Below are 897,272 nucleotides of genomic sequence, written 5' to 3' on the forward strand. Positions count from 1 at the left end.
CCGCGCTCCAGGCGGGTGGCCTCGGCCGCGACGAGCTGCTCCTCGCGCAGCCGCAGCTGGCTGGTCTCGGCGCGGCGGCGCTCCACCGCGTACCGGATGGCGCGGATCAGCAGCGGGCCGTCGACCTTGCCCTTGACCAGGTAGTCCTGAGCCCCCGCGGCGACCGCGGCCACGCCGAGGTGCTCGTCGTCGAGGCCGGTGAGGACGCAGACCGCCGCGCCGGCGTCGGCGCGGAGGATGGCGTGCAGGCCCTCCAGCCCGTTCGTGCCGGGCAGGTTGAGGTCGAGCAGGACGCACTCGGCGTCGGCGAGCAGACCGCCGTCGACGACCTCGGGCAGGGAGGCCGCCACCGTCAGGCGCAGCTCCGGCTCGACCTCGGCGAGCAGCTCCCCGACGAGGAAGGCGTCGCCGGGGTCGTCCTCGACGAGGAGGACCGCGCGTCCGGGATGGGTCACCTCAGCTGCCGACCGCCGCTCCCAGCACCGAGGTGAACAGCACGAGGCCGTCATCGGACGGGCCGGTCAGCGGGTCGATGGCGTGCTCGGGGTGCGGCATCAGGCCGACGACGCGGCCGTCGGCCGACGCGACGCCCGCGATGTCGGCGAGCGCGCCGTTGGGGTTGCCGCCGAGGTAGCGGAAGACGACGCGCCCCTCGCCCTCGAGCCGCGCGATCGTCTCGGCGTCGGCGACGAACCGGCCCTCGCCCGACTTCAGCGGCACCACGATCTCCTGGCCCGCCGTGGCGGCGCCGGTCCACGCGGTATCGGTGGACTCGACGCGCAGCCGCTGGTCGCGGCACAGGAAGTGCAGCCCGGCGTTGCGGACCAGCGCGCCCGGGAGCAGCCCGGCCTCGCACAGGATCTGGAAGCCGTTGCAGATGCCGAGCACCGGCATCCCGCCCGCGGCCGCGGACTTCACCTCGGTCATGATCGGCGCGAGGCTCGCGATGGCGCCCGCACGCAGGTAGTCGCCGTAGGAGAAGCCGCCGGGCACGACCACCGCATCGACGCCGGCGAGGTCGTGGTCGCCGTGCCAGAGCGCGACGGGCTCGGCGCCGGCGTAGCGCACCGCCCGGATCGCGTCGACGTCGTCGAGGGTGCCGGGGAAGGTGATGACCCCGATCCTCACGGCTGCACCGTCTCCGACGTGCGCCGGATCACCCAGTCCTCGATCACCGGGTTCGCGAGCAGCTCGCCGGCGATGCGGTGCAGGGTCTCGTCGTCGACCGAGTCGTCGACGTCGAGCTCGAAGTGCTTGCCCTGCCGCACCTCGGCCACCCCGGCCACACCGATCCGGCCCAGCGCCCGCGTGACGGCCTGGCCCTGCACGTCGAGGATCTCCGGTTTGGGCATCACGTCCACCACAACTCTGGCCACGCCCCAGAGCCTACGGGTGCTCAGTCGAGGAACGCCGCGAGCATGGGCAGGAGCAGGTCGGCGCGGCGCGGGGCCTGCATGTGGGTGGTGCCGGGCAGGATCGCGAGCTGGGAGCCGGGGATGAGCTCCTGCATCACGGTGCCGTGCGCGGCGGTCGTGAAGTCGTGGTCGCCGAGCACGACGAGCACGGGCGCGGTGATCGCGGCGAGCTGCTCGTCGGTCCAGCCGGTCCAGCCCTCGACCGTCGCCATCGTGCGCATCGGGAGCTGCTCGAACCGCTCCGGGTGCGGTGCGAGGCGGGCGTAGGCCTGCGACATGTCGGCGAAGTCCTGCGCCGTCGGCATGCGGGTGGAGGTGGCGTAGGTGCTCGGGTCGGCGAGGTCGGGGTGGCCGCCCTCGGGTCGCACGCTGGCCGAGATCGGCACGACCGACAGCAGCCGGTCGGGGTGGGACACCGCGAGCTCGAGCGCGGTGCCCCCGCCCATGCTGTGGCCCATCACGTGGGCGCGATCGACGCCGAGGTGGTCGAGCAGGGCGACGACGTCACCCGCCAGCGCGGCGTAGGTCATGTCGCGGTCGATGTCGGCGGTGCGGCCGTGGGCCTGGAACTCCACGGCGATCACCCGGTGCCGCTCCGCGAGCGCGGGGATCAGGTCGGCGTAGGTGAGGTCGATGGTCATGACCCCGCCGTGCAGCAGCACCAGCGGCGTGCCGCCCTCGCCGTGGGTCTCGTAGTACATGTGCAGGCCGTTCACGTCGGCGTATCCGCTCTCCATGCCCCTACGACGTCGGGTGGGCCGCCAATTCATCGGCTGTGGGCGAACCGGTTCGATCGCCCGGCGAGTTCGCCGATCGCGCCCGGCGAGTTCGCCTCTCCCGCCCGGCGAGTCACCTCTCCGCCCGGCGAGTTGTCCGATCACGGCCGGCGGGTTCTCCGGTCCGGCGCGGTCCCGGCCTCCGGTGGCAGGCTGGGCCCGTGCAGATCACCCACTTCGGCCACAGCTGCGTGCTGCTCGACACCGGCGCGGCCCGGCTCCTGATCGATCCCGGCACGTTCTCGTCGGGCTTCGAGTCCCTCACCGGCCTCGACGCCGTGCTGGTCACCCACCAGCACCCCGACCACCTCGACGCCGACCGGCTCGCCGCGCTCCTGCGCGCCAACCCGGACGTCCGGCTGGTCGTCGACCGCGGCACCGCGGACGAGCTGTCGGCCGGCCCGCTGTCCGGCGCCGGCCACGAGGTCGCTACGCCCGGCGACGCCCTGGCCCTCGCAGGCGCCCGCGTCGAGGTGCTCGGCGGCGACCACGCCGTCATCCACCCCGACCTGCCGGTGATCCCCAACAACGCCTACCTCGTCGATGGCACCCACCTGCACCCCGGCGACGCCTTCCCGACCCTGCCGACGCCGGTCGACGTGCTGCTGCTGCCTACCGCGGCGCCGTGGCTCAAGGCGTCGGAGTCCGTCGACTACCTCCGCGCGATGACCCCGCGCACCGCCGTGCCGATCCACCAGGGACTGCTCGCGCGGCCGCAGGTGTTCTACGGGCTGTTCACGAACCTCGCGCCCGAGGGCACCGAGGTCCGGGTGCTCGACGAGGGCGAGCCGACCGCGCTCTGAGCGCGACACGGTCGCCACGAGACCCCGACCCGCGGGTCCCTCAGGCCGCCCGCCGCGCCGCCGCGAGGCGGTAGGTCACCGGCACCGCACCGGCCGCCAGCGCCGCGTCGACCGCCGCCAGCGCCGCCTCCACCCGGGCCGGCTTCCGCAGGTCCTTGGCCCGGACGTTGATCCGCGCGACGCCGCCCCGCCGGGCCACCCGCGCCACCTCGGCCACCAGCACGCGGCAGCGCCACGCCTCCGCCGCCCGGGCGTCCTCGGCGACGGGCCGCCGGCCACCCGAGGCGCGAAATCCGAGCACGCGGGCCCGGACCGCGCCGGGGGTGTCGAGCCGGTGCACCCCGGCCTCGTCGGCGTACATCGTGAAGCCCTGCTCGCGCAGCGCCTCGACCGTGCCGGCGGAGGCGATCCAGCGGGGCGGGACGAACAGGTCGGTGCGCAGGTCGACCGCGCCGAGCGTGCGCCGCGCCGCGCGCAGCCGGAGCCCGGCCTCGTGCCGCGGCAGAGCGGCGAACTCGGCGCGGCGGCCGACGCGGGCCGGGCCGGCGCTGTGGTCGAAGCCGTGCAGCACGATCGCGTCGCCGCGCTCGCGGCGCGCGTGCAGCCAGCCGACCAGCGGGGCGTCGGACCACCCTTCCCACGCACCGGGCCGGTAGAGCTGCGAGACCGCGACGCCACGGGCGTCGAGCGCCTCGGCGAACGCCGCGCCGCGCGGGAGGGAGTCGTCGGTCAGACCGGACAGCGAGACGATCAGGCGGGCCACACCGTCATGGAGCCACACCGACGTGAACAGGTCGTGAGTGGAAAACGTCGTCAGGACGACGGTTGCCACTCACGGCCGGTGAGCCGCTCGTACACCTCGACGTACCGCGCCCGGGTGGCCGCGACGACGTCGGCGGGCACCTCGGGGCCCGGCGGGGTGCGGTCCCAGTCGAGCCCCGCCGACCAGTCGCGCACGAACTGCTTGTCGAACGAGAACTGGGGACCGCCCGGCGACCAGCGGTCGGCGGGCCAGAAGCGCGAGGAGTCCGAGGTCAGCACCTCGTCGGCGAGCACGATCTCCCCCGACGGGTCGAGCCCGAACTCGAGCTTGGTGTCGGCGACCAGCAGCCCCTGCGCGGCGGCCGTCTCGGCGCCGCGGGTGTAGACCGCGAGCGTGAGGTCGCGCACCCGCGCGGCCCGCTCGGCCCCGATCAGCTCCTCGACCTCGGCGAACGACAGGAACTCGTCGTGCTCCCCGACCGGCGCCTTCGTGGTCGGCGTGAAGATCGGCTCGGGCAGCTTCGAGCCCTCCACGAGCCCCGGCGGCAGCGCGACGCCCGACACCGTGCCCTGCTTCTCGTACTCCTTGAGCCCCAGCCCGGCGAGGTAGCCGCGCGCGATGCACTCGACGGGCAGCATCTCCAGCCGCCGGCACCGCACCGCGCGCCCGGCGAACTCGGCGGGCACGTCGGTCGCGGAGACGACGTGGTGCGGAACCAGGTCGGTGAGCTGCTCGAACCACCACAGCGACAGCTGCGTGAGCAGTGCGCCCTTGTCCGGCACGGGCGTCGGGAGGACGACGTCGTAGATGGACAACCGGTCCGACGCGACGAGGACGAGGTCGTCCCCGTCGGCGTAGACGTCGCGGACCTTGCCCGAGTGCAGCAGCTTCATCGCTCTCCCTCGCTTCGCTCGGTCGGCGCTTCGCGGGCGCTGTGTCGACGGTTCGCTCGCTGGCGCTCGCTCACAGGATGGCTCCGGGGGTGTAGGCGGCGGCCTCGGGGTGGATCGCGACGATCCCGTCCACCCGCGCGACGACGGCCGCGACCTGCGCGGTGGCCGCGCCGGTGAACGCCAGCGGGTCGGTGAGCAGGCCGTCGAACGAGCCGCCCAGGCGCTCGTCGGCGGCGAGGCGGGCCATCAGGTCGTTCTCCGACTGCCCCTTCTCCCGCATCGCCAGCGCGACGCCGACCGCGTGCTCCTTGATCACCTCGTGCGCCGTCTCCCGCCCGACGCCCGCACGCACCGCGGCCATGAGCACCGAGGTGGTGGCGAGGAAGGGCAGGTAGCGATCGAGCTCGCGGGCGATGACGGCCGGGTAGGCGCCGAACTCGTCGAGGACGGTGAGGGTGGTCTCGACGAGCCCGTCGAACGCGAAGAACGCGTCGGGCAGGGCGACGCGGCGGACCACGGAGTCGGAGACGTCGCCCTCGTTCCACTGCGACCCGGCCAGCTCGCCCGCCATCCCGGCGTAGCCGCGCAGCAGGACCATCATCCCGTTGATCCGCTCGGTGGAGCGCGAGTTCATCTTGTGCGGCATCGCCGAGCTGCCGACCTGGCCCGGCTGGAAGCCCTCCGTGGCCAGCTCGATCCCGGCCATCAGACGGATCGTGGTGGCCAGCGACGACGGCCCGGCCGCGAGCTGGACGAGCGCGGTGAGCACGTCGAAGTCCAGGGAGCGCGGGTAGACCTGGCCGACGCTCGTGAGCGTCGCCTCGAAGCCGAGGTGCCGGGCCACGCGGGTCTCCAGGTCGGCGAGCTTGGCGGCGTCGCCGTCGAGGAGGTCGAGCATGTCCTGCGCGGTGCCCATCGGGCCTTTGATGCCGCGCAGCGGGTAGCGCGCCCGCAGCTCCTCGAGGCGGGAGTACGCGACGAGCAGCTCGTCGGCGGCGCTCGCGAAGCGCTTGCCGAGCGTCGTGGCCTGGGCGGCGACGTTGTGGCTGCGCCCCGCCATCGTCAGCTCGGCGTTCTCGGCGGCGCGGCGGGCGAGGCGGGCCAGGACGGCGACGGTGCGGTCGCGCACGTGCTCCAGCGACAGCCGGATCTGGAGCTGCTCGACGTTCTCGGTGAGGTCGCGGCTGGTGAGGCCCTTGTGGACGTGCTCGTGGCCGGCGAGCGCGTTGAACTCCTCGATCCGCGCCTTCACGTCGTGGCGCGTGACGCGCTCGCGCTCGGCGATCGAGGCGAGGTCGACGCGGTCGACGACGCGCTCGTAGTCCTCGACGACGCCGTCGGGCACCTCGACGCCGAGCTCGCGCTGGGCGCGCAGCACCGCGATCCACAGGCGGCGCTCCAGGACGATCTTGTTCTCGGGCGACCAGAGCGCCACGAGCTCACGGCTCGCGTACCGCGTGGCCAGGACGTTGGGGATCACGTTCAGGCAGCCTACGGACCGAGCACGCGCGACAGCACCTCGCGGGCCATCGCGCGCGGATCCGGGTCGGCCTCGATGAGCCCGCTGACGACGAACCCGTCGACGAGCGCGACGAGCTCGCGCAGCGCGTCCGGGTCGAGCGGGCGCCCGCAGCGGGCGAGGACCTCGGCGAGCAGCGCGTCGAGCTCGCCGCGCAGCTCGCGCATCAGCGGCGCCAGGTAGGGGCGGCGACCGGCGCCGACCAGCCGCTCGTAGCGCAGCAGCACCGCGTCGAGACCGCCGTCGCGGGACTCGGGCCCCAGCAGCTGGTCGATGACGATCTCGATCAGCGCGGCGGTGTCGGGCGGGCCCTCGGCGAGGGCCTCGAGCCGGGCGCGTCCCTCGGCCAGCTCGTCACGGCTGGTGCGCTCGGTGGCGGCGACGACGAGGTCGTCGAGGGAGTCGAAGTAGTAGGTGGTGGACGACAGGGGCAGCCCGGCCCGGTCCGCCACGGCGCGGTGGCGGACGGCGTCGAAGCCGCCGGAGCGCAGGAGGTCGGCGGCGGCGGCCACCAGCTCGGCGCGGCGGCGCTCGCCCTTCGGGGTGCCCACGGCTCCAGTGTCCCGCGCGGCGTCCCGGCGCCCCTGCCCGGCGCCCCAGCCCCGGCCCCGGCCCCCCGCCGTCCCGCCCCCTGCTACGGGTGACAGTGGAGTGGCTTTACTGGCGTCCAGTGGCAGTAAAGCCACTCCACTGTCACCGGGAACGGGCGGCGCAGGGGGGAGGGCCGGGGGGGAGGGGCGGGGCGTGGGCGGAGGCGGAGCGGGGGGGTGACAGGCGCGGGCGAGCGGGCGCGCTGCCCGAGGCCGACGCGGGTGTGCTGCAGCGCGCGGCCGTCAGAGGCGGGGGGCCAGGTAGGCGGCCGCGGTGTCCAGCCGGCCCTCGAACGGCGCGGGCGTCCCCGGCCCGTCACCCCGGGCCGTCACCACCACCGTGCCCCCCGACGCCGTCACCGACGACGCGGACGTCCCGCTCGTCGCCCCCGCCACCTCCCCGGGCGGCAGGTACTCGACCGTCAGCAGGCCGGGGGTGCCGGCGTCGTCGACCTCCAGGCTCACCCCGCGCTCCCCGCCGGGCCGGCAGTCCATCGTGACCGCGGCCTCCGTGGCGCCCGCCGTCTCCGGCAGCACCTCCTCCACGAGCGCCCGCAGCGCCGGGTCCTGGCGCTGCGCGCACTCCGTGGTGCCCGGCCCGAGCGGCGCGCCGGTGAACGCGGGCTGGTCCCGCAGCGCCTCCGGGAGCTGGGCCTCCGGTGCGGGCGCCGCCGCGGCGTCCTCCGCCGGCGCCGACTCCGCGAGCACCGAGCCCTCGGACGCCGCGTCCCCGGGCGCCGAACCCCCGGCCGCCTCCGGAGCCGCAACGGGCGCCGCGGCCGACGTCGTCTCCCCCGATCCGGCACCGGAGCCGGGCAGCCCGAACGCCACCCCCACCCCCGTGACGACGAGCAGCGCCATCGCGCCGCCGAGCACGGCGGAGCGGCGACGGGCGGTGATCCGCCGGGAGGCCGCGACCACGCGGTCGTGGTCGAACCCCGGCGGGGGCGTGTCCGAGGCGGCCTCGGAGAACAGGGCCGCGATGCGGTCGTCGTCGGTCATCGAACTCCTCCTCTCCCTCTCAGCCGGCCGGTCGCAGGTCGTCGAGCGCGTCACCCAGCACCGCGCGCAGGGCGGTGAGCCCGTGCGAGGTCTGGCTCTTCACCGTGCCCTCGGAGCAACCCAGCGCGGCAGCGGTGCCGGCGACGTCGAGCCCCTCCAGGTAGCGCAGCACGAGCACGGCGCGCTGGCGCGGCGGGACGGACCGGAGCCCGTCGACGAGGACGTGCCGCGTGGCCACCCCGTCGGAACCGGACGCCACCGCCCCCGCCTCCACGACGTCGGTGGACCGCTCCCGCCGCCACGGCCGCCGCGACTCGTCCACGACCGACCGCACCACGGTCCGTCTCATCCACGCGTCGAGCGCCCTCTTGTCGCGGATGCGCCGCCAGTGCCGGTGCAGCGCGACGAACGCGGCCTGCGCGTGGTCGTCGGCGCGGTGCCAGTCGCCGCAGAGCAGGTAGGCGGTGCGGCGGACGGCGTCGCGGCGCGCCCGGAAGTACGCCTCGAACTCCGCCTCGGCGGCCTGGTCCACCGCGTTCCCTCCTCCCCGTCGCCCTCAGGACGGGCGCGCGGTCGGCCACCGTTGCACGACTCGGTCGGGTTCCCCCGATCGGCGCAATCTCGTGACCGGACCGTGACCCTCGCGCAACCGCCCGGGATCCGGCTGGTTGAATCGGGCGTTGTGCGACCCACCTCACGATCCCGCCGGGCGTCCGCGAAGGCGGGTCCGATCGACCTGCGATCGGACACCGTCACCCAGCCCACCAAGGAGATGCGCGCGGCGATGGCCGCGGCCGAGGTGGGCGACGACGTCCTCGACCGCGACCCGACGATGCGCGAGCTCGAGACCCGCGTCGCGGGCCTGCTCGGCGCGGCCGACGCACTCTGGACGCCGAGCGGCTCGATGGGCAACCTCATCGCGCTGATGGCGCACATGGGCCGCGGCGACGCGTTCCTGGCCCCGGCCGGCGCGCACGTCCTCGACGCCGAGCTGGGCACCGCCGCCTGGCTCGCCGGCGGCATGCCGCGCCCGCTCCCCCACGACGGCGGGCCGGGCAAGGTCACGCCCGACGCCGTGCGCCGCGCGGCCGGCAGCACCGGCCCGTACTACACGCTGCGCACCACGCTGCTGTGCCTGGAAAACACCCACAACGCCTCCGGCGGCACGGTCACCGCGCCCGAGGAGCACGCCGCCGTGGCCGCGGCCGCCCGGGCCGCGAAGCTGCGCGTGCACCTCGACGGCGCCCGCCTGTGGAACGCCGCCGCCGCGCTCGGGGTGCCGCCGGGCGCGCTCACCGTCGGCGCCGACACCGTGCAGGTCTGCCTGAGCAAGGGCCTCGGGGCGCCGGTCGGGTCGGTGGTGGCGGGGTCCTGGGAGTTCGTCGAGGAGGCCCGCCGGCTGCGCAAGATGCTCGGCGGCGGCGTCCGCCAGGGCGGGGTGCTGGCCGCGGCCGGGCTCGTCGCGCTCGACCGGATCGACCGCCTCGCCGACGACCACCGCCGCGCCCGCACCCTGGCCGTCGGCCTGCGCGAGCGCGGCTGGCAGGCCGCGGAGCCGCAGACCAACATCGTGCTCGTCGCCGTCGCCGACCTCGACGGCACGCTGCGCCGCCTCGAGGAGGCGGGCGTCCGGGCGTCGGCGATGTCGGGGCAGGTCAGGCTCATGACCCACGCCGACGTCGGCGACGCCGACATCGCCGCGGCGCTCGATCGCATCGGCGCCCCGGGCGGGAGCAGCCCCGGCCGTTCGGCGTACGCCCCGGCGCAGCGCGGGCTCAGGGTGCCGGACGCCGGTCGCGCTCCAGTGCGTCCATCCGGGCGTTGAGCGCCCGCAGCTCGGCGAGCACCGCGCCGAGCTGCCCCTCGACGTCCTCGATGTCCTCGGCCGCCTTCTCCCCCGCCCGCCGCAGGTTCTCCACGAACCAGCTCGCGATCGACGCCGTGACGACGCCGAGCAGCGCGATCCCGGCCACCATCAGCGCCGCGGCGACGACCCGCCCCTCGAACGTCACGGGGTAGCGGTCGCCGTAGCCCACGGTCGAGACGGTCGTCAGCGTCCACCAGACGGCGTCGCCGAAGGTCGTGATCGACGCACCGGGGGCGTCGCGCTCGGCGTCGAGCACGGCCAGCGAGGCGACGAACCCGATCAGCGCCACGCTCCCGACGACGTAGAACACGACCCGGCCGCGGGCGTCGTCGCGGAGCTGGCGGTTGAGCACGCTGATGACGGTGATCACCCGCAGCGCGCGGAGCTGCCGGAACATGGGCAGCACCAGGATCGCGAGGTCGAGCAGGTGCGTGCCGACGAACCGCCAGCGCTGGTGCGCCAGGCCGATCCGCACGAGGTAGTCCAGGCCGAAGACGATCCAGATGCCGGTGACGAGCGCCTCCAGCAGCGTCGCCCCCGGCTCGGGCATCGCCGGGTCGAGCACCTGCCACGCGTACGCGGCGAGGAACACCACCGCCAGCGCGGTGAGCCACCAGTCGACCCGCCGGTCCCAGGCCTCGATGCGCGGTTCACCGTCCATGGCGCGGGACGATAACCCCGATCAGCGGGGAACCGTCCCGATCCACGCCTCCAGCCGCACCAGCGCCTCGCGGACGTCGTCGGTCGACCCCGCGCAGGACAGCCGGATCCAGCGGTGCCCTTCGACGGGGTCGAAGTCCAGACCGGGCGCGACGGCCAGCCCGACGTCGGCCAGCAGCCGGTACACGAGGTCCATCGAGTCGGCCGCCAGGTGCGAGACCTCGGCGTAGACGTAGAACGCTCCGTCCGGCGGGGCGACCTGCGTGATGCCCAGGCGGGCCAGCCCGGCGAGCAGCAGCTCGCGGTTCACCGCGTAGCGCCCGACGTGCCCGTCGGCCTCGGCGTAGCTCGACTCCGCGAACGCCCCGAGCGCCGCCTGCTGGGCGAGCGCCGGCGGGCAGACGGTGAAGTTCCCGGCGACGCGGTCGGCCGCGCGCAGCAGCCGCGGCGGGAGCAGCAACCAGCCCAGCCGCCAGCCCGTCATCGAGAAGTACTTCGAGAACGAGTTGACGACGACCGCCTCGCGCGAGGTCCCCCACGCGCACGAGGTCGCAGGGGTGCCCGGGTAGGTGATGCCGTGGTAGATCTCGTCGCTGACCAGCTGCACGCCGGTGGCCTCGCAGTGCGCCGCCAGCGCCGCGAGCTCGGCGGGGGCGAGCACGGTGCCGGTCGGGTTGGCGGGGCTGGCGACGACGAGCCCCTTCACCGGCTCGTCGAGTGCCTCCAGCATCTCGACGGTCGGCTGGTAGCGGGTCTCCGGCCCGCACGGCAGCTCGACGACCTCGCAGCCCAGCGCGGACAGGATGTTGCGGTAGCACGGGTAGCCGGGACGGGCCATGGCCACGCGGTCGCCCGCGTCGAAGGCCGACAGGAACGCCAGCAGGAACCCGCCCGAGGACCCGGTGGTGACGACGACCTGCTCGGGCGGCACGTCGAGCCCGTACGTGCGGCCGTAGTGCCCGGCGATCGCGGCGCGCAGCTCCGGGACGCCCAGCGCGACGGTGTAGCCGAGGACCTGCTCCGCGATCGCCGTGGTCGCGGCCGCCCGCACGGCCGCGGGGGCGCCGGTGGAGGGCTGGCCTGCGGAGAGGTTGACCAGGTCGCCGTGGGTGCGCTGCCGCTCGCCCGCCGCCGCCCACACGTCCATGACGTGGAACGGGGGGATCTCGGCGCGGCGGGAGGCGGTGGGCAGGGGGATCGACACGCCCTCACCCTAGGAAACGGCCGCGGCGCCTCGGGCGGTCAGTCCGCCGTCGGCACGCCGATCTCCCCGCGCACCGCGCGCAGCGCGATGTCGGTGCGGTGGTGCGAGCCGGCCAGGTGCACGCCCTCGAGGCGGCGGTAGGCGTCGTCGCGGGCGGCGGCGAGGTCGGCGCCGGTGCCCACGACCGACAGCACGCGCCCGCCCGAGGACACGACCGCGCCGTCGTCGCGGCGGCGGGTGCCCGCGTGCAGGACGCCGTCGGCGTCGGCGCCGGTGATCGGGTCGCCCAGGCGCGGCGTCCCGGGGTAGCCCTCGGCCGCCACGACGACGGTGACCGCGGCGCCCTCGGCCCACTCCAGCGGCGCCACGTCGGCGAGGCCGCCGGTCGCGGTGGCGTGCAGCAGCCCGGCGAGCGGGGTGCGCAGCAGCGCCAGCACGGCCTGGGTCTCCGGGTCGCCGAAGCGGCAGTTGAACTCGATCACCGACGGACCCTGCGAGGTGAGCGCGAGACCGGCGTAGAGCAGGCCGGTGAACGGGGTGCCGCGTGCCACCATCTCCCGCGCGACCGGCGCCACGACCGCCTCCACCAGCTCGTCGGCGAGGTCCGGGGAGGCCCACGGCAGCGGCGCGTAGGCGCCCATCCCGCCGGTGTTGGGGCCGGTGTCGTCGTCGCCGACGCGCTTGAAGTCCTGCGCGGGCAGCAGCGGCACGACCACCTCGCCGTCGACGAGGCAGAACAGCGACGCCTCCGGCCCGTCGAGGAACGCCTCCAGCAGCACCGGGTGCCCACCGTCGAGCAGCGTCATGGCGTGGGCGCGCGCGAGGTCGCGGTCGGAGGTGACGACGACGCCCTTGCCCGCCGCCAGCCCGTCGTCCTTGACGACGTAGGGCGCGGTGAACCGGTCGAGGGCGGCGTCGAGGTGCGCGGGGTTGTCAACGATCTCGCATCCCGCGGTCGCCACCCCGGCCGCGGCCATGACGTCCTTGGCGAACGCCTTGGAGCCCTCGATCCGCGCGGCGTCGGCGCCCGGGCCGAAGCACGGGATCCCCGCGGCGCGCACGGCGTCGGCGACGCCCGCGACGAGCGGCACCTCCGGCCCGATCACGACCAGGTCGGCCCGCCACTCGCCGGCCAGCGCCGTGACCGCGGCGGGGTCGAGGACGTCGATCCCCCGCTGCTCGGCGACCGACGCCGTTCCCGCGTTGCCCGGGGCGCAGGCGAGCGCCGTCACCCCGGGATCCTGCGCGAGGGCGAGGAGGATGGCGTGCTCTCGAGCACCGGACCCGACGACCAGGACGCGCACGGTCGGGAAGCCTAGAGCGGCGCCCTCGGCGGCTCGTCGGCGCACCCGTCGTTCAGCGTCCCGACGCGGACCGGCCTCCCCGCCGTGACCCCACCGTCGCCGGGAGGGGACAGTGTTCGCCGTAGTCGATCCGACCCCGCCGTCTCCACCTGCGAGGACCTCCCCATGACCGCACCGACCGCCGTCGCCCCGGCGACCGGCCCCTCCCCCGCCCCCGCCGGGCAGACCGGGGGCGAGGCCGCGCAGGTCGTCGTCATCGGGCACCGCGGCGCGGCGGGCTACCGCCCCGAGCACACGCTCGCCTCCTACGAGCTCGCCGCCCGGATGGGCGCCGACTTCATGGAGCCCGACCTCGTCAGCACCGCCGACGGCGTGCTGGTGGCCCGGCACGAGTCGCAGATCGGGACCACCACCGACGTCGCCGCGCACCCGGAGTTCGCCGACCGCCGCACCACGAAGACGATCGACGGGTACGTCCACACAGGCTGGTTCACCGAGGACTTCACCCTCGCCGAGCTGCGGACGCTGCGCGCCACCGAGCGGATCCCGGAGATCCGCCAGGAGAACACGATCTACGACCGGCGCTTCGAGATCCCGACCTTCGACGAGATCCTGGAGCTGCGCGCGCGGCTGTCCTCCGAGCTCGGGCGCGAGATCGGCGTCTACCCCGAGACCAAGCACCCCACCTACTTCGCGGGCCTGGGTCTGGCGCTGGAGGCCCCGCTCGTCGCGGCCCTGGAGGGGGCCGGGCTGAACCGGGCCGACGCACCGGTGTTCGTCCAGTCGTTCGAGACGGCGAACCTGCGTGCCCTGGACCGGGTGCTCGCGGTGCCGCTGATCGCCCTGATCGACGACGAGGGCGCGCCCGCCGACCTCGCCGCCGCCGGCGACACCCGCACCTACCTCGACCTGCTGACGCCCGAGGCGCTGGCCGACATCGCGACCTTCGCCGACGGCATCGGCCCGTACAAGGACCTCGTGATCGCCCGCAACGCCGACGGGACGCTGGGGTCGACGACCTCGCTGGTCGCCGACGCGCACGCCGCCGGCCTGCTCGTGCACCCGTACACGTTCCGCAACGAGAACCAGTTCCTGCCCGTGGGCCTGCGCACGGCGGGCGGGCCCACCGACTACGGCGACGCGTTCGCCGAGTACGCCGCGTTCTACGCCACCGGGATCGACGGCGTCTTCGCCGACAACCCCGACACCGCCGTCGCGGCGCGCGCCCTGCACCGGGCGGCGTAGCGGGGGCTCAGACGATCCGCTCGTCGACGTAGCACCAGCTCCACGCCTCGCCCGGCTCGAAGGACCGGACGACGGCGTGGTCGCTCTCGTGGGCGTGCGCGGTCGCGTGGCGATGCGGGCTGGAGTCGCAGCAGCTGACGTGCCCGCAGGTCAGGCAGAGCCGCAGGTGGGCCCAGACGTCGTCGCCGACCCGGGATCGAGGGCCTGGAGATCGAGCCGGACATCGTCCTGCTCGTCGTGCTGACCCCGCTGCTGTACTCCGCGGCGCTGGAGTCGTCCTACCTCGGGATCCGGGCCGACCGGCGCCCGATCGGGCTGCTCGCCGTCGGGCTGCCGGCGTTCACGGCGCTGGCCGTGGGGCTGGTGGCCTGGTGGCTGGTGCCCGAGCTGTCGCTGCCCGCCGCGCTCGTGCTGGGCGCCGTCGTGGCGCCGCCGGACGCGAGTTGTCCCTCCCACCCGGCGAGTTCGCCGATCACGCCCGGCGAGTTCGCCGATCCTGCCCGGGGTCAGGGCGTCAGGAACCCGGCCAGCAGCGCGTTCACGACGTCCGGGCGCTCCTGGTGCGGGAAGTGCCCCACGCCGTCGAGCACCTCCGACCGGAACGGCCCGGCCGCCCACTCCCCCGACCGGGCCGCCGTCGACGGCAGCAGGCACGGGTCGAGCGCGCCGTGGACCTGCAGCACCGGCGCGTCGACGGGCCGGGACACGGCGGCCGCGAACCGCCGCCCGTCGCCCCGGAACTGCGAGCGCAGGGCCCACCGGTAGTACTCCATCGCGCAGTGCACGACGCCCGGCACGCGGATCGCGCTGCGGCACCGCACGGCGGCCTCGGCGAAGTCGTCGGTCGCCGCCCACCCCGGCCCCGCCCAGCCGCGCAGGATCCGCTCGACGCGCGCCCCGTCGTCGACGCGCAGGGCCCGCTCGGGCCACCGCGGCACCTGGAACGCCAGCGCGTAGGACGCCGTCGCCCGGCCCTGGCCCCGCAGGTCGCGCACGAACTGGGACCGCACGGCCAGCGGGTGCGGCGCCCCGAGCACCGTCAGCGAGCGGACGCGGCGGGGCTGGAGCGCAGTCATCGTCCAGGCGATCAGGCCGCCCCAGTCGTGCCCGACGACGTGCGCGCGGGTATCGCCGAGCGCGCCGATCAGGCCGGCGGCGTCGCCTGCGAGGGTCCAGAGGTCGTAGCCACGGGGCGGCTTGTCGGTGTCGCCGTAGCCGCGCAGGTCGACCGCGACGGCGCGGAACCCGCCCTCCGCGAGCGCGACGAGCTGGTGGCGCCAGGTCCACCAGAACTCCGGGAACCCGTGCAGCAGTACGACCAGCGGTCCGTCACCGCACTCGACGACGTGCTGACGGATCCCGTTGGCCGACACCTCGCGGTGCGACCAGGGGCCGGGGACGCGCACCGACGACGGATCGGGCGCGCGCACGGGGTCAGCGGGTGCCGTGGCCGTTCAGCCGGCCCTGCTGCTCGCCGTGGCCGCGGTTCGACAGCACCTGCGCCGACTCCTTGAGCGAGTTGATCGTGCGCTCCGGCTTGCGGATCTTGCGCACGCGCAGGTAGCCGAGCAGCCCGAACACGCCGGCGACCAGGATCATGATCCCGAAGACGATCCAGAACGACGCGGAGCGGTTGAGGAACAGCGCGAGCGTCTCGCCGAGGGCGAAGAACAGGAAGAACAGGCTGAACAGCGCCACGACCAGGGCGACGACGAAGAAGATGCTGCCCTGCAGGCCCTTCTTCACCTCGGCGGTGACCTCGGAGCGCGCGAGCTCGACCTCGGCGCGGACCAGCGTCGACACCTGGGCGGTGGCCTCGCGGACGAGCGTGCCGATCGACTGTTCCGACGCCGGCACTGCCGGCTCCTTCGCGAGCGGGATCGAGGGCAGCACGGGCGGGACCCCCGCGCCGCTGGAGCTGGTCGAGCTGGCCACCACTGTCCTCCTGTGCGTGCCGGGAGCATCTCTCGATGATCGGGACGCCATCCTTCCACGCGGTCGGCGCGGATGCCCGGCCAGGCGCGCGGGGTCCCCTCGTCGTGTACCGCGCCGTTCAGTCCTCCGGACGGCCGCGGAGCCGCTTGATCCGGCCCCGGCGCGTCTTCTCGTCCATCCGGCGGCGCTTCGCCCCCTTCGACGGCTTCGTCGGCCGCCGGGCGGGCGGGTCGGCCGCGGTGGCTCCGCGCAGCGTCGCGGCCAGCCGCTCGCGGGCCGCCTCGCGGTTGCGCAGCTGGCTGCGGTGCTCGGAGGCGACGACCGTCAGCACCCCGTCGACGAGCCGCCCGGCCAGCCGCTCCAGCGCGCGGGAGCGCAGGTCGTCGGGCACCGACGGCGAACGCGCCAGGTCGAAGGACAGCTCGACCCGCGAGTCGGTCGTGTTGACGCCCTGCCCGCCGGGGCCGGACGCGCGCGAGAACCGCCAGTGCAGCTCCCTCCCGGGAAGCACCAGCGGCCCTCGCACGTGCAGGTCGTCGTCGGGCAGTTCAGTCCTCCGACTTGCCCTCGCTCAGACCCGAGGAGATCAGGTTCATCACGGTGGAGTCGGCGAGCGTCGAGACGTCGCCGACCTCGCGGTTCTCCGCGACGTCACGCAGCAGGCGCCGCATGATCTTGCCCGACCGGGTCTTGGGCAGCTCCTCCACGACGAGGATCTTCTTGGGCTTGGCGATCGGTCCGATCTCCTTGGCGACGTGGTCGCGCAGGGCCTTGATCGCCTCCTCGCCGCCGTCCTTGGCCGCGTTGCCGCGCAGGATCACGAACGCCACGATGCCCTGGCCGGTGGTCTCGTCCGCCGCGCCGACGACGGCCGCCTCGGCCACCGTCGGGTGGCTGACCAGCGCCGACTCCACCTCGGTGGTGGAGATGCGGTGGCCGGACACGTTCATGACGTCGTCGACGCGCCCGAGCAGCCAGATCGCGCCGTCGTCGTCGTACTTCGCGCCGTCGCCCGCGAAGTAGTAGCCCTGGTCGGCGAAGCGGGACCAGTAGGTGTCCTTGTAGCGCTCCTCGTCGCCCCAGATGCCGCGCAGCATCGACGGCCACGGCTTGTCGAGCACCAGGTACCCGCCGCCGCCGGGGCCGACGGGCTGGGCCTCCTCGGAGACGACCTCGGCGCTGATGCCCGGGATCGTGCGCATCGCGGAGCCGGGCTTGGTGGCCGTGACGCCGGGCAGCGGAGCGATCATGATCGCGCCGGTCTCGGTCTGCCACCAGGTGTCGACGATCGGGCACCTGTCGCGCCCGATGTTCTCCCGGTACCACATCCACGCCTCGGGGTTGATCGGCTCGCCGACGCTGCCGAGCACCTTGAGCGAGGAGAGGTCGTACTTCTCCGGGATCTCCTTGCCCCACTTCATGAACGTGCGGATGAGCGTGGGCGCGGTGTAGTAGATGGAGACGCCGTACTTCTGCACGATCTCCCAGTGCCGGCCCTCGTGCGGGGTGTTCGGCGTGCCCTCGTACATGACGGACGTGGCGCGGTTGGCCAGCGGCCCGTAGACGATGTAGCTGTGCCCGGTGATCCAGCCGATGTCGGCGGTGCACCAGTAGACGCTCTCGCCGGGCTTGTGGTCGAACACCACGTGGTGGGTGTACGCCGCCTGGGTGAGGTAGCCGCCCGAGGTGTGCAGGATGCCCTTGGGCTTCCCGGTGGTGCCCGAGGTGTAGAGGATGAACAGCGGGTGCTCGGCGTCGAACGCCTCGGGCTCGTGCTCGTCGGACTGCTCGTCGACGACATCGTGCCACCACACGTCGCGGCCCTCGGTCCACGGGACCTCGGTCTCGGTGCGCTTGACGACGAGCACGTGCTCGATCGTCGGCGTCTGCGCGACCGCCTCGTCAGTGTTCTCCTTCATCGGCGCCGGCTTGCCGCGCCGGAACTGCCCGTCGGAGGTGATGAGCAGCTTGCACTCGGCGTCCTCGATGCGCGCCTTGAGCGCGCCCGGGGAGAACCCGCCGAACACGACGCTGTGCATCGCGCCGAGGCGCGCGCAGGCCAGCATCGAGATGACGGCCTCGGGGATCATCGGCAGCTGGATCGCCACGCGGTCACCCGCCTGGACACCCAGCTCGACCAGGGCGTTGGCCGCCTTGCTGACCTCGCGCTTGAGGTCGGCGTAGGTGAGGGTGCGGGAGTCGCCGGGCTCGCCCTCCCAGTGGAAGGCGACCTGCTCGCCGTGCCCGTCGTCGACGTGGCGGTCGACGCAGTTGTAGGCGACGTTGAGCTTGCCGTTCACGAACCACTTGGCGAACGGGGGCTGCCAGTCGAGCACCTCGTCCCACTTCTGGTGCCAGTGCAGCCGGTCGGCCTGCTCCGCCCAGAACCCCTCGCGGTCGTCGGCGCCGCGGGCGTACCACTCCTCCGTGGCGTTCGCCTGGGCCGCGAACTCCTCGCTGGGAGGGAAGCTGCGGCTCTCCGTGGACAGGTTGCTGAGCGTGGGTCCCGAGTCGGCCATCCGTACCCTCCTGGTCGTCATCCGCCGGGCGACGTCGCCCGGCACGTGATTCTCCCGGGCGACGCTATCGGGCCGTCCCGGGCAGCGCACCGGCTGTCCGGCCAGTACTCCCCCTACTGGCAGCATGGTTCGGGTGAACGCCCCGGATCCGCTCGCGCCGCTGACCGAGCTCCCCGGCGTCGCCGAGGCGGTGGCGAGGGCGCGCGACGCGGTCGTGGCGGTGCACAACCACCCGGCCAACGGGCGGCAGGGCTGGCCCGCCGGCGCCGCCGAGGCGGGCATCCGGGCCGCCCGCGCGTCGGCCGCGCTCGACGGCGCGCCGCTCGACTCCCCCGACACCGTCACCGACCCGGTCCTCGCGGGTGCGGTGCGCATCGCCGAGGAGTCGGGACGGCTCCTGGGCGCGTGGCGGACCTCGCCCTCGCAGGCGCTGGCCCGCCTGCACGTGCTGGCGGCGGCCGACCTGGTCCCCGCCGACCGCCACGACGCCGTGCTCGGCCGCCCGCGCACCGGCGCGGGCGTCTCCGACCGTCTCGCCCTGCTGGCCGGCCTGCTCACCGGCGGCACCCGGGCGCCGGCGCCGGTCCTGGCCGCCGTCGTGCACGGGGAGCTGCTGGCACTGGCGCCGTTCGGGACGGCGAACGGGGTGGTCGCGCGGGCCGCGTCCCGGCTCACCGCGGTGGCGGCCGGGCTCGACCCGCGCGGGCTCACCGTGCCCGAGGTGGGCCACCTGCGCCGGGCCGCGGAGTACCGCGCCGCGGCGCAGGGCTTCGCGACGGGCGGCGCCGAGGGCGTGGGTGCGTGGATCCTGCACTGCTGCGCGCAGTGGGAGGCCGGGGCGCGCGAGGCGACCGCGATGGCGGACGCGCGGAGCTGAACCGGGCACCGGGACGCGGAACGGGCGACGCTCCCCTCCCGGGGAACGCCGCCCGTCCACGCGCGACGGATCGGGATCCAGGCGTGCACTACGTGTCGTGTTGGCGGCCTCGGCGTCCGGCGTCCCGGTACGCAGGCCCACGACGACATGCCTCCCGCGGCGTGCTGTGCGTGGAGTGCCCGTTCCTTCGCGCACGGAGCCCGGGTCGGGAGGACGGGTGCTTCTCTGCCGCACCGCCCCTGGCCTTCCCGGAGTCCGTGCGTCCTGTCTATCCGGTGACGCCCGTCACGGGCAAGGGCCACCGGCAGGTGCACCGGTTCAGTGCCCGGACCTCACCCGCGGCGGTGCCGGAACCCGTACCATCCGGCGCCCGCGAGCGCCGCCACCCCGACCCCGCCGAGCGCCGCGACCACCGGGACCGGCGGGCGGAACCGCACCCCGAGCGCCACCGGGGCGCTGAACGTCAGGATCGGCCAGCCGCGCTCCAGCGCCTCCCGGCGCAGCGCCTTGTCCGGGTTGACGACCGTCGGGTGGCCGACGGCCTCGAGCAGCGGCAGGTCGGTGATGGAGTCGGAGTAGGCGCGGCAGTCGGCGAGGTCGTAGCCGCGGGCCAGGGCGATGTCGCGGGCGGCGTGGGCCTTCTCCTCGCCGTAGCAGTAGTACTCGATCTCCCCGGTGTACCGGCCGTCGACGACGCCCATGCGCGTGGCCAGGCAGCGGTCGGCGCCGACCAGCACCGCGATCGGCTCGACGACCTCCTGCCCCGACGCCGACAGCACCACGACCTCCTCCCCCGCGGCACGGTGCTCGGCGATCAGCGAGGTGGCCTCGGCGTACACGAGCGGCTCGACGATCTCGTGCAGCGTCTCCGCGACGATCGCGCTGACCTGCGCGACCTCCCAGCCCGTGCACAGCGCCGTGATCCGGCGGCGCAGCGACTCCATCGTGGTCGCGTCCGCTCCGGACAGGACGAGCAGCAGCTGGGCGTAGCCGCTGCGCAGCACGGCCTGCCGGCTGATCAGTCCCTGGCGGCGGAACGGGCGGCTGAACGCGAGCGCGCTCGATCCCGCGATGATCGTCTTGTCGAGGTCGAAGAAGGCCGCCGCCGTGGGGCGTTCCGGCAGGGGTGTCGACGGCGCGGCTGGCACGTCGAGCGAGCTTGCCAGACGGCGCAGGACCGCAGGTGGCGCGGGGGGCCGGGCACGCGCGAAGTCGGCGCAGATGCTCCGTCCAGGGGTGCGCGGACGGCCCCGTGTCGGGCTACAGTTGTGGTGTCCGGACTCGTCCGGGCGAGGTTCAGCTCGACCCCCCGGAGCTGAACCGACGACGGCCCCCGCCAACCCCCCTGGCGGGGGTCGTCCCGTGTCGGGCGCACCCCGCCCCATCTTCCCGCACGCCCCCGGCGGCAGCCGCCCGTCGCACCCCGGTTGTCCACATCGGCCGGTCTCCGTCCACAGCGGAACGACTCGTCGGTCCGGCGGCCCGGTCCCGGGTCACCCTGGACCGCGTCCCCGCACCGGGCGGGGCGCGAACGGGGAGGCCGCGATGCACCGATCGCAGCAGGGACAGGCGCAGCGGGGGACGGCACGGCGGGGGCTCGTGATGGTGTCCGATCCCGACCTGCTCGACGCGGTGCTGCGCCTGGCCGCCGCCGCGGGCTGCGAGCTCGAGCGCGCGGTCGACGCCACCGCGGCGCGCCGGCAGTGGGCCGGGGCGCCAGTGGTGCTGCTCGACGCCGCCGGAGCGCAGCAGTGCGCCCGTCACGGCCTGCCGCGGCGGGGACGGGTCGTCGTCGCCGTGCGGGGCGAGCCGCCGCCCGCGGTGTGGCAGCAGGCCGTCGCGATCGGGGCGGAGCACGTCGTGTCGCTGCCCGAGGCCGAGCCCTGGCTGGTCGCGGCGCTGTCGGAGGCCACGGAGGAGCCGCGCGGGCGCGGTCCTGTCGTCGGGGTCGTCGGCGGGCGCGGCGGGGCGGGGGCGTCGGTCCTGGCCGCCGCCGTCGCGGTGGCGGCCGTGCGGGCCGGGCGGCGGGCCCTGCTCGTCGACTGCGACCCGCTCGGGGGCGGCCTCGACCTCGTCCTCGGTGCCGAGGACCTCGACGGGCTGCGCTGGCCCGGCGTCGGGGTGGCGGGCGGGCGCGTCCCGGCCGACGCTCTGCACGCGGCGCTGCCCGCTCCCCCGGTCGCGGGCCGCGGCGGGGGCGAGCTCGCCCTGCTCTCCTGCGACCGCGCGGCGGGCGGGCCGGGCGCCGCCGCGGTCGCGGCGGTGATCGACGCCGGGCGCCGCGCGGGCGAGACGGTGGTCTGCGACCTGCCCCGCCACGGCACCGACGCCGCGGCCGCCGCGCTGGGCGCCACCGACCTGGTGGTGCTCGTGGTACCGGCCGACGTGCGGTCCTGCGCCGCGGCGGCGCGGGTCGTCGCGGTGCTGGCCGAGCACGGGGCGGTGCCGCGCCTGGTCGTGCGCGGCCCGGCGCCCGGTGGCGTCGACGCCGCCGAGGTCGCGCGTGCCCTGGAGCTGCCGCTGCTGGCCACCATGCGCCCCGAGCCGGGCCTGGCCCGCGCCCTGGAGCGCGGCGAGGCGCCCGGCCGCGCCCGGGGCCCGCTGGCCGGCGCGGCCCGCGCGGTGCTGGCCGAGCTGACGCTGGTCACCGGGGGCGGGTCGTGAGCGAGCGGGCGGGCGGCGTGCTCGTCGAGCGCGTCCGGTCGCGGCTCGCGGCCACCGGCGACGGCACGGGCGCGGCGGCCGTCGCGGCGGCGGTGCGGGCCGAGTCCGGCGGTGTCGCCTCCGACCTCGACGTGCTCGACGCGCTGCGCGTTCTCCGCGAGGAGTTCGTGGGCGCCGGACCGCTCGACGCACTGCTGCGCGACCCCCGCACCACCGACGTGCTCGTGCACGGCGGTGGGGCGGTCTGGGTCGACCGCGGCGCCGGGCCCGAGCCGGCCGGGGTGCGCCTGCCCGACGAGGCGGCGGTGCGCCGGCTCGCCCAGCGGCTGGCGCTGGCCGCGGGCCGCCGGCTCGACGACGCCTCCCCCTTCGTCGACGGGTGGCTGGCCGACGCCGGCGTCCGTCTGCACGCGGTGCTGCCGCCCGTCGCGGCCGACGGCACGTGCCTGTCGCTGCGGGTGCTGCGGCCCGCCGCGCACGACCTCGCGGCCCTGCGCCGGATGGGCGCGATCGACGCCGGCGGCGAGGCGCTGCTGCGGGCGGTGCTGGCCGCGCGGCTGGCCCTGCTGGTCTCCGGCGGCACCGGCACGGGGAAGACCACGATCCTCGGCGCGCTGCTCAGCGCCGTCGACCCGAGGGAGCGGATCCTCTGCGTGGAGGACGCTCAGGAGCTCGACCCGCGGCATCCACACGTCGTGCGGCTGGTCTCGCGCCCGGCCAACATCGAGGGCGCGGGCGGGGTGGCGCTGCGCGACCTCGTGCGTCAGGCACTGCGGATGCGGCCCGACCGGCTCGTCGTCGGGGAGGTCCGGGGTGCGGAGGTCGCGGAGATGCTCTCGGCGATGAACACCGGCCACGACGGCGGCGCGGGCACGGTGCACGCCAACTCGGTGAGCGAGGTGCCCGCCCGCCTGGAGGCCCTGGCCGCGCTCGGCGGGATGCCGCGGCCGGCGCTGCACAGCCAGCTCGCCGCGGCCGTGCAGGTGGTGCTGCACATGCGGCGCCTGCGCGGCGGGGCGCGGGTGCTCGACGCGGTGGGCGTGCTGGCCCGCGACGGCACGGAGGTGGTCGTGCGGCCCGCGTGGACGCGCACCGGCGGTTGGACCGCCGAGCGCGCGGTCCTCGGGCGCCTGCTCGCCGAGCGGGAGGTGGCGGCGCCGTGGTGAGCGCGGCCTGCGCGGCGCTCGCCGCCGCGGTGCTCTGCCTGCCCCCGCGGGCCGCCGTCGCCCGGCTGGGCGCGCTGCGGCCGGTCCCGGTGTCCGTGCGGTCGTGGCGAGCACCGGGCGCGGCGCCGCCGCTGCTGGCGGGCGGCGGGCTGGGCCTGCTCCTCGCCGGTCCGGGCGGCGCCGTGGCCGGGCTGCTCGTCGCGGCCACCGTGCGGCACCGTCGGGCCGCACGGCGCCGCGAGGCGCTCACGGCGGGCACGGCGGGCGAGCTCGCCTCCGCGGTGCACCGGATGGCCGACGAGCTCGCCGCGGGCGCCCACCCCGCCACCGCGCTCGGCGGCACCGCGGCCGACGGGCCGCGAGCGCGGGCGCTGCTCGCCCCGGCGGCAGCGGCGAGCCGGCTCGGCGACGACGTCCCGCAGGCTCTGCGGCGCGGCGCCGAGCAGCACCCGGAGGTGCGCGCCGACGTCGAGCGGCTGGCCGCCGCCTGGGCGCTGTCCGACCGGAGCGGAGTACCGCTGGCCGAGCTCCTCGCCGGCGCGGGGGCCGACCTCGGGCAGCGGGTGCGGTTCGCCGCGCGGGTCCGCGCCGAGCTCGCCGGGCCCCGCGCCACGGCGCTCGTCCTCACCGCCCTCCCCGCGCTCGGCCTCGCGCTGGGGCAGCTCGTCGGCGCCGATCCCCTCGGGGTCCTGCGCGGCGGTCTGCTCGGTCAGGCACTGCTCGTCGTCGGGGTGGCGCTGGCCGCCGCGGGCGTCGCGTGGACCGAGCAGATCCTGCGCTCGGCGGTGCCGCGATGAGCCCCGCTGCGTCCATCCCCGGCGCGACTCCCCCGGTACTGCTCCTGCTCGCCGCCGCCCTGCTCACGGGTGGGCACCGCGCCGGTGCGGCGCGGCTGCGAGCGGCCCGCCGCACCGATGCGGGTCCGCCGGCCGCGCTGCGGCCGGTGTCGATCGCCGTCGGGGCCGCGGCGGGTGCCGCGCTCGGTGCGGTGCTCGGCGGGCCGGTCGCGGGCGCGGTCGCCGGGGTCGCGGTGCTCGGCGGGCTGCTCGCCGCCCAGCGGCTGCCCGGTCGTGCGGCGCCCCCCGACCTCGCCGCGCTCGCCACCGCCTGGGAGCTCCTCGCGGTGTGCCTGCGTGCCGGGCTGCCGGTGGCGTCGGCGGTCGCGGCGGCCGCCGGGCCCCTGCCCGCCGCCTCCGGAGTCGAGCTGCGGCGGGCCGCAGGCCTGCTGGAGCTCGGCGCCGATCCCGACGACGCATGGCGGGCGGCACGGGAGGTCCCGGTGCTGGCGGTCTTCGCCCGTGCCGCGGGCCGCTCCGCGGGCACCGGGGCCGCGCTGGCCCGCGTGGCCGTCGCGCAGGCCTCCCGCATGCGTTCCGAGCTCGCCGACACCGCCCAGGCGCGCGCCCAGCGGGCGGGCGTGCTCATCACGGGGCCGCTCGGCCTCTGCTTCCTGCCCGCCTTCCTGGTCCTCGGCATCGCCCCGGTCGTCATCGGCCTGGCGGGCCAGGCACTCGCACGGTGGTGACCGCCATGTCCGTCCCGACGAAGGAGTCCCATGTCCAGCCCCGTCGTCTCCAACCCCCTGTCCACCTCTGCGTCCAGCCCTGTGCCCCCGAACCCGAACCCGGACCCGGACCCGGACCGCACCTCGACGAGCCGCCTCCGCCTGCTCGCCCGGCGCGACGACGGGATGTCGACCGTCGAGTACGCGATCGGCACGGTGGCCGCGGCCGCCTTCGCCGCGGTGCTCTACGCCGTGCTGAGCGGGGAGAGCGTCGTCACGGCGCTGACCGACCTCGTGACGCGCGCGCTCAGCACCACGTTCTGAGCGGTGGCCCGGACGGTGTCCTGCGCGGCGACGCCGGCGCCGTCACCGTCGAGGCGGCGCTCGCGCTGTGCAGCCTCGTCGCGGTGCTCGCCGTCGCGGTCGGGGCGGTCGCCTCCGTGGCGGCGTCGGTGCGCTGCATCGACGCCGCCCGGGAGTACGCCCGCCTCGCCGCGCGCGGCGAGCCCGACCGCGGCCGGGAGTTCGCGGCCCGGTTGGCTCCGTCCGGGGCCCGCATCGAGCTCGTCGTGCGCGGCGACGAGGTGCTCGTGGAGGTCAGCGCCGTCGCGGCGCCCCCGCTGCCGCTGCGGGTCGGCGGCCGCGCGGCCGCCGTGCTCGAACCGGGGGTGACCCCGTGACGGCGGTGGACGAGGGGTTCGCCACGGTCTGGGCGGCGGGGGCCGTGGCCCTGCTGGTCGGGCTGCTCGTGATCGGGCTCGAGCTCGGTGGCGGCATCGCCGCCCGCCACCGCGCGGAGGCCGCCGCCGACCTCGCGGCGCTGGCCGCGGCGGGGTACGCCGTGCACGGCCGGGAGTCCGCCTGCGCGCGGGCGGCCGCGGTCGCCGCCGGCACCGACGCCCGTGTCCGCACCTGCCGGCTCGACGGGTGGGACGCGCTCGTGGAGGTCGAGGCCGACCTCGGCCTCTCCGTGCTGGGTCCTCCGGTCGCGACCGCGCGGGCCCGCGCCGGCCCTCCGACCACCGATTCCGGTGGCGACGAGGGCCCCGGCTGGCCGAACGCGCGTCTCGGCACGATCAGCGGCCGACCGGACGGGACGAGCGGCCGCGGCACACGCTCAGCGGTCGTTGCTGCGTCCGAACCGGCCGCCATCAGCGGTACAGGTGACGGAAAAGGCCTGATCAGGACGTTCGGCGTCGCCATCCTGCCGATCGTCGACGGCCGCTGGTGCGCACGGCGGCGGCGGTGCCTACTGGTGTCACGACGGGGTTCACGCCCCGTCCCGCACCGACCCGCTCCCCGAGCTGCGGAGGGACCGGCGCGTCCCCCCGACGCGACCCCCGGCCGGCCCGCCGCGAATCGGTTGTTGCCGGCCGGCCCGCTGCCCCGCGGACCGGCCGGCAACCGCCTCCCGAGCCGGCGGATCGCCGCCCCTCCCGCGTCAGCCGCCCCCGGTGACCGGACCGGCCAGGGCCGCGAGCACCACGTCGAGCACCCGCACCGCACCGCGCTTGTCGAGCGGGGCGTTCCCGTTGCCGCACTTGGGCGACTGCACGCACGACGGGCACCCGGAGCGGCAGCCGCAGTCGCGGATCGCGGCGCGGGTGGCGGTCAGCCAGGCCCGCAGCACCTCGTGCCCGCGCTCGGCGAACCCGGCGCCGCCGGGGTGGCCGTCGTGCACGAAGACGGTCGGGCGGCCGGTGTGCGGGTGCAGGGCCGTCGACATGCCGCCGATGTCCCAGCGGTCGCAGATCGCGAACAGCGGCAGCAGGCCGATCGCCGCGTGCTCCGCGGCGTGCAGCGCTCCCGGCACGTCGTCGGGCCCGATGCCGGCGGCGGCCAGGGCGGCGTCGTCCACGTCGTAGAGGACCGACCGGGTGCGCAGCGTCTGCTCGGGCATGTCGAGCGGCACGGTCTCCAGGACGGTGCCGTCGGGGGCGCGGCGCTGGTAGGCCACCACCTGAGAGGTCACGTCCACCTCGGCGAACGCGACGCCGACCGGGCCGTGCTCGCGCCGCGACAGCACCCGCACGACCTCGACGTCGGCGGTCGAGCGCGCGTCGGTGCGCCAGTCGGGGTCGGCGGCCACCACCAGCGCGACGCCGGCGTCGAGGTCGAGCTCCTCCACGAGGTGGCTCTCGCCGCGGTGCAGGTACACCGCACCGGGGTGCACGGTGGCGGGCGCCGAGGCCGCGTCGACCGTGCCGAGCATCCGCCCGGTACCCGCCTCCACCACGGCCACCTGGCCGAGGCCCGAGCCGCGGATGTCGACCGAGCCCGCGGGCCGCTCGCGCGGGGAGGGCCAGAACCAGCCGGCGGGGCGTCGGCGCAGCACGCCGTCGGCCACCAGCTCGTCGAGCACGGCCGCGGCCGCGGGCCCGCCGAACAGCTCGTCGACGTCGTCCTCGGTGATCGGCAGCTCCGCCGCCGCGCAGACCAGCTGCGGCGCGAGCACGTAGGGGTTGGCGGGGTCGAGCACGCAGCCCTCGACGGGCGCGCCGAGCAGCGCGTCGGGGTGGTGCACGAGGTAGGTGTCCATCGGGTCGTCGCGGGCCACGAGCACGACCAGCGCCGAGGCGGCGGCCCGCCCGGCACGCCCGGCCTGCTGCCAGAACGACGCCCGGGTGCCCGGGAACCCGGCGACGACCACGGCGTCGAGCCCGGCGATGTCGACGCCCAGCTCGAGCGCGTTGGTGGTGGCCACCCCGAGCAGCGCGCCCCTCGCGAGCGCGGCCTCCAGTGCGCGGCGCTCCTCGGGGAGATAGCCGCCGCGGTAGGCGGCCACGCGGGCGGGCAGGTCGGGGTCGACGTCGGCGAGCAGCCGCTGCGCGCCCAGCGCCGTGAGCTCGGCACCGCGCCGCGAGCGCACGAAGGCCAGCGTGCGGGCGCCCTCCACGACGAGATCGGCGAGCATCCGCGCCGCCTCCGTGCCCGCCGGGCGCCGCACCGGGGCCCCGTTCTCGCCGGTCAGCTCGGGCAGCAGCGGTGGCTCCCACAGCGCCACGGTGCGCCCGGCGTGCGGCGAGGCGTCGACCGTGACGGCCGTGACCGCGCGCCCGGTGAGCCGGCTCGCGAACGCGGCGGGCTCGGCCACCGTGGCGGAGGCCAGTACGACGGTCGGGCGGGCGCCGTAGCGGGCGGCCACCCGCAGCAGACGCCGCAGCAGCAGCGCCACGTGCGAGCCGAACACGCCGCGGTAGGTGTGGCACTCATCGACGACCACGACGCACAGCCGACGCAGGAACGTGGCCCAGCGGCTGTGCCGGGGAAGGACCGCGCGGTGCAGCATGTCGGGGTTGCTGAAGATCCACCGCGAGTGGGCGCGGGCCCAGTCGCGCTCCTCCAGCGGGGTGTCGCCGTCGAGCGGGGCGGGCCGGACGCCGGGCAGGTCGAGCCCGGCCAGTGCGCGGAGCTGGTCGGCGGCCAGCGCCTTCGTCGGCGAGAGGTAGAGCGCGGTGGCCCGTGGGTCCTCGGCCAGGCGCGAGAGCACCGGCAGCTGGTAGGCCAGCGACTTCCCCGACGCCGTGCCGGTGGCCACCACGACGTCGTGCCCGGCGTGCGCGAGCGAGGCGGCCTCGGCCTGGTGCCGCCACGGCGCGGTGACGCCGCGCCGCACGAAGGTCTCGCGCACCGGCGCCGCCACCCAGTCGGGCCACGGCACGACGTCGCCCTCGCGGGCGGGCACGGTGGCGACGTGGCGCAGCGGCCCGTCGCCGTCCGGGCCCCCGTCGGACGACCAGGGCCCGAACGGATCGTCGGCCGGGTGCGCGGAACCGGCCCCGGCGAGCACCCGGCGCAGCAGCGCCTCCCCGCGGTCGGCCGTCACCGCCGCACCCGTCCGCCCGCCGCCGTCCACGGGGACCGAGGTTGGCACACGCCCCCGACAGCCCGGTCGATCAGGCCAGCTCCCGCACCGCGGCCTCCGCCACGTCCGTCACGTCGGCCCGGGCCGCGTTCCAGCCCGGAGCGCTGGGCACCCGCGTCAGCACCGCCACGACGAACCGCTCGTCGGCGCCCACCAGGCCCGCGCTGTGCAGGTAGTACTGCCCGGAGAAGCAGCACATCCAGCCCTGCTTGGCCGCAGCGCCGGGCGCGCCGGGCCCGTCCACCCCCGGGTCGAGGAGCCCGAAGGCCTGGTCGAAGCCGTCGCGGGCGGTGGCGGGTGCCGCGGCCAGCGCGTCGACGAGGAACGTGCGGTCGGCCTCGGCCATGCCGGAGAGGATGTGGTCGTAGAGGCGCAGGTAGTCGGTGGCCGGCACCGACATCTCGCCCCACTGGGAGGGGTCGGCGGGCGCGGTCGTGCCGGTCAGACCCACCGCGGCGCTCACGCGGGCGGCGGCCCCGACCCCGTCGAAGCGGGTCCACAGCGTGTTCATCGCGGAGTCGTCGCTGGGGCCGAGCGCGCGGCGCACCAGGTCGAGGTCGGCGTCGGTCAGCACCAGGCCCTCGGTGCGGCGCCGGTCGAGCATGTCGACCGCGACCACCAGCTTCGACAGCGACGCCGTGTAGAACGGCTCGGCCCCCCGGTCGCCGACGGCGGTCTCGCCGGTGGCGCGGTCGAGCACGGCCACCCCGAGCTCGGTCGCGGACGTGGCCGCGGCCTCCGCGGCCTCGACGGCGGCCCGGGCGAGGCCGGTGCGGGCGGGCGGCACGATGCTGCCCAGCCCGGCGGCGACGTCGGGCAGCGGCAGGCCCCCCGCGGGCAGCCCCTCGGCCACGGCGGTGCCGGAGGCCCCGTCGGCCGACCCGTCCGAGGATCCGTCGGTGGACCCCCCGGCATCCCCGGCACCCGAACCCGCGGCGTCGCCGGCCGACGGCGCCACCACCAGCCGCGCGGCCACGGGCGAGGACGGGCGGTCGTCGGCCGCGACCAGGGGGATGGCCAGGCAGATCACGGCGAGGCAGGCGGCCATCAGGCCACCGGCCGCCACCGGACGGGCGCGGTTCGTCACGGGCGGATCACGAACGGCACAGCGTCGGAGTTCACGGCTACCCACCCTACGAGCACTTCGTGACCCGATCGTTGCGTGACCGGCGCGACCACCTCCGCTGCAGCGCGGCGTGGGTCACACATCTACACTGCACCCGCCCGTCACCGCGCTCACCTGCGGAGACGGCTCGTGACGACGCCAGGGTCGACGTCTGCTCCCCCTGGCCCAGTGATCCACAGAACCAGGAGGACGGATGTCTCGGTCCACCCTCGCCGCGGACGCGAACTCGATCGCGCTCGCGTCGAACGACTACATCATCGTCGGTGTGGTCGCGGTGGTCGCCCTCGCCGCCCTGGCCATCGGCTTCATCCTGCGCAAGGAGGTCCTCGCTGCTGATGCGGGTACCGACAAGATGCAGGAGATCGGCCGAGCGGTCCAGGAAGGCGCCACGGCGTACCTCAACCGCCAGTTCAAGACGCTCGCCGTCTTCGTCGTCATCGTCTTCTTCCTGCTGTTCGCGCTCCCCGCAGCGAACTTCGGCGAGAGCATCGGCCGCTCGATCTTCTTCCTGATCGGCGCGCTGTTCTCCGCGACCATCGGCAGCCTGGGCATGCGCCTGGCCACCGCCGCGAACATCCGGGTCGCCTCGGCGTCGCGCGAGGAGGGTGGCCGGGAGAAGGCCACCCGCATCGCGTTCCGCACCGGTGGCGTCGTCGGCATGTTCACCGTCGGCCTCGGCCTGTTCGGTGCGGCCGTCGTCGTGCTGGTCTACGCCGGTGGCGCTCCCCGCGTGCTCGAGGGCTTCGGCTTCGGCGCCGCGCTGCTCGCGATGTTCATGCGCGTCGGCGGCGGCATCTTCACCAAGGCCGCCGACGTCGGCGCCGACCTCGTCGGCAAGGTCGAGCAGGGCATCCCCGAGGACGACCCCCGCAACGCCGCCACGATCGCCGACAACGTCGGCGACAACGTGGGTGACTGCGCGGGCATGGCCGCCGACCTCTTCGAGTCCTACGCCGTGACGCTCGTGGCCGCGCTCATCCTCGGCACCGCCGCGTTCGGGCTGCAGGGCCTGCTGTTCCCGCTGATCGTGCCGGCCATCGGCGTGATCACCGCGGTGATCGGCATCTACATCACCCGCACCCGCCCGAACGAGGGCAGCCTCACGACGATCAACCGGAGCTTCTACATCTCCGCGGGGATCTCGGCGCTGCTCAGCGCGATCGCGGCCTACGTCTACCTCCCGGGCACCTTCGAGGGGCTGACCAACCCGTCCGACACCACGGTCGTCGGCGACATGGCGGGCACCGACCCGCGCCTGCTGGCCACGGTCGCCGTGATCATCGGCATCGTGCTGGCCGCCGCGATCCTCAAGCTGACCGGCTACTACACCGGCACCGAGGACAAGCCCGTCCAGGACGTCGGCAAGTCCTCGCTCACCGGTGCGGCCACGGTCATCCTGTCCGGCATCTCGATCGGCTTCGAGTCCGCCGTCTACACCGCGCTGGTCATCAGCGCGGCCGTGTTCGGTGCCTTCGCGCTGGCCACGGGGTCGATCACGGTGGCCCTGTTCGCCGTGGCGCTTGCCGGTACCGGCCTGCTCACCACGGTCGGCGTCATCGTCGCCATGGACACGTTCGGCCCGGTGGCCGACAACGCCCAGGGCATCGCGGAGATGTCGGGCGACGTGTCCGGTCCCGGCGTCGACATCCTCACCGAGCTCGACGCGGTCGGGAACACGACGAAGGCCATCACCAAGGGCATCGCGATCGCCACGGCCGTGCTCGCGGCCACCGCGCTGTTCGGCTCCTACCGCGACGCGATCACGGTCGCGCTGGCCGACGCGAACGTCGCCCTCGGCGACGTGGGCACCGCGTTCGCCTACGAGGTGTTCGCCCCGAACACCCTCGTCGGCGTGATCATCGGCGCCTCGGTCGTGTTCATGTTCTCGGGTCTGGCGATCAACGCCGTCACCCGGGCCGCGGGCGCGATCGTGTTCGAGGTGCGCCGGCAGTTCCGCGAGAACCCGGGGATCATGGACTACTCCGTGCGCCCCGACTACTCCCGCGTCGTCGACATCTGCACCCGCGACTCGCTGCGCGAGCTGGCCACCCCCGGCCTGCTCGCCATCCTGTCGCCGATCGCGGTCGGCTTCGGTCTCGGCGTCGGCCCGCTGGCCGGCTACCTGGCCGGCGCCATCGCCACCGGCACCCTGATGGCCGTGTTCCTGGCCAACTCCGGTGGCGCGTGGGACAACGCGAAGAAGCTGGTCGAGGACGGCAACCACGGCGGCAAGGGCTCGCCCGCGCACGAGGCCACCATCATCGGTGACACCGTGGGCGACCCGTTCAAGGACACCGCGGGCCCGTCGATCAACCCGCTGCTCAAGGTCATGAACCTGGTCGCCGTGCTCATCGCGCCGGCCGTCGTGGCCCTGTCCGTCGGCCCCTCGGCGAGCCCCGTGATCAGCATCGCGATCTCGCTCGTCGCGGTCGCGATCATCGCCGGGGCGATCATCGTCTCGAAGCGTCGTTCGACGTCGATCACCGACACCCCCGCGGAGAGTGCGGTCGCCTGACCGCTCTCCCCGCACGAACGGAGGCCGTCCACCCGTCGGGTGGGCGGCCTCCGGCGCGTCGGGGGGCGACCGGATCGAACGCGTGTTCTATCCTGCGCGTCGTGCCGCAGCTGTCGCTGTTCTCCGCCGACGCGCGCCCCGCCGGGGTCCGCGACCTCGCCGGCCTGCTCTGCGGCCCAGGGCGGATCGTCCGCTTCGGCGCGGGCGACCAGGCCCGACTCTCCGCCGACCTGGTCGACGCCGGACGCGCCCGCGCCGTCGTCGCGGCCTGCGCGGCCACCGGCATCCCCGTCACGTCCGTCACCACCGCCGCGGGCACCCCCGCGGTCCGCACGGCGTTCCGGTGCGACCTCGTCCCGCTCGCCGCGGAGTGGCTGGCACCCGGACGAGCGGGCGACGGCGCCAAGACCGTCCCCGCGGGGTGGCAGCTCGACGGTGCGGCCCTGCGCCTGTGGGCCCTGTCCGCGGGCCGCCCCGACGAGCGAGGCGGCTACCTCCTCCTGCTCGACCCGGAGGCCCCGCAGACCCACCTCCCGCTGGTCGCGGCCACGACGCGGCTCGGCATCCCGCCCGCCCGCGTGGGCGACGGCACGGTACTGCGGATCAGCGGGACGCGGCGCGTGCAGCGGCTCGTCGAACTGGTCGGACCGGTGCCGCGCGGGGTCGCCGACGCCGACTGGCCGCGCTGCTGGGGACGCCGCGCGGGTTGACAGGGGTGGTTACGCTCCCCCGGCACGAGCGCCCCGGTGTGACCGAGGCGACACCCTGCGTGGGTGGGCAGGCCCGGTATCGGTGTGTAGGCCGGAAGACGGGACACGCATACTGCGAGGGCGGACCCTCCGCGCAGCCGCGAAGGACAGGACACTGTGACCACCGGAACGACGAGTTCGACACCCGAGACCGGGGAGAGCACCGGCACCCCGAAGTCCGGAGGCGGGCGGCGCACGTCCACGCCCCGGGCCGCCACGACCGGGCGACCGACGCGCCGCCTGGTGATCGTCGAGTCGGGCACGAAGGCTGCGAAGATCCAGAAGTTCCTGGGCAAGGACTACGTCGTCGAGGCCTCCGTCGGCCACATCCGCGACCTGCCGCGCGGCGCCGCCGACGTCCCCGCCAAGCACAAGGGCGAGGCGTGGGCCCGCCTGGGCGTCGACGTCGACAACTCCTTCGCGCCGCTCTACATCATCACGCCGGAGAAGCGCAGCAAGGTCGCCGAGCTCCGCGAGGCGCTGAAGTCCGTCGACGAGCTCCTGCTCGCGACGGACCCCGACCGCGAGGGCGAGGCCATCGCCTGGCACCTGCTCGACACCCTCAAGCCGAAGGTCCCGGTCCGCCGGATGGTCTTCCACGAGATCAGCGAGCCGGCCATCCGCGCCGCGGTGGAGAACCTGCGCGACCTCGACCAGGACATGGTCGACGCGCAGGAGACGCGCCGGATCCTCGACCGCCTCTACGGCTACGAGGTCTCCCCCGTGCTGTGGAAGAAGGTCATGCCGAAGCTCTCGGCGGGCCGGGTGCAGTCGGTGGCGACGCGGATCGTGGTGGCGCGCGAGCGCGAGCGCATGGCGTTCGTGTCGGCGTCGTACTGGGACATCGCGGCGCTGATGGACGCGGGCGCCGAGGCGACCCCGCGCCAGTTCGGCTCGCGCCTGGTCGCGATCGACGGCGCGCGGGTCGCCACGGGACGCGACTTCGGCCCGGACGGCCGCCTCAAGTCCGACGCCACCGCGCTCGACGAGGCCGGCGCCCGCCGTCTGGCCGAGGCGCTGGAGGGGCGCGACCTCACCGTCGAGTCGGTCGAGTCGAAGCCCTACACGCGCAAGCCCTACCCGCCGTTCATGACCTCCACGCTGCAGCAGGAGGCCGGCCGCAAGCTCCGCTTCTCCGCCGACCGCACGATGCGCAGCGCGCAGCGGCTCTACGAGAACGGGTACATCACCTACCTCCGCACCGACTCCACGACGCTGTCGGCCTCGGCCATCGACGCGGCCAGGAGCCAGGCGCGCGAGCTCTACGGTGACGCCTACGTGCCCGACCAGCCGCGGCAGTACACCCGGAAGGTCAAGAACGCGCAGGAGGCCCACGAGGCCATCCGGCCCGCGGGCGACGTGTTCCGCACGCCGGGCGAGATCGCCCGCGAGGTCGACGGCGACGACTTCCGCCTCTACGAGCTGATCTGGCAGCGCACCGTCGCCTCGCAGATGGCCGACGCGCGCGGCACCACGGTCAGCGTGCGCATCGCGGGCACCGCCGCCACCGGCGAGGCCGTCACGTTCGCGACGTCCGGGCGCACCATCACCTTCCCCGGCTTCCTGCGCGCCTACGTCGAGACCGTCGACGACCAGGCGGGTGGCGAGGCCGACGACGCCGAGTCGCGCCTGCCCGAGCTGACGAAGGGCCAGTCGCTGACGGCCGCGTCGCTCACCGCCGAGGGGCACTCGACCAACCCGCCGTCGCGGTTCACCGAGCCCAGCCTGATCAAGCAGCTCGAGGACCTCGGCATCGGCCGCCCGTCCACCTACGCCTCGATCATCAAGACGATCCAGGACCGCGGGTACGTGTGGAAGAAGGGGCAGGCGCTGGTCCCGTCGTGGATCGCGTTCGCCGTCGTCGGGCTGCTCGAGCACCACTTCGGCCGGCTCGTCGACTACGACTTCACCGCCGCCATGGAGGACGAGCTCGACGCCATCGCCGCGGGCACGCAGGGCCGCACGAGCTGGCTGTCGGGCTTCTACTTCGGCGCCGAGCAGGGCTCCGAGGGCTCGGTGGCGCGCGCGGGCGGGCTGAAGAAGCTCGTGGGCGTCAACCTGGAGGAGATCGACGCGCGGGAGATCAACTCCGTGCCGGTCTTCGACGACGTCGTGGTCCGCGTCGGCCGCTACGGGCCCTATCTGGAGCGCGTGCGCGACGGGGAGTCCCAGCGTGCCAACCTGCCCGAGGACCTGCCGCCCGACGAGCTCACGCCCGAGGTCGCCGAGCAGCTGTTCTCGGTGCCGCAGGAGGGCCGCTCGCTGGGCGTCGACCCGATCAGCGGGCACGAGATCGTCGCCAAGGAGGGCCGCTACGGGCCCTACGTCACCGAGGTCCTGCCCGAGCCGGAGGCGCCGCCCGTCGTCGAGGGCGCGAAGCCGAAGAAGGCGCCCGCGAAGCCGAAGCCGCGCACCGGGTCGCTGTTCAAGGGCATGTCGACGGAGACGATCACGCTCGAGGACGCGCTGCGGCTGCTGTCGCTCCCGCGCCTGGTGGGCACCGACCCGGAGAGCGGCGAGGAGATCACCGCGCAGAACGGCCGCTACGGGCCCTACCTCAAGAAGGGCACCGACTCGCGGTCGCTCACCGACGAGGAGCAGCTGTTCACGGTCACCCTCGAGGAGGCCGTGGAGATCTACAAGCAGCCCAAGCAGCGCGGGCGGCGCACGGCCGCGGCCACGCCGCCGCTGCGCGAGCTCGGCGTCGACGCCAACTCGAAGAAGCCGATGGTGATCAAGGACGGGCGGTTCGGCCCGTACGTCACCGACGGCGAGACGAACGCGAGCCTGCGCAAGGGCGACAGCGTCGAGCAGATCACCGACGAGCGGGCCAGCGAGCTGTTGGCCGAGCGGCGGGCGAAGGCACCGGCGCCGAAGAAGGCCCCGGCCGCGCGCAAGCCGGCCGCCCGCAAGCCCGCGGCCAAGAAGCCGGCGGCCAAGCGCGCCCCGGCGGCGAAGAAGGCCCCGGTCGAGAAGTAGTCGCGGTCGAGAAGTAGTCGCGGCCGAGGAGCAGGCGCGGCCTGGGACCGGGCGCGCTCGGTGACCAGGCGCCGCGCCACCTTTGCTCTGGACACCGATACGCACCACCGTCCCCGGTGCGTATCGGTGCTCAGAGCAAAGGGCGTCAGCCGACCAGCAGCGCCTTCACCGCGGCCGCGACGCGCCCGCCGTCGGCCCGTCCGGCCGCCGCGGCGTTCGCCTTCTTCATGACCTGCCCCATCTGGCGCGGGCCGGGCTGCTCGCCCAGCTCGGCGGCGGTCTCGTCGACGGCGGTGCGCGCGATCGCGGCCAGCTCGTCGTCGGAGAGCTGGGTGGGCAGGTAGCGGTCGAGGATCTCGCCCTCGGCCCGCTCCTGCGCGGCGAGCTCGTCGCGGCCCGCCCCGGCGAACGCCTCCGCCGACTCCGCGCGCTTCTTCGCCTCCTTGGCGATCACCTTGAGAACTTCGTCGTCGGAGAGCTCACGCGCCTCGGTGCCGGCGACCTCGGCATTGCCGATGGCCGTCAGCGTCATCCGCAGGGTGGACTTGACCAGCTCGTCGCGGGCCTTCATCGCCGCGGTCAGGTCGGCCCGCAGCTGCGCCTTCAGGGTGCTCACGCCGCGGAACGGTACCCCCGACGTACTCTGGAGCGGTGAACAGCTGGGCTCGGCTCGCCATCGGAGCCACCACGACGGGCGCCGCGGCCGTCGCCTACGGGGCGGGCGTCGAGCGCCGCCGCTGGACGCTGCGCGAGGCCACGATGCCGGTCCTCGCCCCCGGCACGCGCCCGCTGCGCGTCCTGCACGTGTCCGACCTGCACATGACGCCGGGACAGCGCGGCAAGCAGCGCTGGGTGGCCGACCTGGCCGCGCTGGAGCCCGACCTCGTCGTCAACACCGGCGACAACCTCGCCCACACCCGGGCCGTCCCGAGCGTGATGGCCGCGCTCGACCCGCTGCTCTCGCGGCCCGGTGTGTTCGTGTTCGGCAGCAACGACTACTTCGGCCCGACCCCGAAGAACCCCGCCCGCTACCTGACCGGCACGCGCACCAAGCCCACGGGGGAGCTGCTGCCCTGGCGCGACCTGCGCGCGGCGATGGTCGAGCGCGGCTGGCAGGACGCCACGCACGCCCGGCTCACCGTCGACGTCGACGGTGTGTCCGTCGCGGTCGCCGGCGTCGACGACCCGCACCTCGGTCTCGACCGCTACGACCGCGTCGCCGGCCGCCCCGGCCCCGGCCACGCCCTGCGCCTGGGCCTCACGCACTCCCCCGAGCCCCGCGTCCTCGACGCGTTCGCCGCCGACGGCTACGACCTCGTCATGGCCGGCCACACCCACGGCGGCCAGCTCCGCCTGCCCGGCTACGGCGCGATCGTCACCAACTGCGGGATCGACCGCTCCCGCGCCCGCGGCGCCTCCCGCTGGGGCACCCACACCCACCTGCACGTCTCCGCGGGTCTGGGCACGTCGCCGTGGGCCCCGGTCCGGTTCGCCTGCCCGCCGGAGGCCACGCTGCTGACCCTCGTCGCCCGCCCGGCGGTCCCGGCGTCGGCCGACGCCACCCCCGCGGACGCCGCGGCGGACGTCGGCTAGAGTGGTCCACGGTTCGCAGCACGATCGCGGGCCATCGGGGTGTGGCGCAGCTTGGTAGCGCGCTTCGTTCGGGACGAAGAGGTCGCAGGTTCAAATCCTGTCACCCCGACCACACAAAGCCCTGGTCACAGGCTCCGCAAGGAGACCGAGACCAGGGCTTTCGTCGTTGCCGCGGCCGGGTGGGTGACTAACTGCGTGACTACCCCGATGCACGCGGGAAGATCCGATCCATCACCGTGGCCCCGTCCTCGACCACCGGCCGGATCTGCTTGCGGTACACCAGCTCGGTGACGCTGGTCCCACTGTGGCCGACGAGCCGGGAGATCTGCTCGATGGGCACCCCGTCGTCGGAGAGCAGCGAGACGAAGCTGTGGCGCAGTTCGCGAGGCGTCCAGTCCTTCGCTGGAAGCCCCGCTGTCGTCGCGATCCGCCGGAACCCACGCCGCACGTTCGCCGCGTCCAGAGCCGTCCCGACCTCCGAGGCGAACACGAGGTCGTTGCTCTCCCAGCGCGCGCCGGCCAACCGTCGGGCCGCCGCCTGTCTGACCTTCTGCGCCTGGAGGACATCAACGCAACGTTGCGGCAGTGCGAGCGTGCGCCGGGACTTGCGGGTCTTGGTGTCACCGCCGACCCGGACCGAGCGCCACACCATGATGTGCGGCGGGGTGACGTCGAGGTTCACGTGCGCCCACGTCAGCGCCCGCAACTCCTCCGTCCGCGCCCCGGTGAGCAGCGACAGCACGACATAGGCGCCGATCGTGGAATCCTCCGACGCCGCCAGCAGCGCCTCAGCCTCGGGCAAGGTGAGCGCCTTGGACGGGCGACCGATCTGCCCGACCGGCGTGTCGCAGAGCAGCACGACGTTGCGCTTGACCTGGTCGCGAGCTTGAGCACGAGCGATGGACCTGCTCAGGATCGCGCGCACGTCCCGCAACGTCCGGGTGCTCAGCGTCCGTGCCTTCTCCGCCAACCACTGGTCGACGTCCTCAGCCGACAGCTTCGCGAGCTTGCGCGCACCGAGAGCCGGGATCACGTGCTGCGTAGCCAGGATGCGCCGCGTCTCGACCGTGCTGGCATCCCGTCCGCTGAGCCCGTACGCCAGCCAGTCCGTCACGGCCTGCCCGACCGTGTACGAGTGAGGCGTCGACGCGAGCCCGTCGTCGTAGTCGCGGATGATCTCCTTGAGCTTGTTCTTCGCCTCGGTCTTGGTGCGTCCGCTCCCGCGCTTGACGATGCGCTTGCCCGCCGGGGAGTAGCCGACGGTCACGGAGGCGATCCACCGTTCGCGAGCGGCATCCCAGTGCAGGCCACCGTCTCCGCGGCTACGCCGACTTGTCATAGCCGACCCCCGATTCCGCGACGAGCAGGGCGACGTAGTCGGCGATCGCGGCCGCCGGGATGAGGCGGGCGCGTCCCTGGCAGACCGAGCGCAGCCGACCGGCCCGGATCTGCTCGTAGATCACGCTGCGGCTCAGCGACAGGAGGGCCATGGCCTCGGTGACGCGGTAGAGCTGCCTGCTGGTCATGTCGTCCTCCTGGTCGTGCGTCGGTGTGATCGATTGCGTTCTGCGATGGCGGCGGCCAGCTCGCGTTCGCCGTCGTCGCGGTGCCCGAACCGGACGGGCACCCAGTCGTTGACGACCACGACGGTGTCGGGGTCGATCGGGTCGGCCCCGCCGAGCGCGGCCAGGTCCTCCCGGAGCCGCCAGAGCCGGCGCTCGCCGCGAATCGTGCGGAAGGTGACGCTGTAGCGTTGCGACTTGGTGAGGAAGTGGCCGCGGAAGCCGAGCATGTGGGCCCAGCGGTGCAGGTTCAGCTGCTCGTACTGCTCCAGCTCGCCGAGCCGCCACGCGGTTTCGATCATCGCCCGGTGGTGCGGGGTGAGGTCGAGGTATCGCACGTGCTCGAGGTCGCGGATCGGACGGTCGGCGCCGTTGGTGGCGCCGGTGCCCTTGGTGGCGTACTTGGCGATGTAGCCGGCCAGGGCGGCGTCGGTGATCTCGCCCGCGTCGTTCTCGACCTGCCGGGCCGCGGAGGGGGTGACCGGGCGCAGGTCGAGCTGTGCGCCCCAGCCGAGCGTCATCGCGGTGCCGTCGGGCCGGGCGACGGTGAGCGAGCCGGCAGCGGCCGCGGTGGTGATGGCCGTGCGCAGGGTGGTGTCGTCGAGTCCGGTTGGGCAGGGATCGGCCGGTCCTCCCGGGCCGTCGAGGCGGACGACGGCGTGGAAGTGGACGAGTCCGCGGCGTTGGTACTCGGCGACCTTGGCGTAGGAGACCCGAGCGCAATCGCGGAACTCGCGCGCCTTGACGCCGAGCTCCGCCGCGAGTGCGCGGCGCAGGGTGGTGGTGAACCGGGCCCACAATGCCCCGGCGTGGGCCTGCCAGAGCACCGCCCCGACGTAGTCGTACGTGTCGGGGTCGACGGCGCAGCCGATGCGAGGGTCGTCGGGGTGGTGGCGTTCCCCGCAGCGGCAGGGCACGACGAACCCGCGGGCGGTGACCTTCCGCGCGTGGACGGGCCCGAACGAGGGCGCAGTGACGGTGAGGAACGCCCGCGGCCGGTCCGTCACGCTCGTCGGGACGTTCTTGGTGTCGTCTCCGGCGAGCCCGGCACGCAGGAGGTGGAAGGCGTCGGCGGCGTAGCGGTCCGAGCAGGCCGGGCAGACGGACTCGCGGCGGTTCCCGCAGGGGGCGAGGACGTCGCCGGAGCGTTCAAGCAGGACCGCGCCCCCGCGGCCGATGACGCGGGAGGAGCCGCGCAGGTGGATGGGTGCGGCGCATCCCCCGGTCTGCTCGACCGCGGCCCGCCAGGCCGGATAGCCGGCGGATCGCAGGCGGGTGCTGATCTGGTCGTCGGTGACGGTCATCCGGACCACCACCAGCGCATGCCGGCCTCGTGCGCCCACTCGCGGGCGAGCTGACGGGTCGCGTACAGCTCGGCGAGGACGGCGCCGAGGCAGACGAGGGTGAATCCGCCGGAGCCGACGCCGAAGTACAGCCAGCCGGCCCCGACGCCGACCGCGAGGAACACGGTGCACTTGAGCCAGGTGAGAACGGCCCATTCGGTGACGTCCCACATCACGCCACCCCCACCAGGTGCGGGGCGTGCTCAGCGCGCCATGCAGCGGCGGTGAGGGCGTCGGCGCGGTCCTCGCGGCGTTCCCGCAGCCACCGGACGCCGAGGCGCACGGCGACGGCCAGGACGACGAGCGGGCCGGGGGTGAGCAAGCCGAGCGTGACGGCCTGCTCGACGGCCGGGACGATCGCGCCCGCGCAGCCGATCACGCAGACGAGCGCGAGCAGGGCGGTGATCAGGCGTGCTTCGTAGGTCTGGTGGGTGGTCATGACGCGGTCTCCTCTCCGGCCGGGCCGTGGGTGGTGTGGGTGGGGAAGGGCAGGACGTCACCTGGGCTGCGCGGGGCCGGGACGTCGGCGCCGCGAGGTGCGCAGCGGTGGGCGAGTTCGTCGATCTCGTCGTCGGTGACGTAGCCGGCCCGGAACCGCACCGGCAGGCGAGAGCCGGCGTCGATGACGAACCCGATCCCGGCGTGTGCCTCGTCGCCGGGGATCTGGTCGGCCAGCGCCCCCCGGTCGCGGGCTCCGTCGCCGAGCGCCATGTCGACGTGGGAGGCGGCGGTGACACCGAGGCAGATCCGGGTGGTGAACAGGTCCCGCACGTCGACGACGTCCTTAGACGGTTCCTGCACGTAGCCCATGACGGTGTGGTCCGCGGCGCGGCCCTGGGTCAGGATCTCGGCGAGCAGCCGCAGGGCCTCACGGACGCCGCTGCGGTCGCCGTAGGCAGTGAGCATGGCGAGTTCGTCGATGACGAGCAGCTCGACCGGGGTCTCGGTGCTGATCTCGCAGGTGCGGACCTTGTGTTCGCGCATCCACGTCTGGCGCTCGACCATGGAGTCGCGGAAGTCGCCCAGCAGTTCCAGGGCGTCGTCGAAGGTGGTGGCCCAGCGGTGGAACAGCGCTTCCCCGCGGTCGGTTTCGGTGCCGCCCTTGAGGTCGATGGTCCAAACGCGGACGAGGCCGTCGCGGATCATCGGGCCCATCGCGCGCAGCGGGTTCCACAGCAGCGAGCCCTTGCCCGCGCCGGAGGCGCCGACGACGAGCAGGTGCTTCCCGCGGATGCGGATGGTGAACGGCTCCCCGCGTTCGTTGTCGCCGACGTCGAGCGCGCGGAGGTTCACGAGATCCGAGGTGGCCGGGATGGGTGCGGCGTCGATGACGTTCGGGAACGGCATCCGCCGCTCGACGACCATCGACAGGACGCCGGGGCGGGCGCGGGTGACCGCGACCCGGTGTGCTCCGAGCGCGTCGGTGAGGGCGGGCATCTTCTCGGTGAAGGTGGCCGGGTCCTGTCCGCGGACGATGCGGACGCTTAGGGTGTCGATCGACGGGGTGACTGCGCGGACCCGCAGGACCCGGGGGCAGAGGATCTGGCCGGTGCGGCGGTTCTCGCGGGTCAGGTCGCAGTCGGTGAAGACCTCGCGCCAGCGTCGGCCCCGGTAGGCGGTCCAGCGGCGCCAGACGGTGCGGACGCGGGGGGCGATCCAGCGGTCGTAGGTGGGCGGGTGGGCGCGCCACCAGATCAGGAACGCGGCGAGCAGCCCGCCGAGGCCGGAGGCGACGGCGGTGGCGCCCCACAGGGCAACGGACCAGATGCCGAGGACGGGGATCAGGGCGAAGGCGGGGTGTCGGAGCAGCCACACCAGGGCGCGGATCTCGGTGCCGGTGGAGCGGGTGGCGCCGCGGGGACCGCGGTCGGCCGGGTGGTGGGTAAAGTGGGTGTTGCGTGCGGTCATCGGAATCATTCCTTGGAATTGACGGTGGGATGGGTCGGGCCGGGACACGACGCGTTCTCGTGTCCCGGCCCGAGGTATCGCGGTGGACTTATCGATTGTTCTTGCCGTCGAGCATTCCGCGGGCGGAATCGAGCTGGACCATCAGGAATGCAACGTCCCGTGCGAGGTTGCGGTGGGTGGTGCGGAACCCGCCGGCCCGGAACGGGATGCCGCGGACGGACTTGCGGAGGCGGCGCATCGCGGCGTCGAGATCGTCGATGGCGCGGTCCACGGTGGCGGCCATCAGGACCTCCACTCGCGGGAGAGCAGGTCGGCCTCCCAGCGCTTGGCCGACACCGCGATGATCCGCAGGGTGCGGTGGGTCTTCTTCGCCGCGGACTTGATCTCTTCCGGCGTAGCGACCGCCCACGAGCGACCGTTGACCCCGTTGGAGGCGCGGGAGCGCTGGGCGTCCTGGGCCTTCGCACCGAGCTTCTCGATCTCGGCCAGGGCGTCGCCGACCTGCTGCAGGGACGCCCAGAACTCGGCGAACCTGGCGACCGACCTGCGGTTGAGCGGACCCCGTGGTCGCAGGCGGGTCCTGGTGGGGGCGGTCATGTCAGACGCCCTTCCGGATCGCGGTCTGCGCCAGCCGCAGCCCTTCGGCGACCCCGGCCCGCCACGCCTGTTCGGTGGCGAGCAGGTCGGCCCCGTCGCGCAGGGTCCAGCGGCGCCGCTCGCGTTCGAGCCGGCGCACCAGTCGGGCGACTCCCTGGGTCTGGGCCCGGGCGGCAGGTCTCGTCATCGTGTTGGTGGTCATCACGCACTCGCCTTCCACTGCGCCGCAGCGCTGGTCTCGTCCTGCTCGGTGTCGGTGTCGGGGGTCTCGCGGTTGCCGCCGCAGTCGACGCACACCCCGTCACCGGTGCAGATCTCGCACTCGGTTCCGTCTTGCGCATTCGGGTAGGAATCGGAGGTCGTGCCGTACCCGTCGCACGGGTCGCACGCTCCCGATCCGCTACAGCCATCACAGATCATCGAACTCACCTCGATGAGTTGGTTTCGTTTCCGGCGCACTGTTGTGGGTCGGATCCAGGCATGGGTGTAGCCACTGTGGAATTCTCAAGAAACAAGCGGATCAGATCCGCGGGCCGGGGATCCGGCCAGAGACGGGGCGCCGGGTGACGCGGCGCGGTCGGGCTATGCGGCGGAGGTCGCCGCGTCGGTGTCCAGCTCGGCAAGCGCGGCCGTGGCGGCCTCGATCAGCCGGACCAGATCGGGTCGGCGGGTGAACAGGCTGATCCGGGCGGAGTTGGCGCCCTCGACGTGCAGCACCACCCGGCGCTCACCGTGCGGGACCGTCCAGGTGACCGGGGTCCGCTCGTAGAGGTGCACGCCGATGACGACCGGAGTTTCCGCCGTCCACGCGCCGGGGGTGCTCACTTCTCGCCCCGCGGCGCCGGGGCCGAACCGGCCGGGGCCAGACCCATCGCCTTGAACGAGATGCCGGAGATGGAGCGACCGTCCGGGCTGTCGATCTGGTAGGCGTTGATCCGCGGGTTGATCAGCGCTACCCGGGCGTCCTCGGGGAAGTCCTGCCCCGGGTCGGTCTCCAGGGTCACCTTGATCTCCTCGCCCTTCTGGCTGCGCTGCCCCGGCTGGGTGCGCAGCTTCGCGAACAGCGACACCACGAACTGGGTCACCCCGTCGCGGTTGGTCACCATCACGAGCCCGCCGTTGCCGTCGTCACGCATCTTCGGCGCGGGCGGCTCGACCACCGTGAGCTTGTAGCTGTCCAGCAGAACCGGGATGTCTCGCATCGCTGCCTCCTCGGCGTGGGGGCCGGTGGGTTTCGGCCCGTCGAGGACAACTCTCCGCAAAATCGCCGGACGGCTGCACCGCATACCTGGACAACTCAGGACGTCTCAACGACGATCGAAGTCGTCCCTACTTGTACGGAGGTCCGGGTGGCGAACGAGCGACTGCGCGACGCGATCCTGGCCGCGGGGCTCACCTACGAACAGATCGCCGAGAAGGCCGACGTGGACCCCAAGACCGTCGAGCGCTGGACCCTGCAGACGGCCCGCAAGCCCTACGCCCGGCACCGCCGCACCATCGCGGCTCTGCTCGACCAGCCGGAGTCCTGGCTGTGGCCCTCAGCCGTCCCTCCGGAGCGCCAGGCCAGCATCGCCACCTCCGAGATCGTCACGGCCTACCCGCACCGCAACGCCATCCCGTCCGACCTGTGGGACCGCCTGCTGCACGCCGCTGCCGACCGAATCGACATCCTCGTCCACTCCGGACTGTTCCTTGTCGAGCGCCCCGACTTCATCCGCACCACCGCCGAGAAGGCCGCCGCCGGCGTCACCATCCGCATCGCGTTCGGAGACCCCGACTCCGACGCCGTCACCCTGCGCAGTGCGGAGGAGAAGCTGGGCGAGGGCGTCCTGGCCATGCGGATCAAGTACGGCCTGGCCTCCTACACTCCGCTCGTCGACACCCCCGGTGTCGAGTTCCGCTACCACGGGACCACGCTCTACAACTCGATCTTCCGGTTCGACGACGAGATGATCGTGAACAACCACGTCTACGGCGTCCCCGGAGCACACGCCCCCAGCCTGCACCTGCGCAAGCTCGGAGCCGGTGACCTGTTCAGCACCTACGCCAAGAGCTTCACCGACGTGTGGGCCCTGTCGAAGCCGGCCGCATGGTGATCTGATCGGCGCATGGCGCGCATCGACCACTACCAGGACCCCGACGCCCCGAAGGCGACCAGCATCGTCATCGCCGCGAGCGCGTTCGTCGTCGACGACGCCGAGCGCCTGCTGATGATCCGGCGCACCGACAGCGGCAAGTACGCACTCCCCGGCGGACGCCACGAGGTCGGCGAGACCATGACCCAGACCGCCATCCGCGAGACCGAGGAAGAGACCGGCGTGACCATCGAGGTCACCGGTTTGATCGGCATCTACTCCAATCCCGACCACGTCATCGAGTTCAGCGACGGCGAGGTCCGCCAGGAGTTCTCGATCTGCTTCCGCGGCCAGGCCGTGTCTGGTGAACCACGACCGAGCGACGAGACCACCGAATCCCTCTGGGTCGAGCGCGCTCAGGTCGCCGGACTCGACGTCCACCCGTCCATCCGGCTCCGCATCGAGCACGGCTACTCGCCGACCGGCGAGCCGTACTACACCTGATCGGCGATCCCCACGCTGTCGATCCACTCCGACGCCCGCGCCATCGCCGCCCGCCGCTCCGCCATCCCCGCGTCAAGGGCACGGATCACGTAGTGATCGGGGACGTAACGGGCCCGGACGTCATCCATCCGCGCTTCGAAGTCCATGCACTGCCCGTCCGGGCCAATCGTCATGTCCACGAACCACAGCAGATCCCGCGTCAGGGTCCGCTCGTCGACGAAGCCGGCCATCTCCTCGTCGAGGTCCAGGGCAGACGCCTCCGCCGCCGCAGACGAGTGCAGCGCAACGAGGTCCACGACCCGGGCCGGGACGTCCACGGTCTGCAGGTAATGCGCGCCGTCGAGCGGGTGGAACCCGGTCACCGCCAGCGGCGGGGCGTAGCCGACATCATGCAGCCACGCCGTCGCGTGCAGGATCTCGCCGTCCCTGCCGAGGTGCGACACCAGCCGGCCAGCTCGACCGGCCACGCTCTGCACATGCGCCCACCGACGCGGCAACGAGTCCTTGAGGAACTGCTCGGCCGTCGACTCGGCCCACTCCACTAGCTGCACCGTGCGAGCGTACGGACGCCGAAGCCCAGTCACCGCCTACCGCAGCAACGCCCATACCGACACGCCTATCAACGCAGCTCAGGCGGCATCAGATGCTGCGAAAGGCTGCTGTGTCCAGACTTTCCATCCCTGTTCAAGGCGCCGCCCTAACGGGCGGCGCGCGGCGCTGTGTCCGATGCAGCCGCAAGCGCTCGCGCGGGGCGTGCGGCCTCCGGCCGGTCCCCGCGCGGCGCACGGCTGCAGACGCCGCCGCCAGGTATCGCGTCAGAAATCCTACGGGCGACGCGATCTAACGGCGCGACGGTAGTCGTCTGTTCTTACGGCGAATACCCACACGAAACGGATGATGTGCGGCGGACCGGAATCGACACGCTGGCCGAGCACGTACACAACAAGCGGCTTCTCCTGAGGCGCACTGATGATCGGCACCTCCTCGCCTTCAGGAATCTCCGCAATCACACTCGGAAAGAACTCGCCCTGAAACCCGCAGAGCCCAATCGCCACCCCGTAGCGGTCAACAAGCCTTATGAAAGCCTTGAGCGGATCGATTTTAATCTCGCCCAGCTCTGCCTCGCTACCAAATAGCTTAAATGCACTCGATATTGAAGCCGTATCACCGCCAATTTGCGATGCGACTATGAGCGTGACATACGATGCCCGAGTTGCCGCGACCAACCGAGTTGCGAGGAGTACTCGAACGTCGCCGAACGCATAGGTTGACAGAAAGTCGGGGTCACGGAGAACCTCGGCGGCGCGGTCACGCCTGACACCTTCGGGGAACTCGTTGTCGGTGAAAATCGGTTCGACGAACACTGCGGTAGAAGGAGCGTCGGCCACTACAGTCACATCGCTTAGACTTCCTACTGACAGCATCTTGCGGAAGGGGTAGGCGACAGTCAGAAGTATCGTCGTCCCGATGCGTAGCTTCTCTGGGTCTACCGGAAGTTCCCCGCGCGGATATTTGTGGCTAAGGACGACACATTGACGCCTCGCCGCGTAATGGACGTAGAAGTCTTCACGATTGTCATGGAAGGAAGCATCGTCCCACATAACGAGTACGTGCGACACGCTGCGCGATTGCTGTGCTCCAAGTTCGCGCATCGCTTCATCTACGAACGGTTGAATGTCCGGTGGAGTTCCATCCACCATCGGCGTAGGTGACGACCGCCGAAGGTGAAGAAACAGTACGCCCGGCCCATCCGGCGACGACTTCTTTAACTGCCTATTCGCCTTCTTGATTACATCCCTAGCACGTCTGGGGTTGTCGTCGGTACTGATTCTCTTCACTTCCGCCCAAAACTGTACGGGCGCGTCAACAATGATGTCGGCCAGTCCGGCTTCTTCAAGCATATTCGCATTGAACCCCGCTCGCCGCAGCCAGCCCCAAAATGTCAGCTCAGCCACCACGTCATCGAACTTCGAAGCTTCTCGTGCAGCCCGTGCAACGTACTGCCGGGCTTTAGGGTCCTCAATCTGCTCTAGAACCGTTGCCATCCGACCAGGAGCTGCCCACGTGAGTTGGTCGAGCAGTAGCGTGATGATCGATGCAACACTCTCCGATTCATCCTCAAATGGAAACCGTCTGTTGCGAATATACTCGGAAATGTGGTCATAGAGCTGGACGGCTGGATGCGGCCTCCTGCCTTGACGAAGCAGAGCTAGTCCCGGATCTTCAAGAACTTCCTCAAGACATGCCAACAGGTCGGTCATCTGCCGGACAAATTCTGAGCGATCTTCGTCGTTATCGCTAAGATCAACTATCGGCTGAGGAGGCATCTCGTATCCACCGCACCATTCGTTGCGTCACTCAAATTGTGTCATCATGACAAGAGGTCAGGCACTTTGGTTGGCATCGTAGGGGGCAAGGCAGGCGTGCCCTCGCCGGGCGGCAAGTCTCCGGGATGGCCGGGTGTGGCATCCCGTCGACCTCCCCGAGGGGCTACCACACGACGTCCCGGGGGCAGAGCTGCATGACGTCCCACCGGCGGTTGCGTCGAGGGCTGCCCCCGGGCCGCCGCGCGGTCGGACGTTGCCAGGTCGACGGGATGCCACACGAGTTCCGGCGTGGTTGGGCGGAGCAAACCCGGAGCACGCGGCTGGGAGCGCCCGTCACGTCCCGAGACGCGCCGGCACGAACGCTCAGCTCAAAGGGCGCACGACGGTACGGCCTTTCAGCACCCGAGTCTCTGCGGCCGCCTTGACACGGAAGTGCTCATGCACTCGCCGCCACGGGCCTTCGGGATGCCCGACTGCGGCGCAACGGTACATCGGCCTGAACCTGATTCACCTGTCTGCGGACGGAGTAATGTCTCCGACACTATGGGAAGCTCAGCGGAGCCACGCAGCAAGACCGTTCGCTAGCTTCGAATAGAATTTTTCGTCGGGTACTGCGCCGGGGTTCTTTCCGGCGTCGTAGAACGACACATTTCTGAAGGTGGCCGACCTCGATGCGTTGAGATTCTTAAAGAATTCGAGCTTGCCCCGGCCAAATCCGACGAACATCCAAAATACCCCAAGGGCGGCGGTGTTCTGGAGCAGGGATCGAATCTCGGCTTTATCGCTTGGCTCATCGCTTACCTGCACGAGGACGATCGCGGGATCGCGTGCGCCGGATGACTGGTAGTGGCTTGCGGCGAGGCGCATGGCCTCGACAGTATGCCCCCATCCCCAATCAACCTGCGTGTGTAGTTGACCGATGCGGCCGCGGTAGTTGTCCAGGTCCATATCCTCGAGAAACGGCTCCCGGCTTCCGGAAAAGATGACTGGTACGGTTCCGTCATCATCCAAGTTCGCGGACACGGCAAGGATGCGTTCGGCGAACGCTTGGATAGCGAACGAATCGTACAGTTCTTCCATGCCGTAGTCGTGCGCGAGAACGAGGTAGATGGCGGCCCGCCGCCCCGTCACACCGGCATCCGATAGTGCTTGCCCCGCCTGCCTCGCTGCTCCAAGAAGGGCGGGAGCGCGATTCTCAACTTTCGACAGATTTACAAGCTGGTTGCTGCTCGGCTGGGTTGAATTGGCGCTGCTGACAGCGGACGGGTCTCGCTCATCGTCGGCGTCGACGTCGACGCCGTAGTCCGTCGCAAGCCCTCCAAGGCCGGATGCATAGCCCTGGCCGACTGCCCGCACTTTCCACCCCTCGTCTCGCCGGTACAACTCAGCAAGGACGACGACGGTCTCCCGAGAAACAAAGTCGGGCGGACGAAATTCGATTGACTCTGAGTTCCGGTGATTCACCGTCAGTGCGGGGGCAGTCGTAAACACCGTGTCGGGATGCGTAGGGTCAGCACTCACAACGACAACCACTGAGGCGACATCGCGAGGAATCTTGCTCAACTGCACCGAAACAGTCTTTCCTGAAATGGACACCCCGTCTTTGGAGGGGTTATTATAAAACACCAGATCATCATCAGTGCGTACTTTTTGGTCGCTGCCCAGCAGTAGGGCCGAGACATCAGATTCGGTGCCTCGTGCATCAACTACCAGTTCCACGCTCGTGCCAGCGAGCGCCGCATTGGCGCCTTTGGTGAGAGAGGCAGTCGCCACAAGTCGTCCAATCCCCGGAACGGTGAAGTCGGCTCATTATCATCTATGCGGTGGTCATCGTACCGTGGGCAGATAGGTACGGCCGCGTCCCAGGAGGCATCGCAGGATTCGCCGCTCGGGCGTGCTCGAGGTACTTCGAGGGCCGCCTCGCACCCTCCGTGGGCGGGTTCTGCCAGGCCGAAGGAAGAACCATCGTGTCAAACCCGCAAACCGACCGGGTCGGCCGAGCCACGGGTCCCGTCGAGGCAGCAGCCCGAACGTCGGACGCGCGTTCACACCGAAGAGCTCACCGCTGCCGAAGCCAGCTCCTGTCAAGTCAAGTGCGCGCTCCGCGCGCCGCCGGTCCCGGGCCCGCCTTGCCGCTCCGCTCACGGCGAGCCCGGCCGGCGCTCACTCTGCGACGCCCCTGAGATAGTGACCACCTGGACGTGAGGAGCACAGCATGGATATTTTGGACGTCTTGGTCGGTGGAGGCTTTGGGCTCATCCTCAGCGTCCTGGTTCAGAGCTACTTCCGCCCAGTAAGCGCGGCGATCGAATCGCGCAGTCGCCGTCGATGGTCCAGTCCGGTACTCATTCACGTTGAGAGAGATCCTGCCATCATCTGGCATGACGCGCCCGACTGGGTCGGGTTCCAGGTCTACGTCGACGATCCAACCCGATTCGCGGGCCCTACCCCTAGTGAACGGACCAAATGGCTGCGATGGATGAAGGCGCGAAATGCAGTCGACGCCTACACTACCCCGTTGCAGGTCACCATACAGGCACGAACGGAAGCTGCCGTCGTGATCGAAGGGCTGCTGTTAAAGCGACACCGATCGGTGCCATTATCGTCAGGCGCAATCTTAGTTCGAGCGCCAGCTGGCGGTGCCGATCTTGAGCCACGCCGGTTCGAAGTTCACCTCGACCGGGAACTTGTCGACGTCGACTGGCTACTTTCCACGGGTAATCCAGGGCGGCCACCGAGCCTCGTGCTCGCAGCCGGAGACATTGAGCGATTCCATATTTGGGCGACCACATCGCACGACAGCGAAGACGCTGTACGGCACGAGTGGACCGTTGAACTCCTTTTACTGGTCGAGGGCAAACGGCAAACCGAAGTAATCGACGACGATGGTAAGCCATTCGTGACCGTAACGCCAGGAAACCTGTCAAGCCATTTCAATACCCCGGGATCTGACGATTGGGACGGCAACCCACCCTCAGCCGCATCGTAGTGCGAAGACATGCCCCTCTCTCCGAATCGTCCACGTCGCGCCGGTGGTGTCCAGAGCGCCTGCGGCGTCGCTACGCGATGGCCGCGCCACCCTGGACACCACCACCGCGACGAGCAAGGCGGCCAGGATGAGGGAGCCGGGGAGGTCTGGGCCTAACCCCCGAGGTGCGCGCTTCAAGATCGCATCCCACGTCTACCTACCGGGAACGGCCAGGAACGACGCCAGGTGACGGGTTGGGTAGGCGCCGAAACTGTCCGCACAGCTCAGCGGCACTGTCCGGCACCCCGCGGCACCGTCCCGAGACACCGACTCGGAATCTCTAGTTCGCAGATCGGTCATGTCGTTGACTGCTGCTAGGTCGCGTGGTCGCGCGGGACCTGGCGAACGCGCACGGCGGCGGGCGACTCGGTTCGGTCAACATCAGCCGAGTGGCGGACAGCTGCACGGTCGCGCTTAGTCAGGTCCGGGCGTGCATCGTCCGCCTTCACCTGGAGGTGCTCATGCCCTCTTCGGGCATGTCCCCGGCCTGACACCGGCAGGGCAGGGCGGGTGCCGCCAGGACTGCGTGTGTGACCAGATGTGTGACCACGACGCGCGGGATAGGCCGGGACGAGCGGGATCCGCTGAACGGTGCTGGCGCGTCCGGCGATGTCACGCCGTTGTCGCTGGCTCTCGTGAGGCGTCCGGAGACGACCGACGCCTGACTCATACCCCAGCGATATCTTGCCGCACCACCTACACCTCCGACGCCGGCGTGCCCAATGTGGTCGATTCGAACTGTCGGAGCCATGCCCTGACGGTTGGTACGTCTGAGTGCCCGGCTGCGCGAAGGGCCTCGACGATGTCCCGGCCGCTGATGAGTGCGATGGGGTGTGCGTCGGCGCGTACCTCGGAGTAGACCTGCTGGTTAAAGTGTGACGTAGTGACAAAGACGCCGAAGTGGCGGTGGCGGAGTCGGGAGATGAGCCGTGCAACCTCCCGGACCCCGACGGAGTTGGTCTCGGTGTAGCACTTGGCTTCGAGGGCGAAGTCGATTGTGATCGGGTCTGACGCCGGGCCCACGACGTACTCGCCGACTGCATCGCGGCCCCCGTCGCGGCTCGCTCGGGTCACGTCGCATCGCCCTGTCGCGGGTGCGATCAGTCGCCACAGTTCGACCGCGCAGGGCTCGAAGTCGTGCTCGCGGCCCCGGAAGGCTTCCCGGATCTCAGAGAGGATGGCTCTGCCGACTGCATCGGACGGGAGTTGCTCGGTTCGGCTGCGGACGACCGTCGTGGACGGGGCGAGCATGGGTGAGTACTTGCGGCCCTCCACCCACGCCGACCACTCCGGCGGGCAAAGGGGGCTCTCGGCAACCCGGCCGTCGAGAACGTCCACTATCCATGCTCGTTCAATGCGGGCGACAGGTCACGTCCCCGCTGGTGGTGTAACTCCCGGCCCGTTCGGCGTGCCTGAGCATGTTGGAGGGGCCACCGCGTGAGTCTCTGCGTGAACCGACCAAGGATCTCGTAGAGAGGTGCCACGCGATGGCCCTGGACCAGTCTGCCCTGCTCGAAGTCCTCGATGCACTCAAGGCCGCCGATGTCGGTGATCGTGTCCGCCAGGCTGCGGAGACGGTTTATCAGGCGTTGATCGAGGCCGAGCTCACCGACGCGATCGGCGCCGGCCGCCACGAGCGTTCCGCGGAACGCAGCAACCAGCGCAACGGGCACCGCACCCGCATGTTGTCGACGACGGCTGGGGATCTGGAGCTGAAGATCCCGAAGCTGCGCACCGGCTCGTTCTTCCCGTCGCTGCTTGAGCGGCGCCGCCGGGTCGATCAGGCGTTGTTCGCGGTGGTGATGGAGGCCTACCTGCACGGCGTGTCCACTCGCAAGGTCGATGACCTGGTCAAGGCGCTCGGCGCCGACACCGGAATCTCCAAGTCCGAGGTCAGCAGGATCTGCGCCGATCTCGACGTCGAGGTCGGCACGTTCCGCGACCGCAGCCTGGCCGAGCAGCAGTTCCCCTACGTCTTCCTCGACGCCACCTACTGCAAGGCCCGGGTCAACCACCGGGTGGTGTCCCAGGCGGTCGTCATCGCCACCGGCGTCCGGGCCGATGGCTGGCGTGAGGTCCTCGGGTTCGCCGTCGGCGACAGCGAGGACGGCGCGTTCTGGACCGCGTTCCTGCGCTCGCTCAAGGCCCGCGGCCTGGGCGGGGTGCAGCTGGTCATCTCTGATGCCCACACCGGGCTCAAGCAGGCCATCTCCGCGGTCCTGATCGGCGCAGCGTGGCAAAGGTGTCGGGTGCATTTCCTGCGCAACGTCCTGGGGACGGTCCCCAAGGGCTCCGCGGAGATGGTGGCCGCGGCGATCCGCACGATCTTCGCTCAACCCGACGCCGGCCATGTCCGCGAGCAGCTCGGAGTGATCGCCGGGATGCTCGGCCGGCAATCGGTCAAGGTCGAGACGATGCTGCGTGACGCCACCGAGGACCTCCTCGCGTTCACCTCGTTCCCGGCCGCGCACTGGAAGAAGATCTGGTCGACCAACCCGCTCGAGCGCCTGAACAAGGAGGTCAAACGCCGCACGGACGTGGTCGGGGTGTTCCCCAACCCCGAAGCCCTGCTCCGGCTGGCCGGCGCGGTCCTGGTCGAGGCCCACGACGAGTGGCAGGCCACCGACCGCCGCTACCTCTCCGAGGCCACCATGGCCCTACTCACCGCCCCCACAACCCAAGAGGGGCTGGCCACCCCGGAACTGATGACGGCATGATCTGAACCGCAGAGACCCCACGGACCGAGTTACACCACCCGGCGGGACGTGACCGGGCGACATCGAGAACGGTGAAGCGGGCACGGTAATTCTGGAATCGCCGTCCACCTGTGCTGCGCCAGATCGCCTGCAGCTCGTCGTCGGACGACAAGCCGGAGGCGCCAGGAGCGAGTAGGCCGCGGAACATGATCCGGCGCCCGGGTGCTGCCTTCTCGAAGAGCAAGATGGGCGGGATGCGACGTCGTGCGTTTGCTGACTCGTGACTCCAGTCGAACGCGTCGCGAAGTAGGAGGTTGCCCCAGCGACGGGTGTCGTGCAGCTCGTGGCCCGGGCTGCGGTTGTCGCCGTAGTAGGTGAAGACGCCTGTCTGTGGATCAAGTACGTCAGGCCAGTCGGGTTCGGCGCCGGTCGTGTAGAGCACGGCCAGGCGCACCGTGCCCTTCCTCGGCGAGCCGGAGTAGCGAAATCCACCCTGGTTGCCCACCGGTAGAAGTCGCGCGAGCGGGTCGTCGGCCATCGTCCCGGTTCGGCCACCGTCATAGAGCTGGTCGACGATCAGGTCGGTGTCGGCAAGCGCCTCGAAGGGGACGACCTTCTCGTCATCTGGCACCGCGGCAGGCTAATCGGGCTCTTCCCAGATGAGGGTGTAGGTCGGCCGGGCGCGTCGGTCCGCAGATAGACGTCGAGGTCTCCCGACGATGGAGGTTCCTACGCCATCCATCCGAAAGACCTCGACGTGTCCGACGCTACCCCGCCGGCCGGCTTCGGCCGCCCTGACCTGACCGCCTTCGCTCGACTCGACGGCCTCGGTCTGAGCGTGACCGGGCAACGACTTGAACCGGATCGTGCGGTCCTCGCGTGCCGCGTGGTGGAACCAGATCAGTGGTGCCGACGGTGCGGCAGCGAAGGCGCTGCTCGTGACACCGTGATCCGGCGGTTGGCCCACGAGCCGCTGGGCTGGCGACCGACCGTGCTGGAAGTTGTAGTGCGCCGCTACCGCTGTGCCGACTGCGGACACGTGTGGCGCCAAGACACCAGCGCCGCGGCGGAGCCACGCGCGAAGCTCTCGCGCACCGGGTTGCGGTGGGCGCTGGAAGGGATCGTGGTCGCACACCTCACCGTCGCCCGTGTCGCCGAGGGACTCGGGGTCGCGTGGGACACCGCCAACAACGCGGTCCTGGCCGAAGGCAATCGGCTGCTGATCAACGACCCCACGCGGTTCGAGGGCGTGAAGGTCATTGGCGTCGATGAGCACGTCTGGCGCCACACCAGGCGTGGCGACAAGTACGTCACCGTGATCATCGACCTCACCCCGGTCCGCGATGGCGCCGGCCCAGCAAGGCTGCTGGACATGGTCGAGGGCCGGTCGAAGGCGGCGTTCAAGACCTGGCTCGCCGACCGCGACGACGCCTTCCGTGACGCGGTCGAGGTGGTCGCGATGGACGGCTTCACCGGGTTCAAGACCGCCGCTGCAGAGGAGATCCCGGACGCGGTCACGGTGATGGATCCCTTCCACGTCGTGCGCTTGGCCGGTGACGCCCTCGACAGGTGCCGGCGCCGGGTCCAACTCGCGATCCACGGGCACCGTGGGTTCAGGGACGACCCGCTCTACAAGTCGCGGCGCACGCTGCACACCGGCGCGGACCTGCTCACCGACAAGCAGAGCGACAGGCTACGCGCGCTGTTCGTTGATGACGCTCACGTCGAGGTCGAGGCGACCTGGGGTGTCTACCAGCGCATGATCGCCGCCTATCGCCACGAGGACCGGCAACGTGGCCGCGAGCTCATGGAGAAGCTGATCACCGACCTCAGCGCCGGCGTCCCCAAGGTGCTCACCGAGCTCACCACCCTGGGCCGGACCCTGAAGAAGCGAGCCGCTGACGTGCTCGCCTACTTCGAACGACCCGGCACCAGCAACGGGCCGACCGAGGCGCTCAACGGACGGCTCGAACACCTGCGCGGCTCCGCACTCGGGTTCCGCAACCTGACCAACTACATCGCCCGAAGCCTGCTCGAGACCGGCGGCTTCAGACCCCAACTCCTACACCCCCGATTGGGATGAGCCGCTAATCGATCAGTAGCAACGCCCGGCATGCTGTCGGGTACGAGCGACAACTGAGTGACAACCGCGGTGGGGGAGCGGGAACCCGGGCGGACACGAGCGGACGCTCAGCACGTGGTCGCCCGGGTTGCGCACGCGTCAGCTGGTCGCTTCAAGTGCCTGGCAGCCAAGTGGCTGCCTCGCCGGGCGGGCAAATTCCCGGGATGGCACGAATAGGCTCGGGGAAGCGGTCGCGGTCCCCGCTTCACCCCCAGAAGATAACGACAGGTGCCCACGGCGGACGCTTCGGAACGGCATGGCCCCGGAGCGGTTCCTGCGGCCCATGGAGCGCAACGGCAGACGTACCGTCGAGCGAAGTGATTCTTGTTTCGTAGGGCTACTGTTCATATGTTCAACAGGTCGTCCGGCGGCCAAGCTTCGTCCCTGGACAACTCGGCGGTCGTTTCTCGAATGCAGTTGCTGGGTCAGTCGTCGGTAGCGACGGTCCAGATCTGCTTCATAGGCATCTCAGCACGCAGGCCTTCCGGGAGCTTCGTGTAAATCTCTTGGATCCGGTTGATCAACTGCTGGGAGTCCCAGAGGCGGATCTGAAAGAACAGCCTCCTGGCCTCTTGGCGCGCGACCTTCGTGAAGCCGCCCCAGCTGACGAGAAGTCCGTGAGTTGCGCCGAAGTTGGCCATCACGCCCTGCAGTTCGCGCAAGGTAGGGGCGTCGCAGACTGAATTACCCGATTTGACCTGTACGGCCAGACGGCCGTCAAAACCCATGGGGCCGCGTCCTGCGAGGATGTCGACACCACCGTCTGGGCCTGCTGGTGATCTATCAGTCGAGTAGCCTTCTACGCGGAGGACTTCGTCCACGAGCCGTGCGAGTGCGTGACCGTGGAAGCGACTCCCGATCATCGCCCGTACCTGGTCTTCGACGTCGAGGGTCAGGTTGCGGCCGCCCACGCTGGCATCGTCCTCTTCGGCCAGGTCCTCGTTGCCGTCGTGGAGGCCCGGATCAGTGCCCGTCTGAAGCAGCGCATTGAAGCGGTCTTCGGCGTCGTTACGCTTGATCTGGCAGACGGTCATGAAGGCGCCCAGCGAGTAGAGAAGGTCTTGACCGATTGCTTGACGCGGAACATCCTCGCGTAACCACTTCACAGTTCGTTGATGAACGAGCGGTTCGATTGCGTCGGGCGCGAAGCTGTAGCCACCTGTCACCGTGCCGAACGCCACCGCAGGCGTTTCCTTGAGGGGCATGGCCACGAGGTCACCTGGCTTGATCCAGTTCAGGAACGTGTTGATTTGGCGCGCCCAGTTCTCCAGAGTTCCGGGCTTGTCATCCTTGTACGTTGTAGCGAGTCGGGCACGCACGTCGTCGAGGCTCGCTGCGGAAGCCAAATCGCCCAGTTCGCCCCAGCCGATCCCGACAAGTCCGTTTTCGAGAGCGACAGCTTCGCCGCCTTCGCCCCGCTTCCCACACCGAACAAGCCACACTGCCACGTGCAGATCATTCCATGTCGATGATCGTCGCTGGTTCAGGGGATAGCCCCCGCTGGTACGCGGGCTCATTCGCCGCGGGAGGGCGGCTCAGCGGCCTGGTCCGGCACTGTCGTAGTAGCGACGTCGGGCTGCCTTGATGACGTCGACCACGGGGCCGGACGCATGGTCGACGTTGAGGGGTGGATGCAGCGCTCGGATGATGTCGCCTTCCACGTCTCGCGGTGTGGGGTGCTCGCACCATGAGACGCACAGATTGGTACCCATCCACTCCGTGAGCCGAACCTCGTCCTCGTCGACCAGGACGACGCGGTCGGTCCAGCGCGTTCGATAGCCCTGATCATCGAGCAGGAGGCCCGCGAGGGTGCGGCGGAGCGTCGAACTGCCGCTCCGCCGGAGGTGGTTCGAGACGAGCCGGGAGCGGAGCTTGGTCGCGAGGCCGACGTAGAGAAGGCGGACATCCGGTACCGCGGGGTGGGCAGGGCCGACCAGCTTGGGCAGGATGGCCGGTGGTGCCCACCAGGCATACAGGCCCGGCGCCGAGGGTGCCTGCGTCCGGATCTCGTCGGTGCTGATCGGGTCAGCCAGCAGCGCGTCGACGACGGTGTCGAGGGCCGGGGGAGCGGATGCCATGTCGGCAGTCTGCCGGGTGGGCCGAGGAGGGTGCCGCGATCGTCAATCAATCGTCAGGGCACGCACCAACAGCGACATACGGCGAGGACCAGTAGAGCCCGTTCACGCAGGTCAGACCGTGCACGATCGCGAACATCGCAGGCAGGCTCCACCTGCGGATTCGTTCCGCTTCAACGTCTGACGGATTTTCTCGATCTGGTGGTCGGCCCAAGATGGCCTCGCCAGATGGCCACGCCCTACGTGACAGCTGACGACGTGACCTGGGCGCTAGATCTAGAACTGACGGACGTCGTTGACAGTCTGGGCTCCTGAGACGAGGAGACCCAGTGAGTGAGCGAGTGTGGAGCGAGAAGGACCTGCTCCGACGGGCGAAGCGTCGCCTGGCGGTCCTTCAGCACGCTGAGGAGATCAGCGGGAACGTCGCAGCGACCTGCCGCTACTACGGCATCAGCCGGACGGTGTTCTACCGGTGGAAGCGCCGCTACGACGACGACGGGCTCGATGGCCTCAAGGACCGCTCGAGCGCCCCGATGCACTGCCCGACCGTCACCCCCCCGACGTCGTGGGGAAGATCATTCACCTGCGGCAGCACTACCACTTCGGCCCGATGAAGATCACCATGTACTTGAAGCGGCACCACGATGTGGAAATCAGCACCTCGGGTGTGTGGCGGATCCTCAAGCGCCTGGGCATCAACCGGTTACCGCCTCGCAGCGCCACAAGCGTCGTGAGCAGCGCTGGAAGCGCTACGAGAAGCAACGCCCTGGTCATCACGTCCAGATCGATGTGAAGTTCATCGAGCCCATCACCAGCGGGCCCGAGCGGCGCATGCGCTACTACCAGTACACCGCCATCGACGACTGCACCCGGCTGCGAGTGCTGCGGATCTACCCCCGCTCGGACCAGAAGACCGCGATCCAGTTCCTCGACTACGTCATGGCCCGGCTGCCGTTCCAGATCGAGAAGGTCCAGACCGACAACGGCGCGGAGTTCCAGTCCAGCTTCCACTGGCACGTCCTCGATCACGGCATCGGCCACATTTACATCCGGCCCGCCACACCGCGTCTCAACGGCAAGGTGGAGCGATCCCATCGCATCGACGCCGAGGAGTTCTACCGGCTGCTCGACGGCGCTGTGAGCGACGACGCCGGCGTGTTCAACGACAAGCTCAAGCAGTGGGAGAACTACTACAACTTCGAACGACCCCACGGCGGTCTCAACGGAGCAACTCCCTACGAGAGACTGCTACAGAAGACCAAGGCCCAGCCTGCAACCGACCTTCGTCATCAGCACATCTAGAGGAGTTCGGCACCCTCGGCCGCCGCGAGTTCCTTGCCAGGTACGGCTTCGGCGAGGCACAGAGCTACTTCATCAGACGAGACGGCAAGGGCTACGACTCCAAGGCAATCGTCGGGGCTGCTCACTCCCGACGCCACGGCATCCCGGTTGCGAGCTTACAACTTCAGCGGCGGAGAGCGATTCTGCGCGAGCAGCCGATCGACTGGCGCACCCAGGTCGAGGCGTACTAAGTCGGCTCGTCCGGCATCCCGAGATGGTTCCTGTGCCTACGCGAGGACGGCCTTCACTCTTTACGGCGACGTCGAGTGGGCCTTCACGAACCTGCACCACTATGGAGACGGGGTGCGCCGGAACCGACCCCTGACCGTTTGATCGCTGCACGTCCACCCCCCGTTCTCGACCTTTGCTGGCCGGGGACGGGGGCCGCTTTGCGTTCAAGAGGACATGGCATGCACGAGGGGCCCGCAACGGCTGGGTCGCGGGCCCCTCGGCTTTCCCCGGCTTCCTGTCGGGGAAGCCCTCTCGTTGTCAGCCGCTGAACGCGGCCTTCCCGCCAAACGTCGGCGAGTAGATCACTGTGAATGCGCCGTCGTCGAGCGACCCGTTGAAGCACACATCGCCGGACACGGACGCACCGGGCACGATCTCGCCCGACCCCAGTTGGGAGTCGATCCCGCTGAACGTGGAGCTCGTGATGGTGCCGTTCGGGCCGAGCACAGACCAGTCGTAGGGGTTGTAGGACCCCGTTCCGTTCCCCACGTTGCGGTAGGTGACCGTGGAGCACACCAGTTCGTCCCCGAACTGCGGGTTCACGGTCACCGGGGCCGCGGCGGTGATGTCCAGTGGCCCAACGACCACCGTCTGCCCGTACGAGGCTGCTACATCGTCGGGCCCGGCCCCCGGGAACGCCGGGTTAGTTCCCCCGGCCGGCTCCTGCCCGACGCCTACTCCGCTGGGCTGCACCGTTGGAGCAGGCGCGAGCTCCTGCAGGTCACTGTTGAGCTGGCCGAACGCGTTGAACACGATCACGATCCCCCAGATACCCAGGGCCGCGACGAGCGCCCCCAGCACGGTCCCGATGATCGTCATCTTGCGGTTGTTCGCGACACCCTTACGGACCCGGCCGAGCCCGAGGAGCCCGAACAACACAGCGAGGGCGCCGAGGATCAGCGCGATGAACCCGGTGAACGGAATCAGTCCGAACACGGCGCCGACGAGCGCAAGGACCAGGGCAGTGATGCCGAAGCCGTTGCGTGGTGCGGGGGCGTAGGCGGGTTGGCCTTGCCAGGCCTGGGGGTGCGACATGGAGGGTCTCCTCGGCTGCCCCGGTCGGTAACCCGAAGGGCGGCGACAAGAAGCGGAGCGGCGTCACACGACTATCGCACTGGGCGAAGGTCTGTTAACGACCTGATCGGATGAATCAGTGACGCAGCGACAGCCCGAGCACCGATCCGACCGAGAGGTCAGGCGTCGTCCCGGGGCGCCAGCTTGGCCAGGACCACCTGCAGTCCCGCCTCGTCGCTGCGCTGAGCGCCTCGGCGTCGAGCTAGGGAGTGTCTGAGCGATCATGGAAGCCAGGTGAATAGGGCGGCCAGGTGGAGTGCTCCGAGGTAGTGTCGACGTAGGGCCAGGCCAGGCCACGCCAGTGCTTGAGCTGGCAGAAGCCCCGTTCGACGGTGTTGCGGCGGCGGTAGCGGGCTTTGTCGAACCCGACCGGGCGGCCACCTGGCTGATCCGCGCCGGACTCGGTTGGCCTGCTGGTCACGGGGTTCGGGAATCGTGTGGGCCATCCCTCGCCGGCGCAACAGTTCCCGGTTGGCCCGCGAGCTGTAGCCCTCTGCTCGTCGTCGAGCAGGAGTCCTGCCAGGGTGCGGCGCAGTGTCGAGCTTCCGGTCCGGCCGAGATGATTGGACGCGAGCCGCTTCGGAGCTTGGTCGCGATGCCGACGTAGATCAGCCGGAGATCCGGGATCGACGGATGCAGTCACCCGGACAGCGTTGGGAGCACCGAAGGAGTGGCCCACCAAGCATAGAGTCCGGAGGCTGCCGGTACGCGCGTGCGGATGTCGGCGGCGCCAATCGGGTCCGCAAGTAGTTCGGCGAGGACGGCGTCGGTACTGGGGAATGGATTGCTTACTGCCCCAGTGTGGCGCGAAGGACCGACAGGTCGGCCTGCGCGCGAGGCCCTCGGTACAGATCCGGTACAAGCGACCGCCGACATGCCGCGATACTCGTCAGCACCCAACGCCACCCGCCGGCAGGTCGAAGCGCGATCGACATTAAAAGTCTAGGTCAGACGCAGTTCACCAACTACTGTTGACGGCGGGGGGAAGCTGAGGCCATGGCTGAGCCGAATCCCACGTCGGGCGAAACGCCCACCGAGCTGATGGACAACGTGCTTGCGCGCGTCGCGAACGTAAACGCCGCTGCGGACCCGCCGGGCAACGAGTGGAACTTTGCGCTCGGCGCGCTGTTCGCACTGTGCGGGATGGGCCACCTCGACCAAGACACGATCGGCAGGTACGAGGAACGCATTCAGGCCGAGGCGAACCGTATCCACGCCGCGTCGAAGACGTAGCCCTCGCCGGGCGGCAGGTCTCCGGGATGGCCGGGGCGCGCAAGCTGGCGAGGGCAGGAGGCAGGGTGCGGCATCCTGTGCGGGAAGGAAACTCCGGCGACTGAGTGTCCAACTGCGTGACAACCGGGCCGTCCACGAGCACAACTCCATGCACACCCACGGACGCAACACGGCCGTGGCCTGCACGTTCGTCGTGGTTGGCCCACCGGCTCCATTGCTTCGGGACGAAGAGGTCGCAGGTTCAAATCCTGTCACCCCGACCACACATCGCAGGCCTTCTGAGCATCAGCGTCAGAGGGCCTTCGATCGTTCCTGGGGCCAGTAGGCCTGCCTGGCCGACGCGGTGGTGTGCGCTGCGGTCCGCGGCGCCGCCACCGGTCGCGCTCCCGTCGACACCTGACGATCGGCTGACGACGGACCGCGGGCCGGGTGGCGCCGCGGATCCCGGGTACGGCCCGCGGGGTGACCCGCTCGTCGACGAGCGCCCCGACTTCCTCAACCGTGCGACCGCGAGGAGGAGAGATGGTCGTGATCCGCCCCGGTTCCACCCGGCCGGCCGGCCGGGTCCGTCCCGGCACGCCGACCGGACCGCCCGAACCCACCGAGCGCGTCGCGCACCGTGCACGGCGGCCCGACCGTCGCGGTGCCGCCGTGCGCACCCTCGTCGCCGTCCTCGTCCTGATGGTGGCCGCGGCCGGGTGTGCATCGGCGAACGTGACCGCCACCTCGCCCGACCCGGCCGGCCTCGGCGTCGCAGGGACCGCCCCGGTGGGCGATGCGGACACCGGCCCGGTCCAGGGCGGGGGCTACCCCGACCCGGCGGGCGACCCCGCCCACCTCACCGACGTGCGGACCGCCGGCCAGGACGGGTTCGACCGCATCGTGCTCGAGTTCGCCGAGACCGTGCCCGGCTACCGCGTCACCTACACCGAGCCCCCGGTCCGCGCGGCCGGCTCCGGTGCCGTCGTGCCGATCGAGGGGCAGGCCTACCTGCAGATCACCACCACGCCGGCAAGCACCGTCGACCTGTCCGGTGCCGGACCCCGCACCACCTACACCGGTCCCGACCGCCTGCAACCGCCCCGGGGCGAGGTGGTCACCGAGGTGGTGCAGACCGGTGACTTCGAGTCGCGGCTCGCCTGGACCGCGGGCGTCACCGAGCGGCTGCCCTACGCGGTGCAGGTCTTCGGGGGCCCGCCCCGCCTGGTCGTCGACGTCCTGCACGACAGCGGCGGCGGCCAGGACGGGAACGGCCAGAACGGCGACGGGCACCTGCGACCGATCGGCGAGGCCAGTACCGACGACGTCGCCGCCGACGGCACCGCGGCGCCGGTGACGCTCACCGACGTGCGTCTGGGTGCCCACGACGGGTTCGACCGCATCGTCTTCGAGACCGCGGGTGGCGGGCGGGCCGGCTGGGAGATCGGCTACACCGACCAGCCTCGGGCACAGGGGTCGGGCGCCCCGATCGAGGTTCCCGGCGCGGCGACGCTGAGCATCACCCTGACCGACGTGGCGCTGCCGGGCGACGACGCGCCGCCCGGCACCCCGCCGTGGGACGGGCCGCAGCGCCAGCGCATCGAGGGCGCCCAGGTGCTCACCGAGCTCGTCGAGGGCACCCTCTACGAGGGCCGCTACGCGTTCTACGCCGGGCTCACCGGCATGCAGCCCTTCGCAGTCGGGCGACTCGACGACCCGCAGCGCGTCGTCGTCGACGTCCTGACCGGGCAGCCGGCTCCCGATCGGCCGGTGGCCCTCACCCAGCGCTGCGAGGGCCCGGCGACGGCGGTCTCGTACCCGCGGAGCTGGTCGACCAACCCCGGGGACGCGGTGGCGCCGTGCACGCGTTTCGCCCCGCAACCCATCGACCCCCCGGAGGGGACCGACGCCCGCGTCGCGCCCATCGCGGTGTCGGTGGAGCCGACGCCGTTCTTCCGGCTCGCCTCCCCGGACCCGGCCACCGAGCAGGACCGCGCGGTCACCGTCGTCGACGGTCGCCAGGCGGTGCGCATCGAGCGGGTGGCCACCGGTGACGGGCTCTACCCGCAGGGGACGCGGACCACGAGCTACCTGGTCGACCTCGGCGCGGGCGTCGACGACGGCCCGGGCACCCTCGTGGCGAACACCGTCGGGATCGGCGGAACCGACCACGGACGCGACGTGGCCGTGCTCGACCGGATGGTGCGCACGATGGAGATCACCGCGGGCTCCCCCGCCCAGGAGTCGGTGGTGGCCGCCTACTCCGGTGGCGGCGGCGCCTTCACCGTGACCGCGACCATGCGCGACGGGCAGGTGTGCCTGCGCATCCCGCCCGACGGTGCGGAGAACTGCGTGGCACCACCCACGGCCACCGGGGTCACGACCGTACCGCTGGCCCTGGTCGGGGACCGGCGGGTCACCGCCGGGGTCGCCGGGGAACGGGTGTTCCGGATGGAGTTCGCCCAGGCCGACGGCGACACCCTCGCGGTGCTGCCGGCACCGGTCCCCGAGTCCGCAACAGGCGGGTTCGCCGTACCGCTCGCCGCCGCCGAGACCGGCGGGCTCCGCTGGTCGGGTGCCGACGGGAGCGAGCTGGGCTCGCGGTGACCTCCCGGGTGCGGACCTGCTTCCGAGCGCCCCAACGGAGGTGGGAGCCGTCGCACACCTGGAGCAGCACCGAGATCGCCTGGCACCGCACCGTGCCGGAGTTCGCCGGGGGCATCGCCCGCCGCGACTCCCGTCACTCCTACGCCGTGCTGCGCGCCCTGACCAGCTCCAGCGGGGGGAATGGTCGCCGCCGCGACGACGAGCCTTGCGCGCGCGCCGACCTGCCCAGCACCGGGTCGGGCTACCCGGGCGGTTCCGACGTCGCCGGTAATCCGGCGGGGGACAGTTCCAGGTCGGCGCCTTCGGTGAGGCGCTGCTGCCGTTGGCGGCCGCCGCGCGGCACGACCGGCTCGACGCGACCGCCCACCGGGCTGTGACCACGGCGGTCGCGGCCGTGGCCGACCATCACGACGATCTCGGCGCCGGGCTGTGGGAGCTCGACGAGCGGCGCTGGGCGCACTCGCGGCTCACATGCGGCCGGGCTGCGTGCGGCTGCGGCCGCGGGCGCGGGGGCCGGCTCGGAGGCGTCGTCCTGGAACGCGCTGGCCGACCGGATCGTCGCAGCGACCGGCACCGAAGCGCTGCACCCCTCGGGTCGCTGGCAGCGGACACCTGGGGACGAGCGGGTCGACGCGGCGTTGCTGCTGCCCCCGGTGCGTGGTGCACTCCCCGCCGCCGACCCCCGCACCGTGGCCATCCTCGACGCGGTCCGCAGCGAGCTCAGCAAGGACGGGTACGTCTTCCGCTACCACCACGACGGCCGCCCGCTGGGCGAGGCGGAGGGCGCGTTGCTGCTGTACGGGTTCGTGATGGCCCTCGCCGAGCACCAGCAGGGCGGCGCCGTCGCGGCGAGCAGGTGGTTCGAACGCAACCGCGCGGCATCCGGTTGAGGTTCCAGCTGAACTGCGGGGTGTTGAGCCCGGGCAGCTGCACCATGCACACCTCGACGCGGCTCCCCTCGTGGGCCGGCTCGGTGATGACCGATTCGCTGAGGTCCTCGCCCGCGTGCTTGGCGCGCGATAGTCGGACTGCAGCAGGATCGAGCAGTAGGACATCTCGGACCCGACGTTGACCACGACCCCCGCGGTCGCGCGGGCAGATCCGGGCGAGCGCGGCGCCGGTGCCGTTGACCTGGCCCAGGTGGCCACCGCCGGGGCCCGATCGCCACCGCCGGGACGTGGTCGAACTCGGCGTCGACGAGACCGTCGAGTTGGGTGGATCGCGAAGCTCTCCTCCACCCCCACTCGCGCGACCGGCGCAGAACGTGAAATCCCGCTGTGCCGGACGAGCCGGCCTCCCTGGTGTGGTCCCGTCTCACGGGTCGGGACCTACCCCGGCCCGGGTGGCCGCCGCCTCCGGCGGGGCCGCGGTCGGGTCGAGGACCCGGGGCCGCGGTCGCCCCAGGGATCCGGGGGTGGGCCGGGCCGCGAGGCGTGTGTCCCTCCGGGAGCGACCTCCGGCTCCGGCCCCCGACCCCCACCATGCGGCCGCGCAAACCCCGCGGTGGTCACGATCTGGACCGGAGTTCCTGACCACTCCGTTGCCCGCCCGTGATCTGGGCGCCGGGATGCGCGGGTAGCCGAAGTGGGTCCGAACGTCCGAGAGAAGGAAGAGGCCGACATGAGAAACCTCGCCCGTCTGGCGGCCCTCGGCGCCGCAGCCGCGATGACCCTCGCCCTGAGTGGGTGTGCCGAGGACGCCGACCCGGCGGCACCCGTGGCACCCGACACGATGGCGCCCTCGACCACGATGCCGGCTACGCCGAGCGGTGACGCCATGTCAGGGGTCACCCAGACCTCCGACATCTACGGCCCGGGCTGCACCGAGGTGCCCACCGAGGGCGAGGGCTCCGCGCAGGGCATGGTCGACGACCCGGTCGGCACGGCTGCAGGCAACAACCCGCTGCTCAGCACGCTCGCCACCGCCGTCGCGGCCGCCAACCTGGGAGACACCCTCAACGACACGTCCGCCTCGTACACGGTGTTCGCGCCTGCCAACTCGGCGTTCGAGTCCCTGCCCCCCGGCACGCTCGACAGTCTCCTCGCCGACCCGAGCGGGCAGCTGACCGACATCCTCACCTACCACGTCGTCCCGCAGCGCTACGACGCACAGGGCCTGGCCGATGCCGGCACAGTGGCCACTGTGCAGGGCGAGTCCCTGACGATCACCGGCGAGCCGATGTCGCTCACGATCGACGAGCAGGAGCAGGCCACCGTGCTCTGCGGGAACATCCCGACGGCCAACGCGACCGTCTTCGTCATCGACACCGTGCTCATGCCGCCGGCCGCGTGACCCGGACGTGACCCGCGCTGCGGCTCCGGCCGCAGCCAGAGCCGCGCGGGTGGCCCTCCGCCCCGGGGCCACCCGCGCACCCCGTCAGGAGTGCCGTGTCCACACCCGATCGGCCACCGGGCCGGGCCGTCGCGGCCCTGGCCGGGGTCCTCTCCGTCGCCGCGGCGCTCGGCGCGGGACATCTCGTCGCCGGCCTGCTCTCCGAGCCGTCGGCGTCTCCCTTCCTCGCCGTCGGCAACGCCGTCGTCGACCGCACGCCGAACCCGGTCAAGTCCTTCGCGATCTCCGTGTTCGGCAGCGACGACAAGACCGCCCTGCTCACCGGGATGGCCGTCGTCATCGCACTGGTGGCGGCCGCGGCCGGGATCGCGTCCCGGCGCCGGTCGTGGCCCGGTCTGGCCGTCGTCGCGGCCCTCGGCCTGCTCGGGGGCCTCGCCGTGGTGGAGCAGACCTCCGGCGCCTGGACCCTGCTCGCCCCGATCGCGGCGCTCGTCGCCGGTCTGGCGGTGTTCGCGGGCCTGCACGCCCGGGCGCGGGCCAACCCGCGGCGGGACACCGGGCGACGGGGCCTGCTGCTCGGGTTCGGCGGAGTGGCCGTCGGGGCCGCCCTGGCGGGGGCCGGCGGCGCACTGCTCGCCGGGCGTCGCGACGTCGCGGCATCCCGGCGCGCGGTCGGCCCCCTGGTACCGGCACGGCCGGCCCCGCCGATCCCGCCGGGCGCGGCCTTCCCCGAGCTCGGCACACCGACGTTCCTCACCCCGGCGTCGGAGTTCTACCGCGTCGACGTCAACCTCACGGTGCCACAGCTGCGCGCCCAGGAAGCCGTATTGCGCATCCACGGAATGGTCGACCGGGAGATCGAGCTGCCCTTCTCCGACATCGTCGCGCGCCCGCTCGTCGAGCGGACCATCACCATGACGTGCGTGTCCAACCCCGTGGGCGGGCCCTACGTCTCCACGGCGAACTTCATCGGGGTCCCGCTGGCCGATCTCCTCGCCGAAGCGGGCGTACACCCGGACGCCCAGCAGCTCGTCGGCCGTGCCGTGGACGGCTTCACGATCGGCACCCCGCTGGACCGCGTGCTCGGGCACCCCGATGCCCTGCTGGCGATCGGGATGAACGGTGAGCCGCTGCTCCCCGAGCACGGATTTCCTATGCGCGCCGTGGTGCCCGGCCTCTACGGCTACGTGAGCGCCACCAAGTGGCTCTCCGAGCTGGAGCTCACGACGTTCGCCTTCGACCCGTACTGGGAACGGCGCGGATGGGACGGCGACCCGGCCGGGATCGTGCCCATCAAGATCTCGTCGCGCATCGATGCACCCGCCGGGTTCGCCGAGGTGCCCGCGGGTGAAGTCGTCCTGGCCGGCACCTCCTGGGCGCAGGGCGTCGGCATCGCCGGCGTCGAGGTGCGCCTCGACGACGGTGAGTGGCGGCCGGCGGAGCTCGGCGACGCGGTCGACCCCGACACCTGGCGCATGTGGTACCTGCGCGTTCCGCTCCGCCCCGGCCGCCACTCCGCCACGGTGCGGGCGATCGACCGGGCCGGCACCGTGCAGACCGGCGAGCGCGTCGACCCGATCAACGCCGGCCCGGACGGCGCCACCGGCCGCCACACCGTCATCTTCAGCGTGACGTGACGACGAGTCGTGCCGGGCCGGCCTCTCCTGGGCGTCCCGCACATGCATCCCCCATACCGGGGTACTCCCTGCCCGTGGGAACTCCGCACGACCGTCAGACTCGACGACTGCAGTCCGACCGTGGTCTGTCCCGGTGGAAGCTGATCGCCGGCGCGGTCTCGGTGACGGCGCTGATCGCGCTCTTCGCCACGTCCCTCGCACGGTCGCCGAACCCTGCGTTCACCGTGCTGGCCGGCGTGGTGACGGTGCTGCTGGTCTCGGCGATGGCGTGGGGCGTGCTGCGTTCCCGGCGGGGCCGGGAATGACCCACTCCCCCGCATCCGACGACCAGGAGGAGACCGTGTCGACACCGACCCGCGTCATCGCGTCCTACCCGACCTACGACGAGGCCCAGTACACCGTCGACGCATTGGCCGACCGCCGCTTCCCGGTGAGCGGGCTGGCCATCGTCGGCGCCAACCTGCAGTCCTACGAGCAGGTCACCGGCCGCCGCGGGTACGGGCGGGCCGGCGGCGAGAGCGCCGTCAACGGTGCGCTCGTGGGGGCGCTCGTCGGGTGGCTGCTCGGCGTGTTCAGCCTCGTGCAGCCGCTGGTCTCGGCTCTTCTGCTGGCGCTGGTCGGCGTGGTGCTCGGCGCGCTGGTCGGGCTCCTGCTGGGGTTCCTCGCCCATGCGCTGAGCGGGGGTCGGCGCGACTTCTCGTCGGTGTCGTCCGTGCGTGCGGAGCGCTACGACATCCTGGCCCTGGCCGAGATCGCCGACGAGGCGGAGGCCGCCGTCGCCGACGTCCCGGCACCGGCCGGGCGACGCAGCGCGTAGGGCGGGTCGCGCGACCATCCCGGCGCGGGGCGCGCCCGCTCCCCGCGCCGCCGCGACGGTCGGCGCAGGGAACGGGCCGACGGCCCAGGACGTCAGTGACCGTCTCCCATGAGCAGGACGGGCTTGATCGCGGTCCCGTCGTCGAACGCGTCGTGGAACGCCCGGTCGACGTCGTCCAGGGCACCGACCAGCGCACACTCCCCGCACTGGGTCAGGCTGTCGACGGCCTGACGGAACGGGCCGGGCTCCCCGGAGCACTCCAGGGTGTAGTCGACGCCCTCGCCCCCGGTCAGGTCCTTCACCGCGGCGACCGGGTCGGTCGCACCGGGGTCGATCGTGTGGGTGGCGCCGAGGTCCTCGGCCAGCGCGCGTCGCTGCGCCCGGGGCTCGACGACGATGCGCAGCGGGCACCCGACGAGCTTCGCCGCGAGCAGCGCGGAGAGCCCGACGGCCCCGGCTCCGTACACGGCGACCCGACTGCCGGCCTGGGGCCGCAGTGCGTTGAGCACCGCGCCGGCCCCGGTCTGCACGCCGCAGCCCAGTGGCCCGAGCAGCTCCAGCGGCGCCGACCCGGGCATGACGACGGTGTTGCGCTCGTGAGCCAGCGCGTGGGTGGCGAACGACGACTGGCCGAACAGCGAGCCGCGCACCTCGTCGAGACCACTCATGGTGGAGCTGCCGTCGGGGCGCGCGCCGGAGAAGTTGAGCGCCGAGAAGTTCAGGCAGTACGACGGGTTGCCGGTGCGGCACAGCCGGCACGTCCCGCAGGAGAGATTGGCCAGGACGACGTGGTCGCCTGGGGCGACGTCGCGCACGGCGTCGCCGACGGCCTCGACCACGCCGGCGCCCTCGTGGCCGCCAACGATCGGCTGAGGGACGGGATAGAGCTTGTCGCGCACGACGACATCGGTGTGGCAGACGCCGGTACCGACGATCCGCACCAGCACCTCCTCGGGCCGCGGGTCATCGAGCTGGAGATCATGGAGCGTGTACGGCACGCCGGGCTCGGTGGCCACGGCGGCGCGGACGGCGGTCGGCATGTCTGTGTCTCCTCGGGTGGTGGTCAGCGCCTGGTGAGCGCGCGGAGGCGGCGCCGGCGCCCGGCCCGCCGGATGAGGTTCTGCGCGGCGAGCAGGCCGCTCGCCCCGCCCAGGCCGGGCCCGGGGTGGGTGGAGGCCCCGATGTGCCACAGGCCGTCCACGACGGTGCGGTGGCCGTGCAGGTGCGGCACCGGCCGCCAGAGCAGGAACTGGTCGAGCGTGCACGCCCCGGCGTAGGGGTCGCCGCCGACGAGGTTGCAGTTCGCCGCCTCCAGGTCGGCCGGGGAGATCACGCGGCGGGCGACGAGCGCGGAGTCGAGGTTGGTGACGTGCTTGCCCAGCTCGGCGACGACCCGGTCGGCGTAGCGCTCACGCAGGTCCTCGGTCCAGGTGCCGTCCCCGACGTCGATCTCGCCCGCCGCGTCGCCGACCGGGCGGCCCGGGGTCTCCTGCAGCTGCAGCCACAGCGCGCCGCCGCCGTCGGGCACCCGGGTCGGGTCGAGGGCTGCGGGCTGCCCGGCGACGATCGTCGGCCGGGCCGGCAGCAGATGGCGCTGGGCCTCGTTCACCGCGCGGCTCACCCCGTCCACTTCCTGCTCGTCCACTACCCCCCGGGTGCCCGCCCAACCACGGCTCGGCCCACAGGTCGCGCGCCCGTTCCCCGATCAAGCGCCCGCGGAAGCGGTAGTCCCAGTTCCGCGAACCCTCGATCTCCTCGGGCAGCGAGGTGATGGCCGCGGCGACGACCCCGCCGGGATCAGCGCCATGGTCTGCAGGTCGCCGACGACGCCGTAGTCCTCGATGGGCGGAGACACGATGGACACGTCCTGGCGCACCCCCAGTCGGTTCCGTCGAACGCAGTCAGAGCAGGCCGTGCGCCCGCGCGTTCGCGATGACCTGGGCCCGGTTGCGGGCGTGCAGCTTCCCCATGACGTTGTGCAGGTAGGTCTTCACGGTGTTCACCGACAGCCCGAGCTGCTCGCCGATCTCGACGTTGGTGTGGCCGAACGCGACCAGCCGCAGGACGTCGTACTCGCGCGGGGTGACGGGGGCGGCCGCCGAGCCGCCGGCGTCGGCGCCGTCGTAGCGGCCCGTGCGGAACACCTCGCGCAGCGCGTCGCGCAGGACCGTGCCCGACGCGTCCTTGACGACGAGCCCGCACGCCCCCGCGGCCAGCGACGGCGCCACCGCGGCGTGCTCGGGGAACGCGGTGAACAGCAGCACGCGGCTGGCGGGCGAGACCGCGCGGAGCCGGGGCACGACGTCGACGGCCATCGCGTCGGGCAGCCGCAGGTCGAGCAGCACGACGTCGGGCTTCTCCGCGGTGCAGAGCCGGACGGCCGCGGCGGCGTCGGCGGCGCTGCCGACGACGCGGATGTCGCCGTGGCGGTCGAGCTGGGTGACCACGCCGTCGCGGACCACCGGGTGGTCGTCGACGACCACGACCCGGATTCCGCGCCCGGTCAGCACGGGAGCTCGATGCGCCAGGTCGTGCCGCCCTCCGGCGGGGAGGTCACGCGCACGCTCCCGCCGAGGCGGGCGGCCGCGTCGCCGGTGTGGGTGAGTCCGATGCCGGCGACGTGGTCGGGCGGCAGGCCCCGCCCGTCGTCGGTGACGGCCACGACGATCCGGTCGCCGCGGGGGTGGTGCCCCGCGGTGACGACGACGGCGCCGGCCCGCGCGTGCTTCTCGACGTTGAGCAGCGCCTCCCGGAACGCGGCCACCAGCACCTCGGTGCCCGCGGGCGGGAGCCGCGGCGGGTCCTCGTCGAGGACGAGGAGCTCGGCCGGGACGCCGGTGCGGTCGGTGAACGCGGTGCAGTCGGCCTGCAGGGTCACGGCCAGCGCGAGGGCCGACGGGGAGGCGCGCAGCGTCCGCAGGGAGTCGCGCAGGGCCGTGGAGGCCTCGCTCGCCTGGCGCTGCAGCCGCTCGAGGCGGGCCACGAGCTCGGGGTCGCCGCCCGCGGTCTCGGCGAGCCCCGCCACCCCGGACCCGATCGCGAACAGCAGCGCCCCGACGCTGTCGTGCAGCGCGGCGGCGACCCGGCTGCGCTCCTCGTGCACCGCGACCTCGCGGGCCAGCCGCGCCTGCTCCGCCACCGCGACGGCCAGCGCGGCCTCGTCGGCCACGGCGCGCGCCCGCTCGACCGCGCGGTCGCCGAAGGCCCCGTCGGCGCGGGCGCCCACGGCCAGCACCCCGAGCACCCGGCCCGCGCGCCGGACCGGCACCGCGAGCAGGCGGCGGACGCCCTCGGCCTCGATGTGCCCGTCGAAGGTGTGGGTGATGGCCGTGGCGCGCAGGTAGTCGTCGACCCACAGCGGGCTCGCGGTGTCGTGCACCTTGCCGGTGAGGCCGAGCCCGCGCGGCACGCGCAGGCCGCGCAGCAGGCCGGTGCGGTCGCCGTGGACCTGGGCGAGCACGAGGTACTCGCCGTGCTCGTCGTCGCCGGGCACGGGCTCGGCCACCCACGTGACCTCGCCGTCGGCCGCGAGGCGCTCCAGCGTGGCCCGGAGCGCGGTACGGCGGTCCAGCAGCGCGACCAGCTCGGCCTGCTCCCGGGCGACCGCTCCGAGCTCGTCGTCCACCCCGCCATTCAACGCCGATGCGGCGGCACCTGTCACGGGGTGAACTGCTTGATCAGCTCCCGTCGCATGATCTTCCCCGTCGACGTCGCGGGCAGCGCGTCGACGAACCGGACCAGCCTCGGGCGCTTGTAGGCCGCCAGGTGCCCCGCGGTGTGCGCGATGAGCTCCTCCTCGGTCGGGCTCGTCCCCGCGGCCGGCACGACGTAGGCGCAGGCCAGCTCCCCGCGCACCGGGTCGGGCACCGGTCCCACCGCGACCATCGCGACGGCCGGGTGCCCGGCGAGCACGCGCTCGACCTCGGCAGGGTAGACGTTGTAGCCGCCCGTGATGATCATGTCCTTGCGGCGGTCGACGACGAACACGTGCCCGGTCTCGTCCATCGTGGCGACGTCGCCGGTGTGCAGCCAGCCGTCGGGCTCGATCGCCTCGGCCGTCGCCGTCGGGTTGCCGTGGTAGCCGATCATGACGATCGGGCCGCGCACCATCAGCTCACCGGGGACGCCCGGTGCCGCGTCGCGCCGCACGTCCTCGAGGTCGGCGATGCGCACCTGCACCCCGGGCAGCGAGACGCCGATCGAGCCGGGCACCGGCGGCGCGTGCAGCGGGTGGGTGGTGCCGAGCCCGGCGATCTCGGTCATGCCCCACAGCTCGATGAGCGGGGCGCCCGACCGGCTCTCCCAGCGCTCGATGGTCGACAGGGAGATCGTCTGCCCGCCGACCGTGCACCGCGTGAGCGACGACAGGTCGGCGTCGGCGAGGCCGGGGTCGGCCAGCAGCATCGCGTACATCGCCGGCACGCCCTCGAACAGCGTCGCGCGGTGCTCGCCGATCAGCCGCAGCGCCTCGCCCGGGGAGAACCGCTCCATGAGCACGACGGTGCCGCCCGCGAGGAACGTCCCGTTGATCGCGACGTTGCCGTAGACGTGCGGCGCCGGCAGCGCGGTGACGACGACGTCGCCGGCGTGGCGGCCGTGCACCGTGGCCGTCGTGGCGCAGTTCCACAGCACCGCCCGGTGGCTCTGCACCGCACCCTTGGGGTGCCCGGTGGTGCCCGAGGTGTAGCCGATCGTCGAGGGCGCGGCGGGGTCCGTGACGACCTCCGGCACGGGATCCGTGCAGGCCAGGACCTCGTCGAAGCCGACCGCGCCCTCCGCCTCCCCGAACGCGACGACGGTGCCCAGCTCCGGGAGGTCGCGCGTCAGCTCGACGACGGTGCCGGCCTGTTCGGCGCTGGTGAACACCGCGGCCGAGCCGCAGTCGCGCAGCACGAACGCGAGCTCCTCGGGCGTCAGCATGACGTTGACGGGGTTGATGACGGCGCCCGCCTTCAGCGCCCCGTGCGCGGTGACGACCCACTCCCACCGGTTCTGCGCGTAGAGCGACACCACCTGACCGGGCCGGACCCCGCGCGCCGCGAGCCACGCCGCCACGCGGTCGCTGAGCGCGTCGAGCTCGGTGAAGCTCAGCGTGCGCGTCGCCGTCACCAGCGCCGTCTTACCGCCGAACCGCGCCGCCGCCACCCGCAGGATGTCCCCAGGACCGTCCACTCCGACCTCCGCACTCGAGAGCGGTCAGCTCACCGGAGTCCGCCGCGTCCCGGCACACCCGAACGGGTGTGGTGGCGTCGCCCCGGATCGGTACGTTCCGCAGGGTGACGACGACGACGTTGGACGCCGACCAGCTCGGGCACCTGCGGCACTGGGACGACCTCTCGCGCCGGCTGCCCCACGACTGGTCGGGCATGCAGGGGCGGGGCCTGGGCGAGGACGACTTCGGCAGCTACCGGTTCCAGCTCGCGTACACGGTCTACGGGCTCGCGCTGACCCACCGGCACCGGCTCCCGGCCGCGCCCGGCCTGTTCCGGCCCACGATGGAGCGGCTGATCGCGAAGCTGCTCGAGCCCGACGTCTGGATGTACTGGCGCGACGTCTCCCGCGGCGGCTCGGTCTTCAACGCCCACCTGTCCGACCGGCTGCACGAGGAGTGGGACCCGGTCGTCCGCGACAACATCATGTACTCGGCGTACGTGCAGTCGTGCGCGCTCCTGCACGACCACCTCTTCGCCGACGACCGCTACGCCGCGCCCGGCTCGCTCTCGTTCCGGCACTGGTCGTTCTTCTGGGGCGGGCAGGAGAAGGTGTTCGCCTACGACCGCGACACGCTCAACGAGCACCTCTACTGGCAGATGGTCGAGAACGGCTACGTCGGCGTCGCGTGCGAGCCCAACTGCGTGTTCCAGATCTGCAACCAGCCCGCGATCCTCGGCTTCCGGCTGCACGACCTGATCACCGGCGGGAACCGCGCCGAGGAGGTCGTCGCCGGCTACGAGCGGGCGTGGGCCGACTTCGGGCGCCTCGACGAGCGCGGCCACTACGCGATGATGGTCTCCGAGGACAGCCGGGCGGTGCGCGGCAACGACGCCCTCTCCCCCTGGGTCGACGCCTGGTGCGGCGCCCTGATGTCGATGTGGAACCGCGAGTTCGTCCGCGAGCACTACCCCCGCCAGGTCGCCGACTTCCTCGTCCCCGGCCCCGACGGCACGCTGTCGGTCCGGTCGGCCCCCGCGATGCAGGTCATGGGCCAGACCGTCGTGTCCGACACCTGCGACACCGGCTGGGTGGCCGCCTGGGCCTCGGAGATGGGCGACCGCGAGACCCTCGACGGGCTGCTCGCCCACGCCGACCGGTACATGGGCCCGAAGCGGGTCGACGGCGCGCTGCACTACCCCCGCAACGACACCCCGACCGACGCCGAGGGCCACCGCACCCTGATCGAGCCGATGACGGGCAACGTCCTGCTCGGCTACGCCCGGCTCAACGTCCCCGACGGCCTGTGGGGCCTCTACAACCGCCCGTGGGACGCCTCCCACCACGCCGAGCCCGCGCTCGTCGAGGTCGAGCGGGACGTCGAGGTGAGCCGGGCCGAGGTCGTCGACGGCGTGCTGCACGCCCGGCTGCGGCGCGACCGCGCGGTCCCCGGCGGCGGCACCGTCACGCTGGGCCGGCTCACCCCGGGCACCCGGCTGCGGCTGGGCGGCCAGGAGGTCACCGGCCGCCGCGAGGGCGACGGGCTCGTGGTCGACGTGCCGGACGGGCCCGCCGTCGACCTGGTGGCCGCACCGTGAGCGCTCCGCCGATCCGCGCGACCTACTCCCTGGTCGACCACCACGGCACCCCCGTCACCGAGGGCAGCTACGCCGGCCGCTGGCAGCTGGTCCAGTTCGGGTTCACCGCGTGCAAGGTGGTGTGCCCACGCGCGCTGGCGAAGCTCGACGCCGCGCTCGACGCCCTCGATCCGGGCCCCGCGCCCCTGGTGCCGCTGTACGTCAGCGTCGATCCCGAGCGCGACACCCCGGCCGTGCTGGCGGCGTTCCTCGCCGCGTCGCACCCGCGCTTCACCGGCCTGACCGGCACCGCGGAGCAGGTCGACGACGCCAAGCGCGCGTTCCGCGTGTTCGCCCGCCGCCGCGACACCCCCGACGGCTACGAGGTGCCGCACACCGCGATCACCTACCTGCTCGACGACGCCGGGCGCCCGGCGCACCACTGGCCCGACCACGCGACGGCGGAGACGATCGCGGACGACCTCCGGCGCCTGCTCGCCGGGTAGGTCAGCCGGCCCGCGACCTCGCCCGCCGCCGCTCCGCGAACGCCCGATTCTTCGTGTCCGACCCGCAGACGGCCATCGAGCACCACACGCCGCCGGACCCGTTGCGGGAGCGGTCGAAGAACGCCGCCCGGCGAACGGGGGTGGCGGCAGATCTCGAGGCGCGGCCAGTCGCGCGCGGGCGCCCGACCCTCAGCCCACCAGCTCGGCCACGACCTCCAGCTCGGCCCTCCCGCCGCCCACGACCATCGTCGTAACCAGCGAGGACCGCCACGACTCCAGCTCCTCGGCGATCTTGCCCCGCGGCCCGACCAGCGCGATCTGCTCCACCATCGACAGCGGCACCGCGGCCGCGGCTTCGTCCTTGCGCCCGGCCAGGTAGGACTCCTGGATCCGCGCGCACTCGTCCTCGTAGCCCATGCGCGCGAAGACGTCGTAGTGGAAGTTGACGCCCTTCGCCCCCATGCCGCCGATGTAGAGCGCGAGCATCGGGCGCAGCCGGTCGGCCGCGGCGTCGACGTCCTCGTCGACGACGACCTGCACCATGCAGACGACCTCGAAGTCGTCGGCGGTGCGGCGGGCACCCTCGCGGGCGAAGCCCTCGGTGAGGCAGTCGCGGTAGAAGGCGTCGTGGCGTGGCGCGTAGAACAGCGGCTGCCAGCCGTCGGCGATCTCCGCGGCCAGGGCCACGTTCTTCGGGCCCTCCGCGGCGAGCAGGATCGGCAGGTCGGAGCGCAGCGGGTGGACGGTCGAGCGCAGCGGCTTGCCCAGCCCGGCGCCGCCGGGGCGCGGGATCGCGTAGTGCTCACCGGCGAACTCGACGCGCTCGCGGGCGAACGCCGAGCGCAGGATCTGCACGTACTCCCGGGTCCGGGCGAGCGGCTTCGGATAGGGCTGCCCGTACCAGCCCTCCACGACCTGCGGCCCGGACGCGCCGATCCCGAGCACCACCCGGCCGCCGGAGAGGTGGTCGAGCGTCAGCGCGGCCATGGCCGTGGCCGTGGGGGTGCGCGCCGACATCTGCACGACCGAGGTCCCCAGCCGCACGCGCGAGGTGCGCGCACCCAGCCAGGCCAGCGGCGTCAGCGCATCGGAGCCGTAGGCCTCGGCGGTCCAGATCGAGTCGAACCCGAGGTCCTCGGCCGCCGCGACGCGCTCCGCCGCGGTCGGGTCCGGCCCCGCCCCCCAGTACCCGAGCGCCAGCCCGAGCCGCATCAGAGCGAGTCCACGAAGAAGTCGAGCTCGGGGTCGTCGGTGCCGCCGTAGGCCGACAGGTCGGTCTTCCCGGCGCGGGCGAGCACCTCGACGTCGAGCAGGATCTGCCCGGTCGGGCGCTGCGCGTCGGTGAACAGCGCCACCGCGGCGTCGCCCATGATCTCCGGGGTCCGGGAGCGGGCCGCCGCCTCCTCGCCGCCGAGCAGGTTGACCACCGCCGCGGTCGCGATCGTCGTCTGCGGCCACAGGCAGTTGGCCCGCACGCCCTTCTCGGCGAACTCGGCGGCGAAGCCCAGCGTCAGGATCGTCATGCCCATCTTGCTCAGCGCGTACGCCGGGAACCGGCCCAGCCAGTGCGGCGCCAGGTTGACCGGCGGCGAGAGCGTCACGACCTGCCCGTCGTCGCTCGCGAACAGGTGCGGCAGCGCGGCCCGCGTGAGCTGCCACGTGCCCTTGCTGTTGATCTGCTGCATGAGGTCGTAGCGCTTGGGGGCGAGGTCGAGCGTGCCCGTGAGGTTCAGCGCCGAGGCGTTGTTGACGACGATGTCGATGCCGCCGAAGTGCTCCACCGCGGCCGCGACGGCGCGCTCGCAGTCGGCCTCCTCGCGCACGTCCCCGACCACGGCGACGGCCCGTCCCCCGGCCTCCTCGATCTCGGCGACGGCGGTGTGCACGGTGCCGGGCAGGCGCGGGTCGGGCTGGTCGGTCTTGGCCAGCAGCACCGCGTTCGCCCCCTCCCTCGCCGCCGCGACGAGGATCGCCAGCCCGATCCCCCGGCTACCGCCGGACATGACGATGGTGCGGTCCTTCAGGGAATCGGGCACGGGGGCTCCAGGATCGTCGGCGAGGCGGAAGCGAGGCAGTCAGGACTGACTGTAACCGGAGGGATCAGCGCGGGGCGAGGTAGACGTGCATGACCGGGTGCCCGGCGGTCCGGTCGGCGGGGCGGCGCTCGACGTGGCGCCAGCCCAGCCGCTCGTAGAACGCGACGGCCGGCTCCCCGTCGACGACGTCGAGCCACGGCGTCCGGCCGACCTGCGCGGCGTGCGCGACGGCCGCGTCGAGCAGCGCGCGGCCCACGCCCCCGCCCCGGGCCGCGGGCGTGCTGAACAGCCGCTTCACCGCGACCAGCCGCTCGGCGGGCACCCCGGTCCGCGCGACGACCGCGGCGTCCGCCCACGCCACCAGGCACGCGTGCCCGGCGAGGACCCCGCCGACCTCGGCCACCCACGCCCCCGTCGTCCCGGGCGGGTCGAGCCACGCGCGCGGGTCGGCCGGCCACGCCGTCGGGTAGCGGTCGGCGAGGTGCACCTCGCGCAGCGCGGCCACGCACCCCGGCAGGTCCCGGGTCTCCCGTCGTCGCACCGCCACCCGATCCAGCCTCCACCCGTGACCGAACGCCCGGAACCCCCGCTGCGCGGCGACGAGCGCAGCACCCTGCGCACATTCCTCGGCCACCACCGCGCCACGCTCTCCGTGAAGTGCGAGGGCCTGTCCGACGAGCAGCGGCGGACGCGCTCGATGCCCCCCCGTCGACGTCGTCACTGCTCGGGCTCGTGCGGCGCATGGCCGAGGTGGAGCGCACGTGGTTCCGGCGCGTGATCGCGGCCGATGACGTGCCGTTCGCGTGTTCGCCCGAGGGCGACTTCCCAGGCCGCCTGGGAGGCCGAGGTCGCGGGCACGCCGACCGGCTGCGCGAGGGGATCGACGGCGTCGTCGGGGCGTGAGGGCGCTCAGCGGACCTGCCGGACGGGCTCGGCGTTCCCCCACGCGGCGTCCGCCGTCCACACCACGGCGTCCAGCCGGTGCGCGGTGGCGAGGCACAGGCGGTCCCCGAGCGAGAGCCCGCTGCCCGCTCGCCACATGCGCGCGGCGCGCTCGGCGTCGTCGGCCAGCACCGGCTCGACCACCAGTCCGTAGCCCTCCAGCAGAGCGCGCGCGAGGTCCCAGTCCGCGCCGCGCGACAACACCTTCTGCGCCGTCTCCGACCAGTTCGCTGCGCTGCATGTGCCGCCGACGAGCAGCTCCCGCTCGACGACATCGGCCCCGGCCTCACCCTGCAGGAAGCACAGCAGCGCCGAAGCGTCGAAGAGGTTCACGCGGCGTCGTCGGCAGCCGCCTGGCGCCGGCGGTCGGCCAGCAGCTCGTCGACGAGATCGGGACCCCGCAGCGACTGCCGGACGAGGGCCTTGACCTGCTCGCGGGTGGCCAGGACCACTCCGTGCGGCGTCTCCACCAGCACCAGCGGAGTCCCGGCGTCGAGGTGCAGGCGTTCGCGGAGTTCGGCGGGAACCACCAGGCGACCGCGATCACCCATCACCACCGGATACGTCCCACCCATCGGGTCAACGTACCACTGGCTCATCCGGAGTGGGATCCCCGTCGATGCTCCTCTCACCGTCCGCGCCCGGCACGTCGTCGCGGATGAGGACGTCGATCCAGCGGGTGTGCGGGTGGATGTCGACGAGCAAGGCCTTGGCCAGCAGCGTCAGCGGGATGGCCAGCAGCGCACCCAGCGGCCCGACCACGAACCCCCAGAACACCAGGGCGAGGAACGTGACCGTCACCGACAGCCCCACCGCGTCGCCGACGAACCGCGGCTGGATCACCGTCTGCAGCACCACGTTGATGACCATGAACGACACGATCACCGCCAGCATGAGCCCCGGGCCGCCCTCCAGCAGGGCGAACAGCGCGGGCGGGGCGAGCGCGATGAGGAAGCCGATGTTGGGCACGAAGTTCGCGATGAACGCGAGCAGCCCGAACAGCAGCGCGAGCGGCACGCCGAGCACCCACAGGACCGCCACGTCGAGCGCCGCGATGACCAGGCCGAAGACCGTGGCGACGGCCAGGAAGCTGCGGGTGCCGTGGGCGAAGTCGGTGAGCGCCTCGACGACGTGCGGCCGCGTGCGCCCCAGCGCCCGGAGGCGCTCGGGGAAGGTCGCGGAGTCGAACGCCATGAACAGCAGCACCGACAGGATCAGCAGCAGGTTCGACAGCAGCCCGGCGAACTGCGCGAGGAAGCCCTGCAGCACGCCGACGACACTGCCGACGTCGAACTGGTCGAGCGCGGCCTGGATCTGGTCGGGCCCGACGCCGATCGTCGCGAGCAGCTCGCCGGTCTCGCCGAGCAGGATGTTGAGCTGCCCGCCGTAGCTCGGCAGGACCCGCGCGAGCTCGGCCACGGCGTAGACCAGCGACCCCACCAGTGCCACGAGGATCGCGTACACCGACCCGAGCGTCACGAGCGTGGCGAGCCAGCGCGGCACGCCGCGGCGGCGCAGCGCCCCGGCGATCGGCGCGACCGTCACCATCAGCACCAGCGCGAGGAACAGCGGCCCGAGCAGCCCGCCGAACGCCTGCAGCCCCGCGACCGTGACGACGGCCGCGGCGAAGCCGAACAGCGGGTTCGACCAGCTCGTGCGGGCGGGAGGCGCGGCGTCGGTCACGCGGTGATCGTGACAGACCCGTCGGCCGGGCCCCGGCAACCTCGCCGCCGTGCGCCCGGCACTGACGGTCAGGGCGCGAGCCACCTGCTCGCCGCGCCCACCGCGGCGAGGCGACCGGCGGCGTCGAACAGCTCGGCGCGGCCGGCGGCGAACCGGGAGCCGCCGTGCACCGGCGTCGCGCGGGCGGTGAAGGCCGCGCCGTCGACGGCGACCCCGCGCAGGAACGTGACGTCGAGCTCGACCCCGCCCGTCGCGGCGTCGAGGGCGTGCGCCAGCACCGTCGCGAGCACCCCGCCCTGCACCGTCGCGCCGTAGTTGGCCAGCCCCGGGTCGGCGACGGCGGACACCCCGTCCGGCTGCATCCGCATCCCGAGCAGCACCGCGGCCGGCTCCGCGGCGGGCGGCGGCCCCGACGACGGCAGCACCGCGCAGCGCGAGGTCGCCGACAGGACCGGCTCCCCCGACACGTCGACGACGAGCACCTCGCTCACCCCGGTCGTGCCGCGGTGCACGAGCCGGGCCGTCGCGGACAGCGCGCCCTCGCCCGGGGCGAACACGGAGGCGTGCAGGCTCAGCGTGCCGACCCGGTGCCCCGCGGGCAGCGTCGTGCCGATCGCGGAGCCGAGCAGGAAGTCGGCGAGGACCAGCGCGCCACCCAGCGGCGGCAGCACCGCGGCCGACGGCAGGTCACCGACCACCCGGCCGGGTTCGACCGCCGTGAGCCGGATCCCGGTCGTGCGGGAGGCGGGGGCGAGGCGGGCGGGATCGGTGATCGCGGCGCGCAGGCGCTCCAACGGGGCTGTGGGCTCGGGCGGTGCTGTGGGCTCGGGCGGTGCGGTGGGCTCGGGCGGTGCGGTGGGCTCGGGCACGGCGCAACCTAACCCGGCGGCACGATCGGGCTCGTGTTCGACCGCCTACCTGGAGTACCTGCAGCCGCTCCCGGGCCCCTGACCCGGAGACCCGATCCGGCGCTCCTCGCGGCGATGTACGGATCCGGTGGCGAACTCGTCGTAACTCTCGTCGTCCACCGGACCTCCTCAGGAACATGACCATGAACTCCTCCGCCCGCCGTTCCGTCGTGGCGCTCGCCGCCGGCGCCCTCCTCTCCGTCGCCGCCTGCAGCGGCACCAGCGTGCTCGACCTCGAGGTCGGCCAGTGCCTCACCGACACCACGAGCGACGACCAGGTGAGCTCCGTGCCCGTCGTCGACTGCGCCGAGCCGCACACCGGCGAGATCTTCGCCCTCCCCCAGCTCCCCGACGGCGACTTCCCCGGCGAGCAGGTGATCAGCGACCAGGCCGACCAGATGTGCGCCGGCCAGGCCTTCCAGGACTACGTCGGCGTGGCCTACCAGGACTCCGGCATCTCCTACTCGACGCTGGTGCCCAGCCCCGACACCTGGGACGACGGCGACCGGGAGATCGTCTGCATCCTGGCCGCGCAGGACGGCAGCTCCAGCACCGGCTCCCTGCGGGGCGCCGACCGCTGACGGCGACGGGGCCCGGGCGCACGGGGGCACCGGCGGGCGGGGTGGGGCAGGATCGGGTCCCGTGACCACCCATCCCGCCGCCCCCGTCCCCGACCGGCTCTTCGACGACGAGCGCGAGCAGCGCTGGCGGGCCCGGTTCACCGCGCCGCGGATGTCCCGGCCGGCGTGGGCCCGCGACGCGCCCGACCGGTGCGTCTACTCCTCGAACGCCAGCGGCACGACCGAGATCTACACGTGGGACCGCGCCACCGACGTCCACCGCCGGGTCACCGACCGCCGCAGCGGCACGCACTCCGCGACGCTGTCGCCCGACGGCGCGGACGTCTGGTGGTTCGCCGACACCGACGGCGACGAGTTCGGCCACTGGGTCGCCGAGCCGTTCGCCCCGGACGGCTCCGCGGCCGCACCGGCCGTGCCCGGCGTCGAGGACGGCTACTCCGCGGGTCTCGACATCGGCCGCCGCGTCACCGCCGTCGGCACCTCCACCGACGACGGCACGCGCATCTGGCTGCGCCGCGGCGACGGGCCCGCGACGGTCGTCTACGAGAACGCGGAGGACGCGGGCGTCGGCGCGCTGTCGGAGGACGAGACGCTGCTCGCGATCAGCCACTCCGAGCACGGCGACTCGCGCCACCCCTCGCTGCGCGTCGTCCGCGTCGACGACGGCGGCACCCTCGCGGAGCTGCACGACGGGCCGGGCAAGGGGCTGAGCCCGATCGCGTTCGCGCCCGTCGACGGCGACCCGCGCCTGCTGGTGCTGCACGAGCGCCACGGGCGGGAGGAGCTGCTCGTCTGGGACGTCGTCGCCGGGACGCAGACGGAGCTGGCGCTGGACCTGCCCGGAGAGCTGTCGGCCGACTTCACCCCCGACGCCCGCGCGCTGCTCGTGTGGCACACCCACGCCGCGCGCACGCGCCTGCACCGCTACGACCTCGACGCCGGCGTGCTCACCGAGCTCCCGGTCGCGCCCGGCTGCGTCGGCTCGGCGGACGTGCGCCCCGACGGCACCGTCGAGTACACCTGCTCCTCGGCCGCCGAGCCGTCGACGGTCCGGGCGCTGCACCCCGACGGCACCGACCGCGTGCTCGTGACGCCGCCCGGGGAGCGCGCGCCCGGTTCGGTACCGGTCAGTGACCTGTGGGTGGACGGTCCCGGCGGGCGCGTGCACGCGCTGGTCGCGAGCCCGGCCGACGGCGACGGGCGCGCGGTGTTCAGCCTGCACGGCGGTCCGCACGCCGCCGACGAGGACCGCTTCACCGCCGTCCGCGCGGCGTGGGTGGAGGCCGGGTTCGTCGTCGTCGAGGTGAACTACCGCGGCTCCACCGGCTACGGGTCGGCGTGGCGCGACGCGATCGAGGGCCGGCCGGGCACCACCGAGCTCGAGGACGTGGCCGCGGTGTTCGACGCGTGCGTCGCGCGGGGCCTGGTCGACGCCGGGAAGTGCGTGATCGAGGGCTGGTCGTGGGGCGGGTACCTGGCGCTGCTGGGCATCGGCACGCAGCCGCGGCGCTGGGCCGCGGGGCTCGCCGGTGTGCCGGTGGCCGACTACGTCGCGGCCTACGCCGACGAGATGGAGCAGCTGCGCGCGTTCGACCGCGCGCTGTTCGGCGGGTCGCCCGAGGAGGTGCCGGAGCGGTACCGGACGGCGTCGCCGCTCACCTACGTCGACGAGGTGCGCGTGCCGGTGCTCGTGCTGGCCGGGGAGAACGACCCGCGCTGCCCGATCCGGCAGATCGACAACTACCTCGACGCCCTGGCCGGACGCGGGGACGCGGCCTACGAGGTGGCCCGGTTCGACGCGGGGCACGGGAGCCTGGTGGTGGAGCAGACGCTGCAGCACATCGCCACGGAGATCGACTTCGCGCGGCGGGCACTGGGCTGACCCGAGTTGCGGGAGAAGCGTCAGACGGTCGCCTTCAGCGCCACGTCGACGTTGCCGCGGGTGGCCTTCGAGTACGGGCACACCTGGTGCGCGCCCTCGACGAGCTCGTCGGCCTGGGCCTGGTCGAGGCCCGGCAGGTGCGCGGTGATCGTCGCGCTGATGCCGAAGCCGGTGTCGTCGGGCGCGAGGCTCACCGACGCGTCGACGGTGGCCTCGTCGGGCACCGTGACGCCCTTGTTCTTGGCCACCAGGCGCAGGGCGCCGTGGAAGCAGGTGGCGTAGGCCGCCGCGAACAGCTGCTCGGGGTTGGTCGCGCCGCCGGGGCCGCCGAGGGCGGGCGGCATCTTCAGGTCCTGGTCGATGATGCCGTCGGAGGTCCGGACGCGCCCGTCCCGCCCGCCGCCGGAGGAGGTCGCCTCGGCCGTGTAGATCGCATCCGCCATGGTGCAGTCCCCTCGATCATTTACATTGTGCACGACTCAGTCCGGTGCAACGTAGCGCATCCCGCGACCCACCGTCGTCATCGACCGGTAGCCGGACGGAAACACGGCGCGCGCAGGATGGCGGACGTCCCGAGGAGGTGGCTACCCGATGCTGTGGCGTGTGCACGTGGAGCTGGAGGACCGGCCCGGCCGGCTGGGCGAGCTCGCCACGGCGGTCGGTGAGGCCGGATGCAACATCATCTCGCTGCACGTCGTCGGGGAACCGGCCGACGACGGCTCCGTCACCGACGAGCTGCTGGTCAAGGTGCCCGCGGGCGTCGACCCGGCGGCGATGACGGCGGCGGTCGAGAACGCGGGGATCCCCTGCACCCTGCTGGTGCGGGCCGACGCGCAGGAGCTCGCCGATCCGGCGACGACCGCGCTCGCCCTGGCCCGGATGGTCGCCGCCGACCCGGGCAGCGCGCCGCGCGCGGTCGCGACGATGCTGCGGGCCCGGCTGGTCGACCCGGCGGCCCCCGACACCGGTGGCCACTCCCACTCGCTGCGCGTCGGGGCGCGCCAGCTGCACCTGGGCCGCGCCTGGCCGTTCACCGCCACCGAGATCTCCCGCGCGGCGGCGCTGCTCGAGCTCGCGGCCCAGCTCGCGCTGCACAGCCCGGCCGCCTCCGAGCGCGACGAGCGCATCCTGCTGCTGCGCGACGGGTCCGAGGTGCGCATGCGCGCGGCCACGGCGGCCGACGCCCCGCTGGTCGCGGCCCTGCACGCCCGCTGCTCCCCCGCCACCCGGCGCTCGCGCTTCCTGAGCCCGGCCCCGCGGCTCGACGCCGCCGAGCTGCACCGCCTGCTCGGGGACGACGACGGCGAGGCCGTCCTGGCCGTCACCGTCGACGGCGGCAGCGCCGTCGGCGTGGCCACCCTCAACCCCGACGGCCCGACGGCCGCGCGGTTCGGCGTCGTCGTGGAGGACGCGTGGCAGGGCCGCGGCGTCGGCACCGCGCTGCTGCGGCGCACGGCGGACGCGGCCGCCGAGCGCGGCGTCACCGGGCTGACGGGCGTCGCGCGGCCCGACGACCTCGGCGTCACCCGGCTGCTGCGCCGCGCCGGGCTGCGCCCGTCGGCCGAGATCGCCGACGGCGAGGTGCGACTGCGCGCGGACCTCGCCGCCGGGAGCACCCTGGTCGGGTAGACCGGGCGCGGGAGCGCGCTACCCGGCGGCCCGCTCCGCGAGCCCCAGCCCGTACTCGGCGAACCACTGCCCGGCCTCCGGCTCGCCCGGGCGGCAGGCGCCGTCTGACTCGCCGGGGCGCTTGACCCAGAGCAGCGCGTCGACGAGGTCGTAGCCGGTCTCGGTGGTGGGCGTCTCCCCCAGCGCGCGGTCGGGCGGGTTGCAGAAGCTCGGCGCGCCGTCGATGTCGCCCTCGGGCGGCGGACCGGCCCCGTTGCGGCTGGTGTCGATGACGAACCGGGCCCCGTCGAGCCGCTCCGACAGCGCGGTGCCGAACTCGACGTTGACCTCGGTCGTGCGGAAGTTGGCCACGTTGAGCGCGAAGCCGTCGGCCCGCCGCACGCCGGAGCGGTCGAGCGCGCCGGCGAGCGCGTCGACGTCGGTGATGAAGCCGGGGTTGCCCGCATCGATGTAGACGGTGGCGCCGGCCTCCTTGAGCGTGTCGATCGCGTCGCCGAGGAGCACGTAGCGCTCGTCGCGCAGGGCGCCGTCGACGCAGCCCGAGAGCTCGTGCGGCACCGCGTCCGGCTCCAGGACGACGGTGGCACCGCTGCCCTCGACGGCCCCGGCCAGCTCGGAGATCCAGCCGCGGTAGTAGTCGCCGTCGGGGGCGCCGCCGCCGGAGAAGCTGCCGCAGTCGCGGTGCGGGATGTTGTAGGCCACCAGCAGCGGGCGGGCGCCCACCGCCGTGGCGCGGTCGACGTACTCGCGGGTCTGGGCCCGCACCTCCGCGGCGTCGCCGGAGACCCACAGCGGCAGCGGCTGCTCGCTGATGCGGCGGATCATGTCGGCGTCCCCTGTGCGGCCCTCGGCCGTCCACTGCTCCACCTGCGCGGCGGCCGCCGTACGCGGGTCGACGTAGTACCCCGACTCCGACGACGAGCCGAGCGCGGGCGCCGGGGGCGCCGGCGCGGGCGCGGCGCAGCCGGCCAGCACCGCCGCGGCGGCGAGCAGTCCGCCGATCCGGGCGGCCGGAGCGGTGCGCACGGTCGCGGGCCTCACTGGACCTGCACCCAGCGGGCGACCGACGGCACGCCGGCGTCGTCGACGAGGAAGAGCATGTAGAAGCCCGGCGGAACCAGCGTCGGCTCGGCGGGCACGGCGAGGCCGAGCGTCCCGTCGGGATTGGCCGTGACGTCGAGGGCGACCGTGCGCTGCTCCAGGTCGGTGACGTGGGTGGCCGCGCTGGGCCGGACCAGCCGTGCGCGGTCGACCCGGTCGGCGTCGGGCGTGGACACCGTCAGCGTCTGCCCGAGCCCGACGGTGGCCGCCGCGTCGGTGATCTCCGGGCGCGGCCCCTGGAACATGTAGGGCGGCGTGTAGATCTCGATGCGGTGCTCGAAGTCGGCGTCGCGGGTGTTGAGCGGGTCGGAGAACAGCGCGTCGCCGCCCAGCACGATCACCTGCCCGTTGGGCAGTAGCAGGCCCGCCGAGTGGTAGTCGCGCCCGACCGAGGACTCGGCCGCGGGTCGCAGCGTGTTCGACGAGGGCGTGTAGAGGCTGGCCACGTAGTTGTGGCTCTGCCCCTTGCCGCGGTAGTCGCGCGAGCCGCCCGCGATGAGGATCTCGTCGGTCGGCAGCGTGATGACGTTCGGGTAGCGCGTGGGCGCGGGCAGGTCCGGCCCGGGCGTGTACGCGGGCGCCTCGGCCGCGATGTCGATGACGTCGGTGCGCGTGGTCGACAGCGGCGACTCGCCGACCCCGCCCCCGCCGACGACGAGCATCCGCTGGTCCTGCACCGGGCCGGCCCACACGGACCCGGAGGTCTCCATCATGTCGGGGTCGCGCAGGCCCGGGACGGGCACGAACGTGTTGTCGTCGAGGTTCCAGAAGCCGGGCGTGCGCCCCTCCTCGGCCGGGCCGTAGCCCGTGCTGGAGCCGGTGAAGAACAGCTCGCCGGGCTTCGCGGTCTGGAACAGCGCGGGGTAGGTCGGGAAGTAGCGGAACAGGTCGGGCCGCTCCGTCCACTCCTTCGTGGCCGGGTCGTAGACCTCGTTCTGGCCCGGCAGGATCGTGCCGGTGCCGTCGAGGCCCGACACCGAGAGCACCGTGCCGTCCGAGAGCGGCGTGAGGCTGGGGTACCAGCGCTTGTGCTTCATGTCCCCGACGCGCACGTACTCCTCGGCGATCGGGTCGAACTCGAAGGAGTCGGCGATGCCCTGGTAGTCCTGCTTGTCGAGGTCCATCGCCTCGGCCAGGCCGTAGAAGTTCTCCGCGTCGGCACCGGTGAGGCCGGTGATCGCGTACTGCGCCGGGTCGGCGGTGACCCCGGGGGCGCCCTCCACGATCGACTCCACCCAGATCACGGTCTCGCTCGCGGTGACGGTCGCGCTGCCGTCGCGGGCGATCAGCTTGTCGGCGGGCGGCACCGTGAAGGCGCTCGTCGCGCGGTAGGACTTGCCGTCGGGGGCGACGAACTCGGTGCCGGCCGGGAAGTCGCGGCCGCCGTCGGGGAACTCGTTGCGCACGCGCATCGCGCCCGCTGCGTGCGTGACGGCGCCCTCGAGCAGCTCGTAGCGCTGGGTTCCGCCGGCGACGAGCAGGTTGCCGTCGGAGAGGAACGCGTGCCCGGCGCAGAACATGTCGGCGGGCGTCATGACCATCCGCGCCTGACCGGTGGCGGGGTCGTAGAGCAGGCTGCGGAACGTACCCGCGTCGAACTGGGCGCGGTCGTTGCCCGAGCCCGCGATGATGAGCAGCTTGCCGGTGGGCAGCAGCGCGGCGTGGATCGCGTTGATCTGCAGGTCCTCGGGCAGCTCGACGACGTCCCACCGGCCGAACTCGGCCTGGTACTCCGGGCTGTCGATGAGCTGCTGGTGCCGGATCTCGGCGACGAACGCCACGGCGGGCGGCACGTTCACCGCGATCAGCACCGCGGGCACCAGGACGACCGTGAGGATGCGCCCCCGTCGCTTGATCGCGGCCAGGGTGCTGCGCAGCAGGCGCCTCACGAGGGGTCACTCTCCTTCTCGGTGGCCGGGACCGGCCGGGGTGCGGGGGTGACCCGCGGGATCATCGGGAGACCGCCCGGGACGGGCGACCGGTCGTCGGAGGGGTGTGCGGCGGCGGCCCCCGCGGGGACGCCGGCGCGGTGCGGCTCGGGCCGCATCGGCGGGCGCGGCGCGGGGGGCGCGCCGCGGCGGCCCGGATCGGCCTGGTGCGGGACGCGCGGACCGGCCGGGACCGGCACCCGCGGACGGGGCGGGATCTGCCCCGGCCGCTGGGGCGCGCCGGCGGGGCGGTCGGGCATCGGGGCGCGACCGGACCGGTGGTCCACCGGCGGGGCGGGCCGCGGGATGCGGCCGGCCGGACCGGCGTCGACACCCGGGCGCGGGCGGGCGCCCTCGCGCGGGCGGATCGGCTCCCCGCGCAGCGAGGTGCGGCGCGGCTGACCGGCGTCGGGGCCCTCGTCGTCGAGGTCGTCGCCGCGCTCCGCGCTGGCCAGGACGACCGGGTCGGCGTCGACGGCCGCGTCGACGACGTCGGCACCCGTGGCCGCGCTGCGCTGCACGTCGGCGTTGAGCCACCACAGCGCCACCGGCGTGAGACTGATGAGCAGGGCCAGCGCGGGCCACATCATCACGTCGATGTTCGCGTAGCCCAGCACCACCGACGCGCCGAGCGCGCACCCGAGCAGGACCGTCCACTGCAGGTGTCGGCGGAAGGTGACCAGCCTGTCCTGCGTGGCCGCGTCGCTCTTGGGGGTGACGACGAACTTCGCCGGGCGCCGCAGCAGCGTGGCGATGAGCGAGCTCGCGTAGATGGGCGCGGAGATGACCGACATCGCCATCCCGCGCACGCCCGGCGAGTTCTCCTTCTCGTACGGGCTGACGTTGTAGCGCCGGTTGCGGATGTAGACCCACAGCTGGAACGCGGTGGCGTCGATGTAGAGCGCGAGCCACAGCTGCGGCGGCACGACGATGCCGGACACGCCGAGCGTCAGGTACAGCACGGCGTTGACCGAGCCGAGGATCCAGCCGATCGCCATCGACGGGTAGAACGTCGTGATCAGGACGTAGTGCAGCACCCGTCCCGGCGAGAGCCGGCGGATGCGCTTCCAGAACGGCCCGGACAGGATCTCGAACGTGCCGCGCGACCAGCGCAGCTGCTGGCTGAAGTAGTCGCTCCAGGACGACGGGCCCTCGCCGACGGCGACGACGTCGGGCGTGTAGACCGACTTCCACTTCGACCCGGTGACCGGGTTGCGGCGGGAGTGGATCGCGAGCCCGGTGGCCATGTCCTCGGTGATCGAGTCGGCGAGCCCGCCGATGCAGACCAGCGCGTCGATCCGGATGGCGTTGTTCGTGCCGACCAGCATCGGCGCCTGGTAGGCGTTGGCGGCGCGCTGGATGACGCTGTGGAACGGGAACTGCTGGCTCTCGGCGCCCTTGGTGACGAAGTTGTCGACGTTGGCGTAGCACTGCGGCCCCACGACGAACGCGACGTCGGGGTCGCGGAAGTAGCCGAGCATCCGCTCCGCGTAGTTGGGTAGCGGCACGTGGTCGGGGTCGACGGAGAGGAAGACCTCGTAGCGGTGGCCGTAGCGGTCGACCCAGGCGTTGTAGTTGCCGTGCTTGGTCTTCGCCTTGAAGTGCCCGGTCGGCTGGTTGTACTCCGGGATGCCCTTGCGACTGAAGTGCCGCACGCCCTCGGCCTGGCACATCGCGCGGACGGCGGGGTCGTCGCCCTCGTCCAGCAGCCAGACGTGGAACAGCCCGTCGTGCCGGATCCGGCGTGCGGCCTGCAGCGTGGCCTGCACCATCTCCAGCGGCTCCTTGCCGGGGACGATGGTGGTGAGGAACGCAACGCGCAGGCGGGGGTCCGGGCGCACCGGGACCGGGTCGCGGGCGAGCACCGAGGCCAGCGACAGCGAGAAGACGTTGATCAGCCGCAGGCCCTCGACGAGCGCGATGGAGGCGATGACGAAGATGTTCGCGACGACCGTCCACGGCCGCGTCTCGTCGATCTCGGGGGTGTGCGAGGGCTGCAGCAGCCAGTAGACGAAGGCCGCCTCGAACAGCACGTTCAGCGTGATGATCAGCAGCGACACCGCCCACGCCCGGCGGCCCGACGACGCGTGCAGGCCGCGGTAGCGGACCCGGTAACCGGGGCCGGGCTCGACGATGTCGCCGGACAACCGGCTGAAGTCGCGAACGGCGAAACCACCGGTCTCCGGACCGATGGTCGGGCTCTCCTGCACGCGGCTTCTCCCCGGGATCGACTGACGCTGCACAAGCGTGATCGCGTCGGTGACCCCGACCCGTTACACAGCACAACGTGACGGAGGTCGTCCGGGTGCGGCCACCGCACCCCTCAGTGGCCCTCTATCAGGTGAACCCCTGCGTGCTGCTCCGACCGTACGTGACCATCACCACAGCATGGACGCCACGGTGCCCCCGGACGGGGAGAGTCCGGGGGCGCCGATCGGACGAACGGGCCTAACCGAAAGTTCAGGTCATCCGGTCACCTCGCGGTAGGCCGCCTCGATGCGGTCGCCGATCTCCTTGTCGATCTGTCGCCAGTACTCGAAGGCCCTGGCCAGCACCTCCGGGCTCACGCCGTCGGCGAGGTGCCCGGCGACGTTGTCGACGAGCCGCGCGCGCTCGTCGTCGTCGAGCACGTCCCGGACCATCGACGCGGCCTGTCCGAAGTCGTCGTCCTCGGCGCGCAGCGTGTAGGCGGTGCGGACCATCTCGCCGTCGGCGTACCAGAGGCCGGCCTCGTCGGTCAGCGCCGGGTTCGCGTGCGGGCCGCCGTAGGAGTTCGGCGCGTAGACCGGGTCGGTCACGTTGACCGTGCGGCCGACGCCGTCCTTGCTGTAGCTGTGCACCGGCACGACCGGCGCGTTGACCGGGATCTGCTTGTAGTTGACGCCGAGCCGGGCGCGGTGCGCGTCGGCGTAGGCGAACCCGCGGCCCAGCAGCATCTTGTCCGGCGACAGCCCGATCCCGGGGACCAGGTTGTTCGGCTCGAAGGCCGCCTGCTCCATCTCCGTGTGGTAGTCGGTGACGTTCCGGTCGAGGACCAGCGTCCCGACCTTGATCAGCGGGTAGTCCGCGTGCGGCCACACCTTCGTGAGGTCGAACGGGTTGAACCGGTAGGTCGTGGCGTCCTCGAACGGCATGACCTGCACGTGCAGCGTCCAGCTCGGGCGCCCACCGCTCTCGATCGTGTCGTAGAGGTCGCGCTGGTGGAAGTCGGCGTCGGAGCCCGCGAGCTGGTCGCCCTCGTCCTGGGTGAGGAACTCGATGCCCTGGTCGGTCTTGTAGTGGTACTTGACCCAGAACTTCTCGCCGCCGGCGTTGGTCCACATGTAGGTGTGGCTGGAGTAGCCGTTCATGTGGCGCCACGTCCTCGGGATGCCGCGGTCGCCCATCAGCCAGGTCAGCATGTGCGCCGACTCGGGCGAGAGCGTCCAGAAGTCCCACTGCATGTCGTGGTCGCGCAGGTTGTTCGCCGCGCGACGCTTCTGGCTCCGGATGAAGTGCTGGAACTTCAGCGGGTCGCGGATGAAGAAGATCGGCACGTTGTTGCCGACCATGTCGTAGTTTCCCTCGGTCGTGTAGTGCTTGAGGGAGAAGCCGCGCGGGTCACGCCAGGTGTCGGGGCTGCCCCGCTCGCCGGCCACGGTCGAGAAGCGGATCAGCGTCCGCGTGGAGACACCGGGCTGGTAGAGCGCGGCGCGGGTGAAGCGGCTGACGTCCTCGGTCGTCGTGAACTCGCCGAACGCGCCACCCCCCTTGGCGTGCGGCTGGCGCTCCGGGATGCGCTCCCGGTTGAACGCCGCCATCTGCTCGATCAGGTAGTGGTCCTGCAGCAGGATCGGGCCGTTCGGGCCGAGGGTGAGCGAGTGCTCGTCGCTCGCCACCGGTGCACCGCCGTCGGTCGTGGTGTACCGCGGTTCGGTCACGGGTCTCCTTTGATAGGCGTGCGCCTAGGGTTTCCCGGCGCCGTCGCGCGCAAACACCGCCCGCCGACTCCCGCCCGTGGTCCACGATGACGGCATGGTCACCACGACCCCGGGCGGTCTCGCGGGCTTCCGCACGGTGCTGGCGATCCCCGGCGTCACCCCGCTCGTGCTGCTCGCCCTCGTCGCGCGCATCCCCGCGTCCGCCGCAGCGATCACGCTGACGCTGCACGTCGTGCTCACCCTGGACCTCGGCTACGCGGCCGCGGGTGCCGTCGGCGCGGCGAGCACGATCGGCATGGCCGTCGGCGCGCCGCTGCTCGGGCGGGTCGTCGACCGGCGCGGGCTGCGGCCGGTGCTCGTCCTCACCAGCGCGTCGGCGGCGGTGTTCTGGAGCGTCGCGCACCTGCTGGGCTACCCCGCGCTGCTGGTCGGCGCGCTGCTCGCCGGGGCGCTGGGGATGCCGGTCTACTCGGTGATCCGCCAGTCGCTCGCCGCGCTGGTGCCCGAGGAGCACCGCCGTCCCGCGTTCTCGCTCGACTCGATGTCGGTCGAGGTCTCCTACATCGTGGGGCCCGCGCTCGGCTCGCTGCTCGTGATCGGGCTGGGCAGCACCGCGGCGACGTGGGCGGTCGGCGCCGGGTGGGTCGCGTCGGGCATCGCGTTCTGGGTGCTCGACCCCAGGACCCGCGCGGGCTCCGCGACCGACGACGACGGCCCGCCGCCGTCCGTGCGCTCCTGGCTCGACCGCCGGCTGCTCGGGGCGCTGCTCGCCACCTCCGCCGCGGTCCTCGTCGTCTTCGGCACGGAGCTGTCGGTGATCGCGAGCGTGCAGGAGGCCGGGCCGGTGTACGCGATCGCGCTGGTCAACGCGGTGTGGTGCCTGTCGTCGATCGCCGGGGGCTTCCTCTACGGCACCGCACGCCGGTCGTACCCGGTGTTCGCGCTGGTCGCGCTGCTCGGCGTCGCCACGCTGCCGGTGGCGCTGGGCGGGGTGTGGTGGAGCTTCGCGCTGCTGCTCGTGCCCGCCGGGCTGATGTGCGCGCCCGCACTGGCGGCCACGTCGGAGGCGGTGAGCCGGCTGGCCCCGGAGGCGGCGCGCGGCGTCGTCACCGGGCTGCACGGCTCGGCCATCACGCTCGGCGCCGCCGCGGGCACGCCGCTGGCCGGGGTGCTGGTCGACGTCGCGAGCCCGGCCGTCGCGGTCGTCGCGGTCGGGACGCTGGGCGTCGCGACGGCCGGGGTGGCGGCGCTGCTCGCCGGCGCGCACACGACGGAGCCGCCGCACCCGGGGGTCGCGGCGGCTCCGACGGTCCGAACGTGCGGGTGGATCAGCCCTCGGCGGGCGCGATCCGCGAGCCGGTGCCCGGCGAGAAGACGTGCTCCTCGCCCGGGCGGATGCTCAGGTGGATGATCTCGCCCTTGCGCGGGGGCGTCCGGGCGTCGACACGCACGGTGAGCAGCTTGCCGTCGCCGGCACCGGGGCCGTCGTCGACCTTGAGGCTGCCGTAGGCGAACGCGTCGGACCCGAGCTCCTCGACGACGACGACCTCGAACGGGATGCCCTCGCCGTCGCCGACCACCGCGATGGACTCGGGACGGAACCCGAGTGTGGCCGTGCGGGCGCCCTCGGCCGACAGCGCCGAGCGGACCGAGCGCTGCAGCGGCAGGACGTGCCCGCCGATCTCCGCACCCTCGTCGGTGACGGTGACCTCGGCCAGGTTCATCGCGGGCGAGCCGATGAAGCCCGCGACGAACACGTTGTCGGGCCGGTCGTAGAGGTTGCGCGGGGTGTCGACCTGCTGGAGCAGCCCGTCCTTGAGCACCGCCACACGGTCGCCCATCGTCATGGCCTCGACCTGGTCGTGGGTGACGTAGACGGTGGTGGTGGCCAGGCGCCGCTGCAGCGCCGCGATCTGGGTGCGGGTCTGCACGCGCAGCTTGGCGTCGAGGTTCGACAGCGGCTCGTCCATGAGGAAGACCTGCGGGCTGCGGACGATCGCGCGGCCCATCGCGACGCGCTGGCGCTGGCCGCCCGAGAGGGCCTTGGGCTTGCGGTCGAGGTAGCTGTCGAGGTCGAGGATCTTCGCGGCCTCCTCGACCCGCTTGCGGATCTCCTCCTTGCCCATGCCCGCGATCTTGAGCGCGAAGCCCATGTTGTCGGCCACGGTCATGTGCGGGTACAGCGCGTAGTTCTGGAACACCATCGCGATGTCGCGGTCCTTGGGCGGCAGGTGCGTGACGTCCTTGTCGCCGATGAGGATGCGACCGCCGGTGACCTCCTCCAGCCCCGCGAGCATGCGCAGGGAGGTGGACTTCCCGCAGCCCGACGGGCCGACGAGGACGAGGAACTCGCCGTCGGTGATGTCGAGGTCGAGGGCGTCGACGGCGGGGTGCGGGGCACCCGGGTACGTGCGCGTGGCAGCGTCGAACGTGATGCTGGCCATGGGAAGTCCTCCAGGGAGGTCGAGGGCGGGCGCGCCGGGCCCCCGGGTGGTCCCGGGCCTGCCTGCATGGTTGACCGGTCTGCAGGTCGACGACGGCGCCCGGTCACTGTGGCACGGAACACGTGTCCCGCGCCACAGCCGACCGGGCCCTCGAACGCCGCGCTCAGAGCGTGGCCGCCACCGTCTCCGCGATCTCGTAGGTGTTGAGCGCGGCGCCCTTGCGCAGGTTGTCGCCGCACACGAACAGCTCGAGGGTGTTGGGGAAGTCCAGCGCCTGCCGCACCCGGCCGACGACCGTGGGGTCACCGCCCACCGCGTCGGCGGGCGTGGGCCACTGCCCCGCCGCCGGGTCGTCGCGCAGCACGATCGTCGGCTGCGCGCCGAGGACCTTGTGCGCCGCGTCGACGCCGACCTCGGCGGCGAACGTCGCGTGCACCGCCAGCGCGTGGGTGGTGACCACCGGGACGCGCACGCAGGTGGCCGACACCTTCAGGTCCGGGATGCCGAGGATCTTGCGCGACTCGTTGCGCACCTTGAGCTCCTCGGAGCTCCAGCCGTCGTCCTTGAGGGAGCCGGCCCACGGCACGACGTTGAGCGCCAGCGGCGCCGGGAACGGCGACTCCGCGGGCAGCCCGGCCGCGCTGATCGCCTCGGCGACGTCGCCCGACCGCTTGCCCACGTCCTGACCGGACACGGCCGACAGCTCGGCCTGCAGCCGGTCGATGCCGGACTGGCCCGCGCCGGACGCCGCCTGGTACGAGGCGACGACGAGCGCGGTGAGCCCGAACTCGCGGTGCAGCGCGCCCATCGCGGCCATCATCGACAGCGTCGTGCAGTTGGGGTTCGCGATGATCCCCTTGGGCCGGTTCGCGGCCTCGTCGGCGTTGACCTCGGGCACCACCAGCGGCACCTCGGGATCCATCCGGAACGCTCCGGAGTTGTCGACGGCCACCGCCCCGCGCGCCGCGGCGACCGGCGCCCACTCCGCGCTCACCTCGTCGGGCACGTCGAACAGCGCGATGTCGACGCCGTCGAACACCTCCGGCTCCAGCAGCCGGACGGTGACGTCCTCGCCGCGGACCCGCAGCACCTTGCCCGCCGACCGCGCCGAGGCGACGAGCCGGATCTCCGACCACGGCACGGTCTCGCGCGCGTCGATGATCTCGATCATCGTGGAACCCACCGCGCCGGTGGCACCCACGATCGCCAGAACTGCGCCTACCCGCCCCGCCGGCTCCGCAAGCTCCGCCGGCTGCCGTCCCCCGTTCATCGCCCGGTCCCCGCGTGCACCACGGCCTGCTCGGCGCCGCCGAGCTCGAAGGCGTCGTGCAGGGCCTTGACCGCCGTGTCGAGCTGGTCGACGCGGCAGATGACCGAGATCCGGATCTCCGAGGTGTTCATGGTCTCGATGTTGATGCCGGCCTCGGACAGGGCCTCGCAGAAGGTGGCGGTCACGCCGGGATGGTTGCGCATCCCCGCCCCCACCAGCGACACCTTTCCGACCTCCTCGTCGTGCAGGATCTGCGCGAACCCGATCTCGGGCTGCGCCGCGGTGAGCGCGGCGACCCCGCGCGGGCCGTCGACGCGGGGCAGCGTGAACGTGATGTCGGTGCGCTGCTCGGTGGTGCGGCTGATGTTCTGCAGCACCATGTCGATGTTGATGTCGGCGTCGGCGACCGTCCGGAAGATCCGCGCCGCCATGCCGGGGGTGTCCGGGACGTCGGTGACGGTGATCTTCGCTTCGGACCGGTCGTGCGCGACCCCGGTGATGATCGCGTTCTCCAAGGGGATCTCCTCGATCGAGCCGGTGACGAGCGAGCCCGGCTTGTCGGTGTACGAGCTGCGCACCCGCAGCGGGACGTTGTAGCGCCGGGCGTACTCGACGGCGCGCAGGTGCAGGACCTTCGCCCCGCACGCCGCCATCTCCAGCATCTCCTCGTAGGTGATCTGGTCGATGAGCTGCGCGTCCGGGACGATCCGCGGGTCGGCCGAGAAGATGCCGTCGACGTCGGTGTAGATCTCGCAGACGTCGGCATCGAGGGCGGCGGCGAGCGCGACGGCGGTGGTGTCGGAGCCGCCGCGGCCCAGCGTCGTGACGTCCTTGGAGTCCTGGCTGACGCCCTGGAAGCCCGCCACCAGCACGATCGAGCCCTCGTCGAGGGCCTCGCGCAGGCGCTGGGGGTTGACGTTCACGATCCGCGCGTCACCGTGCTTGGACGTCGTCACCATGCCGGCCTGCGACCCGGTGAACGAGCGGGCCTCGACACCGAGCGCGTGGATCGCCATGGCGAGCAGCGCGTTGGAGATGCGCTCGCCGGAGGTGAGGAGCATGTCCAGCTCGCGCGGCGGCGGCGCCGGGGAGACCTGCTCGGCGAGGTCGAGCAGCTCGTCGGTGGTGTCGCCCATCGCCGAGGCGACGACGACGACGTCGTTGCCCTCCTTGTGCGTCCGGACGATCCGCTCCGCGACCTTCTTGATGCGGTCCGCGTCCTGGACGGATGATCCGCCGTACTTCTGCACGACGAGGGCCACGCCGACCTCCTACAACCGGCGCGGCGGGAACTCCGCGCCCATGGGTCCGTCCGCCTGTGAGGGCGCTGGTCGGGTCCCGACAGTACCGGCCCGCCCCGGCTGCGCCGACCGGGATGACTGACACCACAGGAGGGGCGGCCGGCCGTGGGCGGGGCAGGCGCGGGGCGGCGTCGGGGTGGGGCCGGGGTCAGCCGGCCCGGCGTACCAGGCGCACGACGACCGTGGTGATCGCGAACCAGATCACCGCGGCGGTGCCGTAGTTCAGGACGACGGCGAGCTTGGGTTCGGCGGGCTGGAACAGGTCCGAGAGGCCGAGGTCGAAGGTGTCCGCGAGATCGCTCACGAGCACGGTGAGGCCGTTCTCCGGGTTCGCGTCCAGGAGGGTGAGGACGATGAACACCACCAGGACGAGCACGATGGCCATGCCGATGATCCGCAGGACGTTGGCCAGGGCGTCGATGCCCCGCCGCGCCGTGGTTCCCACTGCCACTCGAACCCACCCTCGTAGACCTGCCGGACGATGACGGCCCATGGTGGCAGAACGCGGAGCCGGGCCCTACTCGTAAGTATCACCCGATCGGGTGATCAGCCTGCGGGATGGGGGTTGCGGGCGTCCCGGGGGGTCGGGCTAGGGTCGACGGCGTGGCGCGCCTGCTCCTTGGTTGCCGCGGCGGGGTCTGACCGACCGGCCCCTCGTCGCGGGTTCTCGGCGTGCGCCGGTCGTCCCTGATCGGCCACCTCCTGGAGCAGTGAATCCCGTGACCACCTCGCCCGACGCCTACGTCTCCGCCTCGCAGAGCCGGCTGCGCACGCCGTCGCTCCCCGCGCCCGACGGCCAGCCCGTCTGGAACCCGCAGCGCGGCTCGCACCTGCCGGTGCACCGCTACCGCCCGTTCCACGAGCTGGTCGAGCCGGTGTCGCTGCCCGACCGCACCTGGCCCGACAAGCGGATCACCTCCGCGCCGCTGTGGTGCGCGGTCGACCTGCGCGACGGCAACCAGGCCCTGATCGACCCGATGAGCCCGAGCCGCAAGCGCCGCATGTTCGAGCTGCTGGTGCGCATGGGCTACAAGGAGATCGAGGTCGGCTTCCCCGCCGCGAGCCAGACCGACTTCGACTTCGTCCGCGAGATCATCAGCCACGACATGATCCCCGACGACGTCACCATCCAGGTGCTGACGCAGGCGCGCCCGGAGCTGATCGAGCGCACCTACGAGGCCTGCGAGGGCGCGCCGCGCGCGATCGTGCACCTCTACAACTCGACGTCGGTGCTGCAGCGCCGGGTCGTGTTCCGGTCCGACCGCGCAGGCATCGCGAAGATCGCCACCGACGGGGCGGAGGAGGTGCTGCGGTTCAGCGAGAAGTACCCGAGCACCGACTGGCGCTTCGAGTACTCCCCGGAGTCCTACACCGGCACCGAGCTGCAGTACGCCGTCGACGTCTGCAACGCCGTGAGCGGGATCTGGCAGCCGACGCCCGAGTCGCCGATGATCGTCAACCTGCCGGCGACGGTGGAGATGGCCACGCCCAACGTCTACGCCGACTCCATCGAGTGGATGCACCGCAACCTGGCCCGCCGCGACGGCATCGTGCTGAGCCTGCACCCGCACAACGACCGCGGCACCGGCGTGGCCGCCGCCGAGCTGGGCTACCAGGCCGGCGCCGACCGCATCGAGGGCTGCCTGTTCGGCAACGGCGAGCGCACCGGCAACGTCGACCTGGTGACGCTGGGGATGAACCTGTTCACCCAGGGCATCGACCCGCAGATCGACTTCTCCGACATCGACGAGATCCGCCGGACCGTCGAGTACTGCAACCAGCTGCCGGTGGCCGAGCGCCACCCGTGGGGCGGCGACCTGGTCTACACCGCGTTCTCCGGCAGCCACCAGGACGCGATCAACAAGGGCTTCGACGCGATGAGGGCCGGCGCCGCCGAGGCGGGCGTCGAGGTCGACGCCTACCGCTGGGAGGTGCCCTACCTGCCCGTCGACCCCAAGGACATCGGCCGCAGCTACGAGGCCGTGATCCGGGTGAACTCGCAGTCGGGCAAGGGCGGCGTCGCCTACATCATGAAGGCCGAGCACCAGATGGACCTGCCGCGGCGGCTCCAGATGGAGTTCTCGAAGGTGATCCAGGAGGTCACCGATTCCGAGGGCGGCGAGGTCTCCCCCAAGGAGATGCGCGACGTCTTCGAGACCGAGTACCTCGACCGCGTCACCCCGCTCAAGCTGGTCCGACACCGCCTGACCAGCGACGGCGAGGGCACCGACGAGATCGTGGCCACCGTGCGCGTCGAGAACGACCTGCACGAGATCCACGGCCGCGGCAACGGCCCGCTCGCGGCCTTCGTCGACGGCCTCGCCGGCATCGGCTTCGACGTGCGGATCCTCGACTACCACGAGCACGCCCTGTCGGCGGGCGACGACGCCCGCGCCGCCGCCTACGTCGAGTGCACCGTGGAGGGCAAGGTCCTCTGGGGCGTCGGGGTGGACAGCTCGATCGTGAGCGCGTCGCTCAAGGCCGTGGTGTCGGCGGTCAACCGCGCGATGCGGTAGGTCCGGCTACGACGCCGCGCCCTCGGCGAAGAACGCCGCCACCGCGGCCGCCGTCGGGAGGTCCGCGGCGTCGCGGAGGGCCCCGAAGGACGCGTTCCAGAAGGGGCCCTCCCGCGGCGTCCACGGCCCGACGTAGGCGTAGGGCTGCGGGTGGCCGCCGTCGCCGGGCGACACCCCGAAGTTCACCTCGTCGAGGGTGAGCGCGAGGTCGAAGTGCTCGGGCCACAGCACGGGTTCGACGCCGGGGGCGAAGGCGCGCAGCCCGGCGTCGCCCCGGGCGAACCAGTCGGCCAGCTCCGCCGCCGCCCCGGCGTCGACCGCGACCTCCTCGTCGGGGTCGACGCCGGAGGTGTCGGCGTAGACGCCGATCGGCGGGCCGGGGTCGACGCCCACCGCGGCGGCGAGGGCGCGGTAGGTGCCGGTCAGCGGGGCCCGGACGTCGTCGCCGACGAGCTCGGCGCCGTCGACGCGCAGCGACCCGGCGACGCCGCCGAAGCCGCCGGGCGTGACGCGCAGCCGGATCGTGCCGTGCGCGCGGTGCTGCGGCCCGGCGAGCAGGAGCTCGGCCACCCCGTGCAACGAGCGGCGGGTCCGTGCGTCCATCGGTCCTCCCGTCCGGCACCGCGTGTGCCGACTCCGGAAGCCTGGCAGAGGCACCGCACAATGACCGCATGCGGATTGCCCTGGCCCAGGTGGACGCCGTGCTCGGCGACGTCCCGGCCAACATCGAACGCGCCGAACGGGCGATCGCGGAGGCCAACGACGCGGGGGCCGACCTCGTCGTGTTCCCGGAGCTGTCGCTCACCGGGTTCTCGATGGCCGACATCGTCGAGGACGTGTCGATGCCGCTGGACGACGAGCGGCTGACCGGGCTCGCGAAGCAGGCCCGCGGCGGGCTGCTCGTCGGCTTCCCCGAGGCGCAGGCGCACGGCCTGCACACCTACAACAGCGCCGCCTACTTCGAGGGCGGGGAGCTGGTGCACGTGCACCGCAAGCTCTACCTGCCCAACTACTCGATCTTCGAGGAGCGCAAGCACTTCCTGCCGGGGCAGACCTCGCGAGCCTTCCCCGTGCAGGGCGGCAGGCACCGTGCGGCCACCCTGATCTGCAACGACGCCTGGCAGCCGCAGCTCGCGTTCCTGTCCACGCAGGACGGCGCGCTGATCATGCTCGTGCCGGCGGCGAGCGCGCAGAGCATGTTCCCCGAGCACTACGACTCCCGCGACTACTGGCAGGGCATCACCCGGTTCTACGGCCGGATGTACCAGCTCTACGTGGTGTTCGTGAACCGCGTCGGCACCGAGGGGCAGCTGCGGTTCTGGGGCGGCTCGCACGTCGTCGACCCGTGGGGCGAGGTGATCGCCGAGGGCGTCGGCTACGAGGAGCAGCTGCTGACCGTCGACATCGACGTCACCGAGGTCCGGCGCCGGCGCCGCGGCATCCCGCTGGTGCGCGAGGCCCGGCTCGGCCTGCTGCGCCGGGAGATCGACCGACTGCTGGAGGAGGGCGGCGACCTCTAGCGGGCCCGGTTCGGACCGCTCACGCCGTCGCGAACGGCTGGAGCGTGGCGTCGGCGCGGATGCCGGCGAACTCGCGGTTCCAGATCGCGAAGTACAGGACCTCCTCGTCGCTGCGCAGCGGCCAGCAGTGCGCCGGCACCTCCGGCGTCGCCCCGGTGTCGTTGCCCGCCACCTTCTCCGCGGCGAGCACGGCCAGCACCGTGCCCGCGCCCGAGCCGTCGCCGAACTGCTCCTTGCCGCGCCACAGCAGGTCCTCGGGCAGCCAGCCGGTGAACGCCTCGCGCAGCAGCGCCTTCTCCGGGCGGCCGCCGGTGCACTGCTTCCACTCCGGCGGCAGCGCGAGCGCCGTGCGCACGAGCGCCGCGTCGAGGAACGGCTCGCGCGCCTCCAGGCCGTAGAACATGGTGGTGCGGTCGCAGCGCTGCAGGTTGAGCCCGTGCAGCTGCTCCAGGCTGCGCACCAGTTCGGCGTGCAGCGCGTCGGGGTCGGCGAACTCCTCGGTGTGGGTGTAGGAGTAGCCGGCGAACAGCTCGTCGGCGCCCTCCCCGGTGAGCACCACCTTCACCGCCTTCGACGCCTCCCGCGCCAGCAGCAGGTTCGGCACGGCGCTGCGGACGAGCGCCGGGTCGAAGTGCTCGATGACGGTGACGGCCTCGTCGAGCGCCTCGGCGATGGCGTCGGCGGTGACGAGGACCTCGTGGTGCTCGCTGCCGATGTGCTCCGCGACGCGGGCGGCGGCGACCAGGTCGCCGCTGTCCGCCGTGCCGACGGCGAAGGTCGGCAGGACCTCGCCGCGGTCGCGCGCCTCGCGGGCGGCGACGGCCGCCACCAGCGCCGAGTCGAGCCCGCCGGAGAGGAACACCCCGACGCCGACGTCGCTCATCATCCGCCGCCGCACCGCGGCCACGACGGCGTCGCGGACCTCGTCGAGCACGACGTTGTCCCAGGTCTCGTGCTGCGCGCGGCGGGCGGGGCGGACCTCCACCGGCACGGCGTCGGCGAAACGCACGACGCCCGCCCCCGTGGTCCACAGCGAGCCGGGCGGGAACGCCTCGACGCGCGGGCGGTCCTCGTCGTCGAAGGCGCGGAGCTCGCTGGCGAACAGCGTGACACCGCCCCCGGTCACCCAGTACAGGGGCTTCACCCCCATCGGGTCGCGCGCCACGAGCCCGCCGCCGTCGGCGGTGACCATCGCGATCGCGAACATCCCGTTGAGCGTGGCGACGGCCGCGGGCCCGCCGCGCATCACCGCGTGCAGCGCGGCCTCGGTGTCCGACCCCGACCGCAGCACCCCGTCGGGCAGCCGCGACGTGAGCCGCTCGTGGTTGTAGATCTCGCCGTTGCCGACGATCCACGCGGTCTCGTCGACGTCGGTGAGCGGCTGGTGGCCGCCGCTGACGTCGATGATGGACAGCCTCTGGTGCCCGAGCCACGCCCCGTCGACGGCGAGGATCCCGGTGTCGTCGGGCCCCCGGTGCCGCACGCGGGCGAGCATGCGCTCGCACTTCTCGGGGTCGACGTCTCCGTAGGCGGCCACGATCCCGCACACGATGTCCCACTTCCTGTCACGTCAGTGGCCGAGCACCTCGTTCACCGAACCGGGGTGGTCGGGAGCGGACGCCGCAGCCAGTACGTCGTCCGACGCTACGGCCTGCACGCGGTGCGGCCGGATCCGGCCGTCGCGGATGTCCTCGGCGAAGTGGCACGCCACGCGGTGACCCGCACCCGAGCCCTCGACGACCCGCAACTCGGGGCGCTCGTCGTCGCAGCGCGTCTCCTGGCGCCAGGGGCAGCGGGTGTGGAACCGGCAGCCGGGCGGCGGCGCGGCCGGGGAGGGCAGGTCGCCGGTGAGCAGGATGCGCTCGCGGCGGTCCTCCAGCTCCGGGTCGGGCACGGGCACCGCCGAGAGCAGGGCGCGCGTGTAGGGGTGCTGCGGGTCGTCGTAGAGCGCCTGCGACGGCGCCTCCTCGACGATCCCGCCCAGGTACATCACGCCGATCCGGTCGCTGACGTGCCGCACGACGGCGAGGTCGTGGGCGATCACCAGGTAGGTGAGGCCGAGCTCGCCCTGCAGGCGCCCCAGCAGGTTGAGCACCTGGGCCTGCACCGAGACGTCGAGCGCCGACACCGGCTCGTCGGCGACGATCAGGTCGGGCTCGACGCACAGCGCTCGGGCGATGCCGATGCGCTGGCGCTGGCCGCCGGAGAACTCGTGCGGGTAGCGCCGCAGCGACGACGCGGGCAGGCCGACCTGCTCGACGAGCTCGCGCAGCCGGGCGTCGTCGGCCTCCGGACCCTTCGACAGGCCGTGCGCCTTGAGCCCCTCCAGCAGCAGCGACTCCACGGACTGGCGCGGGTCGAGCGAGGACAGCGGGTCCTGGAACACCATCTGGAAGCGCCGGCGCATGCGCCGCAGCTCCTCGCCCTTGAGCGACGCGATGTCGGTGCCGTCGAACACGATCTGCCCCGAGGTCGGGTCCTCGAGGCGCAGGATCGCCCGGCCCAGCGTCGACTTGCCGCAGCCGGACTCGCCGACCAGGCCGTAGGTCTCGCCGCGCTCGATCCGCAGCGAGACGCCGTCGACGGCGTACACGTGCCCGACCGTGCGGTCCAGGATCAGGCCGCGCTTGATCGGGAAGTGCACGGCGACGTCGCGGACGTCGAGCAGCGGCTCGGTCGCGCCGGTCGTCCCGGTCATCTCGCTCATTCCCCGCTCGCTCATTCCGCGGTCGCCGGCACGGGGTTGAAGCAGCGCAGCAGGCGCCCGCCGGTGGTCTCGGCCTCCGGCGTGGTGGTGCGGCAGGTCTCGATCGCGCGCGGACAGCGCGGCGCGAACGCGCAGGCGCTCGTCCACGGCAGGTTGTCGGCCACCGAGCCGGGGATCGCCGCGAGGTCCTCCCCCGCCGGCGCGTCGAGCCGCGGGATCGAGCCCAGCAGCCCGTTGGTGTACGGGTGGCGCGGCGTCGCGAAGAGCCGGTGGCGCTGCGCCCGCTCGACGATCCGGCCGCCGTAGAGGACGTTGACCGTCTCGCACAGCCCCGCGACCACACCGAGGTCGTGCGTGATCATGACGAGCGCGGCGCCGGTGTCGCGCACCATCTCCTTGAGCAGCTCCAGGATCTGCGCCTGGATCGTCACGTCGAGCGCGGTGGTCGGCTCGTCGGCGATGAGCAGCTTGGGTCGGCACGCCAGCGCGATGGCGATCAGCGCGCGCTGGCGCATGCCCCCGGAGAGCTGGTGGGGGTAGGAGTCCAGGCGCCGCCGCGGGTCGGGGATGCCGACGCGGTCGAGCCACTCCGCCGCCTCGGTGCGCGCGGCCTCCTTCTTCAGGCCGCGGTGGCGCGTGAGCACCTCCGTGACCTGCACGCCGATCGGCACCACCGGGTTGAGCGAGGACAGCGGGTCCTGGAACACCATCGACAGGTCGCGCCCGCGCTTCTCCCGCATCGCGCTCTCGGGCAGCGTCAGCAGGTCGACGCCGTCCATCGTGGCGCTGCCGCTGACCTTCACCCCGCGGGCCGGCAGCAGCCGCGTGATCGCCATCGAGGTCACGGACTTGCCGCAGCCCGACTCCCCCACCAGCCCGACGATCTGCCCGGGCGCGACGTCGAAGCTCACGCCGTCGACGGCGACGGTGTCGGGCTCGCCGCGCCGGGTGAACGCGACGCGCAGGTCGCGCACCGACAGCAGCGGCTCGGTGGTGGGCGACCCGCCCGGCGTCTTCTGCAGCGCGGCGGTCATCGGCTCCCCTTCGGGTCGAGGGCCTCGCGCAGCGACTCGCCCAGCAGCGTGAAGCCCAGCGCGATGACGATGATCGCCGCCGCGGGCCACAGCGCGAGCGCGGGCCGCACCTCGAGCAGGGGCTGCGCCTGGGCCAGCATCAGGCCCCACTCGGCACGGCCCGGGTCGGCGTCGCCGAGCCCGAGGAACGACAGCGCGGCGGCGTCGAGGATGGAGGTGGCGAGCGTCAGCGTCGCCTGGACGACGACCGGCCCGATCGCGTTGGGCAGCATGTGCCGCAGCACGACCGCGGGCCGCTTGACGCCCAGCGCGGTCGCCGCGATCACGTGGTCGCTCTCGCGCTGCGCGAGCATCGACCCGCGCAGCAGCCGCGCGAAGATCGGCACGCCCACGATCGACACCGCGATGATCACCGACGTCTGCGACGGGCTGGCGAACAGCGCGGCGACCGAGATCGCCAGCAGCAGGCTCGGGATGGCCAGCAGCACGTCGGTGACGCGCATGAGGACGGTGTCGACCCAGCCGCCGAACGCGCCCGCGAGCGTGCCGATGACGACGCCGACGACCAGCCCGATGAGCGTGGCGAGCACGCCGACCAGCAGCGTCTGCTGCGAGGCGAGCAGGAAGCGGGACAGGAAGTCGCGGCCGAGCTGGTCGCTGCCGAGCGGGAAGCCCTCCTGCGGGCCCGGGATGGAGCCGGGGCGCAGGTCGGCCTGCAGCTGCGGGAACGACTCGGTGGCCGAGTGCGGCGCGAGGAACGGCGAGAACACCGCGACCAGCACGAACACCCCGACGATGACGGCGCCGGTGATGGCCACCGGGTCGCGCCGGAGCCGGCGGAAGGCCTCGGAGGTGAGGCTGCGGCCGCCCGCGAGGTCGTCGACGCGCTTGCGCTTGCGTGTGAGCAGCGTGGTCATGACAGACGGACTCTCGGGTCGATGATCGCGTACGAGAGGTCGACGAGCAGGTTGACCAGCACGTACACCAGCGCCCCCAGGAGCAGGATGGCCTGCAGGCGCGGGTAGTCGCGCAGGGTGATGGCGTCGGCGAGCAGGGTGCCGATGCCGCCCCAGACGAACACGCGCTCGGTGAGCACGGCGCCGGCGAGGAGCAGCCCGACCTGCAGGCCGATCGTCGTCGACACCGGGAGCAGGGCGTTGCGCAGCACGTGGCGCCCGCGCACGGTGCCGGGCGCGAGGCCCTTGGAGTTGGCCGTGCGCACGAAGTCGGCGCCGAGCACCTCCAGGACGGACGCGCGGGTGATGCGCACGATCACCGCGAGCGGGATCGTCGCCAGCGCGACGGCGGGCAGCACGAGGTGCGACAGCGCGTCGAGACTGGCGTCGAACTCGCGGGTGAGGAACCCGTCGAGCACCGCGAAGCCGGTGACGTTCGTGGCGTCGACGGCCACCGACTGGCGCCCCGACGGCGGGAACAGCCCCAGCTCGACCGCGAACACGGCCTTGAGGATGTAGCCCAGGAAGAACACCGGGACGGCGACGCCGACGAGCGTGCCGATGACGGTCGAGACGTCGAGCGGGCCGCCGCGGCGGCGCGCGGCGACGTAGCCGAGCGGGATGCCCAGCGCCACGGCCAGCACGAGCGCGGCGATCGACAGCTCGATCGTCGCGGGCAGCGCCCGGGCGATCTCGGTGAGCACCGGTTCGCCGGTGATCGTCGAGGTGCCGAAGTCACCGGTGATGACGCGGCCCAGGAACTGGGCGTACTGCACCGGGATCGGCTGGTCGAGCCCGAGCACCCGCTCCAGGTTCGCCACGGACTCCGGTGTCGCGCGGTCGCCGAGGAACGCCGTCGCCGGCCCTCCCGGCAGGCTCCGCAGCCAGGCGAAGACCAGCACCGACAGCAGCAGCAGCGTCGGGATCACCTGCAGCAGCCGCCGCACGATGAACCTCAGCATCGTCCCCCCTCCTCCCCGAACCGCGGACGCACGAGGGTGGCACCGCCCGGTCGAGCGGTGCCACCCGGGTGTCGTCCGTCAGTTCTTGCTGACCGTCAGGAAGCGCTCGTCGGTCAGCGGGGAGGGGATCAGGCCGGTGACGGCCTCCGAGACCACCACGGCGGGCGGCGAGCTGGAGATCGGGACCGCCGGCAGGTAGGCCATGATGTCGCGGTTGGCCTGGGCGTACGCGGCGTCCTTCGCGGCCACGTCGACCGTGGAGTCGGCCGCCGCGATCGCCCCGAACAGCTGCTCGTTGACGAAGCCGAACTCCGGCTTCTCCCGGCCGAAGAACGTGCCGATGAAGTTGCCGGCGTCGTTGTAGTCACCGGTCCAGCCGAGCAGGTGCAGGTCCTGGACGCCAGTCACGTTGACCGAGTCGAGGTACCCGCCGTTCCAGGGCTGCGCCACCGGGTTGACGGTGATGCCGACCTGGCGCAGGTTCTCCGCCAGCGAGGTGAAGATGTTGGTCGGGTTCGGCATGTAGGGACGGGTGACCTCGGTCGGGTAGTAGAAGTTCAGCGTCAGGTTCGACTGCCCGGCCTCGGCCAGCAGCTGGCGCGCGCGGTCGGGGTCGTACGGGGTCGGCGTCAGGTCGTCGGCGTAGCCGGCGACGGTGTCGGGCATGAACTGCGTGGCGACGACCGCACCCTCGGGCAGCTGGTTGCGCACCAGCGACTCGCGGTCGAGCGCGAACGCGATGGCCTGGCGGACGCGGACGTCCTGCAGCGCCGGGTTGTTCTTCTGGTTGATGCCCAGGTAGAGGATGTTGAACGGCGGGCGCACCAGCACCTGGTTGCCGTCGGCCTCCAGCGAGTCCCAGTCGGCCGGGCTCGGCAGGTCGTAGCCGTCGATCGTGCCGGCCTGGAGCTCCTGGCGGCGGGCGTTCTCGTCGGGGATGACGCGGAAGATCAGCCGCTCGAGCTGCGCCGGCTCACCCCAGTAGTCGTCGTTGCGGACGAGGGTGACGGTGTTGGCCGCGCGGTCGAAGCTCTCGAACTTGAACGGGCCGGTGCCCGTCGGGTGCTCGTTGGCGTACTCGGAGTACGTGAACGCCTCACCGCTCTGCTCGATCGTGTCGGCGCTGTACTGCTGGAGCGCGGTGGGGCTGGAGATCGACAGCGACGTCAGACCGAAGGCCGCGGGGAACGCGCCCTTGTTGCGGTTGAGCTTGATGACCGCGGTGTTCGGCTGGGGCGCGGTGCACGAGTTGTAGACCGGGTCGCCGCCGCCGGCGAGGTTGTTGGCGTAGCCCTCGAACGTGTCCGAGTAGTAGATCGCCTGGCTCTGCGCGGCCTCGCTGGGGAGGTTGAACCAGCGGTCGAAGTTGAAGCAGACCGCGGCCGCGTCGAACGGGGTGCCGTCGTGGAACGTGACGCCCTCGCGGAGGGTGAAGGTCCACTCCGTGCCGTCGGCGTTGGGCGTCCACTCGGTGGCCAGGCCCGGCGCGAGGTCGGAGGTGCCCTGCGCGTAGGTGATCAGCGTGTCGTACATCTGGCGCGCGGGGCGGAACGTCTCGCCGTCCGTGGCGAAGATGGGGTCGAACATGTCGGGCGCACCGGGCGCTCCGAACACCAGCGTGCCGCCGGCCTCGCCGGAGCCGCCGGCGGCACCGTCGTCGCGCTCGGAGGTGGCGCAGGCGGCAAGGGTCACGGCGAGCAGGCCCGCGGTCAGGGCGGCGGACAGTCGTCGGGCAGATCTCATGGACGGCACCTCTTCGTAGGAGACCCGCGAACGGTAATGGGGCCTCGTACTCAGCGGTAGGCGTGGGAGTCACGGTTGGGCTACGACCGTGCGGCTCCGGTGACGAGCCGACGCCGTGTGGTCACGCCGGGTCGAACTCGCAGTGCTTCACCCCTTCCACGAACGCCGCCCACTCGGCCGAGGTGAACACGAGCGTGCCCTCCGTCGGATGGCGACTGTGGCGGACCTCCACCTCGCCACCTGCATGCCGTCGGACCTCCACGCAGTTCCCGCTGGCCGAGAAGGAGCTCTTCACGAACTGACCGCTCGCGATACCGGTGTGCGCCATCGGGTCTCCGTTCCTCGTTCGAGAACACTGCAGTCGTTCCTCATGCGCCGGCGATGCCCATGCCCGGCTCGTCGAGGATCCTCTCGATGGCGTCCAGGGTGTCGAGCGGTGCCATCGCCTCGGCCGTGAGCGCGTCGAACTCGTCCAGATGCCGCTGCACCTCGGCCTCCCCCTGCAGATACGTCGCCGCGACCCGGCCCTCGATGTAGACGACGTCCTGCTCGTCGCGCTCGGCGAACATCATCACCACGAAGGGGCCACCGAACACCGCCGGCGTCACGAGCGACGCCGGGGCGACCGCGATCTCGACGTTGCTCGGGCCGTCGCGGATCCACGACGCGAGTGCCTCCAGCTGCTCCCGCATCACCTGCGTACCGCCGAGAACCCGACGAAGCGCGAGCTCGCCGATCACGACCCGGAACCGCAGGGGGCTGACCTGACGCAGCAGTACGCGTTGGCGATCGAGGCGGAATTGCACCAGGCGTCTGCGTTGTGCTGGTGTGTATCGCGGCTGGAAGACCCGCACCACTGCTCGCGCGTAGGCCTCGGTCTGCAGGAGGCCCGGCACCAGATCCGGCTCGAAGGAGCGGATCTCCACCGCGTCCGACTCGTACTCCACGTAGCGGCGGCCGCCGTCGGACGCGCTGTCCCTGGCCAGGACGTCCCGGTAGGGCGCGAACCACTCCTTGCGCCTGCTGATGCCGGCCAGGAGCAACACGTGCTCCCGCACCTGGTCGTCCACCAGGTCGGGCCGGAGTGCGGCGTAGGAGTCCAGAAGTGCGCTGACGTCGACGAGCCGCGGCGCACCGCTGCGTCCGTTCTCGAGCCGGCTCAACGTCGGCGCCGATCTCTCGAACTTCTCCGCTGCTTCGTCCAGACGCAGGGATAGGCTCTCGCGCAACTCGCGCAGCTCCCGCCCGAGCCGGCGCCGGGCCGAGGCAGGACTCACCGTCGCGTCCGAAGAACTATCGGGTTCGCTGACGGTCATCTCCTACTCACGTCGATGGGTGCGACCAGAATTGCATAAGGCGGCTGGCGCGTTCTCGGGACTGGCAGGTCAGTGACTCGTGCAGTCCTTGCAGACCCGCAGCCTGCAGGCGGCGCAGCCCCGACCTTCGGCCGCGACGATCAAGTCACGCTCCCACGCCTCGAGCTCCATGTGCTCCGCTGCGAGTTCGGACTCCCGAGCGGTCAGTTGCTGGGCGAGCAACATCAGACGGACAGCGGCCGCGACGGCCAATGCCATGGTCGCTACAGCGAGCACGATCTCCCATGCCACGTTCTCCACCTCCTGCGTGACTCAGTGCCCCAAACAGTCGGGGCATCCACATCGGACGGGCGGCGACGAAGCGGCCGCATCCTGACGGTCGAGCCAGAGCTCGTGCCGCGCGGCGGCGAGTCGCTTCCAGCCCCGGGCTTGTGCTCGACCGTCGCTTACTCCTATGACGACGGCGAGCGCGAACAGCACGATCAGCCCTCCGACCAGTAGCTGAACCGTCAGCATGTCCCTCACCTCCACTCGCGACAGTACGTCACGGGATGGCTTCGCGCAATTGCTTGGATCTTGGGTAATGAGTTCGACGCACCAAGCGGTGGCATCGCGGCGCGCCCGTCACCCCGAGCGTGGCAACTGCGCACACACCCGATACGGGCAACTCCGGGGTGGCGCTCCGGACACCGGAGGAGCACACTGATACTTTGCGCAGCGAAATTGCATAGCGCACTGACGCCGGGGAGGAGGTGCGCCGAATGCCCGTGGTCACTGCCCGGTCAGTGACCCGTCGAGAGGGAACGGCATTGCCGACGACACGACCGGCCGCACAGCGCCGACGCCTGGGCACCGAGCTCCGCGAACTGCGTGAGCGGGCCGACCTGCGCATCGATGACGCCGCGGCCGAGCTCCGGTGCTCCACGTCGAAGATCAGCCGACTGGAGAACGGCAAGACCCCGCCGCAGGAGCGCGACGTTCGTGATCTCGTCCGCTTCTACGGCGGCAGCATCGAGGTCGGTGAACGGCTCCAGGAGATGGCCCGGTCCGGCCAGGACAACGGCTGGTGGGGAGACGAGTTCAAGGACGTCTTCACCGACCGTCTGGTGGCCGAGCAGCTCAAGGAGTACGTGCAGCTGGAGGAGTACGCGTCAGCGATCACCTCGTACACGGCCGACGTCGTCCCCGGCCTGCTGCAGACGGAGTCCTACATCACCGCGCTCACCGAGCTCCTCTTCAGCAACCACGACGCTGAGCTGCGGAAACGCTTCGTCGAGTTCCGGTTGCGGCGCCAACGCATCCTGCACCGCGACGACGCGCCTCGGCTGCGCTTCCTGATTAGCGAGGGGACCCTGCGTCAGCCGGTCGGCGGAAGTGATGTGGCCACGCAGCAACTCGATGCGATCAGCAAGCGGATCGTCGAGAACGATCCCTCGTGCGTCGTGCGGATCGTTCCGCTCATCGCGGTCTCCCCTGCCCTCTACGGCGGCTCGTTCTCGGTCATCGTCTTCGACGACCCGGCCGACCAGGACACGGTCCTCGTAGAAGGGCGGAATGCGCCTACCTACCTCAAGTCCGACGCCGACGTCGAGCGCTACGGTCAGTCGTTCGCCGAGATCGAGAAGGTCAGCCTCGACGCCGGCGCCTCCCTCGACGCGATCGAGGAGGCGAGAGCCATCCTGCGCCAGATCTGAGGTCCGATCTCGTACCTCCCACCCGGCGGCCGAGCCCGCTCGGGTGTCTCACCTGTGCACACAACACGGTTGAGCGCTCTCTCACCGTCTACACTTCCGGGTGACACGGCAGGTCGAGAGAGGACGCAGCGTGGCGAACCGGAACGACGATGGCCACTTGCGGTTCGTCCGAAGTACCCGGTGTAATACCGGTACCTGTGTGGAGTTCGCGAGGGACTCGAGCTCCGGTCAGGTGCATCTCCGGCACAGCCAGCAACCGAGCAAGGTCCTCACCTTCTCGTCAGATGAGTGGGAGGCCTTCGCATCGGGCGTGAACGGCGGCGAGTTCGACCCCTCCTGACAACTTCTACAGCGCGCGGCGGCCGGACAGGGCCCGGCCGAGCGTGAGCTCGTCGGCGAACTCCAGGTCGCCACCCATCGGCAGGCCCGACGCGAGCCGGGTGACCGACAGCCCCGGGAAGTCGCGCAGCAGCCGCACGAGGTAGGTCGCCGTGGCCTCGCCCTCGGTGTTGGGGTCCGTCGCGATGATCACTTCGGCGATGTCGGCCTCGTCCGACGCCGGACCGGTGCCGCCCAGCCGGGCGAGCAGCTCGCGGATGCGCAGCCCGTCCGGGCCGATGCCCGCCAGCGGGTCGAGCGCGCCGCCCAGCACGTGGTAGCGGCCCTTGAACTCCCGGGTGCGCTCCACCGCCAGCACGTCCTTGGGCTCCTCCACGACGCAGACGATCGTGGGGTCGCGCCGGGCGTCGGCGCAGTAGCGGCAGCGCACGGCGGCCGAGACGTTGCCGCAGACCTCGCAGAACATGACGCCCTGCTTGACCTTCTGCAGCACGTCCTGCAGCCGCGTGACGTCGACCGGGTCGGCCGCGAGCAGGTGGAACGCGATCCGCTGCGCGCTCTTCGGGCCGACGCCGGGCAGCCGGCCCAGCTCGTCGATCAGGTCCTGGACCGGACCCTCGAACACCTCAGGCGCCCGGCAGCCCGAGGCCGCCGCCCATGTCGAGGCCGCCGGCGAGCGGCCCCATCTTCTGCGCCTGCAGCTCCTGTGCGGCGCGGGCGGCGTCGTGCAGCGCGCCCACGATGAGGTCCTGCAGCGTCTCGACGTCGTCGGCGTCGACGACCTTCGGGTCGATCTTCACCGCCTGCACCTCGCCCGCCGCGGTCATGCGGACGTGCACGAGGCCGTTGCCCGCCTGGCCGACGACCTCCGCGCTGGCCAGCTCGGCCTGCGCGGACATGAGCTGCTCCTGCATCTTCTGCGCCTGCTGCATCAACTGCTGGATGTCGAGTTCCCCCGGGTTCACGGCGTCGGCTCCTCGGTTCGTGGCGCGGGCGGGTCCCCACCAGCCTACGGACGCGCGGCACCCCGCCGTGGCCGGGCCGTCACGAGCGCCTGCGGCCCACCAGCCAGGCGGCGATCTCGACCGCGACGATGCCGACCGCGGCGATGCCCAGCCCCGTCAGCAGCGTCGGCGGGTGACCCGGATCGAGCTGCCAGAACCCCTGCCCGAAGACGATCGGCAGGAACAGCGCCCAGCAGAAGGCCCCGATCGCCGCGGCGATCATGACGAGCTTCCACCAGACGTAGGGCCGGGCGACGACGACGAGCACCCACGTCGCCACGGCGTAGAGCGCGACCACCGCCGCGGTGCTCTGCTGGATCTCCGTGGCGCTCGTGTCGGTGCGCACGACCAGGTAGGTCGCGAACGTGACGACCCCGGCGATCGCCCCGGACGGGATCGACAGCCGCAGCACCCGCCGCACGAACCCGGTGCGCGCCCGCTCGGCGTTCGGCGCGAGCGCGAGGAAGAACGCGGGGATGCCGATCGTCAGCGAGCCGATCAGCGTCAGGTGCCGCGGCAGGAACGGGTACGGCACCCCGATCGCGCCGATCGCGATGGCCAGGAAGACCGAGTAGACGGTCTTGGTGAGGAACAGGTTGGCGACGCGCTCGATGTTGCCGATCACCCGGCGGCCCTCGGCGACGACGTACGGGAGCGTGGCGAAGGAGTTGTCCAGCAGCACGATCTGCGCGACCGCCCGCGTGGCGGGGCTGCCCGAGCCCATCGCGACGCCGATGTCGGCGTCCTTGAGCGCGAGGACGTCGTTGACGCCGTCGCCGGTCATCGCGACGGTGTGCCCGCGGGCCTGCAGCGCGCCGACCATCTCGCGCTTCTGCGCGGGCGTCACCCGACCGAAGACGGTGCCGGCCTCCAGGCGGTCGGGCAGGTCGGCGTCGGTGAGCGTGCGGGCGTCGACGGGGGCGTCGGCGCGGGGCAGGTCCAGCGACGCGGCGACGGCGCCGACCGACAGCGCGTTGTCGCCGGAGATGACCTTCACCTCGACGTCCTGGTCGGCGAAGTAGGCCAGCGTCGCCGCCGCCTCGGGCCGCACGCGCTGCTCCAGGACCACGAGCGCGACCGGCTCGACCGGGCCGTCGGCCTCGGGGCGGCGCCCGAGCAGCAGCACGCGCAACCCCGTGGAGCCGATGCGCTCGGCCTCGACGCGCTCGGCAGCGCCGTCGGGCAGCAGGACGTCGGCGGCACCGAGGACCCACTCGCCGCGGCCGTCGAACGTCGCACCGCCCCACTTGCGGGCCGAGGAGAACGGGACCGTCGCGGTGCGCGTCCAGCCCGGGTCGGGGCAGCCCTCCGCGACGGCGGCGAGGCTCGCGTTGGGGCGCGGGTCGGCGGCACCGAGCGCGCCGAGCGCCTCCCGGACCTCCGGCCCGTCGGGGCGGACCTCGGCGAGCCGCATCCCGTTCTCGGTGAGCGTGCCGGTCTTGTCGGCGCAGACCACGTCGACGCGCGCGAGCCCCTCGATGGCCGGGAGCTCCTGCACCAGACACTGCCGCGCACCGAGCCGGACCACGCCGACCGCGAACGCGATGCTGGTGAGCAGCACCAGCCCCTCGGGGACCATCGGCACGAGCGCCGCGACCATCCCGCGCAGCGCGTCGTCGACGTCGGCGCCCGCCGTGCGGAACTGGCTCCAGATGATGAGGACGGCGGCCGGCACGAGCAGCCAGGTGATGACGCGCAGGATCGTGTCGATGCCCGAGCGCAGCTCCGAACCGACGAGGGTGAAACGGCTGGCCTCCTCGGCGAGCTGCGCGGCGTAGGCCTCGCGGCCGACCTTCGTGGCCCGCTGCGCGCCGCCGCCGACGGTGACGAAGCTGCCCGAGAGCAGCGGGTCGCCCGGCTGCTTGTGCACGGCGTCGGACTCGCCGGTGAGCAGCGACTCGTCGACCTCCAGGCCCTCGGCGGCGAGCACCACCCCGTCGACGACGATCTTGTCGCCGGGCCCGAGGTCGATGACGTCGTCGAGCACCACCTCGCTGGGGCCGAGCTCCACGACGACGCCGTCGCGGCGCACCCGCGGGCGGGCCTCGCCGACGATCGCGAGCCGCTCCAGCGTCCGCTTGGCCCGTAGCTCCTGCACGATGCCGATCAGCGTGTTGATGATGATCACGAAGCCGAACAGCCCGTCCTGGATCGGGCCGATCACCAGGATCACCGCGAACAGCACGCCCACGATGGCGTTGAAGCGGGTCAGGACGTTGGCGCGGACGATCTCGCCGATGCTGCGGCTCGCGCGCGACGGGACGTCGTTGGTCTTCCCGGCGGCCACGCGCTCGGCGACCTGCGCCGCGGTGAGGCCGTGCAGGACGTCGGGCTCGGCAACCGTCACGTGGGCGCAGCCTACGCAGGGTCGCGGAGGCTCCGGATCGGACTTTCGGTCGACCCGTCAGCGCTGGTCGAGCGCCCGCGCCCCGAGCTGGGACGTGAGCAGCTCGATGGCCATCTCCTCGGGGTCGCGGCGCTCGGCGGGGCTGGTGGTCGCGCCGGCCGCGGCCTCGGCGAGCATCGACTCCTCGTCGTCGGGCGGGGCGTCCTCGGGCGCGGGCTCGGGGGGCAGCGGCTCGGCGCCGGCGTCGTCGGTGACGGCCCCGGCGGTGGAGCGGCGCGTGGGCGGCGGGCGGGTCGGGCGGCGGGGCGCGGCGGCCGGCTGCGGCGAGGCCTGCCCGCCGCGCGCGGTGGCCGGGGGCACCGGGTCGCCGTGCTCGCAGCGGACCCGCCACTGCACGCCGAGCACCGCGTGCAGCGACTCGGCGATGACCTCGGTGTTGCTCTGCTCCGACAGCAGCCGCGCCAGCGGGGCGGTACCGATGCTGAGGACCAGGGTGTCGTCCTCGACGGCCCGGACCGTGGCGCTGACGAGCAGCGCCGCCGTGCGCTTCTTGCGGTCCTTGGCGGCGGCCAGGATCTCCGGCCAGACGCGGCGGACGGCGGCGGCGTCGAGGGAGGCGGCCGCGGGGCGCGTCTGCCGGGGCTCGGCGGGCTCGTCCTGGGGCTCGGGAGCGGGGGGCTCGGCGGGGGCGGGGCGCTCGGCGGCGGGGCGTTCGGGCGCCGGACGCTCTACGGCGGGGCGCTCAGGTGCCGGACGCTCTACGGCCGGGCGTTCCGGGGCCCGCTCCGGTGCCGGGCGCTCGGGTGCGGGCGGCTCGACCGCGGGACGGCCGGCGTCGGGGCGGACCGCCTCCGGGCGGGACGGCGCGGGGCGGGCGGGCGGGCGGACCGGCTCCGCGCGCGGGGGCTCGGCGGCAGCGGGCGGGACGGCAGCGGGCGCGGGCGGGGCTGCAGCGGCCGGCGTAGGGGCGGGCGCGGGCGGCGCGGGGGTGCTCGTCACCGCGGCGGCCGGGGCCTCCGCGGTGCGCTCGCTGGGGCGGCGGAACCGCGGTGCGGCTCCCCCGTCGGCGTCGCCCTCCCCCCGGGGCGAGGAGGCGATGTCGTTGCGCCGCTCGATGCGCTCGAGCCGCTCCAGCAGGCCGGCGTCGGCGGTGCTGGCCGCGGGCAGCAGCATCCGCGCGCACAACAGCTCCAGCAGCAGCCGCGGCGCGGTGGCCCCGCGCATCTCGACGAGGCCGGTGTGCACGATCTCGCCGTAGCGCGCCAGCGTGGCCGGGCCGATCCGGTCGGCCTGCTCGATCATCCGTGCGACCTCGTCGGCCGCCGCCTCCACCAGCCCGCGCTCCGCGGCCTCGGGCACGGCCTGCAGCAGCGTGACGTCGCGCAGGCGCTGCAGGAGGTCGGAGGCGAAGCGGCGGGGGTCGTGGCCGGCCTCGACCAGCTTGTCGACGGTCTCGAAGACCACCGCGCGGTCGCCCGCCGCGAGGGCGTCGACCATGTCGTCGATCAGCGCGACGTCGGTGACGCCGAGCAGCGCCACCGCGCGTTCGTAGGTGACGCCCTCGGGCCCGGCGCCGGCGAGGAGCTGGTCGAGCACCGACAGCGAGTCGCGCGCCGATCCGCCACCCGCGCGGATGACCAGCGGGTACACCGCGGGCGCGACGACCGCACCCTCGTCGGCGCAGATGCTCTCCATGAGCCGGCGCAGCGTGCCCGGGGGGATCAGCCGGAACGGGTAGTGGTGCGTGCGCGAGCGGATGGTCGGCAGGACCTTGTCCGGCTCGGTCGTGGCGAACACGAAGACGAGGTGCTCCGGCGGCTCCTCCACGATCTTGAGCAGGGCGTTGAAGCCCTGCGTGGTGATCATGTGCGCCTCGTCGACGATGAACACCCGGTAGCGCGACTCGGCGGGCGCGAAGAACGCGCGGTCGCGCAGCTCGCGCGTGTCGTCGACACCTCCGTGGGAAGCGGCGTCGAGCTCGGTGACGTCGATGTTGCCCGGCCCACCCGGCGCGAGCGCGACGCACGACGCGCAGACCCCGCACGGGTCGGGCGTCGGCCCCTGCACGCAGTTGAGCGAGCGCGCCAGGATGCGGGCGCTGGAGGTCTTGCCGCAGCCGCGCGGCCCGGAGAACAGGTACGCGTGGTTGATCCGGCCGGCCGCGAGGGCGGTGCTCAGCGGTTCGGTGACGTGCTCCTGCCCGACGACCTCGGCGAACGTCGCCGGGCGGTACTTGCGGTACAGAGCCAGCGCCACGCCGCGAGGCTACCCACCGGGTCCGACACCGCGCCCGGCGGGAGAAATAAGGCGGGCCCCGCGCACCCGCCAGAGCCTGTTGACCCTTGCTGCCTTCCGGCCCTGGGGGAGTTCACAGGATGGGCGTCACGCGGGACCCGGGTACGAGTGTAGAGCCGGGTCGGGCGGCCGTGACGGGGAGGCTATGCTTCTCGGCGTTGGAGGATTCGCCTAGTGGCCTATGGCGCACGCTTGGAAAGCGTGTTGGGTTCACGCCCTCGGGGGTTCGAATCCCCCATCCTCCGCAGGTGGAGCCGGGTGTCCCGCAGGTCGGGGCACCCGGTTCCGTCGTTGTGGCCCCCACCCTCCTCGATCGTGTCCGGCGGGCCGCGCCAGGATCCGTGCATGATCGAGTCCACCCCGGCCGTGCGGCCCGCGTCGTCCGCCGACCGGGTGCGGGCCACGGAGGTGCTCGCGGCGGCGTTCGCCGACGACCCCCTGTTCCTGCACGTGCTCCCCCTCGGTGCCCGCCGCCGTGCGGAGCGGCTGCGCCGCTTCTTCGACCTCGAGGTGCGGCGCAGTGAGCGCTTCGGCGGCGCGTGGGCGTCCGAGGACGGCGCCGGCACGGCGGTCTGGTTCCCGCCCTGCACCTGGCGGCCCACCGCGTGGGAGGTGCTGCGCGCGGCGCCGGCCGTCGTCCGCGTCCTGGGCCGGGAGATGCCCCGCGCCCTGCGGGTCCAGGCGACGCTGCAGCGCCACCACCCGTCGACCCCGCACTGGTACCTCTTCGCCCTCGCGACCGAGCCCGGCCGGCAGGGCGGCGGCATCGGGACGGCGCTGCTGCGGCCGGTCCTCGAGCGCTGCGACCGGGACCGCCTGCCCGCCTACCTGGAGGCGACCGGCGAGCGCAGCCGCGCGCTCTACCTGCGCCACGGCTTCCGCGACGCCGAGCCGCTCCTCCTCCCCGGCGGCCCGCCCGTGCACCCGATGTGGCGCGACCCGCGCTGACGCTCCGGCACGGTCAGACCGGTCACCGAGCGTGGCGGTCGGGCCGGGCGCGCCGGTAAACTCGGGGGTGGTTCCGCGAGACGCGGCACCCCGGACGAGTGCGTCGTACCCGGCACGACGACGACGCGGCACCGGAGGTGCGTCATGGCGTGGATCGTGCTCGTGGTCTCGGGAGTGCTGGAGACCGTCTGGGCCTCGGCCCTGTCCCGGTCGGCCGGCTTCACCCGACTGGTTCCGTCGCTCGTGTTCGGGACCGCCCTGGTACTGAGCATGGCGGGGCTCGCCTACGCGCTGCGGACCATCCCCGTCGGCACCGGTTACGCCGTCTGGGTCGGCATCGGGGCGGTGGGCACCGCGGCCTACGGCATGGCGGTGCTCGGCGAACCGGTGACGACCGCCCGATTGCTGTGCCTGCTGCTCATCGTGGGCGGAGTGGTCGGCCTGAAATTCCTCCATTAGGCCCAGCCGCCACAAGATCAGGTCACGAAAACCTCACGCTCGGGTGATGTGCGCTTGGACCGGATCACTACCGGGAACTCTCCCTCAGCGGGTCGTCGAGCGCGACCTCAGGGGCAAACATGGAGGATTTCTGATGGGCATTCTGGGCTGGATCATCGTGGGTGGCCTGATGGGCGCACTGGCCAAGGCCATCATGCCGGGCAACGACCCGGGCGGCATCATCGTCACGATCATCATCGGCATCGTCGGCGGCCTGCTGGGCGGCTTCATCGGATCCGCGCTCTTCGGCGTCTCGACGGGCGGGTTCTTCGACATCCGCACCTGGCTGATCGCCCTCGTCGGTGCCCTGCTGCTGCTGGGCATCTACCGCGTGATCGCCGGACGCCGAGCCGTCCGCCACTGACCTCGTTCCACGCCGAAGGCCCCGTCCCCTCCCGGGACGGGGCCTTCGGCCTGTCCGGGCCCATGATGGGCCGGTGCTCCCCGCCGCGGTGACGGTCCGCCTGCTGCTCGCCCTGGCCTGCGTCGCCGTACCGGCCTGGGTGCTGGCGACGCGGTGGACGACGGTCCTGCACGGGCACCCCGCGCACCTCGTCCTGCTGGTGGCGCTCGTCGTCACCGGGGTGGTCGTCGCGGTGCGGGCCCGCCGTCCGCGGCGCGCCGGACGCGGCCGCACGGCCGGACGCGTCGCGGCGGCGCTGCTGCTGGTCGGCCTGCTGGCGGCGACCGCGTGGCTGCGCCCGTTCGCCGCGACGACCACCGGCCCCCTCGCCGTCGACGGGCCCACCACATGGGAGCTCCGGCCCACCGGCCCGCCGTCGGAGGTCGGGGTCGTGTTCTACCCCGGCGCGCGCGTCGACCCCCGCGCCTACCTCGCCCTGCTGCGCCCGCTGGCCGACGCCGGGAACCTCGTCGTGGTGGTGAAGCCGCCGCTGGACATCGCCCTGCTCGTCGGCGCTCCACCGTTCGACGACCATCCCGAGGTCGCGCGCTGGGTCGTGGGCGGGCACTCGCTCGGCGGCACGGCGGCGGCGATGGTCGACGACCCGCGCGTCGCCGGGCTGCTGCTGTGGGCCTCCTACCCGGCCGACGACCAGTCCGCCCGCGACCTCCCGACCCTCTCGGTCTCCGGCGACCGCGACGGCCTCGCCACCCCCGACGACATCGCCGCCACCGCCCCGCGGCTGCCGGCCGGCGCGCGGTCGGTCGTGGTGGAGGGCGGCGTGCACGCCTTCTTCGGCGACTACGGCGAGCAGCCCGGCGACGGCGTCCCGACCGTCGACCGGGCGGCGGCGCAGCGGCAGATCGTGGACGCCAGCCGGGAGTTCGTGGGCGGGATCGGCTGAGCGTGGGCCGATGAGTCCGGCACGCCCGCCACGTCAGACACTCGTGCCCGCCACCACAGCCCGCCGCCTGTTCGCGCTCCTCGAGCCGATCTGCCTGGTCACGTACTTCGCCGACGAGGCAGGCGAGGAGATGGCCGCACTCGGCCACCGCACCTACTGGGACGGCTACTTCGCCGCCCGCGCCGCACCGCTGGGACGGGTACCGGCGCAGGTCGTGCACGCGGCGTTCTACAGCTTCGCCGAGGGCGAGGCCGCGCGGCACATCCCGAGCGCGTGGGAGACGGTCCCGCCGCAGACCTCCTTCGACGCCTGGCGGCGGGGCAGCGCGGCCTCCGTGCGGCGGATCCTCGGCGCCCTGGCCGGCTCCCCCGGCCTGGCGCGCGCCGCCGACCTCGTCACCCGGGCCGCCACGAGCGCGCCCACCGAGGGGCGGGTCCTGTACGCCGGGTGGCGCGCGCTCCCGGTCCCCGACGAGCCGGTGACCCGGCTCTGGCACTCCGCGACGATGCTGCGCGAGCACCGCGGCGACGGGCACGTGACCGCGCTGCTCGCCCACGGCGTCGGCGGCACGGAGGCCCACGTGCTGTCCGCGATCGACATGGGCATCCACCCGCCGGAATCGTTCGGCCGCATCCACCACCTGCCGGCGCGGAGGCTGGCCGAGGTCATGGCCGGGCTGCGCGGGCGCGGCCTGGTCGACGCCGACGGCCGGTCCACCGACGCCGGCCGCGAGACCACGCGGAGCATCGAGGCCCTCACCGACGAGCTCGCCGCCCCGCCCTACGACGCGCTGTCCGCGGTCGAGCTCGCGGAGCTGGAGGCGGAGCTCGAACCCCTCGTCGCGAGGCTGGTGGCGGCGGGGTCGCGGTGAGGAACGACGAACGCCGGGCGTCCGTGGTGGACACCCGGCGTTCCGGTGCGGTGGCGGTGGGATTTGAACCCACGGAGGCTTTCACCTCACACGCTTTCGAGGCGTGCTCCTTCGGCCGCTCGGACACGCCACCGCCGACGAGCTTACAAGAGGGCCGGGGGGTGGGCGGGCGGCGGGGGCCGTGAGCGAACCGTGATCGACGCGGGGGCCCGGCCCGGGCAGAATCCGCCCGTGCCCACCCCGCTCCGGCGCTTCCTCGCCACCACCGTCCTCGCTGCGACGACCGTGCTGCTCGCGGCCGGTTGTGCCCCCGCCGAGCAACCCGCCCCCGCCGCGTCCGGGGCGTGCGACCCCGCCGGGCTACCCACCCTCACCGCGGGGACGCTGACGGTCGGCACCGACCAGCCGGTGTACCCGCCGTGGTACCTCGACGACGACCCGACGTCCGGGCGGGGCTTCGAGAGCGCCGTGGCCTACGCGATCGCCGATCAGCTGGGGTTCGCCCGCGAGGCCGTCACCTGGGTGCGGGTGCCGTTCAACGCGGCGATCGCGCCGGGGCCGAAGACCTACGACCTCAACCTGACCGAGTTCTCGATCAGCGACGAGCGCCGCCAGGCCGTCGACTTCTCCTCGCCCTACTACGACGTCGCGCAGGCGGTGATCACGGTGGAGGGCAACGCGTTCGCGGGCGCCACCACGGTCGCGGAGCTGAAGGGCGCGCGCCTGGGTGGGCAGGTCGGCACGACGAGCTACCAGGCGATCGTCGACCAGATCGCGCCGACCGCCGAGCCCGCGGTCTACAACACCAACGACGATGCGAAGCTGGCGCTGCAGAACGGCCAGGTCGACGCGCTGGTCGTCGACCTCCCGACGGCGTTCTTCATCACCTCCGCCGAGCTCGACGGCGGCGTGATCGTCGGGCAGCTGCCGACGGGCAGCGGCGTCCCCGAGCAGTTCGGCGCGGTGCTGGACAAGGACAGCCCGCTGACGGGCTGCGTGTCCGAGGCCGTCGACGCGCTGCGCGCCGACGGCACCCTCGGCGCGCTGGAGCAGGAGTGGCTCGCCTCCGCGGGAGCGGCGCCCGAATTGCGGTGACCCCGGAACTCAGCCCGCTCGCCCAGGACCGGGCGGCCTACCGGCGCTCCCGGGCGCGCCGGTCGACGCTGGTCGCGCTCGTCTCGACGGTGGTGTTCGCGGCCGCCGTCGTCATCGGGCTGGTCAACACGCCGGGCTGGCCCCGGGTGCAGGCCACCTTCCTCGACCCGCAGGACGCCTGGGACTCGCTGCCCTCGGTGCTGGCCGGGCTGTGGCTCAACATCCGGGTGCTGGTCGTCGCCGAGCTGGGGATCCTGGCCCTGGGCCTGCTGATCGCGCTGCTGCGCACCCTGCGCGGGCCGGTGTTCTTCCCGGTCCGGGCGCTCGCGATCGGCTACGTCGACCTGTTCCGCGGCGTGCCGCTGCTCATCGCGCTCTACCTCGTCGGGTTCGGCCTGCCCGCGCTGCGGCTGCAGGGCGTGCCGACCGACGTGGCCGTGCTCGGCACGATCACGCTGATCCTCGTCTACTCCGCCTACGTCTCCGAGGTCTTCCGCGCCGGTATCGAGTCGGTGCACCCCTCGCAGCGGGCGGCGGCGCGGTCGCTGGGGCTGACGCACCGGCAGTCGCTGCGCCTGGTGATCCTGCCGCAGGCCGTCCGTCGGGTGCTGCCGCCGCTGCTCAACGACTTCGTGGCGCTGCAGAAGGACGTCGGGCTCATCTCGGTGCTCGGGGCCGTCGACGCGATCCGGGCTGCGCAGATCCAGTCGGCGCTCGTGTTCAGCTTCACCCCCTACGTCGTCGCCGGGCTGCTCTTCGTGCTCCTGGCCATCCCCACCGGCCGCATCGCCGACGCGGTGGCGGCGCGCGCGGCCCGGCGGGAGGGCGCATGACCGCCGACCCGGTGAAGGGCTCGCCGCCGGTCCTCGAGGTCCGCAACCTCGTCAAGCGCTACGGCGACACGACGGTGCTCGGCGGCATCGACCTGTCCGTCGGCGAGAACGAGGTCATCACGCTCATCGGCGCGTCGGGGTCGGGGAAGTCGACGCTGTTGCGGTGCGTCGACCTGCTCGAGGACGTCGACGACGGGCAGATCCTGCTCGACGGCGACGACGTGTCCGACCCCCGCCGCGGGCCGAGGGCCGCCGCCGCGGCGCAGCGGCGCATGGCGATCGTGTTCCAGGCGTTCAACCTGTTCCCGCACATGACGGCGCGGCAGAACGTGGCGCTGGCCCCGCGCGTCGTGCACGGGCTCACCGGCGACGCCGCCGACGAGCGGGCCGACGAGCTCCTGGAGCGCGTGGGGCTGGCCGCGTTCGCCCGCGCCTACCCCGACCGGCTCTCCGGGGGGCAGCAGCAGCGGGTGGCGATCGCCCGCGCGCTGGCCGTGCGGCCCCGGCTGCTGCTGCTCGACGAGATCACCTCGGCGCTCGACCCGGAGCTGGTCGGCGAGGTGCTGGCCATCGTGCGCGAGCTCGCGCGCGGGTCGGTGACGATCCTGATGGCGACCCACGAGATGGGCTTCGCCAAGCAGGTGTCGGACCGCGTCTGCTTCCTCGACGGCGGCGTGATCCTCGAGTCCGGGCCGCCCGGCCAGGTGCTCGGCGCGCCCCGCGAGCCGCGCACGCAGGAGTTCCTCGCCCGCGTCATCGCGGCGGGACGGCTGGCCTGACCCGGAGCTCGTCGGCGGCCCCGATCGCGATGTCGATCATGCGCGACCGGTCGAGCCGCGCCAGGCCGGCCAGCGGCACCCACTCGGCGTGGTCGGAGCTGCCGCCGATCTCGTCGCGCAGCACGCCGCCGGTGATCTCACCGGTGTAGAGGATCCGCAGGGCGTGCACGTCGGCCGGGCGCCCGTCGATCTCCGACCAGTGCGTCGAGTCGACGTGCAGCAGCTCGTCGAGCCGGACCTCGAGCCCGGTCTCCTCCGCCACCTCGCGCACGGCCGCCGCCCGCGGGTCCTCGCCGTGGTCGAGCCCGCCGCCGGGGAGCGTCCACCTCCGCGAGCGGGTGAACCGCACCAGCAGCACCGACCCGTCCCGGACGCACAGCACATACGCCCCCACCCGCATCCGCCGCTCCACGCCGCGAACGTTAGCGGTGCCCCGCGAAGAACGACTCCAGCAGCGCGGCGCACTCCCGCTCCAGCACCCCGCCGACGACCTCCGGGCGGTGGACGAGCCGGCGGTCGCGCAGCACGTCCCACAGCGAGCCCGCCGCGCCCGTCTTGGGCTCCCAGGCGCCGAACACCACCCGCGAGACGCGCGCGAGGCCCAGCGCGCCCGCGCACATCGTGCAGGGCTCGACCGTCACGGCGAGCGTGCAGCCCTCGAGCCGCCACGAGTCCCGCACGGCCGCGGCGGCGCGCAGGGCGAGGACCTCGGCGTGCGCGGTGGGGTCGCCCAGCGCCTCGCGGGCGTTGCAGGCCGCGGCCAGCTCGCGCCCGTCGGCGTCGACGACGACCGCGCCGATCGGCACGTCACCGGTGCGCGTGGCGGCCGCGGCGAGCACGAGGGCGCGGCGGACCAACGCCTCGTCGGAGGCGGAGGCGGGGTGGCTCACCGCGCGTCGACGACCTCGGCGAGCGCGTCGGCGAACCCGCAGCGGCGGCCGATGGCGGCCAGCTGCTCGTCGGGGTAGAGCTCCAGCTCGCCGGCGAGGACCTCGAGCTCCTCGGCGGTCATGCCCAGGTCGGCGAGGATCGACAGGTCGCCCTCGGGCCACGGGTCGTCGAGCGCGTCCTCGTCGGGCGGGAGCTCCACGCGCAGCAGGTCGAGCACGTCGGCGGCGACGTCGTAGTCGATGGCTGCCACGGCGTCGGAGAGCATCAGCGCAATCCCGCCGGGCACCGGGCGGACGAGGACGAAGAACTCGTCGTCGACGTCGAGCAGGCCCACCACCGCACCCTCGACGCGCAGCGCGCGCAGCTCGGTGATGACGGCGTCGAGGTCGACCAGGGAGTCGGGACCCAGACGGCGGCAGCGCCAGCGACCGGCCTCCCGGATCGCCGCGACGGCGTACCCGGGCAGGGCCTGTTCCCGCACGTCCGCGGGCTTCTGGACGCTCTGCACCGCCATGACACTACGGTAGGCCCCTCCTGCACTGTGGTCCACACCACAACCCGAAGTCGACCCCCTCGTGCGGCCCCCGGGATGCCAGGATCAGGCCATGCCCGACCTCAGCACGCAGGCGCGCGCGCTGCAGCCGCGGACGGTGGCCCTGCGGCGCGCGATCCACCGCCGGCCCGAGGTCGGACTGCACCTCCCGCACACCCGCGACGCCGTGCTCGACGCCCTCGCCGACCTCCCGCTGCAGGTGCATCTCGGCGTCGGCGTCAGCTCCGTCGTCGCCGTGCTCGACGGCGCCCGCCCGGGCCCCACGATCCTGCTGCGCGGCGACATGGACGCCCTGCCGATGCAGGAGGACACCGACCTCGCGTTCGCCTCCGAGGTGCCCGGCGCGATGCACGCCTGCGGGCACGACACCCACGTCGCGATGCTGGCGTCGGCGGCGCGGCTGCTCGCCGGGCGGCGCGGCGAGCTGGCCGGGCGGGTGCTGTTCATGTTCCAGCCGGGCGAGGAGGGCTTCCACGGCGCCCGCTACATGATCGACGAGGGCCTGTTGGACGCCACCGGGCCCGCCGGGCGCCCCGAGCGGGCCTACGCCCTGCACATCAGCGCCACGATCCCGTCCGGCGAGGTGCACGTGCGCCCCGGGCCGCTGATGGCCGCGGCCGACACCGTCCGCATCACGGTGCGCGGGCGCGGCGGGCACGCCTCGGCGCCGCACGACGCCGTCGACCCCGTGCCGGCCGCCGCGGCGATGATCGGCGCGATGCAGACCGCCATCACCCGCGAGGTGAGCGCGCACGACCCCGCCGTCCTCACGATCGCGCACCTCACCGCGGGCACGACCACCAACGTCATCCCGGAGACGGCGTTCATGGAGGGCACGATCCGCACCCTGTCGGCGCCCGTGCGGGAGCGCGTGCGGGAGATCGTCCGCCGGGTCTGCCGCTACACCGCGCTCGCCCACGGCTGCTCGGCCGACGTCGTCGTCGAGCCCGGCTACCCGGTCACGGTCAACGACGACGGCGCCGTCACCACCCTCGCCACGCTGGGCCGCGAGGTGCTCGGCCGCGGGCGGGTCGTGACGATGCCGACGCCGATCCTGGGCGCGGAGGACTTCTCCTACGTGCTGGAGCAGGTCCCCGGCGCGCTCGCGTTCCTCGGTGCGTGCCCGGCGGGCGTCGAGCCGTCGGTGGCGCCGCCCAACCACTCCAACCGCGTCGTGTTCGACGAGGCCGCGATGGTCTCCGGGGTCGCCGTCTACGCCGGGCTGGCGCTCGACGCGCTGCGCTGACGCGCGAGGATGGCCGGGTGATCTCCCTGCCCGAGCTGTCGGAAGCGCTGCGCACCGGTGAGCTGTCCCCCGTCGACCACGTGCGGCGGACCTGCGAGGCCCTGGCCGCCGACGAGCACAACGCCGTGGTCCTGCTCGACGCCGACCGCGCGCTCGCCGAGGCCGCCCTGCGCGCCGACGAGCTCGCGCGCGGCGAGTGGCGCGGGCCGCTGCACGGCGTCGCGGTCGGGGTGAAGGACCTGTTCGACGTGGCCGGGCTGCCCACGCGCGCGGGCTCCCACGTCCTCGACGACGCCGGTCCGGCCGTCGCCGACGCCGCGGTCGTCGCGCGGGTGAAGGCGGCCGGCGCGGTGGTAGTAGCGAAGCTGCACACGCACGAGTTCGCCTACGGCCCGACCGGCGACGTCTCGGCGTCCGGACCCGCGCGCAACCCGCACGACCCGTCGCGGATCACCGGCGGCTCCTCGTCCGGCTCCGCCGCGGCGGTGGCGGCCGGGCACCTGGCGCTCGCGCTGGGCACCGACACGGGCGCGAGCGTGCGCACCCCGGCGGCGCTGTGCGGGGTCGTCGGGCTCAAGCCGGCGTACGGGCGGCTGCCCGTCGACGGGGTGTTCCCGCTGTCGGAGACCTGCGACCACGTCGGGTTCCTCACCGCCGACGTCGACGGCGCCGCGCTCGCCTGGGACGCGCTGACCGGCACCGGCACGGCGGCCGTCGCGCGAAAGGTCGGGGTGCCGGTCGACGACTACTGGCGGCCCGCCGACCCCGCCCTCACCGCGGCGCTCGACGCGGCCGTGGCGCGGCTGCGGGCCGACGGCGTCACGGTGGTGGAGGTGCGCACCCCGATGATCGACGAGCTGGCAGCGACCTACCCGGTGATCGTCGGCGCGGAGGCGTACGCGACGCACGCCCGGTGGATCGCCGAGCGCCCCGAGGCCTACCAGCCCGCCACCCGCGTGCGGCTGGAGCCGAACGGCGACCTGCCCGCCCACGCCTACGTCGACGCCCTGCGCACCCGGCGGAGGCTGGTCGCCGAGCTGCGGACCGCGGTCGGCGACGTCGACGCGCTGGTCCTGCCCACCGCCCGCCTGCGGGCCACGCCGATCGGGCAGGAGAGCGTCGACGGGGTGGCGGTGCGGCCCGCTCTGCTCGCGCTGACGCTGCCCTTCAACCTCACCCGCTGGCCGGCGGTCTCGGTGCCCGGCACGACCGACGGACTCCCCGCCGGGGTGCAGGTGGTGGGCGTGAAGCTCGACGAGCGAGGGGTGCTGGCGCTGGCGGCCCGGCTCACCGCCTGAGGCAACCACCCGTTCGAGGTCCCGGGGCCGGGGTTCCGCCGGTCACGGAATAGTCTCGCCGCGTGACGGAGCGGGCGGTCTGCGTGATCGGTACCGGGTTGATCGGCGGCTCGCTGATGCGGGCCGCGGAGAAGGCGGGCCGGGCGGTGTGGGGCACGAGCGCGTCGGAGGACACGGCGGCCGATGCCCGCGCCGACGGCTTCGACGTCACCACCGACACCGACGACGCCCTGCGCCGCGCCGCCGACGCCGACGCGCTCGTCGTGCTGGCCGTGCCGCTGCCGGTGCTGCCCGAGGTGCTGCGCCGTGTCGACGCCGTGGCGCCGGAGGTGCGGCTGACCGACGCCGTGAGCGTGAAGGTCGCCGTGGCCGACGCCGTGGCCCGGTACGCGCCGCGCGCGCGGTTCGTCGGCGGGCACCCGATGGCGGGCACCAGCGCGTCGGGGTGGTCGGCGGGGCTCGCCGAGCTGTTCGTCGACGCCGCCTGGGTCGTGGCCGCCGACGACGGCCTCGACCTCGACGTCTGGCGCGACGTCGCCGAGCTCGCCTGGGCCTGCGGCGCCCGTGTGGTGCCGGCCGCGGCCGACGAGCACGACCTCGCGGTGGCGCGCGTGTCGCACCTGCCGCACCTGCTCGCCGCGGTGCTGGCCGCGGTCGGCGCGGGCGGCGACGACGCCCTGCCGCTCGCCCTGGCCGCCGGCTCCTTCGCCGACGGCACGCGCGTGGCGGGCACCCGCCCGGAGCTCGTGCTCGCGATGTGCGAGGGCAACCGCGACGCCCTGCTCGGCGCCGTCGACGACGCCCTGGGGCGCCTCGGCGCGATGCGCGGCGCGCTCGCCTCCACCGGCGGCCTCACCGCCACGGTGTTCGCCGGGCACGCCGGCCGCGAGCGCTGGGCCGCGAGTCGCGACCCGAAGGGCGTCAAGGTCAGCCTGAAGGGGCGCGCCCCGCTGGCCGCCCTGCGCGCGGTCGGGCGGCGCGGCGCGGTGGTGTCGGGCTGGAAGGCCTAGGTCGCCGCCCCCGGCGCCACCGGCGCCAGGCGCTCCGCCACACCCGGGTAGCGCTGCACGACGCCGTCGGCGTCGACCGTGAGTTCGGCCCGGAAGTCGTCCCAGCGGAACGCGACGCAGGCGGCGCCGGCGTCGTCGAGGACGGAGACGGTCTCGTAGACCTGCTCCACCTCCTGCACCTCCAGCCCGGGCAGCGTCACGAACGCCATCGGCAGCGTGTGCGCGCCCGCCTCCGTGTGCAGCCCCAGGCGCCGGATCGGCACCGTGTTGAACATCGGGCTGTGCGCGAGGTCGACGTCGACCGCGCCGCCGAACGGGGCACGGGTGCCGCCGGAACCGGTGTCGAGCAGCCAGAAGCCGTCCTCGGTGCGGTTGAGCGTGAGGTGGCGCTCCCGCTGGGCGGTGGCGCTGGTCAGCGACAGGCGCTCCACCGTGCCGTCGTCGGCGACGACGAGCCGGTAGGAGGCGGTGTAGTCGCCGTCGGGCCCGGTGCGGACCATCCGGCCCAGTGCGCGGAATCCGCCACCGGACCCGAGCAGCAGCCGGGTGCCTTCGAGCCCGTGGCCGTCCTCGGCCTGCCAGGTCAGCATGGTCGTCACGCCGACCACCGTAGTTGCACCGGGTACCGCAGCGCGCCCTCCGGGTGCGGGGGCGGGTCACATCTGTGTCGCACCACGGTCGGTAGCCCCCTTCTCGAGCGTCCGGCGCCATCCTGCCCCAGCGCGTGACGATCTCACCAGCACCGCGCCGGACCGGCCCGGGCCGCTCAGGTCCCGCGCACGGCGTCCGCGGGCTCCAGGTCGTCGCGCACACCGCGCAGGACGGGGTGGCGCAGCCGGCCGGTGTCGGTCCAGCCGAGGTGGTCGACGTCGACGACGACGCCCGGCTCGCACCAGTGCACGCCCGCCGCGTCGGCCCGGTCGAGCTTCTCCGCGAACGGCGGCGACGGCGCCGCGACGGCCGCCAGCCGCGGCCCGAGCAGCCGCTGCACGGCGTCGTCGCCCAGGCCCGACCCGACACCGCCGGCGTAGGTCAGCCCGTACCGGTTGAGCACGCCGAGCAGCAGCGACCCGATCCGGGACGCGTCGGCGCCCTCCCGCCAGCCCCCGACCAGGCACGCCTGCGTGCGGCGGTGCGACACCGTCACCCAGCCCGCGCTGCGCTCCCCCGGCCGGTAGGGCGCCTCGCGCCGCTTCGCGACGACCCCCTCCATCCCCCGCTCCGCGGTGACGGCGAGCAGCGTCGGCCCGTCGGTGTAGGTCGGCGAGAGCGACAGCGTGGGCGCCGCCGCGGCGTCGAGGCGCTCCAGGGTGGCGCGGCGCTCGTGGAAGGGGCGGTCGAGCAGGGGCACTCCGTAGAGGCGCATCACGTCGAAGGCCATGAACGTGACGGGCCGGGCCCGCGCGGTGCGCTCGTCGGTGGCGTGGTGCAGGCGCGCGGCGAGCGCCGCGGAGCTCGGGACGCCGTTGTCGAGCAGCACGACCTCGCCGTCGAGCAGCACGTCGGGAGCCAGCGCGCGCAGGTCGCGGAGCTCGGGGAAGTGCGTGGTGACGTCGTCACCGTCGCGCGTGCGGAGCGTGAGCACCCCGTCGACGACGTCGGCGAGCACGCGCATCCCGTCCCACTTCACCTCGTAGATCCATCCAGGGCCGCTCGGAAGGGCTCCAGGGGTGGCGAGCATGGGCTGCACGCCGTCATGCTGACATCCATGCGGGCGATGTGGAGCGGTGCCGTGTCCTTCGGGCTGGTGAGCGTGCCGGTGAAGGCGTACGCGGCCACGACCAACCACGACATCCGGTTCCACCAGGTGCACGGCGCCGACGGCGGGCGGATCAAGTACAAGCGCACGTGCTCGCTCGACGGCGAGGAGGTGGAGTACGCCGACATCGTCAAGGGCTACGAGACCGAGGACGGCGAGCTCATCACGCTCACCGAGGAGGACATCGACTCCCTCCCCACGGCCACCGGGCACGAGATCGACGTCATCGAGTTCGTGCCGGCCGACCAGATCGACCCCCTGCTGTTCGAGAAGTCCTACTACCTCGAGCCCGACGCGAAGGCGGCCAAGCCCTACGCGCTGCTGCGCGAGGCGCTGATCGACACCGACCGCATGGCCGTCGTGAAGGTGGCGCTGCGGCAGCGGGAGAGCATCGCGCTGCTGCGCGTGCGCGGCAAGGCGATCGTGCTGCAGACGATGCTGTGGCCCGACGAGGTGCGCGAGCCCGAGTTCGACATCCTCGACGCCGACGTCGAGCTCCGCCCGCAGGAGCTGCAGATGGCCGCGTCGCTGGTGGAGAGCCTGGGCGCCGACTTCGACCCCTCCTCCTTCCACGACGACTACCGCGACGCGGTGGTCGCGATGATCGAGCAGAAGCGGTCCACGGGCGAGACGCGCCCCGCGCCCGTCGCGGAGAAGTCCGACGAGGGCGACTCGATGACCGATCTCCTCACGGCCCTGCAGCGCAGCGTCGAGGCCGCGCGGGCGGGCAAGCCCGACGCCGCCCCGGCGGAGGAGGAGAAGGCCGACGAGCCGGCCGAGAAGCCGAAGCCCGCGCGCAAGCCGGCGGCCCGCAAGTCGGCGGCGAAGAAGGCCGACGACGAGGAGTCGGCGCCCCGCAAGCGCACGCGCAAGCCGGCCTGACGACCGTGAGTGCGAACCGTGGCCAGGGCCACGGTTCGCACTCACGAGGGGTCAGGGTCCGAGCTGGTTCCCGCTGGGCACGCCGTCGTCGGCGAGGGTCTGGAACAGGGCGCTCGCGCGGTCGCGGTCCCAGTTCACCGCCCCGTCGCGCACGGGAACGGTGGTGGTGACGCCGCCGTCGGAGACCCCGCGCATGGCCAGGCCGAAGAAGGCCAGGTTCCAGACGTGATCGCCCTCGTCGACCGTGATGGCGCTGGACAGGCCCGTGGCCAGCGGGACGATCCGGAACGGGTTGAGCAGCGTGGTGGGGCTCGTGACCTTCTGCAGGAGCGCGGCGATGAACGCGCGCTGGCGCTCGACGCGCCCGAAGTCCGACGACGCCGTGGCGCGCGTGCGGACGTAGCCCAGCGCGGTGGCCTGGTCGAGGGTCTGGCAGCCGGCCTCGATGTCGAGCGCGGCCTTCGGGTCGGTGATGGCCTCGGGCACGCACAGGTCGACGCCGCCCACCGCGTCGACCACGTTGACGAAGCCGGTGAAGCCGATCTGCACGTAGTGGTCGATGTGCAGACCGGTGGCACCCTCGACGGCGCTCACGAGGAGCCCCGGACCGCTCCCCGGAGACTCGCGCTCCCCGCGCCCGTACGCCGAGTTGATCTTGTGGCGGCCGTGGCCGGGGATCTCGACCAGCGAGTCGCGCGGGATGCTCACCAGCGTCGACGGCCCGCTGCCGGTGTGCAGCAGCATGATCGTGTCGGTGAGCTCGGACTCCGGGTCGCCGGTGGCGAGCTCGGCGCGCTGCTCGGGCGTGAGGTCGGCGCGGCTGTCGGAGCCGACGATCAGGTAGTTGGTGCCCGAGGTGGAGTTGGCGCTCTCGTCGGGCAGCGCGGCGACGCGGTCGAGCGACACGTCGATGTAGACCGCGAAGCCGACGACCAGCACCAGGAGCACGACGAGGCCGGTGCGGATCCGGCGCCCCCAGTCGGGACGGCGGGTCGGCGGCCGGGTGCCGGCCGGGCGCCGCGGCGGCGGGCCGGACGGGCGGCGGTCCGACGCGCGGGCCGGACGCCCGGAGTCGGGACGCCCGGGCGGGAGCACGGACGTCTCGGGCGCGCGGCGCCCGCCCGCCACCGTCGGCCGGTACCCCTGCTGCTGCGGGGAGGCCGGACGGGGCGGGGACTGCCGCGGCGGGGACGGCGACCTCGGCGCGGCCGCCGGCGGCCAGGACGGCGGGAGCGGACGCCCGCCGGCCGAGCCGCCACCACCGGAACCGGCCGTCCGGGGACGCTGGGGGTCGCCCCACCCGGGGGTGCCCCGCCGTGGCGGTCGTCCGTCGTCCATCTGCCCACCATCCCTCGGCCGGCGGTCAGGATACGCGCGCGGTCTCCCCCGTTCGGACGTGCGGAGCGGCCCCCGGGTTCCCGGCGGTCAGGAGTTGAGCAGCGGCTCACCCTCGAACACGCCCAGCTCCTCGTTGTAGAACTCGATGCCGACGCCGTTGGGGTCGCGGATGTAGAGGCTGTTGTCGATGCCGCGGTCGGGGCCGATGTACTCGACCCCCGCCTCGTCCAGCCGGGCGCGCACGGCCGCGAACTCCTCGGGCGAGGTCGACAGCGCGATGTGCTGGACGGCGCCGATCGTCTCGGAGAAGTCGGGGTGGTCGTGGCCGGGGAAGTCGAAGAAGCCCAGCAGGTTGCGGTTGCCGATGTCGAAGAAGAAGTGGCTCGACCCGCTGTAGTCGCGGTTCTCCACGAGCTCGACGAGCGGGAACCCGAGCAGGTCCTGGTAGAAGCGGATCGTCGCCTCGACGTCCTTGCAGATCAGTGCGGCGTGGTGCACGCCCTTGACCGTCGAGCGGGGCCGCTCGGCCAGCGGTCGCAGGTACTTCTCCTTGAGCTCCGCGCGGCGCGCGCGGACGGCGTCGAGCTCGGCACCCTCGGGCTGTGGCATCGGAGGTTCCTTCCGTCGTGGTCAGGTGTCCCGGCAACGATAGTTGCATCTACAACATTCCTGCGCCATCCGGCTGACAGCGCGGGCACCACCACGTCTCGCGGCCGTGCGGGGTGCGCTCCGGCGGCGCGAAGGCCACGGCGGTGCCGCACCGGGAGCAGGGTCGGCGCGCCCGACCGTAGACCCAGTGGCGCCGCCCCGGCCGGGGGTCGCCGGTGGTGATCTGCCGGTGGTTGACGGCCACGGCCTCGCGCAGCAGGTCGCGCCCGCGCGCCAGCAGCGGGAGGACGTCGACCTCGCCGATCGGGCGCCACGGGCTCGTGCGCTCGAGGAACAGCAGCTCCTGCGCCCACATGTTGCCCAGCCCCGCCACCCTGCGCTGGTCGAGCAGGGCGACGACGGCGGGCAGCGCGGGATCGGCGCGCAGCCGGGCCGCGGCGGCGTGGAGGTCGGGGGCGTCGGCGAGCAGGTCGGGACCGAGGTGGCCCACGACGCGGTGCTCGTCACGGGTGCGGACGACGGTCAGCACCGGCAGCGCGACGCCCACCGCGGTGCGCCCGTCGTCGAGGTGCAGGGCCACGCGCAGGTCGCGCGCGACGGCCCGGGGCAGCCGCTTACCCGCGCCCAGCACCGACCAGCTCCCGCTCATCCGCAGGTGCGAGTGCAGCGTCCACCCGGCGTCGGTGCGCAGGAGCAGGTGCTTGCCGCGCGGGTGCCAGCCGGTGATCCGCTGCCCGCCGAGGTCGACCGTCGCCCAGCGCGGGTGCCGCAGGTCGCTGCGGACGATCGACGCGCCGGCGAGCCGGCTGTGCAGCCGGGCGGCGAGCCGCGCGATGCTGTCGCCCTCCGCCATGCCCACCTCCCCGCCGGGGGTGTCCCGCCGGGGCACGGGGTACCCACGGGCGTGATCGATCGCTTCGACGGCTGGATCGCCGGCCTCGGTACGGGACGCGGCCTGCGGGTCGTGGCCGGGATCTGGCCGCGCTCCCCGCTGGGCCCGTTCACCGACGTCATGGTGGAGCGGGCCGACGGGCACCGGCTGCTGCTCGCGCCCTCGGACGCGGTGGCGGAGTTCGTCGCGGGCACCTACCTGTTCGACGAGGTGCGGGTGGGCCCGGTGCGCAGCCGGACCGACGGCACGCGCTGGGAGGTCGACGCCGCGCCGCTGGAGCTGGCCTTCACGGTCGGACGGCGGCCTGCGCTCGGGGCGCTGCTGCGCGCGGTCCCCCGACCCGTCGCGACCGACCCGCGGTGGATCTCGCTGATCGACCTCGTCGCCCGGCGCGTCCTGCCCGGCGTGCGCACCCGGGGCAGCGCGGCGGGCGGGCGCGAGGAGTTCTACGGCGCGCTCGACCTGCACCGCGTCACGTCGGCGAGCGTCGTCTGGGAGGGCGCCGACCAGGGCGGGGTGGCGCCCGTCGACCCGCCCGTGCGGTTCGGGTTCGGGTCGACGCCGCGGGTCCCGTCGCTGACCCGGGTGGTGACGCTGGTGCGGAGCGGCTGATGCAGACGTTCCTGCCCTACCCCGACTTCGCGCGGAGCGCCGCCGCGCTCGACCTCAAGCGCCTGGGCAAGCAGCGCGTCGAGGCGCTGCAGGTGCTGCGGGCCGTCACCCGGCACACCTACGGCTGGAAGCGGCACCCGGCCGTCCGGATGTGGGCCGGGTTCCCCGACGGCGTCGCGGCGTACGGCCTGGCGACCTGCGACGAGTGGGTGTCCCGCGGGCACGGCGACACCTGCGCCGCCACGATCGGCGCCGACCTCGCCGAGGCGGGCCGCCCGCCGCCGCGCACGCAGGCCGCGCTGGCCCGGCTCGCGCTGCTGCCCGACTGGATCGGCGACGAGCGCGTGCACCGCAGTCACCGCGCGGCGCTGGTGCGCAAGGACCCGGAGTTCTACGGGCCGCGGTTCCCCGACGTCGACCCGGAGCTGCCGTACTTCTGGCCGGTCTGAGGATCGGGGGCTCGGGGGCTCGGGGCCGGGGCTCAGAGCCAGCGCGGCGGCACCGGGAGGTCGCCGCCGAGCGCGGTGAGCGCCGCGCCGCCGGAGCGGCCCGTGACCCCGCCGAGCAGCTGCGCCGCTGGGCCGTGGACCTCGACGCCCGCGCCCTCGGGCCCCAGGCTCCAGGTGCGGTCGCGGTCGGTGGCCGTCAGCGTCGCCGACGGGCAGCCGTCCCTGCTGCTCAGGACTCCGGTGACGTCGTCGAGCAGGGTGTCGACGACCTCGGGCGGCAGGTCCGACACGGTCGTGCCGGACGCGAGGTCGACGGAGTGCAGCCAGACCTCGCGCACCCGCATCCACGGGATCTCCGCCGCCGGGATGGCGCGGCCCAGCGCGCTGCGGACGGTGTTGTGCCACATGCGGTCGTCGAGCGCGGAGAGGGCGACGTCGAGGTCCTCGGCGGTGATCGTCAGCTCCCGGCGCAGCGTCTCGGCCGGGCGCTGCGCGGACGACTCGATCTCGGCCGCGCGCTGCTCGGCGTCGGCGTACATCGGCGTCTCGACGCCGGTGCGGGCCCACGCGGCCAGCCGGGCCAGCGCCTCGGCGTTGCGGGCGACGTGCGCGATCACGTGCGCGCGGCTCCACCCGGGCAGCGCGCTGGGCGCGCGCAGGGCGTCGTCGGGTAGGGCGTCGACGAGCTGCACGAGGAACTCCGTGCCGGCACCCATCCACGGCAGCGTCGCCGTCACGTCGCGTCTCACGTCGGTCCCCACCTTCCCGACCGGCGGCTCCGGCCGTCCGAACCGTGCCACACCGGACGCGCCCCCGGGTACCGCGCCCGGCGCCGCCCCCATCTCACGACGCCTCGCGCACCCCGTCGGTGACCTCGTCGACGAACTCCTCGGCCGGGGCCCGCAGCAGCCCGTGCGCCTCCAGGAACACCTCGTGCGCCGCGCGGCCCGACCACCCCGTCGGCAGCAGCTCGGGCGGCAGGTCGGGGTCGCGGAACGGGAAGAGCCGGTAGTCGTGCATCAGCCGCATCCGCTCGACCAGGGCGTCCGCGCCGCGCAGCTCCCCCGCGCGGTAGCGCTCCAGCCGGGGGCGGTAGGCGTCGAGCAGGGCGGCGTAGTCGCGGTCGAGACCGTCCAGGTCCCAGGAGCGCACCGCCATGTCGCGGTCGGCGTCGACCCCCTCGGACCGGGCGCGGAACGCGTCGAGCCGGACCGAGGGACGGTCGGCGAAGTCGGCCTTCACCTGCGCGGTCCGGTCGTGCGGGCTGAGCCACACCGACGACGACAGCGGCCCGAACCCGAGCCAGGCGAGTTTCTTGCGCAGCTGCTCGCGCAGCGCCCGCTCCGTCTCGGGCACCGAGTAGATGACCATGTGCCACTGCCCGTCCCACGGGCCGGTGGCGCGGTCGAAGATGCGGGAGCGGCCGTCGTCGAGCAGCCGCCACGCCGTGCCGGTGAGCAGGTAGGTGGTCTCGCGGCCGTCGCGGCGGCTGTCCAGCCAGCCCTCCTTGCGCAGGCGCGTCACGACGACGCGGACCGTCGGCTCCGGCACCTCGAAGCACGCCATGAGCGCGGCGAGCGCGCGCAGCCGGACCTCGCCGCCCCGGTAGCGCAGGTAGTCGCCGAACAGGTCGAACACCAGCGACCGCGCCTTCACCGGCCCCACCCCCTTCCCGTGCCGTTCCGTTGACGGCCGTTGCGCCCGCGCCCCATGATGGCGCCGATCACCCGACCCCCCGCAGCTGGGAGCACATGATGGCCGAGACGTTCGTCCTGATCACCGGGGCGTGGCACGGCGGATGGGCCTGGCGTCCCGTGGCGCAGCACCTGCGCGCCGCCGGGCACACCGTGCACACCCCGACCCTGCCGGGCGTCGCCGACGGGGACGACCCGACCGGCCTGCACCTGTCCGACGTCGTCGACTTCGTGGTCGAGTACGTCGAGAGCCGCGACCTGCAGGACGTGACCCTGGTCGGGCACAGCTGGGGCGGCTACCCGATCACCGGCGCGGCGCCCCGCCTGGCGTCGCGGCTGAAGAAGGTCGTCTACTGGAGCGCGTTCGTGCCGGCGGCCGGCCGCTCGCTCTACGACGAGGTGCCCCCGCCCTACCAGGAGCTGTTCGCCGGGGTCGCGGCCGCGTCGGGGAACAACACCGTGACGCTGCCCTTCGAGGTGTTCCGCGACGGCTTCATCGCCGACGCACCCGAGGCCGTGCAGAAGCTCGTGCACGACCTGCTGGTGCCGCACCCGATGCAGTACTTCACCGAGACCGTCGAGCCGATCGACCCGGCGACGCTCGGCGTGCCCGTGGCCTACGTGTTCAGCGTCGACGACGTGGCCCTGCCGCCCGGCGAGTACGGCTGGGTACCGCGCTTCCCGGAGCGGCTCGGCGTCACCGCGACCGAGGCCCCCGGCAGCCACGAGGCGATGTTCACCCAGCCCGCGGGGCTGGCGGAGGCGCTGCTGAAGGCCTGACCGCTCGGCACACCGGACGCGCGACGCCCTTCACCCCGACCCGCCGGGCTGGGAGGATGCGGGCCCACCGGGTCGGGGGCCCGGACCTCCCGGATCCACGGCACGGAGGCTGCCGCATGGTGCGAGACGAGCACGGCGCCGAGCCGGGGGTGCTGGACCGGCCGCGCGTGGCGGGGCTGCTCCGCGCCGCCGCGCGGCGGCGGGTCACGCTCGTCGTCGCGGGCGGGGGGTTCGGCAAGACCACCGCGGTGCGCCACGCCACCGCGGGGCGCCACGGCGGCTGGCTCGCGCTGCGCCGGGCCGACCGCGCCGTCGAGGTCCTCGCCCCGCGGCTGGCGGTCGCGCTCGGCGTCGCCGCCCCGCCCGGGCTGTCGGCCGGCGGCGGCGCGCTGGGCGCGCAGGACCGGCGCGCGCTGGCCGAGGGCCAGGCCGAGCTGCTGGCCGAGGCGGTCGAGCGGGTGGCCGACCGCACGCTCGTCGTCGACGAGGTGGAGCAGCTCGCCGACGACGACCCGGGCACCGCGCTGCTGCACGCGCTCTGCCTGCACGCCCCGCCCGGGCTGCACGTCGTCCTCTGCGGCCGCCGGCTGCCGCACCTGGGCCTGGGACGGCTGCGCGGGCAGGGAGAGGTCGCCGAGGTGGCGGCGGGCGAGCTGGCGTTCACCGTCGACGAGACCGCGGCGCTGCTGGCCGCCCGCCTCGGGCCCGGCGCCACCGGGATGGCCGCGCACCTGTGCGGGCTGACCGCCGGCTGGGCGGCGGCCCTGCAGCTCGCGCTCGCCCGCCTCGACCCCCTCGAACCGGAGCACCGGCCACGCGCGCTGGAGCAGTGGGAGCGCTACCGCGGCGCGAGCTGGCGCGACTTCGCCGCCGACCTCCTCACCGGCGAGTCCGCGTCGACGCGACGGCTGCTCGCGGTGTCCGCCACCGTCCGCCGGGTCGACGCCGGGCTGGTCCGCGGGCTCGGCGTCGAGGTCGGCGACGACGACGTCGAGGAGCTCGTCGACCGGGGGCTGCTCGTCCCGGTCGGGGGCGCGGCCGCCTCCGCCGTGGAGGGTCTCGCCGTCTCCCCCGTGCTCGCGTCCACCGTCCGCGCGCAGCTGGGCCCGCACGAGACGGCCGCGCTGCGTCACGACGCCGCGGCCTGGTTGGAGGCCCGGGGCCGGTTGGAGGAGGCGCTGGAGTGCAGCGTGGGCGCCACCCCGGAGTCGACGCGGGCGCTGCTCTCCCGCAGCGGGTACGCCCTGGTGGAACGGGGGTGCGGCGGACGGGTGGCCGAGGTGCTCGCCGCCGTCGGCACGGCCGCGGAACCCCGCCTCGACGGCGTGCTCGGCGCGGCCCTGCAGGCCGCAGGCGACTGGGACGGCGCCCTGGCCGTCTACACCCGGCTGCACCGCCGCACCGGCGGTCCGGGGCCGCCCGAGGTCGCGTGGCGCCACGGCGCGCTGCTCCACATGCGCGGGGACGCGGCGGCGGCGCTCGCCGTGCTGTCCGCCGCGCCGCCCGGCGCGCTCGTCTCCGCCTGGCTCAGCACGACGCTGTGGAGCAGCGGTGACCTCGACGGCGCGGGGGCCGCCGCCGAGCGGGCCGTCGCGGAGGCCGGGGACGACCCGGTGGCCCGCACCGCCGCGCACGTCGCCGCCGCGCTGGTGGCCGCCGGGCGGGGCGACCGTGAGCGCAACGCCGCGGAGTACCGGCTCGCGCTGACCGCCGGCACGGAGGCGGGCGACTCCGCGCAGCTCGCACGGATCCACGCCAACCTCAGCTCGCGCGCGGTCGAGGAGGGCGACTACGCGGGCGCGGTGGAGCACGCCGACCAGGCGCTGCGGGCGGGCGCGGGCCACCGGTTCTTCGCCGCGCTCGCGCTGAGCAACAAGGCCGACGCGCTGCTGTGCACCGGGCGGCTCGACGAGGCCCGCGTCGCGCTCGACGAGGCCGTCGGGACCTACGCCCGACTGGGCTCGCTGCGCGAGGGCGTGCCGCGGGCGCTGCTCGGTGCCCTCCACGTCGAGCGCGGCGACCTCGTGCGGGCGCGGGTCTGCCTGGACCAGGCCGTGCGGCTCGCCGAGCGCACCGGCGACGTCCACGCCCGTGTCACGGCGCTCACCGCGCTCGTGCCGATCCTCGCCGCCGAGGACGTCGGGCGGGCGCGGGAGCTCGCCGCCGAGGCGGTCCAGGCGTCGACCAGCCTGGAGCTGGCCCGCGCGCTGTGCGCCGGGGCGCACGTCGAGCTGCACGCGGGCGACCGGCCCGCGGCCGCGGCGCTGGCCCGCCGCGCCGAGGCCCAGGCCCGGCGCACGCTCGACCGCGCCGCCCTCGCCGAGGCCCTGGGGCTGGCCGGGGTCGCCGCCGACCCGCCCGACCAGCGGCTGCTGCGCGACGCCGTCGCCGTGTGGGACGTCGTCGGCAACCCCCTCGCCCGCTGCCGCACCCGGCTCGCTCTCGCGCTGCACCGCGGCGACGAGGAGCAGGTGGCGGCGCTGCGCCGGGAGCTCGCGGCGTGTGGCGCGAGCCCGGACGTCGGCCTGCCTGCGCTGCTCGCCACGCGCGCGGGCGAGCGGCCGGCCGCCGTCCGGATCACGACGCTGGGGCGCTTCCGGCTGCTGCGCGAGGGGCGGCCGGTCACGGCGCCGGACTGGCGGTCGCGCAAGGCCCGGGACCTGCTCAAGATCCTCATCGCCCACCACGACCGCCCCGTCACCCGCGACGCCGCCGCCGACGCGCTGTGGCCGGGCGAGGCCGGTGCGCGCGTGGCGAACCGGCTGTCGGTGGCGCTGAGCGTGCTGCGCCGGGTGCTCGACCCCGACCGCGCGCACGCCGCCGACCACTACCTCGCCACGGACCTCCGTTCGCTGGCGCTGCGCACCGACCGCGTCGAGGTCGACGTCGTCGCCTTCGACCACCTGGCGCGCGAGGGCATCGCGCTCGGCATGACCGGCTACCCGGCGGAGGCCGAGGACCTGCTGCGCCGGGCCGAGCGCCTCTACGCGGGAGACTTCCTGGAGGAGGACCGCTTCGAGGACTGGGCGGTCGACCGGCGCGAGGCCGCCCGCGCCACCGCGCAGACCGTGTCGAGGCTGCTCGCGCGCCTCGCCTCCGATCGCGGCGACGAGGAGGCGGCGGGCCACCACCTGTGGCGGCTGCTCGAGCGCGACCCCTACGACGAGGACGCCTGGCAGGCCGCGCTGGGCACGCAGCTGCGCCTGGGCCACCCCGGCCGCGCGCGCCGGCTCTACGCCGGGTACGTCCGGCGGATGGACGAGCTCGGCATCGCCCCGCTCCCGCTGACCCAGGCGCGGGACAGGCGAGCCTGACCTCGCTCTCAGGACGCACTCACCCCGTCACAAGGACCCCGGCGGACGCTGCCGTGCATGCCCACGTTCGTGCTGCGCCTGCGGACAGCGGGCGAGCGCGGCGCCGCACCCCCCCGACCGGACCCGCGGTGAGGGCGCCGGCCGACGAGGAACCCGCCGACCTGCTCCGCCGCGTCGCCGCCGGGCGTCCCGGCGCCTGGGCCGACCTGATCGGGCGGTACGGATCGCTCGTCCGGGCGCGGACGGCGGCGTACCGGCTGCAGGAGGCGGACGCGCTCGACGTCACCCAGACGACGTGGCTGCGCCTGGCCGAGAACCTCGACCGCATCCACACCCCCGACCACCTCGCCGGCTGGCTGGCGGCCGTCGCCGCGCACGAGTGCCAGCGCGTCGTCCGCCAGCGCACCCGGATCGTGCTCGCCGAGACCGTGTCGCCACCCGCCTCGGAGTGGGACCCCGGACCGGAGCAGGCCGCGGTCGACGGCGACGTGCGACGCGCCGTCGCAGGGGCGATCGCGACCCTCCCGCCACTGCGCCGGGCCCTGCTGGCCGCCCTGTTCGCCGAGGACCACCGGTCCTACGCCGAGATCGCCGACGACCTCGGCGTGCCGATCGGCAGCCTCGGCCCCACCCGTGCGCGGATGCTCACCATCCTGCGCAGGACCCTTGCCGCCTCGGGGATCGCGGCCTGACGCCCGCGGGGACGGCCGGCCCCCTTCCTGGCCCGCCCGCACCGGGCCAGGATGGGGACCATGGCGTTCGTCGATCCACCCCCGCACGGCCCCGACGCCCAGCGCCTCTACGACGACGACGTCGCGACGGTCGGGTACGTGATGAACGCGTCGCGGCTGTGGGCGCACCAGCCGGCGTCGTCGGACGCGCTGTTCGCGCTGATGGAGCAGGCCGCGGCGCCGCTGGCGCTCGACCGGCGCCGCCGCGGCATCCTCGTCGCGGCCTGCGCGTCCACGATGGGCGACTCCTACTGCTCGCTCGCCTGGGGCGGGCGGCTGGCCGCCGCGAGCGACACCGACACCGCGGTGTCGGTCCTGCTCGGCGGCGACCAGGGCCTCACCACCGCCGAGCGGGCCATGGCGGGCTGGGCCCGGGCCGTGGCCCGCGACCCCAACGCCACCGTCCGCGCCGACGTCCAGGTCCTGCGCGACGCCGGATTCTCCGACGGCGACGTCTTCGCGATCACGCTGTTCGTCGCGCTGCGGATCGCCTACTCCACCGTCAACGACGCGCTCGGCGCCCGCCCCGACGCCGCACTGCGCGACGCCGCGCCCGCCCCGCTGCGCGACGCCGTCGACTACGGGAGACCCGTCGGCTGAGCCCGTCGCAGGGTCGGCGCGTGAGCGCCGGGAGCCCCTCGGCCCTGGCCACGGCCGACCTCGTCGGGCTGCCCGCGATGGGCGCGCTGCTGCGCCGCGCCTGACCGCGTCAGCACATCGGGCGACCGCGCCCTCCCCGACCCGCGCGCCGCGCGCCGGTAGGTTCGGTGCCGCCATGAGCGCTCCAGGAGGACCCGTGCAGCCAGGATCGGACCCGACCCGGCGCATCCCGGACCCCACGCGCCGCCTCGACGGCCCGCCGACCGAGCGCATCGACCCCGGCGGTGCCGGGCCGGGCACGGTGCTCGGCGGGCGGTACCGGCTCGAGGGGCTGCTCGGCTCCGGCGGCATGGCCGACGTGCACCGCGCCGAGGACCTGCGGCTGAACCGGCCCGTGGCGGTCAAGGTCTTCCGCCCCGGCACCGACCCCGACGGCGAGCGGCGCTTCGCCGAGGAGGCCCGGACGCTGGCCGGGCTGCGGCACCCCGGGCTCGTCGCGGTGCACGACTACGCCGTCGAGCACGGCCGCGCGTACCTCGTCATGGAGCTCGTCGACGGCCCGACGCTCGCGCGGGAGCTCACCCGCGAGCCCTACGACGCCGAGTCCGCGACGCGCGTCGGCCTGGAGCTGGCACAGGTCCTCGCGTACGTGCACGGCGAAGGTGTGGTGCACCGCGACGTCAAGCCGTCCAACGTCCTCGTCGACCGCGACGGCCGCATGCGCCTGGCCGACTTCGGCATCGCCCGGCTCGTCGGCAACTCCGGGCTGACGTCGGCCGACCTCGCCGTCGGCACCGTCGCCTACCTCGCCCCCGAGCAGGTGCGCGGGGAGGCCGTCGGCCCGCCCGCGGACGTCTACGCGCTGGGCCTGCTGCTCCTCGAGGCGCTGCGCGGGCGGCGCGTCTACGACGGTGACGACCGGACGGCCGCGGAGCAGCGGCTCGACCGGCCCCCGCCCGTCCCCGCCGGCCTGCCCGAGCCGCTGCGCAGCACGCTGCGCGCGATGACCGACCCCGACCCGCGCCGCCGCCCCGACGCCCGGGAGGTCGCGGCCCGCCTGAGCGCCCCCGCCGCCGTACCCGAGCCCGAGCGCCCCGACCGGCGCGGGCTCTGGGTCGGGCTCGCGCTGCTCGCCGTCGGGCTGGTGGCACTGTTCGCGCTCACCCGCGGCGGCGACGAGACCACCGTCGACCCCACCCGGGCCGCCCCGACCTCGGCGGTCGAGACCACCGAGGCCGCGCCGACCGAGGACGCCACCGAGCCGAGCACGGAGCCGGGCACCGACACGGGCGGGGACGGGGACGGGGACGGGGACGGGATCTCCTTCCCCGACATCCCCACCGACATCCCGGACATCCCCGACATCGACATCCCCACCGACCTGCCGGAGATCCCGCAGGTGCCCGAGGGCGCCGTCGACGACGCCCGCAGCGCGTGGGAGCAGTTCACCGACTGGCTGGGCCGGTTCTTCTAGAGGAGCCTCAGGCCCCCTCGACCGCGCCCGGGGGCAGGAAGTCGACGTCGTGCAGCGCCGAGAGCCGCACGACCTCGGACGGATCGGTGAGGTCGTGGAGCTGGTCGAACAGCTGCGCGAGCCGCCCGGCCGGGCTCACCCAGAACAGCGCGCGGGAGTCGGCGTCGCTGCGGTTGTAGTAGGCGTGCGGCATCCCCTTCGGCATCCGCACCGTGTCGCCCGGGCCCGCCTTCTCCCACTGCCCGTCGAGGTAGAGCGTGAACACGCCCTCCAGCACGTAGATGTGCTCGTCCTGCGTGGTGTGCACGTGCGGCGGGACACCGGTGCCGGGCGGGTCGAGCGTCTCGAAGGCGAAGCTCGTGGCGCTCGCGGCCTTGAGCGAGTAGGTGTGGCCGAGCACGTTCCAGATGCGGCTGCCCTCGTTCGCGAGGGTGATGCCGGCGGGCAGGGGTCCGAGCACGATCTCGTCTGCGGTCATGGGCCTGATCACACCAGATCGCCGCGACTCAGCACCCCCACCAGAGCCTGCCCGTCGACGACCGGCACCATCCGCAGACCCTGCTCGGCCACCAGCGCCACCACGTCGCCGACCGTGGCGTCGGCCGGCACGGACACCGGGGTCCGCGTCATCACCGCGCCGACGGTGCGCGGGCCGCGCCGCCCGGCGATGCGGTCGCCGAGCAGGTCGGCCTCGCTGACGACGCCGACCAGCCGGTCTCCGTCGACGACGGGCAGCGCGGTGAACCGGCGCTCGAGCAGCAGCTCGACGGCGAGCTCGACGGGGTCGCCCGGCGCGACCGTGACGACGTCGGTGGTCATCAGCTCGCGCGCCGGCGTCGCCGCGACGACGGCCGGGCGCTCCCGCCCCGGCAGGGTGAGCCCGAGCAGCACCTCGTCGGCGGCGTCGTCGCGCCCGGTGACCCGCCGCACGAGCGCGTCGAAGCGGCCGCGGCGCCGCGGCGGGCGGAGCAGGTCGCTGCGCGTGACGACCCCGACGAGGGTGCCCCGCTCCACGATCGGCATCACCCGCAGCTCGCCGTGGGCGCGCATCCGCTGCGCCACCACCGACGGGCTCGCGGTCGGCGGCATCATCAGGACGTCGGGGTTCATGACGTCCTCGACCAGTGCGGAGTGGTCACCGCCGGACTCCCGGTGGCGCAGCACGTCGAGCAGGCTCAGCACCCCGACGAGCCGGTGCCGGGCGTTGACCACGGGCAGCGCGCTGAACCCGAAGCGCCGCAGCCGGTCCAGCGCCACCGCGACGGTGGCGTCCCCCCGCACCGTGACGACCCGTGTGCTCATGACGTCCCGCACCCCTCGCGCCATGGGCCCACCGTAGGTCCGGACCTACACTCCGGCCATGCCTCCCGCCGGGTCCGCGCCGGTGACGATCTCGGTCTCCGAGCTGGTCGGGATGCTGTCCCTGGCCGCCGATCTGGGGCTCGGACAGCCGATGGAGCATCTGGCGCGGTCGTGCCTGATCGCCACGCGGTTCGCCGGGCGGATCGGGCTCACCGGCGACGACGTGGCCACGACCTACTCGCTCGCGCTGCTGGCGTGGGTCGGCTGCACGGCGGACTCCCACGAGACCGCCGCACGCTTCGGCGACGACATCGCGTTGCGCGCCGGGGTCTACGACGTCGAGATCGGCAGCCCCCCGATGCTCGCCTACCTCGTGCGGCGCGCCGGGGCGGGCGGGCCCGTGCTGCACCGCGCGCGCGTCGCCGGTGAGCTGATCGGCACCGGCGGGCGGGTCGTGCGGGACTCGCTGGTGGCGCACTGCCAGGTCACCGGGCAGCTCGCCGTCCGGCTGGGCCTGCCAGAGCGCCTGCGCCGCTGCCTCACCCAGACCTTCACGCGCTGGGACGGGCGCGGGTCCCCCGCCGGTGTCGGCGGTTCCGAGATCGACGTGGCGACCCGGATCGTGCGGCTGGCCGACGTCGTCGAGGTGCACCACCGCACGGGAGGCGTCGACGCCGCGCTGGAGGTCACCCGCAGGCGCCGCGGCTCCACGCTGGACCCCGGCATCGCCGACGCTTTCGCCCGGCACGGCCGGGCGGTGCTCGACGGCCTGCCCTCGGAGTCGTCCTGGCCGGACCTGCTCGCCGCCGACCCGGCGCCCCGTCCGCTCGGCGGCTCCTCGCTCGACGCCGGGCTGGAGGCGGTGGCCGACTTCGTCGACCTCAAGTCGCCGTACTTCGCCGGCCGGTCCCGCGGGGTCGCCGACCTCGCCGCAGCGGCCGCACGCCGGGCCGGGCTGCCTCCCGGCGACGTGCTGGTCGTCCGCCGGGCCGGGCTGCTGCAGGGGCTCGGCCGCTCCGGGGTGCCGAACACGATATGGGACAAGCCGGGACCGCTCACCGACATCGAGCGTGAGCGGGTCGAGCTGCACTCCTACTACACCGATCGCATGCTGCGCCGCGTCCCGGCGCTCGGGGCGGCCGCCACCGTGGCCGCGATGGCGCACGAGCGCTGCGACGGCTCCGGCTACCACCGCGGCCTCACCGCCGCGTCCCTGCCGACGACGGCTCGACTGCTCGGCGCGGCCGACTGCTACCACGCCATGACCGAGACCCGCGCACACCGACGTGCCCTCGAGCCCGGCGCCGCGGCCGTCGCACTGCGCGCCGAGGCCACCGCCGGGCGGCTCGACCCGGCCGCCGTCGAGGCCGTGCTGGGCAGCGCCGGACACCCCACGCGCCGGCCGGCCGCGGGCCCGGCCGGGCTCACCGCGCGCGAGGTTCAGGTGCTCGAGCTGCTGGCCCGCGCGGCCACCACCCGCCGCATCGGCCGGGAGCTGGGCATCTCGCCGAAGACCGCGGGCAACCACATCGAACGCATCTACGCCAAGATCGGCGCCAGCACGCGGGCCGGGGCTGCGCTGTTCGCGGTGCAGCACGGCCTGCTGCGGACCCTGGAACCCCTCGACGGCTAGCGAGGCGCTCCCCCTGGGGAGAACGCCTCATGACCCGGAACCCGCGCGGACCTAGCGTCGCCGCCATGAGCAACCGCGCCGTCGTCAATCTCACCACCGGCCTCGAGGACAGCGAGCGGGTGACCGTCGCCTTCCTGACCGCCGTCGCCGCCGCCGAGTCCGGCCGCCCCACGATGATGTTCCTGACCAAGGAGGCCGTGCGCCTGGCGGTGCCGGGCGTCGCGGTCGCCACCGCCTGCGAGGGCTGTCCGCCGCTGACCGAGCTGCTCGACCGCTACGAGCGCGCCGGCGGGCGCTACCTCGTCTGCCCGATCTGCGTGCACGCGAAGAAGCTCGACGCGACCTTCGTCGCGGGGGCCGAGATGGGCGGCACGGTCCCGCTGTGGGAGTGGATCGGCGACGAGGCCGCCACGACCTTCAGCTTCTGAAGGCGGGCGTCCGGGGGCATGATCGGGGCGTGACCCACGCGCTGGTGCAGGACGATCCCGACCTCGCCCGCGCCCGCGCGGGTGACGACGCCGCGTTCACCCGGCTCGTCGCCCCGCTGCGCCGCGAGCTGCACGCGCACTGCTACCGGATGCTCGGCTCCATCCACGACGCCGACGACGCGCTGCAGGACGCGCTCGTGCGGGCGTGGAAGGGGCTGCCGGGGTTCGAGGGCCGCTGCTCGCTGCGGTCCTGGCTCTACACCGTCGCCACCCGCACCTGCCTGACCGCGGCGGAGCGCCGCGGGAAGCGTGCGCTGCCGATGGACGTCGGCCCGGCCAGCGAGCACGTCGTCACCGGCGACACCCCGCTCGGCGAGGTGGCCTGGCTCGGCCCCTACCCGGACGCGGGGGTCGGCGCGGGCGCGGCCGCCCCGGAGGCGCGCTACGAGCAGCGCGAGGCCGTCGAGCTCGCGTTCGTCGCCGCCTGCCAGCACCTGCCGGGCAACCAGCGCGCGGCGCTGCTGCTGTTCGACGTGCTCGGGTTCTCCGCCGCGGAGATCGCCGAGCTCATGCAGACCTCCACCGCGTCGGTGAACAGCGCGCTGCAGCGGGCGCGCCGGGTCGTCGCGGAGAAGGTGCCCGAGCGCACCCAGCAGCAGACCCTGCGCGAGCTCGACGACGCCCGCGTCCGCACGATCGTCACCGGCTACTCCACGGCTCTGGAGCGCGGCGACGCCGCCGCGCTGGTCGCCCTGCTCACCGAGGACGTCACGTGGTCGATGCCGCCGCTGCCGCACTGGTACCGCGGCATCGAGGCCGTCACGGAGTTCGCGGTGGCCGTGCCGCTGGGCTCGTGCGGGCAGTGGCGCCACCGCGCCGTCACCGCCAACGGGCAACCGGCCGTGGCCGCCTACCTGCGCCAGGGCGGCGAGGGGCCGTTCCTGCCGTGGTCGATCAACGTCCTCACGGTACGCGAGGGCCGCATCGCCGAGGTCGTCTCGTTCATCGGCGCCGAGCACGTCGCGGCGTTCGGACTGCCGGGGCAGGTAGACTGAGGCTCAGCCGTTCTCCCACAGCGCCCACGGCCGGTCGCCCGCCAGGTAGGCGCGCTCCAGGGCGGAGCGCTCCTTGTTGGTGTCGGCGGGCGCCCAGAACCCGCGGTGGCGGTGGGCGAGCAGGCGACCCTCCTTGGCCAGCGCCGCGCACGCGTCGTCCATCAGGTCACCGCCCTCCGGCAGGTAGTCGAAGATCTCCGGGCGCAGCACGAAGAACCCGCCGTTCTCCCACAGCGGCATCCGGTGCAGCGGCGTCACGCTGGACACGCGCCCGTCGGCGGCCAGATCGACGCAGTGGAACGACGCCTGCGGCGTGACGGCCAGCAGGGTGGCGACCGCGTCGGTCGCCGCGAAGTCCTCGACCATCGCGTCGAGGTCGAGGTCGGTGAGGACGTCGGCGTAGTTGGCCAGGAACATCTCCTCGCCCTCGACGTGCTCGCGCACGCGCCGCAGCCGCTCCCCGATCGGCGAGCCCTCCCCGGTCTGCACGAACGTGATCGTCCAGTCCTGGATGTCGGAGCCCAGCAGCTCGACCTCGCCGCCCCTCAGCACGAAGTCGTTGGACGCCGTCTCGTTGTACCCGAGGAAGAAGTCCTTGATGTACTGGGCGCCGTAACCCAGGCACAGGACGAAGTCGGTGTGGCCGAAGTGCGCGTAGTAGCGCATGACGTGCCAGATCAGGGGTCGCGGGCCCACGTGGAACATCGGCTTCGGAACGTCGGACACGCCGTCGCGCATCCGGGTGCCGTAGCCACCGCAGAAGAGCACGACCTTCACTCAGGGCCCCCCGGTGTAGGACATAACGCCACTCTACGCACGCGGAAGGGTTACCCCCACGGGAGTGGCCAAACGTCGCGGGCCGGGGCGTGATGCGGCAGAGTCTCAGCGTGACCGGTGCCCGCGTCGTCCTCGCCGTCGACGGCAACTCGATCCTGCACCGGTGCTTCCACTCCCAGGCCCGCACGGGCTTCCGGTCCGCGGACGGGAAGCCCCGCTGGGCGGTGCGCGGGCTGCTGTCGCAGCTGGTCGCGGCCGTCGACCGGATCGGGCCGGACCACGTCGTCGTCGGCTTCGACGACCCGTCCGCGAGCGTACGGCGCGAGCGCTGGCCGCAGTACAAGGCGCACCGCACGGAGAAGCTGGCCACGCTCGTCGAGCAGCTCGACGCCGCCGCGGTCGTGTTGCGCGCGCTCGGGATCCCCGTCGTCGTGCCGGCGGGCTGGGAGGCCGACGACGTGCTCGCCTCCGTCGCGCGCCAGGCTCCGGCCGCCGGCGCGACGACCGTGGTCATGACGTCGGACCGCGACGCCTTCGGCCTGATCGACGAGCACACGCGCGTGCTGCGGATCATCAACGGCGGGGTCGACGCCTCCCCGGTGCTCACGCCCGACCGGCTCGTCACACTGCTGGGCGTCCGCCCCGACCAGTACCCCGACTTCGCGGCGCTGCGCGGCGATCCCTCGGACAACCTGCCCGGCGTCCGCGGGGTCGGGCCGCGCACCGCGGCCCGGCTGCTGGCCGCGCTCGGCGGGGCGCAGGCCGCGTTCGACGACCTCGCGGCGGGCGGCACGCGCGTCGCCGACGCGGTGGGGCAGGCGGCCGCCGGACGGCTCGCCGCACCCGGCGCCCGCGAGGCGTGGGAGCTCAACCGGCAGGTCATGGTGATGCGCAAGGACGTGCCCGTCCCCCTCGACACGGGGTGCCTGCCGCTCCCCGTCGACGCCGTGCGCGCGGCCTTCGCCGAGCAGGACCTGCCCTGGACCGCCGCCACGGCGCTGCGGACGCTGGCCCACGACGAGTCGGCTCCCCCACCTCCCGCCCGCACCGACCTGGAGACCGGCTGGTCCCCGCGGGGGTCCGGGCCGCGGCGGCGCCCGCCGCTGCCCCGCAAGCCCGTGGTGGACCAGCTCGCCCTGTTCTAAGCGCTGCGGGGTGCGCTACCGCGGCGGCCAGTCGAACTCGCGCAGGTAGCAGCTGCCGCACATCGACTCGTAGCCCACGTCGCCCTCGATCGCGACCTGGTCGCCGGACTGCGTGAACCCGCCGTCGACCGTGCGGGCGTTGAGGATCGCCTTGCGCCCGCACCGGCAGATCGTCTTGAGCTCCTCGATGGAGTGCGCGAGCTCCATCAGTCGGATGCTGCCCGGGAAGCCGCGGGTGCGGAAGTCGCTGCGCAGGCCGTAGGCGATCACCGGGACGCCGTCCTCGACGGCGAGCCGGAACAGGTCGTCGACCTGCGCCGGGGCGAGGAACTGCGCCTCGTCGACGAGCACGCAGTCGACGGGCGGCACGCGCCCGGCGAGGATGCGCTCCCGCACCGGCACCTCCGGCCCCGCGACGAGGTCGACGTCGCGGTCGACGCCGATCCGCGACAGCACCGCCGGGCTCTTCGTGTCGGTCGCCGGCTTGACGATGAGGACGCGCTGCCCGCGCTCCTCGTAGTTGTGCGCCACCTGGATCAGCGCCGTCGACTTGCCGGAGTTCATCGCGCCGTAGCGGAAGTACAGCTTGGCCACGGCTCACGGTAGCCCGGCGGCCCGGGCGCGCCCCGCGTGCGTGAGTGCCCCGGCCCGGGGTACCCGCCGCGGGTCAGCGCAGGACCACACGAGGAGGCGACCGATGGCCACCGGTGAGACCGGATTCAGTGACGTGATCTTCGACCTGGTGTCGGTGCAGTACCACTCGCTCAAGGCGGGTCACGACTACGGGCAGTACGTCCGCGACGCGCGCAACGCCGGCTACGACGACGTCGCGTCGTTCTTCGAGCAGGTCATGAAGGAGGACTCGGAGCGGGCGGCGCGCTGCCACGACCTCCTGCGGGAGCTGGGGTCGAAGGAGGACGTGGGCTCGACGAGCAGTTAGTCGGGCACCGCGGCCGGCACGGCGCCGCCCGCGAGCTCGTGGGACAGCCGGCGCAGCGCGTCGTCGAGCAGCGCCGCGTCGGCACCCACGGCGTCGCGGAACTGCCGGGTGACGTCGGCGGCCACGGCGTCCCACTCGGCGAGCGCCTGCCGGCCGCGGGCGGAGGCGAAGACCAGGACGCGCCTGCGGTCGTGGTCGTCGGCGCGGCGCAGCACGAGGTTGGCCGACACCATCCGGTCGACGAGCTTGCTCAGCCTGGGCGCGAGCAGCAGGGCGTGGTCGGCGACGACGTGCATCGGGCAGCCGCCCCGCTCGGCGAGCAGCGACAGGACGCGCCACTGGTCGATGCCCGATCCCACCGCGCGCAGGGCGTCGTCGAGGCGCTGGGTGACGGTGCGCTCCACGAGCGAGAGCAGCCGGATCGTCTCGGCGCCGTCCGGCGTCGCGGCCTCCGGCTGTTCGGTCACCGGGCGATGCTATCCCCGCGTATGGAGTAGCACGAACCCAGCGGCGGATGGTTAGCGTGTCCCGCATGGATCGTGGCCCGGCCCAGGAGCCCCTCACGGTGCCCCCGGCTGCCCGGTCCGAGGTCCTGAACATGGCGCTCGTCGTGCCGCTGCAGGGTCCGGCGGGCATCTTCGGGCCGTCCTGCGAGAGCTGCGCGGCCATGGCCGCGGAGGAGATCAACGCCGCGGGCGGCGTGCTGGGGCGCGAGCTCAACCTCGTGCCGGTCGACGGCGGAGCGGAGCCCGAGGTGGTCGCGCGCGAGGTCGACGCCCTCATCCGCGCCGGCGCAGTCGAGGCCGTCACCGGCTGGCACATCTCGGCCGTGCGCGAGGCGGTCGCGCCGACGATCGACGGGCGCGTCCCGTACGCCTACACCGCGCTCTACGAGGGCGGCGAGCACCGCCCGGGCGTCTTCCTGACCGGCGAGACCCCCGACCTGCAGCTCGGGCCCGCGCTGGAGTGGTTCGCGAGCTCGGTCGGCGTGCGGCGGTGGGCCATCGTCGGCGACGACTACGTGTGGCCGCGGCGCTCGGCCCGCGCCGCCCACCGGTACCTGCGCCGGATGGGCGGCGAGGTCTGCGACGAGGTCTACGTCCCGCTCGGCACCACCGACTTCTCGCGCGTGCTGCACCGGATCGAGGCCAGCGGCTGCGAGGCCGTCCTCATGCTGCTCATCGGCGACGACGCCGTGGAGTTCAACCGCGCGTTCAGTGCCACCGGGCTCGACCGCGACGTCCTGCGCTTCAGCTCGCTCATCGACGAGAACGTGCTGCTCGCCTCCGGCGCCGACGGCACGCGCGGGCTCATGACGTCGGCGGGGTACTTCGAGGACCTGACGACGACCGCCGGCCTCGACTTCGCCGCCGCCTACTTCCGCCGCTTCGGGCCCGACGGGCCGGTCCTCAACAGCCTGGGCGAGTCCTGCTACGAGGGCGTCCGCCTGCTCACCGAGCTCGTGCGGCGCGCCGGCTCCGTCGACGTCCCGACGATGACGGCGGTCGCGGAGGGCCTGGCCTACGAGGGCCCGCGCGGCACCGTCGAGGTGCGCGACCGCCACCTGCGGCAGCGCGTGTTCCTGGCCGCCGCCGACGGCGTGTCGTGGGACGTCCTCCAGGAGCTCTGACCCGCCCGGCCGTTGACAGGAGTGAGCTGCGTCTCTAGTTTCCTAGGAAAATATTTCCGTGGAGGCTCGATGGCGACCTACACCTACCGCTGCGACGTCGACGGTCCCGTCGACGTCGTCCGGCCGATCGGCACCGCACCCGGCGCCGTCGCGTGCCCGACCTGCGGGAGCGAATCCCCGCGCGTGATCACCGCCCCGATGCTCGGCCTCGCCGACCGCGGGCGGATGTCGCTGATCGACCGCACCGAGCGGTCGCGCTCCGAGCCCGACGTCGTGTCGTCGCTGCCGGGCGCGCCCCGCGCCGGGCGGCGCCCCGCCGCCGTCGCGGACCCGCGCACCAGCCGGTTGCCCCGCCCCTGACCCGCGCACCCCCAGCCCACCACAGTCCGTTCCAGACGAGGAGACCGTCCGCCATGCCCGAAGTCGTCTTCCCGCTCGACTCCCAGAAGAGCTTCACCGAGCAGCAGCTCGTCGGCCACAACCGCTGGCACCCCGACATCCCGGCGCAGGTCCACGTCAAGCCCGGCGACACGTTCCGCGTGCACTGCCGCGAGTGGTTCGACGGCGCCATCCACAACGACGACTCCGCCGACGACATCCTCCACGCCCCGCTCGCCGGCGTGCACGTGCTCAGCGGCCCGATCTCCGTGCAGGGCGTGCAGCCCGGCGACCTGCTCATCGTCGACATCCTCGACGTGGGCCCGATCCCGCAGGAGGACTCCGGCCCGCTGGCCGGCCAGGGCTGGGGCTACACCGGCGTGTTCGCCACCAGCAACGGCGGCGGCTTCCTCACCGAGCAGTTCCCCGACGCCTACAAGGTGATCTGGGACTTCCGGGGCGGCGTCGCGACCTCGCGCCACGTCCCCGGCGTGGCCTTCACCGGCATCGTCCACCCCGGGCTGATGGGCACCGCGCCCAGCCACGAGCTGCTCGGGAGGTGGAACGCCCGGGAGCAGGCGCTCATCGACACCGACCCGCAGCGCGTGCCGCCGCTCGCCCTGCCCCCGCTGCCCGACTCCGCGATCCTGGGCACCCTGAGCGGCGACGACTACACCCGCGTCGCCGCCGAGGCCGCCCGCACCGCGCCGCCGCGTGAGAACGGCGGCAACCAGGACATCAAGAACCTGACCAGGGGCTCGCGGGTGTTCTACCCGGTGTTCGTCGACGGGGCGAACCTCTCGATGGGCGACCTGCACTTCTCCCAGGGCGACGGCGAGATCACCTTCTGCGGCGCGATCGAGATGGGCGGGTTCATGGACCTGCACGTCGACGTCATCAAGGGCGGCATGGACACCTACGGCGTCTCGGAGAACGCCGTGTTCATGCCGGGCCGCACCGACCCGCAGTACAGCGAGTGGCTCGCGTTCTCGGGCACCTCGGTGACGCTGGGCGGCGAGCAGCGCTACCTGGACTCGCACCTGAGCTACCAGCGCGCCTGCCTGCACGCCATCGACTACCTGCAGAAGTTCGGCTACAGCGCCATCCAGGCCTACATGATCCTGGGCGCCGCGCCGATCGAGGGCCGGCTCTCGGGCGTCGTCGACATCCCGAACTCGTGCTCGACGGTCTACCTGCCGACCGAGATCTTCGACTTCGACGTCCGGCCCGGCAAGAACGGGCCGCACCAGGTCGACCCGGGCATGGGAGTGCCGAGGTCCGCGGGCTGATGGCCGCGGTGGGGTTGCTCTTCGTCGGAGCCGTGCTCTTCATCAACGGGGCGATGCTGCTCGGCTGGGTCGACGGGCGGTCGGCCGCGCCGATCAACTTCTTCGTCGGTGCGCTGCAGATCATCACGCCGACCTACCTGATCTTCACCGCCGACGGGGACGCGAACGTCATCCTCTCGGCGGCGGGGCTCTACCTGTTCGCCTTCACCTACCTCTACGTCGGGCTCAACCTGAGCTTCGATCTCGACAGCACCGGACTGGGGTACTTCTGCCTGTTCGTCTTCGTGTCGGCCCTGGTCTACTCCGGACTCAACTTCACCCTCCTCGGTGACGCCGGGTTCGGCGTGATCTGGCTGCACTGGGCGTTCCTGTGGCTGCTGTTCTTCCTGGTGCTGGGCCTCAAGCGCGACGCACTGGGCCGCTACACCGGCGCGGTGTGCGCGATCCAGGGCTGGATCACGGCGTGGGTGCCGGCGTTCCTGCTGCTGACCGACCGCTACTCGGCCGTCGTGACGCTCCTGGCCGTCGTGCTCGCCGTCGCCGGGCCGGTCGTCTACGGCGCGCTCTGGGTGCGGATGCGGCGCGCGCCGGCTCCGCCCGCCCCGGCCGTGCCGCAGGAGCGGCCCGTCCCGGCCTGACCCCGCAGGGCACCGCGGACGGCGACCGGCCCGGGACCATCGCGGTCCCGGGCCGGTCGTCGGTGCGTGCGGTGGTGCGGGGTGTCAGCCGGCCGCGATCGCGTCCAGGAACTCCTGCGGGATGCTGCGGCCCATGACCTCGTAACCGGTGGTGTTGGGGTGCAGGTTGTCCAGCGCGTCGTAGCGCAGGTCGATCCAGTCCGGGATGATCCGGTCGCGGATGGCGGCGTCGAAGTCGATGACGCCGTCGAAGTACTGCGCCCCCTCGCCGCGCAGCCAGGCGTTGACCTCGTTGCGGGCCGCGACCGCCTGCGGCGTGGAGTAGACGCCGTACGGCGCGGGCCGCAGCAGGTTGCCGGCCGGCGTCAGGGTGCCGATGTAGATCGGGACGCCCCGGGCGTGCACGCGTTCGGCGATCTCGCGGTAGGCCGTCTTCAGGTCGTCGGCGGTGGCGGGCAGGTCCTGCAGCACCGCGGTACCCAGGTCGTTGAGGCCCTGCAGGAAGATCACGCCGGCCAGGTTGGGCTGGTCCAGCGCCTGCGCCTCGAGCCGGTCGAGCCCCGACGGGCCGATGCCCGGGCCGGTGACCCGTCCGCCGCTGATCGCCTGCGCGGTCACCGACAGGTGCGCGGTGTCCGGGTCGTCCTTGAGCCGGCGGGCCAGGACGTCGGGGTAGCGGGTGTCGGTGTTGCCGTCGGAGAGGAAGCCGTCGGTGATCGAGTCGCCGAAGGCGACGAGCGTGCCGTCGCCCTCCTCGCCCTCCACGTGGACGCCGGTGGCGTAGTAGGAGGCCGTCGTGAACGTCGAGGTGAAGCGGTCGAGCACGATGCCGCGCTCGGCGAAGGCGCCGTCGCCCGCGGCGGTGGTCTCGTCGCCCGACGCGGTGAACCAGGTCTGCATCGAGCTGCCGTGCACGGTGGCCGCGCCGTTGCCGGCGGGGACGAAGATGCTCAGCACGAGGTGGTCGAACGCCTCGGTGGTGAGGTCGACGGCGTCGCTGAGGACGTTCTCGCCCGCGGGGATGGTGACGCCGGGCTCGCCGCCGAAGGTGACGGTGCGCTGCGTGCCCTCGACGACGGACGCGCCGGAGTCGCCGTCGCGGACGCCGACGGTGACCGACGGCAGCGTCGTCGGCGTCCCGCCGAACTCGTTGGACAGCTGCACGCGGAGCGCGCTGCCGCCGTGGTGCAGGTAGAGGACCTGGCGGATCGTCTCGTCGGAGAACGTGGTCGGCGGCGGGACGAGGTCCTGCACCGCAGTGACCTGGTTCGCCCCGCTGAAGGTCTCGACGCCGAAGTCGCCCAGCGTCGACGGGCCCTGCGGGGCGGCCGACCAGGCCGACACCCAGGTGCCGTCGTCGCCGTCCTCCGGGGAGGCGCTCGCCGCCTGCGGAGCGGCCAGGGCGGCGGCCGCCACGGCGAGTGCGCCGGCGACCACCACCCCCGCGCGCGCCGTGCGGGTCAGCCCGCGGATCCGGTGCCGGGCACTGCTCATGGTGCGTCCTCCTCGACGACGACCGGCGCGGGGAGGACGCCGGTCACAGCAGGTCAACGAGGCGGGACGGGACAGGTGCTGATCTACGACCCGATCGTGGCGGGCCCGCTCAGGCCGGTCGCACGCGCAGCGGCAGCGACCCGAGAGCGCGCATCGTGTTGTTGTGGTGGCGCACCACCGGCCCGGCCACCTCGATCGACTCCACCCGCTCGGCGAGCGCGGTCAGCAGGCTCTCCGCCTCCAGCCGGGCGACGTGCTGGCCCACGCACTGGTGGATGCCGAAGCCGAAGCCGACGTGGCCCGACGGGTCGCGGGAGAGGTCGAAGGCGGCGGGGTCGTCCCAGCGCCGCGGGTCGCGGTTGGCCGAGGCGAGGAACATGAGGATCTTGTTCCCGGCCGGCACCACGGCGTCACCGACGCGGACGTCGGTGGTGGCCGTGCGGAAGAACGTCTGCACGGGCGACGCCCAGCGCACGGCCTCGTCGAACGCGACGCGCGCCAGGTGCGGCTGCTCGCGGAGCCGGCGCCACTGCTCGGGGAAGGTCGCGACGGCGTGCAGCACCGCGCCCAGGCCGTGCACCGTGGTGTCGACGCCCGCCGACAGCAGCGACCGCACCACCAGCGGCGCCTGGTCCGGCGTGATCTCCCCGCGGTCGGCCGCGGCCCAGATCTGCGCGCCGAACCCGCCATCGGCCAGCACCTCACGACGGCACTGCGCGTTCACCCACGCCGCCAGGTCGCCGGCCCGCGCCGCGCCCGCCTCGACGAGGTCGTTGTGCGGGCCGAACGCGTTGAACAGGAACTCGCCGTAGGGCAGCAGGTTCTCGCGCCCCTCGTCGGGGATGCCGACGGCGTCGGGGAAGACGTGCAGCGGGAACGCCTCGGCCAGCGCCGGCACGGCGTCGAACTCGGTGCCGCGCGCCAGCAGGTCGTCGACGAGGTCGGCTGCGGCGGCCCGCCACCGCTCCCGAAGACGCCGCAGGGCCCGGGGCGCGAGCAGCCCGGAGAGCACGCGGCGGGGGGCGTCGTGGCGGGGCGGGTCGGACTCAAGCAGCAGGCTGGGCGGGCGCCACGGCGGCTCGCTGCGGAAGTTCGACAGCCCGACCCCGGCGCCCGACTCGAAGCTCTGCCAGTCGCGCAGCGCGGCGTGCACCTCCGCGTAGCGGGCCATGGCGAAGACGTCGTAGCGGGACAGGTGCACGACCGGGCCCGCCTCGCGCAGCTCCTCGTGGAACGCGGCGGGGTCCTCGAGGACCTCGTGGCCGAAGGGGTCGCCGTGGTGCACCGGCAGGGCGGGGTGCGGCCCCGTCGTGCTGGTCGTCGGCGTGCTGGTCATCGCAGATCCTCCCGGATCGTCACAGTGCTCACAGGTCCAGCACCAGGCGGTCGGTGCGCGAGCGGGACACGCAGACGAACATGCAGTCGTTCGCCGCGCGGTCGGCGCCGTCGAGGATCGAGTCGCGGTGGTCGGGCAGGCCGTCGAGCACGTCGGTCTCGCAGGTGCCGCAGGTGCCGTGGCGGCACGACGACAGGACGTCGACCCCCACCGAGCGGACGGCCTCGAGCACGGTCCGGCCCGGGGTCACCGTGACCGACCGGCCGGTGCGCGCGAGCTCGACCTCGAACGGCTCGTCCCGCACGGGCGCGGACTGCTCCTCCGCCACGAACCGCTCGGTCCGCAGCGCGTGCGGGCGCCAGTGCGCGCACGCCCGCTCGACGGCGTCGAGCAGCGGGCCCGGCCCGCAGCAGTACACGGCGACGTCGGGCTGCGGGTCGGCGAGCCAGCGGGGCAGGTCGATGCGGCCGTGCTCGTCCTCCGGCACGACGTGCACCCGGTCGCCGTGCGCGGCGAGCTCGTCGAGGAACGCCATCGACGTGCGCGTGCGCCCGCCGTAGACCAGGGTCCAGTCGACGCCCAGCGCGTCGGCCTGGCGCACCATCGGCAGCAGCGGGGTGATCCCGATGCCGCCCGCGACGAACAGGTAGCGCTCCGACGGCACGAGCGGGAAGTGGTTGCGCGGGCCGCCGACGCCGACGGTGTCACCGACCGCGAGCACGTCGTGCACGTACGCCGACCCGCCCCGGCCGTCGGGCTCGCGCAGCACCCCGACGCGGTAGCGGAAGGCGTCGAAGCGGTCGCCGCACAGCGAGTACTGCCGCACCGCGCCGGTGGGCAGGATCAGGTCGACGTGCGCCCCCGGCGCCCAGTCCGGCAGCCGTGCGCCGTCGGGGTGGCGCAGGGTGAGCACCACGACCCCGTCGGAGACGACCTCCTTGGCCGCCACCCGCAGGGTGACCACATCCGCCTGCACACCGCTCACGTGCCACCTCCCTCGCCGAGAGCTCGAACGGTGCCCGCCGGCCGGCCCCGCCAGGAGGGCTTTCTCATTCAGCGAGCGGGAGGTTCCCGAGGGTGCGGGCGATGCCGCGGGCGGCGGCGCGCAGGACCGGGACGACCGCGCGGCCCCCGTCGTCGTTCGGGACGATCACCGAGAGCGCCGCCAGCACGTGGCGGTCGGCGCCCGTCACGGGGACGGCGACGCCGAGCGCGTCGGCGTGCAGGTGCCCGGGGCAGTAGGCGTAGCCGTGACGACGGACGTCGGCGAGCACGCGCCGCAGGCGATCGGGCGTCGCGATGGTCTCGGGGGTGTAGCGGCGCAGCGGGGCGGCGAGCACCGCCTCGCGCAGCTCGTGCGGGGCGTGGGCGAGCAGCACCAGGCCCGACGACGACGCGTGCAGCGGCAGCCGCCCCGCGATCCGCGTGTAGTTGATGACCGACCCCGGCGCGCTGAGCCGCTCGACGAACAGCACCTCGGCGCCGTCGAGGACGCCGAGCTGGGCGTGGTGGCCGACGACGCCGTGCAGGTCCTCCAGGAACGGCATCACCGCCTCGCGCAGCGACAGGGTCGGCGACGCCCGCATCGCGAGCTCCCACATCCGCACGCCGATGCGCACCCGGCGGTCGGCGTCGCGGACCAGCAGGCCGTGCTCGACGAGCTCGGCCACCAGCCGCGACGTCGTGGCCCGGTGCAGGCCCGAGCGCGCCGCGATCTCGCCGACCCGCAGCGCCCGCTCCCCCGGGCCGAACGCCTCGAAGATGCGCACGGCGCGCGAGAGCACCGACCCGCCGTCCCCGCCGTGGCGCACGGGGCAAGTGTGCCTCGTGAGTGGATACCAGTGCTCCGGCACTGGTATCCACTCACGGATGGGTCAGCCCAGGTGCTCGAGGAACCAGTCGCGGGCCGGGCCGCTGGAGACGTCGAAGCCGTCGACGTAGGCGTCGAAGTGCCCGCCGGGCAGGATGCTCAGCTTCTTCGGCTCGTTGGCCTTCCCGTACGCGGCGATGGCCAACTCGGAGGGCGTGAGGTGGTCGCCGCGCGCGGGCAGCATGAGCAGCGGGGTCGGGCTGATGTACGGGACGTAGGTGATCGGCTCGTACTCGGTGAACATCTCGACGCTGCGCAGCGTCACCTCGTTGCGCCACGACGGGGCGCGCAGCTTCGCGGTCTCGGTGAACCACGTGTAGGAGTCGGCCGTCGGCAGCGCGGAGGGCGCCGTCGGGTCTGCGTCGACGACCGGCACCATCGCGGGCGGGTCGCCCTGGTAGCGGGCGAGGCGGTCGCTGTCGAACATCCCGCGGAAGCCGGCGATGAGGTCGGCGCGGACCAGCGCGCGCAGGTTGTCGTGCCCGCTCACCAGAGGCACCTGGCTGACGACGGCCTTCACCCGGCGGTCGATCGCCGCGACGACCAGCACGTGGCCGCCGGAGTAGCTGCTGCCCCAGATGCCGATGCGCGTGGCGTCGACCTCGGCCAGCGTGCTCGCGTAGGTGATGGCGTGACGGTAGTCGCGGACCTGGGCCCACGGGTCGATCTCCTGGCGGGGCCGACCGTCGCTCGCCCCGAAGTTGCGGTTGTCGTACACCAGCGCGTTGAGCCCGGCGGCGGCGAAGACCTCGGCGAACGAGTCGAGGTACATCTCCTTGACGGCGGAGAACCCGTGCGCCATGACCACCGTCGGGGCGGCGCCCGAAGCGCCCTCGGCCGGGTAGAACCAGCCGCGCAGGGTGACGCCCTCGGCGTCGAACTCGACATCGCGACGATCCACGGTGCAACCTCCAGGGTCGGATCGGCCCGGGAGGGCCGCTGTGACCCCAGTCTCAGCGCTCCGGCGGCGCGGCGCGTTGAACCGGCGCGACAGGGTGTTGGATCCGCGCGCCAGCGGTGGCCCGGGACCCGCGGTAGTCGCTCGGCGAGGTGCCGTACCGCGCCTTGAACGTGCGGCTGAAGTGGCTGGTGTCGGCGTAGCCGAAGCGCCGCGCGATCGCCGAGATCGGCTGGTCGGAACGGGTCAGCTCGTCGCGGGCCCGGGCCAGGCGACGCACCCGGATCACCTCGCCGACGGTCTGCCCGGTCGCGTTGAAGACGCGGTTGACGGTCCGGACCGACACCCCGTGCGCGGTCGCGATCGCCGCCGGCGTCACGGCGTCGTCGAGCAGGTGCTGCTCGATCCAGCGGTCCATCGCCGCCCGCAGCGCGGGCCGGGCCGTGCTCGTCGTCGGCGCCCCGCCGCCGGGGTGCAGCGCCCCGATGAACAGCTCCAGGGTGGCGTTGCGCGCCGCCGTCACCGCCGACGGGGGCAGGTCGGGCAGCGCCCGGCTCAGCGTGTCGAGGTAGGTGGTGAGCAGGCGCGTCGCCGGAGCGAGGCCGTCGAGCCGCACGCCGCCGGTGACCCGCGCCCGGCCGCCGACCTCGTCGAGCGCGGCCCGCGGGATCAGCAGGCTCCGCTTCGCGAGCGGCTCCCACACGGCGAACCGCGCCGGCCTGGTGCTGTCCCACGCCACGGCGTCGCCGGGGCGCAGGTCCGCCTCGACCCCGCCCTGGCTGACGGTCTCCCGCCCGGCCCGCGTGATCAGGACGACGACGAACTCGCCGTCCGTGTCGGCGATCTGGCGGCGCTGCCGCGTGCCCGAGCAGGGCCCGCACTCGCAGTCGACCAGAGCCAGGTCGTCGATCCACCAGCGCCGCACCCGCGCCTCGAACGCCGGCGCGTCCGACGCCTCCGGCACGGAGACCGTCCACGGGAGGTGGGTCGCGGACAGCATCGCCTGCCAGTCCGGCGCGCGGTCCCCGTCGCCGGTCTGCCAGGTCTCGCCCTCGCCGCGCACGCCCACCTCCGCCCGACACCGCCGTCGAACAGTCACGAGAACCGTAGGCGAGCCGCCCCGGCGCCACCACCGCCGGACGGTCGGCGGTCGACCGCCCACAGGGCGGGCGGGGCGCTCAGTAGACGGCGCCGGCGTCCTCGGTGATCTCGGGCAGCACCACGCCGTCCGCCGCAGGGGCGCCGGTGACCTCGGCGTGCATCCGCGTCACCGCCGCGGCGACCTCGGCCTTGTGCACGAGCGTCGCGCCACCGCGGGGGAGGGTGAACTGGTCGTAGGGCACGGGAGCCTCCGGAAGTGGTGGGGAGTTGCAGGACGTGTACTGCTCCGTCGCGCGGGTCGTGGGCGATCCCGGGCCCCGATCGCCACGAGTACGTCCTCACTCCGAAGGGCGCGGACCTCTACCCGATCCTGCTGTCGCTGATGGCGTGGGGCGACGAGTACGAGAACGACGTGCCCCCTGTCCGACTGGTGCACCGCGGGTGCGGGCACGCCGCGGAGCCGCGCGTGACGTGCGCGCACTGCGGCGAGCCCGTGGGCTGGCGCGACATGACCGCCGAGTTCGAGCCCGGGGCCTGGTAACCGCCTGGCCCGGCTACCGCGCCATCCGGTCCGTGGCGCCGTCGACGCAGCTCAGCTGCTGGACGTCCCACCCCGCGAGTTCGGCGCCCGCGCGGTAGGCGCTCTCGTAGAAGTCGAGCACGGCCGCGCGCGGGGCGGGCTCCGCGAGCGCGGCGGCCTGGGTGAGGACCGCGAGGTGCGACCCGCGCTGCTCCACCCAGCGCGCCGCGGCCGGCGTGAGGCCCCGCTCGGCGAGCCCGGCCGGCTCGGGCGCGGTGTAGGAGTAGAAGGCGGGCTCGGGCGTGTTCTCGTCGCCGAACCAGAACCCGAAGCTGATGACCTGCCGCGAGTAGGCCTCGCGCGTCACCGGGTCGGTGGAGGCGTCGTGGTCGACGACCCGGTCGGAGAACCGCGTGTGCGCGATGTCCATCGTGTGCCAGAAGTGGTGCACCGGGCTCGCCTTGCCGGAGAACCGCCCGGCGAACTCCTCGAGCAGCAGGTTGACCTGCCCGAGCACCCGCCAGTACGCGGTGACCGCCACCGGGTCGTAGGCGACGTGCTCGTCGTCCTCGGCGAACGGGCGGGCACTGTCGGGCAGGTCGAACGGGTACGGCGACGCGATCACCGCGTCGATCCCCAGCGCGGCCAGCCCGGCTCCGAGCCCCCGGTGGAACCCGGCCACCGACCGGCCGGGCAGGTCCATCGACCAGCGCGTGCCGTCGTCGCGGTTGAGGTCGAGGCGGTGGTCGAGCAGGTCGAGGTCGACGCTGAACGCACTCTCCCCGTCGACGGTCATCGGGCGGGTGGTGAGGCCGCGGCCGGTCAGGTGCAGCGGTACGTTCCACCAGTGGTTGCGGCGCGGGCTGGCGGCGAGGCGCAGCTTCCCGACCACCTGCAGGAAGCGGTGCAGCGTCTCCTTGGTCGGGCGCCAGGTGGCGTAGTCGGGTGCGGGGACGAGGCTCGGCGACATGCCCGCCATCCTGCCCGGGCACCCGGCGGCGCCCGCCGTAGGTCCGGACCGGCTATGGTTAACCTGCCGGTAACATCGCCGGCACTCAGGGCAGACCACTCGTTGACCGTTGGGCCTCCGCCCCGCCACGATCCCGTCGCCTCCTCTGAGACTTCTCAGAGGACCCCATGCCTGCGCCCGTCAGCACCACCTCCTTCCCGACTGCGACCGAACAGGGTGAGCGGGTCGCGACAGCGCCGTTCGCTCTGCCCACCGGCTCCACCGCCGTCGTCTACTGCGAGGGCCTGTTCGGCGAGCAGGACGGCAAGACGGCCAACGGCCTCGTCCGGCACTCGGAGAGGTACGAGGTCCTCAGCGTCATCGACAGCGTCCGGTCCGGCGTCGACGCCGGGACGTTCCTCGACGGCACCGCCAACGGCATCCCGGTGCTGGCCTCGCTCGACCACGCCGTCTCGCACGCCGGCCGGGTGCCCGACTACCTGATCTGCGGCCTGGCACCCGCCGACGGCCTGCTGTCGGACGAGCAGCGGATCGTGCTGCTCGACGGCATCGCCCGCGGGATGCACATCGTCAACGGGCTGCACGAGTTCCTCAACGACGACGCCGAGTTCGCCGCGGCCGCCGTGATCGCCGGTGTCACCATCACCGACGTGCGCCGGCCGAAGGCCAAGCGCGACCTGCACCTGTTCTCCGGCCGGATCTTCGACGTGACGTGTCCCCGGATCGCGGTCCTGGGCACGGACGGGGCGATCGGGAAGCGCACCACCGCCACCCTGCTGGTCCAGGCGCTGAACGCGCACGGCATCAGGGCGGTCATGGTCGGTACCGGCCAGACCACGCTCATCCAGGGCGGGAAGTACGGCGTCGCGCTGGACGCGCTCGTCCCCCAGTTCTGCTCGGGCGAGGTCGAGCACCAGGTCGTCGCCGCGTTCGAGGGCGAGGACCCCGACGTCATCGTGGTCGAGGGGCAGGGCGCGCTCAGCCACCCCGCCTACCTGACCTCCGCCCACATCCTGCGTGGCAGCCGGCCGGCCGCGGTGATCGTGCAGCACGCACCGAAGCGGCGGGTGCTCGGCGACTTCCCGATGATGCCGATGCCCACCGCGGCCGACGAGATCGCGCTGATCGAGGCGTTCGCCGACACCCGCGTCATCGGCGTCACGATCAACCACGAGGAGATGACCGGCGACGAGCTCCGCGACGCCATTGAGGAGCACCGCACGCTGCTCGGCGTCCCCGTCACCGACCCCCTGACGCGGCCGGCGTCGGACCTGGTCGACATGGTGCTCGCGGCCTTCCCCGCGCTCGCCGTGGCGGCCGGCACGACCACCCCCGGGTGACCGCGCCCCGCATCGACACCGATCTCGGCAAGATCGAGCAGAACACGCGGACCCTGGCCGACCGTCTCGGCGTCCGGGGCATCCGCGTCACCGGCATCACGAAGGCCGTGATGGGCTCGCCCGGGGTCGGAGCGGCCATGCTCCGCGGCGGCGCGCACGGCCTCGGCGATTCCCGGGTGCCCAACCTCGTCCGGCTGTCCGGCCTCGACCGGGCGGTGTCGCGCACGCTCATCCGGTCACCGATGCTGAGCCAGGCGGCGCGGGTCGTCGACGTCGCCGACGTCAGCCTCAACACCGAGGCCGCCGTGCTCGTGGCGCTCGACCGCGCGGCGTCGCGGGCCGGGCGGACGCACGGCGTCGTGCTGATGGTCGAGCTCGGCGACCTGCGCGAGGGCATCGCGGTCGACGACGTCCCCGAGGCCGTGCTCGCCGTCCTCCGTCACCCCGGCCTGCGGCTCCTCGGGCTGGGCGCCAACCTCGCCTGCCAGAACGGCGTCGTGCCCGACGACCGGAACATGGGCGTTCTGACCGCGCTCGTGGAGGACGTCGAGTCCCTGCGCGGGATCACGCTCGGCACCGTCTCCGGCGGCAACTCGGCGAACCTCGGCTGGGCTATGGGCACCGACGACGTCGGCAGGATCGACGAGCTGCGGCTCGGGGAGGCCATCCTGCTCGGCGTCGACCCGCTGCACCGGACGCCGATCCCCGGCCTGCACACCGACGCGTTCACGCTCACCGCCGAGGTCATCGAGGTCGCCGTGAAGCCCGCGCAGCCCTGGGGCGACCGCGCCCAGGCCGCGTTCGGGGAGGCACCGGTGCGCACCGGCAGCGGCCGGGTGCACCAGGCGATCCTCGCCCTCGGTCGCCAGGACGTCGATCCGGAGGGGCTGCACCCACCGGCGGGCATCGCGATCCTCGGGATGAGCAGCGACCACCTCGTCGTCGACATCGGCGACCACGGCGTCGCCGTCGGCGACGAGATCGACTTCGGGGTGGCCTACGGCGCGCTCGTGCGGGCGATGACGTCGCCCTTCGTCACGAGGACCGAGCACCCCGGCGACCCGGTTCCGGAGCGTCCCGGCCCCCGCGTCAGGATCCCGTCGTCGGCCGGATGGTGAGGTGCGTGATCTCGTCGCCGGCGAAGCGGAAGGCGAAGGCCAGCTCGACCGGGCTGCCCGGGAAGTCGCCGCTGATCTCGGCGACCGCGCGGTGACCCGGGCCGTCGGGGACGACGTCGAGGACCCGGTACTCCACGGCCGGGACGGCGCCGCGCCAGGCGCTGATCGCGGCGGCGCCGTGGTGCGTGGCGCCCTCGTCCTCGACGACGGCGTCGTCGGCGAACTGGGCGAGGTAGGCGTCGCGTCCGCCGGTGGCGAGGGCGAAGTAGCGGTCGACGAGGGTGTCGGGGTGCGCAGCAGTAGTCATGGCACGACCGTGGACCCTCTCCCGGGGAGAGGGTCCAGACTCCTCCCGTGACCACGTTGTGGAGCATCGGCGAGTTCGCCACGGTGACGCACCTGAGCATCCGGACCCTGCGCCGCTACCACGAGTCCGGCCTGCTGGAGCCCCGGCACGTCGACCCGCACTCGGGCTACCGGTACTACACGCCCGACCAGATCCCGACCGCGCAGGTGATCCGCCGCTTCCGCGACCTGGACATGCCCGTGCGGGAGGTCGCCCGCCTGCTCGCGACCGGCGACGTCGACGAGCGCTCGACGATCGTCACCGGCCACCTCGCCCGCCTCGAGGAGCAGCTGGCCACGACCGGGCGCGCGGTCGCGGCCCTGCGACGGCTCCTCGCCCCCGAGCCCCCCTCGATCGAGGTCGTGCACCGGCGCGAGCCCGCCCGCCGGGTCGTCGGCACCTCCGAGGAGGTCGACCTCGACGACGTCCTCGACTGGTACGCGCACGCGAGCGCCGACATCGAGTCGGCCCTCACCGCCGCCGGCGCCATCACGACCGGTCCGCCCGGCGGCCTCTACGACAACGCCCTGTTCACCCACGGCCACGGCCGGGCGACGGTCTTCTCCCCCGCCGACCGCGCCGTGGACGCCGGACGGATCAGCATGATCGAGCTGCCCGCCCGCGAGCTCGCCCTCACCGTCCACCGCGGCGAGCACGACGACATCGACCTGACCTACGGCGCGCTGGGCGCCCACCTCGCCGAGCACGCGCTCGTCGTCGACGGGCCGGTGCACGAGACCTACCTGGTCGGTCCGCGCGACACCGACGACCGGGCGGCGTGGCGCACGGAGATCGGCTGGCCGGTGTTCACGACGGCACCCTGACGGAGACCGGCCGCCTCCGGTGGAGGGTCGCCCCGAGTCGTGTCGATCCGCGTGCCGCCCGTTCGCAGTGCCGTTCGAGCCGCCGGAATCGGCTGGGCGACGTGCCACGACGCGACTCCACCGAGGGGCCGACGGCCATGGAGGGCGACGACCTGCTGCGCCCGGACCTCGCGCACGGGTCAGCGGGCGTCGATCTCGGCCACCGCGGCGTCCAGCCGCACCTCGGCCGAGCCGAACCGCAGCTCGCGCTGGCGCCCCAGCCACGCGCGCTGCGCCCAGCCGTAGCGGCCCAGCACGCGAGCGCCGCGCCGGGCGACCGCGTAGCGCCAGGTCGCGGCCCGCGCGTCGCCCTGACCCCTGGCCTCCCGACGCTGGAGGAGCTGGGCGCGGCGGACCTCGGGCTCGCGCTCGGCCTGCACGGCCCGGCACGCGGCGTCGAGCGCGGGACGGTCGACCGGCCCGATGGCGAACGGGACGAGGTGGTTGGCGGCCACCACGACGTCACGCAGGGCGAGGTTGATTCCCTGAGCCCGCACCGGCGACATGGGATGTGCCGCGTCCCCGAGCAGCAGCACGCCCGGCACGGACCACGAGGGCGCGAACCCCACCAGCACGGTGAGCCGGATGGGGCCGTCGACCTGGTCGCGGTGGGCGAGCACGTGCTCGGCGAGCCACCCCGGGGCCGATTGCACGGCGGTGTGCAGCCAGTCGCCCTGCATGACCTCGGCCAGACCGCCCTTGGGCATGATCAGTCCGCACTGGAGCTGGTCGTCCCATGAGGTGTACGCGACGAGCGGGTGGCGCCCCCGCACCACCATGATGTGGAAGTCGGTGCGCGCCCCGGTGGCCGGCGGCCCCGGGGACTTGAACCACAGGACGTCGTAGTCCTCGGACGAACGCTCCAGCTGCAGGCCGCAGTGCTGCCGCACCGACGACCCGCGCCCGTCGCAGCCCACGACCAGGTCCGCAGGCCACTCGGTCTCGCCGTCCGGCTGCACGGCTCGCACCCCGACGACCCGCCCGGAGGCGTCTCGGACGGGCCCGGCGAACCGCGTGCCGGGGTGATAGGAGAAGCCGGACTGTTCGCGCGCGCCGTCGATGATCCGCTCGAGCAGCGCGGCGGGCGAGGCGACGCGGAAGGCGCGCTCGCCGAGCTCGGCAACGGGCTCGGGGATCCGGAACACCTCCTCCCCATCGATGTGGATGCGCCAGTTCGACACCGCCCGCCCCGGCACCGCGGCGAGCGCGTCGCCCAGCCCCATCTCGTGCAGCGCGTCGATCCCGAGTGGCATGAGGCCCTCGCCCCGGAAGGCCGCCCCGGACGACTCCTCGCGTTCGAGCAGCCGCACCTGCGCGCCGTGCCGGGCGAGGAGCAGAGCCAGGGCCGCGCCGGCCGGGCCGGCACCCACGATCACGATCCTCATGTGGTCCTCTCGGGACGATGTCCTACGTTAAAACAACGGAACGTTGCTTGCAACGCTGGGTTGCCTTAAGGTCGCGGCCATGACCGACGAGCGACGGCGGCGGCCGGGTGGGCGGACGGCCAGGGTGACGGCCGCGGTGCGGGCGGCGACGGTGGCGGCCCTGACCGAGCACGGATGGAACGGGCTCGCCGTCGAGGACGTCGCAGCGCGGGCCGGGGTGAACAAGACGACGATCTACCGCCGGTGGGGCGGCCGCGACGCCCTCGTCGCCGACATCCTGCTCGCTGCGGCGGACCAGCGGATCGCACCACCCGACACCGGCACGCTGCGCGGCGACCTCGTGGCCTTCGTCCGCCAGGTGCGCGATGCGCTCGTGGCGCCGGCCAACCGGGCGCTGATGTCGACCCTGGCCGGCGGCGGACACGACAGCTCGCTCGCCGAGCTCGGGCGCCGCTACTGGGCCGCCCGGTTCGCCCGGGCCCGGCCGATGGTCGAGCGGGCGGTGGCCCGGGGCGAGCTGGCGGCCGATGTGGACGCCGACGCGCTGATCGTGCGCGTCGTGGGGCCGGTGTGGTTCGGAGTATTCGGGCCTCGCACCGACGTCGACGACGCCTTCGTCGAGGACTGCGTCGAGATCGTTCTACGGGGGACAGCCACCCAGGCCGGGAACAGCTCTGTGCACCCGGAGAAGTCGAACCCCTGACCTCCAGGTCCGTCGTCGGCACGCCCATATGCTCGTCCCGGACAGGCCCAGCAGCGCCCGCGTTCGTGACGTCGGCCGACGACCGCCGCGCCGGAGCGCCGCGTGTCGCAGCGCACCGCCCCCGAGCAGTGGCGGGAGGGGCTGACACCGAGCAGGCGGTCCAGACCCACTGAAGATCGCCGAGTTCGTCCGAACCGCCCCGCCGCGGCACCGCGGCCCGGCACGCTGCCACTCGACGAGGTCGGTCTCGTCGAAGGCAGCCAGAATGGCGCCCAGGTGTTCACTGAACAACGCGAGCAGCGCCCCATCGGTGATGTCGCCCGTGGCGACGACCAGAAACCGTGCCGTGATCGACCCGCACTGGTGGACAGCAGTTCGCGGCCAGAACGTGGTCAGAGATCACCTCGGTCCGCGGCGTCGGTGAATGACCATCGTTTCCGGACCCAGCTCGACGAGATCGGCTTCGACGAGCGCATCGAACCACCGCATCGAGGTTCGCCTCGAACAGCGCCAACGATGCCGCGTTCGTGATGTTCCGGTCGCGACCACCAGCAGTCGGCGTGGCGACCCCGACAGCAGGTGCCCGTCCCGGAAGTCGCGATCCTTGGTGACCACGACCCGACCCTCGCCGTCCCTTCTGATCCGTAGTTCGGATGTTGACGTACGCATGGCGGGCGACTTGGGCGGACGGCGGCGAGAGTGGCTGCAGAGCGCGCAAATTCGGCACCACGTGTCAGCAGTTCGTGGATCAGCTCGTGGATCGAGATCAACTTCCCACACCCGCAGCGTGCTCGGCTTGCGGCCGGGCGGGACTGCGCTCTACTACGGCCGTGATCGCGCGACCGGTACTGGAAGCTCACCACGCCTACGTACGCGGAGACAACGCGTGGCAGCAGCGCGCACGCCTCCACCAGTCCCTCTGGCGGCAAGCACACGGTCTGGTCGCCGGCATGCACGACGGCAAGCCACTCGGTTCGCGCCTTGCCCCAGCCGACGCCGAACCTCCCACGCTCCCGAACTACCTCTCGCCACAAGCGCAGCACTGCGTCGAGGCCGCCGTCGCGGAAGCGCCGAAGACCGGTGCTCTCCTCGGCCGACCGCGGCTCTGGGTCGACCTGCTCTCCAGCCAGCCGCTGTGCTTCAACCTGTTCGGGCCTCTCGCCGAGGACCACACGCTCGCCGGTCGGGTCCTGTCGAGGCTCTGGCCCGAGATTCGATCCCGTCGCGCCCTGAGACCGACTGGGGCTCCGAAGCAGCCATGAGAGATGCCATCGCGTCTGACAGACACGCGTGGAGAAAGTTGGGCTTCACATCCGCGCCGGCAACAGAGGTACGGCCACCTCAAAGCCCCCTGCGGATGGATCTCTACGGGCCCGGAATCATCGGCGAGTGCAAGAACGTCCTGAGCGGCCTGGAGACGCTTCGGCAACTGGACGGCTACCTCGGACTCTGCGCTTCCGGCTCGTCCGGGGCGTGGCGCGGACACCTCATCGTCTCGGCAGGGTTCACGACGGAGCTGGCGCGTGCCGTCTCAGCACGCGAGGACGTCAAGTTGTGGACTTGTCGGCGAAAGTTCGGCAACAGGCCCGTCTTGACCGAGGTCAGGTCGCGCTGACGGCTCGGTGGACGGGCGTAGAGCGGTCCGTCAATCCGGACCGGGCCGGCCGTGCAACACCAGCGCGGTCGGTCGCAACTCGACGAAGTCGACCTCGTCGAAGGCAGCGACGATGGCGCCCAGGTGCTCGCTGAACAAGGCGAGCAGTGCCGCGTTGGTGATGTTGCCCGTGGCGACGACCAGGAGCCGTCTCGGTGATCGGCCCAGAAGGTGACCGTCTCGGAAGTCACGATCCTTCGTCACCACGATCCGATCATCCTCGTCCGCCAGTTCCGCGATCACGGCGTCCGTCGTCCGGTTCCCGGACGGGAGGTCTCGCGTATGCAGAGAGTCGTGCCCCGCGTCGGCGAGGAACGAGGACAGGCGGGCGGGAAGCTGCGCGTCGACGAGGAACTTCACGCAGCGCCGAGCGGGACGACCCGCTGCCGACCAGCCGTCAGCGCGGCGAACTCCAGCGCGGCGAGCATGTCGTCGCGCTCGAGGTCGGGGTAGTCCTCCAGGACCTCATCGACCGACATACCCGCCGAGAGGAGCTCCAAGAGGCTCTCGACGGTGTAGCGGAGCCCGCGGATCGACGGCTGACCATGGCAAATCTCGGGATCCGAGGTGATGCGGTCTAGCCGGCTCATGCTGCCAGGATATCCCCGTGTAGGACGGGCGTGCGGCGGATACCAGCGATGGCTGTGCCCTCCTCTGGTGATGGTGTCACGGGCAGCACGGCAGGCTGCGGCCGCACGCTTCGTGGATCGAGATCAACCAGTCGCTCCGAATAATGATCTAGCCCTGACCGTTGATGCTGGTCAGGGCTAGTGTGACGATGGTGCGCCCGAAGGGATTCGAACCCCTAACCTTCTGATCCGTAGTTCGCATGCCGACGCCCACATGTCCGGCGACCTCGCGAATCACCGGCGTTACGGGCGCCGGAACGGGCAACAGCGGCACCGGGCGACGGCAGTTCGTGGCCAGAACCGTGGCCAGAGATCAACTCGGTCCATGCCGCTCGTGCACGACCATCGCCCTCGGCCCCAGCTCGATGAAGCCCGCGTCATCTCGCCGACCACCCCGCCGAGATTCGCCTCGAACAGACCCAGCAGTCCTGTGTTCGTGATGTTGCCCGTGCCGACGATCAGCAGCCTCCGCGGGGATCCGGAAAGCGAGTGCCCGTCTCGGAAGTCGCGGTCCTTGGTGACCACGACCCGACCCTCGCGGCCCGTAACCTCGGCGATTCGAGCATCGGTCGTGCGTTGCTCTCCGGTGGCTCCGACATGTGGACACGTCGTGGCTGGCGTCAGCGAGGAATCGGGCGAGCCGAGCGGGGCGCTGTGCGTCGACGAGGAACTTCACGCCACGCCGAGCGGAACTATCCGGCCGCCACCCGCGGCGAGCGCTCCGAACTCCAGGGCGGCGAGCAAATCGTCACGCTCCAGCGCGGCGCCGAGGATTCCGTCCCGCTGGCCCGGGTACCAGCGGGGGAGCGCGTCGTCGGGTCGCCGGCGACGACTCTAAGACGCCCGACCGCCAGGAGGCTCCAATGCTCAGCGACCGCGACCGGCGCATCCTGCGGGAGTTGGAGGACGAGCTCCAACGCAGCGATCAGCGCTTCGTGTCGACCTTCGTGCTCCGTACCCACAAGTCGTCTGTGGAGCAGCCGTGGAGGTTCACCCGCTCGATCACCGGGCTGGCCGTCGTGACGGTGCTCCTGCTCCTGTTCGGGTTCGCGAGCATCGCGCTCGTCGCCGGGGCGGTTCTCAGCCTGCTCGTGCTTCTGGCCGTTGTGCAGCAAGGTCCGAGGCGCGGTTTTCGGCCGGGAGAACCCCGTTCCTAGAACTGTCCCCGGCGGCCGGCGCCCGCGGTGGCACGTCCGGGACGCGGGGTCGGATACGGATTCGCCCCTCAGCGGGGCGGAGATGTGTCTGGTTCGGGCCGGGCCTCGTACGCGCGTGCCATGTCGACAAGCGCGGTGGCGTCGCGCTCCAGCCGCTCGCGCAGCTGTAGGTCCTCGGCGTGGGCACGGCGGTGGCGGATCCGGGCGGCGGCGTCGTACAGGGCGGCGGATACGTGCTGGACGATGTCCTGGTCCCCTGCGGGCCGCCCATCGTGGCGGCCGACGTGGTAGATGTCGTCGGTCGTGAGGTCGCCACCGGACGGAATGGTGGTCGCGTCAGGTGGGCCGCTGCCAGAGCAGTCCTGGAGGCCGCCATGGTCCTGGTCACCGGCGCCACCGCCGAGGGGTTCGTCGGGGGCGCCAGTGAGCGGTATCTGTTCGCGGTCGGCCATGGGCCGGGACTACCCGCCACCGGTTGCCGCTACCGCTGTCGTCCCGTTCCTCTTGCGTGAGAGACGATGGGCAACGCCGACCAACGCCGATGAACCGCGCCAGGGTGCGGGCGGGCATCAGGGGCCTTCGCGTGGTTATTGAATTGGATAACCGGACTATCTCCAACCGCTATTCGGAACAGCGCGTGGGCGAGCGGCGGGGTAGCGGCGTCGCTCCCGGACTCGTGGGACACCACGAACCGCGGAGTGGCCAGCCGGTGGCGGACGCTTTGCCAGTGACGGGTGGCTGGCCGGTGATGATGAGGTCGCGGGCTGCATGAACAGCTGCCCGTCTCGGAACGGAATGCGCCCCCTCCTTCGCGAGATCAGTGGTCGCGCCGGGGCCGCGAGAGACGGAGACACCGACGATCCCGATCCCGCCGGTGCTGCGGACGCCGTGCACGAAGGAGTCCAGCACCAGCTCGGGATGCTCTTCGCCGAAGGGATCATGGGCCTGGCAACCGACGGCCTCGAAGCCGCAGTCGGCGCCATCTCCGGGAGAGGTGCCCGGCCGGACTGCATCCCCGACCGGGCACCTCGGGCTGCCGGTGCCAGCACCGGGTGGTCCGGGCTCAGGTGCGGACGGGCCGACGCCCCAGCGCGACACCGAGCCCGATCATGCCTACGGCAAGCACGAGATGCAGCCAGTTGTCGGCGTCGTTGACGGGCACGAAGTTCGCCGGTCCGTCGTGGTCGATCACCAGACCGTAGATCCACAGGACGGCGTACACGACACCGCCGCCGATCAAGTAGGTCCGCGCGCTACCCGGGGTGCGCGCCAGCGCGACGCCGGCCACCCCGAACAGCAGGTGGACGATGTTGTGCAGCACCGAGACCTGGAACAGGCCGAGAAGGAGGGCCTCGGACATGTGCCCGGCGAAGCCGAGCGACCCGTAGTTCGTGGTGACGCCCGGAATGAATCCGAGCACGCCGACCAGCAGGAACACCACACCGACGATCAGCGCGGCCAGCTGGACCGGCGTACGGGCGCCGGTGGTCGTGGAGCGGGGGGTGGTCATCGTCGTCTCCTCGGGATCGGGAACCGGTCGAGGGCCGGGATTCCCGGTGTCGGCCCGCGCAATCGGCCGTTCTCCGATCGTGACGTCCGCGCAAGCAGCGGACTCGCCCGTCACGTCCCCTCGAGTCGCCACAGGTGTGCCGGCCACCCTCCGGTCCCGTGGCGACCAGACCGACACGGCCGTACGGGCGTCCTCCGATGGTTTCCCGGGCTGCCGTCCGAACCTGACGGCCGGCTGACGAAACGGCCAGGCGGGCCGTCGAGGTGTTTGGCCCCGATTCCTCCGGTCACCCGCTCGGGACCGCTCCGGAACGACCGGGACGGACACAGGGAGGACACAGGGAGGACACAGGGAGGACACGCTGATGGGACTGTTGCAGGACCGGGTCGTTCTGATCACGGGAGGGGCGCGTGGCCAGGGCCGTGCACACGCAATGCGCTCGGCCCAGGAGGGCGCCGACGTCGTGCTGGTCGACATCACCGAGCCCGTTGCCGGGACGGCCTACCGCACGGCGACCGCCGAGGACATGGACGAGACCGTCGCGCAGGTGGAGAAGGAGGGTCGCCGCGCCGTCGCAGTCACCGGGGACGTCCGTTCGCAGCAGGACATGGATACCGCCGCCGAACGCGCCGTCGCCGAGTTCGGCAGGATCGACGCACTGGTCGCCAACGCCGGGATCTGGAGCTTGCGCCCGCTGCTCGAGCTCGACGAGCAGACCTGGTCGGACATGATCGACATCAACCTGAGCGGGGTGTTCCGCTCCGTGCGCGCGACGATCCCACACATGGTCGAGCGCGGTAGCGGGTCGATCGTGATCACCTCGTCGATCAACGGGCTCGAACCGGCCAACGAGTACGCGCACTACGTCTCGGCCAAGCACGGGCTGATCGGCCTGATGCGGAACGTGGCGCTGGAGGGCGCCCCGCACGGGGTACGGGCGAACGCGGTCAGCCCCGGCTTCATCGACACGCCGATGACGGACAACCAACGCGCCTACGACATGGTCGGCGGGCACGAGGGCGCCACCCGCGAGGAGCGCAACGAGGGCGCCTACGGCTTCCACGCCCTGCGCGGAGCCGGCGCGCTGCCACCGGAGGACGTCGCCGACGTCGCGGTGTTCCTCAACTCCGACCTGGCGCGATCGGTCACCGGCACGGTCATCCCGGTCGACGCCGGGCACATGGTGCTACCCGGGATGAACCCGGCCCCGGTCCGCTGACCCCACCACCGAGGAGGACGACATGAACGAGCAGGACCACCCGGACGTCGAGCCCGTGGTCGAGGAGACCCTCGTCGAAGAGGTCTCGATCGACGGCATGTGCGGTGTCTACTAGCACCGTGGCGGCTGCATCCGACGCCGGGTCCGCGCAGGCCGCGGACCCGGCGTTCGACCCCTCGCAGCCGTTCCGCTGCAGCCCGAGCGTGGCGCTGCGCCCCGAGCCCTTCGGTGCGCTCGTCTACCACTTCGGGACGCGCAAGCTGTCGTTCCTGAAGACGCTGCCGCTCGTCGAGGTCGTCCGCGGCCTGGAGCAGCACCCCGACGTGCACGCCGCCATCGAGGCAGCGGGCGTCGAGGAGTCGCAGCGTCCCGCCTACCTCCGTGCGCTCGCCGGCCTGGCCGCCAGCGGCACGATCGAACCCCGCCCCACCACCTGAGGGTCCACAACCCTCGAAGAGCGGAGCTCCTGTGAAGCTGGTCGACCACTTCCAGTACGGCCTGAACTCCCCGATCTGCCTGACCTGGGAGCTCACCTACGCCTGCAACCTCGCCTGCGTGCACTGCCTGTCGTCCTCGGGCCGCCGCGACCCCCGCGAGCTGACCACCGCCGAGGCCAAGGGCGTCATCGACGAGCTGCAGAAGATGCAGGTCTTCTACATCAACATCGGTGGCGGCGAGCCCACGGTCCGTCCCGACTTCTGGGAGCTGCTCGACTACTCGATCGACCACAACGTCGGCGTCAAGTTCTCGACCAACGGGATCAAGCTCGACAAGCAGCGGTCGCAGCAGCTCGCCCGCACCGACTACGTCGACGTGCAGATCTCGCTCGACGGCGCCACCGCCGAGGTCAACGACCACGTCCGCGGCCCCGGCTCGTACGACACCGCGATCCGCGCGCTGGAGAACCTCGCCGAGGCCGGGTTCGGCCAGCCGAAGATCTCCGTGGTCATGACGCGCCAGAACGTCGACCAGCTCGACGAGTTCAAGTCGATCGCCGACAAGTACAACGCCCAGCTCCGCATCACGCGGCTGCGCCCGTCGGGCCGCGGCGCCGACGTGTGGGACGAGTTGCACCCGCTGCCCTCGCAGCAGAAGCAGATGTACGACTGGCTCGTGGCCAAGGGCGACTCGGTGCTCACCGGCGACTCGTTCTTCCACCTCTCCGCGTTCGGCGAGGCCCTGCCCGGGCTCAACCTGTGCGGCGCCGGGCGCGTGGTCTGCCTGATCGACCCGGTCGGCGACGTCTACGCCTGCCCGTTCGCGATCCACGAGAACTTCCTCGCCGGCAACCTGCGCTCGCCCGGCGGCTTCCAGGAGATCTGGGAGAACTCCGAGCTGTTCACCGAGCTGCGCCAGCCGCAGACCGGCGGCGCCTGCGCCTCCTGCATGCACTACGACTCGTGCCAGGGCGGGTGCATGGCGGCCAAGTTCTTCACCGGCCTCCCCCTCGACGGGCCCGACCCCGAATGCGTCCGCGGGTTCGGCGAGCAGGCCCTCGCGGCGCGCGACGGGGTCGAGATCCCGAAGTCCGACGTCGACCACTCCCGCTCGGCACCGCGGAACACCCGCCCCCCGAAGGCCCCGGTGATGCTCACCCTGTCGCCCCGCCCCCCGGCGCGGGCCTGCGACGAGAACCCGCTCGCCGCTTATCCCGACCCGCCGCGGCCATGACCCTCACCCGACCGCACCACAGCCGACCCCACCACCTGGAGATCGCATGCAGCCTCGGGATCACCTACCCGGATCGGGCACGGCCCCCATCGCACTCGACGGTCCGCACGACTCCGTCGACCGCCTTCGGCCCGGCGGAACCCCCCGGGCCGGCGCGGGCAGGCCCGATGGACCCCGGCCTGTCGTCGTCGGCGTCGACGCCTCACCGGAGTCCCGCCGGGCGCTGGACTGGGCGATCGCGTACGCGGCGCGCACCGCAGGGGAGCTGCGGGTGATCACGGCCTGGCAGACCCCCGTCGCGTTCGGCGCGGCGCCCATCCCGCCGCCCGACCCGGGCGACGCCGAGCAGGCGGCGCGCCACATCCTCGGCGAGGCGACGGAAACGATCCGCTCGGAAGGAGCCGACCTCTCGGCGGTGCGCACGCACCTGCAGGAGGGCGACGCCGCCAAGGTCCTGCTCGATCACAGCAGTGATGCCGGCCTCCTCGTCCTGGGCAATCGTCGCCGTTCCGCGATCGGCGGGGCCTTCCTCGGGTCGACGGCTCAGTACTGCGTGCAGCACGCGACCTGCCCGGTCGTCCTCGTACCCGAACCGATGTGAACCCCCTACAAAGTGGCGTCCACCAGGGTGGTGTGCGACCGGCCCGGTGACGGGCGAGGCGTCGAGGTGTAGGGCGGCCATCGCGTGATCTTCTTGAAGACCTCTCACAGTGCTTCTCGAAGGACGACACGCGATGACCGCACCCTCGATTATCGACCCCACCGAGTTCCTGCACGAGCAGCTGTCCCAGGCGAGTCCTGACCTGCTCCGTCAGATGTTGACCACGTTCATCAACACCCTCATGTCCGCCGATGCCGACTCGGTATGCGGCGCCTCCTGGGGTGAGCGTTCCGAGCAGCGGACGAACACCCGCAACGGCTACCGCCACCGCGACTTCGACACCCGTGCCGGCACCATCGACGTGGCGATCCCCAAGCTGCGCAACGGCTCCTACTTCCCAGATTGGCTATTGGAGCGGCGCCGCCGTGCGGAGCGGGCACTGACCACAGTGGTCGCCACCTGCTACCTGCTCGGCGTCTCGACCCGGCGGATGGAGAAGCTCGTCGAGTCGTTGGGCATCACCCGGCTGTCGAAGTCACAGGTCTCGGTCATGGCCCAAGATCTCGACGCGCAGGTCGCCGATTTCCGTTCCCGCCCACTCGACCAGGGCCCGTACACGTTCGTCGCCGCCGACGCCCTGGTGTTGAAGGTGCGCGAGGGCGGGCGGGTGGTCAACGTCCACGCCCTGCTCGCCACCGGGGTCAACGCCGACGGGCATCGGGAGATCCTCGGCCTGCAGGTCACCTCGGCCGAGGACGGCGCGGGCTGGCTGGGGTTCTTCCGGGATCTGACCGCCCGCGGCCTATCCGGGGTCCGGCTGGTCACCTCCGACGCCCACGCCGGCCTGGTCGCCGCGATCGGCGCCACCTTGCCCGGGGCAACCTGGCAGCGCTGCCGCACCCACTACGCGGCGAACCTGATGGCTGCCACCCCGAAGAGCAGCTGGCCGTGGGTGCGCGCTCTGCTGCACTCGGTCTACGACCAGCCCGACGCCGCGTCGGTGCACGCCCAGTTCGACCGGGTCCTCGACGCCGTCGCCGAGAAGCTGCCCAAGGTCGCCGAGCACCTCGACACCGCTCGAGCAGACGTCCTGGCCTTCACGAGCTTCCCGAAGGAGCTTTGGCGCCAGATCTGGTCGAACAACCCGAGCGAGCGGCTCAACCGGGAGATCCGACGACGCACCGACGTGGTCGGGATCTTCCCCGACCGCGACTCGCTGATCCGCCTCGTCGGCGCGGTCCTAGCCGAGCAGCACGACGAATGGGCCGAAGGCCGCCGCTACCTCGGCCTCGACGTCCTCGCCCGCGCCCGCATCACCGCCGTCCCCGACCACACGACCGACACCGAGGAGGTGACCTCCACCGACACCATCCCGGCGCTCAGCGCCTGACAGAACTAGAAGAGCACGCGGTAGTCGTCACACACCACGCCAGCGGACTTGACCCCCCTACGGTCACGTCCCCGGGAGTGGTGTAACTCGGACCGGGTGAGGCTCTGCGGCTCAGATCATGCCGTCATCAGTTCCGGGGTCGCCAGCCCGTCCGGCGCCGCGGGGGCGGTGAGCAGCGCCATGGTGGTCTCGCCGAGGTAGCGGCGGTCGGTGGCCTTCCACTCGTCGTGGGCCTCGACCAGGACCGCGCCGGCCAGGCGCAACAACGCCTCGGGGTTGGGGAACACCCCGACCACGTCGGTGCGCCGCTTCACTTCCTTGTTGAGCCGCTCGAGCGGATTAGTCGACCAGATCCTCTTCCAGTGCGCCGCCGGAAAGCCGGTGAACGCGAGCAGGTCCTCGGCGGCGTCGCGCAGCATCGTCTCCACCTTCGGTGACTGTCGTCCGAGCATCCCGGCGATCACCCCGAGCTGCTCACGGACATGTGTGGCGTCGGGCTGGGCGAAGATCGTGCGGATCGCCGCGGCCACCATCTCCGCGGAGCCCTTGGGGACCTGGGCCAGGACGTTGCGCAGGAAATGCACCCTGCACCTTTGCCACGCCGCCCCGATGAGCACGGCGGAGATGGCCTGCTTGAGGCCGGTGTGGGCATCGGAGATGACCAGCTGCACCCCGCCCAGGCCGCGGGCCTTGAGCGAGCGCAGGAACGCCGTCCAGAACGCCCCGTCCTCCGAGTCACCGACGGCGAACCCGAGGACCTCACGCCATCCGTCGGCGCGGACCCCGGTGGCGATCACCACCGCCTGCGAGACGACCCGGTGGTTGACCCGCGCCTTGCAGTAGGTGGCATCCAAGAAGACATAGGGGAACTGCTGCTCGGCCAGGCTGCGGTCGCGGAATGCGCCGACCTCGATGTCGAGATCCGCGCAGATCCGCGATATCTCGGACTTGGAGATCCCCGGTGTCCACCCCGAGGACTTTAACCAGGTCGTCGACCTTGCGGGTCGACACTCCGTGCAGGTAGGCCTCCATCACCACCGCGAACAACGCCTGATCGACCCGCCGGCGGCGTTCGAGCAGCGACGGGAAGAACGAACCGGTGCGCAGCTTGGGGATCTTGAGCTCCAGGTCCCCGGCCGTGGTCGACAGAATCCGGGTGCGATGTCCCTTGCGCTGATGGGTGCGTTCCGCCGAACGCTCGTGCAGACCGGCGCCGATCACGCCGGTGAGCTCGCCTCGATCAACGCCTGGTAGATCGTCTCCGCGGCGGTGCGGACACGATCACCGACATCGGCGGCCTTGAGTGCCTCGAGGACTTCGAGCAGGGCAGACTGGTCCAGGGCCATCGCGCTGTGCCTCTCTACGGATTCCTGGGTCGGATTCCTGCAGAGACTCACGCGATGGCCCCTCCTACGCGCTCAGGCACGCCGGACAAGCCCCGGGACTTACACCACCAGCGGGGACGTGACCCAGGACGACACCGCACTCGGGGGCGGCGGCCAGGCGGGCTAATTTGCCGCAATGAGTCTCCTCGATGACGTGGTCGAGCGCGACGGCTGGTCGTGCTGGGTGTGCGACGAACCGGTCGACCCCGACATGTCGGTGAACGACCCGCGAGGACCCAGCGTCGATAGCCGGACCGCCGACCGGAAGGCCAAGATCCCCGAGCGGCTCGCGCACCGCGGGTGCAACACCCGCAAGGGCGCGGTCAAGGTGGTCATCGCCTGGCCGGACCACCTGTACGTCGTCGATCCCGCACCACTGATCACCGTCGCCGGGAGGCTGGAGCGCAAGGGCGGACGCGAGATGGTGCCCGATGTCCGACCGAGCAGGACGCCCGAGCGGCGGCGGACTGGTTGGTGGACCGGTTCTCCCGACTGGTACCGGGGTTGCCGATGACCGCCGAGATCGAGGCGGGCGGCGGCCAGTTCCTCGTCATCCTGGCCGCCGGCCGCCGCTGATCACGGGAGGTCATCCGTACCGCGTCTCCGGACCGCAGTTGCGCCTTCCCGAGCCTCCTGCTCACCACCCTGCAGGCGGGTCGCACCGCCCCGGCGAGACGCAGCCCAGGCCAGGTTCGTGGATCAAGCTCCACCCATCAGCTCTCCGGCAACACCGAGCCCGATGCCCGGACGCGACCGCTCGGCGCCACGCTCCCGACCACGACGACCCCGTCGTCGTCGCTCACGACGTCGGCGCCCGGGGTGAAGGTGGCTCCACCGAAGGTGACGGGGACGTCACGCCGGCCGGCGCCGGTGGCGGTGCACCGCCGCGGGCTGGTGCCGACCGCCTTGATCCCGATGTCCGTCGTCCGTAGCCCGGCGGCGTCCCGCACGGCACCGTGGACGATGATGCCCGACCACCCGTTGCGGAGGGCGAGACCGGCGACCACGTCGCCGATCAGGGCCCGGTGCAGCGAGCCCCCGCCATCGACGACGAGCACGCGTCCCTCGCCCGGCTCGGCCAGCACCGCCCTGATCAGCGCGTTGTCCTCGTGGCAGAGCACGGTGGTGGCGGGCCCGCGGAAGTGCGAGCGTCCACCGAACTGGCGGAACTGCAGATCACATGACCCGAGGTCGTCATCGTGCTCGTCGCAGAGGTCGGCGGTGCGGGGCAGGGCGGTGTCGAGGGACTCGATCACGGGTCTCCTTTGTCATCAGGCGCCGGCGCCCTCGGCCGGCTCCCCGTCGGTCAGCTCCTCGGCCCATCGACCCCGACGGCGCAGCGAGGCACGGCCGGAGCGGATATGGGCCCGCATGACCGATTCGGCCCAGTCTCCGTCGCGGGCGGCGATGGCGTCGAGGATCTCACGGTGCTGGGTCATGCCCCGCTCGATCATCTCGCGGGTGCGCTGGTGGTAGCCCTCCCGGGCGAGCGGGATCTCGATCAGGGCCGGCATCACGGCCAGGAGCTGTCGGTTCGCGGAGGCCACGTAGAGCGCTGTGTGGAACTCGGAACTGAGCTCGCCGATGCGCGGGAAGGTCGATTCGCCGTCGATCTCGAGGAGCCGTTCCATCTCTGTGCAGAGTGCGGCCAGCGCCGGCAGGTCCGCGTGGCCGCCCTCGGCCACGCGGCGGACGGCGTAGCCCTCCAACATCGCGCGCAGGTCGTGGATGTCGTCGAGGTCGCGCGTCGTCCACCCGAGGACGAGCGCTCCGCGGTTCGGCACGATCTCCACGAGGCCCTCGATGCCCAGCCTGCGCAGTGCCTCCCGCACCGGCGTGCGGCTGACGCCGGCGCGGTCGGCGATATCCTCTTCCCGCAGCCAGCTGCCCGGCGCGTACTCGCCCGTGGCGATCGCGCCCTGGATGACCTGATAGGCCGCCTCCGCCGCCCGCGGCATGTAGTCCTCCTCGCGCCGTCCGACCCGGCAATATCATCGCGCATCGGCGCTCGCGGACGGGAACCCACCGGCGCGTCCGAGCAGCGCAGGCGGGTCGATCCCGAGGAGGCCGCACACCCACGTCCCGGCCAGTGCAGCCGCCGCGAGGTCCACCCCGGTGCCGACGCCCATCCTCTCGAGGAGGTACACGAGGTCCTCGGTGGCGATGTTGCCGGTGGCGGCCGGTGCGAACGGGCAACCGCCGATCCCGCCGAGGCTCGCATCGAGGAGGCGGACGCCGACCTGTACCGCGGCGACGGCGTTCGCGTACCCGGTGTTGCGCGTGTTGTGGAAATGGAAGCGCAGCGGTGTGCCCGGCGCGTTCGCGGCCGACTGCTCGGCGAGCTCGGCGACCTGCGTCGGCACACCCACCCCGACCGTGTCGGCCAGCGCGATCTCGGCCGGCCCCTCCCCCGCGACGCGCCGGACGACCTCGCCGACGCGAGCGGCGGGCACCTCGCCCTCGAACGGGCACCCGAAGGCCACCGCCACGGTCACGGTCGCCGGCATCCCCGCCGAGTGCGCGACCCCGGCGATCTCCCGCCACACCGCCACGCTCTCCTCCGACGTGACGCCCTGGTTGCGCCCGCCGAAGGTGTCACTGGCGACAACGACGGCGTTCAGCTCGTCCACCCCGGCGGCGACGGCCCGCTCGGCACCGCGGCGGTTGAGCACGAGCCCGGCGTAGCGGACCCCGTCGACGCGTGGGACGCCGGCCATCACGGCTTCCGCGTCCGCCATCTGCGGGACCCTCCCGGGATGGACGAACGAGACAGCCTCGATGCGGCGCAGGCCTGCGGCGATCGACCGCTCGACCAGCTCGATCTTGGCAGCGGTGGTCAGCAGGGCGTCCTGGTTCTGCAGCCCGTCCCGCGGTCCCACCTCGATGATCTCCACGGCGGTGTCCGGTGCGCTCATCCGGACACCGCGGCGTGCCGGTCGTCCACCGGCGCCGCGGGCACCCCGAGATCGCCGAGGATCTGCGCGGTGACGAGTTCGGCAGTGCCGTCCGGGACGGCTCCACATCGGATCTCCCGCCCCGAGGCACCGCCCACGTACACGACCACGCCACTGCCGTCGGCGGCCACGGCGGCCAACGCCGCCTCCAGCCGATCTCGGCAGCCGCACAGCCGGGAGCCGAAGACGTCACCGAGCCGGCACTCTGCGTGGAGCTCGACGCGCACCGCGCGGCCGGCTCCGACCTCCCCGAGCACCAGCGCGATGTGCTCGCTGCCGTCGAGCGTGCAGGAGTAGCCGATCGCGCGGAACGTGCCGTGCATCGTCGGCAGAAGTGACTCGGTCGCTCGCACGACGTGCCGCTCGCCCCATCGGCGGTGGGCGACGACGTCGCCCACCGAGACCAGCGCCAGCCCGTGGACCAACGCGAACGCCGCGAGCTCTCGGGCCCGCGCCATCGCGCCCGGCCGCCGCACGGAGACGATCTCGCACAGCGCCGCCGCGGGCTGCTGCCCGGCGAGCCGCACCAGGTCGACGGCCGCCTCGGCGGGCTCGGCGCGGCCGAGCACCCCTCCCTCCGCGGCACGCAGCGGCAACACGTGACCCGGCCGGACCAGGTCACCCGCCACGGCAGCCGGGTCGGCGAGCAGTTGCAGCGTGCGGGCGCGGTCGCGGGCGGAGATGCCCGTGCTGATCCCGGTGCGGGCATCGACCGTCACGGTGTGGGTGCGACCCCGCTCCTGGCGGTCGGCCCCGTGCATGGGAGGCAGGCCGAGCCGCTCGCACGCTCCGCCCTGCAGCGCCACGCAGACGCACCCCGACGTGTGCCGCACCGTGAACGCGAGCAGCGCGGGCGTCGCCGCGGCGGCCGCGAAGACCAGCGTGCCCTCGCCGCGGTCGTCCACGAGCACGACCGGTCGGCCGGCCGCGAGGTCGACGAGCGCCGTGCCGATCCCGTGTTCCTCGACCATCACACGACCCCTCTGCTGCGCAGCCTGCCGAGCTCCTCGGCACCGATGCCGAGCAGGCGTCCGAACACCTCGTCGTTGTCCTCGCCCAGCTCCGGCCCCAGCCGCGACACCCGCCCCGGCGTGTCCGACAGCTTGGGGACGACGTTCTGCACGGGGAACTCGCCCAGCTGCCGATGCACGAGCCGCACGACCGCATCCCGCGCGGCCACGTGCTCGTCGGCCAGCACGTCCTCCGCCGTGTACGCAACGCCGGCCGGCACGCCGCCGTCGTGCAGGCGGCGCAGCAGGTCGTCGGTGGGCAGGCCGGCCGACCAGCCGGCGACGATCGCGTCGAGCTCGGCGGCGTGTTCACCCCGGGCGCCGTGGTCGGCGAAGCGCGGGTCGGTGGCCAGCTCCGGCCGGCCCATGGCCTCGCAGAGTCGCTCGAACACGGTGTCGCGGTTCGCCGCGATGAGCACGTCGGCGCCCTCGGCGCTCGGATAGATGTTGCTCGGCGCGATCCCGGGGAGGACGGCCCCGGTCCGCTCCCGGCGGATCCCGCCGACCTCCCACTCGGGCAGCAGGCACTCCATCATGGCGAGGACGGCCTCGTAGATCGCCGAGTCGACCACCTGGCCGCGTCCCGTCGTCTGCCGCGCGAACAGCGCCATGACCGCGCCGAGCGCGGCGAACGTGCCGGCCAGCGAGTCGCCAATGGAGATGCCCGCCCGGCTCGGCGGCCGGTCCGGCTCTCCGGTGACGTAGCGCAGCCCGCCCATCGCCTCGCCGACGGAGCCGAAGCCCGCGCGGTGGGCGTAGGGCCCGGACTGCCCGTAGCCCGTGACGCGCACGAGCACCAGCCTCGGGTTGATCCGCTGCAGCTCGTCGAAGCCGAGGCCCCAGCGCTCCAGCGTGCCCGGCCGGAAGTTCTCCACGAGCACGTCGGAGCGCGCCACGAGCTCGCGCACGAGAGCCTGGCCGTCGGCGTCGCGCAGGTTGCAGGTGATCGACCGCTTGTTGCGCGCGATCACCGGCCACCACAGCGACCGACCACGGTCGTCGGTGCGCCACTGCCGCATCGGGTCCCCGCGCACCGGATCCTCGATCTTGATCACCTCGGCACCGAAGTCTCCGAGCAGCTGCCCGCAGAACGGGCCGGCGATGAGCGTGCCGGCCTCCAACACCCGCACCCCGTCCAGCGGCCCGCGCATCGCTCCCTCGCTGCCCGAGGTCGGCGCTGCGGACGGCTGCTGCGTCGATCGCTCGCTCACCACCCCCGCTCCCGCCACTCGGGCAGGTGCGGCCGCTCGGTCCCGAGCGTGGTGTCGCGCCCGTGGCCGGGATAGACCCACGTGTCGTCGCCGAGCACGTCGAACAGGCCCGCCTCGACGCCGTCCAGCAGGGCGGTGAACAGGGCGGGCTCGCCGTGGGTCTTGCCGACGCCGCCCGGGAACAGCGCGTCGCCGGTCCAGACGTGGTGTGCCCCGCCGGGCTCGCTGTAGACGAGCACCAGCGACCCGAGGGTGTGACCGACCAGGTGCACGGCCCGCAGCAGGACCTCGCCGACGCGCACCTCGTCGCCGCCGCGGACGGGCGTGTCGGTCGGCACGGGGATGCCGACGGTGTCGGCGGGATGCGCCAGCGTCGTGGCCCCCGTCCGCTCCACCACCTCGGCGAGGGCGCCCCAGTGGTCGAAGTGGAAGTGGGTGGTGAGGACCCGGCCCAACCCGGCCGGCCCGATGAGGTCGAGCAGCGTGTCGGGCTCCGCCGCGGCGTCGATCAGGAGCCGCTCGCCCGTGGCCGTGCACTCCAGCAGGTAGGCGTTGTTGTCGTAGTCCCCCACGGCCACCTTGGTGACGCGGAGGCCGCGGAGCTCGCGGCGGGCGGGCGGCCCTCCGACCGTCACGTCGCCGGAGTAGGCGGGGCCCGCCGTCACCGCCGGGCCTCGTAGGTCGCCGCACGCTCCGCCATGTGCCACAGCGTGCGGCCCATCGGGGCGCGCGCCTCCTCCGCGAGGTGTCCGACCACGCCCGCGGCGCGCGACACGACCGCGACGCCGCGCAGTACCGCGGTGTCGATCGCGAGGTCGGAGAGGAGTGCGCCGCAGGCCCCGCCGGCGTTGAGCGCCAGCTGCCTGCCCGACGGCGACGTGGCCCGCTCCTGCACGCGCAGCATCAGCCGCGTGTGCGGCCCGAGCAGGTCGTGCTCGCGGGCCAGTGCCAGCAGGCGCGCGGTGCGGGGGTCGCCGCCCTTGTGGAAGGGGTGCCCGAGGCCCGGGATCCGGGCCCCCCGGCCGCGATGGTCCTCGATGATCTCCGCCGCCATCCTCTCGAGTTCCTCCTCGCCCGTGTCCGGGGTCGGGCCCGCGGCGGTGAGCACGCGGCCCGCGTCCTCGAACACCCCGAGGAACACCGACCCCGCGCCGAGCACGCCGGCCGCGATCGCGCCCTGGATCGCATCCGGCGCGCCCGTGTAGGTGAGCCGTGCGGCCAGCGCGGTGGGTGTGAGGCCGTGGTCGGCGAGCGCCACGAGCACGGCGTTGAAGATCCGCGCCTCGCCCGCCGTGGGCAGCCGGCCGGTGATGAGCAGGTAGAAGACGCTGCCGAAGTCGACCTCGCCCATCAGCTCGCCGGCGAGGTCGTAGCCCTGCACCCAGATGTCGTCGGCCGTGGAGCGCCCGATCGACGTGGTCATCGGAGGCATGTCGGTGTCGAAGGTCGTCATCGGGCTCAACCGGCCGACGACGTCTCCCGCACGGCGGGAACGGGGTCGGCGTCGTCGAACCACGGGTCGGCGTCCAGGTCGCGGGCGGGCACCGAGAACTCGATGGAGATGCCGTTGGGGTCGGTGGCGTAGACCGACCGGAGCAGGCCGTGGTCGACGACCTCGCTGACGTCGGCGCCGGAGTCGGTCAGGCGCTTGCGCAGGTTCTCCAGGTCCTCATCGGAGTCGACGCTGATCGACACGTGGTCGAACTGGATGCCCGAGGCGGGGACTCCGGAGTCCTTGCGGTCGGGCAGCTCGACGTCCTTCCACTCGAAGAACGCGATCGAGGCGCCGCGGCCGATGCTCAGGAAGTAGTGGCGGTGCGGGTAGTTCTCATCGCGGTTGCCGGTCGTGCCGACCAGCGGCATGCCCAGCACGTCGCGGTAGAACCGCACCGTCTTGTCCATGTCGTCGGTGACCAGCGCGAGGTGGTTCAGGCCGGCGAAGTTGATGGCGGTCATCGTGTCCTCCTGCATGTGCGGCGGAGCGGGTGGGCCGGGCCCCGGACGGTCACAGGGGCCGGAGCGGGCTCGAGGGCAGCTCGGGAACGGCGACGGCCGTCCCAGCGACGGTGCTGATTGTATGCGAGCTTCGATTGAGGGCACAAGCACTGGGCGGCTACAAATCGCCCTCGATCACTCGGATTCGACGATAATTCCAGCTCAGCTGGCATACGAAGCCGTGGTCTTGGACGCCAGGAGTGTCAGGGGAGATCATCACTTGTATCCAATTGAGGTGTCGCCACCCCGGATCCTCGTGATGGGATGATGCCTGGAGCATCGGCTAGGGGAGGTCGGAGATGGCGAGGTCGGCCCGGGCGGTCGCGTACGAGGTGCTGCAGCGCGGCATCGCGAGTGGCGAGTACCCCCCCGGGAGCTGGCTGCGCGAGGAGGATGTCGCCGCCGCGGCGGGAGTGAGCCGCACTCCCGTACGCGAGGCGCTGCACCGGCTGCAGGCGGAGGGTCTCGTGCAGATCCTGCGCAACCGGGGGGCCGTCGTCGTCGGATGGACGGCTCGGGACCTCGACGACATCTACGACCTCCGCGTGCTGCTCGAGGGCTACGGCGTACGCCGGGCCGCCCAGGCCCGCGAGAACGTCGACTTCGACGGTCTGCGCGCCATGTGCACCGAGATGGAGCTGCTCCTGCCAGGGGCGGCCGAGCCGGAGCTGCAACGCATCGGCGGCCTGTGCATCGACTTCCACGTCACGCTCAACCAGGCCTCGCAGAACCGCCAGCTCATCGCGATCATCCCGACGCTGCTGGCCACCCCGTTCGTCCGCGAGGCGTTCCACCACCACACGCACCACGACCTCGAGCGTGCCTTCGCCTTCCACCGCGAGATCCTCGAGGCCCTGGAAGAGGGCGACGGTGAGTGGGCCGAGGGCGTCATGCGGGCCCACCTGCGGGCCGGGCGCCGGTCGCTGCGACAGATGGAGCAGGAGCAGCGCACGTCCGACGTGGGCGACCCGGGCCGCGCCAGCGCCTGACGCGGCGGCAGATCGTACACAACTCCTGTCGGGCTGCCTGCGCCCACGAACCGTCGTGCACGGCGGTTCGTACACATCTCGATGCACCCCTCCAGTGCCAAGGACTGCACACCCACCCACGGCGATCTCGCCGTCCAGCGTGCGGTAATCAGATCGCTCGACGTACGTTCGTGCTGCTCACAAGGGTGATTGCAGCAGCGATCGACCCCATGTTGCGCACTGGCGAACGATGGACTGCGGCGATTCCGACGACACCCTTGACGCATCCTGAGCAGCGCCGCTACCGTCCGGTCGTATACAAAGCCACGTGAGCAGTTGTGGCTCCGGACACAGCCGGAGCCCCGACCGCCCGGCGGGCGCTCGATCTCGGATGCACATCCTCCCGACATCGCCGCGCCTCCTCGATCGATAGACACCCCCGGGCCGGTGCCCGGGTGAGTACCGCTGCGCCCGAACCGGGGCAACCCGACCCGGCGCGTCCACGAAGGAGTGGGACATGACTGACGTGGCCGACCGGCCGACCACCATCCCGACCGGCACCGAGCTCGTGCAGCGCGCGGCGGACCTGGTACCCATGCTGCGGGCCAACGCCGCGCAGGCCCACGCCGAGCGCCGGCTCCCCGCGGAGAACCTGCGAGCCCTCGAGACGTCGGGAATCCTCCGGGCCACCCGCGCCGTGGAGTACGGCGGATCCGAGATCGACAGCCACTCGAAGATCGCCATGTTCGGGGAGCTGGCCCGCGGGTGCGGCTCCACCGCGTGGGTGGCCACCCTCTACTCCGACGCCGACTTCATCGTGTCGCACTTCCCCGACGAGGTGCAGCGGGAGATCTTCAGCGACCCGAACGTCCACTGCACCGCCACGCTGGTGCCGACCGCCCGTGCCGAGCGCGACGGCACCGGGTTCCGCGTCAACGGCAAGTGGCCGTTCAACACGGGCTGCCTGGACGGCACCTGGGTCGCCGAGCCCGCCGTGGTCGAACTCGAGGCGGGCAAGCCCGAGGTCTGCCTGTTCCTCATGCCCTACGCCGAGCTGACGATCCTGGACGACTGGCACGTCAGCGGGCTGCGCGGCACCGGCAGCAACAGCGTCGTCGGGGAGAACGTCTTCGTCCCCGAGGAGCGCATGCTGCGTCTCGAGGAGTTCAAGCTGGGCCACGGGCGCAGCGAGCAGAACAAGGACCGGCCGATCTTCCGGATCCCCGCGGTCCCGTACGTGCTCACCAGCGGCGGTGCCACGTTCCCCGGCCTGGCGAAGGCGGCGATGGAGCTGTTCCTGGAGCGCCTGCCCACCCGCGGCCCGATCGCCTACACCGGCTACGGGCAGCGCAGCGAGGCCCCGATCACGCACCACCACGTGGCGGAGGCGTCGATGAAGATCCGGTCCGGCGACCACCTGATGTCCGGGGCCGCCGACATCGTCAGCCGGCACGCGCAGAGCGGCGAGCCCTACGAGGCGGGTGAGATCCCCGAGATCTGGGGCATGGTCTCCTACTCCACGCGGCTCTACGGCGAGGCGATCGAGATGCTGCGCCAGGCCAGCGGGGCCAGCGGCATCCACGAGAGCCAACCCATCCAGCTCGTCTCGCGCGACGCCCAGGCGCTCGCGACGCACGCGGTGATGATGCCGACCACCGGCATCGAGATCTACGGGCGCTCACTGTGCGGGCTCTCGCCGAACACCCCGATGCTGTGAGCGCCGACGCCCTCACCGTGTTCACCCGGTGGTACGACGCCCACGAGGCCGGGGACGTCGCCGCCCTGCGCGAGGTGTTCGCCGACGACGTCGAGGTGCACTCGCTGTTCCGCACGGAGCCTGCCCGGTCGCCCGACGCCGCGGTAGCGCACTTCCTGCGCACCACCACCGAGACGTTCGCCGGCCTCGCCATGGGGCTCGTGTCGACCCCGGCCGCCGCGGCGAACGGGGCGGTGCTCGCCGAGGTCGTGTTCACCGGGGCGTTCACCGGTGAGCTCGGCTGGCGCGGGCGCGTGCACCGGGGCGCGGGCCAGCGCTTCTCGCTGCCCGGCGTCGTGGTGATCCACACCCGCGACGGCGCGGTCACCTCGGTGAAGACGCTGTACGACCGCGACGACTGGCTGCGCCAGATCGACGTTCCCACCTGCTGACCCGACACACCGAAGGAGTCCACCATGACGTCCACCCTCCCGACCCGCATCGACGTGACGCAGTTCGCCGGCAAGGACACGCTCATCCGGCTGATCCGGCAGGAGTACCAGAAGTCCTTCGACATGATGGTGGCCGCCAGCGAGGAGGAGTGGCACGCCCAGACCCCCTGCGACATGTGGGAGGTCCGGGACATGGCCGGGCACCTGCTCGACGCCGCCTACGGCTACCTCGGCTACTTCAAGCAGGGTGAGCACGGCTTCCCGACCGAGGAGCCGCGCGGCATGCGGGCCTACGGCGAGGCGCTGGGCGAGAGTGCGCGGGAGTACCGCAGCGTCTACCGCTGGGAGGTCCTCGGCCGCCTCGACGCGTGCGCCGAGCTGATGTTCTCCTACTTCGACCGGCTCACCGAGGAGGAGTGGGCCGGCCGGCTGGTGCCGCACAAGTGGGTCGGCCCGGTGCCGGCGTTCATGATGGCCGCGTTCCAGCTGATGGACTACTCCGTCCACAACTGGGACCTGCGCAAGGCGCTGGGCAAGGAGGCCTTCGTCGACTCCGAAGCCGCCGACACCCTGGTGCCGTTCATGTTCGGGCTCCTGCAGATCTGCTTCGCCCCGGAGCTCGCCGAGGGCGTGGACCTCACCATCGACGTGCACATCAACACCTCCGGTGACGAGCACTGGACCGTGCAGGTCAAGGACGGCGCGCTCACCTTCGCCCCCGGCGCCCCGGAGCAGGCCGACGCCACGTTCTCCTTCCCCTGCAACGAGTTCTGCCTGGACGTCTACCAGCGCCTGCAGGGCGGTTCCGCCACCGGCGACCAGGGCGCCATCGACACCTTCCGCAGGCTCTTCTTCACCATCTGACCCCATCCCCCAGCGGCCATGTGCTCGGGCCCAGCCGCGTGCGGGGCCCGGGCCGGGCCGCCGTGCCCGGACGAGGAGTACCTCCCGTGACGACGACCACGATCGACAGCCGGACTTCGACGGATGTGCCCAGCCGCGAGGAGCTCGTCGCGCGCGCGGCCGCACTCGTTCCACTCCTGCGCCGCAACGCCGAGCGCTGCGAGCAGGAGGGGAAGCTGCCCGAGGAGAACGTCCGGGCACTCGAGGAAGCAGGCCTGCTCCGGCTCACCCTGCCCCGCCGCTACGGCGGCTACGAGGCCGACACCCGCACCAAGGTCGAGGTGTACCGCGAGCTCGGCAAGGGCTGCTCGTCCACGGCGTGGGTGGCCGGGCTGTGGAGTGACGGCACGCTGTTCACCTCGCTGATGCCCGACCACGTGCAGGACGAGGTCTTCGCCGACCCGAACGTGCGGATCACGGTGTCGTTCCCCCTCGGCGGCACCATCGCGATCTCCGACGGCGACGGCGGCTACCGGCTGTCCGGGCGCTGGCCGTTCAACACCGGCTGCGCGCACGCGACGTACGCGATCCGCAGCGCGGTGATCGACCCGGAGTCCGACGCACCCGGCTTCGGCATGTTCCTCACCCCGTACGAGGGCATGACGATCGTCGACGACTGGCAGGTCAGCGGCCTGTGCGGCACCGGGAGCAACACGGTGACGGGCGAGAACATCCCCGTGCCCGGCGACCGCATGATGCACTTCGGCGACGCCCAGCAGGGTCGGTTCCGCACCGAGCGCAACGCCGCGACCCCGCTCTACCGCACGCCGATCATCTCGACGATCCTCACGACCGGCTCGCTCGGCTTCCCCGGCGTCGCCCGCGCGGCGCTCGACTTCTTCCTGGGGAAGATCGGGGCCGGCCGGCCGATCACCTACACGACCTACGGCGACCAGAGCCAGGCACCGATCCGCCACCACCAGGCCGCCGAGGCCGCGCTGCGGATCCGGGCCGCCGACGCCCTGACGTTCGAGGTGGCCGACATCGTCGACCGGCACGCCGCGGACGACACCCCGTACGCCGAGGGCGAGCACTCCCAGCTCTGGGGACAGGTCGCCTACGCCACCGAGCTGTACTCCGAGGCCGTGGAGATCCTGCGCGCGGCGTCCGGTGCGTCGGCGATCCACAAGAGCTCGCCGATGCAGCGGCTCGCGCGCGACGCGGCCGCCCTGAAGGTGCACGCGATCATGTCGCCCACCACCGGCCTGGAGTTCCACGGCCGTGCGCTGGCCGGCCTGGCCCCCAACTCACCCCTGCTCTGAGACGGAGTTCCCCATGCTCGCAACCGAGAAGAACCAGGCCTGGCTCCGCGACTACTACCGGGCCATCGACGCGATGGACACCGAGGCGTACATGGCGATGTTCGCCGAGGACGCCCGCATGGTCTTCGCCAACGCCGACCCGCTCGAGGGCCGCGACGCGATCCGGGAGGCGCTGACCGGGCTGCTCGGAAGCGTCGACGGCATCCGGCACGTGCTCCGCACGGCCTGGCAGGTGGAGGACGACCTCGTCGCGTTCGAGTGCGACGTGATCTACACGCGCAAGGACGGCAAGGAGGTGGCCGTGCGCGGAGGCTGCTTCTTCGTGTTCGGCGAGGACGGGCTGTGCCGCGAGCAGCGGATCACCGTCGATACCTCGCCCGTCTTCGCCTGAGGAGCCCGCCCGTGAACGACATCCTGACCTTCTCCGAGTTCCTCGCCCAGGGCGCGGCCCGCTGGCCCGACGAGCCGTGGTGCCGCACTCCCGACGGGGAGACGACCCGAGCGGAGATGCACACCGACGCGCTGCGGTGCGTGGGCGGGCTGCAGGCCCTCGGGGTGTCACCCGGCGACCACGTGGTGATCGTGCTGCCCAACGGGCTCGACTTCATCCGCGCCTGGCTGGGCGTCGTGCTGGCAGGCGCGGTCAGCGTGGCCGTCAACCCGAAGGCGGCGCAGTCGGAGCTCGCCGCCGTGGTGGAGGAGACGGGGGCGAGGATCGTCATCGCCCCCGTGGACACGCCCGTGCCGTCCACGGTGAGCCGCGTCGAGGTCGCCGGCCTGCTGCGGAGCCTGCCTGCCGAGCCCGTGGCCCGCACACCGGACGATCCCGCGTCCTACATCCAGAGCTCGGGCAGCACCGGCCGCCCGAAGTTCATCATCGAGACCCACGGCATGTACACGATGGCCGCCGAGGGCTACCCGTACTGGCTCGGTCTCACCCCGGGCGACGTGCTGCTCACGACGCTGCCGCTGTCGCACCTGAACGCCCAGGCGTACTCGACGCTCGGGTCCTGGGGCTGCGGTGTCCGGCTCGTCCTGCTGCCGCACTTCTCGGCGAGCACGTTCTGGGAGACCGTGCGCGACACCGGCGCCACGGTGTTCAACGCGATCGGCGCCATGGTCGAGATCCTCATGGCCCGCGACCCGTCGCCGATCGAGCGCGAGCACAAGCTCCGCTACTGCTACTCCGCACCGGCCCCGCACCGGGAACGGCACGAGGAGATCGAGAAGCGGTTCGGCTTCCGGCTGGTGATCGGCTACGCGCTGTCCGAGTCGCCCTACGGGCTGATATCACCGGTGGACGAGCCGATCGCGTACGGCTCGATGGGCCGCCCGCGCCAGCACCCACGACTGGGGCGGATCAACAGCTCCCGCGTCGTCGACCCGGCCACCGGCGACGACGTGGCCACCGGTGAGGTCGGCGAGCTGCTGCTACGCAACCCGGCCACCACGCCCGGGTACTTCGGGATGCCGGAGGAGTCGGCGGCCGTGCTCCGCGACGGCTGGCTCCGCACCGGCGACCTCGCCCGCCTCGACGAGGCCGGCAACCACTACTTCGCGGGCCGGGTCAAGGAGCTGATCCGCCGCCGCGGGGAGAACCTCTCCCCCGCCGACGTCGAGGTCGTCCTCGACGCCCACCCCGCGGTGTCGTCCAGCGCGGTGATCGGCGTGCCCTCGCCACTCACCGAGGAGGACGTCAAGGCCTTCGTCATGGTGCGCCCCGGTGAGCAGGTCGGCGCGGACGAGCTCCGGGGCTGGTGCGCGGAGCGGCTGCCGCCGTACAAGCGGCCCCGCTACCTCGAGTTCGTCGAGTCCTGGCCGCTCACCGAGACGCAGAAGATCGCGAAGAAGCAGCTCCCGACCGAGCGCACCGCCGCGGAGTCCGACCTGGAGGAATCGGCCCGCACCTGATCCGGCACGTCCCACCTGCACGTTCCGAGCAGTCCTGACGCAGAAGCGAGACGACCATGTCCCTCCTCGACATTCCCACCCTGCACCTGCCGCCGAAGAAGGTCGCGCCGGGCACTTTCCTGATCCAGGACGTCCAGCACGCCCTCGGGGCACCGCTGTCGGTGTACCTCAACTCGGCGGTGATCCAGGGTGCCGAGCCGGTCATCGTCGACACGGGCAGCGCGCGGAACCGCGACCAGTGGCTGCAGGACGTGTTCGGCCTGGTGGAGCCCGAGGACGTGCGCTGGGTCTTCCTGACCCACGACGACTCCGACCACACCGGCAACCTCAGCCAAGTGATGGACGCCTGCCCCAACGCCACGCTGGTCTGCAGCTGGACGCTCGTCGAGCGCTTCTCCAACGCCTACGAGTTCCCGCTGCGGCGTTGCCGCTGGCTCAACGACGGCGAGTCGCTCGACGCCGGCGACCGCACCCTCGTGGCGCTGCGGCCCCCGGTCTACGACTCCCCCGCCACCCGCGGCCTGCTCGACACCTCGACCGGCGTCTACTGGGCGGCCGACGCGTTCGCCTCACCGGTGCCCGGCGGGCCCGGTGTCACCCCGATCGACACCGTCGCGGACCTCGACCCCGAGGCCTGGTGGGGCGGCATGGTCATGTTCGGCATCCACGCGCTGTCACCGTGGCTGAGCATGGTCGACGCCACCCGCTACGCGGCGTGCGTCAAGAAGGTGCAGGCCCACGGCATGTCCACGATCATCTCCGGGCACAGTCCGGTGATCGACGGGCCGCGCGTGGCACAGGCGTTCGAGATGATGGGCCGGCTCGCGGGCTCCGAGCCGCCGCCCTGCCCCGACCAGACCGTCCTCGACATGATGGTCGCCGCGATGGGCGGGGAGTGACCGCGGCGACCGCGGCGCTGACCGACACCTTCCGGGAGGTCATGGCGGGCGTCTGCACACCGGTGTCGGTGGTCACGGTCATGGTGGACGGCCGGCCGCACGGCACGACGGTCAGTGGTTCGTGGCCAGGACTGTGGCCAAAGATCAACCAGCTGGCCCGAGAAAAGATCTAGCCCTGACCGTTTGTGCTGGTCAGGGCTAGTGTGACGGTGGTGCGCCCGAAGGGATTCGAACCCCTAACCTTCTGATCCGTAGTCAGATGCTCTATCCGTTGAGCTACGGGCGCATGATCTTCAGTTGTACCTCGGCAGCCTAACAGGCCACGTCGGAGCGGAGGCTCCGGGATTTGAACCCGGGATGGGGGGTTACCCCAAACCGCATTAGCAGTGCGGCGCCATAGACCAGACTAGGCGAAGCCTCCCGAAGCCGTACCTGCACAACCTTACTAGACCCTCCCGGGCCGCTTCACGACCCCCCGGGCGCGAGGGCGAGGAAGGGGGCGAGGGCGTCCGGGTTCTGCAGCGCGCCCCTGCTCACGGCCTTGTCCGGGGCCACGCCGGCGAGGATCTTCTTGACCGGCACCTCGCACTTCTTGCCGTTGAGCGTGCGCGGGATCGCGTCGACGACGACGAACCGGTCGGGCACGTGCCGCGGCGAGAGCTCGGTGCGCAGGGCCTTGCGGAGGTCGGGCTCGACGTCGGCCAGCTCGGCCCCCGGCGCGAGCACCAGGAAGCACAGCAGCGCGCCCTCGTCGCGGGCGCCGAGCTCGGTGGTGTCGATCACGAGGGCATCGGCGACGGACTCGAACGCCTCCACGACGGCGTAGAAGTCGGCCGTGCCCATGCGGACGCCGCCGCGGTTGAGCGTGGAGTCGCTGCGCCCGTAGATGACGTAGGAGCCGCGCGGGGTGACGCGCACCCAGTCGCCGTGGCGCCAGGCGCCGGGAAAGTCCTCGAAGTAGGCCTCGCGCAGGCGCGAGCCGTCGGGGTCGTTCCAGAACATCACCGGCATGGAGGGAGTCGGGTCGGTGATGACCAGCTCCCCCACCTCGTCGACGAGCTCCTCGCCCTTCTCGTCGAAGGCCACGACGTTCGCGCCGAGCGCCGCGCAGGAGATCTCGCCCATCCACACGGGCACGTTCGGCGCGGAGCCGACGAACGCCGCGCACACGTCGGTGCCGCCGGAGACCGAGCAGATCTGCACGTGCTCGCCGACGGCGTCGCCGATCCAGCGGAAGCCGTCCTCCGACAGCGGGGCGCCGGTGGAACCGATGGCGCGCAGCGAGGAGAGGTCGAACTGGTCGCGCGGGCGCAGGCCGGCCTTGAGCGAGGCCTGGATGTAGGGCGCCGACACCCCGAAGTAGGTGACGCGGTGCCGCTCGGCGAGCTTCCAGAGCGTGCCGAGGTCGGGGTGGCCGGGGTTGCCGTCGTAGAGCACCACGGTGGAGCCGACGAGCAGCCCGCCGATGAGCAGGTTCCACATCATCCAGCCGGTGGTGGTGAACCAGAAGAACCGCTCGCCCGGCCCGAGCTCCATCTGCAGCCCGAGCGCCTTCACGTGCTCGACCACGATGCCGCCGTGCCCGTGCACGATGCCCTTGGGCAGGCCCGTGGTGCCCGAGGAGTAGAGCACCCAGAGCGGGTGGTCGAACGGCACGGGCTCGAACTCCAGCGGCCCCTGCTCGGCGGTGAACTCCGCCCACGGCGTGGTGCCGTCGAGGGTCGCGGCCTCGTCGAGGTAGGGCACGAGGACGGTCTGGCGCAGCGTCGGCAGCTGCGCCTGCAGGGCCGTCACGGTCGGGCGGATGTCGTAGCGCCTGCCGCCGTAGACGTAGCCGTCGACGGCGACGAGCACGGTCGGCTCGATCTGTGCGAAGCGGTCGTGCACGGCGCGCGCTCCGAAGTCCGGGGAGCACGACGACCAAATCGCGCCGAGGCTCGCCGCGGCCAGGAACGCCACGAGCGTCTCGGTGGAGTTCGGGGCCAGCGCGACGACCCGGTCGCCGACGCCGACGCCCGCGCGCACCAGGCCGGCGCGGGCGCGGCCGACGGCCTCGCGCAGCTCGGCGTGGGTGACGGTGCGCTCCAGGCCGTCCTCGCGGGCGAACAGCAGCGCCACGTCGTCGTCGGAGCGGCCGGGGCCCTCGCTCAGGGCGTGCTCGGCGTAGTTGAGCGTGGCGCCGGGGAACCACTCCGCGCCGGGCATCGCGCGCGAACCCAGGACCGCCGTCGGCTCCGTCCGGAAGCGAACGTTCATGAACTCCGCGACCGCCGACCAGAACCCCTCGAGGTCCTCGGTGGACCAGCGCTGCAGTGCGGCGTAGTCGTCGGCGTCGACGCCGCGGTGCTCGCGCACCCAGGCGGTGAACGCCGCGAGCGGGCCGGCGTGATCGGGATCAGGAGCCCACAGGACGGCGGGGGTCTCGGACATGGGCGCCAGCATCGCAACCACGGACCGCCGCGCGCCAGGGTGTGGCGCACACATCACCGTCGACGGCTGTGGGTCCCGACGACGTCCGCGACTCGCCCTCCACGAGAGCCCGACTCGCGGGGGCGTCAGCGCAGGTGCGAGTCGAACCAGTTGAGCGTGCGCTGCCAGGCGTCGGCGGCCGCGTCGGGGTCGGAGTCGAAGCGGTAGCCGGTGCGCGGGTAGACGACGAGGTCGGTGGCCTGCTCGGACTTCGCGGCGGCGTCGCGCAGCTGCTCGATCTCCGGGTCGCGCTCGCCCTCGGTGTTCTCGCCGTAGATGCCCAGCCACGGGCAGGTGAGCCCCGGGGCGGCGTCGACGAGGGGCAGCAGCCCGCTCGACGGGTTGTCGGCGATGCCCTCCCCCGCGACGGTGACGGCCGCACCGAGCGTGCGCTGCGCCGCCACCAGGAGGGCGACGGACCCGCCGAGGTCGAAGCCGATGACGCCCATCCGGTCCGACGCGACGTCGCGCTCGGCGAGCCAACCGAAGGCGGTGTCGGTGTCGGCCATGACCTGCTCGCCGTCGAGGCGGTCGACCTGCTGCTGCACCTGGCCGTCGTCGCCGTCGACCTCGTCGGCGCCGTCGCGGTGGTACAGGTGAGGGGCCACGGTGAGCCACCCGTCGGCAGCGAGGCCGCTGACGAGCCCCCGAACCGTGTCCGTGACGCCCCGCGCCTCGTGCAGCACGACGATGCCCCCGCGGACCGGGCTGACCGGCTCTCCGACGGTGAGCCGCAACTCGCTGCCGTCGACCAGGGGTACGGTCTCCGTGCGGATGTCGGTCATGCTCACAGCGTGGCACGACTCTGCCGAACGGACGGGACCGGGCGGCATATGGTGACGCGCGTGACGACGATCCGGCCCGACCTCGCGGCCCTCCCCGCCTACGTCCCCGGCCGCGTGGTCCCCGGCGCGATCAAGCTCGCGAGCAACGAGGTCCCGCTGCCGCCGACCCCGCCGGTGCTGGCCGCTGTCGCCGAGGCCGCCGCGGCCGGCAACCGCTACCCCGACCTCGCCGTCGTCGGCCTCACGGCCCGCCTGGCGCGGAGCCTGGGCGTCGACGCCGACCGGATCGCCACCGGCTGCGGCTCGGTGAGCATCTGCCAGCAGCTCGTGCAGGCCACCTGCCTGCACCCCGAGGACGAGGTCGTCTTCGCGTGGCGCTCGTTCGAGGCCTACCCGATCGTCACGCAGATCGGCGGGGCCACCGCCCGCACGGTCCCGCTCACCGACGACTTCCGCCACGACCTCGACGCGATGGCCGCCGCCGTCGGCCCGCGCACGCGCCTGGTGATGGTGTGCAGTCCCAACAACCCGACGGGCACCGTCGTCACCCGCGCGGAGCTGGAGCGGTTCCTCGACGCGGTCGGCCCCGACGTCGTCGTCGCCCTCGACGAGGCCTACCACGAGTACGTCACCGATCCCGAGGCCGTCGACGGGCTGGACGTGCTCGACGCGCACCCGAACCTGGTCGTCCTGCGCACGTTCTCCAAGGCCTACCGCCTCGCCGCGCTGCGGGTCGGCTACGCGGTCGCGGCGCCGGAGATCGCGGCCGCGCTGCGCAAGGTCTGTGCGCCCTTCAGCGTGAGCTCGGTGGCGCAGGCGGGCGCGATCGCCGCCCTCGACGACGCCGCGAACCTCCTGGCGGCGTGCGCGGAGGTTGTCGACGAGCGGGTGCGGGTCCGCGACACCCTGCTCGCCGCCGGCTTCACCGTACCGCCGACGCAGGCCAACTTCGTCTGGCTGGCCCTGGGCGGGCGCACCGCCGACTTCGCCGCACACTGCCTCGACCACAAGGTCGTCGTGCGGCCGTTCCACCCCGACGGCGTACGGGTGACGGTGTCGAGCCCTGCGGAGAACGACGCGTTCCTGACCGCGGCCGGATCGTTCCCGAACTGACTGCCGCGGGGCCACGATCTGCGGTTCACTGGATCCATGAGCTCCTACCCGCCGCCCGGACAGGGCCCCTGGCCGCAGCAGCCCGGCCCGTCGGGCGCGATGGTCCCCTCAGAGGACCGCAACTGGGCCGTCGGCGCCCACCTCGGCAGCTTCGCGGCCGCCTACGTCGCCCTCGGTCTCATCGCGCCGCTGATCGTGCTGCTGGCGCGCGGGGGGCAGTCGCCGTTCGTGCGGCGCCAGGCGATCGAGTCGCTCAACTTCCAGATCAACGCACTCGTCATCATCGCGATCGGCTGGCTGCTGGCCATCGTGCTGATCGGGTTCGCGATCCTCGCGGTGTACGGCGTCTTCTACGTCATCGTGGTCGTGATGGCCACGATCAAGGCGTCGCGCGGCGAAGACTTCCGCTACCCCCTCACCATCCGCCTCATCCGCTAGTTCCGGACGCGGAGGTCCGCCTTCCCACTCCGTTGTCGCAGGTCACAGCACGATCACGAATCGGTGCACGATCGGGGTGGGCCGTGTCGCCGGCGGCGCGCCGCGAGCGCCCGGCACATACTTCCGCCGCCCCACCTCGGGGCTCTGAGGAGGATTTCATGGGCATCATCGGGTGGATCATCGTCGGCGGCCTCATGGGCGCGCTGGCCAAGTACATCCTTCCGGGCAAGGACCCGGGCGGCATCATCGTCACGATCATCATCGGCGTCGTCGGCGGCCTGCTCGGCGGCTTCATCGGCTCCGCCGTGTTCGGCGTGTCCACAGGCGGGTTCTTCGAGATCCGCACCTGGCTGATCGCGCTGGTCGGCGCGCTGCTGCTGCTGGGCATCTACCGCCTGGTGACCGGGCGCCGCGTCGCCCGCTGACCCCACCGGTCCCGTCCGGCGCCTCCGCAGTCCGCTGCGGAGGCGCCGTTCGCGTCTCAGGGCTCGAGCACGTAGCCGGCGCCGCGGACGGTGCGGATGCGCTCCGGTCCGATCTTGCGCCGCAGGTAGGAGATGTAGACCTGCACCAGGTTGGCCGACGCCGGCTCCGACCACACCTCGCGCGCCAGCCGGTCGGGTGACAGGACCTCCCCCGGCTCGCCGAGCATCGTCTTGAGCAGGGCGAACTCGGTGGGCGAGAGCGAGACCTGCTGACCGTCGACGGTGACGTCGCCGAACTCCGTGTCGACGACGAGCTCACCGTGCCGCAGCACCGCGTGGTCGACGGCCGGGCCCATCCGCAGCCGCAGCCGGATGCGCGCCGCGAGCTCGTCGACGGCGAACGGGCGGAGCACGTAGTCGTCGCGGTCGCCGCGCAGCAGGTGCAGCAGCCCGGCGCGTCGCTCACGCGGGGTGACCGCGATGACAGGCGTCTGCGGCGACTCGTTCTGCACCGCGGCGAGCACCGACGCCTGGTCGGGCCCGGGCAGCTCGACGTCGAGGACGATGAGCGCAGGGTCACGGGAGCGGACGGCGTCGAGGACGCCGATGCCGTGGCCGACGGGGCTGACGCTGACGCCCTCGGACCGCAGAGCGCGCAGCACGGAGGCCGACGCCGCGGTCGGGGGCAGCGCCAGCAGGACGTGATCGACCTGGGGTACGGGCACGCGTGGCTGGGGAATGACCGGCACGTGCGTGGACGCACCCCCTGGGGGAGCAGCAGGGAGCATCGGTGACCACTCTGCCGCATCCCCGACCGGAGTAACAATCCGCTAACGAGGCGACATCACCCGTCGGTGGAGCGGTCGTGACGCGCTGCTGAGAACAGAGCTGCTCCGAACGGAGTACTACTCACCCACAGGAGACCGTTCATCGCGCTCTCCGGCGCGCCGGAACGACCTGTGGGCGCGCACGCGCAACCCGCGCTCTCAGGTTCGGCGATCACGCGCCGTCATTTTCTACTGTTCCGGCCCATGCGACGGAAACCCTCCGCTGAGGTCGGTCGCTCGGAGACCACCGCCGAGCTGATCGCCCGCATCAGCGCCGAGCGCGACGCCCCGGTGGAGTCCACCGGGCGTCACGCCGTCCTCACCGCTCCCCCTCGGACGACGACGGCCCGCTCCCGCACCACCGCCGAGCCGGCGCTCCGGCGCCCGCGCCGCCCCGCGGCCGACCACACGGCGCCCCCGACCGGCCCACACGCCCTCGAGCCCGCTCCCCGCGTCCCGGCTCCCCGCGCGCCCGCACCGGCGGCCCTCCCGGTCGCCGACGACGAGCCGTCCCTGCTGCGCACCGGGCCGATCGGGCCGCCCGTGCCCGCAGGCCCGCCCGCGGCGCCGGCTCGCCGGCGCCGGGCCGTCGAGGAACCGTCCGCCGGCCTGCGCGAGCTCCCCGTCGAGGAGGACGTGCTCCACGACCCGGAGGCCGACGAGACCCCGACGACCGTCCTGCACTTCGTCGCCCCGGACGCGCCGGCTCCCCGACGGCCCGTGCGGATGCTCGTGACGGGCGCGCTGGTGGCGGTCGCGATGGTCGTCGTCGGGGCGGCCGCGGCGGGCTGGTTCGGCGGGACGACCCAGAACGCCCCCGCGCGGCTCACCGCAGTGACGAACGGCGTCGTGCCGGCGCCGGCCCCGACCGGGCCGACGGTCCCGGCACCGGTGGGTGCCGCACCCGCGGAGGCCGCACCGGCCCCCGCAGCGGAGCCGGCCGCCGACGTCCGGCTGACCGGCGGCGCCGTGCCGCCCGCCGACACCTCCTACGGCTACTGAGCCCACCCCATCCCGCCCGGCGCTCCCCACCGGGCGGGACGGGGCGTTCCTCAGATCGCGCGCTTGGTGTGCGGGCGCGGCCCGCGACCACCGCGGGTGGCGTCGCCCTGCGGGCCGACGTGGCCCGGCTGGCGCGGGTTGCGCGCCTTGGCCCGGCGGGCGGCCCGGTTGAGCGGCGCCTCCGGCTCCTCGGGCGCCCCGGCGTCGTCGACGACGGGATCGGGCTCGGGCTGGGATTCCGGCTTCGGCGCGGACTTCGACTCGGACACGGCAGACCTCCGGTGGAGTGGGGAACGGTGACGGCGGCGGATCAGGAGATCACCGGCGGAGCCTAGCCCGCACCGCCTCCCGCCTCCTCCTCCTTTCACGCCAGCAGCGGCACCAGCCGGTCGGCGTGCTCGCGCAGGAGCCGGACGAGCTCCTCGTTGGGCTCGGCGACCCGCGCCGCGGGCCCGCACAGCGCCAGCCCCGCGACGAGCGCACCGGTGGCCGGGTCGTGCACGGGCACCGCGAGGCAGCCCTTGTCGACGTTGAGCTCGCCGCACTGGCGCGCCAGCCCGGTGGCGGCGACCTCGGCCACCCGCTCCCCCAGCTCCGCCGACCCGGTGACGGTGTGCGCGGTGAGCGGGCGCAGGTCGCGGGACAGCGCGCGCCAGTCGGCCTGGTCGGCGAGCAGGAGCCGCCCCAGCGCCGACGCGTGCGGGTAGCGGGCCAGGACGGCCGACTCGGTCGGCGGGTGGTCCTGGTCGGGGTCGACGAGGGTCAGCGTGCCGCCGCGGAACGACGCCAGGTGCACCCCCCAGCGCACCATCCCGCGCAGGTGCTCGACGACGGCCCGCGCCGCGGCGGGCGGCGGCGGCACGACCGGCAGCGCCAGCCGCGCGGCGCGCCGGCCCAGCGCGAACCCGCGAAGGTCCGGCAGCCGGACCAGGTACTCCTCGCCGACCAGCAGGTTCAGCAGCCGGTAGGTCGTGGCCTGGGGCAGCTTCAGCGCCGCGGAGATCTCCTTCGCCGTGACGCCCGGCCCTGCCGCGACGACCTCCTCCAGCACCGCCAGCGCACTGCGCACCGCGCGCGGCTGGCGTCCGGAGAGCGCGATGGGGTCGGTCACGGGGCCACCAGCACGTCGTCGGCGACCGTCTCGTCGTAGGCGCCGATGCCCGCCAGCGCGGCCGGCCGCCGCCACCGCAGCCAGCCCAGCCAGACCGCGCCGGCCAGCCCCAGCAGCGCGATCACCAGCGGGACCGCGCCACCCCACTGCGACACGACGAACGCCCCGAGCACCGCGAGCAGCACCGGCGCCGCCACGGCCGTGACGACGACCGGCCAGGTCGTCAGCTCCCCGATCCGGCGCAGGAACGGCGGCGCGGCGAGGCACACGAGCAGGTAGGCGACGAGGTACCCGGCGGTCGCGACGGTGAGCAATTCGGCCAGCACCCGCGGCCCCGGCACCCCGGCGGCGAGCAGCCCGGCCGGCACCGCGGCGACGACCGGCAGCACCGCGGCGATCGCGACGTGCGGCGTCCGGAAGCGCGGGTGCGTGCCGCCCAGCGCGGCCGGCACGATCCCGTCGCGGGCCATCGAGAACACGACGCGGACCAGCGCTCCCAGCGTGGCGAGCGTGCAGGCGGCGAAGGACATCGCGATGCCGAGGTCGAGCACCACGGCGATCCAGGCCTGGCCCCGCGCCATCGCGAGCGTGAGCACGGGCTGGGGCGCGGTCGTCAGGCCGCCGGCGGCGAAGCCGGAGATCTGCGTGTAGGCCGCGAACAGGTAGAGGACGCCGGTGGCGGCGGCGGTGAAGGAGACGACCCTCGGGATCGTCCGGAACGGGCGCCGCGCCTCGACGCCCATCGCCGTGGCCGCCTCGAACCCGATGAACGCCCCGAGCGCGGGGAGCACCGCGGCGGCGATCCCGCCGGGTCCGGGGTCGGGCGGCGGCGGGCCCGCCGGCGCGTCGGCGCCGAGCAGCGCGAGGAACACGACCGTCATCAGCGTGATCGACACGGCCTCCACGAGCAGCACCAGGCGCGCGGAGAGCCGCACGCGCACCAGTACTCCGGCGGTGGCGAGCGCGGCGAGGACGCAGACGGAGAGCACCAGCACCGGCCGGGAGGCGTCGCTGCTGCCGCCGAGGCGGGTGACCAGCGCGTCGAGGTAGATCGCCGAGCCCGTCAGCGCGGCCATGGCCAGGACCCCGTACCCGACCAGCAGCGCCACCCCGGAGCTGAACGCGGCGGCCGGGCCCAGGCCCTGCGCCGTCAGGCTGTAGAGCGAGCCGGCGGCGGCCATCCGGCGGGTGAACTGGCCGATGCAGCTGCCGATGAGCAGGGCCACCACCGTCGCGACGACGAACGCCCACAGCGTCCCCGGCCCGGCCGTCGCCGCGACGATCGCGGGCACGGTCGCCATCGCGGCCGCGGGCGCGGCACCGGCCACCGACTGCGCCAGCACCTCGGCGGGCCCGAGGTTGCGCCGGTCCAGGCCGTGCACCGGCGAGCGGTGGCGCAGCTTCGGCAGGGGCACGGGCGGGTCCTCCCTCGGGGGCGAGCGGCGTGTCGGCGCAGCGTAGGACGCCACCGGCCCCGTGCGAACAGCCGCGGCGCCCCGAACGAGAAAACTCCCCGGTGCGTTCCCGCCGCACGGGAACGGTGACGGCCGGATCCCCCACCGCCGGGGTGCCGACCGGAATGACGGTCGTCCGCCCCACGTTCGAGCCGGGTGATGACACCGGCCCGCCTCTCGCTGCTCGACCGCTCCCGCACGCGCGCCGGGGAGCCGGACGCGCAGGCGCTGCGGCACACCGTCGAGCGGGCCGTGCGCGCCGAGGAGCTGGGGCACCACCGGTTCTGGGTGGCCGAGCACCACGCCGTGCCGGGGATCGCGAGCGGCAGCCCGCCGGTGCTCGTGGCGGCGATCGCCGCGCGGACCTCGCGGATCCGCGTCGGCTCCGGCGGCGTGATGCTGCCCAACCACCAGCCGCTCGTCGTGGCCGAGCAGTTCGCGATGCTGGAGGCGCTGTTCCCCGGGCGCGTCGACCTGGGGGTGGGGCGCTCGCTCGGGTTCACCGGGCCGGTCCGCCGCGCCCTGCGCAGCACCGGTGCCGACACCTTCGCCGAGGACCTCGCCGAGCTCCGCTCCTACCTCGACGGCACCGCCCCGGTGACGGCCCGGCCCCGGCTCGACCGGCCGCCGCCGCTGTTCGTGCTGGCCACCGGCCGGGGGCTGGCCGTGGGCGGGGACGCCGGGCTGCCGGTCGTGCTCGGGGGGCCGGTGCTCGACGACGACAGCCTCGGCGAGCGCCTCGACGACTACCGCGCACGCGCGCGGGCCGCCGGCGCGCAGCCGTACGTGGTCGTCTCGCTCGACGTCCTCGTCGCCGACTCCGTGGCGGCCGCGCGCGAGCTCGCCGTGCCCGAGGCGTGGGCGCTGGCCGCGGCCCGGGCGACCGGGGAGTTCCCGGCGCTCGAGCCGGTCGACGACCGGCGTCCGATGACCGAGCGGCAGCGCGAGCGGGTCGACTCCGCGGTGGGCCGGACGGTGCACGGGGACGAGGCGACCGTGGCGGGCGCCCTCGACGACCTGTTCGCCCGCACCGGGGCCGACGAGCTGCTCGCCTCCACCTCGACCTTCGACCTCGACGCGCTGCGGGAGTCGGACACCCGTCTGGCCGCGCTCTGGACCCGACGACCTCGCTGATCTCTCCTCCGGCGAGGGTGCCGATCCGTCCCGCGAGTTCGCCGATCCCACCCGGCGAGTTCGCCGTCGGCGCTCGCACCCGGCGAGCACGAACGGCCATCACCCCGTACCGGGGCGGCAAACTCGCCGGGGTACTCACGGGGTCGGGCGGGGGTAACGGATCAGCAGGCTGGCGTGCACGTCCGCGTCCGGCCCCGCCGCGTACCCGTGCGGCACCTCGGCCGCCCACTCCAGGTGCTCCCCCGGCCCCGCGCGCCGGGGCGACGCCGACGGGCCGGCCTCCAGCACGCCCGCGAACACCGTGACGTGCTCGGTGACGCCCGCGTGGTGGGCCGGGGAGGTCTGCGCGGTGCCCGCGGGCAGGTGCATCCGGTACAGCTCGTAGGTGACCGGCCCGTCGTCGAAGACCCTCAGCAGGGCCATCTCCGCGGCCGACCCGCGCACCGGCCCGGGCGCCGCGACCAGCGCCGTCAGGGGCAGGCCCAGCGCGCTCGTGACGGCGTAGAGGGTCTCCAGGGTGGGGTTGCGGGTGCCGGACTCCAACCCGGAGAGCGTCGCCTTCCCGATCTTCGCCCGCCGCGCGAGCTCCGAGAGCGACAGGCCGCGCTCGGCGCGCAGGGCCGTCACGCGCGCGCCGACACCGGTGCTCTCGGCGAGGGCGGGGCGGCCTTCCGGGGCGTCCGGCATCGGGCTATCGTCCCACCGTTCCGTAAACGGAACGATAGCGGAGGTGGCAGGTGCAACCGTTCCTGGCGGGGATCGTCGCGGCGCTGGTCGGGTTCGCCGGCGCCTTCACCGTCGTGCTGGCCGGGCTGCGCGCCGCGGGCGCCGACGAGGCGCAGGCGGCGTCCGGGCTGCTCGCCGTGTGCCTCGCGTCGGGGCTCGTGGCCGTCGTGCTCGGGCTGCGCTACCGGATGCCGATCAGCATCGCCTGGTCGACGCCCGGCGCCGCGCTGCTGATCTCCGCGGGCGCACCGGCGGGCGGGTTCCCGGCCGCGGTCGGGGCGTTCCTGCTGTGCGGCGCGCTGATCGTCGTCGCCGGACTGGTGCCGGCGCTGGCCCGGCTCGTCGCCGCGATCCCGTCCCACGTGGCGGGCGCGATGCTCGCCGGGGTGCTGCTGCCGCTGTGCCTGGCGCCCGTGCGGGCCGTGGCGGAGGTACCGCTGCTGGCCGCGCCCGTGGTCGTCGTGTGGGTGCTGGTCGGGCGGTTCGCGCGGGCGTGGGCCGTGCCGGCGGCGCTCGTGGTGGCCGTCGGGCTGATCGTGCTCACCGGGCCGGCGGTCGTCGGGGCGGCGCCGACGTTCGTGTGGACGGCACCGGCGTTCGAGGTGCCCGCGCTCGTCGGGATCGGGCTGCCGCTGTTCCTCGTGACTATGGCCTCGCAGAACGTGCCGGGGATGGCCGTGCTCGCGCAGTTCGGCTACCGGCCGCCGCTGCGGCCGATCCTGGGCGCCACCGGCCTCGCGACGCTGGCGGGCGCACCGTTCGGCGGGCACGCGGTCAACCTCGCCGCGATCAGCGCCGCGCTGGCCGCGGGGCCGGAGGCGGGGGCGCCGGAGCGGCGGTGGGTCGCGTCCGTCGTCAACGGGGTGGGGCTCGCGGTGCTCGGGCTGGGCGCCGGCCTCGCGGCAGCCGTGGTCGTCGCCTCTCCGCCGGTGCTGATCGAGGCGGTGGCCGGGCTGGCCCTGCTCGGCGCGCTGGCCTCGTCGCTGGCGGCGGCGGTCGCCGACGTCGAGGGGCGGGAGGCGGCGGCCGTCACGTTCGTGGTGACGGCCGCGGGCGTCGCGTTCCTCGGGCTCGGGTCGGCGTTCTGGGGGCTGCTGGCCGGAGCGGCGATGACGCTGCTGCACCGGCGGCGGACCTCGCGTTCGCCGGTTCAGGAAAGCCACGATGCTGCCCTGTGAGGGCCTGTACGTGGCTTTCCTGAACCGGAGCGTCAGGGCACCCGCCCGATGAACGCCAGCAGCTTCGTCTGCTCGTCGGCGTCCTCGGGCACCGGCGTCCGCGGCCCGTAGTGGCCGCTTCCGCGCAATACCTCGTCGAGCGGCAGCATCCCCTCGTAGAGCCGGTGCACCTCACCGGGATCGAGCCGCTCGTCGCCGCCGGTGGCGCGGGCGAGGTCCCAGGTGTGCAGGAAGACGTCGGTGGTGCCGATCATGTCCAGCGCGACGGCGAAGGGCATCGGCCCCATCGGCGTCTCCCGGACGGCGTCGACGACGGCGGGGTCGGCCAGCGCCCCGGCCAGCAGGGCGTCGAGGGCGCGCCAGGCGGCCACCGGGTCGTCGTCGACGGACGGCAGCGGCGACGCGTCGAGCCCCCACTTCTCGACGAAGAACGCCGGGAGCCACGCGACGAGGTGCCCGACGACGTCGCGCGCCACCCACCCCTCGCACGGCGCCGGCCGCTCCCAGGCGCCCGCGGGCACCGCCTCCACCCGCTCCGTGAACCCCGCCGCGATCCAGCGGTACCGGTCGGCCGCGTCACCCATCAGATCTCCTCTGCTCGGTCGGCCTGCTCGTGTCACCGCTAGGACGACCGCGGCGCCCACGACTCATCGGTGGCCGGCGAGGCCCCGCCGCTCCAGCAGCGGGCGCAGCTCCGGGTCGCGCCCGCGGAAGGCGCGGTAGGCCTCCATCGGGTCGACCGCACCACCGCGGGAGAGCAGCGCGCGCCGGAAGGCGTCGCCGTTGGCGCGGGTCAGGCCGCCGTTCTCGGCGAACCAGTCGACGGTGTCGGCGTCGAGCACCTCGCTCCAGATGTAGGAGTAGTAGCCCGCGCTGTAGCCGCCGCCGAAGACGTGGTTGAAGTAGGTGGAGCGGTAGCGCGGCGGTGCGCTCGGGACGTCGACCCCGGCGGCCCGCAGCGCGTCGGCCTCGAAGGCCTGCACGTCGTCGACGGCGTCGTCCGGGCCGAGGCGGTGCCAGGCGAGGTCGAGCAGCGTCGCGGCCAGGTACTCCGTGGTCGCGAAGCCCTCGCCGAACCGCCGCGCCGCGTGCAGCCGCTCCACGAGCTCGGCGGGCAGCGGCTCGCCGGTGACGTGGTGGCGCGCGTAGTTCCGCAGGACCTCCGGGTCGTCCAGCCACATCTCGTTGACCTGCGACGGGTACTCGACGAAGTCGCGCGGCACGCCGGTGCCGGAGAAGGTCGGGTAGCGCACGTCGGAGAGCAGGCCGTGCAGCGCGTGCCCGAACTCGTGGAAGAGGGTGCGGACCTCGTCGATCGTCAGGAGGGTCGGCACGCCGCGCGCGATGTTGAGGGTGTTGAGGACGACGGGCCGCGTCCCCAGCAGGTGCGACTGCACGACGAAGCTGTTCATCCACGCCCCGCCGCGCTTCGCGTCGCGCGCGAACAGGTCGGCGACGAAGAGCCCGAGCGGCCCGTCCTCGTCGGCGACGTCGAACACCCGCACGTCGGGGTGGTGGAGCGGGAGGTCGTGGCGCTCGGTGAAGGTGAGGCCGTAGAGCCGGTGCGCGGCGAAGAACACGCCGTCGTGCAGCACACGCTCCAGCTCGAGGTAGGGGCGCAGCGCGGCGGCGTCGAGGTCGTAGCGCTCCTTGCGCAGGCGCTCGGCGTAGAAGGCGCGGTCCCAGGGCTCGATGTCGTGGCCGGCGAGCGCGGCCAGGTCGGCGGCCTCGGCGCGGGCGTTCTCCACGGCCACCGGGACGAGCTCGCCCAGCATCGCGTCGATCGCCTCGACGGTGCCCGCGGTGCCGACCTCGACCACCCAGCTCGCGTGGTGCGGGTGCCCGAGCAGCGCGGCCCGCTCGGCGCGCAGCGCGACGAGTCGGCGCACGATCTCGCGGGTGTCGTTCTCGTCGCCCAGCGCCCCCCGCGTCACCGACGCCGTGTGCAGCTCCTCGCGCAGCGCGCGGTCGGTCAGCGAGGCCATCGCGGGCTGCCCGGTGGGCAGGACGAGGCTGAGCCGGTCGCCCCGGGCGGCGACGGCGGCCACCGCGTCGGGCGAGAGGCCGTCGAGCCGGGCCGGGTCGTCGACGCGCACGGCGGCCGCGTTGGCGCCGGCCAGCAGCCGGGAGCCGAACTCCGTCGACAGCGTCGAGATCTCGGCGTTCAGCGCGCGCAGCCGCTGCTGCTCGTCGGCGCCGAGCCGCGCCCCGGCGCGCACGGCGTCGCGGTGGCGGCGCTCCAGGAGCCGCCGCGACTCCTCGTCGAGCCGGTCCGGTGAGATCGTCTCCAGCCGCGCGAACAGCGCCGGGTCGAGCGAGATCGCGTCGGCGTGGGCGGCGAGGCGGGGCGCGACCTCGGCCTCGATCTCCCGGATCCCGGGCGTGCTGCACGAGCCGACGAGGGTGGAGAAGACCGCGGAGACCCGGCGCAGCACGGCGCCCGAGCGCTCCAGCGCGACGACGGTGTTGTCGAACGTCGGCGGGGCGGGGTCGGCCGTGATGGCGTCGACCTCGGCCCGCTGCTGCGCCATGCCCGCCTCGAACGCGGGCAGGAAGTGCTCCTCGCGGATCGCGTCGAGCTCGGGGTAGCCGTGGGGCAGCGGGCTGGGGGCACGGAACGGGTCGGCCGTCATGCCCCCACGCTAGGCGCGATCTAGGTTGGCGGGATGGCGCAGGTGCGGGTGGGCGTGGCCGCGGTCGTCTCCGACGGCACGCGCTGGCTGGTGCTGCGCCGCACCGGCGCGCACGGGGCCGGCAGGTGGGGGCTGCCCGGCGGGCACCAGGAGTTCGGGGAGTCGCCCGAGGACACCGCCGTGCGGGAGGTGGGGGAGGAGACCGGGCTCGACGTCGTCGCCGACACGCGGCTGGGGTTCACCGACGATCCGATGCCCGAGATCGGGCGGCACTACGTCACGTTGTTCGTGCGGTGCCGGATCGTCGGCGGGACGGCGCGGATCGCCGAGCCCGACAAGGCCACCGCCCTCGCCTGGCTCACGCCCGAGCAGCTGCGCGCCCGCGACGACCTGTTCGCCCCGCTCCGCCGCTTCCTCGACGCCTGATGCCACGCAACGAGAGCGCGACTCGCGCGCAACGAGACCCCGACTCGCGGGGGTGGCGCGTCAGGTCAGCAGCGTCGCCGCCTTCTCCCCGATCGCCACCGCCGTGGCCGACGGGCCGCGCCGCGGGACCGTCGGCAGCACCGACGTGTCGGCCACCCGCAGCCCCTCGACGCCGAGCACCCGCAGCTCCGCGTCGACGACCCGCCCGATCGCCGCGGTGCCGCACAGGTGCACCGAGGTCGTGAGGTGCTCGGCGATCCAGGCGTCGAGCGTGCGGTCGTTGCCGAGCACGTCGCCGCCGGGGCCGATGCGGCGCCCGACCCCGGCGCGGAGCAGATCGGCGGCGGTGCGGATCGCGTGGCGCAGGCGGCGGCGGTCGTGCTCGGTGCGCAGGTAGCGGTACTCGATGCGGTCGAGCGTCAGCTCGCCGCGGCTGTCGGGGTGCTGCAGCGCGCACATCAGGTGCAGCGGGCCGCCGGGCGCGAACGGCCGGACGAACGCCAGCACCTCGACGTCGCCCGCCGGATCGGCGCCGGCGTCCCAGTTGAGCGCGACCTGGCTGCCGGGGGCGTGCGGGTGCGCGGGCGGGTCGTCGTCGGCGAAGGGCAGGTAGACCGACGGGTGGTCGGAGAAGTCCCGTCCGACGGGCAGGTCCACGCGCAGCCCGGGGCCGATCCCGGAGCGCAGCAGCAGCCGCGGCGTGCCGACCGCCCCGGCCGCCAGCACCACCTCTCCCGCCTCGACGACCTCGCCGGACTCCAGCTCGACCCCGCGCGCCCGCGCGCCGTCGAACAGCACCCGGGCGACGGGCGCGTCCCCCCGCACGTGCTCGGGCCGGTAGGCCGTCGCCGCGCTGACGCGGACCCCGTCGACGCTGTTGGTCGGCACCGGCCCCGCTCCCGGCGCGCCGCCCGCGTTCTTGTCCGGCTCGGCCGCGAAGCCCAGCCGCTGCGCCGCGTCGAGGAAGCGCTCCGCGGCGGGGTGCAGCAGCTCCCCGGAGGGCCGCCGGACCGGCACCGGGCCGGTCGTCCCGTGCCACGGGTCGGACTCCGAGCGCTCGTAGTGCGGGAGCAGGTCGTCCCAGGTCCAACCCGGCCCCCAGTCCTCGGCGCGGGTGGCGCGGACCCAGTTGGCGCCGTTGATCGCGCTCGACCCGCCCAGGCCCCTGCCCCACGGCACGACGGCCGCGTGCCCCGGCCGCAGCAGCACGGGACGGGCCCAGTTGCGAGGGTGGCCCGGGGCGGTGGCGGCGAGCGAGGTCACGTCGCTCAACTCGGGGAGCGGGGCCACCGGACCGGCCTCGAGCAGCAGCGCCCGCGCGCCCAGCCGCGCACCGAGCCGCCCGGCCAGCGCGCAGCCGGCCGACCCGCCCCCGACCACCACGACGTCCCGCACACGGGCAGGATGCACCCGGTGGACGATCTCGCGCAGGATCTCGCCGACTTCATCGTCGCCTCGCCGACGCCGTACCACGCGGTCGCCGAGGCGGTCCGCCGCCTGACGGCCGCCGGGTTCGTCGAGCAGCCGGAGGCCGGTCCCTGGGCCGACGGGCCGGGCGGTCGCTACCTCGTGCGCGACGGCACGGTGCTGGCCTGGTCGGTGCCCGAAGGCACCGCGCCCGGCACGCCGATGCGGATCTTCGCCGCGCACACCGACTCCCCGACGCTGAAGGTCAAGCCGAACCCCGACGTCGGCGCGGGCGGGTGGCGGCAGGTCGCCGTCGAGGTCTACGGCGGCGCGCTGTGGAACTCCTGGCTCGACCGCGACCTGGGCCTCGCCGGGCGCCTCGCGCTCTACGACGGCTCGACCGTGCTCGTCGACGTCCACCGCCCGCTGCTGCGCGTGCCGCAGCTGGCGATCCACCTCGACCGCGGCGTCAACTCGGAGGGCCTGCACCTCGACGCCCAGCACCACCTGCTCCCGATCTGGGGCCTGGGCGCCCCCGCCGAGGGCGACCTGCTCGACTTCCTGGCCGTCGAGGCGGGCGTCGACGCCGGGGAGGTGGCGGCGCACGACCTCGTCGTCCACGACGTGGTCCCACCCGCGCGCCTGGGCGAGGAGGAGGAGCTGCTCGCGGCGCCGCGGCTGGACAACCTCGCCTCGGTGCACGCCGGGATCGGCGCGCTGCTCGCCGCCGCCGGCACCCCGGACGTCATCCCGGTGTTCGTCGGCTTCGACCACGAGGAGATCGGCAGCGGCTCGGCCACCGGTGCGGCGGGTCCGCTGCTGGAGACCGTGCTCACGCGGCTGGCCGGCGGGTTCGACGCCCGCGGCGCAGCCTTCGCCCGCTCCCGCTGCCTCTCGGTCGACGTGACGCACGCCGCGCACCCCAACTACCTGGGCCACCACGAACCCGGCCACCGCAGCGTGCCCAACCGCGGGCCGGCGCTGAAGGTCAACGCCAACCAGCGCTACGCCACCGACGCCCCCGGCGCGGCGGCGTGGCACCGCGCCTGCCGCGACGCCGGCGTCCCGACGCAGGTGTTCGTCGGCAAGAACACGGTCCCGTGCGGCACGACCGTCGGCCCGATCCTGGCGACGCGGCTCGGCATCCGCACCGTCGACGTCGGCATCCCGGTCCTGTCGATGCACTCGGCCCGGGAGCTGTGCGGCGTCCACGACCCGGGCCACCTCGCCGCCGCGGCCACGGCGTTCCTCGTCGATCCCGCCTGACCCGCAACTGGACAGTTGCGGATAGTATGTGCAACCCTTCGGTAGCATCTCAACTGCCGAGGAGGACCCCGTGACCGACCGCATCGAGCGCGAGATCCGGATCGACGCCCCGATCGAGCGGGTGTTCGCGCTGGTCAGCGAGCCCGGCTGGTGGATCGAGGACGGACCGGAGCGCACCGTGACGCGCGAGGGCGACGTGACGGTCGTCGAGCTGCCGCGGCACGGGCGCTTCCCCGTCGTCACGGTCTCGGCCGACGCGCCGCACCACCTCGCCTTCCGCGGCGGCGGCCCGGGGCAGACCGCGGAGGAGGGGACGCTGGTGGAGTTCCACCTCACCGAGGACGGGGGCGGCACCCTGCTGCGGGTCGTCGAGAGCGGGTTCGGCGCGGGCGCCGACATCGCCGGCGACGAACAGGGCTGGGAGCACGAGCTCGCCGCCGCCCGGGGCCGCGCCGAGGCCGGATGACGACCGACGCCGTCGGCGCCGTGCTCGCGGCGCTCGCCGACCCCACCCGGCGCGACCTGCTCGACGTCCTCGCCGACGCCGGGGAGGCCACCGCCACGACGCTCTCGGCCCGGCTGCCGGTGTCGCGCCAGGCCGTCGTCAAGCACCTGCAGGTGCTGGAGGCGGCCGGGCTCGTCACCGGCGCCCGCAGCGGCCGCGAGGTGCGCTACCGCGTGGAGCGCGCCCCGCTCGACGCGTCCGCCCGTTGGCTGACCGATCTGGCCGCCACGTGGGACCGCCGGCTGCTCGCTGTCAAGAGGGCCGCGGAGTCCGGCGGCTCGCCGCGCTGATCCGCGGAGCGCGACGCATCATGGAGCGATGACCACTGCGCTCGTCGAGGAGGACCTCGGCCTCTTCGGTCCCGACTCCGTCACCTGGCGGGTGCACATCGAACCGGTGATGTGGGTGGCCGGGTTCCGGGCGCTGCTGCTGCAGTCGCTCGAGCCGCGGGTGATGCGCGGGACCTACCAGAACTCGGCGCTGTTCGACCCGGCGAAGGCGTGGTCGCGGTTCCAGCGCACGGTCGAGTTCGTGGGCACGCGGACGTTCGGGTCCACGGCCGACGTCGAGCGCGTCGCCGCCCGCGTCCGGAAGCTGCACGCGACCCTGCGCGGCTTCGACCCCGACACCGGCGAGACGTTCCGCCTCGACGAGCCCGAGAACCTGCTCTGGGTGCACGCCACGGAGGTCGGGTCCTACGCGCACATCGCGCAGCGCGCCGGGCTGATCGACGGGGCGGACGCCGACCGGTACCTGGCCGAGAGCGTCCGCGCGGCGCGGGTGATCGGCCTGATCGACGCCCCGGCGTCGCGCGCGGAGATGGACGCCTACATCGAGCGCCGGCGCCCCGACATGCGGATGACCGACGAGGCCCGCCGCGCGACGATGAACCTGTTCGCGCCGAAGGGCCGCGCCCCGCGCGCGGTGAAGATCGCGGTGCCGACGATCGCCACCCTCGCGCTGGGCACGCTGCCCCGCTGGGCCCGCCGCTGCTACGGCCTGCCGGGCCTGCCCACCACCGACCTGGGCGTCACGCTCGGGCTGCGCGCCCTGCGCACGGCCACCGGCGTGCTCCCCGACGTGCCGGCCCCGCCGAACATCGAGCGGGCGCGGCGCCTGGTCCGCGGCCTCAGCGCCTGACCCCCTCAGCGCCTGACCCGCAGCAGCACCGGCAGCAGCACCGCGAGCAGCAGGCCGAGCCCGGCCACCGCGGTGATGCCGCCGAGCGCCCACAGCCCGTAGAGCCCGATCGTCGCGACGTCGGAGCCCATGCCCGCGACGGACGTGACGGTCGCCCGCGACGACGAGTCGATGCGGTCCTGCAGCCGCGCGTCGGTGACGGCGAGGACCGCGCGGTAGCCGCCGTAGAACAGCGCGACCCCGACGATCGCGACCGGCTGCCCCACCAGCCCCGCCCCGGCGAACAGCAGCACCGAGACCGCCAGCAGCGCCGCGAGCCACCCGTTGCGCAGGCCGGCCGCGCGCCCGGCGAGCCCCGCCCCGACGACGCCGCCGAGCACGATCGGCAGGTCGGCCACGGGCACCAGCGTGACCGGAACCCCCACGACGCGACGATCAGCGGGAAGTACTCCTCGATCGCGTCGATGCTCGTGACCAGCGCGGCGGCGACCACCACTCCCGGCACGCCGGGGCGCGAGGCCGCGATGCGCAGCCCGGCGCGCAGCGTGGCGAGGTAGCCGAGGTCGTCCCCGTCCGCGTCCCCCTCCCCGGTGCGCAGCGCCTCCGGGATCGTCGACGCCACGACCGCGGCGGCCAGGCAGGTCGCAACGCTCACCCAGCCGACGAGGGCGTAGCCGCCGAGCGGGAACAGCAGCGTCGCCAGGCCCGCCGCCGGGAGCTGCGCGACGAGCTCGGCCGCGCCGACCCGCCCGTTGACGGCGGCGTAGTGCTCCCGCGCGCCGGTGGCGACGAGCCCGTCGTAGAGCAGGGCCTCCTGCGCGCCGGACGCGAGCACGCCGCCGAGCCCCCACAGGACGAAGCCCGCGGCGAACGCGCCGAACCCGGGCGCGGCGGTCCAGCAGGCGAACCCGGCCGCCTGCAGCACGCCGGCCGCCACGAGGCAGCTGCGGCGGGAGAAGCGGTCGGCGACCGCCCCCGTCGGCACCTCGGCGACGATCCCGACGACCGACCACACCGCGAGCAGCAGCGAGATCTCGGCGTCGGACAGCCCGGTGTCGGCGAACAGCAGGGCGTAGAGCGGGTAGAGGGCGACGGTGTCGGCCAGCAGCGCCCAGCCGAGCATGCGGCGGGCGAGCGGGCGGGCGGGGGCGGGGAGGGAGCGTCAACCGGGCACGGACGAAGGCTAGCGAGGGCCGTCAACGCCTTTCGAGGGTGCGAAGGCGGGGACCACGCGCCCGGTGCACCGCCGTCGTCTCAGAGTGATGCAGGCGTTGCCACGTGGGTGATCGGGAGGCGATGATGCCCGCGTGGCGCCGACGACGACTCCCGCGACCGACCTGTCCCTGGTCACCGACCTGTTCGTGATGGCCGAGCGGATGCTCGTGGAGGTACTGGGGCGCATCCGGCAGGGCGACGGCAAGATCGTCCTGCCGCCGCTGCGCCCCGCCGGCGCGCCGACGACGATCCGCGAGTCCGTCGCCCGCCACGTGCGTGAGGAGGCCGCACTCGCCGGCGTCCCCGACGACGTGGAGCTGGGCAGCGACCCGCAGGCCACGGTCGTCCGCCTGGCCGACGCCGCCGTCGCCGCGGTCCGCGAGGGTGGCGTCGACGCCGAGGAGCTGCTCCTCGCCACCATCGACCGCTGCTTCCTCGCCCACGACGTCGCCTTCCACCTCGGTTCCACGGCCTGCCCGCTGCCCGAGGAGCTGGCCCGCCCGCTGTGGGAGATCACCGACCCGCGGTCCGCGGAGTTCCGCGAGCGCGGCGTCTTCGGCGAGCCGCTGCTGCCCATGCCCCCGCACGTGTCCTGGCGCGACCGCTTCCTGCGCAACGCCGGGCGCGACCCGCACCCGCACTTCGACTGAGTGGTCGTCCACGACACCGCGCGGGAGATGGCGCGCGCCCTGCGCGCCCGCGAGATCTCCGCGCGCGAGCTGGTGCAGGCCCACCTCGACCGGATCGACGCCGTCGACGGGCGGGTCAACGCCGTCGTCACGCGCGTTCCGGAGCGCGCGCTGGCCGAGGCCGACCGCGCCGACGCCCGCCTCGCCGCCGGGGAGCAGGTAGGCCCGCTGCACGGGCTGCCGATCGCGCACAAGGACACCCACCTGACGGCCGGGATCCGCACGACCTCCGGCTCCCCGCTGCTCGCCGACTTCGTGCCCGACGCCGACGAGCTCGTCGTCGAGCGGATGCGCGGCGCCGGGGCGATCACGATCGGCAAGACGAACGTGCCCGAGTTCGCGGCGGGCTCGCACACGTTCAACCCGGTCTTCGGCACGACCGCCAACCCGTACGCCCCCGGCCGCAGCGCGGGCGGCAGCAGCGGCGGAGCGGCGGCCGCGCTGGCGTCCGGGATGCACCCGCTGGCCGACGGCTCCGACATGGGCGGCTCGCTGCGCAACCCGGCGTCGTTCTGCAACGTCGTCGGACTGCGCCCCTCCCCCGGCCGCGTCCCCACGCACCCGGCTTCCCTGCCCTGGGCGACGATGTCCGTGCAGGGGCCGATGGCGCGGACCGTGGCCGACGCCGCGCTGCTGCTGTCGGTGCTCGCCGGGCCGGACCCGCGCTCGCCGATCTCCCTGGGCGACCCGGGCAGCGCGTTCGCCGTCCCGCTCGACCGCGACCTCACCGGTCTGCGCGTCGCCTGGACCCCCGACCTGGGCGGCGCCGTCACCGTCGACCCCGCGGTGACGGCCGCCCTCGCCCCGGCCGCGGAGGTGTTCACGCACCTGGGCGCGCACGTCGAGCCCGCCTGCCCCGACCTCACCGGCGCCGACGACGTCTTCCGCACACTGCGCGCCTGGCAGTTCGCCGCGACGATGGGCCCCCAGCGCGACCGGGTGAAGCCCGCGCTGGCCGCCAACATCGACGACGGCCGCCGCCTCACCGGCGACGACCTGGCCCGCGCCGAGCTCGCCCGCGCCGCCCTGTTCCACCGCATCCGTGAGTTCTTCACCCGGTACGACGTGCTGCTGGCGCCCGTCTCGCAGGTGCCACCGTTCGACGCGGCACTGGAGCATCCCACCGAGATCGACGGCGTGCCGCACCCGCACTACCTCGACTGGATGGCCTCGGCCTACCTGGTCTCGGCCGCGGGCCTGCCCGCGCTCTCGGTGCCCGCCGCCTTCACCCCCGACGGGCTGCCGGTCGGCCTGCAGGTCGTCGGTCCGCCGCGCGCCGACCTGCTCGTGCTGCAGGTCGGGCACGCGTTCGAGGGCGCCACGCAGGTCGGCCTGCGCCGGCCGGCGTTCTAGCGGCGCTTCGCGACCACCACGACGTCGCGCACGGTCAGGGGCGCCCCCTCCTGCCCGTGCCCGTGGCCGTGGCCCTCGCGCTCCCGGGTGCCGGCGACGACGACGTCCCACTCGCGCGGGTCGAGCAGGCCCGCGGCCTCGTCCGCGGTGAAGAACATGCCGGGGATCTGCGGGCGGTGGGGGCCGGCGTCGTCGGTCGGGTCGTGGCCGACGAGCAGCAGCGTGCCGCCCGGCGCCACGCCGGTGGCGAGCCGGGCGTACATCTCCACGAGCGTCGGCAGGTGCAGGAACTGGGCGCTGACCAGGTCGTAGGCGCCCTGCTCCGGGGTCCAGGTGGTGAGGTCGGCCCGGCGCCACTCGACGTCGAGACCGGCCGACCGCTCCCGCGCCCGGCCCAGCGCGACCTCCGAGAAGTCGACGGCCGTGACCCGCCAGCCCTGCCCGGCGAGCCACATCGCGTCGGCGCCCTCACCGCAGCCGGCGTCGAGCGCGCGACCGGGCGCGAGGTCCGCGACCTCGGCGACGAGCTGCGCGTTGGGCCGCCCGCTCCACATCCCCCTGGAGCCGTAGCGCTCCTCCCAGGCCACCTGGCTGAACATGTCCGTCTCCGTCATGCCTCCCAGCGTGCCGCCGCCGCACCCCGCGCGCAACCGACATTGCTGGAACAGCAACAAGTCCGCGAGTCGGGGTCTCGTTGCGCGTGAGTCGCGCTCTCACGGCGTTCGGCGTCGCTCCGCGAGACGTCCTGCGACCAGCGCCAGCGGCGCCCACGCGTCCCGGCCCCGGCGGACGACGGCGAACGCGCGCAGCAGCACGTCGGGCCCGCGCAGCGGGAGCAGTCGCACGCCCTCCCGCACGGCCACGGACTCGGCGAGCAGGCCCACCCCGAGCCCGGCCGCGACGAGGTCCTGGACGAGGTCGAGGCTGTCGGCGCGGTGCACGATCCGCGGCGTGAACCCGGCGTGCGCGGCCAGGGCGGCGACCACCCGCTCGTCGGCGTCGTTGCGCGAGTTGACGATCCAGTCCGCGTCGCGGTGACGGGCGACGACGGCGTGCGCGGTCCCGCCCACGTCGGCGGTTCCGGCCGGCACGGCGAGGCCCCACCGGGCGGTCCACAGCGGCGTGGCCTCGAAACGGTCGTCGAGGGTGCGGGGGGCGAGGGCGTAGTCGTAGACGAGCGCGAGGTCGACCGCGTCCTCGGCGAGCAGGTCGAGCGCCTCGGACGGCTCGTGCTCGGCGATCAGCATCTGCACCCGGGTGCCCCGCAGCGAGGCCAGCAGCGGCACCAGGGAGCGCCGGATCGCCGTGGCGAAGCCGGCCACGCGCACCGACCCCGCGGGCTCCGCGTCCGGGTCGAGGTCGGCCCGCGCCGCGTCGACGGCCGCCAGGATCGTGACGGCGTGGTCGGCCAGCCGCCGCCCGGCGGGGGTGAGCCGGACCCGCCGCCCGACCGGCTCCAGCAGGGCCGCCCCGGCCTCCCGGGCGAGCGCGGCGATCTGCTGCGACACCGTCGACGTCGTGACGCCCAGCTCGTCGGCCACCTCACGCATCGAGCCGAGCCGGGCCAGGGCCACGAGCAGCTCCAGTCGGCGCGTCTCCATCCATGGATCATGAACGGTACGTGCAGGGAAGTCACGTGGACGCGAACGGTCGCGGTCGCCTGTACTGGTCCGCGTGAGCACCTCCGTCCCCACTGCATCGGCCCCCGGAGCATCGGCCCGGTCCGGCACCGCCCTCGCCGTCGTCGCCATGCTCTGCGTCCAGCTCGGCCTCGCCGTCTCCGTCGGCCTGATCGACCGCCTCGGCACCGAGGGCACGGCGTGGCTGCGGCTCGCGTGGGCCGGGCTCCTGCTGGCCGTGCTGGTCCGGCCCCGCCTGCGCGGGTTCACCCGGCGCGGCCTGCTGACCTGCGTCCTGCTCGGGGTGGTGACGGCCGCGCTCACGTTCCTGTTCATGGCCGCCGTCGCGCGCATCCCGCTGGGCACGGCGAGCGCACTGGAGTTCCTCGGGCCGCTCGGCGTCGCGGTGGTCCGTGGGCGGGGGCGGGCCCGACTGTGGGCCGGCGTCGCCGCGGTCGGGGTACTCCTGCTGACCGAGCCGTGGCGCGGCGGCGTCGATCCCGTCGGCATCGGGTTCGCTCTGGCGGCGGCCTTCTGCTGGGCCGGTTACATCGTGCTGACGCAGAAGGTCGGCGACGAGGCGACCGGGCTGCGCGGGCTCGCGGTGTCGATGCCGGTCGCGGGCCTCACCGCCACGGCGGTCGTCGCGCTCACCGACGCGCCCGCCGTCCTCGGGGCCCTGGACCCACAGCTCCTGCTCGTCGGGCTCGGGCTCGCCGTGCTGCTGCCGGTGGTGCCGTTCAGCCTGGAGATGCTGGCGCTGCGCCGACTCACCACCGCCGCCTTCGGCACGCTCATGGCGCTGGAGCCGGCGATCGCCCTGCTCGTGGGGCTGGTCGCGCTGCAGCAGGTGCCGGGGTGGAGCGCGGTGCTGGGCATCGGGTTCGTCGTGGCGGCGGGGATCGGGGCGGAGCGGACGGGGGCGCGGATGGCCGCCGGGCCGCCGGGAGCCGGCGGCCCGGCGGTTCAGTCCGCGAGCGTGTAGGACCTCAGCCCGGGTTCGGCCGCCACCTTGGGGTGCAGCGCGAGCTGCTGCGCGATCGTGGCGACGAGCGCCGCGTAGTTGCCGGGGAAGGCCACCGGATCGACTCCCGGCATGAACAGCTGGGCGCAGACGGCCGGGTCGATGCGGCCGGGCTCGGCCGGCCCGTCGTGGTCGAGGGCGTCGATCGCCAGCGCGTGGGCGACCGGGTCGTAGGTGCCGACGGCGAGGTGCTCGGAGGTGACGCCGGTGGGACAGACGTCCTGCAGCGCCACGTTGGTGATGTCGCCGTCGCCGGTGTGCAGCGACGTGGTGCCGGTGTCGTCGAGGTTGGGCTGCACGAACTCGTCGGTGCGGGTGTAGATCTGGGTGTAGGAGATCCCGGCGAACGTCTCCTGCCGGGAGTTGATCGCCTGCGTGTAGTGCGAGTTCGACGTCTGCTGCCACAGCGACTCCGAGCAGCCGGTGGCCGGGGTGCAGAGCACGCCGTTGATCGCGATGCTGCCGTGGTTGGTGGCGGCGAGGGCGACGTAGTCGTCGACCATCGGACGCAGGTCCGGCCAGAACCTCAGGGCGAACCGGGGCTCGGTGCCGCCCTGGCTGTGCCCGACGACGTCGACCCTCCGGCCGCTCATCCCGTGCACCGCACGGATGGCGTGGACGACGTACTCGGCCGAGACCTGCGTGTCGGTCATGGCGTGGTTCGGCAGGGTCACCGAGCAGTAGGGTCGACCGAGCTCGTCCAGGGCCGGGAACCAGTTCCAGCCGAAGTCGTCGGTCGGGGTGAGGGTCGTGCCGGGCACGAACAGCACGACCTCGGTCTCGGCGTCCACGGCGTTCGCGGTGCAGCGCAGCGCGGCGTCGAGGGCGGACTCCGGCACCTCGAGCTCCGGCCCGGGCCGGTCGATCGGGGCGAACTCCTCGTCCGGGATCGTGGGCGGCGGGAGCGGCAGTGACGACGGCGCGACGACCGGGAAGGGCGAGGGCGTGAGCGGAGGCAGGGGCGCGGGCGCGGCCAACGCCTGCCCCCCGAGCAGGAACCCGGCGAGGCCGACCACCGCCAGCGTCGCCATCATGCGACGCGACTTCCCTGTACCCATGACATCCTCCGTTACAGACACTTCAGTATGTAACAGCACGACACTCTCGGTCGTTGCTGTAACTACCTCAACGCGAGAAGGACCGCGACGGTGACGATGGCGCGTTCAGCGGCTCGCCTACTGCGACGAACGGAGTAGTAGTGGCGCCACGAACCCCCCTCCAGCGGCAGCTCGCGCACGGCCGCGGGCCCGCCCGGGCCACTCCGCTCGATGCCCTCGACCTCGCCCGCGCGTGGTTCAACCAGGGCCGGCGCCTCGACATCCAGGCACTGGCGGGCGAGCTCGGCGTCAGCCGGGTGACGATGCACCGCTGGGTCGGCACGCGCGAGCAGTTGCTGGTCGAGGTGCTCTGGGCGAGCGCCGACCGGTCCCTCGCCCGGCTGTGGACGGCGGTGCAGGCCGCGGAGGGCGCGGGGAGCCGCACCGCCGAGGTGCTCAGCCGGTGGGCCGAGGATGTGATCGCGCACCCGGGCATCCGGAAGATGCAGTCCGACGAGGCCGAGCTCATCGCGCGGCTGCTCACGCACGACGCCAGCGAGTTCCAGCGCCGGCTCATCGAGCGGGTCGCGCAGTTCCTGGAGGAGGACTTCACCGCGGGCCGCGTGACGATCGACCTGACCGCGGACGAGCTCGCCTACGCCACCGTCCGGCTCGTCGAGTCCTTCGTGCACACCCCCGCGATCACCGGTGGGGCACCCGACCCGGCCCGCAACGCCCGCGTCCTGCGCGCGCTGCTCCGCTGAACGAGGAGCACCCGTGCCCGTGACGATCGCGCCGTACGCCGCGGAGCACCGGCAGGCCGTCCTGGACCTGTCGCTGCGGGCGTGGGAGCCGGTGTTCCCACAGGTCCTGGACGCCGTGCCGCGCTTCGTGTACGACGCGTTCTACCCCGACGGCTGGCGTGCGCGGCAGCTCGCCGACCTCGCCGCCGTGCTGGACGACGAGCCGGGGAACGTCGACGTGGCCCTCGTCGACGGCGTGGTCGCAGGGTGGATCTGCACGCGGCTGCACCCGGGCGACGACATGGGCGAGGTGTACGTGCTCGCCGTCGACCCGGCTCACCAGCGGCACGGCGTCGGGGCGGCGCTCACGGCCCGCGCGTGCGACCGCGTGCGTGCGGCCGGGCTGCGGATGGTGATGGTCGAGACGGGCGGCGACCCCGGGCACGCCCCGGCGCGGGCGGCGTACGAGTCGCTCGGCTTCGTGCCGTGGCCCGTCGCCCGGTACTTCAGGGACCTGCGGGAGCAGTGATCGTTCCCGCCCTCTCCACGGTATAGCCGACCCCGGGGCTTGCGGCAAGACCCCGGTCGGCCCGCAGAATCGCGGCCGATCGGTCGGGGCCAGCAGTGAGAGGTGCAGACATGCCGGACACGGGACTCCTGCTGGACCTGCGGGAGGTCGGCGAGGCGCACGTCGCCGTCGTCGGGGGCAAGGGCGCGCATCTGGGGGCGCTGTCGCGGATCGACGGCGTCACCGTGCCGCCCGGTTTCTGCGTGACGACGGAGGCCTTTCGCCGGATCGTGGCGCCCTCGCTCCACGGCCTGCTCGACCGGCTCTCGGGCGTGGCACCCGACGACCGGGAGGCGGTCCGCGCGCTGAGCGCCGAGGTGCGCCGGACCGTCGAGGCGGTGGCCGTGCCGGACGACCTCGCGGCCGCGGTCACCGACGCGCTCGCCGGGCTCGGCGACGACGCGGCCTGCGCCGTCCGCTCCAGCGCGACGGCCGAGGACCTGCCGACGGCCTCCTTCGCGGGCCAGCAGGACACCTACCTCAACGTCGTGGGCCCGGCCTCGGTCCTGCGGCACGTCAGCCGGTGCTGGGCGTCGCTGTTCACCGAGCGGGCCGTGACCTACCGGCAGCGCCACGGCATCGACCACCGCGCCGTCGACATGGCCGTGGTCGTGCAGCGGATGGTGTTCCCGCAGGCCGCAGGCGTGCTGTTCACGGCCGACCCCGTCACGTCCGACCGCCGGACCACCTCCGTCGAGGCCACCCTCGGCCTCGGCGAGGCCCTGGTGTCGGGTCTGGTCACCCCGGACGTCCACACGGTGCGCGACGACGCGGTCGTCGCCCGGGCGGTCGGCACGAAGAAGGTCGCGATCGTCCCCTCACCCGGGGGCGGCACCGAGGAGCAGGCGGTCGACCCGGCGCTGCAGGACCGGCCCGCGCTGACCGACGCGCAGGTCGTGGCGCTCGCGCGGCTCGGTCGACGGATCGAGGCGCACTTCGGGAGCCCGCAGGACGTCGAGTGGTGCCTCGTCGACGGCGGCTTCGTGATCGTCCAGAGCCGCCCGATCACCACGCTGTTCCCCGTGCCCGAGACCTCCGACGGCGAGAACCACGTGTACCTCTCCGTCGGGCACCAGCAGATGATGACCGACCCCATGAGGCCGCTCGGACTCTCGTTCTGGCAGATGACGACGCCCGCTCCGATGGCGGAGGCGGGCGGGCGGCTCTTCGTCGACGTGACGCGGAGGCTGGCCTCCCCGGCGGCCCGCGACGGGATCGTGGAGGTCCTGGGCCGGTCCGACCCGCTCACCGGTGACGCCCTGCGGACCCTCCTCGCGCGCGACGGCTTCCTCCGCCCGCTGCCGGACGCGCCCGCCCCCGCGCCGCTGCCCGGCAGCGGCACCACGGAGCCCCCGGAGACCGATCCCGCGATCGTGACCGAGCTGATCGGGCAGAGCCGCGAGTCCGTCGCCGCCGCCGAGCGCGCCATCGCCGGGCTGTCCGGGGAGGCGCTGCTGGACGTCGTCGAGTCCGACCTGCAGGAGCTGCGGCGGATCCTGTTCGACCCGCGCAGCAACCGTGTCTTCCTCTCGGCGATGGAGGCCGTGGAGTGGCTCAACGACCGGCTGCACGAGTGGCTGGGTGAGAAGAACGCGGCCGACGTGCTCACGCAGTCGGTCCCGCACAACGTCACCTCGGAGATGGGGCTGGCGCTCCTGGACGTCGCCGACGCGATCCGCCCGCACCCGGAGGTGGTGGCGTTCCTGGAGCAGGTCGAGGACGACGACTTCCTCGACGAGCTCAGCGCGCTCCCGGGCGGGCACGGGGCGCGCGACGCCGTCGAGGGGTGGCTCGACGAGTACGGCGCGCGCTGCGTCGGCGAGATCGACATCACCCGGCCGCGCTGGAGTGAGCACCCCTCCGCGCTCGTGCCCGTCATCCTCGGCCACGTCCGCAACTTCGAGCCGGGCGCTGCCGCACGGCGCTTCGAGCAGGGGCTGCAGGAGGCGCGAGCGAAGGAGCAGGACGTGCTGGAGCGCCTGCGCGCCCTGCCGGGCGGCGAGGAGAAGGCCGCGGAGACGGAGGAGCGGATCGAGCGCGTGCGCACCTTCATCGGGTACCGGGAGTACCCCAAGTTCGGGATGGTCCGCCGCTACGCCGTCTACAAGCGGGCCCTGACGGCCGAGGCCGAGCGGCTGGTGCGGGCCGGCGTGCTGCGCACCGAGGACGACGTCCACTTCCTGCGGTTCTCCGAGCTCCGCGACGTCGTGCGCACCGGTCAGGTCGACGAGGGGCTCCTCGCGCGGCGGCGGGAGGCGTTCCGGACCTACGCCGCGCTCACCCCGCCCCGCGTCCTCACCTCCGACGGCGAGGCCCTCACCGGCTCCTACCGGCGCGACGACGTCCCGCCCGGTGCGCTCGTCGGGCTACCGGTGTCGGCCGGGACCGTCGAGGGGCGGGCGCGGATCGTGCCGGACATCGCGCAGGCCGACCTCGAACCCGGCGACATCCTGGTCACCGCGTTCACCGACCCGAGCTGGACACCGCTGTTCGTGGCGGTCGCCGGCCTGGTCACCGAGGTGGGCGGCCTGATGACCCACGGAGCCGTGATCGCCCGGGAGTACGGGCTGCCCGCCGTGGTCGGCGTCGTCGACGCCACCCGACTGCTCGTCGACGGCCAGCGGATCCGCGTGCACGGGACCGACGGCTTCGTGGAGGTGCTGGCCTGACCGGAAACCCGTTGGCCGGCCGGCGCGGCACGGCTACCGTCCCGGCACCGTGCCGACACCCCTGCGCTTCACCTCGGAACAGCGCCTCGACGACGTCCTCGAGCGCCACTTCACCCTGGACGACGTCCCCGGCATCCTGTGGACGCCCGATCCCGGCCCCGCACCGGCCCCGCTGGTGCTGGTCGGCCACCCCGGCGGGCTGGACAGGATGCACCCGCGGCTCGCCGCCCGGGCCCGGCACACGGCGAGGGAGGGCTTCGCCTCGGCGACCCTCGAGCTCCCCGGCGCCGGCGACCGGCCCCGGTCCGCGACCGCGGAGCAGGCCCGCGCCGACCTGCAGGGCGCACTGGCCGCGGGCCGCCGGGTCGACGACGGGATCGTCGACCGCCTCGTCCTGCCGCTGGTCGAGCGGGCGGTCCCGGAGTGGCGGGCCGCCCTCGACTCCCTCCTCCCGCTGCCCGGACTCGGCGGCCCGGTCGGCTACTCGGGCGGCGTGATCTCGGTCGGCGTCCGGCTGGCGGTGGTGGAGCCGCGCATCACGGCCGCCCTGCTGTTCGCCGGGAGCTACGTGCCCCGGCTCATCGTCGAGGAGGCCCGGCAGGTGGACATCCCGCTGCTGGTCCTGCTGCAGTGGGACGACGAGGGCAACGACCGGCAGGTGGCGCTGGACCTGTTCGACGCCCTCGGGTCGCGGGAGAAGACGCTGCACGCCAACACGGGCGGCCACACGGGCGTGCCGCATTTCGAGGGCGACGACGCGAACCGGTTCTTCGCGCGACACCTGAGGTGAGCGGAAGCGGGTGATCCGAGCCGCGGGACCCGGGCGCGGTCGGCGTCGATCACCTGATCGTGCAGGCCCCTGGTCATGACACGGCGTACCGGGCGGTGGTGGTGCGGACAGCCTCGTCGACCACCTGAGCGACGCGTTCGGCGCTCACCTCCCAGCCCGGCACGAGGAGGGCCGGCCAGAGGACGTAGTTGGAGATCATGCCCAGGAACTGGGTGGCGGCGAGGTCCACGTCCTCGACCCGCACCGTTCCCGCCTCGTGCTCGGCGAGGAGGTAGCTGCGTACGGACTCGAAGTAGGATACCCCGCTTCGACGACCAGACCGTGCTCGTGACCGGCGGGAGCGGCGGCCAGGGCTCGAGCCATGTGCGCGCCTTCCACGCGGAGGGAGCGAACGTGGTGATCGCCGGGATCGACGCCGAACGCGGCGCCGCTCTCGCCGATGAGCTCGGGACCCGTGCTCCCTTCACCCGGCTCGACGTCACCGACGAGGGCTCGTGGTCCGCCGCTGTACTGGCCGCCGAGAGCGCCTTCGGCGCCCTGGACGTGCTCGTCAACAACGCGGGCGTGCAGAACCCGCCTGCGACGATCGAGGACACGGAGCAGGCCGCGTGGTCGCGCATCCTCGCCGTCAACCTCACAGGGACCTTCCTCGGCATCAAGGTCGCAGCCCCGGCTCTGCGCCGCGCAGCAGGGGGAGCCATTGTCAACATCGCCTCGACCATGGGCCTGGGCGGCACGGCTCACTACGCGCCGTACGTCGCCAGCAAGTGGGCCGTGCGAGGCCTCACCAGAACGGCGGCGCTGGAACTCGGCCGCGACCACATCCGGGTGAACACCATCCACCCCGGCGTGATCGCGACCCCCTTCATCCACGAACCAGCAGCCGGCGCCACCGCGGCGATCGCCGACTTCTACTCTCCCGGGCCGTTCGCCGTCCCCCGGCTCGGGGAGCCGACCGACGTCACTCGGCTCCTGCTGTTCCTCACGTCATCGGACGCGTCGTTCATCACGGGGTCGGAGTACGTCATCGACGGTGGGCTCCTGCTCGGCCCCGCCCTTCGGGCCGACACCGCATGAGCATCCCGGACACGACCGGGTCGAACGACTCCGCAGGGGACGGGTCACTGTCCCACCTGCCCGATCGCATCCGGCGAGCCATCGAGATCACGCCCGCCGCGGGCACCGGAGAACGGATCATCGACATCACGACGCTGGGGCGCCGCACCGGCCGAGCACGCCGCATCGAGATCTTCTTCTACCGCGCTGCGGGCAGCACCTACCTGTGCAGCGGCGCCGGCGGTGCCGCGACCGACTGGCACGCGAACCTCCTCGCAGATCCCGACTTCACCTTCCACCTCAAGAACGGGATCCGTGCGGATCTGCCCGCACGGGCCACGCCGGTCACCGACCCGGCCGAACGCCAGGCCGTGCTGGCGGAGATCGTCGCGGATCTCAACCAGCCCCACGACCCCGGCACCATCCGGCCGACCCGGCTCGAGGTCCGGGAGATCGCCGAGAAGGCCGCGGCCCTGAATCGGCTGGGCGGCGCGTTGCTGTCGCCGGTCGATGTCACCGCGCCCGTCACGATCGACCAGGAGCCGTGATCATGGCCGTGACCCGCGGAAGCGGAGGGATTCGAACCCCCGGACCCTTTCAGGACTCTCGCTTTCAAGGCGAGTGCATTCGGCCGCTCTGCCACGCTTCCCTGCCCGCAGCCTAGCGGCCGGGGTGCGCCGGGCCGGGTCGTGCTCGCCGCGCCGGGCGTCCGGTGTCGCCCGACCCGCCGGTGTGGTGGGATTCGGCCGATCACCGGTCCGGGCCGGGCACAGGTCAGGGGAGACAGCGCATGCGGTTCAACGAGAACGCCGACCTCGACACGTCGAACATCGACGACCTGCGCGGTGGCGGGGGCGGGGGCGGCGGCGCGCTCGGCGGGCGGGTCGCCGCGGGCGGCGGCGGCCTCGGCATCATCGGCCTGATCCTCTACTTCCTCATCTCCCAGCTCGGCGGCGGCAGCATGGGCGGGGGTGGCGGCGGGTTCGAGCTGCCGAGCGGGCTGTCGGGCCTGTCGTCGGGCCAGTCCGCCGACACCTCCCAGGCCGCGCAGAGCTGCCGCACCGGCGCCGACGCGAACACCCAGCTCGACTGCGAGGTCGTCGCCGTCGTCAACTCCCTCGACGCCTACTGGACCGACGCCTTCGCCCGCTCCGGCCAGACCTACCAGCCCCCGCGCACCAACTTCTTCGCCGGTGGCGTGAACACCGCGTGCGGCAGCGCGAGCTCCGCGGTCGGGCCGTTCTACTGCCCCGGCGACAACGAGGTCTACATCGACCTCGGCTTCTTCGACGAGCTGGAGCAGACCTTCGGCGCACGCGGCGGCCCGTTCGCCCGCGCCTACGTCATCGCGCACGAGTACGGCCACCACATCCAGGCGCTGCTCGGCACGAACTCGCGCGTGCAGACCGGCGACACCGGCCCGACCTCCGGCTCCGTGCGCCTCGAACTGCAGGCCGACTGCTACGCCGGCGTGTGGGCCAACCACGCGACGACGACGCCGACGTCGTCGGGCGAGCCGCTGATCGTCGACGTCACCCAGGACGACGTCGCCGCCGCGCTCGACACCGCCGCCCGCATCGGCGACGACTACATCCAGACCCAGCTCGGCGGCGGGCAGGTCGACGAGAGCCAGTTCAGCCACGGCAGCTCCGCGCAGCGTGAGCTCTGGTACACGACCGGGTACGAGACGGGCGACCCCTCGCAGTGCGACACGTTCGCGCGGGGCGTCGACCTCGGCTGAGCGCGGACCGGCGTCAGGCGGCCCCGAGCAGGCCCAGGCAGCCGTCGACGCCCTCGGTCGTCAGCGTCCACCCCGGGCGCACGAACTGCGCCTCCTCGACGACGAGCCGCACGTCGTCGACGGGCTCGCCGCGGCGCACGACGGTGGTCGTGCCGTCGCGGCGGTAGCCGAGCTTCGCCGAGACGCGGTGCGAGGCGTGGTTGTCGGGGAAGGCGTCGGAGCGGGCGCGGCGGGCACGCAGATGGTCGAACGCGAACAGCAGCACCGCGGCGCGCATCTCCGTGCCCAGCCCGATCCCCTGGTGGGCGCGGCCCAGCCACGACCCGCTGGACACCTCGCGCGTGACCGCGAAGTCGGTGCCGGTGAGGCCCTGCGTGCCGATCACGCGGCCATCGCGGCGCACCAGGAAGTGGACCGACCAGCTCTCCGGGGCGAGCCGCGCGCGCTCCGACCAGAAGTACTGCAGCATCCCGCGGCCCAGGTAGGCCGGGTCGGCCTCGGTCCAGGGAACGAGGAACGGCATCTCCTCCGGCGGGTGCACGCCGGCGTAGGCCGCCGCGACGAGACCGTCGAGTCCCACGTCGTCGTCGGGGCGCAGTTCCAGGCGCGGGGTGCGCAGGACGAGGTCTCGCAGCGGCCAGTGCTCCATCGCGTGCCACGGTCCCCGATCGCCGGGCGCCGCGCGAGGGAATAGCGTCGCCGCCATGTTTGCGATCACGGTCAGCGAGCCCGGTGGACCCGACTCGATGCGGTGGACGGAGGTGCCCGACCCCGTCGCCGGGCCGGGCGAGGTCGTCCTCGACGTCGTCGCGAGCGCGGTGAACCGGGCCGACCTCATGCAGCGCGAGGGGAAGTACCCGCCGCCGCCCGGGGCGTCGGACATCATCGGGCTGGAGTGCTCGGGGCGCATCGCGTCGCTCGGCGAGGGCGTCGACGGCTGGGCGGTCGGCGATGAGGTGTGCGCGCTGCTCGCGGGCGGCGGCTACGCCCAGAAGGTGGCGGTGCCGGCCGCGCAGCTGATGCCGATCCCCACCGGCGTCGACCTCGTGACGGCGGCGGGGCTGCCGGAGGTGGCGTGCACGGTGTGGTCGAACATCGTGATGGCCGGGCGGTTGAGCTCGGGCGAGACGTTCCTCGTGCAGGGCGGCAGCAGCGGCATCGGCACGCACGCGATCCAGGTGGCGAAGGCGCTCGGTGCGCGCGTCGCCGCCACCGCGGGCGCGCCCGACCGCCTGGAGCGCTGCCGCGAGCTCGGCGCCGACATCGTCATCGACTACCACGACGACATCCCCGCCGAGCTGAAGAAGGCCACCGACGGCCACGGAGCCGACGTCATCCTCGACAACATGGGCGCGAAGGGCCTCGCCGCGAACATCGACGCCCTCGCCCCCGACGGCCGCCTGGTGATCATCGGGATGCAGGGCGGGGTGAAGGGCGAGCTCGACATCGGCGCGCTGCTGCGCAAGCGCGGCTCCGTCACCGCGATGGGGCTGCGCGGGCGCCCGGTGCTCGGGCCGAACGGCAAGGGCGCGGTCGTCGCCGAGGTCACGGCGAACGTGTGGCCGATGATCGCGGACGGGCGGGTGAAGCCGATCGTGCACGGCTCCGTGCCGATGGAGCGGGCCGCGGAGGCCCACACGACGCTGGAGGGCGGCGGGGTCGTCGGCAAGCTCCTGCTGACGACCTGAGGCCAACCGGTCGCAGCAGGACCCCGACTCGGTCGCAGTCAGACCCCGACTCGCGGGGGGCCTAGAGGGAGGCCAGGGCCGCCGCGAGGGCCCGGGTCTCGGCCGGGGTCGTGTAGTGGCCCAGGCCCACCCGCACCACCCCACCGATCTCCGCGGTGCCCAGGTGGGCGAGCACGCCCTGCTCGCCGGGGTCGGGGACCACGCAGATGCCGCGGCCGGCGAGGTGCTCGGCCAGCTCGGCGGCCTTCACGGCGTGGGTGAGCGCGAGGGCCGGGATGCGGTCGGGCGCGGAGCCCAGGACGATGGCCCCCGCGCCGACGAGGTCGAGCAGCAGGTCGTCGAGGAGGCGGTCCTGGTAGGCGTGCAGGGCCTCGAGGGAGGCGTGCAGGCGCTCGGCCCGCGTACCGGTGGCGGTGTCGTCGAGCGCGGCGAGGTGGTCCACCGACGCGACGAGCCCGGCCAGCTGCGGTGTGGAGTGCGGCCCGACCTCGAGCCGGCGCGGGCCGCGGGCGGTGGGGTCGAGCGAGCAGTTCGTCAGGCGGTCGAGCAGCGCGGGCGTGCGGAAGACCAGCGCACCCAGGTGCGGCCCGCCCCACGCCGCGGCGTCGAGCGCGACGACGTCGGCGCCGAGGTCGTCGAGGCGCACCGGGCCGTAGGCGGCCGCCGCGCAGGCGTCGACGACGAGCAGCGCGCCCGCCGACCGCGTCCGCGCGGCCACCGCCGGGACGTCGACGCGCGTGCCGACCTGACCCGACGCCGCCGTCACCGCGACGACGCGGGTGACGCCCGACAGCAGGTCGTCGAACTGCCACGCGGGCAGCTCGCAGGACTCGAAACCGATCTCGGCCCAGCGCACCGCGACGTCGCGCCGGTGCGCCGCGCGCAGCCAGGGCAGGACGTTCGCGGCGTCGTCGAGGCGGGAGAGGACGACCTCGTCGCCGGGCACCCACGTGTCGGCGACGGCGTCGGCGAGCCGGGCCAGCAGCACCGCCGGCCCGGGCCCGAGCACGACCCCGCGGGGGTCGCCGCCCACGAGGTCGGCGACGGCGGACCGGGCCGCGTGCTCGACGTCGGCGGTGTGTCGGGAGGCCGCGAACGGGGCACCCGGCGCGGAGCGCGGCCGGCGGAAGGCCCCCGAGACGGCGGAGACGACGTCCTCGGGGGGCTGCATCCCGACGGCTGCGTCGAGGTGGACCCAGCCGTCGCCGAGAGCCGGGATGAGACCGCGCACCCGAGCGACGTCGTACGCCATCCGGATACGGTAGCGAAGGCACCTGATCGATCAGTCAACCGACGAGCACGGAGCGTGGTCATGAGTCAGCCCGAGAACGGCGCCGAGCAGCAGGTCATGGTCATCGGGCCCGACGGGCAGCCCGTCGGGATGGCGCAGGTCGCGCACTCCGACGGCGACGGCGGCGGCCTGGGCGGGATGGTCGAGCAGCCCGCCAAGGTCATGCGCATCGGCACCATGATCAAGCAGCTGCTCGAGGAGGTGCGGGCCGCGCCGCTCGACGAGGCCTCCCGCGCCCGGCTCCGCGAGATCCACGAGAACTCGATCAAGGAGCTGGAGGACGGCCTGGCGCCCGAGCTGCGCGACGAGCTCGGCCGCCTGTCGCTCCCCTTCACCGAGGACGCCACCCCCTCCGACGCGGAGCTGCGGATCGCGCAGGCCCAGCTCGTCGGGTGGCTGGAGGGGCTGTTCCACGGCATCCAGACCGCGCTGTTCGCCCAGCAGATGGCCGCCCGCGCGCAGCTGGAGCAGATGCGCCGCGGGCTGCCCCCCGGTGCGGCGCCGGGGCAGCCCGGTGAGAACCCGATGGGCCGCGGCACCGGGCAGTACCTCTAGCCGGGCCGGACCTGCAGCCGGACCGGACGTGCGGCCGGGCCGGGGGCCGCACCGCGTCGGGGGTCACCCGGCCCCGCCGGTAGTCTCGATCCGTGGCACAGACGGTGACTGCCGGCGACGACCGGACCGAGGGCGCCACGACGCCCCCGCTGCCGGACGAGCCCGGCCCGCGCAGCTGGTCGCGCGCGTTCGGGGACCTGGGCCAGGGCTGGAAGCAGCGGCCGCTGTGGGGCTACCTCGGCTGGCAGGACATCAAGCAGCGCTACCGCCGCTCGGTGCTCGGCCCGCTCTGGATCAGCGTCACCATGGCGGTGGTCGCCACCGCCATGGGCATCCTCTACGGCGCGCTGTTCGGCGAGGACATCGCGACGTTCCTGCCCTACGTCGCCACCGGCCTGCTGATCTGGTACTTCGTCAACGGCTGCATCCTCGAGGGCAGCGAGGTGTTCATCGCCAACGAGGGCCTGATCCGGTTCCTCCCGGCGCCGCTGAGCCTGCACATCTACCGGCTCGTGTGGCGGCAGTCGCTGTTCTTCGTGCACAACCTCGTGGTGTGGCTCGTCCTCATCGTGATCTTCCCGCAGCCGCTGAGCTGGACGCTGCTGCTCGCGATCCCCGCGTTCCTGCTGCTGGTGCTCAACGGCGCGTGGATCTCGGTGCTCACCGGGATCATCGCGACGCGCTTCCGCGACATCCCCCCGATCATCGCGAGCCTGTCGCAGCTGCTGTTCTTCATGACGCCGATCGTGTGGCAGTACGACACGCTGCTGAAGAACCCGGCCGTCGCCGAGCGCGCGCGGATCGCCGAGCTCAACCCCGTCATGCACTTCGTGGAGATCCTGCGCCAGCCGATGCTGGGCCAGGAGATCGCCTGGCGGCACTGGTACATCGCCGGCGCGATCACGGTGGTCGGGATCGCCGCCGCGCTGGTCTGCCTGCGCAACTACCGCTCCCGCGTCGCGTACTGGGTCTGAGGAGCACGCCGTGGTCAGCATCGACATCCAGAACGCCTCCGTCGACTTCCCCATCTTCGACGCCAAGACGCGCTCGCTGAAGAAGGCCGTGCTCGGCAAGGCCGGGGGCCGCATCGGCACCGAGAGCAAGGTCCCGATCATCCAGGCCCTGCACGACATCACCCTGTCCCTGCGCAAGGGCGAGCGCGTCGCGCTGGTGGGGCACAACGGCGCCGGCAAGTCGACGCTGCTGCGGCTCATGTCGGGCATCTACGAGCCCACCCGCGGGCGGGCCCGGATCGTCGGCAAGGTGGCGCCCGTCTTCGACCTCGCCGTCGGGATGGACCCGGAGATCTCCGGCCTGGAGAACATCCTCATCCGCGGGCTGTTCCTCGGGATGACGCGCAAGGAGATGGACTCGCGCGTCGACGACATCGCGGCGTTCACCGAGCTCGGCGACTACCTCGACATGCCGCTGCGCACCTACTCCACCGGCATGCGCGTGCGGCTCGCGCTCGGGGTCGTCACCAGCGTCGACCCGGAGATCCTGCTGCTCGACGAGGGCATCGGCGCCGTCGACTCCGAGTTCCTCGCCAAGGCCCGCGACCGGCTCAAGGAGCTCGTCGAGCGCTCCGGGATGCTCGTGTTCGCGAGCCACTCCGACGAGTTCCTCGCCGACCTGTGCAGCACCGCGATCTGGATGGAGCACGGCACCATCCGCGAGCACGGCCCGCTGCGCGACGTCCTGCACCACTACAAGGGTCGCGACGTCCTCGCGGAGATCGAAGCCCGGTGACCCCGCTCGGCCCCGACTCCGTCGTCGCCGTCGTCGTCACCCGCCACCGCGCGGAGCTGCTCACCGAGGCGCTGGCCGTGCTCGGGAGGCAGACCCGGCCCGTCGACCACCTGGTGGTCGTCGACAACGGGCCCGACCGCCCCGCCCGCGACGTCGTCGAGGCCTGCGGGATCCCGGCCACCTACCTGCCGTCGTGGAACAACCTCGGCGGCGCGGGCGGGTTCGCGCTCGGGATGCTGCACGCGCTCGCGCTGGGCGCGGGCTGGGTCTGGCTCGCCGACGACGACGGGCGCGCGGCCGACGACACCGTCCTCGCCACCCTGCTCGACCTGGCGCAGCGGCGCGGGCTGGCCGCCGTCTCCCCCACCGTCGCCGACCTCGACGACCCCGACCGCCTGGCCTTCCCCGTGCGCCGGGGCCTCACCTGGCACAGCTCGCGCGCGGCGCTCGCCACCGCCGAGGGCGCCGACCCCGATCTCCTGCCCGGCATCGCCGCCCTGTTCAACGGCGCGCTGTTCCGGGCATCGACCCTCGACGTCGTCGGCGTGCCGGACCTGCGCCTGTTCGTCCGCGGCGACGAGGTGGAGATGCACCGCCGCCTCGTCCGCTCGGGGCTGCCGTTCGGCACGGCCCTGCACGCGGCCTACCTGCACCCGGCCGGACGCCACGAGGACAAGCCGATGCTCGGGGGCCGGCTGCACGCCCGCGACCCCGAGGACGAGGTCAAGCGGTACTACACCTACCGCAACCGCGGCTACCTCATCTCACAGCCGGGCATGCGCCGCGTCGGCCTGCTGGAGCTGCCGCGCTTCGCCTGGTACTTCCTCGTCACGCGGCGCAACCCGCGCGAGTTCGCCACCTGGCTGCGACTGATCCGTCAGGGCCGCGCGGAGCACTTCCACCGCGCCTGATCGCGTTACTCCATGTAGTCGCTGCTTCTGCCGCCACACGGTGGAGTGTCATTTCGCACCCCGGCCGGGACCGCACCTGTTGAACCCATCGTGGCGACCACGGCGATACCGGGTGGCGGTTCCACCACCGTCGGGATCTGCACCTCCACGGGGTGCGGACGATGACCGAGCGCTGGTCCCTGGTCGAGCACTGGGAGCTGTTCCTCCCGATCGGTGTCATCGGCGCGATCTCCTGGACGGTCTGGCTCGTCCGCAAGCTGCTCTCCGCGCGCTACCGCCCGCTGGTCAACGACTTCCGGACGACCACCTCGGTGGTGGTGCCCTCCTTCCACGAGGACCCCGACGTCCTGGAGCGCTGCCTCGACACCTGGCTCGACCAGGGGCCCGACGAGGTCGTCGTCGTGCTCGACGTCGCCGACACCGAGGCCCGCGACCGGCTGACCGCGCGCCACGACCCGCGCATCCACGTGATGATGTTCCGGCACGAGGGCAAGCGCTCGGCCCTGGGCGTCGGCATCCGCGCGGCCCGGTACGAGGTGCTGGTGCTCACCGACTCCGACACCGCGTGGGAGCCCGGCCTCCTCGACGCCGTGCAGATGCCCTTCGTCGACCCGGTCGTCGGCGCCGTCGGGACCCGCCAGAACGTGTTCGAGCCGCACAGCTCGATCTGGCGCCGCGTCGCCGACTGGATCATCGACCTGCGCTACCTCGACTACGTGCCGGCCACCGCGCGCCGCGGCGGGGTCGTCTGCCTGTCCGGGCGCACCGCCGCCTACCGGCGGTCCGCGGTGATGCCGGTGCTCGCGAACGTGGAGCACGAGTTCTTCCTGGGCCGCCGCTGCGTCGCCGGGGACGACGGCCGCCTGACCTGGCTCGTGCTGGCCCAGGGCTACCGCACCGAGCACCAGGACTCCGCGCGGGCGCTGTCGATGTTCCCCGCGACGTTCACGGCGTTCTGCAAGCAACGCGTGCGCTGGAGCCGCAACTCCTACCGCTGCTACCTCACCGCCGTGTACCAGGGCTGGCTCTGGCGCCAGCCGCTGATCAGCCAGCTCACGGTGTTCCAGATCCTGTTCACCCCGGTGACGATGTTCGCCACCGTCTACTACGTCGCCGCCGCCTTCACCAGCCCGCAGCGCGACCTCGCCGTCGCGCTCGGCGTCACCTGGCTGTTCGTCGGCCGCGCCATCCGCTCCTACTCCCACCTGCGCCGCAAGCCGGCCGATCTGCTCATCCTCCCGCTGGTCACGCTCGTGATCATGCTGGTGGCGCTGCCGATCAAGACGTGGGCGTTCGTGACCATGAACAAGCAGGGCTGGCTGACCCGGCACGCCGACCGCATCGGCGGCGAGGGCCAGGACGAGGCCAGCCTGACGACGGGGGACGCACGTGCCGGAGCCTGAGACACCCACCGAGCCCGGGAGACCCGCGGACGGCCGCCCCGGCCGCCGCAGGCGCTCGCTGCTGACGGCCCTGACCGTCGTCGTCGCGGTGGCGGGGATCGTCGGCACCGTCGTGCTCGACGGCCCGACCGACGTCCCGGCCCGCACGGCGGTGCCCGCGGTCGCGGAGGTAGACGGCTCGGAGGACGCCACCGCGCCCGTCGTCGACCCCTCGGGCGACGCGCAGGCCCGCATCGTCACCGCCGAGGACGACCGCGTGTTCGCCGCCGTCGGCGACTCCCCCGGCACCCGCGCGTCCTACGAGGTGCCCGCCGTGGCGCCCTCGATCGTGCCGACGGTCGTGCTCACCGCCCGCGAGCGGCCCTACGACCTGGCCGCCCTGGAGCGCCTCGACGCCGCCACGCGCCTCGGCGGCGGCGACTGGATGCTCACCCGGTCGGTCCTCGTCGGCCGCGGCGCCGTCCTCGACCTCCAGGCGCCCGGGAAGACGCTGCGGCTGGTCAGCGGCACGGCCGGCTTCGCCGCGCTCGTGGTCTTCCGCGGCACGCTGACGATGGGCGGGGCGCCCGGCGCGCCGCTGCGCGTCACGAGCTGGGACCCGGCCGCGGGCGCGGTCGACACCGAGCTCGGCGACGGCCGCTCCTACGTCCGCAGTGTGGGCGGGCGGATGGACCTCTCCCACGTCGACGCCTCCGAGCTCGGCTTCTGGAGCGGGCGCACCGGCGGTATCGCGTGGACCGGCAGCGCGGGTGAGCCCGGCCGCGGCTCGGCCACCGCCACCGTCGTCGGCCGCAGCCACTACGGCATGTTCACCAGCCGGGTCGAGGGCCTGGCGATCAACGGCGGCGCGGTGCGCGACAACGCCGCCGACGGCCTGCTGGTGCACCGCGAGTCGTCGGGCGTCTCCGTCCGCGAGCTCGCCAGCAGCGGCAACGCGCGCCACGGCGTCGCGGTGTCGTCGGGGACCGAGCGGGTCCTGCTCTCCGGCGTCACCGCCGAGGACAACGGGGGCGCCGGCATCCGCATCGACGGCGCGGCACCCGCCGCGAGCGCGTCGGCGAGCGGGGCGAGCACCGCCCCGGGCCGCGGGTTCACCGTGGAGCGCTCGGCCGCCACCGGCAACGGCGAGGTCGGCATCCTCGCCTCGGGCGCCTCGGCGCTGGTGCTGCGCGGCAACACCGTCGCCGGCAGTCCCGACGGCATCGTGGTGCGCGGCGCCTCCGACGCCCCCGAGCTGATCGGCAACACCGTCGACGCCGAGGACTTCGGCATCGCGGTCCGCGACGGCGTCAGCGGCGCCCGGCTCACCGCCAACACCGTGACGTCGGCGACGGTCGCCGTGCAGGTCTCCGACGCCGCCGCCACGGTCCGCGACACCGCCGTCGAGGGGGCCGCGCGGTACGGCGTCTCGCTGGTCGGGGCCGTCGACGGCACCGCGGTGGAGGGCAACCGCCTCGCCGGGCGCGGTCCGGCCGCGGTCGACGTGCACCGCGTCGGCGTCGGCTCGAACGTCACCCTCACCGGCAACGACGACGCCCGGTGGACCGTCGACCGCGACGACGTCGCCTACTGGGCCTCCTATGTCGCCGACCACCCGCTCGTCCTGCTGTGGCTGCTCATCCTGCTGGTGCCGATCGCGGCGCAGGTCCGGGCGCGCGTCCGGGCGCGGATCGCGGCCACCGCGCGGCCGCGCAACCCGCTGCTGAGCCCCGCGCCGCTGGTGACCGCCGCGCTCGACCCCGTCGACCGGATCGCGCTGGCCCGCGCCATCGCCGCCGGGCGCACGACCTCCCGTCCGGGGCACCCGCCGGTGCCGCCGCACCGCCCGATCCCCGGCGGCACCCGCGTCACGGTCGTGTCCGGCGACGGGCCGGCGACGTGAGGGGGCGGGCCGCCGTGGCGGTCCTCGCCCTGGCCGTCCTGGCGGCGTGCGGGGCCCCTGTCCCCACCCCGGCACCGGCCCCCGCTCCGCAGCCGGCCACCGCGCCGACCGCCGGGTGCGCGGGCGTCCCGGTCGCCGATGCCGACCAGCTCACCGAGGCCCTCGCCGGGGCCGCGCCGGGCGCGGTGATCGCGCTGGCCCCGGGCACCTACCGCGGCTCGTTCGTGGCGCGCACCCCCGGCACCGCGGAGGCCCCGATCACGCTGTGCGGCCCGTCCGACGCGGTGCTCGACGGCGGCCCGGTCGACGGCGGCTACACGCTGCACCTCGACGGCGTCGCCCACTGGCAGGTGCGCGGGTTCACCGTCCGCGGCGGGCAGAAGGGCGTCATGCTCGACGCCGCGCAGCGCGTCCTGCTCGAGGGACTGGTCGTCGAGGGCACCGGCGACGAGGCCGTGCACCTGCGCCGCGCGAGCAGCGACAACGTCGTGCGCGGGCTGACGATCCGCGACACCGGGCTGCGCCGCGCCGAGTTCGGCGAGGGCGTCTACGTCGGCAGCGCCGAGAGCAACTGGTGCGAGCTGACGGGGTGCGGGCCCGACCGCAGCGACCGCAACACCGTCGAGGGCAACACCGTCTCCGCGACCACCGCGGAGTCGGTGGACGTCAAGGAGGGCACGACCGGCGGCCTGGTCCGCGGTAACCGGTTCGACGGTGCCGGGATGACGGCAGCTGATGCCTGGGTGAACGTCAAGGGCAACGCCTGGACGATCACCGGCAACACCGGTATCGACAGTCCCGAACACGGGTTCCGGGTGATCGAGGTCCTCGACGGGTGGGGACTGGACAACGTCTTCACCGGGAACTCCTCCACCGTCAACGCCGACGGCTACGCGATCGACGTGACCCGCAACGACGAGCGCAACCGCGTCTCCTGCGACAACACCGCGGTCGGGGCAGGCATGGGCCTCGCACGCAACGGCTGCACCTGAACTCCGGCTGTACCCGACCCCTGAGGGAGCACACGTGTTCGCACGACGGATCGCCGTGATCGGCACCGGGTACGTCGGCCTGACGACGGGCGCGTGCCTCGCGTCCCTGGGCCACCACGTCGTCTGCGCCGACATCGACGAGGCCAAGGTCGCCCGGCTGCGCGCCGGCGAGGTCGACATCCTCGAGCCCGGCCTCCCCGAGCTCGTCGCGGAGGGGATGGCGGCGGGGCGTCTCGCGTTCGTCCTCGGGGCCACGGCCGCCGTCACGCGCGAGGCGGGCGCCGAGATCGTGTTCCTGTGCGTGCCGACGCCGATGGGCGAGGGCGGCGCGGCCGACCTGGCCGCGGTGCAGGCCGTCACCGACGAGGTCGGCGCGCTGCTGGCGCCGGGCTGCGTCGTGGTGAACAAGTCGACGGTGCCGGTCGGCACCGCGGCCACCACGCGGGAGATGCTCGGGCGCACCGACGTCGCCGTCGTCTCCAACCCGGAGTTCCTGCGCGAGGGCAGCGCCGTGCACGACTTCCTCAACCCCGACCGCATCGTGGTCGGTAGCGACTCGCAGGAGGCCGCCGAGCGCGTGGCCGCGCTGTACTCGCGGCTCGGCGCGCCGACGCAGCTCACCGACGCGGCGAGCGCGGAGATGGTCAAGTACGCGGCCAACTGCTTCCTCGCGATGAAGCTGTCCTACGTCAACTCCCTCGCCGACCTGTGCGAGCGCCTGGGCGCCGACGTCCTCGAGGTCACCGAGGGCATGGGGTACGACCGGCGCATCGGGCAGACCTTCCTGTCGCCCGGACCGGGCTGGGGCGGGTCGTGCTTCCCGAAGGACACCAACGCGCTGCTGCAGATCGCCGACGCGGCGGGCATGGACTTCGAGCTCGTGCGGGCCAGCCTCAACGTCAACGCCGCGACGCGCGCGCTCGTCGTCGACAAGGTGCGGGCGGCCGTCGGCGGCTCGCTCGACGGGGTCCGCGTCGGCCTGCTCGGGCTGACGTTCAAGGCCGGCACCGACGACCTGCGCGACTCCCCCGCCCTCGCCGTCGCCGCCCTGCTGCGCGCCGAGGGCGCGGTCCTCACCGGCTACGACCCGGCGCACGCGGTGGGCGTCCCCGGCGTCACCGACGACGTGGAGGTCGTCGACGACCCGCTGGCCGCGGCCAAGGGCGCCGCCGCCCTCGTGGTGCTCACCGACTGGCCGCAGTTCCGGACACTGGACTGGAACGCGCTCGGCGGCGTCGCGGCCGTGTCGATGGTCGTCGACGCCCGCAACCTCCTCGACGCCGACATCCTGCGCCGCGCCGGCTTCACCTGGATCGGGCTCGGACGGGGCTGACCGTTCACGGACGGTGCCGATCCGCCCCCTGATCGGGCGGCGGAACGGCCGCGGGTGCCACCGGGGGTCGCCCCAGATGCACCATGGGTCACATGCGAACCGGATCGGTGTGGCGGACGGCCACGACGTGCGCGGGGGTGGTGGCGGCCGTCGTCGTGCTCACGGTGGGCGCCGCGCAGCTCGCGGTGGCCGAGGCCGCCCCGGTGCGGGTGACTCAGCAGCAGGAGGACGACGGGCCGCCCGGCTCCTCGCAGCGGGGGCGGTCGGAGCGACCGGCGCCGCCGGTCACGCCGGGCACCGAGCTCGCCGCGCTCGTCGACGGGACCCGCGCCGTCGCCGTCGCCGACGACGAGGGCCTGGAGCGGGCGCTGGAGGACGCCGCCCCGGGTGACGTCATCCGGCTCGCGGCGGGCACCTACGAGGCGATCGAGGTGAGCGCCTCCGGCACGCCCGAGGCCCCCATCACGCTGTCCGGCCCCCGCGAGGCCGTGATCGCGGCCGACAGCGGCTACGCGGTGCACCTGCAGGAGGCGAGCCACTGGCAGCTCGTCGGGTTCTCGGTCACCGGCGGCGGCAAGGGGATCGTCGTCGACGGCGGCGGGGAGAACGTGCTGGACTCGCTCAGCGTCGGGGAGACCGGCGACGAGGCCGTGCACTTCCGCTCGTCGTCGTCGGGCAACGTGATCCAGCGGTCGCTCGTGCACGACACCGGGCTGGAGCAGCCGCAGTACGGCGAGGGCGTCTACGTCGGCAGCGCGAAGAGCAACTGGCGCAAGTACGGGCTGGACGGCGGCCCGGACCTGTCGATGGACAACCGCATCCTGGAGAACGTCTTCCAGCGGATCACCGCGGAGAACGTCGACATCAAGGAGGAGACCGGCGGCACCGTCGTCGCCCGCAACGCCTTCGACGGCTCGGCGATCAGCGGCGAGAACTACGCCGACTCCGTGGTGGACGTGAAGGGCTTCGACGCGCTCGTCGTCGACAACACCACGACCGGGCGGAGCGACGCGCTGGGCAACATCATCGAGACCCACGTCATCACCGAGCCCGAGACCTCGGGCTGCGGCAACGTCATCGAGGGCAACCGCGTCGACGGCTTCGAGCCCACCGGTGAGCTGGTGGCCGTCGACCGCAAGTGCGAGTGACCGCGACTAGCGGGCGCGGAACACGACCGTGCGCAGCATGACGAAGTTGACGACCGTCGCCACGCCCTGCGCCAGCACCCACGCCGCGCTGGTGCGCAGCGGCATCGCCGGCAGGAGCGCCAGAGCGAGGGTGTTGACGCCGACGTTCAGCGCGAAGGTCGTGCCGTAGAGCAGCACGAACCCGGCGAACCGGCCCGTGCCGCCGCCGGACCGCGTGAACGTGAAGCGGCGGTTGAGCAGGTAGGCCGTGGTGGTGCCCAGGACGAACGAGGCGCCCTTGGCCACCGGCGCGACGACGCCCAGCTGCAGCAGCAGGTGGTAGACGCCGAAGTCGACCAGCGCCGAGACGACGCCGACGCCCACGAACCGGGCCAGCTGCCCGCGCAGGCCCATGGGGGCGTCGGTCGTCGTCACGCCGGGAAGGGTAGCGGGGTGCTCAGGCGCCGCCGATGAACCCCTGCTCGGTGAGCCAGGTGCGGGCCACCTCGCGCGGGGCGAGGCCGTCGGCCGAGACCTGCTTGTTGAGCTCGGCCATGGTCGCGTTGTCCAGCGCGGCCGTGATCGGCTCGAAGACCTGCGCGATGGCCGGGTCGCGGTCGTAGGCCTCGCCGCGGACCGTCACCGACGCGTTGTAGTTCGGGTGGTACTTCTTGTCGTCCTCCAGCACCCGCAGGCCGAGCTCGGGGATGCGGCCGTCGGTGGTGAACACGAGCCCGAACAGGCAGTCGCCGTCGGCGGTGGCCTGGTAGATCGCGCCGGTCTGCAGGATCTGCGGCTGCACCTGGAAGCCGTAGGTCGTCTGCAGGCCCGCCATGCCGTCGTCGCGGCTGGAGTACTCGGTCTCGATGCAGGTGGTGCCCGGCTGGCCGGAGCTGATGTAGGCGCCCATGTCCGAGAGCGTGGTCAGGTCCAGCTCGGCGGCCTTCTCCTCCTTCACCGCGAAGGCGTAGGTGTTGTTGAAGGGCGTGCGGCCGATCCAGTGGATGTCGTTCTCGGCGAGGTCGCGGTCGCGGACGGCGACGTACTGCTCCTGCTCGTCGGCGATCGGGGTGGTCTCACCCAGGAAGGTGATCCATCCGGTGCCGTTGTAGTCCCAGTAAAGGTCGATGTCGCCGGCCAGCAGCGCGTCGCGGGCGGCCTGGGTGCCGCCGGTGTTGCAGCGGTCGGTGACGGTGGCCTGCACCGACTCCAGCGCGGCCACGGCCACCTGGCAGAGAATCAGCTGCTCGTCGAAGTCCTTGCCGCCCACGGCGTAGGTCTGACCCTCCAGCGACACCTCCTCCGACAGGCCGCCGCCCTCCGCCGCCGGGCCGGAGGCCTCCAGGCCGCCGCAGCCCGCCAGTGCGACCGCGGCGAGCGCCGTCAGCGCCGCCGTCGCGGCTCGTCCGCGTCCCGTCCTCGTCCAGCTCACGTGGGTCCTCCTCGATCGGTGGGTGCCGCCCGCGACGGGCGGCGGTGGGTGGTCAGGAGCCGCGGCGCGCCACGGCGTACTCGGCCAGGCTCGCCAGCCAGTCGACGAGCAGCGCGAGCGCCGCCACGAGCGCGGCGGCGAGCAGGGTGCCGTTGGGACGGGCGAGGCGCAGCATCCCGTCGATGATGTTGCCCAGCCCGCCGGCGCCGATGAAGGTGGCGAGCGTGGCCGTGCCGACGTTGAGCACCAGCGCCACCCGGACCCCGGCGAGCATCACGGGGACGGCCAGCGGCAGCTCGATCCGCTGCAGCGTCTGGCGCGCGGACATGCCGATCCCCCGCGACGCCTCGATCAGGCTCGGGTCGACCTGCCCCAGGCCGACGACGGTGTTGGTCAGCACGGGCAGGAAGGAGGCGATCACCAGCGCGACGATCGCCGTCGGCTGCCCGAAGCCGAGCGGGGTGAACGCCAGCAGGACGATCAGCCCGAACGGCGGCAGGGCCTGCATGAAGCCGCCGAACGCGAGCAGCCCGGGGCGCACCCGGCGCAGCGCGGGTCGGCTGATCAGGATCCCGAGCGGGATGGCCAGGACGATCACCAGCGCGGTGGAGACGGCCATGAGGAACAGGTGCTCGCCGAGCCGGTCGAGCACGACCTGCGGCGCGAGCGCCCGCTGCTCGACGGTGTCGAGCGTCTGCGTCGAGAGGTAGGCGAGGACGGCGGCCAGCCCGACCACGACGATCACCGGCACCGCGACGAGGCGGCGGTCGAACCGGCCGCGCGCCGCCCTCGGGGTGACCGCGACGCCGCCGGGCGCGAGCGCCGTCACCGGTCACGGCCCTTCGTGCGCATCTCGCCGACGAGGGCGTCCCAGCGCAGGACGCCCTGCGCGCGGCCCGCCGCATCGACGACGGCGACGAGCGACGCGGGGGCGTCGAGCATGACGTCGACGGCGTCGTAGACGGTGCCGGTGACGGGCACGGTGACCAGCGGCGGCAGCACGGCCGTGCCGGGCAGCGCGACCCACGTCGCGGGCCGCCCCTGCGCGTCGGCCGCGTAGACCGGCGCGTCGCCGCTCTGCGCCGCACCCTCGGCCACGCACGGTTCGAGCTCCAGGCGGCCCAGCTCCAGCAGCGAGAGCCGGCGCACCGCGGCGCCGCTGCCCACGAACTCGGCGACGAACTCGTTGGCCGGGTTGGTGAGCACCTGCTCGGGCGTGTCGTACTGCTCCAGGACCCCGCCGGGCCCGAAGACCGCGATCCGGTCGCCCAGCTTCACGGCCTCGCTGAGGTCGTGGGTGACGAAGCAGATGGTCTTGGCGATCTGCCGTTGGAGATCGAGGAACTCGTCCTGCAGGCGGTCGCGCGTGATCGGGTCGATGGCGCCGAAGGGCTCGTCCATCAGCATCACGGCGGGGTCGGCGGCCAGGCCGCGCGCCACCCCGACGCGCTGCTGCTGCCCGCCCGAGAGCTGGCGGGGGTAGCGGTCGCGGAACTCGCGCGGCTCCATGCCCACGAGGTGCAGCAGCTCGTCGACCCGGGCGGTGACCCGTTTGCGGTCCCAGCCCAGGATCTTCGGGACGACCGCGATGTTCTCGCCGATCGTGAAGTGCGGGAACAGCCCGACCTGCTGGATGACGTAGCCGATGCGGCGGCGCAGGCTGTCGGCGTCGACGTCGGTGACGTCCTCCCCGGCCAGCAGGATCCGCCCGCTGGTCGGCTCGATCAGCCGGTTCATCATCTTCAGCGTCGTGGTCTTGCCGCAGCCCGAGGGCCCGATGAACATCGCGATCGCGCCGTCGGGGACCTCGAGGGTGAGGTCCCGGACCGCCGGCGCCGCCTGCTTGGGATAGGTCTTGCTGACGTGCTCCAGCGCGATCATCGCTCCGGACGTCGTCGCTGTGGACGTCGTCACTGCGGACTCAGCCACGGATCCCCCTCGGAGTCGTCAGGCGCGCGATGACCGCGAACGCGATCTCGTAGACCGCCGCCACCAGCAGGCAGCCGAACGTCCCGGCGAGCACCTGGTTGAACGAGTTGACGGCGCCGAGCCGCGCCAGCCCGGCGAACAGCAACTGCCCCAGGCCGGGACCGCTGACGATCGCCGCGACGACCGCGATACCGATCAGTATGAGCATCGCGACCCGGATGCCGGACAGCACCACCGGCCAGGCCAGCGGGAACTGGATGCGCACCATCCGCCGCGCCGGGCCCATGCCCATCCCCCGGGCGGCCTCCAGCACCGCCGCGTCGACCGAGCCGAGGCCGGCGACGACGTTGCGCAGCACCGGGTAGATCCCGTAGATCGTCAGCGCGACGATCGCCGGGGTGGCGCCCAGCCCCAGCAGCGGCTGCAGGACGCCGAACAGCGCGAGCGACGGGATCGTCAGCGCCACGGACGACACCAGCAGCGCACCCTCGAGGCTGCCTGCCCGGAACCGCGACCGCCACGACGGCGGGGTCAGTCCGGTGGTGTGCAGGAGGACCCCGAGCGCCACCGCGATCAGCGCGGCGAGGCCCACGGCGTAGGCGACGAGCAGGAAGTGCTGCTGCACCCGGAAGAGGAGCTCACTCGAGTTCCTCATCACGTACTCGTCGAACCCCACATGCACCCCCCGGCGTCGAAGATCGGAACCCTAACCCGATCAGGGGGGCCGCCCAGGGCGCCGCGACCGATCCGTGATGTGCGGTCAGAACTTCAGACCGCCCACCTGGTAGCGCCGGCGGACCGTCACGGACCCCATCCCGGTGCGCCCGTGCACCACGAAGTGCACCGCTCCGGGCCGCGGCCGCGACGGCACGCGGCTCTTGACGGTGCCCATGCCGGACACCACGTCGTCGACGTTGGCGGTGGCGTCGTCGGGCACCAGGAGGCGGATGCTGCCCGCCCCCACGTCGACCTCGATCTCGACGACCGGGTGGTGGATCGTCGTGTCGCAGAAGTCCAGCACGATCGTGCCCATGCTCGACTGGAGCCGCAGGCGGGCCGGCACGTCCCAGTCGCCGGTGCGCTTGATCGTCGACATCCCGGCGCGCAGCACCACGGGCGGACCGGACGGCGTCGACGGCACGACGGCCGACAGCGGCGCGGCCGCGACGACGGCACCGCCGGGCAGGTCGGCCAGCGGCGGCAGCAGCTCGGCCTCGTAGCGGGCGCCGTAGACGACCGAGAGGCGCTCCTCCAGCTCGGAGACCGTGATCCGGCCCTCGGCCAGGGCCTGGTGCAGGCGTGCCGCGGCCTGCTCGCGGTCGGCGTCGGAGATCCGGATGCCGGGCGGGTCGGGAGGCTGGACGGTCACGTGACCGAGGATAGTGCGGCCCGCGTAACCTGTCCGCGATGCCGAACACGAGCCTTCGCGGGTGGGGGCGCACCGCGCCCACCCGCGCGAACGTCGTCCCGGTGCGCTCCGCGGCGGACCTCACCGAGGCGCTCGCCGCCGCCGGTCCCCGGGGCGTCATCGCCCGCGGACTGGGCCGCTCCTACGGCGACCCGGCGCAGAACGGGGGCGGCACGGTCCTCGACATGACGGGCCTGTCCCGCATCCACTCCGTCGACGCCGACTCGGGCCGCGTCGTCGTCGACGCCGGCGTCAGCCTCGACACCCTGATGCGCGCCGCGCTGCCGTTCGGGCTGTGGCTGCCGGTGCTGCCCGGCACCCGCCAGGTCACCGTCGGCGGCGCGATCGGCGCCGACATCCACGGCAAGGCCCACCACGTCGTCGGCAGCTTCGGCAACCACGTGGAGTCGCTCGACCTCGTCACCGCCGACGGCCGCGCGCACACCCTCACCCCCGACGACGAGCTGTTCTGGGCCACCGTCGGCGGCATGGGGCTCACCGGCGTCGTCGTGCGGGCCGTGCTGAGGCTGCACCACGTCGAGACCGCGTACTTCCGCGTCGACACCGAGCAGATCGACAACCTCGACGACCTCATGGCCCGCCAGTCCGTCGGCGACGAGGAGTACGCCGAGACGGTGTCCTGGTTCGACGCCGTGACGACCGGCCCGCACATGGGCCGCGGGCTGCTGATGCGCGCCAACCACGCCACGCTCGACGACCTGCCGCCCACGCTGCGCCGCCACCCGCTGCGCTTCGACGCCCCGCAGCTGCTCACCGTGCCCGACGTGTTCCCCCCGGGGCTGCTCAACCGCGTCACGGCCAGGCTGTTCAGCGAGCTCTGGTACCGCAAGTCGCCCACGAAGCTGGGCGCGATCCAGAACATCACCCAGTTCCTGCACCCGCTCGACATCCTCGGCGAGTGGAACCGCGGCTACGGCCCGCGCGGCTTCCTGCAGTACCAGTTCGTCGTGCCGCTCGAGCGCGGCGACGTCGTGCGCAGCGTGCTGGAGGAGATGGTGCGGGCGAAGCAGGTGTCCGCGCTCAACGTGCTCAAGCGCTTCGGCGAGGGCAACCGTGCGCCGCTGTCGTTCCCGAAGCCGGGGTGGACGCTGTGCGTCGACATCCCTGTCGGCGACGGCCTGGGCCCGCTCTGCGACGCCCTCGACGAGCTCGTGCTCGACGCGGGCGGCCGGCACTACCTGGCCAAGGAGTCGCGCACCACGCCCGAGGCGATCCGGCGCGGCTACCCGCGCCTGGACGAGTGGCGCACGGTGCGCGACGCCGCCGATCCCACGGGCGTGTTCACGTCCGACATGTCCCGACGCCTGGAGCTGACCTCGTGATCGATGCCGTCGGGAACCCGCAGTCCGTCCTGCTGATGGGCGGCACGTCCGAGATCGGGCTCGCCGTGGTCGAGGCGTTCGCGTCCGACCGGCCGCTGCGGGTCGTGCTCGCCGCCCGCGCCTCCGAGCGCCTCGACGCCGCGAAGGTGCGGTTGGAGAAGCTCGGCTGCGCGGTGGAGACCCTCGAGTTCGACGCCCGCGCCGTCGAGACCCACTCCGACGTCGTGCGCCGGGCCTTCGTCAACGGGGACATCGACGTCGCGCTCGTCGCGTTCGGGCTGCTCGGCGACAACGAGCAGGCGTGGACCGACGTCGACGCCGCCGTCGAGCTCGCGCAGGTCAACTACACGGCGGCGGTGGCCGTCGGCGTCGCGCTCGGGAAGAAGCTGTCCGAGCAGGGCTTCGGCTCGCTCGTCGCGTTCTCGTCGGTGGCCGGGGAGCGCGCGCGGCGCTCCAACTTCGTCTACGGCTCCACCAAGGCCGGCATGGACGCGTTCTACTCGGGGCTCACCGAGGCGCTGCGGCCCGAGGGCGTGCACGTCACCGTGGTGCGTCCCGGGTTCGTGCACACGCGGATGACCGAGGGCCTCAAGCCCGCGCCGCTGTCGACCACGCCCGAGGCCGTCGCGCAGATCGTCGTCGACGCGGTGCGCAACCGGCGGGAGCTCGTGTGGGCCCCGGGGCCGCTGCGGTTCGTGATGAGCGCGCTGCGCCACGTCCCGCGCCCGCTGTTCCGCCGCCTGCCGGTCTGACGCCGCCCGCCCTCCCTCTCCCCCTGTTGGCCGAGCCCCCTACTCGCTCCCCGCGTGCAGGATCGTGGCGCGCACCTGGCCGCTGCGCTCGAACGCGCCCCAGGTGTCGGCGCGGTGGGTGGGCTTGCGGCGCTGCGCGGAGACCAGCGCGGCGGCCAGCGTGGGCTGGCGGGTGGGGCCGGCGGCGTGGCGCGGGGCCGGCGGGACGTAGGCGTCGGCGTGGGTGCGGGCGTCCGGGATGCCGGCCGACTCGCGGGCCGCCCGGAACACCTCGACCGTCGACGACGGGGCCGGGCGGCGCGGGGCGCCGATCCGGCGCAGCCGCCGACGGGCGGGCTCCTCGACGAAGCGGAAGGCGGCAGCCGCCACCGGGTAGGTCGCGACGATCACCGCGAGCGCCACCAGGTGCCCGAGGACCCCGCCGCGCAGCGCCGGCACGTAGGCCTGGGCCAGCCAGAGGATCTCGAACATCGGGATGTGGACGAGGTAGAGGCTGTAGGAGACCTTGCCGCCCTGGACGAGCGCGGGGCGGGACAGGACCGTCGCCGGACCGCGGTCGGCCAGCGCCAGCGCGCCCACCAGCACCGGGAACCCGACGATGACGACGCCGCCGAAGCCCGGCGCCACGAACTGCCCGCAGTAGAGGCCGACGGCCATCAGCAGCGGCAGCAGCCACGCGGTCGTCGACGCGACCCGCCGGACCGGCTCGGTCCGCGGCAGCCGCCGGACCACGAGGTGCACCAGCACGCCGGCGCCGAAGCCGCAGAGGATGCGGACGGCCCAGCTCCACTCGTAGTACGGGTCGCCGGCCGTCGCGTAGGCCGAGGCGATCGGCAGCATCAGGGCCACCGCGCCGACGCCCAGGACGAGCAGCGGCAGGTTGCGCAGCCGGAAGAACACCAGCGCGGCCACCGGGAACAGCAGGTAGGCGAGCCACTCGGCGCTGATCGACCAGGTCGGCCCGACCCAGGACGCGCCGTCGAGGAACTCGTTGTTCCACATCTGCACCATGAGCAGCTGCTGGACCCACTGCCCGACGCTGACGATCGGCTGCACGCCCTGGAAGGCGATGACGTCGTCGGAGCCCAGCACGAGCCGCGCCAGCAGCCAGAGGCCGAACAGGTGGAAGACCAGCGCGTACACCGGCCACATCCGGCAGAAGCGGGCCCACACGAACCTCGCGGTGGTGCCGACGTGCAGTGCCGGCCCCATCGACGCGAGGTAGGTGTGGGCGATGACGAAACCGCTCAGGACGAAGAACAGGTCGACGCCCAGCGCCCCCGAGGTGATGAGCGGTCCGAGCACCCCGACCACCTCCGTCACGCCGGTCATGGCGGTGAAGTGGAAGTGGAACGCCACGACCCACACGGCTGCGACGATGCGGAGGCCCGTCAGCCCCCGGATCTCACCGGAGGGGGCGGCTTGAGTGCCGGATGGGGTGGTCCGCGGGGCTGCGATCGTCACGGTGGCAGTAACTGGGACATTCGGACCAGCGTTGCGGGTGACACCCGGACCGTACCTGGATGGCCGTCGTCGTCACTGTCCGCTCACAACCGACTGCGGCGACCGGGTGACCGTCGTCCGGTCGTGGCCGGGCCGCCGCCGTCGCCGCTGGTCACGGTGGGCTACCACCGATCGAGGTGCAGCACCCGGTCGAGCGGCTCGCGCGGCGCGGGGCGGAACGTCTCGCCCGTGAAGTACGCCGTGGGCAGCAGCACGCCCTGGCGCACGTGCGGAGGGATGCCGAGGAGCTCGGCGACCTCCTTCTCGTAGCGCAGGTGCAGGGTGGTCCACGCGCTGCCGAGCCCGCGGGCCCGAGCGGCGATCTGGAAGCTCCACGCCGCCGGCAGCAGCGACCCCCACAGCCCGGCCTGGTTGCCCTGAGGCAGCTCCTCGCCCGCGGCGATGCAGGCGATGACGTGGACGGGGACGCGGCCCATCACCTCGGCGAGGTACTCGGCCGAGGAGGTGACGCGCTCCTGCACCGCCTGCCGCTCCTGCGTGTGCCCGGTGCCCGCGCGCGAGGCGTAGACGGGCGAGTTGCGGTAGGCGTCGAACGCCTTCGCGTAGTGCTCGCCGATGCCCGCCCGCAACTCCGGGTCGGTGACGACCATCCAGTGCCAGCCCTGGGCGTTGCTCCCGGTGGGGGCCTGCAGCGCGACCTCCAGGCTCTCCCGGACCAGGTCCAGGGGCACGGAGCGGTCGAGGTCGAGGCGCTTGCGGACCGAGCGGGTGGTGGTGAGGAGCTCGTCGGGAGCCAGCGGGAGGGTCATGCCCCGATGATGCCCGTCAGCCGATCGGGCGGCACTGCGCCGCGACCCGCGGGTCGCGGTCGTAGCGGTAGGCCGTGCGCTCCACGGCGCCGGTGAGGTTGCGCACGAACCGGTCGAGCGTCAGCGGGTCGCGGTAGGACGCGAGCAGCTCCCGCGTGGCCGGGCACGCCAGTGCGGCGCGGGCGGCCTCGATGCCGGCCGGGTCGACGAACCCGGTCTCCGTCGTGCCGGAGTCGGCGACGAACCACTCCGGCGGGAGGTCCTTGTCGTGCCCGATGCGGCCGTCCGGTACCGAGGTGGCGTGCGTGGCCAGGGGGTTCGTCAGGCCGACCCCGTCGAGCACGCGGGTGTCCAGCGGCGCGAGCTCCCCGGTGACGCCCAGGTTGAGCCAGGTGATCGTGCTGGGCCGGTCCGGCGTCGGGAACAGCCACCAGCGCAGCCCGTCGGGGCCGGGTCCGGGGAGGGCCAGGGAGGGTCCCGGGGCGCCGGCGAGCGCGGCCACCCCCTCCGGGGCGACGGGGTGGTCGACGAAGTCCTGCGCCACGACCGGGTTCGGCCGGTCGACGATCACGACGTAGTAGAGGCGCTCGTTGGCGATCCAGTTCGGGCCCAGCGTGTCGTAGGCCGGGCGCAGCGCGAGGAACGAGACGCCCGCCCAGGCCACCATCCCGAGGACGGGCAGCGCGGTCCGGCGGCTGAACGGCACGGCCGCCAGCGGCAGGAACAGGCAGAACAGGGCCGGGAGCAGCATCCGGCCGTGCATGAAGTCGCCGCCCACTCGCGTGACGTAGGTGGCCAGCAGGGCCGACGACACCCATGGCACGGCGACGACGACGGCCGTGGCGACCGTCGCCGTGCGGCCCAGCCGGAGCAGCAGCAGGACCGCGGCGACGAGGCCGAGCAGCACGGGGACGGCGAGCCAGTAGGTGTCGGTCAGGTCGCGCAGGTAGGAGTAGCCCTGCCGCCAGCGCGACGTGCTCGCCTCCTTCGCGAGCGCCGTGCCCGGCACGAGGAGCCCGTAGTAGCCCGCCCGGAAGACCTCGTAGGCCAGCGGCAGGGCGGCCGCGACGCCCGCCAGCGCGGCGACGCCCCGCCACCCACGGCGGCGCTCCAGCACGACGAGCGCGACGGCGACGGCCAGCCCGAACAGCGCGAGGTCGGGGCGCACCAGTGGCGCCAGGCCGAGCACGAGCGCGGCGGGCCAGGCCCGGCCGCCGCCACCGGCCCGGTGCGCCTCCAGGCGCCGCACGAGCAGCCACCAGGTCAGGCCCAGCCAGCCCACGATCAGCCCGGTCTCCAGCCCGGAGGTGCCGAAGTCCCAGAACGGCGGCAGCGCCACGACCACCAGCGCCCCGAACGGCACCATCCACCGCTCGCTCGCGAACAGCCGCCGCGCCGCGTCCAGCGCGAGCCCCACCCCGGCCACCGAGCACACGAGCCCCAGCACCACGGCCGCCCAGTTCAGCGAGACGCCGGCCAGCCCGGGCAGCGCGAGCAGGTAGGTCCACAGCGTCGAGGTGTTGGCCTCCACGCGCTCGCCCTGGTTGAACACCGGGCCCGCGCCCGCCAGCAGCTGACGGACCGTCCGCAGCACGATCAGCCCGTCGTCGCTCATCCAGCGGCGGTGCCAGACCATCGCGGCGAAGCCGGCCAGGACCACCGCGAACCCCACGGTGGTCCAGGTCGCCGTCCTGCGCAGAGGTGGGGCGGACGGGGGCGGCCCGGCGGGCTGGACCTCGACGGTCGCGCTGATGGTCGCCACCTCGTTCGGCTCGGTCGGTCGGTCGCGTCCATGGTCCCCGGCCGGTCCGGCGGGCCCGGTGGTGGGGCGGACGGGCGGGCGTCGGCGGAATCCCGCATCCGCCTTAGGGTGGCGCGGTGCTCTCGCCCGCGCGGTCGGCCCCGCAGGCGCCGCACCCCCCCGTCGACCACCGGACGGCGCGCGCCGTCCTCGTCCTCGCGCTGGTGGCGCTGGTCGCGGCGGTCGCCTTCCCGCTCGCCCCCGTGCAGCAGGCGCGCGCCGAGTACGCCTGGTCGGCGGCGCAGGGCCCGACGGCGATCCCGCTGATGCCCTACGAGCCGGTGGCACTGTCGGTCACGACGAGCTGCGACGCGGCCCGCACCGGCGGCGTGCTGCTCTCGACCGTGCCGCTGCGGCCGGACCCGGGCGCGGTCCCGCTGGCCGGGCTGCAGCTGACCGCGGCCGACGGCCGGCTGTCGGTGGTGAGCGCCGGGCGCGACCTCGGAGCCGTGCCGCTGCCCGCCGGTCCGTGCGCGATCGCGCTCACGTCGGACCCCGACCGCACCGAGGTCCTCGTCGACGGGACGCCGCTCCTCACCCGGGACGGCGACGTGCGCCCGGCCGTCGTCGGGGCGTTCTCCGGCACCGACCGCGACGTGGCGCTCGCGCTGACCGCCGACACCCGCTTCGAGACGACGATCTCCCCGCTCAAGGCGGGCATCGCCGTCGTCGGCGTGCTGGCGCTGTTCGGCATGCTCGGCGCGCTCGCGCGGCTCGACGGGCCCGCGCGGGTCCGGCTGCTCCCCCGCCGGTGGTGGCTCCCCCGTCCGGTCGACGCGGCCGTGGCCGCACTGCTCGGGGCGTGGTGGGTGGTCGGTGCGGTCACCGTCGACGACGGCTACATCAGCGGCATCGTGCGCAGCCGCGGCAGCAACGGGTTCGTGGGCAACGTCTACCGCTGGCTCAACGCGCCCGAGGCGCCGTTCAGCTGGTTCTACGACCTGACCCACCTCTGGTCGCTCGTCTCCGCCTCGACGCTCTGGATGCGGCTGCCCGCCACCCTGCTGGGGCTCCTCACGTGGGTGCTGCTCTCCCGCGGGCTGCTGCCCCGGCTGGGATCCGCGGCGCAGCGGCCGTGGCTCGCCGCACTCGCGTTCGGCACGTGGTGGGTGCCCTTCCAGCTCGGGCTGCGCCCGGAGCCGTGGGTCGCGCTGGGGCTGCTCGGCGTGCTGCTCGCCGTGGAGCGGGCGGTCGCGACGCGGCGGCTGCTGCCCGTGGCGCTCGGGCTGGTGCTCGCCGGCGCCACCACGGCGCTGACGCCGGGCGGGCTCGTGGCGTTCACCCCGTTCCTCGCGGCCGCGGTGCCGCTCGTGCGCCTGGTGCGCGCCCGTCCCGCCACCCACCGGTGGCCGCTGGTCCTCGCCGGGCTGGCCGCGCCGGCGTCGGCGGTGCTGCTCATGGTGTCCGACCAGAGCCTGGCCGCGGTGCTGGAGGCCACGCGGGTGCGGCAGGTCATCGGCGGCGGCGTGGAGTGGTACCAGGAGTACGAGCGCTACGCGCTGCTGCTGCAGCCCGACTCGTTCCAGGGCGCCATCGGGCGGCGCGCGGCCGTGCTGGTGACCGTCCTGGCCGCGGTCGGCGTGCTGGTGGCGCTGCGGCGCGGGCGGACGAGGCTCGCCGCCGGGCCCGCGGGCCGGCTCGCCGTGTCGCTGCTGCTCGCGCTGGCGATCCTGACCGCCACCCCCACGAAGTGGACGCAGCACTTCGGCGACGTCGGCGCGATCGGGCCGGCGGTGCTGGTCGCGGGTGCGGTGGCGTGGCGGAGCGCACCGCTGCGGCGCCGCCCCCGCGCCTTCACGGCGGCGCTGGCCGCGGCGACCGCCGTCGGGTCGCTGGTGCTCGCCGGCTACAACGCCTGGCCCTACGCCTCGGGCTGGTTCGCCCCGACCTTCTCGACGCTGCCGCCGCAGGTCGCGGGCACGGCCGTGGCGACGCCGGTCGTGGCGGCCGGGCTCGTCGTCGTCGCGGTGCTGGCCGCCCGCGCGGTCGGTGCGCGGGCCGCCGACCGGGCCGCGCCGGACGTGCCGGAGCGGGTGCCCGGGCCGGTGCCGGTGCTGGCGGTGGTGCTGGTGGCGGTCCTCGCGCTGCAGGTGCTGAGCCTCGCGCGCACGGCCGTCGAGGAGCGCGACAGCTACACGCTGGCCTCCGACGCCGTGTCCACGCTGCGGGGCGCCCCGTGCGGGCTGCAGGAGCGCCTGTCCGTCGAGACCGATCCGGCCGCGGGGCTGCTGCGCGCGCGGACCGAGCCGGCTGTGCGGGCCGAGCGCACCGTCGACGTCGGCGGCGCCCGCGTGCGCGGCGTCGCGGTGGCGGGGTCGTCGACGACCGCGTGGTTCGCCCTCGAACCGGAGCAGCGCGACGGCGCGCTGCCCGTCGTCGTCACGACGGCGGGGGCGCTGCGGCCCGGCGACGTGCTGCGCATGGAGTTCGGCGACGCCGCGGGTAACGTCGTCGACGTGCGCCCGCTCGGGCCCGCCGAGGGCGACGTGCGGGAGATCGCCCCCGCCGGGGCGGAGTCCGTGCGGCTCGTCGTCGCCGGCGTCACGACGGGACAGGCCGCCCTGGTGACGCTGCCCCGGGCGCCCCGCCTGACCCGCATGGTCGACCTGCTGCCGGTCGGGAGCACCGCGGTCCTCGACTGGCCGGTCGCGTTCCTGTTCCCGTGCCTGGCGCCAGAGCCGATCCGCGACGGCGCCGCGGGTCTGGCGACGTGGCGGGTCGCACCCCCCGCCGGGGATGACGCCGCCGCGATCACCTACTCCCCCGGCTTCGGCGGCCCGTTCGCCGCGCCGCGGCTGCTCGTCACCGAGCGGGTGATGGCGACCTACCTCGACGGCGACCCGCTCCGGGACGCCGCACGGATCGTCCGGTGGGACCCGGCCGAGCCGCTGGCCAGGTCGGTGCCGGTGGTCACCACCGAGACCGTGCCCGGCTGGGCGGCGAGCGGACGGGCGCGGGTGCCCGGGCTCGATCCGGTCGGCTGACACAATGGGACCGGAGATCACGAGCCCGACCCGGAGGTCGACCCTTCCCCATGCTCACCACCCCGGACACCATCGACAGCGCCGTCGCGTCCGCCCCGTCCGGTCCGGACGCCGGGCGGATCGTCGCGCAGCGCGGTCTGTTCTTCGGCCCCACACCGCAGGTGCCGGAGGACCTCTACTCGCGCGTCGAGCGGGGCACGGCCCGCCGCCGGCGCGGCCGCGTCGAGCTCGGCCAGGGCAGCCTGGTGTCCACCAACACCTACTTCGGCCGGTTCCACGCCACCTACTGGCAGCGCTGGACCGACGTGCCCGCCGTCGAGGTCGACCTGGTCGTCAGCGGCACCGGCCGGGTCCGGCTGCTGGCGTCGGACACCAACAAGGTGTGGCGCATCGTCGACGCCCACGAGGCCGAGGGCGCCGACGCCGAGCCGGTGCGGCTCACGGGCGCGATCGACCGCTTCCTCGACGGCGGCGGCATGTGGCTGGAGATCACCACCGAGACCGGCGAGCTGGCGGTGTCGGAGGTGCGCTGGTCGGTGCCGACGACCCGCCCCGTGCCGCCCACCGACGTCGTGATCTGCACGTTCAACCGCGTCGAGGACTGCCTGAACACCCTCACGGCGATGGCCGACGACCCCGGGGCGCTCGCCGTCGTCGGGCGCGTGCAGGTCGTCGACCAGGGCACCGACCCGCTGGAGTCGCGCGAGCGGTTCGCCGAGGTGTCGGCGGCGCTGGGTGAGCGGCTGCGCTACGTCCGCCAGCCCAACCTCGGCGGTGCGGGCGGGTTCACCCGCGGCCTGTTCGACGCCACCGCCGGCGCCCCGGAGGACCACTCCGACGTCCTGCTCATGGACGACGACGTGCTGCTCGAGCCGGAGATCATGGTCCGGCTCACCGCGTTCGCGGCCAGCACGCGGCACCCGACGATCGTCGGCGGGCAGATGCTCAACCTGCTCCACCCCGGGCACCTGCACATCTCCGCCGAATACGCCGACCCCGAGGACCTCCGCGTCGGGCTGCCCGTGCGCGGAGCCCTTAAGGAGGCCTACCTCCTGGGCCTCGACGAGCACGACCTGCCGATCAACCAGGAGCGGCGCGTCGACACCGAGTACAACGGCTGGTGGTCCTGCCTGATCCCGGCCCGGATCGTGCGCGAGATCGGCTACCCGCTGCCCCTGTTCTTCCAGTGGGACGACATCGAGTTCGGCTACCGCGCCCGCGCCCACGGCTTTCCCACCGTCGCCCTGCCCGGCGCCGGCGTCTGGCACGCCGACTTCGGGTGGAAGGACTGGGACGAGTGGCACCGGTACTTCAACTTCCGCAACGGCCTGATCACCGCCGCGCTGCACACCGGGTTCTCGACGAAGCGCATCACCCGGCGCATCGGCCTGCTCATGTCCACCTACCTCGTGTCGATGCACTACGGCCTCGCCGCGACGCTGCTGCAGGCCGTCGAGGACTTCCTGGACGGCCCGGGGATCCTGCGCGACGGCTCGGCCGCCGCGGCGGCGGAGATCCGCCGCATCCGCGCGGCCTACCCGGAGACGGTCGTGCACCCGATGTCGGAGCTGCCGAGCCAGGTGCCCGACTTCCGCGACGCGCAGGTGGTGCGTGACGCCGGCAAGCCCGGGAACGAGCCGCTGACCTGGGCGAAGCGGCTCGCCTTCCTCCTCACCGACCGGGCCCCGCACGCCACCGGGTTCGTCCCGGCCGGCGACGCGCACTGGTGGCACGTCTCGACGTTCCGCCGGGCCGTCGTCGCCGACATGGGCGAGACGGGGTACCGCATCCGCACCCGCGACCGGGCCCGGGCGCTGGAGCTCGCGAAGCGCGGGGCGCACGTCGTGCGCCGGGTCGTGTCCGAGGGCCCCGGCGTGGCGCAGCGCTACCGCGACGCGGTGCCCGGGCTCACCAGCCGCGCGAACTGGGCGCGGCTGTACGGGGTCGACGAGGGCTGATGCGCCCGGTGAGGGACGTCGACGGCGGCCCGGTGCGGTGACACCGGCCCCCGCCGCCGGGCCTCACGCGTCGAAGATGCGCTTCCAGCCCTCGCGGCCGGTGAGCTCGGGCACGGCGTCCCGGTAGCGCTGCCGCAGCTCCGGCCACACCCGCGCCACCTCGCGCAGCTGCGCCACCGACTGCTTCATCATCGCCTTGAACAGCGCCGGGTCGCGGCGGCGGAACGTGACGCCGCGGCCGTCGGGGGTGGACACGGTGGCCGAGTCGAGCCGCGAGAGCACGAACCACTGCGCCTGCTTCGACGGCACGTTGCGCTGCGGGACGACCGCGTGCGCCGGGTCCACGGGCCGCAGGTTGTGCAGCACGCTCTGCGCCAGCCCCTTGACGATGGCGAGCTTCTTCGTCGGCGGCTCCGGGAACGCCTGGGCGGCCAGCGCGTCGAGCTCGGAGAGCGGCACCTCGGTGGCCGAGTCGAGGGGGCGGCCGTCGTCGAACTCGGCCCGCTTCGCGCGGATCTCGCCCAGCACGACCGGCAGCTTCGGGAACAGCTGCTCGGGCCCGGCGAGGAAGTCGCGCAGCGCCATCTCCTGCAGCGCCATCGCCGAGTACTCCATGAGCATCAGGTGTCGCAGGGAGCGCTTGACGGTGTCGACGAGCAGCGCGCGCGGGTTGTCGGGCCCGTGCAGCGCGGCCGCGACGAACCGGTTGCGGTAGTGGAAGTAGGCCTGCCAGTCGCTCGTGTCGTCCTTCTCCAGGAACGACATGTGCCAGATGGCGATGCCCGGCACGGTGGCCGTGCGGTAGCCCTTGCCGCGGGCGCGCAGCCCGTACTCGGCGTCGTCCCACTTGATGAACAGCGGCAGCGGCAGGCCCAGGTCCTCGGCGACCGACCGCGGGATCAGGCACATCCACCAGGCGTTGTAGTCGACGTCGGTGCGCCGGTGCAGCCACGGCGTCTGGCGCAGCGTGCGCTCGGCCAGGTCGTGGTGCGGCTCGGTGCCGGGGGCGTTGCGCCACAGGAAGGCGTTGCGGTCGACGACCTCGCCCATCGTGGAGAGCTGCGAGCGCGCCTGCAGCGACAGCATCTGCCCGCCGACCAGCATCGGCTCGCGGCTGTAGCGCGAGAAGGCGACGGCGCGGAGCACGGAGTCGGGCTCCAGCAGGATGTCGTCGTCCATGAACAGGATCTGCTCGCAGTCGGTGCTGCCGAGCGCCTCGTACATGATCCGGGCGTAGCCGCCGGAGCCGCCGAGGTTGGGCTGGTCGATGATCCGCAGCGTGTCGCCGAGCTTCGCGGCGACGGCGTCGAAGCCGGGCTCGTCGCGGACCTTCTTCGTGCCCTGGTCGGGGATGATCACCGCGACCACGGCGGCGAGGACGGCCGGGTCCTCGGCGATGGCGTTCAGCGTGGCCACGCAGTCCGACGGCCGGTTGAACGTCGGCATGCCGATCGTGACGGCCGCGCGGACCGGCGACTCCTCGGCGGCGTACCAGCCACCGGACTCCAGCGTCAGCTCGCCGGAGTCGGTGGTGAGGTCGAACCAGTACCAGCCGCCGTCCTCGAAGGGGCGCAGGTCGAGCGCCATGTCGAGCTCGTGGCGGCCGTCGACGACCTCGCCGCCGACGAAGATCTGCGAGCCGTCGGCCTTGGTGCGGTAGACGTCGACGCGGCCGGAGCCCGTGAGCGTCAGGCGCAGGTGCACCTCGGTCAGGCGCGACCAGTGGCGCCAGTAGCCGGCGGCGAAGGCGTTGAAGTAGGCCCCGAACGAGACCTCGCTCTGCTCCGGCACGAGCGCCGAGGTGCGGGAGACGACCCGCAGGCGGCGCGAGGTCGCCGCCGTGCCGACGAGGCTGACCTCGCGCAGCGGCGATCCCGGGAGGGGCGGCGGGGTCGTGAGGCGCAGACCCGTGCGCTCGTCGAGGTAGAGCGAGCGCACGCTCATGGGGTCGCCCGAGCGGGGGAGGATGACCCGTTGGAGCAGGCCGTTCGCGACGGTGTGGGCGTCCATGGTGGCTGCCTTCTCGACGGTCTGGGTCATGTTGGGGCGATCAGTCCTTGTTCGTGGGGTTGCCTTCTTCTCCTCCTGAGGGTAGCGGCGGGGTCCTGTTCGCCTTGAGGGCGGCCTTGGTGAGGTGCTGCCGCGGCGCTTCCGGTCCTCGGCGCCCTGGCGGGCACCTGCGGTCCGGGTCGCCTTGCCCTCGAAGCCCGTGATCCAGTATGGATATCTGCTGATCACAGTGCTAGAGTCGAACATGTGTTCGACTCCGATGTGCTCGAAGGCCCAGATGCCCCCGAGCAGACGCTGGGCAACACCGCGCCGTCCGGACTGTTCGGGCTCGAACTGGAGTTCGCCACCGGGTCCCTCGGATCGCTGTCCGACGCCGAGCTCGTGGACGCTGTTGTCGGGTTCGAGCGACTCGCTGCGTGGGCCGCTGCCCGACAGGCCGCCGTCCTCGCCGAGTTCTCCCAGCGATCCGGCGACGGCTCCGTGCGCGCCGTGAGCGCTTCCGTGCCACTGCGGGAGTGGGCCTCCGACGAGATCGGCATGGCTCTGACCGTGTCCCGCGGATCAGCCCAGGTGCGACTGGCCCAGACCCGGCGACTCTCCGGTGTCCTACGCCCCACCCGCGACCTGCTCGAAGCCGGCCGGCTGTGCTGGTCTCGAACCCGGCTGGTGTGCGACCGGCTCGCCCTGCTCGACGACACCCTCGCCGCCGCCGTCCAGGAACGGGTGCTGCCCGCTGGGCCGGGGCAGACCTGGGCGCAGCTCGACGCCGCCCTGCGACGGGCGATCCTCGCGCTGGACCCCGACGGCGCCGCGTCACGACACCGGGCCGCCCGCGCCGAACGGCGCGTCGACGTGTTCGCCGGCGAGGACGGCATGGCCACCCTCTGGGCCCGCCTCACCGCCCCCGACGCCGCCTCGTCCTACGCCTGGCTCACCCGGCTCGCCCGCGGCCTCGGCGCCGACGACCCACGGACCCTGGACCAGCGCCGCGCCGACCTGCTCGCCGCCGTCCTCACCGGGCGGCTGGTCCTGCGCGACCCCGCCGCCTCGGACACCGTCGCGGTCGTCCCGGTCACTCCGGGCAAACCGCTCATCACCGTGCTGGTCCCGCACTCCACACTCACCGGCGCCGACGACGCCCCCTGCGAGCTCGTCGGCTACGGCCCGATCCCCGCGCCACTGGCCCGGGAGATCGCCGCCGACTCCGTCTGGCGCCGCCTGTTCACCGACCCCCTCACCGGCACCGTCCTCGAGTACGGACGCACCACCTACCGGCCCCCCGCCGCCCTCGCCGACCACATCCGGGCCCGCGACATCACCTGCCGCGCCCCCGGCTGCCGACGCCCCGCCGCCACCTGCGAACTCGACCACGTCATCCCCTGGAACCCCGACGGCACCACCGGCGAGGACAACCTCATCGCCCTCTGCCCCGCCCACCACGACCTCAAGGAACACCCCGGCTGGCAGACCGAACTCGGGCCCGACCGCGCCCTGGAATGGACCACCCCGACCGGGCACCGCTACCGGACCGGGCGGCACGACCACCGGGTCCGCTGAGCGGGGTCAGTCCTCGGCGCTCTCCGAGCCGGCCAGCGTGCGGCCGTCGGTGAAGTACGGGGCGATGCGGTTGTCGAACATGCTCAGCGCCGAGCCGATCGCCATGTGCATGTCGAGGTACTGGTAGGTGCCCAGGCGGCCGCCGAACAGCACGTTGGCGTTGGCGGTCTCCTTGCGGGCGAGCTCGCGGTAGCGGAGCAGCTTGGCGCGGTCGTCGGGCGTGTTGACCGGGTAGTACGGCTCGTCGCCGGGCTCGGCGAAGCGCGAGAACTCGCGGACGATGACCGTCTTGTCGCTGCTGTAGGCGCGCTCGGGGTGGAAGTGCTTGAACTCGAGGATCCGCGTGAAGGGGACGTCCTCGTCGTTGTAGTTGATCACCGGCGCACCCTGGAAGTCGGGGGTGTCGACGGTCTCCTGCTCGAAGTCGAGCGTGCGCCACGACAGGGCGCCCTCGGAGTTGCCGAAGTAGGCGTCGAGCGGGCCCGTGTAGACCGTCGGGGTGCCGGCCGGGATCTGGTCGCGGACGTCGAAGTAGTCGACGTCGGTGCGCACCTCGATGTTCGGGTGGTCGGCCATCCGCTCCAGCCAGGCGGTGTACCCGTCGACGGGCAGGCCCTCGAACGCGTCGTTGAAGTAGCGGTTGTCGAACGTGTAGCGCACCGGGAGCCGGGAGATGATCGACGCGTCGAGCTGCGTCGGGTCGGTCTGCCACTGCTTGGCGGTGTAGCCCTTGACGAATGCCTCGTAGAGCGGGCGCCCGACCAGCGAGATGCCCTTCTCCTCGAGGTTCTTCGCGTCCTTGGTGTCGATCTCGCCCGCCTGCTCGGCGATGAGCGCGCGCGCCTCGGTGGGCGAGTAGGAGCGGCCGAAGAACTGGTTGATCAGCGCCAGGTTCATCGGGAACGCGTAGACCTGGTCGGCGACCTTCGCGAACACGCGGTGCTGGTAGCCGGTGAAGGCGGTGAACCGGTTGCAGTACTCCCACACCCGCGCGTTGGAGGTGTGGAAGAGGTGCGCGCCGTAGCGGTGGACCTCGATGCCCGTCTCGGGCTCGCGCTCGGAGTAGGCGTTGCCACCGAGGTGGGAACGGCGCTCGAGCACCAGGACGCGCTTGTCCAGCTCGCTGGCCACCCGCTCCGCGATGGTCAGGCCGAAGAAGCCCGAGCCGACGATCACGAGGTCGTAGTCCGCATAACTCACGGAGTCCACGGTAGCGGCGCGTCCGACCCCGGAGGGACGCGGCTATCGTTGCGCCTCGATGACCGGGAGCCGCGCCGCCGAGCGGAACGACCAGGGGTGGGCGCCGACGCCGGCTCCGGTGCCCCCGCCTGCCCGCTCCCGGGCCCGGCCCGTACCGGCCCTGGCCGCGGCCGCGGCCGCAGAGATCGTCACGGCGTTCGGCGCCGCCGCGCTCGCCGTGCAGCTGAGCCGCTCGATCGTCGTCGATCCGCTCGACCGCATCGGTCAGGTCAGCGGTCTGGCCGCGCTCGACCTCCGCTTCGTGCTCGTGGGCCTCGTGGTCGTCGCGGTGTGCGCGGCGGTGGCGCGCGCCGGCGAGGGCGCCCGCGCGGTCGTCCACCGCTGCGCCTTCGCCGCGGTGGCCGGGCTGGCGACCGGCCTGGTCGCGGGCGGGGTCCTGCTCGCGCTGCGCGGCACGGACTGGCCGCTGTTCGCCAACTGGGGCGACTCCGGCCAGCTCATCCGCTGGACCGACGACATCCTGGTCGGCCGGGCGGTGCCCGCCGAGTACCCGCCGGCGGTCCTGCACCTGCTCGCACTGTCCACCGACCTGACCGGTGCGTCCGCGGCGGAATCGCTGCGGGCCGTGCAGGTCGTCGGCACCGCGGTGTTCGGGCCGCTCGCCTACCTGGCGTGGCGGCTGGTGCTGCCGGCCGGGTGGGCGCTCGCGGTCGCCCTGGTGGCGGGCTTCCCGCTGCTGGAGCCCTACAAGCCGTACACGACGGTCGTGCTGGTCGTGCTCGTGCCGGTGGTGATCGCCTTCCTGTCGAGCCTGCGCCGGGCGGCCGAGCTGCCCTGGAGCCGGATCGCGCTGGTCGGGCTCGGCACGGGTGCGGCGCTCGGCGTCCTGTTCCTCGTCTACTCGGGGTGGTTCCTCTGGTCGGCGCCCGGCGCGGTGGTCGCGGTCGGTGTGCTGCTCCCCTGGCGCACGGCCGCGCTGCGCGGGCTCGCGATGGTCGGCCTGGCGCTGGTCGGGCTGGTCGCCGTCGCGTTCCCCCACCTGGTCGGGCTGCTGTCGGCGGCGGGGAGCGTGCAGGACCGCTACTTCTACTTCGACACGTTCGTCGAACCGGCCTACATCGCGATGTGGCGCAACGACCTCGCCGGTGACGTCGGGCCGTGGCCGCCGCCCGGCGAGCTGGCCGGCGTCGGCGTGTTCACCCTGCTGCTCGTGCTCGGGCTCGGCGCCGCGGTCGCGCTCGGCGGACGGCGGACGGCGGTGCTGACCGCGGCGCTGCTGATGGCCGGCGCGTGGGTGCTGCGGTTCTTCTTCGCCTCGCAGATGTACGAGACCCAGACGGTGCAGCTCTACCCGCGCACCTCGGCGGAGATCCTGTTCTGCCTGCTCGTGCTGTCGGTCCTGGCGGTGCGGTACGCGCTCCAGCGGGTCACCCTGCCGACCGGTACGCCCGTGACGCTCGGCGTCCTCGCCGCCGCGCTCCTGCTCGCCCTGTCGATGGGCTCCTCGCTCGCCGACCGCTACCTGCCGCGCGACGACGGGTCCACGGCGCTGCTCGCCTACGTCGCACAGCTCGTGCGCCAGCCGGACGGGACCTGTCCGGACTACGGCCCGGGCTGCGCGGCCACCCCGGGGGAACTGCTGGCCCGCGACGAGCCCGCTGATGGCTGACCTCGTCGCGGCGTGGCTCCCGGCACTGCCGGCCGCGCTGGTCGCGGTGGCCTGGTGCGTGCTCCCGGGGCTGCTCGTCACGCTGTCCCTCGGGCTGCGTGGCGTCCTCGCCTGGGGCGTCGCACCCGCCACGTCGGTCGCGACGATCGCGGTCGCCGCCGTCGTCGCGTCGGTCGCCGGGGTGCCGTGGTCCCCCGTCGTCGCGCTCGCCCCGGCCGTCGCGCTCGCCCTGCTCCTCGCCGCGGCGCGGTGGGGGCTCGCCCGCCTGCGACGCAGGCACGACGCGCCCGCGGCCCCGCCACCCGCCGGGGACGGCACCGCCGTCACGCTCGCCGCGCTCGCGGGACTCACCGTCGCCGCGCTGGTCGGGGCGTTCACCGTCGTCGACGGCATGAGCCTTCCGACGGCGCTCTCCCAGACCTACGACGCCGTCTTCCACTACAGCGCCGTCGCCCGCATCGTCGCCGAGGGCGACGCGTCGTCTCTGACGCTCGGCACGCTGACGTCGCCGGGCGCAGGCGCCGCCTTCTACCCCGCGGCGTGGCACGACCTGGTCTCGCTCGTCGTCCTGAGCGCGGGCGCCTCGATCCCCGTCGCCTCCAACGCGGCGGCCGGGGTCGTGGCCGCGGTCGTCTGGCCGCTGGGCTGCACAGCGCTGGTGCGCGTCGTCGCCGGGCCGTCGTGGGCCGCGGTGGCCGCCGCTCCGGTGCTGGCCACGGGGTTCATCGCGTTTCCCTGGTCGCTGCTCAGCTTCGGCGTCCTCTGGCCCAACCTCGTGGGCATGAGCCTGGTGCCTGCCGTGCTCGCCGTGGTCGTCGCCGCGGTCGGCCGCGAGGCGGTCGGCGCCCTCACCCGGACGCGGGCGGTCGTCCTGCTGCCGGTCCTGCTCGCCGGCCTGGCCCTCGGCCACCCGAGCACCGTCTTCAGCCTCGCGGTCATCGCCGCGTTCCCCGTGGCCTGGTCCTTGGTGCGGTGGCTCGGCCGGATGCTCCGGGCGGGCCGGTGGGTGACGGCGGTGCCGGTCGGGCTGGTCGCGGTCGTGCTGGTCACCGTGGCCGTCGACTGGCTCCTCACGTCACCGGTGTTCGACGACGTCCGGTCCTTCGACTGGGCGGCGTTCGAGACGCCGCTCGGCGCCGTCCGGGAGACCGCGCTCGGGGCCACCAACAGCAAGGGCCCGGCCAGGGTCGTGTCGGTCGTGGTGCTCGTCGGCCTGATCGCCGCGCTGTGGCGGCCCGGGTACCGCTGGCTGGTGCCCGCACACCTGGCCTCAGCGACCCTCTACGTGCTGGCGGCCTCCTCCGAGTCGTCGCTGACCGCCGCGGTCACCGCGTTCTGGTACAACGACTCCTACCGGCTCGCCGCGATGATCCCCGTGACCGGGGTCCCGCTGGCCGTCGTCGGACTGCTCGCCGTCGGTGCGGTCCTCGCCCGCGTGCCGGGGCTGTCCCGGATCGGCGCCGGTGGGCTCACCGCGCTGGCCGCCGTCGCGGTGCTCGTCGGCACCGGCGGGATGTACGCCCGCACGCACGCCGCCTTCGTCGACGACGCCTACCTGGCCGTGCCCGCGGGCCGGTCCGAGCTGGTCGACCCGGCCGAGCGCGCCTTCTACGACCGGGTCGCCGCGATCGTCCCGCCCGACGCGGTGGTCGCCCAGAACCCGTGGACGGGCAGCGCCCTGCTCTGGGCGCTCACCGGACGGGAGGTGCTGTTCCCGCACCTCACGGGCAACTGGACGGCCGACCAGGACCTCATCGGGCGCCACCTGGACGAGGTGGTCGACGACCCGGCGACCTGCGCCGTCGTCGCGCGCTCGGACGTGCGCTACCTCCTGGTCGGGAACGCCGACTTCTGGCCGGGCGACGCGCGCAGCCGGGAGTACCCGGGCCTGGCGAGCCCGGACCCGCGCAGCGGCTTCGAGCTCCTGGCCTCCGACCGGTTCGGCAACGCCCTGTACCGGGTGCCCGACTGCGGTCCGGCGGCGACCGACGGGTGACGCCCCCGCGGCCGGGCTACCGGCCCGGCGCGACCAGCGCGTCCCCGCACGACCCTCGCGGTGCGCCCCGCACCGCCAGGTCGGCGGGCAGCGCGGTCGTGCCTCGGTACGCGCGCAGCGCCTCCAGGTCGCCGGGCCCCAGCGCGTCGAGGCGGACCAGGTCGGTCACCCCCGACGGGCTCGTGCCGATCTCCGCGTAGGCGGCCGTCCGGGGGTCGTCGGCCAGCCCGGTGAGCCGCGCCCAGTCCGGGTTGATCGTGATGAACGTCGGGCGGACCTCGTCGAACACGTGGTCACGCAGCCCGGCGGTGTCGCCCGCCTTCCAGAACCGGGCGATCCGGGAGTCCGCCAGCCCCACCAGGTCGACGATCGGCAGCGCGCTGGCCAGCGCGGCCCCGCCGATGTCCGGGGCCAGCAGGACGTGGTCGCCGTCGCCGAGCACCGCCGAGTAGCCGTTGAACGCGAGCCCCGTGTTCTGCGCGACCACGCAGAGCGGCGCGGTGGGGGCGGAGCGGACGGAGCGCACCCCGTCGAGGAACGCCGCACCGGTGGGGACCGCAGCCACCACGGCGAGTACGGCCACGACCACCCGGCCGCGGACCGGTAGGCCGGGCAGCACCTCGGCCGCCGCGACGGACACGGCGAGCGCGCCCAGGGCCCACACCGGTGTGGCGAAGCGGAGCTGCCCCATCCAGTCGCCCTCGAGGACGCCGAAGGCCGCGACGGCCAGGGCCAGCGGGACCAGCAGCACGACGAGCCCCCGGCGCGACGGCGAGGGCCGCAGGACCGCCACGCCGACCACGACGGCGCCGAGCACCGCGGCCAGCCACCCGACGTAGGAGACGATCTCCCCGGGCCGGGCGAGCTCGGGCGGGCCGGGTAGGCCCTGCGACTTCGCGAGCGCCGTGTTCGGCAGCCACTCCCCGAACGTGGCGAGGCGCCAGGCGAGGTAGGCGCCGGCGGGCACGGCGAAGGCCACCGTGCCGGTGACGACGACGCGCACCGCGTGGCCGAGCTCGGCGCGGCGCAGCAGGAGCAGCACGGTCAGCGGCAGCGCCACCGCGTAGATCAGGCCGTCGGGCCGCGTCAGAGCCGCGACGGCCGCGAGCAGCCCGCACCACACGGCGGAGCGGACGTTCGGCAGCCCGCCGCCGGCCGTCGCCCGCACCAGGACGGCCGCGATCGCCGTGGCGCACAGCGCGAGCAGGGAGTTCTCCAGGCCCGACATCGTCCAGACGACGAAGGACGGCACGGCGGCCGTCACGGCACCGGCGACGACCGCGACGGCGACGGGGCGGCGGCAGAGCACGGTCGTGACGGCCAGGAAGCACGCGAACACGCCCGCCACCAGCACCAGCGCCAGCAGCTTGGGGAACGCGACGTAGTCCGGGACGCCGAACCACGCGCCGTGGTCGAACAGCCCGAGGACGCGGCCGACCGCGAGCAGCGCCAGCCAGGCCGGGTTGGAGTACCCCTCCACCACCTCGGCGCCGGGCTGCAGCACCGGCCCGGCGCCGGTCGTGATCGAGCGGACGTAGGCGAAGGTGATGGCGGCGTCGTCGACGATCCACCGGCCGTACAGGAGGGCGTGCAGCCCGACGAGCAGCGTGGGCACCCCGACGGCGACCGCGAGGCCCGCAAGGCCGACCCGCGGGACCGGCTCGGCGGGTGCGACGTCCGGACGCTCTGCCACCTGGGTCACGGCCGCCATCCTCCCCGACGGGTCAGCGGCCACCGAAGGCGTGCCGCGCGAGGGCGCGCATCCCGTCGCGCTGGCCGCTGCGCACGGCCACCGGCAGCTGGACCAGCGCGTTGAGCCGCGACGACGTGTGCCGGCGCGCCGCCCGCGCCGCCCGCGGCCAGCCCCGGGCCGCCATCCGGTCGGCGGAGTCGAGGAAGAAGCCGCGCTCCTCGGCGAAGCGGCGACCGTCGACGGCGTGCGCCGAGGAGACCGACCCGCCGTGGCGGCGGTAGCGGAAGCACGTCGTGGGCTCGACCAGCAGCGACTCGCCGGCCAGCACCAGGTCGAGCACCAGCGCGAGGTCCTGCACCACCGACAGGCCGTCGCGGAAGCCGGTGCGCTGCAACGGCCCCGCCTTCCAGCAGATCGACGGGAAGTACAGCCAGTTGCCGCGCAGCAGGCTCGCCGCGAGCTCCTCGCCGGCGAGCACCGTCGGCGCGGAGACCCGCGGGGCGTACACCCAGCGCTTGGAGACGTCGACGAGCGTGCGCGTCGGCACGCCGTCGCCGTCGACGACCTCGACCCCCGGCTGCACCATGGCGACGCCGGGGTGCGCGGCGTGGGCGCGGCGGACGGTGCCGACGTGGTTCGGCAGCATCAGGTCGTCCATGCCGATGACCACGGCCAGCTCGTGCTCGACGAGGTCGACGCAGCGCTGGAAGTTGCGGTTGATCCCCAGGTTCCGCTCGTTGCGCAGGTAGCGGACGCGGGGCTCGTCGAGGCTCTCGCACCATGCGGCGAGCCCCTGGTCGGGTAGGTCGCCCGAGTCGTCGACGACCGTGAGCCGCCACTGCGGGTCGTCCTGGGCCAGCACACTGCGCACGGTGTCCTGCACGAGGTCGAGCCGCCCGTAGTGGGGCAGCATGACGTCGACGATCACCGCTCGACGGTCGGCAGCGCGCTGCCGTCCCCCGTGGAGACGACCGGCTCCGGCACGATCCCCCGCTCGCGGTTGACCAGCTCCGCCTCACGGATGGCGACAGTGCGCGCGAGCTCGGTGTAGCGCCGGTCGACTACCCGGAAGCGCTGGTAGAAGCTGAACATGCCGGCCATGAACGCGACGACCAGCGCGTACAGCACGAGGTCGGTGCCGCGGCCGACCCCGACCGCCTGCGCTATCACGGAGAGATCGTTCGGCCGCATCACCGCGTAGATGTTCGCGATGGCGAACAGCACGAGCGCGATGCGCTTGCTGGCCTGCACGTAGACCGCGCCGCTGCTGCGCACGAACAAAACCAGGAGGCCGAGCACGGCCAGGATCAGGAGGATCTGGATCAGCACGGCTCAGCCTCCCCGCTGGCGGACCGACAGGTCGAACAGGATGTTGACGCCGTTGAGCAGCGACTGGCCCTTGCTGCGCGAGTACTCGGTGTAGCGGATCGACACCGGCACCTCGCGCACCCGCCAGGAGGACCGCCCGAGGTAGGACACGATCTCCGACGCGTGCGCCATGCCGTTCATCGTGATCTGCAGGTCGTCGGCGACGGGGCGCGTGAGCACGCGCAGCCCGTTGTGGGCGTCGGTGAGCTTGAGCTTGCGGCCCGCCGGGCTGAGCAGCACCGCGGTGCGCAGCACGATCCGCTTGAGCAGCGGCACGGAGTCGGCGTTCTCGGCGAACCGGGTACCGAGCACCACGTCGGCGTCGCCGGAGCGGGCGACCTCGACCATCCGCTGGGCGTCCTCCAGGCGGTGCTGACCGTCGGCGTCGAACATGACGAAGTACCGCGCGCCGGGCTGGGCCTTGGCGTAGGTGAGCCCGGTCTGCAGTGCGGCCCCCTGACCGAGGTTGACCGGGTGCCGCACCAGGTGGGCGCCGGTGCGCAGCACCGCCTCGACGGACCCGTCACGGCTGCCGTCGTCGATGCACACGACGTTCGGGAACACCGCGAGGGTCTGGCGGACGACCTGCTCCAGGACCTGGGCCTCGTTGAAGACCGGGACCACGACCCAGACGTCGTCGTTGCTCGGACCGGGGTCGGTCACGTCCAGCTCCTCCCGCTGCCTGCGGCCGTCAACCTACCCGCGGCACCCCGGCGTCCACGCCCGGGTGGCCCGCGCGCAGCGCGCGCAGCACCCCACCTGCCAGTACGGCGACGACGACCGCAGGGCCCACCAGCTGCGCGACGAGCGCCGCGGTGACGGGGGCGACGGGCAGCACCAGCAGCGCCAGGAAGACCACGGTGCCGGCGATCCAGGCGACCGTGACGACCTGCTGGCGCCCCAGCGCGACCAACGTCGGCTGCACCACCATCGCGACCAGCATCAGCATCGTCGCCGCCCCGAGCAGCACGAGCACGGTGACCGAGGGCCGCTCGGCGGTGTTGAACAGCACCTGCGCCGCCCACGGGCCGAGCACGGCGCACCCGACGACCCCGACCGCGCCGACCCCCAGCACCAGCCCGACGACCTGCTTGAGCCGCCGCTCCAGCTCGGCCCGCTGCCCCAGGGTGGCCGCGCGGGTGAGCTTGGGCAGCAGGACCGCCTGGACGGGCGCGAACAGGAACAGCGGGATCCGCGCCAGCACGAACGTGGAGCCGAACACCGTCGCGGCGACCAGGTCGTCGGGCGAGCGGTAGGTGACGACGACCGGCGCCAGGTTCGCCACGAGCTGGCTCAGCGCCACCGCGACCATCAGGTACGCCAGGGAACGGCCCATCCGCTCGGGCACCGGGCCGGTCGCGCGCGGCAGCCGGACCGTCCCGGCCACGCTCAGCGCGGCGAGCGCCGAGCCGAGCGCGAACGCCATCCCGTAGGCCGCGGGCTCCGCGACCGCCAGGGCGACCAGCCCCAGGCCGGGCAGCAGCCGCACGGCCCCCTCGACGTAGAGCGTGCGGGCGTAGGCGGTGAAGCGCTGCTGCCCGCCGAGCACGCCCCGGGCCCAGTAGACGGCGGCCGACCCGGCTATCGCCACGAGCAGCGCGAGGAGCAGGCCGACGCGCTCGTCGAACACGCGGTGCAGCACCAGCGGCCAGGCGACCAGGACCGCCACGACGAGCAGCGCCAGCGACTGCACGGCGAACCCGGCTGCACGGCGGGCGACCGGCCGCACCGGCTCGCCGCGGGCGACGGCGGCGCTCACCGCGCGGCTGGTCTCCTGCTCCAGCGCGGCGAAGATCCCCGGTCCGACGATGTTCACGACCAGGTAGAGCGAGATCAGCGCGCTCAGCGCCCCGGCCTCGGCCGGCCGCTCGAAGACGTGGCCGACCACCGCGACGAACGCGTAGCCGGCCACACCGAGGACCCCGAGTCCCAGGGCCAGGTGCAGCGCGGTGCCCATCCGTCCGCTGCGCGTCACCCGGTCCACGGTAGTGCGCACCAGCGCGGGGTCAGATCCGGGCGAGCGTCACGAACTCGTTGTAGGGGAACACCCTGCCCGCGGGGCGCGGGAACGGGAACGAGTACTGGCGGTCGACCGTCAGCCCGACGGCCGTGCACAGGGTCGCGACCTCGGGGAACCCGCAGAACCGCACGTGGGTGGCGTCGGTGGTGTAGCCCTTCTCCTGCGGCGTGATCAGCACGACCTTGCCGCCGGGCCGGACGAACGGCAGGTAGGTGCGCAGGAGGCCGAGTGCGTCGTCCTCGGTCATGTGCTCCACGACGTGGGCCAGGAGCAGGCTGTCGAACGCGCCGGGGCGGGCGTGCGGGCTCGCCGTGAAGCCGTCGGGCGTGTAGGCCTCGTACCCGCGCTCCACCGCCAGCGCCACCGACGACGTGTTGTGGTCGACGCCCACGCCGTTGCCGTCGAGGTGGGCGAGGTTGCGGCCCAGGCCGCAGCCGACGTCGAGGGTGCGGCCCAGCGCCAGGAGGCGGATGTTCCAGCGGTAGGGCGCCTGCACGTCGAGGCGCTGCTTCCACCCCGCGCTCTCCATCGTGGCCAGGCGCTCGGTGTAGTCGGGCGCATCGGTCCCCGGACGGGGTTCGGGTGCGGTCACCCGGCCAGTGTGCCGCCCACCACGCGACGCGGCCGCACCGGACCCCTGCGAGACTCGCCGTCGTGAAGATGGTGGAGACGTCGATCCCCGGGCTGCTGCACGTCGAGCTCGACCTGCACTCCGACGAGCGCGGCTGGTTCAAGGAGTCCTACCAGCGCGCGAAGCTGGAGGCCGTGGGCTTCCCGGCGTTCGAGCCGGTGCAGAGCAATGTGTCCTTCAACGCCGACGTGGGCGTCACCCGCGGGATCCACGCCGAACCGTGGGACAAGTACATCTCGCTCGCCAACGGCCGGGCGTTCGCGGCGATCGTCGACCTGCGGCCCGGCGAGCACCACGGCCGCGTCGAGACCTTCGACATGGACCCGGGCAACGCGCTGTTCGTCCCCCGCGGCTGCGGCAACAGCTACCAGACGCTCACCCCGGACGTCATCTACACCTACCTCGTCAACGAGCACTGGTCACCGGACGCGCAGTACACGCTGATCCAGGCGTTCGACCCGGCGCTGGGCGTCGACTGGCCGATCGGGCCCGAGGACGCGATCCGCTCGGAGAAGGACCGCAACCACCCGCGGCTCGCCGACCTGGTCACGGGGGTGCGCTGACGTGCGGGCGCTCGTCCTCGGAGCCGGCGGCCAGGTCGGCCGCGCCCTCACCGCCGCGCTGCCCGACGCGGTCGGGCTCACGCGCGCGCAGTGCGACATCGCCGACCCCACCGGCGTCGACTGGGCCGCGTTCGACGTGGTCGTCAACGCCGCCGCGTACACGAAGGTCGACGCCGCGGAGACCCCCCAGGGGCGCGTCGACGCCTGGCGGGCCAACGCGGGCGGGCCGGCCGCCCTGGCCGCGCGGGCCCGGGAGCACGGCACCACGCTGGTGCACCTGTCGAGCGAGTACGTCTTCGACGGCAGCCACGACGGCCCCATCCCGGAGAGCGCCCCGGTCGCGCCCCTGGGCGCCTACGGCGCCTCCAAGGCGGCGGGCGACGTCGCCGTCGTCGCGGGCGTGGACCGGCACTACCTCGTCCGCCCGACCTGGGTGGTCGGCGACGGCACCAACTTCGTACGCACGATGCTCGGCCTCGCGGGCCGCGGGATCGAGCCGACGGTGGTGGCGGACCAGGTCGGACGCCCGACGTTCGCCGTCGACATCGCCGCCGCGATCGTGCACCTCGTGACGACCGGCGCGGCCTTCGGCACCTACCACCTCACCGGCGGCGGCGAGCCGGCCTCGTGGGCCGACGTCGCCCGCGAGACCTACGCACTCGCCGGCCGTTCGGAGCTGCGGGTCACCGGCACGAGCACGGCCGAGTACTTCGCCGACAAGCCCGGGGCGGCCCCGCGCCCGCTCAACAGCGTGCTCGACCTGGGCCGCATCGAGGCGGCCGGCGTGGTCGCGCCCGACTGGCGGCGGCGGCTGGCGGAGTACGTCAGCGCGTCCTGAGCGGCTCCCACCAGGTGCGGTTGTCGGTGTACCAAGCCACCGTGTCGGCGAGGCCCTGATCGAAGGGGACCTGCGGGGCGTAGCCGAGCTCGTCGCCGATCTTCGACCAGTCGACGCTGTAGCGGCGGTCGTGGCCCTTGCGGTCGGCCACCTGCTCGATCATCGAGTCGTCGGCCCCAACCGCGGCCACCAGCCGGTGCGTCAGCTCGCGGTTGGTCAGCTCGGTGCCGCCGCCGATGTTGTAGACCTCGCCGTCGCGGCCCTTCTCGGCGACGAGCTGGATGCCGCGGCAGTGGTCGTCGACGTGCAGCCAGTCGCGCACGTTGAGGCCGTCGCCGTAGAGCGGCACCTTCTTCCCGTCGAGCAGGTTGCTCACGAACAGCGGGATGACCTTCTCCGGGAACTGGTGCGGCCCGTAGTTGTTCGAGCACCGCGTGATGCAGACCGGCAGGCCGTGGGTGCGGTGGTAGGAGCGGGCCAGCAGGTCCGAGGACGCCTTCGACGCCGAGTACGGCGAGTTCGGCTCCAGCGGGTGCGTCTCCGGCCACGAGCCCTCGTCGATCGAGCCGTAGACCTCGTCGGTGGAGACGTGCACGAACCGGCCCACCTCCGCGTCCAGCGCGGCCTGCAGCAGCACCTGCGTGCCGACGACGTTGGTGGAGACGAAGTCGGCCGCGCCGGTGATCGAGCGGTCGACGTGCGACTCCGCCGCGAAGTGCACCACCACGTCGGTGCCGGCCATCACGTCGGCGACGGCGGCGGCGTCGCGGATGTCGCCGTGGACGAACCGCATCCGGTCGTCGGACTCGGGGAGGTTGGTGAGGGTGCCGGCGTAGGTGAGCAGGTCGAGTACCACCACCTCGGCGCCGGCGAACGCCGGGTAGGCGCCGCCCAGGAGCGACCGCACGTAGTGCGATCCGATGAACCCGGCACCGCCGGTGACGAGGACCCGCATGCTCATGCCTTCCGGTGTGCGTCGGCCACGGCCATGACGTACTCGCCGTAGCCCGACTTGCCCTGCGCCGCGCCCAGGGCGTAGCAGGCGTCGGCGTCGATCCAGCCGCGCTCGAGCGCGATCTCCTCCAGGCAGGCGATCCGCACGCCCTGCCGGTGCTCGAGCACCTGCACGTACTGCCCGGCCTCGAGCAGCGAGTCGTGGGTGCCGGTGTCGAGCCAGGCGAACCCGCGGCCGAGGTCGACGAGCCGGGCCGCGTCCTTGTCGAGGTAGGCGCGGTTGACGTCGGTGATCTCCAGCTCGCCGCGCGCCGAGGGCGTCAGGCCGCGGGCGACGTCGACCACGCGGTCGTCGTAGAGGTAGAGCCCGGTGATCGCGCGGTTGCTCCGCGGCTTCTCGGGCTTCTCCTCGATGTCGGTCAGCCGGCCGTCGGCGTCGGCGACGCCCACGCCGTAGCGCTCGGGGTCGCGCACCGGGTAGCCGAACAGGACCGCGCCGTCGTCACCGCGCTCGACGTCGGCGATGCAGGCGCGCAGGGTGTCGGCGAACCCGGGCCCGTGGAAGATGTTGTCGCCCAGGACGAGCGCCGTGGCGTCACCGTCGATGTGGTCGGCGCCGATGAGGAACGCCTGCGCGATGCCGTTCGGCTCGGGCTGGGCGGCGTAGGTGATGCGCAGCCCCAGCTCGGCCCCGTCGCCCAGGAGGCGGCGGAACATCGACTGCTCCTCGGGCGTGGTGATCACCAGGATGTCCCGGATCCCGGCCAGCATCAGCACCGAGAGCGGGTAGTAGATCATCGGCTTGTCGTAGACGGGCAGCAGCTGCTTCGACACCGCGCGGGTGATCGGGTGCAGCCGGGTGCCGGCCCCGCCGGCCAGGATGATGCCCTTCACGCGTACACCGCCACGGTCAGCGCGGCCAGCCAGGCCAGCGCGAGCACCTGCAGGACCCGGTCGCCCAGGGCGATCTCCTCGGGCTCACCGCCGTTGCCGTTGTCGACGTCCACCGCGTACCTCAGCACCGCCACCACGAACGGCACGATCGAGATGGCCGACCAGATCGGATTGTTCTGGGTCTCACGGATCTCGAAGGCCCACAGGCTGTAGGTCGTGATGAGGACCGTCGCCGACAGGCCCCACACGAACCGCAGGTAGGACGCCGAGTAGCTCTCCAGCGACTTGCGGATCTTCGCTCCGGTGCGCTCGGCCAGCATCATCTCGGCGTAGCGCTTGCCGGCGACCATGAACAGCGAGCCGAAGCCCGCGACGAGCAGGAACCACTGCGACAGGCCGATGGAGGTGGCCGCGCCGCCGGCGATCGCGCGGAGCAGGAAGCCGGACGCGACGATGCAGATGTCGAGGACCGGCTGGTGCTTGAGCCAGAAGCAGTACGCCAGCTGCACGACCACGTACACGGCCAGCACGATCACCAGCTGCACGCTCGCGACCAGCGAGACCGCGACGGCGGCCAGCAGCAGGACGACCGCCACCGCGACCGCGAGGCGCGGCGGGACGATCCCGGCGGCGATCGGGCGGTGGCGCTTGGTGGGGTGGGCGCGGTCGGCCTCCACGTCCTTCGCGTCGTTGACCAGGTAGATACCGGAGGCGGCCAGCGAGAACGCCACGAAGGCGACGGCGAGCTGCAGCCCGATGCCGGGCCGGAGCAGGTCGCCCGCCGCGAACGGGGCGGCGAGCACGAGCACGTTCTTGACCCACTGCCGCGGGCGCATCGTCTTCAGCACCCCGCGCGCCACGGCCACCGGCGTGCGCTGCGGAACCACGTCCGTGGGCGGCGTGTCGGTGCTGGTCATCGGGATCTCCTCCGGGTCGCGCGGCGGGCTCCCGCGGCCACGGCGGCGCCGAGCAGGGAGCCGGCGACGACGTCGCTGGGGTAGTGGACGCCGAGCACGAGCCGCGACAGCGCCATCGGCGGCACCAGCACCGCGACCAGGGGCCGCCCGACGAGCGCGCCGAACAGGACGGCCGCGGCCGTGGTCGACGTGGCGTGCGCGGACGGGAAGCTGAGCTTCGACGGGACCCCCACCCGGATCTCGACGGTCGGGTCGTCGGGCCGGGGGCGGCGCACCACGCGCTTGACCCCGATCGACGCGCCGTGGGCGAAGGCGACGCCGGCGGTGGCGACGAGCCACTCGCGCCGACGCGCGGGGTCGAGCAGGGCACCAACGGTGCCGAGCGCGAGCCAGCCGGCGGCGTGCTCGCCGAACAGCGACATCCCCCGGGCCACGCGCACCACGGCCGGCGGGCCGACGGTGCGCTGCACGGCGCTCAGCGCGCGCACCTCGAGGGCGCGGACATCGGGCTGGGCCACGACGGGGCCTCCAGGGGTGCCGGCGGGGGCGGACCACCGGCCGATCGGGGTTGCTCGGGCGTCGGCGATCCTACGCGGGCCCCTCAGAACCACCGTTCGAGCACCAGCGCCAGGCCGTCCTCGCCGTTGGTCGCCGTGATCTCGTCGGCCACGTCGTGCAGGACGGGATGGGCGTTGCCCATCGCCACGCCGTGCCCGGCCCAGCGCAGCATCTCCAGGTCGTTGGGCATGTCGCCGAACGCGATGACGTCGGCGACGTCGACGCCGAGCCGCCCGGCGACCTCGGCGAGCCCCGTGGCCTTGGTGACGCCCGGCGGGGAGATCTCGACCAGGCCCGCGGGGTGGGAGAACGTGAGGTCGCCGACGTGGCCGACGACGGGCGCCAGAGCCGCGACCATCGCCTCGCTGCGCAGCTCCGAGCACCGCACCAGCATCTTGACGGCCGGCGCGGTGAGCAGGTCGGAGCGCTCGGTGATCGCGTTGTCGGAGTCGGGCCAGGCGTGGCGGTAGGCGGGCTCGGCGACGAACGCCTCCCCGTCGTGCGCGCTGGTGCCGACCCGCTCCACCGCCAGTCCGCTCGTGGGCAGCACGTCGGCCACGGCCTGCGCGATCTCGGCCAGCGCGGCGGGCTCCAGGGTCTGCGACCACAGCACGCGGTCCTCGACGGCGTCGTAGAGCACGCTGCCGTTGGCGCACACCGCGAGCCGCCCGACCCCGACGGCCGCGACGACCGGCGGGATCCAGCGAGGGGGCCGCCCGGTGACCAGCACGAACCCGACACCCGCCGCGACCGCCCGCCCGATCACCGCGGCGGCGCGCGGCGTGACCCGGTCGTGGGGGTCGAGCAGCGTGCCGTCGACGTCGGACGCGACCAGTCGGGGAGCCTGCACCCCTCCACACTACGGAGTGGGTGCGGGCTCCGCGTCCAGGCGCACGGGCATGAGCAGCGAGAACGCGTCGGCCGAGCGCAGGGCCACCGGCGCGAGCGGGCCGTCGAGCTCGAGGCGCAGCGGCCCGGCTCCCCCGGCGTCGACGGCCTCCAGCAGGAACTCCGCGTTCACCCCGACCCCCTCGTGCCCGGCGCCGACCACCAGCCGGCCCGCGCCGTCGACGGCCAGCACCGTGACCTCGGCCCCCGCGACGCGGCGCGTGCCGCCCGCCGCGACCGCGGCCCGCAGCTCGGCGGCCTCCACCGCGACCCCGTGGTCCGACGGGGCGGGCAGCAGGCGCCGGTGGTCCGGGAACGCGCCCTCGACCAGCGGGTGCGCGGTGCCGCCGACCGTCACCGAGTCGTCGTCGACGCGCAGGACGCCGTCGCCCGCGGGCAGGTCCGGCGGCACGACGACCGAGCGCGCCGGCCCGTCGAGCGCCAGCACGGGCACCGTGGCGACGGCCAGGCGGTAGCGGTCGGTGGCGACGACGGTCAGCACGTCGGGCCCGACGTCGAGCAGCACGCCGTGCAGCACCGGGAACCCCGGGTCGGAGCCGACGGCGAACCGGACGGTGCGCAGCGCGGCGGCGAGGGCGGTGGCGTCGACGGTGACGGTGGTGGGGGTCATGGGGTTCTCCTCCGGGGCGAGCAGGTCGCGGACGGTGGAGAGCTCGCGGCGCGCGGCGGCCACGCCCTGCTCGAGCCGGTGCAGGTGCCCGGCCAGCAGGGCGTCGACGGCGTCCGGGTCGTGGCGGTGCGCGAGCACCTCCCGGATGCCGGCGAGCGGCATCCCGACCCGGCGCAGCGACGCCACGAGGCGGGCGACGACCAACTGCTCGGGGGCGTAGCTCCGGTAGCCACTGCGCGGGTCGACGTACGCGGGCCCGAGCACCCCGGCGCCGTCGTAGAAGCGCAGCGCGCTCACCGTCAGCCCCGACGCCCGGGCCATCGCCCCGATCCCCCGCCAGCTCTCCACGGCTCCGAACCTCCCGCCTCGACCAGGTCGAGGGTCAAGCGTCCCGGACCCCCCGGCGCTCAGACCCGGACGACCCGCAACCCGGCGATCCCCTCGATCGCGGCGAAGTCGTCGTCCTGGGTGACGACGGGCAGATCGCGCGACGCCGCGCTGGCGGCGATCCACAGGTCGTTGACGTTGACCCGACGGCCGGAGCCGGCGAGCTCGACGCGCATCCGGGCCCACGTGTGGGCCGCCGCCTCGTCGATGCCGATCAGCTCCACGTCCCCTACCGCGTCGAGGGTGAGCATCCGGCGCGCTCGCGTCGCCACGTCCGCCGCCGCCAGGACCCCGGCCTGCAGCTCGGCGAGGGTCACGACCGACACCGCCGACTCCTCCGGCAGCAGGTCGGCCCGCAGCGGGCGCCCGCTCTCCGCCGCGATGAAGACGCTGGTGTCGAGCAGACCCCTCACCGGATCGGTCCGAGATCGTCGGTGGTGTCGCCGGCCAGGCGCGCGAGGTCGTCACGGAGCCCCGGGTCGGCCTGGGCGCGCTGCAACCGCGCGACGAGTTCGGCCCGGCCGATCCACGCGCGACGGGCCCGCTGGACCGGCACGAGCTCGGCCACCGCGCGTCCGTTCACGGTGACGGTCACGCGCTCCCCGTCCTGGACCCGCCGCAGGACGCCCGCGGTGTCGTTGCGCAGCTCGCGACTGGGAACCTCGGACATGGCTACGACCGTAGCACCGGCGTAGGCCAGCAGCGCCCTCCGCGCGCGCTCAGATGATCGCGAAGGCCACCACGAGGCCCAGCGCGAGGTGCGCGGCGGCGATGAGGAAGCTCTGCGGCAGGACGCGGTCGGCGGCCAGGACGCCGCCGATGTCGATGCCCATGACCCACTCCACCAGCCGCACGGCGCCGACCTGGGCCAGGATCCCGATGACGCCGAAGATCGCGGTCTGGATCAGGCCCTCGGTGAGGAAGCCCGACGAGGTGTAGATCGCGGTGACGACGATCAGAGCCATGCTGATCATGCCCGCGGCGGTGATGACGACGGCGTTGGGCAGGCCCTCACGGACCATGACGTTGAGCTTGCCCGGGGTCGTGAGGTCGACGGCGTAGAAGCCGAGCAGCATGAGGATCACGCCGAGCACCGCGTAGAGCAGGATGGCGCCGATACCGACGCCGATCACCGAGAAGAAGCCCGGGTTGATCATCTGGGGAGCCTTTCGTGGTTCCTACGGGGGTGGTTCAGACGGGGATGCGGTGGGGGACGAACGCCGCGCCGTCGTCGGTCACCAGCCCGACGGTCTCGCGGATGCCGAGGCCGGCCGCCGTGTCGCCGACGACCCAGGCGCCCAGCGCGGGCCGGAACCCGTCGAACTCGGGGAGCGGCGCGAAGAGCTGGTAGACGTAGCCCTCCTCGCCGTAGACGCCGCCCGTCTCGTGCTCGTGGCCGGGGGCGACGATCGAGATGTTGGCGCCCTCGCGGCCCAGCCGGGGCTTGCGGACGTACTCGGTGAGCAGCCCGGGCTGGTCGAGGTAGGCGGGCAGCAGGTTGGGGTGGCCGGGGTACATCTCCCACAGCACCGCGAGCAGCGCCTTGTTCGACAGCACCGTCTTCCACAGGGGCTCGACCCACAGCGTCTCGGGGAGGCTGCGCAGCACGTGCTTGCCGAAGTCGTCGGTGACGACCCACTCCCACGGGTAGAGCTTGAAGACCGCCGCCATCGGCGACTCCTCGAGGTCGACGAAGCGGTCGAGCACCGCGTCCCAGCCGATGTCCTCGATCGCCAGCCCGACGGTGTTGAGGCCCGCCTCGGCCGCGGTCTCCTGCAGGTAGCCGACGGTGACGTGGTCCTCGCCGCTGGCGTCGGCGCCGGACCAGGTGAAGTGGATCTCGTCACCGGGCAGCCGGGCCTTCAGCTCCCCCCAGCGCTCGACGAGCTTCTCGTGCAGCGAGTTCCACTGGTCGTCGCCGGGATGGGCGTCCTTGAGCCAGTACCACTGCAGCAGGCTCGCCTCGAGCAACGTGGTGGGGGTGTCGGCGTTGTACTCCAGCAGCTGCGCCGGGCCGGAGCCGTCGTAGCGCAGGTCGAAACGGCCGTAGACGTGCGGGTCGCTGCGTCGCCACGACGCCGCCACGCCCTCCCACGCGTACTCGGGGATCGCGAAGTCGCGGAACCGCTCGGTGGTGACGACGTGGTCGACGGCCTCCAGGCACATCGAGTGCAGCACCTCGACGTCGGCCTCCAGGGACAGGATCTCGTCCATCGAGAACGTGTAGTGCACCGACTCGTCCCAGTACGGGCGCGCGGCACCGCCCTGGCCGCGGCCGGGGGCGCCGAAGACCATGCCCTGCTCGCGGACGGTCCGCTCCCACCCGTCCCGCGGGGCGCTGCGGTGGCGCTGCACGTCAGGAGCCGCTCGAGGATCCGCCGCCGGACACGCCCAGCCCGCCGCGCGAGACGCCGCTGCTCGACGCGCGCGGGGAGATGTCGCGGCCCGACGACGTGGTGACGCGGGTGCCGCCGCTGGGCACCGAGGTCGTGCCGCCGGACACGCGCTGCCCGACGGTGCCGGAGCCGCCGTAGTTGTAGTGGTACTGCCGGCCCCCGCCGCCGATGAAGATCGGGTAGAAGCCGCCGCCGTGGTAGCCGTCGTTCGCGACCGGCGTGACGCAGTTGGAGTCGTCGACGATCTCGTTGGTCTCCTCGTCGACGCACTGCGCCTGGATCTCCTCCTCCGGCCGCGCCGCCGCGTACCCGACGGCGATCAGCGCGACGACGCCCACGGTGACGCCGGCGCCGACGAGGATCCGGCTGCGCTTCTTCTTCCCGCGCGCCTCGTCCTCGGCGGCCTGCCGCTCGGCGGCCTCCCGGCGGCGCTCCGCCTGCTCGCGGGCCCGCCGCTCGGCGAGCGTGGGTTCGCGCGGGGTCGTCGATCCGTCCTGGAACCGCATGCTCCCCGGTTCCGGACGCTCCTCGTCGTCGCGCATGGCCGCCCCCTCACAGATCCGTTCGCGCGCGCACGGTACCCGGACCGGCGGCCCGCACGAACACGGACGTTCGCAGCACGGCGACGACCGATGGTCGCGCCACGCCGACCGCGACGGTGAGTGACGGCGGAGGTCACGGCATGATGACGGTCGTCATGGAACGAACCCTCACCGCTCCCCGGTCCGCACGTGACGACGACGCTCCCCCGCGCCCCCCGTCGTCCGCTGCCGCTCCGGGTGGACGTGCATCCAGCCCCGACGTGCACCCCGTGCGCCGTGTCGTCACCGGTGTCGTGGTCGGTGCCCTGCTGATGCTGGGCACCGCCTCGCTCGACACCTTCACCGACGCCGAGGTGCCGGTGCTGGGGTCGTTCGCCGCGGTCGCCGCCCCGCCCGAGGAGCCCGAGGTCGTGGAGGTGCCGGCCCCGCCGGCCACCCCCGGCACGTGCCTGACCTGGAGCCGCGCCGACGCGGCCGACACCGCGCTGGTCGACTGCGCGCAGCCGCACCTGTTCGAGCAGGCCGGCACCGTCGTGCTCGCCGACCAGGTCGCACTGCCCGACGACTCGACGTGGCGCCAGCTCGTCGACGAGCGCTGCGGGCCCGTCGTCATGTCCTACCTGAGCGACGTGTTCGACCCCGACGGCCGCTACCGCGTCGGCGCGCTCAAGCCGTCGGCGTCGAAGTGGGAACAGGGCGACCGCGAGCTGCGCTGCGGCCTGCAGAGCGCCTCGCGCTCCGGGGCGCTGTACCCGATGACCGGCCGCGTCGCCGAGGGTGACCAGGCCGCCGTCCAGGAGCCGGGCGTCTGCCTGGCGATCGACGGTCCCCGCGTCGGCGACCCGGTGGCCTGCAGCGGCCCGCACGCGCTGGAGACCGTCGGCATCGTCGACATGGCGGCCGACTTCCCGAACGGCTACCCGGCCGTCGCCGACCAGGACGCCTACCTGCAGCCCAAGTGCAACGAGATCGCGGCGGCCTACGCGGGCGGCCCGACCGTCGTCACCGATAAGGGGCTCACGGTCTACTGGAACAACATCAGCGAGGAGTCGTGGGCCGCGGGCACCTACCGCGCCAACTGCAACGTGGCGGCCCTGCTGCCCGACCGCAGCGGCTTCGCCCCGGTCACCGGCCCGGTCACCGGCGACGTCGTGATCGGCGACCAGCTCGCCCCGCCCGCCGAGAACACGCCCGACGCGGGTATCCCGGCACCGCCGACCACCACCCCCGCCGCCCCGACGACGGCCCCGCCCGCCGACGGCACCGGCGCCCCGCCCCCGTCGCCCGCGCCCACGGAGGGCGCGCCGCCGGCCGGGGAGGCCCCGCCCGCCGAGGTCCCGGTGGAGATCCCGGTGCCCCTCGAGGGCACGTGACCGGACTCCCTGCGTAGTGCTCGAGATGACCCGCCGGCGGTTCGAGGAGCTGGTCGCCGACGCGCTCGACACCATCCCGCCCGAGCTGACCGCGGCGATGGACAACGTCGTGGTGCTCGTGGAGGACCGCAACGCCGAGGACCCGGAGCTGCTCGGGCTCTACGAGGGCATCGCGCTCACCGAGCGGACCTCGTCCTACGGCGGGTACCTGCCCGACCGGATCTCGATCTACCAGGACGCGATCCTCGACGTCTGCTCCGACGCCGACGAGGTCGTGCACGAGGTGGCGGTCACGGTGGTGCACGAGGTGGCCCACCACTTCGGCATCGACGAGGACACGCTGCACCGGCTGGGCTGGGGCTGAGGGAACCCCCGCGAGTCGGGGTCCGGTGGCGACCGTGTCGGGGTGGGGGTCAGGTCGACGGCGGCCCGCCGGCCGTGACGTCTCCGGGCCGCGGCGGGGCGGCGTCCCAGTGCTCGAGCGACCAGCCCTCGCCCGGGCCACCGGTGAGGATCACCAGCCCGGTGTTGGGCACGTACTGCGTCTCGGCGGTGTCGCCCAGCAGCGCCGCGGCGGCCAGCCGGATCGCGGCGCCGTGGCTGATCAGCACCACCGTGCCGTCGACGCCCCGGGTGACCGCGTCGACGGCGGGCAGGAACCGGGCGCGCAGGTCCAGCGCCGACTCCCCGCCGGGCAGGTGCGCCTGCAGGTCACCGGTCCACCAGGTGTCGTAGACGGCGTCGAACTGCCGGCGCGCGTCCTCGTCGCCGCGACCCTCCAGGTCGCCGCAGAACACCTCGTGCACGCCCTCGACCACGTCGACGGACAGGCCGTGCGCGGCGGCGACCGGGGCCGCCGTCTGCTGGGCGCGGGTCGCGACGGAGGCGTGCACGACGTCGACCCGCCCGGTCGCGAGCCGCTCCCCCAGCGCAGCGGCCTGGCTCAGGCCGAGCGCGTTGAGCGGCGGCCCGGGCGGCGCGGAGTCGAGGACGCGCCCGACGTTGGAGTCGGTCTGGCCGTGCCGGACCAGGACCAGCCGCGTCACGAGGCGCTCCCGGCGCGCAGACCGTCGAGCCAGGCCTGGGCGGCGGCGAACGCCGAGCCGGTGGCCGCCCCGAGCGGCGCGGCGGGGTCGCCCGGCGCGGTGGGGGCGGCGCCGTTTCCGGCGCGCGGGAAGGAGCCGAGGAAGCGCACCTCGTCGCAGCGCCGGTGCAGGGCGGCGAGCGCCTCGCCCATCGCGGGGTCGGCGACGTGGCCGGTGCAGTCGATGTGGAACCAGTACTCGGCGTGCCGGTCCTTGATCGGGCGCGACTCGATGCGGGTGAGGTCGATGCCCCGCACGGCGAGCTCGGTGAGCAGGCCGAGCAGCGAGCCGGGCTCGTTGCGGGTGGTGGCGGCGAACGTCGTGCGGTCGTGGCCGGTGGGCTCCGGCGGCGGCCCGGGCGGGGCGACCAGCACGAACCGCGTGACGGCCCCGGGGTTGTCGGCGACGTCGTCGACGACGATCTCCAGCCCGTGCTGCTCGGCGGCCAGCGGCGCGGCCACGGCGGCGTCGAGGTCACCGCGGGCGACCTGGGCCGCGGCCTCGGACGTCGACGACGTCAGCAGCACCTCGGCGCGGGGCAGGTGACGGGCCAGCCAGCCCCGCGTCTGCGCGACCGCGTGCGGGTGCGAGCCGACGCGGCGCACGGAGGCGAGGTCGGTGCCCGCGGCCGCCATCACCGCGAACCGGACCGCGACGAGCGCCTCGCGCCGGATCACCAGCGGCGGCTGCGCGACGAGCCCGTCGAGCACCGCCCCGACGGCTCCCTCGACGCTGTTCTCGATCGGGACGCAGCCCGCGTCGACCTCGCCGCGGCGCACGGCCTCGAGCACGGCGGGGCTGCCCGCGCACGGCACCAGCTCGGCACCGCGGGACTCCGGGAGCGACCGCAGCGCCTGCTCGGTGAACGTGGCGTGCGGACCGAGGAACGCCAGTCGACCCACGCCGTCGACCCTAACGGCGCACCGCGCGCCGGAGATCAGCGGGTGAGTGGGATCAGCGGGTGAGCAGGCCGAGCCCGGCCAGCGCGACGCCGGGCGCCGGGTCGGCGCCGCACCGCGAGAACAGCCCGCGCACCCCGGCGACGGCCCGGTCGGACCAGACGCCGACCTCGGCGGCGAGCGCGTCGCCGTCGGTGCTGCGCAGGGCGGAGGCGACGTCGCCCCCGCTCAGCGCTCGGGCCACGGCGACCAGCAGGTTGACCAGGCCGTGGCGGCGCGCGACCGGCTGCGCCGGGCTGTCGACGCGCACGGCCTCGTGCAGGCCGAGGGTGGTGAAGCCGCGGCCGCTCTCGGCGACGACCCGCACGAACCGCTCGACGTCCTCGGTCGAGGGCGCGTCGGTGGGGCGGGGGCCGCCGCAGCGCAGCTTCGGGGCGCACCCCTGGTCGGCGACGCGGCGCACGGCGTCGAGCCAGGCCTGGGTGCCGTCGGGGTCGTCGTGGACCGGGCGCCGGGGCTCCACGACCGCGACGACGTCCTCGGGAACGAACTCGGCGACGCGGTCGAGCCACACGGCGTCGACGTCGGTCGGGGCGGCGGTCTCGATGGTGCGCGGGGCCAGCAGGGCGGGACGGGAGAAGACCGTGGACAGCGCCTTGGGCACGGACCCCAGCCCGGTGTCGACGACGAGCGAGAGCTCGACCGGGCGGGACACGCTCGACCGCGCGAGCTCCTTCACCAGCGCGGGCAGCCGCGACACGGGGCACACCAGCTGGCCCACGAGACCGCCGTAGACGCCGTCGCGGGCGGCGAGGTAGCGCGCGACGACCGTCTCGACCGGGCTCGCCTCGCGCGGGGCCAGCAGGCCGGTGTCGTCGACGAGCTGCGCGAACAGGGGCGGGATCGACCAGGGTCCGGTCCCCGCCTTCGGCTGCGTCGTCACGGCCACGACGCTAACGGGTCGGTCACGGCGGCTGCACCGGGCCTGGTGCTTGCGCCCGTCGGGACGATGAGGATAACTTAGCCTCACCTAATACGGAGGTGTCCTTTGGGATCCACGCGCCTGCGGCGGCCACCCGCCCCCACCGACGCCGAACGCGCCCGGAGCATCACATCGCGGGGTGGACGCGCCGCCGCGCTCGTCGGCACGGGGTCCCCCATCGCGCACCCCCGCGCGCACCACGTGCACGCCGACGGCTCGGCCGTCCTCCTGCTCTCCGACGACGAGCCGGTGCTCGCGCGCGTGGCCGCCCACGGCGAGGTCCCCGTGATGCTGGAGCTGGCCGACGCCGCTCCCGTCGACCTCCGCGAGCCCGTACGGGGCCTGCTGTGGATCACCGGGCACATCGCGCCCGTCCCCGCCGAGCGCGCGCGCCGGATCGCCGTCGGGCTCGTCGAGCAGCACCCGTACCCGGCGATGCTGGAGCTCGGGCACGGCGCCACGATGGTGCGCCTGACGCCCGGCTCCGCCGTCCTGTCCGACGCCGAGGGCACCGCCGCGCTGTCGCCCCTCGACCTCGCCGCCGCCCGCCCCGACCCGTTCTGCCGCTACGAGCGCGACTGGCTCGGGCACCTCGAGCGCGTGCACCCCGAGGTGTTCACCGCACTGGCCCGGCACCTGCCGGCCCCGCTGCGCGACGTCCGCGACGCGCGGGTGCGGCCGCTGGGCGTCGACCGCTGCGGGCTGCGCCTGCGGGTCGAGGCCGGCGACCGCGACCACGACGTGCGGCTGGCCTGGGAGGCCCCGATCGAGACCGTCGAGGAGCTGCGGACGCAGTTCCAGCGGATGGTGGGCTGCCCGTTCAGGCAGCAGCAGTCAGGGCCCGCACCCGCCGGGTGACGGCGCGCTCGGCCACGAACGACGCGATCGGGATGGTGCCGGCGAGCAGCACGACCAGCGCCTCCAGCGGCTTGGCCCGCACCCGCTCGGCCAGGATCAGCGTGCACACGATGTAGAGCATGTACAGGAAGCCGTGGGTGACGCCGACGACCGCGACCGGCCCCGGCGTGTCGAAGAAGTACTTGAGCGGCATGGCCACGAAGACCAGCACGATCAGGCCGACGCCGGTGACCCAGGCGGCGATGCGGTAGTTGCGCAGGGCGGTCGGGATCGACACGGGTGGGTCCTCCGGTGGTCTAGCGGGACTCGCGCTCGGCGAGCTGCCGCAGCATCTGGTTGTAGGCGACGAGCCGGGGGTTCTCGTCCTCGGTGAGCTCCGGCACGGCCTCGCGGGGGCGGGCGGTGAACGGCGACGGGGCGTCGTCGGACGCCGGTGCCGGCGCGGCGGGAGCGGCCGGGGCGGGTTCCGGCTCCGGGGCCTGCGGGGCATCGGGCACGCCCCGGGCCTCCAGGCGCAGGAACCGCCACCACATCACGCCGAAGAACAGCGCGAACACCGGCCACTGCAAGCCGTAGCCCACGTTGAGCGCGCTGCCCAGCGCCGACCCGGCCCGCTGCCACTGCCACACCGCGAGCCACCCGCAGGTGAGCATCGCGCCGAGCGTGAGCAGGTGCCACAGCATCCAGCGGGGGGAGAGGGCCAGCCGCAACACGCCGTCCAGACTACGCCGCCGGTAGCGTCGGGCCGTGTCCACGCCCGTGATCACCGACCCGCGCACGCGCCGGATGCTCGGCACCGAGGTGCTGGTGGTCCTCACCGTCACGCTGGGCCTCTCGGCCGTGCGCAGCGCGCTGAGCCTGGTCGACTCGCTGCTGCAGCCCGTGCCGCTGGGCGAGCAGCAGGTGGCGCTGAACGCGCCGGCCGCGCAGGCCGACCTCGTCGACCTGGCCCTGCAGCTCGTGCGGGTGCTCCAGCTCGTCGGCTGGGGAGCGCTGGGGGCCTACCTGCTGGTGCGCGGGGGGATCGCACTGCGCGCGGTAGGCCTCGACGCCCGCCGCCCCGGGCGCGACGCGCTGGGCGCCGCCGGTCTGGCCGCGCTCATCGGCGTGCCCGGGCTCGGGCTCTACCTCGTGGCGCGCGCACTCGGCGTCAGCCTGGCGATCGCGCCCTCGACGCTGGACCAGACCTGGTGGCAGCTCCCGGTCCTCGTGCTGTCCGCGGGAGCGAACAGCTGGGCCGAGGAGGTCGTGATGGTCGCCTACCTGATCACCCGGCTGCGCCAGCTCGGGTGGTCGGAGAACGGGTCGCTGCTGGCCCAGGCGCTGCTGCGCGGGGCCTACCACCTCTACCAGGGGCTCGGCGGTTTCGTCGGCAACGTCGTGATGGGGCTGGTGTTCGGCCGCGTCTGGCAGCGCACCAACCGGCTGTGGGCGCTGGTGGGGGCGCACGCGCTGATCGACGTCGTGGCCTTCGCCGGCTACGCCCTGCTGGCCGGCAAGGTGAGCTGGTTGCCCTGACGGGCTCGTGAGTGGCGATCGTGGCCAGGGCCACGATCGCCACTCACGGGGCTCAGAGAGCCAATATCTGGTAGCGCATCCGGGCCATCATGTTCTCCGGGCCCGGCTGGATGCCGCTGGCGGTCCACAGGTCGTCGATGCGGCCGCCGATGTCCTCGGGGTCCCAGCGCTTCCCGTCGTTCTTGACCTCCGCCACGCTGGTGAACGGCTGGAAGATCTCGATGCTGTCGCCCTGCACGCCGAAGACCTTGCCGCTGATGTGCGCGGAGGCGTCGGAGCAGAGGAAGGCCACGAGCGGCGCGACGTTCTCCGGGGCGAAGAAGTCGAACTCGCCGCGGGCGATCGCGGCGTCGCGCTCGTCGCGGAACTCCTGGGGCATGAGGTCGAGCGTCATGGCCGTGAGCGCCGTCGGGGCGATCGCGTTCGAGGTGATGCCGCCGCGCGCACCCTCCATCGCGACGATCGTGGAGAACGCCGCGATGCCGGCCTTGGCCGCGCCGTAGTTGGTCTGGCCGAAGTTGCCGAGGATGCCCGAGGTCGACGCCGTATGGACGACGTGACCGGGCTTCCCGACCTCCTTCCAGTGCTGCACCGCGGCGCGCGTGGGCAGGAAGTGCCCGCGCAGGTGCACGCGGATCACGGCGTCCCAGTCGTCGTCGGAGAGCTTGGCGAGGGTCTTGTCGCGCAGGATGCCGGCGTTGTTGACCAGCGCGTCGAGCCGTCCGAACTCCGAGAGCGCCGTGGCGACCAGCGAGTTCGCGACGTCGGCGTCGGCGACGTCCCCGCTCGCGGCGACCGCGCGGCCCCCGGCGGCGACGATCTCCTTGGCCACCGACTCGCCCGTTGACGGGTCGAACTCGGCCACGACGACCGCGGCCCCCTGTGCCGCGCACTCCAGAGCCTCACCACGGCCGATACCGCGGCCCGCACCCGTGACGATGACGACCTTGCCATCCAGAAGTCCCATGGCCCGAGCATATGACCCGTCGGTAACCGACGCCGACGTATCGTGGAGTGATGTCGGACGAGCCGAAGTTCCAGGCCCTGCTGCGCGACCAGATCCGCAGCGAGTTCACGGCGTCCCAGCAGTACACGGCCGTAGCCGTCTACCTGGACGCCCAGGACCTCCCCCGGCTCGCCGCGCACTTCTACGCGCAGTCGATCGAGGAGCGCAACCACGCGATGAGCATGGTGCAGTACCTGCTCGACACCGGGCAGCCCGTCGTCATCCCGGGAGTCGACGACGTCCGCAACGACTTCACCTCGGTCGAGGACGTCGTGCGGCTCGCGCTGGCGCAGGAGAAGATCGTCACCGAGCAGATCACCCGGCTGGCGCGCACCGCCCGCGACGAGGGCGACTACCTCGGCGAGCAGTTCATGCAGTGGTTCCTCAAGGAGCAGGTCGAGGAGGTCGCCTCGATGTCGACGCTGCTCACGGTGGTGCAGCGCGCGGGCGAGAACCTCTTCCACATCGAGGACTTCGTCAACCGCGAGCTGAGCCGCTCCGCCGGCACCACCGACCCGACCGCGCCGCCGGTGGCGGGCAGCCGGGCCTGAGCGGTGCCGGGAGCTCCTAGCGGAGCGTGACCTGCTTACCCGCGAGGGCATCGCGGGCGCGGCGCTCGTCGGAGGTGAGCGGGGCGGTGTCGGCCAGCGCCTCCTCCAGCCCGGCGGCGAAGTCGGTGACCGGCTTCGACCACTCCGACGCGTGCATCTCCCGGTCGAGGTCCCACACCGGCACGAGCAGGCCGTGGGCGCGGAACGACCCGGCGTACTTCGTGCCCTCGCCGAGCCCCAGCTGCCCGCGCGCCTGCAGCCGGGCGAGCGCGGCGACGAGCCGGTCCTCCGGCTCCGGGCGCACCCAGCGCAGGTGCGCCTTGGTGCCGGTGTCGACCCAGTAGGCCGCGCGGACGCCCTCGCCGGTGACGGCCTCGGTCGGCATGATCACCGCGTTGGCCCGCTCGACGGTGGCCAGCACCTCGGCGGTCGGCTCGCTGCCGTCCTCGGGGGCCACCCACCACGCGAAGTCGGTGTGCAGCGTGAGGTCCAGCGGCGCGTCGGCGTCGAGGACGTCCTGCAGCCGCGTCGCGTCGTCGACGCCGGTGAGGTTCGGGCCCACGACCGGCAGCGCCGTGCCGGGCTCGGCCGCGAGGCCCCAGGCCAGCGCGCGGGCGAGATCGGCCGACAGGTCGCCGGAGCGGGTCTGGACCTGCATCCCGAGCAGGACGTCGCCGCCCGGGCGGACGAGCGCGGCCGACGCGCCGGGCAGCACCGACGCCAGCGTCACCGACCGGCCGCCCGCATCCTTCAGAGGCAGGGGCGCGGTGGCCGAGGGCAGGAACTCGCGGAGCGCGACGAGGTCGCACTCCGCGGCCAGGCCCTCGAACGGCCGGGTGACGATCACGTCGTCACCCGCGCCGTGGCAGGCCTTGAAGCGCTTGCCGGAGCCGCAGGGGCAGGGGCGGCGCGGGTTCTCCCCAGCGGGGGCCGCAACACGTGTCTTCTTCGCCATGGTTCCGGAAACGCTAGCGGGGCCGCGGGGCCGGGGTCGGGCGGGGTGCGAACGAGTCGCCGCGCGGCGGCTGCGCCACGGGGGCCGGTGCGCTCGCCGGGCGGCCCGCGGCCCCCGCGCCGGTGAGCGCGCGGACCTCCATCTCGGCGAAGCGGCGCTCCGCGTCGGCGTCGCGCGGCCCGATGAAGGTGCCGATGACGCCGAGCAGGAACGACAGCGGGATCGACACGATGCCCGGGTTGGCCAGCGGGAACAGCACGAAGTCGGCGTTCGGCAGCATCGAGGTGGGCGCGCCGGACACCGCCGGCGAGACGATCACCAGGAACAGGGCCGTGCCCATGCCGCCGTACATGCTGTAGAGCGCGCCGGTCGTGTTGAACCGCTTCCAGAACAGCGAGAACACCAGCGACGCCATGTTGGCCGATGCCGCCACCGCGAACGCCAGGCTCACCAGCACGGCCACGTTCTGGCCGTTGGCGAGGATCCCGCCGCCGACCGCGACCAGCCCGACGACGACCGCGGTGCGCCGCGCGACGCGCACCTCGTCGGCCGGCTCGGCCCGGCCCTTGCGGAGCACGTTGGCGTAGACGTCGTGGGCGAACGACGCCGACGCCGTGATCGTCAGGCCGGCGACGACGGCCAGGATCGTGGCGAACGCGACCGCCGCGACGATCCCGAGCAGCAGCTCGCCGCCGAGGCGGTAGGCCAGCAGCGGCGCCGCCGAGTTCGACGCGCCGGGCGAGGACATGATCGTCTCGGCACCGACCAGCGCCGACGCGCCGTAGCCGATGACCAGGACGCAGAGGAAGAAGCCGCCGATCAGCCAGATCGCCCAGACCACCGAACGGCGGGCCTCCTGGGCCGTCGGCACGGTGTAGAAGCGCATGAGGATGTGCGGCAGGCTCGCCGGGCCGAGCACCGCGGCCAGCGAGAGCGAGATGAAGTCGATGCGCGAGAGCTCCGTGCGGCCGTACTGCAGGCCGGGCACGAGCAGCGCCTCACCGGTGGTCGGGCTGTTGTCGACCGCGGCGCCCAGCAGCTCGGAGAAGTTGAACGCGTAGCGGCCCAGCAGCCAGGCGGCCAGCACGAGCCCGGTGACGATCAGCAGGTTGGCCTTGAGGATCTGCACCCAGGTGGTGCCCTTCATCCCGCCGACCAGCACGTAGACGATCATGACCGCGCCCACGACGGCGATCACGACGCTCTGCGCGAAGCGGTTGGAGTTCGGGATGCCCAGCAGCAGGGCGATCAGCCCGCCCGCGCCCGCGACCTGAGCGATCAGGTAGAGCACCGACACCAGCAGGGTCGAGGTGGCCGCCGCCGAGCGCACCGGGCGCTGGCGCAGCCGGTAGCTCAGGACGTCGCCCATCGTGTAGCGGCCGGTGTTGCGCAGCCACTCCGCGACCAGCAGCAGCGCCACCAGCCACGCGACGAACGACCCGATCGCGTAGAGCAGGCCGTCGTAGCCGAACACGGCGACGGCCCCGGCGATGCCGAGGAACGCGGCGGCGGAGAGGTAGTCCCCCGCCAGCGCCACGCCGTTCTGCGGACCGGTGAAGGCGCTGCCGCCCGTGTAGTACTGGGCGGCGGTGCGGTTGCCGCGACCGGCGCGGAACACCACCACCAGGGTCAGCGCCACGAAGGCGCCGAAGATGGCCACGTTGACGGTGGGGTTACCGACCGTGGGCGCTTGCGCGAGGAGCACGTCGTCGTCCTTCCGGGGCAGAATGCGGGCACCGCCCGTCCTTCTCCAACGACGCCGGCTGCGTTAAGTCACCGATTGGTCACGTTGGGAGATCCTCTGTGCCCGTGTTCGACCCCGCCGACGTCGGCTTCCTCGCCGACCCCTACCCCGCCTTCGCGCTGCTCAGGGCCCTGGGACCGGTGCACGACCACCCCTCGCTCGGCACCCCCGTCGCGGTCTCGCACGCGGCCTGCTCGGCGCTGCTGCGGGGGCGCGACCTGGGCCGGATCTGGGCCGACGCCGAGCCGGCCGCCGACTTCGCCGCGTTCAACCTGCTGCACCGCAACTCCCTGCTCGAGCGCGAGGGCGAGCCGCACCACCGGCTGCGCGCCGCGGTCGCGGGGGCGTTCAACCGCGGCCACACCGCACGGCTGGAGCCCTGGGTCCGCGGGCTGGCCGGGCGGCTCGTCGACGACCTGGCGTCCGGCATCGCCGCCGACGGCCGCTCCGACGTGATCTCCGTGCTCGCCGCCGCGCTGCCCGTGGAGGTCATCGCGGAGCTCCTCGGCGTGCCCGAGCCGGAGCGGTCGGCGCTGCGCGGCTGGTCGAACGCGATCGTGACGATGTACGAGCCCGCGGTGTCCGATCCTGCTGGCGGCGACGTCCGCCGGGCCGCCGCGGAGCGGGCCTCGGCCGAGTTCGTCGCCGCGCTGCGCGAGCTGGCCGAGCACCGCAGGAGGCACCCCGGCGAGGACCTGGTGAGCGACCTCGTCGCCGCCGGGATCGACGCCGACGAGCTCGTCGGCACCGCGGCGCTGCTGCTCATGGCGGGCCACGAGGCCACCGTCAACGTCATCGGCAACGGCGTGCTCGCCCTGCTCCGCCACCCCGCGCAGTGGGAGGTGCTGGCGACGGCGCCGCTCGCGCCCGCGGTGGAGGAGCTGATCCGCTACGACCCGCCGCTGCAGCTGTTCGAGCGCACGGCCGTCGTCGACACCGAGGTGGCCGGGCACCCCGTCCCCGCGGGCACGCGGATCGCGGCGCTGCTCGGCGCCGCCGCCCACGACCCCCAGGTGTTCGAGCGCCCCGACGAGCTCGACGTCACGCGCGCCCACAACCCGCACCTGGGGTTCGGGCTCGGCGTGCACTACTGCCTGGGCGCCCCGCTGGCCCGGCTCGAGGTGGCCGCCGCGCTCGACGCGCTGCGCACCCGGCTGCCCGGCATGGCCCTGGCGGCCGAGCCGGAGCGGCGGCCGGACTTCGTGATGCGCGGCCTGCGGACGCTGCCCGTCACGGCGTAGTGCATTTCCTGTCCGTGACGCGTCGGCGGGTGCTGCGCGGTCAGGTCGCGGCGCGCCGGGCCGACGACGCCGTCGACGCCCTGGCCGGGTTCGAGATCACCTGGGCCGACCCGGTCGCCCTGGTCACGCGCATCTGGGAGCTGCGGGAGAACGTCACGGCCTTCGACGCCGCCTACGTGGCCACCGCCGAGCTACTCGACTGCGACCTGCTCACCGGCGACCACCGGCTGGTGCGCGCGAGCGGGCCCCGCTGCCGCATCCGGACGCCCTGACCCGGTCCCGGTCACCCGGACCAGCAGCTCGCGCCGGTCGGACCGGGCCGGGGCGAGCAGGCGGGTGAGGTGCCCGACCAGCACCGCGGTGACCCCCGCGGTGGCGGCGGCGAGCACGTCGAGCAGGGCGTGCAGGAGCACCCCGTCGGCGCGGGCCTGCACGCCGGTGCGCAGGCCCCACAGCAGCACCACCGCCGACAGCACGACGCCCGCGACCCACAGGCCCCACCACACGAGCACCAGCCGCGACGGGCGCGGCCGCTCGCCGGCCGGGCGCCGCAGGGCGGTGTGCTCGATCTCGGCGAGCACCGCCCCCGGGACGGCGAGGTTCACCCCCGGCACCACCCACCCGACGACGACGTCGCGCGTGCGGCGCGACGGCACGACCCCCGCGCCCGCGGCGGCGGCCGCCGCGGCCCGCGCCGACCACAGCACCACGAGAGCCCCCGCGAGCACCGTCATGATCGGCGCGATCGTGCCCGCCGAGAGCACCAGCGCGTCGGACGCGGCCACCACGGGTCCGCTCAGGGCGTCGGCGCGGCTGGCCAGCAGCAGCACGTAGCGCCACACCTCGGCGCCCGCGGCGACCAGCGCCACCGCCGCCGTGGCCCACAGCAGCGGGACGGCGGTGCCCGCCGTGGCGCGCGCCGCGGTGAGCGGCGCGGCGCCGTCGGGGCCGGTGGCGCGCACCCAGGGCAGCGCGGGGTAGCCGCCGCGCTGGGGCCGCGGGCGCGGCGGCCCGGCGTAGGGCGGGCGCGGCACGGGCACCACGGGCGGGGTCCCGGGCGTCGGCGGGGACGCGACCCACTCCAGCGCCGCCAGGTACCGGCCGCAGTACGGGCAGAACGGTCCGGCGCCGGGCGCGGACGTCCGGCGGCACCGGGGGCAGGTCTGCGGCGCGGGGGGCACCGGCGGGCTAGACGATCGCCGGGGCCGCGCCGCCCTCGGCGACGACCGGGCGGCCCTGCGCGGCCCAGACCTGCATGCCGCCCTCGACGTTGACCGCCGGGTGGCCCTGCGCGGCCAGGTACTGCACGACCTGCGCCGAGCGGCCGCCGGAGCGGCAGACCACGTAGAGCGGGTCGTCGGCGGGCACCTCGGCGATGCGCGCGACGAGCTGGGACATCGGCAGGTGCCGCGCGCCGGGGGCGTGCCCGGCGTCCCACTCGTCGATCTCGCGGACGTCGAGCATCGCGGCGTCGTCGGGGACCCCGGTCACCGGTACGGAAGGAACGCTCATGCGTCCGATCCTCCCACGCGGGCCGGTCAGGACCCGGTGAGGACGGACCGGTGCCCGATCAGTGCCGGACGGCCTTCTCCGACCCCGCGCCGGTCAGCGACCGGACCTCCATCTCGGCGAACTTGGCGTGGTCGAAGTTGCGCGACCCGCCGACGAAGGTGCCGATGATCCCCAGTAGGAACGACAGCGGGATCGACACGATGCCCGGGTTCTCCAGCGGGAAGTAGTCGAACCCGCCGCCGGGCAGGATCACGCTCTTCGGCCCGGACACCACCGGGGAGAAGACGATGAGCAGCACGCAGCTCGCCAGGCCGCCGTAGATGCTGAACAGGGCGCCCATCGTGTTGAACCGCTTCCAGAACAGCGAGTACAGGATGGTCGGCAGGTTCGCCGACGCGGCCACGGCGAACGCCAGCGCCACCAGGAACGCGATGTTGATGCCGTTGACCAGGATCCCGCCGACGATCGCGACCGCGCCGACGACGATCGCCGTCATCCGCGCGACGCGCACCTCCGCGTCCGGCGACGCCTCGCCGCGCTTGATCACGTTGGCGTACACGTCGTGGGCGAAGGAGGCCGACGCCGTGATCGTCAGCCCGGCGACGACCGCCAGGATCGTGGCGAACGCGACCGCGGAGATGATGCCGAGCAGGATCTCGCCGCCGAGCTGGAACGCCAGCAGCGGCGCCGCGGAGTTGGCGCCGCCCGGCGCGGCCGCGATGGTGCCCGGCCCGACCAGGGCGGCCGCCCCGTAGCCCAGGACGAGGGTGAACAGGTAGAACACGCCGATCAGCCAGATCGCCCAGACCACCGAGCGGCGGGCGTCCTTGGCCGTGGGCACGGTGTAGAAGCGCATGAGGATGTGCGGCAGGCCCGCGGTGCCCAGCACCAGCGCGAGGCCGAGGGAGATGAAGTCGATCGGGTTCGTGTACTGCAGGCCCGGGTCGAGCAGCGCCTCACCGCGCTCCGGGCTGTTCTCGACCGCGCGCCCGAGCAGCTCGGACAGGTTGAACCCGACGATGCCCAGCACCCACGCCGTCATCACCGCGGCGCCGACGATCAGCAGCGCCGCCTTGATGATCTGCACGTACGTGGTGCCCTTCATGCCGCCCACGAGCACGTAGACGATCATCAGGACCCCGACGACGGCGATGACGACGCTCTGCCCGAGGCGGTTGGTGTTGGGGATCTGCAGCAGCAGCGCGATCAGCCCGCCCGCGCCGGCCATCTGGGCGAGCAGGTAGAAGAACGACACCACCAGCGTGGACGTGGCCGCGGCCGCGCGGACGGGCCGCTGCCGCATCCGGAACGCCAGGACGTCGCCCATCGTGAACTTGCCGGTGTTGCGCAGGAGCTCGGCCACCAGCAGCAGCGCGACGAGCCACGCCACCAGGAAGCCGATGGAGTAGAGGAAGCCGTCGTAGCCGTTGAGCGCGATCGCCCCGGCGATGCCCAGGAACGACGCCGCGGAGAGGTAGTCCCCCGCGATCGCGACGCCGTTCTGCGGGCCGGTGAACGAGCGCCCGGCGGCGTAGTAGTCGGATGCAGACCGGTTGGTGCGGCTCGCGCGGTACACGAAGAACAGCGTGACCAGCACGAACGCGGCGAAGATGCCGATGTTGAGCCCGACGTTGCCGACCTGGGTCGAATCCGTCTGACCGGTCTGCGCAGGCACCATCAGCGATGGCCCTCCACGCGGAGGCGCAGACGCTCGGCCGCGGGGTCGAGGTGCTTGTTCGCGTAGCGGACGTACACGGTGGTGATCACGAACGTGGTGACGAACTGCAGCAGGCCGATGACCAGCCCGACGTTGATGTTGCCGGCGACCTTGATCGCCATGAAGTCGCGCGCGTAGGACGCCAGCAGCACGTAGGCCAGGTACCAGACCAGGAACGCCGCGCTCATCGGGAAGACGAAGCGCCGCAGCCGCGACCGCAGGTCGGCGAACTCCGCGCTGTCCTGCACCTCTTCGTAGACGGTCCTCGTCGATCGTTCGCCGACAGTGCTCACGTCGGTCCCTCCCGGTCGTCCTGCGCAAGCCCGTGCGGCCCCCACTACCACTTCGAACGAGGCCGCGACCACACGGGAACGTGGAGATACTCCAACGGGTGGGTGTGGGCCGCAACACCTAACGCAGCGTGCGGTTCTCCCCGTCGGCCAGACGGTCGCGGCTGAGCCCCAGGCGCTCGGGAGCGTGCAGCCGGAGCAGGATCTGGTCGACGTCCGTCGGCCGGCGGTCGCGGGTGAGCAGGCTGACGACCACCATCGTCAGGAACGCGGCGGGGACGCTGACGATCGCCGGGCGGTACAGCAGCACGCCGAGCGCGCCCTGCTCGCCGAACCCCGCGAGGCTGACGGCCACCGCACCCGCCGACAGCAGCCCGCCGACGAGCACGCCCGCCACCGCGCCGCGGTCGGTGAGCCCGCGCCACCAGATGCCCAGCACGAGCAGCGGGCAGAACGTCGACGCCGCCACGGCGAAGACCAGCGCCACGGCCTCGGAGAAGTCGAGCCGGCTCACACCCAGCGCGAGCCCGAGCGGCACGAGCCCGGCGAGGACGGCGGCGAGCCGGAAGTCGCGCACGCGCCGCCGCTTGAACACGTCGGTGGACAGCACCCCGGCCACGCTGACGATCAGGCCCGAGGACGTCGACAGGAACGCCGCCCACGCCCCGGCCGCGACGAACGCGCCGACCAGGATCCCGGCCCACCCGCTGCCGAGCACCGCGGTGGGCAGCAGCAGCACGGCCGCGTCGGTCTCGCCGCTGACGAGCAGCTGCGGGGTGTAGAGCCGCGACAGCGCCCCGAGCACGGTGACCGTGATGTAGAAGCCGCCGAGCAGCGCGAGCACGACGACCGCGCTGCGGCGGGCGGTGCGGCCGTCGGGGTTGGTGTAGAAGCGCACGAGCACGTGCGGCAGGCCCATCGTGCCGAGGAACGTGGCGATGATCAGCGAGTACGTCGCCAGCAGCCCGTTCTGGCGGCCCTCGGGGAACGGCGTCACCCAGTCGGCGTCGGCGGCGGGGGCGCCCGCGACCACCGGCACCGGGGTGCCGCCCTCGAAGCCGAGGGTCGACCCGGACCGGACGGAGTGCAGCCCGGGCTGCCAGTCGAGCACCGCGCCGCGCACGTCGATGCCGTCGACGCCGCCGGTGGCGACGACCGCGGTGGGCACCCGGACGTCGAGCAGGACGTCGGTGCGGATGTCGACGGTGGTGGCGGCGGGGAACTCCGGCGGGGCGGGGCGGTCGAACTCGCGGGCGTCGCCGAGGAAGTAGGCGATGGCGATGATCGCCGGCAGCGCGACGGCGGAGAGCTTGAGCCAGTACTGGAAGGCCTGCACGAACGTGATCGACCGCATCCCGCCCAGCGCCACCGTCAGGACGACGACGACCCCCGCGGCGAGCACCCCCATCCACGACGGCAGCCCGGTGACGATCGTGACCGTGAGCCCCGCGCCCTGGAACTGCGGCAGCACGTAGAGCCAGCCGATGAGCAGTACGAACCCGGTGCACACGCGGCGCAGGAGCGGCGAGGCCAGCCGGGCCTCGGCGAAGTCGGGCACCGTGTACGCCCCCGACCGGCGCAGCGGCGCGGCCACGAACAGCACCAGCGCCAGGTAGCCCGCGGTGAACCCGACGGGGTACCAGAGCGCGTCGACCCCGTCGCGCAGGATCAGGCCGGCCACGCCCAGGAACGACGCCGCCGACAGGTACTCCCCCGAGATCGCCCCGGCGTTCGCGGCGGGGCCGACCGAGCGCGAGGCCACGAGGAAGTCCGACGTGCTGCGCGTGACCCGCACGCCGATCGCGCCGATCACCGCCGAGGTGACCGCGACGGCGAGCATGGCGGCCAGCGCGACGATGCCGCCCGTACTCACCCCGTCACCCGATCGGGGAGGGTGGGGGGCGACATGGAGCCACTATGGCAAGCCGGACCACGTCCGGTCATCACCAGGCCCCCCGAACGGGTGGTGCTCACGCCGGATCGGGGTCGGGGTCGTCGTCGATCCGGTCGTGGGTGAGCCCGAGCCGCTCGGGGGCGTGCAGCCGCAGCAGGGCGCGGTCGACGTCGGCCGGCACCTCGTCGCGGGTGAGGCGGCTCACCAGCACCATCGTCAGGAACGCGGCGGGCACGGTGACGGCCGCGGGTCGGTTGAGCAGGACGCCCAGCCAGCCGGCGGGAGGCGTCGCGAACAGCGACACCGCCGTGCTGAGGCCCGACAGCCCGCCGCCCACCAGCAGCCCGGCGACGGCCCCGCGGGCGGTGAGCCCCCGCCACCAGATGCCCAGCACGAGCAGCGGGCAGAACGTCGACGCGGCGACGGCGAACACGAGCGGCACGGTGAGCGAGAAGTCCAGGCGCGTGACCGACAGCGCGAGCGCCAGCGGCACGACGGTCGACAGGACGGCCGCGAAGCGGAAGTCGCGCCACCGGCCGGGCAGCACGTCGGTGAACAGCACCCCGGCCAGGCTCACGACGATCCCGGACGACGTGGAGAGGAACGCGGCCGCGGCGCCGGCCGCGACCAGCCCGCCCAGCAGCCACCCCGCCGGGCCCTGCCCGAGCGCGGCGACCGGCACGAGCAGCACCGCCGCGTCGGTCTGCCCGCTGACCAGCAGCTGCGGGGTGTAGAGCCGCGACAGCGCCCCGAGCAGGATGACCAGGACGTAGAAGCCGCCGATCATCGCCAGCACGATCACGGTGGTGCGGCGCGCCGCCCGGCCGTCGGGGTTGGTGTAGAAGCGCACGAGCACGTGCGGCAGGCCCATCGTGCCGAGGAACCCGGCGATGAGGATCGAGTAGATCTCCAGGAGCTGGTCGGGGCGGTCGCCCGACATCGGCTCGAGCCACTCGCGGTCGGTGCCCGGCGCGCCCAGCACCGTCGGCACCGGGGTGCCTGCGGGGAACACGAGGGTGGTCCCGGCGCGCACCTCGTGCGGCCCCGGCGCCCAGTCGAGCGCGCCCTGGACCGGCGCGCCGTCGACCTCCCCGGTGGCGTCGAGGCGCACCGGCTCGGTGACCTGCAGGACCGCGTCGGTGCGGATGCCCACGGTGGTGTCGGCGGGGAAGGCGGGCGCCGTCGGCCGGTCGAAGGAGTGCCCGGCGCCCAGGAAGACGCCGAGCACGACGATCGCGGGCACGAGCAGCGCCGTCAGCTTGAGCCAGTACTGGAACGCCTGGACGAAGGTGATCGAGCGCATCCCGCCGCCGACCACGGTGAGCAGGACGACGACCCCGGCCGCGGCCACCCCGCTCCAGGCGGGCAGCGTGGTCAGAGTGGTGAGCGCGAGGCCTGCGCCCTGTAGCTGCGGCAGGAGGTAGAGCCACCCGATGACCACCACGATCACCGTGCACAGCCGGCGCAGCACGGGCGAGGCGAGCCGGGCCTCGGCGAAGTCGGGCACCGTGTACGCCCCCGACCGGCGCAGCGGCGCGGCCACGAACAGCACCAGCGCCAGGTAGCCCGCGACGAACGCGACCGGGTACCAGAGCGCGTCGGCGCCCTCGCGCAGGATCAGCCCCGCGATGCCGAGGAACGACGCCGCCGAGAGGTACTCCCCGGAGATGGCGCTCGCGTTCGCGACCGGCCCGACCGTGCGCGAGGCCACGAGGAAGTCCGACGTGCTGCGCGCGACCCGCACGCCGTAGGAGCCGATCACCGCCGAGACGATCCCGACGAGCCCGATCGCCACGAGCGCGTACTGCGCCGAGGGGGTCACCGGCACCTAGTCCTGGACGTGGTCGGCGAAGTTCTGCTCGACGCGCTCGGCGGTGCGGGTGTGCCACCAGCCCAGGCCGAGCAGGAACGGGTAGACCAGGACGCCGAGCAGCAGCCAGGGCAGCCGCAGCCCGAACACCTCGGTGCGGCCGATCTCGGGGAACACCGCGAACGCCAGCGGCAGCAGGCCCAGCGTGAGCGCGGCGAACAGCGCGAAGCGCAGCGCCACGGTGAGCTGGGAGCCGATGAGGTTGCTGCGCAGCAGCTCGCCGACGGCCCCGCCCTCCTGGATGTCGACGACCGTGCGCACGGGGTGGGCCTGGTTGCGCCGCTCCGACAGCGTGACCTTGACCCGCCGCAGCGGGATCCCGGTCTCGGTGACCGGCTCGCCGGGCTCGGCGGCACGCGGCGCGGGCACCTCGACGTCGCCGGGCAGCGACGGGGCCGCGGTGGCCGTGCCGTCCCCGGCGACCGGCGACATCGTGGCGCTCCACAGCACGCCGTCGTCGTCGGGGTCGGTGAGCAGGCCGCGGTCGTCGTCGTCCTCGTCGTCGTCGCCGCCGAACCGATCGCCGCCGAACCGATCGTCGCCGAACCGGTCTTCGCCGAAGCGGTCGGCGGAGACGTCGTGGTCGGCCTCGATCCGCTGCACGGGGCCGGTGAGATCGAGGCGGTCGGCGGGGTCGCGGACCAGGCCGCGGGGGTCAGCCACCCACAGGTCGGCCTCGTCGACCGGTGGCGCCGGGCGGGGCGCGGCGAGCGGCGGGTCGGCCAGAACGGGGGCGTCGGGGGCCGGGGGCGCCACGACCGGGGACGGCGCGACCGGCGGGGCCGCGAAGGGCGGGGGCGCGGCCGGCGGGGCGTCGGCGGGGCCGGGGGCGAGCAGCCGGGCCGGGGCGCGCGGGGGCAGGACGTCGGCGGGCGGCGGGGTGGCGGGGGGCCCGGCCGCCAGCGGACCGCGGGCGATGACGGTGGAGCCCGATCGGTCGTCGAGGTCGTCGAGGGCGCCGCGCAGGGCGGACGCGGCGAAGTCGGGACCGCCGAACTCGTCGGGCGGGCGCGGGGCGGGCTGCGACGGCACGGGCCGCACGGCGCCCTCGGCGAACCCGGGGCCGCCGAACGTGGCGGGCGCGGCGCCCGCCGAGCCGCGGGCTCCCGGTCGGTAGGCGCGCGGCGGGCGGCGACCGACCGGGCGCTCCTCCTCGTCGGGACCGGACCAGCTCTCGTCGGCACCCGGGCGGCGGCGTCGCGCCGCCGGGACCCCGGACGCGGGCATGGACGGGCCGCCGATCGGCGCCGGGGCGGGGGCGCCGGGGCCGGGCGTGGCCACGGAGTGCCGCGGGACGTGCGAGACGCCGGGCGGCTCCCCGGCGGGGTCGCGCCTGGCGTGCCGGCCGCCCGCGCCCGAGCGCCGCTCGGCCATGCGGCGGCGCATCTCCTCCTGGAGCCAGGAGGATCCGGAGCCGGTGGAGCCCGTCGCGGGGTCGTCGGCGGGGTCCTCGTCGTCCGGGTCCGGCGTCACCGACGGCGGCGCGCCGTCGATGGAGGTGCTCACGACACGGCCTCGCTACGTCCGGCCGCGGCGGCTCATCGCTGGCTCCACGCCTGCTTCGTGGCGCGGACCAGCCGGTCCTTCAACTCGCGGGTGTGGCGGCGGCTGACCGGCAGCTCGGCACAGTCCGGGCCGGTGCCGACGCGCACGACGTAGCCCGATCCGGACAGCCGCAGCTCGGTGACCAGCGGCAGCGACACCAGGAACGACCGGTGGATGCGGACGAAGCCGGCGTCGCGCCAGCGGTCCTCCAGCACCGACAGGGGGATGCGGACGAGGTGGCTGCCCTCGTGGGTGTGCAGACGCGCGTAGTCGCCCTGCGCCTCGACGTAGCGCACGGCCGAGCGCGGCACGAGCTTCGTGGTGCCGGCGAGCTCGACGGGGATGACCTCATCCTCGCCGCTCTCCTGCTGCACCGGCTCGGCCATCGCCGCGGTGCGGCTGGCCAGGATCCGGTCGATCGAGGCGGAGAGGCGCTCGGAGCGCAGCGGCTTGAGCAGGTAGTCGACGGCGCCGACCTCGTAGGCGTCGACCGCGCGGTCGTCGTGCGCGGTGACGAACACGACCGACGGCGGGACGGCCATCGAGGAGAACACGCGGGCGAGCTCCAGGCCGTCGAGACCGGGCATCCGGATGTCGAGGAAGACGACCTCGACGTCGGTGCGCTCGGCGACCCGGGTGCCCGTGGCCTGGTTCATCGACCCGCGCGGCGCCTGCCCGGCCGTGGCGGCCTCGCGCACGCCCTGGCGGCTGTTGAGGATCCGCAGCGCGTCGGTGGCGTCGGACGCCTTGAGCACGAGCCCGACACGGGGGTCCTCGCCCAGCAGGTACGCGAGTTCCTCGAGTGCCGGCTCCTCGTCGTCCACGGCGAGGACGACCAGGCCACCGGAGCTGTCGTTGCTGTCCACGATCTCCTCATCCTGCCCGCGACGATCACGGGTGCCGCCAACCATGGTGACGGCCAATCCGTGTGAGTGCCAGGGGCACGCACCAATCGGGTTCGTTCGATCACACGCCGCTACAAACCGTACCGTGCCCACATCGCGCGCACCTCGGCCGCCTGCAGGACGCCGAGCAGGCCGTCGGTGCCGAACGCGGCGCCCGCCGCGGCGGGCCCGCCCAGCCCGAGCCGGGCGAGCAGCGGCTTGCGCGTGTCGACCGCCACCAGCTCGGCCTGCGGGAACCTCTCCGAGAGGATGGTGTGGGCGGTGCCCAGCCCGTCGACCAGGCCCAGCTCCAGCGCCTTCGCGCCGGTCCAGACCTCGCCGGTGAACAGGTCGGTGCCGCCTCTGAGGCGCTCACCGCGTCGGGTCGTCACCCAGTCGCGGAACATCGCGTGCAGCTGGTCCTGCAGGTCGCGCAGCCAGGCGACGTCCTCGGGCTTCTCCGGCAGGAACGGGTCGAGCCGCGCCTTGGACGTGCCGGCGGTGTAGAGGCGGCGCTCCACGCCGAACCGCTCGATCAGCCCGCCGAGCCCGAAGCCCTGGCTGACGACGCCGATCGAGCCGACCAGCGACGTGGGGTGCGCGTGGATCTCGTCGGCGGCGCAGGCCAGCCAGTAACCGCCGGACGCGGCGACGTCCTCGCAGAACGCCAGCACCGGCACGCCCTTCTCGTCGGCGTGGCGACGCACGGCGTCGGCGACCAGCGCCGACTGCGTCGGGGACCCACCGGGCGAGTTGACCAGCAGGGCGACGGCGGCGAGCCGGTCGGGCGCGAACGCGCGCTCCAGCGTCTTCTCCACGGCCGCCGCGTTGATCACCGACCGCGGCACCGGACCGGCCGTCGGCGTGATCACGCCGTGCAGGCGGACCAGCGACACCACGGGCCCGCCGGTGCGGGTGCCGGGGAGCCGGGAGGTCAGGGCGTCGGGGAGGCGCAGCACGTCCATGCCGACCACGCTACGCGCGGAGGCTCAAACCCGGACGTTGGCGCGGAACTTCGGCACCCGGAGGGTGATCTTCATGCCCTCGCCGATGTTGGTCTCGACGACGAGGCCGAAATCGTCGCCGAAGGCCGAGCGCATCCGGTCGTCGACGTTGCCCAGCCCGACGTGCGCACCGGAGAGGTGGGCGTCGTCGAGGTCCTCGGTGAGCCGTGCCGGGTCCATGCCCACGCCGTTGTCCTCGACGATGATCACGCACTCGGAGCCCGCGTTCTCCGCGGTGAGGGTGATCGTGCCGCCGCTGGGCTTGCCCGCGAGGCCGTGACGCACCGCGTTCTCGACGAGCGGCTGCAGCGCGAGGAACGGCAGCACGACGCCGAGCACCTCGGGCGCGATCTGCAGCTTGATGTTGAGCCGGTCGGAGAACCGCGCCTTCTCGAGCTCGATGTAGCGCTCGATATTGGTGAGCTCCTCCTTCAGCGTCGTGTACTCCCCGGCGGTGCGGAAGGAGTAGCGCGTGAAGTCGGCGAAGGACAGCAGCAGCTCGCGGGCCCGGACCGGGTCGGTGCGGATGAACGAGGCGATCGTCGTCAGCGCGTTGTAGATGAAGTGCGGCGAGATCTGCGCGCGCAGGGCGCGGACCTCGGCGCGGTCCAGGCGCCGCCGCGACTCGTCGAGCTCGGCCAGCTCGAGCTGGCTCGACACGTACCGCGCCACCTCCGCCGTGGCCCGCAGCAGCACCGGGCCGGCAGTGGAGGTGGTGAGCGCGGCGAGCGTGCCGATGATGTTGCCGTCGGTCTCCAGCGGCACGACGACGACGCCGCGCACCTCGCAGCCGGGGTGGTCGCAGGAGATAGACGTGTGCGACATGACCTCCTGGCGCCCGGTCGCGATCACCTTCTCGGCCAGGATCCGCACGTCGGGCTGGTGCTGGTCGGAGTCGCCGTCCCAGGCCAGCGTGGCGCCGCGGCTGTCGGTCATGGCCAGCGCGCAGGTCTCCAGCAGGGTGCGCAGGTAGGGCAGCGCGAACCGGGCCGACTGCGGGGAGAGGCCCTCGCGCAGCGCGGGCGCGGCGAGCGCGACCGTGTGCAGCGTGCCGAAGGTGGCCTTCTCCAGCGGGTTGGCGAAGGTGTTGCGGCGGTTGCGCAGGGCGTAGAAGACGGTGGCCGCGACGCTCAGCACCAGCAGGCCGCCCAGGACGAGGACGACCGGCGACAGCGCTTCCACGATCTCTACCTCACCAGCCGGGACAGTCGACGGTCGGCCAGCGGCTTGCCGCCGGTCTGACATCCCGGACAGTACTGGAACGACTTCGTCGCGAAGGACACCTCTCGGACGACGTCGCCGCAGACGGGGCACGGGAGCCCCGTGCGGGCGTGGACCCGTAGGCCGGAGCGCTTCTCGCCCTTGAGCTCGGCCGCCTTCTGGCCGACCGAGCGGTCGACGGCGTCGGTGAGCACCGAGCGCAGCGCGGCGTAGAGGGCGTCGACCTGCTCGGTGGTCAGCCGCCCCGCCGACGCGTAGGGCGAGAGGCGCGCGGTGTGCAGGATCTCGTCGCTGTAGGCGTTGCCGACGCCCGCGAGCACGGTCTGCTCCACCAGCAGCGTCTTGATCCGCTCGCCCCGCCCGGACAGCAGCGCCGCGAACTCGTCGCGCGTGAGCGCCATCGCGTCCGGGCCCAGCCGCGCGATGCCGGGCACCTGCCGGGGATCGGGCACGAGGTGGACGGCGAGGCGCTTCTGCGTGCCGGCCTCGGTGAGGTCGAACCCGGGGCCGCCGACGTGGTCGAGGTGCACCCGCAGCTCCAGCGGACCGCGCCCGGGCTTGGGCGGGGTCGTGGTGGCGGTGTCGTGCCAGCGCAGCCAGCCGGCGCGGGACAGGTGGGTGATGAGGTGCAGGGGATCGTCGGGCCGGTCGGCGAACTCGACGGACAGGAACTTGCCGTAGCGCGCCGCTCCCGTGACGACCCGCCCGGCCAGCGCCGTGACGGGCGGGTCGAACGTCTTGACCGCGCTCATCGAGGCCACGTCGACGCGCGCGACGGGGCGGTAGATCGCGTGCTCGCGAAGGTGGTGGGCCAGCGCCTCGACCTCGGGAAGCTCGGGCATCGGCCCTCAGTTCACCGGCTGCAGCGGACTGTCGGCGTGGCCGGGCGTGCCCTGCGTGCGCAGCCGCCGGACGACGATCCGCAGCTCCTCGCGGGCCTTCGCGCCGCCGCGGACCAGGCCCGTCCAGCGCTCGGCGGGCTGGTCGTAGCTGCCCGCCGTCTCCGCGACGACCGTCCACGGCCGCCGCAGCCACCAGCGGACGGGGAAGAACAGCACCACGGCCGCCGCGAGCACCCAGAGGAACCACGGGACGTGCACGAGCGCGGGCGTCCAGACGATGAGGATCACCCAGAACAGGAACAGCGCGGAGAGGATCAGGACCGCGGCGCCGCGGCCGCCGTCGACGTCGTGCTCGAAGTCGTCGCCCGTGGCGGGCACGGACCACTCGATGTTGCGGCGCACCTGCCAGGTGCGCCCGTCGACGCCGGCGACCGTCTTCGTTCCCACGCCGTCCACTGTCCCACACCGGGGCCCCGTGGGGCGGGAGCGTTCGTCAGGCGGCGGGGCACGCCGCAGGGGCGCTGAGCTGGTCGGGAGCGCCGGGGGCGAGCAGGTAGGCGACGACGAGCTCGGCGGTGGTGTCGCCGTCGTTGCGCAGCGTGTGCGGCACGGCGTCCGGGATGAACAGCGCGTCGCCGGCCTCGTAGGTGACGGGCTCGCACGCGTCCTCGAGCTGCACCGTCACGCTGCCCGCGGTGACGATCGTCGTCTCGGTGCCCGGGTGCAGCGCCCACCCGATCGCGATGCCCGGGGGGATGCTCGCGGTGCGTACCGAGTAGACCGCCGGGCCGGGCGTGCGGATCTGCAGGGGCTGCTCGACCAGGCCGCTGCCCAGCAGCTGGGGCAGGCGCGGCGCGGGTTCGTCGCCGGCCGGCTGCGCCGTGGGGGCGGGTGCCGCGGTCTCCTCGGCCGGGTCGCCCAGCTGGCCCGGTTGCGCGCACCCGGCGAGCGTGACCGCCGCGACGGCGAGCACCACCAGCATCCGAGCCGTCCTGCGCACCGGTGAACCTCCCGCGGTCGTCCGGCCACCCACGGTAGTGGAAGGATCATCCGGCGCTCGTCCGGTACTCCCCGGTGGTGGTGCGCGGCTACGAGGCGGTGCCGGTCCGCAGCGGCAGGTGCGTGATCCCGTTGATGAAGTTCGACGTGAGCCGGCGCGGCTCGCCGTCGAGCTCGACGGGCGGGCGGGCCAGGAACTCGGTGAAGAACGCGCGCATCTGCAGCCGCGCGAACGCCGCGCCCAGGCACAGGTGCGGGCCCTGGCCGAAGGCGAGGTGGTCGTTCGGGGTGCGCTCCGGGTCGAAGCGCAGCGGGTCGGGGAAGCGGCGCTCGTCGGCGTGGGCCGAGCAGTGGTAGACGACGACCTTGTCGCCCGCGGCGATCTCCCGGCCCGCGAGCACGACATCGCGGGCGGCGGTGCGGCGGAACGTGAGCACCGGCGGGTGCACCCGCAGCAGCTCCTCGATCGCCGCCGGCAGCCCCGAGGGGTCCGCGCGCAGCCGGGCGTACGCCTCCGGGTTCTGCAGCAGCGTCAGCACGCCGCCGGGCAGCGCGCTGCGCACGGTGTCGTTGCCCGCGATCACCAGCAGGAAGAAGAACATGTGCAGCTCGGCCCCGGTGAGCCGCTCGCCGTCGACCTCGGCGTGCACGAGCGCGGTCATCACGTCGTCGGCGGGCTCGGCGCGCTTGCGGTCGGCCAGCGATCCGGCGTAGGCGAACATGTCGGCGAGCTGGGCGGGCGAGCGCGGGTTGACCGGGCGCCCGGCGGGGTCGGTGACGACCTCGGCGTGCTCGGGGTCCTGGTAGCCGATGACGCGGTCGGTCCAGCGCTTGAGCAGCGGCCGGTCGGCGTGCGGCACGCCGAGCAGGTCGGCGAGGTTCTGCAGCGGCAGGTCGTCGGTGACGTCGGTGAGGTCGAACCGCGGGCCCGCCGCCGCCAGCAGCGTGCGCGCCCGCTCGGCGATGACGTCGGCGAAGCGCTCCAGGCGCCGCCGCGTGAACGCCCCGGTGACCAGCGTGCGCAGGCGCACCTGCTCGGGAGGGTCCATGTTGAGGACCATGCGGCGGATGAACGGCAGGTCGGCCGGGTCGGGGTCACGGATCTGCGTGGCGCCCAACGACGACGAGAAGTCCTGCGGGCTGCGCAGGACGTGGCGGACGTCGTCGTAGCGGGTGACGGCCCAGTACCCGGGCCCGGCGGGCCAGATGCCGACCTCGTGCTCGTCCTGCCAGCTCACAGGGTCGGTGTCGCGCAGGGTGCGCAGCGCGTCGTGCGGAACGCCGCGCGCGAAGACGCGGGGGTCGAAGACGTCGATCGCGCTCATGCCCGCCCCCTCAGCCGAAGTCCAGCGCGGGCGTGAGCACGCCCTCCAGCGCGAGCAGCCACTCCTTGGTGGCGCGGCCGCCACCGAAGCCGCCGAGCCCGTCGGAGCCCAGCACGCGGTGGCAGGGCACGACGACCGGGATCGGGTTGGAGCCCATGATCGCGCCGACGCCGCGGGCCGCGGTGTGCCCGCGCGCCGGGTCGCCCCCGGCCAGGCCGGCCCGGGCGGCGAGCTCGCCGTAGGTGACGGTGGCGCCGAACGGGACGGTGGCGAACAGCGCGTCGAGCACGCGGCGCTGCGAGCCCGAGGTGAGCGAGCGGTCGAGCGGCACGGTGAACACGCGGCGGCGCCCGTCCAGGTACTCGGCGAGCTCGGTGGTGGCCTGCTCGAGGAGCGGCGACCCCGCGACGACCACGGCTCCCAGGCGGGCGGCCGCCCGGGCCGCGACCTCCGGGACGTCGCCGAACGCGACCAGCGCCAACCCGGCGGCGGTGACACCGACCGTGAGCGCCCCGATCGGCGCGGGGGCCGGCACGACGGCCACGGCCAGGGTCCGGGGCCCATCGTCTGTGCAGGGCCCCGCGTCCGTCCCGGGGCCCGCGTCGTCCCCCGTGCCGCGGTCGTCGCTCATGCCCCGAGTGTGCCCGGTGACCCCGACGGTCCGGGAGCGCCGGCCGGGAACAGGTCGGCCACCAGGTGCCGGGCCGCCCAGTCCGACCAGTCCGGGACGGTCCACCCGTGCCCGACGACCAGTCGCCCGTAGACCTCGGGCGCGAGCAGGGCGTCGAGCATCTCGGTGGCGCGCTGCAGCGACACGTGGGTGGTGAACCCGGGCCGGTCGGCGAGCTCGTCGACGACGCGGGCGTGCGCGGCCAACGCGGCGCGGCGGGACCGGTCGAGCAGCTCCGCGGGCTCGGGATCGGCGGCGGCGGCGTGCAGGACGGCGTCGAGCGGGTGGCGCCGCGCCACCTCCGCCGCGGTGGCCTCGACATAGGCGCGCAGCTCCCCCGGGCCGTCCGCCGCCGAGCCCGGCCGCCACCCGGAACGGTGATCCTCGGCCTCGGCGGCGAGGACGGCCTCCAGTACCGCGGCCTTGCTGCCGAAGGAGAGGTAGAGCGTCTGCACCGCCACCCCCGCCGCCTTCGCCAGGGCCGAGGTGGTCGTGGCCAGGTAGCCGAGCTCGACGAACAGCGGCCCGGCCGCGGCGACGATCCGTCCGCGCGTGGCCTCCGCCCGGGCGCTGCGCGTGCCGATGGCCATCGGACCCCCGTCGTGTAGTGCTGTTCTGGAATTGCTTTCCACAACAACGCTACAGCACGACGTTCTGGGACCTCTCTACAGTGCGGCGGCCGATCCGACACCGCTGCGCGTGTCCGCGGCGGCGCGCAGCAGCGGGCCCCCACCCCGTCCGACCGCGCACATCCGGCCGAGCGCCCACTCCCCCGCGTCGACGACCCCGTGCCCGCGCCGGCGCAGCTCCGCGAACGTCGCCGCGCCCAGGCGCGACTCCGCCACCAGGCCGGCGGGTGCCCACCCGCGCGGCGCGAAGGAGCTGGGGAAGGCGGTGGAGTGCCAGGCCGGGGCGTCGATCGCGGCCTGCAGGTCCAACCCGCCGACGGTGTGGGCGAGCCAGAAGCACAGCTGCCATTGGTCCTGCTGGTCGCCACCGGGCGTGCCGAAGGCGATCCGCGGCTCTCCGTCGTGCAGGCCGAGCGAGGGCGAGAGCGTGGTGCGCGGGCGCCGCCCCGGCACCAGCGACGACGCCACGCCGTCCTCGAGCCAGAACATCTGGGCGCGCGTGCCGAGGCAGAAGCCGAGCGCGGGGATGGTCGGCGAGGACTGCAGCCACCCGCCCGACGGCGTCGCGGAGACCATGTTGCCCGCGGCGTCGACGACGTCGACGTGCACCGTGTCGCCGCGCACCGCCCCGGTGCGGCTGACGGTCGGCTCCCCCAGCCCCGGACCGCTGACGCCGTCGCCCCTCTTCTGCCCCGGCCGGGCGGCGTAGTCGGCCAGGCGCGGCTCGCGGCCGTCCGGGCTCCCCGGCCGGAGCTCGCGGGACGCGTTCTCGCCGATCAGCGCGCGGCGCCGGTCGGCGTAGGCCTGCGACACCAGCGCGTCGAGCGGCACCGGGGCGCTGTCGCCGTACCAGGCCTCGCGGTCGGCGAAGGCGAGCTTCGCGGCCTCCGCGGCGCGGTGCACCGTGGCGGCGGTGGCGACGCCGTCGGCGTAGTCGGCGTCGCCGCGCAGGAGCTGCAGCATCTGCGGGAGCACCGGCCCCTGCGACCACCCGCCGGGCTTGGCGACCGTCCAGCCCCCGCCGACGTCGACGGCGAGCGCGTCCTCGTAGGTCGCCGACCAGCGCGCCAGGTCGTCGGCGACGAGCAGGCCGGGGTGGTCGCGCCCGGACTCGTCGCGCACCGGCACCGTGCAGAACGCCGCGATCTCCTCGGCGACGAAGCCGCGGTACCAGGCGTCGCGGGCGGCGTCGATCCGCGCCTCGCGGCTCCGGCCGACCGCGGCGTCGAGCAGCCGGCGCCAGGTCGCGGCCAGGACCGGGAGGCGGTGCGTGGTCGTGGGGACGTCGCCGTCGGGCAGCCACGTCGACGCCGACGACGTCCAGTGCCCGCGGAAGTGGGCGGCGACCGTCGCGATCGTCGGGGGGATGCGCGGGACCAGCGGGAACCCGCCCGCCGCGTACCCGATCGCCGGTTCGAGGACCTGCGCGAGGCTCCAGGTGCCGTGGTCGCGCAGTAGCGTCAGCCAACCGTCCCACGCACCGGGCACGGTGGCCGCGAGCAGCCCGGTGCCCGGCACGATCGGCAGGCCGTAGCCGTCGCGCAGCCGCTGCACCGTGGCCGCCGCCGGCGCGACGCCCTGCCCGCACAGCACCCGCGGCACGGGATCGGCGGGCGTGACGAACACCGCCGGCACCTCGCCCCCGGGCCCGCACAGGTGCGGCTCCACCACCTGCAGCACGAACCCGGCCGCCACGACCGCGTCGAACGCGTTGCCGCCGCGCGCGAGCACGGCCATCGCCGTGGACGTGCCGAGGTAGTGGGTGCTGGAGGCGGCCCCGGCCGGCCCCCGCTGCTCGTGCTTCGTCGGTGCCACCCGCCGATCCTGGCGGGCGGCGCGGCGGCGCGCAGCCCCGGGAGCGGCCCCCTACAGGTCGGCGGCCAGCGGCACCTCGTCGATCGCGGGCGACGTCATCCACACCCGGACGGCGTGGGTGGCGGCGACGTCGTCGGCGTTGTACTCCAGCAGCCGGTCGCGCTGGACGGTGTCGGGCGGGGCGCCGTCCATGCCCACCGCGTCGCGGTACCAGCGCATCGAGTTCTCACCGCTGGCCTCGGCGTCGTGCCAGCCGAACCCCGCGGCGGGGGCGATGCGCTTGAGGCCCTTGCCGTGCGCGCACAGGAACCACTCGTTGACCACGGCGAACAGGTCGACCCAGCACGGGTCGGCGATGAAGGCCTCGACCTCCGCGATCGGTGGGATGCCCGGCATCCCGGCGAAGCGCTGCGCGGAGCCCAGCAGCCAGCGGTTCTCGGCCTGCTCGTTGTAGCAGTAGGCGGCGAACGTGCGGCCCGACGCGGCGGCCCGGGCGCGCACGGCGGACAGCCAACCCCAGAACGCGGCGAAGGAGCGGGCCTCGTCGAGGGTGGGCACCGGGTCCCAGGTGGCGAAGGCGCGGTAGCCGTCGGGCTCGTCGCCCGGGCGGGCGCCGCCGGGGTGGGTGAGCAGCGCGCCCCACAGGTAGGCGCCGGACTCCCCGAAGCTCTCCATGTCGACGTCGACCTCGATGTCGGCGCGCAGCACCGGCACCCGCGGCACCCGCCGCACGACCGACAGGTCCTTGCGCCACGCCCGCGCGAGCGCGACGACGTCGGGGTAGGGCTGCGCGGGGAACGGGATGGGCGGCTCGGCCGCGGGGTCGAGCCCCGCGAGCTGCTCGACGGTCTGCACCCCGACCTCGCGCAGCGCCACCGCCGTCTCCCCGCGGACGACGAGGCTGACGTCGTCGGTGCGGCGGAGCTCGGACTCGCACGTGGGCCACCACGGGCAGTGGCGGCACTCGTTGACGCGCGAGGGCGCGGCGAGCGCGGGCGCGCCGGTGGCCGCGGCGAGCGCGACGGCGGTGCGGTCGGCGAAGCGGGCCTCGTACTCGGCGAGGGTGGAGCGCCCGCCCGGCCAGTGCCCGGAGCGCAGGTCGTGCCAGACCACCGCGTCGGCGTCGAGCCCGATCACCCCGGCGAGGTCGGCGTGGCGGGCCCCCTCGGGCGGGGCCCAGCCGGCGGCGCGCAGCAGGCGGTGCAGGTGGGCCAGGCGCAGCAGGTCGCGCGGCTGCGAGCGGACCTTGCGGGTGGGGTCGGGCAGCGCGCGGTCGGGGTGCGGCGCCAGCAGCGGCGACGTGACGGCGCCGGTGCCCGGGTCGGTGACCCGGTGGCGCACGACGACCAGCGGCACGTACCCGCCGCCGGGCAGGCGCACGAGCAGCTCCGCCCCGCCGCGCCCGGCGCCGTCGGAGGGCAGCACCGCCCCCCACACGTACGGCGCCCGCCGCTCGATCGCCGCGGCCGTGGCCGCGACCCGCTCCGCGGTGCTGCCCGCGGGCACCCGCGCCCAGCCGTCGAGGACGGCGCCCAGCCGCGCGGCCAGCTCGTCGCGGTGGGCCGCCGCGTCGGCCCGGCGCTGCTCCAGCGACGGGTCGGGCAGCGCCTGCGGGACGCCGGCCGCCGACGGGTCGTGGTCGAGGTGGATCCGGCGACGGCAGCGGGTGAGCGCCCCGGCGTCGAGCAGGACGGCAGGAGGGGAGGGGTTCGCCGCTGTCGCCGTCACACCCCCGAGGGTAATGAGGACCTCCGACAACCTCCGCGACTGCCGCCCGTCGCTGATCGTCATAGGCTGCGCCCCACACCGGTCGAGGAGGACGAGCATGGCTCTGGGGCGACGATCCCGGCGTACCGACGCGACGACGTCCGTGGCCGACGCGGCGAAGGACGTCGGCAAGGCGGTGAAGAAGCCGCTGACCGGCAAGCAGGCGAAGCGGATGATCGGCGTGGGCACCGCGGTGGTCCCGCTGCTGACGCCGTACGCGCTGGCCGTGGCGGGCGCGGCGCGCGGGGCGTGGGACGCCCGCCGGGCCGCGCGGCTCGGCGTCGCGGCCGACCAGCTCGGCGCCTACTCGGGCCCGGGGGGTGCGCTGCACGCCCGGCTCTCGCGGATCGCCGAGGCGCTCACCGAGCTGGAGGGCTCGGACACCCGCGCCACCGACGACGCCCGGGCGTTCGTCACCGCGACCCGTCCGCGGCTCACCGACCTGGCCGTCGCCGTCCGGGCGGCGGAGCAGATGCCCACCCCGCGCCGCCGCACGGCCTACCGCGCGATCGGCCACGAGCTCGACCGCATCGAGATCGACCTGCTGACCCACCTGGGAGTCGTCACCACCTGACCCGCGACTACCGTCGGGGGTGTGGACGGGGTCGGAGCGGGCGTGCGCGGAGTCGCGCTGGCGCTGCTCAGCGCCCTGCTCACGGCCGCGGGGCACGGCGCGGCCGGCGGCGCCCTGCCCGACCTCGCGCTGCTCGTCGTCCTGCTCCCGCTGCTGTGCGGGGTCCTCGTCACGGTCGCCGGGCGGGCCACCGGGCTCGTCGGGCTGCTCGGCACGCTCGCCGCGGGCCAGCTCGCGCTGCACCACCTGCTGGAGCTGCTGCACCCCGCGCACACCGCGGGGCCCGCGCTCCTCGGGCCGGCCGGGATGTGGGCGATGCACGGCGCGGCCACGCTGGTCGTCGCCGCCGCGGTGCGCCACGCCGACACCGCGGTCGCGGCCGTGCACGCCGCGCTCGCCCGGGTCCTCCCGCGCCGGACGGTCCCGCCGCCCGCGCGCCGCCCGCTGCCCGCGCCGGTCCCGGCCGCGCCCGCCGCCGGCCTGGCGCTGGCCGGTGCGCTCGCCGCGACGCAGGTCCGGAGGGGTCCGCCGGCGGGGTGCTGACCCCGTCCGCACACCCCTCATCCGGAGAGACCATGTCCGCACGTCCCCGTCGGCTCGCCCTGCGCGCCGCCACCGTCCTCACCGCGGCGACCGCCGCCGTCCTCGTCACCGCCGCTCCCGCGTTCGCGCACGTCACCGCGCAGGCGGGCGACCTCCGCCAGGGCGGCTACGGCGTCGTCACCCTGCGCGTCCCCACCGAGTCCGAGACCGCCGGCACCGTCGCGCTGCGCGTGTCGCTGCCCGCGGAGCACCCCCTGCGGTCGGTCCGCACCAGCCCGATGCCCGGCTGGACGGCCGCGCTCGAGCGCAGCGGCGAGACCGTCACCGCCGTCACCTGGACCGCCGACCCCGGCGTCCGCGTCGGTCCCGGCGAGTTCGCCGAGTTCCCGCTGTCGGTGGGCCCGCTGCCCACCGACACCGACCTGCTCGTCCTGCCGGCGGTGCAGACCTACGACGACGGCGAGGTCGTCGCGTGGGACCAGCCGCCCACCGCCGACGGCTCGGAGCCCGAGCGCCCCGCGCCCACGGTCGAACTGCTGCCCGCGGAGGACGCCACCGCCACCGACACCACCGCCACCGACACCACCGCGGACCCGGCGGGCGAGGACGACACCGCCCGCTGGATCGGCGGCGCCGGCCTGCTCGTCGGCGCGCTCGGGCTGGGCCTGGGCGGCGGCGCCGTCCTGCAGAACCGGCGGCGCACCAAGGAGGAGAGCACCCGATGAACCGCGTCCTGCGCACGGCCGCGCTCACCCTGCTGTGCGGGTTCGCCCTGCTGCTCGGCACGGGCGTGGCCTCGGCCCACACCCGCCTGCTCGGCAGCGACCCCGCCGAGGGCACCAGCCTCGACGCCGGGCCCGCCCGCGTCGCGCTGGAGTTCAACGAGACCATGCAGCCCGGCTTCTCGACGGTCACCGTCGTCGGGCCCGACGGCACCCAGTACCAGACCGGCGAGGTCACCGCGGACGGCGGCACGGTCGCGATCGGCGTCGGCCCGCTCGGCGCCGCCGGCCGCTACGAGATCGGCTACCGCGTGATCTCCGAGGACGGCCACCCGGTCACGGGCAGCGTCGCCTTCACCCTCACCACCGACGGCCCGGCGGCCGCCGCCCCCGCGGCCCCGTCGACGTCGTCGCAGGCCGCGGCGGCGCCCGAACCGGCGGCGGCACCCGCAGCGCCCGCCGAGGACGGCGGGATGCCGGTCTGGCCGTGGATCGTCGGCGCGGTCGTCCTGGTCGGCGGGGGCGTCGGGGCCGCGCTGCGGCTCGGGCGCTCGTGACGCGCCCGGCCTGACCCCGTGACCGCCCCGATCTCCGACGCCCGCGCCCGGCTCCGGCCCGCCGCGTGGGGCACGCTGGCGGTCGGGGCGGCACTGGTCGCCACGGCGGTGGCCGGGGCGGGGGCCCTGGGGCTCGGCGTCGTCGCGGCGCGGGTCGGCGCCGACGTCGTGGGCGTCGCCTGCGTCGGGTTGGCCCTGGTGGCCGTGCTGCTGCCCGGGCCGACCGGGCCCACCCGGCACGACATCGCACGCGTCGACCGGACCGTCGACCGGGCCCTGCTCGTGCTCGGCGGGGCGTGGGTCGCGCTCGTGCTGGTCGGCGTCGCGCTCCGCGCGGCCGACGCGTTCGGCCGCGGGCTCGGGCAGCTGGGCGCGGGCGAAGTGCTGGCCTGGTCGACACGGCTCGCCGCGGGCCGCGGGCTGGTGCTGACGGCCGGGTGCGCGCTGGTCGTGCTCGTCTGCGCGGCCGTGCGGCTGCACGACCCGGACCGGGTCGCCGTGCGGATCCCGCTGGTCGCGGCCCTGCTCGGGGTGCTGACGCCGACGGTCACCGGCCATGCCGGTTCGGCGCCGGACCACCAGCTCGCGGTGGTCACCGCCGCCCTGCACGCCGGGGCGGCCGCGCTGTGGGTGGGCGGGCTGGGCGGGCTGCTCGTGCTCGTCGCCCGGCACCGCGCCCTGCTCGCGGCCACCGTGGGACGGTTCTCCACGCTCGCGGGCGCGTGCGTGGTGGTCGTCGCCCTCACCGGCGTGCTCGGCGCGCAGGTCCGGCTGCAGGACTGGGGCGCGCTGCTCACCACCGCGTACGGACTGCTCGTGGTGGCCAAGTCGGTGGCGCTGGTGGCGCTCGCCGCGCTGGGCGGGCTCGCCCGGCGCCGGCTCGCGGCCGGGCGCACCCCGGTGCTGCGCTGGGCGGGCGTCGAGGTGGCGCTGATGGCCGTGGTGCTCGGGCTCGCCGCGGCGCTCACCCAGACCGGCACCTAGCTCCGGTAGGCCTCCAGCAGCCGCAGCCACACCTCGCTGATCGTCGGGTAGGCCGGCACGGCGTGCCAGAGCCGGTGCAGCGGCACCTCCCCCACCACGGCGATGGTCGCCGCGTGGATCATCTCCGCGACGTCCTGCCCCACGAACGTGACGCCGACGAGCACGCCCCGCGCCTCGTCGACGATCATCCGCGCGGCGCCGTCGTACCCGTCGGCCTGCAGCGACGAGCCGCCGACGGCGATCGGGATGTCGACGACCCGGACGTCCAGCCCCGCCTCGCGGGCCTGCGCCTCGGTGCGCCCGACGGAGGCGACCTCGGGGTCGGTGAACACCACCTGCGGCACGGCCACGTGGTCGGCGGTGGCCGCGTGCTCGCTCCACGGCGCCGGGTCGACCGGCTTCCCCGCGGCGACCGCCCCGATGACGGTGCCGACGATCCGCGCCGCGTACTTGCCCTGGTGCGTGAGCGGCGCGCGGCCGGTGACGTCGCCCGCGGCGAACAGCCAGCCCCCGTCGACGCCCTGCACCCGCCCGGCGTCGTCGACCTCCAGCGTCGACCCGGGCTCCAGCCCGACCGCGTCGAGGCCGACGTCGGCGGTGTGCGGGCGGCGCCCGGTGGCGACCAGCAGCGCGTCGACGGTGATCTCCTCGCCGCCGACCGACATCGCGACGCCGTCTGCCGCGGGGGCGACGGAGTCGAGCGACGCGTCGAGCCGCAGGTCGACACCCTCCTCGCGCAGGGCGGCGGCGACGCGCTCCCCCGCGAACGGCTCCATCGACGCCAGCAGCGACGACCCGTGCTGCACCAGCACCACCTGCGACCCGAGCCGCTGGTAGGCCTGCGCGAGCTCGCACCCGACGACCCCGCCGCCGAGCACGCCCAGCCGTGCCGGCACCGCCTTCGCGGAGGTGGCGTCGCGGGAGGTCCAGGTGCGGACGGTGTCGATGCCGTCGACCGGGGGCGTCACCGGCGTGCTCCCGGTGCAGACGACGACGGCGTACCGGGCGGTCAGGACGTCACCGCCCTCGACGGTGACCTCCTTCTCCCCGGTGATCCGCGCGTGACCGCGCAGCAGCGTGATCCCGGCGCCCTCGGCCCACTCGACCTGGCTCGCGTCGTCCCAGTCGTGGGTGAAGGTGTCGCGGCGGTCGAGGACGGCCTGCGGGTCGAACTCGGCGGTGGTGCCGGGCAGGCGGCGCACCGCGGCGACGGCGTGTCCGGTGCGCAGCAGCGCCTTCGACGGCATGCACGCCCAGTACGAGCACTCGCCGCCCACGAGCTCGGCCTCCACCATCGCGACCGACAGCCCGGCCTGCGCGGCGTAGCCCGCCGCGTTCTCGCCGACCGCGCCGGCGCCGATGACGACGACGTCGAAGGAGGTCCCGGAGGAGGGCGTCCCCGTCGCGGCGCTCACGGCGCCGTCACCGACACGACGGCCTCGAGCAGGTCGACGTCGCCCTCGCGCAGCTCCAGCACGCGTCCCGCGGTGCCGGGGGCGTCGAGCAGGGCGGCCAGCACGGCGGCGGTGTCGTCGCGGGTGATGTCGCCGCGGTCGACCGGCGGCGAGGCCAGCAGGACCTTGCCGGTGCCCGGGTCGTCGGTGAGCGCGCCCGGGCGCAGGATCGTCCACGCCAGGTCGGACGCCTGGACCGCCTCCTCGGCGGCCTTCTTCGCCCGCAGGTACGCGGCCCAGGTCTCGTCGGTGCCCGGCGCGGGCTCCGTGTCGACGCCGGTGGAGGACACCAGCAGGTAACGCACCACCCCGGCCCGCACGGCCGCGTCGGAGAGCAGGACGGCGGCGGCGCGGTCGACGGTGTCCTTGCGCGCCACCCCGCTCCCCGGGCCGGCCCCGGCAGCGAACACCACTGCGTCGGCCCCGGCCAGGTGCGGCGCGAGCTCGTCGACCGTGGCCGTCTCCAGGTCGAGCACGACGCACCCGGCGCCCGCCGTCTCCAGCTCCGCCCGGTGGTCGGGGTTGCGCACCAGTCCGGTGACGGTGTCGCCCCGCCCGGCCAGCAGTGCGGCGAGCCGCAACCCGATCTTGCCGTGTCCTCCTGCGATCACCACATGCACGACGGCGACGCTAGACCCGGCGCGGCGGTCGTGCCGGGCCGGGAGCCGGGAGATCGCTCTCCCGGTGCCTCGTAGCAGTTGCCTCGACGCTCCCCCCGCCGGACCAGCTCGCCGCTGCCGACCAACCTGCCGAGCAGGCGGCCGGCCTGGGTGGGCGCGAGGGAGCACAGCCCGGCCGCCCGTCCACGGGAGATCCGGCCGTGCGCCGCGACGTGGGACAGGACCATCTGCTCCTGCTGCAGCGGCTCGAAGCTCCGCACCCGGACGTACCCCGACGGCGCCTCCAGTGCGCGGTAGACCGCGGCCGACAGGTGCCAGGACCGGCCCTTATCGAACAACGTGCCATTCCCGGTCGGGTTCAGCGGTTCGGGCGCAGCGTCCAGACGACGGTCATCCGGCTCGTCTCCCGGCCGCCCCCGTCGGTGACCACGACCGACACCGTGAACTCCGGGCGCGTTCCCGCGTCGAGCTCGGCGAGGACCTCGGCCGCGTCGCGGTCGAGCTGCGCCACCGCCGTCAACGGGCCCTTCGCGAGGCGCAGGTAGGCGATCTCCGAGCGGACGACGAGCGGCGTGGCGCGCTCCATCACCCCGCCGAACGCCGCGAGCCCGACCGCCCCCGACGCCGTCTCCCCCAGCCCGAAGATCATCGCGGCGTGCGGGCCGGCGACGTGGTTGTGCTGCCCGGCGTCGTCGGGGAGGTGTGCGACCGCGCGCGTGCCGGTGGTCTCGCCGAAGGTGATCCCGGCGGTGCCCACCCAGGGCACGGTCTGCGTCATCGCGGGGCCGACCCAGCTGGTGTCCGTCGTCATGGGGCACATGTTACTCACGGGTAAGCGTTCCGACCCTCACCTGAACGGCAGTACGTTTTGTCCGTTTTCTCGCTCTGCGGAATGGAACGGGTTGTGAGCGGCGGCACTCGGCACTGGAATCGGACCCAGTCCCCGACACCTGAGGAGGTCCACCGGTGAAGGCCGTTCGGGTACACGCGTACCACGAGGATCCGAAGATCGACGACATTCCGGAGCCCACGATCCAGGGCCCGTTGGATGTGATCATCAAGGTCGGTGGCGCCGGCGTCTGCCGCACCGACCTGCACATCATCAACGGCGACTGGGCCGAGGCACAGAACCCGAACCTCCCCTACGTCATCGGCCACGAGAACGCGGGCTGGGTCCACGAGATCGGTGCGGGCGTCACGAACGTCGCCGTCGGCGACACCGTGATCCTGCACCCGCAGCCCTCCTGCGGCCTGTGCCTGGCCTGCCGTCGCGGTCGCGACATGCAGTGCGAGGCGGCGTTCTTCCCCGGCCTGTCGAACAACGACGGCGGCATGGCGGAGTACCTGCGCACCACCGCGCGGGCCTGCATCAAGCTCGACCCGAGCACCAACCCGGCCGACGTCGCCGCGCTGGCCGACGCCGGCATCACCGCCTACCACGCGGTGCGCAAGGCGGCCGGCGGCCTGTTCCCGGGCACCACCGCGGTGGTCCAGGGCGCGGGCGGGCTGGGCCACATCGGCATCCAGTCCCTCGCCGCGATCACCAGCGCGCGGATCATCGTCGTCGACCGCAACCCCGACGCGCTCGCGCTGGCCAAGCAGCTCGGCGCCGACGAGACGGTGCTGGCCGACGGCAACCAGGTCCAGGCCGTCAAGGACCTCACCAACGGGCTGGGTGGTGACGTCGTCTTCGACTTCGTCGCCGAGCAGGGCGCCGAGCTCGACGCCTGGCAGATGACCGCCCCCGCGGGATCGCAGTACATCCTCGGCTACGGCGGGGAGTTCAGGGCGCCGACGCTCGACTTCGTCGGCGGCGAGAAGAACGTCATCGGCAACATCGTCGGCACCTACTCGGACCTGTCCGAGCTCATGGTCCTGGCGCAGGCCGGCAAGGTCACGCTCCACACCAAGCAGTACCCCCTGGAAGCGGCGCTCGACGCCCTCCACGATCTCGACGCCGGCCGGGTCCGCGGCCGCGCGATCCTCGTTCCGTAAGCACCGAGTTCCGCAAGCACTGACGCAGAGAGGTTCCCACCACATGTACGAAAAAGATGGCGAGAAGTACTTCGTAGTCGACTCCCACTCCCACTTCTGGGACGCGAGCCGCGAGAACTGGCGCGAGGGCCGCGAGGAGTTCGCGAAGGGCTGGATCGACTGCTTCTACGGCTACCACCAGCTCGGCCCGCCCGAGACCCACTGGGACTACGAGAAGTACCTGAAGGTCACCCCCGAGGACTTCGAGCGCGACATGTTCGAGGAGGGGCACGTCGACGTCGCGATCTTCCAGTCGACGTACCTCAAGGAGTGGTACACCAACGGCTTCAACACGGCCGACCAGAACGCCGAGATGCTCGAGCGCCTCGGTGACAAGGTCATCGTCAACGGGCGGTTCGACCCGCGCGAGGGCGACGCCGGCATCAAGCAGCTCGAGGCCGACGTCGCGAAGTACGGCCACAAGGGCATCAAGCTCTACACCGCGGAGTGGAACGGCGACTCCCGCGGCTACAAGCTGACCGACCCCGAGTGCTACCGCTTCTTCGAGGCCGCGCAGGCGCTGGGTGTCAAGAACATCCACGCCCACAAGGGCCCGACGATCTGGCCGCTCAACAAGGACGCGTTCTCCGCCGACGACGTCGACCAGGCCGCCACCGACTTCCAGGGCCTGAACTTCATCATCGAGCACGCGGGCATCCCGCGCATCGAGGACTTCTGCTTCATGGCGGTGCAGGAGCCCAACGTCTACGCGGGCCTGTCCGTCGTCATCGGCGGTCTCATGCACGCGCGCCCGAAGTTCTTCGCCAAGGTGATGGGCGAGCTGCTGTTCTGGGTCGGCGAGGACCGCATGACCTTCGGCGGCGACTACAACATCTGGACGCCCAAGTGGCAGGTCGAGGGCTTCGTCGACTGGCAGATGCCCGACGACCCGTCGTGCTCGGACTACCCGAAGCTCACGGTCGACACGAAGAAGAAGATCCTGGGTCTCAACGCGGCCAAGCTCTACGACATCCCGGTGCCGGCGGAGCTGCAGATCCAGACCGACGCCGACGAGGCCATGGCTCCCGGCGAGCAGCTGGTGGCCGGGTCGTGACGGCCGGCCTGCACGGAGACGTGTGGGCCGCCCTGGGGTCGGTGATGGACCCGGAGCTCGACGAGCCCATCACCGACCTCGACTTCGTCGAGACGTGCACGGTGTCCGACGAGGGGGTGGCCACGGTCGGTCTGCGGCTGCCCACGTTCTTCTGCGCGCCCAACTTCTCCTTCCTGATGGTCGCCGATGCCTACGACGCCGTGTCGCAGGTGCCCGGCATCACGCACGCGGTGGTGACGCTGGCCGACCACCACGCCTCCGCCGAGATCAACGGCGGCGTGGCGGCCCAGTCCGGCTTCGTCGCGTCCTTCGAGGGCGAGGCCACCGACGAGCTCGACGAGCTGCGCGAGCAGTTCCTGCAGAAGGCCGCCATGGCCGGGCAGGACCGCGTCGCGCAGCCGCTGGTCGACGGGGGGGCCGGACCGGACGACCTCGCCGGGATGACCCTGGGCCAGGTGCCTCCCTCGGGAGACCTGACCCGCCTCCGTGAGCGGCGGTCCAAGCTCGGTCTCGCCGCGGACGACGACGCACCGCTGCTGCTCCACAAGGACGGCAGCCGCGTCACGTCGGCGCAGGTCCCGCTGCACCTCCGGCGGGCCCGGCTCACGCGGATGAGCATCGAGACCAACGGCGAGTACTGCAAGAGCCTGCTCCAGACGCGGTACGCGGCCACCGCGCCCTGACCGCCGGCTCGACGATGCCCCGGCCCCGGAACGATCAGGGCCGGGGCATCGTCACGAACGGACCACGAGAGGAGGCGGACCACCATGACGGTGGCGATGCAGACACTGATCACGTCCATGCAGGAGATGACCGACACCTTCCACACGGCGGTCTGCGCCCGCGACCTCGAGGCCGCGCTCGCCGTGGTCGCCGAGGACGGCACCGTGGAGGACGTCCCGGGCGGTGGAGCGCGGTCCGGCGAGGACCTGCGCCGCCACCTCGCCGAGGAGGTGCTCCCGCACCTGCCCGCCGACCTGACCACCCGCCGGGTGACGCGCACGGCCGACATCCGGACGCTGGTCGACCAGCGGATCGTCGGGTTCACCCACGACCGCGAGCTGCCCTGGCTGCTGCCCGGCGTCGACCCCACCCACCGTCGCGCGGAGGTGCTCGCGATCTCCGTGGTCGCCTTCCGGCACCGCACCCGCGCCGCCATCACCCGGTCGCTCATCTCGTCGCACCGCACACTGTGGGACCACACCGGCCTGCGCATCCAGCTGGGCCTCGCGTAGCGCTCTGGTCACCGCCCCGCCTGTCGCCGCCGTGCCGGGCTCCGCCCCGTCTAGGTTGCTCGGGTGGACGTGCGCGCGCTCGTGTTCGACGTGTTCGGGACCGTGGTCGACTGGCGCTGCGGCGTGGCGCGCGAGGTGGCGCGCCTGCTCGGGCCCGCCGTCGACGCGGAGGCCTTCGCCGACGCCTGGCGCGGCCACTACCTGCCGTCGATGGACCGCGTGCGGCGCGGGAAGCGGCCGTGGACCGGGCTCGACGGGCTGCACCGCGCCTCCCTCGACGAGCTGCTCGAGGAGTTCGGCGCGCCGGACGCGCCCGAGGACGTGCGCGTCGAGCTCGTGCACGCCTGGCACCGGCTCGACCCGTGGCCCGACTCCGTCGAGGGGCTGCACCGGCTCAAGGCGCGCCACGTGATCGCCACGCTGTCCAACGGCAACGTCTCGCTGCTCGTCGACATGGCCAAGCACGGCGGCCTGCCCTGGGACACCGTGCTGTCCGCGGAGCTGTTCGGGCACTACAAGCCCGACCCCGAGGTCTACGACGGCGCCGCCCGCCTGCTCGACGTCGTGCCCGGGCAGGTGCTCATGGTCGCCGCGCACCTCGACGACCTCGCCGCGGCGCGCGAGCGCGGCCTGCGCACGGCCTACGTGCACCGGCCCGACGAGAAGGGGCCCGGCGTCGAGATCGCGGCCTCCGACCCGGCCGCCGACGTCTCCGTCGGCTCGCTGGTGGAGCTGGCCGAACACCTCGGTTGCTGACGCCGGTCACCGTGCGTGAACGGGTGTGGCGGCCCCACTCCGACGAGTGAACCTGTCCCACTTTCGAGACCGCACGGCCACCCGGTTCGTTGGGTCTCCGACGAAGCGACCCCCACGGCCGGCGGTCCCGCCCCTCCTGAGGAGCCAGACATGGCACAGCACACCTTCAACCTCAACGGTGAGTCCGTCACCGTCGAGGCCGACGACGACGTCCGCCTGCTCTGGGTGATCCGCGACCTGCTCGGGGTCACCGGCCCCAAGTACGGCTGCGGCATCAACGTCTGCAAGGCCTGCACCAGCCACATCAACGGCAAGGCGTTCAACCCCTGCTCGGTGCCGGTCTCCGAGATCTCCTCCGAGGACGAGATCACCACGATCGAGGGCCTGGCCGACACGGTGGACTCCGACCTGCACCCGATGCAGCAGGCGTGGATCGAGAAGGACGTCGCGCAGTGCGGCTACTGCCAGCCCGGCCAGATCATGGCCGCGGTGGCGAAGGTCCGCCAGTGCGCCGACGAGGGCCGCAAGCTCGACGACTCGGCCATCGAGGAGATCCGCAACATCTGCCGCTGCGGCACCTACAACCGCATCCGCGAAGCGATCTACGCGGGCGCCGAGAACATGTGACCCCGCGGTGGGGCTCGCCTACGCGGGGGCCCCGCCCGACGTCGCGGTGAGCACCCGGAAGACGTTCTCCAGCCGGTAGCCGCCCCCGGGCGTGCGGTGGAGCTCGAAGCGCTCCAGCACGGCCCGGCGGACCGCGGCCGGGCCGGCGCGGTTCACCGCGTGCCGCCCGATGCCGGTGCCGAACAGCGGCCCGACGAGCTCGTCGTCGTCGGGGTAGTCGAAGGGGCAGACGACCTCGTCGAACGACGTGACGGTCAGCCCGGCCAGCTCCACGAGCGCGCGCAGGCGGGCGGGCTCGGTGATCGGCGGCGGGCCGTCGGGGGCACGGCGGGAGCCGACCCACGGGGCCAGCGCCTCGCCGAACGCCCGCACGTCGCACTCCTCCTCGCGCCCCCACACCGTCACCGCGACGACGGGTGCCACGCGCGCGGCCTCGCGCAGCACCAGCACCGGGTTGACGACGTGCGCGAGCAGCTGCACGGCGGCGGCGACGTCGAACGGGCCGAGGGATCCGAGGTCGTGGGCGTCGCCGACGGCGAAGTCCGCCCCGGGCACCTCCCCGGACGCCACGGCGACCGCCGACGGGTCGGTGTCGATCCCGTGCACCACGGCGCCGCGCGCCACGGCGGCCGCGGCGAACCCGCCGCCGCCGCACCCGAGGTCGAGCACCCGGGTGCCGGTGGTGACGCCGCCGGCGTCCAGGACGCGGGCGTGCAGCGGCGCCGCCCAGCCGCGGGGACCCTCGCTCACACCGAGCCCCAGACGTCCTGCGCGACGCGGACGATCAGCGCGAGCTTGGCCTTCTGCTCGTCGGCGGTGAGCTCGTTGCCCTCGACGGTGGAGGAGAACCCGCACTGCGGTGACAGGCAGAGCTGCTCGAGCGGCACGTGCTTGGCGGCCTCGTCGATGCGGCGCTTGAGGGCGTCGGCGTCCTCCAGCGCGCCGGACTTCGTCGTCACCAGCCCGAGGACGACCTGCTTGCCCGGCGGCACGAACCGCAGCGGCTCGAACCCGCCGGAGCGCTCGTCGTCGAACTCGCAGAAGAAGCCGTCGACGGCGAGCTCGCCGAACAGCGCCTCCGCCACGTGGTCGTAGCCGCCCTCGGCCGCCCACGAAGAGCGGTAGTTGCCGCGGCACATGTGCGTCGTGACGCGCAGGTCGGCGGGGCGGTCGGCGATCGCCGCGTTGATCTGGCGGATGTAGCGCAGGTGCTGGGTCTCGGGGTCGTCGCCCTTCGCGGCCAGCTCGGCGCGGTGCGCGGGGTCGTTGAGGTAGGCCAGCGCGGTGTCGTCGAGCTGCAGGTAGCGGCAGCCCAGGCCGTGCAGCGCCGCGACCTCGTCGGCGTAGGCGGCGGAGAGGTCGGCCCAGAACCCCTCCAGGTCCGGGTAGACCGACCGGTCGATCACCGCGGAACCGCCCCGCGCGTAGACCATGCTGGGCGACGGGATCGTCAGCTTCGGCACGGCCGTGGTGACCTGGTCGGCCAGGTACCGGAAGTGGTCGGCGAAGATCGGCTCGTCGAGGCGCACGTGGTCGGTGACGGCCATGCCGGCGGAGGTGAACGCGCCCTCGCCGGAGGCGTTGCGCATCCGCACCCGGATCTGCTCGTCGGTCCGCGTGATGCCGCCGAGCCGGTAGATGAAGTCCATGTGCCACGACGTGCGGCGGAACTCGCCGTCGGTTGCCGCTCGCAGGCCGACCTCCTCCTGCACGGCCACGACGTCGGTGATCGCCGCGTCCTCGGCGGCGCGCAGGCCGGCGTCGTCGAGGGTGCCGGCGGCGTGCTGCTCGCGGGCGGCGAGCAGCGCGGGCGGGCGCAGGAGGCTGCCGACGTGGTCGGCGCGGAACGGCGGCGCGGTCACGGCTCCGGGAGGCGTCATGGGGGCGAGGCTATGCCGATCCGCGCACCCGTTGCATGATCGGCCGCATGGACTTCGGCGTCGTGACGTTCCTGACCGACTACGGCCCCGCTCCCGTCGAGCTCGGGCGGGCCGTCGAGGAGCGCGGGTTCGGCGCGCTGATGCTCACCGAGCACACCCACATCCCGACGAGCCGCGAGTCGCCGTGGCCCGGCGGGCCCGAGCTCCCCACCCGCTACTCCCACACCTACGACCCGTTCGTCGCGCTGGCGGCGATCGCGGCGACGACCGAGCGGATCGCGCTCGGCACCGCGGTGTCGCTGGTGGCGCAGCACGACCCGATCGTGCTGGCCAAGGCCGTCGCGAGCCTCGACCGGATCGCCGCCGGCCGCTTCGAGCTCGGCGTCGGCCCGGGCTGGAACGCCGAGGAGATGGCGAACCACGGCGTCGACCCGAAGCGGCGGACCGCGCGGATGCTCGAGCACGTCGAGGCGATGAAGGCGATCTGGACCCGGGACGAGGCCGAGCACCACGGCACCTTCGTCGACTTCGACCCGATCTGGTCCTGGCCCAAGCCGACGCGCCTGCCCCCGGTACTCATCGGCGGCGGCGGGCCGACGGTGCTCGACCGCGTCCTGTCCCACGGCGACGGCTGGATCCCGCTGCGCGTGCCCGTGTCGGGGCTCGAGGAGTTCGGCGCGCGCGTCGCCGAGCTGCAGCGCCGCGCCGCCGACGCCGGGCGCGGGCACCTGCCCGTCACGGTCTACGGCGCGTCGCCGAAGCCGCAGGCACTGGATTCCTACGCCTCGGCGGGCGTCGACCGCGTGCTGTTCGAGCTGACCGACCCCGGCCCGGGCGAGACGGACGCGGTGCTGCGCGAGCTCGACACCCTGGCGGTGCTGCTGCCGTAGGCGCGCTCAGTGCCCGCCGGCCGCCCGCACGTCGTCGCTCTCGGCGCGCGCGACGCGGCCGGCGGCCTCGCGCACCGCGACCTCCAGCTCCCAGCGCCGGGCGGTGAACTCCGCCCGCGACACCGTGACACCGACGGCCGAGCGCACCACCCCTCCGGGCCCCGTCACCGGCGCCGCGACGCCCGCGGTGCCCGCCCGGTACTCCTCCACCTCGACGGCGACGCCCGCCGAGCGCACCCGCATCAGCTCGCGGTCGAGCCCGCGGCGCTCGACGAGCGTGCGCGAGGTCAGCCGCGGCATCCCGTAGGGGGCGATGAGCTCGCTGACCCGCGCCGGGCGCAGCGGGGCCAGCAGGACCTTGCCGCCGGCGGTGGCGTGCGCGGGCGTGGGCTCGCCGACGTCGAATCCATCGGGGCGGGGGTGGTCGGCGCAGTCGTCGACGGCGGCCACGACGATGTCGGTGTCGCGGAAGACGACCAGGTGCGCGGTGGCGCCCAGGTTCTCGTGCAGCTCGTGCAGCACCGCCCGCACCGGCGACGGCGGCCGCACCTGGTCGGCCAGGCTGCGGTGCAGCTCGGCGATCCGGTAGCCCAGCCCGTAGCCGCGGCTCTCCTGCAGCCGGACGAGGTAGCCCTCCTGCACGAGCACGCCCAGCGCGCGGTAGACCGTCGGCAGCGGACAGGCCAGGCGCCGCGCGATGGCCTTGGCGGTGACACCGTCCCCCGCCGCGGCGACCGCCTCGACCACCCGCAGCGCGCGCGTGATCGACGTGCCGGTGCTGCGCTCGGGCTCCACGCCCCCAGTCTCCGGTCCCTCAGGCACCCGGCGCCAGCAGCATCCGGGACCACGGCTCGGCGAGGTGCGTTCGACGAGCGCATCCACCCGGCCGTCGACCGGGCCTTCGGCCGGCGCCCGGCCTCCGGCGACCCGGTGGTGCACCACCTCGACGTGGTCGACGCCCGGGGCCGCTCCTGCAGGCGCAGCGCTGAGGCGGGATCATCGCGGGCATGGACGACGACACGCTCCACCGCCGCATCGACGAGCTGGTCGCCGAGGAGCACCGCCTGGAGCGCTCCCACATCGGCACCGCCCTCTCCCCCGAGGAGAAGGACCGCCTCGACCAGCTCGGCATCCAGCTCGACCGCTACTGGGACCTCCTGCGCCAGCGCGACGCCCGCCGCCGCGCCGGGCAGGACCCCGACGGCGCCCACGAGCGCGACGCCGGCACCGTCGAGGGCTACCGGCAGTAGTCCGCGTGCAGGTCACCCCTCTGACGCCGGAGCGGCTCGCCGACGAGGTGGTCGGGCTCGTCGCGGCCCGCCCGGGGCGGGTCCGCCTCGCCGTCGACGGGCCACCGCCGACCCGGCCCGAGGCGCTCGCCGCGCGCGTCGCGGACGACCTGCGCACGCTGGGGCGCAGGGCCGTCGTGGTGGCCGCCGCCGACTTCCTGCGCCCGGCCTCGGTGCGCCTGGAACACGGCCGCGAGGACCCCGACGAGCTCCTCGACGGCTGGCTCGACGCCGCCGGGCTGCGCCGCGAGGTGCTCGACCCGGCGGTGTCGACGGGCCGGGTCCTCCCCCGGCTCTGGGACGCGGCCGCCGACCGCGCCTTCCGCGACGGCTACGCGCAGCTCCCGCCCGACGGGGTCGTGGTCGTGGCCGGCGCGCTGCTGCTCGGGCGCGGGCTCCCGTTCGACCTCGCGGTGCACCTGCGCATGAGCGACGCGGCGCTGGCCCGCCGGACCGCCGACGACGAGCGGTGGACCCTGCCCGCCCACTCGCGGTACGCCGCCGAGCGCGACCCCGCGGGGCACGCCGACCTCGTCGTGCTGGCCGACCACCCGGACCGGCCCGCGGTGCGACGGGCCTGATCGGCAACCGCTCGGCGACGCCACGGCGGTGCTCGGCGAACGGCCGCCGGGCCCGGTAACGGAAAAGGGGCCCCTCTCGGGACCCCTCCGGTGATCTGTGGGCGAGGAGGGAGTTGAACCCTCACGTCCTTTCGGACACACGGACCTGAACCGTGCGCGTCTGCCATTCCGCCACTCGCCCTGGCAGGTGGAAAGCTAGCACGGGGCCCGGCGACCCCCGGCGCGGCCCCCCGCATCGGGGGGCGACACGCTGCGGGCTATCACAGATACGATCGGTGCCGTCAGCAACACGCCGTTGCGAGCGAAGGGAAGATCGGTTGGGCCGCGTCGGGAGGTTCGAGCGCCGTCTACAAGGGATGGTGGGCGACGCTTTCGCACGTGTTTTCGGTGGCAGCGTCGTCCCCCAGGAGGTCATGCAGGGGCTGATGAGGGAGGCCGAGGACCACATCGAGCAGCTCGCGGGCGGGAGACTGCTCGCGCCGAACCGCTACACGGTGCTGCTCGGGCCCGCCGATTTCGATCGCATGGCCGGTGACACCGCTCAGATCGTCGACTCGCTCTCGAGTTACGTCACCGAACAACTCGCCGACCAGGGATGGGACACCTACGGCGAGGTCGTAGTCTTTCTGGAGCGCTCCGATGCGCTGCACACGGGACAGTTCCGCACCCGCTCGTCCGTGGACCCCGACGCTTCCCGCCGGGACGCCACGCGAGCACGCGACGCAGGAGAAGCACCCATGAGCCAGCAACCGGGCCACCCCGAGGAGAACGGGCAGTACGGCTACGACCGTCCCGCCCCCGGCGGATACGGGCAGCAGACGTACGCCCCTCCCGCCTACGACCAGCGCCAGGGGGGGTACGACCAGGGCGAGCAGCCCCCGCAGGCCTACGGCCAGCAGCCCGGCTACGGCCAGCAGGGCTACGACCAGCAGGGCGGCGCACCCGACCCCTACGGCCAGCAGGGCTACGGACAGCCCCAGCAGGGTGGCTACGGCGGCCAGCAGCAGCCCGGGTACGACCAGGGCTACGGCCAGCAGCAGCCCGGCTACGACCAGGGCTACGGGCAGCCCGGCTACGGGCAGCCCGGCTACGGCCAGCAGCCCGGCTACGACCAGGGCTACGGCCAGCAGCAGCCCGGGTACGGCCAGCAGCAGCCCGGGTACGACCAGGGCTACGGGCAGCAGCAGGGTTACGGCCAGCAGGGCTACGGCCAGCAGCCCGGGTACGACCAGGGCTACGGGCAGCAGCAGGGCTACGGCCAGCAGGGGTACGGCCAGCAGGGCTACTCGGCCACGCTGAGCCTCGACGACGGTTCGGGTCGCAACTACGAGCTCACCCAGGGCAGCCACGTCATCGGCCGCGGCCAGGAGTCGGCGTTCCGCCTCCCCGACACCGGCGTGTCGCGCCGTCATCTGGAGATCAGCTGGGATGGTCAGTCGGCCACGCTCACCGATCTCGGCTCCACGAACGGCACCACCGTGAACGGCAACCCGGTGCAGACGTGGCAGCTCAACGACGGTGACGTCATCCGGGTCGGGCACTCCAGCCTGGTCTTCCGGACCCAGTAGTCGTCTCCGAACCCCAGAACGGAGTTCTCCGCGAGTGCCCGAGTTGGTGCTGCAGCTGACCAGGGCGGGCTTCCTCGCTCTCCTCTGGCTGTTCGTGCTGGTCGCACTCCGGGTGGTGCGGTCGGACCTCTACGCCGCGTCCGGACTCCGGTCGATGCTGCCCGGAGGCGGACGCACCGCGCCGCGCGGCGGGGGGCGCGGCCGCATGCCGCGCCAGCTCCTCGTGACCGCCGGCGCGCTGGCGGGCACCCGGGTGTCGTTGGAGGACTCCCGGCCGATCCTCATCGGCCGGGCCGACGACTCCACCCTGGTGCTCGACGACGACTACGCCTCGACCCGCCACGCGCGCATCTCCCTGCAGGGAGACGAGTGGTACGTCGAGGATCTCGGGTCGACGAACGGCACCTACCTCGACCGGGCTAAGGTCACCGGACCCACCCGGGTCCCCCTGGGAGTCCCTGTCCGCATCGGCAAGACGGTGATCGAGCTCCGATCATGAACCGGTTCCCTTCCGGGCCCGCCGACCGAGCCGCCGGAGCCGCCCGATGACGCTGGTCCTGCGCTACTCGGCCCGCAGCGACCGCGGGCTCGTCCGGCAGAACAACCAGGACGCGGTCTACGCCGGTCCGCGGCTGCTCGCCCTCGCCGACGGCATGGGCGGCCACGCCGCGGGTGAGGTCGCCTCGTCGCTGGTGATCTCCGCGCTCGCCCCGCTCGACGAGGACGACCCCGGTGACGACCTGCTCCGCGAGCTCCGCGAGGCCACGGTCGAGGGCAACGCCGCGATCACCCGGCACGTCCGCGAGGCGCCCGATCTCGAGGGCATGGGCACCACGCTCACGGCCATCCTGTTCGCCGGCTCCCGCCTGGGGCTGGTGCACATCGGCGACTCGCGCGCCTACCAGCTCCGCGGTGGGACCTTCACCCAGATCACCAAGGACGACACGTTCGTCCAGTCGCTGATCGACGAGGGCCGGATCACCGAGGAGGAGGCGCACACGCACCCGCAGCGCTCGCTGCTGCTGCGCGCCATCACCGGTCAGGACATCGACCCGTCGCTGACCATCCGCGAGGCCCGCCCCGGCGACCGCTACCTGCTCTGCTCCGACGGCCTGTCCGGGGTCGTGAGCGACGAGACGCTGGCCGACACGCTGCGCGGCTACCGCGACCCCCGCGAGTGCGCCGACCGCATGATCGAGCTCGCGCTGCGCGGCGGCGGTCCCGACAACATCACCTGCATCGTGGCCGACGTGCTCGACATCGAGTTCGGCGAGGACGCCCCGATCGTCGGCGGCGCGGCGGGCGACGGGCGCGACGACGACGGCCCCCGGCCCGACTCCGCGGCCGCGCGCGCCTCGGCCACCACGCTCACGCGCCCCGCGCCGCAGCGGGTGGCGCAGCCCGCGCAGGCCCCGGCCGTCGCCCGCCGGTCCCGCACGAAGATCGCCGTCGCGGCGGTCGCGGTACTGGCCGTGCTCGTCGGCGGCGCGCTGCTCGCCCGGATCTGGGTGCTGCAGCAGTACTACGTCGGCGCCGACACCGACGCCGTCGCGATCTTCCAGGGCGTGCAGGGCGAGGTGCTCGGCGTGCCGCTGCACCTCGTGGCCGAGCGCACCGAGATCGCGCTCGACGACCTCCCCGAGTCCGACCGCTCGCTCGTGCGCGGCGGCATCGACGCGGCCGGCCTCGACGGCGCCCAGGGCGTGGTGGAGCGGCTGCGCACCAAGATGCTCGAGCCGTGCCCGACCCCGACCGCCCCGGCGCCCGAGACGGCGCTGGTGCCGACGCTGCCCGACGTGACCTACCCGGACTACGGCTCCACGCCGCTGCCGAGCGTGCCGCCCGAGCCGGGGATCAACTGCCGGCCGGTGGGCTGACGTGGCACGGGTGGGTGGGCAGGTCGAGGCGCGGGAGCAGGCAGGCCCGCCCACCGGCCGCACGATCGAGCTCGTGCTGCTGGCGTTCGCGGCGGTCCTGGTCACCGGCGCGCTGGTGCTCGTCGAGGCCAACCAGGAGCAGACGCTCACCCTCGACCTGCTACTGATCGGCGTCGCGTACCTCGCGCTGCTGGTGGCGGCCCACATCGCCGTCCGCCGGCTCGCGCCCTACGCCGACCCGCTGATCCTGCCCGCGGTCGCGCTGCTCAACGGCCTGGGCCTGGTGATGATCTACCGGCTCGACCTCGCGAAGGCCGACCGCGCGGTGGCGCTGGGCAACGACCTGCCGACGCTGCTGTGGCCGCGCCAGGTCGCCTGGACCGGCGTCGGCCTGGTGCTGTTCGTCGCCGTGCTGTGGGTGGTGCGCGACCACCGCAAGCTCGCCGCGTACGCCTACACCGCCGGGTTCGCCGGCCTGGTGCTGCTCGCGCTGCCGGGCGTGCTGCCGTCGTCGATCTCCGAGGTCAACGGCGCGAAGATCTGGCTGCGGCTGGGCATCTTCTCCATCCAGCCGGGCGAGTTCGCGAAGATCCTGCTGATCATCTTCTTCGCGGCGTTCCTCGTGCAGAAGCGCGACCTGTTCTCCACCGCGGGGCGCCGCTTCCTCGGCATGGAGCTCCCCCGCGCCCGCGACCTCGCGCCGCTGCTCGTCGCCTGGGCGTTCTCGGTCGGCGTGCTCGTGCTCGAGCGCGACCTCGGCACGTCGCTGCTGTTCTTCGGCATCGTCCTGGTGCTGCTCTACACCGCCACCGAGCGCATCTCCTGGATGCTCATCGGGCTGGCGTTCTTCGCGGCCGGCGGCGTCGTGGCCTACCAGCTGTTCGGCCACGTCCGGACCCGCGTGCAGATCTGGCTCGACCCGTTCGCCGACTTCGACGGCGCCGGCTTCCAGATCGGGCAGGCCCTGTTCGGCCTGGGCACCGGCGGGCTGGGCGGCACCGGGCTGGGCGCGGGCCGCCCCGAGCTCGTGCCGTTCGCCGAGAGCGACTTCATGCTGTCCTCGCTGGGCGAGGAGCTGGGCCTGATCGGCCTGGCCGCGGTGATGGTGATCTACCTCGTGCTCATCACGCGCGGCCTGCGCAGCGCGCTCGCCGTGCGCGACAGCTTCGGCAAGCTGCTGGCCACCGGGCTCGCGTTCACGCTCGCGCTGCAGGTGTTCATCGTCGCGGGCGGGGCGTCCAAACTCATCCCGCTGACGGGCCTGACGCTGCCGTTCCTGTCCTACGGCGGCAGCTCGCTCGTCGCCAACTACGCGCTGGTCGCGCTGCTCCTGCGGATCTCCAACGCCGCCCGCGCACCGCTGCCGCGCCGTCCGGCCACCCCGCTGCCGCCCATCGCGGAGGCCGGCACGGAGCTGGTGGAGCGCCCCTCGTGAACACCCCGGTCCGCCGCATCGCCATCGCCGTGATGGCGATGATCCTGCTGCTCATGGCCAACCTGACCTACGTGCAGGTGGTCAAGGCCGGCGACTACCGCACCGACCAGCGCAACCAGCGCGTCCTGCTCGCCGAGTACTCGCGCCAGCGCGGGCAGATCAGCGCGCAGGGCCAGGTGCTCGCGCGCAGCGTCGAGACCGACGGTCAGTACCCCTACCAGCGCGAGTACCCCGACGGCCCGGCGTTCGCGTCGGTCACCGGGTACTACTCCCTGATCTACAGCGCGGGCGGCCTGGAGCGCGCGGCCAACGACGTCCTCAACGGCAGCGACGACCGACTGTTCACCCGCCGCCTGTCCGACCTCATCACCGGGCGCGACCCGAGCGGCGGCAACGTCGTCACCACGATCGACCCCGCCGTGCAGCAGGCCGCCTACGACGAGCTGTCCGACAGCGGCTACACCGGCGCGGTCGTGGCCCTGCAGCCCGCCACCGGCGCGATCCTGGCGATGGCCTCCACCCCGTCCTACGACCCGGGGCCGCTGGCCAGCCAGAGCGCCACGGTGCAGCAGCAGGCGTGGGCCGAGTACACCGAGGCCTCGCCGCCGGTGCTCACCAACCGCGCGATCCAGGAGGTCTACCCCCCGGGGTCGACGTTCAAGCTGATCGACGTCGCCGCGGCGCTGGAGAGCGGGCGCTACACCCCGGACAGCCCGCTCACCGCGGCGTCGAGCATCACCCTCGCCGACACCGCCACGCAGCTGCAGAACTTCAACGGCAACCAGTGCGGCACCGGCCAGACCGCCTCCCTGCGCGATGCCCTGCAGCGCTCGTGCAACACCGCGTTCGCCGAACTCGCCGAGCAGCTGGGCGAGGAGGCGCTGCGCGACCAGGCCGAGGCGTTCGGCATCGGCACCGAGGACATCGCGATCCCGATGGGCGTCGTCCCGTCGACGATCGGCGACATCGAGAGCACCGCCGCGCTGCAGCAGACGAGCATCGGCCAGCGCGACGTCGCGCTCACCCCGATGCAGAACGCGATGGTCGTCGCGGCCATCGCCAACGGCGGGCGGCTGATGGCGCCCTACCTGATCTCGGAGATCCAGGGCCAGGACCTGGAGACGCTCGACACGACCGCACCCGACCAGCTCGGCCAGGCCGTGAGCCCCGGCGTCGCGCAGACGCTGACCGAGCTGATGGTCAACAACGAGAACAGCTACCAGGGCGCCGGCAAGATCCGCGGCGTCCAGATCGCGGCCAAGACGGGCACGGCCGAGCACGGCGTCGACCCCAAGTCGACGCCACCGCACGTCTGGTACGTCGCGTTCGCGCCGGCCGAGAACCCGCAGGTCGCGGTCGCGGTGCTGGTGGAGTCGGGCGGCGACCGCAACAACCTGGCCGCTACCGGCGGTGCCGTGGCGGCACCGATCGGGCGCGCGGTGATCGGCGCGGCGCTGCGGGGGTCCCAGTGAGGGGCGGTGCGCGGTGAGGGCTCTCGCGGCGGGGCTGCTGATCGCCGACCGGTACCAGCTCGACCGGCGGATCGCCGTCGGCGGCATGGGTGAGGTCTGGGAGGCCTCCGACACGCGCCTGGGGCGCAGCGTCGCGGTCAAGGTGCTGCGCCCGGAGCTGTCCGACGACGAGGAGTTCCTGCACCGGTTCCGGATCGAGGCGCGCACGGTCGCGTCGCTGGACCACACCGGGATCGCGGCCGTCCACGACTACGGCGAGGACGACCCGTCCGACAGCGGGCGGCGCACCGCGTACCTGGTGATGGAACTCGTGCGCGGCGAGCCGCTGTCGGCCGTGATCGCCCGGGGCCCGATCGACACCGCCGAGACGCTGCGGATCATCGAGGAGACGGCCCGCGCGCTGCAGGCCGCGCACGAGCGCGGGTTCGTGCACCGCGACGTGAAGCCGGGCAACATCCTCGTCCGCTCCGACGGCCTCATCAAGATCACCGACTTCGGCATCGCGAAGGCCGCCGACGCCGTGCCGGTCACGCGCTCGGGGATGGTGATGGGCACCGCCCACTACATCGCGCCCGAGCAGGCCAGCGGCGCCGAGGCGGGCCCCGCGGGCGACGTGTACTCCCTGGGCATCGTCGGCTACGAGTGCCTCGCCGGGCACCGGCCGTTCCGCGCCGACAGCGCCGTGGCCGTAGCGATGATGCAGGTGCGCGACGAGCCCCCGCCGCTCCCCGACACGATCCCGCTGCCGGCCCGCGAGCTCATCGAGTCGGTGCTGGTCAAGGACCCGACGCAGCGCTACGCCAGCGGCGGCGAGTTCGCCGAGGCCGTGGCCGCCGTGCGCCGCGGGGAACCGATGCCGGTGCCGTCCGGGCTCACGCCGCACGGCGGCTCCGCTCCGGTGACCACGCCGTCGCGCAGCCGGCGCGCGACCTCGCCGCCCCCGGCGTTCGAGCCCGACGACCGGTACGTCGGGCCGGCCGACCGGTACTCGGCCGACCGGTACCGCGTCGACGCCCGCCCGGCGGAGGCGTACGGACCGTCCGACGACGGTGAGGTCTACATCGCCGACCGGCCGTACGAGCCGGCCCGGCGGGTACCCGCGGGGCCGACGGAGCCGCTGCGGCTGCAGCCCACGTCGGGGCCGGGGCGGGGCCTGCTGATCGTGCTGTTCGTGCTGCTCACCGTCGCCGCGGTGGTGGTGGGCATCTTCGTGCTCCGGGCCTTCGGCGAGGAGGAGCCCGGGGCGGGAGCGGGGATCCGGGTGGGCCCGACGCCCACCGTGGTGATCGACACGGGGAGCGGCCGGTGAGCCCGCACAACCGGCCGACCGGCGCTCGGGGGGCCGTCGCTGCACCCGGTCCGCACACCGCGACCGGCATGATGACCTCGTCCACCCGAACCTCCCAGAGGCCGCGATGACCACCCCCCGCCTGTTGTCCGAGCGCTACGAGCTGGGCGATACGCTCGGCTACGGAGGCATGTCCGAGGTCCACCACGGCCTCGACACGCGGCTGGGCCGTGACGTCGCCATCAAGGTCCTGCGCGCCGACCTCGCCCGTGACCCGCAGTTCCAGATGCGGTTCCGCCGCGAGGCGCAGAACGCCGCGGCGCTCAACCACCCCGCGATCGTCGCCGTGTACGACACCGGCGAGGTGCAGAGCGAGTTCGGGCCGCTGCCCTACATCGTCATGGAGTTCGTCGACGGGCAGACGCTCCGCGAGATCGTCAAGACCACCGGGCCGATGAGCCAGCAGCGCGTCATCGAGGTCATGGCCGACGTGTGCGCCGCGCTCGACTTCAGCCACCGGCACCAGATCATCCACCGCGACGTCAAGCCCGCGAACATCATGATCAACAACGCCGGCGCCGTGAAGGTGATGGACTTCGGCATCGCCCGCGCGCTGGGCGAGGGCCAGAACGTCACGCAGACCGCGGCCGTCATCGGCACCGCGCAGTACCTCTCCCCCGAGCAGGCGCGCGGCGAGGCCGTCGACGCCCGGTCCGACGTCTACGCCGCGGGCTGCGTCCTGTTCGAGCTGCTCACCGGGGAGCCGCCGTTCACCGGCGACACGCCCGTCGCCGTCGCCTACCAGCACGTGCGCGAGGACCCCCGCCACCCGTCGGAGCTCAACCCCGAGATCCCGGCCGCACTCGACTCGGTGGTGCTCAAGGCGCTGTCGAAGAACCCGGCCAACCGTTACCAGTCGGCCGCCGAGATGCGGTCGGACCTGGTCCGCGTCCGCAGCGGGCAGACGGTGATGGCCCCCGCGGTCATGAGCGAGGACGAGCGCACCGCGATGCTCGCCAGCCAGACCGGCCCCACCCGCCGGATCAACGGCGGCCGCCACACGCTGCCGCCGTCGGCCCCCGCCTACTACGACGACGAGGAGCCGCGCCGCAACACGGGCCGGATCGTCGGCATCGCGGCCGCGGTGGCCATCGCGCTGGCCCTGATCGGGTTCGTGGCCTACCAGATCTTCGGGGGGCCGGCCGCGCCGGAGCAGTTCGCGATGCCCGACGTCGTGGGGCAGGAGCAGGAGGCCGCCCGCACGGCCCTGATCAACCTCAGCCTCAACCCGACGGTGCAGGCCGAGGAGTCGTCGGTCGACGACCAGGGGCGCGTCGTGCGCACCGACCCACCGGCGACCTCGCTCGTCGAGGAGCGGCGGGCCGTCACGCTCTTCGTCGGGTCCGGGCCCGCCGTCGCCGCCGTGCCGCCGCTGGCCGGGCTCACGATCACCGAGGCCGAGACGGCCCTGGCCGCCCGCGGGCTGACCCTCGGGGAGCAGACCCCCGAGGAGACCCGCGACGAGGCGCTGATCGACAAGATCATCCGCTCGACGCCGGCGGCGGGAGCGGATGCGCCCGGTGGGAGCGCGGTGGCGGTCGTCGTCGGGACCCGCCCGACCACCGTCGCGGTGCCCGACGTCACCGGCCAGGGCCGCGACCAGGCCCGCTCGGCACTGGAGGCGGCAGGCTTCGAGGTCGCCGAGACCGAGGTCGACGGCGGCGGCGAGAGCGGCGACGTCCTCGGCACCAACCCGGCCGCCGGCACGCAGGTCGCACCCGGGTCGACGGTCACCCTGCAGCTCTCGCGCGGCAACCAGGTGCAGGTGCCCGACCTCGTCGGCCTCGACCGCAGTGACGCCCTGCGCGCCCTCCAGCAGGCCGGCATCAGCCTGAGCGACGTCGACCAGCGCGAGCGCGACGTCAGCGACAACAGCCAGGACGGCCGCGTCATCGAGCAGTCCGTGGCACCGGGGCAGTCCCTGGAGGACGGCGACGAGCTCACGATCACCATCGGCGACGCCGGCGGCGGGTTCTTCGGCGGCAACTGAGTCGCGCGCCGGGGCACAATGATGCCCATGCGCGTGCTCGTGATCGACAACTACGACAGCTTCGTCTACAACCTGGTCCAGTACCTGGCCCAGCTCGGGGCGGAGACCACGGTCCGCCGCAACGACGAGGTCGACCTCGACGAGCTCGACGACGTCGACGGCGTGCTGGTCAGCCCCGGCCCGGGCACGCCGGAGCGGGCGGGCACGAGCGTCGAGGCGATCCGCCGCTGCGCCGACCGCGCTCTGCCGCTGCTCGGGGTCTGCCTGGGCCACCAGGCCATCGGCGTCGCCTGGGGCGGGGTCGTGGAGCGCGCGCCGGAGCTCCTGCACGGCAAGACGTCGCTGGTGCACCACACCGGTGACGGCGTGCTCGCCGGCCTGCCCGACCCGTTCGTCGCCACGCGCTACCACTCGCTGTCGATCCGCCCCGGCACCCTGCCCGCCGAGCTCGAGGTCACCGGGCGCACGGAGACCGGCGTGATCATGGCCGTGCGGCACCGCGAGCTGCCGATCGAGGGCGTGCAGTTCCATCCGGAGTCGGTCCTCACCGAGGGCGGGCACCGGCTGCTGGCCAACTGGATGACCGCCGCCGGCCACGCGCCCTCCCCCGCCGACGTCGACGCCCTCACCGCCGAGACCGCCGCTCTGAGCGCGCGCGCCTGACCCCGTCCGGGGGCGCGCGCGATACCGTGTGGGCAGAGTCCGGCGCGGCGCGCGCCGGTGACGCCGTCGACGAGGTCTGCACATGCCGAAGAGCAAGGTCCGGAAGAAGCCCGTCTACACGCCGCCCGCGGGCGACAGGCGGACGACCACGCCGGTCAAGGTCAAGGGCCCCACGAACCCCGTCTACGTGGCCGTCTTCCTGGGTCTGATGCTGCTCGGACTCGTGTGGCTGGTGGTCAACTACCTGGCTGTGGACTACATCCCGTGGATGGCCGCGTTGGGCCCGTTCAACTTCCTCATCGGCTTCTCACTCATCGTGATCGGGCTCCTGATGACGATGAGATGGCGCTGACCTGCGAAAATACAGGGCTGTAAGTAGTACACAGTGTGGACAACCGCTGTGGACAAACTACCGTGAGTGATCACGACTCGGCTGTTCGGTCCTGGAGCCCGGCGCCCGGACTCGTCGTCCTGGGGTGGCTGGCGGCGGCCGCGGCGACGGCCTGGTGCGTGCTGCTGGTGACGTCCGGCGCCGACCCGGCGGGGCGCCTGCTGGCCGGATGCGCGGCGGCCGGGCTCGCCCTCGCGGCCCTGTACGGCACGCGGGCGCGGCCCCGGCTGCGCGTCGACGCCGACGGGCTGACGGTCGGCGGGCTGCTGCGCGCGCGGCACCACCCCTGGCCGCTCGTGCAGGGCGTGCGGGTGCTGCGCACGCGCCGCTTCGGCCGGGAGAGCTCACTGCTGGAGGTCGACACGGTCACCGCCGACGGCGGGGAGCGGCTGCTGCTGTTCGGGCGCCTGGACCTCGGCGCCGACCCCGAGGACGTCGCCCCGGAGCTGATGGATCTACGTCCCCGCTAGCACCGCGCCGGCCGCGATGACGACCACCAGCACCGCGGCGATCGCGGCGAGGCCACCGGCCTGCAGCGGCGCGCGCCGGGCCGGCGGGGCGTAGACGAGCACGGCGGTGGCCGCGGCGCCCGCGATCATGCCGCCGACGTGGGCCTGCCAGGAGATGCCCGGGACGAAGAACCCCAGGGCGAGGTTGACGACGAGCAGGCCGCCGACCTGGTTGAGCGGCCGCTTCAGCCGCACGAGGGCGACGGCGAGGCCGCCCATCAGCCCGAACACGGCCCCGGACGCACCGGCCACGTACTCGCCGGGCCCGTAGAGCAGCATCACCGCGGCAGCGCCGCCGAGCATCCCCAGCAGGTAGACCGCCAGGAACCGCCCGCGACCGAGCAGCCCCTCCATGTCGCGGCCGATCACCCACAGCGCGAACATGTTGAACGCGAGGTGCACCGGGCCGATGTGCAGGAAGCCCGACGTGATCGTCCGCCACCACTCGCCCGCGGCCACCGTGCCGGGCGAGAGCGCCCACTCGACGAACAGCGTTGAGCGGCTGTTGGTGGAGATGTTCCCCGCCTGCGCGGCCGTGACCGCGAAGACGAGCAGGTTGAGCACCACCAGGGCGGGCACGACCAGCGGCCGCGACCCGGGGACGGCGCCGGCCACCGTGGTGGCCCGGCGCACGCCCTGCTGCCCCTGGTGGACGCAGTCGACGCACTGGTACCCCACCGCCGCCTCCCGCAGGCACTCCGGGCACGACGGGCGCCCGCAGCGGGTGCACGCCAGCCCGGTGGGCCGGTCGGGATGGCGGACGCACACCGCCGGTGCTCCGGTGGGCGGGCCGGCGGGGTGGGTCACGGCGCCTCGTTCAGGAGATCTCGACCTTCTGGATGACGACGTCGGTCAGCGGCCGGTCGGACCGGTCGGTGCTGACGGCGGCGATCTTGTCGACGACGGCGCGCGACTCGGCGTCGGCCACCTCACCGAAGATGGTGTGCCGGCGGTTGAGGTGCGGCGTCGGGCCGACGGTGATGAAGAACTGCGAGCCGTTGGTGCCGGGGCCCGCGTTGGCCATGGCCAGCAGGTACGGGCGGTCGAACTGGAGTTCGGGGTGGAACTCGTCGGCGAACTGGTAGCCGGGGCCGCCGCGGCCGGTGCCGGTCGGGTCGCCGCCCTGCAGCATGAAGCCGCTGATCACGCGGTGGAAGACCGAGCCGTCGTAGAACGGGCCCGAGTCGCCGCCGCTCGCGTTGGGCTGGGTGTAGTCGCCCTCACCGGTGGCGAGCCCGACGAAGTTCGCGACCGTCTTGGGCGCGTGGTCGGGGAAGAGGGTGATGGTGATGTCGCCCTCGGAGGTCCGCAGCGTCGCGGTGTTCTTGGCGTTACCTGGTTCCGTCACGCCTCCATGGTGCCAGCACCTCGGTGAGGAAGGTCGTGACGGTCTCCTCGTAGGCTGCGGGGTCGGCGTTCCACGCCGCCGTGTGCTCCAGGCCCGCGACCTCGACGTAGCGCATCGACCAGTCCAGCCCGGGCGCCGCGGCGGCCAGCGCGCGGCTCGCGGAGACCGGCACGGCGGTGTCGTCGTCGGTGTGGACGAGCAGGGTCGGCGGGCGGACGGCGGGCGGTCGGCGGCGCAGGTCGAAGCGGTCGAAGTCGATGCGGATGCGCCGGCTCGTGATCGCCGTGGCGAGCGGGGTGAGGCCGGGGGGCAGCCGCCGGTTGCGAGCCTGCAGGCGCAGGGTGGCGCGCCAGTCGACGAGCGGGGCGTCCCAGACGACGGCGACGACGTCGGCCGCTTCCGTCGAGCGGTCCAGGAAGGCCCCGGTGATGGCCCCGCCCATCGACCAGCCGTAGAGCACGATCCGGCGGGCGCCCCGGGCCCGCCCGAACCGCACCGCCGCCTCGACGTCCTCCCACTCGGCGTCGCCGAGGTGGTCGCGGCGGTCGGGGCTCGCCGGCGCGTCGCCGTCGTTGCGGTAGCTGACCACCAGCACGGGCAGCCCGAGCGCGTGCAGGGCCGGGAGGACCCGCAGCGCCTCGCGCCGCGACCCACCGCGCCCGTGCACCGCGACGACCCAGGTGTCGGCGTCGCCCGGCACCAGCCATGCGGGCGCCGGGCCGAGCGGAGTCGGCACCTCGACGTCGGAGAACGCGAGCCCGCGGGCCGCCGGGTCGGGGTCCCACGGCCCGGTGTCGAGCACGGCGGCCGTGCCGGCGACGGGCACGTCCCCGCCGAGCAACGGACGGCGCACGGTGCCGTCGAGGACCTCGCGCACCGGGCCCACCCGGGCGAGGCCCCCGACCCACCGCAGGCCCCAGGTACCGGGCTGGCGGGTCAGGCGCGACTCCGCCAGCGACACGACGCCACCGCTCACCCCGAGCACGCGCTCGGGGTAGACGACCTCGCGCCGGGTGTCGAGCAGGACACCCGAGTAGAACCACCCGATCCCGCCGAGGCCGGCCCCGATACCCACACCGGCGCCCGCCGCAGCGAGCCTTCCCACCACCGTCACGGTGTCGATGATGAACGACACGCCGGGTTCCGGACGAGCCCCACCATAACGAGTGAAAGACGATGACGGTCACGTTAAGTGCACACCCGGTCGCTGAACGCCTCGTTGATCGTCCTGACACCCCAAGCGTCTGAAGGGACACCTCGCATGAGCAGCCTCGCTCGGCGCAGCCTGCGCACCACCGCCGCCGCGGCCGGAATCGCCGCCCTCGGCGTGGGCTTCGCCGGCCACGCCTTCGCCGCCCCCGCGCTCCCGGCCCTGCCGGGAACCGAGGGCCTGAGCGAGGCCGGCCTCCCGGCCGCGCCCGCCCTGCCCTCCGCCCCCGAGGCGCCCGCCCTGCCCTCCGCCGAGGGCTGGAGCGTCCCCGGCGTCGTCAACTTCGAGATGCCGGCCGTCAACACCGCCGCCCCCGAGCTCCCCGCCGGTGACGCGTTCGCGCTGCCGACGGCCCCCGAGCTCGCCGCGCCCGAGGCTCCCGCCGCCCCCGAGCTGCCCGCCGCCCCCGAAGCCCCCTCGACCTCTCCCGTCGTGAACACCGGCGAGGGCGTCGAGGGCCAGTTCAACGGCCCGGCGCCGGAGGGCTTCGGTCAGAACCAGGTCGGCGCGATGGCCGCCATGGACATGGCCACGATGCTGGCCGAGATGGCGCAGAGCGGCGCCGGCGGCGGCTCCATGACGGAGAACCAGCAGATCGGCTGATCCCGCCTGCTCCGACGGCCCGTCCCTGCACCCCGGTGCGGAGGCGGGCCGTCCGCTTACCCCGCACGTCATCGACCCGACGACCCCGCTGCACGACAGTTCCTGTCAGGACCTCGACGACAGGAGCGCACACCATGAGCACCCTCGACACCGCCACCCACGACTCCGCCACCCGCACCTCCGACGGCGGCCGCCTGCTCCGCCGGGCGCTGCGGCTCGACGCCGCCGCCTCGGGTGCACTCGGCGTCGTATCCCTCGCCGCGGCACCCGCGCTCGTCGACCTGCTGGGCCCGCCCGCGCCGGTGCTCGTGGGGGTGGGCGCGTTCCTCGTCGTCTTCGCGGCGGGGCTGCTCGTCCTGGCCGCCCGGCCGGTGGTGCCGCGCCCCGCGGCGTGGACGGTCGTGCTCGGCAACGCCGCGTGGGTCGCCGGCAGCGTCCTGGCGACGGTCGTCGCCGGTTCCTCACTCACCGGGCTCGGCGTCGCGGTCGTGCTGGTGCAGGCCGCGGCGGTCGCGGTGTTCGCCGACCTGCAGTGGCTGGGCCTGCGACGGATGCGGTGACCGCACCCGCGAGCCCCCCGGACGAGCCCGCGGGCTCGTCCGGGGGGGTGGGTCAGCGGGGCGTGATCTCGCCCATCGGGCCCCAGCCCTTCACCTGCTCGTGGTCGACGTACATGATCTGCGGCTGCGCGGAGACGAGATCGGGGGCCTTCTCGACGAAGTCCGCGAAGTGCTGCGTCCTGGTGTGGGCGCCACCGGCGTCGGCGTCCTTGAAGCACTCGATCGTCACGAACTCCAGCGGGTCGTCGAGACCGCGCGACCACTCGAAGAAGTTGCAGCCCTCCTCGGCGTTGACCGCGGTCGCGTAGGACTGCGCCAGCGCCAGCCACTCGTCGACCTTGTCGGCGCGGACCGGGAACTTGACGTTGATCAGGATCATGGCCGACATCCTAGTGACGCGCGTCGCTGTTCCACGTGGAACACCGTCCGCCGTCTCGAAGTGAGACCGGTCCCTGGAGGCGTCGCCTCTACCGTGGCGCGGTGGGAGATCAACGCCTCGCCGGGCCGGACGACATCCCGCTCGTCGCGCGGTGGGGCACCGAGCACCCGGCCGCACCGCTCGTGGTCGCGCTGCACGGCAGCGGCACCAGTGAGCACTCGCTCATCGAGATCTCGCCGTGGCTGCCGCACGGTCCCGTGGCCTACGTCGCCGTGCGCGGGCCGCTGCAGCAGGGCACCGGCTACGCGTGGTTCGCCGACACCGGCGGCCCGCCGGAGGCCGAGGACGTGGCCCTGAGCTGCCGCTGGTTCCTCGACTGGCTCGACACCGAGGGCGACCCCGACCGGCCCGTGCTGCTCGTCGGCTTCCGCGACGGCGTCACGTTCGCCGGGGCGCTCATGCTGACCGCGCCGCACCGGTTCGCCGGGGCGGGCCTGCTCTACGGCGCGCTGCCGTTCGACGCGGGCCTGCCGATGGGGCGCGGCGCGCTGTCCGGGATGCCGGTGTTCCTCGCGCACGGCGACGCCGACGTCCGCACACCCGCACCGCTGCTCGCCCGCACCTGGGAGTGGCTCGCGCGCGAGAGCGGGGCGCCGCTGTGGGCCGAGCGCGAGCCCGGCGGTGCGCAGCTCGCCGGTGAGGTCGTCGGTCACCTCGGCACCTGGCTCGGCGACCGGCTCGACCACCTGCGCTCCCACGGCGAGAACCCGCTGCCCGACGGCGACGAGCCGTCCTGGCCGACCGTCACCGGCGGCCGGCTCCCGGCGCGCCCCGGCCCGCCGCCCGAGGCCGCGACCACGGTCCCGCAGCACCAGCTCACGCAGAACGCGCCCGTGGAGCGGCAGGAGGAGCTGTGGAAGCGGCTGTCGGCGCTCGACGCCGTGACGACGGCTCCGGCCACCGTCGGCGTCGCGGGCACGCGGTCGCTGCTCCTCGACCGCGCCACCGCCACCGGGCCGGACACCGCGTACCTGCTGCCCGACGTCGGCGAGTTCGCGCACCTGCACCCCGATCCCGACGGCAGCGTGCACGTCGCCCTGCCCGACGAGCTCGCCTACGACGCGATCGCCAAGGGCTGGGCCGTGCCGCACCCCCTCGCCGGGGTCCGCGTCGGCTCGGGCATGGTGCTGGTCCCGGGCCCGCGCGACGACGCCGAGGTCGACGTCGTCGCGGGGATCGTGGAGGCGGCGCGGCGGCACGCGGCGGGCTGACCCCCGCGGGGTCCCCACCGCGGTCTGGTGGACCGGCGAGGTGGTCGTCATCGCGACCGTCGTGCGGTCGGTGAGCAGTGCCTCGGCCGCCTCGCCCTCCCGCGGCAGCCCCGCCACCGCGTCGCGGGTGCCCCCGTCCTCACGCAGGTACCGGTCGAGGAGCACGGTCGAGCGGACGTGCTGCTGGACGGGGCCGAAGACCTCCTCACCGGCCGCACCGTCCGTGCAGATCACCAGCGGGTCGTCGCTATCCATCCGGGACGCGAGCGGGCTCACGATCTCCCGGCCGCTGATCGTCGCGGCGCGGGAGATACCCCGACGGGCCAGCTCGTTGTCGACGAAGTCGCCGCGGCGGATGTGCGGCGTTGGCCGAGCTCGGCGCGACCCGCTTCCGCCATGCAGGTCAGGAGGCCGACTGCAGCACCACCCGGCGCATCGACAACCGTCCGTATGCAGTGATGAGCGCGCACACGACCGTCCCCTACCGTCCCGCGGTAAATCCGGGACCGGATGATGACGTAGAGCGCCGGCGCAGCCGATCTGTGCGGGTGGGACGCGTGTTCGGACGCGCAGGTGCAGTTCGGGCGGCGTGGATCACCGGCGGCCGGCGATCAGGAGGAAGACGTGCAGTCGATGACCGACGATGTGACGGTGCCGGAGGGGCTGACCTCCGTCGAGGCCGAACAGCGGCGCAAGCACGGTGAGGCCAACACCGCGGCCACCCGTGCCTCGCGCACCTACGGGCAGATCCTGCGCACCAACGTCTTCTCCTTCTACAACTCCATCCTGTTCGTCATCGGCGCCGCGCTGCTGTCCTTGGGCCGCTACAGCGACGCCCTGGTCAGCGTCGGCCTCGGCCTGATCAACGCCGTGCTGTCCTCGATCCAGGAGCTGCGGGCCAAGCGCAAGCTCGATCGGCTGCAGCTGCTCGACCAGGCCGAGGTCACCGTCGTGCGCGATGGCGTGGACGTGCGCCTCGCGCCGGAGCGGGTGGTACGCGGAGACGTGGTCCACGTCCGGGCCGGCGACCAGATCGTCGTCGACGGTCCGTTGCTCAGCGGGCGGGGCGACCGGCTCGAGACCGACGAGTCGCTGCTGACCGGTGAGTCCGACCCGGTCGTCAAGCGCGTCGGCGACGATCTGCTCTCGGGCAGCTTCTGCTCCGGGGGCGAGGGCTACCAGCTCGCCCGCGACGTCGGCGCCGCCTCGCACGCCAACAAGCTCACCACCGAGGCCCGCGTCCCGTCGAGCGACAAGACCCCGCTGCAGCTGCGCATGGAGTTCGTCGTGCGCCTGGTCATGGTGCTGGTCGCGCTGATGAGCATCACGATCCTGGCCCAGGCCGCCATGGAGGGCTTCGCCCTGCTGCGGGTGGTGCAGACCTCGGCCGTGCTGTCCGGTCTGGTGCCCTACGGCCTGTTCTTCCTCATCGCGGTCGCCTACACCGTGGGCGCGAGCCGCATCGCCGGTCGCGGCGCGCTCATCCAGCAGGTCAACGCCGTCGAGTCGATCAGCAACATCGACGTGCTGTGCACCGACAAGACCGGCACCCTGACCAGCGGCCGGCTACGGCTCGACTCGGTCGAACCCCTCAGCGGCCACGGCGAGGCCGACGTCCGCGGGGTGCTGGGCTCACTCGCCCGCAGCGGCTCCGCACCGAACCTGACCAGCGAAGCCCTGGCCGCGGCCCTGCCCGGCAAGGCGTGGACGGTGCGGCAGGAGGTCCCGTTCACCTCGGCGCTGCGCTGGAGCGGGGTGGCCGGCGAGGACGGCACCTACGTCCTGGGCGCCCCCGACGCCCTCGCCCCCGCCCTGTCCGGGGCGCCGCTGACCGAGCGGGTCGCCGAGCACGCCGGCCAGGGCCTGCGGGTGCTCGTGCTCGCCCGCGCCGGGGACGACCTGCGCGACACCCGGGACCGACCCCTCCTGCCGCCGCTGACCCCACTCGCCCTGGTCACCCTGAGCGACGAACTGCGCCCTGATGTCGCCGACACCATCGCCGGACTGCGCGAGCAGGGCGTCACCATGAAGGTCCTCTCCGGCGACGATCCGCGCACCGTGGCCGCGCTGGCCCGGCAAGCCGGTCTCGACTCCGGCGTGCCGGTCAACGGCGCGGACATCGACGCCCTCACCGACGCCGAGCTCGACGCCCTGGTCGACACCAGCGCCGTGTTCGGCCGGGTCGCCCCGCACCAGAAGGAACGCATCGTCGACGCCCTGCGCCGCGGCGGCCACTACGTCGCCATGATCGGCGACGGCGTCAACGACGCCCGCGCGCTCAAACGCGCCCACGTCGGCGTCGCCATGCGCAGCGGCAGCGGCGTCACCCGCGACGTCGCCGACATCGTCCTGGTCGAGGACTCCTTCGCCGCGCTGCTGCCCGCCCAACGCGAAGGCCGCAAGATCATCAACGGCATCGCCACGTCGATGTTCGTCTTCCTCACCCGCGTCACCACCCAGGCCCTGGTCATCCTGGCCGTGACCCTGCTCGGGCTCGGGTTCCCCTACGAACCCACCCAGGTCGGGCTGACCCTGCTCACCGTCGGCGTCCCCACGTTCTTCCTCACCCTGTGGGCCCCCAGCACCCCACCCGCGCGGGACCTGCTCGGCTCGCTGGCACGGTTCGTCCTGCCCGCCTCCGTGGTCACCGCCGGGTTCTCCGTGGTCGTGTACTCCTACCACTACCTGTCGCTGGTCACGATCCTCGGCGAGGCCGACACCCCGGCGTTCGTCATCGAGGAGTTCGAGGGCTACACCGGCCTGGCCCCCACCGACGCCGGGTTCGCGCTCGCCGGGGCGACGCTCGGCGCGCAGACGGCGCTGTCGACGTTCGTCACCTTCGCCTCGTTCGGGCTGCTGCTGTTCCTGTTCCCCCCGAACCGGCTCTTCGCCGCCTGGACCCGGCCCACCAGCGACCGCAGGCCCGCCATCATGGTCGCCCTGCTGGTCGCGGCGTTCTTCGTCGTGCTCTACACGCCCTACCTGTCGAGCTACTTCGGCATCACCGACCCCGCCCGACCCATCTGGACCACCGTCGTCCCCGGACTCGTCCTGTGGTTCCTCGCCCTGACCGCGGCCTTCCGCTGGCGGCTGATGGACCGCATGCTCGGGCTGGGCACGCTGCCGCCCCCGGACCGCTCCCCCGCGCGGACACCGGCTGAGGGCCCCACCGCCGGGCCCTGACCGGAGACGGGCGCGGCCCGGCTCGGTCCCCTGCCGGCCAGACAGGTGCGCGTCGCCCGGCTGCCGACCCAGAGGCGTCCACGGTGCTCGTACCGCACGCCCGAGCACCTGGGCGGGCCCGGCCGCTCACTCAGGAGCCGGGCACCACTGCCGCGCCGCCGTCCGCCGGGGGTGCACCCGCGCCGCCGCGCTGGCCACCGCCCCCACCGGTGGCTTCCTGCTGGGTGACGCTGCCGGCGTAGTCGTTGGCGGGGTCGCGGTGGATGGTGTGCACGTGACCCCGGCCCGACGTGACCGCACCGTCGACGTCGGCCGAGAGTTCCTGGTTGGCGAACTCGATGTAGACGTCGGGGCCCGAGATCTGGAAGTGGATTCCCTCGCCGGTGGTCATGTCGTAGACGGTGGCACCGGACCAGTTGACGTAGGTCTCGTCCAGCGTGGCCTCGATCCCGGCCAGTGCCGTGGCGGTGGTCTGCTCGTCGGACAGGCCGACCCAGTTGGCGATCACCTCGAGCAGGAGCTGCTTCTGCTCGTCGGTCAGGTCGGCGCCCGACAGCCCGGTGCCGGTCGGGTAGGTGCAGGTGCTGCCGGGCTCGCACTGCATCGTCTGCACCTCCTCGCCCTGGTAGAGCGCCGCCTGCTGCTCGGTGCTCAGGCTGTCGTAGAACGCGAACGCGGTCTCGTACATCCCCGACAGCGGCGCCACCTCCTCGCCCGAATCGTCGGTGAAGACGGCCGGCTGCACCCCGAGGTGGGTGGGAGCGAACGTGATCGTGTCGGCCGCGCCGTCCAGCGTCGCGTTCCCCCCGAGGTGGTGGCCGCCGAACTGGACCCCCCACGCGCCGGTCTCGGACGGGTCGCCGAAGAAGGCGATGTAGTACTGGCCGAGCGAGTCCTGGGCGCTGCCGTTGGCGACCAGGTACTGGTCGCCCCCGATGATGCCGACGACGGTGGCGTAGCCCTCCTCGCTCAGCAACCCCCGCAACACGGCCAGAGCCGCGGTCTGCTGCTCCTCGGTGAGGTCGGTGAGGTTCAGCCCCGCGCGTTCGACGAACGTGACGGGGAAGTTCGACCACGACGTCGACTTCGTCTCGTCGTCGTAGGCGTGGAGCACCGTCTCGCGCTGCTCGGAGGACAGCATGACCAGGAACGCCTCGGCCGCGGCCGTCGTGTCGGTGATGGTCCCGGCGGTCGTGGTGGCCACGGCGCTCGTGGTGTCGGCGAGCGCGGCGGTGCTGATCGACGACGATGTGTTCGTCGGCGTAGCGGCGGTAGCGCCGGCAGCGCAACCGCTCAGCGTCAGCACCCCGACCAGCAGCGTCGACACCAGCCATGAGGACTTCGTGCGCGTGTTCATGACGTGAACCCTGCGACGTGGACCTGTGCACCTCCTGTGATTCGGCTGTGCAGCGATGAGAGCCTCTGGGCGGCACGCTCAACGCGGCATGCGGTGCGACGCTCGACGTTGTAGCGCTCAGGCCGACGACCTGTTGTCCGCCGCCGCATCCGTCCTTCGTGGGGGACGACCGCGATCCTCGGCTGATGGACGTGACCGAAGCCCAGTCGACTCGTGTTCCCGCGGGACACCGATTGGTTCGCCGGCGGATGCCCTCGATGCCCGCACGGTCATGAGCCGGGCGACCTCGCCGCCGACCGCGGCCGACTCGTCGAATGCCGCGGGAACGGCGGCACCGGAACTGCCGTTCCTGCTGGTCGAGCTGGTGGAGACGAGGGGAATCGAACCCCTAACCCCCGCCTTGCAAAGGCGGTGCTCTGCCAATTGAGCTACGTCCCCGTACCCGGCGAGGCTACCCGCCGGAGGGGGCGGGCGGGCTCAGCGGGTGGTGGCCTCGTGCCACAGGTCGGACTCGGAGCGCGACGCACGGGCCTTGGAGAACACGACCGCGCCGGCGGCCAGGGCGATGACGACGGTGAGGAGCTTCTTCATCGAGGACTCCGGGTGCCGAGGGAGTGTGCCGAGGGGGTCGAGAGAGTGGGCCCAGGTGGATTTGAACCACCGACCTCGTCGTTATCAGCGACGCGCTCTAACCAACTGAGCTATGGGCCCCTGCGGCGGAGACGAGGTTACCCCAGCGCCTCCACCGCCTTCCGACCGGGTCAGTCGCGCTCGGAGAGCGTGACCTCGACGCCGCCGACCAGGTCGGCGGACACGTTGTAGACGAAGGCCGCGATCGTGACGGCGACGGCGAACAGCAGGCTGTTGATCGCCCCCACCACCGCCGCGAACCCGAACACGCGGCCCGCGCTGATCAAGGGCGCACCGGTCTGGGCCTGGCCGGAGACCAGGTCGGCGTAGGTGCCGTTGAGGCGGTCCCAGACGCCGATGCCGTCGAGGACGCCGTACAGCACGCCCACGGCCACCAGCCAGACGAAGAACAGCACCACGGCCAGCACGAGGGCGAGCTTGAGCACCGACCACGGGTCGAGCCGGCGCAGCTGCAGCGCCGCCTGCCGGGGCGCGCGGGTGCGGGCCGCGCGGACCGGCGAGCGCACGCCGTCCTCCTGGCGCACCGGCTCGGGCTCCGGGGCCCGCAGGAACGCCGTGGGGCCCTCGTCGAGCAGATTCCCGACCGGCGCGGCGGCGACCGGCTCGGGGCGGGGCTCCTGCTGCTCCGCGCCGCCCCGGCCGGGGATGCGGCGCCACGGGGGTGGCGTGGCGGCGTCGGGCCCGGGCCCCGGTACCGGACCGGGCGCGGGGGCCGGGCCCTCGGACGCCCGGGCCTGCGGCACCGGCACGTGCTGCTGCGTCGGGGCGGCGGCGGAGACCGGCGCCATCCCGGGGACGCTGCCGTTGGCCTGGCCGTTGCCCGAACCGTGACCGTTCTCGTCGGGCACCCGCATCTGCGCGGTGGGTGCGTCCGCCGGGGCCGTGGGGACGTCGACGACCGTCTGCTCGTCGTCCGCGACCTCGACCGCGCCCTCGGGGTCGGCGGGACGAGCAGCCGGCGCGGCCGGGTCGGGCCCGGCGGCGTCGGTGCCGTCGGGCGCGGCCTGCTCGTCGGTGGCCACCGTGGCGCGGTCGTCCGGGTCGGGGCGGCCCGCGTCCTCCGCGTCCGGCTTGCTCGTCTTGTCGTCCACGAGGTGGAGCTCTCCTCGGTACTGGGTTCCAGCGGTCAGGGTCGGTGCGGGGTCACGCCCCGCCGGTGACCTCCGGGGCGTCGGCATCGTCCTCGGCGTTGCGCGCGACCGCCAGCAGTGTGGCGCTCTCGCCGAGGTTCATCAGACGGACCCCCTTGGTCTGCCGGCCCGCCTTGCGCACTTCCCGGGCCGACGTCCGGATCACCCCACCTGTGGAGGTGATCGCGTACAGCTCGTCGTCGATGCCGACGATGAGCGCGCCGACCAGGGTGCCACGCCTGCGGTCGTACTGGAGGGTGAGCACGCCCTTCCCGCCGCGGCCCTGCACCGGGTAGTCCTCGATCGGGGTGCGCTTGGCGTAGCCGCCCGTGGTGGCGACCAGGACGAACAGGTCGTCCTGCACCACCGCGAGGGACAGCAGCCGGTCGCCCGCGTTGAACCGCATCCCCAGCACGCCCGAGGTGGCGCGGCCCATCGGGCGCAGCACCTCGTCGCTCGCGGTGAACCGGATGGACTGGCCCTCGGCCGAGACCAGCAGCAGGTCGTCGTCGGCGGCGCAGAGCACGGCGCCGACGAGCTCGTCGTCCTCGCGCAGGTTGATGCCGATGAGGCCGCCCGAGCGCGGGGAGTCGAAGTCGGTGAGCCGCGACTTCTTCACCAGGCCGGTGCGCGTGGCGAGCACCAGGTACGGCGCCACCTCGTAGTTCTTGATCTGCATGACCTGGGCGATGTGCTCGTCGGGCTGGAACGCCAGCAGGTTGGCCACGTGCTGACCGCGCGCGCTGCGGTTGGCCTCGGGCAGCTCGTAGCCCTTGAGCCGGTAGACCCGCCCCTTGTTGGTGAAGAACAGCATCCAGTCGTGCGTGGAGCACACGAAGAAGTGGGCGACGATGTCGTCCTGCTTCAGCGCGGCGCCCTGCACGCCCTTGCCGCCGCGCTTCTGCGCCCGGTAGAGGTCGGTCTTGGTGCGCTTCGCGTAGCCGGTCTGCGTGATCGTGACGACGATGTCCTCGACGGCGATGAGGTCCTCGTTGGTCACGTCGCCGTCGTCGGCCACGATCTGCGTGCGGCGCTCGTCGCCGTGCTTCTCGACGATCTCGACGAGCTCGTCGCGCACGATCTGGCGCTGGCGCTCGGGGCGGTCGAGGATGTCCTGCAGGTCGGCGATGGTCCGCTCGATCTCGGCCAGCTCGTCGATGATCTTCTGGCGCTCCAGCGCGGCGAGGCGCCGCAGCTGCATGTCGAGGATCGCCTGCGCCTGGACGTCGTCGACGTCGAGCAGCTCGATCAGGCCCGCCCGCGCGACCTCGACCGTGGCCGAGGCGCGGATCAGCGCGATGACCTCGTCGAGCGCGTCGAGCGCCTTGACGTAGCCGCGCAGGATGTGGGCCCGCTCCTCGGCCTTGCGCAGCCGGTAGCGGGTGCGCCGGACGATGACCTCGATCTGGTGGCGGATGTAGTGCCGCACCATCTGGTCCAGGCGCAGGGTGCGCGGCACGCCGTCGACGATCGACAGCATGTTGACGCCGAACCCGTACTGCAGCTGCGTGTGCTTGTAGAGGTTGTTCAGCACGACCTTCGCGACGGCGTCGCGCTTGAGCGTGATGACGATCCGCATGCCGATGCGGTCGGAGCTCTCGTCGTTGATCTCGGCGATGCCCGCGAGCTTGCCGTCGCGGTGCTGCGTGGCGATCGACTCGATGAGGTTGTCGGGGTTGACCTGGTAGGGCAGCTCGGTGGCGACGAGGATCGTGCGCCCCTTCGCGTCCTCCTCGACCTCGACGACCGCGCGCATCCGCACCGAGCCGCGGCCCGTGCGGTAGGCCGACTCGATGCCGTCGCGGCCGACGATCAGGCCGGAGGTCGGGAAGTCCGGGCCCTTGATCCGCTCCATGAGCGCCGCGAGGGTGTCCTCGTCGGAGGCCTCCCAGTTGTCCAGCGCCCACACCACGCCGGCACCGACCTCGCGCAGGTTGTGCGGCGGGATGTTGGTGGCCATGCCGACGGCGATGCCGGAGCTGCCGTTGATCAGCAGGTTGGGCACCCGCGACGGCAGGACGTCGGGCTCCTGCGCCTTGCCGTCGTAGTTGTCGGAGAAGTCGACGGTGTCTTCTTCGATGTCCTGCAGCATCGCCATCGCCAGCGGCGAGAGGCGGCACTCGGTGTAGCGCATGGCCGCGGCGGGGTCGTTGCCGCGCGAGCCGAAGTTGCCCTGGCCGTCGATCAGCGGGTAGCGCATCGACCAGGGCTGGGCCAGCCGCACGAGCGCGTCGTAGATCGAGCTGTCGCCGTGCGGGTGGTAGTTGCCCATCACCTCGCCGACGACGCGCGCGCACTTCACGTAGCTGCGGTCGGGGCGGAAGTTGTTCTCCCCCATCGAGTACAGGACGCGCCGGTGCACCGGCTTGAGGCCGTCCTCGACGAGCGGCAGCGCCCGGCCGACGATGACGCTCATCGCGTAGTCGATGTAGGAGCGCTGCATCTCCTGCTGGATGTCGACCGGCTCGGTGCGGTCGCCCCCGCCGCCGGCGGGCGGCAGGGTGGGGTCGAGAGTGTCAGTCACGAGCGGGGTCCTTCGGCATCGTCGGCTGCGGAGACGTCCAGGCTGTTACACATCAAGGAAGCGCACGTCCTTGGCGTTGCGCGTGATGAAGGACCGGCGCGACTCGACGTCCTCGCCCATCAGCACGGAGAACAGCTCGTCGGCGGTGGCCGCGTCGTCGAGGGTGACCTGCAGGAGCACCCGGTGGGCCGGGTCCATCGTGGTCTCCCACAGCTCCTTGGCATTCATCTCGCCGAGGCCCTTGTAGCGCTGGATGCCCTCGTCCTTGGGCACCTTCTTGCCCGCCTCGCGGCCGGCCTCGAGCAGGCCCTGCAGCTCGCGGTCGGAGTAGGCGAAGTCGGGCTCCGCGCCGCGGCCGCCCCACTTGATCTTGTAGAGCGGCGGCTGCGCGAGGAACACGTGCCCGTGCTCGACGAGCGGACGCATGAAGCGGAACAGCAGCGTGAGCAGCAGCGTGCGGATGTGCTGGCCGTCGACGTCGGCGTCGGCCATCAGCACGACCTTGTGGTAACGCAGCTTGCTCAGGTCGAACTCGTCGTGGATACCGGTGCCCAGCGCGGTGATGATCGCCTGGACCTCGGTGTTCTTGAGGACGCGGTCGATCCGGGCCTTCTCGACGTTGATGATCTTGCCGCGGATCGGCAGGATCGCCTGGAACATCGAGTCGCGGCCCGACTTGGCCGAGCCGCCCGCGGAGTCGCCCTCCACGATGTAGACCTCGGACTTGGACGGGTCGGTGGAGCGGCAGTCGGCCAGCTTGCCGGGCAGCCCGCCGATGTCGGTGGCGCTCTTGCGGCGTACCAGCTCGCGCGCCTTGCGCGCGGCCGCGCGGGCCTGCGCCGACTGCACCGACTTGTTGACGATGATCTTCGCCTCGGCCGGGTTGCGCTCGAACCAGTCGGAGAGCCACTCGTTGCTCACACGCTGCACGAACGACTTGACCTCGGTGTTGCCGAGCTTGGTCTTGGTCTGCCCCTCGAACTGGGGCTCCTTGACCTTCACCGAGACGATCGCGGCCAGGCCCTCGCGGATGTCGTCGCCCGAGAGCGCCGGATCCTTCTCCTTGAGCAGCTTCTGCGCCCGCGCGTAGCGGTTGACCGTGCTGGTGAGCGCGGAGCGGAAGCCCTCCTCGTGGGTGCCGCCCTCGTGCGTGTTGATCGTGTTGGCGAAGGTGTAGACCGACTCCGTGTAGCCGGAGTTCCACTGCATCGCGACCTCGAGCGCGTGGCCCTCGGCCTCGCCGGAGAAGGACACGAGCTTCTTGTGGATCGGGTCCTTCGACTTGTTCAGGTGCGCGACGAAGTCCTCGAGCCCGTTGGGGTAGCAGTAGACGTTCTCGACCGTCTTCGCCACGTAGCCCTCGGCGTCGGGCTCCTCGGCCCCCTCGGAGGCGCCGTTGCGCTCGTCGCGCAGCACCATCGTGAGGCCCTTGTTGAGGAACGCCATCTCCTGCAGCCGGCGACGGATCGTCTCCAGGTTGTAGGTGGTGGTCTCGAAGATGTCCGGGTCGGCCCAGTAGGTGATCGACGAACCGGTGCGCCCGGTCTCCTCACCCTTGCGCAGCGGGCCGGGGATCGAGCGCGAGTAGTGCTGGCGCCACACGTGGCCGTCGGTGTGGATCTCCGCGTCGAGCGCGACGGACAGCGCGTTGACGACGGACACGCCGACGCCGTGCAGGCCACCGGAGACCGCATAGGAGTCGCTGTCGAACTTGCCGCCCGCGTGCAGCATCGTCAGCACCATCTCGATGGCGGGCTTCTTCTCCACCGGGTGCATGCCGACCGGGATGCCGCGGCCGTCGTCGACGACGCGGACGCCGCCGTCGTCCTGCAGCGTGACCTCCACGCGCGTGGCGTGACCGGCCATCGCCTCGTCGACCGCGTTGTCGACGACCTCCCAGATCAGGTGGTGCAGCCCGCGCTCACCGGTGGACCCGATGTACATGCCAGGCCTCTTCCGGACGGCCTCGAGGCCCTCCAGCACCGTGATCGACGATGCGCTGTAACCGTTCTTCTGCTCCGGCACGGGCCGCCAGTCTCCTCGCTGCGTCTGCCCGGGACCGCGGGGAGATCGGCCCGGGCGTTCGACCGGGCACGACGGGGGCGCCCGGAAACACTCCCTCCATACTACCGGGGCGGTCCGACAGAACGGCGGCTAGGACCCGCCCAGGATGGCCGGAGAACGCCGATCGGTCGCCGGTTCGGGTCCGGCGGCGCAGCGGGGGGGTGAACGGCGCCTGCGGCGACGTCATGTCGCCCTGAGCGGGCCGCAGGACGTTGCGGCAGGTCAGCCGTACGTGTCGCGCGGGCCGCGGCCGCGGACGGTGCGCGGGCCGTGCTTCCACGTCGGCCCGCTCGGCCCGACCACCCGGATCCGCCGCACGACGTCCTTGCCGACGGCCCCGGCCAGGCGCACGAGGAGCTGGCGCTGCAGCATCCGCAGCTGCGTCGCCCACGCCGTCGACTCCGCCTGGAGCACCAGCTCCCCGTCGCGCAGCGAGACCGGCGTGCAGTGGTCGGCCACGTCGTCGCCCACGAGCTGGGGCCAGCGCCCGAGCACGGTGGCGTCGGTGAGCCGGGGCGACCACCCGCGGTCCAGCGCGACGCGCGAGACGACCCGGCCCAGCGTCTGCGGGTCGCGGTCGTCGGGACCGGGGCCCGACCACCGGCGCCGCTTGCCCGCCCGACCCGGGCGGGGCACGCCGCGCCGCTCCCCCGAGCGCTGCGCCGCCTTCGCCGCCGACGCCTCGCGGGCCGCCCTCAGGGCGTCCCGCGCGATGTCCGATCCGCGACCGGCGGTCGCCGGACCGTCATCCCCAGGGGTGGGGACAACAGACCCCGAAGGGACCGCGCCGGACGGTTCGCGCGGCGCGATCGGCGGTCGTCCGAGCCGGTCATCACCAGTACGGGCCGAGTTATCCACAGTATCCACAACCTTGTCCACAGCCGGTCGGGTTCACGGTCACCCTCCTGACGAGCCGGTTCGCGCCACGGCCGTCACGCGGCCGCCGCCCACCGCGAGGCGCGCCCCGTCGAGGCCATCGGGGACGTCCTCGGCCACCGCGGCCGTCACGAGCACCTGCTCGGCGCGCCGGGCGACGTCGGCGAGCGCCCGGCGGCGCCGCGCGTCGAGCTCGGCGAACACGTCGTCGAGGATGAGGACGGGCTCGACGTCGTCGGCGCACAGCAGCCGGTAGGACGCCAGCCGCAGCGCGAGCGCCATCGCCCAGGACTCGCCGTGGCTCGCGTACCCCTTGGCCGGGCCGGGGCCCAGCAGCAGGTCGAGGTCGTCGCGGTGCGGCCCGACCAGGCACACCCCGCGCTCCACCTCCTGGCGCCGCACGCGCGCCAACTCGTCGAGCAGCAGGGGCTCCAGCTCGGCGGGCGAGGGCGGCAGCGCGCCCGGCACGGTCGAGCGGTAGGACAGTCCGAACTCCTCCGACGTCGGCGCGATCTCGGCGAACGCCTCCACCGCGTAGGGGGCGATGCCCGCGACGAGGTCGAGCCGGCCGGCCAGCAGCGCGGCGCCGGTGCGGGCGAGGTGGCCGTCCCAGACGTCGAGCGTGGAGAGGTCCGATCGGCCGTTGCGGGCGGTCTTGAGCAGGGCCGAGCGCTGCCGCAGCACACGGTCGTAGTCGGCACGCACCGACGCGTAGCGCGGGTAGCGGACGACGAGCAGGTCGTCGAGGAAGCGCCGGCGCTCGCCCGGGTCGCCGCGCACGAGCGCGAGGTCCTCGGGCGCGAACAGCACCGTCCGCAGGATCCCGAGCACGTCCCGGGGGCGCGAGACCGGGGCGCGGTTGACCCGCGCCCGGTTGGCGCGCCCGGCGGTGATCTCCAGCTCGACCTGCAGCTCGCGGCCGTGGTGCACGACGGTGCCCCGCACCACGGCCCGCTCCGCGCCGCGCCGGATCAGCGGCGCGTCGGAGGACACGCGGTGCGAGCCCAGCGTCGCCAGGTAGCCGACGGCCTCGACCAGGTTGGTCTTGCCGACCCCGTTGGGCCCGACCAGCACCGTGACACCGGGCTCCAGCTCGAGGTCGGCCGTGTCCCAGGAGCGGAAGTCGGTGACGGCCAGTCGGCGCAGGTGCAACCGGTGCCGGCCCTAGTCCTGCGTGGAGCCGGCGCCCGAGCTCGGGCCGGCGTGCTCGCCCGGGGCGCCCGCGGGGCCGGCCGCGCGCACGGCATGACCGCCGAACTGCTGACGCAGCGCGGCGACCGCGCGCATCGCGGGCGAGGAGTCCTGCCGCGAGGAGAAGCGCGCGAACAGCGCCGCGGAGATGACCGGGAGCGGCACGGCGTGCGTGATGGCCTCCTCGATCGTCCAGCGGCCCTCGCCAGAGTCGTCGACGTAGTCGTCGAGCTTCGACAGCTCTGCGTCGTCCTTGAGCGCGAGGACCAGCAGGTCGAGCAACCAGGAGCGGACGACCGTGCCGCGCGACCACGCCTGCAGCACCGCGGGCACGTCGGTGACGAGGTCGGCCGCCGACAGCAGCTCGAAGCCCTCCGCGTAGGCCTGCATGAGGCCGTACTCGATGCCGTTGTGGACCATCTTCGAGAAGTGGCCCGCGCCGACCGGTCCCGCGTGCGCGAAGCCCTCCTCGCGGGGGCCCTCGGGCCGCAGCGCGTCGAAGATCGGCATGGCCAGCTCGACGTGCTCGGGCGTGCCGCCCGCCATCAGGCCGTAGCCGTTGTCCTTGCCCCAGATGCCGCCGGACACGCCGCAGTCGAGGTAGCCGATCCCCTTCGCGTCGAGCAGGGCGGCGTTCGGGGCGTCGTCGGTGTAGCGGGAGTTGCCACCGTCGATGACCAGGTCACCGGGCTCCAGCACATCGGCCAGCGCCTGGACCGTGCTGCGCGTCGGCTTACCGGAGGGGACCATCACCCAGACGACGCGGGGCGCGGTGAGGGCGGCGGCCAGCGAGGCGAGCGAGTCGACGTCGGTGACCTCGGGCCGCGGGTCGTACCCGACGACCTCGTGGCCGGCGGCGCGCACGCGGTCGCGCATGTTGCCGCCCATCTTGCCCAGCCCGATGAGTCCGAGTTGCACGGTGTGGCTCCTGAGTTCTCGAGTGCTGACGGACGGGCGCTCGGACTCAGCCGGGCAGCCGGACGGGCATCAGCAGGTGCAGGTATCCGGGAACGGGGTCGGCGACCGCGGTGTCGCCGGCGCCATCATCACCCGCTGCGCCGCCCGGCGCCGGGACGGGGCGGACGAGCGCGGGCCGGTTGGGCGTGGTGAACGTCAGCTGGGCCCGGTCGGTGTGCAGCGCACCGAGCGAGTCGAGCAGGTAGCCCGGGTTGAACGCGATCGTCAGCGGGGCGCCGTCGAGCTCGCAGGGGAGCTCCTCCTCGGCGCTGCCGACGTCATCGCCACCCGCGGCCAGGCGCAGCCCGTCCTCGCCGAACTCCATGCGGACCTGGGCGACGCGGTCGGTGACGAGCGCGACGCGCTTGATCGCCTCCACCAGCCCCGCCACGCCGACGACCGCCGCGCTCGTGTGCTCGGCCGGGATCAGCTGGCGGAAGCGCGGGAACTCGGCGTCGAGCAGGCGGGTGGTGGCGCGCCGCCCGGCGCCGGTGATGCCGAGCATCCCGTCGCCCGCCGACAGCGAGATCTCCACGCGGCCCGCACCGGCCAGCGACTTCGCGACGTCCGACAGCGTCTTGGCCGGGATCAGCACCGCGACGGAGCCGGCGGCCAGGTCCTCGCCCGGGTTCCACTCGAGCTCGCGAACGGCCAGCCGGAAGCGGTCGGTGGCCGCGAGCGTCAGCCGGCTGCCCTCGATCTCCAGCCGGATGCCGGTGAGCATCGGGAGCGTGTCGTCGCGGCCCGCGGCGACGGCGACCTGCGCGACCGCCTCGGCGAGCTGGTCGCCTGCGACGGTGCCGGCGTGCTGGGGCATGGCGGGCAGCTGCGGGTAGTCCTCGACCGGCATCGTCGGGAGGCTGAACCGGCTGTTGCCGCAGTTGATCGTGGCGCGCGCGCCGTCGACGACGAGGTCGACCGGCTTCGAGGGCAGCGCCCGGGTGATGTCGGCCAGGAGGCGGCCGGAGACCAGGACGCGCCCGGGATCGCCGATCGTGGCGTCGAGCTCGACGCGGGCGGAGGTCTCGTAGTCGAACCCCGACACGGTGAGCCGGTCGCCGTCGTCGCCCCCGCTGACCGCCTCGACCAGGACCCCGCCGAGCACGGGGACCGGCGGCCGCGCCGGGAGGCTGCGCGCCACCCACGCGGCGGCGTCGGCCAGGACGTCGCGTTCGACCCGGAACTTCATGACGGGGACCTCTCGCGGGCGGGGCAGGACTCACCGGTCGTCGGGGAGCCGGGAGGACCACCACCGTAGAGCCTCCCGGCTGCGGGTGTCATCCCGCCCGAGAGGGGCGCGACGGGCCCGTCCGGGTCTCCGTCCACACACTCGTTCTTCTTGTAGTTCCAGGAGAAGAGAGAACCAGCAGTAGTACTCACACCTGTGTGTTGTGTGGATGGAGCCCGTCGTCGCAGGTGGTGGGGCGTGGCGTCCTGTGGATCCACGGGTGGGACGGACGGTGCACGGATCGGGCGGTCGGTGGATGGACGCCTGCGGCCCCCGGTTGTCCCCCGGCCGGCCACCGGTTGTCCACCGTTTCCGGGGCGTCCGTCCACCGGTCCCCGCACGTCGATCCACAGAGTTGTCCCCAGATGTGGGTGAAAAGAGCGTGCGCGTCAGAACGCACGGCGACGGGTTCGTCGCGCTCGGCGTGGTTCCGGCGGAGGCGAGAACTCACAGACTTCCCGCCCGTCCCACGCGGAGAACGGAGCGTGAGCATCTTCGTCACGCTCAGTGCGTGATCGACACGCCGGAGGGCGCCGGACGACGGAGGCGGAACGGTGGGCGGTCGGCCGGATCCGGTGTCCGGCGCGGCCGGCGCGCGTCGCGGGACGGCGTGGCGGGCCCGTGCCGCTCCCCGACGGCGGCTCCGTGCCCGGGCGCCGGAGCGCACGACGGGGCCGCGGCACATCTCGGGCCGATCACGGGAAACGCGGCGCACCGCGGGAGAACGGTGCGCGGGAACGCACGACGGGAGGAGACGTCAGTGGCGCGCGCGCTGCTTGATGCGTGCGGTGAGCTCCTGCACCTGTTCGAAGGTCTTCCGGCGCTGCGCGATCTCGTTGCGGATCTTCTTGTCCGCGTGCATGACCGTGGTGTGGTCGCGGCCGCCGAACGTCTGCCCGATGCGGGGCAGCGACAGGTCGGTCAGCTCGCGGCACAGGTACATGGCGATCTGGCGGCTCTGCGCGAGCGCCTTCGTCTTCCCCGGCCCGCACAGCTCGTCCATGGTGACGCCGAAGAACTCGGCGGTGACGCCCATGATCGTGGAGGCGGTGATCTCGGAGGCCCCGGAGTCGGGGATGAGGTCGCGCAGCACGATCTCGGCGAGCTGGGTGTCGACGGGCTGGCGGTTGAGCGACGCGAACGCCGTGACCCGGATCAGCGCGCCCTCGAGCTCGCGGATGTTGCGCTCGATGCGCTCGGCGATGAAGGAGAGGACGTCGTCGGGCACGGCCAGCCGGTCCTGGGCCGCCTTCTTGCGCAGGATCGCGATGCGCGTCTCCAGCTCGGGCGGCTGGATGTCGGTGATGAGGCCCCACTCGAACCGCGTGCGCATCCGGTCCTCGAGGGTCTCGAGGCGCTTGGGCGGGCGGTCGGAGGACACGACGATCTGCTTGTTGGCGTTGTGGAGGGTGTTGAAGGTGTGGAAGAACTCCTCCTGCGTCCCCTCCTTGCCCTCGAGGAACTGGATGTCGTCGACCAGCAGCACGTCGACGTCGCGGTAGCGGCGCTGGAACGCCACCTTGCGGTCGTCGCGCAGCGAGTTGATGAAGTCGTTCGTGAACTCCTCGGTGCTGACGTACCGCACCCGCATCCCGGGGAACAGCCGCTGCGCGTAGTGCCCCACGGCGTGCAGCAGGTGCGTCTTGCCCAGCCCCGAGTCGCCCCAGATGAACAGCGGGTTGTACGCCCGCGCCGGCTGCTCGGCCACGGCGACGGCCGCGGCGTGGCTGAAGCGGTTGGACGCCCCGATGACGAACGTGTCGAAGATGTACTTCTCGTTGAGCCGCGACTGCGAGCGCGGCGCGGCGCTCGGCTCGGCGGCCGGCGGCGCGGAGTAGGTGGGCCACACGTCGGCGCGGCCATCGCCGATGCGGCCGTCGGGCATGCGCCCGTCCGACATACGGCCGTCCGACAGCGCGGCGTCGTCGCGGCGGGCCGGCGGGTCGACCGCGAGCGGCGGGCCGGGGCGGGAGCCGGGGCCGTCGCCCTGGAGGCCGGGGCCGCCGTGGGAGTCGAAGCCCGGCGCGCGGACGGGCAGCGGGCCGGTGCCGTCGGGGCCGTGCCCGTCGCGGCGGCCGTCGCCGTCGTGCCCGTCGGCGCCGGGTCCGGCGAACCCCCGTCCGTCGAACCCCCGGTCGCCGCCGCGACCGTCGGGGCGCTCGGAGCGGAGGTCGGAGCGGTGGTCGTGGTGCGGGCCGCCGTCGCGGCCGGGCGGGTCGGGCACCTCGGTGCCGCCGGAGGCCGCGGAGGCGTCGACGACCACGGCGAGGTTGACGGTGACGCCGAGGTGACGGCCCAGCGCGTCGCTGATCGGCTGGCGCAGCACCCGTTCGATCGCGTTCTTGGCGAACTCGCTGGGCGCGGCCAGCAGCGCTGTGCCGTCGATGAGGCCCAGCGGACGGGTCAGCCGGAGGAACGCGCGCTGCTGCGACGAGAGCGCCTGCAGGGAGTTGGGGCCGCCCGCGGCGCCGGAGAGGTCGGCGATGACGCGGTTCCAGACCTGTCCGAGGTCGCCTGGCTGATCCGCCACGCCGGCTCCCCTCCCGGTACTCGATCCAGATGGCCTCGCAGGCCGGCCGGGGCATCCCCAGACTTGTCCACACCTGTGTGCAGGACCGTACGCGGGCCTGCAGGAGCGAACTCCCGCGGCCCGTGTGTTCCCGCTCGGGTGCGATCGATCCCCCCGGATCGAACTGTGAGGGGGCAACCTAACAACACCGTCCTCCTGCCACAACCCGCTCCCGCGGCGCGACCGGCGACGGGGTGACCCGGGGTGGTTTGACCCTCCTCGACGGGGCTGCGTACCCTGGTCGAAGGAGTGCCGCAGGTTGGGCACCGCATGCAGTCACACCGTTCCGATCTACCAGGCGGACGGCGGACGCGTCCCCCCCCCGGGTGCCGCCCTCGTCGCGCCATCGAGCAGGAGAACCGACCGTGAGCAAGGGCAAGCGCACCTTCCAGCCGAACAACCGCCGCCGCTCGCGCACGCACGGCTTCCGGCTGCGCATGCGCACCCGCGCCGGCCGCGCGATCCTCGCAGCTCGTCGCGGCAAGGGCCGCGACAAGCTCTCGGCCTGATCCGGCCCCGCCGGTGCTACCGGCCGCATCCCGTCTGACGAGGGCCGAGGAGTTCGCCTCGGTCATCCGTCGTGGACGGCGCAGCGGCCGGAGCCGGCTGGTCGTCCACCTGCAGATCGTGGGAGACACCGGGGCCCCGCCGCGCGCGGGTCTCGTCGTGAGTCGTGCCGTGGGAGGTGCCGTCGTGCGCCACCGCGTGTCCCGGCGCCTCCGCCACCTCCTCGTACCCCGGCTGGCCTCGCTGCCCGCCGGGGCGTGCGTCGTGGTGCGGGCCCTCCCTCCTGCGGCCGCGGCCACCTCTGCGGAGCTCGGCTCCGACCTCGACGCGAGCCTGCGCGGTGCGCTGCGCAAGCTCCCGGCGCGTCCGGTGACCACGGGCGGCGCGCCGTGACCGCCTCCCGGGCGGCCCGGCCGCTGATCGCCCTGCTGCGCGGCTACCAGACCTACGTCTCCCCCGCGTTCCCCCCCGTGTGCCGCTTCTACCCCACCTGCAGCAGCTACGCCGTCAAGGCGCTGCAGGTGCACGGGGCGCTGCGCGGTTCCTGGCTCACGCTCCGGCGCCTGCTCAAGTGCGCGCCGTGGCACCCTGGCGGTATCGACCTGGTTCCGGCCCGACCGAACCACCACGAGGAGCAAGCGCCGTGCTGAACTTCATCTACTACCCGGTCTCCTTCATCCTGTGGGCCTGGCACAAGGTGTTCGGAGCCGTTCTCGGCGCGGACAACGGCATCGCCTGGGCGCTGTCGGTCGTCTTCCTCGTCTTCACGCTCCGCGCGATCCTGTACAAGCCGTTCGTCAGCCAGGTCCGCTCCATGCGCAAGATGCAGGAGTTCCAGCCGGAGATCGCGAAGCTCCGCAAGAAGTACGGCAACGACCGGCAGAAGCAGGCCGAGGAGATGCAGAAGCTCCAGAAGGAGCACGGCGTCAACCCGCTGGCCGGCTGCCTCCCGGTGCTCGTGCAGGTCCCGGTGTTCATCGGCCTGTTCCAGGTGCTGCGCAACTTCACGCTCTACAACGGCGACGGGTCGCTGCGCACCGAGAACTACTTCTTCGGCCAGGAGGAGGTCAACTCCTTCCTGCGGGCCGACTTCCTCGGCGCGAAGCTGGGCAACTGGCCGCTGCAGGAGTGGAACGCACCGGGCACGCTCGAGACCGCGGGCACCTCGCTGGTGCAGATGCTCGTCGTCATGATCCCGCTGATGATCATGGCGGGCATCTTCACGCACATCACGGCGCGGCACTCGGTGGCCCGCCAGACCGCGGCGCAGGGCGAGAACCCGCAGACCGCGATCATGAACAAGCTGATGCTCTACGTCTTCCCCATCGGCGTGGTCGTCGGTGCGCCGTTCCTCCCGCTCGCCGTGCTCCTCTACTGGGTGTCCAACAACCTGTGGACCCTGGGCCAGCAGTACGTCGTCTACAGGCGGATCGACGTCGAGGAGACGGCGAAGCGTGAGCAGGCCGTCGTCGAGCGCACCGCCCGCGCCCCCAAGCCGGGGCAGAAGCCGGTGCGCCCCGAGACCGCCGCCGTCGAGGCCCCCGAGAAGACGCCCGGCGCCAAGCCCGTCCTGCGCAAGCAGGCCGCGGCCGGCAAGGGCGGCGCCGCGAACGGCGCCACCGCGGGGAGCAGCAACGGCAACGGCTCGGCGAACGGCAGCGCCAACGGCAGCAGCGCCACGAACGGCAGCAGCGCGGCGAACGGCAGCAGCGCGGCGAACGGCAGCAGCGCGGCGAACGGCAGCACGGCGAACGGCAGCACGGCGAACGGCAGCACGGCGGGCGCGAGCTCGCCGGGCGCCGCCGCGCGCCGCGGCGGCGGCGGGTCCCGTCCGCCCGCGCGCCGCAACCGCAAGCGCCGCTGACCCACGAACCACCGGTGGCCGCCCGCGTCGGCGGTCGCTGCGGTGGTGCCCGGGACCGTCCGGGCACCACCGGCCCATCTCGGAGAGGAGACGCACCGTGCCCCAGACTGCGCAGGACGGGACGACCGAGGACACCGCTTCCGGACCGCCGAAGGCGGCCACCACGGCGGAGGACCAGCTCGTCCGCGAGGGCGACATCGCCGGTGACTACCTGGAGCGCCTGCTCGACGTCCTCGACTTCGACGGCGACATCGACCTCGACGTCGAGGCCGGCCGGGCGATCGTGAGCATCGACGGCGGCGAGGACCTCAACAAGCTCGTCGGCGACCGCGGTGCCGTCCTCGAGGCGCTGCAGGAACTGACCCGCCTGGCGGTGCAGCAGGAGTCGGGCAACCGCAGCCGCCTCATGCTCGACATCGCCGGGTGGCGCCAGGGCCGTCGCGACGAGCTCACCGAGATCGGCACCCGTACGGCGAAGGAGGTCCTGGAGTCGGGCGAGTCGGCCCGCCTCCGGCCGATGACGCCGTTCGAGCGCAAGGTCGTGCACGACGCCGTCGCCCGCGTGAAGGGTGTGTCGAGCGAGAGCGAGGGCGAGGAGCCGCGTCGGCAGGTCGTCGTCTTCCGCAATGGCTGACGTCGATCTCGTGGTCGACCCGGCGGTCGCCGAGCGCGTGTTCGGCGACCGCCTCCCGCTGGCCCGGCGCTACGCCGAGCACCTCGTCACCACCGGCGTCGAGCGCGGCCTGATCGGGCCGCGCGAGGCGCCGCGCATCTGGGAGCGGCACGTCCTCAACTGCGCGGTCGTCGCGGAACTCCTGCCGGACGGCGCCCGTCTGGTGGACGTGGGTTCGGGTGCCGGCCTCCCCGGGATACCGTTGGTGCTGGCCCGGCCTGATCTGCAGGTCGCCCTCGTCGAACCCCTCGCCCGCCGGGTGGAGTGGCTCGAGGAGGTCGTGGCCGATCTCGGGATCGACGTCCGCGTCGACCGGGGCCGGGCCGAGGAGACCGCCGTGCGGCGGCGATGGGAGGGGGCCGACGTGGTGACCGCCCGTGCCGTCGCGCCGCTCCACCGCCTCGCGGGCTGGGCGCTCCCGCTCCTGCGCACCGGCGGACGGGTGCTGGCACTGAAGGGCGCCTCGGCTGCCGAGGAGATCGCGCGCGACGCCGTCGCCGTCCGCAAGCTCGGGGGCGGCGACCCGGAGATCGTGCAGTGCGGCGCCGGTGCTGTCGATCCGCCCACCACGGTCGTCGTGGTCGAGCGGCTGCGCGGGACCGGGCGCCCGGCCCGACGGAACAGACGATGACAGCCGGAGTCGGCGAGGAGGGTTCGTGCGCTTGACCGAGCAGCATGTTTCACGTGAAACACCCGAGTGGACGCCGATCGCCGAGGAGGCGGAACGGGCGGCCCGGGTGCTGCACCCGGACCGCCACGGCATGCCGCGCCCGGTGCACCGACGCGTCATGACGGTCGCCAACCAGAAGGGCGGCGTCGGCAAGACGACGAGCACGGTCAACCTGGCCGCGGCGCTCGCGATGCACGGCGTGCGCGTGCTGGTGATCGACCTCGACCCGCAGGGCAACGCCTCCACCGCGCTCGGCGTCGAGCACCGGCTCGGCACGCCGTCGGTGTACGAGGCGCTGCTCGGGGAGATCCGGCTCGCGGAGGCCGCCGTCGCGAGCACCGCGTCGCCCAACCTGCTGTGCGTCCCGGCCACGATCGACCTCGCCGGCGCGGAGATCGAGCTCGTCAGCATGGTGGCCCGGGAGCAGCGGCTGAAGCAGGCCCTCTCCCCCGAGGCGCTCGACGAGCTCGACGTCGACTACGTCCTCATCGACTGCCCGCCCTCGCTCGGCCTGCTCACCGTCAACGCGCTCGTCGCCGCCGACGAGGTGCTCATCCCCATCCAGTGCGAGTACTACGCGCTCGAGGGGCTCGGGCAGCTGCTGAGCAACATCGACCTCGTCCGCGCACACCTCAACACCGATCTGCACGTCTCCACGATCCTGCTGACGATGTACGACGGCCGCACGAAGCTGGCCGACCAGGTCACCACGGAGGTGCGGACGCACTTCGGGCCGACCGTCCTGCGCACCGTCATCCCGCGCAGCGTCAAGGTCTCCGAGGCGCCGGGCTACAGCCAGACCGTGCTCGCCTACGACCCCGGTTCACGCGGGGCCATGAGCTACGTCGATGCCGCCCGCGAGATCGCCGAGCGCGGCGCGAGCGGTCGCATCCGGACCGACGGGCGGTAGACCGTGGCCGAGCGGAAGACCCCGGAGCGCAAGGGCGGGCTGGGCCGGGGGTTGGCCGCGCTGATCCCCACGGGCCCGGCCGCTCCCCCGCCGGGACCCGGCGACACCTCGCTGCGCACGCGCGAGGAGCTCCACTCCGAGTGGCGGGGTCCCGATCCCGACGACCGACGCCCCGCTGCGCCGTCCTCCGGCGACGACGGGCCCGGCGCCGTCGAGGGTGCGGAGTACCGCGAGATCGCCGTCGCGGCCATCCACCCCAACCCGCAGCAGCCGCGTACGAGCTTCGACGAGGAGGCGCTCACCGAGCTGGAGCACTCCATCCGCGAGTTCGGGCTGCTGCAGCCCGTCGTGGTCCGCGAGGTCACCCCCGGCTCCTACCAGCTCGTCATGGGCGAGCGCCGCTGGCGCGCCACCCAGCGCGCAGGGCTCCAGACCATTCCGGCGATCGTCCGCAGCACCGGCGACGACGTCATGCTCCGCGACGCGCTGCTGGAGAATATCCACCGCGTCCAGCTCAACCCGCTGGAGGAGGCGGCCGCGTACGAGCAGTTGCTCGCGGAGTTCGGCGTCACGCACACCGAGCTGGCCGACCGCCTCGGCCGCAGCCGGCCCGTCGTCACCAACACGATCCGGCTGCTGCGGCTGCCGGTCTCGGTGCAGCGGCGTGTCGCGGCCGGCGTGCTCTCGGCCGGGCACGCCCGCGCGCTGCTCGGCCTCGATGACGCCGGGGCGCAGGAGGAGCTCGCCGCGCGGATCGTCGCGGAGGGGATGTCGGTGCGCGCCACCGAGGAGGCGGTCGTCCTCGCGCGCCGCGAGACGCCGACCGCCAAGCCGGTGCGCCGCCGACCGATGCAGGCGCCCGGTCTGCAGGACCTCGCCGAGCGACTGTCCGACACGTTCGACACGCGGGTGAAGGTCGAGCTGGGCCAGCGCAAGGGACGCATCGTCGTCGAGTTCGGCTCGGTCGAGGATCTGGAGCGGATCGCGACCCTCATGAACCCGGCTGCTCGCGAGTAGTCCGGCTCGCGTGTTTCACGTGAAACACGTTCCGCCACACCGCCCCTGTTCCACGTGAAACAGGGGCGGTCGTCTGTCAGTGCCCGCGTTCGACGGCGCGCTCGACGAGCGCCGCGTAGAGGTCGCCGAGATCGATGCCGGCGGTGGCCGCGGCCGTCGGGAGGAGCGAGGTTTCGGTCAGTCCGGGCGACACGTTCACCTCCAGGATCTGCACCCGCCCCTCGGCGTCGACCACCGCGTCGAGCCGCGAGACATCGCGCAGGCCGAGGAGCGCGTGCGCGGCCAGCGCCGCCTCCTCCAGCGCGGCGGTCGTGGCGGAGTCGAGGCGGGCCGGGCAGTGGAACGACGTCGCGCCGGGCGTGTAGCGGGCGGTGTAGTCGTAGACGCCGCCCGTGGCGACGACCTCCACGGGCGGCAGTGCCCGCGGTTCCGCGCCGTCGTGCACGACCGACACCGCCACCTCTGTGCCCGCGACGAACCGCTCCGCCAGCACGGTGTCGGCGTAGGCGAGACAGCTGACCATCGCGGCCGGCAGCTCCCCCGCCTCGTGCACCACCTGTGCGCCCAGCGCTGAGCCGCCCTGGTCGGGCTTGATCATGAGCGGCAGGCCGAGTCGCTCCACCATCGCGTCCAGAACCGCCTGCGCGCCGAACTCGCGGAACGTGCTGTGCGGCAGGGCGACCCAGTCCGGCGTCGTCAGCCCGGCCCGCTGCAGCTCCGCCTTGGCCGTCGGCTTGTCCCAGGCGCGGCGGCAGGCGGCAGCCGGGGTGCCGACGAACGGGACGCCGAGCAGGTCGAGCACCGCCTGCACCGACCCGTTCTCCCCCTCGCCGCCGTGCAGCGCGATGACGACGGCGTCGGGCCGCTCGGTGCGGATGCGCTGCAGGAGGGTGGCGTCGGCGTCCCACTCGACGACCGACACCCCCGTCTTGCGCAGCGAGGTCGCCAGCCGGCGTCCGGAGCGCAGGGACACCTCGCGTTCGTGGGACAACCCACCGGCCAGCACGGCCACACTTCTCGGAGTCACCGCCGCATTCTGCGCCACGGCGGTAGGGGGAGGTCGGGTCGGGCGGGTGTGCGGACGGGGTGGCAGTCGTGAGTGCGAACCTCGGCCAGGACCACGATCGCCGCTCACGAGGTGGTGCGGACGGTGGATGAGCATCGACGGCCGGCGCCGGGCCGGTTCCCGCGCGCTCAGCCGGTTCCCGCGTGGCCCCGGGGGCTCGCGGGAGCATGGATCGCGCGCGGCAGACGGGAACGCGCGCGGAACGGCCTCCGCTCGCCGCCCCCTCACCCGTCGCCGTCCGCCCGCGGGTCGTGATCGCCGAGAGCCCACCCCACCGCACCGCCCGTCCACCGGGCACGGGAGGCAGGGACTACGGCGTGTGCGGCGAGGGGGCCTGGGGGCCGTCGCGGGGCTCGGGCGGGGTGGCGGGCAGGCGGGCGGGTGTGCCGAACGTGCGCATGACGTCGAGCTCCGCCTCCAGAACGCCGGCCAGCCGCCGGACCCCCTCGGTGATCCGCGAGGGCGTCGGGTAGCAGTAGGACAGGCGGAGCTGGCGGCTGCCGAAGCCGTCGGCGTAGAAGCCGGTGCCCGAGGCGTAGGCGACGCGGGCGGTGACGGCGCGCGGCAGCATCGCCTTCGTGTCGACGCCCTCGGGCACGGTGAGCCAGACGTAGAAGCCGCCGTCGGGGATGTTCCACGTGCAACCGTCGGGGAGGTAGATCTCCAGGGCGCGGAGCATCGCGTCGCGGCGGTCGCGGTAGGCCTCGGTGTAGGTCTTCACCTGGCTGCGCCAGTCGTGCGCGGCGAGGTAGCGCGACACCAGCATCTGGTTGAACGACGGCGGGCAGAGCGTGGCCGACTCGGCCGCGAGGACCAGGCGGTCGCGCACCGCGGGCGGCACCAGCGCCCAGCCGACGCGCAGGCCGGAGGCGAAGGTCTTGGAGAACGAGCCGAGGTAGACGACGTCGCGGTCCATCGACCGCAGCGCCGGGTACATCGTGCCGCTGAAGCCCAGCAGCCCGTACGGGTTGTCCTCGACGACGGCGACGCCGTACTCCGCGCAGATCGCGAGGACCTCGCTGCGGCGCTCCACAGCGAGCGTGACGCCGGCGGGGTTGTGGAAGTTCGGGATCGTGTAGAGGAACTTGGGCGTGATCCCCTGTCCGGCGAGGGAGTGCAGTGCCGAGCGCAGCAGCGACGGCACGAGCCCGTGCTCGTCCATCTGGACGTGGACCACCCGCGCCTGGTACGCCGCGAAGCTGCCCAGCGCGCCGACGTAGGACGGCCCCTCGGCGATGACGACGTCGCCCGGGTCGCAGTAGATGCGCGTGACGAGGTCGAGCGCCATCTGCGAGCCGACGGTGACCACGACGTCGTCGGGATCGGCGCGGATCCCCTCGAGCGCCATCACCTCGCAGATCTGCTCGCGCAGCTCGGGGCGCCCCTGCGCGGAGCCGTACTGCAGGGCGACCTGCCCCTCGCGCTGCACGAGGTCGGCGACCTCCACGGCGAGCGCGTCGAGCGGCAGCGCCGCGATGTTGGGCATCCCGCCGGCGAGCGAGACGACCTCCGGCCGGCTGGCGACGGCGAACAGCGCACGGATCTCCGAGGCGGTCATGCCGGCGGTACGTGCTGCGAACCGCTCCGCCGGGGCCGCCGCGGACGGTCGGTGGGGCTGGGGCAGCGCGTCGGACACGGTTCCTCCCGGAGGTAGAGATCCGATCGAGTGTAACCAGGTGGGGTGAGGCACAGCCCTTCGTCGTGGGTGAGGCACCGGTCGCAGCACACGGGCTACCGTCCTGAGCTGTATCGATCTATCGTCGGGACGTCGGCGCGTCGGGCGGCGACACACGGGGAGCTCGCCGCCGGAGGTTGTTGTGTCCTGGCACGTCGCTCCGATCACTCTGGACAATCTGGACGATCTGCCCAAGCGGTGTCGTCGCTGCGTGTTCTGGGAGCTGTCGGAGACACTCGGCAAGCAGGCCGTCGAGTTCGGCTCGGTGGAGCTCGAGAAGGAGGCCTGGGTCTCCGAGGTCCTCCTGGAGTGGGGCTCGTGCGGGCGGATCGTCCACGTCGACGGCGCCCCCGCCGGCTACGTCATCTACGCCCCGCCGTCGGCCTCTCCCCGCGCCGCCGAGATGCCCACCGGTCCGGTCAGCGCCGACGCCGTGCTGATCACCACGATGCAGGTGATGCCGGAGTACGCCGGCGAGGGCCTGGGCCGCATGCTCGCGCAGGCGGTCGTGCGCGACCTCACCCGCCGCGGCGTCAAGGCCGTCGAGGTCTTCGGCGAGGCCCGGCCCGGCACCGAGCCCGGCTGCATGATCCCCGTCGACTTCCTGCGCAGCGTCGGCTTCAAGACCGTCCGCCCGCACCCGCGCTGGCCGCGGCTGCGCATGGAGCTGCGCTCGGCGATGACGTGGAAGGAAGACGTCGAGGCCGCGCTGGAGCAGCTGCTCGGGTCGATCACGATCCCGATGCAGGCACCCGCTCCGGTAGAGCGGGTACTCACCCGTTCCTGATCACCCCGCAGCGGCGATCTCAGGGCGCCCTGAGAACGCCGGTGAGACCCGTTCCCGGGTCACCGCAGGTGAGGGGCCCGGGACGGGTCCTCAGATCGCCTGCGCCCCGCCCCGCTCCAGTTCGCGCGCCAGCACGTCGGAGAAGGTGAAGGTCCCGGTCGGCTGGTCGTTCTGGCCGAGCAGGTAGAGGCGCTTGACGCCCACGAGGACGCCCTCGGCCACGACGTCGCGGAAGTTCGGGTCGAGCAGGTTGCGCCGGTCGCCGAGGTGGGTCAGGTAGCCGACCTCGATGCGCACGGTCGGCATCCGCGTCAGCCGCAGCAGCTCCCACGTGCGGCCCTGAGTGCCGCAGTCGGTCATCGCGGTGCGGGTGAGCAGCTCGCGCTGGATCAGCCCGGCCAGCGCCTCCCCCACCGTCGACGTGGATCCCGAGCCGTTGCCGAAGTGGAACGTCGCCAGCCCGTTGGCGTGCATGCTGGGGTTGGCGTCGGTGTGCAGCGAGAGCACGAGGTCGGCGCCGGCGTTGTTGGCGAACGCGGCCCGCTCCGTGTCGCTGGGGCAGGTGTCCTCGCGCCGCGACAGCATGGCCTCCATGCCGGTGGCGGTCATCCGGCCGACGATGCGGCGCCCGAGGTCCCACATCAGGTCGGCCTCGGTGGCGCCGGCGACGGAGACACCGCGGTCGAGGCCGCCGTGCCCCGGGTCGACGACGATCCGCTTGCCGCGCAGCCGCGGCCCGGCCTCGCGCAGCAGCTCCTGCTCGCGCAGCAGGTGCGGGCGGCCGCCGGTGACCTTGCGGCCCAGCTGCTTGAGCGAGCGCAGCGTGGCGGGGCCGCACACGCCGTCGGGGACGAGGCCGTACTCGCGCTGGAACGCCTTCAGCGCCTTCTCGGTGCGCTCGTCGAACACGCCGCCGGGACGGCCCGGGTCGAAGCCGAGCTCGAGCAGGCGCTCCTGCAACGTCGTGACGTCGTCGCCGCTCATCGGCGCGGCGATCATGTGCGCGAGCATCCGGTCGCCCAGGCTCCAGCCCGCCTCGCGCAGCGCGCGGTAGGTGGCCGGGCCGACGATCCCGTCGGTGATGAGGCCCCGGCGCTGCTGGAACGCCCGGACCGCCTGCTCCACGTGGACGTCGAAGTGCTCGTCCGGGAAACCGGCCAGGGGTCCGGCCAGCAGGCCGAACTGCCGCAGCGTGGCGCGGACCTCGACCACGGCACGACCGGTGTCACCTCGGCGCAACAGCTGCATGCACCCCTCGCTCGATGTCGCCGTCACCACCCGGCTACGGGCGGTCCGGGGAGACATTGTGCCCTGCCGCTACCCGGAAGGGGGACAGCGGGCGGAACCCCGGCGTGTTCGAGTCGTGATAAAAGCGTGCCCCGCTCCGGAGGGAGCGGGGCACGCGGCGGGCATCAGCCGAGGTAGTCGGCCAGGTCCTTCAGCAGCGCGGCCTTGGGCTTGGCGCCGACGATCTGCTTGACCGGCTTGCCGTCCTGGAACACGATCATGGTCGGGATCGACATGACCTGGAACGTGCGGGCGGTCTCCGGGTTGGCGTCGATGTCGAGCTTCGCGACGGTGAGCTTGTCCTTGTTCTCACCGGCGATCTCGTCGAGCACGGGGGCGACCATCTTGCACGGACCGCACCAGGTGGCCCAGAAGTCCACGACGACGGTCTTGCCGCTCTTGAGGACGTCGGCGTCGAAGGTGTCGTCGGTGACGTCGACGGTGTTGTTGCCCATTTCGGTTCTCCCTCTGGGTGGGTCGGTCGGACGGTCTCAGCCGGTGACGGCGGCGACCTGCTCGGACGCCTGGCCGTAGCCACCGCCCGCCATCTCGGTGGTGACGGTTCCCTCGGCGAGCCAGCGCTCGGCGTCGATCGCCGCGGAACAGCCGGAACCGGCCGCGGTGATGGCCTGCCGGTAGGTGTGGTCGACGAGGTCGCCGCAGGCGAACACGCCGGGGATGGCCGTGGCCGTGCTCGGCGACGCGACCTTGACGTAGCCGGCGTCGTCGAGCTCCAGCTGGCCCTCCACGAGCCCGCTGCGGGGGTCGTGGCCGATCGCGACGAACATCGCGGTGGCCGGGATGGAGCGCTCCTCGCCGGTGCGGGTGTCGCGCAGGCGCAGACCGGAGACGCTGCCCTCCCCCTCGACGCCCACGACCTCGGAGTTGAGCGCCCAGCGCATCTTCGGGTCGTTCTGCGCGCGCTCCAGCATGATCCTCGAGGCGCGGAAGTCCTCGCGGCGGTGCACGATCGTCACCGACTTGGCGAAGCGGGTGAGGAACGTGGCCTCCTCCATCGCGGAGTCGCCGCCGCCGACCACGGCGATGTCGTGGTCGCGGAAGAAGAAGCCGTCGCACGTGGCGCAGGAGCTGACGCCGCGGCCGAGGAGCTCCTGCTCACCGGGCACGTCGAGGTAGCGGGCGGCCGCGCCCATCGCCAGGATGACCGCGCGGGCGGAGTAGGTGACGCCGTTGGCGACCACGGTCTTGACCGGGCCCTCCAGCGACACCTCCTCGACGTCCTCGGCGCGCAGGTCCGCGCCGAAGCGCGTCGCCTGGCCGCGCATCTGCTCCATGAGCTCGGGGCCCATGATGCCGTCGGTGAAGCCGGGGTAGTTCTCCACCTCGGTGGTGGTCATCAGGGCGCCACCGAACTGCGTGCCCTCGAAGACCAGCGGCGCCAGCTGCGCGCGCGCGGCGTACACCGCGGCGGTGTAGCCGGCCGGCCCGGAGCCGATGATGATCAGCTCGTGCACCTTGTCGGTGGTCACTGCAACCCCGTCCTCTCAGCTGTACGGCGGTACATCGCCTCCAACACGATCCCAGGGACGGACATTCCGCGCCGGACCGGGCCGGGGTCAGCCGACCACGGTGTCGCTCAGCACCTGGCAGGACGGTGCGACGACCAGCACGCGCAGGCGCCCGAGCTGCCCGGTCGGGAGCACCAGGAGCACGCCGTCGACCCCGTCGAGGCGCACCCGCCGGCCGCCGAGCACCTCGCCGCCGGGATGTCCGGCGGCGTCCAGGCAGGCGGCCCGCCGGGTGGGGTCGGCCAGCGCGCCGAGGTCGGTGAGCCCGACCGTCGAGCGGGCGACGGCCGCGAGCCCGACCCGCGTGACGTCGGCCGGCCCGCCGGCGCCGGGCGCCACGGCCCCCGCCACCAGCGCGACGACGACGGCCGCGGCCGCGGCGGGCAGCCGCCACCCGGGAGCCGCGGCAGGCAGCCGCCGCCGGGGGGCCGCGGCGGGCAGCCGCCGCCGGGGGGCCGCCGTGCGCGGGGCGGGAGGGGCCGTCCAGGTCCGCGCCAGCTCGGGGGGCAGCGGCGGGGGGCGGAGCGCGGCGAGGTCGGCCCGGACGGTCGTGAGCGCGTGCAGGACGGCGGCGGAGGACGGGTGGGCCCGTGCGGCGTCGCGGACGGACGTGGCCCGGACCGGGTCGAGCAGGCCGGCGTCGAGGTCGGCCAGCAGGTCGACGTCCGGGCCGGTGCCGGAGCCCGGGGTGGTGTCCTCGCTCACGCCCCCTCCCGCAGGTGTCCGAGGAGCCGGGCGAGGCGGGTGCGCCCGCGGGCGCAGCGGCTCTTCACCGTGCCGACGGGCACGTCGAGGATCTGCGCGGTCTCGGCCACGGAGAAACCCTGCACGTCGACGAGCACGACCGCCAGCCGCTGCTCGGTGGGCAGCTCCGCCAGCGCGTCCTCCACGGCCAGGCGCGTGGCGAGGTCGTTGGCCGTGTCGCCGCGCCGCGCGGGCACGTCGTGGGCGGGCCAGGGCACGGTGCGGCGGACCGACTCGCGCCGGATCCGGTCGATGCAGGCGTTGACGAGGATGCGGTTGAGCCAGGTGCGGACCGAGGACTCGCCGCGGAACCGGTGCGCGTTGCGGTGCGCCGACAGCAGGGCCTCCTGCACGGCGTCGGCGGCGTCGTCGCGGTGGGACAGCGTCTGCACCGCCACCCCCCACATCCGCTCGGTGTGCCGACCCACCAGCTCGGCGAACGCGGACCGGTCGCCGCCGAGGTGCGCGGCGAGGAGCTCCGCGTCGCTCCGGGCGCTGGTCACGGGCGGAGGCTAGGTCGCCGACCCCGCTTCCCGTGGCCGAACGGGAGAACTCGCAGCGGGACTCAGCCCGCCCGGCGGAACTCCACCTCGCCGAGCTCCGAGGAGAACCCGCCGCCGGACGGCGCCAGCTCGATGATCCACAGCAGGACGTGCTCCACGGGCTGGCTGCCGTCGAGCGGGACGACCGTGGTGCCGCTGTCGAGCGTGGCCTCGGTCATCAGTTCGGTGTCGTCGGGCGAGGCGTCGGCCGACGGGGCCGAGCGCACCTCGATCCGCGTGCCCGCGCTGGCCGAGCTGATGGAGAGCTCGGAGAGCTGCACGGCGGAGGCGAACGACGCCATCACGCCGACGCCGGGCTTGAGCGCCGGGAACTGCTGGCGGTAGGTGACGGTGCCCCACGTGCTGGACGGGTCGCCGTCGATGAGCCGGGTGACGCGGTTGGCGTTGTCGCGGTCGCCCACGTCGTCGACGACCTCGACGGACGCCACCCGCACCGGGCCGGCGGCCGGGGCCTCGCCGTCGGAGGCGGGCGGGGGCTCGGAGCCGCCCGCGTTGGGACCGACGACGATCGTGGGCGCGCCCGGGTCGGAGAACAGCGACGTGACCTGCACCCCGACGTAGCCGAGCACGAGCAGCACGGCCGCGGCGAGTGTGGCCAGCCCGGTGAGCAGGCGCTTGCGGCGGATCGGGTCGACGGGGGTGGCGGGGCGGCCGTGGTCCTGCCAGACGTCGTCGGGGTCGGACGGGGCGCCGTCGTGTGCGGGAGGGAACAGCGCGTTGCGGTCGTCCTCGGCCACGACGTCGGCGAGCAGCCGATGCACGGCCGCCGCGGTGCGCACGTGGCCGGGCGCGTTCTCCGGGCCGAGCGTGCCCCGGGCGACGGCGTCGAGCTCCAGCGGGACGCCGGGACGCACCGACGACGGCGGTTCGAGCGCGCCGCCGGGCGTGCGGTCGGCCGCCGTCAGCCCGGCGCGCGCGGCGTCGGCGCCCGACAGCGGCCAGCGCGCCGTGAGCATGGTGAACAGCACGGCGCCCAGGCCGCGCACGTCGTCGGCGGGGCGCAGGTCGGGACGGGGCAGGGCGAAGCACATGCGGGCGCGGCCGTCGGGGGTGATGCGGACGCGCTGCGGGTGGTCGCAGCCGAGCACGAAGCCGTGCCGGTGGGCCTCCTCGGCGGCGGCCGCCAGCGGCGTCAGCGCGCGGGCGGCGGCCAGCGGGCGCAGCATCCCCTCGGACACGACCTCGGCCAGGCTGCGGCCGTTGACCCACTCCGTGACGGCCGCGCCGAGCACGTCGGCGGGCAGACCGGGCGCACCGGGGGCCAGGACGTCGAGCAGGCGGGCGCAGCCGGGGTGCTCGAAGGACCCCGACCGCAGCGCGCGCACGATCATCTCGCCGGCGCGGGTGGCGCCGGTCGGGTCCTCGTCGCCGCCGATGGCGCCGTGCTCGGGAGCCAGGATGCGGAGCAGGGTGACGGCCACGTCGCGCCGGAGCACGGTGTCCTCGGCGCGCCAGAACTCCGCACCCGCGGCCAGATCGGACCCGACACGGGTGCGCAAGCGGTAACGACCGGCCAGCATGGCGCCGGGACCGGCGTGTCGAGCGACCTCGCGGTCTGCTGGACCGGACTGCACGGGCACCAGTCCGGGCGGTTCCGTGGGCGCGGACGGGCGGCTCGCGAGCTCGCTCACCCCGTACCTCCCCCGGACCATGATCGGCCGTACTGCCCCGAGCGACAGCCTACGTCAGGCGCCGCCTCCACGACGAGGCATCACGCGCGTGGCGAGCCGCGAGATCCGGTTCACGACGGTGTCGACCTCGTGGACCTTCAGCAGGCGCATCGCCGCCAGGATCGCCGGCCCCGCGACGACCAGCGCGACGACCAGCGACGTCCACGCCGTGACCGGTGCGGGCCACCCGTCCGGCAGCGGCAGGACCGTCACGACGCCGAAGGCGACGAGGGTGCCCAGGAGCGACGCGACCGTGACCGACGCCATGGTGCCGAGCACCTCCAGCGTCGGCAGACGGCCCAGCCGGCGGCGCAGCAGAAGCTGACCCAGCACCGCCCCGAACACGAACGACAGGCTGTTGGCCGCCGACAGCCCGAGCACGACCTGCTCCGCCGGCAGGAGCGCCCCGGCCAGCAGCAGCATCGGGATCTTCACCCCGACCGTGAACAGCTGCACCAGCGTCGGCGTCCGGCTGTCGGCCAGGGCGTAGAACACGCGCAGCTGCAGCATCGTGATCGCGTAGGGCAGCAGGCCGAAGGCGGACACGGCCAGCGCGCTGCCGAGGATCTGCGCCCCGGGCACGTTGTCGGCGTCCCAGGCGAACAGGGCGAGCGCGATCGGCGTGCCGAAGACCGTGATCAGGGCCGAGATCGGCAGCAGGAACACCGCGGACAGCCGGCTGCCCAGGGCGAGGTCGGCGACGACGTCCTCGGTGCGGCCCTCGGCGGCGGCGCGGCTCATCCGCGGCATCAGCGCGGTGAGCATCGAGACGCCGAGGATCCCGTAGGGGACCTGCAGCAGCAGCCACGCGTTCGTGTACGTGGCCGGGCCGCCCGCGGAGGCCGCGATCGCCACATTGGTCGTGACGATGAGGCCGGCCTGTCCGATCAGCACGTAGCCGACCACCCACAGCGCGAGCCCACCGGTCTCGGTCAGGCGCCGGTCCCAGCCCCAGGTGGGCCGGAAGCGGAAGCCGAGGCGGCGGATCGCGGGCACGAGCACGACGGCCTGCACCACGATGCCCAGCGTCGTGCCGATGCCCAGGACGAGCAGCTTCGGCTCGCCCATCCGGACCGGGTCGACGCTGATCTCCCCCGGCACCAGCGCGAACACGCCGAGGACCACGAGCACGACGACGTTGTTGAGCACGGGGGCCCAGGCGAACGGCCCGAAGACGCCGCGGCTGTTGAGGATCGCCCCGAGCAGGGCGCCGAGGCCGTAGAAGAAGATCTGCGGCAGCAGGAGGTAGGCGAACGCCGTGGTCAGCGGGGACGCCGCGGCGTCGGCCGCGGAGCTCACGTACACCGATGTGATCAGCGGCGCGGCGGCCATCGCGGCGAGGGTCGCGAGCAGCAGCGCCGTGCCGGCGAGCGTCAGCAGCCGGCGGGTGTAGGTCTCGCCGCCGTCGGGGTCCTCCGTCTGCGCCCGCACCAGCAGCGGGATGAGCACGCTGGACAGGACACCGCCGATGAGCAGCTCGAAGATGATGTTGGGCAGGGTGTTCGCGATCGTGTACGAGCTGTTGACCAGCCCGAGCCCGAGCACCCCGACGAGCACGATCTGGCGCAGGAACCCGGTGACGCGCGAGACGAGGCTCGCGATCGCCATGAGGCTGCTGGACCGGCCCAGCGACGGCTCCGGCTCGGCGTCGGAGATCGGCGCGAAGATCTGCGTGATCTCGTCCGACGTCGGCGGCGGGGCGTAGCGGGGACGGATCGTGGTGGTCGGCGGGTCGGTCGGTGGACCGCCGCCGGGACGCCGCGAGGCGGCCCACGGGGGCGGGACGCCGGGCAGGGCGGGGGTCGGTCCGGGCGGGCGGCCCGGCCCGCGGCCCTGTGCGCCGGGGTCGTGGCCGCGTGGGTCGTGGCCGCGTGGATCGGGGCCGCGGGGATCAGGACCGGGACGGCGGATGCCCGGCGGGCCGGGGCGGCGCGGGTCACCGGGACCGGCGGGCGGGGCGCCGGGGGGTCGCAGAGGTGCGCCGGGGCGCGACGGTCCCTGACCGGGTCCGGGCGGGGCGGATGCGGGGTGGCCGGAGCCGGACCGGCCGGGACCGGGATGCGGCGGTGCGGGCGGGTGCGGGGCGCCGTGCTGCGGACCGGCAGGCCCTGCCTGGGCGGGAGGCCCTGCCTGGGCAGGAGGGCCCGCCTGGCCGGGCGGTCCCTGCTGCGGACGGAAGAGGGGACGGGCGTGCGGGGACCCGGCGGGGGGCGGACCCCCCGGCCGGCCGGCCTGCGGCGGCGGGCCACCCTGCGGCGGCCCACCCTGCGACGGCTGTCCGCCCTGCGACGGCTGTCCGCCCTGCGGGTACGGCCGGCCGAATGGCGGGGGTCCGGAGGTCTGCGGGGGTCCGGGCGGCGGGCCGGCGCGTCGCTCACCACCGGGCGCGGGAGCGGCCGGTGGCGGCCCGGACCGGCCGGACGGCGGCGGGCCGGGGTGCTCGGCGTCGTGCGGGCCCTCGTGCGCCCCGTCGTGCGCGGACGCGCGAGCGTCCCCGGCCGGGGTGCCGGGAGCGGGCGCGTCGGGACCGTCGGCCCGGGGGGCCGCGACGCCGGGGTGCCGGGAGTCGGGGTGCGCTTCCCCGCCCGGGCCGCGGGGCTCTACCGGGACCCCGGAGGACGGACCGGCGGGCGGCCGGGCTGCGTGTGGTCGGGCTGCGGGCGGCCGGGGAGGGGCCGGTCGGCGAGCGGGTGGGTGGGGAGCCGGTCCCGGTCGGTCGCCGGCGGGACCGGGAACCGGCCCGGGACGTCCGGACGCCGGGCCGGCGACCCGGCGGAGGGGTCGGTCGGGACGGACGGCGCGGGTCGGCTCGGGCCAGTGCGCGGGCCAGCCGGGATCGGTCCGTTCGAGGGGCCCGGGACGGTCTCCGGGACCGGCGGCACCGAGCGGGTCCGGCCGTCGGGCGTCATCAGGTCCTCCGGTGCCGCCGGCGTCGGCAGGTCCACCACCCTCGGGCTCTCCGCGGTGTGCGGCAGCGTCTCCGGGGAGCCCGGCCGCGCCGGGCGGTCCGGGCCGCGGGTCGGCTCGCTCCGGATCCGACGCAGGATCCGGCGTCCCGCCAGCACCACGAGCAGCACCCCCGCGGTCCCCGTCAGCCACAGGGTGATGGTGCCGTAGGCGGTCGAGCGGACCTGCAGCCGGCTGGGTGAACCCAGCAGGGTTCCGTCGACCGTGCGCACCGAGGCGTCGACGGTGAACACGCCCGACCGCTGCACCTCCGCGCTGGCCTGGATCTGCCGGCGCCCGAACGGGGGGATCTCCACGACCGGGATCGGCGCCACCTGCAGCCCCGACGTGCTGGACACCTCGACGCGGACCCGCACCGTGACCGGCAGGCCGTTGGCGACGGTCAGCAGCAGCGGAGAAGTGGACGTGCCGAGCGAGAACGGGCTCGGCGGCTCCAGCACGGAGATGGACCCCCGCAGGTCGGTGACGCGCCGGGCCAGCGCGGCGGCCGAGGCCGAGGCGAGCTCCGGGCTGCCGCGCCAGGCCGCCGACGCCGGGCGCACCGCGCCGAGCAGGAGCGGGACGAACACGTCGTCGACGTCGACGCCGAGCTCGTCGTCGACGACGGAGGAGTCGAGGTCGCCGATGTCGTCGAGCACCGGCTCGATCGCGGCGACCGCGCTCGGCGACACCTCGCGGGCGCCGGCGTCGAGCGGGTAGTCCAGGGCGCGCTCGGTGGTGTCGGTGGGGGTGGCGGCGGCGGACCCGAGTGCGCGCGGGGTGAGCAGGGCGTCGTCGACGAGCGCGCCGAGACCCTCCAGCAGGGCCCGCCCGGCAACGCCGTCGGCGTCCCAGCGGTGCGGCGGGGCGATCACCAGGGGGCCGCCGGACGGCGGGTCCTCCGCGGCGCGGAACGCCACGGAGCCGAGCACGTCCTGCCCGGCGAGCGGGCCGGTGGCCGGGGTGGCGGCGGCCGCCCCGCCCCGGCCGGTGGGGACGGCGATGGTCGTCGTGGGCGTGCCGGCGGCCAGCGTGACCAGGGGATCGGTGACGACGGCGGTGGTGGCGGGACCGGGCGAGGCGACCTGGACGGTGCCCGCGGCCTCGGCGCCCGACGGCAGTTCGAGCCCGTCGGCCGACAGGACCAGCGAGCGCACACCGCCCTCGACGAGCGTGGCCAGCCCCGCCTCGTCGACGACGCCCTCGGCCGGCCAGGCGGTGTCCGCCAGCACCGGGGTGCCGAGCAGGTCGGCGACGAGCCCGCGCCCGGCGGTGATCGCGCCGACCGCGGTGCCCGCGAGGTCGCCCCGGGTGAGCGCGACGACGTCGGCGTCGGCGAAGGGCAGCGCGATCACGCACATGCCCCGGGCCGCGGCGGCGAACGCGGCGAGCCAGGCGCCGGCGGCCTCGGCGCCCCGGCCGGGCGTGAGGGCCCCGTCGACGCCGACGACCGTGTAGCCGGTGCTCATCTCCTGCGCGGTCTGGAGCAGGTCGGCGTCGACGACCACGCAGGTGGCGGCCCGCACCGGGGACCCGGCGGGCGCGGCCTCGGCGAGCGCGGCCACCAGCCCGGCGAGCCGGCCGCCGGGGGCGAAGGAGTCGGCGAGCACGTCGTCGGTGAGCAGCACGGGCTCGCCGGGCACGGTCGGGAGCCGGCGCGGGACGTCGACGACGGGGTAGAGCAGCGAGAACGGTGTGGCGGCCGCGGGCGCGTCGACGACGACGGGCGCGTCGGTGCCGTCGTCGGGCAGGCCCAGGACCGGCAGCAGCATCCGCACGGCGGCGAGGCGGGCACGGTCGCCGTCGCCGGGTACGCCGTTGACGTTGACCAGCAGCTCGTAGACGCCGGTCTCCGCCAGCGCGAGCGTGGTCTCCGGCGCGCCGCGCAGCGGCACCGTGATCCGCACCGGCACGCGCTCCCCCACCCCGAGGGCGTCGGGGAGCTCCTGGAACTGCGGCGCGATGGCGTCGGTCGGCGCGCCGCCCTCCAGCGCGTCCCGCACCTCGCCCTCGGTGGTGAGCGGGCGGCCGCGCTGTAGCCGGATCCCGATGTCGGTGACGGTCTCGCTGCCGGTGTTGGTGAGCGTGCCGGTCACCGTGAGCACGGTCGGGCCGCCCGCGGTGACGACGCGGGGCGCCAGGTCGTCGAGGGCCAGGGTCAGGGCGGCCGGCGGTGCCGGCGCAGGCTGACGGGGTGCCGCGATCGCCGCGCCCGTGAGCGGGCCGACGAGCAGCACGACGAGGATCGCGACCAGGGCCGCGACCGGCTTCACGCCGAGTCCTCCAGAAGTTCGGTGGCCCGCCGGATCAGCCGCCGTTCGTCGGCGTAGGCGAGCCGCGACTCGAGCTCGTGCAGCGGCACCCATGCCACCTCGGAGACCTCGACGTCGGAGTCGGACAGCTCGCCGCCCAGGGCGCGCATGAGGAAGTGGTGCACGGTCTTGTGCACGCGCCGGTCCTCGGCGACGAACCAGAAGTCGATCGTGCCCAGGGGTGCGACCACGGAGCCGATGATGCCGGTCTCCTCCTCGACCTCGCGCACCGCCGCCTGCTCGGCGGTCTCGCCCGCCTCGATGTGGCCCTTGGGCAGGGACCAGAGCAGGCGGCCGCGGCGGTCGAGCCGGCCGATCACGGCGGCGGTGCCGGAGGCGTGGTCGACGACGAGCCCGCCGGCCGACGTCTCGTCGACCGTGCGGAGGCGACGTCTTCGGTCCGGTGAGCCACCCGCGCGGCGCCCACCCGAGCGACCGCGGGATGTGGACATGTGGCGATGGTAACGAGCCGGTCGCGACAGCACCGGGGGCGCGCGGGCCGGTAGCCCGACGGGTCTGCGCGCACGAGCACCTAGACTGACCTGTCGTGCCTCCCACCGACCTCCTCCGCGCGCAGCACAATGCGCTCGTGGACCTCGTGCCGATCCCGCCGGTGGCCGACGAGCTCGCCGCGCGGTTCGCCGCGGCGGGGCACCGGCTGTACCTGGTCGGCGGCAGCGTCCGCGACGCCCTGCTCGGCCGCCCCGTCAACGACCTCGACTTCACCACCGACGCCCGGCCCGAGGCCGTTCTCGCCGCGCTGGCCGACTGGGCCGACACCGTGTGGGACACCGGGATCGCCTTCGGCACGGTCGGCGCGCGCCGCCACGGCGACACCGTCGAGATCACGACGTTCCGCGCCGACGTCTACGACGGCGTCACGCGGAACCCGGTCGTCGCGTTCGGCGACACGATCGAGGACGACCTGGTACGGCGCGACTTCTCGGTCAACGCCATGGCCGTCGAGCTGACCGGCACGCGCACGTTCGTCGACCCGCACGGTGGGCTCGCCGCCCTGCACGCCGGCATCCTGGACACACCGGCGACGCCCGAGGAGTCGTTCTCCGACGACCCGCTGCGGATGCTGCGCGCCGCCCGGTTCGTCTCCCAGCTCGGGCTGGCGCCGGCGCCGCGCGTGGTCGAGGCGATGACGGCGATGGCGGGCCAGCTGTCGCGGATCACCGCGGAGCGGGTGCAGGCCGAGCTGTCGAAGCTGCTGCTCGGGGCGCACCCGCGGCGGGCGATCGAGCTGCTCGTCGACACCGAGCTGGCCGAGGTCGTGCTGCCCGAGGTGCCCGCGATGCGGCTGGCCGTGGACGAGCACATGCAGCACAAGGACGTCTACGTCCATTCGCTCGTGGTGCTGGAGCAGGCGATCGACCGGGAGACCGACGGCCCCGACCTGGTACTGCGCCTCGCCGCGCTGCTGCACGACATCGGCAAGCCGGCGACGCGGCGCAAGGAGCCGGACGGGCGCGTGAGCTTCCACCACCACGAGGTCGTCGGCGCGAAGATGACGCGCCGGCGGCTGCGGGAGCTGCGCTACCCGAAGTCGGTCGTCGACGACGTCGCGCAGCTGGTGTTCCTGCACCTGCGCTTCCACGGCTACGGCAACGGCGCGTGGACCGACTCCGCGGTGCGCCGCTACGTCACCGACGCCGGGCCGCTGCTCGAGCGGCTGCACCGGCTGGTCCGCAGCGACTGCACCACCCGCAACCGCCGCCGCGCCGCCGCCCTGCAGCGCAGCTACGACGGGCTGGAGGAGCGGATCGCGGCCCTGCGCGAGCAGGAGGAGCTCGACGCCATCCGTCCCGACCTGGACGGCAACGCGATCATGGAGATCCTCGGGATCCCCGCGGGCCCTCTGGTGGGCAAGGCCTACAAGCACCTGCTGGCGGTGCGGATGGAGCAGGGGCCGCTCGACCGCGCCGAGGCCGAGGCGGAGCTGCGGCGCTGGGCGGCCGAACAGAGGTCGTGAGTGGAAACCGGTGCTCCGGCACTCATATCCGCTCACGGGTGCGGCGCAGCTGCGCGTCGTGCGCCAGCAGCCCGACCACGTAGAGCAGCGCCGCCCCGGCCAGCAGCCACGGCGCCCGGCCGTCGGGCGGGCTCAGCAGCGCCGTGGCGGCCACCGCGAGCACGTAGCCGACGTTGAAGACGATGTCGTAGAGCGCGAACACCCGCCCCAGGACGCCGTCGCCCGCCTCCCCCTGCACGGCGGAGTCGGTGCACAGCTTCACGACCTGCCCCGCCAGCCCGACGACGAACGCCGCCACCATCACGGCGGGCAGGCTCAGCAGCGCGGCCAGCCCGAGCTGCGTCACCGCGGCGACAACCAGCGCGGTCCGCACCGTGCGCGCCCGGCCCCACCGCCGCACGAGCCACGGCGTGACCAGCGCCGCGAGGCCCAGCCCGGCCGCCGCCAGCACCACCGCCTCGCCGAGCCCGGCGAACCCGGAGCGCAGCAGGCCCTGGTCGGTGAAGGCGTAGCGGAACAGCAGCAGCGTCACGAGCGTGGTGACGCCGAACGCCAGGCGGTGCGCGGCGAGCGCGAGGAACGTCGCCGCGACCGACGGCGTCGCCGCGACGGCCCGCGTCCCGTCGGCGAACCCGCGGAGCACGGCGTCGGCGGTGGTGCGGGGGTCGGCGGCGTCGGGACCCAGCTGTCCGCGCCGGAACCGCACGGCGGCGGCCGCGGCCAGCAGCGACCCCACGACGGCGACGGCCACCGTGGCCGCCGACCCGGCGTCGCCCGCCCCGAACAGCGCGCGCAGCCCCACCGCGCTCGCTCCGCCCAGCGCCGAGACGCCGGCCCCGGCCGTGACGGCCAGCGCGTTGGCCTCGACGAGGTGCCGGCGCGGCACGACGTGCGGCAGCGCCGTCGACAGCCCGGCCAGCACGAACCGCGCGACCCCGGCGGCCGACAGCGCGGCCGCGTACAGCCCCGGCCCCGTGATCCCCGACGCCACCACCGCGGCGACGACGAGCACGAGCGCGCCGCGCAGGAGGTTGGCCCACAGCAGCACCTGGCGGCGGTCCCAGCGGTCGAGCAGCGCTCCCGCGAACGGTCCGATCAGCGAGTACGGCAGCAGCAGCACCGCGAGCCCGGCGGCCACGGCCAGCGGGTCGGCCTGGCGCTCGGGGTTGAACAGCAGCGCCCCGCCGAGCGCGGCCTGGAACACGCCGTCGCCCCACTGCGCGGAGAACCGCAGCAGGAGCAGCCGGACGTACCCGGGGGTGCGGACCAGACCCGCGAGCCCGAGCCGGTCGTCGGGGGACGACGGGGTCGGGGTCGTCGGCACGGGGGGAAGGCTACGCACGGGTGCGGGTGCGACGATGGTCCCGTGGTGGACGAGCGCCCTGCTGACCCGCCCGGCGTCGCGCCCGGGATGCTGCTCGTCGCCGCGCCCGGACTGCTCGACCCGAACTTCAGGCGGACCGTCGTCTACGTCATCGAGCACCGCCCGGAGGGCAGCCTCGGGGTGGTGCTGAACCGGCCGAGCGAGGTCACCGTCCAGGACGTCCTGCCCACGTGGGCGCCGCTGTCGTCGATCCCGCAGGCGGTGTTCGTCGGGGGGCCGGTGGAGGCGGAGACCGCGCTCTGCCTGGCCGCGCTGCGCACCGGCCAGACCGTCGACGGGGTGGACGGGCTGGTGCCGGTCCGCGGCCCGGTCGCCCTGGTCGACCTCGACGGCGACCCGTCGTCGCTGGCGCCGCGCCTGCGCGGGCTGCGCGTGTTCGCCGGCTACTCCGGCTGGGACGCCCGCCAGCTCGCCGGGGAGATCGAGCGCGGCGACTGGATCGTCGTGCCCGCGCTGCCCGACGACGTCGTCGCCGGGCACGGCCCGGAGCTGTGGGCGCGGGTGCTGCGCCGCCAGGGCGTGCCGGTCGCGCTGCTCGCGACGTTCCCCGACGACGTCAAGCTCAACTAGGCAGCGGTCGAGAGGGGCGGTCGGCGCGCGCCGCCGCCCGGGCGGGCCCAGGATGGGGACGTGCCCCGCCCCCGCCCCGAACCCGCAGGTCCCGGCCAGGAGTCCGTCTGGGACTACCCCCGTCCGCCGCACGCCGAGCCCGACCACCGCCGTGCGGTGCTGCGTCACGGCGGCGCGGTCGTCGCCGACACCACCGACCTCGTGCGCGTGCTGGAGACCAGTCACCCGCCCACGTTCTACCTGCCGCGCACCGCGTTCGGTGAGTTCCTGGTGCCCGTCGAGCGCACGACGTTCTGCGAGTGGAAGGGCGTGGCCCGCTACGTCGACGTCGTGGTGCCCGGTGCGGAGCCGCTGCGCGAGGTCGGCTGGTGGTACCCCGAGCCCGACCGGCGCTACCCGTCACTGCTGGACCGGGTGGCCGTCTACGCGGCCGCGTTCGACGAGATCACCCTCGACGGTGTGCGGGTGGACCCCCAGCCCGGCGGCTTCTACGGCGGCTGGGTGACGCCGGAGGTGGTGGGCCCGTTCAAGGGCGGTCCGGGCTCGTGGGGCTGGTAGCGGCGGGGCTGGTAGCGGCGGCCGGGCGGCAGCCGGCGACGAGGTCGCAGCCCGCGCACGCGCCGGCGCAGGCCGGGGCGGCCGCGGGGACGGGCACCGCCGCGGCGGCCCGCTGACCGACCATCCCGCCGAACACGGCGAGCACCAGCGCGCCGAGCGCGGTGACGACCAGCACGACGACGGACACGGCCCCCGCCGGGCCCGCGGCCAGCACCGCCCCGCCCACGACGGCGACCGCACCGGCCGCCCCGAGCGGTGCGGCGGCGACCCGGTTGGCCAGGGCGAAGGCCGCGTCGGACGCCAGGGTCTCCGGGGTGCGGACGCCGGCCCAGCGGTTGCGCGGCAGCCGCCCGCGCGCCCCGAGCACCGCCACGGCGAGCAGCGCCAGACCGGCGATCACGAACAGCGCGGCGAGGACCAGGCGGGGCACGAGAGGCACCCGACCAGGGTAGGTCAACCCGGGCGCGGCCCGGCCGGGACCGGGGCTACGCTGGTCACGTGGCCCGTCGCCTTCTCCTCGAGGCCGCGCCGGTCTGACACCGACCCCGGCGCGGCGACCCCTCCTGCCTCACGGCGGAGGGGTTCCTTGCTTTCCGGGCCCACACGACATCACCGGGATGGACATGAGCACCGACACCAGCACCGTCGCCGACACCGACGCCCCGCCGTTCCGCTACGGCGCCGCGCTGGCCGCCGACATCGAGCGCCGCTGGCAGGACCGCTGGGAGCGCGAGGGCACGTTCCACACGCCCAGCCTCCCCGGCCCGGACGCGGGCGCGAAGGTCTACCTGATGGACATGTTCCCGTACCCCTCGGGGTCGGGGCTGCACGTCGGGCACCCGCTGGGCTTCATCGGCACCGACGTCCTGGGTCGCTACCTGCGGATGAACGGCCGCACGGTCCTGCACACGATGGGCTTCGACTCGTTCGGCCTGCCCGCCGAGCAGTACGCCGTGCAGACGGGCACGCACCCGCGCACCACCACCGAGGCCAACATCCGGCGCTACAAGGAGCAGCTGCGGCAGCTGGGCCTGGCCCACGACGACCGGCGCACCGTCGCCACCACCGACGTCGAGTTCTACCGGTGGACGCAGTGGATCTTCCTGCAGATCTACAACTCCTGGTACGACCCCGAGCAGCAGCGAGCCCGTCCCATCGCCGAGCTGGAGGCCGAGTACGCCGCCGGCACCCGCGGCCCGTGGGACGAGCTGTCGCGCGTCGAGCAGCGCAAGGTCATCGACGGCCACCGCCTGGCCTACATCTCCGAGGCCCCCGTCAACTGGTGCCCGGGGCTGGGCACGGTGCTGGCCAACGAGGAGGTCACCGCCGACGGACGCAGCGAGCGCGGCAACTTCCCCGTGTTCCGGCGCAGCCTGAAGCAGTGGATGATGCGGATCACCGCGTACTCCGACCGCCTGGTCGCCGACCTGGACCGCCTCGACTGGCCCGATTCCGTCAAGGCGATGCAGCGCAACTGGATCGGCCGCTCCGAGGGCGCCCGCGTCAAGTTCGGCACCGCCACCGGCAGCGGTGCCCCCGCCGACATCGAGGTCTTCACGACCCGCCCCGACACGCTGTTCGGGGCCACCTACGTCGTACTGGCGCCCGAGCACCCGCTGGTCGGGAGCCTGACCCCGCTGGAGTGGCCCGAGGGCACCGACGAGCGCTGGACGGGCGGGGCGGGCACGCCCGCGCTGGCCGTCGAGGACTACCGGTTCGAGGCGGGCCGCAAGTCCGACCTGGACCGCCAGGAGAACAAGGAGAAGACCGGCGTCTTCACCGGCGCGTACGCCGTGAACCCGGTCAACGGTGCGCTGCTGCCGGTGTTCGTCGCCGACTACGTCCTGATGGGCTACGGCACCGGCGCGATCATGGCCGTGCCCGGCCAGGACCAGCGCGACTGGGACTTCGCGACGACGTTCGGCCTGCCGATCGTGCGCACCGTCGACCCGGGCGACTGGGAGGGCGAGGCGTTCACCGGCGACGGCCCGGCGATCAACTCGGCCAACGAGGAGATCAGCCTGGACGGGCTGGGCGTCACCGACGCCAAGCGCGCGATCACCGACTGGCTGGTCGCCCGCGGCGACGGCGAGGCGGTCACGCAGTACAAGCTGCGCGACTGGTTGTTCTCCCGCCAGCGCTACTGGGGCGAGCCCTTCCCGGTCGTCTGGGACGCCGAGGGCCTGCCCGTGGGCCTGCCCGACTCCGAGCTGCCCGTCGAGCTGCCCGAGATCGACGACTACTCCCCCAAGACCTACGACCCCGACGCGGCCGACACCGAGCCCGAGCCGCCGCTGTCGCGCAACGAGGACTGGGTCGTGACCGAGCTCACTCTGCCCTCCACGGACGGGGGAGCGCCGGTCCCGGCGTCCTACCGCCGCGAGACGAACACGATGCCGCAGTGGGCCGGCTCGTGCTGGTACCACCTGCGCTACCTGGATCCCGACAACCACGAGCGCTTCGTCGACCCCGAGATCGAGCGCTACTGGCTGGGGGCCGACCCCGAGCGCCCCGGCGACCCGGGCGGCGTCGACCTGTACGTCGGCGGCGTCGAGCACGCCGTCCTGCACCTGCTGTACGCCCGATTCTGGCACAAGGTGCTGCACGACCTGGGGCACGTGAGCTCCGAGGAGCCGTTCCGCCGACTGTTCAACCAGGGCTACATCCAGGCGTTCGCCTACACCGACGCCCGCGGCACCTACGTGCCTGCGGAGGAGGTCGTCGACGACGGCGCCGGCGGTTTCACGTGGAACGACGCACCCGTCTCCCGGGAGTACGGGAAGATGGGCAAGTCGCTGAAGAACGTCGTCACGCCCGACGAGATGTGCGAGCGCTACGGCGCCGACACGTTCCGGCTCTACGAGATGTCGACCGGCCCCATGGACGTCTCCCGCCCGTGGTCGACGCGCGACGTGATCGGCTCGCAGCGGTTCCTGCAGCGGGTGTGGCGCAACCTGGTCGACGAGACGACGGGCGAGGTGCGGGTCACCGACGCCGAGCCCGACGCGGCCACGCTGCGCGCGCTGCACAAGGCCATCGCCGGCGTGCACGCCGACTACCAGGCGCTGCACTACAACACGGCCGCGGCGAAGCTGATCGAGCTGAACAACCACCTGACCAAGGCGGGCACCGGCGTGCCGCGCCCGGTTGCCGAGGCGCTGGTGCTGATGATGGCCCCCCTGACGCCGCACATCGCCGAGGAGCTGTGGTCGCTGCTGGGCCACGAGGACTCGCTGGCCTACGCGGCGTTCCCGGTGGCCGACGAGCGCTACCTGGTGGCCGACACGGTCGAGTACCCGATCCAGGTCAACGGCAAGGTCCGCTCGCGGATCACGGTGGCCGCCGACGCCTCCCCCGCCGACGTCGAGGCGGCAGCGCTGGCCGACGAGAAGGTGGCGGGCGCGCTGGGCGGCAAGCCCCCGCGCAAGCTGATCGTGGTGCCGGGCCGCCTGGTGAACGTGGTCGTCTGACCTACCGGCGCTTGCGCGGCGGCCTCGGCTTCGGGGCCGCCCGCTGGGCCTTCGGGGCGCTCCGGGCGATCGCGACGAAGTCGGAGTGCGTCAGCCACGCCTCGACGGTATCGACCACCAGCGAGGCGTCCTTGATCGCCGTCGGTCCCTCGCCGGTGGGCACGGACCCGTCGTCGTGGGCGAGCTCGGCCCGGTTGTGCAGGGACCGCAGCATGCGCCCGGCCTCGGGGTCGAGCCCGCGCTCGGCCACGACGTGCCGCAGGAACGCGGCAACGACCGCGGCCGGCTCGGGACCGGGTGCGCGGCCCAGCTCCAGCAGCGCCGCCTCGGCGGCGGCCAACGCGGCCCGGTAGGCCAGCGCGACGGCCTGCGCGGCGAACCCGGTGGTGCCCAGCAGGTGCGCGGCGAACAGCTCTTCGCGGGCCCGCGCAACCCCGACACCGCTGCTCACGCGATCAGCCTCGCCTCGGCGGCGGCCCGCGCGAGCAGGGGCGTGTGCGGGTCGGCGAGCTGGGCGGCGCTCACGGGCAGTGCGGTGACGGTGAACCCGGTGCGCTCGGTGTGGCGCCACAGCACATCGTCCATGCGGTGGAGCTCCTCCCACGGCCAGCGCAGGTCCGACAGCACGACGAGGAGCTGCAGGTCGAACTCCCCCGGTCCGTTCCCGCGCACCCACGACCCGAACAGCAGCACCTGCTCCAGGCGGTCGCCGTAGAGCATCCCCAGGTCGACGGCGACGGCCGCGGGCAGGTCCTCGTCGCGCGCGACGGGGTCGGGGATGGCGGCCGCGAGGCGCTCGGCGTCGGCGCGGCCGATCAGCTCGACGTCGGCCAGCCAGTGCACCGCCCGGCGCCGGGCCCGTGCGCCGCGGTAGCGGAACCACTGGTCGCGCAGCTCCGGGAACTCGAAGAGGGTGTCCTTGAACCGGCGGAACGCGCCGGGGCCGCTGATCGCGCGGTCGAGCAGGTCGGCGGCGCGGCGGTGGTGCACGGCGGCCACGAACTGGGCCATGTCCTGGTAGCTCTCGCGCGACTCGGTCCGCCGGATGCGCACGCCCGACGGCCGGGGCGCTCCGACGTCGGCCAGGTGCGAGGAGATCGCACCGGTGCCGGGGTCGATCCACCACGACGTCCCGGGCGTGCGGTCCTCGAGCGCCGCGCACAGCTCGTCGAGATCAACCGACTCCGGATCGAGCATCTGTCCACGGTACCGCTGCGGGGTCAGTGCGAACCGTGCGAACGGCCGCCGAGCGCCGAAGCGAGCAGGATCGCCCCCCAGATGCCGATCGGGAACATCGGCCAGAAGAACAGGAAGCCGCCGGACGCGACCGAGGTGATGCCCCAGATCGTGATGAGGACGACCGCGGTGCCCGCCCAGGAGCGCCACTCCTCACCCGGGCCCTCCCGCTTGGCAACGGCTGTCGACCCGGCCTTCACCAGCGGCACGGCGGCCGGCGCCGGGAGGTCGGCGGTGATCTCCGCGAGCTCGCCGTAGGTCCGGGAGGCGTAGGTGTCGCGCAGGCGCTCGTCGTAGTCGGACAGGTCGAGCCTGCCCTCGTCGACGGCGTGCCGGAGCCGCTGGGCCACGGCGGCGCGGTCGGCGTCGGAGGCCCTCATCCCGGCGCGTTCGATGTCCCCGCTCACGCTCTCCACAGTAGGCGCGCCGGGGTCGCCGGCGCACCGTGCGGACGCGGTCCGGTGACAGTTGTCAGGTGCCGGCGAGGGGTGTCAGGCGCCCGCCGGCCGCAGCACCATCTCGGTGAGGGCGGCGTCCGGCGGGGCCGTGACGGCGAGCAGCACCGCGCCTGCCACCGACTCGGGCCGCAGGTAGGAGCCCGGGTCGTACTCGCCGCCCTCGTGCGCGACGACGGCCCGCTGCATGTCGGTGTCGACGCGTCCGGGGTGCACCGAGGTGACCCGGACGCCCGCGGCGGCCTCCTCGGCGCGCAGCGCGTCGGCGAAGGCGCGCAGCGCGAACTTGCTGGCGGCGTAGGAGCCCCAGCCCGGGCGGGCGGTGAGCCCCGCGCCGGAGTTGACGAGGACCACCCGGCCGCGCGCGGCCCGCAGGGCGGGCAGCAGCAGCCGGGTGAGCTCGGCGACGGCGACGACGTTGACCTCGAACTGGCGGCGCCAGGTGGCGGCCGGGGTGTCGGCGACGGTGCCGAGCAGCCCGACACCCGCGGAGTGCACGAGCACGTCGAGCCGCTCGATGCCGGCGGTGGCCTCGGCCAGCGCAGCGGCGTCGGTCAGCTCGACGGGCCAGGCCCGCGAGCCGGGGAGCTCGGCGGCCAGCGCCGCCAGCGCGGCCTGGTCACGCCCGCCCAGGAGCAGGTCGTGACCGGGCGCGAGCGCGCGGGCGACGGCGGCCCCGATACCCCGGGACGCACCGGTGACGAGCGCGACGGGCTTCATGGCGCCGCACCCTATCCCGTGTGGATCAGATGCGGCGGGCCGAGTTGTACGAGCTGCGGTCGATCGAGGCGATCGCCACCGGCTTGCCGGACGTGCTGGCGTGCACCATCTGCCCGTCGCCGATGTAGATGCCGACGTGGCTCACCGGCGAGTAGAAGAACACCAGGTCACCGGGGCGGAGGTCGCCGCGGGAGACCGGGGTGCCGGTCTGCGACAGCGCGCGCGAGGTGCGCGGGACGTCGATGCCGGCCCGCTCGAAGGCCCAGTTGACGAGCCCGGAGCAGTCGAACGCCGACGGGCCGCTGGCGCCCCAGCGGTAGGGGGACCCGACCTTGGACAGCGCGAGCGACACGGCGGACGCGCGGGCCGAGGACGCCGCGGCGGGGGCCGCGGCCAGGGGGGCGGTGACGGCGACCTGCGCGACGCGGGTGTCCACGACGGGAGCGGCCGGTGCGGTGGCGACCGGGGCCGCGGCGACCGCGGGGGCGGCGGCCGGGGCGTCGGCGGTGGCGGGGATGACCGCCAGGACCGCGGCGGCGGCGGAAGCGGTGGCCACGACGGCAGCACGGGTCACGTACGAGCGGAGGTGGTGCGTCGCGGTGGGGGTGGACGCGGGGTGGATCGGCACAGACGGTTCCTCAGGGTGCGCACCGTCGGACGGCGATCGCGGGCCGGGGAGCACGCGGCGGTCGTACGGGGAACGCCGTCGAGGTTCTGGCCTGGCGGGTGCCGTCGTGGTGACCGGCGCGCCGTTCCCCGCCCGTCCGGACGGTGACCCCGCGCCCTCCGCTCCGGATGAGCAGTGGTGTCGCGAGGCCGTCCGCGACATTACGAACGGATTACTGCGGAATGGATGACGCAACTCTCATTCCGCGCTCCTCTTTCTTGTGACCGTGCTCACCGGAAATGGTGCGCAGAGGGACGAATTACACGGAGGGGATCCAGTCGATCACGCGATCGGCACTGGCGAGCGGGTGACCTGCGACGTCGTTTCCGCTGAGATAGACCCGTGATACGACCAGACGGGTGAAAGCACTTCCGGAACGAAAGCGCCGGATCGTGGTGAAAAGGTTGCAGGAGCGAAGCAAATAAGGGCGCTGCGATGGTTCAGCGTTGCCACGGCGGGCGCGGCCCGGGGCCGCCGTACGGCGGGGGCGGCGGCCACGACTGCGGCCCGGCCATCGGGGGCGGGGGCGGCCCGGGCGGCGGCGGGGTCCAGTTCTGCGGGCCCCGGTGGGCCATCGCCACCGTCAGCGCCTCCGGGTGCCCGACGGCCGCGGCCCGCGCCCGCCGCAGCGTGCCCAGTGCCTGCTCGTGCCAGATCGGCGCCGACGACCCGACCGTGCCGCGGGCGATGCGGGCCCGCAGGAACGCGAGCTCGGTGACGGCCATCTGGTACTCCACGACCGCCTTGGCGGTGGCGCGGCCCGAGCGGCGACGCACCGCGGCCTGCCAGCCCCGGCGCCCGGCCAGGCTCGACAGCAGGGGCACCTCGCTCGGCGCGATCCAGCCGGCCTGCGCGAACAGCGGGAGCTGGTCGGCCACCGTGCGCTGCTCGCGGCGGCGCTGCCACACGACCACGCCGATCATCACGAGGAACAGCGGCAGCATCACGAACGCGTAGACGCCCAGGAACACCCCGCCGCCCGCGATGGTGGCCGAGCCGTTCCACAGGGCGTGCAGGAACACCGCGACGACGTAGCCCACGGCGATCGCGACGACCCGCACCACGGGGCTGCGGTGGCGCGCCGCGATGCCCGCGCCGATGCCGGTCATCGCCGTGAACAGCGGGTGCGCGAACGGCGAGAGCACCCCGCGCACCAGCAGCACGCCGAGCACCGCGCCGCTCTGGCCCGCGACGGAGTCCTCGGCGAAGGCCCGCCCGATGTAGAGGATGTTCTCGGTGAACGCGAAGCCGGCCGCCACCAGCCCGGCGTAGACGATGCCGTCGACGATCCCGTCGAACTCGCGGTAGCGGAAGACCAGCAGGCCGACGAGGAAGACACCCTTGAACGCCTCCTCGACGACGGGCGCCACGATCACGGCCCCGTAGACGTCGCCCTGGCCGGTGAGCTCGTCGATCAGCAGCGCGGCGCCGGAGTTGATGAGCAGCGCCGACAGGGTGGCGAAGCAGGCGCCCCACAGGAACGCGAACAGCAGCAGCCGCGGCGGCTCGGGCTCCCAGCGGTCGATCCACAGGAACGCGGCGACGACCGGCCCGACCGGCAGCAGGGCGCACAGCGCGCCGACGACCACCCCGCCCGGGCCCACGCTGCCCGCCACGAGCCCGATGACCACCAGACCGCAGATCGCCAGGGCCAGCAGCCCGAGGACCGGGCCGAGGACGAACCGGCGCTGCCGGTCCGACGTCGGCAGCGGCGGCGGCGCGCCCCACCCCTGTGTCACCTGCGCCATGGCACCGGAGCCTACGGGCCGGGGTCGGTCACCGCGCGCGACCGGGCTGGTCGTCGTCGGGGGTCCGGCAGCACCGCTCGAGCCACAGCGCGCCGCCCACCAACACCAGTGCGGACAGGATCCCGACCGTGCCCGCGACCGCGTCGCCGGCCGCCGCGGCGATCTCCGCGGAGCGCGGCAGGGCGTGCACCAGCAGCCCGGCCCAGGCCCCGGCCATGATGGCGCCGGCCATCGACGAGGCCCGGGCGACGAGCACCGCGCGCGCGGCCACCAGCGGGGGCACCGGGGTCGTGCCCGGGCGCCGCTCGATGCGCGCCCGCAGCGCGCGCCCGCCGAGGGCCTCGGCGACGCCGAGCGCTGCGAGCGTGGCTCCGGCCGCGGCGGGGATCGAGGGCAGCGAGCCGTAGGTGAGCCGGACCAGCAGGTTGGCGACGACTGCGGTCACGAGCGCGGCGATCAGCAGGTCGCGCGGGCGCGTGGCCGTGACGAGCGGGCCGCTCACCGCTGCGTCCCCTTCACCGCTGCGTCCCCTTCACCGCTGCGTCCCCCTCACAGCGCGGGCCCCGGCCGCATCCCGTCCTCCGCGTCCGCGCCCAGCGCGGTCAGCAGCACGGCGACCGGGCCGTGGCCGGGCAGGACGGCGTCGGGGTCGACGTCGAGCCACGGACGCAGCACCGTGGCCCGCTCGGGCGTGCCGGGGTGCGGGAGAAGCAGGTCGGGATGGTCGCTCTCGACCGGCCCGTCGTCGCCGGTGACCGTGACGACGTCGACGTCGAGCGTCCGCGGGCCCCAGCGGACCTCGCGCACCCGGCCCGACGCGTCCTCCAGGGCCTGGCCGCGGCGCAGCCACTCCCAGGCGTCGGCGCCGGGGTCGTCGACGACGATCACGGCGTTGAGGAAGTCGTCCTGGTCGACCCCGCCCCACGGCGCCGTCTCGTACACCGGGGAGACGCCGACGAGCACGTCGGCGAACCCGGCGACCGCGGCGCGCAGGTGTGCGACCCGGTCGCCGAGGTTGGAGCCCAGGGAGAGCACCGCGCGGCTCATGACCGCGACCGCCGCGCCACCACCGCCACGTCGGCGAACTCCACCGGGATCGGTGCCTGCGGCTTGTGCAGCACCACCTCGACGGCGCCCACGCGCGGGTCGGTGAGCACATCGTCGGCGATGCGGGCGGCCACGGTCTCGATGAGGTCGCACGGCTCGCCGCCGACGATGTCGGCCGCGCGCTGCGCGAGCTCGCCGTAGTGCAGCGTGTCGGCGAGGTCGTCGGACGCGGCGGCGGGGGCGAGGTCCATCCACACCGTGACGTCGACGACGAAGTCCTGGCCGTCGCGGCGCTCGTGGTCGAACACGCCGTGGTGCCCGCGGACCCGCAGGCCGCGCAGCTCGATGCGGTCGCCGCCGAGCACGTCCTCCCCGGGCTTCACGAGTGCGGGTTGGCCGGGGGGCCGGTGCGGGCCCGCGAGGCGCCGAGCTGCCAGGCGGACGCGACGGCGACGGCGTCCATGCTCGCGTCGACGTCGTGCACCCGCACCCCCCACGCGCCGGCGTGGGCGGCGAGCGCGGTGATCGCGGCAGTGGCGCCGTCGCGGCCCGGGGTCGGGCGGGGCGCGCCGTCGGCGTCGGCCAGGAGCTCGCCGAGGAACCGCTTGCGCGAGGCCCCGACCAGCACCGGGAAGCCCAGAGCGACGAGCACGTCGAGCCGGCGCAGCAGCGCCCAGTTGTGCGCGGCGGTCTTGGCGAAGCCGAGGCCGGGGTCGAGCACGAGCAGGCCCGGGTCGACGCCCGCGAGCACCGCGGCGTCGGCGCGCGCGACCAGCTCGGCGCGCACCTCGCCGATGACGTCCTCGTAGGAGGCCAGCTCGCTCATCCGGTCGCTGTGCCCGCGCCAGTGCATGAGGATCCACGGCACCCGCGCCGCGGCGACGACGGCGGCCATCCGCGGGTCGGCGAGGCCGCCGGACACGTCGTTGACCAGCGTGGCGCCCGCCTCGACGGCCGCCTCGGCCACGGCGGCCCGGGTGGTGTCGACGCTGACGCGCACGCCCTCGGCGACGAGGTCGCGGATCACCGGGACCACGCGGTCGGCCTCGGTGGCGGGGTCGACGCGGCCGGCGCCGGGGCGGGTGGACTCGCCCCCGACGTCGACGAGGTCGGCGCCGGCGTCGCGCATGGCGACCCCGTGCGCGACCGCGTGCTCGCGGTCGAGGTACCGGCCGCCGTCGGAGAAGGAGTCGGGCGTGACGTTCAGGACGCCGAGGACGGCGCAACGCCCGGGGTGCGGCAGGTGCATGACCGTCAGGTACCCCGGATCAGCGAGTACGCCTCGGCACGTGAGGAGGGCGACGTCTGGAACAGCCCCCGCACGGCGGAGGTCATCGTGCGCGACCCGGGCTTGCGGATGCCGCGCATGCCCATGCAGAGGTGCTCGGCCTCCATGACGACGATGACGCCGCGCGGCGCGAGCTTGCGCACGAGCGCGTCGGCGACCTGCCCGGTGAGCCGCTCCTGCACCTGCGGGCGCCGCGCGTAGAGGTCGACGACCCGGGCGATCTTGGACAGGCCGGTGACCCGCCCGTTCTCGCCCGGGATGTAGCCGACGTGCGCCATGCCGTGAAAGGGCACGAGGTGGTGCTCGCACGTGCTGAACATCGGGATGTCCTTGACGAGGATCAGCTCGCGGTGCGACTCGTCGAAGGTCTTCTCGAGGACGGCGTCGGGGTCGGTGTAGAGCCCGGCGAAGATCTCCTCGTAGGCGCGGGCGACCCGGGCCGGGGTCTCCCGCAGGCCCTCGCGGTCGGGGTCCTCCCCGACGGCGATCAGCAGCTCCCGGACGGCGGCCTCGGCCCGTGCGCGGTCGACGACCGGACGGCCGTTGGTGCCGGCCGCCGTGCGGAGCGCGCCTCCGGGGAGCCCGGCGCTCAGCGCGGACCGCCGTGGTCGGGGTGGGCGCCGTCGGGGTCGGTGCCGTCGACGGGCGGCGTGGCGTGCCCGTTGCCCGCGGTGCCGTTTCCGTGGCCCGTGCCGTTCGGGGTGCCGTTTCCGTTGGTGCCCGGGACGTCACCGGTGCCGTTGCCCGTGGTCGGGCGGTCCCACGGTGGTGCGACGGGGGGCTGCTGCTGCGGCGGCTGCCACTGGCCCGCGGGAGGCCAGGTCTGGCCGCTCGGCGTGGTGGCCGGGCGCCAGTCCGGCGGGGCGCCGTAGTTGTGCGGCACCGACGTCGGACGCCCGTCCTGCGGCGGCGGCACCGGGGTGCCCCAGCTCTGGTGCGGGGTGGACGGCCTGTGGGCCGGGAACCCGCCGGGGTGACCGCCGCCCTGCGGGCCGGGCGCGGGCGAGCCGCCGGTCGGGCCGGCGGCCGGCACGCCGTGCGGCGCGCCGCCGGGGAACGAGCCGACGGGCGTGGGCTCGCGGGTGGGCTCGGCGTGCGGCGGCCAGGGCTCGCCGCGCTCCTTGGCGCGCTCGGCCGGGGTGAGGATCGGCGGCTTGTCCGACGGGGTGCGCCCGCCGAAGTCGTTGAACGCGGTGATCCGCGGCCGCTTCTCCACCTTGTCGAAGATGCGCTCGAGGTCCTTGCGGGTGAGCGTCTCCTTCTCCAGGAGCTCGAACACCAGCTCGTCGAGCACGTCGCGGTAGCTGTTGAGGATGTCCCACGCCTCGGTGTGCGCGGCCTCGATCAGCTTGCGCACCTCCTCGTCGATCTCGTGGGCGACCTCGAGCGAGTAGTCGGCCTTGTTGCCCATCGAGCGGCCCAGGAACGGGTCGCCCTGCTCCTGGCCGTAGCGCACCGCACCCAGGCGGGCGCTCATGCCGTACTCGGTGACCATCGCGCGGGCGATCTTCGTGGCCTGGTCGATGTCGGAGGACGCGCCGGTGGTGGGCTCGTGGAAGACGAGCTCCTCGGCCGAGCGGCCGCCCATCGCGAACACCAGGCGCCCGATCATCTCCGAGCGTGTCATCAGGCCCTTGTCGTCCTCGGGCACGACGAGCGCGTGCCCGCCGGTGCGCCCGCGGGGCAGGATCGTGAGCTTGTAGACCGGCTCCAGGTCGGGCATGGCCCACGCGGCGAGCGCGTGCCCGCCCTCGTGGTAGGCCGTGATCTTTCGCTCCTGCTCGGAGATGATCTTGCCCTTGCGGCGCGGGCCGCCGACGACGCGGTCGACCGACTCCTCCAGCGCCGCCCCGTTGATCAGCGTGGCGTTCTCGCGCGCGGTGAGCAGCGCGGCCTCGTTGATGACGTTGGCCAGGTCGGCGCCGGACATGCCGACCGTGCGCTTGGCGAGCGACTCGAAGTCGACGTCGGGCGCGAACGGCTTGCCCGCGGAGTGCACCTGCAGGATCGCGCGGCGGCCGGCCATGTCGGGGGCGCCGACCGGGATCTGGCGGTCGAAGCGGCCCGGGCGCAGCAGCGCGGGGTCGAGGATGTCCGGGCGGTTCGTGGCGGCGATGAGGATGATGCCGCCGCGGGCGTCGAAGCCGTCCATCTCGACGAGCAGCTGGTTGAGCGTCTGCTCGCGCTCGTCGTGGCCGCCGCCCAGACCGGCGCCGCGCTGGCGGCCGACCGCGTCGATCTCGTCGACGAAGATGATGCAGGGGCTGTTCTGCTTGGCCTGCTCGAACAGGTCGCGCACGCGGGACGCGCCGACGCCGACGAACATCTCGACGAAGTCGGAGCCCGAGATCGTGTAGAACGGCACGCCCGCCTCGCCGGCCACGGCGCGCGCGAGCAGCGTCTTGCCGGTGCCGGGCGGGCCGTAGAGCAGCACACCCTTCGGGATCTTCGCACCGAGCGCCTGGTAGCGCTGCGGGTTCTGCAGGAAGTCCTTGATCTCGTAGAGCTCCTCGACGGCCTCGTCGGCCCCCGCGACGTCACCGAAGGTGGTCTTCGGCATGTCCTTGTTGAGCTGCTTGGCCTTCGACTTGCCGAAGGACATGACCCGGTTGCCGCCGCCCTGGGCGTTGTTCATCATCCAGAACAGGACGAGCAGCACGAGGCCGAGCGGGATCAGGTAGATCAGCATCGTGGTCAGGAACGAGTCCTGGCGCACGGCGACGTCGAACGCGGGCCCGTTGGGCGCGTTCTGCAGGGCCTGCACGATCCGGTCGCTGGTCTGCACCGGGTACTGGGTGAGGATCTCGCTGCTGCCGTCGACGGGCTGGGCCAGCGTGAGGCGCAGGCGCTGCTCACGGTCCTCGACGAGGGCCTCGGTGACGTTGCCGGAGTCGATCTGGGCGAGCGCCACCGACGTGTCGACGCGGGTGTAGCCGCGCGTGTCGTCGAAGAGCAGGCTGAAGGTGAAGTAGACCAGGACCGCGACGAGGATCCAGATCAACGGGTTGCGGAGCAGGCGCTTGCGGTCCATGCAGCTTCGGCCTGAGGCGGCCTTCACCCTCCCTGGTGAGAAACTCCCTGCCAGGGGGCCGCGTCCGCGGCGAACGCGGCGCGACCGGCCCTGATCCGACCAGGGTAGCGGTCGGGGGGCGGTACTGCGCCGGGACGGCGGGACGATGCCCGCAGGCAGGGTCTGTGAGTGGTCAACGAGCACCGGGCGGGCGATGTTCCCGGTCACCCGTACAGGGGGGTAACGCGCGCCACGTCGCGCTCGTTAAGTTCCCCGCGGGCGTGTGACGGGCACAGGCGCGCCGACGACGGGGGTTCGTGCATGAAGGTCACCAAGCGGGGACCCGCGGCGTTCGCCGCAGCCTCCTGCGTCGTCGCACTCGCCGTCGTCGTCGCCCCCACGGCCACGGCCGCCCCGCCCGCCCTCGCGCTCCCCGCCGCCGTGTCCGCGCCGGCCGGCTGGGCGCCCGTCGGCGAGGCCGCGATCACCCCCGGCGTGATGACCGAGACCGCCGGCGGCGGCGCCTGCACCAGCAACTTCGTCTTCACCGGCGGCGACCGCACGTTCCTCGGCCAGGCCGCGCACTGCGCCGGCACCGGCGAGGCGACCGAGACCAACGGCTGCGACTCGGGCACCGGCCCGCTCGGCACGGCCGTCACGATCCGCGCCGCCGACGGCACCGCGCGCGCCGGCACGCTGGCCTACAGCTCCTGGGTCACGATGCAGCAGAACGGCGAGGCCGATCCCGACACCTGCCAGTTCAACGACTTCGCGCTCGTCGAGCTCGCGCCGCAGGACGCCGCCGACGTCAACCCGAGCCTGCCGTTCTTCGGCGGCCCGGTCGGCCTCGACACCGACGGCCTCCCCGCGGGCGAGCAGGTCTTCACCTACGGCAACTCCCCGCTGCGCCTGGGCATCCAGGAGCTCAGCCCCAAGGCGGGCGTGAGCGCGGGCGACGCCGGCGGCGGCTTCAGCCACGAGGTCTACACCATCACCCCGGGCGTCCCCGGTGACTCGGGCAGCGGCTTCCTCGACGCCGACGGCGACGCGGTCGGCCTGCTCTCCACCCTCAACCTGGCCCCGCTGCCGGTGAGCAACGGCGTCTCCGACCTGGCCCTGGCCCTGGCCTACGCCAACGAGTTCGGCGGCGTCGGGCCGGTGGAGCTGGTGCTGGGCACGGAGCCCTTCACGGCCCTGCCCGAGGGCGTGCCGCTCACGGCGGTGGCCCCGCCCGCCGGCCCGCCGGTGGGCGACGTCTGAGCCCTTCGCCGGGTGCACGCACCCGAGGTTCAGGAAAGCCACGTTCAGGCCCGCTCAGGGCAGGAACGTGGCTTTCCTGCATGGAGGGTGGGGGCGGCGCTGCCACAACGGGTCTCGCGCACCTCTTGGCGCACCGCGTACCTCTGGACGTGCGCGAACGACGGGCGGGTGCGCAGTTCGTGGGTGCTGGGGCGGTGATCGTCGGAAGTGTGACGTGGAGGTCCCGGTGGGGGCCGCGGTGGCGCGGTCTCGGTGATCACGGGCGCCCGCCTCCGGGCTGACGGCCGGCTGCGCCGTCGCGCTCACCCGCCGGCCGCGCACCGGCCGGGGAACCCGGCGCCCCTCGCCCGCCGTCCCGCGCACCGCCGGAGTGCGCAGAAAGCCGGTCGATGCGCAGTTCGCGGTCAGCGGCGGGTGATCGCCGGGAGTGCGACGTGGGGGTCGCTGTGGGGACCTGGTGGCACGGTCCCGGTGATCAACCCCGACCGGCGGCCCGGGTCGAGCCGGTGCCGCCCACCCCGCGCTCCGGTCGTTCCCCCACTGCGCACCTCCTGGCGTCCCGCGCAGGTGCGCGGCCCGCCGGCGGGTGCGCGAGCCCGACGGTGCGTCAGGCGTAGACCGAGGGGTGGAGCGTGCCGATGTAGGGCAGGTCGCGGTAGCGCTCGGCGTAGTCGAGGCCGTAGCCCACGACGAACTCGTTGGGGATGTCGAAGCCGACGTACTTCACCGGCACCTCGACCTTCACCGCATCGGGCTTGCGGAGCAGCGTGCAGACCTCCAGCGACGCCGGCCCGCGCGACTCCAGGTTCTTGAGCAGCCAGGACAGGGTGAGGCCGGAGTCGATGATGTCCTCGACGATGAGGACGTGGCGGCCCGCGATGTCGCGGTCGAGGTCCTTGAGGATCCGCACGACCCCCGACGACGAGGTCGACGACCCGTAGGAGCTCACGGCCATGAACTCCAGCTGCACCGGCAGCGGCAGGGCGCGGGCGAGGTCGGTCATGAACATCACGGCGCCCTTGAGGACGCCGACGAGCAGCAGGTCGGAGTCGCGCCCCAGGCCCGCGCAGCTCTCCGCGTAGTCGCGCCCGACCTCCTGCGCCAGCTCCGCGGTCTTCTCGCGGATGGCCTGCTCGGTGACCAGCGTGGATGCGATGTCACCGTCGTACACGGCGGAGGACCTCCTGCGGTTGGCGATCGTCAGCGCGCCCAGTGCGCAGGGCGCACCCCGAGCCTGCCACGCGCGCGGACCAGCTCCAACCCTCCCGGCAGCGCGGGACCCGTCCGGTCCGGGCCGCGCGCGGCGAGGGCGTCGGCGCCGTGCAGGTGCTCCGCCGTGAGGCTCGTCACGCCCGCGGCCAGCAGCCACGCGCGGAGCACCCGGCGGCGCACGGCGGGTGGCGCGGCGGCGACCGGGTCGAGCGCGAGGTCCTCCCCCGTGGCCGCCCGGCCGAGCAGGTCGTCGGCGACGGCCGTCAGCGCCTCGTCGTCCTCGCGCAGCTGCGCGGCCGTGCGGGCCAGCGCCCGCGCCACCCCGCCGGCGAGCACGTCCTCCAGCAGCGGCAGCACCTCGTGGCGCAGGCGCACGCGGGTGAAGCGGGGATCGGCGTTGTGCGGGTCGTCCCAGACGGGGAGGTCCTGCGCCGCGCAGGCCGCCCGGGTCGCGGTGCGCCGGACGTCGAGCAGCGGGCGCAGCCACGGCTCGTCCCACGCCCGCATGCCCGCCATCGACCGCGCGCCCGACCCGCGGCCGAGCCCGAGCAGCACGGTCTCGGCCTGGTCGTCGAGGGTGTGGCCGAGCAGCACGGGCGCGGCCGGGTGCGGGCGGGCGGCGCGCAGCGCGGCGTAGCGGGCGGTGCGGGCGGCGGCCTCGGTGCCACCGGGGCCGCGGACCTCGACGCGGTGCACCCGGGCCCGCGCCCCCATCGCGGTCAGCCGGGCGACCACCCCGTCGGCGACGTCGGCGGACCCGTCCTGCAGCCCGTGGTCGACGACGGCGGCGTGCACCTCGTCGTGGACGGCCAGTGCGGCGGCGGCGAGGGCGAGGGAGTCGGCGCCGCCGGAGCAGGCGACGAGCACGGGCGCGCCGCGGTGCGGGAGCAGCGCCCGGCGGACCGCGCCGCGGACCTCGGTGACGGCGTCACGGGCGGGCGGGGGCACGGCTCACGGTCCCACGGGCGTGCACGCTCCCACGAGTGCGCGGCCCCACCTGGGATCAGGGGCGCACGCGGGCCAGCCACGCGCCCGGGTCCTCCAGCTCCGACCGCAGCGGCAGCGTCTCCGGGCTCGTCCACACCGTGTTGAAGCCGTCCATCCCCGCCGCCAGCACCACGTGCCGGGTGAAGGCGGCACCGACGGCGTACTGCTTGACCTTCGCGTCGACGCCCAGCAGCGCGCGCAGCACGCGGTCGACCAGGCCGCCCCCGCGGCGGCGGGCGGTGAACCGGCGGCGGATGGTCTCGACGCCGGGCACCACCTCGGGCCCCGCGGCGTCCATGACGTGGTCGGCGTGGCCCTCGAGCAGCGTGGTGAGGGCCAGCAGGCGGTCGAGGACCCTCCGCTGCTCGGGGCCCTGCAGCAGCTCGACGAGGGCGAGGGCGTCGCCGCGGGAGTCGCGCAGCGCGCGGACGGCGTCGGGCAGGCGCTCGGCCAGGCCCCCGACGCTCTCGGACGGCGAGATCGACAGCAGCCGCCCCACCTCGCCTGCGAAGTGGGCGCGCAGCCACGGCACGGCGGTGAACTGCAGCCGGTGCGTGGCCTCGTGCAGGCACACCCACATGCCGAAGTCGGCGGACGGCACGTCGAGCGCCTGCTGCGCCGCGTGCACGTTGGGGGCGACGAGCAGCAGCCTGCCGCCGTCGTCCGGGCCGCCGAAGGGGTCGTACTGGCCCAGTACGCGCCCGCCGAGGTAGGCGAGGACCCCGCCGATCTGCAGGCCCGCCGTGCGCGACGTGACGGCCCGCGCGAGCCGGGGCGTGGCGGGCAGCCGGGCGCCGTCGGTGAGCGAGCGCATGCCCTCGACGGCGGCCAGCGCCCACGCCGGACGGTCGACGACGTCGGCGGGCAGCAGCGGCATGCCGGCACCCAGCCCGGTGACCTCCCGGACGTGCCCCTCGGCGACGGCCGCGTCCGATCTCAGCCGCGCCACCAGCTCCGTGGCCTCGGCGAGCGTGGCCTCGGGCCCGGGGGACGCCAGCCGCGCCGCGGTGCGTGCGGCGAGCCGCCAGTCGACGGGCAGCCCCTGCTCGGTGGCCGCACCGGTGTCCTCGATCGTCAGTCCCACCCGATCCACGCTACGCACCGTCAGGTGCAGCCGCAGCCACTCAGCTCGGCGGCCAGCGCGTCGAGGCGGGGGCGCACGGTCGCGGGCGAGGCCCCGTTCGACATGAACGCGAAGACGAGCAGCCGCCCGTCGGCGTCGGTGACGAGGCCCGCGAGGCTGCTGACGTTCGTCAGCGTGCCGGTCTTGGCCCGCACCAGCCCGCGTCCGGGCGACGAGGGGGCCTCGGCGCCGAACCGGTCGTCGAGCGTACCGTCGCCGCCCGCCACCGGCAGGCCGGTGATGAGCGGTCGCAGGAAGTCGGTGTCGCGGTCGCCCTCGGCCGGGGTGGCCGCGGCGGTGAGCAGCGTGCCGAGCACGCGGGCGGGCACCTCGTCCTGCGTGGAGAGCCCGCTGCCGTCGACGAGGACCGCGCCCGTCGGGTCGAACCCGGCCTGGGTGAGCGCGGCGAGGGTCTGCTCGGCGGCCCCGGCGAACGTCGGCTGCCCGCCGCGCGCGATGGCGACCTCGCGGGCCAGCGCCTCGGCGAGGACGTTGTCGGAGGTGCGCATGACGTGCTCGACGAGCTCGCTGAACGGCGCCGACGTGACCGCGCCGAGCCGCTGCGCGTCCGGCGTCGCGGTGCCCTCCTCGACGTCGTCGGCCCCGAGCAGCCGGGCCAGCGCCTGTCCGGCCTCCGCGGCGGGCTCGGTGGTGCGGGGGCCGTCCTGCAGCGACGGGTCGGCGCGGCCGCCGTCGAGCATCAGCGGCACGATCGGGGTGACGAACCCGGCGCCGACGTCGGCGGGGTCCCAGCCGGGGGCCGAGGTGGGGCCGTCGTAGCGGCTCGTGTCGATGACGACGGTGTCGATCGGGCCGGTCGCCGCCTGCTGCACCTCCGCCGCGAGCTCGGCGAGCCGGGCGGCGCCGGGGTAGGTGCCGTCCTCGCCCTCGGGCAGGGCGGTGAGCGTCGGGTCGCCGCCACCGACCAGCACGACCGTGCCCGGCTCCGCCCCGGCGACGACGCGGGTGACGAAGCCGTCGGTCGGGTTGAGCGTCAGCAGCGCGGCGGCGGCCGTGAGGATCTTCGCGGTGGAGCCGGGGACGAGCGCGCGGTCGGCGTCGGAGGCCCACAGGACATCGCCGGTGACCGGGTCGAGGACGGTGCCGGTGAAGCGGCCCGGCATCTCCTCGACGGCCGCGCCGAGCGCGGACTCCAGCCCGGCGGTGGTCGGCAGCGGCGCGGTGGCGGCCAGCGGGCCCAGCGAGGGCACCGGCGGCACGGGCTCGACGGCGGCGGGCGCGCCGGCCAGGCCGAGGTCGGAGACGAGCGTCGGGGCCGTCAGCGAGACGGCGCTGCCCACTCCGCCGGCCAGCACGAGCACGGTGAGCACCGTGATCCCCCGTCGCACTCCGCGACCGGGTACGCGCAGGGTGTCACCGATCCGGCCCCCGAAACCCACGCCAACCTCCTCGTCGGCCCCACCCGGTGGGTGGGTGCGCAACGGCACTGTCGGCCGGTCACGTCCACGGGGAGGCGGTCCCCCACACTAGAGGGGTCCGACGTACACCCGTTCCCGAACCTCAGGAGAGCACCCCAGTGGACTTCGACGTCACCATCGAGATCCCCAAGGGCGGGCGCAACAAGTACGAGGTGGACCACAAGACCGGGCGCATCCGCCTGGACCGCACGCTGTTCACCGCCACCCAGTACCCCGCCGACTACGGCTTCATCGACGACAGCCTGGGCGAGGACGGCGACCCCCTCGACGCGCTGGTGCTCGTCCGCGAGCCCACGTTCCCGGGCTGCATCATCCTGTGCCGCGCCATCGGCATGTTCCGCATGAAGGACGAGATGGGTGGCGACGACAAGGTGCTGTGCGTGCCGTCGGTCGACCCGCGCCAGGAGCACCTGCGCGACATCCACCACCTCGCCGAGTTCGACCGCGCCGAGATCCAGCACTTCTTCGAGATCTACAAGGAGCTCGAGCCCGGCAAGAGCGTGGAGGGCGCCACGTGGGTGGGCCGCGCCGACGCCGAGCGCGAGGTCCGGGCGTCGTGGAAGCGCGCCCAGGACGCCGCGGCGGCCGAGGCCGAGGGCGAGTCCTCCGGCCACTGAGCCCGGCTCCCGAGGCCCGGACGGACGAACGGCCCCCTCCGCCGCGAAGGGGGCCGTTCGTCGTGCGGTGGTCGGTCGTGCGGTGGCTACTCGGCCGCGTGCGCCCCGTGGCGCGGGGCCAGCGGGCCCTCCTCCTCGGACAGCCCGAGCAGGTCCTGGACCTGGCGCGGGCTCAGGCCCTGCGCGACGAGCTCCTCGGACGCCCCGTCGAGCTCGGCGGTGCGCACCTCCAGCTCGCGGCGCGCGTGCCGCACGGCGTCGCGCGCCCGCTCGGCCGTGGCCACGACGGTGAGCGCGCGGCTCGGGTCGGGCAGCAGCATCGCGAGGAGCCGGTCGCGGGCGTCGGTGCCGCCCGGGGCCGGGTCGGTCGCCGGGGCGATCCGCTCGGTGCGCGGCTCGGCGAGCACGCCCACCGCGGCCGAGCCGCTGCCACTGCCGTTCCCGCTGCCGTTCCCGCTGCCGTTGGCCGACGCGTAGGCGCTCGTGGTGATCGCGGCGCCGTGCACCGGGCGCGGCGCCTCGGCGGGATCCTCGGGAGTGCCGTCGACGGACGGGGCGGGGACCGCGTCGGGTCCGCCCTCCGACGCCGCGGCGGCGGCCGCGACCTCGTCGTTGCGGGCGTCGACGCCCGAGCGGGTGCGCAGCGGCACCTCCTTCATCATGATCACCGCGAAGAGGCCGAGGACCAGCACCGCGGCGGCGCCGAGGAAGACGACGCTCATCGAGCCCGCGAACCCGTCGAGGATCGGGCGGGCCAGCGTCGGGTCGGCCGTGGCGAGGAACGACGAGTCGTCGAGCGAGAGCCCGCCGCCGCCCTGCAGGCCCTGCAGGATCGGTGCGTTGGCCGGGTTGGCGAGCACGGCCGGGTCGGCGATCGCGGCCTGGAAGGCCGGGGTGCCGGCGGCGGTGCGGAAGTTGTCGGCCACCTTCCCGCCCAGGACGCTGAACAGCACGGAGATGAACACCGCGGTGCCCAGCGTGCCGCCCATCTGCCGGAAGAACGTGGCCGACGCGGTGGCGACTCCCATGTCGCGGGGCGCGGCGTCGTTCTGCACGGCCAGCGTCAGGGGCTGCATGTTGCCGCCCAGGCCCCAGCCGATCACGACCATGATCAGCGCGACCTGCCAGTACGGGGTGTCGACGCCGATGAACGACAGGGCGCCGATGCCGACGATCATCAGCGAGAGGCCGATGATCGGCCAGATCTTGTAGCGGCCCGTGCGGGAGATCATCTGGCCGGAGAACACCGACATGCTCATGATGCCGAGCACCAGCGGCAGGGTCTGCAGGCCGGCCTCGGTGGGCGTCGACCCCTTGACGATCTGCAGGTACAGCGGCAGCAGCGCGAGCGCACCGAACATCCCGATGCCCGCGACGAAGCCGGCGATCGAGCCCCAGGTGAAGACGCCGCTGCGGAACATCCGCAGGGGCAGCAGCGCGTCGTCGCCGATGCGCCGCTCCAGCAGGACGAACGCGATGATGCCGAGCACGCCGACGGCGTAGCAGGCGATCGAGCGCCCGGAGTCCCAGCCCCAGATGCGGCCCTGCTCCGCGACGATCAGCAGCGGCACCAGCCCGACGACCAGAGCGAGCGCGCCGGGCCAGTCGATGCGGTGCGAGCGCTTGGTGTGCGGGACGTTGAGGACCTTGGTGACGACGGCCAGCGCGAGGATGCCGAGCGGGACGTTGATCAGGAAGACCCAGCGCCAGCCGGTGATGCCGAGGATCTCGGCCTGGCCGGCGAAGAAGCCGCCCGCGACCGGGCCGAGCACGCTCGACGTGCCGAACACGGCGACGAAGTAGCCCTGGTACTTGGCGCGCTCACGGGGGGCCACGATGTCGCCGATGATCGTCAGGGCCAGCGAGAACAGGCCGCCGGCGCCGAGTCCCTGGATCGCCCGGAACGCGGCGAGCTGGTACATCGACGCGGCGAACGTGCACGCGATCGACCCGAGCACGAAGATCGTGATGGCCGTGAGGAACAGCGGTTTGCGGCCGAAGATGTCGGACAGCTTGCCGTAGAGCGGCGTGGTGATCGTGGCGGTGATCAGGTAGGCGGTGGTCGCCCACGCCTGGAGGCTCAGCCCGTCGAGGTCGTCGGCGATGGTCCGGATGGACGTCGCGACGATGGTCTGGTCGAGCGCGGCCAGGAACATGCCGATCATCAGGCCGGCGAAGATCGTGAGGATCTGCTTGTGGCTGAGTGACCCGGCGGTCGGCGCGGGTGCCGCGGTGGGCGCGGACATGGTTCTCCTCACGGCCGGCCGGCCGCGGCGGCCGGTCCGGTGCTGGTCCTGTGGTGGTTCTCGAAGTCGGTGGTGAAGCGGACGAGCAGGTCGGCGAACCGCGCGCGGTCGGTCGGCTCCCAGTCGTCCATGAGCCCGGCGATGCGCTCGTTGCGGTTGCGGCGGTTCTCCTCGAAGACCCGCCTGCCCTCGTCGGTGGCGGCGAGCAGCGTGGCCCGGCCGTCCTCGGGGTCGGCCGTGCGCTCGACGAGCCCCAGGCGCACGAGCTGGGCGACCTGGCGGCTGATCGTGGACGGGTCGGAGTACACCGACTCCGCCAGCGTGCCCGCCCGCTGCGGCCCGTCCTTCACGAGGTGGACGAGCAGGATGTAGGTCGCGCGCTCGACCGCGTCGGGGTGGTCGGCGTGGTACTGGGCCTGCTTGCGCTCCAGCAGCCGGACGAGCCGGACGAGCTGGGTGCCGACGAGGTCGGCGGTGGTGATCTCCGCGTCGGAGTGCACGGGACTTTACCTCTGGTTTGCATGCGGCATACAACAAGTTGTCGGGCGCAAGCATGTACCCGTGCAGCGCGGGTCCGCAATCTGGTTGCGTGTGATCTACACCGTCGTGAGCAGGGTGCGACCGGCCTCGGTGGCGGTGGCGGGCTGCACCGGCACGCGGGCGTCGGGCGCCGCGACGAGGCCGAGGTCGACGAGCCGCCGCGCCACCCAGGAGTCGGCGCACGCCAACCCGTCGACGAGGAGCACCGGCTCGCACCCGCCCCGGAACTGGCAGCGCCCCGCCACCACCGCGCGCAGCAGCGCCCGTTCTCGTCCGCTCACCGTGATCGCCACCGGCATGTTCGTCATCTCCCCGACTCCTCAGGACGACTTCCGACCACCCCTGGGGCCGGTCTGCTACTGGAGTAGTCGCCCTGGGCCGTCCGGGTGTTTCAGGTCACCCCCGTTCGAACACCGCCGCGAGCCCCTGGCCGCCGCCGATGCACATCGTCTCGAGCCCGTAGCGGGCCTCGCGGCGCACCATCTCGCGGGTGAGGGTGGCCAGGATCCGCCCGCCGGTGGCCCCGACGGGGTGGCCGAGCGAGATGCCCGAGCCGTGCACGTTGACGCGCTCCATGTCGGCGTCGGTGAGCTTCCACTCGCGCGTGCAGGCCAGCACCTGGGCGGCGAACGCCTCGTTCAGCTCGATGAGGTCCATGTCGGCCATGCGCAGCGACGCGGCGTCCAGCGCCTTCGCGACGGCGGGCACCGGCCCGATCCCCATCGTCGCGGGCGCCACTCCGCCCACGCCCCACGACACGAGCCGGGCGAGCGGGCGCAGCCCGAGCTCCTCGGCGCGCGCGGGATGGGTGACGACGCAGATCGACGCCCCGTCGTTCTGGCCGCTGGCGTTGCCCGCGGTGACGGTGGCGTCGGGGTCGTCGCGGCCCAGGATCGGGCGCAGGCCCGCGAGCTTCCCGACCGAGGAGTCCGCGCGGATGTGCTCGTCGGCGTCGACGACGGTGTCGCCCTTCCGTCCCTTCACGGTGACGGGCACGATCTCGTCGGCGAACAGGCCGGAGTCGCGCGCCGCGGCCGCCCGGTGGTGGCTGCGGACGGCGAACTCGTCCTGCTCCGCCCGCGGGATCGCGTACTCGCGGCGCAGGTTCTCCGCGGTCTCCAGCATCCCGCCGGGCACCGGGAAGTGCACACCGCCCGCGGTGACCCGCCCGCGCGCGAGCGAGTCGTGCAGCAGGACGCCGGGGCCGGCCTTCGCGCCCCAGCGCATCGACGTCGAGTAGAAGGACGCGTTCGACATCGACTCGGCTCCGCCGGCCAGCACGACGTCGGACGCGCCCGCCTGCACCTGCATCGCCGCGTACAGCACCGCCTGCAGGCCGGACCCGCAGCGGCGGTCGATCTGCAGCCCCGTGACGCTCACCGGGAGCCCGGCGTCGAGCGCGGCGACCCGGCCGATCGCCGGGGCGTCCATCGTCGGGTAGCAGTGCCCGAGGAGGACGTCGTCGACGGCGTCCGGGGGCAGCCCCGTGCGGTCGAGCAGGCCGCGGATCACCGTGGCGGCCAGCTCGTGGGCCGGGACGTCGCGCAGGGAACCGCCGAACCCCCCGACGGGGGTGCGCAGCGGCTCGCAGACCACCGCCTCGCGCATCAGACGTACCGGCGGGTCAGCCACTCGGCGACGAGCGCCGGGCGCTCCGCGCCCTCGATCTCGACGGTGATCTTCGTGATCACCTGGACGCCGCCGGTGACGTCGGCGACCTCGTCGAGGTCGACCACGGCCCGCACCTTGCTGCCCACCGGCACCGGGGAGGTGAACCGCACCTTGTTGAGGCCGTAGTTCACGCCCATCTTCGTGCCGTGCACCTCGAACACCGAGGAGACGAGCGAGGGCAGCAGCGACAGCGTGAGGAAGCCGTGCGCGATGGTCGTGCCGAACGGTCCCTCCTTCGCCCGCTCCGGGTCGACGTGGATCCACTGGTGGTCGTTCGTGGAGTCGGCGAACGTGTCGATCTGGCCCTGCTCGATCGTCACCCAGTCGCCCGTGCCCAGCTGCGTTCCCACCGCGGCCCGCAGGTCGTCCACTCCGTCGAAGACGCGCATCGATGCTCCAGAAGATCGGTGACAGGTACCGGGAACACCCTGCCACGCTCCGTGCTGCTGCGGGCGGTGGCGGCGGTTAGTGTCCGCGCATCGGAAGGGCGGGTGACGACGGTGGACGGCACGACGGGGATCGTCGACCACCTGGCCGTCCCCTACGCGCAGCCGGGCCAGCTCACCGACCGCCTCGAACCGGTGCTCGACACCGCGCTCGCGGCGGGCGACCCGGTCCTCGCGGTGCTCGACGGGCCCGAGCGCGACGCGGTCCGCACGCGCCTGGGCACCTCGGCCGGGCGCGTCGAGTTCGCCGACCCGTTCGACGTCCACGCGGTCCCGGCGTTCACCGTCGCCGTGCGGTGGGCGCGGCTGGCCCGGCAGCTCGCCTCCGGGCGCGTGCTCGTCATCGGCCAGCACGTCGACCTCCCCGGCAGTCCCGTCGGGCACTGGCCCCGGCTCGACATGGCCCTCGACGTGGCCATCGCGGGCCTGCCGATCACCGTGCTCTGCCCGTGCGGGGAGCTCGACCCCACCCTCGACACGACGCACCCGCTGGTCCTCACCGCCGCCGGCCGCCGCTCCGGCACCGGCTACCGGGCCCCGCGCGAGGCCGTGCTGGCGTACCCGCCGCCGCCCCCGCCCGACCTCGGGCCCAGCGCGGTCGACCTGCCGTTCGGCCTCGACGACCTCTCGGCGGTGCGCCGGCGCACCGCCTAGGCAGGGGCCGTGGCCGGGCTCGACCCCGACTGGGTCGACGACTTCGTCCTCGCCGTCAACGAGCTCGCCACCAACAGCGTCGAGCACGGGCCGGGCTCGGGCCGGCTCCGGGTGTGGACGGCCCCCGGCCTGCTCACGGTGGAGGTCTCCGACCACGGCCGCATGGACGTGCCCTTCCCCGGCGTCGTGCCGCCGTCGCCGACCGGGCAGCGCGGCCGCGGCCTGTGGCTCGCCTCCGAGTTCAGCGACGTCCTCGAGGTGTGGAGCGACCCGGCGGGCACCGTGATCCGGGCCCGGGCCCGGTAGCTCGCCCGGCGACCTGCGCTCAGTCGGCGATCTGCAGGATCAGCTTGCCGGTGTTCTCGCCGCGGAACAGCTTGAGCAGCGTGTCCGGGAAGTCGGCGACGCCTCCGCGCACGACGTCCTCGCGGCTGCGCAGCTTCCCCTCGCGCAGCCAGCCGCCCAGCTCTACGGCGGCCTCGGCGTAGCGGTCGGCGTAGTCGAAGACCACGAAGCCCTCCATGCGCGCGCGGTTGACCAGCAGCGACATGTAGTTCGCCGGCCCCTGCGGGCGCTCGGTGGCGTTGTAGGTGCTGATCGCCCCGCAGACCACCACGCGGGCGCCGCGGGCCAGCCGGGCGAGCGCGGCGTCGAGGATGTCGCCGCCGACGTTGTCGAAGTAGACGTCGACGCCGTCGGGGGCGTGCGTGCGCAGCGCCTTGCCGACGTCCTCGCTGCGGTAGTCGATCGCCGCGTCGAAGCCCAGCTCGTCGACGATCCACGCGCACTTCTCCGCACCGCCCGCGATGCCGACGACCCGGCAGCCCCTGATCCTCGCGAGCTGCCCCACGACGCTGCCCACCGCGCCGGCCGCGCCGGAGACGACGACGGTCTCGCCCTCGCGCAGCGCGCCGACGTCGAACAGGCCGAAGTAGGCGGTCATGCCGGTCATGCCCAGGACGGCGAGGTAGGTGGCCAGCGGGACGACCGAGGGGTCGACGACCAGCACGCCCGAGCCGTCGGACTCCGCGTACTCCTGCACGCCGAAGATGCCCGTGACGTGCGCGCCCTCGGGGAAGTCGGGGTGCGCCGACGCCACGACCCGCCCCGCACCGAGCGCGCGCATGACCTCGCCGATGCCCACCGGTGGCACGTAGGAGCGGCCCGCGTTCATCCAGCCGCGCATGGCCGGGTCGAGCGAGAGGTGCGTGACCCGGACGACGAACCGGCCGTCGGCGGGCGTGGGCACGGGCTCGGTCGTGTGCTCCCACACCTCGGGCGTCGGGAGGCCGTCGGGGCGGGCGGCGAGGCGGACCTGGTGGTTGTCGGTCATGCGGTCCTGTCTACCCGGCGGCTCGACTCCCGGCGGTCCGGGGCGCACGATGGGGCGCGTGAATCCCGTGCAGCGCTTCGGACGGGTCGTCGCGGTGCCCGATCCGCCGCTGGACCGGGCCGCCCTGGCGCTGGCCGCGGGCGCCGATCCCACCCTCGACGCCGACCGCTGGCTCCGCGAGCTCGACCGCCTCGCCGTCGGCGTCACCTCGGTCGACGCCCTGCGCCAGCGGCTGTTCGTCGAGGAGGGCTTCGGCGGCAACTCCGGCGACTACACCGACCCGCGCAACTCGCTGCTGCACCACGTCCTGGCCCGGCGGCTCGGCATCCCGATCACCCTCGCCGTCGTCACGATGGAGGTGGGGCGCCGCGCCGGCGTGCCGATGGAGGGCGTCGGGATGCCCGGGCACTTCCTCGTGCGCCCCACCGGCACGAGTCGCTACCTCGACGTCTTCGCGGGTGGCGCGGAGATCAGCGGGGCGCGGTGCGAGGAGCTGTTCCGCGGCGCCACCGGCGCCGGGCCGGAGGTCCCGTTCGGCCCGCACCTGCTCACCGCCACACCGACGCGCGCGATCCTCGTGCGGATGCTGGAGAACCTGCGGGCGGTCTACGGGGCCCGCCGCCGCGCCGCCGACCTGGAGTGGGTGCTGCGGATGCGGCTGCTGCTGCCCGGTGTGCGCCTGGCCGACGTGCTGGAGCTGGGCGAGGCCCTCGGCGACCAGGGCCGCTGGCTGGAGGGCGCGAAGCTGCTCGAGGACCGCGTGCCCTCGGCCTCGGCCGCGCACGCCGAGCGGCTGCGCACGGCGGCGAAGAGCCTCAAGGCGCACCTGAACTAGCTGCTTCGCGCGATCAGGTGCGGAGGCCGGGGTCCGGGCGGTTGACGGCGCGGTCGCTGTCGGGCCGCATCCGGCGCCCCAGCAGCAGGAACGGCCAGACCAGGAACTCCAGGACCGTGAACACGAGCAGCCCGACGACGATCGCCACCGCCGGCAGCGCCACGACCGGCAGCGCGACGACGGTGACGAGCAGGACGGCGGGCAGGTCGCGGACCCATCCGACGCGGCCGTCGCGGTCGGTGAGCGAGCCCAGCCGCACCGCGGCCCACATGAACCAGCGCAGCAGGAACGGCACGCCCAGCTCGCGCATCGCGCGCCGGAACAGCCCGTCGGCGTCGACGGCGCTGATCCGCCCGGCCGGCCGCTCCACGCGCACGAGGTGGTCGTGCAGCACCGAGGGTGCGGTGTACCGACCGAACTCCGGCACCAGCCAGACGAACACGCGCGGCACGGACGCGAAGTCGGTGCGGGTGCCCACCGGGATGACGAACCGCTCGGTGCGGCCCTGGTAGACGACCTCCTCCTCGAGCGTCCAGTCCTCGTCGTCGGCCTGCCGGACCAGCACCCGGGGACCCGTCAGGAACGTCATCGGGGCGCGATCCCCCAGCGGCCGGTCCAGGTCTCGCCGGGGGCGACGGTGAGCAGGCCGTCGCCGGAGTTGAGGGCGTCGGGCGGGCAGGTCATCGGCTCGACGGCCACCGCGCGGCCGCGGCCGGGGTGGTCGCCGGGGGTGAAGACCTGCACCCAGCCGAAGTCGGGGTCGGCCCACAGCTCGACGTCGCCGTCGGGGCCGGACAGCCGGTGGCGCACCAGCCCGTCGACGGGCGTGCAGCCGCCGAAGGCGTGGTCGAGCTCGGCGCCGCGCAGCGCGATCTCCGGCGGCGCGACGCGCGAGGCCGACGCGACCGGCAGCCCCCCGCCCAGCGGCAGTGCGGTCGTGGCGGCCAGGTGCAGCGTGCAGTCGTCGGTGTCGGTGTCGCCCACGCGCAGGTAGGGATGGGCGCCGACACCGAACGGCACCGGCTCCGTGCCCGCGTTGGTGACGGTGTGGGTGACGGTGAGCCCGTCCTCGGCCACCGCGTAGCGGACCGCCGTGGCCAGCGGCACCGGCCAGCCCGGCTGCGGCGCGACGACGGCGACCAGCGTCACGGAGTCGGGCGTGCGCTCGTCGACCCGGTAGAAGGTGTGGCGCAGCAGGCCGTGGATCGCGTTGCCCGCGGCGGGCTCGGTGAGCGCGAGCTGCTGGGGCGCGCCGTTCCAGTGCCAGCGCCCGCCCGCCGTGCGGTTGGGCCAGGGCACCAGGACGTTGCCCGAGCCGCGGGGCGGGCGGGCGGTCTCGTCGAAGGTCTCGACGTAGGGGCGGCCGTCGACGGTGAAGGCCCGCAGCCCCGCCCCCACCTCGGTGACGACGGCCCGCGCGGCCCCGGAGCGGATCTCGAACTGCTCGCCCGTCGGCGGCATCGGCATGAGCACGCGCGCAGGCTATCGGGATGCGCTTCGCACCCGTGAGCGCCAACCGTCGCCAGGACCACGTTCGCCACTCACGAGCGCGTCAGCGCAGGCGGGGTCGTGACCGTCGTCGCCGCTCCCGTCGCCGGGAGCTCCCACTCGCTACCGTGGAGCGAGTGGCCTCCTCGCGACGACTCCGCGCCCTGATCACCAACGACGACGGCATCGACTCGCCCGGGCTGTGGGCGTTGGCCGCGTCCGCGCGGGACGCGGGGTTCGAGGTCGTCGTGGCGGCGCCGCACGTCGACGCGAGCGGGGTCGGGGCGTCGGTGCTGTCGGTGCGGGAGGACGGCCGGGTACGGCTGCACGGGCGCGAACTCCCCGGCCTCGACGGTGTGCCGGCGTTCGCGGTGGAGGGGCACCCGGCGTTCATCGTCACCTCCGCGGGCCGCGGCTGGCTCGACCCCGAGCCCGACGTCGTGCTGTCGGGCATCAACCTCGGCGCCAACACCGGGCACGCGGTGCTGCACTCGGGGACGGTCGGCGCGGCGCTGGCTGCCGGGCTGCAGGGCAGGCGGGCGCTCGCCGTCTCGCTCGACACCGGCTGGAACCCGCCCGAGCAGCCGCACTGGGAGGCGGCCGCGCACGTGCTGCCCGAGGTGCTCGACCTGCTGCTCGGCACCGACGACGGCACCGTGCTCAACCTCAACGTGCCCGACGTCGCCCCCGCCGGGCTCGGGCCGCTGCGGGAGGCGCGCCTCGCCCCGTTCGGCACCGTGCAGGTGCGGATCGCGCAGCGCACGACCGAGAGCTCCGAAGGTCTGCACATGACCTGGGACGAGCGGGCCGAGCCGCCGGAGCCGGGCACCGACACCGCACTCCTGCGCGCGGGGCACCCGACGCTGACGCGGCTCGTGTCGGTCGGCGAGCGGCCCGGCGTCCTGGGCGGCGTCCCGACGTCGTGAGTGGCAACCGTTGCTCTGACACCGGTTGCCACTCACGGGCACCCCGGTGCAGGTGTGATTCGGATCACCGGTCACCATCTCTCCATGCGTGACGCTGAGTGCAGGACCGAATGGTCTACCCAGTTCGCCCGGACGGTGGCCGCGGAGATCCGGTCCGGCGTCCAGAGCGGAGCCCTGACCTGGGGCGAGGCCGATCAGCTGCTCGCCCGGCTCCGGGTGCTCGTCGACCAGGCCCTCGACCTGCCGAGCATAGCGGTCTGAGGCAGGTCGTCGCGCTCGGTGGCCGACGGTCAGTGCTCGTCGGCGCCCGTCAACTCGTGCTCCATCGCGTCGGCCACGTCGACGACGAGCCGGAACGAGCGGTCGAAGCCGTCGAGCGCGGTGTCGTGCAGCGGGATCGAGTGCCGGAACAGCACCAGCCCGTTCTCGACGACCAGCCCACCGGTGACGGGCGCCGCCGCGCGCTCCAGCGCCAGCGCCAGGTCGATCTGCCCGACGCGCCCCACCGGCGACGTGATCTGCGCCCACGGGTGGTGGTCCTCGCCGGTGACCAGGCGGACGGCGACGATCTGCGTGCGCTCGCCGGTGGTCGGCAGGTTGAACCACAGCTCGCCCTCGCGCTGGCGCATGATCTCGTAGCGCACCCGCACGAAGGACCCGAGGTCGTCCCAGCTCGCCATGCGTCGGACCGTACCGCTCCGCGGAGTCAGGTCTGCAGCTGGTCGACGGGGGCCCGGTCGTCGGTGAGCACGGGGGCGCCCACGGCCCGCTGCCGCGTGGCGGCGTCGTCGAGGACCGAGCCCGGCTCCCCGCGCGCCGCGGACGACGCGGCCAGCGCGGCCAGGTCCGGGGCCCGGTCCGACGCCAGGAGGACGGCGTTGCCGCCGCCGCCCGGCACGAGCTGGTCGGGCCGCACCATCAGCGCGACGGTGACGAACCGGTCGGCGACGGTGGCGATCTCCGCGTCGAGCAGCGTGAGCGGGTCGCGGTCGATGATGTTGAGGACGTAGAGGCCGCCCGGGCGCAGGACGCGGCGCACGTCGTCGACGAACTCCGTGGTGGCCAGGTGCCAGGGCACCGAGCGGGCGCCGAACGCGTCGCCGACGACGACGTCGGCGGAGTTCGCCGGCAGCCGGGCCAGGGTCGTGCGGGCGTCGCCCACCTGGATCTCGGTGTCCGGGATCTCGTCGACGCCGAGCTCGCGGCGCCCGAGGTCGACGACGCCCTGGTCGACCTCCAGCACCGTCGACGTGCTGCCCGGTCGGGTCGCGGCGAGCCAGCGCGGCATCGTGAAGCCGCCGCCGCCCACGTGCACGACGTCGAGGGGCTGGCCCGCCGGGTACGCGGAGTCGATCGCGCCGCCGAAGCGCTGCGTGTAGGCGAACTCGAGGTGCGCGGGGTCGGCGCGGTCGACGTAGGAGTGGCGCAGGTCGTCGAGGACGAGGACCTGGCCGTTGACGTTCTCCGGGTCGGCGTCGACGCGGGCGCAGTAGTAGACGGTGTCGGCGTCGCAGCGCCCCGGCACGGCCACCAGCGCGACGGCGAGCAGCACCGCGGCCACGGCCGTGCGCGTGACCTCGGCCCGGTGCGCCGCTCCGGCCACCGTGGCCGCGAGGACCAGGCAGGCCAGTGCCGTGACCAGCAGGATCGCCGTGACCGGCAGGAACGTGACGAGGACGAACCCGGTGAGGAACGTGCCCGCGAGCGAGCCGATCGTGCCCGCCGCCGACAGCTCGCCGATCACCGTGCCCGACCCGTCGACGCCTGTCAGCCGGGCCCGCGTGACGGCCGGGGTGACCATCGCCAGCGCCGTGACCGACACCAGCGTCGACGCCGCCACCAGCAGGATCGCCGCCACCGGACCGGGGCCGAGCACCGGGCCGAGCAGTCGCACCAGCGGTCGCACGGCCAGCACCCCGAGCCCGCCCACGGCCAGCGCGCCCGCCGCCACCCGTTGCGGCGGGAAGACGTCGGCCCACCGGCCGCCCAGCGAGGCGCCCGCCGCGATCCCGGCGAGCGCCACCCCGATGACGGCGGTGGTCGACTCCAGCGTCAGCCCGACGTAGGGCGCGACGAGCCGCGTCGCCAGGGTCTCGACGACGAGGATCGCGGCACCGCTGACGAGGACGACGAACCGGGCGAACCGTGCATTCACCCGCTCATCCTCGCCTCTCTTCCGGGCCGCCGCGCGGGCGGGTCAGGAGGGGTCCTACAGCCCGAGCTGGCGGGCGATGAGCATGCGCTGCACCTCTGAGGTGCCCTCGCCGATCTCCAGGATCTTGGCGTCGCGGTAGAACCGGCCGACCGGGTACTCGTTCATGAACCCGTACCCGCCGAAGACCTGGGTGGCGGCGCGGGCGTTGTCCATCGCCGCGTTGGAGGAGACGAGCTTGGCGATCGCCGCCTCCTTCTTGAACGGCTCGCCCTTGAGCATCTTGGCCGCGGCCGCGTAGTAGGCCAGGCGCGCGGTGTGTGCGCGCACCTCCATGTCGGCGATCATGAACTGGACGGCCTGGTAGCCGCCGATCTTCTGCCCGAACGCCTCGCGCTCGTGGGCGTAGCGCACCGACTCGTCGACGCAGCCCTGCGCCAGTCCGACCGAGAGCGCCGCGATCGCGACGCGCCCCTCGTCGAGGATGGACAGGAACTGGGCGTAGCCGCGACCGCGCTCGCCGACGAGGTTCGCCGCGGGCACGCGCACGTCGTCGAAGAACAGCTCGCGGGTGTCCGAGGAGCACCAGCCGACCTTCGAGTACGGCTTCGCGACGCGGAACCCGGGCGTGCCGGCCGGCACCATGATCGCGGAGATCTCCTTCTTGCCGCCCTCGCGCTCGCCGGTGATGGCGGTGACGGTGACGACCGAGGTGATGTCGGTGCCGGAGTTGGTGATGAACGCCTTCGAGCCGTTGATCACCCACTCGTCGCCGTCGAGGCGGGCGGTGGTGCGGGTGGCGCCGGCGTCGGAGCCGCCGCCGGGCTCGGTGAGGCCGAACGCGCCGAGCTTCTCCCCCGCGGCCATCTGCGGGAGCCACTCCCGCTTCTGCTCCTCGGTGCCGAACCGGTAGATCGGCATGGCGCCGAGCGAGACGCCGGCCTCCAGCGTGATCGCCACCGACGAGTCGACGCGGGCGAGCTCCTCCAGCGCCAGGCACAGCGCGAAGTAGTCGCCGCCCATGCCGCCGTACTCCTCGGAGACGGGCAGGCCGAACAGGCCCATCTGCCCCATCTTGGCGACGATGTCGTAAGGGAACTCCTCGCGCTCGTACAGGTCGCCGATGACGGGCGCGACCTCCTTGCGCGCGAAGTCCTCGACGGTGGCGCGCAGCGCCTCGTGCTCCTCGCTGAGTTCCAGGTCCATGGTCACTCCCCTTCGGGTTCGACGATCAGGAGCGCGGCGTCCCGCGCGACGGTCGCGCCCGCACGGGCGCGCAGTTCTCGGACGGTGCCGTCCACCGGTGCGGTGAGGACGTGCTCCATCTTCATCGCCTCGACGACGACGAGCCGGTCGCCGGCGGCGACCCGCTGCCCCTCGGTGACCTCGACGACGGTCACCGTGCCGGGCATCGGCGACAGCACCGGGCCACCCGCACCGGCGGCGGCCTCGGCGGCCGCGGCGTCGAGCGGGGCCTGCTCGCGCACCGCCCAGCTCCGGCCGTCGCGGCCGAGCCAGAGGGTCTCGCCGTCGCGGGCGACGGCGTAGGTGCGCGTGAGGCCGTCGACGGCGGCGACCAGCTCGTGGGGGCTGCGGCGGCGGACGGCGGCCGCGACCGGCTCGCCCTCCCCGACGACCACCACGCCGTCGGCCGCCCGGCCCCGCACCCTGACCTCGACCGGCTCGTGCCCGGAGACGGCCGTCTTCCAGGTCGTCCACGCGGGCTCGCCGATCCGCCAGCCGCCGGGCACGTCGAACGGGTCGACGACCGGACCGGCCGGCTCCAGCTCGTCGAGCGCGTGGACGGCGGCGGCCGCGAGGACGTCGTGCGGCAGGTCCTCGCGGGTCCACTCCTCGACCCGGCGCCCCACCAGCCCGGTGTCCAGCCGGGCGGCGCGGACGTCCTCGTCGGCGAGCAGCGCGCGCAGGAAGCCCACGTTGGTGCCCAGGCCGAGCAGGACGGTGTCGCGCAGCGCGGCGTCGAGCCGGCGGATCGCCTCCGCGCGGTCGGCGCCGTGGGCGATGACCTTGGCCAGCATCGGGTCGTAGTCGGAGCCGACGACGCCGCCCTCGGCGATGCCGGCGTCCACCCGCACGCCCGACGGCGGCGCCCAGCGCAGCACGCGCCCGCCGGTCGGCAGGAAGCCGGCCGCCGGGTCCTCGGCGTAGACGCGGACCTCGACGGCGTGCCCGGTGAGCGCGACGTCGTCCTGCGTGATCGGCAGCGGCTCCCCGGCGGCCACGCGCAGCTGCAGCTCGACCAGGTCGAGACCGGTGACCAGCTCGGTGACCGGGTGCTCGACCTGCAGCCGGGTGTTCATTTCCATGAAGAAGAACTCGTCGGGCGCGTCGGCGCCGACGATGAACTCGACGGTGCCCGCGCCGCGGTACCCGCACGCCCGGGCGGCCTCGCAGGCCGCCTCGCCCATCGCGGCGCGCTGCGCCTCGGTGAGCAGGGCCGACGGCGCCTCCTCGACGATCTTCTGGTGGCGCCGCTGCAGCGAGCACTCGCGCTCGCCGAGGTGGATCACGGCGCCGTGCGCGTCGGCCAGCACCTGGATCTCGATGTGGCGCGGGGTGGTGACGAGCCGCTCGACGAGCAGCGTGTCGTCGCCGAAGGACGCCTTCGCCTCGCGGCGGGCGGTGGCGATCGAGGCCGACAGCGAGGCGGCGTCGTGCACCTCGTGCATGCCCTTGCCGCCGCCCCCGGCGCTCGGCTTGAGCAGCACCGGGTAACCGACCTGCTCGACGGCCAGCGCGAGCGCGGCGTCGTCGAGACCGGCCCCGTCGGAGCCCGGGACGACCGGGACGCCCGCCTTGGCGACGGTCTGCTTGGCGCGGATCTTGTCGCCCATCGCCTCGATCGCCGAGGACGGCGGGCCGACGAACACCAGCCCCGCCTCCTCGCACGCCGCGGCGAACGCGGTGTTCTCGGACAGGAAGCCGTAGCCGGGGTGGATCGCCTGCGCCCCGGTGGCGCGGGCGGCCTCGATGACCGCGGGGATGGAGAGGTAGCTCTGCGCGGCGGCGGCGGGCCCGATCCGCACGGCGACGTCGGCCGTCGTGACGTGCGGGGACCCGGCGTCGGCGTCCGAGTAGACGGCCACCGACCGGATGCCCAGGCGGCGCAGGGTGCCGATCACGCGGACGGCGATCTCCCCGCGGTTGGCGACGAGCACGGTGTCGAACATGGGCCTCACATCCGGAAGACGCCGAAGGCCGGATCGGCCAGGGGCGCGTTGGCGGCGGCGGACAGGGACAGGCCGAGCACGGTGCGGGTGTCGAGCGGGTCGATGACGCCGTCGTCCCAGAGCCGGGCTGTGGAGTAGTACGGGTGGCCCTGGGTCTCGTACTGGTCGCGGATCGTGGTCGGATCGGCCCCGACGGTGCTCAGCACGGTGGCCGCCTGCTCCCCGCCCATGACCGAGATGCGGGCGCCCGGCCACATGAACAGGAACCGGGGCGAGTACGCCCGCCCGCACATCGCGTAGTTGCCGGCGCCGAACGAGCCGCCGATGACGACCGTGAACTTCGGGACGCGGGTGGAGGCGACGGCGGTGACCATCTTGGCGCCGTTCTTCGCGATGCCGCCCGCCTCGTACTCGCGGCCGACCATGAACCCGGAGATGTTCTGCAGGAACACCAGCGGGATGCCGCGCTGGTCGCACAGCTCCACGAAGTGCGCGCCCTTGAGCGCGGACTCGGAGAACAGGATGCCGTTGTTCGCGACGATCCCGACCTGGTGGCCGTGGATGCGGGCGAAGCCGGTGACGAGGGTGGTGCCGTACTCGGACTTGAACTCGTGGAACCGCGAGCCGTCGACGACGCGGGTGATGACCTCGCGCACGTCGTAGGGGATGCGTGAGTCGGTGGGGACGACGTCGTAGAGCTCGGCGGGGTCGGCGAGGGGCTCCTCGGTGGGCGCGACGTCCCACGGCCGCGGCGCGCGCGGGCCGAGCGTGCCGACGATCCGGCGGACGATCGACAGCGCGTGCGCGTCGTCGTCGGCCAGGTGGTCGGTGACTCCGGAGGTCTTCGAGTGCAGGTCGCCGCCGCCCAGCTCCTCGGCGGTGACCACCTCCCCGGTGGCCGCCTTCACCAGCGGCGGACCGCCCAGGAAGATCGTGCCCTGGTTGCGGACGATCACGGCCTCGTCGCTCATGGCCGGCACGTACGCGCCGCCCGCGGTGCACGAGCCCAGCACCGCGGCGATCTGCGGGATGCCCAGGCCCGACATCTGTGCCTGGTTGTAGAAGATCCGGCCGAAGTGCTCGCGGTCGGGGAACACCTGGTCCTGCTCGGGCAGGTAGGCGCCGCCGGAGTCGACGAGGTAGAGGCAGGGGAGCCGGTTCTGCAGCGCCACCTCCTGCGCCCGCAGGTGCTTCTTCACCGTCATCGGGTAGTAGGTGCCGCCCTTGACGGTGGCGTCGTTGGCGACGATGACGCACTCGCGCCCCGCCACCCGCCCGACGCCGGTGATGATCCCGGCCCCCGGGGCGTCGCCGCCGTACAGGCCGTGCGCGGCCAGCGGCGAGAGCTCCAGGAACGGGCTCGACGGGTCGACCAGCGAGTCGACGCGGTCGCGCGGGAGCAGCTTGCCCCGTTCGACGTGCCGGATCCGTGACCGCTCGGGGCCGCCCAGACGGGCGGTGGCGAGCTGGGCGTGCAGGTCATCGACCAGCTCTCGATGACCCGTGAGCGTGGCTGTCACCCTCGACCTCCTCGGTTAGCGCTTGTTAACAAGGTTAGCGCTTGTTCACCGCGGGCGCTAGGGTGGACAGATGGTGGCGACCCGGTCCCGGCGCGAGCAGATCCTCGCCGTGGCCGCGCAGCTGTTCGCCCGCCACGGCTTCCACGGCGTGAGCATCGCCGACCTCGGCGCCGCCGTCGGCGTCAGCGGGCCGGCGCTCTACCGGCACTTCCCCGGCAAGGAGGCCCTGCTCTCCGAGCTGCTCGTGGGCATCAGCGAGCACCTGCTGGCGGGCGGGCAGGAGCGGGCCGCCGCGTCCGACGACCCGCACGAGGTCCTCGACGCGCTCGTCGACTTCCAGGCCGCGTTCGCCCTGAGCGAGCCGGAGCTGATCGTCGTGCAGGACCGCGACCTGGCCAACCTCCCGCCCGCGGCCCGGCGCCGGGTCCGGCGGCTGCAGCGCACCTACGTCGAGATCTGGGTCGACACGCTGCGCCGCGTGCACCCCGGCTTGTCCGCCGAGGACGCGCGGGTCGCCGCGCACGGCGCGTTCGGCCTGCTCAACTCCACGCCGCACGCCGGGCGCTCCCCCGAGGCGGCCGCCCTGCTGCGCCGCATGGCCCGCGCCGCGCTCACCGGCCTGGACACCGTCGCGTCGTGACCGGGCCCTGCTCCCCCGGCGACCAGGCCGCGGTGGTGCGGGTGCTGCGCGAGGCGTTCGCCCAGCACGTGGTCGCGGGGGAGGACGGCACCGAGGACGGCCCCGACGCCCGGCACGTCTGGTACGTCGACGGGCTCGACGGCACGAGCAACGTCGCGCACGGCATCCCCTGGTACTGCGTGCCGCGGGCCGCGGACGCGGGGCCACCGGCAACGGCGTGCCGCTGCGGGTCGACGGCACCGACCGCGTGGACCGCGCGGTCGTCGTCAGCCAGGTCCAGTCGTCGGACCGCGCCGGGATCCACGAGTTCGTCGTCCTGTTCGAGGCGCTGATGAACGCCGCGGGACACCTCACGGCCTACGTCGAGCGCGCGATGGCGCCGTGGGACATCACCGCGGGGCAGCTCCTGGTGGAGGAGGCGGGCGGGCGGCTCACCGACTTCGCCGGCGCGCGCGTCGCGGAGCCGGGCACCACCGACGTCGTCGCGACGAACGGGGCCGTCCACGACGAGCTCCTGGGCGTCCTGCCCCGGTAGCATCACCGCGCAACCAGTCGTTCCCAGTGGTGCGGGCGGCCCCTCCCGGCCGATCGGAGCCCTCTCGTGAACACGGTCGCGACCCACGCCGGCGTCACCTCGGAGTCCGGGCACGACGCCCTGCGCGCCGACATCCGCCGGCTCTCCACGATGCTCGGGCGCACGCTCGTGCACCACGGCGGCCCCGAGCTGCTGGAGCTGGTGGAGCAGGTCCGCCACGGCTCCCGCGACGGCGACGCGCAGGCGCTGCTGTCCGGGCTCGACGCGGGCACGGCCGTGGCGCTGGCCCGGGCGTTCTCGCAGTACTTCCAGCTGGCCAACATCGCCGAGCAGCGCCACCGGGCGAAGGAGATCGCCGCCGTCGACGGCCGCGGCCCGCTGCGCCGGGTGATGGAGCGCGTCGCGCAGGAGTGCGACCGCGACGAGGTGCAGGAGGTGCTGGCCCGCGCCGAGCTGCGCCCGGTGTTCACCGCGCACCCCACCGAGTCGTCGCGGCAGTCGGTGCTGGCGATCCTGCGCCGCGTCGCCGACGGCCTCGACCGCGGCGCCACCGACGACGCGCTGGAGGCGCTCGTCGAGCTGCTGTGGCAGACCGACGAGCTGCGCCCGGGCAAGCCCACCGTCGCCGACGAGGCACGCGCGATCGGCTGGTACATGGAGCAGCTGGGCCGCGGCGCGGTGCCGGAGCTGCTCGCCGAGTACGAGCGCGAGGTGCGCGCCGCCGGGTTCGAGGTGCCGCCGGGGACCGGTCCGCTGGTGCTCGGCTGCTGGGTCGGCGGCGACCGCGACGGCAACCCCAACGTCACCCCGGCCGTCACGCGCGAGGTCCTGGAGCTCTACTCCGACCGGGCGCTGCGCATCCACGAGGGCCTGGTCGAGGAGCTCATCCAGGAGCTGTCGATCAGCACGCGGGTGATCGGGGTGTCGGAGGAGCTGCGGTCGTCGCTGGCCCGCGACCGGCGCGCGCTGCCCGGGGTCCACGACCGGTTCATCCGGCTCAACGCCACCGAGCCCTACCGGCTCAAGCTCTCCTACGTGCAGGCGCGCCTGGCCAACACGCGCACCCGCGACGGGCACGTACCCGGCCGCGACTACCTCGGCCCCGAGGCCTACCTCGAGGACCTCGCGGTCGTCGACCGCTCCCTGCGCGGGCACCTCGGCGGGCGCATCGCCGACGGCACGCTGGCCCGTGCGCTGCGCACCGGCCGCGCGCTCGGGCTGCACCTGGCCGAGCTCGACGTCCGCGAGCACAGTCAGCGCCACCACGACGCACTCGGCGCCGTCTACGACGCACTGGGCGAGCTGGAGCAGCCCTACGCCTCCCTCTCGCGGGAGCAGCGCACGGAGCTCCTGTCGCGGGAGCTCGACGGCGGCCGCCCGCTGGTGCGCCGCCACTACGGCCTGCCGGCCGAGGCCGTCGACGTGCTCGGCGTGTTCGACCTGCTGCACGAGGTGCAGCACCGCTACGGCCCGCAGGTCGCGCGCACCTACATCGTGTCGATGTGCCAGGGCGTCGACGACCTGCTCGCCGTCGCCGTGCTGGCGCGCGAGGCCTTCATGGTGGAGCTGCAGCGCGACCCGCGCTCGTCGATCGACCTCGTGCCGCTGTTCGAGACCGTCGAGGAGCTGTGCCAGGCGGGCGACCTCCTCGACGGCCTGCTCTCGGTGCCCGGCTACCGCCAGCACGTGCGCAACCGCGGTGACCTGCAGGAGGTCATGCTCGGCTACTCCGACTCCAACAAGGGCGCGGGCATCACGACCTCGCAGTGGGAGATCCACCGGGCCCAGCGCCAGCTCCGCGACATCGGGGCCAAGCACGGGGTGCGGCTGCGGCTGTTCCACGGGCGCGGCGGATCGGTCGGGCGCGGCGGCGGGCCGTCGGCGGAGGCGGTGGCGTCGGCGCCCTACGGCTCGGTCGACGCGACGATGAAGGTCACCGAGCAGGGCGAGGTCGTCTCCGACAAGTACTCGCTGCCCGCGCTCGCGCACGACAACCTGGAGATCATGCTGGCGGCGGTGCTGGAGGCCACGCTGCTGCACCGGGCCTCGCGCTGGGACGACCCGTCGCTGGAGCGCTTCGACGACACGATGGACCTGGTCAGCGACGCCGCCCGCGCCGCCTACCGCGGGCTCGTCGGGCAGCCGGGGCTGCCGGACTTCTTCTCCGCGGCCACGCCCGTCGACGAGCTGGGCGAGCTCAACGTCGGCTCCCGCCCGTCGCGGCGGCCCGGCAAGGGCGCGGCCACCCTAGACGACCTGCGCGCGATCCCGTGGGTGTTCGGCTGGACGCAGACGCGGATGGTCGTGCCCGGCTGGTACGGACTGGGCAGCGGGCTGGCCGCGGCGCGGGAGGCCGGGCACGGGCCGGTGCTCGAGGAGATGCGGGAGTGGGCGTTCTTCGCCAACCTGCTGGGCAACGTCGAGATGACGCTGGCCAAGACCGACCTCGGCATCGCGCGGCGCTACGTCGACGAGCTCGTCGACCCGTCGCTGCACCCGATCTTCGACGACATCGTGGCCGAGCACGCGCTCACGCTGCGGGAGGTGCTGCGCCTGACCGGCTCGCCGACGCTGCTCGCCCGCTACCCGGTCCTGCGCGGCACCCTCGCCGTGCGCGACTCCTACCTACAGCCGCTGCACCACCTGCAGGTCGAGCTGCTCGCCCAGCGCCGACGCACCGACCAGCCCGACGCCGACGTGCACCGCGCCCTGCTCCTCACGATCAACGGCATCGCGGCGGGGCTGCGCAACACCGGCTGAGCCGGTCTACTCGGCGCGGCGCACCGTGGCGCCCTCGCCCGTCGTCCCGCGGTTGACGCCGACCAGTCCGCGCTTCCCGGGGTCGCCGCCGTAGGCCTCCTGCATGCGCGGGCCGGCGGCGGTCAGCCCGCCGTCGACGGTGATCGCCTCGCCCGTGACGAACCGCGACGCGTCACCGGCGAGGAAGGCGATCACCTCGGCGACGTCCTCGGGGCGGCCGAGGTCGGGCCACGGCTGCGCGCCCGCCATGACCTCCGCGGCGCCGACGCCGTCGCCGACCAGCGGCGTCACGACGAGGCCGGGGCAGACGGTGTTGACGCGGATGCGCTCGGGGCCGAGCTCGGTGGCCGCCGTGCGCCCGAGGTTGATCACCGCGGCCTTGGCCGCGGAGTACGCCTGCGGACCGGCGCCCGCGGCGAGGCCCGCGATCGACCCGAGGTTGACGATCGACCCGCCGCGCCCGCGCATCGCCCGCGCCCCGTGCTTGATGCCGAGGAACACCCCGCGCACGAGCACGGCGAACGTGTAGTCCCAGTCGTCGACCTCGATGTCGGTGAGGCGGCCGAACGCGCCGCCGACGCCGGCGTTGTTGACGACGCAGTCGACGTGCCCGAACGCCTCCACGCAGGCGCCCACCGCCGTCTCGACGTCGGCCTCGCGGGCGACGTCGGTGCGCACGAACCGCACGTCGTCGCCGAAGCCCGCGGCCGCGGCCTCCCCGCTGGCGGCGTTGTAGTCGGCGAGCACCACCCGCCACCCGCCCGTCACGAGCCGGGTGACCGTGGCCAGCCCGATCCCGCTCGCCCCACCCGTGACCACTGCCGCGCGTCGTTCCGTCATGCCGCGATCGTGTCAGGGTCGGGTGGCGCCGTGGCGGGTGTGCTCGGAGCAGGTCGTGGCGTCAGACCGAGGCGTGCTCCCGCCGGTGGCTGGGCGCGGGCGCGGGCCAGCCGGGCCGCACCAGCAGGCGCAGCCCGTTGAGGCAGACCAGCACGGTGGAGAGCTCGTGCCCGGCCACCCCGATCGCCAGGGGCAGGGTCGCGACCAGGTCCCAGGTGACCAGCACGACGATCACGGCCGCGGCGAACGCCAGGTTGGCCCGGGCGATCCGCTGCGCGCGGCGGGCCAGCGCCAGCAGCGGCGGCAGGGAGCCGAGGGGGTCGCGCAGCAGCACGCCGTCGGAGGCCTGCACCGCGAGCGCCCCCGCGCCCTCCCCGACGGCCAGCCCGGCGTCGGCCGTGGCGAGCAGCGGGGCGTCGTTGATGCCGTCGCCGACCGCGAGCACCCGCCGCCCGCCGCCCTGCCACTGCGCCACGACGGCGGCCTTGCCCTCGGGCAGCAGGCCGGCGCGCACGTCGTCGACGCCCAGCTCGCGGCCGATGCGCGCGGCCGGCGCCGGGGCGTCGCCGGTGAGCAGGACGGGCGGGGTGCCGACGGTGGCGGTCAGCGCCGCGAGGGCGTCGGCGGCGCCGGGGCGCAGGGCGTCGGCCAGGGCCAGCACGCCGGCCGGTTCGCCGCCGACCAGCACGACGACGGTGGTCCGCCCGGCGTCCTCGTGGCGGGTGACCGCGGCGCGGGCCCCGGCGTGGCCGCTCCCGTCCAGCAGCGACGGACGCCCGACGACGACCTCCACCCCGGAGACGACCGCCCGTACCCCGACGCCGGGCAGCGCGTCGAACGCGGCGGCGGCGGGGACCCGCAGGTGGGCCGCGGCTTCGCGGACGGCGCGGCCGAGCACGTGCTCGCTGCCGGACTCGGCCGCGGCGGCCAGCGCCAGCACCCCGTCGCGCCCGCCGTCCCCCGCGAGCCGGGCCGTGGTGGCGACCGTGTCGGGGTGGCCGAGCGCCTCCACCGCCACCAGCTCGGGGCGCCCGCGGGTGACGGTGCCGGTCTTGTCCAGCGCCACGGCGTCGACGACGGCCAGCGCCTCGACCACGGTGGCGTCGCGCAGCAGCACGCCGCGCCGACCGGCCACCGCGATCGCGGCGAGCAGCGGCGGCATGGTCGCGAGCACGACCGCGCACGGCGAGGCGACGATCATGAACGTCATCGCGCGCAGCAGCGTCGGCTCGAACTCCGCGCCGAACAGGAGCGGCCCGCCCAGCAGCGCCAGCGCCCCGGCGACGACGGCCACCGAGTACCGCTGCTCGATGCGCTCGATCCACAGCTGCCGCCCGGCCTTGGTCTCCGTGGCCCGCTCGACCTGCGCGGCGATGCCGGCGACGACCGAGTCGGCCGGGTCGCGCTCGACGCGGACCCGCAGCGTGCCGGTGCCGTTGACGGTGCCGGCGTGCACGTCGTCGCCGGTGGCGCGGGGCACCGGCACGGGCTCGCCCGTCAGCCCGGCGGTGTCGACGTCGCTCGCACCGCCGACCACGCGTCCGTCGGCGGGGATCTTCTCCCCGGGCCGCACGACGACCTCGTCGCCGACGGTGAGCGCGTCGGCCCGGACGACGCGCTCGGAGTCCGCGAGCGTCGCCGTCTCGGGGGCGAGGTCGAGCAGGGTGTGGATGCTGCGCTCGGTGCGCGCGGTCATCACGGCCTCCAGCGCGCCGGAGCTCGCGAAGATCACGATGAGCAGGCCGCCGTCGAGGGGCTGGCCGATCGCGGCGGCGGCGAGGGCGGCCACGACCATGAGCAGGTCGACGTCCAGGCGCCGCTCGCCCAGCGCCCGCACGCCCTCGACCAGCGGTTCCCAGCCGCCCGCGAGGTAGCAGACCGCGTAGAGCGCGACGACCGCGGCGCCCGGCGCCCCGAGCAGGTCGGCGGGCACGGCCAGCGCGAACGCGGCGAGGGAGAGCAGGGCCCAGCGGACCTCGGGCATCGACCACATGCGAGCCACCATAGCTGCGCAGGTGCGCAGGTATGCAGACCGGCTCGGTCAGAGGTGGGTGCTTCAGGGCGGTGTGCAGGTAGTCTGGCCGCGTGCACGACGGCATCCCCGGCTTCGCGATGCCGCACGCCGACGACGTCCGGCGGGCGGCCGACTCGCTGCGCCTGCTCGCCGACCCCACCCGCATCAAGATCCTCTGGGCCCTGCTGCACGGCGAGGAGTCGGTGGCGTGCCTGGCCGACCTCGTCGGCGCCAGCCCCACCGCGGTGAGCCAGCACTTGGCCAAGCTGCGGCTCGCGGGCCTGGTCGAGGGCCGGCGCGAGGGCACCTTCATCTACTACTCGGCGGGTGACGGGGTGCGTGGGGTGCTGGCCGAGGCTCTGCGGCTCGGCCAGCCGGCGGCGGTGCAGCGGTAGCTCCTGCGTCCATCGGTGATCACCGCGGTCGGCGGATCGGTGATCGTCGGAAATGTGGCGTGAGGGTCGCGCGGAGGGCCGTGGTGGTGTGGTCCCGCCGATCACCAGCGCTGGTCGGGTCGGTGATCGCCGGGAGTGTGACGTCCCGGCCCCCGCCGCGACCGTGAGTGCGCACTCCCGAGGATCACTGCGCTGGCTCGGGTCGGAGCGGCGGGGAGGGTGACGTCTTGGCCCTCCGCGCGACGGTGGCGGCGCACTTCCGACGATCACCGCGCTCGGTCGGGTCGGGAGCGGCGGGGAAGGTGACGTCCCGGCCCTCCGGGCGACCGCGGGGGTGCACTGCCGACGATCATGCTGCAGGTTCTCAGCCTCGGTGTGCCGCCGGGCCGGTCGCAGCGGCAGCCAGTCCCCCTCCGCCGACGGCCTCCGGAGGTGGGTCGGTGATCGACGAGTGTGTGCCGTGAGGGCGGCCGGACGGCCGTGGTGTGACGTCCCGGCCCTCCGCGCGACCGTGGTGGCGCACTCCCGGCGATCACGTCGTCCGGCTCAGCCCGCCTGCTTCACCGCCAGCTCCGCGACGGCCTGGCGGGCGGCGGCCGGGTCGGCGGCGGCGCAGGCGGCCTCCGCGCGCTCGCGGCAGTCCTCCAGGCTCGCGCCGGCGAGCGAGGCCCCGACGGCGGCCAGCGCGCCGGCGCCCATCGACAGCGTCGCCATCCCGAGCCCGACCAGCACCGGGGCGAGGGCGGGGTCGGCGGCGGCCTCACCGCACACCCCGACCGGCGTGCCGGTGGCGGCCGAGGCCTCGCCGAGCAGGCGGAGCAGGCGCAGGAGGGCGGGCTGCCAGGGGTCGTTGAGGGCCGCGACCGGGCCGGACTGGCGGTCGGCGGCGAACAGGTACTGGGCCAGGTCGTTGGTGCCGACGCTGGCGAAGTCGACCTCGGCGAGCACCTCGTGGGCGGTCAGGACGGCCGCGGGGACCTCGATCATCACTCCGGCCGAGCGGATGCCGTGCTCCCGGCAGCGCGCGACGAACCAGCGGGCCTCCTCCGCGGTGGCGACCATCGGGGCCATCACCTTGAGCTCGGCGCCGGTCTCGGCGGCCGCGGCGGCGAGCGTCGCGAGCTGGCGGTCGAGCACGTCGGAGCCGGGGCCGGGCACGCGCGCCACGCGCAGCCCGCGCACACCCAGCGCCGGGTTCGGCTCGCCGTCGAGGGTGAGGAACGGGAGGGGCTTGTCGGCGCCCGCGTCGAGCGTGCGCGCGGTGACCGGCAGACCGGCGAACGCGGCCAGCACCCCCGCGTAGACCTCGTGCTGGCGCGCGACCGACGGCTCCTCGGCCGCGGAGAGGAACGCGAGCTCGGTCCGGAACAGCCCGACACCCTGCGCGCGCAGCCCGGCCGCCGTGACCGCCCCCTTCGCCTCGCCGACGTTGGCCAGCAGCGGCACCCCGTGCCCGTCGGACGTGCGCCCGACGCCGTCCCACTCAGCCGCGACGACGGCGCCGTTCTCCTGCTCGACCACCTCGGTCACCTCCTGCACCACGCCCGTCGCCCCGTCGACGACGACCGCGGCGCCCTCGGCGATCGAGGTGGCGCCCGCGCAGCCGACGACCGCGGGGATGCCGAGCGAGCGGGCCAGGATCGCGGTGTGGCTGGTCGGGCCGCCCTGCTCGGTGACCAGCGCCAGCGCGATGCCGGGGCGCAGGCCCGCGGTGTCGGCCGGGGCGAGGTCGGCGGCGACGAGGACGCACGGGGCGTCGAGGTCGGCGACGCCCGGCGCGGGCAGGCCGAGGAGCTCGGCGACGATCCGGTCGCGCACGTCGTGGATGTCGCGGGCGCGCTCGGCCATGTAGCCGCCCATGCCGGTGAGCAGGTCGGCGAACGCGCCGGCCGCCTCGTACACAGCGCGGGCGGCGGGGCGCCCGCCGCCGGTGACCAGGTCGCGGGCGTAGTCGAGGAGGGCGGGGTCGGTGACCATCGCGACGGTCGCCTCCAGCACGTCCCGTGCGTCGCCCGTGACCGTGGCCGCGCGGGCCTCCAGGCGGGCGGCGACGACGGCGACGGCCGGGGCGATGCGCGCCGCCTCCGCCGCCGGGTCCAGCGGCGCCGGGCCCACCGGGGGCTCGCCGGGCGCGTCGGCGACCCGGACCACCCGTCCGCTCGCACGCCCGCTGCTCGCCGGGATCCCGCTCAGTGTCCGCATGTCCGCTCCAGATGACTTCGTCGTGACCCGTTGACAAACACAGTAAAACCCACATACTCGGACACAAGCAAGCACCAAGTCGGGAGCAAACAAAGATGTATGCAGCGGAGCGGCAGCAGTGGCTGCTGAACCGGGCCCGTGAGGCCGGTCGGGTGGACGTCGCCGCCACGGCGGACGAGCTCGACGTCACCCCCGAGACGATCCGGCGCGACCTCGGCGCCCTGGAGCGCCAGGGCCTGCTGCGCCGCGTGCACGGCGGGGCCATCCCGGCCGACCTGCTCGGCTTCGAGCCCGGCATCTCCACCCGCGACGCCGTCGCCACGCAGGAGAAGGACCGCATCGCCAAGGCGGCCCTGGACGAGCTCGACGGTGCCTCCACCGTGCTGCTCGACGCCGGCACGACGACGGCCCGGCTCGCCGCGCTGCTCCCCGCGGACCGCGAGCTCACCGTCGTCACCAACGCCCTGCCGATCGCCTCGGTCCTCGCCGCGCGGCCCAACGTCACGCTGCTGCTGCTCGGCGGCCGGGTGCGCGGCACGACGATGGCCACCGTCGACGAGTGGGCGCTCGACGTCCTCGGCGACCTGACGGCCGACGTCGCCTTCCTCGGCACCAACGGCTTCTCCGTGGAGCGCGGGCTCACCACGCCCGACCGCGCCGAGGCCGCCGCCAAGAAGGCGATGCTCGCGGCCTCCCGTCGCACGGTGGTGCTGGCCGACTCGGCCAAGCACGGCGCCGACCAGTTCGTGCGCTTCGGCCGGCTGGACCAGGTCGACGCGCTGATCACCGACACCGGTCTGACGGCGGCCGACGCGGCCGCGCTGTCGGCCGCCGGACCGAGAGTGGTGCGCGCCTAACATGATCGTCACCGTCACGCCGAACCCCAGCCTGGACCGCACGGTCGAGGTCCCCCGCCTGCTCCGCGGCGAGGTGCACCGGGCCACGTCCGTGCGCCTGGACCCGGGCGGCAAGGGCGTCAACGTCGCCCGCGCGCTCACCACCGCCGGCATCGACACGGTCGCCGTCCTGCCCTCGGGCCGCGCGCCCGGCGGGCGGCTCACCGACCTGCTCGACCTGCACGGCGTCCGCGCCGCCACGGTCGCCATCGACGGCGCCACCCGCACCAACATCACGGTCGTGGAGCCGGACGGCACCACCACCAAGATCAACGAGCTGGGCCCGGTGCTCACCGGTGACGAGGTCGCGCAGCTCGCCGACACGGTCGTCGCGCTGGCGGCCGGGGCGAGCTGGGTCGTCACCTGCGGCTCCCTGCCCGCCGGCATGCCCGACGACTTCCACGCCGAGGTCGTGCGCCGCACCCGCCGCGCCGGCGCCCGGGTGGCCGTCGACGCCAGCGACGCCCCGCTGCGGGCCGCCTGCGCCGCCGGGCCGGACCTCGTCAAGCCCAACCACGAGGAGCTGGCCGAGCTGGTCGGCCGGCCCCTGACCAGCATCGGCGACGTCCTCGACGCCGCGCGCGGCCTGCGCGCCGCGGGCGTCGGCGCGGTGCTGGTGAGCCTCGGGGCGGGCGGCGCGCTCCTGGTCGAGGAGAGCGGCGAGTACCACGCCGTGTCCTCGCCGGTGGCCGTGCGCAGCACCGTCGGCGCGGGTGACGCCACCCTCGCCGGCTTCCTGGCGGCCGGCGGCGCCGGTCCCGACGCGCTCCGGCAGGCGGTGGCCTACGGGGCCGCCGCGTGCCGCCTGCCGGGCAGTGCGATGCCCGGACCGCACGAGATCGACCTCCACGACGTCCGCGTGGTCGGCACGCCGGACACCACCCTCCACCTCACCGGAGCAGCCGTATGACCGCCCTGATCACCGCCGATCTCGTCGACCTCGACCTGCCGTCGAGCGACCGGCGCACCGCCGTGCGCTCGCTCGCCGAGCGGCTCGAGAAGGCGGGGCGCGTCACCGACATCGAGCAGTTCCTCGCCGACATCGAGGCGCGCGAGGAGCAGATGGCCACCGGGCTCGAGGGCGGCATCGGCATCCCGCACTGCCGCTCCACCGCCGTCACCGAGCCGACGCTCGCGTTCGGCCGCAGCACGGACGGCGTCGACTTCGGCGCCGAGGACGGGCCCGCGCGGCTCGTGTTCATGATCGCCGCCCCGGAGGGCGGCAACACCGACCACATGACGGTGCTGGCCGCGCTGGCCCGCCGGTTGGTGCGCAGGGCGTTCAAGGACGAGCTCCTCGGTGCGACCGACGCCGGGCACGTCGCCGACTACATCCAGAAGGAGGTCGCAGGATGAAGCTCCTCGCGATCACGGCGTGCCCGACGGGCATCGCGCACACATACATGGCCGCCGAGGCGCTCGAGCAGGCCGCGGCCGACGCCGGGCACGAGATGGTCGTGGAGACCCAGGGCTCCGCGGGCACCACGCCCTTCACCGACGCCCAGATCGCCGAGGCGGACGCGATCATCCTGGCCGCCGACGTCGCCGTCCGGGACGAGGAGCGCTTCGCGCACCTGCCGACGATCCGCACCGGCGTGAAGAAGGCGATCAGCGGGGCCGACCTGCTCGTCGCGCAGGCCGTCGAGGCGGCGGAGGCCCCGCGGGCCGACGTGCCCGCGCAGCGCACAGCCACCCCGGCCACCAAGGACTTCGGCCCCGGCTTCGGGTCGCAGCTGCGCGGCTGGCTGATGACCGGCGTCTCCTACGTCATCCCCTTCGTCGCCGCGGGCGGCCTGCTCATCGCCCTGGGCTTCGCGCTGGGCGGTTACCAGATCACCGACGCGCCCGCCGTCACCGAGGGGTTCGACCCCCTCGCGCTGGCCAGCTGGGCCGCGCTGCTCTTCCAGGTCGGCGCGCTCGCGTTCGGGTTCCTGGTGCCGGTGCTCGGCGGCTTCATCGCCTACGCCATGGCCGACCGCCCCGCGATCGTGCCCGGGTTCGTCGGCGGTGCGATCGCCGCCGAGATCGGCGCGGGCTTCCTCGGCGGCCTCATCGCGGGCCTGCTCGCCGGCGCCGTCGTCCTCGGCCTCAAGCGGTTCTCGGTGCCCAAGGCGATGGCCGGGATCATGCCGGTGGTCGTGTACCCGCTGCTCGGCACGCTCGTGGTCGGCATCGCGATGTTCGTGGTCATCGGCCCGCCGCTGGCCGCGGTGAACACGGGTCTGACCAACTGGCTGACCGGCCTGTCCGGCGCCAACGCGCTGCTGCTCGGCGCGCTCGTCGGCCTGATGATGGCCTTCGACATGGGCGGACCCGTCAACAAGGCCGCCTACACCTTCGCGCTCGCCGGGCTGGAGAGCGGCTCTGAGGCCGGTCTGCTGATCATGGCCGCGGTGATGGCCGCCGGCATGACGCCGCCGCTGGCGATGGCGCTGGCCACCGTCGTGCGCAAGAAGCTGTTCAGCGAGGTCGAGCGGGAGAACGGCCGGGCCGCCTGGCTGCTGGGCGCCTCCTTCATCACCGAGGGTGCCATCCCGTTCGCCGCGGCCGACCCGCTGCGCGTCATCCCCTCCCTCATGGCCGGCTCGGCCGTGACGGGCGTGCTGTCCATGGCCTTCGGTTCGACGCTGCGGGCCCCGCACGGCGGCATCTTCGTGCTGCCGCTGATCGGCAACCCGTTCGGCTACCTCGTCGCGATCGTGATCGGCACGCTCATCTCCACCGCGCTGGTGGTCGCGCTCAAGAACGCCCGCCGGCAGCCCGCCGCGGCGACGGCGCCCGTCGCCGTCGCCGTCTGATCCCCTCGCCGTCCGATCCTCTCGCCCTCTGACACAGGAGCACCTCCATGACCGTCGAACGCCGCGTCACCGTCGGATCCACGGTGGGCCTGCACGCCCGCCCCGCCACCCTGTTCACCAAGGCCGCCGCCGCCCAGCCGGTGAAGGTCACCATCGCCGCGGGCGACCGCGGCCCGGTCGACGCCCGGAGCATCCTCTCGGTGCTCGGGCTCGGCGTGGGCAGCGGCGAGGAGGTCGTGCTCACTGCGCAGGAGGACGGGGCCGACTCCGAGGCCGCCGTCGCCGCGCTGGCCGAGCTGCTCGCGACCGACATGGACGCCTGAGCCGCACGCCCTCCACGCACCATCCGACGCCGGACGGCGCGGTGACCACCCTTCGTGGGCCACCGCGCCGTCCGGCGTTCCTGCGTCGGGCCGTACTCGTGATGGCGGGCACCAGGACGAGCGGGGCCGCCGACGACCACCGCGGTGGTGATCGGCGCCACGATCATCAGCAGCACGAGACGGTCAGCCGGGGTCGTACGCGGCGAGCAGCTGCGCCTCCGCCGCCGCGAGGTACTCGGTGACCTCCCCCGCGGCCCGCTCCCGGTCGCCGTCCTCGAGCAGGCCGCAGATCACGTCGTTGCGGCCCAGGTAGGGCTCGAAGAACTCGCGGACGTCGGGCACGCGGTGGAACACGAGCCGCATCTCGGCCAGGAGCAGGGCCATCTGCTGGTCGAGCCGCGGGCTGCCGGCCAGGGCCACCAGGGCCCGGTGGAAGTGCTGGTTGGCGCTACCGACGCCGGCCCAGTCGCCGGTGCCCGCGGCGCGGCGGCCCTCGTCGACGGCGGCGCGGACCGCGCCGACGCGCTCGTCGTCGAAGGCCTCGCCCAGGCGCACCGCGGCGGGCTCGACGAGGCGGCGGGCGCGGTAGACGTCGCGGACGGCGTCGCGGTCGGGCTGGGCGACGAACACGCCGCGGTGGGCCTCGCGCACGAGCACCCGCTCGGCGACGAGCTGGCTCAGCGCCTCGCGGACGGTGTTGCGGGAGACGCCGAGCGCGGTGCAGAGGACCTGCTCGGGGAGGCGCTCGCCCGGCCGCAGCCGGCCCTCGACGACCTCCTCGCGGACGGCGTCGGCTTACGCTCACCACATCCACGAGTGAGGAGCCCACATGGCCGACGACATGAAGGCGGTGATCGGCTCGGCCACGAGCCGCGGCGCCGTGCTCGGCGCGATGTTCCTGAAAATGTGTCTGAGCGGCCCGTCGAACGGGGTGCAGTAGCAGCCATGGCCGCTCAGACACATTTTCGGCGACGAGCGCGATCGGTCCGGGGTTCATCACCCAGACCACGACGTTCACGGCGCGGCTCGGAGCCGCGTTCGCGTTCGCGGTGCTGGTGTCGATCCTGGTCGACATCGCGGTGCAGCTGAACGTGTGGCGGGTGATCGGGGTCAGCGGGCAGCGGGCCCACGAGCTCGGCAACAAGGTGGCGCCCGGTGTCGGCTGGCTGCTGGCGGTGCTCGTCATCGTCGGCGGGCTGGTGTTCAACATCGGCAACGTCGGCGGCACCGGGCTCGGTGTCAACGCGATGCTCGGCGTCGACGCCAAGATCGGCGGCGCGATCTCCGCGCTGCTGGCGATCGCGATCTTCCTGAGCAAGCGCGCAGGCGTCGCGCTGGACCGGATCGTCGTCGTGCTCGGCGCGGTGATGATCCTGATGACGGCGTACGTGGCGATCGTGTCCGGCCCGCCGGTCGGCGACGCGCTGCGCCAGACCGTGCTGCCCGACCAGGTCGACGTCCTCGTCATCACCACGCTGATCGGCGGCACCGTCGGCGGCTACATCACCTACGCCGGCGCGCACCGGCTGCTCGACTCCGGGCTCACCGGGCCCGAGCACGTCGGTGCGATCTCGCGGAGCTCGGTCGTCGGCATCCTGGTGACCGGCGTGATGCGGGTGCTGCTGTTCCTCGCGGTGCTCGGGGTGGTCGCGGGCGGCGTCACGCTGGCGCAGGACAACCCGGCGGCGAGCGCGTTCGAGGCGGCGGCCGGGCAGGCCGGGCTGCGGGTCTTCGGGATCATCCTGTGGGCCGCGAGCATCACGTCGGTGATCGGGGCGGCGTACACCTCGGTGTCGTTCATGACCTCCTCGGCGACGTCGCCGCGGCGGCGCAACCTGCTCACCGTCGCCTTCATCGCCCTGTCGACGCTCATCTACGTGCTGGTCGGCACCGCCCCGGTGACGCTGCTGGTGTTCGCCGGCGCGTTCAACGGGCTGATCCTGCCGATCGGGTTCACCGTCGTGCTGTGGGTGGCGTGGCGGCGCCGCGACCTGCTCGGCGGCTACCGCTACCCGGCCTGGCTGCTCGGGATCGGCGTCCTGGCCTGGCTGCTGACGCTCTACCTGGGCTACCAGTCGCTCGGCGGGCTGGCGAGCCTGTGAACGTCGACCTGAACTCCGACCTCGGCGAGTCGTTCGGCCGCTGGACCCTCGGCGACGACGACGCGATGCTCGGCCTCGTCACCTCGGCCAACGTGGCCTGCGGGTTCCACGCGGGCGACCCGTCGACGCTGCGGCGGACGTGCGCGCGGGCCGCGGACGGCGGCGTCGTCGTCGGGGCGCAGGTGGGGTACCGCGACCTCGCCGGCTTCGGCCGCCGGTTCGTCGACATGGACCCGGGCGAGCTCGCCGACGACGTGCTCTACCAGCTCGGCGCGCTGGAGGCGATGTGCCGCGTGGCGGGCACCGCGGTGCGCTACGTCAAGCCGCACGGTGCGCTCTACAACGCGGCGGTGCACCACACCGCGCAGGCGCGGGCCGTGGTCGACGCCGTGCGCGACTACGACCCCTCGCTGCCGGTGCTCGGCCTGCCCGGCTCGGAGCTCCTGGCCGCCGCGGAGGCCGCGGGGCTGCGCGCGGTGCCGGAGTTCTTCGTCGACCGCGGCTACACCCCGGACGGCGCGCTGGTGCCCCGGTCCGAGCCCGGCGCGCTGCTGCACGACCCGGACGAGGTGGCCGCGCGCGTGCTGCGGCTGCTCGCCGACGGCGCGGTCGAGGCCGTCGACGGGACGGTGGTGGCGGTGCGGGCGGAGTCGGCGTGCGTGCACGGCGACTCGCCGGGGGCGGTGGAGATGGCCCGCGCGGTGCGGGCGGCGCTGGCCGGTGCCGGGGTGGAGGTGCGGGCGTTCGTGGCCGGGGGTGGCGGCGCGTGAGGGTGCTGCCCTGCGGGGACGCCGCACTGCTGCTGGAGGTCGCCGGCCTCGACGAGGTGCTGGCCCTGGCCGACGTCGCCCGCGCGGCCGATCTGCCCGGCGTCCTCGACGTCGTCCCGGCCGCCCGCACGGTGCTCCTGAGGACCGCGCCGGGCACCGACCTCGCCGCGCTGCGCCGGGCGGTGCAGGAGCTGGCCGTCGACCCCTCCGCGGCGCCGCCCGAGGGGAGGACCGTCGAGATCGAGGTGGTCTACGACGGCCCCGACCTCGAGGAGGTCGGCCGGCTCACCGGCCTGGGCGCCGACGGGGTGGTCGAAGCGCACACCGGCACGCCGTGGCGCGTCGCCTTCGGCGGGTTCGCGCCCGGCTTCGCCTACCTCGCGGGCGGTGACGAGCGGCTGCACGTTCCCCGCCGCGACGAGCCTCGCACGAGCGTGCCCGCGGGCTCCGTCGGTCTGGCCGGGGAGTTCAGCGGCGTGTACCCGCGGTCGAGCCCCGGCGGCTGGCAGCTCATCGGCCGCACCACCGCCGACCTGTGGAACGAGCGCCGCGACGAACCGGCGCTGCTGAGACCGGGGGCGCAGGTCCGCTTCGTCCGCACGTCGGAGCCGGAACGCGCTGCGGAGGGGGCCGACGGGGGCGTGCCGGCTCCGAGGTGCGGACGGGTGGTGGAGGTGGTGGCCACCGGTGCGTCGGCCTCCGTCCAGGACCTCGGGCGCGTCGGGTCCGCCGCCACCGGCGTGGGCCGGTCGGGGGCCGCGGACCGCGGCGCGCTGGCGCTGGCCAACCGGCTCGTCGCCAACCCGGCGGGCGCGGCGGGCGTCGAGGTGACGTTCGGCGGGCTCGCCCTGCGCGCGGGCGACGACGTCCCGGCCCCGCTGCTGCTCGCCGTCACCGGGGCGCCCGCGCCCGCCGACGTCGACGGCACGCCGGTCGGGCACCACGCGCTGGTCGTCCTGCGGGCCGGGCAGACCCTGCGGCTGGGCCCGCCGCCCGCCGGCCTGCGCAGCTACGTCGCCGTGCGCGGCGGGATCGCCGTCGACGCGGTGCTCGGCTCGCGCAGCACCGACGTGCTGTCCGGCGTCGGGCCGGCCGCGCTGTCCGTCGGCGACGTCCTGCCGGTCGGGCCGGAGCCCGCGGACCTGCCGCGGATCGACGTCGCCCCGGTCGCGACGCCGACCGCCGACGTCCTCACGCTGCGCGCCGTCCCCGGGCCCCGCGACGACTGGGTCGAGGAGCCGGCCGCGCTCGCCGCCACAATCTGGACGGTGTCGGGTCGCAGCGACCGCGTCGGCATGCGGCTCGAGGGCGAGCCGCTGCGCCGCAGCCGGACCGACGAGCTGCCCAGCGAGGGCATGGTCCGCGGCGCGATCCAGGTGCCGCCCGGCGGCGAGCCGGTGCTGTTCCTCGCCGACCACCCCGTCACCGGCGGCTACCCCGTCGTCGCCGTCGTGCTCGACGCCGACGTCGACCGCGCCGCCCAGGCTCGCCCCGGGCAGCAGATCCGCTTCCGCCTCGTGCGGTCCCCCGTCAAGGAGAACCCGTGAACCCCGCCGACGCCCGCGCCCGTTTCCGCAACGGCCTCGTCACCCCGACCGCCGGCTGGTGCGACGGGTACGCGCAGGCCAACCTGATCAGCGTCCCGCGCGAGCGGGCCTGGGACTTCCTGCTGTTCGCCCAGCGCAACCCGAAGCCGTGCCCGGTGCTCGACGTCCTCGACGCGGGTGCGGTCGCCGGCCCCATCCTCGACGGCGACGTGCGCACCGACGTCCCGCTCTACCGCGTCCACGTCGACGGCGAGCAGGTCGCCGAGCCGACGGACGTCCGGGAGTGGTGGCGCAAGGACCTCGTCAGCTTCCTCATCGGCTGCAGCTTCACCTTCGAGCGGGCGCTCGGGGCGGCGGGCGTGCCCGTGCGGCACGTCGAGCAGGGCGTCAACGTGCCGATGTACCGGACGTCGTGGCGCTGCCGCCCGGCCGGGGACGTGTCCGGGCCGCTGGTCGTGTCGATGCGGTACGTGCCGCAGGCGCTGGTGGAGACGGCGGTGGCGACGACGGCCCGCTACCCCGCCGTGCACGGTGCCCCCGTCCACGTCGGCGACCCCCGCGAGCTCGGCGTCGGCGACCTCGACGCCCCCGACCACGGCGACGCCGTCGCGCCGGAGCCCGGCGACGTGCCGGTGTTCTGGGCGTGCGGGGTGACGCCGCAGGCCGCGGTGGTGGAGTCGCGCCCGCCGCTGGCGATCGCGCACGCGCCGGGCCACATGCTCGTCACCGACGCCCGCGACGAGGACTACCTGATCTGAGACCGGATCGGGGAGCGCCGCCGCGACAGCGCCACCCCGGCCAGGCAGACCGCCCCGCCCACCAGCGCGAGCGCGGGCGGCAGCTCGCCGAGCAGCACCGCGGACAGCACGATCGTGATCGGCGGCGCGAGGTAGGTGGTGACGCCCAAGCGCCCCGCGTCCATCCGCGCCAGCGCGTAGGCCCACGTCGAGAACGCCAGCGCGGTGGGCACCAGCCCGAGGTAGACGAGCCCGGCGGTGGCGCCCACCGGCGCGGTGGCGAGGTCGTCGAGCAGGCCGGGGGTGAAGGGCAGGCAGGCGACGGCGCCGATCGCGCAGGCCAGGAACGTCACCTGCAGGCCGGGGAGCCGGCGCAGGACCGGCTTCTGGGCGAGCACCCCGATCGCGTACGTGACGGCGGCGGCGAGGCACAGCACCACGCCGAGGACGTCGGCGGTGCCGGTGTCGGCGGTCGAGGCGCCCACGAGCACCGCCCCGCAGAACGCGATGCCGCCGCCGATCAGCAGCCAGCGCGGGAACCCCTCGCCCAGCAGCAGGCCCGCGAACAGCGCGATGAGGATCGGCCCGACGTTGACGAGCATGGCCGTGGTGCCCGCGTCGATGCGCTGCTCCGCGGCGTTGAGCACGACGTTGTAGACGGCGAACCAGGCGAGCCCGCACAGCAGGATGAGGCCCCACTCCCGCCGCGTCGGCGCCACCCAGCGGCGCCGGCTCACGAGCACCCCGGCGCCGAGCGCGAGCGCGCCGACGAGCAGCCGACCCAGCGCCAGCGGCCCGGGCTCGTAGGACGCGCCGACCGCGCGGATCGCGACGAACGCCGAGGCCCACGCCACCACCGTGACGGCGACGGCGAGCAGGGCGCCGGTGTGCAGGCGGGGAGCGGCGGTGGTCGTCACGCCGCCGACGCTACGACCGATCGGCGCCGATCTCGCGCGGTTTCCGGCCGTCCTGCGACGACATGCTGCCAGCCGGAACGGCGAGCCGCGTGGGGCCGCCGCGCCCGCGCAGCTCGGTCTCCCCGGCCGGCTCCCAGCGCCCGCGCTCGCCATCGTCGGCGAGCTCGACGGCCCGCCCCGCCGCGACGACGCCGCCGGGCAGCGACTTCGCCAGCTCGGTGAGCCGGGCGGCCTCGTTCACCGGGTCGCCGATCACGGTGTACTCGAAGCGCCGCACGTCACCGACGTTGCCGGCCACCGCGTCGCCCGCCGACACCCCGATCCCGGCCTCGATGTCGGGCAGCTCCGCGGCGAGCCGGGCGCCCAGCTCGCGACCCGCGGCGAGCGCGCACCCGGCCGGGTCGGGCAGCCCCACGGGCGCGCCGAACACGGCCAGCGCCGCGTCGCCCTGGAACTTGTTGATCCAGCCGCCGTGCTCCTCGACGACCTCGACGACGACGCCGAAGAACCGGTTGAGCACGCCGACGACCTCCTCGGCCGGGCGCTGCACCGCGAGCTGCGTGGAGCCGACCAGGTCGACGAACAGCACCGCGACCGCCCGCACCTCCCCGCCCAGGCGCACCTCCGCCGACGCCGCCGCGGCCTCGGCGACCTCGCGCCCGACGTGGCGGCCGAACAGGTCGCGGATCCGCTCGCGCTCGGCGAGCCCCGCGACCATCGTGTTGAACCCGCTCTGCAGCTGCCCGAGCTCCGTGCCGTCGTAGACGGTGACCTCGGCGTCGAGCCGTCCGCGCTCGACGCGGCGCATCGCCCGGCGCACCGCGTTGACGGGGTCGGCGACCGCGCGCGCCGCCCCGACCGTCGCCAGGAGCCCGGTGAGCAGCGCCGTGCCGCCGATGCTCAGGACGATCACGGCGAGCTGCGCGGCGGGCACGTCGCCGTAGGCCAGGGCGGAGACCGCCGCGAGCAGGACGCCGACCACCGGGACGGCCGTGCCCAGCGCCCAGAACAGCAGCGACCGCACGACCACCCCGGGCAGGACCCGGCGCCGCGGGGGCTGCGTCGACAGCACGCGCCCGGTGGTGCGCCGCAGGATCCGCTCGCTGAGCAGGTAGGACAGCGCGCAGGTGGTGATGCCGCCGAGCAGCGTCGTCTCGGCCACCTGCACCGCGAGCCGCCAGGAGTACTGCGCGTTCAGCCCGCCGAACAGCAGGACCGCGGTGAGCCACAGCGCGCCCTGCACGGTGGTCAGCCGCAGCGGGCCGTACAGCACCCGCCGGTGCTCGCGGCGCAGCTCGACGGCCGTGCCGCCGCCGACCCGCATCCGGAACCGCCTGCTCCCCCACAGCGCCCCGACCAGCACGGCGAGCAGCAGGTAGGAGCCGAACGCCACGAGGTTGACGACGAGCGCGGGGCTCTCCTCACCGACCGGCCCGCTGGGCAGCACCCAGGCCGAGAGCACCAGCACGACCCCGGCGCCGATGACGTTGGCGAGGATGACGGCGGACAGCAGCGCGGCGCGGACCCGTCGTCCGATCACCCACCGCCGCCTCGCCACGCCGGCGATCCTCGCAGCTCAGGCCGCGTGACCGACGGCCGCGGTCAGGTGCACGCCTCCGCGCGAGCGCACGTCGAGCGCCCACGCGTCGCCGGTGGCGCGGGTGCGGAGCTCGACGGTCGAGGGCAGCAGCAGCGGGCGGCCGAACGCGACCGCCTGGATCAGCGCCTCGGGCAGGCGGCCCTCGAGCACCGCGAGCGACCGCGCGGCCGTCCACATGCCGTGCGCGATGGCGCGGGGGAACCCGAACGCCTTCGCGCTCAGCGGGTGGAGGTGGATCGGGTTGACGTCGCCGCTGACCGCCGCGTAGCGCCGTCCGGTGTCGGCCTCGACCCGCCACACCGCCGACGCCGGGCCGTCGCCGACCTCCGGCGGGGCCGCGGGCGGCTCGGCGACCGCACCGGGCGCCCGGGCGCCGCGGGCCAGGTAGGTGCTGCGCCCGTCCCAGACCCGTTCCCCGCCGACGTCCACGGCCGCGACGAGGTCGACCTGCGCACCCTTGGGGTGGCCGGCGAACCGCTCGGCGTGCACGGCGATCTCCAGGCGCTCGGCCGCGTCGATCCGCCGGTGCACGGTGATCGTGTTGGCGACGTGCACGAGCCCGGGCAGCGGCAGCGGGAACGACCGGCCCGCCATCAGCTCCACCTGCAGCGCGAAGGCGAGCACGTGCGGGTAGGTCGGGGGCAGCGCGTCGTTGAGGCGGAAGCCGCAGACCCGCGCGTAGTCGGCGAGGTGGGTGCGGTCGACGTCGACGGTCCGGTGCAGGACCGTGCCGGGCAGCGTCGACGCCCGCGGCCCGACCGCCCCGACCGCGGCCCTGACGTACAGCGGAGCCAGACTCACGTCACGCCCCGATCATGCTCTGGCCGCACACCCGCACGACCTGCCCGGTGACGCCGCCGCTCTCGGCCTGGCCCAGCCAGCCCACGGTCTCGGCGACGTCGACGGGCAGCCCGCCCTGGCGCAGGCTGTTGATCCGGCGCCCGCCCTCCCGCGTGCCCAGCGGCATCCGCGCGGTCATCTCGGTCTCGATGAACCCGGGGGCCACCGCGTTGACCGTGACGCCGCGCGCCGCCGCCCGCGGCGCGAGCGCGCGGACCATCCCGATCACGCCCGCCTTGCTCGCGGCGTAGTTGGTCTGACCGCGGTTGCCGGCGATGCCGCTGGTGGAGGCCACGCAGACGATCCGGCCGCTGTCGGACAGCAGGTCGCCCTCCAGGAGCGCCCGGTTGATCCCGAGCTGGGCGCGCAGGTTGACGGCCAGTACGGCGTTCCAGCGGTCGGCGTCCATGTTGGCGAGCAGCTTGTCGCGGGTGATCCCGGCGTTGTGGACGACGACGTCGACGCGACCGTGCCGCTCGCGCAGGTGGGCGAGCAGCCGCTCGGCGGCGTCGGCGGCGGTGATGTCGAGCTGCAGCGCGGTGCCGCCGGTGCGGTTGGCGACGGCGGCGAGCGCCTCGCCCGCGGCCGGGACGTCGACGGCGACCACCACGGCGCCGTCCCGGGCGAGCGTGTCGGCGATGGCCGCACCGATGCCGCGCGCGGCGCCGGTGACGACGGCGACACGCCCGGCCAGCGGGGCCACCGGCTCCGCGGGGGCGTCCATCCCGATGGGGTCCTGCTCCGGCCCGACCGGCACGCCGACGTGCACGACCTGCCCGTCGACGTAGGCCGAGCGGCCCGACAGCAGGAACCGCACCGACGAGTCGAGCGCCGCGGGCGGCGCGTCGGGGTGCACGACCAGCAGGTTCGCCGTGGCACCGGCCCGCACCTCCTTGGCGGCGGAGCGCACGATGCCGTCGAAGGCCTGCGCGACGGCGGCGGCCTCCGGGTCCTCGCCGGGCTCCGGTGCGAGCACCAGCAGCCGCCCGTTCGCGGCGAGGCGGCGCACGGCGGGCGTGAGGAACTCCTGTGCGGCGGCGAGGTCGTCGAGCGTGCGGGCGGCGGTGGCGTCGAGGACGACGCCGGCCACCTTCCCCCCTGTCACGTCCCCTCCGCCTGCCTCGGCCACGCTCTCGTTCTCCAGCAACGCGCGCACGGCGTCGGCGTACGTCCCCTCGCCGACGGTGCCGACGAGCGCGGGCCCGTCGAGCAGCGGCGCGCCGGGGACGTGGCGGCGCAGCACCGGGATGCGGGGCACGCCCAGGCGCTGGACGAGCGGGTTCTGCGAGAGGTCGCGCAGCGTGTCGTTGCTCATGTCAGGCCGCCTCGAGGATCGCGACGACGCCCTGGCCGCCGGCTGCGCAGATGGAGATGAGGCCGCGGCCCTTCTTCCCGGTGTCCCGGGCCTGCTCGTGCAGCAGCTTCGCGAGCGTCGCGACGATCCGGCCGCCGGTGGCGGCGAACGGGTGCCCGGTGGCGAGGCTCGACCCCGCGACGTTGAGGCGGGACCGGTCGATCGGGCCCAGCGGCGCGTCGAGTCCCAGGCGCTCCTTGGCGAACGCCGGGTCCTCCCACGCGGCCAGCGTGGCGAGCACGGTCGACGCGAACGCCTCGTGGATCTCGTAGAAGTCGAAGTCCTGCAGCGTGAGGCCGTGGCGTTCGAGCAGGCGGGGAACGGCGTGCACGGGTGCGGTCAGCAGGCCGTCGGGTGGGTGGGACGACGAGCCCAGCACGAAGTCGACCGCCGCGGTCTCCGCGTCGACGAGGTGCGCGAGCACCGGCAGGCGGTGCTCGGCGGCCCACTCGTCCGAGCCCAGCAGCACGGCCGACGCTCCGTCGGTGAGCGGCGTCGAGTTGCCGGCGGTCATCGTGCCGTCGGACCCGCCGAACACCGGCTTCAGCCTCGCGAGCTTCTCCGCCGAGGTGTCGGGGCGCAGGTTCGCGTCGCGGGTGAGGCCGAGGAACGGTGTCACCAGGTCGTCGAAGAAGCCGCGCCCGTAGGCGGCGGCGAGGTTGCGGTGGCTGGCGGCGGCGAGCTCGTCCTGCGCCTCGCGGGACACGTGCCACTCCAGCGCGGTGAGTGCGGCGTGCTCGCCCATCGACAGGCCGGTGCGCGGCTCGGCGTTGCGCGGGACCTCCGGCACGACCTGCCCGGGGCGCAGGCCCGCGACGGCGCGCAGTCGATCGGCCAGCGAGCGCGCGCCGTTGAGCTTCATGAGGACGCGGCGCAGGTCGTCGTTGAGGGCGACGGGGGCGTCGCTGGCGGTGTCGACGCCGGCGGCGATGCCGCTCTCGATCTGCCCGAGCGCGATCTTGTTGGCGACGAGCACCGCCGTCTCCAGCCCGGTGCCGCAGGCCTGCTGCACGTCGTAGGCCGGCGTGTACGGCGAGAGGCGGCTGCCGAGCACGGACTCGCGGGTGAGGTCGCGGTCGCGGGAGTGCTTGAGGACGGCGCCGCCCGCCACCTCCCCGATCCGCTCGCCTGCGAGGCCGAAGCGCGCCGCGAGACCGTCGAGGGTGGCGGTGAGCATGTCGAGGTTGGTGGCCTGGGCGTAGGCCCCGTTCGCACGGGCGAACGGGATGCGGTTGCCCCCGATGACGGCGGCCTGCCGGGCTGAACGGGTCATGGTACGAACGGTACCCGGTACTGACGGTCCCGCATACGTGACCCGCGTCGCGTAGCCGGTACCGCAAGTACGCGGTACTTTCGGTTCCGTGAAGACCGCCCGGGACCGCCGCGCCAGCCGGTGGGACGCCCACCGGCAGGCCCGCCGCGTCGAGCTCACCGACGCCGCGATCCTGGCGATCCGCGCGCACGGCGCCGGCGTGGGCATGGACGAGGTGGCCGCACAGGCCGCCACCAGCAAGACGGTGGTCTACCGGCACTTCGCCGACCGCACCGAGCTCTACGTCGCGGTGTGCGAGCGGGTGGCCGGTGTGCTCCTGGGTCAGGTCCGCGCCGCGATGGACGGCGCCGACGGCCCGCACGCGCAGACCGCCGCGGGCATCGAGGCCTACCTGCGGCTCATCGAGCACGACCCCGAGGTGTACCGGTTCGTGGTGCACCGGCCGCTCGTCGACCGCGCGCTCGACGCAGATCCGGTCGCCGACCTCGTCTCCCTCATCGGCGACCAGGCCGCCGCGGTCATCGCGGCCCGCACCGGCGACCCCGTCCGCGCCGTCCCCTGGGGGCACGGCGTCGTCGGGATGGTCCGCGCCGCCGCCGACAACTGGCTCGCGCGGCCGGCCGGGACGACCCGCACCGAGCTCGCCGCGCACCTCACCGAACTCGCCTGGGCCGGGCTCTCCGGCGTCGTGGCAACCCCCTCCGAGGAGGAATCGTGAACGACCTGCAGACCGTGCTCGACGGCCGCTGGGCCGACGTGCGCAACTCCGTCCGCACGCAGATGGGCGAGCTCGCACTGACGCCCGACCCCGACGCCTCCACCGAGGAGTACCGCGCCGAGATCGCCGAGGCCGTGCGCGCGCTGGCCCGCAGCCGGCGCCCGCACCAGGGCTTCGACCCGGCCTACGGCGGCGAGGGCGATGTCGGCGGCGTCGTCGCGGCGTTCCAGATGCTCGGCCACGGCGACCTGTCGCTGTTGGTCAAGGCCGGCGTCCAGTGGGGCCTGTTCGGCGGCGCGCTGCAGGCGCTGGGCACCGCCCGCCACCACGACCGCTACCTGCGCGACATGATGGACGGCACGCTGCTCGGCTGCTTCGCGATGACCGAGACCGGCCACGGCTCCGACGTCCAGCACCTGCGCACCACGGCCACCTACGACGCGGACACCCACGAGTTCGTCATCCACACCCGGGAGCCGGGCGCCCGCAAGGACTACATCGGCGGCGCGGCCCGCGACGCGCGGATGGCGGCGGTGTTCGCGCAGCTCGTCACGGGCGGCCCGAACGAGGTGTCACAGACGCACGGCGTCCACTGCTTCCTCGTGCCGATCCGCAGCGAGGCGGGCGACGCCCTGCCCGGCGTCACGATCACCGACTGCGGCGTCAAGGCCGGGCTCAACGGCGTCGACAACGGGCGGCTGGTGTTCGACTCCGTCCGCGTCCCGCGCGAGGCCCTGCTCAACCGCTACGCCGACGTCTCCCCCGAGGGCGTCTACTCCAGCGACATCACCAACGAGACCCGCCGCTTCTTCACGATGCTCGGCACGCTCGTCCGCGGCCGGATCAGCGTGGCGGGCGGCGCGGCCAGCGCCACGCAGAAGGCGCTGACGCTGGCGGTCCGCTACGGCGAGACCCGTCGGCAGTTCAGCGACCCGGCCACCGGCGAGGAGGTCGTCGTCCTCGACTACCTCGTGCACCAGCGCAAGCTCCTCCCGGCCCTGGCGACGACGTACGCGCTGCAGTTCGCCCAGAACGACCTCGTCTCGCAGATGCACGACCTGCAGAAGCCGGGCGCCGAACCCGACGAGGAGCGCCAGCGGGACCTGGAGACCCGCGCCGCGGGGATCAAGGCCATCGGCACCTGGCACGCCACCCGCACCATCCAGACCTGCCGCGAGGCGTGCGGCGGTGCCGGCTACCTGGCGGAGAACCTGCTGCCCGCGCTCAAGGCCGACACCGACGTCTTCACGACGTTCGAGGGCGACAACACCGTCCTGCTCCAGCTCGTCGCGAAGACGCTGCTGTCGGACTACGGCCGCCGCGTCGCGAAGCTCGACCTCGCCGGCAAGGTCCGCTTCGGCGCCGACCTCGTCGCGGGCACCGTGCTGGAGCGCACCGGCGCCCGCTCGGTCCTGCGCCGCGGCGACCTGCGCGACCCCGCGCACCTGCGCCGGCTGCTCGTCGACCGCGAGGAGCACCTCATCGCGAGCGGCGCCCTGCGGATGCGCAAGGCCCTGGCGCCCGGCGCCGACCAGTTCGCGGTCTTCAACGGCGCGCAGGACCACCTGCTCGCCGCCGCCCGCGCGCACGTCGACCGGATCGTGTTCGACGCCTTCGCCGCGGTCGCCGACCGGCACCCCCTGCTCGGCCGGGTCCTGGCGCTGCACGGGCTGTCGGTGATCGAGGGCGACCGTGCGTGGTTCGTCGAGCACGGCTACCTGACGGCGGCGCGCACCAAGGCCGTCACGACGGCGGTCAACGCCCTGTGCGGCGAGCTCCGCCCGCACGCCCGCGAACTCGTCGACGCCTTCGGCATCCCGCAGAACTGGCTCGACTGCCCCCTGCTCGACGGCGAGCGCACCCGGCCGACGGAGGCCGACGAGCAGCACGCCGACACCCTCACCGCCGTCGGCTGACCCCGCCCGCCACCCCGCGCAGCAGCACCCACAACCCCCGCCGAGTTCGCCGCTGCCGCCCGCCGGGGTCGTCAGGGTCGGCGCGCCGCCTGGATCTCGGGCAGGCGGGTGGTGATGAAGTCCAGCAGGCCCGTGAGCTGCGCGGTGAGGCCGCTCCCGAGGTCGGTGAGGCTGTAGGTCACCTGCGGCGGGGTGGTGGGGGCGACCTCGCGCGCCACGAACCCGTCGGACTCCAGCGTGCGCAGCGTCTGGGCCAGCATCTTCTCGCTCACCCCGTCGATGCGGCGACGCAGCGCGCTGAACCGCAGCTCGCCGGTGTCGAGCGCCGCGAGCACGAGCACGGCCCACTTGCTCGTGACGTGGTCGAGCACCGACCGGCTGGGGCAGCGGCTGTCGAACACGTCACCCCGCGGGGGCCACGTCGCGTCCAGGACCTGCGTGCTCACATCCGCCTCCGGCACTTACGAGAAGGTACGTACTTACCGAACGATAGTGCGCGGGCTACCGTCGGAGCCATGATCGCTGTCACCGGAGTCACCGGGAACCTCGGCCGCGTCGTCGTCGACGACCTCCTCACCCGCATCCCCGCCACCGAGCTCGTCGCCGTCGCCCGCGACCCGCGCAAGGCCGCCGACCTCGCCGACCGCGGCGTCGACGTCCGCGCGGGCGACTACGACGACCCGGCCTCGCTGCGCGCCGCGTTCGCCGGCGTCGACGTCCTGCTGCTCGTCTCCTCCCCCGACGTCACGCCGGGCGTCCGCCCCCGCCAGCACGGCAACGCCATCGACGCGGCGCGCGCCGCGGGCGTCGGCCGGATCGTCTACACGAGCGCGATCGGCGCCGAGGACGGCCAGGGCTTCCTCGCCGACCACACCACCACCGAGGGCCTGCTGCGCGAGTCCGGCGTGCCGCACACGCTGCTGCGCAACACCTTCTACAGCGAGGCGTTGGTCAACCCCGGCCTGCGCGACGCCGTCGCGGCGGGCGAGCTGCTCGGCGCCGACGCCGGGCGGCCGGTCAACTTCGCGACGATCCGCGACCTCGGCCTCGCCGCCTCCGCCGCGCTGACCGGCGACGGCCACGCCGGCGTCGCCTACGAGCTGCGCGGACCGCTCTGGACGCTGGCCGACCTCGCGCGCGTCGTCGGGGAGGTCTCGGGCACGCCGGTGGCCTACCGCGCCGTCCCGTCGGCCGAGCTCGGCGGCATCGGCTTCGTGCACGACCTCATCGCGTCGGGCCTGTTCGCCGAGCCCTCCGACGACCTGGAGAAGCTGCTCGGCCGTCCGGCCACGAGCCTGCGCGACGCGGTGACGGCCGCACTCGCCTGAGCGACCCGGCTCGCACACAGGTCCGGGCGGCCGCGCACAGGGCCGGACCTGTGTGCGACCCCGTCAGTCTGTGTGCGGGCCGAGGCGGGTCACCGCCACCACGAGCCACCCGGTGTTGACGATGAGCCACGCCCGCTGCCACGCACCGAGGTCGGGCCCGCCGATGTTCAGGGCCAGCACCACCGACCCGACGGCCGCCGCCACCGTGAGCGCGGCGGCGAGCGGCCGTGTGCGCACCAGCCGCACCGCCACCACGGCCATCGCCGCCACCAGCGCGATCTCGTAGCCCACGACCGCGAGGACGTGGACGGTGTCGGCGAGGTCGGCCGGGGCGTCGTTCGGCGGCGTCCCGCAGCTGGCCGCGCCGAGCGGGCACGCAGTGCGGAACGCGGCGATCGTCAGCCCGGAGAGCCCGGCCAGAGCGAGCGGGACCGCGACCACCCCGCGCGACGCGGCCGCCGCACCGAGGTGCGCGACGCCGAGTGCGGTGATCGCGACGATCCCGAACACGGCCACCGACGACCCGCGCCCGGCGAGGCTGGACACGTAGTCGCCGCGGATGGAGTAGCCGGGGACCAGCGAGCCGGCGACGAGCGAGCCGAGCCAGAACAGGGCGACCCCGCCGACGGCCACCCCTCGTGCGCGGAAACCGCGGTCGGAGCCACGGTTTCCGCGCACGGGCTCACTGTCCAAGGTTCGCGTGCTCCGCCCGCAGCTCCCGCTTGAGGATCTTGCCGCTCGGGTTCTTCGGCAGCGCGTCGGCGAGCACGACGTACTTCGGGCGCTTGTAGCCGGCCAGCACCCCGCGCGCGTGCTCGTTCACCTGCTCCACGGTGACCTCGACGCCCTCCTTCGGCACGACGACGGCCGTGACGGCCTCGATCCAGGTCGGGTGCGAGATACCGAACACGGCCACCTCGGCGACGCCCTCGAGCTGGTAGATCGCCTCCTCTACCTCGCGGGACGCCACGTTCTCGCCGCCGGTCTTGATCATGTCCTTCTTGCGGTCGACGACCGACAGGTAGCCGTCCTCGGTCATGATCCCGAGGTCGCCGGAGTGGAACCAGCCGTCGCGGAAGGCGTCGGCGGTCTTCTCCTCGTCCTCGTAGTAGCCCAGGGCGGCGTGCGGGGAGCGGTGCACGATCTCGCCGATCTCGCCCGGCGCCACCGGCTGCCCGTCGTCGTCGACGAGGCGGGTCTCGACGTTGATCGACGCGCGACCGGCCGACCCGGCCCGGGGCAGCTGCTCGTCCGGGCGCAGGATCGTGGCCAGCGGCGACATCTCGGTCTGGCCGTAGAAGTTCCAGAACTGCACGCCGGGCAGGCGCCGCGACAGCTCCTTGAGCACCTCCACCGGCATCGCCGACGCGCCGTAGTAGCCCTTGCGCAGCGACGACAGGTCGCGGGTGGCGAAGTCGGGGTGGCGCAGCAGCGAGATCCACACCGTCGGCGGGCAGAACAGCTTCGTGGCGCGCTCCCGCTCGACGGTCGCGAGCAGCGTCGCCGGGTCGGGACCGGGCAGGATGATCGAGGTCGCGCCGAGGTAGACGTCGACGGAGAGGAAGCAGTCGAGCTGCGCGCAGTGGTAGAGCGGCAGCGAGTGCACCTCGATGTCGTCGACGCTCATGCCGCCGTCGATCGTGCAGCTCACGTACTGCGCGATCAGGGAGCGGCTCGACAGCATCACGCCCTTGGGCCGCGACTCGGTGCCCGAGGTGTACATCAGCCGCAGCGGGTCGTCGTCGCCGACGGGGACCTCGGGGTCGTGGTCGGGCCCGTCGCCGCCGAGCCAGGACTCGACGTCCTCCCAGCCCTCGGCCGGGTCGGCCCCGATCCAGCCGCGCACCCCGCTCTCGACGCCCGCCTCGGCCAGCGCCTTCGCGGCCGTGCCGGCCAGCGCGTCCTGCGCGACCATCCCGGACGCCCCGGAGTGGGTGAGGATGTAGGCGATCTCCGACGCGCCGAGCATGAAGTTCACCGGCACCAGCACGACGCCGACCTTCGCGGTGGCGAAGGCCAGCACCGCGTAGGCGTAGGAGTTGCGGGCGAGCAGCGCGAGGCGGTCGCCCTTCTGCAGCCCGCGCGCGGTGAGCGCGTGCGCGGTGCGGTTCGCGGCCGCGTCGAACTCCGCGAACGTGACCCGCCGCTCGCCGTCGACCACGGCGAGCTTGTCGGGGTAGCGCAGCGCGGAGCGGCGCAGCAGGTCGCCGAGGGAGTGCTGGCGGGTGCGGGCGATGGCGGCCTCGGTGCTCTGGCTGAACGTCACCGCCCGATCCTGCCTCACCGCTCAGCCCGAGGGCACCTCCGCGTACGCGTCGCCCACCGACACCTCACCCGGCCCGGCGACGTCGGCGTAGACGCCCGCGCACGCCCACACGCCGCCGATCTGCGGGATCTCGATGCGGTTGTGCTTCGCGATCGTGCGCAGGGTGTCGACGTCGCGGGGCAGGTCGCCCTGCTCCAGGGTCGTCATGACGCAGCGCATGGTGGCGAAGGAGTACGTCACGGTGGCCCCGCCGAGGGTGGCGCTGCGGCCCGGCCAGTCGTTCTCGGCGAAGCCGGTGTCGCCGCTGACGACGAAGTTCGGCCGGTAGCGGCGGGCGTCGAAGGTGGCGTCGGGGGCCAGCTCGCGGAGCCTGTCGAGGGTGGCCTCGGAGAGCACGTGCAGCGGGGAGAGGTCGAAGAACGTGCCCTTGGCGCCGAACGCGGAGATGTCGAACTTGCTGATCACCTCGCCGGTCTCCTCGCGGCGCACGGTGGTGTCGTCGATGAGCTTCTGCGGGGCGAGTCCCTCGACGTCGGGCCAGAGCTCCTCGAAGTACGCGCCCTCCGGCGCCTCGGCGGCCAGGTGCACGGGCCGCCCGATCGCGGTCGAGAGCGCGTCGTCGATATCGGCGTCGTCGCTGCGGTGCACCGACCCGTCGGGGAACGTGATCTCCACGGGCGGCGGCGCGGCGCCGGCCTCGGGCTCGGAGACGAAGCGGGCGGAGAACGCGAGCAGGTCGGCCCAGCGGCGCGGGACCTTGGCGCTCGCGACGACACCGGTCTCGCCGTCGATCACGGCGTAGGCGCGGTCGCCCACCACGCCGTTCGGGCCCACCGTGCAGGTAGTGAGGGACTCCCCGAGCATCGACTTGACCGGGTAGCGGTGGATCGCGGTGACCGTCATGCGCCCGGTCTATCCCGTTCCGCCGGTGTGACGGAACCCTCCGGTCGGAGGGGTCAGCACGTGCGTTCCGCACATGCGGCGAGAGTGCGCAGCTGCTTCCGCATCATCAGCAGATCGCCCCAGGCGATCGGGGTAGCGAGCCGGCCCGCGGTGAGGTCGAGCCGCCCGATCAGCCGGCAGGACCGCTCGCCCGTCGGCGTGACGCGGTAGGTGCACGCCATCGGGCCGAACCGGCGCGTCGGCCCGGGCCGCCCGACCGCGGTGACCTCGCGCCCCGGCACGACGTCGACGACCTGGAAGATGAGGACGAACGGCGTGCCGGGCGCGAGGGCGTCGGCGCCGGGGGTCAGGGTGCGCGGGCTGCGCCGGCCGAGGTTGTCGACGAGGTCGTAGCTGTAGGGCGCCTGTGTGAGCTGCGCGACCCAGCGGAACACGTGGGCGGCCGGCGCGCCGACGTCGACGGCCCGGACCATCCGCGCGGCGGGCTCGGGCACCAGGTCGGAGCAGGGGTAGGCGTCGTCGATCTCGGGGTCGGTGGCGCCCCAGGCCCAGGGCGGTCCGCGGCGCACGGACCCACCCTAAGAGCGCGCTGAGAACGGCGCGCGCACACGCGTCCCGGACCCCGCTAGGTTGCGCCGCGATGACCTCCTCCCCCAGGTCACGACCCGGTGAACCCCGCCCGCTGCTCGTGACCGCCGTCCACCGCCGTCGTTGGCCCGAACGGGGGTGCGCGTGATCGAGCTGGATGCGGTGACGAAGGTCTACCAGGCCGGCAAGGTGGCGGTCCGCGCGCTCGACTCCGTCGACCTCTCCATCGAGGAGGGCGACCTCGTGGCGATCATGGGGCCGTCCGGCTCGGGCAAGTCGACGATGATGAACATCCTCGGCTGCCTCGACGTCCCGACCACCGGTCACTACCGCCTCGGCGGCACCGACGTCGTCGGGATGCGGGAGAACGCGCTCGCCGACCTGCGCAACCGCCGCATCGGCTTCGTCTTCCAGTCCTTCAACCTCATCGCCCGTACCAGCGCCGCGCGCAACGTCGAGCTGCCGCTGGTCTACGCCGGGGTGGGTCGCCGCGAGCGCCGCGACCGCGCGCAGCAGGCGCTGGCCCGCGTCGGGCTCGACGGGCGCGGCGGCAGCATGCCCAACGAGCTCTCCGGCGGGCAGCAGCAGCGCGTCGCGATCGCCCGCGCGCTGGTCACGCGGCCGGCGATGATCCTGGCCGACGAGCCCACCGGCAACCTCGACACCGTCTCGACCAACGAGGTCATGCAGCTGCTCGTCGAGCTCAACGACGCCGGGCGCACCGTCGTGCTGATCACGCACGAGGACGAGGTGGCCGCGTTCGCGCGCCGCGTCGTGCGGCTGCGCGACGGACGGATCGTCAGCGACGTGCGCCAGCAGCCGCTGCCCCAAGGGGCGCCCGCCCCGGCCGCCGGCGGCACCCCGTGAACATCGCGGAGGCCGCGCGGCTGGCGTTCCGCGGGTTGCGGGCCAACAAGCTGCGCTCCGGGCTGACGACCCTGGGCATCATCATCGGCGTCGCGGCCGTGATCGTGCTGGTGGCGCTGGGCAACGGCATCCAGAGCGGGTTCACCGAGTCGTTCGGGTCGCTGGCCACGCAGATCTCGGTCAGCGCCAACCAGGAGGGCACGAACGGGCAGCCGCGCGACCTCACCGACGCCGACGTCGAGGCGCTCGCCGACCCCGCCGACGCCCCGGGCGTCGCCTCGGCCACGCCCACGGCGGGCGGTCCGGTCACCCTGCAGCTGCCCGGCGGCACGCAGTTCCGCTCGTCGGTGGTCGGCACGGTGTCGACCTATCTCGACGTCACCGACCGCGACCTCGTCATCGGCCGCATGTTCGACGAGGCCGAGGAGCGCAGCAAGGCCAAGGTCGTCGTGCTGGCCCCCGGCGCGGTCGAGGACCTCTTCGCCGGCGACGCGGGCGCCGCGCTGGGCAGCGAGGTGCGGATCGGGCGCACGGCGTTCCGGGTGATCGGCGTCGTCGCGGCCACCGGCCAGGACGACGTCGTGATCATGCCGCTGGGCACCGCGCGCAGCTTCCTGCTCGGCGGTGGCGACTCCGTCAGCAACGTCGTCGTCGTGGCGGTCTCGCCCGAGGCGGTACCGGCCGCGCTCGCCCAGGTCACCGCGATCCTCGACGACCGCCACGACATCGACGAGCCCGCCGAGCGGGACTACACCGCCACCGCGCAGCAGAGCCTGCTCGACCAGGTCAACCAGACCCTGTCGTTCCTCACGCTGTTCACCGTGGCCGTCGCCGCGATCTCGCTGATCGTCGGCGGGATCGGCGTCGCCAACATCATGCTCGTCACGGTCACCGAGCGGACCCGGGAGATCGGCATCCGCAAGGCGATCGGGGCCCGGCGCCGGGCGATCCTGCAGCAGTTCCTGCTCGAGTCGACCTTCCTCGCCGGGTTCGGCGGGATCGTCGGCATCCTCATCGGCGTCGGTCTGTCGACGGCCGCGGCGATCGCGCTGCCGCAGGCGATCCCGGACTTCCCGCCGCCCGTCGTCGACGTCAACTCCGTGATCATCTCGTTCGTGATCAGCCTGCTCATCGGCCTGGTCGCCGGTGGTTACCCCGCCAACCGCGCCGCCCGGCTGCGTCCCATCGAAGCGTTGAGGTTCCAGTGAAGACCGTCGCCCCGTCGCCCCTCCGGATCGTCGCCGCCGTGGGGGCGGTGCTGGCCCTCGCGGCCTGCAGCGGCGAGGCCGCCCCACCGCCGGTGGTCCGCGTCGACCGCGGCCTGGTCGCCACCACGGTGTCCGCGTCCGGCTCGCTCGTCGCCATCACCGAGCAGAACCTCGGGTTCGCCGAGGGCGGGCAGCTCGCCGAGGTGCTCGTGGCGGTGGGCGACCGCGTGCAGGCCGGTGACGTGCTCGCGCGCCTGGAGAACTTCGACCTGGAGCAGGCGCTGGAGCAGAGCCGCGCCCAGCTCGACCAGGCCCGCGCGAACCTCGCGAAGATCACCGGCGCCACCTCCGTGGAGCAGGCGCAGGCCTCGCTGGACCAGGCGTACTCGATCCTGTCGGCCACCGAGGAGCAGGTCGAGGCCACGAACAGCGCCAACGACGTCGCCACCGAGCGCGCGCGGGTGCAGCTCGACTTCGACCGCGACCAGCTCGACCGGGCGCAGGACCAGCTGGCGCGCGACCGGGCGGGGTGCAGCTCCTCGCCCGCGCCGACGACGACGAAGCCGGCGCCGACGTCGTCGTCCGGTCTGCTGGGCGGCGCGGAGGGACAGACGGCGACCACGCCGGTGACCGTCACGCCCGATCCCGAGTGCGAGGCCATCCCCGCCGACGAGACGGCCGTGCAGCAGGCGCGCGGCACCGTCATCGCCTCGGAGACCGCGCTCGACACCGCCGAGCAGCGCGAGAACGTCGACGAGGCCTCGGGCCGGCTGTCGATCGAGAACGCCCGCAACAGCGTCGTGACCGCGCAGAACACCCTCGACCAGGCCGGCAGCGACCGCCCCGCTGACACCGACGCACAGGAGGCGCAGGTCCGCGACGCCGAGGCGTCCGTGGCGCTGGCGCAGCGCGACCTCGACGACACTGCGCTGCGGGCGCCCGTCGCCGGCGTCGTCTCGCAGATCAACGGGACCGTCGGCGAGTTCGTCGGCGCCGCGTCCGGCACCACCTCGCTCGCCCCCGGCAGCAGCGCCCGCCTGCCCGGCGTCACCGACTCCTCGAGCACGGGCGCGAGCGCGGCGACGGGCGGGGGCGGCGCGTTCCTCGTCCTCAACGACGTCGACTCGTTCCAGCTCGTCGTGCCGTTCGAGGAGTCCGACGCGGCGCGCGTGCAGCCGGGCCAGGCCGTCGACGTCACCGTGGACGCCGTGCCGGGGATCAGCGTCCCGGCCTCGGTGCTGGCCGTCGCGCCCACCGGGGCCGACGTCTCGGGGATCGTCAACTACTACGCGACGGTCGTCCTCAACCGCACCGACCCGCAGCTGCGCGACGGCCAGACCGCCGACGCCGCGGTGCGCGTGGAGTCGGTGGAGAACGTGCTGCGGGTGCCGTCGTCGACGGTGCGCTCGGAGGACGGCCGCAAGGTCGTCACCACGCCCGGGGTCGACGGCGGCGACCCGGTGACCACGCCGTTCTCCGCCGGTGCGGTCGGCGACGAGTACACCGAGGTGAAGTCCGGCCTGCGCGAGGGCCAGGAGGTGCTGCTGCCGCAGGCGCAGGTGGCGTCGGTGCCGGGTGGCCCGCCGCAGAACTGAGCCTGCGGGACGCGGCCGGTACTACCATCGCCCCATGGTGCGCGTCCCCCTCACCCCGGCCGAGCGCGAGCGCGGCGAGCAGCTCGGCGCCCTCCTGCGGGAGGCGCGCGGGGAGCGCAGCCTCGGGGAGGTGGCCGGGGCGTCCGGCATCTCCGCCGAGACGCTGCGCAAGATCGAGACCGGCCGCATCCCGACGCCCGCCTTCTTCACCGTCGCCGCGCTCGCCCGCGCGCTGGGCCTCTCGCTCGACGAGCTGGCCATGCCCGGCATCACATCCGACGGAGAGGTCACCTTCGTCCGCACTGCCTAGTGTCGGGGCATGACCGCCGTGCAGCCCGAACCCGACCTCGAGATCGGCAAGCCCGAGACCGCCGCCGCCGGGCTGCCCGCCGTGGCCGTCAGCCTCGGGATGGCGGTCTCGCAGATGGGGCCGGTCCGCACGGCGCGCACCCTCCTGCGGCTCAACCAGGTCGACGGCTTCGACTGCATGAGCTGCGCCTGGCCCGACCCCGATCCGGAGCACCGGCACACCGCGGAGTTCTGCGAGAACGGCGCCAAGGCCGTCGCCTGGGAGGGCGACACCCGCCGGATCGGGCCCGACTTCTTCGCCGCCCACTACCTCGCCGACCTGGAGACGCGGTCGGAGTACTGGATGGGCCAGCAGGGCAGGCTCACCGAGCCGGTCGTGCGGCGCGCGGGCGGCACGCACTACGAGCCGATCACGTGGGAGGCCGCGTTCGCGCTGGTCGCCGAGCACCTGAACGGCCTCGACAGCCCCGACGAGGCGCTGTTCTACACCTCGGGCCGCGCGTCGAACGAGGCCGCGTTCGTCTACCAGCTCTTCGCCCGCGCCTACGGCACCAACAACCTGCCCGACTGCTCGAACATGTGCCACGAGGCGACCTCGGTCGGGCTCGCCGACACCATCGGCATCGGCAAGGGCTCGGTCTCCCTCGACGACGTGCACGAGGCCGACCTCATCGTCATCTCCGGTCAGAACCCGGGCACGAACCACCCGCGGATGCTGTCGGCGCTGGAGATCGCGAAGCACAACGGCGCCACGATCGTCGCGATCAACCCGCTGCGCGAGGCCGGGCTGCTGCAGTTCAACAACCCGCAGAAGCCGTCGGGCATCGTCGGGCGCGGCACCGAGCTGGCCGACCTCTACCTGCAGGTCCGCTCCGACGGCGACCTCGCCCTCTGGCAGGCCCTCGGGCACCTGCTGCTGGCCAGGGGCGTGGCGGACGAGGCGTTCATCGCCGAGCACACGGTCGGGTTCGACGCCTACGCCGCGCACCTGGCCGAGATCGACCGCGCCGAGGTGCTCGCCGCCACCGGCCTGGAGTGGGAGCGGATCGAGGAGCTCGCCGACCTCTTCGCGCGTTCGTCGAAGATCGTCAACTGCTGGGCCATGGGCATCACCCAGCACCGCAACGCCGTGGCGACGATCAAGGAGTTCGTCAACGTCGCCCTGCTCCAGGGCATGATCGGCAAGCTCGGCGCGGGCCTGTGCCCCGTCCGCGGGCACTCCAACGTGCAGGGCGACCGCACGATGGGCATCTGGGAGCGCTCGCCCGACTCCTTCCTCGACGCCCTGCGCGACGAGTTCGGGTTCGAGCCCCCGCGTGAGCACGGCCTGGACGCGGTGAAGTCCGTGCGCGCGCTGCGCGACGGGCGGGCGTCGGTTTTCGTCGGGCTCGGCGGCAACTTCGCCTCGGCGATGTCGGACACCGGCGTCACGGAGGCGGCGCTGCGCGGGGCCGCGCTCACCGTGCAGATCTCGACGAAGCTCAACCGCAGCCACGTCGCCTGCGGGGAGACCGCGCTGATCCTGCCGGCGCTGGGCCGCACCGAGAAGGACCTGTCCGGCGGCACCGAGCAGCGCATCACCGTCGAGGACTCGATGTCGTCGGTGCACGCGTCCCGCGGGCGGATGACGCCGGCGGGCCCGGAGCTGCGCTCGGAGGTCGGCATCCTCTGCGGCATCGCCTCGGCCACCCTCGGCGACCGCCACGGCATCCCGTGGGCCGCCTTCGCCGCCGACTACGACGAGATCCGCCACCGCATCGCCCGCGTCGTGCCCGGGTGCGAGGGCTACGCGGAGAAGATCAGGGAGCGGGGCGGGTTCGTCCTGCCGCACCCGCCCCGCGACAGCCGCACCTTCCCCACCGAGGCCGGCAAGGCCGTGTTCTCGGTGAGCCCGCTCGCCGCGGTCCAGGTCCCCCCGGGCCGGCTGGTGCTGCAGACGATGCGCAGCCACGACCAGTTCAACACCACGATCTACGGCCTCGACGACCGCTACCGCGGCATCCACCACGGCCGCCGCGTCGTGTTCGTCTCGGCGGCGGACCTGGCGGAGCTCGGGTTCGCCGACGGCGAGGTCGTCGACCTGGTGGGCGAGTGGTCCGACGGGGTCGAGCGCCGCGCCCCGGGGTTCCGCCTCGTCGAGTACTCCACACCCAAGGGCTGCGCCGCCGCGTACTACCCGGAGACCAACGCGCTGATCCCGCTCGACTCGGTGGCGTTGGAGGCCGGCACGCCGACGTCGAAGTGGGTCGTGATCCGGCTGGAGCGCTGACGCGCCCGTGAGTGGCGATCGTGCCCAGGGGCACGATCGCCACTCACGAGGTCAGGCGGCGACCGGGGTGGGGCGGGTGGCGCCGTGCAGGGCGCCGGCGAGCAGGACCGCGCCGGGCAGCACCCCGGCGAGCAGCGCCACCACCGCGGGCGACGCACCGGTGACGGCGGCGACCAGACCGGCGATGCCGCACAGCGCCAGGGCCACCCCGACCCGGGCGAGCGAGGGTGCCGACCACATCCGCGCCAGCGGCAGGAAGTGCACGCCGACCACGATCGTCACCCAGGGCAGCGGCGGCAGGCCGAGCGCGTTGAGCACCTGCGCCCCGGCGACGATCGCCACCACCTCGGCGAGCACCACGAGCCAGTAACCGCGAGAGAAGTGCGGCGGGCCCGACGGCCCGGTCCCGCGCCGGCGCAGCACCGCGACCAGGAGGGCGACGAACGCCAGCACCCCGGCGACCTGCACCACCGGCCCGGCGGGCGTCCCCAGCGCCCCCGCGTTGACCAGCACGTAGACCAGGCCGAACGACCCGCCGACGAGAGACCCGATGTTCATGGACCGAGCCTGACCGACGTCCGCGGCTCTCCGGTAGGTACGGATGTCACACGTCGGCGGCGGCGGTGTCCGGCTCGGGCTCGAAGATCGCCTCGATGGGCTGCCCGAACAGGCGCGCGATGCGGAAGGCGAGCGGGAGGCTGGGGTCGTAGCGGCCCGTCTCCAGGGCGTTGACGGTCTGCCGGGAGACGTCGAGCCGGTCGGCCAGCGCCGCCTGGGTCCAGCCGCGCGCCTCCCGCAGCGCCTTGAGGCTGTTCCTCACCGCGCCGACACCGCGGCGGCCACGGCCCAGGCGAGCATGCCGACCCCGTAGACGATCCAGCCGGTCATCGGCACGACCAGCCCGGCGACGTCGAGGAAGCCCAGCGTGACCGACGCGATCATGGCGGCGGCGAAGCCGACGGCGAGCCCGCGCAGCAGCAGCCCGCGCTGGTGGTCGTCGATGCGGCGCACGTGCCGGACCACGGCCCGGATGATCCACAGCGCGGGCAGGACCGGCAGCAGCGCCCAGAGGAACCGCCACGGGCTCGTGCCGTCGAGGTCGCCGAGGGCCACGACCGCGCCGAGGACGACGACGTAGCCGACGATGCCCGGCCAGAAGTCGCGGTGGTAGGCGCGGGAGCGGGCCCGGTCGCCGCTGCTCCGCCGCCCGTTGTCAAGCTCGCTTGTCATGGCTCCACCCTGCACGCACCGGGTGGGGATGTCAAGCGTACTTGTCAGGGCAGCTCCAGCACGACCTTTCCCGCCTCGTGGCCCCGCTCCACCGCCGCCAGCGCGGCGCCGGCCTCGTCGAACGGGCGGACGCTCGTGACGTGCGGGTCCAGCGCGCCCGCCCCGACCAGCCGCGCCAGCCCGGTGAGGACCGCCGTGCTGCGGTCGCGGGTGACGTCGGCGCCGCCCAGGTCCGCGACCAGCGGCTTGTCGGCCACCGAGCGCAGCCGGGAGCGGTCGGTGAGCAGCCCCGCGACGGTGCGCAGGGCGTCACCGCCCACGAGGTCGAACACGGCGTCGACGCCGCCGGGCGCGGCCGCGCGGACGCGGTCGAGCACGCCCTCGCCGTAGACCACCGGGACTGCGCCGAAGCGCCGCAGCAGGTCCTCCTTGGCCCGGCTCGCGATGCCGACGACCGTGATCCCCCGCGCCACGGCGAGCTGCACGACGGGCAGGCCCACCCCGCCGCCCGCGCCGTTGACCAGCAGAATCGCCCCGGGCGCGAGGTCGAGGCCGGCGAGCGCGTCGTACGCGGTGCCCGCGGCGACGGGGAGCACGGCGGCGTCGGCGGGCGACACCGCGTCCGGCCGGTGCGCCGCGAACGACGCCGTCACCCGGGCCAGCGGGGCGAACCCGCCGACCATGCCGGGGCAGCCGCCGAACACCTCCTCGCCGACGGCGAACCCGGCCACGTCCGGCCCCAGCCGCTCGACGCTGCCCGCCACCTCCCGGCCGAGCACGGCGGGCGGCTCGACCCCGTAGGAGCCCTCGCGCAGCCGCCAGTCGCCGGGGTTGACCCCGGCCGCCCGGACCCGGACCAGCAGCTCGCCCGGCCCCGGCACGGGCTCGGGGACGTCGAGGAAAGCCTCCTGCTCCGGCCCGCCGACGGCGGTGAACCCGTAGGCCCTCACGCGGCCGCGCCCAGCGCCGCGGGCAGCCCGGCCAGGCGCGTGACGGCCTCGGCCAGCACCTCGTCGCGCTTGCAGAACGCGAACCGCACCAGCGTGCGCCCGAGTTCCGGGTCGGTGCAGAACACCGACACGGGCACCGCCGCCACGCCGATCAGCTCGGGCAGCCGCCAGCACAGGTCCGCCCCGTCGGTGACGCCCAGCGGCGCGACGTCGGTGACCACGAAGTACGTGCCGGCCGACGGGTGCACCGTGAGCCCGGCCGCCCGCAGCCCGTCGGACAGCAGGTCGCGCTTGCCCTGCAGGCCCGTCGCGATGCCGGAGAAGAACGCGTCGGGCAGGGCCAGCGCCGACGCGATCGCCGGCTGGAACGGCGCCCCGCTGACGTAGGTGAGGAACTGCTTGGCCGCCCGCACGGCCGCCACCAGCTCGCGGGGTCCGTGCACCCAGCCGACCTTCCACCCGGTCACGGAGAACGTCTTGCCGGCCGAGGAGATCGTCAGCGTCCGCTCGGCCATCCCCGGCAGCGTCGCCATCGGGACGTGTGCGCGACCGTCGAACACCATGTGCTCGTACACCTCGTCGGACACCACCACCGCGCCGGACGCCGCGGCGAGGGTCCCGATCAGCGTGAGCTGCTCCGCGGAGAGCACGGTGCCGGTCGGGTTGTGGGGGGTGTTGACCAGGACGACGCGGGTGCGCGCGGAGAACGCGGCGCGCAGCTCGTCGGGGTCGAACCCGAACTCCCCGCCGGGGGTCGTCGCACGCAGCGGCACCGCCCGCAGCACCGCGCCGGCCAGCGCGGCGGTGGCGGCGTAGGAGTCGTAGTAGGGCTGGAACGTGACGACCTCGTCGCCCGGGTCGCACAGGGCGAGGACCGCGGCGGCGATGGCCTCGGTCGCGCCCGTGGTGACCAGCACGTCCTCGGGGTCGACGGACAGGCAGTGGAAGCGGCTCTGGTGCTCGGCGACCGCCGCGCGCAGCGCCGGGACCCCCGGGCCGGGCGGGTACTGGTTGATCCCGCCGGTGATGTTGGCGGCGGCGTCGGCCAGCAGCGACGGCGGTCCGTCGGTGTCGGGGAAGCCCTGGCCGAGGTTGATCGCCCCCGTCCGCAGCGCCAGCGCCGACATCTCGGCGAAGATCGTCGACGTGAACGGCCGCATGCGTTCGACCAGCATGGGTCGCACGGTAACCCGGCCCGGGGAGTGGCTGCCGTCACACCCGATCGGGATCGGGAACAACGCGCCGGACGCCGCTCCTTGTCCGTGCGGTGACGACAACCTCCGATCGCGTCGAGACGGCCGCGACCCCCGACCGGGGTCAGCGCCTCCGGCTGATCGTGATCCTCGGATCGCTGATCGCCCTCGGCCCCCTCACGATCGACATGTACCTCCCCGCGCTGCCGACCATCACCACCGAGCTGATGACGACCTCCGCCGTCGTCCAGCTGACGCTCACCGGCACGCTCCTGGGCCTCGCGATCGGCCAGCTGGTGATCGGCCCGCTCTCCGACCGCTTCGGTCGCAAGCGCCCGCTGATCGCCGGCACCGCGCTGCACGTGGTGGCGTCGCTGCTGTGCGCCGTCGCGCCGAACATCGCCGTGCTCGGTTCCCTGCGGGTGCTGCAGGGCGTGGGCGCCGCGGCCGGCGCCGTCATCGCGCTGGCGATCGTGCGCGACCTCTACTCCGGCCGCGCGGCCGCCACGCTGCTCTCCCGGCTGATCCTCGTCATGGGCGCCGCCCCGGTCATCGCGCCGACGCTGGGCGGTGAGCTGCTGCGCTTCACCTCGTGGCGCGGGGTGTTCGTCGCCCTCGCCGCGTTCGGCCTGGTCCTGCTGCCCGTCGCGCTGGTCGGGCTGCGCGAGACGCTGCCGCCCTCGCGGCGCCGCACCGCCGGCCTCGCCGGCACGCTGCGCGACTACGGCGCCCTGTTCCACGACCGCACGTTCGTCGGTCTCGTCGTCGTCGCCGGGCTCGCGATGTCGGCGCTGCTGGGCTACGTCTCGGGCTCGTCGTTCGTGTTCCAGGGCCAGTTCGGGCTCGACCAGCAGCAGTTCGGGCTGGTCTTCGGCTCGGGCGCGATCTTCCTGATCCTCGCGACCCAGCTCAATCCGGTGTTCCTGCGCTGGTTCGAGCCGCGGCAGATCCTGCTCGCCGCCGTCTCCGCCGGCGCCTTCTTCGGCCTGCTGCTCGTGCTGATCGCGACCACCGGCTTCGCCGGCATCGTCGGAATCGTCGGCGGGATGTGGCTGGTGCTGTTCTGCACCGGCCTCGCGCTGCCCAATGCCCCCGCCGTCGCCCTGTCGCGCCACGGCGAGACCGCGGGCACCGCGGCCGCGCTGCTCGGGGCCGTGCAGTTCGGCATCGGCGCGGTCATCTCGCCGGTCGTCGGGCTGCTGGGCAACGACGCCGTCGCGATGGCCTCGGTCGTCGCGGGCGGGCTGGTGCTGGCGCTGGTCGTGCTGGTCACCGTCGTCCGGCCGTGGGCGCTGCCCGACATCGAGGCGGAGGCCGCGCCCGCGGTCGCCTGATGCCCGCCGCTCACGCCACCGGGCGCGGTGCCGGCTCCCGCACCACCACGAACGGCAGGAACAGCTGCGTCAGCGGGCCGATGGCCAGCGCGTAGAGCACCGTGCCGACGCCGACGGTGCCGCCGAGCAGCCACCCCGCCGCCAGCACGGTGACCTCGATGCCCGTCCGCACCAGCCGCAGCGAGCCGCCGGTGCGGGCGGCGAGGCCGGTCATCAGGCCGTCGCGCGGGCCCGGGCCGAGCCGCGCGCCGACGTACGCCGCCGACGCCACGCCGTTGAGCACGATCCCGCCCGCCATCAGGGCGATCCGGGCGGGCAGGCCGCCGGGGGCGGGGATCAGGGCCAGGGCGAGGTCGACGGTCACGGCGATGACCAGCACGTTCGCCACCGTCCCGATCCCCGGCCGCTGCCGCAGCGGGATCCACAGCAGCAGCACGACCACGCCCGTCACCGCCGTGATCAGCCCGAACCCGAGCGGCGTCTGCCGCGTCAGCCCCTCGTGCAGCACGTCCCACGGGTTGAGCCCGAGCGTCGCGCGGATCTGCATGGCCATCGAGGTGCCGTAGAGGGCGAGCCCGGCCACGAGCTGGACGAGCCGTCGGGCGGGTGCGTGCGAGAGGGGGAGCGTGCGGAGCTCGATCGCGGCCATGCGTCCATCGTCGCCGGAGTGGCCTGGTCCGCCAGGGCCAATCTGGGCCCGGTGGCCCGGTCGGCGGCGCCGCACGGCCGTGATCCGGGGAGCGTCATGATGAGCGGATCATTCGCCGTTCGCGGAGGTCGTCGTGCGCAGGTTGCCCTTGCTGGCCGTGGTGCTGGGGCTGTTCGCCCTGATCGGGGCCGGCGTCGCCGCGGCCGACCCGCCGTCCCGGGTCGGGCCGGCGGTCACCGACTCCGCGGGCGTCCTCGCCCCCGGTGACGAGGCTCGGATCACCGAAGCCTTCGGCCGCCTGCGCCAGGCGAACGGCACGCAGGTCTTCGTCGTCTACCTCGACTCCTTCGACGGCGCCGACGGCCGGTCCTGGGCCGACGAGTCCGCGCGCCTCTCGCAGTTCGGCTCGCAGGACGTGCTGCTCGCCGTCGCGGTGGGTGACCGGGCTTACGGGGTGCACGTCGATCCCGAGCTGGTCGTGTCGCAGTCCGACATCGACAGCGCCATCGGCGACGCCGAGGGCCGCCTCGCGCAGGACGACTGGGCCGGGGCCGCGATCGCGCTGTCCGACGGGCTCGGCGGCGGCAGCGGCGGGTTCCCGGTCGGCGCGCTGCTGCTCGGCGGCGTGGTCGTCGTCGGGGGCGGGGCGTACGTCGTGTCGCGCCGCCGCCGCAACCGCACGGCCGCCGTCCCCGCGGACCCGGCGCAGCCGCCCGCCCCGCGCGACGAGTTCAGCGACGTCGCCACCGACGACCTGGCCTACCGCGCCAGCGCCGGACTGATCGAGGTCGACGAGGCCGTCCGCACCTCCGAGATCGAGCTGTCCGCCGCCCGCGGCCACTTCGGCGAGGAGGCGGTGGGCGGGTTCGCCGCGGCCGTCGAGGCGTCGAAGGCCGACATGCTCCGCGCGTTCGGCGTCCGCCAGCAGCTCGACGACGACGTGCCCGAGGACGAGCCGACCCGGCGCCGCATGCACGCCGACATCATCCGCGCCTGCCGGGTCGCCGACGAGCGCCTCGACGCCCAGGTCGCCGCGTTCGACGCGATGCGCAACCTGGAGGCCACCGCGCCCGAGTACGTCGCGGGCCTCGCCGCCCGCCGCGACGCCGTGCTCGCGCGCGTGCCGCAGACCGAGTCGACCTGGCAGGCGCTCTCCGCGCGCTACGCCCCGAGCGCGCTGGAGCCGGTGGCCGGCTCGCTCGCGCAGGCCCGGCAGCTGCTCGACGTCGCCGGCACCGAGGTCGCCGCCGCGCGCTCCGAGGTCGACGCGGGTGCGCGCCCGGCCGCGGTCGTGTCCGGCCGCGCCGCCGAGGACGCGCTCACCCAGGCCGAGACGCTGCTCGACGGCATCCCGCGCCGCGGCACCGAGCTCGTGGAGGCGGCGGCGGCCATCCCCGCGGCCCGCGCCGAGACCGAGCAGGACCTCGCGGAGGCCCGCGCGCTGGACGGGTCGCTGGGGCCCGTGGTGGCGCGCGCCGAGGCCGCCGTCACGGCGTCGGAGCAGGCGGAGACGGGCGACCCGATCGCCGCACTGCGCCTGCTCGACGAGGCCGGCGCCGCGCTCGACGGCGCCATCGCCGCCGCCCGCGCCGAGCAGGACCGCCGCCGCCGCACCGCCGCGGTCCTGGAGCAGACGCTGCTGACGGCCCGCTCGGCCGTCGACGCCGCCGAGGACTTCGTGACCACGCACCGCGGCGCCGTGGACGCCACCGCGCGCACCCGGCTCGCCGAGGCCAGGCGCCATCTGGAGAACGCCCGCAACGGGCAGGACCCGGCCGAGGCCCTGCGCGAGGCGCAGCGGGCCGACTCGCTGGCCCAGGAGGCCCTGCGGCTCGCGCAGTCCGACGCGTCGAGCTGGTCGAGCACCTCGTCGGGCGGCAGCACCGGCGTCGACCTGGGCAGCCTGATCCTCGGCGGCATCATCTCCGGCGCCACCCGCGGCGGCGGCTGGAGCAGTGGTGGTGGCTGGAGCAGTGGTGGTGGTGGCCGCGGCGGGGGTGGCGGGTTCTCGCCGGGCAGCTTCGGCGGGTCGTCCTCGCGCGGGCGCCGTGGAGGCGGCGGCCGCTTCTGAACGGCGCCGCCGCCCCGCGGACGCTCCTGCGGGGGATCAGGCGAAGTCGTCGGGCGAGACCTCGTCGATGAACTTGCGGAAGTCCTCGAGCTGCTTCTCCGGCGGCGCGTCCGTGCCGTCGGGGAACAGGTCGGCGATGGGCTGACCGACCTCGTCGAGGATCGCCGTGGCCACGCCGATCGACAGGCCCTCGCGCACCGCCACGGCGAGCGCGTCGCTGGGGCGCAGCTCGACGCGGGCGCCGTCGGCGAACACGAGTTCCGCCCGGAACACGCTGTCGACGAGCGAGACCACCTCGGCGCCGACGGGCTCGTGACCCAGCCCCTGCAGCACCGGCAGCAGGACGTCCTGAGGCAGCTGGGGGTCGCCCTCACCGCGCTCGCCCAGCGCTATCGCGTCGGCCTGCGGGCGGCGCAGGAACACCGGCAGGCAGCGCTCACCTTCCACCTCACCGAGCAGCAGTACCGGCTCGCGGGTGCGCACGTGCACCACGAGCCGCAGGACGCGCATGGTCGTCATCGACATGGGCGACAGTCTCGCCTGGACCGCCCGACGTGTCACGGCCTCACCCCCGGAGGGTGTCACTGGGTGCTCGTTCGAACCGGGCCCGGTAGTCGGCGGCGAAGCGCCCGGGGTGGCCGAAGCCCCAGCGGGCGGCGACCGCGCCGACGGTCGTGTCGGCCGGGTCGGCGGCGCGCAGCTCGTCGTGGGCGCGGTCGAGCCGCACCGAGCGCAGGAACCCCAGCGGCGTCTGGTCCATCGACCGCCGGAACGCCCGCTGCAGCGCCCGCGGGCCGACGTGCGCGGCCTCCGCGACGGTCGTCAGCTCGAGGTCCTCGGCGGCGTGCTCCTCCATGAACGCGATCGCGCGGCGCACGGCGTCGGGGGCCGCGTACTGCGTCGTCGCGCGGTGGCCGGCCTGGCTCGAGTTGGGGAAGGTCTCCAGCAGCGTCGCGACGATCAGCCGCTGCACGTGGCGCACCACCAGCGGGTTGCCGTTGACGCCGGGGTTGCGCGCGACATCGCCCGACACGTACTGCATGAGGCGCTTCCAGTGCACCCCCTTCGCCGCCGACAGCGGCCGCCCGAGGTCGAACGCCAGGCGCGGGACGGCCCGGTCGTCGCCCTGGACCTCCGCCGCGATGCGGTCGACCGCCGCGCGCTGGATGCGCAGCTGCGCCATGCGGAAGTCGTACCACTCGACGTCGGTGCGCGCGTCGGGGTCGTAGGACAGGACGTCCCCCGGCCCGCCCACCACCTCGTTGCCGGGCGAGCGCAGGACGAACCGCCCGCTGAGCAGGTGGCTGAACAGCAGCACGTCGTCGAGGGGCTCCCAGCTGCCGCGCAGGACCATCGAGTGCCGCGCGACGCCGACGGTGAAGCTGCCGAAGTCGGCCATGCTGTGCGCGAACCGGAAATCGGTCGGTCGTCCGGAGATCGTCACCTCGTGGTCGCCGTAGGCGTCGCGCAGCCAGCCGTGCGCCACGTCGGCGTCCGCCGTCGTGATCTGCGCGCGCATGAGCGATTCCGGCACGATCAGTCCCCCCTGGTCGAAGGGGAAACGCTAATCGGGCCCGTCGGCGGGCGCATCGACCATCCGGACGCTGACCCGCTCGGTTATCCGTTCTACGACGGCCACTTGTCCGCCAGGCGATCGTGGGGCACGACCCGGTTGTGTGCGACCGACCCCCCGGGGTACCTCTGACGGCGGCACGGGAGGACCTCCGCTGGAGGGGGCCGGGGGTCCTCCCGGCCACCACCAGCCACCACGACCGGCTCGTGCACTACAGCTCCGCCGGCCCCTCCTGCGGCTCCATCCCCAGCTGCCGCGCCACCGCGTCCATCACGTCCTGCACCACCACGGTGTCGGCCAGCGGCATCACCGCGCTCTGCGTCCGCCCGTCGGCGACGCAGTCGGTCACCTCACGCAGCTCGTGGGAGTAGCCCGCGCCGAGCGCGGGGGCGTCGATGCGCTCGGGCTCGGCGCCGTTGCGGCACAGGACGATCCCCGACGGGTGGTGGAAGCGCGGGGGCACGTCGATCCAGCCGCCCGTGCCGACGACGCGCGCCGCTCCCGGGGTGGCGCAGCGCAGCGACGCGAGCAGGGACGCGGTGCGGCCGTCGGGGTAGGACAGCAGCACCGCCTCCTCGACGTCGACGCCGGTCGGCGCCAGCACGCCGTGCGCCGCGACGGCGTCGGGGGTGCCGAGGACCATCTGCGCGAACGAGATCGGGTAGACCCCGACGTCGAACAGCGCACCTCCCCCTACGGAGGGGTCGTAGAAGCGGTCGGACGGGTCGGTGGGGTGCTGGGCGCCCAGGTCGGCCTGCACCGACTGCACCTCGCCGATCGCGCCGTCGGCGATGAGCTCCCGCATCCGCACGATCGCGGGCTGGAAGCGCGTCCACATCGCCTCCATCGCGAACACCCCCGCTGCCTCCGCGGCGCCGACGATCTCGCGGGTGGCCGCCGGCGTCACCGTGAACGCCTTCTCGACGAGCACTGCCTTGCCCGCCCGGAGTGCCGCCAGCGCGACGGCGCGGTGCTGCGGGTGCGGGGTCGCGATGTAGAGCACGTCGACGCCGTCGTCCTCGACGATCGCCCGGTAGGAGCCGTGGACGCGCCCGACACCGTGCGCGTCGGCGAAGGCCCGTGCCCGCTCGGCCGACCGGGACGCGACCGCGACGACCTCGGCGCCGGGGACGTGCGGGAAGTCCGCCACCACCTTCGACGCGATCCGACCCGGCCCGACGATCCCCCACCGCACGCTCATGGCCCTAGCATCGCAGCCGGATCACCGCGTCGACCGAGATGGAGTCCTTCGTGAGCGTCAGCCTGGCCAAGGGCGGCAACGTCAGCCTCAGCAAGGAGGCCCCCGGCCTCACGAACGTGATCGTCGGGGTGGGCTGGGACGTGCGTGCCACGACCGGCGCCGACTTCGACCTCGACGTCTCGGCGATCATGCTCGGCACCGACGGCCGCGTGCTGTCGGACAGCCACTTCATCTTCTTCAACAACCTGATCAGCCCGGACGGCACCGTCGAGCACACCGGCGACAACCTCACCGGTGAGGGCGAGGGCGACGACGAGCAGCTCAAGGTCGACCTGGCCGGCATGTCGCCGCAGGTCGACAAGATCGTGTTCCCGGTGAGCATCTACGACGCCGACAACCGCCGGCAGAGCTTCGGCCAGGTCGCCAACGCGTTCATCCGGATCGTCAACGCCGCGGGCGAGTCGGAGATCACCCGCTTCGACCTCACCGAGGACGCCTCCACCGAGACCGCGATGCTGTTCGGCGAGCTCTACCGCCGCGGCCCGGAGTGGAAGTTCCGGGCGATCGGGCAGGGCTACGCGTCGGGGCTCGCGGGCATCGCGCGCGACTTCGGCGTCAACGTCGGCTGACCGGCGCCGGTCAGGCCCAGGCTCCCGTCACGCCCGCGACGACCAGCAGCTTGAGCAGCCAGTCGCCGGCGTGGATCGCGGCGAGGGCCACGGGCACCCGCTCGTGGAACACCGACCCGGCGAGCAGCAGGACCGGGAACCCCACCCAGAGCACGAGGGCGAGCAGCAGCGCCGGGCCGAGCGCGTCGGCGCCCAGCCCGCGCGCCAGCCCGGCGACGACGAGCGCGAGCACGACGTTGCGCACGACCTCGGTGACGGCCGTGGCCGCGGCGGAGCGGCCCGCGCCCGGGGCGTAGGCGGGCGAGAGCCGGGCCAGGCGCGCGCCGAGCGCGCCGTAGTACGCCCCGCTGACGAGGAACGCGGCCACCGCGGCCACGACGACGGCGAGGACGTTCACCGGCTCTCCTCGATCCGCTCCGACAGGTGCACGTCGACGGGGTCGCCGGCCTTCTTGCCCAGCGTGCGGCGCAGGGCGGCGCGCACCGGGAGCTTGTGGGTGCCGTCGCCCAGCGCCATGAACGAGCTGCGGAACGGGTGGCCGTCGACGGTGCCGCGGACCTTCACCAGCCCGCGGGTGCCGAAGAACTCGGCGGAACCGGGCATCTGCACGTAGGTCCAGCCGCCCGGCTCCGGGCTCGTCACGAGGACGGCGGTGAAGTCGTGGTCGAGTTCCATCGGAGGATCCTTCCCTCGGGGTCCGTACGCCGGGATGTCGAGACCGGACCGCCGGTCTCGACATCCCGGCGGCAGGAGTTTCCCGGTGACGGAGGTGGCACGTGAAGTACCTGGTCCTCATCCACAGCAACGAGCACTTCCTCGAGCGCTGGGCGGGCCTCACCGACGCCCAGCGCGCCGAGTTCGGCCGCGGGCACCGCGCGCTGACCGACGAGCTCGCCGCGTCGGGCGAGCTGGTGGCGTCGGAGGGGCTCGCCGACCCGTCGCTGGGGCGGTGGGTCACGGCGCGCGACGGCGCCGCGGTCGTCGCGGACGGGCCGTTCGCCGAGGTCAAGGAGCACCTGGCGGGGTTCTACCTCGTCGAGTGCGAGACGGCGGACCGCGCGGTCGAGATCGCCGCGCGCGTCCCGGACGCGGTGTGGGGCCTGGTCGAGGTGCGACCGGTGCTCAGCCCCGCGGGCCCGGACCTGTGACGGGAAGCGTCGAGGACCTGCTGCGCGAGCTCGCGCCGCAGGTCCTCGGCGTGCTCGTGCGCCGCCGGGGCGGCGACTTCGCGGCCTGCGAGGACGCCGTGCAGGAGGCCCTGATCGCGGCGGCGCTCGCCTGGCCGGCCGACGGCGTCCCGGACAACCCGGCGGGCTGGCTGATCACCGCGGCCCACCGCCGCACGGTCGACGCCCACCGCGCCGACGCGGCGCGCCGCCGCCGGGAGGACGCCGTGGCCGCGGCCGTGCCGACGGGTCCGGTGCCCGGCGAGGACGACACCCTCGCCCTGCTCGCGTTGTGCTGCCACCCGTCGCTGAACCCGCCGTCGCAGGTGGCGCTGACGCTGCGCGCGGTCGGCGGCCTGACCACCGCGGAGATCGCCCGCGGCCTGCTCGTGCCGGAGGCGACGGTCGCGCAGCGGATCAGCCGGGCGAAGGCGCGGATCCGGGCCGCGGGCGGGCGGTTCGGCGACCCGGACGACGAGGCGCGGCTCCCCGCGGTCCTGCGGACGCTGTACCTGGTCTTCACCGAGGGGCACACGGCCAGCTCCGGGGAGTCCCTGCAGCGCGTCGAGCTGACCCGGGAGGCGCTGCGGCTGACCCGCCTGCTGCACGGGCTGCGGCCCGGCGACGGCGAGGTCGCCGGGCTGCTCGCGCTGATGCTGCTCACCGACGCGCGGCGGGCCGCCCGCACGCGGCCCGACGGCGCGCTCGTGCCGCTGGACGAGCAGGACCGCGGCCTGTGGGACGCCGCCGCGATCGCCGAGGGCGTCGCGCTGGTCACCGCGTCGCTGGCCACGGCGGTGCCCGGGCCCTACCAGCTGCAGGCCGCCATCGCCGCCGTGCACGACGAGGCCCCGCGCGCCGAGGACACCGACTGGCGCCAGATCCTGGGCCTCTACGAGATCCTGGCGGCGATCGCGCCGGGCCCGATGGTCACGCTGAACCGGATCGTCGCCGTCGCGATGGTGCGCGGCCCGCTCGTGGCCCTGGAGCAGCTCGACGCGACCGCCGCCGATCCGGCGCTGGCCGGGCACCACCGCGTCGACGCCGTGCGCGCGCACCTGCTCGACCGCACCGGTGACGCCGACGGCGCCCGCGAGCACTACCGCCGCGCGGCCGCCCGCACCCTGAGCGCGCCGGAGCGCCGCTACCTGCTCGACCGCGCCGCCGGGGTAGGGGCCACCGGTCGATGACTTCTCGCCCGTCCTCCGGTCACACAGGACATGGCACAGCTCCTCTACTCGATGATCACCTCGCTCGACGGCTACGCTGTGGCCGCCGAGGGCGACCTCGGCCGCGGCGCCGAGGACCCCGAGGTCCACACGTTCATCGGCGACCTCTTCCGCCCCGTCGGGGTGCGCCTGGACCTCGACCTGGTCGACCAGCGCCGCTTCGACAGCGGGCTGCTCTACGCGCGCTACCTGCCGCGCTGAGGATCGACGGCCGAGAGCTCACGGCCGCAGCCCCCGCCGCAGCAGGGCCCAGGCGGCCGCGGCGGTGCGCAGGCGGTCCCCGATGGGCACCTTGGAGACCAGCCCGGCGACCATCCCGATCGCCAGGACGACGTCGGCGGCGGTGACGTCGTCGCGGAACCGGCCTGCGCGCTGCGCCTGCGGCAGCGCCCCGGCCAGCACGGCGCCGACGCGCTCGGCCACCGCCTCGACGCGGCCGTCGGGCACCGACGCCGTCACGACGTCGACGAACCCGACGCTGGCGACGAGCTGGTCGGTGACGGCGTCGAGCAGGGCGTCGAGGGTCGTGCCCGGGAGCGCGGCCAGCTCCTCCAGCTCGACGACGTTGTCCTCGAACACGGCGACGGCGAGCGCGACCCGGTCGGGGAAGTGCCGGTAGAGGCTGCCCTGGCCGACGCCCGCGCGCTTCGCGACGGCCGAGAGCGGGGCGTCGAACCCCTGCTCCCCGAACACCTCGACGGCGGCGGCGAGCAGGGCGCGGCGGTTGCCCGCGGCGGCGCTGGGGCCGCGGTTCTCTCGACGCGGTGAGGTCACGGGGCTACGGTATCAACAACCGGACAGGATTGTCCGGTTGTGGATCGTCGAGAGGTGGAACCGTGGCGGGACGGGTCGAGGGCAAGGTCGCACTGATCACCGGGGCGGCACGGGGCATGGGCCGCGCGCACGCCGTCCGGCTGGCCGCGGAGGGCGCCGACGTCGTGCTGGTCGACGTGTGCGCGCCCCTGCCCGGCGTCGCCTACGAGTCGGCGACGCCCGCCGACCTCGAGGAGACGGTGGCGCTGGTCGAGAAGGCCGGGCGGCGGGCGGTCGCGGCGCAGCTCGACGTCCGCGACCTCGACGCGCTGCGCGCGGCCGTCGACGGGGCGGTGGCCGGCCTCGGGCGCCTCGACGTGGTCGTCGCCAACGCGGGGATCTGCGTGCCGCGCGCCTGGGACCAGGTGACGCCGCAGATCTTCGAGGACACGATGAGCACCAACGTCACCGGCGTCTGGAACACGGTGATGGCGGGCGCGCCGCACCTGGTGGCGGCGGGCGGCGGGTCGATCGTGCTGGTCAGCTCGGCCGCCGGGATCAAGGTGCAGCCGTTCATGGTGCCCTACACCGCCAGCAAGTTCGCCGTGCGCGGCATGGCCAAGGCGTTCGCGGCGGAGCTCGCGAAGCACCACATCCGCGTCAACAGCCTGCACCCCACGGGCGTCGCGACCCCGATGGGCAGCGGCGACATGCAGGCCGTTCTCGGCGCCGCGATGGCCGGCGACCAGCGGCTGGGCATGATGTTCGCGAACATGCTGCCGGTGGAGACCACGCAGCCCGAGGACGTGGCCGACTCGGTCCTGTTCCTCGCCTCCGACGAGTCCCGCTACGTCACGGCGCACGAGCTCGCGCCCGACGCCGGCGTCACGGAGTTCTGATGGCGCCCCTCGACCTGCGGGTGCGGCTGCTCGCGCGGGTGCTGCGCGCGAGCAGCTCGATCACCACGATGGACGCGGCCGCCATCGCCCGCGCGCAGACCACGACGATCCCGCACAACCCGGTCACCGACCTGCTGTTCGGCGGCGTGGCCCCCGGAGTCGTGCTCACCGACGCCACCGCCACGGGCCAGACCGGCCCGATCCCGGTGCGGGTCTACCGGCCCACCACCGCGGGCGCCGGGCCGCTGCCGCTCGTCGTCAACATCCACGGGGGCGGCTGGGTGCTCGGCTCGCTCGACCAGTCCGACTGGCTGTGCAGCCAGGTCGCGGCCGGCGTCGGCGCGGTCGTCGTGTCGCTGGACTACCGGCTCGCGCCCGGTCACCCCTGGCCCGCCGCGGGCGAGGACTGCTACGCCGCGCTCGTCGACCTGGTGGAGCGGGCGGCCGAGCTCGGCGCCGACCCGCGGCGCGTGGCCGTGATGGGCGACAGCGCGGGCGGCAACCTCTCCGCCGTCGTCGCGCTGATGGCGCGTGACCGCTCCGGGCCCGCGATCGCGTTCCAGGCGCTGCTCTACCCGGCCACGGACCTCACGCTGGGGAGCCCGTCGATCGAGGAGAACGCGCAGGCGCCGATCATCGGGAAGGCCGACGTCCTGGCCTTCCGCGATCACTACCTCGGCGACCAGGACCCCCGCGATCCCTACGCGTCGCCGCTGTTCGCCCCCGACCACGCCGGGCTCCCACCCGCGCTGGTGCAGGTGGCCGAGCACGACCCGATCCGCGACGACGGGCTGCGCTACGCCGAGGCCCTGCGCGCGGCCGGCGTCCCGGTGCGCGCGACGACCTACGTCGGCATGCCGCACGGGTACCTGTCGTTCCCGCGGTTCTGCCGCGCGGCGCCGCAGGCGCTCGCCGAGCTCACCGCGGAGCTGCGGGCCGCGCTGACCTGAGCGGTCGGCCGTTCACCAGAGCCGGGGCCGGGTCTGCGGCGGCCCCGGCGGGCGGTCCGGGATCGGCGCGGGGGCCGACCGCGCCGCCCGCCCGGTGCCGAGCAGCGCCCGCAGGTCGGCGCGGGCCACGGCCGGGCGCCCGGTGTCGACGGCGATGACCGGCGCGACCTTCCGCAGGAACCCGACCAGCCGCTCGTCGGCCAGGTCGTGCACGCGGTCGACCGCCCCGGCCACGATGACGTGCGGCTCCAGCGCGGCGACGGCCCGCGGGTCGGGCGCGCGGTCGGCGCCGACGGTCTCGACGCCGTCGAGGCTCCCGGCGCAGCCGACGAGCTCGGCCCCCAGCTCGCGCAGCAGCGCGCCGACCACCTCGTCGGTGGCGACGAGCCGGCGCACGAGCGGCGGCAGCGTCACCGGCGTGCCCGTGGCGTCGACGAAGGCCCGGCGGCCCCCGGCGGCGCCGATGATCGCGGTGAGCGCGGCCGTCCGCACCGGCTGCTCACGCGGGTTCTCCGAAGTGCTCGACACGCTGCGAGCGTAGGTCAGTCGTGCGCCCCGCGGGCGCGTGCGACGGTGCCGGAGACCTCGCCGAAGCCGATCCGGGTGCCGCCCGGGCCCGGCGCGGTGGCCGAGATCGTCACCTCGTCGCCGTCGAGCAGGAACGTCCGCTGCTCCCCCTTGACGGTGACCGGCTCCTTCCCGCCCCAGGTCAGCTCGATGAACGCCCCGCGCTGGCGCGGCTCGGGCCCCGAGACCGTCCCGGAGGCGAACAGGTCGCCGGTGCGCGCCGACGCCCCGTTGACGGTGAGGTGCGCGAGCATCTGCGCGGGCGACCAGTACATCTCCCGGTAGGGCGGGCGCGCGACCTCCTCGCCGTTCCACTCCACCACCAGGTCGACGTCGAGCCCCCAGTCCTCGCCCCCGCGCAGGTAGGGCAGCGGCTGCGGGTCCTGCCCGGGCAGCGGCATGCGCGCGGCCTCCAGCGCGGCGAGGGGCACCAACCACGGGCTCACCGAGGTGGCGAAGCTCTTGCCCAGGTGCGGCCCCAGCGGCACGTACTCCCAGGCCTGCAGGTCGCGCGCGGACCAGTCGTTGACCAGGACCGCGCCGAACACGTGCTCGGCGAACTCGTCGACGCCGATCCGCTCCCCCAGCGCCGACCCGGTGCCGACGACGAACCCCAGCTCGGCCTCGATGTCCAGGCGCCGGCTCGGGCCGTAGGTCGGGGCGGGCTCGTCGGGCGCCTTGCGCTGCCCGCACGGGCGCACGACCTCCGTCCCCGACACGACGACGGTCCCGGCCCGGCCGTGGTAGCCGACCGGGAGGTGCTTCCAGTTCGGCATGAGCGGCTCGGAGTCGGGCCGGAACAGGCGCCCGAGGTTGGTCGCGTGGTGCTCGGAGGCGTAGAAGTCGACGTAGTCGGCCACCGCGAACGGCAGGTGCATCGTCACCGCGGCGACGGGGTGCACGGCGTCGTCCGGGACGTCCCCGGCCAGCAGCGCGGTGATCCGCTCCCGCACCTGCGTCCAGCGCGCGCGGCCCTGCGCCAGGAACCCGTTGAGCTCGGGCGCGGCGAACACCGGGTCGTCGAGCAGCCGGGCCAGGTCGACGACGGCGTCACCCAGGCGCACCCCTGCCCGCGGCGGCGCGCCGGGCGTCGAGAAGACGCCGTAGGGCAGGTTCGCGAGACCGAACGGGGAGCCGTCCGGGACGTCGACGACGGTCACCGGGCCGGCCCCCGCCCCGACCAGGTCCAGGCGTAGGCGGGGTCCTCGGCGGCGACGCCGCCCTCGCCCAGCTCCATCGGGCGGAACGTGTCGACCATGACGGCGAGCTCGTCGAAGAACTCCGCGCCGATCGAGCGCTCCACGGCGGCGGGCTGCGGGCCGTGGCTGTGGCCGCCGGGGTGCAGGCTGATCGACCCCTGCTCGATGCCCGAGCCCTTGCGGGCCTCGTAGCTGCCGCCGCAGTAGAACATGATCTCGTCGGAGTCGACGTTGGAGTGGTAGTAGGGCACCGGGATCGACAGCGGGTGGTAGTCGACCTTGCGCGGCACGAAGTTGCAGATCACGAAGTTGCCGCCCTCGAACACCTGGTGCACGGGCGGTGGCTGGTGCACGCGGCCGGTGATCGGCTCGTAGTCGGCGATGTTGAACGTGTACGGGTAGAGGCAGCCGTCCCAGCCCACGACGTCGAACGGGTGCGTCGGGTAGACGTAGCGGGTGCCGGTGACCCCACGCGACCCGCGGTGCTTGACCAGTACCTCGACGTCGGTGCCTTCGGTGAGCAGCGGGCCGTCGGGGCCGTGCAGGTCGCGCTCGCAGTAGGGCGCGTGCTCGAGCAGCTGCCCGTAGCGGGACAGGTAGCGCTTGGGCGGCGCGATGTGGGAGTTGGCCTCGATCGCGTAGGCCCGCAGCGGCTCCGAGCCCGTGGGCACCCACCGGTGCGTGGTCGAGCGCGGTAGGACCACGTAGTCGCCCTGGCGCGCGGACAGCGACCCGAACACCGTCTCCACCGTCGCCGACCCGGACTCGACGTACACGCACTCGTCGCCGGTGGCGTTGCGGTAGAGCGGCGAGGCCTCCCCCGCCACGACGTAGGAGATGCGGACGTCGGCGTTGCCCAGGACCAGGCGGCGCCCGGTGACGACGTCCACGGCCTTCCAGTCCTCGTCGAACAGGCTGTGCAGCTTCAGGTGGCGCGGCAGCAGCGGGCGGTTCTCGGTGGTCGACTGGTCGGGCAGCTCCCACGGCGTGGCGTCGACGATCGCCGACGGCACGCCGGAGTGGTAGAGCAGCGAGGAGTCCGAGGAGAAGCCCTCCTCGCCCATCAGCTCCTCGTAGTAGAGCGCCCCGGCCGCGTCGCGGTGCTGGGTGTGCCGCTTGGGCGGGATGTCACCGGCTCGTCTGTAGAACGCCATGCGGGGTCTCCTCCCTGGAGGTGGTGCGGGCGGCGGCGCGGGCCAGCGCCGTGGTGATCGACTCTCGGGTGGGTGCGGCGACGACGGCGGCGACGTGGGCGTCCGGGCGGACGACCCACACCTCGTCGGGCCGCGCCCCCAGTGTGGCCGTGAGCGTGCCGTCGGGGTCGAGCGCGCGCAGGGCGAGGACCCGCACGGGCCCCGGGGCCTCCGCGGCGGCCGCCCGGACGGCGTCGGGGTCGGTGGCGTCGCCGGTCAGGAGCAGGAAGCCGTCGCGGGCCAGCGCCCGCACCCGCCCCTGCGGCGCGTCGACCGGCGCGTCGGGCAGCAGCACCCCGGGCGCCGCGGGCGGGACCTGCCCGCGCGGGGGCCGGCCGTCGAACGGGCGGCGCGGGTCGCCGGTGGTCAGCGGGGAGTCGACGTACCAGAACGGCTCCGAGAGCCGGCCCGAGTCGACGTCGGCGCGCGCGGCCGGGTCGAGCGCCGCCCGCGCCAGCACCTCCTCGCGGCGCCGCGCCCGCTGCGCGTCGGGCGGCACGAGGAAGTCCATCGTGGCCGTGGTGACGGCGATGTTCTCCAGCGCCGCGGCGTGCCGCTCGTCGTGGTAGCTGTCGAGCAGCGACTCCGGCGCCCAGCCGTGACCGACGTAGGCGATCTTCCAGGCCGCGTTCTCGGCGTCCGCGACGCCCGAGTTGAGCCCGCGGGCCCCGAACGGCGAGACGAGGTGGGCGGCGTCCCCGGCGACGAGGACGCGGCCGCAGCGCATGCGGTCGACCACGCGGGAGTGGAAGCGGTAGACCGAGTTCCACACGATCTCGTAGGGCCGCTCGCCGACGATCGCGCGGATCCGGGCGTCCAGGGCGCCCGAGGCGGTCTCGGCGTCGAGGTCGTAGTCGGCGGGCACCTGCCAGTCGATCCGGAACGTGCCGTCCGGGCAGGGGTGGATGAGCACCTGGCGGCCCGGGTTCCACTCCGGGTCGAAGTGGAAGCGCCGCTCGGTGGCCCAGCCGGGCAGGTCGGTGCGGATGTCGCAGATGAGGAACCGGTCGTCGAAGGAGTGGCCCGCGAAGCCGACGCCGAGCAGCCGGCGCAGCTCGTCGCTGCGCGCCCCGCCGCAGACGACGAGGTAGGAGCCGCGCACCACCGTGCCGTCGGCGCAGCGCGCGGTGACGCCGTCGCCGTCCTGCTCGACGTCCGTGACCCGGTGGTCCCAGCGCAGGTCCACCAGCGGCTCGTCGGCGATGCGCTCGTCGAGGATCTGCTCGGTGCGCGTCTGGGAGATGTTGACGAACGGTGGGAACGCCGGCCGGCCGGGCTCGGCGAAGGCGTAGCTGAACAGCTCGGCGCCGCGGTGGAACGTGCGCGCCGTCGTCCAGGTGACGCCTTCGTCGGCGATGCGCCGGCCCGCGCCGACGGCCTCCCACACGTCGAGGACGTCGCGCTGCTGGCAGATGGCCTTCGAGCCGACGGTGTCGCGCTCGGTGCGCTGGTCGAGCACGACCGTCGGCACGCCCCAGCGGGCGAGCAGCAGCGCGGTCGTCTGCCCGACGGGGCCGGCGCCGAGTACGACGACCGGGTCGAGCGGCCACGTCGGAGGGGTGGTGGGCATGGCGGGGGCTCCCGTCGTCGCGCGTGGGGTGGTCGGGTCAGCCCTGCAGCTGCGCCCAGACCTCCTGGTCGCGCTCGGCGGTCCAGATCACCGGCCGCTCGACGCCCGAGAGCTCGTCGAAGAGTCGGGAGACGTCGAAGGGCAGGCAGTGCTCGAAGATCGGCCAGTGGCCGTAGTCGTCTACGAGGGCGGCGTGGCTGGCCTCGAAGGCTTCCTTGAGCGTGCCACCGCGCTGCTGGACCGCCCCCACCTCGCGCAGCATGACCTGCAGGAACCCGCGCGTCTGCTCGACGGCGGCGTCGACCTCCGCGCGCCCGCGGCTGACCGCACCCCGCCCGCCGACGAGCTGCTCGGCGCCGACGGCCTTGATGCGGTCGAGCGTGAGGCCCGCCCAGTCGCGGTGGAAGGCGTCACCGGTGTAGAGCGCGGCCTGGGCCTCGACGAGGTCGCCCGCGAACAGGATCCGGTGCTGCGGCAGCCACGCGGTGATGTCGCCCTCGGTGTGCCCGCGGCCGTGGTACTGCAGCACGAGCTCGCCGCGGTCGCCGCCGAGGTCGATCGTCAGCCGGTCGGCGAAGGTGAGGGTGGGCCAGGTCAGGCCGGGCACCGACTCGGCGGCCTCGGCGAGGCGGGGCATGCGCGCGAACTCGCTGGCCCAGTCCTGCTCGCCGCGCTCGGCGATGAGGTCGCGGGTGATCTCGTGCGACACGATCGTCTCGGCGTCGAACGCGCTGGCGCCGAGCACGCGGACCGCGTGGTAGTGCGAGAGCACCAGGTAGCGCACGGGCTTGTCGGTGTGCTCGCGCAGCATCGCGAGCCAGCGGCGCGCCGCGACCGGCGTGGCGAGGGCCTCGAAGCAGACGAGGAAGTCCTCGCCCTCGATCGCGCCGATGTTCGGGTCGCCCTCGGCGGTCAGCGCGTAGACGCCGTCGGCCAGCACCTCGAGGGTCTGCTCCTTGACGGCGGTGTCGGCGGACGAGGCGAACGGCTTGGCCATGGGGACGGTCCTCCGGGTGATCGTCAAAGGTTTTACTACTTGGAGGACGGTAGGGCCTGACGTCCATGAACGCCACCGCGCTGTGACGCGCGCCACATCAGCGGCGGCGGCTGACCCACTCCTGGTCGTGCGCGGCGCGGGCCAGCTTGCGCAGCACGGCGTTGAGCGTGCCGAGCTCGTCGGGGGTCAGCAGGCCGGCCCACTCCGCCTCGCGCCGGTTGTGCACGAGGAAGACCTCCTCCAGCGCGGCGCTCCCCTTCCCGGTGAGCGACAGGACGACCGTGCGGCCGTCGCGGGCGTCCGGGCCGCGTTCCAGTACGCCCGATGCGTCCAGCGTCTTCGACAGGCTCGACACCGCCGCCCGGCTCATGCCCGCCAGCGCGGCGGCGCGCCCGGCCTCCTGCGGCCCCGACACCCACAGCGTGAACACCAACCGGAACGCCGACCAGCTCCAGCCCGCGGGCCGGTGCACCGTCGACTCCAGGTCGTAGACCACCGTGTTCGCGACGCGGTGCAGCAGCAGGACCATCGCCATCGCCGACCGGTCGGTGCCGGGCAGCCGCTCCGCGGTGGTGTCGAGGGCGATCTCGGCGAAGGACAGGAAGTCGTCGCTGCCGGACAGCTCGGGACCGGGTTGCGGGGGCGTGGGCACGGACCGATGGTAGGAGTCGACACAGGTCGTCGGCGTGGCCGACCGGCCCCGCACGACTGGCGCAGGTGCGCCTGCCCGCCTGGAGCCGCGGGCGCGTGGCGGTCGTCGGCGACGCCGCCTACTGCGCCTCGCCGGTGAGCGGGATGAGCACCAGCCTCGCCCCCGTCGGCGCCTACGTGCTGGCGGGCGAGCTCGCCGCGCACGACGACCACCGCGCCGCGTTCGCCGAGACCGAGGAGCGGATGCGGCCCCACGTCGACGCCGCCCAGGACCTGTCGCCCGGCGTGCCGTGGATCGCGCACCCGCGCGCCCGCCCCGGCGTGGCCGCCTGCAGACCGCGATCCGTGTCGTCGGGAGCACCCCGGCGCGGCGGGTGGGGACGGTGGTCGGTGCGGTGGCGGGGCTGTTCTCCGGCCCGTCGTCCGAGCTCGTCGACCTCTCCGGCTCCCCCTCCATCGCGGCTTCTACGGCTCTCTAGCGCTGCTGCTACACGGCGGTCGAGACCCGCAGAGCGCACGGCCGGCGCGCCGCACATGATGGGGCGTGCTCATCCACGACTCCCTGATCGACCTCGTCGGCGGCACCCCGCTCGTCCGGCTGTGCCGGCTCGCGGCCGGGCTCTCCGCGACCGTGCTGGTCAAGCCCGAGTACCTCAACCCGGGCGGCTCGGTGAAGGACCGCGCCGCCACGGCGATGGTGCTCGCGGCCGAGCGTGACGGGTCGCTGCGGCCCGGGGGCACGATCGTCGAGGCGTCGTCGGGGAACACCGGGATCGGGCTGGCGCAGGCTGCGGCCGTGCGCGGGTTCCGGATCGTCGTCGTCCTGCCCGAGACCGTCGCCGTCGAGAAGATGGACGTGCTGCGCGCCTACGGCGCCGAGGTGGTCACGACGCCGTCGAGCCTGCCCCGGGAGCACCCCGAGCACGTCAACCGGCTGGCGCAGCGGATCGCGCAGGAGACGCCCGGCGGCTGGTTCGCCGACCAGTACGACAACCCCGCCAACCCGGCCGTGCACCGCGCGACGACCGGACCGGAGATCTGGACGGCCACCGGCGGGCGCGTGACGCACCTCGTCGCCGGGATCGGCACCGGCGGCACGATTTCGGGCACCGGGCGCTACCTCAAGGAGCAGGGGCCGGTCGAGGTCGTGGGAGCCGACCCCGCCACCTCGGTCTACCACGGCGGCGACGGCAGCCCCTTCTTCGTCGAGGCCGCCGGCCACTACCGCCACACCGGCACGGTCACCGACGTCTGGCCGCTGTCCTACCACCGCGACGTCGTCGACCGCATCGAGGTGATCGGCGACCGGGAGTCGGTGCTGACCACCCGCCGCCTCGCCCGCGAGGAGGGAATGCTGGTGGGGGCGTCGTCCGGGCTGGCCGTCGCGGCGGCCCTGCGGGTGGCGCGCGGGCTCGGGCCCGAGCACGTCGTCGTCGCCGTGCTGCCCGACTCCGGCCGCACCTACCTGTCGAAGTACCACTCCGCCGACTGGCTGCGGCGCCTGGGCTTCCTCGACGACGACCGCCCCGGCCTGCTCGCCGACGCCACCGGCCCGGTGCACGTCGTCACCACCGCGACCCCGCTCGCCGAGGCCGCCGCGCTGGCCGCGGGCCCGGCGCGCGACCAGCCGCTGCTCCCCGTAGTGCTGCACGGCCGCGACCCCCGCTTCGCGACCGCCGTCTCCGAGATCCTGGGCGCGCTCGACCCGGCCGTCCTCGCCCGCCGGGACCCGGCGACGCCGGTGGGTGAGGTGATGTCCGGCCCGCCCGCCTCGGTGGGCACCGGCGACACGGCGGCCGAAGCCCTGGCCCGGCTCGACGCGGCGGGCGCCGACCACGCCGTCCTGCTGCGCGACGGCCGCCTGGCCGGCCTGGTGACCCGCGCGGAGCTGGTGGCGCGTGCGGGGTGAGCGGGTCGATCGGCTTCTCTAACGGGATCTAGGGTCTCGCCGAGATATGGGAATTGATGGCGAGTTCACAGCGATCAACCTGCTACGCCGATCCCCTCATCCGACGCGTTGCGGTTGCTCTCGCCGTGTCGCTGCGGAGCGCCAGGCTTCTCCTTGGCGCCGGACAGCGTCCCGTTGAAATCGCGGAACCACCACTTGTTGGCCGAGTCCCGGAACCGTGAAGCGCATCGGAGGTGCGTCTCGTCGAGCAGACCGTTCCAGTCCGGCTCGTAGTTCAACCTCGCCGCGATCGCCCGCAGCTCGGTCGTGCCCTGTCGCATCTCCCGGGTATCGAAGGCCGGACCGGCCACCGTGCGGTAGATGCGGAAGCGGTGATCAGGAGTGTCGATCCACACTGTCAGTTCGAAGATCGGCATACCGCTGCGGTTGATGTAGCGGATGAGCGGCAACTTGTCCTTGGTCCCGACACGGACCCAGATCGCGACGCCGGCGGCGTCGGCCTGGTCTTCCAGGCGCTGACGCTTCCTCGCGTCGTTCTTCAACATGGTCAACTGCTGGTACGCCGCCCATCCGGCGACCACCGCGGCGACCAGCGCGCCCACTGTGGCGATGGCGGAGATCCAATCAGGTACCGATCCGAGATCCATCGCCGCAGGGTTCCACGGGTGGCGCGTATGGCCCGGCGCCACGACCGAGCATGCGGTAAACAGTCATCGATCCAGGCCGAGCCGCTCGATCCGGGACGGGTGGACGCGGAAGACGAACGGCCCCGGCCGACGGCACGCTGCCACGATCGCGGGCAGGTTCTGCAGGACGCGGGCGACGTTCTCCGCCGCCGGGACGTTGCCGTTGAGGACGAACTCGCGGACCCCGCTGTCGAGCAGCGCGGCTCGTTCGGCGGGTCGGCGCCGCTTGCGGTGCTTGGAGTCGCAGCAGAGCACCGGCCAACCGCGCCGCGCCGCCTCCGGCAGCCAGACGTCATCGACCACGGTCTGGCTCTCCTCGACGCCGTAGTGCTCGAAGATCGTGACGACGGTCAGGCCAGCGGCCCGGAGCCCGTCGGGGAACGCCAGGCGCCCGAGGTCGCGGTCGGTGAAGAACGTGGGGGTGTCAGGCCGCCGCGGTGTGGACACGCAGCACGCTCAGCAGGTCGTCGCGGGGAACGCCGTACTCGGCGACCAGGCCGTCGATGTCGGTGCCGGCCTTGAACGCGGCGATGACCGTCTCGACCCGGACCGCACCGCGGGCGAAGATCGGGATCCCGTAGGACCGCCGAGGGTCGACGACCACGTCGGCCGTGCCGTATTTGCGGAGGTGGATGCGCTGGGCCCAGCCGTCCTCGGCGAAGTCGACACGGCGGAGGTAGCTGTCGACGACGTCGTTGAAGACGCGCTGCCCGTGCCGCACGACGACGAGGTCACGGGCACCGCGGGCCTCGGGGGTGTCGCCCTCCCGCTCGGCGAAGTCGTAGAGCAGTTCCGCGCCGTCGGTGTAGAGCGACCGCGAGGCCAGGACGTGCTCGATGCCCAGCTCACGCTGCAGGAGGTCGAGCGCCGGCCGGATCCGCTGCAGCGGGACGCCCGCGCCCCGGATGGCGGCCAGCGCGTGCGCCTCGGCGAGACCCACGAACGGCACCGACATGCCCGCGTCGCGAGGCAGCGTCGTGACGATCGCATCACCGGTGACCGGGCGGCGTCCCTCCGTGCGGTGCAGGTAGCCGTGCGCCCACGTCCGGAAGGTCGACACGGGCACGTCCAGGTACCGCGCCGCCTCCGTCACCGAGTACAGCGGTACGCGGAAGCGGTCGTCGGCGGGCACGGGAGGAGTCTGCCACCTCCCGATCCTCACCACGGCCCGTTTCGCGGAACGCTCAGGCCTCCACCCGCCGCACCAGCTCCCGCACCGTCGCGAGCGTCTCGACGGGGTGGTCGAGGTGCAGGTTGTGCCTCGCCCCCGGCCACGTCACGAGGGGGGCGTCGAGGGCGTCCGCGAGCCGGGTGTGAGCGGTGCGGATGGCGTCGGTCGCCCGGCGGTCGGCCGTGACCACCACCGCCGGCACCCGGGGCAGGTCCGACTCCCGCAACCCGGCCGAGAGCGCGGTGATGCCGCGGACCGAGCGGGCCAGCGTGCCGAAGTCGAGGTCCCCGATGCGCGCGTGGGCCGCGGCGCAGTCCGGACGCAGGTCCAGGCGACGGCGTTCGCGGGCGGACGAGGCGCGCAGGGCGGCGGACAGGGCCCGGCGCAGCAGTGGCACCCGGACGAGCTTCTCCACGACGGCCATCGAACGCTCGATGCGGGCGCAGGCGACGGGGTCGTCGATCGGCGTGGGGTCGAGCAGGACCAGGCCCGCGACCGCCTCCAGGTGGTCGCGCGCGAGCAGCATCGCCACGGCCCCGCCCAGGCTCTGCCCGACCACGACCGCCGGGCCGCAGCCCAGCCCGTCGACGACCGACGCCAGGTGCGCCGCGGCGCCGGCCAGCGACCCCTCCTCCGGCGACGCCCCGGTGCCCGGACGGTCGTGGAGGATCACCCGGCAGCCCGGGTCGGCCACGAGCCCCTCGGGCAGTCCGGGGAAGAAGCCGTCGCAGGCCTCGGCGCCGCCGGGCAGCAGCACCGGCGTCCCGGACCCGCCGAGGACGCGAACCCCGTCGACCACCACCGGTGCTCCCCCCGACCGTCTGCAGTGCAGATCCTACGAGGCCCGGAACTGCCGCAGCTCGCGCTTGAGGATCTTGCCCGTGGCGTTCTTGGGCAGCTCCGCCACGAACACGACCTCGCGCGGCTTCTTGAACGAGGCGAGGCGGTCGCGGCAGTGCGCGATCAGCTCGTCGGCGGTCGGCTCGCCGACGGCGACGACGAACGCCCGGATCGACTCCCCCCACTCCGGGTCGGGGACGCCGACCACCGCCGCCTCGCGGACGCCGGGGTGGGTCAGCAGGACCTCCTCGACCTCGCGGGGGTAGACGTTCGACCCGCCCGTGATGATCACGTCCTTGGCCCGGTCGGTGAGGTGCAGGTAGCCCGCGTCCAGGTGGCCGATGTCGCCGGTGCGCAGCCACCCGTCGGACAGCGCGGCCGCGGTGGCGGCGGGGTCGTCCCAGTAGCCGCGCATGACGACGTCGCCGCGCACGAGCACCTCGCCGTCGGCGCCCTCGGGCAGGAGCTCGCCCTCCGCGTCGACGATGCGGACCTCGACGCCGTGGAAGGGCCGGCCGCAGGACCCGGGACGGGTGAGCGCCTCGTCCGCGGGCATGACGGTGATCGTCATCGGGGCCTCGCCCTGCCCGTACATCTGGGTCACGACCGGCCCGAGCACGTCGACGGCGGCGCGCAGGTCCTCCTGGTAGAGCGCCGCCCCGCCGACGACGACGCTGCGCAGCGTCGGCAGCGGCCGGTCGCGGGCCTCGTCGACCACGCGCCGGAGCATCGTCGGGGCGAGGAACGCGGCGTGGGTGACGCCGTGCTCCTCGACGAGCGCGACGAAGCCGGCGGGCGAGAAGCTCGTGCCGGGGGCGATGACCTGCGTCGCGCCCCGCGCCGTCGACGGCAGCAGGTACATCCCGCTGCCGTGCGTCAGCGGGGCGGCGTGCAGGAACGTGCTCCCGTCGGCGACCGGGTCGAGGTCGACGAGGTAGGCCTGCGCCATCGCGGCGAGGTTGCGGTGGGTGAGCGTGGCGCCCTTGGGACGGCCGGTGGTGCCGGAGGTGTAGAAGAGCCAGGCCGGGTCGTCGTCACCGGTGTCGGCCGCGGGGGCGGGCTCGGCGGCCAGGACGTCCTCGTGGCTCACAGCCGTGTCGGATCCGGCGGTGTCACCGACCCGCACCACCCGCACACCGTCGGGGAGGTCGCGGACCACCGCCGCCGTCTCCTCGCTGACGACGACGGCCGACGCGCCGCTGTGCCGCACGATGTAGCCGACCTCGTCGGGGTGCAGGTGCCAGTTGACCGGCACGGCGACGAACCCGCCGTGGAACGCGGCCCACATCGCCTCGACGAGCTCGGGCCGGTTGGGCATGACCAGCACGATGCGGTCGCCGCGCCGCAGGCCCAGCCCGGCGTAGCCGGCGGCGAGCCGGCCGACCCGCTCGCCCAGGGCCCGGTAGGTCAGCGTGCGGTCGCCCTGGACGAGCGCGGGCCGGTCGGCGGCCCGCGCGATCCCGTCGGCGAGCAGGGCGGCGATGTTCACGGGGTCCTCCAGCGACGGGGTCTCCAGCGACGGGTGTGCCGCGCGCGGAGCGCGACCGCGGGGGGACGGTCGCGCTCCGCGCGCGGGTACTGCGAGGGTGGCTAGCTCGCGTCGACCTTCGGCATGATGTCGTTCTTGATCCGCTTCAGGTCGTCCAGCGTCTTGGACACCGGCACGTCCGCGAACGGCGGCCAGATCAACGGCATGTCCAGACCGGCCTCCTTGTAGGCCTTGAGCCGGTCGGTGATCTGCCCCTGCGAACCCACCATCAGGTTCGTCACCTTCCCCGCCGGGGACTGGTCCACGTCCTCATCGGTGATCACCGTCCACAACATCGTGCAGATGTCGAGATCATCCACCGACCGCGAGGTGTCCAGCTCGTCGAGCTCACGCTGGATCTCGGTGCGCCAGCGCCCGATGTCCTCCGGGGAGTCCTGGATCCCGATCCACCCCGACAGGTCGTACTTCGCGATCCGCATCGCCGACCGCTTCGGATCCTTCAACCCGGAGAAATAGATCGGCGGCCCCGGCTGCTGCACCGGCTTGGCCCCGAACCCACACGACTCGAAGTCGGCGAACTCCCCGTGGTACTCGAACAGCTCGTTGGACCAGATCCCCTGCATGATCTCGATCGTCTCGCGCACGTGCTTGTGCCGCTTGGGGAAGATGTGCGCCGCACTCGCCGCCGCGAACTCCTCGGGCATCCACCCCGACCCCACACCCACGTTCAACCGACCGTGGGACAGGTGGTCGATCGTGGCCAGCTCCGCGGCCAGCACACCCGGCGACCGGTACGGCGTGTCGATGATGCTCATGCCGATCCGGACCTTCGTGGTCTTCGCGGCCAGCCACGGGATCAGCGGCATCCCCTGCAACCACTCACCCCGCGCCGACACCGGCAGGGCCTTGGGCAGGCCCTCCATCATCCCGAACGAGTACTGCAGCTCCTGACGGTCCGAGGCCTCCGGGACCACGATCCGGTCCAGCGTCCAGACCGAGTCGAAGTCCAGGTCCTCGGCCAGCTCGGTGAGGTCCTCCAACTCCTTCACGGTCACCTTGTCACGGAAGTTGGGCAGGTAGAGAGCGAGCTTCATGTCCGTCACGCCGCGGTGATCCCGCCGTCGATCACGAGCTCGGAGCCCGTGACCCACGGCGACTCGTCGGAGGCGAGGTAGAGCACGCCCCAGGCGATGTCCATCGGCTCGCCGGGGCGGCCGAGCGGGTGGACCTGCGAGAGTGCGTCGAAGAACGCGTCGCGGTCACCGATGTTGTCGCCGAGGTGCTGCACCATCGGGGTCCAGGTGTAGCTGGGGTGCACCGAGTTGATGCGGATGCCGTAGCCCTGCTTGGCGACGTGCAGCGCCGCCGACTTCGTGAACAGGCGCACCGCGCCCTTCGACGCGTTGTACGCGGCGAGGTTGTCGATGCCGACGAGGCCGGCGATCGAGGAGATGTTGACGATCGAGCCGCCCCGCGGGTCCTGGGACTTCATGACGCGGATCGCCTCGCGGGTGCCGAGGAAGACGGCCTCGCTGTTGATGGCGTTGACGTGGCGCCAGCCCTCGAGGGTGGTGTCCTCGACGTTGGCGTCGAGCACGATGCCGGCGTTGTTCACGACGATGTCGAGGCGGCCGTGCTCGGCGACGATGGCGCCGGTGATCTCGGCCCAGGCGCCCTCGTCGGTGACGTCCTGGTGGACGTAGCTCGCCTTGCCGCCGTTCGCGGTGATGTCCTTGGCGAGCGTCTCGCCCTCGGAGTCGAGGACGTCGGTGAGGACGACCGTCGCGCCCTCCTGGGCCATCAGGCGGCCCGTGGCCTCGCCCAGCCCGCGTGCGCCGCCGGTGATCAGGGCGACCTTGCCCTCAACTCGTCCCACTGAAGTCCTCCGTTGATCTGGTGAGCGTGTGGTGTGCGCCACGCTAGGAGCGGGTACGGGGGCCGAGAAGCGCTCGCGGCACCACCCGTGACTGGTGCATCCGCACCATCTCCCGGGCCCGTCCGAGCCCCTACCGTGCTGCGGGGAGGTGGCGAGGATGGACGTGATCGCGGTCGACGACGACGACGCGGGCCTGGAGCTGCTGCGGATGGTCCTCGAGTCCGCCGGGCACCGGGTGCGCACGAGCGCGGACGTCGCGGGCGGCCTGCGCCTGATCGCCGAGGGGCCGGTGCCCGCGGCGGTGGTCACCGACCTCCTCATGGGCGTCGACCGCGACGGCGGCTACCGGCTGATCAGCCGGATCCGCGCCGACCCCGCGCACGACGCCGTCGCCGTCGTCGCGCTGACCGGCGTGACCAGCGCCGACGACCTGGTGCGCGCCCGGGCCGCCGGTGCCGACGCGTGCCTGCCCAAGCCGATCGACGTCGCGGAGTTCCTGGCCGTGCTGCTGCGCGTCAGCTCGGAGCGGGTGCGGGCAGCTGCCGGCTGATCGCCGCGAGCACCTCGTCGATCACCAGAGGCTTGCCGAGGACCGGCACGGCCTCCATCCCGGGCGGCGCGGTCCGCCCCCCGGCCGTGACGACGACCGCGGGCGGCACCCCGTGGTCGCGGTCGGCCAGCTCGCGCACGAGGTCCCAGCCGTTGCCGTCGGGCAGCTCGACGTCGATCACGAGCAGGTCGACCGGGTGCTCCCCGAGCAGCGACCGCGCCTCCGCGCACGTCCGGGCCAGCCCCAGCGACACCGCGGGCCACCGCGACAGCGCCGACGCGAGCAGCTGGCGGCTCGCCCCGTCGTCCTCCAGGTAGAGCACCCGCCCCCGCGGCGCGTGCGCCGGGACCGGGTCCACCGGCCCGGCGCTCCCGTCCCGCTCGGGCGGGCACGCGGCCAACTCGACGCGGAAGGTGCTGCCGGAGCCGACGACGCTCTCCACCGCCAGCCGCCCGCCCATCGCCGCGGTGAGCCGCTGCGACAGCGCGAGACCCAGGCCCGAACCCTCCGCGCCGGTGTCGCTGGCGCGGTGGAACGGGGTGAAGAGCCGGTCGAGGTGGTCGGGCCCGATGCCCGGGCCGGTGTCGGTCACCCGCACCGCCCCCCGCTCGACGCCGACGGTCACCCGGCCACCGGGCGGCGTGAACTTGATGGCGTTGCCCAGCAGGTTGAGCAGCACCTGCAGGAGCCGCTGCCGGTCGGCCCGGACCCAGTGCGCCGCCCCGCCGTCCGGGGCGTCGAGCTCGACGCCGCGCTCCACGGCCAGCCCGGCGACGATCTCCAGCGCCTCCCCCACGACCCCGGACAGCGCGACGGGCTCGGCGGCGAGCCGCAGCTGACCGGTCTCCGCGCCCGTCAGGTCGATCAGGTCGTTGATCAGCCGGAGCAGGTGGCGCCCGGCGCCGAGGATGTGCCCGACGCCGTCGCGCTGCTGCTGCTCGGTCAGCGCGGCCGCGCCGAGCAGCTGCGCGAACCCGATCACGGCGTTGAGCGGGGTGCGCAGCTCGTGGCTGACCAGCGCGAGCAGGTCGCTCTTCGCGTGGTTGGCGGCCTCCGCGACGGCCCGCTCGCGGCGGGCCTGCGCCACGCGCCTGCGCTCGGTCAGGTCGAACAGCTCCAGGCAGAACAGCCGCGGTTCGCCGTCGTGGCCGCGCACGAGCGAGCCGCCCAGCGCCGCCCACAGCGGCTCCTCGCGGCCGGTGACCCAGAGCCGGACCTCGGCCGGGGGCAGCCGGTCGGTGACGGCGGCGGACCCGGTGCCGCCCGCGGGGTCGAGCGCGTCGGCCATCGCGTCCTCGATCGCGCGCGCGTCGTCGGCGTCGACGACGTCGACCAGTCGCAGGCCGGTGACCCGCCGCCCGGCCATGGCCGTGAGTGCGGCGTTCGCCTGCTGGATGCGACCGCCCGGGTCGACCAGCGCGATCCCCAGACCCGCGGTCTCGAACGTGCTGCGGAAGCGCGCCTCGCTCTCGACGAGCTGCTCGTGCAGCTCCGCGGTGCCGATGGCCACGGCGGCGACGTGGGTGAGCCGCTGCACGAGCTCCGTGGCCGCGGCGTCGGGCGTCCAGCTGGTGGCGTGGTAGACCGCGAACGTGCCCAGGACGATCCCGCGGTCGACGTCCAGGATCGGCGTCGACCAGCACGAGCGGAGCCCGTGGCGCAGGGCGACCGTGCGGTAGTCGGCCCACCGCACGTCGGTGCCGATGTCGGCGGCGATCACCTCGCTGCGCGTGAAGGCCGCCGTGCCGCAGGAGCCCGCGAACGGGCCGATCCGCACGCCGTCGATCTCCGCGCGGTAGGGCTCGGGGAGGCGCTCACCGGCGCCGTGCAGCAGCGTGCCGGCGGCCTGGTCGAGCAGCAGGATCGAGCAGACGCTGCCCGGCAGGCGCTGCTCCATCGCCGTGACCAGCGCGTCGAGGCTGTGGGCGAGCGGGTCGCGGCGCGCGATGCCCTCGAGGATCCGCACGACCGACCAGTCGGCCTCCCCGACCGGGGGGACGAGTGGCGCCCCCGCCGGCACCGGGCCGGGCGGGGCGACGGGCAGCCGCAGCCGGACCCGGGCGCCGGAGCCTGCCGGGTCGGGCTCCACGGTCAGGCCGCCGCCGTGGTCGACGGCGAACTCCGCGGCCTCGGTCAGGCCGAGCCCGTCGCCGGGGACCTCCCAGCCGGTCGCGAACGGGCGCAGCGCGGCGCCGGCGTCCCAGCCCGCAGGGAGGCCGTGGCCGTCGTCGGTGACCACGACCTCCACGGCGTCGGACCCGTCGCGGCGCACCCGGACCTCGATCGACGCGCTGCCCGCCCGCCGGGCGTTCGCCAGCACGCTGGTTATCGCCCGGGCGAACCGCACGCGGTCGACCAGCACGTGCGCGCCCGTGGCACCGTCCACCCGGACCGTCGGGACGACGTCGCCCGACCGCGCGACCCGGCACAGCGAGCGCACCACCGCGGCGAGGTCGAGTGGCTCCAGCGGCCCGCTGCCCGACCGCGCCGCCCGCCCGGCGCGCCACGCGAGCTCGGCCCCCTGGCCGGCGAGCGACTGCAGCTGCCGCGACCGGGCGGGCGCCTCGGCGGCGAGCAGCTGGGCGGCCATCGCGACGGCGGAGGCGTTGCCCGCGATCTCGTGGGCGGCCCGGCGCGTCTCCTCGCGCTGCACCGCGGCCCGCCCCGCGAGCACCCGGGCGGCGGAGCACGCGGCCGCCAGGAGCTCGGGCGAGGGCTCCTCCCCGTCGACGCAGGGCAGGACGACGTCGGCCCCGGCGAGCTGCGCCGCGACCGCCTCCTCCGGGCAGCTCGACCGGGCCAGCGCGACGATGGCACGATCAGGCGACGATCGGCGCAGCGATGCGACCTCGGCGGCGCGGACGACCCGGACCCCGTGCGGACCGACGTCGACGGCGCCGTCGGGCCGGAGGACCTCATGCATGGCGTTCCACCTCGTCGCGGGAACCTCGGCGCACCGGAGCCGGGCGTGACCGTGCCGGCGGCCGTCGCGGGGACCGTAACACCGCGACCCGCACCCACCGTCCTGCTCGTGGACGATCACCAGATCTTCGGTGAGCTGCTCGGGGAGGCGCTCGCGGCGAACGGGATGGACGTCGTCGGGCTGTGCGGCACGGTCGCCGACGCCCTCGACGCGATCGCGGTGGCGGCGCCCGACGTCGTCGTCCTCGACCACAACCTGCCCTCGGGCACCGGCGCCGGCGGGGTCGCGGCGGTGAAGCGGCTCGCGCCGCGCACGAGGGTGCTCATGCTGACCGCCGCCGAGCAGCGCAGCGTCCTGCAGGAGGCGATGGACGCCGGCTGCGACGGCTTCGTGACCAAGCGGCACAGCGTGGCCACGGTGATCGCCGCGGTCGAGGCCGTGCTGCGCGGCGAGACCCCGATCTCGCCCGACGTCGCCGGCGGTCTCGTCGGCCGCCGCCCGGTGGCGGTCGGCGGCGACCTGACGCGCCGCGAGGCCGACGTCCTGCGCCTCATCGGCGCCGGCCTGGCCAACCAGGACATCGCCGACGAGCTGCGGATCAGCGTCAACACCGTCCGCAACCACGTGCAGCGGGTGCTCACCAAGCTCGACGCCCACTCGAAGCTCGAGGCGGTCGCGATTGCGGCTCGCAACGGCCTGATCGGGTCCGACCGGGAACGCCCCGACCGCTCCCCGTGAGCGCTCAGGCCCGGACGACCAGTCGCAGGCGCGCGGCCCGGCTCGCGGCCTCGGCCCGGTTGCGGGCCCCGGTCTTCCGCAGGATGTGCTCGACGTGCGTGGCCACGGTCCGCGCGCTGATCCCGCAGCGCCGCCCGATCGCGATGTTGCCGTGCCCCTCCGCGACCAGGGCCAGGACGTGCAGCTCGCGGACGGTGAGCCCGTCGGGCGGCGGGACCTCCCGGTGCAGGACGACCGTCCCGTCGCCGCTGCGGGCCGTGTCGAGGGCGATCACCGCGGTGCCGAGGACGAGGTGGGTGGTGCCGTCGGGCAGGGCGCCGGTCGGCGGCAGCGCGGCCACGAGCTCGGGCCGCGCCCCCGGGGAGAGCGGTCGCGTCCTGCCGTCGGCGGCGAGCAGGAAGCCCTCGACGCCGCCGTGGATGTCCCGGTCGACTCCGCCGTCGGCGAGGCGCGCGGTCAGCGGCGACGGCGTGGGCACGGGGTCGATCGCCGCGGCCAGGTCCGGCGACACCAGGTCGAGCAGGTGCACGACGTCGTCGTCGAGGGTGCCGGCGTCCTGGGAGTTGGCGTTGACCATGCCGATGTAGCGGCCGTCGGAGGCGTACAGGCACTGCGTCACGCCCTCGCGGAACCCCGCCGGGTCGATCACGCGGTCGAACACGGCGCCGTGGCGCTCGCCGGCGGTCAGGTCGCGGATCCGCACCGGCTCGCGCCGCCGCAGGGGCAGCTGGAACAGCGGGTCGCGGTGCCACTCGTCGTCGAAGAAGGACGTGTCCGTGCCGGGGTAGGAGGTGGCGAGCGTGCGGTGCCGCCGCGCCGCGGGATCCCAGGCCGACACGGCGAGGCAGTCGGTGGGCACGATGAGCTGCAGCGCCTCCACCACGACCGCCGCGGAGCCCGCCGTCCGGCTGCCGTGGCGCCGCAGGAACGCGCGCAGGTCGCGCGCCGCCCGCAGCTGGCTCATGCCCTGCGACGCTAGCCCCGCGGGCGCGCCGGTGGTAGCGGTCGATCGGCGCATCCGTCATTCCACCGATGCCGACGCCGCCGACCGCTCCTAGCGTCCCGTCCCCCACGAGGTGGAGGCCGCGGTGCCGGCCTCACGAGCGCAGGAGGTCCCATGTCCGACGAGCTGAGCTGGCGGTCCGCGACGGAGCTGGCGGCGCAGGTGCGCAGCGGTGCGCTGTCGCCGACCGAGATCGCCGCCGCCGTCCTCGACCGCGTCGAGCGGGTCAACCCCGACCTCAACGCGATCATCCACATCGACCGGGACCAGGTCGTGCGCGACGCCGCCGAGCTGACCGCCGCCGTCGCCCGCGGCGACGAGCTCGGCCCGCTGCACGGCGTCCCGTACACGATCAAGGACCTGACGAACGTCGCCGGGCTGCCGACCACGTTCGGCATGGTGCCGCTCAAGGACAACACCGCCACCGAGGACGCTGTGCTCGTGCGGCGGATGCGCGAGGCGGGCGGGCTGTTCCTCGGCAAGACCAACACCCCCGAGAGCGGCTACTACGGCGGCACCGACAACCACCTGTTCGGGCCCACCCACAACCCGTGGAAGCACGGCCACAGCGCGGGCGGCTCCAGCGGCGGTGCCGCCGCGGCGGTCGCGGCCGGCCTGGGCCCGCTCGCCGAGGGCAGCGACGGCGCCGGGTCGGTGCGCATCCCGGCGTCGCTGTGCGGGGTGGTCGGGCTCAAGCCGACCACCGGCGTCGTCCCGCAGACGATCCTCGCCGGCCGGTACTACAACTGGGCATACCACGGCCCGATCACCCGGACCGTCACCGACAACGCGTTGATGCTCGACGTCGTCGCCGGTCCCGACCACGCCGACCCGCTGTCGATCCCGCGCGTCGAGCAGTCCTACGTCGCCGCGATCGCCGGCGGCATCACGGGCCTGCGCGTGGCGTTCTCCCCCGACCTCGGCCTGGGCTGCCACGTCGACCCGGAGGTCCTGGCCGTGTGCCGGGAGGTCCTCCCGGTCCTCGAGGGGCTCGGTGCCGCCGTCACCGACGCCACCCCGGGCTGGGGCGCGGCGTCCGAGGCGATGTGGAACGGCATCTGGGTGCCCGGCTTCGCCTCCGAGCACGACCTGCTCGACTGGGAGTCGCTGCACGGGCAGGTCGACGACAACCTCATCGCGCTCATCCGCGAGGGCGAGCAGCTGACCGGTGTCGACGTCGGGCGCGCCGACGTCTTCCGCGGCGCGATGTGGGACACCTGGACCCGCTTCATGGACGACTACGACGTCCTCGTCTCGCCGACGCTGTGCAGCGCCACGATCCCGCTCGACCGGTTCGCCCCCGAGTGGCTCGACGGGGCGTCGCTGCGCGAGCAGCTGCTCGACTGGCTGCTCACCTACCCCTACAACATGCTCAACAACCCGGCGATCACGATCCCGGCCGGGTTCACCGCCGACGGACGGCCGGTCGGGCTGCAGATCGCCGCCCGCCACCACCGGGACGCCCTCCTGCTGCGCGTCGCGTCCAACGTCGAGCAGGCCCGCCCCTGGGCCGACCGCCGGCCCGGCCTCTGAGCTTCCGACGGGGACCTGATCACGCTCGCCGGGGTCGGTTCACCGTCACTCCGACGGGTGAGAGTCGCGTGTCGGAGAGACGTTCGCGTCGCCCACTGCGATAGCCGAGCTGTAGGTCCTCGACGAAGGCCGGTGAGCGCGATGAGCGGTGTGACGGCCCGTCCGCCGCGCCCGCCCGCGCCCGCCGCCCCGTCCCGGACGTTCGAGGCGGCGTGCCGGAGGGTCGTCGACCACCTGCGCCGGCACGCCCCGCTCGCGTTCTGGTCGGTGAGCCGCCACGTCGACGACCAGCAGGTGCACCTCCACGTGCACGACGAGTTCTACGGGATGTCGTCGGGCCACGCCCAGCCGTGGTCGGAGTCGTTCTGCCGCCACGTCGTCGACGTGGCGGCGCCGTGCATCGCCCCGGACGTGCGGGAGGTGCCGGAGTTCGCCGGAACCGCGGGGATCGGGGCCTAGGTCGGGGTCGCCGAGCTCGGCCCCAGGGGGTCGACGGGCGGCGTCGACAACGTGATCGCCCGCGCCGACACCGCGATGTACCAGGCCAAGCGCGCCGGCAAGGGACGCTACGTCGTCTTCGACCCGTCGATGGCGCTGCCCGCCTCGGTCGACCTGGCGTTCGGCGAGCCGCTGCGGCACGCGATCACCACCGGGGCGGTCCAGGCCGCGTACCAGCCGATCGTCACGCTGCCCGACCGCGCCGTCGTCGGGTTCGAGGCCCTGGCCCGCTGGCCGTACGGGGACGACCTCGTCCGGCCCGGCCTGTTCATCCCGGTGGCCGCGCGGCTGGGCCTGCTCCCCGCGCTCACCGACCACATGCTCGACACCGCCGTCCGCCGGCTCGCGCTGTGGAACGCCCAGCTCGGGCACGAGGAGCTGCGCGTCGGGATCAACGTCTCGCCGCTGTGGGCGACCACGACTTCCCCGACCGGGTGGCGGAGGGCCTGCGCCGCCACGGGATCCACCCCGGCCAGCTGACCCTGGAGATCACCGAGGAGGCGCTGCTCCACGACCTCCCCACCGCGACCGCGGTCGCCGGACGACTCGACGACCTCGGGGTCCTGCTCGCGCTCGACGACTTCGGCACCGGGTACTCGTCGCTGCTGCACCTGCGGCAGATCCCGCTGCGGGCCATGAAGGTCGACCGGGGGTTCCTGCGCGACATCGACACCGACGTCGACACCGCCCTGTTCGTGAAGGCGCTGCTGACGTTCGGCGCCGACCTGGGTATCGCGGTCGTGGTGGAGGGCGTCGAGCGCGAGTCGCAGGCCGAGGTGCTCGCGGGCCTCGGCTGCACCCTGGCCCAGGGCCACCTCTTCGGACCCCCCGCGCCCGCGGAGTCCTGGGACCTCGGGTGCCCGTAGCGACGCCCCGTCGGACGGTGTGTGAGCACGGTCGTGCCACAGGCCATCCCGGCCCGAGAGTCGCCGTCATCCACCGGGTCCTGTTCCCGGCGGAGCCCGCCGTCGCCGTCGCCGCCGAGCGCTGAGACCTAGCCGACGAGGGCCCCGGAGTCCGGCACCCCCGCGTAGTCGGGGAGCTCGTCGCCGTTGATCGCGCGGTCGATGAGCGCGGCGAACCCGTCGGCGTCGAGCTCCGCGACCGGCTCCGCGCCCGGCACGCCGAGGCTGTGCACGTGCATCCGGCCGATCTCCTGGTTGGCCTCGACGAACGACCGCATCCGCCTCTCGTAGCCGGCGAAGCCGGCCTCCGGCTCCCACCCGGCGGCCGCCAGCTCGCCGGCCAGCACGTACGCGCCGACCAGGGCCATCCCGGTGCCCTGCCCCGACATCGGCGACGCGCTGAACGCCGCGTCCCCGAGCAGCGCCACCCGCCCGCTCGACCAGCGGTCCATCACCACCTGGGCGACCTGGTCGAGGTAGAAGTCCGGGGTGTCGTCGAGGTGCGCGAGCATGCGCGGCGCCAGCCAGCCCAGGCCCTCCGTGCGCTCGCGCAGCAGGCGCTTCTGGCCCTCGAGGTCGCGGTGGTCGACGGCGAAGTCGGCCGCGGGGAAGGAGAACGTCGCCATCGCCCGGGTGGCGTCCTGGATCGGGCGCAGGGCGGCGCCGCGCCCGGAGTCCTGGTGGTCGAGCAGCCAGCGGTCGAGCCCGAACTCGTTGGGCACGCTGTAGAAGGCCAGCACCAGCCCGAGGTGGCGGACGAACCGCTCGTGCGGCCCGAAGACCGTCGCCCGCAGCGCCGAGTGCAGCCCGTCCGCCCCGATGACCAGGTCGAAGCGGCGCCGGTCGCCGCCGGCGAAGACCACGTCGACCCCGTCCGCGTCCTGCGCGAGCTCGGCGATCCGGTCGCCGAAGACGTACCCGACGCCGTCGCGGGTGTCGTCGTGGAGCACCCGTGACAGGTCGCCGCGCAGGATCTCGATCTCGGCGATGAACCCGTCACCGCCGTCGTCGTCGGCGCGGAACGTCTCCAGCACGTTCCCGTCCGCGTCCACGCTGTGGGCGCCGGCGGTGTCGGTGCGCGCCGCGCGCACCGCCGCGTCGAGCCCCATGCGCCGGATGATCTCCCTGGCCACCCCGCGGGCGTCCACCGCCTGCCCGCCGGGACGCAGCCCGGGAGCCCGCTCGACCACGGTCACCTCGGCTCCCCGCCGGTGCAGCCAGTGGGCGAGCGCGGGCCCCGCGATGCTCGCCCCCGCCACCAGCACCCTGGTACCGCTCACGGTTCCTCCTCCATCGGTCGGTCGGTCGAGGGGAAGACGCCGCCGGGGTCCGGGACTCATCGGTCGGACCCCGTTCCGGGCGATCCCCGCGAGGAGCGCCCGGTGCAGTCCCCACGGTCCGAGGGATGGCCGGGCCGGCCCCGATCGCCGAGGTGGTCGACCCCGTACCTCGCGAGCACGAAGTCGACGTCCTTGTCGCCCCGACCCGAGAGGTTCACCAGCACCCGCTCCGACGACGGCCGGTCGGCGGCCAGGCGGATCGCGAACGCGAGGGCGTGCGCGCTCTCGAGCGCCGGGATGATGCCCTCGGACCGCGAGAGGCGGAAGAAGGCGCCGACGGCCTCGTCGTCGGTGACCGCGTCGACGGAGATCCGCCCCGTCGCGTGCAGCATCGCGACCTCCGGGCCGATGCCGGGGTAGACCAGCCCCGAGGCGACCGACGAGACCGGTGCGGTCGCGCCGTCGTCCTCCTGCAGGACGACGGTGCGGGCACCGTGCAGCGTCCCGGGGCGCCCGAACGTCAGCGTGGCCGCGTGCCGCCCGTCGGCCCCGAGGGGTTCGACCGCGTGCAGGGCGACGCCGGGGTCGTCCAGGAAACCGGAGTACAGGCCCATGGCGTTCGAGCCGCCCGCGACGCACGCGACGACGTGGTCGGGCAGCGCGCCGCCGGTGATCGCCAGGAACTGCTCGCGCGCCTCCCGTCCGACGACCGACTGGAAGTCCCGCACGATCAGCGGGAAGGGGTGCGGCCCGATCGCCGACCCGATCGCGTAGAGCGCGTGCTCGCGCTGCTCGACGTAGGCGCGGAACGCCGAGGCGCTGGCCTCCGTGAGCGCGGACTGCCCCGCCGAGACCGGCACGACCTGCGCTCCGAGGAGCCGCATGCGCCCGACGTTGGCGCTCATCTTCTCGACGTCGACAGCACCCATGTGGACCTCGCACTCGAGGCCGAAGTACGCGGCTGCGCTGGCCAGCGCGACGCCGTGCTGCCCGGCCCCGGTCTCGGCGATCAGCTTGCGCTTCCCCATCGCCCGGGCCAGCAGCGCGAAGCCGACGCAGTGATTGATCTTGTGTGCGCCCGTGTGGTTGAGGTCCTCGCGCTTGACGTGGATCTGCGCGCCGCCGACCTGCGCCGAGATGTTCTCCAGGTGGTGCACGGGGGTGGGTCGCCCCTGCAGCCCGGTGCGCACGGCGGCGAGCCGTTGCCGCAGGTCCGGTGAGGCCTGCAGGTCCCGGTACCCGGCGGTCAGCTCGTCGAGCGCCGCCCGCATCTCCGGCGGGTAGTGGTTGCCGCCGAACTCGCCGAAGTACCCGTCGGCGTCGGGGTAGCGCCGGCCGTGAACGGTCCCGAGGTGCGGCATCGTGTTCCACCCTTCGATCGGGTGCCGACGCTAGGCACCCGCACCGGGCAGGGTCTTGAACAGGATGTGCGTCTACGCGGACCGGGGACCGACGCTCCGGGCCAGCGCACCCGGCGGCACGCCGTAGACCTTCTTGAACTCGCGGGTCAGGTGCGGCTGGTCGGAGAACCCGAGCACCTGCGCGACCTCGCTCAGCCCGACACCGGCGCAGATCAGCTCCCGGGCCTTCGCCACCCGGACCTGCCGGGCGTAGGTCTGGGGAGCGACGCCGGTCGCGCCCGTGAAGGCCCGGGCGAGGTGGCTCGCGTGGACGCCGATCTCGCGCGCGAGGTCCTCGGTGCGGATGGTGCGCGTGCAGTTCTCCTCGATGAGCGAGCGGGCCGCTCGCGCCACCGACCCGTCCGTCGGCGTTGGCGGCTCGACCGGGGCCGCGCACGTCTGCAGGAGCGCCCGCAGGCACGCCTCGATCGACGCGCCGTCCGCACCGGGCGTCGACAGCGCCTCGATGAGGTCGCGTGACTCGACCCGCGGCGACACCACCTGCGTCGTGATCGCGGGGACGCACCCGGCGACGAACCCGGCCGACGGGTAGAGGATCTCGTACTCCGTCGACTCGTCGATGCTCGTGCCCGCGTGCACCTCGAAGGGGCGGACGACGAACACCTCACCGGCACGGGCCGTCCCGCTCCACCACCGCGACCGCACCTCCGCCGCACCGCTCCGCAGCGCCACCACCGAACAGGTGCTGTGCAGGTGGAGGTCGAAGGAGGACGCCTCGGCCCGGGCCCGCAGGAGGTCGGGGCGCGGGAGGGCGAAGGTCATCGCATCGACTCGGGTCATGGCAGCGCGACCTCGGTTCGTGGGCGACCGGACCGGGGCGATCGTGCCACGTGCGGGCGTCACCCGTGGTCGGCGGCGCCGTCAGGCAGGGGCGCCGAGCGGCGGGTGCTCGAGCACGCGCGGCTCGTATCCGACCAGCTGGATGCGACCGTCGAAGGTCCGGTGCTCGATCATCTCGAGGGCGACGTCCGGACAGCCGTCGTAGATGCGTTCCGCGCCCATGGCCCTGGTGATCACCGGGAACATCCCCACCCGGAAGCGGTCGACCAGCCCGGCCCGCAGCAGGGACCGGCACAGGCTCAGGCTGCCGATCGTGCTGAGGAGCCCCGAGCCGCTCTCCTTCATGGCGCGGACCGCCTCGACGGCGTCGTCCCGCACGAGCGTGGAGTTCGCCCACGTCAGCGGCCCCTCGAGCGAGGAGGAGAACACCACCTTGGTCGCTCGCGTGAGCTCGTCGACGGACGCCTCCTCCTCGGCCCTGAACTCGTCCTGCCCGTCCGGGACCTCGCCGCCGGCGAAGCCGGACATCAGCCGGTAGGTGTTCGCTCCCATCAGGTAGGTGATCTCGGGCTGCTCACCGAGCCACGCGAGGTACTCCGGGCCTTCCAGGCCCCAGAACACCCGGGCCAGCCCTCTCCCGATGCGTGACCATCGAGCGAGGTGATGAAGTCGACGAGAAGCTCTGACATGGCGACGTCCTTCCTCGGGTGTCGCGAGGGTGGACGAACCGCGGACCACGAACTCATCGCGCCTGGACCGAGGAAGAACGTGGCTGTGGGGGAGATCCCTGGTGGGGATGGAGCCGCCTTGGGGAGTCGAACCCCAGACCTACGCATTACGAGGCAGCACCAGTGCCGTCCGTGCCCGTCCATGAGGGTACGGACACGCTGGTCGCTGACCTGATGCGACGGGCGGCGACCCGGCCATAAACGCGCGAACTGCAACCACGACTGCAACCGCGCTGACCTCCTGACCCCGCGTCTCACGATCGCGTCCGCACCCCGGACGCACCTCGGTCGAGCCTTCTCCGGAGGGCTCCCGTTGATCGACCGCTCCCCTGCGCCCGCATCACGTGGCGCTGCTGATCCTGCCCGCTCGACGACGTCGACGACAGCGCCCGCTCTCGTCGCCGTCCTCCCGTCCGCGCTCGACACCATGCGCGGGACATCTGTGCCGGGCCGCCCGTCCGGACCGGCGCGGGCCACGGCCGGCGGCGGCGCCGGCCGGCCGGGGCGCGCCGGAGGCTGGAGCCCCGGCCAGGCCGGGCGCCGCCTCGGCCGTGGCCACGCCCAGGCCGAGCCCGGCGGCCCGGCAGGGCTTGTCCCATGTGCCATATCTGTCCGAGCACCGGAACGGCCGGACGTCGACACCGAGCCGGCTCCGCTGTGGCAGCCGTCGTTCCCGAGCGCCGAGCTGGTCCAGCACGCGGCCGACCTGATCCCGCACATCCGCGAGGGGGACGCGGGCTACCTCAAGGAAGGCCCGCGGTGGGAGATCGTCGTCAGCCCTGGCGTCTTCCGCGTCCGCACTCGCGACTACGCCCGCGCCGAGCGCTCCCACGAACGCGCGGTCGAGCGGCATCGGAAGACGGTCGACATGCGCGTGGCGTCGAAGGGCGATCTGCCCGAGGCGCTGCCGACCCGCGGCGCCATCACCACCTGGACGCGGAAGTCCCGAGCTCGGCTCGTCGAGCGGCTCTCCGACCTCGACTACACGTTCCTCTACGGGCGCTTCCACGTCTGCGCCGGCTGCCGGCACGAGTACGACGAGGACCTCGAGCGCTGCCCCCGCTGCCGGCACGCCGGCCGCACCACCGAGGACCGGCGGGGCCGCATCCCGGCCATGCTCACGCTGACCTACCCCGGAGACTGGCTCACCGTCGCTCCGACCGCCGACGCGGCCACCAAGCACTTCCAGGCGCTGTGCAAGCGCTACGCCCGGACCTGGGGCGAGCCGTTGCGCGGGCCGTGGAAGAAGGAGTTCCAGCGCCGGGGCGCCCCGCACTTCCACCTCTCCACGACCCCGCCAATGGGCACGACCCTGGTCGACGACCCGAGCACCGGGCAGCCGATCCGGGTCGACTTCAAGCGCTGGCTCTCGATCACCTGGGCCGACATCGTCGGCCACCCCGACCCCGAGCAGCGCCGCCGCCACCTGCTCGCCGGCACGGGCGTGGACTACGCGCAGGGCATCAAGCTCACCGACCCGCGCCGGATGGCGATGTACTTCGCCAAGTACGGCACCGGCGGGGCCAAGGAGTACCAGCACCAGGTGCCACGCGAGTGGCTAACGACGGTCTGCGTGTGCACGGAGTGCGGAGCCGGCTACGACTCCGACCGGGACGAGTGCCCGGACTGCGGCTGCCCCGACGCCGACGTGACGGAGGAGGGGAGCGTGGGCCGGTTCTGGGGGTACCGGGGCCTGCACCGCGAGCTGGCCATCCGGCAGGTGACGCCGGCGGTCGGGATCGCGGCCGGCCGCATCGCCCGGCGCTGGTACCGGGCCAAGGGCCTCACCAAGACGATCAGCGTGCAGCGAGTGGACCAGGCAACCGGCCGCGTGACCTACCGGCGCTCAACAGTGCGGAAGGAGTTGTTCAAGCACGGGCGCGGGTTCGTCTGCGTCAACGACGGGTCGGAGTTCGCTTCCCAGCTCGCGCGCTACCTCGCGGACCTCACTACCGCGGTTCCTTCTTGACCACGTGCCCGAGCTGGCTCTCCCTCGCGGCGCAGGCAACGCCCGATCAGGAGCGGGGTCGGGCGCATCGGTGGAGCGCCCCGCTGGACGAACGACCGATGCGCCCGGCACCGGTCCTGATAGCCACAGGTGCGCCGTGAGGGAGAGCCCCGGCCTCTCCTGAGCGGTGCCGGGTCCAGGGCGGAGCCCTGGTTGCTGGGTCAAACAGTGGTATCCGTTGAGGCCGGAGCGACCTCATGGCCAGTAGAGTCGCCGCCATGGCTAGACGTGCGGAGGATGCATGGCACAGGGCGTAAGTGCCGATGTCCTTCGACGCATCACGGCAGCAACTAAGACCGTGTTTGAGAAGGGTCGGCGTGTCTGCGCCGCGCGGGCCGCGCTCTGGTCCATCGTGGACGGGTGGCTCGGCGTCAGCGGCGGTATCCCTCGGACACCAGCGATGAGCAGTGGGCGTTGATCGAACCGCTGTTGCCCGAGGCCGGGGCGGGTGGGCGTCCGGAGAAGCACCCGCGCCGGGACGTGGTCGACGCGATCCTCTACGTCGTGCGGGCGGGGTGCGCTTGGCGGGCTCTACCAGCGGACTTCCCGCCCTGGCAGACCGTCTACTGGTATTTCAACCGGTGGGAACAGCAGAAGGTCACCGAGAAGATCCTCCCGGTCGTGCGCCGTCAGCTACGTGCCGACGAGGGGCGGGACCCGGAACCGAGCGCGGGGATCATCGACTCGCAGTCGGTGAAGGGTGCCGACACCGTCGGGCAGGACTCGCGCGGCTTCGACGCAGGGAAGAAGATCAACGGCCGGAAGCGGTTCATCGTGACCGACACCCTGGGCCTGCTGTTGACCACGGTGGTGTGCTCGGCGTCGGTGCAGGACCGCGACGGGGCGAAGTCGATCCTGCTCGACCTGTACCTGCGCACCAGGGTGCGGTTCGTCTACGCCGACGCCGGGTTCGCCGGACGCCTGCTGGAGTGGGCGAACACGATCCTGCGCACCAGCGTCGAGGTCGTGCGCAAACCGCCTGAGCAGCGCGGGTTCGCCGTCCTCCCGCGCCGCTGGGTGGTCGAGCGGACACTGGCCTGGCTGACCGCACACCGCCGTCTGGCCCGCGACTACGAACGCCACCCCGCCGTCTCCGAGGCCATGATCCGCTGGGCCGCGATCAACACCATCACCCGCCGCATCGCCCGCGGCAAGCCGGCCGCCCGCCAACAGAAGTACGTCTTCACACCCGCGACTTGATCTTCTCAAACACGCTCTAAGGAGCAGATTGGTCACTACGGGGAAGGAGTGCACCTTGCTGCAACTTCCCGGACGACCATCGATGATCTTCGCCACCATGCGACCGCTGATCGAATCGAACTAGCGAAACATTTTCTCGAAGCAGCTAATCGCTTCGTTCGGGCTCGTCCAGCCCAGCCGCGTAGCGCGATAAGTCGGTACTACTACTCGATGTATCACGCGATCCGTGGTGTTGTGTTTTTTAGCTTCAAAGGCGACGATCACGAGTCGCACACCAAGCTTCCTGGGAACCTGCCTAAAGATTTTCCTGATCGCTCGTACTGGAGTAACGAAGTTAAGAATGCACGCGAAAATCGTAACGCCGCAGATTATGAGCCCTATCCCGCACCACATGCGACCTGGCGCTCGATGGCTAGCGATTTGCAGGGACTGGCCCCGATACTTCTGAGTACCTCCATCGATTACCTCCGTGCGAAAGGTTGCAACTACCTATGACTGGTAGCTCCAGCGTGCTGGATGTGACGCAAACCATTCAGCGTGAGTTTCGCGAGCGGGGCGGCGTTGAGCTCCTTAGTATCTCCGTGCGGCCCTATCCTGAGGAGACCAACTATATAGTCTTCGTCAAGGAGGAAGACTTTCATAGGGCAGCCGAGATCGGTAACGAACTTGACAGCATAATTTCATCTGAAACAAATAGGGCGTTCATCGTAGTTCGGCGCGCACCAAAGGAGATGACTTCGGACAGTAAGTCAGATCCGATGGTCGATGGCGTCCAAGATCCCCGCGCTACCGAACTGGTTCGCCTCATCAGCTCTCGATCACGTGTTTCGGAAGTTCAGCCCAGCCTGTCTTATATTCGTGACATCCGATCCAGCATCGCCGCTATTACCACTGGCCGACATCATCTTGTATTTGGGCGCCGTGGAGCAGGAAAAACTGCCTTACTGGTTGAGGCGAAACAGCAAGTTGAGCGCGAGGGCTCTCTGTCCTGCTGGGTGAACATTCAGACGCTGCGAAACGAGCCAGCGGATCGAGTGTTTCTGTACGTTCTTGAGGAGATTCTTACAACAGTTGCGACAAGGCAGCAGGAGATCCGTCCCGAGTCGCTTATCTCGGTGATGGCTGTCGAAGTTTTCGACGAGGTTCGCCGCCTGCTGGGGCAACGAGAAACTGAGACAGTCGACGCGCAGCGCTTAATCCCTCGCGTTTCTCGGCTCTTGCGTCGCTTCCTGGAGCAGAGCGGTAACGCCCTCTACATCTTCCTTGACGATTTCTACTACTTGCCGCGACACGATCAACCACGTGTACTAGACATGCTCAATTCCTGCATTAGAGACTGCGAAGCGTGGCTGAAGGTGGCCTCCATCCGGCATCTTACGAGGTGGTTTCAGTCTTCGCCGCCGATGGGTTTGCAGACAATTCAGGACGCCGATCTTATCGATCTTGACGTCACGCTTCAGGATCCGAAGCGAGCGAAGAGTTTCCTAGAGAGTATTTTGCTCGAGTATGCGAGGCATGTGGGCGTCACAAATCTGACGAAGCTTTTCCATGGCAAAGCACTGGACCGGCTTGTCCTAGCCTCTGGTGCGGTCCCCCGAGACTACCTAGTTCTAGCCAGTGACACGATTGTCAAGGCCCAGCGAAGGGCAAGTGCAAAGTTGGTCGGCGCTCAAGAGGTTAATCAGGCTGCCGGCGACGCTGCTCAAGTAAAAATTCAGGAACTCGAAGAAGATATGGCGTCGAATCTTCAAGTCGCTGAGCGGACTGTTCGAGCGCTTAGCATTGTCCGAGATTTCTGCCTCAATGAAAAGAGCTACACCTACTTCCTCGTCGATTTCCGCGACAAAGAAGTTCATCCTGAGCTGTACTCAGTCCTCACTGACCTGATGGACGTACGACTGATTCACGTAATCGATCCGAGCGTCTCTAATCCCCACATCGCCGGGAGGCGGTCTGAGGCATTCATGTTGGACCTAAGCCAATTCTCTGGGTCTAGACTGAAGCAGGGCATTCAGATTCTTGACTTCCAGAGTGGTCGAATAGTCTCGCGCCGAACGCGCACAGGTGCTGAAAACACCAAAGTTGGAGGTACGCCTCTTCAGGTAATCGCGATCCTTCGAGGTGCGCCGAGTTTTGAACTTTCTCGTTTAGGCGAGCTGATCGGCGAGGTCACGGAGTCCAGTAGTTAAAACTACCTGTGGTCTTGCAGTAGATCGATTCCGTCGTGTGCCCGCGCAAACGGTCCACCAACGAGAGCGTCGGTAACTCGAACTGAATATGCGGGGGTCATGTGTTGGGTAATCTCGTCAACACTTAGCCAGTCAATCTGACCCGCCTCGTCGGTGCTGGTTGCAGCGCCACTTAGTGGGTGACAGCGGAAGACGATGGCGACGACTCCGCGGGCCAGGTTCTTGTAGACCCCGGTGAGGCGCTCGACCTCGACCTCGACGCCAGTCTCCTCGCGAACCTCTCGGCGGACTCCGGCCTCGAACGTCTCGTCCAGTTCCAGCACGCCGCCCGGGGGCTCCCAGTGCTGGTTGTCGCGGCGCTGGATCGCGAGGATCCGGCCGTCGTCGCGGATGACGATTCCGGCGACGCTCACCGAGTGCTTCGGGGTGTCAGTCACCGGACCTCCAGCATGGTGATTTGCATCTGTTGCAAGACCTGGTCACGCTACAGCTACCTACACGTCTGGAGGAGTTGTGGAACTCGGGTCGCTCGACCGCAGCGACGATCGGCCGCCCTACCGGCAGATCGCCGACCAGTTGCGTGCGGCGATCGACCGCGGGGACCTGGCCGCCGGTGACAAGCTCCCCTCCGAGGCAGTGCTGATGGGCCACTACGAGGTGGCCCGGATGACAGCCCGGCAGGCGATCCAGGAACTCCGCTCCGAGGGGCGCGTCGTCGCGGAGCAGGGGCGCGGTGTGTTCGTCCGGCTTCCCGCTCCGGTGCGCCGGCTCGCCTCCGACCGGTTCGCCCGGCGCCACCGCGACGCCGGCCACGGTGCGTTCCTCGCCGACGCGGAGAAGGCGGGCGTGACGCCGACGGTCGACGAGATCGAGGTCAGCCGGAAGCCGGCGCCGGACGCGATCCGAGAGCGGCTCAAGGTCGACGCCACCGACGAGGTGGTGGTGCGGTCGCGGCGGTACCTGGCTGAGGGGGTGCCGGTCGAGATGGCGGTGTCCTACATCCCGGCGGACCTAGCCGAGGGCACGCGGATCGTCGAGGCGGACAGCGGACCGGGCGGCATCTACGCCCGACTGGAGGAGGCCGGCCACCTGCTCGACCGGTTCACCGAGGAGATCACCGCGCGGATGCCGACGGCCGACGAGCGTCGTCGCCTGCGGCTCGGGCCGGGCACGCCGGTGCTCACCGTGCTCCGGACCGCGTACGACACCGACGGCCGCGCCGTCGAGGTGTGCGACACCGTCAAGGCCGCCCTGGCCTACGTCCTGGAGTACGACGTCCCCGCTCGCTGAACCGGCCCGCACAGGCTGCGCGCGTCTGTACTCGTCGTAAGTCCTCTAGGTGTCTAGCTATCTCGTGGTACCGTCCAACCTGCCTAGAGGAGTTCCTCGGGTGTCGTCGGATCCAGGAGAGCAGCCCCGTGCTTCAGAACTTCAAGGTCGACCAAGCTCGTACGTTCGTCTCCCTCCTCCTGCTCGGTGTCGACGCCAAGACGGCGTTCGGCGACCCGTACCGCCAGGAGGTCAGCAAGGACGGCACGCCCAAGTGGACGGCGCAGATCGCGGCGGAGTTCGTCGCCTTCGGCCGCCCGCAGCGCGAGCTGATCAACGTCGGGTTGGTCAGCGACAAGAACCCGGGGGAGAACCTCGCCCCGGGCACTCCGGTGGAGGTGGCCGACTTCGAGATCGGCGTGATGGAGAAGAAGAACCGTGAGGGGCAGGTCGTCGGTGTCCAGGTCTGGTATCGGGCCGGCGGGCTGCGACCGGTGAGCGCGGGGAGCAAGCCGCGACCGGCCGCCGAGGCGGTGGCCTGATGAGCGAGCGAACGGTGGAGACGGCCGGCGTGATGGCGAAGGTCGGCGTGGCGATGCTGGCGCTTCCGCTGGTCGACCTGCCCGCTGTCGCCTCGGCGCACATCCACTCGAACAACTCGCAGGTGTCTCTGCAGCTCGCCGCCGTGCAGGACGGCGGCCAGGTGGCCGGCCTGCTCGCCTGGGCCGATGTCCTGCCCGAGCGGATCGCGACCGGGTTGGAGTGGGAGGACTACATCCGCCTGGCCGTGGTGGGCGTCATCGACGGCGTACGGGTCGAGGTCTGGACGCACCTCCGCGGCGAGCAGCTCGTCGACGCGCGCCGCGTCCTCGCGCTCCCGCTCGACGGTGCGGAGCACGCCCTGTCCCTGGGCGCGCTCCGTTCGCTCGCGCAGCACGGGTCGGCGGTGAGCACCGATGCGTGAGCTTGCCGTCCTCGTCTGCTCCCTCTGCCTCGACACCTGGGAGCCCGCTTCGGTCGGTGCGGAGGAGTTCGATGTGATCGCGGCGGACGGATGCCCCACCTGCGGCGGCTGGGTGTGGCTCGGCGAGCTGGTGGAGGTGGCGACGCCATGACTCCCGTGACACTCGACCAGCCCGCGCACTCGACGCGTGCCCTAGCGATCAGGGCCGGCGCCGCGATCGTGCGCAGCACCGTCGCGGCCTGGCGGTACCTGTGGACCGTGGTCGCGCTGCTCCGGCTCGGCCTGCGGTGGAAGGCGTTCTGCGGGAACACCGGGCTGGCGGTCCAGCGCACTCACACCGACGAGCACGGCGGCCGGCTGCGCATCGACGTGTTCGCGGTGCCCCGCGTCGACCGCTACCGCGTCACCCCGCACGGCTGGTCGGCGCGGGTCCACCTGCGGCCCGGCCAGCACCTCGCGCAGTACGCCGAGGCGTGCACACCGCTGCGACACGCCGCCCGCGTCCAGACGGTCAAGGTGGCGGAGCTCGACGGACAGCCCGGCTTCCTCGAGCTCCGCGTCCTGCGCCGCGACCCGCTCACCCGCGTCACCGAGCGCCCCCGGGAGCTGGAGCCGGGGCGGTTCGTGTGCGGGGCCGTCGAGACCGGCGACCCGATGGTCGTCGACTTCACCGACCACCCGCACGTGCTCGTCTGCGGCGCGACCGGCTCGGGCAAGTCGATGCTGCTGTCCGGGCTGCAGGCGGCCATCGCGCCGACGGACGCGGCGCTCGTGTTCTGGGACCTCAAGTTCGGGCTGGAGGCCGAGGCGTGGCGGGCGCGCTACACCGAGGTCTGCACGACGCAGGCCGAGGTGCTCGGCTCCATCGGGCGGGTTCTCGCGCTGGCCGAACAGCGCGCCGCCATCCTCCGCGCGCTCGGCGTCCGCAACGTCGTCGAGGCCGACGCGGCGGGCGTGCGGCTGCGCCGGCTGTACGTCCTCGTCGACGAGGTGGCCGAGCTGACGCACGACCACGACGCGGAGAAGTCGGCCGAGAGGATCCTCCGGGAGCTGCTGCGCGTCGTGCAGCTCGTCCGCGCGATGGGGATCCACGTGATCCTGTGCGGCCAGCGCTTCGGCTCCGACCTGGGCAAGCACGTCACCGGCATCCGGGCGCAGGTGTCCGGGCGCATCTGCCTCCAGGTCAACGACGCCCAGACCGCGGAGATGGTGCTCGGCGGCCTCGACTCCGAGGTCCAGCGCCGCGCCCTCGGCCTCGCTCGGCCCGGGATGGCGATCGTGCCGACCGGCCAGGACTGGCACTACGCGCGGTGCTCGTACCTCACCACCGCCGAGATCCGAGCGCTCGCCGCCGCGCACGCCGACAAGCGCGTGAGCTGGGACGTGCTCACCGACGGCGACCGCACCGCACTCGACACCCACCACCGCCAGGAGGTCTCGCGATGAGTACTGCAACAGTCGTCGCCGTCACGCTGTTGGTCGTCTGCCTCGGCCTGATCTACATCATGGGCCGGGCCCGGACGCTCGGCCCGCTCGTGCTGGTCGGGGTGTTCCTCGGCGTCGCCGTGGGCATCAGCGGCACGGCGCTGGTCGGGGGGCTGACGTGAGCCAGCCGGTGAAGATCCTCCTCCGCGTCGAGGAGGTCGCCCGGATGCTCGACATCGGCCGGTGCCGCGTCTTCGACCTGATCAACTCCGGGGACCTGCTGTCGGTGAAGATCGGCGCCAGCCGCCGCATCCCGGAGCAGGCGGTGCGCGACTACGTCGCCCGGCTCGTGGACGGTGCCGCGTGACGGGCCGGCGACCCAACGGCCGGTCCTCGGTCTACGCCGGCGCGGACGGCCGCTGGCACGGCTGGGTGACGATGGGCGTCAAGGCGGACGGCAAGCTCGACCGTCGCCACGTCACCGCCACCTCCGAGGCGAAGGTGACGACGAAGGTCCGGTCGCTGGAGAAGGACCGCGACGCGGGCCAGGTGCGCAAGGCCGGTCGGGTGCCGACGGTCGGGCAGTGGATGACGACCTACCTCGACACGATCGCGACGCAGCGGCTCGCGCCGAAGACGCTCGACGACTACCGGTCGAAGGCCAGGAACTGGATCGTCCCGCACCTCGGGCGGCACCGGCTCGACCGCCTGCAGCCCGAGCACCTCGACGCCCTGTACGCCGCGATGCTGCGGGCCGGCAAGGCACCGACGCACGTGCTCAAGGTGCACCGAATCGTCTCCCGCTCCCTCAAGATCGCCGTGCGGCGGGGCACGATCGCGCGGAACGTCGCCACGCTCGTCGACCCGCCGTCGATCGAGCAGACCGAGCAGCGGCAGCTCACGCGGGCCGAGGCGCGGGCCGTGCTCGCCGAGGCGGCGGGCCGGCGCAACGCCGCGCGCTGGTCGGTGGCGCTGGCCTGCGGGCTGCGGCAGGGCGAGGCCCTCGGGCTCCGCTGGGAGTACGTCGACCTGGAGAGCGGTGACCTCAAGGTCTGGTGGCAGCTCCAGCGCAACAGTTGGAAGCACGGCTGCGCCGATCCACAAGCCTGTGGACAGCGGTTGCACCGGCCGACGTGCCCGAAGGGCTGCGCGCGGCACGCCACCGCCTGCCCGCTGCGCTACGGCGGCGGGCTCGTGTTCCGCCGGCCCAAGGGCAAGAGCCGGCGCCAGATCACCATGCCCGCCGACCTCGTCGACGCGATGCGGCTCCAGCGCACCGCACAGTCCGTCGAGCGCGAGCAGGCCGGAAGCGCCTGGCAGGACCTCGACCTCGTGTTCGCCCAGCCCGACGGGTCACCGATCGACCCGCGCCGGGACTGGACCGACTGGCAGGAGCTGACGAGCGCGGCGGGTGTGCGCAACGTCCGCGTGCACGACGTCCGGCACACCGCCGGGACGCTGCTCGTGGCGCAGGGCGTCCACATCCGGGCGGTCCAGGAGATCCTGGGCCACTCCGACGTGCGGACCACCGAGGGCTACACGCACGTGGCGAGCGAGATCGCCCGCGACGCGGCCGCGCGGATGGGCCGGGCGCTGTGGGGTGCCGACGATGGCTGAGGCACCGATCCTGCGTGCGTCCTGGGCGCTCACCCCGCCCTACGACGCGAAGGACGGCCGGCTGTTCCGCCAGCCCCACGAATCGCTCAACGCGGCCCGGCACCGGGTGATCGCGATGAAGGTCGCGGCGATGCTCGAACCGCTCGACGGCCTGCCCGTCAGCGCCTACGAGCGGGACGTCCTGAGCTGGGTCGGCTCCTGGGAGACCCACACGATCGCGGTCTTCGCAGCGCTGCTGCGACGGGCCCGGCAGGCACCGCCTGCGTAGGAACTGCAACCACAACTGCAACCAGCTCGACCGAGAACGATCGTGGTGGTGGGGAAGATCCCTGGTGGGGGGTGGAGCCGCCTTGGGGAGTCGAACCCCAGACCTACGCATTACGAGTGCGTCGCTCTAACCGACTGAGCTAAGGCGGCGATGTGCAGGGGCCAGTGTAGCGACGGGCTCCGGCACCCCGGGAGTCAGGTCGTCTCGGCCGGGACCAGCACGAACGCGGCGGAGTCGTAGTAGGTGCGGAGGCGGGTGATCGTGTCGCCGTCGAGGTCGATGACGGTGACGCCGCGGTAGTCGATGGCGCGGTCGTCGCGCAAGGTGCCCTTGCTCGTCCACTCCAGGGCGAACTGGTCCTGCCCCTCGACGACGTTGAAGAACGTCGTGCGGATCTCACCGAACTGCTCGCGGTACTCGGTCCAGAACCGCTCCACCTCGCCCTGGCGCTCCCCGCGGGCGTCGAGCCGCTCGACCACGGCGTCGTCGGCGAAGAGCGCGGCGAACGGGGCGACGTCGGAGTCCTGCTCGAACTTGCGCAGTCCGGCGGCGAAGCGGCGCGCGCGGTCATCGGTGATGTGGTTGTCCTCCATGTCCCCGGGGCTACCCCCGCCGGTTGGAGATCAACCCGTGTGGATCGCGGTCATCATCGCCTCGGCGGCGATCTCGGGCTTGACGTTCAGATCGAGCGCCTCACGGCAGGCGAGCACGGCCTCCAGTCGGCGCAGGGTGGACTCGGGCGTCCACTCGGAGGCGGCGCGGCGGACGTCGGCGGCGCGGTCGGGGTTGGCCAGGGCGACGTCGGCGCCGCTGGAGGCGACGAGGACGTCACGGAAGAACGAGGTGAGGTCGACGAGCGCGCGGTCGATGGCGTCGCGCTGGTTGCGGGTGTTGCGCAGCTTCTGGCGGCGCTCCAGGTCGCGCTCCGCGGCCTTCGCCGAGCGGGCGGCCCCGGCGACGCCCTTGCCCACGCCGCCACCGCCCATCGCGATGTTCATCTCCTCGCGCTCGGCGCCGTCGCGGGCCTCGCTCAGGGCGCCGGCCTCGGCCTTGGCGCCGCGGACGAGGTCGGCGGCGAAGGCGAACGCGTCGCCGAGGGAGCGGGTGCGCAGCGGGATGGCGAGGACGGCCTCGCGCTGGGCGCGGGAGTCGGCGTCGCGGGCGAGGTGCCGGGCCCGGCCGATGTGGCCGGACGACACCGAGGCTGCCCACTGAGCCTTCTCGGGATCGACGCCATCGCGCTCAACCAGCACCGCGGCGATTGCTGATGGTTCTGGGACTCTGAGTTTGATGTGGCGACACCGCGATCGCACGGTGGTGGATACATCGTCAGGATGATCGGAGGGTGAGCACATGAGGAAGATCGTGTGCTCAGGCGGCTCCTCGATGAATCGGAGTAGGGCGTTGGACGACTGCTCCGTCAGCCGGTCAGCGTCCTGGATCAGGAGGATCTGGTAGCGCCCGGTTGTGGGGCGGCGAGCAGAGTTCGCAATCGTTTCTCGCGTTTGCTTGACCCCGATGCTCAGCCCCTCCGGCACGACCTCCCGCACGTCGGCGTGCGTCCCGCTGAGCACCGTGTGGCACACCGCGCAGTGCCCGCAGCCGTGGTCGGGGCACTGCAGCGCCGCCGCGAACGCCCGCGCGGCCACCGAGCGGCCCGATCCGGGCGGCCCGGTGAACAGCCACGCGTGCGTCATCGCCGACGGCTCGCGCGCCGCCTTCCCCAGCTCCTCGACGGCTGCCGGCTGGCCGACCACCTCGTCCCACACCGTCACGGCGCCACCACCGGGGCGGCCGCGGCGCCCGGCGCGGGCAGCATCGGCGCGAGCCCGGCCCAGACGCGCTCGGCGACCTCCGCCACCGGCCCCGCGGCGTCGACCACGACGTAGTGGTGCGGTTCGGCCGCCGCCATCCGCGTGAGCAACCGCTGGACCCGCATGTGCTCCTCGCCGGGCAGGCTCGGGGCGGTGGTCTCGGCGCCGTCGCGGTCGAGCAGCACCGACACGTCGGGCCGCAGGCGCCCGGTGGCCCACAGGACGAGGCTGTCGAGCTCGCGCGGCTCCACCTCGGCCGCGGCCACGCCGTACTGCACCAGCCCGGCCAGGAACCGGTCGACGACGACGACCGCGCCCTGCGCCAGCGCCGGCCGGATGACGCGCTCGACCAGGTCGGCCCGCACCGCGGCGGCGGCCAGCACCTGCGCCCGCGCCCCGCCGAGGGCGGCCTCGCGGACGGCGGCCTCCCAGCGCTCGCGGTCGCGCCCCGACTCGTCGAGCTCCACGACCGCGTGCCCGGCCGACCGCAGCCGCGCGGCCAGCAGCGCCGCCTGCTCGGCCGTCTCCTCGGCGGGCCCGCCCTCGACCGCGACGAGGACGCCCGACCCGGTGCGCGGCACGCCGCGGCGCAGAGCGGCCAGCAGGTCGGGGAGCATCGGCTCGGTGCGCCGGTCGTGCATCTGCCGGTAGGCGATCGTGCCGACGACCGCGGCCACGAGCCCACCCGCGAGCATCACGATCCGGGTGCCGTCGACGACGAAGACCCGACCGAGCAACTCGACCCGCTGCGCGCTGACCAGCCCCACGACGAGCGGCACGAGCGCCATCGACCCCAGCAGCGTGAGCCGCACGATCGACTGCACGAACGCGACGATGCGGCCGCGGACGTCGTCGGCGACCTCCGTGCCGATGATCGTCAGCCCGGTGAGGAACGCGATGCCGGCGAACCCGCCGACCAGCGCCACCGCCGTGATCGCGACGAACAGGTGCGGGGCCAGCGCCACCAGCACCAGCGCCGCCCCGGCCGCGACGATCGCCGCGCCGAACAGGCGGTTGTGCGGGATCCGCCGCGCCATCCCCGGCGCCACGGCCATCCCCAGCGCGAGCCCGACGAACACCGCGGCGAACAGGATCCCGTACGCCGCGTTGCCGCCGCCCAGGCTCGAGGCGTAGAGCGTGGCCGAGCCGACGACGGTGCCGCCCGCGGCGAAGGCCCCGACGATGCCGGCCACCAGCCCGCGGATGAGCGGCGTCCCGGCCACGAACCGGAAGCCGTCGCGCAGCAGCGCGAGCACCCCCGGCGCCTGGTCGCGGCGCTCGGTGGCCCGCCCGGAGATCTCCGGGATGAAGAACCCGACCGTGATCGCCATGACGAGGTAGGCCACCCCGGTGACGGCCAGCGCGACGTACAGCGTGGCCGTCTCGCCCGCCTCGCCGCCGAACGTGGCCCCGGCGCTGGACAGCGCGGTGAACAGCCCCGCCGCGGCCAGCACCGCCACCCCGTAGGTGACGACGAGCGCGAGCTGGTTGGCCGTCTCCACCTGCTCGGGGCGGCGCAGCAGGTTGGGCACCGCGGCGTCCTTGGCCGGGATCCAGAACATCGCGCACAGCTCGATCAGGAACACCGCGACGAACAGCCACACCAGCGACCCGACGAGCGGGATGGAGACGAACAGGACGAACCGCAGGACGTCGCAGACGACCATGACGCGGCGGCGGTCGAACTTGTCGGCCAGCGCCCCGGCGACGGGCCCGAGCAGCAGCGCGGGCAGCAGCTTCGTGGCGACGACCCCGCCGAGCGCGAAGCTCTGCGCCTGGTAGCCCGACGCGAGCTGGGTGGCCAGCGCCGACAGCGCGAGCAGGCTCAGCCACTCACCCGTGGCCGACCCGGCCGTGACGAGCCACAGCCGGCGGAACGCGGGGATGGCCAGGACGCTGCGCACCCGGTGGGAGGTGGGCGCGGCGGGCACGGACGGCGTGACGACGGCGGCTCACCTCCTCGGCGCTCGGGCTCGACGCCAGGGTAACCGGGGACGCCGACGGTCAACCGGACAGGATCTCGACCACCATCTGCACCGCGATCAGCGAGAACACGGCGACGAAGAACAGGGTGAACAACCGCGACCCGATGCGGCTGCGGGTGCGCCGCGACAGCCCGAGGATGCTCGGCTCCTCGACGATCCGCGGGCGGGCGCCGAGCGGGGCGGGCGGGGACGCCGGGGCCGTGACCGGCGCCGTGACCGGGACCGGACCCGTCACCGTGGCCGCCGCCCGCCTGCTCGCGAGCAGCGTGACCGGCCGGACCTGCGGGTGCGACGTGGCGGGGACGGGTGCCGTGCCGGAGGGGCGCGGGGCGGGCGTCCGCGCGGCCCGGCGCTCCGGCCCGGCGTCGGGCATGCGCAGCCACGGCGGTGCGAGGCCGTCGAGCACCGCGGTGCCCCCCGACCCGGGACGCGAGATCGAGCGCGAGGTGATCGGCACCGCGTCGGCGATCCCCGAGGTGCGCGGTCGCGGTACCCGTGCGGCGTCGTCCGCGTCACCGTGCGTCATGGACGGGGATGCTAGGCCGCGGCCGGGCGGCTCACCGGACGTGCCGCGCCCGACCACCCTCTCGGGCGAAGGTCATCCCCCGTCGGCGGGGGGCGGGTCGCCGTCGCCGTCGCCGTCGTCGCCACCGCCGTCGCCACCTTCTGCGGGAGGCGGCTGCTCGCCCTCGGCCGGGGCCTCGCTGGGCGCCGCGGGCGGCGGCGGCACCTCGCCGCTGCTGACCGTCAGCACGATCGTCTCTCCGGGTAGCGCCGTGCCGCGCGGGCTCTGGCCGATCACGGTCCCGCGCGAGGCCGCGTTGTCCTGCTCGCGGGTGCTGACCGCCCAGCCCGCCGACTCCAGCGTGGCGCGCGCGTCGTTCTGGCCGCGGCCGACGACGTCGGGCACGCGCGACTCCGCGCCGCCCTCGAGGTAGCGGTCCTGCACGGCCGGCAGCGGCGTGACCGGCTGTCCCTCCAGAAGCGGCGCCATCGTGCCGAACCAGGTCTCGGCCGGGGTCTTGCCGCCGAAGATGTTGCCGCTGCGGCAGGCGAACGGGGCGCCCGCGCCGTCGCAGAGCTGGTCGGGGCGGTTGTCGTTGTCGTAGGTGATGACCGCGCCGGAGATGGTCGGCAGGTAGCCGAGGAACGCCGCCGACTTGTGGTCCTGGGTCGTACCGGTCTTGCCGCCCATCGGGCGGTCCCAGCCGACCTGGCGCGCCGCGCCCGCGGCGGTGCCGCCCGCGAGGTCGTCACGGCTCATCGCGGTCATCATCGCGTCGGCCAGGCCCGGGTCGACGACCTGCTCGCACGGCGCCTCGGTGACCGGCACGGGGTTGCCCACGGAGTCGGTGATCGACGCGATCGGCGTGGGCGGGCACCACATCCCGCTGCTGGCCAGCGTGGCGCCGACGTTCGACAGCTCCAGCACGCTCGTCGGGCTCACCCCGAGGGTGAACGACGCCTGCCGCTGCGCCTTGGTGACCTCGGCGATCGACCGGTCGGTGGGCTGGCCGGTGTTCGGGTCGACGAAGCGCTCCGTGGCGAGTGACCGCATGCCCAGCCGCACCGCCATGTCGACGACGTCGGGCACGCCGGTGAACTCCATCAACTTCACGAACGCGGTGTTGGGCGACTGCGCCAGCGCATCGGACAGCGACATGCGCTCGGCGTAGTTGCCGGAGTTCTGCACGGGCAGCGGGCGGCCACCGCCGTCGACGTAGATCGGGGACGCGTACCCGCTGGGCGGCACCGACAGCTGGTAGTTGATGCCCAGACCCTTCTCCAGGGCCGTGGCCGCGGTGAAGGTCTTGTAGACCGAGCCCGCGCCGAGCGGCACCGGGATGTAGGGCAGGCCGTAGCTGGTCTCCAGCGCCTCGCCGTCGAGGCCGTAGACGCGGCTCGACCCCATCGCGAGCACCTCGTGGCGGTCGGTGCCGGGCTTCACCGTGGCCATGACGTTGGCGACGTTCGGCTGGTCCGGCGGCACCTCCGCGGTGAGGGAGGCCTGCATGCGGTCGAGGACGGTGGGGTCGAGGGTGGTGCGGATCGTGTAGCCGCCGCGGCGGAGCTGCTCGGTGGAGAACCCGGCCTCGGTGAGGTACTCCTGCACGTACTGGCAGAAGAAGCCGGCCGAGCCCGCGCCGATGCAGCCGTTGGCCTGCGTGTTCAGCGGCGACGCGATGCCCAGCGGCTCGGCCAGCGCCGCGTCGGCCTGGGGCTGGTCGATCATCTGCTGCTCCAGCATCTGCTGGATCACCAGGTTGCGCCGGTCCTGCGCGGCCTGCGGGTTCGTCACCGGGTCGGTGGCCGTGGTGCTGCGCACCATGCCGGCGAGCAGCGCGGCCTGCGGCACCGTCAGGTCGGCCGGGGTGACCCCGAAGTAGGTGCGTGCGGCGGAGGCGATGCCGGCGGCGCCGTTGCCGAACGGGACGATGTTGAGGTAGCGGGTGAGGATCTCGTCCTTGCTCAGCGACTGCTCGAGCTGCAGGGCGATCTGGGCTTCCTTGAGCTTGCGCGCGGGCGTCTGCTCGGTGGCCTTGAGGCGCTCGGTCTCGGTCTGCGCGTCGACGTAGAGCAGGTAGTTCTTGACGTACTGCTGCGTGAGCGTGGAGGCGCCCTGCTCGATGCTGCCCGACACCGAGTTGGTGACGACGGCGCGCACGGTGCCCTGCCAGTCGACGCCCTGGTGCTGGTAGAAGCGGCGGTCCTCGACGGCGACGATCGCGGCCTTCATGGCCGGGCTGATCTCGTCGGAGGTGACCGAGCGCCGGTTCTGGTCGGGCACGAACAGCTGCGCGATCGTGGTGCCGGCGCTGTCGGTGACGATGGTGGTCTGCGGCAGCGGCTGGTCGAGGACGTCGGTGGACACGCTGCCGACGCTGTCGCTCGCGTCGTTGGACACCAGCCCGAGCCCGATCGCGGCGGGGAACGCGATGCCGGCGGTGACGACCCCCGCCAGGACGCAGAGGCCCAGCAGGAGGCCGACCGGCCGGAGGAGATGGCGCGGGAAGCTCACAGAGGGCGAGCCTACGCGTCGCCGTGTCGGGACCCGGTCAGGTGCCGCCTGAGTAGTTCTGCTCGGTGTTCGACGGAACCGCGACGCCGCAGGATCCGTCTAGAGCGGGTCGAGTCGACCTCGTGGGACCTCGGGAGGGGCCATGGCGGAGCGGTGGAACTGGCGGAACGCGGCGCGGTGCCGCACGGACGACGCCGACGAGCTGTTCGTCACCGGCGCGCAGCAGCGGGAGGCGCGGGAGTTCTGCCGCGCCTGCCCCGTGCGCACGGAGTGCCTGGCGCACGCGCTCGACGAGGGCGTCGAGTTCGGCGTCTGGGGCGGCATGACCGAGCGCGAGCGGCGCGCCCTGCTGCGCAGCCGGCCCGACGTCACGTCCTGGCACGACCTGCTGACGGGCGCCCGCACGGCCTACTACGCGGGCGACGAGCACGAGCACAGCGCGACCGGCCTCGCCCGCGCCGCCGAGCTCGCGGTCGCCGAGCGCACGGCGCAGCGGCTGCACGAGTCGGCGTGAGGACGTCGGGTGCCGCGGAAGGTCGGCGAGGTCATCGCGATCCTGCTGGCCGACGGCTGGTACCTCGACCGGGTCAGTGGGAGCCACCGGCAGTTCCGGCATCCGCGGAAACCCGGCACGACCACGGTCGCGGGGAAGCTGAGCGCGACGTTGCCGCCGGGTACCGAGAAGAGCATCCTGAGGCAGGCGGGCATCGAGCGGAGGCGGTCGTGACGGGTTTCGCGGTGATCGTGGAGCGCGGCTCCGACGGCGGGTACGGGGCGTGGAGCCCCGACCTGCCGGGCTGCGTGGCCGCCGCCGACTCCTACGACGAGTGCGTCGCGCTGATGCGCGAGGCGATCCCGCTGCACCTGGAGAGCCTCCGGCGCCACGGCGACCCGGTCCCCGAACCCTCCACCGTCGGTGTGCTGACGATCGACGCCGCCTGACGGACGCCCTACTGCGCCGTGCGCAGGGGGGTGGGGGCGGGTGGGGGCGTGGCCGCGGCGGCGAGGCGGGTGCCCACCTCGCGCAGGCCGTCGAGGTCGGAGATCTCCGAGGCCACCACCGGCACGCGCGCCACCGCCACGGCCGGGTGCGCGTTGGCGAACCGCGCCAGCAGCCGCTCCTCGCGCTCGGCCAGGTCGACGCGGTCGGCGTGCAGCCGCAGCACCGCGGTGGCCAGGGGGGCGCCGCGGAGCTGGTCGGCCGCGTCCCGGGCCCGCGAGGCCGGCAGCTCGGCGCGTACGGGGTGGGTGCGGTTGAGCACGAGCCCCGCCAGCGGCATGCCCTCGGCGGTGAGGCGCTCGACGAAGTACGCGGCCTCGCGCAGCGCGTCGGGCTCGGGCGCCGCCACCACGACGAACGCCGTGCCGGGTGCGCGCAGCAGCGCGTAGGTGGCCTCGGCGCGCTCGCGGAACCCGCCGAACATCGTGTCGAAGGCCTGCACGAACGCCGAGGCGTCGGCCAGGAGCTGCCCGCCCAGGATCGTCGAGACGGCCTTGGCGAACAGCGAGAACCCGGCCCCGACGATCTTCATCAGTCCCCGGCCGCCGGCGCGTGCGGGGGCCGAGAGCAGCCGGATCATGCGGCCGTCGAGGAAGGTGGACATGCGCTGCGGGGCGTCGAGGAAGTCCAGGGCCGAGCGCGACGGCGGGGTGTCGACGACGATCAGGTCCCACTCGCCGGTGGCCGCCAGTTGCCCCAGCTTCTCCATCGCCATGTACTCCTGCGTGCCGGAGAACGACGAGGAGATGGTCTGGTAGAAGGGGTTGGCGATGATCGTCTGCGCCCGCTCGGGGTCGGCGTGCGTCTCCACCATCTCGTCGAAGGTGCGGCGCATGTCGAGCATCATCGCGTGCAGGTCGCCCTCGGCATCCGCGACCGATCCGGGCTCGTTGGTCAGTGCCTGCAGGCCCAGGGCCTGCGCGAGCCGCTTCGCCGGGTCGATCGTCAGCACGACCGTGCGCCGGCCGCGCTCGGCGGCGCGGATCGCCAGCGCGGCCGAGGTCGTCGTCTTGCCGACCCCGCCTGAGCCGCAACACACGATCACGCGGGTGCCCGGGTCGTCGATCAGCGCGTCGACGTCCAGGTCGGGTGCGGTCCTCACACCGACACCCCCGCTCCGACGCCCTGCGCCACGAGTTCCTCCGTGAGTTCGTACAGCGAGCCGAGGTCGACGCCGTCGACGAGCGTGGGCAGCTCCAGCCGCGGCTGCCCGCTGCCCTCGTCCAGGCGGGCGAGGGCGAGCGACTCGGCGTGGATGCGCACGGCGTGGTCGACGGTCTCGGCCACCAGCCCGTCGATGACGTCCGGCGGCAGGTCGAGCCCGGCCGAGGCCAGCCCGGCGCGGATGCGCTCGGCGTCGACGCGGCCGTTGGCGGCGGCGGTGACCGAGCGGTCGGGCAGCCACTGCGGGCGGACCTGGTTGACGATCACCGCGCCCGGGCGCAGGTCGGCCTCGTAGAGCTGGTCGACGGCCTCGAGCGTCTCGGTGACGGGCAGGTCCTCCAGCAGCGTCACCAGGTGCACGGCGGTGAGCGGGGAGTGCAGCAGCCGCACGACGCCCGCGGCCTGGGAGTGGATCGGCCCGACCTTCGCGAGGTCGGCCATCGCCTTCGTGACGTCGAGGAAGCTGACGACGCGGCCGGTGGGCGGGGCGTCGAGCACGACGGCGTCGTAGACCGGGGTGCCGTCCTTGTTCGTGCGCGTGACGCACTCCTTGACCTTGCCGGTGAGCAGCACGTCGCGCAGGCCGGGCGCCAGGGTGGTGGCGAACTCGATCGCGCCCATCCTGCGCAGCGTCCGCCCGGCCATCCCGAGCCGGTAGAACAGCTCGAAGTACTCCAGCAGCGCGGCCTCGGGGTCGATCGCCAGCGCGCGGACCTCGCCGCCGCCGGGCGCCACCGCGATGCGGCGCTCCTCGTAGGGCAGCGGCGCGGTGTCGAAGAGCTGCGCGATGCCCTGGCGGCCCTCGACCTCGACCAGCAGCGTCCGCTTCCCGCCCGCGGCAAGCGCGAGTGCGAGCGCGGCGGCCACCGTCGTCTTGCCGGTGCCGCCCTTGCCGGTGACCACGTGCAGCCGCGCCTGCGCGAGCTCCTCTGGCCACCCCGGTGTCGTCATGTCCGCCAGGTTACGAGCCGGCGCGCCGCCCGGCCGCCCGATCGGGGTGAGGCGCTGGCTACAGTCCTGGCCATGAGCGCCCCCGCGAACACCAGGTGGGAATACCTCACCGCGCCCGTCCTGATCCACAGCACGCAGGCGATCCTCAACAACTTCGGCCGCGACGGCTGGGAGCTGGTGACGGTCACCGCCGGTGCCAGCGGCGAGCAGCTGGTGGCCTGGTTCAAGCGCCCGGTCCAGCCGTGACGCCGACGGAGAAGCTGCGCGAGCTCGGCATCGCGCTGCCGACCGTCGCCGCCCCCGCCGGGGCCTACATCCCGGCCCGGCGCACCGGCGACCTCGTCTTCACCGCGGGCCAGGTCCCGTTCGTCGACGGGAAGCTGCCCGCCACCGGCAAGGTCGGCGCCGAGGTCGACGTCGACACCGCCCGCGACCTGGCCCGCACCTGCGCGCTCAACGCGCTGGCCGCCGTCGACGCGCTGGTCGGTCTGGACGCGGTCGTCGGCGTGGTGAAGGTGGTCGGGTTCGTCGCCTCCGCGCCCGACTTCACCGGCCAGCCGTCGGTGATCAACGGGGCGTCCGAGCTGCTCGGCGAGGTCTTCGGCGAGGCCGGGGCGCACGCGCGGTCGGCCGTCGGGGTGGCGGTGCTGCCCCTGGACGCGCCGGTCGAGGTGGAGCTCGTCGTCGAGGTCCGGCCGTGACCTCGCCCGAGGAGTCGGGCCACGAGCTGCTGGTCGCGCTGGCCGGGCGGCTGCCCGACGAGGTGCTGTGGCGCCTGCGCGACTGGCTCGCCGCGGGCGCGCACGAGCCGCTGGCGGCGATGCTCACCCGCGAGCTGCTGCGCCACCGCCTGGGCCTCACCGACGCCGAGCGCGCGCTGCTCGTCGCGAGCGCCGGCGCGTGGGGGGCGTCACGGCGGCTGCTGGAGGCGGTCCTGCCGCTCGACGGCCCCGTGCACTCCGCGGCCGTGTTCCGCCCGGGCCCCGGCGACGACGGCCCGGGTGCGCTCGACGCCGCCGCGCTGAGCGTGCTCGGCGTCGTCCGCGGTCACCCGGGCTGCGTGGAGCTGCGCCAGGCGTGGCGCTCCGGGCCCGCGGAGCAGCGCGTGGTCGTCGTCCACGGCGGTGAACGGCCGTGGGCCCTGACCGGCACGCTGCAGCGTGTCCTGCGCGCCCACGGCGACCGCACACCGTGCGTCGAGGTGCTCCCGGCGCACGGGGAGCCCCCGGCCTACCACCAGGCGGCCATCATCGGATCGGCACCGCTGTGGACCGCCGTGCGCTCCCCGGTGGAGGCCGTCGCAGCGGGTCGCTGACACGCAACGCATGGAACGGGAGGTCCGGATGGACGACCGGACGACGGGCGACTCGCCCCACGGGATCCTGCTGGCGCTCGCCGGCCGCATCGACGACGACCTGCTGGCCTGGTGCCGCGAGCTGGTCGCCGTCGGCGAGGACGGCCGCGCGCTGGAGCTGATCACGGGCACGCTCGTGGCCGACGGCACGGCGCTGCCGCCGCGCGAGCGCGCCGCCGTCGCCGCCGCCGCCCGTTCGGCCCGCACCGACCTCGACGCCGACGCGGTCCTGCCGCCCGCGGCCACCGCGGCCGGCGCCCCCCACCGCTTCGACGCCGGCCGCGGGGTCGAGCATCTCGCCGCCGCCGTGGGCGCGCTGCCCGAGCGGCTCGTCGCGGGCTGCCGGACCTGGGTGACCTTCCGCTCGACGCCCGCCGGCTCCGCCCCCGGCCCGCTGCCCCAGCCCGTCGTCCTCGTCGAGGTGGCCGCCGACGACCAGCGCCCGGTCGACGTGCTCGGCTACCAGCTCGCCATCGCGTGCGCGCGGGTCGGCGCGCCGGCGGCCGTGGAGGTCGTCGTGGCCGGGGCTCCGCGCCCGGAGTACCAGCAGGCGGCGCTGCGCTCGGCGCTGCCGGTGCACGGCGCTCCCGACGCGGTCGTCGAGGACCCCGAGCCGGTCACGCCCGCCACCGGCACGCCCGAGGTGGGTCCGGGCTCGGCCTGGCCGTCGCTCGGCAGCCTGGTGATGCCACCCGAGGCGCCGGCGGGCAGAACGTCCGAGGACGACCTGGAGCCGCAGGCCCCGAGCGCTGACGAGACGGGGCACGACCGCTCCGATCTGCACGGCTCGGATCTGCACGGCTCGGATCTGCACGGCTCGGATCTGTACGGCTCGGATGTCCACGGTTCCGATGCCCACAGCCCGACCTACGCGATCCCGGCCTACGAGATCCCCGCGTACGAGATCCCCGCGTACGAGATCCCGGCCTACGAGATCCCGCAGTACGACCCGTCGGCGTACGAGGCCCCGGCCGCCTCCGCGGACCGTGACGTCCCGGACCGCGACCTCCCGGCCCACGCCGAGCCCGCGCAGGGCTACGAGGAGCAGGCGCCCGAGGCCCCCGCGGAGCCCCGTGACGAGCCCGCGCACGCGGCGCCCGTCGCCGAGCGCCCCGCAGCGGACGAGGTGACCGAGCCCGCCGGTTCCGCGGACCCCGCCGGCTCCGGCGCCCGCGCCGAGGACGGCGAGCCTGCCGACGACGACCGGACCGATGGCGGCGACGGGACCGACGACGGCGACCGCTCCGACCACGGCGACCGGGCCGACGACGCCGACCGGGCCGACCACGGCGACGACCTCGCCCCCGGCGACGACCTCCGCCCCGAGGACCCCGACGACGGCCGGGACGCCCCCGCCCGCGGCGAGGAGCCCTCCTGGGACTTCGGCTCGCCCGCCGACCAGCGCACCGACCCCGGCCCGCGCCGGGTGGGCGTGCGCCCGGCCGCGGTCACGCCGCTGCGCTCGCGGACCGACGGGCCCCGCCCGCGGCCCTCCGCCGTGACCCCGCTGCCCCGCCCGACCACGCACCCGGCGCCGCTCACGCGGCACCGCCCGCTCGCGCCGGTCGCCGACTTCCCGCGCGACCCGTCGTCCGCCGCGCCCGACGCCCCGGCCCCGGCCGACGACCCGTTCGGCGCGGACGACCACGCGTCGTCGTTCGAGGCGCGCATCGACGCCGCCGACCCGCTCGGCCTGGGCACCCTGCCGCTGCGCACCACGGGCGACCACGCCGGGGAGCCCGACGTCGGGCAGCCCGACGTCGGAGAGCCCGACGTCGGAGAGCCCGACGTCGGAGAGCGCAGCAGTGGGGAGGAGCAGGCCGCCGTCTCCGACGACTGGCTCGCCGACTGGATCTCCGGCGACTGGGCGATGTCGCGCTCGGCCACCGACCCGCTCGACCCCGACCAGTCCGTGCCCGACCAGTCCGTGCCCGACCAGTCCGTGCCCGACCAGCCCGTCCCCGTCGAGGACGGGGCCCGGCGCAACGGGTCGGGCCCCGAGGAGTCCCGCGGCGCGGAGCCCGCGGGCGGGTTCGCCCCGCGGTCCGCGCCCCCGGCGTTCCCCCGGGCGGAGCCGTCCGGACCGGTCCCGCCGGCGTCGCCCCGGCCGCAGCCCGCGCCCCGGCCCGCGCCCCTGCCCTCGCGCGCGGCCACCCCGTCCCCGGAGTCCGGGGACGACGCCGTGGAGCGCCTGTCCGAGGCCGACCGCGAGCTGCTCGCGCGGCTGCAGGCCGAGCTCGGTGTCCCGGAGTCCCCGCGCCCGCGCGTCTCGCGGCGGGCGGGCATCGGCGGCGAGGCCGGCGGGCCCGCGCACCCGGCGCCCCACGGCCGCGGCCCGCACCCGCCGCCGCCCGACCGGGCGAGCTGACGGCGGGCGGGGTCAGGCGGGCCGAGCCGCTCCGGCGGCCCGCTGCACCTCGTCGACGACCTCCTGCAGGCGCAGCCCGCGGGCGGCGTCGAGGGTGACCGGCGGCCCGCCGTGCACGGCGTCGACGAACCCGTCGAGCAGCCGCGCGTAGCAGGTGGGGGCGTCGGAGGCGCCCCCGGAGAAGCGGTGGCGCCCGACGCCGCCGAACACCGCGAGCTCGATCTCCGACGGGTCGACGGGCAGCCGCAGCGAGATCGTCACCGTGCTGTGCGGCCCGCCGTCGTGGCGCAGGGAGAAGCGCCAGAGGTCGGGCTCGTCGTGGTGGGCCCAGTCGACGCCCTCGACGGGCCCGAGCGCGGCGTCGAGGAGGTCGACGACGTGCGGGCCGAGGTCGAGCAGCGCGCCGTGGTCGGCCCGCCACCCCGACGCCGCGTACGGCCCGCCGAGCAGCGACCCGGACAGCCAGCGCACCGAGCCGACGGTGTCGGTCCCGGCCCCGCTCGGGACGCCCGCCAGCCAGTCGGCGATGCCGGGGTCGTAGCGCAGGGTCAGGACCAGCGCCGACGTGACGCCGGACGCGGCTGCGGCCACTGCACGGGCCGCGTCGAGGTCGGCGGCGAGCGGCTTCTCGCAGATGATGTGCTTCCCGGCCGAAGCGGCCCGGACGGCCAGCTCGCCCTGCACCTGCGGCGGCACCGCGAACGCGACGGCGTCGACGGCGCCGAGGAGCTCGTCGAACGCCCCGACGGCCCGCCCGCCCAGCTCCCCGGCCAGCTCCGTCGCGACCTCGGGGCGCCGCGTCCACAGCGCCGTCAGCTCCGTGCCGGCGTGCGCGACGAGCGCGGGCCCGTGCACCCGCCTCGCCCACGGCCCGCCACCGACCAGCCCCACCCGAAGAGTCCGCACGGGACGACATCATGCCCGCGCCCGCGTTCTAGGGTGCAGTCGTGACCCCCGAACCCGTCGTGCCCCGCCCCGCCGCCACCGTGCTGCTCCTGCGCGACTCCCCCGGCGAGCGGCCGTTGCAGGTGTTCCTGCAGCGGCGGGTGGCCGGGATGGCCTTCGCCGGTGGCATGACCGTGTTCCCGGGTGGGGGCGTCGACAAGTCCGACGTGCCCGATCCCGAGCTGTGGGACGGGCCGCTGCCGGAGTGGTGGGGCGAGCGGTTCTCCGCCGACCCGGTGGCCGCCGGGCGGCTCGTGCACGCCGCGGTGCGGGAGACGTTCGAGGAGTGCGGCGTGCTGCTGGCGGCCCGCGCAGACGGCACCACGCCCGACCCGATGGTGCTCGCGGAGGCCCGCGCCGACCTCGTCGCGCGGCGCCGGACGCTGCCGCAGGTCCTCGTCGAGAGCGGGCTGGTGCTGCGCGCCGACCTGCTCGACGCGTGGTCGCGCTGGATCACCCCGGAGGAGTCGCCGCGGCGCTACGACACCGCGTTCTTCGTCGCCGCCGTGCCGCACGGGCAGGAGGCCGACGCGCACACGACCGAGGCCGTCGAGGCGGCCTGGTGGTACCCCGCCGAGGCGCTCGACCGCTGGCGCGCGGGCGAGATGGAGCTGATGGCGCCGACGTTCCGCACGCTTCAGGAGATCGCCGAGTTCCCCGACACCGGGTCGGTGATGGCGGCGGCCGCGGCGCGCACGGTGCAGCCGGTGATCCCGCGGGTGAAGCGCGAGGGCGACGAGGTCGTCGTCGTGCTGCCCGGCGACGAGGGCTTCGAGGTCGCGGCCGGGCACCTGCGTCCGGGGGACCTCCGATGACGGGGTCGCTCGCCCACCCCGCCTACGCACAGTTGCGCACCGTCACGCCGCTCGCGTCCGTGCTCCTCGAGGACAACCCGTCGCCGATGACGCTGGAGGGCACCAACACGTGGGTGCTGCGCGCCCCGGGAGCCGAGGAGTGCGTGGTCGTCGACCCGGGCGAGGACGACAGCGCGCACCTGCAGCGCGTGGCCGCGCACGGTCCCGTGGCCCTGGTGCTCATCACCCACCGCCACCACGACCACGCCGGCGGCGCCGCCCGCCTCGCGGAGATGACGGGCGCGCCGGTGCGGGCGCTCGACGCGTCGCTCGTGCTGGGAGCCGAGGCGCTGGGCGAGGGCGACGTGGTGGCCGCGGCGGGGGTCGAGCTGCGGGTCGCCCGGACGCCGGGGCACACGTCGGACTCGGTGTCGTTCCTGCTCGACGGCCCGGGCGCGGCGCAGGCCGTGCTCACCGGTGACACCATCCTGGGTCGCGGCACCGCCGTCATCGACCACCCAGACGGGAAGCTCGGCCCGTACCTCGACTCGCTGCGCCGGATCGCCGACCTCGCCCCCGGCACCGCCGTGCTGCCCGGGCACGGCCCGGAGCTGCCCGACGCGCCCGCCGTCGCCGCCGCCTACCTGGCGCACCGCGAGCAGCGCCTGGAGCAGGTGCGCGGCGCGCTGGGCCGGCTCGGCACGGGCGCCTCGGCGCGGCAGGTGGTGGAGCTGGTCTACGCCGACGTCGACGACTCGCTGTGGCCCGCCGCCGAGTGGTCGGTGGAGGCCCAGCTCGCCTACCTGCGGGGTTAGGGCTCAGGCCTCCACGAGCTGCGGGGCGGGGGCCAGCGTGCCCCGCCGCACCCACAGCACCGCGGCGACGACCGCCCCGGCGACCCCGCCGACCAGGAACGAGCTCGCGGCCCCGGCCACGTCGACCGCCACCCCGGCGCCAACCTGGCCCGCGGAGATGCCGAGCACGGCGGCGGTGACGATCCAACCGAAGGCCTCCGTGGCCGTGCCCGCCGACGCCGTCGCCTCGACGCCGAGCGAGTGGGCCGTGACCTGCGGCGTGATCAGCGCCCCGGCGGCCAGCATCGCGACGACCAGCACCGGCAGCGACGCCAGCGGCCCGACCAGCGCCATCGCCGCCACGCAGACGGCGAAGGCGGCCAGCAGGAACGGCATCCGCAGGTGCAGCGGGCGCGGCCACGGGCGCAGCGAGTACGCGATGCCGGCCAGCACCGAGGCCACCGACCACGCCGAGAGCAGCACGCCGCCCAGCGTCGGCGAGCCCTGCTCGGTGGCCACCGCGTTGACGCCCACCTCGACCGCGCCGATCACGAGGCCGAAGCCCAGCGACGCCAGCGCGACCGTCCGCATGCCGCGCCCGGCCAGCGCGCCGAGCACGCCGATCGACGGCCCGGCCTCCGACGCCGCCTGCGTGCGCACCGGGCGGCTGAGCGCGAAGACCGTGGTGCCCGTGACCATCCCGGCGACGGCGACGACGAGCGCGGTGCCCGGCCACGGTGCCGTCACCAGGAACGCGGCCAGCGCCGGGCCGAGGATGAAGAACGTCTCGAGGCTGATGGCCTCGTAGCTGTAAGCCGCGTCGCGGCGCGGGCCGGCCGGCACGAGCCGCGCCCACAGCGCGCGCGACGCCCCCGGCATCGCCGGCCGCACCAGCCCGGAGAGCGCGGCCGCGCCGACGAGCAGCGGGACGGCCGCGTCGGCCTCGATCGCGAGGATCAGCCCGGTCGCGGCGACGGCGTAGAGCCCGGCCGTCAGCAGCAGCGGGCGCATCGGCCCTGTCCGGTCCATCCACCGGCCCTGCGCAACCGCGCCCAACGACTCCCCGGCCAGCGTGCCCGCCGACACCACCGCGGCGACGGCGTAGGACCCCGTCGTGCGCTGCACGTAGAGCAGCACCGCGAGCGTGGTCATGGCGATCGGCAGCCGCGCCAGCGCGGAGGCCAGCGCGGGGACGAGGGCGCCGGGGGAGGTCAGGGCGGCGCGGTAGTCGGCGAGGGCGGTCGAGGGGGACACGCCGACCAGGATCGCACGAACTGGCACGCCCGTACCACTTTAGTGCTGCGGACGCGACGAACGGCACCCCCGGGGATCCGGGAGTGCCGTCGGTCGGAGCGGTCTAGCGGGCCCGGCGGGCCAGGCGCTCGGGCTCCAGGATGAGCACGCTCTTGCCCTCCAGGCGCAGCCAGCCACGGTGCGCGAAGTCGGCGAGGGCCTTGTTCACGGTCTCGCGGCTCGCGCCCACGAGCTGCGCGATCTCCTCCTGCGTCAGGTCGTGCGTGACGCGGAGCAGGCCCGACTCCTGCGACCCGAACTGGCGGGCCAGCTGCAGCAGCGACTTCGCCACGCGTCCGGGGACGTCGGTGAAGATGAGGTCGGCGAGCATGTTGTTGGTGCGGCGCAGCCTGCGCGCGAGCACGCGGAGCAGCTGCTCGGCGATCTCGGGCCGCTTGCCGATCCACTCGCGCAGCGCGGTGCGGTCCATCGTGTAGGTCCGTACCTCGGTGACCGCGGTGGCCGACGACGTGCGCGGCCCCGGGTCGAAGATCGACAGCTCGCCGAACATGTCGGACGGGCCCGCCACCATCAGGAGGTTCTCCCGGCCGTCGGGCGACTTGCGGCCGATCTTCACCTTGCCGCTGCCGACGATGTACAGGCGGTCGCCCGGCTCGCCCTCAGCGAAGATCACGTGCCCTCGCGGGAACTCCGCGGGCTCCAGCGCCTGCGCCAGAGCGTCGGCCGCGTGCGGCTCGACCCCCTGGAAGATGCCTGCGCGGATCAGAATCTCGTCCACTTCACCGCTCCTCGTTCCGGCCGCTGCCCCGCGGCGGATCACCGGCGCGCCAGTCTAGGGGGTGCGCCCACCCTGTGTGACGTCGCGATGGTCGTTTTCCGTGCACGTCCGGGCGACCTGGGGTCCGTGACGCCGTCCCGAGGCCCGCCCGGGGGTGTCCGGGGGACGGTCAGGCGGCCTTCTCGCGCTTCTGCGGCTTGCGGCCGCGAGGGGCGCGGTTGCGCAGCCGGAACAGCTCCAGTGCGCGCACGGTGCCCTGCCGGAACAGTGCGCGGACCTCGTCCGGACGGGGGCGCTCGAGCAGTTCCTCGAGCTCTTCCGGACGCACGGTGGACTCACGCAGCTTGGACTCCACGCGCTCCATACCGAGCGCGAAGAACATCACGAGCAGCGGAACGAGGACGGAGAGCCAGGCAGTCATATCAGGAGTGATGTTCCCGCACCGCCCGTTGTTACACGGGGCCGGGGTCGGTGTGGCGTGATCCGATACCCGATCGTGTCCGGGTGTTCGGTCGTGGTGACCGGAGTCGCGGTGTCGGGGGCCCGCCGTAGGCTCGTCGGGTGACCGCTTCCTCCCCCACGGCCCGCAAGGCGGCCGCGCTCGCGAAGCGCGTGGCGGAGGGCGAGCCGCCGCTGGGCCGTGCGCGCCGCGTCGGCCGGATGCTGCGCGAGCTCACCGACACCCACGTCGACGCGCACTGCGAGCTCGACTTCCGGACGCCGCTGGAGCTGGCCGTCGCCACGATCCTGTCGGCGCAGAGCACCGACAAGGGCGTCAACCTCGTCACCCCGGCCCTGTTCGCGCGCTACCCCACGGCCCTGGCCTACGCGCAGGCCGACCGCGCGGAGCTGGAGGAGATGATCCACAGCACCGGCTTCTTCCGGAACAAGGCCGGCTCGCTCATCGGGCTCGGCGCCGCGGTCGTGGAGAAGCACGGCGGGGAGCTGCCGAACACGCTCGACGAGCTGGTCGCGCTGCCCGGCATCGGCCGCAAGACGGCCAACGTCATCCTGGGCAACGCGTTCGGCGTCCCGGGCATCACGGTCGACACGCACTTCGGGCGCCTGGTGCGTCGCTGGGGCTGGACCGACCTGGAGGACCCGGTGAAGGTCGAGCACGCGGTCGGCGCGCTCGTCCCGAAGCGCGACTGGACGATGACCTCGCACCGCGTGATCTTCCACGGCCGCCGCGTCTGCCACGCCCGCAAGCCCGCCTGCGGCGCCTGCTCGCTGGCCGCCGACTGCCCCGCCTACGGCGAGGGCCCCACCGACCCGGTGCAGGCCGCGAAGCTGGTCAAGGGCCCGTCGCGGCCGTTCCTGCTCGCGCGCGTCGGCCTGGCCGACGACGGCGAGCCCGCCTCCGCACCGGCCGACTCCCCCGCGGGCCTCGACGCCGCCGCGGCCACGCCGTCGGCGATCGAGCAGGACGTGCCGTGACCCGTCCGCGCACCGGTCCGGCACGGGCGGACGTCGTCTCCACCGCGGTGGTCGTGCTGCTCGTCGCGCTGGCGGTGTTCGCGCTGTGGCCGCGCTCGGCCGAGGAGCCCGAGGCGCCCACGGCGGCCGGCGGGCCGGTCGCCCCGCAGGCCGTCGCCGTGCCCGACGCCGAGCTGGCCCCGCTGCGCGCCGCCGCCGCCCTGCCGCCCTGCCCGGTGCCCGCCTCCGCGCCCGACGGCGGCCCGCTGGCCGGCGTCACCGTCGCGTGCCTGGGTGCCGAGGGCCCGGTCGACCTCGGGTCGGTCGCCGCGGGCGGCCCCGTGCTGCTCAACCTGTGGGCGTCCTGGTGCGGTCCGTGCCGCGAGGAGCTGCCGGCGCTCGCCGAGTACGCCGGGCGGCCCGGGTCGGTGCCGGTGCTGCTCGTCGACGTCGACGACGACCCGCGCGCCGCCCTGCGCCTGCTCACCGACCTCGGCGTCGGGTTGCCGTCCGCGCTCGACACCGGCTCCGCGCTGCGCACGGCGCTGGACGTGCCCCCCGGCCTGCCCTACTCGTTCCTGGCCCGCGCCGACGGGTCGGTCGAGCGGGTCGACCCGCCGGTGCCGTTCGCCGACGCCGACGCCGTCGCGGCGGCCGTGGCGGCGCTGTCGTGAGGGGCCTGGCGTGAGGGAACCGGCGTGCGGATGCGGTCGTGAGGGAGCTGGCGTGAGGGCCGACGGGACCGGGGCCCTGCGGCCCGAGCGGGCTGCGCCGTCGCTGCGCCCCCTGCTGGAGGCCGTCGGCGACGTCGACGCCTTCACCCTGAGCCACCACCGCATCCCGCCGCCCGAGGGCGGCCGCCGGGCGGCGGTGCTCATGCTGCTGGCCGACGACGAGCACCACGGCCCCGACGTGCTGCTGGTCGAGCGCGCGGGCACGCTGCGCGACCACGCGGGCCAGGTGGCCTTCCCCGGCGGCGGTGCCGACCCCGGCGACGCCGACGCGGTGGCCACGGCGCTGCGCGAGGCCGAGGAGGAGACGGGCCTCGACCCGGAGGGTGTCGCACCGCTGGCGCTGCTGCCCGAGCTCTACATCCCGCCGTCGGGGTTCGTCGTCACGCCGGTGCTGGCGCAGTGGGAGCGGCCCAGCGCCGTGCACGCCGTCGACGCCGGGGAGACCGCGGCCGTCGTCCGCGTGCCGCTGGCCGTCCTCGCCGACCCCGCCAACCGGATCCGGGTGGGCCATCCGAGCGGCTACACGGGCCCCGGCTTCCTGGTCGCGGGCCTGCTCGTGTGGGGCTTCACCGGGGGCCTATTGTCCGCGCTGTTGGATCTGGGTGGCTGGGCGCGGCCCTGGGAGCCGTCCCGGGTGCTTGATCTGGACGAGGCGTGGCTGCGGGCCCGCGCCGAAGCATGAGGAGACCGTCGTGAGTTGGGTCGACCTCATCGTGGTCGCGCTGGCGCTCGTCGCGGGCGTGTCCGGGTGGCGCCACGGCATGGCCGTCGCCCTGCTGTCGTTCGTCGGCGTGCTGGGCGGCGCGGTCCTCGGCGTGCGCCTGGCGCCGCTGCTGGCCTCGGGCATCGAGTCCACGAGCACCCGGATCATCGTCAGCATCGTGGTCGTCGTGCTCCTCGTGGCGCTCGGCGAGACCACCGGGGTGTTCTTCGGCCGCCGCATCCGAGACCGCATCACCGGCGAGAACACGCTGCGCGTCGACTCCACGCTCGGCTCGGTCCTGCAGGCCATCACCGTGGTGATCGCGGCCTGGCTGGTGGCGCTGCCGCTGGCTTCGGCGAGCTTCCCGGGCCTCGCGTCCGGCGTCCGCGGGTCGGAGGTGCTGCGCGTCGTCGACTCGGTGATGCCGGCCGGCGCCCGCGCGCTCCCCGAGGAACTGCGCCAGCTGCTCGACACGTCGGGCTTCCCGCGGATCCTCGACTCGTTCGACCAGACCCCCATCGAGGAGGTCGGCCCGCCCGACCCGGCGCTGGCCGGCAGCCCGGTCGTCACCGAGGTGGCCGACAGCGTGCTCAAGGTCCGCGGCCGGGCGCCGTCGTGCCAGCGCGCGCTGGAGGGCACCGGCTTCGTCATCGGCGACGGCCTCGTGATGACCAACGCGCACGTCGTCGCGGGCACCGACGAGGTCGGCGTCGAGGTGATCGGGCGGCGGGGCAACCCGGTCGAGCTGGCCGGCGAGGTCGTCCTCTACGACCCGGCCGTCGACATCGCGGTGCTGCGCATCCCCGAGCTCGACGCTCCGGCGCTGGCCTTCCGGCCGCAGCCCGCGCAGGTCGGCGAGGACGCGATCATCCTCGGCTATCCGCTCGACGGGCCGTTCACGCCGTCACCGGCGAAGGTGCGCCAGGAGATCACGCTCAACGGCCCCGACATCTACGACGACGCCACGGTCTCGCGCAACGTCTACACCGTCCGCGCGGTGGTCCGCTCCGGCAACTCCGGCGGCCCGATGATCGACCGCGACGGCCAGGTCATCGGCGTGGTGTTCGGCGCGGCGCTCGACGACAGCGAGACCGGGTTCGTGCTCACCAACGAGCAGGTCGCGGCGTCGGTGAACCCGCAGGCCCGCCTCGGCGACGAGGTCGACACCGGGGCCTGCGCGAACTGACCCGTGAGCGCGAACCGTGGCCGGAGCCACGGTTCGCACTCAGGACCTAGACGTCGCGGGTGATCGTCTGGTCGCGGCCGGGGCCGACGCCGATCGCGCTCACCGGCGCGCCCGTCAGCTCCTCGATGCGCTCCACGTAGGCGCGGGCGTTGGCCGGGAGCTCGTCGAACGAGCGGTACGGGGAGAGGTCCTCGAACCAGCCGGGGAGCTCCTCGTAGACGGGCACGGCGTGGTGCACGTCGGACTGCGTCATCGGCATGTCGTCGACGCGGCGGCCGTCGACCTCGTAGCCGACGCACACCGGCACCGTCTCCAGGCCCGACAGCACGTCGAGCTTGGTGAGGAAGAAGTCGGTGATGCCGTTGACGCGCACGGCGTAGCGGCCGATCACGGCGTCGAACCAGCCGCAGCGGCGCGGACGCCCGGTCGTGACGCCGACCTCGCCGCCGGCCTTGCGCAGGTGTTCGCCCATGGCGTCGAGCAGCTCGGTCGGGAACGGGCCCGAGCCGACGCGCGTCGTGTACGCCTTGAGGATGCCGATGACCCGCGTGATCCGGGTCGGACCGATGCCGGAGCCGACGGACGCGCCGCCCGCGGTCGGGTTCGAGCTGGTGACGAAGGGGTAGGTGCCGTGGTCGACGTCGAGCAGCGTGCCCTGCGAGCCCTCCAGCAGTACCGTCTCGCCGCCCTCCAGCGCCCGGTTGAGCAGCAGGCGGGTGTCGGCGATGCGGTCGGCGAAGGCGCGGCCGTGCTCGAGGACCGAGTCGACGACCTGGTCGACGTCCATCGCACGCCGGTTGTAGACCTTGACCAGGATCTGGTTCTTGAGGTGGAGCGCCGCCTCGACCTTCTGGTGCAGGATCTTCTCGTCGAGCACGTCCGCCACGCGGACGCCGACGCGGGAGACCTTGTCCTGGTAGGCCGGGCCGATGCCGCGGCCGGTGGTGCCGATCTTGGCCTTGCCCAGGAACCGCTCGGTGACCTTGTCCATCTCCACGTGGTACGGCATGATCAAGTGCGCGTCGGCACTGATCAGGAGCCCGCTCGTGTCGACGCCGCGGTCCTCGAGGCCCTTGAGCTCCTTCAGCAGCACGCCGGGGTCGACGACCACCCCGTTGCCGATCACGTTCTTGCACCCGGGCGTCAGGATGCCCGACGGGATCAGGTGCAGCGCGAAGTTCTGGCCGTCGGGGAGCACCACCGTGTGGCCGGCGTTGTTGCCGCCCTGGTAGCGCACCACCCACTGGACCTGATCACCGAGGATGTCGGTGGCCTTGCCCTTGCCCTCGTCGCCCCATTGGGCGCCGATCAGCACGATCGCGGGCATGTGAGACTCCAGTTCTTCGAGCGACGATCTCGAGCAGAGCGGCGGCGGGAGGGTAACCGATCACGTGGGCACGATCGACTCGACAGCACTGGTGGTGACCTGCGGCCCGGAACGGCGGCTCCCGCTGCACGGTAGCCGTCGCGTGCCCGCGTTCAGCGAGGTGCCCACCGTCGCGCTGCCCGCGCGGCCCGGGCGCGACGCCCTGGACCCGCTGCTGGCCGAGCACCACCCCGGCCGGCTCGTCGTCCACGGCACCGACGCCGACCTCGCCGCGGTCGTGCTGCGGCTGCTGCGCACCGAGCGGCTCGACGTCGAGGTCGCCTACGTCCCGGCGTCGCGCCGGAGCGCCGTGGCCCGCGCCTGGGGCCTGCCGCGAGACGCCGCCGCCCTCGCGCTGACCGGCGTCGCCCCGCCGGTGCCGCTGGTCCGCGACGACACCGGCGGGGTGCTCGTGGGCGCCGCTCAGATCCGCGACCTGACCGGCGAGTGCTACTGCGACGACGTGCTGGTCCTGCGCGGGCGCACGCCCCGGCTCGTGGTGGCGGCGGGCCCGGGCGGGGTCGCGGTGCGCGCGGGCCGCGGCACGGGCCTGCCGTCGGGGACGACGATCGCGATCCCGCCCGGCGCCCGGTCCGGCCGCGGCGCGGCGCTGGGGCGGGCGGTGCAGGTGGGCGGCGAGCCGTTCACCGCGGTGTCCGACGGCGTGGCCCACCCCCGTCCGCTGGAGCGCCGCACCTGGTACCGGCACACCGTCGACTGGCGCCTCGTCCGACCCTGAGCTCGCACACAGCCCCGGGGGCCCGCACACAGGGCCGGACCTGTGTGCGAACCCCGCGGCCTGTGTGCGAGCCCTCTCTCATGGAGCGTTGGTAGCGTCGCCGCCGATGCAGCGGCGCGCGGTCGAGACGGCGAGCACCCGGCCCCCACGGCGGGTCTCGTGGCTCCGGGGCGACCCCGGGGTGCACCACCTCAGTGCGGCACGGCGTCCCACGCAGGACGGGCAGGTACGGCATGCCCCCTCTGCGCGGCGGACGGGAACACCGGTCGTCCGCGGCCGCTGCATCGCCCGGGGAACCGGGCCCGCCTGACCGTGGCCCCCGAACCGCACGTCCTCGCCGCGCTGCTGCCCGGGCCGTGGACCGTCGACGCCCTCACCACCCGGATCGCCGGGTGCCGGGGGTGGGGCGGGCCCGACGAGGTCGGCGACGTCGTCGCGGCGCTGCTCGCCCGCTGGTCGCGCGCCCCCACCGGGCGTCCCGACCGGGTCGGGGCGCAGGTCGCCGCCCTGCTGGCCGCGCGGTCGCGCCGGCGCCACGTCGTCCCGGAGTCGCCGCCCGCGGACCTCGCCTGGCGCTGGCCCGTCGAACCGTGGACGGGCCTCGACGCCCTGGCCCGCGGCCTGGACCTGCGCCCCGGCGAGCTCGACTGGTTCGCCGACCGCGGCGGCTGGCTGCACCGCACCCCCGACGGCCCGCTGCACCACTACCGCCGCCGCTGGACCACCTCGCGCTCGGGCACGCCCCGGCTCCTGGAGACGCCCGCACCGCGGCTGTCGGAGCTGCAGCGCCGCGTCGGGCGCCGGGTCCTGGCCCGCATCCCGGTGCACGACGCCGCGCACGGGTTCGTCCGCGGCCGCTCCCCGCACACGCTCGCCGCGGAGCACACCGGGGCCGCGACCGTCGTCCGCCTGGACCTGGAGGGCTTCTTCGCGCACGTGTCCGGGGCGCGGGTCGCGGGGCTGCTGCGCGCGGCGGGCTACCCGGACGCGGTGGCGTCGGCGCTGGCCGGGCTGCTGGTCACGAGCACGCCCGCGCCCGTCCGGCGGGCCGCCCCGGCCGGGGGCGACGTCGGCGCGCGCCGCCGCCTGCTCGACCGCCTCGCCCACCCGCACCTGCCGCAGGGGGCGCCGACCTCCCCGGCCGTCGCCAACCTGCTCGCCCATGTGCTCGACCGCCGCCTGCACGGCCTGGCCGGCGCGCTCGGCGCGCGCTACGGCCGCTACGCCGACGACCTGGTCTTCTCCGGCGACCGGCTGCCCGCGCACGGCCTCGTCGCGCGGGTCACCGCGATCGCCGCCGAGGAGGGCTTCCGGGTCCGGCCGGACAAGACGCGGATCGCCCCGGCGCACCACCGCCAGCGCGTCACCGGGCTCGTCGTCAACGCGCACCCGGCCGTCGCCCGCGTCGACTACGACGCCCTGCGCGCCCTGCTGCACAACTGCGCCCGCACCGGGCCGGACGCGCAGAACCGCGACGGCCACCCGGCGTTCCGCGACCACCTGCTGGGCCGGATCGCCTGGGCCGGCTCCGGTCACCCGGCCCGCGCCGCCCGCCTGCGCGCCCTGTTCGACGCGATCTCCTGGTAGCTCAGGCCGCCGGACGCTCGTGGTAGGTGTCGACGTACTCCTGCTGCGACAGCGTCGCGATGGCGTCCATGATCTGGTCGGTGACGGCGCGGCGGATCGCGGGCGCGCTCTGCAGGCCGTCGTAGCGGGAGAAGTCGAGCGGCTCGCCGTAGCGGATGACGACGCGGCGCAGGCGCGGCAGCTTCTTCCCGACCGGCTGCACCCGCTCGGTGCCCAGCAGCGCGACCGGCACGACGAGGGCGCCGGTGCCGAGCGCCAGCGTGGCGACACCGGTGTGGCCGCGGTGCAGCCGCCCGTCGAGCGACCGGGTGCCCTCCGGGTAGATCGCGAACGCGCCGCCCGCCTCCAGCACCGACCGGCCCGCGTGCAGGGCGTCGAGCCCGGCCCGGGCCGACGCGCGGTCGACGGGCACGTACCCGAGCGCGGTGAGGAAGCGCGCCAGCGCCCGCCCCCGGATCCCGCGCCCGACGAAGTACTCGGCCTTGCCCAGGAACGCGACGGGCCGCCGCGCCGTCAGCGCGATCACGGCGGTGTCGACGGCGGCGCGGTGGTTGGCCGCCAGGATCAGCGGACCTCGGGCGGGCAGGCGCTCGACGCCCTGGACGACGGGCCGCCACAGCAGCCGGGCGAGCGGGGCCAGCAGGAAGCGCACGAGGAGATGCACGGCCCGGGAACGTGGGGGTCGTCACACGTGTTCCTGCCCGAGCACGGGTCCACCCGGATGGCCGCACCGGAGGTGCCGGAAAACCGGTTGCACCGCCCCGGCCGCTCGGGCACCGTCGGCGTCGACATGGAGATCTGAGCGCACCCCGCACCCGCCCGCGGCACGGCCCGGCGGCTGCTCGTCACCCGAACTCCCCCGGTGGTGCGCACCCATGCCCTCAGCCCTCCTCGCCCACGACGTCGTCCGCGCCTACGGCGGCCGCGTCGTCCTCGACGGCGTCTGCCTCACCGCCGCCCCCGGCCGCCGGATCGGCCTGATCGGGGAGAACGGCGCCGGCAAGTCGACGCTGCTGCGGCTGCTCGCGGGCGTCGAGGAGCCCGACGCCGGCACCGTCGAGCGGCCTGCCGACCTCGGCTTCGCCCACCAGGAGCTGCCCTGGCCGGGCTCGGCGACGATCGCGGACGTCCTCGACGACGCCCTGCGCGACGCCCGGGCCGCGCTCGCCGCGATCGACGTCCTCGCCGCCGCGCTGCCCGAGCGCGCCGACGAGTACGCCGAGCGGCTGGAGTGGGCGCAGGACCACGACGCCTGGGACGCCGACCGCCGCGCCGACCGCACCCTCGACGGCCTCGGCCTCGCCGACGTGGCCCGCGACCGCCGCCTGGGCTCCCTGTCGGGCGGGCAGCGCAGCCGCGTCGGGCTCGCCGCGCTGCTGGTCCGGCGCCCCGACGCCCTGCTGCTCGACGAGCCGACCAACCACCTCGACGACGACGCCGCCGCGTTCCTGGAGCAGACGCTGCGCGCGCTGCCCGGCGCCGCCGTCCTGGCCAGCCACGACCGCGCCTTCCTCGACGCGGTGTGCACCGACGTCGTCGACCTCGACCCGGCCGTCCACGGGCCGGCCCGCCACGGCGGCGGCTACTCCGCCTACGTCGCCGCGCGGCGCGCCGCCCGCGGGCGCTGGGAGCACCGCTACGCCGAGGAGCAGGAGGAGCTGGCCGAGCTGCGGCGCTCGGTCGCGGTGACCGCCCGCGAGGTCGCGCCCGGCCGCCCGCGCGGCAACCAGTCCAAGATGTTCTACGGGTTCAAGCGCGGCCGCGTGCAGAGCCAGGTCTCCCGCCGCGTCCGCAACGCCCGGCGCCGCCTCGACGAGCTCGACCGCGACCAGGTGCGCCGCCCGCCCGAGCCGCTGCGGTTCACCGCGACCGTCGGCGACGCCGCGCCCGGCCCGGCCGCCGCGCTGCGGGAGGTCCGCGTGCCGGGGCGGCTGGCGCTCGACGCGCTCGACGTCGGCGCGACCGACCGCGTGCTCGTGACCGGCCCGAACGGCTCGGGGAAGTCGACGCTGCTCGCGGTGCTGGCCGGTCGGCTGCCCGCCGCGGGCGTCGTGCACCGGCGGCGCGGGCTGCGGATCGGGATGCTGGCGCAGGACGTCGAGCTGCCCGATCCCGGCCGCACCCCGCGCCGCTACTACGAGGCCGTCGGCGGGGCCGTCCCGCTGCAGGACCTCGGCCTGGTCGCGCCGTGCGACCTCGACCGGCCCGTCGGCGTCCTGTCGGTCGGGCAGCGGCGGCGCCTGGAGCTGGCGCTGCTCGTGGCGTCCTCCCCGCAGCTGCTGCTGCTCGACGAGCCCACCAACCACCTCTCCCCGGCACTGTGCGACGAGCTGGAGGAGGCGCTGCGCACGAGCCCCGGCGCGGTGGTCGTCGCCAGTCACGACCGGTGGCTGCGGCGGCGTTGGACCGGCCGCGAGGTCACTCTCCGGGGTGTCGTCACCGTCACGCGGTGACGATCGCGTTACCGCGGGGCCGCTCGGACCGCCCGTTCGGGACACCGGTGTTCACGACATCCGTTCGTGGGCGAAACAACCGGTTCCTAGTTTTCCACGGGTGCGGACACCGTCCGCCGCACGTCACCGCCACCGGGCTCCGGGGATCCCACGGCCGACCTCAGCCTCTGGAGGCTCTCTTGTCCACGGTCCGCGCGCGTCGCACCGCGCTCCTCGCCGTCGCCCTCTCGACGGGCCTGTTCCTCGCCGCGTGCGGGGCCCGGGTCGACGACGCGTCCGGCGCGGCCGCCGCGTCCTGCGTCGACACCTCGGGCGGCGAGATCAAGATCGGCTTCCTGAACTCCCGCTCCGGCACGATGGCGATCAGCGAGAACACCGTCTACGACTCCCTGGAGATGGCGGCCGCCCAGATCAACGGGGCGGGCGGCGTCCTGGGCAAGCAGCTCACGATCGTGGCCGAGGACGGCGCGTCCGAGCCCACGGTCTTCGCCGAGAAGGCCGAGAAGCTCATCCGCGGCGACTGCGTGGCCGCGGTCTTCGGCGGCTGGACCTCGTCCTCGCGCAAGGCGATGCTGCCGGTCTTCGAGGGCAACGACGCGCTGCTGTTCTACCCGGTGCAGTACGAGGGCCTGGAGTCCTCGCCCAACATCTTCTACACCGGCGCCACCACCAACCAGCAGATCGTGCCGGCGCTGGACTACCTCAAGGAGCAGGGCGCCACCAGCCTGTTCCTGGTCGGCAGCGACTACGTCTTCCCGCAGACGGCCAACCGGATCATCAAGGCCTACGCCGCGGCGAACGGCATGGAGATCCGGGGCGAGGAGTACGCCCCGCTGGGCTACACCGACTTCAGCACGATCGTCGCCAAGGTCCGCGACGCGGGCGCCGACGCGGTGTTCAACACCCTCAACGGCGACTCGAACGTCGCGTTCTTCAAGGAGTACCAGTCGCTGGGCCTCACGGCCGAGGCGATGCCGGTGCTGAGCGTGTCGATCGCGGAGGAGGAGGTCGGCGGCATCGGCGCGTCGAACATCGCCGGCCAGCTCGTCGCCTGGAACTACTACCAGACCATCGACAGCCCGGTGAACAAGCAGTTCGTGTCGGACTTCCAGACCCTCTACGGCGCGGACCGGGTCACCTCCGACCCCATGGAGGCGGCCTACACATCGCTGTTCCTGTGGAAGGGGATGGTCGAGGCCGCGGGCTCGTTCGACGTCGCCGCGATCCAGGCCGCGGCCGACGGGGTCAGCTTCGACGCCCCCGAGGGCACCGTCACCGTCAACGGGGAGAACCACCACATCGCCAAGACGGCGCTGATCGGGCGCATCTCGCCGGACGGCCTGATCAACACCGAGTGGTCCTCCGGCGCCCCGATCGAGCCGGACCCGTACCTCACCTCCTACCCGTGGGCGGAGGGACTGGCCGGCTGATCCCGGTGCGGCCGGCCGGGGACGCACCCCGGCCGGCCGCGGTCCCCCGCTCCGGCACGGAAGGCGATCGGCATGGAGATCCTGGTCACCCAGGTGTTCAACGGGCTCAGCGGAGGGTCGGTGCTCCTGCTGGCCGCCCTCGGCCTGGCCCTCACGTTCGGTCAGATGGGCGTCATCAACATGGCGCACGGCGAGTTCATCATGGCGGGCGCCTACACCGCGTTCGTCGTGCAGCAGGGGATCTCCTCGGCCGGGGTGTCGCTGCTCGTCTCACTGCCGGTCGCGTTCGTCGTCGGCGGTGTGCTCGGCGTCGTCCTGGAGGCGACGCTGCTGCGGCGCATGTACCACCGGCCCCTGGACACGCTCCTCGTGACGTGGGGGGTCTCGCTCGTCCTGCAGCAGCTCACCCGTGACGTGTTCGGCACGGCGGGCGTCGACGTGGTGGCGCCCGCGTGGCTGGCGGGTCCGGTCGAGGTGCTGGGCTTCGCGTTCCCGCGGTCGCGGCTGTTCATCCTCGGCCTCGCCGTCGCCGCGTTCCTCGCACTCGCGGCCGGGCTGCGGTTCACCCCGCTCGGCCGGCGCATCCGCGCCACCGTGCAGAACCGGCAGCTCGCGGAGAGCTCGGGCATCTCCACCCGCGCGACGGACCGGCTCACGTTCTTCATCGGCTCCGGCCTGGCCGGGATCGCCGGCGTCGCTCTCACCCTGGTCGGCTCGATCTCGCCGAACCTGGGCACGTCCTACATCGTCGACGCCTTCCTGGTGGTCGTCGTCGGCGGGATCGGGCAGATCAAGGGTGCGGTGATCGCCGCGTTCCTGCTCGGCGTCGTGCAGTCGTGGATCGAGTACACGACCACCGCCTCGATCGCCAAGGTGCTCGTCTTCGCCCTCATCATCGCGTTCCTGCAGGTCCGCCCGCAGGGCATCTACAAGCTGCGGACGAGGAGCCTCGCGTGAGGCGGATCCTGGAGAGCCGGTGGGTGGTGCTCGGCGGCTTCGTCGTGGGTGCCGTGCTGCTGTTCGTGGTGGCGCCCGCGCTGCTGTCGTCGTTCCGGCTGGGGCTGCTCGGCAAGTACCTCTGCTACGCGATGGTCGCGGTCGGCATCGGCCTGGCCTGGGGCCGTGGCGGCATGCTGACGATGGGCCAGGGCGTCTTCTTCGGGCTCGGCGCCTACATGATGGCGATGCACCTCAAGCTCGGCGACGCGGGACCGGGTGGCGTCCCGGACTTCATGGCGCTGATCAGCTCCAACGGGGTGCCCGCGTGGTGGGAGCCGTTCCGCTCGCCCGCGTTCACGCTGGTGGCGATCGTGCTGCTGCCCGCCCTGGTGGCCGGCCTGCTCGGGCTGGCGACGTTCCGGCGCCGCATCCGCGGGGCCTACTTCGCGATCCTGTCGCAGGCCCTCGCCGCGGCGTTCGCGATCCTGCTCATCGGCAACCCGACCGGCACGGGCGGCTCCACCGGCCTCAACGGGTTCAAGGGCTTCCTCGGGTTCTCCCTGAACGACCCGGTCAACCGCCGGCTGCTGTTCTTCGTCGCGGCGGGCGCACTGCTGGTGATGGTCGCCGTCGCCCGTCAGCTCATGGTGAGCCGGTACGGGGAGCTGCTGGTCGCGTGCCGCGACTCCGAGGAGCGCGTCCGCATCCTGGGCTACGACCCGGCGCTGGTCAAGACGTTCGCCTACGTCACGGCCGCGGTGATGGCGAGCGTCGGGGGCGCGCTGTTCGTGCCGATCGTGGGCATCGTCTCGCCCAACGACGTCGGCATCGTCCCGTCGATCGGCCTGCTCATCGGCGTGGCCATCGGCGGCCGCACGACGCTGCTCGGCCCGGTGCTCGGCGCGATCGCCGTGGCCTGGGCGGGCACGACGCTCTCGGAGTCGATCCCGTCGGGGTGGACCTACATCCAGGGGTTGATGTTCATGCTCGTCATCGCGTTCCTGCCGGGCGGCCTCGCCTCGCTCGGCAGCGTGGTCGGTGACCTGCGCGCCCGGTTCGACCGGCGGCGCCGGCCCCCCGCGCCCGCGACCGCACCCAGGGTGCCCGTGCCGACCGGAGGCAGCTGATGGCCGAGTACCTGGAGCTCTCCGGCCTCACGGTCGCCTTCGACGGGTTCGTCGCGGTCGACGGCGTCGACCTGAGCGTGCTGGCGGGCGAGCTGCGGTTCCTGATCGGGCCCAACGGCGCCGGCAAGACGACGCTGATCGACGCGGTGTCGGGACTGGTCTCCGCGACCGGGTCGGCCCGCTTCGACGGCCAGGAGCTGATCGGGCGGAAGGTGCACCGCATCGCCCGGCTCGGCGTCGGGCGCACGTTCCAGACCGCGACCGTGTTCGAGGAGCTCAGCGTGCTGCAGAACCTCGACATCGCCGCCGGGTCGCGGCGCGGGGCGCTGTCGCTGTTGCGCCGCCGCACCGCCGTGCCGGAGGAGGTGGAGCGGACGCTGGACACCGTCGGCCTCACCGACCTCGCGGACGCCCCGGCCGGCACGCTCGCGCACGGGCAGAAGCAGTGGCTGGAGATCGGCATGCTGCTGGTGCAGGACGCGCGGCTGCTGATGCTCGACGAGCCGGTGGCCGGGATGAGCGCGGAGGAGAAGGACGAGACGGGGCGGCTGCTGCAGCGCATCGCCGCCGACCGCACGGTCGTGGTCGTCGAGCACGACATGGACTTCATGCGGGCGTTCGCCACCTCGGTCACGGTGCTGCACGCGGGGAAGGTGCTCTCGGAGGGCACCGTCGCGCAGGTGCAGGCCGATCCGCGCGTGCAGGAGGTGTACCTCGGCCCCGGGCACAGCGCCGAGGAGGCCGGGATCGTGTTCGCCGACGCCGGGGAGGTGTCCTAGTGCTGCAGCTCGTCGACATCGAGGTCGGGTACGGCCGCACCGACGTGATCCACGGGGTGTCGCTGGAGGTGCCGCCCGACGGGGTGGCGGCGGTGATGGGTCACAACGGGGCGGGCAAGACCACCCTGCTGCGCGCGGCCGTCGGGCTGCTGCCGGTCCGGTCCGGGCGCGTGCTCCTCGACGGCGAGGACGTCACGGGGACGGCGCCGCACCAGCGCGTCCGGCGCGGCCTCGCGTACGTGCCGCAGGGCCAGCAGTCCTTCGGGCAGATGACGACGATGGAGAACCTGCAGCTCGTGGCGGACGGGCGGTCGCGGGGGGCGGCGCTGGTCGACGAGGCGCTCGACCTGTTCCCGGCCCTGCGGGGGCTGCTCGGGCGCCGCGCCGGCCTGCTGTCGGGCGGGCAGCGCCAGCAGCTCGCGATCGCCCGCGCGCTGGTCACCGAGCCGCGGCTGCTCATCCTCGACGAACCCACCGAGGGCATCCAGCCGTCGGTCGTCGCCGAGATCGAGCAGACGATCCTCGATCTGACCCGCCGCGGCGGCCTGTCGGTCCTGCTGGTGGAGCAGCACGTCGGCTTCGCGCTGGGGGCCGCCGGCCGGTACTACGTGCTCGCCGCCGGACGGGTCACCGCGGACGGGTCGGGAGGGACCGCGGCCGTCGGCGACGTCCGCAGCGCCATGGCGATCTGACGGTCCGGCGGTCGTCCGGCGGCCCGCGGGCCTGGAGCTGGACGGCCGGGACGCCGACGGCGGCGGGCTGCTGCGCCGGGGCGGGGAGTACGCCGCGGACCTCGTCGGACCCGAGCCGTGGAGCCCGGCGGCATTCCGCGCGGCACCCGGTCCGGGCCGCCGCTCGCGTTCGGCGGGTCCTGGGTCGGCCTGCCCGCCCGGCCCGTCGCTCGGAGCTGGTTCGGCCCGGCGCACCGGAAGCTGGTGGCCTGCCCGCTCGGGCTCGACGGCCCGCTGCACCGCTGGTCCGGCGACCTGCCCGACGCCGACGCGCTCCCGGCGACCCGGCTGCCGCGCGAGCTGAGGACCTCCGGGCATCGAGGACCCCGCCGCCCGCGCGCCCCGGAGGCTGCGGGCCTCGTCCTGGGACGGGCTGCTCGGGTGGCTGCCGGGGAGCTGCCAGGCGCAACACCAGCGGCACCTGCCGGTAACACCGCCCGGTGAGGATGGCCGCCATGTACCTCAGCCCGCAGGAGCAGGACAAGCTCCTCGTGCACGTCGCCGCCGGTGTCGCCCGGGCCCGCAGGGAGCGCGGGCTGCGGATGAACTTCCCCGAGGCCGTCGCGCTCATCACCGACCACGTGCTCGAGGGCGCCCGCGACGGGCGCACCGTCAGCGAGCTCATGTCGAGCGGCCGCACGGTGCTCGGGCGGGCCGAGGTGCTCGACGGCGTGCCCGAGATGCTCGACTCGGTGCAGGTCGAGGCCACCTTCCCGGACGGGACGAAGCTCGTCACCGTCCACAGCCCGGTCGCGTGAGCAGCCGCGTGATCCCCGGCGAGATCCTCCCCGGCGACGGCGACGTGCCGCTCAACCCCGGGCGCGAGCGCACCACGCTCGTCGTCGTCAACGCCGCCGACCGGCCCGTGCAGGTCGGCTCGCACTACCACTTCGCGGCCGTCAACCCCGGTCTCGAGTTCGACCGCGAGGCGGCGTGGGGCACCCACCTCGACATCCCGGCGGGGACGTCGGTGCGCTTCGAGCCGGGCGTCGAGCGGGAGGTCGTGCTCGTGCCGCTGGCCGGGTCGCGCGTGGTGCCGGGCCTGCGCCCGGAGTGGGCCGGCCCCCTCGATGCGACGGAGCCGGCCCGGTGACGAGCATCGAGCGCGGCCGCTACGCCGACCTGTTCGGCCCCACCACCGGCGACCGGATCCGCCTGGCCGACACCAACCTGCTGATCGAGGTCACCGAGGACCGCAGCCGCGGCGCCGGCTCCGGCGACGAGGTGCTGTTCGGCGGCGGCAAGGTGATCCGCGAGTCGATGGGGCAGTCGGCGCGCACGTCGGCGCAGGGCGCCCCCGACCTGGTGATCACCGGCGCCGTGGTCCTCGACCACTGGGGCGTCGTCAAGGCCGACGTCGGGATCACCGACGGGCGGATCGTCGGCATCGGCAAGGCCGGCAACCCCGACGTCATGGACGGCGTGACGCCCGAGCTCGTCATCGGGCCGTCGACGGAGGTCATCGCGGGCAACGGCCGCATCCTCACCGCCGGGGGCATCGACTGCCACGTGCACTTCATCTGCCCGCAGCTCGTCGACACCGCGCTGGCCAGCGGCCTGACGACGCTCGCGGGCGGCGGCACCGGCCCCGCCGACGGCACGAAGGCCACCACCATCACGCCCGGCCCCCGCGCGATCGGGCGGATGCTGCAGGCGATGGACCACCTGCCGGTCAACGTGCTGCTGATGGGCAAGGGCAACACCACCAGCGCCGACGCCCTGTGGGAGCAGCTCCGCGCCGGCGCGGGCGGGTTCAAGCTGCACGAGGACTGGGGCACGACCCCCGCCGTGATCGACGCCTGCCTGCGGGTCGCCGACGCGTCCGGGGTGCAGGTGGCCATCCACACCGACACCCTCAACGAGGCCGGGTTCGTGGCGTCCACGCTGGAGGCCATCGGCGGCCGCTCGATCAACGCGTTCCACACCGAGGGCGCGGGCGGCGGGCACGCACCCGACATCATCGAGGTCGTCGCGCAGGCCAACGTGCTCCCGTCGTCGACGAACCCGACGCGTCCGCACACCGTCAACACCATCGACGAGCACCTCGACATGCTCATGGTCTGCCACCACCTCAACCCCGGCGTGGTCGAGGACCTGGCGTTCGCGGAGAGCCGGATCCGGCCGACGACGATCGCGGCCGAGGACGTCCTGCACGACCTGGGCGCCATCTCGATGATGAGCTCCGACAGCCAGGCGATGGGCCGCATCGGTGAGGTGATCATCCGGACCTGGCAGACCGCGCACGTCATGAAGGCCGCGCGCGGGGCCCTGCCCGGCGACGGCGCGGCCGACAACGTGCGGGCCCGGCGCTACGTCGCCAAGTACACGATCAACCCGGCCATCGCGCACGGGATGGCCGACGAGATCGGCTCGGTGGAGGTCGGCAAGCTCGCCGACCTCGTGCTGTGGGACCCGAAGTTCTTCGGCGTCCGCCCGCACCTCGTGCTCAAGGGCGGGTTCATCGCCTGGGCCGCCATGGGCGACGCCAACGCCTCGATCCCGACGCCGCAGCCGGTGCTCGCGCGTCCGATGTTCGGGGCGTCACCGGCGGTGGCGTCGGCGACCAGCCGCAACTTCGTGTCCGCCGCCGCCCTGGAGGCGGGGCTCGACCATCTGGAGCTGCGCAAGCCCGGCGTCCCGGTGGCCGACACCCGCCGCGTCACGAAGGCGCAGATGATCGGCAACGACGCGACGCCCGCGGTGCGGGTCGATCCCGACTCGTTCGCCGTGCGGATCGACGGGGACCTCGTGGAGCCCGCCCCGGTGAGCGAGCTGCCGATGTCGCAGCGCTACTTCCTGTTCTGATGCCTGCGCTTCTGATGACGGGGCCCGTCCAGCACCAGCGCCGTGAGGATCGCGGCGAAGGAGTACGCACCGGCGAACGCGAGGACGTCGCCCAGGTGCACGCCGTGGTTGTAGGACAGCTCCAGGACGGTCGGCCCGATCCGCGTGGTGGCGGCCACGGCCAGCCCGAACAGGGTGGCCACCGTCCAGACGAGGGCCACCACGGCGAGACGGCCGGAGCGCGGCAGGTCGATGGTGGTCACGCTACGAAGACGTCCGGCGGGCGCGGAAGGTTCCGCACCCACAGGGGTGACGTTCGTCCCGGGGCCACCTGATGGCCACCCTCGCGGCCCTCACCCTGGCCGACGCGCGCTTCCCCGGCGGCGGCCACGTGCACTCCGGCGGGGTGGAGGAGGCGGTGGCGCGCGGGCTCGTGCACGACGTCGACGGCCTCGCCGCCCTCCTCGACGGGCGGCTGCGCACGGCCGGTCTGGTGGCGGCGTCGTTCGCGGCGGCGGCCGCGCTCGCCGCGCCCGACCTCGCAGCGCCCACCCGCACGGCCTTCGCCGAGCTGGACGCCGAGCTCGACGCCCGCACGCCGTCGCCGGCCCAGCGCACGGCGTCGCGGGCGCAGGGGCGGGCGACGCTGCGGGCCGCGCGCCTGGCCTGGCCCTCGCCCGCCCTCGACGCGCTGTGCGCCGTCGACCCCCGTCCGCACCACGCGCTGCTGGCCGGGGCGGTGGTCGGCGCCGACGGCGGCACCCCCGCCGACGCCGCGCAGTGCGTCGCCTACCTCGCCGTCAGCGGTCCGGCGTCGGCCGCGATCCGGCTGCTCGGGCTCGACCCGTTCGCCGTGAACGCGGTGGTCGTCGGGCTCGCGGCGGTGCTGCGCGGCGTCGTCGACGAGGCGGTGCGCGCCGCGTCCGGCCCGCCGTCCGCCCTGCCCGCCCCGGGTGCCCCCGTCCTGGACCTCATGGCCCAGGCCCACGTCGTCCACCACCGCGAGAGGGTGCGTCTCTTTGCCAGCTGAGAACCAGGACCACGGGCAGGACCACGGCCACGGTCACGGCCACTCGCTCGACCCCACCGTCGTCGAGCCCGACCCGCACCCCCGGCCGGACGGGACGGGCCGCGCCGTGCGCATCGGCATCGGCGGCCCGGTCGGCAGCGGCAAGACCGCGCTCGTCGCGGCGCTGGCCCGCACGCTGGCCGACCGGCTGCGCCTGGCCGTCGTCACCAACGACATCTACACCACCGAGGACGCCGACTTCCTGCGCCGCGCGGGCGTGCTGGCATCCGACCGGATCGAGGCCGTGCAGACCGGGTGCTGCCCGCACACCGCGATCCGCGACGACATCACCGCCAACCTCGACGCCGTCGAGCTGCTCGAGGAGCGCTTCGGTGACCTCGACCTCGTGCTCGTCGAGAGCGGCGGCGACAACCTCACCGCCGTGTTCAGCCGCGGCCTGGTCGACCGGCAGATCTTCGTCGTCGACGTCGCGGGCGGCGACAAGGTGCCGCGCAAGGGCGGGCCCGGCGTCACCACCGCCGACCTGCTCGTCATCAACAAGGTCGACCTCGCCCCGCTCGTCGGCGCCGACATGGCCGTGATGACCGGAGACGCCGCCCGGGTGCGCGGGGCGCTGCCCGTCGTCACGCAGTCGCTGGTGGCCGACCCGGGGGCGGGCGAGGTGGCGCAGTGGGTGCTCGCGCAGGTCGCGGCGGTGCGCGGGGCGGTCGTCTGAAGTGCGGTCCCGGGCGCGGCTGGTCGTGGCCGCCGACGGCGCGGTGCGGGAGCTGCGCTCGCAGGCCCCGCTGGCGCTGCTGCCCCGGCGCGGCACGGCGGCGGGCCGGGCGCGGGCGCTCACCGTGCACCTCGTGGGCTCGGCGGCCACCCCGCTCGGCGGCGACGACGTGGAGCTCGACGTCGTCGTCGAGGCGGGGGCCCACCTGGTGCTGACGGGCGTGGCCGCGGCGGTCGCGCTGGCCGCGCCCGGGGGCAGCCGGTTCGCCGTGCGCCTGGAGATCGGGGCCGGGGCCTCGGTGCAGTACCTGCCCGAGCCGACGGTCGTCACCCGCCGCGCCGACCACCTGACCGAGTTCACCGCCGTCCTCGACGACGCCGCCCGGCTGCGGGCGCGGGACGTGCTCGTGGCCGGCCGCACGGGGGAGGCGGCCGGGCGCTACCGCGGCGCGACGCGCGTGACCGGGCCGGCCGGGCCGCTGCTGGTGCAGACCCAGGACCTCGACCCCTCGCCCGCCCACCTCGCCGGGCGACGCGTGCTGGGCACGGAGGTGCTGGTGTGGGGCGCCGACCCGGCGGAGGCGGCGGCCGGGCAGTGGTGGTCGCTCACCCCGCTGGCCCGCGGCGGCTCGCTGGCCACCGCGGTCGGCACCGACGCCGTGACGGCCCAGCGGGACCTGGCGACGGCGGTGGCCGCTCACCCCGGCTGGTCCGATGCCGTGCTCGGGGAGGCGGAGGACCGGTCTCAGCTGCCGCGGTAGGTCGAGTACGCGAACGGCGAGAGCAGCAGCGGGACGTGTGTGTGGGCGCGGTCGGCGTCGATGGTCACGGCCACGACGACCTCCGGGTAGAAGCCCTGCTGCCCGGTGGCGGCGAAGTAGGCGCCGGTGTCGAAGCGGACGCGGTAGACCCCGCCGGGCAGCGCGCCCGGGGCGAGCGCGGCGACGCGCCCGTCGTCGTCGGTGACGCCGGTGGTCCGCTCCCCGCCCGGGTGCTCCAGGACGACGGCGACGCCCGCCGCGGGCCGGCCGAGCGCCGCGTCGAGCACGTGCGTGGAGATGCTCACGCCAGCAGCCTGCGCAGCCGGATCTCGTTGATCCTCGCGAGCTCCGCGACGACGGTGCGCCGCTCGGTCGACGGGTCGTGGCGCAGCCGCTCCCGCAGCACCGCGAGCAGCTCCTCGGCGGAGCGGCCGTCGGCGCACACCAGGTAGACGTGCCCGAACCGCTCCTCGTAGGCGCGGTTGCCCTCGGCCAGCGCGGCGAGCACGGAGGGATCGGCCGTGGTCACCCCCGACTGCTCGCGCTGCGAGGACGCGTGCGTGGCGTCGTCGGGGTCGAGGCGCTCGCCGATGCGCGGGTGCCCGGCCAGCGCGAGGTCGATCTCGGGCCCGTCGAGGACGGCGAGCTCGGCGTCGGCCTGCGCGAGCAGCGCGTCGACGTCGGGATAGGGGCGACCCGCGGCGAGCGCGCCCGCCCACTCCGGGGACGCGCAGCAGTCCGTCAGGGTGGTCACCGCCTCGGTCACGGGCAGCGCGTTGAACGTGTCCAGCCGCATCGCCCCATCTTCCCTGATCACCGTGTTTCGGAGGTGGCACGTCTCCGTGACATCCGGTCGATCGGGGCGGTCGGCGACCTACCGTTCTCGCGGACGCACAGGATTCCCGGATGCACGGGGGAGGAACGGGGATGGGCATCTCGCTCGGGGTCAACCAGTACGGCAAGGCCGAGGTGCGCATGGTGCACGTCGACCGCTCCGCCCCGCGCCACCGGATCACCGACGTGACGGTGACGAGCCGGCTCCGGGGCGACTTCACGGCCACGCACGCGAGCGGCGACAACAGCGCGGTGATCGCCACCGACACGCAGAAGAACACCGTCTACGCCCTGGCGCGCCTCGGCGGCGTCGGCGCGGTGGAGGAGTTCGCGCTGCGGATGGCGCGGCACTTCGTCGACGGGTTCGAGCAGGTCACCGGCGCGCGGCAGGAGGTGGAGCAGCACACCTGGGAGCGGATCGTCACCGGCGACGGGGGCGAGCACGACCACGCCTTCCACCGCGGCTCCGGCGAGACCCGCACGGCCGTGGTCACGAAGACCGGCGACCACGAGGTCGTCATCTCCGGCATCTCCGACCTGGTCGTGCTCAAGAGCACCGGCAGCGAGTTCCACGGCTTCCCCGACGTCCCCTACACCTCGCTGGTCGAGACCGACGACCGCATCCTGGCCACGGCGGTGACGGCGCGGTGGCGCTACCTGGGCACCGACATCGACTGGGACGAGGCGCACGGCAGCGTCCGGCAGATCCTGCTCGACCGGTTCGCGCTCACGCACAGCCTCTCGCTGCAGCAGACGCTCTACACGATGGGCGAGGGGGTGCTGGCCGCCCACCCGGAGATCGCGGAGATCCGGTTCTCGATGCCCAACAAGCACCACTTCCTCGTCGACCTCTCGCCGTGGGGCATGGACAACCCGAACGAGGTCTGGTTCGCCGCCGACCGCCCGTACGGCCTGATCGAGGCGGCGGTGGTGCAGGACGACGCGCCCGCCGAGGACGCCGCGTGGGCCGGGATCGCGGGGTTCGTCTGATGGCCGCGACCGACGTCGTGGTGGCGCCGGAGGACGAGCGGGTCCCCGTCGGCACCGCGTTCTTCTACGGCCTGCAGCACATCCTCGCGATGTACGCGGGCGTCGTCTCGCCGCCGCTGATCATCGGCTCCGCCGCCGGGCTGACGCCGGCCGAGTCGGCCACGCTCGTCACCGCGGCGCTGTTCGTCTCCGGGCTGGGCACGCTGCTGCAGTCGTTGGGCCTGCCCCACGTCGGGTCGAGGCTGCCGCTGGTGCAGGGCGTGTCGTTCGCGGCCGTCGGCACGATGACGGCGGTCGCCACGGACGCCTCGATCGGTGCCCCGGCCACCCGGCTGGCCACGATCTTCGGCGCGGTCATCGTCGCCGGGCTGATCGGGTTCGTCATCGCGCCGGTGTTCGCGGGGCTCGTGCGGTTCTTCCCGCCGGTCGTCACCGGGTGCGTCATCACGATCATCGGGCTCTCGCTGTTCCCGGTGGCGCTGCGCTGGATCCGGGGCAACCCGACGGTCCGCGACGCATCCGGCGCGATGGTCGAGAACCCCGACTTCGGGTCGGCGCTGAGCCTGTTGCTCGGGCTGGTCACGCTCGTCGCGACGCTGGTGATCGCGCGGTTCGGCCGCGGCACCTGGTCGCGCCTCGCGGTCATGTTGGGCCTGGTGTTCGGCACGGTCGTCGCCACGCTGATGGGCCGGGTCGACTGGAGCCGGGTGGGTACGGGTCCGGTCTTCCAGCTCCCGCAGCCGTTCCTGTTCGGCGCCCCGGTGTTCTCCATCGGGGTGATCGTCTCGATGACGGTCGTGATCCTGGTGATCATGGCCGAGACGACGGCCGACATCCTCGCCGTCGGCGAGATACTCGGGACGCCGACGCCCCGGAAGCGGATCGCGGCCGGGCTGCGCGCCGACATGGGCGCCACCGCGATCGCGCCGGTGTTCAACGGATTCCCGATCAGCGCGTTCGCCCAGAACGTCGGCATGGTGGCGATGACCGGGATCCGGTCGCGGTTCGTCGTGGCCGCGGGCGGCGCGATCCTCGTGCTGCTCGGCCTGCTCCCGGTGCTCGGGCGCGTCATGAACGCGATTCCGCTGCCGGTGCTCGGCGGGGCCGGGATCGTGCTGTTCGGCTCGGTGGCGGCGGCGGGCATCCGGACGCTGTCGAAGGTCGAGTTCACCAACGCCAACATCCTCATCGTGGCCAGCTCGATCGGCATCGGGATGATCCCGATCACCGTCCCGGAGGTCTACGAGAACATCCCCGAGTGGCTGCACAAGATCCTGGAGTCGGGCATCAGCGCGTGCGCGATCGTGGCGGTGCTGCTCAACCTGGCGTTCAACCACTTCACGCAGGCCGAGCCGGAGGTCCCGGCGGAGCACTGAGGAGGTCGAGCCCGGCGCGGTCGACCCCGGTCGCCTCGGTCACCTCGGCCTCGTCGAGCGCCCCGCAGTCCAGGCCCGCGCGCAGGGAGCCGGCCAGGGCGCGGGCCGTGGCGGGCTCGTCCAGGAAGCCGGAGTCGGCCCGCTCGCGGTAGGCCCGCGGCCGGGCCGCCGACTCCGGGAAGGACTCGCGGTGGAACGCGAAGCCGGTGACGAACCGGCTCGGCAGGTGCCCGGGGTGCAGGTCCCCGCCCTGGGCGATGCCGTGCTCCAGCGAGCGGCGGACCAGCCGCCCGTGCAGCGCCCACGCCGCCCGCACCTGCTCGGGGCGGTCACCTTCGGCAGCGTCAGCACGAACCCCTCGGGTACGGAGCCCAGCGCCCCGGGGAACACCTCGAGGGTCCGCACCGCGCGCCGCCGCGAGAGCAGCTCCAGGCTGCGGAACCGGATGCCGTGGAACGGGGTGCCGGTCGGGGTCGGCGCCACGCGGACGGCGGCGGCGTCCTCCTCGTCGTCGGGGCGCGGGCCGTAGCCGTCCTCCAAGTCGACGCGCAGGTCCTCGATCGGCTCGGTGGCGAGCTTGGCCCGCACCCGGGCGTGGACGTCGGCGGCCAGGCCGGGCGCGAGGCCCCACACCTCGGCGACGTCGGCGGCGCCGGGGCGTGGGCGTCGAACAGGTCCAGCTCGTCGGCGTTCACCGGCCCATCATGGCGGCGCGGTCGTCCCGGCGGGCGCTCGCCCGGAGTTGCAGCAAGGCCACCTCGTGGACGGTTCGTCACGTGGAGGTGGCCTTGCTGCAACCGGTCGGGCGGCGCCCCTCACGACGCCCGCATCGCCGCCAGCGCCTCGGTCCGGGTCAGCCCGGTGGCCTGCAGCAGGTCCAGCGCGATCGAGCGCAGCTGCGCCACGATCACCTGCTCCGAGGGCCCCGGCACCCACACCTCCGACAGCACCACCGCGTGCCGCACGACGTCGAGCACGGGTTCGCGCGCCCGCTCCCGGTCGCCCTCGCGGCCCAGCTCGGCGGTCAGCGTGCCGACGGCGGCCGACAGCTCGCCGAGCGCGTCGGCCAGCTCGGGCGCGGCGGGCTCGTCGTCGAGCAGGGCCTGGTAGGTGCGCCGGGCCAGGACGCGGGCGTTGCGCATGGCGTAGTCGGCGCGCTCGGCCAGCTCGCCGTAGCGGCCCAGCTGCCGGCGCCGGCGCCGGTACAGCGGGGCGACGGTCGCGACCTCGTGCCCGCCGCGCAGCGCCGTCCGCAGCTCGTCGATCAGCGGCTGGGAGGCCCGGGCCCGCTCCAGCGCGTCGAGGGCGACCGAGGGGTCGCGCTCGCGCAGGGCGTCGCCGGTGCGGGCGAGGACCGCGGCCAGCTCGTCGAGCAGGGAGCGGGCCCCGCGCTGCACCGGTCGCACGGGATCGGTGGGGATCACGCCCGCCACCAGCACGCCGACGAGCCCGCCGATGAGGGCGTCGACGCAGCGGTCGAGGCCGCCGACGTCGCCGGGCGGCAGCAGCGTGGCCACCAGCACCGCCGACGAACCGGCCTGCGCCACCAGCAGCGTCGCCCCGTCGGCGAACACGGCGACCGACATCGCCAGTGCGACGACCAGCACGATCTGCCACGCACCGGAGCCGATCTGGGAGATCAGCAGGTCGCCGACCAGCACCCCGACGCTGACGCCCGCCACCAGCTCGGCGACGCGGCGCAGCCGGCTGGTGAGCGACAGCCCCAGGGAGATGACCGCCGCGATGGGGGCGAAGAACGGGCGGGCGTGGCCGACGAGGTCGCTCGCGACGTACCACGCGAGCCCGGCCGCCACCGCGCACTGCAGGATCGGCAGGGCCGACAGCGCCACCCGGCGGCCGCGGGCGCGCAGGTGCGCGCGCAGTCGCCGGCCGCGCACGCTCAGCCCAGGCCGAGGGCCGCGGGCGCGGCGGGGTCGGACTCGGTGAGGAAGGTGGCGGTGCGCTCGGCCTCGTCGCTCTCCCCGATCGCGACGGCGGCGCGGTGCAGGGCGGCGAGCGCGCGCAGGAAGCCGCGGTTGGGCTCGTGCGACCACGGCACCGGGCCGAAACCCTTCCAGCCGTTGCGCCGCAGCATGTCGAGGCTGCGGTGGTAGCCGGTGCGCGCGTAGGCGTAGCCGGTGATCGTCTCGCCGGCGTCGAGCGCGTTCTCGGCGAGCTGCGCCCAGGCGATGGCCGACGTCGGGTGGTCGGCGGCCACCTTCGCGGGGTCGGCGCCGCCGTCGAGCTCGGCGGCGGCCGGGTCGACCGGGAGCAGGGTGGGGTCGGGTCCGAGCAGGTTGCCGTGCAGCGTCATGGCCCCATCCTGCCCGCTCGTCCCGCGGGCCGGCACGCCAGTGGTCGTGCCGGGGGATCAGTCGTCGTCCCCGTCGGCCCGGTCGGCGGCCGCCTCGGTCACGGTGCGGACGTCGACGCTGCCGAACGCGCCGGAGGTGTCGACGGTGATCTCGGGGCCGGTGCCCGTGCCGGCGCAGGCCGCACCGCAGTCGACCGAGCCGAACACCACCGCCCCGTTCGTGACCACCCGGGCGTCGTCGGGCACCACGACCTCGGTGCCGGAGAACCGGAACCCGAGTTCGACGCGGTCGTCGCCGGGAGCCACGGCGATCGTGCGGCTGCTGAACACCGCCGCGCCGTCCTCGCGGCCGAGGAGCTGCCCACGCCCCACAGCACCGCCGCCCCGGCGACGAGGACGCCGAGCAGGCGGCCGGCGCGGCGGGCCCACGACGGCACGTCCGCCGACCGTCCGACGGCGACCGGTCCGCGGACCGCCGCGGCGCGGCGGGGAGGTCGGAGGTGAGTGCGTCCAGGTCGGCCTGCGTCCGGGCCTCCCCAGGCCTTCGCCGAGCGCTCCTCGTGCTCGGTGAGGGCCAGCCGCCCCTCGTCGGCCTTCCCTACTTCAGCTTCTGGCCCGTCGAGCGCAGGTTCTCGCAGGCCAGCGTCACGCGCTCGGCCATGTTGAGCTCGGCCGCCTTGAGGTAGGTGCGCGGGTCGTAGGTCTTCTTGTTGCCGACCTCGCCGTCGACCTTGAGCACGCCGTCGTAGTTGCTGAACATGTGGCCCGCGATCGGCCGCGTGAACGCGTACTGGGTGTCGGTGTCGACGTTCATCTTCACGACGCCGTAGTCGAGCGCCTCGTGGATCTCCTCGATGAGCGAGCCGGAGCCGCCGTGGAAGACCAGGTCGAACGGCTTGGCGCCGGCGTCGAGCCCGAGCTTGGCGATCGCCACCTCCTGGCCCTGCTTGAGGATCTCCGGGCGGAGCTTGACGTTGCCCGGCTTGTAGACGCCGTGCACGTTGCCGAACGTGGCTGCGAGCAGGTAGCGGCCCTTCTCGCCGGTGCCCAGGACCTCGACGGTGCGCTCGTAGTCGCCGGGGGCGGTGTAGAGCTTGTCGTTGATGTCGTTCGCGACGCCGTCCTCTTCGCCGCCGACGACGCCGATCTCGACCTCGAGGATGATCCGCGCCTTGCCCGCGAGCTCCAGCAGCTCGGCGGCGATGGAGAGGTTCTCCTCCAGCTCCACCGCGGAGCCGTCCCACATGTGGCTCTGGAACAGCGGGTTCTCGCCGCGGTCGACCCGCTCCTGGCTGATCGCGATCAGCGGGCGGACGAAGCCGTCGAGCTTGTCCTTGGGGCAGTGGTCGGTGTGCAGGGCCACGTTGACCGGGTAGTGCTGCGCGGCGACGTGCGCGAACTCGGCCAGCGCCGTCGCGCCCACGACCATGTCCTTGACGCGGGTGCCGGACAGGAACTCCGCGCCGCCCGTCGACACCTGGATGATGCCGTCGCTCTCCGCCTCGGCGAAGCCGCGCAGCGCCGCGTTCAGGGTCTCGCTGCTCGTCACGTTGATGGCGGGGTAGGCGAACCGACCGCTCTTGGCGTTGTCCAGCATCTGGTTGTAGATCTCGGGCGTGGCGATAGGCACGGGTGTGGCCCTCCTCGACGTTGACCGGTGCGCGTGTTCGGACGCAGTATCGCGCACTAGTCTGGGGCCCGTGGCTGCCGACGGGATCGAGCGCGCCGTCGAGCAGACGCTCAGCGGCCTGCGCAGGCTCGACCCCGTCCCGCCCGCGCCCGCCCCGAACGCCCCGCTGACGCTGGCCGACCTCTACCGCGACCACCGCGTGCGGCTCGTCCGCCTCGCCGTGCTGCTCGTCGACGACCCGGCCACCGCCGAGGACGTCGTCCAGGAGGCGTTCGCCGGCCTGCACCGGCACTGGTCCGGGCTGCGCGACGAGGCCGCGGCCGTCGGGTACCTGCGCACGGCCGTCGTCAACGGGTCGCGGTCGGTGCTGCGCCGCCGCCGCACCGCGCGCGAGTACGTTCCGCCCCACCAGGTCAACGCCCGCTCGGCCGAGTCGCTCGCGATGCTGTCGGCCGAGCACCAGGCCGTCGTCGACGCCCTGTCGACGCTGCCCCCGCGCCAGCGCGAGGTCCTCGTGCTGCGCTACTACGGCGGGCTGAGCGAGGCCGAGATCGCCGACGCCACCGGGATCAGCCGCGGCACCGTCAAGTCGACGGCGAGCCGGGCGCTCGACGCGGTGTCGCACGTGCTGCGGCCGAAAGGGGCGCCGTGACCGCCGACCCCGAGCGCCGGCTCGCCGAGGCGCTGCGCGCGCAGGCCCGCGGCGGCGGGCGGCCGATGATGCCGCCCCGGGGCGAGCCCGAGCCGGCGCCCGGGATGTCGGTGCGCACGGCGCTGCTGCTGGCCCTGCTCGGCGGCGCGATCCTGGGCACGGTGCTGGCGCTGCTCTCGCTCCTGACGCCGGGGCTGCTGCCGGCGCTGGGCTGAGCGCCGGGCCGCTCCGCGAGCGGGGTCCGGGCGCTGCGCGGGCTGGCTCCGGAGCCGGGCCGACCTGCCGGTACCGTCACGTCCCGTGACGACGACGCTGGCCCTGGGCCCGGAGTGGCTGCAGCCCGATGCGATCATCACCTGGCTGGGGCCGTGGGCGCTGGTCGGGCTGGCGCTCATCGTGTTCGCCGAGTGCGGCCTGCTGCTGGGGTTCTTCCTCCCCGGTGACTCCCTGTTGTTCACCGCGGGGCTGTTCGTCGCGCAGGGGGCGATCCAGTTCCCGCTGTGGCTGGTCTGCGCGCTGCTCGTCGTCGCCGCGTTCGTCGGCAACGTCATCGGCTACTACATCGGCCGCGCCGCCGGCCCCGCCGTGTTCGACAAGCCCGAGTCGCGGCTGTTCAAGCCCAAGCACGTCGCGCGCACGCAGGAGTTCTTCGACAAGTACGGCACCCGCGCGATCGTCCTGGGCCGGTTCGTGCCGATCGTGCGCACGTTCATCACGGTCATGGCGGGCGTCGGCCGCATGGACGCGCGCCGCTACTTCACCTACTCGCTGTTCGGCGGCGTGCTGTGGGCCGCGGGCGTCACGGTGCTGGGGTTCTGGCTCGGCCAGTTCCAGTTCGTGCGCGACAACATCGAGCTCATGCTGCTGCTGATCGTGTTCCTCTCCGTGGTGCCGATCGTCATCGAGATCGTCCGCGCGCGGCGCACCCCGGGGGTGCACGCCCGCTGATCCGGTCGAAGGAGCGGTCGCCGAGCGCGCAGCGGTCGGGAAGTGACCGCAGGCCCGGCCACGCTGGGTCCATGACCAGCACCGCGCGCCCCGTCGGCCTGCACCTCTACCTCGCCTACCGCGACGCCCCGGCCGCCCTGCGGTGGCTGGAGGCGGCGTTCGGGTTCGTCACGATCAACGAGATCCCCGACGACCGCGGCGGCGTCGCGCACGCCGACCTGCGCCGCGACGACGCGGTGGTCGTGGTGTTCAGCGACGACGGCGCCGGTTACGACCGGCCCGCCCCGCGCGGCGAGACCACCGGCCGAGGGGCGTACCTGAGCATGCCCGACGAGGCCGCGGTCGACGCCGTGTTCGCGACGGCGGTCGCGGCGGGCGCCACTGCCGTCTGGGAGCCGGCGGCGTCGGACTGGAACCACCGCTGCCGGGTGCTCGACCCCGAGGGCCACGAGTGGACCTTCGCCACCCTGCGGCCCGGCGACGAGGCCTACTGACGGTCGCGGAACAGCGCCAGCGTGGCGGGGAGCTGGCTGTGCAGCGGGTGCGGCAGGTCGTCGAGGGTGAACCAGCCGAGCTCGTCGAACTTGTCCGGCTCGCCGAGCGCCACCCCGGCCGGATCCACGCGGACGGCGTGCACGACGGCCACCCAGTGCGCCACCGGGTCGCCGCGCAGGACGTTGCGCACGCCGATGGCCTCGATCGCGACGGGCTCGGTCGCGTACTCCTCGCGCACCTCCCGCGCGACGGCCGCGGCCAGCTCCTCGCCGTGCTCCAGGGCGCCGGCGCCGGAGTCCCAGGTGCCGGGCTCGTCGCGGGCGCCGGGGCCGCGGCGGGCCAGCAGGATCCGGCCCTCGGCGTCGTGGCAGACGAAGACGCAGGAGACGGCGGGAGCGGTCAGCGGATCGGCGGGCACCACGTGATCCTAGGCGGCGGGCGTCGCGTCCCTCGTCGTGCGAGCCGCGCGGCCCGGAACTGTCGGGGGTCGGCCCTACCGTGCCCGCATGAGCACCGAACGCTTCATCCACCAGGTCGACCAGTACGACGCGTGGCAGCGCGAGACGATCCGCGGCCACGGCTGGGCGCTGCAGGCGGTGCTCGGCGAGGAGGAGTCGCCCCCGTTCGTCTACACGATCGGGCTCTACGGGTTCGGCCATCCCGAGCTCATCCTCTTCGCGACGTCGCAGGCCACCGCGGCCACGGTGCTCAACGACCTCGGCGAGCTGGTGCGCGCCGGCCGCATCCTGGAGCCGGGCGAGCGCGTGGCCCTGCCCAGCGGCGGGGTGCACCTGCTGGCGTTCCCGGAGTCCGAGCACCGGCTCCACGCCGCGCACGACCTCTACGGCGGCAGCGTGCCCGCGATGCTGGTCGTACCGGCCGACGACCTGGTCGACACGCCCGGCGAGGACGGTCCCTGCGCGTTCTGCCGCTGAGCCCCGCTACCAGGCGGCGTCGAGGTCGGCGTGCTGCCGGATCCAGGCGTGCATGGCGATCCCGGCCGCGACGCCCGCGTTGATCGAGCGTGTCGAGCCGAACTGCGCGATCGACACCGTCAGCGCCGCCGCGTCCCGCGCCTCCCCGGTCACGCCCGGGCCCTCCTGACCGAACAGCAGCAGGCACGCGCGCGGCAGGTCGGCGGTCTCCAACCGCTGCGCGCCCGGGGTGTTGTCCACGGCCACGACCGCGAGCCCGCGGTCCCGCGCGTAGACCGCGAGCCCGGACACGTCCTCGTGGTGGTGCACGTCCATGTAGCGGTCGGTCACCATCGCGCCCCGCCGGTTCCAGCGCCGTCGCCCGACGACGTGCACCCCCGCCGCCCCGAACGCGTTGGCCGTGCGCACCACCGTGCCGATGTTGTGGTCGTGGCCGAAGTTCTCGATGGCCACGTGGAACGGGTGCGCCCGCCGCGCGAGCTCCGCGGCCACCGCCTCCCGCCGCCAGTACCGGTAGGCGTCCACCACGTTCCGGGTGTCGCCGTGCTCCAGCAGCTCGGGGTCGTAGTGCTCCCCGCGGGGCCAGGCCTCCGGTCCGCCCGGCCACGGCCCGACCCCCACCTGTCCCGGCACCGCCCACTCACTGGGCCCGCCCCCCTCGTCACCCACCCCCCGATCATCCGCGCCCCCCTCCCCCGGCCCCGAGCCACCCCGCGGCCGGAACCGCACCGCCAGGGTCGCGGCGGGGATGTCGAACGTCGCCCACCGCCGCGTGCCGCCCTCGCCTCCCGCGCGCCGCCCCGGTTGCCGCGCGCGGTTCCTGCTCCCGCGCGCTCCCGGCGGCTCGCGGGAGCTGGGAAGACGCGCGGCAACCGGGAACGCGCGCGGGAGCCGGCATCGGGTGCGGGAGCCGGAGACGTACGGAACCGGGGAGCGCGCGCTGGACCGCGCGGCCGGGTGCGGAGCGGTCGGCGCGGTGCCGCGCGCGCCGCCGCCGCTCGTGCGCATCGGCGGTGATCGCCGGGACCGCACCGTCAGGGTCGTGCGGAGGGCGGTGGTGTCGCACTCCTGACCGTCACCGGTCCCTACGCCGACCGCCGACGACCAGTGCGGACACGCACGAGGGCCTCCCGCCGTGACCTCCTCGTGATAGACGGGTACGCGTCACGGAAAGGCGCGGTGGATCGGCCGGACGGTTGCCGGTGCGTGACGGGTCAGAGACCGAGATCGGGCAGTCCCAGCAGTGCGCGGTAGGCCACGCCCTCCGCCTCGATGGCCTCGCGGGCGCCGGTGTCGCGGTCGACGATCGTGGCGACGCCGACGATCTCGGCCCCGGCCTCGCGCACGGCCCGCACGGCGGTGAGCACCGAGCCACCCGTCGTCGACGTGTCCTCGACGACGAGCACGCGCCGGCCGGCGATGTCGGGGCCCTCGATGAGCCGCTGCATCCCGTGTTCCTTGGTGGACTTCCGTACCACGAACGCGTCGACGGGCGCGGCGTCGGGCTCCACGGCGGCGGCGTGCAGCACGGCGTCGGCGATCGGGTCGGCGCCCAGCGTCAGCCCGCCCACGGCCTCGTAGTCCCAGTCGGCGGTGAGCACCCGCACCAGCCGCCCGACCAGCGGCGCGGCCTTGTGGTGCAGTGTGACCCGGCGGAGGTCGACGTAGTGGTCGGCCTCCAGCCCGGACGACAGCGTGACCTTCCCGTGCACCACGCCGAGCTCGCGCACCAGCGCGGCCAGCTCCGCGAGCTCCGCGCTCGCCTGCGCCGGTGTCGTCACGTGCGGTCCCGGTCGAACGTGGCGGTGATGCGGCGCACGAGTGCGCGCGGCAGCACGTCGACCACCGCGACGATCGCCTTGTACTGCGGGCCCGGGACGGACACGGTCTTCCCCCTCGCGAGATCGGCCAGGGCGTCGGCGACGACCCGGTCGGCGTCGAGCCAGAGCGGTCCGCTCCGCGTGCCGACGTCGATGCCCGCCCGCTCGTGGAACTCCGTCCGCACGTAGCCGGGGCACAGCGCCATCGCGCGCACCCCGGTGCCGTGCAGCGCCGCCGAGATCCCCTCGGTGAACGTCGTGACCCACGCCTTGTCGGCACTGTAGGTGGAGCCGCGGCCCGCCAGGAACCCGGCGACGCTCGAGACGTTGACCACCCCGCCGCTGCCGCGGGCGACCATCCCGGGCAGCGCGGCCCGGGTCAGCGCCAGCACCGACTCGACGTTGACGGCGAGCTGGCGCACGAGGTCCTCGGGCGCGCACTCCAGGAACGAGCCGTGCAGTGCGAACCCGGCGTTGTTGACGAGCAGGTCGACGGGGTCGGCTGCGAGCCGCTCCGCGACGGCGGCGCGGCCGTCGGCGGTGGAGAGGTCGGCCGGCAGCACCTCGACGTCGACGCCCGTCAACCCGCCGGCCGCGGCGTCGAGGCGCTCCCGGTCGCGGGCGACGAGCACGAGGTCGCGGCCCGCGGCGGCGAGCGTGCGGACGAACGCGGCGCCGATACCGGCGGTGGCGCCGGTGACGAGCGCGGTGGGCACCGTCAGCCCCCGGAGTGCGCCGCGCGCTGCTCCAGCGCGGCGGCGACGCCTGCGAGGTCGGCCAGCAGGTCCTGCAGGCGCTCGACGGAGGAGTTCAGCGGCGCCGTGGCGAGCACCCAGGCCTCCTCGGCCCACAGCAGCTCGACGTCGTCGCCGACCGCGTCGGCCGCCGTCGCCAGCTTCTCGGTGAGCAGCGGGCGCACGGCCTCGGCGTCGGCGACGAACGCGTACCGGGCGCCGACCGGCTCGAGCAGGTCGAGGCCGGCGTCGTCGGGGAGCGGGGCCGAGGGCAGGCGCAGCTCGACGGCCGCGGGCACGGGGTTGCGCACCTGCACCGCCGCGAGCACCGAGCTCAGGCGCCCGGCCTGCTCGTGGTCGAACAGGTAGGCCTGGCGCGGGCCGTCGGGCGTGGGGACGTCGCCGCTGATCAGGTTGCGGGCGACGCCCGGCCCGCCCTGGTGGATCGTGCCGTAGCGCCAGCGGCTGGGGAGGACCGGATCGCTGTCCAGGTACTCCCAGCCGCGGGCCGCGGCCCACCGGCGCCGGTCGCGGGTGCCGCCGCCCTCGGACCGGGCGCGGTCGAGGACCAGCAGCCCGATGCCGACCAGCAGCGCGATCACCGCGATGACGAACCACACGCCCGAGGAGATGCCCACGGCGGCACCCTAGCCCCGCGACCGGCCCGCGCCGGTGATCGCCACGCGCGGGCCGGGGGACCGTCAGCGGGCCGTGACCGGGACGCCCCGCCCGACGATGAGACCGCCGGTGCCGCCGCCGGCCCCGGGATCGAGGTCGACGCGCACGGTGTCGCCCTCGCGGACGTCGCCCGCGAGCAGCTCCTTGGCGAGCTGGTCGCCGATCGCGCTCTGCACCAGCCGCCGCAGCGGCCGGGCCCCGTAGACCGGGTCGAACCCGTTCATCGCGAGCCACTCGCGCCCGGCGTCGGACACCTCGAGGGTGAGCCGGCGCTTGGCGAGCCGGGTGCGCAGCACGTCGAGCTGGATGTCGACGATGTGCGTCAGCTCCTCGGTCGACAGCGCGTGGAAGACCACGACGTCGTCGAGCCGGTTGAGGAACTCCGGCTTGAAGTGGCGCTGCACGGCGTCCATGACGAACGCGCGGCGCGCGGTGTCGTCGAGATCGGCCCCGCCCGCGGACCCCAGGTTCGAGGTGAGCACCAGGATCGTGTTGCGGAAGTCGACCGTGCGGCCCTGGCCGTCGGTGAGGCGGCCGTCGTCGAGCACCTGCAGCAGCGTGTCGAACACGTCCGGGTGCGCCTTCTCGACCTCGTCGAACAGCACCACCGTGTACGGGCGGCGCCGCACGGCCTCGGTGAGCTGCCCGCCCTGGTCGTAGCCGACGTAGCCGGGAGGGGCGCCGACGAGCCGGGCCACCGAGTGCTTCTCGGAGTACTCGCTCATGTCGATGCGCACCATCGCGCGCTCGTCGTCGAACAGGAACGCGGCCAGCGCCTTCGCCAGCTCGGTCTTGCCGACGCCGGTGGGGCCGAGGAACAGGAACGAACCCGTGGGCCGGTTCTCGTCGGCGATGCCGGCGCGGGCGCGGCGCACGGCGTCGGACACCGCGCGCACGGCCTCCGTCTGGCCCACGACGCGCCGCCCGAGCTCGTCCTCCATGCGCAGGAGCTTGGCGGTCTCGCCCTCCAGCATGCGGCCGGCGGGGATACCGGTCCACGCGCTGACGACGTCCGCGACGTCGTCGGGGCCGACCTCCTCCTTGAGCATCAGGTCGGCGCCCGTGGACACCGGGGCCGCCGCCAGCTTCTTCTCCAGCTCCGGGATGCGTCCGTAGCGCAGCTCGGCGGCGCGCCCGAGGTCGCCGTCGCGCTCGGCACGCTCGGACTCCCCGCGCAGCGACTCCAGCTGCTCCTTCAGCTCGCGGACGTCCTCGATCGCACCCCGCTCGTTCTGCCAGCGGGCCGTGAGCGCGGAGAGCGTCTCCTTCTTCTCGGCGAGCTCGGAGCGCAGGGACGCGAGCCGGTCGACCGACGCGGCGTCGGACTCCTTGGCCAGCGCCATCTCCTCGATCTCCAGCCGGCGCACCGCGCGCTCGACCGTGTCGATCTCGACGGGCCGCGAGTCGATCTCCATGCGCAGCCGGGACGCGGCCTCGTCGATGAGGTCGATGGCCTTGTCGGGCAGGAAGCGCGCGGTGATGTAGCGGTCGGAGAGCGTGGCCGCGGCGACGAGCGCGGCGTCGGTGATCCGCACCCCGTGGTGCACCTCGTAGCGCTCCTTGAGCCCGCGCAGGATGCCGACGGCGTCCTCGACCGAGGGCTCGCCGACGTAGACCTGCTGGAAGCGGCGCTCCAGGGCCGGGTCCTTCTCGATGCGCTGGCGGTACTCGTCGAGCGTGGTGGCGCCGACCAGGCGCAGCTCGCCGCGGGCCAGCATCGGCTTGATCATGTTGCCGGCGTCCATCGAGCCCTCGGCGTTGCCCGCGCCGACGATCGTGTGCAGCTCGTCGATGAACGTGACGACCTGGCCCGCGGAGTCGGTGATCTCCTTGAGCACGGCCTTGAGGCGCTCCTCGAACTCGCCGCGGTACTTGGCGCCCGCGACCATCGAGCCGAGGTCGAGCGAGACCACGCGCTTGCCGCGCAGCGACTCCGGCACGTCACCGGCGACGATCCGCTGCGCCAGGCCCTCGACGATCGCCGTCTTTCCGACGCCGGGCTCGCCGATCAGAACCGGGTTGTTCTTCGTGCGGCGCGAGAGCACCTGCACGACGCGGCGGATCTCGGTGTCGCGGCCGATCACCGGGTCCAGCGCGCCGGAGCGGGCGCGCTCGGTGAGGTCGACGCCGTACTTCTCCAGCGCCTGGTAGGTGCCCTCGGGGTCGGGGCTCGTGACCCGCGCCGAACCGCGGACCTGCGTGAACGCCTCGCGCAGCGTGTCGGGCGTGGCGCCGTGTCGCGCGAGCAGGTCGGCCACCTCGCTGGGCGCGGAGGCGAGCCCGACGAGCAGGTGCTCGGTGGCGACGTACTCGTCGCCCATCTCGGTGGCCAGCTGCTGCGCCGCGGTGATCGCGCCGAGCGCGGGCCGGGACAGCTGCGGTGCGCCGACCGTCGACCCGGAGGCCGACGGCAGCCGGTTGCCCAGCGCCGTCAGCTCGGAGCGCACGGCCGCCGGGTCGGCGCCCACCGCCGTGAGCAGCGGCCCGGCGATGCCGTCACCCTGCGCGAGCAGGGCACCGAGCAGGTGCGTGGGGCCGACGTCGGGGTTGCCGGCGAGCGCCGCGGCCTGCGCCGCGGCGGAGATGGCCTGCTGGGCCTTGGTGGTGGGGTTGAACGAGTCCATTCCCTCGGGTCCTCCTGCGTGTCGCTGGGCACCATCGTGCCCGTCGCTGTACCCAACGTCAGGAAAGTTGAGTGTGTTCCGCTCAGCCCTGAGTCGTGCGGTACCGTTCTTACCGGTGTTACTCTTACTTCGTGCGACTCACCAGCAAGGGGCAGATCACGATCCCCCAGCAGGTCAGGCAGGAGCTCGGTCTCGAGCCCGGCGACGAGGTCGACGTCGTCGTGCGGGACGGCGTGGCCACCATCGTTCCCACTACGGGTCCGACCGGACGGGGCCGCCGGATGGTCGAGGCACTGCTCGGTCGGGGCGACGTCGAGCTCTCCACCGACCAGATCATGGCCCTCACACGGGGCGAGGACGAGTGACGGAGCCGGCCACGCTCGTCGACTCGAACGTCCTGCTCGACCTGTTCACGCGGGACGCGCAGTGGGCCGACTGGTCGGGGCGCCGACTGGCCGAAGCCTTCGATCGGGGACCGGTGGTCATCAACCAGATCGTCCAGGCGGAGGTCTCCCTGCGCTTCACGACGATCGAGGAACTCGACGCGGCCCTGTCGAGGCGCTTCGTCCGCGGCAACCTGCCCTGGGCCGCGGGCTTCCTCGCCGCTCGCTGCTTCGCCGACTACCGCCGCCGCGGTGGTACGCGCACCTCGGCGCTCCCGGACTTCTTCGTCGGCGCGCACGCCGCCGTCCTCGGCATGCGGCTGCTCAGCCGGGACTCGGCCCGGTACCGCACGTACTTCCCGACCGTCGATCTCATCTCACCCGAGTAGCCCGCGCGCCTCCTCCCACATCCGCGTCACCACCTCGCCCGCCGGCTCCGGCCGGGCCAGGGCGGCGTTCTGCCCCGCCCAGTGGTTGGCGCGGTCGACCCTGCGGGGCTCGCCGCGGCGCAGGCGGGCGACCATCGCGCGCTGCTCGGGGTAGGGGGCGGGGAGCGGGGCGCCGGGTTCGCTCCACGCCGTGACGTAGGGCGTCGGCGCGGCCCGGGCGAGGCGCCCGGTGTAGGCGCGGGTCGTGACCGTGGCCTCCGGTGCGAGCCCGTCCAGCGCGGCGGACCACTCCGGCGGGATCCCCAGCTCGGGCGTGCGCAGCAGGGCGGTGCCGACCTGCACCGCACTCGCCCCCAGCGCCAGCGCCGCCGCCAGGCCGCGGCCGTCGGCGATGCCCCCGGCGGCGACGACGGGCACGTCGAGGTGGTCGGCCAGGCGCGGGACCAGCGCGAACAGCCCCACCGAGGTGCCCTCCGCGGCGTCCTGGTCGAACGTGCCCCGGTGCCCGCCCGCCTCCATCCCCTGCGCCACGACGGCGTCGGCGCCCGCGTCCTGCGCGGCCAGCGCCTCGTCCAGGGTGGTGGCGCAGGCGAACCAGGCGACGCCGGCGTCGTGCAGCCGCTCGACGTACGCCGGCTCGAACAGGCCCATGATCGACGAGACGGCGGTCGGCCGGGCCGCGAGCAACGCCTCACACTGCTCCGTGAACACCGGCGCGGGCTCGGCGGCCGGGCCCGGTGTGCCGAGGCGCTCCAGGAACGCGGCGGCGGCCGCGACCCGAGCGGGATCGTCGACGGGCTCGTCGGGCACCCACAGGTTGAGCTGGAACGGCCCGTCGGACGCGGCCCGGAACTCCGCCGCCCACGCCGCGATCCGCTCCGGGGAGTCGAGGACGACCCCGGCCGCGCCCATGCCGCCCGCGTCCGCGACGGCCGCGGCGAGCCCGGGCGGGCAGGCCCCGGCCATCGGGGCGGACAGGACCGGCACCCGGAGGCCGTACCGGTCGCAGAACTCGGCCACGCGCGTCGGAGTCATGCGCCCGTCCTACACCGCGGGGCCGGTGACGGGAAGGGCGCCCGGCGGCCGTGGCCATACTGGGGACGTGCCCGACGACGCCCTGCTCACCAGCCTGCTGGCCGCGGTCGACGCCTCCCCCGACGACGTGCCGCTGCGACTGCACGTCGCCGGGCTGCTCGCGGAGCGCGACCGCCTCCCCGAAGCACTCGCGCAGGTCACCCACGCGCTGGGCCGCGCACCGGGCGACCCGGGGGCCGTCGCGATGCTGCGGCGCCTGACGGCGGCGATCGCCCGGCCCGTGGAGCCGCCGCCCACCCCGCCGCCCACCCTGCCGGCCACCCCGTCGACCGACGGGTTCGACTGGCAGCAGGCCGAGTCCCAGGTCGGGGACGTGCCCATCCCCGAGTTCGCGCACGAGCCGCACCCCGACCCGGTCACCGAGGACGTCGAGCGGCCGACCCTGCGCCTGGCCGACGTCGGCGGGATGGAGCACGTCAAGCAGCGCCTCGAACTGGCGCTGCTTGGCCCGCTGCGCCACCCCGAGATGGCGAAGGCGTTCGGTACGAGCTCGTCGGGCGGCCTGCTGCTCTACGGCCCGCCCGGCTGCGGCAAGACCTTCATCGCCAAGGCGGTCGCGGGGGAGATGGGGGCGGCGTTCTACGAGGTCGGCATCTCCGACGTCCTCGACATGTACACCGGCTCCAGCGAGCGCAACCTCTCCGCGGTCTTCGACGCCGCCCGCCGCAACGCCCCCTGCGTGCTGTTCTTCGACGAGGTCGACGCTCTGGGGCAGAAGCGCTCGCACCTGATCCACTCCTCGAGCATGCGCAACACCGTCAACACGCTCCTCGCCGAGCTCGACGCGGACCGCAACGAGGGTGTGTTCGTCCTGGGGGCCACCAACCACCCGTGGGACGTCGACAGCGCGCTGCGCCGCCCCGGGCGCTTCGACCGCATGCTGCTCGTCCTGCCCCCCGACGCCCCCGCGCGCGCCGCCGTCCTGCGCCACCACATGCAGGGCCGTCCCGCCGACGGGGTGGACCTCGAGCGGATCGTCCGCGCCACCGAGCACTTCTCCGGGGCCGACCTCGCCCACCTGTGCGCCACCGCCACCGAGCGTGCGCTGGCCGACTCGGTGCGCACCGGCACCCTGCGCCCGATCGGCCGGGCCGACTTCGACGCCGCGCTGCGCGAGGTCCGCCCGAGCACCGGGCCGTGGTTCGCCACCGCGCGCAACGTCGTCGCGTTCGCCAACACCGACGGCAGCTACGACGACCTGGCCGCCCACCTCAAGCAGAACCGCACGCTGTGAGCGGTGCCGCGGTGCGGGTGGCGCAGCTGCGGGCGCTGCGCCGCCTCGACGACGCCGAGCGCGTCGCCCGCGAGGCGCTGGCCGGCGACCCGCAGGACCCGGCGCTGCTCACCGAGCTCGCCGCAGTCCTGCTCTCGGCCGCGCGCGACGCCGAGGGGCTCGCCGTCGCCGACGCCGCGGCGGCCGTCGCGCCGCAGGACGAGCGCGTGCACCGGATCCGCGGGGTGCTGCTCGGGCGGCTCGGGCGCCACGCCGAGGCGCTCCAGGCCGGGTACACGGCCGTCAGCATCGCCCCGAACGAGCCGTTCGCCGCGCTCGGCTACGCCACGGTCCTGCAGATGGCCGGGCGCCTGGACGACGCGCAGAGTGTCGCGCTGCGGGCGGTCGAGCTCGCTCCCGAGGAGCCCTCGGTCCACCTGCGCCTGGCCGACATCGCCTCCGACCGCCGCGACGGCGCCACCGCGCGCCGCGCCTACGCCGAGACGCTGCGCCTGGACCCCGAGAACGCCGCCGCCCGCCACGACCTCGCCGTGCTCGACCTGCGGGCCAACCGCCCGGCCGACGCGCTGCGCGGGCTCGTCGAGGCCGGCGCGATGGACCCGACGCAGCCGCTGGTGCTGCGCAACATCGGCGCGGTGGTCTGGCGGCTGGCGTGGGTGCTGCGGATCGTGCTGGTGGTGGCGGTGTTCGTCGTCGCCGGTGCCGCGGGGCGCGACCTGGCGGAGCCGTCGGGGGGCGTGCGGGTCGTCGCCGGGATCGTGCTGGCCGTCGTCGCGTTCGCGTCCTGGCGCACCGTGCGCGACCTGCCCCCCAGTACCCGTCCGGCCACGCTGGCCGCGGTGCGCGCCGACCGCCCGCTCGCGTTCACCTGCGTCGCGCTGGCGGTGTGCGTGCTGCTGGTGGTGGCCGTGGCCGTCACCGGGATCGGGATCCTCGCGGTGCTGGTGTGGATGGTGCTGGCGCTGCTCGCCGTGATCGGCGTCGTCGTGGGGCTGACGCGGCGCGGGCGCGACCGCCGCTGACGTGGGGCTACCGGGTGTCCTTCGCCCCGAAGTAGTCGCCGCCCTTGCGGGCCGGGTCGTCGGTGCCCCACGACCGGCGCACCGGGACGCGCTGCATCTGCGGGATGTGCTTGCGGCAGTGCACGTAGGCCTCCTCGACGTGCACCACCACCCAGCGCTCCGGGCGGCGGCCCGGGGCCGGGTCGTGCGGCACGCCCGGGCGCTCGGCGTGGAAGTCGGCGTCCTCGACGATCCGGGCCGTGCCGTTGACGTGCAGGCCGATCCGGTCGCGCTCGAAGTCGAGCATGAGCAGGCCGACGTGCGCGTTCTCCGAGATGTTGCCCAGGCTCGCGTGCACGCCGTTGCCGCGGTACTCCGGGTAGGCCAGCGTGCGGTCGTCGAGGACGGCGAGGAACCCGGGCGGACCGGAGCGCAGGGACGCGTCGCACTCGCCGCCGGCGTCGGACGTGGCGACGAACACCATCTCCATCCGCCGGACGAAGTCGACCATCGCGGGGAGCAGCCGGCCGCGCACCTGCTCGGCGTAGAACCGGTCGGCCCGCTCCTCGGTGCCGTAGGCGCACTGGAGGGCGTGCTCCCCCTCCGACCCGGGCTTCTGCGGTGGCTCCACCGGCGCGGACACCTCGGACGGGAGGCCCGTCGAGCGGCGGAGCGTGGCGGAATCGCGGGGCGTCACATCCCCACCGTGCCATCCGCGCGCCCCTCCCGTCACGTACGGGGGACTCCGGCGGGTGGTGTCACCCCCCTGTCCGTGCCTTAGGCTGACTCGTTAGCACCCCGCGTCACCGCTCCCCGACGCAGGACCCGCGAGTAGAGAGAGCCGGCCCCCAGATGACCGCTGAACAGTTGCTCACCGCCGATCTGCCCTCGGTCGGTGAGTCCCGCAGCGAGGCGTCGGGGACGGTCGAGGTCATCCGGTCGAGCTGGGCCGTGGTCGAGCCGCAGGCCGAGAACGTGGGCCGGCACTTCTACGCCACGCTGTTCAGCCGCGCCCCCGAGACGCGCGACCTCTTCCCGGTCAACATGGAGGTCCAGCGCAGCCGCCTGCTGCGCGCGCTGGTCCACGTCGTGCAGATGGTCGACCAGCCCGACGACCTCGTGCCGTTCCTGGAGCAGCTGGGACGCGACCACCGCAAGTTCGGCGTGCTCACCCAGCACTACGACGCGGTCGGGTTCGCGCTGGTCTCGGCCATCCGCGAGTTCGCGGACGACGCGTGGACCCCGCAGGTCGACAAGGCGTGGAACGACGCCTACCGGATCGTCGCCGACGCCATGCGCACCGCCGCGCAGGCCGAGCGCGGCCCGGCGTCCTGGCTAGGCCGGGTCGTGGGGCACGAGCGCAAGGGCTGGGACCTCGCCGTCATCACGGTGCAGACCAGCGAGCCGATCCCCTACCGGGCCGGTCAGTACCTCTCGGTCGAGACCCCGCAGCGCCCGCGGCTGTGGCGCTACCTCTCCCCGGCCAACGCCCCCCGCCCTGACGGCACGCTGGAGTTCCACGTCCGCGCCGTCAACAGCGGCTGGGTCAGCCGTGCGATCGTCGCGCACTCGCGGGTGGGCGACACCTGGCGCATCGGCCCCCCGATGGGCCGGATGAGCATCGACAAGGAGTCCGACCGCGACCTGCTGATGATCGCGGGCGGCACCGGTATGGCCCCGCTCAAGGCGCTGCTGGAGGACCTGGCGGCGCAGCCGAAGCGGCCGCGCACGCAGGTCTTCGTCGGCGGGCGGTCCTGGGAGGACCTCTACGACTTCGCCGCGCTGCGCAAGCTGTCGTACTCCAACAACTGGCTCGACGTGATCCCCGTCGTGGAGTCCGACGAGGACGAGACGGGCGCCGAGCACGGCACGCTGGCCGACGTCGTCACGCGCTACGGCGCCTGGGCCGACCACGACGTGCTGGTCTGCGGCTCGCCGTCGATGATCCGGGCCACGGTCTCGCGGATGCTGGTGGCGGGCACGCCGCTCGACCGCATCCGCTACGACCCGTTCACGATGGACTGAGACCTCGCGATGGACCGCGCCCGACCGCCGTTCCGGGCGGGCTCACTTCCGCGGTTTGGGCCGCCACACGACGAGCGCCTGGTTGCGCTCCACCGGCACCAGGTCGCGCCGGTAGGAGGCGTGCACGCTCGCCGCGGTCTGCTCCACCGCCGCGCGGGCGGCCAGCAGCTCCCGCGCCTGCTCCTCGAGCCGGGTGCGCAGGTCGTCGACGAGCTGCTCGAGCTCGATGATCCGCTTGATCCCCGCGAGGTTGACGCCCTCCTCCTGGGAGAGCCGCTGCACCTCGCGCAGCAGCGCGATGTCGCGCGCCGAGTAGCGCCGCCCGCCGCCGGCCGACCGGCCGGGGCTCACGAGCCCCAGCCGGTCGTAGCTGCGCAGCGTCTGCGCGTGCAGCCCGGCCAGCTCCGCGGCCACCGAGATCACGAAGACCGGCTGGTCGGGGGAGGTGCCGGGCGGCAGGTTCATCGCGCGCCCCGCAGCAGCTCGGAGCGGGGGTCGAAGTCCTTCGTGGCCTCGGCGTAGGCCTGCAGGGCCTCGGTGGCGGTGTCGTCCAGCGAGGAGGGCACCGCGACCTCGACGGTGACCAGGAGGTCGCCCTTCGAGGTCTTGCGCTCCACCCCGCGCCCCTTGACGCGGAACGTGCGGCCCGACGCCGTGCCCGGCGGGATCCGCAGGGACACCGTCGACTCCAGCGTCGGCACCGTCAGCGTGCTCCCGAGCACCAGCTCGGGGTAGGTGACGGGCACGGTGAGCGTCAGGTCGTCGGCGTTGCGGGTAGAGCGCCCGAACAGCCGGTGCGGCGTGACGTGCACCGTGACGTAGAGGTCGCCCGCCGGGGCGCCGCCCCGGCCGGGCTCGCCCTGGCCCTTGAGCCGCACCTTGTTGCCGTCGGCCACGCCCGCGGGGACGCGGACGGTGATCGACCGGGTGCGGGTGCTGACGCCGTCGCCGCCGCACTCGGGGCACGGGTCGTCGATCAGCCGGCCCGTGCCGCGGCAGTCACGGCAGGGCTCGGAGAACGCGAACGCGCCCTGGCTGCGGCTGACCAGGCCCACACCGTCGCAGGTGGGGCACTGGCGCGGCGTGCTTCCCGGCTTCGCGCCCGTGCCGCCGCAGCGCTCGCAGCGGCCCGGCGAGGAGAGCCGGATCGGCACGTCGGCGCCGCGAACGGCCTGGACGAAGTCGATGCGCAGCTCGGTCTCGACGTCGGCGCCGCGCCGGGCCCCGGTGGTGGCCCCGCCGCGCCGCCCCCCGGCCTGCTGGCCGAACAGACCGCCGAAGATGTCGCCGAGACCGCCCGCCCCACCCGCGCCCTGCTGGGCGAAGATGTCGTTCAGGTCGAAGCCCTGGGCGCCGCCGCCACCGGGGAAGCCCCCGCCGCCGAAGCCGCCGGGGATGCCCCCGCCGGCGAACAGCGCGCGCGTCTCGTCGTACTCCTTGCGCTTCTTGTCGTCCGAGAGCACCCCGTAGGCCTCGGACACCGACTTGAAGCGGGCCTCGGCCTTCGGGTCGCCGGGGTTGGCGTCCGGGTGCAGCTCGCGGGCGAGCTTGCGGTACGCCTTCTTGATGTCCTCGGCGGGGGCGTCGGACGAGACGCCCAGCTCACGGTAGAAGTCCTTCTCGATCCAGTCGCGCTGAGTCATCCCGCCTCCTCTCGACTACTGCTCGGTGCTCTCGGTGCTTCCGGAGTCCCCGGCCGGCTCGGGCTCGGGGTCCCGGGCGGGTGCCTCCGGGTCCGGCGCCTGGTCGACGACGGTGACCATCGCCGGTCGCAGGACGCGGTCGGCGATGCGGTAGCCGCGGCGCAGCACCGACGACACCACCGTGACCGTGGGCCCTGTGACATCACTGCTCTCGTGCTGCACGGCCTCGTGCACCGACGGGTCGAACAGCTCCCCGTCGGAGCCGAACGGCTCCAGGCCCTGCTTCTGGGCCACCGCGACGACCTTGTCGGCCACCGACTTGAACGGGCCGGTGAGGTCGCCGTGGGAGCCGGCGCGGTCGATGTCGTCGAGCACCGTGAGGAGCTCGGACACGAACTGCACCCGGGCCCCCACCAGGACGGACTCGCGGTCGCGGTCGACGCGGCGCCGGTAGTTGGCGTACTCCGCGCTGATCCGCTGCAGGTCGGCGGTGCGCTCCGCGACCTCGGCGGTGAGCTCCTCGACCCGGGGGTCGAGGCCGGTGTCGGTCACGATGACGTCCTCCTCCTCCACGGGGGCCGCGCCCCCGGACGAGTCGTCCCCGCCCGGGGTGCGCACCTCACCGGTGTCCGGGTCGATCCGGCGCCGGTCCCGGACCACGACCCGCTCCTGCTCGGAGTTGCGGTCGTGGTCGGTCACTTCTCGCTCTTCTCCTCGTCGACGATCTCGGCGTCCACGACGTCGTCGTCGGCGTCGGCCTGCGCCTGGGTGCCCTCGGCACCGGGCGCGTCGCCGGCCGCGGCGTCCTGCTGGCCGTACAGCGCCGAGCCCAGCTTCTGCGACTCCGTGGCCAGCTTCTCCGAGGCGGCCTTGATCGCGTCGACGTCGGTGCCCTTGAGGGCCTCCTGCGTCTCGGTGACCGCGGCCTGCACGCCGTCCTTGACGTCGGCGGGCAGCTTCTCGTCGTTCTCCTTGAGGAACTTCTCCGTCTGGTAGACCAGCGACTCCGCCTGGTTGCGGACCTCGGCCTCCTCGCGGCGCTTGCGGTCCTCGTCGGCGTGCTGCTCCGCCTCGCGCATCATGCGGTCGATCTCGTCCTTGCCCAGGGCGGACCCGCCGGTGATCGTCATGTCCTGGCTCTTGCCGGTGCCCTGGTCCTTGGCCGAGACCTTGACGATGCCGTTGGCGTCGATGTCGAAGGAGACCTCGATCTGCGGCACGCCGCGGGGCGCGGGCGGCAGACCGGTCAGCTCGAACATGCCGAGCTTCTTGTTGTAGGCCGCGATCTCGCGCTCGCCCTGGAACACCTGGATCTGCACGGACGGCTGGTTGTCGTCGGCCGTCGTGAAGATCTCCGACCGCTTGGTCGGGATCGTGGTGTTGCGCTCGATGAGCTTGGTCATCACGCCGCCCTTGGTCTCGATGCCCAGGGACAGCGGGGTGACGTCGAGCAGCAGGACGTCCTTGACCTCGCCGCGCAGCACGCCGGCCTGCAGGGCGGCGCCGACGGCGACGACCTCGTCCGGGTTGACGCCCTTGTTGGGCTCCTTGCCGCCGGTGAGCTCCTTGACCAGGGTGGTGACGGCCGGCATGCGGGTGGAGCCGCCGACGAGCACCACGTGGTCGATCTGGCCGACGGAGATGCCGGCGTCCTTCACGACCTGGTTGAACGGGTTGCGCGTGCGGTCGAGCAGGTCGGAGGTGATCCGCTCGAACTCCGAGCGCGACAGCGTCTCGTCGAGGAACAGCGGGTTCTTGTCCGCGTCGACCGTGATGTAGGGCAGGTTGATCGTGGCCGTGTTCTGGCTCGACAGCTCGATCTTGGCCTTCTCCGCGGCCTCGCGGAGCCGCTGCATCGCCATCTTGTCCTTGGTCAGGTCGATGCCCTGGCTGTTCTTGAACTTCTCGACGAGCCAGGCGATGACGCGCTCGTCCCAGTCGTCACCACCCAGGTGATTGTCGCCGTTGGTGGCCTTGACCTCCACGACGCCCTCGCCGATCTCCAGCAGGGACACGTCGAACGTGCCGCCACCGAGGTCGAAGACGAGGATGGTCTGGTCGGTGCCGCCCTTGTCGAGGCCGTAGGCGAGCGCGGCCGCGGTGGGCTCGTTGACGATGCGCAGCACGTTGAGGCCCGCGATCTGGCCGGCCTCCTTGGTGGCCTGGCGCTGGGCGTCCTCGAAGTACGCGGGGACGGTGATCACCGCGTCGGTGATCTCCTCACCCAGGTAGGACTCGGCGTCGCGCTTGAGCTTCTGCAGCACGCGCGCGCTGATCTCCTGGGCGGAGTACTTCTTGCCGTCGACGTCGTCGGTGGCCCAGCCCGTGCCGATGTGGCGCTTGACCGACCGGATCGTCCGGTCGACGTTCGTCACGGCCTGGTTCTTCGCCGACTGCCCGACGAGCACCTCGCCGTTGCGGGCGAAGGCCACCACGGAGGGGGTGGTGCGCGCACCCTCCGAGTTGGCGATGACCGTCGGCTCGCCGCCTTCCAGGACGGCGACGACGGAGTTGGTGGTCCCGAGGTCGATCCCGACCGCACGAGCCATGGTTTTTGCCTCCGTGATGTGGTGCTTGCGTTGGTTCGACTCAAGTCTGCCACGGGCTGTCCACTCGGGGTTGAGTGGCCCGCGCTCAACTTGCTCAGTCGTGCCAACGGACGGGGGCGGGGAGTTGTTCCCGGCGGCTAGAGCGGTTCCGCGGGGCGGGGCGGGACCCGCCCGCCCGACACCCGGGGCAGCGGGTCGTCGACGGGGGCCAGCACGCGGTGCGACGCCGGGTCGGCGACGGGCTCGTCGCGGGCGTCGCGGTACTCGAGCTCGCCGTCGGGCCCGAGGTCGGCGACGTAGCCGACGGCGGCGAGCTGCTCCTCGTCGAGGTCGGTGAGCCGCTCCCAGCGGCTGGGGACGACCCGGAAGTCGGGCCAGGGGAGGTCGCCGTAGGCGTCGTGCAGGTCGGCCAGCAGGCCGACGAAGACCTGCTGCCAGCGCAGCGGCATCGACTGGGCCAGCGACCGCGGCACGACGAGGTGGTCCTCGGTGGCTCCCCGGGCGGGGCGGTCGAGGTAGTCCGCCACCGGCGTCGTGGAGGCCGGGGCGGGGGGATCGGTGGGCATCGCTTCTCCTGCTCCGTGCGACGTGCCCCTCCACTGTCCCAGCCCTCCGCCGGACGTGCCCGCGGCAGGCCCCCGTGCGCCATGCTGGGCGCATGACCGCAGGGCTGCCGGGTCGCGACCGCGAGCTCGCGGCCCTGCGCGGCCGGCTCGCCGCCGCCGTCGCGGGCCGCGGCCGGCTCGTGCTGGTCCGGGGCGAGGCGGGCATCGGCAAGACCCGGCTCGCCGCGGAGCTCTCGCGGGCGGTGCCGGACGTCGCGGCGGTGTGGGGCCACTGTGCCGAGACCGACGGCGCACCGCCGTTCTGGCCGTGGCACCAGGTGCTGCGCGGGCTCGGCGTCGCGCCGCCCGCGGTCGCTCCGGCGGACTCGGCGCAGGACCGCTTCCACGCCGTCGACGCCGTGGCCACCGCCGTGCTGGCGGGCGCCGGCGCGCGACCGCTGCTGGTCGTCGTCGACGACGTGCACTGGGCCGACGAGTCGTCGCTGCTGGTGCTGCGCCACCTCGCGGACCGGGCGCCGGGCGTCGCACTGCTGCTGGTCGCCACACTGCGCGACCCCGTGCCGGAGGGTTCGGTGGCCCGCGCGGTGGCCGACCTGCAGCGGGCGCCGGAGGCGGAGAGCGTCGAGCTGGGCGGTCTGGACGTCGAGGACGTCGGACGCCAGCTCGCGGCCCTCGGCGCCGCGGGGGCCGGCGCCGCGCGGGTGCACGACACCACCGGGGGCAACCCGTTCTTCGTGCGGGAGGTGGCCCGCGCCGTCGTCGACGGCACCTGGACCCCGGGCGCGGTTCCGGGCACCGTGCGCGACGCGGTGCAGGCGCGGGTGGAGCGGCTCGCGCCGGAGGTCGGCCGGTTCCTGCGGGCGGGTGCGGTGCTCGGCAGGCGGTTCGCGCCGACCGTCGCCGCGGCCGTGCTCGGTGTCGCGGTGGCCGACGTCCTCGGTGCGGCCGACGCCGCGGTCGCGGCCGGGCTGCTCGTCCGCGGCGGTGCCGGCGAGCTCCGCTTCTCCCACTCGCTCACCCGCGACGCCGTGCGCGCCTCGATCCCCACCGGCGAGCTCGTGGTGCTGCACCGTGCGGCCGCCGAGGCGCTGGAGGCGCACTGGGCGGGGGAGGTGGAGGAGCACCTGCCCGAGCTGGCCTGGCACCGCCTCGCACTGGCGCCCTACGGCGAGGCGGAAGCCGCCCGCGAGTGGGCGCTGCGCGCGGCGGAGGCGTCGGTGCGCAGGCTGGCGCCGGAGGAGGCCGTGCGGCTCCTGCGCGCCGCGGCGGCGGTGCCCGCCGCCTGGCCCGGTGAGGAGGCGCACTGCCGCGCCCGCCTCGACCTCGCGCGGGCCTGCGCGCTGGCCGCCGACCTCGACGGATCGGTGCAGGCCGCGGTCGCGGCCGCCGACCTCGCCCGGTCGGCGGGCCGGGCGGACCTGCTCGCCGAGGCCGCGCTCGCCGTCGAACCGGTGCCCGACCCGGCGATCTCCGCCGTCCTGGCCCGGCTCGGGGACGAGGCGCTGCGCGCGGTGGACGACCACGGCGACCCGGCCCTGCGGGCACGGCTGCTGGCTCGGCGCAGCCACCTCGCCTTCTACGCGGGTGACCACGAGCTGACCCGCGGTGCCGCGGCCGCCGCCGTCGACCTGGCCCGGGGCACCGGCGACGACCGGGCGCTGGTCGCCGCCCTGCGCGCGCGGCACGACGCCTGCCCCGGACCGGCCGGGCGCGCCGAGCGGCTCGCGCTCGCGGCCGAGATGCTCGCCGCGGCCGACCGCGCCGCGGACCCGCAGGCGGCGGTGTGGGGCAGGCTGTGGCGCATCGACGCCCTCGTCGAGGTCGGCGGCATCACCCGTGCCGCCGACGAGCTGGCCCCGCTGGCCGCCGATGTCGGACGCGTGGGCGGGCCGGTCGGCGCCTGGCACCTCGACCGCGTCACCGCCTGCGTCGCCCAGGCCGAGGGGCGCTTCGCCGACGCGGCGCAGGCGGCCGCCCGGGGGTACGAGCGGATGCGCCGGATCGAGCCGCCGTCGGCGACCGGGGTCTTCCTCGCCACCCAGTGGGTGCTCGCGCGGCACGTCGGCACGTCGGTTGAGGGCCTCGCCCTCGCCCGCGCCTGGGTGGAGCCGCCGCCGCGGTTCCGGACGATGGGCCGGGTGTCCCGGGCGTACCTGCTGCTGCAGGCCGGGGCCCCCGACGAGGCGGCCGCGCAGTTCCAGCGGGCCGGGCCGCCGTCGACGTGGTCGTGGCCGGTGTTCTTCGTCGCCCCGGGATCGGTGCTGGCCGTGCTCGTGGCGATCGGGCTGGACCGGGGGGAGGAGCTGGCGGCGGGGCTGGTGGGGCTCGAACCGTTCCGCGGCGAGCACGTCGTCGGCAGTGGGGTGAGCTACTGCGGGCCCGCCGAGCTGACGCTGGGCCTGGGGGCGCTCGCGCAGGGCAGGCTCGACGACGCGGTGGCCGACCTGGAGGTCGCGGTGGCGTCGTGCGAGCGGGCCGGGGTCCCCGCCTTCCTCGCCGAGGCGGGGCACCACCTGGCGGTCGCGCTGACCGCCCGCGGCGGGCCCGGCGACCGCGACCGGGCGCGGCGTCTCGCCGCCGGCAGCGACCGGCTGGTGCGCGCGCTCGGGATGGCGGCGCTGGCCGGCGCGAGCGCCGACCTCGTGCGCCGGCTCGGCCCCGGCGACGGCGGGCTCTCGCCGCGGGAGGCCGAGGTCGCCGCTCTCGTGGCCGAGGGGCTCGCGAACCGGCAGATCGCGGAGCGGCTGGTGATCTCCGAGCGGACGGCGGGCAACCACGTCGCGCACATCCTGACCAAGCTCGGGTTCACCTCGCGCAGCCAGATCGCCGTGTGGGCGGCGCGGATGAGCACCGCGATGAGCGTTCCGGCTCATGACCCGCCGCCGCCGCGCTCCTAGCGTTCCCGCACGGCGTCCGAACCGGTCGCCGGAGGAGCAGCCAGGAGGCCGCCATGTCCTACGTGACCGTCGTCGACGACTCGCCCGCCGGCTCGATCGAGAACCTCGACCGGCTCATGACCGAGATCCTCCCCGACCCCGACGGGCTCGCCGCCCGCTACGCGGGGGTGGTCGGCGGAAAGCTGTGCATCGTCGCGGTCTGGGACTCCCGCGAGCACGCCGAGACGTTCATGGAGCGCGATCTGGGTCCCGGCCTGCGGCAGCTGCTCGGCTCCGCCGCCCCGACCACCGCGCCGACGTCGGTGGGCATCGAGGTCGAGCACAGCTGGGCGCGCTGATCAGGCCCGGTTGGGGGTGGTCCCCGGGCGGGTCGCGACGGGCACGAGCTCGCGGAACTCGTAGGGCACCGGCCGCACGCGCACGAACTCCCCGGTGTAGGGCGCCTCCACCATCTGCCCGTCGCCCATGTAGAGGGTGACGTGGTGGATGGTGCGGGGGTCGGAGGGGTCGGTGGCGTAGAACAGCAGGTCACCGGGCTGGGCCTGGTCGATCGGCACGTGCCCGCCCGCGTAGAACTGCTGGCGCGACACCCGCGGCAGGTTGATCCCCGCCGCCTGGAACGCGCGCAGCATCAGCCCCGAGCAGTCGTAGCGGTCGGGCCCGGTGCCGCCCCACAGGTAGGGCTTGCCCACCTCGGCCAGCGCGAACGCGATCGCCGTGCCCGCCGCGCCCTCGGCGAGCACCGCGGTGCGCCCGCAGCCCGCCGGGTCGGCGACGTCGGCCAGCCCCTCCACGAGCTCGGCGGCCAGCCCCTCCCACTTGGCGTAGGCGTCGGGGAACGCCGAGCGCTGCACGGTCTGCGCGGCCACGGTGACGGGCATCGTGTCCCAGCCCGGCACCTCCAGCAGCCGCTCGATGAAGATCGTCGTGCTGTAGACGGGGTCGGTGACCTGGGCCGGGCTGCCCCAGCCCTGCGACGGGCGCTGCTGGAACAGCCCGAGGGAGTCACGGTCCCCGTAGTCGATGTTGCGCAGCGTCGACTCCTGCATCGCCGTGGCCAGCGCCACCAGCCAGGCGCGCGGCGGCGCCCCCATCTCCCGCGCGACGCCGATGATCGTGGCCGCGTTGGCCCGCTGCTCCTCGGACAGGGTGTCCGCCGTGGCGCCGGCCCGGCCCGACGCCAGACCCACCCCGCCGCGCAGCCCGGCGTCGCAGGCGAACGAGGAGGTGGCGGACCGCCCGCCCCCGCCGTTGACGGTGAACGCGATCAGGCTGACGACGAGCACCAGGCCCAGCGCCGCGAACACCGCCACGGCGGGCACGAGCAGGCGCATCGGGCGGAGCAGGCGCACGTCAGGCCGCCCGGTCGTAGTCGGCGACGCGCCAGACACCGTCCTCGGTGAGCACCACGAGGACCACCAGCGTGAGCGCGTCGGTCTGCACGGCGACGTCGACGGACCCGGCCGCCACCCGCTGCGCCGACGGCGCCCCGGTGACGCGCGTGGCCGGCACCGCCGACGGGTCGACGGTGGCCAGCACGCCCAGGTACTCGTCGGTCGTGAGCGGCCGCAGCCCCTCCAGCCACTGCGCGGGCGGGGTGCCGTCGGGCGGGCGCACCCACGCGGCCGCCCACTGCGCGGCCACGTCCAGGGCGGCGGCGGGGGCGCTGGAGACGGGCAGCGGGCTGGGCGTCAGCTCGGGGATCGGCGGCAGCGCGGTCGGCGTCGGGGTGCGGGAGGCGCCCGACGGCGCGGTGGTCTGCGGGGCGCGCGTCCCCGTCGTCGACGACGGGGAGGCGGTCGGGGCGGGGTCGGGAGCCACCCGCCCGAGCACGGCGCTGACGGCGAGCACGACCGCGAGCAGCACCCCCGCGGACACGGCGAGCCGGGCGGGCGAGCGCAGCGGCCACTGCCAGATCGTCCGGTAGGCCGCAGCGCGGCCGCGCGGGGACCTAATCGGCACGGCCACCGCCCGTGCGGTCGTAGACGGGGCGGTCGTGGACGGGGCCGGACGAGCCGCGCGCCGGCGGGCGGTAGATGCGGTAGACCGGCACGCCGTCGACGATCTCGGCCTGCACCGGGCGGGCGCCGCCCGGGCGCCGCGGGACGGAGTCGGGCCGCCGGTAGATCGTGCGGTCGTCGACCTCGCCGGGCTCCGACCAGCGCGGCACCGCCCCGGCGCCGCCGACCCCGCCGCCGCCCGCCGGCAGCGCGGGGCGCCGCGCGCCGGGCACCAGCGTGGGCGTGGACGGGATCTCGATCTCGGTGCGGGGCCGGGTGACGCGCTCGGCGGTGGCCCGCACCCGCATCGGCGCCTCGGCCTCGGGGCGGGGGCCGCCGGTGTGGGACGCACCGGCCGCGGCGCCGCGGCGCTCGTCCCACCAGCGCGACTGCCGGTCGTCATCGGGGCCGCCGCGCATCCGCTGCCAGACCCGCGACATCGGGCCGGAGCCCGCGCCGGGCACGATCCCGCCGAACTGCTCGCGGGTGAGCGACACCATCGACACCAGCCGCCGGAACGGCCGCGCCACCGCCCACAGCACCACCGTGACGACACCGGTGACGAGCAGCGCCAGCCACAGGTCGATCCCGGACCCCGGCCGGAACAGCGACACGACCAGCAGCGCGTGCAGCCCGGCCAGCGCCCCGACGACGAGGGTGTTGACGATCGCCGCGCCGCCGACGCGCAGCAGCGCGGGCAGGATCTCGGGCTTGAGCACGGCGACGACCGCGATGGCCGGCGCCGTCATCACCATGAGCCGCAGCACCAGCATCGCGACCAGGACGAGCACCTTGGACAGCAGCTGGAACAGCGCGATGCACAGCGCCTGCACGACCGCGAGGATGCCGGCGCCGGTGCGGCTGCCCGCCTCGCCGGTGAAGTAGGGGTAGCGGTCGCCCATCCGCTCGCCGATCGCGGCGAAGTCGTTCTTCTTCTGCTCGGCGAGCTCGAGGGTGTCGCGGCCCTCGGCGATCTCGGCCTTCGTGAAGGTCTGCGCGCGCAGCAGGTCGCGGCCCAGCTCCTGGGCCTGCGGGACGTCGGGCGAGCCGAACTCGCCGCGCAGCCAGTTCTGGTAGATCACGTTGTCGACGAGCACCGTCGGCAGCGTGTCGCGGTTGCCCAGCCCGACCTGGTCGAGGAAGCCCTCCTGCATCGACGTGACGCCGTCGAGCAGCAGGCCGTCGGCGGCCTTCGCCCAGTCGACGGGCGTCAGGTACGCCGCGGAGCCGATGACGAGCGCCACCAGCGCGAACGCCCCCCGGCGGGCCTGCTGCGCGAGGTCGCCGCGCAGCGCGAGCAGCAGCAGGACCACCGCGAGCACGGCGAGGACGGGGCCGATGAACGTGCTGAACACGGCGTCGTACATCGCGGTGGTGCCGGCGGTGATGAGATCGTCGAGCGGGGAGAGCAGCTCGCCGCCGTCGGCGATCAGGTAGTGCGACCAGTTGACGCCGCCGACGGTGAACTTGGCGACGTTGAACGCCTGGTTGCCCATCCACGTGTCGGTGGTGCTGGCCGGGTTGAACACGGCGGCGCCGGCGCAGCCCAGGTCGTAGTTGTGCCAGAGCAGCCCGGCGTAGCCGACCTCGTCGTAGACGCTGCCCGGCTCGCCGACGCCGTAGACCGGCGGGTCCAGCGATCCGACCAGCCCGGTGCCGGGCCGGTCGGGCTCCGGCGACTCCTTGCAGTCGAGCGGCTGCGCCATCGCCGGGCTGCCGATCAGCACCGAGCCACCGACCAGGGCGGTGACGACGAGCAGGGCCGCCCGCCGCGAGCGCGGGCGCTCGGCGCGGGTCGCCCTGCGCCGTCGGTGGGCCGCGGCCAGCAGGGCGGCGACGATCACCAGCCCCACCGGCAGCAGCCCCGCCGGTGCAGCGGTCACCGCACGACCCCCCCGGTGGGCCGGACGCGGTCGGCGTCGAGGTCGTCGGCGAAGCCCTCGTCGAGGACGTCGTCGTCGGAGAGCTCGTCGTAGCCTCCGCGGGGCAGGTCCTCGGCGACGATCTCGCCGGACAGGACCGGCGGGGGTTCGTCGGGCGCGCGGACCGCCGCCTGCGCCACGGGCACGCCGCGGGCGGAGACGCGGCTCGCGTCGGGGTTGGTGTCCAGCGCGGCCCGGACGTGCTCCAGGTGCGGGGCCTCCAGGTCGATCCGGATCTTCTCGACGCCGCCGTGGCCGTCGGCGAAGACGAACTGGCGCGGCGTGTCGTCGGGCCGGTCGTCGTGGCGCGGGCGCGGCGAAAGCGTGCCGAGCATCTGCTCGTAGCCGACGCCGGTGGGCACCTTGAGCAGGCGCAGGGCCTCGTCCTGGGCCTCGCCGTCGTCGGTACGCCCGACGAACACGGCGTTGACCAGCGACGCGAACCCCGACACCCGCAGCAGGTCGCCCGCGAGCTGCGAGGCGAACAGCGCGCGCACGTTGAACTTGCGGGAGTCGCGGGCGAGGCGGTCGATGAGGACCTTGCCGGTGGGCACCTGCGAGAGGAAGTGCGTCTCGTCGAGCGCGACGCCCTTGCGCAGGTTGCGGTCGGCCTCGTAGATCGTGCGCTGGGTGAGCCAGGACGCGAGGTTGAGCAGCTCGACGGCCAGCGACTCGCCGTCGGTCCACTCCTCGCGCGGGCTGCCCGGCCGCGGCAGCGTCATGCCCTGCATCGTCAGCACGGTGAGCCGGTAGTCGCGCTCGTCCTGCCAGGGGTCGTCGCGGGTGGTGTCGGGGAACAGCAGCGCGGCCTGGGGGAGCTCGCGGCGCTCCTCGAGGAAGTCGGCGACGACGCCGGCGTGCTCCTCGCCCTCGCGGGCGTGGCGGCGCAGGGCGTCGATGACGAGGCCGGGGTGGCGGTCGTTCGCGCCGCCCACCTCGCGGACGGCGCGCAGCAGCACGATCCGGGTGTGCGGCAGCCGGGAGATGTCGTAGGGCAGCAGTCCGGTGAGCACGTCGAGGACGAGCCGGCGTCTCGTGGCGGCGGCGAGGCTGCGCTCGCGGCGCCACGCCCGCTCGGGGTCCTCCTCGTCGGCGAAGTGGTCGGGCCGCGGCTCGGCGACGACGCGGTAGGGGTTGAGGATGCCGGGGTCGGCGCGCAGCAGGTTGATGTGCCGGCTGAACGGGGCGAGCTCGGGCAGGCGCGTCAGCTCGGCGAGCGGGCCCGACGGGTCGAGCACGGTCCAGCGCGCGCCGGAGCGCAGTGTCTTGTAGACGATCAGGCCGGTGAGGAACGACTTGCCCGACCCCAGCCCGCCGACGACGGCGGTGAGCCCGGAGGAGCGGCGCACCTCCTGCGCGAGCCACGGGTCCCACGCCACGGGGCGGCGGGTGGCGGTGCAGGTCTCACCGATCATGATGCCGCGGCGGTCGCCCACGCTGGCGGTGGCCGCGGGGACGGCCGCGGCCGCCCAGGTGACCGAGCCGCGGCGGCGGTAGGCGGTGGAGGCCAGCGGCTCGCCCGGGATGAACTCCCGCGCGTACTTGTACTGCGCCTCGGGGTGCTCCATCTGCACCTTGGGGCGGTAGACGTCGAGCACCTGCTGGGCGCGGCTGACGGCCTCCGCCTCGTCCTTGCCCGACACCGCGACCCGCCACCAGCCGTAGAGGCGGGTGTTGAGCTGGGTGAGCCCGGACGTCAGCTCGTCCTCGACCTCCAGCACCCGGTCGGCCTGGCGCGCCAGCGACATCGGCGGGTCGAGGTCGTGGTCGTGGGTGTAGTGCCGGATCTGGGAGCGGACCTTGCCCATCTGCCGCTGCAGCTCGCCCGCTACCTCCTCGGGACGCCGGACGTAGATGCGCGCCGACCACTCCACCGGGAACGGGAGGCGGTCGGAGTGCTGCATCCACGGGTCGTCGACCTCGGGGATGCGCAGGCCCTCCATCAGCCCGACCGACAGCACGGCCACGTTGCGCTGCACCGTCTGCGAGCGGATGCGACCGACCACCTTGACGGTGGGGGCATAGGGCTCCTGGTGCATGTCGACGCCGTCGGTGAAGCCCGCGAGGTCCTCGGTCTCCCAGCGCGACACCCCGCCGGGCACGACCGACAGGGTGCGCGGCGCGGGGAGCCCGAGCGCGCAGGAGCGCTGCATCAGCCAGGCGACGTCGTCGGGACGCGCGGGCACGGCGTCGAGTCCGCTGCCCGCGACCAGCTCGTCGATGTGGGCGACCTCGGAGTCGAGCGCGGCCAGCTCGGCGCGCACCGCGGCGGGCGCGATGCGCTCCAGCACGGGGGCGGCGGCGTCGACCCAGCGGTCGAGCATCCCGCGACCGGAGACCTCGACGCCGAGGAACACCTCCTTGTCGCTCATCGACAGCCCCATGAGGTGGCGCTGCTCGCCCTCGAGGAAGCCGTCCCAGCCCAGGGCGCCGGCGACGTCGGGCATGCGGCCGAGCGCGTTGTTGTCGAACGACTCCGCCCACATGTGCACCGGGTACGGGCGGGTGGTGACGCGCAGGTGCAGCCAGCGGCCCTGCAGCTCGCCGAGCTGCGCGGCGATCTGGCGGATCAGCACCTCGCGCTGGGAGTCGGAGCGGAAGCTCCAGGCCTGCGCGGCGAGCCGGTACCAGGCCATGACCTGCGTACTGGTGCGCGTCAGGTGGCCGTCGATCGAGCGCAGCGCGATGTCGGGGGTGTACTTCGGCAGGCCGGACTCCCCGGCGAGCGCGCGTCTTCGGCGGCGGCGCGGCTCGTCGGAGGCGGGGCGCGCCGCGTCACGCCGCGCCACGCCGGCGACCTCCCCTGCGACGCGGGCGGGCCGCCGAGACGGCGGGCCCGGTGCGGACGTGCCCGGAGCGCACGGCGCCACCGGCCACGGCGGTGCTGGCGCGCGGGCCGCGGACCTCGTGGCCGAACAGCGACACGACCTGGCCCAGCGGGCGCTCGTAGTCGATGCGCTGGCCCAGGAAGCGGGTGACGAGCACGGTGATGATCAGCGCCCAGGCGACGGAGAAGAAGTCGAGGCCGATGCCCAGCCGTCGCTGGACGAACATCACGAGGATCATCGCGAGCAGGCCGACGCCGTAGGAGACGTAGCGGGCCCGCCACGGGAAGGTGGCGCGCGGTGGCCCGAGCCAGACGGAGTCGACCCGGTACACCTCGTCGTCGGTGCGGACGAGCACTCCCGTCACCCCGTGAGGAGGCTGGCCAGGAAACTGCCGATCTGCGGCCCGTTGCCCGACACGGCGATCCCGAGCGCGACCAGCCCGATGATGAGGCCGACGCTGCGCCGGGCGACGCCGGCGTTGTCGCCGCGTCCCCCGATCCACAGCAGGATCACGGCGATCCCCAGGAGGACGAGGGGAACCACGTTCTCCTGGATCCAGGTCTGCAGTCCCCCGGTGCCCACCCCGCCCTGGGCGAGGGCGAACAGTTCAGGGTCCATCACGGTGACTCCTCCGACGATCGTGGACGCCACGTGGTCGGGTGGCCACGGGCGTGCACATCCCAGTGCGGGCAGGCGGTGCCGTCCGGCACAGCTCTGCACCGAGTGAAACACGAGCCACGGGGGCAATCCTAGAGTGCTCGCCCGGTTACGGCCCGTCTGGGCGCGCGCCGTTGGCGCAGGCACACGCGAATCTCACCGGACGTGCCCGGGTGCGCTCCCGCGGCCCGCCGTTCGGGGGTACCCGTGCGGCCCCCGGTGCGGGTCGCTCCTCCGACCCGGTGCGAGCCTTCTCACTCGCGGGCTCGCCCTCCCGAGGTCGCGGCGGTCGGTTACCGCTGGGTAGGTTGTAGGCCGGTCCGGACACCGTCGGAGCAGGTGGCGGCGGGCTAGTCTGCTGCGCGAGGTCCGCGATCCACCACTCGCGGACCAGTCCTGGGAGGAACACCCGTGGTTGTGAGACTGATCATCGGCCTGGCGATGACGGTGATCGCGTTGGCGGTCTCCGGCCGCCGCGCGTTCTGGATCTACAAGCTGATCTCGTCGGGTCAACCGGCGAACGACCGGACCGAGGGGTTGGGCCAGCGGGTCCGGGCGCAGTTCGTGGAGGTGTTCGGGCAGCGCAAGCTGTTGAAGTGGTCGGTGCCCGGGTTGGCGCACCTGTTCACGTTCTACGCGTTCGTCATCCTGATCACGGTGTATCTGGAGGCCTACGGGGCGTTGTTCGTGCCGGACTTCGCGATCCCGCTGATCGGGACGTGGCCGGTGCTGGGGTTCCTGCAGGACACGATCGCGGTGCTGGCGATGCTGTCGTTGGTGGTGTTCGCGGTGATCCGGGTGCGCAACGCTCCCGAGCGCCGCGCCCGGGCGTCGCGGTTCTACGGCTCCCACACCGGTGGTGCGTGGCTGATCCTGTTCATGATCTTCAACGTGCTGTGGACGCTGTTCCTCTACCGCGCGGCGGCCTCGGCGCTGGGCTACCTGCCCTACGAGAGCGGTGCGTGGGCCTCGATCGGGCTGGGCCGGTTGTTCGCCGGGGTCCCGGAGCCGACGCTGGAGATCATCGAGAGCGTCGGGCTGCTCCTGCACATCGGTGTGATGCTGGTGTTCACGGTGATCATCGCCTACAGCAAGCACCTGCACATCTTCACCGCGCCGATCAACGTCTCGGCCAAGCGCTTCCCCAAGGCGCTGGGTCCGTTGCCGGCGATGGAGTCGGACGGCAAGAAGATCGACTTCGAGGACCCGGGCGAGGACGACGTGTTCGGTCGCGGGAGGATCGAGGACTTCACGTGGAAGGGCATGTTGGACTTCGCGACCTGCACCGAGTGCGGTCGCTGCCAGTCCCAGTGCCCGGCGTGGAACACCGGCAAGCCGCTGTCGCCGAAGTTGCTGATCATGGACCTGCGCGATCACATGAACGCGAAGGCCCCGTACATGATCGGCGGGCGGGACATGCCCGAGGAGGGCTCGATCGACTGGGCCGCCGGGCTGGACGCCCACCCGGGTCACGGGGTGCCGGAGTCCGGGTTCGAGCGCGTGCGCGGGTCCGGGCCCGAGCAGGCCGCGCGCCCGCTGGTGGGCACCGCCGAGCAGGGCGGGGTGATCGACCCGGACGTGCTGTGGTCGTGCACCACGTGCGGGGCGTGCGTGGAGCAGTGCCCGGTCGACATCGAGCACGTCGACCACATCGTGGACATGCGCCGCAACCAGGTCCTGATCGAGTCGGAGTTCCCCTCCGAGCTCGGGGTGCTGTTCAAGAACCTGGAGAACAAGGGCAACCCGTGGGGGCAGAACCAGCGCGAGCGCCTGGACTGGACCAAGAAGCTCGACTTCGAGGTCAACGTCTTCGGTGCCGACGGGGCGGACAAGCTGGCCCCGGAGGTGGAGTACCTGTTCTGGATCGGCTGCGCGGGCGCGTTCGACGACGGGCAGAAGAAGACCGTGCAGGCCACCGCGGAGCTGCTCACCCGCGCCGGGGTCGAGTACGTGGTGCTGGGCCCGGAGGAGACCTGCACCGGTGACCCGGCGCGGCGCTCGGGCAACGAGTTCCTGTTCCAGATGCTGGCCCAGCAGAACGTCGAGGTCCTCAACGCGGTGTTCGAGGGGCGCGAGGCCGGCACCCGCAAGATCGTCACGACGTGTCCGCACTGCCTGAACACCCTCGGCCGGGAGTACCCGCAGCTCGACGGTCACTACGAGGTCGTGCACCACACGCAGCTGCTCAACAAGCTGGTCCGCGAGGGCAAGCTCGTCCCGGTGGCCGCACCGGACGCCGGCGGTGTCGACGGTTCCGGGCCGGCGCCGGTCACCTACCACGACCCGTGCTACCTGGGCCGGCACAACGAGGTCTACGAGGAGCCGCGTGAGCTCATCGGCGCCGCACTGGGATCCACCGGCGCGACGCTGACGGAGATGCCGCGGCACGCCGACCGCTCGATGTGCTGCGGCGCGGGTGGTGCGCGGATGTGGATGGAGGAGCGGATCGGGCAGCGGGTCAACGTCAACCGCACCGAGGAGGCCCTGGCCACCCTAGGTGCCGGTGCCCCCTCGGAGACGACGCTCAACGACTCCGGCGCCAACGAGCAGACCAGCGGTGTGAAGGGTTCGGACGGCGCGGCCGCCGGCGGCACGATCGCGGTGGGTTGCCCGTTCTGCAAGACGATGCTCTCGGACGGGCTCACCCAGAAGCAGGGTGAGGGCGCAGGGGAGAACGTCCAGATCCAGGACGTCTCCCAGATGCTGCTCACCGCGGTGAAGCGCGGTGACGCCTCCGGCAACGGCCACTCGGCCAACGGCTCGTCCGCGAACGGCTCGTCCGCCAACGGCACCGCCCCGGCGGCGGCTCCGGCGGAGGAGCCCGCGAAGGGCGACGCCCAGAGCTGAGCACGACGCACCGGCGGGGTCCGGTCCGGGGGAACCCGGGCCGGACCCCGCCGTCGTCGGTCAGGGCCGGGTGGCGCAGGCGGTGAACTCGGTGACGACGTAGCTCTGGCCGGTCGGCTCCTCGCCCACGGTCAGGACCCCGAGCTGCGGGCCGGCCGGGGCCGCGTCCTCCCACGTCAGGGCGCAGGCGTCGACGACGAGCCCGTCGGCGCGCTCGGTGGTCGGGGCCTGCGCGTCGGCGTACTCGTTGCGGTCGACGATCCCCGCCGTCACGGTCCTCACCGCGGTGAGGCAGTCGGGCGCGCCCACGGACGCGACGAACGCCGTGCGGGCCGGCGCGGCGAGCAGGTTGTCGCACACCGCTCCCGGGGCCTCGGGGCGGTCGCCGTAGGCGATGCGGTTGAGCAGGGTCGGCAGCAGCCGGGCCGGGGCCGGGACGCCCTGCAGCCCCTTGCTCTCCTCCTGCGTGCGCGCCTGCTCCTGCGCCGTCACCTGCGCCTCCTGCGCACTGACCCAGGCGTACGCCGAGCCGCTGAGCAGGCACAGCGCCGCCCCGACGGCGGCGAGCCGCCAGGCCGGGAGCCGCAGCAGACCGGCGACGAGCACGCCGATGCTCGCGGCCAGCGCCCACGCCCACGGCGTGGTCGACAGCATCAGCCCCGCGACGACGACGAGCCCGCCGAGCGGCCACACCCACCGCCCGAGCAGCCGGTCGACGCGCAGCAGCGCCAGCAGCACCAGCACCGCGACGCCCGCGAGCCACGGCCACGGCGACCACCCGGAGAAGGGGGTCAGCAGCAGCGCGGTGGCCCCGACGGCGAGGGACGCGGTGCCGTAGGGCGTGCGGGTCACGCGCTTCCACACGACCTGGGCCCGCGAGGGCGGGGGCTCGGCGGGCGGCGGACCGGAGGGCGCGGAGCCGGCGGGCGGCGGCCCGACCGGCGCCGGGTGCGGGGCGGGAGTCCACGGGACCGGCGGGCCCCCGGGCGTGCTGCGCGGCTCGTCCATCGCTCGCCGACAGTACTGGCCGTGGCCCCTCGGCCGTCAGAGCCAGCCGTGGTCCCGCGCCCGCGCCACGGCGTCGGAGCGGTTGCCCGCGCCGAGCTTGTGCATCGCCGAGGAGAGGTAGTTGCGGACGGTGCCGGGCGAGAGGTGCACGCGCTCGGCGATCTCGGCGGCGGTGCTCGACGGGTCCACCTGGCGCAGGACGTCGAGCTCGCGGTCGGTGAGCGGGCAGTCCTCGGTCATCAGCGCGGTCATGGCGAGGTCCGGGTCGACGTAGCGCCCGCCGCGGTGCACCCGCCGGATGACGTCGGCGAGCACCGTGGCCGGCGCGCTCTTCGTGACGAAGCCGGCGGCGCCCGCGGCCAGCGCGCGGCGCAGGACGCCGGGGCGGGCGTGGCGGGTGAGGATGATGCAGCGCGTGCCGGGCTCGTTGGCCGCGACCCACTGAGCGACCTCCGCGCCGTCGCGCCCGGGCATCTCGACGTCGAGCACGGCCACATCGGGCCGGTGCTCGCGCACCGCGTCGACGGCCTCGTCGCCGGTGCCGGCCTCGCCGACGATCACCAGGTCGGACTCCAGCCCCAGCAGCGCGCCGACGGCACCGCGCGTGAGCGACTCGTCGTCGGCGAGGACCACGCGGATCGCGGTCACCGCGCACCCGCAGGCAGGGAGGCGTCGATCCGGAAGGTGCCGTCGCCCGACGGGCCGGCGGCGAGGCGTCCGGCGTGCTCGTCGAGGTAGCGTTCGAGCGAGGCGAGCCCGGTACCCGGGTCGGCGCCGTCGGCGGGCAGTGCACCGTCGTTGACGACGACCAGCCGCGCGCCGCCGTCGGCGACGATCTCGATGGTGCAGTGGCTGGGCTCGGCGTGGCGCAGGACGTTCGTCATCGCCTCGCGCAGCACGCGCCCGAGGACGGTGCGCGCGGTCGGGCCGACGGTCGTGGGATCACCGCGCACGACGAGGGTGATGCCGGAGGACTCGAGCACCGCGCGGGCCCCCGCGAGCTCGGTGACGAGGTCGATCGAGCGGGTGTCGCGGACCAGCGCGCGCACCTCCGTCAGCGACTCCCTGGCCACCCGCTGCACATCCTCCATCTCGGCCCGTGCCCGCTCGTGGTCGGACAGGCGGGCGGCGAGCTCGCTCTTGAACGCGACGACCTCCAGCGCGTGCCCGAGGATGTCGTGCAGGTCGTCGGCCAGGCGCAGCCGCTCGCGGGCCGTAGCGAGCTCGGCTGCGGTGCGGCGCGACCCGTCGATGTCGATCACGGCCTTGAGCCACCACAGCCGCTCGACGTCGAGGATCCACATGCCGCCGACGTAGGTGACGGCGAGGCCGACCGAGAAGACGCGGAACCCCTGCGAGTCGGGGTCGAGCGGGTAGATCAGGCCGGTCGCCCACCAGCCGAGGCCGGCGGTCAGGACGCTCGCCGCGACCACCCAGATCGCGGTGGTCCGCGCCCGCCGGCCCCCCACGACGTCACCGAGCAGCACGCCGCCGAGCAGGGACCAGGTGAAGCCCAGCGCCCCGCTGCCCAGGCCGACGACGGTGACGGCGAGCCCGACGGCCGACGCCGTGACGGTGAACCAGGGCGCGGCGGGCGTGCCGAGCGAGCGCATGAGCTCGCGGATGCGCCACAGGTGCAGCCCGAACCCGGCGACGTAGAGCAGCACCATGACGACGACGAACTCTGGCCGCACGGCGTCCAGGAACAGCGGGACGGGCACCAGGAACAGGTAGAGCAGGGTGCTGATGAGCCCGATGCGCCCGAACCGGCGCGCGGTGCGCACCCGGCGCTCCTCGAAGCCGGGCGGGGAGGTGTCCACGCCGCCACCGTAACCGAGCGGCTGCGCGCCCGGCGGCGGTCGATGACAGCTGTCATCGCAGGTCCTGTCCGGTGTCACGGCGGCCGGTGACCGTCGCGACTACTGCGTCACGTGCCCCCGGCGGCAGTCTCGTCGCCATGACACAGACGACCACCGGACCCGCGGCCGTCCCGCGGGCGGCGGACCGCGACGCCGCGATCTCGGTGCGCGGGCTGCGCGTCAGCTTCGGCGACTTCGACGCCGTGCGCGGCATCGACCTCGAGATCCGCCGGGGCGAGGTCTTCGCGCTGCTCGGCACGAACGGCGCGGGCAAGACCACCACGCTGGAGGTGCTGGAGGGGTTCGGGCGGCGCAGCGGGGGCGCCGTGTCGGTGCTCGGGCTCGACCCGGCCGTCGACCGTGCCGCGCTGCAGCCGCGGATGGGGGTCCAGCTGCAGGAGGGCGGCTTCGTCGACGAGCTGACGGTCCTGGAGACGCTGCAGCTGTGGCAGCGGCTCGTCGAGCGGCCGGACCGGCCCGAGCGGCTGCTGGAGCGCTTCGAGCTGACGGGCCGGCGCGACGTCGGGGTGAACAAGCTGTCGGGCGGGGAGAAGCGGCGGCTCGACCTCGCGATGGCGGTGTGGGGCTCGCCCGAGCTGGTGATCCTCGACGAGCCGACGACCGGGCTGGACCCGGAGTCGCGGCGCCGCACCTGGGACGCGATCCAGGAGCTGCAGGAGGCCGGGCGCACGGTCGTGCTCACCACGCACTACCTGGAGGAGGCCGAGGCGCTCGCCGACCGGGTGGCGATCATGCACGAGGGGTGCGTGGCCGTGGCGGGCACGCTCACCGAGATCGTCGCGGCGCAGCCCTCGGGCTTCTCCGCGACGCTCCCCGCAGGGGCGGGCGAGCTGCCGGTCGTCGGCGGGGAGGTGGAGCGCGACGGCGACCGCGTCCGGGTGCGCACCGACGACCTGCAGGGCGACCTCACCGCGTTCCTGGTCTGGGCGGCCGATCGGGGCGTCCGGCTGTCCGACCTGCGCGCGGCACCCGCCTCGCTCGCCGACATCTACCACGCCGTCCGCACCGGATCGGAGCAGTCATGACCACAGCCACCACCGGGTCCACCGGCGCCACCGCCGCGGCGGGCCCCGCCTCACGGGTCCTCGCGCTGGCCACCGCCGAGGTGCGGCTGCTGCTGCGCAACCGCACGGCGGCGATCTCGTCGCTGTTCCTGCCCATCGCGTTCGGCGTCTTCTTCGCGTTCACCTTCGAGGCGGGTGTGGCGGCCGGCCCCGGGGTCTGGGCGACGATCGTCGCGCTGCAGCTGGTCGTCACGTTCACGATGGGCGTCTACGTCACGATCACGCAGACGGTCGTGGCCCGGCGGCAGACGCGGGTGCTCAAGCGGATGCGCACCAGCAGCCTGTCCGACGCAGGTCTGCTCGTCGCGACGACCGGGCCCGCCGTGGCCATCGCCGTGGTGCACCTCGTGCTCTACGCCGTGATCGACACGGTGCTGGGTGCGCCGTTCCCGGCCGACGTCGTCCCGCTGGTGCTCGCCGTGCTCGGGGGGCTCGCGGTGTGCGTCACCGCCGGGTTCGCCACGACGATCGTCACGCCGACGCCGGAGCGCGCCCAGATCACGACGCTGCCGCTGTTCTTCCTGATGTTCGGCGCGGCGTTCGTGGTGCCGGTCCTGCCGGTCGACTCGTGGTGGCAGGCGCTGGTGCTGGTGCCCGGCGCGCCGATCGGGCTGCTGACCCAGCTCGCGTTCACCGGTGGCGCCTGGGCGCCCGGCCTGCCGGGCCTGCCGGCGGCGTTGCCCGGGATCGTCAGCCTGGTCGGCTGGACGGCGGCGTTCACCGTGCTCTCGCAACGGCGCTTCCGCTGGGACCCGCGCGTCTGACCGGCGCCCGCGCCCGGGTCGTCAGCGCCGGGTGTCGATCCGGTGGAAGTTCAGGTGCGCCCGCGACGGCGTCGGCCCGCGCTGCCCCTGGTAGCGCGAGCCGACGCCGTCACTGCCGTAGGGGCGCTGCGCGGGGCTCGACAGGCGGAACAGGCACAGCTGCCCGATCTTCATCCCCGGCCACAGTGTGATCGGCAGGTTGGCGACGTTCGACAGCTCGAGCGTGATGTGGCCCGAGAAGCCGGGGTCGATGAAGCCCGCGGTGGAGTGGGTGAGCAGGCCCAGGCGCCCGAGAGAGCTCTTGCCCTCCAACCGGCCGGCCAGGTCGTCGGGGAGCGTCACGGACTCGAACGTCGAGCCGAGGACGAACTCGCCGGGGTGCAGGACGAACGGGTCGTCGCCGTCGGGCTCGACGGCCGACGTCAGCTCGTCCTGCTGCTCCGCCGGGTCGATGTGGGTGTAGCGCGAGTTCTGGAAGACCCGGAAGAAGCGGTCGAGCCGCACGTCGATGCTCGACGGCTGGAGCATCGCGGGGTCCCACGGATCGAGGACCAGGCGCCCGCCGTCGAGCTCCTCGAGCAGGTCACCGTCGGACAGCAGCACGGGCGCAGCGTACCGACGGGCTCAGGCCTCGGTCGTCGACGGCTCGTCGGCGGTGTCGTCGGCGCTCTCGTCGACGTCCTCGCCGACCTTGGCGGCGACGGCCGGGGTGGCCTCCACCGCGGGCGCGGGGGACTGCTCGGGCAGCACCGGATCCGCGAGCACCGGCGACGGGGTGAGGCCGAACATCCAGGCCACGGCCTGCTCGACGCGCACGGCCTCCTTGCCGTCGGACGGCTCGTCGACGGCCTTGGGCGCGACGGCCAGGACCTGCCGGACCGTGGTCATGACGCGCGGGCTGAGGATGCTGCGGATGGAGTCGCCCGGCTGCGCGATGTGCGGGCCGTCGACGAGCACCGCGGGCGTGCCGAGGCCGGGGGCGTCGGTGACGAGCTCGGGGTCGTCGGAGACGAGCACCGTGGCCGCGGCGATGAGCCCCACCAGCTCGGCGAGCGGGAGCGTGCGGGCCACGAGCGCGCGGTCGTGCTGCGCGAGCGGGGCCGCGGCACCGTGGGCGGCGAGCTCGCCGTAGACGACGATCTCGACGTCGGACTCGCGCTCCAGCAGGTCGGGCAGGCCGGCGAGGACGCCCAGGGAGTCGGCGCGGTCGAGGCCCACGAGCACGAGCTTGGATTCGCCCGCGCGGACGCGGCGGACCAGCCGGGCGAAGCGGAGGTCGGCCGGCTGCGGGTTGGCGGCCATCGTGTCGCCGACGGGGATCGCGTTGGGCCCGATCGGGCTGCCCAGCGCCGCGCCGCCGGTGGTGAGGAAGAGCGAGGCGAGCTGGCCGATGATGCGCCGGTTGGCCTCCTGGGGGAACGGGCAGAGCAGGTCGTCGCTGGCCACCCCCGCCTGCAGGTGCACGACCGGGATCTGGCGCCAGAACGCCACCTGTGCGGCCATCGCGGCCGTCATCCCGCCGCCGTAGACCATCACCGCGGACGGGTCGAGGTCGACCAGCAGCGCGTCGATGCGGGTCATGAGCATCGCGCCGATCGCCGCCGGGTGGGTGCCGGGCGGCTCGCGGAGCAGGAGCGTGACGTCGGCCGGGACCCCGAGGGCCTCGAACGCCTCGTGCACGCCCATCGGGTCGGCACCGGTGGCGACGGTGAGCGCGCGGATGCGGTCGGCGTCGTTGAACGCCGTCGCGACGGGAGCGAGGCGGGCGACCTCTGGGCGGCTGCCGGCGATCAACAGGACGTCGTGGTCGTGGTCCTGAACCGGGAGCGAGCCCAGCGGGGGTTCCATCTGGGTCATGCTCGGGTCCTTCTCGGCCGGGGGAGCTGGCCTTACGGGGCCCCGTCAGTGTGAGGGCCGGGGCACCGCGCGTCGAGGGCGCATCTCCCCAGGCGAGGCACCAGGGGGAGATACCACTCGGATGGTGGTACTCGAAGCGTCACTACCCTCACTCAGAGTGAGCTGATAGAGTTGGGGACGCACTGCGGATGTAGTTCAATGGTAGAACATCAGCTTCCCAAGCTGAATACGCGGGTTCGATTCCCGTCATCCGCTCCATTCCGAAGGCCCAGGTCAGAGGCGCACAGCGCCCGGCCCGGGCCTTCGTCGTGTCCGGGGAGCGACACCGTCGGCCCTCGGCCCGGCCGTCGGGGCGGTGATCGGCGGGAGTGTGACGGTACGGTCCTCCGGACGGCGCTGACGGTGCACTCCCGATGACTACGCCTCCCCGCCGCCACCGCACCCGATGCGGTCGACACCGGGGGGAGGGCTTCCCGTACGTCGTACCATCCGCTCGTGACCGCCAGCCCTGGCTCGGCCCACCGCCTGCGCGACCTCGCGCGCCTGCGCCGCGTCCGCGACCGGATCGACCGGGAGTACGCCCAGCCCCTCGACGTCGAGGCGCTCGCGCGCGGAGTGCACATGTCGGCGGGGCACCTGTCGCGGGCGTTCCGGTCGGCCTACGGCGAGTCGGTGTACGCCTACCTCATGACCCGGCGGATCGAGCGGGCGATGGCGCTCCTGCGCCGCGGCGACATGTCCGTCACCGAGGTCTGCTTCGCGGTCGGCTCGTCGTCGCCGGGGACGTTCAGCACGCGGTTCACCGAACTGGTCGGCGTGCCGCCGAGCGTCTACAAGCGGGAGGTGGGGCGGGAGACGGAGGGGATGCCGCCGTGCGTGGCCAAGCAGGTCACCAGACCGGTCAGGAATCGAGAAGCAGCGGCTCCCGTGGCGCACCTAGCGTGACCGCCATGGACCTCAGCATCTACAACTGCTTCCTCCCCCACGACGACCACGAGGCTTCGCTCGCCTTCTACCGCGACACCCTCGGCTTCGAGGTGCGCAACGACGTCGAGTACGGCGGTATGCACTGGCTGACGGTCGGTCCGCCCGGGCAGCCGCAGACGTCGCTGGTGCTCACCCCGCCCGCCGCCGATCCCGGCGTCACCGAGGAGGAGCGGCGCACCGTCACCGAGATGATGGCGAAGGGCACCTACGCCAGCATCAACCTGGCCACCAAGGACCTCGACGGCACGTTCGAGCGGCTGCAGGCCGGCGACGCCGAGATCGTGCAGGAACCGACCGACCAGCCGTGGGGCGTGCGCGACTGCGCGCTGCGCGACCCGGCGGGCAACATGATCCGGATCTTCGAGGTCCGCTGATCCGTCCGTCCCAGGGAGACCCGATGAGCACGAGCACGCAAGCGCCGGCGGCCGTACCGCACGCCGCCGACACCCACGACCTGATCCGCGTCACCGGCGCGCGCGTGAACAACCTCAAGGACGTCAGCGTCGAGCTGCCCAAGCGGCGGCTGACGGTGTTCACCGGCGTCTCCGGCTCGGGCAAGAGCTCGCTGGTGTTCCACACGATCGCCGCGGAGTCGCAGCGGATGATCAACGAGACCTACAGCGCGTTCGTGCAGGGCTTCATGCCGTCGCTGGCGCGGCCCGAGGTCGACCTCCTCGACGGGCTGACGACCGCGATCATCGTCGACCAGCAGCGCATGGGGGTCGACCCGCGCTCCACGGTCGGCACCGCCACCGACGCCAATGCGCTGCTGCGCATCCTGTTCAGCCGCCTCGGACAGCCGCACCTCGGCTCGCCGCAGGCCTTCTCCTTCAACGTCGCCTCGATCAGCGGGGCGGGAGCGGTCACGGTCGAGCGCGGCGGGGAGAAGATCAAGGAGCGGCGGACGTTCAGCATCACCGGCGGCATGTGCCCGCGGTGCGAGGGGCGCGGCCAGGTCAACGACATCGACCTGACCGCCCTCTACGACGACTCCAAGTCGCTGAACGAGGGCGCGCTCACCATCCCCGGCTACAGCATGGAGGGCTGGTTCGGCCGCATCTTCCGCGGCTGCGGCTACTTCGACCCGGACAAGCCGATCCGGGACTTCACGAAGCAGGAGCTGCACGACCTCCTGCACCGCGAGCCGACGAAGATGAAGATCGAGGGCGTCAACCTGACGTACTCGGGGCTGATCCCGCAGATCCAGAAGTCGTACCTGTCCAAGGACGTCGACGCGCTTCAGCCGCACGTCCGCGCGTTCGTGGAGCGGGCGGCGACCTTCACGCCGTGCCCCGACTGCGGGGGAACCCGGCTGTCGGAGGGCGCGCGCTCGTCGACGATCCGCGGGACCAGCATCGCCGACGCCTGCGCGATGCAGATCAGCGACCTCGCCGCCTGGGTGCGTGACCTCGACGAGCCGTCGGTCGCCCCGCTGCTCACGACGCTGCGCCACACGCTCGACTCGTTCGTCGGGATCGGGCTCGGTTACCTCTCGCTCGACCGGCCCTCGGGCACGCTCTCGGGCGGCGAGGCGCAGCGCACGAAGATGATCCGCCACCTCGGCTCCGCGCTCACCGACGTCACCTACGTCTTCGACGAGCCCACCGTCGGGCTGCACCCGCACGACATCGCGCGGATGAACCGCCTGCTGCTGCAGCTGCGCGACAAGGGCAACACGGTGCTCGTCGTGGAGCACAAGCCGGAGGCCATCGCGATCGCCGACCACGTCGTCGACCTCGGTCCCGGTGCCGGGTCCGGCGGCGGCGAGGTGGTGTTCGAGGGCACCGTCGACGGGCTGCGCGCCAGCGGCACGCTCACCGGGCGCCACCTCGACGACCGCGCCCGCCTCAAGCCCGAGGTGCGCACGCCCACCGGCGCGCTGGAGGTGCGCGGTGCCCGCACGCACAACCTCACCGGCCTCGACGTCGACATCCCGCTCGGCGTGCTCGTCGTCGTCACGGGGGTGGCGGGCTCGGGCAAGAGCTCGCTGATCCACGGCTCGGTCGCGGGCCGCGAGGGCGTCGTCGCCATCGACCAGGGCGCGATCCGCGGCTCGCGCCGCAGCAACCCCGCCACCTACACGGGCCTGCTCGAGCCGATCCGCAAGGCGTTCGCGAAGGCCAACGGCGTGAAGCCCGCGCTGTTCAGCGCCAACTCCGAGGGCGCCTGCCCCACCTGCAACGGCGCCGGCGTCATCTACACCGACCTCGGGATGATGGCGGGCGTCGCCACCACCTGCGAGCTGTGCGAGGGCAAGCGGTTCGACGCGGCGGTGCTCGACTACCACCTGGGCGGCAAGGACATCAGCGAGGTGCTCGCGATGTCGGTGGCCGAGGCGGAGGTGTTCTTCGGCTCCGGCGACGCCCGCACGCCGGCCGCGCACAAGATCCTGCAGCGCCTCGCCGACGTCGGGCTGGGCTACCTCACCATCGGCCAGCCCCTCACGACGCTGTCCGGCGGCGAGCGGCAGCGGCTCAAGCTGGCGACGCGGATGGCGGAGCAGGGCGGGGTCTACGTCCTCGACGAGCCGACCACCGGCCTGCACCTGGCCGACGTCGAGCAGCTGCTCGCGCTGCTCGACCGGCTCGTGGAGTCGGGCACGTCGGTGCTGGTCATCGAGCACCACCAGGCCGTCATGGCGCACGCCGACTGGATCATCGACCTCGGTCCGGGCGCCGGCCACGACGGCGGCCGGATCGTGTTCGAGGGCACGCCGGCCGACCTCGTCGCGGCCCGCAGCACGCTCACCGCCCAGCACCTGGCCGACTACGTGGGGGCCTGACCGGCACCCCGTCGGCGCGTCCCGGGCCGGGGGCCGGCATCGCGTCGCGGCTACGTCCGCAGCGCGGCGGGGGCCTTGATCCGCCAGGCCTCCTCGACGAGCTCGGCGAGCTGGGCGGCGTCGACGCGGTCGAGGTCGACGAGCACCGAGCCGTGGCCGTCGTAGTGCGGGGTTGTGGAGAACGCGGCATCGCCCGAGGCCAGCAGCGCCTCCTTCTCCTGCGTGCTGCACAGCACGACGAGCAGCCCGTCGTCCTCGGTGCGCAGGCGCACGAACCCCTTGCCCCGCACCTTCAGCGCCGGGGTGCGGTACCAGGTCGACTCCTCGACCCCGGCCAGTCCGCTCCCGATCCGCACGACGTCGTCCCAGTCCGGCATGGGCCCATCCTGGCCGCCCGGCGGGCCCGTGTCGTGGACGGAACGGAACTCACCTCCTGCGTGGTCGCTCGGCGGGCGCCCGGGCGAGCACCACGACCCCGGCGACGGCGATGGTCAGCCCGGCGACCAGCACGGGCCACCAGCCCGGCCGGACGGGGTCGCCGAGCAGCCAGATGCCCACCAGCCCGGGCACGAGGACCTCGGTGACGGTGAGCAGCGCCGTCATCGACGCGACCTGACCGCGGGAGAGCGCGGACGAGTACCCCAGCAGCCCGACGGCGAAGAAGCCCAGCACGAGGTAGCTGGCTGGCTGCGACAGCAGGCGGGACGGGTCGAGGCCGCCCTGCACGTGCGCGGCGCGCACGGCCAGCGCCGACCCGCCGAACCCCAGCCCGGCGACGACCGCGAGCGGCCAGGCCCGGCGACCGCGCCGCAGGACGAGCACGGCGACGCCCAGCAGCAGCACCGACACCAGCAGCACGACGTCGACGACGGGCGAGCGGGTCGGGGGCCGCGTCCGCCCCGCCGACGCCGCGACGAGCACCAGCCCGGCGAGGCAGGCGAGGACGGCGAAGCGGTCGACGCGCCGCAGCACCGTGCCGAACATGCGCTGCCCGGCCAGCGCCGTCAGCGCGATCGTGCCGCCGAGCACCGCCTGCACCGCGAACACCGGCAGGAACCGCAGCGCCACGACGCTGAACAGCCAGGCCAGGCCGTCGCAGCCCAGGCCGGCCAGGTAGCGCGGCTGCACCGCGATCGGGCGCGACCGGGTGGCCCGCAGCGCGCCGTCGGCCTGCAGCAGCGCGCCGACGCTGTTCAGGAGCATCGCGACGAACGCCGCTCCCACCCCGATCAGCACGTCGACCAGCATGCCGTGACATGTCGGGCGGTGCGGATCCGCACCGCCGTGGGGTCACCCGTCCAGCGCGAGCCGCATCACGGGCTGGCGTCCGTCGAGCGCGTCGGCCCAGCCCACGGTGACCGCGCCCATCCGCTCGTAGAAGCCGACGGCGTGCGGGTCGGCGCCCCACTCCAGGACGCGGGCTCCCGTGGCGGCCGCCCGGTCGCGGGCGTGCTCGAACAGCAGGCGCCCGGTGCCGCGGCCGATCTCGGCCGGGTCGACCCAGAGATCGTCGAGGACGACGGTGCCGCCGCGGTGCAGCAGCGTGCAGAAGCCGACCGGTGCGCCGTCGCGCTCGGCGACGCGGACGTCGTTGGCGCCGAGGACGTCCTCGGTCAGGGCCTGGCCGCGGGCGAACCGGACGAGGAACGCCGGGGAGTACCCCCAGTGACCCTTGGACCGGACCGCCAGTGCGGCCAGCAGCGCGGCTTCCCCCGCGCGCGCCGGCCGCACCGTCGGGGTCACCGCGCGGGCACCTCGAAGAAGCCGCTCATCAGGCCGCCCTGCTCGGGGCCCTCGGTCGCGAACGCCGCGGCGCGCCGCTCCTGCAGTCGCCGCACCGGCCCCCGCGCCAGCCGCAGCCCCACGAGCACGAGGACCGTGGCCAGCAGCGCGGGCACGCCGACGACCAGCGCCACCCAGCCGAACACGAGCGCCGCCAGTGCCAGCGCCGCCACCTCCATCGCGACGACCGCCGCGCCCACCCTCACCACAGGAAACTCTCCACCATCTCGTCCTCGGACCGGTTCGTGCACGAGTCCGGGACCGGCGCGGGGCTCCCCTCCGCACCGGTCCCGGCTCCACCTCCGCCACGGAGGCGGAGGAGTTCTGGTTCAGACCGTCTGGCCCGTGGTGACCGGGGTGCCGGTCGTGCCCGTCGACGACGGCGGGCTGGCCACTTCGGTCTCGGTGTTCGGCGTCCCGGTGCCGGGGTTCGCCGGGGGCGTGGTGCCCTGACCCTGGGCCGGGGTCGTCGTGCCGCCCCCGGTGGTCGGGTCGACGGTCGGCTCGACCACGGGCGGCGGCGGGTCCACCACGGGCGGCGGGTCGACGACGACGGGCGGGGCCGAGGACGCCGGAGGCGTACCGCCGCCGCCGTTCCCTCCGCCGCCGCCGCCGGAGCCCGAGCCGCCACCGGATCCACCGCCGGACGAGCCGGAGCCCGACCCGCTGCTGGAGCCGTTGCCCGACCCGGCACCGGGCGCGGGCTCGGCCGGCGCCTCCGAGGGCTCGGGGGTGACCTCGGGCGTGGGCGAGACCGTGTCGCCGACGGTGCCGACCGAGCTGCCGGACAGCCCGTTCTCCCCGGTCGGCCAGGCCAGCACCGCGATGATGAGCAGCGCGACCGCCACCAGTCCGCCGACGCCGATCAGCACGCCGATCGGGCGGCGGCGCGGCTCGTCGTCGTAGCGGTCGTCGTAGCGCTCGCCGTCGTCGGGGCCGTCGTAGCGGACCGGGGGCTCCGCCCGTGGCCGCGGCGGCGGGGGCGGTGCGCCCTGGCCCGACAGCAGCGCCGTGGCCGGCTCGTGCGTCGGTCCGCCGCGGGGCGGGGTGGAGGGCTGGGCCGCGGCGCCGTGGGGTGCGAACGACTGCGCGGGATAGGACTGGGCGGGGTAGGACTGCGCGGGCGCCGGGGTCTGCGGCACCCCCAGCGGCGGCGTGCCCCGCGAGGGGCGCGGCGGCTGCGGCGCGGGCGCGGCGACGCGGGACGTGACGGGCTCGGCGGCGGCGCCGGCGACGACCGGGATCGACACGCCGGGCCACGACGCCGTGGGCTTGGGCGACACCGACAGCGCGGCGCCCTTCGCGATCGCGTTCTTCGGGTCGGCGTCGACGGCGACCGGGCGCCCCAACTGCTCCGACACCAGCTGCGCGACGAGCGGGATCCGCGACGAGCCGCCCACCAGCAGCACGGCGGTGAGCTGGTCGGGGGTGAGCCCGGCGGAGCCGACGGCCGAGCGCAGCGCGGCGACCGTCTCCTCCACGTAGGGCCGGATCATCGACTCGAACTCGCTGCGGTGCAGTCGCACGGAGCCGCGCGCCGCGGGCAGCAGGACCGGGATGGAGACCTCGGTGTCGCTGCTCAGCGCCTCCTTGGCCTCGGTGCAGTCGCGGCGCACGCGCGCCACGGCCGACAGCGTGGCGGGGTCGGCGGGGTCGAGGGAGGAGAAGACCTCGGGCAGCGCGTCGCGGATGTGCTCGAAGACGGCCTCGTCGAAGTCGATGCCGCCGACGCGGTCGAGGCCCTCGGGGCGCCCGAGCAGGCCGAACCCGGCCGTGCCGGCGCCCGCGCGGGCCGGGTCGGCCTTGCGGACGACGGCGGCGTCGAACGTGCCGCCGCCCAGGTCGTACACGGCGACGGTGGAGCCCGGCTCGATGCGCTCGGCCGCGGCGTAGTGCAGCGCGGCGGCCTGCGGCTCGGCGAGGAACGTGACGGAGACGCCCTGCGCGGCGAGCGCGCCGGCGAGGAGATCGCGCTTGTGCGGGCCCCACGACGCGGGGTGCGTGACGGCGATCCGGCTGGCGGGACCGCCCTCGCGCTCGGCCACGCGGTCGACGACCCAGCGCACCAGGCGCGCCGAGAGCTCCTCGGGGGCGAAGGCGCGGCCGGCGACGACGATCGGGGTGTCGTCGCCGATCCGGCGCTTGAACTCGCGGACGACGCGGTCGGGATCGGTGAGGGCGCGGCGCTCGGCGGCGTCGCCGACGACCACCGAGCCGTCGGGGGCGAGGAACAGCACCGACGGCACGGTCGCGCCGCGCGTCCCGAGCGTGACGACCTCGGGCTCGACCCAGCGCCGGTCGTCGGACCGGCACACCGCTGCGGACGTGTACGTCGTCCCCAGGTCGATCCCCAGCTGGTATCCCATGGTCGTCCCCTCGTGCCCCCGATGGCGCGCCCTACTCCTCGCCATCGGAGGAACACGCCCAGTTGTTAGCCCCCAGTGTCGACCACGACCCGATCGGGGAGTGCATCCCCCAATCCCCTAACGCCCCCCCAACGCCGTTCCCCGGGCGTGACCAGCCGGGAACTGTGGGTGATCCCCGATGGCCCGGAGCCCGCGGACTCCTAACGTTCTCCTCAACGCCGGGTCATCCGGTGACGCGATACCCACCCAGAACGCCTCCCCACACCCTGGAGTCATCATGAGCACCAGCCTCAGCGCCACCATCATGGAGTTCCTGAACAACATCTTCGGTGACCCGGAGGAGCGCGCCGAGTACCTCGCCGACCCGTCGGGCTACCTGACCGACCACGGCCTGGGCGACCTCTCCTGCGCCGACTTCGACGACGCCATCGTGGCCTTCGTCGAGAACAACGGCCGCGACGACGTCAACCTGGGCGGCACCTTCACCAACACGGTCCCCCACGACGGTGAGAGCGACCACGAGGCCATCGCCCGCCACCTCACCGAGATCGTGCACAACTACGGCGACACCTACGTCACCAACGAGGACAACGACGTCTACAACGACCAGTCCTTCAACGGCACGGTCATCGCCGACGGCGACGTCACCTTCGACAACGACATCGTCTCCGCCTCCGGCGACGGCGCGGTGGCGGCCGGCGACGACATCGAGGACAGCAACATCGTCACCGGTGACGACAACGTGATCGGCAACGGCAACCAGGTCGGCGACGGCGCGTTCGGCGAGGGCTCGATCCAGGGCGGCGTGACCGTCGACGACGGCGGCGCCTTCGGCAACAACGGCAGCAGCGCCTCGGGCTCGCAGGACGACAACTCCACGAGCAACGACAACGACCAGGACAACGACACCACGGTCACCACCACCACCGAGATCGACACCGACATCGACACCGACATCGACAACTCGGTGAACGACTCGGGCAACACCGACAACTCGGTGGAGGACTCGGGCAACCTCGACGTCAACGTCGAGGACAACGAGATCGAGCTCTGATCCACCCCTGCACGACACGGAGCCGGCTCCACCCCCGGGGATACCCGGGAGTGGAGCCGGCTTCGCCGTATGGTGGCCCCGTTGCCAGGGGAGGGATGCGTCGGTGGCGGTACCTGCTGCGATGGAGCTCGTCGATCTCGCGGTGCGGGCGTCCACGGCGTACGACCGTCCCGACCTGACGGGCCGGCTGGAGCACACGCGCCGGCGCCTGGAGGACCCGAACGTCCGGGTGCTCGTCGTCGGGGAGTTCAAGCAGGGCAAGAGCCAGCTGGTCAACGCTCTGATCAACGCGCCCGTCTGCCCCGTCGACGACGACCTCGCCACCGCGGTGCCCACGGCCGTCCTCTACGCCGAGAAGCCGTCGGTCACCCTCGTCTGGGACGGCGAGCAGCGCCGCCGCAGCGACGTGCCGGTCGCGAAGCTCGCCGACTACGTCTCCGAGGCGGGCAACCCCGGCAACCGCCAGGGCCTCGCGCGCGCCGAGGTCGGGCTGCCGCGCAACCTCCTCAAGGACGGGCTCGTCCTCGTCGACACCCCCGGGGTCGGTGGCCTCGGCTCGGCGCACGGCGCGGCCACGATGGCGACGCTGCCCACGGCCGACGCCGTCCTGCTCGTCTCCGACGCCTCGCAGGAGTACACCGCGCCGGAGCTGGAGTTCCTGGCCACGGCGATGCGCCTGTGCCCCAACGTCGCCGGTGTGATCACCAAGACCGACCTCTACCCGCAGTGGCGACGCATCACCGACCTCGACCGCGGCCACCTCGCAGGCGCCGGGATCACCGCCGAGCTGTTCCCCGTGTCGTCGGTGCTGCGCCTGGAGGCGGTGCGCAGCGAGGACGCCGAGCTCAACGAGGAGTCCGGGTTCGCCGCGCTGGTCACCTACCTGCGCAAGGAGGTGCTGGCCCGCACCGACGACCTCGACCGCCGCTCCACCAGCCAGGACGTGCTCGCCGTGGCCGACCAGCTGGCCGCGAGCATGCGCGCCGAGCTCGCCGCCCAGCGCGACCCGCAGCGGGCCGGGGCGCTGGTGTCCGAGCTGGAGATCGCGCGCGGGCGCGCCATGGCGCTCAAGGACCGGTCGGCCCGCTGGCAGCACACGCTCAACGACGGCGTGCAGGACCTCGCCGCCGACATCGAGCACGACCTGCGTGACCGCCTGCGCGCCATCGGCCGCGAGGCCGACAGCCTGCTCGACGCCGCCGACCCCGCCGACATCTGGGACCAGTTCGGCCAGTGGCTGGAGGGCCAGGTCGCCACGGCGACGTCGGCCAACTTCGTCTGGGCCGGGCAGCGCGCGGAGTGGCTCGCGGGCCAGGTCGCCGAGCACTTCGCGGCCGAGGGCGACTCCGTGCTCCCCGCGCTGCACACCGGCCGCGGCGAGATGGGCGGGCAGGTGCAGCGCCTCGAGCGCCCCGAGCAGGAGCGCATCGGCCTCGGCCAGAAGCTCTACATCGGCGCGCGCGGCGGCTACGGCGGCATGCTGATGATCGGCCTGGCCACCACGCTGGCGGGGTTCGCGATGCTCAACCCGCTCTCGATCGGCGCCGGGCTGCTGTTCGGGGCCAAGACCGTCCGCGAGGAGCAGGCCCGCCAGCTCGCCCGCCGCACCTCCGAGGCGAAGGCCGCCGTGCGCAAGCACCTCGACGAGGTGACGTTCCAGGTCGGCAAGGACTCCCGCGACATGCTCCGCCAGGTCCAGCGCCAGCTGCGTGACCACTTCACCTCGCTGGCGGAGGAGCTGCAGACCTCCGTCGACAGCTCGGTGAAGGCGGCGCAGAAGGCCGTCAGCGGCGACGAGAACGTCCGCCAGGCGCGCATCCGCGACCTGGAGGCCGAGCTCGCCCGGATCGCCAAGCTGGAGGACAAGGCGCGCGCGCTGGTCCCCGGGGCCCGCAAGGTGCTGGTGTGACCCCGCTCGGGGTGGCCGTGCGCGGGGTGCTGCGCGACGGCGTCGAGGCCTACCGCGACAGCCCGCAGGCCACGGCGTGGCTGCGCCAGCACCTGGCCCGCTTCGAGGAGCCGCTGCGGGTGGCGATCGCCGGGAAGGTCAAGGCCGGCAAGTCGACGTTGCTCAACGCGCTGGTCGGCGAGGAGATCGCGCCCACCGACGCGGGGGAGTGCACGCGCGTCGTCACCTGGTACCAGGACGGGCCCAGCCCCAAGGTCCTCATGATCCCGCGCGAGGGCCGGCCCCGGCCGCTGACGGTGGCCCGCCGCGACGGCGCGCTGACGATCGACCTCGGCGGCACGCCGGCCGAGCGCGTCGACCGGCTGGTCGTCGACTGGCCCTCGCAGAGCCTGCGCACCACCTCGCTGATCGACACCCCGGGCATCGCGTCGATGTCGGCCGACACCTCGGCCCGCGCCGGGGCGTTCCTGGTGCCCGAGGACGCGCCGGCACCGGCCGACGCCGTCCTCTACCTGATGCGCCACCTGCACGTCTCCGACGTCCGGTTCCTGGAGTCCTTCCACGACCAGGGCGTCGCGAAGGCGGCCCCGGTCAACACGGTGGCGATCCTCTCGCGGGCCGACGAGATCGGCGTCGGGCGCCTCGACGCGATGGCCTCGGCCCGCCAGATCGCCGGCCGTTACCGCCGCGACGACAAGCTGCGTTCGCTGTGCCAGACCGTCGTCGCCGTCGCCGGGCTGCTCGCGCAGAGCGGGCGCACGATGCGCCAGGCCGAGTTCACCGCGCTCGCGACGCTGGCCAAGGCGGAGGCGTCGGACACCGAGCCGCTGCTGCTCTCGGCCGACCGGTTCGTCCGGGCGTCGGAGACGGCCCCGCTCGACCCCGAGACCCGGGCCGCTCTGCTCGACCGCTTCGGCCTGTTCGGCGTCCGCCTGGGCATCACGCTGATCCGCCGCGGCACCGACGACCCGGGCGCGCTGTCGGCCGAGCTCGTCAAGCGCAGCGGGCTCGACGAGCTGCGCACCGTGCTGACGACGCAGTTCACCGAGCGCCGCGACCTGCTCAAGTCCCGCTCCGCGCTGCTGGCCCTGGAGCTGGTGCTGGCGCGCGAGCCGATCCCCGCCTCGGTGCCGCTGGCGCGCGAGGTCGAGCGGATCACCGCGGGCGCGCACGAGTTCACCGAGCTGCGCCTGCTCACCGCGCTGCGCACGCGGGTCGTGACGCTGCCCAAGGACGTCCGGGTCGAGGCCGAGCGCCTGCTCGGCGGCGACGGCGGCACCGCTTCCGCCCGGCTCGGGCTCGAGCCGTCGGCCGACCCGGCGCAGCTGCGCGAGGCCGCCCTCGCCGCGCTGGGCGGCTGGCAGCGCCGGGCCGAGAGCCCGCTGTCGGACCGCTCCCAGGTCGGTACGGCCCGCACGCTGGTGCGCACGTGCGAGGGCCTGCTGGCGTCGCTGCCGCGCTGATCCCGGCCGTGCCCGTCAGGTACCGATGATGCCGCGCAGGTGGGCGAACAGCTCGCCCCGGCTCCCCGACCCGAGGCGCTGGCGCATCCGGGACACGTGGTGCTCCACCGTCTTCGCCGAGATGAACAGCTGCTCGCCGATCTGCTTGTAGGTCAGCCCCTCCAGCACGAGGGCGGCGACCTCGCGCTCGCGGTCGCTCAGCACGTCGTCGCGCGCAGGGGCCTGCTGCGTCGAGGCCGGGTCCGAGGGCGCCTGCTCCGGGGCCTGCTCGACGACCTGCAGCGCGCGGGCGGTGCCCAGCAGCGACGCCATGCCCGTCTTGTCGCGCGTGCGGATCGCGGCCTGCCCGGCCAGGCGTCCGCCGTCCCAGGACAGGCCGACGGCGTGCAGCCCGCGCGCGGCGGACTCCACCGCGGCCGGGTCGACCTCGCCGCGCAGCACGAGCAGCCACTGCCGCGCGCCGACCGCCATCGCCGCCGCGTACCGGCTGGTGGACGACCCGGCCTGCAGCGCGGCCACGTCGGGCGCGGCGGCGTCGGGGTTCTGGGCGAACATCGCGGCGTGCACGCCCGCCCAGTGCAGGGGGGCGGCCCACAGCAGCGGGTTGCCGAGGCGGGCGAGCAGCGCCGCGGCCTCGTCGAGGTGCGGCTCGACCCAGCTCTGCTCGCGCAGCCGGGCCGCGGCGACGCGCAGCTCGGAGAGCGGCTGCAGGACGAACAGGTCGACGGGGTGGTGCACGATCGCCTCGCGCGCCCGCGCCCAGCCGACCATCAGCGCGGCCGGGTCGCTCGCGCGCCGGGCCAGCGCCACCTCCAGCGCCGCGGCCAGGAGCTCGTCGCGTGGTTCGAGCCGGGTGCCGACGTCGAGCGCCGCCCGGGCCGCCGCCTTCTCGCCCCGGTACATCGCGATCCAGCCCAGCAGCAGCCGGTGCCGCACGGCCGCGCCGCAGCCGCCCAGCCCGACGCGCTCGGCGCGCTCCAGCACCGACTGCGCGACGGCCAGCTCCCCGCACTGCACGGCGACGAGCGCGGCGAGCGCGGCCGGGGTGTCGGTGAGCAGGGCGGCGCGGTTGGGCGGCTCCATCAGCCCGGCCGCGCGCACCAGCTTCGACATCGCGCCGGTCGGGGCGCCCACCACAGACTCCAGCACGCCCTGCGCCGTCAGCTCCTCGGCGCCCGAGCGCAGCGTCGGTGGGCGGCGGCCCGGCGCGGAGGGTGCGGCGAGGGCGGCGCGGGCCTCGTCGAGCGCGCCCGTGCCCACGAGCGCGGGCACCGCGAGCGCCGGCGCGGCACCCAGCGAGGTCGTCCAGCGGTAGAGCTCGGCGCTGCGGGCGAGGTTGCCCCGGCGCGCGAGCACGGCGGCGGCGACGGCCCCGGCGCGGCGGGCGGCGGCGTCGGACACCGCTCCGTCCGGCCCGTCGACGGCGTCGAGGACGCGGTCGGCGTGGTCGAGCGCGAGGTCGAGCCTCCCGGCGATGACGGCGGCCTCGGCCCGGCGCGGCGCCAGCTCCAGCGGGGCCGCGCCGGCGCGGATCGCGGCCTCGTACAGCTCGTCGGCGGGACCCGCGCCGGTGCGCACGGCCTGGTCGGCGGCGGCGGCGAACACCGCGGCCACCCGCTTCCCGGTGCCGCCCGCGCGCAGCAGCCCCCGGGCGGCGGTCAGCACGTCGCCGCCGCGCTCGAGCTCGATCTCGGCCAGCGCGCGGCGCACCTCGATCGCGGCCGCGGGCGGCGTGCGGGCCAGCACCGCGGCGGACACGAGCGGCACGGCGCCGCCGTCGGCCAGCAGCCGTCCCTCCGCCCACGCCGCCACGACGAGTTCGTCGAGGGCGTCGGCGCCGGGCAGCCCGAGCAGCGGCACCAGGACCTCGGCGTCGCGCGGCGCGCCGATCGCGCGGGCCAGCAGCAGCTCGCGCACTCCGGGGGAGAGCTCCTCCAGCGCGTACCCGAGCTGGGCGAGCAGGTCGGCCGGCAGCTCGCCGGTGCCGGGCAGCTCCAGCAGCAGGTCGACCAGCGCGGGGATGCCGGCCGAGCGCAGCAGCACGGTGTCGAGCACGGCCGGGTCGGGGACGTGGCCGAGCAGGCGCTGCGCGCGGACCGCCAGCGCCCCGCGATCGAGCACGTCGAGGACCACGGGCCGCCCGTGCCGCGACAGCTCCGCGCCCAGCGCGGCCATGGCGCGCGACTCCGGGTGCGGCCGGTGCGCGATCACGATGCGGCCGGTGTCGCCCGCGGCGAGCGCGGTGAGGTGGCGCAGCCGGTCGTCGGGCAGCAGGTGGGCGTCGTCGACGACGAGCGCGGTGCCCGGGTCCAGCGGCTCGCCGGGCTCGGGGGCGTCGCGGCGGACGGGGACGCCCGCGGCGGCCCAGGTGGCGGCCAGCGCGGTGAGGACGGCGGTCTTGCCGTACCCGCCCGGACCGACGACGTCGATGCGGCGGGTCGTGACCGGGTCGCTGGCGACGTCGCGCAGGGCGACTTCGGCACCGTCGGCGAGCGTCGACGCGTTCAGTGTCCGCCTCCCCCTGCGCTGGTCCCCTGCCGGGCGCAGGCGAGCGTAGCGCCGGTCACGCCCCGGGCCGCGGCGCCGTCCGTCCGCCGCCCGATCCCCGCCCGATCGGGTGGCACTGGAAGGATGCGCAGACGTGAGCAGCCCCGACGCGTCCCCCTCGGACGCCACGGTGTGGGCACTGGTGCTCGCCGGCGGCAGCGGGCAGCGCTTCGGCGGCCGGCCCAAGCAGTTCCAGCCGGTCGGCGGCATCCGCATGATCGACCGCACGGTGGCCGCCGCCCGCCGGACGTGCGACGGCGTCACGGTCGTGCTGCCGCCGGGCTGCGGCTGGGACGGCGAACCGGTCGACGCGCTCGCCGAGGGCGGCGACCACCAATCCGAGTCGCTGCGCGCGGGGCTGGCCACCGTGCCCGACGGCACCGGGATCGTCGTCGTCTGCGACCCCGCGCACCCACTGGCCCCCGACGCGCTGTTCACCGCCGTCACCGACGCCGTGCGCCGCGGCGCCGACGGGGCGGTGCCGGTGCTGCCGATCCTCGAGGTGGTGCAGCGCGTCGAGGGCGGGCGCGTCACCGCCACGATCCCCAAGCACGACCTCGTGCTCACCCAGGCACCCCAGGCGTTCCGCGCCGAGGTGCTGCGCGAGGTGCACGCCGACCGTCCCCGGCCGGTCGAGAACTCGGGTCTGCTCGTCGAACGCGGCCACCGCGTCGACACCGTTCCCGGCGACCCCGCGAACCTGCACGTGACCACGCCGGCCGAGCTGGCGATCCTCGACCGGATCGCCTCCGCCGGCGCCGCTCCCGCAACGGAAGGACATCCCTCCTGATGGACCCCCAGACCCCGGTCGTCATCCTCTGCGGAGGCCAGGGCACCCGCATCCGCGAGGTCAGCGAGCGCCTGCCCAAGGGCATGGTCGACATCGGTGACCGCCCGATCCTGTGGCACATCATGAAGCTCTACAGCCACTACGGGTACCGGCGCTTCATCCTCTGCCTGGGCTACAAGGGCTGGGAGATCAAGCAGTTCTTCCTGGACTACCGCGCGCACCTGGCCGACTTCACGCTCAGCCTCTCCGACGGCGACCACGAGCCGCAGTTCGCCTCCGGGCGCGGCGACGAGAACTGGGAGATCACGTTCGCGGAGACCGGTCTCGAGGCCGGCACGGGCGCGCGCCTGCGCCGCATCCGCGACTACATCGACACCCCGCACTTCATGATGACCTACGGCGACGGCGTCAGCGCCGTCGACATCGAGCAGCTCGCGCAGCTGCACGAGAAGGCGGGCCGGATCGGCACCGTCACCGGTGTGCACCCGACCTCGAAGTTCGGGGAGATGCGGGTCGACGGCGACGTCGTCGCGGAGTTCAACGAGAAGCCCACGCAGGTCACCGGCTGGGTGAGCGGCGGCTACTTCGTATTCGACCGCAGCTTCCTCGACGACTACCTCGACGACTCCGAGGGCCTGTTCCTGGAGGCCGAGCCGCTGCAGCGCCTGGCGCGCGACGAGCAGCTCACCGTCAACAAGCACGAGGGCTTCTGGGCCGCGATGGACACCTACAAGGACTACCAGGCCCTCAACGAGCTCTGGGCCAAGGGCGACGCCCCCTGGAAGCTCTGGGACTGACGCTCGGCGGTGTCCCTCAGCGGGCGGCCGTCAGGAGCTGCATCCACTCCTGGCGGCCCACCGTCGAGGGCGGGCGCATCGAGCTGCTCGCCACGAGCGCCTCGACGGCCTGCTCGGCCTCCCCGCCCTCGCCCGCGCGGACGGGCGCGGCGAGCAGCGGCCACGACTCGCCACCGATGATCCCGTTGACCTCCTCGGTGGCGTGGTCGGCCTGGAAGCGGCGCACCGACTCGGCCATCGGCGCGGAGAACGCGCCGTCGACGGCCACCTCGGTGCGCCCTGCCGCGCGGAGCAGGTGCTGCGCCGCGCGCACCACCGGCCCGCGGTCGTCCTCGCGCAGCACCGGCCAGGACGCGGCCCGCACCGAGGAACCCTCCACGCGCCGACCCAGCGCGTCGCCGACCTCGCCGCGCAGCCGCGGCAGCATGCCGTAGAGGACGTCGCCGGGGCAGAGCGTGTCCTTGAAGTCGCGGTGGCCGTAGATCTCGGTCGGGGCGATGCCGTACTGGCCGCAGATGTAGGCGCACATCTCGCGCAGCCGGTCCCACAGCACGCCCGTCGGCTCGGTGTCGGTGTAGGTGCCCTCGTTCTCGATGCCGACGGCGACGAAGTTCTGCCCGGTGCAGTGCGCGCCCTCCACCTGCTGGCGCCCGCCGCGCAGCACCTCGAGGCTGCGGTGGCGCCCCTCCAGTACGAAGCCGCCGCGGCTGATCGTGAAGTGCTGGCCGGAGTCGAGCCAGCCGCGCCGGTCCATGTGGAAGTTCTGGATGCCGCGGGCCAGCGAGTCGGCGGCGCCGCGGGAGAGGTCGACGACGTTCGGGGTGGCCGTGTGGTGCACGAGGATCTTCACCGGCCGCTGCGTGACGACGTTGACGATCCGGCTGTTGGGTCGCGCGCCCCACGCCGCGCAGTCGAGGATCGGGGGCGCGGGCGCCGCGGCGTGCGCGGTGCCCGGCAGGGCGGCACCGGCCAGCAGGGCGGCCCCGCCGACCAGAAGGCTACGCCGCGTGATGCGCGCTGCACTCATCGTTACTCCCCCTGTGCACCATCCGAACCAGGAGAACCCTCTGCCCCTCACGCACCGTGCACAACGGCCGGACACCAAGGTGTGATCACCCGGCAGGCGGACAGCGGCGGGCGGTATCCCCTCTTGCCCTGGTTACCGATGAGTAATACGCTGTGGTTACCGACGGGTAGAAGGAGACACGGGGCCATGGGCCACTTCAGGAGCAACCTGCGCGACCTCGAGTTCAACCTCTTCGAGGTGTTCGGCGTCCAGGAGCGGCTCGGCAGCGGACCGTTCGACGGCGTCGACCTGCAGACCGCCCGCGACACCCTCAAGGAGCTCAACGCCGTGGCCACCGGGCCGCTGGCGGAGCCCTTCGCCGACGCCGACCGCAATCCGCCGGTGTTCGACCCGGCCACGTTCTCGGTCACGCTGCCGCAGTCGTTCAAGGACTCCTACAAGGTCCTCCTGGACGGCGAGTGGTGGCGCCTGGGCCTGCCCGTCGAGCTGGGCGGCTACGGCATCCCGCCGACCGTGCAGTGGGCCGCCGCGGAGCTGATCCTCGGCTCGAACCCGGCCGCGTTCATGTACATGGCCGGCCCCAACTTCGCCTCCGTGGTGCACCGCAACGGCACCGAGGAGCAGCAGCACTGGGCCGAGCTCATGATCGAGCGCGCCTGGGGCGCCACGATGGTGCTCACCGAGCCCGACGCGGGCTCCGACGTCGGCGCCGGCCGGACGAAGGCCGTGCAGCAGGCCGACGGCACGTGGCACATCGACGGCGTCAAGCGCTTCATCACCTCGGCCGAGCACGACATGGCCGAGAACATCATGCACCTGGTCCTGGCCCGCCCCGAGGGCGCGAAGGTCGGCACGAAGGGCCTCTCGCTGTTCCTGGTGCCCAAGTTCCACTTCGACACGCAGACCGGCGAGCCCGGCGAGCGCAACGGCGCCTTCGTCACCGGCGTCGAGCACAAGATGGGCCTCAAGGCCTCCACCACGTGCGAGCTGACGTTCGGCCAGCACGGCACCCCGGCCGTCGGCTGGCTGCTGGGCGAGGTGCACGACGGCATCGCGCAGATGTTCGAGGTCATCGAGCACGCGCGGATGCTGGTCGGCACGAAGGCGATCGGCACGCTCTCGGCGGGCTACCTCGCCGCACTGGAGTACGCCAAGGAGCGCGTCCAGGGTGCCGACCTGCCGCAGATGCTCGACAAGACCGCGCCGCGCGTCACGATCACCCACCACCCCGACGTGCGCCGGCTGCTCATGACGAACAAGGCCTACGCCGAGGGCCTGCGCGCCGTCTACCTCTACACGGCCACCTTCCAGGACCGGATCCGCGTCGGGAAGGAGGCGGGCGAGGACGTCGCGCTGGAGGAGCGCGTCAACGACCTGCTGCTGCCGATCGTCAAGGGCGTGGGCTCCGAGCGCGCCACCGAGCAGCTGCCGCAGGCGCTGCAGGTCCTGGGCGGCTCGGGCTACCTGCAGGACTACCCCCTCGAGCAGTACATCCGCGATGCGAAGATCGACTCGCTGTACGAGGGCACCACGGCGATCCAGTCGCTCGACCTGCTCTTCCGCAAGATCGTGCGCGACAACGGGCAGGCGCTGGGTCACGTCACCGGCGAGGTCCAGGCCTTCCTGGATGCCGAGTCGGGCAACGGGCGGCTCAAGGAGGAGCGGGCGCTGCTCGCCACCGCGCTGGCCGACGTCCAGGGCATGCTCGGCACGCTCACCGGCTACCTCATGGCGAGCGCGCAGGACCCGTCGAGCATCTACAAGGTCGGGCAGCACAGCGTCCGGCTGCTGATGGCGCTGGGCGACCTGCTCGTGGGCTGGCTGCTGCTGCGCCAGGCCGACGTCGCCCTCACCGCGCTCGGCGGCGAGGTGAGCGCCAAGGACCAGGCGTTCTACGAGGGCAAGGTCGGCGTCGCGCGGTTCTTCGCCAAGACCCAGCTCCCGCTGCTCACCAGCCAGCGCGCGATCCTCGAGCAGGCCGACAACAGCCTGATGGAGCTGTCGGAGGCCGCGTTCTAGGCAGGGCCTCCAGGTCCGCTCGTAGTCGGCCAGGCCGCGGACGCCCTGCTCGGGCGGTGGCACGTCGACCATGACGATGTCGTCCGCGTGGTCGGGGAGCACCCCGGGCAGGTGGCCGTCGTGGACGGCCGTGACCGCGCCCTCCGCGCACCCACCCAGCTCGCGGTGCTGGTCCTGCGCGAGGTGCTGGGGTTCTCGGCGCGAGGTGCCGAGCAGGTCGGCGCGTCCCCTGACGCGGTCCACAGCGCATTGCGGCGCGCCCGCAGGGCGCTCGACCCGGCGGTCGCTACGCCGCAGCGCGACGCGCGAGCTCGGCGACGAGGCGGGTCGCCGCGCTCGTCGCGCGCTGGACCGAGGCCTGGCACGCCGCCGACGCCCGGTGGTCGATGCCGCCGCTGCCCTAGGCGTCCGCGGCCGTGACGACGTCCGCGCCTTCCTCCTGAGTGGCCCGCTGCGGTGGTAGTGGCTGCCTCGACGCGCTCACCGTGCGGGACGGGCGCGTGGCCGCGGTGACCGCGTTCCTCACCGCCGACCCCCCTCTTCGGGCTGCCGGCGGACCTCGGGGCGTAGCCCGCATGTGGGCGAGGAGCCTCCCGTTGTCCTGATTGGACAGGCTGGGTCAACCTGATGATCGGTGGGTGTCCGCGCAGGCGGGGAACGGGCCAGTCCTCTTCGACGACCGGTTCCCCCGGACGTCGTCGTGCGGCTGTGCCAGCGCTGCGTCAGCGTGCACCTAGCGTGATCAGTCAGATCGTGTCGTCACACGACCTCGACCGACGTCTCCGATCAGTACATCTAGATCCGTACAGCCACACCGCGTTCGACGGTTCTCCACAGATCGATGTCTTTCGGTGTTCGGCCGGGCGCCGCCGTCGTTCCTCCGCCGGACCCGGAACGGATGTCGGAGGTGTAGCGACGACCGGTCGGGGTCGTCGTCACGATTCCTTCCGGAGTCATCTCGGCCCGCCATCCACGCGTTTCCCGGACCTGGTTGTGGAACACGCAGAGCCCGCGCCCGTTGTCGAACTCGGTGGGTCCGCGGTCGGCCCAACGGCGGATGTGGTCGATGTGGCGGATCGGGGCGTCGCAGTAGGGCTCCCGGCACCGGTCGCCGTCGCTGGCTCGGACGAGCGAGGCGAGTCGGCCGGTGAACAGGCGGCTGCGGGAGTCGCCGCCGATGACGACCCCGTCGCGGGTGACGAGCCGTCGCCAGGTCCTGCGGCCCCCTCCGCTGGTGAGCAGGGAGATCGGGACGGGCCCGTGGCCGGGGAGGTGCGCCGGCAGCGGGCTGCCGGCGCCGACCAGCGCCTCGACCGGCACCACGACCTGGATCTCGACGTTCACGTCGCCGGCGTGGGTCTGCCCGGTGAGGCGTTCGACGAGGGTGTCGGCCATGATCTGCCCGCGGCCGCGGGTGACCGGTTCGGGGGCGGGCCGCCACCTCGTTCACCGCGGCCGCCAGCGCTGCGTAGCAGGCCACGGTTTCCTCGACCGGCAGGTGGGCGGTGAGGTCGGCCATGCCGTCGGCGGCCGGCCGGACCGAGACCCGCCTCCCGGTGCGGGCGGCGCGGCAGCGGGCGTGGAACTTCTCCGGTGCGACTCGGGCGGCGAGGGAGCGGGTCAGGTCGTGGATCCGCCGGACGCCCAGCGTTTCGACCCGCTGCTGCGCCAGCAGCTCGTCGACCTCGGCCCGCTCGTCGGTGGAGAGGTGGGCGGTGGCGGCGACGATGGTGGCCGCCTTGTACTCGCTCAGCGCACCGGCGGCGTGCAGCTCCCGCACCCGGGTGTGCCCGTCGTGCAGGTCCCGCGCGATCCGCATGCGTCGACGGCCCTCGGTCGGCGACACCCGGCACGCGAGTCCGACCCGGGCGGCGATGCTGCGTTCGAGCGCTTCCGGATCGACGGTTCCCGCCGCGGTCTGCGATTCCGCGTGTGCTCGTGCGAAGGCGAGAACAGCCTCGGACTGCTCGGCGGCGATCGCCGCCTTCTGTTCTTCGAGTCGCGCGATCCGTTCGACGAGCAACACCTCGGAAGGTGTGCCGGAACGGATCGCTGCCATACCTGGATCCTACCCGGCGTGACGCGCAGAAGCGAACGATTGTTCGAACCGTTCCCCTGGATTCTGCGCGATCGATCCGAGAACGCGACCATTCCACAGCCGGGCGGGAAAGGGGCGGGCGCGCGGTGCACATGAACCAGCCGTGCCCAGCCGCACCCCCGAAATCGATCACGACGCCGGTCCGGTGGTGCGCTCGCGGAAGGGGGTGAGGCCCATCCCCGCCCGGGCGGCCGGCGGAGAACGGGAGTGCGATCGAGAGGGCCTGGCCGAGCAGGCGACGGCTGCGTCCGGTCGTCGGTGCAGGCGCCGACGACCAGACGGTCCGTTGCGCAGGACGGCGCTCCCGCCCACCGTCGTGAGCGGTAACCGTGGCCAGGGCCGCGGTTACCGCTCACGGGCGTCAGCTCGCGATGTAGCTCTGCAGCTGCTCGCGCTCCTGCTCCAGCATGTCGATGCGGGTCTTCACCAGGTCGCCGATGCTGACGATGCCGACGAGCGCGCCCTCGACCACCACCGGCAGGTGCCGGAACCGGCCCTTCGTCATGACGGCCGCGAGGCCGGCGGCGTCGTCCTCGGGGGTGCAGGTGGTGACGGCGGTCGTCATGATGTCGGCGACCCGCGACTCCAGGACCGCCGCCCCGCCGGCGTGCAGGCGGCGCACCACGTCGCGCTCGGAGACGATCCCGATCAGCTCCGCGGCGTCGACGACCGGCAGCGCGCCGACGTTGCGCTCGGCCAGCAGACCCAGGAGCTCGGCCACCGTCGCCGTGGGGGGGACGGTCACCACCTCGGAGCCCTTGTTCCGTAGTACGTCCGCTATGCGCATGGCGTCCCCGATCCGTCGTTGGATCCCCGAGGGTACGAACGCGGCCGGGGTCGCGGAAGACCCCGGCCACGGACGGGCTACGGCAACAGCGCTGCTCAGCCCCCGCAGACCACCCGCGGGGACGGGTTGTAACGGGTGGTGGTCGTCGGGTCGGTCCGCACCTCACCCGTCCGGACGTCGGTGACGCGCCGGGTGTCGGTGATGGTGAACCCGGGGGCGCCCTGGCTCGGGGCGCACGGCTCGCCCTCGGGCACGTTGACCGTGTTCGGGCTCGTCGGGTTCGTCCGCGGCCCGGTGAGCGACTCCACCTCGTAGTACTTGGTGCCCAGCAGGCGGACCGTCAGCGACGACGGCGTCCACGCGGTCTGGATCAGCACCGCGGTGGGGGTGTCGTTGCGGAACCGCATGTCGATGGCACCGTCGGCGATGGTCGCCTCGCGGCCCGGGGGGTAGCGGCTGATGTAGAAGCTGTGGGCGCGGTGCTCGACGTCGGTGAGTCCGGCGAAGTAGGCCGCGTTGTACAGCGTCGTGGACACCTGCGACACCCCGCCCGCGATGCCGCGCGCAGGCTGCCCGTTGTCGATGACGCCGGCCTCGACGTAGCCGTTGGCGGGCGTGCGCGGCCCGGTGGCGGCGTCCAGGCTGAACGTCTCGCCGGGACCGACCACGACGCCGTTGATCAGCTCGGCCGCCCGGCGGATGTTGATCCCGGAGTCGGCGGCGAACCCGCCGGTCTGGTACTCGCTGATGACGCCGGCCGTGCCCAGGGCCTGCAGGTCCTCGGTGGTGACGTCGGCGGGCTGGTCGGAGTACACCGCGGTGATCTCCCGCGGGCCGGTGCCGGTGAGCACGGCCAGCAGGTCGGCCAGCGTGGCCTCGTAGTCGACGCCGCGCCCGTCCTGCGACGGGACGACGGTGGCCGGGTTGGTCGAGAAGTCCAGGCTCGCGTCGACCGGCTCGCGCTCGGACCCGGCGAGCTGGTCCTCGAGGGCGTCGGTGACGACCGTCGGGTTGAGCACCGGCTCGAGGCCGCCCTCGGGGGCGGGCTCGAAGCTCAGCGCCGCGGCGATCACGGCGGGCTCCAGGACACCCTGCGAGCCCTCCTCGCCGATGACCGTGACGGGCGCCGACACGGCGGGCCGGGCGACCTCCTCGATCGCCGTGGCGACGTCCTCCGGCGTGGTGAGCGCGGGCAGCGGGAACAGCGGCAGGTTCACCGGCCGGCCCGACGCCCAGTCGCGCGCCAGCACGTCGAGCGCGTGCTCCTTGTCGAGCTGCTGACCGGGGACCGGGTCGACGGCGACGGGAGTGACACCGTCGAAGCGGACGGTGCCCTCGACCGGTTGCCGGTCGACGATCGGGCCGAGCTCGCCCAGCGCCCCGTCGACGGCGACGCGGTCGACCGTGGTGGCCACGCCGATCTCGCGCTGGGTGAAGAACGAGGTGATCCGCGTGATCGGGTTGAGCGGCTGCTCGCCCGCGCGGTCGAGAGTGCCCTCCCAGTCGACGGCCAGGCCGGCGGTGGTCGGGTCGATCTGCGTGCCGACCTCGCCGACGGTGACCTGCACGGGCACCGTGGTGCGCGGCTCGATCTGCGTGCGCAGGGTCTGCTCGGCGTCGGCCAGGCTCAGCCCGCCGACCGGGACGCCCGCGACCGTGACCCCGCGGGGCACCGATCCGGAGCTGATGAGCAGGTCGGCGACGTAGACCAGCGCCAGCACGGCGACGACCGCGGCCGCGATGAGCAGCGGCAGGCGGCGGCGGCGGCGCTGCGGCGGCTCGCCGTCCGACGGGCGCGAGGGCGGGCCGCCGCCGGCACCGGGTGTGACGGGGATGCGCTCGGTGGGCGGGTCGTGGGGGTCGACGACCGCGGTGGCGCCCGTCCCGGTGGGCCCGGCCGCGGAGCCGAGGGAGATGACCTGCGTGGCCTCGGAGTCCCAGCTGCGCGGGCGCTCGCCCTCGCCCGGTGCGGCCTCGGCGGGCGCGGCGTCGGGACGTGGGGTGTCGACGCGGGTGGTGTCGGCGTCCGCACCGGCGGCGGTACCCGCACCCGCGGTGGCCCCCGCGGCGGCGGCCACCGCGACCGTCGGCGCGTCGGTGGCTGCAGGCGTGGGGTCGGCAGGCGTGGGGTCGGCGGGGGTGGGGCGCGTGGGCCCGTCCTCGGCGGCCGGCACCGGTGTGGGGGTGGCGGCGTCGGGTGGGGAGGCGGCGGGGGCCGGAGCGGGCGTCGGCCGGGGCCGCGGCCGCGGCGAGGCGGCGGGGGCGGCGGCGGGCACGGCGGTGGTGGCGGCCTCCGCGGGGGAGGACCCGGCCGCGGGCGTCTCGTCGGCGGACGCGGCGGACGCGGCGGCGGCGGACGGCGCAGCGGCGGCGGACGGTACTGCGGTGGTCGGGGAATCGGCCGCGGCGTGCCCCGGCGTCATCGACGGGCCGTCGCCGGGCGGGGTGATCGGGTCGAACAGCGATGCCGACGCCGGCGCCTCGCGCAGGACCGGACCGCCCTGGCCGTCCTCGGCGATGTCGACGGCGCGCTCGCCCGTCATCACCGGCTCGCTCCCGTCGGGCGCTCCGTCACCGGGGTCGGCGGGTGCGGGGTCGACGGCCTCGCGCTCCGCCGCGACCTGGTCGGCCACCTGCTCGGCGACGGGCGCCGCAGGACCGCCGGACGCCGGGGCGCCGTTCACCGCGCCGGAGCCGGCGTCGTCCCGCGCACCGTCGTGGGCGTGGGTGGAGCTGCCGTTGGTCGATCCGTCCGTCACTGGACGGGTCGTCGCCTCGCCGGGCGAGGGCTGCCGCTCGGGCATGTGGTCCGTCTTCCCCTCAAACACGTGACCGGGCCCCCTGGCTCCGGTCGTCACCGCCGTCGCACCGGCTACAGGTACAGCCCGGTGCCGTGCTCCGTCCGCTCGGTGGCGACGGCGTGCAGCTCGCGCTCCCGCATCACGAGATACGTCGAGCCCTGGACCTCCACCTCGTACTGGTCGTCCCGCGCGAAGAGCACGCGGTCCCCCACGGTGACGGTCCGGACGTGGTGCCCGATGCCGAACACCTCACCCCACACCAGACGCTTGGCGGCCGTCGCGGTTGCCGGGATGACGATGCCGGCGTTGCTCCGCCGCTCACCCGTGCCCTCGGTGTCCCGCACCATCACGCGGTCGTGCAGCATCTGGATCTCGAGCTCGCCCTGCACCGGCCGAATGCTACGGGCTGCCGCCGACGCCCTCCCGGCGCCCCGCGAGGGGCTCCGGGAACGAGAATGCCCCGCGGTGCTGTCAGGTCGGGGGTCCGACAGCACCGCGAGGCTGTACGTGGAATCGCCGCCCGGGGGCCGTTCGTTAACGCGCATGCCCGCTGGAGGCCCTTTTCACCCTTTCGGGTGCACCGGAGTCACGTCTGGGCGAGCAGGTACCGCCCGAAGTGGGGCACGGTGAACGCGATCTGGCCGCGCTGCGCGGAGAACACCAGCCCCTTCTTGAGCAGGCTGTCGCGGGCGGGTGACAGCGACGACGCCCGCCGCTGCAGGTGCTCGGCGATCCCCGCGGTGCCGACGGGCTCGTCGCGGCCCTCGGTCAGCTCGGCCATCGCCCGCAGGTACTCGCGCTCGGCCGGGGTGGCGCGCTCGAACCGCGACCCGAAGAAGCCGACGGCGAGCTCGGCCTCCGCGTCGGGTGCGGCGACCTTCACGTCGGCGGCGCTGATCGGGGTGCGCGCGGCGGCGTCCCAGGCGGCCTTGCCGTAGGCCTGCACGAAGTAGGGGTAGCCGCCGGAGCGCTCGTAGAGGGCGTCGAGCGCATCGACCTCGAACGTGGCGTCCTCGCGCTCGGCCGGCGCGAGGAGGGCGAAGTCGGCGTCGGCGCGGTCGAGCTGGCCGATGCGGGTGTAGCGGAACAGGCGCTCGGAGTAGGACTTCGACGCCGACAGCACTGCGGGCAGGTGCGGCAGCCCCGCCCCGACGACGACGAGCGGCGAGCGGCTCTGCGACAGCTCGTGGCAGGCCGCGCAGAGCGCCGACACGTCGTCGGGGCGCAGGTCCTGCATCTCGTCGATGAGGATGGCGACGCCGGTCTCCAGGTCGGCGGCCAGCGTCGCGACCTCGGTGAACAGCTCTACGAGGTCGATCTCGATGTCGCCGGAGTCGGCCTTGCCGCTGCGCACGGGCACGTCGATCCCGGGCTGCCAGCGGTCGCGCAGCTTGGCGTCGGCGGGGGCCGAGCGCAGCGCGAACGCCTTGAGGACGCCGAGCACCTCGGCGACGCGCTCGCCGTCGGGGTGGCGGACGGCGAGGTCGCGGACGGCGCGGTGCAGGGCGGCCGACAGCGGCCGCCGCAGGTCGGCGTCGGGCCGGGCCTCGATCTTGCCCGCACCCCATCCGGCCCGGACGGCCATCGAGCGCAGTTCGCCCAGCAGCACCGTCTTGCCGACGCCGCGCAGCCCGGTCAGGACGAGGCTGCGCTCCGGGCGCCCGCGGGCGACGCGCTCCAGCACGATCTCGAACGCGTCGAGCTCCCGGTCGCGGCCGGCGAGCTCGGGCGGCCGCTGACCGGCACCGGGGGCGAAGGGGTTGCGCACGGGATCCACGCACCGGACGGTATCCGCGGTTCTTGCCGGAACCGTAGACATCGCTAGCGAACGCGATGGCGTGTCGTCGATCGGGCCATATGTCGCTCTCTAGTGTCGGTCCGAGAGAGCCGGAGAGTCCGCTACGCGCGGCGGGTGGCGGCGTCGGCCATGCAGAACAGGCCGAACGCCGCGATCCCCACCGCGACGAGGACCAGCAGGCTCGCCCCGGGCGCCGACGACCCGATGACGCGCAGCGCGGCGTCGAGGCCCCCGGCCCGCTGCGGGTCCGACGACAGCGCAGCGCGGCCGGCCAGCACGCCGACCGCGCCCAGCGCCAGCGCCCGCGACAGGTGCCCGGCGACGCCCAGCCACTCGACGGCCGCGCGGGCGAGGGGGCCGATGCGGCGCAGGTCGAGGTCGCCGAGGAACGTGCGGCGCACGCCGGTGTAGGTCATGGCGACGGCCAGCACGAGGATGACGACGGCCGCGGCGCCGAGCAGCAGGCGCCCGCCGGGCAGGCCCAGCGCGGTGGCGGCCAGCGTGCGCGCGGCGGTGTCGCCGCCCTCGCGGCGGACACCGAGCAGGTAGTCGACGACGACGAGCGCGAGCCCGGTGGTCGCGATCGACTTGGCGACGGCCCCGACCCGCTTGCGGAACCGCTCGCCGCCCTCCACCCAGCGGAAGCCCAGAGCCGCCGCGGTGACCTGCCAGACCGCGAACGCGACGAGGCCGACGACCCCGAACGCGAGCGCCGCGAAGCCGCCGGGGGTGCGCGCGACCGTGCCGACGGCACCGTCCGGGTCGGCCGGGGCGTCCGGCACGCCGAACGCGACCTGCAGGGCCAGCCACGCCACGAGGATGTGCACGAGCCCGTACCCGACGAGCCCGACCCGCCCCAGCGCGTCGACGACGACGCCGGGGGCGTCGGACGGGCCGCTCCGGACGAGGCGGCGCAGGCGGACGAGGGGGGTGGTCACCGGACCATTGTTCCCCTCGCTCTCTCTGCGACTCTCTCGTACCGGACCTAGATACCCGGATACGGCGTGATCGCGCCCGGGGATCTGGTTGGGTGGCCCGATGACCGAGATCGTCACCGAGGGCAGCGGCTGGTTCGAGCAGCCCGGCGACCGCGCCGAGCTCGACGTCGGCTTCACCGCCACCGCCCGCACCCGCTCCGCGGCGGTGACGGCGCTGGGCGAGAAGGTCGCCGCCGCCGCGCCCGCGCTGGAGGCCACCGGGCTCCGCGTCGCGCACCGCCGGCTGTGGGTGCACAACGAGTGGCGGCGCGACCGCGTCGTCGGCTGCCGGGCGGCCGAGGACGTGCGGCTCGTCGTCGAGGACGTCGCCGTGCTCGAGCAGGTGCTCTCCGCGCTGATCGGCGCCGAGCCCACCAGCCTCGACGGGCCCCGCTGGGTGCTCTCCGACCCGGCCGCCGCGCGTCGCGAGGCGCAGCGTCGCGCCGTCGCCGACGCCCGCGACCGGGCCGAGGGCTACGCGTCGGCGCTCGGCGTGGGGCTGGGGGAGCTGCTGCGGCTGTCGGAGGCGCCCGAGCACCACGGCGGCCCGATCGCCTACCGGATGGCGGCCCGGGCCGAGGCGGCGGCGCCGGACGTCCGCGACCTGGGCCTGGAGCCCGAGCCGGTGCGCGTGACCGTGCAGTGCACGACCACCTGGGCCACGTCGGCGTAACGCCGCGGCCCGAGTCCCGACAAGCATGTCGTGGACTCCCCGCTACGACGACCCACCGCCGGGCTGCGACGCACGCTGGGTTGGGCGCAGCTGGCCCTGACGGCCGCCGTCGTGCTCGGGGCGGTGCTCGTGGGGCACCTCGTACAGGGGCAGGTCGACGCCCGAACCGCCGGGGCCGACCGCCCGTCGGCGACGGGGACGGCGGTGCTGCCCGAGGTCGCGGCCACCGCGCCGATGGTCGGGTCGCCGGTCTCCTCGCCCTCGGTCACCGAGGGGGGCGCCGTCGGCGACGGGGCGTTGGCCGCCCTGGGCACGCTGCTGGTCGGCTGGACGCTGGTGGCGTCGGCGGGGACCATCGGGCGCCGCCGCCTCGACGATCGCGAGAGCGAGCGCTGGGCCGTCGAGTGGGCCCGCGTCGAGCCGGTGTGGAGCGGGCGCGTCAGCGGGGACTTCTAGCCGAGCCCCGGTGGACGGTCAGGACGCCTTGCGGTCCTCCGGGTCGATGACCGTCCCCTCGACGATCGTCCCCTCGATCACCGGCCGCTGCTCGTCGCGCACGACCGTGCCGTCGACGACGGTGCCCTCCGAGTGGATGCGCGCCGTGCGCAGGCCGGGTGCGCGCTGCTCGGCCGCCGCCACGAGCCGCCGCCGGACCAGCGCCCGGGTGGGCGGGAACACCAGCAGCAGCCCGGCGAGGTCGGTGACCAGGCCCGGCACGAACAGCAGCACCCCGCCCGCGGCGACGAGCAGTCCGTCGGTGACCTCCGCGTGCGCCACCCGCCGGCTGTTGACCGCCTCGGCGAGCGCCTGCGCGGCCCGCACCCCCTCGCGGCGGGCGAGCCACAGCCCGAGCAGGGAGCCGGCCAGCAGGACCACGATCGTCCAGCCGAGACCGATCACCGAGCCGAGCGCGACGAGCGCGACGATCTCGACAACGAGGTACAGGAGCACGAACGGCATACCTCTCCAACGCGCGAGGTGCCGTTCGTGCTCCCGCCGACGTGTCACGACTTGGTGTCACCTGGGCAGGGCGTGCCCCGGGGAGAAGACGGAACCGGGGTCGAGCGCCCGCCGGACGGCGAGCAGGCGCGCGCGGTCGGCGTCGTCCCAGAGCGCGGCGACCCGATCGGGACCGGCCTGCCCGAGGAAGTTGAGCAGGGCCCCGCGTCCCGCCCACGGCGCCATGCGGTCGATCACCGCCTGCGTGATCGCGGGCATCGTCTCGGCCAGCGGCCCGGCCATCGGGCCCAGGGCGAGCAGCGAGAAGGCGGCGTCGCGCCCGGCCACCGCGCCGGGCACGCGCGGCGGCCGCGCCACCGCCCCGCCGAGGTGGCGCAGCTCCACCATGATCAGCGGCACCTGCACGTCCGGCCCCGCGACGGCGAGCAGCGCGTCGACGGCCTCGGCCGGCAGCGCGCGCAGGGTCGCGCCCCGGTCCCACGTCGGCATCGGGTCGGTGGGGTCCATGTGGATGGAGTCCACGGCGGCGTAGGGCATCTCCGCGACCAGGTCCATCAGCGGCGCCGCGACCGCCCGCATCGGGGCGAGCAGCGCCGCGCCCTCGTCGGCGGAGCCCAGGTGCGCCACGCGCAGGTGCACGACGAACTGCCCGCGCAGCGGCTCCGGCAGCGTCGGCAGCGGCGGGAGCCGCAGCAGCGCGATCGAGGTCGTCGTCTCCTCGGGCAGCGTGTCGACCCAGGTGCGGTAGGCGTGCAGCACGTCGGACGCGGCCGCACCGGGGAAGAAGATCCCGCCGCCGTAGAGGGTCGCGACGGGCACCAGGCCGAACTCGATCTCGGTGACGATGCCGAAGTTGCCCTTGCCGCCGCGCAGGGCCCAGAACAGCTCCGGGTCACCGATGGCGTCGACGTGGCGGACCTCGCCCGCCGCCGTGACGAGCTGGACCGACCGGACGTGGTCGGCGGCGAAGCCGTACCGGCGGGCGAGCGGGCCCAGACCTCCGCCCAGGGTGTAGCCGACGACGCCGACCGCGCTCGACGACCCGGACAGCGGGGCCAGCCCGTACGGGGCCGCGGCCTCGATCACCTGCGCCCAGCGCACGCCGGCGCCGACGCGGGCGCTGCGCGACACCGGGTCGACGACCACGCCCGACATCCGCCGGGTCGTGACCAGGACGGTGCCGGCCAGGTCGGAGATGAGCCCGTGACCGGTGGACTGCACCGACACCCGCAGGCCGTGGGCGGCCGCCCAGCGCACCGCGACGGCGACGTCGCCGGCGCAGGTGGCGCCGACGACCAGCGCCGGCCGCGGGGTGTGGGCGGTGTTGAAGCCGGCGACCTCGGCGGCGACGCGCGGGTCGTCGCCCTCGAGGACGGGCCCGGTGACGAGGTCGGAGAGGGTGGGGGCGGGGGCGTTCACGAGGTACCTGCTTCGTCGTCGACGGCGATGTCGAAGGCGACCTGGCCGCCGTCGACGGAGGTGGTGGTGACGGTGACGCCGTAGGTCGCGGCGTCGGCGGTGAGGTCGCAGCGCACGGTGGCGCCGACCTCCGCGGGGAGGTCCGGGCAGGCGACCTCGTCGGGCTCGGTGCCGACCATCGCGGTGAGCTGGTCGAACACGCTCTGCGCGACCTCGGCCCCGTCGACGACGTCCCCGGCGGCGACGTCCTCGGCGGCCGGCTCGGCGGGCGGCGCAGCGGCCGCGCCGCCCACGCGCTCCATCTCAAAGTTGATGTCCCCGTCGGTGAGCGAGGTGACGGTGACCGTCACGTCGAACGGGCCGTCCCCGTCGGTCGCGGCGCAGGTGAGGGTGGAGCCGACGGTGCCGTCGAGGTCGTCGGGGCAGTCGGCGGTCGCGGCGCCGAGCTGCGCGACGATCTGCTGCTCGACGGAGTCGGCGGGCGCGACGGAGCCGCACGCGGTGAGCAGGGCGAGCCCGCACGCGCCGGCGAGCAGTGCCACGCGGTGTCGGGAGGAGGGGGGGTTCATCGGTTCTCCGCTTCCGGTCGGCGGCCGGTCGGCTGCCGAGGTGGGCACACCGTGGCCCACCGGACTTGCGGACGACTGGAGCCGACTTGGAGCCGGCTCCGGTACGGAACGGAGCCTGTCTAGGAGTCGATCCGTGCGAGCCCCTCGCGGGCGCGTCCCGCCCACGCGCCGGCCCCCAGGGCGGAGTCGACCCGCACGGCCTCGGCGAGGTGGGCGCGGGCGGCGGGCAGGTCGCCGGTGCCGGCGGCGAGGCGTCCGAGCACGCCGTGCACCGAGCCCCAGGTCGCGTTGGCGGTGCCCGCGACCACCAGCTCCGGGGCCTGGGGGAGCAGGTCGCGGTAGAGGCGGGCCGGATCGGGTGCGCCCAGCGCCGCGGCGACCTCGCCCCAGGCGCAGAGCAGGAAGTCGGTGCTCCAGTCGGCGGGCAGGGCCACCTGGGTGCGCTCCAGCAGCCGCCGGGCCTGCTCGGTCTCGCCCACCTCGACCAGCGCCAGCAGGGCCACCGGCCGCAGCGTCGCGAACTCGTCCACGGTGGCGTCGACGAGCTCGGACACGACCTCAGCGAGCCGCCCCTGCCCGCGCCGCACGGTCATCCGCTGCACGATCCGGCACCAGCGCGCGCCCCACAGGCTCGTCCGCCGCTGCAGCGCGTCGGCCTCGTCGGCGTGCCGCTCGGCGGCGTCCCAGTCGCCGCGCAGCGTGGCGTGGCCCGCCTCCTGGTAGCTGACCTGCGCGCGCAGCTCGGCGAACCCCAGCTCGGTGGCCAGCCGGGACGCGTGGTCGAGGTCGGAGCGCGAGAGCTCCAGCTCCGCGAACCGCATCGCCAGCGCGCCGCGGTGCAGCCGGGCGACGGCCTCGGTGTGCGCCGGCAGCCCGGCGCCGACCAGTGCGAGCGACTCGTCGAGCGCGGCCCGGCGCTCCCGCTCGGCGCCGGGCACCCATGCTGCCAGGTAGAAGTTGTTCAGCGCGCGCCCCAGCAGCGGGGCGTCGCCGAGGTCGCGGGCGGTCCGGGCGGCCCCGCGGGCCGCCTCGACGCCCTCCGCGCGGCGGTCGGTGTAGCTGACCTCGCAGGCCAGGGTGCCGAGCAGCTCCGCGCGCCGCACCGGGTCGGTCGTGACGGCGAGCAGCTCGTCGAGCCGGGCGACGACCGCGGCGTCGCTCGTGCCGTAGGCGCGCCAGTTCCAGAGGGCGACGCCGCCGAACACGCCCGCGGCCTCCGCGGCGCCGTCGGTGTCGCCGGCCGCGAGGGCCAGCTCGACGGCGCTGGACAGCGCCGCCTGCGCCCCGACGAGGTCGCCCGCGGCGCGGCGGTCGCGGCCCAGCACGACGAGCAGCTCCCGGGGGTCGCCCTGCACCAGCTCGACGGCCCGCGCGACGTGCTCGGCCGCCGTCGCGTGGGCGAAGCGGTCGCGGGCGGCGTCCGCCGCGGCCAGGGCGTGGAGCAGCGCGGTGCCCGGCCCGGCGAACGGGCCGGCCAGGTAGGAGTGGTGGGCCAGCGCGTCGAGGTTCCCGGCGAGCGGCAGCCCCTCCAGGGCCTGGGCGATCCGGCGGTGCAGCCGCGCCCGCTGCAGCCGCGTCAGCCCGGCGACGATCGTCTCGCGCACGAGCTCGTGGCCGAAGCGCCACACCCAGCCGTCGCCCTCCTCGACCACGACGCCGGTGAGCACGGCGGGCTCCAGCAGCGCCGCGATCTGCTCGGCGTCGACCTCGGACGCGGCCTCCAGCACGTCGAGCGGGAACTCCCGGCCGATCACCGCGGCCATCGTCAGCAGGGCGCGGGTGTCGGCGGGCAGCCGGCCCATCCGCCGCTCCAGCACGTCGCGCACGGAGGCGGGGATGTCCGCCGCGCCGGGGCGGGCGTCGAGGCGCCGCTCGCTGCGCAGCAGCTCGATGAGCTCGACCAGGAAGAACGGGTTGCCCTCGGTGCGCCGGCGCAGGTCGCCGGCCAGCACGGGGTCGGCCAGGCCGCGGTCGACGAGCAGCTCGCCGACCTCGGCGACGGGCAGCCCGCCCAGCGCCAGCCGCGTGACGGCGCGCTCGCGCGCGAGGTCGGCGAGGGTGTGGACGAGCGCGTCGGTGCGCTCCTCGGGGGTGTCGCGGAGGGTGGCGAGCACCAGCACGGGCCCGGCGGCGATCCGGCCGACGAGGAAGCGCAGCAGGTGCAGCGAGAGCGGGTCGGCGCCGTGCAGGTCGTCGAGGACGACGAGCAGCGGGCGCTCGGCGGCGGCCGCCAGCAGCGCGTCGGCGATCCGCTCGAACAGCTCGGCGCGGCGGCTGTCGGAGTCGCCCGGTCCCCCGGCGGCCGCGGTGCCGTCGGCGGAGCCGATCGCGCGCAGCACCTGCGTCCACGGCCAGAGCGCGGGCGCGGCGGCCTCGTCGGCGCACCGGCTCCACGCCACCCGCGCGCCCATCTGCTCCGCGGCGGCCACGACCTCCTCGGCCAGGCGGGTCTTGCCGATCCCGGCCTCGCCGCCCAGCAGCACCACCGACCCCGTCCCGGACGCGGCGGCCGCGAGCCGCGCGGCCAGGGCCGCCAGCTCCGTCCGGCGTCCGACGAACCCGGAGCGCCGGGGCGGGTCTGCGGCCGGCGCCGCGACGGGCGCGGGCAGCGGCTGCGGGGCGCGCGGGCCGTCGACGCCGGCGTCCTGGGTGAGGACGGCCCGCTCCAGGCGCCGCAGCTCCGGGCCGGGGTCGATGCCGAGCTCGTCACGCAGCAGGTCGCGGCACGTCGCGAAGGCGCGCAGCGCGTCGGCCTGGCGCCCGGTGCGGTAGAGCGCGAGCATCAGCGAGCCCCACAGTCGCTCGCGCATCGGGTGCACCGCGACCAGGCGCTCCAGCTCCGCGACCGCGCTCTCCGGGCGCCCGTCGGCGAGCATCGCCTCGATGTGGCGCTCCAGGCCGACGGCGCGGAGCTCGGCGAGGCGGGCCCGGTCGGCCTGCACCGCCGACGCGCCGTCGCCCAGGTCGGCGTAGGGCTCGCCGCGCCACAGGCCCAGCGCCGCGATCAGCACGTCGTCGGCCTCGCGGGCGCGCCCGGCGTCGAGCAGGCGCTGGCCCTCGCCCAGCATCGCCTCGAACCGCAGGACGTCGAGCTCGTCGTCGCCGACGGCCAGCAGGTAGCCGGGCGGGCGGGTCAGCAGCCGGGTCGGTGCCGAGCGGGGGGCGCGGCCGGGCTCGAGGAGCCGGCGCAGCTGCGAGACGTAGGACTGGAGGGTGCCGGTGGCCGTGGCGGGCGGCTCGGACGCCCACAGCGTCTCGTTGATCCGGTCGAGCGGGACGACCCGGCCGTGGTCGGCGAGCAGCAGCGTCAGCAGGGCGCGGAGCTTCGGGCTCCCGGGGTCGACGGGACGCCCGTCGGCCGCGACGACCTCGAGAGGTCCCAGCACGCGGAACAGCACCCGCTGGACACTAGTGCGGCCGCGGCGGTCGCTACAGGGTGATCTCCCAGGTCCCGCCGGGGAGCTGCGTGTAGCCGAGGCCCACGAGCATCCGGCGACCCTGGTCGGTGCCAGGGTCTGGGATCCGCGCGATCCGGCAGCCCTCCGCGCGCACCGCCGTGGTGACCTGGCGGGCGAGCCGCGGGCCGTAGCCCCGGCCGCGGTGGTGCTCGGGGACGCCGCCGCCGACGACCGTGGCGACGTCGCCCGCGCGGTGCACCTCGATGGTGGCCTTGGGGTCCTCGCCCGCCGCGGAGCCGATGTCCTCCAGCGTGTAGACCACGACGTCGCCCGCCCCCGTGCCGTGGCGCGGGGTGCGACGCATGAGGTGCGACTCGGCCGCGGTCATGGGAGCAGTGTGCCGGGGCCACTTGTGGCCGACTTGAGGCGCACCGCGCCCGCGCGTACAGCCGACGCCAAGCGCCCGCCCGCACGCTCTGCGACATGACCGACACCGACCGCGCCACCGGCAACGACGTCCGGGGCTTCCTGCTCATGCACGACCAGATCCGCGCCGTCGTCCCCGAGGCGGCCCGCCACGTCCGCGCACTGCGTCCCGGTGACCGCCGCGCGGCCCGCGCGCTGGTCCGCTGGTGGGCGGTGTTCTCCCGCGCCCTGCACCACCACCACACCGCCGAGGACGTCGAGCTGTGGCCGCGCGTGCTGGCCTGCGCGCCCGAGCTCGCCGGCGAGGTGCGGCGCCTGGAGGCCGAGCACGCCCCGCTCGACACCGACCTCGCCGACGTCACCGCCGCGCTGGAGGGCATCGGCACGCTGGCCAAGCCGGAGTTCACCCCGGCCGCCGCGGAGCTCGCCGCCGCCCTGTCACGCCTGGACACCTACCTGCGCCGCCACCTCGCCTCGGAGGAGGACCTCCTGCTCCCCGTCATGCGGCACCGGATCCCCGCCGACGACTGGGCGGCGCTGGAGGCCGCGCTGGCGAAGCAGGGGGACTCCCGCGACACGGCCGTGCTCCTGCCGATGTTCCTGGCCTACTCCGAGCCCGACCGCGTCGCGTTCCTGCGCGGGCAGCTGCCGGCGCCGATCCGCGTGCTGCACGACCTCGTGCTCGGACCGCGGTACCGGCGCCTGCTCGCCGCGCTGCCCGCCGGCGGGGGACCCGCTACCAGGTGAGGGCCAGCGCCGGGTCGGTGAGCAGCGCCCCGACGTCGGCGAGGAAGCGCGAGCCCTGCTCCCCGTCGACGAGGCGGTGGTCGAACGACAGCGCGAGCTGGCACACCGTGCGCACCGCCAGCTCGCCGTCGACCACCCACGGCGTCGGCTTGATCGCACCGACGGCCAGGATCCCGGCCTCGCCCGGGTTGAGGATCGGCGTGCCGGTGTCGACGCCGAACACACCGACGTTGGTGATCGTGAACGTGCCGTTCGCCAGGTCGGCGGGCGGCGTCCTCCCCGACCGCGCGGTGGCCGTCAGCTCCCCGAGCGCCCGCGCCAGCCCGTGCAGGGTGAGCGTGTCGGCGTCGCGGACCTTGGGCACGATCAGCCCGCGCGGCGTGGCGGCGGCGATCCCGAGCTGGACGCGGTCGTAGTAGACGATCTCGCCCGCGGCCTCGTCCCAGCTCGCGTTGATCTCCGGGGTGCGGCGCGCGGCCAGGCACACGGCCTTCGCGACGAACGCCAGCGGCGTCAGCTTCACCTCGGCGTACTCGCGGGTGGCGCGGAGGCGGTCGCGCAGCGCCATCGTCGCGGTGACGTCGACGGCCAGGAACTCCGTGACGTGCGGGGCGGTGAACGCGCTGCTCACCATGGCCGCGGCGGTGTGCTTGCGGACGCCGCGGATCGGTTCGCGGCGGACGCCGCCGCTCGAGGTGCTCGGGGCGGGCGCGACCGGCGCCGCGGCGACGGGCGCGGCCGCGTGGGACTGCACGTCCTCGCGGGTGATCACACCGCCGGGGCCGGTGGGGGTGACGGCGCGCAGGTCCACCCCGAGGTCACGGGCGAGCTTGCGGACCGGGGGCTTGGCCAGGGGCACGGCGGCCGAGCCGTTCGCGGCCCCGCCCGGCCCGGCTCCCGCCGCCGCTCCCGCCGCCGCAGGTTCAGGAAAGCCACTTTCAGGTCCCGTGAGGGCAGGAACGTGGCTTTCCTGAACGGGCGTGGCGGGGGTCGGCGCGCCGCGGCGGGGCCGGCGGGCCGACGCGCCGGGCCGCGGGCCGTAGCCCACCAGGTTGGCGATCCGGCCGTCCTTGCCCGGCTCCCCGATCTTCGCGCCCTGCTCCTCGTCGGAGGAGGCGGGTGCCGGCGACGGGGCCGCCGGCGCCGCCTCTGCCGTCTCGATGCTGATGATCGGCGACCCGACGGACACCGTCTCGCCCGGCTCCACCAGCAGCTTCCCGACCGTCCCCGCGTACGGCGACGGCAGTTCGACGGCCGCCTTGGCCGTCTCGATCTCGCACAGGATCTGGTTGACGGTGACGACGTCGCCCGGGGCGACGTTCCACGTGACGACCTCGGCCTCGGTGAGCCCCTCACCGACGTCAGGCATGGCGAACTCGCGCAGCACGGCCGTCACCAGCCCATCGAGCGGTCGACGGCGTCCAGCACCCGGTCGAGGTCGGGGAGATAGTCCTCCTCGCACTTCGACGGCGGGTACGGGGTGTCGAACCCCGTGACCCGCAGCACCGGCGCCTCCAGCGAGTGGAAGCACTCCTGCTGCACGCGCGCGCACACCTCCGCGGCCACCGACGTCTCCGACGGCGCCTCCGCGACCACGACGAGCCGCCCGGTGCGCCGCACCGAGTCGAACACCGGGCCGAGGTCGAGTGGGGAGAGCGTGCGCAGGTCGATCACCTCGATGTCGTGCCCGTCCGCCTCGGCGGCCGACGCGGCCTCCAGGCAGGTCCTGAGCACCGGGCCGTAGCCGGCGAGCGTCAGCGACGAGCCGGAGCGCGCCACGCGGGAGGAGTGCAGCGGCGCGGGCGTGGCCGTCAGGTCGACCTCGGCCTTCTCCCAGTACCGCCGCTTCGGCTCGAAGAAGATCACCGGGTCGTTGCTCTCGATGGCCTGCTGGATCATCCAGAAGGCGTCGACCGGGTTGGAGCACGCCACGACCTTGAGCCCCGCGACGTGCGCGAACAGCGCCTCCGGCGACTCGCTGTGGTGCTCCACGGCCCCGATGCCCCCGCCGAACGGGATGCGCACGACGACCGGCATGGGAACGCGACCCTGCGAGCGGAAGTGCAGCTTCGCGAGCTGGGAGACGATCTGGTCGTAGCCGGGGAACACGAACCCGTCGAACTGGATCTCGCACACCGGCCGGAAGCCGCGGATCGCGAGGCCTACCGCGGTGCCGATGATGCCGCTCTCGGCGAGCGGGGTGTCGAGCACGCGCTGCTCGCCGAAGTCCTTCTGCAGTCCGTCGGTGACGCGGAAGACGCCGCCGAGCTTGCCGACGTCCTCGCCCATCACGAGCACCTTGGGGTCGCGCTCCATCGCGGCGCGCAGCCCGTCGTTGATCGCCTTCGCCATCGTCAGCACGGCCATGTCAGACCCCCTCGAAGGACGAGTGGTAGGCCAGGAAGGCCTCTCGCTGGGCGTCGACGGCGGGCGAGCCCTCCGCGTAGACCTCCGAGAACATCCGGTCCGGCGCGGGCGCCGGCATGTCGACGCAGTGCTGCCGGAAACGCGCCGCGAGGGCGTCGGACTCGGCCTGCACCTCGCCGAAGAACTCCGGTTCGACGCCCAGGGAGCGCACCAGGTGCACGCGCACCCGCTCGATCGGGTCCTTGAGCTTCCACAGCTCGAGCTCGTCGGCGAGGCGGTAGCGGGTGGGGTCGTCGGAGGTGGTGTGGGCGTCCATCCGGTAGGTGAACGCCTCGATCAGCACCGGCCCGTTGCCGGTGCGGCACTCCTCCAGCGCCCAGCGGGTGACGGCGAGGCAGGCGAGGACGTCGTTGCCGTCGACGCGGATGCCGTCGAAGCCGTAGCCCTGCGCGCGCTTGTAGAGCGGCACGCGGGTCTGGCGCTCGGTGGGCTCGGAGATGGCCCACTGGTTGTTCTGGCAGTAGAAGACGACAGGAGCGTCGTAGACGGCGGCCCAGACGAAGCCCTCGTGCACGTCGCCCTGGCTGGTGGCGCCGTCACCGAAGAAGCAGATGGTGGCCTCGCTGTCGGGGCCGTCGCCGACCTTGCCCTCGAACTTCTGGCCCATCGCGTAGCCGGTGGCGTTGAGGCACTGGTTGCCGATGACGATCGTGTACAGGTGGAAGCCGGTGGACTTCGGGTCCCAGCTGCCGTGGTCGGTGCCGCGGAAGATCCCGAGCAGCTCGGTGGGGTCGACGCCCCGGGCCCACGCGACGCCGTGCTCGCGGTAGGACGGGAACGCCATGTCCTGCGGTGCCATCGCCCGGCCGGCGCCGATCTGCGCGGCCTCCTGGCCCAGCAGCGGGACCCAGATCCCGAGCTGGCCCTGGCGCTGCAGCGCGTTGCCCTCGCGGTCGAAGCGCCGGACCAGGACGAGGTCGCGGTAGAGCTCCTTGAGCGCCTCCACGTCGATGTCGGCGGCGTAGGGGTCGAAGCGCGGGTCGGGCACCCGCTCGCCCTCGGGCGTGAGCAGCTGGACGAGGTCGGCGCCGCCCTCGTCGGTGCCCTTCAGCCCGGCGACGACGTGATCGGGGCCCGGGCGGGGCGACGGGGTGGACGACGTCGACGGCGTCCAGTCCTGCGGTGCGGACACGGGTGCTCCTCGCTGGTTCGGCCCGGTCCGGTTCGTGGCCGGGCACGGGACGGCGGGTCCGGCGTGCGCGGGCGCGGGGTGTGGGCCCGCACACGTACGGCTCTTCCCCGACATCCTGGCACGAGCGGGCGTCCGCGCGGGAGCACCGGAGCCCGTCCCCCGGCCCTGCACCCGGGCCGGGGGACGCGCCGGTCAGGCGCCGTGCTCGCGGGGGCCCGGCTGCGGCGGGCGGTACCCCTGCGTGGTCGGCCCGTCGGCGGGCGGGTTCACCTGCGTCGGGGCGTCGTGGCCGTTGCCCGTGGCGCCGGGGCCGGTCGGCAGGCCCGCCACGCCCTTGGCCTTCTTCGCGACCCCGTCGATCTGGGTGCGGTACTTGCCCTTGGTCTGCTTGTCGACGAAGGCGGCGGCCTGGTCGAGGTACTTGCCCGCCTTGTCCGGGTTGCTCTTCGCGTACCGGCGCGCCGCCTCGGCGGCGGTGGCCAGGGTGGCGAGTCGTCGGAACAGGGCCATGTCGTCCTCCAGGGGGGAATGGTGCACTCACGACGGTCAACGCCGGTGTGGCGCCGCGTGGTTCCCCGGCATACCCGTTCCGGCCCCGGAGATCACACGTCACCACATCGGGATCACCGAGCGTCATTTCACGCAACGGTAAAGGCCTCCAACGTGTCGTCCGGGTGGCGGGATGGCACCATCCCGGCGGTACTCACACCACAGTGGAGGTCCCCCGTGTCCGTCCGTCTCCGTCGTTCCGCCCCGGCCGCGCTGGCGGCCGCTCTCGCCGTCACCCTCGCGGGGTGCGGCGGAGGGGAGACCGCGGCCCCGGCCGCCGCCGGTGGTGTCGAGCTCATCCAGTCCGGTCAGCTCACGACGTGCACCCAGCTGCCCTACGAGCCGTTCCAGTTCCGCCAGGGCGACCAGATCGTGGGCTTCGACGTCGACCTCGTCGACCTGGTGGCGGAGCGCCTCGGTGTCACGCAGCAGATCGTCGAGACCCCGTTCGACAACATCCAGTCCGGGATCGCGCTCGACACCAACCTGTGCGACCTCGGCGCCGCCGCCATGACGATCACCGACGTGCGCGACGAGAACCTCGACTTCTCCGACCCCTACTTCGACGCCACCCAGGCCCTGCTGGTGCCCCCGGGCTCCGACATCGTCGGCGCCGAGCAGCTCACCGGCCGCCGCCTCGGCGTGCAGAACGGCACCACGGGTGCGCAGTACGCCACCGAGAACCTGTCCGGCGCCGAGCTCGTGACCTTCGACGACATCGGCCTGCTGCTCACCGCCGTGCAGACCGGTGACGTCGACGCGGCCATCAACGACAACGCGCCGCTGCTGGACTTCGCGGGCAAGAACCCGGGCTTCGCCGTCACCACCGAGTTCGACACCGGCGAGCAGTACGGCTACGCCGTGAAGACCGGCAACACCGCGCTGGTGGAGGCGATCAACGGCGCCATCGCCGACGCGCGGGCCGACGGCACGTACGACCAGCTGTTCGCCGAGTGGTTCCCCGCGGCGGGCCAGGGCTGACCCTCCGATGGCACTCACCCGACGCCAGCGGGCCCGGGCCGGGCGCGGCGTCCAGTACGCGATCGCGGTCGCCATCCTGCTGGTCGTCGCGTTCACCGCCGACTGGGCGCAGATCGGCCGGTCGTTCTTCGACCTCGAGGTCGCCGCGAGCCTGTTCCCGGACGTCCTCACCGTCGCGCTGAAGAACACGGTCGTCTTCACGTCGCTGGGGTTCCTGCTGGCGCTCGGGCTGGGGCTGGTCCTCGCGCTCATGCGGTTGTCGTCGGTGCGCGTGTACCGCTGGGCGGCCGGGGCCTACATCGAGTTCTTCCGCGGGCTCCCCGCACTGCTCGTGGTGATCGCGATCGGGTTCGGCATCCCGCTGGCGTTCGGGTCCAACCTCGACCGCACGCTGTCGATCACGCTGGCGCTGGGCATCGTCGGCTCGGCCTACATCTCCGAGACGATCCGGGCGGGCATCCAGGCGGTGCCCGCCGGGCAGGTCGAGGCGGCGCGCTCGCTCGGCATGTCGCCGACGCGGACGATGACGTTCATCGTCATCCCGCAGGCCTTCCGCACGGTCCTTCCGCCGCTGACCAACGAGCTGATCCTGCTGACGAAGGACTCCTCGCTCGCGTTCCTGCTCGGCACGACCCTGGAGCAGCAGGAGCTGGCGCAGTTCGGCCGGGCCGCGCTCAACCAGGTGCGCAGCATGACGCCGCTGCTGGTCGTCGGCCTGTGCTACCTGATCATCACCATCCCGCTCTCCTACCTCGCCCGCCGGCTGGAGCGCCGGTACGGCAGCGCGGGGACGCCGAAGGGGGCAGAGGTATGAGCACCGCGACCGGGACCGCGGACGCCGCGGTGCGGATCAGGGACCTGCACAAGTCGTTCGGGTCGGTCGAGGTGCTGCGCGGCATCGACCTGACCGTCGAGCGCGGGGAGGTCGTCTGCATCATCGGGCCGTCCGGCTCGGGCAAGTCGACGCTGCTGCGCTGCGTCAACCTCCTGGAGACGCCGACGAGCGGGTCGGTCGTCGTCGAGGGCCGGGAGATGACAGACCCCGACTGCGAGATCGACGAGGCGCGCCGCTCGGTCGGGATGGTGTTCCAGTCGTTCAACCTGTTCAGCCACCTGTCGGTGCTGGACAACCTGACGATCGCGCAGCGCCGGGTGCTGGGGCGCGACCGGACCGAGGCCGAGGAGATCGCGAAGGCCAACCTCGACCGCGTCGGCCTGGGCGAGCGCGGCTCGGCGCAGCCCTCGCAGCTCTCGGGCGGCCAGCAGCAGCGCGTGGCGATCGCGCGGGCGCTGTCGATGGACCCGACGGTGATGCTGTTCGACGAGCCGACCTCGGCGCTGGACCCGGAGCTCGTCGGCGACGTCCTCGACGTCATGCGCGGCCTCGCGCGCGACGGCATGACGATGCTGGTGGTCACCCACGAGATCCAGTTCGCGCGGGAGGTGGCCGACCGCGTCCTGTTCATCGACGGGGGCCTCGTGGTCGAGCTCGGCCCGCCCGCGGACGTGATCGGCAACCCGCGCGAACCCCGGACCAGGGAGTTCCTGGCCCGGGTGCTCCACAAGCCGGTGGACCCTACTTCGCCAGGGACTCCAGCAGCGCTCGGTTGAACTCCTCCGGGTGCGTCGCGTTGATCGCGTGCGGGCCGTCCTCGATCCCGACCAGCTCACTCCCGCTGATCGCCTCGGCGCTGCGCTTGCCGCTCACCTCGAACGGCACGATCGCGTCGGCGTCACCGTGGATCACGAGCGTCGGCAGTGATCACGGCGACGTCCTCGCGCAGGTCGGTGCGGCCGAACGCGGCGATGCAGTCCAGCGTGCCCTTCGCGGAGGCGCCGGCGGCGATGGCCCTGGCACAGCCTGCCGTTGTCGCCGTGCTTCGCGGCGTAGCGGACGACCTCGCCGCCGCCTATCGAGAACCCGACGAGCGCGGCGTCGGTGACGTCGAGGTGTACGAGCAGCGTCGTGCACGACCTATTCCGCGGTGACCCGTTCGGGGTCGCGCCACCCGTCGAAGGAGAAGGCCAGCAGCCGCCCGCCCCGCACCAGCCGCGGCCCGTCGGTGACGACGACGGTGCCGTCGGGCAGGTCGGTGCCGAGCCAGGTGCGCCGGTGGGCCGCGTGGTCGAGGCCCCGCCCCGGGTCCGGGCGCTCGGCGGCCAGTGCCCGGTTGAGGTCACCCGCCCGCACCGGTGCGCCGACGGCCGCGGCCACCGCCTCCCGCTAGCCCATGTAGGCGGCGTGGCGGCACTCGCCGCAGGCCGGTGCCCCGCAGCGAGCGCCACGGCGTCGTCGAGGAAGAACAGCGGGGTCCACCGGCCCGGCCGGGCGAGCCCGACCCGCCGGTCGCGGAACCGCGTGACGCACGCGCGCGGGGTGGGGCGTGCAGGTCGCCCCACGGGTCGACGCGGTTGCGGCGGGTCATCCGACCGGCCGCGTCAGGACCGGGGGAGGCGGCCCATCAGGAAGAACTCCGGGTTGGGGCGCAGTGCCGTCAGGTGCGCGAGGCGGTTGGACATGGCGAACAGCGCGGTGATCGCGCCGATGTCCCAGATCTCGTCCTCCGACAGCCCCGCCAGGCGGGCGTCGTCGAGCTCGGCGTCGGTGAGCGCGGCGGAGTCGACGGCGATCAGCAGGGCCAGGTCGACGATCGCGCGCTCGCGCGGCGACAGCGCCACGCCGTAGGGGTTGGTGGCGACGCGGTCGGCGATCTCCGGGTCCTTGGTGCGCACCCGCAGGATCGCCCCGTGCGCCACCACGCAGTACGTGCAGCTGTTCGCCCCCGACGTCGCGACGACCACCAGCTCGCGCTCCGCCTTGCTCAGTCCGTCCGAGGACTCCATCAGCGCGTCGTGGTAGTCGAGGAACGCGCGCAGCTCGGCGGGCCGGCGGGCCAGGGCCCGGAACACGTTGGGCACGAAGCCCGACTTCTCCGCGATCGCCCCGATCCGCTCGCGCAGGTCCTCGGGCATGTCGGCCAGCTCCACGTGCCCGAACCGGCTCACTTCGTGCGTCTCTCCCATGGCGTCGACCGTAGTGCCGGGGGAGCATGCTCGTCATGGAACTGCCGGAGGAGATCCGCCACGCCCTGTCGCGGTGGTGCGCGGAACGGATCCCCGAGCGGGAGCGCGAGCACCGCCGGATCGGCTACACCGTGCACGGCGGCGAGGTGACGATCAGCGACCGCCGCGCGCCCGTCCGCCCGGAGCTCGACGTGGAGTGGTCGACGACGCCGCTGGCGCGGCTGCGCGTCGACGACACCGGCCACTGGACGCTGTACCGCCCTGTCGACGGTGGATGGGCCCGCACCTCCGACGGTGCGGACCCGATCGCCCTGCTGGAGGCTCAGGCGCCGGCCTGACCCACCGCCGACACCGCCCCGGGGCGCCCGCCCGGGTGGAACTGCACGACCCGGCCACCGGCCGCCGGCTCCGCCGGACGGCCCTGGATCAGCAGCGCGGAGGCGCGCTGCAGGACGCTGAGCAGCGACGGCGAGCCCAGGGGCTGCTCGTCGGGCGCCACCACGGCGATCATCCGCGGCGCGACGGCCGTGAGCAGGAGCCGCTCGACACCGAGCTGGGCCGCCCCGAGCACGACGACGACGTCGGCGCTGTCGGGCGCGGGCAGCGCGCCGAGCAGGGTCTGGCTGCGGACGAAGCAGGCCAGGCCGTAGGCGCCGGAGTCGCGCTCGTGCAACTCGTCCCACGCGGCCGCCAGCGCGGGCGCGATGGCCCGCAGCCGCCCGAGCAGGGTAGTGCGGCGGACCTCGTCGCGCAGCTCGCGCCGGGCGGCGCCCAGAGCGTCGACGGCGTGCTCGTAGGCGTCGGGATCGCGGCGGCGCAGCGCGGCCACGGCCTGGTGGTGCTCCGGCGCGGTGACGGTACCGACGGCGCGCTCGGCGAGCAGGTCGGCCATCGCGTCGAGCTTGTGGGCGGCCTCCGCGGCCGACCCGTGCTCCTCGTAGTCGAGGATCGCGGCCGAGACGCGCGCCGCGGAGTCGACGTCGGGCACCGACAGCGGCGAGTCGGCGGCCAGGAACAGCACGTCGTGGCGCAGCGAGCCGACGGAGCGGGCCGCGGCTCCCACAAGGGCCAGGCGCTCGACGAGCGGGGCCAGGTCGAGCGGCCCGCGCGGGGCCGGGACGCCCATCTCGGTGCACCCGGCGACGATCCGGCCCAGGCGCTCGGTGAGCTCCATGTGGTCGAGCACGCGGAGCACGTCGGGGGCGGTGACCGGCTCCCGGTCGGCCACCCGGATGCGCCGCAGCACGGGCTGGACGTCGCGCTGGGCCGAGGGTCGGAAGTACGCGCGGGCGCGGCCGCCGGACTCGAGGAACTCGTAGTAGTTGCAGAGCAGGTCGACCGCGTCGGCCGGGAGCGGCCCGAGGAACGACACCGGCGGGGCGTCGCGGCGCTGGTGCGCGATCGTCGCGGCCTGCGCGACGTCCTCCTGCGTGCGGTCGAACACGGCGCGGTGCCGCGTGTGGATCAGGTGCCCGAGCAGCTCCCACTCCCACGGCGACTGGCGGCGGGTGCCCAGCGCGTCGAGCCGCACCGTGACGCAGCGGGCGATCGAGGTGACGGCCTCGCGGCGGTCGGGCTCCACGCGGGAGAGCAGCGCGGGAACGACGGTGCCCGCGTCGTCGGGGCGCCCGGCCTGCGCGGCCTGGCGGCTGAGCTGCCGCACGTCCTCGACGGGCGGCAGCGCGTCGGCGGGGGGCAGGTCCTGCCCGGCCCGCGCCCGCGCCGCCGCGGTGGAGGTGGCCAGCAGGCGACGCAGCTCGCGCAGCTCGCCGTGCGGGACGTCGGGCAGGGCGTCGACCGTGCGGCCGGTGGCCATGTCCATCCGCACCGCGTCGAGCTCGGCGTCGGTCTCGGCGGTGACGACGACGCGGCGGCCGTCGGCGACCAGCGCGGACACCGCGGCGGCCACGGCGGACGGACCGGCCTCGTCGAGTACGACCAGCGCCGTGCCGCGCATCGCCGGCACCACCGAGGTGGGGTCGTCGACCGCGTGGCGCTGGGCGGGCGGGACCTCGGCCACCGACGCGGCGAGTGCCTCGGCGAGACGGCGCAGCCCGGGGGGCGTGGAGCCCGCCCGGACGGTGCGGCCGATCTGCTCCTTGGCCCGGGCCGTGGTGGCCTCGTCCTGGGCCGCCGCCGCGAGGCGGTCGACGAACACCAGGAGGTCGTCGGCGTCCTCTCCGGCGGACGCGCGATCGGGCGCGCTCCCGGGTCCGACATCCATCACCGCGGTCACCTCCGACTGTCGCCGCCCGGCATGGCAGCGATCACCCTTCGTATCGCAGGGGTCCACGGAATGTTGCACCCCGGACGAGTGGCGGGGCAATCATGAGCCGCCGAAAGGTCACTCTCGGCGGTGTCCGGCACTCGAACGAGTGAACGGCCGAACCGAACCCCTCTCTCATCGCGGCCGACCGTCACAGCGCGTCGATGTGAATCACTTATGTCGCCGGGCGGTCGTTCCGGCGCGACCAGCGGTTCAGTGCAGGTCGGCGGCCACGGGCTTGAGGCGATCGGATCCCTCGTCCGCGTGGTAGTCGGCGGGCGAGGTCTGGTCGTCGCCCTCGGCGGTGCCGGCGGCCCGCAGGGCGAACGTGACGAGCACCGCGACCACGAGGTTGAGCACCAGGGCGACGAACCCGACGTAGATGAGCGCCGTCGAGCCGGCGAACGGCTGCCAGCCCAGCAGGTTGATCTTGTCGAGCGCGAGGGCCGAGCCGCCGAAGTGGGCGCGGCCCGCGGCCGGGTTGGGGATCGTGTAGAGCAGGTGGAGGCCGTAGCCCATGCCCACGACCCAGCCGGCCACCAGGGCCCAGCGGTGCAGCCAGCGCGTGTACACCGCGATGGCCACGGCCGGCAGTGTCTGCAGGATGATCACGCCGCCGATGAGCTGCAGGTCGATGGAGAACTGCGGATCGACAGCGACGATGAACAGCACCGCCCCGAACTTCACGACCAGCGACGCGATCTTGGCCTGCTGCGCCTCCTGCTTGGGCGTGGCGTCCTTGCGCAGGTACTCCTTGTAGATGTTGCGCGTCCACAGGTTGGCCGCGGCGATCGACATGATCGCGGCCGGCACGAGCGCGCCGATCCCGATCGCGGCGAACGCCAGGCCCGCGAACAGCGAGCCGAACTCGTTGTCGAACAGCACCGGGATGATGGTGTTGGTGTCCGGGCGGCCGGTGGCGTTGTTCGTGATGGGCGTGACGCCCGCGGCGATGGCCACGTAGCCCAGCAACGCGAGCAGGCCCAGGAGCAGCGAGTACGCGGGCAGCGCCATCATGTTGCGCTTGATCACGTTGCGCCCGCGCGAGGCCAGGATTCCCGTGAGCGAGTGCGGGTAGAGGAACAGCGCCAGCGCCGAGCCCAGGGCCAGGGTGATGTACTGCAGCTGGTTGTTGGCCGTGAGCAGCACGCCGTCGGCGGTCGACTCCGTGGCCTGGAACTTCGCGTCGGCCGCGTCGAAGATCGCGCCCCAGCCGCCGAACTTCGAGGGCAGGTAGACGATGGCCACCAGGATCACGACGTAGATCAGGATGTCCTTGACGAAGGCGATCAGCGCGGGCGCCCGCAGCCCCGACTGGTAGGTGTAGACGGCCAGGATGACGAACGCGACGAGCAGTGGCAGGTGACCGAGCAGCCCGCTGCCGTTGAGGCCCATCGTGCGCAGCACCGCCTCGAGCCCGACGAGCTGCAGCGCGATGTAGGGCATCGTCGCCAGCAGGCCGGTGATCGCGACGATGAAGGCCAGCAGCGACGAGCCGTAGCGCCCGCGCACGAAGTCGGCGGGGGTGACGTAGCCGTGCACCCGCGAGACCGACCAGAGCCGCAGAACCGGCAGGAACACCAGCGGGTAGAGGACCACGGTGTAGGGCAGCGCGAAGAAGCCCATCGCGCCGGCCCCGAACAGCAGCGCGGGGACCGCGACGAACGTGTACGCCGTGTAGAGGTCTCCGCCGACGAGGAACCAGGTGATCCAGGCGCCGAACCTGCGCCCGCCCAGGCCCCACTCGTCGAGGTGGTCGAGGGTGTCGCCGCGCTGCCAGCGCGAGGCGAGGAAGCCCATCACGGTGACGACCAGGAACAGCACCGTGAAGACGATCAGCTCGGTCCACTGGATCATCGCTGGGTCCCCTCGTCCAGGTCGTCGACGTCGGCCGGGGCGCCGGGGGCGACCGGCGCGGGCTCGTCGCGGGTCATCACGTACACGATCGCCACGCAGACGACGCCGACCGGCACCCAGGCGAACTGGGACCAGTAGAAGAAGGGCATGCCGAACACCACCGGCTCCACCGAGTTGAACCACGGCGTGACGAGCATGAGGAACGGGACCAGGAGCAGCAGGTTCCACGCGTTGACGCGGAGCCCGTCCTGGTGACGGGGTGGTCGGCTGGTCGGCTCTGACATGCGTGTGCTCCCGCTGGATCGCAGCGACGGTCGGTGGTCGCAGGGATAGTAGGTCCGACCACCGACGCTCTCGCCCGATGGTGGCGCCACCGTGATCAGCGGCCGGCGCCCGGCGCCGCCCCGGACGCGCGACGGCCCGCCACGCGGGTGCGTGGCGGGCCGTCGGGTCGTGCGGGTCGGTCAGGCGCCGAGGCGGAGCTTGAGGGCCTCGAGCTCGTCGCGCATCGACGTGGGCAGGCCGTCGCCGATCTTGTCGAACCACTCCTCGATGAGCGGGATCTCGGCCTTCCACTCCTCGACGTCGACGGTCAGCGCGGCGTCGATGTCGGCCACGGCGGCGTCGAGGCCGTCGAGGTCGATCTGGTCGGACGTCGGGACGTAGCCGATCGCGGTCTCGGTGGCCGCGGCCTTGCCCTCCATGCGCTCGATGCACCACTTGAGGACGCGGCTGTTCTCGCCGAACCCGGGCCACAGGAACCGGCCCTCGTCACCGCGGCGGAACCAGTTGACGTAGAAGATCTTCGGCAGCTTGTCGGCGTCGGCGCCCTTGCCGATGTTCACCCAGTGCTGGAAGTACTCGCCGACGTTGTAGCCCAGGAAGGGCAGCATCGCCATCGGGTCGCGGCGGACCTGGCCGAGCCCGCCGGCCGCGGCCGCGGTCTTCTCGCTCGACATCGTGGCGCCCATGAAGGTGCCGTGCTGCCAGTCGCGGGCCTCGGTCACCAGCGGCACCGTGGTCTTGCGGCGGCCGCCGAACAGGATCGCCGAGATCGGGACGCCGTTCGGGTCCTCCCACTCCGGGGCGACGACCGGGCACTGCCCGATCGGCACGGTGTAGCGGGAGTTGGGGTGCGCGGCGTCGGTGCCGGACTCGGGCGTCCAGTCGTTGCCCTTCCAGTCCGTCAGGTGCTCGGGCTCGCCCTCGAGGCCCTCCCACCACACGTCGCCGTCGTCGGTCAGCGCGACGTTGGTGAACAGCGCGTTGCCCGCCTCGATGGTGCGCATCGCGTTGGGGTTGGTCTTCCAGTTGGTACCCGGCGCGACGCCGAAGAAGCCGAACTCCGGGTTGACGGCGTAGAGCCGGCCGTCCTCGCCGAAGCGCATCCACGCGATGTCGTCGCCGACGGTCTCGGCGCGCCAGCCGGGGATGGTCGGCTGGAGCATCGCGAGGTTGGTCTTGCCGCAGGCCGACGGGAACGCCGCCGCGACGTAGTAGGCCTTCTCCTCCGGCGAGATGAGCTTGAGGATGAGCATGTGCTCGGCCATCCAGCCCTCGTCGTGGGCGATGGCCGAGGCGATGCGCAGGGCGTAGCACTTCTTGCCCAGCAGCGCGTTGCCGCCGTAGCCGGAGCCGAAGCTCCAGATCTCGCGGGTCTCGGGGAAGTGCGAGATGTACTTGGTCTCGTTGCAGGGCCACGCGACGTCGGCCTGGCCCGGCTCGAGCGGGGCGCCGACGGAGTGCACGCACTTCACGAAGGAGTCGCCGCGGTCGGAGAACAGCGGGAGCACGGTGGCGCCCATCCGCGTCATGATCTTCATCGACGCGACGACGTACTCCGAGTCGGTGATCTCCACGCCCAGCATCGGCGGGGTGGCGTCGAGCGGGCCCATGCAGAACGGGATGACGTACATCGTGCGCCCGCGCATGCTGCCGCGGTACAGCTCCGACATCGTCGACTTCATCTCGGCCGGATCGACCCAGTTGTTCGTCGGACCCGCACCCGACGGCTCGGCGGAACAGATGAACGTGCGCTCCTCGACGCGCGCCACGTCATCGGGATCGGAAGCCGCGTAGAAAGAATTCGGTTTCTTCTCGAGTCGCGTGAAGGTGCCGGCCTCGACGAGAGCGGACGTCATCCGCTCCCACTCCTCCTCGGAGCCGTCGACCCACACGACGCGGTCCGGCGTGGTCAGTTCGGCCACCTCGCGGACCCACGAGAGCAGTCGCGTGTTGTCGGTCGGCGCCTCGTCGAGCCCTGGCACGGTGGCTGCTGTCATGTCGTCCTGTCTCCTCACCGGCGGACCGGGTTCTGCGGGAACGCTGCGCACGCCCGAGCCGGAACGGGTCGGACGTGCCTGTCGAAGATGAATAGCGACGGTACCGGCGGTGTCCGGCTTTCCCCACCGCTGGCCGATGTCGATTGACTCACAGGACCGATCAACTAATCGATTCAGAAGTGGTCAGCGCGCTATTTCCGACAGCGTCGTAGTGACGAGCGCGACGTTGTGCGGGTGCCGCCGCCGTGCCGCGCTCCGTGTGGACCGCCGGGCCCCCCGCGCGTAGCGTTCCGTGCGTATCCGGTCGCACCGAGGGAGCGCGCACACCATGAGCGACACCGGCATGTACGTCACGCTGCTCGTCGTGTCCATCGCGCTCACGTTCCTGGTGGGGCGGCTCCTGGTCACGGCGGGGGAGCCCTTCCTGCAGGAGGTGTTCCAGGACACCAAGGTCACGCGGTCGGTGAACCTGCTGCTGTCCGTGCTGTTCCACCTGATCACCCTCGGCGTGCTGGCGATCATCTCGGTGGCCGACTTCGCCGACGGCCAGGAACCCCTGCAGACGTTCGTCGTCAAGCTCGGTGTGGTGCTGCTCGTCCTCGGGCTCGCCTACGGCATCTCGATGCTCGTGCTCATCCGCGTCCGGGAGCGCCGCCGCGCCGACCAGGTCTCCGAGCAGGTGCAGGAGCGGCTGGCCGAGCGTTCGGCGCCCGCTCCGCGCCCCGTCGTCGAGCCGCAGATCAGCACCCAGCCGGTGATCCCCAAGCGCCAGACCTGAGCCGGTGCTGCGGCTCCCCGCGCCGTGCCTGGTGGTGCTGGCCGGGCCTGGTCGACGCGGGCCCGCTGGAGCGGATGGCGCCGGTCATCGCGGCGTTCCGCTGACCCCCGTCGCCCTCAGCCCCGTCGCGCTGCCTCCCGGGCGCAGGCCGAGCACGACCACCACGGCGACGGCGACGAGCACCGCCGCGCCGACGAGCGCGGTGACGCCGACCCCGGCGTCGAACGCGGCGCGGGCCGAGTCGAGCAGCGCCTGCCCGTCGTGGCCGGGCACGCGCGCGGCGGTGCCGACCGCGCCGCCCAGCGTCTCGTGCGCGGCGTCGGCCCACTCCGGACCGATGCTGGTCGGCACGACCACGCCGCCGCGGTAGGCGGCGGCCAGCACGCTGCCGAGCACCGCGGTGCCGAGCACCGCGCCGATCTCGTAGGCCGTCTCCGACACCGCCGACGCCGATCCCGCGCGGTCGGCCGGGACGGCGGTGAGGATCGCGTCGTTGGTGATCGTCTCCGAGAGCCCGATGCCGGCGCCCACGAGCACCGCGGCGGCCGCGAGCAGGCCGACCTCGGGCGTCGCGGCGAGCAGGTAGCCGGCCGCGGCGAGCAGCAGCCCGACGGGCACGAGCACGCGCAGCGGGAAGCGCCGTGCGAGGCGGCTGGCCACCAGGCCCGCGACCATCGTCGTCGCGAAGCCGGGTAGCAGGACCAGCCCGGCGTCGAGGGGGTCGAGGCCGGCCACGAGCAGCAGGTGCTGCGCGGAGAAGAACAGCAGGCCCGTCAGCGCGAACATCGTCGTCGCGTTGGCCAGCGCCGACAGCCGCAGGACCGGGGACGCGAACAGGGTGACGTCGAGCAGCGGCTCCTCGCCCGCCGCGATCCGCGCCTTCGCGCGCCGGACGAACAGCACGGCCGACCCGGCGCCGACGAGCAGCGCGAGCACCGCCGTCGCGGTGACGCCGTCGTGCGCCACGGTCTTGACCGCGAGCACGGTCGGGCCCATCGCGAGCAGCGACAGCAGCACCCCGAGCGGGTCGAGCCGCCCGGGCGCCGCCATCCGCGACTCGGGCAGCAGCACGGCCCCGAGCACCAGGATCAGCAGCATCAGCGGCACGTTCACCAGGAACACCGCGCCCCACCAGAAGTGGGCGAGCAGCAGCCCGCCGACGATCGGGCCGACGGCCGCGCCCGCCGCGAACCCGGTGGCCCACACCGCCACGGCCAGGCGGCGCTGCGTGCGGTCGGGGAACAGCGTGCGGAGCAGGGCGAGCGTCGCGGGCATGAGCATGGCGCCGAAGAAGCCCAGCAGGGCGCGGGCGGCCACGAGGTGCACGGCGTCCGTGGCGAAGGCGGCGGCCAGCGAGACCGCGCCGAAGCCGGCGACCCCGATCAGCAGCGTGCGGCGGCGGCCGATGCGGTCGCCGAGCGTGCCCATCGTGACGAGCAGGCCGGCGAGGACGAGCGGGTAGGCGTCGACGATCCAGAGCTGCTCGAGGGCCGACGGCGCCAGTGCCTCGCTGATCGCGGGGAGCGCGAAGCCCAGGACGGTGTTGTCGATCGCCACCAGCAGCGTGGGGAGGAACAGCACGGCGAGGCCGAGCCAGGCGCGTGCACCGGCGCGCGGGGGCGCGGCGGGGAAGAGGACGGTGGCGTTCACGTCAGTACTATACCGTCTGGACGGTACAGAGATTCCCGGCCGGGCGCCGTCGTGGCGCACCCCACCCCTCCTAGACTCCGACGATGACCGGAGCCCGGGACCGCGTGCTCGACGCCTACGAGACGCTCCTGATCGACCACGGCCCCGGATCGGCCACGCTCGACGCCGTCGCCGCGGCCGCCGAGGTGTCCAAGGGCGGGCTGCTCTACCACTTCGCGTCGAAGGACGCGCTGGTCACGGGCCTGCTCGACCGCCTGCGCGAGCGCAGCGCCGCCGACGCCGACGCGATCCGCAGCGCCCCGGACGGCGCCGTGGCCTACTACCTGCGCACGTCCGCGCCCGGCGGCGGCGTCCCGGGCGGCGTCACGCGCACCTACCTCGCCGTCCTGCGCATCTCCGACGGCAGCGCGACCGGGCAGGAGGTGCGTGACGTGCTGGCGGTGGTCGACGCCGACGCCTTCGCCGCGCTCCGGGCCGAGCTCGAGGACCCGGTGCTCGCCTGGCTCGCCCAGCTCGTGGGCGACGGCCTGTACCTGCGCACCCTCACCGGCACCCCCCTGCCCCCCGGGCTCGGGGTGGAGGACCTGCTGGCGAGGATGCGGCGGTACCTGCCGGGGGCGGAGGCCTGAGCGCGGGTGCGGGTCCTAGCCGAAGATCCACCTCGACGTCGCCCGCACCAGCGACGGGGTCGGCTCCACCTGCACCGGCCGCCGGGCGATCTCCGGCACCGGGATGGGCAGACGGTGGGTCGTGACGTTCCAGTAGCGGCTCTCCGGGTCGCCCGCCCGCCACGCGTTGGCCAGGCGCGCGATGGCGTCGGCGTCGGCCCGGCGGCGGGGGCGCGGACGCATGCCGCAGCGCTCGCGGACCTCGCGGTCGAGCGTTCGCCAGGCGTCGTCGGCGGTGGTGTGCACGCTGACGGTGGGCTCACCGTCGGTCTGGCCGACCAGCAGCGTGTAGGCGCTGACCATCTCGTAGGACACGGGCAGGGCCCCTCTCGGGCTCGAACCGGGATTCCCGCGACGTCGTCGGCGCGCTGGCACAGTCAACGACACCGACCCCGCCCGGGCCCCCCTCGGCGCGCCGATCGTCGCCCGATGGTGTCCATCACGCGCTGTGTGCAACCGGTCACCCTGGACGGGTGACCGGACGGATCGCCGGACGGGTGGCCCCCGTCGAGGAACCGCTCACCGGCCCGGTGGCTCACCTGCCCAGCGACACCGACGACATCGTGAAGTCCGGGACCCGCACCGCCGGCATCGCCGCGCGCGTGAACCAGTCCTTCCACTCCCGCGGCAGCGTCCGCCCGGTGGCGCCGACCTCGGTGGCCGAGCGCAGGACGTCGAGCGGGGAGTGGTTGAAGCGGAAGTTGTGGTCGACCTCGCCGACGATCTCGCCGCCCTCCACCAGGTACACGCCGTCGCGGGTGAGGCCGGTGAGCAGCAGCGTGGCCGGGTCGACGAGCCGGATGTACCAGAGGCAGGTGAGCAGCAGGCCGCGGTCGGTGCGGGCGACCATGTCCTCCAGCGAGGCGTCCGACCCGCCGGTGAGCAGCAGGTTGTCGCCGCCCGGGGTGAAGGTCGTGCCGAACTCGGCGGCCTCCGCGCGGGAGTAGCCGAGCTCGCTGATGACGCCCTCGCGGACCCAGTCGACGCGCCGCGTGGGCGCGCCGTTGTCGAACACCGACACCGCGTCGCCGGAGCGGGTCGTCGACAGGAAGGGCTCGTACTCCAGGCCCGGCGCGGCGGGGTCGCAGGCGAGGGTGAGCGGCAGGTCGGTGAGGCGCTCGCCGACGCGCGGGCCGTCCGGCCCGGACAGCGCGCTGCGGCCCTCCTGCGCCGGGCGCCCGTCCATCGACCACGCCAGGTAGATCATCAGGTCCGACACCGCCGACGGCGGCAGCAGCGTCTCGTACTTCCCCGCCGGCAACGTGACGCGCCGCTTCCCCCACTCGAGGCGGCGGGCGGCCTGCGCCGCGAGGTCGACGACGTCGACGTCGGTGAAGTCGGCCGTCGACGCCCCCACCCACGCCGACCCCGACAGGTCCCGGGTCTTGGCGTTGAGCTCCACCGACCCCGTCGGCTGCACCCAGCGGCGCCGCACGCCGGCCGAGGTGCCCAGCCACGTCGTCGTCAGCTCGTGGCTGGCGAACCCGTACTGGCGCTGCGGCCCGGCGAGCACCTCGGCCAGGCCCTCGGCGAACGCGGAGTACACGCCGATCGACGTCTCGACCGCGGGGTCGTCCCAGGCCGCATCGGTGGTGGTGGGCTCGGGCAGCGGCATGGCGTCCTGCGCGGGGCCGGCGTCGCGCGCCGAGGCCTCCGCCGCGGCCACCAGCTCGTCGAGCCGGGCCGGGTCGGTGATCGTCACCCCGGTGCTGACGACGCCCGCCGCCGTGCCGCCCTCGACGGCCACCAGCGCGACCACGCTCACGCGCGCCGCGGTCGTGTGCCCGTTGGTCGTCATCGTGGAGTTGGCCCAGCGCAGCACGGCCTCGCTCGACTCCTGCACCAGCACGGCGCACCCGTGCAGGTGCGCGGCCGCCGCCAGCGTCCGCTCGATGATCTCCTGCGCCCTCACGAGCCCTCCTCCTGCGTGTTGAGCACGTTCACGCCGCGGAAGCGCGCCGACGGGCAGCCGTGGCTCACCGCCGCCACCTGCCCGGGCTGGGCCTTCCCGCAGTTCATCGCGCCGTGCAGCACCCACGTCGACGGGCCGCCGACGGCGTCGAGCGAGCCCCAGAAGTCGGTGGTCGTGGCCTGGTAGGCGACGTCGCGGAGCTGCCCGGCGAGCTGCCCGTCCTCGATCCGGTAGAACCGCTGGCCGGTGAACTGGAAGTTGTAGCGCTGCATGTCGATCGACCACGACTTGTCGCCGACGACGTAGATCCCCCGCTCCACGCCCGCGATCAGCTCCTCGGTCGACGTGTCGCGCACCGGGTCGGGCCGCAGCGACACGTTCGCCATCCGCTGGATCGGCACGTGGTGCGGGGAGTCGGCGAACGCGCAGCCGTTGGAGCGCTCCAGCCCCAGGCGCGGGGCGAACGTGCGGTCGAGCTGGTAGCCGACCAGCACGCCGTCGCGCACGAGGTCCCACTCGGTGGTGGCGACGCCGTCGTCGTCGTAGCCGACGGTGGCGAGCCCGTGCGGGACGGTCCGGTCACCGGTGACGTGCATGTGCTCGGAGCCGTAGCGCAGCGTGCCGAGCAGGTCGGGCGTGGCGAAGCTGGAACCCGCGTAGGCGGCCTCGTAACCGATCGCGCGGTCGTACTCGGTGGCGTGTCCGACCGACTCGTGGATGGTGAGCCAGAGGTTCGTCGGGTCGATGACCAGGTCGTACGCCCCCGCGGTGACGCTGGGCGCCTTCGTCTTCTCCGCCAGCAGGCCGGGCACCTCGGCGAGCTCGGCGTCCCAGTCCCATCCGGTGCCGGTGAGGTACTCCCAGCCGCGGCCGGCGGGCGGGGCGAGGCTGCTCATCGTCTCGAACGCCCCGGCGCCCCGGTCGACGGCGGTGGCGGTGAACGCCGGCGCGATCCGCACGCGCTGCTGGGTCGTGCGGGTGCCGGTGAGGTCGGCGTAGAACTTGTTCTCCCGCACCTGCGCGACGCCCGCGTGGACGTGGTCGACGCCGTCGGAGGCCAGCAGGCGCTGCGACCACTCGGTGAGCAGCCCGACCTTGTCGCGGGTCGGGACGTCGAACGGGTCGACGTCGTAGGCCGAGATCCACTCGACGCCCGCGTGCACCGGCTCGTCGGCCCGCTCCACCCGCTCGACCGCGACGGGCGCCAGCGTCCGCGCGACGGCCACCGCCCGCTCGGCGGTGGCGGCGGCCCGGTCGGGGGTGAGGTCGCCGTGCGAGGCGAAGCCCCACACCCCGTCGACGATCACGCGGACCGCCAGCCCGACGGCCACGTCGTCGGCGACGCCGGTGACACGGCCGTCGCGCAGGTCGACCGACTGGGAGACGATCCGCTCGACCCGCAGGTCGGCGTGCTGGGCCCCGAGGTCGCGGGCGCGGGACAGGGCGGCGTCGGCGAGCGCGGCGAGCGGGATGCCCGCGAACACCGGGTCCAGGTCTGGCATGCCCCGAACCTATCCGGCGCCGTGGCCGCCTCGCCCCGGCTGTCCCGCTTCGGCGACCATCCGCGCGTAGCGGGTGCCCGCGGCCAGCAGCACCAGCCCGGCGCCGAGGAACGCGGCGACCTGCGCCAGCCCGTCGAGCACCACCAGGTCGAACAGGACCAGCTTGGCGACGGCGCCCGCCACCAGCACCAGCCCGGTCACCCGCAGCGCGGGGCGGCGCAGTCCGCGGGCCAGCAGCACGAGCGCCACCACCGTCCAGGACACCGTGACGATCGCGTGCCCGACGGTGAACGCGGTGCGCTCGGGCGAGACCAGCAGCGCCAGCGAGACGATCAGCCCGGCCGTGGCGTACAGCCCGGCGACGCCGAGCGGCGCCCAGATGCCGGCCGTCGCGGAGTCGGGGCGCACCAGCCGCAGCCGCCCGCCGGCCACCGTGAGCGCGACGGAGGCGAGCAGCACCAGCAGCGACACCACGACCCCGCCGACGATCTCGGCGGTCTGGCCCCGCCCGTCGACGAGGTAGGGGTACTGCGGGAAGTCGACCAGCGCGGTGATCGGGGCGTCGACGGCGACCGCCAGCAGCGTCCCCACCAGCCAGAACCCGCCGGCGACGACGAGCGGCAGCCGGTCGCGCACGGCCACGGCGGTGCCGGCCAGCGCGACCGCGACCACCAGCAGCGTGCCCGTGGCGACCGGTCCGTCGAGGGCGACGAGCACCGCCTCGAGGACGGCCACCGCGGCGACCGCGACCAGCGCGGTGCGCAGCCGCGCGCCGACCCCGGGCACCGCCAGCAGCGCGAGCGCCAGCAGCCCGGCGGCCGCGGCGATCCCGGCGCCGCCCCAGCCGTCGACCTCGGGGCCGAGCACCAGCGCGGGCAGGACGGCGAGGGCGACGAGCCCGCCGACCACGCCGTCGGGCAGGCGGCGCACCGCGAGGGCGGCGCCGGCCAGGCCGAGCAGCGTGGTGGCGAGGACGGCGAGGATCCGCCACGGGTCGCTGTCGAACACGACGACCGACGCGGTCAGCGCGGGACCGGCGGCGGCGAGCAGCGCGGGCCAGGACCAGCCGCGGCGCAGCGCCACGACGGCCACCGCGACCTGCAGCGCCAGCAGCAGCGCGACGAGCAGCGGACCCTCGACGAGCACCGGCGCGAGCACCGCACCGCCGAGGACGATCCCGGACGCGAGCAGCGCCGAGCGCCAGCGGTCGGCCAGCGCGAGCCCGGCCGCGGCGACCACCAGGGCGAGCAGCACGGCGAGCGGCTCGACCAGCCCGAGCAGCCGGTTCGCGGCCGCGACCACCAGGTACAGGGCGGCGAACCCGGTGCCGGCCACGGCCAGCGCCCCGCCGCGGCGGGTCTCGACGCGGTGCATCCACGTCCCGAACGCCACGAGCACCACGCCGAGCACGGCGCCGGACCACACCCGCGCGGCAGGCGAGCCCCAGCCCCGCGACGCGGCCAGCGCCAGGAACAGCACCACGCCCAGCAGCGTCATCGCGCCACCGGTCCAGGCCAGGAGCCTGGCGCCGTTCGCCGTGGCCCGCGAGGCCGGGGCGGGAGCGCCCGGCGCAACCGGAGGGCGGCCCCACCCGGTGGGCAGGCCCGTGGGCCACGGTGCCGGCCGGCCCTGGGCCTGGTTCTGGTCCTGGTTCCGGGGAGCCCAGGACGGCGCGCCCGGTCCGGTCTGCGGTCCCCACGCCGGAGCCCCGGGCGGCGGGCCCCACGCGGGGGCCTGCGGCGACGGGCCCCAGGACGGCGCGGCCGGGCGCTCCAGCACGCTCGTGACTGCGTCGGCGTCGGCGTGGGCGTCGGAACCGGCCGTGGCGGGTGCGTCGGCGCCCGCAGCGGTGCTCGGCTGCGCGTCCGGCACGCCGAACGCCTGCAGCCGGGCCTCGACGCTGTCGAGCCGCCTGCCCAGGCTCGCGAGCTCCGCGGCGAGATCGGGTGTGCTGGTCATGGCGCCCATGATCGGTCCGCGCGGCCCGGACCGGATGCGTACGGCTACGCGCCCGGGGTCACGGATCGGTCACGGCCATCGCGGCAGCAGGCGCAGCAGCACGTCGACCAGGCTCGGGGGATCGTCGTCGCAGTCGCGGACGTCGGTGCTGCCGTCGGCGTGCAGGGCGACCGTGCGGTCGGCGAGGCCGTCGGCGTCGAGGTCGACGTGCAGCAGCAGGTCGCCCGCCGGGTGCTCGGTGAACACCGAGTCCGCGGTGCCGTCGCCGTCGGTGTCGAGGCCGTCGGTGACGTCGGCGCACGGCGGCGGGTCGTCGTCGGGGACCGAGCGGGGGTCACGGGACATCGACGGCCTCCCGGGCGGGGGTGAGCAGGGCGAGCTCGGCCCCGACCGCGGCGCGGCGCCGGGCCAGCGCCGCATCGAGGCGGGCGCCCGCGCCGGCCGTGCGGGCGGCGGTGCGGCGGGTGAGCTCGGCGTCGAGGCGGGCGTGCGCGGCGGCCAGCAGGTCGGTGCCCCACCGGTGCAGCCGGGCGCGGTCGGCGGCGGCGCGGCGGGAGCGGACGACGGCGACGAGCACCAGCACGGCCGTCCCGACCGCGGGCAGCAGCACCGACGGCCCCGCGAACCCCGACAGCCCCGCCAACCCCGACAGCGGTGCGACGGCCAGCGGCAGCACCGCGAGCCGCCACGTCCCGGCGTCGGCCAGGGCCTCGACGACGCGGGTGCGGCGGGGCGGGGACGGTTCGGCGGCCGGCGGCGGGGGCGGGTCGTCCGGCGGTGCCGGCAGCGCGACGCCCCGGTCGGCCGCCGTGCCGCGCTCGGCGGCCACGGCGCGCTCGGACCAGGCGGCGCACGCCGCGACCTCGACGGCGCGGGCCGCGGCGGCCACCGCCCCGGCGGGGTGCCCGTCGAGGGTGCGGCGCACGTCGGCGAAGTCGGCCGCGGCCTGCGCTAGCGCGGTGGCGCGGGCGGCGGCGAGGGCGTCGCGCAGGTCGGCGCGGGCGGGCGTGAGCAGCGCGAGGTCGGCGCGCAGCTCGTGGCGCCGGGCGCGCACGGCGTCGGCGAAGCGGTCGGGCATGGCGGGCAGGGTGGCAGGGCGGGTACCGGCGCGGGGCCGAACGGGAGAACGGTGTGCGATCGTGAACGGCCCCTGCCCCGCCTGCGGCTCACCGCCCCGCCTGTGAAGGAGCCCGCGTGATCACGCGCCCGCCGACCGGCGCGCCCACCGAGGCCCGGCCCTCCGCCCGCATCACGAGCTTCGTGCACCACCGCGCGCGGTTGACCGAGGGTCAGCAGCGGGCCTGGGACCGCTCGTGGCCGGTGCTCGGGCGCGACGTCGCCGACCTCGTCGCGGGCACCGCTCCCTACGACCCGGCGGCCTGGTTCGGCCGCGAGGCGCCGCTCGTCCTGGAGATCGGCTCCGGCATGGGCGAGTCGACGGCGGCGCTGGCCGCGGCCGCACCGGAGCGCGACCACCTCGCCGTCGAGGTCTTCGAGCCCGGCCTCGCGCAGCTGCTCATGCGGGTCGAGGAGCTCGGGCTGACGAACCTCGCGCTGCTGCGCGGCGACGCCGTCGAGCTGCTGCGGACGCGGGTGCCGGAGGCGTCGCTCGCGGCCGTCCGCATCTTCTTCCCCGACCCCTGGCCCAAGCGCAAGCACCGCAAGCGGCGCCTCGTCCAGCCCGAGGTGGCGGCCCTCGTCGCCTCCCGGCTGGAGCCCGGCGGCACCCTGCACCTGGCCACGGACTGGGACGACTACGCCACCCAGATGCGTACTGTGTGTGACGGGGAACACCTGCTGGAGAACACGGCGGCGTCCCGTCCGGGTGGGTGGACGCCGCGCCCGGTGTGGCGCCCCGTGACCAAGTTCGAGCACCGTGCGCACCAGGAGGGCCGCGACGTGCACGACCTCGTCTATCGGCGTCGTTGCGCCGAGCGCACTGGCGATCACGCTTCGTGACCGTGTAGGAAGGTCAACGGCCCCGGTACGGGGAACGGGCAAGAGCGAGAGCGGGGCGTGCGTGACGGCGTTGGTGGATGGGAACACCCTTGTGCCGGCGCCGCGGACCTGCCCGGTCAGCCACGCGTCCGGGCTCCTGGAGGAGTCGGCGCTGGTCGAGGCGGCGACGACGTTCCTGGCGCAGTTCCACGACGAGACCACCCCGGCGCAGACGCTGGAGGGCCGCCTCGACGAGGTGCGCCGCGAGATCGAGGACACCGGGACCTACGTCCACACCACCGACGAGCTGACGTTCGGCGCGCGGGTGGCGTGGCGCAACGCGGCGCGCTGCATCGGTCGGCTCTACTGGAACAGCCTGCGCGTCCGCGACCGCCGGACGGTCACCGAGCCCGCCGAGGTCGCCGCCGAGTGCGTCGAGCACCTGCGCGACGCCGGGCGCGACGGCCGCATCCGCTCCACCCTCACCGTCTTCGCGCCCGACCGCCCCGGCGACCCCGGGCCGCGCATCCACAACGAGCAGCTCGTCCGCTACGCCGGGCACCGCACGGCGAGCGGGCAGGTCCGCGGCGACGGCCGGTACGCCGACTTCACCGACCGGGTCGTCGCGATGGGCTGGCAGCGGCCCGACCCGCCCGGCCGGTTCGACGTGCTGCCGCTGGTCGTCTCCCGCGGCGACGCCGAGCCCGAGCTCCACGAGGTCCCCGCCGACGCCGTGCTCGAGGTGCCGCTCCACCACCCCGACCACGCCTGGTTCGCCGACCTGCGCCTGCGCTGGCACGCGGTGCCCGCGATCAGCAACATGCCGCTGGAGGTCGGCGGCATCACCTACCCCGCCGCCCCGTTCAACGGCTGGTACCTGGGCACCGAGATCGGCGCCCGCAACCTCGTCGACGCCGACCGCTACGACCTGCTGCCCGTCATCGCCGACCGCCTCGGCCTCGACACCAGCTCCGAGCGGACGCTGTGGCGGGACCGCGCGCTGGTGGAGATGGTCCGGGCGGTGCAGCACTCGTTCGACAGCGCCGGCGTGACGATGGCCGATCACCACACCGAGTCCCAGCGCTTCCTCACCCACGTGGCGCGCGAGGAGAACGCCGGCCGGAAGTGCCCGGCCGACTGGAGCTGGATCGTGCCGCCGGTGAGCGGTGGCCTGACGCCGGTGTACCACCGGTACTACGACGAACCCGACCCGACGACGCGCCCGGCCTACCTCACCCCGTGAGTGGATACGGGTGCTCCGGCACTCGTTTCCGCTCACGGGTCAGGTGGGCGGTGCCAGCCCCGGCACCTGGCGCGTCCGGCCCCGGAGCTCCGCGACCACCGCGTCGCCCGCCCGCACCGTGACGTCGTAGAGCCCGGAGCGCCCGGTCAGCGCCCGCTCGGCCGCCGTGGCCACCAGTTCCTCGCCCAGCGCCCCGGGCCGCAGGAACGCGATGTCGGCGCCCTGGGCCAGCGCGGAGACGCCGTGGCTGTTCGACGCGTAGGCCAGCGCGGCGTCGGCGAGCAGGAACACGAAGCCGCCGTGGCAGATGCCGTGGCCGTTGAGGTGCTGCTCGGTGACCACCATCGCGACGCTCGCCGACCCCGGTCCGACCTCGACGAGCCGGACCCCCGCGCCGTGCGCGGCGGAATCGTTGCGCGCCATGGCGTCGGCGGTGCGGCGGGCCACCGCGGTGGCGTCGGGGAGCTCGTCCATCGTGGCGCGACCCTATCCCGGGGCGGGGGATAGGGTCGCGGCCATGACGAGCCCCGCGCCGACCTCGCCGCCCGCACCCCGGGTGCTGCTGGTCTGGGACGCGCCCAACATGGACATGAGCCTGGGCTCGCTCCTCGGCGCCCGGCCGACGGCGGCCTTCCGCCCGCGCTTCGACGCCGTCGGCCGCTGGCTGCTCGACCTCGCCGGCCCGGACGCGCTCGCCGAGGCCACGGTCTTCACCAACGTCGTGCCCGGCAGCACCGAGGTCGTCCGCCCGTGGGTGGAGGCGCTGCGCAACGTCGGCTTCGCGGTCTTCGCCAAGCCCAAGATCACCGACGACTCCGACGTCGACGACGACATGCTCGCCCACATCCGCCTGCGCGCCGACGAGGGCCTGCTCGAGCACGTCGTCGTGGCCTCGGGCGACGGCCGCGCGTTCCGCGAGCCGCTCGAGCAGCTGCGGGCCAAGGGCACCTACGTCACGGTCATCGGCTTCCGCGAGCACGCCACGTTCGCGGTGGCGTCGGACGTGATGGAGTTCGTCGACCTCGAGGAGATCGACGGCGTCTTCCGCGAGCCCCTCCCGCGGATCACGCTCGACTCGCTGCCCGACGGCGGCGCCTGGCTGCCCCCGTTCCGCTCGCTGCGCTCGCTGCTCGAGCCCCGCCGGTGACGCGCTTCACCGCGCCGGTCGTGCTCCCCTGCGACCCGGCGTGCTCGGTGCTGCGCGACGCGGTCGTCGACGTCGGCGCCGACGGCCGCATCACCTTCGTCGGCCCGCGCGCCACCGCCCCGCCGACGGACGACGCGGTGCGCGCGCTGCCCGGGGTCCTGCTGCCCGGGCTGGTCAACACGCACGCGCACACCCCGATGCTCGCGCTGCGCGGCGCCGGCGGTGACCTGCCGCTGCTGCGCTGGCTGCACGAGATCATGTGGCCGATGGAGGCCCGCCTCACCGGCGACGACGTGCGCGTCGCGATGACCGCGGGCGGCGTCGAGATGCTGCGCACCGGCTGCACGACGAGCGTCGAGATGTACTTCCACACCCGGGCGGTCCTCGACGCCGTCGACGCCGTCGGCTCCCGCGTCGTGCTGACGCCCGGCGTCATCGCCGCACCCGGCTGGGACCGCCTCGGCTCCTGGGAGCGGATGCGTGACGACATCTCCGCCCGGATCGACGCCGACGGACTCGTGAACGGGCGCGTCGAGCTCGGCTACGGGCCGCACTCGGCGTACACGCTGCCGCCCGAGGCGCTCGCGTCGATCGGCGAGCACGCGCGGGCCCGCGGCGCGCTGCTGCACGTGCACGTCGCCGAGGCGGCCGAGGAGGACGCGGACGCCCGCGCCTCGCACGGCTCGGTGCCCGCGCTGCTCGACTCCCTCGGCGTCCTCGACGGCCGCGTCCTGGCCGCCCACTCGATCCAGCTCTCCGACGACGACATCGCGCTGTTCGGCGCGCGCGGCACCGCCGTCGCGCACTGCCCGGGTTCCAACGCCAAGCTCGCGGCCGGGGTCGCGCGGATCACCGCGCTGCGCCGCGCCGGGGTGCGGGTCGGGCTGGGCACCGACGGCCCGGCGTCGGGCGACGACCTCGACGTCTGGGCCGAGGCGCGCCTCGCCGGCCTCCTCGCGCGCGTCACGAGCGGCGACGCCGCCGCGCTCACCGCGTCGGAGCTGCTGCTGATGGCCACCCGCGACGGTGCCGCCGCGATCGGCCGCGACGACCTCGGTGCGCTGGAGCCGGGCCGCCACGCCGACCTCGTGCACGTCGACCTCGACGATCCCGTCTTCACCGACCCCGCCGACGACGCGCAGCTCCTGTCGAACCTGGTGTGGGCGGGCGGCTCCCGCCTCGTTCGGGACGTGTGGGTGGCCGGGGAGCAGGTCCTGGCCGACGGCGAGCCGACGCGCGTGCGGCGGTCCGACACCACGGCCGCGATCCGCGGGGTGGCGGCACGCCTGCGCCCCTGAGGCACGACCCGCAGGCCCCCCGGACGCACGGAGGCCGGTGGCCGCGGGTGCGCGGCGATCCGTCGTCGCCGTTCCCCACGGGCCACCGGCCCCTGGTCCTGCGTGCCCTGGTCCTGCGTGCCCTGGTCCTGCGTGCCCTGGTCCTGCGTGCGGTCCGCTCCCCAGCCGACCGCACAGCCCCGCCCGGCACGAACCCCGGACGCGGTCGTCTCAGCGGCTCCCGGCGGTCTCCAGCCGGAAGTGGTGCCGGCCGCCCCCGCGCGGCTCGACGAGCGCGTGGGCGCCCGACTCGGTCGTCGCCGACCGGCGCCGCCGCGGCGCGCGCGTCGGCAGGACCGGTGAGGGCGCCGCGGCGGCGGCGAAGGCCTGCACCGGGATGGGCGCCGTGAGCGGGTCGCGGCGGAACTCGTCGACGGCGTCGCGGCCCGGCGCCTCGCCGCTGCGGAGCGCGTGGCGCCGGCTCCGCGCCTCCCGCTCGTGCGCCGACGGCTCGACCTGCCGGCCGCGCCAGTCGACGCGGTTGAGCGAGTGGAAGATCGGCGTCAGCACCGCATCCTCGTCGACGGCGTGCCGCCCCGCGGCCCCGCCTCCGCGTGCGGCCGCTCGCCGCTCGCCGTAACCCCTGATCCAGTCCGACACACGCCACCTCCGCTGCTCCTGCGTGCGCCGCAGTGATCCTGCTACCGGCCCACGACGTCTGGGCCGTTCAGCGCACTCACACACCACAACGGGGGACACTCGCTCGGGGAAACGGGATCGGAGGTCCCGTTACAGCACTGCGGGCCGATTACCCTCGTTCGGGTGGCCGGAGGGCCTCGCACCACTCTTCTGAGTAGGCGGGAACGCCACTTCTCCGCATTCCGCACCCCCGGATCGTGGAGGCCGGCGCGGGCCGGGCGGCGATCCCCGGCGCTGCGCCCGGTTTCCGGGTGTGTGCGACGGGTCGGGCGCCACGATCGGGACGCCCGCCCGTCATCGGTCCGGAATCGCCGCTCCACCAGCGTAGGAACGCCCGCCGGGCCCCGGGTGCCGGCTCGGCTGCGCGGGTCCGGCGGAGGTGCCGCACTGGCCGGGAACGCCGGACGGTAGCGGCGTGTCCACCCGCTCGGGGCAGTGGAGCCGCTTTCGCCCGTCCGCTGACCGTGTTCCCGTCGACGGTGCGTGTGCATTCCTCGGAAACCGCGTGCCGAACGGACCAGTGGGAGCGGGACGGACGATTCCGGTCAGGCCGCGGCGTCCAGCTTCTCCACCGACTCCGCGTCGAGCACGATTCCGCCCGCGGCCGCGTTCTCCTCGACGTGCGCGAGCGACGAGGTGCCCGGGATCGGCAGCATCACCGACGAGCGCCGCAGCAGCCACGCCAGCGCCACCTGCGACGCCGTGGCGCCGATCCGCTCGGCGATCTCGGCGACCGGGCCGCCGGGCTCCGCGAGCCGCCCCGACGCGATCGGGAACCACGGCAGGAAGCCGACGCCGTGCTCGGTGCACCAGCGCAGGACGTCGTCGCTCGCGCGGTCGACGAGGTTGTAGCGGTTCTGCACCGTGACGACGTCGACGACCCGGCTCGCCCGCTCGATCTCCTCGACGCCGACCTCGGAGAGCCCGACGGCGGCCACCTTGCCCTCGGCCTGCAGCGCGGCGAGGACGCCGAACTGCTCGTCGGCCGGCACCTGCGGGTCGATCCGGTGCAGCTGGAACAGGTCGATGCGCTCGACGCCCAGGCGGCGCAGCGACATCTCGCACTGCTGGCGCAGGTACTCCGGGCGCCCGCACGGGTGCCACTCGCCGGGTCCGGTGCGCAGCAGGCCGGCCTTGGTGGCGACCGTCAGCCCCTCGTACGGGTGGAGTGCGCGCCTCAGCAGGTCCTCGGCGACCTCGGGTCCGTAGGAGTCGGCGGTGTCGAACAGGTCGGTGCCGAGCTCGGCGGCCCGGCGGAGCACCGCGACCGCGGTGTCGGGATCGGCGGGCGGGCCCCAGACGCCGGGGCCGGTGAGCTGCATGGTGCCGAAGCCGAGCCGGTTCACGGCGGGCCCGTCACCGATGCGGAAGGTGGAGGTCATCGCTCCACGTTCGCACCGTGCGCGACGGTCCCGCCGCCGATCGTGACCGGTGTCGCCGCGTCGGCGGCGTCACGCCGCGATTGCCCGGGTCCCGTGCGGGGGCTAGCGTTCCGCCGTGGCAAAGATCGCGTCGCCGAAGATCCAGTCCCTGCCGCACGCGGTGTCGGAGCTCGTGCACGACGGCGACGTCGTCGCACTGGAGGGGTTCACGCACCTCATCCCGTTCGCCGCCGGGCACGAGATCATCCGGCAGGGCCGCAAGGGCCTGACGCTCGTCCGGATGACGCCCGACCTCGTCTACGACCAGCTCATCGGCGCCGGCTGCGCGTCGAAGCTCGTGTTCTCCTGGGGCGGCAACCCCGGGGTCGGGTCGCTGCACCGCATGCGTGACGCCCTGAGCACCGGCTGGCCCGCCCCGCTGACGATCGAGGAGCACAGCCACGCCGGGATGGCCAACCGCTACGTCGCCGGGGCGTCCGGGCTGCCGTTCGCGGTGCTGCGCGGCTACGCCGGCACCGATCTCCCCGAGCACACCGACACGATCTCGACGGTCACCTGCCCGTTCACCGGTGAGGAGCTCGCGGCGGTGAAGGCCATCAACCCCGACGTCGCCGTCGTGCACGCCCAGCGCGCCGACCGCGACGGCAACGTCCAGCTCTGGGGAATCCTCGGCGTGCAGAAGGAGGCGGTGCTGTCGGCGACGCGCGCGCTGGCCACCGTCGAGGAGGTCGTCGACGAGCTGACGCCGGTACCGGGGGCGATCGTGCTGCCGGCCTGGGTCCTCGACGCCGTCGCGGTCGCGCCGCGCGGTGCCGCCCCGTCCTACGCCCACGGCTACTACGAGCGCGACAACGCCGCGTACAAGGCGTGGGACGCCACCAGCCGCGACCGCGAGGCGTTCACGACGTGGCTCAAGACCCTGCAGGAGGACGCGTCGTGACCACCGGGACCGGCACCCCCACCGACGGCGGCACCTGGACCGCCGACGAGATGATGAGCGTCGCCGCGTCGCGCTCGCTGCGCGACGGGCAGTCCTGCTTCGTCGGCATCGGGCTGCCGTCCACGGCGGCCAACCTGGCCCGGCGGCTGCACGCGCCCGCGCTGGTCCTCATCTACGAGTCCGGCACGATCGGCACCGAGCCCGACGAGCTGCCGCTCTCGATCGGCGACGGGATCCTCGTCGACTCGGCGCTGTCGGTCGTGTCCGTGCCCGAGATCTTCAACTACTGGCTCCAGCCCGGCCGGATCGACGTCGGCTTCCTCTCCGGCGCCCAGATCGACCGCTTCGGCAACATCAACACCACCGTCATCGGCGAGTACGACGAGCCGTCGGTGCGGCTGCCCGGGTCGGGCGGCGCGCCGGAGATCGCGGCGTCGTGCCGCGAGGTGATCGTGGTGATGCGCCAGCGGCTGCGGGCGTTCGTCTCCCAGGTCGACTTCGTGACGTCCGTCGGGCACGGCAGCGGCCCGGGCGACCGCGGCCGCCTGGGGCTGCGCGGCGCGGGCCCGGTGCGGGTCATCACCGACCTCGGCGTCCTCGAACCCGATCCCGACTCCGCCGAGCTCGTGCTCACCGCGCTGCACACCGGCGTCACCATCGAGCAGGTGCACGCGGAGACCGGCTGGGAGCTCGAGGTCTCGCCCGACCTGCGGATCACCGCGCCCCCCACCGAGCAGGAGCTCACGACGCTGCGCGGGCTGCGCACGGTGGGGTCGTCATGAGCGTGGCGCTGCACCACGTCGACGAGGGCCCCCGCGACGCTCCCGCGATCGTGCTGAGCGGCTCGCTGGGCTCCACGGTCGAGATGTGGAGCCCGCAGGTCGAGCCGCTGACCGAGCGGTTCCGCGTCATCCGCGTCGACCACCGCGGCCACGGCGGCTCGCCGGTGCCGGCCGGGCCCTACGCCGTCGCCGACATGGCGGGGGACGTGCTCGCGCTGCTCGACGCGCTCGGGCTCGACCGCGTGGCCTACTGCGGGCTGTCGATGGGCGGCTGCGTCGGCATGGTCCTGGCGTCGGAGTCGCCGGAGCGGATCAGCGCGCTGACGCTGTGCTGCACGTCGTCGTACTGGCCCGACCCGAGCGTGTGGGTCGACCGCATCGCCGCCGTCGAGTCGGGCGGCACCGCCCCGATCGCGGAGACGATCGTCTCGCGCTGGTTCACCCCGGCCTGGGCGGCCGAGCACCCCGACGTCGTCGCCGACGCGATCGGACAGGTCGCGATGACGCCCGACGACGGCTACGCGGCCTGCTGCGCGGCCCTGCGCGACTTCGACCACCGGCCGCGCCTGGCCGCCATCACCGCACCCACGCTGGTGATCGCCGGCTCCGCCGACCCCTCGACGCCGGTCGAGCCGCACGCCCGCACGATCGCCGAGGGCGTCCCCGGGGCCCGCCTGGAGGTCCTCGACGCCGCACACCTGGCGACGATCGAGCGTTCGGAGCAGGCCACTGCGCTGATCGTCGCCAACTCGGGGGCGTGAGCAACCCCTCCGTTTCGACAGGTGCCTCCGCGCCTACTCTGACCGGGACGGAGGTGCCGGGGTCGACGAGGAGCTCGGGATCGTAGCGAGCTCACCGGAGGCGAACGCACGTGCTGAACGACCGTGAGAGACAGGTCCTGGCCCGCATCGAGCACCACCTCGCGATCACCGATCCCGAGTTCACGCAGCTGTTCCGCGCGGCCTCCCCGCGCCGCACCGGGATCAACCCGACGCTGCTGCTGGTGCTGGGCATGGCGCTGATGGTGCTCGGGTCGGCCGCCGTGGCCGTGCCGGTGGCGCTGCTCGGCATGGGTGTGGCCGCGAGCGCGCTGGTCGTCGCCTACCGGCAGAACGGCACCGCGGGCTTCAGCGCCGCGTAGCCGCCCGCCGCCCCGCCCGCCGCCCCGCCCGCGCCACCGGCCCGGCGCGCTCAGCCGTGGGCGAGGTCGGCGAACCGGCTGTAGTGGAGCTGGTGGGCCACGACGATCGTGGTCGTGGGCCCGTTGCGGTGCTTGGCCAGGATCAGGTCGGCCTCACCGGCCCGCGGGTCGTCGCGCTCGAAGGCGTCGGGCCGGTGCAGCAGGATCACCATGTCGGCGTCCTGCTCGATGGAGCCCGACTCGCGCAGGTCCGACAGCATCGGCCGCTTGTCGGTGCGCTGCTCGGGACCGCGGTTGAGCTGGCTCATCGCCACCACCGGCACCTCGAGCTCCTTGGCCAGCAGCTTGATCTGCCGGGAGAACTCCGAGACCTCCTGCTGCCGCGACTCGACCTTGCGGCCCGACGTCATCAGCTGCAGGTAGTCGAGGATGATCAGCTTCAGGTCGTGGCGCTGCTTGAGCCGCCGCGCCTTCGCCCGGATCTCCATGAGCGTCAGGTTCGGCGAGTCGTCGATGAACAGCGGGGCCTCGCTGATCTCGCTCATCCGCCGGGCCATGCGCGTCCAGTCCTCGTCGCTCATCCGGCCGGCGCGCATGTCGGCCAGCTTGATCTGCGCCTCGGCCGAGAGCAGGCGCATGACGATCTCGGACTTGCTCATCTCCAGGGAGAACACGGCGCTGGTCATGCCGTGCTTGATGGAGCACGAGCGCGCGAAGTCGAGCCCCAGCGTGCTCTTGCCCAGGCCGGGGCGCGCGGCCACGACGATCATCTGGCCGGGGTGCATGCCGTTGGTGACCTGGTCGAGGTCGGTGAAGCCGGTGGGCACGCCGACCGACGCGCCGCCCCGCGAGCCGATGGCGTCGATCTCGTCCATCGTCGGCTGGAGCAGCTCCTCCAGCGCGACGTAGTCCTCGCTCGTGGAGCGGTCGCTGACGTCGTAGAGGGTGGCCTGGGCCCGGTCGACGACGTCGGCGACGTCGGCACCGTCGGCGCCGTGGTAGCCCAGCTGGACGATCCGCGTGCCCGCGGAGACCAGGCGGCGCAGGATCGCCTTCTCGGCGACGATCTCGGCGTAGTAGGCGGCGTTGGCCGCGGTGGGGACCGTGGCGATGAGCGTGTGCAGGTAGGGCGCGCCGCCGAGGCGGATGAGGTCGCCCTTGCGCTGGAGCTCGGCCGAGACCGTGACGGCGTCGGCGGGCTCGCCGCGGCCGTACAGGTCGAGGATGCAGTCGTAGACCGTCTGGTGCGCGGGCTTGTAGAAGTCGTCGGGCCGCAGCACCTCGACGACGTCGGCGATGGCGTCCTTGCTCAGCAGCATCCCGCCCAGCACCGACTGCTCCGCGGTGAGGTCCTGCGGGGGCTGGCGGTCGAACGGGGAGCCCGCGGCGCCCTCGTCGGCGGCGCGCAGCGGGCGGTCGCCACCGGGACGGCGCCCACCGCCGCCGGGGGGGCGGTCGTCGGTCAGCGCCATGCGCGCACCGCCCGACGCGCGTCCTGCGCCGTGTGCCGCCGTGCCCCGAGTCGCCGTGCCTGCCCGATCCGGTCCATACGCAGCGTCACCCCCACTCCTACTATATCGAACGAGCGTTCGAGACGCACGGGCGACGTCCCGTCGACCCCGCGGTGAACGGTCGACGTCGCCGGGTGCCCGTCCCGGACCTGCGCGCGACGTTAGGCGCTCCGGCGCGCCGCGCCTAACCGGCCTGTGCACACGTCTGGGGAGAGGTTGGGGACGGATCGGTGGATGCCCTGGACAGCGGGGGGAGCCCGGTGTGGACAAAGTGGGGACAACTCGCCGTCGAGCGGCGTATTCGCAGCTCAGGGCCTGTTCGCCGCCTGTGGACAACATTGTGGGCGTGTCGCGTCCGGAGGCCGTCCCGGCGTGTCGCGGCGATCCCCACCCGGCGCATCCGGCTGCTCACTCGCCGACACGGGAGCAACCGCCCGGCGCGTCGCGCGACCTCGACGCGACCGCTTCCCGCACACCCGGGAACGACGACGGGGCGGGACCGGGGCGCTGTGCCCCGATCCCGCCCCGGTGACGGTGCGTGATGCTCGCCGGCGGACCGGCGGATGTGCCGCGACTACTGCGCGACGACGGCCACCTGCAGCTCGGCGGTGACCTCCGGGTGCAGCCGGACCGTGACCGCGTGCGAACCCGTGGTCTTGATCTGCGGCACCTCGACGGCGCGCTTGTCGAGGGCGGGACCGCCCGCGGCGCGCACGGCGTCGACGATGTCGGACGTCGTGACCGAGCCGAACAGCCGGCCCGAGTCGCCGGCGGCCTTGGCCGTGACGGAGACGGAGAGGGCGCCGAGCTGGCCGGCGACCTCCTTGGCGTGCCCGAGGTCGCGGATCTGCCGCGCCTGCTGGGACCGCTTGATGGACGCCACCTGCTTCTCCGCGCCGCGGGTGGCCGTGATGGCCAGCGAGCGGGGGAGCAGGTAGTTGCGGCCGTAGCCGTCCTTGACCTCGACGATGTCGCCGGGCGCGCCCAGGTTCGGCACGTCGGCGGTGAGGATGAGCTTCATCTGGTCATGCCTCGCTTATCGGGCGGTCGAGGTGTAGGGCAGCAGGGCGACCTCGCGGGAGTTCTTGACCGCGACCGCGACGTCACGCTGGTGCTGGCGGCAGTTGCCGGTGACGCGACGGGCCCGGATCTTGCCGCGGTCGGAGATGAACTTCCGCAGCAGGCCGGTGTCCTTGTAGTCGATGTCCTGGGCCTTGTCCTTGCAGAACGCGCACACCTTCTTCTTCGGCTTGCGCAGGACGGGCTTGGCCATGGTGGTGCTCCTGGTGCTCGGTCACCGCGCGCAGGGCGCGCGGGAGGGGGTGGATCTAGAAGGGGGGCTCGTCGTCGGCGGCGGGACCGCTGCCGGCGGGCGGGGCCGAACCCCAGGGGTCGTCGTTGCCGCCGCGGGAACCGCCGCCGCCGCCGTAACCACCGCCGGAGCCGCCGGAGCCGCCGGAGCCGCTCCCGCTGCCGCCGAAGCCCCCGCCGCCGCCGTCGCTGCCGCGACTGACCTTGTTGACCTTGGCGGTGGCGTACTTGAGCGAGGGGCCGACCTCGTCGACCTCGAGTTCGACGACGGTGCGCTTCTCGCCCTCACGGGTCTCGAAGGAGCGCTGGCGCAGCCGGCCCGACACCATCACGCGCATACCGCGGGTGAGCGTCTCGGCGACGTTCTCCGCCGCCTGGCGCCACACGTTGCAGCGCATGAACAGCGCGTCGCCGTCCTTCCACTCGCCGGACTGGCGGTCGAAGGTGCGCGGCGTGGCCGCGACGGTGAAGTTGGCGACCGCGGCACCGGACGGGGTGAACCGCAGCTCCGGGTCGGCGGTGAGGTTGCCGACCACGGTGATGACAGTCTCGCCGGCCATCGCTACCGCCTCAGCTCGCCGCGGCGGCGGGCGCCGGGGCGGCCCGCTTCTTCGGCTCGCGGCGCAGCACCTTGGTGCGCAGGACGGACTCGTTGAGCCCGAGCTGGCGGTCGAGCTCGGACACGGTGGCCGGCTCGCAGATGATCTCGATGACGGCGTAGATGCCCTCGGCGTGCTTGAGGATCTCGAAGGACAGGCGGCGCTTGCCCCAGACCTCGATCTTCTCGACGGTGCCCCCGTCGTTCTTCACGACGCTGAGGAACTGCTCCAGCGACGGAGTGACGGTGCGCTCGTCCAGGCTGGGGTCCAGGATGACCATGAGCTCATAGTGACGCATGAGAACCACTCACCTCCTACGGTCTGACGGTCGCGGGATGTCCGCGACAGGAGGTTCTCACCGCACCCCGACAGTCCCGTGCCCCGCGACGTGATCAGGGGGAGCGACGACGGTGTCCAGGAGGACACCGGTCGAGGTGCTGCAACGAGGCTACCAGCGTGAACGCACGCGCCCGGCACCGCCCGCCGGGGACCGTCGGTGCCGGACACTATCCTCGGCCCATGCTCATCGGGGCCCACGTGCGCGAGGACGACCCGGTCGCCGCGGCGGCCGAGCGGGGCGCCGACATCGTCCAGGTGTTCCTGGCCGATCCGCAGGGCTGGAAGAAGCCGCCGCCGCACCCGCAGGCCGACGAGCTGCGCGCGAGCGACGTCGCGGTCGTCGTGCACTCGCCCTACGTCGTCAACCTCGCCTCGCTCAACAACCGCATCCGCATCCCCTCCCGCAAGCTCGTCGTGCAGCACGCGGAGGCCGCGGCGCAGGTGGGGGCGATCGGGCTCGTCGTGCACGGCGGGCACGTCACGCAGGGCGAGGCTCCCGACATCGACTACGCGGCGAAGGGCGTCGACAACTGGCGCAAGTTCTTCGAGCGCCAGGCCGACGAGGGCGGCTTCGCGGTGCCGATCCTCATCGAGAACACCGCGGGCGGCGACAACGCGATGGCCCGCCGCTTCGACGCGCTGGCCCGGCTCTGGGACGCGATCGGCGAGTACGGCGCGGGCTTCTGCCTCGACACCTGCCACGCCCACGCGGGCGGCGAGGAGCTCGTCGGCGTGGTCGACCGCGCTCGTGCGGTCACCGGCCGGATCGACCTGGTGCACCTCAACAACTCCCGCGACGGTTTCGACTCCGCGCGCGACCGGCACGCCAACATCGACTCCGGCACGATCGAGCCCGAGGTGCTGGCCGCGGTCTGCGCCGCCGCCGACGCGCCGGTGGTGGTCGAGACCCCGGCCGAGGGCCAGCCCGCCGACATCGCGTTCCTGCGCGAGCGGCTGGCGCGGTGACGCGCTCGGCACTCGACGCGCCGCGGGTGCCCGAGCGGGTCGGCGGCGGACGCACCGGGGTCCCCGCGCGCCTCGTCCTGGCGGTCCTGGTGCTGCTCACCGGCGCCACGATGCTGCTGGGCTACGCCAACAAGGCCCGCTGCACCGGACCGGAGTACGACGTCGCGGGCCGGTCGGTGCCCGACTACGAGATCCGCGTCGACCGCGACGTCTGCTACTCCGACATCCAGTACCTGTGGCTGGGCCGCGACGTCGACCAGCACGTCTTCCCCTACGTCTCCGGCTCCATCACGCCCGACGGGAAGCTCGTCGGCGGCGTCGTCGAGTACCCGGTGCTCACCGGCCTGCTGATCTGGGCCGGCGCGTACTTCGTGCAGACCGACGGCGGCTTCCTGCTGGCCTCGGCGCTGCTGATGGCGCCGTTCGGGCTGCTCACGGGCTGGATGCTCGGTCGGTTGGCGCGCTGGCGGGCGCTGCTGTGGGCCGTCGGGCCGCCGCTGGTGCTCTACGCGTTCCACAACTGGGACCTGCCCGTCGTCGCCTGCGCGGTGGGGGCGGTCTACGTCGTGCACGGGCGCGGGACCGACCGCCCGCTCGTCGATCGCGCCACCGTCGCCGCCGTCCTGCTCGGCCTGGGGTTCGCGCTCAAGCTCTACCCGGGTGCGTTCGTGCTGCCCCTGGCGCTGTACGTCCTGGCGCACAACCGGCCCGGGGCGCTCGACTGGCTCGGCGCGGTGCGGGTCGCGCTCGCCGCGGCCGGCACCGTCGTGCTGGTCAACCTGCCGTTCGCGCTGGCCGGCTACGAGGGCTGGCGGGCGTCGTTCACGTTCCAGCAGCTGCGCAAGGTCGACCTGACGACCAACTCGATCTGGTACTGGGGGTTCCGGCCGGAGTCGAACCCGGAGAACGTCGAGTTCCAGGACGCGATCGACGTGCTGTCCCCGGCGCTGGTGCTGGTGTCGTTCGCGGTGGCCGCGGCCGTGGGCTGGTGGCGGTTCCGGCGCGACGGCCGCTACCCGTGGATCGGCGTGAGCGCCGCGATGCTGTGCGGGTTCATGCTCCTGCACAAGGTCCACTCGCCGCAGTACACGCTGTGGCTGCTGCCGTTCCTGGTGCTGCTCGCCGTGCCGTGGAGCTGGATCGCGGCGTACCTGGTGGCCGACGCGGTGATGGGCATCGGGATCTTCCGCTGGTTCTACGCCTTCAAGGCCGGCACCGGCGGCATCTACGACGGGCTGGCGGCGCAGGCCGTCGCCGTCGGCGTGTGGGGCCGGGCGGTGCTGCTCGTCGTGCTGTTCGTGATGTTCCTGCGGCTGCCCGAGCCGTTCGCGGGGGCCCCGCAGATCCCGTCCGACGCCGACGGCGTCACTTCCAGGCGAACACCGGCTGTTCCAGGTGGGCCACCCGCGTAGGCCGTCCGTGCAGCACGACCTCGCGGAACTGGTGCAGCACCGCGCCGGTGGGGGCGTGCACGAACCGGTCGAACAGCGGCAGCTGGATCACCGGCGCGTCCGACTCGGGGATCGTCAGGAACCGCGGCTCCACGTCGATCAGGGCGAGCGGCACGCGGTGCACCGCGCCGACCTCGTCCGGGTTGGGAGTCAGCTCGCCGACGGCGCCCGCCCACAGCACGACGGGGGTGATGACGTAGCCGGAGCGGGTGGCGTAGTCGTCGAGGACGCCGAGCTCGGTCGACTCGTCGAGGCCCAGGCCCAGCTCCTCGAACAGCTCGCGCCGCGCGGTCTCGCCGGCGTCCTCGCCCGGGTCGGTGCGCCCGCCGGGCAGCGCCCACTGGCCGGAGTGGCGGCGCAGCGTCGGCGCGCGGCGGGTGAGCAGGAAGGCGGGGCCGTCATCCTCCTCGACGAGGGTGATGGCCACGGCCGAGCGCTTGAGGTCGCGCCGCTCGATCGGCCGCGGCGTGAACGCCTCCAGCGCGGCCACGACGTCCTCGCGCGCGGTCACGCGGGCACCGCCGCACGGGTAGCGGGTGCGGGCGCGGGCGCGGGCCAGTCGGGGTCGTCGACGCCCACCATCCGCACCGGGTCGGTGGCGGGCACCAGCACCGAGCGGACGACGAGCACGCACAGCCCGACGACGGCGGCGTCGCGCAGCAGCACCGCGCCGAGGAACCAGTCCGGCGGCAGGCCCATGTTCGCGGGCGTCAGGTAGTAGTACATCCGCGGCACCCAGACGAGCGCGTCGACGAGCATCCAGACCAGCAGGACCCGGGCGCGGGGCAGCGCCAGCACGGCCAGCGGCACCAGCCACAGCGAGTACTGCGGGCTCCACACCTTGTTGACCAGCAGGAACGAGGCGACGACGAGGAACGCCAGCGACGCGAGCCGCGGCGTCCGTGGCGCGAACCACGCCAGCGCCGCGATCGCCGCGCAGCACAGGACGAACAGCACGAGCGAGACGGCGTTGAGCACGGACGGAGCCTGCCCCGCGGCGAGCTCCCCGTCGAACCCGGGCCAGCCGCTGAAGTGGCTCACGGCGAAGTAGAGGGAGTCGGGATCAGCCGGGCGGGTCTGGTTGAGGCGGAAGAACTCCCACCACCCCGTCGGCCAGGCCAGCGCCACGGGCAGGTTGACCGCCACCACCGCGACGACGGCGGCAACGGCCGTCCGCAGGGCGGGGCCGAGGCCGCCGACGTGCCGGCGGCGCAGCCCGACCAGCACCACCGGCCCGAGCAGCAGCAGCGGGTAGAACTTGAAGCCGCCGCCGATGCCCAGCAGCACCCCGGCGAGCAGCGGGCGGCCGCGGGCGAGCGCGAGCATCGCGGCGGTGGCCGCGCCGACGGCGAGCGTGTCGAAGTTGGTGAACGCGTGCACCGCCACCAGCGGTGACAGCGCCACCAGCACGGCGTCCCACGGGCGGGAGGGGCGCAGCGCGTGCACGGCCCACACCGCGACCAGCCAGGCCAGCGCGAGCCCGGCCGCGGACACGTCGAAGTAGACGACGACCGGCAGCGCCGTCGGCAGCCAGCCCACCGCGTCGGCCAGGCTCCGCCAGCCGTCGGCCACGCGCGCGGCCGCCCACTGGTGGAGGCCGGTGAGCACCGGGTACTCCATGTACCGCACGACCTGGTCGGGCTCGCCCGCGTTCTCGAACCACGGGTCGCGGTAGGGCAGCGCGGCCGGGTCGTCGAGGTTCTGGATGGCCCACAGCGGGACCGTGTCGGAGTAGCACATCGCCACGTACTGGCGGTTCTCCCGCCAGTCGAGCGCGAGCGCGCCGTCGTCGGTGCGGTACTGCTGCAGGCACGGCGCCTTGCCCAGCCAGCCCAACGCGAGAACGGCCACCGCCACCAGCAGCACCACCCGCAGCGGCGTCCAGAACGCGGAGCGCCCGATCAGCGCGTGGCGCCCCAGCGGCCCCCCGATCACCCGGCTGGCCGCGGTGGCCAGCGGCTCGGTCCACGTGGGCACGACCCGCACGGGGGGACGGTCGGGCCGGGACGCGAGGTCGGGATCGCTCACTCGCCCGAGTCGCTGCTGCTGTCGTTGTCCCCGCCGTTGCCGTTGCCGTTGCCGTTGTCGCCGTTCCCGTTGTCGTCGTCCCCGCCGTTGCCGTTGCCGTTGTCGCCGTTCCCGCCGTCGTTGTCCCCGGAACCGGATCCCGAGTCCGACCCGGAACCGGGGTCGGAGCCGTCGTCCCCGTCCCCGTCCCCGTCCCCGTCGCCGCTGTCGGAGCTCTCGTCCCCGGAGCTCTCGTCCCCGGAGTCGTTGCTCGCGGTCGGCTCGGCCGCGGGCGGGGCGCCCAGGGCCACGAACGGCGGGAACGCCTCGTTCGGGACGCCGCGCAGCGCGCCGTTCATGTAGCTCTGCCAGATCGAGCCGGGGATCATCCGGCCGTAGATCGGCGAGCCGCCCGCGGTCTGGATCGGCTTGCTGGTGTCGGTGCCCACCCACACGGCGGTGGCCAGGGACGGCGTGTAGCCGACCATCCACGCGTCCTTGTTCTGGCGGTCGATCGTCGGGTGCTGCTGGGTGCCGGTCTTGCCGGCGACGACGCGGCCGCCGGACAGGCCGATCCGCGAGGTGCTGGCGACGTCGAGCATCGACTCGGTGACGTTGCGCGCGATCTGCGGGTCGATCCGCTGCTCGCCGGCGCTCTCGGCGCGCTCGTAGAGCACGCGGCCGTCGGCCGCCGTGACGCGCGAGACCAGGAACGGCTCGTGGTAGACCCCGCCCGCGGCGAGCGTGGCGTAGGCCGAGGCCATGTCGATCGGGTGGACGTCCTGGTCGCCGAGCGACACGCCGCCGCGGGCCTCGGTGACCTCGGTCTCCGGGATGCCCAGCGCGTGCGCGGTGTCGATGACGCGCTGCGGGCCGGCGTCTAGGCCGAGCCGGTAGAAGATCGTGTTGATCGACCGGGTCATGGCCGTCTGGATCGTGCAGCGGGCGCAGTCGAAGCCCTCGGAGTTGTCGACGACCGTGCCGGCGAGCGTCTGCCCGGACGAGCCGTCGTAGGTGCTGCCCAGGCCGATCGACGGGTCGGCGGCCATCGCCGCGGCCAGCACGAACGGCTTGAACGACGAGCCCGGAGGGCGCAGGCCCTGCCCCGCGTAGTCGGTGCCCTGGCCGTCGCTGCCGCCGTAGTAGGCCTGGACGGCGCCGGTGCGCGGGTCGATCGAGACGAGCGCGGTGCGCAGGTCGGGGTCCTGCCCCTCGAGCTGGTCCTTGACGGCCTCGACGGCCTCGACCTGCCGGGCCGGATCGACGGTGGTGGTGACCGTCAGGCCCTCGGTGTTGAACTCGCCCTCGGTGACGATGCCGCGGGCGATCACCTCGTCGCGCGCACGCGCGTAGATGTGGCCGCGGTCGTCGGCCGGGATGCCCTCGACCGCGGGGGCCTCGGGGAGCCAGTTCGTCGGGAACACGTCGGTGGCGCGCTCCTGCGGGGTGATGAACTGCGCGTCGACCATCTGGTCCATGACGTAGGTCCAGCGCCGCTGCGAGCCCTCGAGGTCCTCCGCCGGGTCCCAGCGCGAGGGCGCCTGGATCATGCCGGCGAGCATCGCGCCCTCGGAGACCGTCAGGTCTCCCACGTCCTTGCCGAAGAACGACTGGCTGGCCGCCTGGATGCCGTAGGAACTGCGGCCCATGTAGATGACGTTCAGGTAGTTCTCGAGGATCTCGTCCTTGGTCTGCTCACGGGTGATCTTGACCGCGAGCACGACCTCCTTGTACTTGCGGACCAGCGAGAAGTCGTCCTCCCCGGTGATCACCTTGACGTACTGCTGCGTGATCGTCGAACCGCCGCCGACGCCGCCGGTGAGCTGGTTGTAGACCGCGCGCAGGATGCCGGTGATGTCGAAGCCGGGGTCGCTGTAGAACGACCGGTTCTCCGCTGCCAGCACGGCGTCGCGGACCGGCTCGGGGATCTCGTCGAGCAGCACGACGCGACGGTTGACGCCCTCGGGGCGCACGGTGGCCAGCGGCGATCCGTCGGCGAAGGTGAACTGCGAGACCTGGTCGACGGCGAGTTCGTCGGGCGACGGCACCGGGAAGATCATCCAGCCGACGACGAACGCGAGGACCGGGCCCAGGATCATCAGGCCGAGCAGGACGTAGATCGCGCGGCGCACGCGCGCCCAGACGCCGCGGCGGCGCGGGGCGGGGTTCCGGCGCTCGGGACGCCCGGTCTCCGGTCGCTCCGCCAGCGCGACGGCGTGGTTGCGGGCGACCGCGGCCGAGGCGGTCTCCTCGTGGGTGAGCAGCGGCATGTCGCCCGAGCGGTACGGGCCGCGCTCCTCGGGGGTCGGGGCCCCCGGGGGCCGGGGCTGGATGCGCTGCGGGGGCACCCGGCCGGGCGGCTGCGGTGCCGGGCCGCCCTGGCGGGGACCGGGGCCCTGCGGCGGGCCGAAGCCGGGCGGTCGCTGCTGCTGCGGGCCGGGTCCGCGGTACTGCGGGGGCGGCGGGGGGAAGGGCGGACCCGGCCGGCGACCGGGTGGCAGGTCCGTGCCGCCGGGGCGGGGGCCCCCGCCGGGACGGTGGTCGCGCTGGTCGGTCACCAGTGGCTCCTGTGGATCGGGGGTGTCCGGTGCCCGCGTCGCGAGTGTGGGGAGCTCACTCGGCCGCGGTCCGGCGTCGCTTGGTCGGGGTCCCGGTGCCCAGTGCGTAGGACAGGACCAGGTGGTTCCAGCTGCACGTCCGGCAGACCTCGACGACGTAGACGGAGAAGTCGTCGTAGCGCTCGGCCAGCTCGTCGAGCTCGGCCGGCTTGCGCGCGGATCCCGACGCGTGCTTCAGGGAGTCGCCGAAGATCCACGACACCAGCGTGAGGTTCTCCTTGCGGCAGACCGGGCACGTCTGGTCGGTCTGCTCGCCGTGGAACCGGGCGGCCCGCAGCAGGTAGGGGCTCGCGTCGCAGACCGACGCCGTCGCGACGCGTCCGGCGTGGACGTCGGCGAGCAGCGCCCGGCGCTGCAACGCGTAGTCGACCACCTGTCGCTGGGTGCGCACCCGGTCAGGGTACGCGGGGTGTCCGACGGGGCGGGGAGAACGCCCGGTCACCGCGCGGTGCGCGGTCCGGTGGTCGTCCGCTCGAGGGTGACGGAGGTCTCGACACGTCGCGCAGATGTATCGGAGCGATATGGTGGGGCGGTACATCGCTGCGGGCGCCGCCCGCGGTGCCGCGTGTCGGGAGGGGGTCCGGGTTGCTGGAGCTGGCGATCCTCGGTCTGCTCCACGAGGCCCCCGTGCACGGCTACGAGCTGCGCAAGCAGCTCGGCGTCCGGCTGGGCGGGTTCCGGCTGTTCTCCTACGGCTCGCTCTACCCGGCGCTGCGCCGGCTCACCCGCGCCGGGCTGATCGTCGAGGACACCGCGCCCGAGCCGGAGACCGGCACGTGGTCGCGGCGGAGCAGGCGCGTCTACCGCATCACCGCGGAGGGCAAGGAGCGCTTCGCGGAGATGCTGTCCGAGTCCGGCCCCCAGTCGTGGGACGACGAGAGCTTCGGCGTCCACCTGGCCTTCTTCTCCCGCACCCCGGCCGAGGCCCGGATGCGGATCCTCGAGGGCCGCCGCCGCGCCGTCGAGGAGCGCCGGGAGGGCCTGCGCTCCGCGCTGTCGCGGGCCAGCGCCGAGATCGACCGCTACACCCGCGAGCTGCACCAGCTCGGGCTCGACTCGTCCGAGCGCGAGGTGCGCTGGCTCAACGAGCTGATCGAGAGCGAGCGGGCCGAGCTCCGCGACGCCCCCGGCGCGCACGACCGGACCGATGACCAGTGAGTGTTCGACCCAGTGATCGACCCAGTGTGTTCGACCCAGTGTGTTCGACCCAGTGAGAAGGAGCCGACCATGAGTCAGGTTCGAGTCGCCATCGTCGGCGTCGGCAACTGCGCCGCGTCCCTCGTGCAGGGCGTCCAGTACTACGCCGACGCCGACCCGACGCAGCGCGTCCCCGGTCTGATGCACGTCGACTTCGGCGGGTACCACGTCCGCGACATCGAGTTCGTCGCCGCGTTCGACGTCGACGCCAAGAAGGTCGGCCGCGACCTCTCCGAGGCCATCGCCGCCAGCGAGAACAACACGATCAAGATCGCCGACGTGCCGCCCCTGGACGTCCCGGTGCAGCGCGGCCACACCCTCGACGGGCTGGGCCGGTTCTACCGCGAGACGATCACCGAGTCCGACGAGTCGCCGGTCGACGTCGCGCAGGTGCTGCGCGACGTCCGCGCCGACGTGCTGGTGTCCTACCTCCCCGTGGGCAGCGAGGCGGCCGACCGCTTCTACGCGCAGGCCGCGATCGACGCGGGCGTCGGCTTCGTCAACGCGCTGCCGGTGTTCATCGCCTCCGACCCGGTGTGGGCCGAGAAGTTCCGCGCCGCAGGCGTCCCGATCGTCGGCGACGACATCAAGAGCCAGGTCGGCGCCACCATCACCCACCGCGTGCTGGCGAAGCTGTTCGAGGACCGCGGCGTGCAGCTCGACCGCACGATGCAGCTCAACGTGGGCGGGAACATGGACTTCCTGAACATGAAGGAGCTCGAGCGGCTGGAGAGCAAGAAGGTCTCCAAGACGCAGTCGGTCACCAGCCAGGTCGACCGCGATCTCGGCAGGGACAACGTGCACATCGGCCCGTCGGACTACGTGGCGTGGCTCGACGACCGCAAGTGGGCCTACGTCCGGCTCGAGGGCCGCGCGTTCGGCGACGTGCCGCTGAGCCTGGAGTACAAGCTCGAGGTCTGGGACTCGCCCAACTCCGCCGGCATCATCATCGACGCCGTGCGCGCCGCGAAGCTCGCGATGGACCGCGGCATCGGCGGCCCGATCCTGTCGGCGAGCAGCTACTTCATGAAGTCCCCGCCCGAGCAGTACGGCGACGACGTGGCGCGCGATGCGGTCGAGGCGTTCATCCGGGGCGACCGGGACGACTGACACCGACACGGTCACCACGAGACCCCGACTCGCGGGTTTCCCCCCGCGAGTCGGGGTCTCGCTGCGTCCGTGTCGGGGTGGCGGTCCCCGGTCCGGTGAAGCCCGTCACCGCCGCTCGTCGCCCGCCGTCCGCCCCGTCTAGCCTGTGCTCGCCGCCGACGCGGGCGGCACGACCGGTACCCGCCCAGCGGGACCGGAACGGGTGCGAGGAGATGGGCATGGCTGCCGGCCGTCCTGCGCGGCTCGCCGTCGGAGTGGTCTCCGCCGGGCGGGTGGGCGCGGTCCTGGGGGCGGCGCTGGCCGCGGCGGGCCACCACGTCGTCGCCACGTCCGGGGTGTCGCGCGAGTCGGTGAAGCGGGCCGACGCCCTGCTGCCGGGTGTGCCGCTGGCCGCGCCCGACCAGGTCGTCACGGGTGCCGACCTCGCGCTGCTCGCCGTCCCCGACGACGTGCTGCCCGGCCTCGTCCGAGGGCTCGCCGCCGCCGGCTGCTTCCGCCCCGGCCAGATCGTCGTCCACACCTCCGGGGCGCACGGCGTGGGCGTGCTCGCGCCCGCCGCCGCGGAGGGCGTCCTGCCGCTCGCGCTGCACCCCGTGCTGACGTTCACCGGCCGCGCCGAGGACGTCGTCCGCCTGGGCGGGGCGTGCGTCGGCGTCACCGCGACCGAGGGCGACGAGGCCGGCTGGAGCGTCGGCGAGGCGCTCGTCGTCGAGATGGGGGCGGAGCCGGTCCGGGTGCCCGAGGGGGTCCGCCCGCTCTACCACGCCGCGCTCGCCCACGGCGCGAACCACCTGGTCACGCTCGTGCGCGACTGCGCCGACCTGCTCGACCGCGCCGGCGTCCGCCCGGCCGAGCGCCTCATCGCGCCCCTGCTGTCGGCGGCCCTGGACAACGCGCTGCGCCACGGCGACCGCGCGCTCACCGGGCCGGTCGCGCGCGGCGACGCCGGCACCGTCGCGGTCCACCTGCGCGAGCTCGACGCCGTCGACCCCGACCTCGCCCGCACCTACCGCGCCCTCGCCACCCGCACCGCGCACCGCGCGCAGGCGGCCGGGCTGCTCCCCGACCACGCCGCGCAGGAGGTCCTGCGCACCCTCACGGAGGACGAGTGACGACCAGGAAGCCGCGGGCTTTCACCCCCGGGCAGCTCACCGTGCACGCCGACCCGGCCGCGCTGCGCGCCGTCACCCGCACGCTGCGGGTGGCCGGGCGCCGCATCGCGTTCGTGGCGACGATGGGCGCCCTGCACGAGGGGCACCGCGAGCTCATCCGACACGCGCGGCTGGCGAAGGGCGCGTCGGTCACCGTCGTGTCGATCTTCGTGAACCCGCTGCAGTTCGCCCCGGGCGAGGACCTGCAGCGCTACCCGCGACCGCTCGAGGCCGACCTGGAGATGTGCCGCGAGGAGGGCGTCGAGCTCGTCCTCACCCCGGGCGTCGAGGACATGTACCCCGAGGGTGCCGACACGACGGTCGTGCCCGGGCCGCTGGGCTCGGTGCTGGAGGGCGCGGTCCGCCCCGGGCACTTCGCGGGCGTACTGACTGTCGTGGCGAAGCTGTTCCACCTCGTCGGGCCCGACGTCGCCTACTTCGGGGAGAAGGACTACCAGCAGCTCGTGCTGGTGAGGAAGATGGCGCGCGACCTCGACTTCCCGCTCGACGTCGTCGGCGTCCCGACCGTCCGCGAGCCCGACGGCCTGGCCCTCTCCAGCCGCAACGCCTACCTCTCCGAGGCCGACCGCCCGCGCGCCGCCGCGCTGCAGCGGGCGCTGCGGGCCGGGGCGTCGGTGTCGGCGCGCGGCCCGCAGGCCGTGCTCGACGCGGCCCGAGAGGTCCTCGACGCCGAGCCCGCGCTCGACGTCGACTACCTCGAACTGCGCGACCCCGACCTGCGCCCGGACGTCCAGCAGGGCAAGGCCCGCCTGCTCGTCGCGGCCCGGCTCGGCACCACCCGCCTGATCGACAACACCACCATCCAGCTGTAGGAGGGCGACGATGCTCCGCACGATGATGACGTCCAAGATCCATCGCGCGACGGTGACGCAGGCCGACCTGCACTACGTCGGCTCGGTGACCGTCGACCGCGACCTGATGGACGCCGCCGGCCTGCTGGAGGGCGAGCAGGTGGCGATCGTCGACATCACCAACGGCGCCCGCCTGGAGACCTACGTGATCCCGGGCGCGCGCGGGAGCGGCGTCATCGGCATCAACGGCGCCGCCGCGCACCTCGTGCACCCCGGCGACCTCGTCATCCTCATCGCCTACGGCCAGCTCGACGAGGCCGAGGTGGCCGCGTACGCACCGCGGGTCGTGTTCGTCGACGGGGACAACCGCGTCGTGGAGCTGGGGTCGGACCCCGCGCACGCGCCGGAGGGGTCCGGGCTGCTGTCCGGGGCGGCGTAGGACGTGCTGCTCTGCGTCGACGTCGGCAACACCCAGATCGCGCTCGGCCTCTACCCCGACTCCGATCCCGACGAGGTGCGCCCGTCGCTGGTCCGTGACTGGCGGATGCGCACCGACCCGCGGATGACCGGCGACGAGCTGGAGGTCGCGTTCGGTGCGCTGCTCGGCCGCCGCTCCGCCGACGTCACCGGCATCGCGGCGCTCTCGACCGTCCCGAGCCTGCTCCGCGAGCTGCGGATGCTGATCGCCCGCCGCGGCGACCCGGCCGTCGTCGTCGGGCCGGGGGTGCGCACCGGGGTGCCGCTGATGGTCGACAACCCGCGCGAGGTCGGGGCCGACCGCGTGATGAACACGCTCGCGGCGCACCGCATGTTCGGCACGGCGTGCGTGGTCGTCGACTTCGGGACGTCGACGAACATCGACGTCGTCTCGGCGAAGGGTGAGTTCCTGGGCGGCGCGCTCGCGCCCGGCATCGAGATCTCGATGGACGCACTGGCCAGCCGCGCGGCCGCGCTCCGCACCGTCGAGTTCGTGGCGCCCCGCTCGGTGATCGGCAAGAACACCGTGGAGTGCCTGCAGTCCGGCGTGCTCTACGGCTTCGCCGGCCAGGTCGACGGGCTGGTGCGCCGCATCCTGGCCGAGCTCGGCCCGAAGGCGGGCCCGGTGACGGTGCTCGGCACCGGCGGGCTCGCGCCGCTGATGACCGGGGTCTCCGACACGATCACCGTGTACGTGCCCGACCTGACGCTGGTCGGGCTGCGCCTGACCTACCTGCGCAACGCCCGCAGCACCGTGGTCACCAGCGGCAGCACGAACTCCCCCGACGCGGTCTCCGGGTGGCCCGCGAGGTAGGCCCGGAGGCGGCGCTCGAACGCGCCGCGCTCGCCGGGGTCCGCGGCGAGCAGCCAGGAGAAGGTGCCGAGCCGGGCGATCGTGGAGTCGACGTCGGTGGGATGCGGGTTCGGGAAGCGCCGCCGCTCGACCGCGCCGAACGCCTCGTGCGACGGCGGGGTCCAACCGTGGTCGTGCCCACCCTCCCGCGCGGAGAGGGCGTCGGCGTCGAGGAACTCGTTCATCAGCCGGTTGTCGGGATCCTCGTCGTTGCGGACGACGGCCAGCACCCCACCCGGGCGCAGCACCCGCACGATCTCCGGAAGCGCCCGCGGCAGGTCGAACCAGTGCCACGCCTGGCCGCAGACCACCGCGTCCACCGAGGCACCGGGCAGCGGGATCCCCTCGGCCGTGCCGGCCGCCGCCCGGGCGCGTGGGACGCGGGCGCGCAGCTCGACGAGCATCGCCGGGTCCGGGTCGACGGCGGTGACCTCGGCGTGGCGGAGCACCGCCTCGGTGAGCTTGCCGGTGCCGGCGCCCAGGTCGAGGACGTGCAGCCCGGCCCGGTCGGCGACGGGCTCCAGCGCCCAGGCGGCGGCGGCCGCCGGGTAGCCCGGCCGGTGCTCGGCGTAGGCGGTGGCGACGGTGCCGAAGAGGCGGGCCCGGGGGGTCACGGACCCGACGGTAGCGGCGGCCGGGGCGGGCGTCACCGGCGTTGCAGGAAGACCACCCTGCTGTCGGGAACCGTCCACGAGGTGGCCTTGCTGCACTGTGGCGCGGGCGCGGGCGCGGGCGCGGTGGCGGGCCCCGAGTCTCCCGCGCGCAGAACATGCTCCCGCGCGCTCCCGGGGGCGCGCAGGACCTCGGAACGCGCGCGGCATCCGGGAACGCGCGCAGGACGAGCGCCGCGCTGCCCGGCCGCCCAGTGCCGCCCGGCCACTCGGTGCCGCCCGGCCACTCGGTGCTGCCCATCCGCCCTGCGCTGCCCCGATCGCCCGGCGCTGCCCCCACCGCCGCTGCCGCCCCCCACCGCCCAGCGCCACCCCCACCGCCCGCTGATCAAGGGCGGATGGTCGTGGTCGGTCATCGACTGGCGACCATGTCCCCTTGGTCGGCGGGTTGCCGGACCGACACGCCCCCCCGCCGTCGAACGAGCGACGTGCACCGCTCCCGTCCCGGCCACGCGCACGCATCCCGGCACCCGGGGCGGGCGGGAACTCGCGTGCGGCCGCTCATTAGCCTTGGCGGGTGAGCACCGACGCGCCTGACGCCCCCGAGAACGAGCTGCCCGAGCAGATGCGGGTGCGCCGGGCCAAGCGCGCCGAGATGCTGGCCGCCGGCGTCGACCCCTACCCGGTCGCGGTCGAGCGCACGAGGAGCCTGCGCCAGGTCCGCGACGCCCACCCCGACCTCCCCCCGGACACCGCCACCGGCGAGCGGGTGGGCGTCACCGGTCGGGTGATCTTCCTGCGCAACACCGGCAAGCTCTGCTTCGCCACCCTGCGCGAGGGCGACGGCACCGAGCTGCAGGCGATGCTGAGCCTGGCGCTCGTCGGCGAGGAGGAGCTGGGGCGCTGGAAGACCACCGTCGACCTGGGCGACCACGTGTTCGTCCACGGCGAGGTCGCGACGTCCCGGCGCGGCGAGCTGTCCGTGATGGCCGACAGCTGGGCGATGACGTCGAAGGCCGTACGGCCGCTGCCGGTGGCGCACCGCGAGCTGTCGGAGGAGACGCGGGTCCGCCAGCGCTACGTCGACCTCATCGTCCGCCCGCAGGCCCGCGAGATGGTCCGCACCCGCGCCGAGGTCGTGCGCACCGTCCGCTCGGTCCTGCACGACGCCTCCTTCGTCGAGGTGGAGACCCCGATGCTGCAGCTGCAGCACGGCGGCGCGACCGCCCGGCCGTTCGTCACACACGCGAACGCGCTCGACACGGACCTGTACCTGCGCATCGCGCCGGAGCTGTTCCTCAAGCGCTGTGTCGTCGGCGGGATCGAGCGCGTCTTCGAGATCAACCGAAACTTCCGGAACGAGGGGATCGACTCCACGCACTCGCCCGAGTTCGCGATGCTGGAGGCGTACCAGGCCTACGCCACCTATGACGACATGGCGCGCCTCACGCAGCAGTTGGTGGTCGAGAGCGCACGCGCCGTGTTCGGCTCCCCGGTCGTCCGTCACGCGGACGGGTCGGAACACGATCTCGGCGGTGAGTGGCGTTCGGTGACGCTGCACGATGCGGTGTCCGAGGCCGTCGGTACAGATGTGGACCCGGACACCTCCGTGGCGGAACTGCAGAAGATCGCGGCCGATCGCGAGGTCGAGATCAAGGATTCCTGGGGCGCCGGCGAGATCGTGCTGGAACTGTTCGAGAAGCTCGTCGAGCACACCCTCGTCGAGCCGACGTTCGTGCGCGACTACCCGGTCGAGGTCCGGCCTCTGACCAGGCAGCACCGCGACGACCCGCGCCTGGCCGAGGCCTGGGACCTCATCGTCTTCGGCACCGAGCTGGCCACCGCGTACTCCGAGCTCGTCGATCCCGTCGTGCAGCGGGAACGGCTCACCGCGCAGTCACTGATGGCCGCCGCGGGCGATCCCGAGGCGATGCAGCTCGACGAGGACTTCCTGCGGGCGATGGAGTACGGAATGCCCCCCACGGGCGGTATGGGAATGGGGATGGACCGGTTGCTGATGACGCTCACCGGTGCCGGCATTCGTGAGACGATCCTCTACCCGTTGGTGCGCCCCGAATAGGTCGGTGCGTTTCCGGGATCTGCGCACCGGCGGGTAGGTTGTCGGTGGACGGCGCGTGCGCCGGCACGACGACGGATATCGGAGAAACTGGTGGCGCAGATCAAGGAAGTGCGGCTCGTCGACGATCTCGACGGGAGGGCCGCGGACGAGACCGTCGAGTTCGCGATCGACGGCAAGGCGTACGAGATCGACCTCTCCGCCGACAACGCGGCGCGGTTGCGCGACGCGCTCGCGGAGTTCGTCGCCTCCGCGCGGAAGACCGCCGGCCGTACGCGGCGCGCGTCGGCCGCACCGCGCCGCCCGGTCGTCGACCGCGAGCAGAACCAGGCCATCCGCGAGTGGGCCCGCTCGCGCGGGATGAAGCTCTCCGACCGCGGCCGGATCCCGTCCGAGGTGCTCGAGGCGTACCACCGGGAGAACTGAGCCCGCCCGCGCGGGGACCCGCACGGAATGCCGCGTGACCGTCGCATGTTGCGACGACCACGTACGTGGGGCTCGCAACAGAGGCGCGCACCCGGGCCCGCCCGATACAGTGGCGTAGGCGCGAAGCACGGCGCAGCAGGCGAGGAGACGAAATGTTCGAGAGGTTCACCGACCGAGCAAGGCGTGTTGTCGTCCTGGCCCAAGAAGAGGCCCGGATGCTCAACCACAACTACATCGGCACCGAGCACATCCTCCTCGGCCTCATCCACGAGGGCGAGGGAGTGGCCGCCAAGGCCCTGGAGTCCCTCGGGATCGCCCTGGAGGGCGTCCGGCAGCAGGTCGAGGAGATCATCGGCCAGGGCCAGCAGGCACCGAGCGGGCACATCCCGTTCACGCCGCGGGCCAAGAAGGTCCTGGAGCTCTCGCTGCGCGAGGCGCTCCAGCTCGGCCACAACTACATCGGCACCGAGCACATCCTGCTCGGCCTGATCCGCGAGGGCGAGGGCGTCGCGGCGCAGGTGCTGGTCAAGCTGGGGGCGGATCTCAACCGCGTCCGCCAGCAGGTCCTGCAGCTGCTCTCCGGCTACCAGGGCAAGGAGCCCGCCGAGGGCGCCTCCGGTGGCCGTGGCGAGGGCACGCCCAGCTCGTCGCTGGTGCTCGACCAGTTCGGTCGCAACCTCACCCAGCAGGCCCGCGAGGGCAAGCTGGACCCGGTCATCGGCCGGGAGAAGGAGATCGAGCGCATCATGCAGGTCCTCTCCCGGAGGACCAAGAACAACCCCGTCCTGATCGGTGAGGCGGGCGTCGGCAAGACCGCCGCCGTCGAGGGCCTGGCCCAGAACATCATCAAGGGCGAGGTCCCCGAGACCCTCAAGGACAAGCAGCTCTACACGCTCGACCTGGGCTCGCTGGTCGCCGGTTCCCGCTATCGCGGTGACTTCGAGGAGCGCCTGAAGAAGGTGCTCAAGGAGATCCGCACGCGCGGCGACATCATCCTGTTCATCGACGAGATCCACACCCTCGTCGGGGCGGGCGCGGCCGAGGGCGCGATCGACGCGGCCTCGATCCTCAAGCCGATGCTGGCCCGTGGCGAGCTGCAGACGATCGGTGCCACCACGCTCGACGAGTACCGCAAGTACGTCGAGAAGGACCCCGCGCTGGAGCGCCGCTTCCAGCCGATCCAGGTGGGCGAGCCGACCGTCACGCACACCATCGAGATCCTCAAGGGTCTGCGCGACCGGTACGAGTCGCACCACCGCGTCACCATCACCGACGGTGCGCTGGTGTCGGCGGCCACGCTGGCCGACCGCTACATCTCCGACCGCTTCCTGCCGGACAAGGCGATCGACCTGATCGACGAGGCCGGCGCCCGGATGCGCATCCGCCGGATGACCGCGCCGCCGGACCTGCGCGAGTTCGACGAGAAGATCGCAGGAGTCCGTCGCGACAAGGAGTCGGCGATCGACGCGCAGGACTTCGAGCGGGCCGCGCACCTGCGCGACTCCGAGAAGCAGCTCCTGGCCCAGAAGGGCGAGCGGGAGAAGCAGTGGAAGTCGGGCGACCTCGACGTCGTCGCCGAGGTCGACGAGGAGCAGATCGCCGAGGTCCTCGCGAACTGGACCGGCATCCCCGTCTTCAAGCTCACCGAGGAGGAGACCACCCGTCTCCTCAAGATGGAGGACGAGCTCCACAAGCGGATCATCGGGCAGGAGGAGGCCGTCAAGTCGGTCGCGAAGGCGATCCGCCGCACGCGCGCCGGCCTGAAGGACCCGAAGCGGCCCTCGGGCTCGTTCATCTTCGCCGGCCCGTCCGGCGTCGGTAAGACCGAGCTGTCGAAGGCGCTCGCCAACTTCCTGTTCGGCGAGGACGACGCCCTCATCCAGATCGACATGGGTGAGTTCCACGACCGCTACACCGCCTCGCGGCTCTTCGGTGCCCCTCCCGGGTACGTGGGCTACGAGGAGGGCGGCCAGCTGACGGAGAAGGTGCGTCGCAAGCCGTTCTCGGTGGTGCTGTTCGACGAGATCGAGAAGGCGCACCAGGAGATCTACAACACGCTCCTGCAGGTGCTGGAGGACGGTCGCCTGACCGACGGCCAGGGCCGCACGGTCGACTTCAAGAACACCGTCATCATCTTCACGTCGAACCTCGGCACGCAGGACATCTCGAAGGCGGTCGGCCTGGGCTTCGCCCAGACCAACGACGAGCAGTCCAACTACGAGCGGATGAAGTCGAAGGTCAACGACGAGCTGAAGAAGCACTTCCGCCCGGAGTTCCTCAACCGCATCGACGACATCGTGGTGTTCCACCAGCTCACCGAGCAGCAGATCATCACGATGGTCGACCTCATGATCACCCGTGTCGAGGGTGCGCTGGCCAACAAGGACATGGCCATCGAGCTCACCCCGGCCGCCAAGGGCCTGCTGGCCCGCCGCGGCTTCGACCCGGTGCTGGGTGCGCGGCCGCTGCGCCGCACCATCCAGCGCGAGATCGAGGACCAGCTGTCGGAGAAGATCCTGTTCGGCGAGATCTCGCCCGGGCAGATCGTGCTCGTCGACGTCGAGGGCATCGACCCCGAGGCCGAGGACTCGAAGGCCGCCGACGACAAGGCCGTGTTCACCTTCCGCGGTGAGCCCAAGCCCGTCATGGTCCCCGACTCCCCGCCGGTCGACCTCGCCAAGTCCGGCGAGGAGTGACGTCTGGACCCAGCCCCGCGCCTCGGCGCAGGACACCCGAGCGGCCCGCCAGGACTCCGGTCCCGGCGGGCCGTTCGGCGTCCGGGGCCGGTGCGGCGCGCTAGATTCGCCCGGTGAGTTCCGTGCGCGCCGTCCCCGAGACGGAGCTGATGTCGGGCGAGGAGCTCTCGGCCGACGACGCCTGGCACACCGTCCGGCGCTACGGGCTGCCGCACCTCGTGCAGGGCGCCTTCCTGCGCTTCCGCTACGGCGACGGCTTCAGCCACGCCCGCGCGTTCGCGCTGCAGCTCGCGCTGGCCGCGGTGCCGCTGGTGATCGCCGGCGCGGGGCTGGCCACGGCGCTGGGCGCGGAGTCGATCGCCGAGGTCGTGGCGCGCACGGTCGTCGCGCTCTCCCCGGGCAGCAGCGACGCCCTGCTCACCGAGGTCGTCGAGGGCGGCGGGGGCGAGGAGGGCAGCGACCGCGGCGAGGTCGTCGTGGTGCTCGGCCTGATCACCGCGTTCGTCGCGGCCACGTCGGCGTTCGCCCAGCTCGAGCGCGGCGCCAACCGGATCTACGGCACCAAGCGCGACCGCCCCGCCCTGCGCAAGTACGGCCACGCCGCGCTGCTCACGGCCACGGCGGGGGTGGCGATGGCGTTCGGGCTGCTGCTGATCGTCGCGGGTGAGCCGTTCGGGGAGGCGCTGGAGGAGGTCTACCACTGGGGCGACGCCGCGGAGACCGTGTGGGACGTCGTGCGCTGGCCGATCGGGCTGGCCGCGCTCGTCGTCGCCGTCACCCTGCTGTTCCGCCAGGCCCCGCGCCGCAAGCAGCCCGGACTCACGTGGCTCGCCGTCGGCGCCGGGGTCACGGTGCTGGCGTGGCTGATGGGGTCGGGGCTGCTCGCGCTCTACGTCGTGGCCGCGGCCGGGTTCGGTGAGACCTACGGCCCGTTGACGGCGATCATGGCCCTGCTGATCTGGGCCAACATCACGGGCATCGCGCTGCTGGCCGGCATCGCGCTGGCCGCGCAGCTGGAGGCGGTGCGGGCCGGGGTGCCCGACCCGCTGCTGCTCGACAGCGACGACGACGGCATCCCCGACCAGCTCGACGAGCACCCCGGCTCGCCGGCGCGCTGAAGGAGGTCCGATGACGGTCTTCGTGCTGGTCCCCGGAGCGGGCGGCGAGGCCTGGTACTGGCACCGGCTGGTGCCCGAGCTGGAGCGGCGCGGGCACACCGCGGTGGCCGTCGACCTCCCCGGCTCCGACGAGACGGCCGGGCTCGCCGAGTACGTCGACGTCGTGGTGGCCGCGGCGGCCGGGTACCCGGCCCCGGTCGTGGTCGGGCAGTCGATGGGGGCGCTCACGGCGGTCCTGGCGTGCGAGCGCCTCGGCGCCGCCGGGCTCGTGCTGCTCAACGCCATGACGCCGCGGCCGGGGGAGACGCCGGGCGAGTGGTGGGAGAACACCGGCTTCGAGCAGGCGCGGACCGCCCGGGCCGAGAGCGACGGGCGCCGCTTGGAGGACGACCCCGATCTGCTCGACGCGTTCTTCCACGACGTCCCCGCCGACGTCACGGCGGAGGCGGTGCGCCGGGGCGGACCGCAGCAGTCGGGCACGCCGTTCGCGCTCCCGTGGCCGCTCGACGCCTGGCCCGACGTGCCCACCCGCTTCCTGCAGGGCCGCGACGACCGGTTCTTCCCCCTGGAGTTCCAGCAGCGGGTGGTGGCCGAGCGGCTCGGCGTCCCGGTGGAGGAGCTGCCCGGCGGGCACCTGCTCGCGCTCAGCAGGCCCGTCGAGCTGGCCGACCTGCTGCTGCGCTGAACCGGTCCGACAGCGCAGCCGCTCAGCGCAGCCGCACCGGGCGCGCGTCGTCGGGCGGGGTGCCGAAGACCGTCGCCGGGTCGTGCTCGGGCGCCGGCTCGGACGTCAGGTGGGCGGCGAGGATGCGGTCGGTGCGGAACCAGCGCGGCCCCTGCCGCAGCCGGCACCACGCCAGCAGGTGCCAGCGCCCGCCGGTCGCCGCCAGTGCCGCCGGCTCGACGGCCCGCTCGGTGACGGTCCCGTTCCGGTCGGCGAAGCGCAGGACGGTGACGAGCCGGCGCCGCACCGCCTCGTCGAGGACGCGGGCGACGGCCGGGCGCGGTGCCTCCTCGGGCACGCGCAGCCACAGCCGCCCCGCGATCGACTCCGCCCGCTCCCGCTCCGCCTCCGGCATCGCGGCGAGGACCTTGCTCAGCGCGCTGCGACCGTCGACGGCGAACGGGAGCGCCGGCAGCGCGGCCAGCGCGACGGCGATCGCGGCGGCCTCGGCACCGGTGAGGTTCAGCGGGGGCAGGGTGGCGCCGTCGAGGACGTAGCCGCCGCCCGGGCCGCTCTGGGTCCACAGCGGCAGCCCGGCCTGCAGCAGCGCGTCGACGTCCCGCTTGATCGTCCGTGTCGAGACCTCCAGCCGCTGCGCGAGCCACGACCCCGTCCGCCCGGCCGGCCCGGCGGCGCGCAGCTCCTCGGCTATCGCGTACAGGCGCTCGGTGCGGTTCACGTCGTCGAGGATGCCCCAGAAACGGTGACACCACGGTGTCACCGACCCCCGTCCACGCTGGTCCCATGACCACCTGGAACCTGCAGCGTCCCGGCGGCCGCCGCGTCGCGGTCCACGAGCTCACCCCCGACGCCCCGGCCGGAGCGCCCGTCGTCCTGCTCTCCCACGCCGCGCCCGGCTCCGGCGCGTTCGACCCCGACCCGGCCGCGACCACCGCCGCGGGCGTCCGGCTGATCGCGCCCGACCGCCCGGGCTACGGCGGGTCGGACCCGGTGCCCGGGCTGCTGACCGTCGACGCGGCCGCCGCCGACGCCGCCGCCGTGCTCGACGAGGTCCTGCCGCACGGCGCCACGGCCGGGCTCGCGGGCTGGTCGGCCGGCGGGCGCGTGGTGCTGGCGCTGGCGGCGCACCGGCCGGAGCTGGCGGGCCGCGTCGCCGTGGTCGCGACGCCGGCGCCCGACGAGGAGGTGCCCTGGTACGGCGAGCAGGCGGCGCTGATCGACCCGATGCGCGGGCTGCCCGAGGCCGAGGCCCGCGCGGCGCTGGACGGGGCGTTCGGCCCGATGCTCGAGCACGTGACGGGCGACGCGCGGCTCTCGCTCGTCGTCGACGGGGAGGCGGACGCGGCGACTCTCGCGGGTCCCGGCGTCACCGACCGGTTGCGGGCGATGGTGGAGGAGGCGCTGCGCCCGGGGGCGGCCGGCATGGCAGCGGAGGTGGGCGGCTACACGCTCGCGCCGTGGGGCTTCGACCCCGCCGACGTGCGGGCGCCGGTGCTGCTGGGCTACGGCGCGGCCGACGCCGCGGTGGGCCCGGAGCACGGGACGTGGTGGGCGAAGGTGCTGCCGTCGGCGGAGCTGGAGGTGGTGCCGGAGGTGGGGCACCTGGTGGTGGTCCCGTTCTGGGCCCGGGCGCTGGCCCACCTGGCGGGCTGACCCCGACTCGCGCGCAACGGGACCCCGACTCGCGGGGTGGGGGATCAGGAAGCCCGCGAGTCGGGCTCTTGCGGCGACCGTGTCGGGGTCTCGCTGCGACGTCAGGGCGCCGTGATCGTCAGGCGCGCCGTCAGCACGGGGCGGCGGGGGTCGCGCGGGGGAAGGGCCCGGAGCAGGCGCTGCGAGAGCTCGGGGTCGTCGCCCCCGTCGGCGGTCTCGGACAGCGCCCACATCGCGTCGACGTCCCGGCTGTCGAGCACCGCCCGCCGCAGGGCCACGGCCAGCAGCTCACGCTCCTCCCGCACGCCGGGCGCCTCGGAGCGGGGGAGCAGGGGGCCGCGGTAGGCCCGCGCGGCACCGCGGACGTCGCCCGCGGCCAGCAGCGACCGGACGTCGACGAAGTCGGCGTCGACGCGCGCCCGCAGCCGGTAGGGCTGGGTGCGCAGGATGCCCGCGCCGAGCGCGACCCGCAGCCGGTGCACCTCCGCGCGCACCGTGACGGTCTTGCCCGCGTCGCCGTGCAGGGCGGTGGCGAGCTCGTCGGCGGTGAGCCCGTCGGGGTGCAGGGCGAGCAGCGTCAGCACCTCGGCGTGGCGCAGCGTCAGCCGCACGTGCCCGCCGTCGAGGCAGGCCAGGGCGCGCGTCGCCCCGAGGAAGGGCAGCGACAGCACCGGCCGCGGCGTCGAGCCGGCGCGGTGCAGCCGCATCAGCCAGCCCTCGGCGAGCTGCTCCAGCACGCCCTCCCCGGCCTCGCCGAGAGCCACGCGGTCGCCGACGGCGGGCAGCGCCACCCGCGACGGCAGCCAGCCGTGGGGCTGCGCCGCCAGCACCCGGCCGCTCGGGGTGAGCAGCGCGCCCGGCTCGTCGCGCAGCCCGACGAGGTGGGTGAGGTTGCGGGCGAGCAGGCGCTCGTTGCGCACGGCGAGCTGCGCGGCCAGGTGGCTCTCCGCCAGCCGCGCCGCCGCGACGACGAGTGCGAGCGTGGTCGGGTGGAACGTGCGCGCCGGCCCCGTGACGTCGACCGCACCGATCACCTCACCGGTGTCGGGGTCGTGCACGGGGCAGGCCGCGCAGGTCCAGCTGTGGTACGCCCGCACCAGGTGCTCGGCCGAGTGGATCTGCACCGCGCGGTCGGCGGCGAGCGCGGTGCCCATGGCGTTGGTGCCGACGCTGTCCTCGGTCCACCGCGTGCCCTCGACGAGCCCGACGTGCTCGGCGCGGTGCAGCACGTCGCGCTGGCCCTCGCGCCACAGGATGTGTCCCTGGGCGTCGGTCACGATCATCATGTGCATCGCCTCGTCGGCGATGGCGACGAGCGTGTCGCGCAGCACCGGCAGCACGGCGGCCAGCGGGTGCCCGCCGCGGATGCCGCCGACCTCGTCGCGCGAGTAGACGTGGCGCGGCACCCCGGCCTCGGGGTCGATCCGCGCGGCGAGCGAGCGCCGCCAGGACTCCGAGACGAGCTCGCGCGGCGGTACCGCGGCGTCGTCACCGGCGAGCACCGCCTCGCGCGCCCGGGCGAGCGCACGGGCGTGCTGGGTGTGGTCGACGACCGTCACGGCGCTCATCGTCCGCCCGGAGGGCAACCAAGGCAACCCTGGGTCAGGATCGCACTGGCGGTTGGGTCAGGTCCACGTGCCCGCATCTGCGTGCAACCTCGTTGCAACCCCTGCCTTCCTAGTGTCCGCCATCACCAGGCTCACGACGACGTGGAGGACATCCCATGACCCAGTACGCGGCCCCGGGCACCGACGGCAGTGTCGTCACCTTCCAGTCCCGCTACGAGAACTTCATCGGCGGGGAGTACGTCGTGCCCGTCAAGGGCCAGTACTTCGAGAACCCGACGCCGATCACCGGGCAGAACTTCACCGAGGTCGCCCGCAGCACCCACGAGGACGTCGAGCTCGCCCTCGACGCCGCCTGGGGCGCAGCCGATGCGTGGGGGAGGACGTCGGTCACCGAGCGCGCGAACATCCTCAACAGGATGGCCGACCGCATCGAGGCGAACCTCGAGCTCATCGCCATCGCGGAGAGCTGGGAGAACGGCAAGGCCTGCCGCGAGACCCTGGCCGCCGACATCCCGCTCGCGATCGACCACCTGCGCTACTTCGCCGGGGCGATCCGCGCGCAGGAGGGGGGCATCTCGCAGATCGACCAGGACACCGTCGCCTACCACTTCCACGAGCCGCTCGGCGTCGTCGGGCAGATCATCCCGTGGAACTTCCCGATCCTCATGGCGATCTGGAAGCTGGCCCCGGCGCTGGCGGCCGGAAACTGCGTCGTGCTCAAGCCCGCCGAGCAGACCCCGGCGTCCATCCACGTGCTCAACGAGCTCATCGCGGACCTGCTGCCCGCGGGCGTGCTGAACATCGTCAACGGCTTCGGCGTGGAGGCGGGCAAGCCGCTGGCGTCCAACAAGCGCATCCGCAAGATCGCCTTCACCGGGGAGACCACCACCGGCCGGCTCATCATGCAGTACGCGTCGGAGAACCTGATCCCGGTGACGCTGGAGCTGGGCGGCAAGAGCCCCAACGTCTTCTTCGACGACATCGCCTCGCAGAACGACAGCTTCTACGACAAGTGCCTCGAGGGCTTCGCGATGTTCGCCCTCAACCAGGGCGAGGTCTGCACCTGCCCCTCGCGCGCGCTGATCCAGGGGGGCATCTACACCGACTTCCTCCAGGACGCGGTGAAGCGCACCGAGCAGATCAAGCAGGGCAACCCGCTCGACACGGACACGATGATCGGCGCCCAGGCGTCGAACGACCAGCTCGAGAAGATCCTGTCCTACATCGACATCGGCCGGCAGGAGGGCGCGAAGGTCCTCACCGGCGGCGAGCGCGCCGACCTCGGCGGCGACCTGTCGGGCGGCTACTACGTCCAGCCGACCGTCTTCGAGGGCGACAACTCGATGCGCGTGTTCCAGGAGGAGATCTTCGGACCGGTCGTGTCGGTGGCCCGCTTCTCCGACTACGACGACGCCATCCGGACGGCGAACGACACGCTGTACGGCCTCGGCGCGGCGGTCTGGTCGCGCGACGGCAGCACCGCCTACCGCGCGGGCCGCGACATCCAGGCCGGCCGGGTCTGGGTGAACAACTACCACGCCTACCCCGCGCACGCGGCGTTCGGCGGCTACAAGCAGTCCGGCGTGGGGCGCGAGAACCACAAGATGATGCTGGACCACTACCAGAACACGAAGAACCTGCTGGTCAGCTACTCGCAGAACGCCCAGGGCTTCTTCTGATGGAGCGGGTGGCCCTGGCCCCGGCGGCGGCCGAGCTGCTGGTCCGGCTGACGGCGGTCCACGGGCCGCTGATGTTCCACCAGTCCGGCGGGTGCTGCGACGGGAGCGCCCCGATGTGCTACCCGGACGGCGACTTCCGGCTCGGCGGCTCCGACGTCCACCTCGGCGACCTCGTCGTCGAGGGGCTGGAGCGACCGATCGGGTTCCACATGTCGCAGTCGCAGTACGAGTACTGGAAGCACACGCACCTCACCGTCGACGTGGTGCCCGGTCGGGGCAGCGGGTTCTCGGTCGAGGCGCCCGAGGGCGTCCGGTTCCTGATCCGGTCGCGGCTGTTCACCGACGAGGAGTCCCGCGAGCTCAACGGCGTGTGACGATGGGCGCCGGGGCCCGGACCGTCCGGTCCGGGCCCCGTCGTGCCCCGCGAACGAGAGGAACGACGACGATGTCCGACCCCACGACCCTGCGCACCCTGTCCGGGCTGCCAGCGGTCCCGGCGAGCCTCGCCCAGTCGACGCTCGTCATGGTCGACCTGCAGAACACCTACACCCGCGGCGTGATGGAGCTGGAGAACGTGCAGCCCGCCGTCGACGAGGCCGCCGCGCTGCTCGACCGCGCCCGGTCCGCGGGGATCCAGGTCATCCACATCCAGCACGACTCCGGCGAGGGATCGCCCTATGACGTGCGCGCGGAGATCGGCGCGATCATCGACCGCGTCGCGCCCCGCGAGGGCGAGGCGGTGATCGTCAAGAACTACCCGAACTCGTTCACGGCCACCGACCTGAACGACCGGCTCGCCCCCGGCAGCAACCTCGTGCTCGCCGGGTTCATGACGCACATGTGCATCAACTCGACGGCCCGCGGCGCGTTCAGCCTCGGCCACAGCCCGTCGGTCGTGGCGGCGGCGACGGCCACGCGCGCGCTGCCCGGCGTCGACGGGACGACGGTGCCCGCGGCGGCGCTGCAGGCCAGCAGTCTCGCGGCGGTCGCCGACCTCTTCGGGATCGTGGTGCAGGAGCAGACGGAGATCCCCGACTAGGTCGCCCTAGCCGTCGACCCGGCCCAGGTGCAGCCGGGCGAGCACCGCCCGGTGGTCGCTGCCCGCGACGTCGTGCACCGACGCCGCCGACGCCTCCGCGCCCGGCGGCAGCAGCACGTGGTCGATCCGGATGCCCGCCCAGCGCGGCAGCCGGGCCGGCCACGTGCCCGCGCCGCTCGGGCCCGCGCTGGGCCCGACCGCGCGCAGCAGCCGGTGGTCGACCGTCGCGTTCAGGTCGCCCGCGACGATCGCGCCCTCCGCCGTCCACGCCGCGGCGGTGCGCAGGTCGCGGCGCCAGTCGTGCACGACGCCCAGGCGGGCCGGGGCGGTGGCGTGCACGGCGTAGAGCGCCCGGTCGCCGAGCAGCCCGCCGGTGACGCGGACGTGCGGCAGCCGCAGCGCGTGCCCCGGCTCCATGACGACGCCGGCCGCCCGCGGCCCGGCCAGGACGGTGACGCCCCACCCGTCGCGCCGCCCGGGCCCGAGCGACGACGTGCCGCGGTAGCCCAGCTCCGCGACCAGCGGCAGCACGCGGTCGCGGTAGGGCTGCGCGGCCTCGGGCAGCACGACGAGGTCGGGGCGCTCGCGCCGCACGAGCGCGGCGAGCTCCGCGGGGTCGGCACGCCCGTGCCACACGTTGAGGACCAGTACCACGAGGTCCGACGCCGCCGCGTCCCGGCGCGGCGCGGGCCGCCGGTGCAGCGCCGCGGGCACGGCGACGGCCAGTGCGAGCAGCCCCGCGGCCGCGCGACCACGCACCGGGCGGCGCGACGGGCTCACCAGCCCCGCCCCCGCGACGCCGGTCGCCGCCGCCAGCAGCAGCCCCGCCAGGTGCGGGCGCCAGGCCAGCAGGAGCACCGCCGGGAAGCGGTCGACGAACGAGGTCCTCATGCCCGCGCAACGGCGCGGGCGCGCCGGCGGTTCCCCGGCGACTCCTTCCTGCGGCCCGCGCGGGTCGCTACTGTGGGCGGCGGCGCGTCCCGTGCGCCACCGGGTCCGCGGGCAGGGCAGAGCCCCACGGGCCCCTGGAGGAGGTCGCGATGCCGACCGCCCCCCTGCCCGACGACCCCGACCTCGGCCGGCTGCGCGAGCAGGCCCGCGACCTGCAACGCGGCGTGCGCGAGGGCGACGAGCGCGCGCTGGCGCTCGTCGCCGGGCACCACCCCGGCGGCGTCCCCGCCGACCGCGCCGGCTGGCCGCTGCACGCCGCCCGGCTCGTGCTGGCCCGGCTGTACGGGTTCGGCGGCTGGTCCGCGCTGGCTCACCACGTCGGCGTCGTTCGCGAGCACCTGCGCGCACCCGACCGGGCCCCGGTCTCCGAGGACCCGGCGACGGAGTACCTGCGCCGCGTCAGCCTCGCCTTCGGCGACGAGGACGGGCCGCTGCAGCGGTCGGCGCCCGCCGTGCTCGCCGCCCACCCGGAGATCGCCGGCGGTGACGTGTGGGTGGCCGCCGCCCGCGCCGACGCCGACGAGGTGGCCCGCCTGCTCGCCGCCGACCCGGCCCTGGCGACGCGCGAGGGCGGGCCGCACCGCTGGCCCCCGGTCGCCTACCTGGCCTTCGCCCGGCCCGAGCCCGCACCCGCCGCGGACGCGGTCACCGCCACCGCCCGTCTGCTCCTCGACCACGGCGCCGACCCCGACACCGGCTACCTCTGGCACGGCCTCCCGTCGCCGTTCACGCTGCTCACGGGCGCGTTCGGGGGCGGCGAGGGCGGGCAGCCGCCGCACCCGCGCCAGCACGCGCTGGCCCGGGTCCTGCTCGACGCCGGCGCCGACCCCAACGACTCCCAGACGCTCTACAACCGCCAGTTCTCCCCGGCCGACGACCACCTCGAGCTCCTGCTGGCCGCGGGGCTCGGGCGCGGTGACGGCGGGCCGTGGCGCCGCCGGCTCGGCACGACGCTCGACAGCCCGGCCGACCTCCTGCGCCAGCAGCTGTCGTGGGCGGTGACGAGCGGGTTCGCCGACCGGGTGGCGCTGCTCGCCCGCCACGGCGTCGACCTGACCGCGCCGCTGCCGGGACGCTACGGCGTGCCGCGGCGCCCGCCCTACGCCGTCGCGCTCACCAGCGGCCGGACCGCCGTGGCCGACGTACTGGCCGGGCTCGGTGCGCAGGTGCCGCTCGAGGAGGAGGAGCAGGTGCTCGCCGCGGTCCTCGCCGCCGACCGCGACGCGGCGCAGCGGCTCGGCGCGGACGCCGTGGCGCGGGCCAGGGCGCGGCGGCCGGGGCTGGTGGCGTGGGCGGCGGTCGCGGCGGGGCCGGACGCGCTGCGGCTGGCCGCCGAACTGGGCTGGGACGTCTCGGCCCGGGCCCGCACCGACGTCCCGGCCGAAGGCGGCTGGGAGACCGCGCTGCACCACGCCGCCGCGGCGGGCGACGCCGCGCTGGCCCGGCTGCTGCTGGAGCTGGGCGCCGACCCCGACGCCCGCGACGGCCGGTTCGACGCCACCCCGCGGGAGTGGGCCGGCCACACCGGCCACCCCGAGGTGGCGGCGCTGCTCAGCGGTCGTGCAGGAGGTCGTCCAGCGCCGTGAGGGTGGCGGCCGCGGGGGCGGCGAGCCCGATCCCGCGGCCGTGGCGCACCTCGGGCTCGCGGGGGTTGATCCGGACCAGCGCCCCGGTGGCCGCCGACGCGAGCTCGGCCTCGCGGCGCACCGTCGGGATCCCCGTGCCCGCCCCCAGCTCGACGACGGCCAGGTCGGCCCGGTGCTCGCGCAGCCAGGCGCGGTGCGCCGTCATCTGGGTCCCGGAGCGCGCCGGGTCCCACTCGACGTCGCCGAACATGAGGATGTTGGGCCGCGCGAGCGCCCCGCACGCGGGGCAGCGCGGCAGCGGCGGCACCGCCCGCATCGTGGCCCGGTCGACGACCACCTCGACGTCGTCGGCCGGCCACACCGGCTGCCCGCAGTCCAGCGTGCACTGCAGGTGGTGGATCGACCCGTGGCACTCCGCGACGCCGCTCATCCCGGCGCGCTGGAACTGGCCGTCGACGTTCGAGGTGAACACGCGCGTCGGGCGCTCCGCGGCCCAGGCGCGCAGCACCGCGAAGCCCGCGTGCGGGACGGTCGCGCGGTAGAGCCCGAGGCGGTGGCCGTAGAAGCCCCACGCCAGCTCCGGGTCGTCGACGAAGTGCACCGGGTCGGCGATCTCGGCGAAGCGCAGCCCCAGCGCGCGGTAGGGCGGGTAGGCGCTCCAGAAGCCCTCGGGCCCGCGGAAGTCGGGCAGGCCGGAGTCGACCCCCATGCCCGCGCCGGCGCACACCAGCAGCGCCCCCGCCCCGCGGAGCAGGTCGGCGGCGCGGTCGAGGTCGGTGGCCAGGACGGGGCTCAGGACGAGGCGACGGAGCGCTGCACGACCTCGAACTCGAGCACCGACGAGCCCGTGCCGACCGGCCGGGCCCGCTCGCCCGAGTGCGCCTCCATGGCCGAACCCGTCATCCAGGCCCGGAACGACTCCTCGTCGGCCCAGTGCGTGACCACGAAGTAGCGCGTCTCGCCCGCGACGGGGCGCAGCAGCTCGAAGGACTCGAAGCCCGGCTGGCCGTCGACCGCGTGCAGCCGGTTGGCGAAGCGCTTCTCCAGCTCGGGGCCTGCGCCCTCGGGGACCTCGATGGCGTTGATCTTCACGACGGACATGCCGTCCAGGTTAGCCGCCCGGGTGGTCCCCGCTTACGGAACGGTGACCGGGCCGTTCCGGGGCGCTCCGGGGGGCTATCACTGCTCCTGTGACCCTCGAACGCCTGCGCACCGCGACCCTCCCGAACTGGCGCAGCCCGCTGCGCGGCCCCTGGCTGACGGCCGCGCTCGGGCTGGTGCTGCTGGTCGGGGTGACCGTGCTGGTCGTGACCGGCCTGCTGTCCTACGCCGCCTACGAGCCGGACCTGCCGGGCAACGACGCGACCCCGGGCCGCGCGCTGCTGGGCGCCTACCTGTTCGACTGGCCGACCGACCCGCCGTGGCTCTACCGGCTGACGCAGGGCGCGCACGTCGCGCTGGGCATCGCGCTGGTGCCCGTGGTGCTGGCCAAGCTGTGGTCGGTCATCCCGCGGCTGTTCGAGCTGCCGCCGGTGCGCTCGGTCGGCCACGCCCTGGAGCGGGTGACGCTGCTGCTGCTCGTCGGCGGGATCGTGTTCCAGTTCGTGACCGGGATCCTCAACATCCAGGTCTTCTACGTCTTCCCGTTCTCCTTCTACACCGCCCACTTCTACGGGGCGTGGGTGTTCCTCGGCGCGTTCGTCGCGCACGTGGTGCTCAAGCTCCCGACGATGGTGCGCTCGCTGCGCGACCGGCCCGCCGGGATCGCCCGCACGCGCACCGCCGACACCCGGCCCGAGCCCTACGAGCCGGGCGGTCTGGTGTCGGCCGACCCCGCCCCGCCCACGGTCTCGCGCCGCGGCGCCGCGCTGTTCGTCGGCGCCGCCTCGGCCACGCTGTTCGGGCTCTACATCGGACAGACGCTCGACGGCCCGCTGCGCCGCACCGCGCTGTTCGCCCCGCACGACCGCGACGTGGGGGAGGGGGCCAACGCCTTCCCGGTGAACAAGACGGCGGCGACGGCGGGCGTCACCCAGGACCTGGCCGACGCCTGGCGCCTCGAGCTCGCGGGCCCGTCCGGGACGCGCCGGTTCACCCGCGCCGACCTGCTCGCGCTGCCGCAGCACACCTACGAGCTGCCGATCGCCTGCGTGGAGGGCTGGTCGGTCTCGCGGTCCTGGACCGGTGTGCGGCTGGCCGACCTCGTCCGGCTCGCCGGCGGCACCGACCGCGACCGCCTGCTCGTCGAGTCGTTCCAGGCGGGCGGGGCGTTCGGGCGGGTGAGCCTGAGCGTCGGGCAGTCGCAGGCGGAGCGCTCCTTGCTCGCGCTGCTGGTCGGCGGCGAGGACCTCTCGCTCGACCACGGCTTCCCCGCGCGCACGATGATCCCGGCGGCGCCGGGCGTGCACGCGACCAAGTGGGTCGGGCGCCTGACGGTGGTGACGCCGTGACCGCGTTCCGGCGGTTCTACGGCGAGCGCCCGCTGCACCTGCTGCTGCACCTGGCCGCGCTCGGCCTGGCCGGGTACGCGGCGAGCCGGGTGCTGGCCGAGGGTGCGCCGTGGCTCGCGATCGCGACCTGGTTCGTCGGCGCCGCGGTGCTGCACGACGTCGTGTTCCTGCCCGTCTACGCCCTCGCCGACTCCGCCGCACAGGGCCGCCTGCTGCGCCGCGCCCGCCCGCTCCCCGCCGCGACGGGCGTCGCGTGGATCAACCACCTGCGCGTGCCCGTCGCGTTCTCCGGCCTCGTGATGCTCGTGTGGTTCCCGCTGGTCCTGGGCGGGCGGGAGGACGCCTACACCGGCGCGACGGGCCTCACCACCGACGTCTACCTCGGCCGCTGGCTCGGCTTCACCGGCGTGCTGTTCGCCGGGTCGGCGCTGCTCTACGCGGTGCGCGTGCGGCGGGCGCGCCGCCCCGTCAGCGCAGGGTGAGCAGCTGCTCCCGGAACCCGCCGATCCGCCGCTCCCGGTCGACGAGGTGCACCTCGAGGATCCAGTGGCTGCGCTTGCCGCCGACGTCGGGACGCCGCATCGGCTTCGTGCTCTGCGGCGCGATGTAGGACTCGATGCGCTCGCCGTCGAGGAGCTCGTGCGGGAACTCCCCGACCAGGTGCCCCGCGTGCGGCCCGCCGAACTCCCAGCCCGCCGCCTCCGCCAGCTCGCAGACGTGCGCGTAGAGCTGCGCGCCGGTGATGTCGGGCGTGGCCTCGAAGTGGGCACGGGCGTCGGTCCAGACGCGCGGCAGGTCGGCCTGCAGCCGCAGCTTCACCGGGTCGTCGCCCAGCACGAACGTGCGGCCGACGTCGGCCTCCCACTCGGCGAAGACCGGCCCGAGGTCGACGAACACGATGTCGTCGGCGCCGATCACGCGGTCCGGCGGGTTCTGCCGGTAGGGCTCGAGGGTGTTCGGGCCGGCGCGCACCACCCGCTTGTGCCAGTGCTTCTCGACGCCGAACAGCTCGGCGGCCAGATCGCGCACGCGGTCGCTGACGGCCGACTCGCGCTCGCCCGCCGCGATCAACCCGCGCCGCTCCACCTCGGCGAACAGCTCCTCGGCCTGCTCCTCCGCCGCCACGAGCCGCGCCTCGCGCTGCGCCTCGTCGATGGTCCCCGTGTTCGTCCCCGCGCCCGGCACCGTGCCTCCCCTCGTCGCTACCGCCATCATGGCCCCCGTGCGGACCACGGGCGACGGGATCGGGCTCACGGAGTTCGGCGGGAGCGGGGAGCCGGTCCTGCTGCTGCACGGCCTGATGGGGTGCGCCGCGACCTGGGAGCCGGTGGCGCGCTGGCTCACCGCGCACGGCCGTGTCCTGGCCGTCGACGCGCGCGGGCACGGGGACTCGCCGGCGCGCGGGCCGTGGACCGTCGCGGCGATGGCCGCCGACCTCGCCCCCGTCCTCGACGGGCCGGGCGTGGTGATCGGCCACTCGATGGGGGGCCTGCACGGCCTCGCGCTGGCCGCCGCGCGGCCCGACCTCGTGCGCGCGCTGGTCGTCGAGGACATGGGGGTCGACTTCGTCGGCCGCGACGCCGGAGCCGCCCGCGCCTGGTTCGCCGCCGTGCCCCAGCCCTTCGCCTCCCTCGACGCCGTGCGCGAGGCGTTCGGGTGGCCGCGCCCGGAGTTCGGCGACTACATGGCCGAGTGCGTCGAGCGCCGCGCCGACGGCCTGCACCTGCGCACCTCGGCCGCCGACGCCGCGGAGATCGCCGGCGAGTGGGCGCGCACCGCGTTCTGGCCGCTGCTCGACGCCGTGCGCTGCCCGGTGCTACTGCTCGAGGCGGAGGAGTCGGTGGCCCCGCCCGGGCAGATGGCCGAGATGGCGCGGCGCCTGTCCGACGTGACGCACGTCCGCGTGCCCGGCACGGGCCACCTGGTGCACCGCGCTGCGCCCCAGGCCTACCGGACGGCGGTCGAGTCGTTCCTGGCCCGGATCAGGTGATCTCGACGCCGACCACCCGCGCCCGCACCGGCTCCACCGGGTGCAGCGCGGCGAACGCCGTCGCGGGCGCCTGCGCGGCGAGCACGCAGTGCGGGAGCCAGGCCCCGGGGAGGTAGGCGGCGACCGGCCCCCTGACGCGCCCGGCCAGCGCGTCGTGGACGGCGGCGTGCACGGCGAGCAGCTCGGCGTCGACGACGGCGGCGAGCACGAGCTCGTCGGGCCGCCCCGCGACCGTGCCCAGCGTGGCGAGCCAGATCGAGGGGAGCACCAGCAGCCGCAGCTCGGCCTCCAGCGCGGCGCGGGCGGGCGGTGGCACCACCGAGGCCGCGGCGGCGGTGATCGCCGGCTCGTCGCCCGGCCCCCCGACGGCGGCGCGCAGGGCCCGCAGCGCGGCCGCCGCGGCGTCGTCGAGCCGGAACCGCACGCGCTGCACCCGGCGGAACCTATCTCACACCGGGAGGGCGAACCGGCCGTCGTCGTGCTGCTCGGCGAGGCCGTCGACGAGCAGGGAGTGCAGGCAGCGGTCCCGCTGTGCGGCGTCGGACCAGGCGGCGTCGAGCGTCGCCCGGTCGACCGGGTCGGTGGCTGCGCGGAGCACGTCGAGCAGCCGCCCGCGGACCTGGCGGTCGGTGCCGGCGAAGCCCTGCGCCGCCTTGCGCGGCCCGTCGTAGGCGGGACGCCCGGCCGCCTGCCACGCGCACGCCGCGATCACCGGGCAGTCGCCGCAGCGGGGTGCGCGGGCGGTGCAGACGACGGCGCCGAGCTCCATGAGCCCGGCCGAGAGCACCGCGGCGGTGGCGTCGTCGGCGGGCAGCAGGGCGTCGACGTCGGCGAGGTCGGCCCGGGTGCGGGCGGGCCCGGCGTCGCCGGCTCCGTGCACGGCCCGGGCGACGACCCGGCGCACGTTGGTGTCGACGACGGGTGCGCGGCGGCCGTGGCCGAAGGCGAGCACGGCGCGGGCGGTGTAGGAGCCGACGCCCGGCAGCGCCTCCAGCTCGTCCACGTCGGCCGGGACCGCGTCGCCGTGCTCGGTGGCGATGACGGCGGCGGCCGCGTGCAGGCGCAGCGCGCGGCGCGGGTAGCCGAGCTTGCCCCAGGCGCGCAGCACGTCGGCGCGGGAGGCGGCGGCGAAGGCCGACGGTGTGGGCCAGCGCGCCATCCAGTCGGTCCAGATCGGCTCGACGCGGGCCACGGGCGTCTGCTGGAGCATGAACTCGCTGACCAGGACGCCCCACGGGGTGGTGTCGGGGCGGCGCCACGGGAGGTCGCGGGCGTGCGTGCGGAACCAGTCGAGCACCAGTCCGGGCAGCACCGGCCGATCGTGCCACGGAGGTCGTGAGCGGCAACCCCGGCCCTGGCCGAGGTTCCCGCTCACGGGTGGCGCAGCCGCACGCCTCGACGCGCCGACGCGCCGACATCCGCAACTCGTGGTAACTATTCGGATACGCTCCGTCACATGTGGGAGCCGGTCGGTCCGCTTCCCGCCTCGGTCTACTGGAGGCGGCGGTTCGTGGCGATCCTGTCGACGGTCGTCGCGCTCCTCGCCGTCGTCTGGACCGTCGCCGCGCTCCTGACCCCGCCTGCCACCACCGCCACGGCCCAGCCCGGCCGCGCCGCCATGACCGCTCCCCAGCAGGCCGACCCGTCCCCGGCGCCCCCGTCGTCGCCGGGGGCGGGTCCGTCGGCCACCGGGGACGTCGCCTCCGCGGAGGATGCCACGGGCGGGGCCGGTCCGGGTGGGGCCACGCCGGACGCGGCCGCAGCCGAGGGGACGACGTCCGAGGCGTCGGCGACCACGTCGGAGGTCGTGCTCCCCGACGACACCCCCCGTGCTCCCGTGCCGGTGCCGCCCTCGGTGCCCGTACCGCCGTCCGGTCCCGTGCCCTGCACCAACGAGATGATCTCGGTCAGCGCGGAGATCGACGAGCCCGAGCACCGTGTCGGGGAGCGCCCGACGCTGCGGCTGGTCGTCGTCAACATCAGCGAGCAGCCGTGCGTGCGCGACCTCGACGGCGCCCGCCAGGAGATCGTCGTCTGGAGCGGCGACGGCGTCGACCGGCTGTGGTCGAGCAACGACTGCGTCAACCCGACCACGGTGGACCTGCGCACGCTGGTGCCCGGCCAGCCGGTCGCGTTCGCGGTGCGCTGGGCCGGCCGGACCTCGACGCCGGGTTGCGCGCAGGCGCGCACCGAGGTGCCGGCGGGGGCCTACCGGGTGCTGACCCGCGTCGACGACGTCATCAGCCGGCCGGCGCCGTTCCTGCGCAGCCCCTGAGCCGTAGCGCCCTGAGTCGCTGCAGGCCCGGGGTCACCGGAACATCCGCGCCACCGACGCCAGGTCGTGCACCTCGGTGACCTTCATGCCGGGCGGCCCGGGCCCGGGGTCCGGCGGCACGAGCGCGTGCGTGAAGCCCAGCCGGGCGGCCTCGGCGAGGCGCCGGTCGAGCCCGGTGACGCGGCGGACCTCACCGGCCAGCCCCAGCTCACCCAGCACGACGACGTCGGCGGGCAGGGCGACGTCGCTGCGGGCCGAGGCGATCGCCAGCGCCATCGCGAGGTCGGCGGCGGGCTCGGTGACCCGCATCCCGCCGACGGTCGCCGCGTAGACCTCCGCGTCGTGCAGCCGCACCCCGGCGCGCTTCTCCAGCACGGCGAGCAGCATCGCGACGCGGGCGTTGTCGAGCCCGCTGACGGCCCGGCGCGGGCTCGGGATGTCCTTGCCGGTGACGAGCGCCTGGAGCTCGGCGGGCAGCGGCCGCCGCCCGTCCATGACGACCGTGACGGCGGTGCCGGGCACCGGCGGCCCGCCGAAGCGGGCCAGGAACAGGCCCGAGGGATCGGGCAGGCCGACGATCCCGGAGTCGCGCAGCTCGAAGCAGCCCACCTCGTCGGCGGGGCCGAAGCGGTTCTTGACGCCCCGGACCATGCGCAGCGTGGAGTGCTTGTCGCCCTCGAAGGACAGGACGACGTCGACGAGGTGCTCGAGCACGCGCGGCCCGGCGATGCCGCCGTCCTTCGTGACGTGTCCCACGAGGACGACCGGCAGCCCGCGGTCCTTGGCGAGACCGGTGAGGGCGACGGTGACCGCGCGGGTCTGCGTCACCCCGCCCGGTGAGCCGTCGACGTCGGCCGTGGACATCGTCTGGATGGAGTCGACGACGAGCAGGTCGGGTCGCAGCTCGTCGATGTGGGCGACGATCGCGCCCAGGTCGGACTCCGCGGCCAGGTACAGCTCGTCGTGGACGGCGCCGGTGCGCTCGGCGCGCAGCCGCACCTGCCCCGCCGACTCCTCGCCCGTGACGTACAGCACGCGCCCGGTGGCCTTCGCGGCCACCTCCAGGAGCAGTGTGGACTTCCCGACACCGGGCTCGCCCGCGAGCAGCACCACCGCGCCCGGGACGATGCCGCCGCCGAGCACGCGGTCCAGTTCGGACACCCCGGTGGAGCGGGCGCGGGCGACGTCGAGACCGACGTCGCCGATGCGCCGCGCGGGGGAGCTGGGCGCGCCGGCCGCGACCACCCGCGGGCGTGCCGGGGCGGCCGCCGCGGCCGTGGCCTCCAGCGAGCCCCAGGCCTGGCAGGACGGGCAGCGCCCGACCCACTGCGCGGCCTGGTGGCCGCACTCCGAGCAGCGGTAGGTGCTGCGCGGGGCCCGGGTGCGGCCGGTCACGGCGTCACGCGCCGGGCTCGTCCTCGCGGGGCTCCTCGGTGGCGCCGACGGGCACGTTGACGGTGACCTCGCCCGCACGCTCGAAGACCAGCGTGACGTCGTAGGAGACGCCGGCGCGGATGTCGTCGAGCAGGCCGGTGAGCACGATCTGGGTGCCCTCGGCCTCGGCGCCCGACTCCGGCGGCGCGGGCGCACCGGAAGGCGCGCCGGTGGCGGCCGCGCTGGTGGGGGCGGGGCTGGTCGTGGGGGCGGCCGACGGGGAGCGCGTGCCGGTGGCCGGCGACTCCTCGGCGGCGATCTCGCCCTCGACGGCGATCGAGCGGCCGGCGGGGATCTCGGTGACCCCGGCGATCGTCACCGAGCTCGCCCAGGGGCTGCTCGCGGAGACCAGGGTGTCGGCCTCCTCGCCCTCGTTGATGATGAAGAGGTTCAGCGGGGCGTCCGAGCCGCGGGTGTACACCACGCCGTTCTGGACCGGCTGCTCGCCGTAGACGATGACGGCGTCGCGGACGGCGATCGCGCCGACCACCGCGTTGCTGCCGTTGACCGCCGCGACCTGCTCGGCGGTGCCGGCGATCTGGCCGGCCCCGCAGCCGGTCAGTGCCAGGGCCCCGACCAGCACGCCGGCGAGGAGGCCGGACCTCGCTGGCGCGGCGGTGCGGTGGGTGCGCGCGGTGCGGCTCACGGTGGCATCGTCCTTTCCGCGCCGGCGTGGATTCGTCGCGCTCCGGGCGCACCGGCGACCAGGGCTTCCAGCCTAGTCACGGGATCACGACGGGCTGGACGCGGCTGTGCCCACCACGTTTGCCTCTGCTTGTCAAGCCCCTGACCTGCGACGACGGCGCGGCCCACGCGGCGGGGTGCTGGTCGGCCGTGTTAACCTGGGTGCAGCGAAAGGGGCTATGGACACATGGTTTTCAAGGTCGGAGAGACCGTTGTCTACCCGCACCACGGTGCCGCTCTCATCGAGGCCATCGAAACCCGGACCATCAAGGGCGAGGAGCGCAAGTACCTCGTCCTGAAGGTGGCCCAGGGGGATCTCACGGTGCGTGTTCCCGCCGAGAACGCCGAGGTCGTCGGCGTTCGTGACGTGGTGGGGCAAGAGGGTCTCGACAAGGTGTTCGAGGTGCTTCGCGCACCGCACACCGAGGAGCCCACCAACTGGTCGCGCCGGTACAAGGCGAACCTCGAGAAGCTGGCGTCGGGCGACGTCAACAAGGTGGCCGAGGTCGTCCGCGACCTGTGGCGCCGTGAGAAGGACCGTGGGCTGTCCGCGGGCGAGAAGCGCATGCTGGCCAAGGCCCGGCAGATCCTCGTCAGCGAGCTCGCCCTGGCCGAGGGCACCGACGAGGAGCGCGCCGAGGTCCTCCTCGACGAGGTCCTCGCCACCGCCAGCGCCTGATCCCGCACCGCGTGCACGTCCACGCGGTCGTGATCGTCGCCGGATTCCCGGACGTCCTCACCCCCCTGCGGAGCGCCCCCCTCGTGGTGCGCTCCGTGCGGGTGGTGCTGGCCGTGCCGGGGATCCTGCGCGCCGACGTGCTGGTGGCGCCGCCGGGTTCCGGTGCGCCGCGATCCGATGTGGAGCACGCCGCGTTGGTGTCCGCTGTGGACGCCGCGTGCGCAGGGCTGCCCGTCGCCGTGCACGGCTCCGTCGCTGCTCTCTGGGCACACGGCGGTCAACGACCGGGTGGCATGTTTGGTGACGGTCCGGTCACCTCCGGTTCCTGCCTGCTCGTCCACGACGCCGCGCGGCCCCTCGTCCCGGTGGCGACGGCACGCTCCGTCGTCGACGCGGTGCTGGCCGGGCACCGGGCCGTGGTGCCCGTGCTGCCGCTGGCCGACACCGTCAAGGAGGTCGCCGCGGGCGGTCTGCTGCACGGTGGCCCCGACCGCGCCGCGCTGCGCGTGGTGCAGACGCCCCAGGGCTTCGACGGCGCACTGGCCGCGTCCGTGATCGCCGCCGCGCTCCCGGATCCGGTGCTGGCGTGGACCGGGGCGGGTGGCAGCGTGCACACCGTGCCCGGACACCCGCTCGCGTTCGCCGTCCACGACGACTGGGACCGCGGTCTCGCCGAGCGCGCCCTGGCGGGTCCGTCGTGAGGGTCGGCATCGGCACCGACGTGCACCCGGTCGAGGCCGGGCGCCCCTGCTGGGTCGCGGGGCTGCTCTGGCCCGGCGTCGACGGCTGCGCGGGGCACTCCGACGGCGATGTCGCCGCCCACGCACTGTGCGACGCCCTGCTGTCGGCCGCCGCGCTCGGCGACCTCGGCGCGGTGTTCGGCACCGGCCGCCCGGAGTGGTCGGGCGCGAGCGGGGTCACACTGCTCACCGAGGTGCGCCGGCTCGTGGAGGACGCCGGGTGGACCGTCGGGAACGCGGCGGTGCAGGTGATCGGCAACGCCCCGAAGATCGGCACCCGGCGCACGGAGGCCCAAGAGGTCCTCTCCGACGCCGTCGGCGGCCCGGTCGCGGTGTCCGGCACGACCACCGACGGCCTGGGCCTGACGGGCCGGGGCGAGGGCATCGCGGCCGTCGCGACGGCCCTCCTCCTCCCCACGCCCTAACCCCCGCGAGTTGCCGCCCGTGCCCGGGGTGTTGGCCGTCAGGCGGCCAAGACGCCGGGCGGCGGCGGCAAACTCGGCGGGGTCAGTCCATCGGTCGCGCCACCATCCACAGGTGGCCGAACGGATCGGCGAGCCGGCCGCCGCGCTCCCCGTACTCCTGGTCGGCCACGGGGAACACGACGGTCGCCCCCTGCGCGACCATCCGGTCGGCCACCGCGTCGGGGTCGTCGACGTACAGCGCGACGATCACCGGCACGGCGCCCGCGGTCGGGGCGGGGTCGTACTCGTCGGCGTCCTTGACGGCGAACTTCACGCCGTCCACGACCACCATCGCGTGCACGACGTTGCCGTCGGGCCCGGTGAACCGCTCGCTCACCTCCCCTGCGAAGGCGGCGGAGTAGAAGGCCAGGGCCTCGTCGGCACCGGCCACGACGAGGCGCGGGTAGAGATCGGTCATGGGCGCCAGGGTGACGCACCGCGCGGCGCCGCGTCGTGGACAAAGCGGATGTCCCCTGCTAGGAGCGGCGCGGGAGGCGGTCCGTACTCTGGACGGTGTGACCCTGCGCCTGTTCGACACCGCCACACGAGAGCAGCGGGACTTCGTCCCCGTGCGTCCCGGGGCTGCGTCGATCTACGTCTGCGGGGCCACGGTGCAGGGCCTGCCGCACATCGGTCACGTCCGCAGCGGCCTGAACTACGACGTCCTGCGGCGCTGGCTCGCCCACTCCGGGCTCGACGTCACGCTCGTCCGCAACGTCACCGACATCGACGACAAGATCCTCACCAAGGCCGCCGACCACGGCCGCCCCTGGTGGGAGTGGGCGGCCACGCACGAGCGCGCCTTCCAGGCCGCCTACGACGCGCTGGGCTGCCTGCCCGCGTCGATCGAGCCCCGCGCCACCGGCCACGTGCCGCAGATGGTCGAGCTCATGCAGCGCCTGATCGACGGCGGGCACGCCTACGCCGCGGGCGGCGACGTCTACTTCTCGGTGCGCTCGTTCCCCGAGTACGGCGCGCTGTCGGGGCAGCGCGTCGACGAGGTGGAGCAGGGCGAGGCCGAGACCGGCTGCAAGCGCGACGCCGTCGACTTCGCCCTGTGGAAGGCCGCGAAGCCGGGCGAGCCGAGCTGGCCGACGCCGTGGGGCCCGGGCCGCCCCGGCTGGCACCTCGAGTGCTCGGCGATGGCCACGACCTACCTCGGGCCGGAGTTCGACATCCACGGCGGCGGGCTCGACCTGGTGTTCCCCCACCACGAGAACGAGCTCGCGCAGAGCCACGCGGCCGGCGACCCGTTCGCCCGCTACTGGCTGCACAACGCCTGGGTGACGATGGGCGGGGAGAAGATGTCGAAGTCGCTGGGCAACACGCTCGGCATCGACGTCCTGCTGCGCCAGGTCCGCGGCGTCGAGCTGCGCTACTACCTGGTCGGCCCGCACTACCGGTCGGCGATCGAGTTCTCCGACACCGCGCTGCACGAGGCCGTCGCGGCCTACCGTCGCATCGAGTCGTTCGTGCACCGCGTCCGCGAGCGCGCCGGGCTGCCCGGCGTCGGCACTCCGTCGGTCGCGTTCGCCGCCGCGCTCGACGACGACCTCGGCACGCCCGGGGCGCTCGCCGCCGTCCACGGCGCCGTGCGCGAGGGCAACACCGCGCTCGACGCCGGCGACCGCGGCGCCGCCACCGCCGCCGCCGAGACCGTGCGCGCCATGACCGGCGTGCTCGGCCTCGACCCCCTCGACGCCCGCTGGCTCGCCGCCTCCGGCGCCGACGACGCCGCGTCCGCTGCACTCACCTCGCTGGTCGAGGCGCTGCTCGCGCAGCGCACCGCGGCCCGCGCCGAGCGCGACTTCGCCACCGCCGACGAGGTGCGCGCCCGCCTCACGGCCGCCGGGGTGTCCGTGGAGGACGGCCCCGACGGGCCCACCTGGACGCTCAAAGATGCCTGACCCCACAGTTCCGACGGAGAAGTGACCTAGATGGCCGGCAATTCCCAGCGTCGCGGAGCGATGCGCAAGGACGGCACGAAGAAGGGGATGGTCGTCGGTTCCGGCGGGCAGCGCCGCAAGCAGCTGCAGGGCAAGGGCCCGACCCCGCCCAAGGAGGAGCGCCCCAACCACCCCGCGGCGCGCCGGGCCAAGCTCGCCGAGCGCTCGGCCGCCAACCGCGGCCGTCCCGGCGGCGGCGCCAACCGCCGTCGCGCGGGCGACGGCGAGACGCCCGAGACCGTGCTCGGCCGCAACCCCGTCGTCGAGTGCCTGCGCGCGGGCGTCCCGGCCACGGCGCTGCAGGTCGCGATCGGCACCACCACCGACGACCGCGTGCGAGAGGCCGTCAGCCTGGCCGCCGACATGGGCATCTCGATCCTCGAGGTCGCGAAGACCGACCTCGACAAGATGTCGGGCGGCGCGCTGCACCAGGGCCTCGCGCTCCAGGTGCCGCCCTACGCCTACGCGCACCCCGACGAGCTGCTGGAGATCGCGGGCGACAGCGGCGACCCGGCGCTGATCGTCGCGCTCGACGGCGTCACCGACCCGCGCAACCTCGGCGCCGTCGTGCGCTCGGTCGGCGCGTTCGGCGGCCACGGCGTCGTCGTGCCGCAGCGCCGCGCCGCCGGCATGACGGCCGTCGCGTGGCGGACATCGGCCGGCACCGCCGCCCGCGTGCCCGTCGCCCGCGCCACCAACCTCACGCGGACGCTGCAGGAGTACGCCTCGGCCGGGCTGATGATCGCCGGGCTCGCCGCCGACGGCGACGTCACCCTCGACGAGTTCGAGCTCGCCACCGACCCGGTCGTCATCGTGATCGGCTCGGAGGGCAAGGGCCTCGGGCGCCTGGTCAAGCAGACCTGCGACGTCACGGTGTCGATCCCGATGGCCGGGCCGGTGGAGTCGCTCAACGCCTCCGTCGCCGCCGGCGTGGTGCTCGCCGAGATCTCGCGGCAGCGCCGGGCCCGGCTCCGCTAGACCCCTACCGCAGCAGCTACGCCACGGTGGCGCGGCCCCGCAGCCGCGCCACCACCCGGCACCCCACGTAGATCACGAACGACAGCGTGGCGACGTAGCCCGACACGGGCAGCCCGGGCGCGAGCGACAGCACCGCCCCGCCGACGAGCGCCACCTCGGCGAACAGCACCGCGAGCACGGTCGCGAGCAGCGGGCTGGCCGTCACCCGCGCGGCCGCCGCGCCGGGCGCGATCATCACCGACAGCACCAGGATCGCGCCGACGATCGGCACGGCCAGCGCCGTCGTCAGCCCGATCAGCACCGCGAACACCAGCGACAGCGCCCGCACCGGCACCCCCCGGGCCAGCGCGACGTCGGGATCGGTGCTGGCGAACAGCAGCGGCCGGTAGAGCACCGCGAGCACGCCGATCACGAGCACGGCGACGCCGGCGAGCACCACGAGGTTGGTGGAGTCGACCGACACGATCGACCCGGTGAGCAGCCCGAACTTGTTCGACGCCCGCCCGCTGTAGAGCGCGAGCAGCAGCACGCCCAGGCCGAGGCCGAACGCGAGGACGACCCCGATCACCGAGTCGCGCTCGCGCTGGCGCAGCCCGAGGATCCCGAACACCAGCCCGGCGACGACGGCACCCACGACGGCCCCGACGCCGACGCCGACGCCGATCAGCAGCGCCGCCGCGCCGCCGGTGAAGGCCAGCTCGGCGGTGCCGTGGACGGCGAAGGACATGCCGCGCGAGACGATCAGCGGCGCCAGCGCCCCCGCGACGATCCCGAGCACCGCGCACGCGAGCAGCGCGTTCTGCACGAACGGGAACCCGAGCAGCTCGCCCAGGCCCTCGAAGCTCACGAGCCGGTCCATCAGGCCGACTCCCCGGCGACGGCCACCGGCTCGTGGCAGTGGTCGCGGCCGTCGGCGCCGACGACGACGAGCCGGTCGCGCACGCGCAGCACGTCGACGTCGGTGCCGTAGAGCTCCGAGAGCACCGCGGACGTCATGACCTGCTCCGGCGGGCCGATCCGGAACCGGCCGTCGACGAGGTAGAGCACGCGGTCGACCAGCGGCAGCACCGGGTTGATCTCGTGGGTGACGAACAGGACGGCGGTGCGGTGGTCGCGGCGGCGGGCGTCGATGAGATCGGTGACCGTCCGCTGGTGGGCGAGGTCGAGCGAGAGCAGTGGCTCGTCGCAGAGCAGGACGTCGGGGTCGCCGACGAGCGCCTGGGCGACGCGCAGGCGCTGCTGCTCGCCGCCCGAGAGCCGTCCGACCGGCGCGTCGGCGTACGCGGTGCCGCCGACGGAGGCGAGCGCGGTGTCGACCCGGGCCCGGCGCTCCCGGCGCCCGCGCAGCCCGATGCCGAGGCGGTGGCCGTCGAGCCCGAGGCCGACGAGGTCGCGCCCGCGCAGGGGCAGGTCGGGGTCGAGCGCCTTCTGCTGCGGCACGTACCCGATCGACGGGCTGCCGCGGCGCGGGGCCGCACCGGAGATCCGGACCTCGCCCGCCGTCAGCGGCAGCAGTCCGAGCAGCACCCGCATCAGCGTGGTCTTGCCCGAGCCGTTGGGCCCCAGGACGGCGAGGAACTCCCCGGGCACGACGTCGAGGTCGAGCCCGTCCCACAGCGTGCGCTCGCCGAAGCGGATGCTCGCCCCTCGGAGGGTCACGGCCGGGGCGACGTCACGCACGGGCTCCAGTGTGGCGACCATCAGACGGGGTTGAGCGCGCTGGCCAGTGATTCGACCTGAGCGGTCATCCAGCCGAGGTAGTCGGTGCCCTCGGGCAGGGTCTCGGTGACCTCGACGACCGGCACGCCCGCCGCGTCGGCCGCCGCGCGCACCTGGTCGGTGGTCGGCGTCTCGGTCTGGGCGTTGAGGATCAGCGCGCGCAGCGGGTCCTGCGAGGTGGCGTCGAACAGCGCGAGCGTCTGCGCGACGACGGCGGCCGGCGGGTCGGTGTCCTCCTCGACGGCCTCCGCGAACTCCGGCGGGGTGGTGTCGATCAGTCCGGCCGTCTGCACGAGGTAGCCCGGCACCGGCTCGGTGACGGCGACGCGCCCGCCCGGCACGGACGCGCCGACGGCCTCGGTCCGCTCGATCAGCCCGTCGATCGACGCGCTGAACGCCTCGGCGTTGGCGGTGTAGGTGGCGGCGTTCGCCGCGTCGGCCGCGCCGAGGTCCTGGGCCAGCCGCTGGGCCAGCGCCTGCACCGTCGGCAGGCTGTACCAGAAGTGCTCGTTGAACTCGCCGTGCTCCTCCTCGGAGTGCGCCTCGCCCTCGTCGTGGGGCTCGCCGGCGTCGGCCGGGACGAGGCCGGACAGCTCGGCGACGTCGATGACGACGGGCTCGCCGCCGGCGTTCTCCAGCAGCTGCGGCATGAACTCGTCGTAGCCGCCGCCGTTGTAGACGACGATGTCGCCCGCGGCGACGGTCGCGGCGTCGGCCGGGGTGCTCTCGTAGGAGTGCGGGTCGGCGGCCGGGTCGTCGATGAGGGACTCCACCGTGACCGCGTCGCCGCCGACGGCTTGCGCGATGCTGCCGTAGACGTTCGTCGAGGCCACGACGGTGAGGATGCCGTCATCGGCGGCGGGGCTCGCCCCTCCGGAACCGGCCCCACCGGAGCCGCAGCCGGCCAGGGCGAGGGCGGCGAGGGCGGTGGTGGCCCCGACCAGCGGGCGCAGACGCATCGACGATCTCCCATCTTGTAGCGATAACCGTTGTCGATTCACTCTAGCGTGTGGTCCGGCGTCGGGACCGCCGGGCTTCCGACCCTGGTTCTGAACCGTTACGGTTGGTCTGATGCGCGGATCTCGTGAGGCCCGGCGCCCGGCGACGCTCGCGTCCCTGGCCGCCGAGCTCGGCGTGTCCCGCACCACCGTCTCCAACGCCTACAACCGCCCCGACCAGCTCTCCGCCCCGCTGCGGGCGCGGGTCCTGGAGGCGGCGCGGCGGCTCGGCTACCCGGGGCCCGACCCGGTCGCGCGCTCGCTGCGCACCCGTCGCGCGGGCGCGGTCGGCCTGCTGCTGACCGAGGCCCTGTCCTACGCGTTCCGCGACCCCGCGGCCACCGGCTTCCTCGAGGGCCTGGCGCTGGCCTGCGAGCGGGCCGGGTCCGGGCTGCTGCTGGTGCCGGTCAGCCCCGAGCTCGCCGACGTCACCGCGGTGCACCAGGCCGGTGTCGACGGGTTCGTCGTCTACTCCGTGCGCGAGGACGACCCGCACTTCAAGGCGGTGCTGGAGCGCCCGGTTCCCACCGTGGTGTGCGACCAGCCGATCAACGTCGACGGCGTCGACCGCGTCGGCGTCGACGACCGCGCGGCCATGCTCGGCATGGCGCGCCACCTCACCCAGCTCGGCCACCGGCGCATCGGCGTGCTGTGCATGCGGTTGGGCACCGGCCGCTACGACGGCCCCGCCGACGAGGCCCGGCAGAACGGCGCCACCTACCCGGTGCAGCGCAACCGCCTCGGCGGCCTGCGCGACGGCCTCGCCGAGGCCGGGATCGACTGGGCGGGCGTGCCCGTGCACGAGCGGTTCGCGCACAGCGTCGACGCGGGCCAGTCGGCGGCCGCGGAGCTGCTGACCGCGCACCCCGACATCACCGCGATCGCCTGCACGTCCGACATCCTCGCGCTCGGTGCACTGCGCCACGCCGCCGAGCGCCGGCTGTCGGTCCCCGACGACCTCACCGTCACCGGGTTCGACGGCGTGCCCGAGGCCCACCGCGCGGGCCTCACGACGGTGCGCCAGCCCGTGCTGGAGAAGGGGCGCGCGGCGGGTGAGCTGCTGCTCGAGCGCGGCGACCGCAACCGCCCCCGCACCGTCACGCTGCCCACCGAGCTGATCGTCGCGGCCACGAGCGCGAAGCCCCGCACGCCGGAGCGCTGGTTCCCCGGCTGGTGACCCCGTCCAGGGTCACATAGGGCGGTCAGCGCAGCCGCCCGGTCACCGCGCGGGCCAGGTCGGCGACGTCGGTTCCCTCCTCCGGGGTGAGCGAGCCCTCCAGCAGCAGGCTGGCGAGCCCGTGCACGAGCGCCCAGCCGGCGACGGCCGTGGTGGGATCGTCGTCGACCTCCCCGGCCCCGGCCTCCAGCGCCGCCCCGGCCCGCGCGGCCGCCGCGGCCAGCGCGCGGTCGTCGGTGCGGACGAGCCCCGGCGTGCGCATCACCGCGAAGTGTGCGGGGTGCCCGGTGGCGAACACGACGTAGGCGACGCCCTGCTCGGCGAACCCCCCGGCCGCCTCCAGCGCGTCGGCCAGGCCCGACCAGCCCTCGGCGGCGAGCGCGGTGAGCAGGCCGGTCTTGTCGCCGAAATGGTGCGCCGGCGCCGCGTGCGAGACGCCCGCCCGCCGGGCGACGTCGCGCAGGCTCAGTGCGGCCGGACCGTGCTCCGCGACGGCGTCCAGCGCGGTGTCGAGGAGGGTCCGCCGGAGGTCGCCGTGGTGGTAGGGCACGGCCGTCACCCTAATCTTGACGTTGACAAGACGCGAGCGACAGGGCATCTTGACGGTGACAAGTTCGTCGAGACGCGAGGAGCCCGCCATGCCCGCACTGCCCTGGACGGCCGTCCGGTCCCCCTCCGCGGGCGGACCCCCGCCCGCGGCTGAGGTCCTCGTCATGGCCTCCCGGTTCCGCGTCCGGCGTTTCCGGCACGTCCTGCCGTTCTTCCTCGACGCGCTGCGCGTCCACGCGCAGGTCCGCGGGGCCGACGGCGCGCTCGGCATCGCGCTGGACGCGCGCCCGCTGCGCCGGGAGTTCCTCACTCTGAGCGCGTGGCGCGACCGTGAGTCGCTGGACGCGATGGTCGGCGCGCAGCCGCACCGCGGCGTGATGGCCCGCTACCGCGAGGCCACCGAGGAGTCGGCGTTCACGTTCTGGACGGTGCCCGCCGACGCCCTGCCCGTGAGCTGGGACGACGCCCGTGCGCGGCTGAGCGCGGCGGCCTGATCGGGAGCGGCCCGATCAGGAGCGAAGCTCCAGCAGGAGCTGGAGGATCCGGGCCACGTCGGGCGGGCCGTCGACGCGGTGGCCGGCCGCGGTGTCGCCGGGGCCGACCTTGACGCCGACGTCGCCGTCGCCGAGCCGGACGAACGCCGTCTCGTCGGTGACGTCGTCGCCCGCGAACAGCACGGCGTCGGCGCCGGTGCGCTCGCGCAGCACATCGATCGCCATGCCCTTGGTGACCTGCAGGACGGCGAGGTCCAGCACGTCCTTGCCCGCGATGGCATCGACGCCGGGACGCGCGGCCGGGCCGGTGCGCACCGCCTCCAGCACGCGGGCGCCGACCTCGGGCGCGGTGCCGCGCACGTGCACCGCGATCCCGGCCGGCTTGTGCTCGATCCTCACACCGGGCTCGTGCTCGACGAGCGCGGTGACGTCGGCGACGAGGGCGTCGAGCAGCGCGCGCTGCGCGTCGTCGAGGACGGCGCCGCCGTCGTCGAACTCGCCGCCGTGGCTGCCCACCATCCGTACCGGGGCGCCGAACCCGGAGGTGGCGGCGAGGTCCGCGAGCCCGCGGCCCGAGACCAGCGCGACGACCGTGTCGGGCAGCGTGACCAGCGCGCCGATCGCCGCTGCGGCCTCCGCGAGCGGGCGCGCGTCGGAGGGGACGTCGACGATCGGGGCGAGGACGCCGTCGAAGTCGAGCGCGACGAGCAGCCGCGGGACGGTGGCGAGCTCGCGCACCGCCGCGTCGAGGTCGGTCATGAGGGGAGTCCCAGCGCGTCGAGGAAGGATCGGGCCCAGCGGTCGACGTCATGGGAGAGCACCTGGCGACGCAGCGAGCGCATCCGCTTGCGACTCTCCTCCGGTGGCATCGTCAGCGCCCTGTGCAGTGCGTTCTTGACGCCGTCGGTGTCGTGCGGGTTGACCAGCACCGACTCCTTGAGCTCGATCGCGGCCCCGGCGAACTCCGACAGCACCAGCACGCCGCCGAGATCGCCGCGGCAGGCGACGTACTCCTTGGCGACGAGGTTCATGCCGTCGCGCAGAGGCGTGACGAGCATGACGTCGGCGGCGACGAAGAACGCGGCGAGCTCGTCGCGCGGCAGCGACTGGTGCAGGTAGTGCAGCACCGGGTGCCCGACACGGGCGTACGAGCCGTTGATCCGGCCGACCGACTGCTCGATGCCGGCGCGCATCGTCTGGTAGTGCTCGACGCGCTCGCGGCTGGGCGTGGCGAGCTGGATCATGACGGTGTCGCCGGCCCGGTCCTCCAGCAGCAGCTCCTCGAACGCGCGCAGCCGGACGTCGATGCCCTTGGTGTAGTCGAGGCGGTCGACGCCGAGGATGACCCGCTCGGGGTTGCCCAGGTCGTTGCGGATCTCCTTGGCGCGCTGCTGCACCTCGGGGGTGCGCGAGAGCTCGTCGAGGTGCGCGGAGTCGATCGAGATCGGGAAGGCGCCGAGCTTGACCGTCCGTCCCCCGTAGTTGACCTCGTTTCGCGCGCCGGGCGTGGCGTCGGTGAAGCGGGTGGCGAGCCAGCGGAAGTTGCGGACGCCGCCGGGGGTGTGGAAGCCGACGAGGTCGGCGCCGAGCAGCCCCTCGACGATCTCCTTGCGCCACGGGAGCTGCTGGAAGAGCTCGGTTGGCGGGAACGGGATGTGCAGGAAGAAGCCGATCCGCAGGTCGGGGCGCAGCGCGCGGAGCTCGGCCGGGAGCAGCTGGAGCTGGTAGTCCTGGATCCAGACCGTGGCCCCCTGCCCGGCGACCTCCGCGACCGCCTGGGCGAAGCGCTTGTTGACGGTGACGTAGGCCTGCCACCAGTGCCGGTGGAACGCCGGCGGGGCGACGACGTCGTGGTAGAGCGGCCAGAGGGTGCCGTTGGAGAAGCCCTCGTAGTAGTCCTCGACCTCCTGGCCCGACAGCCGGACCGGGTGCAGCGTCAGCCCGTCCTCGACGAACGGCTCGGCGTCGGCGTCGGCGAGCCCGGGCCAGCCGACCCACGCGCCCTCGCGGCTGCGCAGCATCGGCTCCAGCGCCGTGACCAGCCCCCCCGGACTGCGCTTCCAGCGCTGCGTCCCGTCCGGGAGCTTCTCCAGGTCGACGGGGAGCCGGTTGGCCACCACCACGAACTCGGCGCTCTGCTGGGCCACTGACTCTCCTCGCCGTACGGGGTTTCGACGGGCGTGAGCCTACGCGGGGGAGCCCTCCGGTGCGGGGTCCGAGACGGCCGGTCCGCTCGGCCGCCGCGGGCCGGTCAGGAAGTCGCCGAAGGCCACGCCCGCGGCGAGCGCGAGGCCGATGCCGAGCGCGAGGGTGATGGTGACCAGGCCGTCGGCGACGCCCTCGACGGCGAGCTGGTAGAAGCCGCGGTAGGCGCTGAACCCGGGCAGCAGCGGGGTGATGCCGGCGAGCGTGATCACGAGCGGCGGCACCCCGCCGCCGCGGCGGAACAGCCCCGCGGCGAGCCCGACGACGACCGCGGCGATGCCGGTGGCGGGCACCGGCCCGATGCCGAGGACCTGCACCATCAGCCCGTAGGTGCTCCAGCCCGACGTCCCGGCGATGGCGGCGGCGAGCAGGGAGCGGCCCGGCGCGTAGCCGGCGAGCGCGAAGGAGGCCGCGGCCGCGGCGGCGGCGGCGAGCGACAGGCCGAACCGCCCGGCGCCCGAGGGCAGCTCGCCCGCCACCTCCAGCGGCGGCGCGAACTCCAGCCCGACGCGCAGGCCGAGCACGACCCCGACCAGCAGGCCCGCCGACAGCAGCGCGATCTCGACCGCGCGACCGGCCGCCGTCACGTAGTAGCCGGTGATGGCGTCCTGCACCGTGCCGACCACCGACAGCCCCGACAGCAGCACGGTGATCGTCGCGGCGATGACGAGCGAGGGGCGTGTGCCCGGTGGGAAGGCGCCGAGGCCGAACAGCGTCACCGTCGCGCCGGTGGCCAGCGCCCCGCCGACGACCTGCTGGAAGAACTGCGGCAGCCCGCGCCGGTTGAGCACGCGGCCGATCCGGTCGATCACCGCGGTGACGGCGAACGCGGTGAGCCCGGTGATCAGCGCGCCGCCCAGCAGGATCGCGATCGAGGCGGCGAGCCCGGCCCAGCCGACGGTCGCGACCCAGCGCGGGTACGGGTGCCGCGCGGAGACGGCCTCGGACAGCTCCGTCGCCGCGGTGCGCACGTCGATCGCGCCCGCCTCGACGCGGTCGATCACGCGGCCGACGGCGAGCAGTCGCGTGAGGTCGAGCGAGCGGTACTGCACGAGCCGCATCGACGTCACCGGCGCCGCCGCCATACCGCGGTGGCAGCAGATGGTCATGGAGGTGAAGGTGATGTCGACGTCGACGGCCGACAGCCCGCACGCCGCGGCGATCCGCAGCATCACGTGCGTCGTCTCGTCGACGCTCTCGCCGCTCGACATCAGCACCTCGCCGATGCGCATGCAGAGGTCGAGGACCTCCTGCACGCGGGCGTCGTCGGGCACCTGGGGCCCGATCGGCCAGAGCAGCTGCATGCTCGGCGGACCGGGCTGGAGCAGCTCGTGCGCCTCGCGGCGGAGCTTGCTGCGCATGCGGCGGGCGAAGTGCGGGTTGTGGTCGGGCATCGTCAGCCGCTCGTGACGGCACGGGTACTGCGGGGCATGGGCCCAGGGTAGGTCCGGCCGATCACGCGGCCGCCGCGACCACCGGTTCGGGTTCGTCGACGGTGACCCGGCGCGCGACCAGCAGTGCGACCGTCGCGAGGGCGGAGGCGCCGACCATCACCGCGGCCATCGCGACCGCGCTCGACCCGACGAGCGGCGACACCGCGGCGCCCAGCCCGAACTGCAGTGCGCCGAGCAGCGCGGAGCCGGTGCCGGCGACGTCGCGGACGTGGTTCGTCGCCAGTGCCGTCGCGTTGCCCATCACCAGGCCGAGGCTCGACACGGCGACGAACAGCAGCCCCAGCACCGGCCACGTCGGCGACCCGAGCAGCGTGACGACGAGCAGCGCGGTCGCAGCGGTGACGAGGATCGCGACACCGATCGTCGCCTTGCGGCGCGGCTCGACGTCCCAGCGCGCGCTCAGCACCGAGGTCAGGACGAGGCCGCCGGCGTTGGCGGCGAACGCGGCGGCGTACCCGGCCGTCGACAGGCCCAGGAGGTCCTGCAGCACGAACGACGACCCGGAGATGTAGGCGAACATCGTGCTGAACGACAGTGCGAGCACCAGCGTCCAGCTCACGTAGGGGGCGCGGCGCAGGACGGCGCCGACGTCGGTGACGGTGCGGCGCAGGCCGCCCGTGCGGCGCCGCTCGACCGGCAGCGTCTCCGGCACCGCGGCCAGCACGCCGACCACCATCAGCACGGCGAGCCCGGCCAGCACCACGAAGATGCCGCGCCAGCCGATGACGTCGACCAGCCCGCTGCCGACGAGCGGCGCGACCACCGGCGCGATCCCGTTGATGGCCATCATCAGCGTGAACAGCTGGGCGGTGCGGCGCCCGGTGGTGCGGTCGACGATCACCGCGCGCGCCAGCACGATCCCGGCCGCTCCCGCGAAGCCCTGGACGAACCGCGCGGCGACCATGAACCCGATGCCGGGCGACAGCGCCACGGCGACGCCCGCCAGTGCGCACACCACGGCGCCGACCAGCAGCAGCGGCCGCCGCCCCCGCGCGTCGGAGAGCGGGCCGATGACGAGCTGGCCGAGCGCGAGGCCGACGAGGAACGCGGTGAGGGTCAGCTGCACCCCCGAGGCCGTCGTGCCGAGGTCGTCGACGACGCGGGGGAGGGCGGGCAGGTACATGTCCGTGGCCAGCGGCGCGATCGAGGTCAGCAGGGCGAGGACGGTGATCCAGACCGCGAGCGGGGCGCGTTCGGCACGAGACATGATTATGATTTTAGATATAAATGGGGCGGTAGTCTGCGGACTGTGACCGACGACCACCTCCGCTCCATCGCGGCCGCCGTGCACGTCCTGTCCCGGTCCCTGCACCGCCGCGGCGTCGCGCAGGTCGGGCTCGACGTGCTGCCGCCGTCGGAGTCCGAGGTCCTCGCCCAGATCGGCTCCCGGCCGGGCTCGTCGGTCTCGGAGATCGCCCGCGCCCTGCGCCTGCAGACCAGCAACGTCAGCACCGCCGTCCGGGGCCTCGTCGCCCGTGGCCTCGTCGACCGCACCACCGACCCCGACGACCAGCGCCGCACCCTGCTCCACCCCAGCCCCGCCGCCGTCCGCCACCGCCGCCTGCTCGACGACGCCTGGGCCGGCCTGCTCGCCGACCTCCTCCGCGACCTGCCCCCGACGACACCACCGTCCTGCGCGCCGCCGCCCCGGCGCTGGAGCGACTGGCGCGGGCCGTCACCGCGGACCCCGCCCGCACGCACTAGGATCGCGGGACCGGCCGGTGTAGCTCAGTGGTAGAGCAACCGCCTTGTAAGCGGTAGGCCGAGGGTTCGATCCCCTCCTCCGGCTCAACGCCCCAACCTGGGCGCATCAGCCGAACAAGATCTTTAGCGTGATCGCCATGGGGACCTTGTGGTGGTTGCTCAGTCGCTCGGTGCCACCGTCGTTGCTGTCTTGAAGTTGCAGCGAGTGATGCATGGCCGGCCGAGGTGGTGATGCCTGAGATGGCCATCCCTCGAGACTCCCCTGCAGGGCAGCGTGATCGGGCTCGCTGAACAACGCGGCTCACTCGCCATGGCAGCTTTGGTGGCCTGAACCTTTAGCTTGGTCGGCCGGGCTCCCCGTTGGCGGGGGACGGCGACGCCGCCCGTCCGGTCCGAATGGGCAGACGGCGGGCTGGACGTCGAGGACCGGGCCGTACCCCCAAGGTAACAAGCACCACGAACTGCCGGGGGAAGCTCAACCTGCCATGCCGTCGACAGTCGGGGCGGTGGTGTACATCGTCGGCTCGCTTCGCACCCGAGCGGTCGCAGGTTCGAGCCCTGCCGCGACCACCGATCGGTTCGTGCGTGTCGACGTGGTGTCGAACGTGGTGGGAACCCCGAAGGCGCGGGTGCCGGCGTCCGGCTCGGTCGTCAGCAACCCCGCCGACGCCGGTCGTCGCTGGACCGAGGATCTCGAAGGTCCGGATGCGCCGTTCGCGACGGAAGCACGTCGGGAACTGCCGGCACGTTCGCCGGTCCGGCTGTGGTGTCCTGGTTGGCCCTGTTGCCGGCGAGAGGTCAGGGCTAGACGCTGACCTCGCCCAGCCGTTGGGCTCGGCACGCCAGGTGCAGGAACAGACGCTGATCGGCGTCGTCCTCCTCGATGCCGAGAAGTTCGAAGGCCCGCTGTACCCGGTAGCGGACGGCGTTGCGGTGCAGGTGCAGCACTTCCGCGGCCCGGGCGGCGGAACCCTGAAAATCGAGGTACGTGCAGAGCGTGTCGATCATCGCCTGGCGCTTCGCCGGAGCGAGGTCGGCGACCGGGGCGAAGAGCTGGTCGATGGATTGCTGGACCGTGGGCGAGCCGTACCACTCCAGCAGGGTCGCTCGCATGCCCACCGCGTCGAAGTACACCGGCGTGTTGCTGCGTCGCCGGAACCGAGCCGAGGACACCGCGAGTCGCGCCTCCGTTGCGCTGCTCGCCAGACCTGCGACGCCGGGCCGCGCCGACCCCGTCCCGCAGAACAGCCGTAGACCGCGAACTCTCCCAGTCATCGCCCTGATCACGAAGTCGAGCTGGCGACGGAGGCGGGCGTGGGTCTCCTGGCACGGTGCGTCGGAGCCGGTCCACATCAGCAGTACCGCGGCAGGGTCGGGTCCGACGTGCCAGGTCCCGGGCATGCTCGCGGCCGCCTGCAGCGCGAGTGCAGCGAGATCGTCGCGGATCTCGTAGGCAACGACGTCGTCGCCGGCGACCTCGAGCAGGTTGTCCGGCTCGATCCGGGTCATGACGTGCCAGCCGTCGATCGGGATGCCGAGGCGTCGTGCCGAGGGCGCGATGGCAGCGCGGGCGGGGCGGTCCGCGGCGACCAGCTGCACGAGCACCTCGCCGGCGGATCGGCGGGAGACCTGCTCGGCCCGCGCCCGATCGGCGGACAGCCGGGTCGTCTCGGCGGCGATGCGCCACAGCACCATCTCGAGCAGTGCGCCGGCGTCCGCGTCGTCCGGACGCGTCGTCCGCAACCAGCTGTCGGCGGCTCCCGCCGGGACGGCGAGGACATCGTCGTCCTCGGGGCGCGGCCCGAGGCCGATGGTGCGCCCGAGCAGCAGGCCGACGTGGTCGAGCAGCGTGTCGACGTCGCCGAACGCCCGGCCGTCGATCGCCTCGGAGACGGCGCGGGCGCGGTCGACGGTCACGCTGAGCTGGTCGGTGGCCTGACGGACGATCGTCCCCACCGCGGCCGTGAGGTCGACCTCCGGGGCGAGCCGGATGACGCAGATCGCGGCGCGCCGGGCCAGTGCGAGCGCGGTGAGCGACACCCGCACGTCGGCGGGGAGCACGACCACCAGGGCGGCCACCTCGCGGGCGGCGGCGCGCCGCACGACGATGTCGAACCGGTAGTCGGCGGTCAGCGCGGCCAGGCCTCGCTCGAGGACGACCAGGGCGTTCGTCGGGGCGTCGTCGACCTGGTCGACCTGCTCGACGAGACGAATGTCCTCGACCGACCTGTCGGTTCCGCCCACCAAGACCTCGACTGCTCCCGGGTGCCGGTGGGTCAGCAGGTCGATTATCGACTCGAGCGTGCTCACTCGGGCAGTATGCGCCGCCCCGGAGGGCGCAAGTGCACAAGAAACGTGCTGGACGCCGGGCCGTCACACTTCGTCGGGCTGCACAACCACGGGGGGAACTTCAGCGATCCGCCCATAGAAGGGCGGTACACCGCCGCCTAGCTTTCCTGACATGACGAACGACCCTTCGAAGCTCGGCGAACAGGACCTGGTGGACCTGTCCGTCGGCTGCACGGTGCTGGCGGGCGGTGGTGGCGGCGACCCGCGGATCGGCCTGCTGATGGCGCTCAACGCCGTGCGCCGGACCGGCGAGGTGCCGCTGATCGACCTCGACTCGCTCGCACCGGACGCCCTGGTCGTGCCGGCCGGGATGATCGGGGCCCCGACGGTCATGGTCGAGAAGATCCCGAACGGCAACGAGGGCGACGTCATCAGGGCCGCGTTCGAGGCCCGGATGAACCGCCCGGTCGCCGCGCTGATGCCGCTAGAGATGGGTGGGATCAACGGGGTCCTGCCGGTCGCCTGGGCCGCGCACGCCGGCCTGCCGCTGGTGGACGGCGACCTGATGGGTCGCGCCTTTCCCGAGCTGCAGATGTGCACCCCGCACCTCCATGACATTCCTTCCTGGCCGGCCGTCGTCGTCGACGAACGCTCCCAGGTCATCACCTTCGAGCCGCGCGACAACGTGTGGCTGGAGAGGCTGGCCCGCAACGCCGTCTCCACCCTTGGCGGATGCGCCTGCGCCGGCCTCTACCCGATGGACGCCCGTACCGCGGCCATCCCGCTCATCCGCGGCACGGTGTCGCGCGCGGTGACGATCGGCCGCACCATCCGGACGGCGGCCGACGACCCCTTCCGAGCGCTCGACGCCGAGGTTGACCTCTACCCGTTGCTGAAGGGGAAGGTCGTCGACGTCGACCGGCGCACAGCCGGCGGCTTCGTCCGCGGATCGGCGGTGATCGAGGGCGTCGAGCACGACGCGGGGCGCCTGGTGCGCATCGAGTTCCAGAACGAGAACCTCGTCGCGATGGAGGACGGCGAAGCGCTGGCCACCGTCCCGGACATCATCACGCTGCTCGACCGGCACTCCGCGCACGGCATCGTCACCGAACACATCCGCTACGGCCAGCGCGTGGTCGTCGGGGTGTTCCGCGCGCCCGAGCAGTGGCGCAGCGAGCGCGGCCTGTCCGTGGTCGGCCCCCGCGCCTTCGGCTACGACCTCGACTACGTCCCTGTGGAGGACCGCCATGCCCGGGTCGGTTGATCTCAGGATCGGCATCGACGTCGGAGGTACCAACACCGACGCCGTCGTCCTCGACGCCGAGAACCGTCTGCTCGCCAAGCACAAGACCCCGACGACGCCCGACCTCACCAGCGGCATCACCAGCGCCCTGGAAGCTGTGCTCGGCCAGATCGATCAGCCCGTCGAGCGGATCACGCACGTCATGCTCGGCACCACGCACGCCACCAACGCGATCCTGGAACGCCGGGACCTGCTCAAGGTCGCCGTGATCCGGATCGGGGCGCCCGCCACCGTCTCGATCCCGCCCTTCTCGGACTGGCCCGAGGACCTGCGGAAGGTGGTGTCCGCGGGGGAGGCGGTCGTCCAGGGCGGCAGCGAGGTCACCGGCGAGCCGCTGGTGCCGTTCGGCCGCGACGAGGTGGCCCGCTTCCTCGAGAAGGTCGGTGACCGCGCGGAGTCGGTGGCGATCTCGGCGGTGTTCTCCCCGGTCTCCGGCGACCACGAGCTCGAGGCGGAGCAGGTCGTCCGCGAGGTACTCGGTGGGGTCATCCCGGTCAGCCTGTCGCAGGGGATCGGCGCGCTCGGCCTGCTTGAGCGGGAGAACGCCTGCATCCTCAACGCCGCGCTCGTCGGCGTCGCGCACAAGGTGGTGGACGGGCTCACGGCGGCCCTGGCGCAGAACGGGATCGACGCCGTCGCCTTCCTCACGCAGAACGACGGAACGCTGATGGGCCTGGACTACGTGCGGCGCTTCCCGGTGCTGACGATCGGCAGCGGCCCGGCGAACAGCATGCGCGGGGCCTGCCACCTCGCCGATGTCAGCGACGCCGTGGTGGTCGACGTCGGCGGCACCTCCAGCGACGTCGGCATGCTGCTCAACGGGTTCCCGCGGGAGTCGAGCACCCCGACCGACATCGGCGGCGTACGCACCAACTTCCGGATGCCCGACCTGGTGGCCATCGCCGTCGGGGGCGGCACACGGATCACCGGGACCGCCGACGACGTCCGGGTCGGCCCGGAGAGCGTCGGTTATCGCCTCCGCGACGAGGCGCTGGTCTTCGGTGGCGCCACCCCGACCCTGTCCGATGCGGCCGTCGCCGCCGGCCGCGCGACCATGGGGGACGCCACCGCCGTCGCCGGACGTGAGGACGTGCTGGCGGCGGCCCTGCGCCTGGCCGACGAGCTCGTGTTCGTGGCCACCGATCAGATCAAGACCGCGCGCGGACCCGTCCCGCTGGTCGCGGTCGGCGGCGGGAGCGTGATCCTCCCGCCGGAGCTGCCGGGCGTCGCGACGATCCTGCGACCGGAGAACTACGACGTCGCCAACGCCATCGGAGCGGCCATCGCGTCGGTCTCCGGCCAGGTCGACAAGGTGTTCAAGCTCGCGGGCCGCGACCGCCAGGAGGTGCTGGACCTCGCCTGCGCAGCCGCGCAGGACGAGGCGATCAGTGCCGGCGCCGACCCGAACGCACTCGAGATCGTCGAGGTCGAGGAGGTCCCGATGGCCTACCTCACCGAACCTGTGGTCCGGATCCGGGTGAAGGCCGCCGGGCCGCTCAGCCGGATGTGAACCGCGTGGCGCGCCCACCCGGGCGGACCACGCCGCAGGACCAGCACGGCCAGGAAGGACCTCTCAAAACCCCGCACGACGGAGTGCACTTCCCCGAAACGGAGCCCCATCCGATGCGACACATCCGCGCCCGGCGCGTGATCGCTCCCCTCACCGTCCTCGCCGCTCTCGCCGCGGGCTGTTCCTCCGGAGGAGGCTCCGGTGCGGCCGACTCCGGCTCGTCCGGGCCCATCGTCATCGGCCACACGGCCGGGACCACCGGTTTCATGTCCGTCTTCGACATCCCAGTGCAGCAGGGGATGGAGCTGGCCGTGGCGGACATCAACGCCCAGGGCGGCGTCCTCGGCCGGCAGCTCGAGATGATCACCACCAACAACGAGTCCGACGTATCGAAGATCCAGACCGCGGCCCAGGACGTGCTCGACCAGGGCGCGGAGTTCGTAGTGACCTCCTGTGACTTCGACATCGGCGGACCTGCCGCCCGGGTCGCCAACGACGCGGGGAGGATCGCGCTGGGCTGTGCGGGCGGCCCGCTCTACGGCGTGGACGGGGTGGGCCCGCTGACCTACAACTTCTACCCCGGCTCCCGAACGGAGGGGGCGCTGCTCGCCGAGTACGCGAAGGAGAAGGGCTACACCCGGCCGTTCGTGATCACCGACCAGGGACTGGAGTACTCCCAGGTCGTCGGGGACTTCTTCGAGCAGCGCTGGCTGGACCTCGGCGGGACGCTGGTGGGCGAGGAGACCTACCAGAACGGCGACGAGTCCGCCGCCGCCCAGATCGCGGCCGCGCAGCGGGCGAACCCCGACGTCATTCTCGTGGCCAGCTACCCGCCCGGTGGCGCCACCCTGCTGCGTCAGCTCCGCGCCGCGGGCCTGTCCCAGCCGCTGCTCGGCTCGGCCGCGTACGACGGCACCTACTGGACCGACGCTGTCCCGGGGCTCTCGGACTTCACCATCCCCGCCGCAGGCGGTCTGTCCGGTGACGACCCGGTCCCCGCGCGCAACGAGTTCTTCACCCGCCTGCAGCAGCGGACCGGCGAGCCGGCCGCCAGCGCGAACTACCCGCTCGAGGGGTACTCGTTCGTCCAGGCGATCGCGCGCGCGGTGGAGCGGGCCGGCAGCACCGACACCGAGGCCGTCAAGGCCGAGCTGGACAAGTTCACGAACGAGGACCTGCTGCTGGGGCCGACGACCTTCACCACTGACTGCCACATCCCGTCGAGCCGTCCGATGCTGCTCAAGACGTACACCGACGGCGTACCGAAGGTGATCGGCGAGCGCACCGTGCAGTCCCTCATGGGTCAGGCTCCCTGCTGATGGCCGCCCCGGTGGGAACGGGCAAGCGGGAGCAGCAGCCCGAGCGGGAGCTCCGGACATCCGGGGTGACGGTCCGGTTCGCCGGGCTGACCGCCTGCGAGGACATCGACCTGGCCGTGCGCCCCGGGGAGATCCTGGGCCTGATCGGCCCGAACGGTGCAGGCAAGACGACCCTGACGAACGTCCTCACCGGCTTCCAGCGGCACGCCGGCGCCGTCGTCGTCGACGGCCGGGACGTGACGGGGTGGTCGCCGCAGCGGCTGAGCAGGATCGGCGTCCGCCGGACCTTCCAGAACGTCCGGCTGTTCGCCGGGATGACGGTGGCGGAGAACCTCGAGGCCGCCGCGCTCGGGGTGGGCCTGAGCCGCGCGGCCGCGCGCCGCTCGACGGCCGGGCTGCTGGAGCGGTTCGACCTGATGGCGATCGCCGGATCCGAGGCCACGGCGCTGCCCTACGGGCTGGAGCGCCGGCTCGGGATCGCCCGGGCGCTGGTCGGCGATCCGCGCTACGTCGTGCTCGACGAGCCGGCTGCCGGACTCGACGAGGAGGAGAGCGACGAGCTCCTCGCCCGGCTGCGGGCGGTCCCGGACCAGTACGGGTGCGGGCTGGTGGTGATCGAGCACGACATGCGGCTGATCATGCGGTTGTGCGACAGGCTGCACGTCATCGACCACGGCCGCACCATCGCCACGGGCGACCCGGCGCAGGTCCGGGCCGATCCGGCCGTGATCGAGGCCTACCTGGGCAGCGCTGCGGCCGGGAAGGCGTTGGCACATGGCTGACCCCGTCGCCCTGCTCTCCGTTCGGGGTCTGACCGTCCGTTATGGGTCGGTGACCGCGCTGCACGGCGTTGACCTCGACGTCGCCGAGGGCGAGCTGGTGTCGCTCGTCGGCCCGAACGGCGCCGGCAAGTCCTCCGCGCTCGCCGCCGTCAGTGGGCTCGTCCGCCCGGCGGCGGGCACGGTCACGGTGGCCGGCGCGGTGGTGTCCGGGCTGCCCCCCGAGCGGGTCGTCCGGCATGGCGTCGCGCTGGTGCCCGAGGGCCGCAACATCTTCGCCTCGTTGACCGTGGCGGAGAACCTCGCGCTCGGTGCGACGATCCGGCGCAACGCCGCCGAGGTCGCCGCGGACCTCGAGCGCGAGCTCGAGCGGTTCCCGATCCTGCGCGAGCGCTACTCGCAGCAGGCCGGACTGCTCTCCGGCGGTGAGCAGCAGCAGCTCGCCATAGCGCGGGCGCTGATGTCGCGGCCCCGCCTGCTGCTGCTCGACGAGCCGTCACTGGGCCTGGCCCCACGGCTGGTCGACCTGGTGTTCGAGACCGTGGCGCAGCTGCGCCGGGAGGGACTGACGATCGTGCTGGTCGAGCAGAACGCGACCCGCGCGGTCGAGATGGCCGACCGCACGTCGGTCCTGCGGACCGGCCGGATCGTGCGCAGCGGCACCGCCGACGAACTGGGTGGCGGCGCCGCGATGGCGGCGGACTACCTCGGCGGGGCGGGGGTGGCTTCGTGACGACGGTCGTGCAGGCGCTGGTCAACGCGTTGAACCTCGGCGGGCTCTATGCCCTCTACGCCCTCGGTGTCGCGATGGTGTTCGGCATCCTGCGCCTGGTCAACTTCGCGCACTCCAGCCTGATCATGGCGGGCGGGTACACCCTGGTGTTCACCGCCTCGTTGCCGCTCCTGGTGCGGCTGCTGCTCACCGTCGTGGCATGCGTCGCGCTCGCGATGCTGCTGGAGCTGGTCGCCTTCCGTGGGGTGCGCTCGGCCGCTCCGGAGACGATGCTCGTCACCTCGTTCGCGGTGAGCATGTTGCTGGCCAGCCTCGCGGAGAGCATGTTCGGCGGGCTGCCCCGCTCGACCGATCTCGCTCCCGTCTTCCGGGAGAGCTGGACCTTCGGGCAGATCTACCTGCCCAAGATCAACGTGATCACGGTGGCGGTCGTCGTCGTGCTCATCGGCGGACTGGGAGTCTTCCTCACCCGCACCCCGGCGGGCCTGCGTATGCGGGCCGCGGCCGAGGACTTCGCCACCGCCCGGTTGCTGGGCGTGGCGGCCGACCGCGTGATCAGCCTGGCTTTTGCGATCAGCGGCGTGCTGGCCGCCGCTGCGGCGGTGCTCCTGTTGGGCGCCAACGGCTCGGTCACCCCGACCTTCGGCTTCAACGCCGTGCTGTTCGGGCTCATCGCGGCGGTCGTGGGCGGGCTGTCCAGCTTGCGCGGCGCCGTCGTCGGCGGGTTCGTGCTCGGCGCGGCCAGCCAGCTCCTGCAGGAGGTGCTCCCGGTGGGCCTCACTCCGTTCCGGGACGCCGTGCTGTTCGCGGCGGTGTTCTGCCTGCTGGTCGTCCGGCCGCAGGGAATCGTCGGCTCCGGTCAGGGGGTGCGGGTGTGAACGGCCTCCTGCGTCGGGCCGGCGGCGCTCTCGGCGTCCCGGCTGTGCTGTTCGCGGGGGTCGTGGTGGCGGCGTCGCTCGCCACCACCGGGCCGCCGTCGCTGGAGCGGCTCGCGGTGGGCGGGCTCGTCAACGTCGTCCTGGTCGTCGGGCTGTACGTGTTCGTCGGTAACTCCGGGGTGTGGTCGTTCGGTCACATGAGCTTCGCCCTGATCGGCGGCTACGTCGCCGGTCTGCTCGCGCTGCCCGCGCGGCTCAAGGGCCAGCTGCTGCCCGATGCCCCTGCGCTCGTCAGGGACCTGCACTCGGGCCCGTTCGTCGCGGTCGTCGTGGGTGGGCTGGCCGCCGCGGTCGTGGCCCTGGTGGTGGCGGTGCCGCTGTCCCGGATCGGCGGGCTCTCCGCCGGGCTCGCGACGGTCTCGCTGCTCATAGCCATCTCCGCCGTCGCCGCGCAGTGGCAGTCGGTGACGCGCGGGCAGAAGGGCCTTTCGTCGATACCGACGAGCACGACCATGCCCGTGGCCTTGGCCTGGGTGCTGGTCGCGCTGCTGATCGCCTGGACGTACCAGCGCTCGTCCTACGGGATCCGTCTGCGGGCGTCCAAGTCCGACGAGATCGCCGCGGCCGCGTCGGGGGTATCGGTGCCCGTGCAGCGCGGGGTGGCGTTCGTGCTCAGCGCGTTCCTCACCGGGATCGGCGGCGCGCTGTTCGCCCTGCAGCTCGGCTCGATCAACCCCGACGTGTTCTACCTCGACTACACGTTCCTGATCATCACCATGCTGGTGCTCGGCGGTGCCGGCTCGCTCACCGGGGCTGTGGCCGGCAGCGTCGCGGTGTCGGTTCTGGCGGAGGTGCTGCGCCGCGCCGAGGGCGGGTCGCTGCTCGGGCTGCCCGTGCCGTCGCGTCCCGGTCTCGCCGACGTCGTGCTCGGCGTCGTCCTGGTCGTGATGCTGCTGCGCCGCCCGGGCGGCCTCACCGGTGGCCGCGAGTTGCGGCTGCCCCGGCGCCGTGGCGAGAGACACCGTCCCCCGACCGTCATCCCCGACGCGTCCGAAGAGAGTGCCCTGGCGGGAGCCGTCGCCGGGGCCGGCCCTGAACCCCGTCGAGAGGACTCATGATGACCGACCGTTCCCCCGTGGGCGTGCTGGTGCACGGCACCACTCCGCCCGACAAGATCGTCGGCGTATGCAGGAACATCGAGGACGCCGGTTTCGGCGAGCTGTGGCTCAGCGAGGACTACTTCTTCCTCGGCGGCCCGACGACCGCCGCCATGGCCCTGCAGGGCACGCGTGAGATCCCGGTCGGGATCGGCATCCTGTCCGCGGTGGTGCGGCACCCCGCCGTCACGGCCATGGAGGTCTCCACCCTCACGTTGGCCTACCCCGGGCGGCTGATCACCGGCATCGGGCACGGCGTGCCCTTCTGGACGAAGCAGATGGGGCTGTACCCGAAGTCCCCGATGCGGTCGCTGCGCGCAGTGATCGAGACGACCCGCGCGCTGCTCGCCGGGGAGACCCTGACCGTCGACGACGGGCCGTTCGTCTTCGACCAGGTCTCGCTCGTCCATCCCAATCCGGCGGGTGTGCAGCTCTACGCCGGGGTGATCGGGCCGAAGTCCCTCGAGCTGGCGGGGGAGGTCGCCGACGGCACGGTCCTGTCCGTCATCGCCGCTCCGAAGTACCTGGAGTTCGCCAGGATGCACATCGCCGCCGGGGCCGCGAAGGCCGGCCGCGACGCCGCCGCCCACCGCATCCCCACCTTCGCGATCTACCGTGCGGACCTCGACGGCGACGTGGCCCGCGCCGCGGCCCGGGAGGCCCTCGCCTTCTACCTACAGGCGGTCGGCCCGACCCCGATGACCGGCGTGTACGGCATCAACGAGCGGCTCGCCGAGATCCTCGCGTCGGGCGACCTCGCGGGGATCGCCGCCGCCCTGCCCGAGGAGTGGGTGGACACCTTCACCATCGCCGGGACGCCCAAGGAGTGCGTGGGCAAGATCCGGTCGTTCCTCGATGCCGGCGCCACCTCCGTGGTCCTGGCCCCGTTCCCGGCCGAGGCCAACGACGCGATCCTCGAGCTGACCGCCGTCGATGTCCTGCCCCACCTCTAGACCCGAGCGAGAGGCCCACCATGAGCGAGATCGTGTTCTTCCTGACCACGCTGCACTCCGAGGACGTGCGTGAGTCCTACGAGCAGTGGGTCCGCGAGGTCGACCAGTCGACCGCGGAGGCGCTGCCGGGCGTCGAGCGGTACCGGGTGGTCCGGTTGGAGGGCCCGGTGATGGACGGCGTCGCCACCCCCTCGTACAGCTATATCGAGATCATCGAGGTAAGCGACCTGGCGACGTACCAGAAGTCCATCGGCGCAACCCCCGCCGCCTTCTTCGAGCAGTTCCGCAGCTACATCAGCGCCTTCGACTCGGTGGCCGGGATGGTCGTGCAATGACGGCCTCCACCCGTCTCGCCCGACCTCGGGTGGAGGTGGCGGGGTTGGTCGAGGAGGCCGTGCGCCGGCTGGCCGAGCTCGGGCCCGACGGCGCCGCGCTCGCCGGGGGCACCTGGCTCATGCGGTCGCCCACGCTGCCGGGGACCTTCGTCTCGCTGCACCGCATCGCGGAGCTGCGCGGTGTCTCCGCCGGAACGTGGGGCGCCCTCACGACCCACGCCGAACTGGCGGCGACGCCCCTGCCCCCCGCGCTGCGCGCCCTGGGCACCGCGGCGCGCACGTCGGCGTTCCCGCAGGTCCGCAACGTGGCGACGCTCGGCGGGAATCTCAACGCCCGCGGGTTCGCCGAGGCGGACCTGGTCCCGGCCCTGCTCGCGCTCGACGCCACCGTGGAGGTCGCGTCCGCGGCGGGACGGCGGCGGATCGGGGTCGAGGAGCACCTGCGGGCCGCCCACGATCCGGCTGCACTGCTGGTCTCGGTGACCGCCGCGGCCCCGGCGGGCCGCCGCTCCGGGTACGGCCGGCTGACCGTGCGCGGCGGCGGCGAGTACTCGCTCGCCTCCGTGGCAATCTCCGCCGACGTCGACGCGGCGGGCGCCGTGTCGGCGGTCCGGGTCGCCGTCGGGTCGGTCGAGGCCCGCGCCCGGCGCTGCCCGGAGGCCGAGGCGGCGCTGGCCGGAACCACTCTCGACGAGTCCGCCGCCCGCGCCGCCGGGCGCGCCGCTGCTGCGGTCCTGACGTCGCGGGACGACCTGCTGGCGCCGGCCTGGTACCGCCTCGAGGTCCTGCCCGCGGTGTTCGCCCGCGCCGCGGCCGACTGCCTCACCGACCCATCCAACGTCCACGACACCGGGGAGACCCCGTGAGCCACCGGCTGACCGTCAACGGCCGCGCCGTCGAGATCGACGTGCCCGGCGGCACCCCGCTCGCCGACGTGCTGCGGGACCACCTGCACCTGCGCGGCACGAAGGTCTCCTGCGGGACGGGCCGCTGTGGTTCCTGCACCGTGCGCCTCGGCGACCGGGCCGTCGCGTCCTGCCTGCTGCCGGTCGCCCTCGCCGAGACCGCGCCGGTCACCACCGTCGAGGGGCTCAGTGCGCCGGACGGGCCGCTGCATCCCGTGCAGGAGGCGATGGTCTCCTGCCACGGCGTGCAGTGCGGGGCCTGCACCCCCGGCATGGTGATGACCCTGAGCACTTTCCTCGACACCACTGCCGATCCGGACGCAGGGCAGGTCCGCGAGGAGCTCACCGGCAACCTCTGCCGGTGCACCGGCTACCACACCATCGTAGACGCGGCGCTGACCGCGGCGGCCGCCGCCCCGACGCCGAGGGAGGACCGGCCGTGACCGCGCTGTCCGAGCCCACCACCCGTGCCGTCCCCGCGACCGGCGCCGTCGGTCGGTCGATCCCTCGGCCGGACGCCGACGCCAAGGTCCGCGGCGCCGCGGTCTACACGGTCGACCTCTCCGAAGCGGGCACGCTGCACGCCGCGGTGCTCCGCGCGGAGCTCGCCGCCGGGCTCATCACCCGGCTCGACACCTCCGCCGCGGCCGGCCTGCCGGGCGTGCACGCCGTCGTCACCGGCGCGGACGCGCCCGCTCTGTCGGGCATGCTCGTGGTCAAGGACCAAACAGTGTTCGCGATCGACACCGTGCGCTACGCCGGGGAGCCGATCGCCGCCGTCGCCGCCGAGACCCCCGAGCAGGCCGCGGCGGCACTGGGCGCGATCGTGCTGGAGCTCGACCCGCTGGCTCCCGTCGTCGACATGGACGCGGCCATTGCCCCCGACGCCCGGCTGATCCACCCCGACTGGGCCGGCTACGCGGCGCCCGTCGACGGTTTCCGGGGCGGCAACGTCGCCTGGGACACCCGCCTCGAGAAGGGCACCGACGAGGAGTGGGCCGCTGCCTTCGCGACGGCCCACGCGGTGGTGAGCGACGAGTTCCGCACCCCCCGTCAGCACCAGACCCCGCTTGAGCCGCACGCGTGCGTGGCCCGCTTCACCGGCGGCCGCTACACCGTGCACACCTCCACCCAGTTCCCGCACTCGGTCCGCACCCGCACCGCAGAGCTGCTGGGCGTCCGGCCCTCGGCCATCCGGGTGGTCGTGCCGACCGTCGGCGGGGGGTTCGGCGGGAAGCTCGACGCGATGCTGGAACCGATCGCGTGCCTCCTCGCCCGGCGCTCGGGCCGCCCGGTCCGGCTGGTCAACACCCGGGCCGAGGAGCTGGCCACCGCCGGCCCGCGGGAGAACGCGATCCTCCGGCTGCGGACCGCCGTCGACGCCGAAGGACGCATCCTCGCCCAGGAGTCCGACGTCCTCACCGACAATGGCGCGAACTCCAGCGGCGAGACGCTCATCTGCGCCGGGCTGCCGGCGCTCGCCCTCGGGTCGACCTACCGCGTCCCGCTCGCCCGGTACCGCACGCGCGTGGTCTACACCAATACGGCGCCGACGGCCGCGTTCCGCGGGGTCGGCGGACCTTATGTCGTGTTCGCGCAGGAGTCCCACCTTGACCACATCGCGCGCGAGATCGGCGTCGACCGGCGGGAGCTGCGCCTTCGCAACGTCCTGCGGGCAGGCGAAGCCATGATCAACGGTCAGGTGCTCGACGACCTGATCCTCGTCGACGCTCTCGAGTCCGTGGAGCGCCGCCTGCCGTGGAAGGAGGAGCGGCCGGCCAGGCCGGGCATGCTGCGGGGCCGGGCCGTCGTACCGTTGACCTGGCTGACGAACCCGGGACCGGGCGAGGCCTCGGTCTCGCTGTCGGACGACGGGACCATCCTGCTGACCACCGCGGCCACAGAGATCGGCACCGGCGCGGTCCAGACCGGGGTGCGGCAGATCGTCGCCGAACGGCTCGGGGTGAACGTCGAGGACGTGCTGGTGTCCGGTCCGGACACCGACACCGCGGGCTTCGACAACGGGGCCCAGGGCAGCCGCACGACCTACGGCGCGGGCAACGCGGCCGGCCAGGCCGCGGGCGAGCTGCGCGAGCTGATCGTGCGGACCGCCGCGGGCATGCTCGAGGCCGCGGAAGCGGATCTGGAGATCGCAGGTGACGTCGTACGGGTCGTGGGCAGTCCGGGGGCCTCGGTCACCCTCGCCGCGGTGAGTGCGACGGCCATGTGGTCCAGCGGGCCGCTGTCGGCTACCGGGCGGTTCGTCTCGCCGCCACCCGAGTTCGACGCCGGATGCATGATCGGTGCCCTGTTCAGCACGATCAACGCCACCTCCTCGCACGCCCATACCGCCGACGTGGAGGTCGACCCGGACACAGGCGAGGTCACAGTGCTGAGCTACGTCGTCGCCCAGGACGTCGGCCGGGCGATCAACCCGGCGATGATCGCGGGCCAGGTCGACGGCGCCGTGGCGCAGGGCGTGGGCTACGCGCTCTACGAGGACCTGCGGATCGGACCGGACGGGCAGGTGCTCGACCGGAACCTGGAGACCTACCGGATCGCCACCGCACTGGACGTGCCCCCGATCGACCTGGAGATCCTGGAGAGCCCCCTTCCCACCGGTCCTTACGGGGCCAAAGGGGTGGCGGAGCCGCCCATCGTGCCGGTGGCGGCGGTGCTGGCCTGCGCCGTGTCGGACGCGATCGGGGCCACCCTGACCGAGTTGCCGCTGACGCCGTTCGCCGTGCTCGCGGCCCTGCGCGCGGCGCGGCCGTGATCCGTTCCACCGACAGCGACCTTCCGGAGACCGCAGAATGAGCGAGCAGGCACTCCCTATGGACCGCAGCTACACCCGGGACCACGAGTGCATCGACATCCCGCCCGGCGACCTTTGCCCGGCGACCCGGTGCGGATCGGCCTGTCGGCGCAGGCGGTCGAGGTGCTCGGCGAGATCGTCCACCTCGAGCTGCCGGAACCCGGCGCCGAACTCACCGTTGGCGACAGCTGCGGTGAGGTGGAGTCGACCGAGTCGGTGTCGGACCTCCTCAGCCCGGTGACGGGGCCCGTCACCGCCGTCAACCCAGCCCTCGCCGAGGATTTCTCCACGGTCAATCGGGACCCGCACGGCGAGGGCTGGCTGTTCACCGCGAACGTCACCGCTCTCGGCGACGTCCTCACCGCGGGCGAGTATCGCGCCGCCTCTGCAGATGTCTGACGCGGAAACGCGTGGGCAGCGTCGCGGCAACATTTCGGCGATGTGCACTGGCGCGCCGGGAACTTCGGCGCACGGCCCATGGCCGGGGCCGCGGTCCTCTCCTTAAGTTGCGATCCATACCCCACAGTCGAACGGCCCCCACCACACATCCGACTCAGCGGCGCCGGGGACCCGTCACCTGACCGCACTGCAGTTGACCCGAGGAGCAACAAGCGCGCCATGACCATCACCGATCCCGTTCAGAGCACGATCAGGTACACCGGTGCACGGATCCGGCGCACCGAGGACCCCCGCCTGCTGGCCGGCCGTGGCCAGTACATCGACGACGTCACCGTGCCCCAGATGCTCGAAGCAGCTGTGCTGCGCAGCCCTCACGCACACGCCCGGATCACCGGCATCGACGTCAGCCGGGCCCGGGTGCTCCCCGGGGTGTTCGACGTGATCACCGGCGAGGACCTCGCCGCCGTCGCCGACGCGCAACCGGTGATCTGGTTCCCCATCCCGGAGCAGCGGATCGCCCGGGCCCACGCGCTCGCCGTCGACCGCGTCCGCTGGGTCGGGCAGGCGGTCGCGGCCGTCGTCGCGACCGACCGCTACGTCGCGGAGGACGCCCTGGAGCTGATCGACGTCAGCTACGAACTGCTGCCGGTCGTCGCGGACCTCGACGCGGCACTCGCACCGGACGCCCCCAAGCTGTACGACGACTGGCCCGACAACGTCAGCGGCCGACTGACCTACCGCAACGGCGACCCCGACGAGGCGTTCGCCTCCGCCGACGTCGTGGTCGGCGGCCGGATCAGCCACGGCCGAGGCTTCGGCTGCCCGTTGGAGCCCCGTGGCTGCATCGTGAACTGGGACTCTTTCGAGGGAACCCTCGACCTCTGGCTCTCCACCCAGTCCCCGAACCTGGCCCGCGACCTGATGGGGGAGGTCTTCGGGATCCCGATCCAGAAGATCCGGGTCCGCACGCCCAACGTGGGCGGCGGCTTCGGCAACAAGTTCGACTTCTACGGCGAGGAGGTCATCGCCGCCGTCCTCTCGCGTCGGGTAGGCCGCCCCGTCAAGCTGCTCGAATCCCGCGCCGAGAGCTTCGTCGCCACCGGCCACTCCCGCGACCAACGCCTCGACTTCGAGATGGCGCTGCGCCGCGACGGCACGATCCTCGGGCTGCGCGGCACGTCCTACGGGGTCCTCGGCGGCGCCCTGGGCACCGTCGGATCCGGGCCGCCCTGGGCGTCCGTGCTCACCAGCATGGGTCCGTACAAGATCCCGAACCTCGAGCTGCACCTGACCTCGGTCATGACGAACCGCTCGCCCTACGGGTCCTACCGCGGCTGGGGAGCGCCCAAGGGCAACCTCGTGCACGAGCGGCTGATCGAGATGGCCGCCCGCGAGCTGGGGATGGACCGCGCCGAGATCCGGCGGAAGAACTTCCCCGCCCCCGAGGAGTTCCCCTACTTCACCGGCGCGATCTTCACCTACGACAGCGGCCGCTACGCCGACTGCCTCGACCTGGCGATGAGCAAGGTCGACGAGCTGGGCTGGCGCGAGCGCCAGGCGGCGGCACGCGCCGAGGGACGCCATGTGGGGATCGGCTACTCCTTCCACATCGAACCGAGCGGATACGGTCCCAGCCGCATCCTCAACCTCGCCGGGCTCACTCATTCCGGGTTCGACGAGGCCACCGTGCGGATGGACTCCACCGGCACGATCACCGTCTACAGCGGGCAGATCAACATGGGTCAGGGAACCCACACGATTTACTCCCAGCTGGCCGCGGACACCCTCGGTGTCCCGATGGAGGACGTGCTCATCGTGACCGGTGACACCGACTCCTGTCCGTACACCGGGTACGGCACCGGCGGCAGCCGGGCCGCCGCGCTCGGCGGGGCGGCGATCCTGCGAGCCAGCGGGCGGCTCCGCGAGAAGATCTTCAGGGTGGCCGCGCACCTGCTCGAAGCCGACCCGGACGACCTGCAGATCGACAGCGGCCGGATCAGCGTCCGGGGTACCTCCGGGCCGGCGGTCACCACTCGCGACGTCGGCGATGCGGCCTACCGCCGCCTGCTCGACAAGCTTCCCGACGTCGAGATGCCGACGCTGGAGGAGGTCGACGTCTTCGACCCGGTCAACATGGCGACCTCCTTCGGTTGCGCGGCGCTGCTGGCCGAGGTCGATCCCGAGACCGGCGTCGTGACCCTGTTGGACTGCCTGCAGGCCCACGACTGCGGCACCGTGATCAACCCGATGCTCGTGGACGGGCAGCTCGCCGGCGGGCTGGCGCAGGCCATGGGCGGGGCACTGCTCGAGGAGCTGATCTACGACGAGCACGGCCAGATCCAGACGGGGAGCTTCCGGGACTACCTGCTGCCCACGGCCAGCGACATCCCGCCGTTCCACTTCTACCACCAGGAGACACCCGCACCCGACATCCCGGGCGGGATGAAGGGCGTAGGGGAGGCGGGCACCATCGCCGGCGTGTCCCTCGTCGCGAGCGCGATCGACGACGCGCTCGCCGACTTCGGCGTCACCGTGACCCGCTTCCCGGTCACCCCGCCCCGGTTGCTCGAGCAGATCCGTGAGGCCCAGGCCCGCATCGAGGAGTCGCAGTGAAGCCCGCAGCAGTCGGTTACGCCCGCGCCAATGACCTGCAGGAGGCGGTCGCGCTGCTCACCGAGCACGGCACCGATGCCAAGCTGCTCGCCGGTGGCCAGAGCCTGGTGCCGATGATGTCCTTCCGGCTGGCCCGGCCGTCGGTCCTGGTCGACATCAACCGGGTCGGCTCACTGGACTTCGTGCAGGACGACGACGGCGCCGGCCTGCTCATCGGAGCGATGACCCGCCAACGCGACATCGAGACCAGCCCTCTGGTCGCGGCGACGGTTCCGCTGCTGCCGCAGGCACTGCGGCACGTCGGCCACGTCACCAACCGCAACCGAGGCACGATCGGCGGCAGCCTGGCGCACGCGGACCCGGCGGCCGAGCTGCCGGCCCTGGTGACCGGACTGGGCGGCGAGGTCGTGGTGGAGGGACCTGCGGGTCCGCGCACCATCGCCGCCGAGGACTTCTTCGTCGGACCCTTCGCCACCGCGATGGCCTACGACGAGGTGCTCACCGCCGTGCGCCTCCCGAGGCTTCCCGCCGGCACCGGGTTCGCCGTCGAGCAGCTGGCTCGCCGGCACGGCGACCTGGCCGTGGTCGGCCTCCTCGCCGCAGTTCATCTCGGGCCCGACGGCTCGATCGACATGGTCCGGCTCGCCGCCAGCGGGGTCGGGCCGACCCCGATCCGGCTGTACGCGGCCGAGGCGGCGCTCGTCGGCGCGCGCCCGACCGCCGACGTGATCGCGGCCGCGGCCGACGCCGTGGCCGTCGAGCCGCCCGACGACATCCACGCCCCGGCGTCCTACCGACGTGACATGGTCCGGCTGCTGCTGCAGCGGGCCGTCACGACGGCTATCCAGCAGAGTGAGGCGAACGCATGAGCGACAAGCAGAGCGTGTCGGTGACGATCAATGGGCACGTCTACACCGAGGACTGCGAGCCACGGCTCACCCTGGCGGACTTCATCCGCCACCGGTGCGGGCTGACCGGGACGCACCTGGGGTGCGAGCACGGAGTCTGCGGCGCATGCACGATCATGGTGGACGGCCGCACGGCGCGGGCCTGCCTGATGCTGGCGGTCCAGGTGGACGGCGCCACCATCACCACGGTGGAGGGACTTGCCGACGGCGACACGCTGAATCCGCTGCAGGAGGCGTTCTGGAACAATCACGGCCTGCAGTGCGGCTTCTGCACGCCGGGGATGCTGATGTGCGCGACAGAGTTGCTGGAGAGCAACCCGGAGCCCACCGCCGAGCAGGTCCGCGAGCAACTCTCGGGCAACCTCTGCCGCTGTACCGGCTACGATTCCATCGTCCAGTCGGTACTCATTGCTGCGGAGAACCAGCGCCGCTGACGATTTCGCTGCACGTTGTGGCGTTCGGTAATCAGGCTTGCTCGTCGAAGCCCGGCCCGGGTCGACGGACGGACGCGTTTCGTCCTGGCGTCCATCGGGCCCGCCAGGACAGATCATGGCGGCGAGCGGCCGGCCGGGATCGCAATGGTGGTCGAGTTCGCAGTCGTCGGGGGGCATATCGCGCGGTCGTGAGCCTGGTGGTCTGCTCGGTCGGGCCGATCCGGTCGAGCAAGGCGCGGACATCGCGGCGGTCGAAGGTCCAGTCGAACGGCGTGCTGCTTGGTGGTAGCGGTTCTAAAGGCCAGGATGCGGTCGGCCATGGCGCGTTCATGCGGTCGATCGAGGCCTGTCCGGCGTGGCGGGAACCGGGCGTCGTAGGCGACGAAGTAGGCCAGGGTCTCACCGCGGCGGTACTCGAACTCGACCTGCTGGGTCCGGCCGGGCCCCAGGCGCGGCCGGGGTGGCGGCGGCGCAGGGCTTGGAGCTGGGACTTCTCATCGGCGCTGACCACGTAGTCGTCCGGGCTCAGCTCGGTGCCCTGCCAGGTGCGGGCGTTGAGATCCAGGACACGAGCGGCTTCGGTCTCGAAGTCGGGGTCACGGGGGAAGATCCAGGATCGGTGCTGCCAAGGTTTGATCACCGGCCGGTGCAGGGTGCGGCGCACCGTGGACGGTGAGAGCGCGTCGGTGACACTGTGGGCGATGGCCTCGGCGGCCAACTCGGTGCTGCTCCAGCACAAGAGCGGGATCCCGGTCTCGGCGGGCAGGGAGCAGGCCAGCGCGGTGATCGCCGCGACCGTCTCGGCGCCCAACCGCCGCGGGCGCCAGGGTCGGGGCCGGTCACCAGGCCGTCCAGGCGCTCGGTGGCGAACTGCCGCCGCCACCGACGTGCGGGGTCGACACACAGTCCGGGTCCGGCGGCGATCGCGGTGTTGGTGGCGCCGCCGGCGGTGGTGAGCCCGATGACGAACGGGCTGGTCAGCGGCACCACTGCGTTGTCGGCCGACCACGATCTCCGCTGCTGTGACACGCGCGACCACCCGTCCGGGCAGTCGACGGTCGATCAGCTGAGCCGAGCAGCGCTACCCGGGCCGTCGCCGCCGGGCTGTCACGATGAACTCCGTACGGCAACAGGTGACCGCCCGGGCTCGACAGCGCCGGCCCAAAATCACCGAGCTGCACATGGCACATGGCCACCGCGGCGTGTTCACCTACTTGAGGTCGCTACCCCACCGGCTGGCTGCCACTGTGCCGACTTCGCTACGTCGGGCTCCGCCCACGACTGGCAGGTCGCATCTACCGGGCCAGCCACGACGACTACGCCGAGTCGATCTTCCCCAGCGGGCTGCCCCTCGGCGCCTGCGAAGACGCACTCGACCTCGCCTGCGGCCTCTACCTCGTTGCTCGCGGCCTTGCAGGACCTCACGCCCCGACGAACTAGCGACCGCGACACTAGCCAGCGAGAAGCGGCCCATCCGCCACGACAGCGGCGTGACGCGGAGGTGCAGTGCTCGGTCGCCGCGGCGGCCACGACACGGGGGGTCGTCTGTATCCGACACGACCAGCGGCGGCACGGTGCGGTCCGTTGCAGATGACATGGGCACTCCCGGTCGGGGCTCGGCACGAGCTCGATGAGCTGCGTCGTGGGAGATGCTCGCCGTTGACCGGGGAGGGCGACATCGACAGCCGGGAGAAGAAGTCGGGCCCGGACAGTGCACCGGGACGGAGCGCCGGGGTCAGGCCACCTGCCCCCGCGTGTGCTCGAAGATCAGGTTGGTCTCCGTGCCCGCCACCGCTGGGTCGCGGTTGAGCTGCTCACCGACGAACCGGCGCAGCTCGTCGGTGCTGGCCGTGCCCACGTGCACCAGGAAGTCGTTGGCGCCGGCCACGAAGAACACGGCGAGCACCTCGGGGTAGCGGCTCAGGCGGCTGGTGTACTCGCCGATCGCGTGGCGGGCGTCGGGCTGGAGCCGGATCGCGATCATGGCCTGCAGGTCGTGGCCCAGGGCCCGGGGGTCGATGTCGGCGTGGTAGCCGCGGACCACCCCGCGCGTCCGCAGAGCCCGTACCCGGGCCAGGCACGTCGACTGCGCGATCCCGACCTGCTCGGCCAGGTCCTTGTTGGACACCCGCGCGTCGGCGAGCAGGGCCGCGACGATCGCGCGGTCGGTTTCGTCCAGCCGAACATCCTGCGGCGGCAGTGGCTGTGCGGGGCGGGATCCGGCGGGAGGTAGTGGCACAGCGGTCTCCTGGGGAATCTTCTGCGGGTTCGTTGCAGTCTAGCGATAGGATCTTCACTCTCTGGGCATGAGAATCGGTGTGCCCCGCGAGGTCAAGAACCACGAGTACCGTGTCGCGCTGACCCCGGGCGGGGCGCGCGAACTCACCCGGAACGGTCACCACGTGCTCGTCGAGCGCGGCGCCGGCCTGGGCAGCGCGATCACCGACGCCGACTTCGAGGCCGCCGGTGCCCGCACCGTGGCCACCGCCGACGAGGTGTGGGCCGCCGCGGACCTGCTGCTCAAGGTCAAGGAGCCGGTCGAGCAGGAGTACCACCGGCTGCGCCGCGGGCAGGTGCTGTTCACCTACCTGCACCTCGCGGCGTCGAGGGCGTGCACCGAGGCGCTGCTCGCGTCGGGCACCACCGCGATCGCCTACGAGACCGTTCGCACTCCCGACGGCGCGCTCCCGCTGCTGGCCCCGATGAGCGAGGCCGCGGGCCGGCTCGCGCCGCAGGCGGGCGCCGGTGCGCTGATGCGCGCGGCGGGCGGGCGCGGCGTGCTGATGGGCGGGGTCCCCGGGGTGCGCCCGGCCGACGTCGTCGTCATCGGCGCGGGTGTCTCGGGGCAGAACGCGGTGGCGATGGCCGTCGGCATGGGCGCCGAGGTCACCGTGCTCGACCTCGACATCGCGAAGCTCCGCGAGCTCGACGACCGATACGCCGGGCGCGTGCGCACGATCGTCTCCAACGCCCACGAGATCGAGTTCGCCTGCCTGACCGCCGACCTCGTGATCGGTGCGGTCCTGGTGCCCGGCGCCCGCGCGCCGCGACTGGTGAGCAACGACCTGGTCCGGCGGATGAAGCCGGGCTCGGTGCTCGTCGACATCGCCATCGACCAGGGCGGGTGCTTCGAGGACTCGCGTCCCACCACCCACGCCGACCCGACCTACCGCGTGCACGGCTCGGTCTTCTACTGCGTCGCGAACATGCCCGGCGCGGTCCCGCACACCTCGACCTACGCCCTGACCAACGCCACGCTGCCCTACGTGCTGCGCCTGGCCGATCTCGGCTGGGCCGACGCGCTGCGCGCCGACCCCGCACTGGCCGCGGGCCTGTCCGTCCACGACGGCGCGCTCACCAGCCTGCAGGTGGCCCACGACCTCGGGCTGCCCTACACCGACCCCGCGGCGCCGGTCGCCAGCTGACTGACGACCCGATCATGTAGCAGCCTCGGCCACGATCGTCGCCGGCACGAGCAGAGGCCCCGGCACGGTCTCCAACAGGCGCGAGCACTCGTCGTGCCACACGCCGGTGTCATCGAAACCCGCGATCAGCGGGCCGGGAATCGACGAGGATCTCACTCAGCGCGCCGGCCCATCCCGTCGCGGATGTCGTCCTTGGCCCGCTCGCTCGAGGTGTGCTCGCCGGAGCTGACGCTGCCGAGCCACCCCAACTGCCGGCGACGTGGCGCGGTCTGGCGCTCACCGTCGATCACCTCGAACCGGACACGGTCACCCGCGTGCAGAGGCACGCCCAGGCGTTCGGCGACCTCGGCCAATTCCGGCGCTACGACGAACTCGTGCGCGCCGTCTGCAGCGGACACGCTCGTGGTCGCCACCTCCCTCGTCGAGCCATCATCGCACCACCAGGGTCGTTGACGAGACCGTCGGCGACGTGGACACGCGACACCGTCGTCAGGCATGCTCGTCGTCACTCGCCGTGATCTGCGTGGGCGGCGCCCGCGTGCCACGGGATGTGCCGCGAACTCGTGATTCTGCGGTCGCCCCGACAGGGTTTGTGAGGCCGGACCTCACAGCGTCGGCGCTGGTAGATGCCCTGGTCAGCGTCGAACGGGCGTCTTGTAAGCGGTAGGTCGTCGGTTCGATCCCGACCCCGGCTCCACGCCTGACCTGCAGAGTCATCGCTCTGGACATCGTGATTCGCTCGCCAGCAGTACCGGCCACCGCGGTTTCGTGCCACGGCTTGACGCCCCCGGACGGGGTGGAGCCATGGCGAGGTGGAGCGAGACGTCGCAAGCGGCACTATCCGGTCAGGTTGCGCGCCGCCTTCACTCCGATGACTCCCGCGTAGCGGTGACCGGCCTCCGCTGGCCCTCGACCTCCATGCCTGGGTGCTGGCGGCGGACGACGATGCCGAGCGCGCCGCCGCGGTCCTCGCAGCGCGCCGCGGGTGGAGCACCTTCGGTCGGGAGCTGTACGGGTCCTACGACTGGCTCGAACGGCGGGCGGCCTGCGAGACGCAGTGCCGCGCGCCGGTCGGGCGACCGCGCCTACGACGCCGCGTACGTGCACGGCAGCACGCTGGGTCGGGAGGGGTGCAGGACGCCCACATCCGAGCCCTGCTCGAGGACACTCCGCCCGGCCCAGCCGAACGGGGCGGTTCACATCGCGCCGTCGACCGCTTCCTCACGCTCTCCGCAGCGCCGGGTGGGAAGCTGCGTTCCGTCGGCGCCCGCTGCTGAGAGCGCCGAGGGAGAGCGCTCGGCGAGCGTCGGCCTGTAGCTGGCGGGTGGTCGGGCGGTCCTACGGCCGGGGCGCCGGATCTGGCGCGGGCCGCCCGGTCGGCGCCTTGCCCGCCAGCCGGGTGGCGATGTGTCTGTCGATGCCCGGCAGGGTGGCGAGCGCCAGGGCGATCCGTCGCGACCGCAGTCCCAGCGTGGAGCGCGGCAGGAACCAGGCGGCGGTGCGGCGCGCGATCCGTTGCTGCTCGGTGATCACCGGCTGCCATCGCTGCTGGTAGCTGTCCAGGGCGGCGTTGATCGAGGTGGCGGTGCGCAGCTGTTCGGCGAGCAGAGTGGCGCCGGCTATGGCGAGTGAGGCGCCCTGGCCGGCCAGTAGCGATACTGCCTGGCAGGCGTCGCCGAGCAGCACGACGCGGCCGCGGTGCCAGGTGTCGATGCCGACTTGCGCGACCTGGTCGTAGTAGATCTCGTGGGGGGGTGGGCAGGCGGCCAGGGCCCGTGGGGTGAGCCATCCCAGGTCGGAGTAGGTCTGCTGAAGGGCGCGGCGTGGGTCGGCCGGGAGGGTGGGGTCGGGCGTCCGGTGCACGGCGAACACGGCGACCCGGCCGTCGCGCAGTCCGTAGAACCCCATCTGCCGGTTGGCGGTGTCGGTCAGGCAGAACCGGTTGCCGACCTGTCCGCGCAGCCAGGGATCGTCGAGAGTGAAGGCGGCGGTGTGGAAGCCGAGGTAGCGCACGAACTGGTCGTGCGGGCCGAACGCGAGGTGACGCACCGCCGAGTGGATACCGTCGGCGCCGACCAGGAGGTCCGCGGTGATGCGGGTGCGGTCGGCGAGGGTTACGAGCACCCCGTCGGGGGAGTTGTCGATGCGGGTGGGCCGAGAGCCGAAGCGCAGGTCGGCCCGGCCCGTGACGAGTTCCCGCAGCGCCCTCTCGAGGTCGGGGCGCATGATGCTGAGCATCCGCCCGTCGACCGCTCGGGCGAAGCGGTCGTAGTCCAGGCCGGCTCGGCGCCGCCCTGCGTTGTCGAGGTAGGCCACCCCGTCGACGGTGTAACCGAGTTCTCTGAGCCGGGAAAGCACTCCCATCTGTTCGGCGGCGGCGTAGCCGGGGCCGAAGAAGTCGATCATGTAGCCGTGGCTTCTCGGGGTCGATGACCGCTCGATCACCACGACCTCCCAGCCCAGGTTGGTCAGGCGCTGGGCGGCGGCGAGCCCGGCGATGCCGGCGCCGCAGATCACAGCCTTCACGTCGGCTTGCTCCTATTCGTCGCCGTGGAGGTGCAGCAGGCGGCGCAGCACCGGCGCCACTCGGGCCGGTGTGAGCCCCGGATCGAGGGCCCGATGCAGCAGCAGCCCGTCGAGCGCGGCGGCCAGGACCAGCGCGGTGTGGTCGGGGGTCGGATGGCTGTGGCGGTTCAGCCAGTGGGCCACCGTCCGCCGTAGGTCGGTGAGCAGTGCGGCGAGCGCCTCCCGCATCTGCTCGTCCCGGGCGGCTGCCAGGTACGCCTCGGCGAACAGCAGCGATGTCGGATCCCGGTCGGTGCAGGCGCCAACGGAGCCGAGTATCACGTCCAGGCCGGCGTCGAGGCTGTCGGTCTGCTCCAGTCGGGTGGCGAGCTGCCCGAGCAGCTCACGCATCACCTCGAGCACTGCCTCGCGCAGCAGCGCATGCAGTGAGGAGAAGTGGTAGTGCACCAGTCCCGGCGCGACGCCGGCCCGCTGGGCCAGCAGACGGGTGCTGACGCCGGCCCAGCCGAGCTCAGGAACAAGCTCGGACGCGGCCACGCGCAGACGCTGCCGTACCTGACGCCCACGGTCGGTCGCAGTGGCTTCCGGCACCAGACCTCCAAATAGTTGGGCAACTGAACTGGGCGAGTGCCCAACACTAGCAGGATGGATGGACCGTCGGAGGGACGGCCCTGAGGAACTACTCGGCACCGCGGGCGTGCCGCCGTGGCGATGTGTACCGGGACGTGATCACGGTAGGTCGACGCAGCCGGGCTGACTCTGCAGACGGACATCCCCATCCGGCCAGCCAAAGGAGCGGTTCACCGAAGTCTTCAGGATCAGGACCGGGACCCGGAACGAGTGGACGGCGATCTCCGACGGAACCTGCACCACCCGGGTCCTGGCGTTCGGTGAGGTGGCCGAGCACCCGCATCTGGCGCGGAACACGATGGTCGTGCAGGACGACGGTCTGCGGGACGTGTCGGCGCCGCGCTCGTCCCGCACCTCGACCAGGTGTCTGGGCAGCCGGAAGAGATCCAGCAGGCCGAGCAGGCGTGCGGCTGATCACGGACACGGGGTGAGGTTCCCCCGCTAGCTCGGAGACCGACGATCATGGCCGTAGGCCGTGAAGGGAGTCTCCGATGGCAGCACCGAAGAAGTACCCCAACGAGCTGCGTGAGCGCGCGGTCCGGCTCTACTTCGAGTCCGACCCACGCCCGGTGATCTGCCGGCTGGCCGAGCAGCTGGGCGTTCACCACGAGGCGTTGCGGACCTGGATCCGCCAGGCCCAGGCCGACCGCGGCCAGTGCAGCGACCTACCGACCAGCGCGGAGGTCGAGGAGCTGCGCCGGCTCCGGAAGGAAAACACCGAGCTGCGCCGGGCCAATGAGATCTTGAAGGCGGCGAGTGCTTTTTTCGCCCAGGAGATGGACCCGACAAAGAGGCGATATTGAAAGCCGTCGGCCATCTCCGTGACCGGTTCGGGGTCGACCCGGTCCTGCGGGTACTCGACGTCGCACCCTCGACGTTCTACGGCTGGCTCACCCAACAACGGCACCCGTCGACGCGACGCCGAACCGACGAGCAGTTGCTCGCCGAGATCGTCGAGATCCACGACCGCTCCGGTGGCACCTACGGTTCTCCGCGGATCCACGCCACCCTGCACCGCCGCGGCGTGCACATCTCCCGCAAACGGGTCGAGCGGCTGATGCGCGAGCACGGCCTGCAAGGCGCGTTCCTGCGCAAGAAGTGGCGCACCGCCTCGACCAGGCAGAACCCAAACGCCGACCCGGCGCCGGACCTGGTCAACCGCGACTTCACCGCCCCCGCACCGAACCGGCTCTGGGTCGCTGACGCGACCCGCGTCCCGTGCGGACAGGGCGTGTTCTGGCTCGCCGCGGTCCGTGACGCGTTCTCCAACCGGATCGTCGGCTGGCGCTGCTCGGACCGCTGCGACACCGACCTCATCCTCGGTGCGCTCGAGTACGCGGCCTGGTCACGCGGTATCCGCAACGGCCAGGTGGTCCACCATTCCGACCGCGGCTCGAATTACACGTCGCTGCGATTCGGGCAGCGACTCGACGACCACGGCATTCTCGCGTCGATGGGTTCGGTTGGGGATTCCTACGATAATGCGCTGATGGAGAACTTCTTCTCCACCCTGAAAACCGAACTGGTCTACCGGAGGTCGTGGCGGACACGGGACGAGGCCGAGAACGCGCTGTTCGCCTACATCGACGGCTGGTACAACACCCAACGCATCCAAGCCCGGCTCGGGTGGCGCTCACCAGACGAGTACGAAGCGGCCTGGCATGCTCACACCGACGATCACCCAGCGGCTGCGGCCGCCGAACCCGAAGTGGCGTCCGCCAGGGTGGTGTGCGACCGGCCCGGTGACGGGCGAGGCGTCGTGTAGGGCGGCCACCGCGTGATCTTCTGAACGCCTCTCACAGCCAACAGAAGATGGATCACGCGATGACCGCGCCCTCGATTATCGACCCGACCGAGTTCCTGCACGAGCAGCTGTCCCAGGCGAGTCCGGATCTGCTGCGCCAGATGCTCACGACGTTCATCAACACGCTCATGTCCGCCGACGCCGACTCGGTCTGCGGGGCAGGCTGGGGCGAGCGCTCCGAGCAGCGGACGAACACCCGCAACGGCTACCGTCACCGCGACTTCGACACCCGCGCCGGCACGATCGACGTGGCGATCCCCAAGCTGCGCAACGGTTCCTACTTCCCCGATTGGCTCCTGGAGCGCCGCCGCCGGGCCGAGCGGGCACTGACCACAGTGGTCGCCACCTGCTACCTACTCGGCGTCTCCACCCGGCGGATGGAGAAGCTCGTCGAGTCCCTCGGGATCACGAAGCTGTCGAAGTCGCAGGTCTCGGTGATGGCCGCGGACCTCGACGCGCAGGTCGCCGAGTTCCGTTCCCGTCCGCTGGACCAGGGGCCCTACACGTTCGTCGCTGCGGACGCGCTGGTGCTCAAGGTTCGTGAGGGCGGCCGAGTCGTGAACGTCCACGCCCTCTTAGCGACCGGCGTCAACGCCGACGGGCACCGGGAAATCCTCGGCCTGCAGGTCACCTCCGCCGAGGACGGCGCCGGATGGCTCGGCTTCTTCCGCGACCTCACCGCCCGCGGCCTGTCCGGGGTCCGGCTGGTCACCTCCGACGCCCACGCCGGGCTCGTCTCAGCGATCGGCGCGACGCTGCCCGGAGCGACCTGGCAGCGCTGCCGCACCCACTACGCCGCCAACCTGATGGCCGCGACCCCGAAGGCCAGCTGGCCGTGGGTGCGGGCGTTGCTGCACTCGGTCTACGACCAGCCTGACGCCGCGAGCGTTCACGCGCAGTTCGACCGGGTCCTCGACGCCGTCGCCGACAAACTCCCCAAGGTGTCCGAGCACCTCGACACCGCCCGGGCGGACGTCTTGGCGTTCACCAGCTTCCCCAAGGAGCTCTGGCGCCAGATCTGGTCGAACAACCCCTCCGAACGCTTGAACCGGGAGATCCGCCGCCGCACCGACGTGGTCGGGATCTTCCCCGACCGCGACTCACTGATCCGCCTCGTCGGCGCGGTCCTCGCCGAGCAGCATGACGAGTGGGTCGAGGGGCGGCGCTACCTCGGCCTGGAGGTCCTCGCCCGCTCCCGCGTCACCGCGGTCCCCGACACCACCGGCGACAGCAGCGAGGAGGTGACCTCCACCGACACCATCCCGGCGCTCAGCGCCTGACAAAACTAGAAGATCACGCGGTAGTCGTCACACACCACGCCAGCGGACTTGACCGAACCCGACCCGGCCACCGCCAGGTAGCCGACACTCCGGGCTACCGGGGGAACCTCAGGGGAACGACCTGCAAGACGCCGCGCGAGCAGTGCAGCGTACGAACGGCGAACGCGGATCGCGCTATGGATGTTGGCCGTGGCACGAGACGTGGCACGAACTCAGGGTGAACGTGATCTCAGCTGCACCTGGTGCGGCTTGGAGGAGCGGTAGAGGTGCAGGTCGAGGGCGTAGGAGCCGCTGTACGGGCGTCGTGTCAGCGGTAGGTCGTCGGTTCGATCCCGACCCCCGGCTCCACGTCCGACCAGGCGTCCTCCGGCACCGAGATCCTGCAGCGCTACGAGCGCGACACAGCACTGTCGAGGAGCGAGCAGGCGGCCGTGAGGGCGTGTCCGGCGGCGTCGGCCGAGCCGTCCATCCGCGCCCCGGCCATCGCCCCGTCGTAGAGCAGGCACAGCTGCTCCACCAGCGCGTCGACGCCGAGTCCAGGCCCGCCCGGTCCTCGGTCAGCAGGCGCCGGAACAGACCGCGCACCCACTCGCGGTGGCGGCCGGTCAGTTCTCCCACCGGGCCGTCGGTGCCGCACTCCGCCGCGGCGTTGATGAACGGGCAGCCCGCGTACCCGGGGGCGGCGAACCACTCGCCGAGCAGGTCGAACACGGCCGCCACGCCATCGCGCCCCGTCGCCCCCCGTCGCGGTAGCTCGGCCTCCACGTGCTCGCGCCACGCCCCGCTGCGACCGTCCAGGTAGGCCTCGAGGATCGCGTCCTTGGCGCGGAAGTGGCTGTACAGGCTGGCTTTGGCCACGTCGGCCTCCGCGACGATCCGGTCGACCCCGACGGCGTGGATGCCTTCGGCGTAGAACAGTCGGTCCGCGGCGGCCAGGATCCGGTGGCAGGGCGGACGTGCTGGCCGTGGACGTCACCGGATCGGGCGCGCCCGATCTCGTCGCGACCACCGCCCGTGCTCGGCTGGGCCCCGTCGACCTGCTCGTCAACAACGCCGGCAACGTGCGGGCCGGGCGGCTGGAGGACTGCACGGTCGCCGACATCCGCGCGATGGTGGAGCTCAACCTCCTCGCGCCCGTCCTGCTCACCCGCGCCGTCCTTCCCGACCTGCGTGCGACCCGCGGGACGATCCTGACCATCTCCAGCGGGATCGCGCTGGTCAACCTGCCCTTCTACACCACCTACGCCGCCACGAAGACCGGTGTCGCCGCCTTCGGGCACTCCCTCCGCCGCGAGCTGCACGGCACGGGCGTGCACGTCGCGACCGTCTACCCGGGCGCGACCGCCACCGCGATGATGGACAGCTCCGCCGCCGACGAGGACCTCGGCTTCGGACGGCGCTCCGTCGCCGACGTCGTCACCGATGTGCTCGCCGCCCTCGGCCGGGACGAGCACGAGATCAACACCTCGCTGTCCTCGCGCCGGGCGCTGCAGGACCTGCACCGCACCGACCCGCTCGCCGTCGACCGTGCGCTGGCGCCGAACCTCGCCGCGCTCGAGTCCGCCGTGCCCGGCCACCGCAGCATCTGACCCCCGAAGGACCTCCATGCCTCCCGGCCTGTCCGACCCCGACACGATGATCTCGGCGCTGGCCGCGTCCCACGACCGGTTGGACGCGCTTCCCGCAGGATCGGTGGGCCGCTGGAACACCCTGGCCCCGGGCCACCAGGCGACCGGCCGCCGCGAGCACGACGCCCGGCACCTCGCGCTGCTGCGGGCGCTGGACGTCCACGAACGCCGCACGCTCCGGGTGCCCTACTTCGTCGGGCCGCTCACCCTGTTCGCCGAGCGGTTCCACGACGCCGACGTCCGCGCCCGGCTCGCGCCGCGGCGGATCGCGCTGCGTCCGACCGACGGCGGACCGGCACAGCTGCTGGAGATCGGGGCCGAGGGCGTGGCACTCGGTCCCGGCGACGCTCCCGACGCCGTGACCGGGCCGGCCGAGGCGCTGGTGCGGCTCGTCTACGGCCGCCTCGACCCCGACCAGCGGCTCGACGACCGGCTCACCGGTGCGGGCGACGCGGATCCGTCGGACCTCCGCGCTCTGTTCAGGGGCTACTGAAGAAGGTGCGGATGTCCCCGGCGAGCAGCTCCGGCACCTCCATGGCGGGGAAGTGGCCGCCCTCGGTGAACTCGCTCCAGTGGTCGATCGCCTTCCCCGGGTCCAGCGCGCGGCGCAGGAGCGGGTGGGTGTCGAAGACGGCGTACCCGGAGGGCACGCCCGACGGCATGAGCAGGTCGAGACCGGCGTGCTCGGCCTCGTAGTAGAACTGCGCGCTCGACGCCCCGCTGCGGGTGAACCAGTACAGGCTGATGGTCGTCAGGAGCTGGTCGCGGTCGACCGACTCGTCCGGTGTCCGGTCGTCGCCGGCGGTCCTGCTCCGGAAGTGCTCGGCGATCCATCCGAGCTGGCCGACCGGCGAGTCGGTGAGGGCGGGACCGATGGTGTCGGGGCGGTGGCTCTGCAGCTCGAGGTACCCGCGCCCGGCGGCGTCCTCGGCGCGCACCGCCTCGATCCGGGCGATCTCGTCGGCGGACAGGCCGTCCGGGTACGGGATCCTGTCCCCGACCAGCCCGAGCCACCGGGGGTCGGCGCCGACGTGCGTGCCGATCACCCGCTCCGGGTGGAGCGCCGCGAGGCGACCCGTGACGCCCGCGCCGAGGTCGGTGCCGTGGGCCGCGAACCTCCCGTAGCCCAGGCGGGTCATGATCCCGGCGTACGCGTCGGTCGTCCGCGCCAGCTCCCAGCCGGTCCCGGACAGCGGGGTGGAGAACCCGAAGCCGGGCGGTGACGGGACGACCAGGTGGAACGCGTCGGTCAGCAGTGGGATCAGGCGCTGGTACTCGACGAACGAGCCCGGCCAGCCGTGGCTCAGGAGCAGCGGGGTGGCCTGCGGGTCGGCCGATCGCGCGTGGACGACGTGGAACGTCTGCCCGTCGACGACGGTCGTGACCTGCTCGTACGCGTTGAGCTCCGCCTCCTGCGCGCGCCAGTCGAACCCGTCGCGCCAGTACCCGGCGAGCTCCTCCAGGTACACCTGCGGGATGCCGCGGCGGAAGTCGGTGCGGTCGCGCCGGCCGGGCACGGGGATCGGCCAGCGGGTGCGGGCCAGCCGGTCGCGCAGGTCGTCGACGTCGGCCTGCGGGATGTCGATGCGAAACGGTGTGAGTGCGGTGTCCTCGTCCATGGCGGTGACGTTCGCAGCAGATGCGGCAGATTTCCTTCCGCGATCGCTGCCATCATTCCGACGTGCTGGAGACCTCGGTCCGTCTGCTCGAACTGCTGTCGCTGCTCCAGGTCAGGCGCGACTGGACGAGCGCCGAGCTCGCGGCCCGGCTCGGCGTGAGCACGAGGACCGTGCGCACCGACGTCGGGAAGCTGCGGACGATCGGCTACCCCGTGGACGCGCGCCCGGGCGTCGCGGGCGGGTACCGGCTGGTCGCCGGGACGGCCATGCCCCCGCTCCTGCTCGACGACGACGAGGCCGTCGCCGTCGCCGTCGGGCTGGGTGCGGTCGCGACGCAGCGGCTCGGCGTCGAGGAGACCTCGCTGACCGCGCTCGCGAAGCTGGAGCAGGTGCTGCCCTCGCGCCTGCGTCGACGGGTGGAGGCGGTGCGCGGGGCGACCAGCATCGTTCCCGGGGCCTCGCCGCCGCTCGACCTCGCGGCTCTCGGCGCGGTCGCCGCCGCGATCCGCGCCCACGAACGGCTCCGGTTCGGGTACACGAAAGCCCGGGGCGGCGAGGGGGCCCGCCACGTCGAGCCGCAGCGGCTGGTCTGCTGGGGGCCGCTCTGGTACCTGCTCGCGTGGGACCTCGACCGGGACGACTGGCGGGTCTTCCGCGTCGACCGCATGGTCCCGCGCGCACCCACCGGTGTGCGGTTCCGACCGCGCGTGCTCGCGGACGACGCCGCCGTGGAGTTCGTCGTCGGACGCGTCATCCGGGCGGGCTGGACGTTCCGCGCCCGGGTGCTCGTGCACGCCCCAGCCGCGGCGGTCGCCGCGAAGATCGTCATCCCGGTGGACGTCGAGGTGGTCGACGAGGCGACGTGCCGCGTCGAGCTGGGGGCCGACGACCCGGACCGGCTCGCGCTGTTGTTGACCCAGCTCGGGGTCGACATCGAGGTGGTCGACGGGGACGAGCTCGCGGCGGCGTTCGACCGCCTCGCGACGAGGTTCCGCCGGGCGGCGGGCGGCGTGTCCCGTCGTCAGAGGTACTCGGCCCCCGTGTGATGACCGGGGGTCGGGTCGGCGAAGGGGACGAAGCGGAACCGCACGCGCCCCGCCCCGGCCACGAGGTCGCCGTCGCCGGGTTCCCGGTCGGGCGCGTCCGCGCGGTGGGTGGCGACCACGCCGGCCGCGGAGACGGCGTCGAGCTGGGCGAGCAGCCGGGCCAGGGCGGCGGGGGCGTCGCCGGGGTCGTCGGAGGTCTGGACCAGCGTGCGGTGCAGGACGGTGGCGGTCCAGCCCTCGCGGCTGCCGCTGCCGATCGAGGCCGAGAGCACCACGTCGAGCAGCCAGCGCGACGGCTTGCCGCCCAGTGCCGGCGTGCGGTGCGCGTCGATGCCGACGACCTGGTCGGCCCGCACCAGCCCGTCGCCCTGCGTCTGCACCCACACGTTCGTCAGGCCCACCGTCGCCTCCCCGCGCTCAGAACCGCCATCGCTGAACGTCTGAAGAATACCTCTTGCGCGGAAGCAAATCTCTAGTTAATGTTGCAGTTATCCGGATCTGCTGCGACACGGGCGGGGGCGGTGACGTGAACGGACCGACGACGGGAGGCGCCGCGGCGTTCGGTGACCTCGTCTACGCCGACGCCGACCTGCTGCGCATCGAGTTCGAGGCGATCGTCGCGGCGAACTTCCCGGACCGGGCGACCGGCCGGACGGACCGCCGCGAGCCCGCTGCCCCGGTCCTGGTCGGGACGGCCCGGGGCCCGCACCGCGACGACGGGCCCTCGGGGCCGCGCCCTCCGGTCCCGCGCGCCACCACCGGCGTGCCGCTGCGCCGGCAGGCCCGGCAGCGGGGGCCGCCGCGGGAACACCGACACCGGGATGACGGGCCCCGCCGACGATCACCCTCTCGCCGGCGGGGCCGGCCCCGGTCCGCGACCTAGGGTCGGCGGATGAGCAACGACGCCCAGACCCCCGGAACCCAGACCCTCACCGTGCCGCACCTCGGCACCTCCACCGTCGGCTACCGGTTCGGGAAGCCCTACGACCCGGCGCTGCCGACGCTCGTGCTCGTCAACTCCTTCACCACCTCGGTCGACCTCTACCGCCCGCAGTTCGCCGACCCGCAGCTCAGCGGCGTCGCGAACCTGCTCGCGATCGAGCTGTACGGCCACGGTCTGATGCGCTCCACCTACGAGCACTTCACCTACTGGGACAGCGCCGTCGCGAACCTGCAGGTGCTGCGCGAGCTGGGCATCGAGCAGGCGTTCGTGCTGGGCACGTCGCAGGGCGGTTGGGTCGCCGCCCGGATGGCGCTGCTCGCGCCCGGCGTGGTCCGGGGCATCGTGCCGCTCGGCACCTCGATGGACGACGAGAGCCGGCGCAGCCGCGACCTGGGCTGCTGGGACGGCATCGAGTTCTGCACGCCGTCCATCGACGCACTGGCGGAGCCCGTCGGCGACGACTGGACGGTGGCCGACGAGTTCGTCGACGCCGTGCTCGCCGCGGGTCTGGGCGCCGACGTCTCCGACGACGAGCGCGCGTTCTGGCGCACGACCTACCGGCGCCACTACGCGGGCGACGACGGGCGCCGGCGCCTGCGGATCTCCACGATCAACCTGCGCGACCGCGACGGCCTGCACGCCCGCCTCGGTGACGTCCGCTGCCCGGTGCTGTGGCTGCACGGCACGGCCGACGGGGTCTACTCGGTGGCCAACGCCGGGGAGGAGATCCGCATGTTCTCCGGCTCCGCGAACGCCGAGCTGCGGGTCGTCGACGGCGGGCAGCACTTCCTGAGCGCCTCGCACCCGGCCGTCGTCAACGCGGCGGCGGCGGAGTTCGTGGGGCGCTGGGCCTGACGAGCACCCTCCGCTTCACGCGAGCAGGTCGAGCACCCGCTCGGGCGGCCGGGCCACCACGGCCCGGTCGCCCAGCACGACGATGGGCCGCTCGATGAGCGCGGGCTCGGCCGCCAGCGCGTCGAGCAGGGCGTCGCGGTCGGCCGAGGCCAGGCCGAGCTCGCGGTAGCGCGCCTCGCCGGTGCGGGTGATGGTGCGCGGGTCGTCGGTGCCGAGCTTGCGCAGCACCTCCTCCAGCGCGGCGCGGTCCGGCCCGTCGTCGAGGTAGCGGACGAGCGTCGGCTCGATGCCGCGCTCGGTGAGCAGGGCGACCGCGCCGCGGCTCTTCGAGCAGCGGGGGTTGTGCCAGACCGTCGGTGTCTCCACGTCCCCGAGCGTAGGCCGGTCGCCTCCCGACGTACGTGCGACGGGCGCGGCCACGCTCCGCGGCGACAGCGCGGACCCGCTCCCACGTCCTACCCTCGTGCCTCGTGCAGGACACAACCCCGACCCGCTCCGACGCGCTGCTCGCCGTCGCCGTGTCGACGCTGGTCGCGGCCGCCGTCGTGGCGGACGGGGGCCCGCCCGCGCGGGTCGCGCTCGCGGGCGCGTTCGCCGCCGGCTTCGGCGCGCTCCTGCTCGGCGGGCGCCGGCGTCCGGTGGCGGTGCTCGTGGCGACGGCGGCCGGGATGGTCGCCTACTACGTCCTGGACCTGCCGCCGATCGGGCTGGCGGCGCCGGTGGCGGCCGCCCTGTACCTCGCGGCCGAGCGGGGGAGGGTGCGCGCGGCGGCGGGCGTCGCCGCCGCGCTGCTCGCGGTGTCGGTGGCCGCGCGGCTCGCCGAGGGCGACGACCCGGCCTTCGTGCTCGGCCTGCAGCTGGGGTCCGAGGCCGTGACCGTCGTGGCCGTGATCGCGCTCGGCGACGCCGTGCGCAGCCGCCGGTCGCTGCGGGCGGAGCTGCGGCGCCAGGCGGACGTGGCGGCGGTGGAGCAGCGGCGGGAGGCCGCGCGGCAGGTCGACGCCGAGCGCGTGCGCGTCGCGCGCGAGCTGCACGACACCGTGGGCCACGCCGTGTCGGTGATCGCTCTGCAGTCCGCGGTGGCGCAGGAGGCGATCGACGACGGCGCCACCGACGCCGCGCGCGGGGCCGTCGCCACGATCCGGGAGGTGAGCGGCGGGGTGATGAGCGAGCTGCGCGCCACCCTCGGCACGCTGCGCGCCGGGACGCGGGAGCCCGCGCCGGGGCTCGACGGTCTCGGCGCGCTCGCCGAGGGCGTGACCCGCAGCGGCCTGCCCGTCGAGCTGCGGGTGAACGGCGCGACCGCGGCAGTGCCGGCGGTCGTCGGCACCACCGCCTACCGGATCGTGCAGGAGGCGCTGACCAACGCGCTGCGCCACGCCGGCGCGCACCGCGTCACGGTCGTCGTCGACGCGTCGGAGCCCGGGCTGACCGTGGAGGTCGTCGACGACGGGCGCGGCGGCCCCGTCACCGAGCGGGGCAACGGCCTGCGCGGCATGGCCGAGCGGGTGGCGCTGCTCGGCGGCGCGCTCGTCGCGGGCGACGCCCCGGGCGGCGGCTTCCGCGTGCACGCCTCGCTGCCGGCGGGAGGGGCGCGGTGACCGCGCTGCGGGTGGTACTGGTCGACGACCAGCACCTCGTCCGGGCCGGGCTGCGGGCGCTGCTCGAGCGCGCGCCCGACATCACGGTCGTGGGGGAGGCCGGCGACGGCGCGATGGGACTGGCCGTCGTGCGTGCCGAGCGTCCGGACGTCGTGCTGATGGACGTGCGGATGCCCGGCACCGACGGCCTCACCGCCACGCGGCGGATCCTCGCCGACCCCGCGCTGGCCGCCGTCCGCGTGGTCGTCCTGACCACCTTCGACGACGACGAGCACCTCTTCGAGGCCATCCGCGCCGGAGCGGCGGGATTCCTGCTCAAGGACACCGCCCCCGAGGCCCTGCGCGACGCGGTGCGCACCGTGGCGGGCGGGGACGCGCTGCTCTCCCCGGCGGTGACGCGCCGCGTGCTCGCCGCCGCCGCGCGGTCGCCCGTCGCCCGGCCGGAGCGGCTCGCCGGGCTCACCGCGCGCGAGCGGGAGGTCCTGGCCCACGTCGGCGCCGGCCGCTCGAACGCCGAGATCGGTGCGGTGCTGCACCTGAGCCCGGACACCGCCCGCACCTACGTCAGCCGCCTGCTCACCAGGCTCGCCGCGCGCGACCGCTCCCAGCTCGTCGTCATCGCCTACGAGAGCGGGCTGGTGCGGCCGGGGGAGAACGACGACCGAGACGGGTCCTAGGAGGACCTGGTCCGGTCGTGCAGCCAGGCCGGCGCCCGCCACACCGGCCGCTGCACCGCGTCCGGCACGCCGTGCAGGGAGAACGACAGGTCGTGCCGCGCGTTGACCGCCGCGAGCGCGCCGAGCGGCGGGACGCGCCCGGCGCGGGCCAGCACCCGGAACTGCTCCTCGAGCGGGCCGGCGGGCGTCTCGCGCATCCGGATCCGCGCGGGCTCGTCGAAGGGGTTGGCGAAGGCGTGGTCACGGTGGGTGGGACGGTCGCCGACTCGCCCGCGGACAGCACGACGGTGTCGGCGTCGAGCACGACCCGCAAGCCGCCCCTCGACGACGGTGAACGTCTCGGCCTCGAACCGGTGGCGGGGCCGCGGTGGCCCGGAGAGGCCGGGCGGGAGCAGGGCGTCGATCTCGACGGCGCCGCCGTCACCGTCGCGGCCCGGGACGAGGACGGTGATGGTCTCGCCCGTCGGCATGCGCAGCACGCGGCCGGGGCCGGGGTCCGGGATGCTCATCGGGTGAGCCGGTGCAGCAGCAGCGCCACGGCGCCGGTGACGACGCCGACCAGCGTGCCGGTCACGAGGCTCGACACCACCGCCGCGGCGCGCAGCAGCACCTCCGCGAGGGCCGGGTCGGTCCCGGCGAGCGCCCCGCCGAGGGCCGGGACGGGTCCGTCGAAGGCGGCGTTCCACAGCAGTTGGTGGCCCACCGCGAGGAGCACGCCGTAGAGCGCGCCGACCACCACGAGCGTCGCGAACGGACGCGGCGGCCGCCACCACAGCGCCGCCGCCACCCAGCACGCCGGCGGGACGACGACGAGCAGCCCGGCGGCGAGGGTCCCCTCCTCGACCACGCCGAGGTCGTGCAGCACGACCCGCGGAGCGGCGAGTGCGGCCAGTCCGACGAGGACGGGCCAGGACAGGCCGGGGCGCGGGCCGGTCACCGGCCGGCCACCTGGCGCAGGTACTCCGGGGTGTGCGTGTCCACCGGGTCGACGAACATGATCTCGTTGCGCGGCCGGAAGAACAGCACGGAGAACAGGAACTCGCAGGCGACGAACACGGCGAACGCGGCGGCGACCCACCACCTCAGCCCCCGGTCGCGCCAGGTCAGGACCACCGCGGCGAGCCCGGTCACGACCACCGAGGCGCCCAGGGGCGGGAAGTGGCCGCTCGGCCCACCCGCCACGAGGAACTCGCGGCCCCGGTCCGGCGACGCCGGGGCGCCGCCGAAGATGTCGGGTGGAGCATCACGGTCTCGGCGGCCACGCCGCCGGAGGACAGCATCGCCGTCCACGCGAGGGCGACGAGCACGATCGTGGTGGGTGTCGGGCGGGACATCGGTGCGGACCTCCGTCGGCGTGCGGCGCGCCCGGACGGGACGCCGTCGCCGGACGACGCTAGGGACGTCCACGGCCCGGGTCTGCCGATCGCGGGCGCGACCCGGGATCGCTCCTCGACGTACCGCCCGCCCCGGCCGGTCGCTCCTGCGCGCGGCGCCCGCCCGCCAGCTCCCAGGTCCCGACGACCTCGTGGCGGGCGGTGCCGCCCGGCCCGGCGCCGAGGTCGCTGCGGACCAGGTGCAGCGCCGTCGCGGTCCACGGGCGCCCGGCGAAGCCCGCCAGCGCCTCGGCGAACGGCCGCAGGTCCGGCGCGGGCGGCCGGACCCGGGCCAGCGTGAGGTGCGGGCGGTAGGGCCGGTCCTCGACGGGCAGCCCGACCTTGCGGGCGGCCGCGCGGACGGAACCGGCGAGCAGGCGCAGCGCGGCGCGGTCGCCGTCGACGCGCGTCCACAGCACCCGGTCGCCGAACCGGCCGCCACCGGCCAGTGCCAGCTCGACGGGTGGGTGCCGGCGTGCGGCACGAGCCAGCCGCTCGACGAGCCGGTCGCGCGTCGGACCGTCGACCTCGCCGAGGAACGCCAGCGTCAGGTGCCACTGCGCGGGCGGGGTCCAGCGCAGCCGGGGCTCGTCCGGGAGGGCCGCCACGGCCTCGGCGAGCTCGTCGAGCGCGTCCGGTGGAGGTAGCAGCGCCACGAAGGACCGCACGGCCTACACCGGCGGGGGCAGCGTCGTCAGGGGCAGCGCCGGCAGCAGCTCCCGCAGGCGCCGCGCGGCGGCGGCGGGCAGGGTGCGCCGGCCCTGGATGTGGAGGAACACCGGCCGCAGGTGCGGGTCGGCGAGCAGGTCGGCGCGCGGCAGGAACGGGTCGAGCAGGTGCAGGACACCCTGCCCGGTCCAGCCGCGGCCCCCGACCGGCCCGGCGTCGGTCAGGAAGTCCAGGACGCCCGCGACGCCGCGGTCGGCGCCGGCGCGGTAGACGACCGCCCGCGTCCCGGCCGCGGTCGAGCGCAGGCAGCAGACCGACGGCCGGTGGACCGGGCCGTCGACGGTGGCAGCGGCGACAGGGGGGAAGCCGTCGGGCCGCCACACCAGCACGCAGCTCGGGTCGGGGATCGGGTCGCGGGCACCCACGACGCCACGGTATCCGGCCCGCGGGCCAGCGGTGGCGCGGAGGCACCGTCGGCGGCAGGCTGTCCGCGTGGACGACGAGCCCGCCGAGCTGCGCAGACAGCTGGCGCTCCTCCGTCTGCTCACCGACGCGACGGCCGCACTGTCGGGCGCCGCGACGCCGATGCAGGTCGCGGAGGTCGCCGTCGAGCAGTACACGCGGCTGCTGGGCACCTCGTCGGTCGCCGTGTTCGAGCTGCGCGGCCGCGACAGCCTCGACGCCATGACGCTCGGCGGATGGGTCGAGGGCGCCCGGGACGCCTGGACGACCATGCCCCTCGACGCCCCGGCCCCGGTCGCGGAGGCGGCGCGCACCCGGACCCCGGTGTGGACGGAGAGCCCGGCGGCGTGGCGGGAGCGCTACCCGCACCTCGTCGGGATGCTCGACGGCTACGGCTACCGCGGGGTGTTCGGGCTGCCGCTGCTCGCGGGCGACGAGCTGGTGGGCGCACTCGGCGTCGGCCTCACCGAGGACCGCACGCTCGACGGGGCCGAGCGCGCGGCGGTGACGGCGCTGGGCGCGCAGTGCGCGCAGGCGATGCAGCGGGCCCGGCTGCTGCAGGTCGAGAGCGAGGCCCGGCGCACCGCGGAGCGGTTCAGCGCGATGGTCGCGGCGCTGTCGCGGTCGCGCACGCCCGACGAGGTGGTGTCCGCGATCGGGGAGGCCGCCGCCTCGCTGGGGGCCACGGCGTCGGTGGTCGCGGTCCGGACGGAGGACCGGATCGACCTCTCCGGCGGGGCCGGGGCCTCGCCGCTGCCGCTGGATGTTGCGCACCCGCTGTCCTACGCGGTCCGCACGGGCGAGCCGGTGTGGCTGGCCCGGCGCTCCGAGCTCGCCTGGCGCGACCGCAGCTTCGCCGCGTCGCCCGGCGCCCCGGAGGTCGACGTCGCGGTGCCGATGTTCCTCGACGACCGCGCCACCGGTGCGATCGGGATGTCGTTCGCAGGCGCGCCGCCGCACTTCTCCAGGGAGGAGCGCCGGGCGATCCGCACGCTGGCGGCGCAGTGCGCCCAGGCGCTCGACCGCGCCCGCCTGCAGCAGGTCGAGCACGACATCGCCGAGGCGCTGCAGCGCAACCTGCTGCCCGTCGGCCTGCCCCGGCTCGCGGAGCTGGCCTTCGCCGCCCGTTACCTCCCCGGTACCGAAGGCGTGCAGGCCGGCGGCGACTGGTACGAGGTCGTCGAGCTCGACGGCGGCCGCGTCGCGATGGTCGTCGGGGACGTGGTCGGCAAGGGCGCGGAGGCGGCCGCCCTCATGGGGCAGCTGCGTACCGCGCTGTCGGCGGCGCTGCTGCGCGGGGACTCCCCGGCGCAGGCGCTGCGCCAGCTCGACGCCTTCTCGGTCCGCGTCCCCGCCGCCCGCGCCTCGACCGCGGCCTGCGTGCTCGTCGACCGGGGGACGGGGGCGCTCACCTGGGCGAGCGCCGGGCACCCGGCACCGCTGCTGCTGTCGGCCGACGGGGCCCGGCTGCTGGAGGGCCCGCCGGGCCCGGTCCTCGGCGTGCGCGCGGGCGACGCGTTCCCCGAGCACCGGTCCGCGCTGCCGGTCGGCGCGGTGGTCGTCCTGTACACCGACGGGCTCGTCGAGCGCCGCGACGAGGACCTGGACGTCGGCCTGGCACGGCTGGAAGCGGCCGGTAGCCGGTCCGGCGACCGGCCGCTGGACCAGGTCGTGGACGGCCTGCTCGAGGACCTGCTCGGCCCGGCCGGTCCGGGGGACGACGTCGCCGTGGTGCTGTGCCGGCGGACCGCGCCGCCGTGGTCGCGCCGCATCCCGGCGCGGGCGGAGGAGCTGGGTCCGCTGCGCCGGGAGGTGGAGCGGTGGGGCAGCGCCTGCGGCCTGCACGACGACCATCTCTACGACCTGCAGATCGCGCTCGGCGAGGCCGTCGCCAACGGCGTCGAGCACGCCTTCCCGGAGGGCCCGGGCGAGGTCGCGATCGCCCTGGCCCGCCGGGGCGACGGCTCGGTCGCGGTGGAGGTGGGCGACTCCGGCACCTGGCGTCCCGCGCCCGCCGACCCGGGCCACCGGGGCCGCGGACTGGCCGTCATCCACGCGTTGGCCCGCGACGTCGAGGTGGTCCCCGGCGAGGGCGGCACGCGCGTGTCCTTCCGGGTGCCCCCGGCACCGCCCGACGCCCCACCGGTGCGGACGGGGACGGGAACGGGGCAGCGGACGTGGACGGGGCAGCGGCCGGCACGCCGGGACGCGCGGATGGAGGTCCGCCACGACGACACGGGGCCGTGCGTGGTCGTGTCCGGCGACCTCGACCTGCTCGGCGCCACGGCGCTGCGCGACGGGCTCCGGGCGGTCGTCGACGCCGCGGAGCCCGGCTCGCGGCTGGTCGTCGACCTCGCCGGCGCCGGCTACGTCGCCAGCGCGGGCGTGGCCCTGCTGCTCGACACCCTCGAGCGCGCGCGGGGCCGCGGGCTCACCGCCGAGGTCGCGATACCCCCGGGCGGGGCGCTCGCCCGGATCCTCGCGGTGTCGGGGGCCGGCGGCCTCGGCGCCGGGTGACGGATCAGCCGAGCACCTCCTCCAGCCGCGCGGCGAACTCCGCGGGCTTGCCGGCGTAGCCGAACCCGCCGCCGAGGAACCCGCCGTGGTGGCTGGGGAACACGACCGGCTCCTGCCCGAGCATCGCGGCGACGCCGCGGGCGGTGCGGGCGGTGAAGGTGTCCCCGGTCTCCTCGCCGACCGCGAGCACGATGCGGGTCGGTGCGGCCCGGAGCGCCTCGATGTCGGGGCGGAAGTCGGAGACGGCGAGCGAGCGGTCCGACAGGAGCGGGTCGTCGCGGGAGCCGTCGTCCTCGCTCGCCATGCCGAACGCGGCGGGGTCCGGTGCGGGCTGCGCGAAGTACTCGTCGGTGTACTCGCCCGACCACGACGTCATCGCGATGAAGGCGGCCATGCCCGCGCCGGAGCCCTTGGCCTGGTAGGCCTCCATGTACCCGGCCTGGGCGCGCCGCGCGGCGTCGGTGTCGGGGAGCGCCGAGATGACCGGTGGTTCGTGCGCGACGAAGGTCCGCACGTCGCCGGGGTGCGCGGCGACCAGGGCGAGCCCGGCGACGGCGCCGCCGCTGCTGCCGAACAGGTCGACGGGCCCGGTGCCCAGCGCCTCGATCAGCGCGTGGACGTCACTCGCCTGCACCTCGGGCACCATGTCGACGCGGCCGTCCTTGCGCGCGCTGCGGCCCAGGCCCCGCGGGTCGTAGGCGACGACGGTGCGCCCGGGCAGGTGCGAGGCGAGCGTCGCGAAACCGGTGGCGTCCATCGGCTGCCCGATCGCGAGCAGGACGGGCCGCCCGTCGGCGGTGGGGAGGGGGCCGTGGACGTCGTAGGCGAGGTCGACCTCGGGGGTCTGCAGGACGTGTGTCGTCGTCATGCCCTGTGGACGACCGGCCGGACCGGAACTCATCTGTCGCCGGCTCCGGGGTGGTCGCCGGTCGCCCCGTGGAGCAGCTCCCGCAGCACGTCGGCGTGCCCGGCGTGCCGCTCCTCCAACATGTGCACCAGCACCCACCGCAGCGTCACGGTCTCGCCGGTCCAGGCCGTGCCGGTGTCCTCCACCTCCAGCTCGGTGATCACCGCATCGGCGCGGACCCGCACCCCGGCGTAGGTGCCGAGCACCGCCGACGTCTTCTCGTCGGCTCCGAACGGCACGCGTCGCACCGGCCCAGGATGACCGGTCAGCTCGGCGGGGAGGAGAGCAGCGCCGCGTACCGGTCGAGGTCGACGTTGCCGCCGCTGACGATCACACCCACCCGCAGCCCGGCCAGCTCCGGCGCGAGGCGGCGCACGGCTGCGAAGGACAGGCACCCCGTCGGCTCGACGACGATCTTCAGCGTGCTCGCGAACACCCGCATCGCGTCGACGAGCTCGGCGTCGGACGCGGTGAGCACGTCGGTGACGTCGCGCCGGATGATCGGGAACGTCAGCTCGCCCAGCGCCTGGGTCTGGGCGCCGTCGGCGATCGTGGCGGGCGTCGGGATGTGCACGATCTCCCCGCTGCGGAACGAGCGCTGCCCGTCGTCGCCCGCCTCGGGCTCGACGCCGTACAGGCGGCATCCCGGCGACAGCGCGCCCGCCGCGAGCGCCGACCCGGCCAGCAGCCCGCCGCCGCCGAGGCAGACGAACAGGGCGTCGAGCTCGCCGACGTCCTCGAACAGCTCGAGCGCCGCGGTGCCCTGCCCGGCGATGACGTCGGGGTGGTCGAACGGCGGCACGAGCGTCAGTCCGTGCTCGGCGGCGAGCGCCGCGCCGATGGCCGCGCGGTCCTCGGTGAACCGGTCGTAGCCGACGACCTCGGCGCCGTAACCGAGCGTGGCCGCCACCTTGCTGGCGGGCGCGTCGTGCGGCATGACGATGGTCGCGGGGATGCCCAGGATGCTCGCGGAGAGCGCGATCGCCTGCGCGTGGTTGCCCGAGGAGAACGCCACGACGCCGGCGCGACGGGCGTCGTCACCGAATCGTGACAGAGCGTTGAACGCGCCGCGGAACTTGAACGCCCCCATCCGCTGGAAGTTCTCGCACTTGAAGAACACCGAGGTCGCGAGCTCGTGATCGACTCGGCGGGACGTCAGCACAGGGGTCCGGTGGGCGTGCCCGCGGAGGCGTCCGGCGGCCGCACGGACGTCCTCGACGGTGGGAAGTGGGGTCACGCGGAGATTCTCATCGAAAACTGCGTCACCCGTTCGAGGTGGGCGTCGTTGCATGGTCGTGCCGTTCCTTCCGCAGCGCGTCCGGATGACGACTCAGCGTGTTCACGTCCTCCGCCCGCGACCCGACAGCGCGTCCGAGCCGACCCGGGTGGGTGACTGAGATGCCGCAGCACAAACTCCCGGCCGGGTACGACCGGCCGCGCAGCGCCGCACGCCGCTCCGCGCGTCCCGCACTGCTGCCGTGGGCGGTGGGCGGTATCGCGCTGGTGCTCGTCGTCGTCCTCGGCTTCGTTTTCCTGCAGAGCGGCCCGGCGTCGACCGCGGGGTCGGACGAGCCGGTGGCCGTCGTCGACATCTCGTCGCTGCCGCTGGCCGACACCTACGGGGTCGTGGAGGGCGCGCCGGTCGACACGGCCGTCGACGTCGCCACCGAGGGGATCGTCGTGCACCCGGAGCGCCGGACGCCCGTGCACGACGCCCCCGAGGGCACCCCGATCGCGCGGGTCGAGCCGACGCAGTTCGGCGACGTCTGGTTCCCCGTGGTCGCCGAGCAGGGCGCCTGGGTGCAGATCCTGCTGCCGTCCAAGCCCTTCGGCTCGACGGGCTGGGTGCGCTCGGCCGACATGGACCGCGCGACGACGCCGTACCGCGTCGAGGTCCACCTCGGCTCGCTGACGATGCAGCTGCTGCGCGAGGAGCGCGTCGTCGACGAGTGGACGATCGGGATCGGTGCGCCCGACACCCCGACGCCCGTGGGCCGCACCTTCCTCCTCGGCGCGTTCACCGACCCGGCGCAGTCCTTCTCGCCGGTGATCCTCCCGCTCGGGGCGCACAGCCCGACGCTCGACACCTTCGGCGGCGGTCCCGGCACCGTCGCGATCCACACGTGGCCGACCGCCGACGGATTCGGCACGGCCGCCAGCAACGGCTGCATCCGCGTCCCGCAGGACGCGCTCGATGAGCTCGTCGAGGTGCCGCTCGGCACGCTCGTCATGATCGACCAGGAATGAAGGGGCACACGCACGTGAGGAACAAGAAGATCGTCGGCGCCGGCGCCACCGTGGCCGTCTCGGCCGCTCTGCTGCTGGGAGCCTCCCCGGCCTGGGCCGACGAGGAGTCCTTCGTCGACTCCGCGTACGCCTTCTCGGCCTCCGGGCTCCTCGACATCGCCCCCATCCCCGGCGGTGTCGAGTCCTTCGACGGCGAGCTCGTGCAGAAGGAGCTCCTCGGCCTGGGCGAGCGCACGTCCGACGCGGAGGCCGACGGCATCTTCGTCGGCGTCCTCAACGCGGAGGCGGAGGCCCACCGGTCCGCGGCGAGCGTCGCGCGCGTCGAGCTGCTCAGCATCCTGCGCGCCGACGTCATCCGCACGCACTGCGAGGACGCCGACCCCGACCAGTCCGGTCTGCAGATCATCAACGGCAGCCTGCTCGGCCAGCCGCTGCCCGAGACCCCCGTGCCCGGGGTGGAGATCAACCTCTCGCCGCTGGCGTCGGTCGTGCTCAACGACCAGGTCCGCAACGCCGACGGCTCGCTGACCGTCACCGGCGTGCGGCTCACGGTCCTCCCGGGCCGCGGCGACGGCGTCAACGAGACCCTCGACGCCGAGGCCCGCTCGGGCCTGCCCGTGCTGGGCGACCTGCTCGGCGTCCCGCTGCCGACCACCCTGCTCACCGAGCAGGACGTGCTCGACCAGCTCACCGGCCCGCTGGGCGTCGACCTGGACGAGTCGCTGCAGACCGTCACGATCGGCTCCGCGACCTGCACCCTGCCCGGCGACGGTGACGACGACGGCGACGGCGGCCACGACGGCGACGACGGCGACAAGGGCGGCGACGACTCGTCCGACCACGGCGACGACTCCGACGACGGCGACGACACCGCGCCGGGCCAGGCCCCCGCGCCGACCGTCGTCGAGGCCAGCCTCCCGGTGACCGGCTGACCGCTCCTCCCCGGTCCGGTATGGATCGGCGATCTCCGGTGTTGCCCCCTGACGTGGACCGCCAGGGGGCAACACCCGTTTCCGCGCCCGACCGCACCTGGTTGGTGGCGCTCGCCGCCGCGCTCTGGGGCACCGACGCGCTGCTGCGCCAACCGCTCGCGGGCGCGCTCCCGGCGTCGACGATCGTGTTCTGGGAGCACCTGATCATCGTCGTCGTGCTGACGCCGTTCCTGCCCGCCGCGTACCGGGCGTTCCGCGCGGCCTCGGGGCGCGAGCGGGCGGCGCTCGTCGTGATCGGGGCGGGAGCGTCCGCCGTCGCCACGGCGCTGTTCACCCAGGCCTTCCGCTACGGCGACCCGGTGACGCCCGTGGTCCTGCAGAAGCTGCAGCCGCTGATCGCGGTCGTCGTCGCGGCGGCGCTGATCGGGGAGCGGGTGCGCGGGCGGTACTGGCTGTTCGCGGTGCCCGCGCTGGTCGGCGCGTGGCTGATGGCGTTCCGCGACCCGCTGTCCGCGGCGCCGCAGGCCGTCACGGCCGCGCTGCTCGCCGTGGGTGCGGCGGCGCTGTGGGCGGTGGGCACGGTGCTCGGGCGCCTGGTCAGCGTGCGCATCTCCAGCCGCGACGTCACCGTGTTGCGGTTCGCGATCGGGCTGCCCGCGAGCGCGGTGGTGCTGGCGCTGACCGGCGGGCCGCTCGCCGTCACGCCCGCCCAGCTCGGGCCGCTGGTGCTGCTCGCGCTGATCCCCGGCCTGCTCGGGCTCGCGCTGTACTACGTCGGGCTGCGCTCCACCCCGGCCGCGCGGGCCACGCTCGCCGAGATGGCGTTCCCGGTGACGGCCGCGCTGATCGGCGTGACGCTGTTGGGCGCCGTGCTCGTGCCGACGCAGTGGCTGGGCCTGGCGATCATCGTCGTCTCGGTGACGGCGCTCGGCCTGCGCGAGCGGCGGACCGACCCCGTGGTGGCCGTGCCGGCCTGAGCCTCAGACCCCGCCGGTCCGGAACTCGTCGAGCACCCGGCGCTCGCGCTTGGTGGGCCGCCCGGCCCCCCGGTCGCGGCGGGCCACCGGCACCAGCATCTCCGGCGGGGGAGCGGGGGTGCGGTCGATGTAGCAGGTGGCGGCGTCGGCCGCACCCACGCGGCGCGGCAGGACCCGCACGACCTCGACCACCCGCGTGACGTCGTTGACGCGCGCCCGGACCTCGTCACCGGGGCCCACCGGGGTGGCCGGCTTCGCGGGGCGGTCGTTGACGCGGACGTGGCCCGCGCGGCAGGCCGCGGCGGCGTCCGGGCGGGTCTTGGTCAGGCGGACCGCCCACAGCCAGCGGTCCAGTCGGCTCGACTCCACGCCCGCCACTATGCCGTGAGTGACCTGTGCCGTGAATGCCCCGAGCCCGTGAGTGGATATCGGTGCTCCAGCACCGATATCCACTCACGACCTCTCGCGTCCCGACCGCACGGCCTCGACGACCGCCGCCACCCGCGGGTCGCGGTAGAGCTCCTCCAGCGACTCCGGCAGCGGCAGCCGCCAGTTCGGGTACTCGTCGACCGTGCCGGGCAGGTTGGGCTGGCGCACCTCGCCGACCACGTCGTAGGGCGAGACGAGCACGAGCCGCGACGGTGTCGAGCCGAGCAGGGCGTGCATGGCGACGACGAGCTCCTCCTCGCCCGCGTCCTCGGCGGCGAAGCCGTGCTCCTGCAGCAGCGCCACCATCTCGGCCCGCTCGCCCGCGGCCTTGCGCTCCTCGGCCTCCGGGTCGTCGAGCAGGCCCAGGTCGGCGCGGGCGCGCACGTGCTCGCCGCGCAGGAAGCCCGACGCCGTCGGCAGGTCGTGGGTGGAGATCGTGGCGACGGAGTCCTCGGGCCAGCGGGCGGGGTCGAGCAGCGGCTCGTCGGGGTCGTCGAGGTCGCGGGTGAACCAGAGCACCGCCGAGCCCAGCATGTGTCGCTCGGCCAGGCCCTCGGTCACCTCCGGCTCGACCGTTCCGAGGTCCTCGCCGACGACCAGCGCACCCGCCCGGTGCGCCTCCAGCGTGAGGACGGCGAGCATCACCTCGGCGTCGTAGTGGACGTAGGTGCCGCGGTCGGCCGACTCGCCCGGCGGCACCCACCACAGCCGCCACAGCCCGGCGACGTGGTCGATGCGCAGCCCGTCGGCCTGGCGCAGCAGCGCGCGGAGCAGGTCGCGGTAGGCGGCGTACCCGGTGGCGTCGAGCCGGTCGGGGCGCCACGGCGGCAGCCCCCAGTCCTGCCCCTGCTGGCTGAAGGCGTCCGGCGGGGCGCCGACGCGGACGCCGAGCGCGAGCAGGTCCTGCAGCGCCCACCCGTCGGCTCCCTCGGGGTCGCAGCCGACGGCGAGGTCGTGGATGACGCGGACGCCCGCCTCCCGCGCGGTCTCGCGGACCGCCCGCAGCTGCTCCTGGACCTGCACCTGCACCCACGCGTGGAACGCGGTACGCGGCCCGTCCTCGACGAGCGGGCGGCGCAGCTCCTCGGGCCAGCGGCTCCAGCGCCCGCCGTGCCGCTCGGCGAGTGCGCAGAACGTGGCGAACTCGGCGAGGTCCGGGGCGACGTCCGGCGACGGGCGACCCTCGGCGCGCCACAGCAGCTCCAGCGCGGAGCGCTTGGCCGCCCAGACGCGGTCGTGCTCGATGCGCTCGGTCGCGGCGGGGGCCAGGGCGTCGACCTCGGCGCGCGTGGCGGCGTCGGCGCGGGCGTAGGCGGGCAGGTCGGTCATGCGCAGCGCCAGCGGCGTGCCGAACCGCCGGCTCGACGGCGTGTACGGCGAGGGCTGCACCGGCGGCACGGGCGTGAAGGCGTGCAGCGGGTTGAGCAGGACCGCGCCGGCGCCGTGCTCGGAGCCGGTCCAGGCGGTGAAGTTGCGGAGGTCGCCGAGGTCGCCGATGCCCCACGAGCCGGCCGAGCGCAGGGCGTAGAGCTGCAGCATCCAGCCCCAGGTGCGGTCGGCGTCGGGCAGGGCGGGAGGGGCGACGACGACGGTGACGGTTCGCTCGCCGAGCTCGAGGGAGTACCAGCCGGGCTCCAGACCGGCGGGGATCGCGGTGACCTCGCGCCGCCCGCCGTCCTCGTCGACCAGCACACCGGGGCCGGGGAGGTCGCGCCCGCGGTCGGTGCGCACGGCGATGGTGCCGGGCAGCCGGTCGGCGCCGGCGCGGGCCGCGGCCAGGGCGGCGCGGCGGGCGTCGGGGGTGGAGGCGTCGACGTCGAGGAGGCCGAGCACGCGCACGACCACGTCCTCGTCGACGGTGACCGGGCGGCGGTCGCCGTCGCGGTAGCCGGTGGCGACGCCGTGTGCGGCGGCCAGCTCCATCAGTTCGTCGTCCACGCTGCTCCAGTTCCCTCGGCACCGCGCGCCATATCACGGTGAGTGATCAGGGGAATGCTAGGTTCTGCGCGTCGGACCGGCCCGGTCTGGTTCTCGGATCGATTCACGGGGGACCGGAGATGATCACGCTTCCGGTGGTGCTGATCGCGGTGGCGGCCGTACTGCTGCTCGCCCTGATGCTCGGCCTGTTCCTGCAGCGCAGACGCGCGCTGCGGGCCGTTCCGCCCGGCCCGCGCACGGTCGCGGACCTCGTGGCGCAGCGGAGGGAGCGGGAGCCCGCTGCTGCTCCCGTCGTCGAGGCTGTGACGGACGACGCTGCGCCGGAGTCCGCCGCTGCGCTTGACGTGCCTGCCGTCGCCGAGCCGGACGTCGTCGAGGTGTCCGCCGAGGCCGACATCGAGTCCCGCGCCGAGGCGGAGCCGGAGGTCGAGCCCGCTGCCGAGGAGCCGGTCGCCGAGGAGCCGGTCGCAGTCGTCGAGGAGCCGGTCGTCGAGCCGGAGCCGGCGAGCGAGCCCGAGCCGGCCGCGACCCGCCCCGTGACCCCGCTCGGTGACGACGTGCCGTGGCGACGCGCCGCCCAGATCGCCGGCCCCACCGACGACGAGCTGAACGCCGAGCTGGACGCGGAGCTCGACGCCGAGCTCCACGGTGACCTGGACGCCGAGCTCGACCCGGAGACGCCGCCGGAGCCGGAGCCGGAGATCGAGCAGCCCCGCCCGCCCGCTCTGTCGCTGCTGAGCCGGCCCACGCCCCGTCCTGTGCCGGTCGACGCGCCGCGCCCGTTCACCGCGCCGCGCCTGACCGCCGTCCCGTCGCTGCAGAAGCGGCGGGAGGGGGGCGCCCACCGCCTGATCGAGCCGGCCGACACGGCGCCCCCCGCGGCTGTCGTCGCGGAGTCGGCGGAGCTCGCGCCTGTCGCTGACGCCCAGCCGGTCGTCGAGGCCGAGCCGCAGACGGCACTCGTGGCCGAGGCCGGGTCCCGCTCGGAGGCCGTGACCGCCACCGAATCCGAGCCGGTCATTGAGTCCGAGCTCGTCATCGAGCCGACAGCCGCGGCGGACCCTGAGCCGGTCTCGGAGCCGGCTGCCGCCACCGAGCCCGAGCCCGTCGCCGAGCCTGCTGCCATATCCGGCGACGCCGAGCAGCCCGCCGTCCCGGAGCCCGCCCCGGCCGCCGACGCGGCCGCCGTCACCGAGCAGGTCGCCGCCGTCGAGCCCGTCGCCGACGAGCCGGCAGCCGAGGTCGAGCCGGCAGTCCAGCCCGCCGGAGCCACCGCCGCACCCACCGCGGACGAGTCGTCGACCAGCACCGTCCCGAAGGTCGCCGCCGCGACCGCCGCCGTGGCCGGCACCGCCGTCGCCGCCTCGCTGCTGTCCCGCCGCTGGGACGAGGACCCCGACCGCACCGGTCCGATCCCGACCGCGGCCGCCGCGGAGAACGGGTTCCCGGAGGCCGACCCGGACGTCCTCTTCGATTCCCCGTCCCCCGCGACCACGGAGAGCGCGGAGCCCGATGCGGCCGCGCCGGAGACGGCGCCCGAGGCCGCCGCGGAGCCCGAGCCGGAGCTCGAGACCGTCGCAGCCGTCATCGACCTCCCCAGCCGCCGCACCCCCCGCGACCCGGGCCATGTGGCCGCCGAGCAGGCCGCCGCCGACCTCGCGCTGCTCCGCACGTTCGGCGACCCCTCGGCCCGCCCCGAGCGGGCTCCCGTCGTCGCGCTGGAGGGCGCCGCCCGCCCCGAGGCGCCGCCGGCCGTGGGCGCCGCGCAGCCCGTCCGCTTCCGGGCGGTGCGCCACGACGGCACGGAGGTGGCGTCCGCCGCCGTCGCCCTGCTCGACGACCGCGGCCGCGAGGTCGCCTGCGCCCGCACCGCCACCGGCGAGCTGACGGCGCCGCACCCCGGAGCCTTCGTGCTCGTGGCGACCGCGCCCGACCACCAGCCCGGCGCGGTCGCGGTGGCCGTCGGCGACGCCCCGTCCGACGTCGAGGTGCAGCTCGTGCGCTCGGCGGCCCTGGTCGGCACGGTGCTCGGCGAGGACGGCCCGATCACCGGCGCGCGGGTGACGCTCGTGCAGGACGGGGAGGTCGTCGAGGTCGCGGAGACCGACTCCGACGGCGCGTACCTCATCGCCGACCTGGCCGCGGGCGAGTACGCCGTGTCCGTCGCGGCGGCGGGCTGCGAGGCCGACGTCGTGCTGGTCGTCGTCGCCGAGGAGGCCGAGTGCGTGCACGACGTCGAGCTCGCGCCGGCCGGGGTCCGCGCCGGTTAGGTTGTGCGCGTGACGGAGACACGGGACCGGGTCGAGGGCACGCTTCGCGGCGTCGGCGGCGTCGAGTTGTACTGGCAGGGCCGGCTGCCGGCGGTGAAGCCGACCGGTGTCCTGCTCATCAGTCCGGGGCTCGGCGAGCACTCGGGGCGCTACCGCACCGTCGAGGACGCGCTGGTGCCCGACGGCTGGGCCGTCTACGGCCTCGACCACCGCGGCCACGGCCGCTCCACCGGCACCCGCGCCCACGTCGACCGCTACTCCGACCTGCTCACCGACTTCGACGCCTTCCGCCTCCACGTCGCCGCCCTGCACCCCGGGCTGCCGCTGTTCCTGCTCGGCCACAGCATGGGCGGGCAGATCGCGCTGGCGTACGCGCTCGACCACGGGGCGGGGCTGGCCGGGCTGGTGCTGTCGGCGCCCGCACTCGCCTCCGACGAGGTGCCGACGGCGGCGGTGCCGGTCCTGCGGCTGCTCACGAGGGTCGCGCCGAAGCTGCGCCCCGTCGGCATCGACACCACGAAGATCAGCAAGGACCCGGCGGTCGTCGCGGAGTACCGGGCCGACCCGCTGGTGCACCAGGGCAAGCCGTCGCTCGGGCTCGCGCTGCGCCTCGTCGACCAGTTCGCGCCGCTGCTGCGCCGCTCCGCCGACCTGCGCCTGCCGGTGCTGCTGCAGCACGGCGCGGCCGACGTGCTCACGAACCCGGCGGGCTCGCGCGCCTTCGCCGACGCGTGCGGGTCGCCGGACCTCACCGTCCACTTCTACGACGGCCTCTGGCACGAGATCTACAACGAGCCCGAGCGCGAGCAGCCTCTCGGGGACCTGCGCGGCTGGCTCGCCGCGCACCGCTAGTCAGCGGGGGACCAGCACCGCCGGGTCCATGTCGAAGGACACCCGGTCGGCGACGACGGTGACGAGCGGGCGGCGCGGCAGCCCCAGCGCGCGCAGCTCGTCGGCCATCGGGTGCCCCGACCCCAGCTCGACCGAGGCCCGGCGCCCCACCCGGACCCCGCCGACGCGCGCCCGCACCGACGACGCGAGCACGCCGCCGTCGTGAGGAGCCAGCGCGGTGACGGTCCCGGGCAGCGGGAACGGCAGCCGCAGCCCGGCGTGCAGCGCGGTCGTGAGGACGTGGCGGCCCTGCTCGTCGGCGAGGCGGCAGGAGGCGTCCGCACCGTCGATGACCAGCTCGGCGCGGGCGAGCCACTTCGGCAGCCCCCACAGCGCCCGCCCGGCCTCCATCGTGAACGACTGCGTCACCGGCAGCTGGTGGATGTAGGGCCCGGTGCGGCCGCGGTGGCGGGCGAGGAAGGCGACGCCGGCCTCGTCGTAGTCGCCGAGGTCGTTCACGCGGTAGTCGACGAGCACGAGGAACAGGGGGGTCCGCCCGGCCACCGATACCGGCTCCAGCCCGGTGCCGGTCAGGAGCGCGCGGACGCCACCGGCGCGCACGAGGTACGTGGCACAGGCCGCGGAGGCCTCGCCGATCCGCACCGGGAAGCCGAGCCGCCTGCCCTGGACCTCCCAGGTCCCGTCCTCGTTCTGCCTCGCCACCCCGGCAGTCTGACGCGTCGGACATTGGTCCGGATGCGGCGGGCCACCGTCCCAGGTGCTGGGAGCGGGTGGAGCGCCGATGTGACGCCGTGATTACCTGGCGGCATGCCGCCCGCCCCCATCCTCGGAGAGATCTGGGGATGCCGCCGGGCGGACCACTTCGACCAGTGCTGTTGCTCGAGCTGACGCACACGTCCGTCCGCTCGTCCTCACACTGGAGACCCCCGTGCTCTCGCACGCCCCTCGCCGTCCGGCGCCCACCTCGCTCGCCCTGGCAGACCTCGTCGGCCTCACCCGCCGCATCGCCGACGAGGTGCGCGCCGGGCACCACCCGGTCGTCGTCGACCCCGAGCGCCGCTGGTACCAGCGCCTGCAGGGCGACGACTTCGTCGACGTCTGGCTGATCAGCTGGGCCACCGAGCAGGCCGCCGAGCTGCACGACCACGGCGGCTCGATCGGCGCGCTGACGGTCGTGTCCGGCAGCCTCGTCGAGCACCGCTGGGGCGGCGACCGGATGCGCGCCCGCACCCTGCGTGCGCAGCGCAGCGTCGGCTTCGGCCTGGGCCACGTGCACGACGTCGGCAACCCGGCGCCGACCACCGCGGTCAGCGTCCACGCCTACTCGCCGCCGCTGAGCGCCATGTCCTACTACGACGTCGACGGGGGCCGGTTGCGCCGCACGCGCAGCGAGCTCGTCGCGTCGGGAGAGGGAGTCGGATGAGGATCGACGAGATGCTGGCGCGGGCCCGCGCGCGCCTCGACCGGCCCGACCCGCGCCGGGCGGCCGAGATGGTCGCGGCCGGCGCGTACCTGGTCGACACCCGCCCCGGCTGGCAGCGCGCCGACGAGGGCGAGGTCGAGGGCGCGATGATCATCGAGCGCAACCACGTCGAGTGGCGCCTGGACCCCACCTCCGACGCCCGCATCCCGGAGGCCGTCGACCACGACGTCACGTGGGTCCTGTTCTGCTCCGAGGGCTACAGCTCCAGCCTCGCGGCGGCCTCGCTGCAGGACCTGGGGCTGCGCAACGCCACCGACCTCGACGGTGGGTACCGGGCGTGGGAGGAGGAGTTCGGCGGGTAATCGTCGTGACCAGAAACGTTGTTGACGGTCATGCGGCGAGTCGGCTGATCGTAGGTCGGCCGCCGAGGGCGGTGTGGGCTCGTCCGGTGCTGCGGTGGCGGACCCAGTCGTCGAGGGCGGCTTGTCGGTCGGTGTCGCTGGTCCGAGGTCGGGCGTAGGCGAACTCGGTGAGCAGGGTGCGGTTGAGTCGTTCGGCTTCGCCGTTGGTCCACGGGCAGCCGGGTCCGGTGAACCGGCACCGGATCCCGAGTGCGACGCGGACGGCGTGCCAGTTGTGCCGACGCGGTAGACCTCGGCGTTGTCGGTCAGGATCCGGGCCGCCGGGACGGACGGAACCAGGTCGCGGCGCGGTGCAGGAACCGGCGCAGGTGCCGTCGCGTTCGCCGGGCAGGGCTTCGATGCAGGCGACGCGGGTTCGATCGTCGATCGCGACGTGGAGGTAGTCGTAGCCGGTCGGGATCGGCTTGTGCCGGTGGGCCACGGTGTCCGGCGGTCCCCGAGGAAGCGTCCGACCACGAGCCGGCGGCCCTGGATGATGACGAGGGCGTCAGACGGTTTTGATCGAACAGGTGTTCGATTATTGTCGCTGGATCCTGCTAGAATTGCTGCATGTCGCCGACCGGTTCCGAGTCGCCTTCCGAGTCGCCTTCCGAGTCGCCTTCCGAGTCGTCGCTGATCGAGCGGATCGCGATGCTGGAGGAACGGAAAGCGGCGATCGCGGCCGAGCAGAGCGAGGTCATTCTCGCCTTCGCTCGCGCACACGCGGAATCGCAGACCGCGACCGGGACCGTCGAACCCGAGGCGCTGGAACGCAGCATCGCCGCCCAGATCGGGCTGGCCTGCCGGGTCTCCCCCACCGAGGGCCGCCGACGGATGCGGATGGCCCGCGACCTCCACGCCGGACACGACCAGATCCGGGCCCTGTTCGCCGCCGGGCAGCTGAGCGAGTACCGCACCGCCACCATCGTCGCCGCCACCGCGCACCTGTCCCCGACCGAGCGGGCACAGGTCGACCACGCCCTGGCCGAGCAGCACGTCGACACCCTCGGGGTCCGCCGGATCCACGACCTCACCCGCACCCTCGCCGCCCAGGTCGCACCGGAGAAGTTCGCAGCGCGCTGCCGCGCCGCCCGCACGGGCCGCCGCGTGTCAGTGCGGCCGGCCGCCGACGGGATGGCCGACCTCACCGCCCACCTCCCCGTCGCCGAAGCCGTGGCCTGCTACGCCGCACTCGCCGCCGCGGTCAACGAGGCCGCGGTCAGCCCGGAACCGCTCACCCGCACCCGCGGGCAGGTCATGGCCGACACGTTCGTCGAACGCCTCACCGGGCAGGCCACCGCCCAGGACGTCAACGTCGAGATCCAGGTCCTGGTCCCCGTCGAAGCGCTGGTCGACCCCGGCAGCCCGCTGCCCGCGCAGATCCCCGGCCACGGACCCGTCCCGGTCGACCTGCTCACCACCGGCACCGGCCGCACCACCTGGCGACGCCTGATCACCCGCCACGGGGTGGTGATCGGCGGCGACTCCCGTAGCCGCCTGTTCGCCGGCCGACTCGCCGCGTTCATCCGGGCCAGGGACGGCGGACGGTGCCGCGAGTCCTACTGCGACGCCCCGACTCGCCACCTCGACCACATCCACCGCTGGACCGACGGCGGCACCACCGAATTCGACAACGGGCGTGGGTTGTGCGCATTCCACAACCAGGTCCGGGAAACACGTGGATGGAACGCGGAAACCGTCGGGGCGGGAATCGTCACGACCACACCCACCGGCACTCGATACACTTCCGAAGCAGTAGTGGCGGATCCTCTGAGAGTGACGACGGTGAGTCAAAGAAGCGTCGCTTGAACGTTCAAAAGGCGCTGAGGTCTGCTGTGAAACGAGACCGGTGTCTGCCGACCTCGCTTGCGTCAAGCTATCGATTCTTGCCGCTCGTGCGGCGGTGTCGGCGAGACGCAGTCGCCCTCGCAGGGATCACACCAGGTGGCGGGATCCGGAACGCGGTCGGCTGTTCGATTGCGGTCGACCCACCCGGAGTTCGAGCGCGACGGACCTGAGCGCGACGGACGCGTTGTCGCGGCGCTGTCCGCCGCGGGGCGCGAGCCGCGTCGTAGGGCCTTCCCAGACAGCTCGGCATCGGGGCCGGCGATTAGTCTCCGCCGGCTGCAGCATGTCTCTGCGCCGGTCGACGGCGCCTTGGGCCGGACGCCCACACACGCCGACACCGACGGCTACCGGGATCGAGTTCCACGACACGCCTGCAGCGCAGGGTGCTGCTATTCCGGGCCGACACCGATGACCTGCACCCCTCCCCGGCGTCTCCTCGACATGGAGACCCTCCTTCCCGTCGGCGACGTCGAGCTCTGCGTCGACACCCACGGCTCACCGACCGACCCCGCCCTGCTCCTCATCGGCACCACCGTCGCTGCCTGGGACGACGAGCTGGTCGATCGGCTCACCGACCGGTACGTCATCCGCTACGACCCGCGCGACGCCGGCCGGTCGACCACCGTCGACCCTGACTCGCCCGGCTACACCCTGCGCGATCTCGTCACCGACGCCGTCGGGGTGCTCGACGGGCTCGGCATCGCCCGCGCCCACGTCGCCGGTCTCGGGACGGGCGGGTTCGTCGCGCAGCTCCTGGCGCTGGACCACCCGGAGCGGGTCGCCTCGCTCGCGCTGGTCGGGACGCGCCCGGTCGCACCGGGCCCGGCCGACGCCGACCTGCCCGAGCACGCCCCTGCGGTCATGGCGCACTTCCGCGATGCGCCCCCGATCGACTGGACCGACCGCGCGTCGATCCTGGACGGCGCGGTGGCCGGGGCGCGGGTGTTGTCCGCGTCACCGGGGTTCGACGAGGACGAGGCACGCGCCCGCGCGGCCGCCGTCCTCGACCGCTCCGGCCCCCACCCGGCCTCGGCGCGCAACAGCCTGTTGGGCACGGTGTTCGCGGCGCTCGACTGCACGCCGCGCTGGCGCGAGCGGTTGGGCGCGATCGCCGCACCGACGCTGGTGGTGCACGGTGCGGCCGACCCGTTCTTCCCGGTGGGCAACGCGCACGCGCTCGCCGCGGAGATCCCCGGCGCCGCCCTGCTGGTCCTCGACGGGGTCGGTGCGGAGCTGCCCCGTCGGGCCCACGCCGAGGTGGCCGCGGCGCTGCTCGCGCACACGACCCCTGCCTAGGCGAACGCCCCGATCCCCGTGATGTCGCGCCCGACGATCAGGGTCTGCATGGTCTCGGTGCCCTCGAACGTGTGGATGGCCTCGATGTCGGCCCAGTGCCGCACGACGTGGTGCTCCAGCAGGATGCCGTTGCCGCCCAGGAGATCGCGGGCCTCGGAGAGGATCTTGCGGGCGGTGCGGGTGTTGTGCATCTTGGCCAGACCGGCGACGGTGGGCGAGAGGCGCCCGGCGTCGGCGAGGCGCCCGAGCTGCATGCAGTAGAGCTGCATCGAGGTGAGGTCGGCGAGCATGTGGACGAGCCGCTGCTGCACGATCTGGAACGACGCCAGCGGCTTGCCGAACTGCTCGCGCGCCATCGCGTACCGCATCGCGGCGTCATAGCCGGCGGTCGCGTGGCCGAGCGCCATCCAGGCGCAGATGCCGCGGGTGTTGGCGAGGACCTTCCCGCAGTCCTTGAACGACCGGGCGTTCTCCAGGCGGTTCTCGTCGGGCACGCGGACGTCGGTGAGCTCGATGTCGGCCTGCCACACCGAGCGCAGCGAGACCTTCCCGGGGATGACGGTGGCCGCGTAGCCCTCGGCCGGGGTCTCGACGACGAAGCCCTTGACGTCGCCGGAGTCGGTGTCGCGCGCCCACACCACGACGAGGTCGGCGATGGTGCCGTTGCCGATCCAGCGCTTGGAGCCGGTGAGGATCCAGTGGTCGCCGTCGCGGCGGGCGGTGGTGTCCAGGGCGATGGAGTCGGAGCCGTGCCGGGGCTCGGTGAGGGCGAACGCGCCGATCTTCTCCAGCGACGACATCGCGGGCAGCCAGCGCTGCTTCTGCTCCTCCGAGCCGCACATCGCGACCGACTGCATCGCGAGGCCGGCGTGCACGCCGAGGAACGTGCCCAGCGAGCCGTCGCCGCGGTGCAGCTCCATGTGGACGAGGCCGCAGGCCATCGGGCTCATGCCCGCGGCGCCGTAGCCGTCGATGTCCTCACCGACGATCTTCAGCTCGGGCAGCCGCCGGAACAGGTGCCAGGGCAGCTCGGCCTTCTCCCAGTAGGGGCCGATGTCGGGCAGCACCTCGTCGTCGACGAACTTGCGCACGGCGATGAACTTCTCCCACTGCTCCGACGTGAACTGCTCGCGGACGGAGAAGAAGTCGGTGCCCAGTGCCTCGCCGAGGTGCTCGTACTCTGCCATCCGCCGATCGTTCCACGGTGACGCCGCGGCAGCACTCCGTAAGCTGCGCGACCGATGGACTACTCACTCTGGCCCAGCGCCGCCAACCCCTGGCCCGACGTCCTCGACGCCGCCCGCTACGCCGAGCGCACAGGCTGGCACGGGGTCTGGGTGGCCGACCACTTCATGCCCGACCGCGCCGACGTCTCGGGTCCGGTGCACGAGTGCCTGGCCCTGCTCGCCGGGCTCGTGGCGGGCACCGAGCGGGTGCGGATCGGCTCGATGGTGCTCGGCAACACCTACCGCCACCCGGCGGTCGTCGCCAAGCAGGCCGCCACGCTCGACCACATGAGCGGCGGCCGGTTCGTCCTCGGCGTCGGCGCGGGCTGGCAGGTCAACGAGCACGAGGCGTACGGCATCGAGCTGCCCCCGGTGCCCGAGCGGCTCGCGCGGTTCGACGAGGCGTGCCGCGTGCTGACGGCGCTGCTGGGCGAGGAGCGCGCCACCGTCGACGGCCGGTTCTACCGCCTCACCGACGCCCCGCTCGAGCCGAAGCCGCAGCGCCTGCCGATCCTGATCGGGGCGGCGGGGGAGCGGGTCGCGCTCGGGATCGTCGCCCGCTACGCCGACGAGTGGAACCACTGGGGCCTGCCCGAGCTCGCCGCGCACAAGGGCCGCGTGTTCGCCGGACACTGCGCGCGCATCGACCGCGACCCGGCGTCGGTGCGCCGTTCCGCGCAGGCCGTGGTCGAGGTCGTCGACCCCGGCGACGCCGACGCGCGCGAGCGCCGCGACCGGCTCGTCGCGGCCGGGCGTCCGGTCGCCATGGGCACGGCGGAGGAGGTCCTCGACGTCCTCGCGGGCTACCCCGACGCCGGTGTCGACGAGTTCATCGTCCCCGACTTCGCGCTGGGCACCGGCAGCCGCCGGACCGACGCGCTGGAGCGCCTGCGCACCGAGGTGCTCACGCGGGTCTGAGACCGGGCAGGATCGCCGGGGTCGGCCGCCGGCCGGGAGCGGGAGCGGACATGGCTGAGCACGTCGTGGGGACCAGGGACAGCGTCGCGGTCGCGGGGAGCGCCGCCACCGCCGGCAGCGCGGGTGTCGTCGGCAGTGCGGCGACGGCGGGCAGCGTCGGCGTGGTCGGCAGTGCGGCGACGGCGGGCAGCGCCGGGGTGGTCGGCAGCGCCGCGACGTCGGGCAGCGTCGGGATCCTCGCCAGCGTCCTCACGGTCCTGAGCGCGGGCCTGCTCGCGTGTGTCGCGTGTGTCGCCTGTGTGGGCTGCCGCCGCTGCGTCGCGTGCGTGGGGTGCGTCGACTGCGTCGGCTGCATCGGGTGCGTGGGCTGCGTCGGCCTGCGCGGCGCGGTCGGGCGGCGCGGCGTGACCGCGGCCTGAGTCCTACGCCAGCGCGGCCGTGATCGCGCCGGAGCGCCGCTCCAGCCACGCCCGGGTGCGCTCGGAGCGGGCGCGGGCCTGCGGCGTCCAGTACTCGGCGAAGCCGGGGACGCCGGTGCGGGCGCCGTCGCCGACGAGCGCGCTCATCCACGCGTGGTGCCCGAGCGCGGCGTCCGCGAGGCGGGCGCGGCCGTCGTCGTCGAGGCCGTAGGCGTCGACCAGGACGCGGAGCCGGTCGAGCTCGCGCCCGGCGCGGCCGTCGTCGGTGTCGACGGGGTCGCGCAGCGGCGCCCAGAACCGCGCGGTGCCCGCGACGTCCCAGACCGGGGCGCCCGGCGCGGCCAGGTCGAAGTCGATCAGCGCGACGGCCCGGTCGCCGTGGAACACGACGTTGTCGAGGTTCGGGTCGTTGTGCGCGATCCCGCCCCCGGAGAACGGCGGGGACGCGGGGGAGGACCAGTCGTGCGGCGCCGGGTCGAAGTCGGCGACGGCGTCGTGGAAGCGGCGCAGCAGCCGTCCGACGCTGCCGAGAGCTGCGTCGGTCAGCCCCCACGGCGGCGCGGGGGCGGTGACCGCCTCGCCGGGGATGTAGGTGAGGACCTCGCGGCCCTGGTCGTCGACGCCCAGGACGCGCGGCGCCCCGTCGAACCCGACGTCCTCGAGGTGGCGCAGCAGCGCGTGCACGGCGGGCGCGGTGGGGCGCAGCGGACGGCGGACGGTGTCGCCGACGCGGTGCACCCGCCCGCGGTTGGCCGTGCCGCCCAGCAGCGGGATCTCAGCGGACACCGGCCACCCCGTCCCGGGCCGCCGCTGCGATCAGCGCGGTCGCCAGCGTGGAGTGTGTGACCAGGCTGTCGACCAGCCCGCCGCGCACCGCCGCGAGCGCCGCCCCCACCTTCGCCGGGCCGTAGACGATCCCGATCACCTCGGGCACCGCGGCCATCTGCGCGTGGGTGATGCCGATCATCCGGTCGGTCAACCGGGCGCGGACCGACGTGCCGCCGGCGTCGATGAGCACGCCGGAGACGTCGGCGCAGACGCCCTTGCGCGCCAGCGCGGCGCGCTCGGCCTCGCCGGTGGCGTCGAAGAGCGTCGACTGCTCGGGCTCCCACGCCCCCACCCCGGCGACGGCGATCGTCACGGAGTCGATCAGCGAGAACGCCCGCTCGACCTCGGGCTGGCGGCGCAGCGCCCGCGCCGTGGCGGCGTCGGCGACGGCCATCGGGGCGTAGAAGAAGTAGGCGGGCCCGCCGCCGACGCGCGCGACCTCCCGGACGAGCTCGATCGAGCTGTCGTCGACGCCGGGCCGGGCGAGCGCCCCGGTGAGCTGCACGACCGGCACCGGTGCGAGCTCGGTGAGCGCGGTGGCCATCGCGCTCACCGAACGCGCCCAGGACAGCCCGAGCACGTCGTCGTCGGTGACGATCTCGGTGAGCAGGTCGGCCGCCGCGGCGCCGAGGTGCTCGCGCAGGGTGGCGGGGTGCTCGTCGGGGGTGTCGGTGACGACGCAGTGGCGCAGGCCCAGCGCGGCCATGAGCTGCCCGGACAGCTCGACGTCGACGGTGCCGGGATGGCCGATCTCGATGCGCACGAGCCCGCTCGTCCGGGCGTCCTCCAGCAGTCGCGCGACCTTGAACCGGCTCAGCGCGAACTCCTCGGCGATCTCGACCTTGGAGCGGCCGTCGAGGTAGTAGCGGCGGGCCACCGACGCGGTGAGGACGAGCTGTGCGGGACCTCGGGGCATGGCACCTCCTGCTCATGTGAGCGCTTCTGCGCCCATTCTTGCACGCGGCATTGACGGAACGTGAGCGCTGCCACACTCTGATCCTCTGATCAGGCTCGTGCTCATCTGAGCGGAGTCGGGAGGGCGCGATGAGGCGTACACGGGCAGTCGGGATGGTGCTGGCGGTGCTGGCGACCAGTTCCTGTGCGGGCTGGGGAGGGTCGGTCGGCGGGGGTGGGCCGGACAGCATCAACGTGCTGATGGTCAACAACCCGCAGATGGTGGACCTGCAGCGCCTCACCGCCGACAACTTCACCCGCGAGACCGGCATCACCGTCAACTTCACGGTGCTGCCCGAGAACGACGTCCGCGACAAGATCAGCCAGGAGTTCTCCAGTCAGGCCGGCCAGTACGACGTCGCGACGCTGAGCAACTTCGAGATCCCGATCTACGCGCGCAGCGGCTGGATCGCGCCGATGGACGAGTTCATCGCGGCCGACCCGGGCTTCGACCAGGAGGACATCCTGGCGCCGATGGTCACCTCGCTCTCCGGCGACGACGGGCAGGTCTACGGCCAGCCCTTCTACGGCGAGTCCTCGTTCCTCATGTACCGCCGCGACGTCCTCGAGCAGGCCGGCCTCGCGATGCCGGCGAATCCGACGTGGCAGGAGGTCGCCGACATCGCGGCCCGCGTCGACGGCGTCCAGCCCGGCATGGCCGGCATCTGCCTGCGCGGCCAGCCCGGCTGGGGCCAGGTGTTCGCGCCGCTGACGACGGTGGTCAACACGTTCGGCGGCACGTGGTTCACCGAGGACTGGCAGGCGCAGGTGGACTCCCCGGAGTTCACCGAGGCCGTGCAGTTCTACGTCGACCTGGTGCGCGAGCACGGCGAGACCGGTGCCCCGCAGGCGGGGTTCACCGAGTGCCTCAACAACCTCATCCAGGGCAACGTCGCCATGTGGTACGACGCCACGTCGGCGGCGGGCTCGCTGGAGGCGGCCGACTCCCCGGTGCGCGGCATGATCGGCTACGCCCCCGCCCCGGTCGTCGAGACCGACAGCGCCGGCTGGCTCTACGCCTGGTCGTGGGGAATCCAGGCGGCGAGCGAGCGCAAGGACGCGGCTTGGCAGTTCGTCTCCTGGGCCTCGGGCAAGGAGTACGAGCAGCTGGTCGGCGAGCAGGTCGGCTGGTCGTCGGTGCCGGCGGGCAAGCGCGCGTCGACGTACGAGAACCCGCAGTACCTGGCCGAGGCCGGGGCGTTCGCCGAGCAGACCCGCGCGGCGATCGAGTCGGCCGACCCGCGGAACCCCGGCGTCCAGGCGCGGCCCGCGATCGGCATCCAGTTCGTCGGCATCCCGGAGTTCCCCGACCTGGGGACGCAGGTGTCGCAGCAGATCAGCTCGGCCATCGCCGGGCAGGTGAGCGTGGCCGACGCGCTCGACCGCGGCCAGCAGCTGGCCGACGACGTGGCGGAGCGGTACCGGTCCCGGGAGAGTGGATCATGACGACGACGACCGAACGACCGACGGAGCAGCCACCGGCCCGGCCCGCGCTGCGGCGCACCGGTGACTGGGCCCGGCGCGCGCCCCTGCTGCCCGCGCTGGTCTTCCTGATCATCGTGACGCAGCTGCCGTTCGTGGGCACGCTGGTGATCTCGTTCATGAACTGGAACGCCTACTACCCCGACGAGCGGGGGTTCGCCGGGTTCGACAACTTCGTGCGGGTCCTCACCGACGTCACCACGCGCGAGTCGATCATCACGACGATCGTGCTGACGGTCTCGGTCGTGCTGGTCAGCCTGCTGCTCGGCATGCTCATCGCGCTGCTGCTGGACCGGGCGTTCCTCGGCCGCGGGTTCGTGCGGACGCTGATGATCACGCCCTTCCTCGTGGTGCCGGTCGCGGCCGCGCTCGTCTGGAAGCACGCGCTCTACAACCCGGAGTACGGCCTGTTCAACGGGCTGCTCACCGCCGTGTTCGGCGGGGGCGCGCCGCAGCCCGACTGGATCTCGACGACGCCGCTCACCGCGGTCGTCGCCGCGCTGGTGTGGCAGTGGACGCCGTTCATGATGCTGATCATCCTGGCGGGCCTGCAGAGCAAGCCGCTCGACGTCATCGAGGCCGCGCAGCTCGACGGCTGCTCGGCGTTCCAGGTCTTCCGGCACATGACCTTCCCGCACCTGCGCCAGTACCTGGAGCTCGGCGGGCTGCTCGGGTCGATCTACATCGTCCAGAACTTCGACGCGGTCTTCACCATCACCTCGGGCGGTCTCGGCACCGCCAACCTGCCGTACACGATCTACCAGACCTTCTACAACGCGCAGGACTACGGCCGGGCGTCCGCCGCCGGTGTGGTCGTGGTGATCGGGACGATCCTGATCGCCACCCTGGCCCTGCGCACCGTGTCGTCGCTGTTCCGCGAGGAGGGTTCCCGATGACCGCGACCGTGGAGCGCCCGGCGCTCACCCCGTCCGAGGCGGCCGTCGCGCCGCCCCGGCGCAACCGATCGGGGCCCCTGCTGGGGATCCTCGCCTGGTTCGTCGGCCTGCTGTTCGTCCTGCCCGTCGTGTGGATGGTGCTGACGTCGTTCCACAGCGAGACCGACGCGGCCACGAACCCGCCGTCGGTGTTCGCGCCGCTCACCCTCGACGGCTACCTCAACTTCTTCGGGTCGTCGACCGGCGCGAGCCCGTGGCCGCCGCTGCTCAACTCGATGACGGCGAGCGTGCTGTCGACGGTGCTGGTGCTCATCCTCGCGATCCCGGCCGCGTATGCGCTGTCGATCCGGCCGGTGCGCAAGTGGACCGACGTCATGTTCTTCTTCCTGTCCACGAAGATGCTGCCGGTCGTGGCGGGCCTGCTGCCGGTGTACCTGATCGCGCAGGGCATCGGGATGCTCGACAACATCTGGCTGCTGATCGTGCTCTACACGTCGATGAACCTGCCGATCGCGGTGTGGATGATGCGGTCGTTCCTGGCCGAGGTGCCCGTCGAGATCCTCGAGGCGGCGTCGGTGGACGGGGCGTCGCTGCTGCGGACGCTGCGCGTCATCGTCATGCCGATCGTGCTGCCCGGCGTCGCGGCCACGTCGCTGATCTGCTTCATCTTCAGCTGGAACGAGCTGCTGTTCGCGCGCGTCCTCACCGCGACCGTCGCGCAGACGGCGCCGGTGTTCCTCACGAGCTTCGTCACCAGTCAGGGCCTGTTCCTGGCGAAGGTGTGCGCGGCGGCGGTGGTCGTGTCGCTCCCGGTGCTCATCGCCGGGTTCGCGGCGCAGGACAAGCTGGTGCAGGGCCTGTCGCTGGGGGCGGTCAAGTGAGGGCGGCGGTCATCTCGGCCGACCGGGTCACCGTCGAGACGGTCCCGGACCCGACGCCGGGGCCGCGCGAGGTCGTCGTCGCCGTCGCGGCGTGCGGGATCTGCGGCACCGATCTGCACATCGCCGACGGCGAGTTCGCGCCGACGCTCCCGGTCACGCCGGGGCACGAGTTCGCGGGGGAGGTCGTCGGCATCGGGACCGACGTCACCGAGCTCCGCGTCGGCGACCAGGTCGCGGTCGACCCGTCGCTGCACTGCGGCGAGTGCTACTTCTGCCGCCGCGGCCGGGGCAACCTCTGCGAGCGCTGGGCCGCGATCGGCGTCTCGACGACGGGCGGCGCGGCCGAGTACGCCGTGGCGCCCGTGGCGAACTGCGTCGTGCTGCCGCCCGGCGTCGCCCCGGCGGACGCGGCGCTGATCGAGCCGCTGTCGTGCGCGGTCCGCGGCTTCGACGTGCTCGCTCCCCACCTGGGCGACCACTACCTCATCTACGGCGCCGGCACGATGGGCCTGATGATGATGGAGCTGGCCAAGCGCGCGGGCGCGGCCAGCGTCAGCATGGTCGACCTCAACCCGGCGCGGCTGGAGACGGCGAAGGAGCTCGGCTGCACCCACACCGTCACCAGCGCCGACGAGCTGGAGCAGCAGCGCGGTTGGGACAACGTCATCGACTGCACCGGCGTCGTCGCCGCCATCGAGGACGGACTGGGCCGCGTGATCCGCGGCGGCACGTTCCAGCAGTTCGGGGTGGCCAACGAGGACGCCGTCGCCCGGTTCTCGCCGTTCCGGGTCTACAACCAGGAGATCCGGATCATCGGGTCGATGGCGGTGCTGCACAGCTTCGAGCGCGCTGCCGAGCTGTTCGCCGACGGCGTGCTGCGCCCGGAGATCATGATCAGCGACCGGAAGCCGCTGGAGGAGTACCCGGCGGCGCTGGAGCAGTTCCGCGCCGGGGTCGGGCGCAAGATCCAGGTCCGGCCCTGATGCGGGCCGCGGTGCTGCGCGGGGCCGGCGACGTCGCACTCGTCGAGCGCGAGGCGCCGCGGCCGGGCCCGGGCGAGGTGCTCGTCGACGTCTCGTCCGTCGGCGTCTGCGGGTCCGACGTGCACTACTACGAGCACGGGCGGATCGGCCGGTTCGTCGTCGACGAGCCGCTGGTGCTCGGGCACGAGGCGGCCGGCGTCATCAGCGCGCTGGGCGAGGGCGTCACCGGGCGGCACGTGGGGCAGCGGGTGTCGGTCGAGCCGGGGGTGCCCGACCGCTCCTGCCCGCGGTGCCTCGCCGGTCGCTACAACCTCTGCCCCGACGTCCGCTTCTTCGCCACCCCGCCCGTGGACGGGGCGTTCGCCGAGCAGGTGGTGGTGCACCAGGCGTTCGCGCACCCGTGCCCGACGCCCTGAGCGACGACGCCGCCGCGCTGCTCGAACCGCTGTCGGTCGGGCTGTGGGCGTGCACGAAGGGGCGGGTCGGCGCGGGCTCGCGGGTGCTCGTGACGGGTGCGGGGCCGATCGGACTCGTCGCGGTGCAGGCCGCGCTGGCCGCCGGGGCGACCTCGGTGACGGTGTCGGACGTCAACCCGTCCCGGCTGGCGCTCGCGCGGTCGCTCGGCGCCACCGACACGGTGGACGCCCGGTCGGGGTCGGTGCTCGACGTGCCGCCGCCCGAGGTCCTGCTGGAGTGCTCCGGCTTCCCGCCGGTGATCTCCGAGGGCATCCGGGCGCTGGCGCCGGCCGGGCGCGCGGTCCTCGTCGGCATGGGGGGCGACGAGGTGGCGCTGCCGCTGTCGGTGGTGCAGGAGCGCGAGCTGGAGGTGACCGGCACGTTCCGCTACGCCAACACGTGGCCGACCGCGATCGCGCTGGTCGCGGGAGGGCGCATCGACCTCGACCGGCTGGTCACCGGCCGCTACCCGCTCGCCGACGCCGAGGCGTCGCTGACGGTGGGGCGCACCGACCCGTCGTCGGTGAAGGTGGTGGTGCACCCGGGCGCGTGACCGCGCCCCGCGGGCCCTGTTCGTCTTCGGTTCAGTCGAAGTAGCGCGGCACGTCCAGCGGGCCGCCCGCTGCGGCGAACTCGGTGTGCACGGCGTCGCGCAGGCCGGCGTCGGCGAGGTAGTCGGCGGCGGTGAGCGCGAGGCCCAGCGCGCCGTCGCGGACGGCGGCGTCACCGGCCGGGCCGCCGGCCGCCGTCGCGAACTCGGCGGTGTGCAGGGCCGCGTCGGCGACGGCGATCATCGGGTGGATCGCGGGCATCCGGAAGCTGAGGTTGCCCAGGTCCGTGGAGCCGGTGAGGAACTCCGGGACGACGCCGGGCGGCAGAGGGGTCCGCCCGGCGGGCTCCTGGTTGACGGCCCAGCGGGCGGCGAGCGCCTGGTTGAAGCGGATCGGCAGGTACGCGGGCTGGCCGTCCCAGCTCAGCTCGACCGAGCAGCCGTGCATCGTCGCCGCGCCCTCGGCGACGGCGGTGACGCGGGCGGCGAGGTCGCGCAGCGTCTCCGGGTCGGCCGAGCGCAGGTAGAACAGCAGCGCGGCGCGCTCGGGCACGACGTTCGGGCGCGCGCCGCCGTCGGTGAAGACGCCGTGCGCGCGGTCGGTGCCGGGCAGGTGCTGGCGCAGCGCGGCGACGCCCTGGTAGGCGGACACGGCGGCGTCGAGCGCGTTGCGGCCCATGAACGGCTGCGCGGCGGCGTGCGCGGCGACCCCGCGGAACACCATCTCCACCTGCCGCCGCCCGAGGAACGGGTGCATCGCCACGTCGTGGCCGAAGGGGTGGAGCATGACGACGGCGTCGACGTCGTCGAACACGCCCGCCCGCGCGAGCGTCTCCTTGCCGCCGCCGCCCTCCTCGGCGGGCGTGCCGATGAGCGACACCCGCCCCCCGGTCTCCGCGACGACCTCCGCCGCCGCGAGGAACCCGCCCACCGCCGTCGAGCAGATGATGTTGTGGCCGCAGGCGTGGCCGACGCCGGGCAGCGCGTCGTACTCGGCGAGCACGGCCACGTGGGGGCCGTCGCCGCCGCGGCGCGCGACGAACGCGGTGTCCAGCCCGCCGATCCCGACCTCGGCCCCGTGCCCGTGCCGCTCCAGCAGCGCGACCACCTGCCGGACCGACCGGTGCTCGGCGAACCCCTCCTCGGGGTGGGCGTGCAGGTCGCGGCTCAGGGCGACGAGCTCGTCCCCGGCCCGCCGCACCCCCTCGGCCACCCGCTCCCGCACCACGGCCGGGGCCCCGGAGTGGGCCGACGTCAGCGGTTCGGCCGTCTCCACCCGGTGCGCGGTGGCGGCGGAGAGGGCGCGGAGGTAGGTGTCGTCGGGAACGGTCATCGCCGAGACGCTAGGCCCCTGCACGCACGAGATCCACCTCAGCGGGGTTCCACGGGCCGACGACCCCGTTCACGTCGATCTCGTGCTGCGAGATGTTCCGAACGGCCACGGGAGCCGTGTCCCTGCGGCCATGATCCACCTGTGTCCGTACCGGGGTGGCCCGTCGCCTTCCGCGGCTCGGCGGCCGTGGCCGCGGGTCTGGTGACGAGGGACGTGCTGCGCGGGCCGCGATTCGTCCGCCTCCTCCCCGACGTCTACGTGGCCGCCGGCCAGGAACCGGACCTGGAGCTGCGCTCGCACGCGGCGTACCGCTACGTCGAGGGCCGCGGTGTGCTGTCCGGGTACTCGGCCGCCGAGGTGCTCGGTGCGTCGTGCGGGCCGCAGGACGCCCCGGCGGAGGTGACGGTCCCGCGCGGGAAGCAGCGCGAGCACCCCGGCCTGCTGGTCCGCCGGGCCGTGCTGGCGCCGGGAGAGATCCGGGACGTGGGCACTCTCCGGACCACCACGCCGTTGCGCACCGCATACGACCTCGCCCGCCGGGGCACGTTGGTGGAGCGGGTGGTGGCCGTCGACGCCCTGTCCCGGCGGCACGGATTCCCTCCCGACCTGCTGCTGAACTTCGTCGTCCACTTCCCCCGCGCGCGCGGCAACGACGCCGTCGCCGAGGTGCTGGCCTACGCCGACCGCCGGTCGGGCTCACCGATGGAGACCCGCCTGCGCCTGCTGCTGGAGTTCGCGGGGCTACCGCGGCCGCAGGTGCAGTGGGTCGTGCAGGACGAGCGGGCCCGCCGGGCCGTGTGGCTGGATCTCGCCTACCCCGAACGCATGATCGGGATCGAGTACGAGGGAGAGGGGCACACCACTCGGGAGCGCGTGCTGCGTGACATCGGCCGGGGCACCGACCTCGTCGACAAGGGCTGGCGGCTCTACCGGTACACGAAGTACGAGATCCTCGGCGAGCCGGAGAAGATCGTCGCGCAGATCTCCCGCGCCTACGGCGCGACGAGATCCACCTGAGCGGGGTCCACGAGCCTCGCAACCCCGCTGGTGTAGATCTCGTCGGGTTCAGGCGCGGGGGAGGGCGTCGATCGCGCTCTGGATCCGCTTGATCGACACCGGGTACCGCGTGCGCATCGGGTGGGCGTACAGCGAGACCCGCAGCTCCTCGATCATCCAGCGGACCTCCCGCAGCTCCGGCGACGGCTCCACGCCCGGTGGTAGGGCGGCGAGCTCGGCCGCGTACTCGTCGGCGACCACCCGCACCTGCGCGGTCCACTCGGCGTCGCGCACCGGGTCGACGCGCAGCTTCTCGATCCGCCGCTCGACGGCCTCCAGGTAGCGCGCCACGTCGCCGAGGCGGGAGGCGCCGGCCGCCGTGGCGAAGCCGGGGCCGACGAGCGCGGCGAGCTGGGCCTCGACGTCGGCCAGCCCGGCCTGCACGCCCGGCGTCCGGTGCGTGTCGGCGAGCAGGGCCTGCACGCGCAGCCGGACGTCCAGGACCGCGCGGACGGCGTGCAGCACCCGCAGCGTGGTCGGTACCAGCTTCTCGCGGAACACCTTCTGCGCACGCAGGTAGGAGCGCTCGTCGAAGGGCGGGCCGCCGACCGCGGCGACCAGGGCGTCGGCCGCGCAGACCGTGCAGTCCTCCAGCAGCGCCGCGACCGAGCCGTGCGGGTTGCGGGCCAGCGCGAGCCTCGCTGCGTTGTCGAGGTCGCGCTGCACCTGCTTGGCCGGCGACGGGGTGTCGAGCAGCAGCAGGCGCCGCACGCCGCGGTGGTGCGCGGGGTCGCGCTCGGCGGCCGTCGGCCAGACCCGGACGTCGACGGACGCACCCCGGTCGACCAGCCCCGGGTAGCCGGTGACGGTGTGGCGCCCGCGGCGGATCGCGTGCTCGCGCGGCAGCGTGCCGATCGTCCAGGTGGTGAGGCCGGTGCGCTCCAGCTCGACGCCCGCCGCGGCGAGCTCGGCGCGCACCTTCGGCGCCAGCTCCCGGCGCAGGGCCTCCAGGTCGGTGCCGCGGGTGACCTCGTGCCCTGCCTCGTCGACGACGCGGAACGTGACGGTCAGGTGCTCGGGCAACCGCCCCAGCTCCCACGCCTCGCGCGGGATGGTGACGTTCTTCATCCGGCCGAGCTCGCGCTCCAGGCCGTCGAGCAGCGGTTCGTCCTGGTCGCGCAGGCGGGCGAGCACGGCGCGGGCGTGGTCGGGAGCGGGGGCGAAGTTGCGGCGCAGCGTCTTCGGCAGCGTCTTGATCAGCGCCGTGACGAGCTCCTCGCGCAGGCCCGGCACCTGCCACGTGAACGGGGTCGGGTCGATCTGGTGCAGCGCGGCCACCGGCACGTCGACGGTGACGCCGTCGTGCGCGCGGCCCGGCTCGAACGCGTAGGACAGCGGCAGCGTGAGGCCGCCGGCCTCCACGGCGTCGGGGTAGGCGCTGCGGTCGACCCCGTCGGCGGCCGAGGTGACGAGCATGTCCTCGGTGAAGTCCAGCAGCGTGGCGTCGCGGTTCTTGCGCCACCACGAGTCGAAGTGCCGCCCGGACACGACGTGCGCCGGGATCCGCGCCTCGTAGAACGCCACGAGCGTCTCCTCGTCGACGACCAGGTCGCGCCGGCGCGTGCGGTGCTCCAGCTCCTCGACGTCCTCGAGCAGCGCGCGGTTGGCGTGGAAGAAGTGGTGGCGGGTGTCCCAGTCGCCCTCGACGAGCGCGTGCCGGACGAACAGCTCGCGTGCGACCTCGGGGTCGATCCGGCCGTAGTCGACGGTGCGGTCGACGACGATCGGCACCCCGTACAGCGTGACCCGCTCGACGGCGACGGCCGCCGCGCGCTTGCGCGACCAGTGCGGCTCCGAGTACGTGCGCTTGACCAGGTGCCCGGCCAGCGGCTCGACCCACTCCGGCTTGATCCGCGCGACGGTCCGGGCGAAGAGCCGGCTCGTCTCGACGAGCTCCGCGGCCATCACCCAACGCGGCCCCTTCTTCGCCAACGACGACCCCGGGAAGATCATGAACTTGGCCCCGCGCGCGCCGAGGTACTCCTTCGTCTCGGCCTCGCGCAGCCCGATCTGCGACAGCAGGCCGGCGAGCACCGAGGTGTGGACCGCGTCGGGGGAGGCGTCGGCGTCGTTCAGCGTCATGCCCGCGTTGCGGGCGGCCGAGCGCAGCTGCGCGTGCAGGTCCTGCCACTCGCGGATGCGCAGGTAGTGCAGGAACTCCTCGCGCAGCGTCCTGCGGAACCGGCTGCCCGACAGCTCCTGGCGCAGCTCGTTGACGTGGGTCCAGAGGTTGCGGAAGGCGAGGAAGTCGCTGCCGTCCTCGGCGAAGCGCGCGTGCTTCTCGTCGGCGGCCTGGCGCTGCTCGGTCGGGCGCTCGCGGGGGTCCTGCACCGACAGCGCGGCGGCGATGACGAGTACCTCGCGCAGGCAGCTGTTGCGGTCGGCCTCCACGAGCATCCGGCCCAGGCGGGGGTCGACGGGCAGCGACGCGAGCGCGCGGCCGACGGCGGTGAGACCCTTCGCGGCGTCCAGCGCGCCCAGCTCGTGCAGCAGCGCGAGCCCGTCGTCGACGCTGCGGCGGTCGGGCGGGTCGACGAACGGGAACTCGGTGATCTCGCCGAGCTCCAGCGAGATCATCTGCAGGACGACCGACGCCAGGTTGGTGCGCAGGATCTCCGGGTCGGTGAACTCGGGGCGAGCGTCGAAGTCGTCCTCGGCGTAGAGGCGGATGCAGATGCCGTCGGCGACGCGGCCGCAGCGCCCGGCGCGCTGGTTGGCGCTGGCCTGGCTGACCTTCTCGATCGGCAGCCGCTGCACCTTCAACCGCCGCGAGTAGCGGGAGATGCGGGCGAGGCCGGGGTCGATGACGTAGCGGATGCCGGGCACCGTCAGCGAGGTCTCGGCGACGTTGGTGGCGAGCACGACGCGCCGCCCCAGCGAGCCCTGCTTCGGCGCGAACACCCGCTGCTGCTCCGCCGTGGTCTGGCGCGCGTAGAGCGGGAGGATCTCGATCCCCGGGAACTGCCGTTTGGCCAGTCCCTCGGCGGTGTCGCGGATCTCGCGCTCGCCGGGCAGGAACACGAGGATGTCGCCCGGCCCCTCGCGGCGCAGCTCGGTGACGGCGTCGGCGATGGCGGCGAGCTGGTCGCGGTCGGGATCGGCGTCGGGGTCGTCCGGGTCGACGACGGGCCGGTAGCGCATCTCGACGGGGAACGAGCGTCCCGAGACCTCGACGATCGGCGCCGGCCGCTCGGGCGTCGCGAAGTGGGAGGCGAAGCGCTGCGGGTCGATCGTGGCCGAGGTGATGATCACCTTGAGGTCCGGGCGCCGGGGGAGCAGCTGCGCGAGGTAGCCCAGGATGAAGTCGATGTTGAGGCTGCGCTCGTGGGCCTCGTCGATGATGAGGGTGTCGTACTGGCGCAGCATGCGGTCGCCGGTGAGCTCGGCCAGCAGGATGCCGTCGGTCATGAGCTTGACCAGGGTGTTCTCACCGACCTGGTCGGTGAAGCGCACCTTCCAGCCGACGGTGTCGCCGATCTCGGAACCCAGCTCCTCGGCGATGCGGGCGGCGACCGTGCGCGCGGCGAGCCGACGGGGCTGCGTGTGCCCGATCAACCCGCGGACGCCGCGTCCCAGCTCCAGGCAGATCTTGGGGATCTGGGTGGTCTTGCCGGAGCCGGTCTCGCCTGCGACGACGACGACCTGGTGGTCGCGGATCGCCGCCGCGATGTCCTCGCGGCGGGCGCTGACCGGCAGCGTCGGCGGGTAGGAGACGGCCGGCACGGCGGCGCGGCGGGCGGCGAGGCGCGCCTCGCTCTCGTCGACGGCCGCGGCGATCCCGGCGAGGGCCCGGTCGCGGGCGCGCGTGTCGCGGGTGCGGCGGGCGGTGTCGAGGCGGCGGGCGAGGCGGTGCTCGTCGCGCAGGGAGAGGTCCGGCAGGCGGGCGGCGAGGGCGTCGAGGTCGCCGTCGGAGAACGTCGGAGCGGGCTCGGGCCCGTCCTCCGCGAGTCGGGGTGTCGTGGTGGCCGAGTCGGGCTGCGGCTGCGGCTGTGACGGCGACCCGGATCCACCGCGGGGCCGGCGGCGGCGGGGGCGACGGGCGCGGCGCTCGCCGCCCTCCCCGGTGCCGGGGACGGTGGGAGCGCCGGCCGGAACGGCGGCACCGGCGGCCGGACGGGTGGCGTCGGCGCGCGCGTCGGTGGCTCGTGCGGAGGACATCGTCCTGCCAGTGTGCCTGGACCCGCCGCTCAGGCGGAGCGCAGGGCGGGTGTGATCTCGTCGGCCACCGGGGCGTCGGCCGCCGGGTGCTCGACGAGCGCCAGCACCCGGTTGGCGAGGAAGCGCGCGGTGCGGACGGTGCTGCCGCCGCGCGTGGTCTCGCTGACCTCCACGACCCCGCGGCCGTGCGTCACCCCGACCTTGCGGCCGGCGCGGGTGGCCTCGATCTCGTAGGCGCGGGTGGTGCCGCTCCCGGCATCGATGACGACTTCGACGCGATCGCCCTTCATGGGCTCCTCCTGGAGGTGGTGATCAGCTCGGGACGGTGTGGGGGGCGGCGCCGTGGGGGGAACAGCGCCGCCCGGGCAGCCGCGCCACACGGCGGCGGGACGCGCCGGGCACGGCAGGCTGAGGGGGTGGATCGGAAGGGTGTCCGGGCCGGGCGCCGGTCGCCTCTCGGCGCGTGGCGCACCCCGTGGGGTGGCGGTGAGTTGAGACCCGGGGACACGGATCGCCCGGCTCGGACACTTTCTTCAACCTCCCCGGGTCCAGGAAGATTCCCGGGGAGGAGCAGGTGTCCGGGCCGGGCGCCGGTCGCCTCTCGGCGCGTGGCGCACCCCGTGGGGTGGCGGTGAGTTGAGACCCGGGGACACGGATCGCCCGGCTCGGACTGCCGGTTCAACAGCACCCCCCGCCCGTCCATTCCCGGCCGGTCAGCGCAGTACGAAGCGGGTCACCTCGGTGCCGTAGCGGCCGGTCAGGACCCGCTCGGTGACCCGCGGGTCGAGCGCGAGCACCAGGAAGTCGTCGAGAGCGCCGCGTGTACAGGCCTCCGGCCCGATCACAGCGCGGCGAGCACCCCGTCCGTGAACGGCGGCCACGCCTCCACCGACCACGGCCCGAAGTCGCGGTCGGTGAGCGCGACGCAGGCCACACCGGCGTCCGGGTCGACCCACAGGAACGTGCCGGCCTGCCCGAAGTGCCCGAACGTGCGGGGCGAGCTGCCGGCGCCGGTCCAGTGCGGCGACTTGCCGTCGCGGATCTCGAACCCGAGGCCCCAGTCGTTGGGCTTCTGGCGCCCGTAGCCCGGCAGGATCCCGTCGACGCCAGGGAAGGCGACGGTCGTGGCGTCGGCCAGGGTGTGGGTCAGCCGCGGGGCCCGGAGCTCGGCGGCGAACAGGGCCAGGTCGGCGACGGTCGAGACGCCGTCGGCGGCGGGGGAGCCCTCCAGGCGCGTCGACGCCATGTCCAGCGGCTCGCACACCGCGAGGTGCAGGTACTGCGCGAACGGCATCCCCGACGCGGCGGCGATCGTCTCGCCGAGCACGTCGAACCCGACGTTGGAGTAGATCCGCCGCGCGCCCGGCGCCGCCTGCACGACGCCGTCGGAGAACGACAGGCCCGACGTGTGTGCGGCCAGGTGGCGGACCGTCGAGCCGTCGGGCCCCGCGGGCGTGTCCCACTCCACGGCGCCCTCCTCGACCGCGACCAGCACGGCGTAGGCGCTGAGCAGCTTCGTCACCGACGCGAGGCGGAACTCCCGGTCGAGCTCGCCCGCGCTCGCGAGCACGGAGTCGCCGACGACGGCGGCCGCAGCGTTCCCGACGGGCCAGTCGAGCACCGCGTCGACGGCGGCCTGCAGGTCAGGCATCCCCGTACACCGGGACCAGCGCGCCGCTGATCGGCTCGGCATCGGGGCCGCACAGGAACGCGATCACCTTCGCGATCGCGGCCGGCGCGACGGCCCGCGCGGCGAGCTCCTCCGACATCCACGACCGGTTCGCCGGGGTGTCGATGACCGACGGCAGGACCGCGTTGACCCGGATCCGCTGCCCGCGCAGCTCCTCGGCGAGGAGCTCGGTGAGCCGCACGACGGCGGCCTTGCTCGTGGCGTGCGCGACGGGCGCCGGGCCCTGCACCGCCGTCTTCGACCCGACCGTGACGATCGCGCCCCCGCCGCGCGCGGCGAACAGCGGCGCCGCGGCCTGCGCCGTCCACAGCGCGGAGCCGAAGTTGGAGCGCCACAGGGAGTCGAGCACCTCCTCGTCGACGTCGGCGAGCGAGCCCGGGGTGAACCCGCCGGCCAGCCCGACGAGGGCGTCGCAGGCGACGGGGATCGCGGCGAACGCCTCCCGCGCGGCCGCCCGCGACGACAGGTCGGCGGCGACGGCGTGCACCCCGTCCTGCCCGCCGAGCGCGTCGAGGCGCTCCCCGGCGCGGTCCAGCGCCACCACCTCACGGCCCCGGGACCGGAACTCCGCGACGACGGCGTGCCCGAGCGCGCCCGCCGCACCTGTGACGATGACTGCATCCACGGCGCCCATCCTGCATGCTGCGCACCCATGGCGCGGGTACGGGTCGGCACGTCGGGGTGGCGGTACCCGCCGTGGCGCCGCACGTTCTACCCCGAGGGGCTGCCGCAGCGCCGCGAGCTGGAGCACCTGTCACGGCGCGTCGACAGCATCGAGATCAACGGCTCCTTCTACTCCCTGCAGCGCCCGGAGAACTACCGGTCCTGGGTGGCGGAGACGCCGGAGGACTTCCTGTTCTCGGTGAAGGGCCCACGGTTCGTCACGCACCTCAAGCAGCTGCGCGACGTCGGCACACCGGTGGCGAACTTCTTCGCGTCGGGCGTGCTCGCGCTGGGCCCCAAGCTGGGCCCGGTGCTGTGGCAGCTGCCGCCCCGGATGCGCTTCGACCCCGACCGCACCGCCGCGTTCCTCGACCTCCTCCCGCGCACGACGGCCGAGGCCGTGCGGACCGCGGAGCGGCACGACGAGCGCGTGGAGGGTCGCGCGCATCTGGCCACCGACGCCGACCGCCCGCTGCGCCACGCGGTCGAGCCCCGCCACGAGAGCTTCCGCGACCCCCGGTTCACTGCGCTGCTGCGCGCTCACGACGTCGCTCTGGTACTGGCCGACTCGGCCGGCACCTGGCCGGTCTTCGACGAGCTCACCACGGACTTCGCCTACGTCCGCCTGCACGGCCAGGACGAGCTGTACGCGGGCGGCTACACCCCCGACGCCCTCGACGCCTGGGCCGCGCGGGTCCGGGCGTGGCGCGACGACGGGCTCGCCGCCGTCGTCTACTTCGACAACGACGCCAAGGTCCACGCCCCCTACGACGCGATCGCGCTGGCCGAGCGCCTGGCCTGATGCGCCACGAGCATCCGGCGCCCCAGCACCATCAGCACCGCCGCGACCAGCATCGTCACCGCGCCGACCAGCCACGCCGTCGGGAACCCCAGCTGCGCGGCGAGGAAGCCGAACCCGACGGGCCCGAGGAACCCGCCCCCGTAGACGCCGACCTGCACGATCGACGTGGCCGCCGCCGGCGCCGACGGGTTGAGCCGAACCACCGCGAACTGCAGCAGCCCGGGCCACGCCCACCCCAGCCCGAACCCGAGCACCGTGCCGGCGACGAGCGCGGGCGTGCCGGGCACCGCGAGCAGCGCGAGCCCGCCCGCCCCCAGCACGAGTGACGCCGCCACGACGGCGATGTGCCCGCCCGCGCGGTGGTCGGCGGCCCAGCCGTGGGCCAGGCGCAGGGTGAGCCCGACGACGCTGCCGAGCGTGAGCGTCAGGCCCGCGGTGCCGGCGTCGACGCCCCGGTCGACCGCGGAGGCGACGAGGAAGATCCCCAGCGCCGACGACGCCGCGGCCGCCAGCCCCGCGGCGACCCCGATCACCGACAGGGCGGCCGTCGCGCGCTCGCCGGGCGCGGCCGGCGTCTGCTCGCGGCCGACGGAGTCGCGCGGGGCGACGAGCAGCGCGGCGAGCGCCAGGCCGGAGCCGATGACGTAGGCCCAGCGCCACCCGAACGTCAGCGCGACGGCGGGCACCGCCAGCCCGGACAGCAGCGTGGCCAGCGGGATCGCCGCCTGCTTGATGCCGAACGACAGCCCGAGCCGGTGCGCCGGGACGTAGCGGGCGAGCGTCAGGTTCGAGGAGAGCTGCCCGAGCACGTTGCACCACGCGCTGCACAGCAGGATCGCGACGAGCGCCGGGTAGGACCGCGCGAACGCCGCCACGGCCGCCATCACCACGGCCGCCCCGAGCACCGCGACCCGGCTCGTCGTCCCGGAGCCGTAGCGCTCGACCAGCCAGCCGCAGGGCAGCGAGGCCAGCGCGCTCACGCCGAAGAACAGGGCGACGACGAGCCCGAGCCCGGCCGGGTCGAAACCCAGCTCGGCGGCGATCTGCACGGCGAGCCCGCCCGTCAGGAACACCGGCAGCACCGACACCGTCGTCGTGGTGACGGCTCCGACCACCGCCCGTGCGCCCTCGTTCATGTGAGCAACGCTAACGGACGTCGGGCGCCGAGGGTGTCCTCCCGAGCTGCGTGATGGCCCACTGCGCCCAGTCGTGCACCGCCTCGTACTGGCGGACGCCGAACTCCGCCGCCAACTGGCCGAACCCGGCGCTGCCCGGCGGGATCGTGTCGCCGCCGTGCTCCGCGCGGATCGCCCGCAGCTGCGCGGCCCCGGTCTCGGAGGCGACCGCGATCCGGTGCAGCACCGTCAGCGCGTCGGCGGGGTCGAGCGCGGAGAGCAGGAACATGCGCAGCACGTACTCGTTGCGCACCTTCCCGCCGTCGGCCGGCGCCAGCAGCCAGTTGCGCAGCTCCTCGCGCCCGGCGTCGGTGGCCGCGTAGGTGCGGCTGCCGCGGGCACCCTCGTGCGTGACCTCGACCAGCCCGCGCTCGGCGAGGCGGCCCAGCTCCGGGTAGATGCTCGTGTGGCCGGCCTGCCAGGCGTAGCGGCCGAGCGTCTCGTCGAAGTCCTTCGTGAGTTCGTAGCCGGTGCGCGGCTCGATCGCGACCAGGCCGATCAGCGCGTGGGACAGGGACACGGCGAGCACCTTACAGTCCATCGTTGACATGTCATTCTCGACATGTCAGTCTCGGAATATGACCGCCACCGCGCCGCTGCACATGACCGGCCACTTCGCCCCGGTGCCCGACGAGATCGAGGCGACCGACCTGCCGGTCGAGGGTGCGATCCCGCCCGAGCTCACGGGGCGGTACTTCCGCAACGGCCCGAACCCGCTGCCCGGCGAGGTGTCGCCGCACTGGTTCACGGGCCACGGGATGCTGCACGGCGTGCGGCTGCGCGGCGGGCGCGCGGAGTGGTACCGCAACCGCTGGGTCCGCACCGGTGCGCTGGAGGGGCGCTCCATGTTCGGCCCCGAGGGCATCGACCTCTCGGTCGGCGTCGCCAACACCCACGTCGTCGCGCACGCCGGGCGGATCATGGCGCTGGTCGAGAGCAGTCACCCGCACGTGGTCACCCCGGAGCTCGACACGGTCGGCCCGTGCGACTTCGACGGGCGCCTCACCACAGCCATGACCGCCCACCCCAAGGCCGACCCGGTCACCGGCGAACTGCACCTCTTCGGCTACGGCGTCGTGCCGCCCTACCTCACCTACCACCGGCTCTCGGCCGGCGGCGAGCTCGTGACCAGCGCCGACATCGCCGTCCCCGGTCCGACGATGAACCACGACTTCGCGATCACCGACCGCCACGCGGTGTTCCTCGACCTGCCGATCACGTTCTCGATGGAGCGGCTGGCGCAGGGCATGCCCTTCGCCTGGGACGACGCGTACGGGGCGCGGATGGGCGTCATGCCGCTGGACCGCCCGGGCGAGGTGACCTGGTTCGACGTCGAGCCGAACTTCACCTTCCACATCGGCAACGCCCACACCGACGCCGCCGGCCGCGTGGTCGTCGACGGGGCCCGCTACGCCGCGGCCGACGCCGTCGCGATGTGGGACGGCATCGGCACCGACCCCGACGGCATCGTCTCGGGCGCGGCCGCCACCGGCCTGGCCCGGATGCACCGCTGGACGCTCGACCCGGCCACCGGGCGCGCCTCCGAGGAGGTGCTCCACGACCTGCACGTCGAGTTCCCCACCGTCGACGACGAGCGCGTCGGCCGCGCGGCCCGCTACCGCTACGCCGTCACCGAGGCCCGCGGCCGCTCCGGCATCGTCAAGTTCGACACCGAGCACGGCCGCGCCGCGGAGCACGCGCTCGACGGCGACACGGTGGCGGGCGAGGCGGTCTTCGTGCCCTCGCCGGCACCGGGTCGCGCCGAGGACGACGGCTGGCTGCTGACGATCACCACCCGCCGCGACGGCAGCGCGTCGCAGCTGCTGGTGCTCGACGCCACCGACGTCGCGGGCGCCCCGGTCGCGGCCGTCACGCTGCCGCGCGGCGTGCCCGCCGGCTTCCACGGCTCCTGGATCGACGACGCGGAGCTGGGCTGACGCCGGTCGGGGCGCGGCAGCTCAGCCGCGGATGCGGCTCGTCTCCCCGCCCCACTCCTTCTCCCGCAGCTCGAACTTCTGCACCTTGCCCGTCGAGGTCTTCGGCAGCTCGTCGACGATCTCGACGGTCTTGGGCGCCTTGTACCGCGCGATCTTCGACTTCACGTGGTCGATCAGCTCCTCGGGCGTCGCCGACCTCCCGTCGGCCAGCACCACGAACGCCTTGGGCCGCTCGCCGTACTGCTCGTCGGGCACGCCGATGACCGCGGCCTCCAGCACCGCCGGGTGCGACACCACGGCCTGCTCGACCTCCACCGTGCTGATGTTCTCCCCACCCGAGATGACGACGTCCTTGGCTCGGTCGCGCAGCTCCACGAACCCGTCGGGGTGCATCACGCCGAGGTCGCCGGAGTGGAACCAGCCGCCCGCGAACGCCTTCTCGGTGCCGGCCTGGTCCTCGTAGTAGCCCTTCATCACGTTGTTGCCGCGCATGACGATCTCGCCCATCGCCACGCCGTCGGCGGCCACGTCGTTCATGTCCTCGTCGACGACGCGCAGCCGGTCGGCGCAGATCATGCCGACGCCCTGGCGGGCCTGCAGCGACGCGCGCTCCTCGGCCGGGAGGTCGTCCCAGGCGCGCTGGTACTGGTTGACCGAGTACGGGCCGTAGGTCTCGGTGAGCCCGTAGACGTGCACGATGCGGAAGCCCATCTCCTCCATCTGCAGGATGGTCGTGGGCGAGGGCGGCGCGCCGGCGGTGGTGATCACCAGCGGGTAGTCCAGCGTGACGGCCTCGGGCGCCCGCATGATCGTGGTGACCACGGTCGGGGCCCCGTTGAGGTGCGTGACTCCGTGCTCGGTGATCTGCTGCCAGATGGCGTCGCCGCGCACCTCGCGCAGGCACACGTGCGTGCCGCCGATGGCGGTGAGCGCCCACGGCGTGCACCAGCCGTTGCAGTGGAACATCGGCAGCGTCCACAGGTAGACGCTGTCGGGCGTGTGCGCGGAGTGCACGATCTCGCCGAACGAGTTCAGGTACGCGCCGCGGTGGTGGTACATCACGCCCTTGGGCTTGCCGGTGGTGCCCGAGGTGTAGTTGATCGAGATCGTGCCGTCCTCGTCGTCGACGGCCCACGGGAGCGGCTCGTCGTTGCCGCGGGCGATCAGGTCGTCGTAGGTGACGCCGCTGCCGGTGCCGTCGCCCGGGTTCGCCGGGTCGATCACGGTGATGATCTCCTCGACGGTCTTGAGCTCACCGGCCACCGGCGCGACGGTCGGGTGCAGCGCCGCGTCGACGACCAGCACCTTCGCACCGGAGTGGTCGAGGATGTAGCGGACCTCCTCGGTGGACAGGCGCGTGTTGATCGCGACGAGCACCGCCCCGGCCAGCGGCACCGCGAAGTGCGCCACCAGCATCTCGGGGATGTTGGGCAGCAGGTAGGCGACGCGGTCGCCCGCCTCGACACCCGACCCGCGCAGCGCGTGCGCGATCCGCGTGGCCTCCGCGGCGAACTCCGCGTAGGAGTGGCGCCGTTCGCCGTACACGATCGCGGTCTTGTCCGGGTACACCTCCGCGGAGCGGCGCAGGAACGCCAGCGGCGTCAGCGGGGTGTTCCAGACGGTGGTCATCGGCGGATCTCCTCAGCAACGGGTGCGGCTGGTCCGATCTTCTGCCCTGCCGCACGCCGCGGCAACCACCGGAACCCGCTTGCCCGCGCCGCGACACTGGGCGGGTGGAGCAGGCGGAGATGATCGCGGCCAACCGGGCCAACTGGGACGCGCGCGTCCCCGTCCACCTCGACGGGGGCTACGACCTCGACGCGCTGCGCGCCGGGCAGCAGCGCCTCGCCGACTTCGAGTACGCCGCCGTGGACGTCCGCGACCGCGACGTGCTGCACCTGCAGTGCCACATCGGCACCGACACGATCTGCCTGGCCCGGCACGGCGCCCGCGCGGTCGGGCTCGACCTGTCACCCGCGTCGGTGGCCGCCGCCCGCGGGCTCGCCGCGGAGTGCGGCGTGGACGTCGAGTACGTCGCGGCTGCCGTCGACGACGCCGTCGACGCGCTGGGCGGACGCCGGTTCGACGTGGTCTACACCGGCAAGGGCGCGCTGTGCTGGCTGCCCGACCTCACGGCGTGGGCGCGCGTCGTCGCCGACCTGCTGCGCCCCGGCGGGGTGCTGCACGTCGTCGAGTTCCACCCGCTGATGAACGCCGCCGCCGACGAGCAGTCCTGGCCGGAGGTGGTGCTCGACTGGCCGTACCTGCCGTCCGGCGCGATCCGGGTCGAGAGCGCGGAGAGCTACGCGGGCTCCGGCGAGCTCGAGGCGCCCGTGAGCTACGAGTGGACGCACGGCATCGGCACCGTGATCGGGGCCGTCACGGGGGCCGGGCTGCGGCTCACGTCGTTCGCCGAGCACGACGTGAGCCCGTGGCGGCGGTGGCCGGACATGGCCGCCGCCGGGGACGGCTGGTGGACCTGGCCCGGCGGCGTGCCGCGGCTGCCGCTGCTGTACTCCCTGCGCGCCCAGGCTCCCGGCTGGACGTCCACTAGCCGACGAGCTTGATCGCCGCCCGCGGGCAGGCCTGCACGGCCTCCTCGAGCTTCGGGCGCAGCTCCTCGCCGGGGTTCTCGTCGAGGATGTACAGGAAGTCGTCGTCCCTGACCTCGAACACCTCCGGGGCGATCCCCATGCACACGGCGTTGGACTCACACAGGTCGAAATCCACCTCTACCTTCATGCCGCCATCGTGCACCGGCGGCCGGGCGCCCGTCACCGAAGGCGACCCTCAGCGGACGCCCGCCAGGCGGGCCCACACGACCACGTTGTCCGGATAGGGGCCGGCGCCGCGGTCGAACACGCCGCCGAAGGTGATGAGGCGCAGTTCGGGGCCCGGGGTGTCGCCGTAGACCTCGGAGGCGCGGAACGCCTCGCGGGCCACCCGCTCCACCCGGTAGACAGTGAAGACGGCGTCGGTGCCGTCGGCGCGGCGCACCGTCACCTCGTCACCGGCGACGACCTCGGCCAGGTGCGCGAACGGGCCGGCGGCACCGCCCATCCCGACGTGCCCGGCGATCACCGCGGGCCCGTCGGCGCCGGGCGTCGGGCCGCCGGTGAACCAGCCGGTCGTCGCGGGCTCCGCGGTCGCGGCGAGCACGCCCCCGGCGTCGGGGGCCAGGGCGTCGATCCGGTCGGTGCGGACGCCGATCGCCGGCACCGCCAGCTCCGCGGGCGGCGACTGCACGAGCCGGTCGACCGGGCGCAGCGGCGGCACGGCGGGGGCCGCCTCGGGAACCGGCACCAGCGCGGGCGCCTGCGGGGTGGCCGCCAGCGGCACCACCGAGCGGGACACGGGCGTGGAGAACGCGGCCGGTGAGACGGCGAGCGGCGCGCAGCAGCCGGCGAGCAGCAGCCCACCGGCCAGCGCGACGAGGACGGCCGTGACGCGGACCCCGGCCCTCACGGGGCCGGGGGCCGGTTGGCGAGCGCCGGGGTCGTCGCCGGCGGCTGAACCGGGACGACGACCCGGGCCGGCGCGTACTGCGCGAGCGGCGGATCGGGCGGCGAGAAGGCGATCGCCGTTCCGGCCATGCCGACGACCAGGGCGGCGCTCAGCGTGGCGCCGAGCGCGGCCGCACGCGGGAGGCGGGGCAGTTCCATGAGAGTCGGGGATCCTCTCGGGCAATGACGGTGGTGCGACCGGCGTGGGGGAGCGTCGGCCGTGCACTCACCCATCGCGCGCTGTGACCACGCGTTACCCGACAGTGGGAGATCCGGCTCACATTGCTCCGACCGGCCCCGTCCCGTGCGTCATCCGCGCCTCCTGCGTCACTCCCGTCGCAGCACCGGCCTCAGGGCGTCGAGGACGGACGCGTCGTCGATCGTGCCGGGCACCGGCTCGTCGGCGCCGTCGGCGATGCCGCGCATGGTCTTGCGCAGGATCTTGCCCGAGCGGGTCTTGGGCAGCGCCGCCACGACGGCGACGTCCTTGAGGCTCGCCACGGCCCCGACCTGGTCGCGCACGAGCTGCACGAGCTCGGCGCGCAGCTCGTCCTCGTCGCGCTCGACCCCGGCCTTGAGGACGACGAACCCGCGCGGGACCTGGCCCTTCATCTGGTCGGCCACGCCGATCACCGCGCACTCGGCGACGTCCGGGTGGCTCGCGAGGGACTCCTCCATCCCTCCGGTGGACAGCCGGTGCCCGGCGACGTTGATGACGTCGTCGGTGCGGCCCATGACGTAGACGTAGCCGTCCTCGTCGACCCGCCCGCCGTCGCCGGTGAGGTAGTAGCCCTCGAACGCGTTCATGTACGAGGACAGGAAGCGCTCGTCGTCGTTCCACAGCGTCGGCAGCGAGCCGGGCGGCATCGGCAGCTTCACCACGATCGCGCCGTCGGTGCCGGCCTCGACGGGCTTGCCGTTCGCGTCGAGGACCTGCACGTCCCAGCCGGGCAGCGGCCGCGTCGGCGAGCCGGGCTTGACCGGCAGCAGCTCGATGCCGGCCGGGTTCGCGACGATCGGCCAGCCCGTCTCGGTCTGCCACCAGTGGTCGATCACCGGGATCTCCAGCAGCTCGGCGGCCCAGCGGTAGGTCTCGGGATCCAGGCGCTCGCCCGCGAGGAACAGGTACTTCAGGGACGACAGGTCGTACTTGCGCGCGTACTCGCCGTCCGGGTCCTCCTTCTTGATCGCCCGGAACGCGGTCGGCGCGGTGAACAGGCTCTTCACGCCGTGCTCGGCCACGACCCGCCAGAACTGCCCCGCGTCGGGCGTGCCCACCGGCTTGCCCTCGTAGAGCACGGTCGTGGCTCCGGCCAGCAGCGGCGCGTAGACGATGTAGGAGTGCCCGACGACCCAGCCGACGTCGGACGCGGTGAAGATCGTCTCCCCGGCGCCGACGTCGTAGACGTTCGGCATCGACCAGTTCAGCGCCACCGCGTAGCCGCCGCCGTCGCGCACGACGCCCTTCGGCTTCCCGGTCGTGCCCGAGGTGTAGAGGATGTAGAGCGGGTCGGTGGCCTTCACCGGCACGCAGTCGGCGGGGGTCGCGTCGGCCACCGCGGACGCCCAGTCGACGTCGCGCTCGCCCATCGCCGCCTCGACCTGCGGGCGCTGCAGGATCACGCAGTGCTCCGGCCGGTGCGAGGCCAGCTCGATCGCCTTGTCCAGCAGCGGCTTGTACTCGATGACCCGCTTGCCCTCGATGCCGCAGGAGGCCGAGACGATCACCGACGGCGTGGCGTCGTCGATGCGGACGGCGAGCTCCTTGGGCGCGAACCCGCCGAACACCACCGAGTGCACCGCCCCGATCCGCGCGCACGCGAGCATCGCGACCGCGGCCTCGGCGATCATCGGCAGGTAGACCACCACGCGGTCGCCGCGCCCGACGCCGAGCCCGGTCAGCACGCCGGCGAACGCCGCCACCTCGTCGCGCAGCTCGCGGTAGGTGTAGGTGCGCTGCGACTGCGTGACCGGCGAGTCGTGGACCAGGGCCGGCCGGTCGCCGTGGCCGGCGTCGACGTGGCGGTCCAGCGCGTTGTGGCAGACGTTCAGCTCCCCGTCGGGGAACCAGCGGTAGAACGGGGGCCGCGAGTCGTCGAGCGCGCGCGTCGGCGCGACGTGCCAGTCGATCGCCGCAGCCGCGTCGAGCCAGAAGCGCTCGGGGTCCTCCACGCTCGCCGTGAACAACTCGTCGTACACACCCACGTCATGTCCTCCTCGCCCGGTTGCGCCGGGACTCTAGTCCGTCCTGCAAGATCGACATGTGGGGCGGATCACACCGGGTTACGGTTTGAAACGCCCGCCACCGTGGCCGGGCGATCCATCACCCAGGAGGACCACCCATGGCCGACACACCCCTGTTCCGCCTCGTCTACCGCAGTCAGCTGACGGTCGCACCGGAGGACCGCCGCACCGAGCTGTCCTCCATCCTCGACGCGTCGCGCTCGAAGAACACCGCCCGCGACGTCACCGGCGCGCTGCTGGTCTGGCAGGACTACGTCGTGCAGACGCTGGAGGGCGAGGAGGCCGCCGTCAGAGCGCTGTACGAGAAGATCTCCCAGGACTCCCGCCACGAGGCCGTCACGCTGCTCGAGGCCGAGCCCGTGGAGAGCAGAGCCTTCGCGCGCTGGTCGATGGCGCGCGTCTCCGACGACGACCAGCCCTCGGGTATGGCCAGCCTGAGCAACCGGAACGACGGCGATCCCCCCGAGCCGAGCCACGACACCAGAGAGGCCGACCCCGTGATCACCGCGATGCGCGGCTACGCCCAGGGGACGTCCCAGGTGAGCCCCCACGTGGGTCGCGGCGTCGTCTGACGGCTCGCCCCCTCCGCCGTCGCCCGGCCCCGGTCACCGGGGCCGGGCGACGTGCCCGCACCGCCTGTGCGGTCACTGCGCCCCGAGGCCGCGCGCGGCGGCCTCGGTGCGCACGGCGTCGATCACCAGCTGCAACGACGTGCGCCGGGCGGTGCCCGTGCGGTGGGCGATCGAGACCGTCCGGGTGATCGGCTCGGTCACGGCCCGGACGTCGACGCCGGGCGGGCACAGCGCGAGCCCGAGGTCGGAGACCAGGGTGACGCCGAGGCCGGCCGCGACCATCGCCAGCGCCGTGGCCTGCTCGCCCACCTCGTGCTCGACGCGCGGCTCGAACCCGGCGCGCTGGCAGGCGGTGCGCACCGCGCGCCCGAAGTGCGACCGCGGTCCGGACAGGATCCACGGGTGCTCGGCGAGGTCGGGCAGCGCCACCGTCGGCGCGGGCATCGCCCCGGCCGGCACGGCGGCGTGCAGCCGCTCGACCGCGATCACCGCCCGATCCAGCGCGGGGTCCCACGTCATGGGGTAGGTCGAGTACTCGATGACGAACGAGAAGTCGAGCGCGCCGTCGCGGACCGCGCCCGCCGTCTCCTCCGGCGCCAGCTCGCGCGTGCGCACGGCGATGCCGGGGTGCTCGGCCGCCAGCGCGGCCAGCGCCGCGGGCAGCAGCCCGGAGGCGACCGACGCCCAGACGCCGGCCGTCAGCCGCACCGAGACCGACGACTGCGCCTCCTCCAGCGCCAGCGTCGCGCGCTCGACGGCGCCCAGGATCTCCTCGGCGTGGTCGGCCAGGACGAGCCCGGTGTCGGTGAGCTGCACCCGCCGCCCGAGGCGCTCGAACAGCGAGCTCCCGACGTCGCGCTCGAGCTGCGCGAGCTGCTGCGACACCGCCGACGCCGTGTAGTGGAGCGCCGCCGCGGCGGCCGTGACGGTGCCGCGCCTGCGCAGCTCGCGCAGCATCCGCAGCCGCTGCAGCGAGAGGTCCACGCGGCCAGCGTAAGCACCGGTGAACGCCGCCGTGCAGGTTTCGTAACTGGACCCCCCGCCGGGCGCGGCCGCAGGGTGGGGACCACCGGCGGAACGACGAAGGACGAGAAGGACGAGGTGGCGGCGTGACCGCAGTGCAGGACCCGACGCAGGCCGTGGAGCAGGTCGTCACCCGGGAGCCCGGGGCGGTCGACCGCGACCCGCTGATCCGCCTGACGTGGACCGACCCGGTCACCGGCACGTTCGGCTACCTCGTGGTCCATCTGCTGGTCTCGGGCCTGGCCACCGGCGGCACGCGGATGCGCGCGGGCTGCACGCTGGCCGAGGTCGAGGACCTCGCCCGCGGCATGGCCGCGAAGACCGCCGTGTTCGACCTGCCCGTCGGCGGGGCGAAGGGCGGCATCGACCTCGACCCGCGCGACCCCCGCGCCGTCGACGTCCTGGCCCGCTTCTGCGAGGCCATGCGCCCGTGGCTCGACGGGTACTGGGTCACAGCCGAGGACCTCGGCGTGCCGCAGCACCTGATCGACGAGGTGTTCGCCCGCATCGGGCTGGGGCAGAGCTACCACGCGGCGATCCGGCGCTCGGCCGACCCGGAGGCCACGATGCGCCGCGTGCGCGCCGGGCTCGACGCCCCGGTCGACGGCGGGCTGCTCGGCGACGTCATCGGCGGCTACGGCGTGGCGCAGGCCTGCCTCGCCGCCGCGCAGACGTGGCAGTGGTCGCTGCCCGGCACGACGGTCGCCGTGCAGGGCGTCGGCACGATGGGCGGCGCCGCGGCGCACTACCTGCACGCGGCGGGGATGCGCGTGGTCGCCGTCGCCGACGCGGCCGGGACGCTGTTCCACCCGGGCGGGCTCGACGTCCCCGCCCTGCTCGCCGCCCGCGACGCCTTCGGCGAGATCGACCGCGCCCGCGTGCCCGCCGACGTGCAGCGCCTCCCGCGCGCCGCGGTGATCGGCACGGCCGCCGACATCCTCATCCCGGCCGCGATCTCCTACGCGATCACGCCGGACAACTCCTTCGACGTGGTCGCGAAGGTCGTCGTCGAGGCGGCGAACACCGCCACCACCCCCGACGCGGAGGCGATGCTCACCGCGCGCGGCATCCCGGTGCTGCCCGACTTCGTCGCCAACGCGGGAGCGGCGGCGTGGGCGTGGTGGCTGCTGCTCGGCGAGGTCGGCGCGGACCCCGAGGAGTCGTTCCTGCGCCTGCGCACCGAGATGACGTCGAAGGTCGGCCTGCTGCTGGAACGCTGGATCGTCGACGGCACGCCGCCGCGCCACACCGGCCACGCCTGGGCCGCGGCCCGCCGGGCGGCGCTGGCCCGCGACCCGGAGGGTGCGCGGCCGGTCGTCATCCCCTGAACCGCGTCCGGACCCGCGGTTCACCTGGCCGGGTGGTGAGGGACCGTTCCCCGCCCCCATCGTGTCCAATACGGAGAGCAATATCGCTTCGACGTAACGTGACCACCCGATCGGCCGACTCACGAACGGGTGGCCCCGCTCGTTCCACCCTACGTAATGGATTGCCTACTACCCGTTCGAGCGACGTGTGTCGTCACGAACGCGGTGGTCGCGGCGATGACACTGCGGGACGTCGGAACGAGGGGTCGGGTGGGACGCGCGATGGGGGCTGGGGCACGGGTGCGCAACGGGGTTCGAGGGCTCGTCGCCGCCGCCGCGCTGATCTGCCTCCTCGGGGCGTTCGCCCTCACCGACCGCCGGCCGGAGGCGGCCGGCTACGGGGCGGCGGCCGCCCCCGGCCCCGACTGCGCACCCGCCTGGGCAGGCGCCTGGCACGCCGCCGCGCAGCCCGGCCCGGCCGACCCGGCGCTCGCCGGCCGCACGCTGCGCATGGTGGTGGTCCCGCAGGTCACCGGCTCGCAGGTGCGCGTCCGGCTGTCCAACGCCTACGGGGCCACGCCGATGCAGGTCGGCACAGTGTCCGCGGGCTGGTCCGACGGCGCCGCGGGCCTGGTGCCCGGCACGATGCGCCCGGTCGCGTTCGGCGGGCTGTCGGGCGTCACGGTGGCGCCGGGGGCCGAGGCCGTCAGCGACCCGGTGGCGCTCGTCGCCGAGGTCGGCAGGCCGCTCGCCGTCAGCCTGTTCCTGGTGACCCCGCCCGACGTGCTCACCCAGCACGGGGTGGCGCTGCAGACCTCGTACCTGTCCCGGCCGGGCGACGCCGCGCTGGCCGACGACGGTGCCGCGTTCGACACGCCCGTGACGTCGTGGATGGTGCTCACCGGCGTCGACGTCCTGGCGCCGCGCCCCGTCAACTCCGTCGTCACGATCGGTGACTCGATCACCGACGGCGTCGGCGCCGGCCCGGGGGAGCGGTGGTCCGACGCCCTGTCGCGCCGCCTCACCGCCGCGGGCGGCCCGTCGGTGATGGCCGTGCTCAACTCGGGGATCTCGCGCAACCAGCTGCTGTCCGACGCCCCGCTCGTCGACGGCGACTCGCCGCTCTCGCGCTACGACCGCGACGTCGGCGCGGCCACCGACGTCGTGCTCCACATCGGCACCAACGACATCGCCGCCGGCCGCAAGGCCGACGCGATCGTCGCGGGGATGGTGGCCTTCGCCGAGCGCGCCCGCGCAGGCGGCACCCGGGTCGTGCTGACGACGATCACGCCGTCCGCGACGGGGGCCCACGGCACGCCGGAGGCGATCGCCACCCGCGAGTCGGTCAACGCCTGGGTGCGCGCCCACGGCGCCGAGCACGCCGACGGGGTGGCCGATTTCGCCGCCGCCGTCGCCGACCCGGCCGACGCCTCGCGCCTCGCGCCCGCCTTCGACTCCGGCGACGGCCTGCACCTCTCGGCCGCGGGCTACCGCGCCCTGGCCGACGCACTCGACCCCGCGCTGCTCAGCGGCAGCCCCTGCCTCGACGGCGGTGAGAGCCGGGTGCTGGTCTCCGGGCCCTGACGGTCCCGGGAGGGCGGTTCTAGGAGGGGGAGGAGCGGCGGCCCAGCCGGCTCAGCGGGCCGCGACGGCGTTTCTCCGCCTGCTCGACGACGGCGAGCGGGCCGGTGGGGGTGTCCTCGCGGTCGAGGCGCTCGACGACCCAGTCGACGGCCAGCGCGCCCGGGGAGACGCCGCGCTCCCGTGCGATGCGCCGCAGCTGCTCGATGCGCAGCGCGGGCAGGCGGAGCTGGAAGACCTGGGCCGAGCCGAAGCGCCCCGTCAGCTCGGTGGCGTGCTCCTCGGAGCCGGGAGCGAGCGCGGCGAGGTAGGAGGCGAGCTCGGGATCGTGCGCCTCGGGCCCGGGGCCCTGCGGGCGGCGGCGCGCACGGCGGTCGGACGGCATGCCCGGCACCCTACGGCCGTCGGGGCCGCCCGGTCGGTCGTGAGCGCGAGCCGCTCTCAGCCGACGAGCTCGAAGCCCGCCTCGGACACGGCGGCGGCGATCTCGTCGCGCTCGATGTCGCGGTCGCCCAGCACGGTGACGAGGCCGTCGTCGAGCCGCACGTCGACGGCGCTGACGCCGTCGATCTCGGACACCTCCTCCGTGACCGACATCACGCAGTGCCGGCACGTCATGCCGGCGACGGTGACGTGCGTGCGGAACGGTGCCTCGACAGCCATCGGACCTCCTCGAACGGGATCAGGACATGGTGGCAGAGGTCACCGCGCCCGCCGACACCGGTGGTCGCACCGCTGCAGGGAGTCACGATCGGGGCGCCCACTCACTCGCGGAGGGGCGTGCGCGGGGGACTCCCGGTAGGTAACGTCTCGGTCACGGTCACGGGGGTGACCACGGGGGCGGGGAGGCTGCGATGACCGGCGGTATCGGAAGTGCGCGACGCGAGACCGGCGACCGGGTCACCGGCCCGATCCCGAGCCAGCGCACCGCATCGGACGCCTACCGCGTCAGCGACGACCAGCTGCACCGCGCGCGCAAGGTCGTCGCCGAGAACTCCTCGGGCACCGAGGACCTGCACGAGCTGCTCGACATGCTCGGTCTGATCTCCTCCACGCCCGACCTCCCGCCGCCGGTCAGCCGCTGAGTCGACCCCCGCTGCGGGGGGCTCCGTGGACCTGTCCTATGATTGGCGGGCTCCCAACGCACAGTCGTGGACGGCACGGACGGCCTCGGCTGTGCGAGTCCCCATCGTCTAGTGGCCTAGGACTCCGCCCTTTCAAGGCGGCAACGCGGGTTCGAATCCCGTTGGGGGTACGGTTGGACCGCTCGACATCTCGATAGCTCCACAGTACGAAGCAAGGCCCAGTGGCGCAGTTGGTTAGCGCGTCGCCCTGTCACGGCGAAGGTCGCGGGTTCGAGTCCCGTCTGGGTCGCTCCACGGTCCGGTTCCACACCGGACCGCCCGGCCAGGTAGCTCAGTTGGTACGAGCGACCGCCTGAAAAGCGGTAGGTCGGCGGTTCGACCCCGCCCCTGGCCACCTCCCACCGCCGTGCCCGCGCCGGCCGGTGATCTCCTTCCCGGCACGGTCGCAAACTGAGACGTCCCCCGTGATCACGGACACCCACGATGGCGCTCGACCGGCACTCCGGTCGTCGGACCGGAGGGGGACACCGTGGGCAGCACGCGCCGCCAGACCGCGCCGGACCTCGTCTTCCGCCTGATCTACCGCAGCCGCGACGTCAGCCCCGCCCCGGACCGCGGGGCCGCGCTCGGCGAGCTGATCGGCGCCGCCCGCGACCGCCACCTCATCACCGGTGCACTGCTCGTCGCCGACGACGTGTTCGTGCAGGTCCTCGAGGGCGAGGAGGACGCCGTGCGGTCGCTGTACTGCCGCATCGAGCTCGACCCCCGCCACGAGGCCGTCACCGTGCTCCAGACGGGTCTGTCCGAGCGCGCCTTCCCCTGCTGGTCGACGGCCTCGCTGGCCGACGACGACGGGCCCGGTCCCGCGACCACGCCTGCGCAGCACGCCGTCCTCGACCTCATGCGGGGGGCCGCACGACCGGGGTGACCCAGATGAGACCCGTCTCAGAACCACCTCAGACGCGTCTCACGCCGGAGCCGTCGACTGGTCCCCATGACCAAGACGACGCTCCTCGCACTCGCCGCCGGCGCCGCACTGCTCACCGCGTGCGGCTCCGGCGACACCACCACCCCGGTCGTCCCGGTGGTCGCGCCGCAGCCGGCCGGAACGGCCCCCGCAGCCGCCGCCCCGGCCGCGCCCGGCGCGCTCCCCGCCGCCGTCTCCGACCCCGGGGCCACCGTCGACGCCGACGACCAGTCCGGTGACGGCCGCACCGTCGTGGTCCGTCAGGCCCGGACCACCGCAGGCGCCGGCTTCGTCGTCATCCGCACCGATGACGACGACCGCCCCGGCCGCGTCCTCGGCTGGGCCCCGCTGGCGCCCGGCCAGACCGGCCCGGTCACCGTCACCCTCACCGAGCCCGTGCCCGCCGGCACCTCCGACGACGACGACCTGACCGCCGTGCTGCACCTCGACGACGGCGACGGCGCCTTCGACGAGCGGAACGACCCGGCCGTGCTCGACGACGACGACCGCGACGACGACCGCGACGACGACGGCGACCGCGACCGCGACCGCGACGACGACGACCGCGACGACGTCGAGGACGACGACTTCGACTACCGCGTCGCCTGACGGCACGCTCTGGTCGACCGTGACGGTTACGATCACCCGGAGAGGTGGTCGGACCGTGCCCGGTACGGGCGAGAGGGATCAGGAGGCACTCCACTGTCACCGCACCGGTCCGTCGCGCCGTCCGGCTGGGCCATCCGGTCGATCCCCGGTCGGCTCGCGGCCCTGCTGATCGCGGTCGAGCTGCTCGCCGTGCTGGTCGTCGTCGACGGCGCGCTCTCCCCGCCGGACGTCACGGCGGCGCGGCTGTGGACGGTGGCCGGGCTCTCGCTCGCCGGGATCCTGCACACGGAGGCCGCGCTCAGCGTCGAGCGGCTGCGGCGGCGGGTCGACGAGACCCCGCACCTGGACCTCAGCTCCGTCTGGACGTTCGCCGCCGCGCTGCTGCTCCCCGGGTGCATGGCCACGGCGGTCGTCCTGCTCGTCTACTCCCACCTCTACCTGCGGGCGTGGCGCCCGTCGGGGTTCCCGCCGTACCGGGTCGTGTTCAGCACGGCCACGGTGGTGCTCGCAGTGCACGCCGCGGCGGCCGTCGCCCGGCTCGCCGGGGACGCCGACCTGTTCCGCACGCCGGTCGGGCTCGCGGTCGTCGCGCTGGCGGTGGTGGCGTACGCGTCGGTCAACCTGCTGCTCGTGGTCGCGGCGATCCGGATGACCGGGCCGCGCACGACCTGGCGCCGCGCCGTCGGCCACGGCGACGAGCTCCAGCTGGAGCTGGCCACGCTCGCGATGGGTGCGGTGCTCGCGGCCGCCGTCACCGTCTTCGGCGCCGAGTACGCGCTCCTCGCGCTGCCCCCGCTGGTCGTGCTGCACCGCACGGTGCTGGTCCGCCAGTTCGAGGTGGCCGCGAGCACCGACGCCAAGACCGGGCTGCTCAACGCCGTGGCCTGGCGGCTGCAGGCCGAGCGGGCGCTGCGGGCGGCCCGGCACGCCGAGGCGACCGTCGCGGTGCTGCTGCTCGACCTCGACCACTTCAAGCTCGTCAACGACCGCTACGGCCACCTCGCGGGCGACGAGGTGCTCACCGACATCGGGGCCGTGCTGCGCGCCGAGGTGCGCGACGAGGACGTCGTCGGGCGCTACGGCGGCGAGGAGTTCGTCGTTCTGCTGGCCTCCACCGAGGGCGAGGACCTGCGCACCACCGCCGGTGCGGTCGCCGACCGCATCCGCCGCCGCATCGACGAGATGCGCCCCGAGGTGTCCGGCCCGCGCGGCCCGGTCGTGCTCGACGACGTGTCGGTCTCGGTCGGCGTCGCCACGTTCCCGGCCGACGGCACCGACCTCGACCGGCTGCTCGAGGTCGCCGACGCCGCGCTCTACGCGGCCAAGGCCGCGGGTCGCAACCTGGTGCGGCACGGGCTGCACGCCTTCGAGGGGACGGGCGACGACGGCGTCGAGCCCGTCGACGGGGCCGTGAGCGACGGGCAACCGGTCCGCGGGTCCTGACCGGGCGCGCGTGGCAGGATCGGCGGGGGCGCGGGCTGCGCCCGAGGAGGCGTCGGTGTCCGCCATGCGCAGCGGGGTGGGAGCGGCCGGATCCCGCCGGTCCGGCCGCCGCCCCGTCACGTCCCGGGTCGAGATCGAGCACATCGCGCTCGACCTGTTCACCCGCCGCGGCTTCGACCGCACCACCGTCGACGACATCGCCACCGCCGCGGGCATCGGCCGCCGCACCGTCTTCCGCTACTACGCCTCGAAGAACGACATCCCCTGGGGGGCGTTCGACGAGCAGCTCGACCGCATGCGCGCCACGTTCGCGGCGCTCCCGCCCGACGTCCCCGTGATGGACGGGGTCCGCGCCGCGGTGCTCGACTTCAACGAGGTCCACCCCGACGAGCAGCCCTGGCACCGCAGCCGGCTGCGGCTGATCCTCGGCACGCCCGCGCTGCAGGCGCACTCGACGCTGCGCTACGCGGCCTGGCGCCGGGTCGTCGCCGACTACGTGGCCGCGCGGCTCGGGGTGTCGCCCGACGACCTCGTGCCCCAGACGGTCGGGCACGCGAGCCTGGGCGTCGCCCTTGCCGCGTACGAGCGGTGGCTCGGCCATGACGACGGGGAGTTGCGCGACCTGCTCGACACGGTGTTCCGCTCACTCGAACGGGGTCTCACCGGGCCGCTGCACGACGAGCCCCGGCCGGACGCGGAAGCGCACCGCCCGGGCCCGTAGGACCTCGACCGGTGCGCCTCCTCGGCGGTGGCGGGGATCAGCCGCCGAGCCCCGGGAGCGCGGGGGCGGGCAGGGCCGCGGCCGGGTCCGGCAGGGCGGGCAGGGCCGGGGCCGGGAGGTCCGGCGCGGGGAGGGCGGGCAGGTCGGCGGGCAGGTCGGCGGGCAGGGCCGGGGCGGGCAGGGCCGGGTCCGGCAGTGCGGGGAGTCCGGCGGCCGGGTCGGGCAGGGCGCCGGGAGCGGGCAGGGCCGGCGCGCCGGGGACCTCGTCGACCGGCGGGCAGCCGACCGGCAGACCCGTGGTGGGGTCGATCACCGTCGGGTCGATCGGCAGCGCGGCCGCCGGGTCGGCGGGCAGAGCGGGCAGGTCGGCCGGCAGGGCGGGGGCGTCGGCGGGGAGCGCGGGCAGCGCCGGCGCGGTCGCCGCCGGGTCGTCGACGCCCGGAGCTGCGGGAACGGGCGCGCAGGGGTCGGGCTCGGGCAGCTGCTCGCCCGCGGCGGGCAGGGCCGGCACGGCCGGCACAGCGGCGTCGGAGGGCAGGGCCGGCAGCGCCGCCACCGGGATCGCGGGGGCCACGGGCACCGCCGGGAGACCGCCCGGGACGGGCACGAGCGCGGTGTCGACGGGCACGACCGGGACCACCGGGACGGCCGGGATGGTGCCGCCCAGCAGATCGGGCAGCAGGCCCTGCAGGGTGGACAGCACGCCGTTGAGCAGACCGCCCACCGGCGTCGGCGGGTCCGGTACGACCGGCACCACCTGTTGCGGCACCGCCGCGCTCGCGCCGCCCGCGCCGAGCACGGCGAGAGCGCCGCTCGCCGTCACGACGATGATCGTCTGAGCAATTCTCCGACCCCGCACTGGAGCCCTCCCCGATGTCGACGGTTCTGACGGGCGGAATGATGCGCGGGGCCCCCGGGCCGCACCAGGGTGCCGACGGCGCCGAGGGCCCCGCCACCGGCGTCCCGTGCGTCCGTTCCGTCACTCCTGCCGCCGCCGTGACCGCATCGGGGGACCCCGCCCGGGTGGTGACACGGTCCGGCGCGCCGGGCGTCACCGGAGTGGGTCCGGCCCGGCGTCCTGCGGGACCGCCGCGGTCACCCGTCGAGGTAGGAGTGGGCCGACGTCCCCCGAAAGATCAAGATCGTCACCCGCGGTAGGCGTGTCGGACCACTGATCTCACCGTGGGTGATGGGCGTCGTGCCTGGTCCGCGGGCTGCGGCGGACCCGCGGGACGATCTTCGGGAGCGCGTTCCGGGACCGCTCGGCGGCAGGGGCCCCGTGATAGGTTTCCGCGCGGTTGCAGTCGTGCCTTTCCCGCTCGTTGTGAAGCGTCCGTGGACAAGTCGACGGCGGGCTCCACGGGCGTCGCACGCTCGCCGTTCCCGTGTCCCGCCCCGCAGCCCCCGGTCTGCACAGTGCCGGCCGGGTCCGCTTCACGTGTGGGAGAACAGGTATGCCGCAGGGCACCGTCAAGTGGTTCAACGCCGAGAAGGGCTTCGGCTTCATCGCGACCGACGACAACGGTCCGGACGTCTTCGTCCACTACTCGGCCATCCAGTCGGACGGGTTCCGGACGCTGGAGGAGAACCAGCGCGTCGACTTCGAGTCGAGCCAGGGCGCCAAGGGCCCGCAGGCCGACACGGTCCGCCCGATCTGAGGTCCCCCCGGACCTGACCCGGTGCCGGCGATCCCTCCGCGGGGTCGCCGGCACCGGCGTGGTCAGGGCGTGCCGGTCAGCGTGCCGGTCCAGGCCGCGGTGAGTGCGAGCCCCTCGTCGACGCCGCGCGGGGCGAACCCCAGCGCCCGTGCGCCCCGGTCGTCGACGTGCACCGGCGGGAAGTGCCCGTAGACCTCCGAGCGCCGCGCGAACGTCCCCGCGTCCTCGCCCAGCGCCGACCCGGGCGGCAGCACCCGCACCCGGGCCCCGCCGACGTGCGCGGCGAACGCGTGCAGCACGTGCCCGAACCTCGCCGTGCCCCCGCACAGCAGGTAGCGCCGCCCCGGCTCGCCGTGCTCGAGCGCGAGCAGGTGCCCGAGCGCCGCGTCCTCGGCGAGCACCCAGCCCACCGTCGCGTCGACGACGGCCGGGACCTCACCGCGCGCGGCCGCGAGGAACAGCCCGTTGTAGGAGTGCGGGCCCAGCGGGCTCGGCCCGAAGACGCTGACCGGGTTGACGACCATCGCCTCGATCCCCGGGGCCGCCAGGACGACCCGCTCGGCCTCGGCCTTGCTCAGCGAGTAGGCGTCGGTGAGCGCGGGCGGGCCGACCGGTTCCTCGGCGAGGAGCCCGTCGGCGTCCATGATCGCCGCGCTGCTGCTGGTGTAGACGAACCGCGGCACGCCCGCGGCCGTCGCGGCGGACAGCACGGCCCGGGTGCCGTCGACGTTGGCGCGCCGCGTCTCCTCCGCCGAGTGCCCGACCGAGCCGGCCAGGTGCAGCACGCCGGTGCAGCCCCGGGCGGCCCGCGTCAGCGCGTCGACGTCGCCCAGGTCGGCCACGGCCACCTCCACCCCGGCGGGCAGCAGGGCCCGCGCGCGGTCGGCGTCGCGGACGGCCGCCCGCACCGCCAGGCCCCGGCGCACGGCCAGCTCGACGAGCGCACTGCCCAGGTACCCGGTCGCACCGGTCACCAGCATCATGGCGCCATCGTGGCAGCCGCTGGCCGACGGCGGCCGCACGGCGACCGGCCCGCCCTCCGAACGGAGTAGCCGTCGGCCCGCCGACCTGGACCGGTCGCCCGCTGCTCCCTCGCCGCCCGTCGTCGCCCGACGGTGTCGCGCCCCGCTCGTCCCGGAGTCACGCACGGTCGCCGAACGGGGGCTCCAGGTGCGTCTCCTGCCGGTCGACGGTGGTGTTGAGTGTCACAGGAAGACGACGACGCAGGGGAGCGAGACATGTCGGGCTGGGACAGCTACCGCACGGTCCACGGTGCGGAGCTGCGCGCGGCGGCGCGGGAGTTCACGGTGCACGGATGGCCGGTGATCGAGGAGTCGCCCACGGAGCTGCGCCTGGTCACGGGCGTCACGCTCGACGTGCTGGAGGTGCCGGCGGTCATCGGCCGCGGCGTCTGCGCCCAGCTGCGGGCCGTCGACATGGTGGTCCCGGTGGCGGGCACGCCCACCGGTTCGTGGTGGTACCCGGTGACGGCGGGGGCCGTCCTGCCCGCCGACCTGCTGGCGACCGAGGGGATCGTCCTGCACACCGCGGGTGCCACGGTGCTCGCGCCGCCGTCGCAGGTGCCCGACGGCTGGGTGCACTGGCGGGTGTCGCCGGCGCTCACCGGCTACCGCGTCCCGTCCGCAGACCTGATCGTCTCCGCCGCGGCCGGCAGCGCCCGGTGGCGGTCCGACCGCGAGAGGCATCCGGGCGCCCAGCGGCCCGCCGCTGCCGTCGCAGCCGGGATGCGGTCCTAGCCGACCGCGAGCCGGACCGGCACGGTCCCGCTGCCGCGGCTCGTCGAGCCGCGCCCGGACCGCCGAGCATCCGGCGAGGTGCGGCGCCCGGAGGGGGCACTTCTCCCTCCCGGCGCAGCCGCACCCCGAACTCTGGCCGGGGCCGGTGGATCACCATCGGCCCCGGCCATGACCAGGACGCGATGGTGCCCCCCGGGGGCATGGGGGCAACACGTCCTCGGGGGGCACCGACCGGATCGCGTCCGGTCACGCAGGGGTTCGCGCGCGCGGGCACTATGGGTTCGTGCAGACCCCGCAGAACACCCGAACGGCGGCATCCGTGCCCCGTTCCCGGCCGGTGGTGGAGGTCGGGCTCGGGATCGGGTCGATGGACCCGGCCACGAAGGCCCGCGACCTCCGCAGGATGAAGTCGCTGGCCACCGGCCTGCTGCTGGTGGCGGCGCTGGTCTTCCTCGCGTCGCGCTGGTGGGAGTCGGCCGACGGCCCGACGTGGATCAGCTACGTCCGCGCCACCGCCGAGGCCGCGATGGTCGGCGCGCTGGCCGACTGGTTCGCCGTCACCGCGCTGTTCCGGCGCCCGCTCGGGCTCCCGATCCCGCACACGGCGATCATCCCGACCAAGAAGGACATGATCGGCGACAGTCTCGGCGACTTCGTCGGCGAGAACTTCCTGTCCGAGGCCGTGGTGCGCGACAAGCTCGCGCGCGTCGAGGTCTCGCAGCGCGTCGGTGCGTGGATCGGCCAGCCGGCCAACGCCGACCGCGTCACCGCCGAGCTCGCCACGGCGGCCCGCGGCGTCGTCACCGTCCTGCGCGACGAGGACGTGCAGGAGGTCATCGACCAGGTGCTCGTGCGCAAGCTGATGGAGCGCCCGGTCGGCCCGCCGCTGGGCACGGTGCTCGAGGGGATCCTGTCGGACCAGTCGCACCACCGGCTCGTCGACCTCGTCATCGACCGCGCCTACGACTGGGTGTCGCAGAACCAGGAGATGGTGCTGCGGGTGGTGCACGAGCGCGCGCCGTCGTGGTCGCCCCGGTTCGTCGACGACATGATCGCCGACCGCGTGTTCCTGGAGGTCCAGACGTTCGCGTGGGCGGTGAAGACCGACCCGCAGCACCCGCTGCGCCTGGCCGTCGACCGCTACCTCGACGAGTTCGCCGCCGACCTGCAGAGCGACCCCGAGACCATCGAGCGCGCCGAGAAGATCAAGCAGCAGATCGTCGGGCACCCCGACGTGCAGAAGTTCATCGGCGGCGCGTGGGGCGTCGTCAAGGGGCTGATCCTCGACGCCGCCGCCGACCCGTCGAGCGCGCTGCGGGTGCGCGTGCGCGACGGGCTGCTCTCGCTGGGACAGCGCCTGTCGTCCGACGACGCGCTGCGCGCCAAGCTCGACGGCTGGCTCGCCGACGCCGCCGGCTACGTCGTGCGGCACTACCGCGCCGAGATCACCACGCTGATCACCGACACCGTCTCGCGATGGGACGCCGAGGAGACCAGCCGCAAGGTCGAGCTCCAGGTCGGGCGCGACCTGCAGTTCATCCGCATCAACGGCACGGTCGTCGGCGCGCTGGCGGGTCTGGCCATCTACGCGGTGAGCCAGGTGCTGTTCGGCTGAGGGGGCGCCCCACCCCGCGGTGGGCGAACGGCACTCCCGCCCAGCCGGGCTGGGTGAGAGTGCCGTTCGCTCGGGGGATGGCGCGGGCTCAGGCCCCGAGCGCCGCACCCAGCGCCAGGCCGACGCCCGCCGCGGCCAGCCCGGCCACCACCGAGCCGACGGCGTTGAGCGCCGCCGCGGCCCGCCGCCCGTCGCGCCCGAGCACCACCGTCTCCCAGCCGAACGTCGAGTAGGTGGTGAGCGCTCCGCAGAAGCCGGTGCCCACCAGCGCCAGCACCTCCGGCGGCGCCGCGGCCCCGACCACCACGCCGAGCACGAGCGACCCGGCGACGTTGACGGCGAAGGTGCCCCACGGCGCTCCGAACCGGGCCTGCACCGCGCGGTCGACGGCGTAGCGCAGTGGTGCCCCGACCGCCGCACCGAGGACGACGAGCAGCGCGGTCACCGCGGCACCCCCGCGGCCGCGCGGGCGAGGCGGGCGCCGAGCCAGGTGGCGGCGAGCGCCGCGATCAGCGTCCCGAGCAGGTAGGCCGCGGCGACGGCGGGGCGGCCCGCGCCCAGCAGGGTGTGGACGTCGACCGCGTAGGTGGAGAACGTCGTGAACCCGCCGAGCACGCCGGTGGCCAGGAACGGGCGGGCCAGCGGGTGCGCCGTCACGACCTCGGTGAGCACCACCAGCAGCGCGCCGATGACCAGGCACCCGGCGACGTTGACGCCGAACGTGGCGAGCGGGAACGCCGCCGGTGCGGCCGGCAGGGCCAGGCCCGCACCCCAGCGCGCGAGCGCCCCGAGCGCGCCCCCGACGGCGACGGCGCCCAGTGCGGGGGCCTGGCCGGTCGGTGCAGGGGGCACGCGGGGAACGTACGCGCGTGCCGTCGTGGGTGTGGTGAGGGCCACGCCACCTGCGCAAGCAGTGTGCTTGCAACTGCTAGCAGTGGCGGGTAGCGTCGCTTGCGACAGGGACGGAGGTGAACGGGATGAGCAGTGACGACAAGCAGGATCGGTCCACCGAGCGGGTGGGCCAGGTCGTCGAGCAGGTCGGCCATGTGGTCGAGCACGCCGGTCACGCCGTCGGTCAGACCGTCGAGGGGATCGGGTCGTACATCCGGAGCCAGCGCGAGCTGGCCGATGTCTCGCTCCGACAGCTCGCGCGGACGGCCGGAGTCAGCAACCCCTACCTCAGCCAGATCGAGCGGGGCCTGCGCAAGCCGTCGGCCGAGATCCTCCAGCAGATCGCGAAGGGTCTCCGCATCTCCGCGGAGGCGCTCTACGTGAGAGCCGGGATCCTCGACGAACGCCCGGCGAGCGTCGTCACCGACGCCGTGCTCGCCGATCCGACCCTGACGGAGCGCCAGAAGCAGGTGCTCCTCGACATCTACGCCACGTTCCGCCGGGAGAACGACGCCGCCGTCGACCCCCGACCCACAGACAAGGAGTGACCACCATGGCTGTTCAGCTGCCCACTTCCACCGACGTCCGCAAGGCCCGCGCCCAGGCCGCGCAGAACGTGTCCCAGCGCGCCGAGGTCGCTCGCACCCCGCTGCTGGCCGTTCTCGGTGCCGGCGACTACGCCTACTCCACCGTGACCAAGGCCGTCGTCGACGCCCGGGCCCGCGCCGAGGAGGCCGCCAACCGCGCCGCCGAGCTGCCCCAGCGCCTCTCGCCCGAGAGCCTGCGCCAGCTGGTCGCCGACCTGCGCGCCGACGCCGAGGAGCGCTACACCGGCTTCGCCGAGCGCGGCGAGAAGACCTGGGGCCGCATCCGCAAGCAGCCGCAGGTGAAGAACGCCATCTCGACGATCGAGACCTACACCGACAAGCTCGACGCCCGCGTCGACGTGCTGGTGGACGACGCGCACGACGTCGCCGAGAAGGCGCTGTCGACCGTCACCCGCCAGACGCGCTCCACCGGTGAGAAGGCCGCCCGCGCCACCCAGGAGTTCGCCGCCGAGACCGCGGAGGCCGTGTCCGAGGTCGCCAAGGACGCCTCCGAGGTCGCGAAGGACGCCTCCGACAAGGTCGCCGACGCCGGTGACGACGCCGCCGCCGCGATCAACGAGACCGGCGACGAGGTCGCCGGCGCCACGCGTTCGGCGAGCCGCAAGGCCGCCAACCGCACGGCGCCCAAGACCACCACCCCGAAGGCCACCGCCCCCAAGGCCGCGGCCCCCAAGCCGGCCGCGCGCCGCACCAACGGGTCGGCCTCCAGCTGATCCACCGCACGTCCGCGCAGCGCCCCCGGAGCCTCCCGCTCCGGGGGCGCTGTGCTGTCCGCGGCCTCCGGGTACATTGACGGGCGTGTACGAGTTCCTCGATGTCCTGGATAACTACATCCTGTGGGGCATCGGGCTGCTCGCGATCCCCGTCGGCGGCTTCGCCTTCGTGCACGCGCTCATGCAGCGGGCCGACGCGTTCACCGCGGCCGACAGGCTCACCAAGCCCGCGTGGCTCGGCATCACCGGCGCCAGCGTCCTGATCCTCGTCGTCTTCTACGGCGGGCTGGGCAGCAGCGGCTCCCTGTTCTGGTTGGCCGCGCTCGTGGCGTCGCTGGTCTACATCGTCGACGTCCGCCCGGCCATCGTCGGCGTGCAGGGCGGCGGACCGCACTGGTGAGCCGGCCCGTCCTCGGCTCGTTGACCGCGGTGCCGGCGCTCGACCGGCCCGACCTGCTCGCCGACCCGGTCGCCCGCGCGCTCAAGGACCTGGATCCCGCCGACGCCGCCCTCGTCGGCGTCGCCGAGATCGACCCGGCGCTCGCCGACACCGCGGAGTTCTGCGCCGCCTACGGCTCCCCGCTCGACGGCTCCGCCAACTGCGTCGTCGTGGCCGGGCGCCGCGGCGAGTCCGTCCGGTACGCCGCCTGCCTGGTGCTCGCCACGACCCGCGCCGACGTCAACGGCCTGGTGCGCCGCCGCCTCGACGCCCGCAAGGCCTCCTTCGCCCCGATGGACGACGCCGTGGCGATCACGGGCATGGAGTACGGCGGCATCACCCCGGTCGGCCTGCCCGCCGACTGGCCCCTGCTCGTCGACGCGGCGGTGGCGGCCGCGCCCGCCGTCGTCATCGGGTCGGGGGTGCGGCACTCCAAGCTCGCCCTGCCCGGGGAGCTCGCCGCCCGCCTGTCCGGTGCCGAGGTCGTCGAGGGCCTCGGTCACTGAAGTCGGCGGTACCGCCGGGCGCGTTCCTCACGGTACCGGCTCGTCCTCGTACGTACAGCGGTCCCTTCCTCGACGCCAACGGGCGGGAGCGCCGTCCGCGAGGCCGGCCGGGGCACGGTCCCGAAGCCATCGCGGCAGCTCTGTCGGACTGCGCCGCACCGGCGGGTTCGGGGCTGTCGGACGCACTCGAGGCCTTCGCGGGTTACGTCGTCCTCGACGCCTGGGTGGCGAACCAGGACAGGCACGACCAGAACTGGGCAGTACTGCGCAGTACGGTGGACTCTCTGCCGCTCGTCCTGGCGTCGTCCTACGACCACGCGAGCAGCGTCGGGTTCAACCTGACCGACGACAAGCGGAGGGCGGTGCCGGAGCGTCCCGACGGTTCGTCGCACTTCGTCCGACGCGCCAGGGCGGATTGGTTCGAGCACGACCCGGACACGCCCAAGGCGCAACGTGCCACATTGGTCGACGTCGCCGAGCGGGTGCTGCGCACCGCCGGCTGGGAGACGGAGTCCCTCTGGCGTGGACGACTCGAACGGGTCGACAACGGGCGTTGATGAATCGGTGACCGAGCAGGCACCAGGTCTCGCGTCCGACCCGTCCTGGGACGCGGGGAGGTCTCAGGGGCGGCTCGTGGTGGCCTGGCAGAACCCGGAGAGTCGACGGATCGCGCCGGTCGCGCTGCTGGACCACGGGCACGACGAGTACCGCTTCCGCTACTTGCGACCAGCGCTGCTCGTTCCGGGCTTCCGTCCGTTCCTGAACTTCCCGGACTGGAGAACCGACTACCGCAGTGAACGGCTGTTCCCGCTCTTCGCACCGCGGATCATGAGCCCGCGCCGACCCGACTTCCAGGCGTTCCTCCGCCAGCTGGATCTCGCTCCGGGCGCGACCCCATGGGAGCAGCTCGCTCGTTCCGGGGGGCGGAGCAGCGGGGACACGATCCAGGTCTTCCCCGTGCCGGCGGTCGGCGCCGACGGGTCGACGACGTGCATGTTCCTGGTGCACGGCGTGCGCTACTGCAACGAGGGTCGTCTCCCGCCGCTCGTGCGTGGGCGCGAGGTGGAGCTCGTTCCCGAGCCCACCAATCCGAAGAACCCGCTCGCGGTGCAGGTCGTCGTCGACGGCACTCCCATCGGCTGGGTTCCCGACCTGCTCCTCGACTACGTCCGTGGAGTGCGCGAGGCGGGCAGCGTCCGGACGGTCGTCCAGCACGTGAACGGACCCGAAGCGCCACCGCACCTCCGAGTCCTCCTGCGCCTCGAGGGATCTCTGTCGAACGGCCGCCGTCCGATGGCCGGGTCCGACTGGGAGACCTTCAGCGGGTAGAGCCGGCTCCGCTCAAGGTTCCTGAGTTCACTCACAGCGTACTTCCTTGAACGCTGGAACATGTTCAACGCTGTAACTGTTGGACCGGACATGACAGAGACGCTGAAGCTGCCGGTGCTTCCGCTCGCCGACTCGGTGGTGCTGCCCGGCATGGTGGTTCCCGTTCGACTCGACGACTCCGAGGTCCAGGCGGCGGTCGACGCAGCGCAGAGCGTCGACCGCAAGGTCCTGGTCGTCCCCCGCCTCGACGGCAGGTACGCCGCCGTGGGCACGATCGCCGTCCTCGAGCAGGTCGGCAGGCTCCCCAGCGGGGAGCGCGCAGCCGTGGTGCGCGGCGAGGGCCGCGCGCAGATCGGGTCCGGCGTGACCGGCCCCGGTGCCGCCCTCTGGGTGGAGGCCACCCCCGTCGAGGACGGGCCCGTCACCGGGCACGCGACGGAGCTGGCGAAGGAGTACAAGGCGCTGGTCGTCGGCATCCTGCAGCAGCGGGGCGCCTGGCAGGTCATCGACTCGGTGCAGCAGATCACCGACCCCGGCCAGCTCGCCGACACTGCGGGGTGGGCCTCCTACCTCGACCTGGAGCACAAGGCCCAGCTGCTCGCCGAGACCGACGTGGTCAAGCGGCTCGAGCTGCTGGTCGAGTGGACCCGCGCGCACGTCGCCGAGCAGGAGGTCTCCGAGAAGATCTCGCACGACGTCCGCGAGGGCATGGAGAAGACCCAGCGCGAGTTCCTGCTGCGCCAGCAGCTGGCCGCGATCCGCAAGGAGCTGGGGGAGGGCGAGCCCGACGGATCGGACGACTACCGCGCCCGCGTGGAGTCCGCCGACCTGCCCGAGCACGTCCGCACGGCGGCGCTGACCGAGGTCGGCAAGCTGGAGCGCGCGTCGGACCAGAGCCCGGAGTCGGGCTGGATCCGCACGTGGCTCGACACCGTCCTCGACATCCCGTGGACCGGGTCGACCACCGACAACACGGACCTGAAGGCGGCCCGGGCCATCCTGGACGCCGACCACGCCGGCCTCGACGACGTCAAGGAGCGGCTGATCGAGTTCCTGGCCGTCCGCGCCCGTCGGGACCGCAAGGGCATGGAGAAGGTCGGCGGCCGCGGCTCCGGCGCGGTGCTGTCGCTCGTCGGCCCGCCCGGCGTCGGCAAGACCTCGCTCGGGGAGTCCGTGGCGCACGCGCTCGGGCGCAAGTTCGTCCGCGTGGCGCTGGGCGGCGTCCGCGACGAGGCCGAGATCCGGGGCCACCGGCGCACCTACGTCGGCGCGCTGCCCGGCCGGATCGTCCGCGCGATCCGCGAGGCCGGCACGATGAACCCCGTCGTGCTGCTCGACGAGATCGACAAGGTCGGCAGCGACTTCCGGGGCGACCCGACGGCCGCGCTGCTCGAGGTGCTCGACCCGGCGCAGAACCACACGTTCCGCGACCACTACCTCGAGGTCGACCTCGACCTGTCCGACGTGCTGTTCCTGGCCACCGCCAACGGCTTCGACACGATCCCCGGCCCGCTGCTCGACCGCATGGAGGTCGTGACGCTGGACGGCTACACGGAGGCGGAGAAGGTCGCCATCGCGCGCGACCACCTGCTGCCCCGGCAGATCGAGAAGGCCGGCCTCGACCCGTCCGACGTGGAGTTCACCGACGTCGCCCTGTCGATGATCGCCGCCGAGTACACCCGCGAGGCGGGCGTGCGGCAGCTGGAGCGGGGCCTGGCCAAGGCGCTGCGCAAGGTGGCCGTGCGGCTCGACGACGAGACCGTCGAGCGGCCGGTGCACATCGACGCCGACGCGCTCGTCACGTTCCTCGGACGGCCGAAGTTCACCCCCGAGTCGGCCGAGCGCACCTCGGTGCCCGGCGTCGCGACGGGGCTGGCCGTGACCGGGGCGGGCGGCGACGTCCTGTTCATCGAGGCCACGGCCATGGACGGGGACCCCGGCCTGACGCTCACCGGACAGCTCGGTGACGTCATGAAGGAGTCGGTGTCGATCGCGCTGAGCTACCTGCGGTCGAAGGGCCTGGCGGGTGACCTGGCGTCGCGCAAGCTGCACGTGCACGTGCCGGCGGGCGCGGTCCCGAAGGACGGGCCGAGCGCGGGCGTCACGATGACGACGGCGCTGGCCTCGCTCGCCAGCGGGCGGCCGGTGAAGGCGTCGGTGGGCATGACCGGTGAGGTCACGCTGCAGGGCAAGGTCCTCCCGATCGGCGGGGTCAAGCAGAAGCTGCTGGCCGCGCACCGGGCCGGGCTGACCGACGTCATCATCCCCAAGCGCAACGAGCCCGACCTGGACGACCTGCCCGAGGGCATCCGCGGCGAGCTGCGGATCCACCCGGTGGCCGACGTCGCCGAGGTCCTGGAGCTGGCCCTGGAGCCGGCCGAGGTGACCGCGGCGGCCTGATCCCCGCACTAGGCGAACGGCACTTCCACCCGATGACGTTGGGTGGAAGTGCCGTTCGCGTTCGTGGAGCGGACGATCAGGTCCCCCACCAGTCCGTGCAGACGATCGAGCTGGCGTCGTACTGGGACTCCTCCTCGACCGTGACGTACTCACTCTGCGTGCAGGCCCGCACCGAGTAGGGGTAGGAGGCGTCGGACACACCGGTGTGCGTCACGTCGGTCACGGGTGCCTCGGCCGTGGATGCGTCACTGGCCAACCCGATCGGCACCGCCGTCGGCCCTGGCGGCGAGATCTACGTCCTGGAGCTGAGCAGCAGCCGGGTGCTGCAGATCCTGAGCGACGGCACGGTGGCCGTGGTCCTCGAGTGAGGGCCGCCGTCGACGGGCAGGTGACGACCCGGACCTCCCCGTTTCCCCATGCGTAACTGATGTGTTACACATATCAGGTGCTCGTCCTCGCCGCGCTCGCCGACCCGGTCCGCCGGCAGATCGTCGAGCTCCTGGGCGCGGGGGAGAGCACGGCGGGCGCGATCGCGGAGCGGTTCCCGGTGTCGCGGCCGGCCGTCAGCCGGCACCTGCGCGTGCTGCGGGAGTCCGGTCTCGTCACCTCGCGGGTGGCGGGCCAGCACCGCGTGTACGCGCTCGACCGCGCCCCGCTCGCAGAGCTGGACCGCTGGCTCGACGGGTTCCGCCCGCTGCGCGCCGCGCCGGGCCCCGCCGGGCGCCTGGACGCCCTGGACACCGAGATGCACCGCGGCCGGCGGCAGCGCCGCGCCGCCGGAGGAGGAGACCCCGATGAGCGCACCGCGTGAGATCGTCCTGCGCAAGGAGTTCCCGGACCCCGTCGACGACGTGTGGTCGGCCGTCACCGACTCCGAGCGCCTGGGCCGCTGGTTCGGCACCTACACCGGGCGCGGTCGGGTCGGCGGCACCGTCGAGTTCACCGTCACCGGCGAGGTCGACGCGGGCGGCGAGGTGGCGCAGCCGGTCACGGTGACCATCCACGAGTGCGACGCCCCGCGCCGGCTCGTCGTCGACATCCCGGAGGACGCGAGCCGATCGTGGCGGGTGGCCGTCGACATCGAGCCGGCCGGGACCGGCGCGGTGCTCGTGTTCACCCAGGCGGCGGTCGAGGGCCTGGACGACGCCGACATCGCCGCGGGATGGCGCTGGTACCTCGACCGGCTCGAGGCGTCGATGCACGGCACCGAGATGCCGCAGTGGCAGGACTACGTGCCGTCCTCGGAGGGCGCGTCCTCCTAGCGGAACAGCCCTGCCGGCGAAGACGCCCCGGCTACCGGAACACCACGGTCCGGTTGCCGTGCACGAGCACCCGGTCCTCCAGGTGCCAGCGCAGCCCGCGGGAGAGCACGAGGCGCTCGATGTCGCGGCCGCGGCGGACCATGTCGGCCGCCGTGTCGCCGTGGTCGACCCGGATGACGTCCTGCTCCACGATCGGCCCGGCGTCGAGGTCGGCCGTGACGTAGTGGCAGGTGGCCCCGATCAGCTTGACGCCCCGCGCGTACGCCTGGTGGTAGGGCTTCGCGCCCGCGAACGAGGGCAGGAAGCTGTGGTGGATGTTGAGCGCGCGCCCGGCCCACCGCTCGCACAGGTGGGCGGGCAGGACCTGCATGAAGCGGGCCAGCACGACGGCGTCGGGCTCGTGGGAGTCGACGATCTCCCGCACCCGCTCGAACGACTCGACCTTGCCCGCCTCGCGACGCGGGTCGCCCGCGGCCGGGAACGGCACGTGGTGGAACGGCACGCCGTGCGCGCGCACGATGTCGCCGAGCCCATCGTGGTTGCCGACCACGGCCTCCAGGCTCACCGGCAGCTCGCCGCTCGACGCGCGGCCGAGCAGGTCGTGCAGGCAGTGCGTCTCCTTGCTGACGAGCACCACCGCCCGCTTGGGCACGGCGGTGTCGCTGACGGTCCAGCGCGACTGCGGGCCGATCGCGGCCGCCACCGCGGCGAAGCGCTCGCGCAGCTCGTCGGCGTCGAAGGGCAGGGAGTCGGCGCGCACGACCTGGCGGGTGAAGAACCAGCCGGTACTCGGGTCGGAGTGGTAGCCCGCCTCGACGATCCACCCGCCGGCGTCGGCGAGGAACGTGGAGATCCGGGCGACGACGCCGGTGGTGTCGGGGCAGCTCAGCGTGATGACGTAACGGTGCTCCGTGCTCGGTTCCACCGTCAGTGGTGCTTCCCGTCGAGCCACTCGAGCGTGAACGCCGTCTCCGCGGCCAGCAGCTGCTGCACCTGGTCGGCGATCACGGCCTCGATCTTCCCGCCGAGGAACGGCACCTTCACGGTGACGTCGGCGCGCACGAGCAGCTCGCTGCCGGATCCGGTGTCGCGCAGCTCCAACGTGCCGACGGCCGACGCGGGCGTGCCGGGGATCTGCACGTCGACGTCACCGCGGTGGCGCCCGGGCGCCTCGCGGCGCAGCGACTCGGTGCGCTGGACGACGAGGTTGCCGCTGACCAGCGAGCTGACGATGGAGGGCAGCGCGGCCTCGTCGACGCCGTGGCGGATCGTGTACCGCCCGCTGCCCTCGTGCACCTCGTGCGCCAGGAGCTTGGCCCCCGGGCCGCCGAGCTGCACCAGGCGGGCGCGCAGGTACTCCTCGTCGAGCATCACCGCGGCGACGTCGTCGGCACCGTGCGGCGACGACGACCGGTAGTCGATCTGACGTGACATGCACGGAGGCTACCGTTGGCACCCGTGTCCACCACCGAACTGGCGTCGCTCACGACGCTGCGCCTGGGCGGCCCGGCCCGTCGGCTCGTCGAGGCCACCACCGCCGATGCGGTCGTCGACGCGGTGCGCGCCGCCGACGCCGCGGGAGAGCCGCTGCTCGTGCTCGGCGGCGGCTCGAACGTCGTCGTCGACGACGCCGTCGAGCAGGGGCTGGGCGGGCTGGAGTGCCTGTCGGGCATCCCCGGCCGCACCGGGGCCACGCCGGTGCAGAACGTCGGCGCGTACGGCGTCGAGATCGCGGACCTGCTCGTCGACGTCGACCTCTACGACCGGCGCACCGGCACCGTCCGCGAGCACGTCCCCGCCGCCGACCTGGGCCTGGGCTACCGCACCAGCACGCTCAAGGGCCGCGACGACGCCGTGGTGCTGCGGGTGCGGTTCGCACTGCCCGGGGACGGGTCCAGCGCGCCCGTCCGGTACCCCGAGCTCGCGCGGGCGCTCGGCGTCGAGCCGGGGGAGCGGGTGCCCGCGGCCGCGGCCCGCGAGGCCGTGCTCGCGCTGCGCCGCGGCAAGGGGATGGTGCTCGACGACGAGGACCGCGACACGTGGAGCGCGGGCTCGTTCTTCACCAACCCGATCGTCGACGCCGCGCAGGCGCCCGAGGGGGCGCCGCGGTGGCCCGCCGGGGAGCAGGTCAAGCTGCCCGCCGCCTGGCTGATCCAGCACGCGGGTTTCGCCCGCGGGCACGCCGGCCCGGGCGGGCGCGTCGCGCTGTCGGGCAAGCACGTGCTGGCGCTCACCCACCGGGGTGGTGGTAGCGCCGAGGACCTCCTCGTGCTCGCCCGTGAGGTGCGCGACGTCGTGCGCGCCACCTTCGGGGTCGACCTCGTGCCGGAGCCCGTCCTCGTCGGTTGCCGGCTGTGACCTCGCGCGCGCGGGGCAACTCGAACGGAACCCGCACGTCCCTGACTCGGGGGAGGTGGGGACGCATGCGGCGCATCCTGCTCGTGGTGGCGGTACTGCTGGTCGGAGTGCTGGGTGTGGCGAGCCTCGCGGCGGTGACCACGGCCGCCGGTCCGGACGCCCCGTCCCCGGCCGGCCTGCCGGTGGCGTCGGTGCTGCTCCGGCCCCTCCCGGGGGCGGTCGACGTCAGCCCGTCGCAGCCCGCCTCCGTCTCCGTCCCCGACGGCGCGCTCGACGGCGTCACGCTCACCGGCCCCGACGGCGCGGCCGTCGAGGGTGCGGAGGCCGCCGACGGCCGCTCGTGGAGCACCACGGCCGACCTGGCCTACGACACCACCTACACCTGGGCCGGCACCGCGACCGGCCCCGGTGGTGCGCCCCTGCCCGTCGCGGGCTCGTTCACCACGGTCTCCCCGGCCGACGTCGTGCGCGGCGTGCTCAACATCGGCGACGACCGCACCGTCGGCGTCGCCGCCCCGATCGAGATCCAGTTCGACGCCCACGTCGAGGACCGCGCCGCCGTCGAGCGGGCGCTCACGGTCGAGACGTCGGTGCCGGTCGAGGGCTCGTGGGGCTGGCTGCCCGACGAGAACGGCGGCTCGCGCGTGCACTGGCGGCCCGCGGAGTACTGGCCGTCCGGCACGCAGGTCACGGTCACGGCCGACCTGTTCGGCGTCGCGTACGGCGACGGCGCCTACGGCCGCGCCGACGTCACCAGCACCTTCGAGATCGGGCGCTCCCAGATCGTGAAGGCCGACGTCAACAGCCACCGCATGCTGGTGATCCGCGACGGCGTGCAGGTGGCCGACTACCCGGCGAGCTACGGCCTGTCCGGCGACCCCGACCGCACCACCCGCTCGGGCGTCCACGTCGTGTCGGAGCGGTTCACCGACAAGCGGATGGTGAGCGAGCGCTACGGCTACGACCTGGTCGAGAAGTGGGCCGTGCGGATCAGCAACAACGGCGAGTTCATCCACGCCAACCCGGCGTCGGCGTCGGCGCAGGGCTCGTCGAACGTCACCCACGGGTGCGTCAACCTCTCCACGGCCGACGCGCAGGCCTACTACGACACCGCGCTCTACGGCGACCCGGTAGAGGTCACCGGCACCGACGTCCCGCTCGCCTCCCGCGACGGCGACATCTGGGACTGGACGCTGTCCTACGACCGGTGGCGCGAGCTCTCCGCGCTGTAGCCCGCGGGGTTTCGCCGGTCCGGCCCCGCGGGTACCGGCAGCCATGGCCGTTCCCGAAGACCTGTCCGAGCAGGCGCACACCCGCGCCGAGCCGCTCCCCGAGGAGCGGGCAGCGGAGACCGGCGGCGAGGACCGCGAGGCCGAGGCGGCGTCCATCCTCGCCGACTCCGAGGAGCGGGTCGCCGAGGCGACGGAGGGCGACGCGCCGGGCGACGCCGCCGACGAGAACCGCACCAGCGAGGAGACGGCCTGAGCGGGCCGTCCTGCTAGCCCTCCCGGTGCGCCCGCATCGCGGACGCCTGGGCGCGCGGCTTGAGCACGATCTGGTCGAGGTTGACGTGGCTCGGGCGGGTGGCCGCGAATGCGATCACGTCCGCCACGTCCTCGGGGGCGAGCGGTGTGATGCCCCGGTAGACGTTGTCGGCCTTCTCCTGGTCTCCCTCGAACCGGACCAGTGAGAAGTCGGTCTCGACCATCCCGGGCGCGATCTCGGTGAGCCGCACCGGCTGCCCGAGCAGCTCCCCGCGCAGCGTCCGGTGGAGCATCGCCTGCGCGTGCTTGGCGCCGGTGTACCCCGCGCCGTTGTCGTAGGCCTCCATCGCCGCGATCGAGGTGACGGTGACGATGTGCCCGTCACCGGAGGCGAGCAGCGCCGGGAGCAGGGCCTGCGTGACGCGCAGCGTGCCGATCACGTTGGTCTCGAACATCCACCGCCAGTCCTCCTCGTCGGCCTCGGCGACGGGCTCGAGCCCCTTCGCGCCGCCGGCGTTGTTCACAAGCAGGCGGCACTCGGGCACCGCCGCGGCGAACGCGGAGACCGACTCGGCGTCGGTGACGTCCAGGCGCACGGCGGTGCCGTCGATCTCCTTGGCGATCTCGGCGCAGCGGTCGACGCGGCGGGCGCCGAGCACGACGTGGAAGCCGGCGGCGGCCAGGGCGCGGGCGGTGGCGGCACCGATGCCGGAACTGGCGCCGGTGACGACGGCGACGGGTGACGGGGTCATGCGCAGAAGCTAGATCAGTCGTCCAGACCCTGCTGGGCCCCCCGGGAGCCGCGCCGCGCCGCCGCGCGCTGCCAGCGGAAGATGCCCCAGCCGACCCCGCCGAGCAGCGCCCCGGCCACGCAGGTCGCGAACGGCAGACCCGGTGCCCGGCCGGTGACGAGCAGGGCCAGCGCCCCGAGCGCCCACAGCGCCGACCCGAGCCCGACGACGGTGGCCATGTCGGACAATCGGCGCGGCAGGGGCGGGGGATCGACCACGGGTGCAGCGTAGTGACCGGCCCGGATCTACGGTGTCGCCGTGATCGAGCGCTACTTCCGCGTCGCCGAGCGCGGCTCCACCCTGCCCCGCGAGGTGCGCGGCGGTGTCGTCACCTTCGTGACGATGAGCTACATCATCGTGCTCAACCCGCTGATCCTGGGCAGCGTCGCCGCCGACGGGCCCGGCGCGAAGGCCGACGTGACGGGGGCCGTGCTCGGGCTGCCGCAGGTCGCCGCCGTCACCGCGCTCGTCGCGGGCGTGATGACCGTGCTCTTCGGGCTGGTCGCGAACTATCCGTTCGCGATCGCCACCGGGCTCGGCATCAACACGCTCGTGGCGGTCACGATCGCCCCGCTGGTGACGTGGCCGGAGGCGATGGGTCTCGTCGTCGTCAACGGGCTGGTGATCGTGCTGCTCGCGGTCACCGGCTTCCGCACCGCCGTGTTCTCCGCGGTGCCCCCCGAGCTCAAGGTCGCGATCGCGGTCGGGATCGGGCTGTTCATCGCGTTCATCGGCCTGGTCGATGCCGGGTTCGTGCGGCGCATCGCCGACGCCGCAGGCACCACGGTGCCGGTCGGGCTGGGCATCGGGGGGTCGATCGCGTCGTGGCCGACGGCGGTGTTCGTCGTCGGCCTGCTCATCACCTCGCTTCTGGTGGCGCGCGGCGTGCGGGCCGGGATCCTGCTGGGCGTCGCGATCACGACGGTCATCGCGGTGGTGGTCGAGGCGGTCGTGCAGGTGGGCCCGTCGATGGGGACGAACCCGCAGGGCTGGGCGCTGTCGGTGCCCGCGCTGCCCGACAGCGTGCTGGGCGTGCCCGACCTCTCGCTCGTCGGCGCGGTGTCGTTCGGTGCGTTCACCCGGCTCGACCCGGTGACCGTCGTGCTGCTGGTGTTCACCCTCGTGCTCGCCAACTTCTTCGACGCGATGGGCACGATGACGGCCCTGGGCCGGCAGGCCGGGATGATCGGGAAGGACGGGCAGCTGCCCGGCGTCGGGCGCGCGCTGGTCGTCGAGGGCGCGGGGGCGGTGCTGGGCGGGGCGGCGTCGAGCTCGTCGAACACGGTGTTCGTCGAGTCGGCGTCGGGGATCGCGGAGGGCGCGCGGACCGGGCTCGCGAACGTCGTCACCGGGGTGCTGTTCCTGCTCGCGATGTTCTTCACGCCGCTGTACTCGGTGGTGCCGATCGAGGCGGCCGCGCCCGCGCTCGTCGTCGTCGGGGCGCTGATCATGCGCCAGATCACCGAGATCGACCTGACCGAGTTCCGCGTCGCGCTGCCGGTGTTCCTGACGATCGTCGTCATGCCGTTCACGTACTCGATCGCCAACGGCATCGGCGCCGGCTTCGTCAGCTGGGTGCTGCTGGCCGCCGCGACCGGTCGCGCCCGCACGGTGCACCCGCTGATGTGGGTCGTGTCGGTGGCGTTCGTCGCGTACTTCGCCGTCGGCCCGCTGCGCGCGCTGCTCGGGGGGTAGTTGTTGTAAGCTAAGAGAAGTGACCGCAACTCTGACCTCCGCGCCGGGGCGGGGGTCCACCTTCTCGTCGCTGCGGGTCCGCAACTACCGGCTCTACGCCTCCGGGCAGATCGTGTCGCTGGCCGGCACCTGGATGCAGCGCGTCGCGCAGGACTGGCTGGTCCTCGACCTCTCCGGCGGCAGCGCCACCGCGCTCGGCATCGCCGCCGCCCTCCAGTTCGGCCCCACGCTCGTGCTCTCGCTCTGGGGCGGGGTGCTCGCCGACAGGGTCGACAAGCGCCGCGCGCTGATCGCGCTGCAGGCGGCGATGGGGCTGTGCGCGCTGGTGCTCGGCACCGCCGTCGTCACCGGGGTGGTGGCGCTCTGGCACGTCTACCTGCTGTGCCTGCTGCTCGGCTGCTTCTCCGCGCTCGACGTCCCGGTGCGGCAGTCGTTCGTGCCCGAGCTCGTCGGCGACGCGCAGCTGGGCAACGCGGTCGCGCTGAACTCGCTGACGTTCAACCTCGCGCGGATCGTCGGGCCGTCGCTGGCGGGCGTGCTCATCGCCGTGACCGGCACCGGCTGGGTGTTCCTCATCAACGCGGTCAGCTTCGCCGCGGTGATCACCGGCCTCGCGCTGATGGATCCGGCGCGCCTGCACCGCGTGACGCCGGTGCCGCGCGCGCCCGGCCAGCTCCGCGCGGGCCTGCGCTACGTGCGCGGGCGCCCCGACCTCGTCGCCGTGCTGGCGCTGGTGTTCCTGGTGTCGACCTTCGGCATCAACTTCTACCTGACGCTCGCGCTGCTGGCGCGCAGCGTGTTCGGCCTGGGCGCCGATGCCTACGGGCTGCTCACGTCGCTGCTGGCGGTGGGGTCGGTGGCGGGCGCGGTGCTCGCCGCGCGGCGGGTGCGCAGACCCCGGCTGCGGCTGGTCACCGGGTCGGCGCTGGCGTTCGGCGTGCTCGTCGTACTGGCCGGGCTGATGCCGACCTTCCTGCTGACCGGGATCGTCATGGTGCCGCTGGGTTTCGCGGCGCTGATGTTCACGACCGCGGCCAACTCGGCCGTGCAGCTGTCGGTGGAGCCGGCGATGCGCGGGCGCGTGATGGGGCTCTACATCCTGCTGTTCCTGGGCGGCACGCCGGTGGGGGCGCCGCTGCTCGGGATGCTTGCCGAGAGCTGGGGCGGGCGCTCGCCGCTGGTGCTCGGCGGGGTCGTCACGGTCGTGTCGGTGCTGGTCGTGACGGTGGTCCTGGTGATGCGGGCGGGCGGGCCGAGAACGCTCTTGCGCCGCGAGGAGAGGTTAGGCTAACCTCATGCACGTCGCTTCGTGGTGGGAGCGGCGCGTCAGTTCGGGAACGGTATCGGGGCCCTGGCCGGTTGGCCAGGGCCCCGATCCGTGTGTCGGCTACCGGGGCTCGTCGCCCGTCTCCCCGTCGAGTGCGTACTCGCGCACCCAGTCGACCTGCATGCTCGACTCGCGCACCGGCCCGTCGCCGGAGGGGAACCAGTCGAGCTGCACGCACAGGTGCATCGGCCCGGGCGGGAACGTCGCGGCGTCGGTGGTGCGGAACCAGGGCCGCCCGTCGAGGTGCGCGGTGATCTCCCGCGGCGTCCACTCCACCGCCCAGGCGTGCCACCGGGTGGCGTCGACGTCGACCCGCCCCTCGACCTGCTCGTCGTCGGCGCCGTGGTGGAGGTGGAAGCCGGTGGTGCGCCGTGACGGGTCCTGCATCTCGGCGATGTCGATCTCGCCGCCGTCCGGGGCGTCGTCGTCGGGCCAGAGCAGGAGCACGGCGTCGTAGGACGGGTCGGACTCCGGGGCGCGCAGCCTGCCCTCCCAGCGGCCGTACCGCTGTCCCTGGCCCCAGCACATGCCGGCCGTGGTGCCCGCGGCGTCGCCGGTGAGGGTGAGGACGCCGTCCTGCACGGCGGCGTTCATCGGCGAGCGGACGCCCTGCCCGGCGTGGCCGGTGCCCTCGTAGAGGTCCCACTGGGCGAGGCCGGCGGTGAAGTCGTCCTCGCGGGAGGGGGTGCCCCAGTCGAGGAGGTCGGCGGCGGTGGGGGTGTCCGTGCCGGTGGTCGACTGGCTCGTCGTGCCGGTGGGGCTCGTCGTGCCGGTGGGGGTCGGGGTGGGCGCGGCGGTCGTGGTGCGTGGAGTCGGGGCGATGGTGCGGGGCGTGGTGGTGGTGGGCGTGGTGCTGCGGGTGGGCGTCGTCGGAGCCGGGGTGCGGGGTGTCGTCGTCCGGGGTGTCGTCGTCCGGGGGACCGTCGGCGCCTGCCGGTCCTGCTCCTGGTCCCGGTCCTCGCCCTGGTCCTCGCCCTGGTCCTCGGCCTCGTCGGCGTCCTCGTCGGCGGGCAGCGGTGGGAGCGTGCCCGGCGCGCCGTCCGAGGGGACGACGGTGACGACGGCCGGGTCGTTGCGCGGGGTCGTCTCCCCGCCGCCGCCGGGCGCGACGAGGAGGAGCACGACCGCGATGCCGGCCGACAGGTAGCGCCGGATCAGGTCCTCGATCTCGTCCAGGTCCACGGTGGTCCTCAGTCCTCCCCGACCGCGAGGTCGGGGTCGTCGGGGGTCTCGGAGGCCACCAGCCAGCGCCCGTCGGGCTGCCGGGCGACGACGATGCCGGTGCGCAGGACGGCGGTGGCGCCGCCGGGGGAGTCGCGGGTCTCGACCACGGCCTCGTAGCCGCGGCGGAGGTCGTCGTGGTCGGCGGCGACGAGGTCGAGCCGGCGGACCGACGCCGTGCGCGCGGTGCCGGGCGGTGGCGCGTCGAGCACGAGCACGCCGACCACGTCCGCCGCCGATCCCGGCACCGCGTACGGCGCGGCGCGCAGGTGCGTGCCGCCGGCGTCCGCGGGCCCGGTGGTGTGCGCGGCGCGGAGGTAGGCGCGGGCGACGGCCGCGGGATCGGTGAGGGTGGTGCCGGGGTCGGGTGGCGGGGCGTCGGCGCCGCGGAGCACGGGTGCGGCGTCGAGCGCGGCGCGGTCCTCCCGGCCGACGACGGGCCCCGGCGGCGGTTCGCCGCTGGGGGCGACGGAGCCGGCGCCGGTGAACAGCAGCGCCCCGACCGTCACGAGGGCGGCGGCGGCCGCGGCGAGCAGCGGGAGGCGGGACGCGGGCACGGCGGTCACTCCCGGAAGCTGACGTGGACGTGGTCGAAGTGGCCGCCGGTGGCGTCACGGGTGTCGTAGACGCCGCCGCCGGTGTAGCGGCGGCCCCAGCCGCCGTCGTCCTCGACGGACGGGTCCCAGTAGCGGCCCTGCCAGATGAGGTAGCGGACGGCGAGGGGCCCGGCGTGCGCGCGGAACCAGTCGGCGACCCGCCAGCCCGCCTCCAGCCCGGCGCCCTCGGCGAAGGCACCGGGGGTGCCGGGGAACAGGTCGCACGCCCGGCCGCGGGGGTGGTCGCTGCGGGGGTTCCAGGCGTGGGCGTCCCAGCAGCCCGCGCTGCGGATGACGGGCCCGTCGGACCAGCCGCCGAACGCCGCCGCCGCCTCCTCCAGCCCGTGCAGCGCGGCGCCGGTGAGGCAGCCGTCGCCGGTGGGGTCGGTCTGCTCGCAGCCGGTGGCGCCGCCCGTCCACGGGGCCGGGACACCGGGATCGGTCGTCGCCCCGGGGGCGTCGGGGGCCGGCCCGGGCGCAGCGCCGGAGAACCGGTCGACCTCCGCCCGCACCGCGTCGACGTAGCGGCGGACCACCTCGGCGCACCGCTCCCCGCACCCGGCCTCCCCGGTCACCGGCACGCCCGTGGCGCTGCCCGCGACCCGGCCGCAGCCGGCCAGGTGGCAGACGAGCATCGCGTCGAGCGGGTCGGCGGTCTTGCCGGTGTCGGCGAGGTGCCGGGTGACCGCGCGCAGGTTCGTGCAGATCCATGGCACGGCGACGCGCAGGTGGGCCTCGACGTCGGTGACGTCGTCGTCCGCCGTCGGCGGGTCGCTCGACCACGCCGCGCCGCCCGCCGCGCGCCAGGCCTCCTGGCCGAACCCGTAGAGCCCCGCGGGCCCGCCCGGGGCGTCGTCGACGAGCGCGGTGTCCCAGCCCGACTCCACCTGCACCTGTGCCACCACCCACACCGGCGGCAGCTCGGGGCAGCCGGTGGCGGTGAGGTCGGCGATCAGGGGCAGCCAGTCGCGGGCGGCCGCGGGGACGGCCGCGGCGTCGACGCCGGGCACCGGGTCGGCCGCGGGGGCGGGCGCGGCACCGAGCACCAGCAGAGCGGCCAGCGCGGCGAGTGCGGCCACGAGGGGGCGGGGGAGCGCGGACACGTCAACCGGCCCGCGTCGGCTCGAGGGCGTCGTCGTCCGGCTCCGACCCCGCGGGTCCGGGAGGGCTCGTGGGCGTGCGCTGCACCGCCCGCAGCCCCCGCCAGAGCGCGCGGTCGGCCACGGGCACCGGCGGCGCCACCGGCCGCCCGCTCCCGACGACGATGAGGGCGGGCACGGCGGGCCGGGACGGCGGGGACACGAGGGGCGGGGACACGAGGGACCGGGGCACGAGGGGCCGGGGCACGACGGACGGGGGCGCCACGGTCGGCCGGGCCGGAGCGGGCAGCACGAGCGGCGCCGGCCGGGAGGGCGGGGCCGGACGCTCCAGCACCCCGGACCGCACCAGGGCGGCGGCGACGTCGAGCAGTGCGGCGATGTAGGAGGCCAGCCCGGCGGGACGGTGCGCCGGGGCGAGCGCGAGCAGCCCGGCGACCTCCGGTGCGTCGAGCTCGTGCCACGCAGCCACGTCCGGCGCCACGACGACGGCCGTGTCGGCGCCGGTGCGCTCGAGCCGCGGCGGCCGGTCGGCGACCACGACGAGGACGGGGACGGGCCGGCGCCCGGCGAGGTGCAGCGAGTCGGCGCGGCAGACCAGCACGTCGGGCCTGCTGCTCGCGACCGCCCGTCCGCCGTCGACGGCGTGCAGCGCGGCGGCGAGCGTGCTCGTCCCCACCCCGCCCGCCACCCCGGCGACGACCGGCGCCCGCAGCCCGCTCACCACGCGCTCCCGGGCGCGGCGAGCGGGTCGTCGTCGGCCAGCGCGTGCTCGTCGGAGGGGGTGCGCGGGGCGGAGGTGCCGGCCGCGGGCTCCTCGCCCAGCGTCTCCTCCCACGCGTCGACGACGAGTCGCCCGCCCTCGACGGCCACCGGCACGCTGATGCGGATCCAGTACGACGCGAGGCTGCGCCACCCGCGCCCGGTGGGCGCGGGTGCCACGGCCGGGATGCCCGCCACCTCGGGATCGGGCACCGGGTCGGGTCCGTGTTCGCCCACGGCCCGGTACGGCGTGACCCGCACGCGGACGTCGACGAGCACCCGCCCCTCACCGTCGGGGCGCACCAGGCCGGGCAGGGCGAACTCCGCGCGCTGGCGCCCGGTCCCCGGCCACCCCAGCCGCTCCGGGTCGCGCCCGGGCGTGGGCAGGTAGTCGCGCAGCACGCGTCCGCGGCGCGCGGGGTCGTCCTCGTCCCAGGACAGGTAGTCGGCGGCGAACGCGCCGGCCAGCGCGGCGGCCTCGGACGGGTCCGGCCGGGCCGCGGCCACGGCCGGGATCGGGGGGAAGCCGAAGGGGTCGGTCGGCGGGTCGGGCGGAACGGCCGCGAGCCGGGGAGGGGGCAGGGGTGGCGGGACGGGTGCGGGCGGGGCCGCGGCCCATGCCGACGGCGGGACGCCACCGGGCGGTCGCGGGGCGGGCGGCGGACCCACCGGGGCGCCGTACGGGGGCGCGGGGTAGGGCGGGGGCGGCGCGGACCGCCCGAAGATCCGGAAGCGGGACACGGCCGTCACCGGGACGGGCCGGGACGGTGGGCGGGTGGCACGGGCATCGTTCCCCCGGACGGGCGGGCGCGCGGGGACCCGCGGCGCCGCCGCGACGGGCGGCCCCGGGGTGCGCACGGGACTCCGGCGGCCGGGCGGCCGCGCTCAGGACGGACGGGACACTAGGAACCCGCCGCCCCCGCCCGTGGCCGTTCCGGGAAAGGGTTCGCTCCTGCTAACGCGCGAGCGCCGGCCCCGGGACCGTCAGCTCGGCACCGGCCAGTCGTGCACCGGCTCGTTGGCCGTGGACGACTCCAGGTAGCGCTCCAGCATCCCGTGCAGCGCGGCCCGCCGGTCGGCGCCGCGCGCCTCCAGCGCCGCCACCGTGTCGAGCTGCCAGGACGCCCCCGTGCGCCGCTCCACGCACCGGCGCTCGATCACACCGAGGTACCGCTCGGCCACCTCGGTGGTGACGCCCCAGCGGGCCAGCCCCGCGGCGGCCTGCGGCAGCAGCTTGCGCAGCACGAGCTCGTCGGGGCGGATCCAACCGTTGCCGGGCCAGTACAGCGGGCCGTCGAGCCCGTGGCGCGCGGCCGTCGTGAAGTTCTCCTCGGCCGCCTCGAACGACATGGAACTCCACAGCGGCCGGTCGGCCTCGACCAGCTCGCGCAGCAGCCCGTAGAAGAACAGCGCGTTCGCCACCATGTCGACGACCGTGGGCCCGGCGGGCAGCACCCGGTTCTCCACGCGCAGGTGCGGCGTGCCGTTCGCGATGTCGTAGACGGGGCGGTTCCAGCGCCAGATCGTGCCGTTGTGCAGGCGCAGCTCGTCGAGGCCGGGGACGCTGCCCGCCGCCAGCTCCTCGAACGGCTCGGCCTCCTCGGCGACCGGCATGAGCGCGGGGAAGTAGCGGCCGTTCTCGGTGAACAGGTCGAGGACCGAGGTGATCCACCGCTCGCCGAACCACACGCGGGGGCGCACGCCCTGGTTACGCAGCTCGGGCGTGCGGACGTCACAGGACTGCTCGAACAGCGGGATCCGCGTCTCGGCCCACAGCCGCGACCCGAGCAGGAACGGCGAGTTGGCGCCCACCGCGAGCTGCACGCCCGCGAGGCACTGCGCCGCGTTCCAGTAGGCGGCGAAGGAGTCGGGCGGCACCTGCAGGTGCAGCTGCATCGAGGTGCAGGCGGCCTCCGGCGCGATCGAGTCGAAGTCGGCGACCAGGTGCTCGGGCGTGACGTCGTGGCGACCCGACGGGTCGTCGCCGGCGATGTCGAGCCGGATCGGCTCGCCGCGAGCGTGGAGCATCTGCTCGTTGAGCATCGCGTACCGCCGGTCGGGCGAGAGCGCCTCGGCGACGAGGTGCCTCTTCTCCAGCGTGGGCAGGATGCCGATCACGGCGAGCCGGGCCCCGTGGACCTCCGCGTTGGTGCGGGCCGTGGCGAGCTCGGCGAGGAGCTGGTGCTCCAGGCGGCGCCACTGGTCGCCCGGCAGGGGGCGCGGCGGCAGGTTGAGCTCCATGTTCCAGCGCCCGAGCTCCGACTGGAACTCACCCGCCCCCATGGAGGCGAGGACGTCGGCCCCCGTGGTGGAGGGCGCCAGATCCTCGCCGACGAGGTTGAGCTCGACCTCGAGGCCGGTCATCGGCTCGTCACGCGCGAACGTGTGCTCCCTCAGCATCACTCCCAGCGCATCGAGGCACCGCTGCACCTTGGCCCGGTAGTTCTGGCGGTCCTGTCGACTGAACGTGGTCCGGTCGACGTCCTGGCCCATGCGTAGCACTTCCCCCTCGCCCCCCGCGCCGAGCCCGGTCCGACGGAGGCCGGACGGGCGAGTGGTCCACCGTGACACACGGCTCCGGATGCCGCTACGGCCGACCGGATGAGCCGTGATCGTCGCCGGCGGGCCACCTGCGACGATGCGTGGCCGTGGCCACCATCACCCCCGTCGCCGATCCGGCCGATCCGCGGCTGGACGACTACCGCGACCTGACCACCGCCGACCGCCGCCCGGACCGCCCCGGCGGACGCGGGCTGGTGATCGCCGAGGGCGTGGTCGTCGTGCGCCGGCTGCTGGCCTCGCCCTACCCGGTGCGGTCGCTGCTGGGGGTGCCCCGCCGCCTCGACGAGCTGGCCGGCGACCTCGCGGGCGTCGACGTCCCGGCCTACGCGGCCGACGCGGACACGATGGCCACCGCGGTGGGCTTCCACCTCAACCGCGGGGTGCTCGCCGTCGCCGACCGGGCCGCTCCCGTCGACGCCGCCGCGCTCGCCCGCTCCGCGCGGTCCCTGGCGGTGCTCGAGGGCGTCAACGACCACGAGAACCTGGGCTCGCTGTTCCGCAACGCCGCCGCGCTCGGTGTCGACGGGGTCCTGCTCGGGCCGCGCTGCGCCGACCCGCTCTACCGCCGCAGCGTGCGCGTCTCCATGGGGCACGTGCTGCGCGTGCCGTTCGCCGAGCTGACGGGGGAGTGGCCCGGCGCGCTGGGGCTGCTGCGCGAGGCCGGGCTGACCGTCGCCGCCCTCACCCCCGCGCCCGACGCCGCCCCGCTCGCCGCAGCCGGGCTGGGCGGGCGGCGGGTGGCACTGCTGCTGGGCGCCGAGGGACCGGGCCTGACGGACGAGGCGCTCGCGGCGGCCGACCTGCGCGTGCGGATCCCGATGGCGTCGGGTGTCGATTCGCTCAACGTGGCCACCGCCGCGGCGGTCGCGTTCCATGCGGTCGGCGCGGTCGTATCCTGACCGCGTGTTGCGGGCCGCGGGTGGCCGGGTGGAGCTCGGGGACCGCCGGCCGGAGGACCCGCCCCTACCCGACGAGCTGCAGGCCGCCCTCCGCGAGTGGGCGGCCTTCGCCGTGGCCGCGGGACGCTCCGGCATGCCCGACGAGCGCGACCTGGTGCGCCGCCGTGGCCGCCAGCTCGCCGCCCGCGTCGCCGGGCTGCGCGGGCGGCCCGTCGAGTACCTCGACCCGATGAGCGGCGTGGTGGAGGAGGTGGCGGCCGGGACGTCGCCGCGGCGCAGCGGGTCGCGCAGCTCGCTGGCCGTCGAGCCGGCCGGGCCGACGCCGTGGGCCACCGGTCTGCCCATCGCCGCGTTCTTCGCCGTGCTCGTCGCGATCGGCGACGTGCAGCTCAGCAGCGCGTTCGCCGAGGCGTTCGGGCTGCTCTGGGTGCCCGCGAACCTGCTGGTCGGGCTCGGGCTCGCGCCGTCGCTCTACCTGCTGCGCGCGGTGCCGTTCTGGCGCTGGCCCGCGATCGGCACCGGTATCGGACTGGCCGTGGCGTGGGTCGTGCTGATCGTGTCGATGCTGGGCTGAGGCGCCCGGGCGCTCAGCGCTGGCCGCGCACGCCGAGCAGGACCTCGTCCCACGACGGCATGACCGGCTTGCCCTTCTTCGTGCGCCGCCCGGCCGGTGCAGCCGGTGCGGCGGGCGCCTCGGGCGCGGTCTCCTCGCGGCGCTGCGCGGGCGGGACGACGTCGGCGGGCTCGGCGACCTCGGCCGCGGGCTCCGCGGCGGTCGCCTCCGGCTCGGCAGGCTCGGCCTCGACGACGGTCTCGGCCGCGGTCTCGGCCTCGACGACCGGCTCGGGCTCCACGACGGGCTCGGCCTCTGCGACCGGTTCGGCCTCGACGACCACGGCCTCGGCCGCGACGGGACCGGGGGCCTGCTCGGCGGCCGTCTGCTCGGCGGGGGTCTGGGCCTCGGCGGTCTCGGCTCCCACGGGCTCCGGCTCGACGGGCGCCGCCGGCCAGGGCACGACCGGGGTCTCGTCACGCGGCGGCCCGGCCGGGGGCTCGTCGACCAGCGGCGGCCCGGCGGGGGCCTCGACGGTGCGGCTGTCGACGGTGCGGCTGTCGACGGTGCGGCTGTCGACGCTGCGGCTGTCGACGCTGCGGCTGTCGACGCTGCGGCTGTCGACGCTGCGGCTGTCGACGCTGCGGCTGTCGACGCTGCGGCTGTCGACGCTGCGGCTCTCGACGGTCGTGCGGGGCTCGCTGACGGTGCGGGGCTCGCTGGCCGTCCGGGGCTCGGCCACGGTGCGCGGCTCGACGGCCGGGCGCTCGACGGTGCCCGCCCGGTCGGACACGGTCCGGTCGTGGGCGGCGCGGTCCGAGGAGGAGGACCGGTCCAGCGCCCGCCGCTCGACCCCGCGGTACTCCGGGGCGCGGTACTCGGGCGCGCGGTACTCCGACGACCGGTCGCGCACCACGTCCGAGCCGGTGGCGCGCAGCTCGGCGGCCGGCTGCGGAGTCGGCGGGAGCTCCTCGGGACGGGCGATGTCGATCACGGGCCCGACCGGGCGCAGCGGACGGGCGGGCAGGCCCTCGACCAGGTCGCTGGCGTGCTCGTCGACGGCCGTGACGGTGCCGCCGTGCGCGCCCGGCTGGAACGTCCAGTGCGCGCGGTTGTCCGAGCGCCCGGCGCGCCAGGACAGGGAGACGACCCAGCGGCCGTCCTCGCCCTTCCAGGAGTCCCACTCGGCCTCGGTGTACTCCTGGCCGCGCAGGCCGAACGTGTGGGCGACGACGTCGCCCAGCGTGCGGACGTCCGGCCCGTCGCCGCGGACCGGGTGGGCGCGCTGCGCGACCTCGGCGGTGCGCGAGCGCTCCAGCAGCACCGGGTAGGCGAACCGCTCGATCTTCTGGATGGGCACGCCGGCCGCGGAGGCCACCTGCTCCACGGACGCTCCGGCGCGGATGCGGGCCTGGATCTCTCGTGGTCGCAACTGGCTCTCCAACTCGATCGCGATCTGCCCGAGCCGGCTCAGGTCCCCTCGGGCGGCGGCGCGCAACTGCTCGTCGGCAGGAACGGTGAAGCGCTCGCGACGGCCGGAGTCCTCCAGGACGACATCGCCGCCCTCGGTGATCCCGACGACCCGCAGCGCGCGCATCCGCGGCCTCCCACCGTTCACTGGCTCTCCCCGTCCGGGTGACGGTAGATGCCGAATCGCAACCAGCCACGGAGGCGCGCCGAGCCGGTTGCACCCCGCCTGACGTCGCCTGGAACCTGATCCGCATCCCCGCACACGCAGCGTGCCACGTGTGCAACGTCAGGTAAAGCTGAGGCAGGAGTTACGGATGTGACTACACCGCGCAACCCCCGGACGAGGAACGGCGCCGACACCCGTTCGGGGGTGCCGGCGCCGCTCCTGCGGACGGTGGGTCAGGCCTGCTGCCGCACGACCCAGTCGATGCAGCTCGTCAGCGCCTCGACGTCGGCCGGCTCGACGGCCGGGAACATGCCGATGCGGAGCTGGTTGCGGCCGAGCTTGCGGTAGGGCTCGGTGTCGACGATCCCGTTGGCGCGCAGCACCTTCGCGACCGCGGCGGCGTCGACCGACCCGTCGAAGTCGATCGTGCCGACGACCTGCGAGCGGTGCGCCGGGTCGGCGACGAACGGCGTGGCGTACTCCGACTTCTCGGCCCACGCGTAGAGGCGGCCCGAGGAGTCGGCGGTGCGCGCGACGCAGGCGTCGAGGCCGCCCAGGCCGTTCATCCAGTCGACCTGCTCGGCCATGAGGACGAGCGTGGCCAGCGCGGGGGTGTTGTAGGTCTGGTCCTTGAGCGAGTTGTCGACGGCGGTGGCCAGCGACAGGAACGGCGGGATCCAGCGGTCCGACGCCGCGATCTCCGCGACCCGCTCCAGCGCGGCCGGGCTCATCAGCGAGAACCACAGGCCGCCGTCGGAGGCGAAGCCCTTCTGCGGGGCGAAGTAGTAGGCGTCGGCCTGGCGGACGTCGACCGGCAGCCCGCCCGCGCCGGAGGTGGCGTCGATGACGAGGAGCTGGCCCTCGAGCGACTCGGCGGGCCGTACCACCGGCACCGACACGCCGGTGGAGGTCTCGTTGTGGGCCCAGGCCAGGACGTCGCAGCTCGGGTCGGTCTGCGGCTCGGGCGCGCTGCCCGGGTCGGCCTTCACGACGACCGGGTCGGCGAGGAAGGGGGCGCCGCGGGTGGACTCGGCGAACTTGGCGGAGAACTCGCCGTAGGTCAGGTGCAGTGACCGCTCACGGACCAGCCCGAACGCGGCGGCGTCCCAGAAGGCGGTGGACCCGCCGTTGCCCAGGACCACCTCGTAGCCGGCGGGCAGGGAGAAGAGGTCGGCGAGCCCGCTCCGGACGCGCGCGACGAGCGACTTGACCGGCTTCTGGCGGTGCGAGGTGCCCAGGAGGTCGCCGGCGGCGGCGAGCGCGGCGAGCTGCTCGGGGCGGACCTTGGACGGGCCGCAGCCGAAGCGGCCGTCGGCGGGCAGGAGATCGGCGGGGATCTGCAGGTCGGTCGAGGTCGAAGCAGTCACCGGTCCAGTCTCGCAGCCGGGCCGCGGCCGGCGCCGGGCAGACCACGTGCGCCGCGTCACCCGCGGGGCCCCGCTCTTCCGCCCGCACCCGCGGCCGGTCATCCTGGGTAGTGTGAGCGAACTCAGAGCGCCGGTCCGGCGGATCCACCCGGCGTGGTGGGTCGCCGCCGTCACCTTCCTGGCGCTGGTCGGCGCGGCCGGCTTCCGGGCCGTGCCCGGCGTGCTGATGCAGCCCCTGCAGGACGAGTTCGGCTGGTCGGTCACCACGATCTCGGCCGCCGTCGCCGTCAACATGGCGCTCTACGGCCTCACGGCGCCGTTCGCCGCCGCCCTCAGGGAGCGCTTCGGCATCCGGCCGGTCATCACCGCGGCGCTCCTCGTGGTGGCCGCGGGCAGCGGGCTGACCGTGTTCATGACCGCGAGCTGGCAGCTCGTCCTGTGCTGGGGGGTGCTGGCCGGGCTCGGTACCGGGTCGATGGCCCTGGCGCTGGTCGCCACCGTCACCGGGCGCTGGTTCGTCACCCGCCGCGGCCTCGTCTCCGGTGTGCTGACGGCCGGTGGCGCGGCCGGGCAGCTCGTCTTCCTGCCGCTCATCGCCGTCGTCGCGGAGAGCTCGGGCTGGCGGGTCGCCGCGCTGGGCGTGGCCGTCGCGGCACTGGCCGTGGTGCCGGTGGTGCTGCTCGTGCTGCGCGAGCGCCCGCGCGACCTCGGCGTCACGGCCTACGGCGGCACCGCGGCCGACGACCGGGACCCGGTCCGCGCCGGTGCCGCCCGGATCGCGGTGCGCGCGCTGCTCGACGCCGGCCGCACGAAGCCGTTCTGGTACCTCGCGCTCGGCATGATGATCTGCGGTGCGACGACGATGGGGCTGATCCAGCCGCCCGGAAGAAGTTGACACAGGATCCCCGCCGCGCACGACCACGGGATGCCGCAGACGGTGGCGGCCGGACTGCTCGCGCTCGTCGGCCTGTTCGACATCGCCGGCACGATCGCGTCGGGCTGGCTCACCGACCGCTACGACCCGCGGGTGCTGCTGCTCGTCTACTACGTGCTGCGGGGGTTCTCGCTCGCCGCGCTGCCGGCGCTGTTCGGCCCGGACATCTCGACGAACATGATCGCGTTCATCGTCTTCTACGGGCTCGACCGGGTGGCCACGATCCCGCCGACGATGGCGCTGTGCCGGGAGGTCTTCGGCGATCGGGCGGCGGTGGTGTTCGGCTGGGTGTTCGCGAGCCACCAGGTCGGGGCGGCGCTGATGGCGCTGGTCGCGGGCGTCGTGCGCGACACGGTCGGCGAGTACGACCTGGCCTGGCAGGTCGGCGGCGCGCTGTGCCTGGTCGCGGGGGTGGCGTCGGTGCTGGTGCGCCGGGAGCCCGTGGCCGTCCGGGCCCTGCGGACGTAGGTCGTGAGCGGGAACCGTGGCCCTGGCCACGGTTCCCGCTCACGGGCGGCGGAGCCGCTAGATCTCGCCGAAGCCCTCGACGTCCTCGGGCTTGCGCGGCCCGGGGCCGATGTACTGGGCGGACGGGCGCACGAGCTTGTTCTCGCGCTTCTGCTCCAGGATGTGCGCCGACCAGCCGGCGGTCCGGGCGCTGGTGAACATCGCGGGCATCATGTGCGGCGGCACCTCGGCGAAGTCGAGGATCACCGCCGCCCAGAACTCGACGTTGGTCTCGATGGGGTGGTCCGGGCGGCGCTCGCGCAGCTCGGTCAGCGCCGCCTGCTCCAGCGCCACGGCCACCTCGTACCGGGGCGCGTTCAGCTCCCGGCAGGTGCGGCGCAGCACGCGCGCCCGCGGGTCCTCGGCCCGGTAGACGCGGTGCCCGAAGCCCATGAGCTTCTCGCGGCGGTCGAGGATCCCCTTGACGAGGCCGATCGGGTCGTCGGTGCGCTCGACCTCCTCCAGCATCGGCAGCACCCGCGCCGGCGCCCCGCCGTGCAGGGGGCCGGACATGGCGCCGATCGCGCCCGACATCGCCGCGGCCACGTCGGCGCCGGTGGAGGCGATGACGCGGGCGGTGAACGTCGAGGCGTTCATGCCGTGCTCGCAGGCCGAGACCCAGTAGGCGTCGATGGCCTTCGTGTGCGCCGGGTCGGGGTCGCCCCGCCAGCGGGTCATGAAGCGCTCGGTGATCGTGCGGCACTCGTCGATGCGGCTCTGCGGCACGGCCGGGACGCCGATCCCGCGCGCGGACTGCGCCACGTAGGACAGGGCCATCACCGAGGCGCGGGCCAGCTGCTCGCGGGCCTCCTCCTCGGGGGTGTCGAGCAGGGGGCGGTAGCCCCAGTAGGGGGCGAGCATGGCGAGCGCGGCCTGGACGTCGACGCGGACGTCACCGGTGTGCACCGGGATGGGGAACGGGTCGGCCGGCGGCAGGCCGGGGCCGAAGCGGCCGTCGACGAGCAGGGCCCAGACGTTGCCGAAGCTCACCTTGCCGACGAGGTCCTCGATGTCGACGCCCCGGTAGCGCAGCGCGCCGCCGTCCTTGTCGGGTTCGGCGATCTGGGTGCGGAAGGCGACGTGGCCCTCCAGGCCGGACTTGAAACCGGGTGGGGGCGGAGGTACCGCCTCCGCCTGGGCTGCGGATGCCGGCGCGGTCGGCGCCGTCGACGCAGTGGACACGCGTCCTCCTCGTGTGATCCCCGACTTCGGACACCCCGGTCGACACCGGTGGCATCGTCGGCCGGAGCACGCCCATATCCGGCTCGGGTGCCCCGGACGTGCGCGAACCGCGACCCAGTGCGGCGGGCGCAGTTGGCGTCACAGTGCCCGCCGCGACGGCACCGGGGCAACACGGCAGCCGGGTGGCTTCTGTCACCGGGGGTGTCGCCGACCCGGCCCGGCCACCTACGGTCGCGAGCGGGTCACCGGGAGGCACGATGACGGAACAGCTGGCGGGCATGCGGGTCGACTACCGATCCGGGGGCTTCGACGTCGGGGACCTGGCCCCCACCTGGCACGAGCAGCTTGCGGGATGGCTCGCCGCCGCGCAGGCCGACGGCATCCTCGAGGCCAACGCGATGGTGCTCGCCACGGCCGGTCCGGACGGCCGCCCGGCCTCGCGCACGGTCCTCTGCAAGGGGCTCGACGAGCGCGGCGTGGTCTTCTACACCAACTACACCTCGGCGAAGAGCCACGACCTGCGCGCCACGCGCTACGCGAGCGCCACCTTCCCCTGGTACGCCCAGCACCGGCAGGCGCACGTGCGCGGCACGGTGGAGGCGGTCACCGCAGCAGAGACCCTCGCCTACTGGCAGACGCGCCCGCGGGGCTCGCAGCTCGGCGCGTGGGCGTCGGCCCAGTCGGTGCGGGTGCGCGACCGCCGCGTCCTCGACGACGCCCTCGCCGGCGTCACCCAGCGCTTCGGCGACGATCCGGTGCCGGTGCCGCCGCACTGGGGCGGGTGGCGGATCGTCCCCGACCAGGTGGAGTTCTGGCAGGGCCGGACCAACCGGATGCACGACCGCCTGCGGTTCGAGGCCGACCGCGACCGCCGCTGGACCGTGCGCCGCCTCGCCCCCTGACCGGTCGCCCACGTCACCTCCGGCCGGGCGGGTCGCCGCCCCGGTGACGTGGTAGTCCTGGATCCGTGCCTGCGCCGGACGAACCCACCGAGCCCCACCGGCCGGAGCAGCCGACCGCCCCCGTCGCCGCCGACCCGCCCACCCGGCGGCTCGCCCGGCTCCGCGGGGTGCTGGCCGACACCCGGCCGCTCGCCACGCCGGCCTACCGCCGGCTGTGGCTGGCCGGGGTCGTCACGATCATCGGGGCGCAGCTGTCGGTCGTCGCCGTGCCGACGCAGATCTACCAGCTCACCGGGTCCTCGGCCTGGGTCGGGCTGACGGGGCTGTTCGGCCTGGTGCCGCTCGTCGTGTTCGGGCTGTGGGGCGGCGCGATCGCCGACGTGGTCGACCGGCGGACGCTGCTGCTGATCACCGGCTCCGGGATCGCCGCGAGCTCGCTGCTGCTGTGGGTCACCTCGGCCACCGGCGTCGGCGGGGTGTGGCTGATCCTCGTGCTGTTCGCGGCGCAGTCGGGCCTGCTCGCGGTCAACCAGCCCACCCGCAACGCCGTGATCCCGCGCCTGCTCCCGGCCGACCAGCTGCCCGCTGCCAACGCGCTGAACATGACCGTCGCCCAGATCGGCGCCATCGCCGGGCCGCTGCTCGCCGGCGTGCTCATCCCGGTCATCGGCCTCCCGATGCTCTACCTGCTCGACGCGATCGCCCTGCTGGCGACCCTGTGGGCCACCTGGCGCCTGCCCGCCGTGCCGCCGGAGCCGGTGCCGGCCGGGGCCGCCAAGCGGAGGGCCGGGCTGCGCGAGATCACCGACGGCTTCCGCTACGCCGCCGCCTACCCGGTGCTGCTCGTGTCGTTCCTCATCGACATCGTGGCGATGGCCTTCGGGATGCCGCGGATCGTGTTCCCCGAGATGTCGCAGACCGTGTTCGGCGACCCGCCCGGCGGCGGTCCCGCGCTCGGGCTGCTGTTCGCGGCCATCCCGATCGGCATGGTCCTGGCCGGGTTGTTCTCCGGCTGGCTGCAACGCGTGCACCGCCAGGGCGTCGCGGTCACGGTCGCGATCTGCGTGTGGGGCGTGGCGATCGCGCTGTTCGGGCTCACGAGCTCGCTGTGGCTCGCGGTCGTGTTCCTCGCCGTCGGCGGGGCGGCCGACCTCGTCAGCTCGGTCTACCGGTCGTCGATGCTGCAGACCGTGGCCACCGACGAGATGCGCGGGCGGATGCAGGGCGTCTTCATCGTCGTCGTGGCGGGCGGGCCGCGGGTGGCCGACATGTGGCACGGTCCGGCGGCCGCGGTCGCCGGCCCGGGACCGGCCGTCGTCGCGGGCGGCGTGGCCGTCGTGGTGCTGGCGCTGCTCGTCGTCCGCCGCTACCCGGTGTTCTGGAGCTACCGCGGGCCCACCGCCTGAGTCCCGCTCCCCGATGACGGACGGGCGCCGATCGGTCACCATCCCCGTCCATGACCGATGTGACGTCCGGCACGAGCGCGCAGGCCGAGCTGAAGCGGGTGATCGAGCCGAAGCTGCTGCTGCTCTTCGTGATCGGCGACATCCTCGGCGCGGGCATCTACGCGCTGACGGGCTCGGTCGCCGGCAAGAGCGGCGGCGCGCTGTGGCTGCCGTTCCTGCCGGCGTTCGTCGTCGCGTTCCTGACGGCGTTCAGCTACCTCGAGCTCGTGGGCGGGTACCCGCGGGCGGCCGGGGCGGCGCTGTACACGACAAGGCGTTCGGCATGAACTTCCTGACGTTCACCGTCATGGCCTCCGGGGTGACGTCGGCGGCCACCGCGGCGAAGGCGTCCGGCGACACCTACCTGCGCGAGTTCGTCGAGCTGCCGACGTGGGCGGGTGGCGCAGGGTCAGGGCGACGCCGCCCGGCTCACCCAGATCGACACCGGTGACACGACGGTCCTGCTGGCGATCACCAGCGCCACCGGGCTGGCGTTCTTCGCGATGGTCGCTTCGAGGACTCGGTGAACATGGCCGAGGAGTGCCACGGGCCGGCGAAGATCTTCCCACGCCGCTGTCGGGCAAACCGCTCGAGGAGTACCTGGTGCCGGGGTCCTGCTGCTGGTGGGCGGGGTGCTGTGGCTGGTCAACCACCCCGTCGTGGACCGCGTGGACGTCGACGCGGAGCGGCTCGGGAGCAGCTGAGCTACCGGCCGTCCAGCAGCGGGGGGCGGCGGCCCCACGTGGTGCCGTCGGCGGCGTCGCGGCGGCGGCGGGCCATGCCCGAGAGCACCTCCAGGACCACGCGGTCGGCCAGGAACGACGTGATCTCGGCGTGGTCGTAGGGCGGGGAGACCTCCACGACGTCGACGCCGACCAGCGGCAGCTCGTAGGCCAGGCGGCGCACCGCGTCGTGCACGGCCAGGTCGCGCAGGCCGTCGACGCGCAGCGCGAGGGAGGGCCGCGACCCGTCGTGGGGCAGGTAGCAGGACTGCCGGATGTACTGCGGGCCGACCCGGGTGCCCGGCCGGCGCGAGGTCCCGCCGTCGAACGGCGCACCCAGGACGACCACCTGGGCGCCCGCGTAGGTGGCCGGATCGGACCAGTCGCACGGCGGCACTCCGAGGAAGGTGGTGTCCGGTCCGAACTGCGTGCCGTACCGCGCCATCCGGTGACTCCTCGCGTGATGTGAACCTCTGCCCAGCACACCGGGGCCCCGGCGCACTAGCGTGATGCGCAACCGACTTGGACCACGCGAGTGTGAGGGAACCTCCACATGGCAGACCAGAGCGACTCCGCCGTACTCCGCTACCCCGGCGGCGAGCACGAGATGCCGATCAGCACGGCCACCGAGGGCTCGTCCGCCTTCGACGTGAGCAAGCTGCTGGCGAAGACCGGACTGGTCACGCTCGACCAGGGCTTCGGCAGCACGGCGGCGTGCACCTCGGCGATCACCTACATCGACGGTGACGCCGGCATCCTGCGCTACCGCGGGTACCCGATCGACCAGCTCGCCGAGAAGTCCACCTTCCTCGAGACCAGCTACCTGCTCATCTACGGCGAGCTCCCCAGCCAGGAGCAGCTGTCGTCGTTCACGAACAAGGTCAGCCGGCACACGCTGCTGCACGAGGACCTCAAGCGCTTCTTCGACGGCTTCCCGCGCGACGCGCACCCCATGCCGGTGCTGTCGTCCGCGGTCAGCGCGCTGTCGACCTTCTACCAGGACGCGCTCGACCCGTTCGACCAGGACGCCGTCGAGCTCTCCACCGTCCGCCTGCTGGCGAAGGTGCCGACGATCGCGGCCTACGCCTACAAGAAGTCGATCGGCCAGCCGTTCCTCTACCCGGACAACTCGCTGGGCCTGGTCGAGAACTTCATGCGCATGACGTTCGGCTTCCCGGCCGAGCCCTACGAGGTCGACCCCGACGTCGCCCGGGCGCTCGAGGTGCTGCTGATCCTGCACGCCGACCACGAGCAGAACTGCTCGACGTCGACGGTGCGGCTCGTCGGCTCGTCGCAGGCCAACCTGTTCGCCTCGATCTCCGCCGGCATCAACGCGCTGTTCGGCCCGCTGCACGGCGGCGCCAACCAGGCCGTGCTGGAGATGCTGCAGAAGATCCAGCGCGAGGAGGGCGGCAACGTCGACGCCTACGTCGACCGGGTCAAGAACAAGGAGGACAAGGGCGCCCGCCTGATGGGCTTCGGGCACCGCGTCTACAAGAACTACGACCCGCGCGCGAAGATCGTCAAGCAGAACGCCGACCAGATCCTCAAGAAGCTCGGGATCAGCGACCCGCTGCTCGACATCGCGATGGCGCTGGAGGAGAAGGCGCTGGCCGACGACTACTTCATCGAGCGCAAGCTCTACCCGAACGTCGACTTCTACACCGGCGTCATCTACCGGGCCATGGGCTTCCCGACGAAGATGTTCACGGTCCTGTTCGCGCTCGGCCGGCTCCCCGGCTGGATCGCGCACTGGCGCGAGATGATCGAGGACCCGGGCACGAAGATCGGCCGCCCGCGCCAGCTCTACGTCGGCTCCACCGAGCGTGACTACGTGGGCATGGGCGAGCGCTGATCACCGTCCGGCCGGCCCGGCGGGGCGCTCCCCGCCGGGTCAGCCGGGCTGGCAGCGGCCCTCGTACGCCGAGAGCCCCTGCCCGAACGCCTTCTTGCTGCGCCCGACCGGCCCTCCCTTCGGCTTGGCGACCCAGCGCCCCTGGGTGTCGAGCCCGGGCATCCGCTCGCTGAACAGCCTGCTGTAGCGGGTCTCGCCGTCGACGGTGAGGATCCCGTCCTGCACGTCGATGTGGGCGACGGTGGCCCAGAACGAGTTCTTGCCGTTGCCCACGTGCACCAGTACCTCGTCGGCGTCCGGCCCCGGCTTCCCGTCGCGCCCGGCGCGCCCGTAGCGGATGGCGATGCGCGGGCGGCCGAAGGCGTCGATCGCCCCGCCGCCGTTGTCGACGCTCTGGTAGACGTTCACGAGCAGGTCGCCGTTCTCGGTGGGCGTCATCTCCACCTGCTCGACGGCCGGCCCGCCGCCCCGGCCCGGGTCGCGGCTGTCGCCGGAGTGGTGGATGTGCGGCCAGGTGTCGAGACGGCCCTGGTGCCCCGGCTCGCCGCTGATCACCACGAACTCGTCGGTCTCCTCGTTGCGGCAGAAGAAGTAGACGTCGAGGTCGCCCGTGCCGTAGCGGGTGACGCGGCCGTCGCGGTCGTAGACGGCCCCGCGCCCGTCCCACTCCAGCCCGACGGTGAGCACCCAGCCGGGCTCGCCGCCGCTCTTGCGCAGGTCGATCCGCGCGGTGCGGTCGGGCGAGTCCTTCGTCAGCGAGATCGAGACCTTCTCCATCCGCACGGGCTCCGTCCGCGCGGGCGCCGGCGCGGCGACCGGCTCGACCGGCTCGTCCTCCGGTTCGTCGACCTCGATGCCGTGCTCGGTGGCGAACGCCGCGAGCCCCGCGCTGTAGCCCTGCCCGATCGCGTCGAGCCGCCAGCCCGAGCCGCGGCGGTAGAGCGCGACCACCTGCAGGACCGTCTCGCTCGTCAGCCCGCCGGGGGAGAACACGAGCTCCTGGCCGGGCCCGCGCACGCCGACCACCACCTCGCCGACGTCGCCGAACCGCGCGCCCTGCGCCTCCGTGCTCCCGGTGACCAGGACGCGCTGGACGTCGGCGGGCACCGCGTGGAGGTCGATCTCCACGGCGCCGCTCCCGGTGAGCGCCACCCCGGGCTGCCGCGGGTTGTTGAAGAACACCAGGTCGTCGTCGGTGCGTACACGGCCGTCGGCGCCGAGCAGCACCGCGGCGATGTCGACGAGCCCGCCCGCGCCGCCGACGTCGACGACGTAGCGGGAGGCGGTGAGATCGGTCCGGGAACCCTTCGTGACGTCCACGGGCGCGAATCTGCCACGCCCGGCCGACCCGGCGGGCGGGCCCCCGTGATCGCCGCTAGCGTCGGCCCGCATGACCGACGCCTCGGTCGTCTGGTTCCGACGCGATCTGCGGGTCCGCGACCAGCCGACGTTCCTCGCCGCCGCGGACGCCGCCCCGCGCGCGCTGGCCCTGTTCGTGCTCGACCCGGCCCTGCTCGGTCCGTCCGGTGCTCCCCGGCGCACGTTCCTGTTCCGGGCGCTGCGCAGCCTCGACGAGTCCCTCGGCGGGCGGCTGCTCGTCGTCGAGGGCGACCCGGTCGACGTCGTGCCGCGGGCCGCGGCGGCCGTCGGCGCGGCCACGGTGCACGTCGCCGCCGACTTCGGGCCCTACGGCACGCGCCGCGACGAGACCGTCGAGCAGGCGCTGGCCGACGACGGGCGCGTGCTCGTGCGGACCGGCTCGCCGTACGCGGTGGCGCCCGGTCGCGTGCGCAAGGCCGACGGCGAGCCGTTCCGCGTGTTCACCCCGTTCCGGCGGGTGTGGGCGGACCACGGGTGGCGCCCGCCGGCCGACACCGACGCGTCGACCGTGACGTGGATGGACCCGGCGGACAAGGACGGCGGGCCGCGGGCGGTGCGGATCCCGGACGACGACCCCATGGACGCCGAGCTGCCCGAGGCCTCGGAGGACGCCGCGCTGGCGCGGTGGCGGGAGTTCCTCGACGACGTCGACGACTACGCCGCCGCCCGCGACCGCCCCGACAAGCCCGGCACCTCGCGCATGTCGGTCTACCTCAAGTACGGGCTCGTGCACCCGCGCACGCAGCTCGCCGACCTCGCGAGGCGCCGCAGCGACTCCGTCGAGACCTACCGCACCGAGATCGCGTGGCGCGAGTTCTACGCCGACGTCCTGTTCCAGCGCCCCGACTCCGCCCGCGGCAACTACGACCGCTCCTTCGACGCCCTGCCGCTCGCGTCCGGCGCCGCCGCCCGCGTGGCGTTCGACCGGTGGGCCGAGGGGCGTACCGGGTTCCCGATCGTCGACGCCGGGATGCGGCAGCTGTGCGAGCAGGCGTGGGTGCACAACCGCGTCCGCATGATCGTCGCGAGCTTCCTGGTGAAGGACCTGCACCTGCCGTGGTGGCTGGGCGCGCGGCACTTCATGCGCTACCTGGTCGACGGCGACCTGGCGTCCAACCAGCACGGGTGGCAGTGGACGGCGGGCAGCGGCACCGACGCCTCGCCGTACTTCCGCGTGTTCAACCCGATCACGCAGGGGGAGAAGTTCGACCCCGAGGGCGACTACGTCCGGACGTTCGTCCCCGAGCTGCGCGGCGTGCCGGGCAAGGCGGTGCACCAGCCGTGGGCGCTGCCCGGCGGCGTGCCGGAGGGGTACCCGGAGCCGATGGTCGACCACAAGGCCGAGCGGCTGGAGGCGCTGGCCCGGTACGACCGGGTGAAGGAGGCCCGGCGCTGACCCCTCCGGGTGCCCATGGGGCGGAGGGGGTTCCGGTGGCGGACGGTACGGTCGTCGTCACGCACGCGAGGGGAGCAGTACCTGTGAGCGACGCCCGCACGTCCCGCCGCCGTGGTCGCTGGATCGTCCCGGCCGTCCTGCTCGGAGCCGGTGCGTACGCGCTGGCCCGCCGCCGCTCCGCCGGCGAGGACGACGTCTGGACCTCCTTCACGCCGGAGCCCGCGCGCCCGAACGGCAGGCCGGTCCCGGTCGCGGAGCCGGAACCGACGCCCGCGGCGACCGCGGCGCCCGTCCCGCCGCCGACGCCCCCGGTCGTTCCCCCGCCCGCCCCGTCCGCGGCGCCGACCCCGCCGACGCCCCCGTCCCCGCCCGCGGCCGCTCCGCCCGCCACTGCTCCGGCTCCCGCTCCCGCCGCTGCGCGCACCCCGCCCGCGGCGATGCCGCCCGTCGCACCGGGGGAGCCGCCGTCGCTCGCGGCGGCCTCCCAGCCGGCCGCCGCACCTCCGGCCGCCGCACCTCCGGCCGCCGCACCTCCGGCCGCCGCACCTCCGGCCGCCGCACCTCCGGCCGCCGCACCTCCGGCCGCCGCACCTCCCGCCGCCGCACCTCCCGCCGCCGCACCTCCGGCCGCCGCACCCCCCGCCGCCCGGCCCAAGCCCAGCCCCACCCCCCGCCCGACGCCCAAGGCGCGGCCGCTGGCCACCTCCCCGCAGGCCACGGCGAAGTCCCCGGCCCGGAAGGCGCCGAAGCCACGCCTTGCGGTGTCGTACGGTCCCGGCTCGGCGGCCCCGCTGCCGGACGGGTCGGCCCCCGGGCCGGAGTACACGATCAAGGGCAACGCGCAGTCGAAGCTGTTCCACCCGCCGTCGAGCCCGTACTTCCGCCGGACCCGCGCCGAGGTGTGGTTCCGCACCGCCGAGGACGCGCAGGCGGCCGGGTTCACCGCCTACTCCCCGCGCCGCCGGGGGTCCTCCTAGACCGTCCCGGCCCCTCCCGGGTGATGCTCCGCGACCGCCGCACCGTCGTCGGCCGTGGCGTTGCCCCGTTCGTGTAACGGATCGGCAGCGCTCTCGGATCTAGTCTGCGGAGGACGACGAACGACGGGGGAGTGCGGGGTGACCGGTCCGGACCGCGCGGGCGCACGCGTCGGCGTCCGTCCGCGTCCGCCCCTGGTGCCCGCGCAGCGGCTGCCCCCGGACCTCGTCGCGCAGGTCGAGGTGCACCGCCGCCTCGCCGCCGAGCTCGCCTCGCCGCCGCGCTTCGCCGTGCCCGCCCCGCGCGCCGCCGAGCCCCGCTCCGCGCCGCGTGGTCCGTCCCGCCGCTCGCGCCTGCTCACCCTCGAGGTCCCGGCGCTGCTGGGGGCGGTGCTGATCGCGGTCACCGGCACCCTCGTCTCGCTCGGCGCGCCCACCACCACCGCCCCCGCTCCGCCGCAGGCCCGCCAGGTCGGGTGCGTGCAGGACGCGTCGGCCTCCGGCTGCCTGGTCCCCGTGCCCGCCGCGCAGGTCGGCGGACTCTACGTCGATCCCGGCACCCCCGCCGCGCAGCAGGTCGCCGACTGGACGGCCGAGGGCCGCACCGCCGACGCCGAGGCCGTGGGCGCGATCGCCGAGCGTGCGGTCCCGTTGTGGCTGGCCGGCGGCGACGCCACCGCACGCGTCACCGACTACGTCTCCCGCGCCGCCTCGGCGGGCGCGGTCCCGCTGTTCGTCGCCTACAACATCCCCGACCGCGACTGCGGCAGCTTCTCCGGCGGGGGCGCCGCCGGCGCCGACGACTACCGCGCCTGGGTCGCCTCCGTGGCCGCCGGCCTGGGCGGGTCGGACGCGATCGTCGTCCTGGAGCCCGACGCGATCGCCCACCAGCTCACGGGCTGCGCCGACGACGGCGGCGAGCGCTACGGCCTGCTCGCCGGCGCCGTCGACGCGCTCACCGCCGCCGGTGCGCGGGTCTACATCGACGCCGGCAACCCCGGCTTCACCGGCGACGCCACCGCCACCGCGGAGGCGCTGCGGCGCGCCGGGATCGACCGCGCCGCCGGCTTCAGCGTCAACGTCGCGAACTTCTACACCACCGAGGACAGCGTCGCGTACGGCACGGCGGTCTCGACGGCGCTGGGCGGCGGCGTCCGCTTCGTCGTCGACACCAGCCGCAACGGCGCCGGCCGCGCCCCGGAGCCCACCGACGGCTCTCCCGAGTGGTGCAACCCGCCCGACCGCCTGCTCGGCACCGCGCCCACCCTCGACAGCGGGATCCCGCTGGTCGACGGCCTGCTCTGGATCAAGCGCCCCGGCGAGTCGGACGGGGCGTGCCGGCCCGGGGAGCCCGAGGCCGGGCAGTGGTACCCCGACTACGCCCTGGACCTCGTCACCGACTGAGACCCGGACCCGCGCAGCGCCTCGACCAGCCCGACGCGGGCCCCGGTGCGCAGGATCGAGTTCCGGTAGACCCGCCCGGCCAGCCGCACCACGACCACGACGGCCGCCAGCGCGATCAGCGCCGACACCCCGACCTCCCACAGCGGCGCGACGCCCAGCGCGTACCGCGCCGGCATGATCGTCTGCGACAGGAACGGGATGAAGGAGAGCACCGCGGCGAGCTCGTTGCGCGGGTCGTCGGGCAGCAGGTTGACCACGAGCACGAACGGGATCAGCAGGACGAAGATCAGCGGCGTGACCACCGAGTTCAGCTCTTCCTGCCGCGAGACCGTCGACCCGATCGCCGCGTAGAGCGCCGCGAAGAGGAAGAAGCCGAGCAGGTACCAGAGCACGACCATGGCGAACATCCCCGCCGCGGCCCCCGGCAGGGTGAGCAGCCCGCCCGCGGCCGCCGCGACCGTGCCGATCGCCCCGAGGATCACCAGCTGCAGCAGGCCGACCGCGCCCAGGCCGAGGACCTTCCCGGCCAGCAGCTGCCATGGCTTGATGGTCGCGAGCAGCAGCTCGACGACCCGGCTCTGCTTCTCCTCGACGACGCCGGTCGCCACGAGCTGCCCGTACCCGGACAGCGAGATGAACAGCAGGACCGTGCCGACCAGCGCGAGCGCGAGCTGCTCGCCGCGGTTCGGGTCGGCGGGCTGCAAGGTGTCGACGCTGACCTGCGAGCGCTGTGCGAGCTGCGCCGGGTCGACGCCCGCCTCGGCCAGCGCGGAGCCCAGCGCCGCCTGCTGCACCGCGGTGCCGACGACGGCCTGCACCGACGAGTCGACGGCGTCGCGCCCGAGCAGCTCGTAGTCGCCCGCCGAGCCGGTGAGCAGGGCGTCGAGGTCGTCGGCGTCGACCCGCTCGCGCGCGGGACCGTCCTCGACGCGCTCGATCCGCAGGTCGAGGTCCTGCGTCGCGGCCGCCTGCTCCAGCGCGGGCACCAGCTGCTCGGTCTCCGGCGTCACGCCGAGCGAGGGGTTGGACGACTGCGACGAGAGGAACCCGCCGAGCAGCCCGATGCCGCTGAACAGCAGCAGCGTGATGAGCAGCCCGATCACGAAGCTGCGGGAGCGGACCTGCGTGGTGAACTCGCGACCGGCCACGAGCAGCACGGCCTGGCGGGACGTCAGCGGCGCGCTCATGCCGGCACCGCCGTCCCGGACGCGACGACGTCGCGGTACAGCTCGGTCAACGGAGGCCGCCACCTGCGGAACTCGTGCACCGGACCGGCCGCCAGCGCCGCCTTGAGCACCTGCTGGTCGTCGGCGCCGGGGGCGAGCCGGACCCGGGTGCCCTCGACGGCCACCACCCCGGGCACGTCCGCCGCCCACCCCTCGGGCGGGCCGAGCACCTCGAACACGGCGGCGCCGTCGCGCTCCCGCAGCTCGGCGACCGATCCGACGGCCACCATCCGGCCGCCGGCGATGATGCCGATCCGGTCGCACAGGCGCTCCACCAGCTCCAGCTGGTGGCTGGAGAAGATCACGGGGACGCCGGCGTCGGCCTTGCGCCGCAGCACCCCGCTCATCACCTCGACGGCGGTGGGGTCCAGGCCCGAGAACGGCTCGTCGAGCACCAGCACCTCGGGGTCGTGCACGAGCGCGGCGGCGAGCTGCACGCGCTGCTGGTTGCCCAGGGACAGCTTCTGCACCTCGTCGCCCAGGCGGTGCCCGACGTCGAGCAGCGTCGTCCAGCGCTCGACCGCGGCCCGCGCCTCACCGGCGGGGAGCCCGTGCAGCCGCGCGAGGTACGTCAGCTGCTCGCCGACCTTCATCTTCGGGTAGAGCCCGCGCTCCTCGGGCATGTAGCCGATGCGCCGGCGCACGTCGGCGTCGACCGGGCGGCCCTGCCACAGCACCTGGCCCGCGTCGGCCGAGAGCACGCCGAGGACGATCCGCATCGTCGTCGTCTTGCCCGCGCCGTTGCTCCCGACGAACCCGAACACCTCGCCGGGCCGCACCGAGAAGCTCACGTCCTCGAGCGCCTGGACCTGGCCGAACCGCTTCGAGACACGCCGGATGTCCACCATGGGACCGACCCTAGTGACGCGCCCGGTGGATCACCGGTGCCCGCCGTCACCGATCACCGGTGGGGTGTCACGACCGCGTGTGACAGGCGTCAGCCCGAGGTGGGCATCGAGATGCCGTAGCCGCGGATCTTGCGGTAGATCGTGGCGCGCGACATCCCGAGGTGGCGGGCCGCCTCGGCCTTGTTGCCCGACGCGTCGAGCAGGGCGTCGACGATCGCGTCGCACTCGATCGCCTCCAGCGGCGTGAGCACGCGACGGGTGATCGCGCGCGTCTCCGCGGGCAGGTCGGCGGGGGTGACGACGCCGGTGCGCCGGCGGGCCACGACCTTGCGGAGCACCTGGTAGAGCTGCTCGACGTTGCCGGGCCAGCGGTTGCGCATGAGCACTCGCATCGCCTCGGGGGAGCACGTGAGCTCGGCGCCGCGGGTGAGCCGCGCGATGAGGTAGGGCACGAGGTCGGCGACGTCCTCGACGTGGTGGCGCAGCGGCGGCACCTCGACGGTGCTCGGGAAGAACGAGAGCAGCTCCCGCCAGGCTGCGCCGCCGCCGCTGCCCGGGTCGCCCGACCCGGTGCTGACCGTGGCGACGACCCAGGGGCGCTCGAGGTCGGTGGACTCCCGGTACGGCTCGAGCGCGTCGGCCAGCGCCAGCACGGCGTCGGTGTCGAGGCGGTCGATGTGCTGCAGCACCAGCGTGCCGCCGCTGCCGCTCTCCAGTTCCTCGGTCAGCTCGGCCATCCAGCGCGGCCCGATCTGCTCGGTGTCGAAGACCCGCAGGTGGGCGGCCGGGGTGCGGCCCTGGTGCGTGGCTCGCGCGATGGTGGTCTTGCCCGTGCCCGGCTCGCCCTCGAGCACCAGCCACTCGCGGGTGCGGAAGTGCCGGTCGACGGCCTGGCAGCACTTGGCCCACAGCGCGCCCGAGCCGACGGCGGCGGGCAGCGCGGGGGTGGAGCTGGTGACGCGCGGGGTGGGCACCGCGCCGTTGGTGATGAGCTGGACCTGCGCGATCCCGCCGGTGCGGTCGCCCTCGGTCCAGCTGGGCCGCAGCTGGATGCGGGCGGTGTTGCCGCTGGGCAGGTCGACGAGCACCTGGTGGCGGTGCCCCGACTTGAGCGCCTCCCCGGCCTCGGCGAGCAGCGGGCCCTGGTCGGCCGGGTCGAACAGCTCGCGGGCGCGGTCGTTCATCATCAGCAGGTCGTCGCTGAGCGCGAACACGGCGCCGCGGCCCCGTTGGCAGGCGATGAGGTAGTCGTGCAGCAGGGCCAGCTCGCGCCGCCCGGACTGCTCGAGCAGCGTCTCCTCGATGCGCTTGGCCACCGTGGAGGCGATCGCCATCATCATCATGTTGGCGTCGCTGCGCCAGCACGTCAGGTCGATGACGCCGACGACCTTGCCGTTGACCGGGTGCCGGATCGGTGCACCGGCGCAGGCCAGGTCCTCGAGGTGCTCCGCGTAGTGCTCGTGGCCGAACACCTGCGCGGGGCCGCGGCCCTCGAGCGCGGTGCCGATGCCGTTGGTGCCGACGTAGCGCTCGGCGTAGCTGAAGCCGGGCGCGAGCCAGATGCGGTCGAGGTGGTGGGTGAGCCCGCCGTCGCCGCTGCGGCGGTCGAGGACGACGCCGTCGGAGTCGGTGAGGATCAGGCTCACCGGCTCGCTCGTGAGCTGGTCGGCGACCTCGCGGACGATCGGGCCGGCGGCGCGCGTGAGCACCGTGTCCATCGAGATGTCGGAGTCGTAGGGCAGCTCGAGGCGGTCGGCGTCGACGTCGTAGTGCCGCGACCGCGTCCACGAGGCGAGGATCGGCTCCCGGACGATGCCCGGCTCGACCGGCTCGTCGACGAGGAACGACGTGCGGGCGCGGGCGAGCTCCTCGGAGCCGCAGTCGGGACTCGAACGGACCGCCTGCGAGCGCGACGATGCCGAGCGGCCCTCGTAGGCCGCTCGCAAGGTGGCGCTGAGATCGAGTTCGCGCTCGTCCAGGTGGTCCAACCGGTTCCTCTTCTCGGAGCTATTGCGGTCCGCTCTGGTGGCCGGTGTCCGGTCAAACGTACCGCTGTGCTCCGCCGAGTGGTAGAGGGCGGTCCGCAGCTGCCAACAATCTCATAATGAGACCGCCGGGTGGGGCTCGTGCATGTGTGATTCGTGGCACGGAAGGAGCAGCGCCGAGGCCCGCAAGCCCCCGGCCACCTGCGACTTCCGCGCTCACCTCCGGTGCCGAGACGCCCGCGCTCGTGTCGGCAACGCGGAAAACCACCACCGTGAGGAGACGACGTTGAGTCGGCAGAGTTTGGCCAAGGCTCACCAGAAGATCCAGGAACTCTCCTGGGAGCCGCAGTACCACGAGCCGTACATGAAGTACGGAACCGACTACACCTTCCGCAAGGCCGCCAAGAAGGACCCGCTCAAGCAGGTCCTCCGGTCCTACTTCCCCATGCAGGAGGAGAAGGACCACCGCGTCTACGGCGCGAGTGACGGGGCCATCCGCGGAAACATGTTCCGGCAGGTGCAGGAGCGCTGGCTGGAGTGGCAGAAGCTGTTCCTCAGCATCATCCCGTTGCCGGAGGTCTCGGCCGCGCGGTCGATGCCGATGCTGTTCCACGTGGTCCCGAACCCGGAGCTGCACAACGGCCAGGCCATTCAGATGATCGACGAGGTCCGTCACTCGACGATCCAGCAGAACCTGAAGCGCCTGTACATGAACAACTACATCGACCCGGCCGGCTTCAACAACAGCCTCCGGAACTTCCACAGCGACTACTGCGGCACCATCGGCCGTCAGTTCGCCGAGGGGTTCATCACCGGTGACGCCATCACCGCGGCCAGCATCTACCTGACGATCGTCGCCGAGACGGCGTTCACGAACACCCTGTTCGTGGCCATGCCGGCCGAGGCCGCGGCGAACGGTGACTACCTGCTGCCCACGGTGTTCCACTCGGTCCAGTCCGACGAGTCGCGCCACATCTCCAACGGTTACGCCACGCTGCTGATGGCCCTGTCCGACGAGGACAACCGCCAGCTGCTCGAGCGCGACCTGCGCTACGCGTGGTGGAACAACCACCGCGTCGTCGACGCCGCCATCGGTACCTTCATCGAGTACGGCACGAAGGACCGCCGCAAGGACCGCGAGTCCTACGCGGAGATGTGGCGCCGCTGGATCTACGACGACTACTACCGCTCGTACCTCGTCCCGCTCGAGAAGTACGGCCTGGTCATCCCCCACGACCTGATCGAAGAGTCGTGGAAGCAGATCTGGGAGAAGGGCTACGTCCACGAGGTCGCGCAGTTCTTCGCCACCGGTTGGCTCGCCAACTACTGGCGCATCGACGCGATGACCGACACGGACTTCGAGTGGTTCGAGTACAAGTACCCGGGCTGGTACGACAAGTACGGCGCGTGGTGGGAGAACTACAACCGCCTCGCCGTGCCGAACGGGCACAACCCGATCGTCTTCGAGGACGTCGACTACGTCTACCCGGCCCGCTGCTGGACCTGCATGGTCCCGTGCCTGGTCCGCGAGGACATGGTCATGGCCGACATCGACGGCGTGACGCGCACGTACTGCCACGAGGTCTGCCGCTGGACCGATGTCGAGGCCTTCCGTCCCACGTACCAGGGTCGCGAGACCCCGAACATGGGCCGTCTGGTCGGGCACCGCGAGTGGGAGACGCTCTACCACGGCTGGAACTGGGCCGACGTGGTGTCCGACATGGGCTTCGTCCGCGACGACGGCAAGACCATGACGGCACAGCCCCACCTCGACTTGAACCCCAAGAAGATGTGGACGCTGGACCACCTGCGTCGCTGCCCGCCGTGCGGTAGCCCCAACGTGATCATCAACGAGCTCGACGCCGCCGGCAAGGCCGCGTTCCTCGCTGATTACAACAAGCAGGGCCCCGCCGGACGACCGGCACCCGCGAGCGCCTGAGCGCGGGTCAGGTGAGGGGGGAGGGTCGGCGACTCCATCGTCGGCCCTCCCCCTGCTCAGGCCAGCCTCAGGAAGTCATACAGGTCCACCGGCGAAGGGCGCACGAAGCAGGATGGGTAACAAGCACATAGTCAGGTTCGAGCCGGTGGGCATCGAGATCGAGGTCGACGAGGACCAGAACATCCTCCGCGCCGCGGCCGAGAACGGCGTCCAGCTGATGCACGGCTGCAAGGAAGGCCAGTGCGCGGCGTGCAAGTCGTTCGTCCTCGAGGGCGACATGGACGACATCGAACTCGACAAGTACTCCACATTCGCTCTACCCGACTCCGAGCGCGAGGAGGGCCAGACCCTCCTCTGCCGGGCGCACGCCTACTCGGATCTGGTGATCGAGCTCCTCCAGTACGACGAGGAGATCATCCGGTCGGGGCTGCCGCTCAAGAAGGGCGTTGCCGAGGTCGTCTCGAACGAGTCGGTCACGCACGACATGCGGCACCTCGTCCTCAAGCTGATCGAGCCGGAAGAGATCAAGTTCTTCCCCGGCCAGTACCTGGACATCATGGTACCGGGCACGGAGGAGAGCCGCTCGTTCTCGATGGCGAACGTGCCGGGCCGCGACGGCCTGTTCGAGTTCGTCATCAAGGTCTACCCCGACGGATTGTTCTCCGAGTTCCTCGACAAGAAGGTGCAGATCGGTGACCGGCTCGACGTGGAGGGCCCCTTCGGGACCTTCACGCTTCGGGAGAGCCGGACCGCGCCGATCATCTTCGTGGGCGGTGGAGCCGGGATGGCGCCGGTACTGGGGTTGCTGCGCTCGATGGCGGAACGCGGGACCGACCGCAAGCCGATCTTCTACTACGGAGGCCGGCAGTCGCGGGACCTGTGTTTCGAACAAGAACTCCGGGAGCTGGAGGAGAAGATCCCCGGTTTCCGGTACGTCCCGGCATTGTCCGAGCCGGCCGGTGACGACGAGTGGAACGGCGAGGTCGGTCTCATCACCGACGTCGTCGAACGGTGCGAACCCGACCTGACGGGTCGGGATGCGTACGTGTGCGGGCCACCGCCGATGGTGGATGCGGCGCTGGCGAAGCTCACGGCACTCGGTGTGCTCGAACAGAACATCTTCTACGACAAGTTCACCACCACCGGTGAACCGGAAGGCGAGGACGGCCCATGACCACTGCTCAACGTCCCGAACGCAGTGTCCCGAAGCCACAGTTCACGGATGCGGAGGCAGGCGCGCAGGAGTTCCCGGACTCCGGTGCGAGCGCACGTCGGTACAACTACTACAAGCCGGCGAAGCGGAAGCAGACCCACTACGAGGACGTCACCGTCGACGTCCAGCCCGACCCGCGGCACTACCTGTCGCAGGGCTGGATCTACGGCTTCGCGGACGGCTCGAGCGGATACCCGCTGACCTGGACGAAGCTCAAGGCGTGGGGCGTCGACAAGCCCGAGCCCGAGCGCGGCGCCGGCAGCGGCGGCAAGCACGTGGAGGAGTGGCCGGCCCACGGCTGGCACGAGTTCCGGGATCCCAACGAGGAATGGGAGATGACGTTCTACCGCTACAACGCGAACGTCGTCCGCCAGACCACGCAGAACGTCGAGAACGCCCGCCAGGCCAAGGCGTTCGACAACTGGACCCCGAACTGGAAGACCTTCGTCGAGCGCAACGTCGGCGCGTGGATGCACATCGAGCACATCCTCGGCCTCTACGTCTTCGCCGCGATCAACCGCTCCTGCCCGACGAACATGCACAACACGGCCATGGTCGTGAACAGCATGCACAAGATCCGGTTCGCCCAGGACCTGGCGCTCTACAACCTCACGCTCTCCGAGGAGATCGAGGGCTTCGACGGCGCCGCGCACCTCGACGCGTGGAACAACGACCCCGAGTGGCAGGGCGTCCGCAAGGTCGTCGAGGCGCTCACCGCCGTCGACAACGACTGGGGTGAGATGGCCTTCGCCACCAACGTCGTCTTCGAGCCCCTGCTGGGCGAGCTGTTCCGCAGCAACCTGGTGCAGCAGGCCGCGGCCGGCAACGGTGACTTCGTGACCCCGACCGTCATCGGCGCCGGCGAGTACGACTACTCGCAGCGCGACCTCCGCTGGACCCAGGCCTGCTTCGGCCCGCTCACCTCCGACAAGGAGTTCGCGGCCCACAACAAGGAGCTCATGCAGGGCTGGCTCGCCAAGTGGGTCCCGCTGTGCCTCGAGGCCGCTCGCGCCATGCAGCCGCTCTGGAGCCAGCCGGACTTCAAGCCCCCGCGGTTCGAGGACGCCCTCGACCGGGCCAAGAGCCGGTTCGCCGGCATCGTGACCGAACTCGGACTCGAGCCCCCGAAGGAGCTGTCGCAGTGACCAGTTTCAAGACCTCCGAGAGCCCGTTCAAGGCCAACAACACCGCGTCGAACATGGCCGGCGTGACGCTGATGAACAACCAGGTCGGCGTCGTCGTGGCCGAGGTGATGGACAGGCAGGAGAACGTCACCATCACCCACCTGCCGTCGATGATCCGCGTCGACTGCGTCGGCCGGATGGACTTCGTCTACGACGAGATCTCCGAGGCGCTCGGCGAGGAGGAGGGCTTCTACGACGCCTCCGAGTTCGAGGAGAACATGTCCACGCACTACGGCAAGATGATCCACATGGATGACCGGACCGTGATGTTCGGGAATCTGGAGGAGGCCGCCGAGTTCATCGGCGACATGCTCCCGCCCGAGGTGAAGTAACCCCTCGATCGCCACTCCCGGGTCGCCGTTCGCGCACGCCGGTGCGGACGGCGGCCCGGGCCGCTGTTCTCTACCTCTCGCTCGCAGTACCCCGCGCACATTGTCGAGAATCGTCTTCAGGAGGGCCCCGTGGCCAAGGAACTCAAGTTCGGACAGGAAGCCCGCGATCTGCTCAAGGCGGGCGTGGACCAGCTCGCCGAGGCCGTCAAGTCCACCCTGGGCCCGAAGGGCCGCAACGTCGTCCTCGAGAAGATCACCGGTACGCCGGAGGTCACGAACGATGGTGTGACGATCGCACGGGAGATCTACCTCAAGGACCCGTTCGAGAACATGGGCGCGCAGATCCTCAAGGAAGCCGCCATCAAGACGAACGACATCGTCGGTGACGGCACCACCACGGCCACCGTGATGGCGCAGGCGATCGTCCGCGAGGGCATGAAGGCGATCCAGGCCGGCGGCAACCCGGTGCTGGTCAAGCGTGGCATCGACATCGCGGTCGGCGCGATCGTCGAGCACCTCTCCACCGTTGCCCATCAGGTCGACAGCCTGGAGCACCTCTCCCGCGTCGCCGCGATCTCGGCCAACGACGACGAGTCGATCGGCCGCATCGTCGCGCAGACGCTGCACACCGTCGGCGACGACGGCGTCATCTCCGTCGACGACGGCCCCGTGCTCGGCCTCTCGGTCAACTTCGTCGAGGACTTCGAGTTCGACAACGGCTACGTCTCGCCCTACCTCGTGACCGACCCCGGTTCGATGATGGCGATCCTCGACGACGCCTACATCCTCATGAGCGCCGAGAAGATCACCGACGTCCGGTCGCTGATGCCGGTGCTCGAGAAGATCATGCGCGACCCCCGCCCCCTCGTGATCATCGCCGAGAAGGTCGAGGGCAGCGCGCTCCAGATGCTGGTGCACAACCATGTCAACGGCCACCTCAAGGTCACCGCGATCCAGGCGCCCGGCTTCGGTGAGAAGCGCGTGCACATGCTGGAGGACATCGCGGCGCTGTGCGGCGGCAAGGTGCACTCCAAGGCGTCGTCGTTCTCGCTCGAGCAGATGACCGCCGAGCACCTCGGCCGCGCCTCGCAGGTCCGCGCCACCAACGAGCACACCGCGATCATCGGCGGCCAGGGCGCGAAGGAGTCCGTCGACCGGCGGCTCTCGCAGCTGCGCGCCGAGATGAACCGCGCCAGCATCGGCACCGACGAGGACTGGCTCAACGACCGCATCGCCCGGCTGTCGGGCAAGGCCGCGATCATCTCCGTCGGCGCGCCGACGAACGCGGAGCTCAAGGAGATCCGGCACCGCGTCGACGACTCGCTGCAGGCCACCCGCGCCGCCATGGCCGAGGGCATCGTCGCGGGCGGCGGGTCGGCGCTGCTGCACTCCGAGCCCGCGCTCGACAAGCTCGACGTCACCGGCGACTACCGGATCGGCGTCGAGATCGTCCGCGCCGCGCTCACCGAGCCGGTGCACCTCATCTCCACCAACGCCGGCTACGACGGGCACGACACCGTCAAGCAGGTGTCGGCGCTGGGGGTCGACGAGGGCTTCGACGCCCTCGAGGGCCGCTTCGGCAACATGATCGAGATGGGCATCATCGACCCGCTGCGGGTCGTGCGCTCCGCCCTGCAGAACGGCGCCTCCGTCGCCGGCCTGATCCTGACCACGAACTCGCTGGTGGCCGAGGAGCAGACGCCGTGGAACAAGGCGCTGATGACCGAGTACGGCCCCCTCGACGACGGCATCCCGCAGCCGTCGCCGGACTCGAGCACGCCGCAGTCGCTCGGGCTCGGCCCGCAGGTGGGGTAGATGTACGTCGTCGACGGCGAGACCTACCTCGTGGTCGACGCGCAGGTCCACGCCTGGGACGCGAGTCCGCACAACCAGGCGGGGCCTGCGGGTGAGCTCTTCGCCGCCGACCTCCTGCGGCGGCACCGCGAGCTGGACGGCTCCGCGGTGCCGCTGCCGGAGGTCGAGCGCGTCACCGAGGACGGCCTCTCCCGGGACGTGTTCGGCGGTGGGTGCGTCGATCGCGCCGTCCTGCAGCCGGTGGTGCTGGGGGAGCTGTTCGTCCTCGGGTTCTCGCCCGTGGCCTGGCACGCGGAGCTCGCCGCGCGGATGCCGGGGAAGTTCGTCCTGAGCGGTGAGCTCGACCCCGACGCCGGCCAGCCCGGTGCCCGGGGGATCGCGGCCAAGGTCCGGCGCTGGGACATGCGCGGCCTGACGTTCTGCGAGTCGCGGCGCCCGGGCGGGCGCATGGAGCTGCGGGAGACCTGGCTGCGCCGGGCGCTGGCGCGCTGCGCGGCGTCCGGGGCGGGCGTCGTCCACCTCGGGGTCACCCCCTCGGCCGGTCCGGCCCCCTGGCGCCGCTGGCGCGCCGCGGCGGGGCAGCGCAGGCCGGGCGGCACGCCCCCGCGGCTGCCCAGCTGGGCGGAGCCGGTGCGCTCCGGGTCGGCGCTGCCGGTGCGGACCCGCCCGGTGCAGCGCGTCGCGTCCGCCGGGTTCGACGTCGCCCAGTTCCGGGAGCTGGCCACCGCGTTGCCCCGGACGTCGTTCGTGCTGGGCGCGGGCTGCCTGCCCGCCGACCAGCTGTGCCGGCTGGCCCGGCTCCCCAACGTGCACGTCGTGCTCACCGACATCCTCCCGTGGATCTCGGCCACCGACGCCCGCGCCGACTTCGGCCGCGCGCTGGGCGAGCTGCTCATCGCCTACGGGCCGGAGCGGCTGCTGTTCGGCAGCGGCTACCCGCTCGTGCGCCCGGGCCGGCTGGTGGCGCAGTTCGCGTCCTACCGCTTCCCCGACGAGCTGCGCGGGCGCTACCGCGACCTCGACGCCGACGCCCGCCGCGCGATCCTCGGTGGCAACGCCGCGCGCCTCTACGGCATCGAGGGCGGCCGGATGGCGCCGTCGGTCTCGGTGCGTCAGGGGTAGCGCGCCCGGGGGCTCCCGCCAGCGGTTGCACACCGCACCCACCGCTCTTAGCGTGGTCCGCCGAGCGGGGGAGGACTACACATGACCACATCGGACGCGTCTCCACCTGCGAAGGTGGACGAACGCACCGTGCGCAAGGCCGTCGGTGCCGCCGCGATGGGCAACCTCGTCGAGTGGTTCGACTACGGCATCTACAGCTACGTCGTCCTGTACATCACGCTCAACCTGATCCCGGGGGGTGACGCCGGGAACGCGGGCCCCGGCTACGCGTTCGCGATCTTCGCCGTGGCGTACCTGGTGCGCCCGTTCGGCGGGATCATCCTCGGGCCGCTCGGGGACCGGATCGGTCGCAAGGCGGTCCTGTCGCTGACCATCGTGGTGATGTCGGGCGCGAGCTTCTGCATCGGCCTGCTGCCCACGTACGCCGCGGTCGGGTTCCTCGCCCCGCTGCTGCTGATCCTGCTGCGCATGGTGCAGGGCTTCGCCACGGGCGGCGAGTACGGTGGCGCGGCGGCGTTCATCGCCGAGTACGCGCCCGACAAGCGCCGCGGCTTCTACTGCTCGTTCCTGGAGCTGGGCACCACCGGCGGCTTCGTGCTCGCCGCCGGCCTGGTGACGGCGCTGGAGTTCGGGCTCACCGACGAGGCCATGACCTCGTGGGGCTGGCGCGTGCCGTTCCTCATCGCCGGGCCGCTCGGGCTCGTCGGCCTCTACCTCCGCAGCAAGCTGGAGGACACCCCGGCGTTCCGGGAGCTGGAGGAGAAGGCGCAGCTCTCGGAGTCGCCGCTGCGCGACGTGCTCACCAAGCACTGGCGCCCGATGATCATCTGCATCGGCCTCGTGCTGTTCTACAACGTCGCCGTCTACACGATCCTGTTCTACATGCCCGACTACCTCCAGACGACCACCGGACTGGAGGCCACCACGGCCCTGCTCTACATCCTGGGCATGATGCTGGTGATCATGATCGTGATCATCCCGGTCGGCGCGCTGTCGGACCGGATCGGCCGCAAGCCGCTGATCCTGGCGTCGTGCATCGGGTTCATCGTGCTGTCCTACCCGGCGTTCCTCATGCTCGACACGGGCACCGTGCTGGGCACGGTCGGCGGCCTGCTGGTACTGGGGCTGCTGCTGGTGCTGCTGCTGGGCACGATGTCGGCGACGCTGCCGGCGCTGTTCGACACCGACGTCCGCTACGGCGGGTTCTCCATCGGCTACAACATCTCCACGTCGATCTTCGGCGGGACGGCGCCGGCCATCCTCACGTTCCTCGTCACCTCGACGGGCAACAACGCCTTCCCCGGCGTGTACGTGGCCGTCGCCGCGGTGATCTCGCTCGGCGCGGTGCTCGCGCTGCGCGAGAGCGCGGGGATGCCGCTGCCCGGAGCGGGCTTCACGACGTCGAAGGCGGCCAGCCCGTCGGCAGCGCGGTGAAGCCCTCGGACGGCGAGCGCCAGGCGTAGGCCCAGCACGTCGTGCCGTCGGTGGTGACCGCGCGGACGCGGACGTAGTCGGGGCCCTCGTAGGCGTCCATGGCGGGGAACGCGGTGACCGGGTCGCCCAGCTCGATCAGGGTGCCCGGCACCGCGCCCGCCGCTCCGGGCAGCCAGGCCGGGTACCCGTGCCCGGTGTCGAGCAGCGAGCCCGCCACGCGCGCGGGCCGGTGCGGCCCCGCGGCGTGGGGCTCGACGTGGTGCCAGGACACCTGGCCGGGCTGGAGCAGGCCGTAGGCGAACAGCGCGGTCGGCCACGCGTCGGGGTGCGGGGCGCCGACGGCGGTGGGTGCGTCGAGCCCGTCGTCGCCGGGCTCACCCCGGAGGACGCGCGCATGCGCCTGCGCCACGTCGGCGCACCGCACCGGCCGGCCCCCGACGATCAGCGGGGCCCGGGCGGGGGAGTGCCCGACGTAGACCCACGGCTCGGTGACGAGAGCACCGTCCTCGGTGCGGACCGTGCCGGTGCGCAGCCGGGCCAGGCGGAAGCGCTCGTCGCGGCCCTCGCAGCGGTCGAGCACCGCGATCTGCGCGGGCGTGGCGAGCCAGACCGCGTGCTCCTCCTCGACGCCCGGCGCGGCGGCGAGGGTGGCGGGCCGCTGCCCGTCGCGGGCGCGGTGCCCGGCGGCCCACACCGCGGCGACGCCGGTGGTGCGGGCGCGCAGCACGACGACCGGGTCGGCGCCCAGCCCGAGCGCGTCGCGCAGCCAGGTGATCTTGCTCGGACAGCGGTTGGAGCCGTAGGACAGCAGCGGGACGCGCGCGGCGGCCGGCGGGGCGTCACGGGCGGCGAGCCACTCGTCGATCGGGACGTCGCCGACCCGCCACGGCCCGGGCAGCAGTTCGTGCACGGTGCCGTCGACGTGCACGAACGAGCAGTCGGGCACGGCGCCCGGGTAGGGGTCGGCGGGGAAGGCGGAGTCGGGCCGGGTCACCGGTCGACGGTAACCAGGGCTCAGGCGGGGGCCGTGCGGCGGAGGCGGCGGGTGAGCAGGCCGTGCTTCGGCGAGCCCAGCAGCGCGACGACGAAGCAGGCCGCGCAGACCAGGCCCATCGCCCCGGCGATCGAGCTGTCGTAGGCCACGGCGAGCGTGTGCCCGCCGATCGCCCCCACCCAGCCGACGCCGACGGCCAACGCCACCATGACGACGAGCCGGTCGGTGAGCAGGTAGGCCGTGGCCGCCGGGACGATCAGCATCGTCACGACGAGGATCGCGCCGACCGCCTCGAACGCCGACACTGCGGTGACGGCGACGGCCACCAGCAGCAGCCGGGAGAGCAGCTGTGGGCGCAGGCGCACGGTGGCGCCGAAGGCCGGGTCGAACGTCGTGGCCTTCAGCTCCTTCCACAGCAGCGTGATCAGCGCCAGGTTGAGCAGGACGACCACGCCCAGCACCACCGCGGCCCGGGCCACGCCGACGCCGCCCCCGAGGTCGACGGAGTCGAACGGGACGAACGCGATCTCACCGTAGATCGTGGAGTCGAGGTCGAGGTGGATGCCGTCGGCGAAGCGCGTGACGCCCAGGACGCCGAGCGAGAACAGGGCGGGGAACACCAGCGCGATCGCGGCGTCCGACGCCACCAGCCCGCTGGCGCGCAGCGCGTCGATCCCGAGCACGCAGAGCACCGCGAACGCCGCCGCCCCGACGACGACCGGCAGCGGCGCGCGCGTCTGCCACACCAGCCACACCGCGACGATCCCGGGCAGCACGGCGTGGCTGACGGCGTCGGAGAGCAGGGCGATGCGGCGCAGCACGAGGAACGGGCCGAGCAGCCCGCAGGCGGTGCCGACCAGGCCGGCCACCACCACGATGACGAGGTCGTCGGCGGTCATCACGGCCTCCCGGCGGCGCTGAGGCGGCGCAGCTGCGCGACGGCGTCGTCGCCGAGGCTGCCGCGCAGGTCGGTGGGGTCGGGCTCGCGGGCGTCGGGCAGGTCGACGAGGGCACCGTGCTCGAGCCAGGCCGACCAGAGGGCGCGGCGGTCGGCCAGCTCGGCCGCGGCAGCGGAGCCCGCGGGGGTGAGGCCGGCGTCGTCGAGCAGGCCGCGGCGGCGCAGGTCGGCCCGGGCGACGCGGTCGGTGAGCCCGCGGACCGGCGCGTCGGGGTGGGCGAGCACCTGCTCGCGGCGCACGCGGCGGCGCCGCGCGCCGAGTCGCGAGGCCCGCCACAGCACCCCGCGCCCGGGGGTCAGCAGCACCGCGAGCACGGCGAGCGCGAACCCGACGAGCACGATCACCGGCCCCGTCGGCAGGGCGGCGCGCGTGGCGACCAGCGACCCGGTGATCCCGACGACGGCCCCGACGGCACCGGCCAGCGGCAGCACGAGCGTGAAGCGGTCGGCGAGCTGGCGCGCGACGACGGTGGGCACCACGAGCATCGCCACCATGAGGATCGCGCCGACGACCCGCACCCCGATGACGACGGCGACGACGAGCAGCCCCGTCATCAGGACCTCCAGCGCGCGCACCGGCAGCCCGATCGACCCGGCGTAGGAGGGGTCGAACAGCGTGGTCGTGAGTGCACGCCGCAGGACCGCGACCACCGCCAGCGCGACGCCGCCGAGCACCGCCATCACGAGCACGTCGGTCTCCAGCAGGCCCGCGGCCTGGCCGAACAGGTAGTTCTCCAGCCCGGCCTGGTCGGCGTCGGCGGTGCTCGCGATGTGGGTGAGCAGCACGACGCCGAGGGAGAAGAAGCCCGACAGGACCACGCCGATCGCGGTGTCGGGCTTGATCCGCCCGGTGCGCTCGATGCCGACCATGAGCAGCGCGGCGACCAGCCCGGCCACCGCGGCGCCGATGAGCAGCCCGGGCACGTCCTTCACCCCGGCGACGAGGAACGCCACGCAGACGCCGGGCAGCGTCGAGTGCGCCACGGCGTCGCCGACGAGGCTGCGCTGCCGCAGCACCGCGAACGTGCCCAGCACGCCGCTGGTGACGCCCAGGACGAGCGCGCCGACGACGACGACGGCGTCGGTGTACGGCAGGCCGGGGAGGACCGACGCGAGCACGTCAGCCCGCCCAGGCCACGGCCTCGTCGGGCACGCCGTACGCGTTGCGCACCGCGTCGGCCGTGAGCACCTCGGCGGTGGGGCCGCAGCCGAGCGTGCGGACGTTGAGCAGCAGCGTCCAGTCGAACGCGGCCCGCACCTGCGCCATGTCGTGGTGCACGACGACCACCGAGCCGCCCTCGTCGCGGATGCCGCCGAGCAGGGCGAGCAGATCGGCCTGCGTGCGGGCGTCGATGCCGGCGAACGGCTCGTCCATGACCAGGACGGGGGCCTGCTGGGCCAGCGCGCGGGCCAGGAAGACGCGCTGGCGCTGCCCGCCGGAGAGCTGCCCGATCTGGCGCTTCCCGTAGGCGGCCATCCCGACGCGCTCCAGGCACTGCGCGGCGATGGCGCGGTCGGCCCGCCCGACGCGGCGGAACCAGCCGGTGGCCCGGTAGCGGCCCATCGCGACGACCTCGCCGACGGTGATCGGGAAGTCCCAGTCGACCGACTCGCGCTGCGGCACGTAGGCGACGCGGTCGAGTGCGGCCGCGCCCTCCACCCCGTCGATGAGCACGCGGCCCGCGTCGGTGGGGACGAGCCCGAGCGCGGCCTTGAGCAGCGTCGACTTGCCGGCGCCGTTGGGGCCGACGATCGCGCAGAGCCGCCCGGCCGGGAAGTGTGCGTCGACCTCCCACAGCACCGGGGCCGAGCGGTAGGACACCGTCAGCGAGCGGATCTCCAGCGCGTGACCGGTGACCGGCGGAGCGGGAGTGGTGGCGCGTGCGGTCATGAACATCTCAGCTTCCCAATCCGTCGGCGATCAGGTCGGCGTTGGCGCGGAGCATCCCGGTGTAGGTGCCCTCGGGGGTGCCGGGCGAACCCGCGGCGTCGGTGAACAGCTCGCCCCCGACGGTGACGACCGCGCCGCGCTGCGCGGCGGCGGCGATCAGGGCGTCGATCGTCTGGCGGGGCACCGAGGACTCGACGAACACCGCGGGCACCCCGCGGGCCGCGATCAGCTCGGCGACCCGCTCGACGTCGGCGGTGGTGGCCTCGGCCGCGGTGGAGATGCCCTGGATGCCGGCCACCTCCAGGCCGTAGCGGCGCCCGAAGTACTCGAACGCGTCGTGCGAGGTGACCAGCAGGCGCCGCTCGGGCGGGATCGCGGCCATCCGCTCCGCCACGTAGGCGTCGAGCTCGGTGAGCTCGGCGAGGTAGGCGTCGAGGTTGGCGCGGTAGGTGCCGGCGCGGGCCGGGTCTCGCTCGGCGAGGGTGTCGGCGATCGTCCGGCTGACGTGCTCCCACAGGCTCACGTCGAACCAGACGTGCGGGTCGTACTCCTCGTTGGCGCCCGGGGCGGGGGCCAGCAGCTCGGTGCGCGGGATGCCGTCGGTGACGGCGCGCGTGGGCTGGCGCGCGGCGAGCTCGCCGAGCAGCTCGGCCATCCGGCCCTCCAGCTGCAGGCCGCCGTAGAAGATGACGTCGGCCTCGCGCAGCGTCCGGACGTCGCCGGCGCTCGCGCGGTAGAGGTGCGGGTCGACACCGGGGCCCATCAGGCCCGTGACCTCGACGGCGTCGCCCCCGATCCGCTCGACCGTGTCGGTGATGAAGTTGGTCGTGGTGGTGACGCGGACGGGGCGGTCGCCGATCGGCTCGTCGCCGGACGCGGCCGTGGAGGTGCAGCCGGTGAGGGCGAGCAGCGCCACCACCAGCAGCCCCACCACCGACCGGGGGAACGGGCGCTTCACGCGACCACCCGCCCGTGGACGAGGTGGGTCAGCGGCTCGCCCAGCGCGTGGTCGGCGGCACCGACCCGCACCCACAGCGGACCGCCGAACGGCTGGCGCGCGGTGACGTCGAGCCGGACGCCCGGGTGGATGCCCAGCCCCGACAGGTAACGCAGGGCGGCGCTGTCGCGGTCGTAGACCCGCTCGACGTCGAACGCGGAGCCGGCGGGGGCGGCGTCGAGGCGCAGGCCCCACTCCTCCTCCTGCCGGTCGCCGGCGCGGGGGATCGGGTCGCCGTGCGGGTCGCGCCCCGGGTGGCCGAGGTGGGCGTCGATGCGGTCGACGAGCCGGTCGGACACGGCGTGCTCCAGGGCGTCGGCCTCGGCGTGCACCTCGTCCCACGGCACGCCCAGCTCCTGCGCGAGGAACGCCTCCAGCAACCGGTGGCGGCGAACGACGTCGCGGGCGTGGGCGGCGCCGTGCTCGGTGAGCGCGGCGAGGTGGCCGTCGGTGCGGCGCAGCAGCCCGGCCGCGGTGAGCCGCTTGAGCATGATCGAGACGGTGGGGGCGCTCACGCGCAGCTCGTCGGCCAGCGCGGACGTGCTCACGGGCTCGCCGCGGCCGCTGCGCACGAAGACGGTGCGCAGCGTGTCCTCCACCGCGCTGGTGTGCGGCAGTGCGCAGCACTCGGGAACTCGATCGCCGATCATTAGACTCCTCTAACTGCCGGTTGCAGGGAGGCTAAGCGACAGTAGTACCCGAAACCAACAGGATGAGTCGTCGCAACTTGCGACATAGGCTCCCGAGCGTGCTGCCGCGGACGATCGACTGGGACGGATCGACGGGCGCGGGAGGCGTCGTGCTGGTCGACCAGACCGCCCTCCCGGATGTCCGGACGACCACGATCGGCGACGTCGACGCCCTGGTCGACGCGATCCGACGGCTGGTCGTGCGCGGGGCGCCCGCGCTCGGCGTCGCCGGGGCGCTCGGCGTGGCGCTGGCCGCGCGGACGCTGCGCGGCGCCGCCCTGGACGCCGCCTGCGACCGCCTCGCCGCCGCCCGCCCCACGGCCGTCAACCTCGCCGTGGGCGTCGGGCGGGCCCGGGCGGCGCTGTCCGGCGGGCCGGAGGCCGCGCTCGCCGCCGCACTGGCCCTGCGCGACGAGGACATCGCCGCCTGCCACGCCATCGGCGACCGCGGGGCCGACCTGCTCACCGCGCTCTGCGGCGACCGGCCGCTGCGCCTGCACACCCACTGCAACGCCGGCGCGCTCGCGTGCGTCGAGTGGGGCACCGCGCTGGGGGTCGTGCGGTCGCTGCACGAGCGCGGGCGCGTGGAGCACGTCATCGCCGACGAGACGCGGCCGCTGCTGCAGGGGGCGCGGATCACCGCGCTCGAACTGGCCGCCGAGGGCATCGAGCACCACGTCGTCGTCGACGGGGCGGGGCCGTCGCTGATAGCGCGGGGGCTCGTCGACGCGGTGGTCGTGGGAGCCGATCGCGTGGCCGCCAACGGCGACGTCGCCAACAAGATCGGCACCTATCCGCTCGCGCTGGCCGCGGCCCGCGCCGGGATCCCGTTCCTCGTCGCCGCGCCGGAGAGCACGGTCGACCCGGGCACCCCCGACGGCGCGCGCATCGAGATCGAGGAGCGCGCCCCCGAGGAGGTCACCACGCACGCCCCGGCGTGGAACCCGGCGTTCGACGTGACCCCGGCCGACCTCGTCACCGCCGTGGTCACCGAGCGGCGCGTGTGGCGCCCCTGACGCCCGTGGCGGGCATGCGGTCGTGGCCGTTCCGGCTCATGCTCCTGGCCACGGTGCTCGGGTTCGGCGGGTACGCGCTGTTGCTCCCGGTGGTGCCGCTGTGGGTCTCGGGGGCCGGCGAGCTCGCCGCCGGCAGCACCACGGGCGCGCTGATGCTCACCACGATCGGCACGCAGCTCGCCGTGCCGTGGCTGGTGGCGCGGCTGGGGTACCGGACCGTGCTGGGCACCGGGCTGGTGCTGCTCGGGGGGCCCACGCCGCTGCTCGCGCTGTCGGCGGAGCTGGGCCCGGTGGTCGCGGTGTCGGCGGCGCGGGGCGTCGGGTTCGGGCTGCTCACGGTCGTCGGCAGTGCTCTGGTGGCCGAGCTCGCGGCGCCGTCGGAGCACGGGCGGGCCGCCGCGCGCTACGGCATCGCCGTCGGCGTGCCCCAGCTCGTGCTGCTGCCGGCCGGGGTCGCGGTCGTCGACGTCGCCGGGTTCACGGGCGTGTTCGTCGCGGCCGGGGCGGCGCCGCTGCTCGGGCTGCTCGCCCTGCCGGCGCTGCGGGTGCCGCGCCCGACGCCCGCGGCCGTCCCCGTCGCCGGGGAGCCCGCGCCGCCGCGGACCCGGCACGCCGTCGCCCCGCTCGTGGCGATGCTGTCCTGCTCGGTGGCCCAGGGCGGGCTGGTGACGTTCCTGCCGCTGGCTGTCCCCGGGGCCGCCGGCGTGGTGGCCGCTGCGCTGTTCACCACCGCGGCGGGTGCGCTGCTCGGGCGCACCGCCGCCGGGCGGCTCGTCGACCGGCACGGCCTGGGCGGAGGGCTGCTGCTGCCGGGCGTGCTGCTCGCCGCGGCCGGGATGGCGGTGGAGGTGCTGGCGCTGGGCGGCGCGGCGCCGCTCGTCGTCGTCGGCGCGGCGGCGGTCGGGGTCGGGTTCGGGCTGGTGCAGAACGACTCGCTCACGACGCTGTTCGCGGCGAGCGGGCCCGCGGGCTACGGGTCGGCGAGCGCCGTGTGGAACATCGCCTACGACGCCGGGACGGGGGTCGGGGCGGTCGGCCTGGGGGCGGTGGCCGACCCGTTCGGCTTCCGCGCGGCCTTCGGCCTCTCGGCGATCGCGCTGCTCGTGGTGGGTGCGGCGTCCCGTCGGTCGAGATGAACGGAGTACAAAGTTCCGGTGGCCTTCCGACTGACGCCCCATGAACGCGGCTTCTACCCGCTCTTCACACGCGCGGCGGAGAACATCGCCTCCGCGGCGGACGACCTCGCGAAGCTGGTGGCCGCCGAGCCGTCCGGCCGGGCGGAGATCGCGCAGCGGGTCAAGGAGACCGAGAACGCGGGCGACTCCGTCACCCACGAGATCATGGTCAAGCTCAACTCGACCTTCGTGACGCCGTTCGACCGCGAGGACATCTACCGGCTCGCGTCCTCCCTCGACGACGTCCTCGACTACATGGAGGAGGCGGCCGACCGGATCGTGCTCTACCGGCTGGGCGTGCTGCCGGGCGGCATCTCCGAGCAGGTCGAGGTGCTGCGCCGTGCCGCCGCCGCCACGTCGGAGGCGATGCCTCGGCTGGAGAAGATGGCCGAGCTCCAGGAGTACTGGATCCACGTCAACTCCCTGGAGGACGAGGCCGACGCGGTCTACCGGCGGCTGCTCGGCGACCTGCTCGCCCCGCCGGACGGCGACCCGCCCGCCGACGTCCTGACCGTCCTCAAGGTCAAGGAGATCGTGGAGACGCTCGAGGAGGCGGCCGACGCCTTCGAGACGGTGGCCAACACCGTCGAGAGCATCGCCGTCAAGGAGGCCTGAGTGGAGCTCGCCGCGGTCATCGTGGTGATCGTCGTCGCGCTCGGCTTCGACTACACGAACGGCTTCCACGACGCGGCGAACGCCATCGCCACCTCGGTCTCCACGCGGGCGCTGGCCCCGCGCACCGCGCTGATCATGGCGGCCGTCATGAACATGGTCGGGGCGTTCCTCGGCACCGAGGTCGCCTCCACGGTCGGCAGCGGCATCATCGAGGCGCCGCAGGGCATCTCGGGGCTCGTCGTCGTGCTGGCGGCGCTGATCGGCGCGATCATCTGGAACCTGGTGACGTGGTGGTTCGGGCTGCCCTCGTCGTCGTCGCACGCGCTCATCGGCGGCCTCGTCGGCGCCGCGCTGGCCGCCGCGGGCACGGTGCAGTGGAACGGCGTCGTGCAGAAGGTCGTCATCCCGATGGTGCTCTCGCCGCTGGTCGGGTTCGTGCTGGCCGGGCTCGTGATGCTCGCGCTGCTGTGGATCTTCCGCAACGGGCGTCCCCGCAAGCTGACGCGCGGGTTCCGCTACGCCCAGACCGTCTCGGCCGCCGCGATGGCGCTGGGCCACGGGCTGCAGGACGCGCAGAAGACGATGGGCGTGATCGTGCTGGCGCTGGTCGTCGGCGGCTACCACGAGGGCTTCGACATCCCGTGGTGGGTCGTGGTCCTCTCGGCGGGCGCGCTCTCGGCCGGCACGTACGCGGGCGGCTGGCGGATCATGCGCACGCTGGGCCGGCGGATCATCGACCTCGACCCGCCGCGCGGCTTCGCGGCCGAGGCCACGGCGTCGGCGGTGCTCTACACGACCGCGTTCGTGTTCGCGGCCCCGATCTCGACCACGCAGACGATCACGTCGTCGATCCTGGGGGTGGGCGCGACCAAGCGCCTGTCGGCCGTGCGGTGGGGCGTGGCCGGCAACATCGCGGTGGCCTGGGTGCTGACGATCCCGATGGCCGGGCTGTCGGCGGCGCTGGCCTTCTGGGCCATCCACCCCCTCGTCGGCTGATCAGGCCGGTGCGGCGACCGCCAGCCCGTGCGCGCGGGCGGCGTCGGCGAGCCGCTCGTCGTAGGTGAGCAGGGCGTCGACGTCCTCGCGGATCAGCAGGGCCGTGGCGAGGTGGAGGGCGTCGAGCGAGCGGAGCAGTGGACCGGGCAACCGCCCGGCGGACTCGATCACGGCGTCGTCGATGCCGACGACCTCGACGCGGTCGAGCAGGAGATCGACCCGGGGCAGCCTGCGAGGTGCTCGCCGCAGAGTGCCCCGACGGGCCTCGACACGGATCAGTGTGCTGGAGACCAGGTCGACGTCCGGATCGTCCACGAGGCGCTCGACCGCCGCCGTGGTGTCGTCCGGGAAGACCAGGCGCAGCAGCGCGGACGTGTCGATGTAGATCAATACCGTTCCTCGTCGCGCATCCGCATGAGCTCCTCGAACGGCGAGCTCTCGTCCGGTTCGGCGGGCGGCGGAGGCCCGATCTCGCGCAACAGGTCGTGGATGCTCCCGGTCGCAAGCCGCACCTTGCCCGCCGCGACCATCTGCTGGTACGTCGTGCGCGGCTCGTCGACCGGCTCCAGGTACGCCACCAGTTCCCCGCGGTCGGTGACGGCGATCCGCTGGCCCTGCTTCACCTTCGCCAGGTACCGCGACGCGTTCTGGCGCAGCTCGCGGACGCCGATGGTCTCGGCCGCTTCCTTCATGCGGCCGAGAATAGCACTGATGTGCTACCGGTCAGCTGCCCTTCGCGATCCACTCCTCCAGGTGCGGGAGCTCGTCGCCGATGCTGGTGGAATCGCCGTGGCCGGTGCGGACGGTGGTGGCCCCGGGCAGCGTCAGCAGGGTGGTGCGGATCGACTCGATGATCGTGTCGAAGCTGGAGTACGACCGGCCGGTGGCGCCGGGGCCGCCCTGGAACAGGGTGTCGCCGGAGAACACCGTGCCCAGCTCCGCCGAGTAGAGGCAGGAGGAGCCGGGGGAGTGGCCGGGGGTCTGCAGCACGCGCAGCTCGATGCCGCCGACGGTGAGGACCTGCCCGTCGTGGAGCTCCCCGTCGGGCCTGCGGTCGGGCCAGGTCATGTCCCACAGCACCGACTCGTTCGGGTTGAGCAGGATCGGCGCGGAGAAGCGGTCGGCCAGGACCGGGGCCTGGTTGACGTGGTCGTCGTGGGCGTGGGTGCACACGACGGCCTTCACCGTGCGGCCGTTCACCGCGGCGGCGATGGCGTCGGCGTCGTGGGCGGCGTCGATGACGACGACCTCGTTCTCGTCGCCGACGATCCAGACGTTGTTGTCGACGTCCCAGGTGCCGCCGTCGAGGGAGAACGTGCCGGAGGTGACGAGGTGGTCGATCCCGCCGGCCATCAGAACAGCACCACCGAGCGGAGGACCTCGCCCTTGTGCATCTTCTCGAAGGCGGCCTCGACGCCGTCGAGCGCGATGGTCTCGGTCACGAACTTCTCCAGGGGCAGGCGGCCCTGCAGGTGCAGGTCGACGAGCATGGGGAAGTCGCGGCTGGGCAGGCAGTCGCCGTACCAGGAGGACTTGGTGGAGCCGCCGCGGCCGAAGACGTCGATCAGGGGGAGGTCGATCATCATGTCCGGGGTGGGGACGCCGACCAGGACGGCGGTGCCGGCGAGGTCGCGGGCGTAGAAGGCCTGCTTGAAGGTCTCGGGACGGCCCACGGCGTCGATGACGACGTTGGCGCCGTTGCCGTCGGTGAGCTCCTGGACGGCCTCGACGACGTCGCGCTCCTTGGCGTTGATCGTGTGCGTGGCGCCGAACCCCTTGGCCCACTCCAGCTTCCGGTCGTCCATGTCGACCGCGATGATCGTGGTCGCGCCGGCCAGGAACGCACCCGCGATGGCGGCGTCGCCGACGCCGCCGCAGCCGATGACGGCGATGGAGTCGCCGCGCCCGACGCCGCCGGTGTTGATGGCCGCGCCGATGCCGGCCATGACCCCGCAGCCGAGCAGGCCCGCGACCTCGGGCCTGACCGCCGGGTCGACCTTGGTGCACTGGCCGGCGTGGACGAGGGTCTTCTCGACGAAGGCGCCGATCCCGAGGGCGGGGGAGAGCTCCTGGCCCGACTCCAGCGTCATCTTCTGGGCGGCGTTGTGGGTGGAGAAGCAGTACCAGGGCTCACCGCGGCGACACGCCCGGCAGGTGCCGTCGACGGCGCGCCAGTTGAGGATGACGAAGTCGCCGGGGGCGACGTCGGTGACGCCCTCGCCGACTGCCTCGACGATCCCGGCGGCCTCGTGGCCGAGCAGGAACGGGAACTCGTCGTTGATGCCGCCCTCGCGGTAGTGCAGGTCGGTGTGGCACACCCCGCACGCCTGGACCTGGACCACGGCCTCACCGGGTCCGGGGTCGGGGACGATGATCGTCTCGACCGAGACGGGCTCGCCCTTCTTGTGGGCGACGACCCCGCGGACGCTCTGTGGCATGGTGTTCCCTCCAGCGATCGGTGACGGACGGCTCATGCGGAGCCTGCCACGTGTCCCCGGCCGGTACCGTCCCGGTTCGTGATCGAACTCGAGCGCGACGGCGATGTCGCGGTGCTCCGCCTGGCCCACGGCCCGGTCAACGCCCTGGACCCCGAGCTCTGCGACGCGGTCGCCGACCGGTTCCGGGAACTGGCGACGGACCCGGCGCGGGCCGTCGTCCTCACGGGTGCGGGCCGGGCCTTCTCCGCCGGTGCGGACCTGCGGCGGCTCGTCACCGACGGCGAGCCCTACGCGCGGCGGTTCGTGCCCGCGCTCGACGGGCTGTTCCGCAGCGTGTTCGAGCTGGGCAAGCCGGTGGTGGCGGCGGTCAACGGGCACGCGATCGCCGGGGGCGCGGTGCTCGCCGCGGCCGCCGACGTCGTGCTGATGGCCGACGGGAGCGCCCGGATCGGGCTGCCCGAGCTCGTGGTGGGCGTCCCGCTGCCGCGGGTGGCGGTGGAGGTCGTCCGCTACGCGGTCGGCGACCAGATGGCCCGCGCGCTGATCACCGGCGCGGCCACGCACCTGCCCGGCGACGCGCGGACCACGGGCCTGGTCGACGAGGTGCTGCCCGCCGACGACCTGCTGCCCGCCGCGGTCGAGCGCGCGCTGTCGATGGCGACGCGGATCCCCGCCGACACGTTCGCGTTCACCAAGGCCCAGCTCCGCCGCGATGCCCTCGCCCGCATGGACGGCGCCGGCGCGGAGGCCGCGGCCACGATCGACCTGTGGATCCGCCGCGGCTCCGACGGCTGGACGCAGCGGTACCTGGAGTCGGTCACCCGGAAGTGACCCGCGCGAACGGCACTCCCACCCGACCAGGTGGGGCGGGAGTGCCGCTCGCGCCAGGCCGGGGCCGCGCAGCTGCTGCAGGCGATCGCCGACCCGTCGGCGGCGTACGTCGGGAGCGCGAGCGGCGGCGACATGACCGTCGACGTCGTGCCCGACTCGGCCACCGGCGAGCTGCGCGGCCTCACCGGGCGGCTGACGATCGACCGCTCGCCCGAGGGGGAGCACAGCTACGCCTTCACCTACGAGCTGGGCTGATCAGCCGCTACGGTGCCGGGCATGCGGAGCCTGGCGCTGGGGGTCGTGGGTGGAGCGGGCCGTCCGGGGCCCGGACGGGTGGTGGCGCGGTCGTCCGACGGCGTCGTCGACGTCGGGTCGCTGGCCGACGTCGAGGGCGGCCCGCACCCGGAGCTGCTCGCCGCCACGACGCTCGACCCGCTGCTCGCCGCGGGCCGTCCGGCCTGGCGGGAGGTGCACGGCTGGCTCGCGTCGCGGCTGCGGGAGGAGCACGCGCCGTACGTGCTGCCACCGGCCGGGCTGGAGCTGCGGCTGCCGTTCACCGTCGCCGACTACGTCGACTTCTTCGCCTGCGAGCGGCACGCCCTCAACGCCGCCACGATCGCCCGGCCCAGCGGCGCCGCGCTGCCGCCGAACTGGAAGCACCTGCCGGTCGGCTACCACGGCCGCGCGGGCACGGTGCGCGTCACGGGGACGCCGGTGGAGCGCCCGCGCGGGCAGGTCGCCGCGGGCGAGCTCGCGCCGACCCGGCAGCTCGACGTCGAGGTCGAGCTGGGGTTCGTCCTCGGCGCCTCCGACGGTCCGGTGGCGATGGAGGCCGCGCTCGACCACGTCTTCGGGGTGGTGCTGCTCAACGACTGGTCGGCGCGCGACGTGCAGGCCTTCGAATCGCGCCCGCTCGGGCCGCTGCTGGGCAAGTCG

Annotated in this window: 907 protein-coding genes, 15 tRNA genes, 1 other RNA gene, 19 pseudogenes and 1 riboswitch (2 of these 943 running past the window's edge); of the genes and pseudogenes, 446 read left to right on the plus strand and 496 right to left on the minus strand. The window is 73.9% G+C overall.

Features of this window, described 5'->3' with window-relative positions; translation table 11 throughout:
* The 4 genes in view from I4I82_RS12910 to I4I82_RS12925 are tightly spaced (at most 20 nt apart) and all read right to left on the minus strand, a layout consistent with a single transcriptional unit that may run on beyond the window.
* Positions 1-455: the 5' portion of a PP2C family protein-serine/threonine phosphatase gene (locus I4I82_RS12910; RefSeq protein WP_226370023.1), read on the minus strand. 691 nt of this gene lie to the left of the window's left edge; only the first 455 of its 1,146 coding nucleotides appear in the window; the start codon lies at positions 453-455; its stop codon lies off the left edge, out of view.
* 1 nt (position 456) lies between these two features.
* Entirely contained in the window at positions 457-1,128 is a 672-nt protein-coding gene (gene purQ, locus I4I82_RS12915) for a phosphoribosylformylglycinamidine synthase subunit PurQ (RefSeq protein ID WP_218591682.1), read from the minus strand.
* Positions 1,125-1,376 (minus strand): phosphoribosylformylglycinamidine synthase subunit PurS, encoded by a 252-nt coding sequence (gene purS, locus I4I82_RS12920; protein WP_218591681.1) that lies wholly within the window; start codon positions 1,374-1,376, stop codon positions 1,125-1,127. Before purS ends, purQ begins: the two co-directional genes overlap by 4 nt.
* 20 nt (positions 1,377-1,396) lie before the next feature.
* Positions 1,397-2,152: an alpha/beta fold hydrolase gene (locus tag I4I82_RS12925; RefSeq protein ID WP_218591680.1), complete on the minus strand. Its 756-nt coding sequence runs from the start codon at positions 2,150-2,152 to the stop codon at positions 1,397-1,399.
* Positions 2,153-2,352: 200 nt separating this feature from the next.
* Between I4I82_RS12925 and I4I82_RS12930 the strand changes: the two genes are divergently transcribed.
* Positions 2,353-2,994: an MBL fold metallo-hydrolase gene (locus I4I82_RS12930; protein ID WP_218591679.1), complete on the plus strand. Its 642-nt coding sequence runs from the start codon at positions 2,353-2,355 to the stop codon at positions 2,992-2,994.
* Between the two features lie 40 nt (positions 2,995-3,034).
* On the opposite strand, the gene I4I82_RS12935 is transcribed toward I4I82_RS12930, so the two are convergent.
* The 6 genes from I4I82_RS12935 to I4I82_RS12965 all read right to left on the minus strand — a co-directional run bounded on the left by I4I82_RS12935 (position 3,035) and on the right by I4I82_RS12965 (position 8,293).
* Complete coding sequence (locus tag I4I82_RS12935) at positions 3,035-3,757, minus strand: DUF2334 domain-containing protein (RefSeq protein WP_218595758.1); 723 nt, start codon at positions 3,755-3,757, stop codon at positions 3,035-3,037.
* Between the two features lie 50 nt (positions 3,758-3,807).
* Positions 3,808-4,650, minus strand: coding sequence for a phosphoribosylaminoimidazolesuccinocarboxamide synthase (locus I4I82_RS12940; protein WP_218591677.1), 843 nt, complete (start codon positions 4,648-4,650; stop codon positions 3,808-3,810).
* Positions 4,651-4,720: 70 nt separating this feature from the next.
* Complete coding sequence (purB, locus tag I4I82_RS12945; protein ID WP_218591676.1) at positions 4,721-6,130, minus strand: adenylosuccinate lyase; 1,410 nt, start codon at positions 6,128-6,130, stop codon at positions 4,721-4,723.
* A gap of 11 nt (positions 6,131-6,141) precedes the next feature.
* Positions 6,142-6,720, minus strand: a complete 579-nt coding sequence (locus tag I4I82_RS12950; RefSeq protein ID WP_218595759.1) for a TetR/AcrR family transcriptional regulator — start codon at positions 6,718-6,720, stop codon at positions 6,142-6,144.
* 282 nt (positions 6,721-7,002) lie between these two features.
* Positions 7,003-7,761: a hypothetical protein gene (locus I4I82_RS12960; protein ID WP_218595760.1), complete on the minus strand. Its 759-nt coding sequence runs from the start codon at positions 7,759-7,761 to the stop codon at positions 7,003-7,005.
* Positions 7,762-7,780: 19 nt separating this feature from the next.
* A complete protein-coding gene (locus tag I4I82_RS12965; RefSeq protein ID WP_218594087.1) occupies positions 7,781-8,293 on the minus strand; it encodes a SigE family RNA polymerase sigma factor in 513 nt (170 codons plus the stop codon).
* A 150-nt stretch (positions 8,294-8,443) separates the two neighbouring features.
* Between I4I82_RS12965 and I4I82_RS12970 the strand changes: the two genes are divergently transcribed.
* Positions 8,444-9,586, plus strand: coding sequence for a threonine aldolase family protein (locus I4I82_RS12970; RefSeq protein ID WP_218594086.1), 1,143 nt, complete (start codon positions 8,444-8,446; stop codon positions 9,584-9,586).
* Here I4I82_RS12970 and I4I82_RS12975 read toward each other — a convergent pair.
* The 3 genes from I4I82_RS12975 to purD all read right to left on the minus strand — a co-directional run bounded on the left by I4I82_RS12975 (position 9,537) and on the right by purD (position 12,796).
* Positions 9,537-10,289 (minus strand): potassium channel family protein, encoded by a 753-nt coding sequence (locus I4I82_RS12975; RefSeq protein WP_218594085.1) that lies wholly within the window; start codon positions 10,287-10,289, stop codon positions 9,537-9,539. The genes I4I82_RS12970 and I4I82_RS12975 overlap by 50 nt on opposite strands.
* 21 nt (positions 10,290-10,310) lie before the next feature.
* The gene (locus tag I4I82_RS12980) at positions 10,311-11,435 is read right to left on the minus strand and encodes an aminotransferase class I/II-fold pyridoxal phosphate-dependent enzyme (RefSeq protein ID WP_218594088.1); all 1,125 of its coding nucleotides are present in this window, start codon (positions 11,433-11,435) and stop codon (positions 10,311-10,313) included.
* A gap of 95 nt (positions 11,436-11,530) precedes the next feature.
* Positions 11,531-12,796 carry a phosphoribosylamine--glycine ligase gene (gene purD / locus I4I82_RS12985; protein WP_218594084.1) on the minus strand — a complete coding sequence of 422 codons (1,266 nt, stop codon included), beginning with the start codon at positions 12,794-12,796 and terminating at the stop codon, positions 11,531-11,533.
* Positions 12,797-12,961: 165 nt separating this feature from the next.
* On the opposite strand from purD, the gene I4I82_RS12990 reads away from it, so the two are divergent.
* Entirely contained in the window at positions 12,962-14,041 is a 1,080-nt protein-coding gene (locus I4I82_RS12990) for a glycerophosphodiester phosphodiesterase (RefSeq protein WP_218595761.1), read from the plus strand.
* 7 nt (positions 14,042-14,048) lie between these two features.
* Here I4I82_RS12990 and I4I82_RS12995 read toward each other — a convergent pair.
* Positions 14,049-14,213 (minus strand): annotated as a pseudogene (locus I4I82_RS12995) (UBP-type zinc finger domain-containing protein); the annotation flags it as partial.
* Between the two features lie 65 nt (positions 14,214-14,278).
* On the opposite strand from I4I82_RS12995, the pseudogene I4I82_RS34960 reads away from it, so the two are divergent.
* Positions 14,279-14,413: pseudogene (locus I4I82_RS34960) on the plus strand (hypothetical protein); the annotation flags it as partial.
* A 134-nt stretch (positions 14,414-14,547) separates the two neighbouring features.
* On the opposite strand, the gene I4I82_RS13005 reads toward I4I82_RS34960, so the two are convergent.
* The 4 genes from I4I82_RS13005 to acs all read right to left on the minus strand — a co-directional run bounded on the left by I4I82_RS13005 (position 14,548) and on the right by acs (position 18,495).
* Positions 14,548-15,471 (minus strand): alpha/beta fold hydrolase, encoded by a 924-nt coding sequence (locus I4I82_RS13005; RefSeq protein WP_218593527.1) that lies wholly within the window; start codon positions 15,469-15,471, stop codon positions 14,548-14,550.
* 4 nt (positions 15,472-15,475) lie between these two features.
* Positions 15,476-15,976: a phage holin family protein gene (locus tag I4I82_RS13010; RefSeq protein ID WP_226370024.1), complete on the minus strand. Its 501-nt coding sequence runs from the start codon at positions 15,974-15,976 to the stop codon at positions 15,476-15,478.
* A gap of 118 nt (positions 15,977-16,094) precedes the next feature.
* Positions 16,095-16,523, minus strand: a complete 429-nt coding sequence (arfB, locus tag I4I82_RS13015) for an alternative ribosome rescue aminoacyl-tRNA hydrolase ArfB (protein ID WP_218593533.1) — start codon at positions 16,521-16,523, stop codon at positions 16,095-16,097.
* Between the two features lies 1 nt (position 16,524).
* Complete coding sequence (gene acs, locus I4I82_RS13020; protein WP_218593529.1) at positions 16,525-18,495, minus strand: acetate--CoA ligase; 1,971 nt, start codon at positions 18,493-18,495, stop codon at positions 16,525-16,527.
* A gap of 124 nt (positions 18,496-18,619) precedes the next feature.
* On the opposite strand from acs, the gene I4I82_RS13025 reads away from it, so the two are divergent.
* Positions 18,620-19,372 (plus strand): oxidoreductase, encoded by a 753-nt coding sequence (locus I4I82_RS13025; RefSeq protein WP_218593530.1) that lies wholly within the window; start codon positions 18,620-18,622, stop codon positions 19,370-19,372.
* 332 nt (positions 19,373-19,704) lie between these two features.
* Here I4I82_RS13025 and I4I82_RS13030 read toward each other — a convergent pair whose 3' ends face one another.
* Complete coding sequence (locus I4I82_RS13030; protein ID WP_218593531.1) at positions 19,705-20,520, minus strand: HAD family hydrolase; 816 nt, start codon at positions 20,518-20,520, stop codon at positions 19,705-19,707.
* Between the two features lie 397 nt (positions 20,521-20,917).
* Here I4I82_RS13030 and ssd point away from each other — a divergent pair, with 397 nt between their 5' ends.
* The 7 genes and pseudogenes from ssd to I4I82_RS13065 all read left to right on the plus strand — a co-directional run.
* A complete protein-coding gene (gene ssd, locus I4I82_RS13035; RefSeq protein ID WP_275948776.1) occupies positions 20,918-22,036 on the plus strand; it encodes a septum site-determining protein Ssd in 1,119 nt (372 codons plus the stop codon).
* Positions 22,033-23,202: a TadA family conjugal transfer-associated ATPase gene (locus tag I4I82_RS13040; protein WP_226370026.1), complete on the plus strand. Its 1,170-nt coding sequence runs from the start codon at positions 22,033-22,035 to the stop codon at positions 23,200-23,202. Before ssd ends, I4I82_RS13040 begins: the two co-directional genes overlap by 4 nt.
* Complete coding sequence (locus I4I82_RS13045) at positions 23,196-23,999, plus strand: type II secretion system F family protein (RefSeq protein ID WP_226370027.1); 804 nt, start codon at positions 23,196-23,198, stop codon at positions 23,997-23,999. Before I4I82_RS13040 ends, I4I82_RS13045 begins: the two co-directional genes overlap by 7 nt.
* Positions 23,996-24,727, plus strand: a complete 732-nt coding sequence (locus I4I82_RS13050; protein WP_218594418.1) for a type II secretion system F family protein — start codon at positions 23,996-23,998, stop codon at positions 24,725-24,727. Before I4I82_RS13045 ends, I4I82_RS13050 begins: the two co-directional genes overlap by 4 nt.
* 30 nt (positions 24,728-24,757) lie before the next feature.
* Positions 24,758-25,030, plus strand: coding sequence for a DUF4244 domain-containing protein (locus tag I4I82_RS34770; protein WP_218594419.1), 273 nt, complete (start codon positions 24,758-24,760; stop codon positions 25,028-25,030).
* 83 nt (positions 25,031-25,113) lie between these two features.
* A complete protein-coding gene (locus I4I82_RS34625) occupies positions 25,114-25,386 on the plus strand; it encodes a TadE family type IV pilus minor pilin (protein WP_372451461.1) in 273 nt (90 codons plus the stop codon).
* Between the two features lie 5 nt (positions 25,387-25,391).
* A pseudogene (locus tag I4I82_RS13065) lies at positions 25,392-25,709 on the plus strand (Rv3654c family TadE-like protein); the annotation flags it as partial.
* Between the two features lie 438 nt (positions 25,710-26,147).
* On the opposite strand, the gene sftH reads toward I4I82_RS13065, so the two are convergent.
* Together sftH and I4I82_RS13075 are read right to left on the minus strand one after the other, a co-directional pair.
* Positions 26,148-28,532 carry a DEAD/DEAH box helicase gene (sftH, locus tag I4I82_RS13070; RefSeq protein WP_218590055.1) on the minus strand — a complete coding sequence of 795 codons (2,385 nt, stop codon included), beginning with the start codon at positions 28,530-28,532 and terminating at the stop codon, positions 26,148-26,150.
* A 70-nt stretch (positions 28,533-28,602) separates the two neighbouring features.
* Positions 28,603-29,658 carry a hypothetical protein gene (locus I4I82_RS13075; protein WP_218590056.1) on the minus strand — a complete coding sequence of 352 codons (1,056 nt, stop codon included), beginning with the start codon at positions 29,656-29,658 and terminating at the stop codon, positions 28,603-28,605.
* A 232-nt stretch (positions 29,659-29,890) separates the two neighbouring features.
* Between I4I82_RS13075 and I4I82_RS13080 the strand changes: the two genes are divergently transcribed.
* The 3 genes from I4I82_RS13080 to topA all read left to right on the plus strand — a co-directional run bounded on the left by I4I82_RS13080 (position 29,891) and on the right by topA (position 35,940).
* Positions 29,891-32,212 (plus strand): sodium-translocating pyrophosphatase, encoded by a 2,322-nt coding sequence (locus I4I82_RS13080; protein WP_218590057.1) that lies wholly within the window; start codon positions 29,891-29,893, stop codon positions 32,210-32,212.
* A gap of 101 nt (positions 32,213-32,313) precedes the next feature.
* Positions 32,314-32,922: a hypothetical protein gene (locus I4I82_RS13085; protein WP_218590058.1), complete on the plus strand. Its 609-nt coding sequence runs from the start codon at positions 32,314-32,316 to the stop codon at positions 32,920-32,922.
* 282 nt (positions 32,923-33,204) lie between these two features.
* A complete protein-coding gene (gene topA / locus I4I82_RS13090) occupies positions 33,205-35,940 on the plus strand; it encodes a type I DNA topoisomerase (protein ID WP_226370431.1) in 2,736 nt (911 codons plus the stop codon).
* A gap of 145 nt (positions 35,941-36,085) precedes the next feature.
* Here topA and I4I82_RS13095 read toward each other — a convergent pair whose 3' ends face one another.
* The gene (locus tag I4I82_RS13095; protein ID WP_218590060.1) at positions 36,086-36,556 is read right to left on the minus strand and encodes a GatB/YqeY domain-containing protein; all 471 of its coding nucleotides are present in this window, start codon (positions 36,554-36,556) and stop codon (positions 36,086-36,088) included.
* Positions 36,557-36,591: 35 nt separating this feature from the next.
* Here I4I82_RS13095 and I4I82_RS13100 point away from each other — a divergent pair, with 35 nt between their 5' ends.
* On the plus strand, positions 36,592-37,533 hold the full coding sequence (locus tag I4I82_RS13100; protein ID WP_218590061.1) for a metallophosphoesterase: 942 nt from the start codon (positions 36,592-36,594) through the stop codon (positions 37,531-37,533).
* Between the two features lie 35 nt (positions 37,534-37,568).
* Positions 37,569-37,645 (plus strand) — tRNA-Pro (locus I4I82_RS13105).
* Between the two features lie 87 nt (positions 37,646-37,732).
* On the opposite strand, the gene I4I82_RS13110 is transcribed toward I4I82_RS13105, so the two are convergent.
* From I4I82_RS13110 to I4I82_RS13160, 11 genes are all read right to left on the minus strand, one after another.
* On the minus strand, positions 37,733-38,800 hold the full coding sequence (locus I4I82_RS13110) for a tyrosine-type recombinase/integrase (RefSeq protein ID WP_226370028.1): 1,068 nt from the start codon (positions 38,798-38,800) through the stop codon (positions 37,733-37,735).
* A 55-nt stretch (positions 38,801-38,855) separates the two neighbouring features.
* Complete coding sequence (locus I4I82_RS13115; protein ID WP_218590063.1) at positions 38,856-39,059, minus strand: helix-turn-helix domain-containing protein; 204 nt, start codon at positions 39,057-39,059, stop codon at positions 38,856-38,858.
* Positions 39,056-40,399 (minus strand): replication initiator, encoded by a 1,344-nt coding sequence (locus I4I82_RS13120; RefSeq protein ID WP_218590064.1) that lies wholly within the window; start codon positions 40,397-40,399, stop codon positions 39,056-39,058. The genes I4I82_RS13115 and I4I82_RS13120 overlap by 4 nt, the downstream gene beginning before the upstream one ends.
* Positions 40,396-40,611 carry a hypothetical protein gene (locus I4I82_RS13125; RefSeq protein WP_218590065.1) on the minus strand — a complete coding sequence of 72 codons (216 nt, stop codon included), beginning with the start codon at positions 40,609-40,611 and terminating at the stop codon, positions 40,396-40,398. Before I4I82_RS13125 ends, I4I82_RS13120 begins: the two co-directional genes overlap by 4 nt.
* Positions 40,611-40,877, minus strand: a complete 267-nt coding sequence (locus I4I82_RS13130; protein WP_218590066.1) for a hypothetical protein — start codon at positions 40,875-40,877, stop codon at positions 40,611-40,613. Before I4I82_RS13130 ends, I4I82_RS13125 begins: the two co-directional genes overlap by 1 nt.
* Positions 40,874-42,346, minus strand: a complete 1,473-nt coding sequence (locus I4I82_RS13135) for an FtsK/SpoIIIE domain-containing protein (RefSeq protein ID WP_218590067.1) — start codon at positions 42,344-42,346, stop codon at positions 40,874-40,876. Before I4I82_RS13135 ends, I4I82_RS13130 begins: the two co-directional genes overlap by 4 nt.
* 88 nt (positions 42,347-42,434) lie before the next feature.
* A complete protein-coding gene (locus I4I82_RS13140) occupies positions 42,435-42,629 on the minus strand; it encodes a hypothetical protein (RefSeq protein ID WP_218590068.1) in 195 nt (64 codons plus the stop codon).
* Positions 42,629-42,943: a hypothetical protein gene (locus tag I4I82_RS13145; protein ID WP_218590069.1), complete on the minus strand. Its 315-nt coding sequence runs from the start codon at positions 42,941-42,943 to the stop codon at positions 42,629-42,631. The genes I4I82_RS13140 and I4I82_RS13145 overlap by 1 nt, the downstream gene beginning before the upstream one ends.
* A gap of 1 nt (position 42,944) precedes the next feature.
* On the minus strand, positions 42,945-43,145 hold the full coding sequence (locus I4I82_RS13150; protein WP_218590079.1) for a hypothetical protein: 201 nt from the start codon (positions 43,143-43,145) through the stop codon (positions 42,945-42,947).
* Positions 43,146-43,525: 380 nt separating this feature from the next.
* Positions 43,526-43,768: a hypothetical protein gene (locus I4I82_RS13155; protein WP_218590070.1), complete on the minus strand. Its 243-nt coding sequence runs from the start codon at positions 43,766-43,768 to the stop codon at positions 43,526-43,528.
* On the minus strand, positions 43,765-44,145 hold the full coding sequence (locus I4I82_RS13160) for a YdcP family protein (protein WP_218590071.1): 381 nt from the start codon (positions 44,143-44,145) through the stop codon (positions 43,765-43,767). Before I4I82_RS13160 ends, I4I82_RS13155 begins: the two co-directional genes overlap by 4 nt.
* A gap of 147 nt (positions 44,146-44,292) precedes the next feature.
* Between I4I82_RS13160 and I4I82_RS13165 the strand changes: the two genes are divergently transcribed.
* Both I4I82_RS13165 and I4I82_RS13170 read left to right on the plus strand, forming a co-directional pair.
* Positions 44,293-45,039, plus strand: coding sequence for a helix-turn-helix domain-containing protein (locus I4I82_RS13165; protein WP_218590072.1), 747 nt, complete (start codon positions 44,293-44,295; stop codon positions 45,037-45,039).
* 12 nt (positions 45,040-45,051) lie between these two features.
* Positions 45,052-45,522, plus strand: coding sequence for an NUDIX hydrolase (locus I4I82_RS13170; protein WP_218590073.1), 471 nt, complete (start codon positions 45,052-45,054; stop codon positions 45,520-45,522).
* On the opposite strand, the gene I4I82_RS13175 is transcribed toward I4I82_RS13170, so the two are convergent.
* The 3 genes from I4I82_RS13175 to I4I82_RS13185 all read right to left on the minus strand — a co-directional run bounded on the left by I4I82_RS13175 (position 45,513) and on the right by I4I82_RS13185 (position 49,622).
* A complete protein-coding gene (locus I4I82_RS13175) occupies positions 45,513-46,064 on the minus strand; it encodes an HD domain-containing protein (protein WP_218590074.1) in 552 nt (183 codons plus the stop codon). The two genes, I4I82_RS13170 and I4I82_RS13175, sit on opposite strands and share 10 nt — an antisense overlap.
* Positions 46,065-46,346: 282 nt before the next feature.
* The gene (locus I4I82_RS13180) at positions 46,347-47,783 is read right to left on the minus strand and encodes a hypothetical protein (RefSeq protein ID WP_218590075.1); all 1,437 of its coding nucleotides are present in this window, start codon (positions 47,781-47,783) and stop codon (positions 46,347-46,349) included.
* 618 nt (positions 47,784-48,401) lie between these two features.
* Complete coding sequence (locus I4I82_RS13185) at positions 48,402-49,622, minus strand: VWA domain-containing protein (RefSeq protein WP_218590076.1); 1,221 nt, start codon at positions 49,620-49,622, stop codon at positions 48,402-48,404.
* A gap of 442 nt (positions 49,623-50,064) precedes the next feature.
* Here I4I82_RS13185 and I4I82_RS13190 point away from each other — a divergent pair, with 442 nt between their 5' ends.
* Complete coding sequence (locus tag I4I82_RS13190; protein ID WP_218590077.1) at positions 50,065-50,838, plus strand: hypothetical protein; 774 nt, start codon at positions 50,065-50,067, stop codon at positions 50,836-50,838.
* A 735-nt stretch (positions 50,839-51,573) separates the two neighbouring features.
* On the opposite strand, the gene I4I82_RS13195 is transcribed toward I4I82_RS13190, so the two are convergent.
* On the minus strand, positions 51,574-52,215 hold the full coding sequence (locus I4I82_RS13195; protein ID WP_218595763.1) for a restriction endonuclease: 642 nt from the start codon (positions 52,213-52,215) through the stop codon (positions 51,574-51,576).
* A gap of 149 nt (positions 52,216-52,364) precedes the next feature.
* Here I4I82_RS13195 and I4I82_RS13200 point away from each other — a divergent pair, with 149 nt between their 5' ends.
* Complete coding sequence (locus tag I4I82_RS13200) at positions 52,365-53,594, plus strand: IS256 family transposase (protein WP_218596478.1); 1,230 nt, start codon at positions 52,365-52,367, stop codon at positions 53,592-53,594.
* Here I4I82_RS13200 and I4I82_RS13205 read toward each other — a convergent pair.
* A complete protein-coding gene (locus I4I82_RS13205; RefSeq protein ID WP_218595764.1) occupies positions 53,539-54,204 on the minus strand; it encodes a hypothetical protein in 666 nt (221 codons plus the stop codon). The two genes, I4I82_RS13200 and I4I82_RS13205, sit on opposite strands and share 56 nt — an antisense overlap.
* Before the next feature lie 126 nt (positions 54,205-54,330).
* Between I4I82_RS13205 and I4I82_RS13210 the strand changes: the two genes are divergently transcribed.
* Positions 54,331-55,656, plus strand: a complete 1,326-nt coding sequence (locus I4I82_RS13210) for an ISL3-like element ISPfr2 family transposase (RefSeq protein ID WP_032401348.1) — start codon at positions 54,331-54,333, stop codon at positions 55,654-55,656.
* 464 nt (positions 55,657-56,120) lie between these two features.
* Here I4I82_RS13210 and I4I82_RS13215 read toward each other — a convergent pair whose 3' ends face one another.
* Positions 56,121-57,143 carry a restriction endonuclease gene (locus tag I4I82_RS13215; RefSeq protein ID WP_218590127.1) on the minus strand — a complete coding sequence of 341 codons (1,023 nt, stop codon included), beginning with the start codon at positions 57,141-57,143 and terminating at the stop codon, positions 56,121-56,123.
* Positions 57,144-57,230: 87 nt separating this feature from the next.
* The gene (locus I4I82_RS13220) at positions 57,231-57,773 is read right to left on the minus strand and encodes a GIY-YIG nuclease family protein (RefSeq protein ID WP_218590128.1); all 543 of its coding nucleotides are present in this window, start codon (positions 57,771-57,773) and stop codon (positions 57,231-57,233) included.
* A gap of 356 nt (positions 57,774-58,129) precedes the next feature.
* Between I4I82_RS13220 and I4I82_RS13225 the strand changes: the two are divergent.
* Positions 58,130-59,027, plus strand: a pseudogene (locus I4I82_RS13225) (IS481 family transposase); the annotation flags it as partial.
* A complete protein-coding gene (locus I4I82_RS35190; protein WP_504739441.1) occupies positions 58,949-59,302 on the plus strand; it encodes a ScoMcrA-related endonuclease in 354 nt (117 codons plus the stop codon). The pseudogene I4I82_RS13225 and the gene I4I82_RS35190, both read left to right, overlap by 79 nt.
* Positions 59,303-59,600: 298 nt before the next feature.
* On the opposite strand, the gene I4I82_RS13230 is transcribed toward I4I82_RS35190, so the two are convergent.
* Positions 59,601-60,377 (minus strand): DUF4352 domain-containing protein, encoded by a 777-nt coding sequence (locus tag I4I82_RS13230; protein WP_218590129.1) that lies wholly within the window; start codon positions 60,375-60,377, stop codon positions 59,601-59,603.
* 316 nt (positions 60,378-60,693) lie between these two features.
* Positions 60,694-60,910, minus strand: a pseudogene (locus I4I82_RS13235) (IS5/IS1182 family transposase); the annotation flags it as partial.
* A 502-nt stretch (positions 60,911-61,412) separates the two neighbouring features.
* On the opposite strand from I4I82_RS13235, the gene I4I82_RS13240 reads away from it, so the two are divergent.
* From I4I82_RS13240 to I4I82_RS13270, 7 genes are all read left to right on the plus strand, one after another.
* Positions 61,413-61,649: a hypothetical protein gene (locus I4I82_RS13240; RefSeq protein WP_218590131.1), complete on the plus strand. Its 237-nt coding sequence runs from the start codon at positions 61,413-61,415 to the stop codon at positions 61,647-61,649.
* A gap of 651 nt (positions 61,650-62,300) precedes the next feature.
* Positions 62,301-64,235, plus strand: coding sequence for an AMIN-like domain-containing (lipo)protein (locus I4I82_RS13245; RefSeq protein WP_218590132.1), 1,935 nt, complete (start codon positions 62,301-62,303; stop codon positions 64,233-64,235).
* A 653-nt stretch (positions 64,236-64,888) separates the two neighbouring features.
* Positions 64,889-65,125: a glycoside hydrolase family 15 protein gene (locus I4I82_RS13250; RefSeq protein WP_218590133.1), complete on the plus strand. Its 237-nt coding sequence runs from the start codon at positions 64,889-64,891 to the stop codon at positions 65,123-65,125.
* Between the two features lie 886 nt (positions 65,126-66,011).
* The gene (locus tag I4I82_RS13255) at positions 66,012-66,527 is read left to right on the plus strand and encodes a fasciclin domain-containing protein (protein WP_225920591.1); all 516 of its coding nucleotides are present in this window, start codon (positions 66,012-66,014) and stop codon (positions 66,525-66,527) included.
* Between the two features lie 95 nt (positions 66,528-66,622).
* Positions 66,623-68,164: a molybdopterin-dependent oxidoreductase gene (locus I4I82_RS13260; protein ID WP_218590135.1), complete on the plus strand. Its 1,542-nt coding sequence runs from the start codon at positions 66,623-66,625 to the stop codon at positions 68,162-68,164.
* A 74-nt stretch (positions 68,165-68,238) separates the two neighbouring features.
* On the plus strand, positions 68,239-68,469 hold the full coding sequence (locus tag I4I82_RS13265) for a hypothetical protein (protein WP_218590136.1): 231 nt from the start codon (positions 68,239-68,241) through the stop codon (positions 68,467-68,469).
* A 35-nt stretch (positions 68,470-68,504) separates the two neighbouring features.
* Positions 68,505-68,981 carry a general stress protein gene (locus I4I82_RS13270; protein ID WP_225920592.1) on the plus strand — a complete coding sequence of 159 codons (477 nt, stop codon included), beginning with the start codon at positions 68,505-68,507 and terminating at the stop codon, positions 68,979-68,981.
* A 92-nt stretch (positions 68,982-69,073) separates the two neighbouring features.
* Here I4I82_RS13270 and I4I82_RS13275 read toward each other — a convergent pair whose 3' ends face one another.
* The 5 genes from I4I82_RS13275 to I4I82_RS13295 form a co-directional block, all read right to left on the minus strand.
* Positions 69,074-70,021 carry an NAD(P)-dependent alcohol dehydrogenase gene (locus I4I82_RS13275; protein WP_218590138.1) on the minus strand — a complete coding sequence of 316 codons (948 nt, stop codon included), beginning with the start codon at positions 70,019-70,021 and terminating at the stop codon, positions 69,074-69,076.
* Positions 70,022-70,044: 23 nt separating this feature from the next.
* Positions 70,045-70,602 (minus strand): phytoene desaturase family protein, encoded by a 558-nt coding sequence (locus I4I82_RS13280; protein WP_218595765.1) that lies wholly within the window; start codon positions 70,600-70,602, stop codon positions 70,045-70,047.
* Positions 70,603-70,882: 280 nt separating this feature from the next.
* Entirely contained in the window at positions 70,883-71,491 is a 609-nt protein-coding gene (locus I4I82_RS13285; protein WP_226370029.1) for a response regulator, read from the minus strand.
* A complete protein-coding gene (locus I4I82_RS13290; RefSeq protein ID WP_218590140.1) occupies positions 71,485-72,606 on the minus strand; it encodes a GAF domain-containing sensor histidine kinase in 1,122 nt (373 codons plus the stop codon). Before I4I82_RS13290 ends, I4I82_RS13285 begins: the two co-directional genes overlap by 7 nt.
* A gap of 32 nt (positions 72,607-72,638) precedes the next feature.
* Positions 72,639-74,153, minus strand: coding sequence for a class I adenylate-forming enzyme family protein (locus tag I4I82_RS13295; protein WP_218590141.1), 1,515 nt, complete (start codon positions 74,151-74,153; stop codon positions 72,639-72,641).
* A gap of 104 nt (positions 74,154-74,257) precedes the next feature.
* Between I4I82_RS13295 and I4I82_RS13300 the strand changes: the two genes are divergently transcribed.
* Both I4I82_RS13300 and I4I82_RS13305 read left to right on the plus strand, forming a co-directional pair.
* Entirely contained in the window at positions 74,258-75,730 is a 1,473-nt protein-coding gene (locus I4I82_RS13300; protein WP_218590142.1) for a linalool dehydratase/isomerase domain-containing protein, read from the plus strand.
* Complete coding sequence (locus I4I82_RS13305) at positions 75,727-76,215, plus strand: SCO family protein (protein ID WP_218590143.1); 489 nt, start codon at positions 75,727-75,729, stop codon at positions 76,213-76,215. The genes I4I82_RS13300 and I4I82_RS13305 overlap by 4 nt, the downstream gene beginning before the upstream one ends.
* Position 76,216: 1 nt before the next feature.
* Here I4I82_RS13305 and I4I82_RS13310 read toward each other — a convergent pair whose 3' ends face one another.
* The 4 genes from I4I82_RS13310 to I4I82_RS13325 form a co-directional block, all read right to left on the minus strand.
* A complete protein-coding gene (locus I4I82_RS13310; protein ID WP_218590144.1) occupies positions 76,217-76,486 on the minus strand; it encodes a CGNR zinc finger domain-containing protein in 270 nt (89 codons plus the stop codon).
* Positions 76,405-77,427, minus strand: coding sequence for an LLM class F420-dependent oxidoreductase (locus I4I82_RS13315; protein WP_218590145.1), 1,023 nt, complete (start codon positions 77,425-77,427; stop codon positions 76,405-76,407). Before I4I82_RS13315 ends, I4I82_RS13310 begins: the two co-directional genes overlap by 82 nt.
* Positions 77,427-78,251, minus strand: a complete 825-nt coding sequence (locus I4I82_RS13320; RefSeq protein WP_226370030.1) for an SDR family oxidoreductase — start codon at positions 78,249-78,251, stop codon at positions 77,427-77,429. The genes I4I82_RS13315 and I4I82_RS13320 overlap by 1 nt, the downstream gene beginning before the upstream one ends.
* A 64-nt stretch (positions 78,252-78,315) precedes the next feature.
* Positions 78,316-78,798, minus strand: coding sequence for a GNAT family N-acetyltransferase (locus I4I82_RS13325; protein WP_218590146.1), 483 nt, complete (start codon positions 78,796-78,798; stop codon positions 78,316-78,318).
* Between the two features lie 194 nt (positions 78,799-78,992).
* Here I4I82_RS13325 and I4I82_RS34965 point away from each other — a divergent pair, with 194 nt between their 5' ends.
* On the plus strand, positions 78,993-79,154 hold the full coding sequence (locus tag I4I82_RS34965; protein WP_372451383.1) for a hypothetical protein: 162 nt from the start codon (positions 78,993-78,995) through the stop codon (positions 79,152-79,154).
* A gap of 6 nt (positions 79,155-79,160) precedes the next feature.
* On the opposite strand, the gene I4I82_RS13335 is transcribed toward I4I82_RS34965, so the two are convergent.
* From I4I82_RS13335 to I4I82_RS13350, 4 genes are all read right to left on the minus strand, one after another.
* Positions 79,161-79,526, minus strand: a complete 366-nt coding sequence (locus I4I82_RS13335) for a type II toxin-antitoxin system VapC family toxin (protein WP_218590147.1) — start codon at positions 79,524-79,526, stop codon at positions 79,161-79,163.
* On the minus strand, positions 79,523-79,744 hold the full coding sequence (locus I4I82_RS13340) for an AbrB/MazE/SpoVT family DNA-binding domain-containing protein (RefSeq protein WP_226370031.1): 222 nt from the start codon (positions 79,742-79,744) through the stop codon (positions 79,523-79,525). The genes I4I82_RS13335 and I4I82_RS13340 overlap by 4 nt, the downstream gene beginning before the upstream one ends.
* A 28-nt stretch (positions 79,745-79,772) precedes the next feature.
* Positions 79,773-80,876, minus strand: a complete 1,104-nt coding sequence (locus tag I4I82_RS13345; protein ID WP_218590149.1) for an AI-2E family transporter — start codon at positions 80,874-80,876, stop codon at positions 79,773-79,775.
* A 68-nt stretch (positions 80,877-80,944) separates the two neighbouring features.
* A complete protein-coding gene (locus I4I82_RS13350; RefSeq protein WP_218595766.1) occupies positions 80,945-81,745 on the minus strand; it encodes a PaaI family thioesterase in 801 nt (266 codons plus the stop codon).
* A gap of 182 nt (positions 81,746-81,927) precedes the next feature.
* On the opposite strand from I4I82_RS13350, the gene I4I82_RS13355 reads away from it, so the two are divergent.
* Together I4I82_RS13355 and I4I82_RS13360 are read left to right on the plus strand one after the other, a co-directional pair.
* Positions 81,928-82,365, plus strand: a complete 438-nt coding sequence (locus I4I82_RS13355; protein WP_218595767.1) for a septum formation family protein — start codon at positions 81,928-81,930, stop codon at positions 82,363-82,365.
* A gap of 61 nt (positions 82,366-82,426) precedes the next feature.
* Complete coding sequence (locus I4I82_RS13360) at positions 82,427-84,247, plus strand: prolyl oligopeptidase family serine peptidase (RefSeq protein ID WP_226370032.1); 1,821 nt, start codon at positions 82,427-82,429, stop codon at positions 84,245-84,247.
* 20 nt (positions 84,248-84,267) lie between these two features.
* On the opposite strand, the gene I4I82_RS13365 is transcribed toward I4I82_RS13360, so the two are convergent.
* Positions 84,268-84,690: an organic hydroperoxide resistance protein gene (locus I4I82_RS13365; RefSeq protein ID WP_218591724.1), complete on the minus strand. Its 423-nt coding sequence runs from the start codon at positions 84,688-84,690 to the stop codon at positions 84,268-84,270.
* Between the two features lie 148 nt (positions 84,691-84,838).
* On the opposite strand from I4I82_RS13365, the gene I4I82_RS13370 reads away from it, so the two are divergent.
* Positions 84,839-85,876 (plus strand): GNAT family N-acetyltransferase, encoded by a 1,038-nt coding sequence (locus I4I82_RS13370; RefSeq protein WP_218591723.1) that lies wholly within the window; start codon positions 84,839-84,841, stop codon positions 85,874-85,876.
* Positions 85,877-85,894: 18 nt separating this feature from the next.
* Here the strand turns inward: I4I82_RS13370 and I4I82_RS13375 are convergent, their stop codons facing one another.
* The 4 genes from I4I82_RS13375 to I4I82_RS13390 form a co-directional block, all read right to left on the minus strand.
* Positions 85,895-86,902 (minus strand): glycoside hydrolase family 6 protein, encoded by a 1,008-nt coding sequence (locus tag I4I82_RS13375; RefSeq protein WP_226370033.1) that lies wholly within the window; start codon positions 86,900-86,902, stop codon positions 85,895-85,897.
* A gap of 11 nt (positions 86,903-86,913) precedes the next feature.
* Positions 86,914-88,866 (minus strand): radical copper oxidase GlxA, encoded by a 1,953-nt coding sequence (gene glxA / locus I4I82_RS13380; protein ID WP_226370034.1) that lies wholly within the window; start codon positions 88,864-88,866, stop codon positions 86,914-86,916.
* Positions 88,863-91,115, minus strand: coding sequence for a glycosyltransferase family 2 protein (locus I4I82_RS13385; RefSeq protein WP_218591722.1), 2,253 nt, complete (start codon positions 91,113-91,115; stop codon positions 88,863-88,865). Before I4I82_RS13385 ends, glxA begins: the two co-directional genes overlap by 4 nt.
* Positions 91,116-91,370: 255 nt before the next feature.
* On the minus strand, positions 91,371-92,825 hold the full coding sequence (locus tag I4I82_RS13390; RefSeq protein ID WP_218591721.1) for a catalase: 1,455 nt from the start codon (positions 92,823-92,825) through the stop codon (positions 91,371-91,373).
* A gap of 94 nt (positions 92,826-92,919) precedes the next feature.
* On the opposite strand from I4I82_RS13390, the gene I4I82_RS13395 reads away from it, so the two are divergent.
* Positions 92,920-94,236 (plus strand): MFS transporter, encoded by a 1,317-nt coding sequence (locus I4I82_RS13395; protein WP_218591720.1) that lies wholly within the window; start codon positions 92,920-92,922, stop codon positions 94,234-94,236.
* Here I4I82_RS13395 and I4I82_RS13400 read toward each other — a convergent pair.
* The 4 genes from I4I82_RS13400 to I4I82_RS13415 all read right to left on the minus strand — a co-directional run bounded on the left by I4I82_RS13400 (position 94,154) and on the right by I4I82_RS13415 (position 98,291).
* Positions 94,154-95,269 (minus strand): ABC transporter ATP-binding protein, encoded by a 1,116-nt coding sequence (locus I4I82_RS13400; RefSeq protein WP_218591719.1) that lies wholly within the window; start codon positions 95,267-95,269, stop codon positions 94,154-94,156. The two genes, I4I82_RS13395 and I4I82_RS13400, sit on opposite strands and share 83 nt — an antisense overlap.
* A gap of 163 nt (positions 95,270-95,432) precedes the next feature.
* A complete protein-coding gene (locus I4I82_RS13405; RefSeq protein WP_218591718.1) occupies positions 95,433-96,539 on the minus strand; it encodes an aspartate-semialdehyde dehydrogenase in 1,107 nt (368 codons plus the stop codon).
* The gene (locus I4I82_RS13410) at positions 96,536-97,801 is read right to left on the minus strand and encodes an aspartate kinase (RefSeq protein ID WP_218591717.1); all 1,266 of its coding nucleotides are present in this window, start codon (positions 97,799-97,801) and stop codon (positions 96,536-96,538) included. The genes I4I82_RS13405 and I4I82_RS13410 overlap by 4 nt, the downstream gene beginning before the upstream one ends.
* Before the next feature lie 187 nt (positions 97,802-97,988).
* The gene (locus I4I82_RS13415; RefSeq protein WP_218595768.1) at positions 97,989-98,291 is read right to left on the minus strand and encodes a hypothetical protein; all 303 of its coding nucleotides are present in this window, start codon (positions 98,289-98,291) and stop codon (positions 97,989-97,991) included.
* Between the two features lie 268 nt (positions 98,292-98,559).
* Between I4I82_RS13415 and leuA the strand changes: the two genes are divergently transcribed.
* Entirely contained in the window at positions 98,560-100,356 is a 1,797-nt protein-coding gene (gene leuA / locus I4I82_RS13420; RefSeq protein WP_218591274.1) for a 2-isopropylmalate synthase, read from the plus strand.
* Positions 100,357-100,362: 6 nt separating this feature from the next.
* Here the strand turns inward: leuA and I4I82_RS13425 are convergent, their stop codons facing one another.
* The gene (locus I4I82_RS13425) at positions 100,363-100,959 is read right to left on the minus strand and encodes a hypothetical protein (protein ID WP_218591275.1); all 597 of its coding nucleotides are present in this window, start codon (positions 100,957-100,959) and stop codon (positions 100,363-100,365) included.
* 68 nt (positions 100,960-101,027) lie between these two features.
* Between I4I82_RS13425 and I4I82_RS13430 the strand changes: the two genes are divergently transcribed.
* The gene (locus tag I4I82_RS13430) at positions 101,028-101,876 is read left to right on the plus strand and encodes a nitrilase-related carbon-nitrogen hydrolase (protein ID WP_218591276.1); all 849 of its coding nucleotides are present in this window, start codon (positions 101,028-101,030) and stop codon (positions 101,874-101,876) included.
* Between the two features lie 19 nt (positions 101,877-101,895).
* Here I4I82_RS13430 and asnB read toward each other — a convergent pair whose 3' ends face one another.
* The 9 genes from asnB to I4I82_RS13475 form a co-directional block, all read right to left on the minus strand.
* Positions 101,896-103,413 (minus strand): asparagine synthase (glutamine-hydrolyzing), encoded by a 1,518-nt coding sequence (gene asnB, locus I4I82_RS13435; RefSeq protein ID WP_267461576.1) that lies wholly within the window; start codon positions 103,411-103,413, stop codon positions 101,896-101,898.
* 33 nt (positions 103,414-103,446) lie between these two features.
* The gene (locus tag I4I82_RS13440; RefSeq protein WP_218591288.1) at positions 103,447-104,574 is read right to left on the minus strand and encodes an ABC transporter ATP-binding protein; all 1,128 of its coding nucleotides are present in this window, start codon (positions 104,572-104,574) and stop codon (positions 103,447-103,449) included.
* A 20-nt stretch (positions 104,575-104,594) separates the two neighbouring features.
* A complete protein-coding gene (locus I4I82_RS13445) occupies positions 104,595-105,617 on the minus strand; it encodes an ABC transporter ATP-binding protein (protein WP_218591278.1) in 1,023 nt (340 codons plus the stop codon).
* Complete coding sequence (locus tag I4I82_RS13450) at positions 105,614-106,534, minus strand: ABC transporter permease (RefSeq protein ID WP_218591279.1); 921 nt, start codon at positions 106,532-106,534, stop codon at positions 105,614-105,616. The genes I4I82_RS13445 and I4I82_RS13450 overlap by 4 nt, the downstream gene beginning before the upstream one ends.
* The gene (locus tag I4I82_RS13455; protein ID WP_218591280.1) at positions 106,531-107,535 is read right to left on the minus strand and encodes an ABC transporter permease; all 1,005 of its coding nucleotides are present in this window, start codon (positions 107,533-107,535) and stop codon (positions 106,531-106,533) included. The genes I4I82_RS13450 and I4I82_RS13455 overlap by 4 nt, the downstream gene beginning before the upstream one ends.
* A 78-nt stretch (positions 107,536-107,613) precedes the next feature.
* Complete coding sequence (locus tag I4I82_RS13460; protein WP_218591281.1) at positions 107,614-109,278, minus strand: ABC transporter substrate-binding protein; 1,665 nt, start codon at positions 109,276-109,278, stop codon at positions 107,614-107,616.
* Between the two features lie 121 nt (positions 109,279-109,399).
* The gene (locus tag I4I82_RS13465; protein ID WP_218591282.1) at positions 109,400-109,606 is read right to left on the minus strand and encodes a DUF397 domain-containing protein; all 207 of its coding nucleotides are present in this window, start codon (positions 109,604-109,606) and stop codon (positions 109,400-109,402) included.
* Between the two features lie 40 nt (positions 109,607-109,646).
* Positions 109,647-110,594, minus strand: a complete 948-nt coding sequence (locus I4I82_RS13470) for a DUF5753 domain-containing protein (protein WP_218591283.1) — start codon at positions 110,592-110,594, stop codon at positions 109,647-109,649.
* Between the two features lie 69 nt (positions 110,595-110,663).
* A complete protein-coding gene (locus I4I82_RS13475) occupies positions 110,664-110,885 on the minus strand; it encodes a hypothetical protein (protein ID WP_218591284.1) in 222 nt (73 codons plus the stop codon).
* A gap of 470 nt (positions 110,886-111,355) precedes the next feature.
* Between I4I82_RS13475 and I4I82_RS13480 the strand changes: the two genes are divergently transcribed.
* Positions 111,356-112,288, plus strand: coding sequence for a helix-turn-helix domain-containing protein (locus tag I4I82_RS13480; RefSeq protein ID WP_218595769.1), 933 nt, complete (start codon positions 111,356-111,358; stop codon positions 112,286-112,288).
* Between the two features lie 130 nt (positions 112,289-112,418).
* Positions 112,419-112,628: a DUF397 domain-containing protein gene (locus tag I4I82_RS13485; protein ID WP_226370035.1), complete on the plus strand. Its 210-nt coding sequence runs from the start codon at positions 112,419-112,421 to the stop codon at positions 112,626-112,628.
* A gap of 6 nt (positions 112,629-112,634) precedes the next feature.
* On the opposite strand, the gene recR is transcribed toward I4I82_RS13485, so the two are convergent.
* The 5 genes from recR to ffs all read right to left on the minus strand — a co-directional run bounded on the left by recR (position 112,635) and on the right by ffs (position 118,377).
* Entirely contained in the window at positions 112,635-113,252 is a 618-nt protein-coding gene (recR, locus tag I4I82_RS13490; RefSeq protein ID WP_218591286.1) for a recombination mediator RecR, read from the minus strand.
* A 1-nt stretch (position 113,253) separates the two neighbouring features.
* On the minus strand, positions 113,254-113,592 hold the full coding sequence (locus tag I4I82_RS13495; protein ID WP_226370036.1) for a YbaB/EbfC family nucleoid-associated protein: 339 nt from the start codon (positions 113,590-113,592) through the stop codon (positions 113,254-113,256).
* A gap of 79 nt (positions 113,593-113,671) precedes the next feature.
* A complete protein-coding gene (locus I4I82_RS13500) occupies positions 113,672-115,978 on the minus strand; it encodes an HAD-IC family P-type ATPase (protein ID WP_218591287.1) in 2,307 nt (768 codons plus the stop codon).
* A 57-nt stretch (positions 115,979-116,035) separates the two neighbouring features.
* The gene (locus I4I82_RS13505; protein WP_218595770.1) at positions 116,036-118,234 is read right to left on the minus strand and encodes a DNA polymerase III subunit gamma and tau; all 2,199 of its coding nucleotides are present in this window, start codon (positions 118,232-118,234) and stop codon (positions 116,036-116,038) included.
* A 46-nt stretch (positions 118,235-118,280) separates the two neighbouring features.
* Positions 118,281-118,377, minus strand: an RNA gene (gene ffs / locus I4I82_RS13510) — signal recognition particle sRNA small type.
* A 56-nt stretch (positions 118,378-118,433) separates the two neighbouring features.
* Here ffs and I4I82_RS13515 point away from each other — a divergent pair.
* From I4I82_RS13515 to I4I82_RS13540, 6 genes are all read left to right on the plus strand, one after another.
* Positions 118,434-118,518: transfer RNA gene (locus I4I82_RS13515), tRNA-Ser, on the plus strand.
* Between the two features lie 100 nt (positions 118,519-118,618).
* On the plus strand, positions 118,619-119,221 hold the full coding sequence (locus tag I4I82_RS13520) for a GNAT family N-acetyltransferase (RefSeq protein ID WP_218594180.1): 603 nt from the start codon (positions 118,619-118,621) through the stop codon (positions 119,219-119,221).
* Between the two features lie 68 nt (positions 119,222-119,289).
* A riboswitch (guanidine-III (ykkC-III) riboswitch) is annotated at positions 119,290-119,351 on the plus strand.
* A 14-nt stretch (positions 119,352-119,365) separates the two neighbouring features.
* The gene (locus I4I82_RS13525) at positions 119,366-119,680 is read left to right on the plus strand and encodes a DMT family transporter (protein ID WP_218594179.1); all 315 of its coding nucleotides are present in this window, start codon (positions 119,366-119,368) and stop codon (positions 119,678-119,680) included.
* 133 nt (positions 119,681-119,813) lie between these two features.
* A complete protein-coding gene (locus I4I82_RS13530) occupies positions 119,814-120,083 on the plus strand; it encodes a GlsB/YeaQ/YmgE family stress response membrane protein (RefSeq protein WP_218594178.1) in 270 nt (89 codons plus the stop codon).
* A 73-nt stretch (positions 120,084-120,156) separates the two neighbouring features.
* The gene (locus I4I82_RS13535) at positions 120,157-121,026 is read left to right on the plus strand and encodes an alpha/beta hydrolase (protein ID WP_218594177.1); all 870 of its coding nucleotides are present in this window, start codon (positions 120,157-120,159) and stop codon (positions 121,024-121,026) included.
* A 43-nt stretch (positions 121,027-121,069) separates the two neighbouring features.
* Entirely contained in the window at positions 121,070-121,897 is an 828-nt protein-coding gene (locus I4I82_RS13540) for an SCO6745 family protein (protein ID WP_226370037.1), read from the plus strand.
* Positions 121,898-121,945: 48 nt separating this feature from the next.
* On the opposite strand, the gene I4I82_RS13545 is transcribed toward I4I82_RS13540, so the two are convergent.
* A tRNA-Ser gene (locus I4I82_RS13545) sits at positions 121,946-122,030 on the minus strand.
* Positions 122,031-122,128: 98 nt separating this feature from the next.
* Between I4I82_RS13545 and I4I82_RS13550 the strand changes: the two genes are divergently transcribed.
* From I4I82_RS13550 to I4I82_RS13560, 3 genes are read left to right on the plus strand one after another with little or no spacing between them, the layout of a single operon-like run.
* Positions 122,129-122,992: an ABC transporter substrate-binding protein gene (locus tag I4I82_RS13550; protein ID WP_226370038.1), complete on the plus strand. Its 864-nt coding sequence runs from the start codon at positions 122,129-122,131 to the stop codon at positions 122,990-122,992.
* Positions 122,953-123,825 (plus strand): amino acid ABC transporter permease, encoded by an 873-nt coding sequence (locus I4I82_RS13555; protein ID WP_226370039.1) that lies wholly within the window; start codon positions 122,953-122,955, stop codon positions 123,823-123,825. The genes I4I82_RS13550 and I4I82_RS13555 overlap by 40 nt, the downstream gene beginning before the upstream one ends.
* A complete protein-coding gene (locus tag I4I82_RS13560; protein WP_218592022.1) occupies positions 123,822-124,604 on the plus strand; it encodes an amino acid ABC transporter ATP-binding protein in 783 nt (260 codons plus the stop codon). The genes I4I82_RS13555 and I4I82_RS13560 overlap by 4 nt, the downstream gene beginning before the upstream one ends.
* Here the strand turns inward: I4I82_RS13560 and I4I82_RS13565 are convergent.
* Genes I4I82_RS13565 through I4I82_RS13575 form a run of 3 tightly spaced genes read right to left on the minus strand, consistent with a single transcriptional unit; the run spans position 124,579 to position 126,009 of the window.
* Positions 124,579-125,016 carry an NUDIX hydrolase gene (locus tag I4I82_RS13565; protein WP_275948777.1) on the minus strand — a complete coding sequence of 146 codons (438 nt, stop codon included), beginning with the start codon at positions 125,014-125,016 and terminating at the stop codon, positions 124,579-124,581. The two genes, I4I82_RS13560 and I4I82_RS13565, sit on opposite strands and share 26 nt — an antisense overlap.
* Positions 125,017-125,026: 10 nt before the next feature.
* Positions 125,027-125,494 (minus strand): nucleoside deaminase, encoded by a 468-nt coding sequence (locus I4I82_RS13570; RefSeq protein WP_226370040.1) that lies wholly within the window; start codon positions 125,492-125,494, stop codon positions 125,027-125,029.
* Positions 125,491-126,009, minus strand: a complete 519-nt coding sequence (locus I4I82_RS13575; RefSeq protein ID WP_218592021.1) for a tRNA adenosine deaminase-associated protein — start codon at positions 126,007-126,009, stop codon at positions 125,491-125,493. Before I4I82_RS13575 ends, I4I82_RS13570 begins: the two co-directional genes overlap by 4 nt.
* 91 nt (positions 126,010-126,100) lie before the next feature.
* Between I4I82_RS13575 and I4I82_RS13580 the strand changes: the two genes are divergently transcribed.
* The 3 genes from I4I82_RS13580 to I4I82_RS13590 all read left to right on the plus strand — a co-directional run bounded on the left by I4I82_RS13580 (position 126,101) and on the right by I4I82_RS13590 (position 129,602).
* The gene (locus I4I82_RS13580) at positions 126,101-127,294 is read left to right on the plus strand and encodes a M20 metallopeptidase family protein (protein WP_218592020.1); all 1,194 of its coding nucleotides are present in this window, start codon (positions 126,101-126,103) and stop codon (positions 127,292-127,294) included.
* Between the two features lie 17 nt (positions 127,295-127,311).
* Positions 127,312-128,592 carry an amidase gene (locus I4I82_RS13585; RefSeq protein ID WP_218592019.1) on the plus strand — a complete coding sequence of 427 codons (1,281 nt, stop codon included), beginning with the start codon at positions 127,312-127,314 and terminating at the stop codon, positions 128,590-128,592.
* A 116-nt stretch (positions 128,593-128,708) separates the two neighbouring features.
* Positions 128,709-129,602, plus strand: a complete 894-nt coding sequence (locus I4I82_RS13590; RefSeq protein WP_372451507.1) for a prephenate dehydrogenase — start codon at positions 128,709-128,711, stop codon at positions 129,600-129,602.
* On the opposite strand, the gene I4I82_RS13595 is transcribed toward I4I82_RS13590, so the two are convergent.
* Positions 129,599-130,192 (minus strand): putative glycolipid-binding domain-containing protein, encoded by a 594-nt coding sequence (locus I4I82_RS13595; RefSeq protein ID WP_225921529.1) that lies wholly within the window; start codon positions 130,190-130,192, stop codon positions 129,599-129,601. The two genes, I4I82_RS13590 and I4I82_RS13595, sit on opposite strands and share 4 nt — an antisense overlap.
* A gap of 176 nt (positions 130,193-130,368) precedes the next feature.
* Positions 130,369-131,283, minus strand: coding sequence for an ATP-dependent DNA ligase (locus I4I82_RS13600; RefSeq protein WP_218592024.1), 915 nt, complete (start codon positions 131,281-131,283; stop codon positions 130,369-130,371).
* Between the two features lie 27 nt (positions 131,284-131,310).
* Between I4I82_RS13600 and ku the strand changes: the two genes are divergently transcribed.
* The gene (ku, locus tag I4I82_RS13605; protein WP_218592016.1) at positions 131,311-132,243 is read left to right on the plus strand and encodes a non-homologous end joining protein Ku; all 933 of its coding nucleotides are present in this window, start codon (positions 131,311-131,313) and stop codon (positions 132,241-132,243) included.
* Between the two features lie 51 nt (positions 132,244-132,294).
* Here the strand turns inward: ku and I4I82_RS13610 are convergent, their stop codons facing one another.
* From I4I82_RS13610 to I4I82_RS13620, 3 genes are all read right to left on the minus strand, one after another.
* Positions 132,295-133,371: an LCP family protein gene (locus I4I82_RS13610; protein WP_226370041.1), complete on the minus strand. Its 1,077-nt coding sequence runs from the start codon at positions 133,369-133,371 to the stop codon at positions 132,295-132,297.
* Positions 133,372-133,668: 297 nt separating this feature from the next.
* Positions 133,669-134,190 carry a VOC family protein gene (locus I4I82_RS13615; protein ID WP_218592014.1) on the minus strand — a complete coding sequence of 174 codons (522 nt, stop codon included), beginning with the start codon at positions 134,188-134,190 and terminating at the stop codon, positions 133,669-133,671.
* A 49-nt stretch (positions 134,191-134,239) separates the two neighbouring features.
* Positions 134,240-135,043 carry a DNA-formamidopyrimidine glycosylase family protein gene (locus tag I4I82_RS13620; protein WP_218592013.1) on the minus strand — a complete coding sequence of 268 codons (804 nt, stop codon included), beginning with the start codon at positions 135,041-135,043 and terminating at the stop codon, positions 134,240-134,242.
* A 51-nt stretch (positions 135,044-135,094) separates the two neighbouring features.
* Here I4I82_RS13620 and I4I82_RS13625 point away from each other — a divergent pair, with 51 nt between their 5' ends.
* Both I4I82_RS13625 and I4I82_RS13630 read left to right on the plus strand, forming a co-directional pair.
* Positions 135,095-135,694, plus strand: coding sequence for a hypothetical protein (locus I4I82_RS13625; RefSeq protein ID WP_218592012.1), 600 nt, complete (start codon positions 135,095-135,097; stop codon positions 135,692-135,694).
* Complete coding sequence (locus tag I4I82_RS13630) at positions 135,694-136,143, plus strand: MSMEG_6728 family protein (protein WP_218595771.1); 450 nt, start codon at positions 135,694-135,696, stop codon at positions 136,141-136,143. The genes I4I82_RS13625 and I4I82_RS13630 overlap by 1 nt, the downstream gene beginning before the upstream one ends.
* Positions 136,144-136,175: 32 nt before the next feature.
* Here the strand turns inward: I4I82_RS13630 and I4I82_RS13635 are convergent, their stop codons facing one another.
* Positions 136,176-136,892 carry a maleylpyruvate isomerase family mycothiol-dependent enzyme gene (locus I4I82_RS13635; RefSeq protein ID WP_226370042.1) on the minus strand — a complete coding sequence of 239 codons (717 nt, stop codon included), beginning with the start codon at positions 136,890-136,892 and terminating at the stop codon, positions 136,176-136,178.
* 94 nt (positions 136,893-136,986) lie between these two features.
* Positions 136,987-137,799, minus strand: a complete 813-nt coding sequence (locus tag I4I82_RS13640) for a PaaX family transcriptional regulator (protein ID WP_218593395.1) — start codon at positions 137,797-137,799, stop codon at positions 136,987-136,989.
* Between the two features lie 98 nt (positions 137,800-137,897).
* Here I4I82_RS13640 and I4I82_RS13645 point away from each other — a divergent pair, with 98 nt between their 5' ends.
* The 5 genes from I4I82_RS13645 (at position 137,898) to I4I82_RS13665 (ending at position 144,736) form a co-directional block, all read left to right on the plus strand.
* Positions 137,898-138,617, plus strand: coding sequence for an alpha/beta fold hydrolase (locus I4I82_RS13645; RefSeq protein WP_218593394.1), 720 nt, complete (start codon positions 137,898-137,900; stop codon positions 138,615-138,617).
* Positions 138,618-138,733: 116 nt separating this feature from the next.
* Positions 138,734-141,931 (plus strand): ATP-binding protein, encoded by a 3,198-nt coding sequence (locus I4I82_RS13650; protein WP_218593393.1) that lies wholly within the window; start codon positions 138,734-138,736, stop codon positions 141,929-141,931.
* A 128-nt stretch (positions 141,932-142,059) separates the two neighbouring features.
* Entirely contained in the window at positions 142,060-142,623 is a 564-nt protein-coding gene (locus I4I82_RS13655; protein ID WP_218593392.1) for an RNA polymerase sigma factor, read from the plus strand.
* Between the two features lie 60 nt (positions 142,624-142,683).
* Positions 142,684-143,262 (plus strand): carboxymuconolactone decarboxylase family protein, encoded by a 579-nt coding sequence (locus I4I82_RS13660; RefSeq protein ID WP_218593391.1) that lies wholly within the window; start codon positions 142,684-142,686, stop codon positions 143,260-143,262.
* Between the two features lie 196 nt (positions 143,263-143,458).
* Positions 143,459-144,736 (plus strand): serine/threonine-protein kinase, encoded by a 1,278-nt coding sequence (locus tag I4I82_RS13665; protein ID WP_226370043.1) that lies wholly within the window; start codon positions 143,459-143,461, stop codon positions 144,734-144,736.
* A 7-nt stretch (positions 144,737-144,743) separates the two neighbouring features.
* Here the strand turns inward: I4I82_RS13665 and I4I82_RS13670 are convergent, their stop codons facing one another.
* Both I4I82_RS13670 and I4I82_RS13675 read right to left on the minus strand, forming a co-directional pair.
* Complete coding sequence (locus I4I82_RS13670) at positions 144,744-145,214, minus strand: cupin domain-containing protein (protein ID WP_218593028.1); 471 nt, start codon at positions 145,212-145,214, stop codon at positions 144,744-144,746.
* Between the two features lie 8 nt (positions 145,215-145,222).
* Positions 145,223-146,038: a CBS domain-containing protein gene (locus tag I4I82_RS13675; RefSeq protein WP_218593029.1), complete on the minus strand. Its 816-nt coding sequence runs from the start codon at positions 146,036-146,038 to the stop codon at positions 145,223-145,225.
* A gap of 58 nt (positions 146,039-146,096) precedes the next feature.
* On the opposite strand from I4I82_RS13675, the gene I4I82_RS34630 reads away from it, so the two are divergent.
* The 3 genes from I4I82_RS34630 to I4I82_RS13695 all read left to right on the plus strand — a co-directional run bounded on the left by I4I82_RS34630 (position 146,097) and on the right by I4I82_RS13695 (position 149,154).
* Entirely contained in the window at positions 146,097-147,671 is a 1,575-nt protein-coding gene (locus I4I82_RS34630) for an HD domain-containing phosphohydrolase (protein ID WP_218593030.1), read from the plus strand.
* 65 nt (positions 147,672-147,736) lie between these two features.
* Entirely contained in the window at positions 147,737-148,099 is a 363-nt protein-coding gene (locus I4I82_RS13690; RefSeq protein WP_218593031.1) for a DsrE family protein, read from the plus strand.
* Positions 148,100-148,128: 29 nt separating this feature from the next.
* Complete coding sequence (locus tag I4I82_RS13695; RefSeq protein WP_218593032.1) at positions 148,129-149,154, plus strand: sigma-70 family RNA polymerase sigma factor; 1,026 nt, start codon at positions 148,129-148,131, stop codon at positions 149,152-149,154.
* A gap of 3 nt (positions 149,155-149,157) precedes the next feature.
* Here I4I82_RS13695 and I4I82_RS13700 read toward each other — a convergent pair whose 3' ends face one another.
* On the minus strand, positions 149,158-149,931 hold the full coding sequence (locus tag I4I82_RS13700) for a sugar phosphate nucleotidyltransferase (protein ID WP_218593033.1): 774 nt from the start codon (positions 149,929-149,931) through the stop codon (positions 149,158-149,160).
* Between the two features lie 110 nt (positions 149,932-150,041).
* On the opposite strand from I4I82_RS13700, the gene I4I82_RS13705 reads away from it, so the two are divergent.
* Positions 150,042-151,076, plus strand: coding sequence for a 5'-3' exonuclease (locus I4I82_RS13705; RefSeq protein ID WP_218593034.1), 1,035 nt, complete (start codon positions 150,042-150,044; stop codon positions 151,074-151,076).
* Positions 151,077-151,091: 15 nt separating this feature from the next.
* Here the strand turns inward: I4I82_RS13705 and I4I82_RS13710 are convergent, their stop codons facing one another.
* The gene (locus I4I82_RS13710; protein ID WP_218593035.1) at positions 151,092-151,670 is read right to left on the minus strand and encodes a thymidine kinase; all 579 of its coding nucleotides are present in this window, start codon (positions 151,668-151,670) and stop codon (positions 151,092-151,094) included.
* A 103-nt stretch (positions 151,671-151,773) separates the two neighbouring features.
* Here I4I82_RS13710 and I4I82_RS13715 point away from each other — a divergent pair, with 103 nt between their 5' ends.
* Positions 151,774-152,016, plus strand: a complete 243-nt coding sequence (locus I4I82_RS13715; RefSeq protein WP_218593036.1) for an acyl carrier protein — start codon at positions 151,774-151,776, stop codon at positions 152,014-152,016.
* Here I4I82_RS13715 and I4I82_RS13720 read toward each other — a convergent pair.
* Positions 152,013-152,483 carry a MarR family winged helix-turn-helix transcriptional regulator gene (locus I4I82_RS13720; RefSeq protein WP_218593037.1) on the minus strand — a complete coding sequence of 157 codons (471 nt, stop codon included), beginning with the start codon at positions 152,481-152,483 and terminating at the stop codon, positions 152,013-152,015. The two genes, I4I82_RS13715 and I4I82_RS13720, sit on opposite strands and share 4 nt — an antisense overlap.
* Before the next feature lie 65 nt (positions 152,484-152,548).
* Between I4I82_RS13720 and I4I82_RS13725 the strand changes: the two genes are divergently transcribed.
* From I4I82_RS13725 to I4I82_RS13740, 4 genes are all read left to right on the plus strand, one after another.
* Positions 152,549-153,646: a substrate-binding domain-containing protein gene (locus I4I82_RS13725; protein WP_372451473.1), complete on the plus strand. Its 1,098-nt coding sequence runs from the start codon at positions 152,549-152,551 to the stop codon at positions 153,644-153,646.
* A gap of 69 nt (positions 153,647-153,715) precedes the next feature.
* Positions 153,716-154,006 carry an FmdB family zinc ribbon protein gene (locus I4I82_RS13730; RefSeq protein ID WP_218595774.1) on the plus strand — a complete coding sequence of 97 codons (291 nt, stop codon included), beginning with the start codon at positions 153,716-153,718 and terminating at the stop codon, positions 154,004-154,006.
* A gap of 53 nt (positions 154,007-154,059) precedes the next feature.
* Positions 154,060-155,313, plus strand: coding sequence for a formamidase (gene fmdA, locus I4I82_RS13735; protein ID WP_218595775.1), 1,254 nt, complete (start codon positions 154,060-154,062; stop codon positions 155,311-155,313).
* Complete coding sequence (locus tag I4I82_RS13740; RefSeq protein WP_218590001.1) at positions 155,313-155,951, plus strand: AmiS/UreI family transporter; 639 nt, start codon at positions 155,313-155,315, stop codon at positions 155,949-155,951. The genes fmdA and I4I82_RS13740 overlap by 1 nt, the downstream gene beginning before the upstream one ends.
* Positions 155,952-156,035: 84 nt before the next feature.
* Here the strand turns inward: I4I82_RS13740 and I4I82_RS13745 are convergent, their stop codons facing one another.
* The 7 genes from I4I82_RS13745 to I4I82_RS13775 all read right to left on the minus strand — a co-directional run bounded on the left by I4I82_RS13745 (position 156,036) and on the right by I4I82_RS13775 (position 162,892).
* Positions 156,036-157,445: a GDSL-type esterase/lipase family protein gene (locus I4I82_RS13745; RefSeq protein ID WP_218590000.1), complete on the minus strand. Its 1,410-nt coding sequence runs from the start codon at positions 157,443-157,445 to the stop codon at positions 156,036-156,038.
* Positions 157,446-157,554: 109 nt separating this feature from the next.
* Complete coding sequence (locus I4I82_RS13750) at positions 157,555-158,781, minus strand: cytochrome P450 (protein ID WP_218589999.1); 1,227 nt, start codon at positions 158,779-158,781, stop codon at positions 157,555-157,557.
* Positions 158,782-158,809: 28 nt separating this feature from the next.
* A complete protein-coding gene (locus tag I4I82_RS13755) occupies positions 158,810-159,766 on the minus strand; it encodes a PDR/VanB family oxidoreductase (protein WP_218589998.1) in 957 nt (318 codons plus the stop codon).
* A 64-nt stretch (positions 159,767-159,830) separates the two neighbouring features.
* The gene (locus I4I82_RS13760) at positions 159,831-160,592 is read right to left on the minus strand and encodes an IclR family transcriptional regulator (protein WP_226370044.1); all 762 of its coding nucleotides are present in this window, start codon (positions 160,590-160,592) and stop codon (positions 159,831-159,833) included.
* Between the two features lie 63 nt (positions 160,593-160,655).
* Positions 160,656-161,552, minus strand: a complete 897-nt coding sequence (locus tag I4I82_RS13765) for an alpha/beta hydrolase (protein ID WP_218589997.1) — start codon at positions 161,550-161,552, stop codon at positions 160,656-160,658.
* A 52-nt stretch (positions 161,553-161,604) separates the two neighbouring features.
* The gene (locus I4I82_RS13770; RefSeq protein ID WP_218589996.1) at positions 161,605-162,612 is read right to left on the minus strand and encodes a helix-turn-helix domain-containing protein; all 1,008 of its coding nucleotides are present in this window, start codon (positions 162,610-162,612) and stop codon (positions 161,605-161,607) included.
* A 115-nt stretch (positions 162,613-162,727) separates the two neighbouring features.
* The gene (locus I4I82_RS13775) at positions 162,728-162,892 is read right to left on the minus strand and encodes a tautomerase family protein (protein ID WP_218589995.1); all 165 of its coding nucleotides are present in this window, start codon (positions 162,890-162,892) and stop codon (positions 162,728-162,730) included.
* A gap of 14 nt (positions 162,893-162,906) precedes the next feature.
* On the opposite strand from I4I82_RS13775, the gene I4I82_RS13780 reads away from it, so the two are divergent.
* Positions 162,907-163,191, plus strand: a complete 285-nt coding sequence (locus tag I4I82_RS13780) for a winged helix-turn-helix transcriptional regulator (RefSeq protein ID WP_218589994.1) — start codon at positions 162,907-162,909, stop codon at positions 163,189-163,191.
* Positions 163,192-163,204: 13 nt separating this feature from the next.
* Here the strand turns inward: I4I82_RS13780 and I4I82_RS13785 are convergent, their stop codons facing one another.
* On the minus strand, positions 163,205-164,140 hold the full coding sequence (locus I4I82_RS13785; RefSeq protein WP_218589993.1) for a DUF5996 family protein: 936 nt from the start codon (positions 164,138-164,140) through the stop codon (positions 163,205-163,207).
* A 167-nt stretch (positions 164,141-164,307) separates the two neighbouring features.
* Between I4I82_RS13785 and I4I82_RS13790 the strand changes: the two genes are divergently transcribed.
* On the plus strand, positions 164,308-165,480 hold the full coding sequence (locus I4I82_RS13790; RefSeq protein WP_218589992.1) for an N-acetyltransferase DgcN family protein: 1,173 nt from the start codon (positions 164,308-164,310) through the stop codon (positions 165,478-165,480).
* A complete protein-coding gene (locus tag I4I82_RS13795) occupies positions 165,477-166,598 on the plus strand; it encodes an alanine/ornithine racemase family PLP-dependent enzyme (RefSeq protein WP_218589991.1) in 1,122 nt (373 codons plus the stop codon). The genes I4I82_RS13790 and I4I82_RS13795 overlap by 4 nt, the downstream gene beginning before the upstream one ends.
* Here I4I82_RS13795 and I4I82_RS13800 read toward each other — a convergent pair.
* Positions 166,570-166,905, minus strand: coding sequence for a nuclear transport factor 2 family protein (locus I4I82_RS13800; RefSeq protein WP_218589990.1), 336 nt, complete (start codon positions 166,903-166,905; stop codon positions 166,570-166,572). The two genes, I4I82_RS13795 and I4I82_RS13800, sit on opposite strands and share 29 nt — an antisense overlap.
* A gap of 47 nt (positions 166,906-166,952) precedes the next feature.
* Here I4I82_RS13800 and I4I82_RS13805 point away from each other — a divergent pair, with 47 nt between their 5' ends.
* The gene (locus I4I82_RS13805) at positions 166,953-167,768 is read left to right on the plus strand and encodes a MerR family transcriptional regulator (protein ID WP_226370045.1); all 816 of its coding nucleotides are present in this window, start codon (positions 166,953-166,955) and stop codon (positions 167,766-167,768) included.
* Between the two features lie 179 nt (positions 167,769-167,947).
* Here I4I82_RS13805 and I4I82_RS13810 read toward each other — a convergent pair whose 3' ends face one another.
* Positions 167,948-169,192, minus strand: coding sequence for an FAD-dependent oxidoreductase (locus I4I82_RS13810; protein ID WP_218589989.1), 1,245 nt, complete (start codon positions 169,190-169,192; stop codon positions 167,948-167,950).
* Between the two features lie 79 nt (positions 169,193-169,271).
* On the opposite strand from I4I82_RS13810, the gene I4I82_RS13815 reads away from it, so the two are divergent.
* The 3 genes from I4I82_RS13815 (at position 169,272) to I4I82_RS34970 (ending at position 171,157) form a co-directional block, all read left to right on the plus strand.
* Entirely contained in the window at positions 169,272-169,895 is a 624-nt protein-coding gene (locus tag I4I82_RS13815; protein WP_218589988.1) for a TetR/AcrR family transcriptional regulator, read from the plus strand.
* Between the two features lie 102 nt (positions 169,896-169,997).
* Positions 169,998-170,426, plus strand: coding sequence for a hypothetical protein (locus tag I4I82_RS13820; protein ID WP_218589987.1), 429 nt, complete (start codon positions 169,998-170,000; stop codon positions 170,424-170,426).
* A 122-nt stretch (positions 170,427-170,548) separates the two neighbouring features.
* Complete coding sequence (locus I4I82_RS34970; RefSeq protein WP_372451357.1) at positions 170,549-171,157, plus strand: PGN_0703 family putative restriction endonuclease; 609 nt, start codon at positions 170,549-170,551, stop codon at positions 171,155-171,157.
* Positions 171,158-171,540: 383 nt separating this feature from the next.
* Here I4I82_RS34970 and I4I82_RS13825 read toward each other — a convergent pair whose 3' ends face one another.
* The 3 genes from I4I82_RS13825 to I4I82_RS34975 all read right to left on the minus strand — a co-directional run bounded on the left by I4I82_RS13825 (position 171,541) and on the right by I4I82_RS34975 (position 172,802).
* Positions 171,541-171,909 carry a DUF5615 family PIN-like protein gene (locus I4I82_RS13825; protein WP_218589986.1) on the minus strand — a complete coding sequence of 123 codons (369 nt, stop codon included), beginning with the start codon at positions 171,907-171,909 and terminating at the stop codon, positions 171,541-171,543.
* Complete coding sequence (locus I4I82_RS13830) at positions 171,906-172,139, minus strand: DUF433 domain-containing protein (protein ID WP_218589985.1); 234 nt, start codon at positions 172,137-172,139, stop codon at positions 171,906-171,908. The genes I4I82_RS13825 and I4I82_RS13830 overlap by 4 nt, the downstream gene beginning before the upstream one ends.
* Before the next feature lie 282 nt (positions 172,140-172,421).
* Positions 172,422-172,802, minus strand: a complete 381-nt coding sequence (locus tag I4I82_RS34975; RefSeq protein WP_218590004.1) for a DUF5615 family PIN-like protein — start codon at positions 172,800-172,802, stop codon at positions 172,422-172,424.
* A 239-nt stretch (positions 172,803-173,041) separates the two neighbouring features.
* Between I4I82_RS34975 and I4I82_RS13840 the strand changes: the two genes are divergently transcribed.
* The gene (locus I4I82_RS13840; RefSeq protein WP_218589984.1) at positions 173,042-173,335 is read left to right on the plus strand and encodes a DUF3040 domain-containing protein; all 294 of its coding nucleotides are present in this window, start codon (positions 173,042-173,044) and stop codon (positions 173,333-173,335) included.
* Positions 173,336-173,403: 68 nt separating this feature from the next.
* On the opposite strand, the gene I4I82_RS13845 is transcribed toward I4I82_RS13840, so the two are convergent.
* Both I4I82_RS13845 and I4I82_RS13850 read right to left on the minus strand, forming a co-directional pair.
* A complete protein-coding gene (locus tag I4I82_RS13845) occupies positions 173,404-173,787 on the minus strand; it encodes a hypothetical protein (protein WP_218589983.1) in 384 nt (127 codons plus the stop codon).
* A gap of 611 nt (positions 173,788-174,398) precedes the next feature.
* Complete coding sequence (locus I4I82_RS13850) at positions 174,399-174,845, minus strand: DUF4383 domain-containing protein (RefSeq protein WP_218589982.1); 447 nt, start codon at positions 174,843-174,845, stop codon at positions 174,399-174,401.
* Positions 174,846-175,209: 364 nt separating this feature from the next.
* On the opposite strand from I4I82_RS13850, the gene I4I82_RS13855 reads away from it, so the two are divergent.
* From I4I82_RS13855 to I4I82_RS13880, 6 genes are all read left to right on the plus strand, one after another.
* The gene (locus tag I4I82_RS13855; protein ID WP_218589981.1) at positions 175,210-176,064 is read left to right on the plus strand and encodes a mycofactocin-coupled SDR family oxidoreductase; all 855 of its coding nucleotides are present in this window, start codon (positions 175,210-175,212) and stop codon (positions 176,062-176,064) included.
* 22 nt (positions 176,065-176,086) lie between these two features.
* A complete protein-coding gene (gene mftA, locus I4I82_RS13860) occupies positions 176,087-176,179 on the plus strand; it encodes a mycofactocin precursor MftA (RefSeq protein ID WP_218589980.1) in 93 nt (30 codons plus the stop codon).
* A 4-nt stretch (positions 176,180-176,183) separates the two neighbouring features.
* Entirely contained in the window at positions 176,184-176,501 is a 318-nt protein-coding gene (gene mftB / locus I4I82_RS13865; protein WP_218589979.1) for a mycofactocin biosynthesis chaperone MftB, read from the plus strand.
* Positions 176,502-176,532: 31 nt separating this feature from the next.
* Entirely contained in the window at positions 176,533-177,735 is a 1,203-nt protein-coding gene (gene mftC / locus I4I82_RS13870) for a mycofactocin radical SAM maturase (RefSeq protein ID WP_218595776.1), read from the plus strand.
* A gap of 46 nt (positions 177,736-177,781) precedes the next feature.
* Positions 177,782-178,336: a universal stress protein gene (locus I4I82_RS13875; RefSeq protein ID WP_218590220.1), complete on the plus strand. Its 555-nt coding sequence runs from the start codon at positions 177,782-177,784 to the stop codon at positions 178,334-178,336.
* 133 nt (positions 178,337-178,469) lie between these two features.
* Positions 178,470-179,726 (plus strand): IS256 family transposase, encoded by a 1,257-nt coding sequence (locus I4I82_RS13880; protein WP_218595777.1) that lies wholly within the window; start codon positions 178,470-178,472, stop codon positions 179,724-179,726.
* Between the two features lie 116 nt (positions 179,727-179,842).
* On the opposite strand, the pseudogene I4I82_RS13885 reads toward I4I82_RS13880, so the two are convergent.
* Positions 179,843-181,072 (minus strand): annotated as a pseudogene (locus tag I4I82_RS13885) (IS256 family transposase).
* 175 nt (positions 181,073-181,247) lie between these two features.
* Between I4I82_RS13885 and I4I82_RS13890 the strand changes: the two are divergent.
* A pseudogene (locus I4I82_RS13890) lies at positions 181,248-181,687 on the plus strand (hypothetical protein).
* Positions 181,688-181,824: 137 nt separating this feature from the next.
* Here I4I82_RS13890 and rraA read toward each other — a convergent pair.
* From rraA to I4I82_RS13930, 8 genes are read right to left on the minus strand one after another with little or no spacing between them, the layout of a single operon-like run.
* The gene (gene rraA, locus I4I82_RS13895) at positions 181,825-182,367 is read right to left on the minus strand and encodes a ribonuclease E activity regulator RraA (protein WP_372451386.1); all 543 of its coding nucleotides are present in this window, start codon (positions 182,365-182,367) and stop codon (positions 181,825-181,827) included.
* Positions 182,368-182,382: 15 nt separating this feature from the next.
* Complete coding sequence (locus I4I82_RS13900) at positions 182,383-183,069, minus strand: GntR family transcriptional regulator (protein WP_218590217.1); 687 nt, start codon at positions 183,067-183,069, stop codon at positions 182,383-182,385.
* A 33-nt stretch (positions 183,070-183,102) separates the two neighbouring features.
* Positions 183,103-184,026: a hydroxymethylglutaryl-CoA lyase gene (locus tag I4I82_RS13905; RefSeq protein ID WP_218590216.1), complete on the minus strand. Its 924-nt coding sequence runs from the start codon at positions 184,024-184,026 to the stop codon at positions 183,103-183,105.
* Entirely contained in the window at positions 184,023-185,036 is a 1,014-nt protein-coding gene (locus I4I82_RS13910) for a 3,4-dihydroxy-2-butanone-4-phosphate synthase (RefSeq protein WP_218590215.1), read from the minus strand. The genes I4I82_RS13905 and I4I82_RS13910 overlap by 4 nt, the downstream gene beginning before the upstream one ends.
* Entirely contained in the window at positions 185,036-186,226 is a 1,191-nt protein-coding gene (locus I4I82_RS13915) for a CaiB/BaiF CoA transferase family protein (protein ID WP_218590214.1), read from the minus strand. Before I4I82_RS13915 ends, I4I82_RS13910 begins: the two co-directional genes overlap by 1 nt.
* A gap of 56 nt (positions 186,227-186,282) precedes the next feature.
* Complete coding sequence (locus I4I82_RS13920; protein WP_218590213.1) at positions 186,283-186,951, minus strand: MBL fold metallo-hydrolase; 669 nt, start codon at positions 186,949-186,951, stop codon at positions 186,283-186,285.
* Positions 186,948-187,739: a citryl-CoA lyase gene (locus I4I82_RS13925; RefSeq protein WP_218590212.1), complete on the minus strand. Its 792-nt coding sequence runs from the start codon at positions 187,737-187,739 to the stop codon at positions 186,948-186,950. The genes I4I82_RS13920 and I4I82_RS13925 overlap by 4 nt, the downstream gene beginning before the upstream one ends.
* A 5-nt stretch (positions 187,740-187,744) precedes the next feature.
* Complete coding sequence (locus tag I4I82_RS13930) at positions 187,745-188,242, minus strand: VOC family protein (protein WP_218590211.1); 498 nt, start codon at positions 188,240-188,242, stop codon at positions 187,745-187,747.
* Between the two features lie 338 nt (positions 188,243-188,580).
* Between I4I82_RS13930 and I4I82_RS13935 the strand changes: the two genes are divergently transcribed.
* The 9 genes from I4I82_RS13935 (at position 188,581) to I4I82_RS13975 (ending at position 196,545) form a co-directional block, all read left to right on the plus strand.
* Positions 188,581-189,270: a GntR family transcriptional regulator gene (locus I4I82_RS13935; RefSeq protein ID WP_141282664.1), complete on the plus strand. Its 690-nt coding sequence runs from the start codon at positions 188,581-188,583 to the stop codon at positions 189,268-189,270.
* A gap of 496 nt (positions 189,271-189,766) precedes the next feature.
* Entirely contained in the window at positions 189,767-190,966 is a 1,200-nt protein-coding gene (locus I4I82_RS13940) for an acyl-CoA dehydrogenase family protein (RefSeq protein ID WP_218590210.1), read from the plus strand.
* Positions 190,963-191,397: a nuclear transport factor 2 family protein gene (locus I4I82_RS13945; RefSeq protein WP_218590209.1), complete on the plus strand. Its 435-nt coding sequence runs from the start codon at positions 190,963-190,965 to the stop codon at positions 191,395-191,397. Before I4I82_RS13940 ends, I4I82_RS13945 begins: the two co-directional genes overlap by 4 nt.
* 24 nt (positions 191,398-191,421) lie before the next feature.
* A complete protein-coding gene (locus I4I82_RS13950; protein WP_218590208.1) occupies positions 191,422-192,261 on the plus strand; it encodes a maleylpyruvate isomerase family mycothiol-dependent enzyme in 840 nt (279 codons plus the stop codon).
* 86 nt (positions 192,262-192,347) lie between these two features.
* The gene (locus I4I82_RS13955) at positions 192,348-193,562 is read left to right on the plus strand and encodes an acyl-CoA dehydrogenase family protein (RefSeq protein WP_218590207.1); all 1,215 of its coding nucleotides are present in this window, start codon (positions 192,348-192,350) and stop codon (positions 193,560-193,562) included.
* 13 nt (positions 193,563-193,575) lie between these two features.
* A complete protein-coding gene (locus I4I82_RS13960) occupies positions 193,576-193,953 on the plus strand; it encodes a nuclear transport factor 2 family protein (protein ID WP_218590206.1) in 378 nt (125 codons plus the stop codon).
* Between the two features lie 11 nt (positions 193,954-193,964).
* The gene (locus I4I82_RS13965; RefSeq protein WP_218590205.1) at positions 193,965-195,473 is read left to right on the plus strand and encodes an AMP-binding protein; all 1,509 of its coding nucleotides are present in this window, start codon (positions 193,965-193,967) and stop codon (positions 195,471-195,473) included.
* Between the two features lie 56 nt (positions 195,474-195,529).
* A complete protein-coding gene (locus tag I4I82_RS13970; RefSeq protein ID WP_218590204.1) occupies positions 195,530-196,372 on the plus strand; it encodes an oxygen-binding di-iron domain-containing protein in 843 nt (280 codons plus the stop codon).
* The gene (locus tag I4I82_RS13975; protein ID WP_218590203.1) at positions 196,369-196,545 is read left to right on the plus strand and encodes a hypothetical protein; all 177 of its coding nucleotides are present in this window, start codon (positions 196,369-196,371) and stop codon (positions 196,543-196,545) included. Before I4I82_RS13970 ends, I4I82_RS13975 begins: the two co-directional genes overlap by 4 nt.
* A gap of 37 nt (positions 196,546-196,582) precedes the next feature.
* Here the strand turns inward: I4I82_RS13975 and I4I82_RS13980 are convergent.
* The 4 genes from I4I82_RS13980 to I4I82_RS13995 all read right to left on the minus strand — a co-directional run bounded on the left by I4I82_RS13980 (position 196,583) and on the right by I4I82_RS13995 (position 199,626).
* A tRNA-Arg gene (locus tag I4I82_RS13980) sits at positions 196,583-196,658 on the minus strand.
* 45 nt (positions 196,659-196,703) lie between these two features.
* Positions 196,704-196,793 (minus strand) — tRNA-Ser (locus I4I82_RS13985).
* A 44-nt stretch (positions 196,794-196,837) separates the two neighbouring features.
* Entirely contained in the window at positions 196,838-198,802 is a 1,965-nt protein-coding gene (locus I4I82_RS13990; RefSeq protein WP_225920595.1) for an acetoacetate--CoA ligase, read from the minus strand.
* Between the two features lie 125 nt (positions 198,803-198,927).
* Positions 198,928-199,626, minus strand: coding sequence for a dienelactone hydrolase family protein (locus tag I4I82_RS13995; RefSeq protein WP_218590201.1), 699 nt, complete (start codon positions 199,624-199,626; stop codon positions 198,928-198,930).
* Between the two features lie 48 nt (positions 199,627-199,674).
* On the opposite strand from I4I82_RS13995, the gene hisC reads away from it, so the two are divergent.
* The 3 genes from hisC to I4I82_RS14010 all read left to right on the plus strand — a co-directional run bounded on the left by hisC (position 199,675) and on the right by I4I82_RS14010 (position 201,602).
* Positions 199,675-200,739, plus strand: coding sequence for a histidinol-phosphate transaminase (hisC, locus tag I4I82_RS14000; protein WP_218590200.1), 1,065 nt, complete (start codon positions 199,675-199,677; stop codon positions 200,737-200,739).
* Positions 200,740-200,775: 36 nt separating this feature from the next.
* Positions 200,776-201,177: a DUF4870 domain-containing protein gene (locus I4I82_RS14005; RefSeq protein ID WP_225920596.1), complete on the plus strand. Its 402-nt coding sequence runs from the start codon at positions 200,776-200,778 to the stop codon at positions 201,175-201,177.
* A 158-nt stretch (positions 201,178-201,335) separates the two neighbouring features.
* Positions 201,336-201,602, plus strand: coding sequence for a GlsB/YeaQ/YmgE family stress response membrane protein (locus tag I4I82_RS14010; protein ID WP_218590199.1), 267 nt, complete (start codon positions 201,336-201,338; stop codon positions 201,600-201,602).
* A gap of 56 nt (positions 201,603-201,658) precedes the next feature.
* Here I4I82_RS14010 and I4I82_RS14015 read toward each other — a convergent pair whose 3' ends face one another.
* Positions 201,659-202,327, minus strand: a complete 669-nt coding sequence (locus tag I4I82_RS14015) for a response regulator transcription factor (RefSeq protein ID WP_226370046.1) — start codon at positions 202,325-202,327, stop codon at positions 201,659-201,661.
* Positions 202,328-202,633: 306 nt separating this feature from the next.
* Here I4I82_RS14015 and I4I82_RS14020 point away from each other — a divergent pair, with 306 nt between their 5' ends.
* Positions 202,634-203,431 carry a hypothetical protein gene (locus tag I4I82_RS14020; protein WP_218595778.1) on the plus strand — a complete coding sequence of 266 codons (798 nt, stop codon included), beginning with the start codon at positions 202,634-202,636 and terminating at the stop codon, positions 203,429-203,431.
* A 50-nt stretch (positions 203,432-203,481) separates the two neighbouring features.
* Here I4I82_RS14020 and I4I82_RS14025 read toward each other — a convergent pair whose 3' ends face one another.
* From I4I82_RS14025 to I4I82_RS14035, 3 genes are all read right to left on the minus strand, one after another.
* Entirely contained in the window at positions 203,482-203,700 is a 219-nt protein-coding gene (locus I4I82_RS14025; RefSeq protein WP_218595779.1) for a hypothetical protein, read from the minus strand.
* A 95-nt stretch (positions 203,701-203,795) separates the two neighbouring features.
* Entirely contained in the window at positions 203,796-204,542 is a 747-nt protein-coding gene (locus tag I4I82_RS14030; protein WP_218594650.1) for an IclR family transcriptional regulator, read from the minus strand.
* Complete coding sequence (locus I4I82_RS14035; RefSeq protein ID WP_226370047.1) at positions 204,539-205,957, minus strand: APC family permease; 1,419 nt, start codon at positions 205,955-205,957, stop codon at positions 204,539-204,541. The genes I4I82_RS14030 and I4I82_RS14035 overlap by 4 nt, the downstream gene beginning before the upstream one ends.
* A 198-nt stretch (positions 205,958-206,155) precedes the next feature.
* Here I4I82_RS14035 and I4I82_RS14040 point away from each other — a divergent pair, with 198 nt between their 5' ends.
* Entirely contained in the window at positions 206,156-207,130 is a 975-nt protein-coding gene (locus tag I4I82_RS14040; RefSeq protein ID WP_218596481.1) for an MsnO8 family LLM class oxidoreductase, read from the plus strand.
* 135 nt (positions 207,131-207,265) lie between these two features.
* Here I4I82_RS14040 and I4I82_RS14045 read toward each other — a convergent pair whose 3' ends face one another.
* Positions 207,266-207,817, minus strand: a complete 552-nt coding sequence (locus I4I82_RS14045) for an XRE family transcriptional regulator (protein WP_218595780.1) — start codon at positions 207,815-207,817, stop codon at positions 207,266-207,268.
* A 50-nt stretch (positions 207,818-207,867) separates the two neighbouring features.
* On the opposite strand from I4I82_RS14045, the gene I4I82_RS14050 reads away from it, so the two are divergent.
* Positions 207,868-209,034 (plus strand): benzoate/H(+) symporter BenE family transporter, encoded by a 1,167-nt coding sequence (locus I4I82_RS14050; protein ID WP_218595781.1) that lies wholly within the window; start codon positions 207,868-207,870, stop codon positions 209,032-209,034.
* Positions 209,035-209,066: 32 nt separating this feature from the next.
* On the opposite strand, the gene I4I82_RS14055 is transcribed toward I4I82_RS14050, so the two are convergent.
* A complete protein-coding gene (locus I4I82_RS14055; protein WP_218593437.1) occupies positions 209,067-209,618 on the minus strand; it encodes a TIGR03086 family metal-binding protein in 552 nt (183 codons plus the stop codon).
* A gap of 63 nt (positions 209,619-209,681) precedes the next feature.
* Positions 209,682-211,667 carry a M3 family metallopeptidase gene (locus I4I82_RS14060; protein ID WP_218593436.1) on the minus strand — a complete coding sequence of 662 codons (1,986 nt, stop codon included), beginning with the start codon at positions 211,665-211,667 and terminating at the stop codon, positions 209,682-209,684.
* Positions 211,668-211,700: 33 nt separating this feature from the next.
* On the opposite strand from I4I82_RS14060, the gene I4I82_RS14065 reads away from it, so the two are divergent.
* The gene (locus I4I82_RS14065; protein WP_218593435.1) at positions 211,701-212,093 is read left to right on the plus strand and encodes a nucleotide triphosphate diphosphatase NUDT15; all 393 of its coding nucleotides are present in this window, start codon (positions 211,701-211,703) and stop codon (positions 212,091-212,093) included.
* Positions 212,094-212,153: 60 nt separating this feature from the next.
* Here the strand turns inward: I4I82_RS14065 and I4I82_RS14070 are convergent, their stop codons facing one another.
* On the minus strand, positions 212,154-213,503 hold the full coding sequence (locus tag I4I82_RS14070) for a GMC family oxidoreductase (RefSeq protein ID WP_226370048.1): 1,350 nt from the start codon (positions 213,501-213,503) through the stop codon (positions 212,154-212,156).
* On the opposite strand from I4I82_RS14070, the gene I4I82_RS14075 reads away from it, so the two are divergent.
* The 4 genes from I4I82_RS14075 (at position 213,498) to I4I82_RS14090 (ending at position 216,411) form a co-directional block, all read left to right on the plus strand.
* A complete protein-coding gene (locus I4I82_RS14075; protein WP_225920597.1) occupies positions 213,498-214,766 on the plus strand; it encodes a M18 family aminopeptidase in 1,269 nt (422 codons plus the stop codon). The genes I4I82_RS14070 and I4I82_RS14075 overlap by 6 nt on opposite strands.
* A 70-nt stretch (positions 214,767-214,836) precedes the next feature.
* The gene (locus tag I4I82_RS14080) at positions 214,837-215,232 is read left to right on the plus strand and encodes an SRPBCC domain-containing protein (protein WP_218593433.1); all 396 of its coding nucleotides are present in this window, start codon (positions 214,837-214,839) and stop codon (positions 215,230-215,232) included.
* Entirely contained in the window at positions 215,229-215,561 is a 333-nt protein-coding gene (locus I4I82_RS14085; RefSeq protein WP_218593432.1) for an ArsR/SmtB family transcription factor, read from the plus strand. The genes I4I82_RS14080 and I4I82_RS14085 overlap by 4 nt, the downstream gene beginning before the upstream one ends.
* Positions 215,562-215,589: 28 nt before the next feature.
* Positions 215,590-216,411 (plus strand): oxygenase MpaB family protein, encoded by an 822-nt coding sequence (locus I4I82_RS14090; protein WP_218593431.1) that lies wholly within the window; start codon positions 215,590-215,592, stop codon positions 216,409-216,411.
* A gap of 5 nt (positions 216,412-216,416) precedes the next feature.
* On the opposite strand, the gene I4I82_RS14095 is transcribed toward I4I82_RS14090, so the two are convergent.
* Together I4I82_RS14095 and I4I82_RS14100 are read right to left on the minus strand one after the other, a co-directional pair.
* Positions 216,417-216,836 carry a hypothetical protein gene (locus I4I82_RS14095; RefSeq protein WP_226370459.1) on the minus strand — a complete coding sequence of 140 codons (420 nt, stop codon included), beginning with the start codon at positions 216,834-216,836 and terminating at the stop codon, positions 216,417-216,419.
* A gap of 68 nt (positions 216,837-216,904) precedes the next feature.
* Positions 216,905-217,534 (minus strand): annotated as a pseudogene (locus I4I82_RS14100) (MFS transporter); the annotation flags it as partial.
* Positions 217,535-217,718: 184 nt separating this feature from the next.
* Here I4I82_RS14100 and I4I82_RS14105 point away from each other — a divergent pair.
* Both I4I82_RS14105 and I4I82_RS14110 read left to right on the plus strand, forming a co-directional pair.
* Entirely contained in the window at positions 217,719-218,276 is a 558-nt protein-coding gene (locus tag I4I82_RS14105; protein ID WP_218594291.1) for a hypothetical protein, read from the plus strand.
* Positions 218,277-219,668 (plus strand): amidase, encoded by a 1,392-nt coding sequence (locus I4I82_RS14110; protein WP_226370049.1) that lies wholly within the window; start codon positions 218,277-218,279, stop codon positions 219,666-219,668.
* On the opposite strand, the gene I4I82_RS14115 is transcribed toward I4I82_RS14110, so the two are convergent.
* Positions 219,665-220,282, minus strand: a complete 618-nt coding sequence (locus tag I4I82_RS14115) for a class I SAM-dependent methyltransferase (RefSeq protein WP_218594290.1) — start codon at positions 220,280-220,282, stop codon at positions 219,665-219,667. The genes I4I82_RS14110 and I4I82_RS14115 overlap by 4 nt on opposite strands.
* A gap of 99 nt (positions 220,283-220,381) precedes the next feature.
* On the minus strand, positions 220,382-221,269 hold the full coding sequence (locus tag I4I82_RS14120) for a LysR family transcriptional regulator (protein WP_218594289.1): 888 nt from the start codon (positions 221,267-221,269) through the stop codon (positions 220,382-220,384).
* A gap of 73 nt (positions 221,270-221,342) precedes the next feature.
* Here I4I82_RS14120 and I4I82_RS14125 point away from each other — a divergent pair, with 73 nt between their 5' ends.
* Positions 221,343-222,272: an EamA family transporter gene (locus I4I82_RS14125; RefSeq protein WP_226370050.1), complete on the plus strand. Its 930-nt coding sequence runs from the start codon at positions 221,343-221,345 to the stop codon at positions 222,270-222,272.
* On the opposite strand, the gene I4I82_RS14130 is transcribed toward I4I82_RS14125, so the two are convergent.
* Complete coding sequence (locus I4I82_RS14130) at positions 222,254-223,369, minus strand: lipase family alpha/beta hydrolase (protein ID WP_225920599.1); 1,116 nt, start codon at positions 223,367-223,369, stop codon at positions 222,254-222,256. The genes I4I82_RS14125 and I4I82_RS14130 overlap by 19 nt on opposite strands.
* 140 nt (positions 223,370-223,509) lie before the next feature.
* On the opposite strand from I4I82_RS14130, the gene I4I82_RS14135 reads away from it, so the two are divergent.
* The 4 genes from I4I82_RS14135 (at position 223,510) to I4I82_RS14150 (ending at position 228,118) form a co-directional block, all read left to right on the plus strand.
* Entirely contained in the window at positions 223,510-224,112 is a 603-nt protein-coding gene (locus I4I82_RS14135) for a QsdR family transcriptional regulator (protein ID WP_218593514.1), read from the plus strand.
* 13 nt (positions 224,113-224,125) lie between these two features.
* The gene (locus I4I82_RS14140; protein ID WP_218593513.1) at positions 224,126-224,620 is read left to right on the plus strand and encodes a GNAT family N-acetyltransferase; all 495 of its coding nucleotides are present in this window, start codon (positions 224,126-224,128) and stop codon (positions 224,618-224,620) included.
* A 110-nt stretch (positions 224,621-224,730) separates the two neighbouring features.
* Positions 224,731-227,328, plus strand: coding sequence for a rifamycin-inactivating phosphotransferase (gene rph, locus I4I82_RS14145; RefSeq protein WP_218593512.1), 2,598 nt, complete (start codon positions 224,731-224,733; stop codon positions 227,326-227,328).
* Positions 227,329-227,389: 61 nt separating this feature from the next.
* A complete protein-coding gene (locus I4I82_RS14150) occupies positions 227,390-228,118 on the plus strand; it encodes a dienelactone hydrolase family protein (protein ID WP_218593516.1) in 729 nt (242 codons plus the stop codon).
* Positions 228,119-228,191: 73 nt separating this feature from the next.
* Here I4I82_RS14150 and I4I82_RS14155 read toward each other — a convergent pair.
* Positions 228,192-228,401: pseudogene (locus I4I82_RS14155) on the minus strand (TetR/AcrR family transcriptional regulator C-terminal domain-containing protein); the annotation flags it as partial.
* A 14-nt stretch (positions 228,402-228,415) separates the two neighbouring features.
* Between I4I82_RS14155 and I4I82_RS14160 the strand changes: the two are divergent.
* Both I4I82_RS14160 and I4I82_RS14165 read left to right on the plus strand, forming a co-directional pair.
* On the plus strand, positions 228,416-229,195 hold the full coding sequence (locus tag I4I82_RS14160; protein WP_218593515.1) for a glucose 1-dehydrogenase: 780 nt from the start codon (positions 228,416-228,418) through the stop codon (positions 229,193-229,195).
* Entirely contained in the window at positions 229,192-229,722 is a 531-nt protein-coding gene (locus I4I82_RS14165) for a nitroreductase/quinone reductase family protein (RefSeq protein ID WP_218593511.1), read from the plus strand. The genes I4I82_RS14160 and I4I82_RS14165 overlap by 4 nt, the downstream gene beginning before the upstream one ends.
* Before the next feature lie 16 nt (positions 229,723-229,738).
* Here I4I82_RS14165 and I4I82_RS14170 read toward each other — a convergent pair.
* A tRNA-Ser gene (locus tag I4I82_RS14170) sits at positions 229,739-229,823 on the minus strand.
* 141 nt (positions 229,824-229,964) lie between these two features.
* Here I4I82_RS14170 and ypfJ point away from each other — a divergent pair.
* On the plus strand, positions 229,965-230,915 hold the full coding sequence (gene ypfJ, locus I4I82_RS14175) for a KPN_02809 family neutral zinc metallopeptidase (protein ID WP_218595782.1): 951 nt from the start codon (positions 229,965-229,967) through the stop codon (positions 230,913-230,915).
* A 13-nt stretch (positions 230,916-230,928) separates the two neighbouring features.
* On the opposite strand, the gene I4I82_RS14180 is transcribed toward ypfJ, so the two are convergent.
* Positions 230,929-231,564 carry a GNAT family N-acetyltransferase gene (locus I4I82_RS14180; RefSeq protein WP_218590886.1) on the minus strand — a complete coding sequence of 212 codons (636 nt, stop codon included), beginning with the start codon at positions 231,562-231,564 and terminating at the stop codon, positions 230,929-230,931.
* Positions 231,565-231,619: 55 nt separating this feature from the next.
* Here I4I82_RS14180 and I4I82_RS14185 point away from each other — a divergent pair, with 55 nt between their 5' ends.
* Positions 231,620-232,603, plus strand: a complete 984-nt coding sequence (locus tag I4I82_RS14185) for an NAD(P)H-quinone oxidoreductase (protein ID WP_218590885.1) — start codon at positions 231,620-231,622, stop codon at positions 232,601-232,603.
* Positions 232,604-232,664: 61 nt separating this feature from the next.
* On the opposite strand, the gene I4I82_RS14190 is transcribed toward I4I82_RS14185, so the two are convergent.
* Positions 232,665-233,855, minus strand: a complete 1,191-nt coding sequence (locus I4I82_RS14190; protein ID WP_218590884.1) for an aminotransferase class V-fold PLP-dependent enzyme — start codon at positions 233,853-233,855, stop codon at positions 232,665-232,667.
* A 60-nt stretch (positions 233,856-233,915) separates the two neighbouring features.
* Between I4I82_RS14190 and I4I82_RS14195 the strand changes: the two genes are divergently transcribed.
* From I4I82_RS14195 to I4I82_RS14240, 9 genes are all read left to right on the plus strand, one after another.
* Positions 233,916-234,449 carry a bacterial proteasome activator family protein gene (locus I4I82_RS14195; RefSeq protein WP_218590883.1) on the plus strand — a complete coding sequence of 178 codons (534 nt, stop codon included), beginning with the start codon at positions 233,916-233,918 and terminating at the stop codon, positions 234,447-234,449.
* A 92-nt stretch (positions 234,450-234,541) separates the two neighbouring features.
* Positions 234,542-235,423 (plus strand): galactan export ABC transporter permease subunit Wzm/RfbD, encoded by an 882-nt coding sequence (wzm, locus tag I4I82_RS14200; protein ID WP_372451497.1) that lies wholly within the window; start codon positions 234,542-234,544, stop codon positions 235,421-235,423.
* A 10-nt stretch (positions 235,424-235,433) separates the two neighbouring features.
* Positions 235,434-236,198: a galactan export ABC transporter ATP-binding subunit Wzt/RfbE gene (wzt, locus tag I4I82_RS14205; RefSeq protein ID WP_218590882.1), complete on the plus strand. Its 765-nt coding sequence runs from the start codon at positions 235,434-235,436 to the stop codon at positions 236,196-236,198.
* A complete protein-coding gene (gene glfT1, locus I4I82_RS14210) occupies positions 236,195-237,109 on the plus strand; it encodes a galactofuranosyltransferase GlfT1 (RefSeq protein WP_218590881.1) in 915 nt (304 codons plus the stop codon). The genes wzt and glfT1 overlap by 4 nt, the downstream gene beginning before the upstream one ends.
* A 161-nt stretch (positions 237,110-237,270) precedes the next feature.
* Positions 237,271-238,512 (plus strand): glycosyltransferase, encoded by a 1,242-nt coding sequence (locus tag I4I82_RS14215; RefSeq protein ID WP_218590880.1) that lies wholly within the window; start codon positions 237,271-237,273, stop codon positions 238,510-238,512.
* Positions 238,499-240,394: a right-handed parallel beta-helix repeat-containing protein gene (locus I4I82_RS14220; protein ID WP_218590879.1), complete on the plus strand. Its 1,896-nt coding sequence runs from the start codon at positions 238,499-238,501 to the stop codon at positions 240,392-240,394. The genes I4I82_RS14215 and I4I82_RS14220 overlap by 14 nt, the downstream gene beginning before the upstream one ends.
* Positions 240,391-241,386, plus strand: coding sequence for a right-handed parallel beta-helix repeat-containing protein (locus I4I82_RS14230; RefSeq protein ID WP_218590878.1), 996 nt, complete (start codon positions 240,391-240,393; stop codon positions 241,384-241,386). Before I4I82_RS14220 ends, I4I82_RS14230 begins: the two co-directional genes overlap by 4 nt.
* Before the next feature lie 34 nt (positions 241,387-241,420).
* Positions 241,421-242,719, plus strand: coding sequence for a UDP-glucose dehydrogenase family protein (locus I4I82_RS14235; RefSeq protein ID WP_218590877.1), 1,299 nt, complete (start codon positions 241,421-241,423; stop codon positions 242,717-242,719).
* A 92-nt stretch (positions 242,720-242,811) separates the two neighbouring features.
* Positions 242,812-243,867 carry a right-handed parallel beta-helix repeat-containing protein gene (locus tag I4I82_RS14240; protein ID WP_218590876.1) on the plus strand — a complete coding sequence of 352 codons (1,056 nt, stop codon included), beginning with the start codon at positions 242,812-242,814 and terminating at the stop codon, positions 243,865-243,867.
* A gap of 6 nt (positions 243,868-243,873) precedes the next feature.
* Here the strand turns inward: I4I82_RS14240 and I4I82_RS14245 are convergent, their stop codons facing one another.
* The 6 genes from I4I82_RS14245 to I4I82_RS14270 form a co-directional block, all read right to left on the minus strand.
* Positions 243,874-244,260, minus strand: a complete 387-nt coding sequence (locus tag I4I82_RS14245; protein ID WP_218590889.1) for a GtrA family protein — start codon at positions 244,258-244,260, stop codon at positions 243,874-243,876.
* A 43-nt stretch (positions 244,261-244,303) separates the two neighbouring features.
* On the minus strand, positions 244,304-245,278 hold the full coding sequence (locus I4I82_RS14250; protein WP_218590875.1) for a glycine betaine ABC transporter substrate-binding protein: 975 nt from the start codon (positions 245,276-245,278) through the stop codon (positions 244,304-244,306).
* A 52-nt stretch (positions 245,279-245,330) separates the two neighbouring features.
* The gene (locus I4I82_RS14255; protein WP_218590874.1) at positions 245,331-246,107 is read right to left on the minus strand and encodes an ABC transporter permease; all 777 of its coding nucleotides are present in this window, start codon (positions 246,105-246,107) and stop codon (positions 245,331-245,333) included.
* The gene (locus I4I82_RS14260; RefSeq protein WP_372451498.1) at positions 246,104-247,207 is read right to left on the minus strand and encodes an ABC transporter ATP-binding protein; all 1,104 of its coding nucleotides are present in this window, start codon (positions 247,205-247,207) and stop codon (positions 246,104-246,106) included. Before I4I82_RS14260 ends, I4I82_RS14255 begins: the two co-directional genes overlap by 4 nt.
* Positions 247,200-247,862, minus strand: a complete 663-nt coding sequence (locus I4I82_RS14265) for an ABC transporter permease (protein ID WP_218590873.1) — start codon at positions 247,860-247,862, stop codon at positions 247,200-247,202. Before I4I82_RS14265 ends, I4I82_RS14260 begins: the two co-directional genes overlap by 8 nt.
* A 105-nt stretch (positions 247,863-247,967) precedes the next feature.
* Positions 247,968-248,576 carry a DUF1707 SHOCT-like domain-containing protein gene (locus I4I82_RS14270; protein WP_218590872.1) on the minus strand — a complete coding sequence of 203 codons (609 nt, stop codon included), beginning with the start codon at positions 248,574-248,576 and terminating at the stop codon, positions 247,968-247,970.
* Between the two features lie 38 nt (positions 248,577-248,614).
* Between I4I82_RS14270 and dprE1 the strand changes: the two genes are divergently transcribed.
* Both dprE1 and dprE2 read left to right on the plus strand, forming a co-directional pair.
* Positions 248,615-249,958: a decaprenylphosphoryl-beta-D-ribose oxidase gene (dprE1, locus tag I4I82_RS14275; protein ID WP_218590871.1), complete on the plus strand. Its 1,344-nt coding sequence runs from the start codon at positions 248,615-248,617 to the stop codon at positions 249,956-249,958.
* The gene (gene dprE2, locus I4I82_RS14280) at positions 249,955-250,710 is read left to right on the plus strand and encodes a decaprenylphospho-beta-D-erythro-pentofuranosid-2-ulose 2-reductase (RefSeq protein ID WP_218595784.1); all 756 of its coding nucleotides are present in this window, start codon (positions 249,955-249,957) and stop codon (positions 250,708-250,710) included. Before dprE1 ends, dprE2 begins: the two co-directional genes overlap by 4 nt.
* A gap of 39 nt (positions 250,711-250,749) precedes the next feature.
* Here the strand turns inward: dprE2 and I4I82_RS14285 are convergent, their stop codons facing one another.
* The 3 genes from I4I82_RS14285 to I4I82_RS14295 all read right to left on the minus strand — a co-directional run bounded on the left by I4I82_RS14285 (position 250,750) and on the right by I4I82_RS14295 (position 254,745).
* Entirely contained in the window at positions 250,750-252,174 is a 1,425-nt protein-coding gene (locus I4I82_RS14285; RefSeq protein WP_226370053.1) for an acyltransferase family protein, read from the minus strand.
* A 161-nt stretch (positions 252,175-252,335) separates the two neighbouring features.
* Positions 252,336-252,983, minus strand: coding sequence for a nitroreductase family protein (locus I4I82_RS14290; RefSeq protein ID WP_218594439.1), 648 nt, complete (start codon positions 252,981-252,983; stop codon positions 252,336-252,338).
* Between the two features lie 16 nt (positions 252,984-252,999).
* On the minus strand, positions 253,000-254,745 hold the full coding sequence (locus I4I82_RS14295; protein WP_226370054.1) for an arabinofuranosyltransferase AftB family protein: 1,746 nt from the start codon (positions 254,743-254,745) through the stop codon (positions 253,000-253,002).
* Positions 254,746-254,861: 116 nt separating this feature from the next.
* Here I4I82_RS14295 and I4I82_RS14300 point away from each other — a divergent pair, with 116 nt between their 5' ends.
* Both I4I82_RS14300 and I4I82_RS14305 read left to right on the plus strand, forming a co-directional pair.
* Positions 254,862-257,768 (plus strand): arabinosyltransferase domain-containing protein, encoded by a 2,907-nt coding sequence (locus I4I82_RS14300; RefSeq protein ID WP_218595786.1) that lies wholly within the window; start codon positions 254,862-254,864, stop codon positions 257,766-257,768.
* Positions 257,769-257,818: 50 nt separating this feature from the next.
* On the plus strand, positions 257,819-259,726 hold the full coding sequence (locus tag I4I82_RS14305) for a glycosyltransferase (RefSeq protein WP_218590176.1): 1,908 nt from the start codon (positions 257,819-257,821) through the stop codon (positions 259,724-259,726).
* A gap of 63 nt (positions 259,727-259,789) precedes the next feature.
* Here I4I82_RS14305 and I4I82_RS14310 read toward each other — a convergent pair whose 3' ends face one another.
* The gene (locus I4I82_RS14310; protein WP_225920600.1) at positions 259,790-261,766 is read right to left on the minus strand and encodes a glycosyltransferase; all 1,977 of its coding nucleotides are present in this window, start codon (positions 261,764-261,766) and stop codon (positions 259,790-259,792) included.
* A gap of 216 nt (positions 261,767-261,982) precedes the next feature.
* On the opposite strand from I4I82_RS14310, the gene I4I82_RS14315 reads away from it, so the two are divergent.
* The gene (locus tag I4I82_RS14315; protein WP_218595787.1) at positions 261,983-263,293 is read left to right on the plus strand and encodes an HNH endonuclease signature motif containing protein; all 1,311 of its coding nucleotides are present in this window, start codon (positions 261,983-261,985) and stop codon (positions 263,291-263,293) included.
* Between the two features lie 6 nt (positions 263,294-263,299).
* Here I4I82_RS14315 and glf read toward each other — a convergent pair whose 3' ends face one another.
* The gene (gene glf, locus I4I82_RS14320) at positions 263,300-264,502 is read right to left on the minus strand and encodes a UDP-galactopyranose mutase (protein ID WP_218591253.1); all 1,203 of its coding nucleotides are present in this window, start codon (positions 264,500-264,502) and stop codon (positions 263,300-263,302) included.
* A 49-nt stretch (positions 264,503-264,551) separates the two neighbouring features.
* Between glf and I4I82_RS14325 the strand changes: the two genes are divergently transcribed.
* Positions 264,552-266,162, plus strand: coding sequence for a hypothetical protein (locus I4I82_RS14325; RefSeq protein WP_218591252.1), 1,611 nt, complete (start codon positions 264,552-264,554; stop codon positions 266,160-266,162).
* Positions 266,155-268,158, plus strand: coding sequence for a DUF6541 family protein (locus I4I82_RS14330; protein WP_218591251.1), 2,004 nt, complete (start codon positions 266,155-266,157; stop codon positions 268,156-268,158). Before I4I82_RS14325 ends, I4I82_RS14330 begins: the two co-directional genes overlap by 8 nt.
* A 16-nt stretch (positions 268,159-268,174) precedes the next feature.
* Here the strand turns inward: I4I82_RS14330 and I4I82_RS14335 are convergent, their stop codons facing one another.
* From I4I82_RS14335 to I4I82_RS14360, 6 genes are read right to left on the minus strand one after another with little or no spacing between them, the layout of a single operon-like run.
* Positions 268,175-269,869, minus strand: coding sequence for a hypothetical protein (locus tag I4I82_RS14335; RefSeq protein WP_443690117.1), 1,695 nt, complete (start codon positions 269,867-269,869; stop codon positions 268,175-268,177).
* A gap of 13 nt (positions 269,870-269,882) precedes the next feature.
* Positions 269,883-270,779: a glycosyltransferase family 2 protein gene (locus I4I82_RS14340; RefSeq protein ID WP_218591250.1), complete on the minus strand. Its 897-nt coding sequence runs from the start codon at positions 270,777-270,779 to the stop codon at positions 269,883-269,885.
* The gene (locus I4I82_RS14345; RefSeq protein ID WP_218591249.1) at positions 270,776-271,180 is read right to left on the minus strand and encodes a DUF2304 domain-containing protein; all 405 of its coding nucleotides are present in this window, start codon (positions 271,178-271,180) and stop codon (positions 270,776-270,778) included. Before I4I82_RS14345 ends, I4I82_RS14340 begins: the two co-directional genes overlap by 4 nt.
* 3 nt (positions 271,181-271,183) lie before the next feature.
* The gene (locus I4I82_RS14350; protein ID WP_218591248.1) at positions 271,184-271,882 is read right to left on the minus strand and encodes a glycosyltransferase family 2 protein; all 699 of its coding nucleotides are present in this window, start codon (positions 271,880-271,882) and stop codon (positions 271,184-271,186) included.
* A gap of 28 nt (positions 271,883-271,910) precedes the next feature.
* Positions 271,911-273,194, minus strand: coding sequence for a lipopolysaccharide biosynthesis protein (locus I4I82_RS14355; protein WP_218591247.1), 1,284 nt, complete (start codon positions 273,192-273,194; stop codon positions 271,911-271,913).
* A gap of 31 nt (positions 273,195-273,225) precedes the next feature.
* Positions 273,226-273,831, minus strand: a complete 606-nt coding sequence (locus tag I4I82_RS14360; protein WP_226370056.1) for a class I SAM-dependent methyltransferase — start codon at positions 273,829-273,831, stop codon at positions 273,226-273,228.
* 68 nt (positions 273,832-273,899) lie between these two features.
* On the opposite strand from I4I82_RS14360, the gene I4I82_RS14365 reads away from it, so the two are divergent.
* Together I4I82_RS14365 and I4I82_RS14370 are read left to right on the plus strand one after the other, a co-directional pair.
* Positions 273,900-274,433 carry a dTDP-4-dehydrorhamnose 3,5-epimerase family protein gene (locus I4I82_RS14365; protein WP_225921575.1) on the plus strand — a complete coding sequence of 178 codons (534 nt, stop codon included), beginning with the start codon at positions 273,900-273,902 and terminating at the stop codon, positions 274,431-274,433.
* A 1-nt stretch (position 274,434) separates the two neighbouring features.
* On the plus strand, positions 274,435-275,271 hold the full coding sequence (locus tag I4I82_RS14370; protein ID WP_226370057.1) for an SDR family oxidoreductase: 837 nt from the start codon (positions 274,435-274,437) through the stop codon (positions 275,269-275,271).
* On the opposite strand, the gene rfbB is transcribed toward I4I82_RS14370, so the two are convergent.
* The 11 genes from rfbB to I4I82_RS14425 all read right to left on the minus strand — a co-directional run bounded on the left by rfbB (position 275,258) and on the right by I4I82_RS14425 (position 283,438).
* Positions 275,258-276,226 carry a dTDP-glucose 4,6-dehydratase gene (gene rfbB, locus I4I82_RS14375; protein WP_218591255.1) on the minus strand — a complete coding sequence of 323 codons (969 nt, stop codon included), beginning with the start codon at positions 276,224-276,226 and terminating at the stop codon, positions 275,258-275,260. The two genes, I4I82_RS14370 and rfbB, sit on opposite strands and share 14 nt — an antisense overlap.
* 2 nt (positions 276,227-276,228) lie before the next feature.
* Positions 276,229-277,119: a glucose-1-phosphate thymidylyltransferase RfbA gene (rfbA, locus tag I4I82_RS14380; protein WP_218591246.1), complete on the minus strand. Its 891-nt coding sequence runs from the start codon at positions 277,117-277,119 to the stop codon at positions 276,229-276,231.
* Positions 277,116-278,036 (minus strand): decaprenyl-phosphate phosphoribosyltransferase, encoded by a 921-nt coding sequence (locus I4I82_RS14385; protein ID WP_218591245.1) that lies wholly within the window; start codon positions 278,034-278,036, stop codon positions 277,116-277,118. The genes rfbA and I4I82_RS14385 overlap by 4 nt, the downstream gene beginning before the upstream one ends.
* Entirely contained in the window at positions 278,033-278,554 is a 522-nt protein-coding gene (locus I4I82_RS14390) for a phosphatase PAP2 family protein (protein ID WP_372451409.1), read from the minus strand. The genes I4I82_RS14385 and I4I82_RS14390 overlap by 4 nt, the downstream gene beginning before the upstream one ends.
* Positions 278,555-278,637: 83 nt before the next feature.
* Positions 278,638-279,444, minus strand: a complete 807-nt coding sequence (locus I4I82_RS14395) for an HAD family hydrolase (protein ID WP_218591244.1) — start codon at positions 279,442-279,444, stop codon at positions 278,638-278,640.
* A 9-nt stretch (positions 279,445-279,453) separates the two neighbouring features.
* Positions 279,454-280,461: a DNA polymerase III subunit beta family protein gene (locus I4I82_RS14400; RefSeq protein ID WP_218591243.1), complete on the minus strand. Its 1,008-nt coding sequence runs from the start codon at positions 280,459-280,461 to the stop codon at positions 279,454-279,456.
* 59 nt (positions 280,462-280,520) lie between these two features.
* Positions 280,521-280,913: a type II toxin-antitoxin system VapC family toxin gene (locus tag I4I82_RS14405; RefSeq protein ID WP_218591242.1), complete on the minus strand. Its 393-nt coding sequence runs from the start codon at positions 280,911-280,913 to the stop codon at positions 280,521-280,523.
* Entirely contained in the window at positions 280,910-281,170 is a 261-nt protein-coding gene (locus I4I82_RS14410; protein ID WP_218591241.1) for a type II toxin-antitoxin system Phd/YefM family antitoxin, read from the minus strand. Before I4I82_RS14410 ends, I4I82_RS14405 begins: the two co-directional genes overlap by 4 nt.
* 49 nt (positions 281,171-281,219) lie before the next feature.
* Complete coding sequence (locus I4I82_RS14415; protein WP_218595788.1) at positions 281,220-281,657, minus strand: DUF350 domain-containing protein; 438 nt, start codon at positions 281,655-281,657, stop codon at positions 281,220-281,222.
* Between the two features lie 34 nt (positions 281,658-281,691).
* Complete coding sequence (locus I4I82_RS14420) at positions 281,692-282,855, minus strand: glutathionylspermidine synthase family protein (protein ID WP_218595789.1); 1,164 nt, start codon at positions 282,853-282,855, stop codon at positions 281,692-281,694.
* A gap of 1 nt (position 282,856) precedes the next feature.
* Positions 282,857-283,438, minus strand: coding sequence for a hypothetical protein (locus I4I82_RS14425; protein ID WP_218594693.1), 582 nt, complete (start codon positions 283,436-283,438; stop codon positions 282,857-282,859).
* Between the two features lie 269 nt (positions 283,439-283,707).
* Between I4I82_RS14425 and I4I82_RS14430 the strand changes: the two genes are divergently transcribed.
* Positions 283,708-284,811, plus strand: coding sequence for a septum formation family protein (locus I4I82_RS14430; RefSeq protein WP_218595790.1), 1,104 nt, complete (start codon positions 283,708-283,710; stop codon positions 284,809-284,811).
* Between the two features lie 25 nt (positions 284,812-284,836).
* Entirely contained in the window at positions 284,837-285,175 is a 339-nt protein-coding gene (locus I4I82_RS14435) for a metallopeptidase family protein (RefSeq protein WP_218594341.1), read from the plus strand.
* 49 nt (positions 285,176-285,224) lie between these two features.
* Here I4I82_RS14435 and I4I82_RS14440 read toward each other — a convergent pair whose 3' ends face one another.
* The 3 genes from I4I82_RS14440 to I4I82_RS14450 are packed head-to-tail and all read right to left on the minus strand — an operon-like array spanning position 285,225 to position 287,738.
* The gene (locus tag I4I82_RS14440; protein ID WP_218594337.1) at positions 285,225-285,857 is read right to left on the minus strand and encodes a histidine phosphatase family protein; all 633 of its coding nucleotides are present in this window, start codon (positions 285,855-285,857) and stop codon (positions 285,225-285,227) included.
* On the minus strand, positions 285,854-286,798 hold the full coding sequence (gene pheA, locus I4I82_RS14445; RefSeq protein ID WP_218594338.1) for a prephenate dehydratase: 945 nt from the start codon (positions 286,796-286,798) through the stop codon (positions 285,854-285,856). Before pheA ends, I4I82_RS14440 begins: the two co-directional genes overlap by 4 nt.
* A 52-nt stretch (positions 286,799-286,850) precedes the next feature.
* Positions 286,851-287,738, minus strand: coding sequence for a hypothetical protein (locus I4I82_RS14450; RefSeq protein WP_218594339.1), 888 nt, complete (start codon positions 287,736-287,738; stop codon positions 286,851-286,853).
* Between the two features lie 105 nt (positions 287,739-287,843).
* On the opposite strand from I4I82_RS14450, the gene I4I82_RS14455 reads away from it, so the two are divergent.
* The gene (locus tag I4I82_RS14455; RefSeq protein WP_218594340.1) at positions 287,844-288,635 is read left to right on the plus strand and encodes a DUF2470 domain-containing protein; all 792 of its coding nucleotides are present in this window, start codon (positions 287,844-287,846) and stop codon (positions 288,633-288,635) included.
* Here the strand turns inward: I4I82_RS14455 and I4I82_RS14460 are convergent.
* Both I4I82_RS14460 and I4I82_RS14465 read right to left on the minus strand, forming a co-directional pair.
* Positions 288,598-288,912, minus strand: a complete 315-nt coding sequence (locus I4I82_RS14460) for a DUF3817 domain-containing protein (RefSeq protein WP_172155946.1) — start codon at positions 288,910-288,912, stop codon at positions 288,598-288,600. The genes I4I82_RS14455 and I4I82_RS14460 overlap by 38 nt on opposite strands.
* Before the next feature lie 19 nt (positions 288,913-288,931).
* Positions 288,932-289,348, minus strand: coding sequence for a hypothetical protein (locus I4I82_RS14465; RefSeq protein WP_218595791.1), 417 nt, complete (start codon positions 289,346-289,348; stop codon positions 288,932-288,934).
* Positions 289,349-289,421: 73 nt separating this feature from the next.
* Between I4I82_RS14465 and I4I82_RS14470 the strand changes: the two genes are divergently transcribed.
* Positions 289,422-290,153, plus strand: coding sequence for a CPBP family intramembrane glutamic endopeptidase (locus I4I82_RS14470; protein ID WP_218594525.1), 732 nt, complete (start codon positions 289,422-289,424; stop codon positions 290,151-290,153).
* A 52-nt stretch (positions 290,154-290,205) separates the two neighbouring features.
* Here I4I82_RS14470 and I4I82_RS14475 read toward each other — a convergent pair whose 3' ends face one another.
* Positions 290,206-291,120, minus strand: a complete 915-nt coding sequence (locus tag I4I82_RS14475; RefSeq protein ID WP_218594522.1) for an SDR family NAD(P)-dependent oxidoreductase — start codon at positions 291,118-291,120, stop codon at positions 290,206-290,208.
* 50 nt (positions 291,121-291,170) lie between these two features.
* On the opposite strand from I4I82_RS14475, the gene I4I82_RS14480 reads away from it, so the two are divergent.
* A complete protein-coding gene (locus I4I82_RS14480; protein ID WP_218594523.1) occupies positions 291,171-291,710 on the plus strand; it encodes a ferritin in 540 nt (179 codons plus the stop codon).
* A gap of 16 nt (positions 291,711-291,726) precedes the next feature.
* On the opposite strand, the gene I4I82_RS14485 is transcribed toward I4I82_RS14480, so the two are convergent.
* Entirely contained in the window at positions 291,727-292,665 is a 939-nt protein-coding gene (locus tag I4I82_RS14485) for a DUF5926 family protein (protein WP_218595792.1), read from the minus strand.
* 13 nt (positions 292,666-292,678) lie between these two features.
* Positions 292,679-294,370: a monocarboxylic acid transporter gene (locus I4I82_RS14490; RefSeq protein ID WP_218595793.1), complete on the minus strand. Its 1,692-nt coding sequence runs from the start codon at positions 294,368-294,370 to the stop codon at positions 292,679-292,681.
* A gap of 104 nt (positions 294,371-294,474) precedes the next feature.
* On the opposite strand from I4I82_RS14490, the gene I4I82_RS14495 reads away from it, so the two are divergent.
* Together I4I82_RS14495 and I4I82_RS14500 are read left to right on the plus strand one after the other, a co-directional pair.
* Positions 294,475-295,650: a cytochrome P450 gene (locus tag I4I82_RS14495; protein ID WP_218593554.1), complete on the plus strand. Its 1,176-nt coding sequence runs from the start codon at positions 294,475-294,477 to the stop codon at positions 295,648-295,650.
* Positions 295,651-295,664: 14 nt separating this feature from the next.
* Positions 295,665-295,922 carry a type II toxin-antitoxin system VapC family toxin gene (locus tag I4I82_RS14500; RefSeq protein WP_218593555.1) on the plus strand — a complete coding sequence of 86 codons (258 nt, stop codon included), beginning with the start codon at positions 295,665-295,667 and terminating at the stop codon, positions 295,920-295,922.
* Here the strand turns inward: I4I82_RS14500 and I4I82_RS14505 are convergent.
* The 18 genes from I4I82_RS14505 to I4I82_RS14590 form a co-directional block, all read right to left on the minus strand.
* Positions 295,842-296,831: a DUF4328 domain-containing protein gene (locus tag I4I82_RS14505; RefSeq protein ID WP_218593556.1), complete on the minus strand. Its 990-nt coding sequence runs from the start codon at positions 296,829-296,831 to the stop codon at positions 295,842-295,844. The genes I4I82_RS14500 and I4I82_RS14505 overlap by 81 nt on opposite strands.
* Before the next feature lie 7 nt (positions 296,832-296,838).
* A complete protein-coding gene (locus tag I4I82_RS14510; protein ID WP_218593557.1) occupies positions 296,839-297,162 on the minus strand; it encodes a rhodanese-like domain-containing protein in 324 nt (107 codons plus the stop codon).
* A gap of 58 nt (positions 297,163-297,220) precedes the next feature.
* On the minus strand, positions 297,221-298,840 hold the full coding sequence (locus I4I82_RS14515; RefSeq protein ID WP_218593558.1) for a monocarboxylic acid transporter: 1,620 nt from the start codon (positions 298,838-298,840) through the stop codon (positions 297,221-297,223).
* Positions 298,840-299,172, minus strand: coding sequence for a DUF485 domain-containing protein (locus tag I4I82_RS14520; protein WP_218593559.1), 333 nt, complete (start codon positions 299,170-299,172; stop codon positions 298,840-298,842). Before I4I82_RS14520 ends, I4I82_RS14515 begins: the two co-directional genes overlap by 1 nt.
* A 118-nt stretch (positions 299,173-299,290) precedes the next feature.
* Positions 299,291-301,042: a sodium/solute symporter gene (locus tag I4I82_RS14525; protein ID WP_218595794.1), complete on the minus strand. Its 1,752-nt coding sequence runs from the start codon at positions 301,040-301,042 to the stop codon at positions 299,291-299,293.
* Positions 301,043-301,139: 97 nt separating this feature from the next.
* Positions 301,140-302,885 (minus strand): sodium/solute symporter, encoded by a 1,746-nt coding sequence (locus I4I82_RS14530; protein ID WP_218594649.1) that lies wholly within the window; start codon positions 302,883-302,885, stop codon positions 301,140-301,142.
* A gap of 6 nt (positions 302,886-302,891) precedes the next feature.
* Positions 302,892-304,439, minus strand: a complete 1,548-nt coding sequence (locus I4I82_RS14535; RefSeq protein ID WP_218595795.1) for a hypothetical protein — start codon at positions 304,437-304,439, stop codon at positions 302,892-302,894.
* A 32-nt stretch (positions 304,440-304,471) separates the two neighbouring features.
* Positions 304,472-305,344, minus strand: coding sequence for a LytR/AlgR family response regulator transcription factor (locus I4I82_RS14540; RefSeq protein ID WP_141282458.1), 873 nt, complete (start codon positions 305,342-305,344; stop codon positions 304,472-304,474).
* Between the two features lie 110 nt (positions 305,345-305,454).
* Complete coding sequence (locus I4I82_RS14545; RefSeq protein WP_372451471.1) at positions 305,455-306,318, minus strand: S49 family peptidase; 864 nt, start codon at positions 306,316-306,318, stop codon at positions 305,455-305,457.
* A gap of 33 nt (positions 306,319-306,351) precedes the next feature.
* Positions 306,352-307,548: a sensor histidine kinase gene (locus tag I4I82_RS14550; RefSeq protein WP_226370058.1), complete on the minus strand. Its 1,197-nt coding sequence runs from the start codon at positions 307,546-307,548 to the stop codon at positions 306,352-306,354.
* Positions 307,549-307,553: 5 nt separating this feature from the next.
* Positions 307,554-308,429 (minus strand): Fpg/Nei family DNA glycosylase, encoded by an 876-nt coding sequence (locus tag I4I82_RS14555; RefSeq protein WP_218591972.1) that lies wholly within the window; start codon positions 308,427-308,429, stop codon positions 307,554-307,556.
* A gap of 6 nt (positions 308,430-308,435) precedes the next feature.
* Positions 308,436-308,876, minus strand: a complete 441-nt coding sequence (locus I4I82_RS14560; protein ID WP_218591971.1) for a hypothetical protein — start codon at positions 308,874-308,876, stop codon at positions 308,436-308,438.
* A 46-nt stretch (positions 308,877-308,922) separates the two neighbouring features.
* Positions 308,923-309,429, minus strand: a complete 507-nt coding sequence (locus I4I82_RS14565; RefSeq protein ID WP_218591970.1) for a cupin domain-containing protein — start codon at positions 309,427-309,429, stop codon at positions 308,923-308,925.
* Positions 309,430-309,517: 88 nt separating this feature from the next.
* Complete coding sequence (locus tag I4I82_RS14570; protein WP_218591969.1) at positions 309,518-310,753, minus strand: cytochrome P450; 1,236 nt, start codon at positions 310,751-310,753, stop codon at positions 309,518-309,520.
* 10 nt (positions 310,754-310,763) lie between these two features.
* Entirely contained in the window at positions 310,764-311,384 is a 621-nt protein-coding gene (locus I4I82_RS14575) for a methylated-DNA--[protein]-cysteine S-methyltransferase (protein WP_218591968.1), read from the minus strand.
* On the minus strand, positions 311,381-312,013 hold the full coding sequence (locus I4I82_RS14580) for a TetR/AcrR family transcriptional regulator (protein ID WP_218591967.1): 633 nt from the start codon (positions 312,011-312,013) through the stop codon (positions 311,381-311,383). The genes I4I82_RS14575 and I4I82_RS14580 overlap by 4 nt, the downstream gene beginning before the upstream one ends.
* A gap of 75 nt (positions 312,014-312,088) precedes the next feature.
* A complete protein-coding gene (locus I4I82_RS14585; RefSeq protein WP_372451470.1) occupies positions 312,089-313,867 on the minus strand; it encodes a gamma-glutamyltransferase family protein in 1,779 nt (592 codons plus the stop codon).
* A gap of 51 nt (positions 313,868-313,918) precedes the next feature.
* A complete protein-coding gene (locus I4I82_RS14590; protein WP_218591966.1) occupies positions 313,919-315,658 on the minus strand; it encodes a TM0106 family RecB-like putative nuclease in 1,740 nt (579 codons plus the stop codon).
* A gap of 34 nt (positions 315,659-315,692) precedes the next feature.
* Between I4I82_RS14590 and I4I82_RS14595 the strand changes: the two genes are divergently transcribed.
* From I4I82_RS14595 to I4I82_RS14615, 5 genes are read left to right on the plus strand one after another with little or no spacing between them, the layout of a single operon-like run.
* A complete protein-coding gene (locus I4I82_RS14595) occupies positions 315,693-316,208 on the plus strand; it encodes a DUF6474 family protein (protein WP_218591965.1) in 516 nt (171 codons plus the stop codon).
* A 21-nt stretch (positions 316,209-316,229) separates the two neighbouring features.
* Complete coding sequence (locus I4I82_RS14600) at positions 316,230-316,751, plus strand: hypothetical protein (RefSeq protein ID WP_218591964.1); 522 nt, start codon at positions 316,230-316,232, stop codon at positions 316,749-316,751.
* 32 nt (positions 316,752-316,783) lie between these two features.
* Positions 316,784-317,476, plus strand: a complete 693-nt coding sequence (locus tag I4I82_RS14605; protein WP_218591963.1) for a YcnI family copper-binding membrane protein — start codon at positions 316,784-316,786, stop codon at positions 317,474-317,476.
* A complete protein-coding gene (locus I4I82_RS14610) occupies positions 317,473-318,030 on the plus strand; it encodes a copper resistance CopC family protein (RefSeq protein ID WP_218591962.1) in 558 nt (185 codons plus the stop codon). Before I4I82_RS14605 ends, I4I82_RS14610 begins: the two co-directional genes overlap by 4 nt.
* Positions 318,031-318,048: 18 nt before the next feature.
* On the plus strand, positions 318,049-319,014 hold the full coding sequence (locus I4I82_RS14615; protein WP_218595796.1) for a CopD family protein: 966 nt from the start codon (positions 318,049-318,051) through the stop codon (positions 319,012-319,014).
* On the opposite strand, the gene I4I82_RS14620 is transcribed toward I4I82_RS14615, so the two are convergent.
* Genes I4I82_RS14620 through I4I82_RS14635 form a run of 4 tightly spaced genes read right to left on the minus strand, consistent with a single transcriptional unit; the run spans position 319,011 to position 321,899 of the window.
* A complete protein-coding gene (locus tag I4I82_RS14620; RefSeq protein WP_218589952.1) occupies positions 319,011-320,429 on the minus strand; it encodes a dihydrolipoyl dehydrogenase family protein in 1,419 nt (472 codons plus the stop codon). The two genes, I4I82_RS14615 and I4I82_RS14620, sit on opposite strands and share 4 nt — an antisense overlap.
* On the minus strand, positions 320,426-321,088 hold the full coding sequence (locus tag I4I82_RS14625) for an SDR family oxidoreductase (protein ID WP_218589953.1): 663 nt from the start codon (positions 321,086-321,088) through the stop codon (positions 320,426-320,428). Before I4I82_RS14625 ends, I4I82_RS14620 begins: the two co-directional genes overlap by 4 nt.
* On the minus strand, positions 321,076-321,426 hold the full coding sequence (locus I4I82_RS14630) for a hypothetical protein (RefSeq protein ID WP_218589954.1): 351 nt from the start codon (positions 321,424-321,426) through the stop codon (positions 321,076-321,078). The genes I4I82_RS14625 and I4I82_RS14630 overlap by 13 nt, the downstream gene beginning before the upstream one ends.
* 20 nt (positions 321,427-321,446) lie before the next feature.
* Entirely contained in the window at positions 321,447-321,899 is a 453-nt protein-coding gene (locus I4I82_RS14635; protein ID WP_218589955.1) for a DUF4442 domain-containing protein, read from the minus strand.
* Positions 321,900-322,054: 155 nt separating this feature from the next.
* Here I4I82_RS14635 and I4I82_RS14640 point away from each other — a divergent pair, with 155 nt between their 5' ends.
* The 6 genes from I4I82_RS14640 to I4I82_RS14665 all read left to right on the plus strand — a co-directional run bounded on the left by I4I82_RS14640 (position 322,055) and on the right by I4I82_RS14665 (position 326,794).
* Positions 322,055-323,083: an NAD(P)-dependent alcohol dehydrogenase gene (locus tag I4I82_RS14640; protein WP_218589956.1), complete on the plus strand. Its 1,029-nt coding sequence runs from the start codon at positions 322,055-322,057 to the stop codon at positions 323,081-323,083.
* Between the two features lie 43 nt (positions 323,084-323,126).
* Positions 323,127-324,176 (plus strand): amidohydrolase family protein, encoded by a 1,050-nt coding sequence (locus tag I4I82_RS14645; RefSeq protein ID WP_218589957.1) that lies wholly within the window; start codon positions 323,127-323,129, stop codon positions 324,174-324,176.
* Positions 324,173-324,859: an iron-sulfur cluster assembly protein gene (locus I4I82_RS14650; RefSeq protein WP_226370060.1), complete on the plus strand. Its 687-nt coding sequence runs from the start codon at positions 324,173-324,175 to the stop codon at positions 324,857-324,859. Before I4I82_RS14645 ends, I4I82_RS14650 begins: the two co-directional genes overlap by 4 nt.
* Before the next feature lie 96 nt (positions 324,860-324,955).
* Positions 324,956-325,411 (plus strand): Cif family virulence factor, encoded by a 456-nt coding sequence (locus I4I82_RS14655; protein ID WP_218589958.1) that lies wholly within the window; start codon positions 324,956-324,958, stop codon positions 325,409-325,411.
* A 63-nt stretch (positions 325,412-325,474) separates the two neighbouring features.
* A complete protein-coding gene (locus I4I82_RS14660; protein WP_218589959.1) occupies positions 325,475-326,167 on the plus strand; it encodes a haloacid dehalogenase type II in 693 nt (230 codons plus the stop codon).
* Positions 326,168-326,317: 150 nt separating this feature from the next.
* On the plus strand, positions 326,318-326,794 hold the full coding sequence (locus I4I82_RS14665; protein WP_218589497.1) for a (2Fe-2S)-binding protein: 477 nt from the start codon (positions 326,318-326,320) through the stop codon (positions 326,792-326,794).
* Between the two features lie 18 nt (positions 326,795-326,812).
* On the opposite strand, the gene I4I82_RS14670 is transcribed toward I4I82_RS14665, so the two are convergent.
* Together I4I82_RS14670 and I4I82_RS14675 are read right to left on the minus strand one after the other, a co-directional pair.
* The gene (locus I4I82_RS14670; RefSeq protein WP_218589960.1) at positions 326,813-327,544 is read right to left on the minus strand and encodes a methyltransferase domain-containing protein; all 732 of its coding nucleotides are present in this window, start codon (positions 327,542-327,544) and stop codon (positions 326,813-326,815) included.
* A complete protein-coding gene (locus I4I82_RS14675) occupies positions 327,541-328,674 on the minus strand; it encodes a 5-methyltetrahydropteroyltriglutamate--homocysteine S-methyltransferase (RefSeq protein WP_218589961.1) in 1,134 nt (377 codons plus the stop codon). Before I4I82_RS14675 ends, I4I82_RS14670 begins: the two co-directional genes overlap by 4 nt.
* A gap of 47 nt (positions 328,675-328,721) precedes the next feature.
* On the opposite strand from I4I82_RS14675, the gene I4I82_RS14680 reads away from it, so the two are divergent.
* Entirely contained in the window at positions 328,722-329,564 is an 843-nt protein-coding gene (locus tag I4I82_RS14680) for an LLM class F420-dependent oxidoreductase (protein WP_218589962.1), read from the plus strand.
* A 6-nt stretch (positions 329,565-329,570) separates the two neighbouring features.
* On the opposite strand, the gene I4I82_RS14685 is transcribed toward I4I82_RS14680, so the two are convergent.
* The gene (locus I4I82_RS14685) at positions 329,571-330,359 is read right to left on the minus strand and encodes an IclR family transcriptional regulator (RefSeq protein WP_218589963.1); all 789 of its coding nucleotides are present in this window, start codon (positions 330,357-330,359) and stop codon (positions 329,571-329,573) included.
* A gap of 212 nt (positions 330,360-330,571) precedes the next feature.
* Between I4I82_RS14685 and I4I82_RS14690 the strand changes: the two genes are divergently transcribed.
* Both I4I82_RS14690 and I4I82_RS14695 read left to right on the plus strand, forming a co-directional pair.
* A complete protein-coding gene (locus tag I4I82_RS14690) occupies positions 330,572-330,814 on the plus strand; it encodes a DUF2630 family protein (RefSeq protein ID WP_218589964.1) in 243 nt (80 codons plus the stop codon).
* A gap of 5 nt (positions 330,815-330,819) precedes the next feature.
* A complete protein-coding gene (locus I4I82_RS14695) occupies positions 330,820-331,434 on the plus strand; it encodes a nucleoside/nucleotide kinase family protein (RefSeq protein WP_218589965.1) in 615 nt (204 codons plus the stop codon).
* Positions 331,435-331,532: 98 nt separating this feature from the next.
* Here I4I82_RS14695 and I4I82_RS14700 read toward each other — a convergent pair.
* Positions 331,533-331,615: transfer RNA gene (locus I4I82_RS14700), tRNA-Leu, on the minus strand.
* A gap of 136 nt (positions 331,616-331,751) precedes the next feature.
* On the opposite strand from I4I82_RS14700, the gene I4I82_RS14705 reads away from it, so the two are divergent.
* The 10 genes from I4I82_RS14705 to I4I82_RS14750 all read left to right on the plus strand — a co-directional run bounded on the left by I4I82_RS14705 (position 331,752) and on the right by I4I82_RS14750 (position 342,648).
* Positions 331,752-333,002 (plus strand): FHA domain-containing protein, encoded by a 1,251-nt coding sequence (locus I4I82_RS14705; protein ID WP_218589966.1) that lies wholly within the window; start codon positions 331,752-331,754, stop codon positions 333,000-333,002.
* A 34-nt stretch (positions 333,003-333,036) separates the two neighbouring features.
* Entirely contained in the window at positions 333,037-333,501 is a 465-nt protein-coding gene (locus I4I82_RS14710; protein ID WP_172156053.1) for an FHA domain-containing protein FhaB/FipA, read from the plus strand.
* A 46-nt stretch (positions 333,502-333,547) separates the two neighbouring features.
* Positions 333,548-334,879 carry a PP2C family protein-serine/threonine phosphatase gene (locus I4I82_RS14715; RefSeq protein ID WP_218589967.1) on the plus strand — a complete coding sequence of 444 codons (1,332 nt, stop codon included), beginning with the start codon at positions 333,548-333,550 and terminating at the stop codon, positions 334,877-334,879.
* A 10-nt stretch (positions 334,880-334,889) separates the two neighbouring features.
* On the plus strand, positions 334,890-336,314 hold the full coding sequence (locus I4I82_RS14720) for an FtsW/RodA/SpoVE family cell cycle protein (RefSeq protein WP_218589968.1): 1,425 nt from the start codon (positions 334,890-334,892) through the stop codon (positions 336,312-336,314).
* A complete protein-coding gene (locus tag I4I82_RS14725) occupies positions 336,311-337,786 on the plus strand; it encodes a peptidoglycan D,D-transpeptidase FtsI family protein (protein ID WP_218589969.1) in 1,476 nt (491 codons plus the stop codon). Before I4I82_RS14720 ends, I4I82_RS14725 begins: the two co-directional genes overlap by 4 nt.
* Positions 337,787-337,799: 13 nt before the next feature.
* On the plus strand, positions 337,800-339,095 hold the full coding sequence (locus I4I82_RS14730; RefSeq protein WP_226370061.1) for a serine/threonine-protein kinase: 1,296 nt from the start codon (positions 337,800-337,802) through the stop codon (positions 339,093-339,095).
* Between the two features lie 106 nt (positions 339,096-339,201).
* Positions 339,202-341,124, plus strand: coding sequence for a Stk1 family PASTA domain-containing Ser/Thr kinase (pknB, locus tag I4I82_RS14735; protein ID WP_218589970.1), 1,923 nt, complete (start codon positions 339,202-339,204; stop codon positions 341,122-341,124).
* 27 nt (positions 341,125-341,151) lie between these two features.
* Complete coding sequence (locus I4I82_RS14740) at positions 341,152-341,787, plus strand: aminodeoxychorismate/anthranilate synthase component II (protein ID WP_218589971.1); 636 nt, start codon at positions 341,152-341,154, stop codon at positions 341,785-341,787.
* 82 nt (positions 341,788-341,869) lie between these two features.
* Entirely contained in the window at positions 341,870-342,139 is a 270-nt protein-coding gene (gene crgA / locus I4I82_RS14745) for a cell division protein CrgA (protein ID WP_218589972.1), read from the plus strand.
* Positions 342,140-342,201: 62 nt separating this feature from the next.
* Positions 342,202-342,648, plus strand: a complete 447-nt coding sequence (locus I4I82_RS14750) for a PH domain-containing protein (protein ID WP_218589973.1) — start codon at positions 342,202-342,204, stop codon at positions 342,646-342,648.
* Here I4I82_RS14750 and I4I82_RS14755 read toward each other — a convergent pair.
* From I4I82_RS14755 to I4I82_RS14765, 3 genes are read right to left on the minus strand one after another with little or no spacing between them, the layout of a single operon-like run.
* Positions 342,634-343,494 (minus strand): rhomboid family intramembrane serine protease, encoded by an 861-nt coding sequence (locus tag I4I82_RS14755; protein ID WP_218589974.1) that lies wholly within the window; start codon positions 343,492-343,494, stop codon positions 342,634-342,636. The two genes, I4I82_RS14750 and I4I82_RS14755, sit on opposite strands and share 15 nt — an antisense overlap.
* A 10-nt stretch (positions 343,495-343,504) precedes the next feature.
* On the minus strand, positions 343,505-344,035 hold the full coding sequence (locus tag I4I82_RS14760; RefSeq protein ID WP_218589975.1) for a peptidylprolyl isomerase: 531 nt from the start codon (positions 344,033-344,035) through the stop codon (positions 343,505-343,507).
* A complete protein-coding gene (locus I4I82_RS14765; protein WP_226370062.1) occupies positions 344,019-345,149 on the minus strand; it encodes an alpha/beta hydrolase family protein in 1,131 nt (376 codons plus the stop codon). Before I4I82_RS14765 ends, I4I82_RS14760 begins: the two co-directional genes overlap by 17 nt.
* Positions 345,150-345,296: 147 nt before the next feature.
* On the opposite strand from I4I82_RS14765, the gene I4I82_RS14770 reads away from it, so the two are divergent.
* Together I4I82_RS14770 and I4I82_RS14775 are read left to right on the plus strand one after the other, a co-directional pair.
* Positions 345,297-345,848: a hypothetical protein gene (locus I4I82_RS14770; protein ID WP_218595797.1), complete on the plus strand. Its 552-nt coding sequence runs from the start codon at positions 345,297-345,299 to the stop codon at positions 345,846-345,848.
* Between the two features lie 134 nt (positions 345,849-345,982).
* Positions 345,983-346,408, plus strand: a complete 426-nt coding sequence (locus I4I82_RS14775; protein WP_218589947.1) for a hypothetical protein — start codon at positions 345,983-345,985, stop codon at positions 346,406-346,408.
* Positions 346,409-346,460: 52 nt separating this feature from the next.
* On the opposite strand, the gene I4I82_RS14780 is transcribed toward I4I82_RS14775, so the two are convergent.
* Entirely contained in the window at positions 346,461-346,787 is a 327-nt protein-coding gene (locus I4I82_RS14780) for a putative quinol monooxygenase (RefSeq protein WP_218589946.1), read from the minus strand.
* 101 nt (positions 346,788-346,888) lie between these two features.
* Between I4I82_RS14780 and I4I82_RS14785 the strand changes: the two genes are divergently transcribed.
* Positions 346,889-348,058, plus strand: coding sequence for a luciferase domain-containing protein (locus I4I82_RS14785; RefSeq protein WP_218589945.1), 1,170 nt, complete (start codon positions 346,889-346,891; stop codon positions 348,056-348,058).
* Between the two features lie 633 nt (positions 348,059-348,691).
* The gene (locus tag I4I82_RS14790) at positions 348,692-351,241 is read left to right on the plus strand and encodes an HAD-IC family P-type ATPase (RefSeq protein ID WP_218589944.1); all 2,550 of its coding nucleotides are present in this window, start codon (positions 348,692-348,694) and stop codon (positions 351,239-351,241) included.
* Between the two features lie 130 nt (positions 351,242-351,371).
* On the opposite strand, the gene I4I82_RS14795 is transcribed toward I4I82_RS14790, so the two are convergent.
* Positions 351,372-352,445 (minus strand): DUF3500 domain-containing protein, encoded by a 1,074-nt coding sequence (locus I4I82_RS14795; RefSeq protein ID WP_218589943.1) that lies wholly within the window; start codon positions 352,443-352,445, stop codon positions 351,372-351,374.
* Here I4I82_RS14795 and I4I82_RS14800 point away from each other — a divergent pair.
* Positions 352,435-352,605 (plus strand): hypothetical protein, encoded by a 171-nt coding sequence (locus I4I82_RS14800; protein WP_218589942.1) that lies wholly within the window; start codon positions 352,435-352,437, stop codon positions 352,603-352,605. The genes I4I82_RS14795 and I4I82_RS14800 overlap by 11 nt on opposite strands.
* Before the next feature lie 355 nt (positions 352,606-352,960).
* Here I4I82_RS14800 and I4I82_RS14805 read toward each other — a convergent pair.
* The 11 genes from I4I82_RS14805 to dnaA all read right to left on the minus strand — a co-directional run bounded on the left by I4I82_RS14805 (position 352,961) and on the right by dnaA (position 365,749).
* Positions 352,961-353,036 (minus strand) — tRNA-Ala (locus I4I82_RS14805).
* 39 nt (positions 353,037-353,075) lie between these two features.
* A complete protein-coding gene (locus I4I82_RS14810) occupies positions 353,076-353,189 on the minus strand; it encodes a DLW-39 family protein (RefSeq protein WP_218589941.1) in 114 nt (37 codons plus the stop codon).
* Positions 353,190-353,235: 46 nt separating this feature from the next.
* A tRNA-Ile gene (locus tag I4I82_RS14815) sits at positions 353,236-353,309 on the minus strand.
* 50 nt (positions 353,310-353,359) lie between these two features.
* Positions 353,360-354,340 carry a DUF3566 domain-containing protein gene (locus tag I4I82_RS34980; RefSeq protein ID WP_372451377.1) on the minus strand — a complete coding sequence of 327 codons (981 nt, stop codon included), beginning with the start codon at positions 354,338-354,340 and terminating at the stop codon, positions 353,360-353,362.
* A gap of 52 nt (positions 354,341-354,392) precedes the next feature.
* Complete coding sequence (gene gyrA / locus I4I82_RS14825) at positions 354,393-356,903, minus strand: DNA gyrase subunit A (RefSeq protein ID WP_218589940.1); 2,511 nt, start codon at positions 356,901-356,903, stop codon at positions 354,393-354,395.
* A 45-nt stretch (positions 356,904-356,948) separates the two neighbouring features.
* A complete protein-coding gene (gyrB, locus tag I4I82_RS14830; protein WP_218589939.1) occupies positions 356,949-358,928 on the minus strand; it encodes a DNA topoisomerase (ATP-hydrolyzing) subunit B in 1,980 nt (659 codons plus the stop codon).
* Between the two features lie 261 nt (positions 358,929-359,189).
* Positions 359,190-359,603: a DciA family protein gene (locus tag I4I82_RS14835; RefSeq protein ID WP_226370063.1), complete on the minus strand. Its 414-nt coding sequence runs from the start codon at positions 359,601-359,603 to the stop codon at positions 359,190-359,192.
* Between the two features lie 261 nt (positions 359,604-359,864).
* Complete coding sequence (recF, locus tag I4I82_RS14840) at positions 359,865-360,995, minus strand: DNA replication/repair protein RecF (RefSeq protein WP_218589938.1); 1,131 nt, start codon at positions 360,993-360,995, stop codon at positions 359,865-359,867.
* A 12-nt stretch (positions 360,996-361,007) separates the two neighbouring features.
* Positions 361,008-361,952, minus strand: a complete 945-nt coding sequence (gnd, locus tag I4I82_RS14845; RefSeq protein WP_218589937.1) for a phosphogluconate dehydrogenase (NAD(+)-dependent, decarboxylating) — start codon at positions 361,950-361,952, stop codon at positions 361,008-361,010.
* Positions 361,953-361,998: 46 nt separating this feature from the next.
* Entirely contained in the window at positions 361,999-363,180 is a 1,182-nt protein-coding gene (gene dnaN, locus I4I82_RS14850; protein ID WP_218589936.1) for a DNA polymerase III subunit beta, read from the minus strand.
* A 796-nt stretch (positions 363,181-363,976) separates the two neighbouring features.
* Entirely contained in the window at positions 363,977-365,749 is a 1,773-nt protein-coding gene (gene dnaA, locus I4I82_RS14855; RefSeq protein WP_218589935.1) for a chromosomal replication initiator protein DnaA, read from the minus strand.
* Between the two features lie 404 nt (positions 365,750-366,153).
* Between dnaA and rpmH the strand changes: the two genes are divergently transcribed.
* The 8 genes from rpmH (at position 366,154) to I4I82_RS14895 (ending at position 371,429) form a co-directional block, all read left to right on the plus strand.
* Positions 366,154-366,297: a 50S ribosomal protein L34 gene (gene rpmH / locus I4I82_RS14860; RefSeq protein WP_172156181.1), complete on the plus strand. Its 144-nt coding sequence runs from the start codon at positions 366,154-366,156 to the stop codon at positions 366,295-366,297.
* Positions 366,298-366,310: 13 nt separating this feature from the next.
* Positions 366,311-366,688 carry a ribonuclease P protein component gene (gene rnpA, locus I4I82_RS14865; RefSeq protein ID WP_218589934.1) on the plus strand — a complete coding sequence of 126 codons (378 nt, stop codon included), beginning with the start codon at positions 366,311-366,313 and terminating at the stop codon, positions 366,686-366,688.
* A complete protein-coding gene (gene yidD, locus I4I82_RS14870; RefSeq protein ID WP_218589933.1) occupies positions 366,685-366,945 on the plus strand; it encodes a membrane protein insertion efficiency factor YidD in 261 nt (86 codons plus the stop codon). Before rnpA ends, yidD begins: the two co-directional genes overlap by 4 nt.
* On the plus strand, positions 366,939-368,159 hold the full coding sequence (gene yidC, locus I4I82_RS14875) for a membrane protein insertase YidC (protein WP_218589932.1): 1,221 nt from the start codon (positions 366,939-366,941) through the stop codon (positions 368,157-368,159). Before yidD ends, yidC begins: the two co-directional genes overlap by 7 nt.
* Positions 368,160-368,256: 97 nt before the next feature.
* The gene (locus I4I82_RS14880) at positions 368,257-368,793 is read left to right on the plus strand and encodes a Jag family protein (RefSeq protein ID WP_218589931.1); all 537 of its coding nucleotides are present in this window, start codon (positions 368,257-368,259) and stop codon (positions 368,791-368,793) included.
* Positions 368,786-369,463, plus strand: a complete 678-nt coding sequence (rsmG, locus tag I4I82_RS14885) for a 16S rRNA (guanine(527)-N(7))-methyltransferase RsmG (RefSeq protein WP_218589930.1) — start codon at positions 368,786-368,788, stop codon at positions 369,461-369,463. The genes I4I82_RS14880 and rsmG overlap by 8 nt, the downstream gene beginning before the upstream one ends.
* 25 nt (positions 369,464-369,488) lie before the next feature.
* Positions 369,489-370,412, plus strand: coding sequence for a ParA family protein (locus tag I4I82_RS14890; protein ID WP_275948778.1), 924 nt, complete (start codon positions 369,489-369,491; stop codon positions 370,410-370,412).
* A gap of 3 nt (positions 370,413-370,415) precedes the next feature.
* Positions 370,416-371,429, plus strand: a complete 1,014-nt coding sequence (locus I4I82_RS14895) for a ParB/RepB/Spo0J family partition protein (RefSeq protein ID WP_218589929.1) — start codon at positions 370,416-370,418, stop codon at positions 371,427-371,429.
* Positions 371,430-371,505: 76 nt separating this feature from the next.
* On the opposite strand, the gene I4I82_RS14900 is transcribed toward I4I82_RS14895, so the two are convergent.
* Entirely contained in the window at positions 371,506-372,456 is a 951-nt protein-coding gene (locus tag I4I82_RS14900) for a D-alanine--D-alanine ligase family protein (RefSeq protein ID WP_218595798.1), read from the minus strand.
* Positions 372,457-372,805: 349 nt separating this feature from the next.
* Complete coding sequence (locus I4I82_RS14905) at positions 372,806-374,131, minus strand: aminotransferase-like domain-containing protein (RefSeq protein WP_226370064.1); 1,326 nt, start codon at positions 374,129-374,131, stop codon at positions 372,806-372,808.
* Between the two features lie 181 nt (positions 374,132-374,312).
* Here I4I82_RS14905 and I4I82_RS14910 point away from each other — a divergent pair, with 181 nt between their 5' ends.
* Entirely contained in the window at positions 374,313-374,957 is a 645-nt protein-coding gene (locus I4I82_RS14910) for a GNAT family N-acetyltransferase (protein WP_218594091.1), read from the plus strand.
* Between the two features lie 90 nt (positions 374,958-375,047).
* Here the strand turns inward: I4I82_RS14910 and I4I82_RS14915 are convergent, their stop codons facing one another.
* From I4I82_RS14915 to I4I82_RS14955, 9 genes are all read right to left on the minus strand, one after another.
* A complete protein-coding gene (locus I4I82_RS14915) occupies positions 375,048-376,205 on the minus strand; it encodes an N-acetylmuramoyl-L-alanine amidase (protein WP_218594090.1) in 1,158 nt (385 codons plus the stop codon).
* Positions 376,206-376,369: 164 nt separating this feature from the next.
* Positions 376,370-376,699, minus strand: coding sequence for a thioredoxin (trxA, locus tag I4I82_RS14920; protein WP_172156201.1), 330 nt, complete (start codon positions 376,697-376,699; stop codon positions 376,370-376,372).
* 36 nt (positions 376,700-376,735) lie between these two features.
* Positions 376,736-377,734: a thioredoxin-disulfide reductase gene (trxB, locus tag I4I82_RS14925; protein WP_218594089.1), complete on the minus strand. Its 999-nt coding sequence runs from the start codon at positions 377,732-377,734 to the stop codon at positions 376,736-376,738.
* An 87-nt stretch (positions 377,735-377,821) separates the two neighbouring features.
* Positions 377,822-378,478, minus strand: a complete 657-nt coding sequence (locus tag I4I82_RS14930; RefSeq protein WP_218595800.1) for an RsmA family anti-sigma factor — start codon at positions 378,476-378,478, stop codon at positions 377,822-377,824.
* Positions 378,475-379,020, minus strand: a complete 546-nt coding sequence (gene sigM / locus I4I82_RS14935) for an RNA polymerase sigma factor SigM (RefSeq protein WP_218594913.1) — start codon at positions 379,018-379,020, stop codon at positions 378,475-378,477. Before sigM ends, I4I82_RS14930 begins: the two co-directional genes overlap by 4 nt.
* Before the next feature lie 62 nt (positions 379,021-379,082).
* Entirely contained in the window at positions 379,083-380,711 is a 1,629-nt protein-coding gene (locus tag I4I82_RS14940) for a protein kinase family protein (protein WP_218595801.1), read from the minus strand.
* Positions 380,712-380,765: 54 nt separating this feature from the next.
* Positions 380,766-382,358, minus strand: coding sequence for a murein biosynthesis integral membrane protein MurJ (gene murJ / locus I4I82_RS14945; protein ID WP_218594726.1), 1,593 nt, complete (start codon positions 382,356-382,358; stop codon positions 380,766-380,768).
* A gap of 992 nt (positions 382,359-383,350) precedes the next feature.
* Positions 383,351-385,969 carry a DUF6049 family protein gene (locus tag I4I82_RS14950; protein WP_218595802.1) on the minus strand — a complete coding sequence of 873 codons (2,619 nt, stop codon included), beginning with the start codon at positions 385,967-385,969 and terminating at the stop codon, positions 383,351-383,353.
* Positions 385,966-386,460 (minus strand): NUDIX hydrolase, encoded by a 495-nt coding sequence (locus I4I82_RS14955; protein ID WP_172156216.1) that lies wholly within the window; start codon positions 386,458-386,460, stop codon positions 385,966-385,968. Before I4I82_RS14955 ends, I4I82_RS14950 begins: the two co-directional genes overlap by 4 nt.
* Positions 386,461-386,555: 95 nt before the next feature.
* On the opposite strand from I4I82_RS14955, the gene I4I82_RS14960 reads away from it, so the two are divergent.
* Positions 386,556-387,986 carry a CCA tRNA nucleotidyltransferase gene (locus I4I82_RS14960; protein WP_218594247.1) on the plus strand — a complete coding sequence of 477 codons (1,431 nt, stop codon included), beginning with the start codon at positions 386,556-386,558 and terminating at the stop codon, positions 387,984-387,986.
* Between the two features lie 22 nt (positions 387,987-388,008).
* On the opposite strand, the gene I4I82_RS14965 is transcribed toward I4I82_RS14960, so the two are convergent.
* On the minus strand, positions 388,009-389,310 hold the full coding sequence (locus tag I4I82_RS14965) for an MFS transporter (RefSeq protein ID WP_218595803.1): 1,302 nt from the start codon (positions 389,308-389,310) through the stop codon (positions 388,009-388,011).
* An 87-nt stretch (positions 389,311-389,397) separates the two neighbouring features.
* Here I4I82_RS14965 and I4I82_RS14970 point away from each other — a divergent pair, with 87 nt between their 5' ends.
* Positions 389,398-389,940 carry a YqgE/AlgH family protein gene (locus I4I82_RS14970; RefSeq protein WP_218596485.1) on the plus strand — a complete coding sequence of 181 codons (543 nt, stop codon included), beginning with the start codon at positions 389,398-389,400 and terminating at the stop codon, positions 389,938-389,940.
* Positions 389,941-390,000: 60 nt separating this feature from the next.
* Positions 390,001-390,498, plus strand: coding sequence for a DUF427 domain-containing protein (locus tag I4I82_RS14975; protein WP_218595804.1), 498 nt, complete (start codon positions 390,001-390,003; stop codon positions 390,496-390,498).
* On the opposite strand, the gene I4I82_RS14980 is transcribed toward I4I82_RS14975, so the two are convergent.
* Positions 390,467-390,937, minus strand: coding sequence for an SdpI family protein (locus tag I4I82_RS14980; protein WP_226370065.1), 471 nt, complete (start codon positions 390,935-390,937; stop codon positions 390,467-390,469). The genes I4I82_RS14975 and I4I82_RS14980 overlap by 32 nt on opposite strands.
* A gap of 184 nt (positions 390,938-391,121) precedes the next feature.
* Here I4I82_RS14980 and leuS point away from each other — a divergent pair, with 184 nt between their 5' ends.
* Complete coding sequence (leuS, locus tag I4I82_RS14985) at positions 391,122-393,968, plus strand: leucine--tRNA ligase (RefSeq protein WP_218593803.1); 2,847 nt, start codon at positions 391,122-391,124, stop codon at positions 393,966-393,968.
* 1 nt (position 393,969) lies between these two features.
* Here the strand turns inward: leuS and I4I82_RS14990 are convergent, their stop codons facing one another.
* The 12 genes from I4I82_RS14990 to ftsH all read right to left on the minus strand — a co-directional run bounded on the left by I4I82_RS14990 (position 393,970) and on the right by ftsH (position 404,160).
* Positions 393,970-394,419, minus strand: coding sequence for a hypothetical protein (locus I4I82_RS14990; RefSeq protein ID WP_218593804.1), 450 nt, complete (start codon positions 394,417-394,419; stop codon positions 393,970-393,972).
* The gene (locus I4I82_RS14995; RefSeq protein ID WP_218593805.1) at positions 394,416-395,165 is read right to left on the minus strand and encodes a UPF0158 family protein; all 750 of its coding nucleotides are present in this window, start codon (positions 395,163-395,165) and stop codon (positions 394,416-394,418) included. The genes I4I82_RS14990 and I4I82_RS14995 overlap by 4 nt, the downstream gene beginning before the upstream one ends.
* 23 nt (positions 395,166-395,188) lie before the next feature.
* A complete protein-coding gene (locus I4I82_RS15000) occupies positions 395,189-395,611 on the minus strand; it encodes a DUF1707 SHOCT-like domain-containing protein (RefSeq protein WP_226370066.1) in 423 nt (140 codons plus the stop codon).
* 84 nt (positions 395,612-395,695) lie between these two features.
* The gene (locus tag I4I82_RS15005; RefSeq protein WP_218593806.1) at positions 395,696-396,379 is read right to left on the minus strand and encodes an SDR family oxidoreductase; all 684 of its coding nucleotides are present in this window, start codon (positions 396,377-396,379) and stop codon (positions 395,696-395,698) included.
* A gap of 25 nt (positions 396,380-396,404) precedes the next feature.
* Positions 396,405-396,935 carry an NlpC/P60 family protein gene (locus I4I82_RS34775; RefSeq protein ID WP_308112788.1) on the minus strand — a complete coding sequence of 177 codons (531 nt, stop codon included), beginning with the start codon at positions 396,933-396,935 and terminating at the stop codon, positions 396,405-396,407.
* A 551-nt stretch (positions 396,936-397,486) separates the two neighbouring features.
* Entirely contained in the window at positions 397,487-398,794 is a 1,308-nt protein-coding gene (locus tag I4I82_RS15015) for a PrsW family intramembrane metalloprotease (RefSeq protein WP_218595806.1), read from the minus strand.
* A 28-nt stretch (positions 398,795-398,822) separates the two neighbouring features.
* Positions 398,823-399,296 carry a DUF3180 domain-containing protein gene (locus tag I4I82_RS15020; protein WP_218593760.1) on the minus strand — a complete coding sequence of 158 codons (474 nt, stop codon included), beginning with the start codon at positions 399,294-399,296 and terminating at the stop codon, positions 398,823-398,825.
* A gap of 47 nt (positions 399,297-399,343) precedes the next feature.
* Entirely contained in the window at positions 399,344-399,841 is a 498-nt protein-coding gene (gene folK / locus I4I82_RS15025) for a 2-amino-4-hydroxy-6-hydroxymethyldihydropteridine diphosphokinase (protein WP_218593761.1), read from the minus strand.
* Positions 399,838-400,224 (minus strand): dihydroneopterin aldolase, encoded by a 387-nt coding sequence (gene folB, locus I4I82_RS15030; protein WP_226370067.1) that lies wholly within the window; start codon positions 400,222-400,224, stop codon positions 399,838-399,840. Before folB ends, folK begins: the two co-directional genes overlap by 4 nt.
* On the minus strand, positions 400,221-401,090 hold the full coding sequence (gene folP, locus I4I82_RS15035) for a dihydropteroate synthase (RefSeq protein WP_218593762.1): 870 nt from the start codon (positions 401,088-401,090) through the stop codon (positions 400,221-400,223). Before folP ends, folB begins: the two co-directional genes overlap by 4 nt.
* 5 nt (positions 401,091-401,095) lie before the next feature.
* On the minus strand, positions 401,096-401,722 hold the full coding sequence (gene folE, locus I4I82_RS15040) for a GTP cyclohydrolase I FolE (protein WP_218593764.1): 627 nt from the start codon (positions 401,720-401,722) through the stop codon (positions 401,096-401,098).
* Entirely contained in the window at positions 401,719-404,160 is a 2,442-nt protein-coding gene (gene ftsH, locus I4I82_RS15045; protein ID WP_225920602.1) for an ATP-dependent zinc metalloprotease FtsH, read from the minus strand. The genes folE and ftsH overlap by 4 nt, the downstream gene beginning before the upstream one ends.
* Positions 404,161-404,460: 300 nt before the next feature.
* On the opposite strand from ftsH, the gene I4I82_RS15050 reads away from it, so the two are divergent.
* Positions 404,461-405,399, plus strand: coding sequence for a S1 family serine peptidase (locus I4I82_RS15050; protein WP_218595807.1), 939 nt, complete (start codon positions 404,461-404,463; stop codon positions 405,397-405,399).
* 607 nt (positions 405,400-406,006) lie between these two features.
* On the opposite strand, the gene hpt is transcribed toward I4I82_RS15050, so the two are convergent.
* From hpt to dacB, 4 genes are read right to left on the minus strand one after another with little or no spacing between them, the layout of a single operon-like run.
* A complete protein-coding gene (hpt, locus tag I4I82_RS15055; RefSeq protein ID WP_218589266.1) occupies positions 406,007-406,570 on the minus strand; it encodes a hypoxanthine phosphoribosyltransferase in 564 nt (187 codons plus the stop codon).
* Positions 406,571-406,599: 29 nt separating this feature from the next.
* Positions 406,600-407,559 carry a tRNA lysidine(34) synthetase TilS gene (gene tilS / locus I4I82_RS15060; protein WP_218589267.1) on the minus strand — a complete coding sequence of 320 codons (960 nt, stop codon included), beginning with the start codon at positions 407,557-407,559 and terminating at the stop codon, positions 406,600-406,602.
* 55 nt (positions 407,560-407,614) lie between these two features.
* On the minus strand, positions 407,615-408,682 hold the full coding sequence (locus I4I82_RS15065) for an Rv3626c family coenzyme F420 biosynthesis-associated protein (RefSeq protein WP_226370068.1): 1,068 nt from the start codon (positions 408,680-408,682) through the stop codon (positions 407,615-407,617).
* Positions 408,683-408,702: 20 nt separating this feature from the next.
* A complete protein-coding gene (dacB, locus tag I4I82_RS15070) occupies positions 408,703-410,121 on the minus strand; it encodes a D-alanyl-D-alanine carboxypeptidase/D-alanyl-D-alanine endopeptidase (RefSeq protein WP_218589268.1) in 1,419 nt (472 codons plus the stop codon).
* A gap of 137 nt (positions 410,122-410,258) precedes the next feature.
* On the opposite strand from dacB, the gene I4I82_RS15075 reads away from it, so the two are divergent.
* Positions 410,259-410,777 (plus strand): inorganic diphosphatase, encoded by a 519-nt coding sequence (locus I4I82_RS15075; protein ID WP_218589269.1) that lies wholly within the window; start codon positions 410,259-410,261, stop codon positions 410,775-410,777.
* 86 nt (positions 410,778-410,863) lie between these two features.
* Here the strand turns inward: I4I82_RS15075 and I4I82_RS15080 are convergent, their stop codons facing one another.
* From I4I82_RS15080 to I4I82_RS15100, 5 genes are all read right to left on the minus strand, one after another.
* Positions 410,864-413,023 carry an MDR family MFS transporter gene (locus I4I82_RS15080; RefSeq protein ID WP_218589270.1) on the minus strand — a complete coding sequence of 720 codons (2,160 nt, stop codon included), beginning with the start codon at positions 413,021-413,023 and terminating at the stop codon, positions 410,864-410,866.
* 8 nt (positions 413,024-413,031) lie between these two features.
* Entirely contained in the window at positions 413,032-413,523 is a 492-nt protein-coding gene (locus I4I82_RS15085) for a MarR family winged helix-turn-helix transcriptional regulator (RefSeq protein ID WP_218589271.1), read from the minus strand.
* A gap of 96 nt (positions 413,524-413,619) precedes the next feature.
* Entirely contained in the window at positions 413,620-413,871 is a 252-nt protein-coding gene (locus tag I4I82_RS15090) for a hypothetical protein (protein WP_225920603.1), read from the minus strand.
* Positions 413,872-413,959: 88 nt separating this feature from the next.
* On the minus strand, positions 413,960-415,171 hold the full coding sequence (locus I4I82_RS15095; protein WP_218589272.1) for an acetyl-CoA C-acetyltransferase: 1,212 nt from the start codon (positions 415,169-415,171) through the stop codon (positions 413,960-413,962).
* Positions 415,171-415,623: a MaoC family dehydratase gene (locus I4I82_RS15100; RefSeq protein WP_218589273.1), complete on the minus strand. Its 453-nt coding sequence runs from the start codon at positions 415,621-415,623 to the stop codon at positions 415,171-415,173. The genes I4I82_RS15095 and I4I82_RS15100 overlap by 1 nt, the downstream gene beginning before the upstream one ends.
* A 102-nt stretch (positions 415,624-415,725) precedes the next feature.
* Between I4I82_RS15100 and I4I82_RS15105 the strand changes: the two genes are divergently transcribed.
* Both I4I82_RS15105 and I4I82_RS15110 read left to right on the plus strand, forming a co-directional pair.
* The gene (locus I4I82_RS15105; RefSeq protein ID WP_218589274.1) at positions 415,726-416,334 is read left to right on the plus strand and encodes a hypothetical protein; all 609 of its coding nucleotides are present in this window, start codon (positions 415,726-415,728) and stop codon (positions 416,332-416,334) included.
* A 9-nt stretch (positions 416,335-416,343) separates the two neighbouring features.
* Positions 416,344-416,640, plus strand: a complete 297-nt coding sequence (locus I4I82_RS15110; protein WP_218589275.1) for an ATP-binding protein — start codon at positions 416,344-416,346, stop codon at positions 416,638-416,640.
* 19 nt (positions 416,641-416,659) lie between these two features.
* On the opposite strand, the gene I4I82_RS15115 is transcribed toward I4I82_RS15110, so the two are convergent.
* Positions 416,660-417,667 (minus strand): NADP-dependent oxidoreductase, encoded by a 1,008-nt coding sequence (locus I4I82_RS15115; RefSeq protein ID WP_218589276.1) that lies wholly within the window; start codon positions 417,665-417,667, stop codon positions 416,660-416,662.
* Positions 417,668-417,725: 58 nt separating this feature from the next.
* On the opposite strand from I4I82_RS15115, the gene I4I82_RS15120 reads away from it, so the two are divergent.
* Positions 417,726-418,502, plus strand: a complete 777-nt coding sequence (locus I4I82_RS15120) for a transglutaminase family protein (protein WP_218589277.1) — start codon at positions 417,726-417,728, stop codon at positions 418,500-418,502.
* Between the two features lie 13 nt (positions 418,503-418,515).
* Here the strand turns inward: I4I82_RS15120 and I4I82_RS15125 are convergent, their stop codons facing one another.
* The gene (locus tag I4I82_RS15125) at positions 418,516-419,091 is read right to left on the minus strand and encodes a DUF1353 domain-containing protein (RefSeq protein ID WP_218589278.1); all 576 of its coding nucleotides are present in this window, start codon (positions 419,089-419,091) and stop codon (positions 418,516-418,518) included.
* Positions 419,088-419,969, minus strand: coding sequence for an aldose 1-epimerase family protein (locus tag I4I82_RS15130; protein ID WP_218589301.1), 882 nt, complete (start codon positions 419,967-419,969; stop codon positions 419,088-419,090). Before I4I82_RS15130 ends, I4I82_RS15125 begins: the two co-directional genes overlap by 4 nt.
* Before the next feature lie 158 nt (positions 419,970-420,127).
* Here I4I82_RS15130 and surE point away from each other — a divergent pair, with 158 nt between their 5' ends.
* Positions 420,128-420,916 (plus strand): 5'/3'-nucleotidase SurE, encoded by a 789-nt coding sequence (surE, locus tag I4I82_RS15135; RefSeq protein WP_226370069.1) that lies wholly within the window; start codon positions 420,128-420,130, stop codon positions 420,914-420,916.
* A gap of 84 nt (positions 420,917-421,000) precedes the next feature.
* On the plus strand, positions 421,001-421,177 hold the full coding sequence (locus I4I82_RS15140) for a hypothetical protein (protein ID WP_218589280.1): 177 nt from the start codon (positions 421,001-421,003) through the stop codon (positions 421,175-421,177).
* A 29-nt stretch (positions 421,178-421,206) separates the two neighbouring features.
* On the opposite strand, the gene I4I82_RS15145 is transcribed toward I4I82_RS15140, so the two are convergent.
* Genes I4I82_RS15145 through I4I82_RS15165 form a run of 5 tightly spaced genes read right to left on the minus strand, consistent with a single transcriptional unit; the run spans position 421,207 to position 427,779 of the window.
* Positions 421,207-421,596: a hypothetical protein gene (locus I4I82_RS15145; RefSeq protein WP_218589281.1), complete on the minus strand. Its 390-nt coding sequence runs from the start codon at positions 421,594-421,596 to the stop codon at positions 421,207-421,209.
* A 26-nt stretch (positions 421,597-421,622) separates the two neighbouring features.
* The gene (locus tag I4I82_RS15150; RefSeq protein ID WP_218589282.1) at positions 421,623-423,071 is read right to left on the minus strand and encodes a fused MFS/spermidine synthase; all 1,449 of its coding nucleotides are present in this window, start codon (positions 423,069-423,071) and stop codon (positions 421,623-421,625) included.
* A gap of 54 nt (positions 423,072-423,125) precedes the next feature.
* Positions 423,126-424,274, minus strand: coding sequence for an acyl-CoA dehydrogenase family protein (locus I4I82_RS15155; RefSeq protein WP_218589283.1), 1,149 nt, complete (start codon positions 424,272-424,274; stop codon positions 423,126-423,128).
* Between the two features lie 2 nt (positions 424,275-424,276).
* On the minus strand, positions 424,277-426,259 hold the full coding sequence (locus I4I82_RS15160; protein ID WP_218589284.1) for an ATP-binding protein: 1,983 nt from the start codon (positions 426,257-426,259) through the stop codon (positions 424,277-424,279).
* 5 nt (positions 426,260-426,264) lie between these two features.
* Positions 426,265-427,779, minus strand: a complete 1,515-nt coding sequence (locus I4I82_RS15165) for a carboxyl transferase domain-containing protein (RefSeq protein WP_218589285.1) — start codon at positions 427,777-427,779, stop codon at positions 426,265-426,267.
* Positions 427,780-427,849: 70 nt separating this feature from the next.
* On the opposite strand from I4I82_RS15165, the gene I4I82_RS15170 reads away from it, so the two are divergent.
* From I4I82_RS15170 to ppc, 4 genes and pseudogenes are all read left to right on the plus strand, one after another.
* Positions 427,850-428,419 carry an SACE_7040 family transcriptional regulator gene (locus tag I4I82_RS15170; protein ID WP_218589286.1) on the plus strand — a complete coding sequence of 190 codons (570 nt, stop codon included), beginning with the start codon at positions 427,850-427,852 and terminating at the stop codon, positions 428,417-428,419.
* Positions 428,420-428,460: 41 nt separating this feature from the next.
* Positions 428,461-428,589 (plus strand): annotated as a pseudogene (locus tag I4I82_RS34985) (hypothetical protein); the annotation flags it as partial.
* 5 nt (positions 428,590-428,594) lie between these two features.
* Positions 428,595-428,954, plus strand: a complete 360-nt coding sequence (locus I4I82_RS15175) for an inositol monophosphatase family protein (protein WP_267460517.1) — start codon at positions 428,595-428,597, stop codon at positions 428,952-428,954.
* Positions 428,955-429,020: 66 nt separating this feature from the next.
* The gene (gene ppc / locus I4I82_RS15180) at positions 429,021-431,714 is read left to right on the plus strand and encodes a phosphoenolpyruvate carboxylase (protein WP_226370070.1); all 2,694 of its coding nucleotides are present in this window, start codon (positions 429,021-429,023) and stop codon (positions 431,712-431,714) included.
* A gap of 6 nt (positions 431,715-431,720) precedes the next feature.
* Here ppc and I4I82_RS15185 read toward each other — a convergent pair whose 3' ends face one another.
* Both I4I82_RS15185 and I4I82_RS15190 read right to left on the minus strand, forming a co-directional pair.
* Positions 431,721-432,554 (minus strand): SDR family NAD(P)-dependent oxidoreductase, encoded by an 834-nt coding sequence (locus I4I82_RS15185; protein WP_218589289.1) that lies wholly within the window; start codon positions 432,552-432,554, stop codon positions 431,721-431,723.
* Between the two features lie 61 nt (positions 432,555-432,615).
* Complete coding sequence (locus I4I82_RS15190; protein WP_225920605.1) at positions 432,616-434,547, minus strand: heavy metal translocating P-type ATPase; 1,932 nt, start codon at positions 434,545-434,547, stop codon at positions 432,616-432,618.
* A 119-nt stretch (positions 434,548-434,666) separates the two neighbouring features.
* Between I4I82_RS15190 and I4I82_RS15195 the strand changes: the two genes are divergently transcribed.
* The gene (locus tag I4I82_RS15195; protein ID WP_225921642.1) at positions 434,667-434,963 is read left to right on the plus strand and encodes an ArsR/SmtB family transcription factor; all 297 of its coding nucleotides are present in this window, start codon (positions 434,667-434,669) and stop codon (positions 434,961-434,963) included.
* A 546-nt stretch (positions 434,964-435,509) separates the two neighbouring features.
* Here the strand turns inward: I4I82_RS15195 and I4I82_RS15200 are convergent.
* Positions 435,510-437,165: a putative PEP-binding protein gene (locus I4I82_RS15200; protein ID WP_218589292.1), complete on the minus strand. Its 1,656-nt coding sequence runs from the start codon at positions 437,163-437,165 to the stop codon at positions 435,510-435,512.
* A 95-nt stretch (positions 437,166-437,260) separates the two neighbouring features.
* Here I4I82_RS15200 and I4I82_RS15205 point away from each other — a divergent pair, with 95 nt between their 5' ends.
* Genes I4I82_RS15205 through I4I82_RS15225 form a run of 5 tightly spaced genes read left to right on the plus strand, consistent with a single transcriptional unit; the run spans position 437,261 to position 441,182 of the window.
* Complete coding sequence (locus tag I4I82_RS15205; protein WP_218589293.1) at positions 437,261-438,022, plus strand: DeoR/GlpR family DNA-binding transcription regulator; 762 nt, start codon at positions 437,261-437,263, stop codon at positions 438,020-438,022.
* Between the two features lies 1 nt (position 438,023).
* Positions 438,024-438,971: a 1-phosphofructokinase gene (pfkB, locus tag I4I82_RS15210; protein ID WP_218589294.1), complete on the plus strand. Its 948-nt coding sequence runs from the start codon at positions 438,024-438,026 to the stop codon at positions 438,969-438,971.
* Positions 438,968-439,417, plus strand: coding sequence for a PTS sugar transporter subunit IIA (locus I4I82_RS15215; RefSeq protein ID WP_218589295.1), 450 nt, complete (start codon positions 438,968-438,970; stop codon positions 439,415-439,417). The genes pfkB and I4I82_RS15215 overlap by 4 nt, the downstream gene beginning before the upstream one ends.
* Positions 439,414-440,859: a PTS fructose transporter subunit IIC gene (locus tag I4I82_RS15220; protein ID WP_218589296.1), complete on the plus strand. Its 1,446-nt coding sequence runs from the start codon at positions 439,414-439,416 to the stop codon at positions 440,857-440,859. Before I4I82_RS15215 ends, I4I82_RS15220 begins: the two co-directional genes overlap by 4 nt.
* A 47-nt stretch (positions 440,860-440,906) precedes the next feature.
* Positions 440,907-441,182 carry an HPr family phosphocarrier protein gene (locus I4I82_RS15225; protein ID WP_218589297.1) on the plus strand — a complete coding sequence of 92 codons (276 nt, stop codon included), beginning with the start codon at positions 440,907-440,909 and terminating at the stop codon, positions 441,180-441,182.
* 183 nt (positions 441,183-441,365) lie between these two features.
* Here I4I82_RS15225 and I4I82_RS15230 read toward each other — a convergent pair whose 3' ends face one another.
* Together I4I82_RS15230 and I4I82_RS34445 are read right to left on the minus strand one after the other, a co-directional pair.
* Positions 441,366-441,839, minus strand: a complete 474-nt coding sequence (locus I4I82_RS15230; RefSeq protein WP_308112789.1) for a GntR family transcriptional regulator — start codon at positions 441,837-441,839, stop codon at positions 441,366-441,368.
* Positions 441,816-441,962 (minus strand): annotated as a pseudogene (locus I4I82_RS34445) (GntR family transcriptional regulator); the annotation flags it as partial. The pseudogene I4I82_RS34445 and the gene I4I82_RS15230, both read right to left, overlap by 24 nt.
* A gap of 188 nt (positions 441,963-442,150) precedes the next feature.
* On the opposite strand from I4I82_RS34445, the pseudogene I4I82_RS15235 reads away from it, so the two are divergent.
* The 4 genes and pseudogenes from I4I82_RS15235 to I4I82_RS15255 all read left to right on the plus strand — a co-directional run.
* Positions 442,151-443,284 (plus strand): annotated as a pseudogene (locus I4I82_RS15235) (NRAMP family divalent metal transporter); the annotation flags it as partial.
* Complete coding sequence (locus I4I82_RS15240; RefSeq protein ID WP_218595808.1) at positions 443,281-444,054, plus strand: LamB/YcsF family protein; 774 nt, start codon at positions 443,281-443,283, stop codon at positions 444,052-444,054. The pseudogene I4I82_RS15235 and the gene I4I82_RS15240, both read left to right, overlap by 4 nt.
* Positions 444,051-445,601: a 5-oxoprolinase subunit PxpB gene (pxpB, locus tag I4I82_RS34780; protein WP_308112790.1), complete on the plus strand. Its 1,551-nt coding sequence runs from the start codon at positions 444,051-444,053 to the stop codon at positions 445,599-445,601. Before I4I82_RS15240 ends, pxpB begins: the two co-directional genes overlap by 4 nt.
* The gene (locus I4I82_RS15255) at positions 445,598-446,359 is read left to right on the plus strand and encodes a putative hydro-lyase (RefSeq protein WP_218592713.1); all 762 of its coding nucleotides are present in this window, start codon (positions 445,598-445,600) and stop codon (positions 446,357-446,359) included. Before pxpB ends, I4I82_RS15255 begins: the two co-directional genes overlap by 4 nt.
* On the opposite strand, the gene I4I82_RS15260 is transcribed toward I4I82_RS15255, so the two are convergent.
* From I4I82_RS15260 to I4I82_RS15280, 5 genes are read right to left on the minus strand one after another with little or no spacing between them, the layout of a single operon-like run.
* Positions 446,347-447,255, minus strand: coding sequence for a DMT family transporter (locus I4I82_RS15260; RefSeq protein ID WP_226370071.1), 909 nt, complete (start codon positions 447,253-447,255; stop codon positions 446,347-446,349). The genes I4I82_RS15255 and I4I82_RS15260 overlap by 13 nt on opposite strands.
* Before the next feature lie 10 nt (positions 447,256-447,265).
* Positions 447,266-448,813 carry an adenylate/guanylate cyclase domain-containing protein gene (locus I4I82_RS15265; protein ID WP_226370072.1) on the minus strand — a complete coding sequence of 516 codons (1,548 nt, stop codon included), beginning with the start codon at positions 448,811-448,813 and terminating at the stop codon, positions 447,266-447,268.
* 18 nt (positions 448,814-448,831) lie between these two features.
* The gene (locus I4I82_RS15270) at positions 448,832-449,656 is read right to left on the minus strand and encodes a MaoC family dehydratase (RefSeq protein WP_218592711.1); all 825 of its coding nucleotides are present in this window, start codon (positions 449,654-449,656) and stop codon (positions 448,832-448,834) included.
* A 1-nt stretch (position 449,657) separates the two neighbouring features.
* The gene (locus tag I4I82_RS15275) at positions 449,658-451,010 is read right to left on the minus strand and encodes a 3-oxoacyl-ACP reductase (RefSeq protein WP_218592710.1); all 1,353 of its coding nucleotides are present in this window, start codon (positions 451,008-451,010) and stop codon (positions 449,658-449,660) included.
* A gap of 1 nt (position 451,011) precedes the next feature.
* Positions 451,012-452,322, minus strand: coding sequence for an acetyl-CoA C-acetyltransferase (locus tag I4I82_RS15280; RefSeq protein WP_218592709.1), 1,311 nt, complete (start codon positions 452,320-452,322; stop codon positions 451,012-451,014).
* Positions 452,323-452,410: 88 nt separating this feature from the next.
* On the opposite strand from I4I82_RS15280, the gene I4I82_RS15285 reads away from it, so the two are divergent.
* A complete protein-coding gene (locus I4I82_RS15285) occupies positions 452,411-453,040 on the plus strand; it encodes a TetR family transcriptional regulator (protein WP_218592708.1) in 630 nt (209 codons plus the stop codon).
* A complete protein-coding gene (locus tag I4I82_RS15290; RefSeq protein ID WP_226370073.1) occupies positions 453,037-454,956 on the plus strand; it encodes an acyl-CoA dehydrogenase family protein in 1,920 nt (639 codons plus the stop codon). Before I4I82_RS15285 ends, I4I82_RS15290 begins: the two co-directional genes overlap by 4 nt.
* 71 nt (positions 454,957-455,027) lie before the next feature.
* Here the strand turns inward: I4I82_RS15290 and I4I82_RS15295 are convergent, their stop codons facing one another.
* Positions 455,028-455,402 (minus strand): winged helix-turn-helix transcriptional regulator, encoded by a 375-nt coding sequence (locus I4I82_RS15295; protein ID WP_226370074.1) that lies wholly within the window; start codon positions 455,400-455,402, stop codon positions 455,028-455,030.
* 69 nt (positions 455,403-455,471) lie between these two features.
* Here I4I82_RS15295 and I4I82_RS15300 point away from each other — a divergent pair, with 69 nt between their 5' ends.
* The gene (locus I4I82_RS15300; protein WP_218591181.1) at positions 455,472-456,284 is read left to right on the plus strand and encodes an NAD(P)H-binding protein; all 813 of its coding nucleotides are present in this window, start codon (positions 455,472-455,474) and stop codon (positions 456,282-456,284) included.
* Positions 456,285-456,347: 63 nt separating this feature from the next.
* Here the strand turns inward: I4I82_RS15300 and I4I82_RS15305 are convergent, their stop codons facing one another.
* Genes I4I82_RS15305 through I4I82_RS15320 form a run of 4 tightly spaced genes read right to left on the minus strand, consistent with a single transcriptional unit; the run spans position 456,348 to position 460,022 of the window.
* Positions 456,348-456,962, minus strand: a complete 615-nt coding sequence (locus I4I82_RS15305; protein WP_218591182.1) for a DUF998 domain-containing protein — start codon at positions 456,960-456,962, stop codon at positions 456,348-456,350.
* Positions 456,963-456,966: 4 nt separating this feature from the next.
* Entirely contained in the window at positions 456,967-458,550 is a 1,584-nt protein-coding gene (locus I4I82_RS15310) for an acyl-CoA synthetase (RefSeq protein WP_218591183.1), read from the minus strand.
* 21 nt (positions 458,551-458,571) lie between these two features.
* Positions 458,572-459,453: an MOSC domain-containing protein gene (locus I4I82_RS15315; RefSeq protein ID WP_218591184.1), complete on the minus strand. Its 882-nt coding sequence runs from the start codon at positions 459,451-459,453 to the stop codon at positions 458,572-458,574.
* Positions 459,454-459,506: 53 nt separating this feature from the next.
* Complete coding sequence (locus I4I82_RS15320) at positions 459,507-460,022, minus strand: SRPBCC family protein (protein WP_218591185.1); 516 nt, start codon at positions 460,020-460,022, stop codon at positions 459,507-459,509.
* A 163-nt stretch (positions 460,023-460,185) separates the two neighbouring features.
* Between I4I82_RS15320 and I4I82_RS15325 the strand changes: the two genes are divergently transcribed.
* From I4I82_RS15325 to I4I82_RS15345, 5 genes are read left to right on the plus strand one after another with little or no spacing between them, the layout of a single operon-like run.
* The gene (locus I4I82_RS15325; RefSeq protein ID WP_218591186.1) at positions 460,186-460,908 is read left to right on the plus strand and encodes an ABC transporter ATP-binding protein; all 723 of its coding nucleotides are present in this window, start codon (positions 460,186-460,188) and stop codon (positions 460,906-460,908) included.
* On the plus strand, positions 460,905-462,116 hold the full coding sequence (locus I4I82_RS15330; protein ID WP_218591187.1) for an ABC transporter permease: 1,212 nt from the start codon (positions 460,905-460,907) through the stop codon (positions 462,114-462,116). The genes I4I82_RS15325 and I4I82_RS15330 overlap by 4 nt, the downstream gene beginning before the upstream one ends.
* A complete protein-coding gene (locus I4I82_RS15335; protein ID WP_218591188.1) occupies positions 462,113-463,711 on the plus strand; it encodes a biotin/lipoyl-binding protein in 1,599 nt (532 codons plus the stop codon). Before I4I82_RS15330 ends, I4I82_RS15335 begins: the two co-directional genes overlap by 4 nt.
* A gap of 34 nt (positions 463,712-463,745) precedes the next feature.
* Positions 463,746-464,021, plus strand: coding sequence for a helix-turn-helix domain-containing protein (locus tag I4I82_RS15340; RefSeq protein WP_218591189.1), 276 nt, complete (start codon positions 463,746-463,748; stop codon positions 464,019-464,021).
* Positions 464,022-464,030: 9 nt separating this feature from the next.
* A complete protein-coding gene (locus tag I4I82_RS15345) occupies positions 464,031-466,289 on the plus strand; it encodes an FdhF/YdeP family oxidoreductase (protein ID WP_218591190.1) in 2,259 nt (752 codons plus the stop codon).
* 51 nt (positions 466,290-466,340) lie between these two features.
* On the opposite strand, the gene I4I82_RS15350 is transcribed toward I4I82_RS15345, so the two are convergent.
* Genes I4I82_RS15350 through I4I82_RS15370 form a run of 5 tightly spaced genes read right to left on the minus strand, consistent with a single transcriptional unit; the run spans position 466,341 to position 469,644 of the window.
* The gene (locus tag I4I82_RS15350) at positions 466,341-466,847 is read right to left on the minus strand and encodes a hypothetical protein (protein WP_218591191.1); all 507 of its coding nucleotides are present in this window, start codon (positions 466,845-466,847) and stop codon (positions 466,341-466,343) included.
* A 46-nt stretch (positions 466,848-466,893) separates the two neighbouring features.
* A complete protein-coding gene (locus I4I82_RS15355) occupies positions 466,894-467,109 on the minus strand; it encodes a helix-turn-helix transcriptional regulator (protein ID WP_218591192.1) in 216 nt (71 codons plus the stop codon).
* Complete coding sequence (locus tag I4I82_RS15360) at positions 467,106-467,519, minus strand: hypothetical protein (protein ID WP_218591193.1); 414 nt, start codon at positions 467,517-467,519, stop codon at positions 467,106-467,108. Before I4I82_RS15360 ends, I4I82_RS15355 begins: the two co-directional genes overlap by 4 nt.
* Positions 467,520-467,563: 44 nt before the next feature.
* Positions 467,564-468,469, minus strand: coding sequence for an NADP-dependent oxidoreductase (locus I4I82_RS15365; protein ID WP_218591194.1), 906 nt, complete (start codon positions 468,467-468,469; stop codon positions 467,564-467,566).
* A complete protein-coding gene (locus tag I4I82_RS15370) occupies positions 468,466-469,644 on the minus strand; it encodes a pyridoxal phosphate-dependent aminotransferase (protein ID WP_218591195.1) in 1,179 nt (392 codons plus the stop codon). The genes I4I82_RS15365 and I4I82_RS15370 overlap by 4 nt, the downstream gene beginning before the upstream one ends.
* 92 nt (positions 469,645-469,736) lie before the next feature.
* Between I4I82_RS15370 and I4I82_RS15375 the strand changes: the two genes are divergently transcribed.
* Complete coding sequence (locus tag I4I82_RS15375; RefSeq protein ID WP_218591196.1) at positions 469,737-470,996, plus strand: multidrug effflux MFS transporter; 1,260 nt, start codon at positions 469,737-469,739, stop codon at positions 470,994-470,996.
* Positions 470,997-471,006: 10 nt separating this feature from the next.
* Here the strand turns inward: I4I82_RS15375 and yczE are convergent, their stop codons facing one another.
* Entirely contained in the window at positions 471,007-471,645 is a 639-nt protein-coding gene (gene yczE / locus I4I82_RS15380) for a membrane protein YczE (protein WP_218591197.1), read from the minus strand.
* Between the two features lie 133 nt (positions 471,646-471,778).
* On the opposite strand from yczE, the gene I4I82_RS15385 reads away from it, so the two are divergent.
* On the plus strand, positions 471,779-473,716 hold the full coding sequence (locus tag I4I82_RS15385; RefSeq protein ID WP_218595809.1) for a TPM domain-containing protein: 1,938 nt from the start codon (positions 471,779-471,781) through the stop codon (positions 473,714-473,716).
* A gap of 36 nt (positions 473,717-473,752) precedes the next feature.
* On the opposite strand, the gene I4I82_RS15390 is transcribed toward I4I82_RS15385, so the two are convergent.
* From I4I82_RS15390 to I4I82_RS15400, 3 genes are all read right to left on the minus strand, one after another.
* Positions 473,753-474,241, minus strand: a complete 489-nt coding sequence (locus tag I4I82_RS15390) for a bifunctional nuclease family protein (protein WP_225920607.1) — start codon at positions 474,239-474,241, stop codon at positions 473,753-473,755.
* Positions 474,242-474,281: 40 nt separating this feature from the next.
* The gene (locus tag I4I82_RS15395; RefSeq protein ID WP_218592224.1) at positions 474,282-475,250 is read right to left on the minus strand and encodes an AraC family transcriptional regulator; all 969 of its coding nucleotides are present in this window, start codon (positions 475,248-475,250) and stop codon (positions 474,282-474,284) included.
* 250 nt (positions 475,251-475,500) lie between these two features.
* On the minus strand, positions 475,501-476,490 hold the full coding sequence (locus I4I82_RS15400; RefSeq protein WP_218592223.1) for a Gfo/Idh/MocA family protein: 990 nt from the start codon (positions 476,488-476,490) through the stop codon (positions 475,501-475,503).
* Between the two features lie 50 nt (positions 476,491-476,540).
* Between I4I82_RS15400 and I4I82_RS15405 the strand changes: the two genes are divergently transcribed.
* Entirely contained in the window at positions 476,541-477,119 is a 579-nt protein-coding gene (locus I4I82_RS15405; RefSeq protein ID WP_218592222.1) for a TerD family protein, read from the plus strand.
* A 10-nt stretch (positions 477,120-477,129) separates the two neighbouring features.
* On the opposite strand, the gene I4I82_RS15410 is transcribed toward I4I82_RS15405, so the two are convergent.
* Positions 477,130-477,516, minus strand: coding sequence for a DUF1761 domain-containing protein (locus I4I82_RS15410; protein ID WP_218592221.1), 387 nt, complete (start codon positions 477,514-477,516; stop codon positions 477,130-477,132).
* A complete protein-coding gene (locus I4I82_RS15415) occupies positions 477,513-477,794 on the minus strand; it encodes a DUF1905 domain-containing protein (RefSeq protein WP_218592220.1) in 282 nt (93 codons plus the stop codon). Before I4I82_RS15415 ends, I4I82_RS15410 begins: the two co-directional genes overlap by 4 nt.
* Before the next feature lie 101 nt (positions 477,795-477,895).
* Between I4I82_RS15415 and I4I82_RS15420 the strand changes: the two genes are divergently transcribed.
* From I4I82_RS15420 to I4I82_RS15430, 3 genes are read left to right on the plus strand one after another with little or no spacing between them, the layout of a single operon-like run.
* Positions 477,896-478,267 carry a YciI family protein gene (locus I4I82_RS15420; protein WP_172156381.1) on the plus strand — a complete coding sequence of 124 codons (372 nt, stop codon included), beginning with the start codon at positions 477,896-477,898 and terminating at the stop codon, positions 478,265-478,267.
* On the plus strand, positions 478,264-479,475 hold the full coding sequence (locus I4I82_RS15425) for an RNA polymerase sigma factor (protein ID WP_218592219.1): 1,212 nt from the start codon (positions 478,264-478,266) through the stop codon (positions 479,473-479,475). Before I4I82_RS15420 ends, I4I82_RS15425 begins: the two co-directional genes overlap by 4 nt.
* 30 nt (positions 479,476-479,505) lie before the next feature.
* Positions 479,506-479,715: a hypothetical protein gene (locus I4I82_RS15430; RefSeq protein ID WP_225920608.1), complete on the plus strand. Its 210-nt coding sequence runs from the start codon at positions 479,506-479,508 to the stop codon at positions 479,713-479,715.
* 18 nt (positions 479,716-479,733) lie between these two features.
* On the opposite strand, the gene I4I82_RS15435 is transcribed toward I4I82_RS15430, so the two are convergent.
* Positions 479,734-480,288, minus strand: a complete 555-nt coding sequence (locus tag I4I82_RS15435) for a TetR/AcrR family transcriptional regulator (RefSeq protein WP_218592218.1) — start codon at positions 480,286-480,288, stop codon at positions 479,734-479,736.
* Positions 480,289-480,350: 62 nt separating this feature from the next.
* Between I4I82_RS15435 and I4I82_RS15440 the strand changes: the two genes are divergently transcribed.
* Both I4I82_RS15440 and I4I82_RS15445 read left to right on the plus strand, forming a co-directional pair.
* Positions 480,351-481,166 (plus strand): mycofactocin-coupled SDR family oxidoreductase, encoded by an 816-nt coding sequence (locus I4I82_RS15440; RefSeq protein WP_218592217.1) that lies wholly within the window; start codon positions 480,351-480,353, stop codon positions 481,164-481,166.
* Positions 481,166-482,116, plus strand: coding sequence for an alpha/beta hydrolase (locus I4I82_RS15445; protein WP_218592216.1), 951 nt, complete (start codon positions 481,166-481,168; stop codon positions 482,114-482,116). The genes I4I82_RS15440 and I4I82_RS15445 overlap by 1 nt, the downstream gene beginning before the upstream one ends.
* A 12-nt stretch (positions 482,117-482,128) precedes the next feature.
* Here the strand turns inward: I4I82_RS15445 and I4I82_RS15450 are convergent, their stop codons facing one another.
* The 6 genes from I4I82_RS15450 to I4I82_RS15475 form a co-directional block, all read right to left on the minus strand.
* Positions 482,129-482,644 (minus strand): substrate-binding domain-containing protein, encoded by a 516-nt coding sequence (locus tag I4I82_RS15450; protein WP_218592215.1) that lies wholly within the window; start codon positions 482,642-482,644, stop codon positions 482,129-482,131.
* Positions 482,645-482,658: 14 nt separating this feature from the next.
* Positions 482,659-483,843 (minus strand): fumarylacetoacetase, encoded by a 1,185-nt coding sequence (gene fahA / locus I4I82_RS15455; RefSeq protein WP_218592214.1) that lies wholly within the window; start codon positions 483,841-483,843, stop codon positions 482,659-482,661.
* Positions 483,840-485,036 (minus strand): homogentisate 1,2-dioxygenase, encoded by a 1,197-nt coding sequence (locus tag I4I82_RS15460; RefSeq protein WP_218592213.1) that lies wholly within the window; start codon positions 485,034-485,036, stop codon positions 483,840-483,842. The genes fahA and I4I82_RS15460 overlap by 4 nt, the downstream gene beginning before the upstream one ends.
* Positions 485,011-486,645 (minus strand): FAD-dependent monooxygenase, encoded by a 1,635-nt coding sequence (locus I4I82_RS15465; RefSeq protein WP_218595810.1) that lies wholly within the window; start codon positions 486,643-486,645, stop codon positions 485,011-485,013. Before I4I82_RS15465 ends, I4I82_RS15460 begins: the two co-directional genes overlap by 26 nt.
* Before the next feature lie 37 nt (positions 486,646-486,682).
* Complete coding sequence (locus tag I4I82_RS15470; RefSeq protein ID WP_218595811.1) at positions 486,683-487,642, minus strand: MBL fold metallo-hydrolase; 960 nt, start codon at positions 487,640-487,642, stop codon at positions 486,683-486,685.
* Between the two features lie 97 nt (positions 487,643-487,739).
* Complete coding sequence (locus I4I82_RS15475; RefSeq protein WP_226370075.1) at positions 487,740-488,294, minus strand: MarR family winged helix-turn-helix transcriptional regulator; 555 nt, start codon at positions 488,292-488,294, stop codon at positions 487,740-487,742.
* Between the two features lie 543 nt (positions 488,295-488,837).
* On the opposite strand from I4I82_RS15475, the gene I4I82_RS15485 reads away from it, so the two are divergent.
* Entirely contained in the window at positions 488,838-490,202 is a 1,365-nt protein-coding gene (locus I4I82_RS15485; protein ID WP_218595812.1) for a pyridoxal-phosphate dependent enzyme, read from the plus strand.
* Between the two features lie 74 nt (positions 490,203-490,276).
* On the opposite strand, the gene I4I82_RS15490 is transcribed toward I4I82_RS15485, so the two are convergent.
* The 7 genes from I4I82_RS15490 to I4I82_RS15520 all read right to left on the minus strand — a co-directional run bounded on the left by I4I82_RS15490 (position 490,277) and on the right by I4I82_RS15520 (position 496,264).
* The gene (locus I4I82_RS15490) at positions 490,277-490,849 is read right to left on the minus strand and encodes a hypothetical protein (protein ID WP_218595813.1); all 573 of its coding nucleotides are present in this window, start codon (positions 490,847-490,849) and stop codon (positions 490,277-490,279) included.
* 63 nt (positions 490,850-490,912) lie between these two features.
* Entirely contained in the window at positions 490,913-491,335 is a 423-nt protein-coding gene (locus tag I4I82_RS15495) for a PIN-like domain-containing protein (RefSeq protein WP_218595814.1), read from the minus strand.
* Positions 491,313-492,020, minus strand: a complete 708-nt coding sequence (locus I4I82_RS15500) for a DUF433 domain-containing protein (RefSeq protein ID WP_218595815.1) — start codon at positions 492,018-492,020, stop codon at positions 491,313-491,315. The genes I4I82_RS15495 and I4I82_RS15500 overlap by 23 nt, the downstream gene beginning before the upstream one ends.
* A gap of 52 nt (positions 492,021-492,072) precedes the next feature.
* Complete coding sequence (locus I4I82_RS15505) at positions 492,073-492,861, minus strand: alpha/beta fold hydrolase (RefSeq protein ID WP_218595816.1); 789 nt, start codon at positions 492,859-492,861, stop codon at positions 492,073-492,075.
* A 33-nt stretch (positions 492,862-492,894) separates the two neighbouring features.
* Entirely contained in the window at positions 492,895-494,388 is a 1,494-nt protein-coding gene (locus I4I82_RS15510; protein ID WP_218595817.1) for a class I adenylate-forming enzyme family protein, read from the minus strand.
* 101 nt (positions 494,389-494,489) lie between these two features.
* Positions 494,490-495,482, minus strand: a complete 993-nt coding sequence (locus I4I82_RS15515; protein WP_218595818.1) for an LLM class flavin-dependent oxidoreductase — start codon at positions 495,480-495,482, stop codon at positions 494,490-494,492.
* A 5-nt stretch (positions 495,483-495,487) separates the two neighbouring features.
* Positions 495,488-496,264, minus strand: a complete 777-nt coding sequence (locus I4I82_RS15520; RefSeq protein WP_218591702.1) for a glucose 1-dehydrogenase — start codon at positions 496,262-496,264, stop codon at positions 495,488-495,490.
* 157 nt (positions 496,265-496,421) lie between these two features.
* Between I4I82_RS15520 and I4I82_RS15525 the strand changes: the two genes are divergently transcribed.
* Positions 496,422-496,814 (plus strand): response regulator, encoded by a 393-nt coding sequence (locus I4I82_RS15525; RefSeq protein ID WP_218591701.1) that lies wholly within the window; start codon positions 496,422-496,424, stop codon positions 496,812-496,814.
* On the opposite strand, the gene I4I82_RS15530 is transcribed toward I4I82_RS15525, so the two are convergent.
* Positions 496,780-499,737, minus strand: coding sequence for an ATP-binding protein (locus I4I82_RS15530; protein ID WP_218591700.1), 2,958 nt, complete (start codon positions 499,735-499,737; stop codon positions 496,780-496,782). The genes I4I82_RS15525 and I4I82_RS15530 overlap by 35 nt on opposite strands.
* A gap of 108 nt (positions 499,738-499,845) precedes the next feature.
* Between I4I82_RS15530 and I4I82_RS15535 the strand changes: the two genes are divergently transcribed.
* Positions 499,846-500,475 (plus strand): response regulator, encoded by a 630-nt coding sequence (locus I4I82_RS15535; protein WP_218591699.1) that lies wholly within the window; start codon positions 499,846-499,848, stop codon positions 500,473-500,475.
* 4 nt (positions 500,476-500,479) lie between these two features.
* Here the strand turns inward: I4I82_RS15535 and I4I82_RS15540 are convergent, their stop codons facing one another.
* Positions 500,480-501,439, minus strand: a complete 960-nt coding sequence (locus tag I4I82_RS15540) for a helix-turn-helix transcriptional regulator (protein ID WP_218591698.1) — start codon at positions 501,437-501,439, stop codon at positions 500,480-500,482.
* A gap of 153 nt (positions 501,440-501,592) precedes the next feature.
* Between I4I82_RS15540 and I4I82_RS15545 the strand changes: the two genes are divergently transcribed.
* From I4I82_RS15545 to I4I82_RS15555, 3 genes and pseudogenes are all read left to right on the plus strand, one after another.
* Positions 501,593-503,011 (plus strand): amidase, encoded by a 1,419-nt coding sequence (locus I4I82_RS15545; protein ID WP_218591697.1) that lies wholly within the window; start codon positions 501,593-501,595, stop codon positions 503,009-503,011.
* Positions 503,012-503,152: 141 nt separating this feature from the next.
* Positions 503,153-503,470, plus strand: a complete 318-nt coding sequence (locus tag I4I82_RS15550; RefSeq protein ID WP_218591696.1) for a GAF domain-containing protein — start codon at positions 503,153-503,155, stop codon at positions 503,468-503,470.
* A gap of 129 nt (positions 503,471-503,599) precedes the next feature.
* Positions 503,600-504,375: pseudogene (locus tag I4I82_RS15555) on the plus strand (EAL domain-containing protein).
* Positions 504,376-504,503: 128 nt separating this feature from the next.
* Here the strand turns inward: I4I82_RS15555 and I4I82_RS15560 are convergent.
* The 4 genes from I4I82_RS15560 to I4I82_RS15575 all read right to left on the minus strand — a co-directional run bounded on the left by I4I82_RS15560 (position 504,504) and on the right by I4I82_RS15575 (position 508,516).
* Positions 504,504-505,694 (minus strand): FAD-dependent monooxygenase, encoded by a 1,191-nt coding sequence (locus I4I82_RS15560; RefSeq protein WP_218591693.1) that lies wholly within the window; start codon positions 505,692-505,694, stop codon positions 504,504-504,506.
* A gap of 56 nt (positions 505,695-505,750) precedes the next feature.
* Positions 505,751-507,055: a tryptophan synthase subunit beta gene (gene trpB / locus I4I82_RS15565; protein WP_218591692.1), complete on the minus strand. Its 1,305-nt coding sequence runs from the start codon at positions 507,053-507,055 to the stop codon at positions 505,751-505,753.
* 72 nt (positions 507,056-507,127) lie between these two features.
* Complete coding sequence (locus I4I82_RS15570) at positions 507,128-507,895, minus strand: helix-turn-helix domain-containing protein (RefSeq protein WP_218591691.1); 768 nt, start codon at positions 507,893-507,895, stop codon at positions 507,128-507,130.
* Between the two features lie 81 nt (positions 507,896-507,976).
* Complete coding sequence (locus I4I82_RS15575; RefSeq protein WP_226370076.1) at positions 507,977-508,516, minus strand: dihydrofolate reductase family protein; 540 nt, start codon at positions 508,514-508,516, stop codon at positions 507,977-507,979.
* 534 nt (positions 508,517-509,050) lie between these two features.
* Here I4I82_RS15575 and I4I82_RS15580 point away from each other — a divergent pair.
* From I4I82_RS15580 to I4I82_RS15595, 4 genes and pseudogenes are all read left to right on the plus strand, one after another.
* Positions 509,051-510,592, plus strand: a complete 1,542-nt coding sequence (locus I4I82_RS15580) for a rolling circle replication-associated protein (protein ID WP_218591690.1) — start codon at positions 509,051-509,053, stop codon at positions 510,590-510,592.
* A gap of 360 nt (positions 510,593-510,952) precedes the next feature.
* A pseudogene (locus tag I4I82_RS15585) lies at positions 510,953-511,817 on the plus strand (IS5 family transposase); the annotation flags it as partial.
* 62 nt (positions 511,818-511,879) lie between these two features.
* Complete coding sequence (locus I4I82_RS15590) at positions 511,880-512,326, plus strand: HEPN domain-containing protein (protein WP_218595821.1); 447 nt, start codon at positions 511,880-511,882, stop codon at positions 512,324-512,326.
* A 14-nt stretch (positions 512,327-512,340) separates the two neighbouring features.
* Positions 512,341-514,020: an ATP-binding protein gene (locus tag I4I82_RS15595; protein ID WP_218592514.1), complete on the plus strand. Its 1,680-nt coding sequence runs from the start codon at positions 512,341-512,343 to the stop codon at positions 514,018-514,020.
* Between the two features lie 2 nt (positions 514,021-514,022).
* Here I4I82_RS15595 and I4I82_RS15600 read toward each other — a convergent pair whose 3' ends face one another.
* A complete protein-coding gene (locus I4I82_RS15600; protein WP_218592513.1) occupies positions 514,023-514,457 on the minus strand; it encodes an NUDIX hydrolase in 435 nt (144 codons plus the stop codon).
* A 76-nt stretch (positions 514,458-514,533) separates the two neighbouring features.
* Between I4I82_RS15600 and I4I82_RS15605 the strand changes: the two genes are divergently transcribed.
* The 9 genes from I4I82_RS15605 to I4I82_RS15645 all read left to right on the plus strand — a co-directional run bounded on the left by I4I82_RS15605 (position 514,534) and on the right by I4I82_RS15645 (position 519,563).
* The gene (locus tag I4I82_RS15605; protein ID WP_218592512.1) at positions 514,534-515,310 is read left to right on the plus strand and encodes a GntR family transcriptional regulator; all 777 of its coding nucleotides are present in this window, start codon (positions 514,534-514,536) and stop codon (positions 515,308-515,310) included.
* Between the two features lie 128 nt (positions 515,311-515,438).
* Positions 515,439-515,831 carry a hypothetical protein gene (locus I4I82_RS15610; RefSeq protein ID WP_218592511.1) on the plus strand — a complete coding sequence of 131 codons (393 nt, stop codon included), beginning with the start codon at positions 515,439-515,441 and terminating at the stop codon, positions 515,829-515,831.
* Entirely contained in the window at positions 515,831-516,253 is a 423-nt protein-coding gene (locus I4I82_RS15615) for a hypothetical protein (protein WP_218592510.1), read from the plus strand. The genes I4I82_RS15610 and I4I82_RS15615 overlap by 1 nt, the downstream gene beginning before the upstream one ends.
* On the plus strand, positions 516,246-516,404 hold the full coding sequence (locus tag I4I82_RS15620; protein WP_218592509.1) for a hypothetical protein: 159 nt from the start codon (positions 516,246-516,248) through the stop codon (positions 516,402-516,404). The genes I4I82_RS15615 and I4I82_RS15620 overlap by 8 nt, the downstream gene beginning before the upstream one ends.
* Positions 516,401-517,699 carry an FtsK/SpoIIIE domain-containing protein gene (locus I4I82_RS15625; protein ID WP_218592508.1) on the plus strand — a complete coding sequence of 433 codons (1,299 nt, stop codon included), beginning with the start codon at positions 516,401-516,403 and terminating at the stop codon, positions 517,697-517,699. Before I4I82_RS15620 ends, I4I82_RS15625 begins: the two co-directional genes overlap by 4 nt.
* Positions 517,696-517,860 (plus strand): hypothetical protein, encoded by a 165-nt coding sequence (locus tag I4I82_RS15630; protein WP_218592507.1) that lies wholly within the window; start codon positions 517,696-517,698, stop codon positions 517,858-517,860. The genes I4I82_RS15625 and I4I82_RS15630 overlap by 4 nt, the downstream gene beginning before the upstream one ends.
* Before the next feature lie 8 nt (positions 517,861-517,868).
* Positions 517,869-518,045, plus strand: a complete 177-nt coding sequence (locus I4I82_RS15635; RefSeq protein ID WP_226370078.1) for a helix-turn-helix domain-containing protein — start codon at positions 517,869-517,871, stop codon at positions 518,043-518,045.
* Positions 518,042-519,295 carry a tyrosine-type recombinase/integrase gene (locus I4I82_RS15640; protein WP_218592506.1) on the plus strand — a complete coding sequence of 418 codons (1,254 nt, stop codon included), beginning with the start codon at positions 518,042-518,044 and terminating at the stop codon, positions 519,293-519,295. Before I4I82_RS15635 ends, I4I82_RS15640 begins: the two co-directional genes overlap by 4 nt.
* Entirely contained in the window at positions 519,288-519,563 is a 276-nt protein-coding gene (locus I4I82_RS15645) for a hypothetical protein (RefSeq protein WP_218592505.1), read from the plus strand. The genes I4I82_RS15640 and I4I82_RS15645 overlap by 8 nt, the downstream gene beginning before the upstream one ends.
* 72 nt (positions 519,564-519,635) lie before the next feature.
* Here I4I82_RS15645 and I4I82_RS15650 read toward each other — a convergent pair.
* The 6 genes from I4I82_RS15650 to I4I82_RS15675 form a co-directional block, all read right to left on the minus strand.
* Positions 519,636-519,712: transfer RNA gene (locus I4I82_RS15650), tRNA-Thr, on the minus strand.
* A gap of 45 nt (positions 519,713-519,757) precedes the next feature.
* Complete coding sequence (locus tag I4I82_RS15655) at positions 519,758-520,156, minus strand: nuclear transport factor 2 family protein (protein ID WP_218592504.1); 399 nt, start codon at positions 520,154-520,156, stop codon at positions 519,758-519,760.
* A gap of 30 nt (positions 520,157-520,186) precedes the next feature.
* Entirely contained in the window at positions 520,187-521,338 is a 1,152-nt protein-coding gene (locus I4I82_RS15660; RefSeq protein WP_218592503.1) for a DNA polymerase III subunit delta', read from the minus strand.
* The gene (locus I4I82_RS15665; RefSeq protein WP_226370079.1) at positions 521,335-523,308 is read right to left on the minus strand and encodes a bifunctional MFS transporter/dTMP kinase; all 1,974 of its coding nucleotides are present in this window, start codon (positions 523,306-523,308) and stop codon (positions 521,335-521,337) included. The genes I4I82_RS15660 and I4I82_RS15665 overlap by 4 nt, the downstream gene beginning before the upstream one ends.
* A gap of 73 nt (positions 523,309-523,381) precedes the next feature.
* On the minus strand, positions 523,382-523,888 hold the full coding sequence (locus I4I82_RS15670) for a hypothetical protein (protein WP_218595823.1): 507 nt from the start codon (positions 523,886-523,888) through the stop codon (positions 523,382-523,384).
* Between the two features lie 72 nt (positions 523,889-523,960).
* A complete protein-coding gene (locus I4I82_RS15675) occupies positions 523,961-526,381 on the minus strand; it encodes a penicillin-binding protein (RefSeq protein ID WP_218593676.1) in 2,421 nt (806 codons plus the stop codon).
* 142 nt (positions 526,382-526,523) lie between these two features.
* Here I4I82_RS15675 and I4I82_RS15680 point away from each other — a divergent pair, with 142 nt between their 5' ends.
* The 3 genes from I4I82_RS15680 to I4I82_RS15690 are packed head-to-tail and all read left to right on the plus strand — an operon-like array spanning position 526,524 to position 527,323.
* On the plus strand, positions 526,524-526,895 hold the full coding sequence (locus I4I82_RS15680; protein ID WP_218593677.1) for a WhiB family transcriptional regulator: 372 nt from the start codon (positions 526,524-526,526) through the stop codon (positions 526,893-526,895).
* 9 nt (positions 526,896-526,904) lie between these two features.
* Positions 526,905-527,108, plus strand: coding sequence for a type II toxin-antitoxin system HicA family toxin (locus tag I4I82_RS15685; RefSeq protein ID WP_218595824.1), 204 nt, complete (start codon positions 526,905-526,907; stop codon positions 527,106-527,108).
* Positions 527,105-527,323, plus strand: coding sequence for a type II toxin-antitoxin system HicB family antitoxin (locus tag I4I82_RS15690; RefSeq protein WP_172156480.1), 219 nt, complete (start codon positions 527,105-527,107; stop codon positions 527,321-527,323). Before I4I82_RS15685 ends, I4I82_RS15690 begins: the two co-directional genes overlap by 4 nt.
* An 8-nt stretch (positions 527,324-527,331) precedes the next feature.
* Here I4I82_RS15690 and bagB read toward each other — a convergent pair whose 3' ends face one another.
* Positions 527,332-528,483 carry an ATPase BagB gene (bagB, locus tag I4I82_RS15695; RefSeq protein WP_218595825.1) on the minus strand — a complete coding sequence of 384 codons (1,152 nt, stop codon included), beginning with the start codon at positions 528,481-528,483 and terminating at the stop codon, positions 527,332-527,334.
* A complete protein-coding gene (gene bagA, locus I4I82_RS15700) occupies positions 528,480-529,496 on the minus strand; it encodes an ATPase BagA (protein WP_218593679.1) in 1,017 nt (338 codons plus the stop codon). Before bagA ends, bagB begins: the two co-directional genes overlap by 4 nt.
* A gap of 72 nt (positions 529,497-529,568) precedes the next feature.
* On the opposite strand from bagA, the gene sp36 reads away from it, so the two are divergent.
* The 4 genes from sp36 to I4I82_RS15720 are packed head-to-tail and all read left to right on the plus strand — an operon-like array spanning position 529,569 to position 533,218.
* On the plus strand, positions 529,569-529,742 hold the full coding sequence (gene sp36 / locus I4I82_RS15705; protein WP_218593678.1) for a Sp36 family protein: 174 nt from the start codon (positions 529,569-529,571) through the stop codon (positions 529,740-529,742).
* The gene (locus I4I82_RS15710; RefSeq protein ID WP_172156488.1) at positions 529,739-530,197 is read left to right on the plus strand and encodes a RidA family protein; all 459 of its coding nucleotides are present in this window, start codon (positions 529,739-529,741) and stop codon (positions 530,195-530,197) included. Before sp36 ends, I4I82_RS15710 begins: the two co-directional genes overlap by 4 nt.
* Positions 530,194-530,811 (plus strand): hypothetical protein, encoded by a 618-nt coding sequence (locus tag I4I82_RS15715; protein ID WP_218595826.1) that lies wholly within the window; start codon positions 530,194-530,196, stop codon positions 530,809-530,811. Before I4I82_RS15710 ends, I4I82_RS15715 begins: the two co-directional genes overlap by 4 nt.
* A gap of 28 nt (positions 530,812-530,839) precedes the next feature.
* Complete coding sequence (locus tag I4I82_RS15720; protein ID WP_218595827.1) at positions 530,840-533,218, plus strand: hypothetical protein; 2,379 nt, start codon at positions 530,840-530,842, stop codon at positions 533,216-533,218.
* Positions 533,219-533,230: 12 nt separating this feature from the next.
* On the opposite strand, the gene I4I82_RS15725 is transcribed toward I4I82_RS15720, so the two are convergent.
* A complete protein-coding gene (locus I4I82_RS15725; protein ID WP_218595828.1) occupies positions 533,231-534,124 on the minus strand; it encodes a Gfo/Idh/MocA family protein in 894 nt (297 codons plus the stop codon).
* Between the two features lie 41 nt (positions 534,125-534,165).
* Here I4I82_RS15725 and I4I82_RS15730 point away from each other — a divergent pair, with 41 nt between their 5' ends.
* Entirely contained in the window at positions 534,166-534,978 is an 813-nt protein-coding gene (locus I4I82_RS15730) for an NUDIX hydrolase (protein ID WP_218595829.1), read from the plus strand.
* Positions 534,975-535,772, plus strand: a complete 798-nt coding sequence (locus I4I82_RS15735; RefSeq protein ID WP_218590566.1) for an MBL fold metallo-hydrolase — start codon at positions 534,975-534,977, stop codon at positions 535,770-535,772. The genes I4I82_RS15730 and I4I82_RS15735 overlap by 4 nt, the downstream gene beginning before the upstream one ends.
* A gap of 3 nt (positions 535,773-535,775) precedes the next feature.
* Here the strand turns inward: I4I82_RS15735 and I4I82_RS15740 are convergent, their stop codons facing one another.
* The 3 genes from I4I82_RS15740 to I4I82_RS15750 all read right to left on the minus strand — a co-directional run bounded on the left by I4I82_RS15740 (position 535,776) and on the right by I4I82_RS15750 (position 538,204).
* Positions 535,776-537,005 (minus strand): MFS transporter, encoded by a 1,230-nt coding sequence (locus I4I82_RS15740; RefSeq protein WP_218590565.1) that lies wholly within the window; start codon positions 537,003-537,005, stop codon positions 535,776-535,778.
* A 103-nt stretch (positions 537,006-537,108) separates the two neighbouring features.
* A complete protein-coding gene (locus I4I82_RS15745; protein ID WP_218590564.1) occupies positions 537,109-537,783 on the minus strand; it encodes a Crp/Fnr family transcriptional regulator in 675 nt (224 codons plus the stop codon).
* 169 nt (positions 537,784-537,952) lie between these two features.
* A complete protein-coding gene (locus I4I82_RS15750) occupies positions 537,953-538,204 on the minus strand; it encodes a hypothetical protein (RefSeq protein ID WP_218590563.1) in 252 nt (83 codons plus the stop codon).
* A gap of 239 nt (positions 538,205-538,443) precedes the next feature.
* Between I4I82_RS15750 and nth the strand changes: the two genes are divergently transcribed.
* Genes nth through I4I82_RS15770 form a run of 4 tightly spaced genes read left to right on the plus strand, consistent with a single transcriptional unit; the run spans position 538,444 to position 541,822 of the window.
* Positions 538,444-539,220, plus strand: coding sequence for an endonuclease III (nth, locus tag I4I82_RS15755; protein ID WP_218590572.1), 777 nt, complete (start codon positions 538,444-538,446; stop codon positions 539,218-539,220).
* The gene (locus I4I82_RS15760) at positions 539,217-539,873 is read left to right on the plus strand and encodes a TlpA family protein disulfide reductase (protein WP_218590562.1); all 657 of its coding nucleotides are present in this window, start codon (positions 539,217-539,219) and stop codon (positions 539,871-539,873) included. Before nth ends, I4I82_RS15760 begins: the two co-directional genes overlap by 4 nt.
* A gap of 52 nt (positions 539,874-539,925) precedes the next feature.
* Positions 539,926-540,615, plus strand: a complete 690-nt coding sequence (locus I4I82_RS15765; RefSeq protein WP_226370080.1) for an NUDIX hydrolase — start codon at positions 539,926-539,928, stop codon at positions 540,613-540,615.
* A 10-nt stretch (positions 540,616-540,625) separates the two neighbouring features.
* Complete coding sequence (locus tag I4I82_RS15770) at positions 540,626-541,822, plus strand: MarP family serine protease (RefSeq protein ID WP_218590561.1); 1,197 nt, start codon at positions 540,626-540,628, stop codon at positions 541,820-541,822.
* Positions 541,823-541,868: 46 nt separating this feature from the next.
* On the opposite strand, the gene I4I82_RS15775 is transcribed toward I4I82_RS15770, so the two are convergent.
* Positions 541,869-543,149, minus strand: coding sequence for an adenylosuccinate synthase (locus tag I4I82_RS15775; protein WP_218590560.1), 1,281 nt, complete (start codon positions 543,147-543,149; stop codon positions 541,869-541,871).
* Positions 543,150-543,291: 142 nt separating this feature from the next.
* On the opposite strand from I4I82_RS15775, the gene I4I82_RS15780 reads away from it, so the two are divergent.
* A complete protein-coding gene (locus I4I82_RS15780) occupies positions 543,292-543,927 on the plus strand; it encodes a hypothetical protein (RefSeq protein WP_226370081.1) in 636 nt (211 codons plus the stop codon).
* Positions 543,928-544,239: 312 nt separating this feature from the next.
* On the plus strand, positions 544,240-545,514 hold the full coding sequence (locus I4I82_RS15785; RefSeq protein ID WP_226370082.1) for a reverse transcriptase family protein: 1,275 nt from the start codon (positions 544,240-544,242) through the stop codon (positions 545,512-545,514).
* Between the two features lies 1 nt (position 545,515).
* Here I4I82_RS15785 and I4I82_RS15790 read toward each other — a convergent pair whose 3' ends face one another.
* A complete protein-coding gene (locus I4I82_RS15790) occupies positions 545,516-546,178 on the minus strand; it encodes a lysophospholipid acyltransferase family protein (RefSeq protein ID WP_218590559.1) in 663 nt (220 codons plus the stop codon).
* A gap of 211 nt (positions 546,179-546,389) precedes the next feature.
* Between I4I82_RS15790 and I4I82_RS15795 the strand changes: the two genes are divergently transcribed.
* The 9 genes from I4I82_RS15795 to I4I82_RS15835 all read left to right on the plus strand — a co-directional run bounded on the left by I4I82_RS15795 (position 546,390) and on the right by I4I82_RS15835 (position 555,778).
* The gene (locus tag I4I82_RS15795; protein ID WP_218590558.1) at positions 546,390-547,967 is read left to right on the plus strand and encodes an ABC-F family ATP-binding cassette domain-containing protein; all 1,578 of its coding nucleotides are present in this window, start codon (positions 546,390-546,392) and stop codon (positions 547,965-547,967) included.
* A gap of 179 nt (positions 547,968-548,146) precedes the next feature.
* Positions 548,147-549,397: an urea ABC transporter substrate-binding protein gene (gene urtA, locus I4I82_RS15800; RefSeq protein WP_218590557.1), complete on the plus strand. Its 1,251-nt coding sequence runs from the start codon at positions 548,147-548,149 to the stop codon at positions 549,395-549,397.
* A 72-nt stretch (positions 549,398-549,469) separates the two neighbouring features.
* Positions 549,470-550,354, plus strand: a complete 885-nt coding sequence (gene urtB, locus I4I82_RS15805) for an urea ABC transporter permease subunit UrtB (RefSeq protein WP_218590556.1) — start codon at positions 549,470-549,472, stop codon at positions 550,352-550,354.
* A complete protein-coding gene (gene urtC / locus I4I82_RS15810; RefSeq protein WP_218590555.1) occupies positions 550,351-551,463 on the plus strand; it encodes an urea ABC transporter permease subunit UrtC in 1,113 nt (370 codons plus the stop codon). The genes urtB and urtC overlap by 4 nt, the downstream gene beginning before the upstream one ends.
* Positions 551,463-552,242 (plus strand): urea ABC transporter ATP-binding protein UrtD, encoded by a 780-nt coding sequence (gene urtD, locus I4I82_RS15815; RefSeq protein ID WP_218590554.1) that lies wholly within the window; start codon positions 551,463-551,465, stop codon positions 552,240-552,242. Before urtC ends, urtD begins: the two co-directional genes overlap by 1 nt.
* On the plus strand, positions 552,242-552,934 hold the full coding sequence (gene urtE, locus I4I82_RS15820; RefSeq protein WP_218590553.1) for an urea ABC transporter ATP-binding subunit UrtE: 693 nt from the start codon (positions 552,242-552,244) through the stop codon (positions 552,932-552,934). Before urtD ends, urtE begins: the two co-directional genes overlap by 1 nt.
* Before the next feature lie 494 nt (positions 552,935-553,428).
* Positions 553,429-553,731, plus strand: a complete 303-nt coding sequence (locus I4I82_RS15825) for an urease subunit gamma (RefSeq protein ID WP_218590552.1) — start codon at positions 553,429-553,431, stop codon at positions 553,729-553,731.
* A gap of 8 nt (positions 553,732-553,739) precedes the next feature.
* Entirely contained in the window at positions 553,740-554,066 is a 327-nt protein-coding gene (locus I4I82_RS15830; RefSeq protein WP_218590568.1) for an urease subunit beta, read from the plus strand.
* A complete protein-coding gene (locus tag I4I82_RS15835) occupies positions 554,063-555,778 on the plus strand; it encodes an urease subunit alpha (RefSeq protein WP_218590551.1) in 1,716 nt (571 codons plus the stop codon). Before I4I82_RS15830 ends, I4I82_RS15835 begins: the two co-directional genes overlap by 4 nt.
* Here I4I82_RS15835 and I4I82_RS15840 read toward each other — a convergent pair.
* Positions 555,763-556,020 (minus strand): hypothetical protein, encoded by a 258-nt coding sequence (locus I4I82_RS15840; protein ID WP_218590550.1) that lies wholly within the window; start codon positions 556,018-556,020, stop codon positions 555,763-555,765. The two genes, I4I82_RS15835 and I4I82_RS15840, sit on opposite strands and share 16 nt — an antisense overlap.
* A gap of 71 nt (positions 556,021-556,091) precedes the next feature.
* Between I4I82_RS15840 and I4I82_RS15845 the strand changes: the two genes are divergently transcribed.
* The 3 genes from I4I82_RS15845 to I4I82_RS15855 are packed head-to-tail and all read left to right on the plus strand — an operon-like array spanning position 556,092 to position 558,262.
* The gene (locus I4I82_RS15845) at positions 556,092-556,787 is read left to right on the plus strand and encodes an urease accessory protein UreF (protein WP_218595830.1); all 696 of its coding nucleotides are present in this window, start codon (positions 556,092-556,094) and stop codon (positions 556,785-556,787) included.
* The gene (gene ureG, locus I4I82_RS15850; RefSeq protein WP_218593170.1) at positions 556,777-557,502 is read left to right on the plus strand and encodes an urease accessory protein UreG; all 726 of its coding nucleotides are present in this window, start codon (positions 556,777-556,779) and stop codon (positions 557,500-557,502) included. The genes I4I82_RS15845 and ureG overlap by 11 nt, the downstream gene beginning before the upstream one ends.
* 1 nt (position 557,503) lies before the next feature.
* The gene (locus I4I82_RS15855) at positions 557,504-558,262 is read left to right on the plus strand and encodes an urease accessory protein UreD (protein ID WP_218593168.1); all 759 of its coding nucleotides are present in this window, start codon (positions 557,504-557,506) and stop codon (positions 558,260-558,262) included.
* Here I4I82_RS15855 and uraH read toward each other — a convergent pair.
* A complete protein-coding gene (gene uraH, locus I4I82_RS15860) occupies positions 558,247-558,567 on the minus strand; it encodes a hydroxyisourate hydrolase (RefSeq protein WP_218593167.1) in 321 nt (106 codons plus the stop codon). The two genes, I4I82_RS15855 and uraH, sit on opposite strands and share 16 nt — an antisense overlap.
* The gene (gene uraD / locus I4I82_RS15865; RefSeq protein WP_218593166.1) at positions 558,564-559,058 is read right to left on the minus strand and encodes a 2-oxo-4-hydroxy-4-carboxy-5-ureidoimidazoline decarboxylase; all 495 of its coding nucleotides are present in this window, start codon (positions 559,056-559,058) and stop codon (positions 558,564-558,566) included. The genes uraH and uraD overlap by 4 nt, the downstream gene beginning before the upstream one ends.
* A gap of 131 nt (positions 559,059-559,189) precedes the next feature.
* Here uraD and pucL point away from each other — a divergent pair, with 131 nt between their 5' ends.
* Positions 559,190-560,086 (plus strand): factor-independent urate hydroxylase, encoded by an 897-nt coding sequence (gene pucL / locus I4I82_RS15870; protein ID WP_218593169.1) that lies wholly within the window; start codon positions 559,190-559,192, stop codon positions 560,084-560,086.
* A complete protein-coding gene (locus I4I82_RS15875; protein WP_218593165.1) occupies positions 560,086-561,462 on the plus strand; it encodes a nucleobase:cation symporter-2 family protein in 1,377 nt (458 codons plus the stop codon). The genes pucL and I4I82_RS15875 overlap by 1 nt, the downstream gene beginning before the upstream one ends.
* Here I4I82_RS15875 and I4I82_RS15880 read toward each other — a convergent pair.
* The 6 genes and pseudogenes from I4I82_RS15880 to fbaA all read right to left on the minus strand — a co-directional run bounded on the left by I4I82_RS15880 (position 561,425) and on the right by fbaA (position 565,406).
* Positions 561,425-561,778, minus strand: a complete 354-nt coding sequence (locus I4I82_RS15880; protein ID WP_218593164.1) for a DUF6986 family protein — start codon at positions 561,776-561,778, stop codon at positions 561,425-561,427. The genes I4I82_RS15875 and I4I82_RS15880 overlap by 38 nt on opposite strands.
* Positions 561,779-561,837: 59 nt before the next feature.
* A pseudogene (locus I4I82_RS34990) lies at positions 561,838-562,095 on the minus strand (DUF6986 family protein); the annotation flags it as partial.
* A 182-nt stretch (positions 562,096-562,277) separates the two neighbouring features.
* On the minus strand, positions 562,278-563,360 hold the full coding sequence (locus I4I82_RS15885; protein ID WP_218593163.1) for an FUSC family protein: 1,083 nt from the start codon (positions 563,358-563,360) through the stop codon (positions 562,278-562,280).
* A gap of 2 nt (positions 563,361-563,362) precedes the next feature.
* Positions 563,363-563,776, minus strand: coding sequence for a DUF3151 domain-containing protein (locus tag I4I82_RS15890; RefSeq protein WP_218593162.1), 414 nt, complete (start codon positions 563,774-563,776; stop codon positions 563,363-563,365).
* A 57-nt stretch (positions 563,777-563,833) separates the two neighbouring features.
* Positions 563,834-564,106, minus strand: a complete 273-nt coding sequence (locus I4I82_RS15895) for a hypothetical protein (RefSeq protein WP_218593161.1) — start codon at positions 564,104-564,106, stop codon at positions 563,834-563,836.
* 268 nt (positions 564,107-564,374) lie between these two features.
* Positions 564,375-565,406, minus strand: coding sequence for a class II fructose-bisphosphate aldolase (fbaA, locus tag I4I82_RS15900; RefSeq protein ID WP_218593160.1), 1,032 nt, complete (start codon positions 565,404-565,406; stop codon positions 564,375-564,377).
* A 70-nt stretch (positions 565,407-565,476) separates the two neighbouring features.
* Here fbaA and I4I82_RS15905 point away from each other — a divergent pair, with 70 nt between their 5' ends.
* The 4 genes from I4I82_RS15905 (at position 565,477) to I4I82_RS15920 (ending at position 567,500) form a co-directional block, all read left to right on the plus strand.
* The gene (locus I4I82_RS15905) at positions 565,477-566,058 is read left to right on the plus strand and encodes a SigE family RNA polymerase sigma factor (RefSeq protein ID WP_226370083.1); all 582 of its coding nucleotides are present in this window, start codon (positions 565,477-565,479) and stop codon (positions 566,056-566,058) included.
* Positions 566,055-566,273 carry a hypothetical protein gene (locus I4I82_RS15910; protein WP_218594574.1) on the plus strand — a complete coding sequence of 73 codons (219 nt, stop codon included), beginning with the start codon at positions 566,055-566,057 and terminating at the stop codon, positions 566,271-566,273. Before I4I82_RS15905 ends, I4I82_RS15910 begins: the two co-directional genes overlap by 4 nt.
* An 85-nt stretch (positions 566,274-566,358) precedes the next feature.
* Positions 566,359-567,006, plus strand: a complete 648-nt coding sequence (locus I4I82_RS15915) for a DedA family protein (RefSeq protein WP_226370084.1) — start codon at positions 566,359-566,361, stop codon at positions 567,004-567,006.
* Between the two features lie 71 nt (positions 567,007-567,077).
* The gene (locus I4I82_RS15920) at positions 567,078-567,500 is read left to right on the plus strand and encodes a VOC family protein (protein ID WP_218594573.1); all 423 of its coding nucleotides are present in this window, start codon (positions 567,078-567,080) and stop codon (positions 567,498-567,500) included.
* On the opposite strand, the gene I4I82_RS15925 is transcribed toward I4I82_RS15920, so the two are convergent.
* Complete coding sequence (locus I4I82_RS15925) at positions 567,494-567,919, minus strand: NUDIX domain-containing protein (protein WP_218594572.1); 426 nt, start codon at positions 567,917-567,919, stop codon at positions 567,494-567,496. The genes I4I82_RS15920 and I4I82_RS15925 overlap by 7 nt on opposite strands.
* Positions 567,920-568,007: 88 nt before the next feature.
* Between I4I82_RS15925 and I4I82_RS15930 the strand changes: the two genes are divergently transcribed.
* Complete coding sequence (locus tag I4I82_RS15930; protein WP_218594571.1) at positions 568,008-568,436, plus strand: DUF4262 domain-containing protein; 429 nt, start codon at positions 568,008-568,010, stop codon at positions 568,434-568,436.
* Between the two features lie 6 nt (positions 568,437-568,442).
* Here I4I82_RS15930 and I4I82_RS15935 read toward each other — a convergent pair whose 3' ends face one another.
* The 5 genes from I4I82_RS15935 to clpB form a co-directional block, all read right to left on the minus strand.
* Positions 568,443-569,105 (minus strand): TrmH family RNA methyltransferase, encoded by a 663-nt coding sequence (locus tag I4I82_RS15935; protein WP_226370085.1) that lies wholly within the window; start codon positions 569,103-569,105, stop codon positions 568,443-568,445.
* A gap of 545 nt (positions 569,106-569,650) precedes the next feature.
* Complete coding sequence (pyrE, locus tag I4I82_RS15940; RefSeq protein WP_218593933.1) at positions 569,651-570,217, minus strand: orotate phosphoribosyltransferase; 567 nt, start codon at positions 570,215-570,217, stop codon at positions 569,651-569,653.
* Positions 570,214-570,972: an SDR family NAD(P)-dependent oxidoreductase gene (locus I4I82_RS15945; protein ID WP_218593932.1), complete on the minus strand. Its 759-nt coding sequence runs from the start codon at positions 570,970-570,972 to the stop codon at positions 570,214-570,216. Before I4I82_RS15945 ends, pyrE begins: the two co-directional genes overlap by 4 nt.
* 2 nt (positions 570,973-570,974) lie before the next feature.
* Complete coding sequence (locus I4I82_RS15950) at positions 570,975-571,628, minus strand: TtfA family protein (RefSeq protein ID WP_218593931.1); 654 nt, start codon at positions 571,626-571,628, stop codon at positions 570,975-570,977.
* A 63-nt stretch (positions 571,629-571,691) separates the two neighbouring features.
* Positions 571,692-574,292 (minus strand): ATP-dependent chaperone ClpB, encoded by a 2,601-nt coding sequence (clpB, locus tag I4I82_RS15955; RefSeq protein ID WP_218593930.1) that lies wholly within the window; start codon positions 574,290-574,292, stop codon positions 571,692-571,694.
* A 131-nt stretch (positions 574,293-574,423) separates the two neighbouring features.
* On the opposite strand from clpB, the gene I4I82_RS15960 reads away from it, so the two are divergent.
* On the plus strand, positions 574,424-574,657 hold the full coding sequence (locus tag I4I82_RS15960) for an AbrB/MazE/SpoVT family DNA-binding domain-containing protein (RefSeq protein WP_218593929.1): 234 nt from the start codon (positions 574,424-574,426) through the stop codon (positions 574,655-574,657).
* Entirely contained in the window at positions 574,654-575,064 is a 411-nt protein-coding gene (locus tag I4I82_RS15965) for a type II toxin-antitoxin system VapC family toxin (protein ID WP_218593928.1), read from the plus strand. Before I4I82_RS15960 ends, I4I82_RS15965 begins: the two co-directional genes overlap by 4 nt.
* On the opposite strand, the gene I4I82_RS15970 is transcribed toward I4I82_RS15965, so the two are convergent.
* Positions 575,053-576,099 (minus strand): NAD(P)H-dependent flavin oxidoreductase, encoded by a 1,047-nt coding sequence (locus I4I82_RS15970; RefSeq protein ID WP_218595833.1) that lies wholly within the window; start codon positions 576,097-576,099, stop codon positions 575,053-575,055. The genes I4I82_RS15965 and I4I82_RS15970 overlap by 12 nt on opposite strands.
* A gap of 67 nt (positions 576,100-576,166) precedes the next feature.
* Here I4I82_RS15970 and I4I82_RS15975 point away from each other — a divergent pair, with 67 nt between their 5' ends.
* Both I4I82_RS15975 and I4I82_RS15980 read left to right on the plus strand, forming a co-directional pair.
* Positions 576,167-577,393 (plus strand): ATP-binding protein, encoded by a 1,227-nt coding sequence (locus tag I4I82_RS15975; RefSeq protein ID WP_218595834.1) that lies wholly within the window; start codon positions 576,167-576,169, stop codon positions 577,391-577,393.
* Positions 577,390-578,415 (plus strand): tetratricopeptide repeat protein, encoded by a 1,026-nt coding sequence (locus I4I82_RS15980; RefSeq protein WP_218594111.1) that lies wholly within the window; start codon positions 577,390-577,392, stop codon positions 578,413-578,415. The genes I4I82_RS15975 and I4I82_RS15980 overlap by 4 nt, the downstream gene beginning before the upstream one ends.
* Before the next feature lie 7 nt (positions 578,416-578,422).
* Here I4I82_RS15980 and I4I82_RS15985 read toward each other — a convergent pair whose 3' ends face one another.
* Positions 578,423-579,025 carry a pyridoxamine 5'-phosphate oxidase family protein gene (locus I4I82_RS15985; protein WP_308112793.1) on the minus strand — a complete coding sequence of 201 codons (603 nt, stop codon included), beginning with the start codon at positions 579,023-579,025 and terminating at the stop codon, positions 578,423-578,425.
* A gap of 221 nt (positions 579,026-579,246) precedes the next feature.
* On the opposite strand from I4I82_RS15985, the gene I4I82_RS15990 reads away from it, so the two are divergent.
* Positions 579,247-580,419 (plus strand): globin domain-containing protein, encoded by a 1,173-nt coding sequence (locus I4I82_RS15990; RefSeq protein ID WP_218594113.1) that lies wholly within the window; start codon positions 579,247-579,249, stop codon positions 580,417-580,419.
* A 42-nt stretch (positions 580,420-580,461) separates the two neighbouring features.
* Here I4I82_RS15990 and I4I82_RS15995 read toward each other — a convergent pair whose 3' ends face one another.
* From I4I82_RS15995 to I4I82_RS16015, 5 genes are all read right to left on the minus strand, one after another.
* Positions 580,462-580,884, minus strand: coding sequence for a heat shock protein transcriptional repressor HspR (locus I4I82_RS15995; protein WP_218594114.1), 423 nt, complete (start codon positions 580,882-580,884; stop codon positions 580,462-580,464).
* Complete coding sequence (gene dnaJ / locus I4I82_RS16000) at positions 580,881-582,062, minus strand: molecular chaperone DnaJ (protein ID WP_218595835.1); 1,182 nt, start codon at positions 582,060-582,062, stop codon at positions 580,881-580,883. The genes I4I82_RS15995 and dnaJ overlap by 4 nt, the downstream gene beginning before the upstream one ends.
* Before the next feature lie 15 nt (positions 582,063-582,077).
* A complete protein-coding gene (gene grpE / locus I4I82_RS16005) occupies positions 582,078-582,761 on the minus strand; it encodes a nucleotide exchange factor GrpE (protein WP_218594682.1) in 684 nt (227 codons plus the stop codon).
* Positions 582,758-584,611: a molecular chaperone DnaK gene (dnaK, locus tag I4I82_RS16010; protein ID WP_218594683.1), complete on the minus strand. Its 1,854-nt coding sequence runs from the start codon at positions 584,609-584,611 to the stop codon at positions 582,758-582,760. Before dnaK ends, grpE begins: the two co-directional genes overlap by 4 nt.
* 137 nt (positions 584,612-584,748) lie before the next feature.
* Entirely contained in the window at positions 584,749-585,177 is a 429-nt protein-coding gene (locus I4I82_RS16015; RefSeq protein WP_218595836.1) for a hypothetical protein, read from the minus strand.
* Positions 585,178-585,269: 92 nt separating this feature from the next.
* Here I4I82_RS16015 and I4I82_RS16020 point away from each other — a divergent pair, with 92 nt between their 5' ends.
* Together I4I82_RS16020 and I4I82_RS16025 are read left to right on the plus strand one after the other, a co-directional pair.
* Positions 585,270-588,074 carry an ATP-binding protein gene (locus tag I4I82_RS16020; protein ID WP_218595837.1) on the plus strand — a complete coding sequence of 935 codons (2,805 nt, stop codon included), beginning with the start codon at positions 585,270-585,272 and terminating at the stop codon, positions 588,072-588,074.
* Positions 588,075-588,127: 53 nt separating this feature from the next.
* Positions 588,128-588,412: a hypothetical protein gene (locus tag I4I82_RS16025; protein WP_218594818.1), complete on the plus strand. Its 285-nt coding sequence runs from the start codon at positions 588,128-588,130 to the stop codon at positions 588,410-588,412.
* Here I4I82_RS16025 and I4I82_RS16030 read toward each other — a convergent pair whose 3' ends face one another.
* From I4I82_RS16030 to I4I82_RS16055, 6 genes are read right to left on the minus strand one after another with little or no spacing between them, the layout of a single operon-like run.
* Entirely contained in the window at positions 588,413-589,426 is a 1,014-nt protein-coding gene (locus I4I82_RS16030; RefSeq protein WP_226370086.1) for a C40 family peptidase, read from the minus strand.
* 1 nt (position 589,427) lies between these two features.
* Positions 589,428-590,042, minus strand: coding sequence for a hypothetical protein (locus tag I4I82_RS16035; protein WP_226370087.1), 615 nt, complete (start codon positions 590,040-590,042; stop codon positions 589,428-589,430).
* Positions 590,026-591,957 carry a hypothetical protein gene (locus tag I4I82_RS16040; RefSeq protein WP_218593081.1) on the minus strand — a complete coding sequence of 644 codons (1,932 nt, stop codon included), beginning with the start codon at positions 591,955-591,957 and terminating at the stop codon, positions 590,026-590,028. Before I4I82_RS16040 ends, I4I82_RS16035 begins: the two co-directional genes overlap by 17 nt.
* Positions 591,954-594,785: an ATP-binding protein gene (locus tag I4I82_RS16045; RefSeq protein ID WP_218593080.1), complete on the minus strand. Its 2,832-nt coding sequence runs from the start codon at positions 594,783-594,785 to the stop codon at positions 591,954-591,956. Before I4I82_RS16045 ends, I4I82_RS16040 begins: the two co-directional genes overlap by 4 nt.
* A complete protein-coding gene (locus I4I82_RS16050; RefSeq protein WP_225920610.1) occupies positions 594,772-595,188 on the minus strand; it encodes a hypothetical protein in 417 nt (138 codons plus the stop codon). Before I4I82_RS16050 ends, I4I82_RS16045 begins: the two co-directional genes overlap by 14 nt.
* Positions 595,185-595,442 (minus strand): hypothetical protein, encoded by a 258-nt coding sequence (locus tag I4I82_RS16055; protein WP_218593079.1) that lies wholly within the window; start codon positions 595,440-595,442, stop codon positions 595,185-595,187. The genes I4I82_RS16050 and I4I82_RS16055 overlap by 4 nt, the downstream gene beginning before the upstream one ends.
* 450 nt (positions 595,443-595,892) lie before the next feature.
* Between I4I82_RS16055 and I4I82_RS16060 the strand changes: the two genes are divergently transcribed.
* Positions 595,893-598,328 (plus strand): (Fe-S)-binding protein, encoded by a 2,436-nt coding sequence (locus I4I82_RS16060; RefSeq protein WP_218593078.1) that lies wholly within the window; start codon positions 595,893-595,895, stop codon positions 598,326-598,328.
* Positions 598,329-598,388: 60 nt separating this feature from the next.
* On the opposite strand, the gene I4I82_RS16065 is transcribed toward I4I82_RS16060, so the two are convergent.
* The 3 genes from I4I82_RS16065 to I4I82_RS16075 are packed head-to-tail and all read right to left on the minus strand — an operon-like array spanning position 598,389 to position 601,156.
* Positions 598,389-599,336: a hypothetical protein gene (locus I4I82_RS16065; protein ID WP_218595838.1), complete on the minus strand. Its 948-nt coding sequence runs from the start codon at positions 599,334-599,336 to the stop codon at positions 598,389-598,391.
* Positions 599,337-599,372: 36 nt separating this feature from the next.
* Positions 599,373-599,984 (minus strand): response regulator transcription factor, encoded by a 612-nt coding sequence (locus I4I82_RS16070; protein WP_226370088.1) that lies wholly within the window; start codon positions 599,982-599,984, stop codon positions 599,373-599,375.
* The gene (locus tag I4I82_RS16075; protein ID WP_218592071.1) at positions 599,981-601,156 is read right to left on the minus strand and encodes a sensor histidine kinase; all 1,176 of its coding nucleotides are present in this window, start codon (positions 601,154-601,156) and stop codon (positions 599,981-599,983) included. The genes I4I82_RS16070 and I4I82_RS16075 overlap by 4 nt, the downstream gene beginning before the upstream one ends.
* Positions 601,157-601,293: 137 nt before the next feature.
* On the opposite strand from I4I82_RS16075, the gene I4I82_RS16080 reads away from it, so the two are divergent.
* Positions 601,294-602,241 (plus strand): ABC transporter ATP-binding protein, encoded by a 948-nt coding sequence (locus I4I82_RS16080; RefSeq protein WP_218592070.1) that lies wholly within the window; start codon positions 601,294-601,296, stop codon positions 602,239-602,241.
* Positions 602,238-603,044, plus strand: coding sequence for an ABC transporter permease (locus tag I4I82_RS16085; RefSeq protein ID WP_218592069.1), 807 nt, complete (start codon positions 602,238-602,240; stop codon positions 603,042-603,044). The genes I4I82_RS16080 and I4I82_RS16085 overlap by 4 nt, the downstream gene beginning before the upstream one ends.
* Before the next feature lie 21 nt (positions 603,045-603,065).
* On the opposite strand, the gene dcd is transcribed toward I4I82_RS16085, so the two are convergent.
* Positions 603,066-603,647: a dCTP deaminase gene (gene dcd / locus I4I82_RS16090; protein WP_218592068.1), complete on the minus strand. Its 582-nt coding sequence runs from the start codon at positions 603,645-603,647 to the stop codon at positions 603,066-603,068.
* 21 nt (positions 603,648-603,668) lie between these two features.
* On the minus strand, positions 603,669-604,901 hold the full coding sequence (locus tag I4I82_RS16095) for a UDP-N-acetylglucosamine 2-epimerase (protein WP_218592067.1): 1,233 nt from the start codon (positions 604,899-604,901) through the stop codon (positions 603,669-603,671).
* 184 nt (positions 604,902-605,085) lie between these two features.
* Here I4I82_RS16095 and I4I82_RS16100 point away from each other — a divergent pair.
* From I4I82_RS16100 to I4I82_RS16115, 4 genes are all read left to right on the plus strand, one after another.
* Positions 605,086-605,159 (plus strand) — tRNA-Gly (locus I4I82_RS16100).
* 237 nt (positions 605,160-605,396) lie between these two features.
* Positions 605,397-605,846, plus strand: a complete 450-nt coding sequence (locus I4I82_RS16105) for a helix-turn-helix transcriptional regulator (protein ID WP_218592066.1) — start codon at positions 605,397-605,399, stop codon at positions 605,844-605,846.
* A gap of 5 nt (positions 605,847-605,851) precedes the next feature.
* Complete coding sequence (locus I4I82_RS16110; protein ID WP_218592065.1) at positions 605,852-606,262, plus strand: VOC family protein; 411 nt, start codon at positions 605,852-605,854, stop codon at positions 606,260-606,262.
* A 23-nt stretch (positions 606,263-606,285) separates the two neighbouring features.
* Positions 606,286-608,670 carry an ATP-binding cassette domain-containing protein gene (locus tag I4I82_RS16115; RefSeq protein WP_218592064.1) on the plus strand — a complete coding sequence of 795 codons (2,385 nt, stop codon included), beginning with the start codon at positions 606,286-606,288 and terminating at the stop codon, positions 608,668-608,670.
* Between the two features lie 50 nt (positions 608,671-608,720).
* On the opposite strand, the gene I4I82_RS16120 is transcribed toward I4I82_RS16115, so the two are convergent.
* The 5 genes from I4I82_RS16120 to I4I82_RS16140 form a co-directional block, all read right to left on the minus strand.
* The gene (locus I4I82_RS16120) at positions 608,721-609,047 is read right to left on the minus strand and encodes an MmcQ/YjbR family DNA-binding protein (RefSeq protein ID WP_218592063.1); all 327 of its coding nucleotides are present in this window, start codon (positions 609,045-609,047) and stop codon (positions 608,721-608,723) included.
* A gap of 49 nt (positions 609,048-609,096) precedes the next feature.
* Positions 609,097-609,918 carry a hypothetical protein gene (locus I4I82_RS16125; RefSeq protein ID WP_218592062.1) on the minus strand — a complete coding sequence of 274 codons (822 nt, stop codon included), beginning with the start codon at positions 609,916-609,918 and terminating at the stop codon, positions 609,097-609,099.
* 42 nt (positions 609,919-609,960) lie between these two features.
* Entirely contained in the window at positions 609,961-610,413 is a 453-nt protein-coding gene (locus I4I82_RS16130; protein WP_218592061.1) for a GNAT family N-acetyltransferase, read from the minus strand.
* Positions 610,410-610,658, minus strand: coding sequence for a hypothetical protein (locus I4I82_RS16135; protein WP_218592060.1), 249 nt, complete (start codon positions 610,656-610,658; stop codon positions 610,410-610,412). The genes I4I82_RS16130 and I4I82_RS16135 overlap by 4 nt, the downstream gene beginning before the upstream one ends.
* A 123-nt stretch (positions 610,659-610,781) precedes the next feature.
* Complete coding sequence (locus I4I82_RS16140) at positions 610,782-612,818, minus strand: Hsp70 family protein (protein ID WP_218592059.1); 2,037 nt, start codon at positions 612,816-612,818, stop codon at positions 610,782-610,784.
* 277 nt (positions 612,819-613,095) lie between these two features.
* Between I4I82_RS16140 and I4I82_RS16145 the strand changes: the two genes are divergently transcribed.
* The 3 genes from I4I82_RS16145 (at position 613,096) to I4I82_RS16155 (ending at position 617,244) form a co-directional block, all read left to right on the plus strand.
* Positions 613,096-613,872: a hypothetical protein gene (locus I4I82_RS16145; protein ID WP_218591585.1), complete on the plus strand. Its 777-nt coding sequence runs from the start codon at positions 613,096-613,098 to the stop codon at positions 613,870-613,872.
* 103 nt (positions 613,873-613,975) lie between these two features.
* Complete coding sequence (locus tag I4I82_RS16150; protein ID WP_218591586.1) at positions 613,976-615,781, plus strand: dynamin family protein; 1,806 nt, start codon at positions 613,976-613,978, stop codon at positions 615,779-615,781.
* Entirely contained in the window at positions 615,778-617,244 is a 1,467-nt protein-coding gene (locus tag I4I82_RS16155; RefSeq protein ID WP_218591587.1) for a dynamin family protein, read from the plus strand. The genes I4I82_RS16150 and I4I82_RS16155 overlap by 4 nt, the downstream gene beginning before the upstream one ends.
* 15 nt (positions 617,245-617,259) lie before the next feature.
* On the opposite strand, the gene I4I82_RS16160 is transcribed toward I4I82_RS16155, so the two are convergent.
* Complete coding sequence (locus I4I82_RS16160) at positions 617,260-619,920, minus strand: helix-turn-helix transcriptional regulator (RefSeq protein ID WP_218591588.1); 2,661 nt, start codon at positions 619,918-619,920, stop codon at positions 617,260-617,262.
* On the opposite strand from I4I82_RS16160, the gene I4I82_RS16165 reads away from it, so the two are divergent.
* On the plus strand, positions 619,886-620,581 hold the full coding sequence (locus I4I82_RS16165) for an IspD/TarI family cytidylyltransferase (RefSeq protein ID WP_218591589.1): 696 nt from the start codon (positions 619,886-619,888) through the stop codon (positions 620,579-620,581). The genes I4I82_RS16160 and I4I82_RS16165 overlap by 35 nt on opposite strands.
* A complete protein-coding gene (locus I4I82_RS16170) occupies positions 620,581-621,378 on the plus strand; it encodes a glucose-1-phosphate cytidylyltransferase (RefSeq protein ID WP_218591590.1) in 798 nt (265 codons plus the stop codon). The genes I4I82_RS16165 and I4I82_RS16170 overlap by 1 nt, the downstream gene beginning before the upstream one ends.
* 16 nt (positions 621,379-621,394) lie before the next feature.
* Here the strand turns inward: I4I82_RS16170 and I4I82_RS16175 are convergent, their stop codons facing one another.
* A complete protein-coding gene (locus I4I82_RS16175; RefSeq protein WP_218591591.1) occupies positions 621,395-622,405 on the minus strand; it encodes a peptidoglycan recognition protein family protein in 1,011 nt (336 codons plus the stop codon).
* Between the two features lie 186 nt (positions 622,406-622,591).
* Between I4I82_RS16175 and I4I82_RS16180 the strand changes: the two genes are divergently transcribed.
* A complete protein-coding gene (locus tag I4I82_RS16180; protein ID WP_218591592.1) occupies positions 622,592-624,424 on the plus strand; it encodes an acyl-CoA dehydrogenase in 1,833 nt (610 codons plus the stop codon).
* Between the two features lie 742 nt (positions 624,425-625,166).
* On the opposite strand, the gene I4I82_RS34995 is transcribed toward I4I82_RS16180, so the two are convergent.
* The 6 genes from I4I82_RS34995 to I4I82_RS16215 all read right to left on the minus strand — a co-directional run bounded on the left by I4I82_RS34995 (position 625,167) and on the right by I4I82_RS16215 (position 632,846).
* Positions 625,167-626,483 carry a DUF222 domain-containing protein gene (locus I4I82_RS34995; RefSeq protein WP_218591593.1) on the minus strand — a complete coding sequence of 439 codons (1,317 nt, stop codon included), beginning with the start codon at positions 626,481-626,483 and terminating at the stop codon, positions 625,167-625,169.
* Between the two features lie 400 nt (positions 626,484-626,883).
* Positions 626,884-627,309 carry a CBS domain-containing protein gene (locus tag I4I82_RS16190; RefSeq protein WP_218591594.1) on the minus strand — a complete coding sequence of 142 codons (426 nt, stop codon included), beginning with the start codon at positions 627,307-627,309 and terminating at the stop codon, positions 626,884-626,886.
* Positions 627,310-627,404: 95 nt separating this feature from the next.
* Positions 627,405-630,068, minus strand: coding sequence for a VanW family protein (locus tag I4I82_RS16195; RefSeq protein ID WP_218595839.1), 2,664 nt, complete (start codon positions 630,066-630,068; stop codon positions 627,405-627,407).
* 113 nt (positions 630,069-630,181) lie between these two features.
* Complete coding sequence (locus I4I82_RS16205) at positions 630,182-630,475, minus strand: GroES family chaperonin (RefSeq protein ID WP_218592384.1); 294 nt, start codon at positions 630,473-630,475, stop codon at positions 630,182-630,184.
* Positions 630,476-630,696: 221 nt separating this feature from the next.
* Positions 630,697-631,887 (minus strand): ATP-binding protein, encoded by a 1,191-nt coding sequence (locus tag I4I82_RS16210; RefSeq protein ID WP_218592373.1) that lies wholly within the window; start codon positions 631,885-631,887, stop codon positions 630,697-630,699.
* 122 nt (positions 631,888-632,009) lie between these two features.
* The gene (locus tag I4I82_RS16215) at positions 632,010-632,846 is read right to left on the minus strand and encodes a DUF1206 domain-containing protein (protein WP_218592374.1); all 837 of its coding nucleotides are present in this window, start codon (positions 632,844-632,846) and stop codon (positions 632,010-632,012) included.
* Positions 632,847-632,946: 100 nt separating this feature from the next.
* Here I4I82_RS16215 and I4I82_RS16220 point away from each other — a divergent pair, with 100 nt between their 5' ends.
* A complete protein-coding gene (locus tag I4I82_RS16220; RefSeq protein WP_218592375.1) occupies positions 632,947-633,558 on the plus strand; it encodes an SIMPL domain-containing protein in 612 nt (203 codons plus the stop codon).
* Between the two features lie 30 nt (positions 633,559-633,588).
* Positions 633,589-634,014, plus strand: coding sequence for a hypothetical protein (locus I4I82_RS16225; protein WP_218592376.1), 426 nt, complete (start codon positions 633,589-633,591; stop codon positions 634,012-634,014).
* An 18-nt stretch (positions 634,015-634,032) separates the two neighbouring features.
* Here I4I82_RS16225 and I4I82_RS16230 read toward each other — a convergent pair whose 3' ends face one another.
* The 5 genes from I4I82_RS16230 to I4I82_RS16250 form a co-directional block, all read right to left on the minus strand.
* Positions 634,033-634,518, minus strand: a complete 486-nt coding sequence (locus tag I4I82_RS16230) for an FxsA family protein (protein ID WP_218592377.1) — start codon at positions 634,516-634,518, stop codon at positions 634,033-634,035.
* A gap of 57 nt (positions 634,519-634,575) precedes the next feature.
* Positions 634,576-635,937: an FAD-binding oxidoreductase gene (locus tag I4I82_RS16235; RefSeq protein WP_218592378.1), complete on the minus strand. Its 1,362-nt coding sequence runs from the start codon at positions 635,935-635,937 to the stop codon at positions 634,576-634,578.
* Entirely contained in the window at positions 635,934-636,506 is a 573-nt protein-coding gene (locus I4I82_RS16240; protein WP_218592379.1) for a DUF4333 domain-containing protein, read from the minus strand. The genes I4I82_RS16235 and I4I82_RS16240 overlap by 4 nt, the downstream gene beginning before the upstream one ends.
* 119 nt (positions 636,507-636,625) lie before the next feature.
* Complete coding sequence (locus tag I4I82_RS34450; protein WP_218592380.1) at positions 636,626-639,904, minus strand: ATP-binding protein; 3,279 nt, start codon at positions 639,902-639,904, stop codon at positions 636,626-636,628.
* A 31-nt stretch (positions 639,905-639,935) separates the two neighbouring features.
* Entirely contained in the window at positions 639,936-640,292 is a 357-nt protein-coding gene (locus I4I82_RS16250; protein ID WP_218592381.1) for a GNAT family N-acetyltransferase, read from the minus strand.
* A 95-nt stretch (positions 640,293-640,387) separates the two neighbouring features.
* Between I4I82_RS16250 and I4I82_RS16255 the strand changes: the two genes are divergently transcribed.
* Positions 640,388-641,077 carry a hemerythrin domain-containing protein gene (locus tag I4I82_RS16255; RefSeq protein WP_218592382.1) on the plus strand — a complete coding sequence of 230 codons (690 nt, stop codon included), beginning with the start codon at positions 640,388-640,390 and terminating at the stop codon, positions 641,075-641,077.
* Here I4I82_RS16255 and I4I82_RS16260 read toward each other — a convergent pair.
* The 4 genes from I4I82_RS16260 to I4I82_RS34785 all read right to left on the minus strand — a co-directional run bounded on the left by I4I82_RS16260 (position 641,067) and on the right by I4I82_RS34785 (position 645,146).
* The gene (locus I4I82_RS16260; RefSeq protein WP_218596491.1) at positions 641,067-642,446 is read right to left on the minus strand and encodes a dihydrolipoamide acetyltransferase family protein; all 1,380 of its coding nucleotides are present in this window, start codon (positions 642,444-642,446) and stop codon (positions 641,067-641,069) included. The genes I4I82_RS16255 and I4I82_RS16260 overlap by 11 nt on opposite strands.
* 23 nt (positions 642,447-642,469) lie before the next feature.
* Positions 642,470-643,444 (minus strand): alpha-ketoacid dehydrogenase subunit beta, encoded by a 975-nt coding sequence (locus I4I82_RS16265; RefSeq protein ID WP_218589240.1) that lies wholly within the window; start codon positions 643,442-643,444, stop codon positions 642,470-642,472.
* 1 nt (position 643,445) lies between these two features.
* Positions 643,446-644,636 carry a pyruvate dehydrogenase (acetyl-transferring) E1 component subunit alpha gene (pdhA, locus tag I4I82_RS16270; protein ID WP_226370089.1) on the minus strand — a complete coding sequence of 397 codons (1,191 nt, stop codon included), beginning with the start codon at positions 644,634-644,636 and terminating at the stop codon, positions 643,446-643,448.
* 192 nt (positions 644,637-644,828) lie between these two features.
* On the minus strand, positions 644,829-645,146 hold the full coding sequence (locus I4I82_RS34785; RefSeq protein ID WP_218595840.1) for an antitoxin: 318 nt from the start codon (positions 645,144-645,146) through the stop codon (positions 644,829-644,831).
* A 216-nt stretch (positions 645,147-645,362) separates the two neighbouring features.
* Between I4I82_RS34785 and I4I82_RS16280 the strand changes: the two genes are divergently transcribed.
* Genes I4I82_RS16280 through I4I82_RS16290 form a run of 3 tightly spaced genes read left to right on the plus strand, consistent with a single transcriptional unit; the run spans position 645,363 to position 647,777 of the window.
* Positions 645,363-646,166, plus strand: coding sequence for a transporter substrate-binding domain-containing protein (locus tag I4I82_RS16280; RefSeq protein WP_226370090.1), 804 nt, complete (start codon positions 645,363-645,365; stop codon positions 646,164-646,166).
* Between the two features lie 7 nt (positions 646,167-646,173).
* Positions 646,174-646,980 carry an amino acid ABC transporter permease gene (locus I4I82_RS16285; RefSeq protein ID WP_218589236.1) on the plus strand — a complete coding sequence of 269 codons (807 nt, stop codon included), beginning with the start codon at positions 646,174-646,176 and terminating at the stop codon, positions 646,978-646,980.
* Positions 646,977-647,777, plus strand: coding sequence for an amino acid ABC transporter ATP-binding protein (locus I4I82_RS16290; protein WP_218589235.1), 801 nt, complete (start codon positions 646,977-646,979; stop codon positions 647,775-647,777). Before I4I82_RS16285 ends, I4I82_RS16290 begins: the two co-directional genes overlap by 4 nt.
* Here I4I82_RS16290 and I4I82_RS16295 read toward each other — a convergent pair.
* Entirely contained in the window at positions 647,743-647,913 is a 171-nt protein-coding gene (locus I4I82_RS16295) for an alpha/beta fold hydrolase (protein ID WP_218589234.1), read from the minus strand. The genes I4I82_RS16290 and I4I82_RS16295 overlap by 35 nt on opposite strands.
* 11 nt (positions 647,914-647,924) lie before the next feature.
* Here I4I82_RS16295 and I4I82_RS16300 point away from each other — a divergent pair, with 11 nt between their 5' ends.
* Positions 647,925-648,155, plus strand: coding sequence for a hypothetical protein (locus I4I82_RS16300; protein WP_218589233.1), 231 nt, complete (start codon positions 647,925-647,927; stop codon positions 648,153-648,155).
* On the opposite strand, the gene I4I82_RS16305 is transcribed toward I4I82_RS16300, so the two are convergent.
* Together I4I82_RS16305 and I4I82_RS16310 are read right to left on the minus strand one after the other, a co-directional pair.
* The gene (locus I4I82_RS16305) at positions 648,142-648,381 is read right to left on the minus strand and encodes a hypothetical protein (protein ID WP_218589232.1); all 240 of its coding nucleotides are present in this window, start codon (positions 648,379-648,381) and stop codon (positions 648,142-648,144) included. The two genes, I4I82_RS16300 and I4I82_RS16305, sit on opposite strands and share 14 nt — an antisense overlap.
* Before the next feature lie 224 nt (positions 648,382-648,605).
* Positions 648,606-649,190, minus strand: coding sequence for a peroxidase-related enzyme (locus I4I82_RS16310; protein ID WP_218589231.1), 585 nt, complete (start codon positions 649,188-649,190; stop codon positions 648,606-648,608).
* Between the two features lie 35 nt (positions 649,191-649,225).
* On the opposite strand from I4I82_RS16310, the gene I4I82_RS16315 reads away from it, so the two are divergent.
* Positions 649,226-649,528, plus strand: coding sequence for a DUF3024 domain-containing protein (locus tag I4I82_RS16315; RefSeq protein ID WP_218589230.1), 303 nt, complete (start codon positions 649,226-649,228; stop codon positions 649,526-649,528).
* Here the strand turns inward: I4I82_RS16315 and I4I82_RS16320 are convergent.
* The 4 genes from I4I82_RS16320 to I4I82_RS16335 form a co-directional block, all read right to left on the minus strand.
* Positions 649,513-651,414, minus strand: coding sequence for a hypothetical protein (locus I4I82_RS16320; RefSeq protein WP_218589229.1), 1,902 nt, complete (start codon positions 651,412-651,414; stop codon positions 649,513-649,515). The genes I4I82_RS16315 and I4I82_RS16320 overlap by 16 nt on opposite strands.
* Before the next feature lie 255 nt (positions 651,415-651,669).
* Positions 651,670-653,313: a monocarboxylate uptake permease MctP gene (gene mctP / locus I4I82_RS16325; RefSeq protein ID WP_218589228.1), complete on the minus strand. Its 1,644-nt coding sequence runs from the start codon at positions 653,311-653,313 to the stop codon at positions 651,670-651,672.
* Complete coding sequence (locus I4I82_RS16330; RefSeq protein ID WP_218589227.1) at positions 653,310-653,597, minus strand: DUF3311 domain-containing protein; 288 nt, start codon at positions 653,595-653,597, stop codon at positions 653,310-653,312. The genes mctP and I4I82_RS16330 overlap by 4 nt, the downstream gene beginning before the upstream one ends.
* Before the next feature lie 180 nt (positions 653,598-653,777).
* Entirely contained in the window at positions 653,778-655,595 is a 1,818-nt protein-coding gene (locus I4I82_RS16335) for a phosphoenolpyruvate carboxykinase (GTP) (RefSeq protein ID WP_218589226.1), read from the minus strand.
* Positions 655,596-655,923: 328 nt separating this feature from the next.
* Between I4I82_RS16335 and I4I82_RS16340 the strand changes: the two genes are divergently transcribed.
* Positions 655,924-656,373 carry a hypothetical protein gene (locus I4I82_RS16340; protein ID WP_218589225.1) on the plus strand — a complete coding sequence of 150 codons (450 nt, stop codon included), beginning with the start codon at positions 655,924-655,926 and terminating at the stop codon, positions 656,371-656,373.
* Positions 656,374-656,457: 84 nt separating this feature from the next.
* On the opposite strand, the gene I4I82_RS16345 is transcribed toward I4I82_RS16340, so the two are convergent.
* Positions 656,458-658,023 (minus strand): MFS transporter, encoded by a 1,566-nt coding sequence (locus I4I82_RS16345; RefSeq protein ID WP_218589224.1) that lies wholly within the window; start codon positions 658,021-658,023, stop codon positions 656,458-656,460.
* 83 nt (positions 658,024-658,106) lie between these two features.
* Here I4I82_RS16345 and I4I82_RS16350 point away from each other — a divergent pair, with 83 nt between their 5' ends.
* Positions 658,107-658,652, plus strand: coding sequence for a TetR/AcrR family transcriptional regulator (locus I4I82_RS16350; protein ID WP_218589223.1), 546 nt, complete (start codon positions 658,107-658,109; stop codon positions 658,650-658,652).
* A 15-nt stretch (positions 658,653-658,667) separates the two neighbouring features.
* Here I4I82_RS16350 and I4I82_RS16355 read toward each other — a convergent pair whose 3' ends face one another.
* The 6 genes from I4I82_RS16355 to I4I82_RS16380 form a co-directional block, all read right to left on the minus strand.
* Positions 658,668-659,006, minus strand: a complete 339-nt coding sequence (locus tag I4I82_RS16355; RefSeq protein WP_218589222.1) for a hypothetical protein — start codon at positions 659,004-659,006, stop codon at positions 658,668-658,670.
* Positions 659,007-659,226: 220 nt separating this feature from the next.
* The gene (locus I4I82_RS16360) at positions 659,227-660,603 is read right to left on the minus strand and encodes a metallopeptidase TldD-related protein (protein WP_218589221.1); all 1,377 of its coding nucleotides are present in this window, start codon (positions 660,601-660,603) and stop codon (positions 659,227-659,229) included.
* Complete coding sequence (locus I4I82_RS16365; RefSeq protein WP_218589220.1) at positions 660,600-662,105, minus strand: TldD/PmbA family protein; 1,506 nt, start codon at positions 662,103-662,105, stop codon at positions 660,600-660,602. Before I4I82_RS16365 ends, I4I82_RS16360 begins: the two co-directional genes overlap by 4 nt.
* Before the next feature lie 9 nt (positions 662,106-662,114).
* Positions 662,115-664,064, minus strand: a complete 1,950-nt coding sequence (locus I4I82_RS16370) for a DUF2339 domain-containing protein (protein ID WP_218589219.1) — start codon at positions 664,062-664,064, stop codon at positions 662,115-662,117.
* A gap of 69 nt (positions 664,065-664,133) precedes the next feature.
* Complete coding sequence (locus I4I82_RS16375) at positions 664,134-664,409, minus strand: hypothetical protein (protein WP_218589218.1); 276 nt, start codon at positions 664,407-664,409, stop codon at positions 664,134-664,136.
* Positions 664,399-665,142: a hypothetical protein gene (locus tag I4I82_RS16380; protein WP_218595841.1), complete on the minus strand. Its 744-nt coding sequence runs from the start codon at positions 665,140-665,142 to the stop codon at positions 664,399-664,401. Before I4I82_RS16380 ends, I4I82_RS16375 begins: the two co-directional genes overlap by 11 nt.
* Positions 665,143-665,261: 119 nt before the next feature.
* On the opposite strand from I4I82_RS16380, the gene trmB reads away from it, so the two are divergent.
* A complete protein-coding gene (gene trmB, locus I4I82_RS16385) occupies positions 665,262-666,023 on the plus strand; it encodes a tRNA (guanosine(46)-N7)-methyltransferase TrmB (RefSeq protein ID WP_372452461.1) in 762 nt (253 codons plus the stop codon).
* A 91-nt stretch (positions 666,024-666,114) separates the two neighbouring features.
* Entirely contained in the window at positions 666,115-667,245 is a 1,131-nt protein-coding gene (locus I4I82_RS16390; RefSeq protein WP_218592448.1) for a nitric oxide synthase oxygenase, read from the plus strand.
* Positions 667,246-667,284: 39 nt separating this feature from the next.
* Here I4I82_RS16390 and paaI read toward each other — a convergent pair whose 3' ends face one another.
* Complete coding sequence (gene paaI / locus I4I82_RS16395; protein WP_218592447.1) at positions 667,285-667,719, minus strand: hydroxyphenylacetyl-CoA thioesterase PaaI; 435 nt, start codon at positions 667,717-667,719, stop codon at positions 667,285-667,287.
* A gap of 43 nt (positions 667,720-667,762) precedes the next feature.
* Here paaI and I4I82_RS16400 point away from each other — a divergent pair, with 43 nt between their 5' ends.
* The gene (locus I4I82_RS16400; protein WP_218592446.1) at positions 667,763-668,392 is read left to right on the plus strand and encodes an NYN domain-containing protein; all 630 of its coding nucleotides are present in this window, start codon (positions 667,763-667,765) and stop codon (positions 668,390-668,392) included.
* Positions 668,389-669,690 carry an amidohydrolase family protein gene (locus I4I82_RS16405; protein ID WP_218592445.1) on the plus strand — a complete coding sequence of 434 codons (1,302 nt, stop codon included), beginning with the start codon at positions 668,389-668,391 and terminating at the stop codon, positions 669,688-669,690. Before I4I82_RS16400 ends, I4I82_RS16405 begins: the two co-directional genes overlap by 4 nt.
* Before the next feature lie 210 nt (positions 669,691-669,900).
* Here the strand turns inward: I4I82_RS16405 and I4I82_RS16410 are convergent, their stop codons facing one another.
* Together I4I82_RS16410 and I4I82_RS16415 are read right to left on the minus strand one after the other, a co-directional pair.
* Positions 669,901-670,239 (minus strand): hypothetical protein, encoded by a 339-nt coding sequence (locus I4I82_RS16410; protein ID WP_218592444.1) that lies wholly within the window; start codon positions 670,237-670,239, stop codon positions 669,901-669,903.
* A 674-nt stretch (positions 670,240-670,913) separates the two neighbouring features.
* Complete coding sequence (locus I4I82_RS16415; RefSeq protein WP_218592443.1) at positions 670,914-671,750, minus strand: aldo/keto reductase; 837 nt, start codon at positions 671,748-671,750, stop codon at positions 670,914-670,916.
* A gap of 115 nt (positions 671,751-671,865) precedes the next feature.
* Here I4I82_RS16415 and I4I82_RS16420 point away from each other — a divergent pair, with 115 nt between their 5' ends.
* From I4I82_RS16420 to I4I82_RS16435, 4 genes are all read left to right on the plus strand, one after another.
* Positions 671,866-672,690, plus strand: a complete 825-nt coding sequence (locus tag I4I82_RS16420) for a CoA transferase subunit A (protein WP_372451502.1) — start codon at positions 671,866-671,868, stop codon at positions 672,688-672,690.
* Positions 672,691-672,740: 50 nt separating this feature from the next.
* Positions 672,741-673,472, plus strand: coding sequence for a CoA-transferase subunit beta (locus tag I4I82_RS16425; RefSeq protein ID WP_218592449.1), 732 nt, complete (start codon positions 672,741-672,743; stop codon positions 673,470-673,472).
* Entirely contained in the window at positions 673,469-674,233 is a 765-nt protein-coding gene (pcaD, locus tag I4I82_RS16430; protein ID WP_218592442.1) for a 3-oxoadipate enol-lactonase, read from the plus strand. The genes I4I82_RS16425 and pcaD overlap by 4 nt, the downstream gene beginning before the upstream one ends.
* A gap of 110 nt (positions 674,234-674,343) precedes the next feature.
* A complete protein-coding gene (locus I4I82_RS16435; protein WP_218595842.1) occupies positions 674,344-674,613 on the plus strand; it encodes a DUF3040 domain-containing protein in 270 nt (89 codons plus the stop codon).
* Between the two features lie 50 nt (positions 674,614-674,663).
* Here the strand turns inward: I4I82_RS16435 and dnaB are convergent, their stop codons facing one another.
* From dnaB to rpsF, 5 genes are all read right to left on the minus strand, one after another.
* A complete protein-coding gene (gene dnaB / locus I4I82_RS16440) occupies positions 674,664-676,085 on the minus strand; it encodes a replicative DNA helicase (RefSeq protein ID WP_218595843.1) in 1,422 nt (473 codons plus the stop codon).
* Positions 676,086-676,698: 613 nt separating this feature from the next.
* A complete protein-coding gene (gene rplI, locus I4I82_RS16445; RefSeq protein ID WP_218592441.1) occupies positions 676,699-677,145 on the minus strand; it encodes a 50S ribosomal protein L9 in 447 nt (148 codons plus the stop codon).
* Positions 677,146-677,160: 15 nt separating this feature from the next.
* The gene (gene rpsR, locus I4I82_RS16450) at positions 677,161-677,397 is read right to left on the minus strand and encodes a 30S ribosomal protein S18 (RefSeq protein WP_094923024.1); all 237 of its coding nucleotides are present in this window, start codon (positions 677,395-677,397) and stop codon (positions 677,161-677,163) included.
* A gap of 55 nt (positions 677,398-677,452) precedes the next feature.
* Complete coding sequence (locus tag I4I82_RS16455) at positions 677,453-677,995, minus strand: single-stranded DNA-binding protein (protein WP_218595844.1); 543 nt, start codon at positions 677,993-677,995, stop codon at positions 677,453-677,455.
* Positions 677,996-678,005: 10 nt separating this feature from the next.
* Positions 678,006-678,332 carry a 30S ribosomal protein S6 gene (gene rpsF / locus I4I82_RS16460; RefSeq protein WP_218594033.1) on the minus strand — a complete coding sequence of 109 codons (327 nt, stop codon included), beginning with the start codon at positions 678,330-678,332 and terminating at the stop codon, positions 678,006-678,008.
* A 221-nt stretch (positions 678,333-678,553) separates the two neighbouring features.
* Here rpsF and I4I82_RS16465 point away from each other — a divergent pair, with 221 nt between their 5' ends.
* Together I4I82_RS16465 and I4I82_RS16470 are read left to right on the plus strand one after the other, a co-directional pair.
* Complete coding sequence (locus I4I82_RS16465) at positions 678,554-679,339, plus strand: deoxyribonuclease IV (RefSeq protein WP_218594034.1); 786 nt, start codon at positions 678,554-678,556, stop codon at positions 679,337-679,339.
* On the plus strand, positions 679,336-680,751 hold the full coding sequence (locus I4I82_RS16470) for a glycosyltransferase family 87 protein (protein WP_372451510.1): 1,416 nt from the start codon (positions 679,336-679,338) through the stop codon (positions 680,749-680,751). The genes I4I82_RS16465 and I4I82_RS16470 overlap by 4 nt, the downstream gene beginning before the upstream one ends.
* On the opposite strand, the gene I4I82_RS16475 is transcribed toward I4I82_RS16470, so the two are convergent.
* From I4I82_RS16475 to I4I82_RS16490, 4 genes are read right to left on the minus strand one after another with little or no spacing between them, the layout of a single operon-like run.
* A complete protein-coding gene (locus I4I82_RS16475; RefSeq protein WP_218594035.1) occupies positions 680,705-681,301 on the minus strand; it encodes an NUDIX hydrolase in 597 nt (198 codons plus the stop codon). The genes I4I82_RS16470 and I4I82_RS16475 overlap by 47 nt on opposite strands.
* Complete coding sequence (locus I4I82_RS16480; protein WP_226370091.1) at positions 681,298-682,776, minus strand: glycosyltransferase family 87 protein; 1,479 nt, start codon at positions 682,774-682,776, stop codon at positions 681,298-681,300. The genes I4I82_RS16475 and I4I82_RS16480 overlap by 4 nt, the downstream gene beginning before the upstream one ends.
* A 38-nt stretch (positions 682,777-682,814) precedes the next feature.
* Positions 682,815-685,355, minus strand: coding sequence for a transglycosylase domain-containing protein (locus I4I82_RS16485; RefSeq protein ID WP_218595845.1), 2,541 nt, complete (start codon positions 685,353-685,355; stop codon positions 682,815-682,817).
* A 55-nt stretch (positions 685,356-685,410) separates the two neighbouring features.
* Positions 685,411-685,806, minus strand: coding sequence for a DUF5318 domain-containing protein (locus tag I4I82_RS16490; RefSeq protein ID WP_218593828.1), 396 nt, complete (start codon positions 685,804-685,806; stop codon positions 685,411-685,413).
* Positions 685,807-686,000: 194 nt separating this feature from the next.
* Here I4I82_RS16490 and I4I82_RS16495 point away from each other — a divergent pair, with 194 nt between their 5' ends.
* The 6 genes from I4I82_RS16495 to I4I82_RS16520 all read left to right on the plus strand — a co-directional run bounded on the left by I4I82_RS16495 (position 686,001) and on the right by I4I82_RS16520 (position 690,976).
* Positions 686,001-686,573, plus strand: coding sequence for a PadR family transcriptional regulator (locus tag I4I82_RS16495; RefSeq protein WP_218593829.1), 573 nt, complete (start codon positions 686,001-686,003; stop codon positions 686,571-686,573).
* A gap of 69 nt (positions 686,574-686,642) precedes the next feature.
* On the plus strand, positions 686,643-687,722 hold the full coding sequence (locus I4I82_RS16500) for an inositol-3-phosphate synthase (protein ID WP_218593830.1): 1,080 nt from the start codon (positions 686,643-686,645) through the stop codon (positions 687,720-687,722).
* Between the two features lie 212 nt (positions 687,723-687,934).
* Entirely contained in the window at positions 687,935-688,834 is a 900-nt protein-coding gene (locus I4I82_RS16505; RefSeq protein WP_218593831.1) for a Rossmann-like and DUF2520 domain-containing protein, read from the plus strand.
* Positions 688,831-689,706 carry a pantoate--beta-alanine ligase gene (gene panC, locus I4I82_RS16510; protein ID WP_218593832.1) on the plus strand — a complete coding sequence of 292 codons (876 nt, stop codon included), beginning with the start codon at positions 688,831-688,833 and terminating at the stop codon, positions 689,704-689,706. The genes I4I82_RS16505 and panC overlap by 4 nt, the downstream gene beginning before the upstream one ends.
* A 10-nt stretch (positions 689,707-689,716) precedes the next feature.
* The gene (gene panD / locus I4I82_RS16515; RefSeq protein ID WP_172156797.1) at positions 689,717-690,124 is read left to right on the plus strand and encodes an aspartate 1-decarboxylase; all 408 of its coding nucleotides are present in this window, start codon (positions 689,717-689,719) and stop codon (positions 690,122-690,124) included.
* A gap of 3 nt (positions 690,125-690,127) precedes the next feature.
* Complete coding sequence (locus I4I82_RS16520; RefSeq protein ID WP_218593833.1) at positions 690,128-690,976, plus strand: type III pantothenate kinase; 849 nt, start codon at positions 690,128-690,130, stop codon at positions 690,974-690,976.
* Here the strand turns inward: I4I82_RS16520 and I4I82_RS16525 are convergent.
* Positions 690,892-691,629 carry a class I SAM-dependent methyltransferase gene (locus I4I82_RS16525; RefSeq protein WP_226370092.1) on the minus strand — a complete coding sequence of 246 codons (738 nt, stop codon included), beginning with the start codon at positions 691,627-691,629 and terminating at the stop codon, positions 690,892-690,894. The genes I4I82_RS16520 and I4I82_RS16525 overlap by 85 nt on opposite strands.
* 622 nt (positions 691,630-692,251) lie before the next feature.
* Between I4I82_RS16525 and lysS the strand changes: the two genes are divergently transcribed.
* The 5 genes from lysS (at position 692,252) to I4I82_RS16550 (ending at position 698,628) form a co-directional block, all read left to right on the plus strand.
* A complete protein-coding gene (lysS, locus tag I4I82_RS16530) occupies positions 692,252-693,706 on the plus strand; it encodes a lysine--tRNA ligase (RefSeq protein WP_218596492.1) in 1,455 nt (484 codons plus the stop codon).
* Positions 693,707-693,796: 90 nt separating this feature from the next.
* Positions 693,797-694,129, plus strand: a complete 333-nt coding sequence (locus tag I4I82_RS16535; protein ID WP_218593429.1) for a histone-like nucleoid-structuring protein Lsr2 — start codon at positions 693,797-693,799, stop codon at positions 694,127-694,129.
* 152 nt (positions 694,130-694,281) lie between these two features.
* Positions 694,282-696,825, plus strand: coding sequence for an ATP-dependent Clp protease ATP-binding subunit (locus tag I4I82_RS16540; protein ID WP_218593428.1), 2,544 nt, complete (start codon positions 694,282-694,284; stop codon positions 696,823-696,825).
* Between the two features lie 113 nt (positions 696,826-696,938).
* A complete protein-coding gene (locus I4I82_RS16545) occupies positions 696,939-697,943 on the plus strand; it encodes a YihY/virulence factor BrkB family protein (RefSeq protein WP_218593427.1) in 1,005 nt (334 codons plus the stop codon).
* 10 nt (positions 697,944-697,953) lie between these two features.
* Complete coding sequence (locus I4I82_RS16550) at positions 697,954-698,628, plus strand: alpha/beta fold hydrolase (protein WP_218593426.1); 675 nt, start codon at positions 697,954-697,956, stop codon at positions 698,626-698,628.
* A 22-nt stretch (positions 698,629-698,650) separates the two neighbouring features.
* Here I4I82_RS16550 and I4I82_RS16555 read toward each other — a convergent pair whose 3' ends face one another.
* Positions 698,651-699,346 carry a helix-turn-helix transcriptional regulator gene (locus I4I82_RS16555; protein ID WP_218593425.1) on the minus strand — a complete coding sequence of 232 codons (696 nt, stop codon included), beginning with the start codon at positions 699,344-699,346 and terminating at the stop codon, positions 698,651-698,653.
* Between the two features lie 65 nt (positions 699,347-699,411).
* Here I4I82_RS16555 and I4I82_RS16560 point away from each other — a divergent pair, with 65 nt between their 5' ends.
* The gene (locus tag I4I82_RS16560) at positions 699,412-700,281 is read left to right on the plus strand and encodes an alpha/beta fold hydrolase (RefSeq protein WP_218593424.1); all 870 of its coding nucleotides are present in this window, start codon (positions 699,412-699,414) and stop codon (positions 700,279-700,281) included.
* A gap of 101 nt (positions 700,282-700,382) precedes the next feature.
* Here I4I82_RS16560 and I4I82_RS16565 read toward each other — a convergent pair whose 3' ends face one another.
* Positions 700,383-701,849, minus strand: a complete 1,467-nt coding sequence (locus tag I4I82_RS16565) for a GAF domain-containing protein (protein WP_218595846.1) — start codon at positions 701,847-701,849, stop codon at positions 700,383-700,385.
* A 155-nt stretch (positions 701,850-702,004) separates the two neighbouring features.
* On the opposite strand from I4I82_RS16565, the gene exaC reads away from it, so the two are divergent.
* The 3 genes from exaC (at position 702,005) to I4I82_RS16580 (ending at position 704,567) form a co-directional block, all read left to right on the plus strand.
* Positions 702,005-703,528 (plus strand): acetaldehyde dehydrogenase ExaC, encoded by a 1,524-nt coding sequence (gene exaC, locus I4I82_RS16570; RefSeq protein ID WP_218593144.1) that lies wholly within the window; start codon positions 702,005-702,007, stop codon positions 703,526-703,528.
* Positions 703,528-703,902: a DUF779 domain-containing protein gene (locus tag I4I82_RS16575; protein WP_218593143.1), complete on the plus strand. Its 375-nt coding sequence runs from the start codon at positions 703,528-703,530 to the stop codon at positions 703,900-703,902. The genes exaC and I4I82_RS16575 overlap by 1 nt, the downstream gene beginning before the upstream one ends.
* Positions 703,903-703,973: 71 nt before the next feature.
* Positions 703,974-704,567, plus strand: coding sequence for an isochorismatase family protein (locus I4I82_RS16580; RefSeq protein WP_218593142.1), 594 nt, complete (start codon positions 703,974-703,976; stop codon positions 704,565-704,567).
* Between the two features lie 6 nt (positions 704,568-704,573).
* Here I4I82_RS16580 and I4I82_RS16585 read toward each other — a convergent pair whose 3' ends face one another.
* Entirely contained in the window at positions 704,574-705,458 is an 885-nt protein-coding gene (locus tag I4I82_RS16585) for an endonuclease/exonuclease/phosphatase family protein (protein ID WP_218593141.1), read from the minus strand.
* A gap of 149 nt (positions 705,459-705,607) precedes the next feature.
* Between I4I82_RS16585 and I4I82_RS16590 the strand changes: the two genes are divergently transcribed.
* Positions 705,608-707,104 carry a hypothetical protein gene (locus I4I82_RS16590; RefSeq protein WP_218593140.1) on the plus strand — a complete coding sequence of 499 codons (1,497 nt, stop codon included), beginning with the start codon at positions 705,608-705,610 and terminating at the stop codon, positions 707,102-707,104.
* Here the strand turns inward: I4I82_RS16590 and I4I82_RS16595 are convergent.
* Complete coding sequence (locus tag I4I82_RS16595; RefSeq protein ID WP_218593139.1) at positions 707,070-707,813, minus strand: SIR2 family NAD-dependent protein deacylase; 744 nt, start codon at positions 707,811-707,813, stop codon at positions 707,070-707,072. The two genes, I4I82_RS16590 and I4I82_RS16595, sit on opposite strands and share 35 nt — an antisense overlap.
* A gap of 83 nt (positions 707,814-707,896) precedes the next feature.
* A complete protein-coding gene (locus I4I82_RS16600; RefSeq protein ID WP_218593138.1) occupies positions 707,897-708,205 on the minus strand; it encodes an antibiotic biosynthesis monooxygenase family protein in 309 nt (102 codons plus the stop codon).
* 89 nt (positions 708,206-708,294) lie between these two features.
* Here I4I82_RS16600 and I4I82_RS16605 point away from each other — a divergent pair, with 89 nt between their 5' ends.
* Together I4I82_RS16605 and I4I82_RS16610 are read left to right on the plus strand one after the other, a co-directional pair.
* On the plus strand, positions 708,295-709,554 hold the full coding sequence (locus I4I82_RS16605) for a molybdopterin-dependent oxidoreductase (protein ID WP_226370094.1): 1,260 nt from the start codon (positions 708,295-708,297) through the stop codon (positions 709,552-709,554).
* Positions 709,551-710,036, plus strand: coding sequence for a hypothetical protein (locus I4I82_RS16610; protein WP_218593946.1), 486 nt, complete (start codon positions 709,551-709,553; stop codon positions 710,034-710,036). Before I4I82_RS16605 ends, I4I82_RS16610 begins: the two co-directional genes overlap by 4 nt.
* On the opposite strand, the gene I4I82_RS16615 is transcribed toward I4I82_RS16610, so the two are convergent.
* Positions 710,023-710,739, minus strand: coding sequence for a M24 family metallopeptidase (locus I4I82_RS16615; protein WP_226370095.1), 717 nt, complete (start codon positions 710,737-710,739; stop codon positions 710,023-710,025). The two genes, I4I82_RS16610 and I4I82_RS16615, sit on opposite strands and share 14 nt — an antisense overlap.
* A gap of 37 nt (positions 710,740-710,776) precedes the next feature.
* Here I4I82_RS16615 and I4I82_RS16620 point away from each other — a divergent pair, with 37 nt between their 5' ends.
* The gene (locus I4I82_RS16620) at positions 710,777-711,544 is read left to right on the plus strand and encodes an alpha/beta fold hydrolase (protein WP_226370096.1); all 768 of its coding nucleotides are present in this window, start codon (positions 710,777-710,779) and stop codon (positions 711,542-711,544) included.
* Here the strand turns inward: I4I82_RS16620 and I4I82_RS16625 are convergent.
* Entirely contained in the window at positions 711,537-711,977 is a 441-nt protein-coding gene (locus I4I82_RS16625; protein WP_218593949.1) for a 2'-5' RNA ligase family protein, read from the minus strand. The genes I4I82_RS16620 and I4I82_RS16625 overlap by 8 nt on opposite strands.
* 15 nt (positions 711,978-711,992) lie before the next feature.
* Entirely contained in the window at positions 711,993-712,856 is an 864-nt protein-coding gene (locus tag I4I82_RS16630) for an HhH-GPD family protein (protein ID WP_226370097.1), read from the minus strand.
* Positions 712,857-713,000: 144 nt separating this feature from the next.
* Here I4I82_RS16630 and I4I82_RS16635 point away from each other — a divergent pair, with 144 nt between their 5' ends.
* Positions 713,001-713,819 carry a hypothetical protein gene (locus I4I82_RS16635; RefSeq protein WP_218595847.1) on the plus strand — a complete coding sequence of 273 codons (819 nt, stop codon included), beginning with the start codon at positions 713,001-713,003 and terminating at the stop codon, positions 713,817-713,819.
* A 33-nt stretch (positions 713,820-713,852) separates the two neighbouring features.
* Here I4I82_RS16635 and radA read toward each other — a convergent pair whose 3' ends face one another.
* Both radA and I4I82_RS16645 read right to left on the minus strand, forming a co-directional pair.
* On the minus strand, positions 713,853-715,214 hold the full coding sequence (gene radA / locus I4I82_RS16640; RefSeq protein ID WP_218593951.1) for a DNA repair protein RadA: 1,362 nt from the start codon (positions 715,212-715,214) through the stop codon (positions 713,853-713,855).
* 4 nt (positions 715,215-715,218) lie between these two features.
* A complete protein-coding gene (locus I4I82_RS16645; RefSeq protein WP_218595848.1) occupies positions 715,219-715,899 on the minus strand; it encodes a copper chaperone PCu(A)C domain-containing protein in 681 nt (226 codons plus the stop codon).
* A 225-nt stretch (positions 715,900-716,124) separates the two neighbouring features.
* Between I4I82_RS16645 and I4I82_RS16650 the strand changes: the two genes are divergently transcribed.
* From I4I82_RS16650 to ispF, 3 genes are read left to right on the plus strand one after another with little or no spacing between them, the layout of a single operon-like run.
* On the plus strand, positions 716,125-716,616 hold the full coding sequence (locus I4I82_RS16650; protein WP_172156854.1) for a CarD family transcriptional regulator: 492 nt from the start codon (positions 716,125-716,127) through the stop codon (positions 716,614-716,616).
* Between the two features lie 11 nt (positions 716,617-716,627).
* Entirely contained in the window at positions 716,628-717,317 is a 690-nt protein-coding gene (locus tag I4I82_RS16655) for an IspD/TarI family cytidylyltransferase (protein ID WP_226370098.1), read from the plus strand.
* On the plus strand, positions 717,314-717,781 hold the full coding sequence (gene ispF / locus I4I82_RS16660) for a 2-C-methyl-D-erythritol 2,4-cyclodiphosphate synthase (protein WP_218591754.1): 468 nt from the start codon (positions 717,314-717,316) through the stop codon (positions 717,779-717,781). Before I4I82_RS16655 ends, ispF begins: the two co-directional genes overlap by 4 nt.
* 82 nt (positions 717,782-717,863) lie before the next feature.
* On the opposite strand, the gene I4I82_RS16665 is transcribed toward ispF, so the two are convergent.
* Positions 717,864-718,238, minus strand: coding sequence for a VOC family protein (locus I4I82_RS16665; RefSeq protein WP_225920612.1), 375 nt, complete (start codon positions 718,236-718,238; stop codon positions 717,864-717,866).
* A 97-nt stretch (positions 718,239-718,335) separates the two neighbouring features.
* Between I4I82_RS16665 and cysS the strand changes: the two genes are divergently transcribed.
* Positions 718,336-719,727, plus strand: coding sequence for a cysteine--tRNA ligase (gene cysS / locus I4I82_RS16670; protein WP_218591753.1), 1,392 nt, complete (start codon positions 718,336-718,338; stop codon positions 719,725-719,727).
* Between the two features lie 30 nt (positions 719,728-719,757).
* Positions 719,758-720,744: a 23S rRNA (guanosine(2251)-2'-O)-methyltransferase RlmB gene (rlmB, locus tag I4I82_RS16675; protein WP_218591752.1), complete on the plus strand. Its 987-nt coding sequence runs from the start codon at positions 719,758-719,760 to the stop codon at positions 720,742-720,744.
* 16 nt (positions 720,745-720,760) lie between these two features.
* Here the strand turns inward: rlmB and I4I82_RS16680 are convergent, their stop codons facing one another.
* From I4I82_RS16680 to I4I82_RS16690, 3 genes are read right to left on the minus strand one after another with little or no spacing between them, the layout of a single operon-like run.
* Positions 720,761-721,603, minus strand: a complete 843-nt coding sequence (locus I4I82_RS16680) for a metal ABC transporter permease (RefSeq protein WP_218591751.1) — start codon at positions 721,601-721,603, stop codon at positions 720,761-720,763.
* Entirely contained in the window at positions 721,603-722,445 is an 843-nt protein-coding gene (locus tag I4I82_RS16685) for a metal ABC transporter ATP-binding protein (protein WP_218591750.1), read from the minus strand. Before I4I82_RS16685 ends, I4I82_RS16680 begins: the two co-directional genes overlap by 1 nt.
* The gene (locus I4I82_RS16690) at positions 722,445-723,422 is read right to left on the minus strand and encodes a metal ABC transporter solute-binding protein, Zn/Mn family (protein WP_218591749.1); all 978 of its coding nucleotides are present in this window, start codon (positions 723,420-723,422) and stop codon (positions 722,445-722,447) included. Before I4I82_RS16690 ends, I4I82_RS16685 begins: the two co-directional genes overlap by 1 nt.
* Before the next feature lie 112 nt (positions 723,423-723,534).
* Between I4I82_RS16690 and I4I82_RS16695 the strand changes: the two genes are divergently transcribed.
* A complete protein-coding gene (locus I4I82_RS16695; RefSeq protein ID WP_218591748.1) occupies positions 723,535-724,638 on the plus strand; it encodes a LacI family DNA-binding transcriptional regulator in 1,104 nt (367 codons plus the stop codon).
* A gap of 25 nt (positions 724,639-724,663) precedes the next feature.
* Here the strand turns inward: I4I82_RS16695 and I4I82_RS16700 are convergent, their stop codons facing one another.
* Positions 724,664-725,236: a TetR/AcrR family transcriptional regulator gene (locus I4I82_RS16700; protein WP_218591755.1), complete on the minus strand. Its 573-nt coding sequence runs from the start codon at positions 725,234-725,236 to the stop codon at positions 724,664-724,666.
* Positions 725,237-725,276: 40 nt separating this feature from the next.
* Here I4I82_RS16700 and I4I82_RS16705 point away from each other — a divergent pair, with 40 nt between their 5' ends.
* Complete coding sequence (locus I4I82_RS16705) at positions 725,277-725,681, plus strand: DUF3291 domain-containing protein (RefSeq protein ID WP_218591747.1); 405 nt, start codon at positions 725,277-725,279, stop codon at positions 725,679-725,681.
* Between the two features lie 15 nt (positions 725,682-725,696).
* Here I4I82_RS16705 and otsB read toward each other — a convergent pair whose 3' ends face one another.
* From otsB to I4I82_RS16725, 4 genes are all read right to left on the minus strand, one after another.
* Entirely contained in the window at positions 725,697-726,440 is a 744-nt protein-coding gene (gene otsB, locus I4I82_RS16710) for a trehalose-phosphatase (protein ID WP_218591746.1), read from the minus strand.
* Positions 726,437-727,828, minus strand: a complete 1,392-nt coding sequence (locus I4I82_RS16715; RefSeq protein WP_218591745.1) for an alpha,alpha-trehalose-phosphate synthase (UDP-forming) — start codon at positions 727,826-727,828, stop codon at positions 726,437-726,439. The genes otsB and I4I82_RS16715 overlap by 4 nt, the downstream gene beginning before the upstream one ends.
* 39 nt (positions 727,829-727,867) lie before the next feature.
* Entirely contained in the window at positions 727,868-729,280 is a 1,413-nt protein-coding gene (locus tag I4I82_RS16720; RefSeq protein WP_218591744.1) for a threonine/serine exporter family protein, read from the minus strand.
* A gap of 61 nt (positions 729,281-729,341) precedes the next feature.
* Entirely contained in the window at positions 729,342-730,547 is a 1,206-nt protein-coding gene (locus I4I82_RS16725; protein ID WP_218591743.1) for a multidrug effflux MFS transporter, read from the minus strand.
* Between the two features lie 42 nt (positions 730,548-730,589).
* Between I4I82_RS16725 and I4I82_RS16730 the strand changes: the two genes are divergently transcribed.
* Together I4I82_RS16730 and I4I82_RS16735 are read left to right on the plus strand one after the other, a co-directional pair.
* A complete protein-coding gene (locus I4I82_RS16730) occupies positions 730,590-731,078 on the plus strand; it encodes a MarR family winged helix-turn-helix transcriptional regulator (protein ID WP_218595849.1) in 489 nt (162 codons plus the stop codon).
* Positions 731,058-731,129: transfer RNA gene (locus I4I82_RS16735), tRNA-Thr, on the plus strand. Before I4I82_RS16730 ends, I4I82_RS16735 begins: the two co-directional genes overlap by 21 nt.
* A 719-nt stretch (positions 731,130-731,848) precedes the next feature.
* Here the strand turns inward: I4I82_RS16735 and I4I82_RS16740 are convergent.
* Complete coding sequence (locus I4I82_RS16740) at positions 731,849-733,354, minus strand: PucR family transcriptional regulator (protein WP_218590357.1); 1,506 nt, start codon at positions 733,352-733,354, stop codon at positions 731,849-731,851.
* A 151-nt stretch (positions 733,355-733,505) separates the two neighbouring features.
* Here I4I82_RS16740 and I4I82_RS16745 point away from each other — a divergent pair, with 151 nt between their 5' ends.
* The 17 genes from I4I82_RS16745 to I4I82_RS16825 all read left to right on the plus strand — a co-directional run bounded on the left by I4I82_RS16745 (position 733,506) and on the right by I4I82_RS16825 (position 750,889).
* The gene (locus I4I82_RS16745) at positions 733,506-734,597 is read left to right on the plus strand and encodes an S-methyl thiohydantoin desulfurase family protein (protein WP_218590358.1); all 1,092 of its coding nucleotides are present in this window, start codon (positions 733,506-733,508) and stop codon (positions 734,595-734,597) included.
* Positions 734,581-736,146, plus strand: a complete 1,566-nt coding sequence (locus I4I82_RS16750) for a hydantoinase/oxoprolinase N-terminal domain-containing protein (protein WP_218590359.1) — start codon at positions 734,581-734,583, stop codon at positions 736,144-736,146. Before I4I82_RS16745 ends, I4I82_RS16750 begins: the two co-directional genes overlap by 17 nt.
* A gap of 113 nt (positions 736,147-736,259) precedes the next feature.
* Positions 736,260-737,465 carry an ABC transporter substrate-binding protein gene (locus I4I82_RS16755; protein ID WP_218595850.1) on the plus strand — a complete coding sequence of 402 codons (1,206 nt, stop codon included), beginning with the start codon at positions 736,260-736,262 and terminating at the stop codon, positions 737,463-737,465.
* A complete protein-coding gene (locus I4I82_RS16760; protein ID WP_218590375.1) occupies positions 737,465-738,247 on the plus strand; it encodes an ABC transporter ATP-binding protein in 783 nt (260 codons plus the stop codon). Before I4I82_RS16755 ends, I4I82_RS16760 begins: the two co-directional genes overlap by 1 nt.
* Positions 738,240-738,977, plus strand: coding sequence for an ABC transporter ATP-binding protein (locus tag I4I82_RS16765; protein WP_225920613.1), 738 nt, complete (start codon positions 738,240-738,242; stop codon positions 738,975-738,977). The genes I4I82_RS16760 and I4I82_RS16765 overlap by 8 nt, the downstream gene beginning before the upstream one ends.
* Positions 738,974-739,855: a branched-chain amino acid ABC transporter permease gene (locus I4I82_RS16770; protein ID WP_218590361.1), complete on the plus strand. Its 882-nt coding sequence runs from the start codon at positions 738,974-738,976 to the stop codon at positions 739,853-739,855. The genes I4I82_RS16765 and I4I82_RS16770 overlap by 4 nt, the downstream gene beginning before the upstream one ends.
* Complete coding sequence (locus I4I82_RS16775) at positions 739,852-740,973, plus strand: branched-chain amino acid ABC transporter permease (protein WP_218590362.1); 1,122 nt, start codon at positions 739,852-739,854, stop codon at positions 740,971-740,973. The genes I4I82_RS16770 and I4I82_RS16775 overlap by 4 nt, the downstream gene beginning before the upstream one ends.
* Positions 740,973-741,965, plus strand: coding sequence for an LLM class flavin-dependent oxidoreductase (locus tag I4I82_RS16780; RefSeq protein ID WP_218590363.1), 993 nt, complete (start codon positions 740,973-740,975; stop codon positions 741,963-741,965). Before I4I82_RS16775 ends, I4I82_RS16780 begins: the two co-directional genes overlap by 1 nt.
* Before the next feature lie 20 nt (positions 741,966-741,985).
* The gene (locus I4I82_RS16785) at positions 741,986-742,300 is read left to right on the plus strand and encodes a RedY/HapK family protein (RefSeq protein WP_218590364.1); all 315 of its coding nucleotides are present in this window, start codon (positions 741,986-741,988) and stop codon (positions 742,298-742,300) included.
* Entirely contained in the window at positions 742,297-743,166 is an 870-nt protein-coding gene (locus I4I82_RS16790; RefSeq protein WP_218590365.1) for an FAD binding domain-containing protein, read from the plus strand. The genes I4I82_RS16785 and I4I82_RS16790 overlap by 4 nt, the downstream gene beginning before the upstream one ends.
* Positions 743,163-743,648, plus strand: coding sequence for a (2Fe-2S)-binding protein (locus tag I4I82_RS16795; RefSeq protein ID WP_218590366.1), 486 nt, complete (start codon positions 743,163-743,165; stop codon positions 743,646-743,648). Before I4I82_RS16790 ends, I4I82_RS16795 begins: the two co-directional genes overlap by 4 nt.
* Complete coding sequence (locus tag I4I82_RS16800) at positions 743,645-745,981, plus strand: xanthine dehydrogenase family protein molybdopterin-binding subunit (protein WP_226370100.1); 2,337 nt, start codon at positions 743,645-743,647, stop codon at positions 745,979-745,981. The genes I4I82_RS16795 and I4I82_RS16800 overlap by 4 nt, the downstream gene beginning before the upstream one ends.
* Positions 745,982-746,110: 129 nt before the next feature.
* Positions 746,111-746,419: a glycine cleavage system protein H gene (locus tag I4I82_RS16805; protein ID WP_226370101.1), complete on the plus strand. Its 309-nt coding sequence runs from the start codon at positions 746,111-746,113 to the stop codon at positions 746,417-746,419.
* 219 nt (positions 746,420-746,638) lie between these two features.
* Positions 746,639-749,032: a xanthine dehydrogenase family protein molybdopterin-binding subunit gene (locus I4I82_RS16810; RefSeq protein ID WP_218590367.1), complete on the plus strand. Its 2,394-nt coding sequence runs from the start codon at positions 746,639-746,641 to the stop codon at positions 749,030-749,032.
* Complete coding sequence (locus I4I82_RS16815; protein WP_218590368.1) at positions 749,029-749,901, plus strand: FAD binding domain-containing protein; 873 nt, start codon at positions 749,029-749,031, stop codon at positions 749,899-749,901. The genes I4I82_RS16810 and I4I82_RS16815 overlap by 4 nt, the downstream gene beginning before the upstream one ends.
* Complete coding sequence (locus I4I82_RS16820) at positions 749,898-750,374, plus strand: (2Fe-2S)-binding protein (RefSeq protein ID WP_218590369.1); 477 nt, start codon at positions 749,898-749,900, stop codon at positions 750,372-750,374. Before I4I82_RS16815 ends, I4I82_RS16820 begins: the two co-directional genes overlap by 4 nt.
* A 188-nt stretch (positions 750,375-750,562) precedes the next feature.
* A complete protein-coding gene (locus I4I82_RS16825) occupies positions 750,563-750,889 on the plus strand; it encodes a hypothetical protein (RefSeq protein WP_218590370.1) in 327 nt (108 codons plus the stop codon).
* A gap of 1,220 nt (positions 750,890-752,109) precedes the next feature.
* Here the strand turns inward: I4I82_RS16825 and I4I82_RS16830 are convergent.
* Entirely contained in the window at positions 752,110-752,613 is a 504-nt protein-coding gene (locus I4I82_RS16830) for an Lrp/AsnC family transcriptional regulator (RefSeq protein WP_218590371.1), read from the minus strand.
* Between the two features lie 67 nt (positions 752,614-752,680).
* Between I4I82_RS16830 and ald the strand changes: the two genes are divergently transcribed.
* On the plus strand, positions 752,681-753,799 hold the full coding sequence (ald, locus tag I4I82_RS16835) for an alanine dehydrogenase (RefSeq protein WP_218590372.1): 1,119 nt from the start codon (positions 752,681-752,683) through the stop codon (positions 753,797-753,799).
* 152 nt (positions 753,800-753,951) lie between these two features.
* Here the strand turns inward: ald and I4I82_RS16840 are convergent, their stop codons facing one another.
* The 3 genes from I4I82_RS16840 to I4I82_RS16850 all read right to left on the minus strand — a co-directional run bounded on the left by I4I82_RS16840 (position 753,952) and on the right by I4I82_RS16850 (position 756,862).
* Positions 753,952-754,197 carry a hypothetical protein gene (locus I4I82_RS16840; RefSeq protein WP_226370102.1) on the minus strand — a complete coding sequence of 82 codons (246 nt, stop codon included), beginning with the start codon at positions 754,195-754,197 and terminating at the stop codon, positions 753,952-753,954.
* A 940-nt stretch (positions 754,198-755,137) separates the two neighbouring features.
* Complete coding sequence (locus I4I82_RS16845) at positions 755,138-756,325, minus strand: FAD-dependent monooxygenase (RefSeq protein ID WP_218595851.1); 1,188 nt, start codon at positions 756,323-756,325, stop codon at positions 755,138-755,140.
* Positions 756,326-756,337: 12 nt separating this feature from the next.
* Positions 756,338-756,862, minus strand: a complete 525-nt coding sequence (locus I4I82_RS16850) for a TetR/AcrR family transcriptional regulator (protein WP_308112795.1) — start codon at positions 756,860-756,862, stop codon at positions 756,338-756,340.
* Between the two features lie 584 nt (positions 756,863-757,446).
* Here I4I82_RS16850 and I4I82_RS16855 point away from each other — a divergent pair.
* From I4I82_RS16855 to I4I82_RS16865, 3 genes are read left to right on the plus strand one after another with little or no spacing between them, the layout of a single operon-like run.
* Positions 757,447-757,758 carry a transposase gene (locus I4I82_RS16855; RefSeq protein ID WP_218595852.1) on the plus strand — a complete coding sequence of 104 codons (312 nt, stop codon included), beginning with the start codon at positions 757,447-757,449 and terminating at the stop codon, positions 757,756-757,758.
* Positions 757,755-758,720: an IS3 family transposase gene (locus I4I82_RS16860; RefSeq protein WP_218595853.1), complete on the plus strand. Its 966-nt coding sequence runs from the start codon at positions 757,755-757,757 to the stop codon at positions 758,718-758,720. Before I4I82_RS16855 ends, I4I82_RS16860 begins: the two co-directional genes overlap by 4 nt.
* Before the next feature lie 59 nt (positions 758,721-758,779).
* The gene (locus tag I4I82_RS16865) at positions 758,780-760,039 is read left to right on the plus strand and encodes an IS256 family transposase (RefSeq protein ID WP_218594903.1); all 1,260 of its coding nucleotides are present in this window, start codon (positions 758,780-758,782) and stop codon (positions 760,037-760,039) included.
* A gap of 388 nt (positions 760,040-760,427) precedes the next feature.
* Here I4I82_RS16865 and I4I82_RS34455 read toward each other — a convergent pair whose 3' ends face one another.
* Positions 760,428-760,556: a hypothetical protein gene (locus I4I82_RS34455; RefSeq protein WP_267460555.1), complete on the minus strand. Its 129-nt coding sequence runs from the start codon at positions 760,554-760,556 to the stop codon at positions 760,428-760,430.
* Positions 760,557-760,852: 296 nt separating this feature from the next.
* Positions 760,853-760,978, minus strand: a pseudogene (locus I4I82_RS35000) (helix-turn-helix domain-containing protein); the annotation flags it as partial.
* 14 nt (positions 760,979-760,992) lie between these two features.
* On the opposite strand from I4I82_RS35000, the pseudogene I4I82_RS16875 reads away from it, so the two are divergent.
* Positions 760,993-761,628, plus strand: a pseudogene (locus I4I82_RS16875) (SDR family NAD(P)-dependent oxidoreductase); the annotation flags it as partial.
* Positions 761,629-761,644: 16 nt separating this feature from the next.
* Positions 761,645-762,160, plus strand: coding sequence for a hypothetical protein (locus I4I82_RS16880; protein WP_218590911.1), 516 nt, complete (start codon positions 761,645-761,647; stop codon positions 762,158-762,160).
* Here the strand turns inward: I4I82_RS16880 and I4I82_RS16885 are convergent.
* Positions 762,147-763,286, minus strand: coding sequence for an epoxide hydrolase family protein (locus I4I82_RS16885; protein ID WP_218590910.1), 1,140 nt, complete (start codon positions 763,284-763,286; stop codon positions 762,147-762,149). The two genes, I4I82_RS16880 and I4I82_RS16885, sit on opposite strands and share 14 nt — an antisense overlap.
* 62 nt (positions 763,287-763,348) lie before the next feature.
* Here I4I82_RS16885 and I4I82_RS16890 point away from each other — a divergent pair, with 62 nt between their 5' ends.
* Positions 763,349-764,332: a helix-turn-helix transcriptional regulator gene (locus I4I82_RS16890; RefSeq protein ID WP_226370104.1), complete on the plus strand. Its 984-nt coding sequence runs from the start codon at positions 763,349-763,351 to the stop codon at positions 764,330-764,332.
* Here the strand turns inward: I4I82_RS16890 and I4I82_RS16895 are convergent.
* The gene (locus I4I82_RS16895; protein ID WP_218590908.1) at positions 764,308-764,733 is read right to left on the minus strand and encodes a hypothetical protein; all 426 of its coding nucleotides are present in this window, start codon (positions 764,731-764,733) and stop codon (positions 764,308-764,310) included. The two genes, I4I82_RS16890 and I4I82_RS16895, sit on opposite strands and share 25 nt — an antisense overlap.
* A 125-nt stretch (positions 764,734-764,858) precedes the next feature.
* Between I4I82_RS16895 and I4I82_RS16900 the strand changes: the two genes are divergently transcribed.
* Together I4I82_RS16900 and I4I82_RS16905 are read left to right on the plus strand one after the other, a co-directional pair.
* The gene (locus tag I4I82_RS16900; protein ID WP_218595854.1) at positions 764,859-765,215 is read left to right on the plus strand and encodes a hypothetical protein; all 357 of its coding nucleotides are present in this window, start codon (positions 764,859-764,861) and stop codon (positions 765,213-765,215) included.
* Positions 765,216-765,224: 9 nt separating this feature from the next.
* A complete protein-coding gene (locus I4I82_RS16905) occupies positions 765,225-766,130 on the plus strand; it encodes an alpha/beta fold hydrolase (RefSeq protein ID WP_218590907.1) in 906 nt (301 codons plus the stop codon).
* Positions 766,131-766,145: 15 nt separating this feature from the next.
* Here the strand turns inward: I4I82_RS16905 and arsC are convergent, their stop codons facing one another.
* Positions 766,146-766,496, minus strand: a complete 351-nt coding sequence (gene arsC / locus I4I82_RS16910; protein ID WP_218590906.1) for an arsenate reductase (glutaredoxin) — start codon at positions 766,494-766,496, stop codon at positions 766,146-766,148.
* A 104-nt stretch (positions 766,497-766,600) separates the two neighbouring features.
* On the opposite strand from arsC, the gene I4I82_RS16915 reads away from it, so the two are divergent.
* Both I4I82_RS16915 and I4I82_RS16920 read left to right on the plus strand, forming a co-directional pair.
* Complete coding sequence (locus I4I82_RS16915) at positions 766,601-767,731, plus strand: sensor histidine kinase (protein WP_218590905.1); 1,131 nt, start codon at positions 766,601-766,603, stop codon at positions 767,729-767,731.
* Positions 767,728-768,408 (plus strand): response regulator transcription factor, encoded by a 681-nt coding sequence (locus I4I82_RS16920; protein WP_218590904.1) that lies wholly within the window; start codon positions 767,728-767,730, stop codon positions 768,406-768,408. Before I4I82_RS16915 ends, I4I82_RS16920 begins: the two co-directional genes overlap by 4 nt.
* Here I4I82_RS16920 and I4I82_RS16925 read toward each other — a convergent pair.
* The 5 genes from I4I82_RS16925 to I4I82_RS16945 all read right to left on the minus strand — a co-directional run bounded on the left by I4I82_RS16925 (position 768,405) and on the right by I4I82_RS16945 (position 770,875).
* The gene (locus tag I4I82_RS16925; protein ID WP_218590903.1) at positions 768,405-768,917 is read right to left on the minus strand and encodes a hypothetical protein; all 513 of its coding nucleotides are present in this window, start codon (positions 768,915-768,917) and stop codon (positions 768,405-768,407) included. The two genes, I4I82_RS16920 and I4I82_RS16925, sit on opposite strands and share 4 nt — an antisense overlap.
* Positions 768,914-769,345, minus strand: coding sequence for a hypothetical protein (locus I4I82_RS16930; protein ID WP_218590902.1), 432 nt, complete (start codon positions 769,343-769,345; stop codon positions 768,914-768,916). The genes I4I82_RS16925 and I4I82_RS16930 overlap by 4 nt, the downstream gene beginning before the upstream one ends.
* Positions 769,342-769,590 (minus strand): hypothetical protein, encoded by a 249-nt coding sequence (locus tag I4I82_RS16935; protein WP_218590901.1) that lies wholly within the window; start codon positions 769,588-769,590, stop codon positions 769,342-769,344. Before I4I82_RS16935 ends, I4I82_RS16930 begins: the two co-directional genes overlap by 4 nt.
* A 211-nt stretch (positions 769,591-769,801) precedes the next feature.
* Positions 769,802-770,449 carry an RNA 2',3'-cyclic phosphodiesterase gene (thpR, locus tag I4I82_RS16940; protein ID WP_218590900.1) on the minus strand — a complete coding sequence of 216 codons (648 nt, stop codon included), beginning with the start codon at positions 770,447-770,449 and terminating at the stop codon, positions 769,802-769,804.
* 3 nt (positions 770,450-770,452) lie between these two features.
* The gene (locus tag I4I82_RS16945; protein WP_218590899.1) at positions 770,453-770,875 is read right to left on the minus strand and encodes a hypothetical protein; all 423 of its coding nucleotides are present in this window, start codon (positions 770,873-770,875) and stop codon (positions 770,453-770,455) included.
* A gap of 67 nt (positions 770,876-770,942) precedes the next feature.
* Here I4I82_RS16945 and I4I82_RS16950 point away from each other — a divergent pair, with 67 nt between their 5' ends.
* Entirely contained in the window at positions 770,943-773,429 is a 2,487-nt protein-coding gene (locus tag I4I82_RS16950) for a SpoIIE family protein phosphatase (RefSeq protein ID WP_218590898.1), read from the plus strand.
* Between the two features lie 4 nt (positions 773,430-773,433).
* On the opposite strand, the gene I4I82_RS16955 is transcribed toward I4I82_RS16950, so the two are convergent.
* From I4I82_RS16955 to I4I82_RS16965, 3 genes are read right to left on the minus strand one after another with little or no spacing between them, the layout of a single operon-like run.
* Positions 773,434-774,297, minus strand: a complete 864-nt coding sequence (locus I4I82_RS16955) for an alpha/beta fold hydrolase (protein ID WP_218590897.1) — start codon at positions 774,295-774,297, stop codon at positions 773,434-773,436.
* Positions 774,298-774,326: 29 nt separating this feature from the next.
* Positions 774,327-774,584 (minus strand): mycothiol transferase, encoded by a 258-nt coding sequence (locus I4I82_RS16960; protein ID WP_218590914.1) that lies wholly within the window; start codon positions 774,582-774,584, stop codon positions 774,327-774,329.
* A 17-nt stretch (positions 774,585-774,601) separates the two neighbouring features.
* A complete protein-coding gene (locus I4I82_RS16965) occupies positions 774,602-775,573 on the minus strand; it encodes a threo-3-hydroxy-L-aspartate ammonia-lyase (protein WP_226370105.1) in 972 nt (323 codons plus the stop codon).
* Positions 775,574-775,734: 161 nt separating this feature from the next.
* Here I4I82_RS16965 and ldt-CoaP point away from each other — a divergent pair, with 161 nt between their 5' ends.
* Genes ldt-CoaP through I4I82_RS16980 form a run of 3 tightly spaced genes read left to right on the plus strand, consistent with a single transcriptional unit; the run spans position 775,735 to position 778,492 of the window.
* Complete coding sequence (ldt-CoaP, locus tag I4I82_RS16970; protein ID WP_218590895.1) at positions 775,735-776,583, plus strand: L,D-transpeptidase; 849 nt, start codon at positions 775,735-775,737, stop codon at positions 776,581-776,583.
* Positions 776,584-776,597: 14 nt separating this feature from the next.
* On the plus strand, positions 776,598-777,515 hold the full coding sequence (locus tag I4I82_RS16975; protein WP_218590894.1) for a choice-of-anchor P family protein: 918 nt from the start codon (positions 776,598-776,600) through the stop codon (positions 777,513-777,515).
* Positions 777,516-777,568: 53 nt separating this feature from the next.
* On the plus strand, positions 777,569-778,492 hold the full coding sequence (locus I4I82_RS16980) for a DMT family transporter (protein WP_226370106.1): 924 nt from the start codon (positions 777,569-777,571) through the stop codon (positions 778,490-778,492).
* Positions 778,493-778,495: 3 nt separating this feature from the next.
* Here the strand turns inward: I4I82_RS16980 and I4I82_RS16985 are convergent, their stop codons facing one another.
* Complete coding sequence (locus I4I82_RS16985) at positions 778,496-778,861, minus strand: RNA-binding S4 domain-containing protein (protein ID WP_218590892.1); 366 nt, start codon at positions 778,859-778,861, stop codon at positions 778,496-778,498.
* Between the two features lie 84 nt (positions 778,862-778,945).
* Positions 778,946-780,844, minus strand: a complete 1,899-nt coding sequence (gene malQ / locus I4I82_RS16990; protein WP_218596494.1) for a 4-alpha-glucanotransferase — start codon at positions 780,842-780,844, stop codon at positions 778,946-778,948.
* A 134-nt stretch (positions 780,845-780,978) separates the two neighbouring features.
* On the opposite strand from malQ, the gene I4I82_RS16995 reads away from it, so the two are divergent.
* Together I4I82_RS16995 and I4I82_RS17000 are read left to right on the plus strand one after the other, a co-directional pair.
* A complete protein-coding gene (locus I4I82_RS16995; protein ID WP_218592248.1) occupies positions 780,979-783,129 on the plus strand; it encodes a carboxypeptidase-like regulatory domain-containing protein in 2,151 nt (716 codons plus the stop codon).
* Positions 783,130-783,138: 9 nt separating this feature from the next.
* Entirely contained in the window at positions 783,139-783,981 is an 843-nt protein-coding gene (locus tag I4I82_RS17000; RefSeq protein WP_226370108.1) for an alpha/beta hydrolase, read from the plus strand.
* Here I4I82_RS17000 and I4I82_RS17005 read toward each other — a convergent pair whose 3' ends face one another.
* Entirely contained in the window at positions 783,982-784,683 is a 702-nt protein-coding gene (locus I4I82_RS17005) for an acetoacetate decarboxylase family protein (protein WP_218595855.1), read from the minus strand. It lies immediately after the preceding gene.
* A 226-nt stretch (positions 784,684-784,909) separates the two neighbouring features.
* On the opposite strand from I4I82_RS17005, the gene I4I82_RS17010 reads away from it, so the two are divergent.
* Together I4I82_RS17010 and I4I82_RS17015 are read left to right on the plus strand one after the other, a co-directional pair.
* On the plus strand, positions 784,910-785,404 hold the full coding sequence (locus tag I4I82_RS17010; protein ID WP_226370109.1) for a cysteine dioxygenase: 495 nt from the start codon (positions 784,910-784,912) through the stop codon (positions 785,402-785,404).
* Positions 785,401-785,766: a rhodanese-like domain-containing protein gene (locus I4I82_RS17015; protein ID WP_218592251.1), complete on the plus strand. Its 366-nt coding sequence runs from the start codon at positions 785,401-785,403 to the stop codon at positions 785,764-785,766. Before I4I82_RS17010 ends, I4I82_RS17015 begins: the two co-directional genes overlap by 4 nt.
* Positions 785,767-785,794: 28 nt before the next feature.
* Here I4I82_RS17015 and I4I82_RS35005 read toward each other — a convergent pair whose 3' ends face one another.
* On the minus strand, positions 785,795-786,247 hold the full coding sequence (locus tag I4I82_RS35005) for an integrase core domain-containing protein (protein WP_218592252.1): 453 nt from the start codon (positions 786,245-786,247) through the stop codon (positions 785,795-785,797).
* Between the two features lie 128 nt (positions 786,248-786,375).
* Here I4I82_RS35005 and I4I82_RS17025 point away from each other — a divergent pair, with 128 nt between their 5' ends.
* A complete protein-coding gene (locus tag I4I82_RS17025; RefSeq protein ID WP_218595856.1) occupies positions 786,376-787,614 on the plus strand; it encodes an HNH endonuclease in 1,239 nt (412 codons plus the stop codon).
* A gap of 480 nt (positions 787,615-788,094) precedes the next feature.
* Entirely contained in the window at positions 788,095-788,949 is an 855-nt protein-coding gene (locus I4I82_RS17030) for an alpha/beta fold hydrolase (RefSeq protein WP_218592254.1), read from the plus strand.
* Here the strand turns inward: I4I82_RS17030 and I4I82_RS17035 are convergent.
* Positions 788,946-790,136 (minus strand): acyl-CoA dehydrogenase family protein, encoded by a 1,191-nt coding sequence (locus I4I82_RS17035; RefSeq protein WP_218592255.1) that lies wholly within the window; start codon positions 790,134-790,136, stop codon positions 788,946-788,948. The two genes, I4I82_RS17030 and I4I82_RS17035, sit on opposite strands and share 4 nt — an antisense overlap.
* A 54-nt stretch (positions 790,137-790,190) precedes the next feature.
* Between I4I82_RS17035 and I4I82_RS17040 the strand changes: the two genes are divergently transcribed.
* Both I4I82_RS17040 and I4I82_RS17045 read left to right on the plus strand, forming a co-directional pair.
* Complete coding sequence (locus I4I82_RS17040; RefSeq protein WP_218592256.1) at positions 790,191-791,093, plus strand: LLM class flavin-dependent oxidoreductase; 903 nt, start codon at positions 790,191-790,193, stop codon at positions 791,091-791,093.
* Between the two features lie 50 nt (positions 791,094-791,143).
* Positions 791,144-791,512: a hypothetical protein gene (locus I4I82_RS17045; RefSeq protein WP_218592257.1), complete on the plus strand. Its 369-nt coding sequence runs from the start codon at positions 791,144-791,146 to the stop codon at positions 791,510-791,512.
* A gap of 3 nt (positions 791,513-791,515) precedes the next feature.
* Here the strand turns inward: I4I82_RS17045 and I4I82_RS17050 are convergent, their stop codons facing one another.
* Positions 791,516-792,298: a phosphotransferase enzyme family protein gene (locus I4I82_RS17050; protein WP_218592258.1), complete on the minus strand. Its 783-nt coding sequence runs from the start codon at positions 792,296-792,298 to the stop codon at positions 791,516-791,518.
* A complete protein-coding gene (locus I4I82_RS17055) occupies positions 792,288-793,256 on the minus strand; it encodes a sugar-binding transcriptional regulator (protein WP_218592259.1) in 969 nt (322 codons plus the stop codon). Before I4I82_RS17055 ends, I4I82_RS17050 begins: the two co-directional genes overlap by 11 nt.
* A 164-nt stretch (positions 793,257-793,420) precedes the next feature.
* On the opposite strand from I4I82_RS17055, the gene I4I82_RS17060 reads away from it, so the two are divergent.
* Genes I4I82_RS17060 through I4I82_RS17085 form a run of 6 tightly spaced genes read left to right on the plus strand, consistent with a single transcriptional unit; the run spans position 793,421 to position 798,545 of the window.
* The gene (locus tag I4I82_RS17060) at positions 793,421-794,740 is read left to right on the plus strand and encodes an ABC transporter substrate-binding protein (RefSeq protein ID WP_226370110.1); all 1,320 of its coding nucleotides are present in this window, start codon (positions 793,421-793,423) and stop codon (positions 794,738-794,740) included.
* Positions 794,737-795,672, plus strand: coding sequence for a carbohydrate ABC transporter permease (locus I4I82_RS17065; protein WP_218593890.1), 936 nt, complete (start codon positions 794,737-794,739; stop codon positions 795,670-795,672). The genes I4I82_RS17060 and I4I82_RS17065 overlap by 4 nt, the downstream gene beginning before the upstream one ends.
* Positions 795,669-796,553, plus strand: a complete 885-nt coding sequence (locus I4I82_RS17070) for a carbohydrate ABC transporter permease (RefSeq protein WP_218593891.1) — start codon at positions 795,669-795,671, stop codon at positions 796,551-796,553. Before I4I82_RS17065 ends, I4I82_RS17070 begins: the two co-directional genes overlap by 4 nt.
* The gene (locus I4I82_RS17075) at positions 796,550-797,536 is read left to right on the plus strand and encodes a zinc-dependent alcohol dehydrogenase family protein (RefSeq protein ID WP_218593892.1); all 987 of its coding nucleotides are present in this window, start codon (positions 796,550-796,552) and stop codon (positions 797,534-797,536) included. The genes I4I82_RS17070 and I4I82_RS17075 overlap by 4 nt, the downstream gene beginning before the upstream one ends.
* Positions 797,536-797,952: an alcohol dehydrogenase catalytic domain-containing protein gene (locus I4I82_RS17080; RefSeq protein ID WP_225920615.1), complete on the plus strand. Its 417-nt coding sequence runs from the start codon at positions 797,536-797,538 to the stop codon at positions 797,950-797,952. The genes I4I82_RS17075 and I4I82_RS17080 overlap by 1 nt, the downstream gene beginning before the upstream one ends.
* A complete protein-coding gene (locus I4I82_RS17085; RefSeq protein WP_226370111.1) occupies positions 797,937-798,545 on the plus strand; it encodes a zinc-binding dehydrogenase in 609 nt (202 codons plus the stop codon). Before I4I82_RS17080 ends, I4I82_RS17085 begins: the two co-directional genes overlap by 16 nt.
* Before the next feature lie 31 nt (positions 798,546-798,576).
* On the opposite strand, the gene I4I82_RS17090 is transcribed toward I4I82_RS17085, so the two are convergent.
* Positions 798,577-799,875, minus strand: coding sequence for a M20 family metallopeptidase (locus I4I82_RS17090; protein WP_218595858.1), 1,299 nt, complete (start codon positions 799,873-799,875; stop codon positions 798,577-798,579).
* 141 nt (positions 799,876-800,016) lie between these two features.
* Between I4I82_RS17090 and I4I82_RS17095 the strand changes: the two genes are divergently transcribed.
* Positions 800,017-800,892, plus strand: coding sequence for a type IV toxin-antitoxin system AbiEi family antitoxin (locus tag I4I82_RS17095; RefSeq protein WP_218593201.1), 876 nt, complete (start codon positions 800,017-800,019; stop codon positions 800,890-800,892).
* Positions 800,893-800,940: 48 nt separating this feature from the next.
* Here the strand turns inward: I4I82_RS17095 and hrpA are convergent, their stop codons facing one another.
* From hrpA to I4I82_RS17115, 5 genes are all read right to left on the minus strand, one after another.
* Positions 800,941-805,089: an ATP-dependent RNA helicase HrpA gene (hrpA, locus tag I4I82_RS17100; protein WP_218593200.1), complete on the minus strand. Its 4,149-nt coding sequence runs from the start codon at positions 805,087-805,089 to the stop codon at positions 800,941-800,943.
* Between the two features lie 29 nt (positions 805,090-805,118).
* On the minus strand, positions 805,119-805,379 hold the full coding sequence (locus tag I4I82_RS17105; protein WP_218593199.1) for a DUF8836 family protein: 261 nt from the start codon (positions 805,377-805,379) through the stop codon (positions 805,119-805,121).
* Between the two features lie 423 nt (positions 805,380-805,802).
* Complete coding sequence (locus I4I82_RS34460; RefSeq protein WP_267460564.1) at positions 805,803-805,934, minus strand: hypothetical protein; 132 nt, start codon at positions 805,932-805,934, stop codon at positions 805,803-805,805.
* Positions 805,931-806,740: a serine hydrolase domain-containing protein gene (locus I4I82_RS17110; protein ID WP_218593198.1), complete on the minus strand. Its 810-nt coding sequence runs from the start codon at positions 806,738-806,740 to the stop codon at positions 805,931-805,933. The genes I4I82_RS34460 and I4I82_RS17110 overlap by 4 nt, the downstream gene beginning before the upstream one ends.
* Positions 806,733-807,404 carry an SDR family NAD(P)-dependent oxidoreductase gene (locus I4I82_RS17115; RefSeq protein WP_226370112.1) on the minus strand — a complete coding sequence of 224 codons (672 nt, stop codon included), beginning with the start codon at positions 807,402-807,404 and terminating at the stop codon, positions 806,733-806,735. Before I4I82_RS17115 ends, I4I82_RS17110 begins: the two co-directional genes overlap by 8 nt.
* A 27-nt stretch (positions 807,405-807,431) precedes the next feature.
* Here I4I82_RS17115 and I4I82_RS17120 point away from each other — a divergent pair, with 27 nt between their 5' ends.
* The gene (locus tag I4I82_RS17120) at positions 807,432-808,244 is read left to right on the plus strand and encodes a DUF72 domain-containing protein (RefSeq protein WP_218593196.1); all 813 of its coding nucleotides are present in this window, start codon (positions 807,432-807,434) and stop codon (positions 808,242-808,244) included.
* Here I4I82_RS17120 and I4I82_RS17125 read toward each other — a convergent pair.
* Together I4I82_RS17125 and I4I82_RS17130 are read right to left on the minus strand one after the other, a co-directional pair.
* The gene (locus tag I4I82_RS17125) at positions 808,208-809,380 is read right to left on the minus strand and encodes an MFS transporter (RefSeq protein WP_218595859.1); all 1,173 of its coding nucleotides are present in this window, start codon (positions 809,378-809,380) and stop codon (positions 808,208-808,210) included. The genes I4I82_RS17120 and I4I82_RS17125 overlap by 37 nt on opposite strands.
* Positions 809,381-809,390: 10 nt before the next feature.
* Positions 809,391-809,939: a PadR family transcriptional regulator gene (locus tag I4I82_RS17130; protein WP_218594757.1), complete on the minus strand. Its 549-nt coding sequence runs from the start codon at positions 809,937-809,939 to the stop codon at positions 809,391-809,393.
* Positions 809,940-809,997: 58 nt separating this feature from the next.
* Here I4I82_RS17130 and I4I82_RS17135 point away from each other — a divergent pair, with 58 nt between their 5' ends.
* Positions 809,998-811,356, plus strand: a complete 1,359-nt coding sequence (locus I4I82_RS17135) for a carotenoid oxygenase family protein (RefSeq protein ID WP_218595860.1) — start codon at positions 809,998-810,000, stop codon at positions 811,354-811,356.
* A gap of 21 nt (positions 811,357-811,377) precedes the next feature.
* On the opposite strand, the gene I4I82_RS17140 is transcribed toward I4I82_RS17135, so the two are convergent.
* A complete protein-coding gene (locus tag I4I82_RS17140; RefSeq protein ID WP_218595861.1) occupies positions 811,378-812,985 on the minus strand; it encodes an acyl--CoA ligase family protein in 1,608 nt (535 codons plus the stop codon).
* Positions 812,986-813,089: 104 nt separating this feature from the next.
* On the opposite strand from I4I82_RS17140, the gene I4I82_RS17145 reads away from it, so the two are divergent.
* The gene (locus I4I82_RS17145; RefSeq protein ID WP_218595862.1) at positions 813,090-813,923 is read left to right on the plus strand and encodes a class I SAM-dependent methyltransferase; all 834 of its coding nucleotides are present in this window, start codon (positions 813,090-813,092) and stop codon (positions 813,921-813,923) included.
* Here the strand turns inward: I4I82_RS17145 and I4I82_RS17150 are convergent.
* The 4 genes from I4I82_RS17150 to I4I82_RS17165 all read right to left on the minus strand — a co-directional run bounded on the left by I4I82_RS17150 (position 813,907) and on the right by I4I82_RS17165 (position 817,064).
* Entirely contained in the window at positions 813,907-814,098 is a 192-nt protein-coding gene (locus tag I4I82_RS17150; protein ID WP_141279898.1) for a ferredoxin, read from the minus strand. The genes I4I82_RS17145 and I4I82_RS17150 overlap by 17 nt on opposite strands.
* 48 nt (positions 814,099-814,146) lie before the next feature.
* Positions 814,147-814,821, minus strand: a complete 675-nt coding sequence (locus tag I4I82_RS17155) for a sortase domain-containing protein (protein WP_218595863.1) — start codon at positions 814,819-814,821, stop codon at positions 814,147-814,149.
* Positions 814,818-815,018 (minus strand): hypothetical protein, encoded by a 201-nt coding sequence (locus I4I82_RS17160; protein ID WP_218595864.1) that lies wholly within the window; start codon positions 815,016-815,018, stop codon positions 814,818-814,820. Before I4I82_RS17160 ends, I4I82_RS17155 begins: the two co-directional genes overlap by 4 nt.
* Before the next feature lie 168 nt (positions 815,019-815,186).
* Positions 815,187-817,064, minus strand: a complete 1,878-nt coding sequence (locus tag I4I82_RS17165; RefSeq protein ID WP_218595865.1) for a propionyl-CoA synthetase — start codon at positions 817,062-817,064, stop codon at positions 815,187-815,189.
* 137 nt (positions 817,065-817,201) lie between these two features.
* Here I4I82_RS17165 and I4I82_RS17170 point away from each other — a divergent pair, with 137 nt between their 5' ends.
* Positions 817,202-817,675 (plus strand): BLUF domain-containing protein, encoded by a 474-nt coding sequence (locus tag I4I82_RS17170; protein ID WP_218595866.1) that lies wholly within the window; start codon positions 817,202-817,204, stop codon positions 817,673-817,675.
* A gap of 72 nt (positions 817,676-817,747) precedes the next feature.
* Here the strand turns inward: I4I82_RS17170 and I4I82_RS17175 are convergent, their stop codons facing one another.
* Positions 817,748-818,659: a LysR family transcriptional regulator gene (locus I4I82_RS17175; RefSeq protein WP_218595867.1), complete on the minus strand. Its 912-nt coding sequence runs from the start codon at positions 818,657-818,659 to the stop codon at positions 817,748-817,750.
* Positions 818,660-818,814: 155 nt separating this feature from the next.
* Between I4I82_RS17175 and I4I82_RS17180 the strand changes: the two genes are divergently transcribed.
* Complete coding sequence (locus tag I4I82_RS17180) at positions 818,815-820,026, plus strand: Glu/Leu/Phe/Val dehydrogenase dimerization domain-containing protein (protein ID WP_218596495.1); 1,212 nt, start codon at positions 818,815-818,817, stop codon at positions 820,024-820,026.
* Between the two features lie 261 nt (positions 820,027-820,287).
* On the plus strand, positions 820,288-821,589 hold the full coding sequence (locus tag I4I82_RS17185) for a GDSL-type esterase/lipase family protein (protein ID WP_218595868.1): 1,302 nt from the start codon (positions 820,288-820,290) through the stop codon (positions 821,587-821,589).
* A 19-nt stretch (positions 821,590-821,608) separates the two neighbouring features.
* Here the strand turns inward: I4I82_RS17185 and I4I82_RS17190 are convergent, their stop codons facing one another.
* Positions 821,609-821,971: a hypothetical protein gene (locus I4I82_RS17190; RefSeq protein WP_218593910.1), complete on the minus strand. Its 363-nt coding sequence runs from the start codon at positions 821,969-821,971 to the stop codon at positions 821,609-821,611.
* Between the two features lie 56 nt (positions 821,972-822,027).
* Positions 822,028-822,249 (minus strand): heavy-metal-associated domain-containing protein, encoded by a 222-nt coding sequence (locus I4I82_RS17195; RefSeq protein ID WP_172155110.1) that lies wholly within the window; start codon positions 822,247-822,249, stop codon positions 822,028-822,030.
* Between the two features lie 191 nt (positions 822,250-822,440).
* On the opposite strand from I4I82_RS17195, the gene I4I82_RS17200 reads away from it, so the two are divergent.
* The 8 genes from I4I82_RS17200 (at position 822,441) to mftR (ending at position 826,411) form a co-directional block, all read left to right on the plus strand.
* Complete coding sequence (locus tag I4I82_RS17200; RefSeq protein WP_218593911.1) at positions 822,441-822,671, plus strand: hypothetical protein; 231 nt, start codon at positions 822,441-822,443, stop codon at positions 822,669-822,671.
* A gap of 97 nt (positions 822,672-822,768) precedes the next feature.
* Positions 822,769-822,841, plus strand: a tRNA-Glu gene (locus I4I82_RS17205).
* A gap of 45 nt (positions 822,842-822,886) precedes the next feature.
* Positions 822,887-822,960: transfer RNA gene (locus tag I4I82_RS17210), tRNA-Asp, on the plus strand.
* Positions 822,961-822,991: 31 nt separating this feature from the next.
* A tRNA-Phe gene (locus I4I82_RS17215) sits at positions 822,992-823,065 on the plus strand.
* Between the two features lie 135 nt (positions 823,066-823,200).
* A complete protein-coding gene (locus I4I82_RS17220; protein ID WP_218593912.1) occupies positions 823,201-823,599 on the plus strand; it encodes a BLUF domain-containing protein in 399 nt (132 codons plus the stop codon).
* A 66-nt stretch (positions 823,600-823,665) separates the two neighbouring features.
* Positions 823,666-824,247 carry a DUF7282 domain-containing protein gene (locus tag I4I82_RS17225; protein WP_218593913.1) on the plus strand — a complete coding sequence of 194 codons (582 nt, stop codon included), beginning with the start codon at positions 823,666-823,668 and terminating at the stop codon, positions 824,245-824,247.
* A 189-nt stretch (positions 824,248-824,436) separates the two neighbouring features.
* On the plus strand, positions 824,437-825,690 hold the full coding sequence (locus tag I4I82_RS17230; RefSeq protein WP_218593914.1) for a GGDEF domain-containing protein: 1,254 nt from the start codon (positions 824,437-824,439) through the stop codon (positions 825,688-825,690).
* 64 nt (positions 825,691-825,754) lie between these two features.
* Positions 825,755-826,411, plus strand: coding sequence for a mycofactocin system transcriptional regulator MftR (gene mftR, locus I4I82_RS17235; protein WP_218593915.1), 657 nt, complete (start codon positions 825,755-825,757; stop codon positions 826,409-826,411).
* A gap of 37 nt (positions 826,412-826,448) precedes the next feature.
* Here mftR and I4I82_RS17240 read toward each other — a convergent pair whose 3' ends face one another.
* Positions 826,449-827,234 carry a hypothetical protein gene (locus tag I4I82_RS17240; RefSeq protein WP_218595869.1) on the minus strand — a complete coding sequence of 262 codons (786 nt, stop codon included), beginning with the start codon at positions 827,232-827,234 and terminating at the stop codon, positions 826,449-826,451.
* Between the two features lie 631 nt (positions 827,235-827,865).
* On the opposite strand from I4I82_RS17240, the gene I4I82_RS17245 reads away from it, so the two are divergent.
* Positions 827,866-828,069, plus strand: a complete 204-nt coding sequence (locus tag I4I82_RS17245) for a cold-shock protein (RefSeq protein WP_094921020.1) — start codon at positions 827,866-827,868, stop codon at positions 828,067-828,069.
* 62 nt (positions 828,070-828,131) lie between these two features.
* Here I4I82_RS17245 and I4I82_RS17250 read toward each other — a convergent pair whose 3' ends face one another.
* Positions 828,132-829,052, minus strand: coding sequence for an NAD-dependent epimerase/dehydratase family protein (locus I4I82_RS17250; protein ID WP_218590803.1), 921 nt, complete (start codon positions 829,050-829,052; stop codon positions 828,132-828,134).
* Positions 829,053-829,307: 255 nt separating this feature from the next.
* Between I4I82_RS17250 and I4I82_RS17255 the strand changes: the two genes are divergently transcribed.
* Positions 829,308-829,826, plus strand: a complete 519-nt coding sequence (locus I4I82_RS17255) for a hypothetical protein (protein ID WP_218590802.1) — start codon at positions 829,308-829,310, stop codon at positions 829,824-829,826.
* A gap of 367 nt (positions 829,827-830,193) precedes the next feature.
* Positions 830,194-831,441, plus strand: a complete 1,248-nt coding sequence (locus I4I82_RS17260; protein ID WP_218590807.1) for a DUF445 domain-containing protein — start codon at positions 830,194-830,196, stop codon at positions 831,439-831,441.
* Between the two features lie 88 nt (positions 831,442-831,529).
* On the opposite strand, the gene crcB (I4I82_RS17265) is transcribed toward I4I82_RS17260, so the two are convergent.
* Both crcB (I4I82_RS17265) and crcB (I4I82_RS17270) read right to left on the minus strand, forming a co-directional pair.
* Positions 831,530-831,886: a fluoride efflux transporter CrcB gene (crcB, locus tag I4I82_RS17265; RefSeq protein WP_218590801.1), complete on the minus strand. Its 357-nt coding sequence runs from the start codon at positions 831,884-831,886 to the stop codon at positions 831,530-831,532.
* The gene (gene crcB, locus I4I82_RS17270; RefSeq protein WP_226370113.1) at positions 831,883-832,293 is read right to left on the minus strand and encodes a fluoride efflux transporter CrcB; all 411 of its coding nucleotides are present in this window, start codon (positions 832,291-832,293) and stop codon (positions 831,883-831,885) included. The genes crcB (I4I82_RS17265) and crcB (I4I82_RS17270) overlap by 4 nt, the downstream gene beginning before the upstream one ends.
* Before the next feature lie 125 nt (positions 832,294-832,418).
* On the opposite strand from crcB (I4I82_RS17270), the gene I4I82_RS17275 reads away from it, so the two are divergent.
* From I4I82_RS17275 to lon, 7 genes are all read left to right on the plus strand, one after another.
* A complete protein-coding gene (locus I4I82_RS17275) occupies positions 832,419-832,880 on the plus strand; it encodes a helix-turn-helix domain-containing protein (RefSeq protein ID WP_218590800.1) in 462 nt (153 codons plus the stop codon).
* Positions 832,881-832,885: 5 nt separating this feature from the next.
* Positions 832,886-833,653, plus strand: a complete 768-nt coding sequence (locus I4I82_RS17280; protein ID WP_218590799.1) for a hypothetical protein — start codon at positions 832,886-832,888, stop codon at positions 833,651-833,653.
* A gap of 85 nt (positions 833,654-833,738) precedes the next feature.
* Positions 833,739-834,053, plus strand: a complete 315-nt coding sequence (locus tag I4I82_RS17285; protein WP_372451412.1) for a DUF2516 family protein — start codon at positions 833,739-833,741, stop codon at positions 834,051-834,053.
* On the plus strand, positions 834,050-834,598 hold the full coding sequence (locus I4I82_RS17290) for a YbaK/EbsC family protein (RefSeq protein WP_218590798.1): 549 nt from the start codon (positions 834,050-834,052) through the stop codon (positions 834,596-834,598). The genes I4I82_RS17285 and I4I82_RS17290 overlap by 4 nt, the downstream gene beginning before the upstream one ends.
* Before the next feature lie 224 nt (positions 834,599-834,822).
* Positions 834,823-835,155 carry a hypothetical protein gene (locus I4I82_RS17295; protein ID WP_218590797.1) on the plus strand — a complete coding sequence of 111 codons (333 nt, stop codon included), beginning with the start codon at positions 834,823-834,825 and terminating at the stop codon, positions 835,153-835,155.
* Between the two features lie 7 nt (positions 835,156-835,162).
* Entirely contained in the window at positions 835,163-835,927 is a 765-nt protein-coding gene (locus I4I82_RS17300) for a hypothetical protein (protein WP_218590796.1), read from the plus strand.
* A 90-nt stretch (positions 835,928-836,017) separates the two neighbouring features.
* Positions 836,018-838,327, plus strand: coding sequence for an endopeptidase La (gene lon, locus I4I82_RS17305; protein ID WP_218590795.1), 2,310 nt, complete (start codon positions 836,018-836,020; stop codon positions 838,325-838,327).
* A 76-nt stretch (positions 838,328-838,403) separates the two neighbouring features.
* Here lon and I4I82_RS17310 read toward each other — a convergent pair whose 3' ends face one another.
* Positions 838,404-838,550 carry a hypothetical protein gene (locus I4I82_RS17310; protein WP_218590794.1) on the minus strand — a complete coding sequence of 49 codons (147 nt, stop codon included), beginning with the start codon at positions 838,548-838,550 and terminating at the stop codon, positions 838,404-838,406.
* 13 nt (positions 838,551-838,563) lie between these two features.
* Here I4I82_RS17310 and I4I82_RS34465 point away from each other — a divergent pair, with 13 nt between their 5' ends.
* From I4I82_RS34465 to I4I82_RS17320, 3 genes are read left to right on the plus strand one after another with little or no spacing between them, the layout of a single operon-like run.
* The gene (locus I4I82_RS34465; RefSeq protein WP_267460560.1) at positions 838,564-838,695 is read left to right on the plus strand and encodes a hypothetical protein; all 132 of its coding nucleotides are present in this window, start codon (positions 838,564-838,566) and stop codon (positions 838,693-838,695) included.
* A 59-nt stretch (positions 838,696-838,754) separates the two neighbouring features.
* A complete protein-coding gene (locus I4I82_RS17315) occupies positions 838,755-839,138 on the plus strand; it encodes an ArsR/SmtB family transcription factor (RefSeq protein ID WP_218590793.1) in 384 nt (127 codons plus the stop codon).
* Positions 839,122-839,589: an SRPBCC domain-containing protein gene (locus I4I82_RS17320; RefSeq protein WP_218590792.1), complete on the plus strand. Its 468-nt coding sequence runs from the start codon at positions 839,122-839,124 to the stop codon at positions 839,587-839,589. The genes I4I82_RS17315 and I4I82_RS17320 overlap by 17 nt, the downstream gene beginning before the upstream one ends.
* A 31-nt stretch (positions 839,590-839,620) precedes the next feature.
* Here the strand turns inward: I4I82_RS17320 and purU are convergent, their stop codons facing one another.
* Together purU and I4I82_RS17330 are read right to left on the minus strand one after the other, a co-directional pair.
* Positions 839,621-840,514 carry a formyltetrahydrofolate deformylase gene (purU, locus tag I4I82_RS17325; RefSeq protein ID WP_372451411.1) on the minus strand — a complete coding sequence of 298 codons (894 nt, stop codon included), beginning with the start codon at positions 840,512-840,514 and terminating at the stop codon, positions 839,621-839,623.
* A 2-nt stretch (positions 840,515-840,516) separates the two neighbouring features.
* The gene (locus tag I4I82_RS17330) at positions 840,517-841,023 is read right to left on the minus strand and encodes a DUF2505 domain-containing protein (protein WP_218590791.1); all 507 of its coding nucleotides are present in this window, start codon (positions 841,021-841,023) and stop codon (positions 840,517-840,519) included.
* A 15-nt stretch (positions 841,024-841,038) separates the two neighbouring features.
* Between I4I82_RS17330 and I4I82_RS17335 the strand changes: the two genes are divergently transcribed.
* From I4I82_RS17335 to I4I82_RS17345, 3 genes are all read left to right on the plus strand, one after another.
* Complete coding sequence (locus I4I82_RS17335; RefSeq protein ID WP_218595870.1) at positions 841,039-841,947, plus strand: UDP-N-acetylmuramate dehydrogenase; 909 nt, start codon at positions 841,039-841,041, stop codon at positions 841,945-841,947.
* Positions 841,948-842,012: 65 nt separating this feature from the next.
* The gene (locus tag I4I82_RS17340; RefSeq protein ID WP_218590789.1) at positions 842,013-843,179 is read left to right on the plus strand and encodes a L,D-transpeptidase; all 1,167 of its coding nucleotides are present in this window, start codon (positions 842,013-842,015) and stop codon (positions 843,177-843,179) included.
* A 43-nt stretch (positions 843,180-843,222) separates the two neighbouring features.
* Positions 843,223-843,432 carry a hypothetical protein gene (locus I4I82_RS17345; RefSeq protein ID WP_218590788.1) on the plus strand — a complete coding sequence of 70 codons (210 nt, stop codon included), beginning with the start codon at positions 843,223-843,225 and terminating at the stop codon, positions 843,430-843,432.
* A gap of 13 nt (positions 843,433-843,445) precedes the next feature.
* On the opposite strand, the gene I4I82_RS17350 is transcribed toward I4I82_RS17345, so the two are convergent.
* Together I4I82_RS17350 and I4I82_RS17355 are read right to left on the minus strand one after the other, a co-directional pair.
* Positions 843,446-844,183 (minus strand): SDR family NAD(P)-dependent oxidoreductase, encoded by a 738-nt coding sequence (locus I4I82_RS17350; protein ID WP_218590787.1) that lies wholly within the window; start codon positions 844,181-844,183, stop codon positions 843,446-843,448.
* A gap of 14 nt (positions 844,184-844,197) precedes the next feature.
* Positions 844,198-844,440 (minus strand): DUF2530 domain-containing protein, encoded by a 243-nt coding sequence (locus tag I4I82_RS17355; RefSeq protein WP_218590786.1) that lies wholly within the window; start codon positions 844,438-844,440, stop codon positions 844,198-844,200.
* Positions 844,441-844,480: 40 nt separating this feature from the next.
* On the opposite strand from I4I82_RS17355, the gene I4I82_RS17360 reads away from it, so the two are divergent.
* Both I4I82_RS17360 and I4I82_RS17365 read left to right on the plus strand, forming a co-directional pair.
* Positions 844,481-845,917: an NCS2 family permease gene (locus I4I82_RS17360; RefSeq protein WP_218590785.1), complete on the plus strand. Its 1,437-nt coding sequence runs from the start codon at positions 844,481-844,483 to the stop codon at positions 845,915-845,917.
* Positions 845,918-845,936: 19 nt separating this feature from the next.
* Positions 845,937-847,208 carry an MFS transporter gene (locus I4I82_RS17365; protein WP_218590784.1) on the plus strand — a complete coding sequence of 424 codons (1,272 nt, stop codon included), beginning with the start codon at positions 845,937-845,939 and terminating at the stop codon, positions 847,206-847,208.
* A gap of 96 nt (positions 847,209-847,304) precedes the next feature.
* On the opposite strand, the gene I4I82_RS17370 is transcribed toward I4I82_RS17365, so the two are convergent.
* The 6 genes from I4I82_RS17370 to I4I82_RS17395 all read right to left on the minus strand — a co-directional run bounded on the left by I4I82_RS17370 (position 847,305) and on the right by I4I82_RS17395 (position 853,413).
* Entirely contained in the window at positions 847,305-848,426 is a 1,122-nt protein-coding gene (locus I4I82_RS17370) for a glycoside hydrolase family 16 protein (RefSeq protein WP_218595871.1), read from the minus strand.
* Between the two features lie 8 nt (positions 848,427-848,434).
* The gene (locus I4I82_RS17375) at positions 848,435-849,031 is read right to left on the minus strand and encodes a hypothetical protein (RefSeq protein ID WP_218595872.1); all 597 of its coding nucleotides are present in this window, start codon (positions 849,029-849,031) and stop codon (positions 848,435-848,437) included.
* A complete protein-coding gene (locus I4I82_RS17380; RefSeq protein ID WP_218595873.1) occupies positions 849,028-850,164 on the minus strand; it encodes a VldE C-terminal domain-containing protein in 1,137 nt (378 codons plus the stop codon). Before I4I82_RS17380 ends, I4I82_RS17375 begins: the two co-directional genes overlap by 4 nt.
* 1 nt (position 850,165) lies before the next feature.
* Positions 850,166-850,882, minus strand: coding sequence for a hypothetical protein (locus I4I82_RS17385; protein WP_218595874.1), 717 nt, complete (start codon positions 850,880-850,882; stop codon positions 850,166-850,168).
* Positions 850,879-851,661, minus strand: a complete 783-nt coding sequence (locus I4I82_RS17390; protein WP_218595875.1) for a hypothetical protein — start codon at positions 851,659-851,661, stop codon at positions 850,879-850,881. Before I4I82_RS17390 ends, I4I82_RS17385 begins: the two co-directional genes overlap by 4 nt.
* 243 nt (positions 851,662-851,904) lie before the next feature.
* A complete protein-coding gene (locus I4I82_RS17395) occupies positions 851,905-853,413 on the minus strand; it encodes a glutamate-cysteine ligase family protein (protein WP_218592975.1) in 1,509 nt (502 codons plus the stop codon).
* A 155-nt stretch (positions 853,414-853,568) separates the two neighbouring features.
* On the opposite strand from I4I82_RS17395, the gene I4I82_RS17400 reads away from it, so the two are divergent.
* Both I4I82_RS17400 and I4I82_RS17405 read left to right on the plus strand, forming a co-directional pair.
* On the plus strand, positions 853,569-854,381 hold the full coding sequence (locus I4I82_RS17400; protein WP_218592974.1) for a TrmH family RNA methyltransferase: 813 nt from the start codon (positions 853,569-853,571) through the stop codon (positions 854,379-854,381).
* A gap of 4 nt (positions 854,382-854,385) precedes the next feature.
* Entirely contained in the window at positions 854,386-854,955 is a 570-nt protein-coding gene (locus I4I82_RS17405) for a DUF2537 domain-containing protein (RefSeq protein ID WP_218592973.1), read from the plus strand.
* Between the two features lie 13 nt (positions 854,956-854,968).
* On the opposite strand, the gene sepH is transcribed toward I4I82_RS17405, so the two are convergent.
* Entirely contained in the window at positions 854,969-856,531 is a 1,563-nt protein-coding gene (gene sepH, locus I4I82_RS34470) for a septation protein SepH (RefSeq protein ID WP_218592976.1), read from the minus strand.
* Between the two features lie 272 nt (positions 856,532-856,803).
* Positions 856,804-857,937, minus strand: a complete 1,134-nt coding sequence (serC, locus tag I4I82_RS17415; RefSeq protein WP_226370115.1) for a phosphoserine transaminase — start codon at positions 857,935-857,937, stop codon at positions 856,804-856,806.
* Between the two features lie 142 nt (positions 857,938-858,079).
* Between serC and I4I82_RS17420 the strand changes: the two are divergent.
* Positions 858,080-859,339, plus strand: a pseudogene (locus I4I82_RS17420) (MFS transporter).
* Positions 859,340-859,396: 57 nt separating this feature from the next.
* On the opposite strand, the gene I4I82_RS17425 reads toward I4I82_RS17420, so the two are convergent.
* Positions 859,397-860,470, minus strand: coding sequence for a citrate synthase 2 (locus I4I82_RS17425; protein ID WP_225921796.1), 1,074 nt, complete (start codon positions 860,468-860,470; stop codon positions 859,397-859,399).
* 347 nt (positions 860,471-860,817) lie between these two features.
* Between I4I82_RS17425 and pdxH the strand changes: the two genes are divergently transcribed.
* The 3 genes and pseudogenes from pdxH to I4I82_RS17440 all read left to right on the plus strand — a co-directional run.
* Entirely contained in the window at positions 860,818-861,462 is a 645-nt protein-coding gene (gene pdxH, locus I4I82_RS17430; protein ID WP_218592970.1) for a pyridoxamine 5'-phosphate oxidase, read from the plus strand.
* Between the two features lie 65 nt (positions 861,463-861,527).
* Entirely contained in the window at positions 861,528-862,868 is a 1,341-nt protein-coding gene (locus tag I4I82_RS17435; protein ID WP_218595876.1) for an MFS transporter, read from the plus strand.
* A gap of 50 nt (positions 862,869-862,918) precedes the next feature.
* Positions 862,919-863,478 (plus strand): annotated as a pseudogene (locus tag I4I82_RS17440) (APC family permease); the annotation flags it as partial.
* Between the two features lie 134 nt (positions 863,479-863,612).
* On the opposite strand, the gene I4I82_RS17445 reads toward I4I82_RS17440, so the two are convergent.
* On the minus strand, positions 863,613-864,074 hold the full coding sequence (locus tag I4I82_RS17445) for an arginase family protein (protein ID WP_218593751.1): 462 nt from the start codon (positions 864,072-864,074) through the stop codon (positions 863,613-863,615).
* Between the two features lie 108 nt (positions 864,075-864,182).
* Here I4I82_RS17445 and I4I82_RS17450 point away from each other — a divergent pair, with 108 nt between their 5' ends.
* A complete protein-coding gene (locus I4I82_RS17450; RefSeq protein ID WP_218593750.1) occupies positions 864,183-865,484 on the plus strand; it encodes a citrate synthase in 1,302 nt (433 codons plus the stop codon).
* Between the two features lie 39 nt (positions 865,485-865,523).
* Here the strand turns inward: I4I82_RS17450 and I4I82_RS17455 are convergent, their stop codons facing one another.
* The gene (locus I4I82_RS17455; RefSeq protein ID WP_218593749.1) at positions 865,524-866,804 is read right to left on the minus strand and encodes a TerD family protein; all 1,281 of its coding nucleotides are present in this window, start codon (positions 866,802-866,804) and stop codon (positions 865,524-865,526) included.
* A gap of 70 nt (positions 866,805-866,874) precedes the next feature.
* Here I4I82_RS17455 and I4I82_RS17460 point away from each other — a divergent pair, with 70 nt between their 5' ends.
* The 3 genes from I4I82_RS17460 to I4I82_RS17470 all read left to right on the plus strand — a co-directional run bounded on the left by I4I82_RS17460 (position 866,875) and on the right by I4I82_RS17470 (position 870,638).
* Positions 866,875-868,260, plus strand: a complete 1,386-nt coding sequence (locus tag I4I82_RS17460) for a cryptochrome/photolyase family protein (protein ID WP_218593748.1) — start codon at positions 866,875-866,877, stop codon at positions 868,258-868,260.
* 83 nt (positions 868,261-868,343) lie between these two features.
* Entirely contained in the window at positions 868,344-869,237 is an 894-nt protein-coding gene (locus tag I4I82_RS17465; RefSeq protein WP_218595877.1) for a sunset domain-containing protein, read from the plus strand.
* Positions 869,238-869,375: 138 nt separating this feature from the next.
* Positions 869,376-870,638 carry a glycoside hydrolase family 6 protein gene (locus I4I82_RS17470; protein WP_218595878.1) on the plus strand — a complete coding sequence of 421 codons (1,263 nt, stop codon included), beginning with the start codon at positions 869,376-869,378 and terminating at the stop codon, positions 870,636-870,638.
* Here I4I82_RS17470 and I4I82_RS17475 read toward each other — a convergent pair.
* From I4I82_RS17475 to I4I82_RS17485, 3 genes are all read right to left on the minus strand, one after another.
* Positions 870,611-871,825 (minus strand): ABC transporter permease, encoded by a 1,215-nt coding sequence (locus tag I4I82_RS17475; protein ID WP_218590718.1) that lies wholly within the window; start codon positions 871,823-871,825, stop codon positions 870,611-870,613. The two genes, I4I82_RS17470 and I4I82_RS17475, sit on opposite strands and share 28 nt — an antisense overlap.
* Positions 871,822-872,712: an ABC transporter ATP-binding protein gene (locus I4I82_RS17480; protein ID WP_218590717.1), complete on the minus strand. Its 891-nt coding sequence runs from the start codon at positions 872,710-872,712 to the stop codon at positions 871,822-871,824. The genes I4I82_RS17475 and I4I82_RS17480 overlap by 4 nt, the downstream gene beginning before the upstream one ends.
* A gap of 89 nt (positions 872,713-872,801) precedes the next feature.
* A complete protein-coding gene (locus tag I4I82_RS17485; protein WP_225920617.1) occupies positions 872,802-874,700 on the minus strand; it encodes a sigma-54-dependent Fis family transcriptional regulator in 1,899 nt (632 codons plus the stop codon).
* 298 nt (positions 874,701-874,998) lie between these two features.
* Between I4I82_RS17485 and I4I82_RS17490 the strand changes: the two genes are divergently transcribed.
* The 7 genes from I4I82_RS17490 to I4I82_RS17520 all read left to right on the plus strand — a co-directional run bounded on the left by I4I82_RS17490 (position 874,999) and on the right by I4I82_RS17520 (position 883,736).
* Positions 874,999-876,636, plus strand: coding sequence for a ferritin family protein (locus tag I4I82_RS17490; RefSeq protein ID WP_172167838.1), 1,638 nt, complete (start codon positions 874,999-875,001; stop codon positions 876,634-876,636).
* Between the two features lie 112 nt (positions 876,637-876,748).
* Positions 876,749-877,810, plus strand: a complete 1,062-nt coding sequence (locus tag I4I82_RS17495; RefSeq protein WP_172155012.1) for an FAD-binding oxidoreductase — start codon at positions 876,749-876,751, stop codon at positions 877,808-877,810.
* Entirely contained in the window at positions 877,807-878,994 is a 1,188-nt protein-coding gene (locus tag I4I82_RS17500) for an aromatic/alkene monooxygenase hydroxylase subunit beta (RefSeq protein ID WP_218590716.1), read from the plus strand. The genes I4I82_RS17495 and I4I82_RS17500 overlap by 4 nt, the downstream gene beginning before the upstream one ends.
* Positions 878,991-879,365, plus strand: coding sequence for a propane 2-monooxygenase effector subunit MimD (mimD, locus tag I4I82_RS17505; RefSeq protein WP_172155008.1), 375 nt, complete (start codon positions 878,991-878,993; stop codon positions 879,363-879,365). The genes I4I82_RS17500 and mimD overlap by 4 nt, the downstream gene beginning before the upstream one ends.
* A 129-nt stretch (positions 879,366-879,494) precedes the next feature.
* Positions 879,495-881,180, plus strand: coding sequence for a chaperonin GroEL (gene groL / locus I4I82_RS17510; protein WP_172155006.1), 1,686 nt, complete (start codon positions 879,495-879,497; stop codon positions 881,178-881,180).
* Positions 881,181-882,302: an amidohydrolase family protein gene (locus I4I82_RS17515; protein WP_218590715.1), complete on the plus strand. Its 1,122-nt coding sequence runs from the start codon at positions 881,181-881,183 to the stop codon at positions 882,300-882,302. It begins immediately after the preceding gene.
* Between the two features lie 81 nt (positions 882,303-882,383).
* Positions 882,384-883,736 (plus strand): MFS transporter, encoded by a 1,353-nt coding sequence (locus I4I82_RS17520; RefSeq protein WP_225920618.1) that lies wholly within the window; start codon positions 882,384-882,386, stop codon positions 883,734-883,736.
* Here I4I82_RS17520 and I4I82_RS17525 read toward each other — a convergent pair.
* The 6 genes from I4I82_RS17525 to I4I82_RS17550 are packed head-to-tail and all read right to left on the minus strand — an operon-like array spanning position 883,696 to position 889,226.
* A complete protein-coding gene (locus I4I82_RS17525) occupies positions 883,696-884,730 on the minus strand; it encodes a gamma-glutamylcyclotransferase family protein (protein WP_218590714.1) in 1,035 nt (344 codons plus the stop codon). The two genes, I4I82_RS17520 and I4I82_RS17525, sit on opposite strands and share 41 nt — an antisense overlap.
* 20 nt (positions 884,731-884,750) lie before the next feature.
* Complete coding sequence (locus tag I4I82_RS17530) at positions 884,751-885,629, minus strand: metal ABC transporter permease (RefSeq protein ID WP_218590713.1); 879 nt, start codon at positions 885,627-885,629, stop codon at positions 884,751-884,753.
* Entirely contained in the window at positions 885,629-886,807 is a 1,179-nt protein-coding gene (locus tag I4I82_RS17535) for a metal ABC transporter permease (protein ID WP_218590712.1), read from the minus strand. Before I4I82_RS17535 ends, I4I82_RS17530 begins: the two co-directional genes overlap by 1 nt.
* Before the next feature lies 1 nt (position 886,808).
* A complete protein-coding gene (locus I4I82_RS17540) occupies positions 886,809-887,579 on the minus strand; it encodes a metal ABC transporter ATP-binding protein (protein ID WP_218590711.1) in 771 nt (256 codons plus the stop codon).
* Between the two features lie 7 nt (positions 887,580-887,586).
* Positions 887,587-888,537, minus strand: coding sequence for a metal ABC transporter solute-binding protein, Zn/Mn family (locus tag I4I82_RS17545; protein WP_226370116.1), 951 nt, complete (start codon positions 888,535-888,537; stop codon positions 887,587-887,589).
* Positions 888,534-889,226: a metal-dependent transcriptional regulator gene (locus tag I4I82_RS17550; RefSeq protein WP_218590710.1), complete on the minus strand. Its 693-nt coding sequence runs from the start codon at positions 889,224-889,226 to the stop codon at positions 888,534-888,536. The genes I4I82_RS17545 and I4I82_RS17550 overlap by 4 nt, the downstream gene beginning before the upstream one ends.
* 62 nt (positions 889,227-889,288) lie before the next feature.
* Here I4I82_RS17550 and mtnA point away from each other — a divergent pair, with 62 nt between their 5' ends.
* From mtnA to I4I82_RS17570, 4 genes are read left to right on the plus strand one after another with little or no spacing between them, the layout of a single operon-like run.
* Entirely contained in the window at positions 889,289-890,281 is a 993-nt protein-coding gene (gene mtnA / locus I4I82_RS17555; RefSeq protein WP_218590709.1) for an S-methyl-5-thioribose-1-phosphate isomerase, read from the plus strand.
* A complete protein-coding gene (locus I4I82_RS17560; RefSeq protein WP_226370117.1) occupies positions 890,269-891,417 on the plus strand; it encodes an MFS transporter in 1,149 nt (382 codons plus the stop codon). The genes mtnA and I4I82_RS17560 overlap by 13 nt, the downstream gene beginning before the upstream one ends.
* Before the next feature lie 18 nt (positions 891,418-891,435).
* Positions 891,436-892,071 carry a DUF47 domain-containing protein gene (locus I4I82_RS17565; protein WP_226370118.1) on the plus strand — a complete coding sequence of 212 codons (636 nt, stop codon included), beginning with the start codon at positions 891,436-891,438 and terminating at the stop codon, positions 892,069-892,071.
* Positions 892,072-893,067, plus strand: coding sequence for an inorganic phosphate transporter (locus I4I82_RS17570; RefSeq protein ID WP_218590980.1), 996 nt, complete (start codon positions 892,072-892,074; stop codon positions 893,065-893,067). It begins immediately after the preceding gene.
* On the opposite strand, the gene I4I82_RS17575 is transcribed toward I4I82_RS17570, so the two are convergent.
* The 4 genes from I4I82_RS17575 to I4I82_RS17590 are packed head-to-tail and all read right to left on the minus strand — an operon-like array spanning position 893,068 to position 895,505.
* Positions 893,068-893,457 carry a type II toxin-antitoxin system VapC family toxin gene (locus tag I4I82_RS17575; protein WP_218590979.1) on the minus strand — a complete coding sequence of 130 codons (390 nt, stop codon included), beginning with the start codon at positions 893,455-893,457 and terminating at the stop codon, positions 893,068-893,070.
* Positions 893,454-893,759 (minus strand): type II toxin-antitoxin system prevent-host-death family antitoxin, encoded by a 306-nt coding sequence (locus I4I82_RS17580; protein WP_218590978.1) that lies wholly within the window; start codon positions 893,757-893,759, stop codon positions 893,454-893,456. Before I4I82_RS17580 ends, I4I82_RS17575 begins: the two co-directional genes overlap by 4 nt.
* Before the next feature lie 31 nt (positions 893,760-893,790).
* The gene (locus I4I82_RS17585) at positions 893,791-894,420 is read right to left on the minus strand and encodes an MBL fold metallo-hydrolase (RefSeq protein WP_218590977.1); all 630 of its coding nucleotides are present in this window, start codon (positions 894,418-894,420) and stop codon (positions 893,791-893,793) included.
* Positions 894,420-895,505, minus strand: a complete 1,086-nt coding sequence (locus I4I82_RS17590; protein ID WP_218590976.1) for an S-(hydroxymethyl)mycothiol dehydrogenase — start codon at positions 895,503-895,505, stop codon at positions 894,420-894,422. Before I4I82_RS17590 ends, I4I82_RS17585 begins: the two co-directional genes overlap by 1 nt.
* 78 nt (positions 895,506-895,583) lie before the next feature.
* Between I4I82_RS17590 and I4I82_RS17595 the strand changes: the two genes are divergently transcribed.
* The 3 genes in view from I4I82_RS17595 to I4I82_RS17605 are tightly spaced (at most 30 nt apart) and all read left to right on the plus strand, a layout consistent with a single transcriptional unit that may run on beyond the window.
* Positions 895,584-896,336 (plus strand): enoyl-CoA hydratase/isomerase family protein, encoded by a 753-nt coding sequence (locus I4I82_RS17595; RefSeq protein ID WP_218590975.1) that lies wholly within the window; start codon positions 895,584-895,586, stop codon positions 896,334-896,336.
* A 30-nt stretch (positions 896,337-896,366) separates the two neighbouring features.
* On the plus strand, positions 896,367-896,591 hold the full coding sequence (locus tag I4I82_RS17600) for a DUF3224 domain-containing protein (protein WP_218590974.1): 225 nt from the start codon (positions 896,367-896,369) through the stop codon (positions 896,589-896,591).
* A gap of 21 nt (positions 896,592-896,612) precedes the next feature.
* Positions 896,613-897,272 carry the 5' portion of a fumarylacetoacetate hydrolase family protein gene (locus I4I82_RS17605; protein ID WP_218590973.1) on the plus strand. 474 nt of this gene lie beyond the right edge of the window, so only the first 660 of its 1,134 coding nucleotides appear in the window; the start codon lies at positions 896,613-896,615; its stop codon lies beyond the right edge, outside the window.

The sequence above is a fragment of the Pseudonocardia oceani genome (assembly GCF_019263585.2).
Classification (GTDB): domain Bacteria; phylum Actinomycetota; class Actinomycetes; order Mycobacteriales; family Pseudonocardiaceae; genus Pseudonocardia; species Pseudonocardia oceani.

Coding starts and splice junctions, on each gene's coding strand:
- I4I82_RS14970 (WP_218596485.1), top strand. CDS start 389,398: ATGCTGCTCGTCGCCGCGCCCGGACTGCTCGACCCGAACTTCAGGCGG.
- I4I82_RS13180 (WP_218590075.1), bottom strand. CDS start 47,783: ATGACCGACCTGTTGGCATGTCTTGAGGAAGTTCTTGAAGATCCGGGA.
- I4I82_RS15195 (WP_225921642.1), top strand. CDS start 434,667: ATGCCGCACGCCGACGACGTCCGGCGGGCGGCCGACTCGCTGCGCCTG.
- crgA (WP_218589972.1), top strand. CDS start 341,870: ATGCCGAAGAGCAAGGTCCGGAAGAAGCCCGTCTACACGCCGCCCGCG.
- I4I82_RS17045 (WP_218592257.1), top strand. CDS start 791,144: ATGGCTGAGCACGTCGTGGGGACCAGGGACAGCGTCGCGGTCGCGGGG.
- dnaN (WP_218589936.1), bottom strand. CDS start 363,180: ATGAAGTTCCGGGTCGAACGCGACGTCCTGGCCGACGCCGCCGCGTGG.
- clpB (WP_218593930.1), bottom strand. CDS start 574,292: ATGGACTCGTTCAACCCCACCACCAAGGCCCAGCAGGCCATCTCCGCC.
- I4I82_RS17330 (WP_218590791.1), bottom strand. CDS start 841,023: ATGTCACGTCAGATCGACTACCGGTCGTCGTCGCCGCACGGTGCCGAC.
- I4I82_RS17495 (WP_172155012.1), top strand. CDS start 876,749: ATGGGTAACAAGCACATAGTCAGGTTCGAGCCGGTGGGCATCGAGATC.
- I4I82_RS17125 (WP_218595859.1), bottom strand. CDS start 809,380: ATGAACGAGGGCGCACGGGCGGTGGTCGGAGCCGTCACCACGACGACG.
- I4I82_RS14010 (WP_218590199.1), top strand. CDS start 201,336: ATGGGCATCATCGGGTGGATCATCGTCGGCGGCCTCATGGGCGCGCTG.
- I4I82_RS13790 (WP_218589992.1), top strand. CDS start 164,308: ATGCCTGCGCCCGTCAGCACCACCTCCTTCCCGACTGCGACCGAACAG.
- I4I82_RS14005 (WP_225920596.1), top strand. CDS start 200,776: ATGAGCTCCTACCCGCCGCCCGGACAGGGCCCCTGGCCGCAGCAGCCC.
- rpsR (WP_094923024.1), bottom strand. CDS start 677,397: ATGGCCAAGCCCGTCCTGCGCAAGCCGAAGAAGAAGGTGTGCGCGTTC.
- I4I82_RS17110 (WP_218593198.1), bottom strand. CDS start 806,740: ATGCCTGACCTGCAGGCCGCCGTCGACGCGGTGCTCGACTGGCCCGTC.
- I4I82_RS17070 (WP_218593891.1), top strand. CDS start 795,669: ATGACCGCGACCGTGGAGCGCCCGGCGCTCACCCCGTCCGAGGCGGCC.
- I4I82_RS13990 (WP_225920595.1), bottom strand. CDS start 198,802: ATGTCCGAGACCCCCGCCGTCCTGTGGGCTCCTGATCCCGATCACGCC.
- I4I82_RS13650 (WP_218593393.1), top strand. CDS start 138,734: ATGGTGCGAGACGAGCACGGCGCCGAGCCGGGGGTGCTGGACCGGCCG.
- I4I82_RS15145 (WP_218589281.1), bottom strand. CDS start 421,596: ATGGCGAGCTGGGACGACCTCGGGTCCTTCGTGCGGGTGCGCTACGAG.
- I4I82_RS13850 (WP_218589982.1), bottom strand. CDS start 174,845: ATGACCACCCCCCGCTCCACGACCACCGGCGCCCGTACGCCGGTCCAG.
- I4I82_RS13240 (WP_218590131.1), top strand. CDS start 61,413: ATGGCTGAGCCGAATCCCACGTCGGGCGAAACGCCCACCGAGCTGATG.
- I4I82_RS14335 (WP_443690117.1), bottom strand. CDS start 269,869: ATGGCGGCCGTGACCCAGGTGGCAGAGCGTCCGGACGTCGCACCCGCC.
- I4I82_RS14060 (WP_218593436.1), bottom strand. CDS start 211,667: ATGACGGCCGACCCGTTCCGTGCCCCCAGCCCGCTGCCCCACGGCTAC.
- I4I82_RS17345 (WP_218590788.1), top strand. CDS start 843,223: ATGGCCGTTCCCGAAGACCTGTCCGAGCAGGCGCACACCCGCGCCGAG.
- folP (WP_218593762.1), bottom strand. CDS start 401,090: ATGCACCTGCCGCACCCCGGGCGTTGCGCCGTCCTCGGCGTCCTGAAC.
- I4I82_RS15130 (WP_218589301.1), bottom strand. CDS start 419,969: ATGCCGATGCCGCCGACGGGCGAGCAGTTCGAGATCCGCTCCGGGGCC.
- I4I82_RS15580 (WP_218591690.1), top strand. CDS start 509,051: ATGCGCGGGACATCTGTGCCGGGCCGCCCGTCCGGACCGGCGCGGGCC.
- I4I82_RS15530 (WP_218591700.1), bottom strand. CDS start 499,737: ATGCATGAGGTCCTCCGGCCCGACGGCGCCGTCGACGTCGGTCCGCAC.
- I4I82_RS14195 (WP_218590883.1), top strand. CDS start 233,916: ATGAGTCAGCCCGAGAACGGCGCCGAGCAGCAGGTCATGGTCATCGGG.
- acs (WP_218593529.1), bottom strand. CDS start 18,495: ATGGCCGACTCGGGACCCACGCTCAGCAACCTGTCCACGGAGAGCCGC.
- I4I82_RS17500 (WP_218590716.1), top strand. CDS start 877,807: ATGACCACTGCTCAACGTCCCGAACGCAGTGTCCCGAAGCCACAGTTC.
- I4I82_RS17025 (WP_218595856.1), top strand. CDS start 786,376: ATGTCGCCGACCGGTTCCGAGTCGCCTTCCGAGTCGCCTTCCGAGTCG.
- ldt-CoaP (WP_218590895.1), top strand. CDS start 775,735: ATGCCGCAGCACAAACTCCCGGCCGGGTACGACCGGCCGCGCAGCGCC.
- I4I82_RS15050 (WP_218595807.1), top strand. CDS start 404,461: ATGAAGGTCACCAAGCGGGGACCCGCGGCGTTCGCCGCAGCCTCCTGC.
- I4I82_RS13405 (WP_218591718.1), bottom strand. CDS start 96,539: ATGAACGGGGGACGGCAGCCGGCGGAGCTTGCGGAGCCGGCGGGGCGG.
- I4I82_RS17275 (WP_218590800.1), top strand. CDS start 832,419: ATGAGCAGTGACGACAAGCAGGATCGGTCCACCGAGCGGGTGGGCCAG.
- I4I82_RS16665 (WP_225920612.1), bottom strand. CDS start 718,238: ATGACCGATCTCTACCCGCGCCTCGTCGTGGCCGGTGCCGACGAGGCC.
- I4I82_RS34995 (WP_218591593.1), bottom strand. CDS start 626,483: ATGGCAGCGATCCGTTCCGGCACACCTTCCGAGGTGTTGCTCGTCGAA.
- I4I82_RS16550 (WP_218593426.1), top strand. CDS start 697,954: ATGACGGTCTTCGTGCTGGTCCCCGGAGCGGGCGGCGAGGCCTGGTAC.
- I4I82_RS13200 (WP_218596478.1), top strand. CDS start 52,365: ATGGCCCTGGACCAGTCTGCCCTGCTCGAAGTCCTCGATGCACTCAAG.
- I4I82_RS14325 (WP_218591252.1), top strand. CDS start 264,552: ATGACCGGGAGCCGCGCCGCCGAGCGGAACGACCAGGGGTGGGCGCCG.
- I4I82_RS15185 (WP_218589289.1), bottom strand. CDS start 432,554: ATGACGGAACGACGCGCGGCAGTGGTCACGGGTGGGGCGAGCGGGATC.
- I4I82_RS14740 (WP_218589971.1), top strand. CDS start 341,152: ATGCGCGTGCTCGTGATCGACAACTACGACAGCTTCGTCTACAACCTG.
- I4I82_RS14075 (WP_225920597.1), top strand. CDS start 213,498: ATGCACCCGGTGGACGATCTCGCGCAGGATCTCGCCGACTTCATCGTC.
- I4I82_RS16745 (WP_218590358.1), top strand. CDS start 733,506: ATGACGAACGACCCTTCGAAGCTCGGCGAACAGGACCTGGTGGACCTG.
- I4I82_RS16600 (WP_218593138.1), bottom strand. CDS start 708,205: ATGTCCGTCGTGAAGATCAACGCCATCGAGGTCCCCGAGGGCGCAGGC.
- I4I82_RS13400 (WP_218591719.1), bottom strand. CDS start 95,269: ATGGCCAGCATCACGTTCGACGCTGCCACGCGCACGTACCCGGGTGCC.
- I4I82_RS13530 (WP_218594178.1), top strand. CDS start 119,814: ATGGGCATTCTGGGCTGGATCATCGTGGGTGGCCTGATGGGCGCACTG.
- I4I82_RS17140 (WP_218595861.1), bottom strand. CDS start 812,985: ATGACCACCGTCTGGAACACCCCGCTGACGCCGCTGGCGTTCCTGCGC.
- I4I82_RS13425 (WP_218591275.1), bottom strand. CDS start 100,959: ATGGACGCACGGACCCGCCGCTCGTTGCACGGGGTGGCCGAGCTCCTG.
- I4I82_RS16955 (WP_218590897.1), bottom strand. CDS start 774,297: ATGACGACGACACACGTCCTGCAGACCCCCGAGGTCGACCTCGCCTAC.
- I4I82_RS34965 (WP_372451383.1), top strand. CDS start 78,993: ATGGCCGAGGTGGAGCGCACGTGGTTCCGGCGCGTGATCGCGGCCGAT.
- mftA (WP_218589980.1), top strand. CDS start 176,087: ATGAACGAGCAGGACCACCCGGACGTCGAGCCCGTGGTCGAGGAGACC.
- I4I82_RS14165 (WP_218593511.1), top strand. CDS start 229,192: ATGAGCATCCCGGACACGACCGGGTCGAACGACTCCGCAGGGGACGGG.
- I4I82_RS15995 (WP_218594114.1), bottom strand. CDS start 580,884: ATGAACCTGCCGCCCGGCACCTCCCCCGACCAGCCGGTCTTCGTGATC.
- I4I82_RS14385 (WP_218591245.1), bottom strand. CDS start 278,036: ATGACCAGCACCGACACGCCGCCCACGGACGTGGTTCCGCAGCGCACG.
- I4I82_RS15390 (WP_225920607.1), bottom strand. CDS start 474,241: ATGTCGATGACGACCATGCGCGTCCTGCGGCTCGTGGTGCACGTGCGC.
- I4I82_RS16575 (WP_218593143.1), top strand. CDS start 703,528: ATGGAGCGGGTGGCCCTGGCCCCGGCGGCGGCCGAGCTGCTGGTCCGG.
- rsmG (WP_218589930.1), top strand. CDS start 368,786: ATGGCTGACGTCGATCTCGTGGTCGACCCGGCGGTCGCCGAGCGCGTG.
- I4I82_RS14775 (WP_218589947.1), top strand. CDS start 345,983: ATGAGCACCCTCGACACCGCCACCCACGACTCCGCCACCCGCACCTCC.
- I4I82_RS14470 (WP_218594525.1), top strand. CDS start 289,422: ATGCTCGGCACCGAGGTGCTGGTGGTCCTCACCGTCACGCTGGGCCTC.
- I4I82_RS16285 (WP_218589236.1), top strand. CDS start 646,174: ATGGCACTCACCCGACGCCAGCGGGCCCGGGCCGGGCGCGGCGTCCAG.
- rlmB (WP_218591752.1), top strand. CDS start 719,758: ATGGCCGGCAATTCCCAGCGTCGCGGAGCGATGCGCAAGGACGGCACG.
- urtB (WP_218590556.1), top strand. CDS start 549,470: ATGGAGATCCTGGTCACCCAGGTGTTCAACGGGCTCAGCGGAGGGTCG.
- I4I82_RS14190 (WP_218590884.1), bottom strand. CDS start 233,855: ATGGCGTACGACGTCGCTCGGGTGCGCGGTCTCATCCCGGCTCTCGGC.
- uraD (WP_218593166.1), bottom strand. CDS start 559,058: ATGCGGCTGGACACGTTCAACGCGCTGCCCGTGACCGAGGCGGTGACC.
- I4I82_RS17170 (WP_218595866.1), top strand. CDS start 817,202: ATGGCCGACACACCCCTGTTCCGCCTCGTCTACCGCAGTCAGCTGACG.
- I4I82_RS13115 (WP_218590063.1), bottom strand. CDS start 39,059: ATGACCAGCAGGCAGCTCTACCGCGTCACCGAGGCCATGGCCCTCCTG.
- I4I82_RS15930 (WP_218594571.1), top strand. CDS start 568,008: ATGAGCACCGAACGCTTCATCCACCAGGTCGACCAGTACGACGCGTGG.
- I4I82_RS15415 (WP_218592220.1), bottom strand. CDS start 477,794: ATGGAACTCGACCACGACTTCACCGCCGTCCTCGTGACGAGCCCGGAG.
- I4I82_RS15720 (WP_218595827.1), top strand. CDS start 530,840: ATGGACGACCGGACGACGGGCGACTCGCCCCACGGGATCCTGCTGGCG.
- I4I82_RS17185 (WP_218595868.1), top strand. CDS start 820,288: ATGGGGGCTGGGGCACGGGTGCGCAACGGGGTTCGAGGGCTCGTCGCC.
- I4I82_RS16700 (WP_218591755.1), bottom strand. CDS start 725,236: ATGCCCTGTCGCTCGCGTCTTGTCAACGTCAAGATTAGGGTGACGGCC.
- I4I82_RS13170 (WP_218590073.1), top strand. CDS start 45,052: ATGGCGCGCATCGACCACTACCAGGACCCCGACGCCCCGAAGGCGACC.
- I4I82_RS16255 (WP_218592382.1), top strand. CDS start 640,388: ATGACCGACACCGACCGCGCCACCGGCAACGACGTCCGGGGCTTCCTG.
- I4I82_RS15430 (WP_225920608.1), top strand. CDS start 479,506: ATGGCACAGCTCCTCTACTCGATGATCACCTCGCTCGACGGCTACGCT.
- I4I82_RS13230 (WP_218590129.1), bottom strand. CDS start 60,377: ATGTCGCACCCCCAGGCCTGGCAAGGCCAACCCGCCTACGCCCCCGCA.
- I4I82_RS12975 (WP_218594085.1), bottom strand. CDS start 10,289: ATGGACGGTGAACCGCGCATCGAGGCCTGGGACCGGCGGGTCGACTGG.
- I4I82_RS15315 (WP_218591184.1), bottom strand. CDS start 459,453: ATGACGGTCACCGCGATCCACCGCTACCCGGTCAAGTCGATGCTCGGG.
- ftsH (WP_225920602.1), bottom strand. CDS start 404,160: ATGGACCGCAAGCGCCTGCTCCGCAACCCGTTGATCTGGATCCTCGTC.
- I4I82_RS15515 (WP_218595818.1), bottom strand. CDS start 495,482: ATGAAGCTCGCTCTCTACCTGCCCAACTTCCGTGACAAGGTGACCGTG.
- I4I82_RS14065 (WP_218593435.1), top strand. CDS start 211,701: ATGGCGCAGGTGCGGGTGGGCGTGGCCGCGGTCGTCTCCGACGGCACG.
- I4I82_RS13725 (WP_372451473.1), top strand. CDS start 152,549: ATGGATCGTGGCCCGGCCCAGGAGCCCCTCACGGTGCCCCCGGCTGCC.
- I4I82_RS13925 (WP_218590212.1), bottom strand. CDS start 187,739: ATGACGACCTTCGACACCGACATGCCTCCGATGACCACGTCGATCGGG.
- I4I82_RS17035 (WP_218592255.1), bottom strand. CDS start 790,136: ATGGCAGAGTACGAGCACCTCGGCGAGGCACTGGGCACCGACTTCTTC.
- I4I82_RS13670 (WP_218593028.1), bottom strand. CDS start 145,214: ATGACCGCAGACGAGATCGTGCTCGGACCCCTGCCCGCCGGCATCACC.
- I4I82_RS12990 (WP_218595761.1), top strand. CDS start 12,962: ATGACCGCACCGACCGCCGTCGCCCCGGCGACCGGCCCCTCCCCCGCC.
- I4I82_RS13450 (WP_218591279.1), bottom strand. CDS start 106,534: ATGACCACGCTGCTCACACGCAAGCGCAAGCGCGTCGACGACCTCGCG.
- I4I82_RS34630 (WP_218593030.1), top strand. CDS start 146,097: ATGCCTCCCGCCGGGTCCGCGCCGGTGACGATCTCGGTCTCCGAGCTG.
- I4I82_RS15465 (WP_218595810.1), bottom strand. CDS start 486,645: ATGCCCACCACCCCTCCGACGTGGCCGCTCGACCCGGTCGTCGTACTC.
- I4I82_RS17225 (WP_218593913.1), top strand. CDS start 823,666: ATGACCAAGACGACGCTCCTCGCACTCGCCGCCGGCGCCGCACTGCTC.
- I4I82_RS13455 (WP_218591280.1), bottom strand. CDS start 107,535: ATGCTGAGGTTCATCGTGCGGCGGCTGCTGCAGGTGATCCCGACGCTG.
- dnaB (WP_218595843.1), bottom strand. CDS start 676,085: ATGGCGCTGACCGACGACCGCCCCCCCGGCGGCGGTGGGCGCCGTCCC.
- I4I82_RS14790 (WP_218589944.1), top strand. CDS start 348,692: ATGACCGACGATGTGACGGTGCCGGAGGGGCTGACCTCCGTCGAGGCC.
- I4I82_RS15680 (WP_218593677.1), top strand. CDS start 526,524: ATGGCGGAGCGGTGGAACTGGCGGAACGCGGCGCGGTGCCGCACGGAC.
- I4I82_RS15570 (WP_218591691.1), bottom strand. CDS start 507,895: ATGACCCGAGTCGATGCGATGACCTTCGCCCTCCCGCGCCCCGACCTC.
- I4I82_RS17480 (WP_218590717.1), bottom strand. CDS start 872,712: ATGGTGGACATCCGGCGTGTCTCGAAGCGGTTCGGCCAGGTCCAGGCG.
- I4I82_RS16925 (WP_218590903.1), bottom strand. CDS start 768,917: ATGAGCATCCCGGACCCCGGCCCCGGCCGCGTGCTGCGCATGCCGACG.
- I4I82_RS14715 (WP_218589967.1), top strand. CDS start 333,548: ATGACGCTGGTCCTGCGCTACTCGGCCCGCAGCGACCGCGGGCTCGTC.
- lon (WP_218590795.1), top strand. CDS start 836,018: ATGACAGAGACGCTGAAGCTGCCGGTGCTTCCGCTCGCCGACTCGGTG.
- I4I82_RS13440 (WP_218591288.1), bottom strand. CDS start 104,574: ATGACCGGGACGACCGGCGCGACCGAGCCGCTGCTCGACGTCCGCGAC.
- I4I82_RS13460 (WP_218591281.1), bottom strand. CDS start 109,278: ATGAGATCTGCCCGACGACTGTCCGCCGCCCTGACCGCGGGCCTGCTC.
- I4I82_RS14680 (WP_218589962.1), top strand. CDS start 328,722: ATGGACTTCGGCGTCGTGACGTTCCTGACCGACTACGGCCCCGCTCCC.
- I4I82_RS14955 (WP_172156216.1), bottom strand. CDS start 386,460: ATGTCCACATCCCGCGGTCGCTCGGGTGGGCGCCGCGCGGGTGGCTCA.
- I4I82_RS14180 (WP_218590886.1), bottom strand. CDS start 231,564: ATGGAGCACTGGCCGCTGCGAGACCTCGTCCTGCGCACCCCGCGCCTG.
- I4I82_RS15225 (WP_218589297.1), top strand. CDS start 440,907: ATGACCGTCGAACGCCGCGTCACCGTCGGATCCACGGTGGGCCTGCAC.
- I4I82_RS15100 (WP_218589273.1), bottom strand. CDS start 415,623: ATGCGCGTCTTCGACGGAGTGGACGACCTGCGGGCCGCGGTGGGAACG.
- I4I82_RS16905 (WP_218590907.1), top strand. CDS start 765,225: ATGAGCAACGACGCCCAGACCCCCGGAACCCAGACCCTCACCGTGCCG.
- I4I82_RS16580 (WP_218593142.1), top strand. CDS start 703,974: ATGTCCGACCCCACGACCCTGCGCACCCTGTCCGGGCTGCCAGCGGTC.
- ald (WP_218590372.1), top strand. CDS start 752,681: ATGAGAATCGGTGTGCCCCGCGAGGTCAAGAACCACGAGTACCGTGTC.
- I4I82_RS17445 (WP_218593751.1), bottom strand. CDS start 864,074: ATGGCGCGGTACGGCACGCAGTTCGGACCGGACACCACCTTCCTCGGA.
- I4I82_RS16330 (WP_218589227.1), bottom strand. CDS start 653,597: ATGTCAGAGCCGACCAGCCGACCACCCCGTCACCAGGACGGGCTCCGC.
- I4I82_RS15190 (WP_225920605.1), bottom strand. CDS start 434,547: ATGTGGTCGATGCCCGAGGTCCGCTGGGCCCTGCTCTCCCTCGCCGCG.
- I4I82_RS15370 (WP_218591195.1), bottom strand. CDS start 469,644: ATGCTGGTCGAACGCATGCGGCCGTTCACGTCGACGATCTTCGCCGAG.
- hisC (WP_218590200.1), top strand. CDS start 199,675: ATGGTGACGCGCGTGACGACGATCCGGCCCGACCTCGCGGCCCTCCCC.
- I4I82_RS15350 (WP_218591191.1), bottom strand. CDS start 466,847: ATGAACATCGGGTCTCTCGTCGGCGGGTCGTTCGGCCTGGTCTACGTG.
- I4I82_RS15095 (WP_218589272.1), bottom strand. CDS start 415,171: ATGCGCGAGGCGGTGGTCTGCGAGCCGCTGCGCACCCCCGTCGGGGGG.
- I4I82_RS16880 (WP_218590911.1), top strand. CDS start 761,645: ATGCCTCCCGGCCTGTCCGACCCCGACACGATGATCTCGGCGCTGGCC.
- rph (WP_218593512.1), top strand. CDS start 224,731: ATGCCGGACACGGGACTCCTGCTGGACCTGCGGGAGGTCGGCGAGGCG.
- I4I82_RS15550 (WP_218591696.1), top strand. CDS start 503,153: ATGAGCGGTGTGACGGCCCGTCCGCCGCGCCCGCCCGCGCCCGCCGCC.
- I4I82_RS13630 (WP_218595771.1), top strand. CDS start 135,694: ATGCAGACGTTCCTGCCCTACCCCGACTTCGCGCGGAGCGCCGCCGCG.
- I4I82_RS14090 (WP_218593431.1), top strand. CDS start 215,590: ATGACCACTGCGCTCGTCGAGGAGGACCTCGGCCTCTTCGGTCCCGAC.
- I4I82_RS16110 (WP_218592065.1), top strand. CDS start 605,852: ATGGACCTCAGCATCTACAACTGCTTCCTCCCCCACGACGACCACGAG.
- I4I82_RS13520 (WP_218594180.1), top strand. CDS start 118,619: ATGATCGAGTCCACCCCGGCCGTGCGGCCCGCGTCGTCCGCCGACCGG.
- I4I82_RS16015 (WP_218595836.1), bottom strand. CDS start 585,177: ATGCCCACCGATCCCCCCGCCCCGGCCTCCACGACGCCGGTGGCGGAC.
- I4I82_RS14410 (WP_218591241.1), bottom strand. CDS start 281,170: ATGTCCGAGGTTCCCAGTCGCGAGCTGCGCAACGACACCGCGGGCGTC.
- I4I82_RS15775 (WP_218590560.1), bottom strand. CDS start 543,149: ATGCCCGCGATCGTGCTGATCGGCGCCCAATGGGGCGACGAGGGCAAG.
- I4I82_RS15015 (WP_218595806.1), bottom strand. CDS start 398,794: ATGGCGCAGGTGACACAGGGGTGGGGCGCGCCGCCGCCGCTGCCGACG.
- I4I82_RS14020 (WP_218595778.1), top strand. CDS start 202,634: ATGCGACGGAAACCCTCCGCTGAGGTCGGTCGCTCGGAGACCACCGCC.
- I4I82_RS14435 (WP_218594341.1), top strand. CDS start 284,837: ATGACCCGCCGGCGGTTCGAGGAGCTGGTCGCCGACGCGCTCGACACC.
- I4I82_RS16865 (WP_218594903.1), top strand. CDS start 758,780: ATGACCGCGCCCTCGATTATCGACCCGACCGAGTTCCTGCACGAGCAG.
- I4I82_RS16415 (WP_218592443.1), bottom strand. CDS start 671,750: ATGACCTCCACCTTCCGCATCGGTGACGGGCCCGCCGTGAACCGGCTC.
- I4I82_RS16685 (WP_218591750.1), bottom strand. CDS start 722,445: ATGGTCGCCACACTGGAGCCCGTGCGTGACGTCGCCCCGGCCGTGACC.
- I4I82_RS17090 (WP_218595858.1), bottom strand. CDS start 799,875: ATGACCGTTCCCGACGACACCTACCTCCGCGCCCTCTCCGCCGCCACC.
- I4I82_RS15990 (WP_218594113.1), top strand. CDS start 579,247: ATGACCGCTGAACAGTTGCTCACCGCCGATCTGCCCTCGGTCGGTGAG.
- I4I82_RS15140 (WP_218589280.1), top strand. CDS start 421,001: ATGCGTGACGCTGAGTGCAGGACCGAATGGTCTACCCAGTTCGCCCGG.
- I4I82_RS16260 (WP_218596491.1), bottom strand. CDS start 642,446: ATGCCTGACGTCGGTGAGGGGCTCACCGAGGCCGAGGTCGTCACGTGG.
- I4I82_RS15445 (WP_218592216.1), top strand. CDS start 481,166: ATGGCGCCCCTCGACCTGCGGGTGCGGCTGCTCGCGCGGGTGCTGCGC.
- I4I82_RS15080 (WP_218589270.1), bottom strand. CDS start 413,023: ATGTCCGCGCCCACCGCGGCACCCGCGCCGACCGCCGGGTCACTCAGC.
- I4I82_RS14555 (WP_218591972.1), bottom strand. CDS start 308,429: ATGCCCGAGCTTCCCGAGGTCGAGGCGCTGGCCCACCACCTTCGCGAG.
- I4I82_RS16240 (WP_218592379.1), bottom strand. CDS start 636,506: ATGAACCCCCCCTCCTCCCGACACCGCGTGGCACTGCTCGCCGGCGCG.
- I4I82_RS13470 (WP_218591283.1), bottom strand. CDS start 110,594: ATGACCGTCAGCGAACCCGATAGTTCTTCGGACGCGACGGTGAGTCCT.
- I4I82_RS13575 (WP_218592021.1), bottom strand. CDS start 126,009: ATGGCGGTGCAGAGCGTCCAGAAGCCCGCGGACGTGCGGGAACAGGCC.
- I4I82_RS14365 (WP_225921575.1), top strand. CDS start 273,900: ATGGTGGAGACGTCGATCCCCGGGCTGCTGCACGTCGAGCTCGACCTG.
- I4I82_RS16375 (WP_218589218.1), bottom strand. CDS start 664,409: ATGTCCCGTGACCCCCGCTCGGTCCCCGACGACGACCCGCCGCCGTGC.
- I4I82_RS16785 (WP_218590364.1), top strand. CDS start 741,986: ATGAGCGAGATCGTGTTCTTCCTGACCACGCTGCACTCCGAGGACGTG.
- I4I82_RS15460 (WP_218592213.1), bottom strand. CDS start 485,036: ATGGCGTTCTACAGACGAGCCGGTGACATCCCGCCCAAGCGGCACACC.
- I4I82_RS17190 (WP_218593910.1), bottom strand. CDS start 821,971: ATGCCGTCCGACCGCCGTGCGCGCCGCCGCCCGCAGGGCCCCGGGCCC.
- I4I82_RS17040 (WP_218592256.1), top strand. CDS start 790,191: ATGGACTACTCACTCTGGCCCAGCGCCGCCAACCCCTGGCCCGACGTC.
- I4I82_RS14590 (WP_218591966.1), bottom strand. CDS start 315,658: ATGACGATCAGCGACGGGCGGCAGTCGCGGAGGTTGTCGGAGGTCCTC.
- I4I82_RS17245 (WP_094921020.1), top strand. CDS start 827,866: ATGCCGCAGGGCACCGTCAAGTGGTTCAACGCCGAGAAGGGCTTCGGC.
- I4I82_RS13580 (WP_218592020.1), top strand. CDS start 126,101: ATGCCCGACCTCAGCACGCAGGCGCGCGCGCTGCAGCCGCGGACGGTG.
- bagA (WP_218593679.1), bottom strand. CDS start 529,496: ATGACGACACCGGGGTGGCCAGAGGAGCTCGCGCAGGCGCGGCTGCAC.
- I4I82_RS13935 (WP_141282664.1), top strand. CDS start 188,581: ATGGCGAGGTCGGCCCGGGCGGTCGCGTACGAGGTGCTGCAGCGCGGC.
- I4I82_RS17250 (WP_218590803.1), bottom strand. CDS start 829,052: ATGATGCTGGTGACCGGTGCGACCGGGTACCTGGGCAGTGCGCTCGTC.
- I4I82_RS13025 (WP_218593530.1), top strand. CDS start 18,620: ATGGTTCGGGTGAACGCCCCGGATCCGCTCGCGCCGCTGACCGAGCTC.
- I4I82_RS13855 (WP_218589981.1), top strand. CDS start 175,210: ATGGGACTGTTGCAGGACCGGGTCGTTCTGATCACGGGAGGGGCGCGT.
- I4I82_RS17195 (WP_172155110.1), bottom strand. CDS start 822,249: ATGGCTGTCGAGGCACCGTTCCGCACGCACGTCACCGTCGCCGGCATG.
- panD (WP_172156797.1), top strand. CDS start 689,717: ATGCTCCGCACGATGATGACGTCCAAGATCCATCGCGCGACGGTGACG.
- I4I82_RS13140 (WP_218590068.1), bottom strand. CDS start 42,629: ATGGCCGCCACCGTGGACCGCGCCATCGACGATCTCGACGCCGCGATG.
- I4I82_RS15970 (WP_218595833.1), bottom strand. CDS start 576,099: ATGACTCCGACGCGCGTGGCCGAGTTCTGCGACCGGTACGGCCTCCGG.
- I4I82_RS14305 (WP_218590176.1), top strand. CDS start 257,819: ATGCTCACCACCCCGGACACCATCGACAGCGCCGTCGCGTCCGCCCCG.
- I4I82_RS13080 (WP_218590057.1), top strand. CDS start 29,891: ATGTCTCGGTCCACCCTCGCCGCGGACGCGAACTCGATCGCGCTCGCG.
- I4I82_RS13715 (WP_218593036.1), top strand. CDS start 151,774: ATGGCCACCGGTGAGACCGGATTCAGTGACGTGATCTTCGACCTGGTG.
- I4I82_RS16635 (WP_218595847.1), top strand. CDS start 713,001: ATGTGGGAGCCGGTCGGTCCGCTTCCCGCCTCGGTCTACTGGAGGCGG.
- I4I82_RS15400 (WP_218592223.1), bottom strand. CDS start 476,490: ATGAGCGTGCGGTGGGGGATCGTCGGGCCGGGTCGGATCGCGTCGAAG.
- I4I82_RS17350 (WP_218590787.1), bottom strand. CDS start 844,183: ATGACCCCGTCACCCGTCGCCGTCGTCACCGGCGCCAGTTCCGGCATC.
- dnaK (WP_218594683.1), bottom strand. CDS start 584,611: ATGGCTCGTGCGGTCGGGATCGACCTCGGGACCACCAACTCCGTCGTC.
- I4I82_RS14310 (WP_225920600.1), bottom strand. CDS start 261,766: ATGACCCAGACCGTCGAGAAGGCAGCCACCATGGACGCCCACACCGTC.
- I4I82_RS13430 (WP_218591276.1), top strand. CDS start 101,028: ATGCGGATTGCCCTGGCCCAGGTGGACGCCGTGCTCGGCGACGTCCCG.
- I4I82_RS17055 (WP_218592259.1), bottom strand. CDS start 793,256: ATGCCCCGAGGTCCCGCACAGCTCGTCCTCACCGCGTCGGTGGCCCGC.
- I4I82_RS16055 (WP_218593079.1), bottom strand. CDS start 595,442: ATGGACCCTGAACTGTTCGCCCTCGCCCAGGGCGGGGTGGGCACCGGG.
- lysS (WP_218596492.1), top strand. CDS start 692,252: ATGCGGGTGCGCCGGGCCAAGCGCGCCGAGATGCTGGCCGCCGGCGTC.
- I4I82_RS16425 (WP_218592449.1), top strand. CDS start 672,741: ATGATGAGCGTCGCCGCGTCGCGCTCGCTGCGCGACGGGCAGTCCTGC.
- I4I82_RS14130 (WP_225920599.1), bottom strand. CDS start 223,369: ATGGGTACAGGGAAGTCGCGTCGCATGATGGCGACGCTGGCGGTGGTC.
- sp36 (WP_218593678.1), top strand. CDS start 529,569: ATGAGCGCCCCCGCGAACACCAGGTGGGAATACCTCACCGCGCCCGTC.
- I4I82_RS15890 (WP_218593162.1), bottom strand. CDS start 563,776: ATGACGCTGCACGGCAACCTGCTCGGACCCGACCCCACCCTGCTCCCG.
- I4I82_RS15845 (WP_218595830.1), top strand. CDS start 556,092: ATGGCCACCCTCGCGGCCCTCACCCTGGCCGACGCGCGCTTCCCCGGC.
- I4I82_RS16335 (WP_218589226.1), bottom strand. CDS start 655,595: ATGACAGCAGCCACCGTGCCAGGGCTCGACGAGGCGCCGACCGACAAC.
- I4I82_RS14595 (WP_218591965.1), top strand. CDS start 315,693: ATGGCTCTGGGGCGACGATCCCGGCGTACCGACGCGACGACGTCCGTG.
- I4I82_RS12960 (WP_218595760.1), bottom strand. CDS start 7,761: ATGACCGACGACGACCGCATCGCGGCCCTGTTCTCCGAGGCCGCCTCG.
- I4I82_RS16505 (WP_218593831.1), top strand. CDS start 687,935: ATGGGCATGGCTGCCGGCCGTCCTGCGCGGCTCGCCGTCGGAGTGGTC.
- dnaJ (WP_218595835.1), bottom strand. CDS start 582,062: ATGACTCAGCGCGACTGGATCGAGAAGGACTTCTACCGTGAGCTGGGC.
- I4I82_RS16140 (WP_218592059.1), bottom strand. CDS start 612,818: ATGGGATACCAGCTGGGGATCGACCTGGGGACGACGTACACGTCCGCA.
- I4I82_RS13365 (WP_218591724.1), bottom strand. CDS start 84,690: ATGGCGGATGCGATCTACACGGCCGAGGCGACCTCCTCCGGCGGCGGG.
- I4I82_RS15795 (WP_218590558.1), top strand. CDS start 546,390: ATGCCCTCAGCCCTCCTCGCCCACGACGTCGTCCGCGCCTACGGCGGC.
- I4I82_RS15280 (WP_218592709.1), bottom strand. CDS start 452,322: ATGACCCGTTCAGCCCGGCAGGCCGCCGTCATCGGGGGCAACCGCATC.
- I4I82_RS13785 (WP_218589993.1), bottom strand. CDS start 164,140: ATGTCGCCGAGCCTCGTCCCCGCACCCGACTACGCCACCTGGCGCCCG.
- I4I82_RS16020 (WP_218595837.1), top strand. CDS start 585,270: ATGACCGCAGGGCTGCCGGGTCGCGACCGCGAGCTCGCGGCCCTGCGC.
- I4I82_RS17450 (WP_218593750.1), top strand. CDS start 864,183: ATGGCAGACCAGAGCGACTCCGCCGTACTCCGCTACCCCGGCGGCGAG.
- I4I82_RS14675 (WP_218589961.1), bottom strand. CDS start 328,674: ATGACGCCTCCCGGAGCCGTGACCGCGCCGCCGTTCCGCGCCGACCAC.
- I4I82_RS16170 (WP_218591590.1), top strand. CDS start 620,581: ATGGACCCCCAGACCCCGGTCGTCATCCTCTGCGGAGGCCAGGGCACC.
- I4I82_RS14215 (WP_218590880.1), top strand. CDS start 237,271: ATGACCGAGCGCTGGTCCCTGGTCGAGCACTGGGAGCTGTTCCTCCCG.
- I4I82_RS16705 (WP_218591747.1), top strand. CDS start 725,277: ATGCCCGCACTGCCCTGGACGGCCGTCCGGTCCCCCTCCGCGGGCGGA.
- I4I82_RS15735 (WP_218590566.1), top strand. CDS start 534,975: ATGACGGGGTCGCTCGCCCACCCCGCCTACGCACAGTTGCGCACCGTC.
- I4I82_RS14290 (WP_218594439.1), bottom strand. CDS start 252,983: ATGACCCTCCCGCTGGCTCCCGACGAGCTCCTCACCACCACCCGCTCG.
- I4I82_RS16725 (WP_218591743.1), bottom strand. CDS start 730,547: ATGTCTCGTGCCGAACGCGCCCCGCTCGCGGTCTGGATCACCGTCCTC.
- I4I82_RS16560 (WP_218593424.1), top strand. CDS start 699,412: ATGACCACCTGGAACCTGCAGCGTCCCGGCGGCCGCCGCGTCGCGGTC.
- I4I82_RS16855 (WP_218595852.1), top strand. CDS start 757,447: ATGGCAGCACCGAAGAAGTACCCCAACGAGCTGCGTGAGCGCGCGGTC.
- I4I82_RS14770 (WP_218595797.1), top strand. CDS start 345,297: ATGAGCAGCCTCGCTCGGCGCAGCCTGCGCACCACCGCCGCCGCGGCC.
- I4I82_RS13875 (WP_218590220.1), top strand. CDS start 177,782: ATGCAGCCTCGGGATCACCTACCCGGATCGGGCACGGCCCCCATCGCA.
- I4I82_RS13525 (WP_218594179.1), top strand. CDS start 119,366: ATGGCGTGGATCGTGCTCGTGGTCTCGGGAGTGCTGGAGACCGTCTGG.
- pdxH (WP_218592970.1), top strand. CDS start 860,818: ATGACGGAACAGCTGGCGGGCATGCGGGTCGACTACCGATCCGGGGGC.
- I4I82_RS14085 (WP_218593432.1), top strand. CDS start 215,229: ATGACGACCGACGCCGTCGGCGCCGTGCTCGCGGCGCTCGCCGACCCC.
- I4I82_RS17080 (WP_225920615.1), top strand. CDS start 797,536: ATGCGGGCCGCGGTGCTGCGCGGGGCCGGCGACGTCGCACTCGTCGAG.
- I4I82_RS16720 (WP_218591744.1), bottom strand. CDS start 729,280: ATGCCCGACCACAACCCGCACTTCGCCCGCCGCATGCGCAGCAAGCTC.
- I4I82_RS13910 (WP_218590215.1), bottom strand. CDS start 185,036: ATGGTCGAGGAACACGGGATCGGCACGGCGCTCGTCGACCTCGCGGCC.
- I4I82_RS15545 (WP_218591697.1), top strand. CDS start 501,593: ATGTCCGACGAGCTGAGCTGGCGGTCCGCGACGGAGCTGGCGGCGCAG.
- I4I82_RS16650 (WP_172156854.1), top strand. CDS start 716,125: ATGGTTTTCAAGGTCGGAGAGACCGTTGTCTACCCGCACCACGGTGCC.
- I4I82_RS16810 (WP_218590367.1), top strand. CDS start 746,639: ATGACCATCACCGATCCCGTTCAGAGCACGATCAGGTACACCGGTGCA.
- I4I82_RS14610 (WP_218591962.1), top strand. CDS start 317,473: ATGAACCGCGTCCTGCGCACGGCCGCGCTCACCCTGCTGTGCGGGTTC.
- I4I82_RS14245 (WP_218590889.1), bottom strand. CDS start 244,260: ATGGGCCTGCGCGGGCAGCTGGCCCGGTTCGTGGGCGTCGGCGTCGTC.
- pknB (WP_218589970.1), top strand. CDS start 339,202: ATGACCACCCCCCGCCTGTTGTCCGAGCGCTACGAGCTGGGCGATACG.
- I4I82_RS14510 (WP_218593557.1), bottom strand. CDS start 297,162: ATGAGCGTTCCTTCCGTACCGGTGACCGGGGTCCCCGACGACGCCGCG.
- I4I82_RS16755 (WP_218595850.1), top strand. CDS start 736,260: ATGCGACACATCCGCGCCCGGCGCGTGATCGCTCCCCTCACCGTCCTC.
- I4I82_RS13190 (WP_218590077.1), top strand. CDS start 50,065: ATGGATATTTTGGACGTCTTGGTCGGTGGAGGCTTTGGGCTCATCCTC.
- I4I82_RS12940 (WP_218591677.1), bottom strand. CDS start 4,650: ATGAAGCTGCTGCACTCGGGCAAGGTCCGCGACGTCTACGCCGACGGG.
- I4I82_RS15825 (WP_218590552.1), top strand. CDS start 553,429: ATGTACCTCAGCCCGCAGGAGCAGGACAAGCTCCTCGTGCACGTCGCC.
- pcaD (WP_218592442.1), top strand. CDS start 673,469: ATGAGCGTGGCGCTGCACCACGTCGACGAGGGCCCCCGCGACGCTCCC.
- I4I82_RS16205 (WP_218592384.1), bottom strand. CDS start 630,475: ATGCTGCACGACCGCGTGATGGTGCGGGACACCGAGGGCACGGGTGAG.
- I4I82_RS16680 (WP_218591751.1), bottom strand. CDS start 721,603: ATGGACCGGCTCGTGAGCTTCGAGGGCCTGGGCGAGCTGCTCGGGTTC.
- I4I82_RS14185 (WP_218590885.1), top strand. CDS start 231,620: ATGTTTGCGATCACGGTCAGCGAGCCCGGTGGACCCGACTCGATGCGG.
- I4I82_RS16820 (WP_218590369.1), top strand. CDS start 749,898: ATGAGCGACAAGCAGAGCGTGTCGGTGACGATCAATGGGCACGTCTAC.
- I4I82_RS15615 (WP_218592510.1), top strand. CDS start 515,831: ATGAGCGAGCGAACGGTGGAGACGGCCGGCGTGATGGCGAAGGTCGGC.
- I4I82_RS15625 (WP_218592508.1), top strand. CDS start 516,401: ATGACTCCCGTGACACTCGACCAGCCCGCGCACTCGACGCGTGCCCTA.
- I4I82_RS13905 (WP_218590216.1), bottom strand. CDS start 184,026: ATGAGCGCACCGGACACCGCCGTGGAGATCATCGAGGTGGGACCGCGG.
- I4I82_RS13220 (WP_218590128.1), bottom strand. CDS start 57,773: ATGGCATCCGCTCCCCCGGCCCTCGACACCGTCGTCGACGCGCTGCTG.
- mtnA (WP_218590709.1), top strand. CDS start 889,289: ATGAGTCGTCGCAACTTGCGACATAGGCTCCCGAGCGTGCTGCCGCGG.
- I4I82_RS15275 (WP_218592710.1), bottom strand. CDS start 451,010: ATGAGCAACGACACGCTGCGCGACCTCTCGCAGAACCCGCTCGTCCAG.
- I4I82_RS16265 (WP_218589240.1), bottom strand. CDS start 643,444: ATGGCCGTGCTGACGATGGCGAAGGCGATCAACGACGGGCTGCGCGCC.
- I4I82_RS15875 (WP_218593165.1), top strand. CDS start 560,086: ATGGCCGCGACCGACGTCGTGGTGGCGCCGGAGGACGAGCGGGTCCCC.
- fmdA (WP_218595775.1), top strand. CDS start 154,060: ATGCCCGAAGTCGTCTTCCCGCTCGACTCCCAGAAGAGCTTCACCGAG.
- I4I82_RS15655 (WP_218592504.1), bottom strand. CDS start 520,156: ATGGAGGACAACCACATCACCGATGACCGCGCGCGCCGCTTCGCCGCC.
- I4I82_RS13595 (WP_225921529.1), bottom strand. CDS start 130,192: ATGCTGACCTGGCAGGCCGAGGACGGCCACGGGCTCGAAGGCACCCGG.
- I4I82_RS14635 (WP_218589955.1), bottom strand. CDS start 321,899: ATGACGACGGACACCAGCTGGGTCGGCCCCGCGATGACGCAGACCGTG.
- I4I82_RS16365 (WP_218589220.1), bottom strand. CDS start 662,105: ATGCCAGACCTGGACCCGGTGTTCGCGGGCATCCCGCTCGCCGCGCTC.
- folK (WP_218593761.1), bottom strand. CDS start 399,841: ATGAGCCGCGCGGTGCTCTCCCTGGGCTCCAACCTCGGCGACCGGGTC.
- I4I82_RS17315 (WP_218590793.1), top strand. CDS start 838,755: ATGTGTTACACATATCAGGTGCTCGTCCTCGCCGCGCTCGCCGACCCG.
- I4I82_RS13840 (WP_218589984.1), top strand. CDS start 173,042: ATGCTCAGCGACCGCGACCGGCGCATCCTGCGGGAGTTGGAGGACGAG.
- I4I82_RS15300 (WP_218591181.1), top strand. CDS start 455,472: ATGATCGCTGTCACCGGAGTCACCGGGAACCTCGGCCGCGTCGTCGTC.
- I4I82_RS17590 (WP_218590976.1), bottom strand. CDS start 895,505: ATGCCACAGAGCGTCCGCGGGGTCGTCGCCCACAAGAAGGGCGAGCCC.
- I4I82_RS16780 (WP_218590363.1), top strand. CDS start 740,973: ATGACCGACCGTTCCCCCGTGGGCGTGCTGGTGCACGGCACCACTCCG.
- I4I82_RS16565 (WP_218595846.1), bottom strand. CDS start 701,849: ATGAGCGCCGTGACGGTCGTCGACCACACCCAGCACGCCCGTGCGCTC.
- I4I82_RS14580 (WP_218591967.1), bottom strand. CDS start 312,013: ATGGCCATCGGCACGCGCAGCGCCCGGGCGGAGGCCACGCGCGGACGG.
- I4I82_RS13675 (WP_218593029.1), bottom strand. CDS start 146,038: ATGAGCACACGGGTCGTCACGGTGCGGGGGGACGCCACCGTCGCGGTG.
- I4I82_RS34785 (WP_218595840.1), bottom strand. CDS start 645,146: ATGGCCCTGTTCCGACGACTCGCCACCCTGGCCACCGCCGCCGAGGCG.
- I4I82_RS16590 (WP_218593140.1), top strand. CDS start 705,608: ATGCCGACCGCCCCCCTGCCCGACGACCCCGACCTCGGCCGGCTGCGC.
- I4I82_RS16315 (WP_218589230.1), top strand. CDS start 649,226: ATGGAACTGCCGGAGGAGATCCGCCACGCCCTGTCGCGGTGGTGCGCG.
- I4I82_RS16585 (WP_218593141.1), bottom strand. CDS start 705,458: ATGAGGACCTCGTTCGTCGACCGCTTCCCGGCGGTGCTCCTGCTGGCC.
- I4I82_RS15215 (WP_218589295.1), top strand. CDS start 438,968: ATGACCGCCCTGATCACCGCCGATCTCGTCGACCTCGACCTGCCGTCG.
- I4I82_RS15620 (WP_218592509.1), top strand. CDS start 516,246: ATGCGTGAGCTTGCCGTCCTCGTCTGCTCCCTCTGCCTCGACACCTGG.
- I4I82_RS16540 (WP_218593428.1), top strand. CDS start 694,282: ATGTTCGAGAGGTTCACCGACCGAGCAAGGCGTGTTGTCGTCCTGGCC.
- I4I82_RS16750 (WP_218590359.1), top strand. CDS start 734,581: ATGCCCGGGTCGGTTGATCTCAGGATCGGCATCGACGTCGGAGGTACC.
- I4I82_RS15115 (WP_218589276.1), bottom strand. CDS start 417,667: ATGACCGACAACCACCAGGTCCGCCTCGCCGCCCGCCCCGACGGCCTC.
- pucL (WP_218593169.1), top strand. CDS start 559,190: ATGGGCATCTCGCTCGGGGTCAACCAGTACGGCAAGGCCGAGGTGCGC.
- I4I82_RS14120 (WP_218594289.1), bottom strand. CDS start 221,269: ATGGAGACGCGCCGACTGGAGCTGCTCGTGGCCCTGGCCCGGCTCGGC.
- I4I82_RS34770 (WP_218594419.1), top strand. CDS start 24,758: ATGTCCAGCCCCGTCGTCTCCAACCCCCTGTCCACCTCTGCGTCCAGC.
- I4I82_RS14425 (WP_218594693.1), bottom strand. CDS start 283,438: ATGCGCGACGACGAGGAGCGTCCGGAACCGGGGAGCATGCGGTTCCAG.
- I4I82_RS17475 (WP_218590718.1), bottom strand. CDS start 871,825: ATGAGCGCGCCGCTGACGTCCCGCCAGGCCGTGCTGCTCGTGGCCGGT.
- I4I82_RS13730 (WP_218595774.1), top strand. CDS start 153,716: ATGGCGACCTACACCTACCGCTGCGACGTCGACGGTCCCGTCGACGTC.
- murJ (WP_218594726.1), bottom strand. CDS start 382,358: ATGGCGATCGCGAGCCTCGTCTCGCGCGTCACCGGGTTCCTGCGCCAG.
- I4I82_RS14415 (WP_218595788.1), bottom strand. CDS start 281,657: ATGATCAACCCGGGCTTCTTCTCGGTGATCGGCGTCGGTATCGGCGCC.
- rplI (WP_218592441.1), bottom strand. CDS start 677,145: ATGAAGCTCATCCTCACCGCCGACGTGCCGAACCTGGGCGCGCCCGGC.
- I4I82_RS13560 (WP_218592022.1), top strand. CDS start 123,822: ATGACCGCCGACCCGGTGAAGGGCTCGCCGCCGGTCCTCGAGGTCCGC.
- I4I82_RS17150 (WP_141279898.1), bottom strand. CDS start 814,098: ATGAAGGTAGAGGTGGATTTCGACCTGTGTGAGTCCAACGCCGTGTGC.
- I4I82_RS15920 (WP_218594573.1), top strand. CDS start 567,078: ATGACCAGCACCGCGCGCCCCGTCGGCCTGCACCTCTACCTCGCCTAC.
- I4I82_RS17520 (WP_225920618.1), top strand. CDS start 882,384: ATGACCACATCGGACGCGTCTCCACCTGCGAAGGTGGACGAACGCACC.
- I4I82_RS13740 (WP_218590001.1), top strand. CDS start 155,313: ATGGCCGCGGTGGGGTTGCTCTTCGTCGGAGCCGTGCTCTTCATCAAC.
- I4I82_RS17120 (WP_218593196.1), top strand. CDS start 807,432: ATGGCGCGGGTACGGGTCGGCACGTCGGGGTGGCGGTACCCGCCGTGG.
- I4I82_RS13355 (WP_218595767.1), top strand. CDS start 81,928: ATGAACTCCTCCGCCCGCCGTTCCGTCGTGGCGCTCGCCGCCGGCGCC.
- I4I82_RS13445 (WP_218591278.1), bottom strand. CDS start 105,617: ATGACCGCCGCGCTGCAGAAGACGCCGGGCGGGTCGCCCACCACCGAG.
- I4I82_RS13145 (WP_218590069.1), bottom strand. CDS start 42,943: ATGACCGCCCCCACCAGGACCCGCCTGCGACCACGGGGTCCGCTCAAC.
- I4I82_RS13255 (WP_225920591.1), top strand. CDS start 66,012: ATGTCAGGGGTCACCCAGACCTCCGACATCTACGGCCCGGGCTGCACC.
- I4I82_RS16190 (WP_218591594.1), bottom strand. CDS start 627,309: ATGCGCATAGCGGACGTACTACGGAACAAGGGCTCCGAGGTGGTGACC.
- I4I82_RS16250 (WP_218592381.1), bottom strand. CDS start 640,292: ATGACCGCGGCCGAGTCGCACCTCATGCGTCGCACCCCGCGCCACGGC.
- I4I82_RS14645 (WP_218589957.1), top strand. CDS start 323,127: ATGTACGAAAAAGATGGCGAGAAGTACTTCGTAGTCGACTCCCACTCC.
- I4I82_RS13830 (WP_218589985.1), bottom strand. CDS start 172,139: ATGAGCCGGCTAGACCGCATCACCTCGGATCCCGAGATTTGCCATGGT.
- I4I82_RS15160 (WP_218589284.1), bottom strand. CDS start 426,259: ATGTTCGACACCGTGCTCGTCGCCAACCGCGGGGAGATCGCCGTCCGC.
- I4I82_RS14605 (WP_218591963.1), top strand. CDS start 316,784: ATGTCCGCACGTCCCCGTCGGCTCGCCCTGCGCGCCGCCACCGTCCTC.
- I4I82_RS16370 (WP_218589219.1), bottom strand. CDS start 664,064: ATGACCAGCACACCCGATCTCGCCGCGGAGCTCGCGAGCCTGGGCAGG.
- I4I82_RS13050 (WP_218594418.1), top strand. CDS start 23,996: ATGAGCCCCGCTGCGTCCATCCCCGGCGCGACTCCCCCGGTACTGCTC.
- I4I82_RS13880 (WP_218595777.1), top strand. CDS start 178,470: ATGACCGCACCCTCGATTATCGACCCCACCGAGTTCCTGCACGAGCAG.
- I4I82_RS13690 (WP_218593031.1), top strand. CDS start 147,737: ATGAGCAACCGCGCCGTCGTCAATCTCACCACCGGCCTCGAGGACAGC.
- I4I82_RS13160 (WP_218590071.1), bottom strand. CDS start 44,145: ATGCGAGACATCCCGGTTCTGCTGGACAGCTACAAGCTCACGGTGGTC.
- I4I82_RS17585 (WP_218590977.1), bottom strand. CDS start 894,420: ATGGCCGGCGGGATCGACCACCTCGTCACCTCCGGCACGTTCTCCCTC.
- I4I82_RS13645 (WP_218593394.1), top strand. CDS start 137,898: ATGGCCGAGACGTTCGTCCTGATCACCGGGGCGTGGCACGGCGGATGG.
- I4I82_RS15220 (WP_218589296.1), top strand. CDS start 439,414: ATGAAGCTCCTCGCGATCACGGCGTGCCCGACGGGCATCGCGCACACA.
- I4I82_RS15200 (WP_218589292.1), bottom strand. CDS start 437,165: ATGCGGACACTGAGCGGGATCCCGGCGAGCAGCGGGCGTGCGAGCGGA.
- ypfJ (WP_218595782.1), top strand. CDS start 229,965: ATGCGGTTCAACGAGAACGCCGACCTCGACACGTCGAACATCGACGAC.
- I4I82_RS13125 (WP_218590065.1), bottom strand. CDS start 40,611: ATGTGGGACGTCACCGAATGGGCCGTTCTCACCTGGCTCAAGTGCACC.
- I4I82_RS16500 (WP_218593830.1), top strand. CDS start 686,643: ATGAGTCAGGTTCGAGTCGCCATCGTCGGCGTCGGCAACTGCGCCGCG.
- I4I82_RS14665 (WP_218589497.1), top strand. CDS start 326,318: ATGGCACAGCACACCTTCAACCTCAACGGTGAGTCCGTCACCGTCGAG.
- I4I82_RS13915 (WP_218590214.1), bottom strand. CDS start 186,226: ATGCGCGGGCCGCTGGACGGGGTGCGGGTGTTGGAGGCCGGCACGCTC.
- I4I82_RS14690 (WP_218589964.1), top strand. CDS start 330,572: ATGGACGACGACACGCTCCACCGCCGCATCGACGAGCTGGTCGCCGAG.
- sepH (WP_218592976.1), bottom strand. CDS start 856,531: ATGCGCGCGCTGCGGGTCGTCGGGATCACCGAGGGCGGCGATGTCGTC.
- I4I82_RS15155 (WP_218589283.1), bottom strand. CDS start 424,274: ATGGACCTGGAACTCAGCGAGGAGCACGAGGCGCTGCGCGCCACCGTC.
- I4I82_RS17065 (WP_218593890.1), top strand. CDS start 794,737: ATGACGACGACGACCGAACGACCGACGGAGCAGCCACCGGCCCGGCCC.
- I4I82_RS17515 (WP_218590715.1), top strand. CDS start 881,181: ATGTACGTCGTCGACGGCGAGACCTACCTCGTGGTCGACGCGCAGGTC.
- ku (WP_218592016.1), top strand. CDS start 131,311: ATGCGGGCGATGTGGAGCGGTGCCGTGTCCTTCGGGCTGGTGAGCGTG.
- I4I82_RS13370 (WP_218591723.1), top strand. CDS start 84,839: ATGCTGTGGCGTGTGCACGTGGAGCTGGAGGACCGGCCCGGCCGGCTG.
- I4I82_RS13660 (WP_218593391.1), top strand. CDS start 142,684: ATGGCGTTCGTCGATCCACCCCCGCACGGCCCCGACGCCCAGCGCCTC.
- exaC (WP_218593144.1), top strand. CDS start 702,005: ATGACCCAGTACGCGGCCCCGGGCACCGACGGCAGTGTCGTCACCTTC.
- I4I82_RS14485 (WP_218595792.1), bottom strand. CDS start 292,665: ATGGCGAAGAAGACACGTGTTGCGGCCCCCGCTGGGGAGAACCCGCGC.
- I4I82_RS15345 (WP_218591190.1), top strand. CDS start 464,031: ATGACCGCCGTGCAGCCCGAACCCGACCTCGAGATCGGCAAGCCCGAG.
- I4I82_RS13590 (WP_372451507.1), top strand. CDS start 128,709: ATGCGGGCCGCGGAGAAGGCGGGCCGGGCGGTGTGGGGCACGAGCGCG.
- trpB (WP_218591692.1), bottom strand. CDS start 507,055: ATGCCGCACCTCGGGACCGTTCACGGCCGGCGCTACCCCGACGCCGAC.
- I4I82_RS17260 (WP_218590807.1), top strand. CDS start 830,194: ATGGACCCGGCCACGAAGGCCCGCGACCTCCGCAGGATGAAGTCGCTG.
- leuS (WP_218593803.1), top strand. CDS start 391,122: ATGAGCACCGACACCAGCACCGTCGCCGACACCGACGCCCCGCCGTTC.
- paaI (WP_218592447.1), bottom strand. CDS start 667,719: ATGGACGAGCTCCCCGACGCCACCGCGGTGGCCCGCCGCACCGCCGAC.
- dprE1 (WP_218590871.1), top strand. CDS start 248,615: ATGCCGAACACGAGCCTTCGCGGGTGGGGGCGCACCGCGCCCACCCGC.
- I4I82_RS13395 (WP_218591720.1), top strand. CDS start 92,920: ATGGTCACCACGACCCCGGGCGGTCTCGCGGGCTTCCGCACGGTGCTG.
- I4I82_RS14480 (WP_218594523.1), top strand. CDS start 291,171: ATGTCGGACGAGCCGAAGTTCCAGGCCCTGCTGCGCGACCAGATCCGC.
- I4I82_RS16320 (WP_218589229.1), bottom strand. CDS start 651,414: ATGGATGTCGGACCCGGGAGCGCGCCCGATCGCGCGTCCGCCGGAGAG.
- I4I82_RS17460 (WP_218593748.1), top strand. CDS start 866,875: ATGACCGACGCCTCGGTCGTCTGGTTCCGACGCGATCTGCGGGTCCGC.
- I4I82_RS16380 (WP_218595841.1), bottom strand. CDS start 665,142: ATGCCCGACCGCTTCGCCGACGCCGTGCGCGCCCGGCGCCACGAGCTG.
- I4I82_RS16065 (WP_218595838.1), bottom strand. CDS start 599,336: ATGGACGAGCCGCGCAGCACGCCCGGGGGCCCGCCGGTCCCGTGGACT.
- hrpA (WP_218593200.1), bottom strand. CDS start 805,089: ATGTCCTCCGCACGAGCCACCGACGCGCGCGCCGACGCCACCCGTCCG.
- I4I82_RS16025 (WP_218594818.1), top strand. CDS start 588,128: ATGTCCTACGTGACCGTCGTCGACGACTCGCCCGCCGGCTCGATCGAG.
- ssd (WP_275948776.1), top strand. CDS start 20,918: ATGCACCGATCGCAGCAGGGACAGGCGCAGCGGGGGACGGCACGGCGG.
- rpsF (WP_218594033.1), bottom strand. CDS start 678,332: ATGCGTCACTATGAGCTCATGGTCATCCTGGACCCCAGCCTGGACGAG.
- I4I82_RS15170 (WP_218589286.1), top strand. CDS start 427,850: ATGGTGGCGACCCGGTCCCGGCGCGAGCAGATCCTCGCCGTGGCCGCG.
- I4I82_RS16760 (WP_218590375.1), top strand. CDS start 737,465: ATGGCCGCCCCGGTGGGAACGGGCAAGCGGGAGCAGCAGCCCGAGCGG.
- I4I82_RS14040 (WP_218596481.1), top strand. CDS start 206,156: ATGACACCGGCCCGCCTCTCGCTGCTCGACCGCTCCCGCACGCGCGCC.
- I4I82_RS15470 (WP_218595811.1), bottom strand. CDS start 487,642: ATGGCCAAGCCGTTCGCCTCGTCCGCCGACACCGCCGTCAAGGAGCAG.
- I4I82_RS13750 (WP_218589999.1), bottom strand. CDS start 158,781: ATGACCAGCACGCCGACGACCAGCACGACGGGGCCGCACCCCGCCCTG.
- I4I82_RS16465 (WP_218594034.1), top strand. CDS start 678,554: ATGCTCATCGGGGCCCACGTGCGCGAGGACGACCCGGTCGCCGCGGCG.
- I4I82_RS13275 (WP_218590138.1), bottom strand. CDS start 70,021: ATGCCGACCGCCGTCCGCGCCGCCGTGGCCACCGAGCCCGGCGTGCCG.
- I4I82_RS17015 (WP_218592251.1), top strand. CDS start 785,401: ATGAGGATCGACGAGATGCTGGCGCGGGCCCGCGCGCGCCTCGACCGG.
- I4I82_RS15630 (WP_218592507.1), top strand. CDS start 517,696: ATGAGTACTGCAACAGTCGTCGCCGTCACGCTGTTGGTCGTCTGCCTC.
- I4I82_RS16085 (WP_218592069.1), top strand. CDS start 602,238: ATGACCACAGCCACCACCGGGTCCACCGGCGCCACCGCCGCGGCGGGC.
- I4I82_RS17105 (WP_218593199.1), bottom strand. CDS start 805,379: ATGAAGGGCGATCGCGTCGAAGTCGTCATCGATGCCGGGAGCGGCACC.
- I4I82_RS15750 (WP_218590563.1), bottom strand. CDS start 538,204: ATGACTGCCTGGCTCTCCGTCCTCGTTCCGCTGCTCGTGATGTTCTTC.
- I4I82_RS15670 (WP_218595823.1), bottom strand. CDS start 523,888: ATGACGCACGGTGACGCGGACGACGCCGCACGGGTACCGCGACCGCGC.
- I4I82_RS16595 (WP_218593139.1), bottom strand. CDS start 707,813: ATGGGGGTCGACTCCGGCCTGCCCGACTTCCGCGGGCCCGAGGGCTTC.
- I4I82_RS14330 (WP_218591251.1), top strand. CDS start 266,155: ATGGCTGACCTCGTCGCGGCGTGGCTCCCGGCACTGCCGGCCGCGCTG.
- I4I82_RS15005 (WP_218593806.1), bottom strand. CDS start 396,379: ATGAAGCCCGTCGCGCTCGTCACCGGTGCGTCCCGGGGTATCGGGGCC.
- I4I82_RS16080 (WP_218592070.1), top strand. CDS start 601,294: ATGACACAGACGACCACCGGACCCGCGGCCGTCCCGCGGGCGGCGGAC.
- I4I82_RS16120 (WP_218592063.1), bottom strand. CDS start 609,047: ATGCCGGACTGGGACGACGTCGTGCGGATCGGGAGCGGACTGGCCGGG.
- I4I82_RS16995 (WP_218592248.1), top strand. CDS start 780,979: ATGATCACGCTTCCGGTGGTGCTGATCGCGGTGGCGGCCGTACTGCTG.
- I4I82_RS13615 (WP_218592014.1), bottom strand. CDS start 134,190: ATGCCACAGCCCGAGGGTGCCGAGCTCGACGCCGTCCGCGCGCGCCGC.
- I4I82_RS16125 (WP_218592062.1), bottom strand. CDS start 609,918: ATGCTGGTCGACGTGCTGATCGGGGTGGGAGCGGCGTTCGTCGCGATG.
- pfkB (WP_218589294.1), top strand. CDS start 438,024: ATGATCGTCACCGTCACGCCGAACCCCAGCCTGGACCGCACGGTCGAG.
- malQ (WP_218596494.1), bottom strand. CDS start 780,844: ATGGAGCTGGCCGCCGCACACGGCGTCGCCACCGGCTACCGCGACGGC.
- I4I82_RS16695 (WP_218591748.1), top strand. CDS start 723,535: ATGCGCGGATCTCGTGAGGCCCGGCGCCCGGCGACGCTCGCGTCCCTG.
- I4I82_RS13135 (WP_218590067.1), bottom strand. CDS start 42,346: ATGACCGCACGCAACACCCACTTTACCCACCACCCGGCCGACCGCGGT.
- I4I82_RS13970 (WP_218590204.1), top strand. CDS start 195,530: ATGTCCCTCCTCGACATTCCCACCCTGCACCTGCCGCCGAAGAAGGTC.
- I4I82_RS17320 (WP_218590792.1), top strand. CDS start 839,122: ATGAGCGCACCGCGTGAGATCGTCCTGCGCAAGGAGTTCCCGGACCCC.
- I4I82_RS14570 (WP_218591969.1), bottom strand. CDS start 310,753: ATGAGCGCGATCGACGTCTTCGACCCCCGCGTCTTCGCGCGCGGCGTT.
- I4I82_RS14240 (WP_218590876.1), top strand. CDS start 242,812: ATGCGAACCGGATCGGTGTGGCGGACGGCCACGACGTGCGCGGGGGTG.
- I4I82_RS14055 (WP_218593437.1), bottom strand. CDS start 209,618: ATGGGTGACGCGGCCGACCGGTACCGCTGGATCGCGGCGGGGTTCACG.
- I4I82_RS15125 (WP_218589278.1), bottom strand. CDS start 419,091: ATGACGTTCCTGACGGGTCCCCGGGTGCTGGTCCGGCAGGCCGACGAC.
- I4I82_RS13800 (WP_218589990.1), bottom strand. CDS start 166,905: ATGACTACTGCTGCGCACCCCGACACCCTCGTCGACCGCTACTTCGCC.
- I4I82_RS16145 (WP_218591585.1), top strand. CDS start 613,096: ATGAGCACCAGCCTCAGCGCCACCATCATGGAGTTCCTGAACAACATC.
- I4I82_RS16400 (WP_218592446.1), top strand. CDS start 667,763: ATGACGAGCCCCGCGCCGACCTCGCCGCCCGCACCCCGGGTGCTGCTG.
- I4I82_RS14515 (WP_218593558.1), bottom strand. CDS start 298,840: ATGGTGCCTGCGCAGACCGGTCAGACGGATTCGACCCAGGTCGGCAAC.
- I4I82_RS13930 (WP_218590211.1), bottom strand. CDS start 188,242: ATGACCGCCATCAACTTCGCCGGCCTGAACCACCTCGCGCTGGTCACC.
- I4I82_RS14810 (WP_218589941.1), bottom strand. CDS start 353,189: ATGAAGAAGCTCCTCACCGTCGTCATCGCCCTGGCCGCCGGCGCGGTC.
- nth (WP_218590572.1), top strand. CDS start 538,444: ATGCTGCGCGAGCTCACCGACACCCACGTCGACGCGCACTGCGAGCTC.
- I4I82_RS12980 (WP_218594088.1), bottom strand. CDS start 11,435: ATGGACGTGTGGGCGGCGGCGGGCGAGCGGCAGCGCACCCACGGCGAC.
- I4I82_RS12925 (WP_218591680.1), bottom strand. CDS start 2,152: ATGGAGAGCGGATACGCCGACGTGAACGGCCTGCACATGTACTACGAG.
- I4I82_RS13480 (WP_218595769.1), top strand. CDS start 111,356: ATGCCCGTGGTCACTGCCCGGTCAGTGACCCGTCGAGAGGGAACGGCA.
- I4I82_RS13995 (WP_218590201.1), bottom strand. CDS start 199,626: ATGACCGACATCCGCACGGAGACCGTACCCCTGGTCGACGGCAGCGAG.
- I4I82_RS14915 (WP_218594090.1), bottom strand. CDS start 376,205: ATGCAGCTGTTGCGCCGAGGTGACACCGGTCGTGCCGTGGTCGAGGTC.
- I4I82_RS13815 (WP_218589988.1), top strand. CDS start 169,272: ATGACCGACGAGCGACGGCGGCGGCCGGGTGGGCGGACGGCCAGGGTG.
- I4I82_RS13600 (WP_218592024.1), bottom strand. CDS start 131,283: ATGCTCGCCACCCCTGGAGCCCTTCCGAGCGGCCCTGGATGGATCTAC.
- I4I82_RS16180 (WP_218591592.1), top strand. CDS start 622,592: ATGGGCCACTTCAGGAGCAACCTGCGCGACCTCGAGTTCAACCTCTTC.
- I4I82_RS13845 (WP_218589983.1), bottom strand. CDS start 173,787: ATGGCCGACCGCGAACAGATACCGCTCACTGGCGCCCCCGACGAACCC.
- I4I82_RS15090 (WP_225920603.1), bottom strand. CDS start 413,871: ATGACGAACATGCCGGTGGCGATCACGGTGAGCGGACGAGAACGGGCG.
- I4I82_RS16115 (WP_218592064.1), top strand. CDS start 606,286: ATGAGCACGAGCACGCAAGCGCCGGCGGCCGTACCGCACGCCGCCGAC.
- I4I82_RS16690 (WP_218591749.1), bottom strand. CDS start 723,422: ATGCGTCTGCGCCCGCTGGTCGGGGCCACCACCGCCCTCGCCGCCCTC.
- I4I82_RS14995 (WP_218593805.1), bottom strand. CDS start 395,165: ATGCTCGATCCGGAGTCGGTTGATCTCGACGAGCTGTGCGCGGCGCTC.
- I4I82_RS16095 (WP_218592067.1), bottom strand. CDS start 604,901: ATGACCCAGATGGAACCCCCGCTGGGCTCGCTCCCGGTTCAGGACCAC.
- mctP (WP_218589228.1), bottom strand. CDS start 653,313: ATGATCCAGTGGACCGAGCTGATCGTCTTCACGGTGCTGTTCCTGGTC.
- yczE (WP_218591197.1), bottom strand. CDS start 471,645: ATGGCCGCGATCGAGCTCCGCACGCTCCCCCTCTCGCACGCACCCGCC.
- I4I82_RS17580 (WP_218590978.1), bottom strand. CDS start 893,759: ATGAAGGAAGCGGCCGAGACCATCGGCGTCCGCGAGCTGCGCCAGAAC.
- I4I82_RS17160 (WP_218595864.1), bottom strand. CDS start 815,018: ATGGAACTGCCCCGCCTCCCGCGTGCGGCCGCGCTCGGCGCCACGCTG.
- I4I82_RS14045 (WP_218595780.1), bottom strand. CDS start 207,817: ATGCCGGACGCCCCGGAAGGCCGCCCCGCCCTCGCCGAGAGCACCGGT.
- I4I82_RS14575 (WP_218591968.1), bottom strand. CDS start 311,384: ATGAGCGACGACCGCGGCACGGGGGACGACGCGGGCCCCGGGACGGAC.
- I4I82_RS16790 (WP_218590365.1), top strand. CDS start 742,297: ATGACGGCCTCCACCCGTCTCGCCCGACCTCGGGTGGAGGTGGCGGGG.
- I4I82_RS16175 (WP_218591591.1), bottom strand. CDS start 622,405: ATGAGTGCAGCGCGCATCACGCGGCGTAGCCTTCTGGTCGGCGGGGCC.
- otsB (WP_218591746.1), bottom strand. CDS start 726,440: ATGACCGACCTCGACGCGGCGGTGCGCGAGCTCGCCACCGTCCCGCGG.
- I4I82_RS17030 (WP_218592254.1), top strand. CDS start 788,095: ATGGAGACCCTCCTTCCCGTCGGCGACGTCGAGCTCTGCGTCGACACC.
- I4I82_RS15645 (WP_218592505.1), top strand. CDS start 519,288: ATGGCTGAGGCACCGATCCTGCGTGCGTCCTGGGCGCTCACCCCGCCC.
- I4I82_RS17530 (WP_218590713.1), bottom strand. CDS start 885,629: ATGACCGCCGACGACCTCGTCATCGTGGTGGTGGCCGGCCTGGTCGGC.
- I4I82_RS15525 (WP_218591701.1), top strand. CDS start 496,422: ATGGACGTGATCGCGGTCGACGACGACGACGCGGGCCTGGAGCTGCTG.
- I4I82_RS13340 (WP_226370031.1), bottom strand. CDS start 79,744: ATGGGTGATCGCGGTCGCCTGGTGGTTCCCGCCGAACTCCGCGAACGC.
- I4I82_RS16885 (WP_218590910.1), bottom strand. CDS start 763,286: ATGGACGAGGACACCGCACTCACACCGTTTCGCATCGACATCCCGCAG.
- I4I82_RS16290 (WP_218589235.1), top strand. CDS start 646,977: ATGAGCACCGCGACCGGGACCGCGGACGCCGCGGTGCGGATCAGGGAC.
- I4I82_RS17340 (WP_218590789.1), top strand. CDS start 842,013: ATGCGGCGCATCCTGCTCGTGGTGGCGGTACTGCTGGTCGGAGTGCTG.
- I4I82_RS13120 (WP_218590064.1), bottom strand. CDS start 40,399: ATGACCGTCACCGACGACCAGATCAGCACCCGCCTGCGATCCGCCGGC.
- I4I82_RS17540 (WP_218590711.1), bottom strand. CDS start 887,579: ATGACCGCACGCGCCACCACTCCCGCTCCGCCGGTCACCGGTCACGCG.
- I4I82_RS15540 (WP_218591698.1), bottom strand. CDS start 501,439: ATGAGCCAGCTGCGGGCGGCGCGCGACCTGCGCGCGTTCCTGCGGCGC.
- I4I82_RS14780 (WP_218589946.1), bottom strand. CDS start 346,787: ATGATCCTGATCAACGTCAAGTTCCCGGTCCGCGCCGACAAGGTCGAC.
- I4I82_RS17550 (WP_218590710.1), bottom strand. CDS start 889,226: ATGATCGGCGATCGAGTTCCCGAGTGCTGCGCACTGCCGCACACCAGC.
- I4I82_RS34970 (WP_372451357.1), top strand. CDS start 170,549: ATGTTGACGTACGCATGGCGGGCGACTTGGGCGGACGGCGGCGAGAGT.
- I4I82_RS13960 (WP_218590206.1), top strand. CDS start 193,576: ATGCTCGCAACCGAGAAGAACCAGGCCTGGCTCCGCGACTACTACCGG.
- I4I82_RS13900 (WP_218590217.1), bottom strand. CDS start 183,069: ATGCCGCGGGCGGCGGAGGCGGCCTATCAGGTCATCCAGGGCGCGATC.
- I4I82_RS17280 (WP_218590799.1), top strand. CDS start 832,886: ATGGCTGTTCAGCTGCCCACTTCCACCGACGTCCGCAAGGCCCGCGCC.
- I4I82_RS13810 (WP_218589989.1), bottom strand. CDS start 169,192: ATGAGGATCGTGATCGTGGGTGCCGGCCCGGCCGGCGCGGCCCTGGCT.
- I4I82_RS16350 (WP_218589223.1), top strand. CDS start 658,107: ATGACCGGAGCCCGGGACCGCGTGCTCGACGCCTACGAGACGCTCCTG.
- I4I82_RS13465 (WP_218591282.1), bottom strand. CDS start 109,606: ATGGCGCACACCGGTATCGCGAGCGGTCAGTTCGTGAAGAGCTCCTTC.
- I4I82_RS17200 (WP_218593911.1), top strand. CDS start 822,441: ATGACCGGCGGTATCGGAAGTGCGCGACGCGAGACCGGCGACCGGGTC.
- I4I82_RS13315 (WP_218590145.1), bottom strand. CDS start 77,427: ATGCGGCTCGGGCTGGCGCTCGGGTACTGGGGGGCGGGGCCGGACCCG.
- I4I82_RS17135 (WP_218595860.1), top strand. CDS start 809,998: ATGACCGCCACCGCGCCGCTGCACATGACCGGCCACTTCGCCCCGGTG.
- trxA (WP_172156201.1), bottom strand. CDS start 376,699: ATGGGCAACAACACCGTCGACGTCACCGACGACACCTTCGACGCCGAC.
- I4I82_RS13130 (WP_218590066.1), bottom strand. CDS start 40,877: ATGACCACCCACCAGACCTACGAAGCACGCCTGATCACCGCCCTGCTC.
- I4I82_RS16230 (WP_218592377.1), bottom strand. CDS start 634,518: ATGCCGTTCGTGCTCCTGTACCTCGTTGTCGAGATCGTCGCGCTCGTC.
- I4I82_RS13950 (WP_218590208.1), top strand. CDS start 191,422: ATGACGTCCACCCTCCCGACCCGCATCGACGTGACGCAGTTCGCCGGC.
- I4I82_RS14655 (WP_218589958.1), top strand. CDS start 324,956: ATGCAGACACTGATCACGTCCATGCAGGAGATGACCGACACCTTCCAC.
- mftR (WP_218593915.1), top strand. CDS start 825,755: ATGCGCAGCGGGGTGGGAGCGGCCGGATCCCGCCGGTCCGGCCGCCGC.
- I4I82_RS15340 (WP_218591189.1), top strand. CDS start 463,746: ATGGTGCGCGTCCCCCTCACCCCGGCCGAGCGCGAGCGCGGCGAGCAG.
- I4I82_RS16310 (WP_218589231.1), bottom strand. CDS start 649,190: ATGGGAGAGACGCACGAAGTGAGCCGGTTCGGGCACGTGGAGCTGGCC.
- rfbB (WP_218591255.1), bottom strand. CDS start 276,226: ATGCGGGTCCTCGTCACCGGCGGTGCCGGGTTCATCGGATCGCACTAC.
- urtD (WP_218590554.1), top strand. CDS start 551,463: ATGGCCGAGTACCTGGAGCTCTCCGGCCTCACGGTCGCCTTCGACGGG.
- I4I82_RS14475 (WP_218594522.1), bottom strand. CDS start 291,120: ATGGGACTTCTGGATGGCAAGGTCGTCATCGTCACGGGTGCGGGCCGC.
- I4I82_RS16340 (WP_218589225.1), top strand. CDS start 655,924: ATGAGCGACACCGGCATGTACGTCACGCTGCTCGTCGTGTCCATCGCG.
- I4I82_RS13745 (WP_218590000.1), bottom strand. CDS start 157,445: ATGAGCAGTGCCCGGCACCGGATCCGCGGGCTGACCCGCACGGCGCGC.
- I4I82_RS16455 (WP_218595844.1), bottom strand. CDS start 677,995: ATGGCCGGCGAGACTGTCATCACCGTGGTCGGCAACCTCACCGCCGAC.
- I4I82_RS13940 (WP_218590210.1), top strand. CDS start 189,767: ATGACTGACGTGGCCGACCGGCCGACCACCATCCCGACCGGCACCGAG.
- I4I82_RS15360 (WP_218591193.1), bottom strand. CDS start 467,519: ATGACAAGCGAGCTTGACAACGGGCGGCGGAGCAGCGGCGACCGGGCC.
- I4I82_RS14115 (WP_218594290.1), bottom strand. CDS start 220,282: ATGACGGAGACGGACATGTTCAGCCAGGTGGCCTGGGAGGAGCGCTAC.
- I4I82_RS13150 (WP_218590079.1), bottom strand. CDS start 43,145: ATGACCACCAACACGATGACGAGACCTGCCGCCCGGGCCCAGACCCAG.
- I4I82_RS16765 (WP_225920613.1), top strand. CDS start 738,240: ATGGCTGACCCCGTCGCCCTGCTCTCCGTTCGGGGTCTGACCGTCCGT.
- I4I82_RS15205 (WP_218589293.1), top strand. CDS start 437,261: ATGTATGCAGCGGAGCGGCAGCAGTGGCTGCTGAACCGGGCCCGTGAG.
- I4I82_RS14265 (WP_218590873.1), bottom strand. CDS start 247,862: ATGAGGAACTCGAGTGAGCTCCTCTTCCGGGTGCAGCAGCACTTCCTG.
- I4I82_RS17255 (WP_218590802.1), top strand. CDS start 829,308: ATGTCGGGCTGGGACAGCTACCGCACGGTCCACGGTGCGGAGCTGCGC.
- I4I82_RS17395 (WP_218592975.1), bottom strand. CDS start 853,413: ATGGGCCAGGACGTCGACCGGACCACGTTCAGTCGACAGGACCGCCAG.
- I4I82_RS15490 (WP_218595813.1), bottom strand. CDS start 490,849: ATGGATCTCGGATCGGTACCTGATTGGATCTCCGCCATCGCCACAGTG.
- I4I82_RS16220 (WP_218592375.1), top strand. CDS start 632,947: ATGACCGAGATCGTCACCGAGGGCAGCGGCTGGTTCGAGCAGCCCGGC.
- I4I82_RS13620 (WP_218592013.1), bottom strand. CDS start 135,043: ATGGCGGAGGGCGACAGCATCGCGCGGCTCGCCGCCCGGCTGCACAGC.